This window comes from Bacillus sp. 16GRE42 (assembly GCF_019837435.1).
Classification (GTDB): Bacteria; Bacillota; Bacilli; order Bacillales; family Bacillaceae_G; genus Bacillus_A; species Bacillus_A wiedmannii.
In genome coordinates, this window is sequence record NZ_JADAXF010000001.1 from 1,384,112 (window position 1) to 2,306,857 (window position 922,746).

The window sequence follows — 922,746 nt, forward strand, 5'->3', positions numbered from 1 at the left end:
AATTGTTCTAGTTTCAATTGGTCTATCCATTTTTTGTTGCATATCTTCTTTATAAATTTCTATTGTTTGCGGTTTTTTCTCACCAATTATAGAAGACTCATACGGAATAGAAATATTATCCACTTTCACTGTTTTCGTTACTTTCGGCTTAGGCCCCTCTGAAATGATAATCGTCACTTTATCTCCTTCTTTTAACGGCGTTCCTGGTTTTGGAGATTGCGAAATTACAAGTCCTTTATCAACAGTATCGGAATACTCTCGTTTTATATCTGGAGTTAGTTTTCTCTCATTCAAATAACCATTTACGCTATTTTCAGTCCATCCTGAAAAATCACCTGGTCTAATTTGATAAGGACCTTTACTTACCCAAATTTTTAGTTCTTGTTCCGCCTCTACTACCATTTGATCAGGCGTCGGAATTTGCTCTACGATTTCACCTTTTGGCCTATCATTTTCAATAAAATTTATTGTAACTTGCTTATATTTTTCTTCTAATTCATTCCTTATACTCTCAAAATCTTTTCCTGTGAGATCACTCATCTTACTTTTCTTTTTTCCACCTGATTGATAGATAGTAATTTTAGAGTTTTCTTTCACGACTCTTCCTGCTACGGGGTCTGTTTTTATCACATCACCGGTTTCAACATCATCTGTATATACAATATTAGGTTCCGTAATCTCAAAACCCTTTTCAACTAATGTATTTACTGCTGTCGTATATTTCATACCAGCCACATCAGGGACTTTTACATCTTTTGGAATAAAGAATCCTGGAACAACAGTAAGCGCTAACGTTATTCCAATCGCTAAAAGTAAAAATGTTGTAATTAAAATTTTGAGCCATTTATTACTTCGTTTTTTCTTCTTATTTAAATCCGTTTCTTCTTTTCTTGTCTGCTCATCCACTTTACTTCCTTTTAAAACAATTGTTTCATCAGTTACATTTTGGAATAATTGTTCTTGTTGAATAATTGGAATCGCTTTTGTCGCTTCCATATCTTCCGGTATGTAAAATGGCTGCTCATTTACCCTCTCTGGATATAACGCAGTTTCAATATCTCGTTTCATCGCATTGGCAGATTGATATCGGTGAAACGGATCTTTCGCAGTTGCCTTTAATATAATATTTTCGACACTTTGCGGAATATTTTCATTCCATCTTTTTGGAGACGGAATTTCACTTTGTAAATGTTTTAAAGCTATAGCAACAGCAGATTCGCCAGAAAACGGTTGTCTTCCTGTTAACAACTCAAACATAACGATTCCTAGGGAATAAATATCTGATTGTTTATTTGCTATCCCGCCGCGTGCTTGTTCTGGTGATAAGTAATGCACCGAACCGAGTACCGAATTTGTATGTGTAATTGTTGTTGCACTTGTAGCTGTCGCAATTCCAAAATCTGTTACTTTTATTACTCCATCAGCTCGAATTAAAATATTGTGCGGTTTAATATCACGGTGCACAATTTCAAAATGATGGGCGTGTGCCATGGCGGATGTTAACTGCTCCATAATATCAAGAGCTTCTCCTATAGGTAACATCCCTCGCTCAATTATGTATTGCTTCAATGTTTGTCCTGGTACATACTCCATTACAAGATAATATATACCATCTTCTTCTCCGACATCATACATATTCACAATATTTGGATGCGACAACGTTGTAACAGACTGCGCTTCTCGATGGAAACGTTTAATAAACTCTTCGTTATTTGAATAGTCGAGTCTTAATATTTTTACCGCTACATCTCGGCCAAGTATATCATCATGAGCTAAATACACATTGGCCATTCCACCACCACCAATCATTTTCAGCAGCTTATAACGGTCATTTAAGCGTTTTCCAATCAGCACGTTGCACTTCACCTACTTTCGTTTGTCGAACCCGCATAATCAATAAGAACAAGGGTGATATTATCTTCCCCGCCACGATCATTCGCCAATTGAATGAGACGTTGTCCCTTAGTTTCAAGCTGTTCATTTAACTGTAAAATTTGTTGCATATCAGCAATAGAAACTTTGTTAGATAACCCATCAGAGCAAAGAAGTAACTGATCATCTTCCTCAAGCACCAATGTTTTAACATCTAATCCGACTTTTTCTTCTGTTCCTAATGCCCTTAACAAAACATTCTTTTTCGGGTGATATTCTGCGTCTTCTTTTGAAATTTCACCATGTCTCACAAGTTCATTTACAAGTGAGTGATCTTCCGTTACAAGCGAGATTTCTCCCTCTGATACCATATAACAACGACTATCTCCTATATGACCTATTGTCACAAAGTTTGGCGTACAAATCGCTATTATAAGTGTTGTTCCCATACCATTACATTCTACATGTTGCTTAGAGTACTCATATATACGCTCATTAATAATCCCAACACTCGTATGTAACCACTCTTCTACTTTTTTTGGTTCATTCATATTATGCGTTTGCTTCCAATAATCATGGAATAATTGAATGGTCATCGAGCTAGCTACATCACCAGCTCGATGACCTCCCATTCCATCTGCTACTACCGCTAAAATATTTCCATCTAAATTGTGAAAAACTCCTGCACTATCTTCATTATGTTGACGAACTTTTCCTTTATCTGATAGAAACACGGCTTTCATCTCGTCACCTCGTCTCTTCTTTACGCTCCTTCGCACGTAACTGACCGCAGGCTGCATCAATATCATGACCTTGTTCACGGCGAATTGTTACATTCACTCCACGATCTTTTAACGTTTTTTCAAATAAGAAAATTTGTTCACGTGGCGTACGTACATAATCACGTTCAGGTACGTAGTTTACCGGAATTAAGTTTACATGACATTTTACACCTTTTAAAAGCGCAGCAAGTTCTTCAGCTTGCTCAACTTGGTCATTTTCTCCTCCAAATAAGCCATATTCAAACGTAATACGACGCCCTGTTCTATTTACATAGTATTTAACAGCTTCCATTAAGTCTGGTAGCTTATAAGCACGGTTAATCGGCATTAATTTTGAACGTAACTCTGTATTTGCAGAATGCAATGAAATCGCAAAATTAATTTGCATATCTTCTTCAGCGAACTTATAAATTTTTGGAACAATTCCACTTGTTGAAACTGTCATATGTCTTGCACCAATATGAATTCCTTTTTCATGGTTTACAATGCGTAAGAATGACATTAAGTTGTCGTAATTATCAAACGGCTCTCCAATTCCCATAACAACAAGCGAACTTACACGTTCTTCTGTTTCATCAAGTGCACGTTGCACTTCTACTACTTGCGCTACAATCTCTCCAGCCTCTAAGTTTCGTTTTAACCCACCAAGTGTAGATGCACAGAACGTACAACCGATACGGCATCCAACCTGTGTTGTTACACAAATAGAATTTCCATATTCGTGTCGCATTAACACTGTTTCAATAGAATAACCATCATATAATTGGAATAAGAATTTAATTGTTCCATCAGAAGATGTTTGTTTTACCAATGTATTTAAAGTAGTAATATCAAAGGAATTCGACAATTTATCGCGTAATCCTTTAGAAAGATTCGACATGTCGTCATAATTTTTTACACGTTTTTTATATAGCCAATCAAAGATTTGTCCTGCACGGAATTTAGGTTCTCCTTGTTCCTTTAACCAATCTTGCATTTCATGAAGTTGTAAAGAATAAATTGATGGTTTCTTCGTTTCTAGATTTTTCTTTTGTTTTCTCACAGTCGTTTCCACGATGCTACACCTTCTTCCTTAAACAAGCAATATAAAAGCCATCTGTTGCAAAATAATGCGGTAAAATTCGCACTTGACCTTCATCAATATGCGGATTTAACTTTTCTGGCATGCGATCTTTTATCGTAGTATCCCATTCAAATTCAGGATGCTCTTGTAAAAATTGCTTTATTACTTGTTCATTTTCTATTTTTTCTATTGTGCACGTACTATAAACAAGGCGACCACCTTGTTTTAATAACGGTGCTATTTTTTCTAGTATTGCAAGTTGAATCGTCGATAATCTTTCACTATCGCCTTTATTTTTACCTAACTTAATATCAGGTTTACGTCTAATCACACCAAATCCAGAACATGGTGCATCTACTAATATTTTATCAAATGTTTCATTCGCAAAGTGTTCTTGCACTTTTCTAGCATCTAGTGCTTTTGTTTCGACATTTTCTAGACCAAGTCTCTCTGCTTGTTGTTTAATTAAACGTACTTTGTGTGCATGTAAATCAAGAGACATAACTTGACCTGTTCCTTTTAATCGCTCTGCAATGTGCGTTGTCTTTCCGCCCGGAGCAGCACAACTATCAAGAACTACATCTCCCTCATTCGGTTCTAAAGCGCGTGCTACAAGCATAGAACTTTCATCTTGAATAGAAAGAAAACCTTTTTTGAACGCATCTGTATGCGCTACATTCCCTCTTTCAATTTGAATTGCATCCTCTGATAAATCGCCGCGCTTCGCTTCTATACCTTCACCAGCCAACAACTCAATTGCTTCTTCTACTGTTATTTTATCAACATTTACACGCGCTGTTGGTACCGGAGGTAACATGTTCACTTCACACATTTTCTCTGCTGTCTCTAAACCATATTCAGAAGCCCAGTCTTGCACAAGCCACATTGGATGACTTGTTGCAATTGCCAAACGTTCTATTGGATCCTTGATTTCATCTACAGAAGGTACCCCTTCTCTCTGAATCGAACGTAATACCCCGTTTACCATACCAGCAATCCCTTTATGCCCGCGACGCTTTGCAATTTCAACTGCTTCATGAATAGCCGCTCTTTCTGGCACTCGGTCTAAATAAATCATTTGATATAAAGATAAGCGAAGTAATACTCTTACCCACGCCTCAACCTTCTTTTTTAAAAAAGGCTGTAAATAATAATCTAATGTGTCACGACGTTGAATCGTTCCATATACAATTTCAGTTAACAAACCAATATCTTTTCTATCAATTGCATTTTTTTCAATTAGATTATTTAAAAGTAAGTTACTGTATGCACCACTTTTTTCTACTTGAATTAAGCCATCAAGAGCTAACTCACGAACATTTTGTCTCATGCATTTTCTCCTAACTTCGTTCCAATTTCAGGTTTTGTGCCACGTAAAAATTGCGAACAACTCATACGTTTTTTACCAGAAGGTTGCAATTCAGTGATTTTAACACCTGTCTCATTCCCTGTTGCAACAACAAATCCATCTTCTTCAAGAGCTACTATTGTACCTGGTTCAGCTTTCTCTGTAATAGAGACCTTTTCTCCCCACCATACTTTAATAACTTGTCCTGCCAAAGTCGTATAAGCGACTGGCCATGGATTCAATCCGCGAATGTGATTGTATACTTCTTCACCTGTTTTTGTCCAATCAATTTTCTCTTGCTCACGTTTTATATTATATGCAAACGTTACTTCTTCTTCGTTTTGTTTAATTGGTTCTAACTTACCTTGAATTAATAAAGGTACTGTTTTAGATAGAAGGTGTGCCCCTGCTTCACTTAACTTATCGAATAAAGAGCCTGTCGTTTCACGCTCTTCAATCTCGACTTCTACTTGCGTTAAGATATCACCAGCATCCAATTTCTCTACCATATACATAATTGTAATACCCGTTTTTTCTTTACCTTCCATAATTGCATAATGGATTGGTGCACCACCACGAAGTTCAGGTAGTAAAGACGCATGGACGTTAATACATCCATACTTCGGTGCTTCTAAAATTTCATTTGGTACAATCTGACCGAAAGCAGCTGTTACAATTAAATCTGGCTCTAATGCCAAGACTTGTTCATATTCGTCTTTTTCACGAATTCTTAACGGTTGTAACACCGGAATACCATGTTTTTCTGCTTCAACTTTAACAGGTGTAGGTGTTAATACTTTTTTTCTACCTACCGGACGATCGGGCTGCGTCACAACACCTATTACATCATAGCCATCTTCGATAAGACGACGAAGCACCGGCACTGAAAAGTCCGGTGTTCCCATAAATACTACTTTTATCATTTAAAAACCGCTCCTTTTAATACCTATTCTAATTCGTTTTCCTCATAATATCTTGTCACTTTTGATGTAAATAACACACCGTGTAAATGATCGATTTCATGTTGAATTGCACGTGCTAAAAATCCTTCTGCTTCTAGTAAAAATACTTTACCTCGGCGATTTTGCGCACGTACTTTAATATAATCCGCACGTTCCACTTCACCATAAAGTCCCGGGAAGCTTAGACAGCCTTCGGGACCTACTTGTTCACCACGTTTTTCTAGTATCGATGGATTGATTAACTCGATTTTCCCCGTATCATCACCGATATCAACTACCGCAACTTGCAAGCTTACACCTACTTGAGGCGCAGCTAAACCGACCCCGTCCGCAATTAACATTGTTTCATGCATATCTTTCAACAATTTCACTAACTTTTTATCAAAGTTAATTACTCTTTCGCATGGTGTTTCTAACACTTCATTTGGATGCTTTACTATTTCTAAAACTGCCATATTTCCCTCCGCTACATTAACATTGTTGGATTAAAATCAATTGAGATTTGTAGCTCTTTTTGCATTTCTGCTTGATAATGTTCATTTACCATTTTGAGCACGTTCTTTAAGTTTGGTTCCCGTTTGTATTTTATCATGCATTGATAACGATATCTATCTTTTATCCTTGGAATTGCTGAAGCAACCGGTCCTAACACCATTGTTTGCTGCGTGCAGTGTGCCCGTAAATGACCGACAATTTTTTCCGTCACTTGCACTGCCTTTAATAATTCTGGATGCGATACTGTTACAAGTACAACATAGTAATAAGGTGGATATTGTCTTGTTCGTCTCATTTGCATTTCTTGGTCAAAAAACACATCATATTGTTGGTTCTTTGCTAACTCTATACTGTAATGTTCTGGTGTATACGTTTGAATTATAACTTCCCCTGGCAATTCATGTCTGCCTGCTCGTCCACTTACTTGCGTCAATAACTGATACGTCTTTTCACTCGCTCGAAAATCAGGTAAGTGAAGCATCGTATCTGCAGTTAAAACCCCGACAAGCGTTACTTTAGGAAAATCTAACCCTTTCGCAATCATTTGTGTTCCAAGTAGTATATCTGCTTTTTCTTCCCCGAACGCCTTTAATAATTTTTCATGCATTCCTTTGCGACTTGTCGTATCTACATCCATTCGAATGACTCGTGCCTCTGGAAATAGTTTTGTAATTTCTTCTTCTACCTTTTGTGTACCTGTACCAAAGAAACGAATATATGTACTTTGACAAGCAGGACACTCAGTCGGCATATTCTCTTCGTGACTGCAGTAATGACATTTTAAACGATGGTTCATTTTATGATATGTCAGCGAGATATCACAGTGCGGACATTGTACAACATACCCACAATCACGGCACATAACAAATGTAGAATGACCTCTTCTATTTAAAAAGAGCACCATCTGTTCTTTCTTTTCTAATCGATCTGCTATTTTTTCATGCAATGCCTTCGAAAACATGGAACGATTCCCGTCACGAAGTTCCTCACGCATATCAACAATCTCTACTGTTGGTAAAGCTTGTTTATTCATACGTTTTTCCATCGTTAGTAATTCATACACACCTTTTTTCGCTCTTGCAAACGATTCAAGTGTCGGTGTTGCACTACCAAGAACGATAGGACATTTATGATATTGCCCCCTCCACACAGCTACATCCCTTGCATGATACCTCGGATTATCTTCTTGCTTATAGCTCGATTCATGTTCCTCATCAATAATAATAATCCCTAAATTTTCAAAAGGAGCAAATACAGCTGAACGTGCACCAACTACAACTTTCACTTCTTTTCTTAAAATCTTACGCCATTCATCATATTTTTCTCCAACAGACAGCGCACTATGAAGAACCGCAACTTGCGAGCCAAATCTGCCTTTAAAACGATCTACCATTTGAGGCGTTAGTGCAATTTCAGGAACAAGCACAATAGCTTCTTTCCCTTTCGCGAGCACCGCTGCTATAGATTGTAAATATACTTCTGTTTTTCCGCTTCCTGTAACACCATATAGTAAAAATGGATTGTAAGTTTCATTTGTAATTGATGATAAAATCGGTGCAATAACTTGCTGTTGTTCCTCCGTAAGTGGGAATGGTTTCGTTTGTTCAAAATCATCATCGTCATACGGATTTCGGTACACTTCCACATATTTTTCTGAAATTAGCCCCTTTTTAACAAGTGCCTTAATCGGAGCGTCTGTTATTTGCAACTCTTCTGTTATCACTTTCAACGGCACACTTTTATAATTTTCCACAAAATAATAGAGTACATCTTGTTGTTTTTTACTTTTCAGTTCAAATGCTGCTAATTCCAATCGATCTTCTGACAACTCAGGTTGAACGACTCTTTGTTTCTTCTTTTGCACTTTATCTTTTACCTGATAAACAACTTCAATCGTGCCATTTTTAATTTCTTGTTGAATCGTTCGGTATAGATGCGGCTGCGTCTCAATAGCTTCCCAATCTATCGCTTCTTTGTCTTGAAATAAAAACAGTAGTTCAGGTGCTACTTCTTCTTGTTTACGAAGTTGTAGACGCTTTTTATACGTAGCTTTTATCGCCGTTGGAAGCATGACTTGAAAGGCTGAAATCATATAACATAACGTTTCGCTTGTAAGCCAATATCCAAGCTTTAATAATTCCTCGTTTAAAACTTGTGTTACATCTAATATTTCATGGATTGTCTTTAGCTTCTTACTTTCTACTTCAGCCGAATCTTTGATCCCAATAATAAAGCCTTGCAATTTCCTTGGGCCAAATGGAACTACTACACGCATGCCTGTCTGGACAATATCTTCCCACTTTTTAGGGATAATATAATCAAATGGTCGATCTGTCTGACGTGCAGGTACATCAACAATTACACTTGCAAATTTCATAGACGATCATCTTCTAACATCATTTCAATTTGCTTTAATATTTCACGAGCAACCTCTTTCTTCGTTAAAAGTGGTAACTCGATAACTTCTCCATCTTTTCTATACATTGTTACAATGTTTGTATCTGTACCAAATCCAGCTCCTTGTGCCTTTACATCGTTCGCAACAATCATATTCGCATTTTTCTCACGTAATTTTTTTGTCGCGTATTCCTCTACCTTTGTCGTTTCAGCCGCAAAACCGATAAGTAACTGTTTATCCTTCATCTCACCTAACGTTTTTAAAATATCTACTGTTCTCTCGAGTTCGATTACAGCATCACCATTTTTCTTTTTCATTTTATTATCATGAACATATTTCGGGCGATAATCTGCAACTGCTGCTGTTTTAATGACAACATCTACGTTTTGATACTGTTGCAGAACTACTTCTAACATATCTTGTGCAGATTCCACTTGTACCGTATTTACATGTAATGGTGGGTTTAATGCTGTCGGTCCCGAAACAAGTATGACATCAGCACCTAAGTTCGCTGCCACTTCCGCAATTGCATATCCCATTTTCCCAGAAGAAAAATTGGTCATAAAACGCACTGGATCAATCTTTTCACGAGTTGGGCCGGCAGTTATTAATATTTTTTTTCCTTGCAATGGTTTTTGTTCTGAAAAAGCCTCTTCTAACCGTGCAATAATTGCTTCTGGTTCTTCTAGTCTTCCCTTCGCAACATAACCACACGCTAAAAAACCTTCTCCAGGCTCAATAAATGTATATCCTAACGTTTTTAACGTCATCATATTTTTTTGTACAATTTTATTTTCATACATATGCACATTCATAGCAGGTGCAATCCACACTGGGGCTGTAGTAGCTAACAAAGTAGTTGTAATCATATCGTCTGCAATACCACCAGCTAACTTTCCAATACAATTGGCAGTAGCAGGTGCAACAAGTACTACATCTGCCCAATCTGCTAAATCGATATGTGCAATAACAGCCGAGTCTTTCTCATCGAATGTATCTGTATATACGTCATGGCGAGAAAGTGCTTGAAATGTAAGAGGCGTAACAAACTTCATTGCAGACTCACTCATCATTACTTTTACAATAGCACCAGCTTGTGTCAATTTACTAGTTAACGCAGCCGCTTTAAAGACCGCAATGCCTCCTGTTACACATAGAAGTATCTTTTTCCCTTTTAGCATATGGCTCGTCCTCTTTCTTTTTCAAACTTATAATACTGAAACAGAATTCCCAGCTCGTCAGTACCAATATTTCTTCCCTATCGTAAAAAAATAACAACCTACTTGTAAATAGGTTGTTACCGTTACATAGAAAATTATAAAGTCTATGTTTTAATTTGTCGAAAAGAATGCCTTAATCGATGATTTTGTCTTCGCTTGGTACATATTTTAATACTTCTGCATCGATTTCTTCTAATGATTTACCTACACATTTATGAGAAACAGGTTGCTCGATAACACAGTTATCAGCAAGTTGCATTTCACGCGCACGTTTTGCAGCTACTGTTACAAGTGTATATTTAGAATCGATTTTTGTTAATAATGAATCAATTGATGGATTTAACATAATTATAGACCCTCCGTCATTTCTTTATAATATTTTGCTACTCTTTCGCGGCGGCAATGTTCACCAACCACAATTGCTTTAATTCTTTCACAAGCTAATTCAACTTGATCGTTTTCTACAACATAGTCGTAAGCGTCCATCATTTCGATTTCTTCTTTCGCTACCGTTAAACGATTTTCAATAACATCTTCAGTTTCTGTACCACGGCCGACAATACGGTTCTTTAGTTCAGATAAACTTGGAGGTGCTAAGAAAATAAATACACCTTCTGGGAAAGCTTTCTTAACTTGAATTGCTCCTTGCACTTCAATTTCTAAGAATACATCTTTTCCTTCTTGTAATGTTTTTTCAACATAGTCGATTGGTGTTCCGTAATAATTACCTACGAACTCAGCCCACTCAAGTAATTTTTCATTACGAATCATTTCCTCAAATTCTTCTCTCTCTTTAAAGAAATAATCCACACCATCAACTTCACCTTCACGTGGCTTACGTGTCGTTACTGAAATGGAGTACTGAAAACGTGTATCCTCATGACTAAATAGCTCTTTTCGAACCGTTCCTTTACCAACCCCAGAAGGTCCTGAAAGAACGATGAGCAATCCTCTTCTACTTCTCATAAATATGTAAAACCTACCCTTCCTCACTTAAATCTTCTTTATTATTCAAACGATGTGCAATCGTCTCTGGCTGAATTGGACTTAATACCACATGCCCATCATCCATAACAATAACCGCCCTTGTTTTTCTCCCATACGTAGCATCAAGCAAAGCATTATGTTCGCGTGCTTCCTGTACTGTTCGTTTAATAGGAGCTGACTCCGGACTTACAATAGCAATAATTCGATGAGCAGATACAATATTTCCGTATCCAATATTTAAAAACCGCATGGCCATAGTTTGCGCCTCCTAGTAAGTCTATCCGATTTCTCCACCACGTATAACTTTATATATTTTTTGAAAGCTACTCAATATTTTGTACTTGTTCACGAATTTTTTCAAGGTTATTTTTCATTTCTACAACATATTTTGAAATTGTTAAGTCATTTGCCTTAGAACCAATCGTATTAATTTCTCTATGCATCTCTTGCACGATGAAATCCATTTTCCTTCCAACAGGCTCTTCAATCTGCAGTGTTTCACGAAATTGCTCTAAATGACTTTGCAAACGAACTAACTCTTCGTGAATATCACAACGCTCTGCAAAGATTGCGACTTCTGTTAACAATCTTTGTTCATCTAGATCTTGATTATGTAATTCTTTTAAGCGATTTTCTAATCGTTCACGATATTTTTGTGTAACAATCGGTACATGCGGAATAATTGCATTTACACAATTGTGAATCTCTTGTAAACGATACGCTATATCTTTATGTAATCGTTCTCCTTCGCCATCTCTCATCGTTTTTAACATATGAGCAGCTTGGCGAACAGCCTCATATAAACCGTTCTCAAATTGTTCATTTACATTTTCTACTTCTTCAATCGCTGTTACTTCTGGCATTTCCATTAATTGCTGAAGTGTAATAGAATCTTGTAATTGAAATTTTCCTTTTATATCTTCCATAATCAATTGGTACTGCTCAAGAAGCGACCAATTCACACTTAATTTTCTTTCAACAAGTCCTTCACCCGTTATACTAATAGACACTTCAATGCGTCCACGCCGAACTTGTTCTGCAATTATTTTACGAATTTTGTCCTCAAATATCATCATTTGCTTCGGAAGTCGAATACTCATCTCTAGAAAACGGTGGTTCACCGATTTCATTTCTACTGTAATTTGAAAAGTATCATTTTCTACTTTCGATCTTCCAAATCCTGTCATACTACAAATCATTTTTATCACATCCAAGCCATGAAATAACTCAATGAAAAAGGTAATAGAGACAAGGCTCTACTACCTTCTGTAAATTATATCACATTTTCATATCATTGACTATTTCAAGTTTAATCCCTTCTTATATAATATTGGCTTTTCCTTCTTCCCCTTTTTCCCTGTTAATAAAGAACCTACTAATAAGAAGGTCGGAATTGATGACAAACCTCCAATTAACAACCAATCTCTCGCTTGTATTGGCATTGTACTAAAGATCGGTTGTAGCGGTGGGTAATATATAACCACTAACATTAACAGTAAAGAAATGATAACCGCTCCTACTAAATACACGTTCCCAAACGGATTACGGTGGAAGATAGAATGTTCACTTCGGCAGTCAAATACATGAATAAGTTGTGCAAGTACCAACGTCGCAAACGCCACAGTTTGTGCATATTTCAATTCATTTGGATGTTGATTATATGCAATAATAAACGCCACTAACGTCACTGCTCCAATTAGAAAGCCACGACTTATAATTTTCCAGGCAAGCCCTCTAGCAAATACCCCTTCTTTCGGATGACGCGGCGTTCTCTTCATCACGTCTCCTTCCGCCTTATCCAATCCTAATGCCATCGCCGGTAATCCGTCAGTAACTAAGTTCACCCATAAAATTTGAATGGGAACCATCGGCAGCGGTAATGCAAGTAACATTGCAAATAACATGACTAAAATTTCTCCTACGTTCGATGCTAATAAATAACGGATAAACTTACGTATATTCTCGTATATATTTCTACCTTCTTTAATTGCTGATTTAATCGTAGCAAAGTTATCATCTAGCAAAACAAGAGAAGACGCTTCTTTCGCAACGTCTGTCCCTGTAATTCCCATCGCTATCCCAATATCCGCTGTTTTTATAGCCGGAGCATCGTTTACTCCATCACCTGTCATCGCTACTATATGCCCTTTATTTTGCAACGCCTTAACAATTTTCAATTTATGTTCAGGTGATACTCGAGCAAATACATACGTGTCTTCTACAACACTTTCTAGTTCCTCTACATCCATATTCGCGAGTTCTACTCCTTCAACAACACGTCCACCAGGTGGTAAAACCCCTAATTGTTCCGCAATTGCCATTGCTGTCACTTTATGATCTCCTGTTATCATCACTGTTCGAATACCAGCTTCTCTGCACTCTTTTACAGCCTGTTCTACCTCTGGTCTTGGCGGATCAATCATTCCCTGTATCCCGACCAACATAAAATCTTTTTCAACGTCTCTTTCATGTTCAATAGAATCTGTTACTTTTAATGGCTTAAATGCAACTGCAATTGTTCGAAGCGCTTGACTACCTAAACTATGAATAGCCGCCTGTACTTCTTTTCTATACAACTCACTTATCGGTTGTTGCTTATCCCCCCATAAAATCGTTTGACTCATTTGCAGGAGGACATCTGGTGCTCCCTTCGTAACAAGAAACTTTTTCCCCTCTCTATCTCGCACAATAACACTCATCATTTTTCGAGTTGAATCGAATGGAAATTCACGAATGATTTCAAATTTCCCTTTCAGTGCCTCACGCGTTATCCCCGCCTTCATTGCTGCAGCTACTAGTGCTCCCTCAGTTGGATCTCCATCTAATACATACGCCTTTTTCTTTTGAATAATATTTGCGTTATTACATAGTGAACCAAATGTGAGTAGTTGATACAATGCTTTTGTTTTAGCTGGATCACATTCTTTTTCACCTTTCAAAAAAGAGCCATTAGGTTCATACCCTTGACCCGTCACTTTCCATAACTCTCCACCTGACCACATATGTGTTACCATCATTTTGTTTTGCGTCATTGTTCCTGTTTTATCAGAACATATAACAGAAGCGCACCCTAACGTTTCTACCGCTGGTAACTTCCTTACAATTGCTCTCTTTTTAATCATACGCTGTACACCAAGCGATAAAGCTACTGTAACGATTGCTGGTAATCCTTCAGGAATAGCAGCAACAGCTAGCGACACGCCTGCTAAAAACATATGGTACACTTCATTCCCTTGATACACACCGGCTAATACGACAAGCGCTGTCAAAATAAGAGCCACAATAATTAATATTTTCCCGAGTTGCTCTAATCTTCTTTGCAGTGGTGTTTCCATTTGCTCTGCATTTTGTAACATATTTGCAATTTGGCCCATCGCTGTATTCATACCAGTTGCTACAACGACCCCTGTTCCAGCTCCTCGTGTAATCATCGTACCCATAAAAGCCATATTTTTTTGATCACCAATTGAAACATCTTGCCCCTGCAGAGCTTCTACCTTCTTCTGCACCGGTACTGACTCTCCTGTCAAAGCTGATTCTTCGATATATAAACTTGATGCCTCAACAAGACGTACATCCGCCCCAATACGATCACCACTAGAAAATTTAATGATATCACCTAAAACAAGTGCTTTAGACGGTGCTTTTACCCACTTTCCATTCCGCATTACAGTAACTTGCGGGGCGGCTAGCTCTTTTAAAGCTTCCAGTGATTTTTCAGCCTTTCTTTCTTGAAAAAAGCCAAGAATACCATTGATAATAACAATCGCAACAATCGCAATAGAATCAATGTATTCCCCTAAAAAAGCCGAAACTACTGTTGCACCAAATAAAACAAGTACCATAAAATCTTTAAACTGCGCCAAAAATACCATCAGTGCAGAAGGCCTTTTGGCTTCATCTAATTCATTTGTACCAAATTTTTTTATTCGCCCTTCTGCTTCCTTCTCTGTAAGTCCAACCTTCACATTCGTATTCGTTCTTTCTTCCACTTCGTGTGCGCGCATTCCATACCAGTTCATCCCGCTATCGACCTCCTGATTCCAGACATACTCTATTGAAAGCTTATTCAGCCTCGTCCAAAAAAATGCTATAATTAACTTTTAGTTAGAAAGGAGTGTTCATTTATGGCATTCGATGGATTATTTACAAGAGCAATTACACATGAAATTGCAAATTCTCTTTACACAGGAAGAATTTCCAAAATATATCAACCTTCAAAATACGAGATTTTATTACATATTCGAGCAAACGGAAAAAATCAAAAACTAATTCTTTCCGCTCATCCGACATATGCACGTTTACACTTAACAAATCAAAATTACGATTCACCTGCACTTCCGCCAATGTTTTGTATGCTTCTCCGCAAGCATCTAGAAGGTGGTTTCATTGAAAAAATTGAACAAATTGATTTAGAGCGCATTATTCAAATCACCGTTCGTAGCAGAAATGAAATTGGTGATGAATCGCTAAAAACATTAGTAATTGAAATAATGGGACGACATAGTAACATCATTTTGGTAGACACAAAAACAAACAATATTTTAGATAGCTTAAAACACGTTTCTTTAGCAGTAAACCGCCATCGAACTGTATACGCTGGAGCTGAATATATTGCACCACCAGCACAACATAAAATTAACCCACTTCAGATTGAAACAAATGATGAATTTATTAGACCGCTAGACTTTCTATCTGGAAACATGGATAAACAGCTTGTCGGCACCTTTACGGGAATATCGCCGTTATTCGCAAAAGAAGTAGTGAAAAAAGCAGGTATGGTAAATGAAAAAGCATTAGCGGACGCATTTTTCTCCATACAAAAACCATTACTAACTCATACATATTCACCAACAATGACTACTTCAAATGGGAAAGAATTCTTTTATCTTTTCCCTCTTGCACACTTGCAAGGAGAAGGTAAGATATTTTCATCTGTTAGTGAATTGCTAGACCGTTTCTTTTTCGGAAAAGCAGAGCGCGACCGTGTAAAACAACAAGCTTATGATTTAGAGCGCTTTATGCAAAACGAAAAAAATAAAAATGTGAAGAAACTCATTAAACTAGAAAAAACATTACAGGATGCCGGAAAAGCAGATAAATATCAACTATTTGGAGAACTACTTACAGCCAATATGTACGCTTTGAAAAAAGGTGATAAAGATATTGAAGTCGTTAACTATTACGACGAAAATGGCGGAACTGTAAAAATTACATTAGATCCTTTAAAAACACCATCTGACAATGCGCAACGCTATTTCCAAAAGTACCAAAAAGCGAAAAATTCAGTTGTTGTTGTAGAAGAACAAATTGAAAAAACAAATGAAGAAATTCTTTATTTTGATAGCTTACTTCAACAAATGGAAGCTGCTTCTTCAAAAGATATTGAAGAAATTCGTGAGGAATTAGCTGAAGAAGGTTATATGCGTAATCGTAAAACGAAAAACGCAAAGAAAAAGCCTACTAAACCAGTATTGGACAAATATTTAGCAAGTGATGGCACAGAAATTTTCGTCGGTAAAAACAACAAGCAAAATGATTATTTAACAACGAAGTTTGCCCGTCGTGATGAAATTTGGTTACATACGAAAGATATCCCTGGGTCTCATGTTGTCATTCGTTCTCTTGAACCTACCGAAGAAACTGTGTTAGAAGCTGCTAAAATCGCTGCCTATTTCAGTAAAGCAAAAGATTCTAGTTCTGTTCCTGTAGATTTCACTAAAATACGCCATGTCAAAAAACCGAGTGGTGCAAAACTTGGTTTTGTTACGTACGACAATCAGCAAACCGTATATGTAACACCTGATGCTGATACTGTAATGAAATTAAAGCGTAAATAAAAAAATGCGTTGCTTATAAGCAACGCATTTTTTATTTATTTTCAATTTAGTTGCTATATCCATTCAATATTGTCAAAAAAATTGACAGTGTCATTTCACATTTGTATAAAATTTTTTACAGCATGTAAATAAAGTACAAGTGTAACTCCAATCAATATTTTTTCATCCCCCTGCTATTTATTGAAGCAATCTGAATTTTATAAACAAACCGTCTCCCACAAATGGCGGGCTATTTTCTTATCTCCCCTAAAATATATGTTTTCCCTACTATCCTTTCTTCAAATATACATTTTGGCACACTATTTGCTTTATTAAATACTGTGAATAGGGGGAATTAACATGACTTTAAAAATTAATAAAATCCAAAATCAACTACAAAACTATGAAATTGACGGGTTACTCATTACAAAAAAAGAAAATCGCCAATATGCAACAGGCTTTACAGGTAGTGCTGGCGTCGTCTTAATCTCTGCGGATAAAGCTGTTTTTATAACTGATTTTCGCTATGTAGATCAAGCGAAATCACAAATAAAAGATGCTGAAATTATTATGCATACAGGAAATTTAGAAAAAGAAATTGCAAATCAAGTATCAAAATTAAACATTCAAAAACTCGGAATTGAAGAGAACAACATGACATTGCAACAATATAAAAACTTACAAAAATGTGTACATGTGGAAATAGTTCAAGTGTGCGAAATCATCGAAAATATTCGTATTATTAAAGACATGCCGGAAATAGAAACAATGAAAATCGCAGCTAATATTGCTGACGAAGCATTTCACCACATCATTACGTTTCTAAAACCAGGAATAAGTGAAAATGATGTACGAGATGAGTTAGAATTTTTCATGCGAAAAAAAGGGGCTACATCCTCTTCATTCCAAATCATTGTAGCTTCTGGCGTTCGTTCTTCACTTCCTCATGGAGTTGCATCAAATAAAATAATCGAGCGAGGCGACATCGTTACATTAGATTTCGGTGCACTTTACGATGGATATTGTTCCGATATAACTCGTACTGTAGCAATCGGAGAACCATCAGAAGAATTCAAAAAGATATACAATGTTGTACGAGAAGCGTTAAAGCGTGGAACTAAAGCAATTAAGCCTGGAGAAACTGCGAAAAGTATCGATGATATAACGAGAGATTACATTACAGAACATGGATACGGTCAATACTTTGGACACTCTACTGGTCATGGTCTTGGGTTAGAAATACATGAACCTCTTCGCCTATCCCAAGAAAGTAAGGCTACTTTAGAAGAAGGTATGGTTGTTACAGTTGAACCTGGTATTTACATACCAAACTGGGGCGGTTGTAGAATTGAAGATGATATTGTCATCACAAAAGACGGATATGAAGTTATTACAAAATCAAATCGGGAACTAATTGTGATTCCTTGTTAAAATCATGACCTTTTTAAAAGGAGTTTTTCTCTGCACATAGAATTCTTTCTCTGGAGTCATCGTTTAAAGAGGGGGAATTTTAATTGAATTTTGTAATCGACAAGATAGATGGTTTGCATCCTGAATTTTCCAAAATTGTTTCCATGATGAATTACGCTCGCTATACAACAATGCAAGCAGTGGAAGGTTTAACAATTGAAGAACTTGATTATTTATATGATGAGGAAGCAAACTCAATTGGTATGCTTTTGTACCATATGGCTGCTATTGAATTTTACTACCAAATTCATACTTTTGAAGACCGTGAACCAACGGAAGCTGAATTAGAACGGTGGTTACCTGCTATTGAATTAGGGAATCTTGGACGCGAGAAAATCAAAGGCAACTCTATAGAATTTTACATACATACATTGCAAGAAGTACGTTCCAAAACGATCGAGACTTTTCAATCGTTACCTGATGAATGGCTATTTAAAACGACAGATTTCTGGTATGACAAACCCGCAAATAACTACTTTAAATGGTTTCACGTTTTTGAAGATGAAATCAATCATCGCGGACAAATTCGTTTAATTAAAAAGATGCAAAAAGCTCATTCAGTAAAGTAAGAAAGTGCCACCAGATAAGGTGGCACTTTCTTTTATTCATTAACGAATAACTTTTCGTTTACTTTTTTAGCGATTATCGCTACCGACATTAATATACATATTAAATATAGCAATTTCACAATAAATAACCACCCTTGAAACATTACAATTGCATCTATTATCTCATTTCCTTTCAATAACAAAAAAGGAATCGTGCTAATTATAATGACAAACTCGATGCTGAAAACAATTTTCTTTTTTCTGCTATATGCTTTCCATTCATCCCAGCGATACATGGGAGCAAATATCAATACTCCTATACACCATATAATTGGTACCCATTCACTTTTAAGAAATTGCCCTGAAATAACTGATAATAGTAAACAAACGAGCACACCATAATACCCTATTTTCCCTCTCATTCGTACTCCCCCATTCTACCTCTCCTTTAATATGTAACTTACTATGCTTATAACAAGTCTTAGTAAAATAACAAATACAATTACAATATAAAAACCCTTCGCAGATGACATCCATTGTTGAAAAATAGACATTTTCTCCATTTGCTTCTGCCCTTCTATTAAAATAAACCCTACGAAAAATGAGCAAACAACAATGATACCTATTATAATTCCGATACTTTTCTTACTATATTGTTTTATATCATCCCAGTTATATAAAAGTATAAATACAAACCCGAAAACAGGTATGATACTGATCCATTCATTGCTTGTAAACAGATTCAAAATGATTAATAGACTACAAGATATAATGAATCCCCAAAACCCGATTTTTTTGCGCATAAGCCCTCTTTAAATTCCATTTTTAGGATTAATTGTATTGTAACATCCATTTCTACTTCTTACCATTACAGTACATGAAATTTCACTTTTTTTCTTTTTCCTATACTCACATACTTTTACTGCTTTCATACAATAAACTACACGAATGCCTAAAGGATGTGAATGTTATGGGAGTTGAATTAACGCTGTTGCATGCTCTCTATATTCTTTGTTTACTCACTATTATTACTTTTTTTATTCTCCGGAAAGATACGACGATTATTTGTATCGTTTTTATCTTTTTATTAGCATTAACCGCTACAAGTTCTATCCCTCTTGCCGTTAGCGGTATTTTTCAAAGTTTCATTTACGCTATTACTGAACTTTTACCAACTATATTAATCATCTCTATTATCGTATCAATGAGCAATCTACTCGTTCATACTGGCATAAATGATACGATGATTTCACCATTTACAAAGATGATTCGTACCCCTACCCTCGCCTACTGGATTATCGGCCTTTTAATGATGACAATTTCTTTCTTCTTTTGGCCTTCCCCAGCTGTCGCTTTAATGGGAGCTATTTTATTACCTGTGGCTGTACGCGTCGGTCTTCCGCCAATTGGAGTTGCCATCGCTATGAACTTATTCGGACACGGCATCGCCTTATCTGGTGACTTCGTTATTCAAGGTGCACCGAAATTAACAGCGGATGCTGCTGGTCTTCCTGTTTCCAGCGTTGTTTCTGCCAGTGTTCCCCTCGTTATCGTTATGGGTATTGTGACAACTTCCGTCGCATTTTTCTTCTTACGAAAAGAATTCCATACAGGCTTATCTATACAAGAATCTATCCCATCAACTGAATCTTCTAAAACGCTTACTTCATTATCTCCTCGGACAAAAAAATGGCTCGCTATTTGTATTCCGATCGTATATGCCATCGATATCCTTTGCATGATTCAATTTAAACTACAAGGAAGCGACGCAACTGCACTTATCGGCGGGACGACTGTTATTATGATTATCATTATTTCGCTCATCGCTTACAAAGGAAATGGACTGAATAAAACGACCGATTACTTTATAGAAGGGCTCCAATTTGGATTTAAAATTTTCGGCCCAGTTATTCCAATTGCTGCACTCTTTTATTTAGGAGATAGCGGCTTTGTAAAAATTATCGGGGACTATTTACCGAAAGGTTCACACGGAATCATTAACGACTTAGGAATCGCCTTATCTCAAACTGTTCCTTTAAACCAATATGTATCAGCAGGAACATTAACTATCGTTGGTGTCATAACAGGGTTAGATGGATCTGGCTTTTCCGGTATATCACTTGCTGGTTCGATTGCCAATCTTTTCGGCACAGCACTGGGGCACGGAACGGCCACATTAACAGCACTCGGGCAAATTGCAGCAATCTGGACCGGAGGCGGGACTTTAATTCCTTGGGCCCTTATTCCTGCCGCTGCCATTTGTAAAGTAGATCCATTTGAACTCGCACGCCGAAACTTTTTACCTGTTGTGATTGGCTTAATTGTCACCACGATCGTTGCGATGTTTATTCTATAAAGTAAGCAAGTGTTCTCTTGCTTACTTTTCTTATTGTGAAATCCATCATTTATTACTGACTTTCAAAAGGGATTATATATATATTAGCGAAATTATATTAAGAGAGTATTTATTTCAAAACGTTTACGAGAAACAGATTACTTCCATTAGAAAAGGGGACATAACTATGAATGAATTGGTTTTCGTCTTATTAATTTGTCCATTACTTATCTTTATCGTTTCTGTTATTGGAACGCGCAAGACGAAAACGTATTACGTAATGCCGATTGTAACGTTTGCTAGTTTTTTAATAATAGGTGTTATCGCCTTTACTCCAAAATTTTTCTTTTGGGTTGGCATGTACAGCATCTTCTCATTTATTGTTTCTTATATGACTCTATTGTTTGTGAGAGGATATGAGATTGCAGAAAGCACTAAGTAGTATTTAGTAAAGAGATTATAATATGATTTTTTTGATATCGATAGGACTTTACATGAAGTTTTAACAATAATATAAAAAACGACCGCGTTCCCCCGCGGTCGTTTTTTTTCGTGTTACGCTGTAATCCAAGCTTCATTTGCTGGATTTTTACGCCACTCTTGTAATTTTTTCATTTCAGCTTGTCCAATCATACCTTTTTCTGCTGCTACTTCAGTTAATGCACTGTAGTCGCTTAAAGAGTATGATGCTACGTTAGCTGCTTCTAGTTTTTCTTTTCCTGCTTCTAGCTCGTATGTGAAGATTGATACGATTCCTAATACTTCACATCCAGCTTCGCGAAGTGCTTCTACACATGTAATTGCACTACCGCCAGTTGAAATTAAGTCTTCTACTACTACTACTTTTTGACCTTTTTCAGCTTTTCCTTCAATTTGGTTCCCTTTACCGTGACCTTTTGCTTTACTACGTACGTAGCACATTGGTAAATCCATACGATCACTTACCCATGCAGCGTGCGCAATACCAGCAGTTGCTGTTCCTGCAATAACTTCTACAGTTGGGAAGTGCTCTTTAATTAACTCTTCTAATCCAGCTGCAATCGCTTGACGTACTTTTGGATAAGATAAAGTTAAACGGTTATCACAATAAATTGGTGATTTCATACCTGAAGACCAAGTAAATGGATCATTCGGTTGTAAAAATACTGCTCCAATTTCTAATAAATGCGATGCGATTTCTTTTTTCATACTGTTACACCTTCCCACTGTTGTTTTACTGTTTTATACGCTTCAAGCGGATTTTCTGCTTTTGTAATACTACGTCCAACTACGATGTAGCTTGAGCCAAGTTCCCTCGCACGTTTCGGTGTTGCTACGCGCACCTGGTCATTTACATCATCGCTTGCAAGACGAATCCCCGGTGTTACTGTTACAAATTCATTTCCGCATACTTCACGTAATTTTGGAACTTCCAGTGTTGAACAAACAACGCCATCAAGTCCACTTTCTTTCGTTAGTTTTGCATAATGAGCAACCGCTTCTTCTAACGTTTTCTCAATGCCGATCTCTTTTTTCATCATAGCTTCCGAAGTGCTTGTTAGTTGTGTAACTGCAATGCAAATCGGTCTCTCTTTTCCTTCTTGCTTACCTTCCTCTAATCCCTCAATCGCGGCTTTCATCATACTGCTTCCCCCAGCAGCATGAACATTTACCATATCTACATCTAGACTAGCTAGGCTACGCATAGCGCTTTTTACTGTATTCGGAATATCATGAAGTTTTAAATCTAGAAAGATCTTATGTCCTTTTTCTTTTAAGTACGTAATAATCGCAGGGCCTTCTTTATAAAATAACTCCATACCTACTTTGACAAATAACTCTTCCCCTTCAAAGTGGCGCAGGAATTGTTCTACATCTTGTTTCCCTGGAAAATCTAATGCAACGATTAACGTCTGTGACATACTTACTTCCAACTCCTTCCTTGACATTCCGAAATGTGATCAAATCCTAATTCATCTAGTAATGCTGGTAATTCTTCAATAATTGTCGGACATACGAACGGATCGATAAAGTTCGCTGTTCCAACTGCAACTGCGCTTGCGCCAGCGTAGAAGAATTCAATTACATCTTCCGCTGTTTCGATACCACCCATTCCGATAATCGGAATGTTAACCGCTTGGCTTACTTCATGTACCATACGAATCGCTACTGGCTTAATCGCAGGACCTGATAATCCGCCTGTACGGTTTGCTAAAATTGGTTTTGCAGTTTTTAAATCTAGACGCATACCAAGCAATGTATTAATCATCGTTAAACCGTCCGCACCCGCATTTTCAATTGCTTTTGCAATCTCCACAATGTTTGCCACGTTCGGTGACAATTTTACGTATACAGGTACTTCAGAAACCTCTTTTACTCGCTTCGTTAAATCAGCAGCAATTTCAGGATTCGTACCAAAAGCGATACCACCCGTTTTTACGTTTGGACAAGAAATATTTAATTCTAGCGCATGAACATTAGGTGCCTTTGAAATCTCCTTCGCAACTGCTACATAATCCTCAGCTTGTGAGCCAGCAACATTTGCAATAATCGGAAGATCAAATTGCTCGAGAAAAGGTAATTCAGAATTCATTACCTTTTCTAATCCAGGATTTTGAAGCCCGATTGCATTTAGCATTCCGCCTGGTGTTTCCGCAACACGAGGCGTTGGGTTTCCGTAACGAGGCTGTTCTGTTGTCGCTTTAATCATAATTGATCCAAGTACACTTAAATCATAGAACTGTGCATACTCACGACCAAATCCGAAGCAACCAGATGCTGGGATGATTGGATTTTTTAATGATAACCCTGGTAATTCAACTTGCAATCTGTTCATAGTACAACCTCCCCGATTGGAAATACTGGTCCGTCGCTACACACCTTCTTGTAAGAATGTCCACTCGGATCTGCTTGTAAATGGCATACACAGGCGAAACATGCTCCAATGCCACAGCCCATACGCTCTTCTAATGAAATGTAGGCTTTTCTCTCTTTATAGCGTCCTTCTAATGCACGAAGCATCGCTAAAGGTCCACATGAATATAGAATGTCAAAGTCAATTCCATAGCTATCAATTACATCTGTTACAAAGCCTTCTGTACCGTGCGTACCATCAACTGTTGCAACATACGTATCACCAAGCTCTGCGAATTTCTCTTCATAGAAGACAACATCTTTCGTTTGGAAACCTAAGATGTGAATAACGCGTACTCCCTTTGCTACAAGACGCTGTGACAATTCATATAGTGGTGGTACACCAATTCCCCCTCCAACTAATAGAGCCGTTTGTCCAGCTTCCGCTTCTTCTACAGGAAAACCATGTCCAAGTGGTCCTAACACATCTACAAGTTCACCTTGTTTTCTTTTCGCTAATGTTTTTGTTCCTTGTCCTTCCGCACGATATAGCATTGTAAATTCGTTTTTGTCTTGATCGACATTACAAATACTAATTGGGCGGCGCAGAAGGGGCGTAATGCCCTCTGCTACCTTAATGTGTACAAACTGCCCTGGATCGTTCATTTGCTGCACAAGATCCCCTTGAAGCACTAATTCGTAAATGTTTTTTGCGATTTCTTTTTGGTTAACGACGATCATATTTTGCTTTTGCATCATGCATGTACCACCTCGTGACGCTTCGTTTGCGTAATTTCTTTCATTGAATGAGCTGAGAATGTCATAGATTCTAGTACTCGTAAGATTGCTCTCGTTGTATCAAGTGATGTTAAGCAAGCCACACCATTTTCTACTGATTCACGGCGAATGCGGAAACCATCACGCGCTGGTTGTTTGCCTTTTGTTAATGTATTGATTACAAACTGTGCTTTTCCTTGACGGATAATATCAAGTAAGTTGTATTCTTCAGAATCAATTTTATTTACAACTTGCACTGGAATGTTTTGCTCTGCTAACGATTGTGCTGTTCCAGCTGTTGCTAATAAGTTATATCCGATTTCGTGGAAACGTTTTGCAATTTCCATTGCTTCTTCTTTATCTTTATCCGCTACAGTAATGATTACTGATCCGTGCGTTGGGATGTTAATTCCTGAAGCAACTAACCCTTTGTATAATGCTTTTTCAAGTGTTAAGTCTTTCCCCATTACTTCCCCTGTTGATTTCATTTCAGGTCCTAATGTTGTATCAACTGAACGTAGCTTCGCGAATGAGAATACCGGTGCTTTTACATACACTTCTTTCTCTTCTGGGTGATAACCAGTTCCATATCCTTGCTCTACAAGATCTTGACCTAAAATAACTTTCGTTGCAACATTCGCCATCGGTACGCCTGTAATTTTACTTAAGAATGGTACTGTACGGCTCGCACGTGGATTTACTTCAATTACATACACTTCATCTTTGAATACTACAAACTGAATGTTTAGTAATCCAACAATATTTAAACCTTTTCCAAGTGCAATTGTATGTTCAATAATTTGTTCTTTCAGTTTTTCAGATAAGCTTTGTGGTGGATATACTCCGATTGAGTCACCAGAGTGAACTCCAGCGCGTTCAATATGTTCCATAATACCTGGAATGAACACATTCTCACCATCTGAAATTGCATCTACTTCAATTTCTTTACCAACCATGTAACGGTCGATTAATACTGGGTGATCTGCGTGAACTTTAACCGCATTTTTCATGTAGTGCAGCAGTTCTTCTTGACGATATACGATTTCCATCGCGCGTCCACCTAGTACGTAAGATGGTCTTACTAATACTGGGTAACCAATTTTGTCAGCGATTGCTACCGCTTGCTCTACAGTCGTTGCTGTTTTACCAACTGGTTGCGGGATACCAAGCTGTGTTAGAGCTGCTTCAAACTTATCACGATCTTCTGCACGGTCTAAATCTTCAAGTGATGTTCCTAAGATTTTCACACCATGAGCCTCTAATTTAGCAGCTAAGTTAATTGCCGTTTGTCCACCGAATTGGACGATAACACCTTCTGGCTTTTCTAAATCGATAATGTGCATTACATCTTCAATTGTTAATGGTTCAAAGTATAATTTGTCAGAAATACTGAAGTCTGTTGAAACTGTTTCTGGATTGTTATTAACAATGATTGCCTCATATCCAGCTTCTTTAATTGCCCATACAGAGTGAACTGTTGCATAGTCAAACTCAACCCCTTGACCGATACGGATTGGACCAGACCCTAGTACGACAACACTCTTACGATCTGTTCTAACCGATTCATTCTCGTCACCATATGTGCTGTAGTAGTATGGTGTTGCAGATTCAAACTCTGCCGCACAAGTATCTACCATTTTATAAACAGGAGTTATATTGCTTTCTTTACGCATATCGTAAATTTCACGCTCTGTTTTGTTCCAAGCACTGGCGATGTAATGGTCACTGAAGCCCATTTCTTTTGCTGATTGTAATACTTCCATATTTCCTACACTTGCTTTTACTTCGCGTTCCATGTTTACGATATTTTCAACTTTTTGTAAGAAGAAGAAGTCCATTTCACACCAATCGTTGATTTCTTCTTTCGTTACACCTTGACGAATTGCTTCTGCTACAATAAACAGTCGCTCATCATCAGCTTTTATAATGCGTTTTTTCATTGTTTCTTTATTAAGCTCTTTTAAATGCTCTAACTCTAAGTGATAAACGCCAAGTTCTAAAGAACGGATCGCTTTTAATAATGATTGTTCTAAGTTACGTCCGATTGACATAACTTCACCAGTTGCCTTCATTTGTGTACCAAGTGTTCTGTTTGCTGATTCAAACTTATCAAATGGCCAACGTGGAATTTTTGAAACAACATAGTCTAATGCTGGCTCGAAGCAAGCGTATGTTTTTTGTGTTACTGGGTTTATAATTTCATCTAATGTTAAGCCAACTGCAATTTTCGCAGCTAATTTCGCAATTGGATATCCAGTTGCTTTAGATGCTAGTGCAGATGAACGACTTACACGCGGGTTTACTTCGATTACATAGTATTGGAAGCTATGTGGATCAAGTGCAAGCTGAACGTTACATCCACCTTCAATTCCTAATGCGCGAATAATTCTTAATGAAGTGTTTCGTAACATTTGATACTCACGGTCACTTAATGTTTGGCTCGGTGCTACAACGATAGAATCACCTGTGTGAACCCCAACTGGATCGATATTTTCCATGTTACATACTACAATCGCGTTATCATTCGAATCACGCATTACTTCATATTCAATTTCCTTACAACCAGCAATGCTCTTCTCTAATAAACATTGTGTTACTGGGCTATGTTTTAATCCACCTGATACGATTTCAATTAGTTCTTCTTCATTACTACAGATTCCGCCACCTGTTCCCCCCATTGTAAATGCTGGGCGAACAATAACTGGATAACCAATTTCTTTTACAAATTCATGTGCTTCTTCTAGCGTATGAATAATGGTACTAGATGGAATTGGTTCATTTAATTCTTGCATTAGTGTACGGAATAAATCACGATCTTCCGCTTGCTCGATTGCTGATAATTTTGTTCCTAAAATTTCAACTCCGCACTCTTCAAGTATGCCTGATTTCGCAAGTTCAACAGCCATATTTAGACCTGTTTGACCACCTAATGTTGGTAAGATTGCATCTGGACGTTCTTTACGAATGATACGGCTTACGAATTCTAATGTTAATGGTTCTATATATACTTTATCTGCTGTTGCAGTATCTGTCATAATTGTTGCTGGGTTAGAGTTAACAAGGATTACTTTGTAACCTTCTTCTCTAAGAGATTGACAAGCTTGTGTACCAGAGTAGTCAAACTCTGCTGCTTGCCCAATTACAATTGGTCCTGATCCGATTACTAAAATTGTGTTAATGTCTAGGCGTTTTGGCATAACTCTTCCCCTTCTTTCTTGAAGTTTTCAATCATTTCTAAGAAATCTTCGAATAAATCATTTGCATCTTCTGGTCCTGCTGAAGCTTCTGGATGGTATTGCACTGTAAATGCTGGGAACTTCGTATGACGAAGACCTTCTACTGTTCCATCATTTAAAGCAACATGTGTAATTTCAAGTTCTGTATTTTTAACTGATTCTTCTTCTACTGCGTAACCATGATTTTGAGATGTAATTGCTACTTTTCCAGTTGCAAGATGTTTTACTGGATGGTTTAAACCACGGTGACCGAATTTTAACTTACTTGTATTCGCACCAGATGCTAGAGCGAATAGTTGATGTCCTAAGCAAATTCCGAATAAAGGAACTTTACCGATAATGTCTTTTAACATTTCAATTGCTTCTGGTACATCTTTCGGATCTCCAGGTCCGTTACTTAACATAATTCCATCTGGGCTAAGGCGTAAAATTTCTTCTGCTGTTGTATTGTAAGGTACTACAATTACATCACAGTCACGTTTATTTAATTCTCGTAAAATACCATGTTTCATTCCGAAGTCTACAAGTACAACTCGGTGTCCACGGCCTGGGCTTGGGTATGGATCTTTCGTTGATACGCGTTTCACGTGATCTGTAAATACTGTCGCTTTTAATTGGCTTACGATGTATCCTACATCTGCATCCATGTTACATAGACGTCCACGTAATGTACCGTATTGACGAATTTTTCTCGTTAATTTTCTTGTATCAATTCCTGCTAACCCTGGGATATTTCTTTCTTTTAAGTAATCATTTAACGAAATTTCATTACGGAAGTTTGATGGATGATCACAAATTTCGTTTACGATTAAACCATTTACAGATGGGTGAATCGATTCAAAATCGTCACGGTTGATGCCGTAGTTTCCGATTAATGGGTACGTGAATGTTACGATTTGACCGCAATATGATGGATCAGATAATGTTTCTTGATATCCAGTCATTCCTGTTGTGAATACAACCTCACCTGACTTTTCAATTTCTCCTCCGAAACCTTTTCCAATTAATACTGTTCCATCTTCTAAGATAAGTTGTCTTTTCATACTAATGCACTCTCCTTTTGCCATGCGATCTTACCACCAACGATTGTCATTACCGGCCATCCTTGGCATTTCCAACCTGCGAATGGTGTATTTTTTCCTTTTGATAAGAATGTTGTTGGGTCAATCTCTTCTTCTTGTTCTAAGTCAATGATTGTAATATCAGCTGTTCTACCTTCTTTCAGGCGACCTGCTTCTAAGCCGAATGTATCAGCTGGCTTTTCTGTTAAGAATTGAATTAACTGCTCTAATGTAATAATTCCTTTTTTCACAAGGTGTGTGTATAGAAGTGGGAATGCTGTTTCAAAACCAGTAATTCCGAATGGTGCTCTTTCAATTCCTTGTGCTTTCTCTTCCGCTGTATGCGGTGCATGGTCAGTTGCGATCATATCGATCGTTCCATCTAGTAATCCTTCAATTAGTGCTGCGTGATCTTCTTTTCCACGAAGCGGTGGGTTCATTTTAAAGTTAGGATCAGCTGATGGGATATCATCTTCACATAACACTAAGTGATGAGGTGTTACTTCTGCTGTTACTTTAATTCCAGCGCGTTTCGCATCTCGAATTACGCGTACAGAACCTTTCGTACTTACGTGACATACGTGATAGTGACAATCGGCCGCTTCAGCAAGCAGTATATCCCTTGCAATATGTACAGATTCACATACTGATGGGATACCGTTTAATCCGTGTTTCTCAGAAAACTTCCCTTCATGTACACAACCTTTATTAATAAGAGTATTCTCTTCACAGTGTGCAACTACTGCCGTATTTAATTTCGCTGCACGCTTCATAGCAGCTAACATCATGCTAGCATCTTGTACGCCTACACCGTCATCAGTGAAAGCAAATGCTCCAAGTTCTTTTAATGTTTCGAAATCTGTCATTTCAGAACCAGCTTGGCGTACTGTAATTGCTCCGTATGGTAGTACGTTGACATGCGCTTTTTCTTTAATACGTTTTTGCAAGTCTTCCATATGTTCTCTGCAATCTGGTACTGGGCGTGTATTTGGCATTGCACAAATTGTAGTGAATCCACCTTTTGCCGCTGCTAGTGTACCTGTTTCAATTGTTTCTTTATGTTCACCACCTGGTTCACGAAGATGTACGTGTACATCTACTAATCCAGGTGCGATTAACTTTCCGTTCACATCGATTACTTCAGCATTATCTGCCGTAATATTTTCTGCTACCTTAGCGATTTTACCGTCTTGTACGAGAAGATCTGTTACTACGATTTTTCCTTCTTCATTCATATAACGACCATTTTTAAACAAGTAATTCATGTTTCATTCCTCCTAATACATTTGGTAAGGCGCGTTTTAGTACAGCCATTCTTACGTAAACTCCATTTTCCATTTGTTTAAATATGCGTGAACGCTCACACTCAACAAGTTCACTTGCAATTTCAACATTACGGTTTACAGGAGCTGGATGCATAATAATGCTTCCTTCTTTCATACGCTTTTCTCTTTCCACTGTTAATCCGTGTTTCTCATGATACTCTTTCATAATGTCTGTTTCATAATGATCATGACGCTCATGTTGTACACGAAGTAACATCATTACATCCACTTCTGGAACAAGTTCATCTAATGGTTTGTATATTCCAAATGTGCTGTCTTCATCTTTCCACTCTTCTGGACTTGCAAAGTAAATTGTTGCACCCAGTTTCGTTAATGCTTCTGCATTAGAACGTGCTACTCGGCTATGACGAACATCTCCTACTATCGCAATCTTTAATCCTTCAAATCTTCCAAACTCTTGTTTAATTGTAAGAAGATCGAGTAGGCACTGCGTTGGGTGGTTTCCACATCCATCTCCAGCGTTTAAGATTGGGATATTTACCTGATCTTTTAGTTCATCGAAGTAGCGATCTTGCTCATGGCGGACGATCACCGCTTTTGTTCCGATTGATTCTAGTGTTCTTATCGTATCGTATAAAGTTTCTCCTTTTTGTACGCTAGATGCATCCGCTGAAAAGTTTAAAACTTCAAGTCCTAATCTCTTCTCAGCAACTTCAAAGCTAAATCTCGTTCTCGTACTATTCTCAAAGAACAAGTTCGCAACAAAAGTTTGCTCTGTCGGTTTGCTCTCTTTTCCATTCGCGAAATCTTCTGCGTCTTTTAGGATTTCTGAAATTTCTACTTCCGATAATTCACTCATCGTTAACAAATGGCTCATCGTCATCCCTCATCTTTCTGATTTTTATGTTACCACTTTTGTATTTTTATAACAACATTTGCATAAAAATACCCTAGTCGTGTGAGACTAGGGTGCAAGAAAGAAGCTACCCTTTCCGGTCTCACAGGACTGAATTAAAAGGTTATTATTATGAAGCAATCTGCTTAGATTGTTTTATTTGTTTCGTTTCCGGTAGTAGTAGATTTAATAGTACACCTACAATTGCTGCTAGTGCCATTCCTTCTACTTGGAACGATTCTCCTACTTGCAGTACCGCTCCACCAATACCGATTACTAGTATTACTGATGCAATCATTAAGTTTCGTTTGTCACTTAGGTCCGTTTTCTCATCTACCATCATGCGTAATCCACTTGATGCGATTACACCGAATAGTAAGATTGATACTCCACCCATAACCGGTGTTGGGATCGAATGAATCAGTGCCGAAATCTTACCGATAAATCCGAACATGATTGCGAACACTGCTGAGCCGATGAATAAGTATACGCTGTATGCTCTCGTAATTGCTAGCACACCAATGTTTTCACCATACGTTGTATTCGGTGGTCCACCGATTAGTGATGCAATTAATGTTGCTATACCATCACCGAATATCGAGCGATGTAAGCCTGGTTTTTCAATTAAATCTCTTTTAATAACATTTCCAAGTACAATTTGATGTCCGATATGCTCTGAAATTGTTACTAGTGCAACTGGTACCATCAAGAGTACAATCTTCCACGAAAACTCCGGAGTATATGTTACAAATGGCACTGTGAAATCTGGTACAACAAACCATTTTGCCTCAGCCACCGGCTTTAAATTTACTAGCCCTTGGAAGTAAGCGAAGATATATCCGCCGATAATGCCCAGTAGCACTGGTATGATACTGAAAAATCCTCTTCCGAATATAGAGCAGATAATTGTAATTGCTAATGTTACTAATGCTACTGAAAAGTGTGTAAAGCTATATTTGCCATCCGCACCGTTCATCGCCATGTTAACTGCTGTATGTGCTAAAGCGAGACCGATTACCATTACGACTGGACCAACTACGATTGGCGGAAGTAATTTCATAATCCACTCTGATCCTGACTTCTTAATTCCGAGTGAGATTAAGATATACACAAGCCCTGCTAGCAAACCACCGAGCATTGCTGCTCCAGGTCCACCTGCTGTTTTCGCTGTTATAATCGGTGCGATAAAGGCGAATGATGATCCTAGATAGGCAGGTACTTGACCTTTCGTTATAAGAAGAAACGCTAGCGTTCCTAATCCACTTGATATTAATGCTACTGACGGATTCAATCCTGTTAAAAACGGAACAAGCACTGTTGATCCAAACATCGCGAACAAATGTTGTATACTTAAAAATAACCATTTTCCCGGTTTCGGTACTTCATTAACGTCTAATACTGGCTTTTGTTCCATTGTTACATCCTCCTTCAGTTTAAATCTTTGCAATAAAAAAACTCTTTGTGCCTGTGCACAAAGAGTCCTACACTTTCGTATGCCAAATTTGACATATGAAAGCCAAGACCCTTTGGCAGCCTCACAGGACTACATTTAAAAGGGCTTTACTTATCGTATATGCTTACTCGATCTTGTTGATCTGTCTCTTGCAAATCAACTTCGATACGCTCTTCACTTGATGTTGGAATGTTCTTTCCTACATAATCAGCGCGAATTGGTAGTTCACGATGACCTCTATCAACAAGAACCGCCAGTTGGATTTGTGATGGTCTACCTAAATCCATAAGAGCATCCATTGCTGCTCGAACTGTTCTTCCTGTATATAATACATCATCCACAAGGATAACTTTTTTCTTCGTAATATCTACAGGGATATCAGAACCTTTTACAAGTGGTTCTTCATTTTTCGATTGTAGTGTTAGATCATCACGATATAACGTAATATCTAGCTCTCCAACTTCCATTTCTTTTCCTTCAATTTGACCAATTCGTTCTGCCAAACGTTGTGCAATAAAAATTCCACGCGTTTTAATTCCGACAAGAACACAATTATCGACACCTTTATTTCGTTCCACGATTTCATGACTAATTCGTGTTAAAGCGCGGCGAATCATTTGGTCATCTAAAACGACAGCTTTCTCTTGCATGCTCTACACCTCCAAGCTTTTTTCTTGCGTGAGAGTAATGGTATAAAAAAAGTCCTCTCAGCGTGTGCGAGAGGACTTTTGAAAAAAGGGTACAACATACCCTATGCATTTCAAACCGTTACCTTCTCAACCTCACGGGGCTGTGTTAAAGGATCATTATTTAACTGTTGTCAGTATCTCAGTTTTCTTATAATTTGTCAATACTATTTCCGTAAAATATTTAATGCGTCTTCAAACACTTCTGGAATCGGTGTCTCAAACTGAATATATTCACCAGTACGGGGATGGTCAAACCCTAAAATACCTGCGTGAAGTGCTTGTCCATTCATGTCTAATGTTTTCTTCGGACCATACTTCGGATCTCCTGCAAGTGGATAGCCAATATATTTCATATGAACACGAATTTGGTGCGTACGTCCCGTTTCTAAGCGACATTCTACAAGTGTAAAATCTTTAAAGCGTTCTAACACTTGGAAGTGCGTAACAGCATTCTTACCATTTTCATCAACTGTCATGCTTTGACGTTCTTTCTTATCGCGACCAATTGGTGCATCGATCGTTCCTTTATCATGCGGAATCACACCGTGTACAATCGCTTTGTAACGTCTTGTTACTGTTTTTGCTACAAGTTGATTTACAAGTGACTCATGCGCCACATCATTTTTAGCAACCATTAATAGTCCAGATGTATCTTTATCAATACGATGCACAATACCAGGACGCATTACACCGTTAATACCTGACAGGTCTGTACAATGGTGCATAAGTCCGTTTACAAGCGTACCGCTTGTATGCCCTGGAGCTGGATGTACAACCATACCACGTGGCTTATTTACAACGAGTACATCTGCATCTTCATAATAAATTTCTAAGCCCATATCTTCTGCTTGGATATTTAACTCTTCTGGATCAGGAATCGTTACTGTAATTTCATCGTTTTCTTTAACTTTATAATTCACTTTTACCGATTTTCCATTAACTGTAACGACATCATCTTTAATCCATTGTTGTACTTGTGAACGTGACCATTCACTGTTTATTTCTGCAACGAATTTATCAATTCGCTCACTTTTTTGTTCTTCTGCAACTGTTACTTGTACTACTTCACTCATTCAATTACTCCTTCGTTTTCTTGCCTTCTAATAATGTTTGAATAATAATTAATACAACACCAATACATAATGCTGAATCAGCTATATTGAATACTGGATAGTTGTAAGAGAAAATATACACGTGAATGAAATCCACTACTTCTTGTCTAAATACACGATCAATGAAATTACCAATTGCTCCGCCTAATATTAGACCTAATGAAATCCCTAGAAGTTTGTCTGTTTTCGCATATTTTTGCATATAAATTACGATAAATACTACAAAAACGACTGTAATAATGTAGAAAAACCACATTTTATTTTCTAAAATCCCCCAGGCAGCTCCTCTATTTCGATGTGATGTTATGTATAATACATTATCGATAATCGGAATGCTCGTACCCAATTCCATGTTCTTTACAATTAGCCATTTCGATATTTGATCGATGGCAATGACAAATAACGCTATTACATAATATATCATTTTCATTTCCCCCACAAAGACAGTGTACCTCAAAATTTTAGCATAGCTGCAACCTTTTCACAATGAACCTTTATAGAAGAATAAAATAAATTTAAAAAAGGTAATATAATATCGTTGTGCGCATTCATACATTTACTTTTTCATAGAAAAATTCATGAATGGTACGGGCAGTCGGCATCGTCTTCATTTGTTTTACCGAAATTGCTCTCCCCGTTTCTTCACAAATACCATACATATCTATCTCCATTTTAAATAATGCACGTTCTACATCTTTTAAGTCCTCTTTTATATCATGTAATAGGAGTTTTTTCTTTATCTCTTCCTTAATTTCATATCCAAGCTCTTCGCTAAACTCTGTATCATATTTGTGCATGACCTCTTTAGCTAGCCTCTCTTGTAACTCTTTTCGCATCAATTGCAATTCTTCTTTGATTTCCATATACATTTCATTCACGTGTACATTCCTCCCAGCTGCAATGTACGATTAGTGTGTCCGAAATTTCTATGCTTACCTCACACACATTTTTCCTTCATAGGAAAGAGAGTGAAAGTTATTTTAATATATCATCAATAAAAAAACTGACTGTACTTATGCACAGTCAGTTTTTTTATTATTTTACATAGTTTTCTTTAACAACTGTTGCACAACGCTCACATAATGTTGCATGTTCAGCATCTTTACCAATTGTTTCTGAAACTACCCAACAACGTTCACATGTTTCACCAGTTGCTTGAGCAACAACAACCGCTGTATGCTCATATTTTGGCGCATCTGCTGGCGCTTCTTCCATCATACCACCAAGTTTATACTCAGAAACGATGAATAATTGCTTCAAGTCTTCGCTAATAGACTCTAACATAGTTTTCATTTCTACAGTCGGATATAGCGTAATACTTGCATTTAATGACTTACCGATTACTTTCTCATTACGAGCTACTTCTAACGCTTTTAATACGTCATCACGCAGCGTCATAAATGCATCCCATTTTGTTTTTAATGCTTCCGCACCATCTAATTGTACAGCTTCTGGCATGTTAGTTAGTTGTACACTTTCTTCTGTTACACCTGGAATGTATGGCCATACTTCATCAGCTGTATGCGGTAAGATTGGTGTTACAAGTTTCGTCAATACAACAAGAACATCATATAATACAGTTTGAATTGCACGACGATCTTCATGGTTTGCACCTTCAATGTATAAAATGTCTTTTGCAAAGTCTAAGTAGAATGAACTTAAATCAATTGTACAGAAGTTATGAATTGCATGATACACAGCAGCGAAGTCGTATGTTTCATATGCTTCTTTTACTTTTGTAATTAAGTCATTTAATTTCACTAACATGTAACGATCTACTTCACGAAGTTCAGCTACAGCTACTGTATTTTCACTTGGCTTAAAGTCATCTAAGTTTCCTAATAAGAAACGGAATGTGTTACGGATTTTACGATACACTTCTGCTACTTGTTTTAAAATATCATCTGAAATACGTACATCAGATTGATAGTCAACAGAAGATACCCATAAGCGTAAAATATCTCCACCTAATTGATCCATAATTTTCTTCGGTACGACGATGTTTCCAATCGACTTACTCATTTTACGTCCTTCACCATCTAATACGAAACCATGGCTTAGTACGCCTTTATATGGAGCTTTACCTGTTACAGCAACTGCTGTTGATAATGAAGAGTTAAACCAACCACGATACTGGTCAGATCCTTCTAAATATAAATCAGCTGGACGTTGTAAGTCTTCGCGCTCTTCTAATACTGCTTGGTGAGAAGAACCTGAATCGAACCATACATCCATGATGTCTGTTTCTTTACGGAATTCACCATTTGGGCTACCTGTATGTGTAAATCCTTCTGGTAATAGATCTTTCGCTTCACGCTCAAACCATACGTTAGAACCGTGCTCACGGAATAAATCTGCTACATGGTTAATTGTTTCATCTGTAATAATTGGATCACCATTCTCTGCATAGAATACAGGGATTGGTACACCCCATGCACGCTGACGAGAAATACACCAGTCACCACGGTCACGAACCATATTATGAAGACGAGTTTCTCCCCATGCTGGTACCCATTTTGTTTCCGCAACAGCTTCTAATAATTCTTTACGGAACGCTTCAATAGATGCAAACCACTGTGCTGTCGCACGGAAAATAATTGGTTTTTTCGTTCTCCAATCATGTGGGTATGAATGCGTAATGAATGTTAGTTTCAGTAACGCGCCTACTTCTTCTAATTTTTCTGCAATTGGCTTGTTAGCTTTATCATAGAATAAGCCTTCAAATCCAGGTGCTTCATTTGTTAATACACCTTTATCATCAACTGGGCAAAGTACTTCTAATCCATACTTTTTACCAACAACGAAGTCATCTTCCCCGTGCCCTGGTGCTGTATGAACACAACCTGTACCTGCATCTGTTGTTACGTGATCTCCTAGCATAACTAATGAATCACGATCGTAGAATGGATGTTTTGCAACTGTATACTCAAGTTCGCTACCTTTTACCGTTTTCACAACTTCAGCATTTTCCCACTCTAACATTTTTGCAACTGTCTCAAATAGTTCAGAAGCAATAATATATTTTTCATCATTTACTTTTACAATAGCGTATTCAAGTTCTGGGTGAACAGAAATACCTAAGTTTGCAGGTAACGTCCAAGGTGTTGTTGTCCAGATAATGAATTTCTCATCACCTTCTAATACGTTCTTTCCATCTTTTACAGGGAATGCTACGTAAATAGATGCTGATTTTTTATCTTGGTATTCAATTTCAGCTTCTGCTAAAGCTGATTCACTCGTTGGAGACCAGTAAACTGGTTTTTGTCCTTTATAAATATAACCTTTTTTCGCCATATCACCGAACACTTTAATTTGTTGCGCTTCATAAGCCGGCTCTAAAGTAATATATGGGTTATCCCAATCTGCACGTACACCTAGACGCTTAAATTGTTCACGTTGACGTTCTACTTGTTCATATGCATACTCTGCACATAACTTACGGAACTCAGCAACTGTCATTTCTTTACGCTTTACACCTTTATTTGTTAAAGCTTGCTCAATTGGTAAACCGTGTGTATCCCAACCTGGTACATATGGTGCGCAGTAACCAGTCATTGATTTATAACGAACAATAAAGTCTTTTAACACTTTATTTAATGCATGTCCCATATGAATGTCACCATTCGCATATGGAGGTCCATCATGCAGTACAAATAAAGGACGACCTTTCGTATGTTCTTGTACCTTTTCATAAATATTCATTTCAGCCCACTGTTCTTGCATTGCAGGCTCACGTTTTGGTAAATTCCCACGCATTGGGAACTCTGTTTTTGGCATTAGTAATGTATTTTTGTACTCCATGCTCAATTCCTCCTTACATGTATAAAAGAAACACTTAAAAAACGGAATAAAAAAGAGACCTTCTCATCCCAAAAAGGGACGAGAAAGTCTCCCGCGGTACCACCCTAGTAGATCCTATACGTATGTATACAATCCTCTTTATATTCTTAACGCGAATATACGCCTACGCTTACTCTATTTGTTCAGCGCGGAACTCCAGGGTGATATTCCCATTATCTCCTTATCCTGAGCTTACACCATCCTCAGTTCGCTATATAAGGTTTGAAAAGGTACTTATCCCTATCTTCGTTTTTCTTAATAAATATGTTGTTTAAAATTATATGTAATAATGAGAAAAACGTCAAGCTTACACTGTTTCTTCTTTTTTCAACAGTTCATCTACTTCGTCTTCTAACTCAATTAGTTTATCCCAATCATCGTTGTTTAACATTTCAAGCTGTGTTTCTAATAACATACGGAAACGAGTGCGGAATACTTTCGCTTGTTTCTTTAGCTCTTCAATATCAAAAGCAACTTTTCTTGATTTTACTAACGCTTCGTTAATAATACGGTCTGCATTCTTTTCTGCTTCACGTACGATTAATTTTGCTTCTTTTTGCGCATTACGTTTTACTTCTTCCGCTGCTTCTTGTGCAACGATGATAGATTTGTTTAACGTATCTTCAATATTAGAGAAATGATCTAACTTCCCTTCTAATTGCGCAACTTTTTCTTCTAAAGCTTTTTTCTCACGAATGACTAATTCATAATCTTTGATAATTTGATCAAGAAACTCATTTACTTGATCTTCATCATAGCCACGGAATCCGCGACCAAATTCTTTGTTATGAATATCTAATGGTGTTAACGGCACAACGCCACCTCCAAGTAGTTATCTAAATTTCCTCTTTCAATTATATCTTTTCTTCGACAAAATAGGAGGATTTCCTTCTAAAAAACCAATCATTTTAGTATACCATACAAAATTCTCCATTTGTCGCGCTTTGTTCTACCTTCTACAGAAAACAATTTACTTCGTCCATATCCTCTTACTGAAAAAACATCTCCTGGATAACATTCATAAGAAGTTTGCTCCACTGTTTTCCAATTAACTTTTACTAAACCATTTTTTATGAAAGGTTGTACTTTTTGTCTGGATATATGTAACATTTCAGCTAACATAACATCTAAACGAAGTGAAGAAACCGTTCCAGATTTCTCTCCCCACGTTTCTTGCATCTGTAGAATTTTTTCTCCTTGCACTGGTGATAAGGAGACTTTCACTTTTGCTATAGATTGTAAGTTCATCTCAATATAAGATACAACTTCTTTCGCGACTACAATTTGGGCACGATCTTCTTGAAGCAAAATATCACCACATTTTTCTCTCGTTAAACCGAGAGACATAAATGTACCTAATATTTGCCTATGTTCTAGCGTATAAAACTTGGAAGGATAGTCAATTTCCAATACTTCTACTTGAAATTCCTCTTCATTCACTACTAGATAGTCCGGATAAATGAGTGCTCTCTTACGCTCTGCATGAGGCGTTGCACCATCAAACTGTACAGCAACATCCCCTTGTCCTATTACCATAGTGACAATTTGTTGTTGTCTTGGATCAAGGAAGTCTGTTAACTTCACTTGATGGTACTCCGCTGCTCGCTTCCACTCTAACACCTTATCCACAAAGACCTCTTCATCGGGTCTGAAATGTTCATAGATGCTCATTTATTTAACCTCTTACTATAAGAAATAGTTGAATATACTTATTAAACCATTCGTAGCAAGCTTTAACGTGAAAATCGCAACGAGTGGAGAGATATCAATCATACCAAGCGGCGGAATAAATCTGCGAAATGGTTCTAAATACGGTTCACAAATACGCGCAAGAATATCTCCGAAAGTTGATTCCTTTGCACCCGGGAACCATGATAGGAGAATGTAAATAATAAGTGCCCACGAGTAAATCTCGATAGCATAAACTAAAAGCCTTAAAACTGTTTCCATGGCGTATTACCACCTCTTTATATTTGTGTCTTCTTCTTCACCGAATAACTCTGAAATTGCACCAACAATATCTACATTTTCAGGTGTACACATAAATGTTTTCGGTCCTATTTTTTGAATATCCCCGCCTATAGCGTATACAGTACCACTTAAAAAGTCAACGATACGTACAGCTTGATCAGTAGACATTCGTTGTAAATTAATCACAACAGCTCGTCTACCTTTTAAATGGTCCGAAATCCCTTGCGCTTCCGAATATGTGCGTGGTTCTAATAAAACAACTTTTGAAGATTGCTTTGCCGTTTCAATGCTCACAACATTTTGTTTCGGTTGCGCTTTTGGAAACGTAACATCTTGTTGTTCTGGCGGATCTTGCTGCTTCTTCATGTCTGTTTGCTCCTTTTCATAACTATATTGAGCTGCTTCTTTTTCTTCCGGTGTATCAAAAAAGAAGTATTTTACTTTTGACCAACTCATAATAAGATTCTCCTTCCTTTTACGCTTTTCCTACTAAAATCGTCCCCAAACGAATATATGTAGCACCTTCTTCAATTGCAATCGTGTAATCATTAGACATTCCCATTGATAATTCTTTACATGGCGCATGTAATAATTCTAGCTCCTGCACCTCTGTTTGTAGCATACGTAACTCCTTAAAACAGCGTCTGATTTCGTCCTCTTCTTCTGTAAACGGAGCCATTGTCATTAGTCCAACCACTTCAATCTTATCCAATTCTTGCAAACTTTGAATGAAAGAAACGGTTTCTTCTATTGCCAATCCTTGCTTTGATTCTTCAGATGATGTTTTCACTTGAATAAAACATTTCACTTTCTTATCAGCACGTTTTTGAATTTCTTTTGCAAGTGAAAGTCGATCTAACGAATGTAAATAATCAATTTCATTAATGATTTCTTTTACTTTTCTCGTTTGTAATGATCCAATAAAATGCCAATTCACTTTTGAACCGAAATGTTCGTACTTCTGTAAGAAACCTTCATTTCTATTTTCACCTAAATCGCTAATTCCAGCTTCAATTACTTCGTTTGTCTTTTCAATTCCTACCGTTTTTGTAACTGCAACGAGTTTAATATCTTGCAAAGAACGTCCCGCTCGTGCGCAAGATTGTTTAATTTCTTCGTTTACAGTTGTTAAATTTTTTTGTACTGTCACTTGCTTTCTTCCTCCTTAAAACCTATGAAACTCAACATTCTCCCCGTCTTACCTTGATCACGACGATGAGAGAAAAATAGTTGTTTTTCACAGCTTGTACAAAGAGATGACATTACAATATTCTCTTCTTTTATGCCTGCTTGTACACATAATATACGATTAATTTCTTTTAAATTAATTGCGTACTGCCCATCAGAAATTTTTTTATAAGGGACAGAACCGTTTACTACTTGCTCTGCTGCTGTTAACACTCTATCATCAACAACGTAACAACAAGACCCAATTGCTGGTCCAATTGCAACATGAATTTCATCGCTTGAAACCCCTTCTGCATTCCATTTTTGAATCATTTCCTTTGCAATCTCTTTTACAGTCCCTTTCCATCCAGCATGCGCAAGTCCTATCATACCATGTGATGGCGCATAAAAATAGAGTGGAACACAATCCGCGTAACATGATGTTAGAAGAACATCATTATTAGTCGTATAAATGCCATCTGTTTTTGAAATGCCGTCTTCATATGAATAGACGCCACTTCCTTTTTCCTGTTGTCCTACTTTTTCAACATGATGATCATGAACTTGTTCAGAGCAAATCCAGTTTTCTAATGGTTTTTGTAACTTATTTGCTAAAATGCGTCTGTTTTCATGAACATTCTCCACGATATCATTCACATGTAATCCTAAATTCATCGCATGAAAGGAGCCCGTACTTACCCCATCATCTTTTGTCGTAAATCCAGCAGTAATGTTTCCAAGTTCTTTCCACGCTTGTAAATACAATATACCGTCCACATATTTAAATGGTTCTCTCATAACAAAGCGGCTCCTTTTAATTAAAATAACATAAAAAAGCATGGTACTTCCTGTCTATTTTACCATACTTTTATTTTTTCATAATGCCAACAGAAAAAAAAGAGGAATTTGTAATATTCTTTATGAAATTGTCGGTGTTTGTATTGATTCTGTTACAGAATTAACAGGATTTACTCTTACAAGTATGACATCTTCCCCAATTTTCATAATTTCCTCCCAAGGAATTACAATTTCTACATCCTTTCCAAAGATCCCCAACATACGTGCCTGTTTGGAAATAATAATAGACCCGATCTTCCCTGTGTTCATATCCATTTCAATATCTCCAATATTCCCAAGCCTTTTTCCATCTGAAACATTTATTATCTCTTTCATCTGTAACTCTGAAATTCTTTTCATTTTCATCCTCTCCCTTATATATGACGAATTGAAAAAACACTGTTTCTCAAATTAACAGGAAGCACCCTCTACTAATTCCATATTATTTTCATTATATGAACACAGCTTCCCTACTATGAGCGAAGACAAACTATATTACATATAAAAAGGTTTCACCATAAATGGTGAAACCTTATCCTTGAATCGTTTTATTCATTTGTTTAATAGCTGATTTCTCTAAACGTGACACTTGTGCTTGAGAAATCCCAATTTCTTCTGCAACTTCCATTTGTGTCTTTCCTTGAAAGAAACGTTTTCGAATAATCATTTTCTCACGATCATTTAAACGCTTCATCCCTTCTTTCAGTGCTAACTCTTCAACCCACTGCTCGTCCTTTTGTTTTTCATCACTTAACTGATCCATTACAAAGATAGGATCTCCCCCATCGTTATAAATCGGTTCAAATAATGAAACTGGATCTTGAATCGCATCTAATGCAAAAACAATTTCTTCATGAGTCACTTCAAGCACTTTTGCAATATCCATTGCTGTTGGTTCTTTTGAATTTTCTGCAATCAATTTCTCTCTTACTTGTAACGCTTTATACGCAATATCTCGTAATGATCGAGATACACGAATCGGATTATTATCACGCAAATATCTGCGTATTTCCCCAATAATCATCGGCACAGCATACGTTGAAAATTTTACATTTTGGCCTAAATCAAAGTTATCAATGGATTTCATAAGTCCGATGCAACCAACTTGAAATAAATCGTCAACATATTCTCCTCTGTTATTAAATCTTTGGATGACGCTCAGTACAAGACGTAAGTTTCCATTCACTAATTTCTCTCTTGCGCTTATCTCTCCACTTTGCATTTCACGAAATAATTTACGCATTTCATCATTTTTTAGTACGGGAAGTTTAGCTGTATCAACACCGCAAATTTCTACTTTGTTTCTCGTCAAAGTGTTCCCTCCTATCGGGAGTTGCTGTACAGTGTAAAGTATTTCCTTTGAAGGGGATTTTATGCATGCGGTTTTCTCTTCATTTTTCATTTTCGTTGTCTCTTCTCATACAACGAAAGAGAATAAGACCAGCCTAGATAACGGCTGGTCTTATTCTTTACACCATTTTATTAAATTCTTTTCGTAATCTTTTTATGATTCTTTTTTCTAAACGCGAAATGTATGACTGTGAAATCCCAAGCATATCCGCCACATCTTTTTGCGTCTTTTCTTCTTCTCCAGCAAGCCCAAACCGAAGTTCCATAATTTGTTTTTCACGATCATTTAATTGATGCAATGCTTTCATTAGAAGATGACGATCTACAGTAGCTTCTAAATCTTTTGTAATAATATCATCATCTGTACCTAATACATCTGATAACAAAAGTTCATTCCCATCCCAATCGATGTTAAGCGGTTCGTCAAAAGAAACTTCTGAACGATTTTTATTATTCCGACGCAAATGCATTAAAATTTCATTTTCTATACAACGTGAGGCATATGTTGCTAATTTTATCTTCTTTTCTGGATTAAATGTATTCACTGCTTTAATAAGGCCGATTGTTCCTATACTAATCAAATCTTCAATGTTTATCCCTGTATTTTCAAACTTTCTTGCTATATATACAACTAACCGTAAGTTGCGTTCAATCAGTAACGATCTTGCTGCCTGATCTCCTTTTGGCAATTTATTCAAAAGAACTTCCTCTTCTTCTTTCGTTAACGGTGGTGGCAACGCTTCACTTCCACCAATGTAATAAATTTCATCGGTCTTAATTCCTAATTTCAGCAATACTTTATACCAAAGGTATACTAAATAAAATTTTAATTTCATCATATTATCCCGCCTCTCATTATTAAGCAATGACCATTTTTTGCGAAATTAACATTTTCGGATGCACAATACATTGATACTCTCCATTGGTTGACAGCTGTTGTGTATTTAATCCAATCAATACTTTGCTAACTACAATAGAACTACCTTCATGATAAATTTGCACACTGTCTGGCTTAATTGCCCATAAAAATTGATTCTCTACTCCTACTGCTCTGAAAGGAATTAAGCGTAATTTTGTCGCCCACCCAGAATCATTTTCTGGTATTTGAGGAATCTCTGTTTTGGAATAAATTTGTTCTGTTAACCAAGTTGGCAAGCAATGCTCTAATGATGAGATATGCATAATCATAACGGGTGTTTTTGTTAACGGGTCGTAAAGTTGGTTCCCACTATCAATTAAACCTGCGAGTTCTAGTTCCTCTTCGGCTAATTGAATTTTCAATTTCACAATTTGATCATAGTGTATTTTTGTAACCTCTACGCTTTCAATACGCTTTTTAGAAAAATAATAAATTACTGGAAAACCAAAAACAACAAACAACCAGCTAATTGGATCACCGTAAGAAATTGATTGAGATTGAACCAATCCATTTACCATTTCATTCGTTTGCAAAAAGAAATGAGTCCCAATTAACCCTCCGCCAACCATAAAGGTTACAAAGTAAAAAGTAAAAACAGTTTGTGTATAGTTTCTAAACGTTGTAAACCCAAATGCTGTATACACAATAAGTAACGAGTACAGTAGTTTCATAATTGGATGTGTCATCATAGAAGCAAAAGGAGTAAAGGCAAAAATAACAATGGTTGAACCTATAAATGCCCCTAACACAAGCCTCCATCTTTTGATCTTCTTTTTTAACACGGTTGCTGTTAATAAAAGTAAAAGAAAATCAATGCAGGCGTTTAACAACCAAACAACGTCGGCGTAAACAACCAAACAATTCACCTCTTTTTTTAAGTTGAGACTAGTATAATGCATATCCAATAGGAAAGTGTGTCAATTTGCGGAGGTGTTTTTTTGTTATTTTGTGTTTTCTAGACAAAATCTGTCGGTAAAAAATAAAAGTATAAGTTTCATAGAATACTATATTTTTTATTTTCATATAAATCGAAATATATAAAATAAAAAAAGACCTGCTTAGCAGATCTTTTCCCTGTATAAAACAAAAAAGGAGCATGAAAGCTCCTTTTCTTTTATCGTCTACGACGGTTACGTAAGAATGCTGGAATATCGATGTCATCTGAATCTGTATGACGCTCATGCACAACCGGCTCTTCACGTTTCATTTCACGCTTAACTTCACGTTGTTTTGAAGGTTGAGCTACTTGCTGTTGCTGTTGTTGCGTGTGATTCGCAGTCGGACGGATAATTGGTTTTGGTGGCTGCGTCGAAGCACTATCATCAAAACCAGTTGCAATTACAGTTACAACGATATCATCTTTTAATCCTTCATTAATAACAGAACCGAAGATCATATTTACTTCTGGATCTGAAGCTGAAGCTACAATGTCTGCCGCTTCTTGTACTTCATATAAGCTTAGGTTAGCTCCACCCGTAATGTTCATGATAACACCTTGAGCTCCATCAATAGATGTTTCTAATAACGGACTAGAAATCGCTTTTTTCGCAGCTTCAGCAGCACGATTTTCTCCATTACCAGAACCAATACCCATTAAAGCAGAACCTCTATTAGACATAATTGTCTTTACGTCTGCGAAGTCTAAGTTAATTAAACCTGGTGTTGCAATTAAATCAGAAATACCTTGAACACCTTGACGTAATACGTTATCTGCTTCACGGAATGCTTCTAACATCGGCGTATTTTTATCAACAATCTCTAATAAGCGATCGTTTGGAATTACAATAAGTGTATCTACATTTTCTTTAAATGCCGCAATACCAGATGCTGCTTGTGTTGCACGCTTACGTCCTTCAAATGTAAATGGACGTGTCACAACACCAACTGTTAATGCACCTAATTCTTTTGCAACTTGAGCAACAACTGGAGCTGCACCAGTTCCAGTTCCGCCGCCCATACCAGCAGTTACGAAGACCATATCTGCACCACGAAGTGCTTCTTGGATCTGTTCTTTACTTTCTTCTGCAGCTTTTTTCCCTACTTCAGGGTTTGCACCTGCACCAAGTCCACGTGTTAATTTTCCACCAATTTGCATTTTTGTTTCAGCTTTTGATAGATTTAATGCTTGTGCATCAGTATTCACAGCGATAAAGTCTACACCTTGTACACCGTGTTCAATCATACGGTTTACAGCATTGTTTCCGCCACCGCCGACACCGATAACTTTTATATTCGCTAATTGATCTTGAGTAGTATCAAACTCTAACATGTCGAAATCCCCCTAGAACCTCATTTTTCGTGTCCAATTTTAATCCCATAAATAACGGAATACACGTTTTACTTTTGACATCATACGGTCATCATTTTGATTATTATTGTTTTGATTACGAGTTTTTTGTTTCGCAGGTTGCTGTTGTACCGGCGTTGGTGCTGGTGCTGGTACTGGTTCAAAATGTTCTTGCTTTTCCTGCACATTTTTCCCACGTAATTTAGCTTTTTGATAAGAATGTTTAATTAATCCTACTCCACTTGTATATTGGGGCTCACGCACACCAATATAATCAGGAGTCGCTATACGAACATTTTCATGTAAAATATCATATGCAAGATCAAGAACACCCGGCATAGAAGCAATTCCACCAGTTAGTACATAGCCAGAAGCTACTTGCTTTACTCCTAATTTACGCACTTCATCTTGAACAAACATTAAAATTTCCTCTACACGAGCCTCTATTATATCCGATAATTCCAACTGAGAATATTGTTCTGTTTGATCGCTTCCCATAATAGGAACCGTAAACATCTCTTCTTCAGATGCTGTATCATAAAAAGCATGTCCATATTTCAACTTAATTTGATCTGCATTTTCTGTTGAAGTTTTCAACCCAATCGCAATATCCTTCGTTATATGGTCTCCACCTAACGGTAATACGCTCGTTGCTTGTAACTCTCCATCTTTAAAAATAGATAAGGTTGTAGATCCTCCCCCCATATCAACAAGGGCTACTCCTCTATGTTTTTCATCTGAAGATATAGCAACTGTTGCAGCCGCTAAAGGTTGAAGACAAATATCAACTATTTCAAGACCTGCTTTTTCTACACAACGAAGTAGGTTATGTAGTAAAGTTCTCGAGCCTGTTATAAGTGTACCTTCCATTTCTAATCTTACACCGATCATCCCGCGTGGATCGTTAATCTCGTCAAGACCGTCTACGATGAACTGTCGAGGTACCACATCAATAAACTCACGTTCTGGAGCAATTGACACAACTTGTGCTGCATCTAGAACGCGTAAGACATCTTCATTCCCGATTTCACGATCTTCATTTGAAACAGCGACTACTCCGTGACAAGGAAGTAGTTGTACCTGGTTTGCATTGACGCCTACTACAACTTGCTCAATGTGGATTCCCACCATGCGCTCAGCTTGTTCAATTGCTTTTTTAATTGATCGAACAGTCTCGTCTATATCAACTATCGATCCCTTCTTTAAACCATTTGATTTTACATTTCCAACACCAATAATGTTTAAGCTGTCATTAACCATTTCACCAATGATGACTTTAACATTGGATGTACCGATGTCAAGACTAACATATATTTCATTGCTGTTCATTCTTTGGCACCTCCTTCTTTATTTATACCATACAACTCAATATATGGAACAACAATCGCAACTTTACTATTTATAAGAAAAATATTCAACGTCTTTATACGTTTCCCTTTTTTAACCCTATATTTTTCTTATTTTTATTTAACATTCATTTAAGAATATCGCAGTAAACTGTGAATAACTGCTTATCTTGAAATAATTCTATTTCAAGTGTAAAGATTACCGCCAAGTATAAGTCTACACTAAGATGTACTCATAGAAAAGTGAAACTTGTACCAATCCTAGTATGAATCTAAGAATTTTTACATCTTTTTCATCAAATGAACCATTCTTGTAAATTCAGATGCATCCAACAGAACATTCGTTTTGTTTTTTCTATAGGAACGTAGTAAAAACTATCGTTCTATTCTTTTTTTTCTTCCGCTCCTAATTCTTTCGTATATGCCCCTACTTCTAAATCAATTAATACCTTTTTACCCGGCTCAATTGTTTTTAAGATAAGCGGATAAGCTTCCATACGCTTTGCGAAATTTTGAATCGTAGTGCTCACTTCGTACCCTTCGTTCATATATAAAGTAAGGTGATCTTCATTCGCATTCGTCGGTGAATAACGGATTTCAGAAATAGACCTTAAAATCGTTGGTGTTAATTTTTCAAGCTCAGCAATTAACTCCTTCATTTTCTCCTCTTTAAAAGGTTCAAAAATTGGCGCTGCAACAGGAAGTTTTCCGTTCGGAAGTACATCAAGTGTTTTCCCGTTCTCTAGTAACGGTTGTAATTTCCCATCTTTGTTTATATAACCAATCGTTAAATATTCTTCAATATGAACATCAATTTTATTTGGAAAACGTTTTTTTACATTTACCGCTTTAATTTCTTTTCGTTTCGTTAGGTTTTCTTCTGCTTTATGTGCTGTCACTCGGAAATAACTTGTATCATACGTCACACCTGATTCCTTCATCACTTGTTCATCTGTCATATAATGATTTCCAAACACACTTATCTTTTTGATATTGCTTAGCGGAGACCGAAAATAAATTAAAAAGAGCACTAATAAAAATAAAATTGATATGTATAGAATCAACCGATGATTAACATTTTTCTTATTTTTCTTCTGTTGATTTTTTAACTTTGGTACACGATCCTGTAGTTTAATCACTTTACTATTTTTCATGTACGATCCCCCTACGTAACATAAAAAACGGCATGTTCCTCATGCCGTTCTTATCTTCTTATTATAACATAAATGATAATGAGCGGAACGAATAACCGTTATCTTCCAATGATTTCTACTTCTGTATGCATTTCTACGCCAAATTTATCCTTGATTGTTTGTTTTATTAATGCAATTAAAGATAAGACATCTTGCGCACTGGCTCCCCCAGTATTAATAATAAAATTCCCATGCATTTCAGAAATTTGAGCTCCGCCTATTTGATAACCACGAAGCCCCGCCTTTTCTATTAAGTCTCCTGCAAAGTATGGGATTGGATTCCGAAATATGCTTCCTGCACAAGGATGATTCCACGGCTGTGTTTCACGGCGGTAGTCTTTATTCTTTTGCATGACGCTTACGATTCCCTCACGCTCTCCTACCTGCAATTGAAACTCAGCTTCCAAAACAATACCAGGACGTTTCGTTTGCAATACAGAAGTACGATAGGAAAACTCCATTTCTTCATGTGTTAACCAATCAATTGTTCCGTTTTCAAACAAAATAAGAGCTTTTGATAATATGTTTGATATATCCGATTTATGTGCTCCTGCATTCATATACACTGCACCACCAACACTTCCTGGAATACCACTGGCAAATTCCAGGCCGGATAACCCTTGACGACTAAGTAAAGTTGATAATTTAATAAGGGGATACCCACCACCAACTCTTACTCTATGTTTTTCGACTTCTAAGTGGTCTAATCCTTCTCCTAAACGAATAACGACACCTTCTATACCTAGATCAGATACAAGAAGGTTCGAACCCCGACCAATTACAGTCCACTTGGTTTTATATTTTTTTACTAACTGCAACGTTTTTTCAATACTGGCAACATGCTTTGGCACAATTAAAATATCAGCTGGTCCACCTATTTTCATAGTGGTATAACGCGCTAACGCTTCATTCACTAACACGCGACCAACATTTGCTTCTATAAGCTCATTTACTAATTGCTCCATAAACAATCTCCCCCATACTAAGTATCCTTATTACAGTAGTATGCAGGGCGTTCACCTAACGTTATTTTTTTACAAGCTTATTCATTACTTCATACAGCTTATTTGCTGCATCTGGAATACCTAATTGCCCCGCAGCCAGCTTCATATTTTGTAATGTTTGTGCATCTAATAAAATCTCATCAATATCACGAATAAGCGTTTCTGCTGTTAAATCTTTTTCAAGCAACATTTTTGCTGCTCCTTTATCGACAACAGAACGTGCATTCTTTTCCTGATGGTTATTTGTTACGTAAGGACTCGGTATTAACACACTTGGCTTACCTAACGCGGTTAATTCTGCAAGTGTTGTTGCCCCCGCTCTTGAAACAACAAGATCTACACCTGTAAGTACCTCTGGCATATTATGAATGAAAGGTTTAATAATAACATTATTCGGATTCCCTTTTTGCTTCACTGCTTCCATCACTTTATCATAATGAACTTCACCTGTTACATACAATATTTCGTAACTTTTATTTCCAAACTGTTCAATTGCCTCTACGAAAGCATCATTAATCGGTCTAGCCCCACGACTTCCACCAAAAATAAGTACCGATTTTTTAGTAAGAGATAAACCTACTGAACGTTTTCCTTTCATTCCATTCTGATCCATTACTTCTGATGCTCTTGGATTTCCTGTCATCACCACTTTTGACTGTGGAAAATGTTCTATAGCCGCTTCAAAACAAACCGCAACTTTATCAACATAGCGGCTTAAAAATTTATTCGTTACACCAGGTACACTATTTTGTTCATGTACAATGGTTGGAATACCTAATTTTGCTGCAGCATATACAACTGGTCCACATACATATCCACCCGTTCCAATTACAATATCCGGATTAAAACGACGAATATATCGTTTACTATCTTGTACACCCTTTAGGAAACGCATCACCGTTTTCACGTTATCTAACGATATTTTACGCTTAAATCCACTTATAACAATAGATTGAAACGGTATGCCTGCTTTTGGAACGATTGTGCTCTCTAATCCACTCTCCGTACCAATATATAAAAACCTTGCTTCCGGATTTAATTTTTTTATTTCTCTTATTAGAGCAAGAGCCGGATAAATATGACCTCCAGTGCCCCCACCACTTACTAATACACGCACTACTAACTCCTCCGCTTCTCTTTTCTTATTTCAGTCGTATTTATTTCTATATACATCATGTTTCTTCGCGCACATACGAAAAACCCTGTCTTATAAAACAGGGTTTAGTAGCGAGAATGGCGACTTATATTTAATAATACACCTACTGCCATTAACATTAATGTCAAACTTGATCCACCATAACTTAAAAACGGCAAAGTAATACCTGTTACAGGCATCAATCCTGTTACAACACCAACATTAATCATTACTTGAATCGCAATCATCGCCACAATACCTACTGCTAAAAACGTACCATATAAATCTGGCGCTCCTAAAGCTATACGAATCCCACGCCATAATAATAGACTAAATAATAATAACACAAATGAACCACCAATAAAACCTAATTCCTCGGATAAGATCGCAAATATAAAGTCTGTTTGCGGTTCAGGTAAATAAAGAAACTTTTGTCTACTTTGTCCAAGTCCAAGCCCGAATAATCCACCTGGTCCAATTGCGAGTAACGATTGAATAATTTGAAATCCACTTCCAAGCGGATCTGACCACGGATCTAAATATGATGTAATACGTTTCATTCGATACGGTGCTGATGCAATTAGCCCTACAAATCCTGCTACACCAAGCAAACCAAACATTGCAAAGTGAAAGACCCTTGCTCCCGAGATAAATATCATAATAATACATGTCCCAACCATTACCGTTCCTGTGCCAAGATCTGGCTGTAACATAATCATCCCAAAAGCAAGAAATACAAAACTAAGAGCTGGTAGTAAACCACGTTTAAAAGAGGTAATTAATTTTTGTCGTTCCGCTAAAAATTTTGCTAAGAAAATAATCATCGCAAACTTCATAAATTCTGACGGTTGAATGGAAAATGCCCCGATTCCAATCCAACTTCGCGCTCCTCCTCGAACAAGTCCTACCCCAGGAACAAGAACAAGAATAAGAAGAATGAAGCAAACTAGCAAAATTACTTTTGAATACGTACGCCACACCCAATAATCAATTTTCATAATTAAAAACATAGCCACTACACCGATACTTGCAAATAGCAATTGCCTTTTTGCAAAAAAGAATGAGTCCCCCATTTTATAAGAGGCCCAAACCGCACTCGCACTATACACCATAACCATTCCGATTGTTAACAACGCAAGTGTAACGATGATGAGAATAAAATCAGGCGTTTTCTTCATTACCCATAAACACCACCTCTTTAGGCAGAAACTTTTGCCCTATGTAACAAAACATCAGTAGGTGTTAGCCTACTGATGTTTTGATTTACTTTATATAAGTTTATGCACAGCTTGTATAAAAATGTCTCCTCTTTCTTCAAATGTTTTAAATTGATCCCAGCTTGCACATGCTGGAGAAAGAAGAATTACATCACCATCTGTAGAATGAGCATAAGCTTTCACTACCGCTTCATCTAAAGTATCTACACTTTCAATTGCATCTAATCCCGCTTTTTCTGCAGCTCTTACTAATTTTTGAGCTGTTTGTCCAAATGTCACAATTGCTTTTACATTTTTGAAATACGGAATTAAATCATCGAATTCATTTCCACGATCAAGTCCACCTGCTAATAACACAATCGGTTGTGTAAACGCAGATAAAGCTTTCTCAGTCGCTAACATATTCGTTGCTTTTGAGTCATTATAAACCTTACGATTGTTAATAGTTGTTACATATTCTAAACGATGTTTTACACCTGTAAAACGTTTTAACACCGCCGTAATCGCTTCATTAGAAACACCCAATAATTTTGCGATACTCATCGCTGCTAAAATATTTTCTAAATTATGTTGACCAGGTAAAACGATATCGCCTATTTCAACAACTTTTTCACCTTTAAAACAAAGAGCATTCTCTTTTATACACGCACCATCTTCAATTTCTTTCGTTGTCGAGAATAGTACTTTTTGCCCTTTACTATAAGCAGATAAAGCCATCACATCCGCATCATCTGCATTTATTACACTATAATCATTTTCTGTTTGGTTTTTAAAAATATTTGCTTTTGCTAAACCATATTCCTTCTTCGTCCCGTGATAATCTAAGTGGGCCTCAAATAAATTTAAAAATGCAGCAATTTTAGGTTGGAACAATTCTACTCCCATCAGTTGGAACGATGAAAGTTCTGTAACTACAACTTCATTTTCTTTTGCATCCTGTGCTACTTCACACGCTACAGTTCCTATGTTCCCTGCAATTACAGGATGCTTTTGTCCTTCTTTTAGCATTTCAAATGTAATCATTGTCGTCGTCGTTTTACCGTTAGACCCTGTAATCCCAACAAATGGCGCTTCTGAAATACGATATGCTAATTCAACTTCCGTAACAATTGGAATTTGCTTTTCTTTCGCAGCAACTAATATTGGATTAGAATACGGGATTCCTGGATTTTTTACAACAAGAGAGATATTTCTCTCTAACAATTCTAAAGGATGACCACCGCATACAACGTCCATTCCTTTTGCTTGTAATTCTGCAGCAAGTACATTATCCGCTAAAGGCTTTCCGTCATTTACAATAACATTTGCCCCTAATTTTTGTAACAGCGTAGCTGCTGCATAACCACTTTTTGCAATGCCTAATACAAGAATATTTTTATTTTGAAATTCAGTTACAGTTTTCAATTACATCCACACCCCGATATAAATTCCTAACACAGCTAATAAAAATCCTACAGACCAAAATGTCACAACAACACGCCACTCTGACCAACCACATAATTCATAATGATGGTGTAATGGACTCATTTTAAAGACACGTTTTCCTGTTGTTTTAAAAGAAATGACCTGAATAATAACAGATAAAGTCTCCATTACGAATACTCCACCAATGATTACAAGTAGCAATTCTTGTTTTAATAAAATCGCTACAGCTGCAATCGCTCCACCTAAAGCTAAGGAACCTGTATCTCCCATAAACACTTTCGCTGGATTTGCATTGAATACTAAAAATCCAAGTACAGCTCCTACAACTGCCATACAGAATATCGCTACTCCAAATTGCTCTTGCGCTACTGCAATAATACCAAACGCTCCAAATGCAATAGCAGCTGTTCCTGATAATAAACCATCTAAACCGTCAGTTAAGTTAACTGCATTTGATCCACCAATAAGCATAAATAATACAAGTACAAAATATGCCCAACCTAATTCAAACTTAACATCTGTTCCCGGAATCATGATGTATGTGTGGAACGCTTGCCCTTTTCCAATTAAAAAGAACGCAATAGCAATAACAAGCTGACCTACTAATTTTTGTTTTGATGTTAAACCAAGATTTCTCTTCTTAACTACCTTTATGTAGTCATCTAAAAATCCAATCAATCCGTAACCAAATGTCACTAATAATAATAACGAAACCTCTGCACCTAAATGATTAAACTTAATCGCCATAATAAGTGAAGTTACCATCATCGATACATATATGACAATACCACCCATTGTAGGTGTCCCTGATTTTTTTTGATGTGACTTTGGTCCCTCATCACGAATACTCTGTCCGAACTTTAATTTCCTTAAAAATGGAATAAATAATGGCGAAAGGGCAACAGAAATTAAGAATGCTACCCCAGCCGTTACTAATAAACCTTGCTCAAGCACACGTAGTCCTCCTCTCACGTTGTTACTCTTCGTTGTTTAAACGCTCTGTAATTGCTTCTTTAGCGACTTCACGATCGTCAAAATGATGAACTTCTTTACCAATAATTTGATACGTTTCATGACCCTTACCAGCAATAATGATGATATCTTCAGCTTTCGCATTAGTAATTGCATGGTATATCGCTTCTTTTCTATCAATAATTACTTCATAATTATTCCCATTTGCACCTTGCACCATATCATCTAAAATAGCCCCTGGCTCTTCACTTCTTGGATTATCTGAAGTGTAAATTGCATGAGTTGCATATTTTGTTGCAACACTTGCCATGATTGGTCTCTTTGTTCGATCTCTATCTCCGCCACAACCGACGATACAATATACATCGCCTTTTGCAAACTGTTTTGCTGTTTTTAATACATTTTCTAAGCTATCTGGTGTATGTGCATAATCCACAATAACTGTATAATTTTGTCCACCATCAACTACTTCAAAACGTCCTGGAACTCCAGCTAGTTGCTTTATTACATCAATAACCGTTTCTAAACTTACACCAGAAACAAGTCCTGCCGCTGTTGCCGCTAGTACGTTATATACATTAAATTTCCCAATCAATTTCATCGTAACATTTACACTTTCATACGGTGTTACAAGCGTAAATGTAGTTCCGCCACTCGTCATAACGATATCTTTGGCCATAATATCACTTGTTGTATCAATTCCATACGTTACAACAGTTGCCGCAGTACTTCTCATATATTCCGCAGTTACAGCATCATCGTTATTCAGTACCGCGTACTTTTCACGATTATGATTATAACTATTGCCAAGTTGTGCAAATAGCAACCCTTTTGCATGTTTATATTCTTCCATCGTTTTATGATAGTCTAAATGATCTTGTGTTAAATTTGTAAACACTGCTACATCGTAATCACATCCGTGTACACGACCAAGATCTAAAGCATGTGACGAAACTTCCATTACTGTACTATCTACACCGTGCTCAACCATTTTTGAAAATGTGTGTTGAAGTGTTAGTGCATCTGGTGTTGTATTTTTCACCTCAAATGTTTCATCACCGATTTTCATATTAATCGTTCCAATTAGCCCTGTTTTATGACCATGTGCGCGCATAATCTCATCCATAATATGCGATGTTGTTGTCTTTCCATTTGTACCTGTAATTCCGATTAAATGTAACTTGTGTGTTGGTTGACCATAAAAATAATCAGCTAAAACCGCTAACGAACGAAAAGTGTTTTTCACAAGTACAACTGGAACGTCAACATCAATTGGTCTTTCCGCAACAATAGCAGCCGCTCCTTGTGCCGCTGCTTGCTTAGCAAAATCATGGCTATCAACCGTATATCCTTTCATACATACAAATAAGCTTCCCTCTTTCACTTTACGTGAATCAGCTTCTATAGATGTGATTTCTGGATTTTCTTTTGGAACAACTGGAAAATCATGCAAACATGATAAAAGTGTATGCAACTTCATTTCACTAAACCCTCTCTACATTGTGTATTTATCTCTTTTTTAATAAGCAACACGTTACCTCCTAATTATATAAAATAGGAGGTAAGTGCTACTGTGTCTAATAAATAGACCTATTTATAATTGAGGCTCTTACAGCCTCAAATTAAGTAACTCTTCTATAAAGAACTCACTTCCACCAATTGTACCATAAAACGTACTAGGTTACCTTTAATTCCCGAAGTAAATTCTAATTTTTGAGCCTTCTTTCACTTTAGCTCCTGCTTCTGGCGATTGTTTAATTACTTTCTCCCCGTCTCCACTTATATCAAGCTTCAAATCGACGAGTTGTGTCTGTAAGTCTTTCTTTTTCATACCAATTAAATTCGGAACTTCCACAGTTGGTGTATCGCCCCATTTATATTCTCTCTCAACTTGTTCTTGTCTCGGTTTCACTCCCATAACAGGAAGTGCATCCCGAAGAATATTCCCAACAATTGGAGCTGCTACTACTCCACCAAATTGCGTTACACCTTTCGGATTATCAACAGCAACATAGACAACAATTTCCGGATCATCTGCTGGAGCAAAACCGATAAAAGATACTATATAATTATTCTCTAAATATTTACCATCTTTCACCTTTTGAGCCGTACCTGTTTTTCCACCTACACGATACCCATCAATGAAAGCACCTTTACCAGATCCCTTTGCTACAACATTCTCTAATGCATACCGAACTTTTTCTGAAGTTTCCTTGGAAATAACTTTTCTTTTTTCCACAGGTGTCTTTTTACTTACAACTTGATTATTTTTCGGATCAATAAACTCCTTAGCTATATACGGTTGATACAATGTCCCACCATTTACAGCCGCTGCTACTGCTGCTACTTGTTGAATTGGTGTTACAGAAACTCCTTGACCAAATGAAGTAGTTGCTTGCTCGACTGGACCAACTTTATCTAAATTAAATAAAATCCCACTACCTTCACCTTGCAAATCAATTCCGGTTTTCTGTCCAAAGCCGAAATTACGAATATATTTAAACAATCGGTCTTTACCAAGACGATCACCAAGTTCGATAAATCCTGGGTTACAAGAGTTTTGAACTACTTCTAAAAACGTTTGGCTACCATGGCCTCCCGCTTTCCAGCATTTCAATCTAGCTCCACCCACTTCAGCTGCTCCATCATCATAAAACGTATCTTTCTCTAAGTCTACTAAATTTTCATTCAAGGCTGCGGCTAACGTAATGATCTTAAATGTTGAACCAGGCTCATACGTACTCCATACAGGTAAATTTCTATTATACACTTCTGGAGAAACACTTTGAAAATCTGCTGGATCAAAGCTCGGCCGACTCGACATACCTAAAATTTCACCATTTTTCGGATTCATTGCAATCGCAATCATACCATCTGGATTATATGTCGACTCCGCAATATTCATTTCTCTTTCCATAATTCTATTAATACGTGCGTCAATTGTTAAGCCTAAATTCAAACCAGCTTCTGGTTTTTTGAAATCATCGCCAACATTAGGCATCCTTTGTCCTTTTGCATCTGCAAAAAAACGCACATGTCCTTCATCACCATTTAGCTCTTTATCATAATATTTTTCTAGTCCCATAAGACCTTGGTTATCACTACCAGCAAACCCTAATACGTGTGATAAAAAGTTGCCAAATGGATAGTACCGGATAGAGTCCTCTGCGATATAAACACCTTTCAAACTTAATCCTCGTACCTCTTTCGCTTTATCATGTGATATTTTTCTTCCGCCTTTATCTAACCTTACAATCGATTCTTTTTTTGTAATTCTCTTATAAATCTCATCTTTTTCCACACCTAATACTGCAGCTAACTTCTCTGCAGTCTCTGCTGGTTTTTCAATTTGCCTCGGTACAACAAAGACAGTTGGAGCACTTTTATTCGTAGCAAGTTCCACACCATTTCGATCTAAAATCTTCCCACGTTCAGGTTCAAAAGTAATATTACGACTCCATGAATCCTTCGCACGATCCGTTAACATATTGCCAAGAAAAAATTGCACATATCCAAGACGAATATCGATGATAGTGAAAATAAGTATACCTGATATGAGTATAAAAATAAGTCGTTTTCTAACTGTTACATTTGATACACGCATATTGGAACAAGCCTCCCTTACGCCTAGCTTGTTCCAATATATGCTTGTACTTATTTAATTAGAACTTCTTCTCTTTTACCATTACGGTTTTTCTGCTTCTTGTTGTGGTTCAAGTGGCGGTACAAGTGTTACACCTAGCTCTGTACCAGGTTGCAACAATGTTCCTTCTGGCACACTTTGTTCGGTTACGTATCCCGTACCAGTAGGTTTTAGGTTAAGCTTTAATGTTTTTGCTAAATTCATAACATCACGCAGTGCCCAACCTTGTATATTTGGCATTGTAGGTTTATCTCCTACTAAGAAGGCTCGGTCACCTTTTAATGTTTGCTCAGTTGCTTTTGGCACTTGCTGCTGCACTTTTCCTTCGCCTAATACGATTGGACGAAGTTTTGCTTTATCAATTGCTTTTTTCGCTTCTTCCATCGTTTTCCCTGTTACATCCGGAACGACAGTTTGTTGTTCTTTCACATATTTTTTCGGGTCTTTTATTTCATTTGGCTTAATCTTTAAATACTCTAAACTATTTTTGGTTACATATTTAAAAATATCAGCTAAAGGCTGTGCGCCATTCTCATCATCTTTCAATTTCGGCTGTTTTACAGCTACATATACAACAAGTTGCGGATCGTCCATAGGTGCCATCCCTAAGAATGAGAATATGTAATTCTCTCTTCCTGTCATATAGCCACCTTTTCCATCCGGAATTTGCGCTGTCCCTGTTTTACCACCAACTGAATACCCATCAACTTTATAAGCAGTTCCTGTTCCTTTCGGCGATGTAACAACGCGTTCTAATAACTGTCTTACTTGCGCTGCTGTTTCTTTCGTAACAGGTTTTCCCACTTCCTCTGGCTTATGTTCTAATTTTACTTCGCCTGTTATTGGATCTACAATTTTATCAATTGTATAAGGCTTCATCATTTTCCCATCATTTGCAATAGCAGTTGCAGCTTGTACAAGCTGTATTGGCGTTACAGTAGAACCTTGTCCAAAAGCTGTTGTTACTTGCTGTATTTGCTGATCGAATACAATGGTATTTGAACCTTCACCAGGTAAATCAATGTTCGTTTTTTCATCTAATCCAAAACTATGAATATATTTTCGGAATCGTTCTGGGCCAAGTTTTTGATCCCCTAAAATTGCAAACGCTACGTTGGAAGAGCGCTCTACCCCTTCATCAAATGTGATAGATCCCCATCCAGCACCGCCGTTATGATCTTTTATTTTTCGGTTTCCGACTTGGTATGTACCAGACTGATAATAATCTTGTCCTTTATACACACCTTCATTAATCGCTGCCGCTAGCGTGAAAATTTTCATTGTTGATCCCGGTTCAAATGCATTTGCAATTGCATCATTGAAGAAATATTCAATTTGGCGATCATTTGGATCATAACTAGGTTTACTAGACATCGCTAATATTTTCCCTGTTTTTGGGTCCGCAACAATCCCTATTAAATTTTCTGGTTCATAATGCTTACTTGCAGCTTTCATCGCATCTTCTAAATAACTTTGAATACGTTGATCTATCGTTAAATACGCGTTATCTCCGTTTTTAGGTGCCTCTACGTTCACTTTCCCACCGTCAAGAGACACTCCTTTACGATCACCTGTATAAGATACTTTCCCGTTAGAAGCACTTAAATATTTATCTAAACTTTTTTCTATACCAAATTGCCCTACCGACGTTCCCTCTTCATTCGGTTTAGCATGCCCTATAACGTAAGATGCAAAATCACCGTTCGGATACACTCTTGCATTTTCAGTAATAAAAGATATGCCTGGCAATTTCAATGCTTCTATTTGTTCCTTCTGTTCTTTCGTCAAATCTTTACCTAGTGTTCCAAATTCGACTTGACTTTTATCTTTTTTATTTAACGTGGCTAAAATCTTCTCTTCATCTTTTCCGAGTACTCCCGCAATTTTCTTTGCAGTATCCTCTTTATTTTCAACATGATTCGCACCTTTTAGTTCCGCTACAAGTTTATAAGAGTTTGCATCTTGCGCTAACACATGACCGTTTTGATCATAAATCGTCCCGCGATTTGCTTCTAGAACTCCTTTTTTACTATGTTTTTGCTGAGCAAGTTTATCCAAATCCTGATTATGCACCGTTCCTGTCGCTTGTATGTAAAAAAATCGGGCTAACAATAGCAAAAAGAGCAGGAGGAATAAAATCATAAAATACCCTGCTCCCTTATTGGTATGAAATTTAGTCATATTTCTCTTCATTTTCCCTTCACACCTATTGCCTTATTTGAGGCCCTTCACATTATTCGCATTAATTTCTAGCCCGTGTTTTTTTGCAACTTCAGCGATTCGTTCATAGCGACTTAACTTCTCTACTTCAGCCTGTAACTCTTGATTTTCTTTTTGCTGCTGTACAATTTTTTGTTCTATCGTCGCTGCTTCTACATTAACTTGATAAAGGCCTGCTTTATTTCCAATAAACGCTACACAGGCATACAATAAAAAGCCAATAAATGCTACATACAACAGTTTTTCGATTCTTGTAATCTTCGCTTTAGCTTTTGGCTGAACCATCTGCTGTGGGGGCGTTTGAATCTGTACCTCTTCTTGCGCTTGTTGTTTGTACTTTACAGCTAAGTTACTCATACCTCTCTCCCCTTTTTATCGTTTTTCAGCGATTCTCAATTTCGCAGAACGCGCTCGATTATTTTCTTCTAACTCTATATCAGAAGGTAAAATCGGTTTTCTTGTAATAAGCTTTAATTTCGGCTTAAATTCATCAGGAATAATCGGTAATCCTGGTGGCAATTGTGGCGTTGTACTATTTCGCTTAAACGTCGTTTTACAAATACGGTCTTCTAAAGAATGGAATGTTATAACACTAACTCTTCCACCCGGCTTGACCATCTCAATTGCAGATTCCAACGCTTCTTCAAACACTTTCAATTCATCATTTACCGCAATACGGATTGCTTGGAACACTCGCTTCGCAGGATGTCCACCCGTTCTACGAGCAGGAGCTGGAATACCCTCTTTAATTAGTTCTACTAATTCTCCTGTCGTTTCAATAGCTTTATTCTCACGATACGCTTCAATTTTCCTTACTATTTGTTTTGAAAATTTCTCTTCACCATACTGGAAGAAAATTCTTACAAGTTGCTCATATGACCAGCTATTTACAACATCATATGCTGTTAATGGGGCATCTTGATCCATCCGCATATCTAACGGTGCATCATGATGATAACTAAAGCCACGCTCTGGTGTATCTAATTGTGGGGATGAAACACCTAAATCAAATAAAATACCATCTACTTCTGTTATACCTAATTCCTGTAGTTTTTCAGATAAATAACGGAAATTACTCTTTACTGTTATGAACTGCTCACCGTATGAAGAGAATCTTTCTTTCGCATTTTGAATCGCTATCTCATCTTGATCAAACGCGATTAATCTTCCATCTTCAGTTAATTGGGATAATAAATAAGAACTATGTCCTCCTCCCCCCAGTGTACAATCTACATATGTACCACCTGGCTTTATATCTAAGCCGTCTACTGTTTCCTTCAAAAGTACTGTTACGTGTTTAAACATTGTTGCACCTACTCTTTTTCCAATTAATTATGTTGAATGCATCTCCTCCTCCAAACGCATATTTCACGATTAGAGAACGAAATACTATGAAAGAACGACTCATTTAACTTGCCTACAAAGGCAGCATACTATACAAATCGCTATTTTCTTTTATTATATACTAAATTTTATCATCTTTTGCGGGAATTTAAATAAAAAACTGTCGAAAAAGATGATAATACGTTTACATTTTGTGCTATTTTGTCATATATTTAAGTATCCTGCATAATTACGATATTCACCGTTTTTAAAATTAATAATTCAGAAAAATTTCACTTCACAGTAAATTCAACAGAACAAAAATAAAATCCTGCTCCTAAGAGCAAGATTCTATAGTTTTATAACATGATGTTTTCCGTCCCAAGAAAACGTTTCTGCCATTACACGATCAACGAAATCCAAACCGAACTGATTTAAATAGTAACATACATTCCACACACGCTCTTGCGGCGCCCCTAATGGACGAAGTGCAAATTGTATGCGACGGAATTTATTTAGCTGTACTGCATGTTTTTTCTCAACATTTCTTTTCAACATTCTTTCCAACAGTTCAATTTGTTCATTAATTTTGAATTCATTTTTCCCTGCAAACGCACTTAATCCAGGATCTATTTTCTTCACAAACTGTTGTAATGACGTATGGATATCAATTATTTCTTTTTTCGCCTCTACAAATCGATCATCTATCGGTTCCTCTATTTGATTAGATAACCAGTTTTCACGCAACTTATCTACGTTATTTAAAAACGGATCACTGTCTTGCAATTGCAAATCGTATAAATCTGTCGCTATATCCCTCTCTACATAAGTGATTGTAATACGCGGAACGACAGGCGGCATTCGGAAACCAATCGTATGGAAAACTTGTTGCAATTCACTCCAGTAAGCTAATTCCCCTGGTCCTCCAATAAACGCGAGCGTAGGAAATAGATACTCTTGCATAAGAGGGCGCGTTACAACATTATTACTAAAGCGTTCCGGGCTTCTTTCCATCTCTTCCATCAATTCCTCATTTGAAAAGGAATACGCTCCATCCTTCCCTACAAACTTCCCTTGATCGTTTTCAAGTAACACTCGCTCATTATCAATTTCCATAAATATATGTACTGCATTATACTTTGTTTCAATAATCGGTTTATATCCTAATTCTTTAATTATTTCCTGTTGGTTATGAAGCCCCTCTTGTACTTCTTTATACTTACCTATAATTTGCTTAAAAAACGGCACTTCTAATTTTCTTAATTCAGGATGATGTGAATCAACAAGAATTAAACCAGAATTCACGAACATTTTCATAATAAGATGGGCAAAGAAATCTACATACGTATTCGATTCCCCCAAAGAATCATCAATAAATTGCAGTACATCCTTTGTAAAATTCGTTTCAGGGTATGTTTTGAAAATTTCTTCAATCCACTTTCTACAGTCTTCCAAAGAAAGCTCGGACTCTGAAGCACTCGCCTTTTTCGGATTACGATCATGAAAAATAGTCTTTTTTATTTTTTTATTCTTCGTTACAAAAGTATGATTAATTTCATCCATATCATGGTCTTCACCAGCAATCCAGAAAACAGGAACAACTTTAACACCTAAACTTTCTTCCTTTTCCTTCGCAAGCTGTAAAACTGAAATGATTTTATGAATTGTATAAAGTGGTCCAGTTAATAATCCAGCTTGTTGTCCAGCTATAACAACATATGTATTTTCTTCTCCAAGCGCTTTTACATTTTGAATCGTAGCTTCTCCCGCTTGTAATTTTGTATTATATTCTAATAAATGCGCTACTAAATCTTGGCGGAAAAACTCCCTCTCACGCAAATCATGTACACGCTGTTTAAAAGCATCTTCTGTTAACATATAGTCAAAACACGACTGTATCTCTTTTTTACCGTTCATATAGTCCGCTACAACACCTTGTTGCGGAACAGAGATTTCTTTTATCTCCATATAATTCTTCCTTTCGTATCCTGTTCTCTCACCAATCCACATTGTAGTCAATGTTGCACGTAAAAGCAAAGAATTACACTTATTCTTTTACTTCTAATCCTTTTATTGCATCGAACAAAAATTGAAGTGTCGGAACGGATCGTTGCTGTTTCTTAGCTTCCTCTAATACATATCCAACAATCGCACCAATTTCCGTTTGTCTATTCGCCCTTACATCTGCCAGCATAGATGATGTATTATGAGACGTTTTTTCACATACGTGACGTACCATTTTCCATACCATTTCTTTTTCTTCTTTAACAAGAAAAACGACTTCCTGAAATACTTGCTCCATCAATCCATAAAAAAACGGGTTCGTAATCAACTCTCCGTTCTGGATTTGTAATAACGCTGTCAATGGATTGATACATACATTAACTACTAATTTTTTGTGCATGACATCCTTCCAATCATCTTCTATTTGAATCGGAAAATGAGGAAATGGAAAGCACTTAAATATTTTTTCAAAATGTATAGACTGGCCGTGCACGATTCCAAACTTCGTTACACCTATCCCCGTATGATAAACGGTATGTCTTTCTTCTTTTTTTGCACCATGCTCTACAATCCCAACTGCAATATTTTCATTCCCTATTTTCTGCATAGCATGAAGATGAGACATTCCGTTTTGCAAAAAGATTAATGAGGATTCCCCTCGCACAAAAGGCAGTATGTCAGTTATATGATATTGCTTAACAGCAATAAATATATAGTCTAGCTTCTTGTCTAGCATATTTTCTATTGGCAAAACAGGTGGGAATACGGTTTCACGTTTTTCCTCCCTCATACAAGTTACACCCGTTATATTCAATTCCTCAGCCTGTTTAGCTGTCCTTGTAAACAACGTAACATCTTGATTACTTTTTTGTAAATAAAATGCATATAACAGACCGATAGCTCCTGGTCCCACAACTCCAATTTTCATTTTCACACAAGGAACTCATATAAATACGATACACAAGTCCTTTTTCCCTCCCCCTTTTTATCCCGCAAACACCTGATTGGTGCGGAATCATAATTAACTAAAGGTGAACAAATCCCACCGATTACAGTTTCACTTTATCTTTCTCAATTCCATGAACACAGTTTACAATTTCATTGCTCTTTAACAAACAAATGCAACCTCTACTTTCAATATGTATATACTACCTATTAATATGCTTCTACTCTTAGTTTAGCAAATCCCCAAAAAAATAATAAAAGAAATATACTATCTTCTTCATAAAAATAAAAAAATGAGTTATAATATTATTATAAATATTTTTACTTTTCTGCATTCAACGAGACAAGAAGAGGATGTGATGTTATGGGATTCCCAAAAGTTGAGCGCTTGCTCATCAATTATAAAACATTAGACGAATTTAAAAAATTTAAAGGTTGCGGAGCTCAAGAATTATCCATGTTAGAAGAATTACAGGCAAACATTATTGAAAACGATAGTGAATCTCCATTTTACGGTATTTATTATGGTGGATCACTAATTGCACGTATGAGTCTATATATGAAAAGGCACGGCGGGGAACCATTCGAAATTACAGGTACTTACCTAGAACTCTATAAACTTGAAGTGTTACCAACTTTCCAAAAACAAGGATTCGGAGAAATGCTTGTAAATTATGCGAAGGGGCTACAGTTCCCAATTAAAACGATCGCACGTATCCATTCAGCTGGTTTTTGGGATAAATTAAATTTCCAGCCTGTATCAGTACCTGATGGTGATTTTTATGTTTGGAACCCCGAAACAAATTTGAATGCGGTTACAAACGAAGAGTCCGCATAAGAAATAAAAAAACAGCTACATAGCAGCTGTTTTTTTATTTCTTTAACTTTTCTAATTTTCCATTCGAACGAGCGCTATTTCTTTCTGCTACCATTACACTTCTTTTTTGATCGATATAATCAAGCAATGTTCTATACTCTTCCTCATATACTGATAATCGCTCCAAAAGACTCTCTCTCTCTGTTTGTAACGATTCAATTTGCTGTTGCAACACCATTAAAGAGTTTTCATCTTTATAATTTTGCAAGAAATCAATAACATCATTCAATGTAATTGACGTAGGCTCTACTACCTTTGTCTCTTTTACTTCATAATTTTCTACTTTACGTAGTTGCTTCGCTTCTTCAATACGTTCTTTGTATTGTTTTCTAACGTAAGAATTCCATCTAAAGCCACATGCTGCTGGTGTACGAGATAAATGTCTTCCCACTTCTTTAAAGGCAGATAATTGCGTTCCACCTTCTTGAATATGCCGGAGTACTACTTCTGCCAGAAGCAAATCTTCATCATCAGTCCAAGCATCTTGTCTTGTTGTCGCCATCTCTCTAGTCCTCCCTATGCATTTTTTATTAAGCATATGCAGTTACTAGAAAAGATAGAATACAACAAATAAAGAATAAGACAAAAAAAATAAACGTAGAAGATATCTTCTACGTTTATTTTCCCGCAATTACTTGCTGATTACTTCTTTACCTTTGTAAGTACCGCATGCTTTACATACACGGTGAGCTAATTTCGCTTCACCACAGCTTGGGCACTCTACCATACCAGGTACTGATAATTTGAAATGCGTACGACGCTTTCTTTTTACTGTTTTAGAAGTTCTTCTAAAAGGTACAGCCATTCTTCCCACCTCCTTAAAAGAAATAGTTATTTTCATATGAAGGCCTAAACCAGTCTTCCGATTATTTGTCAAAAAACTTTGCAAGTCCTGCTAATCGTGGATCAACAGTCTTTTCTTTGTTTTCTTCCGAAATCACTTGCCAGTCTTGACCTTGCATCGGTGCTCCACCAGAAACATCATCACTGAAAATTTGCATTGGAATCTCCAAAAGTATATTTTCCTTGATTACGGGCAGTAAGTCAAGTACTTCTCCTTCTAAACAATGAATTTCAGCTTCAGTTTCAAATTCTTCTTGTGAAGTTTGGAACACCTCAGTTGTTTTAATGTCAAATGGTAATGTCACATCTACTAAAGAGCGAGAACATGGTAAAACCATGCTTCCAGTTATATGTAGATGGAACGTAAACTTACCGGAGCCAAAATCAACTCTTCCTGTTACATGAGCAGGATTAATTTCACGAATATCTTTCTCGACCTCTTGTAGCTCACTTACATCTACCATCTCATCCAATGTCAATCCTTTATTTCTCAATTTATTCAATTGATGGATGGACCATTTCATATCATATCACCTCAAGGCAACAAACAAAATTATAGCTAGCCATTTTATATTTGTCAATGTTTTTTCTTTACACTATAATGAAGTCATCATAGTAAATAATATATAGAGTATCACGTTTTTGAAAAAGATGCTACATCGAAAGGAGAGATTACCATAAAAGCCAGTGGTATTGTTGTTGAATATAACCCTTTTCATAACGGTCATGATTATCATGTGCAACAAACAAAAAAGTTAACACACGCTGATATTACAATCGCTGTTATGAGTGGCCCTTTTTTACAGCGTGGTGAGCCAGCACTCATATCCAAATGGTATCGTACCAAAATGGCCTTATCATGCGGTGTAGACCTTGTTGTAGAGCTTCCATACGCCTTCTCAACACAAAAGGCTGAAACCTTTGCAAATGGCGCTATTTCTATTTTAAACGCCCTGCGTGTTTCTGAAATTTGTTTCGGTAGTGAAGATGGGGAGATTGAAAATTTTCATAACACCATCTCTGTGCAAAAAAATGAAGAAGATACTTTTAATCGTCTTGTAAAGCAATTTATGAATGCAGGTAACAGTTACGCAAAAGCTACATCTGAAGCCTTCCTACACATTTTACCATCCGAAAAAAACATAGACATGTCACAACCGAATAACATATTAGGATTCCAATACATGAAATCAATTTTCTTACAAAATAGTTCTATGCAAGCACAAACGATAAAAAGATTCGCATCTCATTATCATGATGAAACATTTAGCGACCAACATATTGCAAGCGCAACTAGTATTCGTAAACAACTTTTTAGCGAAAATAGTTCTTTTACAGAAATTGAGCCTTTCATCCCAAAAGCGACTGCTTCTCTTTTAGCAAGTTACAAACAAAACTACGGGATATTACATAATTGGGAACAATACTTTTCATTTTTCAAATACAAACTCATGACGATGTCTCCAGAAGACTTACGACTTATATATGAAATAGAAGAAGGTTTAGAGCATCGTATTTTATCAAAAATCCAAAACAGTTCCTCCTTCCATTCATTCATGGAAGCATTAAAAACGAAGCGCTATACATGGACTAGATTACAAAGAGCTTGTACACACATTTTAACAAATACAACAAAAGAAGAAATACATAGCGCAAATATAGAGCAGCATGCACCGTACATTCGTCTACTAGGCATGTCACAAAAAGGACAAACTTACCTTTCAAAAAACAAGAAAAAAATAGAACTTCCCATCCTTACCCATACAAAAACATTTGACCATCCTACTTTACATATAGAGCGAAAAGCCAATTCTGTATATTTCTCCATCATGCAAGAACCATTACGAACACAACTACTAAAACAAGATGCAACACACCATCCAATTCGTTACGATGAAACAACTGCAAAATTCCTATAAAAAACCTCTCTTTTTCAGAGAGGTTTATTTTTTCTCGCCCATTTTTTCCAAATACAGCAATGCATCATCCAGCGTATCAACTGGTACAACTTTCATTTTTGTTTTAATATCTTTCGCAGCCGCAAGCGCATCTTTATAATTCGATTTCTCCGCACCTTTTTCATTTGGCGCAAAGAACACTTCAGCACCAGCATCACTTGCAGCGACCACTTTTTGCTGAATACCACCAATCGGGCCAATTTCTCCCTTTTCATTTATCGTCCCTGTTCCAGCTATTTCATGCCCTCTTGTTAAATCATCTTCCACAAGTTGATTATATATTTCTAATGTAAACATTAGGCCTGCCGATGGTCCGCCTATTTCATGAGAATCAATTTTCACTTTCGGATCTACCACTAATTCTCTTTCAGTAACGATAGAAACCCCTATACCAACACGCCCATTACCATTCGGAATGGTCTTTACATTTAAATTTTCTTTTAACTGTTTTCCATTCCTCTTGTACTCAATATTTACTGCTTCCCCTTCTTTTTTTCCTGTCATATATTCAATAAATTGCTCCGTCTTTTCAAATATTTTTCCGTCGACAGCTATGATGACATCTCCAAGCTTAAGCTTGCCTTCTGACGGCATCCCTTTCGCTACTCCTGCAACCAATACACCTTTATTTTCAAAAGAAACAGTACGATTTGCACGTTTATATGCATTATAGATTGCTGCATTTTGCGAATCTTTCATCGCATAATTTTGGCGAAATTGATATTCTTCATCACTCTCACCTTTTTGCAATATTTCTTCCGCTTTCGAAATATGTGTGTATTTATTAAACTGTGCCGCTATTAAATTCACCACATTTGCTGGTCCCATTGAAACCGTAACAAGCATAAAATCACCGGATTCTTTCGTTCCACCTTCAACTTGAACGTAAGGCTCTAATTTGGCCGCCATTCCTGGTTTTGTTACATAATACGGTAAACGTACGTAAACAAGTAACATCGCCAATATAACCCCTATTAAAATTGCATATATAAACCGAAAACGCTTAAACATTATGTTTCTCCTTCCACTGCTCAATTAATAAATAAATATTTGCAACATGTTTTTCCGCCTCTACTTCTCCAACTCGAATAATGTCTTCAATGTTTGTAAAAGCACGTGAACTAAATTGTTCTACAGCTGGTCGCATCATTAAATCCGATGCAATTTGTCGATTCATCACTAGCTCATGTTGCATAATTTCAATACTCTGCATAATTACATCATAAATAGATGTAACCTCTCCATTCACTTTAATCGGGGATACATCAACAGCAATAACAATATCAGCACCTAACTCTTTCACAACCGATACTGGAATGCGATCAATCACTCCGCCATCCACCAATAATCGTCCATCTATTTTTTCTGGTACAAACACTCCAGGTACAGATATGCTAGCTCTCACAGCCTCTGCAACAGGACCACTTGTAAAAACTACTTTTTCCCCCTTCAAGATGTCAGTAGCCACAACAGCCGTCGGGATATCTAACTCTTCTAAATTTTTATTATATGTAAACATTTTAATCATATCTTTGACACGTTTTCCAGCAATAAATCCCATTTTCGGAACTGTAAAATCTAAATAATATTTCCTCTTAAAAACATTTGCCAGTTTATACAACCTTTCAACGTTTGAGCTAGCTGCATAAAACGTACCTACTAAAGCCCCCATACTACTTCCTGCAATCATATGAATCGGTATACCATTTTCTCTTAAAACTTTTATAACACCAATATGTGCAAACCCTTTTGCGCCCCCAGATCCAAGAGCCAAACCAATTTTCGGTTCTTTCATTTTTCTCACCCTTTAATTTTTTTCATTCCTTTTTCATACTTATGGTCTAAATGCACTACGTATCCACGTATACTGAAATGAACGTTTTTTGGGACAAAGGGGGATTTACTTACATGTATGAAAAATGGAAAACGGCTTTTCTTACCATATCAACACTGTTTTTAACCTTTTCTCTTGTACTTCACCCCCAAGCTGCTTTGCAAGCTTCCATTCGAGGGTTAAATATATGGTGGGAAGTTGTATTCCCTTCACTTTTACCGTTTTTCATCATTGCGGAACTTCTAATTAGTATTGGTGTTGTAAAATTTATAGGTGTTATATTAGAACCACTCATGCGACCACTTTTTCGCGTTCCAGGGATAGGCGGATTTGTTTGGGCAATGGGAATGGCTTCAGGATTCCCTGCTGGCGCCAAATTAAGCGCTAGACTGCGTAAAAGTAATCAACTAACACAAATCGAAGCAGAACGCCTCGTATCTTTTACAAACTCATCTAATCCACTTTTTATTTTTGGAGCTGTTTCAATCGGTTTTTTCAATAATCCGAAATTAGGAATCGTATTAGCTGCTGCACATTATTTAAGTAACTTTGCCGTCGGGTTATTGATGCGTTTTTACGGCAATAACAATATTTCCACGAAGTATCAACATCCTACTAAAAAACGTCCTTTTCAAAACCCTTTTTCAGTCCTACACGAGACGCGCATGCAAGAAAAAAGACCATTAGGAAAATTACTTGGGGACGCTATCGTTTCTTCTATTCAAACGTTACTTATGATTGGTGGATTTATTATTTTATTCTCTGTTTTAAATAAAATGATTACTGTATTTCATATTACAGCAGCACTTTCTTTTATTATGCAACATATTTTATCATTCTTCCAACTAACTACAGAATTTAGTATTCCAATCTTATCAGGGATTTTTGAAATGACACTCGGTAGCCAAATGATTAGTCAAATAAATGAAACACCCCTCCTGCAGCAAGCTATGGTAACAAGCTTTATTTTAGCGTTTAGCGGCCTTTCTATTCAGGCACAAGTTGCTAGCATATTAGCTGAAACAGACATCCGATTTAAGCCCTATTTTTTCGCACGAATTATCCAAAGTATTCTGGCTCCTATTTTTACTTTTATATTTTGGAAACCATTTTATGAAAAAGTAAGCTCTTTTTCACCTATGCAAAAAGATATCCCCGTATTTTTATCGAATCATTCTTCTATACTGCAAGAAATTTGGACATCTTTTGTACACTATGGACCGATCTTTACTTTATTTTGTTTATATGTATATGTTATCTTATTATTTTTTCGTAGCAACAAAGAAAAACCCCGTTCACTTTAACGGGGTTTGAAACTTTTCTTTTAAAGCACGTTCTACAACAGGAGGTACAAGATCTACTACGCTTCCTCCATATCTCGCAACTTCTTTTACAATGCTCGAGCTTAAAAATGAATATTGGTTATTTGTCATAATAAAAAAGGTTTCAATATTTTCATCTAATTTTCGATTCATAGAAGTAATTTGCATCTCATATTCAAAATCAGAAACCGCTCGTAACCCACGCAAAATCGCGTTTGCATTACGCATTTTCGCATACTCCACTAATAGTCCACTATGTGAATCTACTTTTACATTCGGGATATCCTTTGTTGCTTCTCGAATTAAATCTAAGCGCTCTTCAACTGAAAAGAACGGTTTTTTTGACGAGTTGTTTAAAACTACTACGTATACCTCATCAAATACTTTTGCTCCCCTTTTAATAATATCCAGATGCCCAAGGGTAATTGGATCAAAACTTCCCGAAGAAATAGCTATACTAGTCATTCCGTCCCCTCACCTTCATACTTATAAATCGATATTGCTGTAACCCCATAATTTTCAGCTCTTACTTTTACAAGACTCCCTATAGAATCAGGTAAAACCACATCATTACCATGCTCTGACATAATTAATCCATCTCTATGTAGCAATCCATGTTGATCCATCACACTAATTAAAGATACAATTTTTTGATCTTTATATGGAGGATCAATTAATATAAGATCGAATGATATTTCACGTTTTATAAGAGCCTTTACCGCACGTTCTGCATCATTTCGATATACTTCAGCTTGTTCCTGTATTCGACAACTTTCTAAATTTTGATGGATTACTTTTATCGCTTTATTATCTCGATCAACAAAAATTGCTTTATCAATCCCTCTACTTATAGCCTCGATTCCAAGACCACCACTACCGCCAAATAAATCAAGAGCGATACCACCATCAAAATAAGGACCTATCATATTAAATATTGATTCTTTTACTTTATCTGTCGTTGGACGTGTTGTATTACCTGGCACCGCTTTTAGTGGATGCCCTTTACATTTTCCTGAAACTACTCTCATCTGTTGTCACTACCTTTATTTCAATCTATCGAGCAATTATAGAAAACCTTTCTCCATTCGGTAACCGCTACCAAACTATACTATTCCATGAAATTTTCCATTCATTTCTCAATGAACAATAGGAGAACTTTGGCTTAAAATAACCGCTCTGCATTTTTATGTATTCATCTCACCATGCGCTAACACGAACCCATTATGTATATTCGTTTCACTTTATCTTTTTTATCCTATCATAAAATAAAAAAAAGAAAAATAAAAAGCCAAACATAAAATTTAATTTCATGATGTATATCTTCATTTAGATTGGACATAAATAATTATAACAACATCACCTTCGATGTTGTTGCCAACCGCGGAGAAGACTTACGTTTCCCCATAAGTTCTTCCTCCGGTTTCTCCTCTCCCTTTTCCTTCTTACTAGTACATGCTAGTATAAGAAGGGCCCTGCTTTGCAGGGTTTTTTTTCTTTGTCTACTTTTCATTTAAAAAGTGAGATGGTACAGTAAAAGAAAGAGGAGGAAAAAATATGATTCAACGCTTTATAGAACTCGGAGAAGGCTACTCTGATTTATATGAATTACTTGAAATCGCCAAAGCAAATCAAGAACGTATAACACATATGTTACAATTTGAAACGATTAAAAATGAAAAAAAAGTGTGCTCACTTGTTGTAATATTAAAACCAACTACTACTGGTGATTTCCAACCATTATACATATGTCGTGAAGGCATTCCTGTACTTGAAAATAAAAAAAGTAAACGCGTCATTTTATTTGAAGAAACGGCAGAACAACTAGGAAGAAAAGTGACTACCTTTACGGTAAAACCATCCACAACTTTCCCAGAAAAAGAACTGTTTTTCAATCATTTAATTGGTATTTTACGAATGAATAATTTCATTCCTCCAATGAAATAAATTGTTATTTCAAGTAAAAAAATCCCCTGCTAAAATTTGCAGGGGATTTTTTCTATTAGCTATAATCGTATTCTTTTGCCCGATCAGGACGTGAATTTTCAAATTCCGTTTTTAAATACGGGCGGTACGACTGTTCTATCTTCTTCACAAAAGGAAGCTTGTTCAACTTTTGCATCATATGCTCAATTTGTTCCATATCACAATATACTACTGCGTATTTTAAGCGTTTTGATATGTAATGTATGTTACCATATTTCCTTAAAATCTTGGCATGTTTCAATGAATGTAAATAAACAATCATACTTTGTCGTTGCCCGAACATAATCTTCTCCATCTTCTCCTTTTAAAAGCATATATTTTATATTTTATGAAAACCAATCAGAAATTTATGACATTACAGGACAAACTCTGTATACGTTTTCTTCTATCTTCTAAAAAACGGGGTAATTTACCCCGTTTTACAGCCACAACCTCCGCCGGTACCACAACCGCCACCACAGCCACCAGCATCAAAAAATGGATTTCCTGTTGGAACTTTGATGGAAGAAGACACCTCAGAACCGATTGCTACACTAACTTCATCTAACAACTTTTGCAAAGCTGTTTCTACTCGTTTAAAAGCTGCAACCTTATCATGTAAGTCTACAGAACGCTTTAACTCCCTCATCTTCGTCGAAACGAAAGTATAATCAGGATGGTATTTACCGAAACGTTGCACTTCTTCATATCGTTCTTTCATCGCTGTAAATTGCTGAATTAACGTCTGAACTTCCATATCTTCATGCAATTCTTTATAACACTTACGATAGTCTTCTGCTATATCTGAACAGATAATCGCTTTTGCAAGCTGCTCTGCCTTATCTAATATCAATACGCTTTCCAGCGTCGCTACAATCATGAGAGACACCTCCGAGTATTCATCATACCACATTTAGAATAGAACTACTAATTGAAGTGTCTCACTAAACAGAAAGATATCACTCTAACTATTTTCCATATAATTCTAGCACATACTTATACATTAATATGTTCCGCAATATTATATTTCAGAACATCCCATTTCCCACTATTTTCTTTCACATAACTAATACATGCATTTTTTAATGGTGTCTTAAACGAAATATCTTCCGGTGCAATTGCATGTAAAATTGCTTTTATCGCATGTGAATGAGCTACAATGATAATACGTTTGCCAGAATAAGTTTCTGCAACATCTTTTACAGCAGCAAAGCAACGAGTTACAATCTCTTCATCTTGCTCCATACCTTCTACTTTACCTTCTGCAATTAGCTCCCTAACAGTCGCAACCGGCTTCCCAGAAGCTTCACCAAAATTACGTTCAACAAATCGCTCATCTAATAAAATCGATTGCAATCCTGTAGCCCCTGCAATTTCCTTAGCTGTTTCGTGCGCTCTAATTAATGGGCTACTTATAATTACATCCCATGCTTCCGCTTGCAAAGCAACTGCACTTTGACTTGCTTGCTTCTTTCCCACTTCATTAAGTGGAATATCTTCACGTCCTTGAATAATCTCTTGAAAATTCCAATCAGTTTGTCCATGTCGTACTAAACAAATTTCCGTCATGCTCATGCTGCAACTCCTTTTTAAATAATCCGCTTCTATTGTATCAAAAGTTCTGCATGACGGACATAGTTTTCCCTTCCAATTATGTTGTATTTTGTTGCTTCATATACTGAAACATATCGATCATAATGGAGGCAACTGCCAATTGGTTTTGAAATTTCTCAACTTTATCTGGTATCGTTTTTTTGAAATGCTGCATAGCTGCTAACTCAAAAGCCTCTTTCTCTTCAGGATTTCGCGTTAGTTTTCTATACCAGTACGGTTGCTCTCTAATATAGCGAGATAAATCCTCATCAGCCCTTATAAACTCCATAATTTCTGCTCTCATCCTCTTTCCCCCTAATCCTTCTGAAAGAAAAATGGATTATTTTCGGAAGTACTCTCTTCTTGCCGCGCGGGCTTCCCTTGAAATTGTTGAAAAACTTGTTGCACACTACCAATGGCACTCGTCACATTGGCTAAATGGTGTTGCATTTGTTCTACATCTAGCTTTTTAAAGAAAGAAAGCATTTGTCCCATCACATCTGCTGTTTTCTCCTCTTCAGTTCGATTATCTTTTTCTTGTTTATTTTCTTTTACCGAAGAAAAAGCAGGCGCTCCATCAGGTCTAAAAGTTGCCCATATCGGATCTTCTTCACCAAGTAAGTACCATTCTTCATAAAACTGTTGCCAAGTTTTGTGACCACTTCGAACCTCATGAACCATTTTAGGGTGATGGTTTACAAACTCTTTAAACTGTTGAACCGATGGATGTAACGGTCCTTTTGTTGTTGGCATAATCCTCACCTCTTCATGTATATCTACTATATAATAAGAAAAAAAAGGCACATGGTTCGCCTATTTTCAGACGATTCATGCACCTTTTTATCCTGCTATTTGCATACGGTAAGATTCCGACCTACACTTCAGTGAATACGAAGTACTTAAACGTGAGGTGTCCCCTACACAACTTAAAATTCCACTTTATTTCCGAATAAAGTTTTGTGTATAAAACTTATCGTATACCCCAACACCTAATCCTGTAAATTGTTCATTTAATACATTTTTTCTATGCCCTTCACTATTTAACCAACCTTGCACCGCCGCAATTCCATCACTATGTTGCGCCGCTATGTTCTCACCAGCAAGTTGAAACCCTACTTTCCCGCGCTGTAAACGATCTCCTAACGTACCTAATGTAGGTGAATCGTGTGAAAAGTAATTATTATCCTTCATATCTTTACTATGCCCTATAGCCACATCTGCTGTTTGTTGATCCCAAGCTAACAGCGGTAACTTATGGCGACTTCGAATAATATTTGTTAAATCAAAAATTTGTTGCATATTCCCATTCTCTATTTGTTTCATTTTATCTGGAGTCAATGGTTGTTCAGCTAGTAATTCACCCGAATAAACAAGCTGATACGGTCTTTGGCGTAATAACGTTTCATCATCCATATAACGAACACCAACAAGCTCATGTGTAAAATGATCAAAATATAATTGTGCCCAGCCATCTTCTACAGGTATTAATGGTTGTTCCATCACTTCCGTGTCAGATAACTCAAATTGATAACTATGTTTCCCTCTTTTTAACGAAATCTCATGCGAGAGTGGATTCTTTTTATACACTTCTTCATACTTTTCATTTATATAATAAGGCGGCACCTTAACTTGCTCACCAGCAACATACGCCGTTACAACTTTTCGTTCCGCAACCCCAAATTGCACATACTGAGTTAAATCTTGATTGTATACCCACCATTCATATCCGTAAGCAGATGGCTCTATTCGAGATGGTTCGCCCCATTTTGCTAATAAATTTTCAGAGTCCCCACCAATCATATTTAAAACCGTATTTGAAGAGTCTTCATTTACTTGTTTTTTCTTTTTCACAATTTTATTTTCTTGCTTTGATTGAGATGGGGTTAATATATATTGTGAAACGAGTAATTTCCCGTATAAGTCCACAGCTAAAATTAAAAATGTAATCATTACGATACGCAATAATTTCTTCAATCGATATACCTCCTGCACAAAACATAAAATTGAGATATACACAAATCCTTTTCTTTCCTTTTTTGTGTGTACCGTACTCTTTTCACTATATCATATTTTCGCAAAAAAAGTCTGGATTATCCCTTTTCTCTCAATATGAATTGCACTTTCTTATTATTCATACTATTATAAAAATAATGATGTAACATGAAAAGAGGAGGTATTATATGCAATTTACAAATACGAAATTTAATGGGGCAGTCGTTGATTTAACACTATTAACAGAGATTATGGAAAAGAACCATTTTGTACTTGCTGGACAGTGGGATTATGAACGAGTTACATACGATTATAAATTTGAAATATTAAATGATATTTATTATTTGCGCGTACTAGGTTTGGCTGTTGAAGGTGATGTTGGTAGCAGACACGCTGAAATCAAGCTACTTCCTCCCTTATTAGGAAAACATTATTATCCTCACGGCGTTGAATATGGTGATGGTGAAACTTTCCCAACGAATGTACTTCAAAAAAGCGAACAACTCCTACAAAATATCGAAAAAGAGTTAAAAGAATTCCAAATCATTGAATAAAATAAAAGTGAGTGCATCATATTGATGCACTCACTTTTATTTCGTTTGTAAATACGGCGGCAATTGTTGCAACTGCTCTTTATCCTTTTCACGCTCTCGACGCGCCCATCGAAAGAATACATAGCCTATAATTGTGCCATACACTATTTCCTGGACAATTTTCATAATGATGCCACCTGTTTGTTGGTCTTGTACGACTGGCATCCAGTGTAAAAATTCTGGTCCCGTTATATTTAAATCTGATAAAGTTCCCGCCGGTACACAAAGTTCCATCGCCTTCATCCAAGCAGCCGGATCCGTATAGGTTGCAAATAACGGTGCAGTTGCAAAAATGATTAACGCACAAGCTGGCGTTAATAATATACCGTTAGCAAACATATAACCAAGTTTCTTTATATCACTTAACGTTTGATATTCTGGTAATGGATTTAGCATCGGCCACCACATCATGATTGCCGTAAAGAACAATATAGCGAGACAAATAGGATGAGCAATTTGACTTTGTTTTACTGTGTCAAAAACAACTGGTAAATGATAAAAAGAAAACAGGCCATTAAATACAAACAATGCAATAAGTGGTTTAGCAAATATCTTTAATATAATTTGAACGAACTTAAAAGAAGTAATATAACGATATAACCAATCTGGTATACCAAGCAACAATAACGGTGGAACTGCAATATACATAACTGCCATCTCAAACATATGTGCACTAAATATAATATGACCAATTAAATCAATAGGCCCTCCCTTTACAAAATACAAAAGAACAATCCCGGTCGTAAAATAAAAAATTTGCTTCTTACTTACCTTCGTCGCATTTTCAAATCGCATTCTATATGGCCCAATAATTAAAAAGTACCCAATAAGAATCGAAAGCATAAATAATAAAAAGATTGGACTCCATAGAGCTTGAAAACCAAATATCCACAAGTTACTCATTGTTACACCTACCTTCTTAAGGTTATCCTTTCACATAATAAGAAGAGGGAGCTGTGACAACACAAGCTCCCTTATTTTTCACTTTTCAAATCCACACAATTGTCATAAAAGCTAAAATTGTAATTAACCCGATTAACAGACCAGAATAAAGAAAGAAACTTGCCGCTTCATGTCCTTTATGACTCATATGCATAAAATAATACAATTGAAAAATTACTTGTACCACTGCTAATAGTAAAATAAATGGTACTGAGAAAGTCGGACTAAAAGTTTTCGGATATGCTACTGCTACAAATGCAACAAATGTTAAAAAAATCATTAATGCAAACGTAATAACTTGATGCTTCATTTCCTCCGCACTTTTTCTCTTCCGATAAACAAGATCAACTTTAGGATTATTCGTTTGCTTTATCGCCATTGTTTATCCCACCATTCCCATTAAATATACTACAGTGAAAATAAACACCCAAACTACGTCAATAAAGTGCCAATAAATCGATGCAACATAAAACTTCGGTGCATTGTATAAATTTAGACCTCTCTTCGCATTTCTAAAGATTAATGTTAAAATCCAACACAATCCAAACAATACGTGTAGTCCATGCGTACCAACAAGAGCATAAAACGCGGAACCAAACGCACTACTTCTCATAGTATGCTTAAATTCATGCGTATAATGATAAAACTCATATATCTCAAACCCTAAAAATCCTAAACCTAGCAACACTGTTACTAATAGCCAAAGTTGCATTTTCTTAAAGTTAAAGTTTTTCATATGATACATCGCATATACGCTCGTTAAGCTACTCGTTAATAAAAGCATCGTCATAATGAAAACGAGTGGCATTTGGAACATCTCTTGAGATGTTGGTCCACCATTTGTAGAATTCTTTAACGCTAAATATGTGCCAAACAAGGAAGCGAACAATACTGTTTCGCCTCCAAGAAATAACCAAAAACCGACAAACTTATTTTTTCCCTCAAGGGTTGCTTTTTCAGGCTCTGCTGGAAATGTTTCATTCGTTAATTTTTCATCTACATGCATTATGCCTTGCCCCCCTTATCTTCTAAATCTTCCTTATGAATATGATATCCATGATCATCGATCACTGAACGTAGGAACATTGTACCGAATGTAATGATTAAACCAATAATTGCTACTAATAACCAAAACTTATCTTTTCCACCCTGCATATACATTGCACCGAATGCAGCTATAAACAATCCTAAAGAAATGATAAATGGTGAAAACGATGGATTTGGCATATGAATATCATCAACTGGTTCCGCCGCTGTCATCTCTTTATTCCCTTCGCGTTTTTCAATCCAAAACGGATCTAATCCGCGAACAAATGGTAATTGTTTAAAGTTATATTCCGGTGTAGGTGCTGGCATTGTCCATTCTAATGTACGTGCATCCCATGGATCACGACCAGCCTTTTCTTTTGATACTGTTGTTTTGATTACATTGAATAGAAGAACAATCGTTCCAAGAGCCATAAATACCGCTCCAATAGAACTAATCATATTCCCCATTTCCAACCCTTGACCTTCAAGATATGTGTAGTAACGACGCGGCATACCAATCAATCCAAGGAAATGCTGAATGAAGAACGTTAAATGGAAACCGATAAAGAATAGCCAAAATGTTATCTTTCCTAACGTTTCATTCAATACTTTATTAAACATCAGTGGCCAATAATAATGAGCTCCTGCAAGTAAACCAAATACAACACCGCCGACGATTACATAATGAAAGTGCGCTACTACGAAATAGTTGTCATGAAATTGATAATCAGCAGGCGCAGATGCTAGCATAACACCTGTAACTCCTCCCATTACGAATGATGGAATGAAAGCTACTGCCCACATCATCGGTGTCGTAAAACGAATACTTCCGCCCCACATCGTAAAGAGCCAGTTGAATATTTTAATACCGGTCGGAACCGCAATCGCCATTGTTGCAACTGAGAAAATAGCATTTGCAACTGGACCAAGCCCGACAGTAAACATATGATGCGCCCATACCATAAATCCTAAGAATCCAATTAATACTGTCGCGAACACCATCGACGAATAACCAAATAATCGCTTTTTCGAAAATGTCGCGAAGATTTCTGAGAATATTCCGAAAGCTGGGAGTATAAGAATGTATACTTCTGGATGACCGAAAATCCAGAATAAATGCTCCCATATAATTGTATTCCCGCCCAATGCTGGATTAAAGAAACTTGTTCCAAATAAACGATCTAACATTAAAAGTCCTAATCCTACAGTTAATGGCGGAAAAGCGAATAATATTAGCGAAGATGTTACAAATGTCGTCCATGTAAACATCGGCATACGCATATACGTCATTCCTGGCGCACGCATATTAATAATGGTTACAAGGAAGTTAATACCTCCAATTAATGTACCAATACCAGAGATTTGCAAGCCGAGTACATAAAAATCAACACCATGGCCTTTTGAGGCTAAAGCTAAAGATGCATAAGATGTCCATCCTGCATCAGGTGCTCCACCTAAAAACCAACTTAAATTTAAAAATACTCCACCAAAGAAAAATAACCAAAATCCAAGTGAATTCAAAAACGGGAACGCTACATCACGTGCACCAATTTGAAGTGGTACAGCGGCGTTCATAAATGCAAACACGAGTGGCATAGCTGCGAGGAAAATCATTGTTGTACCGTGCATCGTTAATACTTGATTATAAGCATCCCCAACAAGAAAAGCGTTGTTAGGAATCGCTAATTGAAGGCGAATAAATAGAGCTTCTATTCCGCCTATTATAAAAAACAATCCACCTGCAATTAAATAGAGAATGGCAATCTTTTTATGGTCTACTGTCGTTAAATAATCCCATATGACAGCACCCATCCCCTGTTTTTTTGCTACAGAACTCACGTTTTCAACCTCCCCTTCGCGAATAATCCCTCTTTACTTTTCAACTTTTAACGTTTGTAAGTATGCATTTAATGCATCAATTTGATCATCCGTTAAGTTGCCATATTTACCAGTCATTTTATTTCCTGGTTTCATATTTTCAGGATCTTTCAGCCATTTTTTTAAGTTTTCTTCATTGTTTTCGGCAATACCGGCAACCATATCGCGATCCGCAAAGTTTGCTAAGTTTGGTGCGATACGAGCGGAAGGTGGTCTACTATCATTAGATCCAACTGCGTGACAACCAATACAGCTTTTATTAAATATTTCTTGGCCCTCTTGCGCCTTTGTTGAAGCTACTTCTTTCTTCCCATCAATCTTCTTCATATCAGCAAGCCACTTTTTGTACTCGCTTTCATCTAAAGCTTTCACTTTGAATTGCATTAAAGAATGTGATGGGCCGCAAAATTCTGTACAAAAACCATTATAAGTGCCCGATTTATCTGCCTTTAACCACATTTTGTTCACATTATCTGTATTTGTATCCATTTTCCCAGCTAAAGATGGAACCCAAAACGAATGTTTAATATCGGCACCCTTCAAATTCAAATACACTTTCTTACCTGTGGGGATGACTAAATCTTGAGAAGTGACTATTTTTTCTGATTTATAAGAAAATTCCCACCAATAAAGATTCGCTGTTACATCAACAACGATAGTATCTTTATCAATATTCTTTTTCTCCATCGCACTTACATCAGCAAGTTTGAATGTATATGTAACCGTCGGAACAGCTAAGATTAACAAAAGAATAATCGGAATAACTGTCCATATAATTTCTAGCTTGTGATTCCCTTCAACTTGCTCCGGAATATAATCTTCCTGACCTTTCTTTTGTCGGAAACGCACAATTACATATAAGAAAATAATAGTAACTACTAGTACTACTCCTACCATGATCGCAGTTGCTAGTAAGAGCAAATCATATTGCATTTTTGCTACTTCTCCTTGCGGAATTAAAGTAGATTGAAAGGCTTTACCGCATCCCCCTAACAGTAAAGCCAGCAGTGAAACGAACGAAAGCAGTCGCCACTGTTTCTTCATACAAACAACCCCCACTTTCCTTGTGAATTAGATTGTACTTTATAGTTAAGTAAAGTAAATCTCAACGTAAAGAAATCCAATTATGTCGTTGTCTTAGAAGAATGTAACTACAATCATTGATACAAATAAGATTGTTAAATAATTTAGGGAATAAACAAACATTTGTACGGACCATTTGATGTCATCTTGCTTACGGAAGCCATAAAATCCTAAAACGATCCATCCGATGTTTAACAATGTTGCAATTACCATAAATGTTATCCCTAGTCCACTCATATAAAATGGTAGTGGTAATAAACATACTGTCCAAATCATAATTTGGCGTTTCGTAATTTCAAATCCATGAACTACAGGAAGCATTGGAATTCCTGCATTTCGATATTCATCAACACGTTTCATCGCTAATGCGAGAAAATGTGGGATTTGCCAAATAAACATAATTAAAAATAACATCCAAGCAATTGGATGGCCTAAAGATGGATCGATTGCCGCCCATCCAATTAAAGGTGGAACTGCTCCAGATATACTACCTACAACAGTATTTAGTGTATACTTTCTCTTTGTCCATAACGTATATAAGACAACATATGTGAAAGCACCAATAAATCCCATTAATACTGCCATTGGTGTTGTTAATAATAAAAATACAAATCCAAGAAGTAATATAACTAGTCCAAATGTAAGTGCAAATCCCGGTTTATACTTTCCAGTAACCGTTGGACGGGTTTTTGTTCTTTCCATTAACGGGTCGATGTCTCGATCAATGTAGTTATTTAAACAACATACCCCTGCCATAATTAATCCAGAACCAACGATTGTAAAGAATAACTTATCCAGATTGTCCATTACACTTAATCCATTAAAATGTAATGCCAACCAAAATCCTGTAAATACAGTAAGTGTATTTGAGTTTACAATCCCCATTTTAACGAGCGCTGATAAATCTTGTAGCCGAGTTGTTTCCGGTACACTTGTAACAGCTGACTCATCATGCAGCTCACTTGTTGCATGGTTCATCACTTTAACCCCCTCTTAAAACTTTCATCTTTCTTTTTGCGCCTATTTCGAATGAAATATTTCGCTTCTATATAGCAATATTATTACAGTAGAAATATTGTTAACCCATTCTACTACTAATCTACGCCCATACTCCAATATATTAAATCATATTTCCCGAACATTTTGTGAAGAAAACATGAACTTTTTGTGTCGAATATAAAAAACTTAATTCTTACTTGTCCTTATCATAACATGATGTTACCTTCTATAATAAACTTTTTTGTCATATTTAACACGTATTCTCCTCATATCTTTTCAAAATAGCCTGTTTTTCACCTAAAAATTCCCTTATATATCCTATTTCCACACCCATTTTCTCTCCCCTGTCTGCCCCCGCCATTTCTTTGCTATTTTATTATTTTTTATATATCATAGGAACTAGCGCTTTTTATTCTATACATAATGGAATGAAAATATTTCGCAATAACTTCATAGCAGAAAGATGGTGAAATAGATTGCAACGCTTTATTAAATGGTTAGCAGTCATTACGAGTCTTGATTTATTAATAGTTTTACTAGGAGGCGCCTTAGTTACAAAAACAGGTTCTGGCCAAGGGTGCGGTAAATCATGGCCACTTTGTAACGGTGAATTTGTTCCATCTAATTTATCAATGGAAACTATTATTGAACTAAGTCACCGCCTTACATCAGGATCAGCAGGAATTCTTGTCACTCTCCTTTGTATTTTGTCCTGGAAATATTATAAACATGTGCGCGAAACAAAAACGTTAGCAATTTTATCCTTCGTATTTTTAGTTGCACAAGCATTAATGGGAGCGGCAGCAGTTGTTTGGGGACAAATGCCAGCTGTACTTGCTATCCATTTCGGTATTTCCTTAATTTCATTTGCTTCTGTCATTTTATTAACGTGTCTTATCTTTGAAATTGACCAGAAATTTGATGCACGTTCACTTATTATGGACAAAAAAATGAAATTTCATATTTATGGTGTAACAATTTACAGTTATATTGTCGTCTACACAGGTGCTTTAGTACGTCACGAACGAGCTAGCTTAGCCTGTCCAGACTTTCCTTTATGTAGCAAAAATAGACCTATGCCAACTCAACTACATGAATGGGTTCAAATGGGACATAGAGTTGCAGCGATGTTAATTTTCGCTTGGATACTATACGCAATGATTCTCGCTATTCGCCATTACAAGCAACAGCCTGTCGTATACTGGGGATGGATCATTTCATTTATCCTTGTTACACTTCAAGCGATCGTGGGAATTTTAGTCGTATTTACAAATGCTAATTTAGTAATGGCATTATTACATTCACTATTCATTTCTTGCTTGTTTGCTGTACTATGCTATTTAGTTATGTTAGGTACAAGAAGTAAAGTGAATGCAAAAGAAGCTGAATCAACTTCTAAACAAACAAAATAAATTTAAATTAAAATACCTTGCCGAATTGGCAAGGTATTTTTTGCGATAAAAAAAGAGCTGTATTTACACAGCTCTTTTTCTATTTTAGTGATCTAATTCAATCAGTAAGTCACCCGTTTGAATTGCATCTCCATCGTTAACATATACTTTTTTCACTTTACCATTGAACGGCGCTTGAACTGTCGTTTCCATTTTCATCGCTTCTGTAATTGCCATAGAATCGCCTTTTTTCACTTCATCGCCTTCTTTTACAACTACTTTAATAACCGTTCCTGGCATTGTTGCACTAATGTGGTTTGGATTTTCACGGTTTCCTTTCACACGTTGTGCCACTGTTGCTTTCACACTTTCGTCTTTCACAACAATCTCACGTGGTTGACCGTTAAACTCCAAGTAAAGAATACGATTTCCATCCGGCTGAGGCTCTCCGATTGATACTAGTTTAACCATCAATGTTTTACCTTGTTCGATTTCCACATTGATTTCTTCACCAAGTCTCATACCATAGAAGAATGTCGGTGTATCAAGCACAGATACACTTCCATAAAGCTCAGCAACTTTTTCGTAATCCATAAATACTTTTGGATATAATGCATATGCAACGACATCAAAAATCGTCACTTCGCGTCCAAGCTTATGGAATAGCTCTTCTTTTAACGCGTCGAAATCTACTGGCTCTAATAATTCACCCGGTCTTACTGTTAATGGCTCTTTCCCTTTTAAAATAATTTCTTGCAACTTTTTCGGGAAACCACCATATGGCTGTCCTAAATCTCCTGAGAACATTTCAACAACAGATCCTGGGAAGTCCATAGAATGCCCACGCTCTAAAACATCTTGTTCTGTTAAGTGATTTTGAACCATAAATAACGCCATATCACCGACAACTTTAGATGATGGTGTTACTTTAACAATATCGCCAAACATGTCATTTACACGACGATACATTACTTTCACTTCGTCGAAGCGATCTCCTAAACCAACCGCCTTCGCTTGTTGTTGTAGATTACTATACTGTCCGCCTGGCATTTCGTGCATATATACCTCTGTATGAGGAGCATTCATACCACTTTCAAACGGCGCGTAGTATTTACGTACATCTTCCCAGTAATGAGATAGTTTTTCTAATGAATCTACGTTAACGTCTGGCTGTCTTTCGTTTCCACCTAACGCATAGTATAGCGTGTTTGCGCTTGGTTGTGACGTTTGACCAGCCATAGAACTTACTGCCACATCGACAATATCAACACCTGCTTCAATTGCCTTTGTATACGTTAATATACCATTTCCACTCGTATCGTGTGTATGCAAGTGAATCGGAATCGATACCGTCTCTTTTAATGCAGAAACTAAATCATATGCCGCATTAGGTTTTAATAAGCCTGCCATATCTTTAATTCCTAATATATGTGCTCCTGATGCTTCTAACTCTTTTGCTAAGTTTTTATAGTAATTTAAATCATATTTACTACGTAACGGATCATGAATATCTCCTGTGTAGCACATTGTTGCTTCTGCAATTTTACCAGTATCCCGTACAGCATCAATCGCAACTCTCATACCTTCTACCCAGTTTAAACTATCAAAAATACGGAACACATCAATTCCAGCTTGAGCAGAACATTCCACAAACTTTTGAATTAAATTATCTGGATAGTTTTTGTAACCAACTGCGTTTGAAGAACGAAGTAACATTTGGAATAAAACGTTTGGCATTTTTTCACGAAGATCTAGTAATCGTTCCCATGGATCTTCTTTTAAGAAACGATATGCAACATCAAACGTTGCACCGCCCCACATTTCCGCTGAGAATAGGTTCGGTAACATTCTCGCTGTCGGCTCTGCAATTTGATGTAAATCTTTTGTACGAATACGCGTGGCAAGTAGTGACTGATGTGCATCACGGAATGTTGTATCCGTCAAAAGTACACGCTTTTGATCTTGTACCCATTTTACTAATCCGTCCGCTCCACGCTCATCCAAAATTTGTTTCGTTCCATTTTGAATCGGCTCTGAGTGTAATACATTCGGTATACGAGCATCCGGGAAAATGGGTTTCTCTTTTTTCCCTACTCCTGGGAAGCCATTTACTGTTACTGTCCCAATGTAATTTAACATTTTCGTTCCGCGGTCTTTACGTTTCGGGAACAGGAATAGTTCAGGTGACGCATCAATAAATGAAGTGTCATATTCTCCTGATAAGAAGTTTTTATGTTTTACTACATTCTCTAGGAATGGAATATTTGTTTTAATACCACGAATACGGAATTCTTTTAAGTTACGTTCCATTTTCGCAGCAGCTTGTTCAAAAGTAAGTGCCCATGTTGTAACTTTTACAAGTAAAGAATCATAGTACGGTGTAATAACAGCACCTTGGAAACTATTACCTGTATCAAGACGAACACCGAAACCACCGCCTGATCGGTATGCCATAATTTTCCCTGTATCCGGCATAAAATTATTTAGTGGGTCCTCAGTCGTTACACGAGATTGGATCGCAAATCCATGAACAACTACTTCCTCTTGCTTCGGAACACCTACCATTTTACTATGTAATGCATGTCCATCAGCTATTAAAATTTGCGATTGAACGATATCTACCCCTGTGATCATTTCTGTAATTGTATGTTCAACTTGAACACGCGGATTTACTTCAATAAAGTAAAACTCATCACCTTTTACAAGAAATTCTACTGTTCCTGCGTTTAAATAATTTACATTTTTTGTTAATTTCACAGCAGCATCACAAATACGCTGACGCAAATCATCTGAAAGCGACACACTAGGTGCGATTTCTACCACTTTTTGGTGACGACGTTGTACAGAACAGTCACGCTCGTATAAATGAACAACATTGCCCTCTTCATCTGCTAAAATTTGAACTTCTATATGTTTAGGTTTTTCAACGAATTTTTCAACGTATACTTCATCATTACCAAAGGCTGCTTTCGCTTCTGACTTCGCTCGATTATACGATTCTCTTAATTCTTCACTAGTACGTACAATACGCATACCACGACCGCCACCGCCAAGGGAAGCTTTAATAATAATCGGGTAATCATACTTTTCAGCAAATTCTCCAACTTCTTCTATTGAATTTACTGGCCCATCACTACCAGGAATAACTGGAATTTGTGCTAGCTGCGCTTGTGTTCTTGCTTTCACTTTATCTCCAAACATATCTAAATGCTTACTCTTTGGACCGATAAAGATAATCCCTTCTTCTTCACAACGTTTTGCGAATTGAATATTTTCTGACAAGAAACCATATCCAGGGTGGATTGCATCTACATGATTACTTTTCGCAATCTCAATAATGCCCTCAATATCTAGATAAGCATCAATTGGCTTTTTCCCTTCCCCAACTAAATAGGACTCATCGGCTTTATAACGATGATAAGAACCACTATCCTCTTTAGAATAGATTGCAACTGTCTTTAATCCAAGTTCCGAACAAGCTCGAAACACACGAATTGCAATCTCTCCACGGTTAGCTACCAATACTTTTTGAATACGTTGCAGCTTTGTCATGATTTTCCCCCTCTACTTTCCTACCACTCTAGAGATAAAATATACACACACCATAAAGAGCGTGAAGTTCTTCACTTTCTACATTATATTATACTTAGAAAGCTTCACTTTATTTTTATCCATCATACCTTATTTTTTAACAAATGATAAGTTTTCTGATCAATTTGTTTCACAAAAACAGTATAGCATACCTCTTCCTTTTCTAACAACTTAATTGTATATCACATTTAATCAAATGTGATATATTTTTTAATATAATTATCAATTAATACGTCATATTTAATGTTTCTTGAAAATAAAAAACACATTGTACTTTAGAGTACAATGTGTTTTTTATTTTACTACAACAAGATGCGGTCCATCTTGCTCTCTTTCTTTCATTATCTCATTTTGTTGTTTCTCTTGTCGTTTTACATGACTAGCAACATTTAATAATATACCCATTGAGATTAGATTAGCCAATAAAGAACTACCACCATAACTAATAAACGGTAACGGTACTCCTGTAAGTGGTATTAACCCAGACATACCACCAACATTAACAAAAGTTTGTATCCCAATTAAACTTGCAATTCCGATTGCAATTAAACTTCCAAATGGATTTTTACACTTTTGTGCCACTCTAAACGAACGAATGATAATAAGTAATAAACAGATTAAAATGATAGCTACACCTATAAAACCTAGTTCTTCAGATATAATTGCCATAATAAAATCCGTTTGTGGCTCTGGTAAGTAGCCATACTTTTGTATACTATTCCCTAATCCTCTACCATTTAACCCGCCTGAGGCAATTCCAATAAAAGAATTAACTAATTGGAATCCATCATTTTGAGGATCGTTAAATGGATCAAGAAAAACTGAAAATCGAGCTTTTTGGTATAGACTTAATTTATAGTTTCCGATAAAATACAACGCCGGAATCCACAAGACAGATGTTAATAAAAATCTTTTAATCCACAAGTTAACATTAACTCCTGAACAGAAGAACATAATTAACACTGTTCCACCTATTAATATGTCGGTCCCTAAGTCATTTTGTAATAAAATTAATACCATCGATCCACCGACAACAAATATAGGAGGTATGATCCCTTGGAAAAAAGGGGTTTGCCTCTCTTGTTTCTTAGCAAAAAAACTTGCTAGCGTAATAATAACTGCTATTTTTACAAACTCAGCTGGTTGTATACCTAGTATCCATCCTTTTGCACCATTGATTACCTTACCGAAAAGGAAAGCTGCTGTTAGTAAGCCCAGACTCCCTAATCCCATCGCTGTAAGAACTATTTTTTTCCTCCAAAATTTGTAAGGAATTACAGCAACAATCACTAGTATTACCGTTCCAATAGCAAGAGCAACTAATTGTTTTTTAAAAAAGTAATTTGCCGGCCAGTTATATCTCGACGAAATCGCGACAATGGAACTAGAACTATATACCATTATAACTCCCAACACACATAAGATAACAAGAGGAAGTAATAATGAATAATCCATTGATTTCCATACTCTTTTCATTTCATTTCCTCTTTCTGTTTCAATTTAATTATTGTTGTATTCCATATGTACATTGATTCTTCCTGCTTTATTATACAAATAAAAAGCCCAAACTATTTCAGTTTGAGCCCCCTTATTTGAACCCGTTATTGTTGTTTGTTTGTAAATGCTTCATGAAGTGCAGATAACTCACGTTCAAGCTCTCCTAACATTGCTTTCCCTTGTTCTTCTGCAATAAGACCAAGGCGAACTGCAAAATCGACCTCGCGGGATAGTCCAAACATTTGTGTGTCTAACACTTCTTCATATAATGGACATTGCGGCATTGTAAGATTGTCCATTTGCACCTTAATAAGTCTTAAAATCTTCTCCGCATCCGCTTGTAGAAGGGCTAGTGCCTTTTCCTGATGATTTGATACTGTCTCAGACGCCAAATTGATTCCCTCCGTTTCCGTCCTACTCTCTCCTATCTATTAATATTAGCGATAGTTTTAGTAAATTGCAATAGAAACATTTTTTGTGACAACCGTGTCTAATGCTATTATACTGAAAAGTGGGAGTATAACACAAATGGGGGAACAACAATGAGCGAAATTTTATTTATTAATGGAAAAGTTCGTTTTCCAATCACTATCGATCCAACTGTTTGGATCTTTGATGATCGAAAAGTAGATTTGACAACTTACTTTGATGAAACAAGAGAAAACACTTCAGAACTAGAAGCTTATTTAAAAAACACTTCAGAGCATTGGGATCGTGAAATCCGTGATGGTGCTGCGTTTCCACCGATACAACAAAGTGTAAAGAAATATAAAAAAGAACAACTAATTACTGGAACGTTCGGTATACCATTTCATCCATTTCTTGCTAACGCCGAAATTTCAGAGGACGCTACGCAAGTCGAAATTGAAACAGTAGATCAAACAATAATACTTCCATTAGAAACTGTCAAAAATGCTATTCTTGGTTTTTCAAAAGAAGGAAAGCCATTAAAAGAGGATGGACCTGTTCATCTATATTACAATGATGGATCTAATAGACAAAATCCAATCCGTAACATCCGTAAATTTACAATTATTTAAAGTGTATACTTAGAAGAAAAAGGAGTGAGCCTCAGCTCACTCCTTTTATAATAAATCTGCTGCTAGTTGAGCTAAATTAGACCGCTCCCCTTTAACAAACTTTACATGACCACTAATACGTTGCTCTTTAAACTTCTCTACAACATATGTTAAACCATTATTATATTCATCCAAATACGGGTGATCAATTTGCTGAGGATCTCCCATTAATACAATTTTACTTTTTTCTCCTACCCTTGTTAATATCGTTTTCACTTCATGCTTCGTTAAATTTTGTGCTTCATCAATTATAATGAACTGATCTGGAATACTTCTCCCACGTATATAGGTAAGGGCCTCTACTTCAATCGAACCCATTCCAGCTAAAATAGCATCTAACTCTCCTGGCTTTTTCGTATTAAATAAGTACTCTAGATTATCAAAAATCGGTTGCATCCATGGTCTTAACTTTTCTTCTTTTTCTCCTGGTAAATAACCGATATCTTTTCCGACTGGAACAATTGGCCTTGCAACGAGTAGTTTTTTATATAGTCCTAAATCTTCCGTTTGCATGAGTCCTGAAGCCAACGCGAGTAATGTTTTTCCTGTACCAGCTTTCCCCGTTAACGTTACTAGCGGAATATCTTCACGAAGCAACAATTCTAACCCCATAATTTGCTGCACATTTCGTGGTCGTATCCCCCATACTTGTTCATTGTGAAAAATAAGTTTCTTTACCTTCTTACCTAAATGATCCACAATGCCAAGTGCTGAACTAGATCCCCCTAATGCATCTTTCATTACTACAAACTGATTTGGATAAAAAGGGTGATTTGCAATTTCGGATAAAGGCAATTCACCTTTTTCATAAAAATAATCTAATTGCTCTTTTGATATATACCCTTCTAAAAATCCTGAATATATATTATCTACTTCAATTACACGATCACTTAAATAATCTTCCGCCTTCAAACCAATTGCATCAGCTTTTACCCTTACGAGCACGTCTTTACTTACTAAAATAACAGACTTCCCGTCCTCTTTTTCTTGTTCTTCTAAAGATAGATTTTTTGCTACAGCTAAAATTCGATTATCATTTGTTTTTTCTACAAAAATATCTTGTAGTTGAACAAATGAACGATGATTTAATTCAATACGAAATGTACCGCCGTTTTCTAACGGAATACTTTCATGCAGCTTTCCTATTTCACGAAATTTGTCTATTAACTTAGATACATAACGAGCGTTTCGTCCTACTTCATCCATATAACGTTTTTTCGAATCAACCTCTTCTAATACAACTGCTGGAATCACTACTTCATTTGTTTCAAATGAAAAAATAGATAAAGGATCCTGCAAAAGTACATTCGTATCTAACACATAAATTTTATCCAACCTGTTACCCCCTGACTCCACTTTTAAATTTGTAGAACAAGGGTTTCATCCATAAAATATGGACGAACCATTGTTATAATTATATGTACCGTATAAACGAGGTAGAATCGAAATTCATAACCATGAAACCTTTTATTTATTTTTTATTCATTTCTATTCAATATATTACTTTTAATTATAATTATTAACATAAAATCACAATAACTGATTACCAAAGTTAATAACTTATTTTCTTATTTATCACATTTATAATTCTTTTATTCCTACTAACACTTGGTTATCCAGCTTTTTCGCTGCGCGAATATCATATGTTTTTTCATAGGTTGGCTCAGTTGCAAGCTTCGCTCCATAAAACATAACATCACGTACTTCTTGTACATTTACTTCTATTACAGTTAATTTTAGAGGAATACCTTCCATTCTATCAGTCAAAATTTCACCTGCACCACTTATGGAAAATACGGATTCATTCGCCATTATAGTCAATACTAGCCCAGTACTATGCCGTATATTTTCCACAATACGTGAACGTTGATCTACTGCAAATCGAATACTAGTTTTACTCACTGCATACACCCAAGAAATAGCACTTACGTTAGGAACTTGTTTTTCGAAGTCTGTTGTTGCTACCATAACAATACATTCTTTACGTAACGTTTGTACTAAATCATCTGTTAATGTAGGATCTACTACATTCGCCATATTTCCACCTCCAAATATACTTACTATATCCTTATCATAACTTATTTTTCGAATTGCGAAAATATTATTTTTTCCCGCTATTATTCAAAAATATTACACTTCCATGATATACTTATACTGATAGAATTCGTATTGAGGTGACGAAATGAGAGTCAAGTGTATGATTTGTGATAAAAAAGATATGTTAGATGATGAAAATCCTATGGCAAAAAAACTACGTAACCGCCCTATTCATACATATATGTGCATGGAATGTTCGGAACGAATTGCAGAACGTACAATGGAACGTCATGCAAGTGGTAATTTCCGATTATACCGTGATAAAAAAGTCGAAGACGATTGGTAAAATGTAAATAAGTCCTTAATCATTTAGATAAGGACTTATTTATATTTTTCAGGTTCACGATTCATTTGATCCAAAAAACAATCAATAGCTTCTAACGGAAACCTTGCAGATTTTCTTTCTCCATTCATTTCATATGTAATCAAATACATTTCTTCATTCTTTTTAACTTCCACATTCTTTAATTTATGTTCTTCATATATCATATTTTCAAATAACAAATACGTTTCTTGTGCAGCACGATCATCTGGACGTGCTTCGGCAACTGTTTTAATTGTTAACCAATTATATAACGCATCTTGTACTGAACGCATAAAAATTTGCCCCCTCACCCTGCTTTTTGTTGTCTCGCTTGACGTAAACGCAACCTATAAATCCCAAGTACAATTGCCGCTACAACAAGGCCCTCTCCAACAGGTAAAAAAACTGCAAAGAAAGTTAAAACTGTACATCCAATCGCTAACGATATATATATCACTATATTTTTTATTATTGATAGTTTTCTTGCAAAACCTAAATTATACACAAGTGCACTTAATATAATAATGATGCCATACAGCAACCACATCCCTAGTTCCGGATTTTCATCAACTTTACATAATTTCGCAAAAAACGACATTCTTTCTAACATCATTCATCCCCCTTTCTCACAAGAAACAAATTTTATTTATGTACTTAATACAAGAGTAACCTGCAAAAAAAATACTGTCCACAAAAAAAGAGTAAATATTCCAAAAATAAATACAATAAAAAAACAGCTACCCCTCAAAGGTAGCTGTTCTATTATTTTACGCTTCTACAGATTTCTTTTTCTTAGCAGCTCTTTCGCGCTCGCTCTTATCAAGAATCTTTTTACGTAGACGAATCGATTCTGGAGTTACTTCACAGAACTCGTCATCGTTTAAGTACTCTAATGACTCTTCTAAAGTCATTAAGCGTGGTTTTTTCATTGTTGAAGTTTGATCTTTCGTCGCAGAACGAATATTAGTTTGTTGTTTCATTTTTACAACGTTAACTGTTAAGTCATTCTCACGAGTGTGTTCTCCAACGATCATACCAGCATATACTTCTGTACCTGGTTCAACGAAGATTACACCACGGTCTTCAACTTGCATAATACCGTATTGTGATGCTTTTCCTGCTTCAAGTGAAACTAGAACACCTTGACGACGTCCACCCACTTGTCCAGCATGTACTGGTTGGTAGCAATCGAATGTATGGTTTAAAATACCGTAACCACGAGTTAATGTTAAGAATTCTGTTGTGTAACCAATTAAACCACGTGCTGGAACCATGAAAGTAAGGCGAACTTGACCGTTTCCGTTATTCACCATATCTAACATTTCACCTTTACGTGCACCCATAGATTCCATAATAGAACCAGTGTATTCTTCAGGTACATCGATTTGCACGCGCTCTACAGGCTCACATCTTACGCCATCAACTTCTTTAATAATTACTTCAGGCTTAGATACTTGTAGTTCATAACCTTCACGACGCATGTTTTCAATTAGGATAGATAAATGTAATTCCCCGCGTCCAGATACGATCCACGCATCAGGAGAATCTGTATTATCTACACGTAAACTTACATCTGTTTCTAATTGTGAACGAAGACGCTCTTCAATTTTACGAGATGTAATGAATTTACCTTCACGACCTGCAAATGGGCTGTTATTTACAAGGAATGTCATTTGTAGTGTTGGCTCATCAATACGTAATAATGGTAAAGCCTCTTCATGCTCAACCGGACATACCGTTTCACCTACGTTAATGTCTTCCATACCTGAAACAGCTACTAAATCTCCAGCTTTTGCTTCTTCAATTTCTTGACGTTTTAATCCAATGTAACCAAATAATTTCGTTACACGGAATTGTTTTACAGTTCCATCAACTTTCATTAATGCAACTTGTTGTCCTACTTTCATTGTACCACGGAATACGCGTCCAACCCCGATACGACCAACATAGTCATTGTAATCAAGAAGTGCTACTTGGAATTGAAGTGGCTCTTCGCTGTTATCAACTGGTGCTGGAATATGTTCAATAATTGTGTCAAACAATGATTTCATATTCTCTTCTTGATTTGCTGGATTTGAATCTAAGCTTGCTGTTCCGTTCATTGCTGATGCAAATACAACTGGGAACTCTAATTGATCTTCGTTTGCACCAAGTTCGATGAATAAGTCAACTACTTCATCAACTACTTCATCAGGGCGAGCGAAGTCACGGTCAATTTTGTTTACAACAACGATTGGAGTTAAATTTTGCTCAAGAGCTTTCTTTAAAACAAATCGTGTTTGTGGCATACAACCTTCATATGCATCAACAACAAGTAGAACACCATCAACCATTTTCATGATACGTTCTACTTCTCCACCGAAGTCAGCGTGACCAGGTGTATCTAAAATGTTAATTCTTTTATCTTCATAGTGAATCGCAGTATTCTTCGCTAAAATTGTAATACCACGTTCTCTTTCTAGATCGTTTGAGTCCATTGCGCGTTCTTCAATATGTTCATTCGCACGGAACGTCCCCGCTTGACGTAATAACTGGTCAACAAGTGTTGTTTTACCATGGTCAACGTGGGCAATAATTGCTATATTTCGTAAATCTTGTCGTTTTTTCAACATGTCCAACTCCTAATGTCTTTTTAATCCTTCTCTATTATAAGAGCGAAGGGGATACAATGGCAATCAAAATAAAATCAAGAATGAAAATATAGTTGTATTCTTACTTTTGTGAAAGTAAAATGAGATTGGAGGGTGAAGAAATGGAACACATTCAATATCGCTTTTTATTAACTGCAATTATCGGTGTTATTTTCTTAATCGGTATCGGCATTATGGTTGCTGAAAATAGTCCCATCGGTATTATTATTTGCATTATCGGCACATTTGTTACAGTTGGATACGGTTTTGTAACAAAAAGAAAAATGCGTAAATCGCAATAACGTCAAAAAGTAAGAAGCGCTTATACAGCCTCTTACTTTTTTTGTTACTCCGCTATAAATCGTAACAACTCTTCATACACTCCTGGTTTTGCAACTAATACGCTGCTCTTCTCTACGATAGAAAGCGGAGATCCAGAAAAAGTTGTCACCTTGCCTCCAACTTCCTCTACAATTATCTGTCCCCCACCAAAATCCCATGGTGATAATCTCGGCGTTACATATGCATCTATTCTTCCTGTTGCAACGTATACCATCTCTAACGCTGCACAGCCATATGATCTCGTGCCTCTTGCTTTCTTAACCAGTGCCATCATACTTTCCTTATTAAGCAATGGATTGTCGGTAAGCCATATCGCATTTAATGCTACAATACCTTGCTCTACAGTTCCTTCTTCCAATAAAGGTATTGGTACTTCATTACAAAATGCTCCGGCTCCCTTTACCGCATGGTATAATTCATCATGAACTGGGTCATAAATGAGTCCAACCTTTCCGATACCGTTCTCATAAATTCCAATTGAAATTGCAAAATTTCTTTTTTGATGAACAAAGTTCATCGTGCCATCAATTGGATCAATTAACCAAACAACCCCATCAGAAGAAGTTACCTCATCTCCATAACCTTCTTCTCCTAAAATATTATGGTTCGGGAATGTTTCTTTAATTTTCCCAATTAAAAACTGTTCTATTTCTCGGTCCATATTTGTTACTAAATCAGCTGCATTGGATTTCGTTTCTATAATAAGTGCTTTTTCCATTGATGCCATTAAAAACTCTCCTGCATCTCGAATCCACTGTTTGGCGTGTGCATCGATGTCTTTCCATACTTCTTGCATGTTTAAACACTCCGATCTATACTGTTCACAGAAAAAACGAACCCTTTATAAGGTTCGCACCAACTAATTTTTTATACATATACTATTATTACGCTTCTAAACGAATCATTTCAAGTCTTAACACTTCTAACTTTTGTACACACTCTTCTTTTTTCAGTTTATCATTCTCCATCATCGCATCATATAAAGTTGCTAATTCATAATCTAGCTCCAAACGTAGCACCGGTATTCTCTTTTCAGCATCTGTTCTCTTTAACGCATTAATCACCTGTCTCATATTATTTGCCTCCTCCCAATATTCGTCTGCCCTCGGACTGTAATTGATTCAATTTTCTGATTTTTTGTTTTATACTATACTATGTTGGATAAATCATCTATGCAACAAAATTATATTTTTTTATTTAATTTTTTTTGTGCTGTTTTTTTTATGAATAGTACAAGCTATGCTAAAATAAAAGCAAAATAGGAGTTGGAGGAACAATCATGACACTACAAACATTCAAGTCAACTGATTTTGAGGTCTTTACAGTTGATGGTCTCGAAGAACGAATGAGTGCAATTAAAACGAACATTCATCCTAAGCTGGAAGCTTTAGGGGAACAGTTTGCAACGTATTTATCCAAACAAACTGATGAGAACTTTTTTTATCATGTAGCAAAACATGCACGCCGCAAAGTCAATCCACCAAACGATACTTGGGTTGCTTTTTCAACAAATAAACGCGGTTATAAAATGCTGCCACATTTCCAAATTGGATTATGGGGTACTCATGCCTTCATATACTTTGGTTTAATCTATGAGTGTCCACAAAAAGTGGAGACGGCTCACGCCTTCTTAGAACATTTAAATGATTTAAAAACAAATATTCCAAATGACTTCGTTTGGTCCATTGACCATACTAAACCAAGTGTAAAATTACATAAAACACTTGAAACAGAAGACTTACAAAAGATGATTGAACGTCTAGCTACTGTGAAAAAAGCAGAATTATTAGTTGGTATTCATATATCACCAGAGGAGTTTTCAGCAATGACCAACGAACAATTCCTTGCTAAGATTGAATCTACGATGCAATCACTCCTTCCTTTATATGCACTTTGTAATCGATAGTAGAAAACGGACAATTTATATTGTCCGTTTTTAGTTGTTATCACATTATATCACTTCAGTTTTCATTTTTCAAAATATTTTTACATTTTCACAAGCTTTTGTTCTTCAGTTTCTTTCGCCCTTTGAATCGCACGGTATATAGAATATCCACTTACTTCTTGAAACTCTTTATCAATTTTCTTCTCTTCTGCTTTAGATGGAACAATCTCTTTAAAACGACGATATAATCCCATTAATTCTTCTCTTATAATTCCTTTTTCGTATGCTTTCTCAATTGCTTCATAAAACTTCACAATTACAACCATTTCCTCATTTGACCAATCATAATCTAACGGATATTGATATTCCATTTCGCACCTCATTTATCATTTCTTCTTATTTCAATATGCTATCTTAAAGGGATTTTTTTCTTCTTCACTATAGCCACTTTGCATTATACACTATTTATTCATTGTGATGGAATTGTCTTCCTCTATAAGTTAATTGGAAATAACTATTTAACATACTCACTGTAAAAATATTTTTTTCTATACATCTATAATTATTGGTGATATAATGCTTTTGTTTTATAGAAAATAAAGTGAACCTACCATCTCAAAAATGCTTTTGTGATTGGCAGAAAAACAAGTCTCATTCTAAAAAGCACTTAACTTTTTTAGAACAAGATTATATAAAACAAACTCTAATAAATATTATGAAAAAGAAGGGGTGTATAGATTGTCCCAATACGAAACACCATTGTTTACCGCTTTAGTTGAGCACAGTAAGCGAAATCCAATTCAATTCCATATTCCTGGTCACAAAAAAGGTCAGGGCATGGATCCTACATTTCGCGAATTTATTGGGCATAATGCATTAGCAATTGATTTAATTAATATTGCGCCGCTCGATGATTTACATCATCCAAAAGGTATGATTAAAGAAGCACAAGATTTAGCAGCCTCTGCATTTGGTGCAGATCATACTTTCTTTTCTATTCAAGGTACAAGTGGTGCAATAATGACAATGGTGATGAGCGTGTGCGGTCCTGGTGACAAAATCCTAGTGCCACGAAACGTGCATAAATCAGTAATGTCAGCTATTATTTTCTCAGGTGCAAAACCGATTTTCATGCATCCTGAAATCGATCCAAAACTTGGTATTTCACACGGAATCACAATTCAATCTGTCAAAAAGGCACTTGAAGAGCATTCAGATGCGAAAGGCTTACTTGTTATTAATCCAACATACTTTGGCTTTGCTGCGGACTTAGAACAGATTGTCCAATTAGCGCATTCTTATGATATCCCTGTACTAGTTGATGAGGCTCATGGTGTTCATATTCATTTTCACGATGAATTGCCGATGTCAGCGATGCAAGCCGGTGCAGATATGGCAGCAACAAGTGTTCACAAATTAGGAGGATCTTTAACGCAAAGTTCTATTCTTAACGTGAAGGAAGGCCTTGTGAACGTTAAACATGTTCAATCTATTATTAGCATGCTTACGACTACATCAACTTCTTACATCTTGTTAGCATCCCTAGATGTTGCTAGAAAACGTCTTGCTACAGAAGGAACAGCACTCATAGAACAAACAATACAATTAGCGGAACAAGTTCGTGATGCTATTAATGCTGTTGAGGATCTTTACTGTCCTGGGAAAGAAATGCTAGGTACAGATGCTACTTTTAACTACGATCCTACAAAGATAATTGTATCTGTAAAAGATTTAGGTATTACAGGCCATCAGGCTGAAGTATGGCTTAGAGAGCAATATAACATTGAAGTAGAACTCTCGGATTTATACAACATACTATGTCTTGTCACTTTTGGGGATACAGAAAGTGAGACAAATACACTTATTGCAGCATTACAAGATTTAGCAGCAACATTTAGAAATAAAGCCGATAAAGGTGTTCAAATACAAGTAGAAATTCCAGAAATACCAGTGCTAGCACTTTCTCCTCGAGATGCTTTTTATTCGGAAACAGAAGTCATTCCGTTTGAAAATGCAGCAGGTCGTATTATAGCTGATTTCGTTATGGTTTATCCGCCAGGGATTCCAATCTTTACTCCGGGGGAAATTATTACACAAGATAACTTAGAGTATATTCGTAAAAACTTAGAAGCGGGTTTACCTGTACAAGGTCCTGAAGATATGACATTACAAACATTACGTGTGATTAAAGAGTACAAGCCTATCAGTTGATAGGCTTTTCTTTCACCATTTTACCCTTTTCTCATACGATATTAAGTAATGTAACGTATAGGTGGGGATACGATTATGATTGTAATAGGCCGTTCTATTGTACATCCTTATATCACAAATGAATACGAGCCATTTGCAGCTGAGAAACAACAAATTTTATCGATAATGGCAGGAAATCAAGAAATTTATTCCTTCCGAACATCTGATGAACTCAGCTTTGATCTAAATTTGCGAGTGAATATTATTACTTCTGCATTAGAACTTTTTCAAAGTGGATTTCAGTTTCGCACATTTCAACAATCCTTTTGCAACCCCCAGTATTGGAAAAGAACGTCACTTGGAGGATTCGAGCTACTACCAAACATACCCCCTTCCATTGCCATACAAGATATTTTCAAAAACGGAAAACTATATGGAACTGAATGTGCCACCGCTATGATTATTATTTTTTACAAAGCTTTACGATCATTATATGAGGAAGAAACTTTCAACCGTCTCTTTGCAAACCTTTTACTTTATACATGGGACTACGATCAAGATTTAAAGCTCATAACAAAAACGGGTGGTGATTTTGTTCCAGGTGATCTCGTTTATTTTAAAAATCCACAAGTGAATCCAGCTACGATCGAGTGGCAAGGAGAAAATGCAATCTATCTAGGAAATTTCTTTTTTTACGGACATGGCGTAGGTGTAAAAACCAAAGAGGAAATTATATACTCATTAAATGAACGACGAGTCCCTTACGCTTTTATTTCAGCTTTCTTGACCGATACTATTACCCGTATTGATAGCCGTCTTATGAGCCACTACGCTTCTCCTAGCACTCCACAGACATCGATAGGGTTTATTCCGATTAGAGATGATGCAATCGTTGCAACAGTTGGTCATACAACTACAATTTATTAAAAAAGCGCCTACATATGTATATGTAGGCGCTTTTTTTTATTTAAGCTTTTGTATGTTCTTTATGGCCACATTCGCAATGAGATCCACATTTCCCGTATAGTACTGTTGATTTTTCATCTTCAAAATGTCCGATTGTTCCTTCACATACTTGGCATACGATTGTTCCCATTTTTCATTTCCCCCTGAGTTTTAATAATAATCTACTTATTTATAATTAAGCTTTCGCCTTATCTCTATTAGCACATTCACAATTTGTACCACATTTTCCGTAAAGCACTGTCGTTTTTTCATCTTCAAAATGACCGATTGTTCCTTCACATACTTGGCATACAATTGTTCCCATTTTTTATTTCCCCCTAAGTTTATGGTCCTAAAAACTTTTAGCTGTCCATTTCCTATCAATTATTGGGCTTTTGTATGCTCTGTGTGATCACATCCGCAAGATCCACATTTCCCGTAAAGTACCGTTACTTTTTCATCCTCGAAGTGTGCAATTGTACCTTCACAATCTTGACATACGATCGTTCCCATTTTTCATTTCCCCCTAAGTTTATAATCCCAAAAACTTTTTGTAACCGCTTAACTTTCTGTCTTTATTTTAATATGTTATACTTTTTACGTCAATAGGTTTTTAGTATAACACATTAAATATTTTTAATTTTAATTAGTATGCGATATTCAAACAAAAAAACAGCCATATTTATACGTACGACTGTTTTACATTAATTATTCTTCATATTCCGCATGCAAAGAAGTAGGTGGGACTAAAAACTTGAAAAACTGAGCTAACTCTGCCGCTTCCTCTTCTGATCCTAATTTAAAAATCCCCTGTATATGTTGAACATTCTCTACATCATCTCGCCCAAGTAAAGTAGACCTTCCTGTTTGCATGCAAACAATGAGTGGCTTTCCAAAAAACATATTTGTATAAATAACACCAAAATCATAACGAGTATCATGTGTCATAAAACCCAAAAATCGTACCTTCACACTTTCATGTTCATCATACAATTTTTCAAACATCGGTTTCCACCTTTCTCCATCACCTTTCATTAGTATATTAAACAAAAAAAGGAATACTCCTTTTAATTGTCAAAAAATTCAGTATCATGTAGAATGTTAGTATTCTACTAAGGTTAGGGGGATCTTATATGCAACATGCCTTTATTACGCTTGTACCTAAATCCAATCAACAATCTGTTTCAATAGATGATATAAAACAACTTTTTCATTACTATCAAACAGTTACTTCCAAAACTGGTGTTCAAATTAATTACGCTTATACAAATACCGCTTTTCCTTATGAAATTTTAGATACATCAGCAACAACATTAAAACTACAATCTACTCACGATCGATATGACTCCATTTATGTTGGTGTTGGTATAGAAAAGGAACAATCTTTTATTCAGATTTCTTTACCACCTAATGCAACATTTGGTGATAAAGGAAAAGCAAATGAATTTTGCCGTTTTCTAGCGAAGAAATTAGAAGGAGAGTTACAATTATTTAATGGAAGAACAATGTATTTCTATAAACGTTAATTTAAAAACAAAAATAAACGATTAGAAAGATCATACTATTTGTGCAAGTAAGAAGTATTGCTTTCCTCCTTGCACTTAGTATGACATATGCTATCACATACGCTAAGTACAAAAATATAAGAAAAAGAAAAATTTTATAATGCAGTTTATCCCGACTTGACAGTAATAACACTGCTGAAAATCCACTCCACAAAACTAGATGAAAAAATGAAGCTAGCGTAATTTTCATAGCGTTACCTCCTTATCCTTTCTATTATATGCTTCAACTCTTCCCTCTTAGTATTTTGAAAGTAGACTTCTCCAAATTTCACCTAATCCACTGTTGAATTTTTCCTGTTTTTTTAATTCCCCAACTATTCACATACGAATATCCCTCGTTCTTAACAATAAATTCGCTCATATCGCCCATAAGACAGATTATTCATTTATCGCATGGTATACTCCTTAAGAAGAAAATATAGAAAGGAATTAATAATACATGGTATTTAGCAATTTATTTTTTTTATGTCTTTTTTTACCTGCAATTCTTTTCGTATACTACTCAGTACGGAAAGAATTACAAAACATCGTTCTTTTATTATTTAGTTTATTATTTTATGCTTGGGGAGAACCAATATATGTCTTCCTAATGCTTTTCTCTATTTTCATCAACTATTGGTTCGGAATATGGCTTAATAAAGACCGACTATCTAGTGCAAATAGAAAACTTATTCTTACTATAGCAATTGTTGTCAATACTGCTATACTAGGATATTTTAAATACGCTAATTTCTTAGTGGATAATATAAACGGGATTTTTCATACAAACATTGTACTCGAAAAAATTCCTTTGCCCATTGGGATTTCATTTTTCACTTTCCATGCAATGAGTTATATTATCGATATTTTTAAGAGAAAAGTAGAAGCTCAGCGAAATCTATTTGATCTTGCACTATATTTTACTATTTTCCCGCAATTAGTAGCAGGACCAATTGTTCGATATAATACAATCGCTTTTCAATTACATGTTAGAACAGTTAATGCTGATAAGTTTTCAGAAGGAATTCGTCGTTTTATCATTGGATTAGGAAAAAAGGTTTTAATTGCGAATCAACTAGGAGCTATTGCCGATGAAATATTTGCAATGGATCCAGCAACGATGAGCGTATCAACCGCTTGGATTGGTGCAATTGCTTATACATTACAAATTTATTTCGATTTTTCAGGTTACAGTGATATGGCAATTGGATTAGGAAAAATGTTCGGATTTGATTTCTTAGAAAACTTCAATTATCCATATATTTCAAAATCCATCTCTGAATTTTGGCGTCGCTGGCACATTTCACTTGGTTCATGGTTCCGTGATTATGTTTATATTCCACTAGGCGGAAATCGAGTATCTCCTTGGAAAAACTATCGAAATCTATTTATCGTATGGGCATTAACTGGATTTTGGCATGGAGCTAGTTGGACATTTATGATATGGGGTATTTATTACGGATGTTTAATTGCTTTAGAAAAGGCTGGTTTCGAAAAAATATTACAAAAATTATGGTGGCCGATTCAACACATATACGTTATGTTTTTAGTAATTATTGGTTGGGTGTTCTTCCGCGCTGATAATTTTAGCTACTGTTCTAAATTTTTACAAACAATGTTCGGATTAAATGGATCGTTGACTGACATTACTAGTTATTTCTATGTGATGAATTATTGGGGAATCTTTATACTTGCTATTATTACATCAGCTCCAATTTTCTCTTGGATCAAGAATCCATTAGCAAATAAAAAGGTAGTAATTTTATCTCCACTTTATTACTTGAGTGTTTTAATCATAACTATGATGTATTTAACGAATGCAACTTACAATCCATTTATTTACTTCCGCTTCTAAAGGAGGGCTGGAGGACTAACAAGGCATTTACTCATGAACAATTAGAAGACCGATTACCATTGGAATATGAAAGGTGCATTTTATGCATACGAACACACTACATGCTGTCATTATTAAAGATTCTTATGCAAATACAGCTTATCCTTTATTTGCACAAGAGTTTGAATAAACAACATTTATTGATCCACGATTTGCGGCAAGTAAAAATGTAAGGCAAGACCTCGAAAAACTAAATGCTGATATCGTATTATTCCTTTATAATGACACTAGTACAAATAAAGAAATGTATCAATTTGAAAACAAAGAATACAAAACAAGAGGTGAATCAACAAAATTCACCTCTTGTTTTTCTATGCATATAACACACGAAAAAAAACGTCTTCTAAATTTAGAAGACGTTTTTTTATAATTATTTTACAATGTGAATTGGCATTCCAAGAGCAACTTCAGCTGCTTCCATCGTGATCTCACCTAATGTTGGGTGAGCGTGGATTGTTTGAGCGATATCTTCTGCTGTCATTCCAGCTTCGATAGCTAAACCAATCTCAGAGATAATATCAGAAGCGCCTGCACCTGCAACTTGAGCACCTACAAGAAGACCATCTTCTTTACGTGTTACAAGTTGTAGGAAACCGTCAGTGCTGTTTAATGATAATGCACGACCGTTAGCAGCGAATGGGAACTTAGATACAGCTACTGTCATTCCTGCTTCTTCAGCTTGTTTCTTAGTGTAACCAACAGATGCTAATTCTGGATCAGTGAAGCATACTGCAGGAATTCCGATGTAATCGATTGCTGATGCATGGCCACTAATTGCTTCAACAGCTACTTTACCTTCGTAAGAAGCTTTGTGAGCTAATGGTGGTCCAGGAACGATATCACCGATTGCATAGATGTTTGATACGTTTGTACGACATTGCTCATCGATTTCGATGATGCCGCGGTCAGTCATTTTAACTCCAACTTGCTCAAGACCAATTTCTTGAGTGTTTGGACGACGACCTACAGTTACTAATACGTAATCAGCTTCTACAGTTTGGATTTCACCTTTAACTTCAAAGCTAACTTTTACGCCAGTTTCTGTTTCTTCAACGCCTTTAGCCATAGCTTTTGTATGGATATTTACGTTACCTTTCTTTTGAAGAGCACGTTTAACAACAGAGCTCATAGCTTTTTCGAAACCAGCTAAGATTTCGTCGCCAGCTTCTACTACAGTAACTTCTGTACCGAAGTTAGCATATGCAGTTCCTAATTCCATACCGATGTAACCGCCGCCGATTACAACAAGTTTTTTAGGAATTTCAGGTAAGCTTAAAGCACCTGTAGAGTTGATAACACGTTTAGAGTATTTGAATCCTGGAATTTCGATTGGTGTAGAACCAGTTGCAAGAACAGCATTTTTAAACGTATACGTTTGTGCTGCATCTTCAGTCATTACGCGTAATGTATTAGCATCTACGAAGTAAGCTTCACCGCGAATGATTTCAACTTTGTTACCTTTAAGAAGGCCTTCAACACCGCCAGTTAATTTCTTAACTACGCCGTTTTTCCATTCTTGAACTTTTGTAAAGTCAACTTTTACGTTCTCTGCAGTGATACCCATGTCATCAGAATGCATTGCATTCTCATAACGATGACCTGCATTGATTAACGCTTTTGAAGGAATACATCCAACGTTTAAGCATACGCCACCAAGGTTAGCTTTTTCGATAATTGCTACCTTTTGACCTAATTGTGCTGCACGAATTGCCGCAACGTATCCACCAGGACCTGCACCAACAACGACTGTATCTAATTCAATTGGGAAATCTCCTACTACCATTGTTATTACGCCTCCATTACTAATAATTGTGGGTCATTCAATAGACGTTTAATTTGGTTTAATGCTTTTTGAGCAGTTGCGCCGTCAATTAAACGATGGTCAAAGCTTAGAGATAATGCTAATACTGGAGCTGCAACGATTTCACCGTTTTTCACAACTGGCTTCTCAGCGATACGGCCGATACCAAGGATTGCTACTTCTGGGTGGTTGATAACTGGAGTGAACCATTGTCCACCTGCAGAACCAATGTTTGTAATTGTGCAAGAAGCACCTTTCATTTCAGCTGGAGCTAAACGACCTTCACGTGCTTTACCAGCAAGATCATTGATCTCGTTAGAAATAGTGAAGATTGATTTACGATCTGTATCTTTAACAACTGGTACTAATAGACCTTTGTCTGTATCAGCTGCGATACCGATGTTGAAGTAATGTTTATGAACGATTTCTTGAGAAGCATCGTCTAAAGCAGTATTCAACATTGGGAATTCACGTAATGCAGATGTTAAAGCTTTAACAACGTATGGAAGGTAAGTTAATTTAATACCTTTGTCAGCTGCAACAGCTTTGAACTTCTTACGGTGAGCAACAAGTTCTGTTACATCTACTTCATCCATTAATGTTACGTGAGGAGCTGTATGTTTAGAGTTAACCATTGCTTTTGCAATCGCTTTACGGATACCACTCATTTTCTCACGAGTTTCTGGATATTCACCAGCTGGGATTGGTTGTGCTTTTGGTGCTTCTTCTTTCGCTGCTGCTGGAGTAGCTTCTACTGCTGCTGGAGCCTCAGTTGCTGCTACTGCTTGTCCACCATTTGCAAATGCATCGATGTCAGCTTTTACGATACGGCCGTTCTTACCAGAACCAGCTACTTTATGAATGTCTACGCCGTTTTCACGAGCATATTTACGAACAGATGGCATAGCGATTACGCGCTCATTTACTACTTCTGCAGTTGCTGCTGGAGTAGCTTCCGCTGCTGGAGCTTCTACTGCTGCTTCTTCAGCTTTTGGAGCTTCATCATGATCGTCACCTTTAAATTTAAGGTTTTCGTATCCAGGAGCATCAAATTTAATTAATGTATCTCCTACAATTGCAACTGTTCCTTCTTCTACAAGTACTTCAAGTACTTTACCTTTAACAGGAGAAGGGATTTCTACTACTGCTTTATCATTTTGTACTTCAAGAAGTACATCGTCTTCGTTTACTTCATCGCCTGGTTTAATAAACCATTTTACGATTTCACCTTCGTGGATACCTTCACCGATATCTGGTAGTTTAAATTCAAATGCCACGGAATTCAGCCCCCTGATTCATTTCATTATTATGGAATATGTACAAAAGAAACCAGCATGTGCTGATTTCTTTTGCACATGAAAAGCTAAAAATTAGAAGTTCATTACTTTGTTAACAGCTTCAACAATATCTTTATGGTTTGGTAACCATACGCTCTCAGCTTGAGAGAATGGGAATACTGTATCAGCAGCTGCAACACGTACAACTGGAGCTTCTAAGTTTAAGATTGCACGGTCGTTAATTTCCGCTACAACGTTAGCTGCAATACCAGCTTGTTTTTGTGCTTCTTGAACTACAACTACGCGGCCTGTTTTTTCAACAGAAGCGATGATTGTTTCGATATCTAATGGTTGAACTGTACGTAAGTCAACTACTTCTAAAGAGATACCTTCTTTTTCAAGTTCTTCAGCAGCTTTTAATGCAGCATGAACCATAGCACCGTAAGCGATAACAGATACATCTGTACCTTCACGTTTGATATCAGCTTTACCTAAATCAATTGTGTAATCGCCTTCTGGTACATCTTGACGGAATGAACGGTACAATTTCATATGCTCTAAGTAGATAACTGGATCGTTGTCACGAATCGCAGAGATTAAAAGACCTTTTGCATCGTATGGAGTAGATGGAATAACAACTTTTAGACCAGGTTGTTGAGCCACTAATCCTTCTAAGCTATCAGCATGTAGTTCAGGAGTATGAACACCGCCACCGAATGGAGAACGAATTGTTACTGGAGCAGTCCAACGTCCACCAGAACGGTAACGCATACGAGCTAATTGACCAGAAACTGAATCCATTACTTCATAAATGAAACCGAAGAATTGGATTTCTGGAACTGGACGGAAGCCTTCTAATGCAAGTCCAACTGCAAGTCCACCAATACCAGACTCTGCAAGTGGAGTATCCATTACACGATCTTCACCGAATTCAGCTTGTAAACCTTCAGTAGCACGGAATACACCGCCGTTTACACCAACGTCTTCACCAAACACAAGTACGTTAGGGTCATTTTTCATTTCAACGCGTAAAGCATCAGTGATTGCTTGAATCATTGTCATTTGAGCCATGGCTTACTTCGACTCCTTTTCTTTGTAAATTTCATATTGTTCAGCTAAGTTGTAAGGCATTTTTTCGTACATGATTTCCATTAAATCAGTAACTTTTTGTTTTGGAGCTTGGTCAGCCTTAGCAATTGCTTGTTTGATATCTTCTTTTGCTTCTTCGATTACTTTCTCTTCAACTTCTTGAGACCATAGGCCTTTGTTTTCTAAGAATGCACGGAAGCGTACGATTGGATCTTTTTGTTCCCATTCGTTCTCAATATCTTTTGTACGGTAACGAGTTGGGTCATCACCAGCCATTGTATGTGGACCATAACGGAATGTTAAAGTCTCGATTAAAGTAGGGCCTTCGCCGTTTACTGCACGCTCACGAGCGAAAGCAGTTGCTGCGTATACAGCTAATGGATCCATACCGTCTACTTGAATTCCGTAAATACCTGCTGCTACTGCTTTTTGTGCTACAGTTTTAGCTGCAGATTGCTTTTCTACTGGAGTAGAGATTGCATAACGGTTGTTTTGTACAACGAAGATTGCTGGAGCTTTGAATGCACCCGCAAAGTTCATACCTTCGTAGAAGTCACCTTGTGAAGCACCACCGTCACCAGTGTAAGTAATTGCAACAGATTTTTTACCACGTAGTTTCATACCTAACGCAACACCAGCAGTTTGGATGATTTGCGCACCGATAATGATTTGTGGAGCAAGTGCATTTACATTCTCAGGCATTTGGTTACCCATGAAATGTCCACGAGAGAATAAGAATGCTTGGTATAATGGTAAACCGTGCCATACTAATTGTGGCACATCACGATATCCTGGTAAGATGAAATCTTCTGCTTCAAGTGCGAAATGACTTGCTAATTGAGAAGCCTCTTGTCCAGCTGTTGGTGCGTAGAAACCTAAACGTCCTTGACGGTTTAAAGAAATAGAACGTTGATCTAGTACGCGAGTATACACCATACGGCGCATCAATTCTTTTAATTGATCATCAGATAATTCAGGCATAGCTGCTTCATTCACAACTTCGCCTTTTTCATTTAAAATTTGTAATGTCTCAAATTGAGCTGCGATAGCTTTCATTTGCTCATCAACATTAAATAGGGTCTTTTTTGTTTTAGTACCCATTCCGTTCACCTCTTCCTCTCTTGAACCATATTCTGAAACGCTTTCACTATCTATTAGCTAGACTGAAAACGCAACAATGTAAACCAACAAATTTATCTGTCGGTTGAGAATAATTTTGTGTACCTAACAATCTGTACTAATGTTTTTTCAGAAACATATTAATACAATCTTGATCACGTTTTTTAGTTTACAACTATTCTAATTACGATGTCAATTACTTTGGTTACGTTTTTTTATAAATAATCTGCAGGTTTCTTCTACACAAACGTGTTTTTATTTTTCACATCTGTATTAGTAAGCATTAACCTACTGTTATATTATTCCCTTTTCAACTTATTTTTTCTCTTAGAATAATATGTAAACGATTTAATTCTCTTTAGTTTTTCTCTCTTCTTAGCAAAAATATACAAACTCTTCTTCCTTTTATAGGTAATTACCCATACATTTCTATCCTTCCCTCCATACATTATAGTAACCGCAGTGTTAGCGGGAAATGATAAAGGAGGTCATCTCATGTACGGATACTCATATTGCTATCCAACTTGTTCAAATCCTTCCTACGGTTATGGCGGTTCTTGTGGCGGGTCTGGACGCGGCTTCGCCTTAATCGTTGTGTTGTTTATTCTTTTAATTATCGTTGGTGCTGCTTGCATTCGCTAATGTAAAATGAAACAACTATGGAAAGAAACAGACGGCTTTGCCGTCTTTTCTTTTTATTACATACATAAATATTCTATAGTAGAACGCTTTCCAAAGCGCTTCCCTACTTGTCGATGACTTTTTCCATCTCCTTTGGTAGACTAAAGAAGAAAGGAGAGATTACATATGCTTACAATGAAAGATGTAATTCGCGAAGGAGATCCTATTTTGCGAAACGTTGCAGAAGAGGTTTCAATGCCGGCGAGCGAAGAAGATACAACTACCCTTAAAGAAATGATTGAATTTGTAATAAATAGCCAAGATCCTGAAATGGCTGAAAAATATAGTTTACGCCCTGGAATCGGATTAGCAGCTCCACAAATCGGTATTTCAAAGAAAATGATTGCGGTTCATGTAACTGATACGGACGGTACGTTATATAGTCATGCATTATTCAACCCAAAAATCATTAGTCATTCTGTTGAACGTACATATTTACAAAGCGGGGAAGGCTGTCTATCAGTAGACCGCGAAGTACCTGGTTATGTCCCTCGTTACACAAGAATTACAGTGAAAGCAACATCTATCAACGGCGAAGAAGTAAAATTACGTTTAAAAGGTTTACCAGCAATCGTATTTCAGCATGAGATTGACCATTTAAATGGTGTTATGTTCTATGACCACATTAATAAAGAAAATCCATTTGCTGCTCCTGATGATTCAAAACCTCTAGAGCGATAATAAAAAAGGCGGAAGTTAATCTTCCGCCTTTTTTATATGAAATGGGTTCCATATTCACTTATAGCAATCCAGCCCATTTTAAGCCATGATATATGCCGTCTTCACTAACATCCTTTGTCACATAATTTGCAAGTTTTTTCAAGTCTTCGTGACCATTCCCCATCACAATACCTGTCCCAACTGCTTCGATCATTTCTAAATCATTTAAGCCATCTCCAAATGCATACACTTGTTCACGGTTAAATCCTAATTTTTCAATGAATTTCTCAATTCCTTTTGCCTTCGAACCACCATTTGGAATAATATCCATTGAATACGCATGCCAGCGAATGAAATGAAAGTCTGGATACTGATTAATAAACTTTTCCTCTTCATTCACTTCACAGAAAAGCAGAGTTTGATAAATATTACGCTTCTCATAAAAATCAGGTTCATATGCCGGATGTTCAAAGTTTAAGCTTCCAAAACCTTCTTTCACATAATCATGATATTCTACTGATGCTCTCATTTCTTGATGATCCAGATATACAAGTGGATATCCTTCTTGTTTTGCAAACTGAGTAAACTTATGTAAGGCAGCTGGATGTAACGGGTTATTAAATATTACCTCATCTTCAAATACAACGTACTGTCCATTAAAGCTAACATAATTATGTATATTGAGTTCCTCACGTATATCCTCAAACATAAATGGCGCACGTCCTGTTGCAATTGCTACATGCACACCTTTCTCTTGTAAATGTCTTACTGCATCTCGTGTAGATTGCGGAATCTTCTTATCGTGATCTAATAATGTTCCGTCAATATCAAAAAAGACAATTTTATCATTCATTTGTCAAAATCCTTTCTGTTACTCTATATTCCTATTTTGATTATCGCTTTTCAAATTCTAAAAAAAAGTATAACATATTAAACATCTGTGAAGAAAGCGTTCACTTTCTGACCTTATTTATGAAACCTGCATATATATATTAGTAAAAAATGTGGATACTTGTTCGTATGAATTTTCTTTTCTATTCTTTCTCATACTATACCTATAACTAACGGCTACTAATCGTTACTATAGAATAACTTTCCCTGTATGAGAAAGGACAAGATTCAACATTCACTTTTGTCTTCTTTCTTAGTATCAGAGACGGAGTTTTCACTAGTAATATGCATGTTTTAAATAAGGAAAGGAAGGAGTAATCATGCTGAAGAAGCTGAAGAAAAAGCTCAAGCGTTATTTAAAAGATCTAGTCCGTAAAAAGACAATCGCTTAAATTGTGCCCATTTCGGGCTTTTTCTTCATTCTCATTCGAAAAAACATGAAAATCGTGACTGTTTGCTTTATAATAAGTAACAGATAATGCAAAACATAGACAAGGAGAGGTTTTCCAAATGATTTTTAAAGTATTTTATCAAGTAAAATTGACTGAGGTTCCAGTACGTGAAAATACAAAAGTTTTATATTTAGAGGCTACGTCTGAAAAGGATGTTCGTAAGAAATTAAATAAGTTCGCATATAATATCGAGTTCGTTCAGTCTGTTACTGGTGCTCATCTTGAATATGAAAAAGAAAACGCTGATTTAACATTAGCGGAAATCGTATAGTCATATGAAATTTCTAAAGAATGATCAAGCTGCCGTTTTTGCTTTAGGTGGACTTGGTGAAATCGGTAAAAATACATATGCTGTTCAATTTCAAGATGAAATTATTATTATTGATGCTGGAATTAAATTTCCAGAAGACGAACTCCTCGGAATCGATTATGTAATACCAGATTACACTTATTTTGTGCGAAACGAAGATAAAATTAAAGGATTATTCATTACACATGGTCACGAAGATCATATCGGTGGAATTCCTTACTTATTACGTCAAGTAAACATCCCGATTTATGGCGGAAAATTAGCAATTGCACTAATCAAAAACAAATTAGAAGAGCACGGATTACTTCGTAAAGCAAAACTTTATGAAATTCAAGAAGATGATGTTATTAAATTTAAAAAGACATCTGTTTCCTTCTTCCGTACAACTCACAGTATCCCAGATTCATACGGAGTTGTTGTGAAAACACCTCAAGGGCAAGTTGTTCATACTGGCGATTTCAAATTTGATTTCACACCAGTCGGTGAACCAGCGGACTTAACAAAAATGGCTGAAATCGGAAAAGACGGCGTACTTTGTCTCTTATCTGACAGTACAAACAGTGAAGTTCCAAACTTTACAATGTCTGAGCGCCGTGTTGGTGATAGTATTCAAGATATTTTCCGCAAAGTAGAAGGTCGTATTATCTTTGCAACCTTTGCATCTAATATCCATCGTCTACAACAAGTTGTTGAAGCGGCTGTTGAAAACAATCGTAAAGTAGCTGTGTTCGGTCGCAGTATGGAAGCGGCGATTGAAATCGGACAAAACCTTGGTTATATTCGCTGTCCGAAGGATACATTTATAGATACAGCTCAACTAAACCGCCTACCGGCTAATAAAGTTGTTATTTTATGTACAGGTAGTCAAGGTGAGCCAATGGCAGCACTTTCACGTATTGCTAATGGTACTCATCGTCAAATTCAAATCATTCCTGGCGACACAGTTGTTTTCTCTTCTTCACCAATCCCTGGTAATACAATTAGTGTAAGCCGTACAATTAACATGTTGTATCGTGCTGGTGCTGATGTAATCCACGGAAAACTGTCAAACATTCATACGAGTGGACACGGTGGACAAGAAGAACAAAAACTAATGCTTCGTCTAATTAAACCGAAGTATTTCATGCCAATTCATGGTGAATACCGCATGCAACGTATGCATATGAAGTTAGCAAACGATTGTGGTATTCCAGAAGAAAACTGTTTCATCATGGATAATGGAGATGTTCTTGCTCTTCGTTCTGATGAAGCAAGCGTAGCTGGTAAAATACCATCTGGATCTGTCTATATTGACGGAAATGGTATTGGAGATATCGGTAATATTGTATTACGCGATCGTCGTATTCTTTCTGAAGAAGGACTTGTTATTGTAGTTGTAAGCATTGATATGAAAGAGTTTAAAGTTGCAGCAGGACCTGATATTATCTCACGTGGTTTCGTGTATATGCGCGAAAGTAGTGATTTAATTAATGATGCTCAAACATTAATTACAACTCATTTAGAAAAAGTAATGGAGCGTAAAACAACACAATGGTCTGAAATTAAAAATGAAATTACAGACACATTAGCACCATTCCTATATGAGAAAACGAAACGTCGCCCAATGATTTTACCAATCATTATGGAAATATAAGAAAAAGGACAATACCTTCATGGTATTGTCCTTTTCTCTTATCTTAAAAAGTGTTTAAAACGATCTACTTCATCGTCATGACCAATTACAATTAATATATCTCCCGCTTGAATATTTTCCGTAGCTCGAGGAGATACAATAACTTCTTTACCACGTTTAATCGCTACAATATTCAATCCAAACTTCGCACGAATATCTAATTCGATTAAAGAATGACCATCAATTTTTTTATTTGCAATAATCTCTACAATACTATGCTCATCTGAAAGCTCAAGATAGTCTAATACATTACTTGATGCAATATTATTAGCAATCCTTTTTCCCATATCACGCTCGGGGTGCACAATGTGATCTGCCCCTATTTTACTTAACACTTTTTCATGGTAATCATTTTGAGCTTTTACAGTAATATTTTTTACACCTAACTCTTTTAAAATTAATGTTGTTAAAATACTTGAATTTAAATTATCTCCAATAGCAACGACTACATGATCAAAATTACGAATACCAAGACTTTTTAATACCATCTCATCTGTTGAATCTGCAATTACAGCATGTGAAGCTATATTTGCAAACTCATTAATTTTATCCTCATCTGAATCAATTGCCATTACTTCCATACCTAATTGAGCGAGTTCTCGGCAAATGCTTCCACCAAAACGTCCAAGCCCAATGACAGCAAATTCTTTCTCTTTTTCACCCACAGGAATTCCTCCAATAACATCGAATACTATGTATTTTTATTGTAACATACTTTAGATTTGCTACAAAAACCTGTATATCATTCTTATTTTTGTTTTTGCATATAAAAATACTGTTGTAAATAAAATGCGATACTGAAAATCAACATACCAAATACAAATATATTTCCAAATGAACTAAATGTTTCAAAAACGAATAATAACGTTTCTTGTCCGAAGAAAGCAAATAATAGTTGTGTAAATGCGAATAGCAATGCCAATATATAATGATGTTGATGGAATAAATAATGTGTTGCACCTAAAAAAGCGATAAACGAAATAATGAAAATCCACCAATTTTCTAAAAACAGTTGCCAATTAGTAAATTGATATCCATTTACTAATATCGCAATAATTCCTATAACAGCCATCGTTGGCACACTCCAAAATAATGCTCGCCCTCTAAAGAAGCGCGTTCCTTTAACATCACCTTTTTCATGTGCAATGTATGTGAGTACTACCGTACTTATGTACAAAACTGAAAGAATTGTTAAAACGATAATAAGCCAAAAATGTAATTGATAATACTCATGCTCTATGTTTGTCACGATAGCCGCTAACATACACGGGATTAACATTCCAGTCCAACCATCTACTTTTCTTTCATTCCAAAACACTGTGTTACCAATCCGTATCCCTAACAACATAAAAATAATGATACCTAGTACAAATAATGTCGTTTTATTCCCTACTAAACTCGTCGAGAAAGCAATTAATCCAATAAATAAAAAGAGCACAAACCCATTCATAATTTCTAATACAGGTGATAAATATCTTTTCACCCATTTATATGTTTCGTCATATTCGTGATTATCTACTAAACGGTAGGCATAAAAACTTATCCCAAAATACACCGCCGCAATAATAACATACGCATATAAGACGAAACACAACATTGCACTGCTAATTTGCACGTAATTCCCCACCCTTTTTTCTATGTTTCACCTTGATTTTACACACTTTCTACACGAAATGTAAACATATATAAGCTAGTTAACTAATCATCTTCTCAATAAGCGATAATGAATAATGAGCAGCGGCTCAAAACCGCTGCTCATTACTTTATCCATTTGTATGCCAATGTGTATCCAAAACAAATATGAAAGATGTTTTCGTCTTGGAACTAACAAGTACCCGCTGTAAGTTTTTGCAAAGTTGGCGAGCGAGTTTACTTTCTAGTTCCTTTCCACTTTACATATTGATCTAAAAATGCGATAGCTTTCTCAATAACCTCTTCATCTGGTTTTAATTTCGCATGGTGTAAACCATATTCTGAATTTACCCCAAGCCAAAACATAAATCCAGGAATCTCTTGAAGCATATAACCAAAATCTTCCCCTGTCATTGCCTCAGTACATGTAATTACCTTCATATCAGTTTGTTCACTTACAAACTGCATAAACTCTCTCGTTAATACTTCATGGTTATATACTTGATGATACATCGCTCCATAGTCAATAACAGCTTCACATTGGAAGGAAGCTTCTATACCTGCAACAATTGCCTCAATCCTACTTTTAACACGCCTCATTGATTCCACTGATAACGTTCGGATCGTTCCTTCTAACCGAGACTTTTCTGCTATGATATTTTGAACTGTACCACCTGTTATTTTTCCGATTGTAATCACTGCACTATCAAGAGGATTCACATTACGACTAATAACAGATTGAAGTTGTGTAACAAGGTGACTTGCTGCTACAATCATATCATTTGCAGTATGCGGGTAGGCTGCATGTCCACCTTTCCCTTTCAAATCAACATATAACTCTGATGTATTTGCAAATAATAGCCCCTCTTTTGTGGCAATTGTTCCTACAGCGTATTCAGGTGCAATATGAAGACCAAGAATTATATTCGGCTTCCATTCTTTTAACTCTTCACTCTCTAACATAGGAAGAGCCCCTCCTGGTCCTTCTTCAGCTGGTTGGAATAGAAACACAAGGTCATCATCTATTCTTTCTGTTACAGCTACTGTTAGAAGGCCTAAACCGATTGTTGTATGCAAATCATGTCCACATGCATGCATCATTCCTTCATGAATAGAAGCAAACTCATATCCAGTTTCTTCGGTAATTGGTAAACCGTCTATATCTGCGCGATAACCGATAATTTTTTCTGGATTTTTTCCATTTACTTTAACAATGACACCTGTTTTCCATACTTTCACTTCCACATATTCATTCGAAAGCGTTCCTATGTAATCTAAAATATACTGTTGTGTTTTCCACTCTTTAAATCCAATTTCCGGTATTTTGTGTAAGTCTCTACGAATTTGAACGAATTTGCTTACTGCCATTTTTGCACCTCTATCTATAAAAAGCGCAAGAGCCTGTTATGCTCTTACGCTTTTTTTGTGTTTATTTCTCTGGGTTTAATTGACGAAGCTCTTGTTTAATTTCAGTTTTTGCTTTTGTCTTCTCATCAATCTCTTTAATTACACGTGCTGGAGTACCGGCAACAACTGTATATGGAGGTACATCTTCTGTTACAACAGCTCCTGCTGCTACAACTGCACCCTTACCTACTGTAACTCCCTCTAACACAACTACGTTTGCACCAATTACAACATCATCTTCAACGATAACTGGTTTTGCTGAAGGCGGCTCAATAACACCTGCAAGTACTGCACCTGCACCTACGTGACAGTTCTTACCAACAGTTGCACGTCCACCAAGTACCGCGTTCATGTCAATCATAGTACCTTCACCGATTACAGCACCGATATTAATTGTTGCATTCATCATAATAACAGCGTTGTCGCCGATTTCAACGTGATCACGAATAATCGCGCCTGGCTCAATACGAGCTTTAATACCTTTTAAATCAAGCATTGGAATTGCAGAATTACGACGGTCATTTTCAACAACGTAATCAACGATGTGCTTGCTATTTCCATCAAGAATTGTCTTAATTTCAGACCATTCTCCAAATAATACACCAGACTTTTTATTTACAAATGCTTGTACCGTTTCAGGGAATGTTACTTCTTTTAAATCCCCTTTTATGTATACCTTTACAGGAGTTTTCTTTTCACTTTTTTGAATAAACGAAATAATTTCGTTAGCGTCCATCATTTTCATTCTTGTTGCCTCCTAAATCCATTTATAATGTTACTCTACCAAACGATAGAGCGAGTAGCAAGATAATAATCCTATTTTTCCATTTGAATTTCTTCTATAATTTCTAAAAATGCCCTTACTTGCTTCAATTGTCTGGCCGATTCACTCGTCAATAACCATGTTTCTCTCGTTAATTGAACAGGTGTTTTATACATATTTTCCTGTACTTCTTTTAAAACAGTAGAAGGTAAAAGAGCATAACCTATACCATTTAAAACGAGCTGTTTGCAAGTCTCAATTTGATCAACCACAATTGTTCTCTTAGGTGGATTAGAAAATAAACCATACCACCAATTTTGTATTTGTCCATAATAATTCGAATCACTTTTAAATTGAATAAATGGTCTATTTGTTTCTTTTAACATTGTAATATCTTTTATTTCTTTATCCACTAAATAAAGTTCATCTTCAAATAATTGTTGCTTCTGACCTTTATATTCTTGTGTTCCTCTCAATATAGCAACATGAACGTCCCCTTCATAAAATTGCTTTTGCACTTCACTACTCCAGCCAGTAAACAGCGATATTTTCACAGAAGGGTATTTATGTACAAACTTCTTCAAAACAGGAGGAAGCCAATATTGACCAATAACTGATGCAACAGCTATTTTTAACGTTCCGTGAGTTTCTGTTCTAAAAACAGCTAGCTCACTTTTAATATCCTCTTCCTTTTGTAGCATTTCTTTTGCATAATTTGCGACTTTTTCCCCTTCAGGTGTAATTGTCAATCCTTTTTGTGAGCGAATAAAAAACTTCATTCCCCATTGTTTCTCCATAGATTGTAATCGTTGACTAAGCGCAGGTTGTGAAACAAATAAACGTTCCGCCGCTTTTCTCATATTTGATTCCTGAGCTAACACAACCATCATTTGAAAATCATCAATTTGCAACTTTCTCCCTCTTTCCTTAGCTTCCATACACCTTATCTCAATAAGCTTTTCATCCTTAATTTAACTATATACTCTTATATTTTTTATCTTTTTAAATATAATACATACACAACTGATATGCACGAAAAAAAGTGACTTCTCCGCTTCTATGAAGTCACTTTTCTCACATTATCGATTATGTTGCCTTACTTTTTTATTCAACAATTTTAAAATAGCCCGACGTGTTAAAATCCCCTCAAAATACCCATCTTCATTGACAGCGCAAATAAAAGGATGATCAATTGTCATTTCTAAAGCTTTTGCAAACGAATCTTCTAACTTAAGAACCGGAATGTCTTCCTTCATCACCTGTTCTACTTTCATTTCGTCAAGTCTTTCAAACTCAATACGTTCCAGCCCTAACATACCGTCTAAAATCATGGCAGTACTAATTAACCCATGCAATTTATACATCGGGTCCAAAACAGGTATCGCCGAATATCCAGATTTCACAAGAACGAGTAAAGCATGCTCTAAACCATTCCCCATTTGGACATGTGCTACTTTTTCTGATGAAATCATTAAATCTTTCACAAAAATTTGTTGAAACTCGTCTTTCGGAATACTAATCATGTTACATCCCCCCATTTTCCCTTTTTCCTACTTTTAATCACCGATTCTATTCATATTTTATGACAGCGTTTTCATATTATTATTTTGTCCCTACTTTATTTCAATAAAAACAAAATTACACAGCTATTTTAGCATACAACACAAAAAAAAGACTACCATTCCGGTAGCGCTTAATACCCCTTATTTTTTAATCTGTAAAATAACCTTGTGATTTTTTTATATTGCGTCACATCTGTCTGTTTTAAACCATTCTCAATATCTGTAATTTCCACAGATAAAATTTCACTCGCATAATTTTGCTGAAATAGAATATCTAGTAACAAACTCTCTTCTTCTTCTGTTAAAACAAATTCCCTTTTCATATACCCCTCTCCTTATACTCGCATCGTTACTCTTATTATATATAATTTTCAACCTATTTAATAGATGTAATATTCAGTTTTTAGTGGGGGATATATAAAAATTGTTTTTTATTTCGTATATCGATTTGCATAACTAAACGCCGCATAAGCATCTGGCTTAATTTTTGCTGTTAATCCCATCGCTTGAATTTTCGCTGTCATATCTAGAATAAATTCTTTTGTTAAACCATCATTTCCGATATCCAAGTGAATTTCCATTATAAATCCAGCTCCCTCTTGAGCATATGGATGCAATAAATCCCATATTGTTTGTATATGGTTCGGAGTAAATAGGCATGCAATTTCTTGGCTAAACTGCGTTTCTAAATATATTTTCTCACGTAAAGTTGCTGGCTTATCTTTTACTGATTTATGGTGTAAACACCCCCAGGCACCTTTTCCAACGCGATGAATATGAATTGCCGTAATAAACCTCGTATCCTTTTGATGTGCTTGTGAGTCTGTCCCAATGGATAAGCGATATAAATTTCGTGGATCCTTTTCAATGAAACTGCAAATACGGCTAAAGACCATATCAAAATTTAAATGTCTCTCTGAAACATTATAAAATGTATGTTCACCGGCCACATAGTCACGTCCTTTCAATTAGACAGACTTTTCGTATTCTCATTGTATGGGACAAAAATAAAAATTATAACTTCCTACCCTTTATTCGTTTCAATATTTCGAATTACATAATGGCAAACTTGGCACGTATAAATTACATTTTGATTCGATTGAGCCGTTAATACATGAATAATCTCAGCAGAATTGTGGCATTTAGGACAAACCACAACTGGTAAACGTTCCATACAACACACCTCCTCGTTATTTTTATCCCGCTATTTGCTACCCGTAAACACCCAATTGGTGATGGCTAATAATCAGTATAGGACGAAGAAGCCCTACTGATTACAATTTCACTTTATTACCATTGTAGGAAAAATGAAAAATCCCTATACCTATATGCTAAAAAGTAATAGAACTAAAAAAGGTGTTGCCATATGGCAACACCTTTTTTATATGTATCAAGAAATGATATCGTAAATCTCAATTGCAACCATATCGATATTATCGAATTGATACACTTGAGGTTTTTCACCTTGTTGATACACTTCTAACTCATACATTTCACTTTTATCGAAAAATTTCACGCTACATTTGCGCTCACCGTTCACTTCAAAATAGCGTTGTGCTACTTCACCGCTTTCAGCTTGTTCTTGTAGACTAACAAGTCGAGTTAAAATTCCTTGGAGTAGAGACATGAAATCTCTCCTTTCTCTGATCTTCCTACCAATAGGTTTTACAGCTATACTCATTCTATCCGTCATAACAGAAAAAATGTTCCACAGTCTAGGATAAAGGTTATTGGCCAGAAACTCAACTAAAAATTTGTCGAAATGCGAAGGAAAAAACAGAAAGAACATCTTTTCCCTTCTTTATTGCGATTTTTATACTGGAAGAATATAATAAAAAACAGAAAAAAGGAGGAATTACAATGAAAAAAATTGAGGTTTACACACAACCTGATTGTCCGCCATGTGTCATTGTGAAAGAATTTTTAAAGCATAATAACGTTGTATATGAAGAGTTTGACGTAAAAAAAGACGCTGCTGCACGCAATCGTCTTTTATACGACTATGATTCGTATTCAACTCCAACAGTTGTAATTGATGGAGAAGTTGTTGCTGGTTTTCAAATTGAAAAATTACAACAGCTACTCAATATTGAATAAGAATAGGTAAAGACCTATTCTTATTTTTATCCCACTATTTGTGGGCAGTAATAGCCCGATTGGTGCGAGCTATTAATCAGTGAGAGATGAACATCCCCCACCGATTACAGTTTCACTTTATAATTGTTGTAATCGTTTTATTTCAGTTAAAAGTTCTTGACTTTCATGATATCCGGCCAATTTCCATTTCCCTTGATCTCTTTGCAATGTTACAATTTGATATTGTCCACTTTTCGCCCGCTCATATACATATAAAATTTTATGCTCTTCATCATATGACATTTTCGTTTCTGAATGAAAAGAAAACGGCGCTTCTTTTGCTGGAAGTAAATATTCACCACTTTGTTTATCACTTCTACTATTTTCATCTGTAAATACTTGAAGGAAATTCTCTGTAAAATATGGTGATAACGTTTCTATCATCTTATTCATCGGCAAATGCTTCCCACGAATTGAAAATTGGGTTTCATAGCCCTTTTGTATCGTTGTAAACACTTCTTCCCGATCGACTTTCGCTTCCTCTTTTCCTAAAACAGTTGTGACACTATAACCAACTAGAAAGGCAACGCATACAAATAGAACTAACCATATTCCATATTTCCTCATTTTTTCACCTTCCTTTTAAGAAAACTTGTCTTTGTAGTATTCATTGTAACAATGATTATGCAAAGACAGGGGTGGTTTCGTTCGTAAAATCTTTACAACGATAGACAGCATTTTCATCACCATTTTCACTATTACCAATTTATGATAAAAACAAACAAAAAATGCACGAATCTCTTCGTGCATTAAAATAAAACATCTTCTTCATATAAATATTCATACGATAAATCTATAAATAAAAAGTTTTCATCATCAATTGGGAAGGAAAATGTTCGTACCATCTCACCGGTTTCAATATCAGCATATAAATCTGAAAGTCTTGCCTTATTCTCAAAACGCATTTTCATAATATTTTCTAGAAAATACGGACGCCAACTCCAGTTCTTCATATAATACTCAGGCATCACAATCCATTCCCCATCTTTTTTCATAACGTTTCCTGATTGTTGGAAACCATCTTCGTTACAAATAAATATGCGAAAACTACACTGTGATACACTTTGGCTAAATTGTAATAACCAATCATTTATATCTTCATTCTTTTTCTGTTTGGCTAGAACATCACCAATTCGATCACGTAACATTTCTGTTAAATTATAAATCTTTTGTAACTTTTTCTTCTCATGTTGAATAAATTGATGACACTCATTACCAAGTCGTTCTTTCAAAACGTTCGTTTCAATAAAATCAGGTAAGCACTCTTTCAAATAATTCCCTTGATAATATCTACCACCGTTTTTCCAAGCATATTGTAGTTGATAAAAAGCATCTATTTCTTCATATAACAATGTTGCACCAATTCTTCTAGCAAGTAATGATAAAGAATATAAAATATCTTGATAAGATTGTAAAAGTGCAGTTTGCCTTAAGTTTGTTAAATCTACTTTTAAAATATCCGGTGCTAACACGCTAATACGTTCTAAATTACTTGTACCCGTTCCGACTTTATTAATCGAAATTTGAATACCATATGTACGATAATACATAAGCAAATGATTAAATTGCTCTATATCTTCTTGACATTCATGTTCTGTAATTTCTAAAACAATGTGTTTCAAATTTAAACCTTGCTCTTCATACATCAATAAAAGTTGAAGTAAACTTTCATCATCATCGTTCATTAATACGTTAGCATTCCGATGTATAAATAATAATAATTTTTGATCACTTTCTAAATAACGATTTAAAGCTTTTTCTACTATAATGTTGTCCGCTTCCAGTTGAAACTCACTCGGAATAGAATCATCATGAAAGAAAGAAGCTAGACTTTGTATGCCCTCTTCTGTTTGAATACGTCCTACTACTTCATATCCAATTACAGTATGCTCATCAGCACTAAAAATAGCTTGATAATAAGGAAGGACTTTATCCAAGTTACTCATTACATCTAATGCATCTATCAACGCGCTTCCCTCCCTTTACTTTTCAAAAATTATAACATGATATTTACGGAAAAATAATAAAAAATCCCTTCAGTTTTCCTGAAGGGATTAGAGGGGTAAAATGCTAAGGGGAATTAGCAATTCTACTATGAAGAAAAAAGAGGTCTTAAATATAACGTATATATGACCTCTTGTAAACACTTTTCTTTCACATGTCACAATTCCGTCACATTTAACCGTAAGAATATGGATCAAACATTCATTTTCTCATCCCTTTTAAAATGGATATTGATGTAAATGTTGTCCTCCATCCATTGTCATGCAAGTTCCATTTATGTACGCAGCTTCATCTGAACATAAATAATAAGCTAAACCTGCGATTTCTTCTGGCGTACCCAGCCTTCCAAGCGGAACACTTTGTATCGTACGCTTAGCCATTTCTTCTGAAATCCATAACTTATCAGCACCGCCCGTACGTTCAATTGGTCCTGGCGCGATAGCGTTAACTCGTATTCCATATTTACGTCCCCACTCAACAGCAAGCGTCTTCGTCATTGCTAACACTCCAGCCTTCGCTGCAGCCGAATGAATAACTCCCGGACCTGCATCCCATGCATATGTTGCTACCATGTTAATGATATTCCCTTTTATACCTTTTTCAATCCAATATTTTCCGACAGCCTGGCTACAGTAAAATGTGCCATTTAACACAATATTTATGACCGAATTCCAGCCATTCACGGATAAATCCTCTGCTGGACAAATAAAGTTTCCAGCTGCATTATTTATTAAAATATCAATTCGTCCAAACTTCTCATCAATCTGTTCAATCATTTTCTGAATATCATCAGTATTTCTTACATCCATTTGTACGGGTAATATTTGCCCTGGAAATTGTTCAATTTCCAACTTTGTTTCCTCTAGTTTTTCCTTTGTACGTCCTGTAATAACAACTCGTGCCCCTTCTTTTGCAAAACGAATCGCCATTCCTTTTCCCATTCCGCTTGATCCACCTGTAATAATAACTACCTTTTCTTTCACATACATCCCCTCCCAAAAATGAATACACATTCATTTTATCATTTTATTTAATAGAAATCTTTATATTTTTAAACTTTTCTGATATTTTAACGTAAAGAGGTTTCTTTTCATTCATTTTTTTCGTAATCTATACTACTTTTTTATTATTTAAAATATATTTCAAATAAACTGAAAGGAGATTTGAGTAACCTGTAGATGTAACGAACACATGTGATATAAGTCAAATAGGTATACTCATATTTTTATGAAGAAAATTACTAGAAGAGATTTTTTAAAAGTTGGCATGCGCACTTGTCTATATTCATTTATAACCACTAGCATCGGGTACTATTACGCTAAATATATTGAGCCTCATTTACTCTCTTTTACAGAGCATACACTTACATCGCAACTCATACCCAAAAGTTTTCATGGTATGAAGATTCTTCAATTTAGCGATTTACATCTCGGATACTATTTCTCTCTCCAACATTTATCTCAAATCGTTTCTAAAATTAATGCTGTAAAACCCGACATTGTTCTTTTTACTGGTGATCTCATTGATAATTATCAAACATATACTGCCACCCCTTTCGTTGCATCCATTTTAAAAAATATACAAGCACCCTTCGGTAAATTTTCTATTTATGGTAACCATGATCACGGCGGCTATGGAACGGAATACTATGAGCACATCATGCGTGAATCTGGATTTGAACTATTACTAAATAACGAAAAGAGAATCCGTCTACTGGATAATAGTGAAATTTCAATTTTCGGGCTCGATGATATACTACTAGGCAAACCAAAAATAGAGGAGACACTACAGTACGCGAGGCAAAATACTTATAACATTGTTCTTGTTCACGAGCCAGATATTGCACCGCAAATCGCTAAATATCCAGTTAACTTACAACTTTCTGGTCATAGCCATGGCGGACAAGTGCAAATTCCTTTTTTAGGCGCTATTATTACCCCATCACTTGCTAAAAACTATGTTGAAGGCTTCTATACGATTCAAGATTTAGCTCTCTATGTCAATCGGGGCCTTGGAAGAACACGTGTCCCATTCCGATTTATGTCAAAACCTGAAATTACGATTTTCACGCTCCAACATTCGTAATAATTCGCCTATTTTCTTACATATCCTTTCTTGTACGCGCTCATCCACGTTTCATTTACCATATGATAAAAGTGAGTCCAATAAAGGAGGTTTGTTCATGTACCCATATTATCAACCAATCCCAGTCCGTTCAGCACCTATTGGTCCAGTAGGCGACTCACGCTTCTTTCCGTTTTTTGGCGTCCCATTTCTAGCTGGCATTGCTGGCGGACTGCTAGGCGGTGCATTGGCTTTCGGTCCTAGACCGTATTATCCACCATATCCACCACCTTTCCCACCGCCAACACCTTATCCTTGTTATGGTGGACCTTGTCAACAACCATACTATTATTAATGTACTGCCACAATTCTACCAATGTTATTCCCTCTCTTGACCGATCCATGATCTATTAACATGCTTACAATAAAAACTATTCTCTCTACGCATCCATTTATTTAGAGAACATATAATAAGTAGAGAACAAAGTAAAAAAACCTCTTTTTTAAGAGGTTTTTTTACTTTGTTCTCATTATTCAGCATCCGTGTTTTGATACGCCATCTTAAACAACTTCACTTGGCTATCAATTTCTTCTGTACTACTATTAATAACATAATAATAATCACCGGTTTTATTTTGTTCGCGCGTTTTCACATTATCAGCTAATATAAGCTGTAAAATCGCCTTAATTCTCGCCTTCATTTCAATATCTAATATTGGGAAAGATATTTCTACTCGCTTTTCCATATTTCGCGTCATCCAATCAGCTGAAGATAAATATGTCTTTTCCTCTCCATTATGATGGAAATAATAAATTCGGCTATGTTCTAAATATCTCCCAACAACACTAACTACCCGAATATTCTCACTTACATTTGGAATACCAGGCCTTAAACAACATGTTCCTCGAACGATGAGCTCTACCTTTACTCCAGCTTGTGATGCTTCATACATTTTTTTTATTAATGGTTTATCTGTTAATGAATTCATCTTAGCGATAATATACCCATTTCCATATTGCCTATGATAACCGATTTCTTCATCTATTAAATCCATAAATTGCTCTCTTATATCAAATGGTGCAACCGATAAATGATGAAAATGCGGCTTTGTTGTATAACCGCTCAAATAATTAAAGAAATTTGTTGCATCGACCCCAAAGTCTTTTCGTGATGTAATATACCCAAAATCAGTATATAACTTTGCAGTCGCGTCATTATAATTTCCAGTCCCAAGATGTACGAACCTTTCAATTTTTCCGTTTTTTCTTCTTACAACTAGCGTAATTTTACTATGTGTTTTCAAGTGGCTTACACCGTAAATAACATGACAGCCCGCCTGTTCCAATTCTTTAGCCCAATTCACATTATTTTCTTCATCAAATCTTGCCTTTAATTCAACTAATACCGTAACTTGCTTCCCTTTTTCAGCTGCTACCTTTAGCGCCTGAATAATCGGCGAATCCCCACTTACTCGATATAATGTTTGTTTGATTGCAAGTACATTCGGATCGTCTGCCGCATCACGGACAAAATCAACTACTGGCTGAAATGATTCAAAAGGATGATGTAATAAAATATCATGCTCAATCGCTTTTTCAAATACATCTTCCGCATCCCCTAAGTCTTGAGGCCGTTGCGGAATAAGAGCCGGATATACAAGATGTTCATATACAGGAGCTAGTTTTTTATATAAAGAAAATAGACATGTTAAATCTAACGGTCCATCCATTATATACACATCTTCATCTTTTACTTCCAACACCTCATATAATAATGCTAATACTCTTTCATCAATATGCTCTTTGCCAACTTCTAAACGTACAGCAGCTCCCCACTTACGCTTTTTTAATTCTTTTTCAATTACCTTTAATAAATCCCTTGCACCTTCTTCATGAATTGTTAAATCCGCATTGCGTGTAATACGAAAACGAGTAACTGATGATACATTATATCCTGTAAATAATTTATGGGTAAAACCACTAATTACATCTTCTAATAAAATAAATTTATGCTTTTGCCCTTCACTCGGTAAAAATATGAAGCGTTCGAGTAATGAAGGAACTTGTACAATCCCTAACTTCGTACGGTTTTCTTCCTCCACTTGTTTCTCATCATATAAAAGAGTAGCTAAATTCAAACTTTTATTTAATAACATCGGAAATGGACGATATGCATCAATAGCTACAGGTGTTAAGACTGGAAAAATTTGCTCATCAAAATACTCTTCTATAAATTCCCTCTGTTCTTTCGTCAAATCGTGGAATGTTAAACGTTCAATCCCCTCTAACTCCAGCGCTGGCAACACATAATTTTTAAACGTATCATATTGTACAGTCATTAATTCATGGGCCTTTATCGCAATTTTATTTAATTGCTTTTTTGGTGTTAAGCCAGCCTTATTTTCTGGTTGGTTAAACCCAGCACTCACTTGATCCTTCAATCCTGCTACGCGTACCATAAAGAATTCATCTAAATTGGAACTGAAAATGCTAATAAACTTTAATCTTTCCAAGAGCGGATTCGTTTCATCCTGTGCTTCTTGTAGTACACGTTCATTAAATGCTAACCAACTTAATTCTCGATTGTTGTAATAAGCTGTATCATTTAAATTTACTATATTCCCCATCAACATTTCCATCCTCTTCACACTTCCCCTGAAACTTTTTTACTATAATTTAGTTACTTTTATTTTAGCAAATTACAATATTCCAAGGTGTTAATTTTTTGTAAAGACATCCGTACAACTTAACATTTTGATTCGAAGGATAAATTAATAGTCTTTTTCAACACTCTTTCCAGCTGCTTTTTTTGTTTTTCAGCTTGTACTTTTTCCGCTAATGCCGATTGCTCACATACAATTTTAAATGTTAATCCTTCTTTACTTTCTATTATAGATATCGATTCAACAAGCGATCTTTGTCTTATATTTAGAGCTGCTGAAAATTGTAAAACAGCCCCTAATAGGCGGATTTTTTTTTGTTCATTTTTATCAAACCATCCTTCAAATGGGGACAAGTGTTGTTTGAATAACATTTTTGATTTATAAGACGCAATAAGCGCTAATCTAACTCGCTCTTTATGCATCATACCATCAATTGTTTTATTCGCTAATAAATAAAACGTATGTAAGCGACTCGCTTCTTCGTCTATATATTTACCTATATTAAATACTTTCGCTGCTTGATGAAATACTTCCCAGTCTTTTACTGACATAGAAATTAGCCCTGTTTCTTCAAGCTGTTTACAAATCAATCTTCCATGTTTAATAAGCTGAATTACAAATTCCATATCCATTTCATATTCATGTGATAATAAATGTAAACTTTCTTCGACTACGTTCGGATAATATGAAATCCCCAAATCTTTTGTCAACTCTTCATAGAAAACACCTTCTCGTAACCCTTTTCTGCTTAACACAAATGCTGGTGCCTCTATAACATTAACAAGCGTATGAAAAACTTTGACTGCTGGAATAATTGTATCTGCTCGATCTTTTGCCAATCCTTCCAATTTTTGGATTTCCATGAACGACAATGCTTCCAATTCTTCTTTCACATTTTTAATATCTTCTTCTTTCATTTTATATAAATGTACCCCTGCTATAGGATAACAAATTAAATTTTGATGGATTTTCACTAAATTCCTCGCACTACCACCAATTGCAATAAGAGGCAATTTCTTATCAATTAACCATGGTAACGTTCGAAATTGATATTCTAAGTACGTTTGAATCTTTTCCAACTCGTCTTCAGTAGGTATATCCTCTTTAATAAATTGTTGTTTTAAAGAAAGTGCTCCAAAAGGAAAGCTATGGTACTCTAGAATCTCTCTATTTCGAAAGTATGTAACTTCTGTACTTCCTCCACCAATATCTACTGTAATTCCTTCAGAGAACGAAGTTGAATTCATAACTGCTAAATAGCCGTAACGTGCTTCCTCATATTCTGATAAGACTCTAAGAGTAAAGTCTGTTTGTCCCTCAACCAGTTTTTTAATTGCCTCTTGATTCTCAGCCTGTCTAATTGTTGCTGTTGCAACACAAAGTACATGATGCAACTGGTGGAATCGTGTACTTTCTTGAAATTGAAATAACGTTTGTAACAATACCTCTATTCCTTCTTCCATCAACACACCATCAATTAAGTAATTCCTTAACCGAGCAACCACTTTCGTATTTTCAATCTCCTTATAAAAACCTCCGTTTTGCTTTTCATAAATAACTAAACGCATTGTATTAGATCCAATATCTATAATGGCATATTGCTGTTTTAATATTTCTTTCAAACTTCTCACTCTTTCATTATCAAATTTCTAAAACACATTCTATTACTATTATACAAAATAGTTGTTTTTTGTAACAATATTGCTTTAATATTGAAAATATATACAATCACTTTTTGCATATAATAAAAACCTCTTTTATTTATGTTATAATAATGAAAAATTGAAAGGAGATTCAATATGAAACCTTCACAACCACAATCTCAATTACAAAACCAACATTCTATTAATCGACTAGCTCAATCTATTTTCGTTGTGAATCGTCATGCTAAAGCTGCAACTAATCCGAAGTATTTATACTGGTTAAAAAAGACGTCTTTAGAACGCTTAATTGCTGAAAAAAAAGCTATTAAAGAAGGATTACATTTTTCTAGAAATCCACGTTTTAGCCAACAACAATCTGATGTTCTTATACGTTTAGGTGATTATTTTTTCCATATTCCTCCTACCAAAGAAGATTTTCGAATCCTACCACATCTTGGTCATCTTGAATCCTCCTATCGAAATCCGAAAACAACCTTATCTTTAACAGTAGCAAAAAAAACACTTCAAGATTATATTGGTCCTGAAGCACTGAAACAAGAAAAAAAATTAAGTGAACCTGTCCCATGGTATAGTCGTACTTATACAAAAAAATAAAACAGTTTGGCCAATTGTAGGCCAAACTGTTTTATTTTTTCTCTTCTTTAATTTTAATATTTGCTTGTTTATAAAAAGCTATTTTTTCTGTATTATAAGATTTTGTAAATTCATTAAACTTGTCTTTTTCTGATTCAATATCCTTATAAGATTGATTTACTACTTTTACTTTTTCACTAATATCTTTTAATTTTGTACCTTTATCTTGTAACATTGTATATAATTCTTTTTCTTGTTTTAACGATTTATTATAGCTATCATACATCTTGTTAAATGAATCTTGTCGTTTCTCATATGTGCTTTTCACTTTATCCGCTTGATCTTTCAATTTCTTATCTTCAATTTTCTTCACATATTTATCTACTGATTTTACTTCTTCTTGTGCCTTACTTAAAGATTCTTTTTCTTTTTTAAGCACTTTGTCTCGTTCATCTGTATTTTTCACTGCTTGGTTCAATTTTTCCTTAACAGTTTGATTATTATCTTTTCCTTCTCGAACAATCTGGTTATATAATTCTTGTCCCTCTTTTTCTAAAGTTTCAAGTTTCTTTGCATCTTCAAACATTGTTTTTTCTTGCTTTGCAGCATTTTCAAATGCAACATATAATTCCTCTTCTGGTTTCGGTCCGAAACAACCGGCTAATAAAGTCATTGATAATGCAGTTACAATTGCTAATTTACTATATTTCAACATCTTCTTCCTCCTACTTATATACGATCATCGTGTAAAAAGCTATGAAAATTATATATCCTTCTATAAACTCCATACTCGCACCTTTTCTACGAAAATCATTGATATTGTTTATAATGCTTGTACAAATTGTATTACTTAAAATTACATTTTACTTTTTTGAACCAATTAGCAGTTTCATATCCATCTTTTACTTAGCACTTTTTAAAGTCTGTTCATACTATGTATTACATAAAAGTACAACGGAATTCATCACAGCCATAATAATTTGAAGAACAACAGTAATAATAATTCACCTGATAAAAGATGATCGTTGTTCTCTCACGTCTATCATTCTATCATTCCCTTTCCGGCTTTCTATCAAATAATCTATTTGTTCATTTTACACAGTATAAATGCTATCTTGCAACAACTTACAATTATTCTTGTCATTCCCTAAAAAGGAAAAGTGTAGAGCATGCTTCCCTCTACACTTTTAAAATGAAACACATTGTGCAAAATGCATTGACACATCCATCATAATTATATGCTTATTCCATATATTTTTAAAGACTTTTATTACAATAAAAGTTCTTTTTGTAATAAAAGTCAAAAAAATGTTACATTCAAAACTTCTTCATATCATATTTCTTCAAATCAAAGTTTCACTCATTTTCTTACAAATCCCTATGCTGGTACAATTGATTTTGTGCCTTTCTTAACAATTCTTCAAAAGTTTTTCCTTCTATTGGATAACTAGCAGCTCCAAATAAAAGCGTCATACTTAACAAACCATTTTCTATTTCACTTTCAATATTTTTCATTAATCGGTTTGTTATCGTCGACTTTTCATGTCCGTTATCAACTGCCACAATAACATACTTATTTTCGTCCCACCTAGTAACAACATCCCCTTTACGAATTGTCTTTACAATTGTACTCTCCAATTTTTGTACTAACACCTCCAAATTTTTTTCTTGCACTGTTTCTTTTAGTCCTTTCCATTCTTTCATAGAAAGAATGTACACTGTAATATTATGAGAATCCCGTTCTGACAGAGCAGTTACTTTCTCAAAAAAATCAACTACAAAATCATTACTTGCCATTCCTCCTACTTCCGTATCCATACGTCCACTCGCTCTTTTATCATACCAATGTCCAAAATAATAGCTGAGTATCATTTGCAATATATAAATAATAAAGACGGTATAAAATGATCGCGAATCCAGTTTTGTAATTACATCCTGAAGCGCAATCCATTCTGTAACTGCCACTGTATTCCCAAGTAATAACCCACTAATTTTTCCTTTATGTTTCATACTTCTCCTCCCTTCTATACCAATATATGTTTCTATAACAATTATGTTTTTCTACAAAATAAAAAATGTACACATTGAGTGTACATTTTCGCTTAAGCTTGTATACCATTTTTATTCTATTTCATATATATACTATATATCGTTTTAGAAAGAGGTGATCTGTATGCTACAAAAAGAAAATCTATCAGATATTATACGTTTACTAGCAGGCTTTCTGTTATCGTTAAAATTATTATGTAATTCTTTCGGAGTGAACTTTATTACAAACGATCAAATTGACGCTATTGTAAATGTTGCTTCCTTTCTTTTCATTTTATATTTTGGTTATAAAAATAATTATGTAGGAAAAAAAGGAATCGAGCAAAAAAAAGTACTCAAAAAACACAATCTTCATTAAAAAAGGAACCTTTCTTACAGGTTCCTTTTTATCATTGCCGCACAACAACTTCATTTGTTTGCAGCGGACCATATGATACTCCTTTATATTGAAATGTATATGTAGCCTGAAATAATGCGTTTTTAATTGCTTTATCTTTATTTGCTTTTATTTTACAAATTAGTTCTACTTTCTCATTCGGTAATAAATTTTCGATTCGCCACCTTACAAGCTGGAACAAAAACTCACTCATCCCCTTATCAGCCTTTAATGAATTTGGGATATATGCAAAATAATCTCGAATCATATGACTTACTACAACTCGTGAAATCATTTCCATTCCTTTATTTTCTACTTCAATTCGAATAATAAGTATGTCGTTTACATCATAGGTCAGTTCATATGAAAATTTTTCTTTATACATACTACGGATTTGTAATGTAACTGCTATATTAGGACATTCGCTTTCCTTTTTTGAGCCATCAATCCATAATACTGGTTGTAGCGGTATTGAATGCCTTCCTTGATCCGAATTTCGTTTCCATATTTTCACAATAATATTCACCCCATTTCAGATGCATCATCCATACGACCTTATTCTACCTCTCTACACCATATTAATAAAGCTTGTTACAAACGATATATAGTTATTGCTCTTCCTTGTATCCTATTCGACAATATAAAGAAAAAACCATTTTTCCTCTGTTAACAGGCAGTATTCTTACTGAAATATTTTTTTACAATTTCCTTCATTGACTTTATACCAATATTAAGTATTACTCACTCTTTTGCTGTCCATACAACAGAATATTTTGACGGAAGAAAAAGTTTGCCTTTTAGTCAAATTTGACTATAATATTCTTTATGGCTTTGTCAGTGCACTTGTTTAAATTAATTTGAAAGAACTATACTTTAAATTTTTATGTGCTGCACTCAAAACTTCATATAGTTTACTTATTATTAAAGGAGGGTTATATTTGGAATCTCAATTATCAAAAAAAGACTCCAACAATACAAAATTTGTTGTTGCAGGTTTATTACTTGGTATTTTAATGGCGGCAATGGATAATACAATCGTTGCAACAGCAATGGCAACGATTGTTGGAGACCTAGGAGGATTTGACAAGTTCGTTTGGGTCACGTCTGCATATATGGTAGCAACAATGGCAGGGATGCCTATCTTCGGAAAACTTTCTGATATGTACGGACGGAAACGCTTTTATATTGGTGGTCTCATTCTTTTCTTATTCGGTTCTGCACTTTGCGGGACAGCATCTAGTATTGAGCAACTAAGTATTTATAGAGCAATTCAAGGGATCGGCGGCGGTGCTCTTATGCCTATCGCCTTCACGATTATGTACGATATATTCCCACCAGAAAAGCGTGGAAAAATGACAGGGCTATTCGGTGCGGTTTTCGGGACATCTAGTGTATTCGGCCCTTTATTAGGTGCTTATATTACAGACTATATAAGTTGGCATTGGGTCTTCTATATTAATATTCCATTAGGACTTATCTCTTTCTTCTTCATTACTAAATACTACAGTGAATCTCTAGAATTTAGAAAACAAAAAATTGATTGGGCCGGCGCTATTACACTTGTTATTAGTATCGTTTGCTTAATGTTCGCCTTAGAACTTGGTGGTAAAGAATACGCATGGAATTCCACTGTAATTATCGGTTTATTTACAACAGTTGTTATTATGCTTATTATTTTCTTCTTCGTAGAACGAAAAGCAACTGAACCTATCATTTCTTTCCATCTATTTAAAAAACCTTTATTCGCAGCTAGCCAAGGAGTTGCCTTTTTCTATGGTGCCGCTTTTATTATCTGTACAGTTTATATCCCAATCTTCGTTCAAGGTGTTCTCGGCGGTTCAGCCTCAAATGCTGGATTAATTTTAACACCTATGATGGTTGGCTCTGTAATTGGAAGTCAAACAGGTGGACAGTTAGCTTCTCGAACAAGCTATCGTAACATCATGATGGTATCTGGCGTTTTCTTCGTAATTGGTATTTATTTACTAAGCACTTTAACAATGGATACACCTCGTCTACTTGTAACGCTATTTATGGTTCTCACTGGACTTGGAGTTGGTTTCTCGTTCTCAGTTTTAAGTATGTCTTCTATCCACAAGTTAGAAATGCGAGACCGTGGTTCTGCTACATCAACAAACTCATTCTTCCGTTCACTCGGTATGACTCTTGGTGTAACGATTTTCGGTACAATTCAAAACCATATTTTTACTACTAAATTAAACACTGTGTTCCCTCCTGAACTAGCTAAATTAGCTCCAAAAGGCGGAGACACAAGTTTCTTATTAACACAAGGTGCTACCGAGAAGATTCCAGCTGAAATATTAACTGGTATTAAAGATGCTCTCGCTACCTCTATTGCCAGTACATTCTTCTGGGCACTTATTCCGGCTGTACTAAGTATTATTTGTATTTTACTTATGGGCAATGAACGCCTCTTTACAGGTCCAAAAACGAAACAAAAACAAAAGCAAGTAAGTTAATATAGAGAGAAGAAACGGCATATCCCTTTATGAAAACGGATATGCCGTTTATAATATGTATAAAGTTTTTATTTATAGGAGTTGAGACAGCATGAGCATGAAATTAGTCATTCTCGGCTTGCTACTCGAAGGAGATAAACATCCATATGAAGTGCAGCACATCATGAAAGAACGACAAATGGATTGTTATATTAAATATGCAAAAGGATCACTTTACTACGCCTTCGAGCAATTAGAAAAGCAGGGTGCAATTCGTATTACCACGATTGTTCGAGATACGAATAGACCCGATAAAACAATCTTTCATATAACAGAAGAAGGTAAACGGTTATTTCACACGTTACTATTAAAACAATTCGAGGCAAAAAATCAAATCTATAAACCAATTTATTCAGCACTCTCTTTCGCTCATTTTGGTGATGATCAAGAGTTAATTCCTATTTTAGAAAAAAAGAAAAATGATACCGTTCAATATTTACATAAAATGCAAACTATTTATGATTGTAGCAAAGGACACATTCCACGTGCACAACTATATATTTTACAAAGCGTTATTGAACATATTACAGTTGAATTACAATGGTTAAACACCCTCCTTACAGATGCAGTTGCAGGGCGACTGTCAGAAATTGATATAGATGAAAGGTAAACTTATAAAGAAGAAACTGTAAAAAGACAATAAAGTTATTTAATGTTAAAACCTAAACAAGTATCCCCCGTTCTAATTTAGGACGGGGGATACTTGTTTAGGTTTTGATATAACATGAACCGATTGTTAAATAACATAACTGGCATCTTATCTCTGTACAGATACACACTTCTTTATAAGTTTAATCGCACTTTATTTCAATTACCGCTACCTCTCTTCACTCTTATAAAAGTTAGAACAATCAGAATAATAAAAATAAAAACCTTTAGAATTTTCTTATTTTAAAACAGTAGACAAAATTCCAAAAATTGTGTTAGAATTTGTTTCAATATCATATCGCTTGTTAACTTCCTTTCAAAAGGAAAATAGGTACACGAAAATTTCGTTTCGTGTTTAAAAGGGAAGCTTGGTGAAACTCCAACACGGTCCCGCCACTGTAAATGCTGAGATTTCTTGTTTAGTGCCACTGTGAAAACGGGAAGGTGAAAGAAATTATATGAAGCATAAGTCAGGAGACCTGCCTGTTTTAGCAACACTGATAGATTCACGGATGATGATGAGGTGTTAAAACAAAAAGGAAGGCTTATTTTCTATGCCTTTATGCTTTTTGTTATAGGTATTTCCTAGTAAACGGAAATGCTTACTTTCAATTAGGGAGGAATTTAAAATGGCAATTCAAACAAGTAACTTAGGTTATCCACGTATCGGACTACAAAGAGAGTGGAAAAAAACATTGGAAGCTTTTTGGTCCAATAAAATCGATGAAGAACAATTTTTAACAACGATGAAAGAAATTCGCCTTCAACACGTTAAAGTACAGCAAGAAAAAGGGATTGAACTCATTCCAATTGGCGACTTTACATATTATGATCACGTTTTGGATACTGCTTATATGCTAGGATTTATCCCATCACGTTTTTCTGAGTTTACATCTTACCTTGATGTATATTTCGCAATGGCGCGTGGCTCTAAAGATCACGTAGCTTCTGAAATGACAAAATGGTTTAACACAAACTATCATTATATCGTTCCTGAATATGAAGAGGGATTACAAATCTCTTTAAAAGATAATCGTCCACTTCGCTTATACGAAGAGGCAAAACAAGAATTAGGAGTAGATGGAAAACCTGTTATTTTAGGACCATATACTTTCTTAAAATTAGCTAAAGGTTATACACAAGAACAATTCGCTACGATTTTAAAACAATTAGTTGCACCATACGTACAACTGCTTTCAGAACTACATGCAGCTGGTGCACAAGTCATTCAAGTTGATGAACCGATTTTCGCTTCTTTAACAAAAGAAGAAGTTCAACAAGCAAAAGAAATTTATGAAGCTATTCGTAAAGAAGTTCCAAATGCGAACCTTCTTTTACAAACATATTTTGATAGTGTAGAAGAAAACTATGAAGAAATTATTACATTCCCTGTATCCGGTATTGGATTAGATTTCGTTCATGGTAAAGAAGGTAATCTACATGCTATTTCAAAATATGGATTCCCAGCTGATAAAACTTTAGCTGTCGGTTGTATAGATGGCCGTAACATTTGGAGAGCTGACCTTGATGAAGTTCTTACGTTATTTACAACGTTACAAAAACAAGTCCAAACGAAAGACTTCATCGTTCAGCCTTCTTGTAGCTTATTGCATACACCAATCGATAAAACAGAAGAAATTCACTTATCGACTGAACTATTCGATGTGTTAGCATTTGCAAATCAAAAATTAGAAGAGTTAGTTCTCATTCACTCTGCTCTCACTCAAGGTACAGAAAGTATTAGTAATGAGCTGGAAACATATCGAAATGTACATCATACAATTCGTTCATCTGCTGTACGTAACCGTGAAGATGTCAAAGCAGCACGAACAGCACTAAAAGAAGAAGATTTCTCACGTCCTCTTCCATTTGAAAAGCGATACGAATTACAACAAGTTGCCCTAGAGTTACCATTGTTACCAACAACAACTATCGGTAGCTTCCCGCAAACAACTGAAGTTCGTCAAACGCGAAAAGAATGGCGTAACGGTGTTATTTCAAATGAACAATATGAAAAATTTATTGAAAAAGAGACAGAAAAATGGATTCGTTACCAAGAAGAAATTGGTCTTGATGTCCTTGTACATGGTGAGTTTGAAAGAACTGACATGGTCGAATATTTCGGTGAGCGTCTTGCTGGTTTCTCATTCACTAAAAACGGTTGGGTACAATCATACGGTTCTCGCTGCGTAAAACCACCTGTTATTTATGGTGATGTAGCCTTTATTAACGGAATGACTATTAAGGAAACTGTTTATGCACAAAGCTTAACAGAGAAAGTTGTAAAAGGAATGTTAACTGGACCTGTTACAATTTTAAATTGGTCCTTCGTTCGAAATGACATTCCAAGAAAAGAAGTTTCGTATCAAATTGCATTAGCTCTTCGTCACGAAATTGAACTACTTGAATCTTCCGGAATTCGAGTAATCCAAGTCGATGAGCCAGCACTTCGTGAAGGAATGCCACTAAAAGAAAAAGATTGGGACACTTATATTACATGGGCAGTTCAATCCTTCCTTTTAGCAACTTCTTCTGTAGCAAATGAAACACAAATTCATACTCATATGTGTTACAGTAACTTCGAAGATATTGTTGATGCGATTCGCGCATTAGATGCAGATGTGATTTCTATCGAAACATCAAGAAGTCACGGTGAATTTATTGATACATTAAAACATACAACATATGAAAAAGGCATCGGTCTAGGTGTATATGATATTCATAGCCCACGTGTACCGAGTAAAGATGAAATGTATAAAATCGTAGAACAATCTTTAGAAGTATGCGATCCTAAATATTTCTGGATTAATCCTGATTGTGGTTTAAAAACGAGAAGAACAGAAGAAGTTATTCCAGCTTTAGAGCACATGGTGCAAGCAGCAAAAGATGCTCGCTCCCTGCTAAAAACAAACGCATAACGAAAATGGGTTATCCTTATTGAGGATAACCCATTTTTTATTCTTTACTTTCAAAAAAGAATTCGTATTGTATTTTATATAATTCATCATCCGTTGGTTCTTCAAGAGGAGTTGCCTGTAATACAACTGTATACTCACCATTCGCAATAGGAATTTGAAATTTATTTGAAAGAATACTTGTTACAACGATACATCCATTTTCAACTGTAAAAGGAACTGTAACCGTTCTAATCGCTTCTTCTTTCTCAATATGCTTCCCGCAAGTCACTTTCACTTCACAAGTATAATCAGAGAGTGCTTCAAAAATAACAGTTCCATCCGCCTTCGCATAACCTCTTTCAAAATCTTCATCCGTCCAGTCAACGTAAGGCTGATCACCGTCATAGTTCATCAACATTAATTGCGAATAAGAAATTGTTAACTCCATCGTTCCCATTCTCCTTCATTATGAAATATGCAACTACTACTTTACGTCAAATTTCACACGCGTACCATCTGGGTATTTGTCCAACTTATTTCCTACCCAAGACCCTGCTCCGCGGTTATCTGCTGGACTTATATATTCAATATGTGCTCCTTTTCCACCTTCTTTACACATCGCCATTGGCCATTCATCACGATCATACCCTTTTTTTGATGGATATGGAGCTAACGATAATTTCCTTCTATCCGCAGCACCACTACGATCGATTGTACAAACTTCTGAATGTCCTTCTTTTATAGCATCCGTAATATGTTTCCCTGTCTCTGGATATCGCTCTTTCGGAAATTCTAGAACTTGATCATACGTATTCGTTTTTTTGATACTTGTTTCCTCTGGAACAAGTACTTCATACACCGCTACTACAATAGAAAGAATTGCAATAATTGAAATGATAATACCTTTTAATTGCTTCATGTATACCTCCATGATTCTACCAGTTTCTTTGCCTCCGTTATTATAACAAACTTCTCCTGTATATGTTTTCAGACATTATTTTAGCTCTTCTTCGCCATTCCGCCAAAAAACTCTCATTTTCCTTCATCTTTTCACTAATGCTGTAGAAAACTAATAACCTTCCGACATTCTTTTTCAAAGGAAGTCCTCATAAAAGATTGAAATGATATATACGATACTTTTTGGGGAGGAAATATTATGGAAGCTACCTATAAAACGAAAGATGTCACGAATAAAACAGGCATCCCAAAACATATAGTTCGCAAATATAGTCAACTGTTAGAGGATCATGGTTATATCATTTCCAAAACAGCTGATGCTCGCATTTATAAACTGGATGATTTAAAACTATTGAAATCTATACATGAAAGAGCTGCTACATTGCAAGAAGACATTTCAGAAACGATACCTATTATTTTAAAAGAAAAAGAGGACCCGCCTGTACCCGCTATACAAGATAAGCAAGAGATACAAACGAAAGAAAAAGAAGATGGGCGTAACTTTGAGGAGTTCATGTTAAAACTTGAAATGCTCGCTCAATTAAATGAAGCAATTATTCATCAAAATTCTACCCTTATTACCCAAAATCGTTTAAAAGATGAAAAGCTAGATGAATTGATGCAACAAGTTTATGTAAAAGAAGGCTCTCAAGAAAAAATGCTACAAGAGTTAGTGGATCATGCCGCTCAAACAGATGCCCTGCAAAAAGAAAAGATGGACTTATTAATGAATCATATGTATAAACGCGAATCTAAGCAAGAGGAAAAAATGAATAAACTCGTAAATCAAATTTATAATAAAGACAGCAATCGGGATGCACAACTTATGCAAGTAATTCGCGAAATTCAAGAAACAAAAAGAATGGTTGCTGCATCAAAAGAGCAAGGATTCTTGCAATCATTTAAAAGTTTATTTAGCCGAGCAAAACAAGAAAAAACAAATGAATAAACAATATAAAATAAAAAGTTACCTTCCATCGGTAACTTTTATTCCTTATTTCTTACAGCTGGCAATATAATAATCGCTTCAGTTCCTTTCCCACTTTCGCTTTTATATTCCAGCGTACCATTATGCGCTTGTAAAATACTAAATGTTACCATAAGTCCTAATCCTGTCCCTTTTTCTTTTAAAGAATAATACGGTTGTCCCAGTCTTACTAACTGTTCTTTCGTCATTCCAACACCACTATCTTTAACTCTTATTACTATCGTTTCATCTTTTTGCATAGCCGTTACTTTTAAATATCCTTTATTTCCTTGGATTGCTTCAATACCATTTTTAACAACATTCATAATAGCTTGCTTCAGTTTCGTCTTATCACCGATCGTATAAAGACTTTCAGAAATCTCAACTTGCAAATATACACCTTGCATCGCTGCAAATGATGACATAAGAGTTGTCATTTCTATTAATTGAGCGGATAAGCAAATGTGTTCTTTTTTCTCAATTTGTGGCCTTGCTAAATTCAAATAATCTGAAATAATTTGTTCTGCCCGATCCAATTCGGCTAATACGAGACGCATATAATCCTTATTTTTCACATCTTCCGTACTTTCTAACAATTGAATAAAACCACGAACAACAGTGAGTGGATTTCGAACCTCATGTGCAACACTTGCTGCCAACTCACTTACAATATTAAGCTTTTCTGACTTTTGCATCTCTGTACGTAATATTGCATTTTCGTTTAAATATTCTGTTAAGTACACTTGAAATACCATAGTCATAACCATAATAAGCGAAGCAAATATATATCCGCTATATAAGTGTGAAATATGTGGTGTAAACCCCGTTTCTAACAGAACGTTAATCATGCCAATCACTAAAGAAACAAGTACGTATAGTGATGAAATCATAAATGCTAAAATTAGCTTCTTATCCCTTGAAAATAGAGACCATTTCTTTGATAAAAATAATGGAACTATCAATAGAAATATTACTTCTATGACTGGAAGAAGGCTCATTCCCTTTAGCGCCCATTCATATGCAACAAAAATAACGGCCGGGATTAAACCAACAATCCCACCATATAAAAAACCACTAACAATCGGGATTGGGTGAAAGTTATACCCACAAATGTCACCAAAACAAATAGAGTATGTCATGGAGAGAACGAGTGTAATGCTGGATAAAAACATAATAAAGTAGCGGTTCGGCTTCGGAGGCATTTCTTGATAACGATTTAAACGAATCGCTTCATATAAAAATAGTGGCAAAATAATGATGGCAATTTGGATCATTAAATCACGGATCAGCTCCATAGCCTCTCATCCCCTATATGTATTTTGATATGATTATATCATTTTACGGGTTTATTTGTTTTAAAATTTTGATTTTTCTTAACATATTTGTTAATTCTTTGTTAACAACACATAATAATTGTTACAGATTTTCGAAATGAATGTAAACCCTGTACCAAATTTCCGTCGGGCAGTATACAATGAATACGGATTACAAAGAAAATAAAAAATACTTCATGAGACGGACAACTATAGCAAAATACAGCATATAATCCATACTATCTATGTTTACAAATAAGTGATCATTATTTTAGTAGGAGGAAGATAAATATGGCGGGTACTACGCTTGTTTTAAAAGAAGAGAATTTGGTTGTTCTAGAAAATGTTGAAAAATCAGTATATGAAGAGTTACAGCATAAAACCGGAGAAGAAAATTGCACATGTGCTGTGAATGAATCAGTTGTTCACCTTGGCAAAGTATCCTCTGTACTTTGGAATGAAGATGAAATAGATTGGGAGTACGGATATTAAAAAGTCGCTTACAGCGGCTTTTTTTCTATTATCGCTCTCTTTCTACATAACATATACGCAAGCGAAATCATAGAAAATATGTTAAAATGAACTTAATTTTCAAACGGAAGAAAGGGAGATACAATGGAACAATTCATTAACCCTAGAGTGAAGGACATCCAAATTTCTGGAATCCGTCAATTCTCTAACATGATTCAAAACTATGATAATCTTATCTCTTTAACAATTGGTCAACCCGATTTCCCTACGCCTTCTCTCGTAAAAGAAGCGGCAAAACGGGCTATTACAGAAAATTATACAAGCTATACACATAACGCCGGTTTACTAGAATTACGCAAGGCTGCTTGTAACTTTGTAAAAGATAACTACGATTTACAGTATTCGCCTGAAAACGAAACCATCGTTACAATCGGTGCCAGTGAAGCAATTGATATTGCATTCCGAACGATTTTAGAGCCAGGAACAGAAGTTATTTTACCTGCTCCTATTTATCCAGGATACGAACCAATTATTCGATTATGCGGTGCTACACCTATTTTTATCGATGTTCGTGAAACTGGCTTCCGTTTAACAGCCGAAGCGCTAGAAAATGCTATTACAGAAAAAACAAGATGCGTCGTACTGCCGTATCCTTCTAATCCAACTGGTGTAACTTTATCAAAAGAAGAATTACAGGATATTGTAACTGTTTTAAAAGATAAAAATATTTTCGTCCTTTCTGATGAAATTTATAGCGAACTTGTATATGAACAAAAGCATACATCTATCGCTCATTTCCCAGAAATGCGTGAAAAGACTATCGTCATTAACGGTTTATCAAAATCTCATTCTATGACTGGCTGGCGTATCGGTCTATTGTTCGCACCAAGCTATTTAGCAGGACATATACTAAAAGTTCATCAATACAACGTAACGTGTGCTACTTCAATCGCTCAGTATGCTGCAATTGAAGCATTAACAGCTGCTAAAGATGCACCAAAAATGATGCGTCATCAATACAAAAAACGTCGTGATTACGTATATAATCGACTCATTCAAATGGGCTTAACAGTTGAAAAGCCAACAGGTGCATTTTACTTATTCCCATATGTTGGTCATTTAACTTCTTCATCATTTGATTTTGCACTTGACCTTGTCAAAGAAGCTGGACTAGCTGTCGTTCCTGGAACTGCATTTTCTGAATATGGTGAAGGCTATCTTCGCTTGTCCTATGCGTATAGTATTGAAACTTTAAAAGAAGGCTGTGATCGATTAGAGGCCTTTCTACAACAAAAAGCTAAGAGTTAAACTCTTAGCTTTTTTATGCATAATGATCGCAAGTTTGGCGCTTTAGTAATTTATGAGGAATAATAATACACTTTGCAGTAGACTCCGCATTCTCTATTTTATCCACTAAAGCTTTTGCTGCCTCATATCCTAGTTGATAAATATTCACATCAACTGTCGAAAGTGGCGGACTCGCAATTTCTGATAATAAAGCATTGTTAAAGCTTATAATGGAAACATCCTTTGGTACAACGAATCCTTTTTTAGAAAGAGCACTTAACACACCAAGTCCAATTAAATCATCCGTTGCCACAATTGCTGTCGGTGGTTGCTGTAGTCCCATTAACTCCTCAACGGCTTGTTGACCACTTTCCCTCGAAAAATCAAAATGTAAAATATACTCTTTTGGTAATACAATGTCCGCTAATTTTAAAGCATCACTCATACCAGCCAAACGATCTCTCGTTACAAGTAAATCTGATCCACCGCCGATGAACGCGATTTGTTTATGACCTAATGAAATCAAATATTCTGCTACTTCTCTTGCAGCTGTATAATTATCATTATCTACATATGTAATTTCATCTTTTCGATCATACGGTTTCCCAATTAAAACAAACGGGAAATTTTGTTTATGCAAATATTGAATAATCCGATCATTCTCTCTTGAATATAAAAGAATAATGCCACCAATTTGGCGCCCCTGTACCATCTTTACAACACCATTAAAAATTTCATCTTCCGTTTCACCTGTCGACATATAAAGCGCATACCCTTCCACATGTGCAAATGAACTAATCCCTCTTATAACTTCTGGGAAAAACGGATTTTGAAAAGCTTTACTTGCAGAACTTGGCATAACAAGACCAAGTGTTTTTGTTGTTTGGTTAGCTAGATTTCTTGCGTTTAAATTGGGATGATACCCTAGTTCACTCATTACTTTCCGAACACGACGCTTTGTTTTTTCACTTATACTTGGATTATCAGCAATTACACGAGAAACGGTAGATGGTGCTACATTTGCCTTCTTCGCCACATCTTTAATTGTAACTGTCATAAAAATCCCCCTCCTCTCACTTCTCTGCCATTTTGTTATATATTTTAATCTTGCACCCGTTGCAAGTAATAGGAGAAGTCATAAACTTTCATTGATTCTATCTTGTAATACCTATCATATTCTCCCTCTCCATGTATTGTAAGGGATATAGCTCTTTTTTCCTATACTATAATATACTATTTATTTCACTTCTTTGCATATGTGATGTCAAATCTCTTTTCATCTCCCTATAAATTTTTTTATAGGGAGATGAAAAGAAAAATGGGACGTAACGTCCCATTTTTCATCCTTTCGTACCTCCAGCAGTTAAACCAGAGATAAAGTATTTTTGTAGTGATAGGAATAAAATTGAAATTGGGATTGCAATCAATACTGAACCCGCTGCGAACGTTGTAAATTCATTACCAAATTTCTTCGCTACCATTTCATATAACCCAACTGCTAACGTATAATTTTCTGGTGTGCGCAAAATAACACTCGCTAAAATGAAATCTGTAAATGGACCAATGAAAGTGAATAATGCCACAACCGCTACGATTGGCTTTGCAAGTGGCATAATGATTTGCCAAAAAATACGGAAATGTCCTGCCCCATCCATACGAGCTGACTCATCCAATTCTTTCGGAATCGTATCAAAATATCCTTTCATAAGCCATGTATTCATTGGAATTGCCCCGCCTACGTAAATTAAAATTAATGCAAGGTGCGTATCGATTAACCCTGTTAACTGTGCTAATACGTATAGAGCGATTAGCGCCGCAAAGTTCGGAATCATTTGCAGAATTAAAAACGTTAATAAACCATTTTTCCTTCCAACAAAACGGTATCTCGAAAATGCATAAGCAGTAAAACTAATTGCTAACACTGAGAAAATCATCGTTATAACACTTACTTTTAACGTGTTTTTATACCATAGTAAATAATTACTATTCTCTAAATCTAATAACTTACGATAATGATCTAACGTTGCATTTTGTGGAATAATACTTGATCCGGATAAACTATCACCTGGATTAAACGATGAGCCAATAATCCATAATAATGGATAGAAAATGATGGCACACATTACGAAAATAACGAAATAACTTAATGAGAGACGTAACATCTTTTGTTTTTTAATATTCATTTACATCATATCCTCTTCTTGGAATGATTTTGTTCTCTTAAATTGCCATAACGCAACTGTAATAACGATTAACGATAATATCATTGTAAGAGCTGCTGCTTTCCCGTACTGCGCCGAAGTCATCGTTAACTTATAAATCCATGAAATTAAAATATCTGTTCCACCTGCGTCTTGTCCAGCTACAGCAGGACCTCCGCCGTTAAATAGATAGATGATACTAAAGTTATTAAAGTTAAACGTATATTGCGTAATTAATATTGGTGCTGTTGCATATAGAACAAGTGGCAATGTAATTTTACGAAACTGTTGCCAAGCTGTAGCTCCATCTACTGTAGCTGCTTCATATAATTCTCCCGGAATCGATTGCAGTATACCTGTCGTCATTGCAAAGACAAATGGGAATCCAAGCCACGTTTGAATCATAATTAAAGCAATCTTCGCCCAAAATGGATCTGTCATCCAAGCAATCTTTTCAATTCCGAATAAAGCCAATACTTGATTGTTAATTGCTCCAAATGTTTCATTAAACATACCAGAGAAAACAAGAATAGATACGAATGCTGGAACTGCCCATGGTAAAATGAAGATTGTTCGAATAATTGCCTTCCCTTTAATACCAGGCTGATTTACGATAATCGCTAAGAAAATACCAAGCGCAACTTGTAATGTCGTTGCAACGAATGTCCAAATGACAGTCCAAGAAAATACACTTAAAAATGTCTCTCTCCACATCGGTAATGTAAAGATATCAATAAAGTTTTTAAATCCTACCCAATCTACTAATTTAGCTGGAGGAGAATGATATAAATCATAGTTCGTAAATCCAATTAAAATTACGAAGATGATTGGAAATACAACTACAAAGATAAGTAATAGAAAACCTGGTGAAACCATTAAATATGGAAAACCTTGATCTAGTAAATTACGGTATTGCTCTTTTACAGAGTTTAACGGTGTTCCTATATCACGTTTCTTCCCATTTTGGTATGCATCATATAAATTAAATGCATATATTCCGAGTCCAAACACGATGACGATAAGTGCCAAGATTCCTTCTACTAATAGAAAGACAGAATGGTCACGTGGAACTTCTGTACCAAGCGTTACAATTCCCCATAATCCCATATTTAATAAATCAGCAAAGGCTACAATAAATGAACCTGTTAATACTAGAAAAATAAGACCTTTTACAAATTGCTTATTATACATTTGGCCCACGCCTGGAATGATAGATAACATGGTTGCCATTTTCCTATGCTTTGAACCGTTTAAACCGTTTGCTGGTTCCATAGATGTTTGCATGTTCCTTCCCCCTTTTTTCTGGGAGAGAATTCGTGCCCCTCATATGAGAGGCACGAATTTCACCTTATTTTTTCTTACTATGATTTGCCTCAATATTACCTTTAATTTGCTTCACTGCATTGTCAAGTGCTGCTTTTGGTGCCTCTTTTTCCGTAACAACTAATTGAAGCGCATCTCCAGCTGGTTTCCATACTTCTTGCATTTCCGGAATGTTTGGCATTGGAATTCCATTTTCAGATTGCGTTGCAACTGCTTTTGCAGCTTCATTATCTTTAATAATTGGATCTTCCATTACTGATTTTACTGGAGGAATTTCTTTTGTTTTCTCAAATCGAATTTTTGCGTTTTCTTCATTTGTTATCCATTCAGTAAACTTTGTAGCTAAATCATTTTGCTTAGAGAAACTTGTTACATGCCATCCTTTAACCCCTACAAATGTTTTCATCGGTTGACCATTTGGTAATTTCGGCATTGGAGCAACACCATAATCAATTCCGTTCTTTTCCATTGCTTGGAACGCCCATGGGCCGTTCATAATAGATGCTGCTTTTCCTTCGTTAAATAGTCCATCAGCAGCAGGTCCACCAGATTCACCGATAATACCTTTCGGGAATAACTTTTCTTTGTACCATTTTTGAAGATATTCAGCACCTTGTACCGCTCCGCTATTATTTAATCCAACATCACTTGCATTTGGCTTTCCATCTTTTTCACCAAATACATAACCACCCATACCTGCCATAAATGCATTAGCAAAGTAGAAGTTATCTCCTAGTGTTAAAAATCCGTATTTGCCATCCTTCGTAAATTCTTTTGAGAAGTTAAACAGCTCGTCCATCGTTTCTGGCGCTTTTGGCATTAATTTTTTATTGTAAATAAAGACTGGTGTCTCAATTGCTTTTGGTAAACCATATAATTTTCCGTTATATTTCTGTGCTTCTATCGATGATTCAGTAAATCTACTCTTTACAGTATCATCAGCTTTCACTTCAGAAAGTAAACCTTCTGTTACTGCGTTTCCAATTTGATCATGTGGTAATGTTACAACATCTGGTCCCGTCCCCGCTGGTCCATCAAGGCGTAACTTCTTCACTTGATCTGTCATTTGCATTTCAACGACTTTTACTTTTACTTTATATTTTTCCTCAAAACTCTTCACTGCTGGTTCTAAACCAACACCTTTTTTATCATCTTCCCAAACGAGAAGATCGTAATCTTTCTTCGCTTTACTTTCTTCTTTTTTCCCTGAATCTTTCGGTCCACATGCAGATAACATACCAATTGATAATGCCGAAACCGTTAATAATGATAATGCTTTCTTCATCCCAAAAACCTCCCTAAATTGTATATGTACCCTAATAATTGAAAACGTTTGCATTAAATAGTTTAATAGAAGCGCAAACAACATCTCAATCTATGAAAACGTTTGCGCTATTTGTCTATCATTATACATTCTTTTATTCATTTTGCAAATATTAATTTTAAAATATTATTACTACACTCTTTATACATTGACTTTATATGAAATGAATACTACTCTTATAAGCAATATTAAAGCTATGCAAAAAGCAATCGTTTGCAACATATACTTTATTATTATACTTAAGGGAACAATATGCATGGAGATATTAAAGGGGGCTTTTCTATATGCTTAAAGAAGCTATTTATCATAGGCCAAAAGATAATTACGCATACGCTTACGATGAAAAAACGATTCACATCCGAATACGTACTAAAAGAGAAGATGTTCAAAGCGCCACTCTTATTTACGGTGATCCTTATGAATGGAAAGAAGGGAAATGGATTACATCAAGTACAGCGATGAAAAAAACTGGTTCTACTGCATTGTTTGATTATTGGTCCATTTCCATCGAGCCTAAATTTAAGCGCTTACGTTATGGATTCGAATTAAAAAATGATATAGAAACGCTTATTTATGCAGAGCGAGGATTTTTTTCCACTATTCCAAATGATGACGTTGGTAACTTTTTCTGTTTGCCATTTATTCATGCAAATGATGTATTTCAAGCACCTTCTTGGATTAAAGACACCGTTTGGTATCAAATTTTCCCAGAACGGTTCGCTAATGGAGATCGTGCACTAAATCCAGAAAACACTCTTCCTTGGGGAAGCGCTGAGCCAACTCCAACTAATTTTTTCGGCGGAGATTTTGCTGGTATTATTCAAAACCTCGATTACCTTGTTAAGCTTGGAATTTCAGGAATATACTTCACACCTATTTTCAAAGCACATTCCAACCATAAATATGACACAATTGACTACATGGAAATCGACCCGCAATTCGGGACGAAAGAAACGTTCAAAGAACTCGTTCAAGCATGTCATACACACGGTATAAAAATAATGCTCGATGCCGTGTTTAATCATAGTGGATACTTTTTCGATAAATTCCAAGACGTACTAGAAAACGGCGAGAAGTCTGCTTATAAAGAGTGGTTCCATATTCATGAATTTCCAATTATAACTGAGCCACTTCCGAATTATGATACTTTCGCGTTTACACCGTATATGCCTAAATTAAATACAGCACACCCAGATGTAAAAGAATACTTACTTGAAGTTGGGCGTTATTGGGTAAGAGAATTTAATATAGACGGTTGGCGCCTTGATGTAGCAAATGAAGTCGACCACAGCTTTTGGAGAGAATTCCGAAGCGAGATAAAAGCATTAAATCCTGAAGTATATATTTTAGGAGAAATTTGGCACGATGCACTTCCATGGCTACAAGGAGATCAATTTGATGCTGTAATGAGCTATCCTGTTACAAACGCTCTGCTGTCTTACTTTGCTAATGATTCCATTAAAGCAAATGAATTTATGAAACAAATTACAGAATCTCTCCATTCCTACTCTATGAATATAAATGAAGCAGCGTTTCATTTATTAGACAGCCATGATACACCAAGAATATTGACAACATGTAACGGAGATAAAAATAAGTTACAGTTACTTTATGTATTCCATCTTTCTTTCATCGGCTCTCCTTGTATTTATTATGGAGACGAAATTGGTATGGACGGCGGTATGGACCCAGATTGTCGCAAATGTATGGTTTGGGATATGAAAGAACAAGATCATCTATTATTTACACATATACAAACATTAATTTCATTACGAAAGCAATATAAAGCATTTGGAGGACATGGTACTTTCCAATTCATCGAAGCAAATGATGAACATAATTATATTTCTTATACGAAAACATATGAAGATGAAACTATCTTTTTCGTTTTAAATCCGACTAATAGTGATGTTACAGCTTCACTCCCTCTCCATGTTACTGGAAAGAAAATCATTAACATTTATACAAACGAAGAATTTTCAGCGGAAGCAAGTGTATTACAGGTTACACTTCCTCCATATGGATTCTCAATCTTAACATGGTAATAAAAAATCCTTATGCCAAGGTGTGGCATAAGGATTTTTTTATTTTAATTTAAATACCATCGCTTCATATGGACGTAATGTCATGTTATCTATCGATCCACTCTCTACGTCGTAATTGTGTATGAATAACTCTGATTCACTATAAATAACGTCCTCAGGCAATTCAAATACACTTTCTTCCGCCGTAAAGTTTGCAATAACAAGAAGTTTTTCTTCTTCATATGTTCTTACGTATGCAAAAATAGAAGGATTATTATCTAATATTAAATCATATGATCCGTACACAACTATTTCATTATTTTTGCGTAGGTCAATTAATTTTTTATAGTAATAAAAAATTGAATCTTTATTTTGGATCGCTTGTTTCACATTGATTTCTTTGTAGTTAGGGTTTACCGTAATCCAAGGCTCACCTGTTGTGAATCCGGCATGATCTTTATCATCCCACTGCATCGGTGTTCTAGCATTATCTCGCCCTTTTATATAAATAGACTGCATCACTTTATCTATATCTTCACCGTGCTCTATCACTTTTTCCTTATACATATTTAATGTTTCAATATCTCGATATTCATCAATCGATTCAAATCGAACGTTCGTCATTCCGATTTCTTCTCCTTGATAAATATATGGTGTTCCTTTCATCATATGAAGCACCGTCGCTAACATTTTCGCAGATTTAATGCGATACATTCCATCATTACCAAAACGAGATACAACGCGTGGCTGATCATGGTTATTCCAATACAGGCTATTCCACCCTGTATGCTCTAATGCTTTTTGCCACTTCGTTAAATTCTCTTTTAAAGTAAGGAGTGAACATGGTTTTACATCCCATTTTCCGCCTTCTCCCGAATCTAAATCCATATGTTCAAATTGGAATACCATCTGCAGTTCTTTTCGTTCTTCTCCAGTATACATTTTCGCTTCTTCTGTCGTTACACCAGGCATTTCACCAACCGTCATAATATCATAATGAGACAATACTTCTTCATTCATTTCATGTAAATATTTATGAATGTTTGGACCGTTCATAAAATGCTTATGACCTGAAACATACCCCTCTTCTTCCGTTTCAACAGCTGGTAATCCCTCTTCTTTAGAAATAAAATTAATAACATCCATACGGAAGCCATCAATTCCTTTTTCTAACCAAAACTTCATCATTTCATAAACATCTTGTCTTACCTTTTCATTATCCCAATTTAAATCCGGCTGTTTTTTAGAAAACAAATGTAAATAATATTCATCTGTCATTTCATCATACTTCCATGCAGATCCACTAAAAGCTGCTCCCCAGTTGTTCGGCTCTTTCCCTTCTTTTCCAGGACGCCATATATAGTAATCTCTATATTTATTATCTTTTGATTTACGTGATTCAATAAACCAATTATGTTCATCAGAAGTATGGTTAACAACTAAGTCCATCATAAGTTTCATATTACGTTCATGCATTTCATGTAATAGCTCATCCCAATCTTCCATTGTTCCGAACTCATTCATAATTTTACAATAATCACTTATATCATAACCATTATCATCATTTGGAGATTCATAGACCGGAGATAACCAAATGACATCAATCCCTAATTCTTTTAAGTAATCTAGCTTTGAAATAATTCCACGAAGATCCCCAATACCATCACCGTTACTATCCATAAAGCTACGAGGATAAATTTGATATACTACACTTTCTTTCCACCACTGTTTTTCCATTATGCTACCCCATTTCATTAATAATTCGATTTTCTCTTTTTTAAGGCGCAAACGTTTTCATTAATGAATGATAACAGATTCTATCTTAATTTAAAATAGCGCTTACAACTTTTTATTCTTATTTTTCTAAGAAAACATACGAAAATTACTACTATTCTTCTAATAAATGAAAACGTTTTATTTTTTTGTTTATTTTTTGAATCTATTAGTTTATAATAAACTCAAAGAAAACGTTTGCATAATTTTTCTAGGGGGCAATACCATGGCAGAATTGAAATTAGAAAACATTTATAAAATATATGATAATAACGTAACAGCTGTAACAGATTTTAATTTACACATTCAAGATAAAGAGTTTATCGTATTTGTCGGTCCTTCTGGATGCGGAAAATCTACAACATTACGAATGGTGGCTGGGCTGGAAGATATTTCAAAAGGAGAGTTTTCAATTGATGGTAAGCTAATGAATGATGTCCCTCCAAAAGATCGCGATATCGCAATGGTCTTCCAAAACTATGCTTTATATCCACATATGAGTGTGTATGATAATATGGCATTTGGATTAAAACTTAGAAAAATACCAAAAGATGAAATCGATCGTCGTGTGAAAAATGCAGCAAAAATTTTAGGACTGGAACAATATTTAGATAGAAAACCGAAAGCATTATCTGGTGGACAACGTCAACGTGTTGCGTTAGGTAGAGCAATTGTTCGAGACGCGAAAGTTTTCTTAATGGATGAGCCTTTATCCAACTTAGACGCTAAATTACGTGTTGCAATGCGCTCAGAAATTTCTAAATTACATCACCGTCTTGGAACGACAACAATTTACGTAACACATGATCAAACAGAAGCAATGACAATGGCTTCACGTCTCGTTGTTATGAAAGACGGAAAGATTCAACAAATCGGAACTCCAAAAGAAGTATATGAAACACCTGAAAATATTTTCGTTGGTGGATTTATTGGCTCACCAGCAATGAATTTCTTCCGTGGTAAATTAACTGAAACCGATTTCGTTATAGATAATTCATTAAAAGTTAAAGTAACTGAAGGAAAAATGAAGATGTTACGTGAACAAGGCTATGTAAATAAGGAAATTGTTTTAGGCATTCGCCCTGAAGACATTCATGATGAACTATTATTTTTAGAAGCTTCACAATCTACTGCCTTCACAACAAAAATCGAAGTTGCTGAGTTACTAGGTGCTGAATCTATTTTATATATGAAACTTGGAGATCAAGATTTTGCAGCACGTGTTGATGCAAGACATACATTTTCACCTGGAGATCAAATTAAACTAGCATTTGATATGAATAAAGCGCATTTCTTTGATAGTCAAACTGAACAACGTATTCGTTAAAAAATAATTTCTCCCTGTATAACATACAAAAAAACCGTCCACATACTTTGAGGGCGGTTTTCATTATTATACGAGGGCTTCTACTGTATGAAATGATTGTCCTTTCGTGCCAATAATACCGAAAATCGGTAAGTCACTCAGCACCACTTCTTCTTGCTGTTTCATAAAAGATGACGTTAATTGTTTTATCTCTATCCAAACGTCATTAATACAAAGTACATTGGAATCGTTCTCTTGTTGGCGAGAAAAAATAGAATCTATTTTATATAAACCAGCATTTTGAAAAAGCATATCAATGCGACTAAATGCATTCAAAGTAATACTGATAACGCGTTGCCAATCTCCTTGCTTTCCCATATCATAGGTTACAAAAAGTGCTTCTCCGCCTAGATTCGTAATTTCCTCCACTGTTGCTTGTCCACTTTCTTGATCAATGTCCGTCACAATTACTTTTGCGCCTTGTTTAGCCAACAAAAGAGCTGTATTACGTCCAATACCGATGCCACCGCCAGTTACGATAGCAACTTTTCCTGCAAGCTTCATTTTCATTACCCCTTCTATAAGTCTTACCGTCATTCAGTATACTCCTTTATGAGATTAGTCTGCAAGCAAGAAAAGTTGCTTATTAATTTGTAAGCGATTACTTTTTTACTCCTTCTTTTTTCTTACTATTACGCTGATCGAAAACTAAACCGATGAAAATTAAAATCCCCCAAAAGATTACGCTACCCCCAGTCATTTCAATTTCCCCCTTATTATATAAAGATATTATTTTAATCATTATAACATTTTCTTAATTTTCAATCTATTAAAACCAAAAATGATATGGATTAACTTTTTCTTATTATATATCCTTTAAAATATATTTATATAATAAAAAAAGACCTTCTTATTTTATGTATAAAAAGGTCTCTGTTTTATTATACAAGACTTATCACTTTTGTTTTTGTAATTAAATCTTGAAAACCACAATTATCTTTGCGGAATAACATCATATATACGTTACATAATATCGGAATTCCAAGTAGCAATATGTTCGGTAATAACAATACAAAAAACCTTATAATTAATGTTTGTAATGTTAACTTTTCACTCTTCAATGAAATTAATTTTATTCTCGTTACCTTTTTACCAAGTGTAACACCGTTCCAAATAAAGGGTACCAAAATAAAATATATCGCCATTAATATAAAAACTACTGCGAGATCATATCTATAATCACCAAAACTAATATTAAAGCGATTAAAAATAGCACTATAATTTCCGGTCATAATAGCTACTACTGCACCATACATAACCGAGATTAAAAACATGTCAATTAGGGAAGCACCTATGCGATTCATTACAAGCGCTGGACGATGCATCTTTAACTTCATTTTATGTCGACTCCTTCATATCCTTCTTTACCCGTCTCATCGTACCACTTCTAAAAAACATTGTAAACTAGCGTTTCTCTTACTTTTCTTGTACAATGTGTTACAACAGCATTGTAAAGGAGGTTCCCATATTGAAAAAATGGATAATCCTATTCGTCGCATTCCTATTAGCCGGTTGTGCTGGAAATACAAATCATATAACTTATACGATTAACGATGAATACGAACTCATACGTACTTCTGGAAATGCATTTGAACTTTTCCCATCACAAGATGCTGTATATGCCACACAATACATTCCTGCAAAAATTACAGACATAGCTTGGGATGATAAATACATTATTGCAAAACAAATTGAGGAAAAGTCAGATCCGAATAACCCTGACGGAGCAATTGCAAATAAAAAAAGTGAGCATTATTGGATTATTGACGTAAAGCATAATAAACGTTTTGGCCCTTATAATGAAAAGCAATTTAATGAACAAAAAGATGCGTTTAAAATTAAGGTACCTTTTCAAAGTGTAGATTCATACATAAAAGAACAGAAAAAACAGTCAGCATAATAGTTTAAGCGCTGACTGTTTTTTCTTACATATTTTTAAAACACCTTACTCAGAAAGTGAGATATTAAAAGTTTGTGCCTCTTTTACAACATCTTGCGTTTCTGTATCTGCTGCGACTACATTATCTGTTGTAAACTTAATATCCTTTACCTTTTCTTTTCCATCATCAAGTATTAAGCCGATAATACCATCTCTTGTTTCACCAGGCTTATAGTCTTCCCTTGATACATTTTTTGTACCAACGAGCGTATCTTCATCATATAAAAAGTTTTGAGTTGCTACTTTAAAATGTTGCTTATCATTAATCGTAACATCATTCATAGAGAAAAATTGCATATTTTTATTTCCGCTATTTTCCACCTTATATGTAATTTCAAGGTAACGAATCGTATCACTAATCTCTGTACCACTTATCGATGCATATAACTCCGCATCTTCTTGGCTTACTTTATCTCCTAATCTACGCTTTACTTCTTCAGGAGTTAATGCCGTAAATACTTTTAATGTATTTTTTGCATCTTTACTCATCTGCGATAAAGAGATTACTTTTACATCTTGTATGTGAATTTTCATTGGTGCTACTTCAAATGTTTGATTTACAGATTGAATCTGTTCTAACTTAAAAGTACCCCACCCTGTTTCTTTCACTTTTTGTCCTACTTTTTTCAGCTCACGCCCACCATATTCTTTTGTTTCAGGAATAGATTCTTTCTTCTTCGGTTCAACTTTCTTTTCTTCTTGATGGAAGCAACCACTTAACATAAGAAGAAAACTACATAAAACAAAAATATTTTTCCATGCTTTCATCATATAATTTCTCCTAACACTATCATTCATTAATATAAATTAGTCCTTTGCTTTGTAGACTATAGAAACAATGAAAAGCCCACAAAACGAACTTGTCAGTCCAGATACTATTATACCCCCTATTTGGAAAATATGAAAATAGGGATTTACAAACGCGTGAACGATAAATACTAGAGCTGCCACAATGATTGCCGAAACCCAATACTTCCTTTTTTCTGAAGCTATCATAATATCTTTCCCTGTTTCATCTTTATACTTCCATAATACGTATAATAGTAATAAGAAACCAACACATGTACTCCCGTGTTGCATATATTTATACACCGGGATACTATGTAATTCCCTTTGTAACAATGGTATTTCCATAACGAAGTAGCCTGTCTTATGAGTAAACGCATCCCAAACGACATGCGTGAGCATACCGAATAAAGCAGAATAGCAAAATACAAAGAAATCCTTCCATGTATGAAGCCCCCACCTCTCATCTACTACATATGTATAGTATCCAGCAAATGGTTTAGGTAAATGTGTTATAAACGGCTTTTTTAAAATGTGATGATATATGCATGCGAGTAGAAATACAAGCGGTAAATTTAAATATAAGAACCCAAGCCATGTATGGCCAATGACACCATACGGTCTAAAGTGTAAAAAATATTCAAAATCAGGCGCCATACTCCCTAATATAAGAGCCGTTACTGAAATATATTTGGACTGCTTTTTCACAAAAGGAAGGACTGCTGCTGGATGCGCAAATGTAAACGGCATGTTTGAACTCCTTTTCATATCTTCAATAGAATACCATCTATCATAACGAGAGAATTGATCTTGATGCAATATTTATTTTCACATTGGAATATGATAGTTTACATGTTATAATCCACATAAAATATTCAGAAAATAAGGAGAGGTTCACGTGTCATTAACACTTGTATTTACTGTTTTGTTACAATCAAAATCCGTTATGAATTGAGGTTTATATATTGATTGATGTACCCTTTTTAAAAAATGTCACATTAAAAAAAGAAAATATCCCTAGTTTTTCCGCATATCCTTACTGTCTACCCGCTATCCGAACTTTACAATCACTTGCCTTCCACCCAAATGTAACATTCATTATTGGAGAAAACGGAACGGGAAAATCAACATTACTCGAAGCAATTGCAATCGCTTTAGGATTTAATGCAGAAGGTGGAACGAAGAATTTCCGCTTTAGCACAAACGATTCACATTCATCTTTACATGAATACCTTCGAATTTCGAAAAGTTTCAATACACCAAACGATGGTTTCTTTCTTCGCGCTGAATCATTTTATAATGTTGCTTCTTATATTGATGAAATAGATGCTATAAAATCTTATGGAGGTGTTTCACTTCATGAGCAATCCCATGGTGAATCATTTTTCTCCTTATTTATGAATCGTTTTTCAGGACAAGGTTTATACATTTTAGATGAGCCTGAGGCCGCTCTATCACCAATGAGGCAACTTTCCATGCTTATTCGAATGCACGAACTAGCGGAACAAGGTTCACAATTTGTTATCGCGACGCACTCTCCTATTTTAATGGCTTATCCTGAATCCACTATATATTCTTTAACACAAGAAGGGATTCATGAATCCACATTAGAAGAAACCGAGCATTACCAAACGACAAAACTTTTCTTTGAAAATCGTGATCGATTATTTCATCATTTATTTGATTCTTAATAAAAAAGAAGCAGCGATTGCTGCTTCTTTTTTATAGTGCTTCTATAAATAATGCGACCCCAATACCGCCACCGACGCATAGAGAGGCAATTCCTTTTTCTAAACCGCGTCTCTTCAATTCATGAATTAAACTTACAGTAATACGAGCTCCTGTACAACCAATTGGATGTCCAAGTCCTACACCGCTACCGTTTACATTCACTTTTTCACGGTCTAAACCTAATTCTTTCTCTACAGCTAGGTATTGAGCCGCGAAAGCTTCATTAATTTCCAATAAATCAGCATCTTCTAATGACCAATCTACTTTTTCTAATCCTTTACGAATTGCTGGTGCTGGTCCAATACCCATAATTTTCGGATCTACTCCAGCTACTGAATATCCAACAATTCTAGCTAACGGTTGTAAGCCTTTTTCTTTCGCTTTTTCTTCGCTCATTAATACTAGAACCGCACTTCCATCATTAAGGCCAGATGCATTCCCTGCCGTTACAGATCCATCTTTACGGAAAGCTGGTTTTAATCCTGCTAATTTTTCCGCTGTAATATCTGCGCGTGGATGTTCATCCTTCGAAAATACTATTTCTTTTCTACGTTCTTTTATCGTAATAGGAACAATTTGCTCGTCAAAATATCCAGACTCGATTGCTTGTAGTGCCAATGTATGACTACGAAGCGCAACTTCATCTTGTTCCTCTCTTGTAATTTCATATTGGTCAACTAAATTTTCAGCCGTTTCACCCATCATAATATGGTGAATCGGATCTTCTAGTACTTCCCACACCGTATCACGAATTTCTCCGTGCTGTAGACGTTGTCCCCAGCGGTGCTGTTTTAATGCATAAGGGCTCGAACTCATCGCTTCTACTCCACCTGCAATAACAACATCACTTACACCTAATTGAATTTGCATTGCAGCTGACATAATTGCTTGCATACCTGAAGAACATTGGCGTTGGATTGTATAACCCGTAACTGTGTCAGGAAATCCTGCCGCTAATGCAGCTGTTCTTGCAGTATTTGCTTCATCAGTTCTTTGAATACAATGACCTAAAATTACTTCATCAACTTCGTGTGGTTCTACCCCGCCTCGTTTTACAGCTTCCTGAAGTACAGGAACCGCTAATTCTACTGGCGTTACATTTTTTAGCGCTCCTCCAAAAGTTCCAATTGGCGAACGAACTGCAGCTGTAATAACAACATTATGCATTTTGCACTTGCCCCTCTCTTATGTACCCTAGTCAGTTTTTAGGTGAAATTCCATAAGATGTATGTCTACATCTATCATACTATAAACATACTAAAAAATCAAAATATTTAATATAATAAAAATAGAAGGAATTAACCTTCTATTCTGTTAATGCATATAAAAATTTTTGTGAAATTTTCTCTGTCGTTTCATTCAATTTTGGTAACTTATCTACCGGAAAATATTGAAGCTTCAATCCCTCATGATCAAGCCTTAATTCTCCACTCACATGATGCCCCTGATACAGATGAATAACATTAAAAATTTCATCCCCATTAGGATAACGGAAATATACTTCCTTTCCTGATAAGACACCTAGAAATTGCATTATTTTTGCAGTTAATCCCGTCTCCTCTAATAATTCTCGGCGAGCAGTTTCTTCCGTCGTTTCTCCTAGTTCCATCGCGCCGCCAGGTACACCCCAATCATATGTATCTGAACGATATTGAAGCAATACTTCTTGATTATCATTTAGTATAATTATTGCTGATCCAACGAGAATAAGTGGTCTTGTCCCAACAACTTTGCGTAACTCTTCAATATACCCCATTATGTAAATTCTCCTTTCCTCACCCTCCCTTATCATAACAAAATTTTTCTCCTTTTGTTGATGTAATTTCCAAGAAAAAAAAGGAAGCTTTCGCTTCCTTTTTTCCATTTTTATTTCTTAAAACTTTCATATTTTACAGCTTCAAAAGCTTCTTCAATTTCATCATTACGATAATGAACGTATGTAAAACGCCCTAATTCTACTAATCTTGCTATTTCTTGTAACGCTTTATGTTGCTCATATGTTTCCCCCAGCTTAATATGTACATAAAACTTCATTAATGGATGTTCATATAAAGGTTCTCCCACCTCTACATATACATCTTCCACCCCTTGCACAACTCTTACATAACTTGCAAATTGATAAAGAGCTTCTCTGTCTGAAACGATTTTTAATGTATACATATATTCTCCCCCTTTCCTTTACTATATCAAAAAGATGATCACACTACGTTATAGAACTATGAAATTTTTTCGACTTGTAATAAACAAGGCGTTTATCCATACATAGGGTCTTTTCCCAACATATATTATAGGAAGAATTTTTTTCAGTTGAGGTGTTCCTTATGGATCCATACGTCAATATATGTATTTGCATTACTCCAGGCGCCAATATTTCTGATGACCGTATCGCAAAAGATTTAGCAGTTGCAGAATCAATTTGGCACCCCATTACATTTCAAATTAAAGACGTAATTATTTTAAATGAACTTTTTCGTTTTTCTGACCGTGAAATTAGTTATAAAAATTCTATTCAAAGTCAGGAAAAATTAGCATCCTTTTTCCAAACGTGTGTAAATGAAGCTCCTGAATGCGACCTTTACATTTGTTATATTGGCAGTGATTATTTCAAAGAAACAGCCGTAATTGCCTGCGCTTACTCTTTAGCAAAACAACAGCAACTTACTGGTTATATCGTTTTAACAAACTCGGCTGCCCCCATGAAAAATATATACACGCTCGCTCACGAAGTCGGTCATATTTTATTTACAAGACGTATTCACGGAAAACTTACTCACGCAGATCCTCATTCCCCAACTGGCTCGGAGCACCATCCTTCTCCAACAAATCTTATGTACCCTATCGTACCTCGTCCTGAAAACGTCCATATTCATTCCTTATTAACAAACGAACAAAAAGAGCTCTCTTTACAAAGCTCTTTATTACAAAGAAAAAAACAGTAACTGTCATGTTACTGTTTAAAACAACTTATTTAATCAACAAACCAATTCTCGGCTGCCAAAGGATACACTATACATCTAAGCGTAATCTCTCTTAAAATCAAAATATAGTATTTCTTTGGAAATAATTTATTGTATATCCAGAGCAGCCACTTTTTTTGAACTACTCGTTTATACTTTTTCTCTCTTCAATTTTTAAAGACCATCTCATTAATCCATATATACTTCCATACATAAGTAATATCTTTGCAATTCCCCAAAATACATTTTTTTCTTCTAATCCTTTAAATATAAACATAATCGCTAAAGGAACAAGTAGCACCAAAACACCTATCCAACCAAGAACATACACTTCTCCAACGAAAAGCAATAAAAAGATACTTGCTGCTAATATATATGTTTGCATTGTCGACAATTGCAAAATAGGTGTCCCGTACCATTTATCAATAAACATCAATAATACTAATAATAAAATGGGAACCATTACCATTATGTAAATAATCCCGAACTCTACAAATTTATTTTTAAAAGAAGACATTCTAAACGCAACAATGGTTCCAATAATCATAATGATTAAGACGATAGGATAGCCAATTAACTGTATATTCGTTAGTATAAATTGCTGATTCGGATTATTAAATAAAATATGAGTTAATATCCAATATCCGCCAATACCAATTATCATGGCAAGAATACTCTTTATACTCCCGCCTTTATCCTTATCCATTTCTTTCGCTAATTCTTCCGCATATTCTTTTGGTGAATCACCGAATATATCGCTTACCGTCTTTCCCTCTTTCTCACCTTCTATTAAATGAAGTTCTGCATCTTCTATAAAAGCGTCCACATCTTCTTCTTTCATTCCTTTTGTTATTAAATACACTTTTGTATCGATTAAAAACTTTTCTCCTTCTTTAGAAATTTGCATGATAACCTCTCCCTTATTTAACCGTTTCTTTTCTATTCGTCTTCATCATAATTTCAAGGAAAATTAAAATAAACAAACTTCCGTATAAACATATAATTTGAAATAACATTGGTACGAGATCTTCTGATGTAAATGTTTTAAACACTAACATAATTGAAAGCGGAATGATTAAATATAAGTTTTTAAACCATCCTTCAAAATACAAATTTATCCCTATTGTGATAATAAAAATACCTCCAGCTAATATATAACTTTGCATTTCGGTGAATGTGAGCATTTTTGTAGGATATATTACATCTAATATCGTAACAACTCCTATTAGAAACATTGGCGCAATCATGACTAAAAACCACATAGAAAACCATGTTTTTGTAAAGCTTGTTACGAAGGTCATTTTACGAAGTAGAAAATTAGGACCCATTACAGCTACGATCAATGTAAAGCTATAGCCAATGCACTGAATAAGTGAAATCTGTAACATTCCGTTATTCACTATTAAGATAGAAGCAATAATCCAAAACGATACGATATTCATTACTGTAAAACCAATTTGCTTCCACGTTTCCTGTCTATCCTTTTCCATTACTTTTACAAGTTCATTTGCATATTCTTTCGGTGAGCTTCCGAAAATATCTTCTACACTTTTCCCATCACTCTCACCCTCAATTAAATGGAGTTCTGCATCTTCTATAAAATTTTCAATATCGCTTTCTTTCACACCCTTTGCCACTAAAAATAATCTCATATCTAATAAAAACTTTCGTGCTTCACTGGATATCATTATTTTTTTCTCCCCTTCCCTTCAAGTAGACGCTCTACACTACTTTGCATCGCTTCCCAGCGATCCATAAATTCATTAAGTGCTTCCTCGCCTTTTTCTGTTAATGTATAATATTTTCGCTTTGGGCCAGATGGAGATTCCTTCATTACACTTGTTATTAATCCTTCCTTTTGCATTCGTATTAATAACGGATAAATACTTCCCTCACTCGCCATTGTAAAGCCATACTTCGCTAGCTTTTCACTCATTTCATAACCGTATATTTCACCTTCAGAAATAATAGCAAGTAAGCATCCTTCTAAAATCCCTTTCAGCATTTGACTTGTCGACATAATTCAAATCCTCCCACTATCTTGTTTTACAAGATAGATAAGCGTAAGTATCTTGCTTTACAAAATAGTATAGCAGAGACTATTTTGCAAAACAAGATAGCTAACGATATTTTTCCAATTCTTTGCAGGATTTTCATTATCCACTCTCTAAATAGAGCAATATGAGAACTTTATGACGAAGGGATGTTTTTCATCATGGTTACAAATCGAGTTGTTTTTTTAACAGGCGCTGCAAGTGGCATTGGTTATGAAATGGGAAACGCTTTTGCAAAAGAAGGTGCAAAAGTTGTTATTACCGATCGTCTTGAAGAACGTGCAAAAGAAGCTGCTGAACAATTACAAAAAGAAGGCTATCAAGCTATCGGTTTAAAATGTGATGTTACATCTGAAGAAGAAATTACCGCTGCAATTTCTCAAACCGTTACGCATTTCGGTTCATTACATATATTAATTAACAACGCAGGAATGCAGCACGTTTCACCAATTGAAGATTTTCCAACCGAAAAGTTCGAACTGCTTATTAAAATTATGCAAATCGCTCCTTTTATCGCAATTAAGCATGCCTTCCCAATCATGAAAAAACAAAAGTATGGCCGAATTATTAATGTAGCCTCCATTAATGGCCTCGTTGGATTTGCGGGAAAATCCGCCTACAATAGCGCGAAGCATGGCGTAATCGGATTAACAAAAGTTGCCGCTTTAGAAGGCGCTACTCACGGAATTACCGTTAATGCGCTTTGTCCTGGTTATGTCGATACCCCTCTTGTACGTAATCAACTACAAGATTTAGCTACTACACGAAATGTACCACTTAAAAATGTTTTAGAAGATGTTATTTATCCACTTGTACCACAAAAACGCTTATTGCAAGTACAAGAAATCGCTGATTATGCTATGTTTTTAGCGAGTGAAAAAGCAAGAGGTATAACTGGACAAGCCGTTGTTATCGATGGTGGTTATACTGCTCAATAAAGTGAAGGCTTTTACTTCCCATTAATGCGGGGTAAAAAATAAAGTTTGCTCACGAAGAGCAAACTTTATTTTACTTTCTATCGCGAGGACCTTCCTACTTTAGTAATTGTTTAGGGAGTTTCTCGATTGCAACAATTACCCCATCTAATTTACTTTCAATACGATGGAGTAAATATAATGTTACAACAATCGGAAACCCTACATTACCTATCATCCTGATCCACTCTTCCATTTTTCTCTCCCCCTTTCATTATATAAATAAGAGTACGAAATACATTTAGGCATAAAAAAACAAGCTATTATGTATTAGCTTGTCTTTCAAATAATGATGCAATTTCCCGTTTATAATCTCCATGTATGATGCCTTTTTCAGTAATAATACCTGTAATTAATTCATTCGGTGTTACGTCAAATGCAGGATTATAAACATTAGTTCCAATTGGCGCCACTTGTTTTTCAAAAATTTTCGTAACTTCGGTTTCATCTCTTTCTTCAATAACAATGTCTGTACCTATTTGTTTCGTAATATCAAACGTAGATAACGGAGCTGCAACGTAAAATGGAATATCGAAATACTTTGCTAATATAGCTAAATTCATTGTTCCGATTTTATTTGCTGTATCTCCATTTGCGACAATTCGGTCCGCTCCTACAATAATTGCGTTTATTTCTTTCGTTTGAATAGCATGCGCTGCCGTATTATCTGTAATAAGTGTTACATCAATATTTGCCTGTTTTAATTCCCATGTCGTTAAACGCCCGCCTTGTAAAACCGGTCTCGTTTCACATGCATACGCATGTAAACGTACACCTTTTTCTTTCCCAATATAAAACGGTGCTAATGCAGTACCATATCTAGCAGTTGCAATACTTCCAGCGTTACAAATTGTTAAAATGTTATCACCGTCTTTAAAGCATGTTAATGCATGTTCTCCAATACTCCGGCATACCGCTTCATCTTCTTGCTGAATGAGAAGTGCTTCTTCTTCTAATATTTTTTGTGCTTCTTTTATTTTAGTAATTTCTCCAATGGATTCTCTCATACGATCGATTGCCCAAAATAAATTGACTGCTGTCGGGCGTGACGTTCCTAAATAATTACAATCTCTATTAAACTTCTTTTGAAATTCTTCCATATGTACAGTATTATATTTTTTTGATGCAAGCGCCAAACCAAATGCAGCTACAATTCCAATTGCAGGTGCTCCTCGTACTTCTAGCATGACAATACTTTTCCATACCTCTTCAATCGTCGTTAATGTTTTGTATTCTGTACTATGCGGCAACTTTGTTTGATTTAATACTGCAATGGCATCACCTTTCCAACTGACAGACCTCGGAACAGTAACCATTGTACTCATGCTTTTACCCCTCCAGAAACTGTCTGTTGAAATAACGTTCGGAACAGTTGAATGTCAGCGCTCTTAGATTCATATTTTATTAGTTCTTTACCTAAGGATAGCGCTTGTTTTTTAGCTTGGATTCTCGTTTCTTTATTTGCTATTTCATCTAAATCAGCTACATGTGCTAAACCAATTGTTCTACGTATAAGCTCACATCCAGCAAATCCAACGGCATCCGTAAAAATATTTTGCAAAATAATTGGCAACCATTGTTTCTCTTTCGTATATGCTTCTACGCCTTCTCCAATCCATAATTTCGTAAAAGCTTCTACAAAATAACTCCATGTTTTCTCAATATGGAAAAATAGCACACTTCTTTTTTCCTCTTCACGGGATAGTGCATTTAATAATAAATTTGCAATAAATTGACCAAGGTCAAATCCAAATGGACCGTATGTTGCAAATTCTGGATCAATTACTTTCGTTTCAGCAGGTGATGAAAAAATACTACCAGTATGTAAATCACCATGAATAAGCGCTTCTTTTCTTGTTAAGAACTTATATTTATACTGTGCTACTTTTAATTTTAAATTTTTGTCACTCCACAGTTCATCCACCGCTAGTTGTAACTCTGGTTCATAATCATTCGTATCATAATGACTAAACGGATCTGTAAACACTAAATCTTCCGTAATTTTACTAAGATCTGGATTAACAAATTCACTATCTAACACTCTTTTCTCTTCTGATTGTAAACCGAAATCTGAAGTATAAAACAAAACATGTGCTAGAAAGCGACCAATATGTTGGGATAAAAGTGGGTACTCCTCTCCATCTGTTAATCCTTTTCTTGTAATTGTTAGCCTTGATAAGTCTTCTATGACCGTTACTGCTAACTCTTCATCATGACTGTACACTACCGGCACATATTCCGGCACATACTTCGCAAAAATTTGTAATGCTTTACTTTCAATCGTCGCTCTTTTTATAGACAGTGGCCAGCTCTCACCAACTACTTTCGCATATGGCAGTGCTTGTTTTATTATAATAGACTTCTCTCCATCATCTAATTTGAACACGTAATTTAAATTTCCATCTCCAATTTCATGACAAACTACATTTGCTTTCTTTTCAAAATAACCGTGTTCTTTCGCATATTGTATAGCTGTCGTTTCAGTTAATGAATAATATCCCATCGTCTTCTCCCCCTTTTTTAAATTCAGAGGTTTTTCTGACGTAGAAAAACCTCTTTCCACAAAGAAAGAGGTTTGAAGTTTATCTTCTCCCCTCTTATCTGCCAGAAAGGTTTACTTTCTGCTGGAATTAGCACCGTGCCTTTTGGCGTAAATAAACGCCCCATTTCACAATGGTATTACGGTCGGTTGCTGGGCTTCATCGGGCCAAATCCCTCCACCTGCTCTTGATAAGAGTTGTATAATTTTTTGAATTTTTAACTTTATGTTGAAGACTATACCAAGAATAAAAATCACTTGTCAACATTTTATTTGTATAATTCTGGACGACGATCTGCAAAAACTGGAATTCCTTTGCGTACTTCTTTAATTTTCTCAAAATGAAGCTCTCCAAATAAAATTGATTCTTCTTCATTCGCTTCTACAACAACTTCGCCCCAAGGATCGACAATTAGAGAATGACCGGCAAACTCATTACTCGGATCCTTCCCTGCCCTATTACATGCAACAACATAACATTGATTTTCAACTGCTCTTGCTTGCAATAGCAAACGCCAATGTGCTAAACGAACTAATGGCCATTCTGCTACAACAAATAAAACTTTTGCACCTTTCGCAGTATGAACGCGCATCCACTCCGGAAAACGAATGTCATAACAAATTGTGCCGGCGCACTCTACATCATCTAACTTAAATTCACCTGTACTATTTCCAGCGATTAAATATTTATGTTCATCCATAAGCTGAAATAAATGCACTTTACTATATTCATTGACTAGTTCTCCTTCCTTGTTTACCACATACATTGTATTTGTAACACCTTGCTCTGTTTGCTTCGCTATAGACCCACCGACAATATGTACACCATATTGCTTCGACCATTCTTTCAGCTTTTCTTTCGTTTGCAATCCATCCCTATCTGCAATTTCAGTAAGCCTCGTTAAATCATATCCCGTTGTCCATAATTCTGGTAAGACAATAACGTCTGGTCTTTCCTTCATCGCTTCGCTTATTTTATTTTTAGCATTCTCAATATTTTTTTCTACATCTCCAAAGACAATGTCCATTTGAATACATGCGACTTTCATTTTGTCAGCCCCATTCTTAATTTTTTTCTTTACAAAATACTGGAAAGATTATATCATTTGTCACTAGAATTGTAACAACTTTCAAAAGAGGTGGAAAGTATGAAATTATTTCAACCTTCTGAGATAGTAACATCATTGCCTACACAATTTTTCGCTTCACTTGTTGCAAAAGTTAACAAAGTCGTAGCAGCAGGTCACGATGTTATTAATCTAGGTCAAGGTAATCCAGATCAACCAACACCGCAGCATATCGTAAAAGCTTTACAAGATGCTGCTGAAAAGACCATTCATCATAAATATCCACCATTTCGCGGACACGAAAGTTTAAAAGAAGCCGTGGCAACATTCTATCAACGCGAATATGATGTAGTAGTAAATCCAAAAACAGAAGTTGCTATTTTGTTTGGTGGAAAAGCTGGATTAGTAGAATTACCACTTTGTTTTACAAACCCTGGTGATACTATTCTCGTTCCAGATCCAGGCTATCCAGATTATTTATCAGGAGTTGCTTTAGCAAAAGCACAATTTGAAACAATGCCGCTTATTGCAGAAAATAATTTTTTACCAGATTATACAAAAATTGATGCCACTACCGCTGAGCGTGCAAAGTTAATGTTTTTAAACTATCCAAATAATCCGACCGGTGCTACTGCATCAAAAGATTTCTTTGATGAAACCATTCATTTTGCTAATAAACATAATATATTAGTCATTCATGATTTTGCTTACGGTGCGATTGGATTCGATGGTCAAAAACCTGTTAGTTTCTTGCAAGCAGACGGTGCTAAAGATACAGGTATTGAAATTTACACTCTATCGAAAACTTTCAATATGGCTGGATGGCGCATCGCTTTTGCTGTGGGGAATGAAAGTGTGATTGAGACAATTAACTTATTACAAGATCATATGTATGTTAGTATTTTTGGTGCAGTTCAAGATGCTGCCCGCGAAGCACTATTAAGTTCACAGTCTTGCGTAATAGACCTTGTAAATAGTTACGAATCTCGAAGAAACGCTCTTGTTTCAGCTTGTCACTCAATTGGTTGGAATGTAGACATTCCAACAGGCTCATTCTTTGCATGGCTTCCTGTTCCGAAAGGATATACATCTGAGCAATTTTCTGATATTTTACTAGAAAAAGCACACGTTGCAGTTGCTCCTGGTGTTGGATTTGGTGAGCATGGCGAAGGGTATGTCCGTGTTGGTCTCTTGCATACAGAAGATAGATTACGAGAAGCCATTAATCGAATTGATAAATTAAATTTTTTCAAAAAGTAATTGACAACATGAAAAATATCTGACAAAATTCAGTTATCTTAAAAATTTAAACATTTCTAAATACTTCTTATCAAGAGCAGGTGGAGGGACGAGCCCGACGAAACCCGGCAACCGATCTACAATTGTAGACACGGTGCTAATTCTCGCAGCATTACGCTGACAGATAAGGAGCTGGTTGTAAAAAAACCTCTCCTTAGCTGAGAGGTTTTTTTATTTAACTAGGAGGTTTTAACAATGAGCGGAATTATAGCGACGTATTTAATCCATGATGATTCACATAACTTAGAAAAAAAAGCTGAGCAAATTGCACTCGGTTTAACAATTGGCTCTTGGACTCATTTGCCACACTTATTGCAAGAACAATTAAAACAGCATAAAGGCAACGTCATTCATGTTGAGGAATTAGCTGAACAAGAACATACCAATTCGTATTTACGTAAAAAAGTTAAACGTGGGATTATTAAAATCGAATATCCGTTATTAAACTTCAGTCCAGACTTACCAGCAATTTTAACAACTACATTCGGAAAGCTATCACTTGATGGCGAAGTGAAATTAATCGACTTAACATTTTCAGACGAGTTAAAACAGTATTTCCCTGGTCCGAAATTCGGGATAGATGGCATTCGAAATCTTTTACAAGTGCATGAGCGTCCCCTTTTAATGAGCATTTTCAAAGGAATGATTGGACGAAATATTGGGTATTTAAAAACGCAATTACGCGATCAAGCAATTGGTGGTGTAGATATAGTAAAAGATGATGAAATATTATTTGAGAATACATTAACACCACTTACGAAACGCATTGTATCTGGAAAAGAAGTTTTAGACTCAGTATATGAAACATACGGACATAAAACGTTATATGCCGTAAATTTAACAGGACGAACTTTTGATTTAAAAGAAAATGCGAAACGCGCAGTGCAAGCTGGGGCAGATATTCTATTATTTAATGTATTTGCTTACGGACTAGATGTACTACAATCACTTGCAGAAGATAATGAAATCCCAGTTCCTATTATGGCACACCCTGCTGTAAGTGGTGCTTATTCAGCATCCAAGTTATATGGAGTTTCCTCTCCATTATTACTAGGAAAGCTACTACGTTATGCTGGTGCTGACTTTTCATTATTCCCATCTCCATACGGAAGTGTTGCACTAGAAAAAGAGGAGGCTCTTGCTATCTCAAAATATTTAACTGAAGACGATGCATTTTTCAAGAAGAGTTTTTCTGTTCCGTCTGCTGGTATTCACCCTGGTTTCGTTCCCTTTATTCTACGAGATTTCGGTAAAGATGTTGTTATTAATGCTGGCGGCGGGGTACATGGACATCCGAGTGGAGCGCAAGGGGGCGGTAAAGCTTTCCGTACTGCAATTGATGCTACTTTGCAAAATACACCACTCCATGAAGTAGATGACATAAATTTGCATAGTGCACTACAAATATGGGGAAATCCCTCTCATGGGGTGAAATTATGAGTATTCAAGTATTTTGTGATTTTGATGGCACGATTACAAATAATGATAACATTATGTCCATTATGGAAAAATTTGCACCACCAGAAGCCGAAGAAGTAAAGAATAGAATTTTATCACAAGAGCTGTCTATTCAAGAAGGTGTTTCTCAATTATTTCAATTAATACCTACTAGTCTACACGATGATATGATTCAATTTTTAATAGAAACTGCTGAAATCCGTAGTGGTTTTCATGAATTTATACAATTTGTAAATGAAAATAACATTTCTTTTTACGTTATATCAGGTGGAATGGATTTCTTCGTCTATCCACTCTTACAAGGAATCATTCCAAAAGAGCAAATTTACTGTAATGAAACAGACTTTTCAAATGAATTCATTACAGTTAAGTGGCCTCATCCTTGTGATCATCATTGTCAAAATCATTGCGGATTATGTAAATCATCTTTAATCCGTAAATTAAGTGATACGAATGACTTCCATATTGTAATTGGAGATTCAATTACTGATTTACAAGCTGCGAAACAAGCAGATAAAGTATTTGCTCGTGACTTCCTTATTACAAAGTGTGAAGAGAATTATATTGCTTATACACCGTTTGAAACATTTCACGATGTTCAAACCCAATTAAAACATTTGTTGGAGGTGAAATCATGAAACAACTTTTTCGTCAATGGTATGACTTAAGCGAGATAAAAAAAGAATTAACAACACGAAATTGGTTTCCAGCAACGAGTGGTAATATTTCTATAAAGGTTAGTCATGAGCCACTTACTTTTCTTATTACAGCAAGTGGTAAAGATAAAACAAAAACTACTCCAGATGATTTTCTATTAGTAGATCATCTAGGGCTTCCCGTATTAGAGACTGAATTACGCCCTTCAGCAGAAACAATATTGCATACCCATATTTATAACAATACGAATGCTGGGTGCGTACTTCATGTTCATACAACTGATAATAATGTCATCACAAATTTATACAGTGATGCAGTCGTCCTTCAAAATCAAGAAATTATTAAAGCTCTCGATATTTGGGAAGAAGGTGCAACAATTCACATTCCTATTATCGAAAACCATGCCCATATCCCAACGCTTGGAGAAAACTTCCGAAAGCATATACAAGGAGATTCGGGAGCAGTATTGATCCGTAACCATGGTATTACCGTATGGGGCCGAGATAGCTTTGATGCAAAGAAAAGATTAGAAGCTTATGAGTTTTTATTCCAATTTCATATAAAACTATTATCAATTCAAGGAGGCGTTTCTAATGGCGCAAATTCGTATTCATGAAGTAAATACTCGCATCGAAAATGAAGTGGAAGTATCTAAATTTCTACAAGAGGAAGGCGTTTTATATGAGAAATGGAACATCTCTAAACTTCCTACTTATTTAAATGAAAATTATTCGTTAACAGATGAAAACAAGGCTGAAATATTAGCTGTGTTTTCAAAAGAAATCGCTGATGTTTCAGCGCGCCGAGGTTATAAAGCACATGATGTAATTTCACTTTCAAATAGCACACCTAACCTTGACGAATTATTAATTAATTTCCAAAAAGAACACCATCATACTGATGATGAAGTTCGCTTTATTGTTAGTGGTCATGGCATCTTTGCTATTGAAGGAAAAGATGGGAAATTCTTTGACGTTGAACTTGAGCCAGGCGATCTCATATCTGTTCCTGAAAATGCAAGACATTATTTTACCTTGCAAGATGATCGTCAAGTTGTAGCTATTCGTATTTTTGTTACAACTGAAGGCTGGGTTCCAATTTATTAAGGTAGTTAGTTGAATAAAAGGACTTGGATCCCCTTTTCCAACCTTTTATTCACTCTACATATATACATCCTCCTATGGAACAGGCTTATTTCCAAAAATGAAATAAGCCTGATTTTTTATTTTCTCAAGCATATGATTCCGTCTATTCCAAAACAATCTCCCCCCTTCTATGTTTTAAGCGAATTTTTTAACACTTTTTGAACATTTATTGAACTTTTTTTGAATTTTTTCTGAAAATTCTGTTTTGTATATGATATACTACAATTAAATAAAAAGGAAAAGAATATCGCAAACAGAGGAGGATAATCATGAGTTTACTTATCGCACTTATACTAGGGGTTACGTGTGGAGCACTTCCTGTTATTCTAGGAGCTATTATGGAAGAGTTGGAAGTTGGTGTTTTAGGTTTTGTCGCATCTTGTGTAAGCGCTTTATTTTTCGGCTTATTCGGTGCTATTCCTGTTTCAATTCTGTGTGCATTTTATATAGTACGCCATGCTCGTGCAAAGCAATTCGGTCCTAATCACATCGCGCAAGTTATTCCATTCCCAATCGAACGATGTCGCCGGGCTTCTAGCTTATAATTTTAAAATTAAAAATAAATAAAAGTCCTCATTTGAGGACTTTTATTTATTTTCTTCTAGAAATTGAAACAATTCTTGTAGGTGCAAGACGTCTTCACTATAGCTAACAGATACGTGACATATACCGTCAATCTCTGCTTGCATATAAAGGTCAACTCCATCTCGATCATATTTCAATGCCAAATAAAAATCCATTTCTTCTAACATCTTTTTTGAAGTTCGAATAACATAATGCCCATTCTCATCTCTTCCATATTCGAATTCCGGCTCAAAATCATACTTTTGTTTAAAAGCTTCTTTTTGTTTTTCATTAATTTGTATACAAATTGCTCGTTGTACAGTATCAATCATCTCATCAAATTTTTGAAGATCCATCTCATTTACCCCTTTATGTATTTTTTGTATAACACTTGTGTTCCGCTATTCTCTTCCCCATCTTTTATTAACTCTTCATACAATTCCTTCGCCAAACTTAAACCTGGTACTGGTAATTGTAATTTTTCAGCCTCATCTAAAGCTATCTTCATATCTTTCATAAAGTGCTTTACATAAAACCCTGGTTCAAAATCTCCCTTTAACATTCGAGGAGCTAAGTTACTCAATGACCAACTACCTGCTGCTCCCGTTGAAATACTTTCTAATACTTTATCCGGATCTAGTCCAGCTTTTTTTGCATAAGCAACAGCTTCACATACTCCAATCATGTTAGAAGCAATCGCAATTTGATTGCACATTTTTGTATGTTGTCCACTTCCAGCTGGTCCTTGCAACTGAATGTTTGTTCCTAGTTTTTCAAATAACGGTAAACATTTTTCATATATTTCTTTTTCACCACCGACCATAATTGCGAGCCTTGCTTCTTTCGCACCAACGTCTCCTCCAGATACAGGCGCATCTAACGTATATACATTCCTACTTTTACCGGTTTCATTAATACGTTTTGCCAATGTTGGTGTAGATGTCGTGAAATCAATTGCTATCGTACCTTCATTTGCATTCTCCAAAATCCCATCTATCCCAAAGTACACTTCTTCTACATCATGTGGATATCCAACCATAGTCATTACAACATCAACTTGCTTCACTAACTCTTTCGGTGTATCACACCAATTCGCACCATCTTGCACTAAAGAGTCTGTCTTCATTTTCGTTCTATTATATACATATACTTGATAGCCGTCTTGCATTAAATGACGCACCATACTTTTTCCCATTACACCAATACCGATGAAACCTATTGATACATTTTTACGTTCCATTTTCTCATCCCCTTTGTTCTAATAAATCACTTACCATCTTTCGAAACTCATTATTAAAATCATCATCTATACTATTTTTCACATTTGAAAATAATATAACAAAAGTGCCTTTTTCTTTATTAAAATTATTGAAAGTGTTCCAACCAGATAGTACACCATGATTATGAAAATAATCCGGATATATGTAAAAACTATATGCATATTTTCGTTCTGTTGAAGGTGAAAACATCGCTTGTCTACTTTGTTCAGAAAGAAGTTTCCCATTTATAATCGCTTCGTCTAACTTCTTCATATCGCCAACTGTCGTATACATCTCACCGCATCCGTATAACCACTCCATTAACAATTTTTGTGCAGGTTCAAGTACATTCTCTTTCTTTACATATCCTTTAGTAAAATGCTGATCTCCCTGAGCCATATTTCCCATACCAGATTCATGCATTTCTGCTTTAGTAAATATATTTTCTTTTATGTAATCTCCTAAAGGTTTTTTTGATATGCTTTCTATAATATAGGCAAGCACCATATAATTATAATCTGTATATCTCCAACCTGCGCCTGGTGGAAATTCTAACTTTTGACTTCCAATCCAATTTACTAAATTTATACGAGAAGCTGCATTCACTTTTCCTTTTCCGCTTTCTGGTAAACCTGATGTGTGTGTTAACAAATGATATAAGGTGATATTTTTATCTACCGGAAAAGAGGGAATATATTTATTTACATTATCTTGAATATTTAACTTCCCTTGTTCCTGCAGCTGTAAAATAGATGTGGCCACGACTGTTTTCGTAATAGAACCGACACGATATTTTGTTTGAGGCGTATTTTCTATCTTATTTTGAACATCAGCATATCCATATCCTTTATTCAATATAACATGCTCTTTATCTGTTACTAAAACTGTTCCATTAAATTGCTTTCCTATTAAATATTGATCTAACTTTTGAGATATACTAGCATAATCAATTTGTTGTTCTTCTTTTTCTTCTATATTCTCTTGTACTTCTGATTCAATAGTAGGATTCACCTTAGTTGTTAATACAGTGCTTTCCTTTATATTGGGATTATAGAGAAAATAGTATACTCCACCACAAACTACAGCAGACAGCGAAGCCATCGTCATTATTTTTTTTATCATGTTGTTCCTCCATAATTCCTTCGTCCAAAATCCCCCCCACATTCTATTATCAAACAATAAAAAAAAATCGCAACAATTTGTTGCGAAAAATCACTTTTTTTCTTTTCTATATACACACACTTGATTTTTTCCATTTTTTTTCGCTTCATATAATGCGATATCCGCTCGTTGCATTAATTCTTCTCTTGTAATCCCTTGTTCATATAACGCGACTCCAAAACTCGCTGTTAATTTCGAAATTCCGGAGAAATGCTTTGTTTCAATGAAAAATCGTAATGATTCCGCAACCTGAAATGCTTCTTTTTCTACTGTATTCGTTACTAATATAATAAATTCTTCTCCTCCCCACCTTGCAAATACATGTTGCTGCTCCACTTTAGATTTCATAAGCTCTGCAAGCTGAATTAATGCTAAGTCACCAAAATCATGGCCGTACGTGTCATTTACTGTTTTAAAATTATCTATGTCAAATAAAATAAGTGCTATTTTTTCATCGTTACGCATTGCATTATCCCATTCTGCCTCTAGTATTTGTTGGAACTTCAAACGATTATAAATCTCTGTTAACGAATCTATCATAGCAAGCCTTTCTTGTTCTTGATAGATTTCATCTAATTCTGTAATCTCTGTACACTTCACAATAAATCTTGATAAATCTTCTGGCAGTGGTGTCGCACGCAATAAAAAAGTTGACACTTCTCCTTCATAATTGGACATCTTAATTCTTCTATCATATGATAATGTATCATCTAACCATGTTATATCATGGGTTGTTGAATAGTATCCGTTTTCTCTAATAAAATGTTCAGCAAATACTAAATGTTGCTCACGATAGGCAAATAAATTTTCATATCCGAAAAACTCTAAAAAATTTGTATTACAATCAACAATCTCATCGTCTTCTACTATAAATAATAGATCATTTTGAAAATCAAACATCGTTTGAAGTAGTTCTTGTTGCAAACTTACTTGCCGCACTAAAGAAAGCTGATACAAACTCTTATTCACTTCCTCTAACACCATTTGTGGGGTCACAGGGGCTATCACAATATTACGTATTCCTAACGTAAGCACCTCTGTAAACTCGCTTGTTATTTGTTGATCCCAAATGACAATAAATGTACTCTGTGGATTATACATATTCTTTATATATTTTATTTGAGAAAAATCTGTTACATACATAATTACAATATGTGGTTTAGTCCTCTGATACAATAATTCTCCTTCTTCAAAACTATTTGCTATAAACATACATTTTGGATGAATATTTTCTATCGTTTGTTGATGTGTGCATCCATTTTCTATATAAAGGACATTTAACTGAAGATCTTGTAATACATTTTGGAAAACCGTATTCTCTAATAAAAAATGTAGTATGTTCATCACTAGTCTTCACTCACTTCATATATCTTGTTCTACTGCATTCCTCACAAACATTTTATAAAAAGACTGTTCTCTAAATACTTTAATGAGTAAGGGACACATATTAACAAGCTAATTGAGAATGCTCTCTTCGCTTTTTCTCTATAAATTCCTTTTTTAGTGTATGATGATAGGAATTGTATCGTTTGTATGAATGCCCTAGCTTCCTCTTTAAAACTTGACAATTAAAATAAAGATATTATATTCTTAAATTCGACAACTTACAAAATGTAAGTAGAATATATTACATGTATTTTTTATAATTTGATATGTTACTTGGAGGATATATAATGACAAACGACAACTTTTTTAATGTTCTATACGAACGCACATCTACACGTGCATTCAACCCAGAGAAAGAAATTTCATCTACAGAGTTACACGAGATTTTAAAGGGAGCTGCTCAAGCACCTTCTGCTTGGAACTTGCAGCACTGGAAATTCCTTGTATTCCAAGGTGAAGATGTACAGAAACGATTGCATCCAATTGCTTATAACCAGCAACAAATACTTGATGCTTCTGCTGTAGTCGCTATTTTAGGTGATTTAGAAGCTTATAAAAACGTTGAACCAGTTTATGGTCCAATTGTAGAACAAGGATTTATGAAAGAAGAAGCAAAAGAGCGCTTAGCTAAAAATATTGAGTCTGCATATGCTCGTGAACAATTTCCAAGAGATGCAGCCTTTTCAAATGCATCTTTAGCAGCAATGCAACTTATGCTTGCGGCTAAAGCAACTGGCTGGGATACTTGTGCTATTGGTGGTTTCAACCCACAAGCACTTACAGAAGAATTCAATGTTTCATCTCGTTACGTACCAATTATGCTTATTACAATTGGTGAATCAACTTTAAAAGGTCATCCTGCACCACGAATGAGCGTAGAACAAGTGAGTGAATGGGCAAAATAATAAAGTGAACCTTTAATCAATGTGAGGGGCTTACTGGCTGTTAATACGGGATAAAAAAGAAACGAAGGTAATTTCATTACCTTCGTTTCTTTTTCTTTTGTCACACACCCGTAATATTACAATGTATCATTCGACATCTATACATAAAAAAATAGTAAATTTCATGCTATTCCCATACACATAAATGGCGTTTCGTGTCGAATTTTGTTAAAGTATCGAAATATAACCGTGTGTTTTTGTTACAATTATGATACAATGATAACAAATAGATAACAAGAGAGGGATTTTCATTGAGTTCATACGGAAGCTTTATCGCACTTTTAAGTTACATAGTAACTGTACTACTGTTATATTTTATTGGCGATGCTACAAACATATCAGTGTTACAATTCCCAAAAGAAGAAACGTTCCAATTAGACGCAGAAAAACATACTGCAAGATCCATTGCACCACTACTCTTAGCTCTCCCTGTATATATCATCGTTTTATATAAAAGTAAAAAAGTGTAAAGCCTACCTATTTCATTCATTTCGGTGGTCTTTACACTTTTTTGTGATATTTCCCCTATTTTAAACATCATTCCGTACTAAACACCCAGCTAGTCTTTTAAAATGAGAAAATCCCCCATAAAAAATTCCACTCTCTGTCCAGTCACTAACTACCGAACTTACATAGATTATAAGTGTGAAGGGGGTGATGAGGATTATGTTTGGATCATTTGGATGCTGTGATAACTTTAGAGACTGTCATCATCGTGAAAGAGAGTGCGACCATCGTGACCATCGCGAGAAAGAGAGAGAGGTAAAACCACAACAACCAGCTGTATGTAACGTACTTGCTAGCATTTCAGTTGGAACAGAACTTTCTCTTTTAAGCATTAAAGGTATTGGATCTTTCAACAATGTAATTTTTGAAGGTTTCGCTAACGGCGTTGCTCTTTTCTCTGCTTTAGCTCGTAACAATAATGATAAAGATGATAAAGACAACGACAAAGATGATAAGAACCGTCAACGTAATACTTTTAATGGTATTTTACGTGTATGCCCAACTGATATCGTTGCTATCGCTATCTAGTTCTGTGTCTTATCCTCTATAGTAAGAAAATAAGAGTTACTTTTCTCATAGAAAAAACCTGAGACCGATTTCAAATCGACTCAGGTTTTTTTATTAATTATATGCTTTTAACTAGTTCAACAACTTCTTCAGCAGTTGACATCATTAGTGCTTTTTCTGCTAATGTTTCCATTTCTGCTTTTGACAACTTGCTTAGTTGTGTTCTTGCAGGAAGAATAGATGTTGCACTCATACTGAACTCATCTAAACCTAATCCTAATAATAATGGGATAGCAAGTGAATCTCCCGCCATCTCACCACACATACCAGCCCATTTGCCTTCTTTATGAGCCGCATCAATAACCATTTTTACAAGACGTAAAATAGATGGGTTATACGGTTGGTATAAGTAAGCTACTTGTTCGTTCATACGGTCTGCAGCCATTGTGTATTGGATTAAGTCATTTGTTCCGATAGAGAAGAAATCAACTTCTTTTGCGAATTGATCTGCTAATACTGCTGAAGCTGGGATTTCAACCATCATACCCACTTCAATAGAATCAGAAACAGTTGTACCCGCTTCTACAAGTTTCGCTTTCTCTTCTAATAAGATTGCTTTCGCTTGACGGAACTCATCAAGAGTTGCAATCATTGGGAACATAATTTTTAAGTTACCGTATACGCTAGCACGAAGTAATGCACGAAGTTGTGTACGGAACACATCTTGCTCATCAAGGCATAAGCGAATTGCACGGTATCCTAAGAATGGGTTCATTTCTTTTGGTAAATGTAAGTATGGAAGCTCTTTATCTCCACCGATGTCAAGTGTACGAACAACAACAGGTTGACCTTCTTTTACACCTTCAAGAACTGCTTTATACGCTTCGAACTGCTCTTCTTCTGTTGGAAGATTGTCACGGCCCATGTATAAGAATTCTGTACGGTATAAACCAACGCCTTCTCCGCCATTATCGATAATACCTTGTACATCATTTGGTGTTCCGATATTTGCAACAAGCTCAACGTGATGTCCATCACTTGTTACAGTAGCTTGGTCTTTTAATTTTGCCCATTCAGTTTTTTGCTCTTCAAATTTCGCTTTCTTTTCTTCAAAAGAACGAAGAGTTTCTTCTGATGGATTTACAATTACTTCTCCATCTAAACCGTCGATGATTACGATATCGCCGTTTTGGATTTTCTCCATAACAACTTTCGTACCAACAACTGCAGGAATTTCCATAGAACGAGCCATAATTGCAGAGTGAGATGTACGTCCACCGATATCAGTTGTAAAACCTTTTGCATACTTACGGTTTAACTGAGCTGTATCAGATGGTGTTAAATCTTCAGCAATGATGATTACTTCTTCAGAAATTGTACCAGGGTTTGAGAAGTTAATTCCTAGTAAATGTGCAAGAACGCGTTTTGTTACGTCACGAATGTCCGCAGCACGTTCTTTCATATATTCGTTATCCATGTTTTCAAACATAGAAATAAACATTGATGCAACTTCATCCATTGCAAATTCAGCATTTACTTTTTCACTATTTACTTTATCTTTTACTGGGTTTACTAGTTCTGGATCATTTAACACTAATAAATGTGCTTCAAAGATCGCAGCTTTATCAGCACCCAGCTCAGCAAAAGCATGGTCCTTAATTGCTTCTAATTCAGTTTTTGCTTTCTCAAGCGCAGCGTCTAAGCGTGCAATTTCAGCAGCTTCGTTTGTAATTGATTTCTTTTCGATGTTAAATTCAGGATTCTCAAGTCTGAAAGCCTTTGCAATAGCAATCCCACTTGATGCAGCGATCCCTTGAATATTAAGAGTCATTATTCTCCTAATCCTTCGTTTTTCATAGTTTCTTCGATAGCTGCTAGTGCTTGAGCTGCATCATCACCATTTGCAGTGATTTTAATTTCTGCGTTTTGTTGAATGCCTAAAGACATAACACCCATGATTGATTTTAAGTTAACGTTTTTTCCGTTATACTCTAAGTTAATGTCAGAACCAAATTTGCTTGCAGTGTTTACAAGTAGAGTTGCTGGACGAGCATGAATTCCTGAGTCGCTAGTTACTTTAAAGATTTTTTCCATGATAATTTATCTCCTTTAAATTACAGTATTTTTTTAGTTGTATAGACGTGAGTACTACATCATCTATTGTATATAATAGGCGATGTTCGGTCAACCACATCGCCTATTATAATTATAAACATTTTGCGTCAAATTCCTACTGAATGTCAATAATAGCGTTTTCGCCCTTCTTAACATTTCCATCTTTTTTCAATTCGACTTGTTGTCCTTGTTGTAAATTCGTAAAGACAATTGGTGTAATGATAGATGGTGCATTTTCTTTTACAAATGCAAGATCTACTTTTAATAATGGTTGTCCTTGTTTCACTTTGTCGCCTTGTGCTACAAGTGCTTCAAAACCTTCACCATTTAATTTTACAGTATCAATACCGAAGTGGATTAAAATTTCTTTTCCGCCTTCAGATTGAATACCAATTGCATGCTTTGTAGGGAATACGTTGACGATCTCACCGTTAACTGGAGAAACTACTGTTCCTTCTGTTGGCTCGATTGCAAATCCGTCTCCCATCATTTTTCCTGAGAATACTTGATCAGGTACTTCTGTAATCGATAAGATTTTCCCTTCAATTGGTGATACGATTGTTTCGTTTTCATCAACTTGTTTAGGAGTTTCTTCTACCTTTACAGGCTCTTCTTTTTCAACATGAGGTGTACGACCTGACATAATATCATGAATTTGTGATTTTAATGTGTCAGATTTCGGTCCAAAAATAGCTTGAATGTTATTTCCAACTTCAAGTACACCAGCTGCTCCAAGCTCTTTTAAGCGATCTTTGTTTACATTCTTTTGTTCGTTAACTTGAACACGTAAACGAGTAATACAAGCGTCTAAAGAAGCAATGTTTTCTTTACCACCAAGTGCTACTAATACTTCACGTGGAAGTTCTCCTGCTTCTGTTTTACCTGCGCCGTCATTCGCATTTGCTACTTCACGACCAGGTGTTTTTAAATCCCATTTACGGATTGCAAAGCGGAATCCGAAGTAGTAAATAACTGCTAGTACAAGACCAACAATAATTACCCACCACCATGCTGTACGGCCTGGTAGTACACCGAATAACATAAAGTCGATTAAACCACCAGAGAATGTCATACCAATTTTAACACCTAAAATTTGCATTGTCATAAATGATAGACCAGCGAATACTGCGTGAATTCCGAACAGTACTGGTGCTACGAATAAGAATGAAAATTCAAGTGGTTCTGTAATACCTGTTAAGAAAGATGTTAATGCAGCAGAGCCTAAAATACCCGCTGCTAATTTTTTATTTTCAGGACGTGCTTCATGGTACATTGCTAATGCTGCTGCTGGAAGACCGAACATCATGAACGGATACTTACCAGTTGTAAATGTACCTGCTGTTATTTCTACACCGTCTTTTAACTGTGCCATAAAGATTTTTTGGTCACCACGGATTAATTCGCCAGCTGCATTTGTATACTGACCGAATTCGAACCAGAACGGTGAATAGAAAATGTGATGTAATCCAAATGGAATTAATGAACGTTCAATTAAACCGAATATGAATGCTGCTAATGTTCTATTTGCATCAATCATTTGATGTGAGAACGTATTTAAGCCACCTTGAATGTATGGCCAAATGAAACACATGATTATACCTACTACTAAAGAGAATGTTGCAGTTGCGATCGGTACGAAACGCTTACCTGCGAAGAAACCTAAGTATGATGGTAATTCAATGTTGAAGTATTTATTGTAGCAATATGCGGCTACTATACCGACGATAATACCACCAAACACTCCCGTTTGTAGCGTTGGAATTCCTAATACGTTTGCATATGCTGGATCTGTAAATCCAATTTTTACTGGGTCTGCTCCAGAACTTGTTACTTTCACTAGCTTATCTACTTCTAAGAACACACTCATCGTTTTGTTCATAATTAAGTAGCCGACGAACGCTGCTAATCCAGCTACTCCGTCTCCACCAGCTAAACCAATTGCTACCCCAACTGCGAATAATAATGCAAGGTTAGCGAAAATAATATCACCAGATTGTTCCATAATTTTTGCTACCATTACGAACCAATCTGCTTTTAAAGCAGGAATAACATTTGTTAACTGTGGATTTTGAAATGCATTACCAAATCCAAGTAAAATACCTGCTGCCGGTAAAATCGCTACTGGAAGCATTAACGCTTTTCCGACTTTTTGAAGAACACCAAAGATCTTCTTAAACATGGAAACCCTTCCTCTCTTATCTATATTGATACCTTCCGACAAACGCCAAAAAGACATGAGGAAAAAAAGATAGAACGATAGCTATACAAAGGGTAGTATATCCCTTTCTCTAGCTTACATTCCTTGCTTTTCTCCACTCATGCCTGATCGAATCAGTAACACGTGTCAAAAATAGGTTTACGTATAAGTTCACTATAATTAAGGCAAACGTTTTCGTTACTTACCTTAATGTGTTTGTCGAAATTTGTATAACTTTGCAATAGTTATTATACATAACTATTGTAAGCGATTCAATGATTTTTTTTAACGTTTTCATTTTAGACAAAAATATATGTCTTTTTACACATGCTCTGCTTTCACTAAGCGCTGCAGGTGCATCGTTAAATATATGCTCTCTGCTTCATACACAGGAAGTTGCAATTCTTTTTGCATGACCTTAACTAGCTTCCAAGCTAAATTATAACAGACGGGATATTCCGCCTTTAATAAATCAGCAAAACTTTGTGATTCCTCTACTTTCTCCCCTTTTTTCACCCGTTCAATAGCATATTGTAAATGACGAATAAGGCGTAAGTAGTGGATACTTTCTTGGTCTAATGTAATTTGTAAGTTTGTCTCAATTAAAGATACAAGATGTGCAATGAGACGGGAGTTTTGATTAACTGAAGATAAATCTGAATTTGTAAGTGAACTGTAAATATGGAGTGCAATAAAACCAATTTCTCCTTCTGGCAATGTAATTTGCAAACGAGAATTTAAAAGGTCTACAACACCTTCAGCAATTTCATATTCCTCTGGATAGAGCATTTTCGTTTCAACTAAAAAAGGATTATCAATTGTAAGTCCTTGTTTTAACCGCTTAATCGCAAAAGAAATATGATCTGTTAAAGCGATATGAATATGTTCATTCAATGGTGATTTTGCTTTTTCTTGAATGTAGAACATAATATCATTCATTAATTCGATTAATTTTTCACTCACATGCGGCACTAACAGTTTGTATTGTTCACGATCACGTTCATTTTTTAAAACAAACATTTTTTCAATTTGTTCTTGCTCCAATATGTCTTTCGCTTTTTTCCCAAATCCAATTCCTTTACCGATCACTACTACTTCCTCATGTTCAGGATGGCTAGCAATGATGACATTATTATTTAAAACTTTTTTAATTTCTAGATAATTACTCATATAACACCACCCTCGTACTTAAATAGCCTGCTTTTATGTTACAGAACATTCTTCTTTGTCGTCAATATAAAACATCTACCATTTCATAAAAATTCGTTTTTTAGACATGTTTATATATGATGCGTATAATGTAAGAGCAACTGTACATAGAAAGGGGATAACAACATGATTAAAATGTTTGTAAGTGATATCGATGGTACAATGATGCAACACGGAGGGTTAATTGAAGAACAGGATATTGTAGCACTTCGTAGTCTTGCTGAGCAAAATGTTATTCTTTGTTTCGCTTCTGGCCGACTGGATAATGAAATTGCAGACTTAATGAAAGCTGTAAATACAAATTTCCATCGTATTAGTGTAAATGGTGTTTTCGTGTACACACATGAAAACAAGCAACTATTATCCGCAACATTCGATTCGAGTATTCTACCTGATCTGTTAGCAATGACAAATGAAGATCCTTATTTTCGTTATGTAAGTGATGAGCATAATTATTACATTGAAGAGAAAACACCATTTATTCATGAACTTGAACAACAAGTAACGATGACTTCTGTTGAAGAACCGCGTCTATTACAGAAAATTGATGATACAATTTTTCCAAATAAAATCTCTGTCGGTGGAACAAAGGAAAGCTTACAACTCCTTCAGAAAAAAATTGATGAACAATTCCACGGAAAAGTTAGTACATTCATTTCAGCAGAACAATGTTTAGATGTAATGCCACCTAATATTAGTAAAGGGGCTGCTATTTCTGTTTTATTAAAAGAGTTTCAACTACAACCAGAGGAAGTTGCTTGCATAGGGGATTCTTATAATGATATCCCGATGTTTTCTTTAACTCCTCACAGTTTTGCTATGTTTCAAGCAGATGACGCAGTAAAAGAACACGCTCACTATGTAGTAAATACAGTTAAAGATGCTGTTAACCACGTAATTGCTCATAATAAAAATACGACTCACTCCTTATAAGGATGAGTCGTATTTTTTCTTTACATGTTAAACAATTTGACATTAACTGTACTTCACAAACTGAAATATATTATTTGTTACGTGCGATGTTTGTAATAAACTTATAACGATCCCCACGATAAATACATTTCACATACTCTAACGGTACTTCACCTTCTGAATATGACCATTGACGCATTACAAGCACTGGCGCCTTTTTAGGAATATGCAGATGTTCAGCTTCATTATCCGTTGCAATTGAAGCTTCAATTGATTGAGTAGCGCTAACAAGTTTAAAGCCCAGTTTTTTCTCTAAATGTTCATATAAAGATTGTTGCAATATTTCTTCGTTAATATCTTTTACAAGAGCTGGCGACAAATATGTCGTCTCAAAAGCAATCGGTTCATCATCAGCTAAGCGTATACGCCTCACTTCATAAACCGACTCTCCCTCCTGTATTCTCAACCGGTCTGCTATTTTCGCAGTAGCTGGAACTAGGCGGAAACTAAGTAATTGACTACTTGGGTTCATCCCACGAGAAATCATATCTTCTGTGAATCCCGTCATTCCTTGCAATTTTTGTTCCACTTTCGGAAGTTGGACAAACGTACCGATTCCACGTTTCCGATATAAATAACCTTGTTCCACTAAATTATTAATCGCCTGTCTGATTGTCATACGACTCACTTCGAACTTATCGCAAAGTTCATTCTCAGATGGGATTTTATCTCCCGGCTTCCATTCGCCGTCCTCAATTAGCTGTTTCACCCACTCTTGAATCTGATAATAGATCGGAAATGGTGAATACTTGTCGATGTTCATCAGCAATCGCCTCACTGCATAAAGATAGAGCTTCTTGATCAGCGATTACGGTTACATTCGGATGACGTTGTAAAACTGTAGCAGGACACGCTTCACTATATTCACCTTGTAATAATTCTTTCACAGCTTCTGCCTTTTTAGAACCCATAGCAACGAGTAGAATTTGTTTCGCTTTCATAATGCTTCCAATCCCCATTGTAATCGCATGAGTTGGCACATCTTCTTCTTTTTCGAAGAAGCGAAGGTTTGCTTGGCGTGTAGACTCTGTTAATTCAACAATGTTTGTTGGAGAATTAAACAGTGTTCCTGGTTCGTTAAATCCGATGTGACCGTTTTCACCGATTCCAAGAATCTGTAGGTCAACTGGGTTAGCAGCTAGAATGCCCTCGTAACGTTTGCACTCTTCCTCTAAATCACTTGCCATCCCGTTTGGTACATAAGTTTGTTTAAATGGAAGATGATCAAACAACTGTTCTTGCATGAAATAGTGATAGCTGTTTTTATCTTCATGTGGTAAATTTACGTACTCATCTAAGTTTACAGTGGTTACACGGCTTGTATCAAGTTTATTTTTTCGCATTTCTGCATAAATACCTAATGGAGAGCTTCCTGTAGCCATTCCTAATGTTGGATTTTCTTTTGTGTTTACAACTTCTTCAATTAATTTATAACCTGCTTCTGCTAGTTCTTCTGGAGTTTTTACAACAAGAATATTCATTTAATTACTTCCCTTCCTTCATATGAATTCCTAAACGAACCGTATCATATACATGTAAATCTTCATTCATCACAACAAAGTCTGCATCTTTTCCTACCACTAATGCACCTTTATGATTTAATCCAAACTCTTCTGCTTGGTTAACTGATGTCATCAGTACTGCATCTTCGATTGAACAACCTGTAAATTCAATTACATTTCGGAAAGCTTGATCCATTTTTAGAATACTGCCAGCTAACGTTCCATCTTCTAATCGAGCACTACCATCTTTTACATGTACTGGCTGTCCGCCAAGCTCATATAATCCATCTTCAAGACCTTTTGCACGCATTGCGTCAGTAATAACACTTACTTTTTTCGGTCCTTTTAATTTATATGCTAATTTCACCATATCAGGGTCAATATGAATACCATCTGTAATTACTTCAACCATTACATCTGGATTTAATAACACATGACCAACAACTCCTGGTTCACGGTGATGTAATCCACGCATTTGATTGTATAAATGCGTTGCATGTGTAATGTTTCTATTTTTTAGTTGCGCATCAATTGCATCTGTATGCCCCATTGTGCCAACAACACCAGTTTCAGCAAGATACTGCTCAAATTCTAACGCACCTTCTTCTTCAGGTGCATATGTTACTAATTTAATTAGATTCCCGCTTGCTTCCTGCCATTGTTTAAATTGTTCAATATTCGCAGGAACAATATGTTCAAGTGGTTGTGCACCTGCACGTTTTTTAGAAACATACGGTCCTTCTAAGTGAATATATTCGAAATGTGCTCCTTTTTCTTTCGCTTCCTTCGCAGCATGTAGTGCCGCTTCGATTGCTTCTGGAGCTTGTGTCATTGTTGTTGGAAAGTAAGTTGTAACTCCTTCTTTTAACATTTCTTTACCTAGAGTTACTAATCCATCGCTATTTGCATCCATCGCATCAATATCGTACCCACCATGAATATGAACATCAATCATACCTGGAATCACAATCTTCCCTGCCGCATCTAAAACCGCTTCATTTTCTTGTGATACATATTGAGCCATCAAACCAATTTCTTTAATTGTTTCTGCGTAACGAATAAATCCGTTTTCCACTACTTCTTGACCTGTATAAATTTTGGCATTGATGACAACTTGCGTTTTCATTTTCATCGATCCTTTCCCATGAAATACCTACTTGTTATTATTACCTTATTCGCCTAATTCCATCTTAATATATGCACGAGTAGTTGTCTATACATTCGAATGAAATTTCCTCTTTGTTTAACAAAAAGGAAACTTAGTACGTCTCTTGCAATTATAATATATGTTATTCAGTTTTCCAAAAAGGGAGAATATCCCCTATCATATTACTCACTTAAGTAATGGCATTAATCCACTAGAGCCTATTGTAATATGCTCGCCGTCTGTTTCCATTTCTACTGTACGTTTGTTTGTTCCATATATCATTATACCATGCTGTTTTAAGCGTCTCACTACACTTTGATGCGGATGTCCATACGGATTTCTGCTTCCATATGAAAGAATTGCAAACTGCGGTTCTACTTTCTTTATAAACATTTCACTTGTTGAAGTATAGGAGCCATGATGTCCCACCTTTAACACATCTGCATGTACATCAAATTGCTTTAATATTTCAGTTTCCGTCCGCACATCAGCATCACCCATTAGTAAAAAATCCGCTTTTCCGTATCGTACCTTTAACACAATTGAAGATTCATTATTTTCATCTTTTGATTTCCCATTGTTTAATACTTGTATGGAAACATGCGGATCTAGCGGTATGTATTGTCCCTCTTTTACTGAAACGAAAGGAATTCCTCTTTTTTTAATATGATTCCGGTATGTGTGATACGTAAAAGAACTATATGTTTTTCCACTATCTAATATAAGTGCTACCGGCATTTGCTCTACAATCGGAATGAGTCCTCCAATGTGATCCATATCAGGATGCGTACTGACGATAGCATCTAAATGGTTAATCCCTTTTTCGATTAGTTTTTGAATGATAACCTCACCTGCTTCATAAGGTCCCCCATCAATTAACATCGTTTGTCCATTTGGCAATGTAATAAGTGTCGCATCACCTTGCCCAACTTTTAAAAAACTCACTTTCATTTTACCAAAATGTTGCCGCTGCATATGTAAAGGAGACGCGGTATGAATAGACATCATATATCTTTTGGCCGATGCACTATTTAAAGAAAAGCATAACAAAACAGAAACTAACAATAAAATACTTCGCATACTTCTCATAACTCGTCTCCTTTTTTCAATTAGTATGGCACGGTATATAATTGATATACAAAAAAAGCTTAGCAAAATGCTAAGCTTTTATTTCGATATCTCCTGTAAAGAACCAAAGAATAAATCTGCTTCATTCATTTGTTCATTCTCTTCAGAAAGTGCCGGTAAATCATCTAATGTTTTCAATCCAAATGTATCCAAAAATTCTTTCGTTGTTCCATATAAAATAGGACGCCCTGGACCTTCTGCTCTTCCCATTTCTTTTATAAGTAAGTGTGAAACTAACGTTTGTAACGCCTTATCGGTTTTCACCCCTCTAATCTCTTCCATTTCAGTCCTTGTAATAGGTTGACGATATGCCACAATCGCTAACGTTTCTAAAGCAGCCTGAGAAAGTGAAGCAGCTGTTGGGATATCTATTAATTTTTGATAGTACGAAGCATGTTCTTTCTTTGTAGCAAAACGATATACTTTTGCATACTGTACAATTTGCAAACCGCGGTGTGCACCTTCACATTCTTTTTGCATTTCTTCTAAAATATCGATTACTTCATTTCCTTCAATTTCAAGCACTTTCGCTATTTGTTCTGGATAAATCCCTTCATCACCAGAAACAAATAAAAGCCCTTCAATGATTGATTTCTGTTCTCTTCTATCCATTTTACGAACTCCTTCCTCCAATTTTCTCCATAAAAATACACATCAAAAAACCGAATCACAATCAATGCGTTCGGTTCAATATTTTTTCTCTTGTTCCAAACGATACATTCAAACCTAGCATGAGATATATTATTTCCATCCCATTTTCCATACTAACTCTATGCAGATTTAGTAGAGCTTGATACGAAAATTTCATCAAAATTATGTTCCTGTTCAATTATGATTTGTTGATTTTTCATAAGCTCAAGAACCGCTAAAAATGTTACAACCATTATTTCCCGTTCATCATCAACAAACAAATCATAAAAACTTTGACGACCACCTTGTATTTCTAACTGTTTTAAAATATCAATCATGCGCTTTTCAATTGGTATTTCTTGACGAGTAATACGTGTTGTTACAGGTTTCTTTGCTTTTTTACGGCGCATTAATTTTTGAAATGCCGCTAGCATATCATATAACGTAACATCAAGAGGCAAGTTTGTCTCCTCTTCTTGTTGCAACGATGTAAAATCAATTGGCGGACGTGTATATAGCTGTGCTCTTTCTTGTTCTCTTTCTTTTAGCTCAGTAGCAACTTGCTTATATTTCTTATATTCAATTAACCTCTCCATCAATTCTTGACGAGGATCATCTATAAAGTCATCACCGTTATCAAGTACATCTTCTTCATGTTTCGGCAACAACATTTTACTTTTAATTTGTAATAAAGTCGCAGCCATTACTAAATACTCACTTGCAACATCTAATTGTAGTTCTTTCATCGTATGAACATAAGATAAATATTGCTCTGTAATTTCCGCTACAGGAATATTATATATGTCAATTTCATAACGATGTATTAAATGTAACAATAAATCTAAAGGCCCTTCAAAAGCCTCTACTTTAAAATTATACTGCACAAAGCATCCCACCACATTTTTTCTATAACAACATAAGTATAGAGCATACTCATGTTCTATCCAACCTTTTTAAGAAATTTAATTAAAAATAGACCTATGCCTATGTCATCATGCCCACCGCTTCATATGATAACAGTGTAGTAAGAACAATGTAGGAGGTCAAAAAACTATGGGTCACGTTGATTGCGGTTTTAGTGGTGGGTTCGCATTACTTGTTGTATTGTTTATTTTACTAATTATTGTAGGGGCAGCTTGCTTCTGCTAATATGAACAATAACGGCTAGGGAAAATTCCCTAGTCGTTTATTGTTTATATTTCTATGATAAACTTGTATTTATAACCGTTAAACAGGGGTGAAGAAAATGTATCCTACCGAATACATCCAATTTTTAATTCATTTTCACGGAGATTATGATTATTTTGAATGCCACGAGATACTGGAAGAATATTGGAAAACAAAACCGAGAGAAAATCGTGATAATTATTTAGTCGGTCTTATTCAAATTGCAGTTTCTTTATACCATCAAAGACGCTCTAACTGGAATGGCGCAGAGAAAATGATGAAAAGCGCCATAAAGATTTTAGAAATAAACAGTGCACCTTTACTACGTTTAGGAATAAATCAGACACAACTTCTATGCTTACTCCAGGATAGATTGCAATCTATACAGAAAGAAGAGAGTTTTACACCGTTATTTTTACCATTATCGGATACAGCATTAGAAAAGCACTGCATGGAATTATGTCAGAAACAAAACCTTCCTTGGAAAGACGTGAATGCTACTTCTAATGAATATATAATACATAAGCACACATTACGTGATCGAACAGAGGTCATCGCTGAACGAAACGAACAATTACAAAAAAGAAAGCAGAGATAATAAACTACTTATCTCTGCTTTCACGAATGTATATTTTGTTCTAGCCCTTTACACTTTTTGCAAAAACTTGCTGTTTGCTCATTTCCGCAAATTGTAAACTCAAGAAATTTACTCTTTAACTCTTGAACCATCTTCGTCCCAATACCCATATGACGGTGAGACGGGTTCACACTCAAATGCTGAATTTCCAACACTTGATTCTCTTTTTTTACAATCCCCATTATCCCAACAAAATCTTCGTTTTGTTTCCACAAATACAATTGCCAATCATCCTTTGCTTCATAATCTTTCATAGTCAATTGTAATGTTTTTACATCTTTTTCAGTTGGCATAAATGAAAGAAGCCCCATTGCAATCTTTTCATAACTTTTTTTAAAACGAATTAACATAACCCTTATCCCTTCTTACAAAAGTTACAAACTATTAATCCCCTCAACCACTCTTTTCATATCACATTCATTTTACAATATTTTCAACAGAGTGAGAAGGGCCTAAAACAACTTGATAATCATACAAAGCGAAAAGAAGAAAGTCAAATATATGTTTCAGTACTATTTTTTCTAAGTAGATTAAAGAAGAAATGCTGTTATATGAAAGCAAAAAGAAACATCCATCGCTCATTACCACTTCAATATTCATCACCTGAGAGCAAATGAATTCTAGCAAAATTAATGTAATAAAAATATTTCTTGAAACATGTAATTTAATGTATTCTATGTAATTTGTTAAAATTTTGTTCTTATAGGCGCCATATTTTCGCTTCAATATAGTACTACTTGTATCATGTACTGCAAACGAAATACCCATTCCTATTAAAAAAACAAAAAAGAGAGCCATAGCTCTCTTTTCCCATTAACTTATTCTTCCCAAACTTTAACTTCTTTCATTACATCGCCTTGACGCATGTTTAATACTGTTTCAATACCGCTTGTTGCTTTACCGAATACAGTATGTACACCATCTAAATGCGGTTGTGGCTCATGAACAACAAAGAATTGGCTACCGCCTGTATTACGGCCAGCATGAGCCATAGAAAGTGAACCTACAAGATGTCTATGAGGATTTCCATCAGTTTCACATGGGATAGAGTAACCTGGGCCACCTGCACCTGTTCCTGTTGGATCTCCACCTTGACTTACGAAGCCAGGAATAACGCGGTGGAATGTCACACCATCATAAAATCCTTGCTCTGCTAGTTTTTTAAAGTTTTCTACTGTTTTTGGTGCCTCTTCTGGGAAAAATTCTAAATCGATTTTTTCTCCATTTTCCATTAATATGTATCCTAAAGTTTTCATACGTATATGTCTCCTTTCAACTATCTCAGCACTATATTACCACATTCATGACTAGAAACAAAAAGAATCCGACAATCTAGATACTTCTTTTTCGAAATGTGGAAAAAGCTAGGTGACAAATAAGAAATATATACTATAATAACTGTGTTGCCCGAAAATTTTAGAAAGAGAAAGGGAGCGATTTTTCGTGAAAACGAAATTACTAGCTCTGCTATTGGCTGTAACGGTATTTATGATGCCAACAGCTTCGTTTGCAGACATCATCGAAGGAGAATCAATTGTTACACTAGGAGAAAACTTGTCTGAACAACAAAAACAAGATCTGTTAAAAGAAATGAAAGCACCAAAGGATGCTACAATCATTACTGTGTCTAATGCGGAAGAACATAAATTTCTAGAAGGGATTGTTCCAAAAGCGCAAATTGGTACGAGAGCAATTTCCTCTTCTATGATTACATACACAAAACCAGGGTCTGGTCTCATTGTACGTTCAAAAAACATTAATTCGATAACAGATGCAATGTACACAAACGCACTTATTACAGCAGGTGTGAAAGATGCAGAAATTCAAATTACTGCACCATTTAAAGTTTCAGGAACTGCTGCTTTAACCGGTTTAATGAAAGCCTATGAAACAACATCGAACAAAGCAATTCCTGAGGAAGTAAAAAAAGTAGCCAATGAAGAAATGGTGCAAACAGCCCAGCTCGGCGATAAAATTGGTGAAGAAAAAGCAGTTCAACTTGTTGCAAAAATTAAAGAAGAAATTGCCAAAGAACAGCCAAAAACGACTGAAGATTTACGTTCATTAATTCAAAAAATTGCGGATCAACTTGGCATTACATTAACGGATGAACAGTTAGATAACTTAGTTGCGCTATTTGATAAAATGAAAAATCTTAATATCGATTGGAATCAAGTTGGCAGTCAGTTAAATAAAGCAAAAGAACACGTTTCTGCCTTTTTAGGATCTGAAGAAGGGCAAGGTTTCCTAGATAAAGTTAAAGATTTCTTCTCAAGTATCATTGATTTTGTTAAATCGTTATTCAAGTAAAAAGAAGCTCGTCAGTGACGAGCTTCTTTTTTTATACAAGTAATGGCAATTTCATAACAGCTTCTTCGACCGAACGAACAATATGATTTGCCTTCTCCTTCACATATGGATGAGCATGATGTAGAGTAAATGAATGCGGAGTTACTTCAAACATAGAAATATCATTGAAAGAATCGCCAATGCATGCAATTTCATTTGCTTCAATTTGTAAATGTTCCATTAGTCGCCTTAAAGCACTCCCTTTACTTACTCCCCTTGGCATAATGTCAACATAGCATTTACCCGACATAAAAACTTCCGCTTCGCTCTGAAATGTATCTCGTAACTCTTGATCTAATGCTGCAATTGTCTCTTCTTCCCCAAAAACAAACAATTTCGCAGGATGTACAGTCTTACCAAATTCCTCTTCTAATGCTTCTATTTCAGCAATATGCACGCCCATATACGTTTCAAAAGTATGATGATGTTCATTCTTTCTTTTTGTATACCGTTGCTCATTTGCACAAACAATATCTGCTAGTCTCTTTTTATGGATATATCGATATATTTCCTGGGCAATCCCATCTTCAAAACTTGATTCATGAAATATTTTTCCATCCGGCAGTAACATCGTTGCTCCATTTAAACTAGTTGTGTAATACGGGAATGCAAACCTATTTACGACTTCATCAATTCGATGAGTAAAGCGGCCAGAGGCAAAACAAATATTTGTCCCTTTTTCAGCTAACCAACAAAGTGCACGTTCATCTTCTTTTTGCATATGATTCACATTGTAAACGAGCGTATCATCTAAATCACTTACAAATAATTTAATCATGTCCTCTTCCCCTTCCATACACAATATCTACTCTAAGTGTACACAAAAAATGTTTGATTTTTGTTAAAAAACAATAAATTTTCGATAAAAAATAAGCAGGAGATTAATCCTGCTTATTTTTGCCTTCTTACATTTTGAGGTTTTACAATACTTGGGCGCACTTTTAAACTAGACATCGTTGGACGGAGTAGAATTTTTGTTAACGCTCCCCAATCAAATGGTAAAAACGGCCATAAATACGGTGTTTGTAAACTTTTTATAGACGTTAAAAATAAAATCAATATCGTCATTCCAACTACAAATCCCATTTCATGAAATATACCTGTCAAAATAATGACAAATAGCTTTCCGACTTTATTCCCAAGCCCTAATTCATAACTCGGTGTTGCATATGCTCCGATCATAGAAACTGCTACGTATAAAATTACTTCTGGTACAAACAAACCTACATCAATGGCAATTTGACCAATTAATATGGCAGAAATTAATCCTGCTGCAGACGACAATGATGTCGGTGTATGAATGGCAGCCATCCTTAAAAATTCGAGTCCGATTTCGGCCATCAAAATTTGTAATAAAATTGGTAAATGCGTCATCTTGTTCGGTCCAATGAAAGCAAGACTTTCCGGTAAAAGAGTTGGATCAAAAACAAACACTAACCAAAATGGCAATAAGAACAGTGAAAATATAACACCTAAAAAACGTACCCAACGTAAAAATGTACCTACAGCTGGATTTTGCCTAAACTCTTCTGCATGCTGTAAATGATGAAAATATGTTGTCGGTGTAATCATAGCACTTGGCGATGTGTCAACGAGTACTAACACATGTCCTTCTAATAGATGATTTGCTGCTACATCTGGTCTTTCTGTATATCGAATAAGCGGGAAGGGATTATAGCCTTGTTTAACTACAAATTCCTCTATCGTTTTATCCGCCATCGTAATCCCGTCTACTTCAATGTTATTTAATTCTTGTTTTATAATTTTAACTAAATCCGGATTTGCAACATCTTGTACATATGTAATACAAACATCCGTTTGTGATCTATCTCCTACTCGAATCATTTCATTTCGAAGACGTGGGTCACGTATCCTTCTACGAATTAACGCTGTATTTACAACGATATTTTCAACAAATCCGTCCCTTGCACCACGTACTACCTTTTCTGTATCTGGTTCTGTCGGCGTCCGGCCCGGATAACTACGAACATCTATTGCGAACGCTTCCGTTTCACCTTCCACAAATATAACGATGAGTCCCGATAATACTTGAAGCATTACCTCATCCATCGTTTTCACTTTGCTTACTTGTTGATGGATTAAACGATTCTCTAAAAGCTTCACTGTATCTTCTTCTACATCCCTTATCTCATTTGTATCCACCGCTTCTTCTAAAATAGGGATAATATAATTTGTATCACAAAGTCCATTTACAAATAACACACCAATTTCTTTATTCAAAATTTGAAATTTACGAATGCCAACGTCGTATGTAACACCCAGTCCAGCTGTTTGCTTTAAGTAATTTTCATTATCACTTATGAAAGATGAAATAGGGATTTCCACTTTTTTAGGTTTCGTCATAAAAACCACTCCTTTCCAAAATTAATTGAATCGCTTTTCTAGTAATAGGTGATCCTCTCTCCCATTCATCGTTTCCACACATCTTACCAATATCACCAACTCCCACAATGACAGGAACATTCAGATCATCTAAACAATAAATTGTATCTCCGCTAATTCTGCCAATTTCACCATCTGGAAGTCCAAATTTATCAACACCGTATTCGGTTAAATTCCCGTTCCGATCTACACTGACATCTACACGTGCCCATTCCCAATGATGTGTATTAGACGCTACTGCCAAAATCCCCAGTACATCAATTTGTTTATGTGTGGCTACATATTTTAAAGCCTTTTCACCAGATCCTTCTCCAATAAATCCACTGTCATCAAACATGACAAATACAGGGTCATATGGCGTTTGCATAATAAGCTCAACAACTTTCTTCCCTGTCAATTTGGTTGGATTACTTTGTGATGCTGAAATACACCTTCCCCCAAATTCCTTCGTTAAAAGCTCAATTGTCCGCTTTGCATATTCATCCCCATCTGTGACCAAAACAACCCTTCGTCTCATTTGATTTATCCTTTCGGTTTACATATAAGTGCTACAAAAAATGAAAATAATATCGCTGCAGAAATGCCTGCAGACGTTAAACTAAACATACCCATACCAATCCCAATATATCCGTGTTTTTCTGCCGCATGCATTGCCCCATGTAATAGTGAATGTCCAAAACTTGTAATAGGAACTGTCGCACCAGCACCAGCAAACTTTATAAGCTTATCGTACAATCCGAATCCATCTAAAACTGCTCCTATAACTACAAAGGTAGCCATTAAATGGGCTGGTGTTAACTTTGCGAAATCTAACAATACCTGTCCAATTACACAAATGGCGCCTCCTACAAGAAATGCATATATAAAATCCACAATTCACTCTCCCTTCACTCTCTCAAATACGACACCATGTGCAATTGTTGGAATGGTTTCTTTCTGCTGCATCATCATCGGACTTAATAACGCGCCAGTAGCAACGACAAAAATTCGTTGTAAATTCCCTTTTTGCATCTCGCTTAATAAATGACCATATGTGACAACAGCTGAACAAGCACAACCACTACCACCGGCAAATACTTCTTCTTGACCGGAATCATAAATCATTAATCCGCAATCATTATATATATGCCCAAGATCATAACCTTCTTCCAGTAACAGTTGTTTTGCGATTGGTGTCCCAATAGCTGATAAATCACCGGTAACAATCAAATCATAATCTGCTGCACTCCTCTTCAAATCTTCAAAATGTTGTTGAATTGTATGAGCAGCAGCAGGTGCCATCGCCGACCCCATATCTAAAGGATTCGCAATCCCTAAATCTTGCACTTTTCCAATCGTAGCTGCCGTAATTTTAATTGCACTTTTTTCTTTACTAATTAATATGGATCCCGCACCTGTAACAGTGGAATTTGCTGTTCCTGGTTTCTGTCCCCCATACTCTGTTGGATAACGGAACTGTCTTTCAGCCGTTGCATTATGACTACTTACCGTCGCTAAAACACGATTTGCGAATCCACCATCTATAAAGGCTGATCCAACCGCTAAAGTCTCCATCGAGGTTGCACAAGCGCTAAACATCCCTAAAAAGGGAATCCCCCAATTACGTGCAACATAATTTGCTGTCACTGTTTGATTTAATAAATCACCCGCTAAAAAAAAGTCGATTTGTGATGTTTTTACATTTCCTTTTTGCAAGACTTGTTGAATTGAATCTGACATTAATCTTCGTTCAGCAAGTTCCCAGTTTTCCTCTCCGCAATGTAAATCATCATATGAAATATCAAAATCCTTCCCAAGAGGGCCTTCAGCTTCTTTTGGACCAACAGCAGTACCGGTTGCATTCACATAAATATCATTTTGAAATACCCACGTTTGTTTTCCAGTCAACCTCATACTAGCCCCTCCTTTAAGACATAAAAATGTTAAAAGTATATCTTATTAATCCAATAACGTATGCACCAACGACCCCAAAAACGATAACACTTCCCGCTAGCTTAAACATATTTGTAGCAACCCCAAGCACAATTCCTTCACTCTTATGTTCTAGCGCAGCGCTCGCCATAGAATTCGCAAATCCTGTAACAGGTACGGCCGATCCCGCTCCAGCAAATTGACCGATTTTATCATATACACCACAACCTGTTAAAATCGCCGATAGTAATACAAGCGTTGCAACTGTCGGATTTCCTGCCTCTTGTTCACTGAAATGAAAATAATGTATATAAAATTTCATTAATACTTCTCCGACAGTACAAATGAATCCACCTACAAGAAATGCCTTGACACAATTTAGGAAATAGTTTGGTTTTGGATGGTACTCCTTCACTTTATTTATGTAATCATCCTTTAGTTTTCGCCCTGTCATTTATATATTGCCTCCTACTTTACGAAATAAATCCAGTGAAACAATGAGCCTATTACTTTGCCAAGTACAAGAGCAACGAGTAAAACAACAATTTTCCCTTCTACCCCTACTCTTTTCGCTAAAATAGGTAAAACATTTAACACTTCTGTTAATGCGGCTGCAAGCATTCCAATGAATGTGCCACAAAATAGTCCTAGTATAACAAGCCAATATTGCGATGTTTGAAATGTAATGTTTTTCAAACTACACCAAGCTCCTGTTAACGTACCTGCAATAACTGCCCACTCAAAATATTGAATGTGCTTTCCACTTCTCGTTAATTGAGCTAGTCGGGGGATTATACCAAGTACAGCTAAAAATGCGACATATCCGCTACCTACTGCAATTCCTCCCGCTAAACCAATTAAAATAACAAGCCCAGACTCAATCATCGGCAAGTTGTTTCATATTGTCCTTGTTTTCATGAACAATTACATATTGGTCAAGTGACTGCTGGTATTGGAACATCTCCACTTCTAACGGACTCGGCTCTTCATTAATTCGCTTTTGAAATACATGATTAAAAAATAAAACCATGCCTAACCCAAGACCTACTGAATAAGGAATTTGAAATAGAAGTGGCTGTGCCTTAAATTCTCCCGTAATCATGTAATATAACCGCTGGTGTACTTGTTGCATACTTACATCTTCATGGAAATAAATGATCGCAAGAGCCGCTCCAATAAAAAGTAACAACCATACAAGTCCGAAGAAAATCGGATGTACTTTCTTTTTTTCATATATAATTTCAACAAGAGTTTGTCCAGAACCGAGTAAATTAATTTGTATATGAGCCGCTTTTTGTTGAATAATCTCAATAATTTTCATAACATCAATTACAACATGCGTCTTATCATGCGCTGTTATTTTGTAAACTACCTCATTCTGTAATAATTCAACTACCATAGCATCTCCGGCAAGTTGAGCGACATCACCCAGTTTCACTTCATACGTAGGAGAAACTTTTAATCGATTACGCATTTTAATATAAATTGTTTGTTCCAATTTCCATTCACCTCTTCACTCTTCCTCGTAGTTGTAGTATGGTTATTGAATTTTTTTCTAATACAATTTTTTCATAAAAAAACATCTGTACCGTTTCGGTACAGATGTTTTTTAGTTTATGCCTTTTTCTTAAATAAATTTGCAATACTTAATGCGAGTCCTCCCCAAATGACTACCATACCAATAACCATCATCATAATCGCTGATCCGCTCATTATGAAACACCCCGATCTTTCCATTCTTTTTCAAGCTTAGCAGAATCTGAATGTATTTGTGCATTCCATTTCTTTATACTAATGATTAGTGCAACGATAAGGAACGCTGCTGCAATTGACCAACCATATGTTACGACAAACTCCGTTGGATAATCTCCGTAGTTCTTTTTAATATTTTGGATTGTCCCATCAATTAACATGTATCCTAACATAAGCGGGGTAATAACGAGTAAACTCACTCTCCAGAACGTCCCTAACTTAATATCAGATACGAAGTTTGCGTGATTTTGATAAACTGGTAAACGGCGTAGAATGAGCCCTATCGTAACTACTTCCACTAATGCAATTGAAATTAACCCGAAGTTATTAGCGAAATAATCAACAACATCTAGGAACATAAGCCCACCACGTGTTGCAAAAACAAGAGACACTAGTACGAGAAGCGTTCCCATAATTCCAATTGTTTTTTGGCGGCTTAAGCTGAACTTTTCAGATACGGCCGCAAAACATACTTCCGCAAGCGAAATGAGGGATGTAATTCCGGCAACCGTTAATGATAAGAAAAACAATACGCCAAATAATGGTGACATCGGTAATTCATTAATAATTTGCGGGAATACTACGAATGCAAGTCCTACACCAGCACTTGCTACTTTATCAACTGGTACTCCCATATTGTTTGCCATAAATCCAAGCGCTGCAAAGACCCCAATCCCTGCTAATAATTCAAATCCTGAGTTTGCAAAGCCAGTAATAAAGGCATTATTTGTTGTATCTGAGTTTTTCGGTAAATAACTAGAATACGTAATCATAATTCCAAATGCTAAAGATAAGCTAAAGAAAATTTGACCATAAGCAGCAAGCCATACCTTCCCATCAAAAATACGACTCCAATCTGGTTTGAAGAATGCATCTAATCCTTGCATCGCACCTTCCATCGTCACTGCACGAACTACGATAATAAGGAACATAACAACTAGTAAAGGAATGAAAATGCGGTTAACCACTTCGATTCCTTTTTTAACTCCTTTGAATGCAACACCAAGCACAATAATCCAAACGAGAGCTAATGGAATCAATACTTCCGGCACAAGCCCCCCAAACTGCCCTGGCTTATCTGCAACATGTAAGTACTCTTTAAATAAAAATGATTGCGTGTCTTTCCCCCATGCTCCAGTAATTGCAAAGTACGTATATGAAATAGACCAAGCAATAATTACTGCATAATATGTTGAAACGATAAATGTTACACACATTTGCCACCATCCGATGAATTCAGCACGCGGACTAATACGGAAGAACGTAAGTGGCGCGGAACCACGGTGACGATGCCCAAGAGCAAATTCAAACGCCAATAATGAAATACCAGTCGTTAATAATGCGAATAAGTACGGTAAAAAGAATGCGCCTCCCCCATTTTCATACGCTGTATAAGGAAAACGCCATATGTTTCCTAATCCAACGGCAGAGCCGACCGCTGCGAAAATAAATCCAGCCCTCGTTCCCCATTGTTGCCTCGTTTCCATATTTTCTTCCCCCTTTGTGACAAGTTCATACTTGGATTACATTTTAAATTAACCGAATTATCAATAAATTCTGTCAATTTTTACAAAAGTTTACAATCTCCTCCTATTTAAAATCAAAAAAAATCGAATAGATAGCTATTCATCTATTCGATCTTTCATCTGTTTTAATATTTTCTTTTCAAGTCTTGAAACTTGTACTTGCGAAATGCCTATTCGTTCCGCTACTTCCGATTGGGTTTGATCTTTATAGTAGCGTAAATACACAATTAAACGTTCTCGATCATCTAATTCTCTAATTGCTTCTTTTAAAGCAATTTTATCGAACCATTTCGTTTCAGATTGATCGGCAATTTGATCTAAAATAGTGATTGGATCTCCATCGTTTTCATACACCGTTTCATGTATGGATGAAGGAGCTCGACTCGCTTCTTGCGCCAGAACCACTTCCTCTGGCGTTAGTTCTAACGCTTCGGCTACTTCATTAATTGTTGGCGCTCTTCCAAATTCTTTCGAAAGCTCGTCTCTCATCTTTCGTATTTTATTTCCTGTTTCTTTTAAAGATCTACTTACTTTCACTGATCCATCATCACGTAAAAATCGTTGTATTTCTCCAATAATCATTGGAACTGCATATGTTGAAAATTTCACGTCGAAAGATAAATCAAATTTATCTACCGATTTTAAGAGCCCAATACATCCAATTTGAAATAAATCGTCTGGTTCGTATCCTCGATTAAGAAAACGCTGCACAACCGACCATACGAGACGCATATTACTTTGAACGATTGTATCTCTCGCTTGCTGATCTCCATCTTGACTTTGTTGAATTAACGCTTTTAGCTCGTGGTCCTTTAACTGAGGTTTCTTCTTCTCATTTTTGACCTCTATGTCCATAGGCTATTCTCCTTAATTGCATAGAGCGTTACTATTTGATAAGTATTTTGTCAAATGGATTGTTGTCCCGAAAGATTCGTTTGAAATAACTTCTACTTCATCCATAAAATTTTCCATGATAGTAAATCCCATTCCGGAACGCTCTAATTCAGGTTTAGTTGTAAACAGGGGTTGCCTTGCTTCATCTAAATCAAAGATGCCAATCCCTTCATCTCGAATCGTGAGTTTCACCATTGCTTCTTCCAAAATTACAGAAATATAAACAACACCTTCTGCATTTCCTTCGTACCCATGAATAATTGCATTCGTAACTGCTTCTGACACAACTGTTTTAATCTCCGTAAGTTCTTCCATCGTTGGGTCTAGTTGCGCAATGAATGCAGCTACTGTAACGCGAGCGAACGATTCATTTTGACTTAATGCTGAAAATTGAAGGTTCATTTCATTTCTCATTTATGCCACCCCCAACGTCGCGAGCGCATGCGCTTCACTTTCTTCTAAACGAACAATTTTAAATAAGCCCGACATTTCAAATAAACGTTTAACAGGCGGTGAAATTGCACAAACAACCATTTCTCCACCTAATCCCTTTACATGCTTATATCGGCCTAATATAACACCTAAACCAGAACTATCCATAAACGATAAGTTCTCTAGGCTCAAAACAATATGATGAACACCATGTGTCTCAATCATATCTGTTACTTTCGTTCGCAACTCTTCAGCAGTATGATGATCTAATTCACCCGCTAGTCTCACACATAGGACGTCACGTTTTACTTCTAATTGCATGGAAAGACTCACACGATTTCCTCCTTATGCTCAAACTTTACTCATTTACATACATAAAGATTTTCGTGATACAACATAAGAATCCTTCCTACTGACAAAAGAAGAACTATTTCGCCATAAAGTGAAACGATTCAGCAATTATTTACTTTCATACGAATAGAAAAGCGGCAAAATGTTTGCCGCTATTTTGATGTTGAAAACATCCCAAAACTTCTTTTAAATAACTCCCACCAGCTCGCTGCAGCAACATCTTCTTTTGCTACAATTGTTTGTTTTAATAAAACATCTTTATCTTTTTTAATAACTAGTGTACCAAGCGCGTCACCTTTTTTAATCGGCGCTTTCACTTTCTTTTCAGCAATTACTTCTTGCTTTACTTTGTCCATATTTTCGCCCTTCTTCATAAGAAGAGACACATTGTCTGACGCAACTAAATCTACTTTTTCTTTTTTCCCTTTTCCTACTTGTACAGTCTTAATTTTTTCGCCGCGTGTATACATTTTTTTTGTCATATATTGTCCAAATGCGTAGTCAAGAAGCTTTGTTACTTGGTTGTTCCGTTCTTTCGATGTAGGTGCTCCCATAACAACTGAAATAACACGCATCCCATTCTTTTCAGCCGATGCTGTTAAACAATATTTTGCTTCTGTCGTAAAGCCCGTTTTCACACCATCTACTCCAGGATAAAAACGTACTAACTTATTCGTATTCACGAGCCAAAACTTCTTATCCGTATCTTCACGTAAATAGTCTTCGTATTTACCTGTATATTTGCGAATAAGTGGGTACTTCATCAATTCTTTTGCCATTATAGCCATATCATTTGCTGTGGAATAATGGTCTTTAGCCGGAAGACCTGTTGGGTTTTGAAAATGAGTATTTTTCAGTCCTAAATCTTTCGCTTTTTTGTTCATCATATTTACAAAACCTTCTTCTGAACCCGCGATATGCTCCGCTACTGCAACAGACGCATCATTTCCAGATGCAATAGCAATACCCTTTAGCATTTCATTTACAGTCATCTCTTCTCCAGGCTCTAAAAAGATTTGTGATCCACCCATTGAAGCGGCATGCTCACTTGCTCTAACTTTATCGGTCAGTTTTAGTTTTCCTTTTTCAACTTGTTCCATAATTAATAGCATTGTCATAATCTTCGTCATACTAGCTGGTGGTAATTTCTCATTTGGATTTTTGTCAAACAAAACTTTACCTGTATCTTGTTCAATTACAATTGCTGACGACGCTTGTTCCGCTAACTTCGGCGCTGTTTCTTCTGTTTTCTCCTGCTTCGTCTTCTCAGATTGTGCGAAACTAACTGAAGTACCAGAAAGCAATAACATGAAACAAACAAGTATTCCAAAAACTCGCTTCATGACTAACCCTCCATTCTATATCAGACCTATTTTTTCCAATTTTTTATTTTTTAATACCATATTTTTCTAATATTTTCAGTTGACAAATACATTCATTACCTATATCGTATTAAGTGTATTACATACAGTAGTACACTTAATACACGTCAGAAAGGAGACATTGCTCTTGCATATTCAACTTGATCCAAGAAGCAACACTCCGATATGGGAACAAATTGTTCAAAATATAAAAGAACTCGTATTGAAAAACATGTTAGCTCCAAGTGATAAACTTCCTTCTGTACGCGAACTCGCTTCTTTACTCGTTATAAATCCAAATACAGTAAGTAAAGCGTATCAGGAATTAGAGCGACAAGGGATTATTGAAACGTTACGAGGAAAAGGAACATTTGTATCCCAATCGATTACCCCAACATTAGACGAAAGGAAAATCGCTATGGTTGAAAAGCAATTTCATCAATTACTATTAGAAGCCTCTTATCTTGGTGTTACGAAAGATAAAATTCATGATTGGATAGATTCATACTACAAAGAGATTGGAGGAAATGCGGATGCTGAAAGTGACAAGCTTGAAGAAAACAATTGATAATCAAACAATTTTAGATGATGTTTCTTTCACATTACAAAGAGGAAGTATCATCGGATTACTCGGAAGAAACGGTGTGGGGAAAACAACTTTATTACGAACGATGGTCGGTATTTTAGACCCTGATGCCGGGACTGTTACATATGAAGATATAAACATTCATCAGTGTCCTGAAATAAAGCAAAAAATCGTATATGTTCCGGATTCTACTAACATACTGAACGGATATACGGTAAAAGAAATTGTAAAGTTTTATAAAGAAGTTTATACCGCATTTGATGAAGCATATTTCTATGAACTGTTAGAACGTTTTAACTTACCAAACAAACGAATTCGTAGCTATTCAAAAGGAATGAAAGCACTCCTTGCCATCATTTTAGCCGTTTCTACAAAAGCAGAATATATCATTTTAGATGAACCGACAAACGGACTTGATCCTATCGTTAAAAGACAGATTTTACAGTTTCTCGTTGGAGAAGTTGCAGAAAAAGAGATTACCATTTTCATCTCAACTCACCATTTAGATGAAGTGGAACAAATTGCAGATACAATCATTATATTAAAAGGCCATACTATCTCGTCTATTACATCACTAGACGATGCAAAATCACGATTTGCTAAAATCCAAGTTGCTTACGAACGTTCATTACCTCAAAAACTAGAAAACTTAAGCAATATTAAAATATTAAATCAAACAGGAAAAGTATATACAATCTTAATTGAGGGAAATGTGGCAGCTACATTAGAAAAGTTTCATAAAGAACAACCTATACTCATTGAAGAATTAACAATGTCACTTGAAGATGTCTTCGTTACGACACTGGAGGAGGATGGGTATGTTTCATAAGGCGTTATGGATGTGGAATTGGAAGCGCGGGAAATATGCTGTGTTGCTATTCTTCTTTAGTTCGCTTTATCTTTTATCTTTAGGATACTATAGAAGTGCTCAGATGGAACTCGGTGAATATTACGAATTACAGGAAAAAGGGAAACAGTATTATTATTTTTATACCTTTTCTTCAGGAGAAGGTAATAGTTATTGGTTAACTGTTCTTATCATTGCTTTAGCCTGCTTATTGATAGGGTGGGAACGTAGCAATCAATCTAATACACTACTTATGACGATGCCGTTTAAAAGAAAACATGTTTTCTTTTCGAAATGGGCTTTCGGTTCCTTTTGTATTGTGAGCTCGTTACTTATAAATTGGATCCTTATGTATGTTATTTATAGAACAACAATCCATTTTGATTATCAATCATTTAGTCCGTTTCATCGATACTTTCTTTATGCGATTGTTTCTTATGTTGCAGTATATACAGCTGCACTATGCATCGGTACTTTTACTGGAAGCATTGTTTCCCAGGTTGTTTTTTGCATTCCATGGCTACTAATGGGGCTTACATTTATTCCACTAGTGTACACTTTTACGCTAAACCATTTAGAGGTTACCAATACTAAAAATAATAAATTAGATCAACAACTATATGAAATCAATCAAAAAACAAATATAGTTGCACCAATATATCGCTTTTCTATTGATTATAACTATGATCCAGAATACCGAAAGCAGGACAACGATCCAACTACTTTAAGAAATCCAGCATCTCATCAATATTATTCGGCTAAATCGATGTTAGTTCCTATTTTCTATACGATATTATATTTACTACTTGGAACATATTTATATATGCGATCACCAAATGAAAATAGTCAAAAGATATTTATTTTCCAAAAACATTTAAAAATATGGATATGGGGGACAACGATTTACTTTGCATTACTAGGTGGCTATAAAATGAACCAATTTCATTTCTTACCTAGCTACTATATCAGTTTGTTTCTAACTGGAATCATTACTTATGTTGTATTATCACGCCTAACAAATTATAAAGTTTTTTAAAGGAGAGATCCTATGTTTCAAAAAGCATTGTGGCTAAGAACGTATCAACAAAGTAAATATGTTGTATGGTTATTTTGGCTCGTCAGCTTCTATACTTTGTCATATAACTACTATATGACTTCTATTCAACAGCAATATTTTCTAAATATGAATAAAAAATGGAAAAGTATATACCATTACAATTTTGATTTATCACTTATGGAACCTGTCATATTTCAAGGTGCTGCACTTATCGTTCTGGCCTGCACATTAATCGGCTGGGAAAAACAAAATAACTATAGCGACTTGTTATGGTCTATGCCATTTAAACGTTCACACATTTATATAACGAAATGGTTGTTTGGACTCTGTAATATCGCCGCTGTTGTCGTTTTAAACTGGGGATTATTTGCTATTTTGAAAAAGTTTACTTTTCATAATAAATATCAAGTATTCTCCCCATTTCATAGTTACTTTATATACATGTTAATTGTATTATGCGCAATTTATACACTTGCCTTATTTGTAGGAACCATTGCAGGGAATATTATCTCGCAAGGATTCCTCACTGCAGTTATATTATTCTTCCCAGCTTTACTTCCATCACTTATCTCAGGAGTCATTGCTGTTCACTCAAACACTGAATTTCATGAGGACAATAGCCTTATACATAATGTGATGGAAAACATACGTATTTCTAGTCCAGCAGAAGATTTTTATATTGACTTTAATTATGATCCACAAAGCGCTTATACTGATCAAAATGGAGTACGTCATAACGAACCGAACTTTACAAAGATTCCCCCGGCAAAAACATTGCTTGGCCCTATCGCACATATCATTGTTTTATTACCACTCGGTATATATTTATATGCCCGTTCAGTCAATGAGCGAAATGGTAACTACTTATTATATCCAAAACTACAAAAAGTAGTTTTAGCTTGTGCGATTTTCTTTGGTGGTATCGTTGGAGGTTTAATGCTCAGTCGCGCGCAGTCATTGTCCAGCTTTTACATCGGATTTTTGGTGACTAGTTTAATTACATATTTCTTCCTACCTAAAATATTAAAATGGAAAGTCTCTTGGAATTTCAAATAAAATAACCTCCTCTTCATGAGGAGGTTATTTCACATTCTCTCTTCTTTTCCCATACTCTTTTTCTTGCTTCGTTCCAAATCCATCACCATTTGCCACGATTTGATCTGTTGGAGCAACTATGCTTTCAGCAATTCGCCATTCCCCCCCTTGTTGAATAAACACTTGCATAAAATAATTCATTCCATTTAACTGATACGGATTTTCTTTTTTCACTTCATAACGAGCTGCAACATAGTACACTTGCACATTCTCAGCTTCAAACTTAGAAATATATTGCGATAATCTCGGGATATACTGCGATGCTTTCTGAAGTGGAAGCTGTTTTACTTTTATAAGAGAAGACTTTGTCACATTGCTTATCGTATCTTCATGCCGAATGTTATCACTATGATGAAATAAAATAGCATTCTGCATTGAACGAATCCATAGTTTTGAATATAAAACAGGTTGCTTATTTGAAATATGTTGTAATTCTTTCTGAACGACTTGAAGAGGCGTTGCGGCATCCGCGAATTGATTAAAGCAGAAAAAACTTCCAATCATAATGAAAAGCGTACAAATACGTTTCATAATTTTTCACTCCGATTCTTTTTAATTAAAGTATTGGAGTTTCAAAATGTTTTTATTCAAAAGAAAAAGGATAGGAAAGCTTTCGCTTCCTATCCTCATTTATTATAATACGCGGCCAAATAAATCTAAAACCATTTCGATTTCTTGGTCGCTCCAACCTTTAAATCTCTCTTTATAATATTCTTTACGCACAGCTTCAAGTTTTTCAGTTACTTCTCTTCCGTGTTCTGTAATTTCTAGGTACACGATACGACGGTCTGAATTTGAACGCTTTCTTTCTACAAACCCTTTTCGTACGAGACGATCAGTAACAGCTGTAATATGACTGGAGGTTACGTTTACTTCACTCGCAATTTGCGAAGCCATCTGTGGACTGTTTAAAAATAACGCGCGTAATACAGAAAATTCATTGTATGGCATATGTTCTGCAAAACGTGTATTAATATCATTTTGTAATAAACGTATCATCTTTCGGAATGATCCGGATAACTCTAAAATCAGTGTTTCTCTTTTTTCGTTCACTAGCCTCGTCCCTTTTTTATCATATTTACACATATTATAATCTATAAATACCTATGTTGTATATGCTTTCTTCCCTCAACATTCTCATTTATGTAACTTTTTTCATATAAATTTCTTTTTTGTTCACACATATACATATGAATAAGGATGGTGATGGAAGATGCAAGGTGGAATGAATCCTTATTTACACAACGTACGCACAGCTACTACTGGTAAAGAAGCGACTATTACTGTACAAGGTGAAGGTGTTGTCAAAGCAAAACCCAATGTTGTTATATTAACACTTGGCATTAGAACTGATAATAAAAATGTGAAACAAGCGCAAGAAGAAAATGCAGTGCAATCAAAACAATTATTGGATGCACTAAAACAACTAGGTATTGCCGACAAAAATATAGAAACCATTTCATATACGATTACGCCCCAGTACGAATATGTAAATGATAAAGCATTATTACAAGGATATCGTGTAGAACATTTGTATGAAATTACCGTTTTAAATGTACAAAAAGCAGGGGAAGTATATGATATAGCCGTTTCAAATGGAGCAAACTTAGCAAAAGGATTACGTTTTCGAATATCTCATCCAAATAAATATTATGAGCAAGCTCTCATTCAAGCTCTGCAACAAGCGGTAGAAAAAGCTCGTGCTATTGCGAGTACATACAATTTAAACATTAATCCAGTTCCACTCTCATTCGTTGAAGAATCTGTCCAATTACCACGGGAAGTGACGTCCTATGCTACTTTACATGCGCAAGCAGCTCCGCCCATTCAATCAGGAGAATTAGAAATCATTTCAACAATACGAGCTATTTTTACGTATTTATAAATAATTTCTTTTATAAGTAAACGTTATCATTTTCCTTGTTGTAAAAACATGATGTTCTGATATAATAAAGGACGGTGAGCTCTTACGAAAGAGATATCACGGGTGGGAGAGGGATATGAAAAAGAAGGTTTAACATGAAAGGAATACTTGAAAGAACATTTAAATTAGGTTTACACGAAACATCACCAAAACAAGAAGTTTTAGCTGGAGTTACGTCATTTTTCACGATCGTATATATTATGATTGTAAATGCATCCATTTTATCGGATGCTGGCATTCCTCTTGAAGCTGGAATTTTAGCAACTGTTTTCAGTTCATTTGTCGGATGTCTGCTCATGGCATTTTGGGCAAATGCACCTGCTATTCTTGTCCCTGGTATGGGCGTAAATGCATTCTTCACGTACACTGCTGTGCATACGCTCGGATTAGCTTGGCAGGAAGCATTAGCAGCTGTCTTCATCTCTGGTATTATTTTTGCAATTGCTGCGTTTACACCAATCGCTCGCGTGCTTTCAGTATCGATTCCAAAGTCATTAAAGGAAGCTATTACTGTCGGCATCGGATTATTTTTAGCATTTATCGGATTGCAAAAAGGTGGTTTAGTCGTTTCGAATCCAAATACCGCTGTTGCAATGGGTAAATTAAGTAACCCTGTCGTTCTTGCGACACTACTTACTCTTATCGTTGCACTTGTACTATTTATTCGTAACGTACGTGGAAGCTTTTTATGGACGATTGCAATAGGAACTGGTATTGCATGGCTATTTGGTCTTGTTGATACAAGTCAAATCGGAAATAGTTCATTCTCATTCGCTAATTACGGTGATGTGTTTGGAGCTATGTCATTTGGCAAACTTTCTTCCTTACCGTTTTGGATTGCAACATTCTCCTTAAGCATGGTGCTTATTTTTGAGAACATGGGACTACTGCACGGTTTATTAGAAGATGACCGTAAATTCCCACGTGCTTACCAAGCCAATGCAATTTCAGCAATGACATGTGGTCTATTTGGCACAAGCCCTACCGTATCAACCGTAGAGAGTGCCGCAGGTATTACTGCAGGCGGAAAGACAGGTCTGACGTCTATCGTTACAGGGTTGTTATTCTTTGCATCACTGTTTGCACTTCCGTTTGTGAAACTAATTCCTGATAGTGCCATTGCACCAATCTTAATTATTATTGGCGGCCTGATGATTACAAGCATTCAGCAAATTCCTCTGAACGATTTTTCAGAAGGATTTCCAGCGTTCTTAATTATCGTCATGATCCCGCTCACATATAGTATCGCTGATGGCATTGCGTTCGGATTTATTGCTTATCCTATCTTAAAAGTTGCTCTTGGAAAGCGTAAAGAAGTCGCACCGTCTATGTATATCGTTACATGCTTATTCTTAGCCATGTTTGTATTACATGCTATTGGTTAAGTAAAAACACCGAGGAAAATTCCTCGGTGTTTTTTTACTTAAACCATCCTTTTTTATAAAACCAAGCCATCATGCCACCGCCAATTAGCGCCATTAGAAGTAGACAAACAAAATAACTATATTGTCCACCAAGCTCCGGCATATGCGTAAAGTTCATTCCGTATACTCCCGCAATAAATGTTAATGGCATGAAAATAGTCGAGAATACAGTTAATGTTTTCATAATGTTATTCATATGATGTGAGTTTAATGAAAAATAGCTATCTCGAATATCTGCCGTTAACTCCCGGCTTGCCTCAATCATTTCTGTTAGTTTAAGCAAATGGTCATGTATATCTTTAAAGTAAATCTCATGATCACTTATACCGTAAAAACGAGTCGAATTTAAAATACGATACAATAAATCACGCATCGGAATGATTGTGCGCCTTAGCTTCGATAAATCTGCACGTATATCAAATACTTCTTCTAATACACTTCCCGCTGTCTCACCCGTTAAATTATCATCAATTGCATTTAAATGATCCTCAATGTAATATACAGGCGCAAAATAGTCATCTACAATTTGGTCGATAATTGTATGAGCTACGTGTAAAGGACTATTTTTAATACGCTTCTTTTCTCCAAGTGTTTTCCATACTCTTTCGATTGCATTGTTATGAGAAAAGTGGAAAGAAACAATAAAACGATCACTAATAAATAAATCGATTTCGTGCGGTTCTAATCCATCCTCACCAAATGCATGAAGAACTAAAAAGTTATATCCATCATAAAAATCAACTTTTGGCCTCTGTACATATTCTATACAGTCTTCAATTGCAAGGGGATGGAACTTAAAATGATCTTGCAAAATGTATGTATACTCTTCTTTCGTTGGCTTATATAAATCTAGCCAATACCATACAATATGGTCTTTCGTTGTTTCTTCTAGCGAAACATCATATAATACTTCATCTGTTTTTGTTATTGCACAAATTCTAATCATAATTTCACCCATTATTATTATAAACAAAAAATAGCAAAAAAAGCCAAGGAGAAATACTCCTTGGCCCTTTTTTATTATTCAGTAACGATGCCGTGCACTAATGTTGGTGCATCTACATGTTCGTTAGCGATCTTCATGTTCTCATAAATTTTTGCTTTTACATCTTCCACATTTTCACGGTTTGCGTAAATTGTAACAAGGGATTCACCTTTTTTCACGCTGTCCCCTACTTTTTTGCGAAGCATTAAGCCAACTGCTAAATCAATTTCAGATTCCTTCGTCGCACGTCCTGCTCCTAAAAGCATTGCTGCTGTTCCAATTTCATCTGCAACGATTTCTGATACATAACCGTCTTCCTTCGCTTCTACTTCAATTTTAAACTGTGCTTGTGGTAATTTAGTAGGATCATCAACAACAGAAGCATCGCCACCTTGCGCTGATAAGAACGTTTTAAATGATTCTAGCGCTTTACCGTTGTTCATTACTTCAATTAATTTCTCACGTGCATCTTCTAAAGATGAAGCTTGTCCAGCAAGGTATACCATTTGACTTCCAAGCGTTAAACATAACTCTTCTAAATCTTTCGGTCCTTTACCTTGTAATGTATCAATTGCTTCTTGTACTTCAAGTGCGTTACCAATCGCCTCACCAAGTGGTTGACTCATATCAGAAATAACAGCCATCGTATTACGACCAACGTTATTACCAATGCGCACCATTGCTTCTGCTAAACGTTTTGCATCTTCATCTGTTTTCATAAATGCACCTGCTCCAGTTTTTACATCAAGAACAATTGCATCTGCACCAGCAGCAATTTTTTTACTCATAATCGAGCTTGCAATAAGCGGAATAGAGTTTACTGTTGCCGTTACATCACGAAGTGCGTATAACTTTTTATCGGCAGGTGTTAAGTTTCCACTTTGACCAATAACAGCGATTTTGTTTTCATTTACAAGACGCATGAATTCATCATTTTCGATTTCAACATGGAATCCTGGAACTGCTTCTAATTTATCAATTGTACCACCAGTATGTCCTAAACCACGTCCAGACATTTTTGCAACCGGTACACCTAAAGCGGCTACTAATGGACCTAACACAAGTGTTGTTGTATCACCAACACCACCTGTTGAGTGCTTATCTACTTTTACCCCTTCAATAGCTGATAAGTCGATTGTATCACCGCTATTTACCATTGCCATCGTTAAATCAGCACGTTCTTGATCGTTCATATCTTGGAAGAAAATTGCCATTGCAAGTGAACTTACTTGATAATCAGGAATATCACCATTCGTATATCCTTCAACAATAAAGTTAATTTCTTCTGTCGTTAATGCATGTCCGTCACGTTTTTTTGCAATTAGGTCCACCATTCTCATTGTGAGGTCACCCCTTCATTTGTTTTACGATTGCTTTTACTAATGCTAAGAAGTTAGCTTTAACACGTTCTGTCGTTTCAATTACTTCATCGTGGTGAAGTGGCTGATCTAAAATACCAGCTGCCATATTTGAAATACAAGAAATACCAAGTACTTTCATACCAGCATGACGCGCTACAATTACTTCTGGTACTGTTGACATACCAACTGCATCTCCGCCTAGTGTACGAAGCATACGAATTTCAGCAGGTGTTTCATATACAGGACCTGTCATTCCAACGTATACACCTTCTTGTACTTTAATATTTAAGTCCGCTGCAACTTGTTTCGCCATTTCACGAAGTTCTGGTGTATATGATGTAGACATATCAGGGAAACGTACCCCCATTTCAGAATCATTCGGTCCGATTAATGGATTTGTACCCATGAAGTTAATGTGGTCTGAAATTAACATAAGATCGCCTGGCTCAAATGATGTATTTACACCACCAGCTGCATTTGTTACAACAACTGTTTCTACACCTAGTTCTTTCATAACACGAACTGGGAATGTTACTTTTTGCATGTCGTATCCTTCATAGAAGTGGAAACGTCCTTGCATTGCTACTACTGTTACACCTTGAAGTGTACCGAATACTAGTTGACCTGCATGACCTTCTACAGTTGATACTGGGAATTCAGGGATTTCACTGTAAGGTACTGTTACTGCGTTCTCGATTTCATCTGCTAATACACCTAGTCCAGATCCAAGGATTAGTCCTACTTGTGGCGTTTCTTGAAATTTCTCTTTTAAGTATGAAGCTGATTTTGTAATAAGTTCACGATTCATTTGTTTATCCCCCTATTTCTTTAGCTCGTTTAAGAAGCTTGTTCCGTGTTCTGGCATTTTCACGCCGAAGTTTTCTGCTACCGTTGCACCAATATCAGCAAATGTTTGACGAAGTGCTAATTCTTGTCCGCCTTCTTTCATGCTTGGGCTATATGCTAATAACGGTACATATTCACGTGTATGATCAGTACCAGGATGTACTGGATCATTACCATGGTCTGCTGTAATTAATAATAAATCATCTTCTTTTAGTTTTTCGAATACTTCTGGAAGACGTGCATCATAGTCTTGCAGTGCTTCTCCATATCCTTGTGGATCACGGCGGTGACCGAATAATGCATCAAAGTCAACTAAGTTTAAGAAGCTAAGACCTGTAAAGTCCATGTTTAATGTATCTACAAGCTTATCCATTCCATCCATGTTAGACTTCGTACGAAGTGATTCAGTTACCCCTTCACCATCATATATGTCAGAGATTTTACCGATAGCAATCACATCGTAGTCACTATCTTTTAATTCATTCATTACCGTGCGGCCAAATGGTTTTAACGCATAATCATGACGGTTTGGTGTACGTGTGAATTTCCCTGGTTCTCCAACGAATGGACGAGCGATAACACGACCTACCATGTACTTTTCATCTAACGTTAATTCACGTGCAATTTTACAAATTTTATATAACTCTTCAAGTGGCACTACTTCTTCGTGTGCTGCGATTTGTAATACGCTATCAGCAGAAGTGTAAACGATTAAAGAACCTGTTTCCATTTGTTCTTGACCAAGCTCATCAAGAATCTCAGTTCCAGAAGCTGGTTTATTACCGATAATTTTACGACCTGTTTTTTCTTCTAATTCATCAAGTAATTCTTTTGGGAATCCTTCAGGGAACACTTGGAATGGTGTATCAATGTAAAGACCCATAATTTCCCAGTGCCCTGTCATTGTATCTTTACCAGTAGATTTCTCTTGCATTTTTGTATAATATCCAAGCGGTTTTTCTACTTTAGAGATACCTTTCATTTCACGAATGTTACCAAGACCTAACTTCACCATATTTGGCATTTGTAATCCATTCATATGTTCAGCAATGTGACCAATTGTGTCAGAACCTAAATCACCAAATTGCTCAGCATCCGGTGCTTCGCCGATTCCTACAGAGTCCATTACGACTAGGAATATACGTTTATATTTATTCATAACTGCGACCTCCTATAAGTTCAGTTCTACTTCTTGTAGTATGTTCAAAACGCTATAAAGTGAAACTGTTATTCATAAGAATTATCTTTCGTTCTCACTGGCAAACAGTACTTCTTTAAATCAATTTCTAACCTATTTTGTTTTACTGGAAACGACTCAAAAACATTTCTAGTTTTTTCTAAGTCAGATGTCAGACATCTGATATTGATATCATAACATGTTTACGCTTTCTTTTTAATACATTTTCGTAGAATTTCTTATTTTATTCACACTTCTATTGTAATCCATTATGCGAAGAAGTGCTAATTATTTTATGATTTATTTCTTCATATAAAGCGAAACTTTAATCTGCCCGCAAATAACGTGATAAAAATAAAAAGCAGCTCTAAAGAGCTGCTTTTTATTTTACTTCTACTGTTTCTTCTTTATGTTCATGTAGTTCGCCTTTTTTAACATGAACTTTCACTTTGTAAGCACCGTTTTCTTTGAAAGTATGTTTCGTTTCATACTCTCCTTTATTTCCTTCTTTTGCTGGAATAAATTCATGTTTTTCAACACCATCTTTCCAAATCTCAAGTTGTACTTCAGCACCAGTTAACGCTTCTTCTTTTTGCTTTAAATGAACTTTCATAGTTGATTCTGCATTTGCTTTTATATCACCAGCCATAAGGTGGATCATCGTATCGCTTTTATGATCGCCATGCCCTGCACCGTGATTACTATTTTCTTTTTTCGCATCTTCTACTTTCGCATTTCCTACAGCCACTTTTACTTCTGGCATAACATGCATTTCACGTGCATTTGTGTGAGCGATAATATGGTATACTCCATCCGTCTCGAACGTTTTCTCTACTGCATAAACACCTTTTCCTTTATGCTTCCCATCTAACATCTCGTGCTTTTCGTCGCCATCTTTCCAAATTTCAAACTTTACATCATCAGCATCTGTTACTTTTTCTTTTCCTTGTGTAACAAGTGCTTGTACTTCTGTTTTTTCACCAGGTTTAATTTCTTTCGGATTTGTTTGAACTGCTACTTTTACAGCTTCTAGTTTCTGTTCTTTTTTTGGTTCTTCTTTGTTTGTATTACAGCCAGCCAATGCTAGCATCGCGATAAATAAAGTCATAATAAGTTTTTTCATCATCATTTCCTCCTTCATACCTTATTTAGTATAGAGGAAATACATTGTAATATTCTAGTCTTCTGCTGAAAACAATGTACGAAATGTTTGTGAAGTTTTTGTGAAGTACTATAGCCTTTTGAATCTATGAAAAAAAGAGCATAGTAACTATGCTCTCGGATGAAACTGTTTATATACATCTTTTAATCTAGCTTTTGAAACATGCGTATAAATTTGCGTCGTTGAAATATCTGCATGTCCTAGCATTTCTTGCACAGCACGCAAGTCTGCTCCATTTTCTAATAAATGCGTAGCAAAAGAATGGCGCAACGTATGTGGTGTAAGCTCTTTTTCAATATTTGCTTCTTTCGCCAATCGTTTTAAAATTTTCCAAAATCCTTGTCTTGATAATCGATTCCCATGATGGTTTAAAAAGAGTGCATCTACTACTTTTTTACCCATCAATTCTCTTCTTCCCTTTTCAATATACTTTTGAATCGCTTCCGTCGCTAAACTTCCTAGTGGAATAATTCTTTCTTTATTCCCTTTCCCTATGCAACGAACAAATCCCATCGTTAAATGTACATCTTCTAAATTTAAGGCAATTAATTCCGAAACACGAAGTCCTGTTGCATAAAGTAACTCTAGCATCGCTTTGTCACGAACCCCAAAAGCACTCGTCATTTTTGGCGTCTGAAGTAACGCCTCTACTTCATCGATTGATAGTACTTTCGGTAATTTCCGTTCTCCTTGCGGCGTTTCAATATGTACGGATGGGTCGTGCTCTACCGCTCGTTCACGAAGTAAGAATTGGTGAAACGAACGAATCGATGCAATATGACGTGCTAATGTTTTCGAAGATTTTCCGTTTTCTTTTAAGTGCTGCAGAAAATTAACAATGTGCAAGCGTGTCACTTCATGAAAGCTTTTCGCCTGTTCTACATTTTGCAAATACTTTACATAACTTTTTAAATCACGTTCATAAGATACTACTGTATTTTTCGCTAGCCCTTTTTCGACAACCATATAATGAATAAAATCTTTTAATTGATCTTCCAATCTACACTACTCCCCATTTTCATAGAAAAACATCATTCTATTTACGAAAGCATCCCTTGCCGGCTCTTCATTCCCTGATACTTTTTCTACAGTCTCTTCTTTTGGTTTTTCATAACGATGATAGCTTTCATATTCTTCATTTATCCATAGTATAGCGAAATAAAACAAAATCGTACAACTTGTAAATAATAAAAATACTTTTATCCCATCAAAAGTTAATTTTAAAGCTCGGCGCATTGTAAATTCCTCCAAAATATAAGTTATTACAACATATGCCAAGCTTTCACCAATTTATACCTTATTCAAATAAAAAACCTCTTCCTAGATAAATAGGAAAAGGTTATTTTTCATCCGTTTCATTTTCTTGACAATTTTTACAAATCCCATGGAATGTTAAACGATGATCTTTCACCTTAAAGCTCCAGTCACGTTCTACTTTCCTTTCCACTTCACCAAGTAAATCTTCTTGTATTTCTTGTACAGCACCACATTGTGTACAAATCAAATGATGGTGAAAACGCTGCGCACCTTCTTGGCGTAAGTCATAGCGTGAAACACCGTCTCCGAAGTTAATCTTATCGACAACTTTTAACTCAGATAATAGTTCTAAAGTTCGATAGACGGTTGCTAATCCGATCTCTGGCGACTTTTCTTTTACAAGGAGGTAAACATCTTCTGCGCTTAAATGATCTTCTTCATTTTCTAGCAGCACACGAACTGTTGCTTCACGTTGCGGTGTTAATTTGTAGCTCGCTGCATGTAATTGCTTCTTAATTCGTTCAATTCTCTCTTCCATTCGGTACTACTCCCTCCTCGCCACTCTTACACCATTATATCAGAAGAAGGGCTTCTGTCAAAAGAAAAACAATAAAAACAAATTGATAATTATTCTCAAAAAGTATTTATTGTTTATTAATAGCCTCAACGACTTCTTTCATTAAAACTGGTGATGCATAAGCTTCTACACTAGAAGCAAGAGCTAACACCGCTCCAATTACAAGAAAGAAGCATGTATAACGAATTAATAATGGTAATAATGGCTCGGTTATTTTCCTGATAAATTGATGCCTAATCATGCGTAAGGAAAAGCTTGCGGCAATTGTTGTCATAACGAGAAATACTGGGATAATAATGAGGTTTTGTGGCAATACAGAAACGAATGCTAATAATAATCCATTCCATCCATGCTGACTGACTAAAAAACCTACTGTAAATCCGACAACTACTCCTTTTACAAATAATAAAATAAAAATAAGTGGCACTCCAATAATTGAAATCCCCAAAATCCAAATAAATCCAATGTATTTTAATTGCGAAAAGTAACTTTCTCGAAACATTTCGCTCGCAATAGCAAATTCTCCTTTAGAAACTTGTCCAAAAAAACGTTGTAAGTAAAATGATAAATCTTGTTTTTGATTTAATTGTAAACTATTCACAAGAATGGCCCCAAATATTACTCCCATCAATAATAAAACAGCGTTAAATATATATAATGAAGAGTTTTCCTGTATGTGAGACATTACACGGTCTTGCCAAGTTTTTCTCCACATTTTTCTTCCCTCCGTTCACACTCTTACTAAAAATGTATGAAAGAAAGAAAAAAGTATGACGAATTAACATTGAAATTCCGCTCTACTTTGCTAAACTAAAAAGTAGAGAATAGGAGGGATTTCTCTTGAAACCATTATTATTAGATTTTCCAACATTATTTCAAACTGAACGCTTACAAGTTCGTAAGCCATTTCCAGGTGATGGTGCAGAAGTGTATGAAGCAATCCAAGCTTCTCTAGAAGACTTAGTACCGTGGATGCCAATTAACGCTGAAACAGAAGAAAGTGCTGAAGAAATCGTTCGTAACGCTCACGGGCAGTTTTTACTTCGTGAAACACTTGATTTTCACTTATACGATAAAGTATCTGGTACATTCATCGGAGCTATAACGCTCAAGCCTGAAAACTGGGATATTCCAAAGTTTTCACTTCACTTCTGGCTGCATAGCGCTTATACAAAACAAGGCTATATGACTGAAGCCATTAAAGGTGCCATTCAATTTGCCTTTGATAAGCTAAGTGCTAGAAGAATTGAAATTCGTACTGATGCAACAAATGCAAATGCATGTAACCTAGCAGAACGTTTAGAATTTATTCTAGAAGGTACAATGGAAAATGATTTCATAGCACCAGATGGTAGCTTACGTGATGCACGCGTATACGCAAAAATCAATTAAAAAACACTCGCCTTTGGCGAGTGTTTATTTTTGTAGTTGTAAATATTGTACTGCAAACATCGTCTTCGCATCATGAATACGAAGATCTTTCATAAGAATAATCGCTTCTTCTAACGATACTTCCATCAATTCCACAAATTCATCTTCATCTAACTCGGCTTTATTTTCTTTTTTCGTCAAACCTGTCGCTTTATATACATATAAAATTTCATCTGCAAATCCTGGAGATGTATAGAAAGAAGTAATAAGCTCCATATTTTCACATACATATCCTGTTTCCTCTTCTAATTCACGAACTGCTGTCACCTCAGGTTTTTCACCAGGTTCTAACTTGCCGGCCGGAATTTCTATAATCGCCTTTTCAAGCGCTTTACGATACTGCTCAACAAGCACGATTTTCCCCTCATCAGTAATAGCAATAATAGCAACTGCACCAGGGTGATTTACAATTTCACGTTTACTCATTGCTCCATTTGGTAATACTACATCATCAACACGAACTTTTATAACTCTACCATCAAAAATCGGCTCAGTTTTTACTGTTCTCTCTGCAAGATTACTCATACTACTTCATCTCCCTGTTCTATTTCCTATTCTTTCCTCATACATTTTACCACATTGAAAGGAGCGTGATAGAAATGAAAGTTTATATTTTACCAAATCGCGTCACTTTAGTCGGAAAAGCATGGCAAATTCGCCATAAGCTAAAACAATATGGCAAAGAGTATACAACTGTACAAGAGTGGATTACAGCAAATAAAAAGTAAACGTTTGTCAACCTCTTTTTCCTTTCGTACAATAAAGGTAAGGAGGTTGACCTATGAAAAAACGTCAATTAGGAAACTCAGATTTGTTTGTTACACAAATGGGCCTAGGCTGCATGTCTCTCGGTACATCTGAAACAGAAGCTATGCGTATTATCGATGAAGCAATCGATTTAGGAATCAATTTTTTTGATACAGCGGATTTATATGATTATGGATTAAACGAAGAATTTGTTGGAAAAGCCTTAAAAGGGAAACGAGACCAAATTGTTCTTACAACAAAAGTTGGAAATCGTTGGACAGAAGAAAAAAACGGGTGGTCTTGGGATCCTTCTAAAAATTATATAAAGGCTGAAGTGAAAGAAAGTTTACGTAGACTTCAAACTGATTATATTGACCTTTATCAACTTCACGGCGGGACGATTGAAGATCCAATAGATGAAACAATTGAAGCCTTTGAAGAATTAAAAAAAGAAGGTATTATTCGCCATTACGGTATTTCTTCTATACGTCCAAATGTTATCCGTGAATATGCTAAACGTTCAAATATCGTTAGTGTGCTAATGGAATATAGCCTTTTAAATCGTCGCCCTGAAGAATGGTTCCCACTTCTAAGTGAACATCAAATTAGCATTATTGCTCGTGGGCCACTTGCAAAAGGAATTTTAACTGACAATAATGCAAGAAAGATAGAAAGAGTAAAAGAAAAAAATTACCTTTCTTATTCTTACGATGAATTATATGCGACACTCGCGAATGTAAAAGAAATAATCGGAGAAAGCTCTTTAACAGGAACAGCTATTCAATATTGCTTACATAACGAAACTGTTGCAGCTGTTATACCTGGTGCAAGCTCTATTCAACAATTGCAAGAAAATGTACAGGCTAGTAAACAAAAAAAGTTAACAACAGCAGAATATATACAACTTCAGCAAATTGCTAAATGTGATACTTACGCTTTACATCGTTAAAAAGACGCTACCATACCGGTAGCGTCTTTTTATAGCGTATCATATTTATCAGGATTCGTTCCTACATGTAAATTACGATTTAACGTATTAATTTGAGTCATCTCTTCTTCTGTTAGTGAAAAATCAAAGATAGAAAAATTCTCTTTAATACGTGATGGTGTAACAGATTTAGGAATCGTCACTACCCCGCTTTGAATATCCCATCTTAATATAACTTGCGCAGGTGTTTTTTCATATTTCGTAGCAATGGCCTGAATAATCGGGTTCTCGAATACTTCCCCGCCTCTCATTAATGGGCTCCATGCTTCCATTTGAATTTGCTCACCTTGACAGAAATTACGCAATTCAAATTGCGCTAACATCGGATGAAGTTCCACTTGGTTGACCATCGGCTTCACTTTACAATTTGGTAATAACAGTTCTAAATGATGTTTATGAAAATTTGAAACACCAATCGCGCGCACTTTACCTTCTTCATACAGTTTCTCTAACGCTCGGTAAGTATCGACATACTTTCCTCTTATTGGCCAATGTATTAAATATAAATCTACATAGTCCATTTGTAATTTCTTTAAGCTTTTTTCAAACGCCTCAAGTGTTTCCTCGTATCCTTGATCGTCGTTCCAAACTTTTGTTGTAATAAATATGTCTTCTCTCGGAATCCCTGATTCACGAACCGCTTCTCCGACACCGCTTTCATTTTCATATACAGTTGCTGTATCAATCGAACGGTATCCAACTTCTAACGCTGTTTTTACTGCTTGTTTTACTTCGTCGCCTTCTTTCGCTTTATAAACGCCTAGACCAATCATCGGCATTTTTACGCCATTATGAAGTGTAGTTGTTGGAATGTGCACAGTCGTCTCCCTTTCATTCTTACAGTTTTTATAAGCCGCCACTTTATTTCAACAAGATTCAACCAAAAAGTCAAAACATATGTACAGTTTACATAATAATTTTATACATTAAAACGCGAAATCAATTATTCATATTTCCTTCTCTCCATTCTTTCGCTTTTTCATCAACACTACGTACAAACTCATTTTTTCCTTCCGTATATAACGTGCCATCATATGTATATTTTTCGGCTAATTCTTTCTTTAAGGTTGCATATGCCTCTGCTTCTTCACAATGAGCCATCATATAATCACGAAACGCTAAATGCCTTACTATTTCAGGATTTCCTTTTTCAAAAACATGTAAGTGATACGAGCGTTTTTCCTCCGTTCCATGAATAAAATAACGACGTCTTGAAATACCATTTTCCCCTTTTACGATGTAACCAAGCTCTTCAAAACGTTCATTCCAATCATCTACTCTGTCGATACTCTCTACTTCCATAATCATATCTATAATTGGTTTAGCTGCCAGTCCTGGCACTGATGTACTTCCAATATGATGGACTTTCACCATTTCTGGCATCGCCGATTTTAATCGTTCGGCCTCTATTTGAAATTTTTCGTTCCAATGATTTTCATGCGGAACGACTACAATTTTTCTCATTTTACACTCCCCTTTTCTTACAAGCTCGTCAAAAAAATGATCAGCGGTATGCACTGATCATTTTTTTATATTATTTAAAGTCTTTCCAAGTAAGGCTACTTTCACTTAACAGTTCTTCAAATGATTTATTCTTTTCTCGTTCTTTTTGTTCTTGGCGCTTTCTTTCCAGTTCAGCTGCCTCTTTTTTCTCTTCCCTAACTTGCAATTCTTTCTTCTTATTCTTTAATTGCTGCATGAGTGAATCATTTAATTGATCGCCTAATGTAAGCGACTCTTTCTCTGGTCTATTCACTTGCGATTGTCTTTGCATTTGTCTTTGTTTCTTTTTCTTCATGCTACTCACCTTTTACTTTTTTCTCCATTATAGTAGATACACAATGATCTCGACAATAAAAAAGGTTCTTTACTCTATTATTCACCTTTTGTAAATATGTTAATTTTTCGAAAAAACTAATTTTTTATATAGATATAATCCTATGAATCTATTAAAATTATGTCGTATGATGTCAGATTATAAAAAAAAGGAGAAATGAATTATGTGGAAAAAAATCATTCCTGCTGTTGCCGTTTTAAGCACCATAACTTTTTCAAGCGTATTTGCCGCTCCCCCATCCCAGATTCCAGCTGAACAAAACCGCTACGTAGACGTACAAATGCTTGGTATTAATGATTTCCATGGACAACTAGATACTGTTAAAAAAATTAATAACAAAGAAGCTGGTGGCGCTGATTACTTAGCTACTTATTTAAAAGAACGTAAAAAGCAAAACCCTAATACACTTCTCGTACATGCTGGCGATATTGTCGGAGCTAGTCCACCAGTTTCAGCGTTGTTACAAGATGAACCAACGATTGAATTTTTAAATGACTTAAAATTCGACGTTGGTACAATCGGAAACCATGAATTTGATGAAGGTATCGATGAAATGAAACGCCTCATTTACGGTGGATATCACGAGAAAACAGGGAATTTCAAAGGTGCTAACTTCCCTTATGTCGCTGCTAACTTCTATAACAAATCAACTGGTCGCTTATTTTTACCACCATTTACTGTAAAAATGGTAGATGGTGTTCCTGTAGGATTCATTGGCGTTGTTACAACTGATACGCCAAATGTCGTGATGCCTACTATGCTTAAAAATGTACAGATCACTGACGAAGTAGAAGCAATTAATAAATCAGCGCAACAATTAAAGCGTCTCGGTGTTAAATCCATCGTCGTCCTTGCCCATGTCGGCGGAACAACTGATGAGTCTGGCGTGACAAATGGAGACCTTACTCGAATTGCAAATGAAACAGACTCGGAAGTTGATGTTATTTTCGGTGGACATAGTCACACGTATGTAAATGGTACTGTAAATAATAAACTAATCGTCCAAGCGAACTCTTATGGAACAGCTTTCTCAGACGTAGATGTAACAATTGATCGTAAGACAAAAGATATTGTAAAGAAAAAAGCTGAAGTGATTACAACATATCATGAAGGTGTGGAACCTGATAAACAAGTAAAACAAAAAATAGATCAATATAAAGAAAAAATCGCACCACTTGTAAATGAAGTTGTAGGAAAATCTACAGCACCTATCGACCGTAAACAAAATGATGCTGGTGAATCTACTCTTGGGAATGTAATTGCCGACGCACAGCGTCAAACGATGCAAGCTCAAATCGCACTTATGAATCCTGGTGGCATTCGTAATGACTTAGATGCTGGCGATATTACTTGGGGCGAATTATATGGCATTCAGCCTTTTGGAAACCAATTGATTAAAGTAGATTTAACAGGTCAAGATATTCGCGACATTTTAAATCAACAATGGCAAAAAGGAACAACAAGAATGCTTCAAATTTCAGGTATTCAATATACGTGGGATGCAAATAAACCAAGCGGTGAAAAGGTTACGAATATACGCTTAACAAATGGCGAAGAGTTATCTCCATCTAAAACGTATAGCGTAGTTGCGAATGCTTTCTTAGCTTCTGGCGGTGACGGATTCGTATCATTTAAAAATGGAAAGAATTCAGAAACTGGTCCAAACGACTTTGAAGCGCTAGTCGATTATGTAAAACAATTAAAAGAACCAATTCAGCCAGTTATTGATGGAAGAATTCAAAAGGTAAATTAAGTATTTCCCTAATATGCGATCCAGATTTTTATTGTAAAGGATACGCACTTATACTTACTTAATCCACAATATTAGTAAAACCTAAAAAGGATACTCGTTCTTACAATGAACATAGTATCCTTTTCTTTAGTTATCAAAATGTGATGTTTTGTTAAAATCATATTGTTGTAAAAATTGTTGTAACGCCTCTTCTACAAGTTTAGATTTTTGAATTCCTTTCAATTCTGATATAACGTCTAGTTTTGCTAATATGTCTTTATTAATAGAAAAGGTACGTTTCTTTTTTTCTGTACTTATACTCATAATGGGCACAATTACTTCTTCTCTCTTTCTTAATAACTCATAAATACTTTGTAATTGCTCATAAATTAATAATTGATAATCCGTTGTCGCATATTGAAGGGCTGTCGCTTCTTGGAGTTGTAAGTGACGCGGTTCTTCTCCATCTCCTACAAAAATACGTTTCTTCTGTTCTCCATCATATTCGTATCCAATTAATCTTAATTTCTTTGATAATGTATATGGGCTTATTTCAAGACGTTTTGCTATAATAGCGATGGATTCACGTCTATTTAAGCAATCTATAATTTCTCCAATCGTCACAATTTCCCTCCTCCCGTATTGAAATGACACTAGTATGGTATGTTACAATGATTTTCTAACAGTATATGCAAAACGAATAGCCTGTGCGATTCATACGATTTCAGAAAAGGAGGTTTTCCATATGCTTTTTCGTAGCTATACCCCACAGTTTTATAATGAAAATAAACAACTCATTCCTAATAGTATTGCTACGATGGAAAGCGTTATGATTCATAATCGAAAACAAACTCTCCTTATTCGCGGGCAAAACATAGAGCAGCCAATTTTATTATGCTTTCATGGCGGACCTGGCATGGCACAAATTGGATTTATTCGTCATTTTCAAAGAGAATTGGAGAAACACTTCATCGTTATTAATTGGGATCAGCGCGGGGCAGGTAAATCCTTTTCAATGAAAGATTTCGGAACAAATTTTACAATCGAACAATTCGTTTCCGATGCAAAAGAAGTGATTCAATATGTACTTAAAAAGTTCAGTAAACAGAAACTATTTCTCGCTGGTCATTCTTGGGGAAGCATTATTGGGCTTAACATAGCACATCAATATCCGCAGTATATCGAGGCTTACATCGGTATTGGGCAGATTGTACATATGAAACAAAACGAAGAATTGCTATATCAGCATTTAATTCGTTCTGCAAAAAAACATGATCATAAAAAAGCATTAGCGTCCCTTTTAAAATTAGGCAAACCACCATTTTTAGATACGAGACGCCTTATTATTCAAAGAAAGTGGCTTGGCACATTCGGCGGAGCAATCCAAAACGGATCTTCCTTTTCTTTCATACGAAAAGGCTTCTTTTCTCCTGAATATACGCTATTAGATTGGTTCAAGTTTCTCGCAGGAAATTTAAAATCTGGCGTTTTATGGGAAGAAATGTTGACAATCGATTTCTTTTCTTCTATTTCAAGCTTATCTATTCCGGTTTATTTTTGTTCTGGTCGCTATGATTATCAAACTCCTTATGCTCTCGTTCAGGAATATTGTGATGTAATAGAAGCCCCCATAAAAAAAATGATTTGGTTCCCAAATTCAGCACATTCTCCTGATTTAGAAGAACCACAATTATTCGCCAATTCTTTACAATCAATTAAACAAGAGCTAGCTTTTCAGCATTAGTAACAAAAGGCTCTTTTACATTTCATAGAAAACAATTTATAATAATATGTCGCAACTATGTATAAATATAGCAAAGTGCTTCATATTTACTTGCCTTAGCACAATAAAATTTTAGGGAGATTACATTTATTATGAATGCTGTACTCGTCGCAGTAGCAGTTATGCTATTGCTTAGTTTGTTTCGCGTCCAGGTCATTGTCGCCATCATTGTTGGAGCTTTAACAGGCGGAATTATCGGTGGACTCGGTATTTCAGAAACTATTAACACTTTTACAACTGGCCTTGGAAACAGTGCTCCAATCGCTTTAAGTTATGCAATGCTTGGCGGTTTCGCTATTTCCCTTTCCAAAACAGGACTTCCAGATGCCATGATTCAAACTGCACTAAAATGGATTGGCAATGAACAAGACACGAAAAAACAAGTTTATTCTAAAATACTTATTTTATTCATCATTTTAACGATGGCTTGTTTCTCACAAAATGTGATTCCTGTTCATATCGCTTTCATCCCCATCTTAATTCCAGCACTTTTAAAAGTATTAAATGAGCTGAAAGTGGATCGCAGACTTGTTACATGTATTATTACATTCGGATTGATTACTCCTTATATGTGGATTCCAGCAGGGTTCGGAAAAATTTATCATGACGTATTGCAAACAAATGCTGCGCAAAGTGGTCTTACATTTGATGTCGCACTTATTCCAAAAGCAATGACTATTCCAGCAATCGGTATGATTATTGGATTATGTGTAGCGGTATTCATTACGTACCGGAAACCTCGTACGTATGAAACAGAACAAGTTCATACTACCGCAAATGAAATCGTTCCCTATACAAAACGTAGCATTACTTTCGGATTGTTATCTATCATAGCCACATTAACCGTTCAATTAGCAACAGAATCAATGATTTTCGGTGCTTTAGCGGGGATTATCGTCTTATCAGTAAGTGGTAGTCTACCTCTTAAAGAAGCTGATGCTATATTAACAAGCGGAATGCGCATGATGTCCTTTATCGGTTTTGTTATGATCGCTGCCGCTGGATTTGGTGCTGTTCTTCGAAAAACAGGACATGTTGAATCTCTTGTGCAAACGAGTGCACATATAATTGGAAATAACAAACCACTCGCTGCATTTCTTATGCTTGTGATTGGACTTCTCGTTACGATGGGAATTGGTTCATCCTTTTCAACCATCCCTATTTTAACAACAATTTTTGTGCCTCTTTGCATGCAGCTTGGATTTAGTCCAATGGCCACAATTGCAATTATCGGTACAGCTGGAGCGCTAGGCGATGCGGGATCTCCAGCATCAGATAGTACACTTGGGCCAACATCCGGTTTAAATGCTGATGGTCAACACCATCATATATGGGATACATGTGTACCAACTTTTCTGCATTATAATATACCGTTACTTATATTCGGCTTTATTGCCGCAATTACATTATAAAAGGTGCGTTTTATACGCACCTTTTACTTTTTTATTTTTTCTTTTAATTGTTGTAAAGCTATTTTCCCATTTTCTTCGGCGCAACTTTCAATTTTCATAAGTGACGGGCCTATCCATTCACTGTCTATGCTCCCGTTCGGTCCAATGATTTTCAACTTATCCGGTATACGAATATTTAAATTTTTCGCTGCTTGAATTAACTCAAAAGTAACCTTTTCACTTGAAGTTACAATTCCATCTATATACGGGTGAGTTTGCAAGAATGTAATAAACTGTTTATTCGTATACCCTTGTACACATACTTCTCGATAAGAGATCCCTTCCTCCCAAACAGCGTCTAAAAATCCTGATATGTGCTCTTCCATTTCTTCACTATCTTCTCCCTCATCGAAATAAGCAAGAAATTGACAGCCTTTTTCTTTTAATAAAGAAACCGTTCTTTGTCCCTTTTCATAATAATTTGCATGGGATTTTTTTTCATCAATCACAACAAACGGAAGTGGAATTTCTCCTATACTTTTAAAAACGGATTTTGTTAAAATAACACCTGCAACGTTATTTCCCTTCAACATATGTATGTATCTATCTTTATTCTCTATATTACAAACAATGATTTGATATCCTTCTTTATATGCTATTTCCTCAATACAATGTAGCAAAGTGATGTTTGATGGGTCATATAGATTATCTACAAGTAATGCAATTATCGTTGAATTCTCTTTAAATAATGGCTTTGCTGCACTATTTGGCCTATAACGTAATTCCTCAATTGCTTCCTTTACTTGTTTTACTGTGTCCTCATGAACGTATCCTTTTTCATTAATAACTCGTGAAACGGTTGCGACTGAAACACCTGCCAATTTTGCAACATCACGTATAGTTGCCACATCTTCACCCCTTAATATGGTAATAGATTACAATTTTACGGTAACCTAAATTACAATATTCGTCAAGGTTACTAACTTATATTTCTGAAAATTGTTACATCAATTTGTTAAACGATACTCCAACTGTATTTCATGTAAAATTGGGATGTTATCATATCCGATACGCGGAATTTCTTTCTTCATTTTTCGTGCCTCTTCCACTGCATTCACATATAAATTAGTCATCACAAAATTACGTTTTTGGTAAAAACGTAACGCATTCATATTATCATTTGTTGTTATGAGCCAAACCCGCCCGCACCGTTCTTCTTCTGCAACTTGTAATACACAATCTACAAGTTTCGTCCCTATTCCTTTTCTTTCTTCAAAGCTATCTAACGATACAATTTCACACATATTTCCGGTCACTTCATACGTTATAATTCCGATTATTCTGTCATCCGAGAGCGCAACAAATCCTGGCAACTCTTCTAACTGGTGCCCCTTACCACGTGAAACCATCAATGAACTCCCCCAGTTCTCACACATGAACATTCGGATTGTTTCTTTCATCGCTGGGGTAATTTTTTGTATATACACCATTTCCTATTTCTCCCCTTTTCTATCATTGTGATACAATGTAAGTGTATCACATGTAACGGTATTTGGAGGATGAGGTAAAGTATGAAACGTTTTTTTGCAGCATTGTTTACTATACTAGGTGCGATAACTGCCCTTGGGATTTTCTTTACAAATAAAGTGATGTACTTAAAGAAAAAAACAGAGGAAGAAGTACTCGAAAGAGAAACGAAAAAACATTTTCGTATAGAGGATTTTGATGCTCTTCATAAAGAAGAAATTCATATTCCTTCGCAATTCGGATATGATCTTCACGGCTATTACATTCCTGCTGGTCATTCCAATAAGTTTATGATTTTTTGTCACGGCGTAACTGTAAATAAAATGAACTCTGTAAAATATGCAAGGTTATTTTTAAACAGAGGGTATAATGTCGTTATTTATGATCATCGTCGTCATGGTAAAACTGGCGGAAAAACAACAAGCTATGGATACTATGAAAAACATGATTTAAAATCTGTAGTTGACTGGCTAAAAAGTCGCTTTGGAACAAATATAACACTCGGTATTCATGGTGAATCTATGGGAGCTGCAACACTTCTTCAATACGCAGGACTTGTAGAAGATGGTGCTGATTTCTATATTGCAGATTGTCCTTTTTCTGATTTCTACGGACAATTACAACACCGTTTAAAGGTTGAATTCCATTTACCTAAATGGCCTTTATTACCTTTAGCAAATGCTTTTTTAAAAGTGCGTGACGGTTATACGATTCGCGAAGTTTCACCAATCGATTGTATAAAAAATATTAACAATCCCGTCCTCTTTATTCATAGTAAAGATGATGATTATATTTTAGCTGATATGACGAAAGCACTATATGAAGCAAAAGAAAACAATAAACAACTTTATATTGCAGAACGCGGTGCACACGCTTGCTCTTATAACGAAAATAAAGAAGAGTATGAAGCGGCCGTTGATCAATTTTTAAACTCATATGTAAAAGAAACAAAAAACAGGCTTGCATAAGCCTGTTTTTTATTGCGCTAAAACGTCTGTAACTTGTTCCATGTTTTCAGAAATCCATTGCATTGCATCGTCTAACGTTGGAAATTCTGTCGTTTGAAATGTTACTTCATCTTGAAGTAACCAAACATCCTTTGCCTCTTGCCCTACACCTGCAATGGACCAATGTAACAAACTATATGGATGATTATCATTCAAAAATGATGCCCACGTGCGCTCATTTGCAATGTTTCGTAATGTATGTAATTGTTTATCCATCTCTCGTCACCTTACTCTAGTCAGTTATGAAAACTATTATAACACTCTCTTCTTTCTCAAACAAAGTGCTCTTTTTACCCCGCATTAACGGGCAGTAAAACTCCCACCTCAAAACTCAGCTAAAACAAAGAAGTTAGGTGGGAGATTAACTGCCCCTAAAAGCCCGATTGGTTCAACTAATAATTAGTGGGGGATACCTCCCCCACTAATTAAAGTTTCACTTTATATTGTCAAGTACTTCTCTTAATTATATGATGAAATTAAGCGTTTGGGAAGGAGGGATAGCGTTGGCGAAAGTACAAATTAAAGTAAATGATAATGGCTCTTTTCGTGTTACAGGGGACGTGGAATTAGTCGATTCACAAGGGAATGTATTCCCAGCAAAACCGGCATTTTCTTTATGCCGTTGTGGTTTATCAAAAAATATGCCTTATTGCGATGCTTCGCATAAAGGGAAATTCGAGTCTGTTGTTAGAGCACCAGAGGCAGAATAATTTCACATGTGACATGCACATTTTTTTGTGCATGTTTTTTCTTTTCATTAACTCTCGTCCCCCCTTTTCCTTACAACATTCCTCATACTTTTGTCCTCATTCCAACTTACATATATTTTCACACAATTCTTCACATTCGAATATTTTTTACTAGCCTTTTGTCTTTTTTGTGCTATAATTTGAGCAAACAACATCCTTCGGGGTCGGGTGAAATTCCCAACCGGCGGTGATGAAGTGCGAACTTCTAAGTCCGTGACCCGTTTTCAACTCGAAAACGGTGGATCTAGTGAAACTCTAGGGCCGACAGTATAGTCTGGATGGGAGAAGGATATGTTTTCTAGTAATTTTATATAGCGAATACACTTTTATTTCAGTATGCATATTTTTGAAGTTTCGTTTTGAATCTTATATATGTTTTATTTTGTATACTTATGTTTCTATACTGAAATAAAAAGATACGACTAGCGTTTGAAAAATTCGATATTTTGCTAGGTTTTTTCCTTATGCAAAAATATCAATCATCGTTAGGTTTCTTTCCTGTACTTTCGTATTCGAACTATATTTCTAGAAATCACGTCTCCCAAACCCCAAGGATATAAAATCCTTGGGGTTTTTTGATTTTTTCAGGAGAGGTGAAGAAAATGACAGATCAAGAATATATGAGGATTGCCCTGCAGTTAGCGGAAGGAACATCCGGACAAACAAGTCCAAATCCTATGGTTGGTGCTGTTGTTGTAAAAGATGGAAAAATCGTCGGTATAGGCGCTCATTTACGTGCAGGTGAAGAACACGCAGAAGTTCACGCTCTTCATATGGCTGGTGAAAAAGCAAAAGGAGCTACCGTTTATGTAACACTTGAACCGTGTAGCCATTTTGGAAAAACACCACCTTGTTGTGAATTGCTCATCAAAAAAGGAGTCAAACGGGTTGTAATTGCTACTCTTGATTGCAATCCTCTCGTTTCTGGTACTGGAAAAAGGAGATTAGAAGAAGCTGGCATCGAAGTAACTACTGGTGTTCTTGAAACAGAAGCCACCTTATTAAATCGTTTCTTTTTTCACTACATGAAAACGAAACGTCCATTTGTAACAATAAAAACAGCGATGAGCTTAGATGGAAAAACAGCAACTGTCACTGGTGAAAGTAAGTGGATTACAGGTGAAGAAGCACGAGCTGATGTTCACCAATATCGCCATACACATGATGCGATTCTCGTTGGAGTAAATACAGTTATAGCTGATAATCCGCATTTAACGACCAGAATTCCTAACGGGGGTAAACATCCTATACGCGTCATTTTAGATACCCATTTACGAACACCACCATCTTCTCATGTCATAACAGATGGTTTAGCACCGACATGGATTTTTGTCGGTAAGGATGTAAATAAAGAGAAAATAGCTTCTTATGAATCTGAAAATATAGCTATATTCCAAATGAAAACAAAACATATAGACCTCAAGGACCTCCTTTTCTTTCTTGGAGAGAAGCAAATTCTTTCTTTATTCGTTGAAGGAGGCCAATCGACTCATGCAAGCTTCTTACAAACAAAGCATTTCAATGAAATTATAACTTATATAAGCCCGATATTAATTGGTGGGAATGATGCCCCTACTTTATTTGGTGGAAATGGTTTCGCAGCATTGCAAGATGCACTTTCCTTGGAAATTCAAGAGATGAAACAAGTTGGTGATGATATAAAAATCGTTGCGAATGCCCGAAGTGAGGTGACGGAATGTTTACAGGAATTGTAGAAGAATTAGGAACGATTGCAAACATGCAACAAAGCGGAGAAGCAATGAAGTTAACGATCCATGCGAATAAAATTTTATCAGATGTTCACTTAGGTGATAGTATCGCGGTTAACGGTATTTGCTTAACTGTAACGAGTTTCACAACAACTTCATTCACAGTGGACGCAATGCCTGAAACGATGCAATCAACATCACTTCGCATGCTTAAACCCCGCTCTAAAGTAAATTTAGAGCGGGCGATGGCTGCAAACGGACGATTCGGTGGGCATTTCGTTTCAGGGCATATTGATGGCATCGGAACGATATTAAACAAAAAACAACACTATAATGCCGTCTATTACAAAATAGCTATTGCTGATGAATTGCTGCGCTATTGTTTGCATAAAGGATCCGTTGCTGTTGATGGAACGAGTTTAACGATATTTGATATAGACGAATCTTCCATCACAATCTCACTCATCCCGCACACAGTAAGTGAATCTGTTATCGGAGAAAAGAATGCCGGTGACATAGTAAACATTGAGTGTGACATGATCGGTAAATATATCGAACGCTTTATTTCTAAACCTGTAAAACGAACAGGTTCAATGAGCGAAAGCTTTTTACAAGAAAACGGATTTCTATAAGGGGGAAGCATTATGTTTCATCGTATTGAAGAAGCTCTAGAAGATTTAAAACAAGGAAAAGTCGTTATCGTATGCGATGATGAAAACCGTGAAAATGAAGGCGACTTTATCGCTTTAGCAGAGTATATTACGCCAGAAACGATTAACTTTATGATTACACATGGGCGTGGTCTCGTTTGTGTACCGATTACGGAAGGGTACGCAGAGCGTCTACAATTAGAACCAATGGTAGCTCATAATACAGATTCGCATCATACTGCATTTACAGTGAGCATTGATCATGTTTCTACAACAACAGGGATTAGCGCTCACGAACGGGCGACTACGATACAAGAATTGTTAAACCCTGCATCAAAAGGTGCTGATTTCAATCGTCCTGGACATATCTTTCCATTAATCGCGAAAGAAGGCGGTGTACTGCGCCGTGCTGGTCATACAGAGGCTGCCGTCGATTTAGCACAGCTTTGCGGAGCAGAACCAGCTGGAGTCATTTGCGAGATTATCAATGAGGACGGTACGATGGCTCGCGTACCTGATTTACTACAGTGCGCAAAACAATTTGATATAAAAATGATTACAATAGAAGATTTAATTGCTTTTCGCCGCCACCATGAAACACTAGTGACCCGAGAAGTGGAAATTACATTACCTACAGATTTCGGTACTTTCCATGCAATTGGCTATTCTAATTCATTAGATACGAAAGAGCATATCGCACTCGTAAAAGGTGATATTTCAACAGGAGAGCCTGTACTTGTACGCGTTCATTCAGAGTGCTTAACAGGAGATGTATTTGGCTCATGCCGCTGTGATTGCGGACCACAACTCCATGCTGCACTTGCTCAAATTGAACGTGAAGGAAAAGGCGTTCTTCTTTATATGAGACAAGAAGGACGAGGCATCGGCCTTCTTAATAAGCTTCGCGCTTATAAGTTACAAGAAGAAGGATTCGATACGGTAGAAGCAAACGAAAAACTTGGATTCCCAGCTGATTTGCGTGATTACGGTATTGGCGCTCAAATGTTAAAAGATTTAGGTTTACAACAGTTACGATTATTAACGAATAACCCACGAAAAATTGCTGGCTTACAAGGTTACGATTTAGAAGTAATCGAGCGTGTTCCATTGCAAATGCCAACAAAAGAAGAGAATAAAACGTATTTACAAACGAAAGTAAACAAATTAGGACATTTACTAAACTTATAATAAAGGGAGAGATTCATTATGGTATTCGAAGGTCATTTAGTTGGTACAGGATTAAAAGTTGGGGTTGTTGTTGGACGTTTCAATGAATTTATTACAAGTAAGTTACTCGGCGGAGCTTTAGATGGATTAAAGCGTCACGGTGTAGAAGAAACTGATATCGATGTTGCTTGGGTTCCTGGTGCATTTGAAATTCCTTTAATCGCTAAAAAGATGGCTAATAGCGGGAAGTATGATGCTGTTATTACGTTAGGTACTGTAATTCGTGGTGCTACAACACATTACGATTACGTTTGTAATGAAGTAGCAAAAGGAGTTGCATCTTTATCACTACAAACAGACATCCCAGTTATTTTCGGTGTATTAACGACTGAAACGATCGAGCAGGCGATTGAACGCGCGGGCACGAAAGCTGGTAATAAAGGCTATGAATCCGCCGTTGCTGCGATTGAAATGGCTCATTTATCAAAACAATGGGCATAAAAAATAAAAAAGAGGCTGCGGCCTCTTTTTTATTTTTTTACTTTTTTCCGTACATCTTTTATTAATTCATCCATTGTTTTTCCTTCTGTTTGTATACGAAGCGTTTGTGCTGTTCTCCATATATTCTCCCTTTTCTTCGCTTCTTCTATAATAGTAATTTCTTTTCGCACTTCCTTTAAATCTTTTCCTTCTGTTTTCAATCCAAAATGTTCAGCTTTCGTTCGAAAATGTTGTTCAATTCGTTGTTGCATCTCTTTTTGTTCAGGATTTTCAGCGGCCTTAACTGGATCAGCACTTATTGCTTTTAGTAAAATTAGACAAGTCATAATCGCTAATATATATTTGTACATGTAAAATCCTCCAACCCAATATAAATTACATATTTACTATGTACAATTGAGGCTTGGAAAATTCGTCCACCAAAATTCTTTTTTTCGCTCAAAAACCAATAGTATCAAGCGTTCACAACTATTTATTACATTTTATTTACAAAAAAGCAAACTCTTTTACAAGTTTGCTTTTTATCTATCTTATAATGCACATTCTTCAATCTCAAATCCCAAATCTTCAATCATACCCCAGTCTGCAGTCGGCTCTTGCCCAGCTGTCGTTAAATAATCCCCGACAAAGATAGAGTTTGCTGCAAATAATCCGATTGGCTGTACAGAACGTAAATTAATTTCACGTCCTCCTGAAATGCGAATTTCTTTCGTTGGGTTTACAAAACGCATCATCGCCAGCACTTTTAAACATTCTACCGGCGTTAATTCTTTTTGTCCTTCAAGCGGCGTACCCTTTACAGCAACAAGGAAATTACATGGAATTGAATCTGCATCTATACGTTGTAATTCAAATGCAATTTCAGCACGTTCTTCTATTGTCTCTCCCATTCCAAAAATCGCCCCAGAGCATGGTGAAATGCCCGCTTGTTTTGCTTTTTGAACTGTATCAACACGATCGTCATACGTATGAGTGGAGCAAATACTTTCGTAATTATTTGCATGTGTATTTAAGTTGTGGTTATAACGATGTACACCCGCTTCTGCTAAACGTCCTGCTTGATCTTCGTTTAAGAAACCTAAACAACAACAAATCTTCAAATCTGTCGTTTCACGAATCTCCTTAACTGCTCCAATTACGTGATTCACCTCTTTATCGGTCGGGCGACGACCAGATGCTACAATACAATATGTACCCGCTTTACGGCGAATTGCTTCGTGTGCTCCTTCTACAATCTTTTCCTGCGTTAACCATGCATATTTATCAATCGGCGCCTCTGAAATAATAGACTGTGAACAATATCCGCAATCTTCAGGACATAATCCAGATTTCGTATTAATAATCATATTCAATTTTACTTTCTTACCAAAGTGATGATGGCGAATGATGTAAGCTGCATTCATAATTTCTAAAATTTCTGTATCATCAGCTTCTAATATTGCAATTGCATCCTCTTTCGTAATCATTTTCTCTTCTACTACGTCATGCGCAAGTTTTTTCCAATCCCTTTTTGTTTGTACTTGTTTCATTTCATCTCTTCCCCTCTTTTGTTATATGCATAAATAAAGCATGATACGTCGCCATTATCCCTTCATTTTCCGTGAAGTCTCTTTCGTATATGCGAAGCATCGTACGAAAGAGTGAGGGACTTTGACAATATGATTCTTCATTACTATTGGTCGCTCCTACTTTTCGAATAGAGTGTAGAAACTCCCTAACTTCTGTAAATCTCTCTATGTAACATGTTTCAGAAACATGCACATCCCCTGTTTCTATTTCACACATATGGCGCAACTGATTTTTCGAATAAAAACGTTGCCCAATCGATGTTTCATTTTGTATATTTTTTTCTTCTTTCGCCCGCTGGAATGAAGCATGCAATTCTTGAAATGTTTCATGTCCAAACGTTGAAAAGAGTAATATCCCATCTATAGACAAATGATGAAATAAATTTCTTATCACTTGTTTTAAATCATTTAGCCATTGAAATGTAGCATTCGAAATAATGACATCATACGTTCCTTCTAGTCGTAATCTTTCGATATCCTCACAGTAAAACATTACATTTTTCACATTTTGTCTAGTTTTCGCAACCTCAATCATACTTTCAGCAAAATCAATGGCTGTAATATGTGCTTTCGGAAATAAGTTTGATAATTGCTCTGTAACATATCCTGTCCCGCATCCAAGTTCTAAAATACGTATCGATGCATTTGCACTATATCGCCGATTCAATGTAGAAAGTAATGAATGTGCCATCTTTTTTTGTACATTTGCATATTGATCGTAGGATACAGCTGCCACGTTAAACCGTTTTTGAAGTAACGTTTTGTTGATCATGTCGTATCCCCTCTACAAATTGAATTATCTCATTTCCGCAATATTCGAAATTCGTTACGCATAATGCGTGTCCAGCCTCACTTACTATCTTGAGCGTGGCAGTCTCATTCTCCGCCATACTACGCGCTGCAGACCATGGACAAATTACATCCTGCTCTCCGTGAATAAGTAGTATAGGGACTTTAATTTCTTTCAGTTCTTCTCTCATATCTGCTTCTATTAAATACTCCAACCCTAATTGCAAAGACTGAATAGAATCACCTTTAAAGCGTTTTATCATATCTTCAAACCTTTTATTCTCTTTCAGCTCATCTTTCGTGAACATATTTTCATAAAACCGCTTGAGCGTATCTTCTTTCTTTCTCGTTAAATTCTTTTTCAGCCGTTCTACATGCAGAGTATTCCATCCACTCGTATAATCGCTCGTATTTGTAAATTTGGCAGTACCACCAATTAGTACAATACCTTTTGCCTTAACCCTTTTATGAGCTTGAACTGCTGCTAACGCTCCTAGTGACCATCCAACTAAAATTACATTTTCATCTTTTGCTACATCAATTATTCGCCCCGCAAATTCACTTTGTTCTTTCACATTACGCCAATTGATACATTGAACAGAATATCCTTTAAAATACGGCAGAACTAAAGTCCAAACACCTTCTTCCATTCCCCACCCAGGAATAAAAATAATCTTTAGCTCTTTCATACGAAAAACCCCTCTTCTTTACCAATGCGTATAATATGCTGAATAGCCCATTTCAAATCAGCTATTGTATGTTGGGACGTAACCGCAAAACGGACCCGTGAACTATTAACTGGAACCGTTGGTGGACGAATTGCAATTGCTGCAATACCTACCTCTTGCAGCCTTCTACTAAACCGTAAAGCTGTTTCATTTGAACCGACTACAATCGGTACAATATGAGTTGAGCTATTCCCAATATCAAAACCAGCTTCTTGCAAATGTGTCCTAAAATAGGCTCCATTCTCTATAAGTCTCTCTCTTCTTTCATTATCTTCTTTCACAATTTCAATTGCTTTTTGTACCGCCCCTAACGTTCCTGGTGGTAAAGCAGTAGTAAAAATAAAGCTTCTCATCATATTCTGTAAATACTCTATATACATTGCATCACCTGTCAAATACGCCCCATAACACCCTAAAGCCTTGCTAAACGTCCCCATATGTATATCAATGTTTTGAGCAATATTTTTTTCTATATGAGACAATCCTGCTCCATCAATTCCATATATCCCACTCGCATGTGCTTCATCAACTATCATAATTGCCCCGTATTTCTCTTTCATTTGCACTAAATCTCTTAAATATGCAGTATCACCATCCATACTAAAAACAGTATCTGTTACGATTAATTTCTTCTTTTTTGGCGGTGCTACTTGCAACAGCTTCTCTAAATGATCTAAATCATTATGACGATACCTTTTATGCTCTGCTCCGCTTAATATAATTCCATCCACGATGCTTGCGTGATTTAATTTGTCACTAAACACAATATCGTGACGACAGGCTAACGAAGAAATCACTCCAATATTTGCGGTATATCCGCTATTTACAACTAAGGATTTTTCAGTGCCTTTCCAATCGCATATACTTCTCTCAACCTCTTCATACAGTGAATAATTTCCTACAACGAGCCTTGATGCCGTCGCCCCAGTTCCATATTTTCTTGTGCATGCAATAGCAGCTTCTTTTAACCTCTCATCTCCAGCTAACCCTAAATAATTATTTGACGCTAAATTTAGCATCCTTTTTTCATCTCGAATAAGCCATGTCTCTTCTGCTTGTTCTGTTACATGCAAATTGCGATACTGCCCTTGCTCATTTAATTGTTGCAATTTAGATTGAAGATGTGTGCGCCACGTTTGATTCATTTCGGATGAACTCCTCTAATTTTGAAATCATTATATACTCTTTTGCAGATTCCAAGACTTCTTCTTTTGTAAACGCCCCTTCAAAGAATGGTAATAACCCTAAAACCGGTACCCCACTTAGCTCTTCAATCATTTCTTTATTTTCTTGTACTCTTTCCATTTCACATTCTTTGCAGCCGGATAAAATTACACCTGCTACCGTTAAGCCCTGTGCCTTTGCATAAGCAATCGTTAAAACTGTATGATTTACTGTTCCTAATGTAGGGCGTGCGACTATAATAAGAGGAAGCTGTAATTCCTTTGCGAAATCAATTACTAAAGCGTCTTCTGTATATGGAACAGCCAGTCCACCTGCTCCTTCTACAAATAGGCTATTAAACTCTTTCAAGAGTTCATTATAATGATCCATAATGTCTTTTAAATGTACTACTCTTCCAGCTCTTTTCATGGCAAGTCTCGGAGCAAGAGGCTCTTCAATAGAATAAGGGCAAATTTCATCTTCTTTTGCCGGTACACCTGATAATGCTTTTAACCTTGCTGCATCTCCCTCTGGATTTGATGCAACATGTCCACTTTGCAACGGTTTATATACCCCGATGTTATATCCCAATTCTCTAAATACACCTGCTAATGCACCGGCAACTACAGTTTTCCCTACTTCAGTATCCGTTGCTGTTACAAAAAAACCGTTCATTATTCTCCCTCCGTAACATCCGAGATTGCTTTATACAAAATATGTAACATATCATCAATCTCATCAATTGTAGAAGCAAGAGGAGGCATAAATACAATTGTATTGCCGAGTGGCCGCAAAATCATGCCCAGCTCTCTTGAGCGTTTACACACTTGAACACCGACTCTCTCTGTCCATTCAAACGCTTCTTTCGTTTCCTTATTCTTCACAAGTTCAATTCCAATCATTAACCCGCACTGACGAATATCCCCTACATGTTTATATGCAAAGAGCGATTCTAATTGCGTCGCCACATATTCTGTCTTACGTGCCACTTCTTCTATTAAATTTGTTTTCTCGTATAGCTCTAGATTCGCAATGGCTACCGCACACCCTAACGGATTCCCTGTATAACTATGACCGTGGAAAAACGTTTTTTGTTCTTCATAGTCTCCTAAAAAGGCATTATAAATTTCATCTGGCGTTACGGTGATTGCAACTGGTAAATATCCACCTGTTAAACCTTTTCCGGCTGTTAAAATATCTGGCGTTACATTTTCATGTTCACATGCAAACATTTTCCCGGTACGCCCAAATCCAGTCGCTACCTCATCTGTAATAAATAAAACATTATATTTTGTACATAAAGTACGGAGCCCTCTTAAGTATCCTTTTGGCATTGTAATCATACCGCCAGCACCTTGCATTAAAGGCTCTACAATAATCGCCGCAATTTCTTCATGCTTTTCTTTGAGCAGCTCTTCCATTTCTTCTAAATGTTTTTTCACAATTTCCTCCTTATTATTTCCATAAGGAGAACGATATGTATATGGATACGGCATTTTAATTGCCTCAAATAAAAGTGAACTATACACTTGGTGAAACAAGTCTATCGCTCCTACTGAAACAGCTCCAATTGTATCACCGTGATATGCTTCTTTTAATGTAACAAATCTTTGTTTCTTCGGTTTTCCTTTATGCTGCCAATATTGAAAGGCCATCTTAATTGCAATTTCAACGGCGCTAGAACCGGAGTCTGAATAGAATACTTTCTTCAAACCTTCTGGCACAACTTCAATTATTTTTTCTGCTAATAAAATAGATGGAACGTTAGCAAGTCCTAGCATAGTAGAATGGGCAATTTTATTTAATTGCTCACGAATTGCTTCATCTAATTCTGGTACTTGATGTCCGTGAACATTTAACCAAATAGATGAAACACCATCCCAATATTCATTTCCATTTACATCGTATAGCTTTCTTCCCTCTCCACGTTCAATAATGACAGGATCTTCTTCTAAATAATCTTTCATTTGTGTAAACGGATGCCATACATAAGCTTTATTTTTCTCCGATAATTCTTCATATGTATAAGACGATTTTTCAGTCGTATTACTATTAACAGTCACAATTGCCACCCCTAATGTTAACTAATTTATAAATAAAGTTAACATTAAATTTAAATGACTGTCAATTATTTTTAAATCAAATAGTTCTTAAAAAAGAACAACTTATCATACGATAAGTTGTTCTACTTTCCGTGTTGTATCTTTCCGATTTCTAAAATAATCTCTTCATCTTTTTTTCCTTCTGTATCAATTCCAAGTTGTTTTGCATGTTCAATTAATAAATCATGGCGCTTCTCAAATCTTGCGGTATTTACTTCTTTCGTAACCTCTTCTTTTGTTTTCCCTTCAGTAGAAACTCCTAGTTTCTCAGCTGCTTTTTCCATCGACTTCTTCTCTTCATCTTCTTTCACTTTCTTCACTTCTGACTGCTGTATTTGCTTTTGTTTCGCCTGCTCTGACTCAGCTGCAAAAGCTGTGTAAATTCCAGCACTTCCGCCAATGACTAGTAAGGTGGTAAAAAGAATTATTTTTTTCTTCACTCTTTCCTCCCCTTTCAAATTCATTATAACGTACAAATTTAGAACATTAAAAACATTTAACCTTTATTTCCCTAAAAAAATATTGAACATTTTTATTGACATATAAGATGAAAATGTGATAAAAATTTAACTAACATCATATGAATCGGCATTGATAGGATTTAGTAGTATTTCGATTTCTGATTTCAGAGAGCTGGTGGTCGGTGCGAACCAGTACAGAGCGAATTATGAATTACCCCCTGGAGCTTCTTTTGCGAAACGTAAGGAGTAGTGAAAGACGGTTATAGACCGTTATATCTAAAGAGTGGTGAAACGAAACTGTTTCACAATTTAGGGTGGTACCGCGAATTTTTCGTCCCTGCATATATTGCAGGGGCGTTTTTATTTTATTAGCGCATATCATACGACCCTTTATTTTGTGATACATTCATTTCACAAGCTAGGGTGGTACCGCGATTTCTTCGTCCCTGCATAATTATATGCAGGGACGTTTTTTTATCCAATCATTTCCGTATCATATTGAAGGATCAACAATTACCGGTAATTTGTCACAAAATTCTAAATTTTAGAAGGAAATATACAATATTGGCGAATTTTATATAAAAAAGAGCTATTTTAGATTACTTAGGAGGGAAAAACAATGGTTTCAAAAATTGAATCTGTTCTTTTAACATTATTTATCTTTTTCTGTATTGGCTTTAGTGTTATCCAATTAGAAGTTTCACCACACATCCCAATTTTATTTGGTATCGTTCTTTTATTAGCATTTGGATTTATGAAAAAAATCTCTTGGTCTACTATGGAAAAAGGGATGATCAGTAGTATTTCAGCTGGTATTCCATCTATTTTTATTTTCTTACTGGTAGGCGTATTAATTAGTGTTTGGATCGCTGCTGGAACAATTCCAACTTTAATGGTATACGGCTTCCAGATTGTATCTCCTAAAATTTTCGTTCCAACTGTTTTTGTAGTTTGTGCAATTGTTGGAACAAGTATCGGTAGCGCCTTTACAACTGCCGCAACTGTAGGACTTGCCTTTATGGGTATGGGTAGTGCTCTCGGATACGATCCGGCTCTAATCGCTGGTGCAATTATTTCTGGCGCATTCTTTGGAGATAAAATGTCTCCTTTATCTGATACAACAAACTTAGCTCCTGCTGTAACGGGTGTAGATTTATTTGAGCATATTCGTAACATGCTTTGGACAACAGTTCCAGCTTTCATTATTGCTTTTATCGCATTTTTCATTTTAGGAAGCGGTACGAGTGGAGACGTTGACTTCACAAAATTTATTAGCACATTAGAGAAAAATGCAACGATTTCTATCGTTACACTTATTCCAATTTTATTACTGTTCCTATTCGCATTTAAAAAAGTTCCAGCTGTTCCAACATTGCTTGCAGGAATTGTGGTAGGAATTATTATTCTCTTTATTTTTAAACCTAGCACTTCTTTAGCTGATTTAATGAAAATTATGCAAGACGGCTACGTTTCTAAAACTGGTATTAAAGATATTGATAGCTTACTATCTCGCGGTGGTCTACAAAGCATGATGATGTCGATTGCGCTTATTTTCCTAGCACTTTGTATGGGAGGATTATTACAAGGAATGGGTATTATCACGCAGCTCATGAATATCATCTCTAGCTTCGTAAAAAATAGCACACGCTTAATTATTTCTACTGCTTCAACTGCAATTGGTGTAAACTTCTTACTTGGTGAGCAGTACTTATCAATCGTTTTAACAGGACAAGCATTTGCTACTAAATACGATGAAGTTGGTTTAGAGCGTCGTAATTTATCACGCGTATTAGAAGATGCAGGTACAGTTATTAACCCGCTCGTACCATGGGGTGTAAGTGGCGTATTCTTAACAAACGTCCTTAGCGTTCCAACATTCGATTACCTTCCATACGCAATTTTCTGTTTAGCTTGCCCAGTCTTAACAATTATTGTTGGTTTCACTGGATTTGGTCTTTCATGGAAGAAAGAAAAAGCAGTACCAATTTCATAATATACTAAAAAGGATTACCTAAATCGGTAATCCTTTTTTATATTTCTCGACTATTTATTTGCTTTCTTTCTTCTAAATAACAGAAGTAATCCCGCTCCAACAAACGCCAAACCTGCTCCAATTGTAGAAGCAACACTTGTACCTGTTTTCGGTAAATCACGTTCTTCTTTATTTTCACTTACAGTTATTGTTTCTTTTGAGTTTTGATTATCCGTTGTAGTTTGTCCAGATCCTGCATTATTACCTTCATTTGTTGGTGGTGTCGTTGGATTTTCTCCATTACTGCCTTCACCTGTTGGTGGTGTCGTTGGATTTCCTCCATTACTGCCTTCACCTGTTGGTGGTGTCGTTGGATTTCCTCCATTATTCCCTTCACCTGTTGGCGGTGTCGTTGGATTCTCTCCACCAGTTTCCTTATCATCATCGTTCTTCTTCGTTATATCAATTGCATATTTAGCAAATTCATTTTCAGATGGTCCAACATATGATATTTTCCCATCTTTCTTTATATACTTTTGTGCATTTGGTGAAGAATCGAATGTTGTGTGTAATTTATCTGCAACAATCGGTTTAAACGTCCAATTTTTATCTGCTGCTGGATCAATAACTGGTGTTTCTTGCATATACTTCACAATGATTTGACGTGTTTCATCTTGTGATTGGTATACAACTTCTCCTTTACTTACACCTGGGAACGTTTGGCTACTTCCGCGATAGTTATTTGTAGCGACGATGAACTCTTGATTGTCAGCTACTGGCTTACCTTCATATGTCATATTTATAATACGATTCGTATTTGCATTTACAACTTTTCCATCTTTATCGTATTTCGTTGGTTGTGTTACATCAATTTCGTATTTTAAGCCATCTAAAATATCGAAGTTATATGTAGGATAGCCTATATTTACTAACGGCTGTTCTTCTGTTTTCTTTGGATCAATTTGATTAAACTGACCTGCAGACATTTCAAGCCATTCTTTCACTTGTGCCCCATTTACTTTTACAGCATATAACGTATTTGGATATACATATAAATCTGCCACGTTTTTAATCGCTAACGTTCCAGCTGGAATATCCGTATAATATGTAGCACCGTTTCGGCCACCTGCTTTAAATGGTGCTCCTGCAGATAAAACTGGAATTCCTTTATATTTGCTGTACTGTCCATTTTCAGCAAATAACTTTTCTACATACCATTTCTGCGCATTTGTTACAAGTTGTACAGAAGGATCATCTTGTACTAATGAGAAATAACTATTAATTGGCGCTGTCGTTTTTCCTACAGCTGTATTCACATAATCAATTGTCGCTTGATGATCATCTTTAATTTCATTAACTAATTCTTGATCAGATTTTACTAATGGGTTCCCTTTACTATCAGCAATCGGACGAAGTTGCGGCTTCGATTGCTCTTTTTGTATTTCCCATTTTCCGTTTACCTTTTTCAATTGCATATCAATAATACCTAGGTTACTTCCAAAGACACCAGGCATTACAACTGGAACACCATTAAATACATCCTTCATTTCAGTATGTGAATGTCCCATTAATACTGCATCTACACCAGGAACCTCTGTTAAATAATACGACGCGTTTTCCATGCCAACGTTGTATCCACTCTTATCAACACCGGAATGCGCTAGTGCAACGATAACATCTGCACCTTCTGCTTTCATTTTTGGCACCATTTTCTTCGCTGTTTCAACTATATCTTTCGCTTTCACTTTTCCTTCTAAATTCGCTTTATCCCAGTTCATAACTTGAGGTGGAACAAATCCCATTACGCCAATTTTCACTTTTTGCTTTTGACCTGATTCATCTTCTACTTCTTTTTCAAAAACATGATATGGTTTAAAGTAGTTTTGGTCGTTCTCTTCATTATTATCTTTATCGTCCTTATAGACGTTCGAGTTAATAACCGGGAACTCTGTTTTACTAATTACTTTGTTTAAATAGTCTAAACCGTAGTTAAATTCATGATTCCCAAGAGAGATGACGTCATACTTCATTAAATTCATTACACGATATAATGGATGTGTATAACTAGGATCCACAGGCTTCTTCGGATCATTTATTTTATTCGCTACATAATCTCCAAGCGGTGTCCCTTGTAATGCATCCCCATCATCAAATAGGACAGAGTTCTTCGCTTCTTCACGTGCTTTATTAACAAGTGTTGCCGTTTGCACGAGACCTACTTTATTATCTGTTTTCGTTTGATAATAATCGTAATTCATTAAGTTAACGTGAATATCTGATGTTTCTAGAATTCGTAAGTTAACCGTACTCTCCCCATTGTTCTCATCCGCATGAGCTGTTGTTGGCAACACTTGTGGTGCTATTACACCAATAGCAAGAGTTGCTCCAGCTAGCATTTTTTTTGACTTTTTCACAAAAAATCCCCCTTATACAATTACCCAAAATAATGAAATAAACCTCTATTTGCCTCTAACCACATACCTTTTTTCTTCTATTAGAGACAAGATTTTCATTTCATCCTGCGCTAATGAGGAGTCCCCTTAAACGCCCGATTAGTGAAACTTTACTTAGTTGGAAATAAAGCACTACTCATTAAAATTTCACCTTATCTGACATTATCATATATAATGTACTTTCATATCGTCAATATTTTTTGACATACTTCTACAAATTTTCTGTAAAGTTATTGTAAACTTTTCATAAACATATAATATGCCCTTACATTGTTAATACTGCTGAATATGATACAATTACCAATTACAAGGAGGATGAATATATGAAAAAAGTCATCTTAACAATTGTTTGTCTCCTCCTTCTAATCATTTCTTATTCTTATTTTGAAAAGAACGATGAGACAAAACAAAATGAACCCGAAGAAAACACAGAAAAAACATCTACTCCAAGTTGGATTGATAAGCAAACAAACGATTCCTTTTATCATCTCGTACTAGGTGATTCGCTCGCCAAAGGATATGGATCGACACAAGGGGGATTTGCTGAATTAGCTTCTAGACAAATAGAAGCACAAATTCATAAACCAATTACCGTAGAAAACCTTGGAATAAACGGTCTTACAACAGATCGTCTCGCTAAAAAAGTGCAATCAGAAGATGTAAAGCAAAAAATTAGAGCAGCAAATATCATTACAATTAATATTGGAGGAAATAATTTATTCCGTTTAAATCGTGATGTCGGTGTTATAGATGGTATTAAAATGTTAAATAAAGAAAAAGCTCATTTTGAAGCGGATATAAAAAATATTGTAAAGACAGTTCGAGATCAAAATCCGGATGCTTTACTCATTCTTTCTGAACTCTATAACCCGTTACAACTCGATGACTCCATCGCCAGTTATGCAGATATGTTTTTAGATGGCTGGAATGAATCCGTTTATTCCAGTTCAAAAGCAAATCAACCATCTATCGTTTTACCAATTCGTAAATTAATATCGAATGATAAAAAAGAATTACTCTTTGACCAAGTACACCCAAATGATAAAGGCTATACGATTATTGCCGATTCATTTACAAAAAAAGTGTTAGCCTACAAATATTAAAGTTTCCATGAAACAATTCTATTTTTATAACATGTCTTTTTTGTTACAATGAGAGTGGAAGGGGGCCTTTATATGGAATCACGCGAGTGGGAACGTATTGTTGATCATCTTCTTTCGCTAGTGCCTCTTTTTTATCGCAAATTTATGCTTCCTGGAGAATTTTCTTCTCAAAGACATATGCCGCCATCACATACACAAGTATTACTGCTTCTGCATGAAAATGGCACATTAGCAGTTTCCGAAATCGGCAAGCGGCTAGCGATTTCACGGCCTAACATGACACCTCTATTAAACAAACTGATTCAAGAAGAACTAATAGAGCGTCATTATAGCGAAAAAGATCGACGGGTCATTTTAATTTCCCTAACAGCTGAAGGGAAATTGTTAGTAAATCAGTATCAACAATTCATTTTAGACAAATTAAAAGAAAATTTCCAAACATTATCTGAGGAAGAGCGTGAGAAGCTCATCCATTCTCTTCAAACCATTCAAAATTTAATTTTGAAAACAAACGCATAAAGCTGCTTCTAAATAGAAGCAGCTTTATGATTCGTAATAATTACCATAGTATACATTTGAATACGGCCATGTCGTTAAATATGGTTTTTGATCTTGCGTAGGCTGTTGTGATGGTATTTGTGGCAATTGCTGTAATTGTTGTTGTCGATATAATTCGTATTGTCTATTCATATCATAAACCGGATGATAATTTACATATGGATATACTTGCGGTACGTAATAATAATACATTCATTCTCTCCCCCTTTTTCTTAAACATATTCAAAGGAGAAAATGAATGTGACACTCTTTATATTTGCATGAGTGGTTCTCTCACTCGTTTCTTTCTATTCTTCAAACGTAACTTACGGTTCTTTTCATATAAATAATGCACAACGAAATATGAAATTCCCCCAAGCACCACTCCTAAAATCGTCATTCCAATTAATACATACACTTCACTCTGCACTAACCCCTTTAATATCGTAAAAATATGACTCGAAAACAAGTCAGATATCGTAAATGGTTCATGATGTATTTTTTGTACATGAAATGGATATATCATTTTTCCTAACGCATAAGCAAATGGAAATAAAAATATCGGTAGAAACGATATTTTCCCAATAATATTGCCAATAACCGCAGCAGGAAAAGATCCCCTTGCTAATCGAACGATCGGATAAAATATTACATATACGAGCGATGCCGTATAAATGACTAACATTTCTAAACCAAATCCTATAGCAAAACCTAACGATACTTTCTTCGCGCCTTCTGGCGATCGAAGCAACTTATAATATTGAAACTTTAATATTCTCCACATCCGCTGAAAAAACGAATATGTTTTCTTAGTTGTTTTCAAATTCATCATCTCTTTAACTATATTTTTTCTATCTAGTATGTCCTTACATGATATGAAAAACAAATTTAGTTTACTCTTTTTATTATAAATGATATAGAGATAGTTAACCAAATATACATACGACATTTCAATCTAAAAAGCACACCTCCAATTGTTATTCGTGCTTAACAATTGGGGTGCACATCATTTAGGAAAGCTCTTCTACATTTTTAAATAAACTTACTAATAATGCTTTTTGCGCATGCAATCGATTACCAGCTTGCTCAAAGACAATAGACTGTGGTCCATCTATAATTTCTCCTGTTACTTCTTCTTCACGATGGGCAGGTAAACAGTGTAAGAAACGATATGTTTGCTTCGCATGCTTAACAAGTTTGTTATTGATTTGATATGGTTGAAATAAAGTATATTTCTCTTCTTCTCCCTCTTGCCCCATGCTCATCCAAACGTCAGTATAAATGAAATCTGCTTTACTCACTGCTAATTCAGCGTTATGCAAAATTTCAATTTCAGCTCCTGTTTCCTTGGCAATCGCTAACGCTTTTTTTACAATCTCTTCATTCGGTTCATACCCTACAGGCGTTGCAACAGTCATATGCATTCCGACTTTTGCACTCGCTAACAACAATGAATGACATACGTTATTTCCGTCACCTACATAAGCCAATTTTATTCCTTTAAATGTATTTGTTTCTTCATATATTGTCATTAAATCTGCCAACGCTTGACAAGGATGATGATCATCCGTTAAACCGTTAATAACAGGAATACTCGATTCTTTTGCAAGCTCTTCTACATCCGCATGTGAGAATGTACGTATCATGATCCCGTCAATATAATGAGATAATACTTTCGCAGTATCTGAAACGGTTTCTCCTCTTCCGATTTGCATCTCTTTCCCACTTAAAAACATGCCATGTCCCCCAAGCTGTACCATTCCTGCTTCAAAAGATACGCGAGTACGAGTTGAATGTTTATCAAAGATAAGCCCTAATATTTTGCCTTGTAATAAAGGCTCCTGCTTATTCTTTTTTAAATATATAGCGAACTCAATTAAAGAAATGATTTCTTCTTGCGTCAGTTCTTCTAATGTTAAAAGATCTTTCGTATTTAATTTTGGTACTTGTACAGTTGACATGAAACTTCCCCCTTATATGATTGATACGTTTTTTGTACAAACTACTTTTTTTATCATATATACTGCCTGTTTTAACTCTTCATTCGTTACAATAAGTGGTGGTAATAGTCTTATCACATTAGATCCTGCTTGTAATACGAGAAGTCCCTCTTTTTCTAGTTGTTCTATAAAACTTGCAACTTCATGCGTACATTCAATTCCAATCATAAGCCCCTTACCACGTATATTTTGAATACATTCAACATGTCGTAATTCCTCTCGCAACTTCTGTAATACGTACTCGCCCTTTTCCTTTACCTCTTTTAAAAATGATGGATTCTTACTTACTTGCAATACTTCTTTCGCTGCAGCCATTGCAATATAATTTCCACCAAACGTTGAACCGTGTGATCCTGCAGTAAACGATGTTCCAAGTTCTTTCCTGCCAATCATCGCTCCAACCGGAATGCCATTTCCAAGCGCCTTAGCGGTAGTAACGATATGAGGATGTATTCCCATTTGTTCATAAGCAAATAATGTCCCTGTTCTTCCAATTCCTGTTTGTACTTCGTCAATAATAAATAAGGAACCGAATTTATTGCATAATGTTTCAATTGCTTTCAAAAAAGATAGATTAGCAGGTATGACTCCTCCCTCTCCTTGAACAACTTCTACCATTACCGCCGCGACTTCTTCATTCATTACTTCCTCTAACGCCTTCACGTCGTTAAAAGGGATATGTAAAAAAGACGGAAGGAGCGGACCAAACCCTTCTTTCACTTTATTTTGACCCGTCGCACTCATCGTTGCGAATGTTCTACCGTGAAAAGACTGCTGGCATGTTACGACGAGAGATTTTCCAGTATGCTTACGAGCTAGCTTCAACGCAGCTTCATTCGCCTCTGCCCCGCTATTACAGAAAAAAACAGAATCTAATGCTATATTTTCTGTTAATAATGACGCGACTTCTTCTTGTAAGCTGTTTATAAACAGGTTAGATATATGCCATAAATCATTAAGTTGCTCTTGGACAGCTTTCATAACAGTAGGGTGACAATGTCCTAAATTACATACGCCAATTCCTGATGTGAAATCTAAATATTGCTTACCATTTTTACCAATAACTTTCGTTCCACTTCCCTTTACAAGCTCAATATTTCTTCTCCCATACGTTTGAAAAAGATGACTTGTCATACGATACTTACTCCTTTCGTTACCGTCGTTCCGATACACTCTCCCGTAACTTCAGTAAAATCTTTTGTACCGTTCACAATACTTATCTTCTGCACTCCCATTTTTAATGACGCTAGTGCCGCCTGTACCTTCGGAATCATCCCGCCTGTAATAACTCCTTTTTCTATTAAAGTAACAATTTCAATTTCATCCGTTTTCTTTACTAACTTTCCTTCATGTAATATTCCATCTACATCCGTAATAAAGATGAGTTCTTTTGCGGATAAAGCGGCTGCAATTCCAGCTGCAGCTGTATCCGCATTTATGTTATAAATCTCATTATCATTTATCCCGATTGGAGCAATAACAGGAATATAATTCAAAGTTATCAATCCTTTTAGTAAGGCTGTTTCGACATAACTTACTTCTCCCACATATCCTATTTCTTCGCTGACAGGTTGAACTTGAAGTAAATTGCCGTCACACCCTGAACAACCTACCGCAAGTAAATTATGCCTTTGCAACTTCATTACAAATCTTTTATTCGTACTTCCACATAGCACCATTTGAACAATATCCATAACTTCCTTTGGTGTTACTCGTAACCCATCTCTTTTTTCTACTTTGATGTTACAATCTTTTAATTGCGCATCAATTTCTGGGCCGCCACCATGGACAATCACTACTTTATACTTCTGTTGCAATTTCTTTATACAATCAAAAAACACATCATTTAATTGATCCAACATACTACCGCCGCATTTCACTACAATATAATCGCTCATCTTCCCTCTCCTTATGTACGATAACAAGCGTTTATTTTCACATATTCATAACTCAAGTCACAGCCCCAAGCTGATCCGGTCTCTTCTCCTAAATGTAAATACACATCCATCACAATTTCATGTTCTTTTAATTTCCTTTTCATTTCCTCTTCAGAAAACATTTGAGGCTCACTATTTTTTAACACAGCGATAGATTGTAGAGTAATATCAATTGTATCCGGATGAATCGCTACTTCACTTTGTCCCATACTGCTAATAATTCGCCCCCAATTTGGGTCTTCACCATGTATTGCTGTTTTCACAAGACTCGAACCGACTATTTGCTTTGCAATTTTCTTTGCCTCTTCATTCGTTCGAGCTCCTAGCACATTTACTTCTATTAACTTCGTAGCACCTTCACCATCTTGTGCAATTTTTTTCGCTAAATCTTCACATACCTTCTGTAAAGCAAATACGAAAGTTTCCCAATCTGCATGTTCCATATTGATTGGTTTCGTTTCTGATAATCCACTTGCCATAACGATGACCATATCATTCGTAGAAGTATCTCCATCCACCGTAATTTGATTAAATGTATGATTCGTTATTTGTGATAGTGCTGTTTGCAATACGTCATGCTCTATATGAGCATCTGTCGTAATAAAACTTAGCATCGTTGCCATATTTGGGTGAATCATCCCTGAACCTTTCGCAACACCAGCAATCGTCACTTTCTTCCCATCAATCATCATCTCATAGCACGTTTCTTTCGTTATAAGATCCGTCGTTAAAATCGCTTCAGAAAAAGAATGAGCTTCACTTACTTCCTTCGTCGGGATAAGATTTGCAACTCCCTTTCGGATTATATCCATCGGTAAAGGAACACCAATTACACCTGTTGAAGCTACTGCAACGTAATTTTCTTTCACTCCAAAATGTTCGGCCCCTAATGCACGTATCTCGTAAGCATCTTGTAAGCCTTTCATTCCTGTACAAGCATTTGCATTTCCACTATTGACGACAATCGCTTGTAATTTCCCCTCAGCTGCTATACTGTCTTTCGTTACTTGCAGCGGGGCTGCTTGTATTTGATTCGTTGTATAAACAGCGGCGCATGATGCTGGCACTTCACAAATGATTACACCTAAATCCTTTTTTTCTTTTTTTAAACCAATTGCAGTACCGATTGCCGAAAAGCCTTTTGGCGTTACAATTGAACCATTTTCTAATTTTGTTATAGACTCTACTTTAATCATCCTGTCCCCCTTATAGATAAAGCGGCATATGTTGTAAACCTGTTGTTTCTTCTAGTCCCGCTACTATGTTTGCATTTTGAATCGCTTGCCCAGCCGCACCTTTCATCATATTGTCTATAACAGAAACGACTGTCACTCTTCCTGTTCTTTCATCGTAAGCTATCCCCATATCACAATAATTTGAGCCCCTCACTTCTTTCGGACTTGGAAACTCTCCTTGCATGCGAATTCGAATAAAAGCCGATTGTTCATATGTTTCTTCATATAATTTTTGAAGTTGTTCTATTTCCATTTCTCGTTTTACTTTCGCATAAAGTGTAACCATAATCCCCCGTGATATCGGTATTAAATGTGTACTAAACGTGATTGGCTTCGTTTCCCTATTCCACTCTGCAAGCATTTGCTCAATCTCAGGAATGTGTTGATGCTCATTTACTTTATAAATGTGCAAGTTATCGTATAACTCAGGAAAGTGAGTCATTGTTGTTGGCGTTTTGCCCGCTCCAGATACTCCTGATTTCGCATCAATAATAATGGAATCTTCTTCAATCATGCCACTACGTACTAACGGCAATATCGCTAATAATGCGGCTGTAGCAAAACATCCTGGGTTTGCAATTAAATTTGCATTTTGAATCTCGGACCTTTTCCATTCACTTAACCCATATACAGCTTCCTTAAGAACTTTTTCTTTTGCAGCAACCCTTTTATACCACTGTTCATATGTCGAAGGATCTTTCATACGAAAGTCTCCAGATAGGTCAATTATTTTTAAACCTACTGCTAATAATTTTGGAGTTAACTCTGCCGACACTCCTGCTGGGGTTGCTAGAAATACAATTTCTGCTTTCTTCTTTATTTCCTCCGCATCAATTTCTTGTAACGTATGGACAAGAACATTTTGAAAATGCGGATATACATTTGTTATACACTCGCCAACTTGCGAAAAAGAATGGAGAGAGGCTATCGAAAAATATGGATGTTGCTCTATTAACCGAATTAACTCAATACCTCCATACCCAGTTGCTCCAATAATTGCGACTTTCATATGCTCCTCCTCATATCGATTCTTTAAATTAAGTATGATTATAATATTGTATATTTATAGAGTCAATTAAATATTTATAAATTTTATAAACTTAAAAAAACTTAATTTTACTAGAAAAACAATATACATAACCGAATTTTTATGCACAAATAGCGTATAGTAGTTTTTTTATTTCACTTCAAGTACAATAAAGTGAAACTATAATCAGTGGGTTTTTGTTCATCCCCACTGATTATTAGCCCACACCAATCGGGCGTTTAGGGGCAGTCGATCTCCCACCTAACTTCTTTGCTCTAGCCGAATTTTAAGGTGGGAGTTTTACTGCCCGTTAATACCGGGGAAAACAATACATGTATACATACAGGCGGGGAAAAACATGAATGAGAAATTAATTGAGAAAATGATCATAAAAAGTTTTCAACAATATCAATGTAATCCTATTTCAAATGAGGATCAGGAAATGCTAATTAAACATATTCAAACGATAATTCATTCAAATACTGAAATTGATGTATACGAGGCAGTGGAGGATATCGTTTACGATTATGTGACTGGAAAATAAAAAAATAGGAGATTTCCATATGGAAATCTCCTATTTTTTACTTAATGATTTACCTGCAACACGCTCAAATAAACCTGGGAATAGAGCATACAATTTCGGACCAATGCCCATCCACTTCGGTAAGTTTACTTCACGCCTTTTCGTTTGCATCGATTTTACGATCTGCTCTGCTACATATGTTGGTTTTAACATGTACCGTCCCATATTTTTCACATATGTACCGGATTGATCCGCTATTTCAAAAAAGTTTGTATCTATCGGACCTGGATTAATCGCTGTTACGAAAATATTTGTACTAGACAACTCCATGCGTAAACTATTCGTAAATCCTAATACGGCATGTTTCGTCGCTGCATACGCACTCGATTTCGGAGTTGCAATTTTCCCAGCAAGTGAAGCAATATTAATAATATGTCCTTCGTTCCTTTTCACCATATAGGGTAGTACCGCTTTCGTACAAGCTACTAATCCAAATACATTTACTTGGAACATATCTTTCACTTCATCCATTGATGCATCTTCAAATGTTTTAAAAATACCAAATCCCGCATTGTTTACTAATATATCAATACGTCCCACTTCTTGTAATACCTTTGAAAAAACAGATTGTACTTCCGTCTCTTCACTTACATCTAATACATAATAATAGCAAGGCGTATTATAAGTTTCTTTAATTTTCTCTGCTAACGCTTTTAATTTCTCTTCTGTTCTAGCCATTAATACTGGAGTCGCCCCCTGCTCTGCAACTTGCATTGCAACTTGCTCTCCAATTCCACTAGAAGCACCTGTAATGACGATTACTTTATCTTGTAAACGTCCCGTCATTGCTGTCACCTACTTTGCATAATAAATCAATTGTTGCGAAGATTCATCAATCATCACTTGTTGATTATATGCTAAAAAGTCTAATTGTCCAACAGTTTCTGAAATAGTAAGCGGCAATTGCTCCCTATATAATACCGGAAATAGTTTTACACATACTTCAAATGCTGTCATTGGTTTTTCCTTTAATAACTCAAGCACTTTAAACGCACGTGTTTCTTGCTTTTGTAATCTCGTTTCAATAAGTTGTTTCACATTTAGAACATCTTCTCCATGTCCTGATAAAATGCGCGAAATATTCATTTCACTTAAACGCTTTAACGTCTGATTATATTGTAATAACGGGCGCGCCCTTTCTGTTTGTCCTTCATATGGTGGTTCTAATATGGGATTCGAAGAAATATGACTAATGAGAGCATCCCCGCCAATTAATATTCCATCAGATTCTCTATATAATGAAATATGAGTGGAAGCATGACCTGGTGTTTCGATTACTGTAAACCCAGGTAAAGAATCAATACGATCTCCCTCTCTCACAGTATGTGTTAACGATCTATTACAAGAATATTTAAGTGTCTTCGTCGTCAATAGCGCCTCGTCTTTCAAAAATGCCGCTGGAACACCAAATTGCAAAGCTGTCTCTCTAAAAAACTCATGATACCACTTTAAAAATTCTGGATTTTGCGTGATCCAAGGCTCATTCCAAGGATGTCCAATAATGTTCGTTTTCTCAGAAAATATATTTAAAAGCCCACAATGATCCGCATGATGATGCGTAATGACTACTGTTTTAATATCTTCTATCGCATATCCTAATGTACCTAATTGCCTTTCTAACGCACTTCTTGCCTCTTCTGTATTCGTCCCTGTATCAATTAATGTTAATGTCTCCCCCTCAACTAAAAACACATTCACAGTTTCAACTGCAAATGGCACAGGAATCTCCATTCGGTGAATCGCCGTCATGCTTAGCCCCCCTGTCTCTTTCCGGTTCAAAAATGAATACTTCTTCAGTTTACAACTTCTATATATATTTGTCATTATTTTCAGATAAAAAGAGGTGTTTCCTATAAAAAAACGAATGTATGTACATTTATAAGAATTTCTAACCAAATTTAAAGGAGGAACATCATGTCTATTCAAAACATTTCCTTTCTCGGTGCAGGCTCTATTGCTGAAGCTATTATTGGTGGCTTGTTACATGCAAATGTTGTGAAAGGCGAACAAATTACCGTAAGTAATCGTTCTAACGAGACAAGATTGCAGGAGCTACATAAAAAATATGGCGTTAAAGGTACGCATAATAAAAAAGAGCTACTTACTGATACAACTATTCTTTTTCTAGCAATGAAACCAAAGGATGTTGCAGAAGCACTTACTCCTTTTAAAGAAGATATACATAATAACCTGCTTATTATTTCCTTATTAGCAGGTGTTTCTACTCACTCGATTAGAAACCTGCTTCAAAAAGATGTTCCGATTATTCGTGCGATGCCAAATACATCTGCAGCTATTTTAAAATCAGCTACTGCTATCTCGCCTTCAAAACATGCAACAGCGGAACATATTCAGACTGCCATAGCTTTATTTGAAACAATCGGTCTCGTCTCTGTTGTAGAGGAAGAAGATATGCATGCTGTCACTGCATTATCTGGAAGTGGGCCTGCTTATATTTATTACGTAGTGGAAGCGATGGAAGAAGCCGCAAAAACAATTGGTTTAAAAGAAGATGTTGCAAAGTCACTTATTCTTCAGACGATGATTGGTGCTGCTGAAATGCTAAAAGCAAGTGAAAAACACCCTTCTGTTTTGCGAAAGGAAATTACTTCTCCTGGTGGAACGACCGAAGCAGGCATTGAAGTATTACAAGAACATAAATTTCAACAAGCACTTATTTCTTGTATTACACAGGCTACACAACGATCACATAATCTTGGGAAAACATTAGAACAACTAACAAAAGAAAAATAACAAATGGAGCTCAATCTTACTTGAGCTCCATTTTTTTATTAACATATATTGTTTAGTTATTAGTCTTCCCAAAAATCTCTTCTTGCAGACGGCGACCAGTTGGTGTTGCTGCAAGTCCACCTTCAGCTGTTTCACGAAGTGCTACTGGCATCGTTTGTCCGATTCTAAACATCGCCTCAATCACTTCATCACATGGAATTGTACTCGTTACGCCAGCTAATGCTAAATCAGCTGAAATCATCGCATTCGCAGCTCCTGCTGCATTACGTTTTACACAAGGTACTTCTACAAGCCCTGCAACAGGATCACATACTAAACCAAGCATATTCTTTAATGAAATCGCCATCGCTGTAGCTGCTTGATCTTGTGTTCCACCAGCCATCTCAACTGCTGCTGCTGCTGCCATTCCACTTGCTGAACCTACTTCAGCTTGGCAACCTCCTGCCGCGCCGGAAATACAAGCATTATTCGCAACAACCATACCGAAAGCTCCTGCTGTAAATAAAAATTCGATCATCTCTTCGCGTGTCGGCTGTAATTTTTCTTGCAGTGCAAACAGTACACCTGGCACTGTTCCAGCAGACCCTGCTGTTGGTGTTGCACAAATAATTCCCATCGCTGCGTTTACTTCATTTGTTGCAACAGCTTTACTCACCGCGTCCAAAATCGTATCTCCAGATAAGCCTTTTCCGCTATTCATATACGCCTGAACTTTTACAGCATCTCCGCCAGTTAAACCAGTTGGTGATTTTACTCCGCGAATACCACGTTCTACCGCTTGCTCCATCACGACTAAGTTCTTTTCCATACCAGCAATTACTTCTTCACGTGAAATATTTCTTGTTTTCATTTCACATTGAATCATAATTTCTGCGATCTTTACATTTTGTTCTTTAGCTTGCGCCACTAGTTCCGTTGCGTTCCGAAACATGGTGTGTCCCCCCTGCAATTATTCCATAATAGTTACTTGACAAATATTTTGTTGCGCGTTTATTTCTTCAATCACTTCATCTGCTAATAATTCATCTGTTTCGATAACCATAAGCGCTCTTCTTCCTTTTTCTTTACGAGAAACACTCATTGTACTAATGTTAATTTCATGTTTCGCAAGGATTGAAGCTACTGCTGCAATAGCACCGAAGCGATCGTTATTTACAATAAGTAGTGCTGGACTCGTGCCTGTTAATTGAAGATCGAATCCGTTTAATTCTACAACTTCAATTTTACCGCCACCAATTGAGCAAGCAACAACTTCAATTTCTTCTTCACCTTTATACAAACGAATTCTCGCTGTATTTGGGTGAGGTGCATTTGCATCTTCTTCAATGAATTCTACTTCGATTTTGCGCTCTTTTGCTATGTCTAGCGCCTCTGGAATACGTAAGTCATCTGTTTCAAACCCTAATATTCCACCGATCAATGCTACATCCGTACCATGCCCTCGATACGTCTTTGCAAATGATCCATATAATGAAATGCTTACTCTTTCTGGTTCATGACGAAACAGCTGGCGAGCAACTTGCCCCATTCTTGCTGCGCCTGCTGTATGTGAACTTGATGGACCAATCATAACTGGACCAATAATATCAAATACTGAGCGATACTTCATCATAACTCCCCCTAAACCTCTATGCAAAAATTTTTTACTATTCTATTAAGCTACCGAATCGGTTGCTTTTCCAGTTGTACGACGAATTTGTTCCGCTATACGAATTGGATAGTTTTTGAATAACAGTGAAACAATATATCCTGAAATAATACCAATTATCATAATAAATAAGAAACTTAGCATTACCTTCATTTAAAAATAATATAAGCTAATCCACAATAAAGTCTTGTAGCAATCCAAAGTTTAACACAGAACCCCTTACAAGGATAGCATAACAAGTGAAACGCCCATTGCTTTCATACCTTTTCGTGCTTTAAGGCTAAAAAGTAAAAAAGACTTCATATAAATAATAGTAATATCTTTCCTATTATAAATTCCATGTTGCTCTCTCACAATTTAGTCAACTTCACTTATTACGACAAATGCCTAAAACGCATGTAGCCTACAATAAATTTTGATCTGCCCTCATTATAGCTCGTTTTTAATAAAACGCTTACTTTTAATGAATTTTAAAAGTTCTGAATAACGATCTGTTTTTGCTATTTGTACCACTCGTATGTCGTCTGACTTATATAACAGTTTTTCTAAACAATCGGTACTATGTATTTTTATCCTATCTCTTCACATCATTAAAACTTTCTGTTTCATCCAATATAAACATAAAATGATAACAGTTTTATTTTAAATTTTTTTTAGAAATAAAAAAATGGCAACCTTTCGTCACCATTTTTTCACACCATTATTATCTTTCTACCGGAAATATTTTCAAGTCCGTAGCTATTTCTGTATTAGAAAATAGCTCTCTTGCCTCTTTCCATAATTCCTTATATGTATCCCCTTGATAACGAGAACTAATATGAGTCAATATTAATCGTTTTGCATTTGCCTGAAGTGCAATACTCGCAGCTTGCTTAGATGTGGAATGAAAATAATCATACGCTTGTTGTTCATCTTCTGCTGCAAAAGTTGCCTCATGAACAAGTACGTCAGCGTCTTGTGCCAGCTCTCTACTCGCTTCACAATACCTTGTATCACCTAAAATGGTAATAATTCTTCCCTTTTGAGGCGAACCAATAAAATCTTTTCCATTTAGTATCGTACCATCTTCTAATTCAACTATTTCTCCATCTTTTAAACGTTTAAAAAGTGGACCGGGTTTCACACCCATCTCCAGCAATTTATCGACTAAAAGAGCACCTTGTATATCTTTCTCTACAATACGATACCCAAAACATTCAATACCATGTGACAATCTTTTCGTTTCCACGTGAAATTCATTATCTTCAAATACAGTACCTTCTTCTGTTATCTCCACAATTTCAAGTGGATATTTTACATGTGTGGTACTTACTGATAATGCCACTTCAATAAATTGTTTAATTCCTTTTGGTCCATACACAGTTAAAGGTGTAGTCCCTCCTTGAAACGAACGGCTTCCTAATAAACCTGGCAATCCAAAAATATGATCACCATGTAAATGCGTAATAAATATTTTTTCAATGCGGCGTGGGCGTACTGATGTATGTAATATTTGATGTTGCGTCGCCTCGCCACAATCAAATAACCAAGTCTGTCCTCGTTCTTCTAACAATTGCAAAGCAATTGCCGAAACGTTCCTTCCTTTCGAAGGAACACCTGCACCAGTTCCTAAAAATACAAATTCCACTTTCTTTCCTCCAGCTCTTTATATAATCTACCTTTCATCTTACGGAATGTTATTTCAAATGGCAAATCGAATTTACATAACCAATCATCTAGACAACTATATAACACGAACATTATACTCAAAAAACTTAGTAACCGTTCGTGTTTTATGTTAAAATGGTTATACTACATTTTAAGGGAGCGTTTTATTATGAAAGAAGCATTTCGTTTACAAACTGATTTTTCATCTTCATTTGATCGCTGGGTAAGTTCTTTCGTGTCTGATCACCCAGCACAATTAGAATGGACGACTTTGAAAGAATTAATCCATGAATATACAACAACACATACAAATGATTCATTACCAACATATATTTCTTCAGCTTTAACATATTACGCACAACGCGTTTCAACAACAAACAGCTCAGAAATTGTTATTTTTGAAAATGCTACAATCTCATAATCTATAAATAAAAAAGCACTGGTTACAGTGCTTTTTTATTTATACTTATTTAGCACATCTTCATATTCCGTCCAAAAATTTGTATACATACTTTGATCAAACTCATCTAAAACTATCTTTTCACTTGAGTTATTAAATAATTCTTTTGCTTGTAGTGCAATTGAAGTAACTATACTTTAACTTTTTGTAAATAGCTTATTTTTATTTAATATCTAGATATAAAACAGTTGTTATTAGTTGAAAAGCTTTGTGTAATGATATGTTTTACAAGATATTTGTTAAAAAGTTATAGTTAACATTAAAGAAATATTAATATTATAAAATCTATATATTAAACTTTAAATGGTGTGTTATATTTTTTAAGGGCTTACAAGTAAAAAAATAGGAGGAGAATAAATGAAAAAAAATAGCGATTCTGACTTTAACAGCAGGAATAGCCTTATCAAGCTTTGCAGCATCAGCAGCAGCAAAATCTAATCATGAAAACAGCGACTGGTCAAATGTATATCGTGTTTACAGTCCTAATGATGAAACGCCATCTCGACCTAAATATAATAAAACAGCTTATTATATGAGGGTAGACGACATGTCAGGATTAGATGGATATTTCAATGCCTGGGCTGCATTAAAAGATGGTACAGATGTTTCTGATGGTCATACGTACATAATGCGTGATGGTCAAGAAGAATTCTTATACAATTTGGCAGTTGAGAAATTTAATTCTGGTATCAAGGTTAAAATTGATACTAGAAGATGGGCTGAGGGCACAGCGACAGGTGTTTGGAGTCCAGATAGTATCCGTAAATAATTATATATAAATATAATATTTTATATTCTTGTAAGCCTTTCCTCGTAACATTACATATTTTAAGTGTTACGAGGAGTATATTTGAATTTTTAAGAGGTGAAACATGGGTACTTACTTTAACGAAAGAATGAGTAATAAGAATTTTTATTTTTCACTTATGTTAGGAATAGCCTTATCTTGTATATATATATTATATTATGTAATTCCACTAACCGATAAAAGGGATGTTATCTTCACTCCATATACAACTTGGATGGGAATTAATAGTATTGTAACACCTTCCTTTTTATTTTTCTTTATACTTCCAGTGATTGCAAGTTTACCTAGTTCATCACTCTTTCAGGAAGATAAAAAAAATGGATCTTTTTTGTTTGTAATTATACGAAGTAATTATAAAATGTATTTTCTTAAGCTGTTTAGTAAAACCTTTCTTATCGGGGGCTTTGTTGTTATTATTCCATTGATTTTAAACATTTTTTTATCATTTATGTTTCTTCCAAATATAACTCCTGATGAAGTTTTAAATTCTAATATAGGGATGTATGAGCGATCAACCTTTTTTATTAACATTTATTTCACTCACCCTTTTATTCATATGATTTTATATACAGTTATTGCTTTTGTTTATGGAGGAGCATTTGCTTTGTTTTCTCTTAGTATGTCCTTTTATGCCAAGCATACTTTTATAACTTTATTAAGTGCTTTTTTATTACAACTTTTTTTAATGATAATCAATTTATTTTATTCAACGCCCCTTGCTCCTATCTATTTCTTATCTGAATTTCATATATATCATGGAGCCGATATCATTGTTTCTATTTTAGTGTTGGTAGGGATTTTTATTTTATCGATACTTTTATTTTTAAGAGGAGTAAAACGCCATGTTATTTTATAGCCTTTTGAAAATGTATTTATTAGAGTTGTTTCAAAAACGAAGGTTATTTGTGATTAATATTTTATTTCTTATAGTAGGTGTGTCGATTCACCTCATTAGATCATTTTACTTTTTATCTAATGATTCTTTGTTTTCACTTCTTAGTACTTCAAGGGATATGAAAATAATATTATTTAGTTATCTTCCATTATTGCTTCTGTTTTTCTATTCATTTAATTATACAGATAAAAATGTTTATGTGTATTTTAGACATAAAACTCGTCAATCATATTGTTTTCATTTAATCAGAAAAATTGTAAGTCTAGCAATTATATATTCAAGTATCTACCTGTTAATTGTAGGAATAAATTTTTTAATTGTAAAAGAGAAAATAGTGATTTGGTTGCTTCCATCTTCAAATTGGTTAGTAATTATATATTTTATAGTATCGTTATGGTTAGTAACTGTAGCAATATGTATTTTTGCACAAATACTAGTATTTTTCGTTAAACATAAAGCTATTTGTATTTTTACTATTTACTTTCTTATTACGATAGATCAATTATCAGAAAAAAAATATAATTTTTCTTTATTTTGGTCAAAAGGTTTGATTTTTCAAGAAAAGGACTGGTTTCTAATAGATATAACCTTGCTGAAATTAGCTTTTATGTTAGGGATTATTAGTATTTTATTTGCTATATTGAATATTTGTTTACATCGGATGGACTTATATAACGGAAGTGATTAATTACGATGAAAAATAGTGTTTTTTATAAATTGGTAAAAAGGGATTTAATATTAAGCAGTCATAGTATGAAATTAAGATTTATAATATCATTTATTGTTTATAGTGTGTTGGTGGTGGGAGAAGTATTTTTATTAAAGCAATCAGCCCAGTATAGAGAACTTCCTTCAAATGCTATAACAATTCTTGATGTCTTGTATGAACTGCTAAAAGGAATATCTTTTAAAGAAGTTGAAATGGGGCGATTTCAGCTTCCTGTAACATGGCTTATATTACAATTATCTTATTGTTTTATATTAGGTACGTATGTAAGAGCTGATTTTATACAACAGACACCGTATCTTTTAACGAGGAAAGTGTCTAGGTATCAAGTATTGTTTAGCAAATTTATTAGTACATGTATATTAACTATTTGTATAACTTTATTATTTTATATTGCCGTGTTCTTCTGGGGAGGCATTTTTTGTTCTTATCAATTTGACTGGGGAATATATACAGAGAAGGTCAATCCTACAATTTATAATTATTTTAAAGAAACCATTTTTATTATAAAAAGCTTTACTTTACAACTAATAACATCTTCCTTATTAGTTTGGGTTTATTTAATTGTGTCTACTAAATTAAAAAGTATTATTTCATATATAGTGATTATAGTGATTATTACCATGACTATATTTATGCCGGTTATATATAATCCGTTTGATAGTATGTTAATCCGTAAGAATTTATTTTACGTTAATAATGAACATTTTCTATATTCTATATTCTATTTTCTTTTGTGCGCTTTTTTTCTATGGATAAGTGGTTATTGGATAGGGAAAACATTTGAATTTGTTAATAGAAAGGATACTTCTGATGATTTACATTGAGGCTAAACATGTTTCTAAAGTGCTAAAAGGCAATATTATTTTAAATGATGTTCATTTCGAATTAGAAAAGGGGAAAATTTATGGTTTTAAAGGGAGAAATGGTTCAGGTAAAACAATGCTTTTTAGAGCTTTATTAGGATTGATGAAAATAGATAGTGGTGAAATATTAATAGATAGAAAAATAATTGGTATTGATCATCCGTTTCCTGAAAATACAGGCATTATCATTGAATATCCGGGATTCATTCCAGACTATACAGGATTTAAAAACTTAAAACTATTAGCTTCTATTCAAAATAAAATAACGGATAATATAATTCGTGAAACAATGGAGCTCGTAGGATTAAATCCAGAAGATACAAGAAAAGTAAAAAAATATTCACTTGGAATGAAGCAAAGATTGGGTATAGCACAAGCAATTATGGAGAGCCCTAAGTTATTAATTTTAGATGAGCCAACAAACGCTTTAGATGAAAATGGAATTCAGGATATAACTAAAATCTTATTAGATTTAAAGTCTAAAGGTACAACTATATTAGTTGCGAGTCACGATAGTGAAACATTAAATATAATTGCAGACAGAATATTCCTAGTTGAGAATGGTAAAGTATCACTATCTTCACAGATGTAGAGGGAGAAAGATATGAATAAAAAACGATATGTTTTTATGATTATTTGTACATTTTTTATAATAGGGGCATGTTGGAGATATCAGGTAGTAAATAATTTAAATGAATCTTATATTGTGAAATCAGAAAATATTAATCTAGGTCAATCATTTAATACAGATATATTTAAATTTAGCATTAATTCTTTCGAGAAGAAACAAGTAATTGATAATAATGGAAATAAAGAAATTCATTATCTTTTTGATATTGAAGCAACAAATAACACGCAAACTGAACAAACAATTTTTACAGGTTTGCATATATTGGAACCCTTAAAAGGAGTTAATAAGACGAATGGAATGTTTAATGAGAATACAAAGAAAACAATAGTTTCATGGGAGAAGTTACAAAACCATAAAGGCATTGTAACAATGAAAATGAGGGAAAGTTGGGGAGTTGCACTTAATACACCTGCGAAATTAGTATATCTAGGTGAAAAAGATGGTAAAAAAATAAAATACATATTAGATTTACCTAACAACTAAAGGCCTAATTTGCTTGTTGATTTCTGAATAAGATGATTTGTAATATATGTCATCTTGTATTACACTTTGCCTATTTTAATAGCTTCTATCAAACAAGAGTGAAAATTTTAATAGATAAAGCCGTTATAAAACATACCGAAGAAGTTAAAATTTTTACTTGGGACAACGAATAGTAAGTCTAATACTTTTTGTGGCGTTACTGCAGCTGGTTGGAAAACTTCATTAGATTTAGAAGCAAGTTAAAAATGAAAGGTGTCATGATATTTACAACTTCATGACACCTTCTACATAAACTTATTTTCTAATTTTTGCTGAAAAGACTTTTCTTGCTTACGTAATAATTGACTACCTCGTTGTAAAATCGGCATTCCATACTTATCATTAATTTGATCGATGACAGCAAGTAGCGGCTCTTCTTTCGCATCTTCTTCAAATGAAAACAAATCCAATTGTTTCACCGATTCTGTCTTCCACTCTATTTCAGTAGCTGTAACACCTAATAAACGAACGGAATCACCGTCCCAATGTTGCTTCCATAAACGAGAGGCTGCCTGAAAAATATCTCGTTCTTCCCAAATCGCATTTTTCAATTGCTTACTCCGCGTTACTGTCCGCCTATCATGATATTTAATCATAATTTGAATATTATAGCTGACAAGAGTTCGCTTTTGTAATCTTTTACTTACTGATTTTGATAGCCGTTCTAACATATCAAGTAATTCTTTCGCTTCATCCATATCCTTTGAAAAAGTCATCGAATTACCGACACTTTTATGTTGTCCCATTTGACTCGGGTCAACTTCCCTATCATCCATACCTTTTGCCCGCCACTTTAAATCAACACCATGCTTTCCAATTTTAGCGCGAATGATATGTTCGTTTCCTTTTGCTAACTGCTCAATTGTTTTTATATGAATATCATTTAATTTTTCAGCTGTTTTTTCTCCAATTCCATGCATCGCTTCAACTGGAAGTGGCCAAATCATTTCTGGAATATCTCGTTTTCGAAGCACAGTAATACCGAGAGGCTTTTTCATATCAGAAGCTGTTTTTGCTAGGAAAAGGTTAGGAGCAATTCCGATGCTACACGGAAGCTGTAACTCTGTTAATAACGCCTGCTGGATCATCTTTGCTATTTCAAGAGGCGAACCGAGTGCGTAGCAATCTGTAATATCTAAATATCCTTCATCTATTGAGACTGGTTGTATTTTTTCTGTAAAACGGGAAAGGATTTGAAACATTTGAAATGAAGCTTCACGATATAATGTAAAATTAGGACGCATTACAACTAATTGTGGACATAACCTTTTTGCTTCCCAAAGAGGCATCATTGTACGTATTCCATAGTCTCTCGCCTCATAACTACATGTTATGATAATTCCTTTTCTTTCTTTTTCATTTCCAGCAACTGCTAACGGCTTCCCTTGTAATGATGGGTCATGAGCAATTTCAACAGATGCGAAAAAACAATTCATATCTACATGCAAAATAACACGACCATTTTTCGGATACATTTCTCGCATAGTACTCACCCCTTCAAAGAACATTTGTTCCTTCATTATATCAAATTTTGCATAATAGTTATAATAATTACTTGTTCTTTTCCCTTTATACATTTGATATAATTTACATAAAATGTATAAAATTACAAAAGGGGTGATTATGATGAAATCAACTAATAAACTCAACTATACGTTCCTTGTGATTATATTAATCATAGCCATTAATTATTTACTGCTTCCTATTTTCAATATTAATACGTTTGGATTCTTCCCTCGCCTAGTACATATAGCAACAACTTATATATTGCCATGGATTTTCTTGTATTGGCTGATCCGCCTTGTAAAAGCAATTGAATCAAAATAAAAAGCGTGTAAATCAATTGTGATTTACACGCTTTTTCTATTACATTACTTCGCTACTTCTTCAATAATTGCTATAACTAATTCTGCTGTTTTCGCTAATTCTTCAACAGGAATCTTTTCGTTTGTTGTATGAATTTCTTCATAACCAACCGCTAAGTTAACTGTTGGGATACCGTGTCCTGCAATTACGTTTGCATCACTTCCGCCACCACTTTGGTGAAGAGAAGGTGTACGACCAATGTTTTCAGCTGCACGTTTTGCAACTTCTACAACGTGATCGCCATCAGCAAATTTAAATCCTGGATACATAACGTTTACTTCAACGTCTGCTTGACCGCCCATTTCTTTTGCAGTTGTTTCAAATGCTTCTTTCATTTTCGCAACTTGTACTTCCATTTTCTCATTGATTAAAGAACGCGCTTCTGCAAAGATTTGTACATGATCGCAAACGATATTTGTTTGTGTACCACCTTCAAAACGTCCAATATTTGCAGTTGTTTCAGAATCAATACGACCAAGTGGCATCTTCGCAATTGCCTTCGCTGCGATAGTAATTGCAGATACACCTTTTTCTGGTGCTACACCAGCGTGAGCTGTTTTCCCACGAATAATTGCATTCACTTTCGCTTGTGTTGGAGCTGCAACAACGATTTCACCAACTTTTCCATCGCTATCTAATGCGTAACCGTATTTCGCTGTAATGCGCTCACGATCTAATGCTTTTGCACCAACAAGACCAGATTCTTCTCCAACTGTAATAATAAATTCAATTTTACCATGAGGGATGTTTTTCTCTTTTAAAACACGAATTGCTTCGAACATTGATGCTAATCCAGCTTTATCATCCGCACCTAAAATCGTAGTACCATCTGATACGATATATCCATCTTTAATAGAAGGCTTAATTCCATTACCAGGAACTACTGTATCCATATGAGAAGTAAAGTAAATTGTATCAACACCATCTTTTGTTGCTGGCAAAGTACAAATTAAATTACCTGCACCATGCCCAGTAACAGTCATTGTGTCATCTTCAAATACTTCTACACCTAAATCTGTAAATTTCTTTGTTAATACTTTGCAGATTTCTGCTTCAAATTTCGTTTCAGAATCTACTTGTACTAATTCCATAAATTCATTTACTAAACGTTCTTGATTAATCATAAGACTGCGCCTCCTGCACTACCATTATGTATGTAACACTATTAATTATAACAGAATTTCGCAAAAGTTTCGAAATACAAGACAAAAAACAGACGGTTTATATGTCTAGATAACCATCTGCTTTCTATTACTCATTTAACAATACCCAGCGCATATGATCTTCCCATACTCCATTTACCATTAACATCTTCCTAGACACGCCCTCATATTGAAAGCCTATCTTTGTCACTACTTGTATAGATGCTAAATTTCGTGGCATAATCGGTGCTTCTATACGATGTAACTGAAATTCTTCGAAAGTAACTTGAATAGCTTTCCTAAGCGCTTCTGTCGTGTAACCTTTATTCAATTCTGCCTTATCTAATTTATAGCCGAGCACACAAGATTGATAAATACCGCGAACGATTAGATTGAATGAGATACACCCAATAATTTTTGTATCATCACCCTTTTTAAAAATCCAAAGCCTGATGATTTTACCTTCTGCAAACTCTTTTCTATCCTTTTGTAACTTTTTCTTCTGATAATCTAACGTAAAAAAATCATCCGGTCTATACTCTTCCCAAGCTTTTAAAAATTCACGATTTCTGTCGTAATATTGAAGAACTTTTTCAGCATACGACTCATCAATTTCCCTTAAATGTAAACGATTTGTTTCATATATTTTCATCATCGTATCTCCATTCTTCAGCTTGCATAACAAAAAACTTATACTCTATCATTATTATATATTCTCTACATACATACAAATTTCCTGTTATACTTTACACGCACTTCTCGAATTTTGTCACTTCTCTCCCCTTGTCCACAATATCATTTCTCGTTACAATGATATTGTACTGATTTGCAAGGAGGTTTAACGATGCATAAAAAAGCTCAAAAAGTTGTGATTTATGTAATGCTAATTTCTATGCTTGTAACAACATTACTTGCTGGCGCAAGTATGTTTTGGTAAAAAGGACGATGTGTTCGTCCTTTTTTTACTTTTTACACATAACATAATAAAATAAACCATCTCGATATCGAGATGGTTTATTTTATATAAAGCACAATCGCTACAATACTAAAGGAAAATGACATTACAAGTGCTGTTATAAAACTTGTATATTGTTTCTGCTGAAATGCTCCAATAACAAAAGTAAGATTGAGTAATGCCATACAAACAATTGCTACAAGATAAGAACATATATTAAAAGTTGCCAATATGAATGTAATAACAAATAGAAATCCCATAAAAAATTGCATATACGAAATTTTTGGATTCAAGTACATATGAGCAACCCCTTTATCTAATTTTTTATCCCGATTGGTGAGGGCTGATAATCCGCGGGTAAAAAACCTCCCACTGATTAAAGTTTCACTTTATCTTTCTATATTCTCATTAACTCATGGTTATGTACACATGTCAAGACAACTTATTACAATAGAAAAAGCCAACCTTTTCGTTGGCTTTTTCATATGCAATGGCTCCTTTTTGTTTTGCCAATTGCTGAAATGATTTTTTCGACTTCACAATCCATACTTTCGTTCCAATTGGAATGCGATCAAATAAATACTCCACATCGTTTTTCTTCATTCTTATACATCCTTGTGAAATATACTTTCCAATTGAACTAGGTTGGTTTGTTCCATGTATTCCATATTTACTTCCATCAGTTTCTCTTGCATTAAATCCAATCCACCTTGATCCAAGTGGATTTTTCGGTGACCCACCTGGAATATCCTTCGCAATATAATACGGATCCTTCGCTTTCATTACAACATCAAAAGTTCCCTCTGGAGTTAATTCATTTGTTTTCCCTGTCGCTACTGGAAAAACCTTTTGAATCTTTCCATCGTCAATATAAGCTAGTTTATTCGTCGCTTTATTTACAATAATAAAAGGATCTCCGGCACGTGGATTATCACCAAGAGGCCAAATAGGCGATAAAGAAAGACATAATATGAAAGAGAGAAGATACGGCATAATAATTCCTACCTTCTATATAAGTTCTTTTATATTATCCTTTCCCTTAAAACGACTTTTAATGAGTAAATATTGTTCCATTTCATACACCAGTTGAACAAGCTTCGCACGTATCTCAAATTCTTCACGTGTAACGGGCAATGGCATGTCTCTAAATAATTCTCTCATTTCTTGAAGCTGTCTTAAGGAAATAACCCCAGTACTCTCAGGGCTAATAGCATTTCCAATGTTTTCAACCACATCCGCAATCATATCAGCTTGTTCATATGTCCATGATAAAGAAGCTGCTAATGGTATCATCCGTTCTAAAATTTCGAATTGTTGCATGCGCATATTAAAATAACGATAGTAATAGCCATCTTCTCGCATAAATGCATTCTCAAGTTTCTTAAACGATAAATCCCTTGCTTCATTTAGCATATTTTCAGTTTCAATAAGTTCTGCCCCACTCCAGCTACTTTCTCTGTTTCGTAAATACACGACCATTTCAAACAAAATTGTTTTAAAATTACTTTCTATTGTATCCTGATACTCTTTTAGCTTATTTTCACTACTTGGCATATACATATTCACTAATAAAGCCACGCTAATTCCTATCGTTAATATCGCAATTTCATTCCCAACAATAAGCCATGTAATTTGTTTCAATGAATATAGATGCATCACAATAACTGAACTCGTGACAATACCTTCTTGAATTTTAAGCATAACTGCAGTCGGAATAAATGTTAGTAATAATATACTAATTGCAAGTGGTGTATATCCAATTGTTTCAAAAATACAAAACGCGAATACCATTGATAATACACAAGCTAAAAAACGATGTAACGACACTTGAAGTGATTTACGTTTCGTATTTTGTACACATAATATAACTAAAATGCCCGCTGAACTATAAAATTCTAATCCTAATAACTGCGCAATAAAAACTGCTGCGCCTGTCCCTATTGCTGTTTTTACTGTACGGTATCCAATTTTGAACATAGCACTGCTCCTATATGTATAAACGTATTTAAAGTTAGTATAAAAAAAGGATGACACAATGTCATCCTTTTCTACTTATTATTCACGCAACCTTTACATATTACAATATTTTTTGTAAAAATTGTTGCGCACGTTCACTTTTCGGTGCTACAAAAAATTCTGCTGGCGCACTATCTTCTACAAGCTTTCCACCATCTAAAAAGAGAACACGATCTGCTACTTCTTTTGCAAATCCCATTTCATGTGTAACAATCACCATTGTCATTCCTGTCGTAACTAATGATTTCATAACTTCTAACACTTCTTTTACCATCTCTGGATCTAGTGCCGATGTTGGTTCATCAAATAACATAACTTCTGGTTCCATCGCTAACGCTCTCGCAATTGCTACACGTTGCTTTTGTCCTCCCGAAAGACGATTGGGATACGTATTTTCTTTATCTAATAAACCGACCTTTTCTAAAAGTTTCTCGGCTTTCTTGTCAGCTTCTTGCTTCGTTACTCCTTTTACATTGATAGGAGCATACGTAATATTTTCTAATACAGTCATATGAGGAAATAGGTGAAAATGCTGAAATACCATTCCGACATTTTCACGAACGTGCATAATATTCGTTTTCGGATTCGTTACTTCTTCCGTTCCAATCCAAATGTGACCATTTGTCGGTGCTTCTAGCACATTCATACAACGTAAAAATGTTGATTTCCCTGATCCAGACGGTCCAATAATTGCTACTACTTCCCCTTTTTCAATCATTGTTGTAATCCCTTTTAATACTTCGTTTTTTCCAAATGATTTATGAAGGTTTTCAATTTTAATCACTTTTCTTCATTCTCCCTTCAATTGCCTTCCCGACTAATGTAAGAATAATGACTAACATATAATAAATGAGTCCAACAAAAAGTAATGGTTCAAGATATTTAAACGTCTCACCGCCTACAATGTAAGCACGGCGCATTAAATCGGTCGCTCCTATTACTGTTACTACAGCCGATTCTTTCGTAAGTGTCGCAAACTCGTTCACAAGCGCTGGTAATATATTTTTTAATGCTTGAGGGAAAATAATATTTCGCATCATTTTCCCGTAAGGAATCCCTAAAGCCCTCGCTGCTTCTGTTTGTCCTTTATCAACCGCTTGAATGCCGGCACGAATTACCTCTGACATATATGCACCTGAATTTAAGCTAAATGCTAATACAGCTGCTACGAATGCTGGTATTTCATAACCAATTATTTGCGGGACACCGAAATAAATAATCATTAATTGCAATACAAGTGGTGTACCACGGAAAATTGATGTATAAAAATCTGCCGCTATATTTAATGCTCGTATTCTAGCAATTTTGCAAAGCGCTAATAACGTTCCTAAAATAAACCCAACTAACGCTGATACTGCTACAATTTTTAAAGTAACTTCTAGGCCTTTTAGTATATATGGTATCGAAGGCGTAATCGCCGAAAAATCTAAGTTCATTCTTTTCATTCCCCTCACAGAAAAGTGAAAGGCAGCTTATTTTTCGCTGCCAAACCATTTCTTCACTAATTTATCCATTTCTCCATTTTCTTGCATTTTTTTAATTACTTTATTAAATTCCGCTGTTTTATCACTGTTTTTCGGAAGGGCAATTGCTGCTCCTACTTCTTCTGGTGCTTCTTTAATTTCAATTCCTTGTAATTCTTTCATTTTTTCTAAATAATTTTTAGCAACTGTGTCTTCTATAATTGCAGCGTCAAAACGACCAGCTTTAATTTCTTGTACGATTTCTGGTATACGGTCACGTCCCTCAATTTTGAAATCTACTTGTTTTTTAAATTCTGCTGCTTTCTCTTCTTGGATAGATCCTGTTTGTACCCCTACTTTTTTCCCTTTTAAATCCTCTACAGATTGAATATTAGAATCTTTTTTAGAAACGACCATGTTTTTCGCAACAAAATATATGTCTGTGAAATCAACATTATTTTTACGCTCTGCCGTTGGCGTCATACCTGCCATTACGAAATCAACTTTTCCTGAGCTAAGAGATGCTAATAAACCACCAAAATCCATATCTTTCACTTTCACTTCATAACCAAGTTCTTTTCCGATATATTTAGCAACATCAACATCAAAGCCGATAATTTCATCACTTTTTGAAGCTTCTACGTATTCATATGGTTTATAATCTGCTGAAGTCCCCATAACCAGTACTTTCTTATTTTTTCCAGTAGCCTTTTCTTCCCCATTACTACAAGCACTGAACATACTTACAATTAAAATAAGTGCAAACGATATTGATAATAACTTCTTCATCTTTCTTCCCCCTAATAATGTATATTTAAAAGTTTAATAGAATATTTATTCGATGTTTGTATTGTATCAGCACTTTAATTTTTATGCAATATATAAAATAAAAATAAATAAAATAACAATATTAATACCGTTTACAATGTATAAAATAATGCATAAAACAACATAACTATGCATATCCCATAAATTTTAATACTAAATAAAAAAGGCGGTACATCCACTTCATTGTGGACGTACCGCCTTTTCGCTTATATTTATAGTTCTTCACAATTCTCTTCGAAATAAGATTGTAGTTTTGCAATAACTTGCATTGGTTCATGACCTTCAATTTCATGACGTTCTACCATCGTTACAATTTTCCCATCTTTTAATAAAGCAAATGATGGTGAAGAAGGTGGATACCCTTCGAAATATTCACGAGCTCTTGCTGTTGCTTCTTTATCTTGACCTGCAAACACCGTTACAAGATGGTTAGGACGTTTATCATAATGTACGGAATGCGCAGCAGCAGGACGAGCAATACCACCTGCACAACCACATACAGAGTTTACCATTACAAGTGTTGTTCCATTTCTTTTAAACGCTTCTTCTACTGCTTCCGGCGTCGTCAATTCTGTATATCCAGCAGAGACAATCTCTTCACGTGCTTGGCGGACAACATCATTCATAAAAAAGTTAAAATTAATCAATCTTTTCCCTCCTCTAAAACTACCTATTTGTATCTTACCAGTTAATGTTTATGAAATACAAGTAAGTTTACTTGTATTTGGGTATAGAAAAGGTGTTAGAGCTCTTGCTCTAACACCTTTTCTTAATGGCCACGATGCTTTTGCTTTGCTTTTTGTACTTTGATTAAACGTCTTCTTTGTTTTTCAGCTTCTCGCTTCTCCTTAGATTGCACTTTCTTTTCTTGTTTATGCAATTCATAAGATAAGCTAATTGCCTCTTGCGCCTTAGTAAAACGGTTTATATTTACTTCTTTTGCTGCTTCTCGTATGATACGCTTTATATTTTTGGGACGCTGTTTTTCTTTCACTTCCACACCACATCTTGCAAAGTGCTGAAAATAGGCTAACATTGGACCAGTCACAAATATAAGTATTTCTTCGTCTGACGGCTCCGTTCCAAAAATATACCTCGCTCCATACAATTTCCCTGTTTCTTTATGCGTAATAATTCCTACGAAAAATTGACCATCGTGATATACTGTCAAATCCATTGACAGCCCCTCCTTTAAAAAAATTAGAAATACGGGACATCCCGGAGGGGAAGGTTACTGACACGTAATCATGCGTCTGGACTACCAACCAGAACTGTGTTTTTGTATTTCTTTCACTATTATTATATCTCTTTTTCCATAATCTTCATATATTCGCCAATCATTTTTTTATGCGACCCTACAATATAGTCAGGTAGTTCTGTTAGTGGGAAGAATGTAAGCTGAACGGCTTCTTCTTTATTCATAACAAGCTCTCCTTCGTATTCATCCGTATAATAAGCTGTTGTGACAGATTGAAACTCATCACCATTTGCTAGTTTTGTAAAATAGTTCGCTCCAGAAAATATATTAATTAATCGCAAGTTCTTCACTTCTATTCCTGTCTCTTCATATACTTCACGGCCGGCTGTTTCTTCTGGTGATTCACCAAGCTCCATTAACCCACCAGGCAGCCCCCACTTTCCGTAAGGCTCTGTTCTTTGTTGCAATAAAACATCTCCATTTTCATTTATAACGAGTACAACAGCACCAACTAAAATTAAAGGGCGATGACCAACTATTTTTCGTAATTCTTCTACATATCCCATCGTATCGCCTCCTTTTTCGTTGTCCACACTATTGTATCATATGTATGAAACGACAAAATGCGTATATTTTTCATTTTTTTAACAAAATATTTATTTTATGTGCTTCATCTACTGTAGCTAACATAATGGATTTGACTTCTGCACTCTTCTCTAGAAATTCTCTCGCCCACTCTTCTGTTTTTCCTAATAAAGCAAGAACATCTTTCTGAATCTTCCCATCCTTTACTAATACAAAAGAAACTGGAGATCTTTTTCCCGCCACTTTCAGATCAAGCCGCGAAACTGCTTCATACTCTGGATACTGAAATATAGAAACAACACCATTCGCTTCCCACAATGCTAATTTAATCGTTTGAATATCGCTCACATTTCGCATACGAAGTTCCGCAAATAAATATTCCACCGTAATTCTCGCTTTTTTCAAATTGCTAAAATCAATGGAACCATTGTGTATAAGAATAATAGGTGCTGGCTCTAAAAAGCGTCTCCATCTATCCCATTTCAACATTAAGACTGAGCTTATAATGTGAAGTACAACGAGTATGAACGTTGTAATCATTGAGCCGAGTAACCCCACTTTTTCATCAGATAATGCATTAGAAATATTCCCACCAAGCAATAATACTAATACAACATCTAAAAAACGAAGTTGCGCGATGGACCTTTGCCCCATCGCTTTCGCAACTAATGTTAAAAATATGTATGCTATAATAGCCCGAATAACCCATTCACTATTAGAAAGATGCCGTGCCCCTTCAAAAATATGCATATGCATCACTTTGCACTCCTTACCCATCTCAAACTGCTATTCTGTTTTAGTTTGCAACGTTTAAGAGCATATATGTAAAAAAGCTGGTTCGTTTTTACACGAACCAGCTTTTTTATTTAACAGAAAACATATACTTTTTATACGTTTTCCGTACCGATAATATAAGACCCATCATAATCATATTTGAGAATAAGGAACTTCCTCCATATGATAAGAAAGGTAATGCAATCCCTTTTACAGGCATTAATCCAACGATCATACCGATGTTTTGGAATATTTGAACCGTTAATATTCCAATTGATCCAGCACATAATAATGTACCGAATAAATTATCAGCAGAATAACCGATAATAATTGTTCTATATAGTAGTAATAGGAACAAGAATACAACTAACGCTGCTACGATAAATCCACCTTCTTCGGCAATTGTAGCAAAAATAAAGTCAGTATGCTTCTCAGGGATATAGACGTTCCCTTCGCCAAATCCTTTCCCTTCCATACCGCCACTACCTACAGCTAAAATCGATTGCTGTGTTTGATAACCTTGATCTGTATGTTCGAATGGATCTAACCAACCTAAAATACGTGATTGTTGGTGAGGTTTTAGTAACGTAACTAACTTATTAAAGAAGAAATCTTCATACCTTACGTAAATAAATATTAACGCAGATAATATGGTGACTGGAATAACTGTACATAACGCTATTAATTTCTTCTGAATACCTGACATAAATAAAATACATGCAATTGCAGCAGCATATAAGAACACCATCCCTGTATCCGGTTGGCTATATACAACAGCCATAGGCGGGAGGGATACTAGCACAATTTTACCTACTAATTGTAAATCCGTTTGGAATGTCCTTGCCATATACTGTGCATTATGTTTCACTGCTATACTTGCTACTACGAGAAGCAATGAAATTTTGAAAAACTCAGATGGTTGAATTTGTCCAACTAACGGAAATACAAACCATCTTTTTGCACCTAATTTTTCAGGTGTGAAAGTGGAAACCGGTAGTATTTTCAAAAGAATAAGTGAACCAAATCCGACGATATAAAGTGGCCAAGACAATTTTTGTAATTGATCTAAGTCGATGCTTGCAACAAGCAATAACAATACAACTCCAATTATGTAGTTCAAACCCTGTTTCATCGCAAAGTTTGCCTCTCCATATTGGCCAGTTTGCTGACTGCTATATATAGCAGCTATACTCGTAACACATAATGCTAACAAAATTAATATTAATTTTACATCTAAACTTTTTAGAAACTCGGTACTTCTTTTCATGACATCCTCCTGAAACATTGTTACAGCAAAATAAAAAACCAGGAGTCAACATTCTTCATGTTTTGACGACTGATTACACATTATCTATAAAACACTTATATAGAATAACTCTCTTTTTCATACAATACAATATATTATACTACAGTTTCGTCAGTAAGATTTGCCAAAAAAATTATTCTTTTCTTATTTTATATCCATATACCATATATCAGCAATGTATTTTCATAAATTCCTAATACATAATCGTTCATTGTAAGATTACTGGGAAAGATATTATACATATAGTAGGATGTAGCTGAAGAAATAAGATGATAAAAAGCTCGCATAAGCGAGCTTTTTATTAATATACAGATGTATTATTTTCTGACGTATTTTCTAAAATTTCTTTTACACGTCCTAAGAACTTACCACAAATTAAGCCATCTAGTACACGGTGATCAAGTGATAAACATAAGTTAACCATGTCGCGAGCACCAAACATACCATTATCCATAATTACTGGGCGTTTTACAATTGATTCAACTTGTAAAATAGCCGCTTGTGGGTAATTAATAATACCCATAGATTGAACAGAACCAAATGATCCTGTGTTATTAATTGTAAATGTTCCACCTTGCATTTCGTCCGCTTTTAACGATTTCGTACGTACTTTTCCTGCAAGCTCTGTAATTTCACGAGCGATACCTTTAATCGTCTTCTCATCCGCATGTTTAATTACTGGTACAAATAGTTCGTCCTCTGTTGCAACAGCGATAGAAAGGTTAATATCTTTCTTCTGAACGATCTTATCGCCAGCCCACATTGAATTGATTTGAGGATACTCTTTTAACGCTTGCGCTACTGCTTTTACGAAGAAAGCAAAGAACGTTAAATTAAAGCCTTCGCGCTTTTTGAAATCACCTTTAATTGAATTACGGTATGACACAAGGTTTGTCACATCTACTTCAATCATCATCCAAGCATGTGGCGCTTCGTGTTTACTACGTAACATGTTCGCTGCAATTGCTTTACGCACACCTGTTACTGGAATTTCGATATCGCCAGGCATTGTTGGTACAGAAACTGGTTTTGCAGCTTCTACTTTTTGTGCTTCTGGCGCTGCTTTTTGTGCTTCTGGACGCGCTTCTACTACTGCTGCTTCCTCTTTCTTCGCACCTGCTTGCGGAATATTTCCAGATTCCACTAGCTTTAAAATATCTTTACGAGTGATACGGCCATTTGCTCCCGTACCTTCTACTAAATCTAAATCAACATTATGCTCACCTGCAAGTTTTAAAACAGCTGGTGAAAAACGTGGTTTTCCATCAGTTGGTTGTTTTGCTTTCGGTGCTTTTTCAGGTGTAGCTATTTCTGCCTTTGGTTCTTCTTTTGTTTTTTCCTCAACAGCTGTCGCTGCTACTTCATCTGCGCCTTCTACTTGAATAACACAAACTACTTCACCTACAGCTAACGTCTCACCTTCACCAGCAATTAATTCTTTCACAATACCAGTGAAAGAAGATGGTACTTCAGCATTTACTTTATCAGTCATTACTTCTGCAAGCGGATCATACTTGTTTACGTGATCGCCAACATTAACGAGCCATTTACTAATTGTACCCTCTGTAACGCTCTCCCCGAGCTGAGGCATTGTGATATTTTCTACAGCCATGTATAGTCCCCCCGATTAAAATTCCGCAAGTTCACGCATTGCTTTTTCAACTTTATCTGGATTTACCATAAAGAATTTTTCCATTGTTGGTGCATATGGCATTGCTGGAACGTCTGGACCTGCAAGACGTGCGATTGGCGCATCTAAATCAAACAGACAGTTTTCAGCAATAATTGCTGCCACTTCACTTATAATACTTCCTTCTTTATTGTCTTCTGTTACAAGAAGAACTTTACCTGTTTTAGAAGCTGCTTCAATGATTGCTTCTTTATCTAATGGATATACAGTACGTAAATCAAGAACATGTGCCGAGATGCCATCTTGCGCTAACTTTTCAGCTGCTTGAAGAGCAAAGTGAACACATAATCCGTACGTGATAACAGTAATATCATCACCTTCGCGTTTTACATCTGCTTTTCCGATTGGTAATACGTAATCATCCTCTGGCACTTCACCTTTAATTAAGCGATATGCACGCTTATGCTCAAAGAATAATACTGGATCTTCATCACGAATTGCTGCTTTTAATAAACCTTTTGCATCATATGGTGTAGAAGGAATAACAATTTTTAAACCTGGTTGGTTCGCAAACATCGCTTCCACAGATTGTGAATGATACAATGCACCGTGAACACCGCCGCCAAATGGCGCACGAATTGTAACTGGACAAGTCCAATCGTTATTAGAACGATAACGAATTTTTGCTGCCTCAGAAACAATTTGGTTTACTGCTGGCATGATGAAATCAGCAAACTGCATTTCAGCGATTGGACGCATACCATACATTGCCGCACCAATTGCTACCCCAGCAATTGCAGATTCTGCAAGCGGTGCATCAAGCGCACGATCTTCACCAAATTGATCATATAATCCGTGTGTCGCTTTAAATACGCCACCTTTTTTACCAACATCTTCACCTAAAACAAATACTTTCTCATCGCGTTCCATTTCTTCGCGCATTGCTAATGTAATAGCATCAATATAAGACATTACAGCCATGAAACGTTCCCCCCTATTCTGCGTATACGTGCTTCAATGCATCTTCAGGTGCTGCATACGGAGCATTTTCTGCATATTCTGTTGCTTCATTTACGATATGCATAATTTCGTCTAACATTTGTTTTTCAAATTCCTCAGTTAACACGCCAGCTTCTTTTAAATAAGCTGCAAATGTTATGATTGAATCTTTTTTCTTTGCTTCTTCTACTTCTTCTTTATCACGATAAACACGATCATCGTCGTCACTAGAATGTGCTGTTAAACGATATGATACTGTTTCAATTAAAGTTGGGCCTTCACCACGACGGCCGCGGTCTGCTGCCTCTTTTACAGCTTTATATACTGCAAGCGGATCGTTTCCGTCTATTGTATATCCAGGCATACCGTAACCAATTGCACGATCTGATACGTTTTTACATGCTAATTGTTTTTCAACTGGAATAGAGATTGCGTATTTATTATTTTCACACATGAAAATAACAGGTAGTTTGTGTACACCAGCAAAGTTTGCCCCTTCATGGAAGTCACCTTGGTTTGAAGAACCTTCTCCAAATGTAACAAACGTTACTAAATCTTTCTTTTCCATTTTTCCAGCTAATGCAATACCAACTGCATGTGGTACTTGCGTTGTTACTGGAGATGATCCTGTCACAATACGATTTTTCTTTTGACCGAAGTGACCAGGCATTTGACGACCACCAGAGTTTGGATCTCCAGCTTTCGCGAAAGCAGACAACATAAGCTCTTTAGCTGTCATGCCGAACGCTAGTACAACACCCATATCACGGTAGTATGGTAATGCATAATCTTTTTCTCTATCAAGAGCGAATGCTGCTCCAACTTGTGCAGCCTCTTGTCCTTGACAAGAAATTACGAATGGAATTTTACCCGCACGGTTTAATAACCACATACGTTCGTCGATTTTACGTGCAAGTAACATCGTACGGAACATTTCTAATACTTGCTCATCACTTAAGCCAAGCTCTTCATGGCGCTTTTCTTTTACTTCTGCCATTTTTCATAACCTCCTAAATCCACATTTTTATGCGTGCAACGCTTTTCCATCTACAGCTAATGCTGCTTCACCAATCGCCTCAGATAATGATGGATGCGGATGAATTGTATGTGCTACTTCCCACGGTGTTGCATCAAGTACTCTTGCAAGACCAGCTTCAGAAATCATATCTGTTACATGTGGTCCAATCATATGAACACCAAGAATGTCATTTGTTTCTTCATCAACTACAAGTTTTACGAAACCATCTGATTCGCCGTATACAAGTGCTTTTCCGATTGCACGGAATGAGAACTTACCTACTTTTAACTTATAGCCTTTTTCTTTCGCTTCTTGCTCTGTTAAACCGACAGAAGCAACTTCCGGACTGCTATATACGCATTTTGATACCATAGAGTAATCAATTGGTGTAACTTCTTTACCAGCAATATGTTCTACTGCAACTATTCCTTCATGAGAAGCAACGTGAGCAAGTTGTAAGCCACCGATTACATCTCCAATTGCGTAAATATGAGATTCTTTCGTTTGATAAAACTCATTTGTTTGAATGTATCCTTTTTCCACAACGATATCCGTATTCTCTAAACCAATATTTTGCGTATTGGCTTGTCTTCCTACAGATACAAGCATTTTTTCTGCTTTAAATTCTTTATTCTCACCGTTATGTTCAGCTTGAATTGTTACTCCATTATCTTTTACCAATGTTTCTGGTAATACTTTTGCACCAGTTACCACTTTAATACCTTTTTTCTTGAATAGACGTTGCATTTCTTTTGAAACGTCCTGATCTTCTAGTGGTAATATCGTTTTCGCATACTCTAATACTGTAACTTCTACACCGAAGTCAGCAAGCATAGATGCCCACTCAATACCGATTACACCGCCACCAACGATAATAATTGAGCTAGGAAGCGTTTCCATTCTTAGGGCATGATCGGAAGACATTACATACTCTCCGTCTAATTCTAAACCTGGTAATGAATTTGGACGAGAACCTGTTGCAACAAGTACATTTTTTGGAATTAACATTTCATTCTCTTCTCCACTTGCAAGTTCAACTGAAATTGTCCCTGGCATTGGAGAGAAAATAGATGGGCCAAGAATACGGCCGATACCTTCAAACACATCAATTTTACCTTGTTTCATTAAGTGTTGAACACCTTTATGAAGTTGTGTTACAATCTTCTCTTTACGCTCTTGCACTTTCGCAAAGTTTAGTTCTACATTACTTGCAATAACTCCGAACTCTTCGCTTTTTTTAGCAGTTGCGTATACTTCCGCACTACGTAAAAGAGCTTTACTAGGAATACATCCTTTGTGCAAACAAGTACCACCAAGATTTTCTTTTTCAACAAGTGCAGTTTTTAAACCTAGTTGTGATGCTCGAATAGCAGCAACATATCCACCAGTACCGCCGCCAACGATGACTAAATCATATTCTCTTGCCATTATCTCAACCCCTAGCTACTGTTTGTTTTTCTCGTACAACATACTCTTTCGGTGCTTCTTCTTCACGTAATACACGAAGTGCTCCTTCTGCTAATGCTTGTAATTCATCTTCCCCTGGATGTACGATAACATCTGCAATCCAGTCAACACGTTCTTTTATTTCATCAACAAGAATTTTACTGTACGCAAGTCCACCAGTTAAAACGATTGCATCGATTTTCCCGTGAAGTACAGCGCTAGCTCCGCCAATCTCTTTTGCAACTTGATATGCCATTGCTTTATAAATAAGAGTTGCTTCCGGATCACCTTTTTCAACCATTTGTTCTACTTTGATCGCATCATTTGTACCGATTAGGCTTACAAGTCCACCTTGTCCAACAAGTTTTTTAACCATTTCGTCACGGTAATACTCACCAGAGAAACACATCTCAACTAATTGCCCTACCGGTACTGTACCCGCACGCTCTGGACTAAATGGTCCTTCTCCGTTTAAGCCGTTATTCACATCAATAACTTTTCCTTTTTTATGAGCACCAACTGTAATACCGCCACCCATATGTGTAACTAATAAATTTAAATCCTCGTATTTGTGATTTAATTCTTCAGCCACTTTACGAGCAACCGCTTTTTGGTTTAATGCATGGAAAATACTTTTACGTTCCATACCAGCAATACCGCTTATACGAGCAATCGGCTCCATTTCATCTACAACGACAGGATCTACTATGAATGCCGGAATATTTAATCCAGAAGCGATTTCATATGCTAAAATGCCTCCAAGGTTTGAAGCATGATGACCGCTAAACCCATTTTTTAAATCTTCTAACATCGAATCGTTTACTGTGTATGTTCCGCCTTCGATTGGACGAAGTAATCCCCCACGCCCACAAACTGCGTTTAATTTTGAAATGTTAATACCGTGAGAATGTAGAACTTCTAAAATCGTTTCTTTGCGAAACTCATATTGATCGATAATTCTCTTATATTTTCCAATTTGTTCTTCGTCATGACGAATAGTTTCTTCTAAAACAGGTCTTTCATTATCAAAAACACCAATTTTTGTGGATGTACTACCCGGATTAATAACAAGAATTCGATTTAAAGACACTGTTGCTACCTCCACTAATAAATTCAAAAGGAGGTGGAAACCTCATAAGAGGTAACCACACCTTTTGTAAAAGTAATATATGAATGATTAGCGACGGCTAATAATGTCGTGACCGTTGCGTAAGTATGTGCTACGAGAGTTTTTCAAGCTTGCAATGCGCTCTTCAGCTAGACGATCTGCTGCTACATAAGTTGCTATGCCATCACGTTTTGAAATTTCGATTACTTTTGCAATTGTGTCATAAATAGACTCAACACGTTTTAGTGCACGTTCTCTATTGTATCCATATAATTCGTCTGCTACGTTAATTACACCACCAGCATTAATAACATAGTCTGGTGCGTATACAATACCCATTTCATGAATCATGTCGCCGTGACGATTTTCTTTTAATTGGTTATTTGCAGAACCTGCGATTACTTTTGCTTTAAGTTGTGGAATAGTTTCGTCATTAACTGTTGCGCCTAATGCACATGGTGCGTAAATATCACATTCAACACCGTAAATTTCATTTGGCTCAACTGCCGATGCACCGAATTCTTCTACCGCGCGTTGTACAGCTTCTTTATTAATATCTGTAACGATTAATTTTGCTCCTTCAGCGTGTAAATGTTTGCATAGGTGATATGCTACGTTACCAACACCTTGAACAGCAATTACTTTTCCTTCTAAATTATCAGTACCGAAAGCCTCTTTCGCAGCTGCTTTCATACCACGATAAACACCGTATGCAGTTACTGGAGATGGGTTACCAGAAGAACCGAATGATGGTGAAATACCTGTTACAAAATCAGTTTCTTCGTGAATAATATCCATATCATCTACTGTTGTACCAACATCTTCAGCTGTAATGTAACGTCCGTTTAGTCCTTGAATGTATCGTCCTAATGCACGGAACATCGCTTCACTCTTATCTTTACGTGGATCACCGATAATTACTGTTTTCGCACCACCTAAGTTTAAGCCAGCTGCTGCATTTTTGTATGTCATCCCTTTTGCAAGACGCAATGCATCTTCAATCGCCGCTTCTTCAGAATCATATGTCCACATTCTTGTTCCACCAAGAGCTGGTCCAAGTGTTGTATCATGAATTGCAATGATTGCTTTTAAACCAGATTCTTTATCTTGACAAAATACTACTTGCTCATAATCATATTTTTCTAAGTATTCGAAGATTTCTAATGTCATTGTCGTTTCCCCCTAGTGATTTACCCTGTTTGGTTTATTTTGAAGCAGTCGTAACTGCCAATGCTAATGAATATACTTTTGTTTCTGCTGAATCAGCACGAGATGTTAAAACAATCGGTGCTTTTGCGCCAGCAATCATAGCTCCTACTTTTGCATCCGCAAAGTATACGAGTGATTTGTATAGCACATTTCCAGCTTCAATCGTTGGGACGAGTAAAATGTCTGCCTTACCTGCTACATCACTTACTATGCCTTTATGTTCTGCTGCAATTTGTGATACTGCATTATCTAAAGCAAGTGGTCCATCAACGACACAATTTTTAATTTGTCCGCGGCGATTCATTTGAGTTAACATCGCGGCATCAATTGTCGCTTGCATCGCAGGATTAACAACCTCTACCGCTGCAATTGGTGCTACCTTCGGCAAATCTATTCCTATTGCCTGGGCAACTTCTACAGTATTCTGTATAATAGCAGCTTTTTGTGTTACATCAGGTGCAATGTTCATCGCTGCATCTGTAACAAAGATAAGACGATCGTAATTTGGAACTTCAAATGCTGCAACGTGTGAAAGTACGCTACCTTTACGAAGTCCCCACTCTTTATTTAATACAGCTTTCAAAATATTTGCTGTTGGGATGTTTCCCTTCATAAGAACATCTGCTTCGCCATTTCTTACAGCTTTAACAGAAAGTTCAGCAGCCTCAGCACTTGACGCTGCTGCAATCACTTCAATGTGTTCTGAAGTTTGTAAACCATGTTCTTGTAGCATCCCCATTATTTTTTCTTGATTTCCATATAGACGAAATTGAGCTAGCTGTAATTTAATTGCTTTCGCTACAGCTTCAATTACTTCATGATCTTCAGCTACTGCTACAGCCACAGTTTTTTTAGGCTGTCCTGCTGCTTGATCAATTAAGTGTTCTAACTTCATATTTTGTAATCAACCCTTTCCGTCGTCCCTCGTCTATTTATAAAGCAAATACCGTGCCAACTTTCAAAAGTGGTCTTACCAATAATGAAAACGCATTCAAAATGCAGTAAAATCAATACTTTGGAAAATAACAAAACATTCTGTCTTGTTTTGTCGTATTTTGTATACCATGCAATAAATTGCATGGTACGCAATTTATTGCATGCTATTTTTTGCACACTCATACTTTTCTAGCTTGTAATATAAATTTCGAACCGAAATTCCTAACGCTCTTGCAGTTTTTGTTTTATTTCCATCAAACCTCTCTAAACATTCATGAATGATATGCCCTTCAAACTCTGTCACTAAATGTTCAAGTGGCTTTTCTTCTAATTCAGGTAATAAGTTATTTTGTTTTACCTCAGTCTGCTCTTCTGTATGTAAAGGTGGTAAATGATGGACATCAATATATATTTCGTTATAATTCATAAAGATAATAGCTCGTCCTAAAATGTTTTCAAGCTCTCTCACATTTCCTGGCCATTCATATGATTGTAAATATGAAATAGCCGAATCAGTGAGCCCCTCTACATTCCGGCCATAATCTTGGTTAATTTTTTGAATCAACCTGTCTGCAATTGCCGGTATATCTCCTTTTCGCTGACGAAGAGACGGAATTTGAATTGGAATTTTATTTAATCGATAATATAAATCCTCTCTAAACCCTCCTTCTAGAATGCCCTTTTCTAAATTCACATGTGTTGCTGCAATTACCCGGACATTTATAGGTATCGCTTTCGTTCCACCAACTTTTACAATTTCTTTTTCTTGCAACACGCGAAGGAGTTTCGCTTGCGTATTTGCAGACAATTCTCCTATTTCATCTAAAAAGATACTACCGTTATTCGCTTCCTCAAAAAAACCTCGTTTTCCGCCTCTTTTTGCTCCTGAGAATGCACCTTCCTCATAACCGAATAATTCACTTTCTAATAAAGTCTCGGAAATAGCAGCACAGTTTACCCGGACGAATTTATTATATTTTCGATTACTTCCATTATGAATTGCATGTGCAAACAATTCTTTACCCGTTCCGGATTCTCCGCGTAGCAATACTGTTGCTGGTGTATTCGCCCCAAGTTTCGCCTGCTCAATAGCAGCCGTTGTTTCATCTGAATTTCCGACAATGTCATCAAATGAATATTTCGCTTCTAACGTTCGAATAATTTGCCTTGCCCTATTCAATTCATTTGTTAACTTTTGAATTTCTGATACGTCACGAATTACACCAACGCTTCCTTTCAATATCCCATCCACTATAACTGGCGCTACGTTTACAATTACATCACGCTTCTTTTGTCCAATCTTCATATGTATTCCGCGTACCGCCCTACGCGTTCGAAGTACTTTCATATGCATACTTTCACCTTCTACAATATCAGTTGTAGCCGGTTTCCCAATAATGTCCTCTTCCGTTAAACCTGTTAATTTCGTATACGCAGGGTTAATTACTAATCCTCTTCCCTTTTCATCCACGACCGAAATTGCTTCCTCAGACGAGTTGATAATCGCCTCAAGTAACGTTTGAATCTCCTTTAAATCTGTAACTTCTTCCGCAAGATCTACAACCTCTGTTATATCTTTAAAAATCGCAAATGCCCCTTGTACTTCTCCTCCCTCTTTTAATATTGGAATACGGGTTGTAATAATTTTCTTTTCATTCTCTAATGTCAGTTCATAATTTACTTCTATTTGTTTCGTACGTATAATACGAAGCAACTTACTAGTCGGAATAACTTCTAAAATATATTTCCCTACCGCATCTTCTTTTTTATATCCGATAATACGCTCTGCACTTTTATTAAATAGGCGTACTTGTCCATCTCGATCAATCACAATCATACCGTCATGCGTAGAATTTAAAATTAAATCCCCTTGCTGCGTCTGTTCTTCTAACTTTCCAATTAAACCTTCCTTCTCATGTGCTAATCTCGTAACAATTTTCGCAATATCACCTGGTATAAGAAGAGTATCTTTATGCTTTTTCTTTATTAAATCTTTATGTAAATCATCGTCACCCGTCATATCAAACATTACATCAATATGCATAGAAAGAAACGGCGTTACACTCTCTCCAATTGTAACCCCGTATTCCTTAGCCATTTGTAATCCCTTCGCTATCGGATTTATATCAATAATCCCTATAATTTGAAATATATTCGAACTTTGCAACAGATTCAGCAGTGTACTGCCACCTTCACCTGCACCAACAATTAAAACTTTTTGTTTCATATATTACACTTCCTCTCGAAGTATCTCTGCAAAATTTTTCACACCCTTATCTTACTCGTTCAGCCCCCTCTTGACAAACCCCCTTTTCATATAACATCATTGAAATAAACAAAATAATCTGAAAAGGAGCGTTTATATGCAGCGTTACCTTGCTCTATCATTAGCACTCATCCCTATTTCATTAGCTGTGTTTGGCATTAAGTTAATGAGAGATACTGTATTCGGGATTCTATTTCCTCCACTCTCTATACTGTGGTTACAATTTTTAATTGGCGCTCTTTGCTTCGCGCTCGGGTTTTATATTTTTGGTGGCTTCGTCTTACACCGAGACCGTAAACGAAATAAAGTACAAGCTCGCTTTAGAAGATAGGAAAGCCCCACTATTTATAAATAAAAAATGAGACCGTTACACTCGGTCTCATTTTTTTATTGGCAATAACATTCTTGCTGTTTCAGGATAATCAGTAATAATCGCCGAAATATTCATATCAAAATATTTACGCATAAGCGTTTCTTCATTAATTGTATAAGGGCGAACCTCTACACCACTCTCCATCGTTAATTCAGCAACGGCTTCTTGAAGATAACGATAATTAGGATGCACTGCTGTAGCGCCCATTTTTTTCGCATATGCCCATGGACTATGCAAACCTTCGCGATATAAAATCGCTGTTTGAATATCAGGAGCCATCATATGACACCTTTTCATACTGTAGTGATTAAATGAAGAAAATATAACACGATTTTCTAGATTACATTTCCGTACAAGCGTTATAACTTCTTCCTCTAAACCTCTGTATGGAATTTTATTATTTTTAAGTTCAATATTAAGTAGCAACTCTGTTTTTTCAATCCATTCTAACACCTCTTCTAAAAGAGGTATTTTACAAAAACCTACTTTATCACCGAATTTATAGCTCGCATCTAATTTACATAAATCCTCATATAAATAATTACGAACCGCACCTTTTCCATTTGTTGTCCGGTCCACTGTTTCATCATGAATGACGACAACTTTTCCATCTTTCGTTAATTGAACATCAAGCTCAATTCCATCTGCTCTAAAAGATTCAGCCGCTTCAAATGAAATCATTGTATTTTCTGGGTACGTTCCCGCTGCACCACGATGTGCAAATATAAGAGTCATCCTCACTCCCCCAATCTTATGCTATACTATACGAAAAAGGAGGTACTTCTATGAGACCATTACAAATTTCTCCAGACACTGCAGTCCGCCTATCAAAAGCATTAGGTGTTCCACTTGAACAACTTATGCATATGCCGCAGCACATTTTAATTCAAAAGTTAGTTGAATTAGAAAAACAAAATAAAGACGAAGAATAATACAGTCCTGTTTTGCAGGGCTTTTTATTATTTTCTATTATATCACGGATGACTTCCCTGCTAAAACCCTTTAACAGATGCACTATGATTCCATGTAATCTTTTCTCAAAACATTTATATTCAATTAAATGAAACCCCCCTCTTTTAATAAAAGAAGGGGGTTCTTACTACTTGTTTCAATTACTCAAATTATGCATTTTTTTCTTTGTTAAAAATCATAAACAATTTATACAACCCTAAAGAAGCTGGAATATTCATAAATGCAAATGCTTCATACGTATAATGAGGAGCTGTTTCCCATAGTAACAAGAAAGTAAATACTCCTAATGTACTAATCATCGCAATTCGTATAACTTCCGATTCATTTTCATCTTTCTTTTTATAAAGAATAATAGCCGCCAGAACAGCTACATAAACGAATAATTTGATAACATACGAATATATAGTAACGATTTCATAATTCGTTGTACTATAGTTCGATACGTAATTAGTTATCGTGTCATTCTTCTGCTCAAACCATTCTCCAATACGGTACATGGAGAACTGACTTGATACCCATTCTCTAGTTATTTTTTCATTTAAATGTTGTACATAACCCGTTACACCAAGTTCACTGAAACGCTGCACTATAACTTCTTTATTGTGTTCATTCAAATCCTTCGTATTCTTTATGTTTTCATCATCAATATAATCTGCATCTGCCTGATTCCACACACCATACGTATCTTTGTTCAGCCCCATTTTCACCCAATGAGTGAATGGAATTTTTTCAATTTCATTATCGGTGCTGAGATTTAACTTTGTCGTTATACCTTTAAAACTTACAATAAGGATTAAACAAAATAAAACACTACTTAACACCTTTATAGAATATTCCTTACGAAACTTTAAAATATTTTCAATTAAAATCGCTAAAGCTACAGCCAATGCGGTTGGTCTTATAATATAAGTACAAGCTGCGAAACCCCCTAATAAAATCCATAAAATAATCTTCATTCTTTTTGTTTCCGCCGTTTTCAAGCACAAATATGTATACATCGTTGCTGAAATAAAAAATATTACTAATGTATGCGTATAGAAAACTGGTGCCTGCCAATATATAAAAATGTTTAGCACAGATAACACGATCGATATGTGAGCAACTTTAAAGTTTGTAATTTTCCTTACAATCAATACATTTAAAATAATACTACCTGTTATACAGGCTATCGGTAATATTTTTATCGCTAAATCTACACTTCCTACCAATCTAGCAAAATATCCTCCTAATAATACGATATGTGTATTATATGGATAAAATAGAAGCTGTCCCATTTCTAAGAATTGATCATCTCCATTAAACACAGAGACAATCCCTTGTTTAAGGATGGCATAATCTCCTATAACAGGGTTAAATGCTATGGAAGTAATAAATATTTCCATCATCAAAATGATTATACTACCTAAAGTAATCATAATATTTGTGTGTGTTCTTTTCATTTTATTAATAACCCACTTATAATACATAAAAAAGAGCGCAAATAAAAGCAACGTCACCGCTATAACAGCACCGACTTTTTCAGGAGTATACTCCTCAGTCGGATAAGGAAATTCACCACTCATCAAAATTGTTTTGGGGATAAAAAATTTACTTACTATCATTGAAAATATAGATAAAAACACCGTCATAACAATGAGTGGGTAAGCTCGATTCACTATTTTTTTTAAAGTCATTCATCCATTCTCCTATATTTCTAAATTTTCCCAATCAATGATACGTTATAGAGATTATGATGTCAAACCCACGTATTTCCTGTGCACACCCTATTTTCACTGCATTTTTTATATACATATGCATTCCTTCAAAATCCTTAAATCAAAGCAAATAAAAAGACCAACGAATTCTAAAATTCATTGGTCATTAAATAAAAAGTTCATTGGTTTTACATTTAATATCGAGTATAAATTTAAAGAATGATTAAGCTTTACTAAAACTTAAATCCCTTACTATCTTTACTCTCAGCTAGCCTTATGTTCAAGTCTCAGCTTATCCGCAACCATTGCGATGAACTCGGAATTCGTAGGTTTTGCTTTTGACATGGATACTGTATAACCGAATAAGGACGAAATAGAATCAATATTCCCACGACTCCATGCTACTTCAATTGCGTGACGGATTGCACGCTCGACGCGGCTTGCTGTTGTATTATATTTCTTCGCGATATCTGGATACAATACTTTCGTAATAGATCCAAGTAATTCGATATCATTGTACACCATAGAGATTGCTTCCCTTAAGTACATATACCCTTTAATATGAGCAGGCACACCGATTTCATGAATGATACTCGTAATGCTCGCGTCTAAGTTTTTCGGTTTTCCATCTATTGTAGTTGCTGAACGGAAAGATGGAAGTGGACGTTTAATGGTAGCGTTCGCCTTACCGCTCACTTGACGAATATGACTCGTTAAATTCTCCATATCAAATGGTTTTAATATGAAATATGAAGCACCTAAGTCAACTGCTTTTTTCGTCACATCTTCTTGTCCAAATGCTGTCAACATAATTACGCTAGGCTGTCTTAGCCTTTCAATATGTCGCATTTTCTCTAGTACAGCTAAACCATCTAAATGTGGCATAATAATGTCTAAAACAAGTACATCCGGCTGCTTATCATTTAATAAATTTAAACACTCTTGACCATTATAAGCAGTACCAATTACTTCCATATCATCTTGAGCAGCTACGTAACTCTCTAACATTGATACTAATTCTTTATTATCATCCACAAGACATACTTTAATTTTCTCCACAGCTTTTCCTCCCTTACCGAATCGATTCTCCGACATGTGTATCCTTCTAGGCTACATGAATTGTTCGACAATTGTGTGAAAATTCCCTTTTAAAGTTTGTTACTTTCCGATAAAATCACAAAAAAATATGTTTATCGTTCATTTATTCCCTTTCGCAACACATTCCATCATAGAAATACAACGAAACGTTCAACCCTTTTCTTTTATTTTACAACAAAAAACACCTCTTGCGGAGCTTTTACAAAATTTCAACGAATTTTTCAACAGAAAAGCGAGCTAATTAATAATTAGCTCGCTTTTCTTTCTTGCTCATAAATGTTAATTCCAGCCTCATGTAACATCCATTCAATATGAACACCATATCCTGATGTTGGATCATTTACAAATACATGTGTAACAGCACCAATTACTTTCCCGTTTTGTACAATTGGACTTCCGCTCATGCCTTGTACGATACCACCCGTTTTCGCTAATAAACGTTTGTCTGTTACTTTTATTACCATGCCTTTTGTAGCTGGGAACTTTTGCGGTACTGTACTTACAACTTCAATATCAAACGCTTCCACTTTATCTTTATCAATAACTGTTAATATTTTTGCCGGTCCCTCTTTCACTTGATGAGATAGTGCAATAGGCATCGCTTTATCCATTACGCCATTTGGTATATTTGTATTTAATTTTCCGAATATACCGAATGGACTATTTATTGTAATATTACCAATCACTTCACGATCTGGTGAGAACCTCGCTAATTTCTCTCCTGGATTCCCATGACTACCTCTTTCAATTGATGTAACTGTCGAACGCATAATTTGTCCATCTTCGACTTGAATCGGCTTTTTCGTATCGTTATCAGAGATGACATGACCAAGTGCCCCATATTTCATAGAATCAGGATGAACAAATGTCATTGTTCCGATTCCAGCTGCCGAATCACGAATATATAAACCAATTCGATAAGACGATTCTCCACTGTCTTTTTGTGGTGTTAACTTAGTGCGGATATGTTTCCCATCTCTTAGCAAAACAAGATTAAGCGGTTCGCCTGTTTCACCACTATTATGAATAAATGGTGCTACATCACTCATTCTTTCAATTGTTTTACCATTAATTTCAGTAATCATATCTCCAATTTGCACACCAGCTGTTTCACCAGGAGAGACTTTCCCTTTTTCAGTTTGAATTAAATGATGCCCTACAACAAGTACCCCTTTTGTATTTAACTTCACACCAATTGATTGTCCACCTGGAATAACTTTAAAATCTTTCAATACTTTCACATTTACTTTTTTCACTGGAAAACCAGCAAGCTGAAACACCATATCTGCTTCACCATTTTGATGAGGATTTACCATAAGTCCTTGTTTTTGTTCATTGGAACTTACTGTAAACACATGACGATCTGTAGATGAAGCTTGAAAAACTGGTAATGAAGCTATTTCTGATTGTTGTCCTTCAAAAACAACAAGTTGCTTCGGGGATGAAATAAACGTCCGAAGCGGTTTAAAACACCCAATAAAAACTAAAGAAACAAGGAGACAAAGACCTATTATTTTGCGAAATCTTTCTAATCTCAATTTGTTCACTCTCCTCGCTCCTACCCCACATTCAGCCTCTTGGCTTCACTTTTTAATCTCTCCTTGCAGTGCTTTATTTATAACCGGAAGAATTAAGAAATCATTATTTGAGAAAAAAAGCTATCCATTACTGGATAGCCTCTGCTGTCTGTTTAAAATGATGCGCTTGCGTAAGTAATTCTTTCGCATGTTCTGTCGTTAAATCTGTAATTTCCACACCAGAAATCATTCGAGCTATTTCTGTTACTTTATCCTCCATAGTTAAAACGGTAACTGATGTAATTGTCCGATCATTCGCTACTTGTTTTCGAATAAATAAATGTGAATCCGCCATTGAAGCTACTTGAGGTAAGTGCGTAATACAAAGTACTTGCGAGTTTACTGATACTCGATAAATCTTTTCCGCAATAGCCTGTGCAACTCGACCACTTACACCAGTATCCACTTCATCAAAAATAACAGATGCAACACCTTGATGCTTAGAAAAAATGCTTTTTAAAGCTAAAATAATACGAGATAACTCTCCGCCAGAAGCGACCTTTGAAAGTGGTTTTAGCGGCTCACCTGGATTTGTTGAAATATAAAATTCCACATGATCGTAGCCATCCGCTGTAAGCCTTACCGGGGCACCCTCAACAAGAGGCTCTTCAGCATTTCCTTCTCTCTTCATGATTCTAACTTCAAATTTTGTTTTCTCCATATATAATTCTTTTAATTCCTGATGAATGGCATTTGTAAGATGCTCTGCAAGCTCATGACGCATATTACTTAAGGACGTTGCTTCTTGCAGAATAACACTTTCTAATTCCTTTAATTGCTTCTTCGTCGTTTCAATATGAACGTCTTTATTTTCAATCGTAAAAATTTCTTGTTCAATTTTATCAGCATACGCTAAAATCTCTTCTACAGTATTTCCATATTTTCTCTTTAGCATACGAATTTCATTTAAACGCGTTTCAATTTCGTCTAAACGATTCGGATCATATTCCATCATATCGAGCTTTTCTCTAAGTTGATACGCAACTTCTTCTAATAAGTAGTAGCTATTTGCAATTGAATCATGATTTTCTTGATACACTTCATCTAAATGTGTAATACTCTCCATTTGTCCCATTGCACTTCTTACATTATCTAAACCTTGTCCGTCAGCGCTTAATGAGCGATATGCATCGCCTAATGCTTTGTAAATTTTTTCAAAATTAGAAATTTGCAATCGTTCTTCAGTTAATTCAATTTCTTCATCCATCTTTAAATCCGCCTTACTGATTTCTTCATGCTGGAATTGAATTAAATCTAAGCGATGCGCCATTTGTTGTTCATTTTCACTTAACGATTTCAACTGTTTTTTTAATTTCTCATAGTCAGCGTATACATTTTGATATATACCCAATTGTTTAACAATGCGATCTCCATCAAAATGATCAAGCATAAACATATGACGCTCTTCATTCATTAAATCTTGTGTTTCGTGCTGCCCATGAATATCAACAAGTGTTTTTCCAATTTCCTTTAATATACTAAGGGTGACCAGTTTCCCATTTACACGACATACACTTTTTCCATTTGCAGCGATATCACGCTTCAAAATAATCATGCCGTCTTCTATTTCTATATCCAACTCTTCTGCCTTTTCAATACACGGATGCTTATCATCTTCTACATAAAATAGCCCTTCTATCTCAGCTTTTTCTGTTCCGTATCGAACAAATTCCGCTGAACCACGACCCCCTACAAGTAAACTAATCGCATCAATAATAATCGATTTTCCGGCCCCTGTTTCACCACTTAAAACCGTTAACCCTTTTTGAAAAGAAATATTTAATGCCTCAATAATAGCAAAGTTTCTAATCGATAATTCCGATAACAATGCCCCATTCACCTCGTTATAAACTAATCCCCTATTAAGGGCTTTTCTCAGTTCTTCATTCAAATAGTCATACTATATGTTTGTATGTATAAATTACTTTTCTAACCGCTCCATTGTACCAAACATTCGTTTTACGGGTCAATCCACCTATTTTCTAATTTTATTCAAAGAAAATATTATATTACAATTAAGAATTCACATTTTTAACCAATAAAAAAATCCTGTTCACTTTCCACTTTACAGAGGAAAGCAAACAAGATTTTTTTATTACAGCATATTTAAGAAACGATCAGAGACAACACCTGTATCTTCAGGTGTACGGCAAATAATTAAGCAAGTATCATCACCACAGATGGTTCCGATGATCTCATCCCACTCTAAATGATCAATAAGTGCTCCAAGTGAATGAGCGTTACCAGGCAATGTTTTTAGCACAAGCATATGTCCTGCCGTGTCTAATTTTACAAATGAATCCACTAGATTGCGTTTTAATTTTTGTAACGGATTAAATCGTTGATCTGCTGGCAAGCTATATTTATAGCGACCATCATGTAATGGCACTTTCACTAAGTGCAGTTCTTTAATATCGCGCGATACTGTTGCTTGCGTTACATTAAATCCCTCATTACGTAAAATATCAACTAATTCATCTTGTGTTTCAATTTCTTTGTTCGCAATAATTTCCCTGATTTTAATATGGCGCTGACCTTTATTCATACATTTGCACCTCACACTATCTCTTACCATAGTTTAAACATTGGTATACTTCACTTATTTATGTTAACTTATAATTCGTTGCTTGTACACAATTGTTTTTACAATCATTATACAATTACAACAAAAAGAGGAATAACATATGTTATTCCCCTTTTCCTTTTTGTTTTAGGACATCATGCGCCTCTGTAACTACTTGCTCAACAGAAACTGGAGAATGATTTTCGCCATTCTCACGTTCACCATGCCATTTCAGATGAATTAAAAATTCAATATTACCATCCCCGCCCGTAATTGGTGAGAATGTTAAACCTTCTACGTCGTATCCTTCTTTTATAGCAAAGTCGACAATCATTTCTACGACAGCCTCATGTACTTTTCGATCACGAACGATACCTTTTTTCCCAACTTGCTCTCTTCCAGCTTCAAACTGCGGTTTAATTAACGCTGCTACATCCCCATTAGGCATAAGCATTGTTTTTAAAACCGGCAGTATAAGCTTTAATGATATAAATGAAACATCGATACTAGCAAATTGCGGTAAACCACGTTCTAAGTCTGCTGGTGTCACGTAACGGAAGTTTGTCCGTTCCATTACGACAACACGCTCATCTTGACGCAATTTCCACGCAAGTTGATTGTATCCTACATCTAATGCATAAGATAATTTCGCTCCGTTTTGAAGCGCACAATCTGTAAAGCCACCAGTTGATGAACCAATATCTATCATAACTTTATCTTGTAAATCCAGGTGAAATGTCTCTAATGCCTTTTCAAGTTTATAACCACCACGGCTTACATACGGCATAACTTGGCCCTTCACCGTAATCTCTGTATCTTGTGGGATCTTCTCTCCTGGCTTATCAAGTCTCATCTCATTCGCATATACAAGTCCAGCCATAACGGCGCGTTTTGCTTTCTCACGTGTTTCTATAAGTCCTCGCTCTACTAATAGTACATCTACTCTTTCTTTTTTTGCACTCATTTGTTACGCCCTTTTTTGTTTTGATGGAATCATTGTATGAATACGGTCTACAACAGCATCTGTCGTTAAACCGATTTCTTCTAATAATTTTGTTACACTACCGTGCTCTATGAAACGATCTGGAATACCCATTCGTTCAATTAACGCACTATGGTACCCGTTCTCAGACGCAAATTCAACTACTCCCGTTCCAAAACCACCAATTAAGCAAGCTTCTTCAATCGTTAAAATCGGTATATTTTTCCCTAAGAGATCATGTAAATATGCTTCATCCATCGGTTTAATAAAGCGAGCGTTCACTACTTTCACTGAAACTCCAGCCTTTTCAAGACGCTCAGCTGCTTCCATTGCCATTGGTATTGTCGTACCAAATGTTAAAATAGCCGCTTGTTTACCTTCTTTTAACGTTTCCCATGAACCGATTGGAATCGCCTTTAATTCTTCATCCATAGGAACACCAAGTCCATTACCACGCGCATAACGTAATGCGATTGGTCCATCTTCATATTGCATCGCCGTATATACTAAATGTTGCCCTTCATTTTCATCTTTCGGCATCATAATTACCATATTCGGCAAGTGGCGTAAGAATGAGATGTCAAATACACCTTGATGCGTTTCACCATCTGCTCCTACTAATCCAGAGCGATCGATTCCGATGAAGACATTTAAATTTTGGCGGCATATATCATGAACAACTTGGTCATATGCTCTTTGTAAAAATGTTGAATAAATCGCTAAGAATGGCTTCATTCCTTGCGTTGCCATACCCGCTGCCATTGTTGTAGCATGTTGTTCTGCAATACCTACATCAATCATACGATCCGGGAATTCTTTTTGGAATTTCTCAAGTTTCGATCCAACAGGCATTGCAGGTGTAATTGCAACGATACGCTCATCCGTTCTTGCTAGCTTAAGTACTGTATCACTAACAACAGCACTCCATGCTGGTGCAACCTCTTTCGGTTTAACGAAGTCACCTGATTCAATTTTATAAGGTCCTGTTCCATGCCAAGTTCCAATAACATCACTCTCAGCTGGTTTATAACCTTTTCCTTTTTTCGTAATAACATGAACAAGCACTGGGCCTTTTGTTTTCTTTGCGTATTGCAACGTTTCGAATAACTTTTCATAATCGTGCCCATCAACTGGACCTAAATATGTAAAGCCTAATTCTTCGAAAAAGACACCGGATACTAGTAGATATTTAAGACTATCTTTTATTTTCTCTGCTGTCGCAGCAACTTTCCCACCGACTGCTGGGATTTTCTTTAATATATACTCTAGTTCATCTTTTACCCAATGGTATTTCCCTGCGGTACGTAGACGTCCAAGTACATTATGAAGCGCACCAACGTTTGGTGCAATTGACATTTCATTATCATTCAAAATAACAATCATGTCTGTTTTTTCATGTCCAATATGGTTCAATGCCTCTAAAGCCATTCCGCCTGTTAGAGCACCATCTCCAATGATTGGTATAACATATTCTTTCGTTTTCTTTAAATCACGTGCTAGAGCCATTCCCATTGCAGCAGATAATGATGTCGAGCTATGGCCAGTTTCCCATACATCGTGCTCACTCTCGCAACGTTTTGGGAAACCACATAGACCTTGATATTGCCTTAATGTACCGAATTCCTTTGCACGTCCTGTTAAAATTTTATGTACATAGGATTGATGTCCTACGTCCCATAAAAATTTATCTTTCGGACTATCAAATAATTTATGCAGAGCAATTGTGAGTTCTACTACACCTAAATTAGGTGCAATATGTCCACCTGTTTGAGAGAGCTCTTCAATTAAAAACTTACGAATATCCTCACTCAATCCCTCTAGTTCACCGATAGACATATCTTTCAAAAAACTAGGGTTTTGAATTTGCGTTAGATCCACATGGATCACTCACTTTCATTTCATAATCTGTCAACATGTCAAATATTATAAAAAACATTTACACAAAACAAGAAATTATCTTTTTTTATTTTTCACCTTGTCCTGCAATTAACCAGTCTATTGCGCCCTAATCCCATTATAAACCATATTTCTTTAGGCGATGAAAAAAATAGCCGCTAACACGAAGTGATAACGGCAATGTAATCTACATATATTTTTGCCAATAACAAGAAAAGAAAAACCTTTTCCTACATTTATATCATAAAATGATGAATGACTCAACAAATGGAAACGCTGTTATATTAGTTATTACGTTTTGCAATCAAATCGCAAATAGATAGTAAATATTCATCTTGTAATTGCAAGGAACCAATAGCACCTTTTGCTTTTGCAATTGTTTCTTCTAAAATATCCTTTGCTCTATCTACAGTAAATAACGTCGTATATGTGCTCTTTTCGTTGGAAACATCACTACCAATTGGTTTTCCAATCTCTTCTTCGGTTCCTTCCACATCTAAAATATCATCTCGAATTTGGAAAGCTAGGCCGATATATTTTGCAAACGCAAGTAACTTTTCTTCTTGTTCTTCTGTGGCATCAGAAAGTATCGATCCTGCAAGCACAGCGAATTCAAGTAGTTTCCCAGTCTTATGCTTATGAATATACTCCAACTCATCCATCGTAAGCTGTTTCCCTTCAGCTTCCATATCTGCCACCTGTCCGCCAACCATTCCTTCTGGTCCTGCCGCTTTTGCAAGCTCAAGTACAAGTCTTACTTTTTTTTCAGCAGAGATTTCCTTTTGTTCATATGCCATAATAATTTGAAAAGCATACGTCAACAAACCATCGCCTGCTAAAACTGCCATCGCTTCACCAAATACTTTATGATTTGTGGGCTTACCTCTTCTTAAATCATCATCATCCATACAAGGTAAATCATCATGAACTAACGAGTATGTATGTATCATTTCAAGAGCACAAGCTGCACCTATTCCAAGATTTCTTTCTTTACCAAACGCTTGTAATGTCGCAAATAAAAGTAACGGGCGGAGACGCTTTCCACCTGCCTCCAAAGAATATGCCATCGCTTCACGAAGTACATTTGGACATTGTAATTCATTTGCATAGCTTACAAGCTTCTCTTCTACGAAAGTTTTACTTTCTTTCAAAAAAGTATCAAAAGCAATAGTCACTATGCTTCATCTCCTAAAGCAGTAAACGGTTCAAGCTCTCCATCTTCCCCAAGAATAACTGCCATTTGTTCTTGTACGTTCTTCAACTTCTCATCACAAAGCTTAGATAATTCCATACCCTCTTTAAAATAAGAAATTGCTTCTTCTAAAGGTACGTCACCTTGCTCTAGCTTAGAAACGAGGTGCTCAAGTTGCGAAATTGCCTCTTCAAAGCTTAATTTATTTTCCATTATTCAATTCACGCTCCTCTATGCCTGATACGCTACAATCTAGTATTCCATCTTGTAATTGAACTGAAACAGCATCTCCAAGGCTGACATCTTTCACACTTTTTAACACTTGCTTCTCTTCATCATATACAAGCCCGTACCCTCTCATCATTACTTTAAGCGGACTTAACGCTTCAAGTTTTTGAGCAGCTCTTACAAAAGCAAATTCTTTCGTCTGAAGTAATGTTTGCATTTCACGTTGCAATTGCTTTTGCAATGTTTCAACCGCTACCTTCGTTTGCATAATTTTTTGAGCTGGGTGGTGCTTCTCTAAATAAAATGAAAGCTGTTTTAACTGATTTACCTTTTTATCAATATAGCGCTCTTTCGCTAAAACAAGCTGTTCTAACGCTCTATCTAATTGCTCTTCTTTTTGCTCATATACTTGTCTTGGATAACGGAACGCATAAGATTTTTGCAATACTTGTAGTTTTTCTTCTTTTTTATGTACTAACTCTCTCATTGCTCTTTGCAATCTTAGAGTTCTTTGTAATACCTTTTCTTGTAACTCTATAATGTTAGGCGCTGCCAGCTCAGCTGCTGCAGTCGGTGTTGGCGCACGTAAATCGGCAACAAAATCCGCAATTGTAAAGTCCGTTTCATGGCCTACTGCCGAAATAATAGGGATCTCACTCTTAAAGATTGCCCTTGCTACCATTTCTTCATTGAAAGCCCATAACTCTTCAATAGAGCCTCCCCCTCGCCCAACGATTAGGACATCTATCTCTCCCATTTCATTCGCTGTACGAATCGCTTGTACAATTGAGGGAGCTGCTGACTCCCCCTGTACAAGTACCGGAAACACAATAACATTTCCAATTGGATAACGACGTTTAATCGTTGTTATAACATCACGAATCGCTGCCCCTGTTGGCGACGTAATCACACCTATTGTTTTAGCATAAGGAGGAATTGTTTTTTTATAAACTTGAGAAAACAAACCTTCTTCCTCTAAACGAACCTTTAATTGTTCGTAAGCTAAATGCAGGTTTCCGACTCCGTCAGGCTGCATGTCTTGAATATAAATTTGATAAGAACCACTCGCCTCGTAAACGGAAATTTTCCCTTTCACAAGTACCTTCATCCCATTTTCAGGTCTGAATTTAATATTACGATTATGACCCGCAAACATAACCGCTGCGATTCTTGCATTTTCATCTTTCAATGTAAAGTACATGTGGCCACGACTATGATTTTTAAAGTTGGAAATTTCACCTTTTAACCAAACAGACTGCAAATGCGGATCATATTCTATTTTTGTTTTTATATAGCGTGTTAACGCTGTAACGGTTAAATATTGTTTTTCCATTTCTCTCTCCTCATAGCCGACTCAAATTATTTACAAACGACACCTACACGCTTAGCAGATTCAACAGTATTATGAAGAAGCATTGTGATCGTCATTGGACCAACACCCCTTGGCACAGGTGTAATGTAACCTGCAACATCTAACACGTTGTCAAAATCAACATCACCACAAAGTTTACCTGTTTCTAAACGGTTCACACCAACGTCGATTACAACCGCTCCTTCTTTAATATAATCAGCTGTTACCATTTTAGGTCGTCCAACAGCTACGATTAAAATATCAGCTAACTTCGTTAACTCTTTCATATTTTGCGTTTTAGAATGACAATATGTGACAGTTGCATTTTCATTTAAGAACAATTGCCCCACTGGCTTGCCGACAATATTACTTCTTCCAATTACTACAACATGTTTTCCCGAGATATCAAGATTTGTTTCTTTTACTAATTCTACAATACCGTGCGGTGTACATGGAAGGAATGTATCTTGTCCCGTCATCATACGTCCCACGCTGATTGGGTGAAATCCATCTACATCTTTTTCTGGTGAAATTCTTTCAATGATAGCTTTTTCTTCAATATGTTTTGGTAAAGGTAATTGCACTAAAATGCCATTAATACGGTCATCGCCATTTAAGCGATCGATTTCAGCAAGCAAACGCTCCTCAGTAATTGTTTCAGGAAGTTCAATTAGCTCTGAATAGATTCCTACTTGTTCACAGCCCTTTTCTTTTCCTTTTACATAAGAACGAGATGCTGGATCTTCTCCAACTAGAATAACTGCTAATCCTGGTACAATCCCTTGCTCTTTCAACTTCACAACTTCTTCTGTTAATTGTGCTCGTTTTTTCTCCGCAACTTCATTTCCTTTGATGATTACTGCTACCATTTTAAGATTCCCCCTTAAAGAAATTACAGTGTATCTTTTATATTAGATAAAACGCCGTTAATAAAACGACGAGATTCCTCATCCCCAAATGTTTTAGCAATTTCAATCGCTTCGTTAATTGTTACGTTGTGTGGAATTTCTTCCATGTATTTCATTTCATACACAGCTACACGTAAAATACTGCGATCAACAATACTAATACGCTCCAGCTTCCATTTTTTTAAGTTTTGACGAATCGCTTCATCAATTACTTCTTTATTTTCTACAAAACCTACTACAAGTGATTCTAGAAACTCATTTGTTTCTTCACCTTCATCTAGCGTGTTTTCCACCGCTACTTTCGGTTCTAATTCACCTGTAATATCCATTTGGTATAATGCTTGCATAGCTCTTTCTCTAGCCGTCCTACGTTTCATTGTAACTCTCCTTTATGCTTCAAGTCTTTCCTTATGCTTTGTTATATTATTATAATTTATAAGCCGTCAATTCACTTACTCTTACAGTTTTCATTGATTTTCCAACCTTATAATACAATGATAATAACACAATTTATCGTTTCATACACGGGTTACAAGGCTGAAAAATAATAAAAAGATTAACTTCAAGTTCCATATCTTATCACAATGTACGTTTTTTGGAAAAACGAAACATCTTCTTTTTGATTTCTTATTTTTTGAAATAGTATAATAATTAGAGGGTTTTAATTTGTGAAGAAATGAAACGATAAAAAAGGTGCCTATGTTACTAGGCACCTTTTCATTCTTACACTGGTTCGATTTCTGTTTTTTGTGTTTCGAATGTTACGCCAACGATGTGAACATTCACTTCTTTTGGCTCAAGCCCTGTCATTGTAAAGAGTGCCTGACGAATGTTGTCTTGAATCTTTTGTGCAACAACTGGAATTGCTACGCCAAAATACATTACAACATAAAGGTCAACGATAATATCTTCGTTTGCTAATTCAACCTTTACACCTTTACCATGATTTTTCTTACCTAACTTCTCAACAACATCTGTAGCAAAATTACCACGCATTGCCGCTACACCTTCTACTTCAGCAGCTGCAATACCTGCGATTACTTCAATTACTTCTGGTGCAATTTCTACTTTACCAAGAGTTGTATCTTGACCCATATCTAACATATGTTCAGCCATGAAAAAAACCTCCTTTAATGTATCACTGCGTCACAAGTTCATGCTCTTCCAAAAATTTCGTATTAAACTCACCTTTTACAAAATCAGGATGATCTAGCAATTGCAAATGGAACGGGATTGTTGTATGTACGCCTTCAATGACAAACTCACTGAGTGCACGCTTCATTTTTGCAATTGCCTCTTCACGTGTTTTTCCGTGAACAATTAATTTAGCAACCATCGAATCATAGAAAGGTGGGATTGAATATCCCGGATATACAGCTGAATCGACGCGAATACCAAATCCGCCTGGTGGCAAGTACATTTCTACTTTACCTGGAGATGGCATAAATTTTTTGGCAGGGTTTTCCGCATTAATTCGGCATTCAATTGCCCAACCATTAAATTGTACTTCTTCTTGCTGTAACGATAACTTTTCTCCAGAAGCAACACGAATTTGTTCTTTAATTAAATCCATCCCTGTTACCATTTCTGTAACTGGATGCTCAACTTGAATTCTCGTATTCATCTCCATGAAATAAAAGCTTTTCGTTCTATATTCATAAATAAACTCAACCGTACCAGCACCTGTATAATCAACCGCTACCGCCGCTTTAACTGCCGCATCACCCATCTGCTTACGAACATTTTCATCAAGTGCAGGTGATGGACTTTCTTCTAGTAGTTTTTGCAAGCGGCGCTGAATTGTACAATCACGCTCTCCTAAATGAATGGCATTTCCATGTGTATCTGCCATTATTTGAATCTCAACATGGCGGAAATCTTCAACGTACTTTTCTAAGTATACACCAGGGTTCCCAAAAGCGGTACTAGCTTCTTGCTGTGTAATTTGAATTCCTTTTACAAGCTCTTCTTCATGGCGTGCAACACGAATACCTTTTCCGCCGCCACCTGCAGTCGCTTTAATAATAACTGGATATCCAATTTGATTAGCAAGCTCGATCGCTTCTTCGGTATTTTTAATAATCCCTTGTGAACCTGGTACAATCGGAACCCCTGCTTCTTTCATTGTATCACGAGCAACGTCTTTTGTGCCCATCTTTGAAATAGCTTCTGGACTTGGACCGATAAAAATTAAGTTACATTCACGGCATAGCTCTGCAAAATCTGCATTCTCTGCTAAAAATCCGTATCCTGGATGAATAGCGTCGCAGCCTGTTAACTTCGCAACACTAATAATATTCGTCAAATTTAAATAGCTTTCTTTCGAAATCGTTGGCCCTACACAATACGCCTCATCAGCAATTTGTACGTGAAGTGACTCTTTATCTGCTTCTGAATAAATTGCGACCGTTTCAATATCCATTTCTTTACAAGCACGAATAATTCGTACAGCAATTTCCCCACGATTGGCTATTAATACTTTTTTTATCATCACAAAGACTCCCTTATTACGCTTTTACAAGAAATAGCGGTTGTCCATACTCAACAAGCTGTCCATTATTAACAAGAATCTCAACAATTTCACCATCTACATCTGCATCGATTTCGTTAAATAACTTCATAGCCTCGACAATGCATACGATAGAATCTTTTGATACTCTGTCTCCTACACTTACATATGCAGGTGTATCAGGCGAAGATGAAGAATAGAATGTACCTACCATTGGTGATGTAATTTTATGTAGGTTTTCATTTTGAACCGCTTTTTTCTCTTCTTGTTTTGGTACTTCCACTTGTGCTGCCGCTACTGTTGTTTCAACTTCAACAGGTGCTACTGGTTGTACGACTTGTTTTGCTACAGGTGCTTGCACCGCAACAACTTCATTACCACGCTTTTTCATTTTGATTGTCGTACCATCTTTTTTGTATTCAAATTCATCAATATTAGAGCTATCAATTAATTTAATTAATTCACGAACTTCTTGAATTTTAAACATGTAAAATCCACTCCCATACTCTTGTTTGTCCCGTTTTTACAGATTCTCGTCACTAAAACTAGATTGACTGTAAAAATACGATGTACTCTATTAGAAAATGCATTTCATTTACTAATAGAAATAGTTGCTATTTCCATCTTACGATAAATTTTTTAAACATTCCAATTTATATTTCTTTATAATAAATCGAAACTCCTGTAAAAATATTATTCCAATAAAAAATTATTACCTAGTAATAATACCAAGTTTCACACGAAATTGGCAAGACCACTTCTAAAAAACATTCCTTACTTTTTTCACAATGCTACACAATAAACAGATCATTACCGCTCCACTCTTCACCTCATCTATAGTCAACAACATATTTTTACCAAATATTATTTTTTTGTTTACACACCGTTCATCATTCCTTCATATAAGAATAGTATGTTCAAAGTGTAGAAAATATATCGTATCGAGGTGTGGACATATGATATGGCTCATTCTCTTCTTACCTGCCGTAATGGTCTGGGCATTCGTTCTCTTCATCCACGTCAAATCCGGAAAAAGTAATCATCGTTACCATGAACCGCTAATCTTTTACTCACAACGTATTTCTCCATTCCGAGTTGAACATAATAAAAACAACTACAAAGACGAAACAGAAAAAAGCTATCGAAAATGATAGCTTTTTTCTATAATTATTTTCAAACAATCCGATTCGTAAAAACTAATAATCCGCAGGGGATTCCCCCGCGGATTATTAGTTTTTATTTTGTCGGTGGATCAAATTTCACACCTACATCTTTTGATCCGCCTTCACTTCTTACAAGCTGTATAATTTTATTCGCTTCTTTTTGTGAATGCTTTGCTGCTTTCACAGTTACTCTAATATCAGTTCCATCAGCTCTTACAAGGGCATCTTTATATCCTCCTTGAGACTTAATCACTGTCTCAAGTAATTCTTGCTTCGTTTCCATTGTAGTAATTGCATCAAAATTATCTTTCGCTTTACTCTTTTCTGTTGCTGAAGATTTTGCTGAATTCATAACTTCTTGTAATCTTGATTTTTGTTCACTTAGCTGATCTTCCATTTGCATACGTAGTGCTGTGAAATTTTCATCACTTGATTGAACTGTTACGTTAGCATCTTTTTTACTTGTTTCTTTGTTAGCACTCTCTTTTTTGTCTGTTTCTTTATTTGATGTTTCCTTGCTTGTATTTTCTTTTTTTGGCGTTTCTTTAGGTGCTTCATTTGTTACTGCTTTATCAGTACCTTGTTTTTCTTGTCCAATCTTTTCACCTGTTGCCGGCGATGCTGTATTCATTTTGTCAGGAGTTGTTACGTAATAAACAGATAGTACAACAACTAAACTTAACATCGTTAATAGCCAAACCGTTTGTTTTTTTAACACTTTATTTCCTCCCTATCAATTTTTCGGTGAAACTGAAACGCGATGGGCTGGTACATCTAGCAGCCGTATGACAGCTTCTTTTACCATCGCTTTAACTTGTATATTATCCACTCCTTTTGCTACGACAAGAACACCTCGTACTTTCGGTTTCTCTGTTCGTAAAACAACAGGAGTTTCTTTATCACCTTCACGTATAATGACTGTCTTTTCATCAAGGGACTCATCTTCTACTTCCCTCTTACCACCTGTCTTATCTGTTTCACCTGTTGTTTGTGAACGTTTCACTGTATTTTTCTCTAATATTTTTTCTTCTGATGAATCTAAATTTACTTTAATCGTTACATTTTTTACTCCCGCTATTTCTTCTAAGGCTGCTTTTAATTCTTGTTCATACGCTTTTTCATACTTTTCTACATTTGACATACTATCATTATTTTTTTGTCCAAAAGTTGGTACGTCTTTTTCTTGGTTTTGCGTTTTTTGTTCTTTAAATACAGGTACTTCTTCTTTTTTACTTGAAAAAAGACTACTAGAAAACATAAGCAAAATCCCAAGTATGAGTAGGACAAGTAAAAACTTAGGTGTTATCTTTTTTCCCTTCTCATTGCTTTCTTTTTCATCCCCATTCAATAAGTTTCGAAAAAATGAGAACTTCGAATTTTTATCTTTATTGTCCATTTACTCTACCTGTCCTCCCTTCCATTTGAACTTGGATTTGTTTATTCTCTAGTTGCCACCTGCTTGAAAAGAAATCTTTCATTTCTACATTCGTTTCTTCTACTTTTTTCGGAGGTTCCTTCGTGTTAATTTCAACTGGTTTTACTGTTTCGATTGCATCATTTTTACTACGTTCTTTTTCTTTCAACGTCACAACAACAGTTTGAATATCTTTTGCTGACTTTACTTCCGCTGTACTTTCCGCTGCGACTATTTGTATTTCAGAGACTGTCATACCATACTTTTTCTCGAATTCTTTTCCTACTTCTTTTTTCATTTTGGTAGCCATCTCTTCTAAACTATATGCACGTGTTAGAGCTTGTATTTCTTTTTTCTTCGAATCTATTGAATTTTTTACAGATCCTTCTGCTACGTACTTCTCTTCATTAAAATTTGCGATTACTTCATTCACATCTGTTTGCAGTAGTTTAAAAAGGGGCGTTAAGATTAAAACAACTAATAATAGACTTACAACGAATTTAACGTACTTTTGCAAATTTGAATTTGGAAGAATAAGATGAAGCATTGTCGCTAAGAGTAAAAAAACGATAATATTTCTAATCCACTCTGTAACAAATTGCATACCCTTCACCTCCTACCGCATCATAAGTGTAATGTTCCCCGCAGCAATAATAATTGTGATACTTAAAAAGAACATAAATGATACGATAGCTAAGCAAGCAAATACATAAATGATGCTTCGTCCGATAATATCTAAACATTGAATAATTGCTCCGCTGCCAACTGGCTGTAATACTGCTGCTGCGAATTTATAAATAAACGCGATACAAAAAATTTGAATCGCTGGAAAAGCGACAATTAAACATAGAATGACGAGTCCAATAATTCCGACTGTGTTTTTTAATAATCCCGATGCACTAATAACAGTATCCGCCGCCTCTGTAAACATTCTTCCTACTACGGGAATAAAGTTCCCTGTTACAAATTTAGCAGTTTTCACAGCGATTCCATCAGCAACAGCTGTCGCTGTTCCTTGTACAGATAATACCCCTAAAAAAATCGTTAAAAAAATACCGATAATCCCAACGCTAACGTTTTGCAGAAGCTTGGACAATTTCGTAACTTTATATTGATCACTCATCGTACTTACAATACTTAATATCGTTGCAAGTAATAAAAGTGGTAGAACGATATAATTCATCAAAAGCCCGCTCGTGTTCATTAAGAAGATGATAATCGGATGAAAAAACGATACAGATACAACACCACCTCCAGTTGCTATGAGTGCAAGCAAGATTGGCAATAGCGCTAATATGAAATCTACCATTGTTTGTATCGTTTCTCTTGCATATGTCATGACGACATAAAAACTATTTAAAGCGAAAATAATAAGTACCATATATACAACTGCATCCGCAATTTTACTTACACTACTCTTTGAAAATGCAGATTGCAGTGATTGCAACAATGCACTAAAAATTGTAAGCATAATGAGCGTTCCCAGCAGCTTCCCATTTGCAACAAGCTCGTGAAATAAATACTTTAATAAACCTAGCATCCACTCTTTTATAGAAATTTCTTTTTCTCCCTTTACAAACTCCATAAAACTACCTTTTTGACTCTCTGGTAAATAACCTCCATATTTTGTAACAAGCCCGTCCCAAAATTGCTTCACATCTTCAATTCCGAGCTTATCCAATTGTTGATCAACGACGTTTGTTTCTACAGGAGAAGCTTGTACAACAACCGGTAAAGAAAAGAAAAGGAAGCAAGCAAATAGCAGCTTAGCTCCAAACCCCCTCAACATTCACTCCCCCTTATCCCGTCGGTAAAAATCCGAGAATAGTTTCAATGACAACCGTCAAAATAGGAATCGCCATTACTAAAATTAAGATTTTTCCAGCTAATTCAATTTTTGAAGCGATTGCACCCTGCCCTGCATCTTTTGTAATTTGTGCTCCAAACTCAGCAATATAAGCAATCCCAATAATTTTTAGCAGCGTTTCTACATATACGTTGCTAACTTTCGCTTCACTCGCTACTCTCTCAATCATTTGTAAAATAGAGTGAATTTGATCAATTAAAATAAGAAACATCACGCTACCTACGAACACAATAAATAACGACGTAATGCTAGATTTATGCTGATTTAATACAGCCGCTAAAAACGTAGCAACGAGGCCTAATCCGACAATTTGTATAATTTCGATTCGAACCGCCTCCTTTACTGGAAGAGAAAGACACTCTTAATCTTGTCGAATAGCGTATTAATTAAAAATGCCACATGAAATAAAATAACGACAAAACCGACAAGGATAACCCAATTTGCAATATCCTCTCGCTTTAATTCTTTTAGTACGGTATGAATAAAAGCTAAAACAATGCCGATTCCGGCGATTTGAAATATTAATCCAACATCAATGGACATCGCCTTTCTCCCTCCTATAGCAGTAAAATTACGATAAGTAGCCCCGCTAGTACCCCTAAGCTCTTGATCATTTTTTCGTATTGCAGTTGTAATGCTTTCGCTTCTTCTTCTTCTCTCTCTAAATGTGTAATGCATAAGCGAATATGTTTTTGTTGTGATTCACGATCATGCTGTCCGAGCGTTTCGCCAAATTGCTGCAAAATCTCGTACTCAGTTTGTTGAAATGCTGTTAGCTTCCAATTTTCTTTCAAACTATCTATCCAAGCTTCTCTTACTGTTTGGTCTCCACTTTCTAGCCTTCTAGCGAAACTTTGAAATATCCAATTTAACGGCTTCGGCATTTGTTTCACTAATCGCTCAGCGGCTTCAGATAAAGGTGTATGCCCATACATAATTTCTGCCTCTAATGATTGAAGTGCCGCTTTTAATAATCTAAGTTGCCTTGGTCTCTCACTGTATCTTTTAGCGTATGAAAACCCGAAAAAGGTGCTGACCGCAACGATTAACACTGCACCAAATATTTTTACCATACGCCCTCAGCCTTTCTATGAGGTAATACCGATTTTCCATATTTATCTTTTACTTGCATAACTGTTCCTGGCCCTCTTGCTTTTGATAGCTCCACAAACCTATCAAATATGCCGAGCTCCAGCACCGCTTTTAGTGATGGACGTTTCACAACATCATCATAAGAAAATCCATGTGCACTTATAAAAAGCTGAACCCCTGCATGCACGGCCTCCATAATTGCTTCACTATCTTCTTTACGTCCGATTTCATCTACAATCAAAACATCTGGACTCATAGAACGAATCATCATCATCATTCCTTCAGCTTTTGGACATGCGTCTAACACATCTACTCGCGCTCCAAAGTCATATTGCGGGATGCCTTTCACGCAACCTGCAATTTCTGACCGCTCATCAACAATCCCGACTTTACAAGAAGGTATTTTCGAAGCACTTACACCTTGACTCATACAACGTGCTACATCTCTTAAAAGTGTTGTTTTCCCCGTTTGCGGTGGGCCAATTACCATCGTGTTTAACCATCTTGACTCATACAAATACGGCAAAAGTGGTTCAGCAATTCCTATTTTTTGACGAGCGATACGAATATTAAAGGAAGAGACATCTCGAATCATTTTCACTGCGCTTTTTTCTGTAATGACTTTTCCAGCTAAGCCGATTCTATGTCCTCCTCGAAGTGTCACATACCCACGTTTTAATTCCTCTTCCATCGTATAAATTGAGAATTGACTTAACTTATTCAATAAGTAAATGGCATCCTCTGCTGTAACGATATAGTCATAAAAAAACACTTCGCCATGAGCAATACATTCTAGCGGTCTTCCAATTCGAACACGAATTTCCTCTAGAGCATTGTATTGCTTACACCTTTCCACTAGCTGCTTCATCGTTTTCGGTAAAACTTCTAATACTTCTTTCATCAGCTTCTCCCCACTATACTCGACTTACTATTTCAACAACGCGATAAAAATGCAGCCAATTCCAAGCGCTAGAAAAAAGAGTTTCAAGAAAGAAATCTCACTTGCCACACTCGCTATGCCTATTGTCATTGTTAAAATTAATACGGTCGGTCCAACAAACGCCAACATACCATTTATAAACAATGCTTTTTTCGCATCATTCACATAAAGCATAAGCAAAGCGGCGAATATTTCCGCGCTACCCGAAAACAACCGAAGTAACCCCATTACAAGCACGGATGTTTCCATTGCCGCTAGCCATTGTTTCATTCTCCCACCTTCTCCCATAACGGTTACTAGTGCTACATTCCAAAAAAGAATATATTTGTACAACCATATGCAGGGGTTGTCTATTTCAGAATTAAAAACACAACTTTTCTCTAACGATTTTATTAAATCTTAATATTAATTTTTTATGGTATATTTAATTTAAAAGGGGTATAGACGATGCAACACGTTACTTTAGTACCACTCGATTTACGCTATGCAAATGTGATTTTTAAGCTATCAAGTGATCCACACATAAAAAATGCATTAGGAATAACAGTAGAAAAGATCGAAGACACGAAAGCATTTCTTCTTTTCGCAATAGAAGAAGAGCGCCAAAAGAGATCTTTATCGAGAATGATTGTAAATGAAGAAAACGAAATAATTGGTCTCACCACACTTAAACATATTAATTTTGAGAAGAAACAATCTCATATTGGTAGTTGGCTCGGCTATCAATACTGGGGAAAAGGATATAATGAGGCTGCTAAAAAAGAAATCTTTAAAATTGCTTTTTTGGACTTACAACTTTCCTACGTATTTGCTGGCGCTAAAACGAATAATGTCCGCTCGTTAAAAGCACAAGAAAAACTGCCTTATATTTCATTGCATGTGGAAGATAGATTCCCTGGTGAACATTCTACCTTAGAGAATGAAGTAAAATCTTCTTGTGTACTACATGTCGTGTCACGTGAAAAATTTCTAAATTGGCTAGACCTACAAAAGGAGAAGGAAAAATATGAAGGTAGTAAAAATTAGTTTAACAGTCGTAGTAGAATTAGCTCTTATTTATCTTTTTTCAATAATAGTCGGTTGGTCATTTATGGAGACCTTTTTCCTTGGTAGCTTAGCGATATTTGCAATTACATGGCTAATTATTATGAGTAATCATAGAAACAACATTACGGATCACGCAATAAGTAAAACATTAACTGGTGTTGAGACTGGCGAAATAAAACCATTTCAAATCGTTTTCACTCCATATATGGCGGGTACTCTTTCACTTGTTTTAGTTAGTTTTATTATCACCGCTATTTACTACCTACCCTATTTCCTATAAAAAAAGCACTCGTGATCATCACGAGTGCTTTTCTACTATGCACGAGAAACGTATTTACCTTCACCAGTGTTGATGATAAGCATTTCGCCTTCGTTAATGAAAATTGGTACTTGTACAACAAGACCAGTTTCTAATGTAGCTGGTTTTGTTACGTTAGAAGCTGTATCACCTTTAATACCAGGCTCTGTTTCTGACACTTTTAATTCAACTGTGTTCGGAAGTTCAACACCAAGTACTTCATCTTGGTATGTCATAATAGATACTTCCATGTTTTCTTTTAGGAATTTAAGTTCGCGCTCGATTTGGTTTTCACCAAGTTCGATTTGCTCGTAAGTTCCGTTATCCATAAATACGTGAGACTCACCGCTCGCGTATAAGTATTGCATACGACGGTTTTCGATGTGTGCTTTTTCTACTTTTTCACCTGCACGGAATGTTTTCTCTTGAACAGATCCTGTGCGAAGGTTACGTAGTTTAGAGCGAACGAATGCAGCACCTTTACCTGGCTTTACGTGTTGGAAATCCATTACTTGCCAAAGGGCATTGTCCACTGAAATTGTTAAACCTGTACGAAAATCGTTTACTGAAATCATGTAAAAAAATCCTCCTGTATATTACAAAATAATAAGTTCTTTTGGTGATTTCGTAATTACTTCATTACCTTCACTTGTTACAATGATATCATCTTCAATACGTACGCCGCCAATACCTGGAATATAAATACCTGGTTCTACTGTTACAGCCATTCCTGGTTCAAGTACTGTATCAGAACGGAACGCTAAACCTGGTGCTTCATGGATTTCAAGACCAATTCCATGACCAGTAGAGTGTCCGAAGTATTCACCATATCCTTTTTCAGTTATGTAATCGCGCGTTAACGCATCCGCTTCACGGCCTGTTAAACCAGCTTTAATACCGTTCACACCACGTAGTTGTGCTTCTAAAACGATATTATAAATTTCTTTTAATTTATCAGATGGTTCACCAACTGCAATCGTACGAGTAATATCAGAGCAATATCCTTTATAATAAGCGCCGAAGTCTAATGTAACGAAATCTCCTGTTTCTATCACTTTTTCAGATGCCACGCCGTGCGGTAATGCCGAACGAAGACCTGAAGCAACGATAATATCAAACGAAGAAGATGTTGCTCCTTGTTTTCTCATGAAAAATTCAAGTTCATTTGACACTTCAATTTCAGATACTCCCGGGCGAATGAATGATAGAATATGTTCAAAGGCAGCATCTGCAATCTGTGCAGCTTCCTTTAATATCTTAATCTCTGAATCAGTCTTTATCAAGCGTAACTTTTCTACAAGCCCAGAAGTTGGGATAAATTCAGCATCGATCGCTTCTTTATGTGTTGAATAAGAACTATATGTAAGAGTATCTTGCTCAAAGCCAAGCTTTTGAATTCCCAGTTCCTTCACTTGCTTTGCAACTTCATCAATGATTAATCCTGCATGCTGTACAATCTCGTATCCAACCGCTTGTTTACTAGCCTGCTCTACATAGCGGAAATCTGTAATAAATTGAGCACGTTTTTTCGAAATCAGTACAACACCAGCTGTTCCTGTGAAGTTTGCCATATATCTACGACTATGTTCATTTGTTAACAAAATACCGTCAATACCAGCCTCATCAAATGCGCTTCTTACTCTTTCGATTTTCTCCATTACTTTATGCCTCCCTCAATTTCTCCATTAATGCAAATAACGCTAACTTATAGCCATAAAAACCAAATCCAACAATTTGTCCCGCACAAACAGCTGCCGTCACAGATTCATGACGGAACGACTCACGCTGATGAATGTTAGAAATATGTACTTCAATAACAGGAATCGAAATGCTCGCAATTGCATCTCGAATCGCATAGCTATAATGCGTAAATGCTCCAGGATTTAAAATGATCCCTTCATATATATCTTCCGCCTCATGAATACGATCGATAATCGCACCTTCATGATTCGATTGGAAACATTCTAACTCCACTCCCATTGTTTCTGCTTCTTGCTTCATATCTGCTTCAAGTGTCGCTAGCGTGCCCTTTCCATATACATTTACCTCTCTGACACCGAGGCGATTTAGGTTAGGACCGTTTACGAGGAGTACCTTTTTCATATGCTTAAAACTCCTTAATATTAAATATCTATACAACATTTTAACATAGGAGTTACTTGTTTGAATAGTTCGTCTTCTCTTCCCCTTCTTGCTCGGCCTTATTGGTATTTACTGCGTAAGAAACAGAGTATGCAATAAACACACCATACAATATAAAAATACATATCGTCGTCACAAGTGTTTCTTTCGGTAAATGGAGTGCGCTTTTAATAGCAGGCGCTATTAACCCCATTCCGAAAAATAGTAACGCCCACCAAAATAGCCCATAAATCATCCCTGGAAGAATTCCTTCAAACTTTGCCAAAAACGCTTTATACAAAAAGGCAATTAAAATCGAAAGTAGTCCCATACAAACAATTCCTGACACATTGCCCCATACCCCTTCTTTCCAGCTTCCAAAGGCAAATGGTAAAAGTAAATAGTTCGGTCCCGCTTCCGTAAATGAAAATATATGAAGGAAATACCATATCCCCCCCCAAAAGATTCCACCAAATAAACCAATTTGTACAAAATTCCTTGTTCCTAATTGTTCTTGACTCACATCGACACCTCCGCTCAATAGTATGCCCGAAACTATTTTGAACCATGTTTAAATACTGCGAAATTTGTCTATAAAAAGAATAAGAAATGTCCGACTCTCGTAACATTTTTTCTTGTCATATACTTGTATTTGTCGATAAAATAAAGGAAACTCGGTGATTGTCTTATTTCAAAACGACAGAACCCAGTATGACAATTGCCTCTTTTTCTACATAAGAGAGAAACAAATACAGGTTGGTGTTAACATGGCAGAAGAGTCAAAACAAATATATGGCGGGCAAGCAGTCATAGAAGGAGTTATGTTTGGCGGTAGAGAATATACTGTTACAGCGGTTCGTCGTAAAGATAAATCGATTGAATTTTATCGATTACCACGCGTTCGTAATAAAGCATTATCTATCCTGAAAAAAATTCCATTTTTACGAGGGATTGCCGCTATTGTGGATGCAAGTGCGAATGGAGCAAAACATTTAAACTTTGCTTCAGAACGATTTGATGTCCACCCAGAAGAAGACGAACAAATCGCAAATAACAAAGAAGAACAATCGAAATTAACGATGGTATTAGGAGTTGCAGCAGTTGGTGTTTTATCTTTCATATTTGGTAAAGTCATTTTCACAGCAGTTCCTGCACTACTAGCTGAATTAACGAGACCGATTTTCCCCTCTCATACAGGGCAAATCATTGTCGAAAGTGTCATTAAGCTCATGCTATTATTGAGCTATATATACTTTATTTCTTTAACCCCACTTATTAAGCGGGTATTTCAGTACCATGGTGCGGAGCATAAAGTAATTAATGCCTATGAGAATAACCTTCCAATGACTGTAGAAAATGTGCAAAAACAAACTCGCCTTCATTATCGCTGTGGCAGTAGCTTTATTATATTTACAGTCATTATTGGAATGTTTGTTTATTTCCTTGTCCCTACAGATCCACTTTGGGCCAGAGTCGTAAACCGAATTTTATTAATTCCAGTCGTTCTCGGCATTTCTTTCGAAGTGTTACAATTTACAAATCGATTACGCGATATTCCAGTATTACGCATACTTGGATATCCCGGATTATGGCTGCAACTGTTAACAACGAAAGAACCAACAGATGATCAAGTGGAAGTAGCCATTGCATCGTTTGAAGAATTATTACGTTTAGAAAACAAACAATAATTATTTAAAATTGGTGTTCAACTCCTTTCCTCATCGTTAATATACTAATTTTAATATATGTTTTTAGGAGGTGTCCCTTATGAACGGTCGTTCGTTTACATTCGCTATAGTTATGCTTATTATCGGATTAGCAATATTCGGCCTTGTTTCATCTGTCATTACAAATCCAATGGGTGTATTAAGAAATATCGGGTACATGTTACTTGTTGTCGGTATCTTTTATTTGCTATACAAGATGTTTACAAATTCTAGTGGTTCTGCAAATTCGCAAAGCTCTTATAAGCGTGCAGCGAAACAATCGAACCGCAAACATGGGAAACAAAATGTAGCACCCCTAAGCAATTCTTTCTTGAAATCCAACGCTTCTAATGACAAAGGTAAGAAAGGCGCTCCTTCCACTTTGAAGCGAAAAAGAAAACAATCTCATTTAACTGTCATTGAAGGTAAAAAAAACAAAAAGAAAGACCGTGCTTCCTTTTAGGAAATACGGTCTTTCTTTATATTTTGCAGTACTTCTTTCAAACTTTTATCTTTCATACTTTCAATTCGAAGGTGATGATTTTCAAATGGTAAATTCCTTGTCACATCATTAGGTACAACAACGCACTTTAATCCTGCTGCAATCGCTGCTTTTAATCCGTTTAACGAGTCTTCAAATACAACAGCTTCAGACGGATCAATTCCTAAATCTTCTATCGCAATTCGATAAAGTGCTGGATCCGGTTTTACCTTCTCAACATCTTCCCTTGTTTTAATGACTTCAAAATAATCTCGAATTTGTAGCTCTTCCAAAAAAGAAGTAACCCATTCTCTAGATGAACTGGAAGCTAATGCGATTTTCAATCCCATTTCTTTCGCTTCCTCTAAATATTCTTTTACCCCGTCACGAGCTTCTGGTATTTTCATTTTCTCTTTATGTAAAGTTTTCACTTTTTCTTTTAATGCATCCTTGTTAAACTTCTCTTTTAATTGCTCATTTAAATATGCGTAAAGCACATCGTCTGTCGTTCCAATACATTTCGCAAATTCCGTTAAAGGTAACTCCCCACCGTACTCACGAACAGCGTCTCTGAAAGAGTGAAACCATATTGTTTCTGTGTCTACAATTAATCCATCAAAATCAAAAATAATTGCTTTCATAATTTCCCCATCCTTTTCGGTTGAAATAAAAAAGGAAACGACATACGTTCCCCCTTAATTACTTTTCTCTTCATTTGCTTTTTGAACGCCACGAAGTGTTTCCACTCGAACCTCATCTTGTTCAAAATATTGCACTAGATCACCAATGCGGTCAATTGCTTCCCAACTTAAATGATGTTCAATTCCTTCTACATCATTGTAAATTTTACTTTCATCCAAACCGATAATACGCATAAATTGCTCTAGCAAGTCATGACGATATACGAGACGTTCTCCGATTTTTTTACCTTTTGATGTTAATACAAGCCCTCTATATTTTTCATAAATTAGATATTCATCTTTGTCTAATTTTTGCACCATTTTCGTTACAGAGGATGGATGTACACTCAGCGCTTCAGCAATATCAGATACGCGGGCATAACCCTTTTCATCAATCAACAAATAAATTTGTTCAATATAATCTTCCATACTAGGGGTAGGCATCGGTTTCCTCCATCCAATTTCATTTTGCTCATTCCGTACGAAGCAATCAATAAAATGATACACCAGAAAGAATAACGTGACAAGTTGAAAACAAGCCTAAATATTTAAAAGAAAAAAGAACTTGCATTCCAATACAAGTTCTTTTCATGTAAAATATTGAATTTCTGCGTTAGGAAAAAAGTGATGAATATATCCTCTAATCGTTTCTTCCAATACTTCTGCATCATCTTTTTTATATACGTATTTCCCGATGCCATATCGTCCCCATTTATATTTGCGCTTCTCTTCATCCATTTCAAGCTTCGTATTCGGATAACGCTCTTGAATGACCTTTTTTGCTGGTTTTGTAAAGCGATGTTGAATTAATTCAAATGTTAAATTCGGTATCGACAAATCTTTTAGCGCATTGTACAGTCGCTCAAATAGTTCACGATATCCTTCTTCCCATCCTTCATGCATATTAAAGTGGTGCAACTATAAACCCAAGTGGATAACCCGCACCTGCTACTTTACGAGCCGCTTCAATTCGTTCTTCAAAAGGTGATGTCCCCGGCTCAAAATTTTTGATTACATACCGTGAATTAATACTAAATCGAAAACGAGTTTTCCCATTATGTTTTGCATCTAATAAATGATCAACGTGCGAATATTTCGTAACGAAACGTAAACGCCCATGCTCACTTTCTCCAATGAATTCAATCGCCCGCTTTAATGCATGTGTTAAATGATCAATTCCAACAATATCTGATGTACAAGCCGCTTCAAACCTTGTTATTTCTGGTGCTCTTTCATCCATATACTGCTTTGCCTTCTCAAATATTTCATCAAGATTGACATACACGCGAACGTAAGGCTTACTCCCAAGTGTCGTTTGCAAATAGCAATAATGACAATGTCCCATACACCCCGTTGCGAGCGGGATTGCATATTCAGCTGACGGTTTTGACGTATCAAACTTTAATGTTTTCCTCACCCCAACGACAAGTGTTGCCTTTGCATTACGATACTTTTGCAAATCATTTTCACCTGGCAAATTTCTAATTTGATTATGGGATGTCATTTCACGAATTTCTAATCCCATCTTCGTAAACTTCTCATACAGCTCTTTTCCAAGCGGATATTCGAGTGCCTTCGGTTCAAAGTAAACGAGTTTTGGCATAAATGGTTTCATATGCTTCCCTCCTCTCGTTAGTATGGGAAACGATGAAGAATTAACACTCATTAAAGTTTTCCACTTCAGTAACTTGCGTTGCAAGTTACTGAATGTTATAATTTGGATAACAGCTACCTTGCAACGCAAGTTACCTGAGTAAAAGGTGGTGAAATCATGCACAGCCAAATGTTAAAAGGTGTGCTCGAAGGTTGCATCCTATACATCATTTCACAAGAAGAAGTGTACGGATATGAACTGAGTACAAAATTAAATAAACACGGATTTACATTCGTAAGTGAAGGAAGCATATATCCGTTATTGTTACGTATGCAAAAAGAAAAATTGATTGAAGGAACATTAAAAGCTTCCTCACTCGGTCCAAAGCGAAAATATTATCACGTAACCGACAAAGGATTAGAGCAGCTTGAAGAGTTTAAACAAAGTTGGGGAATGGTTTCAACTACGGTGAACAATTTATTACAAGGGGAGTGATAGGGATGAATGCACAAGACATGATTGAATTGAATAATAAAAAACGTGAGCTTCTAACTTCCGAAAACGAAACTGCTTATGGCGATATGCTAGTATATCTTCGATTATCTAATGTACCCGAACATCAAGTAGAAGAACTTTTATTAGAAATATTAGACCATCTTATCGAAGCACAAGCAGAAAATAAAAGTGCTTACGACATTTTCGGTAATGATTTACAATCTTATTGCGATGAACTTATATCAGCTTTGCCTGTCCAAACAAAATTAGAAAAAACTTCTTTAATCGGTTTTGTTATTAGCTTACTTCTTGCTATACAGTTTGGAATCGATGCAATTGTTTCCTTTTTCATTTTAATCTTTGAAAATAATGTAGAACAATTCACCCCAGCTTTTAGTATCCCTGGAACTATTTTGTCTGTTTCACTCATTATTCTAGGAATACTGCTTATTTTATATTTATTAAAGCGTTACTCCTTTGATCAAAAAATAAATTGGAAAAGACGAATTCTATTCGGGCTCGCTTTTGCTACTCCATTTTGTTCAGCTATATTCGTAAATATTTATTTTAGAAAACAACCTTACCTTATTTATCATCTAACCTTTTGGCAAAACGCCTTAATCGCTATCTTATTTTTTATTTTATATAAATTACTATACAAAAAATCAAATTTTTAACAGCCTTTCAAAAGGCTGTTTTTCTTCTGTCTAATTTTACAAATTGAAAAATTTCATAAAGAAAATAAGAAAAATGCAAAATAATTAAAGTTAATTGTTGACGTGATGCTTTTATTATCGGTATCATAAATCTTCGTGAGCAATTATTTTTCGTTATACGATTTTTTTATTATTACTGAATTTTTGAGAGGAGAAATTAAATGTCAGTTAAGAAGAAAACGCAAGTACGCACCGGCAAAATGGTACGTGAACTAATGTTAGCAGACGAAGATGTAAATGCTTCGCTAATTATGGTATATAGTGAAAACGGTGTAAACGCAGAAATTAAAATCGAGGGCTTAACGCCGAAATGTAACGAAGAATTATTTTTGAGCGGAAACGTGGATTGGAACAAGAGTGTTATTTATAAAATTGTTGATTTCACTGGGAACGCTGAAGTTGGTAAAGTTACATTAACAGCGATGAACAAAAATAATGTTTCTCTAGAAGTTGAACGCGTTATGTGGAGCAAAGAGAATAAAGAAGCTGCTGAGCAAGAAGAAACTGTTGTAGAAGCTACTCCGAAAAAAGAAGTAGTTGTAGAAGCTCCAAAAGCAGTTGCACCTGCTCCAAAACCTGTTACGCGAGTAGAAACACCTGCAGCACCTAAACCTACTCCGGTACCGACACCGAAGCCAGTAAGTGTAGAAGCAGCTGTGGAACTATCTACTCCAGCACCTGTGAAAAAAGCAGCACCAACTCCAGTTACAAAGCAAGAGACAGCACAGGTCGCTCCTGCAAAACCGAAGCAACCTGCTTTGACTGAAACAAATACAAAACTACAAGAAAATTATGTTAAACTTGTGAAAAAGACAATTGAAGTTTGTCAAGATTACGAGCTTGGCATCGACATAGATGATTCTATTGAAAGCTTAAAAAAAGAACTACAAAGCCAAGGTATTAGCGTTACATTTGACAAAGAAATTATGGACGTTGTAAATCGCCTTCGTTCTTTACAAGATAAAGGAATCAAAGTAGAAAAAGTACTTAATTTACTATAAAAAATAAGAGGTGGCAATTGCCACCTCTTATTTTTTATAATTCCATTCCTTACTTTCATACTTCTCTTTTGCTAATGTTTGCACTTCATGTAACTGTTCTTCTGTTAATTCATACGGAACAAGCTCTACATCTAATCCTTTTTCAAACCCAACCTCAAACGCTTTAATTAACTGTTCGATTGTAAACGTACGGTCTGTTAATTCATTAATTGCTACCGCTTTAGAAGAGAACATACTCTTCATACGCTCTTTTACACGTTCATTCGGGAATAAAAACAGATCGTATAATTCATCTAAATCTATTTCTAACGGAATCGATCCGTGCTGTAAAATCACACCTTTTTGACGTGTTTGAGCACTACCTGCGATTTTTCTTCCTTCTACTACAATTTCATACCAAGACGGTGCATCAAAGCATACTCCTGAACGTGGATTTTTTAAATTTTCACGGTCTGCTTCTGTTTTTGGAACTGCATAATATGCTTCTAATCCTAATGCCTTAAAACCGTCTAATAAACCTTGCGAAATAATACGATACGCTTCTGTAACTGTTTTTGGCATATTTGGATGATCTTCAGACACAATAACACTGTACGTTAATTCTTTATCATGTAGTACACCCCTGCCGCCTGTTTGACGACGAACGAATCCATATTTCTTTTCGTTAACTACATCCATATTAATATCTTTTTCAACACGCTGGAAATACCCAACTGTTAATGTTGGTACTTCCCATTCATAAAAACGAATGGTTGGTGGCATTTTCTTTTCACTTTGCCAATTTAATAAACATTCATCTAACGCCATATTAAATGCCGGTGAACATTGACCAGAGTTAATATAACACCATTTTTCTTTTCCCATCCTGCACCTCATATAACCAATTATTTTTCACATTCTCTAGTCTACCAAATTCGACAAAATTTGTGAAAGAATACGAAATTTCTTCTTATATGCAAATGAATCTGTTGCATAAATACATACGGGCATTATAATATTGAAAGTAGGATAAGAAAAAAGGGAGCGATAGAACCGTGTCAACAACTTGGATTATTTTATTAGCCGTAATCGTAGCGTTCATCGGCTACACTGTATGGATGTATTTCTATCAGAGAAAATTAATTAAAACACTTTCAGAAGAAGAGTTTCGCGCTGGCTACCGCAAAGCACAGCTTATCGATATTCGCGAAGCAGACGAATATACTGCAGGACATATTTTAGGCGCACGTAACATTCCATTATCACAAATTCGCCTTCGTCATAAAGAACTTCGCAAAGATCAACCAGTTTACTTATACTGCCAAAGCGGATTCCGTACTGGTCGTGCAGCTCAATACTTAAAGAAACAAGGCTACAAAGATTTCTACCAATTACAAGGTGGATTCAAAACGTGGACTGGAAAAATTAAAAAGAAATAATAACATACAAAAACTAGCTGAATCATTCAGCTAGTTTTTTCATTCCATATTATTCGCAATGTATACTAAATTTTGCTTAATCACATCTTTATCATTCTCTTGCACATTACGATACAGCAGCTGATATTCAAGTCCTTTCTCTTTCCAAATAAGCGTAGCGAATTCATCTCCTCGCCCAGAGTCATCCTTATTTTTAAAATAAGCGAATGCTCCACTATTCAATTTCATTTGTTCTTGAAATCGCTTCTCTTCCACGAGATCTGGAAAACTATAAGGAAAGTTTGCAACATTTAACTCAATATACTCATTTCTATCTGGCTCCTGCTGTTTATATTTAATCATTAAGACAGCGTTCTTCTTCCCAATCGTTCTGACTTCCCCCTTCACATCACTCGTAATGTCATACGGTAAAAACGCCGGAACTTTAAATTTCACTGGAAAATATTTCGGAAGCTCCTTTAGTGGAATAGGAGCCGTAACACGATCCATAGCTCCCCCTGTTGTTCCCACAAAGTTTTTTTCTTCTTGCATCGTTTGCTGAAACGAACATGAACTTAGCACTAGACTAGAAAACACGAAACAAATGATTCTTTTTTTCAATTTGTTTCCGCCCTTTCATACCGCTATCTTTATGAATGAAGTGTTTATATGCTATTCATATTCGCTTCATTAACAAACTCCCCCTTTGAAAACTTTCCACGTTATTCTCACACATTTTGACAAAACTTCTTTTATAGACGCAAAAAAGCCCCCTATCATTCTTACGCCCAAATAAAAAGGTTACGCGAATAAAAAGAAGCCTTACTTATAACATAGTTTGTGAAAAGCTTTTCAGGTCAAGATTTTTTCATTCTTATTATTTTCCCTTTATAATAAAGGAAAGAGGTGATACATATGGCCAATATAAAACAAATTGCAAAAACCGCTGGTGTATCCATATCAACTGTTTCCCGCGTCCTTAATAATCACCCTTACGTAAAAGAAGAAAAACGTAAGCGTGTTCTAGATGCTGTTGAAGAATTGAACTATGCAAAAAATATAAATGCTATTCATTTAATAAAGGGAAAAACATATACAATCGGGGTTATGCTCCCCTTCATTAATCTTCCATACTTCAGTACCATTATTGAAGGAATCGGAAACGAAGCGTTAGCAGCTGGATATCACATTAATTTATGTCAAACAAATTACGATAGCCTCGAAGAGATTCGTGTTCTTGAAATGATGAAAATGAAACAATTCGATGGAATGATTATTTGCTCTCGAACGAGTTCTTGGGAACAAATTGAACCTTTCGCAAAATTTGCCCCTATTATTTCATGTGAAAAGATGAAGCATCCCCTCATTTCATCCGTCTACGTAGATCACTATGAAGGCTTCCGTCTCGGCACTGCCTATTTACTCAGTAAAGGCCATGAAAAAATCGGAATCTGTTTAGCAAGAAAAACGAGTGCAAATTCTATGGAGCGCGAAAAAGCATTTGCTGATACGCTTCATAACGAAGGTAAAACGGTACATCCAGATTGGATTTTTCATCAATGCTATACGATGCAGGATGGTGCAAAAATACTTCATCGCATTTTAAACATGAAAAATCGCCCAACCGCTATTTTTACAGCGAACGATCAAGTTGCAGCTGGTTTATTAACAGAGGCGCGAAAGCATAGTATTCGAGTCCCTGAAGAACTTGCTATCCTTGGATTTGATAATCATGAAATTTCAAAGGCGTTAGAAATTTCAACAATTGAGCATCCCGGCCTTACAATGGGCTCACATGCTTTTTCTTTATTCCATAAACAAATCCAAAGCGAGCAAATTGCCGGGAATGCAGAAGAGCTTTCATTCCATTTAATTGAGCGAGATACTGTCTGAAAAAAGAGCGTTACCTATAGCGCTCTTTTTCAGCTCTTCACCTATTGACTTTATATTTCCCATCTCATATAATGAACCTAACGAACGGTAGGTAGGGGATGAAAATGACAGCAAACCGCATTAAAGCTGTAGCACTTTCTCATTTCGCACGCTACGGCTATGAAGGAACTTCATTGGCAAATATTGCTCAAGAAGTCGGGATTAAAAAACCATCGATTTACGCACACTTTAAAGGAAAAGAAGAGCTATATTTTATATGCTTAGAATCCGCTCTTCAAAAAGATTTACAGAGCTTCACAGACGATATCGAAAAATTTTCAAATTCGTCTACTGAAGAATTGCTCTTACAGTTACTAAAGGGCTACGCAAAACGATTTGGTGAAAGTGAAGAATCAATGTTTTGGTTACGAACTTCCTATTTTCCGCCTGATGCATTCCGCGTACAAATTATCGAAAAAGCGAATGCACACATTGAAAACGTCGGAAAACTTTTATTCCCTATATTTAAACAGGCAAACGAGCAAAGTGAACTGCATAACATTGAAGTAAAAGACGCTCTAGAAGCTTTTCTATGCTTACTGGACGGACTTATGGTTGAACTACTATTTGCAGGTTTAAATCGCTTTGGGACTCGTTTAAACGCCTCTTGGCAAGTATTTTGGCGAGGTCTTTCAAACTGACGGATTGCTCCTTTGCAATGCGTCGTTTTTAAGCCCTTTACCTAACGACTGGTAGGAAGGAGAAATGACATATGGCATGGATTTATGTAATCATAGCTGGTATTATTGAAATCTTTTGGGTGATTGGACTTAAAAAAGCGGAGGCACCACTCGAATGGGCTGGTGTTGCGTTATTAATTATAATTAGTTTCGTCTTATTATTTAGAGCTTATAAAGATTTACCTGTCGGCACTGTATACGCAGTCTTTACAGGAATTGGAGCTGGTGGGATCGTTCTTACAGAGATTTTCGTCTTCGGAGAACCTTTCTCTATTGTAAAAGTTCTATTAATTGGTTTAATCTTCTTCGGAGTAATTGGGCTAAAACGAGTAACAGAAGAAAAAGAAGCGAAGGAGGCCGCATAAAATGGCTTGGTTATTTTTAATTCTAGCTGGTATTTGTGAAATTATTGGTGTACTCTTTATGAAAGTAGCCACTGAAAAGAAAGGCTGGGCACCAAAAGTTATTTTAATCGCTAACTTCGGCGTAAGTTTCTTCTTCTTATCCCTTGCGATGAACACGTTACCGATGGGAACTGCTTACGCGATTTGGACTGGAATCGGAACTGCGGGAAGTGCACTTCTAGGTATTCTTATTTTCCGCGAATCAGCGGATTGGCGTCGTCTTGCCTTCTTAAGTTGCATTCTATGCGGCGCTGTTGGCTTAAAACTATTAAGCTAACGTGAGGTGAATGTCATGTGGAAAGAAAAAGGAAAACAAATGTTAGCATGGATTACACTTGGAATTGTCATTCTATTACAAATCAGTTTTCATATAATAGAATGGTTGTTTCATAAAGTAGTATCCATTCTTACCTTCCTTCCTAGCATGGCACTTGAAATTGCATCTATTGCTTGGTCAGTTATTGCCTCCATTGCAATCGTCATTATATGGAGTATCGCCAAACTATGGAATAAATTATTTAAAAAGGACATTACTTCTGAAAAAGAGTAACTGTCCTTTTTTATATTCATTCAGACTTCCTGTAGAAGTTTGATGCGATAAGACAAAGAAGACCAATTATAACAATACTTACACCAATTCCTTTATGCAAATTAGGAAATGGTGATGGTATATCTGAGTAAAAATTTGCTAATATGAGACCGATTGAAAATAAAAGTACTCCTATTCTATATAACCATTTTCTTTTGTTCATCATTCTCCCTCCTAAAATTTTTCATACACTCCTTTCTTTTGGACATACTACCTAAAAAAGGAGTGAATAATATGCAAAATTCTATACATAAGCAGATCCTATTTTTATTTTTCCTCTTTCTCATTCTCGTTATCGTTTTCAGCTTTATATTACATACTCCAAAAGATGTTGTACCGAATAGCCTCTCTGTTTATAAACTCTTACTTTCATATTGTCGTTATTGAAGAAGGTGCCTTATATAAGGCACCTTTTAAAATTCTCTTTTCTCATACAATTTCACTGAAACGAAGATAGATATTATAAACATGCATATTGAACTAACGAATAACACGCTGTTATATAATTGAATTTGTTCCATGCTGACTTCAAAGAACATAGTACCAATTGCTGTCGGTGCTATTAGTATGAATAGCGTAATTAAAGAAGCTTTTTTATAGCCAAACCAAAACAATATCGGTAAAACAATGCTTAAATATATAAAAACAAAGCCAGAAATCATAATTACTGTTGTCGTTATAAATTCAAAAGTTCCATCTTCAAATCGATTGATTACTACAGGACTAGACACTATCATACTTATAATAAAAATAATAAGTGCCATTATGTATTTAGCTAATACGATTTCCTTTCTCGCTAGCGGTAAACTATTTACTATTACTTCACTATTATATTTTTTATCGTCATTAAATGTTTTTAAAATTGCTATTACTGGAATTATAGCTGACATAATCATGTAAAAACTTTTAATATCTATTAATGTCATATACAAGAAAAGAGGATACATTAAGTGCCATATTAAATACTTCCATTGCACGATAAAGTCTTTTATTATAAGTTGCTTCACGATCGCTCCCTCCTTATAAATCACGTTCATTGTACAAATGAATTGAGAAAAACATAGACATAACATATAAAAGAAGGAGTCCTGCTATAAAACAAATATTTACGACTAGACTCGTGTTCCAAGCATTCTCTACATCTAACCATACGTTACTTACAATCAGTCCACTTAAATACCCAAATGCAATTCCGGCGAACGGAGCAATTTGTTTTGCACTGCTATATCCTACTGAAAATTCGATTGGGAGTACAATCATGCTATAAACCAATCCTCCCGTTATTCCGCCAAGAATCTCTCCCCATAGCATAAATACAGTTATATGTTCATTTTGTAACTGGATTAAACCAACTACAAGTGAGAAAATCCCACCTAAAGCAACTAAAATACTTACAAATATGTATTTTGCTATGACAATTTCTTTACGTTGTAACGGTAAACTATTTACTAGCATTTCACTTTTATTTTTATTCTCATAACTCATTAACAGCATGATTCCAAGAACAGGTATAAACATGCTAAATGTCATCAGAAAACTATCACTACGAAAATCAACAATAGCAAGAAAAAATAAACATATTAAATACGCAAACCCTAACTTTCTTTGCAACATCATATCTTTTAAGACTAATTGCTTGATCATGTTTTACCCTCCTAATATGAAAATGCTCCTTCTATAACTCTGCCTCCTGAAACATTTTCATTGAGAGAAACATTGATATGACTATACTTACTAACACTCCGATACCAAGAATACTCATTGATAATGTAGCATCTTCAGATTGAAGTACTTTTAGCATGATTATTTCATCACCAAAAATATTGCACATAAGGCCAATCATACCCATTAAAGGAAAAATCATAATCACATTCAAGACAGTAATAGCTTTGTATCCTCCAATGTAATTAGTAGGTATCGTTACTACACAATAAATTAAAGTTGCTACTATTGCTGAAAATATTGCATATCCAGGAATAGCTATGTCTCTGTTCAATAAAATATTTCCTAATATTACGACTATAAAAGTTGTACTCAAACCAGCCATAATAAATAATGAGCTTGAAATATATTTAGCTATAACTATCTCTTTTCTCGTTATAGGCAAACTCACTAATACTTTTTCTGTTTTACTTTTCTCGTCATAATAAAAAGAAATATATATAATCGTACTACATGTTATAAATAATCCTATTGCAATCCCCATCGGTTCTACGGAATTTCTAAAAACGGATAAAATAGGTATTAAAAAATAGAAAGGAAACATCTTCTTCTGTAAGAAAAACTCCTTCAAAATCAACTGTTGCATATGAATTCCCCCTCTCTATAAATCACGCGTTTCATAAATTTTAATTGTAAGAAACATAGAAGCGATATAGACACTAGCTAATATAATTCCTCCAGCTATAAATACACCGATATGCACTGGATTCATAATCCACTCAATGAATGAAGGTGTTGTTTCATCCAATCCATCTCCTATGAATATCCAAGCAATTCCACCAACTACCATTGATGCTCCTGACACTATACTTCGTGCTATCTTTGACCTTGTAACATAATAACTAGGAAAGAATGTTACAACAAAAAATACGGCATAAACAGCTCCATTTATTACTTCATACCACGGAATTTCAATGTATAGATTCGGATGATAGGTACCGATATCACCAATGACCACAATGCCTCTTACAAGAAAAACAACTAACATCGTAGAGAGTATGCCACCAACAATAAATATTGCACTGGAAACATATCTAGCAATTATGATATCCTTTCGGCTTACCGGTAAACTATTTATAATAATGTCACTGTTATTCCTTTCATCCATAAAAGTTAACGTCATAACGGAAGAAAGAGTTATAAATAGACAACTCATCGAAAATAACAATTCACCACTTGGATCTAACATAAATAATACAAGAGGCACAATTAGATTCACTAACCACGTTACCCTAAAAAAGAACAAATCTTTATATATGAGCTGACGCATAGGGACCTCTCCCTTTCGCGGTGTAAACGATGATATCGTCTAATGTTGGTTTTTCTAGTACAACCTCATTTCCAAACCAATCGATAATTGCTTGCTTATCCTTTGCTAAACCTTCGAAACCAAATTTATTTTTTCGTAATCCAACAAATAATTCTTTTCCTTCTCTATCTAATAAATCATTACTTCCTTTTACAATTACGTAGTTCTCCATTAATTCATCTTTCTCACCAGTAAATATAATTTCTCCATCATTTATGAACGTAATATAATCCGCGATGCGCTCTAAGTCTGTTGTAATGTGTGTTGATAATAATACAGATACTTCATCTTCCATTACAATTTCTTGCAACATATCAAGCAATTCACTTCGAACAACCGGATCTAATCCTGCCGTTGGTTCGTCCATAATAATAAACTCCGCGTGGTGTGAAAGTGCGATTGCAATCGCAAATTTCATTTTCATCCCTTTTGATAATTCTTTAATTTTTTTATACTTCGGAACTTGCAATCGATGCATATACGATTGATACTGCTCTTCGTCCCACTTTTTATATAGCGGTGCAATAATACGTTTCATTTGTTCACACGTTAAATCTTCGTAGTAATGATTTTCATCATATACAAAACCGATATTTTGTTTTATTTCCTTCTCGGCTTTTTTATTGTCCTTGCCAAAAATTTTTATATCACCGCTATCTTTTCTAATTAAATTCATAATCATTTTGATCGTCGTACTTTTCCCTGCTCCATTCGGTCCGACAAATCCCATAATATATCCGCGTGGTAACGTAAAACTTATATTTTTCACTGCAAAATCTTGATGACTTTTACAAACGTTTTTTAGCTCTAACATCTCTTATTCCCCCTCATATAAACACGCAATCATCTGCTGTAAATCTTCAAGTGAAAGCTGCAACGCTTTACTTTCATTTACAACCTCTTCCGCTTTACTTTCCAATAGACGTAGCCGCTGTTCTTTTAGTAGTTCATTATTTTTACGTGAAACATAAGTCCCCTTCCCAGCAACAGTTTCTATATATCCTTCTTTTTCAAGCTCCTCGTACGCACGCTTCGTTGTAATTACACTAACTTGTAATTCCTTCGCTAAGCTACGAATAGACGGTAATTGGTCTCCACCCTTTAAACCACCATTTAAAATAAGCTGGCTTAATTGTTTTCTTATTTGCACATAAATAGGGTCTTGGGAAGAATTCGAAATAATAATATTCATGTTTTCCTCCAGTGTGTGTATATACTGTATATACCTTATATGTACAGTATATACACACCATCCTATTTTTGGCAAGAAAAAAAGACCAACATTTTCCTGTTGATCTTTCGTATATGTATCACTTTTCAAAGCGATCTAACATCTCATCTCTCATTCCAAAACTCACTACCGCAATTCCTACATACATAAACAGAAGGAACGCCGGATGAACTGTATTGTACCAAGTGCTATCAACAATTAAATAAATCGTTAATGCTACAACAAGAACAAACGCTAAGATAAACATATAAAAGTGTCTTGTACTACCCATAATAAACTCCTCTCTTCTCTCGTCACCATTCAACAGTATATTGTATCGAATAATTCGATATGACTCAAGGTTAACTTTCTGTTATGTAATCAAGTTCCACCTTTACAATGTCCTCACATGCTATTGAAATGATTGTTCCTTGCTTATCAATTGCCGTCACTTCTCTATTATCCATTACACGATGTGCTACTCTTTCTAGTACTTTTCCTTGATCTCGATAACAAAATTCTTTTACATCTTTAATCGTTTTTCCGTTTTCTAAATGGTATATCATTCTATAACACCGATATCCCACATTTTCACCCCCAGCTTGCTCGTTTTTTCACATATACATAAAAATGAGTCATTCCTATCTCATTACATCTTCTTAATTTCAATAAAATTCTAACAAAAATAAATACTTTTATCAAACTGACTTTTTCAACAAAATCACCTATAAAACTGCTTCTTTACACCATTATGAAACAAAAAATATAAACTTTTAACATTTTCTTCACTAATTCTGCACAAATTCTCCATACAAAAAAAAGAACCCGCATATAGCGAGTTCTTCCTTTGTTATGCTAATCAAACTTGTACAGGAGCTAACTTTTCATAACGTAAAACTGGTTTACGAGCAGCCAATGTTTCATCCAAACGTTTAATTACCGTTGTATGTGGCGCTTCTTGTACAACTTCTGGATTTTCTTCTACTTCTTTAGCAATTTGAATCATCTTATCAATAAAACCGTCTAATGTTTCTTTTGATTCTGTTTCTGTCGGCTCAATCATAATACATTCTTCCACATTTAATGGGAAGTAAATTGTTGGTGGATGGTAACCGAAATCAAGCAGGCGTTTTGCGATATCTAATGTACGTACACCAAGTTTCTTTTGACGACGACCTGATAATACAAACTCATGCTTACAATGTCTATCGAACGGAAGATCATAGAATGGTGCTAATCTTCTCATCATATAGTTCGCATTTAATACCGCATACTCCGTTACTGCACGTAGTCCATCTGGACCCATAGAACGAATGTATGTGTATGCACGAACGTTAATTCCGAAGTTACCATAGAATGGTTTTACGCGCCCAATTGCTTCTGGACGATCATAGTTAAAGTGATAGCCATTTTCTGTTTTCTCTAAAATTGGTTTTGGTAAGTACGGAATTAAATCTGCTTTCACACCTACTGGACCAGAACCTGGGCCACCGCCGCCGTGAGGACCTGTAAATGTTTTATGAAGGTTTAAATGCACAACGTCAAATCCCATATCTCCTGGGCGCGCCTGGCTTAATACCGCATTTAAGTTTGCACCATCATAGTATAATTTACCGCCTGCGTTATGGACGATTTCTGCCATTTCTAAAATATTTTCTTCGAATAGACCTAATGTATTAGGATTTGTTAACATAAGTGCTGCTGTTTCTTCGTTTACAACACGTTTTAAATCTTCTAAGTCAACAAGACCATGTTCATTTGATTTTACTGTAATTGTTTCAAAACCAGCTACAGTTGCAGATGCTGGATTCGTGCCGTGAGCAGAGTCAGGAACAATTACTTTCGTACGGTTAAAGTCACCATTTGCTTCATGGTATGCACGAATTAACATTAAGCCTGTCCATTCTCCGTGTGCACCAGCTGCTGGTTGTAATGTAACAGTATCCATACCTGTAATTTCAATTAAATGCTCTTGTAAGTCGTACATTAATTCCATTGCACCTTGTACTGTCTTTTCATCTTGTAATGGATGAATATTTGCAAATCCTGCGAAACGAGCTACATTCTCATTAATTTTCGGATTATATTTCATCGTACAAGATCCAAGTGGATAGAATCCAGAATCTACACCGTGGTTACGGTTTGAAAGTGCTGTATAGTGGCGCATAATGTCAAGTTCAGATACTTCTGGTAGCTCAGCATCTTCTACTCGAATATAATCGCTCTCAAACACATCCTCTAGTTTCACTTCTTCTACATCTAATTTTGGTAGGCTATATCCTATGCGTCCTTCTTTACTCACTTCAAAGATAAGTGCTTGGTCTTGGTTCTTCATTGGATAGCCCCCATTTCGTTTACAAGTGTGTCAATTTCCTCTTTTGTACGAAGCTCAGTTACTGCTACAAGCATATGGTTTTCATGCTCTTTATAATCACGGCCTAGATCGTAACCGCCGATAATATTCTTTTGTAATAATGCATCGTTTACTTCTTTCACTGGACGCTTGCAATCTACAACAAACTCATTGAAGAATGGTCCAGCAAATGTAACTGTGAAGCCTTGCGCTTCAAATTGACGTTTTGCATATTGTGCTTTAGAAATATTTTGACGTGCCATTTCTTTCACACCTTGTTTACCAAGTGCCGTCATTGCAACTGATGCTGCTAATGCATTTAACGCTTGATTTGAACAAATGTTAGACGTCGCTTTGTCACGGCGAATATGCTGTTCACGTGCTTGTAACGTTAATACAAACCCACGTTTACCATCTGAATCTACAGTTTGTCCAACAAGACGTCCTGGAATTTTACGCATAAATGCTTTCGTTGTTGCAAAGTAACCACAGTGTGGTCCACCAAACTGCGTTGGAATACCAAATGGTTGTGCATCACCGATTACAATATCAGCACCAAATTTTCCTGGTGGTGTTAATGCGCCTAATGATAATGGATTTGAAGAAACGATAAATAATGATTTTTGTTGATGAACGATTTTTTCAATATCAGCTAATTTTTCAACTTGTCCGAAGAAGTTTGGATATTGAACGATTACACAAGCAACTGTATCATCTACTTCACTTTGTAATACGTCTAAATCTGTTACACCATCTTTATGATTAATTTCAACAACTTCAAGATGTTGACCTTTTGCATACGTTTCAAGTACTGCTCTTGATTCTGGATGAACTGCACTAGATACAAGAATTTTCTTTTTACGAGTATGGCCAGCTGCTAGCATTGCCGCTTCAGCTAAAGCTGTACCTCCATCGTACATAGAAGAGTTTGCTACATCCATTCCTGTTAATTCACAAATCATTGTTTGGAATTCAAAGATTGCTTGTAATTCCCCTTGTGAAATTTCTGGTTGGTATGGCGTGTAAGCTGTATAAAATTCTGAGCGAGAGATAACGTGATCTACAATTACTGGAGCGTAATGATCATATACGCCTGCTCCTAAGAAAGAAGCGTACTCTTTTAAGTTAGCATTTTTACTAGCCATTTGAGTTAACTCTTTTAGCAGCTCTGGCTCTGATTTTGCTTCTTTAATTTTTAAATCCCCTTTAAAACGAACACTCTCTGGAATATCAGAGAATAACTCATCGATCGTTTGAACGCCGATCGTTTGTAACATTTCTTTTTTGTCTTCTTCTGTCATTGGAAGATAACGATGCAACATGAAATCTACCCCTCTCCCCGTTACTTTGAACGTTTATAAAATGGTGTTGGAACAACTACTGCTTTGACGCGTTTATTACGAATTTCAATTTCTACTTCTGTATCAACTGCTGCGTATTTTACATCAATTAGTGCTAAACCAATGCTTTTCTTTAACGTTGGAGATTGTGTACCACTCGTTACTTCCCCGATTTTTTCTTCTCCAATAAATACAGGGTAATGTGTACGAGGAATTCCACGCTCGATTACTTCGATGCCGACTAACTTACGAGGCGCACCGTTTTCTTTTTGCTCTTTTAACGTTTCTTTTCCAAAGAAGTCTGCTTCTTTATTTGGTTTTACCGCAAAGCCAATGCCAGCTTCAATCGGTGTAATATCTTTTGATAATTCTTGACCATAAAGTGGTAATGTTGCTTCGAATCGAAGTGTATCACGAGCACCTAAACCACATGCTTTTAAGCCTTCTTCTGCTCCAACTTCAAGAAGTTTCTCCCAAAGTTTTGCAGCATCTTCACTCTTACAGTAAATTTCAAATCCATCTTCACCTGTGTAACCTGTACGAGATACAAGTGCTGGAATTCCATCTACAAGAATATCGTTTTTAAATTTAAAGAACTTAATTTCTTTCAAATCTTCTGACACAACTTTTTGTAAAATGCCTTCTGCTTTTGGACCTTGAATTGCAAGCTGTGCAACTTCACTAGAAACATTGACTACTGTCGCATCGCCAATTACATGGCTAGCTAACCATTCGTAATCTTTCTCGATATTTGATGCATTGATTACTAATAAATAGTCTTCTTCACCACGTTTGTAGATTAATAAATCATCTACTGTACCACCATTTTCGTAGCACATAGCTGTATATTGTGCGCCTCCTACTTTTAAAGTAGAAACGTCATTTGTAACAACACGTTGTAAAAATGCTAAACTATCTACACCTTTTACCTCAACTTCTCCCATATGAGATACATCGAACAAACCTGCAGCCGTACGTACAGCTTCATGTTCTTCTTTAATGCTTGAAAATTGAACTGGTAATTCCCAACCACCGAAGTCGATTGTTTTTCCACCATACTTCGCGTATACATCAAATAACGGTGTACGTTGTAATGTAATCATGCTCTCTCCCCCTTATGCTTTGACAAATCAATAAAAGTTGCTCGCCATATCTAAACATTTTCACTCTGAAAAGATAGGATATACGGAATCTCATTATATTTTTTTATGAAAGCGTAAATAAAAAATCACTTTCTTGGATAAAATACGAAAGATTCCACACATTTCACACCATTATCCTAACATTATTCGCTATATTTCATCAATATTCTAGCATAAAAAATAATTTAGAATTTTTCATTCTTAATCTTATTAAATACAACTTTCAAAATTCAACCCTTTATCTTTGCCTATTCTTTAACTTTCAGTATGTGTAATAGCGCCTTATTACAAGGCTTATATAATAAAGATTTTTTTAATAATTACTTTAGTTTATAAAAGGTGGGAGAGTCGTAATGAATGTCGATATTTCCGTAGATCGAACGTGGCAAAACAATTTTTTAAATAGAATTAATGAAGATGGTCCTTGGACAAATTGGGATTTATATCATTTAGCTTATAAAACAGAAAAATCGTTACTTGTTCCTACTTTCGATGGATTACAAGCACCGAAACATTTATCTCATTTCACACCACTTCCTCATCAATTAGAAGTCGCTCAAAATGTCATTGAACAAATGAATGGTAAAGCGATACTAGCAGATGAAGTGGGACTTGGGAAAACGATTGAAGCTGGGCTTATTTTAAAAGAATATATGGTCCGCGGCCTTGTGAAAAAAGTACTTATACTCGTCCCTGCCTCTCTCGTATCACAATGGGCATACGAATTAAATACAAAGTTTTTTATTCCAGCTGTAGCCCAAAAGAAAAGCTACTCGTGGGAACAAGCCGATGTGATTGTATCATCAATTGATACTGCAAAACGTTCACCGCATCGCGATATCGTTTTGAACCTAGAATATGACCTTATTATTATCGATGAAGCACATAAACTTAAAAATAATAAAACAAAAAACTATGAATTTGCACAACGATTAAAAAAGAAATTTTGTTTATTATTAACCGCTACGCCTGTTCAAAATAAGATTGATGAAATTTTCAACCTCGTTTCTTTATTAAAGCCAGGACATTTAGGCAATCAATCCAACTTTGAAGAATATTACGCTTCAAAAAATCGTTCCGCCAAATCTGATGAAGATTTAAAAGCTCTTATTAACAAAGTGATGGTCCGAAATCGACGTCATAATACCGGAATTGATTGGCCAAAGAGACATGTACGTACAATTTTTGTTGAGTTTAATGAAGAAGAGCAAGCTTTGTATAATGGTATTGAAAATTGGCGAGGACAAGATGCCTTCACATCTGCTTTCTCATCGTTAACTTTAAAACGGGAAGCGTGTAGTAGTCGTGAAGCTGTTTACTACTCATTAAAAAAACATGTGGAAAAAAGGCAGAAAGAAAATGAGCATTACATAAAGGACCCACATATTGATGTGCTAATGGACAAAATTAATCATATTCCTTTCAACTCAAAAGCGAATAAAGCTCTTGAGCTTATAAAAGAAATTGACGATAAAGTCATTATCTTCACTGAATATAGAGCTTCACAAATGTATTTACAATGGTTTTTACAACAACACGGTATTTCTTCCGTTCCATTCCGCGGCGGGTTTAAACGCGGGAAGAAAGATTGGATGAAGGAGCTTTTCCAAAACCACGCACAAGTATTAATTGCAACGGAAGCTGGTGGCGAAGGGATTAACTTACAGTTTTGTAGCCATATGATCAATTATGACTTGCCATGGAATCCAATGCGTCTTGAACAAAGAATCGGACGTATTCACCGTCTTGGTCAAAAGAATGATGTTCATATTTATAACTTAGCTACAAAACATACTGTTGAAGAACATATTTTGAAACTGTTATATGAAAAAATCAATTTATTTGAGCGTGTTATCGGCGAGCTTGATGAAATTTTAACGAGAATTAATATGAAAAACATCGACGCGCATATTCAAGAAATCTTTGCGCAGTCAAAAAGCGAAGGAGAAATCCGAATTAAGATGGAAAACTTAACATCTATTATCGACTTCGCGAAACGAAATGAAGCTGAGGTGCAAGGCTATGCAGCAACATGAAATTCATAATTACTTATACAATTTTTTTGAGGCGAATAACTGCGAAATTTTAAAGCGCTCCCCTCATCTATTAGATGTGCAGTTAACAATTGAGATGGATAAATTATTAATGAACCGTCCTTTTTATTGGCACTATCTTGAGAAAACAGGAGGCGTACCGAATCCGATGCGCCTTACTCTTCTTACAAATCCAGAAAGTGAAGAAAACGATGGTGAGCTTATTCACTACGGTTCACCACGTCTTCATCAAATTTTCCAAACGACAAAAGAATTAGGCTCTTACATACGTTTATATGAGGAAGTACGGCATAGCGGGGCAACGCATACACCGCTCCATCCTTGGCTCGGTGTAAATATAAAGGTTTCCTATCAATGTGATCGAAAAAAAGACATCCTTCACTCCATTGGGATTCATCTCATTTCTGGCACAATGATTGCAAACTTTCATGAAACATTAGCTAAAATTAAACTTACACCGAAAATACCTGACTTTTGTTTTACGCTCTCGCCTATCATTAAACCGCAAAGCGGTTTACAACGTATAGAGGATGCTTTAAAGAATATTATTGCAGAAGATGACCATACGTGGGCGAAAGAAGCAAGAATGCGCTGGAATCACGATTTAGACCTTTTAAATCGTTTTTATGAAGAGAGTGATGAACTTCCCGAAAGCTATGAAATTGAAAAGCAAGCCTTGCAAGAACAATATGAACCCCGCATTACAGTGCAAATTATTAACGGCGGACTCTTTTATGTTACTGCGAATCATTTTCTTTCTTAAAAAGCCCCTTCTGTTTTAGAAGGAGCTTTTTTTGAGTTATCCTCTATCGCCATTACGCTCTTGTTGTTTTTGCTTTGCCATACGTTTTTGATGCGCACGATCCTTTGCGCTCACATGATTAGCATCAGTTGGAAGATTTTCTTTTGAACGACCAATTCCATTGCTCATCTTTATCACTCCTTTTTATATCTTTCAAAATACATCCTTATTTTCAGCTAGAGATACAATCCTTATACAAAAAAATAAGAGCAGCCATTGGCTACTCTTACTTACTCACTCACGTATTTTTGAAACATATCATGGATGCCTTTATTTACTAGGTTCGAGATCTGCTCGTCAGATTTATTCGGATAACGATCACGCAATCTGATAGATGCCTTCACCATTAAATTTTCTAATACAGAACGGCCACCTTCTCCATAAATAATTTCAGCATACTTAACAAGCCTTCCATCCTCTACTGTTGCTGGATTATGATTGAAGAAAAATTTACTCATTGTCTCCACCTCTCTATTTTGATAACGTTTACATTTATATAGATTATTTATGTTATTTATTTCACAATATTGTATGCATGTATATTTAATTAGTTTCATTATAAAGCAACATATCGATAGTAAATATGTGATTTTCCGTCCATTTTGTGAACAAACCAAAAAATGAAAGCGTTTCCTTTATTATATACTAAAAAAACTTACTACGCTAGGGGCAATTTTTTTAATCTACTAATCCCTCAAAAATTAATATATTTTTTCTTTTCCCATTAAACCTTATACAATTTTCAGAAATTATATTATAAAATATATGTATGACTTAAGGAGGATTTATATGAATCAAAATAAAAAAGCTATATTAGATCTTGTCTTTTATCTCGTAATCCCATTCCTCATTTGGAAATTTGCAAAACCTTATATCGATCCTTATTACGCGATGTTACTTTCCTCTGTTCCAGGGATTATTTATACACTGTATACCTTTAAAAAAGAAAAACAGTTTAACGTGACAGGGTTCTTTATTTTAATTACACTCATTTCTAATACAACAGTAGACCTATTATCTGGATCAGCTGAACGAATGTTGTGGAACGATGCGTATTATCACATCGTACTCGGTATTATCGTCATATGTACAATTTTTATAAAAAAACCACTTATGTTATATTTCGCAGCAGATATTGCCGCATTGCAAGGCCATGACCGTGATAAAAGTCGTGAACTGTATCGTGATAGTCGTATCTATCCAGCACTACAATATTTAACGCTATTTTTCGGGCTACAATTTATATTAAAAAGCTTCTTAAAAATTTATTTCATCTCTGTTTTCGGTGTAGATGGCTATGGTGAAATGAGAGCGATTATGACCGCTGTTGGGTGGGGCATTTCCATTTGTATCGGAATTGGATTTGTTTGGGTAAACAATAAAATACATGCAGTGACAGAAGAAAAAGAATCTGTACAGTAAATGAAAATCCCCTAGTAGCATCATACTACTAGGGGATTTTCATTTTGCTACACATATTACGAAATCGTTAACTTGATTTTTTTCTTTTATCTTTTACGTTTCGATAAAACAAAGCAGCACTTAGCGGCATAACACCAAACCACTTATTCATAAATGGCTCTTTTTCAGCACGGCGTTGTTCTTTCTTTTGTTTACGATCTTCTTTTGGAGCATCCATGTACGACACAAACTGCTGTGTCACAAAGCGAACATAATCATTAGTAGACATATTATCATCACCTCTACTTGATTAGTATGTCCACTTTTTTATTCATTAATCTTTTCTTTTAATTCATTCATAATTTGCTTTACAGACTTATTCGTCGTATCGATATGAATATGAGCCTCTTCATAATAAGCTCGGCGCGATTCAAATTTTGCCACAAATGCCTCTATATCTTTCTTCTGAAATAGTGGACGCGTCGTATCTTCACGGAGTCTTTCTGCAATTACATGTGGATCACAATATAAATACACGACAGTTCCATTTTCCTTCATCCACTTTCGGTTTTCCTCTCGCTCGATGATTCCACCACCAGTTGTAATAATTACATTACAACTGGGTAGTGAACGTAACATTTCACTTTCATATTCCCGAAAAGCGATTTCGCCTTCTTCGGCAAAAATATCACGAATTGCCTTCTCCTGATTCTCTTCAATTTTTTGGTCTGTATCGACAACATCCATATGAAGTTCTTTACTTAACGCTTTTCCAATTGTTGTTTTCCCAGCTCCCATATAACCAGTTATGTATATAGATTTCATGTTCGTTCCTCTCAATCATCCGTTATTATTTTTTATTATAACGAAAGATTTAATTATTTAATAAAAAAACGTTTTGTTCTCCTTATACAATGAAGAACAAAACGTTATATACACGCTTTTACTTATAAGCTCCTCTTCTCACCCACTGTGTTGCAATCCATTTCTCACCTTTCGTTACAGGTGCCCCTCCATGTAACGTAAGCTCATTTAATGATTGGTCTTGATAAAAATACTCAAAGTATACTGCCATTCCCTTTCTAGGGTGCACAGAAAGATTTAATTTCGGAAAGAACGTTTCTCCGCCTTCTTCTACATCATTTAAGTACATGACAAGCGTACTAATACGATTATTAGCAGCTGATCTACTATGTTCCGCAAAATAATCATAGTGCGCTTTATATTGTTGATCCACTTCATAATTTAAAATGTGTAATCCTTCTCCATGCGACACAGGAACATTCATGATAGATGAAATTCGTTTTTCAATCTTTACAGTAAGCTCATTGTCTTCCAAAAATGCACCGCTACTCGTTCGAATATCATTTACATCACGTGATGAACCAACTTTAGAACGTTCCATTTTACTTTTAGACAATTCAATCAATTCGTCGCATTCTTCATCACTTAATACATTTCCTAACACGACAATAAGAGGTTCTTCGAATTTTGAAATAATGTGTATTTCCCTATCTTCCGTCATAATTGCATTTCCTTTATGATCAAAAATAGTTTGTTCCTTATTTTCACCTATTTGATTGTTATTTGTCATTTCCCTATTCTCCCTAAAAAAATATGTTTGGATAGCTTGAATATATCATATTCTTTCCACCTTTCTCTTTTTTGAGAAAATTTAAACTTTCGTTCGTTATATTTATCCATTTGCTATAAAAAAATAACCTATTTTAAAATAAGAAATTATGGTTTTCATCCGTATATTTTACATTCTATCCTTCTATCCAATCGAATATTTTTTCATCCTTTTTTCTATACCGAAAACTAACCTTGTAGAAAACTTCTTGTTTTATTTTGCACTGCAACGAAACGAGTATAACATCGTTTTCAAAGACGTAATTCCCACTTGCTTCGCCCTTTTCATATTGAAAGAAAAAAGTATCTTCCTTTTCTTTTTGCTGTAAGTCTTTTTTTATATTTGTAATTGATCGATTTAGTAGTTCTTCCAGTACAAACTTTTGCTCTATTTCAATATAAAAATTTTTATCTATAAGCAACATATTCGTTTCGTATACAAAGAACGAAGTTAATAATACAAGAAAAATGATTGTTCCTGGCATCGTAAATCCATCTTGTTTTCTCATATATCTATTTCCATTTCGCTATATCTGACAGCTACACCTTCATATATTTTCCCACTCATATCTTTCACATTTATAAAGAGCAAATGAGGTGTTACTTCATACGAAACCATTTCAACATTTTGTAATATAACTTCTCTTCCGCGCTTATTCACTTTTCTTATAAGATGATTATTCAATTTTTCATACGTCACTTCATCTCCAGTGCGAAGACGGAAGCGTAAAAGATTATCTTTATTTTCAGGGACTATTTTTTCTACAAAAGATACTTCACGAAACTCTAACTGTACTTGTCCTATAAACACATCCCATTCCCAATTATTTAATCCTTTTGATTGGTTGTTTTCTATTCCAATAAAATTCAAACGTGGTAAGAGTAAAAAGAACAGTGATAACAGAAAAAAACATACGATCATTTCTATTAATGTAAACCCAACTTCTAATTTATTTTTTCTCCTGCATAAAAGCATTGTTCCATCATTCTTCCTTTCACATCTTTCCACATAGCACAAACTTCATTTCCTCCCCAATATGTGTAATATACATTTCCGTTTACGACTTTTTCTTGCGGTCGTTTCGCCCCATTCTCATACATATATAAAGCTGCTTCCCTTTTTAATAATACAAATGCTTTATAACGAATTTGTATGTTTTTTCGTTCTTGCATAACCAATACTGTTTGCGGAAGTAGTAAAGATACTGTCATCATTACTATACTTAATGCTACAAGCATCTCAGCCATCACTGACCCTTTTTGACATTTCACGATACGTAAATCTTCCTCTCCCAAGCTGAAATACAATCTCATATTTATAACTTCGATACGAAAGTAAAATAGTGCCACCTCTATTAATATTTCCACTCGGATTATATGTCATCGGATTTGGAAAAGTATTCAAATCAATTTGTATATCGCTATCATATTCTCTTTTAATGATAGTAAGATTCTCACTTAGCTCCCCTATATAATACGTATGTCTATCTTTATACCATCGTAATGTATAGTGTTTTTGACGGTTTATCGCTAATTGTTGCATATACAAAATATCGTTTGAAAACTGTCTTAAAAATTGTTCCACTTTTTGTTTTTCATGTAATGAATGTACGTTAAAATACGTGACCATACTTAGTACAGAAATTGCAAATAGAACGAGTAGCATTTCTAAAAGAGTAAAACCTTTTTGTTTCACAGTTTCCCAGTTGTTACTGTGCCATCATTTGAAATATGAATGGATTCACCATTCGGACACTCATCAGCTGTAATATATTTTTCATCCCTTAGCTCTTTTAGCGAAGGAATTTTATTATGTTGTAAATGGTATGCTTGTATTTGAGCTTCTATAGATTTCACATAGGCTTTACATCCTTTTCCTTCGACTGATGAACGCTGTGTAACTACATTCGGAATAATTAATAGTAATAATACAGTTATGACGACCATAACTAATAACATTTCTAAAAGGGTAAACCCTTCTTCATTCTGCATGTAAATACCTCCTAAATAGAATTCATCATTTGAAACATTGGCATAATCATTGCTAAATACATAAGAACGACTATTCCTCCAATACACGTAAATAAAATTGGTTGAATGATCACTAACATACGTTTAACTTTTTGCTCCATTTTTTCCATAATAAGATCGCTATAGTCACCTAATTCAATCGCCAAATTACCGTTTGCTTGTCCATGCGTAATAATATAAGAAAGTTCTTCCTCATAATATCCGCTTTTAGCAATAATAGATTGCAACGGTTCTCCCGCAATTAATTGACGTTCAATTCGGCCCGCTTCATATTGAAAAAACGGATGATAATGTTGCTCCATCATTATTGTTAGAGCCTCAAGTACTGATAGTCCGCCGTGTAATAAACCGCTCAATTGAGTGGCGAAATAATGTGAATGCTTTAAAATAAGAAATTTTTTTACGAGGGGGATACAAAGCTTAATTTTTACCTGCTTCATATGCGGGAGTTTTTGAAAGTAAAATATATATACACTACAGCCAATCATAACGATAAAAATAGTGCTAAAAATAAGATAGGGTAGTAGCTTAATTGCACTTAATATTTGTTCTGTAAATAACGGTGCTGTGGAACCAAACGAACTATATACCATGTCGACCTGTGGTAATAAAATGCGATTAAAAATCAAAATCATGATTAGTAAAAAGAGCGCCAAAAACATAGGATACTGCATTATTTTGATCATATCTTTCCTATACTTATCCTTTTTATAAAGAAGTGCGCTCCCTTGTTGCAATGCAAAAGAAATATCACCATGTTTCTCGGCATAAAATAAATAACTTAACATCTCCTGATGAAACTTTAATTGATGAAAAGAATCGTGTAGACTTTTTCCATCTTTTAATCCATCAATCATATGCTGCAATTGTACTTTCTTTTCTAAAGGTAATTGAAACCGCAAAAATTCTAGTGCCTGCAAAAGAGAGTACCCTTTCTCTAATAATTCTCCTAATCGTTTCAGTAATACTACTTGATCACTTAAACTCCATGTTTTCTTAAACATAAACATCTTCTTCTAAAAATCCTAAGGCGTATCCTTTACGTAACGAAGATTCTAATGTTTCATGCTTGTACGTAACACATTCTCCGTTCGCTCCTTTAATCGCTTGTTTTAACTCATATCCATATAACAACTCATAAATGCTCGCTTGCCTTACTTGCCGCATTGATTTACATAAAACAGAGCAGTTTCCTCTGCAAAACGGGCACTTCAATTCGACAAGTCGCTGTGCAGCTACAGCCAATAAAGATTGTTCAATCTCTTGCCTCGTTATGCCATAATCCATAAATCGTAGTATCGCTCCTTTCGCGTCACTAGTATGCAATGTCGTCATTACTAAATGGCCAGTCAAACTTGCTCTTACAGCTATTTTTGCGGTTTCTTCATCACGGATTTCACCGACTAAAATAATATCTGGGTCATGACGTAAAATAGCCTTTAATCCCGTCTCATATGTGATACCTGCTTTTTCATTTATTTGAATTTGTAATACATCATCATTTCTTTTTTCAACCGGATCTTCAAGTGTAATGATGCGACGTGTTTTCTTTTTTCTAATCACCTCTAATAATGCATACATTGTTGTTGTCTTGCCAGAACCAGTCGGTCCAGTAAATACGAGTAACCCGTGTGAATAGTGTAAAAAAGAGAGTATTTTTTTCGCTGTACTTGGAAATAACGAAAGATGAGATAATGGCTGAATAGATGCTTGTAAATGAAGACGAATAACGAGACTTTCTTGATATACGGTTGGAAGCGTGGAAAGGCGTAAATACACTTCTTGTCCATCCATTTGTAAATACAGTGAACCATTTTGTGGCTTCCGTCTCTCCCCTATATCCATGGATGCTAAAAATTTAAAGTGTGAAACAAGTTTTTCTCCAAATTCCTTTTCGATACAGTGTTTCGTCATTAAATCTTTTCCTATACGCAGTTGAACCGCTACATCCTTCTTCCGGGGCACAATATGTAAATCCGAAGCTTGTACCCTGCACGCCTCTTTCAAAATCATATTCGCAAAAATTTCAATTCCATTCATCATTTTTCCCTCCCCACTATGTATATAGCATGAAAAAACAGATAAGAAAAATCGATAATTTTGTATTTTCACCAGAGAAAAAAGGGAAAATATGTTTGTGAAATTATGAACAATTTCCGAATTATTGTCTGAAATTACCTATATGGAAGTTTATCTGTATTATAATGTTATTATCTTGGATAAAGTGATAAAGGTGGAGATCCTCATGGAACAAGCTTTAAAAATTACAGGCGTATTATCTGACCCAACTCGTTATTACATTTATAAATATATTTCTCAAAAACATAGTTACGTAACTGTACAAGAAATTGCAGATGAGTTTGACATTCATCCGAACGTAGCGCGTTTACATTTATCTAAATTAGAAGATGTTCATATGCTGAAATCGGAAACGAAGAAAACTGGAAAAGGCGGAAGACCAAGCAGATTATATGTATTATCTGAAGATGTGATTCAATTGCAATTTCCATTCCGTGATTATCAATTGTTAGCAAGAATCGCATTTAATTCTTTACTTAGCCTTGGCGCTGCTGGTGAAAAGGCGCTATACGAAACAGGAAAACAATTCGGGGCCGAGTTAATGCAACAACATATGCAGCGTTTACATGTGAATGAAGATGCTTTAACAGTAGAGCAAAAAGTTCAAATTGCAAAAGAAGCTTTCTCAACAGCTGGCTTATCACCTGCTTTTGAATTAAGTGCAGATGGAACGAAAATTTTCTACGATGTACACAATTGTCCATTTAAAGAGGTTGCTGTTCATCACCCAACTGAAATTTGTAATATGCACGGGGATATGATGAAAGGGATTTTCGAAATCCTATTCCCTAACACGGAATTAACTCGAAACGATAGTCTACTAGATGGATGTAAATCTTGTAATTATAAACTAACAATTTAATTTCTCATATAAAAAGAAGCCAATTATAATTGGCTTCTTTTTATATGAACGAATATTTACAATAGTAAGAAAAATAAACTATAATGAGGAGAGGTTTACTTTTTTTAGAAAAGGAGGGAGATGGCATGGAGCGCATGTTTCGCGTTCTCGGCTTTTGGACTGGAATTTTCTCGGTTATGTTTTACGTAGGGGATATGCATTCGACCGCACTACTATTTTTAGGACAAACAGGTTTCTTCGTACTTTTAAGCTATTTAAATTTAACAGAGCGTATGTATATATACGTATTCGGGGCATATTTAACTGTTTTCTTCATAGGATTTACATACTACACGACGTTTTTACTTGTCCCTGGAGCTGGACATTAAAGATGGCATTTTGCCATCTTTTTTTAATTCCGCAATTCCCTAGTTGACTTATAGGTTTTATTACCTTATATTCTATATAACAGATTGGAATTAGGGGGAATCAACATGAATACACTGCTTGTCGGAATTAACGTTGCAGTCATGCTCATCTTAGTTGGCGTATTATATTATATGCAACGTAAGCATGTATCTTTTAATAAACGTGTATTTACTGCTTTAGGAGTCGGCATTATATTCGGTCTTATATTACAATTTATTTATGAGCCAACTTCTAAAGTAATTATTGAATCAAATACTTGGTTTAGCTTGATCGGTAACGGTTATGTGAAATTACTTCAAATGATTGTTATGCCACTTATTTTAGTATCTATTATTTCCGCATTTACAAAATTACAGTTAACGAAAAACCTTGGTAAAATTAGTGGTCTTATTATCGGAATTTTAATTCTTACTACAGGAATCGCTGCAGCTGTCGGTATCGCTGCAAGTGCAGGATTTGATGTATCAGCAACAGGCTTACAACAAGGTGATGCAGAATCCGCTCGTCTGAAGTTAGTTGAAGAAAGATTTACTTCTATTGAAAAAACAACAATTCCAGATAAATTATTAGAGCTGTTGCCTACAAATCCGTTTCTTGATTTAACAGGTGCTCGTCCAACATCAACAATTTCTGTTGTAATATTTGCAGCCTTTATCGGTATCGCCTTTATAGGGGTAAAACGAAAATATCCAGAACAAGCAGAACTATTTAAGAAAATGCTTGATGCTGTATATGCAATCGTAATGCGTATGGTAACATTAATTTTACGTCTTACTCCATATGGCGTATTAGCTCTTATGGCAAAAACAGTTGCTGGTAGCGACATAAATGCTATTTTAAAACTTGGTAACTTCGTATTAGCGTCTTACGTGGCACTTATCGTAATGTTCGTTATCCACTTATTATTAATTGCTCTATCTGGTTTAAATCCAATTCAATATTTAAAAAAGGTGTTCCCTGTATTAACATTTGCATTCACATCTCGCTCTAGTGCTGGTGCAATGCCATTAAATATTGAAGCGCAAAAAGAAAAGCTTGGTATTTCCGAAGGGATTGCAAACTTTGCAGCATCATTTGGAGTATCTATCGGACAAAACGGTTGCGCAGGTATTTATCCAGCAATGCTTGCAATGATGGTCGCTCCAACTGTAGGAATCGATCCATTACAACCACAATTTATTTTAACTTTAATCGCTGTCGTTGCTATTAGCTCATTCGGTGTTGCCGGTGTTGGTGGCGGTGCAACATTCGCAGCGTTAATCGTACTATCTACAATGAACTTACCAATTGGTATTGTCGCTCTTGTTATCTCAGTTGAACCATTAATCGATATGGGTCGTACAGCTCTTAACGTAAGTGGTTCTATGACAGCAGGTCTTATTTCTAGTAAATGGCTTGGTGAATTAGATCAAGATACGTACAATCAAGATGATACAAAAACTGGTGAAATTGCTTCATAATAAAAAGGACGCTAACAAAAACTGTTAGCGTCCTTTTTTAGTTCTTTCCATCTTCCTCTTTGTCTTTTATACATAAGGCATAACATATTGTTTCAAACACTATGTATAAAGCTCTACAAATTACTTCAACCATGGTAAAACATCACCTGTATATTATTACGTATAGATATAATGAAATAATACCATTTTTCATTTTTTTAATAACTATTATTCCTCATCTGCAAACTGTAAAAACTCTTCCAACCGCTCCTTTAACTCCTCCTCTATCTCACAATAAGATTCACCAACAAGTTCACCACTTAACTTACTTCCCCAAAACCTTATTTGAAGCGTTACTCCTAAAAAATAACTACAACATTCCCAGATAGGAACTGTATAAAATTCAATCATCTTTCCTTCTTCATCTAATACAGCTATCGAAATCGATGAAGAATATCCTGTTTCAAAAGGATTTTCTTTATCTCTGATCAGTTCTATAAATAATTCCATGTTTTTTTCTATGTACAAATGTGAATAATCTTTAAAAAGTTTAAATGATATTCTCTCTATTTCCTTCTCCATACACTGAATTTTCTCTTTTAACTCCAATGTAAAATCTTGTTCTTTATACTTCATTCTCGCCTCCTAAAACACTGAAAAAGAGAATACCAATCTCGTATTCTCTCATTCTTATGCTGCTACAATTATTTTTATTATCTCACAGCCCGTCCTTCTTACAAATAACCATTTTGTTCGCACCATTTATGAAATTGTCCTACGTCTACTCCAACTAACACGATATCCTTTAGCTCTACATCAATGATTTGTTCTCCAATTACAATAGCAAACTGCGCTTCTAATTTTGTCTCGCTGTTCTTTACAATTCCAATTCGGTTCCGATGCGGTCCATCTTTTATATATGCTTTTTGTCCTACAATATCAAAGTTCAAGTCTCTCACCTCTTTTATTGCGCTTAAATTTGAAATACGAACTCAAATTCGGAAAATTCCCTTTCCTTGCACTATTTCTCTATATATATGACGAAACAATAAAAGAGTCCTCCCTTCTTTACAATTATTTTTTCTTTGTTTCATTTTTGTGATTGAAACGTAAAGTTTATAATAAAATACACTTGGAAGCGCTTTCTATGTAATTTTTTGTGTTATAATATATAAGTAGAACTTCGCAAAGAGGGTTAAAAAAAATGAATACAAAAATGATTAAAAAAGTAATTGACGCATTAAAAGTATATGGCTTTCAGAATGTATCATTCTGTGACAAAACGAAACAATTTTTATTTCATAACGAAATGGATATTATGAGCGGCTATGCAGAAATAACATATAGTAGTCAATTTGAAAAATTCAACGTACAAATTCATCCGATTGAAACACATCACCAAGCAGAGTTACAAGAGGTTGAAAGACATATACAGGCCTGTATAAGAAAAGTGGAATATTTAAACGCACTTCTTAGCGGACAAACAAAACTAGATGACAAAATTATTATAATGTAAAAAAAAGAACGTGAGGATATCACGTTCTTTTTTTTTCACATTATACGTTCATCTTTCCCTTCAGTTGTAATCCTGTAATGGATTCTAATACATCCATTGCTTCTCCAAATGTCATATCAAAAATTGTCTTATCTTCTATGTATGGAAATTGTCTAAAGCGTTTTTCTAACGTTTTCACGGCGTCTGACGTAAAGTGTACGCTATCAATGCCAAATTCTGTTTCAAGAAGAACAATCCAATCTAACACATGAAAACCTAATCCATTTACGAATGAAATAAGTTTTTCTTCTGGCTGTGAAGATAAGAATACGTGTCGTTCCATCTCATCGAAAAGTTCTTCACCTAAAACTTCTGCTAATTCATCATCATGTTCGCGTTCAATAATCTCTTCATATCCGTAATCATCCACAAGCTCTTCTACTTCTTCACTATCCTCACAAAGCAATTGACTAAGAACGGCCTCTTTCTTAAATTCACTATTTTGTACAACTTCTAAAAAGCTCGTTTCCCATCCATTTTCTAATTTCATATTATATACTCCTTTATATACGTTTCTTATCATCACTGTACCCAAAAGATCACTTTTATAACCTTTTAGGTCGTTACTATTATTTCACATGATTCATAACATAAGATGCAAATGCAGTTGCATCTCCTTCAAAAATATTTATTTCTGGCAAATGATAGAACGTTGTTTGAAGCGGGTTTCTTTCATGATATACATATATCTTTTTCTCTAGCGCAATCGCCATTCCAAACTCTGTATGGCTCCCGTTTCCGCCATCTAACATAAGTAAAAAGACATCCGCTTCTTTAATAGCATTCTTTTCTGCCTGACCAATCTCTCTTAATTGATCTTGATTCACTGCTCTTTCGTTTCTTGTCCAATCATATGTATGGTGCCATCCTGCATGTTTCAGTTCATTTGCTATAGAACGTACAAGATGTTTATTTTGGAATCCTGAGGCGACATAAAAATTCATTTATATACACTCCTTCATTATGTACGGGAAACTCCTTTTAGCGTTACTTGCTATAAACATAATAAAGAACGACTTCAAAAAAAAATGCCCATCTTTAAAACTTATTTGCGTTTAAATGATGGGATTCTTCATGCTCTTCTTTTATTTTTTTCTTTTTATAACTTTCATCAGCTAACATTTCTAGTTCAGCTGTTATTTCTGATTTTTCAAGCTCTCTTTCTTGCGAAAATTTCCTTGAAATATAAACAATAACACTACCAACGTACAACACAAAGCATATAATAAGTGCAGTATTTTCATAGAGACTTAGCTCCAACACAGTCACTCCTAATCCATTCGTATTTTCACGCTTCATTAATTGGAATTTCCCTACTAATCCATTTGCTATTGTAACATAAAAATATCAATCCTTGGAATCTTTCATCCTATTAAAAAAGACATGATTGTTTCATCATGCCTCTGAAATATGTTGAATGATTGTTTGAATTGCTTCTTTTCCATTATATTTTTTTAGAGCTGTTTTATACATCTCATTATTTTGATTTAATTCTTCGACATGCTTTATAAGAGATTTCACAGTCACATCTTCTTCATACAATACGGAAGCATATCCTTGTCTTTCAAAAGACTCTGCATTTAGTATTTGATCTCCACGGCTTGCAAATTTCGATAGCGGAATTAAAACCATCGGCTTTTGCAATGTTAAAAACTCAAAAATGGCATTAGAGCCCGCACGTGAAATAACAAAATCTGTTATCGCTAATATGTCTGGCAGCTCTCCATGTATATATTCAAATTGTCTATATCCTTCTTGATTTTGTAAGCTTTCATCAAGATTATCTTTTCCACAAAGATGAACAATTTGATACTTTTTCAGAAGTTCTGGTAACGCTTCTCGAACAGTTTCATTAATTTTCTTTGCGCCCAAACTTCCTCCCATAATTGTAATAACTGGCTTTTTACGTGAAAAACCTAAAAACACTAAACCTTTTTCATGATTTCCCTTTAGCACGTCTTCACGTACAGGAGATCCTGTATAGATTACTTTTTCTTTCGGTAAATGTTTCGCAGCTTCTTCAAATGTAACAAATATTTTCGAAGCAAAACGGAGCGCAATTTTGTTTGCTAGTCCTGGCGTCATATCAGATTCATGTAATAAAACAGGGACTCTATTTAGCCATCCTCCAATTACGACTGGTACAGATACGAAACCACCTTTTGAAAAAATCACATCCGGTTTTAGTTTTCGAATCCTTACATAGGCATCCATAACACCCTTCATTACAAGAAAAGGATCTTTTATATTTTTCAAATCAAAATAACGACGTAGCTTTCCGCTTGCAATACTATAGTACGGAATGCCTTCCTTTTCTATAATTGTTTTCTCAATTCCTTGATGAGAACCGATATAAGAGATATCCCAATTCTGTTCTTGTAAATGTGGAATGATGGCTAAATTAGGTGTTACATGCCCTGCCGAACCGCCACCTGTAAAGACTATTTTCTTCATACGTCTCCCCCTTCTACACTATAATACACTAAAATATCTTGCCTCAGGGTGAGAAAATACCATAGCCGTTACAGATGCTTCTGGTTCCATCATAAATCCTTCCGTTAATGAAATACCTATTTCTTCTGGATGAATAAGGCGAAATAACTTTTCTTGATCCGCAAGTTCTGGACATGCTGGATAACCGAAGGACACGCGTATCCCTCTATATTTCGTACGGAAGCGTTCTTCCATCTTCAGTTCTGGTGAATCTGGAATGCCCCAGCGATCACGAATGAGCATATGTGTTTTTTCAGCAAGTCCTTCTGCTAGTTCAAGCGCTAACGATTGAATAGCATGACTGCGTAAATAATCACCCTTCGCCTTCCACTCTTCAGCAATGTCCCGAACGCCTTCCCCAACCGTAACAGATAGGAAAGCAACATAGTCCATCTCATCTCCAACTGGTCGTACATAATCACCTAAAGTACGATATGGTGCTTTTCCTTGTCTTGGGAATGTGAAACGCTCTATAACACGCGTATGATCTTCTGGATCATATATTACAATGTTTTGTCCGTCACTTTGCGCTGGGAAAAATTGATACACCGCTTTCGGTTTTAACCAAGATTGTCCTTCCTGCAATAATTCATCTATTAAATCATTTAATTCATGTGCTTTCTTATCTCCCTCTCGCAAAAGCTTCTTCACATTTCCTTTTAATCCAAGGTGATGTCCAAGTAGCATTTGTCTATTTAAAAATGGAGCGAGGTGTGCAACTGGAATATCACGTAATACAATTCGCTTTGTTGAATCAGGTATCATAACCTCAGCCTTCGGTAATGGTTCAATTACTGCTGGAATTTCTACTTTCTTCTCCTCTTTTTTTACGATATGAAGATGACGCTCTTTTTTATCTTGTTTCATCTTCTCGCGCTCTTCTTCTTTTTGAAGCTTATTAATAATATCAAGCCCGGTCATCGCATCACTCGCATAGCATACGAGCCCTGTATATGATGGTGAAATACGATTATCTGTAAACTTTCTCGTTAATGCTGCCCCGCCTACAACGATTGGAATATCAATATTTGCCGCTTTTAAATCTTCAGCAGTCGTTACCATTTGTTGCGCTGATTTTACTAATAAACCAGAAAGGCCAATAATGTCAGGCTTCTTTTCTTGTACTTCTTGTACGATTCGATCCGAGCGAACATTGATTCCTAAATTAATAATCTCATATCCGTTATTCGATAAAATAATTTCAACGAGGTTTTTCCCAATATCATGTACGTCACCTTTAACAGTTGCTAATAATACTTTCCCTTTTTTCGCACTCTCGCTAGATTCCATATGTGGCTCTAAATAGCTTACGGCAGCTTTCATACTTTCAGCACTTTGCAATACTTCGGCAACGATAAGCTCATTATTATTAAATAATCGTCCCACCTCATCCATTCCTGTCATAAGTGGGCCATTAATAATATCCAAAGGTTTTCTTCCTTCTGTAAGTGCGAGGCTTAAATCTTCTTGTAGCCCTTGTTTCGTACCTTCAACAATGTAATTTGCCAACCTTTCATCAAGAGTTAATGTTTCTTGGATAACGACATCTTTCTTTTTTGCCGCGCGATAAAAGTTTGTAAATTCTTCTAACGTCTCTTGCGTCGTTTCAAAAAGTAATGCATCTGCAAGACGTTTTTCTTCCTCTGGAATTGACGCATACCGTTCTAATTTTTCCGTATTCACAATCGCGTAATCTAATCCTGCTTTCGTTGCATGATATAAAAAGACGGAATTTAATACTTCGCGGCCAGCTGGTGGTAAACCAAATGATATGTTACTTACACCTAAAATCGTTAAACACTCTGGTAATGCTTCTTTAATAAGGCGAATTCCTTCTATCGTCGCTGCCGCTGAACCAATATATTCTTCATCACCTGTACCTACAGGAAATACAAGTGCATCAAAAATAATATCTGACGGGCGTATACCATATTTCGTCGTCAATAACTCATAACTTCTTTTCGCGATTTCGAGTTTTCGTTCTGCACTAACCGCCATACCATCTTCATCAATTGTTCCTACAACAATAGCAGCACCATATTTCTGAAGAAGCGGCGTCACTTTTTTAAATCGTTCTTCTCCATCTTCTAAATTAATTGAGTTAATAACAGCTTTTCCTTGAATATAAGTAAGAGCTCGCTCCATCACATTTTCATCTGTTGAATCAATCATAATCGGTACTTTTAACACTTTCGTAACTTCTGCCAAGAAGTTTTCCATATCTTCTATTTCATCGCGATCAGGGTCTGCCATACAAATATCAATAATATGAGCATTTTTCTTCACTTGCGCTCTTGCGACTTCAGCAGCCTCTTCAAATTTCCCTTCTGCTACTAATCGTTTAAATTTACGTGACCCAATAACGTTTGTTCTTTCACCAACAAATAATGGTCTCATAGAGTCATCATATTGAAGTGCCTCTAATCCACTAACCCCGTGTCCAGCTCTTTCGTGGTGTTCACGCGGCTTAAGAGAAGCTAACGCGGATTTCATCGCTTTTATATGTTCTGGTTTTGTGCCACAACAACCACCGATAATATTAACCCATCCTTCTTCAGCAAATCGCTTCACTTTTTCAGCGAGAGAAGATGGAGATTCATGATAATGTCCATCTTCATCAGGAAGACCTGCATTTGGATAACAAGAAATGTAACACTCCGACAAATCAGATAGTGAACGAATATGGTCTCTCATAAACTCCGGACCAGTCGCACAGTTTAATCCAACAGATAATGGCTTCATATGTTCTATCGATAAGTAAAAAGCCTCAATTGTTTGCCCAGCCAGAGTCGTTCCCATCGGTTCGATCGTTCCCGAAATCATAATAGGGACAATTTTATTTAGCTCGTCAAAAGCTGCTTGAATTCCAATATAAGCAGCCTTCACGTTACGCATATCTTGACTCGTCTCAACGAGTAATACATCTACGTCGCCATTCAATAAACCTCTCGCCTGCCGTGTATAGGCTTCAATTAATTCTCCGAACGTCACACCACCTGTAACACTAATCGCTTTCGTTGTTGGTCCCATTGCTCCCGCAACATATACTTCCTTCCCGCTTTCTTTGACCGCTTGCTTCGCTAAACGTGCTGCCTTCTCATTTAATTCCTCATCTAAATGAGACAACTCATAATCACTTAATACGATATTCGTCGCCCCAAATGTATTTGTTTCAATAATATCCGCTCCAGCTTCAACATAAGCTTTATGAATCTTTAAAATGACATCAGGCCTTGTTTCTACTAAATATTCATTACAGCCTTCGTACTCTTCTCCTCCGAAATCTTCCGCAGTTAAGTCCTCTTGCTGGATCATTGTTCCCATTGCACCATCTAATATTAAGATGTTATTTTGTAATTTTTCTTCTATACATTTCATCAGTTAATACCTTCTTTCACTTCTTGCTTTTCTCTCACATATTTAACAAGATGTTCTGTAATTTCATATTTTAGAAATGGTGTAATAAGATAAATGCCGTTAAAATACTTCATCGCCGCATCAATTAATTCTTGTGAAATGAGAATTCCTTCCTCAATTGCTGCCTCTTTCGTTTCATGTCCATCCATTCTCTCCCTTATTTCTTCAGGTAGAGTAATACCCGGTACCTCAAAATGAAGGAAATCTGCATTCCTTTTACTTATTAATGGCATAATCCCAATAAAAATAGGTTGTTCCAAATGCTTTGTCGCTTCATACACTTCTTCAATTAACGCGATATCATAAATTGGCTGCGTTAAGAAATATTCCGCTCCAGCATCTATTTTCCGTTCCATTCGCTTAACCGCTGCTTTTAAATGTCTTACATGCGGATTAAACGCACCTCCCACTGAAAACCTTGTTGCTGGACCTATTGATTTCCCTAAAATCGAGCGCCCGTCGTTCATTTCTTTAATCATTTTAATGAGCTCAATAGAGGACAAATCATATACAGAAGTGGCACCTGGAAAATCACCGACGCGTGCTGGATCCCCAGTTAAAGCTAACACTTCTTCCATGCCTAACGCTGATAGGCCTAGTAAATGAGATTGTAGTCCGATGACGTTATGGTCTCTACACGTTAAGTGCGTCAATACCGGAATATCGTGCTTCGTTAATAATGCCCCCATTGCCATATTCGAGATGCGAGGCGATGCTAATGAATTATCTGCTAGAGTAATAGCATCTGCACCAGCCCTTTTCAATGCTCTTGCTCCTTCAAAAAATCGCTGCGTATCTAACGTTTTCGGTGGATCTAATTCCACTACTACTGTCGTTTGTTTTTTTGCTTTCTCTGCTAAAGTGACATGAGCTTTCGAACGTTTCTCATGTGTATGAACTACTTTCGGTCTTTGAATCGTATCCTTTTCTATTACAGGCGTAACATTTAGAGTAGCACGTTTCATACTTTCGATATGTTCTGGAGTAGTGCCACAACAACCACCCAATAACCGAATACCTTGCTCAATAAATTTCGGTGTCATCGCTTCGAAATAAGCCGGACTTCCCTCATATACGTAGCGTCCCTCCACATAATTCGGGAGACCTGCATTTGGATATGCTGACAAGTAGCCATTTTGAGGAATCGATATCATTTTAAAAGCTTCCGTCATGTGAAGTGGCCCTAGTTGGCAGTTCAATCCAACGACATTTGCACCGTAATCTAAAAGCTGTTTTAATATTTCATTTACATCATTTCCATTTTGAGTCGTACCTGCCTCATGTAATGCTAATTGAGCTACAATTGGAATATTCGTTTGTTTTCGTAACACCTGAACAGCATGAAGTAATTCAAACTCATCATAGAAAGTCTCTAATAGCAGTCCATCAACCTGTTCTTCTAGTAATGCACTTGCCTGTTCCAGTAACATAAATTCTCGCTCCATATCAGTTGTCGTAACAGCTCCAATATGTTTCATACCGCCAATTGTTCCTAAAATTGCATTTCTGTCTGTAACAGATGCTTTCGCCAGTTTTACTGCGGCTCTATTAATTTCAGTAACTTGATTTTCTAAACCATACATACGTAATTTCGCCTCATTTGCTCCGTACGTATTTGTTTGAATCACATCTGCCCCAGCAGCTACATATTGTTTATGAATCGATATAATTAAATCTGGATCAGATATATTTAATTCTTCAAAACTACTTTGCAAACCATGTGAATGTAATAACGTTCCAACCGCACCATCACCTATTACAATTCCTTTTGATAATAAATCTAGTAATTTCACAAATCTCCCTCATTTCTATCAATATAAAAAACCCCCTCTTCACTTTGAAGAGGGGGACATAATCGTTCCTCCTCTTATTATGCAAAACATTCGTTTTGCAGGTATTAGCACCGTTTCAAACATTTCGTTTGAAGGTTGCCGGGTTTCACAGGGCCTTTCCCTCCACCGCTCTCAATAAGAGTTTGTCTTTATTATTTTATTTATGTAGCTAAAAGGAAATACGTTCCCCTTTTAACAATGTTTGTTAATTTTTTAATAAATTTAGCATGCACAAATTCAAAAGTCAATGACACTTGCGGAAAAATAAAAATTATTTAAAATAAAGTTGCAATTCAATTATCTTTTGTTGTAAAGTTAAAAACATAATAAAATTTCATACGAACATTCTTATCTAGAGAGGTAGAGGGACTGGCCCTATGACGCCTCAGCAACCATTAACATTTGTTAATAAGGTGCTAATTCCAGCAAATTGTGAAAGATTTGACAGATGAGAAGAAGACTCTATTCAAACCGAAAGCCTTCTTCTTTAGAAGGCTTTTTTTATTTTACATTCACTTAATTGTTAATTTAAAAAGGAGGAATTTTCACATGTCAACTATTGAAACAAAACTAGCACAAATCGGAAACCGGAGCGAAACTACAACAGGAACTGTTAACCCACCTGTTTATTTTTCAACTGCTTATCGTCACGAAGGAATTGGTAACTCTACTGGCTTTGACTATTCACGAACTGGCAATCCAACTCGCGGTCTTTTAGAGCAGGCAATTGCAGATTTAGAGTACGGTGAACAAGGTTATGCCTGTAGTTCAGGGATGGCAGCTGTTCTCCTCGTCCTTTCCCTATTCCGTTCTGGAGACGAACTTATTGTATCTGAAGATTTATACGGGGGCACTTATCGATTATTTTCTGAGCACGAAAAAAAGTGGAATGTTCGATGTAGATACGTAAATACACAATCTATTAAACAAATTGAGCAAGCTATCACAACTGAAACGAAAGCTATTTTCATAGAAACTCCAACTAATCCGTTAATGCAAGTTACTGATATTGCCGCTGTCGCAACTGTAGCGAAAAGACACGGACTCCTTCTTATTGTAGACAACACATTCTATACGCCTTATATACAGCAGCCATTAACAGAAGGTGCCGACATTGTACTTCATAGCGCAACGAAATATTTAGGGGGACATAACGATGTCCTAAGCGGACTTGTCGTTGCAAAAGGAAAGGAACTTTGTGAGGAAATCGCTCATTATCATAATGCCTCTGGTGCGGTCTTAAGTCCATTTGACTCATGGCTATTAATTCGTGGTATGAAAACGTTAGCGCTTCGCATGAGACAACATGAAGAAAATGCAAAAGCAGTTGTTGCTTATTTAAATGACGCTGACGGAGTGACAGATGTATTTTATCCTGGAAGAGGCGGCATGATCTCATTTCGTCTGAAAGATGAAACATGGATCAATCCATTCTTACAATCTTTATCCTTAATTACATTCGCTGAAAGTCTTGGTGGTGTTGAAAGTTTAATGACGTATCCAGCAACGCAAACACACGCTGATATTCCTGAAGAAATCAGAACAGCAAACGGTGTATGTAATCGTCTTCTACGATTTTCCGTTGGCATTGAAAATAGTAACGATTTAATTCAAGACTTAAAGCAAGCCATTAAACTTGTAAAAGAAGGTGTAAGAATATGAGTTATTCTATAGATACAATCTTACTGCACAACCAATATAAACATGACTCGCAAACAGGAGCTGTTAACGTTCCCATCTATAATACATCAACATTCCACCAGTTTGATGTAGATACGTTCGGAAAATATGACTATAGTCGCTCTGGTAATCCAACTCGTGAAGCTCTTGAAGATATCATTGCTTTATTAGAAGGAGGAACAAAGGGATTTGCCTTCGCATCAGGAATTGCAGCGATTTCTACTGCATTCCTCCTTCTTTCACAAGGCGATCACGTACTCATTTCAGAAGACGTATACGGAGGAACTTACCGAATTATAACTGAAGTGCTCTCCCGTTACGGTGTGTCACATACATTTGTTGATATGACAAATTTAGAAGAAATAAAGCAAAACATTAAGCCAAACACAAAACTCTTTTATGTGGAAACACCCTCTAATCCACTTTTAAAAGTGACAGATATTCGTGCTGTTTCTAAACTTGCAAAATCTATTGCTGCCCTTACTTTTGTTGATAATACATTTTTGACACCACTATTCCAGAAACCACTTGATCTTGGCGCCGATGTCGTTCTTCACAGTGCCACAAAATTCATTGCCGGTCATAGTGATGTTACTGCCGGATTAGCGGTTGTAAAAGATGCCGAACTCGCTCAAAAACTTGGATTTTTACAAAATGCATTCGGCGCTATTTTAGGTCCTCAAGATTGTTCTCTCGTACTTCGCGGTCTAAAAACATTGCATGTACGTCTTGAGCATTCAGCTGCAAACACCAATAAAATTGCACACTATTTACAAGAGCACGCTAAAGTTAAAAACGTCTATTATCCTGGCTTACAAACACATCTTGGATTTAATATTCAACAATCTCAAGCTACATCAGCCGGAGCTGTCCTATCTTTCACTTTACAATCAGAAGACGCACTCCGCCAATTTTTATCAAAAGTAAAATTACCTGTCTTTGCAGTTAGTTTAGGAGCTGTCGAATCGATTCTTTCCTACCCAGCTAAAATGTCACATGCAGCACTGTCGCAAGAAGCTCGTGATGAAAGAGGGATTTCTAATTCATTACTTCGGTTATCCGTCGGTCTTGAAAATGTTGACGATTTAATATCCGATTTTGAAAATGCCCTTTCTTATGTAGAAGAACCTGTAAATGCATAGAACGAACAGAAGGTATGAAATTAAGTTTTCATATCTTCTGTTTTATGCCGTTACGTATATTTTTTACTTTTCGTATAGTTCATAAAAAAAACGAAAGAGCACCATCTATTTCTAAATAATGAATTAATTGATATATTAAGAAGTAAAAAAGGGGCAAAAATAATGGATACTTGTGCAGATGTTTTAATCGTTATCGATTTACAAAATGGAGTATGTTATAGCGAAGAGCATTTATTTGATTTACAAAATTTACTTACAAAAGTAAATAAAAGAATTTCTTCATACAGAAAATCAAATAAACCAATCATTTTTATTCAACATTGTGATGATGATTTAGTACCCGAAAAAGAACTTTGGGCTATTCATGCTGATCTAGATGTTCAGGAACAAGATTTTTTTGTAAGAAAAACACATGCCAATTCATTTTATAAAACAAACTTGAAAGAGATTTTAGAACAATTATCTGTACACCGTATTGAATTTTGTGGCGCCCAAACAGAGTACTGTATGGATGCTACGATTAAATTTTCCCATGGACTAGAATACGAAAACTTCATGGTACAGAAAGCAACCTCTACGTTACATAATCCATTTATGTCCGCAAAAGAGACAATTGATTTTTATGAGAACATATGGAACCGCAGATTTTTAAAGCTGATAAAAGATGAACTCTAGAATATATAACTAATGTCTTGGTAATTCTAAAATTTATCAGCTATACTCAAATGTTTTGTTATCACCATAAAGATGCTGACTACATTCAGCTTCTTTTCTTTTAACCTGTTTTATATTCTATATATAACATTATAATTCCTTTTTCTTATTATTTTAAAAATTTTGTATATTCATTTGAAAGAATAAGAAAATCATGATAAAATTGTGTTACAAATATATCTATATCTTTCAATTTTTAAAACGCATCAAAATTTTCACCCAAAAATGTCATTTTACAAAACCATGCAAATTTACCTACTTTATTTACATCAGGGTCTCTTTTCTTACAATTTCTTTACTTTAGGAATTTTTTTCTGCAACAACTGTTTTCTTTTCTTTAATTTTTTGGTATGTATAGTATGGTATAACAGCTCACACGGAGGTGGAAAAGAACATGTTAGAAACCTTTCAAAAAGAAATAGAACTATATGAAAGCAATGCAGAATTATTGAAAGTACTTGCTCATCCTGTTCGCTTATGTATTGTAAAAGGATTAATTGAACGTGGTCCAAGCAACGTTTCTACAATGTACACTGGCTTAAACATGCCACAATCTACAATTTCACAGCATTTAGCAAAATTAAAAAGTGCTAAAATCGTTTCAAGTGAAAGAAAAGGATTGGAAATTTATTACAAAGTAGAAAACGAGACAATTATTCAACTCGTTCGCGTATTATTAGGTTAAGAGCTCATAAACAGAGAAAAAGGGCGTATTTTATATTTTTCATCTCATATCTTTAATATAAATATATATCATGAGAGAAAATATATGATGCTACATAATTAAAAAGTCGTATTAAAAAACAAGACACAGAAATATGCTGTGTCTTGTTTTTTTATATTTTCAAATACTGATTCAAGTGTAACTGTTGCATATGTTTCGTATGTATCACAACATCAAATGCAATCCCTAATCCTCCGCTCAAAATCATAGAACGAACTGCACGATTTTGTTTTTGAGTTTCAGAAAAAGGATTTCGATCTTGGTGATCCGTAAGCTGATCTAATATTCCTGCTGCTAACAAAAACTCAGATTGCTTCTTATGCCATACTATATTCATGCCTTGCAGGCTAAACATCTCTTTCAGTTCGTCCCAATGAATATGAGTAGTAAGATCCATTTCACCTGGATGCGCTAAAGGATTACGGATTAACTTATGCTCGTAATATCCTCGTAAACTTCCTTCTTGATGTGCAGGATGCATCCATTCTTCTTTTGTGTATCCATAATCAACGGTAATACATACACCTCGTTGAAACCATTTCGCCATTTCTACTATATATTCTTCCATCGCAAGTGGCACTTCAAAACGCTGACCTTCAGCAAGATGAATATTATATTTCAATAAGTATCGACCAATACTTTTCTGTAGCGGTCTACATACTTCTGCGAGTTTCCCTTCCTCTGTGTACGTAACACGTACTTCATACAATATTCCATTTCTCTTCTCAATTACTTCAACAGGAAATGCATCAAATAACTCATTCGAAAAAAGAATCCCTTCGAACGATTCTCCCATTTCACTATGCGACGTATAATACGACACATTAGAAAACGAACAAAGATTTTTCTGCTGTAAGTTTCTATGAAAAGGGCTCATTTCAATCATTGAATAGTTTAAATCCATAAAGGTTTCTGGAGATACTTGCTTCCACTCTTGTAAAATATCATAGGCAAACCTTCCTGTTCCCCCACCAATCTCACAAATATTCGGAGCAACTTCACCATTTTCAACAAGACGAATAAAAAACTTAGCAAATGTTTTTGCAAAAACAGAGGATACGTTGCTACTTGTAAAAAAATCCCCTTGTCTTCCAATTTTTTCACGTTCCTTCATATAATAGCCATGTCCCTCTGTGTACAATACGAGGTTCATATACGTACTATATGAAATTGAATAATCCTTCTCTTTCTCCATCCATTCTTTTAAAATGAGCTCCATCTCCATACTAGCTCCTTACTGTAAAAATGGATTATTTTCTTTTTCAAAACCAATGCTTGTTTCTGGACCATGTCCACATAGCACCGCTGTTTCATCTGGTAATACAAATAATTTTTCTTCAATGCTTCCAATCAATTCAGCAAAACTTCCACCGGGTAAATCTGTTCTTCCGATGCTCATTTGGAACAATACATCACCAGAAAATACAGCATTCGCCTCTTTACAATAATAAGAAATACTGCCTGGAGAATGTCCTGGCGTCTCAAAAATCTCAAAATTAAATGAACCAATTGCTAATGCACCTTCTGCATCAATAATATGATCTGCTGGTTTTGCTGTAATACTGCGATTCATCATAAAAATTTGAGAGCCATTTACAGTTGCATCGCCTAACCAATCTGCTTCTTCTTTATGTACATACACAGGAATATGAAAAGCGTCTCTTACCGCGTCAACAGCACCAATATGATCAAAGTGAGCATGTGTTAATAAAACAGCCAGTGGCTTTAATTGTTCTTCTTGTAAATATGTAACGAGCTTCTCTCCTTCGTGACCAGGATCAAAGATAATACACTCATTTTGATCATTCGTTAAAATATAAGCATTCGTTTGTAATGGGCCTAACGGCATTTGTATCCATTTCATATGAAAATCTCCTCCAATTATTAAACTTACTTTCAATGATACAACATTTTTTTCTCTTAGGAAAAGAAAGGATGCTATCTCGACAATCATTTTTAAAACATGTACAATATAAAAGAGTTAATATTCTAAAAACTCATATTAAGGAATGGGTAGACAGAGGAGGATATTGTATGGGCCTTGTTATTATTTTTGCGCTAGTCACTCTGTTAGCTGTATTCGCTACGCTTAGAACTCTTCGCGAAAAAAATTTATTCGCGGGCGGCTTTGCAATTGCAACTGTACTCGTTTTCGGATGGTTTACGATCATGACTGTTCTATATAACGGGTACCCACCAGCAGCTTAATTCATTTACATGTTATTCTTCATCAAGGTTTCACACAAAAAGAGGAAGGGTTTCCCCTTCCTCTTTTCATATTTCACAACTTATGCCATCTTCGCTTCGTATTTGTGCTTTTTTACAAGCCAAGCTCCTCCGATAACACCTGCATCATTACCAAGTATTGCAATCGCTAACTTTGTGCTCTTTACAGCACGTGAGAAAGCATATTGCTCGAAATAACGTTGAATTGGCTCTAATAGTGCATCTCCAGCTTTAGATACGCCCCCGCCAATAACAATTTTCTCTGGGTTCAACGTACTAGCAAGGTTCGCTACAGCTAATCCTAAATAAGAAGCTACTTTTTCTACTACTTCGCCTGCTAGCTCGTCACCTTGTCCAAGTGCTTCAAACACATCTTTTGATGTAATACGCCCTTCTTCTGCTAACATAGAACGTAGAACACTCTCTTTATTAGTCTCTTGTATTTTTTGCATAGCAACACGCACAATACCCGTTGCAGATGCTACAGTTTCTAAGCAACCAAATTTCCCGCAATTACATGGGAAAGCATTCTCTGTAACTACTGTAATGTGTCCGATTTCACCAGCAGCTCCGCTTACGCCGTGTACAATTTCACCATTGGCAATTACACCGCCGCCAACACCAGTACCAAGTGTCATACAGATTAAATCTTTTGCTCCTTCACCAGCACCTTTCCACATTTCACCAAGCGCTGCTAAGTTTGCATCATTATCAATAACAACAGGTAATCCTGTTTCTACTTCTAATAAATCTTTTAACGGATAGTTTTTCCATCCTAAATTAACCGCTTCATAGATCATTCCAGACGCCACGTGTACAGGACCAGGAGCTCCCATACCAATACCGATTAACTTGCTTTTCAATTCACCTAACTCTTCTAACTTTTTATCGATAGCTTTCGCTACATCAAGCGTAATATGTTTTCCTTGCTCATTTGTATTCGTAGGGATTTCCCACTTATGTAAAATTTCACCGTACACATTAATAAATGCTAATTTAATCGTTGTACCACCAAGGTCAACCCCAACTAACCATTTCTCTTCCATGTTGCTTACCTACCTTTATCTAATTCTTATTTAGCTCTTTTTGAATTTCTTGCTTCAATAAAAATAAAGCTGTTTGATAGTCTTGTGGATCGATTAACTGTGATTGATTTAATTCACGCAATTCATCTTGCATTAATTGTAAATCTGCAATTCGATCACCCGTATAAATAATCGTACCAAATTTCTTTAGCAATTGTTGAATATCATAAATAGATACCATTTCATCACCCTCTATGCTCACTTACTATAAAAAATTATAATAAGAAAACGTTCACATATTTTATTATAATCAAGAAGAAAAAGTCTCGTCAATTTTTATTTGTCTATACAAGCCCATTCTTAACCATTGTTCCTTTTTCTGTAATAATTTTTTCTACGTTTTTATCAAACGGCTCTACTGGAATATGGTCTACCATTTGAAAACTATAAGCTAATGATAGCGTTTTCCCTTTATAATGCACGAGATAACGATCATAATACCCACCGCCATATCCAATCCGTTCTCCTCGCTCTGTATAAGCTACACCTGGCACGATTTGAAGATCAATGTCATCTGCATTCACTTCTTCCGTACGCGCTGGAATTGGTTCACGTAAATTCATATACACTATTTCTAATTGATCAAAATTACTAATTTGCCGGAAAGACATTGTTCGTGTTCCTTTATTACACTTTGGAACAACAACTCTCTTTCCTTCTTCCCAAGCTTTTTCGATAATAGAATATGTATTCACTTCATTTTCCATTGAGAGAGTGATTCCAATTGTTTTAGCTTCAGCCCACTCTTTTTGCGCATACAACGAAAATGCAATTTGCTCTGATAAAGTTGTATACCGTTCTTCTGATAAAGAATTCATGTGCTCTATTATTTGTTTACGTAAACGTACTTTCTCTTCTCTCACACACTTTCCCCCTCACAGTAATACTTTGCTCTACGATGATAGTGTATCACTTTTAACAGGGGAATCGAATAAAAAAAGAAACAGTAGGAAAATATTCCTACTGCTTACTTTGTTTCACGGTGTAACGTAGACTTCTTGTCACGCTTGCAATACTTTTTAAGCTCGATACGCTCAGCGTTGTTACGTTTGTTTTTCTTTGAGATATAGTTACGATCTCCGCATTCTGTACATGCTAGAGTAATATTCACACGCATTCTTATTCCCTCCAGTACTAATAACTTAAATCAGACTATACTATAATACCACTTTTAAAATAAAAATTCTACACCTTTTGATATTGTCTAATTTTTTCTATAAGATTTTTCATGTTTTCCCTTGCTATTACTGGGTTTCTGGCATGTGAATACACTAAAAATTTCGGTTGTTTTGTGTCAGAAACGATATAAGACCACTCTTTTTCGGTATATTTGAACTGTACTCCTTCAAATATACCTTCTTCCTTTCTTTCCATATCAGCCAATAATTTCCTCATTACTTTCCCTTTTTCATTCCATGAACATACAACTTCATCACAAAGTAGGTAGAGCGGCGGTGATTGCTCTACTATGCTGAGAAATGTTTTCCCCTGCAATGCTATTAACTCGAATAATTTTCCAATTCGATATAAAATATCTCGCTTCCATCTTGCTTGAAACGACTTTTTTTCATCCTGCGTATAAAATAGAAGGTAACATTCTCCTAATTTCAAAGACATCGGGTAAATATTTCCTGCCGATTCAAGTAATAAATCTGGAATATCTACCTCTTCAAAATCTGTTCCTTGGTAAATATTACTATGATTATCATATAACTCGAAATAATTTCCTTGCTCTGAAAACATAAGTGCCATATTTGCTTTACTTGATTTCATCAAAGCTTTCACATGATCCTTTTGTTGGCCCGCATAAATCCATGTAACTGTGCATCCGAGCCTTTGTAAAAAGAGCATCAGTAAATGTTGTAACATATCATTCCTCTTATTAATAAGAAGATGAAACTTTTGTTTTTGTATTTTCTCAATATCAACGCGCTCTAATACAGCCTCTATATAATCATGTAAAGAAACGTGGACTAGCTTATTCCGCCCCATTTCTTTCTCACATACGTAATAAAACGACTCAGACATATATACTTGTTCTATCGCTTTTTGCTGCTTATACGTTAATTGTACCCCATCCTTACCATATAACTTTATAACAACCTCTTTTTCATTTTCCACTTGAATGAAAACCCCACCAGCACATTGTAAATCCTGAATGCTATACTGAAAAAGCGATTCGTTCATTTCTTTGCATTCCATCGTATGAACCCCGATACCATGAATCGCATGAAGAAAGAGATTTTTATAAGAAGTCGTTTCTATATGTTCTTGACTCCCAATTAATATACTTTCCCCTTTCGCAAAAAGGGACCCGTACGCCATTGCAACCTTTACAATAAATTGAGGAGTGATCTCAACATTACCTCTTCCTACAATGCGGCTTTTTTGCAGCCATCCTGCACTCTTTTCACTTTCTTGAACACCAGCCGATCCTACTACCGAATAGCTGTCAATCGCCTTATATGGCCATAGTTTTCCCTTTTGCTTAATTACCGTACTTTTCCCTATATGACAATGATCTGCTACAATGCTTTTTTGAAACAGCGTAACGTCATCTTCCACCATTGTATGCTCTCCTATTGTCGTTTCTAATAGCTCGCAATACTGCCCAATGTGCGTATTTGCAAAAACAATACTTTTTTGAAGATGAGAATAACTTGAAACAATACTATTTTTCCCGATAATAGAGTACGGTTCAATTACAGCTCCAGCACCAATCTTTACTCCTTCTCCAATAAAAGAAGGACCGTGAATTTTCGTTCCTTTTCCTATCGTCACACCTTCTCCCATCCATACCATCGGCAATACTTCCGTATAAGGAATTGGTACTTGCAATTTTTTCGTTAACAAATCAAATTGTGCTTGTCGATATTGATCAAATGTACCGATATCTAACCAATAACCTTCTGACAAATATGCAAATAATGCGTTCTTATTTGCCAATAGCGGAAACACATCTTGACTGAAATCAAAAAATTCTCCGGGCGGTATGTAAGAAAAAATTTCTGGCTCCATAATATATATACCTGTATTCACAATATTAGAGACTACTTCATTCCAGCTCGGTTTTTCTATATATCGTGTAACCTCTTGTTCTTTGTTCATTACAACTAAACCGAATGAGAGTGGGTTTTCTACTTCCTTTACAAACATAGTTACCATTCTTTTCTTTTGTTCATGAAACATAATTCCTTCTGATAATTGAAAATCAGTTAACGCATCCCCGCTTATGACAACAAACGTTTCATCTAAAAATGTTTCCGCTTGTTTAATACTCCCTGCGGTTCCAAGCGGTGGAGAGTCTTCAAAATAGTACAAGTTAACGCCCCATTTGCTACCGTCACCAAAATATTGCTTAATGGCTGTACTCATATACTGAACAGTAATTGCAATTTCACGAATACCATGCTGACGTAATAATTCAATATTGTATTCCAAAACTGGCTTTTCTAATAATGGCAACATCGGCTTTGGAGTATTACATGTTAATGGTCTAAGGCGTCGTCCTTTTCCTCCAGCTAAAATAACCCCCTTCATATACTTCAGCCTCCACTTATATAATGTTCAGTAACTTCATATACGATATGTATATTATCTACCCCGCATTAACTAGCAGTATAAAATAAAACTTTAATTAGTAGGGATTTTGTGCATCCCCCACTGATTATTAGCCTTGACCACTCGACTCGGGCTTTTACAGGCAGTAAAACTCCCTATATACATGTACATTTTAAATGCCACGAAAGAAAGCGCTTACTATTAACTCGTTAAACTATTACTTATTAAATGAACAACATATGTGTCCTATTTTTTCCATTACATTATGATACATCTTATCATCATAAACTAAAGGAAACAACGAGCTTTTTTTGTCATGTTTTGACTAAAAAAGGCAGGTGATGTTTCACCTGCCTTTTTTCTTTATTCATTTAATAAGTAATGCTTTCCTTTTACTAAATAAAAAACATTTTCAGCAATATTTGTAATATGATCTGCTACACGCTCGATATATCTCGCCACAAAGGATAATTGTGTAATTTGTGTAATTGCTTCTGGTTGTTCTGGAACTGAAGATATAAATTCACGAATCGCTTTCCCATATATTTCATCAACTGAATCATCCATTTCGGCAATTTGTTTCGCAAAAGTTAAATTTTCTTGCTCATATGCTTCTAGCGCTAACTGTAGCATCTTATTTGCAATTGCAAACATTTCATCAAGATTGTGCAAACTAACAACCACCTCTTTTTCCCCAAGACGAATTGTTGATTTCGCAATATTAACAGCATGATCTGCAATACGCTCTAAATCTGTCGCTGTTTTAATTGAAATGAAAATCCTTCTTAAATCACTTGCTACAGGTTGCTGCTTCGTAATAAGCATCAGCGCAAGATCATTTATTTCCTCTTCTAAATTATCCATACGATAATCACCATCAATTACCTCTAACGCTTTCTCTACATCCCTTTTATGAAGACCTTCCATAGCAAGCAATAAAGCTTCCCTCGCTAGCTCTCCAAGCTCAATCACCTTTTGCTGTAACATTTTTAAATCACATTGAAACTGTTCTCTTACCATTGTTTCTTCCCCCCTCAATATTATGTGCCATTATATATAGATCTCCTACCTAGCCTATTTGTAATAAGCCTTAAGATAGGAGAAGTATTACTTCTCTAATTAAATGAGGTAAAAATAAGAAATACCCTCTGTTAAGAGGGTATTTACTCTTATCCTTGCAACGATATCAACCGAATCGGCCTGTAATATAATCTTCTGTACGCTTATCTGAAGGTGTCGTAAATAATTTATTTGTATCTGTATATTCCACAACTTCTCCACTTAAGAAGAAAGCAGTTTTGTCTGAAATACGTGCTGCTTGTTGCATGTTATGCGTTACGATCACAATACTAAAGTCTTTCTTTAACTCTTGAATTAATTCTTCTACTTTTAATGTTGAAATTGGATCTAGTGCCGATGTTGGCTCATCCATTAAAATAACGTCTGGTTCAATTGCTAAACAACGTGCGATACATAGACGCTGTTGCTGTCCACCAGATAAACCGTATGCATTATCATGCAAACGATCTTTTAACTCATCCCAAATCGCTGCTCCACGTAAACTTTTTTCAACAATTTCATCCAATGTTTTCTTATCACGAATACCATGAATTTTCGGGCCATATGCTACATTTTCATAAATAGATTTCGGAAATGGATTTGGCTTTTGGAACACCATTCCCACATGAGTTCTTAATTCTTCAACTGGGTATGATTTTTCAAATATATTGCGCTCTCTATATTCAATTACACCTGTAGTTCGCACGATTGGTACTAACTCTACCATACGATTTAATGTTTTTAAGTACGTTGATTTACCACAACCACTTGGTCCGATAATTGCTGTAACTTCATTCTCATGAATGCTTAAGTTAATATCTTTTAAAGCATGGTCTTCTCCGTACCATAAATTTAAGTTTTTCGTATCAAATACTACTTTATTTGGTGCAGTCTCGATTTTCTCCTCGTTTTTCACCTGTACATTTACTACTGTTGCTACCATTTGAATTCCCCTTTCATCCATTTCCAACTTATTTTCGATTTCGTAACCATAAGACAAATATATTGATAAAGAGTAATAAACCTAACAAGACAATCATCCCAGCAGCTGCTACGTACTGAAATTCTTCTTGCGGTCTACTCATCCAATTAAAAATTTGAATTGGTAAAACTGTAAATCTATCAAACATACTAAATGGAACATAATTTGCAAATGCAAGTGCCCCGATAACTAATAGCGGTGCCGCTTCTCCAATCGCCCTTGATATCGCTAACGTACAACCCGTTATAATTCCTGGGAAAGCAGATGGCAATACAATTTGATAAATCGTTTGCCACTTCGTAGCACCTAATCCGTAAGAGGCTTCTAATAATGAACTTGGTACAGATCGTATCGCTTCTTGACTCGCTACAACAACTGTCGGTAAAACGAGTAAACTCATCGTCAGTGCCGCCGCAATAATACTCTCACCTAAATGAAGAGCATATACAAAGATAGTTAAGCCGAGTAATCCAAATACAACGGAAGGTACTCCTGCTAACGTTTGATTATTAATTTCTATTACCTTTTTAAATATAGATTCCTTCGCATATTGCTCCAAATAAAGAGCAGTTCCAACTCCAAATATAAAGGAGACTGGTATAACAATACTCATAAATAATATTGTTCCTGACAAAGCTGCAGCAATCCCAGCTTCTTTCGGATTACGCGAAGCGAAGTTTGTAAAGAAATCTATCGAAAGGTAACTTATACCTTTTTCAAAAATTTGAAAAAGCAAAATAAGTAGTATTGCTATTGAAAATAAAATTGCTATATAAAATAACAACTTGTAAACTCGGTCTTTTAAAAAACGTGATGCCATATTTTCTTGTATTTTTTTATGATTCAACATTCGCATATTATGTCACCCTCCTAAAGCGGCGCATAATAGAGTGTGAAATGATGTTCATTATAAGAGTAAACAAGAATAACGTTGCGCCTACAGCGTACATGCTGTAATACGTAATTGTTCCATGCGGAGCATCACCTAAGCTCACTTGCACAATATAGGCTGTTAGCGTTTGAATAGAGTGTGTCGGATCAAGCGATACATTCGGTGTAGATCCCGCTGCAATTACAACTATCATCGTTTCACCAATTGCCCTGGAAGCAGCTAATATAATCGCTGCCATAATCCCTGTAAAAGCCGAAGGAAACACGACTTGTTTTACCATCTCAAACCGAGTTGCTCCAAGTGCTAACGAAGCTTCTTTCGTCCCTTTCACTACAGCTCTCATCGCGTCTTCAGATAGAGATGCAATTGTAGGTATCATCATAAAGCCAATAACAATACCTGGACTAATCGCATTAAAAAACTGTAAATCTGGTATAATCCGTTGTAAAAGTGGTGTGACAACTGTTAATGCAAAAAAACCATATACAATTGTCGGAATACCTGCTAATAGTTCTAACATCGGTTTTAATACTTTCCTTGCACCGTTTGAAGCATATTCGCTTAAAAATACGGCACACGCTAAACCGATAGGAATTGCTACAAGCATGGCAATTGCTGTTACAAGGAACGTTCCACATATAAGTGGTAATATACCGAATTTAGGATCTTCAAAAAAAGGTAACCATTCTTTTCCCGTCAAAAAGGAGAGTAATGGTATTTTTTGAAAAAACATCAATGTTTCATTTGCCAATGTGAAAATAATTCCAAGTGTCGTTACAATAGACACGCTAGCAATTATTTTTAGTAATAACGGAACGATTCGATTGATTCGCTGCGTTTTTTTTCTTTGTTTTGTATTTCTTTCAATCAAATGTTGTACAGAAAATGTAATTTGATTTTTGTCATTATGAGCCAAAGATGAAAACCCCTCTCCACCCTGACATTACCTTTTTATTTCTGTTAACATCCGCAGCTGTTCATTGTATTGTTCTTTTGGTAATTTTACATATCCAACCTCTTCAGCAAGATCACCAACATGTTGAATCATAAACTCAATATAATTTGCTACATTCATTTTATTTCGGATAGATGCATCATTCACATAAGCAAATAGTGGCCTAGATAATGGCTTATACTTACCTGATTGAATGGTATCTTTCGTCGGAAGTACACCATTCACTTTTATTGCTCTCACCTTATCTCGATTGGCCATATAATAAGCATATCCTACAAAAGCAATGGCATTTTTATCATTCATTACCCCTTGCATAATAACTTGATCATCTTCAGACAAAGAGACTTTTTTTACAATGCGACTATTTTGTAAGATGACATTTTGAAAATAATCATACGTACCAGAGTCTACACCTGGCGCATAAAACTTCACCTGTTCACGTGGCCATGATGAATGAATTTGTGACCATCGCTTTTCGCTTTCATCTTCACTCCATAATAGACGTAACTCTTCTACCGTCATATTGTCTACCCAAGTATTTTGGCGATTTACAACGATCGTAAGACCATCGTAAGCGACTTCAAACGGTGTAAACTGAATGGAGTTTTTCTTCATCTCATTTTCTTCCACTTGTTTCATTGCTCTCGAAGCATTATTTATATCTACTTCTCCTTTACTGAAACGATTAAATCCTCCTCCTGTTCCAGAAACACTAATAGAAATTTTCACGTTTGGATGCACCTTTGTATATTCCTCCGCTACTGCTTCTATAACAGGAAAAACTGTTGAGGATCCATCAACTCTCACTTCTCCCATTTCATTCACAGCAAATGCAGTAGACGTGCCAACATAAAGGAAACATGTCGACAGCATGAAAACTTTAATCGATGCACTTATCCATTTCACGTGTTCTTCCTCCTAGAAGTAACCGGAAATAACAGGATTACAGATATAAGAATACTGCTAAACTATTAATTCGGTTTTAATTGTTTGTAAAAGTTTTGTAAAGTTCCACAAGAATCAACATTAGGTAAAACTTTAATCCGTAGCCACTGTTCATTTTCACTGATGATTGGTTCATAAAACCATTTTCCTCCAGAGGAATGTATAAGTATCATTTGTGAGGCCTCTTAATTTTCCGATATGATATGCTTGTCCACTTTATTAGAACGTATGCATGAACCATAAAAAAAAGCACACTATCTTTTCAGATAGTGTGCTTTTTTTACAACTTTTTTATTCATCATCTTGCTCTTTATTTTTCTTTTTATTATCTATTTCCTCTTTTGAAGCTTCGCCATTTTCTATTTTTTTCAAATCAAAGTACGCGTCCATAATGTCACGGCTAATATATCCGTTAATACCTGATTTATCATCTACCCAAGGTACAACAACAGAAAATGCTACTTCAGGGTCTTCAAGTGGCGCATAACCTACTAATGTTAAGTTATATGTTTCTTTACGCTCACCGTTTGCCTTTCTACCAATCTCTTTATCTCCGCCATACACAGTTTGAGCTGTACCTGTTTTACCAGCAGCTTTATATTGTGCACCTGCAAAGTATTTCGCAGCTGTACCACCAGAATCGTTAAATACTTGTCTAAATCCTTCCTGAACACGTTTAATTTGTGATTCAGGCATATCAATACGATTTAGCACTTTCGGTTCCATTGAATGAACCACTTTTCCAACTTCGTCTGGTTTCACTGCCGGTTGACGAATTTCTTTCACAACTTGCGGCTGCATACGGTAACCACCATTTGCAATTGTTGAAACATATTGCGCTAATTGAAGTGGTGTATACGTATCATACTGTCCAATTGATAAATCTAATAAGAAACCTGGCTGAATTCCTTTACCTGTTTGGCCCGCTGATTCATTCGGTAAATCAATACCTGTTTTCACACCAAGTCCAAACTGTCCGAAATAATAACGCATCGTATCAAATGCTTTTTGTGGTATATCTAACGTACCACCTCTCACATATTGAACACCTGCGAGATTCATCGCCGTTTTAAACATATAAACGTTAGAAGACATTTTTAATGCTGTCAAATCATTAATATATCCCATCGTCTTCCAAGAAGATTTTTTCGGCGTTCCTTTCAATACGATTGGTTCATCGAGTTGAACTGAACCTGGTTGAATCGCACCTGTTTGATAGCCTGTAAGTACTGTCGCACCTTTTACAGTTGATCCCATCGGATAGGAACTTGTCATCGTTCCTAATGCGAAATCCTGCACTTTCGTTTCGCCATTTTCATTCACTAACTGTTTCCCTGCCATAGATAAAACTTCACCATTTTTCGGATTCATCATTACAACGAATGCACGATCTAAAAGAGGTTGTCCCCCTTTATATCTCAATAAATTTTTAGTGATAATTTCTTCTACACGCTTTTGTAATTCCATATCAATTGTTAAATTCAGATTATTACCACTTTGCCCTTTTGATACATTAATCGTTTCTAAAATATTACCGTTTTTATCTGTAATATTTTTCACTTCCGCTTTATTACCATGCAAACTATCTTCATACTGCTGCTCAAGATAACTTTTCCCTACGCGGTCATTTCGATTATAATCACGAACAAGATAGTAATCTAGTCTTTCTCTAGGTAAACCTTCATCAGACGTTGACACCCCGCCAAGTACACTTCGGAATAAATCATCATAAATATACTTTCGATCCCAATCAACATTCGTATCTACACCCGGTAATGCTGCTAGGCTTTCACTAATAATCGCATATTCTTCTTCTGTAGCATCTTTTTTAATAACTTGAGGTGTCATTGCATATCCGCCGTCCATTTTGCTTTTAATCGCTAGTATTTCTAAATCTTTTGCGGATAATTGATTCACTTCTTCTTCTGTCACGCGACTTCGTTGACGTTCATCTAATTCTTTATCGTCAATTTTTTTATCTTTTAACTCTTGACGATCTTTATTCGTAATCTTTTCTTTAGCTTCCTCTTTGTGCATAGCAAGCCAATAATCTTTTTTATCGCGATCTGTTAATTTATCTGTCGGTACTTCAATCAAATCTGCTAGCTTTTCCGCTGTTTCTAAGCGAGCCTCTGCAGTTGATCCTTTCATTTTTGTAAATGTAATCGTACGAACAGCTGCATTATCTACTACAGCTCGCCCATAACGGTCAAATATTTTCCCACGTGGTACAGGATTACTTATCGTCGAGTTCTCTTTCCTCTCCACTTCATTCTTATATTCCTCACCGCGAACAATTTGTACATATCCAAGTCTTACAATAACCGCGGAGAACATTAAAAACACGCAGAAAAACAGCACGTTTAACCGAAAAGGAACGTGAGTCTTTTTCTTTTGTTGTTTCTGCTTCTTGCTCATACAAACCCCCTCTACCAACAGCTATGTAATGTGAAAGGGACACCTTCATACAGGTGTCCTCACTGCTGTCTTACATCTTTTTCTATTCTAGCATAAAACAACCGAGAAGTTAACCTTCTGGTTCTGTTTGATTCTGCGCAGTTGCTTGCGTTACAACACTTGTTTTACTTGCATTTCCCTCATCATATTTGACATTTTTAACTGCAAAATAAATAAGAAAATGTCCTGCACCTAAAATACATAATAAGTAAGGTAAACTTTTTTCGGGCGGAAAGAATAGTACAGCACATAAAAAACTTAAAATCGAGCAAATTCTTCCTGCATTTAACCATAATTCCCGGACAACTACATACTCTACACGCCACTCTCTCGCATTTTTCGCTCTGCCAATTACATCATATGTCATGGACCCGTACGGAACGAGCAAAATAGGGTATGCAATCGCAATACACGCTGCGTAAATAAGTAATTTTGCGTATGTAACATTGAATATAACTAAAAATACGACTGCATATAAAATAATGCCGCCAAGCAAAATTGCTTTTTTCCGCCACTCTTTCTTTAACATACGAGTGACTAAGTAGTAACATACAAATGATACAGCAGAATTTACTAAGCTATATTTTCCTAAGGCGAGTTCGCTATCCGTCGCTAAATACACGTACACGGAAATTACAAAAATAAACGTTCCCTCTCTCAACCCTTGGAAAAAATGAGCACGTGTAATTCTTCCCCAATTTTTATCAATCTGCCGCTCTTTCAATACTTGTACAATTTCATACCGTCCTTCACATTCTCTCTTAGATACAAAAAAGCTTAAAATGACAGCAATTGCAAATAACAGTAACGAAAGAAAGAATATGACCGTATAACCACTCCATTTTTCCATACGTGAAATTGTGTATCCAGCTGCTATCGGTCCAATCATGCCAGAGAAGGATGTAAGAAGTCCAAGAAACCCATTAAAGAAATCTCTTGTTTCTGGTTCTGTAATCTCAAATGTTAATAAGTTAAACGCGAGCCAGTAAAAACCATATCCGACTCCTAAAAGAGCCCCCATTAATAAAATATAGTGAGAAGCGCTTTTTCCCGCTACTAAAACAACGATAAAAAAAATAGCTAACGTGCCTACGCCTATTCGTAACAAGATTGAGCGATCAATACGCTTCGCTAATTTCCCACCTATAAGAAATGTGAGAGGCTGTAATACAACGCTGGCCAAATTATACAAGCCAAGATTCACATAATTTTGTGTTTGTTTCCATAAATAAATGTTAACAAACGTATTCGATAAAGAAATTGCGAGCGTGTATAAACCTCCAATAAGGAGCAATAACACTAAATCCCGATTCACTTCAACGTCACCAATTACATGTTTCCACTTCATACACAACTCTCCTTTACTTCATGTTCTAGTCTTCCAAAGACAAGCCCAATTATGTAAAAGGAAAGCATAGAAAAAAGCTAGGAGCATTCTCCTAGCTTTTTCTATCGTTATTACAATTATTTTGCTTCTTGGTAACGTTTTTCAGCAGCGTTCCAATCTACAACGTTCCAGAATGCACCGATGTAGTCAGGACGACGGTTTTGGTAATTTAGGTAGTAAGCATGTTCCCAAACATCTAAACCTACAACTGGAGTTTTACCTTCAGTTAGAGGAGAATCTTGGTTTGGCGTGCTTGTTACTTCTAACTCACCATTGTTTACTACTAACCAAGCCCAACCAGAACCGAAACGAGTTGCGCCAGCTTTTGCGAATTCTTCTTTGAATGCATCGAAGCTACCGAATTTCGCTTCAATTGCAGTTGCAAGTTCGCCTACTGGTTGTCCGCCGCCGTTTGGAGATAAGATTGTCCAGAAGAATGTATGGTTAGCATGTCCGCCACCATTGTTACGTACTGCTGTACGGATTGCTTCTGGTACTTCGTTTAAGTTTGCAACTAATTCTTCTACGCTTTTGTCAGCTAATTCTGCATGACCTTCTAAAGCAGCGTTTAAGTTTGTAATGTACGTGTTATGATGTTTTGTATGATGGATGTTCATTGTTTCTTTGTCAAAGTGAGGCTCTAAAGCATCATACGCATAAGGTAAATTTGGTAATTCGTGTTTTGCCATTGTTATATTCCTCCCAATTTATGTATTGCCACTTAAGTGACATACAACTTCATTCTACCCTAATTGCCATAGGGTGCAAACAAATAAATCACATTGTCTTGCTATCATTAACGTAGCAAAAATCCCACTTCTTTTCAATTAAAATGCTCATATATTCCGTAAAAAAAGCTCCCTTCTACAAGGAAGCTTCCCACTGACATAATAAACATGTGAAATGGATATGGACCCTGTAGGACTCGAACCTACGACCGGACGGTTATGAGCCGTCTGCTCTAACCAGCTGAGCTAAGGGTCCACAATTATGTATGTAACAACATATCAAATAAAGGAATTCCTATCAGATATATCCTTTAAGAAATGTAAGATAAATTTACCATATGGCAAAGAAAAGTGTCAATTGTATTTTTCTCATATAAAAGAAGAAAATTAATAAAAAGAAATTTAGTTATCTCCACTATATGTAAATATAATATATCTTGAGATTCTCTAGATTCCTACGTTACAATGATTTTATACATACATAAAGGAAGTGAATCTATGTCCATATTTACCCAATTAGCCAAAAGCGTGTATTCGCCTAAAGATATGGCGTTATTCCGTTTTCAAAAAATCGGAAAAACCATTTTGTATATTATGCTACTTTGTCTAATCACTACTATTCCAAGAACATTCTTTTACGGTAGCTTTATTCAAGATAGTGTTACCATGGTAAATCAAGCAATTGAAAAAGATTTACCTGATTTTAAAATCGAAAACGGTGAACTAAAAGCAGATATTGAACAACCTATTCTAAAGGAAGAGGGAGATGCTCTTTTCGTATTCGATCCCAATACAACAGATATAGAAACATATCAAAACAAAACTGGTTTATTTATTTTAAAAGATAAAGTAGTTTCTATAGGAAATGGTCAGACACAAACATACTCCTATAATGATTTATTAGGGACATCTCTTGAGAAGAAAGATTTGCAAGATTTCATTTCTGTATTCGATAGTATTTATCCAATTTTACTAGCTGTTATCGGCGTGTTAGTATACCTATTCCAATTGTTTATTACTTTCTTAGGAATTACTTTACTTGCGTTTATAGGTTCTGCTATGAGCGGTCAACGTAAATTATCTTATAAGCAAGTATGGACGTTAACTGCATACAGCTACACAATTCCAACAATCTTCTTTATGATTATGGATCTATTCAAAATTGTTGTACCTGGTTCAACATTCATTTATATCGCAGTTGTTTTAATTGTTCTTTACTTAACGATTAAAGAAGTTCCAAAACCGAAAGAAAAATAAGAACGAAAAAAATGCCTAAATAGGCATTTTTTTTTTGGACAAGCATATATTCCTAGCAAAGGAGTGAAGAATATGAAGAGATTAGGTGTATTCTTATTCGTGCTTGTTCTTGGTTATATATTTTATTACGATATAAAAATCGGCACTTTACCGATGTTAAGTTCATATAAAAAAACAAATGCGGCCCAAACGATAAAACAAGAAAGTACAGATACAAAACAAAATAAAGAGAACAAGGCAGAAAAAGAAACAGATGTAACTTATAAAACAATTGAAGTCAAAACAGGTGAGACAGTTCTTTCTATTACCGAACAAATTAATAAGAAAAAAATCCCTTCCATCGAAAAGGTAATTGATGACTTTAAACAACTAAACAAAAGTACGTCTGCTACAAAAATACAAATTGGAAAGTCTTATAAATTCCCGTTATATCAATGAGCAATCACTTAATCCTTGTCAATTGCATAAAGGCGCTGATACAATAGTAAAAGTGAAACCGAGCACTTCGGTTTCTATAGCCCTGTATCACGTATACTTTCATTGATATGAGGGACTAAATAAGAAACTTCTTTTATAAGGAGAGCGATCTATTCGTGAATGAAATGACTCATCGTACAAAAACACGTCCAGTTAAAGTCGGTAATTTAACAATTGGCGGTAATAATGAATTAATTATACAAAGTATGACAACAACAAAAACACATGATGTTGAAGCAACAGTTGCTGAAATTAAACGTTTAGAAGAAGCTGGCTGTCAAGTCGTCCGTGTTGCTGTTCCAGACGAACGTGCAGCAAATGCTATTGCTGATATTAAAAAACAAATCAACATTCCACTTGTTGCTGATATTCATTTTGATTATCGCCTTGCTTTAAAAGCAATTGAAGGTGGCATTGATAAAGTACGTATCAATCCAGGTAACATTGGTCGTCGCCATAAAGTAGAAGCTGTTGTAAATGCAGCAAAAGAACGCGGTATTCCAATCCGTATCGGTGTAAACGCAGGTTCATTAGAACGTCACATTTTAGAAAAGTACGGATACCCAACTGCAGATGGTATGGTCGAGAGCGCCCTACATCACATTAAAATTTTAGAGGACTTAGATTTCCACGATATTATCGTATCTATGAAAGCCTCTGATGTTAACTTAGCAATTGAAGCATACGAAAAAGCTGCTCGTGCTTTTGATTACCCATTACATTTAGGTATTACAGAATCCGGAACATTATTTGCCGGAACTGTAAAAAGTGCCGCTGGTCTTGGCGCAATCTTAAATAAAGGCATCGGAAATACACTACGTATTTCATTAAGTGCTGACCCAGTTGAAGAAGTAAAAGTTGCGCGTGAACTATTAAAGTCATTCGGTCTTGCATCTAATGCAGCAACACTTATTTCTTGTCCAACTTGTGGTCGTATTGAAATTGATTTAATTAGCATCGCTAACGAAGTGGAAGAATACATCTCTACACTAAAAGTACCAATTAAAGTTGCAGTACTTGGTTGCGCTGTAAACGGTCCTGGTGAAGCTCGTGAAGCTGATATCGGTATTGCCGGTGCACGTGGAGAAGGATTATTATTCCGTAAAGGGCAAGTTGTTCGTAAAGTACCAGAAGAAATAATGGTAGAAGAACTGAAAAAAGAAATCGATGTAATTGCTGCTGAAATGGCTGCTGAACGAGAAAAAGAAAAAGAAAAAGAAACACAAGAACAATAAAAAGAAGGTTGCCACAATATTTGTGGGCAACCTTCTTTTTTACGTAAAAAAGCTCGTCAGTTATGTAACCGACGAGTTCTTATTTTGCACATTTTGGACAACGGCCATATATTTCAAACTTATGCCCGGTTACTTCATAACCGTTAAAATCTTTATTCATAAAATCCATCGGGCAGGAAGTAATCTCTTTCGTCCCCCCGCAATCTAAACAAATAAAATGATGATGATGTTCCATAATAGAACATGTAAAACGAAAATGTTTTTCACCATTTAATTCCGTTTGTTCTAAAACACCAATTTCAGCAAACACCGTTAAGTTACGATAAATCGTATCAAAGCTAAGACCTGGATAATCATCCTTCATATGCTCTAAAACGTCTTTCGCCGTTAAATAACGATTGTGAGCCGCAAATAACCTGAGCATTTCTTCCCTTTTCCCAGTATGTTTGTATCCTTTATCTTTCATTAGGCGTAAAGCTTCTGTTAGATTCATATCTATCCCTACTTTATGCAGTTTTTTTCTTTTTCCATAAAATCGCACCAATTAAAATAAGAACTGCTATCATAACAATTGTACCACCTGGTGCTAGATCAAGTTGATATGAAGCAAACATTCCACCAATTACTGCAATTTCACCAAATAAAATGGAAAAGAAAATTGTTTGTTTAAATCCATTCGCAATACGAATACTTGCTGCAACTGGTAACGTCATTAATGATGATACAAGAAGAACCCCTACTACACGCATTGATACTGCAATAACAAGAGCAACCAATATAATGAAAATAAAGTGAATCCACTTTGCACTCAAACCGGTTGATACAGCATATTCCTCATCAAACGATAGTAAAAATAACTCTTTGTATAATAAAGTGATCGTTATAATAACAACAATTGCTACAATGCCGATGATTATTAAATCCGTACTTGTTACAGCACTTACACTCCCAAATAAATAACTAAATAAATCAGTGTTAAATCCATTTGCAAGTGATATAAAAATAACCCCAATCCCCATTCCTGCTGAAAGAATAATCGGAATTGCTAATTCTTGATAATGTTTATATACAGTACGTAATTTTTCAATTAGTAACGCCCCACCAATAGAAAAAATCATTCCCATATATAACGGATTTAAAAATCCTCCTGTGAAAATTGTTTTTTCTAGTAGTAAACTTGCAGCAATACCCGATAATGTCACGTGACTTAAAGCATCCGCAATAAGCGACATTCGGCGAATGACAACAAATACACCGATAAGCGGCGCAACAAGTCCTATTAAAACCCCTGCATATAAAGAGTTACGTAAAAAGTCATATTGTAAAAAATCTTGTATCATTATATCCTCCCGTGATGCTCATGCTCGTGTTCTAAGCGATGAACATGATGTCCATATAAGACGGACATTTCTGCATCTTCTAACTCTCGGAACTTCTCTACATTTCCATGGAAATGTAGATGTTGGTTTAAGCATGCCACATGTGTTACCTTCTCTGTAACAGCTCCCATATCATGAGTAACGAGAATTAATGTGATTCCTAACCTTTTGTTTAAATCCTCTAATGTCTCATAAAAACTTTCTACATTCTTCACATCTATTCCAACAGTGGGCTCGTCCAAAATAAGTAATTCAGGATCACTAACGAGCGCACGAGCAATAAATACACGCTGTTGTTGTCCACCAGAAAGTTCTCCGATATTGCGCCCTTGAAACGCACTCATCCCTACATCAGCAATCGCTTTTTCCACCTTTTCCTTATCGTTTTTCGTGAAAAAGCGAAACAGCCCTTTTTTCGAAACGAGTCCCATTGATACAACTTCAAAAACAGTGGCCGGAAAACCAGAATTAAAGCTATTTGCCTTTTGCGACACATAACCAACTTTGTTCCATTCTTTAAACTTCTTACTATCAACACCAAACAAACGAATACTTCCCTGTTTTGGCTTTAAAACGCCTAATAAACATTTTAGCAAAGTTGATTTCCCAGAACCATTTGGCCCAACTAAACCTAAAAAAGCTCCCTTCGGAACTTGCAAATTAATATCTTCTAACACATTTCGATCTTCATATCGAAATGACAATCCTTCTATTTCTAATATATTATTCATAGCATCTCACCTATTTTAATTCAGAATGATTCCGATTTATATCTATTTGAATTATAGTACAGCTTATTATAGTTGTAAACCAATCTGCCTAAAATATATCAATTTTTTCAAGAAACCTTACTATTATAACAAAAAGCAGAGAAAAATTCTCTGCTTTCGAAAAGTATTCCTATAAAGTGAAACTTTAATCAGTGGGGGTTTTCTTCATCCCCCACTGATTATTAGTTGAACCAATCGGACTTTTATGGGCAGTTGATCCCCCACCTAACTTCTTTGCTTTCGCTGAATTTTGAGGTGGGGGTCTTACTGCCCATTAAAGCGGGATAAAATGAAACCTTAATCAGATGAGGCCATCCCCTAACGATTGGCGAGGGCTTTTTCTGGATAATTTTTCTAGTGGATAGCTGATTTAAACTTGCCACCATTTGTCTCTTGTGTATTCATAATCGTAACAAACGCATTCGCATCAATTTCATACACAATTGATTTTAACTTCGTCACTTCCAGACGCGTTACAACTGCATAAATAACTTCTTTTTCTTTATCCGTGTAACCGCCTTTCGCTACAAGCTTTGTAGTTCCACGACCAAGACGATGCAAAATCGCATTTGATACTTCCTCATATTGATCTGATACAATTAAAACTGCTTTCGTTTCATCTAAACCTTGAATAACTGTATCAATTGTTTTGAATGCGATATAGTACGTCATAACAGAATACATAGCTTGTTCAACACCAAATACAAATGCTGCCCATGCAAAAATGAATAAGTTCACAAACATTACAAATTCGCCAACAGAGAAAGGTAATTTCTTCGTTAATAAAATACCCATGATTTCTGTTCCGTCCATTGATCCACCATGGCGAATAACGAGCCCTACACCAATCCCTAAAATAAGACCACCAAACACTGTTGCTAAAATTGGCTCTGTTGTAAATGGCGGAACAGCATGTAACGTTGATTCAATAAACGCTAAAGCTACAATACCGAACGCCGAAGATAGCATAAACGTTTTTCCGATTTGCTTATAACCTGAATACATAAATGGGATATTGAGAATAACGACTAAAGTAGAGAAACTTAACCACCAAATATTAGGAGTAAGATAATCTAATATAAGAGAAATACCAATAATTCCACCATCAATAATTTTATTTGGCATTAAAAATAGTTCAATCGCTACCGCTGCGCATGCTGCCCCAAAAATAATCATAACTAAACGATAAATAAGATGGATAACACTTTCTTTTCGATGTTGCTTTTGTTCCATAAGTCCTCCTTATACTCTTTTTCTATAGTTTCGTCCTTATATTATAACATACGCTTCTTTTTCTCATGAAAAAAGAAACTCTACGCGAATATGTACAAGCTACGTACTCATATATTTCGATAGAAGAACGTGTGAAGGAGGATAACTCAATGAACCTCATTAAACAACTTGTAAATAAAAAATTAAATCATATTTCTACAAAAGAGTTATTGAAATATAGTAAAGAGTATGAAGTTTCTATTACGACTGCACAAGCGGATCAAATTGTTTTACTTATGAAAGGTAAGAATATTAACATTTACGATAATGACGAACGGCTAGAGCTCTTAAAACAAATAGCAAAAGTAACCTCCCCTGCTACTGCCCAACAAGTAAATACTTTATTTCAGCAACTACTAAAATAAGGAGGGGAAAATCCCCTCCTTATTTCTTATTGCGCTTTAATTTTCTCAAGAATTCCTTCATCAAAAGTACCATTTTTCAGCATTTCGATTTCTAATTTATATGGCGGCTTCTTATCTTTTTTATCTTCACCTACATATGGCGTTTCAAGAATTTTTGGTACGTGCATTAACTGCGGATGATGTACAATATGATGTAACGCTTTATAACCGATATGACCGAAGCCGATATTTTCATGACGGTCCTTTCCTGCGCCGCATACATTTTTACTATCATTAATATGAAGTACTTGCAAACGATCCATACCAACAATCTTATCAAATTCGTTTAATACGCCGTCAAAATTATTTACAATATCATATCCTGCATCGTGCGTATGACACGTATCAAAGCATACTGATAATTTTTCATTATATTTTACACCATCAATAATCTTTGCAATTTCTTCAAAGCTACGACCGCATTCTGTTCCTTTTCCTGCCATCGTTTCTAACGCAATGTTAACCGTCTGCTCTGACGTTAATACTTCATTAAGCCCTTTAATAATTTGTTGAATACCAGCATCCGCTCCTGCACCAACGTGCGCACCTGGGTGAAGAACGATTTGTTTCGCTACACCTAATGCCGATGTTCTTTCAATTTCCATGCGAAGGAAGTCTACACCTAATTGGAATGTTTCTGGCTTCGTCGTATTCCCAAGATTAATAATATATGGTGCATGTACGATAATTTCCTCAATACCGTTTAGTTCCATATGTTTTCTTCCTGCTTCTATGTTCAATTCTTCAATTGGTTTTCTTCGTGTATTTTGCGGTGCACCTGTATAAATCATAAACGTCGTTGCACCGTATGAAACAGCCTCTTCACTTGCTGCTAATAACATTTTCTTACCACTCATAGAAACATGAGATCCAATCTTTAACATACAATCACCTCTTCAATATACAATAGATATAATGATAGCATAATTTGTAGAAATATGTAGCGAATTGTTTGTTCCTAAAACACTACGCAAATTGTAACTAGCTACACCGAAACTTTAATCAGTGTTTTTCCATTCCCCACCGATTATTATCCCGCAAATAGCCGGATAAAAAAAGATAAGGGGGCTCCCCTTATCTTTTTTTATTGCTATATTTTTTCTTGACTTTGTCACGTTCTGTTGCAAGTTTACGTTTATAGTTTGGTTTTACTTTTTTCGGCTTTTTAATAACTTTCGTTGCCATAACGTCAAGTTCATCATTTGGTTTTTTACGGCTCTTACGACGACGACGTTCACCTAAATCCGCCCACTCATCTCCGCGTAACTCTACATGCTTGAACTCAATATGACGTTGTTTTTCTAAACTATCTAACGCTTCTTCATTTGCTGGATCATAAATCGTCACTGCAATACCTGAATGCCCCGCACGTGCTGTTCTTCCAACGCGGTGAACGAAGAAATCTAAATCTGATGGAAGTTCGTAGTTAATAACATGACTAATTCCTTCAATATCAATACCACGTGCTGCTAAATCAGTTGCAACAATATATTGGAATTCAAGATCACGAATTTGTTTCATCATTTTTTTACGATCACGCGGTGATAAATCTCCGTGAATTCGTCCAACTTTTAAGCCACGTTCCATTAATCCGTCAGCAACCTGATCCGCCATCTTCTTCGTATTCGTGAAAACAACTGCTAAATACGGTTTAAATTGTAGCAACATTTTGTTCACTAAATCGATTTTGTTACGATGTTTAGAAGGTACTAAATAATGCTCAATATTCCCAGCCGCAACTTGTTTTGGATTGATATGAATATGCTCTGGATTCTCCATATATTTCTTCAGAAACGGTTTTAGTTTTTGAGGAATTGTTGCAGAGAAAACTAGCATTTGCAAGTTTCTAGGCATGCGTGATGCAATTTTGTCTACATCATGAATGAATCCCATATCAAGCATTAAGTCTGCTTCATCGACAATAATAGTATTTGCTTTATGAACAAATAATGCTTGCGCTTCTACTAAATCTTTAATACGTCCTGGTGTTCCAACTACAATATGAGGTTGTTTTTTCAACTTTTCAATTGATCGTTGTTTATCAGTTCCACCAATTAAACAACGTGCTGTAATCATTTGATCTTCCGCACAAAACTTTGTTAATTTCACGATTTCTTCGTAAATTTGTTGTGCTAACTCACGAGTAGGCGCTGTAATAACAAGTTGTACTTCTTCACGACTTGCATTAATTCTGTTCAATGTAGGAAGTAAGTATGCATGTGTTTTCCCAGAACCTGTTTGGGATTGTCCAATTACACTTACACCTTTTTTCACGACCGGGAAAATTTTCTTTTGAATTCCTGTCGGTTCTGTAAAGCGTAGTTCACGAACTGCATCTATTAAAAATGGTTTAAAATCATACTGTGTAAAAGTTTGTTGTGTCATAAGTTACACCTTCTTTCTAAATTTCTACTGCGCGCACAAATCAGTCAAGTCTACATTATATCGAAATCTACAAGTAAAATCCATCTTTAGTTTAGGTTTTTCCTTCAAAAACTAACCTTCTTCCCTCTTATTGCATATTGTATGTGTATATACCTAACTGAAGAAAGGAGGATTTCTCACATGTTTCCAAAATCCCCCACAAGGCAAATGTATCCGAATCAAGGACAACAACCTTATACACCATATCCAATTCCACAGCTACCACCGATGGCACAAAAAAAGAAAGGGTTCCTTGCTAAACTCTTTAAAAAACACGATCCAACCGAGCCTTTCATGCAAATGGTTCCACCTTATCGACAAATGGAAGGACCGCCGCCAATGATGCACCAGCAACCACCGCCCCAATATCAACAACAATACCAATACCAATACCAACAACAATACCCGCAGCAATACTCACAACAATATCAACCATACATGCAGCAACATCCAGAGCAAATGATCCCCCCTCAAATGTATGAATCAAATGAAACGCGCGGCGGTGCAGCAACTACAGCAGCATCAAGTAGCGGCATCGGCAGTTTTTTTGCAAATTTAATTTCGAATCCAACTAATATGATAAACAATATTGAAAAAGTATCCCAAGTCGTTCAATCTGTAAGCCCTGTCGTCGAACAGTACGGTCCTATTATGCGTAACCTACCAAGCATTGTTAAAATCCTCACCTCTGGAAAAAGTACGGAAGAAGATCCAACTGAAAATCCAACTGAAGACATAACAGAAAAGGTTGAGGTAGCAACTCCGCCTCCTCCACAAAAAAAAAGAAAAAGAAAAAAAATAGTGATTGAGCCTGTCATAGAAAAGGAATTACGAGAGGAGCCTGTTCAAAAAATAGCAACAAAACCAAAACTATATGTGTAACAATCCTTTGTTTTCTATCCACTCCTCCTTTATAATGTAAAAGACTATGCACAAAAGTATCTCTTGTTTAGAAGGAGAGGATTACTCATATGAAAATTGTTAAAATTTCCCCTCGTGGTTATTGCTACGGTGTTGTGGACGCGATGGTTATTGCACGTAACGCCGCATTAGATACATCATTACCAAGACCTATTTATATTTTAGGTATGATTGTTCACAACAAACATGTAACAGATGCATTCGAAGAAGATGGCATCATTACATTAGACGGTCCAAGTCGATTAGAAATTTTAGATAAAATCGAATCTGGTACTGTTATTTTCACTGCACACGGCGTTTCTCCAGAAGTTAAACAACGTGCAAAAGAAAAAGGTTTAACGACAATCGATGCCACTTGTCCAGATGTTACAAAAACACATGACCTTATTGAAGCAAAGAAAGCTGAAGGTTACCATGTCATTTATATCGGCAAAAAAAATCATCCAGAACCAGAAGGCGCAGTTGGTATTGCACCTGACATCGTTCACCTTATCGAAAGAGCTGATGATTTAAAAACATTAGAAATTCCAACAGATAAAATTTTAGTTACAAATCAAACAACGATGAGCCAATGGGATGTTCAACATTTAATGGAGGACATTCAGAAGAAATTCCCAACAGCAGAATTCCATAAGGAAATTTGTTTAGCAACTCAAGTTCGCCAAGAAGCTGTCGCTAAACAAGCTGATGTTGCAGACTTAACAATTGTTGTCGGTGATCCGAAAAGTAACAACTCAAACCGTTTAGCACAAGTATCACAAGAAATCGCTGGTACGAAAGCATACCGCGTTGCAGACGTAAGTGAGATTAAATTAGAGTGGCTACAAGGTGTAGAAAACGTAGCTGTTACAGCAGGTGCTTCTACTCCAACTCCAATTACAAAAGAAGTTATCGCTTTCTTAGATCAATATGATCCAATGAATCCCGCTACATGGGAGAGAGTTCGAAAAGTACCATTACAAAAAATATTACCTCGTGTAAAAGTGAAAAAAGAACAATAATAAAAACCGTTGCCTATATGAGCAACGGTTTTTATTTTTCTTATACAAATGTAAATGGATCTGTATGTAATTGCGAAGCATGAATGTGTACATTGAGTTTCTTTTCATCCACTTTTTCTTGTAATTGCTTTTGTACCCCTTGCTTCATTACTTTTTCAACGTTATGTCCTGGGTCAACTATATTTAAACCGAGCATCATCGCATCATGAGCAACATGATAATACATGTCACCTGTTACATATACATCCGCTCCTTTAAATTTAGCCTGATTGATGTATTTGTTACCATCGCCACCAAGTACAGCTACTTTGCGCACTTTATCATTTAAATCCCCAACAACTCGTGCACCCTTTACATCTAATGATTTCTTTACATGTTCCGCAAACTGTCCAAGTGTCATTTCTTCTTGTAAATATCCTATTTTTCCAAGCCCTAATGTTTCACCTTTGTTATCAAGTGGATACACATCATATGCTATTTCTTCATATGGATGTGCAGTTACCATTGCTTTAATCACTTTTCGCTGTAGTGAAGCTGGAATTATCGTTTCGATTCGCACTTCTTCTACGTGTTCTAACTGCCCAGTTTCCCCGATATAAGGATTTGTTCCCTCTTGAGGTACAAACGTGCCTGTACCCTCGCTATTAAACGTACAGTGGCTATAATTGCCGATATGACCAGCACCTGCGTCTCCTAATACTTTTCGTACTTCTTCTGCATGAGTTACTGGCACAAACGCAACAACTTTTTTCATTTCTTCTGCATATGTCGGTGCCAAAACTTCTGTATTTTGCAATCCTAACGCCTCAGCAAGTAAATCATTTACCCCGCCCTTAGCAACATCCACATTTGTATGTGCTGCATAAATGGCAATATCATTTTTAATACACGTTTCAATAATTCTTCCGTACGCTTTATCTGTATGAATCGCTTTTAACGGATTAAAAATTAAAGGGTGATGCGCAATAATGACATTCGCCCCTAATTGAATTGCTTCATCCACAACTTCCTCCGTTACATCTAACGCAATCAATACGTGTTGTACGGGTTTATTAAGCGCTCCAATTTGCAGGCCAACCTTATCTCCTTCCATCGCCAAATGCTTCGGATACATACTTTCAAATAAAGAAATAATTTCATGGCCATTTGGAATTTTACTCATGATAAAACCTCCCGTATCATTTTCATTTTCGCTTCTACTTCCACACGCTTCGCTTTTGTTTCTTTAGAATCAGCCGCACGTTCTAACTGCTTTAAAATATTTTGGAAGTTTTTCAATTCCCCTTCCCATTTTTCAACGAAAGCTTCACCTTTTTCTTTTATTAAAAATGGCCCCATAAATAATTCCGCTTGTTTATTTTCAGAATAAGGCACCACGATGTTTCCTCGCTCGCCTACTAAAATCTCGTAAATTTTCCCATCTTCTTTTACGATTTTTTCATGGATAAGCTCCCATCCATTCTCAATAAACCATTCACGAATATGATGCGCTGCAATATTCGGCTGTAAAATTAAACGAGTTACCCCTTCTAATTTTTCTTTACCACTTTCTAAAATGTCACGAATTAACGCTCCACCCATTCCAGCAACCGTAATTACATCTACTTCTCCTGGCGCGATAACAGCTAATCCATTCCCTTTACGCACATCTACTTTATCTTGTAAGCCACTTTCAGCTACAGTTGCTTGCGCAGAGCGAAATGGCCCATCTACAACCTCTCCAGCAACTGCTTTTGTAGCAATATTATTTATAATTGTATAACACGGTAAATACGCATGATCCGATCCAATATCAGCAACTGTAGATCCTGCCGGTATTTCACGCACAACTTCTTCTAATCGTTTTGAAAGCTTTACTTCATTCATGTATTTCCATTACTCCTTCTCTTGTCAGTCTGTCTCCATGATAATGAATTTATAGTAGTTGTTGCAAGCCTATAACAACAATTCCATTCTCTATCACTCATCGTATTTTAGAAAATATAGAAAAACAAGCCCTTTGCATAAGCAACAGGCTTGTTATACGGAACTTTATTTTTTCTTCGATAACCAATCAGCTACTTTAGCGGCTTGATCAGCTGGAACTAAATTGGCAGGCATATTTCCCTTTCCTTTCGAAAGAATTTCTTTAATTTCATCTTTTGAAAGTTTCCCACCAATTTTTTGTAAATTAGGTCCTACTGCCCCTTGTAACTGATCACCGTGGCAGCTCGTACAGCTTTGCTTCACAATATCCTCTGGTTTTGATGCTGTTTGCGCTGGCTTCCCGCCATTTTTTGCATCAGCTAACTCTTTAGATTTATTTAGCCCCTGAAATGAAAATACAAACATAACGATAATACCTAATGCTGCAATAAGAGCGAACGGAATCAGCGGATTACGTTTCATATCTCTTCTCCCCCCTCTATACCCCTAAATAGTTAGATGATTCAGTCATTTCCATTGTACTTGAAAACGCTCTATCAGAAAAGAGTAAACTACTAATCGTCGAAAATATTCCATAAATTCAGTTTATTGTTTTTTATTGTTATATCGCTTATTATTTCGATAATTATTAACGTTTCTCATCATATTTTTCACTTTTCTACATATATTTTTGTATAGAATACACAAAATTAATCGAAAAATCGAAAAATGAGCATTTGCAAATCAAAAGACAATTCTGTAAAATAAATTACAAGAAATTGTAATCGTTGCCGATAGCTAAAGTTTAACAAAAGTTAACAAAATAAAAAAGTTTACTTCACAAAGGTGAAGTAAACTTAAAGGTAGCCTATTCTAAGAAATCCTTAAGACGCTTACTACGGCTTGGATGTCTTAATTTACGAAGTGCTTTTGCTTCAATTTGACGGATACGTTCTCTCGTTACGCCGAATACTTTCCCAACTTCTTCAAGCGTACGAGTTCGTCCATCATCTAAACCAAAACGAAGACGTAGAACATTTTCTTCACGATCTGTTAGGGTATCTAACACATCTTCTAATTGTTCTTTTAGCAATTCATACGCTGCATGGTCCGCAGGCGATGTTGCTTCTTGGTCTTCAATAAAATCACCTAAATGGGAGTCATCTTCTTCACCAATCGGTGTTTCAAGAGAAACTGGCTCCTGTGCAATTTTTAAGATTTCGCGTACTTTTTCTGGAGCAAGATCCATTTCTTCACCAATCTCTTCAGGAGATGGTTCGCGTCCTAAATCTTGTAGTAATTGACGTTGTACACGAATTAACTTATTAATCGTTTCAACCATATGAACTGGGATACGAATTGTTCGTGCTTGGTCTGCAATCGCACGTGTAATCGCTTGGCGAATCCACCAAGTTGCATACGTACTAAATTTGAAACCTTTACGATAATCGAACTTTTCAACCGCTTTAATTAGACCCATATTCCCTTCTTGGATTAAGTCTAAGAAAAGCATACCACGGCCCACGTAGCGCTTTGCAATACTTACTACAAGACGTAAGTTTGCTTCTGCCAGACGACGTTTCGCTTCTTCATCGCCTTCTTCAATACGCGTTGCAAGTCGAATTTCTTCTTCTGCGGATAGTAAATCTACACGACCAATTTCTTTTAAATACATACGAACAGGATCATTGATTTTAACCCCAGGTGGTACACTTAAATCATTAAGGTCAAATTCTTCTTCCGCTTTTGTAATTTGGCGATTATTAGGACCTTCGTCGTTGTCATTGTCACCAACTAAGTCAATTCCTTGTTCACCTAAATATTCATAGTATTCATCCATTTGATCGGATTCAATTTCAAATCCATTCATGCGTTCTGCAATCTCTTCATATGTAAGAACGCCACGTTTTTTTCCGAGCTCAGTGAGTTGTTCTTTCACTTGCTCAAGGGTCATTTCAGTTTCAATTTGTTTAGAACGAGCTGGTTTGTCAGCCATCTGTTCCCCTCCTTACGCGAGATACAAACATTCATTATACTAAAAATTTATCAAAAAAGCTATTTTCTCGCTTTTTGATTTTGTAAATATGCTACATAATATTTAGCAGCCTCTACAGGATCTGTTTTTTCCATTTGTTTTACCTTAAAGATGATTTCCATCTTTTCAAGTTTTTCTTGATGACGGTTGAGCGTCTCTAAATGGCCTTGTAACACTTCTTCTGTGTATTCTGGATTAATAAATTCATCCGTCGAAATATCAGTGATAATATTTTTCAACTTCTCATCAGAGAGCCAACTTAAAAATGTTCCGACTGAAGGTTCATTTCCCTTTTCATAATATGCGTATAGTTCATATAAAATCCCTTTATGTTCTTCTGTATGAAAATCTTCTATGTGGGATTCCATACGAACAGCCACTTCTGGACTTTGCAACATATGATAAATAATTTCTCTTTCTGCCCTTTCAAAACCTGTTAACTTCGGTTTTGTTTGAACAATTTGAGACGGCTTAGAAACCTGCTTTACTTGTTTTTGCTGTACCTTTTGTTCTTTGCGATATTGGTGCAATTGATTCAAAAGAGTTTCCATTGAATACGAAAATTCTTGCGATAATGACTTCAAATATGATTCTGCCTGCATCGCATCCTGTAGCAACGATAACTCTTTTAAAACACTTTTCACATATTCTTCTTTGCCAGACTCATCTTGCAAATTTTTCCCTAAACGCAAATAATTTATTTTAAAACCAACAAAACTTATACTTGATTTCACAAGATTTTCAAAAGCAGTTGTCCCATATTGTTGCACATATTCATCAGGATCAAGCTTATCTGGCAAGGATGTAACTTTCACTTGGCAACCAACTTTTAGCAATAATTGCCCTGCTTTCATCGTTGCTTCTCGCCCTGCTTTATCACCATCATAGCAAAGAACAACAGTTTCAACGTTACGTCGCAGAAGTTTTGCTTGTTCTTCAGTTAAAGCTGTTCCCATTGTCGCAACAGCTTCTTCCACACCACTTTTTACCGCAGCTAGTACGTCGGCATACCCTTCAAAAAGGACCACTTGCCCACGTTTTCTAATAAACGGCCTCGCTAGGTGGAAGTTATACAACAATTTACTTTTATGAAAAATTGGTGTTTCAGGGCTATTTAAATATTTCGGAGTGTCATCTCCTAACGCCCTTCCACTAAACGCTATCACTTTACCTTGTAACGTAGAGATTGGAAACATAACCCTTCCACGGAAGCGATCATAATGACTACCATCCTTCTCGCTTCTTATGAGAAGACCAGCTTGTTCCATACTAGACAGCGATAAACCTCTTTTTTGTAAAATTTTCGTTGCTGCATCCCAAGCAGGTGACGCATAACCAATTTCAAACTTCTCAATCATCTCTTTCGTAATACCACGTTTTAGCAAATACGAAAGTGCTTCATTTCCTTCTTCTGTATTTACCAATAAATGGTGATAATACTTTTTCAAAAGTTCATGAGCCTGTTGCATGATGACAGTGTCATCAGATATGTCTTCTTGTTGTCCTTGCCCTGATGTATACTCTGCAACCGCAATTCCATTTCTTTCACCTAGCTTTTGAACAGCCTCGGTAAAAGCCAATCCTTCCATTTTCATTAGAAAGGAAAATACATTTCCACCTTCTCCACATCCGAAGCAATGAAAAATTTGCTTATCAGATGAAACAGAGAATGAAGGAGAATTCTCACCATGAAATGGACAAAGGCCGAAATAGTTACGCCCCTGTTTTCTAAGTTGAACGTATTCACCAATCACTTCTACAATATCCGATGACGTCCGAATCTGTTCAACAACTTCTTCGGGAATTCTGTTCCCCATAAATCCATCTCCGTGTCGTATTTTGTATTCGATATAAATTAAAAAATTCCTTTATAATTCGACAATATTTTTTCTAAACTTATTAGAAAGTGTTGTCGATCACGTTATCAAACGATTTTGCAGGCCCTTTTCTGCGTAATTTCGCAGATACGTACCTACTATATAAAATTGTATCCATTTGCTCATCTGTTACAAATGTACCTCCTGGAGACAATACATATACACTTTTTTTACAAGAAGACTAGCAAGCACCATATCCTATGTGATCACGAGATCTGTTTCTTTTGCATGTTGATACATATAAAAAATCAACTTTAGCTTATTCAGCATCTACATAGATCCAATTTCCCTTGCTACTTCCTTAAACGATGAGCATACGATGTGACAAACAAAATTTCGACATGAACTTTCGTTCCAACTTGCACAATTTTCAGCATTCACAGGATATGCATCTGCATCAACTAATACGATATTGATGTTTTGCATATTTCTGTATTCTACATCCCTTCTGCGAATCCTTCCATAATGTGCGTTTTCTTGTATAGATTTTGTCGATTTAACGTAATTACATGTCTTTTCGTAAATCCTATCCCTAGTTTATTCTGAAAAATTAAAGTCTAAACGTAAAATATAGGTTTTTATCACAATTTTTTATTATAATATATTTTCTTCAACTACGCTACATATCCCTTTATTTTTTCATCTTCTATTTCAGGATAACGAAACCCTGCCTTTAGCATAATAAAAAGACAGAAGAATATAAGTATAACCACTCCGCTATAATCTATTACGAAATCAACAGGTATTGTGTTTCTCACGAGCGAAAAAAGCACATTCACCTTTGGTAAATGTGCTAAAACAATTTTTGGTTTTGCACTGCATTCACAATAATGTTGGCTGTTTCTTCAATCGCTTTATTCGATACATCAATTACTTGACAATTTATTTTACCAACTACATTCTCAAAGTGATCAATTTCTTCTTTAATACGATTAATATTGGCATATGTTGCACCGTCACTTAGTCCAAGTGATTTCAATCGCTCTTTTCGAATATGATTCAACTTATCTGGCGTAATTTTCAAACCGAAGCATTTTTCTTTAGCCACTTGATATAATTCTTCAGGCGGATCTACTTCTGGTACGAGCGGTACATTGGCAACTTTCAAACGTTTGTTATGAGCTAAATATTGAGAAAGTGGTGTTTTTGATGTGCGCGAAATTCCAATCAACACGATATCTGCTTTTAAAATACCACGTGCGTCTCTACCATCATCATACTTTACAGCAAACTCAATCGCTTCAATCTTTTTAAAGTATTCTTCATCTAATCTACGAACAACACCCGGCTCATATCTTGGTACTTGCCCTGTAATTTCTTCAATTTGATCGATAAGAGGCCCGATAATATCATATGCCTCTACGCCTTCTTTCGCAGCCTCTGTCACTAAATACTGACGCATGTCAGGCTTTACTAACGTAAAACAAATAAGCGCTTGATTGCTCTTAGCAATCGAAATCACTTCTTTTAATGTCCCTGTATCTTCTACATACGGTACACGTCTAATATCAGGAGCAAATGGGAATTGCCCCATCGCTGCTCGAACAACCAAATCAGCCGTTTCTCCAACAGAGTCAGATACGACATATACGATTTTATTATCCATTACATTACCTCACTTTAAACAAATTACACTTATTCGTTATTTACTAAGTTTACAAACGCACGTGTAATATTTGTTTTTGTAATTCGTCCAATCACTTCTAAACCTTGTTTCGTATCTTTTACAACTGGCATTGCATCAATCTGTCTTTCTATTAATTCCATCGCAATATCATATAAAGAATCTTCTCTACGACACATCGCAATGTTCGGCATCCTTGTCATGATAATATTAACCGGAAGAGAGGTTAAATCCTGCTTTCCAAGGCTAGCTCGTAATAAATCTTTACGAGATACAACGCCAACTAATAGCGTCGATTGATCTACAACGAACAATGTACCTACATCCTCTAAAAACATAGTACAAATCGCATCGTATACTGATACATTTTTATCAATTACAGCTGGTCTAGATTGATAATCTTGTACTTTAATTTTCTTAACAGCTTCAGATAATAGCTGCCCCCCGGTTTTACCCGTATAAAAATAACCTACGCGTGGACGCGCTTCTAAATAACCAGCCATCGTTAAAATTGCTAAGTCTGGTCTTAGCGTTGCACGTGTTAGTCCTAATTGCGCAGCAATTGACTCCCCTGTAATAGGACCGTGATCTTTTACAATCTGAATGATATGTTCTTGCCGTTTATTCAGCTCTATGATAATCACCACCTTTAATGCACAACGAAAAAAGTTATACTATCTCTTAAATATTATATACTAAATATGCTATTCGAAAAAGATAGGATGTAAAAAGGACCGTATACGGTCCCAAATTATATTTGAAACTTATCAAGTTGTTCTAAGAAACGTCTTGACTTCAAATAAATCCCGCAATATTCATCATAATATGTATTCAATACTAAACGCATTTGTTTTTTTGTGCTATCCTTCACTGATACATTGCCAAGTCTATGTAAATCGAAGTGGTAGAAAAGACGTAATAATTTATGAACAGCTTCCCCCACTGGTATACGATACTGGTCTTGCTCAGCATGACGCGAGCACAGAAAACCGCCTTCCCGGACAGAGAAGGCGACAAAATCTGTTTCTTGATGACAAATCGCACATGTATCAAAGTACGGGCGCATCCCTAATACCGGAAGCATTTTCGTTTGATAAATTAATGATAATACTTCTGAATCAACACCCTCACACATATAATGCAACGTTTGATATAACATTTCAAATAAATATGGATTATGTTTTTTATCTTCTGTTGCTTTATCAGTTAACTCAACAATAAATGATGCATAAGCAGTTAAAAATATATCCTCGCGAATTTCTTTCATAGTTGAAATAATCTCGCCTTGTTGCAAAGTTCCAAGTCCAGATCCCATTTGAATAAGAAAATTACCATGGGTCATAAGTTGCGAAACAGATGCTAACCGGCTTTTCGGTTTTTTCGCTCCTCTTGCCATTGCACTTACCTTACCCAATTCTCTTGAGAATATTGTAACAATCTTGTTCGTTTCTCCGTAATCTGTCGTACGGATAACGATGCCCTCAACTTTTTGAAACATGTTCGTCACCATCCAAGGTTTGAACAAAACGGGTCAAGAAATTGGAGAGTCTAGATGCGCTAGCTCCTCTTCATGTTGATCCATCTCATCGTTTACGTCTTTTTCCATTTCTTTCAAAAGCAAGTACGTTTCAATGCTTCCTGTTTTGGAGAAAAACTTCCAGGTAAAATCTAGCATAAGAATCCACCTTTCTCAATAAGCGTAGCCTATAAACCAATTTCCTTTGTTGTTATTAAATTGACCCATTTTGTCCATTTTCATGTGAGAAAAATTTTTCCTAATTTATCAAAACTTATAAAAACCAATAATCAGCGGATGAACAAAACATCCGCTGATTACAGCTTTACTCTATTTTAGTACTCGTCTTCGCGGAAACCAAGGTCACGAAGCTGAGACATTTTATTACGCCAATCCTTTTGCACTTTTACCCATACTTCTAAAAATACTTTAGAACCAAGTAGTGCTTCAATGTCAAAACGAGCTCGCTTACCGACTTCTTTTAACATCTTTCCTTGCTTACCTATAATAATTCCTTTTTGTGATGCACGTTCAACAACAATCGTTGCGTTTATATAAACCGCTCCGCCCTCACGTTTTTGAATTGCATCAATAACAACCGCTACAGAGTGCGGCACTTCTTCACGTGTTAAATGTAATACTTTTTCACGAATAAGCTCTGAAATAATAAATCGCTCTGGATGATCCGTTACTTGATTATCTGGGTAGTATTGCGGTCCTTCTGGTAAATACTTTTTAATTGTTCCAATTAAAGCATCCACATTATTGCCGTCTAATGCAGAAATTGGTACAATCTCTGCAAACTCATATAGTTTACGGTATTGATCAATTAACTCTAACAATTGCTCTGGATGAAGTTGGTCAATTTTATTAATTACTAAAAATACTGGTTGTTTCGTTTCTTTTAATTTCTCAATAATAAATTCCTCACCACGACCAAATCCTTCAACTGCATTGACCATAAACAGAACAATATCAACTTCTTTTAATGTCGTTTGAGCCATCTTCACCATGAAGTCGCCTAATTTATGTTTAGGTTTATGTATTCCTGGTGTATCAATGAAAATTACTTGTGAATCATTTTCTGTATATACGCCTTGAATTTTATTACGAGTTGTTTGTGGCTTGTCACTCATAATGGCAATTTTCTGGCCGATAATACGATTTAAAAATGTAGATTTCCCAACATTCGGTCTGCCAATAATAGAGACAAAACCTGATTTATAACCTTTTCTATTCATGTAAATCCTCCGCTAAAAATGCTCCTGGTAACAATTCTCCGACTGTCGTCCCTTGAACGTCACCATGTAAATTTGATAGGTATACTTTCGTATCCTGTTTACATAATTCTACCATAACTTGTCGACATGCTCCACAAGGAGGTACTGGACGCTTTGTATCCGCCACAATCGCGATAGCTACAAACTCTTTATCTCCTTCAGAAACCGCCTTAAATAAAGCTGTTCTTTCTGCACAGTTACATAAGCCATATGATGCATTCTCAACATTACATCCACGATATACTTTTCCATCCTGTGTTAATAATGCTGCACCTACTTGAAATTTAGAATATGGTACGTACGCTTGTTTACGCGCTTCGATTGCTTCTTGAATTAATTGTTTACTATTCATATTCCCGCATCCTTCCTGTCCACAGCTGTGAATAGATACACTCTCTCATTAAAGGCCTTTACGGCACTTTCAAAGCTTCATAAAAGCTTTGGAATGCAACTATACCACATACGGCAAAAAGATAATAGCACCAATTATAACAGCTATTATCGCAAACAATAAAACCGATCCGGCTGCGACATCCTTTGCAATTTTCGCAAACGGATGTATATCGGTAGTCGCTAAATCTACTGTTTTTTCCACAGCCGTATTTACCATCTCTAAACTCATTACAATTCCTATTACAATAAGTAATACTGTCCACTCTACTTTCGTAATATGGAAATAAAAGCCGCAGCATATAACAATGACTGCGGCTAAATAATGAATTTTCATATTTCGTTCATGACGAAAACAAAAGAATATACCTGCTATAGCATATCCAAAACTATTTATAAGTTTTCCTTTTTTCATCGTCCTAATCCAAATGCCTCTAAAATTTCTTTTTGTCTTCCAAACATTTCTTTTTCATCCTCTTCTGTCATGTGGTCATAACCAAGTAAATGTAAAAAGCCATGTAACGCTAAAAAGCCAAGTTCACGATCAAAAGAATGTCCATACTCTTCAGCTTGTTCTTTCGCTCTCGGAATAGAAATAATAAGGTCACCTAACATACGAGGCATCTCTGCACCTACAATTTCCATTTCTCCTTCTCCCATTTCTTCCATAGCAAAGGAAATGACATCAGTAGGCTGATCCTTATCTCGGTAATCACGATTAATCTCGCGAATGCGTTCGTTATCTACAAATGTCACTGATAACTCCGCACCATCCTCTATTTTTTCCATTTGAGCTGCTTTTTCTAATATCTCACGAATTAAATTCACATATTCTTCTTTCACTTCTTCTGTTTCATCAATGAAATCAATTAATAAACTCATTCTTTCTCCTTCTCTTCCGGTGGTTCCGGATATGTAATACGCGAATGGAAAATACCATTTAACGTTTCACATAACGTTTTTCCAACGATTTGTAGTTCCTTAAACGTCAAATCACATTCACTAAATTGCCCATCTTGCAGGCGATCTTTAATAATACTTTGCACTAAATTATTAATTTGATCTGGCGTTGGGTGATTCATAGATCGTACCGCCGCCTCAACACTATCAGCAATACCAACAATTGCCGACTCTTTAGAAGTTGCTTTTGATCCCGGATAGCGAAACATCTCTTCTGTATATTTTTCTTTATCTTCTTTAATTGCCTTATAGTAAAAATATTTAAGTAATGTTGTACCATGGTGTTGTCCAGCAATATCGATAATTTCTTGCGGAATATGGTATTCTTCGAGCATTCTGACTCCATCTGTTACATGAGCAATGATAATATCTTTACTCGTCACAGGCTCTAATTTATCATGTGGATTTTCAATTCCCATCTGGTTTTCAATAAAGAATTGCGGTTGTACTGTTTTTCCTACATCATGATAATACGCCCCTACACGTGCTAATACACCATTTGCTCCAACCGCTTCACACGCTGCCTCAGAAAGATTCGCTACCATTACACTGTGGTGATACGTTCCTGGCGCTTCTAACAAAATTCTACGCAAAAGCGGATGATTCGGACTTGATAGTTCCATAAGCTTCATGCTTGATACAATTCCAAGTCCACTCTCTAAATATGGTAATATCCCCATAGCCAAAACGGATGAGATAATTCCTGAAACGGAAGCCATCAATAATTGCGTTCCAATTTCAAGAGGTGAAAAATTCCCATTACGTAATAATAATAACGCCGCTAAGACGACCACATTTAAGATAGAAACGAGTATACCAGCTTGCAAAATCATCGTACGACGATTTTTTTCTCTTAAGAAAATGCTTACTGATAATGAACTTAACAACACATAAATACCTACACTATAATTCAGTGTACTTGTTACCCCTTCATTAAACATAATACTTCCGCACACAGAAAAAATCATACTTGTTAAAAATACAAATCGATCGCCAATCATTAGTTTTACAAGTATTGTTCCCATCGCAACCGGGACAACATACGCAATTCCTGCATATTCAAGCTTTTGAAACAAACTAATCGTTTTCATTAAAACAATCGTAATAGACAAAATTGTAATATACGCTAAAATATATGGTCTATCTTCTCTTTTACGCTGTAAAAATACTTCAAACTGCTTATGCATAAAGTACAGTAACACACCAATGAGCACTGCTAATCCAACATAAGGCTGAAAACTATTACCTTTTTCTAATAAACCGACTAATTTCAACTGATTATACATATCACTTGAAATTGTTTCACCTTCTCTAACAATAACTTGTCCTTGAAGAATATAAACAGGTGGAACTAAATCTTCTTCCGCTTTCTTCTTCTCTTTCGTTACAGCCGGATCATAAAAATAATTTGCTGTAATTGCATATGATCCTAGCGCGTTCACAGCTTCCTTCAATCCGCTATTCACATTGAGGCTTTTCATTTCATTAACAAATCGCTCTTTTGCTGCTATTTCTTCGGACATTTTAATATTTCCACCCATAATAACACTAACAGACGTTAGAGCCGCGTTCTTTGCTAATTCTAATTGATCCGGTTCTGCATTAATAAAATATAATAAATTCTCATCAGATAATTCCTTTGTTAAATTAGATGGCAACTTCTTCTTCAACTTTTCTAATTTATTTGCATCGGTCATCTTTTTTTGCTCTTCAGGTCCAGCAGCTTTCATCTCTTGAATTGCTTCATTTACCTTAGCAAAAACATCATTTACAATATCTACTCTATTTTGTTTATATTCACTTCTATATGTATATTGATCCCCAACTTTTTGAGCGGCCTCTTGTTTTTTTCTGTCCGTTATAACCTTATCTTCAATTTTAATAGGAGAATGAATTGTTTTTTTTGCAATAGAATACATATCAACATCTAATTGCTCTGGTTTTACATTATTCATAAGTGCAAAAAACAACACTGCTCCTAATAAAACGTAAGAAATCCAACTTAGTTTTTTCGAATGTTGTAAGTTACGAAACCACTTAGAAATTTCTTCAGATCTTAACATGATTTCAATACCTTCTCCTCTCCAGAAATAAAGTGAAACTATTTATAGCTTTCATTTCTTCTAGCCAACGATACTTTTAAGTAACATTTTGATAAACCAGTACCTATAGTTTATTTCTCTTATCTTTTATGATAGTAAAAAACATGCCGTTCGCCAACCTTAATACAAAAAGAAATGATCCTGACAAATAGGATCATTCCATTTTATCATATGCCTCAATAATACGTTGCACCAGCGGATGCCTCACAACGTCCGTTTGTTCTAATGTAATAAATGAAAGACCTGACACACCAGATAAAATGTTAGAAGCTAGCGAAAGCCCTGATTTTACCCCTTTTGGTAAGTCTACTTGTGAAGGATCCCCCGTAATAACCATTTTAGAACTAAAACCTAATCTAGTTAAAAACATTTTTATTTGTGCACCCGTTGTATTTTGCGCTTCATCTAAAATAACAAATGAATCATCGAGCGTACGCCCTCTCATATAAGCAAGAGGTGCGATTTCAATTACCCCTCGCTCCATCATACGTTGCGTATATTCTTGTCCAAGAATATCGTGCAAAGCATCATACAATGGACGTAAATACGGATCTACCTTCTCTTTCAAATCTCCTGGTAAAAAACCTAAACTCTCTCCAGCTTCTACAGCCGGTCTCGTTAAAATAATTTTCTTTACATACCCTTGCTTTAAAGCTCTCACAGCCATTACTACAGCTAAGTATGTTTTCCCAGTCCCAGCAGGTCCCATTCCAAATACAATATCATTCTTCTTCATTGCATGAATATATCTTCTTTGCCCCATTGTTTTTACACGAATGGATTTACCTTTTGCCGTTTTAAAGATTTCTTCTTCATATAACTCTTCAAATTGAGCAATTTTCCCTTGTTGTGCGAGCTGAATTGCATACGCAACATCTCTTTCTGTAATTGATATACCTTTTCGAATAACAACAAGTAATTGCTGTAAGATTTTTTCTACGAGTGTCACAGTTTCAACTGCTCCAGATGCATGAACAGTTTCACCTCTAGTTACAATCGATACATTCAGTTCACGTTCAATTACTTTCAAATGAGCATCATTGACTCCAAAAAGAGCGATTGCTTCGTTAGTATTTTCCAATTGTTGGTTCATTTCTACTAATTGTTCTGCCATTACTCAGTCTCCTTGAATATCGGATTCGGATATTGGTTGTGGCTCTGCAATATTTTCGATCACAGTATAATGCAACGTGACTTTTAGTTGATCCGCCTCAACCTCTTTACTCAAAATCTTATCACTTACAATCATAGCATGTTCATCCAATTTTTTCTTTAGTTCTTTTTCAGCCATCTCTTTTGCTACTTTCATTGCCTGTTTTTCTGTATATTCCCGATTCGCTTCTTCCTCTTCTCGTACAATATCTTTTTCATACGCGATCGGCAGTGTAAAACCAAATAGTTTCACATCGTGTTTTACACTTTCAGTACGAGAGCGTTTATACTTATCATGTTGAAATCCCCATATTTTTATTTTCGCACTCCCAAACGTAAGGTAATGCTCATTATATGCATTGCCAGTATATACTTGAAATTGCGTCTTCAGTGGTACATTCACCTCAGATGTGTACCACGTTTCTCCATATACAATACCTTTCGCCGAAACAATCGTCGGACTCTCCTCATTACCGTATACCCCTGATACGAGAAGCTGCCCTTTTTCGACATGGTCATTTTTCAAGACGACTGGTTTTCCTACTTCAACAAATGTTTTTGTCACAATCGCTTCTTTTTTTGCTACTAAATTTTGCGGCCTTTGTTCCTTTTCTTTTTTCGGCTCGTTTTTTTCAACAATTTTAAAATGATACGTCGTTCCTCTTATTTCTAGTCCCGCCCAAGTAATCGCATTAATATTGTCTGTCAAATGACGTTGTACATCTTCTACATTAGGCATTTGGAATTGTAATTTCCCTTTTTTAATACCCATTTTGTCCAATTCTTTCATCAATATATATTCTGTTTCAGGTTTCGCCCCTGTAATTTCAATTTTCCAAACCATATTGGATAATGCAATCATGCCAAAAAAGAAAATTAAAAAACCAATTAAGAATCCACTATTTTTAATTAAACGCTTATTCAAAAAGGGAAAACCGTAACGCCCAATAAAATATAGTTTACATTCATTTTTTCTATAAATTGGTTTTATTTTCTTCACATCTCGTAATAACATACAAAAAACTAACGTTTCATCAGCAATCTTCTTAACATCCCAAACTAATAATTTTCTACGTACACATTCGTTAACGAACCGTTCCGCTCCTCTACCTTCAATTCGTACTTTTACATATCCAAGCCACTTTATAAACCATTTATTTTTCATCTACTATCTCCACTACCTTTCCAAAAGTATACACACTACTTTTTTCACTTTAATTAGCAAAATAGCTCGTACGAAAATGAAATAAAGAGTTCTACCCCCCATAAATAGCGAGATAAACTGAATAGTAAGTTCGAATCACGAAAATAACGAAGAAAAACTTCACATATGGAAGTTTCCCTCACTCCTCTTTTTTTTCGTTTTCTAAAAATGTCACTTGCTCAATTATTCCTTCAAGCAAAAGTTCTTCTGGAAGGATTGTTTTAATAATAAAGGATTGCCCTTTAATTAATAATTGACCGTGCTTTAATAACAATCTTACTTCTTTATCTGAAAACACTAATAAACCCCGATGATTTTCTATATAGATATGCACTTGCCCAACAAGCGTGATCCGAGGTAGATCCATTAGCACATCCACTGGCAGGTCTATTTGCTTTGTTAACCAATTCTTCATTTGTTCTAATTTTTTCATCTCAAAAGACCCCCTCTCATCCCATATGTATGAAAAAAGAGCTTGTAATATCACGTCCAAACTGAAAAAAAGCATAAAAAAACGTCTCATACGAAATGAGACGTTTTTTTATGCTAATAGCTGGATAACCAGCTTATTCACAAGTGATCCGTCTGTTTTACCTTTTACTTTCGGCATAACAGCAGTCATCACCTTACCCATATCTGCTTTAGAAGTCGCACCAACTTCAGAAATAACTTGCTTAATTACATTCGCTAGTTCTTCTTCTGTTAATTGCTCCGGCAAATATGCGCTTAAAATCTGAATTTCACTTTGCAGTTTATTAACAAGGTCTTCACGACCAGCTTTTTTAAATTCAAGGAGGGAGTCCTTATACTGTTTTACTTCACGAGCTAAAACTGTTAATTCCTCTTCTTCAGTAAGAGTATGTTGCAGTTTAATACCTTCATTTTGTAAAGCAGCCTTAACCATACGAATAACGGTTAATTTTTCTTTTTGTTTATTCTTCATCGCTTGTTTCATATCATCGTTTAAACGACCGAGAAGACTCATAACTTACACCCTCTCTTAGAATTTACGCTTTCTTGCCGCTTCAGATTTCTTCTTACGTTTTACACTTGGCTTTTCATAAAACTCGCGCTTTCTTGCTTCAGCAAGTGTACCAGTTTTAGAAACCGATCTTTTAAAACGGCGAAGTGCATCCTCCAAAGACTCGTTTTTACGAACGACTGTTTTTGACATTCTCTTTCCCTCCCTCCGAAACATCACACTTACATACTAATTTCAGCATGCAAAAAGAAACCCTTCTTCAGCATGTCTTTTACGATTATAATACATTTTATCACTTCAGGTCAACTATTTGGCAGAATAAAAGAAGAATAGATGCCCTTCCCTGTTCAAAAGCTATATAGATAGCTATTATCCTTTTCCCCTGAAGACAACTATATTTTTATCATTACATCTTTTTTAATACAAGAAAATATTAAATAACTACTCATTCGACGTACCTGCCTTTTCAGCACTTAACTTCTCCACGAAAAAAAAGAAAGCATGCAAATCGTTTCCGTTTGCATGCTTTTTTTATCCTGCTATTTACCGGGCAGTAAGACCCCCACCTCAAAATTCAGCAAAAGCAAAGAACTTAGGTAGGAGTCCGGCTGATAATGAGCGGGGAGGAACAAAAACCCCACTCATTAAAGTTTCATTTTATGCGCTTGCTGATTCTTTTTTTACATCATCTTCAAGAACACGAACAAATTGCGCTTCGTTATATGGATAACCAGCTTTCGTAATTTTCACTTTCACTAGCTTACCAATTAATTCTTCTGATCCTTCAAATACAATTTTTAAGTAGTTATCCGTATAGCCTACATATAACCCTTTACGGTCGCCCTCTTTAAATTGCTCTTCCGGAATGATTTCAAGCACTTCCCCTTCAAACTGTGACGCATACTCTTTCGCTAATTGGTTAGATAGTTCAATTAAACGATGAACACGATCATTCTTCACATCTTCAGGAACTTGATCCTCCATACGCGCTGCAGGTGTTCCTGTACGCTTTGAGTAAGGGAATACGTGTAACTCTGAGAAGCGATTCTCTTTAATGAAATTGTATGTTTCCATAAATTCTTCTTCTGTTTCACCCGGAAAACCAACAATCACATCCGATGTAATCGCAAGACCTGGTAACGCTTCTTTCAATCGATCTAAACGCTCTTGGAAAAATTCCATCGTATACTTACGACGCATACGCTTTAATACAGTATTAGATCCAGATTGCAATGGAATGTGCAAGTGACGTACAACTACTTCAGACTTATCTAACACTTCAATTACTTCATCTGAAATCTGACTCGCTTCAATAGAAGAAATACGAAGACGTTTTAATCCGCCTACTTCCGCTTCCATATCACGAAGTAATCCAGCTAAGTTATAATCTTTAATATCTTCACCGTACCCACCTGTATGAATACCTGTTAATACGATTTCTTTATAACCTGCATCTACTAATTGCTGCGCTTGTTTAATAACTTCTTTTCCATCACGAGAACGCATTAAACCACGTGCCCAAGGAATAATACAGAATGTACAGAAATTATTACAACCTTCTTGTATTTTTAAAGATGCACGTGTACGATCCGTGAAATAAGGTACATCCAGTTCTTCGTATACACGTGTTTTCATAATGTTGCGGACAGCATTAATTGGTTGACGCTCTTTGCGGAATTCTTCGATGTATCCTAACATCTTTTCACGATCCTGTGTACCAACTACAATATCTACACCTGGAATCGCCATAATTTCCGCTGGAGATGTTTGTGCATAACATCCCGTTACACAAATAACTGCATCCGGATTTTGACGAACAGCACGTCTAATAACTTGACGGCTTTTCTTATCTCCCGTATTCGTTACTGTACACGTATTAATAACATATACATCAGCTTTCTTTTCATATTCAGTTCTTTCATATCCACCTTGTTTAAACAATTGCCAAATGGCCTCTGTTTCATAGTGGTTTACTTTACAACCTAACGTATGGAACGCAACAGTTGACATTGATCATCACCCCATCAATTCAAAATGATACGAAGCAGCACTTAACGCGTATAACGGCGCCGTTTCTGTTCTTAAAATTCTTGGTCCTAAACTACATGGTACAAATTTATGTTCACGAAGCGTAGTAATCTCTTCCTCCGCTAAACCACCTTCTGGTCCAAATACAATCAATAGTTTTTGGCCTGGTTTCATCGTCGTTAAAGCTTTAGCAAAATTGGATTTCTCACCTTGTTTTGCTTCCTCTTCGTACGCAACAAGGCATACATCATACTCATTACTCATTGAAAGCAATTGCTTAAATGATGCCGGTGCATGCACTTCTGGAATTTCGCTTCTATGCGATTGTTCCGCAGCTTCTTTCACAATTTTTCTTAAACGCTCAACTTTTTTATCAGCTTTTTTCGCATCCCATTTTACAATAGAGCGAGATGCTTGAAATGGTAAAAATGCGGCTGCCCCAAGCTCAGTTCCTTTTTGGAAAATTAACTCTAGCTTGTCTCCTTTCGGCAGTCCACTTGCAATCGTCACGAAAACAGGAAGTTCACTTGACGCCTCTACCCATTCTACAATAGCCGTATTAATAAATTCACTGGTAATTTCATCAATTGAACATACTGCTGTTTTTCCGTTTACACAGCAATAAATGTGATCCCCAGCTGACATACGCATCACTCTTGCGATATGATGTACGTCATCACCTACAATGCGAATACTTGTCTCATTTACATATTTCTCTTCTACAAAATAACGTTGCATATAATCACCTTAGTAGAGTTTCGTTCCTTTCGTAAGTCAACACTTACGAAAAGAACGAAACGTTATCATTTTTTCATATAACAAACGGCAAGTCCCTCACCTTATAGTGAGAGACTCCCCCTTTTCATTATAAACTAAAATCTATATTACGCATTTCGTGCAATAATTGCTACCCAATCTTCCATTCGTAATACTTCTTCAATTGTAAATCCAGCTTTTTCTAGCGCCTCAGAAATTATCTTTTCCTTCGCTGCAATAATGCCCGATGTAATAAATAATCCGCCCGACTTCACAACTCTTGCTGCATCCTCAGGGAATAAAAGAATAATTTCTGCCAATAAGTTAGCTACGATTAAATCAACAGGACCTTCAATACCTTCTAAAAGACTATTTTGTCCAACAGACACGATATCATCTGTTTTATTTAAACGTACATTCATTTCTGCACTTTCTACTGCAACTGGATCTAAATCATAGGCTTGAACAGAAGACGCACCTAATTTTGCCGCTGCAATACTAAGTACACCAGAACCTGTTCCTACATCAATGACAGTATCACCTGGCTGAACTGTTTTTTCTAAAGCACGAATACACATCGTTGTTGTCGGATGGGTTCCTGTCCCAAACGCCATACCTGGATCTAATTCAATAATTTTTTCTTCCGGAGAAGCTGGTGTATATTCTTCCCACGTCGGCACAATTGTGAATGTATCAGAAATTTGTACTGGATGGTAATATTTTTTCCAAGCAGTAGCCCAATCTTCTTCATTGACTTCGTTAACGGTAATATTTCCAGTACCAATTTCGATGTCGTAAGATGGAAGCATATCAATAGATGATTTTACACCCGCAATCGTTTCCTGTAAAGAATCCGTTTGTGGGAAATATGCTTTTATTAATACACCTTCCGCCGGATATTCATCTGGGTTCAATGCATAAATTTCACCATATTGTTGCTCGCGCTCTTTCGTCAACTCCGCTGGATCCTCAATTGCAACTCCACTAGCACCAGCTTCGTGTAAAATATGAGAGACAGCTTCTACTGCTTCTTCTGTTGTATGAATACTAACTTCTGACCATTTCACAATTTACCAACTCCATTTTTTATTTCCATTATTCCCCTTTGAAAGCACGTTTAAGCTTTCCAAATAAACTATCATCCTGCTCTTCTTGTCCCGCAAATTCACGTAATAACTCTTTTTGATGTGAAGTTAATTTCGTCGGTACAACAACACGAACGACTACATATTGATCTCCTTGACCGTATCCACGTACGTTCGGAGCACCTTTTCCTTTTAAGCGGAATTCTGTTCCTGTTTGTGTTCCTGCTGGAATTTTCAGCTTCACTTTCCCATGAACAGTAGGAACTTCCACTTCAGCACCAAGTGCCATTTGCGCAAATGTTAATGGCATTTCACAAATAATGTGATCTCCTTCACGCTCAAAGAATTCATGATTTCTAACATGAACAACAACATATAAATCTCCTGCCGGTCCGCCATTTACGCCTGCTTCACCTTTTCCAGATACACGAATTTGTTGACCATTATCGATACCTGCCGGAATCTTAACGTTGATTTTTTTACGTTTACGTACTTTACCAGAACCGTGACATGTCGTACATTTTTCTTTAATCATTTGACCAGTTCCTGAACAATGACCACAAGCTTGACGGTTTACGATACGACCAAATGGTGTATTTTGTTCTACACTTACTTGCCCTGATCCTGAACAATGTTTACATGTTTCTTTTGAAGTTCCTGGTTTCGCTCCGCTACCTTTACAAGTATCACATGGATCTTCTACTGGAATCTCAACATTTAATTCTTTACCAAAAATAGCTTCCTCAAACTCTAAAGTAACTTGATATTGTAAGTCAGCACCTTGACGCGGAGCATTTGGATCACGACGTCTCCCGCCACCGCCGCCAAAGAACGAACTAAAGATATCTTCGAAACCGAAGCCACCGCCGAAGTCTCCTCCGCCGCCAAAGCCTTGATTTGCACCAGCATGACCAAATTGATCATATTGCGCGCGCTTTTGATCGTCGCTTAATACTTCGTATGCTTCTTGTACTTCTTTAAACTTTTCAATTGCATTTTCTTCTTTACTTACGTCTGGATGGTATTTTTTAGCCAAACGACGATACGCTTTTTTTATTTCATCTTTTGAAGCACCCTGGCTAAGTCCAAGGACCTCATAATAGTCTCGTTTACTCATAAATTTACAACCCCCGAATCTTTCACATAAACGTAATTTTAACACCGAAAGAAAGTGCTTTGCAACAAAGTTTCCTCACTTACAGTATGCAAAGTAAAAAACTTAAGAACCTCACACTTTTCTTTTCATTCGTGAAAAAAGTCAAAGTCAAGGCACGCTTGACTTTGACTTTTTGTCATCTTACTTATTTATATTACTTATCTTCTTTTACTTCTTCAAACTCAGCGTCTACTACATTGTCTTTCTTCGCGCCAGCATCTTGTGCTCCTTGTGCACCTTCTGCTTGCCCTGCAGCTGCTTGAGCTTGCTCATATAATTTAACAGTTAATTGTTGTACGATTTCTTGTAAAGCATCTTTTTTCGCACGGATTTCCTCAAGCTCGTTCTTCTCGATCGCAGCTTGTAATGCTTCTTTCGCTTCTGTTGCTTTTGCAACTTCAGCCGCATCCACTTTACCTTCTAAATCTTTTACAACTTTATCCGTTTGGAATACAAGCTGATCAGCTTCGTTACGAAGTTCAACTTCTTCCTTACGTTTTTGGTCAGCGTCAGCATTTGCTTCTGCTTCTTGTACCATACGATCTACTTCTTCATCAGAAAGACCTGAAGAAGATTGGATTGTAATAGTTTGCTCTTTGCTTGTTCCTAAGTCTTTTGCACGTACGTTAACGATACCGTTCGCATCAATATCGAATGTTACTTCGATTTGTGGAATACCACGTGGTGCTGGTGGAAGGTCTGTTAATTGGAAACGACCTAATGTTTTGTTGTCAGCTGACATTGGACGCTCACCTTGTAATACGTGAATGTCTACTGCCGGTTGGTTATCAGCAGCTGTTGAGAATACTTGTGACTTACTTGTTGGAATTGTAGTGTTACGCTCGATTAATTTCGTGAACACACCACCCATAGTTTCAATACCTAAAGAAAGTGGAGTTACGTCTAATAATAGTACGCCTTCTACATCACCAGTAAGTACGCCACCTTGAACTGCAGCACCTAATGCTACAACTTCATCAGGGTTTACACCTTTATATGGTTCTTTACCAGTTTCACGTTTAATAGCTTCTTGTACAGCTGGAATACGAGTAGATCCACCAACAAGGATAACTTTATCTAATTCGCTTGGAGCAAAACCAGCGTCTTTTAATGCACGACGAGTTGGCTCTAACGTTCTTTCAACAAGACCTGCTGAAATCTCTTCGAATTTCGCTCTTGTTAACGTTAATTCTAAGTGTAATGGACCAGCAGCTCCAGCACTAATGAATGGTAATGAAATTTGTGTTTGTGTTACGCCAGAAAGATCTTTTTTCGCTTTTTCAGCTGCATCTTTCAAACGTTGAAGTGCCATTTTATCTTGGCTTAAATCAATGTTATTTTCTTTTTTGAACTCAGCTACTAAGTGGTCAATAATAACTTGGTCAAAGTCATCTCCACCAAGACGGTTGTCACCAGCAGTTGAAATAACTTCGAATGTTCCGTCTGCTAACTCAAGGATAGATACGTCAAATGTACCGCCACCTAAGTCATATACTAAGATTTTTTGCTCTTCATCTTGTTTTTCTAAACCGTAAGCAAGCGCTGCTGCTGTTGGTTCGTTAATGATACGCTCAACTTCTAAACCAGCGATACGACCAGCATCTTTTGTTGCTTGACGTTCTGCATCGTTGAAGTATGCAGGTACTGTAATAACAGCTTTCGTTACCGTTTCACCTAAGTATGCTTCAGCAGAAGCTTTTAAGTTTTGTAAAATGATTGCAGAAATTTCTTGAGGTGTATAATCTTTACCTTCAACTTCTACTTTGTAGTCTGTACCCATATGACGTTTAACAGACATGATTGTATTTGGGTTTGTAATTGCTTGACGCTTTGCAACTTCCCCAACTTGACGCTCTTCATTTTTGAAAGCTACAACAGAAGGTGTTGTACGGTTTCCTTCTGGATTTGGGATAACCTTTGGTTCTCCACCTTCCATAACAGCTACACAAGAGTTTGTTGTACCTAAGTCAATACCGATAATTTTACTCATGGCGAATCCTCCTACTTTTATGTAAATTATTGATTTACTTTTACCATTGATGGGCGAATCACACGGTCTTTTAGTTTATAACCTTTTTGGAATTCTTCAACTACCGCGTTTGATTCAAATTCACTATCTTCCACTTGCATAATAGCTTGGTGTTCATTAGGATCAAACTGTTTACCAACAGCTTCAATCGCTTCAACACCTTCTTTAGTCAACGCTTCTAGCAATTGACGATGCACCATTTCCATACCTTGTAACAAGGATTTCGTTTGTTCATCAGTCGCTTCCACTTGCATCGCTCTTTCAAAATTATCAAGAGCTGGCACAATATCTGAAACTAGACTTTGTGCTCTATATTTTTCAGCAGCCTGTTTATCCATTTGGACACGACGCTTATAATTTTCAAAATCAGCTTGTAGACGTAATGTGCGACCTTCCGTTTCCGTTAGCTTCGCTTGTAACTCATCTACTTTTTCTTGTAAAAGAGCAGCCTCACTTTTTTCTTCTACAGTTTTTTCACTGTTTTCTGTCGTGACAGCTTCTTCAACTTGCGCTTCTTTTACTTCTTCTACCACTTGTTCGTTACGCTCTTCCACAATATTCACCTCCTTAAAAGGTATTAGGTATTATGCTGAACACAATTACCTAAGCATTATATATTACACACAGCAATGAAAATTTCATTACTTGAGCGAATGTATTACTCTCATTTACTTTTTAAGCCCATCAGTAAATTGTCTCGTAAATAACTGTAACAAACTAATTACCCGAGAGTATTGCATTCTTGTCGGACCTAAAATAGCAATTGTTCCAAGCTGTTCTTCTCCAATCGAATATGTTGCAGAAATTAAACTACAATCTTCCATGGCTGTCGCAGAGTTTTCCCTACCAATGTTCACTTGAATACCTACTTGTTTATGACGCAAAATGTCATAAAACTCAGCTTCATTATCAATCATCGTCAACAAGGATCTTACTTTGTGAATGTCATGGAACTCTGGTTGCGAAAGCATATTTGCTTTACCTCCAAAGTATATCTTTTCCGATAAAGGAACTTGAAATGTACCATCTAACATTTTTATTGCACTATCGTAATTATGAACATATCCACGTAAAACTGTAACAATCTCTTTAAAGATTTTGTTATGCAGTTCTACCATTGGTACACCCGATAGCTTTTCATTTAAAATATTAACCATTTTTTCTAAATCTGATAAATCAACAGATTCCGGAACGGTAATCGTTTTGCTTTGTACATGCCCTGTATCCGTTACAATAATAGCGACTGCAGTCTGACGATCAAGCGGTACAATTTGTACGTTTTTAAGTTTATTTGTGCTTAACTTCGGTCCAAGAACAATGGCCGTATAATTCGTAAGCTCTGATAAAATTTGAGCCGATTGCTGTGCAATCTTTTCCGCTTCAAAAATTCTTTCAGCAAATAAATCTTTAATTTGTACAATTTCATCGTTCGGTAAGTTTTGCGGCGCTAAAAGATGGTCTACATAAAAACGATATCCTTTTTCAGAAGGAACACGTCCTGAAGAACTATGCGTTTTCTCAATAAACCCTAGTTCCTCTAAATCAGCCATTTCATTTCGAATAGTAGCTGAACTAAACGTAATTTCATCTTTCTTAGCCAACGTCCTCGACCCAACAGGTTGCGCTGATCCAATAAAGTCATCAATAATTGTTTGTAAAATTAAGAGCTGACGTTCCGTAAGCATCTCATCATCACCTCTGTTAGCACTCTTTGTCTTCGAGTGCTAAATCTATTAATAACTTACCAAAATTGACATTCAATTGTCAACGGAAACGTCACGAAATAATGAAACTTTTTCACGTTTATGGAACATTTAATTAGTCAATCAAAAACGATTGGAATACTTCATTCCCTAATAATTTTCCTTTTCGCGTTAAACGAACATATCCATCTTTCTCTTCAAGCAATCCTTGTTCTTGATTTTTTTGCAACTGCTTCGCGAAAACTTGATCCATCTCCATATTAAATTTCATTTGAAACGCTACTTTAGATACACCTTTTGTTTTTCGAAGGCCTAAGAACAACTCTTCTTCCATTCTTTCTTTCTCCGTCACCGCGTGAACATCTAAATACGGAAATCCAGTTTCATCGATTTTATTGAAATATTGCTTGAGCGGCCCTACATTTTGGATACGTTCTCCATTTACATAACTATGCGCTCCAGCTCCAAATCCATAATACTCCTCATTATTCCAGTATGTGAGATTGTGTCTACTTTCATTATCACCTTTTGAGAAATTGCTAATTTCATACTGGGTATAGCCGTGTTTCTCCATTTCATCCATTACCATTTCATACATTTTCGCTTCATGATCTTCACCTGGGAGTCTTAATTTCCCTTTATTCATTAAGTTATAAAACACAGTTTTCGGTTCCACAATTAATGAATATGCCGAGAAATGTTGTACACCAAGCGTAAAAGCAATGTCTAATGTTTCTTTTACATCTTCTATCGTCTGCCCTGGCAGAGCATAAATAATATCTACATTTATATTTTCAAAGCCCACTTCCTGCGCTTCTCTAATTGCTACAAATGCATCTTCCCTCGTATGCTTACGCCCAATTTTCTCAAGCAAATCATCCCGAAATGTTTGCACGCCAAAACTAATTCGGTTCACTCCACCTTCTAGCAATACATTTAACTTCTCTTTCGGTAAATCACCTGGATTCGCTTCAAATGTTAATTCACAATTTGGAGCAAACGGACGTAAGCGACGGTTTATAATATCTAGTAACTTTTTTGTCTGTTCCATATTTAACGCTGTCGGAGTTCCTCCACCAACAAAAATCGTTTTCATACTATCAAACGGTACTTTTTGAACTGTATTTATTATTTCTTTCTCTAAATACTCTAAATATTGATCGACCGGTTGGCGTTCAATAAACACTTTATTAAAATCACAATAGTGACAAATATGCTGACAAAATGGAATATGAATATATGCAGCTTGCACCAAATATAACTCCTACCTTTCTAAAAAGAAAACCTCCGCACTCCGGAGGAATCTTCACTTCTCTAACGTATTACGAATTTGTTCCATTCGCATTTTTCCCCAATCATACATCATTTCAACGATCGGTAAAAGCGACATGCCTAATTCCGTCATATAATACTCTACTCGCGGAGGAACTTCTGGGTATACTGTTCGGTCAACAATCCCATCTTCCATTAACTCTTTTAATTGGTTCGACAAAACTTTATGAGAAATGCTTGGGAATAATCGTTGCAATTCACTAAAACGATGAGGCCCTTCCACACCAAGATGCCACAGTATCACAACTTTCCACTTCCCGCTAATAATAGAAAGCGTCAATTCCTTTTCACAATTAAAATTGCCATTTTTTATTTTCTCGTGAATATCTTTTCGAATATTTTCGGACATTAATAGTCTCCTAACTCTATATCAATCATTCATAAATATAGCCACCTCACTATTGTAAATGAGAGAAGCTACGTTGTCTAAAAAGTAATTATACATAAAAAAGAAGCCGTATAAACGACTTCTCTTTTTATCTCAATTCGTACGAAATAACAATTAATTATTAGTTATCATCCATTTTCAGTACAGCCATGAATGCTTCTTGCGGTACTTCTACAGAACCAACAGACTTCATACGTTTTTTACCTTCTTTTTGCTTATCAAGAAGTTTACGCTTACGAGAAATGTCACCACCGTAACATTTCGCAAGTACGTTTTTACGCATCGCCTTAATTGTAGAACGTGCTACAACCTTGTTTCCGATAGTCGCCTGAATTGGTACTTCGAACTGTTGTCTTGGAATTAATTCTTTTAACTTCTCTACGATTACTTTACCACGGTCATACGCTGAATCACGGTGTACGATAAATGATAGAGCATCGACTTGTTCATTATTTAAAAGAATATCCATCTTCACAAGTTTCGACGGTTTATAACCGATTAACTCGTAGTCAAACGATGCATATCCTTTCGTATTTGATTTCAACTGATCGAAGAAGTCATATACGATCTCTGATAAAGGAATTTCGTATGTTAGTGTAACACGTGTTTCATCTAAATATTGCATATCAATAAACGTTCCACGTTTACCTTGGCAAATTTCCATTACAGCTCCCACATAGTCATTCGGAACCATAATTGACGCCTTCACAAACGGCTCTTCTACACGATCGATAGACTGTGGATCCGGCATATTAGATGGGTTATCAACAATAACATCTTCACCGCTTGTTAAATAAACTTTATAAATAACGCTTGGCGCTGTTGTAATTAAATCAATTTTAAATTCACGTTCAATACGTTCTTGAATGATTTCCATGTGAAGAAGTCCTAAGAAACCACAACGGAAACCAAATCCTAGCGCTTGAGATGTTTCTGGTTCAAACTCAAGAGCAGAATCGTTTAACTCTAATTTTTCTAACGCATCACGTAAGTCGTTGTAACGTGCAGAATCGATTGGATATAAACCACAGAATACCATTGGGTTTAATTTACGATAACCCGCTAACGCCTCTGTAGCCGGACGTTTTGCATGTGTAATTGTATCACCTACGCGTGTATCACCTACGTTTTTAATAGATGCCGCTAAGAACCCTACATCACCTACTGTTAACTCGTCACGTTGCGTTGTTTTCGGTGTAAACACACCTACTTCTGTTACTTCAAATTCTTTTCCAGTTGCCATCATACGTACTTTATCGCCAACTTTTACCGTTCCATTTACAACACGGATATATGCAATTACACCGCGGTACGGATCATATAAAGAATCGAAAATCATACATTGTAACGGTTCTTCAGAATCACCTGTTGGTGCTGGTACTTTTTCAACGATTTGTTCTAAAATATCTTCAATACCAATACCAGCTTTCGCTGAAGCAAGTACAGCTTCTGATGCATCTAAACCAATTACATCTTCTACCTCTTGACGTACACGTTCTGGGTCTGCACTTGGTAAGTCGATTTTATTAATAACTGGTAATATTTCTAAATTATTATCAAGCGCTAAATATACATTCGCTAATGTTTGCGCCTCAATACCTTGCGCTGCATCCACTACAAGAATTGCACCTTCACAAGCCGCTAAACTACGAGATACTTCGTACGTAAAGTCGACGTGTCCTGGTGTATCAATTAGGTGAAGAATATACTCTTCACCGTCTTTTGCTTTATACGTTAATTGTACTGCATTTAATTTAATTGTAATACCACGCTCACGCTCTAAATCCATAGAGTCAAGCAATTGAGCTTTCATTTCACGTTGTGTTAACGCGTTTGTTTTCTCTAAAATACGGTCTGCTAACGTTGATTTTCCGTGGTCAATATGAGCAATGATAGAGAAATTACGGATTTTAGACTGTCTTTTTGCTCTTTCTTCTTTGTTCATCTATGTTCTCAACTCCTAATAGTCTCGCCAATATACACTAGCACTGATTATATCAATAGAGCAGCAAAGATTCAATGAAAACTCGTGCTGCTTACAATACAAATCATTCTATCTATATCTTATGCGAACAAACCATAAGAGACAAACCTTTTTCAAATTAAAAAACGGCTGTCGTACAAAATGGTAAGACAACCGTTCCTCCTGCTACCCTTAACTAAAAATCTCTTTCACTTTCCCAACAACTATATCCGTTCCAAACTTTGTTACTTCATAAGTAGCACTTGCTATTGCCATACCAATTCCTTCTACAACATTAAAGCTTTTTAAGCTTTCTAATTGTTTTTGTTTTTCAGTAACGGAAAACGAACTTCCCAAAATTGCTGATTCAGCACCCGCACCCTCTGTCCCTGTCATATGAGCTATTTGTTCATACGACATTTGCTGATAACCTTTCATACTTTTTAAACCATGATTAGCAAGTGCCACCCCTGCTATTATCATAAGTAAACATAAGGCCGCACTACATATACATAATAGCGAAAAATGGCTTAAACGATTATCGTCTCTTCCCATCAATGTGTATACGCTCCTGTATTATCTTGGTCAATTTGATGATGCAAGGCTGCATTTAAACCACTCGCTATTACATTTGCCATATCCTCTATGAAAGCATCCACTTCTTTCGGAGTCACCATTAAATTATGGCCAAGAGGAGATAACACTTCATAAATTAATTTTCTCTTCTCTTCATCTTCCAATGTACCTACAGCACCTAAAAACATATTCCGACTCTTATCATCCGGCATATCTTCTTCTGTTAATTTTTTCTTTTCTCCAAATGTAAAACCAGCTGGTAACAGAGAACGGGAAGGTTTGTTTCCTTCTTTCATCTCCCGTCCAAAATGTTTCAAAATAAAATCAATTGTATCACTTGTAATCGAAACGGCATCAACCACAGTCGGAACACCAATCGCGATAACAGGAATACCCAATGTTTCTTTACTGAGTTCCTTACGCTTATTCCCAACACCTGATCCGGGATGAATTCCCGTATCAGAAATTTGTATCGTACTATTTACTCGTTCAATAGAGCGGGCAGCTAATGCATCAATTGCAATGACAAAGTCCGGCTTCGTCTTCTCAATGATTCCATAAATGACATCGCTCGTTTCGATTCCTGTAATTCCCATTACCCCCGGCCGAATGGCACTAACAGGCCTAAACCCTTCTTCTACACTTTCAGGCTGCAATTGAAACAAATGTCTCGTTACCAATACATTTTCTACAACGATCGGTCCAAGCGCATCTGGCGTTACATTCCAATTCCCAAGACCAACAATTAAACAACTCGCTTCTTTCGTAACGCCAACCTCTTCTAAGAAATAAGAAAATTCCTTTGCAAAAATGCGCTCTACTTTTTGTTGCAGTTCCGTATCTTGTTGACGTATACCTTGTACTTCAAGCGTTAAATAACTCCCAGGTTTTTTACCCATCGATTCAGAGGCAACTTCATCAATCGTTACTTTTGTAATCGTAATACCTTCTTCTTCCCTCTCTTTTACAATAACTCCTTGTATCCCTTTTTGCTCTTCTTGACTCTCTTGCAGCATTTGATGTGCCTCTACAGCAAGGTCAGTTCTAACACTATATTTACTTAAATCTAATGGTTCTTTCATCGTATCTCCTCCGTAATTCATAGTAAATATCGTTAGATTTCCCAAAGTTATATAAGGTCATTCTTTCCTTTACGTGAAATTTCATTGATATACTATTGCAATTCTCTTCACCGTTTGATAGAATATCACTTGTTCTATGTTAAGAATCGAGTCATTCGATTGCACCAGGGAGGTGAAAAGTATGGCAAACATCAAATCTGCTATCAAACGCGCTAAACTTAGCGAAGAGCGTCGTTCACATAACGCTTCTATCAAGTCTGACATGCGTTCTGCTGTTAAAACTGTAGAAGCTTTAGTTACTAATAACGATCTTGAAAATGCTAAAGAAGCTTTCAAAACTGCTTCTAAAAAACTTGACAAAGCAGCTCGTAAAGGTCTTATCCACCAAAACGCTGCAGCTCGTCAAAAATCTCGCTTAGCGAAACAAGTAAACGCGTAAGGCGTTTAAAAAACGATCCATTTGGATCGTTTTTTTATATACAAAAAGTTCACGTGCTTAGCACGTGAACTTTTTGTTTCATCACATATGATTTAACCGCATTAAGAAAAACTCAAGCACAAGTTTCTTATCCATTTTTCCAGTCTTCATACTATAATCAGCTTCCGCTAATTCTATAATCACTTTTTTTAATTCTTCAAAAGAGAAAAACTTCGTTTGATTCATCGCTAACTTTACACGATATGGATGCACACCAATATGAGACGCAATTTGATTTTGTCCATAACCACGCTGCTGTAACTCTTTCACTTGATAGAGCAAGCGGAATTGACTTACTAATAACGCAAGCAGTTTAATCGGTTCCTCTTGCTGCGTAAATAATCCATCCAAAATTTGCATCGCACCCGCGATATCTTTTTTTACCACTCTTTCTGTCAAAGCAAACACATTTTGTTCAACCGATTTTGGCACAAGCTCTGCAACAAGTTTCGGTGTAATCTCTCCGCCCATACCGACGTATAACGTTAACTTGTCCATTTCCTTCGCCAACATCGTTACATTACTTCCCACAAGCTCTAACAACAAACTAACAGCTGCATTATCTATATGCACATGCACTTCATCTGCACGAGCAACAATCCACTTCTGAACATCCTGCACTTGCATCGCATTCGCTTCTACTACGTCCGCTGTTTTCTTTAATAGTTTTGTAATTTTTTTTCGTTCATCAAGTTTTTCGTAAGGCGCAACAAAAACAAGAATAGAAAATGGAGAAGGCTCTCCAATATATTCTTCTAAAATTTTTATATTTTGCTCTAATTTTTCTTTTTGTGAAGTTAAAAATAGTGGTGATTTTATTACTATCACTTTACGTTCCCCAAAAAAAGGAAGTGTACGTGCATCCTCAACAACATCTTCTAAATACGCTTCTTCTAAATCATATGTCACAACATTAAACTCGCGATCTTCCTCTTCAAGCGCTTCTGTTGTAATAAGCTTTATCGTTTCATTTATAAAAAACGCTTCCGTTCCATACAGTAAATACACTGGAGCAAACTGCTTCTTTTTAATCTTTTTATGTATATCACTCATACTTTTTCCTACTCCCTAACTTGGCAATATATATTTATACTAATGCCCTAGCTTTCGTTTTACAAGTACAAAGGAACAGGCTTTATAACCCGTTCCTTTATTTATATTAAACGCCACGCAATAAGCCCCGGGTTTCTTATTGGTGTGCGGTAATCACCTTCCCTTTATTATTCACAATAAAAATTCGAGTATAAGTGCCAACTGTTAACATGCTTGGAAACAAAAAACTCACGTTCCTTAATGATCTAAAAGTAGTAAAAACGCTCGATTTCTCTTCACACTGGAAATTGTAGATTTTTTTCTGACAATATTTTATACTAAAGTGGAATGTTGGGGAGGGATTCTAAATGAATGATTTTGAACAAAACGTTCAAAGTAAACGCAATGACGCTATTGATTCAGGGGTAGGATTTATCGTCTCATTTGGTTTTTTCGCAACACTTTTCATCATTGCAACTGTTATTAAATTTATCGGTTCTTAAAGACTGCTGCCTACTGGCAGTCTTCTTTTTTATCTATTATGTGTTTCATCATATGTGATTTTACTACGAAAGGTTCCGTGTTCCTCTTTAAAAACATAGGAAATAGCGCCTTGCTTATCCGTACGCCATATTTCAATTCCCATCTTCTCAAAACGCTCTATAACTTCCTTATGAGGATGCCCATACCTATTACGCTCACCGACAGAAATAATCGCTACATCAGGCTGTACAGCGCTCAAAAAAGGCGCTATAGATGACGTATTACTCCCATGATGAGCAACCTTTAAAACATCCGCCCGTAAATCTGGATACGTAGCTATTAAAAACTTCTCTCCTTCTTCTTCTAAATCACCTGTAAACAGCCACGTTAACCCTCCTAATTTTGCCCATATTACAATTGAAGCGTTATTTTCACTTCTTGCTTTTCCTGTTGGAGCTAACACAAAAAATTCCGCTTCATTTACACTCCAATTCTCTCCTTCCCCCACTTCACTTATTTTCACTTCCTTTTCTAATGCCTGTTTCTTTAATACTTTTTCTAATACCGCATCTTGTTCCTTTCGGCCAAATACAACTTCTTTTACAATTATATTCGATAATAACTCTTGCGCAGCACCTATATGATCCGCATCTCCATGCGTTACGATTAATTTATCGATGGTTTTAATACCTTCCTTTTGTAAATAAGGGATTAAAATATCATTTCCAACAGAAAATTCATGCTTTTTCCGCTGCCATTCTTCCTTATTTACACGCATTGTGCCACCAGTATCAATGAGGTAAATCTCTTTATCGTACGGGAGGCGAATTAATATTGCGTCTCCCTGTCCAACATCAAGAAATGTAACACTCCCACTTTCTCGAAAATACGGATATAAATAATGACATGTACAAACAAAAAGAAATATACCTGAAGCTATGAACATAATTTCCTTCGACACCCGCCTTTCCCAAATCATCAATATACTAACAATACTCGCGCAATATAGAGCTACAAGAAGTATAGGCGTTTGCCCGAAAACAAGGCGGATAAATGGTAAACTTTCACAATAACTTAGAAAATCATTAGAAAAATTCAAACCTATTGATAGTACATTCGCAAGTCCTTTTGCAAGAAACGGGACGATCGGTATACATACCAAAACGATAATACTACACGGCAATACAATGAGAGATAAAAACGGAACGTATAGGATATTAAGAAAAATACTATATGGAGAAAAATAACCGAAGTGATATAACAAAATCGGAGTACTAACGAGTTGTGAAATAAGAGAAATATAAATGGAATTTCGAATTACTCCATTACTACTATCTAGTAAAAGCGGGGCTGACAAAAGCAAAGCGAAACTACCAACGAACGAAAACTGAAAGCCAATATTAAAAACAAGATACGGATCAAATATAAGCATGCATATAGCTGTAACACTTAAAGCATCTAAGCTGGATAAACGAATAGAACATATGAAAGCAATCAACATCAAAACTCCTGTTATAGAAGCTCTTATAACAGACGGTGACGCTCCTGCTAAAATCATATATAGAGGAATGCAAAAGATCAGACATATTGTCACTACTTCCCTCGTCACACCACTTCTTAGTAAAATAAAATACACAATCACCATTAACAATACGATATGCGATCCTGAAATCGCCAACAAATGTACAAGACCAAATTGCTGATATTGCTCTTCAACTTCAAATGTCATTTGTTGTCTATCACCAAATACTAATGCATTCATAAATGCACCTGATTGCTCCGGAAACATTTCTGTAACGCCCGAGATTGCTTGCTGTCTCAAAAGAAGAATCCATTGCACGAGTGACAACGAAGTTTTTTGGCATTCAGAAATATATGTAGCCTCCAATATGAAATGAATATTTTGCTTATACAAATAATCACGATAATTAAAACCATGAAAATTCCGAGCTATTGGTGGTTCTTTCCTCTCACCTTCGAATACACATGATACTCCTGCATGTAATTGTCGCAGTTGTTTCTTTTCCAAGGCCGATTTAATTTTGTAACTTAACTGCACTATATTTTTATTCTGATCTTCAACTTGAAATGTTAGGCGATCCCCGTTAATAAGAGGTGTATTTTGTATTACCCCCCTTGTAACTTCGTAAGGTTCTCCTAGAGGCTTGTTTTGCTCTTGAATATAAGTAGTGTACATAGCGCCACTAAAACACGCTAACATACAAAAAAAGAAGGTTTTACGCGAAGTACGATATAAACAATAGAAAACATACAAAACGAGACAACAAGTCAGCAATAAAACTGAAGTGGAAAAGGCAATTGCAATCCCTATGATAAATGAGATTGCAACATAGCCCCATTGTCCATACAACTATACTCACTCCTTATAGCATCATTTTTGCTTTCGTGAATACATGCTGTAATTCTTCCATTGATAAGTTTTCTTTTTCTAAAGATGCAAATAGTTCTTTTAACTCCATATGACGCTTTTGATCCTCTAATGCTGCAATATTATATTCTAGCGGAACGTGTTTCACTGTTACATTCGCTTTTTCAAATAACTCTACAGCATATGGATGATTTTTATAATCCTGCGCATAATAGACTGCTGTAATACCACTTTGAATAATCGCCTTACAGCATTGTAAACAAGGGAAATGTGTAACATAAATTTCCGCTTCCTCCGTTTTCACACCGAATTTTGCACACTGTAATAAAGCATTCATTTCTGCGTGAATTGTACGAACACAATGATTATCGATAACGTAGCATCCATCATCTATACAATGTACGCCACCTTTAATTGAACCATTGTATCCACCAGCAATAATTCGTTTATCACGAACGATTGTCGCTCCTACTGCAAGCCTTGTACATGTACTACGTAAAGATAGCAGATGGCTTTGCGTCATAAAATATTGATCCCATGAAATTCGTTCCATATTTTTCACCTACTTTTTTGTCTACTTGTAGTGTAGCGAATGAAGAAAAACTTCGTCAATCTTTTACGGAATAATAATTTGATCTTTTATTTTTTCCAATGACTTCACACCGATCCCATCAATCTCTAACAAATCTTCTATTTTCTGAAAAGGACCATGTTCTTCTCGATATTTCAAAATACTTTCTGCTTTCCGAGAACCAATGCCTGTAATTTTTTCAAGTTGTTCTTTAGAAGCCGCATTTATTTGAACTTTCCCCTCCCCCTTTGAAATAGCAGCTACTTCTTGTACTTGTTCATTTTTATTCGGCACATAAAGGATCATTTGGTCTTGTACCATTTGTGCTAAATTTACATTCTTCCTATCTGCCTCAGGCAAAAAACCACCTGCCTTTTCAATGGCATCCTTGACCCGGTCCCCTTCTTTCATTTCATACACCCCTTCTTTAACAACAGCCCCTTTCATATCAATTACAATTATTTTTTTCTGCTGCTTTATATCCGATATTTTCGGTTTACTTTTTTTCTCTATCTCTTTCGCTTGCACATCCGTTGCAACGACTGATCGCTCTGTATGCTGGTTCGTTTTCCAAAAAAGAAGAAAAAGTACAGTTCCAATAATAGCTACTAACCCTAACCATTTCTTTGGAAAATCCCACATCATTTTACACCTCTAATCATAAATTTATAACATCATTCATATTGTTTAGGAGAAAGCTGTTACGAAGGAGGGATGAAACATTGAACATAGGAATTATAGGGACAGGGAACATGGGGAATATACTAATCGACGCATTTTTAGAAACCCGTGCTGTCAAACCTTCGTGCCTTACAATCATTAATCGAACGCCCGCCAAAGCATATCATATAAAGGAAAAATACCCTTCTGTTCATATAGCCAAAACTATCGATGAGGTAATCGAACGATCACATCTTATTTTTATTTGCGTAAAGCCGATAGATATATACCCGATCCTACAAAAATACGCTGAACATTTTTCTGATGAAAAGTGCTTAGTTTCTATCACAAGTCCAATATCTCCGTCACAATTAGAGACGCTTGTACCTTGCCACATTGCACGTATCATTCCGAGCATTACAAACCGCGCCCTGTCTGGCGCATCACTATTTACATTTGGAAGTAAATGCTCTGAAGAGTGGCAACAAAAGCTATTTCGCCTATTCAAAAACATTTCTACTCCTCTTATGATAGAAGAAGATATAACGCGCGTTTCATCTGATATAGCAAGCTGCGGCCCTGCATTCTTTAGTTATTTATTACAATGTTTCATTAACGCTGCTGTAGATAAAACAAATATTACACATGAAGAAGCCACTACTTTAGTAAGTAAAATGGTCATTGGAATGGGGAAACTACTTGAAAAAGAGATTTTCACATTGCCTACTTTACAAGAAAAAGTATGTGTTAAAGGCGGCGTTACAGGAGAAGGCATTCGTGTTTTAGAAGAACATGTTGGGGATATGTTTCATAAATTAATTGAGCGGACACACGAGAAATTTGATGAAGATTTAAAATGCGTCGATCAACAATTCAATAAACACACATAATAAATACGCCATCGTCATTCCAAATCCTTTTTATAAATACTTACTTTTTTACATTACATTTTCACTTAAACTAGCATTTTCACACTTCACGTATATCATCTTCCTATTATGCTAGAACTAAAATTACAACTTCTTTATAAAACAAAAGCAACCTTATCGGTTGCTTTTGTTTTATGCGTTTTTCTTCGCCATGAAGAAAATACGCTCTGTTTGTTCTGTAACTTCAAGTCGCTCAAAGTCACCAGTCACACGAAGCACTGTAAAACCAGCTTCTTCAAGCCATTTCGTTAACTCTTCAACCTGATATGCACGTTGCACGTGACATTCGTCAAAACGATGGTACACATCTTCTTCTGGGTCTTGAACAAAGAATGTTAAATCATGTTCTACACTATTTGATTCTTCACCAGGGAAGCAATTCCAAATAAGAGATATTTCTTCTCCATTCACTGTGTATGTTTCATTTTGAAATACATGATGTATTTTATATAAAGAATGTACATCAAATAAAAACAAACCATCTTGACGTAAATGGTGAAACACTCTTCGAAATGTTTCTTGCACTCCATCTTCTTGCAATACATAATTTAATGAATCACAAAAAATCGTTACACAGTCAAACTCACCTGGAACATCAAGCTCTCGCATGTCTTGTTGGTAAAAAGGAATAAAGTATCCTTCTCCGCCTAGTTTTTGCTGAGCGACCGTTAACATCTCTTCTGAAAGATCGACACCGATTAAATCGTAACCCTTTTGTACAAGCGGAAGTGTTACATTACCAGTACCGCATGCTACATCAAGAATCTTCGCCTCTTTCATATCCGCTTGCTGTAAACTTTCTTCTGTGAATTCCACCCATTTATCATAAGGAACATCATTCATTAGTTCGTCGTACAACAATGCAAATTGTTCGTATTTCATTGGTCTAGCTCGTCTGTAATATCCTCACGTGGCACATCGCCCCAAAGACGCTCTAAATTATAGTGATTACGCTCATCTTTATGGAATACATGAGCAACTACATCTCCAAGGTCAACTAGTACCCAGCGTGCTTCGTCAAAACCTTCCATACGTTGTACGTCGATTTCAAACTCATGTGCTTTTGATTTAATTTCACGCGCAATTGCTTGCACTTGCTTATCTGAGTTACCGTGACAAATAATGAAATAATCTGCAATTGGTGAAATACCTTGCATATTTAGGACAACCATATCTTCTGCTCTTTTATCATCAGCCGCTTTTGCTGCTAATACTAATAAATCTTTATCTTTCATTTACTAATTTCCTCCTTGATAACTGCGTTGTATGTTTGGAATGTTAATGGATAAATCGTTTGATTTTTTTCCATTAAAAATTGAATTGTTCGCTTTAACGCAAATAATAAAGCTTGATTTATATCCGTATATGCTAGTTTGCGAGCTTCCTCCACCCCTGGAAACTTTCGCCCAGGCTCAATGTAATCAGCTACATAAATTACTTTATCTAACATCGTCATTTTCTCATGACCACTTGTATGATATGTAATAGCTTGCAGGATTTCAGGATCCGTAATGCCTACTTCTTTTTCTACTAAGTATGCCCCAACAGGTGCATGCCATAACTCTTTGTTATAACAAAGTAAATCTTTCGGCAAACCTTCACTTTTAATAATCTCTTCCATCTCAGAAATCGCTCTACACTTCGCATAATCATGGAATATAGCTGCAACTTCAGCCTTTTTTTCATCCACACCGTATAACTTAGCAAGTTCAATTGCTGTCTCCATTACACCTATTGTGTGTATATAACGTTTTTCATGCATTTGTTGTTTGACAATATGAAGTGCTTTCTCACGATTCATACAACCCATTCCTCTCGATATACACCTGTACTTTTTCAGGAAGTAAATATTTACACGTTCTCTTCTCTTTATATCTCTCACGCAATAAAGATGAAGAAACTGCAAACTCCGGAATTTCCACAGTGGTGATAGGATAAGGTGTACGCAATGTATAACCAGGTCTTGCAACCCCAACAAACGTCACAAGATCAAGTAACGCTTCAATGTTATACCACTTCGGTAAATACTCAACCATATCTCCACCAATAATAAAGTGAAACTGCACATCCGGATACTTCTTCGTCAATTGTAACATAGTGTCATACGTATAAGATGGGCCCTTCCTGCTTAGCTCTTCTAAACAAATAGAAAAATGTTCCTCTGCCTCAGTCGCAAGCTCTAACATTTGTAAGCGATTTTCTACACTTGTAATATTCCGCCCTTGTTTATGCGGCGGAATTTGGTTCGGTAAGAACCATACTTCTTCTAAATTTAAAGCGTGATATACTTCATTTGCAATTAGCAAATGCCCATAATGCGGCGGATCAAATGTACCGCCAATGATGCCAATTTTTCTCAAAAGAAACGCCCCTTCCTTTTACCTACAGTAACTCTCTTCATTCCTATCCGAAGAGAGTTACCGTTAATAAAAGTTCAATTGGTTTCGCTCTCTACATCATTACGCACTAACGATAAAAAATAGCATATGCTATTCTTTTGATCGCGGAAGTTTAATTTGTTTATTTTCTCTAGATTCTTTGTATAAAACGATTGTACTTCCAATTACTTGAACGATTTCAGCACGTGCGCCTTTTGCAAGTTCTTCTGCAACTTCACGACGATCGAATTCACAGTTTTGTAGCACACTTACTTTAAATAGTTCACGAACTTCTAAAGTATCTGCGATTTGTTTAATCATATTTTCATTTACTCCACCTTTTCCTACTTGAAAAATTGGTGTTAAATGATGTGCTTGTGCACGTAAAAATCTTTTTTGTTTTCCTGTTAACATATATGTTAGCCTCCAAGCTTTCTTATAACTAATTGTTTCATTCTATCGATATTTGGTACACGCCCTGTCCACATTTCAAATGCAAGCGCACCTTGATAAACAAACATATCAATACCATTTTGAATCATTGCACCTTGCTCTTTTGCCTCACATAAAATTTTCGTTTCAAATGGATTATAAATTATATCTGATACAATCGTCCCTTTTTTTAACGAAGAAATTTGTAATGGCGTATGTTCAACGCGTGGATGCATACCTATCGTTGTCGTCTGAATGATAATATCATAATTTCCTTGTTCTTCCGTTGCTTTTTCTAGCGATAAAGCAACAGAATTAACAGTAGCCGTACATGCAGCAATAAGTTCTTTCGCCTTATTTACTGTACGATTAGCTACATCAATCTCTTTCACACCTACATCAGCAAGAGAAAAATAAATAGCTCGACTAGCACCACCTGCGCCAAGCAATAAAATACGTTTCTCCTGAAGTGGTTCACTACTAATTGACTGCAGCGCTCGGACAAAACCAATTCCATCTGTATTGTAGCCAATTAATTTCCCATCATTATGAACCACTGTATTTACTGCACCAATTTGTTTTGCTAGTGGGTCAATCTCATCCAAATAATCCATAATAGCAACTTTGTGCGGAGTTGTTACATTAAATCCTGAAATACCTAATGCTTTTAAACCTCTTACTGCTTCCCCTAGCACTTCCTCTTTAACAAGAAATGCATGATAATGGGCATCCATATTCAAGTGTTCAAATGCATCGTTATGCATAACGGGTGATAATGAATGTCCAATTGGATTTCCGATTACACCATATAATTGTTTCATAAATCCCTCTCCATATTAAATTAAAGATTTACGTAGCGAAACACTTACTCCTTTTGGTACGTGTGCAACAATTTTTGCTCCCGGTTCGTTTACCGTAACCCATCCTAATCCAGAGAATACAACATCCGTTTTTGGTTCACGAATATTAAATTCGTATTTCACTAACTCTGGCATATTTTCTAATTCTTCTGGTGTTGGCGGGCTTAGTAAATCCCCAGCATGATTTTTATACAATTCATCTGCTTTCTCAAGCTTTGTACGATGGATTGTTAAACGATTCGAGAAGTGACAAGTAAACGCACGACGACCACCACTTACATAATCAAAACGTGCCAATCCACTGAAGAATAATGTTTGTTCTTCATTTAATTGGAACACCATTGGCTTAATTTCTTTTGTTGGTGTAATAAGCTTTAAGCTTTCTTTTCCAACATAATGAGCCATTTGATGGTGGTTAATAATACCTGGCGTATCATATAAAGAAGATTCTTCGTCTAACGGAATATCAATTAAATCAAGTGTTGTTCCTGGGAAATGAGATGTTGTAATTACATTTTCAGTCTCATCACTAAATTCTTTAATCATACGATTAATAAATGTTGATTTTCCTACATTCGTACATCCAACAACGTAAACATCTTTTCCGCCGCGGTAATACTCAATAGCATCTGCCAGCTCAGCAATCCCTTGTCCCCTTGCTGCACTAATTAAAAAGACATCTTCTGGCTTTAATCCTAGCTGCTTTGCACTATAGCGCATCCAATGCTTTACTTTATCATGTTTTACTGACTTAGGAATTAAATCAGCTTTATTTCCAACAAGTAATACTTTATTATTTCCCACGAAACGATGTAAACCAGGTAACCAGCTACCATTAAAATCAAAAATATCTACAATCTTAACTACTAATGCATCTGATTTTCCAATTCCGTTTAGAATACGTAGGAAGTCATCATCTGTTAATGATACATCTTGAATTTCGTTGTAATGCTTCAAGCGAAAACAGCGTTGACAAATTACTTGTTCTTTCTCTAAAGATGAGGCAGGAGCATATCCTACTTCATTTTTATCTTCTGTTTGAATTTCTACACCGCAACCAATACATTTAATTGTTTCAGTCAAACTTTATTCCTCCCAGTTAATTAAACCTTTTTTCTTCATATTTCTCATAATTCTTCGTTCAATTTTTCGATTAAAGCGCGTTACTAATCCGTCCGTTTGTGCTACCGGTACAACTAAAATCGTATGAAGTCCCACTCGGTTTCCACCTAAAACATCCGTTAATAACTGATCTCCAATTACTACAACTTCATCTGGCTGCAGGTGCATCTCTTGTATCGCACGCTTAAACGCGCGAACAAATGGTTTACGCGCACTATGAATAAATGGAATACCTAATGGATCAGCAAAGTCTTTCACACGTTGCTCATTATTATTTGAAACGACCGTTACTTGAATGCCTTGCTCTTTCATTTTCAAAAACCATTCTTCAAGTTGTGGCGTTGCATTTGGACGATCCCATTCAATTAACGTGTTATCTAAATCAGTAATGACACCTTTAATTCCACGTTTTTTCAAATCTTCTGGTTGAACATGATATACATTTTTCACATATTCATTTGGTAAAAATAGCTTCAATTTCTTTCACCTCTTTGAGGAGTTTTCATAAAAATTTTTCGACAACATATTTCGATATATGACCTGTGGATAAAATTGTACACATTTTCCACATTAATTTATCAGTCAATTTGGAATTTACTAACAATCTATACACATTTTATCCACCTAGGTATGTGGATAACCACTCGTTTGTGACTGTCATATTTTTTTGGTACATTAAATGCAACAACGAATCAATCCTTAAATTATTAGGAGGTGACTCACCTTGAAAACAAAATATATGGAACAGTTATCTACTGAGTTACTCACTGAGTCTTATTATAAAGCAAAAGAACTAAAATTAAATCCCGACTTCATTTTACTTATAAAACAAGAAATGATTAGACGCTCATTAGAGGACAAGCTTGTCAAATCGTCTTGATTACATATAAAGTGAAATTTTAATGAGCTAACTTGTAAAAAGAGCCATCCTGCGATGGCTCTCGAATAAACAAGTACTCCCATCTAGGGAATTTCATCATTAAGCATCTTTGTCCATAACTCTTGCTTACAGTTATAAAATGTTTTCTTTACTTATGAGCCGAACGAGTAGCAATTTTTTCACCAAGACGAATCTCTTGTCCACTCTTCAATTCCTGCACTACTTTTATCATATCTTTTTCAAACAATAACACAACTGTTGAACCAAATGTAAAGTATGCCATTTCTTCACCTTTTTGAACAGTGTCTCTTTCATGCAACAGCTCAATACTATTAACAAACATAGCTCCTACTTTTACAAGTGCCATATGTTCACCGTCACTATTTACTTCTGTAACAGAGCGATAATTTTTTGACAATGGCTCTTTCCCGTATTCCATACCAGCTGCATTTACCGGATATGACTTTCTACCAAGTACAAACCTTTCAGTCACAGAACCAGAAAGCGGACTATGAATACGATGATAATGACTTGGGCTTAAATAAATAACCATGTATGTACCACCTGCATATCGCTTTGCACGTTCTTCATTACCTAGCATATCCACGATTGAATAACGCTTACCTTTAATATCAAATGTTTTTGTGTCCTCAATAGGACCGTAATCAGCAAAAACACCATCAACAGGACTAACGATACTCGATGCATCTGTATCAACACTACGTTTTCCTTCTTTTAGCTTACGCGTAAATAATTCATGCAATGTTCTATATTCCTTCAAACCCTTTTCCATCTCATCTTGGTTAATTTGAAAAACTTTCGCATACGATGGAATAATGATAGAGCTCAAACGAGATTGTGCAAATTTACGCAATATATAAGAAGTAAAACGACCATTTGTAAGTTCGATCATAAGTCGATATAATGTACGTCGCAAATTGCGAAACCTCCTAATCAGTCTATAACTTTAGCTTCCCCTTCTTTTCCTTCTATATCATATGTAAAATTGGTTCTTATTCCCACATATCATATAGAACTGTTTCATTATACATGCGGAAAACTAAGTATGGTATTATTCTTAAATTGTTTAGCACCCTCTAATATTACAGATAGAATCCGTCATTTTCAACAGTGAACATAGATTTCTTCTGAACACAACTCTTTTTCTTTCCTTATTTACAAAAAGAAAAGCAGCCCATTTTAAAATATGGCTGCTTGCAATGTACATTATTCTTTCGCTTTTTTCTCTTTTTCAGCTCTTACAAATTCATGGAACATTTTCATTAAAGCGCGCTTTTCAATTCTTGATACGTAGCTTCTGGAAATACCAAGTGCCTTCGCAATCTCTCGTTGCGTTTTCTCCTTATCAAGCCCCAGTCCAAAACGCTTCACGATTACTTCTTTCTCTCGTTCGTCTAAAATATCGATATACTCTTTAATCTTTTCTAACTCCATACTAAGCTGAATCATATCAATTACATCTTCAGACTCTGATTTTAATATATCGATAAGCGATATTTCATTCCCCTCTTTATCTTGCCCGATCGGATCATGAAGTGAAACGTCTTTTTTCGTTTTTTTCAGTACACGTAAATGCATCAAAATTTCATTTTCAATACAGCGTGCTGCATACGTCGCAAGTTTTGTGCCTTTTCCTGCCGAATAGCTCTCGATCGCTTTAATGAGCCCAATTGTACCAATTGAAATTAAATCTTCTGCATCTTCTCCTGTGTTTTCAAATTTTTTAACGATATGAGCTACAAGCCGTAAATTATGTTCAATTAACAGATTTCTCGCTTGAGCATCACCTTGCTCCATTAACTCTAAGTACTTTCTCTCATCGTCTGATGATAACGGCTGCGGAAACGCATTATTCTTCACATAAGAAACAAAGACAAACACTTCTCGAACCATATATCCAATTGCGGCGAATAGACTCAAACCTTTCACCTCCGCCAAAATAGTGGTCTTTACTATGTGTATGTGGGCGTGAGGTTGTTTGTGTCTGTACGATATCATTCCAACATCTTTTTAAGCATAATTCTTGTCTCACAAAGATTTGCTACGTATACTTAAACAACAGATAGGAGGGTAAAATATGCAACATTTTATTGCCTTCTTGTACCTAAGTAGCTTGTAAGAGATGAACTCCTTGTACGCTCTTGCAAGCTGCTTGTACTACAAGGAGGGATTACAAATATGAAATTTGAAAGAACACGTGCTTATACAAGACATCAACGTCAACGCACAATGCGCCGAAAGATGAATATCGTAAAACATGCCTGGGGATATATCCCTGAAATTTCCGGTATTTTTGCGAAAGGAAAAGTCCACTGTTCTTGCGGAATGTGTACAACAAAGTGGCGAACAGAAGGACCACCCGCTAGTGTACAGAAGTGGTTATACAAAATTGATACATACGAAAAATAATCGTTCTTTCTAACAAAGGTCTTCCCTCGAAGACCTTTTTCCCTATTTAAAGACTTATTTACTCCAAATTTTTTCCCCAGTGTGAGCATCAATATAACGAATTTCTCGACTACAGCCAAAGGATTCTTTATGATTTTCATCTGTCGTTTGTTTATACAACAGTTCGTATTTCATTTCCTCTACATCAACATCTATATGCCATTCTAATTTCACTAGGATGGCCTCTTTGTATATTTGTAACGCTTTTTCTTTTGTTACTTTCGGTATTGTTTCGTATGTAAGCAGTTCTTTTATAAGGTTGCTAGACTCTCCGGAATAATGCACCACAGCCCCATTTTCCGCATTGATATTAACCATAAATTGCTTATACTCTGCCGGAATGCCATTCACATATACAGAAAAGGTAAATCTTTCAATCCCATCTTCTGCTTCTTCACGTTCTTCCCAAAGACGTAGATATTGTGTGACATCTGGAATAACTTGTTCCAAAAATTGAAGTGCTTTTTGTAAACATTCCTCTCTAGACAGTATTTTCTTTACTTCTTTATCTTCTGTCAGTTTTATAAAGCCAATTAATTCATTGGTATATTTATCAACCGTAATTCCAATTAAATTATTATATTTTAACATTGGTAAATGCTTTTTAAAGAATTCATTCATTAAATATGAGTTCTTTTCTTCTTTCTGTTTTTGTAATTCCTCTTTCGGAACAAATTTCGTCCTTATTTCATCATCATTTTCTGTCTCATCTACTTTTGTAAAACTTTCTTTATCCCAGCCAATTAATTCGAATATGTCACCTTGCCGGCTATCTTTTTTTGTTTTTTCAACAGCTACTGTCGGCGGTAATTTATAATGTTCTGGTCCAAATAAATCTTCTCCCGTACTTGCATTAATAGATGCATGACTAGGTTCTGGTTCATATACAAGATGGTACCCTTTTACTTCTTCTCCATTTTCATACTCACATGAAGAGTGTGTTAAATCTACAAATACAAGTCTCATATCTTGTCTAGCTTTCAAATTTTCTAAAACGACGTTCTCCTCAACAATTCCACTTGGCCATAAAGGTTTTTTCTCGATAGCTTTTTGTCCATTATAACGAAAATACATAACATTACCTGAAGGATGAACTCGCACAACACACCCTGTATTCGGCAATGGATAGCCATTTACTTCTTGCATATAATTTAATTCTTTCCGACCGCGCCTGTCGTCCTTAACCGTTACATATGTATAAAATTCATATCCTTCTTTTGTATATTTTTTTAAGAATGCATTTGCAATCTCTCTTGCTTTATTCTCCTCTAGCGCTTCCTTACCACTCGAAAAATATTTTTTATCATCTATACTAAATTCGATTAAATTACCAGTATGTCTATTCAGCGTAATTTGTATCGTTCTCTCCTCATCCTCTTTATGTTCCCACCATAATAGATGATATGGGTCATCCACACCTTCTTGATCATCTACGACAAGCCTAAAATCATCTGGAATATCAATCATATGAGCCACTTGCTCTTTTCTTTCTTTATCTTTTTGATTCATCATACCTCTCCATCATTACAATTTAAGTTAATTATAACAAATAAAACCAAAGAATTATAAACAAAAAAGACTAGAGATATCTCTAGTCTTCTACTTCGTCTCACGATGTAGCGTTACTCGCTTTAATCGTGGACAATATTTTTTTAGTTCGATGCGCTCTGGATTGTTTCGTTTATTTTTTTTAGAAATATAATTAAGATCACCGCACTCTGTACAAGCCAATGTAATATTTACACGCATATGTAATTCTCCTTTCTTTCAAAGATCGCAAACTAAAACGTAATGATTACGATTTATATGTTATATAACTTCATTCTATTTGTCAATTGTAAAAAAAGACAAAAATCTGAAACAATTAGTTCATACGAAATTCACACGAATCTATTACTATAGGAATTGTACATAGTGAACTTATTAACAATCACGTTTATTCATATAGAATCTTACTCGAAAGGAGTTGAAATTATGAAAACTAAATATCGTTTTATGATCTCATCATTTGCTGCTTGCGCTTATATGCTTTGGTATTTAGTATAATAACCTCGCTTGTAAATTGGAAAAGGTGTGTATATAAATGGAATATAATCAATCAACAGTTAACTATTGGAAAGCTTTTGTACTACCATATACATTTGCTTTAGAAGAGTTAAAAACTAAATTTGAAATTATGAACCGGGAAGCCCAATTTTTAGAGGATTACAACCCGTTTGAACATATAAAAACAAGATTAAAACAACCTGAAAGTATTATTAAAAAGCTTGAGCGTAAAAATTTATTACCGACAGTTGAAAATGCCCAAACTCATTTACAAGATATCATCGGCATTCGTATTACATGTTGCTTCGTAGAAGATATTTATCATTTAAAAGAAGTCATTCAAAAGCGTGAAGATATGGAAATCATAGAAGTAAAAGATTATATCGCTAATCCAAAGGGAAACGGGTATAAAAGTTTACACATGATTATTAAATATCCTTTATCACTGAATTCTGGTACAAAAGATGTATTTGCAGAAATCCAGTTACGTACGCTAGCAATGGACTTTTGGGCAAGTTTAGAACATAAACTTTACTATAAATATGAAGGGAAAATACCTGAGTATTTAAAAGATGAACTACATGATGCAGCAATGAAAGCTGAAGATCTTGATAATAAAATGGCAACAATTCGCCAAGATATTGATGAGATCGAAGCATGCTCAAATCAAATTATGTTACCACTATAAAAAAAGGTTCTCGCCAATGAGAACCTTTTTTATTTCGCTATTTACGGGCAGTAAGCTCCCAAGTTTCACGTTATTTTTTTCCTATCGTGCGAACTTCTTCAATTTTCCATCCATCTTCTTCTTTTCCAAGCGCATACTGTACATTTTTCTGAAGAGTGACCTCCCCATCTATTTCCTTTTCCTTTGTTTCAACTAAGACATATCCTGCTTTACTAGCTTTCATGTCTATATGTTCCAATTCAATTTTCTTATTTCCCTTTTGAAAAGCTGCTTCTTTTTGTGTTTTTAAGTCTTCAGCACTAGGCATCTTCTTTGAAAATAATTCCATATGTTCAGCCAGATTTTTTTCATTTGTCGTCCGTACAAATTTCTCCATAACATCTTGAATCGATTTCTCTTCTTCTTTCGTTATTTGTACCTTTTCCTCAATTTTTTTAGTAGTAGATTTTTGTTCTATATGATTCTCTTGAGATTGACATCCAGCGAGCAATACTATACCTACTAGCAAAGGTCCGATTCCCATGAAAAAAGATCTCATCTTTCCATCTCCTAAAAAGAAAAGTGAGGCATTTCGCCTCACTTTCATTTATAATTAGCGTCTTCCTTTATTCGGATCGCCACCGCCAACAATATCAAAGACACGTTTAGCGATATTTGTATTCTCTTGAACGCCAGAGAACAAATATTTACCTGGGCCAAATGCATATACGTTTACATCTTCCCCTGTATGTCCACCTGTCGTCCATCCTGTAACCGAACGCTTATTGAAAATATCCTCAATCGCATTATCAATCTTTGTTACATCTTTTGAAGGAGCAATATCATTTACCGCTTTAATTTCTTCTGGTGTTAATTGTAAATCAATATATTTTTTCAATGTCTCTTCTACATTTGCACCTTTTGCAATCTCATTTGCCATGAAGTCTGGTGTGCGTTTTGCAGCTTTAATTGGATCTACTTTAAAGTTATACTCACCATTCGCACCTAAAGATAATCCGCCAGTAGCGTGATCTGCCGTTGCAACGACTAACGTATTTTTATCTTTTTTCGCAAACTCAATCGCTGCTTTAAATGCTTTTTCAAAGTCTTCCATTTCACTCATTGCACCAACGATATCATTATCGTGTCCAGCCCAGTCAATTTGGCTTCCTTCAACCATTAAGAAGAAACCATTTTTATTTTTGTTCAAACGCTCAATTGCTGCATTTGTCATTTCTTCTAATGAAGGTGTCTTCTCATTACGATCAATCATTTTATCTAATCCACCTGGTGCAAATAAACCAAGGATTTGATCATTTTTATCATTTAACAATTGATCTCGATCTGTTACGTAGCTATAACCAGATTTCTTAAACTCTTCTGTAAGATTACGATCTTTTCTAACAAAGTTTTTTACGCCGCCGCCAAGCATAACATCTACTTTATGCTTCCCTTTAATTTTCTCATCAAAATAATCATTTGCAATTGCATCCATATTTTTACGACTAATGTCATGCGCACCGAAAGCAGCTGGTGTTGCATGTGTAATTTCAGAAGTAGCAACGAGTCCCGTTGATTTCCCTTTTTCTTTCGCTTGTTCAAGTACAGTTTTCACTTCTGCTTTATCATTATCAACTGCAATTGCTGCATTATATGTTTTAATTCCTGCTGACATAGCTGTTGCTGCAGATGCAGAGTCTGTAATATTTTCATGTTCATCTTCCGGATATGTCTTTTGCGTTCCTACAAGATGCTTATCAAATTCTGTAGATTCCATCTCAAAAGTTTTTGGATTATCTTTCATATAACGGTGAGCCGTCATATATGAAGGTCCCATACCATCCCCAATTAATACGATGACATTTTTAATCTTTGCATTGCTTCCGTTCTCATCTGCATTAACCTCACTAGAACGAGTAAAATTCCATGTTGCTACCGAAGTAACTGCTAACGACGCCACAACTGCAAATGGCCATGCTTTTTTCACAAACTTTTTCACTGTCTTGTCCCCCTAATTAGGTTATTCATTTCCCACTATCAAATTTAATAGAAGACTATTAAGAGAAAATTAGTTATATGTAAATTTTTTGTTAACTTATGTAAATATCAGTTATAATTTGTATAACTTTGTCCTTTCATAGCAACCTCCTTCCCCTTTACAATCAAAATATAAATAAGTTGGATTTCATTTAAAGTAAATCTCTTATTTAACATTTTCAATTTACTTTTATGAAAATTAATAGAAAAGTGGTGAACATTTATGAAAACAATAAAGCTAGATGAAACTTTTATTTTTGATTTACTCGACCTTTGCAAAACTATTGGATGGTTACAAGATAAAGCATTTATGAAAAAACAATTTGAAATGTATCTTTCTCTCGGCACACTTATCGGTTATATGCATGAAAATAAACTGATTGCAGCTGGAGGAGTATTTCCTTTTAAAGATAGTTTTTCTACTATTGGCATGTTAATCGTTCATCCTAATTTTCAAGGCCGAGGCATCGGGCGTATTTTGCTAAATCGTTGCTTAGAACACACTCTCCCAAAACAACCAATTGCACTTATTGCAACAAAAGCTGGCGAGCCTCTTTATACATCATGCGAATTTCACACAGTAACAACGATTCATCGTTTTGAAAAACAAACTACTAAGACACATATTGCTCATACACAACAAGTAAAAGAAAAAGACCTTTTGTCTCTCACTTCTCTCGATCAAATCGTAACTGGTGTTAATCGCTCTCTACTTTACTCGTTACTATTACCAAGAGCCATACACTCTTTTAAAATTGAGAGAAATAACTGTATAGAAGCTTTTTCCTTATGTATACAAAAAGGTAATATATTATGCGTCACTCCACTTATCGCAAAACAAGAGAAGGATGCTATTCAATTATTCAAGAAGATCTGCGAGTGTTGGAATGGCACAGTAAGGATCGATGTCCCACATTCACAATTTTCATTTCGTAAATTTCTTCAAACAGAAAATTTCCAAGAAACGCTTCTTTCACCTCTTATGATGAAAAATGGTAGCCAACTTCCTGGAAATCGTAATATGCTATTTGCTATGATAGACACAGCGTTATGTTAGAAAGGGGACACCTCATTGAAGCGATTTAGCTATTTTATGGTAGGTTGTCTTACTCTTACACTTTTAGTAGGATGTAGTGCAGCAAAAAAGCCAGTAGAACAAGTAAAACAAGTTAAAAATACACTTACAGCGAAACTAGCTACCGAGGAAAAAATGGTAGAAATAGATGGTCAAACCATTTACTTTAAAAAGATTGGTAATGAAAAACCACCTTTACTTATGATCCATGGATTTGGTGGATCATCAGATGGTTTTCAAAAGATTTACTCAGACTTAGCAAAAGATCATACAATTATTTCTGTAGATGCTTTAGGATTCGGGCGCTCATCTAAGCCAATGGATTTTTACTATTCTTTCCCAACCCATGCAAATTTGTATTATAAACTAATGAAAAAACTAGGTTATGATTCGTTTGCAATACTGGGACACTCAATGGGCGGAGAAATTTCTCTTAATTTAACGTATTTATATCCTGAAGCCGTTACCCACCTTATTTTAACTGATGCTACAGGCGGTCCTCATACATTCGTTAATAAACAAGGCTCACCAAAACCACAGTTATCGACTGATTTAAATACCGTTTCTACTATTGCAGATTATGATGAGGGCAAAGTAAAATCCAAGCGTAATGATGAAGAGCATTACAATAAAATGAAATTATGGCCTAGACGTCTTCAAATCAATGCAAATGAAATTACACAACCAACCTTAATTATATGGGGAAGAAATGATAGTAGCGTTTCTTGGAAAGAAGGAGAAACGTATCATCAATTCTTAAAAAATAGTACTTTCCATATTATCGAAAAAGGTTATCATGCACCATTTCGTCAAGAGCCACAAGAATTTGTAGGGTATGTAAAAGACTTCTTTAAGAACAATAAAGTTGAAAAATAAAATAAGCGGGTATCTCATTTTGAGATACCCGCTTTCATATATTAAGCAGCTTGCTTTTGGCGTTTTTGAGTTTTTGATCCTAATACTTTCGGAATAATGAAACCATCTATTCCAAATTTACCAGCGTTCATACCAGAGACTAGAACAAACATTGATAGGATAACCATTTCAGGGTTTACACCAATTGACCCACTAAACATATAGGAAAAGTTCATTACAAGACCGAAAAAGACCGCTGTTTTTGTTAAACAGCCTACAATTAAACCAATTCCAACTAAAATTTCTCCCCACGTTACAAGTGTATTAAATAGATCAACGTTTGGAATTGCGAAATCTTGTAAAAATGATGCCCACCAAGATTGAACAGCCGGTTGTGCTCCTTTAGATTTTTCAATTGCACCTTGTAAATAACCAGTTGCATCGAATCCTTTTCCTTGTAGTTTACCGATTCCAGCCATTAACCATGTGTAACCAAGATACACTCGAATTATTGCCAACACAAAAGAAACTGCTTTGTTTTCTCTTAAAAATTGAATAACCATATCTTCCTCCTAAAGTTGTAATTAAGTTAGTTACAGATAATATAATAACATTAGTTACTTATTTTTCAAACGTTAATTACGAATAATTTGTGACATGTGTATGAAACATTAAAAACTAACGTTTATATAGTAACTTTTTTTACCTGTAAAAACTTGAACATATCATACCATAGGTGATAATCATTTTCATTGAAGAAAATGTAAAAAAAATGTGAGTTAAATGTGAAACGCCTATATTCGAATATAGAATATAGGCGTTTTTTACTATTTATATAATTGAAATGTATGTGTCTCCTCATCGATTAATTTCGCCTCTTGAAAAGCATCTTCTAACGTTTTTTCATGGTTAATAAGCCCATAAAATAAGCGTATTGTAAGCATAAGTGCTGCATTCCCATCTACATAATCTATCGATCCAATATACGATTTCGCCCCACTACGTAAGAAAGATTCTGCTAGTTTTCTCTCCCCTAACGTACACCCACTATTTACAATATGTGTATTATGCAATTTTGCATATTTATAAATTTCTGCTGCACCAAAGTATCCCCTCGGTTCATCTTGTTCATATATATCTTCACCTAACTCTTCCATGACAAACTTTCCTTCCTCACCATGAAAGCAAAAAATAACATAATCGATATCGTTATATAAACCCTTTCCAGAAAGAATATTAATGAACTCTCTCGGTCTACCAATCCAGTATGTTACAACTTTTGCCCCAAAATATTCAAGCGATGCTCGGATTGATTGCGCCTCTAAATCCGAATTAAAACCAACTACTAATGCAACATTCAACATACACCCTCCATCCTATCATTAGATCTCATCCATCAAACTTTTAAGGGATAGATCCATTTCATATATACCCGTTTCTTGCAAAAAATCAGATCTAGTTAAAACGACTTTCTGTACATATTGCCTATACGCTGTAATTATCCCGTCGTGAGATACAATGCAAATTCTTTCAGCGCCTAGCTCATAGCACCAAAGAAGAAATTCATCTGCTATTTGCTGAAAACGATTCTCTGAAATAGTATTTATACCTTCCGTCCATAACTGCTTATTTGTACTTTTCTCTATCGAAAAATGTGGAAATAAATCTGCTATCATTCCCTGATCTACTATGTAATCACATGGTAATGTTTTCGCTCCTTCTCGATAAGGAAAAATACGTGGGGATACATATGGGTGGACAATTTTTTGACAAGCTACTTTCGTACTCCATATGTTCGCCGTTTGTAAAGTTCTAAGTGTAGGGCTGGCAATTAATATATCCTTTTCCTGTAATGGTACATCGAATTGAATGCATTTAGCCTGATTCTTTCCCTCATCCGTTAATGGTGGATGCAACACTTGTAAACTTGACGGCAAATCTTTTGTATGTTCTCCTTCACCGTGCCGAACAAAGACGAGTTTCATATCCAGCCTCCTCTCACTATGAAATCCTCTTACACATTTCTTCCCTATCTCATTCTTTATTCCTGCTATATGAAAAACTGGTATGTAAAAAACATTCGACATAATTAATTGGAAAACATTACAATTAGTTGTGTCAAATACTTTTACAAGAGAGAGGGGAATCACAAATATGAAATGGATTATCGCCTTTATCGGAATGATCATATGGGGATACATAAATGGATTTTTTAATAGTGATAAAACTGCTAATCCTTGGATTACAGATGATGAACGTGAAACAAAAATTAAACAGAAAGCAATTACAGCAAGCTGGTCTGGTGTTTTTATGTTTTGTACCATTAACCTCTTAAACAAATGGTTAGGTGTAGGAACAAGCAATACATCACCTTACTTACCATCTTCTGTCGCAACTATTTTAAAAGAAAATGTAGAGTTACAAATTTTATTTATGCTATTTATTACGTATGGCATATTTTACGTATATTTTCGAAGAAAACTAAGTGCTTAACTTTTATTTCATGATTATCCTCCGAAATGGTTATAGTAATTAGGACGAAATGAAAGGAGCGATATAAAAATGGGTAACTCGAATGACTTTTTAGATACACTACATGAAAAACAAGCAAAAGATGAACAAAACAGAAAGCGTCAGGGGAACGGAAACCCAGCGAAGAAAAAGCCGAATAAAACTCATAAATAACAATAAAAAAACGTGCCTAAAATTATTTTTTAGGCACGTTTTTTATTCTTCTTTCACCGAGATAACATTTTCCCAGTTCCATTTCTCATAATACCATTCTGGTACATCTATATTTTCAATCCACTTCTTTTCCTGTTTTCCATCACTATTGGCAATCCATACATTGGCTTTCTTACGGTCTGAACGTATCCATATTAATTGATTGCTCTTCCTCATGAAGATCGGATGATAATCACCTTGCTTATGAGCTGGCTTTGTGATTTGATATTGTTCGTCGCTTGTACTATCGATCTCATATAAAGATGGTAGTGGCCTTTTTTCTGGTGGCGTTTCTATCCCTGCCTCTTTTGCTCGTGAAACGATTATTACTTTATCGTTCTTCCATGCAAAATCCCAATCGACATATCCTTTCGGCGTAAATGTGTTCTGCTGAAGTGCAGGCAGTTCTTTTACTTTTAAATGCTTATTCTCTAACGCAACTCTCCCGCTTCCTTCAATATAGGCTAATATATTGTTGGATGGCGCCCATTTGAACCATTGGGTGTTTAATAGCATTTGATCTACCTTTTCAAATCGACTGCCATCTGCTCGAACTAAGCAAAGCGTATTACTATCAGCTGACCATGAAGCTGTCGGTACCGCTAAAAATGAAATCCACCTTTGATCTGGTGACCACTCAAACCCACTTGCAACTAGCGCTAGAAAATCATCATGTTCATTTGGTAATGCATACAAATGCTTCATTTTGTGAGGATTCATATGTGCATCTTTTTGCACTTCATATAGCTGAGCTCCTGTCCAACCTGTTGGAATTAAGTGTGCTTCAGAGGATACAAGAAACTTCTTTCCATCAGGGTACCATGCATAATCACCTACACCAGCCGATACATTTTCAAAATCTGTATTCTTTTTTTTGACATCAAACGTATTTAGTGTATTCATAAATACAAATGCAATTATATTCTCTTTCGGTGACCATTGATAATTCGATACTTCAGATTGCAATGGCCTAACTTTCTTTCCATCTTCCAATCGGTACAATTCCAAGGTGTTTTTCTTGTTTCCTTTAGCATAAGAAATCCATTCTCCATCATGAGACCATTTCGGCCCTGTTATGTACTCGCCTTTTGTTATTTGTTTTTCTTTTCCATCAATTTTAATCCAAAGATCATGATGACGAATAAAAGCAACTTTCACCCCATTATGTTCCGCACTAGTACTAAAAATTGAAGATAAAAAAACAAACAAAACCACGCTACTACTCACGATAATTTTTTTCATACGTCCCTCCATTTTTCTTATAGCATTCCTCATATTCCGCTTACTATATGCGAACTTCACCCTGCATTAATTGACAGTTACTGCACAATTTTTGTGGATTCATGCTCAGTGGATGATGGGCTTTCCTCGCTGAATATTAGCCATTCGACATAATCCCAAAACATTTCCCAAGAAATTTTTAATTCAAAGAGGATTGGTATGAATTATGTCGAAAGTATAGTTTAGCCAACATTCGGTTTTATATTTCAGAACAAAAATGCAAGATAAATTTTCGGAATGTTGGCACTTTTTATTAAGGGGAGTTTCAATGAAAAAAACTACGTCTACACTATTAAGTATGGCGCTCGTCTTTTCTAATTTTGGAGCTTTAAGCGCACATGCTGAATCGCTGCAAAAGGAGAAGCAATTTAGTCCACAATTAAAAGTGAATATTGAACAATGGGGAGAAAACAAAATCGCGCAAAATGTTGAAACAAAAACATCAAAAGAAATTTCAGTCATTGTAGAATTGCAACATGCTCCGCTCGCTTCACAAAGTAACATTCAGCATGCTCCGGATTTAAAAAACGGCAATGTGCAATCATACCATACACAACTAAAAAAGGCACAAGAGGGTACAACAAAGAAAATTAAAGAAAAAGCACCAAAAGCAAAGATAAAAGAAACGTATAGTACACTATTTTCTGGATTTTCTATTTCTATCCCAGGAGATCAAGTTGCTGCTTTAGCTTCTTTACCCGAAGTAAAAGCTGTTTATCCGAACTTAACATATAAATTGCATGAAACAGCAAAAAGCGCTACTAAAGAAGAAGCGCCAAATATTGGCGGACCGACAATCGGTGCACCTGAAGCTTGGAAACTAAAAGATCCAACTGGCAAACCGCTTGATGGAAAAGGAATGAAAGTCGCTATTATTGATTCAGGTGTAGACTATACACACCCTGACTTACAAGCAAATTATATCGGTGGATATGATACAGTCGATGAGGTTAACGATCCGATGGATGGAAATGTCCACGGCACTTATGTAGCTGGAATTATTGCTGGTAACGGAAAAATAAAGGGGATTGCTCCGAACGCTTCTATACTCGCTTACCGTGTCATGAATGATGGTGGTACTGGCACGACCGCTGATATTATTCAAAGTATTGAGCGCGCTATTCAAGATGGTGCAGATGTTTTAAATCTATCTCTCGGTCAAGATTTGAATGTCCCTGATCAACCTGTAACAATGACGTTAGAACGCGCAGCAAAACTTGGTGTTACTGCAGTCGTTTCAAATGGAAACGATGGACCAAAGCCTTGGTCTATTGATGCTCCTGGTAATGCTAGTAGTGTCATCTCTGTTGGTGCATCTACTGTTTCTATTCTATTCCCGACATTCCAAGTAACTGGTTCTAATAAATCTTACCAAGGATTACCGTTATCAAACGCAGATTTCCAAGTAGGAAACGCTGCTCAACTTGTCTATGTTGGCTACGGTAATTCGAGCGATTATGCTAAACAAGATGTGAAGGGTAAGTTCGCCCTTGTCTTACAAGGAACTTCAAGCACATTAGTAAAAGCCGAACAAGCGAAACAAGCTGGCGCTAACGGGGTACTACTAATTTCTAATGAAAAAGAAATTAATATTATGCCCGAATATTTTGGACGTGAAGATGTAGCTCTTCCGGTTATGCAGCTATCAAATACAAATGGCGAAGAGTTGAAAACTTTAATTACAAAACGAAAGAAAAATATAAAGATTGGACAACCAAACAAAACCGAACTGATTGGTAACTTCAGCTCAAGAGGACCATCACAAGGAAGTTGGCTTATAAAACCTGATGTTATTGCACCTGGAGTAAAGATTACAAGCACAGTACCACGAGGTGGCTATGAATCTCTCAACGGAACAAGTATGGCTGCTCCGCAAGTAGCGGGAGCCGTTGCCTTACTGCGTCAAATGCATCCTGATTGGACGACAGAACAATTGAAATCTGCTCTTGCCAACACTGCAAAAACATTAAAGGATGTCAATGAAAATACATATCCTATCATGGCACAAGGATCAGGTTTAATTAACATTCCAAAAGCAGCCCAAACAGATGCATTAGTGAAACCGAACAATGTAAGTTTCGGTCTTATTAAGCCAAATAGCGGCAAAGTGAAACTAACACAAAATATTACGTTACAAAATCTTTCTAACAAAAAGAAAAACTTTTCAACTCGTATTGAATTACTAGATACAAAAACAAAAATCCAGACTTCTTTCCCTTCTTCAATTAGTTTAAAACCAAATAGTAACATCGAAAAGCCTTTTACTATTACTGTGGATAGCTCCTTACCACAAGGTGTATATACAGGAAATCTGTATGTAAAAGAACAAGGTAAAACTGAAGAAATGCGTATCCCATTTACATTTAGTATTGATCCGAAAGAATACAAGCGTATCGATGGCGTTGAAATCGTTAATTCTACTTTCAGTCCAAATAATGACAACATACTAGATGACAACCTAATCAATTACTATTTAGTTACACCTGTTGAGGATATAGCGTTTCATGCTAATTTAATTACGAAAGACCGTGTGACATATCAAGGCATGGTATATCAAGGAAAAAACGAAACACCTGGTTATAAATCTTTCAAATGGAATGGTACAAGAAAGGACGGATCTCCGTTGCCTGATGGCTTATACCAAATCGAAGCTGTTGCTTCTAACTCTGGTGGAGAAACAAAACAAACAGGAGCTGTATTTATTGATCGAACAGCACCTAAGTTAACACACGAAATTGATCAAGAAAATCTCATAATTAGAGGGAAAGTTGATGATATTCTACTAGATTGGATGACAGAATCTGGTTGAATTGCACCTGGTATTCCAGTAAGAATGCAATATGAAATTAACAGAAATGGTGTATGGGAGAGTGCATTCCTAAACACTTGGGAGAAAAACTACGAAATTTATTTCGATCGTAATCAATTACAAGAAGGAAAGAATACAATTCATATTGTTGCAACCGATGCAGCTGGAAATACGACTAATTTAAATATTGATTTAGAAGTGGAATAAAGTGAAACTTTAATCAGCACTCACCAATCGGACGTTTACGGGCAGTAAGGCTTCCATCTAACTTTTTTGCTCCGGCCAAATTTTGAGGTAGGAATTTTACTACCCACAAATAGCGAGATAAAATTATTGTTGACAATCTTTTAAAAATAGTTTTATAATACGAAACATAGTTTAGTTGAACGAATTATATATCGGCTTTGAAGGAATACTAGTAGCGACTTATATCCCTGTCTCAGAGAACTGATGGTTGGTGCGAATCAGTACATATACAAGCGTGAATTACAATTCTGGAGCTTCTTTCCCGTAGTGCACATAATGCATGAAGAGAAAGACGGATCTTTCCGTTATCTTAAAGTGAGTGGTAAACAATTTTTCTGTTTACAATTAGGGTGGTACCGCGATTTTTATCGTCCCTATCGGATTTTCCGATAGGGGATTTTTTGCGTCCTTCCCTTTTGCACAATTTCATATATACGCGTTGAAAGAATCGCAGTAATATCTTATATCCCTGTTACAGAGAGCTAATGGTCGGTGGAAATTAGCACATATATAAGTATGAATTACAATTCTGGAGCTTCTTTTTCGTAGTGCTTGTACGCATGAAGGAAAAGACGGAGTTTTTCCGTTATCATTAATTGAGATGTAAGTATGTTTTCACTTACAAATAGGGTGGTACCGCGATTCTTTCGCCCCTATCGGATTTTCCGATAGGGGCTTTTTCTATTTCTCACAGAAACAAATGTTAAATAATTCCGAATCTTATGATAAAATTTTATAAGCGCTTACAATTTTGAAAGGTGGTGGTTCCAGCTATACCCAACCAATATTCAATTTTATAAAAAACAAGGAGGATGTCTAAATGACAAAGAAAACAGAAATTCCATCGCATTTAAAACCATTCGTATCCACGCAGCATTATGATCAATATACACCGGTGAATCACGCTGTTTGGCGTTACATTATGAGACAAAATCATAGTTTCTTAAAAGACGTTGCTCATCCAGCCTATGTGAACGGACTACAATCATCTGGTATAAATATAGATGCAATTCCAAAGGTAGAAGAAATGAATGACTGTTTAGCACCAAGCGGATGGGGAGCTGTAACAATTGATGGACTTATTCCTGGCGTAGCATTCTTTGATTTCCAAGGACACGGCTTACTACCAATCGCAACAGATATTCGGAAAGTAGAAAATATCGAGTACACACCAGCTCCAGATATCGTACACGAAGCAGCAGGACACGCACCTATTTTACTGGATCCTACATATGCGAAGTATGTGAAACGCTTTGGACAAATTGGTGCGAAAGCTTTCTCTACAAAAGAAGAACATGATGCTTTTGAAGCTGTTCGTACATTAACAATCGTAAAAGAAAGCCCTACTTCTACTCCTGACGAAGTTGCCGCTGCTGAAAATACTGTAATTGAAAAACAAAAGTTAGTTTCTGGTTTATCAGAAGCTGAACAAATTTCACGTCTTTTCTGGTGGACAGTAGAATATGGATTAATCGGAAATATAGATGCTCCAAAAATATATGGTGCTGGTCTCCTTTCTTCTGTTGGCGAAAGCAAACATTGCTTAACAGACGCTGTAGAAAAGGTTCCATTCTCTATCGAGGCATGTACAGGTACAACTTATGACGTAACAAAAATGCAACCACAACTATTTGTTTGTGAATCATTTGAAGAGCTGACTGAAGCACTTGAGACATTTGCTGAAACGATGGCCTTTAAAACAGGTGGAAAGGAAGGTTTAGAAAAAGCGATTCGCTCTGAAAACTATGCAACCGCTGAACTAACTAGTGGATTACAGATTACAGGTACATTCAGCGAGACAATTGAAAACGATGCAGGTAAAGTGATTTACATGCGAACAAATTCGCCAACTGCATTAGCAATTCATAATAAACAACTAGCGAATCATTCTACATCTGTACACAGTGACGGCTTTGGAACACCAATTGGATTACTCACTGAAAATATTGCATTAGAAAATTGTACAGATGAACAACTACAATCATTAGGAATTACAATTGGAAACATTGCTGAATTTACTTTTGCAAGTGGTATTCATGTAAAAGGAAAAGTAACAGATATTATAAAAAATGATAAGAAAATTGCTCTTATTTCCTTTATCGATTGCACTGTTACTTATAACGCCCGCGTATTATTTGATGCTTCATGGGGCGCATTTGATATGGCTGTTGGCTCACAAATCATTTCAGTATTCCCAGGAGCAGCAGATGCAGCATCATTTTTCCCAATTGATGAGGAAATAGAGGAAACTCCAGCACCTCTTGCATTAACTGAGCTGGATCGTATGTATCAAACAGTTCGTGATATTCGAGGTGGAGGTATTTTACACGACGCACATGTCGATCAATTAGTAGCAATTCAAGAGGTATTAAATAAATTTTATCCGAAAGAATGGCTGCTTCGCCTTGAAATATTAGAATTACTTTTAGAGCATAACAAAGGGCACGAAACATCAGCAGCATTATTACAAAAACTTTCTACTTTCACAACTGACGAAGCTGTAACACGCCTTATTAACAATGGTCTTGCACTACTGCATGTAAAGGATGTGAAAAATGATGCTGCGATTAACTGAAGAAGAAGTTCAAGGGGAATTATTCAAGGTGGATAAATGGATAGTAAAAGATGAAAAATGGATTGAACGAAAATATATGTTTTCCGACTACTTAAAAGGAGTCGAATTTGTCTCTGAAGCCGCCAAACTATCAGAAGAACGTAATCACCATCCATTTATCCTTATCCAGTATAAAGCAGTCATTATTACTTTGTCATCTTGGAATGCAAAAGGTTTAACGAAACTAGATTTTGAGCTTGCAAAGCAGTTTGATGAACTATTTTTACAAAACGAAAAAGCAATTATAAGAAAGTAAAAAAAGAGAAGCCTTTTTTAGGCTTCTCCTTTTATTTTGAAATGAATACAATGTTCAAATGGGTCCTCAACTTGTAATATTCCATCTTTGTACGTAGCGACTTTGCCAATATTTTTTAAGCTTTCACATACTTGCTCTTTTTGTTTTTCATCCGCTAGTACAATTGTGAAATATTTCAAGCCGACGGAATTTGGCATTTGCGGCGGTATTTCTTCACCTTGCCACGTATTTAAACCGATATGGTGATGATAGCCACCTGCCGATACGAACAACGCTCCATTACGAGCTGGGATTGTTACTTCAAAACCAAGACCATCCACATAGAAACGTTTCGCTTCTTCCAAATCAGCTACATGGAGATGAATATGTCCCATCACAGTACCCGCCGGAAATCCATTCCATGTACTTCCTTGCTGTAATAGTTCTTCACCAGCTAACGGGTTACTAACAAATGGTAGTTCTCCATTCTCATCACGCCAAACTTCTTTTTGGCGATCATGATAAATTTCAATCCCGTTTCCATCTGGATCAGCTAAATAAAGGGCCTCACTAAAGTAATGGTCGGCTCCGCCGTGCAGTGGATATACCATTTCTACAAGATGACGAAGAATATTCGCTAAATCCTGTCTGCTTGGTAATAAGATTGCGTAATGATATAACCCCGTTCTCCCTCTTTGCTTTGGTAGAGCTTCTTTCTTTTCTTCAATAATAAGGAGTGGTTCGTTATTTTCATTCCCAAATGTAACAACCATTTCATCTTCTTTTAGTACTTTCATACTTAGTACTTCTGTATAAAACTCTAGTGATTTCTTTATATTTGATACATATAAATGAACAACATCAAGTGTTGTGTCGGGATGAAGTTGAAAACTCATCTTGTTAGCCCCCCATTTAATTTAGTTCTTCTTTAACATTCTCTCTTTTAAGAAATTATCTACAAAACCGTCTGCTTTCGCAACAAATAAGTACGCACCCATTGCTAACAATGCAAGTTCTAATTCGAAGCCAGGATTTTTTCCATCTCCTAATAAACCAGCTGACCATTTTACTTTTACAATTGCTCCAACCATTACAAGTGCAAATAATAATCCAATATATCTTACACCTAAACCTAGAATTAACAATATACCACCAACTACTTCCGCTGTTGCTACACCGTATGCAAGACCTCCTGGTAAACCAATGCTTGTAAACCACCCTGCAATATTGTCAATCCCCGATTGGAATTTTGTTAAACCGTGCATAAAGAACGTTACCCCTAACACGATACGAATAATTAAGTTACCGATATGTTGATTCATTTCATTCTCTCCTTTATAGTTTCCTTATACAAAACTTTTATTTACATTACAAAACATACACTAATTTTTTTTATTCGTCAATTCATTTTCACTGGGAAAATATATATTTTTTTTGCTATGATACAAATAGTTGTTTACAAAAAGGAGCTTGATTTTATGAATATTGGTTCTGCAATACGTGAAATTCGTCAACGTAGAGGCATAACAATCGCACAAATTTGTGAGGGAACAGGTCTTTCTAAAGGATTTATGAGTCAGGTTGAAAATAATAAAACATCACCATCTATCTCAACTTTAGAAACAATCTCCAATTTTTTAAACGTTCCCCTTCCCTATTTATTATTAGAACAAAAAGATCGGTTGAAAGTTGTCAAAAAGGGAGAGCGTAAATACAGTGTATACGGAAAAGATGAACAAAGAATTGAACATGTTGCGGAGCAAGGTGGCCTTCGCCTAAATCTCGTGGAAATTCCTGCTGGGTTTCCGAAAGAAAATATACCAAATGCCCATGAAGGGGAAGAATGTCACCTTGTATTACGCGGAAAACTAGAAGTTCAACATGGAGAAGATATTGCAATTGTAGAAGAAGGTGATTCTTTCTCTTGGAATGCATGTGTTCCTCATATTGTTCGTAATATAGGAGAAGAAACTGCATTATTACTCATCTCTAGTCATGCAGAAAATCGAAAACGTGTTTATTAAATAAAAAAGAAGCCTGTAAATCAGGCTTCTTTTTTATCCCCTTATAACTCCATAACTTGTCCCAACTAGTACAGTCTTTTCATGTTGATTGCGATAAACTGACTCGATTGAAACCTTTTTATATCCTTCCATCTGTTCAATATTTGTTAAAGTTAATTCACAAGTGATCGTATCTCCTGTAAAAACCGGTCTAATAAACTCACTTACTAATTCTCTTGCTATGTAATGTAATTCTTCTCCTACTTTCGTTCCAATACTAGCAGTTAATAAACCATGAACCATTAAACGTCCATTTTCATCATATTCCATATGATGCCTACCTTTATCTCCTGTAATATTTGCAAATTCAAAAACCTCTTCCTCAGTAAATCTTCTTTCGTATTTAAATACATCCCCAACTTTTACATTCATTTTTATCCCCCGTTTAATAAACAGAATTTTCTTTTATTTTATCATAAAATGAGTCTCAGTTCAGTTTATATTATTAAAATAGCGATCCTTTTTTACACTATCTTATTTTTATCGGTGCCCATCTTTTTTTGCTACTTGATACCCGTAGTACGCACATGTTCCATTTCTCGATAACTCTCTCACCTCAAAACCACAACTTCTATAAAAATCAAAATTACTCGCAGATGTATGTGCAAACCAGTCTCCATGTGGCAACTTTTGCAAACAAAGAGCGACAAGTTTCTTACCTAATCCCTTCCCTCTATATTCACATTTCACAACTAAATTTACTATGTTCGCGATCATGATTCCATCAGAAATGACTCTAACCATCGCAATCATCTCTTCTTCATCCCAAATTGTGAATGCCCATGTTGAATTTTCAAATGCTATCGTGAATTTTTCAATTTGCCAAGAAGGGATATTATCATTACTCCAACCAGCATCTTCGAATAAAGTTTTAATTGCATATGCTGGCACACCATTCGTTCCCTCACGAATAATAAGGCCATTATGATAAATATACATGTAATCCCCCCTTTATTTTTATATACCATTCTTCAAAAGATGCAATTTACCTTTTTTCATCCTACGCGTTTAATGGAATAAACGAGAACGTCCATCCCATGAAATGAAGTTGTTTTCTCATAACTAAGCCCTGTTTTTCTAGCAACAAAGATTGAGGCGGGGTGATCCGGATTAATAAGAGAAATTAATTTATTCATTCTTAATGCTTGGAAACCATAGTCTCGAAATGCTGCCGCTGCTTCTTTCGCATACCCTTTTCCCCAATACTGAGGTGATAACCAATAACCAATTTCAATTTCCTCTTTTCCATCTATCTGCTGCTTTACTAACCCTGCATGACCAATTCGTATTCCCGTTTCCTTTTCAATCAATACAAATAAACCAAGACCGTTTTTATAGCTAGGAATTACCCACTCCTCCAAACTTTTTTTACATTGCATATATGTTTTTAACGTCCCATTTCCAATATAGCGCATTACCTTCTCATTTCCCCATAGCGAAGCATAGAACTGCAAATCATCCATTGTGTATTTGCGAATTTGTAAACGATCTGTATGAAACATCTCTGCACTCCTTTCCACGAATTTGTACTTAACTACACGCTCATGTTTTGTATGTATACTAAATGTTACTATCTATTATAAAGTGAAACTTTAATCAGTGGGGGCTTTTGTTCATCCTCACTGATTATTAGCCTTCACCAATCGGATATTTACGGACAGTGGACCTCCCGCCTAACTTTTTTCTCTAGCTGAATTTTGAGGTGGGAGTCTTACTGCCCACAAATAGTGGGATAAATGAACTAATGACTAAATACAGAATATTCAATCTCTAAAGGATTAAAAAAAGACAGTAGACAAATATTGTCTACTGCATCCATATCATAACTAGCATAAAGAAAACTACAATTGAGGGGGGTGTAGGATTTTCAAATATACTAGATACTTATCCCGTTCTAACGGGCGGTAAACTTTTCAATTATATGAAAGTGAAAAGTTTACCGCACATAAGAACCTTTGCGGTCATTAAGAGAGCACCGTTAAGTACTCAAATACACGCTGTGCTTTTTCTCCACCCATTCGTGCATGTTGAAGAAGGGAAATACCATGTGGACCCGATGCACGCAATGCCTCTGGTTGTGCTACTAAAATAGCTTGTACAACTTCTAATTCTCCAAGCATCGCGGCCGCGAAAATGTCCATTCGAGCACCCTTTTCTAGTAAATAGAGAGCAATATCTTTACGACCTACATGTGCTGCTGCTCCTAACGCACTTTCCCAATCTGATCCGCCCCAATTGTAAGAGGCATGAAGTAAGCTTGGCAATTCAGCCAACAGTTCTTGTACTTTTTCTAAATCTCCGTGAGCTGCCATAACAAATTCTCTTACTAACTCAGTGGTAATACGTTCTTCTGTTCGCATCTTGCTCCTCCTTTTTTAGAAATTCGTTTTGGTGTGAAAAATGGCTTGTCGCTTCCTTGAAAAATATCTACCTCTATGCCGAACACACGTTGAAACATTTCATGACATAACACTTCTTCTGGTATACCGTCATACTGAAGCTTCCCTCGCTTTAATACGAGTAAACGATCACTATATTGAGCCGCTTGGTTAATATCATGTAAAACCATTACAATTGTCATGCCAAACTCCTCGTTTAACCGTTTCACAAGTTCCATTACTTCCAACTGATGAACGATATCTAAAAAAGTTGTTGGCTCATCTAATAATAAGACATTTGTACGTTGTGCTAGCGTCATTGCAATCCAGGCACGTTGTCTTTCCCCTCCTGATAAAGATTGTAAAAGACGATATTCATACCCTTCAAGATTTGTAACAGACAATGCCCAATCAACAATTTCTTCATCGTCTTTATTTAAGCGATCTTTCCATGATTTATGAGGTCCTCTTCCAAATTCGATTAATTCTTTCACTGTTAAATCTAATTGATGATCATGCATTTGTGGTAACATCGCTAATTGCTTCGCTACATCGGCACTTTTCATCATATGAATACTTTTTCCATCTAAAATGATATCCCCTTCGCTTTGTTTAAGTAGTCTTGCCATTAAACGAAGCAAAGTAGATTTCCCTGATCCATTCGGTCCAATTAAACTAACGACCTCCCCAGCTTTAATATGTACATTCATATTTTGCATTTGAAATCTTTCAGAATGTGCGTAAAACACTTTATTAACGGAAATCACGTTGTCTTCCTCCTCTATGAATTAAATATAAGAAGAACGGACCGCCTAAGAATGATAATAAAATACCAACAGGCAATTCAATTGGATCGAACCAACTTCGAGCTATCGCATCCGCGAAAACAAGTAATATCCCTCCGCCAAGGCATGATAATGGCAGTAAATATTTATAGTCATTTCCAACTAATAAACGTAACATATGTGGTACAACAAGACCGACAAATCCAATAAGACCAGAAACACTAACTGCAATTCCAGCTAATAGTGTACTTACTACTATTAAATAAAACCGGCTTCTCTCCACGTTATGACCTAATAATTTCGCCATTTCATCTCCAAGCATTAATACTCGAATATGCTTTATACCAAAGAAGGCTAATATAATAGCGAATATTGCATAATAAATAATCATGTTTAAATGTGCCCAACTTACACCACCAATGCCACCTGCTAACCACGGTAACACCGATTGTACTTTGTCACTATGTAATAACATTAACGCTGACGTCGCTGCACCAATTAATGCATTGATTGATACACCTACTAAGACAATCCTTGAAGGCGGCGCCCCTTTTTGCCATGATAAAGCATAAATGACCATCGCCGTTATGAAAGCTCCTATAAATGCCCCGAGCGGTAAAAATGCCATATGCTGAGGGAATAAAATCATAATTACAATTGCTACAAGGCCTGCTCCAGATGAAACCCCGATAATACCAGGGTCTGCAAGAGGATTTCTCATAACCCCTTGCAGCAGTGCACCAGATGCTGCTAAACATGTTCCTACTATAAATCCAACGAGCACTCTCGGTATACGAAGGTCCCATACAATTCGATGAACCGTCGAACCTTCATCTTGTATCCCTGTTAGAATATCTCGTAAAGAAAAGGATAGGCTTCCTGCGAAAAGACCGTAAAAAAGACCTAAAATCGCTAATACAACTAAAGTAACTGCTATTATCCACCTTTTTTTCGCAAAAGGATGTTCCTTTTCCCTTACTACTTCACTACTTTCCATACTTATCATTTCCTTACATCTTGTATACTTTTATACATAAAGTCCATTGCTTCTGTAACTTTTGTTCCAGGATTTGATCCAAATAAGTCTGGTGGCAAAATAACTACACGATTTTGTTTTACTGCATCTAAATTTTTCCACGCTGCATTTTTCATCATTTCGCCTTCAAATGCTTTTTTAACGCTATTTGGATCTCCATGTGTAATTAAATAAATCACATCTGGATTTGCCTCAATAATACGTTCTACACTTAGCTGCGCATATTGCGGATATTCCTTCATTTCCGGAAAATCAGCTGCAATATTTTTCCCGCCTGTTTTTTCTAAAATATCGCCTGATAAAGATGTTGGTAATGCTGCTAAATAAGTACCTGGTGCTCCGTATACTAACAGTGCTTTCACATCACTCTTTTTCTCATATGTCTTCATTTGATCATTAATTTTTTGATTAAGTTCTTTTGCTTTATCTTCTTTCTTCATTATCGTTCCATATAGTTCAATATTCTTTTGAATATCTTGTACAGAATTCGCAGAAGAAATCATTACTTTCGTTCCTTGTCCTTCAACCGTTGGAACATTCTTTTGAAACCCATTGTTAGCAATAAGTACATCCGGTTTTAAACTAGCAATTTGCTCAAAATTCGGTTGATGTGCATTCCCGATTACTTGTACTTTCTTTAAATCCTCTGGAAGAGTTATTTTTGCATCCGGACGACCTACTATTTTTCCGCCTAAAGCATGAATAATATTCATGTCTCCCATACTTAATGTTGCAAAACTCTCTGGCACTTTATCGAATGTTACCTTTCTTCCTGACAGGTCGGTAACTTCGATTTTCTCTTTTCCTTTTTCTGTTTTTGTTGCAGATGCTTTTTCGTCTCCCTTTGCATTGCAACCTATTAACAAGAAAAAAATAGATAAAATCGCTGTGAATAGCGTAATAGATTTTTTCATTCTTTCACCTCTAACTGATAATGATAATCATTAACTACTATTCTACTTTAATTGATAAGGATTATCATTGTCAATATAAACCGCATACATTTTTTTCAAAAACAAAAAGCACTACAAAAAGATTCGTTCTTTTCGTAGTGCTCTATTTCATAATATTACTCACATTCATTTCCCTCTAACTGATCTCGCATCACTTTCACACGCTGAAAGAAAAAGAATGATAAACTTAAAAATATAATGGTGCTCCCCATCATAACAAAAGATTGTATTGTTTCTTTTGCTCCATTCGGAATCAATAAGCCAACCATTAACAATGTACTTACAGCGAGAAGGATTTGTCCGAACCGAGTATAATCTTCTATTTTTCCTTGTAATTCTTTCATTATATTCTCACTCCCCTATTTCACTGTATCATATTCTATTAAACTTAAAGACCAGTAAATACAGCCATTCTGGGAGATGTTTTCCAAATGAAAAAGAGCCGCTTTATTGCGACTCTTTCATAACCATTACTCCCCTTTATATGCTTCCATATAAATTTCTTTCAACTCTGAAATGAGAGGTAATTTTGGATTAGCTGTTGTACATTGATCTTCAAAAGCTCTTTCTGCTAATAATCCAACAACCTCTTCAAATTGGTCTTTAGCAACTCCTTGTCCTGCAATACTCATATTTATATTTAAGCTTTTTCCAAGCTCAATAATTGCTTGGACGAGTGATTCCACACCTTCTGCTGTCGAGCCTGCTGGAAGCCCGAGCATTCTCGCAATATGTGCATAGCGTTCATCAGCTACAAAGTGCTCATATTTTGGGAACAACGCGTGTTTTCGTGGCTTAATAGCATTATAGCGAACTACGTGCGGCATAAGAATTGCATTCGCACGCCCATGCGGAATATGAAATTCCGGTCCAATTTTATGTGCTAAGCTGTGATTAATACCTAAGAAAGCATTTGCAAATGCCATCCCAGCGATTGCAGAAGCATTATGCATTTTTTCTCGCGCTTCTTCGTCATTTCCATCTTTAAATGCTCTTGGTAAATATTTAAATACGAGATCAATGGCCTTTAATGCTAATCCATCTGTATAGTCATTTGCTAGAACAGACACATACGCCTCGATTGCATGCGTTAATACGTCCATACCAGTGTCTGCTGTTACATGTGGTGGTACTGTCATTACAAACTGTGGATCAACAATTGCTACATCTGGTGTTAATTCATAATCCGCGAGCGGATACTTTATATTATTTTTCTTATCTGTAATAACCGCAAATGGTGTCACTTCTGATCCTGTTCCTGATGTTGTTGGAATGGCAACAAACTGCGCCTTACTTCCTAATTCCGGATATTTACATGTACGTTTTCTTATATCTAAAAACTTCTGTTTAATTCCATAGAATGTTGTTTCTGGGTGCTCATAGAAAAGCCACATCCCTTTCGCTGCATCCATAGCTGAACCACCACCAAGTGCGATAATTACATCTGGCTTAAAACTTCTCATCATTTCCGCACCTTTAAACACAGTTTCATCTGATGGATCTGGCTCGACCTCAAAGAAAACTTCGACTTTTACATCATTTGCATGTTTACGTAAATAATGCGTAACCGTATCTACATATCCGTGCTCAACCATTCCTGGATCCGTTACAATAAATGCACGTGAAATGTTAGGCATATTTGCTAAATATGCTGTCGCATGTTTTTCAAAATAAATTTTTGGTGGTAATTTGAACCACTGCATATTCTTTTTTCTATTTGCCAACCTTTTTATATTTAATAAATGCGTCGCTGTTACGTTTTGAGAAACTGAGTTTTTCCCATACGAGCCGCAACCAAGCGTAAGTGATGGAATAAATCCATTATATATGTCACCGATTCCACCTTGTGATGAAGGGGCGTTTACAATAAGACGGCAAGCTTTCATACGTAATCCAAATTGTTTTTGTACTTCTTTATTTGTAGAATGAATGACTGCTGAATGTCCTAAACCACCAAGGTTTAACATTTCTTCGCAATATGTAAATCCTTCTTCTAATGAATTTGCTTTTACACACGCTAATACTGGACTCAGTTTCTCACGAGATAGTGGATATGCTGCTCCGATACCTTGTATTTCAGCTACAAGCATTTTTGTATTTTCAGGCACAGTAATTCCAACTAATGCGGCAATGTACTGCGCTGATTTCCCTACAATATCACTATTTACTGCACATGTATTTTCATTAATAACTAGCTTTTCTAATTTTCTTCTCTCTTCTTCTGCTACAAAGTAACAATTGTTTGCAATCATTTCTGTTTTCACATCATCATAAATTTCCTTGTCTATAATGATTGCTTGTTCTGATGCACAAATCATACCGTTATCAAATGTTTTTGATAAAATTAAATCATTAACAGCTCGTTTTATATGCGCTGATTTCTCTATATAGCATGGTACATTACCAGGACCTACACCTAGCGCTGGTTTTCCAGTAGAATAAGCTGATTTCACCATACCTGCTCCTCCAGTTGCCAAAACAAGCGCAACACCTTCATGGTTCATTAATTGTTTTGTTGCTTCGACAGAAGGTTTTTCAATCCACTGAATACAATGTTTTGGTGCCCCCGCCTTCACCGCTGCATCATATACTGTTTTCGCCGCTGCAATGGAACAGTTTTGTGCTGAAGGATGAAATGCGAAAATAATTGGATTTCTCGTTTTTATCGCGATTAATGCTTTAAACATTGTTGTCGACGTTGGATTCGTTACTGGCGTTACCCCAGCTACTACACCGACAGGTTCTGCAATTTCTATTATTTCTTCATGAGGATCTTCGTGAATAATCCCTACTGTTTTATCTTTTTTTATGCTATGCCAAATATATTCAGTAGCAAAAATATTTTTAATACATTTATCTTCATATACACCACGACCCGTTTCTTCAACAGCCAACTTCGCAAGCGGCATATGTTGATCCACACCTGCTAATGCCATTTCGTGAACAATGTTGTCAATTTGCTCTTGTGTAAAACCTTCTAATGCTTGTAAAGCCTTTCGACCGTTATTCACTAACGTATCAATCATCTCTTTTACTTCCTGCATTTCATTTACAACTTTCTCTTTGACTACCATGTAAATTCCTCCTATTCTGCTATCGTGGACTAAATGAGACCCTATAGGTCATAATAAGTCCCGATTAGCGTAAAAAAATAGAGTTGCTTTCCTACATGAACCTCATTGTTTGTGAAACATTTCACAAGATTGTTCGTGAGTAACATTTCATGAACTTAATATACATGAAATAATTTCATTTGTGTATGTCTATTTTGTGAAATATTTCACAAAATGATGTGATAAAAATGCACTGCCTTATATTAGCAGTGCATTTTTATTATGCTAACGCTTGTGCTAGATCTTCAATTAAATCTTCACCGTCTTCAATACCGACAGAAATACGAATTAATGTATCTGTAATTCCTAATTCTTTGCGGCGATCTGCTGGGATTGATGCATGTGTCATTTGAGATGGGATAGAAATTAAACTTTCTACTGCCCCTAAACTTTCAGCAAGTGTAAAGTATTGTAATTTCTCAAGTACTTTATTTAATGTTTCTTCGCTATCTACATCAAATGAGATAATAGCACCAAATCCATTTGCTTGTTCTGTTGCAAGTTCATGGTTTTGATGTGACTCAAGACCTGGGTAATATACTTTATTTACTTTTGGATGATTATTTAAAAACTCGGCAATTGCGCGTGAATTCGTTTCATGCTCTTCCATTCGAATTCCTAATGTTTTTAAGCCACGAAGTAGTAAGAAGCTATCTTGCGGGCCAAGAATGCCTCCTGTTGAGTTTTGTACAAAGTGAAGGTCTTCTGCTAATTGCGGGCTATTTACAACTACTAGGCCTGCAACTACGTCACTATGACCTCCTAAATATTTCGTTGCACTATGAAGTACAATGTCTGCTCCTAAAGTAATCGGCGACTGCCAATATGGCGTCATGAATGTGTTATCGATAATTGTTAATAAATCTTTCTCTTTAGCAAGAGTAGATATTTTCTTAATATCAGTAATTTTCAGTAATGGGTTCGTTGGTGTTTCCACATAAATCGCTTTCGTATTCGGACGAATTGCTTCTACAACTTCCTCTAAGTTGGTTGTATCTACAAATGTATGCTCAATACCGAAGCGATTTAATACTTTCGTGATAACGCGGTACGTTCCACCATACACATCATCTGTTAAAATAACGTGGTCACCTTTTGAGAACAACATAATTGTAGCTGTAATAGCAGCCATTCCTGAACCAAATGCAAAACCAGCATGACCGTTTTCTAATACTGCAATCATTTCTTCTAAAGCTGCACGTGTTGGGTTGCCTGTACGTGAATATTCATATCCTTGATGCTTACCAACTGCTTCTTGTTTGTACGTACTTGTTTGATAAATCGGTACATTTACAGATCCAGTTGAAGGTTCTCCTATGCGAATACCATGAATTAACTTTGTCTTTGCTCTCATTTTTTATTCCCATCCTTTGTATATGTCTTTACTTAAATAACGCTCACTACTATCAGGAAAAATCGTTACAATATTTGTACCTGGCGCCGCTTGCTCTGCTTCAAGTAAACTTGCATGAAATGCCGCTCCTGAAGAGCTCCCAACAAGCAGTCCTTCTTTTCGCGCTAATTCCTTTACTCGTAAAAATGCATTTCGATCAGAAATTGTATGAATTTCATCAAAATAAGATGTTTTCAAAAATGGCGGGATGAATTCAAGGCCGATCCCTTCTGTTTCATGCGAACCAGCTTTACCACCATTTAAAATGGATCCTTCTGGTTCCACAATAACCGTTTTTATATCTACATTTTTTTCTTTCAAATAAGATGCAGTCCCCATGAATGTACCACCAGTTCCTGCTCCTGCAACAAATATGTTAATCTCTCCGTTCAGTGCATCCCAAAGTTCAGGACCTAGTGTTTTGAAATAAGCACGCGGGTTTGCTTCATTCGCAAACTGACTTGGAGAGTATGAATTCGGTATTTCATTTACTAATTCTTTTGCTTTTGCAATTGCACCGGTCATTCCTTGCTCAGTTGGTGTATGCACGACCGTTGCGCCTAGCGCTTTCATTAATTCTTGTTTTTCAATACTAAATTTCTCTGGTACACAAACAATAACGCGTAAATCATGTTGTAACGCTGCAAGTGCCAGTCCAATACCAGTATTTCCAGCGGTCGGTTCAATAATTGTTCCACCCTGGGTAACAAGCCCTTTTTCTAGCGCATCTTCGATTAATTCTCTTCCTAAACGGTCCTTAACGCTTCCACCTGGGTTATAAAATTCAAGCTTTGCAAATAAACGGACCCCTTCTGGAAGTGAAAAACGAGTAATTTCTACAACTGGCGTATGACCAATCAACTCATGAACTCCACGATATACATTCATCGTGTTCTCCCCCTTATTTGCCAATAAAGAAAAGGCAACTGTATGTATTTTCTTTATATGAGACAGTTGCCTTTTTGTTACATTACTTTAACTCTTCTAGTACTTTTACGATAAAGTTTGTAGAATGAAGAGCTGCTTGATCTAAAAATTGATCAAATGAAACATTTGATTCTTTACCAGCAATATCAGAAAGTGCACGAATAATAACAAACGGAACTTCATATTGGTGGCATACTTGTGCAACAGCTGCTGCTTCCATTTCTACTGCATAAAGGTCTTCAAATTTATCACGAATTGCTGCAACGCGGTTCGGATCACTCATAAATGAATCACCTGTTGCAATCATACCTTTTACAACTTGAATATTTTCTTCTGCCTGCATACATTTCTCAGCTAATGCAACTAATGCTTCATCAGCCTTGAATCCAGGAGGCATTCCTGGTACTTGACCATACTCATAGTTAAATGCTGTTACATCTACGTCATGATGACGAACTTCTGTTGAAATAACTACATCTCCAACGTTTAGAGAATGATGGAAGCCACCAGCTGAACCAGTATTAATTACTTTTTCAGGCTTATATCTTTCTAATAAAATTGTCGTTGACATCGCTGCATTTACTTTACCAATACCAGACTTTAACAAGATTACTTCATGTCCTGCTAATTGTCCTTTCGTAAATTCACAACCCGCAACCGTTTCTGTTTCTGCTTGTTCTAATTTGTCACGTAAAATACGTACTTCTTCTTCCATTGCTCCAATTACAGCAATTCTCAATCTAATCCCTCTTTCTATTGCTTAGTTGCCTCCATTACCCAAACGAAATGATTTAATCTCGTAAACGTTACATGGAAGCCATTGTTTTCAAAAATAGACTGCATGACTGGAATACGTGTATAATATTCCGTTTGCAAATCGTTTGCTAACTGATGGAAACCTCTTTGTTTTGCTGTTTCAACAGTTTTATCATATGCATCTTGATCTGCAAATATCGTATCAGCAAACACTATTTTACCACCTTTGTTTAGCAATTGACTATAGTTCGCAATCGCTACATTTTTTTCATCATCTGTTAAATGATGAAATGCATAGGTGCTTACAATGGTATCAATTGAATTTGGAACTTCAAACGAAAGAAAATCACCTTCTGTCATCGAAAACTCTTGCGGCAATTTCTCTTTTGCAATCATGCGCATTTCACGTGACGGTTCTATACCGTAAACTGTGTGGCCAGCAAGTAATAATTTATTTGTTAAATTTCCAGTACCAACACCAAATTCTAATACATTACCAAATGACTTGTTAACTACATCCTCTAGAATATCCTCATAATGAGCGAAAACTTCTTTATATTGTATATCTTCGCCTTGTACGAATGAGTCGTACGTATGAGCCCACTCATCAAATAAACCATTAAATTCTGTCCCCATAAAAATTCCCCTTTTTCTTATCGGTTTTATCAGTATGATATGCCCTCTTGCTAAAAATGTCAATTGAAATGTACATGGTATTTCATTCTTTTCTTTGTTACACTATAGTTGATTACATAGGAGAGGGGTCGTCTTCGTGTCATTTACCTTTGAAATGTTAGAAGATAAAGTAGAGTTTTTCGAAGCAGGAGACTTAGCTTCTTTGGAACGAAAAATTAGCGAACAAATCGATAATAATAAAGCACTTATGCTTGAAGTTCATCACATCTCGCATCAAATGGTTATGGATCCCGAAAGCAAAAGTCCATATTATAGCGCGGTTGTTCATTTTAAATTAAAGAAATTACGCTAACTAAAAAAGAGAAGCTCCTAAGGAGCCTCTCTTTTTTAGTTTAGAGTTTGAACAAGTACTGGTTTCCAGCCCTCATTTTCTACCCAATCAATATTCACATAATATTTTTTACCTGATTGTTTATCTTGTACGTTACCGTAAGCTTTATTCTTACCGTTATTTCCAATTCTATGGATAACTAATTGATTTACTGGAACGTCAATTGCAGCTGAAATCGCTTGATTCATCTCATTCCAATCTGCTGTACCTTTTTTAAACGTCATCGCAGGTGTTGCACCTTGCTCTGTACCTACTGGCTTCCAAGAAGATTTCGTATAAGCATCTGTTGCCTGTGACTGTGTTTTTTCAGCTGGTGCTTTCTCGTTAGCTTTCGCTTCTTCTTCAGCTTTTTTCTGTTCTTCCTCAGCCTTTTGCTTCGCTTCTTCTTCCTGCTTCTTAGCCTCTGTCTTATCTTGCTCGTTCTTCTTCGGCTCTTCTTTGCCTTTAGCTTTCTCAGCTTTATTCTCTTTCGTTGTTTGCTGAGCTACTTTTTTATCACTAGAAGACGCTTGCTCTTTTCTTTCAGGAACAAACAATTGATATGATACAATAGCTACTAATATTAATACAATTGCAATTGCAATATTTAAAACACCGTTTTGACGACGTTTTTGTTGTTTCTGTTGGAATCTAGATCCTCCTGCCATTCTTCAAACCTCCATGCAGTTTTTCATACTTGCTATTGTAACATTAAATCTAGAAAGGTTGAACATTTACAATAATATTTTCACGAAATGAAAACATTTCAATATGAATTGCAAGATTACTTTTCATTCTCTAATCGATAGATTGATTCTACGATAGCTTTGAAAATAGGTGTAACTTCATTTCCATTACTATTCGTTTCTATATCCACGACAACTAAAGCATATCTTGGATTTTCATATGGAAAATACCCTGCAAACCAACGATTCACTTTCGTCCCTTTTCCTGTTTGCGCTGTCCCAGATTTTCCGGCAACACTTAGTGGCAACGACCTGAATGCGGCTCCTGTTCCTTTCTCCGTTGTTACAACGCCCCTTAATAACTCTTGTAATGTTTTAACCGCTTCATACGAAAGCTGTTTCCCGCCTATTGTATGGTCTTCAAATGTATAAAAGTCCGTTCCATTTTTATACATTATTTTTTCCACAGCTTTCACTTCCATCTTTTCTCCATCCCTAGCAATCGTCGCCATCATATTTGCAATCGCTAGAGGTGACATACGTACATCTTTCTGTCCAATCGCGGTTTGCGCTACCGCCTTTTTACTATTCTTATTTCCTTCACTCCCCCAAATCGTAACCCTCTTCTCCTCTGGCATTTGCTCAAAATGAGTTGTATGAAATACAGAACCTTTCCATCCAACCTTACCAGCGCCTCCTAACGCTGCTACGTAAGTTTCTAACACCATCTTATCCTTTTGTATTAGCTCATTACCTAACTCTGAAAATGTCCTATTACAGCTTCTAGCAAAGCTCTCTTTAAAACTAAGTGTACCCATCATAACTTGTGGATGGTCTTCACCATATAAATCTTGATTACAATTAAATGTACGATTAAACACATTTTCATTTTGATCAATCACTGCCGCTGCAACTATTGTTTTAAAAACAGAACCGGGAAAATGTGGTGTTAACATTTGATTTTCAAGTGTAGTTGTATATAAACGCTCATCCTTCACCTGTACAGATGGTTTACTGACCATCGCTAAAATTTCATTTTTCTTTACATCAAGTAATACTAATCCCCCCTTCTTTATTTCGCTTGCTTCAACCACTTCTTCTGCTTTTTGCTGTAACCTGTTATGTAAAGTTGTTTGAATCGTCACTGGATAAAACGGATTTCCAGGCGCAGTATATTTCGCTTGTTTTCCAAAAATCGGTTCTCCTTGTCGGTCCACTTGATACAATACTTTTGCCTCTCCATCGGTCAAAAGAAATTCATCAAATGATTGCTGCAATCCTGAAATGCCAATTGGCGTTTGCCTTGAAATTTTTCTTACTTCTCCGTATCGTTTTTGAAATTCTCGTTCATTCTCCCCCACATCGCCAATTAAATGATTCATCGCGCCAGTTTGCCGTAAACGAACTTCAGCTGCTACAATACCTAATACATTTAATTGATTTACCTTCTCCATCTGCTCTCGTGCCAATCGAAATGGACCATTTCCCCTTTGCATGATAAATGCACTTTTCTTGTCTTTCATTTGACTTTCAATCTCTTGTCTCGACACACCAATGATATGCGCAATTTTCTCTAACATGTCATTTTTTATTTGTAGAAATGGAAAAACAATTAAAACAGGATACTTTTTCTCACCTATTTCCTTACCGTTCCGATCTATAAAATGGCCTCTTCCATCATCTACCGTAATGGACTGCGTCCGTTGTGTAACACTTTTTTCAATTAAATTTATCTTACGATCTGTAAATGATTCTGTATCTATAATTTGTATTTGAATTAAACGACAAAGTAAAATAAACATGATACACATAAAACAAATTAAAACAATTGTAATTCTCCGTTTTATTTTCATAAAAAAACACCTCGTCTATTATAGTTTGGACGGAGTGTTTCATCTTTTATACAAATAAAAAAATCACTCGCTTTTACACGAGTGATTTTTTATTATTTTACAGAGATAATCTCTACTTGCATTTCTCCACCTGGAGTTTGGATTGCTACCTTCTCACCAATTTGCTTACCTAATAAGCTTTTTGCAATTGGAGAATCGTTAGAAATTCTTCCTTCAAATGGATCTGCTTCTGCGCTACCTACGATTGTGTAAGATTCTTCATCTCCACCTGGCAACTCTTTAAATGTTACTGTTTTACCTAATGTAACAACTGTAGATTCTTCGCCGTTATCTGTGATGATAACTGCGTTACGAATCATGTTTTCTAATTGTGTAATACGTCCTTCTACGAACGCTTGCTCATCTTTCGCTGCATCGTACTCAGAGTTCTCAGAAAGATCTCCGAAGCTACGTGCAATCTTAATGCGCTCTACAACCTCTTTACGTTTTACCGTTTTTAAATCTTCAAGTTCGTTCTCTAGCTTTTGCTTACCCTCTTGCGTCATAGGGTATGTTTTTTCTGTTGCCATATTTTCCACTCCTTTTATATACCAATCCCCCGAAAAAAAAGAGGAGTTCCATATGAAAACTCCCCCACTTATATGTATAGCGGAGGTTTCTAGCACGCCTGTACTAGCGGAGTTGTCACATACAACCCCGTATTCCCAATTCTTCTTTATATAAAGAAGATATGTATGGAAAGTTGATATAAATATGCCCTCACCTATATATAGATGAGGTTGCATGTTTCATTGTATTCGATAGGAAGGGAAAAAATCCCTTCCTATCGTATATCTTTTACTATGCTATTACAAATTTACTTTTTGTTCAAGAATTGTTGCAATTTTTGTCACCATAATATCAATTGCAACATGATTTTGTCCACCTTCAGGGATAATAATATCCGCAAATTTCTTAGAAGGCTCAATAAATTGATTGTGCATTGGACGTACAACACTTACGTATTGATCAACTACTGAATCCATCGTACGACCGCGCTCTTTAATATCACGCTGCATGCGGCGTAAAATACGAAGATCTGCATCTGTATCAACGAATAGCTTTATGTCCATTAACTCACAAAGACGTGGGTCTTCTAAAATAAGAATTCCTTCTAAAATGATTACATCTTTCGGCTCAACTGGAATAACTTCTTCTGAACGCGTATGCAATGTATAGTCATATACAGGCTTATCAATTTGCTCATATGCAAGCAACTGCTGCAAATGTTCAATTAACAGATCATTATCAAACGCAAGCGGATGATCATAATTTGTTTTTAAACGCTCTTCCATTGGTAAATGGCTTTGATCTTTGTAATAATAATCTTGCTCTAAGATTAAAATAGAATGACCTTTAAAATGGTCAAAAATCGCTTTCGTTACACTCGTTTTACCTGATCCCGAACCACCAGCAATTCCAATTACAACAGGCTTATTCGTCCCCATTCGACTATCACTCTTTCTTATTGAAGTATGCTTTTGCGCATCATATTATTCACATACACTGGTTGATCCACTTTGAATTTCACGATTTGCAACGGATGTCTCGCTGCATCTAATTCGTTTCCATCCTCATCCCAAATTTTCTCCACCGTCTGCGTAAAGTTTTCTATTTCTGGTCCAAAGAACTCGACTTCATGTCCTGGTTTGAAATGATTACGTTGCTCAATCGTTACAATGCCCGTTTCTTCATTATAATCTAACACTAAACCAGCGAAATCATACGTTGTTTTCTTACTATGATTTCCAAACATTTGCTCTTGATGTCCTGGAACCCCTTCAAAGAATGCGGGAGCTGTATCACGATTTGCACATTTATCAAGCTCATCTAACCATTCTTGTTTAAACTCAAAATTATCCGGATCCGCACAATACGCATCAATTACTTTACGGTATACCGTTGCTACAGTCGCTACGTAATGAATTGATTTCATACGTCCTTCAACTTTTAAGCTATCAATTCCAATTTCAATCATTTTCGGAATTGATAAAATTAAATTTAAGTCTTTTGGACTCATTGCAAAGTGAGCATCTTCTTCTTGGAATAGAGGAAGCTCTTTTGCATCTTTATGTTGTGATACTGTTTGAACTAAATCATAGTCCCAACGGCAAGATTGACAACAACCACCACGGTTAGAGTCACGTGCTGTCATATGGTTACTTAACGTACATCTGCCTGAATATGCGATACACATTGCACCATGGACGAATGCTTCAATTTCAATATCCACTTTTTCTTTAATTTCTTTCATTTCTTCATAGCTTGCTTCACGAGCTAATACAAGACGATGTAAACCTTCTTCTTTCCAATACTGTGCTGCTTTCCAGTTGGATAGTGATTGTTGTGTACTTAAATGCACTTCAACAGAAGGCGCTACACGTTTACAAGTCTCAATAATAAGCGGATCAGCAACGATAATTCCCGTTACGCCAGCTTTTTCAATCCCTTTTAAATATTCCTCTAGCCCGTCCATATTTTCATTATGTGCAAAGATATTTGTTGTTACATATATTTTTGCTCCATATTTCTTTGCAAATTCAACACCTTCTGCCATTTCTTCCAGTGTAAAGTTACCTGCATTCGAACGAAGACCAAATTCTTGTCCACCTAAATATACAGCATCTGCCCCATAATGGATAGCTACTTTTAATTTTTCTAAGTTACCCGCAGGGATTAACAGTTCAGGTTTCTTCACAATAACGCGTTTGCCATCGATTACTCGTGAAATTTCTTGTACAGTCATTTCCTACACCCTCCTCGTTTAGTAAACCGTCTCTTTAAAGAAGAATCCTGTATCTAACGGACGACTTACTGGTTGCATTTCTTCTATCTCTTTATATAAATCGTCTTTCACGTCATAATACGCATCACGATCTTCTACACATAAATCAATTGCTTTACGATATTTCTTCGTTACCTCAATAATGTATGCAGAGCTTTTTAGTACACCATCAACTTTTAAGCTAGCGACTTCAGCGTCAATTAGTTCTTCTAACTCATCGATGAAACAAATATCGTTTGGACTCATAATGTGAGTACCATTTTCATCTTCATAAATTGGATATTTATTGTTACGCTCTGGGTCATATAAGAACATATTCTCTTCATATTTTTTCTTTTCAATGTCAAGATTACGTCCTTGATACTCAAAGTAGTTTCCTACTAAGGAACGCTTCGATTGGAACATACAAGTCATACCGTGAATTTGTACTTCAAGTTCCACTTCAGCATTTTCTTTTAATTCAACAATTTCATCTAAGCTAAGCTCACGAGCTAATACAGCTCGTTTTGCTCCTCTTTGTCCCCAGTAGTTACAAGTAAACCAGTTTGTTGCTGTTGTTTCTGTATTCCAGTGCAATTGCATATTTGGCGCTACTTCTCGGACCGCCATTAATACTGCTGGATCTCCGAAAACAATTGCATCTACACTTACTTCGTTTAAAAATGCAACATATTCTGTTAATTCTTCTACTTTATCATTGTGGAACATAGCGTTCATTGCTACGTATACTTTTATACCATTTTCATGCGCAATCTTCACAGCTTGTTTCACATCTTCACGTGAAAATTCCCCTGCTAAACGTAAACCGAACTTTTGCTCACCGATCATTACCGCATCTGCTCCTGCTTTCGCAAGAGGTTCGATATCCACTACTGCTTTTGGCGTTACTAACAATTCAGGTTTCTTCATACCTTGGTCACCCTCTCTTTTTACTAACAGCTACTCCATCACCAATTGGGAAAATCGTTGTATCATATCCTTCATGGTTCATAAGCCATTCATTGTACGTCTTAATACGACGAATTAAACCACGTGTACGTCTGTTTTCAATTTTCTCTTTTGTCGTTACAAGGCCATGGTACATAACATTATCTGAAATAATTACGCCACCAGGATTTAATAACGGTTCATATAAGTCAAAAAAGCGACGATATTGTCCTTTTGCTGCATCAATAAAAATAACGTCAAACGTTCCATGTTTTTCTACTTGCTCGCCTGTTTCTAACGCATCACCGTAAATAACGGAAATACGCTCTTTAACTGGTGAACATTCTATATATTCAAGTGCTTTTTCATATCGCTCGCGATTGCGTTCAACTGTCACAATGTGAGAATTTGGAATAGCTTGCATCATACGAATACTAGAATAACCAATTGCTGTACCAAGCTCTAAAATGCTTTTTGGTCCAATTAAACGTAAAAATTGCAACATAAATTCCATTCCAAGTCGATCCATAATCGGCACATGATTTTCTTTCGCATAATCTTCCATTTCAAGAATTAATTTATCTTTTGGATCAATAAATGATAATAGGTACTCGTTAACTGCATCCTCCATAATGGTCCTCCTTATTTACATGGAGAAGTGCCTCTATGACGTCTTTTCACACATAGAATGCAATAAAAATACAAGCCAGTTTCACCCTTAGCTTGTACGTCCCGTTTTGATATTAAAAACGATTCTTCTGCCAGTTTTTAACCCGATATATTTTACCACAAAAAAGAGGGATGTGCGACCTTTTTCGCTATCCCTCCCCATTTCACTGTTTTTTCGTAATATATTTTTGCTTTAATGCATTATGCTCTTCCAATGTTTTCGCATAGTACACTTCACCAGTTGGTGCAGCTAAGAAATAATAATAATCTGTTTGCGCAGGTTCTAACGCCGCCTCCACTGAATGTTTACCAGAGTTTGCAATCGGACCAACTGGCAATCCTTTCACAACATACGTATTGTACGGTGAGTTTATCTTTAAATCTTCGTATAATACACGTTGTTTATGCTTTCCAAGTGCATATAATACCGTTGGATCAGTTTGCAGGGGCATACCTTTTTCCAAACGATTATAAAAGACACTAGAGATTTTTTGACGATCTGTAAAGCCTGTTGCCTCTTCTTCAATAAGTGCAGACAATGTTAAAAGCTGATGAACATCCCAGTTTTTCGCTTTCATTTTCGCCTCGTTTTGAACAATGATTGCATTCGTTTTCTCAAGCATTGGAATTATAATTTCTTCTAACGTCGTATCTTTTTTATAGAAAGAGTACGTCGCAGGATATAAATAACCTTCTAATGGGTATTTAATATTGCTATCAAAGATTTTATCCGTTAACAACTTCGGATACTTTTGCTGCATTTTTTGAATAAATGCTTTATCGTTTAATTGACGTACGACATCATCTTTATTCCACTTTAATTCGTTTGCAACCGTTTCTGCAATTTCAGTTACTTGTGCACCTTCTTTTATCGTCACTTTATAAAGAGCTGGACGATGTACATTACCAGATGACATTTGTTCAATAACATCTGAGGCACTCATTGAAGGATTTAATAAATATGTACCCGCTTGTAAATTTTTCGATTTAGCCTTTGTATAAAAACTAAAAACTGTACCGTTTTTCACAGCACCTTTTTCTTCTAAAATCTCACCAATTTTACTAGTAGATGATCCTTTTGGAATTTCTACTTCAACCTCTTTTTTATTCCCGCTATCAACTGGTCCTAATGCGGATGAAATATACGCATAGACTGAACCACAAACTAAAAGCAGTGCAATAATCGAAAATAAAAAAAGACGTCTACGCTTTTTTTTCACTTGATTCTCTATCAACACTCTTCCTCCTCAATTAAATTGTAGACCGTATGTATATCTTTCTACACAACACGATATAAAAACACAATAAAATTATTTATCTTTTTTAGATAGACACTTTATTTTTCTACAATCCGTCTCATTATACTACAAAGGATTACACAGTTTCGACAAAAAATCTTTCATTTTACATATAAAAAAAGATGGACTATATGTCGTCCACCTTTTCAGTACTTATTATTCAGCTTCTTGCTCATCAGCTAGAGTATTGAACATTTCTTGTACCATTTCCCACTCTTCTTCAGATTCGATTGGAAGTAAACTTCCGCCCTCTTCTTCATTTTGCTCATAAGCCATTGCATCATAAATTGGGTCTCCATCTTCGTCTACTTCACCGATTGGAGAGAAGACTACGTATGATTTTTTGCCAAATTTTTCAGCATCAAAAGTGAAAATAATTTCACATAAATGTTCGTTACCTTTTTCGTCTACAATTGTAATTTGATTTTCTTCCATTTTGGTCACCTCTTATTTACTATCTAAAAACCCTTGTAAGATTACGACTGCAGCCATCTTATCGATTACCTGTTTTCGCTTCTTACGACTCACATCAGCTGAAATGAGCAGACGTTCCGCTGCCATCGTTGACAAACGCTCGTCCCACATTACAACTTCTAATTGTAACAGATTTCGCAGGTTTTCTGCAAATTGCTGGCACGCTTCACCACGTGGGCCAATTGTACCATTCATATTTTTAGGTAAACCTACTACTATTTTGTCCACATTGTACTGCTTTACTAACTCAGAAATACGGTCAAAACCAAAGTGGCCTCGTTCTTCGTTAATCCTGATTGTTTCCAGCCCTTGCGCTGTCCAGCCCATTTCGTCGCTCATTGCAACTCCGACTGTTTTTGTACCTACATCTAAACCTAATATCCGCATAAACTACTCCTCACGATGATGTTTCAAGTACGACTTCACAAGCTCTTCAATTAACTCATCACGTTCAAGCTTGCGAATGATGCTTCGTGCATCTTTATGGCGAGGTATGTATGCTGGGTCTCCACTTAATAAATAACCGACGATTTGGTTAATCGGATTATAGCCTTTTTCTTGAAGTGCATCATACACAGTTAAAAGTACATCATTTACATGGACACTCTGTTTTTCATCTTGAATGCTAAACTTCATTGTTTTATCAAAACCGTCCATTTCAAGCACCTCACTTATATAGTAAGTATAGGGAGAAGAACTTCTCCTCTCCCTACCATTGTACACTACTATCTCTTTATTTTGAAACAGATTTAACGTACTCTTGTACAAATGCTAAAGCTTCCTCAACTTGCGCTGGGTTTTTACCACCTGCTTGAGCCATGTCAGGACGGCCACCACCGCCGCCGCCACAACGAGAAGCTACTTCTTTCACAAGTTTACCAGCATGGTAACCTTGGCTAATTAAATCTTTCGTTACGCCAGCTAAGATGTTTACTTTATCATCATTTACAGACGCTAATACGACAACTGCAGACTCTAATTTATTTTTCAGGTCATCCATCATCGTACGTAAGTTGTTCATATCTGCAACGTTTACTTTCGCTGCTAATACGTTTACTCCATCAACTGTCATTACTGAATCAGTTAAGTTTCCAGCTTCAATATTGCTTAATTTTGCAGCAAGAGATTCGTTTTCTTTTTGAAGTTGTTTTACTTCAGCAAATAAACCATCCACTCTTGTTAAAATATCTTTCGGATTTGTTTTCATTTTTCCTGCTGCTTCTTTTAATAAACCTACTTGATCATTCATTAATTCGTATGCAGATTTACCAGTTACTGCTTCAATACGACGCGTTCCTGCACCGATACCAGACTCAGCAACGATTTTGAAAATACCGATTGAAGCTGTGTTATCAACGTGACAACCACCGCAAAGCTCTAAGCTGTAATCGCCTACTTGTACAACGCGTACAACATCACCATATTTTTCACCGAATAATGCCATTGCGCCCATTTCTTTCGCTTCTTCAATTGCTTTTTGAGAAATCTCAACATCAATACTTTCCCAAATTTTCTCGTTTACCATACGCTCAATTTTTTCTAATTCGTCAGCTTGTACTTGACCGAAGTGAGAGAAATCAAAGCGTAAACGTTCAGAAGTTACAAGAGAACCTGCTTGGTTAACATGCGTTCCAAGTACATCTTTTAATGCTTGGTGTAGTAAGTGAGTTGCTGTATGGTTTTTCACAACGCTACTGCGGTTTTTCGTGTCGATAATAGCTTTCACAGCCGCATCTTTCGTTAATGTACCTTCTTCAACAACAACTTTGTGTAAGTTTTGACCATTTGGTGCTTTTTGTACGTCTTTTACAAGTACTTTCACGCCGTCAGCAAGAAGATAACCACGGTCTGCAATTTGTCCACCGCTCTCAGCATAGAATGGTGTTACATCAAGCATTAATTGCCCTTCTTCACCAGCTTGTAAGCTATCTGTGTATTCGCCGTTTTTCACAAGTGCAACAACGTTACTTTCTGTTGCAACTGTACCGTAACCAACGAACTCGCTCGCTACTTTCACTTCTCCAAGGACACCGCCTTGAACTTGCATAGAATCAACGTCTTGACGAGCTGCACGTGCGCGCTCACGTTGTTTTTCCATTTCACTTTCAAAGCCTTCCTGATCAACTGTCATACCAGCTTCTTCTGCATATTCTTCAGTTAATTCAATCGGGAAACCGTATGTGTCATATAGACGGAACGCATCTACTCCAGAAATAACAGTTGTTTTTTCTTCTTTTGCTTTTGTGATAACTTCAGCTAAAATTGCTTCCCCATCATGAAGTGTTTCATGGAAACGCTCTTCTTCGTTTTTCACAACTTTTGCGATGAAATCTTTCTTTTCAAGTACTTCTGGGTAGAAGTCTTTCATTACTTCTCCAACAACCGGCACTAATTCAAACATGAATGGACGGTTGATGTTTAATTTCTTCGAATAACGAACCGCGCGGCGTAATAAACGACGTAATACATAACCACGGCCTTCGTTAGATGGAAGAGCACCGTCACCTACAGCAAATGTTACTGTACGGATATGGTCGGCAATTACTTTAAACGCCATATCTTTTTCTACGTCACCATTACGATACTTCTCACCAGAAATTGATTCTGTTGCGCCAATCATCGGCATGAATAAGTCTGTGTCAAAGTTTGTAGGTACATCTTGAACGATAGATGTCATACGCTCTAGACCCATCCCTGTATCGATGTTTTTCTTAGGAAGCGGTGTATATGAACCGTCTGGATTATGGTTAAATTGAGAGAATACAAGGTTCCATACTTCTAAGTAACGCTCGTTTTCTCCGCCTGGATATAATTCTGGGTCACTAAAGTCATTACCGTAAGCTTCTCCGCGGTCATAGAAAATCTCTGTATTCGGTCCGCTTGGTCCTTCACCGATATCCCAGAAGTTTTCTTCTAAACGGATGATGCGCTCTTTTGGAACACCCATTTTTTCATTCCAAATTGTGAATGCTTCTTCATCTTCTGGATGGATTGTAACTGATAGTAATTCTTTATCGAATCCGATCCATTTGTCGCTCGTTAAGAATTCCCAAGCCCAAGTAATTGCTTCTTCTTTAAAGTAATCACCGATTGAGAAGTTTCCTAACATTTCAAAGAATGTATGGTGACGAGCTGTTTTCCCTACGTTTTCAATATCGTTTGTACGAATTGATTTTTGAGCATTTGTAATACGTGGATTTTGCGGGATTACACGTCCATCAAAATATTTTTTTAATGTCGCTACACCACTGTTAATCCATAACAGAGATGGATCTTCATGCGGAACTAGTGATGCACTAGGTTCTACTGCATGTCCTTTTTCTTGGAAAAAGTCTAAAAACATTTGACGAATTTGTGCGCCTGTTAGTTGTTTCATTGTATTTTCCTCCTTAAATATAAAAAACTCCCGCCCCTATAAAAGGGACGAGAGTTAACTCGCGATACCACCCTAATTATGAATTGATTATTATAACAATCAATTCATCACCTCATGGTGCCGTAACGTGGCAAGACGGCAGTGATTAGCTGCTCTCAGGATTAGCTTTCTGTTACCCTTCATTTAAAGCTTCTTTCAGCCATATGGAAGCTTCTCTCTATAAATGGACTGTAACGTACTTTTTCCGTCATTGATTTAATGTATTATATGACTAAATATAATAGAATTCTCTTAAGTTTGTCAATGTAGATAATCATTTATATTGCATTAACCATAGTTATTCTACTATTCATTCTTAACAGCCTTTCCATATATTATGCATTTATTAATAAATTGTACTACCTCTATATTTTTTTCGGAATATTATATTTTTGTTATAATTAAATTATTAATAATAAAGGAGCGAGCAAAATGACAACTTTATTGAACAAGGCTAAAAACATATTAACGACTGACGAAACGATATTATTTTACACTGCATGTTCATTAAATATATTTATTTATCGTTCCGTTGCAAGACCAGGACTGTTAATTTTAACAAACAAACGGCTCTTCTTTTATGGACCAGATGTAAGTAAGAACCCAATATTTGAAGAGTACTCTTTTGCAAACATTTCTAATCTAAAAGTACAAAAGCGTCTTTTCAGCAATCAAATTATATTTATGTACGATAATGAATGGAAAAAAATAAAACATATTCAAACAAATGATGTAAGCTCTCTCGTTCAACAAATACACGAGCAACTCTCTAAATAATGATAGCCCTCTACTTTTATAAGCAGAGGGCTATCATATTACACATCTTCTTTTTTCCAAAGAGGCCTTACATGAACGATCACCGTACGAATGACCGCTAAAACAGGAACTGATATTAATAACCCTACAATTCCTGCCACTTCTCCCCCAACTAATAATGCAAGCATAATAATAACAGGATGCATACGAAGTGACTTACCAACGATGTAAGGTGATAAAATGTTACTTTCCAAAAATTGCAAAATAGCAATCGTAATTCCCGCCTTAATGAGTAAACTCGTTGATACCGTTGCCGCAATCATCAATGTCGGAATCGCCCCTAAAATAGGACCGAAGTACGGGATTATATCCGTTACCCCAATAATAATGCCGAGTAATAATGGATATTTCATACCGATAAACCAAAAAGAAAGAACAGATACTCCCCCTAATACTAAGCAAACAAATAACTGTCCTCGAATATAACTTCCGAGTGACTTATCAATTTCTTTCGCCAGCATTTGCCCTGTACTACGCCACTTACTCGGGACTAGTTTCCAAAAAACATTATAAAACTCACCGTAATCTTTTAATATGTAAAATACAATGAACGGTATTAAAAAAATAATAAGCAACGAGTCCAATACGCCACGGGCTGTGCTCATCACTTTATTTAAAAGTGATTGTATCTTCGTTTCTACTCCACCAAAAATTTGTTTCACCTTTTCATGAATAAAGGACGGGAAGTTCGCTGTTTGTTCCGTAACGCCATCCATCCAAGAATCATACATTTTTGTAAACTGCGGAAATTGTTCATTAATCTCTTGTAATTGCTTAATAACAATTGGCGTTCCTTTATAAATTCCATAACCAATCCCACCAAAGAAAAGGATGTAAATAAGCAAAATAGCGAGTGTGCGCGGCATCCCTTCTTTATGAATTTTTTCAATTAAAGGATGCAATAAATACGCAATAAAACACGCAATAAGAAACGGTGTAATTGCCACTTTAAATACAAAGATAATCGGTGCCCATAGCGGCTTAATTTTTAAAAAGACAAGCAAACAAAGAAATACAAGTAACAATAACCCTAAACGATATATCCAAATGATTTTAAGATTCTTCACACGAAAAACCTCCTCCACCTTTATTTTGAAAATAAATAGGTTAGGTTATGTGCAAAAGTTTTAAAATCTTTTCGTGCAGACCATACTGTTTTGTAAAGACGTACATATACATAACATAATAAGGACAACCACCCCTGAGAACGCAGCATGAAACAATATAATCAGGAGGGCTCATAATGGTTTTATTTATGCTCGTATTATCAGCACTTTTTATGATTCTTGAATGGGTTTGTATCGGATTTGGTATTTGGAAAGGTTTCTTTATTCGTTCCTCACGAAAAGAAAGGGCGAAGCAATTATTTCATTACGGAATGCTTGGCGTTGGATGTTACGGCCTATCTTATCTCTTCTCTGAAATCGGACTTTTATATTTGCATACAAGTGCATAAAAAAACTCCCTTATGATGAAGGGAGTTTTTTACGCTTATAGATAAGATTTAATCATCTTACGTGCTTTTTTCATATTGCGTTTTGAAAATACATCTTGCTTGCGAGCATATTGATATGCTGCAGCTCCAACACCTAATGCGATTAATGAATTGCGTAGATTCAAAGTAAATCCCCCTTTTCGTTATCCGATCGTTCTTTCGTTCTCATCAAATAAATCATCAAGAGAGCTTAATGAACCATCTTCCTCTACTTGATGTGTATGGATTTTCCCCTTTGAAACCGATAATTCGATATAACAATTCCAGCAATAAAATTGGTTGACACCTATTTTCCCAATGTCTTTCCCTTTGCAATTTGGACAAATGAACATATGGCTTTCATCTCCTTACAGTCTCCCAGATTCTATTCGCCATTATGTCCAAACCGCATTCATTTATACATTGCTGGAGCCTTTCAACGTTATACGTTTGAAAGTTTCACTATATAATTTCACCTTGTTACATGAAATCATACGGTGAAATGTTTTCCACGTCCATTTCTTCGCCATTAACTGTTACCATCTGTACTTCTCCTTGTGATTCTTGCAAACGACCAGCTAAAGTCGTTTGACGCATTGCATCATCAAGGCGATTTACACCGGATTGAAAAGCCGCTTCCTCCCCACAAATAATAAGGAATTTCTTACTCCTTGTAATGCCCGTGTAAATTAAATTACGACGTAACATACGGTAGTAGCTCTTTACAATCGGCATAATAACTATTGGAAATTCACTACCTTGTGATTTATGAATCGAGCAGCAATATGCATGGGTAATTTGATTTAAATCCGGCTTTGTATACGTTACTTCGATTCCATCAAATGAAACGATAATCATGTCCTGTTGCTCAACATTTTCTTTCGCATAAAACACCGAAACAATTTCTCCGATATCACCATTAAACACTTGGCTCTCCGGCTGATTAACGAGTTGCAGTACTTTATCGCCTCTTCGGTATACAACATCACCGTAAGCAATTTCTTTACTCTTTTCCCTTTTCGGATTAAACACTTCTTGCAACGCTTCGTTTAGTACATTAATGCCGGCAGGTCCACGGTACATCGGGGCCAGTACTTGTACATCTCTTGCGCTAAACCCTTTTGTCTTAGCATTTTCACAAACCTTCTTAACAACCTCAACAATTTGAGCTCCTGTACAGCCGATAAATGAACGATCTTTTTGATTTTGCGCTAAATCTGGCGGGAGCGTTCCATTTTTTATCGCATGAGCGAGTTGAATAACAGATGAGCCTTCCGCTTGACGATAAATTTCAGTAAGCTTTACTGTTGGAACTGCACCTGCATTCAATAAATCTTTCAACACTTGTCCAGGTCCTACAGATGGTAATTGATCTTCATCACCTACAACGATAACTTGAATATTAGTCGGCAATGATTTAAACAGCTGATTTGCAAGCCAAATATCTACCATCGAAAACTCATCAATAATGAGTAACTTCCCTTGAACTGGATCGGTTTCATTACGCTGGAAAGACCCTTCTGGCGTCCAACCAAGCAGACGATGAATTGTACAAGCAGGGAGCCCGGTAGATTCACTCATTCGCTTCGCTGCTCTTCCTGTTGGAGCCGTTAATAATATCGGAAATGGATTATCATCACTGTATTCATTCGGATTTAATGATACACCATGCAAGGATGCGTACATTTCAACAATTCCTTTAATAACTGTTGTTTTCCCCGTTCCTGGTCCACCTGTCAATAACATCATCGGCTTATGAAGTGCCGTTTGAATTGCTTCTTGCTGAAACGGTGCATACTGCACCTTCAGCTGTTCTTCAATTTCACCTAACGTCTTTAACACTTCTGCTTCAGGAAATGAAGGGGTTTCCTCTTGATTCATAAGCCTGCGAATAGACTTTACAACACCTTTTTCAGAGTAAAATAACGACGCTAAATACACTCGTTCTTCTTCAATGATGACTTTCCCTTCACTTTGCATCATTTCAACACAACCTATAATATCTTCCTCAGTCACTCTACCTTCTTGATTATTTAAAAGTGACATCGTTTCTCTTACAAGTTGATCTTTCCCCATATAAACATGGCCGAGCTGCAGTGAAACATTCTCTAACGTATAAAAACATCCCGCACGTACACGGTCATCATGATTACCTGATATACCTAACGCACGTCCTATATCATCCGCTCGTCCAAAACCAATCCCGTCCACTTCTTCAATAAGCTGATATGGATTATTACGAATCACTTCTAATGTCATCTCTTTATATTGCTGGTAAATCTTAATAGAAAGCTTCGTTCCAAAACCGTAACCATTTAAAAAACTCATTACTTTCTCTAATCCTTGATGTTCAACAATTGTCTCATATATTTCTTGCGCTTTTTGCTTATTGACAACACCATTTAACGCATCCGGATCATCCATAATTTTAGAAATGGCATGTTCCCCAAGATGATCCACAATTTTTTCAGCTGTACGCTTTCCTATCCCTTTAAATAAATCACTCGCTAAATATTGCACCATACCAGCTTTTGTTTGTGGCAATTCTTTCTTAAACGTTTCAACTAAATATTGTTTCCCATACTTCGGATGGTCTTTAAAATGCCCTGTCAATGTAAACACTTCATCTTCATGCATGCGGGGAAAATGACCGTTTATCATCACTTTTTTTTCATCGTACGTTTCATTCGTCTCAATGACTTTCATACTGACAACGGAATAGAGGTTTTCTTCGTTGTGGAAAATGGTATGAAGAACTTGCGCTTTTATAAACTTTTTCTCTTCCTCAAACAAATCCATTGCATGTTGATTTCCCATCTTTCCTCTCCTTTCCGGTTCGTTTCACTTTAATGAGCAGTACATCCCCCACCTATTTAGATGAGGGATAACTACCCATTAAACTATATTTTCATCTTATTCAGCTTCTTGCTCCAATAAACGAACACCATTACCAGCTAAAAAGTGATCTGGCTGAATTTCAGTTGCTTTCTTAAATAAAGTAAGAGCCTTCTCGTTATTTTCTTCAAATACATACGCAACACCTAAATTATAATACGCATCTGCATGCTCTTCATCCATTTCTAATACCTTTTCAAAATAAGGTTTCGCCTCTTGAATATGTTCTAAACGTGCAAAGCAAAGTCCGCACTGGAACACAGCTTCTACATCGTTTTCATCTAATTCTGTTGCTCTTTGTAAAAACGGCAGTGCAAGACGATCATTTCCAAGTTGCACATGTGTAATACCTAACATAAATGTTACATCAGCTGATTGTAATCCCGCTTGCATCGCTTGTTCAAATACAGCCTTTGCCTCTGTAAATTGCTCTTGACCGTAATACACATTTCCTAATCCATAATAAGCAGCCGCAGATTTATCATCTAATTCTAATGCCCGTTTATAAAATAAAATTGCTCTTTCACTATCACCTAGTGCATCTAATAAGTTCGCAAAATTAATGTACCCAAGCGCATCTTTCGGATTTTCTTCGATTGCTTCTGTGAAATTTTTAGCAGCTTCTTCCCAGTTTCCTTCTTGCATATATTGAATACCTGTTTCAAGTTTGTTTGACATGTCCTTCACCTCTACAACAAATTATAACAAAGAATGTATTTTCCAAGCGAACGAAAATTCGCTTTATGTAAAAGAAACCTCTAACCGCTAATCGGCAGAGGCTTCTCATTTTATCCTAAATAATCCAATTTCTTACCACTACGATATACTTCATCAATTGTAGCACCGCCTAAGCACTCATCTCCATCATAGAAAACAACTGCTTGTCCTGGTGTAATTGCACGAATTGGCTCGTCACAAAGAATACGAACTGTATTTTCATCAACGATTTGAACCGTTACTTTATTGTCTTCTTGACGATAACGGAATTTCGCTGTGCACTTAAATTCTTTTTCTTTCGCTTCATTACTTACCCAGCCGATATTCGTAGCAATAACTTCATCACCATATAGAAGTTCGTTATGGAATCCTTGATCAACATATAAAATGTTTTCTTTCAAATTTTTCCCAACAGCAAACCACGGATCACCGTTACCACCAATACCAAGGCCATGACGTTGTCCAATTGTATAGTACATTAAACCGTCATGCTTCCCTTTCACTTCACCAGATAATGTTTGCATCACACCTGGTTGCGCTGGTAAATAGTTGCTTAAGAAATCTTTAAAGTTACGCTCACCGATAAAGCAAATACCAGTACTATCTTTCTTCGCCGCTGTCGCTAAACCAGCTTCTGTCGCCATTTCACGAATTTGCGGTTTCTTTAATTCACCTAACGGGAACAATGTTTTTGATAATTGCTCTTGGCTTAATTGATTCAAGAAATACGTTTGGTCTTTATTATCATCAACGCCGCGAAGCATTTTATATTCGCCGTCCATATAAGCAACGCGTGCATAATGACCTGTCGCTACATAATCAGCACCAAGCGCAATCGCATGCTCTAAAAATGCTTTAAATTTAATTTCTTTATTACACATTACATCTGGGTTCGGTGTACGACCAGCTCGGTACTCATCTAGGAAGTACGTAAATACTTTATCCCAGTATTGTTTTTCAAAGTTTACTGCATAATATGGAATGCCAATTTGGTTACACACTTCAATTACATCATTGTAATCTTCTGTTGCTGTGCAGACACCATTCTCATCTGTATCATCCCAGTTTTTCATAAAAATTCCGATTACATCATAACCTTGCTCTTTTAATAAAAGAGCTGCTACAGATGAATCGACGCCACCGGACATCCCGATGACAACGCGTGTTTCTTGAGGTAGTTTGTTCATCATGTCACCTCCCATGCTAATTTTGTGTTAATCGCTTCACGATTTTCACTGTTTCGTACGCCGCTTTCTCAATTTGCTCTTTCGTATTTCCAAGTCCGAAACTAAAGCGTACGGATGAACGTATTTGATCGGAGTCTTTTCCGAACATCGCTACTAATACATGTGATGGATCAATCGAACCAGCTGTACACGCCGAACCACTTGACACTGCAATGCCAGCTAAGTCTAAGTTCACAAGGAACGGTTCAATGTTCATTCCTGTAAAACTGATATTAAGCACATGTGGTAAGCGATATTCTAAGTTTCCGTTTACCTCGAAAGTAATGTCTTCATTTTTGAAGACAGATACCATTATATCTTTAAACTCTTCATATTGGGCATTTTTTTGCTCACGAGTTTTTTCAGCTAGCAAAATTGCATGTTGCAAACCAACGATACTCGGTACATTTTCAGTACCAGCACGGCGTTTTCTTTCTTGCTCCCCGCCTATTAATAACGGTTCAAATTTCACATTTGCACCAGCGTATAGGAACCCTACACCTTTTGGTCCATTAATTTTATGAGCTGAAATCGATAATAAATCAATGCCGAACTCTTTCACATCTATTTCTACTAATCCGTAAGCTTGTACCGCATCTGTATGAAAATAAGCTTGATGCTCTTTTAGCAACTTCCCTATTTCCGCGATTGGTTGCATCGTCCCGACTTCATTATTCCCAAACATAACGGATACGAGAATCGTCTCTTTTGTTAATGCATTTTGTATGTCAGAAACTTGAACGCGTCCTGTTTCATCGACAGGTAAATATGTCACTTCAAACCCTTCGCGCTCTAACAATTCACACGTATGCAAAATTGCATGATGTTCAATTCGCGTCGTTATAATATGGTTACCTTTATGACGGTTCGCACGTGCTACACCTATAAGTGCTAAATTATCAGCTTCTGTACCACCGCTCGTAAATATAATTTCATTCGGATTCGCATGAATGCTACGTGCACCCGCACGTCTCGCCTCATCTACTGCATGGCGCGTTTGACGTCCATAAAAGTGAATACTAGACGGGTTCCCGAATGTTTCTGTCATATATGGAATCATCTTTTCGACCACTTCTGGGTGAGTCGGAGATGTCGCAGCATGATCTAAGTAAATGCGTTCCATTAAATCTCCTTCTTTCCAAATCGTTTCACAAGGAATTAAATGTAAAACATATAGCCCCCGTGATTTTCTTCCTCATAACGTACTAAATCTTCTAACGTTGTACTATCTAATACTTCTTGCACCGCATCACGAACACGCATCCATAATTGGCGTTGTGCCGGTTCCTCTTCTTCTATCATTTCTACAACACTAATCGGACCCTCTAATACACGGATTACATCCCCAGCTGTAATGTTAGCTGGCTGATCAGACAATACATATCCGCCATATGCCCCACGCGTACTCTTTACTAGACGAGCGTTACGAAGTGGTGAAATTAATTGCTCTAAGTAATGTTCCGATAAATCATGTGCCTGCGCAATTGATTTTAAGGAAATTGGACCTTCACCAAACTTTTTTGCAAGATCGATCATAATTGTTAAGCCGTAGCGGCCTTTCGTTGAAATCTTCATCTATTTTGCACCTCTTTTCAAATTTTCACTTCTATTGGTTATATCTTATTTATAAAAGAACACAATTTAAAATCCTATGAAATTATAGCATAATATAGTATTATAAGAAATTTCAACTTGTGTATCAAAATGATAACATAAAATCACATTGAAAAACTCGGAAATTATTACAATTGAAAGAAAAATGAAAATTTTTATATTCATTTTTCCCACAAAACAGCATCCTATTTCAAATTCCACTAAAAAAAATGATACGATAGAAAGAGATTATACATTAAGGGAGACGGTAAAAATGAAACAGCCACTCGCACATCGAATGCGCCCTACAAATATTCAAGAAATTATCGGACAACAACATTTAGTTGGTGAAGGAAAAATTTTATGGCGAATGGTCCAAGCAAATCATTTTCAATCTATGATTTTATACGGCCCTCCAGGCACAGGAAAAACATCCATTGCGAGCGCAATTGCAGGAAGTACTGGAACCCCTTTTCGCCTATTAAACGCTGTTACTCATAATAAAAAAGATATGGAAGTTGTCGTACAAGAAGCAAAGATGCATCGACACCTCGTTTTAATTTTAGATGAAGTACACCGTCTAGATAAAGCAAAACAGGATTTTCTATTACCTCATTTAGAAAGCGGACTCCTTACCTTAATCGGTGCAACAACGAGTAATCCGTTCCATGCTATTAATTCTGCTATTCGAAGTCGTTGTCAAATCTTCGAATTACACGCATTAACAGAAGAGGATCTTTTAATTGGCTTAAAACGAGCACTTGAAGATAAAGAAAAAGGTCTCGGTGAATATGATGTAACGGTTACGCCTGAAGCATTACATCACTTTGCAAATGCATCTGGTGGAGACATGCGTTCTGCTTATAATGCACTTGAACTAGCTGTTTTATCTAGCTTTACAACGGACGAAAAAGCTGCGGTAATTACGCTAGAAATTGCAGAAGAATGCTTGCAAAAAAAGAGCTTCGTTCACGACAAAGGCGGTGATGCTCATTATGACGTATTATCGGCATTTCAAAAATCGGTGCGCGGAAGTGATGTAAATGCAGCACTTCATTATTTAGCACGTCTTATTGAAGCTGGTGATTTACAAAGCATTGGTAGACGTCTTCTTATTATGGCATATGAAGATATCGGACTTGCTAGCCCACAAGCCGGACCGCGTACACTAGCAGCTATAGAATCAGCGGAACGAGTTGGATTCCCGGAGGCACGCATACCACTTGCAAATGCTGTTATCGAGCTTTGCTTATCACCAAAGTCAAACTCAGCTTATAAAGCACTTGATGCTGCCTTACACGATTTACGCAACGGTCAAACAGGCGACATTCCAAGTCATTTAAAAGATAGTCATTACAAAGGCGCAGAATCACTTGGAAGAGGCATTGGATACTTATACCCACACGACCATCCAAATGGCTGGGTACAACAACAATACTTACCTGATAAAATAAAAAACAAACAATATTATAAACCGAAAACGACAGGGAAATTTGAGCAAGTACTTTCTACTGTATATGAAAGATTACAAAGTTCGAATAAAACGAAAAATAAAGGGTAACATAAGCGAAAACGTCACCATTATGGAGGCTTCGCTTATGAAAACACGTCAAGATGCATGGACAAAAGAAGACGATCTCCTTTTAGCAGAAACTGTTTTACGACATATTCGCAGCGGTAGCACACAAATAAAAGCATTCGATGAAGTCGGCGATACATTGAACCGTACTTCCGCAGCTTGCGGCTTTAGATGGAATGCTGAAGTACGACCGAATTACGAAGATGCGGTGCAACTTGCAAAAAAACAACGGAAAGAATTAAAACGCTCTGAAGCTAAAATAGAAAAAGAGCATTTCACGAAAACGAAACAACTCGTAATCGATGCCGAGTTTTCTGAAGATATTACGCTAAGTAAACAGGATCTTACCATGCAAAGTGTCATTTCATTTTTGCAAAACTTGGAGCACAATAATCCTTCACTCGCAAAGTTACAAACTGAAAATGATGTATTACAAGCTCAGCTCACTTCCCTGCAAAAAACAAATCATGAACTTGAAGCAAAATTAGCGGTACTCTCAAAAAAACAACAAGCAATCGAAGAAGATTACGCAATGCTTGTTAGAATTATGGACCGTGCTCGAAAACTCGTTTCAGTTGAAGAACAAGAAGAACAGATCGCTCCAATTTTCAAGACAGATCAAAATGGAAATTTAGATATTATATATTCTGCAGAAAATTAAAAAGGATGTCACCTAGTCGGGGTTTCTGACTGTGTGGCATCTTTTTTCTTCGGTAAAAATATATTGTTAAATAAAGTTACATAGATTTATCAGCAAAAATTGACAACAATAAACCTCAAATTCACACAAAGAAACGTCAGGTAATAATTGGATATTCCTCACTTGAATGTTGCTATAAAGATATATGTTTGAAAGGAGATGGTCGCTATTTCATTAATAGTCTTCAAAATAACACTCGGTATTCTCGTTCTAACATTAGGACTTTTTACCATTCAGAGTTTAAAAAAGACTTCCGCCTATAAGTCGGATAAATACGATTATTCTTTATTAGGATTACTTACATTCGAATTATTAGTATTGCAAATATCCATATTTCTTTAATACATATAAAAAAGCATATATCCGAAATGGATACATGCTTTTACTTTATTCTTGTCCTACACGCTTCACTTCAACGTTTTTAATACGTTCACGTACAACGTGACTTGCCATAATTAGGCCTGCCACAGATGGTACGAATGCATTTGATGAAGGTGGTAATTTCGCTTTACGAATTTTTGCATTTTCGTCTGGTACGATTTCTTTACGTACTTCTTCACGAATTACGATTGGGTTTTCGTCAGAGAAGACAACTTTTACACCTTTTTTAATACCATCTTTACGAAGCTTCGTACGAATTACTTTCGCAATTGGATCTGTATGTGTTTTAGAGATGTCCGCAATACGGAAACGAGTTGGGTCCATTTTATTTGCTGCACCCATGCATGAGATAATTTTAATTTTTCGACGTAAGCACTGTTTAATTAAATGAATTTTGAACGTAATCGTATCAGATGCATCTACTACGAAATCCAATCCATGTTTGAAGAACTCTTCATATGTTTCATCAGTATAAAACATTTCTAGTCCAATTACTTCACACTCTGGATTAATGTCTGCGATACGCTCTTTCATTAATTCTACTTTTGAACGTCCTACAGTAGATACTAACGCGTGAATTTGACGGTTTACGTTTGTAATATCTACAACATCTTTATCAACTAATACGAGACGTCCTACGCCAGAACGTGCTAACGCCTCTGCCGAAAATGACCCTACGCCGCCAATTCCTAAAATACCGACTGTACTATTTTTTAATATTTCAAGTCCTTCTTTACCGAAGGCTAATTCATTACGTGAAAATTGATGTAACATTCAGCTCTACACTCCTATTACAAAAATGGTCTATCATGTATTCTAGCGTTTTTCCGACTATTTGTATAGAAAAAGTTATAGAATTCCTAAAAATACATATTTCGAGAAGGAAAGCATAGTGTAAACCGCGCTTTACCTCTTCTCTCAATTATCCATTAAAAAAGTCTAGATGGTATTAGTATAACCATCTAGACCTTATTTTTACTTCTCTTACTTCTCTTCTTTCACGCTCAATTTTAAGCTTAGCTCTTCAAGCTGAGCTTCTGCAACTGGGCTTGGAGCTTCTGTTAATAAGCAGCTTGCGCTTGCTGTTTTCGGGAATGCAATTGTGTCGCGAAGGTTCGTACGGCCTGCAAGTAACATAACAAGACGGTCTAAACCTAATGCGATACCGCCGTGTGGTGGAGTACCATATTCGAATGCTTCTAATAAGAATCCGAATTGCTCTTGTGCTTCTTCTTGTGAGAATCCAAGTGCTTTGAACATTTTTTCTTGTACGTCACGCTCGTAAATACGAAGTGATCCACCACCAAGCTCATAACCGTTTAATACAAGGTCATATGCTTGTGCACGTGCTTTTTCTGGTGCCGTTTCTAATAACTCAACATCTTCACGGAATGGCATTGTGAATGGGTGGTGAGCCGCGAAGTAACGATCTGCATCTTCATCGTACTCAAGAAGTGGCCAATCCGTTACCCATAGGAAGTTAAATTTACTTTCGTCAATTAACTCAAGCTCTTTACCTAGACGTAAACGAAGTGCACCTAAGCTATCTGCAACAACGCTTTTCTTATCTGCTACGAATAGTAATAAGTCACCAGCGGTAGCTTCTAACGTAGTCATTAACACGTTTGCATCTTCTTCACCGAAGAATTTTGCAATCGGTCCTTTTAAGCCGTCCTCTTCCACTTTAAGCCAAGCTAGACCTTTTGCACCGTATACTTTCACGAATTCAGTTAATGCATCGATATCTTTACGAGAATATTTGCTCGCAGCACCTTTTGCATTAATTGCTTTTACTTGTCCGCCACTTTCTACAGCACTTGTAAATACTTTAAAACCACAACCTACTGCAAATTCAGATAGGTCTGTTAGTTCCATTTCAAAGCGTGTATCTGGCTTATCAGAACCGTAACGAGCCATTGCATCAGCATATTTCATACGAGGGAATGGTGCACTCACTTCTACACCTTTTGCATCCTTCATAACTTTCGTCATCATGCGCTCCATCATATCTAAAATTTCATCTTGCGTTAAGAATGAAGCTTCGATATCGATTTGCGTGAATTCTGGTTGACGGTCTGCACGTAAATCTTCGTCACGGAAACAACGTGCTACTTGATAGTAACGCTCAAATCCACCGACCATAAGAAGCTGTTTAAATAATTGTGGAGACTGTGGTAACGCATAGAATTCACCATCATGTACACGACTTGGTACTAAATAGTCACGAGCTCCTTCTGGTGTGCTCTTCGTTAAAATTGGTGTTTCTACTTCTAAGAACTCTTCTGTGTCTAAGAAGTTACGAATTGTTTTCGTTACATCGTGACGCATTTTGAATGTGTTAAACATTGCAGGACGACGTAAGTCTAAATAACGATATTTTAAACGCACATCTTCTGATGCATCTGTATCATCAGCAATAATGATTGGCGTTGTTTTTGCTGCATTTAATACGTTTACTTTCGTTGCTTGTACTTCAATACGACCCGTTGCCATATTGTCATTAATTGCGCCTTCACCACGCTCAACAACTGTACCTTCTACGTGCAATACGTATTCACTACGAATAGTTTCTGCTATTTCTAACGCTTCTTTTGATGTTTCTGGGTTAAATACAACTTGCACGATACCTGTACGGTCGCGTAAGTCTATAAAGATTAATCCACCTAAATCACGGCGTTTTTGTACCCAACCTTTTAATTGAACTGTTTGTCCAACTGCTTCTACTGTTACTTTTCCACATGCATGTGTTCTTTCAGCCACTGTAAGTTCCCCCTATATTAATTTCTCTGCTACGTATGAAGCAAATACATCTAATGCTACTTCTTCTTGTTCGCCTGTTGCCATATTTTTCAAGTTAATGATACCTTTATCTAGCTCATCTTCCCCTAATACAGCTACAAATTTCGCCTTTAGACGATCTGCTGATTTAAATTGTGCTTTCATTTTGCGGTCTAAATAATCTTTTTCAACTGATAATCCAGCTTTACGAAGATCAAACGCAACTTTTGCAGCATGGTCTTTCGCTTTTTCACCAAGCGCTACAACATAGCAATCAATACTATGTTCAATTGGTAATTCGATGTTTTCAGCTTTTAGCGCCATAATTAAACGTTCGATACTCATCGCAAAACCAATACCTGGCATTTCTGGTCCACCGATTTCTTGTACAAGCCCGTTATAACGGCCGCCGCCGCTTAATGTAGTGATAGCACCGAAACCTTCTGCCTCACTCATGATTTCAAAAACAGTGTGTTGATAGTAGTCTAAACCACGTACTAAGTTCGGATCTTTTTCAAACGGAACATCCATCATCGTTAATAATTCTTGAACTTTGTCGTAGTATACTGCCGAATCTTCGTTTAAGTATTCTGTAATAGATGGTGCTGTTCCCATTAATTCATGGTTACGGTCCTTCTTACAATCTAAAATACGAAGAGGGTTCTTTTCTAAACGAGATTGACAGTCAGAACAGAACTCGCCGATACGTGGCTCAAAGTGTGCGATTAACGCATCACGGTGCGCTTGACGGCTGGCTGCATCACCTAAACTGTTTAATACAACTTTAATATTTTTCAAGCCCATGCCGCGGTAAAACTCTACAGCAAGTGCAATTACTTCTGCATCAATTGCAGGATCGTTACTACCGATTGCTTCAATACCAAATTGTACGAATTGACGATAGCGACCTGCTTGTGGTCTTTCGTAACGGAACATTTGACCGATATAGTATAATTTCGTTGGTTGTGTTGCATCACCAAACATTTTGTTTTCAACGTAAGAACGTACAACAGGTGCAGTACCTTCTGGACGTAATGTTAAACTGCGCTCTCCACGATCTTGGAATGAGTACATTTCTTTTTGTACGATATCTGTCGTATCACCAACACCACGTAAAAATAGCTCCGTGTGTTCAAAAATTGGTGTACGAATTTCTTTATAGTTGTAACGACGGCAAATTTCGCGTGCTTGCCCTTCGATATACTGCCATAACTCAACGCTACCTGGAAGAATATCTTGCGTTCCGCGTGGGATTTGAATAGACATATTCAGTTCCTCCTCAAATTGTTTTAATCTTAATAAAAATAAAAAAACTCCCGCCTCTACTGTTTGAACAGTAGGGACGAGAGTATTATACCCGTGGTGCCACCCTAATTGAAGCACGTATGCTTCCACTTTTTTAATAACGCTTAAATGTGCGTTCATCCCTACTAAGCATATATGCCGTTCAAGTTGAAACCTCTAGAGTGTCATTCAATCAGTCATCATGCAGAAATGTTTTCAGCCTAAGACATTTCTTCTCTTTCCATGTGTGTCTCATTTACTCTTCTCTATCAACGGTTATATTCATATGTAAATATAAAATTACTATACGTTTGTTGAGTAGGATTGTCAAGTACTCTAAGAGCGTTCAATCTGCTTCTTTAGACGCTTTACATCTTGAAGAGAAATCCCAAACTCAGAAGCAAGCTCCATTGAAGTATTGTTTTGCTCTTTTGAAATAAAATCATGAAAATTTACGTTAAACAGTTGATTTGCACCATTTGTAACAGAATGCCCTTTTTCATTCATACGCATACGTATATCCCTCACATTCAATATAGATGTTTTACTTTTTATTGTTCCATATTGATGAAAGAGTTATACATAACTGAAACAGCTATTGATTCCAAATAAAGTGAAACTTTAATGAATAGGGGTTTTGTCCATTATGATTCATTATTAACCCTCACTAATCAGGCTTTTATAGGCAGTTGATCTCCCACAAATAGCGAGATAAATGAACAAAATATACAATAAAGTATAAAAAAGAGAGGATTATATAATCCTCTCTTTTTAAGCAACACTATTTACTATCCACAATTAAGGTCACCGGACCATCATTGATTAAAGAAACATCCATCATTGCTCCAAACTTCCCTGTTTCTACATGCAATCCTTGCTTACGAACTTCCTCATTAAAGAAATCATATAAACGCTCTGCATAGTCAGGTTTGGCAGCATCCATAAAGTTTGGACGTCTTCCCTTGCGGCAATCTCCGTATAATGTGAATTGCGAAATTGATAGAACTTGTCCTTCTACATCAAGTACAGAATGGTTCATCTTTCCACTCTCATCTTCAAAAATACGTAAGTTCGCAATTTTTTCTGCAATGTAAGTTGCATCTTTTTCTGTATCTTCATGCGTAATGCCAACTAGTAATGTTAAACCGAACGGAATTTGTCCTACGATCTCACCGTCTACTGTGACAGACGCTTCTTTTGATCGTTGTAAAACAACTCTCATCTTTTCTACACTCCCTATTAATGCATCATGCGTCGTACTGCATAAATTTCTGGAACACGTTTAATGCGTTCTACTACTTTTTTCAAATGCTGTAAGTTACGAATAGAGATTGACATATTAATTGTCGCCATCTTATTACGGTCACTTCTACCAGAAACTGCCGAAATGTACGTTTTCGTCTCTGTAACAGCTTGCAATACTTCATTTAATAAACCACGGCGATCGTAACCTGAAATTTCAATATCAACGTTATACTCAATTTCTTTTTCAGGGCTACCTTCCCACTCTACTTCTAATAAACGTTCTACAGCTTCTTCTGTATGAACATTTACACAATCACGGCGGTGAATCGATACGCCTCGGCCTTTCGTAATATATCCAACGATATCATCACCCGGTACTGGGTTACAGCATTTTGATAAGCGAATTAATAAATTATCCGCACCACTTACTTTAACGCCAGAATCCCATTTTCGAATTTTCATCGGTTTACGAACTTCTTTAACTTCAACAATCTCTTCTTCTTCACGTTGCTTACGGAACTTGTCCGTTAGTCGCGTAACAATTTGTGATGCAGTGATGCCATTATATCCAACTGCTGCAAACATATCTTCTTCATTTGCAAAGTTGAATTTTTCAGCAACACGTTTTAAATTGTCAGGAGCTAACACTTCTTTCATCTCATACTCTAGGCTACGCACTTCTTTCTCAACAAGTTCACGGCCTTTTTCAATATTTTCATCTCTACGTTGCTTCTTAAAGAATTGACGTATTTTGTTTTTTGCATGAGATGTTTGAGCAAGTTTCACCCAGTCTTGACTTGGCCCATACGAATGTTTCGATGTTAAAATTTCAATGATGTCACCTGTTTTTAATTTATAATCAAGCGTCACCATTTTCCCGTTTACTTTTGCACCAATTGTTTTATTTCCAATCTCCGAATGCACGCGATACGAAAAGTCAATCGGAACAGATCCAAGTGGCAATTCCATTACGTCGCCTTTCGGTGTAAAGACGAATACCATGTCAGAGAATAAATCAATTTTTAATGACTCCATAAACTCTTCTGCATTAGAAGCTTCATTTTGCCATTCTAATATTTGACGGAACCATGTAAGTTTCTTCTCTAATGTACCTGTTGTTTCTGCTGTTTTTCCTTCTTTATACGCCCAGTGCGCCGCGATCCCGAATTCTGCAATCTCATGCATTTCTTTCGTACGAATTTGCACTTCAAGCGGATCACCTTTCGGGCCAATTACAGTCGTATGAAGCGATTGATATAGATTCGCTTTCGGCATCGCAATATAATCTTTAAAACGACCTGGCATCGGCTTCCAGCACGTATGAATAATTCCAAGTACTGCATAACAATCTTTAATACTATTTACAACGACACGTACAGCTAATAAATCGTAAATTTCATTGAACTGTTTATTTTGCAGTGCCATTTTACGATAAATACTGTAAATATGCTTTGGTCTTCCAGAAATCTCAGGTTGAATTGCAACTTCTTTTAATTTCTCACGAATACCAGTCATTACTTCATCTAAATATTCTTCACGCTCTGCACGTTTACGCTTCATTAAATTTACAATACGATAGTATTGCTGTGGATTTAAATAGCGAAGTGACGTATCCTCTAGCTCCCATTTAATAGTACTAATTCCGAGTCTATGTGCTAAAGGTGCAAAGATTTCTAACGTTTCATTTGCAATGCGACGCTGCTTCTCTTGAGGCAAATGTTTCAATGTACGCATGTTATGAAGACGATCAGCTAGTTTAATTAAAATAACTCGAATATCTTGAGCCATTGCAATAAACATTTTGCGATGGTTTTCTGCTTGTTGTTGCTCATGAGATTTATATTTAATCTTTCCGAGCTTTGTTACACCATCGACAAGCATAGCAATTTCTTTATTAAATTCCCGTTCAATATCTTCTAATGTAATTTCTGTATCTTCCACTACATCATGTAAGAAGCCTGCTGATACCGTAGCTGGATCCATGTGTAAATCAACTAAAATACCTGCAACTTGAATTGGATGAATAATGTACGGTTCACCCGATTTTCTGTATTGTTCGCTATGCGCATCACGTGCATATCCATAGGCACGTGCCACTAGCTCAATATCTTCATTTGCTAAATATTGACTTGCTTTCTCGAGTACCTGTTCAGCTGTTAGTACCTGCTCATTTGCCATCGAATCACCTTTTATTGAAAATTGACTTTATCTTAATTAAGTAGAATAAATTATATTCTATCATTATAACCTAATGATTGTGAATTGTGAAAAGGAAAAGATTTTACTGACATTTCACCTTATTTTTTTGTGCAATTATACAAAAGTACCCGCTCCTCTCCAAGAGATTCACGGGTACTTTTTATCACCGTAGTTTTACCTATATAGTGATTAGTATTTTTCTAATACTAATACATCGTAACCATCTAACATTTTACGACCATCTAAGTAAGTAAGCTCTACTAAGAATGCAATTCCTGCTACAACTCCGCCAAGTTCTTCAACTAGCTTAATTGTCGCTTCAATTGTTCCACCTGTAGCTAATAGATCATCTGTAATCAATACGCGTTGACCTGGCTTAATTGCATCTTTATGAATTGTTAAAACATCTTTACCATATTCTTTACCGTAGTCAACTGTAATTACTTCACGTGGTAATTTTCCTAATTTACGAACTGGTGCAAAACCTACTTCTAACGCATAAGAAACTGGGCAACCGATAATAAAGCCACGTGCTTCTGGCCCTACTACAACGTCAATGTCTCTTTTCTTTGCATACTCAACGATTGCATCTGTTGCTGCTTTGTATGCTTTACCGTCGTTCATTAACGGTGTAATGTCTTTAAATACAATACCTTCTTTTGGATAATCCGGTACAATTGCGATATGTTGCTTGAAATCCATATTTCTGAATCCTCCTCAGATCTAAAAGGTTTGTAAATACAAATCCTTTACCCTAACTGTTCTACTTCTTTATGATTACGAATCGTTTCAAACCATGTATATAGTTGCTGATATGTGCTATAAACCAATTCTTTTTCTAATTGTAAGTGGTTCATTTTCTCACGATATGTGTTCGATTCAATTAAATCACGCTTTTGTTTTTTGTCTGCCATAAAAATGACGCCATCTTTTATTGTAACAAATTCTAACTCAAAAAACACCTGTGTCATGAAATTTACTGTATCTTTTGACCAACCTTTATGTCGACATAGTTGTTCTCCATATTGTCTTAAAGAAAATGGTGCTTTTTGGCTCAAGAACGAATAGTACCATTTAAAATGTTCCCTCGTTGGAACAGTACTAAATAAATGATTATTCTCTTGATAAAATAGCGTATAAATTCGCGACGGGAACCCCACTTTAAATAAATCTCGTAATTCATCTGTTCCTTTTGGCAAATCAAGTAACACGATGTATTGATCGTCTAAATGAGTTACTTCTGATGCATGCATCATATGCTCTTTATAGTCTTCTAAAGAAAATTTATTCAATACCTCTTCAGAAAAATACACCATCGTTATTTTTTCTTTCGGAAGTTCTGCTACATTCGCTTCTACGTTACGCATACTACGCCAATCAAATAATTGCCACGCCTCTACAGCAATATCTTGCACCATTAATTGCGGCTTCTTAAAATTATTCCATTCATTGATAGATGCTTCCCCTATTACAGATACCTTTGCAACTGGAGAAATTTCTTTCGCATACGTACCAAATCCAAATCCGATTGTATCCAGTGTCGCTTGTCCATCGCGAAGAGCCATTTTCAAATGTGAACCGTCTGATCCGATTGCACGAATACTTTCTAGCTCTGCATCCTTCACTGCAATACGTGGTTTTGGATTTCCAACACCAAATGGCGCTAACTTTTGCATATCTTCAATTGCTGCCAGTGTTACATCCTCCACTTTACAAAAGACATCAACAGCTGTAATTGGAATAAAATCTTCTTCTGTTAAAATTACCTCTGCTTGTTCATTTAAGCGGCGGCGTAATTCATCTACATCATTCATATGTAGCGTCATTCCCGCTGCCATCGGATGTCCTCCGAAATGTGGCAATAACTCTCTACAATCTGACAAGTTTGCAAACAAATCAAATCCTGCAATACTACGTGCTGAACCTTTTGCTGTTTCTTTTACAGGATCAATGCATAATACAATCGTTGGACGATAAAAACGTTCAACTAATTTAGATGCGACAATTCCAATTACACCTGGATTCCAGCCTTCTTTTGCCAGTACTAGTACTTTATTGTCTTCTGGCGGGAAATTATTTTCCACTTCAGCGATAGCTTCTTCTGTAATTTGCTTTACAATATCTTTTCGCAGTTTGTTCAGCTCATCAATTTCTTCAGCCAGCTCTTTTGCTTCTTCTGGATCATCTGATAATAAAAGATGTACAGCCGGCGTAGCATCTTCTAAACGGCCAACTGCATTAATACGTGGTGCGAGTGAGAATCCAATGCTCTCTTCTGTAATTTCACTTTGCGAAACGTTAGCAACTTTAAATAGCGCCTTTAGTCCGATATTTTTCGTCATGCGCATATGCTTTAAACCGCGCTTCACTAGCAATCTATTTTCACCATGAAGTGACACTAAATCGGCTACTGTACCAATTACTGCAATTTCTAATAAATGTTCTGGTACACGGCCTAGTAGTGCATGTGCAACTTTAAACGCAACACCTACACCAGCTAAATAGTGAAACGGATATACACCGCCATCTAATTTCGGATGAATAATCGCAAGTGCTTCTGGCAATTCTGGTGGTGGCTCATGGTGATCTGTAATAATAAGATCTATTCCAAGCTCCTTCGCTACCTTCGCTTCATGCACTGCTGCGATACCAGTATCGACAGTGATAATTAGTGAGAATCCTGCGCTATGTGCCCAACGAAATGCTTCTTCGTTTGGTCCATATCCTTCTGTAAAACGGTTTGGAATATAAAATTCTACGTCTGCACCTAATTCTTGCAAGGCAAGATATAACACAGTCGTACTACTTACTCCGTCCGCATCGTAGTCACCAAATATTAATATTTGCTCTCCATTTTGAATCGCCTTATTTACACGTTCTACCGTTCTATCCATTCCTTCTAATAAAAATGGATCATGAAATTCTTGATTTTCTGTATTTAAAAAATCTAAAATCTTATCTTCTGTATCTAGTCCTCTACCGAGGAATAACGAAACGACAAGTGGTGATAATTGTAATTTACTTGCTAATTCACTCACTCGCTCATTATTATATTCTTTTTCTTTCCAACGCGTCTTCGGTTGTAACACGAAATCACCCCTTAACCTGTTCATTATACAAGACAGATTAAGGGGTGACAATATAATGCAAACTACGATGAAATATCTATATACTAAAATGTTAATGATATTTAATTTTGGGAATACGGATTTATATGTACAAACACATTTTGTACGTTATCTTGTTCCATAAGCGTTTCTTTCACATGCTTTCCAATGCGGTGCCCTTCTTCTACAGTAATGTATGGATCTACAGAAACTTTAATATCAACAATAACGTAATGACCATGCTCCCTTGCATATAAAGAGCCGATTTTTTTTACACCGTCTATTTGAAGCACAGCCTCTCTAAGCGGCACAACATCTTCCTCGTGAAGAACATGATCAAGCGTTGCATGAATTGCTTCGGCCCCAATACTCCATGCCATTTTTGCAACAAGAAGTGAAACAAATAATCCTGCAATCGGATCGGCATATACAAGCCAATCTAACCCGAACTTACCACCCATAATCGCTGCACAAATACCGATTAAAGCTGCAATTGAAGAAAACACATCCGAACGATGTTCATATGCATTTGCAATAATTGCATCACTATTTATCCTCTTCCCTAATCGGAATTTATATTGAAACATTCCTTCTTTCACGATAATCGAAAGAACAACAGCAAAAATCGTAATTCCTTTCGGTGGTTCTAGTTCCTGCGAAAAAGCTTTTATAGACGAAATCGCTATCTCGATTCCCACAATAAATAATAATACTGCAACAATAATTGCTGAAATCGATTCCGCTTTACCATGACCATACGGATGATCTTCATCAGGCGGTTGCTTTGCTGCTCGCAATCCAAAAAGTACAGCGAGCGAACCAATTACATCTGATGCAGAATGCACGGCATCCGCTAATAGTGCTTTACTGTTCCCAATATAACCAATTACCGCCTTTACAATCGCTAATATAATATTACCAACGATTCCGACAATAGCACCAAACTCGGCCTGTTTAAAACGTTCATCTTTTTCCATAATTAAAATCCCTTCTTTTCTTAACCTATCTTTTTATTGTAGCAAAAACAGCGATAACACCACCACTTTCTTCCATCTTCCTTCTGTTAAAAAGTTGCTATCTTATTGTATCCACAAACGAAAAAAGAGATGCCTCATAAAGAGACATCATCTTTTTTATACTTGTGGTTCAGATTCTACTTTCTCAACCTTTTTCTTGTTTTTGCCCTTTTTCAAACGACGGTTTTCAAGCATTAACCAAATTTGAGAAGCAACGAAAACAGAAGAGTACGTACCTACAACTAATCCAACAAGTAACGCAAACGAGAAGTTACGTAATGACTCACTACCGAAGATAAGTAATGTAATTACCGGGAATAACACTGTTAATACGGTGTTAATTGAACGACCAAGCGTTTGGCGAATACTTGCATTTACGATTTCTTCTAAGTCTTTTATATCACGAACTCGTTTTTTCTGTTTGTATAATTCACGGTTTCTATCAAATGTAACAATTGAGTCATTAATAGAATAACCGATGATTGTTAACACTGCAGCGATAAACGTTAAGTCTACCTCTAATTGGAAAATACTAAATATAACAACCATAACGAATGCATCATGTAATAATGCAAGTACTGCAGATAATGCGTACGTAAATCTGAATCGAATACTTACGTATAAAATGATAACTGCAGAAGCGATTAATACTGCGATAAATGCATTTCGTGCAATTTCTTTACCAATTGTTGGTGAAACTGTACTTACGTTTGGATCAGTACCATATTTATCATGGAAGAATGTTTTTGTTTTCGCAATTTCATCTTTTGATAGAACACCTAATGTACGAACTGCGAATCCTTTATTGTCATCCCCAGTCGGTACAATATTTTCTTCCTTCACGTCAATTTTCAATTCTTTAAAATCTTTATGAACATCAGACACAGTAAGTGTTTGTTTTGATTGCAAGTCGATACGTGTACCACTCGCAAAATCAATACCAAGATTCAATTTGAAAATTGGTAGTATAATTGCACCTGCAATTACAACTACAATCGAGAAAACAAGGAATTTATGACCGATATTTACGAAGTTAATACGATCAAATCTTGTCGGTGGATGTACTACACCTTTTGTTAATGGAATAATATCCTTTTGTTTCACACCAAAGTATCCTGGCTTTTTATCGAAGTAACGGCTCTTTACAAGTAAACCTAGTAAGAAACGAGTACCGAATACGTTCGTAACGAAACCAACTAAAATACTTACGATTAAACTTGTTGCGAATCCTTTTACAGAGCTATTACCATAAACGAATAATACACCAGCCGCTGCAAGAGTCGTAACGTTTGCATCTAAAATTGTTGCTAATGAACGATGATTACCAGCACGGAATGCTGACATCATTGACTTACCAATTTTCAACTCTTCTTTCAGTCTCTCGTACGTAATAATATTCGCATCAACTGCGATACCTACCCCGAGCACTAATGCCGCAATACCTGGTAATGTCAGAACCGCATGCATCCAGTTAAATACGAGTAGCGTAACAAAAATGTATAGACCTAACATAATAACCGCTACAATTCCTGGTAAACGGTAGTATACAAGCATAAATAAGAAAATAAGAGCGATACCAATCGCACTAGCGAAAATCGTTTGCTCTAACGCTTGTTGACCAAATTTCGCTCCAACTGATGTTGAATACATTTCTTTTAAATCAACAGGAAGTGCACCTGCATTTAATAAAGATGACAGTTGTTTCGCACTTTCAACTGTGAAGTTTCCACCTACGATAGATACTTCAGCTTGATTAAACACTTGGCTTACTGTTGCTGCTGATAAGAACTTCGGATTCGGTTTTGCAGACTCTGCTTTATACGAATCTTTTCCTTCTTCAAAGTCAAGCCAAATTACCATTAAATTCGTTGGTGGTGGCATTTTTGAAATTTTTTCAGTTACTTCACGGAATCTATCAGCGCTTTTTAGTGTAAGACCTACGCTCGCACGGCCTTGCTCATCAAATGTTTGTTTCGCTCCGCCGCCTTTTAAATCCGTTCCGTCCATAAGAAGGTTATCATCTACATCACGGAATGTTAATTTCGCTTGTGTTGATAACATTTCACGTGCTTTTTGCTGATCTTGTACACCAGCAAGCTGTACGCGAATTCGATCTTGTCCTTCAATTTGAATGTTCGGCTCACTTACACCGAGAACATTGACACGATTTTCAAGAGCACCTACTGTACTTACAAGTGCCTCTCGGTCGATTTTATCACCTTTTTTGGCTGGTTTTACTTCATAAAGAATTTCAAAACCACCGCGAAGGTCTAGTCCTAGACTAATTCCTTTTGCTATGTCTTTTCCTGCCGCACCAATTACTCCACCGATTAATAAAACGATGAGGAAAAAGGCGGCAATTCTCGTACCACGCTTTGCCATATGTACCCTCTTTCTGCTACTAACACTTTAAATAAATCTCTTACGATTCACTTTTACACGTATGCATACGCCTAGTTAGTAGACTTCCTTTCTATAATTTTGCTAGTTCATCACTAGCTGTGTCGGTACGTTTTTCACAATACCTACACTTTCATTATTTATTTTTTCTCTTCACTACCCCCTTTATATATAATCTTAGACATAATTATTTCCTCATTATCAATACCTATCATTATACTGCAAAAGGAAGAACAAACCAATTGCAGTCGGTTATTTATTTTCATATTCATCAAATGACCAAAGTGGCGCTTGATATGCTTCAACAGTTAAATAATTCATATATTCATTAGTACTTACTCTTAATACATCATTTACTAATTCATATAATCTAACATCACCGTTTATTTTTTTCCACTTCTTCACTTTAAGAAACTTCCAAATATCATCATCTGTTACTCGGTCATAACCGAACATGTGAAACTCTTCTACTTTGCTTTCTAAAACGACTTGTAACTGTCCGCGGTACGATTCTACCAAAGCCTCTTTTTCTAACATACATAAACATCTCCTTCTTATTTCAGCACGAAAAGTCGCTTTTAATCCCGCTCTAATGGACAGCAATAACTACTTTCAAGAGCACTCTCATACTTCACTCTCTTAAATGCTTGTCATTCTTGTCTCATACGTGCATATAAATTATTGTAAATCATTCCACTGATTTTGAGAAGGTAGGAGAAGACCATGACGAGACAAAGCTTTTTAAAAGGCGCATTTATTTTAATGATAGCCGGCTTTATTACCAAAATCCTTGGATTTATTAACCGGATTGTAATGGCACGTATTTTAGGGGAAGAAGGTGTTGGCCTTTATATGATGGCCGTTCCTACATTCATTCTAGCAATTACATTAACACAAATCGGCCTTCCTGTCGCAATCGCAAAATTTGTAGCAGAAGCGGAAGCTGTGAACGATAGACAAAGGGTTAAAAAAATATTAACAGTATCATTAGCTGTTACATCCGTTATTAGTATCATTTTAACAATCGGAATTATGCTCCTCACACCTATTTTAGCAAAAACATTATTAACTGATGAACGAACGTACTATCCATTAATGGCCATTTTACCTGTCGTTCCTGTTATTGCTGTTTCTTCTGTTTTACGCGGTTATTTCCAAGGGAAACAAAATATGAAACCTAGCGCTTATGCTCAAGTTATAGAACAAGTTGTCCGCATTACAATTATCGCTATATGCATTCAGTTATTTTTACCTTACGGCGTAGAATATGCTGCAGCTGGCGCTATGTTATCAGCCGTTCTCGGTGAAGTTGCATCGTTATTATTTTTACTCACTTTATTCCAGCGCGAAAAACATTTATCTATACGCTCTGGATTTTTCACTACTGTAAAGGAGAGCAAAGGTACATTTTATTCTCTGATGGATATCGCTCTTCCGACTACAGGAAGTCGTTTAATCGGTTCCGTTTCATATTTCTTTGAGCCTATCGTCGTTATGCAAAGCTTAGCGATTGCCGGAGTTGCTGCCTCTGTCGCAACCCAGCAATACGGTATATTAAACGGTTATGCATTCCCACTTCTATCACTGCCAGCCTTTATTACATACGCTCTTTCTACAGCGCTCGTTCCATCTATTAGTGAAGCGATGGCTAAAAGACAGCATAAATTAGTGGAACACCGACTACAACAAGCACTTCGGATCTCATTAATTACTGGTGGGTGGTCAGTCGTTATATTATACGTATTCGCTTCTCCTATTTTAACTCTTATGTATGGATCGGATAGTGCAACAGCATTTATCCAGCTTCTTGCACCTTGCTTTTTATTTCATTACTTTCAAAGTCCACTTACCTCTGTTTTACAAGCTTTAAACTTAGCAAGAGCTGCAATGATGAATACATTTATTGGCGCCATCGTGAAATTAATCCTTATTTTTGTACTAGCTTCAAGGCCAGATTTTCAAATGATGGGGGTTGCCCTTGCAATTGCAGCAAATATAGTAACGGTAACATTCCTTCATTACGCTACTGTTTTAAAGAAAATTACATTTACCATTTACGCAAAAGACTACATTTTCGGTGGACTTGCTATCGGTATTGCAGGCGCTTTCGGTTTTTATCTTCATAAATATATGATTTTCTCTCATTCACTCGGCGTACAAACATTATGGGAAATCACTTTAACAACAATCGTTTATATTATCCTCCTCTTCACTTTCAAACTCATTCGAAAAGAAGAGTTAAGCCGACTCCCAATCATTCGAAAACTTTCATTTTTGAAGTAAACGGGCTTACTATTTCATATAGTAAGCCTCTAGTTTTCTTTCAAATCAACAAAAAATTGTCCATTTTGAAAGCTGCAGTATAAAATTTGTTTGATATCGTTATAACCTAAGTTTTTTAATTTGCCAATAAGCCATTCGTCTGTATGTTCAATCATTTGTAAATGATTCAATTGAATTTCTCCATCAATAATAAGAGGAAGAGTAAACTGCAATGTATCCTGTTTACCTTTTTGTTTTTGAAAGACAGATAACTTCCCAGATGGTTCTAAAATAGCGTATTCTACATCTCGGATATCTCCAACTCCTTGCTCCCTTAATTGCATCAATAAATCATCTATATTATAACGCTGCTTTCTCATCTTCTTTTCATCAATTTTCCCCGCATTTACAAGAATAGCCGGCTCACCTTCTATTAAATGCCGAAATCGTTGAAACTTTAATGAAATGACTGACAAAATAATCTGTATACACATAAGAAAAGTCATGGGAACTAATTGGTGCCAAAGTGATTTATCGGTATTTTCAATTGCGACTACAGCCATTTCGCCAAGCATAATGAATACGACTAAATCTAATACACTTAACTCTCCAATTTCACGTTTACCCATAAGACGAAAAATAATTAATATGATGAAATACAAAAGCATCGTCCGGCCAATGATTGATACCCATTCCATTTCTACATCTCCTTTTTTACGTATAGACTCCCCTATAAAAAATAAACTAGTCTAACTTGGGCAAAAAGAAAATATGCTTGTATTAAAAAGGGGGAATGTATAAATGGATGGAACGAAAAAATTATCAACCGCAATCGGCTTTGGTATCATTACCTTATTAATTCTCGCATCAATTATTAGCATGGTTATAGCTCTTTTATTAAAGTTTACAGATATGACTGAAGGGACATTAGCCGTTACTATTTTTATACTAGCTCTTTTATCTATGCTTATATCCGGATTTACTGCCGGCAAAAAAGCACAAGGGAAAGGTTGGCTAGTAGGTTTCACAACAGGTCTTACATTCGCTATACTTGTTTTTCTAGTTAACTATTTAGGCTTCTCTCAAACTTTATCGAACTCCCAGTTACTTTATCAATTAGCATTAATGGGCGCGAGTACACTCGGTGGTATTTTCGGGGTAAATATGTCAAAACAAAATAACTAAAAAAGGCCCTGCACATTTCATGCAGGGCCTTCCTCATTAGTTTTTCACAACTTCACGAATCGCATTACGATCGAAAGTTAAGTGTGAACCACCAGATTTAATAACGATTTTCGTCTCATCTACTGATTCGATTGTACCGTGTAAACCACCGATTGTTACGATAGCATCACCTTTTGCTAACTCATTTTGCATTTGAGCAACTGCTTTTTGACGCTTTTGTTGCGGGCGAATTAATAAGAAATAGAAAATCGCAAACATCGCAACGATCATAACGATATTCATCATACCTGGATTCATCTTTTGTTCCTCCTTTTAAATTATGTATTAGAAGTTTTTAGCATTCGGTTTATTAAAGCCATACTGTTCAAAGAATTCTTCGCGGAAATCGCCAAGACGGTCTTCACGAATAGCTTGTCTCACCTGCTCCATTAAGTTTAACAGAAAATGAAGGTTGTGATAAGACGTTAAACGAATTCCGAACGTTTCATCACATTTCATTAAGTGACGAATGTATGCACGAGAGTAATTTTTACATGTATAGCAATCACAATTTGGATCAAGCGGACCGAAGTCTCTTGCAAACTTCGCATTTTTTACAACTAGACGGCCTTCACTTGTCATACATGTACCATTTCGAGCGATACGAGTTGGAAGTACGCAGTCAAACATATCAATACCACGAATTGCACCATCGATTAATGAGTCAGGAGAACCTACTCCCATTAAGTAACGTGGCTTATTATCTGGAAGAAGTGGTGTTGTAAACTCAAGTACACGGTTCATAATATCTTTCGGCTCACCTACAGATAAACCACCTACAGCGTAACCAGGGAAGTCCATTGAAACAAGGTCTTTTGCACTTTGACGACGAAGCTCTTCGAACTCTCCACCTTGTACAATACCGAATAAACCTTGATCTTGTGGACGCTCATGCGCTTTTAAACAACGTTCTGCCCAACGGCTTGTACGTTCTACAGACTTCTTCATATATTCAAAAGTAGCTGGGAATGGTGGACACTCATCAAATGCCATCATAATATCTGAACCTAATGCATTTTGAATTTCCATCGCTTTTTCTGGCGATAAGAATAATTTATCTCCATTTAAGTGGTTACGGAAGTGAACGCCTTCCTCTTCAATACGACGGAAGTCACTTAAACTGAATACTTGGAAACCACCAGAATCCGTTAAGATTGCACGATCCCAGTTCATAAATTTATGCAAACCGCCTGCTTCACGAATAATTTCGTGACCTGGGCGTAGCCATAAATGATACGTATTACTTAAAATAATGCCAGAATCCATTGCTTTTAATTCTTCTGGTGACATTGTCTTAACTGTTGCAAGTGTACCAACTGGCATAAATGTTGGTGTATCAAATGAACCGTGCGGCGTATGTACACGTCCTAAACGCGCACCCGTTTGTTTACAAGTTTTAATAAATTCATAACGAATTGCTGTCATAATTTACTCCTTTTATTTGTTTCCCATTTTAGCGTGAGATGCAACGAACATTGCATCACCGAAGCTAAAGAAACGATATTTTTCTTTTACTGCTTCATTATAAGCATGAAGTACATTATCTCTATTTGCAAATGCACTTACCAGCATAATTAATGTTGATTTCGGTAAATGGAAGTTTGTAATTAAACCATCAATTGCTTTAAATTCATAACCTGGGTACATAAAAATGTCTGTCCAGCCCGAAGCAGCACAAAGCTTGCCGTCATGATCTGTCGCAATTGTTTCTAACGTACGAGTTGAAGTCGTACCTACCGTAATAATACGTCCACCACTCTCTTTCACACGATTTAATAATGCCGCTGTCTCTTCAGACATATGGTAATATTCTGCGTGCATATGGTGTTCTTCAATCGTATCTGCAGAAACTGGCCTAAATGTTCCAAGTCCTACGTGAAGTGTAATGAAAGCTAACCCAACGCCTTTTTGTTTTAACTTCTCCAGTAGCTCTTCTGTAAAGTGAAGTCCCGCAGTCGGCGCTGCTGCTGAACCGATTTCTTTCGCATATACTGTTTGATAGCGATCGCGATCTTCTAGCGTCTCTTTAATATATGGAGGAAGTGGCATTTCCCCAAGTTCATCTAAAATTTCATAGAAGATGCCGTCATATGAAAATTCAAGCTGACGTCCACCTTGATCTGCAGTTCCTATACAAGTTGCTTTTAATTTCCCTTCGCCAAAAGAGATAACAGTTCCTTCTTTTACACGTTTCGCTGGCTTAACAAGCGTTTCCCACTTATCGCCTTCTTCTTGTTTTAAAAGAAGTACTTCAATGTGCGCGCCTGTATCTTCTTTCACACCATGCAAACGAGCAGGCATAACTTTCGTTTCATTTAAAACTAAGCAATCCCCCTCATGTAAGTAAGAAAGAATGTCTGTAAAATGTTTATGCTCAATATCGCCTGTTTCACGATCTAACACCATTAATCTTGATGTTTCACGATCTTCTAATGGGATTTGTGCAATAAGTTCTTCTGGTAAATGAAAATCAAACAGATTAATATCCATAACTATATCCACCTATTTCTTATTTAAATCGATTTATTATATACATAATAAAAGATAATACAATACTTAACACAATACATGTAATGATAGGAAAATAAAAGGTAACGTTTCCTTTTTTCACAAAAATATCGCCTGGAAGCCTTCCAATGAACTTCCAAGCTAATCCAACAACGATGAGTAAGATACCTGCTGTAATAAGCAATTTTGGCATCTCCGTCATACTTTTGGCATCTCCATTCCGAAATGCTCATATGCAAGCGGCGTTACGATTCGGCCCCTTGGCGTTCGTTGTAAAAAGCCAATTTGTAATAAATATGGCTCATATACATCTTCAATCGTATGAGATTCTTCTCCAATCGTTGCCGAAACCGTTTCTAACCCGACTGGGCCACCACGGAATTTCTCAATAATACCAAGTAATAATTTATGATCGATATGATCTAGACCTAATTTATCTACTTGCAGTAGTTCTAACGCCATTTGTGTAATTTCCATTGTAACCGTTCCGTTACCACGAACTTGTGCGAAATCTCGTACACGTCGTAATAAACGATTCGCAATACGAGGTGTACCACGAGCACGTCTTGCAATTTCTAGTGCGGCTAACGAATCAATTTCAACTTCAAATACTTCTGCTGTACGTTCAACAATCTCAGAAAGCTGATCTACTGTGTAATATTCTAATCTTGAAAGTACACCGAAACGGTCACGAAGCGGCGCTGATAATGCCCCCGCACGCGTCGTTGCTCCAACTAGTGTAAACGGAGGCAAATCTAAACGTACAGACCGTGCTGACGGCCCTTTTCCAATTACGATATCAAGGCAAAAATCCTCCATCGCAGGATATAACACTTCTTCAATTGATCTATGCAAACGATGAATTTCATCAATAAATAATACATCACCCGGCTGAAGTGCTGTTAATACAGCTGCTAAATCTCCCGGCCTTTCAATTGCTGGGCCTGAAGTTGTTCTAACATTTACGCCCATTTCATTGGCAATAATATTGGCAAGCGTCGTTTTACCAAGTCCTGGTGGTCCATATAGAAGCACATGATCTAACGTTTCTTCACGCATTTTCGCTGCTTCAATAAACACCTCTAAATTATGTTTCGCTTTATCTTGGCCAATATACTGACGGAGCGTCTGTGGCCGTAATGAATATTCTAAATCCGAATCTTCATATGCAGATTCCCCTGAAAGGAGACGTTCGTCCATTATACTCACCTCTTACCATTTAGTAAAAGACTAAGTGCCTTTTTAATATACTGATCCGTCGTTAATGATTCTTTTAATAACTCTGGTACAACGCGAGAAACTTCTCGTTCTGCGTATCCAAGTGCGCGCAGAGCTTCCAGCGCCTCATCAAGCTCAGCTGATGAACCTTTCTTCTCATCAAAACGTTCTGTGTCTGAGAATAAATCAACAAACGCATCTGGCACGACATCAGCTAGTTTTCCTTTTAAATCTAAAATCATTTGGCGTGCTGTTTTCTTTCCGACGCCCGGGAACTTCACTAAAAACTTCTCGTCTTCGTGTTCAATCGCTTGAACGACCTGTCCTGTTTGACCAGATGCTAAAATTGCAAGAGCACCTTTTGGTCCAATACCAGACACACCTAACAACTTTGTAAATAATAAACGCTCTTCACGTGTTTTAAACCCGTAAAGTGCCATAATATCTTCTCTCACATAATGATATGTATAGACACGGATTTCTTGCTTACTTCTTTGAAATACATACGGATTTGGTGTGAAAATTTGATAACCAATTCCATTATGGTCAATTACGACATATTCCGGTCCTACATATTCCACGTAACCTGTAACATATTCAAACAAAATACGATCTCTCCCTCTTAAATCATGTATTCCATTTTAACATATTTAATGATAGAAAAGCGAGACTACCCCAACAAATGTTCTCTATTTAAAACTTCTGTTATTTTCCATTGACAGAAAGTATGAAGCACCTTAATATACAGAAGTCGATAATGATTATCAATACTAATTAAAGGGGTTACATCAGGATGAAACAGAAGCTATTTATTTTATTTACTATTATGCTAGTTGTTCTTTCTATCGTTGGCTGTTCTTCTCAAAAAGAAGAATCGAAAGCGAAAGAACAACCGAAAACAAAAGTTGTAAAACACGCTAAAGGGGAAGCTACAATTCCAGTAAATCCAAAGAGAATTGTTGACCTATCTGGATCAACAGAAGAATTATTACTTCTCGGACACAAACCTGTTGGTACAGCAAACACATATAAAGATAAAATCCAAAATCATTTAACAGAAAAATTAGACGGCGTAAAGGCAGTAGGTTGGTACTGGGCACCTAAAGTTGATTTAGAAGCTGTTACTGCATTAAAACCAGACTTAATTATTTTAAATAATCGTCAGTTGAAGATCTATGATCAATTAGAAAAGGTTGCACCAACAGTTGTTTTAGAAACAAACTTAGAAGACTGGCGCGGTAAGTTTAAAGAAGTAGGTAAACTATTTGACGAAGAAAAGAAAGCAGACAAATGGATTGCAGACTACGATAAAAAAGCAGACTCTTTATCTAAAAAAATTAAAGAAAAAACAAAAGATGAGAACTTTATGTTCGTCGCAGTTACACCACAAAACTTCCGTGTATACGGTAGCTTCGGATACGGTGACATCATCTTTAATGACTTAAAACTTCCAGTAACAAAAGGTACAGATTTAAAACAAACGATGGCACAAGTATCGCTAGAAGGTCTTGTTGCATTCCAACCTGATCAAATGTTTATTGTAAACTTTGGCGGCGAAGCTGATAAAGTTTACGAAGACTACAAAAACAGTGCCGTTTGGAAAGACAATAAAGCAGTTAAAAACAATCACGTATATGAAGTATCAAATGAAATCTTCAATACGAAAGCTTTCAATCCAATCGGAAAAGATATGCTAATTGATGAAATCGCAAAACAAATTTTAGATAAAAACAAGTAAAAAAAAGCAGCTCACCATGAGCTGCTTTTTTTCTTATTTTGCACTGCGTATTGCTTCATTTTTTCAATCGTCTTCACAAAACCTTCTTTTGATTTAATGCGAATACCACGCTTCAATTTTGCACGCTCATAACTCTCCAGCTTTTTCATATCAATTTGAAAGAAGGAATGAATCGCATTATCACTTTTCGGTACACCTTTAAAAATTTGTAATATCCCTTCCTCTGACACACCAAAATATCCGCTCGTTTTCAATAATGGAGAAATATCATCAACTTTCTTTTGTAATACGATTTGTACATCATCACGATCAACGAGCTGCCATTCTTTATATTGCTGTAGAAACTTTTCTAAGTCCGCTACTTTTTCTGTAAATATTTCCTCGCTTACTTCTCCATCAACATACATTCGCTCTAATAAAATTGTAACTTCCGGCTCTTTTTCTGTTACTTCTGGTACTGGCCCTTCCGCCTTCACATTCGTTTCATAAACGAAACAAAACATCATAACGAAAGCTTGTACTGCAATCAGTATCCATTTCATTTCCGTTCACCTCTTTTAGGCAAGATCAAACTTTCATTAGTAGTTTTTCCGGAAATGGGGGTTTTATCCATATAAATGACCGTATTACATTTCTCTCGAAAATAAAAAATGCAGATAAAGTTTTATCTTTATCTGCATTAGCATTTGTTTTTATATAAAATGAAAGACGCCTGCAAAGCAGGCGTCTTGATGCGTTTACGGCGAGAGACCAGGCGACCACATTCGCGTGTTTAGCACTTAAGCATATCTCTCGTCTTACGTAAATTAGCTCATCGCTTTGCTAATATAACATTAATAAATTATAAGTGCAACATGTTTATAAAAATATTTTATTTCCTCTTTCTCCCAAATGAACTTTATGTAAATTATATATTGATAAATGCAATATATATGTTACAATTAATATAACAGCGAAATCATAATAAACAGGAGATGGATATTGTGAAAAAAATAAAGGATGAACGTCTCATTCTGAAAACATTAAAAAACATACGTATTGCCTTTCTTTTTCAATCGCTTGGTATAATTGGCATTTTAGGATATATCGGATTCACTGAAGGAATGGATCAAATTACGAAATCTCCATTATGGTTATTATTTATCCTTACAAGTATTGTACTTAGTTATTTACAGTTAAGCGTTTCTATCGATGTAGAAGAAGGCGAAAAGGATATAAAGTTAACTCCTTATTACAAAATTATTTTACGCTCTCTTATTGTAGGAACTATTATAGCCATTATTTATATTATTTTCAGTCCAGAAAGACCTCTCTTTGAGGCTATTCTAACAGGTAGTATTTTCTTTATATGTTTTTTAATTTCTTATTCCATTAGTTATTTCATTAAAAAACGTCGTTTACAAGACAACGATGAATAAAGAGGAAGGGCTACCCCTTCCTCTTTTGTTTTGCTATCGCATAGTACCAGTTAAACCGTAACGAATGTCTCGGAACATATTCCCTATATCACGATTAAAATCGTTTGTAACTGTACCGTTACGTAGGCGTGTACTCATTGCATCGACACGAGTAAACATGTCATTTCTTACAGAAACATATACATTTCTGTTTCCAACTTCATTTACAACAGCTTGACGAACTTCGTTTGCAAGTGCCGTTTCATTCGATACTGGATTACGCGGTTTTACTGCAATCGCCACATCGTTTCCATATACAACTGTAGACACGCGGTCTACGTTATTCATACGCTTTACACGATTTGTTATTTTTTCTGCTGTTTTACCATCATTGTTAATGTATGAATTGTTCATTGTAATATTACGTGTTGGATGCGGGTTAGCAATTTGACCGTTGTAATTTACATCTCGGTAATAATTGTTATATCCTGTATCATTACGACCATTTCTATATGTTACATAATCTGTATAACGATCATTACGCGTTACATTATCACGATACTGGTGTGTATCATTATAAGATGTACGCTCGTAATTGTAGTTACGTCCATCCATTGCATTATTATCTTTTGGTGTACCACATGCAGCTAATGCACTGGTAACTAACAAAGAAGCAGCGATCACTTTTACTTTCGTATTCAATACAAAAACCCCCTCTGTTAGAATGAGCTTCTTTTCTGAAAAGCTCCCTCTTATGATGAGTAACAGAGAAGGTTTTTACACTGTTAATATTTCACTGGGGATTTTCTAACATTTGATGTAAATCTTCCATTTTCAGAACGACTCTACATAAAAAAAAGGCGGGAATAATCCCACCTTTTTTAAACTTCCTCTTCGTCCTCTTCTTCTGAAACTGGATCTCCAAATACATTTGGTGGATCCGGTTGATAATACATCGTTCCTGGCTGTGGCGCATATGCCGATTGAGTTGGTTGATAATATAAAGGATTCGCATATTGTGGTCCTCCAGGTTGAGGACTATATAACCTACTCTCTCCTCCGCATCCACAATCTTCTTCACCTTGTACGAGTGGCGGCATATTATTATCCATTGGCATCATATTTGGATTTGGCATAGACGTATATTGCGGTCCAAACGGTGCTCCTTGCTGATATGGCATTTGATATGGATTTTGTTGTTGATAATACGGATTTGGCGGCATCATAGGCTGTTGGTATGGTATTTGATATGGCATCATATTCGGTGGTTGATTATTATCCATTATCGGCATCATATTCGGCATTTGATTGTTATCCATTATTGGCATCATGTTTGGCATTTGATTATTATCCATTATCGGCATCATGTTTGGCATTTGATTATTATCCATTATCGGCATCATATTTGGCATTTGGTTGTTATCCATTATCGGCATCATATTTGGCATTTGGTTGTTATCCATTATCGGCATCATATTTGGCATTTGGTTGTTATCCATTATCGGCATCATATTTGGTATTGGGTTATTATCCATTATCGGCATGATGTTTGGTGGTTGATTGTTATCCATTATCGGCATCATATTTGGCATTTGGTTGTTATCCATTATCGGCATCATATTTGGCATTTGGTTGTTATCCATTATCGGCATGATGTTTGGTGGTTGATTGTTATCCATTATCGGCATGATGTTTGGCGGTTGATTGTTATCCATTATCGGCATGATGTTTGGCGGTTGATTGTTATCCATGATTGGCATGATGTTTGGCGGTTGATTGTTATCCATGATTGGCATGATGTTTGGTATTTGAATATTTGGCGGTATTACTTGTGGAATAACTACATTTTCTTTCGATACATTTGGTGACACGATGTTTCCTACATTTTCTTTCTTCACTTGCGGTGACATGATATTCCCTACATTTTCTTTCTTTACTTGCGGTGACACGATATTCCCTACATTTTCTTTCTTTACTTGCGGTGACACGATATTTCCTACATTTTCTTTCTTTACTTGCGGTGACACGATATTTCCTACATTTTCTTTCTTTATTTGAGGTGACACGATGTTTCCTACATTTTCTTTCTTCACTTGCGGTGACACGATATTCCCTACATTTTCTTTCTTTACTTGCGGTGACACGATATTATCTTTTTTCGTTTGCGGAGAAATGATGTTATTAGGTTTCATTTTAGTAATTTGAGGAGCAATTAACTCGCTTCCTTTTTTAATTACATCTGAAATTTTATATTCTTTTTTTGCTTTTATTGGTGGTTGCGGCGGCTGTGGTAATACATTTACCGAAAACTTCGTGTTTTCTTTTTCTGCTGGTTTTTGTTTTTCTATAACAGGTGGTTTTTGAATAACAGACGGTTTTTCAACTGGTTTTTCTATTTGAATTGGCTTTTCTTTTTGCACCTCTTTTTGTGGCTTTACCTGTACTTCTTTTTGCGGTTTCACTTGCATTTCCTTCTGTGGTTTTACCTGTACTTCTTTTTGTGGTTTTACTTGCACTTCTTTTTGTGTTTGTTGCATAGCAGGTTGCTGTGTAATTGGTGCTGATTGATACGTAACTTCTTCCTCATCTTCTATTCCAAGTGGCGTTGGTGTTGCTGCAAATTCTTTTTGCTGTACTTCTTTTACATATTGTTTTGGAGGTGCTGAACCTGCCCCGGCCTGTTGTTTTACGTGAACGCTGTTTGATGGTACTTTAATTTTCATACCTGGCATGATTAAATCTGGATTACTAAGTTGTGTATTTGTGTTTTTCAACGTATCAAAATCCACTCCGTACTTTTTCGCAATTTTCCAAAGGGTATCCCCTTTTTGCACGATATGAATTTTCAAATTTTCCCCCTCCTGTATAACTTATCTATAAGTAACAAATCTCATGAAGTAACCCTTTCTAAATAACGCTAACTTCTGTTCACTTGTATCACTTCTTCGATTTTTAATATCATTAGAAGTGGAATAAGCATAAAAAAATCGCAATGATTTCTTCAAAACAATGTATGCCCATTTCGTTCTCGTTATGATTATATGCATGAAAAAAAGCAACAGAAATACCGTTGCTTTACACACGCTCTAACATACGATTTAATGCGAGAACCGCTTCTTCAGTCACTTGTTTATCTACGCTAATAACGTTAATTTCTTCTCCTCTTTCTACCGTTTCAAGCACCCATAATAAGTGCGGCAGATCAATTCGGTTCATCGTTAAACACGGACACATAAATGGATTAAGTGAAACAATCTCTTTATCTGTATGTTGCTGAATAATTCGGTTCACTAAATTCATCTCTGTACCAATTGCCCATTTACTTCCAGGTGGCGCTGCTTCAATCATATCAATAATATATTTCGTTGACCCTGCGTAATCCGAAGCATCAACGACCTCATAACAACATTCCGGATGTACAATAATATTCATATCCGGATGATTTTTTCGTACATTCTCAATGTTTTTCACTGTAAAGTTTTGATGAACCGAACAATGCCCTTTCCATAAAATCACTTGAATTCCTTCTATATCTCCATCGTATTCTAATGAATCTGTATGCGGGTCCCATACTGCCATTTTATCTAACGGGATACCTAAATCGTATGCTGTATTTCTTCCTAAATGTTGATCCGGTAAAAAGACAAGACGCTCTTTTTGTGTAAACGCCCAAGACACCATTTGTTTTGCATTAGAAGAAGTTACTGTTGCTCCGCCATTACGACCACAAAACGCTTTAATTGCAGCTGTAGAGTTAACATATGTTAACGGAATCATCGTATCTCCAAATAATTTTGCGAGCTCTTTCCATGCTCTTTCTGTTTGTTCAATATCTGCCATATCTGCCATCGAACAACCTGCACGCATATCTGGCAAAATAACGATTTGATCATCTGTCGTTAACATATCTGCTGTTTCTGCCATAAAGTGTACGCCACAAAATACAATATATTTTGCTTCTTTATTGCTCGCTGCAACTTGCGCAAGCTGAAGCGAATCTCCTGCTGCATCAGAAAATTGTACCACTTCATCTTTTTGGTAATGATGCCCTGGAATAAATAGTGTTTTCCCCATTTTTTCTTTAATTTCACGAACACGCTTTTCCATATCTTCTGTTGACATCGTGTAATAACGCTCTGGTAACATCGTTTCAATCGGTTGTACTTTTTCTAAAATACTCATATCCCTTTCTCCCCCTCTAAGCCACTTTCCTTACGCCTCAATATTGAAACTAATATCAAGTGCTTTCACTGAATGTGTTAACGCTCCAAGTGAAATATAATCGACCCCTGTTTTTCCATATTTCGATAAACCTTCAATTGTAATGCCTCCTGATGCTTCCGTAACGATAGCACTTGGTACAATCTTTGAAAACTCCCGAATCTCATCTGGCGTACGGTTATCAAACATAATAATATCCGCTCCAGCAGCTACAGCCTCTCTCACTTGCTCCTCCGTTTCTGTTTCCACTTCCACTTTCACCATATGTCCTAATTTTTCTTTCACCGATGTAACAGCTTTCGTAATAGAACCAGCAAAAGCAATATGATTGTCTTTAATCATGACACCATCATATAAACCGAAACGGTGATTAAATCCACCTCCGCACACGACTGCATACTTATCAAACATACGTAGCCCTGGCATCGTTTTTCGCGTATCACAAATACGTGTATGACCACTATCTAAAGCAAGGACAGCTTTATGTGTCATCGTAGCTATCCCGCTCATACGCTGGATAACGTTTAATATAACGCGCTCTGCCGTTAATAACGAAGCAATTGGCCCTTGCGCAGTTGCTATTATTTCGCCCTTTTCTACAAGATCTCCATCTTTTTTATGAAGCTCCACTTCAATTCTTTCATCAATTAATTTAAATCCTTCTTCAATTACTAAACGCCCCGCAAAGACACCTGTATCCTTCGCAAGAAACGTTCCTTTTGAAAGTAAATTGTCTGGAAAAATAAGCTGAGATGTGACATCTCTTTCTCCTATATCTTCTAGAAAAAATCGATTTAATGCTTCTTTCACTTTTATCGTGTTCATAGAGCCCCTCTTCCCTTCATCACACAAGTTGTAGTTTTCTTTTCACTCGAACGATCTCTTTTTTTACGCTATTTCTATCTGGATAATCACTTCGATAATGGCCACCAATACTTTCTTCTCTTTGCAAAGCTGATACGACTATAAGCTCACAGGCTGTTAACATATTAATAAGCGTTATCTCTTCATTTGTAAGAGCATCATGTTGTAATATCATATTTCGAACACCGTACTTACTAAGCCATCTCTTTGCATAAGATAAACTTTTCTCTGTTCGCACAATCCCAACATATTTCATCATGCATTCTTGTATTTCTTCTTTCGCCGGCAAATGATTCAGAACAATAAACTTTTTTTCCTTCTCAGCCACGTTGTTCCAGCTTTCTTTTGTCGCTTTGGTTAAAATATGTTGTCCTATTCTTTTTCCAAACACAAGACCTTCTAATAATGAATTACTTGCTAATCTATTTGCTCCATGAACACCATTACAAGCTACTTCACCGACCGCATATAAATTTGGAATGGACGTCTCCCCATCACAGTTCGTTTTCACGCCGCCCATATGAAAATGAGCACCGGGTACGACTGGAATGCGTTTTTCATTTATATCGACACCATTTTTTTTACACAATGATGATACAGTCGGAAAACGTTCTTCGAAATTTTGGATAGACTCGATATTTACATACACTTGTTCACCCGCCAAAAGCTGCTCATGAATCGCTCTTGCTACTACATCACGTGGTGCGAGATCGTGATCAGGGTGTATATTCATCATAAAACGCTGCCCTTTTCCATTCATAAGGACAGCTCCTTCGCCACGGACAGCTTCAGAGACGAGGCCGCAGCATCGCCCGCTTGCGTATAACATTGTTGGATGAAATTGTACAAACTCTAAATCTACGAGCTCCCCGCCTGCGCGGTACACCATCGCAAGTCCATCACCCGTAATTGTCTTATCATTAGAAGTAAAGGCGTATAAACCGCCAATCCCGCCTGTTGCTAACACCGTATACTCTGCAACGTAACGCTTCAACTTTCCTTCACTAGTTCTTGTTAAAACTCCAACACATTTATCATTTTCTATAATAAAATCAAGCACCATTTCCTGTTCCACTACCGTAACGTGCGGAGCTACTTCTTGAATGAAATGCTCTAATAAATTCTTTCCTGTTGCATCGCCACCTGCATGTAAAATACGACGCTTTCGATGTGCGCCTTCTTTTCCAAGATAAGGACCCGTTTCATCTCCATCAAATTTCATTCCATTTTCAATGAGATTATTCATTTCTTTCGGTCCTTCCTCGACTAAATAACGGACCACATCTTCATTGTTATAATGACATCCTGCTACTAACGTATCTTCAAAATGATCATTTGGATTGTCATATGTAGCAACCGCTGCGGCAATTCCACCTTGCGCTAAATATGTATTATTATTACGATTTGTTTCCTTTGTGATAATAATCACATTCTTTTCGTGACAAATCTCTTTCGCAACACGAAGTGCCGCAACGCCACTTCCAATAATTAAGACATCTGCACTTGGCATAATTGTTGCCTCCTACTTTACACTTTTCAACTGTCTTGACACCTATATTTACATAGTTTTAAAATAATGACAAGAGTTTTTTATAATTCTTATTTTCACTACCATTAAAAAAATATAAGAAATGTAACTCTTACTAGGGAGAGGAACTTACATGATGATATATCTTGACTATGCAGCTACTACACCTATGAGTGAAGAAGCATTACACACATATATGAAAGCAGCATCGCAATACTTCGGAAATGAACAAAGTTTACATGATATTGGAGGAACAGCCTCTTCTTTATTACAAGTTTGCCGAAAAACATTTGCTGAAATGATTGGCGGAAAGGAACAAGGGGTATTCTTCACAAGCGGCGGCTCGGAATCCAACTACCTTGCGATTCAATCCCTTCTCAATGCTCGAAATAAGAAGCACATTATTACGACACCTATGGAACACGCATCCATTCGAAGTTATTTTCAATCCTTACAATCAGAAGGGTATACAATTACTGAAATTCCTGTTGATAAAAGCGGGGTAATCCATTTAGATGATTTAGAATCAGCTATTACAGAAAATACTGTTCTAGCAAGTATACAGCACGGAAACTCTGAAATTGGAACCGTTCAAAACATCGCAGAGATCGGAGCACTTTTAAAAAAATATAACGTTTTATTTCATTCAGATTGTGTACAAACATTTGGTAAACTTCCTATCAATGTTTTTGAGATGGAGATTGATAGTCTTTCTGTTTCAGCACATAAAATATACGGACCAAAGGGTGTTGGCGCTTGCTATATAAATCCCCAAGTTCGCTGGGCACAAATATTTCCGGGAACTTCTCACGAAAAAGGGTTTCGTCCAGGTACAGTAAACGTTCCTGGCATCGCATCTTTTTTAACAGCTGCTGAGAATATATTAAAAAATCAGCAGGAAGAAAACTTACGTTTTACAGAGTTACGATCCTACTTTTTAAGACATTTACAAGCGCTCCCTCTAGAAATTCAAGTAGAAGGTCATTCTACTTCTTGTTTACCACATATTGTTGGGGTTACAATAAAAGGAATAGAAGGTCAATATACAATGCTAGAATGTAATCGCCATGGTATTGCCATTTCCACCGGAAGTGCTTGCCAAGTCGGTAAACAAGAACCTTCGAAAACAATGCTTGCAATTGGAAAAACGTATGAAGAGGCAAAACAATATGTTCGCTTCTCTTTCGGACAACAAACAACGAAAGATCAAATTGATACTACTATTCATGCACTACACACAATTGGAAATCAATTTTATAGAGGTGTTAAATCATAATGAAACAAAATGACCAAAAAAAGATTTTAGGTGAAGAAAGACGACAGCTCATCCTTCAATGGCTTCTCGCTGCAAATGAACCGTTATCTGGGAATGAACTATCGAAAAAAACAAATGTAAGTCGACAAGTTATCGTGCAAGATATTTCCTTGCTTAAAGCACGAAACGAACCAATTATTGCAACTGCTCAAGGATATTTATATTTAAAACCACAAGAGAAACAACAAGCTTTCGAACGCGTAATTGTATGCCAACATAAACCAGCAGAAGTACGTCAAGAACTTACAATGCTTGTTGACCACGGCGTTACGATTAAAGATGTAAAAGTTGAGCATCCTGTATACGGTGACTTAACAGCATCCATCATGGTAAGTAATCGCTTTGATGTAGAGCAATATTTACAAAAAATCGAAAACACGAATGCTTCCTATCTTTCGCAACTAACAGATGGTATTCATTTACATACAATTGAGGCAGACTCAAAAGAGAAATTAGACGCTGCTTGCGAGGCACTAGATAAAGCAGGATTTCTCGTTTATTAATTCATGTAAAGCACAGAGTTTTTTTATCATTCTCTGTGCTTTTTTAATGCTATAATATTGTAATCAATTGTAAAGGGGATCAAACATGGGAATCGAACTCGTTCACTTTAGCATTGGCAAACCGAAACAAATGAAATATAGCGAAGATAAAGAAATGATTACTGGTATATGTAAAGAACTTACAGAAGAAGCTTTCCTCTCAAAAGACGGATTCCTCGGTGATGACGTAGCAGATTTAAAACACCACGGGGGACCTGATCGCGCAGTTTGTGTGTACCCACATGAGCATTACGCACTATGGGAAGAAGAATTTCAAACTACGCTTCCAGCTTCCACATTTGGCGAAAACATTACCGTAACAAATATGTTAGAGCGTGATGTTTGCATTGGAGATACATATCAACTAGGTGAAGCAATCATTCAGGTTACACAAGCAAGAGTACCTTGTAGCACGATTTCAAAACGTCTCGGTATTCCTGGCATACTGCCTCGCATTGTAGCAACTGGATTTACTGGTTACCTATGCCGCGTTCTTCAAGAAGGTACTGTACGTAAAGATTCTAAAATTACATTACTAGAACGTCAACCGAGCAATGTTTCTATTTTGTTCTCTAACGAAATTTATTTTCATAATAGAAAAGATAAAGATGGCATCGAAAAGATTCTTGCTGTTCCAGAACTAGCCGATATTTGGCGTGGTCAGTTAGAAGATCGTCTTGCGAAGTTAAAATAAATAGAATCCCACCATTTATAGGTGGGATTCTATTTTTCTATCACAAAATGTATTATCCGATGAAATTATATCAGCGATTAGAAGGGAAATGTCGACAGTTCATCCACTTCTCTTACAACCAATAAGAAGAATAACTCCCCAGCACAGTAACAGAAAAGCCGAGTGCTTCAAGTTCCATCGTTACGCCTGGCAATAATACATCATCGTATGCTTTATCGACATCGATTAAGAAAAAGTAATTTCCAAGACCTGTTTTCATCGGGCGAGACTCGATTTTTGATAGATTTAATTTTCTCCATGCGAAAGCTGATAACACTTGATACAGTGCCCCTGCATAATCAGCAGGTAACGTTATCATAAGTGTCGTTTTCTCTCCGCGGTTTTCTCCGTTATTTGGGAGTATTGCTTTCTTTTTCTTATGGAGCACGAGAAAGCGTGTATGATTATTTTTATGTGTATGAATGCTACGTCTTACGATCGTTAATCCATATTTTTCTGCGGCTGCTTCATTTGCAATAGCAGCGATTTTTTCTTCAGGATGTTCTTTCACATATTGCGCAGCAGCACTTGTTGATGTCATATCTCGAACAGTTACTCCTTTTAATTCTTCATTTAAAAACTTGTGGCACTGTGCAATGGCATGCGGATGAGAATGCACCGCATATACTTCATCCCACACTTCTGCATACTGCGGATGTACAAGTAAATGCTGCTGAATTGGTACTGTAATTTCTCCTACAATGGAGAGCGGCTGCTCATGTACAAGATAATCAACCGTTATATTCACTGAACCTTCTATGGCATTTTCTAACGGTACAACTGCGAAGTCTACATTTCCATTTGCAGCTGCATCAATACAATCTGGAATCGTGCGATACGGTACATGCTCTGCTTCCGGAAAAAAACGACTCACCGCCATATTTGTAAATGTTGCTTCTGGTCCTAAATATCCTACTCGAATCATCGTCTTTTCCCCTCTTTTTCGTTTTCTTACTGTTATACCATACTTTTTTATATTCTTCTATGTAAATTTCGAATATTAAAAAAAGACTAGCATTCGCTAGTCTAAATGTTTCCTATATTCTCTTTGAGCGAAAAAGAAATAAACGATGCATGCAGCGATATAAAACAGAATAAACAAGCCTACTTTTCTTAATGAACCATCCATAAAGATCGTATTATGAAACGTATATAGCGCAACTGCACTATGCATACTTCCTACTATAATTGGCGCAAAAAATAGCATACACAATTGCCAACGGGAAATTTTCCACACTTCTTCTTTCGTCATTCCAAGCTTAGAGAGCGCCCCGTACCCTTTACGATCCGATGAAATGTTATGAAACCATTTAAAATATACGATGCTACATGAAGTAAGAAAGAATAATATACTAATAAATGAGCCTAAAAATAGAGTAATATCGCCGCCTTCTTTCATATTTACATATAACTCCATATTGCTTCGAAATGCATTATTATCTTGTTTCATATGTTTCCGTAAATCTTCATTTAATTTCTTCGTCTTTTCGATATTTGGTAATGTGTAGCCTCTATATATCATTTTTTCAGAATCAGGAACCTGATTTGCTATACTGTCAAAATCTTCATCATTCATAACGAAGAACAGACCATTAATGTACGAAGGATGATGGTTAAATTGAACCCCTTCTTTCTGACCGTTAAATACGAATTGATATGGTTGATTCATTACTTGCAATTGAATCTCTTTTTGATCATACATATACGGATGATTGTATTTACTATAATAAACGAGTGTAACTGTTCCTTTTTTAGGATGATACGTTTTCTGTTTTTGTTTTCTTGCCTCTTGATTGTATTCACTTTCTTTAATGAGCGGCGCTACTTCTGTTTCTCCCTTATTGGACTGAAAAGATGCATACACTCCAACAAAACTCATAGTTTGAAAATCATTATACCCATATTGATGCAATAATTGTTCAACCGCACCTTCCGCAAAGACTTCATGAGAAGAAGTACCTTTTTCTATGTAAGAAAATGAGTGTACTCCCCCGCCCCGCCACATATCTTGCATACCAGAAAAATATAAAAATACCGTACCTGTTGCCGTAACTACAAACGTCGTTGCCATTGACATTAGAAAGAAAAAACGACCATTTTCCTTCATTCGATGTGACAATTGATTCACTATAAATAAATACGGGTATGTATACATAATCTTTTTATTTCGTTTTATCATTTCTAATATTTGAGCAGTGCCGTGTGTAAAAGAAAAATACGTTCCGAAAAAGACAAGTATAGACACAGGGAAAAAATAGAATGCTATCGTTATCACCGTCGCTTGTAACGCTAACGCATATCCTATCCCTAAACAAATAAAGCCGAATATACAAAGCCACATTGATGTTTTCTTCTCTTTTTTATCTGCTCGAAATTCTTTCAATAACCGAATGATTTTTATATTCCATATTCGTAAAGCACTTATAAAAGATAAAACAACAAATACGAACATATACGTAATAAACGTTCCCCCAATTGCTCTCACATCAAATATGACAGGGAGTTCTTTCGGAAGCCCCAGTAACATACTAAACACCATGAAAAAGAGCTTTAAAAAGATTATACCAAGCCCAATACCGAAAATATTAGCAAATACCCCGATCAATATTTGCTCGGTCATAATCACTCCTATTACGTTAGATTTCGTTGCTCCCATTAACATATATAATCCTAATTCTTTCTTACGTGCCTCTATGAAAATAGAAGTAGCGTACAAAATAAATATGACGAAAAAAGAAATAATTATAACATTACATATGATAAGTCCCCAGCGTACGTTTTGATACCACATCGTCTCTTGCATATACGGATGTACAATGACAGACATGTATGCAAAAGACGCAAATATCGCAAAACAACTACTTAAGAAAAACACTTTATAATTACGCCAATTTCCTTTTATATTTTGCAGCGCTAGTTGCCGAATGTTCATCTATCGTCCCCCTATAACTTACTACATAGGCAAAAAGCTAGAGGTTTCTCTAGCTTTGCACGTGTTTCAAATATCCCCTTTGCGCGATCATAAAGTAAATCGCAGAAGCTACAATGTATGCTCCAATTACAATCGCACCTGATTTCCATAAATCAATATAAAGCATTTTCCCTAACGTATGAAGAGCAAATCCACTATGAATTGCACCGATCAAAATTGGGATAAAGAAGATAACGCCCATTTGTCGAATCGCAATTTTACGAATTTCTTTATCTGTCATACCGATTCTCTTTAACGATTTAAATTGAATACGATCTTGTTCTTTATCGTTAAACCATTTAAAGTATGTCATACTACAAGCGAAAAAGAAGAACAGTACAGCTACGAAGAAACCGATAAACATCGTAATTGCTCCTGATTCCCTTATATTTTTATAAGCAAACACCGAGTTATTTAATTCCCCTTGCTTATCTGGTGCAATTTCCTTTTTCAAATCTAGCACAAGGTCTTCCGTACTTTTCCAGTCTTCTATATAATAACCATAATATTTCGTCTTTTCTTCATCTGGTACGAGCTTTGCGTATTTCTCAAAATCTTGATCATTCACAATGAGATATTCACTATCATTAAAAACAGAAAATGAAGTTGGATCATTTAATTGAACAGACTGCGTTTGTCCGTTAATTTTAATTTCATACGGTTTCGTACGATCTATCTTCATCATATCGTTCGCCATATCCATTACGACCATCGTTGCACTACCTGGTGCATTATGAACTTCTCTAACTTGCTCTCTCTTTTGTTTACGTACTTCAGCATTATATTCTTTTTCTGAAACGATCGCCATCGGTACTTCATGTTCACTGTTAAACATCGTGATTTTTTGAGTTCCAGGAAGTTTTACGTACATTACTTCTCGCGCTTCTTCAAATCCGTGTTTTTTTATTAATTCTTTTGCCTTTCCTTCTTTGATGACATTATGCGTATTTATTCCCTTTTCCTCATACGAAATAGCATGCGGGGTACTAGTTACTGCCTTATAACTCATATCCTCAAAAAATACGTACAGTGTACCAACTGCTGAAGATACAACGGCCGTAATGATAGAAATTACAAATAGAAAACGAGCATTATCTTTCATTTTATAAATAAGATTGCTAAGTACGAACATATTTGGATATGTATAAAAAGATCTTTTTCTTTTTTGCAATGCTTTTAATACGACTGTACTACCTTGTGTAAACAGTAAATAAGTTCCGCCTATCGTCAGCCCTACAATCGGTAAAAACAGAATGACAAAATTCATAAATGTCACTTGGAAGCTCAGTACATATGCAACAATAATACATCCTATACCAACTACACATAACGATGTAAATGCAAAAGGTTCTACTTTTTGTTTTCTTGCTTCTCTTAATAAATCAATAATTTGCAAGCGTCCTACTGTCCAAACACTAAACAATGATAGGATTAAAAATAGAATAAAGTATATACCTGCTGTAATAAGAATTGCTTTACTATTCCATACGAGTGGAAGTGTTTTATCTATTTTCAATATTACGCTTAATGCTTGGAAAAATAATTTTGAACAAAGCATGCCAAGCCCAATACCTACTACAATTGCAATGCTACCTAACATAAGCTGTTCTAATATAATCATTCGGCCAAGTTGAGATTTTGTTCCGCCTATTAATGTTAATAGACCAAACTCTTTTTTTCTTGCTCGTAAAAATGTTGAATTTGCATATAAAATAAAGAGTGCTGAGAAGATGACTACAATATAATTCATCGATTCTAGCCCTTTTGAGATCATCCCTCTCATACTAATATTACCACTTACGACATCTGGATGATAAATAAAGGAAGCATACATGAAAAATACGACAATCGATAAGCAGCTACTAATAAGGAAAGCTTTATAATTACGCCAATTTCCTTTTACGTTATTAAGCGCGAGCTGGCGAAAGTTCATGATATTCTCCTCCTAGCATCGCAAGTACGTCCAGAATTTCTTGGAAAAAGGCTTGTTTCGTTCTTCCTTTATGTATTTCTGAAAAAATTTCTCCGTCGCGAATGAAAAGAATACGTTCGCAATAACTCGCCGCTACTGGATCATGCGTTACCATTGCAATTGTTACTTTCTTTTGTTCATGTAAGTCTTGCAACGCACTCATTAATGATTTTGCTGACTTTGAATCTAAGTTTCCAGTTGGCTCATCCGCTAAAATTAACGTCGGTTCATGAATGATCGCTCTCGCAGCTGCTGCACGTTGTTGCTGTCCGCCTGATACTTCATATACTTTTTTATTTAATATTTCTTCGATATTTAAGAACTTTGCAATCTCAAGCACTTTTGCATCGATTTCATTTACAGATTTCTTCGCCATTACAAGTGGTAAAATGATATTTTCTTTAATCGATAACGTATCAAGTAAGTTAAAATCCTGGAAGATGAATCCTAAATGTGTACGGCGAAACTCCGCTAATTTTGCAGCACGCATTTGATTAATTTCTTCGCCATTTACAAGCACATGACCTGAAGTTTGCTTATCAATTGTTGCTAATAAATTTAAAAGCGTTGTTTTCCCGCTTCCTGAAGGACCCATAATCCCTACAAATTCGCCTTCTTCTATTTTAAAATTTATATCATTTAAAGCAGTCGTCGCTACTGAACCTTTTGATTGGTACACCTTCGTTAATCCTTTTACTTCAAGAACACTCATTTCTAATCCCCCTATGTGTTTTCTTCTTACATTTACTATAAGAAAAATAAGAAAAAGAAACGAGTGATTTCCCTTACAAAACGTTTTGTTATCTTACAGTTTTGTCATTTTTCTCATTAATGTATGATATTCTTCATCTTTTGCAAATTGGAACGTGAATGTTGTCCCTTCCCCTTCAGCCGATTGCACATAAATACCGTGATGTAAATTATCACAAATTTCCTTCGTAATATATAAACCCATTCCAGTCGCTTCTCTCGTTTTACGGCCATTTATTCCCGTAAAGAATGGATCAAATATACGCTTTACATCTTGCTTTGGAATACCAATTCCATTGTCCTTAATATGTAGTAACACCTTTTGATCTTTCTCTTCAATTTGAAATTGAATTTCCTTTTTCTCTGCTTCTGAAATTTTCGTATACTTAATTGCATTTACAACAATTTGCCCTATAGCAATACTGAGCCATTTTCTATCAGATGCAACCATACAAGTATCTTCATCAAACATTACTTTCGGAAATACCGACGATTGAATGAAAGATTTTCGATTTTCATTAATAATACCCCTGATGATATCTATCACATTTACTACTTCTACTTTATAATCTTTCGCAAATTGCTCTAACCTTGCCATATGTAACGCTAAATCTAAACCATTTAGTATGCGGTTATTTTCTTCACGAATACTTTCAACTGTTGCTCTTGCTTCACGATGCTCTTTACCAAACTTTTGTAAAAGCAATTCTATAACCGATACTGGTGTTTTCATTTGATGAATCCACTGGTTCATAAATATCATTTGTTGTTGTTCTTTCGCATGTTGTTTATGAATTTCATTCATATATTGCTGTCTTAATAGCGTAAACGATTCAACAACCATCTCTTGCTCTGACGTATAAGAAGTATCAATAAGTAAAGAATCGTGTAATGTATTTCCGCTGGCAACATATTTTTCAATTCTTTTTAAAAATATACTTCGTTTTCGATAATCGTAAATGAGGTATACAGTAACTACAACCGTCCCTAATAAAAGCCCATATAACCACGTACTCCAATCAATGGATCTTTTTTCTAAAAGACTTTGCAACTGCAAAACGAGCCCAAATAAACAAAGGCTAACAATATAAGAAAGAAGTAGAGAAAAGCGGTCCAAGAGGTAATTTTTAACCTTCATGCCCTTCGCCCCACTCTGTAAGAAGCGCATAACCATATCCACGTTTCGTTACAATGGCATTTTTAACGCCTAGCTCCTCTAGTTTCTTCCTTACGCGTTTTACATTTACGGTTAATGTATTATCATCAACAAAAGCTACCTCATCCCACAGGGCTTCTAACAGTTCTTCACGCGTTACATACTGATTTGCTTGTTTCATTAAACATTCTAATAAGTAAAATTCATTTTTTGTCAGCTCCGTTTGTTGCCCCTGCCACTCAACAATGTGCTGGGACGGAAATAACAACAGTCCATTTACACCTAAACAATCACTCTCAGCAACAGAGGCGTACTCACCATATCCACGGCGAAGTGCACTTTTCACCTTCGCCATTACGATATCTAAATGGAATGGTTTTGTAATGTAATCATCTCCGCCATTCTCGATTGCCATTACTTGATCCATTTCCCCTGTTCTTGCAGAAACAAAAATAATCGGCGCATTCGATACAGTACGAATTTGACGACACCAATAAAAACCATCAAAATATGGTAAATTAATATCCAGTAATACGAGATGAGGATTTATTTTCACGAACTCATCTTTTATATGACGTAAATCACTTGCTCTAAATGATTGATAGCCATACCTTTCTAAATGCTCCTCTAATATTCCCGCTATTTTTTCATCGTCTTCTACAATTAATATTTTATACATGTTCGTTTTCTCCCCATAAAAAATTCTTCCAAAACCACTCCTTGTTCTATTATAAATTGAAAATTTAATTAGTGGGGAATTTTTCCTGTACGAATCAGACTTTTACAATAAAGTGAAACTTTAATCAGCCCTCACCAACCGGGATTTTACGGGCAGCCCGCCCTCACTTTGCTTCACTGAATTTTGAGGTGGGGGTCTTACTGTCCGGTGAATAGCGGGATAAAAAAAAGACTGCCATATTTCGGCAGTCTTAATCGATAAATTCAAATTGATATTCAAGAATTTTTACAATATCTCCGTCTACTGCACCACGTGCACGAAGGGCTTCATCAATACCCATTCCACGCATTTGACGAGCAAATCGGCGTACAGATTCATCACGTGAGAAGTCTGTCATTTTGAATGTTTTCTCAATATCATAACCAGAAATAACAAATGTACCATCACTTTCGCGTGTAATTTCAAAATTAGATTCAGATTCAAATTTGTACATTACACTTGCTTCAGATTCTTCTACATCATCGTACATTGGGAATTCTGGTGTTGTTTCTAATAAGTTCGCTACTTCAAATAGTAAGTCACGAACACCTTGTTTCGTTACAGCTGAGATTGGGAAAATTTTCACTTCGTCTCCCAATTTCTCTTTAAATGCTTGTAAGTTTTCTTCTGCGCCTGGCATATCCATTTTGTTTGCAACAACAACTTGTGGACGCTCAGTTAAACGCATATTGTATTCTTTTAGTTCACTATTGATTGTTACATAATCTTCATATGGCTCACGGCCTTCTAAACCAGACATATCGATAACGTGCACGATTACACGTGTACGCTCAATATGACGTAAGAATTGGTGTCCAAGTCCGACGCCGGCATGTGCGCCTTCAATTAGTCCAGGAAGGTCAGCCATAACGAAGCTGCGGTTATCACCAGTTTCAACAACACCAAGATTTGGAACGATTGTTGTAAAGTGATACTCTGCAATTTTCGGACGCGCTGATGATACAACAGATAATAATGTAGATTTACCTACACTTGGGAATCCAACAAGTCCAACATCTGCTAGCACTTTAAGTTCTAGCGTGACATCACGTTCTTGACCTGGTTCCCCGTTCTCAGCGATTTCTGGCGCTGGGTTCGTCGGTGTTGCGAAACGTGAGTTACCACGGCCACCGCGGCCACCCTTTGCGATTACAGCTGTTTGTTCATGCGTTACTAAATCGGCAAGAATTTCACCTGTTTTTTCATCTTTTACTATTGTTCCTGGTGGAACCTTTACGATTAAATCTTCAGATTTACGACCGTGCTGACCTTTACTCATTCCGTGCTGACCACGATCAGCTTTGAAATGACGTTGGTAGCGGAAGTCCATTAATGTACGTAAGCCTTCCTCAACAACAAAAACAACATCTGCACCTTTACCACCGTCGCCACCTGCTGGGCCACCTTTAGGTACATACTTCTCACGACGATACGCAACCATTCCGTTACCACCGTCGCCGCCTTTTACATATATCTTGACCTGATCTACAAACATTATTTCACCACACTTTTTTCGATTGGTTGTAATATAACTGAGACTTCTTCGTCTCGTACTGTATAAGAAATGGAATACCATTTATTGTTTTGGTTCGCAAGCCAATTCTGTAGTTCTTCTACACTCGTTAGCTTACCACGAAAATCAAAAAAGAAACGAGCATTCTCCGCGTCACATTCAATTGTGATACAAACATAATTTTCAACATATACGTCTAAACTATGCTGAAGCATTGAGAAAAATTGATTCGTCCATGTACATACAATCTCATCTAAGTGAGATAAGTTATGTAATTCCCCTAATACTTCGTACTCCAATAAGCACGGCTGCTGTTTCCAATTATATGTTAAAATCCACTCTGAAAATAAAGGCATTGATAGCCCTATCAGATTGGATTCTTGTCTCGCTTCTTGGACAAAACGATCGATGAGACTATGAATCTCTTCCACTTTTCCAAGGGAAAGGTTTCCTTTCACCATCTGCATACGATTGAGCCAATCATGTCTTGAATGACGCAATGCATCTATAATTGTCCATTTTTCATTCATTTAGATACCCCTTAATATAGAAAAACTCTAACCTGCACTCAGGTTAGAGTTTTCCGTGAGTTCTTATGCTTCTTGAGCAACAGGATATACGCTCACTTGTTTGCGGTCACGGCCAAGACGCTCAAAGCGTACTACGCCGTCAACTTTCGCGTATAAAGTGTCATCGCCACCACGACCAACGTTAACACCTGGATAAATTTTTGTACCGCGTTGACGGTAAAGAATTGAACCACCTGAAACCGTTTGACCATCTGCGCGTTTAGCACCAAGACGTTTTGACTGAGAGTCACGACCGTTCTTTGTACTACCTACACCTTTCTTAGATGCGAAAAACTGAAGATCTAATCTTAACATACGTTACACCTCCTGCACTTTTTCTATTAAACGGATATACTTTCCGTAATCAAGTTCGATCGTCTTAAGCGAAACAACCAATCCTTCTAAAAGTATCTGTGCTTTTTCTGCTGTATGAACGTCTAAATCATTAGGCAATTCATACGTTAAGAATCCGCCATCACTTCCGAGTTCAATAGTTGCCTGCACATTACAAAGTTCTTCCACTGCATTTATAGAACCAAACACAACCGCTGTAGTTCCAGCACAGACAAGATCTTGTCCATGTGGCGCATAATTGGCATGTCCAGTCATTTTAAATGATTGGATACTTCCTAATTTCGTGCGACTTATCGTAATTTTAATCATGTTAACCTGAATTAAGCGTTGATAGCTTCAACAACTAGCTTAGTGTAAGGTTGACGATGACCTTGTTTCTTACGATTGTTCTTTTTCGCTTTGTATTTGAAAACGATGATTTTCTTAGCGCGACCTTGTTTTTCAACTTTCGCAGTAACTGTTGCACCTTCTACAACTGGGCTACCAACTTTAACGTTTTCGCCACCAACGAAAAGAACTTTGTCAAAAGTAACAGTTTCACCAGCTTCAACATCTAATTTTTCAATGTAGATTGCTTGACCAGCTTCAACTTTAATTTGTTTTCCACCTGTTTCGATAATTGCGTACATACTTGCACCTCCTCTTAATTACTAAGACTCGCCAAAAACGAGGTAGACATAAATGCCTTTAGGGAACCTGTCTTGTGCGGTTGTAGCATATAGCCGTTTAGGTGCTATAAACTATAACATAAAGATGTTATCATGAATCATAGACGGTTGTCAATAAATGTTCTACTAACTATTTTTTCCGTTCTACAATTTCTGTTTTACTTCCAAAACGGACAATTGCATACTTTTCGATCATATCATCTTTGAAATAAATTTCAAATGGAATATTTTTTTGTAATTCTTTTTGCAAAAATTGTTTTTGCAGATTTTTAGGTGCAGCGATTAATACTGCCTCATCCTCTATATTGCCATATGTGATTAGCTCTCTCTCTAACTCATACGCAATTGTTTCATATGACATCACATACCCCGTCGCTTTGCAAGGTACACATTCTTCTAGTAATACGTCGCGTAAAGAATGTTTCTTACGTTTACGTGTCATCTCCAAAATCCCTAACTCTGTAAAACCGAGCACTCTTGTATATGTGCGATCATTTTGCATAGCAGCCATGAGACTTTCTCTTACCTTTTCTTTATCTTCTCTTCTTTTCATATTAATAAAATCAATTAATATCATACCACCGATATCACGCAGTCTTAATTGACGTGCAATCTCTTCAGCTGCCACTTCATTTGTACGAAGGACTGTATCTTGTAAATTCTGTTTTCCAGTAAACTTGCCCGTATTCACATCAATTACAGTCATCGTCTCCATTTGTTCCACAATTAAATAAGCACCATTCGGGAGCCACACAATTTTTTGAAGTGCTTTCTCGATCTCACGCTCTATTCCAAAATGGTTAAACATTGAAGATTTTTCATTATAAAAAGATACTTTTTCTTTTCCGATCTTTTCTTCTAATTCTTTTACTATACTTCTTGTATCTACAACTACTTTTTCAATCGTTTCAATCGGATTCTCTTGGAATACACGATCTAAAAAGGTCGCTGGTCGATGAAGTAGTAACGGTGCCTTTCCTTGGCCCTCTTTTCTTTTTAGCTCTTCATATAACTGCTGTAACCTTTGCATTTCAGCTTGTATTTCTTCAATTTCTCCTTTTTCAGAAGCAGAGCGGAAAATATAACCTCCTGTCCCTTCTACCTCAATTTGGAGTAGCTGTTGCCTTCTTTTATTATTTTTTATTTTTCTAGAAACCGCACGCATTTCATCATATGGCATATAAACGACATATTTCCCGGTAAATTCTACGTTCGCCGTCAATTTCGGCCCTTTCGTATCAATTGCCTCTTTCACAACTTGCACGAGTACTGCTTGCCCTTCATGTATACGATAAGAAGATGGTACATCATCGTATGAAAGGTACGCATGTTTTTCTAAACCGATGTTTACAAAAGCTGCGTTCATTCCAGCAATCGTTCTTACGATACGTCCAACATAAATATGTCCAACAATCTCTTGTTCTTCATTTCGTTTCCATAAAAACTCAACAATTTTTTTCTTCTCTTCAATTGCAACGCGTTTTTCCGATCCTGCATAGTTCATATATAACGTTTTCAAAATTCTTTCCTCACTTTATAATCTTCTTTGCTTTTACAATAATAAAAGGTTAGTGCTATCGTCAACACTAACCGATTAATTCTTCAACAGATGAAGTTGTTCGTTTTTCAGTAAAATACGCATAGAGTAATTCATTTTCATCCAATGTGTAATGTTCTTTATATTTTCCATGGACGATAATAGAGTGCTTATACCCTCTACGAAATTTTGTGAATATCTTATATAAATGATCTTCTGATTGCACTTCAATAGGTGCAATCTTTTCAATTCCTCTTTTGTTCCCATAATAACGTTCTAATAAAAAACGCATAAAGGCATACTGTCTTTGTTTCCACTCTTGATATAACGACACCGCTAAAAATATGAGTAGTACCCACATCATAATATTGTTACTATTCCAAAGTAACTGCCACACTAGTATTACACCAAAAAAAACACATGATAATTTCATCATCTTTTCATGTGCTTGTAAATAAGGAAAACGATATGATAATACGTTAAACAATACTTTTCCACCATCAAGCGGCCAAATAGGTAGTAAATTAAATGCTAAAATAATTATATTATTCCATATAAAGAAATAATATAAATCCGCACCCAGCCAACCAGCTTCAAACACTATATAACCTACCAGCATCATCCAAATATGTTGTATAGGCCCTGCAATTACAACAACAAGTTCCTCTTTCAATGACTTATTCCCATGTTCCTCAAGCTCAGCCACACCACCAAAGGGTAAAAGTTGAATCTTTTTAATACGCCAATTGTAGTGTGCCGCCGCAAAAGCATGCCCAAGTTCATGGATAAGAACGATACAAAATAACAGTAGTAACTCTTTAAAACGTGCCGTAAAAATACCAATGACAATAATAACCCAAAACAACGGATGCACTGAAATCTTCGTTAAAACTTCTCTATATTTAATCAAATGAAATCACCTGAATCGGGTCAATAAATTTTTCATTCTTTTTTATCGCGAAATAAAACTTACCATTTTTATTATTTGCATCATTATTCACCTTTCCAATTTTTTGTTTCTTTGAAACGTAATCATATAATTTCACTGTCATGTCATTTAAATTCGCATACCACGATTCTGTTCCATCTGCATGCTGAATTTGAACCGTATTACCAAGTTCCTCTTTCTTACCTGCAAAAACAACTAGCCCTTCATTCACTGACTCAACAGTTGCATTTGTAGCTGTTTGAACAAATACACCTTGGCCATTTTTTTGAAACCCTTGCATCACCTTTCCAGAAGCAGGGATGGCATAATCTTTTTGCTGAATAGTTCCTTCTTTTTTCTCAGTAGGTGAATAAAATACGAGCGGTTTTCCAAACTGCTTTTCGTACCATTTCGCTACAGTAGCAAACTGAAATTCTTCTTTCATCACTTTTTCTGTAACAGCTTTAGCACCGTCGAAAGAAGAGGGTGCATTCTTATATAAAATAGCGACAGAAAGAACTAATATTGCTGATAACAAAACTTTGAAGAAAAATACTTCTTTTTGAAATAAAGGATGAATTTCCTTTTCTCCTTCTTCAATAAATACTGTTTCACTATCAAAATTCCCTCCAGCAAAATACTGTTCTTCCTCCATCCTTTCTTGCTCTGCTTTTCTTTTCGCAATCCGTTTTTTAATTTCTTCTACACGTCTATTCTTCATACTGTCTCCTTTCTTTCGTTAAGCTAATTTAAATAGAAACAGTTGTATACAGTTTGTACATATGTATGAGCTAAGAAAGGAAGATATTCGTGTGAAGAAAAAAGAAAGCACTTCGCATATGCGCGAAGTGCTTTTAACGGATTCCAAAGAAGTTTTTCACCTTTGTAAATACCGATACCTTTTCTTGTCCAAATGCTTGCAATGGTACATTCTCACCCAACAAGCGTCTTGCAATATTACGATAAGCTAACGCTGCTTTTCCGCTCGGTTGCAACGCTACAGGTTCACCTGTATTTGTAGCACGAATAACTTCATCATCATCCTCGACAACACCAAGAAGCTCGATTGACAATGTACGTACGATTTCATCAACATCTAACATATCCTGCTCATGAAGCATATGACTACGCACACGATTAATAACAAGTTTTGGTGGTTCAATATCCTCTTTTTCTAAAAGCCCGATAATACGATCCGCATCGCGCATCGAGGATACTTCTGGCGTCGTAACAACGATTGCTTTATCCGCACCAGCTACCGCATTTTTAAATCCCTGCTCAATCCCCGCAGGACAATCAATTAATATGTAATCATAATCTTGACGTAATACTTGTATTAATTCATCCATTTGTTCAGGTGTTACCGCTGATTTATCACTCGTTTGTGCTGCAGGTAATAAATAAAGATCATCAAAACGCTTATCTTTAATAAGCGCCTGAGGTAAACGGCAACGCCCTTCAACGACATCAACAAGATCAAATACAATACGATTTTCCAGCCCCATTACTACGTCTAAGTTTCGAAGGCCGATATCTGTGTCAATTAAGCACACTTTCTTTCCAGATAACGCCAGGGCTGTACCAATGTTCGCAGACGTTGTAGTTTTACCTACTCCGCCTTTTCCAGATGTAATTACTATTGCCTCTCCCACAGCTATACAATTCCCCTTTCTAACTTTGTTAAATTAGGTCTAAGATGAGTGAGAAGTTGCAGTCGATCGACAACAATGTGATTGTTCTCATTAATATACGCACATTCTGCCGCCTCCGCTCCGTCTTCTTTCTCTTCCGGAGCCCGCATTGCCACATCACTAATTCGAAGTTGCATCGGGTTCATATCAGATGCAGCGATTACAGCCTCCGAATCCCCATAATACCCAGCATGCGCAATTCCTCTTAATGATCCTACGACAAAAATATTCCCTCCAGCGATAACCGTTCCGCCTGGATTAACATCTCCAATTAACAATAAATTTCCTTTTACATGTAAAACTTGTCCAGAGCGAACAATTTTGGAAATAGGGACAATTTCTGTTTCTTCTTTCCAAGCTATTGCTTCTGCTTTCGTGATAACATCACTTTCAATTGAATCCACAACAAGATTCTTTTTATTACGAATTAACGTACGAATCTCTTCTTGTTGGACTTCTGTTAAATAACGATTTCCCACTTTCACATGCACTTCAATTAAAGAGCGCCCATCACCATCATAGTAATGTGTAGAAAGCTTTTCATCCAATTCCTCCAGTAATTCAGAGAATGAACAACAATCATCTAAATGAAGCGTTATTCCGTCTTTTGTCCCTTTTATTGTTACATTTTGTTGCTTTTTTTCTTCCACTAAAGTTCACCCCACCGATTCAATTCGACATAAAATTAGAAAATCCTTTTTTCTTTTTCTTCCATCGCTTTTGAAAGACGCACTAAATATCGTCTCAGTGGGAAACAAACTATCAATAAGAAAATTGCATTTAGCAATAAAGTAGACAGGAGACGATCTGTGAAAAAGACATACGCTGACATATGAGTACGTCCTAACAAAGTTAAAAATCCATACACATAATACTCTAGTGCTACAATGCTAGCTAGTACAATAGAAGCAACAATAAATAAATTCAATTGTAGTATCTTCATCACACTATAAACTAAATAAGCTAAAATCGGATACGCAAATATATATATGCCGACAAGTTCTGTGTATACGGTATCAAATAAGAAACCAAATAAGAGTCCGTAATAAATCCCTTGGACCGGACTATAGTACACAGTAATAAAACATAACACAATTATAAAGAAATGAGGTGCTGCTATACTGTCTTTCCAAAAAACCTCTGTTGGAACAATAGTAGCAAACATATTTTCAAATAGAAAAACAAAAAGGAGCAAAAGAGGAAGAGCTGCTCTTTTTAGAATCTTCATCATCTCTTCTCCCCCTCCTATTCTAATGGCGCTGAAGGCGTTGCACGTTTAGCAACCATAATATGCTCTACGTCATTCAAGTCAGCGGCCGGTTTTACATAAGCTGTTTTTGTTAAGCCGTATGGATCTGGCTGAACATCAACGATTGTTCCAATTACAAGACCTTTCGGGAAAATATCACCAAGTCCAGATGTTACAACTAGTTGATCTTTTTTCACGTCTGCATCAGAGCCAATCTTTGTGAAAAGAAGTAAGTGCTTTTCTTTGTCGTAACCTTCAATCAATCCAAAGATCTTCTCATCACCTTGTACGATAGCAGAAACACGATTTGTTCGACTCATAGAGCTTAGCAATTCTACTGATGATGTAAACTGGGATACACTTTTCACTCGTCCAACTAGACCTTGTGAAGTTACTACAGCCATATCTTTTTTAATTCCTTGCTGTGCCCCTTTATCAATTCCAACTAAATCGTACCATTTATCTGGATTACGAGAAACAACAGTAGATGGAATTTCAGTATATTGGCTATTCAACTCTTTTTTACCCGTTAACTCTTGTAACTTCTTGTTATCATCTTCTAATTGTTTTACTTTCCCTGATAGACCTGCATAATTATCTAATTTTGCTTTTAATTCTTTATTCTCTTCATACGTGCGCTTTACATCCTCTACATTTTCGAAGAATCCAGCTACGTATTTCGCTGGCTTTTGGAATACACGTTCTACAACACCGACAGTGTCTTTAACAAACTGCTCTGGCCATGTTAAACTGTTCCGTTCTTTCAATGAGATTCCAATCAATGCCACGAGAAGAATAATACTAACTAACAAAACAATTAATCTTTTGTTTAAGAAAAACTGTGGCACGTTCACACCCTCTTAATTTCATTGATTTTTATTTTGCAATATTATCGAGCAGCAGTTTTGAAAAGATCGATATTGTCTAATGCTTTACCCGTTCCAATTGCTACGCAATCTAATGGATCTTCCGCAACAAGAACTGGCATATTTGTTTCTTCACTAATCACTTTATCTAAGTTACGTAGTAATGCTCCGCCGCCTGTTAATACGATACCACGGTCCATAATGTCTGCCGCTAATTCAGGTGGAGTTTTCTCTAACGTATTTTTAACAGATTCTACAATTGCATCTACTGTATCTTTTAATGCATCTGCAATTTCTTCTGGCTGAATTAGTACTGTTTTTGGTAAACCACTTACTAAATCACGACCGCGAATTTCCATAGGCTCGATACCTTCTGGCTCGCCTGCAGAACCGATTTCTAATTTTAATGCTTCAGCTGTTCTTTCACCAATCATTAAGTTGTAGCTTTTCTTAATGTACTGAATGATTGAATCGTCCATATCATCACCAGCAACACGAACTGATTGACTTGTTACAATACCACCTAAAGAAATGATTGCAACTTCTGTTGTACCGCCACCGATATCAACAACCATGCTACCAGTTGGTTCCCAAACAGGTAAGTTCGCACCAATTGCTGCTGCAAATGGTTCTTCAATTGGATAAGCGTCACGAGCGCCCGCTTGACGAGTCGCATCGATTACTGCACGTCTTTCTACAGCTGTAATACCAGACGGTACACATACCATTACGTAAGGCTTACGTGAGAAGAATCCATTTGATTTTTGAGCTTGTTGAATGTAGTATTTCATCATTGTTGCTGTCGTTTCGTAATCAGCAATTACACCGTCTTTCATCGGGCGAAGTGCCACAACGTTTCCTGGTGTACGACCAATCATTTGTTTTGCATCGCTACCTACAGCAACGATTTGTTTCGTATCAGTTTGTAACGCTACTACTGAAGGTTCACGTAAAACTACACCTTTTCCTTTTACATATACAAGCGTGTTCGCAGTTCCTAAATCTATTCCAAGATCGCGAGTAAAGCCACCAAATCCAAACATATTATTTATCTTCCTTTCTTGTTTTCACGGACTCATTTTTTCTTACTTTATATTATAAAAACAGTACGTTTTTTATATCTTTATCCTTTTTGTAGATAAATTTCTACAAAAAACTCATAAATCACATTATAAAACAAAATAAGTAAAAAGCATAGTCTTAAATATGACCTTTTTCCTTTAAACTCACGAATTTATGGTCGCCTATTATAATATGGTCAAGCACTTCAATTCCGATAATCTGGCCGCATTCTACTAACCGTTTTGTTACTTCAATATCTTCTCGGCTCGGCGCGGGGTCTCCTGAAGGATGGTTATGAAGACATATGATAGAGGCTGCTGCACGACGGAACGCTTCTTTAAAAACTTCCCTTGGATGTACAATTGATGTGTTTAAACTGCCAATGAAAATCGTTTGCCTATGTATAACTTGATTTTTTGTGTTCAAATATAAACATACAAAATGCTCCTGCTGCAGGAAGCGCATTTCTTCCATCATATATCTCGCACAATCTTCTGGGCTTCGAATGCTGTATCTATTTTGATATTCTAAACGTACCATTCTTCTACCGAGTTCAAAAGCAGCTATAAGCTGGGCTGCCTTTGCAATCCCAACACCATGTATACTGACAAGCTCTTCTAACGTTGCATCTTTCAACATGCGTAAACCATCAAAGTGATGTAAAATTTTATCTGATAACTTTAAAACTGTTTCTTCTTTAGAACCTGTTCTGAGTAAAACTGCAAGAAGCTCCCGATTTGATAAACTTCCAGCTCCTTCTAACAATAAACGCTCCCGTGGCTGTTCTTCTTTGACAACATCACGAATACCGTTCATTTCTCCACCCCTTTATTTGTTCTTTCAAAGAAAATCCCATGCAATTTTACGCATGGGTTATATCAATATTAAATTGTTTTAATTCCCGAACAAGACGTGAAATTGGTAAACCGACTACACTATAGTAATCCCCTTGAATATGTTGAACAAAAATAGATCCTTTACCTTGAATTCCATAACTTCCTGCTTTATCAAGAGGCTCTTTCGATGCAACGTATACGTCAATTTCCTCTTCTGTTAATTCCCAAAACGTAACTTCTGTACGCTCGTAAAAAGTGACTGTTTTGTCTTTTGTTATAATTGCAACACCAGTATACACTTCATGTGTTTTCCCTGATAATAATTGCAACATTTCTTTCGCCTCACCCTCATTAGAAGGCTTTCCAAGAATACGCGATTCATATGTAACAATTGTGTCTGCACCTAACACAATATGATCACTGTTATTTTCTGCTACTGCAGATGCTTTTTGCAGGGCAAGCGACATAACAATATCAGAAGGTGATGAGTACGCACCAATCGTCTCTTCTACTTCACTTACAATGATTTCAAATGGTACATCCGCTAACTCAAGCAGTTCCTTCCTGCGAGGTGACCCTGATGCTAAAATAATTTTTCTCATATTTTCTCCTTCCTTTCTCACATGAAGCAGAATCATTTACATCAATCGTATCAAAGGAATAGTTTGTCCACAAATGAAAGAAATATTATTTTCTCTAAATAAAATAATACTTTTTACTAAAATACGATTATATTCCTGCCATAGAGAAAGCATTTTGCTCTAAATTCAAAAGAAAAGAAAGAAGTACCTATACTTCTTCCTTCGTCATTTCATTATCCTATTATTTCACCTTTTGGGAAACAATTTTTTCATATGAAAGTATACCATCAATAATAACTTGATTTAATTTCGCCAAAGATTCCTTATCACCTTTTCCATCCTTCACTGTTTGCACAGCTACTGACGTATACATATACAATTTCTTTGCTTCTTCCTGCTTCATACTTTTTCCTTCTTTTTCAATTGCTTTCCACTCTTTTTCAATCGCACCTATATCTTTTGCATTACTTTTTCCACTAACTTGTACGCTGGAAGCATATTTTGCTAAATGAGTATATAATGGCTGTACTTTTGTTAAAAACGCCCCAACTTCTTTATCATCTTTAAGTAACGCTTTATCTGTTATATCCCAGTTCTTTTTCAATACGGAGACATTATCATTTTTATACTGCGTCATTAATTGATTTATGCCTTGTTCATCGCTAGCAACACCAACAACTAATGCATACTTATCACCGCTCGGTTTTAAAACTGCAACGCCTCCATTACCTTTCCACTCTTCAAGAGCGGCCTGTCCCTTTTCTTCGGAAGAATAAATTCCTCCTTGCACAAAAAATAATTTCATTGGATCTAATGACGTTCCTGTCTGTGCTTTTTGTTTTTCTTCTTTTGGTGCCGGTGTTTGTTCTGCCGTTCCGCCCACCTTTGATTCTTCATTTCGCATCTGCTTCGAAGCTGTTACTTCGCTTCCCCCTGTCGCACCTTGTCCTTTCAGTAACTGTAGCATTCCCATCCCAAACGCCGTACCAATAACAATTGCAGTTGCAACGATTGCAATTAACGTATTGCTCCACTTCTTTCGTTTTTTTTCCTTAAACACCAATTTCGCTTTTTGAAACGGAACAACGTTTTTCGGCCTTTCACTTTCTACTACCATCCATTCAAATTCATCTTTCTTCTTCTCCTCATACTTAGCTTCTGCTCCATTCACTTTCACTGAGATCGTTCGTGATTGCTTGTCCATACACTCACACCTCACCTCTTATCGTTGTCCGCATCATATCATATTCATTTCACAAAAAAACGAGATATTTGTCAGAGGAATTCGCCAAATAACCCTATATATTTATCTTATATGTATGCATTTGACTTCATTTGTAGAACAAAAAACTAGATAGCAAAGACTATCTAGTTTTTCTCGCGAATATATTTTCGAACTTCCGAAATGAAATAAAGAGAACCTGTTATGATAAAAACATCATTTTCTCCAATCATTTCAACCTTCGTATCAATTGCCTCTTTCCAATTTTCAAAAACTAATTTTGACTTTTTCTTTGAATACGATGCAAGCTTGTCAGCAGAAATAGCACGATCAAAGGCGAATGTTGTAAAAATAATTTCATCGGCAATGGTTTCTAATTGATCTACCATATTATGCAATTGTTTATCACCTAGGGCAGTAAATAAAACTATTACATTTTTATCTTTGTAATGTGATTCTACTGTTTTCACAAGACTTTCGATACCTTCTGGGTTATGGGCACCGTCTATAATAATATCTGGATTGCTTTGCAGTTTTTCAAATCGCCCAATCCAATACGCTTCCTGTAATCCAGTTCTTATTTCTTCTTCCTCAATTAAAAATGATAAGTATGTTTTGACATACATGACTGCCATAAGTGCAAGTGCTGCGTTTCCTACTTGGTGAATACCTTTCATTGAGATTCGCACATCTTCAAAGCTGGCAAAGGGACAAGTGAAATCGAACTGTTCTCCATCTTCACTAGACTGTTTATGTAACGCTGTAAAATGCTTGCCCATCTCGTATAAGTTTGCATGATTTTCCTTTGCAACTTTTTGAATGACTTGCAATGCTTCCTCATCTCGTACACCAGTAATAACTGGAACACCAGATTTAATAATCCCCGCCTTTTCATATGCAATTTCTCCTAGTGTGTTCCCTAAAATATGCATATGATCGTGGCCGATATTTGTAATAATCGTAAGAACAGGATGAATAACATTCGTAGAATCAAAGCGCCCTCCAAGCCCTGTTTCAAATAAAACAACATCACAGAAATTAACTTTACCGAAATAACAAATTGCCATAACAGTAATAATTTCAAACTCAGTCGCTTCCCCTAAATCCGTCTCATCTAGTTTTTCAACGACTGGCTTTACCATCTTTACAAGTTCAGTAATCTCTTCATCTGCAATTGGTGTCCCGTTCACACTAATACGTTCGTTAAATGTTTCAATATATGGAGAGGTAAATGTTCCTACCTTATACTTTGCATCTTCTAACATGTAGCGCATATATGTTAACGTTGAACCTTTTCCATTTGTGCCAGCAAGATGAACACATTTTATGTGACGCTCTGGATTTCCAAGCTCTTCTAGCATCCATCTCATTCTTTCTAATCCTGGTTTAATACCAAACTTCAATCGGCTATGAATCCACCCTATCGCTTCTTCGTATGTATGTATCACGTATGCTTTCCCCTTTCAAAAGACAACCTTCATACTCCTATTATACGCAAAGAAAAGAGACTCACCAATATAGTGAGCCTCTAAAAAATATTTTACTTTTCAAGATCTGCTAGACGTTGGCGAACTGCTTCACGTTTTTCTAGGTAATCTTGCTCTTTCGCACGCTCTCCGTCAATAACTGCTGCAGGAGCTTTCGCTACGAAACCTTGGTTTGAAAGTTTCTTCTGTACACGTTCTACTTCTTTGTCGAACTTCTCAAATTCTTTCTCAAGACGTGCTCTCTCTTCATCAAGATTGATAAGATCAGCTAACGGTAAGAATAACTCTGCACCTGATACGATTGCAGTCATCGCTTTTTCTGGTGCTTGTAAATCCGTTTGAATTATTAATTCGCTTGGGTTACAGAAACGCTCAATGTAAGAGCTGTTTTTTGTAAGTTGAGCAAGTACAGCCTCATCTTTTGCTTTAATTTGCATTTGAACTTTTTTGCTCATTGGCGTATTAACTTCTGCACGGATGTTACGAACAGAGCGAATGATATCAACTAGAAGGTGCATTTCTGCCGCAGCTTCTGTATCTTGTAAATCTTCGCGAACTGTTGGCCATGCTGCTACTGTAATAGATTCGCCTTCATGCGGTAAATGTTGCCAAATCTTCTCTGTTACGAATGGCATGAATGGGTGTAATAGACGCATTGTTTGGTCTAATACGTAAGCTAAAATAGAACGAGTTGTTTTCTTAGCTGCTTCATCTTCACCGTATAGTGGAAGTTTCGCCATTTCAATGTACCAGTCACAGAAATCGTCCCAAATGAAGTTGTATAATGAACGACCAGCTTCACCGAACTCATATTTATCCATGTTACGCGTTACGCTTTCGATTGTTTCGTTTAAGCGAGTTAAAATCCACTTATCCGCAACTGATTTTTCACCAGTTAAATCGATTTCTTCATACTTCATATCATCCATGTTCATTAATACGAAACGTGATGCGTTCCAAATTTTATTAATGAAGTTCCAAGTAGACTCTACTTTTTCCATACTGAAACGTAGATCTTGACCTGGTGCGCTTCCTGTTGATAAGAAATAGCGCATTGCATCTGCACCGTACTTCTCGATAACATCCATTGGATCAATACCGTTACCAAGAGATTTACTCATTTTACGTCCTTGCTCATCACGAACTAAACCGTGAATTAATACATCTTTAAATGGACGCTCGCCTGTAAACTCTAAACCTTGGAAAATCATACGAGATACCCAGAAGAAGATGATGTCATAACCCGTTACTAATGCATCTGTTGAATAGTAACGTTTGAAGTCTGCTGCATCTTCATCAGGCCAACCAAGTGTTGAGAATGGCCATAACGCTGAACTGAACCATGTATCAAGTACGTCGTTATCTTGATTCCAATTTTCAATATCTGCTGGCTCTTCTGTACCTACGTATACTTCACCAGTTTCTTTATGATACCAAGCTGGAATACGGTGTCCCCACCATAATTGACGAGAAATACACCAGTCGTGAATGTTTTCCATCCAGCGTAAATATGTGTTTTCGAAACGCTCTGGTACGAACGTTACTTTCTCTTCTTCTTTTTGTTGAAGCTCTACTGCCTTCTCAGCAAGTGGAGCCATTTTTACGAACCATTGTGTTGATAAGTAAGGCTCAACAACTGCACCACTACGCTCACTATGACCTACTGAATGCATATGAGGCTCGATTTCTACTAATACGCCCGCTTCTTGTAAGTCCTTCACTAACGCTTTACGGCATTCGAAACGATCCATACCGTTATACTTACCAGCTTTTTCGTTCATTGATCCATCTTCGTTCATTACTAAGATACGTGGTAAGTCATGGCGGTTACCTACTTCAAAGTCATTCGGGTCATGAGCTGGTGTAATTTTTACAACGCCTGTTCCGAAATCTTTTTCTACGTACTCATCAGCAATAATCGGAATCTCACGGCCTACGATTGGAAGTGTAACTGTTTTTCCGATTAAATGTTTGTAACGATCGTCTTCTGGATGAACTGCTACTGCTGTATCACCAAGCATCGTTTCTGGACGAGTAGTCGCAAGACGAATATGACCAGAGCCATCTGTTAATGGATAGTTCATATGGTAGAACGCACCTTGAACTTCTTTATGAATTACTTCAATATCAGAAAGAGCTGTGCGTGTTGCTGGGTCCCAGTTAATAATATATTCACCGCGGTAAATTAAGCCTTTTTCGTATAATTGAACGAATACTTTATTAACCGCATCAGATAAACCTTCGTCTAATGTGAAACGTTCACGAGAATAGTCTAGTCCTAAACCAACTTTCCCCCATTGTTGACGAATGTGAGACGCGTATTCCTCTTTCCATTCCCAAGCTTTTTCAAGGAATTTCTCACGGCCAAGATCGTAACGTGAAATACCTTCTTCACGAAGTTTCCCTTCTACTTTCGCTTGTGTTGCGATACCCGCATGGTCCATTCCTGGAAGCCATAATACATCGTAACCTTGCATACGCTTCGTACGAGTTAAAATATCTTGAAGAGTTGTATCCCAAGCATGACCTAAGTGTAACTTACCAGTTACGTTCGGAGGTGGAATTACAATTGTATATGGTTGTTTCTTCTCATCTCCTGTTGCTTCGAAATATTTGCCTTCAAGCCACCATTGATAAAGGCCTTCTTCAACGGACATATGATCATATTTAGTTGGTAAATTCTTTTCCGTGTTTGACATTTTTTTCCCTCCTTAAAATAAAAAATGCCCCTCATCCAAAAAGGACGAGGGACATCGCGGTACCACCTTTATTTACAAACAAATTCAGGAATTTGCTTATACTCTTAATTTGATAACGGACAAATCCGTCTTTTCCTAATGAGAACTATTCCGTTCAGAAAAGATGCTCCAGGGCTACCTTCTAACATAACTATCTAGAGAATCTTCCAGCTAATGATTCTCCTCTCTGAAGACGTTTCTTGTTATACTCTTCCCTTTCAAGGCATTTATATGATTGTTAATTATTATATACAATAGTGTAAAAAACGAAACCCTATTCGTCAAGATAAATTTAATACTACGGCTTTTTGGACGAACGAAAAAAAAAGATAAGTAGAGATACTACTTATCTTTTTATCCGTTCCCTTGCTGGGCAGCTTGTAATTGCGAAAGGAAATATTCTATATTGCTAACGAGCCAATGCGATTGTTGTAAGCTCTTTACTCCGAGAAGTTCATTGTCCTCATTGCGACTCTCTCTTCTTTTCTTATAAGACTGGATTTGCCGAATAAATTGCGATGGATACGTCATATACGCAAACATGAGTAGTTGCTCTTCTTTCGTAAAAGGGAAATTTTTTTGGTACATTTGATACCATTCAAACCGATCACTTCGCGCAATTGGATACGTGTTTAAAGACCGAGAATAAAACCCTACTATATCTTGCACCGGTGTGGCAAACTTCGATTTTTCTAAACTAATAAAATAGCCATTCCGTTCATAATCAAATAAGAAATGATTAAGCGATACGTTACCATGTACAAAAGTAATACGTGTTTTTTCTTTTTCCTTCATCGCATCGTTCCACTCAGTTAATTGCTTCGTTGCAAACTCACGCGCCCTCATTACATGATGATAGTACGTACAATATTGCAATTCAAACGGAGACATATACCACTTCGCTTCAGATTCTACGAGAAACTCTTCTAACATCTCACCATCATTCTCCCAGCGATCGGATATATTTGTATAATGTTTTTCTAAATCCTCTTCTGTATACGTTTCTTCTTTCACCGTTTTTTGATGTAACGTCCCGAGAGTTTGAAACATTTTATGGTATTGATCATTATCCTCGCCGTTGCCTTCCGCACGTTCTAACCAAGGCATTAAATAATAATTATACGTCCCGTCACTTAAAATATAATTTCCATCCGTCGCATGGTATATAGGTACATAATTTGAAAAACCGTTCTCCTTCAAATATTGAATATGGTGCAAAAAGTTATTCCGCTCTAACTTCCCGTCTTCTATTTTCTTGAGCGCATACGGACCTTGATTCGTGTAAATTTTCGTTACACTTCCGTGCTCTTCCATATGCTGTGTATCCAATCTATATTGCCTTACAATGGGTTCATAGCGATTTCGTAATTCAATATCCATACGAATAACCCTTTCTATTCAAAACATAGCCTTTAGGAAAATAAGTGAGTGAAAACACTCACTTATTTCGCTTTTGCCCTTGAAACAGGAATATAAATAATTTGTCCCGCAGTTAAATATATATCTTCTGTTTGATTGACACGATATAAGTTTTGTACAGACGTTTCATAACGGTCTGCAACAGATTCGATTGTATCCCCTTCTTGCACGAAATACATTCTTAACTTTGTAAATTCTTCTTCCGGTTCTTTCGTAAATATTTTCGTTAAATAAAGTGCATTTTCATCTCGCTGTGAATACGTTTCTTCTTCTTGCTCTTCTTGTTTTTTCGCTTTTTCTTTCTTGAAATCTTTTCTTCCGAACAATTCAAATTGTGGCGTTGATTCTTTCTCCTCTTCACGCTCCACAAATTCATGTTCTTCTATTTCCTCTTCCTCTACTTCCTGCTCTTTTCTTTCCTCTAGTTGAAACGGTTCAAACGCGTAATCTTCCCACTCATCTGATTCCTTATAGATTGGTTCTTCTACGTGCATGGCAGGTCTATTTTCATCTTCTTGTGCGGAATCAGCCTCTAACTCAGCATACGCTGTTTCTCCCTCTTCATCCTCGATTCTTTCTTCATCACATAAACCAGTGATAGATATATCCGCTAATAATTGTAAGCAACCATTTTCCTTTAATTCATAATCAAATTCCTCAATAGATACATATAGTTCTTCAATTACTTTCACACGGTTTCTCGGAATTGATATTTCAAGCGGAAAGGAATGAACAAGTTCATTAACCCCATCTTCCCTTGTTTCTACATAATCAATTGATTTCGCTGGCGATAAATCTCTTAATGAATAAGCCGAATCATCTTGCCGCGCAACATACTCTCCCGTTAAATCTAATTGCCCTCTCACGATAACTTCATGATCAAGCTCTTCTATCTCAACGTCTGGATCTAACGAAATTGACAAAAGTTCTTCGACTTCCTGTCCTTTTTGGAACCAAACAGATTCTTTTAATGAAAAACGTAATGAATGATCTGTTGCCACTTCTTTTCCCCCTCCCAAACTATATGTCATTACAGATTTATGTATGGAAAGCTGACTTTATGAATAAAAAAAATCGCTCCCCTTATGGAGAGCGATTTTCTTTCAACAATTAAGCTTTTAATTTTGACATTGCAATTTCAGCTGCTGCAATCGTCGCTTCAATATCTGCATCACTATGTGCTGTCGATAAGAATAGACCTTCGAATTGAGATGGTGGCAAGAATACACCTTGTTCTACCATTTCACGATAGTAAGCCGCAAAGAATTCTAAATTTGAAGATTTTGCTGCATCGTAATTAATAACTTGTTCATCTGTAAAGAAAATACCAATCATAGAACCCGCACGGTTAATATGATGCGGAATGCCATGTTTTTCAGCCGCTTTACGTAAGCCAGCTTCTAACATTTCAGCTTTACGCTCAAATTCTACATATGATTCTGGCGTTAACTGTACTAACGTTTCATAACCTGCTGCCATTGCAAGTGGGTTACCTGATAAAGTACCTGCTTGGTAAATCGGTCCGCTCGGTGCAACTTGGCGCATAATTTCTGCTTTACCACCGTATGCTCCTACTGGTAAGCCACCACCGATTACTTTACCTAAACAAGTTAAATCAGGTGTTACACCGTAATAACCTTGTCCGCAATTATAAGCAACTCGGAATCCTGTCATGACTTCATCAAAAATAAGCAATGCACCATTTTGCTCTGTTACTTCACGAAGACCTTCTAAAAATCCTGGTTGCGGAGGAACAACACCCATATTTCCTGCTACTGGTTCTACAATTATACAAGCAATATCATCACCAAATTGTTCGAAAGCGTATTTCACACTTTCTAAATCGTTATACGCTACGGTAATCGTATTTTTCGCTACACCTTCTGGTACACCAGGGCTATCTGGTAAACCTAGCGTCGCCACACCAGAACCCGCTTTAATTAATAACGAATCACCATGACCGTGGTAACAACCGATGAATTTCAAAATTTTATTACGTCCTGTATAACCACGAGCTAAACGTAGTGCACTCATTGTCGCTTCTGTTCCAGAGTTAACCATACGTACAATCTCAATTGATGGTACGCGCTCAATAACAAGTTTCGCTAATTTATTCTCAATTTCCGTTGGGGCACCGAAGCTTGTTCCTCTTTCAGCAACAGATTTTAAAGCTTCAACAACACGATCATTCGCATGACCATGAATTAAAGGACCCCATGATAATACGTAATCGATGTATTCATTTCCATCGATATCATATACTTTAGAGCCTTTTCCGCGCTCCATAAACAACGGATTCATACCAACAGACTTAAAAGCACGAACGGGGCTATTTACGCCACCAGGCATTAAATCTTGTGCCTCTTCAAACGCCGCAATCGACTTATCAAACTTTTTCATTATTTAGCGCCTCCTTCTTGTAACCATCTTGCTGCATCTTTTGCATGATACGTAATAATTAAATCTGCTCCTGCACGTTTCATGCTAATTAATTTTTCAAGTACAACTTCTTTTTCATTAATCCAACCATTTTGCGCTGCTGCTTTAATCATCGAATATTCACCACTTACGTTATAAGCAACGACTGGTAAATTAAAGTTATTTTTCACATCACGAACGATATCTAAGTAAGAAAGAGCTGGCTTTACAATTAAGAAATCTGCCCCTTCCATTACATCTGATTCTGCTTCACGGAATGCTTCCATACGGTTCGCTGGATCCATTTGATATGTTTTACGATCACCAAATTGCGGGGCACCGTGCGCCGCATCACGGAATGGTCCGTAAAATGCTGATGAATATTTCACAGCGTACGACATTACTGGTACGTGTCCAAAACCATTTTCATCTAATGCATGGCGAATTGCTGTTACGAATCCGTCCATCATGTTTGATGGCGCAATAATGTCCGCTCCTGCTTTCGCTTGGCTTACAGCTGTTTTCGCAAGAACTGCAAGAGACTCGTCATTTAAAATAATACCATCTTCAATTACACCGCAATGACCATGGCTTGTGAATTGACATAAACATGTATCTGCAACTACTACTAGCTCAGGGAATTCACCTTTAATTTGCTTAATTGCACGTTGCACAATTCCATGATCACAATATGCTGATGATCCAACTTCATCTTTTTCAGCAGGTAAACCAAATACAATAACAGAACGAATACCTAAATCAACAACCTCTTGCATTTCAGCTTGCAATAAATCTAAAGACATTTGATATACGCCTGGCATAGAAGGCACTTCATTACGAACATTTTCTCCTTCTAATACAAAAATAGGGTAAATAAAATCTTCCGTATGTAAAAACGTTTCACGCACAAGCGCACGCATATTACCGCTTTGTCTTAAGCGACGATGACGATTAAATTGTAAAGAGTTCATAGATTTCTATCCCCATTCTTTTATTTTATAGATTCACAAATGCATTGTAGTAATGCTTCTACAGTGTACTCTTTCGGCGTAATAACATGTGGAAAATAAAGGATCGCCTCTTTTTCCGTAATAGGCCCTATACAAGCAATTGTACAGTTTTTTGTCCATTCTCTCCAGTTTGTACCCTCAAGTAAACGAACAAAACTAGTAACAGTTGAAGGGCTCGTAAATGTAATAATTTCTACTTTCCCTACTTCTAACGCTACTATAAGCTCTTGCCTTTTCTCTATATTCTCTTTCGTACCATATACGATTAGCTCCTCTAGAGAAACACCAATTTCGCGAAGTGCAACTGGAATTACATCTCTTGCTAAATTCCCTTTCGGAAATAAAATGCACTCGTTTCCACTTAGTCTTTTTACAAACTCTTCTGCAAATACTTCTGCAACAAATGAAGTTGGAACGAAGTCCACTTGATAGCCCCGCTTTTCTAACTCTAACCTTGTTTTCACGCCTACTGCAGCAATTTTAGTCTTTGCGGGTAGCTTCTTTCTCAAACTATCTAGAAAAAAAGCTACCCCATTTTTACTCGTAAAAATAACCCAGTCATACGAATGCAGCTGCCCTGCTATATGTTGAATTTGCCTATGAGACATACCTTCCATACGCAAAAGCGGAATTTCCAATGGAATTCCGCTCTTTTCTTTCACCGCTACACTCATTTGTTTCGCTTGATGCTGGGCACGTGTAATTAATACCGTTTTGCCAGCGAGAGCGTTCATATTTATTGTTGCCCCTTATTTGCAGCAAGAATGAGTTCTTTTGCGCCTTGTTTAATTAAACGGTCCGCAGCCTCTAATCCTACTTCCTCTGGATTAGTTCCTACTACTGTCTCTTTCAATAAAACAGAACCGTCCATAGAACCGACAAGAGCTGTTAATTCGATTGCATCATTTTCTGTAAGAGTTGCATATCCAGCGATCGGAACTTGGCATCCACCTTCAAGTTTATGAAGAAATACTCGTTCTGCTGCGACTGTCCTTTCTGTTACTGCATCATTCATATGCGCTAACAACTGTAGTAAATCCTTATCATCCTCACGGCACTCAATCGCTAATGCACCTTGTCCTACAGCAGGTACACATAACGTCTCATCTAAATGTTCTGTAATAACTTCATTATCCCAGCCCATTCTTTGTAATCCAGCTGTTGCTAAAATGATTGCATCGTAATCTTCTTCTTGTAATTTACGTAAACGTGTATCGATATTCCCTCGAATCCACTTCACTTGTAAATCTGGTCTCGCAGCTAATAATTGTGCACTGCGTCTTAAACTACTCGTACCTAAAATAGCGCCTTCTGCTAACTCTTTAAACGATGCTCCGCTTTTTGAGATAAAAGCATCACGAGGGTCAACACGCTTCGGTGTACAACCAATCATTAATCCTTCTGGAAGTACGGCCGGCATATCTTTCATACTATGTACAGCCATATCAATTTCTTTCGTAAGTAACGCATGTTCAATCTCTTTAACAAACAAGCCTTTTCCGCCTACTTTTGAAAGAGTAACATCTAAAATAACATCACCTTTTGTGACGATTTCTTTCACTTCAAATTCATATGGTAAACCTAGTGCTTTTAGCTGATCAATAAACCAGTTTGTTTGCGTTAATGCTAATTTACTCTTTCGTGACCCTACAATAATTTTGCGCATAATTCTCTCTCCTCATTATAAATACCAAAAGTGGAAGTTGGATAAACTGCTTAATAGAAAAATATTGATTAGCATTACGAGAAATGCTCCGATGTTCCACTGCACGATTTTCTTCCCTTGCAACACATCTGCCACTCGTAAATATAGGCCAGCACAATATACAAATAGAACGACAAAAGACCCGATCACTTTCGTATCATACCAATGGAAATTGTCCAATTTCGTATATCCCCATATGCATCCTAATAAAATAGCTAGTAAGAAAAATGGAACAGAAAATAAATTTAATCCGTAAGACATCGATTCTAGCTTCGGTAAATTCCCTAACCTTCTTAATCTCGCATTCCATTTTTTCTTTTTTAATAGGCGATATTGCAATAAATACATAATAGAAAAAATGAACGATACAGTGAAAGTTGCATAAGAAATAATAGCCATACCGACATGTACATATACAAGTTCTGAAACTAATTGCTCTGCCAGTACCGGCGACATCTTTCCGAGCGGTGTAAAAATAGAAAAAGCGCTTACGCCAAATGCGACAACATTTGTAAAAAAGACTAAAAAGTCAATTCTCATAAATCGATTAATGACTAACGACATCGTAATCAATAGCCAAACATAAAAATAAATCCCTGATAATAAAGTTAATATAGGGTTCGTTTCTGAATCTGTAGCCCTAAGTAACATAAAGATAGACTGCAGAACCCATACAATCGAAAGTAACCAAAAAGCAAATCGGTTCGCCTTTCGGTTACTTTGGAAATAATCTATAAAATATAAACTAATGCTACAAGCATATAAAATAATTGCAATATGATAAATAATACTGTTATTTAAAAAACTCATCCGATCATCCTTCCAAATTATAAAGATGGAACGGATGGTGTCCACGCTCTTTTATGTTCTACTTCTTCCGCACAACTCTCTACATCTTCCATTTCTAAGTCAAAAATCTTTGCAAATAACGCTAATTTTTCGTCTGCTCCCTCTTCAGCAGCTATTTCTTTCGCTACTAAAATTGGGTCTTTTAATAATTGATTAATAATACTTTTCGTATGCTTACTAATTACTTTTCTCTCACGATCACTAAGATTCGGTATTTTTCGTTCCAAGCTTTCCATCGTTTCACTTTGGATAGCAAGTGCCTTATCACGAAGAGCTGCTATTAACGGAACAACACCAAGTGTACTTAACCACGTTTTAAATAAAACAATTTCCTCTTCAATCATAAATTGAATTTTCTCTGCTTCTTTCAAACGCTCAGCACGATTTGCTTCCACTACTCCTTGCAAATCATCAATGTCATATAAGAAAGAACCTTCTAGTTCATCAATCGCTGGATCAATATCACGCGGCACTGCAATATCCACCATAAACAACGGACGACCAGAGCGCATTTTCTCTACCTTTGTCATCATCTCTTTCGTAATGACATATTCAGATGCACCAGTTGAACTAATTAAAATATCTGCTTCTAATAATGCACATTGCAATTCACTTAAAGGCTTTGCATGTCCCATATATTTCTCAGCCATTACTTTCGCTTTCGTAAACGTTCTATTCATGACTGTTACTTTTCGAGCACCGCTTCCATATAAGTTTTGCAGTGCCAATTCACCCATCTTACCAGCACCAAGAATAAGCACATGACAATCTGTTAACTCACCAAATATTTTCTTTCCGAGCTCAACAGCGGCATAACTAACAGACATCGCACTTTCACCAATCGTCGTTTCTGAGTGCGCACGTTTCGCTAACGTAACCACCTGCTTAAACAACTCATTAAAAATTGTGCCTGTCGCTTTTACTTGTTGCGCTTCTAAAAAGCTATCTTTTATTTGGCCTAAAATCTGTGTTTCTCCAACTACCATAGAATCTAAACCGCACGTCACGCGGAATAAATGATCTATTGCACCATCTTGTTCAAAAATAGTTAAATATGGTGCGACTTCTTCTATTTCAAGCTGAAACCAATCAGCTAAAAACTTCTTAATATAATACCGTCCCGTGTGTAATTGATCGACAACAGCGTAAATCTCAGTGCGATTACAAGTTGATACAATGACATTCTCTAACACGCTCTTTTGATTTTGTAATGTAGTCATTGCTTCCTCTAGCTCTGCTGCCTGAAATGTGAGTTTCTCACGAAATTCTACAGGGGCTGTTCGATAATTTACACTAACAACAAGAATATGCACGCAGCATGTCCCCCTTCACCCGTTTTATCACTTTATCTACTATCATAATACAACTTTCCTCTTATGAATCTGACAATCGTGTGAACAACCGATTATTTTTTATTTATTCTCCGTATGTAATAAAGGAGATTCAGTAAAACTAATAAAGACTTCCTACTTTATAATGATTATAAATTAATAACTCTATTTGTACGTTACCAAAAAAAGCCCTCATAATCAAGTGATGGAAACTATTCCATATGAATTATAACATCATCTTTCCTATCTTCTTTCATCATGAAGGAAAATATGTATGATTGTTCCAAATTGTAGCACAGACTTTCTCAATACAATGTATTTGACATTGTATTTCTTTTTCGTTATATTGATTTTACAAAATTAAATTGTGCACAACTTAATTAGAAGGGAGTTATGTATGACAGAGAATTCTTTACACCTAGATAACCAACTTTGTTTTTCTATTTACGCCTGTTCTAAAGAAGTTACCCGCTTTTATCGACCATATTTAGAAGAGATGGGTATTACGTATCCCCAGTACATTACTTTACTCGTACTATGGGAGCAAGATGGACTAACAGTAAAAGAAATTGGAGAACGTTTATTTTTAGATTCTGGTACGTTAACACCTATGTTAAAACGAATGGAATCATTAAAACTTGTAAAACGCGTTCGTTCCAAAGAAGATGAGCGCAAAGTTTGTATTGAATTAACAGAACAAGGTAAAGATTTAAAAGAAAAGGCTTGTTCATTGCCGACAACGATGGCAACAAATTTAGGAATTACAGAACAAGAATATCGTTCTTTATTAATTCAATTAAATAAACTAATTGAAACAATGAAAACAATTAATGATAGAAAAGGGGAATAAACATGGATAAATTATATACTGCTTCAGTAACTGCTACAGGTGGAAGAAACGGAAAAGTAATTTCAGATGATGGCATATTAAATCTTGATGTAAAAATGCCGAAAGCACTAGGTGGTGCAGGCGGAGAGGCAACGAATCCAGAACAACTATTTGCTGCTGGTTATGCCGCTTGTTTTGATAGTGCATTACAACTTGTCATTCGTACAAAACGTGTGAAAGTAGAAAGTACAGAAGTAACTGCTCACGTTTCTATCGGAAAAGATACAGATGGTGGTTTCGGCCTATCTGCTGTACTTGATGTACACGTTGCTGGCGTCTCTCATACCGAAGCACAAGAACTTGTAGAAGCCGCTCACGGTGTATGTCCTTATTCGAAAGCAACAAGAGGTAATATTGAGGTCACATTAAACGTACACTAAAAAATTTAGTAAATAAAAAAAAACGCGCGACATTCGTTACGCGTTTTTTGTTTTTGTCATTCTATGAATTGCCTTCCACGCTTCTTCTTTTCCAAGTCCTGTTTCAGAAGAGAATAGAACGATTTCATCACCAATTTCAACAGCAAGCGTTTCTTTTACAACTTTTAAATGCTTTTGCCATTTCCCTTTCGGAATTTTATCGGCTTTCGTCGCAATAATAATTGTTGGGATTTCATAATGCTTTAAGAAATCATACATCATCACGTCATCATTTGTTGGTTGGTGACGTAAATCAACTACTAATACAGCTGCGTCTAATTGCTCACGTGTTGTAAAGTAAGTCTCAATCATCTTGCCCCATGCTGCGCGCTCTGTTTTAGATACTTTCGCATAGCCATAACCTGGAACGTCAACAAAATGCATCATCTCATTGATTAAGAAAAAGTTCAACGTTTGCGTTTTCCCTGGTTTAGAAGAAATACGTACTAACTTTTTACGATTTAAAATTTTATTAATAAAGGAAGACTTCCCGACATTTGAACGACCTGCTAATGCAATTTCTGGTAAATCACTGTCTGGATATTGTTCTGGTTTAACAGCACTAATTACAATATCTGCTTTTGTTACTTTCATTGTTTCACTCCTACTAATGCGTGCTCCAATACTTCATCTAAATGAGATGCAAGCACAAACGTAAGGTTTTCTTTTACGCTTTCTGGAATATCATCTAAATCTTTCTCGTTTTCTGCTGGCAAAATAATTTTTGTTAAGCCTGCGCGGTGAGCACTTAATGTTTTTTCTTTTAAACCACCAATTGGTAATACACGACCACGAAGTGTAATTTCACCTGTCATCCCCACTTCTTTACTTACAGGAATACCTGTTAGTGCAGAAATAAGTGCCGTTGCCATCGTAATACCTGCTGACGGTCCATCTTTTGGAACTGCTCCTTCTGGAACATGAATATGAATATCATTTTTCTCATGGAAATTCGGATCAATCTGAAGCTCTTCTGCACGAGAACGAATATAGCTAAACGCTGCTTGTGCGGATTCTTTCATAACATCCCCAAGTTTACCTGTTAAAATTAATTTCCCTTTACCTGGCGCTACAGACACTTCAATCGCAAGTGTATCACCGCCTGCTGCTGTATACGCTAACCCTGTTGCCATACCAACTTGGTCTGTTTTTTCGGCTTGTCCATAACGGAATATGTGCTTACCAAGTAAATCAACAATGTTTTTCTCTGTTACTACAATACGCTTGCGTTCTGCTGTAACGATAATTTTTGCTGCTTTACGACAAACTTTTGCAATTTGACGCTCTAGCGTACGAACACCAGCCTCACGTGTATAATAACGAATAATTTCAAGAAGTGCTTCATCACGTACTTGTAAATTACCTTTACGTAAGCCATGCTCTTTTAATTGTTTCGGCAATAAATGTTCACGGGCAATATGAACTTTTTCAAGTTCTGTATAGCCAGCAATCGAAATAATTTCCATACGGTCAAGCAGCGGACCTGGAACACTTGAAAGTGTATTCGCAGTTGCTACAAACATAACTTTCGATAGATCATACGGTTCTTCAATGTAATGATCACTGAAGTTATGGTTTTGTTCTGGGTCTAACACTTCAAGTAATGCCGCTGACGGATCTCCACGGAAGTCGTTAGACATTTTATCAATCTCATCTAATAAAAAGACTGGATTAACTGTTTTCGCCTTTTTCATACCTTGAATAATGCGTCCTGGCATCGCTCCAACGTACGTACGACGGTGACCACGGATTTCCGATTCATCACGTACACCACCAAGGGATACACGGACGAAATTACGATTTAATGATGTTGCAATCGAACGCGCTAACGAAGTTTTCCCGACCCCAGGAGGTCCTACTAAGCAAAGGATAGGCCCTTTTAATGAATTCGTTAACTTCTGTACAGCTAAATATTCCAGTACGCGCTCTTTCACTTTCTCGAGACCGTAATGATCTTTGTTCAAAATCTCTTCAGAATGAGCAAGATCAATCATATCTTCTGTCGCTTCTGTCCATGGAAGTGCTAATAACCAATCCATATAATTGCGAATAACACCGCTCTCCGCAGAACTTGCTGGTAACTTTTCATAACGGTCTAATTCTTTCAGTGCAGCCTTCATTGTTTCTTCAGGCATTCCCGACTGTTCAATTTTCTCACGAAGTTCTTCAACTTCCCCGCCCTTACCTTCTTTATCACCAAGTTCAGTTTGAATCGCCTTCATTTGCTCACGTAAGAAATACTCTTTTTGCGTGCGCTCCATTGAACGTTTCACTTTTTGTCCAATTTTCTTTTCTAAACTAAGTAACTCTTGTTCATCTTGAATAATTGAAATAAGTGTATGTAATCGTTCCTTCACAGATACAATCTCTAAGATTTCTTGTTTCTGCTTCGTTTTAATCGGCAAGTGAGAAGCAATTAAATCAGCTAATCTTCCTGGCTCTTCTACATCAGCTACCGTTGCAAATGTTTCATTTGAAACTTTTTTCGAAACTTTAATATATTGTTCGAAATGCTCGAGTAATGTACGCATAAGAGCTTTCTCTTCTAGATCATCTTCCACTTCTTCAGTTACCGTTTTGATAGAAACCTGCACTACATTCTCTTCTTCGATAAACTCTACTACTTCAGCTCTATGTAAACCTTCTACAAGGACACGAAGCGTACCGTTCGGCAATTTTAACATTTGCTTCACTTTCGCCACTGTACCTACACTATATATGTCATCTTCTTTCGGATCATCGATATTCATTTCTTTTTGCATCGCTAAAAAGATGATATTTTCATCCATTGCCGCCTGCTCTAGTGCTTGTATCGATTTATCACGTCCTACATCAAGATGCAGAACCATCGTTGGATATACGAGAACGCCTCTTAATGGTAGGAGGGGTACGATTCTTTCATTCGTATTCATACTAGACATAGCACCTCCATAATAAATTAAACTCCTGTTCAACTATTTTATATTACAATACATCTAGATGCAATTGCAGAGATTTTCCGCAATTGTAAATCTCTCGTTTTTTCTCTCTTATAAAAAGGAAAAAAGACTCCGCTTAAGCATACAAACTTAAACGAAGTCTGGCAAATTTTATTATCGTTCATTCTCACATTGATTGTGCATCTGTTTCATCCACAGTATTATGTATATCAAGGTCTCGATGCATATTTTCCTGCATAAATGTTAGCTCAAATACTTCTTTTAACTTACGAACAGGAATGATTTCAATTCCTTTTATTGTATACAAAAACGGTTGCATGTTTTCAGCAGGAATGATGACTTTCTTAGCACCTGCTTTTTTCGCGGCTTTTATTTTTGCGTACACACCACCAATAGGTTTCACTTCCCCATGTATACTTATCTCACCGGTCATCGCTACTTCATTACTCACATACGTACGATGCACTGCTGAATATACACCTGTTGCCATAGCAATACCTGCCGAAGGCCCATCAATTGGGATACCACCTGGAAAATTAATATGTATATCATACCCTTCTGGCAACACATCTAGAGAACGAAGTACTGTTAATACATTATCTACAGAACCTTTCGCCATACTTTTACGGCGAATGGATTTCGTTTGACTACCAATACTTTCCTCTTCCACAATACCAGTTACATTTACTGATCCTTTATCTTTCGCCTTGATTGCTGTTACTTCAATTTCTAATAACGCGCCTGTATTTGGTCCGTATACAGCAAGTCCATTTACAAGACCGATTCTCGGAATAGGATAAATACGTTTTTCATATTTCGGTGTAAGTTGACTAGAGTGAACAACCCACTCTATGTCTTCATCTTTAATGAAAGAACGTTCTTCATTTATTGCCATACCAGCAGAAATTTGTACAAGGTTAATCGCTTCTCGTCCATTTCTTGCATACATTCCGATCATTTCAATACCATTTTTACCTATTTGCATTTCCACTTTATCAGCTGCATTCTTCGCTACTTTTTGAATCTCTTCTGTATCTAACTCACGGAAAAACACTTCTAAACAGCGTGACCGAATAGCAGGAGGAATCTCCTCTGGCGAACGTGTCGTCGCCCCAACCAAGCGAAAATCGGCTGGCAAACCTTTTTGAAAAATATCATGTATATACGTTGGAATCATCGAATTTTCTTCACTATAGTACGCACTTTCCAAAAATACTTTCCGATCTTCTAACACCTTTAACATTTTGTTCATTTGAATTGGATGTAATTCACCAATCTCATCAATGAACAAAATACCACCATGCGCATCTGTTACAGCTCCTTTTTTCGGCTGTGGGATACCCGCTTGCCCCATTGCACCGGCCCCTTGATAAATCGGATCATGGACTGAACCAATTAATGGGTCTGCAATACCACGTTCATCAAATCTTGCTGTCGTCGCATCAAGTTCGATAAATGTTGCATTTGTACGAAATGGAGATTTCGGATTGCGTTTCGCTTCTTCCAATACAAGACGTGCTGCCGCTGTCTTCCCGACACCTGGCGGACCATATATAATTACATGTTGCGGATTCGGACCACAAAGAGCCGCTTTTAACGACCTAATTCCGTCCTCTTGCCCTACAATATCTAAAAAGGATGTAGGACGTACCTTTTCCGCAAGCGGCTCTGTTAAAGAAATCTCACGCATTTTACGAAGCTGTTCTAATTCTTTTTTCGATTCTCGATCAATTGAAACTTTTTGTGTTCGCTGATTTCGAAGTAAATGCCAAAAATACAATCCGACAATTACACCAAAAACAAGTTGAACAAGTAAAAATATATTTGTCCAGCTCATAATTTATTTCCTCCCGCAATGTTTTATCACTTAGTATTTCCGTGGAGGAACATAGCTAAACATAAAGAAAAACAGCAATTATAAAAATTGCTGTTTCTTCTTCGCACTATGCAGATGTTTTTGTATCAAGTACAGTACCGTCTTGTAACACCAATTTCGGTGGTTCATTATCAGCTACTGTTTCTTTCGTCAGAATACACTTCTCGATATCTTTGCGAGATGGAAGTTCGAACATTACATCAAGCATTAAGCCTTCAATAATAGAACGAAGTCCACGAGCACCTGTTTTACGTTCAATTGCTTTTTTCGCAATTTCAATTAGTGCACCTTCTTCAAACTCTAACTCAACATCGTCAAGCTCCAATAGTTTTTGGAATTGCTTAACAAGTGCATTTTTTGGTTTCGTTAAAATATCTACAAGAGCATCTTCATCAAGCGGCTCTAGGTTCGCAATAACTGGAAGACGACCGATAAACTCCGGAATTAAACCGAATCTTAAAAGATCCTCTGGTAAAACGTGAGATAAAACATGCTTCTCATTTACATCAGCATTTTTCTTCTCAGCACCAAATCCAATTACTTTCTCACCAAGGCGACGTTTAATAATTGGCTCAATGCCATCAAACGCTCCACCACAAATGAATAGGATATTCGTTGTATCAATTTGAATGAACTCTTGATGCGGATGCTTACGACCACCTTGAGGTGGAACGCTCGCTACAGTACCTTCTAAAATTTTCAGAAGTGCCTGCTGTACGCCTTCACCAGATACATCACGTGTAATTGATGGATTTTCGGACTTACGTGCCACTTTATCAATCTCATCAATATAAATGATTCCTTTTTCCGCTTTCTCTACATCATAATCAGCTGCTTGGATTAATTTTAGTAAGATGTTTTCTACATCTTCCCCTACATATCCAGCTTCTGTTAAAGATGTTGCGTCCGCGATCGCAAATGGAACATTTAAAATACGCGCTAATGTTTGTGCCAATAATGTTTTACCACTACCAGTTGGCCCAATAAGTGAAATATTACTCTTCGCTAATTCTACATCATCAATTTTACTGTTAGAATTAATGCGTTTGTAATGGTTATATACCGCTACCGCTAGTGCTTTTTTCGCGTTATCTTGTCCGATGACATACTCATCTAAGATTTCACGAATTTCTACCGGTTTCGGTACATCTTTGAATTCTACTTCTTCGTCCTTCGCAAGCTCCTCTTGTACAATTTCAGTACAAAGTTCGATACACTCGTCACAAATGTAAACACCTGGACCTGCAACTAACTTTCGAACTTGCGTTTGTGTTTTACCACAGAAAGAACATTTTAATTGACCTTTTTCATCATTAAATTTAAACATATTTTCACACCCCTTACAAAGTGCTAACCTCTTGCCTTCGTATGTACACGATAAATGTATCGTATGTAAATACATATTATGTCACTACGTGGCGAGAAATACAAATAATATGACTAGTTATGTACAAATAAAAAAATTTTAAAACTTTTGAAATATGTATATTCGACTTGTAAAGGAAGTTTTCCTTCTTCATCGAAAAGTTTTATAAATATATTTCTATATTTATAAAACAAGGCACGATTAAAATCGCGCCTTGTTATTTTATTATGCAGCGTTGTCTACTAAGAAGTCTACAGCTTTACGCACTTTAAGGTCTTCAGATAAAGCGTCTACGCTTCCAAGAGCTTGCTTGATAGCGTCTACTGGCATACCGTACATTTCAGCCATTTTTTCAACTTCTGCAGTTACTTCTTCTTCAGTAACTTCGATGTTTTCAGCTTCAATGATAGCTTCAAGAACAAGGTTGATTCTTACGCGTTTTTGAGCGTCTTCTTTCATTTGCTCTTTTAACTTGTCAGCGTCAGTACCTGTGAATTGGTAGTAAAGCTCAAGGTTCATACCTTGTTGGCTTAAACGTTGCTCGAATTCACGAACCATACGATCTAACTCAGTGTCGATCATAGCTTCTGGAATCTCGATTTCAGCGTTAGCAGCAGCTAATTCTACTACTTCGTCACGTACTTTGTGCTCAGCTTCGTGCTTTTTGCCTTCTTCTAAGTTTGTACGAAGTTTTGTTTTTAATTCATCAAGAGTTGCAACTTCTTCGTCAGCTTCTTTAGCGAACTCGTCGTTTAACTCAGGAAGTTCTTTTGTTTTGATTTCGTGAATTGTTACTTTGAATGTAGCTGGTTTACCAGCTAATTCAGCAGCGTGGTACTCTTCTGGGAATGAAACTTCAACTTCTTTAGAATCACCAGATTTAAGACCAATTACTTGCTCTTCGAAACCAGGGATGAAAGTACCAGAACCGATTGCAAGAGAATAGTTTTCGCCTTTTCCGCCTTCAAATGCTTCGCCATCAACGAAACCTTCGAAGTCGATTACAGCTGTATCACCGTTTTCAACAGTTCCTTCTTCTTTAACAACTAGTTCAGCTTGACGCTCTTGTAAAGATTTTAATTCGTTCTCTACATCTTCGTCAGTTACAGTTGTTTCAACTTTTTCTACTGCTAAACCTTTGTACTCACCTAATTTAACTTCAGGTTTCACTGTAACTTTTGCAGTGAAGATAAGGTTAGCATTTTTTTCGAACTTCTCGATGTTGATTTCAGGATGATCAACTGGGAAGATACCAGCTTCATCAATCGCTTCACCGTATGCTTTTGGTAAGATGATATCTATAGCATCTTGATATAAAGATTCGATACCAAAGCGTTGTTCGAATAACGGACGAGGCATTTTTCCTTTACGGAAACCTGGTACGTTGATTGTTTGTACTACTTTTTTGAACGCAGCGTCGATAGAGTTGTTTACTTCTTTAGCATCAACTTCGATTGTTAAAACGCCTACGTTACCTTCTAATTTTTCCCATTTTGTAGCCATTTATTCTTTCCCTCCAACTATAATAATGTATGCACATACCTCTATAGATTAAAATCTTCATTATCTCTTTTTTGAAATAACAAAAGTACAAATAATCCTCTAGCAAAAGCTTTCAGATATAATGTTCCAATCTACTAATTGTCTAAAAGACAACTACGGTATATTTTGTTCGAGAATAATATGAAACATATTAAGTAAGAGAATTAGACTTCTCTTCTCTTACAAACAGGCAGATTTCTGCCTTTTGCAACCCTTACATTATAACATAGAATATGCTCGTTTCAAGAACCGAACGATTCTTTTTCATAATTATACGGGCAAATATCCTTCTCTTTCAACACGTAATAACCATTGATAGGCAATATGAAACTCTTCTAATTCAATATTATACGCTGTCATAAGCTCTTCTTCATCAATAGTCAATCCGAAACGTTTTCTTCCAATTCTCTCTAAAACAGCAGCCCAAATCTCCACTTTATCCATTAATAGAGCGAATGGGAAAACGCTAATTCGCAATTCTTTCCAATATGTAACCATTGCATCAAATATATCGGGATAATTTTGCTCTAATCGGCTTGATAATGTATGTATAATGTTATCGGATTGCTCCTCATTATGACCTGTAAATGCTGGAATCACCTTGATCGTATTCCCAAACTTTTCCACTTCTATCTCTTCTTCTATTTGATTTTCTATCATTTTATATAAAATAGAAGTTTTCAAATAAGGGTGCTGTTTTTCGTCTATTAAAACTTTCTTTAAAATAGGTAATGCAAGATCCAAGTCTTTTAACGAAAGTTGCTGAATCGCTCTTAGCTTTTGTCCAAAGTTTTCTCCAAACATTTCATTAGTAAACTCATCCAATTCAAAATTCGAATCGACTAGTGACGTATCTACTTCACTTAACATACCTTCTGCAAATAAAGCGAGCTGTGCTAATTTTTCCTTTTGCTCAGGCATTACATCTTTCGTTTGCAAAACCTTTTCAACGATTTCAATGACACCTTCATAATCATTTGTTTGAACTAAAATCGTCACATATGTTTCAAGAATATCACCAAATAATACAGCTCCTGTTTCAAGTAACTGTTCACATTTGTCTTTCGCTTCTTCCATATGTTTTAATTCTAACAAACAAATAACAGAAGCGAGTTCCGTTTGTTCCGTTTCTGCATTATACTGACGTAATATTTCAAAGCAGCGCAATGCATCTTCGAATTTCCGCTCTTTCAGCGCTAAAAAACCTTCATCAATATATCGCTCTGATAGTTGTGGAAACAATACGACCGTATTTTCTTTTTTATCCATACGTCCGCCTCTTTTTCTAGATTTTAATTATCTTTAAAGTAAATATATCAAATGAGTAATAAGAACACAACATCCCAAAACCCTTTGTTTGAAATATGGAAATATTTAATTTTTATATTTGAATATAAACAAATCCTTACCGAAAATTAAAAATGTGCAAATAAAAATCCTCAGCAATTAAAGCAGAGGATTCATCATTAATGGAAAGCTTTTATAATAGTGGGGTATATAACAAGGGTAATAATTTGGAGAACAATAATTGCCATAACAATCATGCTACAATAGAAGATTGGTTTACTTCGCTTCATTAAAAACATAATAATAAGCATCGTACAAGCAAACAAACTTAAGAAGAACAAACTCGTTGTCGAACTAAGTATACCACTCGGGACAAAGAACAATAACACTACACTACAAGTACCTATAATTCCAAATAACCATTCCATTCATTCACTCATTCCCTTTCCCTCTCATGGCAGTTTTTTTACTAAGCGATTAAATGTTTTACAACATCAACTACATACGTTAATTTCTCATACGCTACAAATCCAAAAGCAACTGTTAAACCCGTTACGATTAACCCTTTCATCATTTCTTCCTCCTCGTTTTATCGTTGTTACCTTCATTATAGAGGATTAGCAATTTGTTACCATCGAACTTCCTTACAGTTACCTTACAGAATTGTAAGATTTCAAAATGTATAGAAAAAAACCTCATATTATTTGAGAGGTTTTCACGGAATTTCTCTATAATTACTTACAAGATTAACTTTTTTCTCTTGATTTTTTTTCGGAGAATCCACTCTTAAACTGATAGATTTACTAAATAACTTAGAGTTGAAATAATTATTCGTTACTTTTCTTAACTTACCTTTAAAAATTTTCAATTATAAGAAAACACTTTATTGAAATCATGTTAATATATTTTTATACAATTAAGAATTTAATTTACAAGGGGGATTATATATGTTTAAGAAAATGGCTGCAGATGTATTAGGACTAAGCGATGTTGGTTCTGTCATCACACCGAAAGATTACGATAAAGTTGATGCTGATGATTACGTGATGCATGAAGATGGGGAGAAAATTTATTTTCTAATCAAATCAAAATCAGATGAATATTGTTTCACAAACAAAGGATTACTTCACCTAGATGGTACAAGCGCAACAAGTAAAAAACGTACACTACGCCGCTTTAGCTATAGTAAATATCAAATTAAAAATGTAGCACTTGAAACTGCGGGAACAATTGATTTAGATGTAGAAATTAAGTTTCAAATGGGAGATGAGCATTATTCAATTGATGTTCATAAAAAACATATCGAAGAATTAAAAGATTTATATAAGGCTTTACTTAAAATAGAAGAAATTTCATACGACAACGACATTACATTGCAGTATGCACATAAAAGTCTAGATATGGCATCTAACGCTTTCAGCCGTATTTCAAACGCACAAGTAAATTTAGCAGAACAATTTAAAGAAATGAACGAGATCGCCTTTAACTGGCTCGTTGATACGAAGAAACAATATAACGTGAAAGATTATGGTTTTGTCTTTGACAAATTTATTAATAACTAATTTAAAACAAACAAAAAACCTTGTTATCAAAAGATAACAAGGTTTTTTTAGCGTCCCAGGAGAGAGTTGAACTCCCACTCCGCTCATTTCTGTACTATTTTATATATTTTGATCGCAGTCTTAATATATCTTCTCCTTCACGAATGCCTGCCGATCCCTTCCTCACATTTTTTATGACAGTCCAATCTGGGTTAGTTTCATCACCGATGTTCTGTACTGTAAAGTTGCCATCACCATATTTCCGGTGACCTTCTGCCAATTTCTCCGTTAAATCATTCTCATTTGATCTCGCCATCTTTGCGCCATCTCCCTTTTTTATACAACCTTCTTAAACTGTCCAACCAATCACACGTCCAGTCAATTGGAGATTCTCGTTTTCCGCTTCTATTAATTGTAACACACTGTCGTGGATAAGTTCCGATAACAGCTGCTCAATCGTACTAGAATGGTAAAAAGTTTTATAACATTCTAAGTGAACAATTAGGAGAATATGGATATGGATTTAAGTTCCATCATAAGCCTATCGATTCTTTAAATTAAATATGAGGAACAGGGCGCATAAACGGCGCTCTTTTCTTAATGTACTTCAATCTGTAATATATAATAATTATCATATATTACGTTATGTTTTACACCTCTTGCACATACATCAATTTTTAAACAAACAAAAAACCTTGTTATCAAAAGATAACAAGGTTTTTTTAGCGTCCCAGGAGAGATTCGAACTCCCGACCGTACGCTTAGAAGGCGTATGCTCTATCCGGCTGAGCTACTGGGACATGGAGCGGGTGAAGAGAATCGAACTCTCGACCAGAGCTTGGAAGGCTCTTGTTTTACCACTAAACTACACCCGCATATGTTATTTTATTTTTCTTCGTTAGCGCTGTTGCCCTATCGACAATATTTATTATATGTATAACCATACATAAAGTCAACACCTTTTTTAAAAGAGGATAATTTTTCTTATCCTCTTTTAAAAACTGCTTGTTCAACTAGTTGTCCGTCTAATGTTTCAAAACGAACTTCCATTTGATTTTCATCCATTTCTAATAAAGCAAATGTCTTTTCTACACGCTGACGTGGCAATAAAATACTGCCTGGATTAATAAATAATACGCCGTCGATTAATTCTGCACCTAATACGTGAGAGTGTCCGAAGCATGCAACTTGCGCCCCTACCTCTTCTGCATGGTACGCTAATGTTTGTAATGTCATTTTCACGTTATGACGATGTCCGTGCACAACTACGAAACGAATGCCATCTACATCAGTTACAATTTCGTCTTGAAAGTTAGCATAATCACAGTTCCCTTTTACAACATGGAAACCTTGCAGCTCTTCATGAGCAGGCGTTAGCTCTGAATCACCGCAATGAATCATGATATCTACTTTTCCTTCATATTTCTCTTTCAACTGCTGTAATTCCTTCACGGAGCTATGACTATCGCTTACGATTAAAGCTTTCATCAATCTCTCTCCCTTATTCTCCTAAAAACCATTCAGGGATTTTTTCTTCTAACTTACGAAGAGCACGTCCACGGTGGCTAATGGCATTTTTCTCATCTGAACTTAGTTCCGCCATCGCTTTTTTATATTCTTCCACATAAAAAATCGGATCATATCCAAAGCCGTTTTCCCCGCGGCGCTGCTCTAAAATATACCCTTCGCACGTCCCGTTTACAATGACAGGCTTTTTATCACCTTCAGGGAAAGCCACTGCTAATGCACAGTAGAAACGAGCTTTACGCTTTTCAAACGCTATGTCATTTAATTCTTGTAACACTTTATCAATATTCGCTTGATCATCTTTCGGCTCTCCAGCAAAACGAGCTGAATACACGCCCGGTTTTCCATTTAAAGCATCTACAATAAGACCTGAATCATCCGCGATTACGATCGCATTCAGCTGTCTACTCAGACTATCCGCTTTTAAGATCGCATTTTCTTCAAATGTTTCACCAGTTTCTTCGACTTCTTCAATATGAGGAAAATCGTGTAATGATTTTACTTCTAAATCAAATCGCTCAAATAACTCAGCAAATTCACGTACTTTCCCCATATTTTTTGTCGCTACAACAACTTGTTTCATACTTTCCACCTCTACTCTATATGAGATACGATGTCACCTAACACTTCTTTTTGCATGTCAATCAGTTGGAAGATGCCTTGTTCCGCAGCATCAAGCAATTCATTTAACTGCGCTCTGCTAAACGTCGCTTCTTCTCCAGTTCCTTGCACTTCAACAAACTGGCCTTTTCCAGTCATAATCACGTTCATATCAACGTCTGCTTTAGAATCTTCTACGTAGTTTAAATCTAAAACAACACCTTGCTCTTCAACAATCCCTACTGACGTTGCTGCTAAATAATCTTTTACTGGAATTTTAGATACTTTTTCTGCTTGTAATAACTTCTCAAACGCTAATACCATTGCTACATATGCACCTGTAATAGAAGCAGTTCTCGTTCCACCATCCGCTTGAATAACATCACAATCAATCCAAACCGTTCTCTCACCAAGTGCTTCTAAGTCAACTACCGCACGTAATGCTCGTCCAATTAAGCGCTGGATTTCCATTGTACGTCCTGTTACTTTCCCTTTACTTGATTCCCTAATTGTACGTTGTTCTGTTGCACGTGGAATCATCGCATATTCAGCTGTTACCCAGCCCTTTCCTTCTCCACGCATAAACGGTGGGACACGCTCTTCAATTGTCGCTGAGCAAATTACCTTTGTATCCCCAACCTCAATTAATACTGATCCCTCTGGATTTTTTAAATAATTCGTATGAATATGTATATGGCGTAATTCTGTTTTCTCTCTACCATCTACTCGCATAAAAATAACCTCCTCATAACTACTTGTTAGTATAGCCAAATTTAAATGTATGATATGTATACAATAAAAGAAGAGGAACCCAAAAAGCAATTCCCCTTTCTTACTTAAGTATATCAAATTATTGAAGATTAAAAACTACCTGTATTCACGTTTTCTGGACGATCGACAGGTTTTATTAACTTTCCGCCCTTTTCATCTATAAGATTCGCTTTACCATTTACTTCAATAGAAACACTTTTCACGCCTTTCTTTTCTGTTAAAGATAAAACTAACGACTTCAACACGTAATTTGAAACCATATTTTTATCTGGGTTTATAAATATATTTTCATTAAAGTTTAATGTAAGATTTCCATCTTGTAACTTCGGATTCGTAATCAACTTAACTCCTGGATTAAAATCATTCAGAAGCGCTTGATGAATCGGTCCTTTTACAAGTTCATCTATAATTGCTGCATAATCACTTTCTTTCCCTTCTACAACGCGGCGTGTTACTGGCACGTAGTATTGCTGTTTATTATTATTTTGTGCCATAAAATAAAGTGTAACTGGTTTTGTATTTGTTACATCCGCTACTTGTTCATCATCGAAGTTGATACCATTAGCACGGCTCACCCCTTCACCAAGCGGTGTACCACCAACAGGCATCTTCGCCAATTTCTCACCATTTATTTGGAACTGCACTTGTTTTATTTCTTTAAATTGCGTCAACGTCCACGCTATTGACTCAACCATTTGACGCTCTTCTTCTTTTGCATAGTTTTTCATTTCTTTAGAAAAATCAATGACTGCCGTCCCATCTTTTTTCAAATTTAAGGTCATCGATGTATTCGCTGGAATGACTGCACGGAACCCATTCGGTAATAAATTCGTTACCGGTCCATCTTTCACAAGGTACTCTAACGTTTGCTGAATGACCTCATTCGCTTTCGGAGTAGGTATAGCTAACGTTTGCGGTACAACATAACCATTTTTATCAACAAGGTATAGTTCTCTATTCACCGTTTGTCCTTGCTTATCTTTCTTAGCTACTTCTTTCTTTCCACCCTCTGTATACGTAACTTGTTTTGGCGGATCAATTTGTTCCGTTGCTTTCTCCTGACTTATAAAGCCACACCCTGTTAGTAAAACAGCGCTCACAGTAGCACCAACAACCCATTTAAAAGTGGATTTAGGCATGCCATTCCCCCCTAAAATCTAAGTTTGTACTATTATGTATACGAGCTGTTTCATGATTTAGAACTAGCTATACTTCTTATAAAGTGAAACTTTAATCAATGGTGGTCTTACTACCCGGCAAATAGCGGGATAAACAAAAAACTCCCGATTTCTCAGGAGCTCACTTATATGGATTCTACTATTATTCTTTTTCTAAATGAATATGTTTCACATTTTCAATCGGTTGACCGAACCATTTTGATGCAATTTCTTTAAATAGGCCTATTTTTCCTGTCGTTAAGAAGAGATGATCACTTTGTTCCTCTCCCTCATTCAACATTTTACTATGGTATAAAATTGTACTTACTTCGCGCGCTGTTTCATCACCTGAACTAATTAGTTGTACTTTATCTCCCATTACTTTTTTAATAACAGGACCTAAAATTGGATAATGTGTACAACCTAAAATAAGTGTATCAATATCAGTATTTTTCAGCGGTTGCAACGTTTCTCGTACAACTTCATACGCCATTTCACTTTCAAAATTTCCACTCTCTACAAGCTCAACGAAAGGCGGACACGCTAAACTTTCTACCATAACACGGTTATTAATAGACTTTAGCGCTTCTTCGTATGCACCACTTTTCACCGTTCCAATCGTTCCAATAATCCCAACATGATACGTGTTTGTCACTTTTAAAGCTGTACGTGATCCTGGGTGAATAACTCCTACCACTGGAATTGGTAATTGTTTCTGCATCTCTTCTAATACAACCGCAGTTGCTGTATTACACGCAATAACTAACATTTTGATATTTAAATCTAGTAAATGCTCCGTCATTTCCCACGTAAATTGACGCACTTCTTCTCGAGAACGTGGACCATAAGGGCAACGTGCTGTATCCCCTAAATATATAATGCGCTCTTTCGGCAACTGACGAATTAATTCCTTCGCTACTGTTAAACCACCAACTCCTGAATCGATAACACCGATTGCTCTATTCAACTTCATCACCCGTTTTCTCATTCATCATCTTATTTTATCATTATATTTTACACACTTTAAGTTCGCTCACTTAAACTGCTTCTGTATGAAAATTTTCATTTGTACCTGTATAGACTAGGACTTTTTTATTTTGCTCCTTTTTTTCATAATTTGCAAGACAGAAAAATAACCGACCTTCTATATGAAAGTCGGTTTCTTCTATATAAAGTACATATTTATCGCTCCATCTTTTTTTGGAAAGAAGACATTCCTATTAATAAGAAGAAATGAGCAGAGATTAAAATGACGATTAAAATAAAATTCAAACGATAACTATTTGTAGATTCCATAATTTTGCTTGCTACAGCTGGTCCAAATGCCATACCGAAAAAGTTAATTAAATTATATAAACCAAGACCGACTCCAACTTTAGCTGGATGTAATGTTTTCGGTATAAATGTGTTTACTGATACTTGAATGGCTGAATAACTCATAAACGTTAAAATAATCGCCAACACAATAACGACTATGTTCCCGTTTGGAATAATCCCTAAAATTAAAAAGCCAACGATCATAATGACAGACGCTACATAAATCATATTCACATTTCCAAACGAAGGGACAATCTTTCCAGTAATAAAACTAGATACAATACCAAAAAGTGATGCAACAAACAAAACAATTCCGATAACAAATGGAGACAATCCGTGCTCTCTACCTAACAGCAATGGTAATAATAATAAACTAGCACATAGCGCCACATTCATTATAAATCCGACCGCTATTAAACGAAGAAATGGTTTATTTGTAAACAACTCAATATCAATAAATGGATGCTCCGCGTTCTTCATACGAACCGTGAATAAAAATAAGAAAGCTACCGATAACATAAATAGCCAACTATTAATATTTACACCTAATAAAACAGTCGTAATGAACGCAAATAATAACACCGCTCCAATGTAATCAAAATGAAACGCTCCATCCGTATGCTGCGCCTCTTCTGGCATAAATTTCATAAGCAAGAAAATCCCAACTACTGAAATAACCATAAATAAAAATAAATATGGCCACCCCAATGTATTTGTAATAGCCCCGCCAACTAAAGGACCAACACCTATTGCTAATGCAATAGAAGAACTAATCATCGCTAACGCACCAGGCTTCTTATCAGGAACAACTAATTTTGCCACTGCAATCATACTAAGCGCAATAAACGCCGCGCCCCCACTTGCCTGCACTAATCTTGCAAGAATGGTAATCGCATAAGATTGATTCATAAATCCAATAATAGAACCCGCTACAAATATGATAATTGAAATAATTAATAGTTTTTTTACACTATAACGATCAGCCAACTTCCCGTAGATCATCGAACCAATACCGACAACTAACGAATACCCTACTACAACCCAACTTACTTTCGATTGGCTAATGGATAAATCATTCGCAATATCCTCTAAAGCTACATTAAATAACACCGCATTCATCGGTCCTAATAAAACGATAAAACATAATGTGAAAACAAACCATTTTGAATGGTTGCTTATAACTTTCCCCATGTGTAACACCTCTCCTGATTGTAATAATTCTAAATGAAAAATAAAGTTGTTTAGCTCTGCTATCACTATTAAACAACTTCATCAAATGTATACATGTATCGCGCGACAAACTGAATTCGAAACGAAACATGTACGTTGTTCGATATTCATGGAACTATCATAGTTTCAGCATTACACTTTGTCAACGAAAAACATACAAAGTGAACTGATTTAGTGTTTTTAGTTTACTTTGTTCAAAAATTATTATACACTAATTTCGAATCCGATATAAGGAGGACTGACATGGTTATTCAAATTTGCAATTTCTAACTTAATAAAATCAAGTAAATAAAGAATTTTTATATAGAAGAAACATTACAGGAGGATTATGATGAAGAAAAAAATGTTAGTTGTATTAACGAGCGTAGAAAAATATCCAACTTTAAATAGAGCGACTGGGCTTTGGCTCGGTGAAGCTGTCCATTTCGTTAAAAAAGTAGAAGACGCTGGTTACGAAGTAGATTATGTCAGCCCACAAGGCGGCTATACACCGATTGATCCGCATAGTTTAGCAATGGCGGAGAGCGTCGATTTGGAATGGTATCAAAAGAAAGAATTTATGAATCGTCTCGGTTCTACAATGAAACCGAGTGAAGTGAATCCAGCAGACTACGCTGCGATTTATTACGCAGGCGGTCACGGTGTAATTTGGGACTTCCCAGAAAATAAAGAACTTCAAATGATTAGCCGCAACATTTATGAAAATGGCGGAATCGTCTCCTCTGTTTGTCACGGAGCTGCTGGTTTATTTCATATCACATTAAATAATGGGGAACGCTTAATTAGTGGTAAAAAAGTAACAGGATTCTCAAATGAAGAAGAAAAACTAGTTGAATTGGATCAATTCGTTCCATTTTTAACAGAAGATGAACTCATTAAAAATGGAGGGCTTTACGAAAAAGCCGCGCAACCTTGGGAAGCTTACGCTGTAGAAGATAATCGTGTTATAACTGGTCAAAACCCAGCTTCAGGTGGTCCAGTAGCTGAATTAGTATTACAACACATAAAAAATAACATGTAATAAAAAAAGCAGGTTTTCCATTACTATAGGAAAACCTGCTTTTTTACGAAATCATTTGCAAAATAGCAATAACTTCTTTTTCAATTTCCGAATCATCAATTGCTTCTATATACTCTGGTTTAAAAAGTTGGTACTTCTTTAGTTGATAAAAATCAAGTATCGCTTTCTTTAACGTAATATCGTACTGAATACAAAAAGAATGATCTATAATACGTCTTAACATCACATCATCTTGCACCATAAATAATTGTGCGTTCATTTTATTAAAGTAGCCTTGTTCCATACCCGCTTCAAAAAACATTTGCAAATTATGATTACGATTTTGTTGTGCAGCAACTAACCGATCAGATAAGTGCGGATATGCCTCTTTCAAATCTTGTAAAAAGACATCAGAAATATATGTCACACACTTTAAAGAATGGATAAACGTCTTTTGGAAACGTTCTGCAAAAGACATACTTTCATCTTGATTATCCGCATCTCCTTCAAGAAGGTAGTTCATAAAATCTTCTACCACAGCTTCAATAATCTCATCTTTTGAAGAAAAACGTTTATATAAAGTAGCTTTACTAATATCCATATACTTCGCAATTTCATCTATTTTCAATTGGCTAAAACTCGTTTTTCTAATAACGGGCTTTATTTTATTAATATAAGTGTTTGCACACGCAACTTTTCTCATTAAAAGAGCCTCCCCTTTTGTCCATACAAAATAGTATAGCAAATTCACGATTAATTATAAATGAAGTCATTATACTCAATACATCTTTTTAGTTTAAGGTATTTTTCATTTGCACTATAGAAAAAATGCCCGCTACCTTTATTAGTAGCGAGCATTTTTTCTATAATTTATTTACAGCTCTTCTTATAGCTTTCCCTATTTCCATACTAGACTGCGGGTTTTGCCCTGTAATTAAATGTCCATCTACTACTACATGCGGTGTGAAATTTGGAGCAACATAAAACAAAGCCCCTTCTTCTTTCAATTTACTTTCTAATAAAAACGGCACTCGCTTTTCTAAATGTACAGCTTTTTCCTCATCATTCGTATAACCTGTTAAACGCTTACCGGCACTAAAAAACGAGCCATCCTTATTTTTCACACCGACTAAAGAACTTACTCCGTGACAAACAGCCGCTACAATTCTGTTATTGTTATACATATTCTCAATTAAATTTGCAACATATGGATTACCCGGAAAATCTACAATCGCCCCGTACCCACCACCAAATAAAACTGCATCATAATCCGAAAAATGAACATTTGAGATCGGCTTCGTATTTTGCAATAAAGAAGCGACATACTTAAATTCACGAGGTATGCCATTTGGAATAGACACTCTATCAATAGGTACTTTACCGCCCTTTATCGACACAATATCAACATCGAACTTAGCCTTTTTAAATACATTATAAGGAGCTGCGAGCTCTTCCAACCACAAACCAGTCGGGTGTCCATTCATATCATGAGCGCTTGTTGAAACTAACAATATCCTTTTCAACATATCCCCTCCTTACTACCTATTTATGTATGGAGTGTTCTTATCATTCATATAGAACATGAAACAGGCAGAAAAATAGCCGACTCTTCATATAAAAGTCGGCTTTCTTTTTATAGTTCGAGCTCTCCCATGCGAAGAAGCTCAACAACTGCTTGTGAACGTCCTTTAACTCCTAGCTTTTGCATTGCGTTTGAGATGTGGTTGCGTACTGTTTTTTCACTGATAAAAAGTTCACCTGCAATTTCCTTCGTTGTTTTATCTTGAACCAGTAATTCAAATACTTCTCTCTCTCTTTTTGTGAGTAACGGTTTAGATTGATACGCTTTTTCCTTCAACTGGTATAACCCTCCTTGCTTAAGCCAGAGCCGTGTATGTGTAAGTTGGGTGTTTATTTAGTCAAGATATTGTATGAACGAAATGTGCGGGTGGTGAATGAAAATGGGCTTTATTTCACATGTTATTTTAGACTTTTATACAGTGCACACACTCTTTGTATCCACTCACTTTCCAATACGCCATATTTGTTCTAGTAATATACTGACAACTGTACCTACGAACAATCCATTTCCGAATATATATTGCATAACAGACGGCAAGGTTTGAAGTGCTCCAGACGGTAAAAACATAACACCGCTTCCAAATAATACAGCAACTCCTAAAATCGTTACATTCCGTTCGCTCATTGGCACTTGTTTTATATTATGAAAACCAATTCCAATTAGCTGTACGAACGAAGCCATTAAAACCGCAGATGCGACAGCGGATGGCAACGATGCTAAGTAACGAATAATACTTGGAAACAGTGACATTACGACTAGTAACATACATGCTAGTAAGAATGATCGTATATACTTTTGTTTCGTTAAACGTATAAATCCTGCCGTTGCTGGTAATGGTACGACACCTACAGTTGAAAATACAGAAGAAATGATATGTGAAATTCCTCCAACCCACGTACCATCCTTCAACTGTTTCTGTTCAATAGTCCCTTTTTGAATAGTAGCTTGATTAATTGCTATAATTGCTGCCACTGTATTTGAAACTAAAATACATACCATAACGAAACTTGATACAGCCATACCTGTATTCCACTTTGGAAGTCCCCAAGCAAATATTTGCGGAAGTTGCACAAAATGAGTTACTTGAGATGGAATCGTAACTTTTCCTGCAATGAGAAAAAGAATCCACCCACTAATTAATCCTATTAAAACTGCATAACTTTTGACAAAACCTTTTCCAAAATTAGATAGTATAATAACGAACAAAAATATACTAAACGCGATTATCGCTGTAAATCCATCGATTTGAGAAACGGTAGCAGTAATTCCTAGCATTCCTTTTAGAAATACACCGCTTAATTGTAAACATAATAAAAGTAAAAACGTCCCTGTCACAAGCGGCGTGAATAAAAATAAAATACGTCCGATAAAACCAGTTACTCCTAATCCTATTAAAACAACACCGGAAATTATCATTCCTAATTCTAAAATTTGCAACGTACTATGTAATTGATCTTGTCCGACAGTTGCGTAAGCAAGTACGGTAAATACGCCAACCCAAGATCCAGCTGGGCCATCCGCAATCGGTAGTCTATGTCCAAACCACCCTTGTAAAAAAGAAGATATACCAACTACAAAAAACGTACGCTGCATTAAATAAAATATTTCTTCCGTCGTAAGATGAAATAATCCGCCAACGACAATTGGTAGTGCGATTGAATTCGCTAATAAAAATATAAACCATTGCAAAGTTCCCATAATATGATTTTGGTTATGTTGATTGTCCAAATTTTTCATCCTTTCTAGCTTCCCTATAAGAAATATATTGCAAGCATAACAAAGAAGGGTTCTACACTCACAATTAGAACCCTCCCCTAAACATTCAAACGATTCTTTTACACAAGATTATTTAATTCCACCTCATTTAAACTTCCAACAACAATATTCCCTTTATGCACGACTAAACGTTTCTCTGTTTGACGCGCTACCGCTTCAGCAGTACATGTTGCATTCGTCAAAACAAAACTCGCTTCATCTCCTACATTCGGCCATGCTCGCTTCCCTTCATTGTTTAACGTTTCTTTTCCTCCCGTAATAAAGCGAAGGGCTTTTCCTAAAGACCTTTCGTCACTCCAGCCAAAACGTTCCGCTAATCGATTTGCCTTTTGCAGCATATCACCTGTGCCAAACGGTGACCAATGATCAGTAATACTATCATTTCCTAATGAAACTTTCACACCTTTTTTATCTAATAACGGAATTGGGATTACTTGTTTCCCAATTGGCACCGTTGAAGTAATATCAATGTTTAAAGCAGCTAGTCTTTCCGCCACTTCTTCAACTTCTTTATCCGTAACACCACCAAGTCCAAGCGCATGACTAATTGTTACGCGACCTTGCCATCCCGCTTCTTCTGTTAAACTTGCCAATCGCTTCATCGTAAACGTCCCAAGATTATTCGCATCATGCAGATGAATATCAACATCCGCATTAAATTCTACTGCGATATCCATAATGGTATGTAATGATTTTTCAATATCATTATCCACTGTAGCTGGATCCACTCCACCGACTAGGTGCGCACCCATACGCATCGCATCTTTCACAAGTTGCACAGAATTGCTGCGCAATAATCCATGTTGCGGAAAAGCAACAATTCTACCAGAAACCTGATTTTTATATGTTTCCAACGCCGCTAACGTCGCCTCCAAATTACCAAGTCCAATAATCGGATCAACATTACAATGCGTTCTTATATTCGTTGCACCATTTCGAAGCAATAACGCTAACATATTTTCTGCCCTATCTTGAGCAGTTGCTAATTGCTTCGGCAAAATTTTTTCTTCTTCATGAAAACGTGTGAAAATATTCTCTGCTGGCATACATGCTTTCCAAGGGCCACTATAATACGTCTTATCAATATGAATATGCATCTCTTCGAAAGCAGGCAAAATCAATAAACGATTAGCATCAAGAATTAGTACCTCTTCCTCTTGAACAGCCCCCGCTATCATTTTTTTAATTCGTCCGTCTTCAATGAGTAAACTACATAACTCTGTTTCTGTTCGGGAAATTCTTCCCTCTTCATATGTATACCCCGATTCAAGCATTACATTAGTCAACCAATATACTGTCATCTCTATTTCCCCCACCCTTTATTAAAAGTTACCTTATATCCCTTACTATAATTGTAATATCAACTGAAAATTAAGACAATTAATACGACTGTTCCCTAAAAAAAATGTCATACAACCTCATAGTGTTCTCATAAATTTCCATATAGAATAGAAGTATATAGTTTGCTATAAAGTAAAACTTTGATTAGTGGGGGTTTTGTTCATCCCCCACTGATCATTAGTTGAACCAATCGGGCTTTAACGGGCAGTTAAAGCGGGATAAAAAGGAGTGGATTGGAAGATGTCAAAAAGATTATGTAAATCCGAAACTGATAAAATGCTATTTGGTATATGCGGTGGTTTAGGGGAATATTTTGATATTAGCTCTACTCTCATTCGCATACTTTGGGTCATTGCTATTTTATGTTTTGGGACGGGGTTTTTAGTTTATTTTATTTGTTTATTACTTATGCCACGCTCTTACTAATAACATTTTTTCATATATTTGAGCATAGCGTACAAAAAATCCCCCTATAGATTTTTCTATAGGGAATTTTTTCATGAAGAATATTTCATCGTTAAATGTAATACTGCTACTTCATCTTCTTCATTTCTATAACTATGTTTCTTATTCGCTTCAAATTGAATAGAGTCAAACTCATTTAATTCGTATACATCGCTTTCTACTTGAATCCATACTTTCCCTTTCATTACCGTTACAAGCTCAATAGCACCTTCATGATGAGCTTCTGGTTCATATATACTATTCGACCTTAAACAAGCACGGTGCATTTCCATCCCCGTTTCTTTCGTATAACGGAACATCGTTTCTAAGTGCCATGCTTGTCCTACATCTACTGCAAATCCTTCTCCACAGCGCGCCACAGCTACAGGTTCTCCAACAACCATCAATCTCGATAAAGGAATCGATAACCCTTTCGTTATTTTCCAAATGACAGCTAACGTTGGATTCGTTTCGCCTCTTTCAATCTTTCCTAATGTTAATTTACTAACTCCTGTTTTTTGAGCTAATTCTTCTAAACTTAATTTTTGTTCATTTCGAATTTGTCTTAACAGCTGACCTACTTGCTGAATGACTTCTTTCGTTTGCATATCTTCATATTCTTTCATCTATAAAACCACCTTAAAGTATAAAATAGTTTACTTTTATTATTTTTAAGTATATTATACTATACATAATCATCAAATCCCGAAAGGAGTGCTATACTTCATGCGCGCAATTTTATTAGGCCTTTTATCATCAGCCTTTTTTTCCGCAACCTTTATTATTAATCGAGCGATGAATGTATCTGGAACGAGCTGGGCCTGGACAGCTTCCTTCCGTTTTTTATTTGCTCTCCCTATTTTATTCCTTATCGTTTTATTTCGCAAAAACTTAAGAGGTTTATGGGAAGAATTAAAGAAACATCCATTAGCGTGGATTGGATGGGGGTCTGTTGCTGGTATTGGTTTCTATTCTTTATTAAGTTTCGCAGCTGTCTTTTCTCCAGCTTGGCTCGTTGCTGGAACTTGGCAAGTTACTATATTAGCAGGGCTACTTTTATCACCGTTATTCTTCGTTAAAATAGAAACGAAATCAGGCACAAAACTTGTACGCGGAAAAATTCCACTTCGTAGTTTATATGTCGCATTATTTATTTTACTTGGTGTAATTTGTATGCAAGCAACTGCAGCAGGTCATATTACAATGACTCAGTTCATTTCAGGTTTTTTACCTGTCGTAGTAGCAGCCTTCTTATATCCATTCGGCAACCGAAAAATGATGGAACTTGTTGGTGGACGTCTTGATACGTTCCAACGTGTATTAGGAATGGCAATAGGAAGTCTACCTATAACAATTTTACTTGGTATATACGGATTTTCTACTACTGGTATTCCAACATCCAGCCAAATGTTGCAAGGATTTTTATTAGCATTATGTTCTGGTGTAATTGCAACGATGACATTTTTCTTTGCTACTGACTTAGCCAAAGATAACTTCGCTCTACTTGGAGCTGTTGAAGCAACGCAAGCTGGAACGATGGTCTTTACCGTGCTTGGCGAAATTGTTTTCTTGAATGGTTCATTTCCTGGTGGTCTTTCCCTACTTGGAATGATTATTATTATGTTAGGAATGGTTGCAAATAGCGTTTTAAACCGTTCTGCTCCAGTCGTTAAGCAGAAAAAAACTGCATAAAAAAGAGTATAGTTCTCTAACAAAGAACTATACTCTTTTTTTATTGTCCTCCTATTTCGCCTTATCAGAATAGTATTTCATTAGCTGTTTATACTAAAACCTATGTTATAATACGTTTCATGCGCAATATTAGGAGGTAAATTATGTTAAAAAAAGCAATCGCTGAATTTATTGGTACATTTGTACTTGTATTATTCGGAACTGGAGTAGCTGTCATTGGCGGCGGAATTGAAGGAATTGGAACATTAGGAATCGCTATGGCTTTCGGTCTATCTATTGTGGCTATGGCATATAGCATCGGGACAATTTCTGGATGTCACATTAACCCAGCAGTATCAGTAGCAATGTTCATCAACAAAAGAATGAACGCTATGGAACTTTGTTATTATGTATTAGCTCAAATTTTAGGTGGTTTATTAGGAACTGCAACGTTAGTAACGATTTTACGCTCTGCTAAAACACCTTTAGATAATTTAGGACAAAATGGTTTTGGAACTCTTGGTTTATCTGGAGCATTTCTAGTTGAATTTATTTTAACTTTCGTATTCATTTTAGTTATCGTTGCTGTAACAGGTAAAAAAGGAAGTTCTTCTCTAGCAGGATTAGTAATTGGTTTCACATTAGTTTTAGTTCACTTATTAGGTATTCCGTTAACTGGAACTTCTGTTAACCCAGCTCGTAGTATCGCACCAGCTTTATTCGCTGGCGGAGAAGCACTTTCTCAACTATGGGTATTCATCGTTGCACCAATTCTTGGTGGTATCGTAGCAGCTATTGTTGGTAAATTTATTTTAAATACTGAAAAATAGAATTTTCAATATTTCTGACTAAAAAAAGGCGAGCCCTCATTATGAGGTTGCTCGCTTTTTTACTCTTTCATTTTAGACTTTAAGTTTGTAACTAATTGATCTACTGTTACATTTGCAAGTACGTTTTCCATCGCTTCTTGCGCTTGCATTAAAATAATTTCTAATACTGATTGAATATTAGCTCCTACTGGACATTCAATGTTGGGATTTTCATGGAAGGAAAATAGTTGCCCTTCTTCTACAACTTCCACTGCTTTATATACATCAAGTAATGTAATTTCTTCTAAATCACGAGCAAGTGTCGTACCACCTTTACCAGCTTGTACATCAACAAGTCCTGCTCTCTTCAACATTCCTGTAATGCGACGAATCACAACTGGATTTGTATTCACACTACCAGCAATCCATTCAGAGGTACAGCGAGAGTTTCGATCTATCGCAAGTAATGTCAGCATATGAACACCTACTGTAAACCGACTACTAATCCCCATCTGCACACCCTCCTTTGTATTCATTCTATTAAAAGACGACTCTTATTATTATATACTATTTTTAATTTATACATAAAGAAAAAGCATGATTTCAATAGGAAATCATACTTTTCTCTCATTATTGACGCTTTATAAATTTCGCTAAATCTTTAAATTTCACTTTATCTGAGTAATTCATTACGCCGTTTACGTAAATGCGGCTTGCAAGCATATTGATGATAACGATAGTCACCAATAAAATTACTAACGTCACACCAATTTCTACAGCCCCAGCTTCACCAGCTACAAGTCTTGAAAATGTAACCATAGGTGTAAAGAATGGAATATATGAACTAACTACAGCTAATGTACTATTAGGATCAAATAATGATTTAATACTAATGAAAAATGCTGCTATCCCTAACATTGTAATTGGGAACGAAAGAGACTGTACATCCTCAATTTTTGATACAACAGCACCAACCGCTGCATATAACATCGCATATAGTAAGTAACCCGTTACAAAATATACAACGAACATACTAATTACTACCGCATCCAATTTAGAAAAGTCTAGTGTAAGTCCTATTAAAGATGCGTTTTCTAAATCTACCCAACCTAATAAATATGGTACAAGAAAACCGAAGGAAGCAATAACTAGTAATAGTAAAGCACTAGAAACAATTGCTAAAATTTTGGCATGTAGCATTGTTAATGGTTTTACTTTCGGAAGCATTAACTCCATAACACGAGATGATTTTTCAGATGCTATCGTCGTTCCAATTGCAGTTCCAAACACAATAATAAACATATATAAGGCAAACGAGAAAACATAACCAATTCCAAAGGAAGATGCATGATCCTTTACTGCCTCTTGCTTTAACGGAATTTCCATCTGTAACTGTTTGGCTACTTCTGCAGATACATTATTTTTTTCAATCATTACCGCTGTATACTGTTCCTTTAAATAACTTGCCATAAGTGTAGCTGTTGATTGGCTCGGAAAACCACTATACATATACGTCACTTCTGGAATACCATTCTTTTCTGTAATACGGAATAAGCCATCTAAATCCCCATCTTCCACTTGCTTACGTAGCTCATTAAATTTATCCTTATTTTCTACAGTTACTTTAGCAGACGGAAGTAACTTTGTTATATCACTTTCTTGTACTTTATAAGTATCGCTTTCAGTTACTACCGCAAATTTATCTTTTCCTTTATCGTTATCAGCAGTGAAATGATTAAATGCGAAAAGTCCAAACACAACTAAAAATAAAATCGCACTCGTAATTAATGATTTTTTAGATAAAAACGCTTCCCTAAAATAAAATGAAAATACGTGAGAAAATTTACGCATCGTTATTTCGCCCTCTCTACAAAGATTTCGTTTAACGTCGGCTCTAACATTTTAAATTGTCGTAAGGTAACACCTTGTTCTTGCAATTGTTGTAAAATCTTTAGAGCTTCTGCATCATCTTGTACTTGCACATAAAGAAGGCCTTGTTGTTTTTCATACGATACATGAATAGCTTCTAATCCCTTCGCATTCTCTTCTGTATCTTCAATCGTTAAATTGCGGAAACCGTATTCTTTTTTAATATCACTTAACTGGCCTTTTACGACTGCTTCGCCTTTTTTCAAAATACATACATGTTGGCAAAAAGCCTCTACTTGTTCCATACGATGACTGGATAAAATAATTGTCTTTCCGCTCTGTACTTGATCTTCAATAATGCTAGCTAACATTCCAGCATTAACTGGATCCAGTCCACTAAATGGTTCATCTAAAATGAGAAGTTCAGGATTATGAAGAAGAGCAGCAATTAATTGGATTTTTTGCTGATTTCCTTTTGAAAGCTCTCCTGCCGTTTTAAATTTATATTCTGGTATCGCTAATCGCTCTAACCAGTGATCAATAGCAAGATCTACTTCTTTTTTCGTCATTCCTTCTAATCTACCAAAATATCGCAACTGGTCTATTACTCTACTTTTTGTATATAAACCTCTTTCTTCTGGTAAATAACCAATTGTTACCCCACTAGTCCCAAATGATTTTCCATCCCATGTAATAGAGCCTTCATTAGGCGTTAATAATCCGAGAAGCATTTTGATTGTCGTTGTTTTCCCTGCACCATTTCGTCCAAGTAATCCTAGTACTTCACCTTTTGGTAACGAAATTTGCAAACCGTTCACTGCTTTTGATTCCCCAAATAGTTTCGTTAAGTTTTGAATTTGTAAACTCAAAGTATAAAGCCTCCCCTTTAATATCATTCATACTCTCTTTCAAAGACTATGTTTATTCAGGATAAAATATAGCACTACACTTCATCCTCTTAGTATGTAACATCTCCTTAATCCATCATTTGTTCTATTTAGTTAAAATTGTAAATAATATCATTTCGTTTGTCAATTATAATTGTCATTAAGACAATAAAAGTTGTCAAAATGAGTTCCATCATTTTTCTCATCTTTCTAATATAGGACATACTACTATATATACAAAAGACAATATGCAAATGTTCATAAAAAATTTTTATATTTTAATATATAATATAAGATGATTTTCTAACATCAAGGAGGATACATATGAAGATGAAGAGGGGTATTACCACTTTATTATCTGTAGCAGTTCTATCTACATCGCTTGTAGCATGTTCAGGAACACCAGAGAAAACAGTGGCAAAAGAAGAAAAAGTAAAATTAACAGAACAGCAATTAATGGCTGATTTATGGTATCAAACAGCCGGTGAAACGAAAGCACTTTACTACCAAGGGTACAATATCGGTCAATTGAAGCTTGATGCAGCTCTTGCAAAAGGGACAGAGAAAAAGCCTGCTATCGTACTTGATTTAGACGAAACTGTTTTAGACAACAGCCCTCATCAAGCAATGAGCGTAAAAACAGGAAAAGGCTATCCTTACAAATGGGATGATTGGATTAATAAGGCTGAAGCTGAAGCCCTTCCAGGCGCAATTGATTTCTTAAAATATACGGAATCTAAAGGTGTAGATATTTACTACATCTCAAATCGTAAAACGAACCAACTAGATGCAACAATTAAAAATCTTGAGCGTGTAGGTGCTCCTCAAGCAACGAAAGAACATATATTACTACAAGATCCGAAAGAAAAAGGAAAAGAAAAACGCCGTGAACTCGTTTCTCAAACACATGATATCGTCTTATTCTTCGGTGATAACTTATCTGATTTCACAGGTTTTGATGGGAAATCTGTAAAAGATCGCAATCAAACAGTTGCAGATTCAAAAGCACAATTTGGTGAGAAATTTATTATTTTCCCTAATCCAATGTACGGTGATTGGGAAGGCGCTTTATATGATTATGATTTCAAAAAGTCAGATGCAGAAAAAGATAAAGTCCGTCGCGACAACTTAAAATCATTTGAAGAAAAATAAAAGAGGATGGCATTCGCCATCCTCTTTTATTTTTCTTTCTCTGTTAAAGGCAAGATAAATACTTCCACACGTCTATTCTTAGCCTTTCCTTCTTGTGTATCGTTTGGAGCAATCGAACGGTATTCTCCGTAACCAATCGCACTAAATTTTTCTGGTTGTAATTCTTTATTTTGCAGTAATACTTGCATAAAATTAACTGCCCGCTGCGTACTTAATTCCCAGTTCGACGCAAACTGCGCATTGGCAATAGGGACATTATCCGTATGACCCGATACTGTAATTTCACGAGGTGACGCTGAAACAAGTAAGCTAGACATCTCTTTTGCAATCCCTAAAGATTCTAATTTCACATCTGCTTTCCCCGAATCAAACAGTATATTCTCTAATATTGTCACCATTAATCCCTTTTCAGTTAATTTAGTTTGAAAAGAAGAGGATAATTGTTTTTCATTAATATATTGATCAATCTTTTTTTGTAATGCTTTCAATTCATCCATCTCTTTTTTTTCTTTCGCTCTAGCTTCTTCTTGTTTTTTTGCTTGTTCTGCCTCAAGGCTACTTGCTGATAATTCTTTTTCATCATTTGGCTTTTGATCACTTAAAAATTCTTTGTTACCTGTTCCACCGGCTAATTCACTTCGAAAAGCAACTGCCATCTGTTTAAACTTCGCAGCATCTATACTACTCATTGCGAATAAAACGATGAACAATGCAAATAACAACGTTAACATATCTGAATATGGAATTAACCAAGTTTCGTCGATATGCTCATCATGTTTTTTCTTTTTGCCTCTTCTATTTTTCTTACTCCGCATTTTTTTCTGCTCCTTGTTCTAGCTTTTTACGCTCAGTTGCAGAAAGTGAACCTAAAATGCGGTTCTTCATAATAAACGGATATGTACCTTCTTGTAACATTAATAAACAATCAATGATTAAACGTTTTTTCTCGATTTCAGCTGCAGATTTTTGTTTTAACTTATTTGCAAATGGATGCCATAATACATAACCTGAAAAAATACCAAAAATCGTTGCAATAAACGCACCTGAAATAGCATGTCCTAACTTTTCAATATCAGTTAAATTACCAAGCGCAGCTACAAGACCAATAACAGCACCTAAAACTCCTAATGTCGGTGCATATGTACCAGCTTGAGAAAAAATTGCTGCTCCTTTTGCATGCCTTTCTTCAATTGCTTCTAATTCAGCTTCTAAAATTTGTTCTAAATCTTCTGCGGATACGCCATCAATCACAAATTTCATACCACGCAAAAGAAATTCATCTTGAATTTTGTCTAATTGTTGCTCTAAAGACAAAATACCGTATTTTCTACTTTCTGATGTCCAATGAACAAATAATTCTAGCAACTGTTCATAACTTAAATCCTTTTTATTTGAACCAAAAAGAACTTTAAATAATTTTGGAACCCTTTTTAGTTGATTCATCGGAAATGCTATACATACTGCAGCAAATGTACCGATAAAAATAATTAATGCTGCGGCAGGATTCAATAAGGATGTTACGTCAGCGCCCTTGACGACCATCCCTACTACTACCGCTACAAATCCTAAAATAAGCCCAATAATTGTTGCAAAATCCATTCCCATTCACTCCTAGTCTATACAAGAAGTTCTTCATTCTCGATAATCGCTACATCTTCTTATGTATATATATTACATAAAAAATTCATTTCATGAAAGATAAGAAATGAATTAAATAAAAAAATACTACATTTTTACACATTTTCTGACATTTTCTTTGCATTTCTATTACGTTATGACTCTTATATTTCTTTTTCAACAAACTAGACTTATAATAAAAACGATACATATTTTATTAAGAAAGGACTGTGATTACAAGGTATCATGAAAAAAATAATCATTATTTCTGCCGCTACTATTGTAATCGGTATCACATCTTTCGCTTATTTCGGTTCTAAATCGCCACTACAAAATGAGGCGAAAGCTGTCGAAAATCAAAAACATAGTAACCATCAAAAAGAAGAGATTCCTGCTTTTCCTAAAGCTGATCATAATGCAAAGAAACTAGACAATAATTTTTTCGTTGTAACAAATCCAGAATCTAATCTTGTATTAGTTAATAAACATCGTAAATTACCAGACGGATACACGCCTGAAGACTTAACAAGACCAAATGTACCATTTACTAGTCCAAAAGATAAAGAAAAAACGCTACTGCGTAAAGATGCTGCAGATGCGCTTGAAAATATGTTTGAAGCGGCAAAGAAAGAAGGACTTGAACTTACAGCTGTATCTGGTTATCGTTCATACAAACGCCAAAAATCATTACATGATACGTACGTTAGACGTCAAGGAAAAGCTGAAGCTGATTCAGTAAGTGCCATTCCTGGTACGAGTGAACATCAAACTGGTTTAGCAATGGATATTAGTTCAAAATCTGCTAAATTCCAATTAGAGCCTATTTTTGGAGAGACAGCCGAAGGAAAATGGGTTGCAAAACATGCCCATGAATTTGGCTTTGTCATTCGTTATTTAGAAGATAAAACAGAAACAACAGAATATTCATATGAACCGTGGCATTTGCGCTACGTTGGTAATCCATACGCTACATACATATATAAACATCATTTAACATTAGAAGAAGCAATGAAAGACAAAAAATAAGAGAGCAAATTGCTCTCTTATTTTTCTTTTACTCTATTATTGTAGTAATTTTTTCTTCCACTCTTCAGGCCACGATTCACCTCTTCCCGTTTTTTTCGATGCTTGAACCATCATTCCACGACCGACTAAACAAGCTTCTCCTTCTGCATTCTTCACCATATAATGCAAATCTAAAGAAGAATTCCCAACCGATCCCGCTTTTACATATACCTTCAACTGTTCATCAAAATATATTTGCTTAATAAAATTACATTGTAAATCTGCAACAACGATCATCGTTTCTGAAGATTCATGCGTCCATTCTTGCATAAATCCAAGTTCTTTAAACAATGCGATACGTGCTTCTTCAAAATAAGTAAAGGCAACGACATTATTTACATGCCCAAACATATCTACTTCACCAAAACGAACTTTTACAGGATTGTAAAATGAAAAACCACTTTCCCATTGCTCAAAGTCTTCAATATAAGAAATCCTCTTCATTATTCCCTCTCCTTTTCGCCCTTAAAATAAACAGAATAAACAGAAAAATAAAGTTATAAATATTGCCTCTTCAACATGAAGAGGCAATATTTATTAATAGTTATTGTCGCTACCAAAGAAATCTTTAAACGATTGAATTGTTGTATCACGGTTTAATGCCGCAATTGAAGTTGTTAATGGAATACCCTTTGGACATGATTGCACACAGTTTTGAGAGTTACCACAGTTTGCAAGTCCTCCATCTCCCATAATTGCACGTAAGCGATCTGCTTTATGCATTTCACCCGTCGGATGTGAGTTGAATAAACGAGCTTGTGATAACGGTGCTGGTCCAATAAAGTCAGATTTACTATTTACGTTTGGACATGATTCTAAGCAAACACCACATGTCATACATTTTGAAAGCTCATAAGCCCATTGACGTTTCTTCTCAGGCATTCTTGGTCCTGGTCCTAAGTCATACGTTCCATCAATTGGAATCCAAGCTTTAACGCGTTTTAGAGCGTTAAACATGCGACTACGGTCAACTTGTAAGTCACGTACAACTGGGAATGTCTTCATCGGCTTTAAGCGAATTGGTTGTTCTAACTGATCAATAAGAGCTGTACATGATTGACGTGGTTTTCCGTTAATCACCATCGAACATGCGCCACATACTTCCTCTAAACAGTTCATATCCCATGCAATCGGAGTCGTCTGGTTTCCTTTTGAATCAACAGGATTACGACGAATTTCCATCAGTGCCGAAATAATGTTCATATTTGGACGATATGGGATTTCAAACTCTTGGTCAAACTCTTGTGCATCTGGTCCATCTTGTCTCGTAATGATGAGGCGGATTGTTTTCTCAGACATGTTGCTTATCCCCCTTCTCTTCACCCTTAGCAGCTACATCATGTTTTGAGGAATAGTCACGTTTACGTGGTTTAATTAATGAAACATCCACTTCTTCGTAATGGAATGCTGGTGCTTTTCCTTCTCCCTCAAATTTCGCCATCGTAGTTTTTAAGAAGTTTGCATCATCACGATTTGGGAATTCAGGTTTGTAATGCGCCCCGCGGCTCTCATTACGGTTATACGCTCCAATTGTAATAACACGCGCTAACTCAAACATATTTGCAAGTTGGCGTGTAAATGAAGCACCTTGGTTACTCCATCTCGCTGTATCGTTAATGTTAATGCGTTTGTAACGCGCCATTAACTCTTCAATTTTCGCATCAGTTTCTAGTAGCTTTTTATTTTCACGAACTACTGTAACGTTATCTGTCATCCATTCTCCAAGCTCTTTATGAAGAACATATGCATTTTCGTTACCATCAAGCGTTAAAATATTGTTAAATTTCTCTGTTTCGATTAATTCATTTTGCTCATATACAGTAGATGAAACAGCATCAGACGATTTAGAAAGACCTTTCATATACTCAATCGCGTTCGGTCCTGCTACCATACCACCGTAAATTGCTGATAATAGTGAGTTCGCACCTAGACGGTTACCACCGTGCATAGAATAATCACACTCACCTGCTGCAAATAAACCTGGAATACTTGTCATCTGCTTATAATCAACCCATAGTCCGCCCATTGAATAGTGAACTGCTGGGAAGATTTTCATTGGTAGTTTACGAGGATCATCACCTGTAAACTTCTCATAGATTTCAATAATTCCACCAAGTTTAATATCTAGTTCTTTCGGATCTTTATGAGAAAGATCTAAGTACACCATGTTTTCACCGTTAATACCTAGTTTTTGCTCTACGCAAACGTCAAAGATTTCACGCGTTGCAATATCACGAGGTACAAGGTTTCCGTAAGCCGGATATTTTTCTTCTAGGAAGTACCATGGTTTACCATCTTTATATGTCCAAACACGGCCACCTTCACCACGTGCAGATTCACTCATAAGACGTAGTTTATCGTCTCCAGGAATTGCCGTTGGATGAATTTGAATGAACTCGCCGTTTGCATAATATGCGCCTTGTTGATATACAGCAGAAGCTGCTGTACCTGTATTAATAATAGAGTTAGTTGATTTTCCAAAGATGATACCAGGGCCCCCTGTTGCCATAATCACGGCATCAGCTTGGAAACTTTTAATCTCCATTGTTTGTAAGTCTTGTGCAACGATTCCTCGGCACACACCTTCGTCATCAACAACAGCTCGTAAGAAATCCCAACCTTCATATTTCGTTACAAGTCCTGCTACTTCGTGACGACGTACTTGCTCATCTAATGCGTATAGTAATTGCTGTCCAGTTGTTGCACCAGCAAATGCTGTACGGTGATGTTGTGTTCCACCAAAACGACGGAAATCAAGAAGTCCTTCTTCCGTACGGTTGAACATAACACCCATACGGTCCATTAAATGAATGATACCAGGTGCTGCTTCACACATTGCTTTAACTGGCGGTTGGTTCGCTAAGAAGTCCCCACCATAAATTGTATCGTCAAAGTGGATCCATGGAGAATCCCCTTCACCTTTCGTATTTACGGCACCGTTAATTCCACCTTGGGCACATACAGAATGTGAACGTTTTACTGGTACTAAAGAAAATAGTTCAACATTTACTCCTGCTTCTGCCGCTTTAATCGTTGCCATTAAGCCGGCCAAGCCACCGCCGACTACTATAAGTTTCCCTTTCATGCTCTCCCACTCCTTACTGGTTTGCTAGCTGTGGATCGATGAACGCTAATAATGCACTCACACCTACATAAGATAGACCTAAGAAAATAGCTAATGTTACATAAGTAGAGATTCTTTGTGAACGTGGAGATACTGTAATTCCCCAGCTTATGCAGAATGTCCATAGTCCATTTGCAAAGTGGAAAATCGTTGAAACAACACCAACTAAGTAGAATGCAAACATAGCTGGATTGTTTAAAATATCTGCCATCATATCATAGTTTACCTCTTTACCTAACAATGCTTGAATACGAGTTTCCCAGACGTGCCAAGAAATGAAGATCAGCGTAACGATACCTGAAATTCGTTGGAAGACGAACATCCAGTTACGGAAATAACCGTAAGATACCGCATTGTTCTTAGCTGTAAATGCAATATATAAGCCATATATAGCATGGTACAGTATAGGTAAAAAGATGATGAAAATTTCTAGCGCATACCGGAATGGAAGGAGCTCCATAAAGCCTGCAGCTTTGTTAAAAGCCTCTGCTCCTCTTGTTGCAAAGTTGTTTACAATTAGATGTTGCGTCAAAAAGACACCAACCGGGATGACCCCCATTAATGAGTGCCACTTACGAAACGTATACTCGCGGCCTTTCATGTCCCCATTACCCCCTTGAATGTTTGACTGCTGTTTTCAGATTAATTTACAACAATAATGTTTTTTCACTATTGGCATAAGAAAAACTGAAAAAATTATTCGAAATATTTCAGCATAATTTGATAACAAGTTCATTTTACCCCTATTTTTGTCGAAGCGTCAAGAAAACGTATACATAATTTGCATATAATTTGCCAATTCTTTTTCCCTTCTTATATATTCAGATTTCCCCAAAGAAAAATCTGTTTTTATAAATGAAAAATGTTATATAATAATCCCTATAGAAAGAGGGGAATATTGTGAGTAAAAATACAATCGATACAACATCTTTAGAAGATGTTTCATTGAACGCCTTCGCTTATGAATTGCTACGTGAAGAATTACTACCTGATTTAATCGGTAACGATTTAGATGGTATTTTATACTGGTCTGGTAGAAACCTTGCAAGAAAATATCCACTAGAAACAATTGAAGAAGTCATTCAGTTCTTTGAAAAAGCTGGCTGGGGCACTTTAAGCATTATTGAACATAAGCGTCGTGAAATGCAGTTCCAACTTAAAAGCACACTCATCGCTGAACGTCAAAAACAAAACAGACATTCTTCTTATCAATTAGAAGCTGGATTCATCGCTGAACAAATTCAAAAGCAACGAAACGTCGTTGCAGAGTCCTATGAAGAAAAGAAAAAGCGTTCAGACTCTATTACATTTCTTGTGAAATGGGATATAAAAGATCTCATTGAAGTGTAGCATTACCTACAGTCAACTAGACATATAAGTTTAGTTGACTTTTTTGTATTTTCATTCAGTTAGATTTATTTTAAATCTTCAGAAATTATACCAAAAAACAGAAGACGTTGTAAACTACAACGTCTTCTTATCTGTTAAATACGTATAAATTGTTTCCGCGACATTTTTCGGCATACCTGCTTCGACAAATTCAGCTAAAGAAGCTTCTTTCATCTTCTTTAATGAACCAAAATGTTTTAACAATACCTTTTTCCGTTTATCACCGATTCCTGGAATATCATCCAGTGCTGATTGAATAACAGATTTCCCGTGTAATTGGCGATGAAATGTAATCGCAAATCGATGCACTTCATCTTGAATGCGCTGCAATAAATAAAATTCTTGGCTATTTCGCTCAAGCATCACAGGTTCAGGTGGATCTCCAATAATTAAATGGGAAGTTTTATGTTTGTCATCTTTTACAAGCCCTGCCATCGGAATATATAAACCGAGTTCATTTTCTAGAATATCACTTGCAGCCGCCAGATGACCTTTTCCGCCATCAATAATGATTAAATCTGGTAAAGGCAAGCTCTCTTTCAGTGCCCTTGTATAACGGCGTCTCACAACTTCTCTCATAGACTCATAATCATCTGGTCCTTGAACCGTTTTAATTTTATATTTCCTATATTCTTTCTTAGCTGGTTTCCCATCGATAAAAGCAATCATTGCAGAAACAGGATTTGTCCCTTGAATATTCGAGTTATCAAACGCCTCAATACGATAAGGTGTTTCAATCCCGAGCTGCTTCCCTAAATGATCTACCGCTTTAATCGTTCGCTCTTCATCACGTTCAATTAAGTAGAATTTCTCTTCAAGAGCAATCTTCGCATTTTTATTTGCTAATTCTACAAGATCTTTTTTCTTACCACGTTTCGGCTGTGTCGCTTCAACTTCTAAAAAGCGCTCTACTAATTCTGAGTCTATACTTCCTGGAACGACAATTTCCTTCGGCTTAAAATGACTGCTGTTCTCATAAAATTGACCGATAAATGTTAAAAATCCCTCTTCTGGTTCATCGTAGATTGGAAACATAGAAACATCACGTTCAATTAGCTTTCCTTTTCGAACGAAGAAAACTTGAACACACATCCATCCTTTATCAACTGCATACCCGAATACATCACGATCCACTAAGTCACTCATAATCATCTTTTGTTTTTCCATAATCGCATCAATATGCGCAATTTGATCCCGCAACTCTTTTGCGCGTTCAAATTCTAGTTTCTCTGAAGCTTCATACATCTTTGTTTCTAATTCTGAACGAACTTCTTTATGCCCACCATTTAAAAACTTAATAATTTCATCTACAATTTCTTTGTTTTGTTCTTCCGTCACTTCTTTCACACAAGGTGCTAAACATTGACCCATATGATAATATAAACAAACTTTATCGGGCATATTTGAGCACTTACGAAGCGGATACATACGATCTAGCAGTTTTTTCGTTTCATGAGCTGATTGTGCATTCGGATAGGGGCCAAAATACTTTCCCTTATCCTTTTTTACATTTCGCGTAATAAGTAATCGCGGCTGTTTCTCAGCTGTAATTTTAATAAAAGGATATGTTTTATCATCTTTTAATTGAATATTATATTTTGGATCATGTTTTTTTATTAAGTTTAACTCTAAAATGAGAGCCTCTAGATTTGAGGAGGTTACAATATATTCAAAATCTACAATTTCTCCTACAAGCCGCAGTGTTTTTCCATCATGCGAACCAGTAAAGTACGAGCGCACACGATTTTTAAGCACTTTTGCCTTTCCGACATATATAACCGTTCCTTGCTTATCTTTCATTAAATAACAACCAGGTTGATCTGGTAAAATAGCCAATTTTTCTTTTAAATGTTCGTGCACTCGTTACCCTCCATTTCTACATGCTTAGCATCTTTATTTTCACCTGAAAACATACTATGCCAAAACACCCAACATACGTTCCTTTATTGTAACGGAAAGGTGTAAAAAAGGAAAATAAAAAAGGCTACCAAATGGTAGCCCTTTATTTTAGAAGTGTTTAGAAACTAATTCTACTAACGCTTCTTTCGGTTTGTAACCTAACGCTTGATCAACTACTTTACCGTCTTTTAATACGAAAAGAGCTGGAATGCTCATTACTTCGAATTGACGAGCAGTTTCTTGGTTTTCATCCACGTCTACTTTTACTACTCTTACTTTTTCGCCTAGTTCTGCATCAATTTCCTCTAATACAGGAGCGATCATTTTACAAGGTCCACACCAAGGTGCCCAGAAATCTAATAATACAACACCTTCGCTAGTTTCAGCTGCGAAGCTTTGGTCATTTGCATTTACAATTGCCATTTTATTTCCTCCTTCAAGTATATTCTACCAAGAGTATATCATTAACTTATATACGTGGCGAATAATATGTATCGTTATGTATTGTAACAAAAAAGTGTTCCTTTATACTATATAAAAATACGGATTAAATACTAAAAAGATGAGAGACAGGGGATCTCTCACCTTTTCTATATATAGGGGTACTTCACTTGGAACTCAAGGGTACTCAAATCATGAATGTACTTTTAACTTTTTAAACTCTTCTGTTAAAAGAGGTAAGACTTCAAATAGATCGCCAACAATACCATAGTCAGCTACTTTGAAGATACTTGCTTCTGGGTCTTTATTAATCGCAACGATTATTTTTGAGTTAGACATACCAGCTAAATGCTGAATCGCACCAGAAATACCGCATGCAATGTATAAGTCTGGCGTAACAACTTTACCAGTTTGACCAATTTGTAATGAGTAATCGCAATACTCAGCGTCACAAGCACCACGAGATGCTCCAACAGCACCGCCCAATACGTCAGCTAACTCTTTTAATGGCTTGAATCCTTCTTCACTCTTCACACCGCGTCCACCAGCGATAATAACTTTCGCTTCAGAAAGGTCAACACCTTCTGCCGTCTTACGGACGACATCTTGAATAATTGTACGTAAATCTTTCACATCTACTGTAATAGAAGACACGTCACCACTGCGAGACTCATCTTTTTCAAGCGTCGCAATGTTATTTGGACGCACTGTCGCAAATAAGATACCGTCTGTTACAATCTTCTTCTCAAACGCTTTACCAGAGTAAATTGGACGAGTAAAGATAACATTTCCACCTTCAACATCTAAAGCAGTTACGTCAGAAACTAGACCAGCTTCAAGCTTCGCTGCTAATTTTGGTGATAAATCCTTACCAAGTGCTGTATGTCCAAATACAATACCTTCTGGCTTTTCTTCAGCATATACAGCTGAAAATGCTTGTGCATACCCATCAGATGTATATGATTTTAATTTATCATTTTCAACTGTCACAACGCGATCTGCACCGTAATGAATCAATTCATTTGCAAAAGAGGCAACGCTGTCTCCAACTAGAAGACCTACTACTTCACCGCCTTCTGCAATTGTTTTTGCTGCTGCTACCGCTTCAAACGTAACGTTACGTAGCGATCCATCACGAACTTCACCCATTACTAATACTTTACGAGCCATAGATTTTCCCTCCTGCATATATAATTTCGTATTTTATTAGATTACTTTCGCTTCTGTATGGAGCAACGATACAAGTTCTTTTACTTGATCTTGCAGCTCGCCTTGTAACACTTTTCCTGCATCTTTCTTAGGAGGCAAATAGATTTCAATTGTTTTTGTCTTTGCTTCCACATCATCTTCTTCTAAATCTAAATCATCTAATTCTACTTCTTCTAGTGGCTTTTTCTTCGCTTTCATAATACCTGGAAGCGATGGATAACGAGGTTCATTTAAACCTTGTTGTGCTGTTACTAAAACTGGTAATGAAGTTTCAATCACTTCCGTATCACCTTCAACATCACGCTCAATCTTCACGTTTGTACCGTCAATTTCAAGTTTTGTAATTGTCGTTACGTACGGAATATTTAACGCTTCTGCTACGCGTGGACCAACTTGTCCAGATGCACCATCAATTGCAACGTTCCCGCCTAAAATTAAATCTGCATTTTTATCTTTTAAATATTCAGCAAGTACTTTTGCTGTCGTGAACTGGTCACCATTTTCCACATCATCTTCAATATTAATTAATACAGCTTTATCGCAGCCCATCGCTAATGCCGTACGAAGTTCTTTCTCACTATCTTCGCCACCGACTGTTACAACAGTAACTTCGCCACCTTGTGCGTCTCTTACTTGAATTGCTTCTTCAATCGCATATTCGTCGTAAGGGTTGATGATGAATTCCGCTTCGCCATCGTAAATTGCACCGTTTTTAATTACGATTTTTTCTTCTGTATCAAATGTTCGTTTCATGAGTACGTAGATGTTCATTCCATTTACCCCCTTGTTTTTCAGAAAGATTCTATCAATTTTAATTTTCTGTTAATTTATATTAAAAAATAATTGAACTACCTGCCACTAAATGAAGGCTTACGTTTTTCTAAAAACGCTGCTACACCTTCTCTTCCATCTTCACCCGTAAATACTTCACCAAAGATTTGAGCTTCGCGTTGTACACCTTCATAATAATGAGACGATTTCGTCGTTTGCAATAACTCTAGTACAGCACGAGTCGTCGCTGGGCTTTTTCCAGCAATCTGTTTTGCAACTTTAAGCGTATCATCTAAAAATGTTTCTTCAGCAAAAACTCCGTTAACAAGTCCCCATTTTAATGCTTCTGCACCTGTAATCGGTGTACTTGTTAACATCATTTCACAAGCTTTCGCTTTCCCAACATAACGTGGTAATCGCTGTGTACCTGCAAATCCAGGAATTAATCCAAGTGTTAATTCAGGTAAACCAAGTTTTGCACTTTCAGTTGTAAAGCGCATGTGGCAAGACATAGCAAACTCAAGGCCGCCGCCAAGTGCCGCTCCATGAATTGCCGCGATAACTGGTTTTGAACATTTTTCAACACGTTCAAACGTAACTTGTCCAAGCTGCGCTAATTCTGTCGCTTGCTTCGCTTCAGTAACAGATGTAAATTCTTTAATATCTGCTCCCGCCGAGAAGAAGCGCCCTTCACCATGAATAACAACAACACGAATGTTATCATCCTTCTCCACTTGATCAATTAATTCAGTAACGTCATGCATAACTTGTGAAGACATCGCGTTTGCCGGCGCATGATTTAACGTCGCCACCGCGATATGATCTTCAACTCTTACAGATAGGAATTTCAACATGATCCCTCCCATTATTGACGATAACCACAAGCTGCAATAAGTAGCCCATGTACCGTTTTTGAAAGTGCGACCAGATCATACTTATGATCGCTCATTACCCAATTGGTCACAACTTCATCTACTGTTCCAAAGATCATTTGTCTTGCCACGCGAACATTTAAATCCGCTTGGAATTCACCTTGCTTTATACCTGTCTCTAAAATCTCATCCATAACTTGTAAGTAGCCTTTTAATACTTCATTTATTTTAAGGCGTAAGTCTTGATTGGACTGTCTTAGCTCTAATTGCGTAACGATAGCAAGAGGATCATTTTGTGATAACAGCAAGAAGTGCGTTTCTACCAACATGAATAACTTCGATACAGCGCTTTCAATTCCTGCTGTTTTTTGACGAATTGTTTCGACAAAATCTCCCATCTTCTCTTGAAATAAGGATATTAATATATCTTCTTTATTTTTAAAATATAAATAAATCGTGCCATCAGCTACCCCAGCTTGCTTTGCTATTTTAGAAACTTGCGCTTGGTGGTACCCATTCTCCGCAATCACAATGACTGCCGCATCAATAATTTGATTGTATTTCGGTCTATTTTTCTTCACTTTACTGTCCCCTTCAAGAAGATGACTGAATGAATAGTCATTCATATTCTTATAATACTGACTATTTAGAAAAGTGTCAATCCTATTTTTTCAAAAAGAAAGGGCCTTAGCCCGTTTGCTCATCCTCATTTTTTCTTTTCTCTTCATCTATTAGGACACGGCGTAAAATTTTTCCAACTGTCGTTTTCGGCAGTTCATCTCTAAACTCATATACTTTCGGCACTTTATAAGCCGCTAAATATTTACGCGCAAACTGGTTTAATTCTTCCTCAGAACACTCCGCACCTTCTTTTAACACAACAAATGCTTTAACTGTCTCTCCCCGGTACGGATCGGGAACTCCAATCGTCACCACTTCTTGCACTTTTTCATGCTCATATAATACTTCTTCTACTTCACGAGGATACACATTAAATCCACTCGCAACAATCATATCTTTCTTACGATCTTTCACATAGAAAAATCCATCTTCATCCATGTAACCAACATCCCCTGTATGAAGCCATCCGTCTTGTAATACAGCTGCTGTTTCTTCTGGCTTATTCCAATACCCTTTCATAATTTGAGGACCCTTTACAACAATTTCACCAATTTCACCCGGAGGTAAAGCCTCTCCAGTTTCAAGTGACATAATGTTTGCCTCTGTATCTGGCCACGGCACACCAATACTTCCTGGCACACGTTTTTCCCACAAAAAATTCCCATGTGTAACTGGCGACGACTCCGTTAATCCATAACCTTCTACCAATTTTCCACCTGTAACTCTCTCAAACTCTTCCTGTACTTCTACAGGAAGCGGGGCAGATCCACTAATACAAGCTTGAATAGAAGAAATATCATATTCTTTTAAGAGGGGACTATTTAATAGAGCAATATAAATGGTCGGTGCCCCTGGAAATAGTGTGACTTTATGTTTTTTTATCGCTTCAAAAACCATTTTCATATCAAACTTCGGAATCAGCACCATTTTATATCCTTGCATAATACTTAAATTCATTACAGCTGTCATCCCATATACATGAAAGAACGGAAGGACACCAAGAATTACTTCTTCTCCTTCTTTACAATTATATAGCCAATGAGCTCCCATTAAAGTGTTCGAAACAAGGTTTTTATGCGTCAACATAACGCCTTTCGGAAATCCAGTTGTTCCTCCTGTGTACTGTAAAAGGGCTAGATCATTTTCAGGATCACAAGGAACTTCAACATTAACATTACTTTCTCGTTCTACTGATTTCCATAGATGAATCGTTTCGCTTTCCGACACATTCACAACAAGATTTGCCTGCTTTTTTTGTACAAATGGATAAACTAAATTTTTAGGGAAGGGTAAAAAGTCCGCAATCCGAGTTACGATAATATGTTCAATTTTTGTAGCAGATTGAACATTCGTTACTCTTGGAAACACTAAATCGAGACAAAGAATTACTTTTGCTCCCGAGTCATGAAGCTGGTATTCTAATTCTCTTTCTGTATATAGTGGATTTGTTTGTACTACGATACCTCCCGCAAGTAATGTACCATAATAACCAATTACAGATTGCGGACAGTTCGGCAACATAATAGCAACTCGATCACCCTTTTCCACACCGAGCTTTTGAAGATAATTTGCAAACCTCTTCACCTTATCGTGGAAGTCTGAAAATGTAATATCCTTCCCCAAAAAGTGAAGCGCTTTCTTTTCTGGATAACGGGAAGCCACCTGTTCCACATATCCATGAAGCGGCTGAATATCATAAGAAATCGTACTTGGAATTTCTTCTGGATAACTTTTCAACCATGGTTTTTCCACCTTCATTCCCCCTTCAAATACATAAAAATAAATGAATGTTCATTCATGATGGTTGTTTTCATTATATTATAGTCGCCATAACGTTACAATCATAATATTCTGACTTTTATATAACTATGCTTCACTCCATTAACTTCTTATTATATGTATAAACTCTCCTAATCTTAAAAGAATAAGAGAGTTATTATTTAGCTTAATCTTATTATCGTTAACACAGCTCCTGGTGTAGTTGTTGATAACGTTGCAACAGCTAACAAACCAAATAGTTGCAAACTAATGGCACTTCCAGCCGCAAGAGTCGTAATAATTGTTGCACTAAATGATGTAGTTGCTAACGCAGGAGAATTGATCGTTCCAGCAAGAGGTGCTCCATTAATTGTAATCCGCGAACTGACTAATAATGAAGCCGTTATATTAATCGTATATGAAATATAATAATTCCCAGCATTTGCAGCCGTAAATACTGTATTCCCCCCAGAAACAGTAATACCTGGACCAATATTTTGATTATTCGGAAGCGGGACATTCGTTCCACCAAGAAGTACCGATATCGCTGTTCCCGATGTATTATTTGCAAAAGCGTATGTTGCCGTTATACTGGTGCCAGTTGCCCCCGTTTCTCCTGTTGCTCCTGTTGGACCCGTTATTCCCGTCGGACCCGTTGAACCTGTTATTCCCGTCGCTCCTGTTGGACCTGTTGCCCCTGTTGCCCCTGTTATTCCTGTTGCTCCCGTCGGACCCGTTGAACCTGTTGCCCCTGTTATTCCTGTTGCTCCTGTCGGACCCGTCGCTCCTGTTGGACCTGTTACTCCTGTTATTCCCGTCGCTCCCGTTGGACCTGTGTCACCTGTTGGGCCCGTTGCTCCTGTGTCACCTGTTGGACCCGTTGCTCCCGTTGGGCCTGTGTCACCTGTTGGGCCCGTTGCTCCTGTTATTCCTGTTGCTCCCGTCGGACCTGTTGGGCCAAGCTTAGGAACTGTTCCATCACAACTAAAACAGCATGAATCAACATGTACACCATTTTGATTATTACATCCACAATATCCATTTATATTATTGCCCCATGAAGACATGTTGATCACTTCCTTTACATTCGATCTTTTAAGTACAATCACCGAATTAGAAAACACCTATCTAAATAACAAAGAAATACTTTACCTAGTAGATACACACAGATTTATTCCATACATTCTAGTAATTATTACATGCGATTCGCTCTCCTTTTGCTTGTACTTTCGCCCCATCTCCACAGATTATTAACCATACACATTACACTTTCGTACACAGCCAAGTCCCCATTTAAACTCCCCCATATTCACCAATTTTTTTAGTAAAGAGGCTTATTCTTCATAAATAGCGACTATAGTATATAAAAATCCGTATAATTTGTCGTTTTTCGTCAAAATTTTAAAAAAATATTGACACTTAAAATATCCTCATAGTATGATTTGGGTGTTGTAATTGATAACCATTTTCACTTATGGCGCTAATTACAAAAAACACTTAATTTGGGGGCAGAAGATGAAGAAAATTCTCAGTATTTTCATAGTAGTTCTTCTATTCGCTGTTGGATGCGGACAGCAAAAAGAGGAGAAAAAAGAAACAAAGACAGACGATAAAAAGCAAGCTATAACAATTAAGCACGCTGAAGGGGAAACAAAGTTAGATAAACCAGCGAAAAAAGTTGTTGTACTTGAGTGGGTATATTCAGAAGACTTATTAGCACTTGGTGTTCAGCCAGTAGGGATGGCAGACATTAAGAATTATAATAAATGGGTAAATACAGCAACAAAACCAGGTAAAGATGTTGTAGACGTAGGGACACGTCAACAACCAAACTTAGAAGAAATTAGCCGTCTAAAACCAGATTTAATTATCACAGCTTCATTCCGTAGTAAAGCTATTAAAAACGAATTAGAGCAAATTGCACCAACAGTTATGTTTGATCCATCAACAAGTAATAACGATCACTTTGCTGAAATGACAGAAACATTTAAACAAATCGCAAAAGCAGTTGGAAAAGAAGAAGAAGGTAAAAAAGTATTAGCTGATATGGATAAAGTATTCGCTGATGCAAAAGTAAAAATTGAAAAAGCAGACTTAAAAGATAAAAACATCGCAATGGTACAAGCATTTACAGCTAAAAACGTACCAACATTCCGTATATTGACTGACAATTCTACAGCTTTACAAGTTACAAAAAAATTAGGTTTAACAAACACTTTTGAAGCTGGGAAATCAGAGGCAGATGGTTTCAAACAAACAACTGTAGAATCATTACAAAGTGTACAAGATTCAAACTTCATTTACATTGTGGCGGATGATGATAACATTTTTGACACGCAACTAAAAGGGAATCCTGCTTGGGAAGGGTTAAATTTCAAAAAAGAAGACAAAATGTATAAATTAAAAGGCGACACTTGGATTTTCGGTGGTCCTGAATCTGCAAAATCTTTAGCAATACAAGTAGCAGATGTAATGACAGCGAAGAAGTGATTCAGCGATGAATAGCTTCCAACATACACTTCGAGCAAGTCTTGTATTCGGAGGAGGAGCAGCTCTCTTGCTCCTCCTTTTCTTTATTCATATCGGACAAGGTCAAGCAAACATTTCCTATAGTATGATTATTGATGCTCTTATCTCACCGAACCAATCACTAGAGCATCAAACTTTAATTATGCTTCGATTACCTAGGGCCGTAATTGCCATTTTAGCTGGAGGTGCTCTTGCTGCATCTGGGGTCATTTTACAAACATTAACGAAAAATCCACTTGCTGAATCCAGTACAATGGGTATTCACTCTGGCGCATATTTCTTTCTAGTAGCGGCTACAATTTTCTTACCAAAAGGTCTGCAAATTAATTCACTTCTTTTCACATTTATCGGCGGTGCTATTACTGCTTTATTTGTATACCGTATTTCTGGTGGAAAAAAGGGAACCCCACTTAGAATGGCACTAGCTGGTATGGTCGTTACATTAATGCTTTCTGCCTTTACCGGAACGATGCAGCTTTTCTATGAAAATGAAACAGCTGGTTTATTTTTATGGGGAGCTGGATCTCTTATTCAAAATAACTGGGATGGCGTTCAATTTGCTTTTCCATTTATCATTATTTCTTTCCTAGTTTTACTATTTATGTCTCGTAAACTCAACATTCTCTTACTTGGTGATGATGTCGCTGTTTCTCTTGGTGAAAAAACAGCAGTAACACGTCTTATCGCCTTCATTGCTGCGATCTTTTTAACAGCAGTAATTGTAACTGTTGTTGGACCAATTGGATTTGTCGGCTTAGTTGCACCACATTTAATGCGTCTTATTGGCTACCGTCAACACTTTACTCTCCTTCTCTCTTCTTTCTTATGGGGAGCTGTACTATTACTTGGAGCTGATGTCGTTGGTAGACTAATAGATCCAACTGGGGCTGAACTTCCTGTCGGAGCAGTCACGGCAATGATTGGATCACCTTGGCTTATTTATTTAGTGTATCGAATGATGAAATCGAAACAATATATGAATGATAACGGAGCGAATGCAGCTGGAGCTAGTTCTCGCTATTACTCTTATAAAAAGGTAATCATTATCTCTATCACACTTTGCATTGTGACAATTGCTCTTGGTGTTACAATCGGTAGTAACGCTTATATCGAAAGTATTACAAATGTTATATCAGGACAATTAACACAATTTGATAAAAATATGATGATGAACCTTCGTTTACCAAGAATGCTCGTTGCTGCTATTGCTGGCGCATGCCTTGCAATAAGTGGGCTTGTTTTCCAAGGTATATTACGAAACCCACTCGCCGATCCTTCTATTATTGGTATTTCATCGGGAGCTGGTGTTGGTGCTTTAACTATTATGTATGTCTTTCCCGCACTTCCTGGTTTCTTCCTACCAATTGGTGCATTTATCGGCGGACTACTTGCAGTTGGAATTGTCCTCTTCTTCTCGTGGAAATCAGGATTTAGCCCAACAGCCCTTGCTTTAATAGGAATTGGTATTTCAGCTCTCGGTTCAGCGATTATTCAAATCTTTATCGTTAGAGCAAATTTGAACGTTGCTGCTGCTTTAACATGGCTATCAGGTAGCACGTATGCAAGAGGATGGAATCACTTAGAAAATATCATTCTATATCCATCGCTAATTCTTGTATTCATTATCTTTTTCTTAATAAAACAACTTGATGTTCTCGTACTTGGAGACGATTTAGCAACGGGACTCGGGCAACCAGTAAATAAAACGCGCCTTGCCCTCATTGTGTTAGCAACACTACTTGCATCTGTAAATATCGCAGCTGTCGGTACGATTGCCTTTCTAGGTCTTGTTGCGCCACACTTAGCACGAATCGTCGTTGGTATGAATCATCAAAGATTATTCGTTTGCTCCGCACTATTTGGAGCAATCCTTCTTTCCATTGCTGATTTACTCGGACGAACAATTGCATACCCGAAAGAAATCCCTTCTGGTCTTGTCGTTGCTGTACTTGGAGCACCTTATTTCTTATGGTTGATGAGGAAAAATGGGAAGAAGGTTGGTTAAAAAAAGAGGCTTCTTAATATGAGAAGCCTCTTTTTTATTTGTTCTGATAGGTTAAAAGGAAACTATCTTTTTTTCACGAATGTAACCTATGAACATAACTAGGAGGGATAAATATGTACCAAACTATTGAAGGCTTTCTACAATCATGGACATACGAGGCTGAGTCTACTCAAAAGATGCTCGATGCATTAACAGATGAATCTTTGTCACAAGAAATTGCACCTGAGCACTGGACATTAGGCAGAGTTGCTTGGCATATCGTGACGGCAATTCCTGTTATACTATCTGGCACAGGGCTTAAGTTTGAAGGAGAAACGAAAGATTATCCTATTCCACCTTCTGCAACAACAATTGCTGATCAATATCGTAAAGTGAATGCAGCTTTTGTTGAAACGCTTCAAAGTGAATGGACTGATAAAGACTTAGCTACTATTAATGACTTCTTTGGTCGCCCTATGCCGAATTCTATATTTTTAATGACACTCATTAATCATCAAAATCACCACCGCGGGCAGCTGACTGTTTTAATGCGTCAAGCTGGCTTAAAAGTCCCTGGCGTATATGGTCCTGCAAAAGAAGAATGGGCTGCTACTGGAATGGAAGCTCCCCAAATGTAACGACAGAAAAAGACAAGGTGTTTATGCACCTTGTCTTTTTCTGTAACTTGTTTCATGTGAAACTATTTTCTACTAAATGGTATTTTATGAGAAAATACGTTAAGATAAATTCATATTAATTGGAGGGAACTAAATTGAATACAAAAAACAAAAAAATAACAATAAGAACTCTCTTACTAACTTCGATCATTGGAGTTATCGGTGTATCTCTTTATTTCACAAGTTATGGTACCCCTTGGGGAAAACAAACAGCTATTACGGAATCAAAAGAATATATTACAAAATACTTTGATCTAGATGCGGAAGTCAAAAATACTTCTTACGATGCTAAAATGAATAGCTATGCAATCTCCTTTGAGACAAGTAGAGACGGAGAGTTTACTATCGAATATAAAAGCCCTAATAACTTTAACATTTCTTCAGGAGTTCAAGAATATTTGAGCAAACACTCCAAATTTACAGAGTAGTAACGAAGCATACATATACAAAAAAAAGTTGGTGTAACGCCAACTCTTTTTTCTTATTCTTGTCATACAGTTACATCTTCCCTCTCTATATTTTTAATTCCGTAATATGCAATCGCAACTCCAATTGCTGCCAACGCTAGCTGAAGGGGAAGAAAAGTTGCTGTAGAAAACATTGGGGTGTTATTAATTGCAATTGATACAACGATAAGAGATGAAACAATTGTAGTTGGCACTGAACGTTTACGCATTCCGAAATATAGAGGGATTAAACTTATTCCAGCAGTGGAAATGGCTAAAGGAACAAGGTTTATCCCTTCTTGCGTCAATTGATCTACTGTGAATGAATTAGGAAGAATTGAAAAATAGTTATCTATCCCAAAGAAAACTCCTACTACTAAAATGTTAGATAAAATAACTGTTATAAATGTTACTATCGCTGTAATAGCCAACTTACTAGCCATCATTTTCTTTCGGTTAATTGGATAAGAAAACATGAGTAGTATTGTTTTAGTTTTATATTCACTAATTATTAACCTTGCGATTAACACACTACCAAAAATAATAAATGTTGCCCTTACTACTGTACTGGCCATCAACAAAATTGTCTGTGGATCCCTCATTTCCGGATCACCTTCTACTTGAGCAACGATGCTCGTAAAGATCATTAATGCCAGTATAGCGATATTTGCAATAATCGCTCCCCTCACATACCATCCAAGCTTAAACTTTTTCAATTCTAGCTTCATAAGACGTAGCATAATAGTCCTCCTTTCATTTACATTTTAATCGATATAAATCGCTCCTGTTTTACTTAAAATCTTCACTTCGTTTTTTGCATCACCAATGGTTCCCGCTTTTATTTTTTCTGTATTTTTATCTTTCTTAAGTCCATTTACATTCACCATTACGTCAGACGAATTACTTTTAGCCGTAAGTTTCAAAGAAGTCGGAACACCTTTATACCGTACGCCGATATCTCCTGATTTTGTTTCTACAAATAATGATTTTCCTTCTTTCATATCTTTCAGTAATACTTCCCCAGATGTTGAAGTGATGTTTATATTTGAGTTACTTACACTTGTTATATAGTTATCACCAGTCGTAGACTTTATATTTAATTCTGGTACTGAACTATCTTTTACAGCTAACTCTCCACTTTGCGATATGAATTCACCTTTCTCGGCTGATAGTCCTACAACCATTTCATCTCCAGACTCACTTTCTGTCACGATATTTTTCACTTCTATATCGCTTATTTTCACATCACCCGATTTATTATTTAATACAATTTTATCTATTTCTTTCTTCGGAATAGCTATACATATACTATTTTTCTTCCGAAACGTAAAACCATTAAAGAATCTGGTCACCTTTTGTTTTTGCTTAACTATAACTTTATTCCCTGCTTGTTCTATTTCGATGGGGTCTATCTCTTTATCTACTCGTTTACCTTGGGCGGAAATTACTATTTTGTTAGCGTCTGTACTTTTAAATTCAATATCCCAGTTTTCATTGTCCACTTCTATTTCTTTTATATGATTTATCTCAAAAGACTTTTCTTTCTTAAAATCTTTCCTCTGAAATGTCTTAAAACCAAAAATCACACTAGCAATTGTCAGAAATAAAATTGCAATTACTATTATTTTTTTCAACATTCATACCCCAGTTCGTTGTTGTTTTAACCTTGCTTCACGCCACATCGATCTTGTCGATTTTACGATATGATAGATAACTGATGAAAATTCCTAATAAACAGAACACTATTGGGATAGCTATAAAATCAAACATACTTACTTGACCGTTTCCATAACCAACGTTACTGTTCATCATCATCCCAATTATTACTGCAGAAGTAATTGTTGTCGGTGTTGATTTCTTTCTCATCCCAAAAAATAAAGGAATTAAACTTATACCAGATATCATAAATGCATTTATAAAGGTAGCTGGAACGGTAGCTATTATTTCCCCCATTGTAACAGGCGTTTCAAGTAGTCCCATTATTGGATTCATACAGAATATGAGCAAACTAATAATGAATGTTGCGATTATCGTGCTCACAAAGCAAAAACTAAAAACAATTGCTAATTTCGCTCTCATTAGCATTTTCCTTTGCAGTGGGTACATAAATAGTAGCTGTATTGTTTTGTTCTTGTATTCATCAATCACTAAACGTGATAAAATAACCGATGCAAAAATAATAAATGTAATTCTAATAAAAATATTTGCTAAAGACATGTATTCCATATAGCTAGAGAACATCAAACCATCCTCTACTTTAGTTCCCCATACCATAAGACTTACCGCAGCAAAAATTGCTATAATACAAATCGCTACTCCTTTAAAATAACTAGATAATTTATGTTTTTTCCATTCGAGCTTCATTAATTTAAACATATAAACCACGCCTCCATTCTTTATATAACTGTCTCTACACTGCTAACATTCTAATTCCAGCAGTAATTACGCTTAACATTCCTATCACTAGTAAAATTAACAACCATTTCCGCTCTGGTTTCCTATAATAGAAAATCCCACTTATGAACATTACGATCAATCCACTTACTAGATTCATTAACAATCCATTAAGCATGAATGCCTTCTCCATCCATTACATTTAAGAAATATTCTTCTAAGGAACTATGTTTCTTATTAATACTTTCAATTTCTACATCGTTCATAATAAGCGCTTTTGAAATAGCTTGCTGTGTCGCTGCCAATTCATACACACGAATCATATTTCCACTCATTATTTTGTAATTTTTTATACCGAGTTTATCTTCTAAAATATAAGCTGCACGCTTCACATCAGGAACAGTAATTTCGATGTACTCTGTTTGTTTTCCGTTAATACTCTTCATTGAAACTTCTTTTATTAGTTTTCCATTTTGAATTACACCAATTGTATCCGCCATTTGTTCCATCTCGCCTAAAATATGACTAGAAACTAATAACGTAATACCATATTCTTTGCAGAGCATTTTAAATAAGTCTCGTAATTCTTTAATACCAATTGGATCTAAACCGTTAATCGGTTCATCTAAAATGAGTAATTCTGGCTTTGTCATGATCGCCCTTGCAATACCCAGTCGTTGCTTCATACCTAATGAAAAATCTTTTACTTTTTTATCATCTATACCGTGCAGTTTCACTAAATGTAAAGCATGATCAATTGCGCTCTTGTCGTAATACCCCATATATTCACAATGTAATTCTAGGTTTTCCTTCGCCGTTAATTTATCATAAAAGATTGGATATTCGATAATTGTCCCCATGCGCTTTAACAATTCATAAGATGTATCCGTTAACTTCTCACCAAAAATTTCAATATCACCGCTCGTCGGTTTTATTAAATTTGTGATCATTTTCATAATCGTTGTTTTACCTGCACCATTCGGTCCTAAGAAACCGTATATCTCTCCTTTTTTCACATGCATGTTAACGCTAGAAATAACTTCTTTCCCTTTAAACACTTTCGTTAGCTGATTCGTTTTTAATATATATGTCATGTCATTTTCTCCTTTCGCACTACTTTATATTTCTATAATAGACAACGGAAATCTCTTTTTTCTTACCCGTTCCTTACAAATTCCTTACGCTGAAAAAAAGCTTGTAGAATTTACTTCTCTACAAGCTAAAACAGCATCTTTTTTAATACAACTGTAAAAATTGTTTTTTCATACGGCTTACTAGAAAGATGTATTTCTCCGTCCATCGCTTCCACAAGCCTTTTCGTAATCGTTAATCCTAGACCGCTTCCTTGATACAATCTATTTCTTGAATCTTCAAGTGTGTACATACGCTCAAACACTTTATCAATATGAGATTCATCAATTCCTTTTCCTGTATCCCATACATCTATATAAACACTCGTTTCATCATCTCTTAGTGTCATCCCAAGTGTCTTTCCATCGTCTCCATATGTAATTGCATTTGATATTAAATTATTTAATACTCTACCTAATACTTCTATATTTCCAAGTGCATATATATTTCTTTCTGGTATATCAATATGAACTTGAAATCCTTTCGTCGTCACCAAATCATAAAAAGATAAAATCTTCTCGCGACAAACTTCATTCATATTTATTTTTGTCATCTCAATTGCCTTGTCACCAGATTCTAATTTTGCTAAATCAAAAAACTTATGAATCAGTTCCATTACTTCTAGTGTTTTTACATGCACCTTTTCAAGTAATATTTGCTGCTCTTCTTTATTTATCGTTTTATCCTTATTTAACATTTCTGTATATCCAAGAATAACTGTTAATGGCGTCTTTAAATCATGTGAAATATTGGAAAGCATTTTTCTCATCGAAATTTCTACTTTCGCATGATCTGCATTCGTTTTCTGTTTTGCAGCTAATAATTGATTAATTGCCACTAATAATTTTTGCAATTCTAGATCATCTGTCATAACGAGTAACTTCTCGCCTGTTTGTTCATTTACAATACTTTCTAACTTTTTGTATGTGTATCGTAAATTTTTGCTACTGTTTTCCCTCATTTTATACTGTATGTAAATGACACATAACAATATAAAAATAATACCTATTAACAAATTGACCATATTACATCACTTCCAACTTATAGCCGATGCCCCATAACGTTTTAATATACTCTGGATTAGATGGATCACTTTCAATTTTCTCGCGCAATCTTCTCATATGAACATTTATAACATTATCATCACCGTAATACTCTTCGTTCCAAACTAACGTATATATTTGCGCTTTTGTAAATACACGATTTTGATTCTTTACGAATAGCTTTAAAATCTCAAATTCTTTTAAAGTCAGTTTGAGGGGCTTTCCGTTTTTTTCAACCGTAAAATTAATTGGATCAATTGCTAAATCACCAATTTGAATCATCTTTTCTGTTGTTTCTGTAGCCGAATATTTCGTAGACCTCCGAATACCCGCTTTTACACGTGCAGCCAATTCAATCATAGAAAATGGCTTACAAATGTAATCATCTGCTCCCAGTCCTAATCCAACAGCTTTATCAACATCTGTATCTTTTGCCGACATCATTAAAATCGGAACGGCACTCTTCTCACGAATAATACGTACAACCTCTAAGCCATCTAACTTTGGCATCATTATATCAAGGATAACTAAATCAAAGGATGATTTAAAAAATGCTTGCACCCCTTCTTCTCCGTCAGACGCAATTGTAACTTGAAAATCTTCTTTTATTAAATACTTTTCCACCATCTCTTGAATTGAAATATCATCTTCAACTAATAAAATATGATGTGACATATGTCTATCCCCTTTTTTTACAAACATTAGCATTTCAATTGTATCGTAACGAATGAATACTGGAAAGAATTATATGAATTTTCAAACCAACTTCCCTTCCTTCCTTAACAATGATATGATAAAATTCACTACTATTGTTCATAATTAACTTTATATAAAGGAGACTTATCATGTCAGAAAACAAAAAAGTAAGCTTAGCTGATTTAATGCGTGAACAACTTGCAAAGAAAAAGCAAGGAAATGGAAATGGTTCAAATAATACAAATCAAAGCCAAGCAACGAAAAAATTACAAAACCAACAAACGAAGAAAACAAACAACCAACGTAGACGTACAGGTGTATAAATGAACGGACAAAAACGTTCTAATATCGCACCCGGTCTTGAAGTTGATATTGTATTAAAACAAGATCAACGCACCGGTAAATTAACACGTGGAATTGTAAAAGATATTTTAACAAACTCCCCTTCTCATCCGCATGGCATTAAAGTACGATTGCAGGACGGGCAAGTCGGTAGAGTACAAAATATCGTTCAATAAGAAAAGGAGCTCAAGTAAACTCGAGCTCCTTTTTCTTTATTATCCTTTAATTTTCTCAATGAAAACTACTTTTAAATAGTCTCCCTCTTTAAATTGATCAATGGTACGAAAATCTTCTGGTAAAGAATGTTCTTCTAATATTTTGTATTTACCATTCATTTCTTTAAAGGCTGTATCAATAAATCCTTTAAATTTTTTCATATCGAATGCGCTACAATTTGTAGAGGCAACGATAATCCCGTTATTTTCTGTAATCGCAATTGTTTCTTTTAATAAGTTTTTATAATCTTTCGCTGCACTAAATGTATATTTTTTTGAGCGTGCAAAGCTTGGAGGATCAAGTACAACCATATCAAATTTCATCTTTTTCTTCGCTGCATATTTGAAGTAAAGAAAGACATCTTCTACAATAATATCTTGCGCTTCATAATCAACTTCATTTACACTAAACTGCTCAATCGTTTTACTTAAACTACGATTTGCAAGGTCGACACTCGTCGTTTTGCTCGCTCCGCCAAGCGCTGCAAATACAGAGAAAGCACCTGTATAAGAGAACATATTCAATACTGTTCTCCCTGTCACATATTTATCACGAATTTGTTTTCGAACGTTACGCTGATCTAAAAATACACCAACCATCGCTCCGTCATTTAAATAAACAGCAAAGTTCACACCATTTTCTTTTACGATAAGCGGGAACTCGCCGCGCTCTCCTGCTACGAAATCATCGCCTTCAATGTATTTCCCTTTCGTATCAAAACGCTTTTTCTCATAAATACCTTTAAAGTTTGCTACTTTTTGAAGAGCTGCTATAATCTCATCTCTGAAAGTATAAATCCCTTCACTATACCAACTGACTACATAATAGCCGTCATAATAATCGATAATTAAGCCTCCAAGACCATCACCTTCACCATTTAGGGCACGGAATGCTGTCGTATCACTTGATTTGTAAAATTGCTTTCGTTTATGTAAGGCAGATTTTATTTTACTTTCAAAGAAAGATTGATTAATTTGTTCACTCTCTTTTCTCGTTAAAATCCAGCCGTATCCTTTATTTTGTTTTCCATAATAACCTTTTCCGACAAAATTGTTCTTCTCATCTACTACTTTAATGATTGTTCCTTCTTCCTGAACATCATTTAAATTTTGAATCGCATCTTTTAAAATAAGCGGATATCCGCTTTTAATTTCTTTTATAAATTTCGGTTTTATTTTTACAGTTACTTCTGATCGCATATAATAACTTCCTTTCCATTTGCATGCTTTCTCTATAGGAAGCATTTAAAAAACGAGCCTGAAAAAACAGCCTCGTTTCACTATACCATATTATTGCTTTGCTAGTACAACTCACTCATTCTCTCACTTAACCGCCACATATTTACTACATTTTGAAATGGAAATCTTACTGTCCAAAATAATAAAAAAACTTATTTATTTCACATTTACCATTGACAATGATAATGATTTTCATTATCATTTAATGTATATGAGTTCTCGAAAATAAAGGCTACATTTATAGGAGGAATAAAACATGATTATTGTTACAAATACAGCTAAAATTACAAAGGGAAATGGGCATAAATTAATTGAGCGTTTTAATAAAGTAGGTCAAGTCGAAACAATGCCAGGCTTTTTAGGATTAGAAGTTCTTTTAACGCAAAATACAGTTGATTATGATGAAGTAACAATTAGCACACGCTGGAATGCAAAAGAAGATTTCCAAGGTTGGACGAAGAGCTCAGCATTTAAAGATGCTCACTCACATCAAGGCGGGATGCCAGAATATATTCTTGATAATAAAATCACTTACTACAATGTTGAAGTTGTACGTATGCCAATGGCTGCAGCACAGTAAACATATTTCTTTTTTAAAGTATAGAATATGAGAAGCGTTACCACTTCTCATATTCTATACTTTTTTTACTGTCTCTTTACTAGTTTCGCATGCACGACTAACCTTCCTGCTTCCGGATCCAGTGCATAGTCACACGTCGAAAGTGTTACGATTTGATCACTTGCTGTCAATTTTGTATCCGTTTTGTACAGCGATTTTTCTTGAATTTTCTCCAAAAATGATGTGTATTCCGTATCATTGCTAAAATCCGTTTCAATGTAATAAAAATCAGTTGTTGTTGTATACACCGAGAACACTTCAAGATCATATCCTTCAAATAATGTATCGTAATATAATTTACGATGCGACATGAAGAACTCTTCATCTAACATTTTCTTTAAACTTCCAAACATAGAACCATCTTTCATACGGTGACCATATAAAATAGTATTTCGATTTTGAGATTTCACATCATTACGATAGTCCATAAAAATGCTGCCTGCTCTCATATCTTCACCTTTATAATTACGAAATAAATAGTAATCATTGTCTTTCGCCTGAACGATTGGATAATTAATTTGTGTATCGTCCATCGTAATCCATCCAACTATTTCTTGATTAATTTGCTGCAGAGCTTTGAACTGTTTACGTACTTCTCCGTCTTGTGATTGCTCTTCCATCGGACTCTTTTCATAAATGTTTTGTGCTTCGGCCATTACTTTACGATTTTCATAGTAATCCATGAACATATCACCTAATTCATATACTGAATAGAAAAAGGTACCTAAAAAAACAACTGTAAGTATTCGTTGAAAAAAAGAATTCTTCTTCCGTTCTTTTTTACTACTCAAATCATCACCTCAAAACGGATTGTTCGCATATTTAAATACCCATTGGGACCATATACAACCCTGTATCTTCATCTTGCTTTACAACGACATCTACACCGTATATCGTCTTTATCATACTTTCTGTCACAACATCATTTGGCTTACCTTTCGTAACAATCTCGCCGTCTTTCATAACGATGATATGATCACTATAGCGAATCGCCTGATTGATATCATGTAATACCATAACGATTGTCAATCCATGTACTTCATTTAACTCTTTTACGAGCTCTAATATTTCAAGTTGATAATAAATATCTAAATATGTTGTCGGTTCATCTAAAAAGAGCATTGGTGTTTTCTGAGCTAGCGTCATGGCAATCCAAACCCGTTGTCTTTCTCCACCAGATAAAGCGTGAATCTCTGTATCACGTTTACTTAGCAAATTCGTACATGCTAAAGCCCTTTCGATTGCATCTCTATCTTCATCAGTTTGCGAGGAAAAAATATTTTTATGAGGCATACGACCATAACTTGTTAATTTCTCTACCGTCATGTCTGCCGGTGCTTCATTTTGTTGATGGACAACGGCTAACTTTCTAGCAAACTCTTTCGGTTTATATTGACTAATCGCCTTCCCATCGAGTATTATCTCACCGCTACGAGGGTCGTGATTTCTTGACATCACACCAAGTAATGTCGATTTCCCGCAACCGTTTGGACCAATAATTGTTGTAATTTTACCAATTTCTATTTCACTACTAACCGACTTTAATCGATCCGTTACATTATCATACGAAAAGGTTACATTTTTAATTTCCATGAACTTTATCACTCTTTCTAAGCAAGAATATTAAGAATGGGCCACCAATCACTGCCATAATCGTCGCTGCTGGAATTTCGTTAGGTGGCACAATTAACCTTCCAATCGTATCCGCCGTCAAAATTAACAACGCTCCTGCAAGAGCAGAAAATGGAATTAATACTTTATGGTCCGAACCGACTAGTTGTCTTGAAATGTGCGGAACGAGTAATCCTACGAAAGCAATAACACCTGCAATCGCTGTTGATACTGCTGCTAAAAGTACTGCAATAGCAGAAATAATAAGACGAACTCTCGTCACGTGCAAACCTAAGTTTTTCGCAGTCTTATCTTGTAGCGATAATAAGTTACACCAAGCTCCTACAAACAGAGCAAGAATAAGACCTATTGTTCCATATGTAACCATTATTTCTACATCGCCCCACGTCTTCATCGTTATGTTAGAAGTCGTCGTTTGCTTAATACTCTTAATGAAGTATCCGCAAATTGTAATGAACGATTCATTTAATCCAGTGAACATTGCATTAATAGCTATACCAACTAAAATAATGCGAAGCGGACTTAACCCTGACTTCCATGAAAATGCATAAACGAGATAACATGCAAACGCACCACCTAAAAAGGCGAATACGGGTGTCCAGAAAAAGAATTGCGGGAATAACGTAATAATAACAAGTGTCATAAAACTTGCTCCAGAAGATATCCCGATTACCCCAGCATCAGCAAGTGGATTTTTCATAACAGCTTGAAAAAGCACACCTGAAACGGCCAGAGCTGCTCCAGTAAATAGTGCAATAATAATACGTGGGAAACGTAAATCTTTAATTACTTCCACATCTTCATTGGCCCCTGTAAATATCCCTTGTACAAGGTCCACTATCCCTATTTCTAAACTTCCTTTCGTCGCTGACAATGACGTCATAACAATAAGCAATGCAGTAACAATGAGGAAACTCCAAGTTTTTTTATTCATTCCACTCTTCCTTTATATTAAAATGCATCACGGATACATCATTTTTTTCAATTCATCTAACGCTTCAATTGCTGCTAAATTACCTGTCGTCCCAAATAAGCGCTCTTCTAAATCGTAAACACGGTTATTTTTAACTGCAGCGAAATGTTTCCAAATATCATTTGTTTTAAATTCTTTATCAAACATTTTCACAACTTCATCAGGCATACCATGAGCTGCTCGTAAAATAATATCTGGATCAGCTTTTTTTAAATACTCTGTATTAGAAGCTAAATACTCTACTTTCTCACCTTGTACAATGTTTTTACCACCTAATTGTTTCACTAAATCTCCAATATAAGAATGCTCTGTTGCTACTAAATAACTCCCCGGCACACCTAATAAAATAAGCACTGTCGGTTCTTTCTTTCCCTTTACTGCTTTTTGAATCTCTGTAACTTTGTTATCTAACTTCGTTACAACTGCTTCCGCCTGCTTTTCACGTCCATATTGCTTACCTAAATTACTAATGGTATTTTGCATGTTTTTTAAACTAGTTAAGTCTACAAAGTTTGCTTTCATGCCCACACCATCAAAAACTGGCTTTAATTCATATTCAAGTGTTGTCACGGATAATACTTCTGACGGCTTTAATGATTTTACCTTTTCCATATCAGGACTCATCGGATTCCCAACTTCAGGTAAACCTTTATATCTCTTTGGTAAATCTTTCGTACTTGTTGGAACACCAACTAAATCTACTTCTAACGCATCCATAATTTCAGTAACAGCGACTGTCGTGGAAACTACTCTCTCTTTACTCTCACTCTTTACCTGTTTTGCTGCTTCTTTTTTGGGCGTCGAGCATCCAGCTATACTCACTAATAGAATGATAGCCATTAGTACACTAGCAATTTTCTTCACTTTCAATCACCACTCCTTTCCAAACAATATGAAACAAGTCTTGATGCATGCGATCATGCATCAAGACTCCAAAATTACAATCTTCCTGCTCTATATTTACGAACTAATAAAGCAAGTGACCCAAGCAATAGCACCATGTATAAGCCTAGTTGTGCTGTATCTGCCGTTTTTGAGTTTTTCTCTTTTTTCGGATCATTTTTTTGGCCTTCTTTTTTCTTCTTATCATCTGCATTTCGGTTAAAATCAGGATTATCTACTTTTTTTATATTATCTACTTTCGGTGTAATCACTGGATTGTTCGGATCATTTTTCGGATCATTTTTCGGATCTTTTTTTGGATCCTCTTTAATCGTTCCTAACGCACCAATATTATTTGTATCAAATTGAATTTGGACATCGTAGAAATGATGGTAGTTCATTTCGTTGATATCAACTTTTACTTTTGCATTTAATTTTGCAAATAAATCACTTACTTCAAATTGCACTACTCTCGTATTTGCATTTTTATCTTCGCTTACTACTTTCGCATCAGCAAAAAGACTGTTATTTTCCGTTTGGAATTTTGTAATCCATGCACTATTTTTCAACGTCATCTCAATGTACTTTTTACCATCTTTAACGATTAATTTTGCCGGATGTACAGTATAGTCATGCATCTTTGAAAGCTCATTTGTTTTATCTTTTAACACTTTAAATGGAATATCATATTGACCATCTACTAAATTTTTCGGATCAACTATTACTTTTGGTTGATTATTTCCATCTTGGTTGTCACTTCCGCCTTGGTTATCGTTTCCGCCTTGGTTGTCGTTTCCGCCTTGGTTGTCGTTTCCGCCTTGGTTGTCGTTTCCACCTTGGTTGTCGTTTCCACCTTGGTTACCTAAAGCTTTAATACTATCTTGATCAAATACAAATTGAACATCGTAGGAATGGTGATAATTCATCGCATCAATATCTACTTTTACTTTTGCATTTAATTTTTTAAATAAATCATCTACTTCTAACTCTACTACTTTTGTATTTTGCTCTTTATTCTCACTTAACACTTTTGCGTTAACAAAAGAACCATTCTTTTCAAACTCAAATTTTGTAATCCATGTACTGTTCGTTAATGTAAACGATACATACTTCTTACCGTCTTTCACTTTTAGTACAGCTGGACTCTTTGTATATGTGTTCATCATTGAAATTTCTTCTGTTTTATCTTTTAGAACTTTAAAGCCAATGCTGTATTCACCATCTTTTAGTGCTTTTGGATCAATGGTTGTGTTATTACCTTGGTTATTGTTTCCGCCTTGGTTATCGTTTCCGCCTTGGTTATTGTTCCCGCCTTGGTTATTGTTTCCGCCTTGGTTATCGTTTCCGCCTTGGTTATCGTTTCCGCCTTGGTTATCGTTTCCGCCTTGGTTATCGTTTCCGCCTTGGTTATCGTTTCCGCCTTGGTTATCGTTTCCGCCTTGGTTATCGTTTCCACCTTGGTTATCGTTTCCGCCTTGGTTATCGTTTCCGCCTTGGTTATCGTTTCCGCCTTGGTTATCTAACGGTTTAATGCTACCTTTATCAAATGCAAATTGAATGTCGTAGAAATGATGATAATTCATTGAATCGATATCTACTTTTACTTTTGCATTTAACTTTTTAGATAAATCGTCTACTTCTACTTCCACTACGCGTGTATCGGCTTTTTTATCTTCACTTAATACACTCGCATTAACAAACGAACCATTTTTCTCAAATTCAAAATTTGTAATCCATGCACTATTCGTTAATGTGAATGATACATATTTTTTACCATCTTTCACCTTTAACACGCCCGGGCTCTTCGTATACGTGTTCATCATTGAAATTTCTTCTGTTTGATCTTTTAAAGCTTTGAAACTGATGTTGTATTCGCCATCTTTCATTGTTTCAACATTCGGCTTCTCTACTTCTGGTTTCTCTACCTCTGGCTTTTTATCTCCATCTGGTTGCTTTTCTTCGTTCTTAATTGGCTCAAGTTTATCTTGTTCAAATAAAAGTTGCACATCATGTGTTTGCTTATAGTTTCTTGATGCCATTTCGATAAATACTTTTGTATTTAATTTTTTTGATAAATCATCCACTTCAAACTCTACTACTCTTGTATCTTTTTCTTTATCTTCACTCACTACTTTTGCATCAGCAAATGCACCATCTTTTTCCGTTTGGAAATTTTTAATTAATGAGCTACTTGTTAGTGTTACAATTGCTTTTTTCTTACCATTTTCTACTTTTAATACTCCTGGATTTACCATGTAAGTATTCATCTTAGATTCTTCATCTGTCTTATCTTTTAATACTTTAAATGGAATACTGTACTCTCCATCTTTAATTGTTTCAATTTCTGGTTTTTCTACTTCCGGCTTTTTATCTCCATCCGGTTGTTTCTCTTCATTTTTAATTTGTTCAAGTTTATCTTGTTCAAATAAAAGTTGTACATTATGTGTTTGCTTGTAACCTTGTGATGCCACTTCAATAAATACTTTTGTATTTATTTTTTTAGATAAATCGTCTACTTCAAATTCTACTACTCTTGTATCTTTTTCTTTTTCTTTATCTTCACTCACTACTTTTGCATCAGCAAATGCGCCATCTTTTTCCGTTTGGAAATTTTTAATTAATGAACTACTTTTTAATGTTACAAACGCTTTTTTCTTACCGTTTTCTACTTTTAATACTCCTGGATTTACCATGTAAGTATTCATCTTAGATTCTTCGTCTGTTTGATCTTTTAACACTTTAAATGGAATACTGTACTCTCCATCTTTAATTGTGTTAGAATTTGGTTGTTGATCTGGGTCAGGCTTTTGGTCGGGCTTCTGACTTGGATCCGGATTTTCATTTGGATCTGGCTTATTAGCTGGGTCCTCTTTTTCATTTGGTTGTTCTACATGAATCGGTGTAATACTATTTTGATCAAATACAATGCGTACATCATAATCATGATGATAATTTAAAAAGTCTATGTCTACTTTTACTTTCGCATTTAATACTTTCTCTACATCGTCCACTTCAAATTCTACTACTCTTGTATCTTTTTCTTTATCTTCACTAATTACATTTGTCGCAACAAACTGGCCATTTTTTTCTGTTTCAAACTTTGTAATCCATGAACTATGTTCTAACGTAAAGGATACCTTCTTCTTCCCATCCTTCACTTTTAAAGTTCCTGGACTTACAGAGTATTGATTCATCATAGATTCTTCATCTGATGTGTCCTTAAGAACTTTGAAACCGATTGAATATTCACCATCAGTCAACCGGGTAGCTGCTTGAACTGCAAGTGGTTGTAATGTTGATACGAATGTAAATACCATTAAAAACATAGCAACAATAATTTTTACATACCTGTTCAATGGAACGACTCTCCCTTTTGAAAATTTTTTAATTATTTAATACTGTTCCCATCAAATACAAAACGAATATCATATGAAGCGTTATAATTAATAATTGGGATATTAATTTTCACCTTGCCATTTAGTTTTTTTGACAAGTCAGCAACTTCAAATTCTACAACTCTAGTATTCTCTTTTGTATTTTCACTTAACACAGTAGCTTCTACGAATTGACCATTTTTTTCTACTTGTAAACTTTTAATAGAAGTACTATCTTTCACTTTGAATGAAACATATTGTTTTCCATCTTTAACTGTTAATGTTGCCGGACTTTCAAAATAACTATTCATTCTAGACGATTCATCTTTATCGCCTTTCCATACAGTAAAAGCAATATTATATTTTCCATCAGCTACTTTTGTAGCAGCCTTTGTATCTTGTGAACCTAGTGTTGCTATAAACGTAAATAAAACAGCAAATACGGCAATAATCATTTTAAATTGTTTAAACATATATTCATCACCCTTCAAAAGATTTATTTACTTAACTTCACTTTACGAATTAAGAAAACACCTGAAATAAGAATTAACGCTGCAAATAATCCGATGCGTGCTTCATCGCCTGTTTTTGGGTTATCTGTTTTTTCAGCTTTACCGCTTTCATTTGTTCCTTTGTTCGCCTCTTTATTTGCTTCTTTACTCTCTTCTTTCTTCACTTCTTCTTTTACTTTTGTATCTGTTTTTGTTTGATCATTATTCTTTGTTGCAGTAATTGCTTTATTTTCTCCGCCTACCGCTTTTACATCTGCATCAAATGCAAAGCGAATTGTGTAGTTATGGTCATAATTTACGTTAGGTACAACAACATGAATTTTTGCAGCTGCTGGCTTAGATAAATCGTCTATTTTAAACTCTACAGTTCTTTTATCTGCTGATTCATCTTTACTAACAACTTTTGCATCAACAAAATTCCCGTTCTCAGGTGCTTTAAATTCTGTAATCCAAGCACTATGATTCATCGGAATTTGCACTCTCATCTCACCATTTTTTACAACTAACTTAGCTGGTTTTTCAAAATAATCATTTGCCATTGAAGCTGAATCATTTTCCGCTTTTTGAATGACATAGTTAATATCATAAGTACCGTCAGCTAGTTGTGCTGAAGCTTTCCCATATGGCATGACAAGAAAAGCTAGCATACATACGAACGTTATAATAAAAGCGGGTAATACAGAAATCTTTCTCATTTGGCTTACTTCCTCCTTGTTTATCTTTCATCCACACTTTTTTTGAAAATGATAATTATTCTCAATTTATAAGAAAAAAATAATAATCCTCTACCATTATTTAATTGTACTTTCTTTATGTACTGTAGACATTATTGATTATCATTCTCACTTGATGTTAAAAATAATATCCCCCTCTATTCCGTATAAAGAGCGATTCATATTTTAACATAAGTCCCTATCCCATTTGTTGATTATCATTCTCAATGAAACTCAAAAAAATAAAACTATCCATTTTCCTACTCTATCACCTCTATCTACAAAAATGATATCGTTATAGAAAACCTTATACCTTATACCTTTCACTCCTCACTTTCCTTCCAATATTTCCACAACTAAGTCAATCTTAGCCTACTCGTAAATTTTTTGTCAACTATATTACGTATAAAATTTTTAATATCTAAATTTCTCTATATACGGCTTTTTCTACAAAAAAAGAGGCTTTCTTTGATAGAAAGCCTCTTTCCTCTATTTTTCTACAGCAATTTCCTGCTTTTGAAACTTAGAAACTATATAACCAAATCCTATACCGATTATGCCTGGAACTAACCAGCCAATGCCTACACTATATAATGGAATCTTATCTAAAATAGGGGCTAGCGCTGCAATTTGAAGATTTGCATTATGCAATCCATCAAAGAAGCTAATTGCAAATGCGCCTACAATACCGCCTACATACATAGCTAATGGAAGACGAATATAGTTTTCAACAAGTGATAATACAATCAGTACGATACCAATTGGGTAAATTGCAATTAAAATCGGTAATGCTAATGCGTTTAACTGAGTTAACCCAAGGTTTGCTACCATAAATGCTAATACACAGAAGATGAAAACAACCTTTTGATAAGAAAGCTTTGGTAATAAGGAAGAAAAATATTCCCCACAAGCTGCAACAATACCTACAGAAGTTGTTAAACATGCCGCTGTAATTGCGATCCCTAATAATAAAGTTCCGTAACTACCAAATAAATGATTTACAACGTTTGTTAAAATAATTCCTCCGTTTGCCCCCATTCCAAGAGACACACTAGAAGCTCCCAGATAAGCAAGTGCTAAATAAACAAGTAGTAAACCGAGCGCTGCAATAAATCCTGCAAAGATTGTTACTTTTGCAATGCTGTTCTTATTTGTAACGCCTTTTGCTTTTAAAGCATTAATAACAACATTTCCGAAAACAAGTGCTGCAAGTCCATCTAAAGTTAAATATCCATCAATAAAACCTTTAAAGAGCGGAGCATTATATGCTTCTGTCGGTGCACCAAATTCTCCAATTGGTGTAATAATTGCTTTACCTACGATAATTGCTATAACAGCTAACAAAATTGGAGTTAATACTTTACCGATGCGGCCCACTAATTTCGATGGGTTTAAAGCTAAATAGAAAGTTACTGCAAAGAAAATGAATGTAAAGATAACAAGTGGATACGATTGACCAGCTATCTCACTTGGTAAAAACGGTGCAACACTCATTTCATAAGCAACTGTTCCTGTACGCGGAACACTTACGAATACGCCTAAACATAAATAAATTGCAGTGATAAAAACAAGTGCGAATACAGGGTGTACACGTCCCGCTAGCTCATTAATATCTCCCTTTAGAGCTATAACAATTACCCCTAATAAAGGTAATCCAACACCTGTTACGATAAAGCCAAATAACGCGATCCATACGTCTGTTCCAGCACCTTGCCCTAAAGCCGGCGGGAAAATCATATTACCTGCACCGAAAAATAGTGCAAACAACATTAAACTTATTGCAAACATCTCAGAAAACTTTAAAGATGATTTCATTTCTACTAACCTCCTAAATAATTTATTGACAAAATATTCTGAATTAAAACCCGTCATATGTCCTCTTTCAAGCATACTTCCCCGTAAAAGAACGCAAAAAACACCCGTCCCTAACAAAGGGACGAGTGTTGAAATCGTGGTTCCACCCTTATTCTAATAAAATGAATTTATAACAAAATAAGCTCATTTTATAGCTCGTGTAAATTGATAACGGTTTTATCCGCCAAGAATTACAATGCATCATGCAGTTCACTCTTGAAGTTTAGAGGTGGTAAGTTTGTCTTTCCGTATTAGGAAGCTCACAGCCTAGGCTTCCCTCTCTGAGAATCGTCAAAAACAACTCATGTCCTCATCATTACTTTTATAAAATATCTTGTCGAAACTTGTTGTTTTTTATTATATGGGCTATTTTTTAAAAAATCAATAGTTTTATTTTTTCTGACAAAAAAATATAGGGAGAAAATTTTCCCTCCCTATAACTGCCCTATTAATATTTCTAATTCCTCAGCTGTAACGCTCCGCCATTTTCCGACTTCTAGATCATCTAGCTCTATATTCATAATACGAATTCGTTTTAGCTTAGTTACAGTAAACCCGAAAGCACGGCTCATTCTACGAATTTGTCTGTTCATTCCTTGCGTTAAAACGATGCGAAATGTAAATTGATCCACTCTCGTCACTTTACATGGCTTCGTCATTCCATCCTTAATCTTTACACCGCTAGACATCTCATCAATAAACCAACCTGTAAATTGCTTATCAACCGTAACAATATATTCTTTCTCGTGTTCATGATCTCCGTGTAAAATTTGATTGGCAATCCCACCGTTATTCGTTAATAAAATTAATCCTTCCGACGCTTTATCTAATCGCCCAACAGGAAAGATACGCTCTGGGTAATTGATATAATCAATAATATTATCTTCAATATGCTCGGCTGCTGTACAAGTAATGCCAACTGGTTTATGAAAGGCAATATACACCTTTTCCTTCTCTTCTTTTGCAATAACCTGTCCATCAATCGTTACCACATCACCATCGCTCACGAGTGCACCGTGCGTACATATTTCGCCGTTAATCGCCACGCGTCCTGCTTTAATGAGACGGTCTGTTTCGCGTCTTGAGCAAGATTTTGCTTCGCTTATGTATTGGTTGATTTTCATAGCTTATTCCTTTTCATATATATTAAAAGCGTCAATCTATGGCAATATCATTATGCCACGATTGACGCTCGTTTACTTCGCAAAAACAACTAAATAAATAACCCCAATCACCAAAAATATTCCGCAACAAGCTAACAATACTTTTGCAAGTTTGTCCATAAACATATAGTGGTTCCCCTTTGTTTCGTTGTTTGCTATTTTAATTCGACAACTGTTACGCCTAGGCCTCCCTCGCCCATGTCACCGTAGCGGTAGTTTTTCACACCGCGATGTTTCTTCAAGTAATCTTGTACACCTTGGCGAAGCGCTCCTGTTCCTTTACCGTGAATAATTGATACGCGCGGATAGCTTGCAAGCTGTGCATCATCTAAATATTTTTCAACGCGCATCATTGCATCTTCATAACGTTCACCGCGAAGATCAAGCTCTAACGAAACGTGATAATCTCTACCCTTCACACTTGCAACTGCTTTTTTCTCAGTTTGCTTCGGTGTATTAATGTATTCCATATTGGATTCTTTCACTTTCATCTTCAGAATACCAATTTGTACGCTCCACTCTGTATCACTTACTTTTTCAAGTAATTGACCTTTTTGACCAAACGTTAACACTTTTACTTCATCACCTGCGCGTAATTGTTGTTTTGGCGCTGTGTTTTTCACGTTTACTTTTTGTTTCTTCACAAGCTCTGGCGCCGCACCTTCTAGACGGCTCTTTGCTTCAATAAGCTCATGGTCTTTCACGTTTATAAGCTGTGCTTTACGCAATTGACGAAGTTCTTGAATAATGCCTTCTGCTTCTTTCTTTGCAGCTTCGACTTTTTCTTCCCCTTCTTTTTGCGCTTTTAATAATTTTTCATCGCGCTCATCATTAAATTCAATAATTTGACGCTGTAATTCGCGATGCAGTTTTTCAGATTGCTTACGAAGTGCTTCGGCTTCGTTCCAGTCACGTTCTGCATTCTTTTGACTTTCTTCTAACTTCGCAATCATATTTTCAATTTTGTTTGTATCTGTACTAATGTGGTTACGAGCTTGATCAATCACGCGATCAGATAATCCAAGGCGCTTCGAAATTTCAAAGGCATTACTACGTCCTGGTACACCGATTAATAATTTATACGTTGGGCTTAATGTGTTCACGTCGAACTCAACGCTCGCATTAATAACTTTCTCACGGTTATATCCGTATGCTTTTAATTCTGGGTAATGCGTCGTAGCAACAACGCGAGCACCACGATTACATACTTCATCTAAAATTGAAATTGCTAATGCAGCCCCTTCTTGCGGGTCTGTTCCAGCACCTAATTCATCGAATAAAACTAAGCTTTCAAAATCAGCTTTTTCTAAAATATCAACAATATTCACCATATGTGAGGAGAACGTACTTAAACTTTGTTCAATCGATTGCTCATCACCGATATCGGCAAAGATATTTTTAAATACACAAATCTCTGATTCATCCATTACTGGAATGTGAAGGCCAGATTGCGCCATTAATACACAAATACCAACTGTTTTCAGCGTAACTGTTTTACCACCTGTATTCGGTCCTGTAATAACAATTGTCGTGAAATCTTTCCCTAACATAATGTTATTTGGCACGATAATTTCTGAATCAATAAGTGGATGACGTGCTTGTCTTAAATCCATATAGCGCTCGTTATTTACGATTGGTTTCGTTGCTTTTATACGCTTCGCATAAAAAGCTTTCGCAAAAATAAAGTCAAGATTCGCAACTACTTCTACATTAGATAAAACGATATCCGCTTCTACTGCCACTTCTTCTGTTAACATGAATAAGATGCGTTCGATTTCTTGTTTTTCTTTCACTCGTGCTTCTTGAAGCGCGTTATTTAACTCTACAATGACTTGTGGTTCAATAAATAACGTTTGCCCAGAAGCTGATTGATCGTGGACAATACCACCATATACACCGCGGTATTCTTGTTTTACTGGGATTACGTAACGTTCGTTACGAATCGTTACAATCGCGTCAGACAGCATCTTTTGCGCGTTGGAAGAACGCGTCATGTTTTCTAACTTTTCACGAATACGGCTTTCCGCAGTACGAATTTGAGTACGAATACCACGCAGTTTATCACTTGCGCTATCGACTACTTCTCCGCCGTCACCGATACAATTTGTAATTTTCTTTTCTAAATCATATAAAGATATAATTTGAGCGACATGAGTTTCTAAAATTGGAAGCTCGACACCATTATCAACCATATCTTCAATGAAACGTTTCATATTGCGACTACCATACATCGTATTGGCAATATCAAGTAGTTCATTCGGGCTTAACATACTTCCAATCTTTGCACGCTTCACATTTGAGCGAATATCCGTAATACCACCTAATGGTGCACTACCTTTTAAACGAATGACTTTCGCTGCTTCATCCGTTGTATCTTGCATTTCTACAATTTCTTCAAAATCAGTGCTCGGCACTAAATGCTTCACTTTGTCACGGCCAAGTGAAGAGGCTGTATGTTCAAGTAATTGTTCTTTTACTTTATTGTATTCTAATACACGCAACGTTCTTTCTAACATGTTGCAGGTCCCCCTTGTGTTACTTATTACGTTTAATATAGTCTAATAAACGTTCAATATCCCACGTGTTAATTACGTTATCTTTTTGAATCCAACCTTTACGTGCTGCTGCTACACCTGTTTCCATATCTTCTAACATTTCAAGCGTATGAGCATCCGTATTAATCGCTACTTTTACACCAGCATCTTGTGCTTGTTTTAATAATTTCGCGCTTAAATCTAGACGGTTTGGATTCGCATTTAATTCTAAAACTGTATTTGTTTCTTTTGCGAGCTCGATTAATAAATCTGTATCCACATCATAGCCCTCGCGGCGTCCAAGAAGACGTCCTGTCGGATGAGCAATCATTGTGACATGCTTATTATCCAGCGCAGCACGAAGACGTTTCATAATCGTTTCACGGTCTTGTGAGAAGCTAGAGTGAATCGCTCCAATGACATAATCTAATTCTGCTAATACTTCATCATCAAAATCAAGTGTTGCATCCGGTAAAATATCCATTTCAATTCCGCGTAAAATTGTAATGTCTGGATACTTTTCGTTCATACGTTCAATTTCTTTTGCCTGTTCACGAAGGCGTTCTTTCGTTAAACCATTCGCTACTTTTAAGTATTGTGAATGGTCGGTAATTGCCATAAATTTATAACCACGAGCACGACATGCCTGTACCATTTCCTCAATCGAAAAGGCACCGTCACTCCACGTTGTATGCATATGTAAATCACCTTGTATATCAGAGAACTGAATTAAGTTCGGATACTCTTTAATTAATTCAATTTCTTTTCCATCTTCACGCACTTCTGGTGGGATGAATGGAAGACCGAAATGAGCGAAGAACTCCTCTTCTGTTTCAAATGTTCTCACTTCACCTGTTTCTAAGTTTTCTACACCGTACTCACTAATTTTCTCGCCTCTATCTTTCGCGATTTGGCGCATTTTTACGTTATGGTCTTTTGATCCTGTGAAATGGTGAAGGGTTGTAATAAATTCTTCTGGTTTTACTAGACGGAAATCGATTGAAATATCATATTCATATTGAAGACGAACAGAAACTTTCGTATCTCCACTTGCGATTACTTCAATCATATTATCAAATTGCAGTAAATGCTCACGTACTGCAGCTGGTTCTGTCGTTGCAATGATAAAGTCTAAATCTTTCACTGTTTCACGAACACGGCGCAAACTACCAGCACGAGAGAAACGAATTACTTCAGCAATATTCGACAATTTCTCCTCTATTTCCCCGGCAATAGGCAATACCATTGCGATTGGTAAACGCTCTGGACGAGATCCTACTTGATCGATTGCTTCTAATATTTTCTCTTCTGTCTTCTTACCGAAGCCTGCTAAAGCTTGTACTTTATTTTCCTCACAAACCGCTTTTAGCGATTCCATATCAACAACACCAAGTTCTTTATATAACTTAGCCAGCTTTTTACCACCAAGTCCTGGCAATTTTAATAACGGTAATAAGCTACTTGGAACTTCTTTCTCAAGCTCTTGTAATACTTCAGATGCTCCCGATTCTATATATTCTTGAATAACTGCTGCTGTTCCTTTTCCAATGCCCGGAATCTTCGTAAAATCTTCAATCTCAGAAAGACTACGATCATCACTTTCTAGTGCTGCTGCCGCTTTACGAAATGCAGATATTTTAAATGGATTCGCGCCCTTTAGTTCCATAAACAGGCCGATTGTCTCTAGTAATTTAATAACTTGTTTTTTATTTACTTTCATCATTACCCCGCCTTTCCTTCATAGAAAAAAACTCCTCTTTCCGAAAAAAGAGAAGTTATACTCTGCTACCTGTCTGCCATAGTTCCTTCACCTTTTCAGAAAGAATCGGTGTATCGTCTACAATTATTTTGCTAATTGATGATTTTTGTAATGGTGTTTGTATTTGTTCAATTGGAAGAATGTTTCCAACGATAATTAAAACAAACAAAATAATATATACTTCTAAAAATCCGAGGATTGCCCCCGCAAACGCATTGACTTGCTTTAAAACCGGTATTTCTGCAAACATATTTAACAAATTACCAAGTAATGAAAGTGCAATTTTTGTAATAATAAACAATATGATAAACGCAAGTGCTTGATAAAATACTGTTTCAATATTATTTGCATCAATCCATTCTGGAACAGATACGTTTTTATCAAATGGATACGGAATAAATTTCGCAAGTGCTGGCGCTAAATCTTTACAGTACCAGTATGCAACAAGGTATGCGATAATAAAGCTTGTTAACTTTACAAGTTGCAGAATAAACCCTCTGCGTAAGCCGAGGAAAAATCCCATAACAAGCAGTAAAATGATAATAATATCAATCATGTTATTCCATTCCTTTTTTTGTCATACTTTCTTTCAATTTCTCATGTTCTTCTTTTAATTTTATGTAATCGTGTATGACGTTTACCGCCGTCAATACCGCTAGTCTACTCGTGTCAAGCGAAGGATTCTTGGCATTGAGTTCGCGCATTTTATCATCCACAATCGCTGCTACCATGCGGATATGACTTGTACTTTCATCGCCAACAACTGAATATTGTTGACCATAGATTTCTACATTAATTCGACTTTTCTTTCCCTTTTGTTGTGACAACTCACCGGCCTCCAATCACGTACAGAATCCTAAAGTTTATCATACCATGAACCATCATATTATGGAAACAGAAAGAACAATCCGATATGATAAAAATAACAATATAAAAAAGGAGCGACCATCTTGTCAAATTCTATCGTAATACAAACAAGTTCCACAGTAATTGAAGACATGAAACAACAATACAAACAAGCGCTTAGTCCAAAAACCCCACAAGGCGGGATCTTCATGGCAAAGGTGCCATCTTGCACGATTACAGCTTATAAATCTGGAAAAGTAATGTTCCAAGGTGGCCGTGCTGAAGCAGAAGCTTCTCGTTGGCAAACTGTCTCTCAAACACCGAAAACAGCTGTAAAAAAAGCTGTCGATTCACACCGTTATGCACCGCCTGCTTCCATCAGTACAATGTCTATCGTAGGGTCAGATGAAGTTGGTACTGGTGATTTCTTCGGACCGATGACAGTAGTTGCTGTATATGTGGATGCGAAGCAAATCCCATTGTTAAAAGAACTTGGTGTAAAAGACTCTAAAAACTTAAATGACAATCAAATTACTGCCATTGCAAAACAACTTCTACACGTTGTTCCTTACAGCTCTCTTGTCCTTCATAATGAAAAATATAACGAGCTATTTGATAAAGGAAACAACCAAGGTAAGTTAAAAGCTTTACTACATAATAAAGCTATTACAAACTTATTAGCTAAAATTGCACCTACAAAGCCTGAAGGCGTCTTAATCGATCAATTCACACAACCTGATACATACTATAAATATTTAGCTAAACAAAAACAGGTACAGCGTGAAAATGTTTACTTCGCGACGAAAGGCGAAAGCGTCCATTTAGCAGTAGCCGCTGCTTCTATTTTAGCTCGTTACTCATTCGTAAAACAGTTTGACGAATTAAGCAAAAAAGCTGGTATGCCACTTCCAAAAGGTGCCGGTAAACAAGTTGATATCGCCGCTGCTAAATTAATTCAAAAGCTTGGTAAAGAACGATTACCTGAGTTTGTGAAAATGCATTTCGCTAATAAGGAGAAGGCGTTTCGCTTATTAAAATAGTATCGACAAAAACAGGAGGCTACAAACTCCTGTTTTTTGTTTCACTATACTATTGTCCGTTTATTTTTGTTACAATTAAAATATACAGATTATTCTAACACATGAGGAGATTCCCATTGCTACTTCTACAAATGATTCTAAATATTTTACTAGGCGATCCACACGAAAGACAGTTTGAAATTAGAGAAAACATTCAGCTACTAAGTGAACAACGAGAATTCAACGATTTAATAGAGCGCTATGGCCGATCTTTCTTATTAAACTTTCGGATTCGAAGATTTATCGGGAAACACGATGCCCGCTTGTTAATACATAATCCAGCAAAACTACAACACTTCTGTGAGGAACTTGAATGTATGATTAGAAGAAAAAGATTGTTTACATAAGGAGGGAATTCATATGAACGCTTTAAAAGTTAAAAAGTTATTATATGTTTTCGTACACCTCGTAGGCCCACTTTCTTACCTCACTATTTCTACCATTTGGGGAGCTTTTTTCACTTCTAAATCCACATTCGAAAATATATCTGATAATCTTGGTGTGATGGCCATCTATTACGTGCTCATGAGCTTACTGTGGTTTTTCTATTTAGACCAATTAGACAAAGATGTAGATAAAATTACAAAAGAGATTAATGATAATAAGGTGTAATACATATAAAAAAAGGAGAGCCGCCAAGACTCTCCTTTTTTATGTTAGCTTCTTTTCTGCTTCTTATTTGATGAAGATACTTTATGAGAACCTGTTTCATGTGTCGTCGTTCCTTGTCCTTCTACTTCTGGAGAACCTAGGCTTGATCTTGAATGATCTTTTTTTACTTTTTTACTCATTTATATTCACCCCTTCGCGTTACTTTTTGCTACGAGGTAATAAACTATGCAAACAAAAAAGCGAGAGGAAATCCTCTCGCTTTTTTATATTTTAGAATTCAGAAGAGCCTGGAGTTCTTGGGAATGGAATTACGTCACGGATGTTAGCCATGCCAGTGATGTACATTAGGAAGCGCTCGAAACCTAGACCGAATCCAGCGTGTTTTGTACCGCCGTATTTTCTAAGTTCTAAGTACCACCAGTAGTCCTCTTCGTTCATGCCTAGTTCTTTAATTCTGTCTACTAAAACGTCCATTCTTTCTTCACGTTGGCTTCCGCCGATTAATTCGCCGATGCCAGGAACTAGAAGGTCAGTAGCAGCTACTGTTTTTCCATCTTCATTCATACGCATGTAGAACGCTTTAATGTCTTTCGGATAGTCAGTTACGAATACAGGGCGTTTAAAGATCTCTTCTGATAAGTATCTTTCGTGCTCTGTTTGTAAGTCAATACCCCATTCTACTGGGTATTTGAAATCAGCACCTGATTCTTGAAGCACTTTAATTGCTTCTGTATATGTGATACGACCGAAGTCAGAGTTGATTACGTTGTTCATGCGCTCTAGAACTGTTTTATCAACGAAGCTGTTGAAGAATTCCATTTCTTCTGGCGCATGTTCTAGTACGTATTTCATTGCATATTTCAGCATATCTTCTGTAAGATCCATTACGTCGCCTAATTCAGCGAATGCAATCTCCGGCTCAACCATCCAGAACTCAGCTGCGTGGCGAGTTGTGTTTGAGTTTTCTGCACGGAATGTAGGTCCGAATGTGTATACGTCACGGAATGCTAATGCATAAGCTTCAGCGTTCAGCTGTCCACTTACTGTTAAGTTTGTTTCTTTGCCGAAGAAGTCTTTTGATTCATCAACTTGTCCGTCTTCACCTTTTGGTACGTTGTTTAAATCTTGCGTTGTTACGCGGAACATTTCGCCTGCACCTTCTGTATCACTACCAGTGATGATTGGTGTGTGAACATGTACGAATCCACGCTCTTGGAAGAACTGGTGAATCGCAAATGCTGCGACAGAACGTACACGGAACGTTGCAGAGAATGCATTTGTTCTTGGACGTAAGTGAGCGATTGTACGTAAGTATTCAAACGTGTGACGTTTCTTTTGAAGTGGGTAATCAGAATCTGATAAGCCCTCGATATCAATTTTTTCTGCTTTAATTTCAAATGGTTGCTTCGCTCCAGGCGTTGCAATTACTGTACCTTCTACTTTAACTGAAGAGCTAAGTGGAAGTTTTGCAATTTCTTTGAAGTTTTCTAACTCTGTATCGAAAACGATTTGAACGCTTTTGAAAAAGCTACCGTCGTTTAATTCGATGAAACCAAATGCTTTTGAATCACGTAAGTTACGAATCCACCCTGATACTTGTACTGTTTGACCTGCGTATTTATCTGTATCTCTATACAGACTTTTTACTAATGTGTTTTCCATAGTGAAATTCTCCTTTGCACATATATTTAAATACAAAAAAACCTTTCATCCATAAAGGGACGAAAGGTTAAACTTCGCGGTACCACCCAATTTGTCATAAAGACCAACTTTAACTCGTATGTAATACATACTTCCCGGTTTGTAACAGGCCGGATTCCCGTCTAAGCCTACTCTTAAATACAAGTTTCAATTTCGGTTAGCAACTCCAAGGTGTTCTTCACATATACCGCCTCATCAGGCTCTCACCGTCCCTGACTCGCTTTGGATTATAGTATATACTACTTTTCCTTATCATCGTCTTTCATTTTGTTAAACTAAAATTAATGTACTACATTCGAGAGAAAGATGCAAGATACCAAAAAATATATCAGCGATTTTTGTAATATATCGACTTACCAACAATCGTGCCATAAAAAAATTGCCGGACTGAATCCGGCAATCTTTTATTACTTACGTAACTCCGCACCAAATTTCTCTTCTACCGTCGTTAATACACGGTTATGTGCTTCTGTTACTTCTTCGTCTGTTAACGTACGTTCTGCATCGAAGTAGGTCATAGAGAATGCAAGTGATTTCTTGCCTTCTTCCATTTTTTCACCTTCGTATAAGTCGAATAGCGCTACGTCTTTCAGAAGTTCTCCGCCAGCTTCAGCAATGACTTGCTTCATTTCGCCAGCTTTTGTTTCTTTTGTTACGACAACAGCCATATCACGTGTCATAGATGGGAAACGTGGAATTGCTGCGTAGTAAGTTTCTTCTGCGTCTGCACCGAACACTTTTACAAGAGATAGTTCGAATACGAATGTATTTTTCACATCTAATTGTTTTTCTGCTTCTGGGTGCAATTGACCGATGAAACCAATTACTTCGCCATCTAATACGATGTCAGCTGTACGACCTGGGTGCATACCTTCACGTTTTGCTGGTGCATATGTGATTTGGTTTGCAACGCCAAGTACGTCGAATAATCCTTCTAGTACACCCTTCACAACGAAGAAGTCTACTACTTTCTTCTCACCTTGCCATGCATGGTGAAGTGCAAGACCTATCATAACACCTGCAAGATGTTGTTCTTCTTTCGGAAGTTCTCCTGCTTCTGTCGGTAAGAAGACAGAACCTACTTCGTATAAAGCAACACTATCGTTTTTACGTGCCACATTGTATGAAACTGCTTCTAACAATTGTGGCACTAGGCTTAAACGAAGTTGGCTACGCTCTTCACTCATTGGAAGTGCAAGGTTTACAGGCGCCTTTTCGTTTGGCTCAACCATATATTGCTTCGCTTTATCAGCGCTCGTTAATGAATACGTGATTGCTTCATATAAACCAGCACCTTCTAAGAAGCGACGTACTTTACGACGTTTCGTTTGTGCTGATGTTAATTTACCACGAGTCATTGTTCCAGAAGGTAATGTAACTGGAATGTGGTCATAACCGTATAGACGACCCACTTCTTCTACTAAGTCTTCTGAAATTGTAATATCAGGACGACGTGCTGGTACATTCACATGGAATGTTCCTTCTACTTCTGTGAATGGGAATTTTAAGTTTGTGAACATTGTACCCATTTCACTTGCAGAAATATTTGTACCTAATACACGGTTTACTTTTTCAGCAGTAACAGATACTGTACGTTCTTGTACTTGTAAGTTGTCAGCTTCTACTACACCTTCAAGTGCTTCTCCACCAGCGTATTTCGCCATTAAAGCAGCTGCGTGTTGAATTGCTTCAAATGTACGTGTTGGGTCAATTCCTTTTTCAAAACGTGCACTTGATTCACTGCGAAGACCTAAGTCTTTTGATGTACGGCGTACTGTTTGACCTGCAAAGTATGCAGATTCAATTAAAACGTTTACTGTCTCATTTGTAACTTCAGAATCCGCTCCGCCCATTACACCAGCAACAGCTAAAGCTTTTGTTCCGTTTGTAATTACAAGGTGGTGGCTTTGTAACGTACGCTCTTGATCATCTAACGTTTCAATTTTTTCGCCTTCTTTTGCAAGACGAACAACGATTTCTTTTGAGCCTAATTTATCGTAATCGAATGCATGTAACGGTTGACCGTATTCCATTAAAATGTAGTTTGTAATATCAACTACATTGCTAATTGGACGAATGCCAGCTGCCATAAGGCGCGTTTGCATCCACATTGGTGATGGACCAATCTTTACGTTTTTCACCATTTTTGCAATATATAATGGGTTTTCTTCTTTCGCTTCTACACTTACAGAAATGTAATCAGAAGTTTTTTCTGCTGTTTCTTGTAAGCTGATAGCTGGAAGTTTTACTTCACGGCCGTAAATAGCAGCGACTTCATATGCAACACCTAGCATGTTTAAGCAATCTGCACGGTTTGGTGTTAAACCAAGCTCAAGTACTTCATCATGTAAGTTTAAAATTTCAAGTGCGTCTGCACCAACTTCAGCGTCACTTGGGAAGATGAAGATACCGTCTGCATATTCTTTTGAAACTAACTTTCCATCAATGCCAAGCTCTTGAAGCGCACAAACCATACCATGAGAAGCTTCACCACGTAGTTTTGCCTTTTTAATTTTGAAGTTGCCAGGAAGTACAGCACCAACTTTTGCAACTGGTACTTTTAAACCTTTTGCAATGTTAGCCGCTCCACAAATAATTTGAACTGGCTCTTCTTCACCGATATCGATTAAGCATTTGCTTAATTTATCAGCTTCTGGGTGTTTTTCACATTCTAATACGTGACCAACTACAACACCTTTTACACCTTTATTTAATACTTCAACACCTTCTACTTCAATACCACTTTTCGTGATTTTGTCTGCTAGTTCTTGTGCTGTTACATCTTTAATATCTACATACTCTTGTAACCAACGATATGATACGAACATACTTATCCTCTCCTTCCCTTACGCTCGTTTGAATTGTTGTAAGAAACGTACATCATTTGTATAGAAATGACGAATGTCATCTACGCCGTATTTCAACATTGCGATACGCTCTGCGCCCATACCGAATGCGAAACCTTGATATTCTTTTGAATCATAACCAGCCATTTCAAGTACGTTCGGATGAACCATACCTGCGCCTAAAATTTCGATCCAGCCAGTTCCTTTACAAGTGCCGCAACCTTTGCCGTGACACATCATACAAGAAATATCCATCTCTACAGATGGCTCTGTGAATGGGAAGAAACTTGGACGAAGACGGATTTCACGATCTTCACCGAACATCTTTTTCACGAATACTTGCAGTGTACCTTTTAAGTCACTCATGCGAATGTTTTTATCAATTACAAGACCTTCAATTTGCATGAACTGGTGTGAATGCGTCGCATCATCGTCATCACGGCGATACACTTTACCAGGACAAATAATTTTAATTGGGCCTTTTTCTTTATTATTTTCCATCGTACGTGCTTGCACAGAAGATGTATGTGTACGTAGTAACGTTTCTTCTGTAATGTAGAATGTATCTTGCATATCACGCGCTGGGTGATTTTTCGGTAAGTTTAATGCTTCGAAGTTGTAGTAGTCTTTTTCTACTTCTGTTCCTTCAGCTACTTCATAACCCATACCGATGAATACATCTTCAATTTGTTCAACAACAGCTGTTAACGGATGGTGACAACCTGTTTCAACAGGACGGCCTGGTAGTGTAACATCAATTGTTTCCGTAGCCAATTTCGCTTCAATTACTGCTTTTTCTAAGTTACCAATTTTGTCTTCTAAACGCGTTTGGATCGCTTCACGTACTTCATTTACTAATGCTCCCATACGTGGACGCTCTTCTGCTGATAATTTTCCCATGCCGCGTAATACTTCTGTAATTGGACCTTTTTTCCCTAAATACGCTACGCGTACGTCGTTTAAGCCCTTTAGCTCTTTCGCTTCTTCAATAAGCTCTAACGCTTTTTGCTTTAGCTCTTTTAAACGTGCTTCCATTTGGAACCCTCCTAATTTTAAAAATAAAAAAACCTCGCTCCCAAAAAGGGACGAGGTAAATTCGCGGTACCACCCTAAATTGACAGAACAGGTCTGCCCACTCATTAGTTATAACGATCAATTCTGACCGGAACGCCTTTACATATATATGGTCCTGGCGTCAACTCCAGAGGTGAATTCACTTCCGTCTACCATAAGAATACTTTCAGTCTAAGGCATTCTCTCCCTTTATGGCGATTTTGTAAGTTACTCTTCTCTATCAACGTTTTTCGTTATTTAACTTTTAATATAATATACTTCAACTTATTATAAGAAGTTTTTTATTTGTTCGCAACTGGGCTTTGCAAATAATACGTTAAAATCCCTGCTGCAACCGCAACATTTAATGATTCTGCCCCGCCGTAAATCGGAATATACAAGTTTTGATCACTTTTTGCAAGAATTTCTTCGCTTACGCCACTTCCTTCATTTCCTACAATTAATGCAAAACTACCAGCTGGTGTTACTTCACCATATGGAACTCCATTTTCAAGAGCGGTTCCATATACAGGAACGTTATTTTCTTTTAACTTGTCTACCCACTCTTCTAAGTTCCCTTTTACAACTGGTAAATGGAAAATAGAACCTTGTGTAGAACGAAGCACTTTACTATTATATGCATCAACGCATCCTTCTCCAAGCACAACAGCATGAATACCAGCTGCATCAGCTGTACGAATAATTGTCCCTAAGTTGCCCGGGTCTTGAAGACCATCTAATAAAAGAAACTTTCCATCTGCAAGAGCTACTTCACTCTCGTGTTTCTCACAAACAGCAAATACCCCTTGCGTCGTTTCTGTTTCACGGAGTACTTTTACGATTGCTTCAGGTACGATATACATTTCCACATCATTAACTGTCCAATCTTTCGGAAGATCTGTCTGATCAGAAACGATAAGTTCTGTTACAACTCCTGCTTTTAAAGCTTCTTCCACTAAGTGGAATCCTTCTACAAAAAATAAACCCTTTTTATCGCGCTCTTTTTTCGTCTGCAGCTTTTTCCACTGCTTCACACGCGGATTTTGCACTGAATCAATGTTTTTCATAATATGTATTTCCCTCTCTTCTTGTCTTATCATTATAGCCTATTTTTCATACATATTTACATAAAAAAGAACAAAAACTAACGTCAGTTTCAATTCTGAAGAAGAGGTGAAGATAATGAGTTTTAATTTACGCGGCGCTGTATTAGCGAATGTATCTGGAAATTCACAAGATCAATTACAAGAAACGATTGTCGATGCAATTCAAAGCGGTGAAGAAAAAATGCTTCCAGGTCTTGGCGTTTTATTCGAAGTCATTTGGAAAAATGCTGATGAAAATGAAAAACACGAAATGTTAGGAACACTGGAGCAAGGATTAAAAAAATAAACAATAAAAGGTCACCTTAGAAAAAAAACTAAGGTGACCTTTTATGTCTATAAAATTTTTCTTCTCCTAAACATTTCTACTTTACTAACGCTACCCAGATGGAGTACAATGTTCAAAATACATTTAAACCGATCGATTTTTCTTCATATACATCATTAGATAAAAGGAGTGAATGTTTTATGCAACGTATTACGCTTGAACAAGTTTTTAAACATCACATTACACAAAAATATGTAAACCGTTCTGGAATGGTCCACGCGATCGCTGTCGCTTACCATGCGTTTCACTTAGCGAAAAAGCATCATGCCTCAGTCGATGCTGCAACAAAAGCTGGTTTCCTTCATGATATCGGACATCACACATGGTACAGTGAGGGAGCATGGGATTATGACTTGTATAAAAAGAATGATATACATGCGATTAAAGGTGCAGAAAGAGCTCATAAATTGCTTATTAGATTAGGAGAACATCCGAAACTAGCAAAAGAAATTTCTATCGCGATTCTTCTTCATACAGATTCTTTCTTAGTACAGCAAGAAATTGAAAGAACATCTCTTCAAAACATTATTAAATGGGCAGACGAAGCAGATGAAGAACCGGGCGGAGCGCACCATTATAGAACAATTTCTTATGAAAAAGCACTTAAAGCAATTCAGCAGTTAGATCGATTGGTAGAGCGTGAATTACAAATAGAGCAATCGAAATCGAACAATAAAGCAGAACATAGTTATCAATGAGAAAGAGGAATCACTATAGGGTGATACCTCTTTTATTATTTTACGAAAAATACACCTTTATATGTAATATTTGGATATTACACTCGAAAACAAAATGCTTTATAATTAAATATACAAATATAAAGAGGTGATTTTATAAATGCAACCCGCTACACAATTTTCTAATGAACAGAAATATTCTATGTCATGGGGACAATTTATTAGCTCCGTTTTATTCGCTTTTTTCGGAACCGGACTTATTACTGTGTTCCTAGCAATGCCCTTAACAATTTATACAGCAGGTCTTACAGATAAAAAACAAATTGCCCTGTATGAATCTATCGTAAACACTGCAAGTATCATATTACAACTAGCCGTGTTGTTATTCTTCATTTTCAAATTCGAACCCGCAAAAAAATTACTACTACAATCTTTTAACTTTAAAGTACTTAAAGAATGGCGTACATACGTATACTTACTTCTTTTCTTCGCTATAAACATTATACTCAATTACATCTTGTTAAATTATATGTTCCAAGACGCAACAAAGCAGCAATCTTCCGCACTTAACTTAGACGTTTTTAAGCAGTATCAAATATTATTACTTCTCGGCTTCGCAATACTCACACCAATTTTTGAAGAACTTATTTTCCGTGGCTTTATGCTTCGCTTCTTCTCTGAGCGATTTCCATTTTGGATTGCAGCCATCATAACAAGTTTCTTCTTCGGTATCGCTCATACATACTCACTTGGAGTCATGGTAATTACTTTCTTCATGGGATTATTAATGGCTATTTTATGTAAAAAAACAAAATCCATTATTCCAGCTATGTTATTTCATATTATGAATAATATGTTGGCATTTTTGAGCTAAAAAGAGGTATCATCACGATACCTCTTTTTACTCTTTTATCACAACTTCAAACTCTTCTTCCGTTAAAACTTTTCGATAATTCGTTTTCTTTTCTCCCTCTTCACCAGAAGTTAGAACAGGCGTCAGAACAATTTTCTTTACACTATCTTCTAGTTTTTCAAATCGCCAATAACTATTTTTCGATAGTGTATGTCCTGAAACCGGTTTTAGCTCTTTCCCATCTTGATCTTTTCCCATAAATGTTACATCTAACTTTGTTCCGTTCAACATCTTATAGTTCAACTTCGCGGATATAGGAGAAACTTTTAAATCTTCCACTTCTATTTTTTGACCATTTTCTAATTTAAAATGTTTATGGATTGGGATTGTTTTCGTTTCTGCTTTTAATTTGTCTCCAGATGCTTTAGAAGAAAAGCCCCATTCTCCTTTTATTGATGTTTTACCTTTTAACGGCATAAGTCTTCTATATACAATTTGTATATCTAGTTCCCCATCCAATTCCATTGGATTCATTTGTGAATCTTTCAAATTTGTAGTAGTAAAAAATGTGTATGTATAATCATTTACTTTTTGTTTACCTCCACCACCACTACCATTTAACTCTTTTCCATTTATATAAACATCTGGGTGCGGTAAAAAAATCCCCCCTAGATTAACACTGTTAGACTTAAACGTACTATTAACAATAATCTGCCCTTCATCTACCATCACTTCATCTAACCGTACTTCTACACCGTTATCATAAACTGTTTGTCCTATTGTCGTTTTATATTCTTTTAAAGGTTCCCCTCTACTGTTTACGTAGTCTTCCATTTTACTTCCGATTAACGGTATATCCGCAATCATCCTTCTCATATCTACAGTCATCATCATAATAAATAATGCCACAGCCGATGTTACAATCGCTACATTTCGTTTCGTATAAGCTTTGTTCTTGTTTATTTTTTTACGAATTCGCTTTTTTATTTTCTGTTTCTCTATGTGAGTTAAGTTAACCTCTTCATATTCATTCTCATCCATTTTTATATCATTTAACATTTCATATGGATCTTTCATTTTCTTCACCTCTTTTCTTATTTATTTCATCCGGTTATGTAAAAATAATGACCTTAACTTCTTCCGTCCTCTCGATAGACGGTTGTATATAAAAGAAGTTTTCACTCCCATTTTCTCTGCAATATTTTCTACACTATCTTCTTCCACGTAATGCTTCATAAAGATTTCTTTATCATTCTTCTTTAAATGATCTAATATATGTTGCATATCATTACTAATTTCATTTTTAGTCGTATCGGTATGCATCGCTATTTCAACTATTTGATCTAACCCTTTTTCATTTACTGTTTTCGCATATTTCCTCGCATAATCGATAGATTTATATTTTGTAATAGCTGCAATCCAGTTTTTTAAAGTATTTTTCTCCTCATCATACTTTTCAATATGATTCCAAATTGCCAATAACACATCATCCATACATTCCTCTTGTACATCTTGAAACGGAGCTAAATGCTTCTGAATAATACTTTTTATAAGTCCACCGTACTGGTCGATAATAAAGTATAATGCTTTTTCATTCCTTTTCCTTAGCTGCATTGCAACGTTCTCTTCTGTAATCTTCATATGCCCCCTCCTCTCTAACGTTCTCTATATCTATTAATTCGTATCATCACTTCTCATTTCTATCAATTTATACATATTCATTAATAATATCCAAAATAAACCTCATGTAGTAAAATATAACTGATTACACAGAAGGAGACTATATATATTGAGCTTACTTTGGGTTGTTTATATGCCACTTCTTGTTTTATGCGGATTTTTCGGTGGTATTTTTTAATTGTTACTAGCATGAAACATCGTAAATTATTTGTTGGTTTAATGGGGCTACTTAGCTTCTCCTTTGTCACACTACCTTTTGTTTTTTTGGGCATGGGAGTGGATAGCAATGCAATCCTCCCTATTTCAACTACTTTATATTGGATACTATTTTCTTTAACTGGATTATTAGCAGGGGGAAGTGGAGTCCAAGCCAAAATTAAAAGTATACGTAATATGGGATTCATTATTTTTACCGCTGGAATATTAGGGGTTATTTTCTGGGTACTCGTGTCTGTAGGTGATTCATTCTATATATAATATTTTTTAGAAACCCATAAATCGGAGGTAATACAGGAGTGTTCGGAATATTAACTTGGATGATTTTAGCTCTTACTTTGATGTTATGCGAGCTCATCGTCGGCATTTTTTTAATTATTGCTGGCATGAAACACCGTAAATTACTTACTCTTATCGCAGGTTTAATTAGCATATTACTTATCGTTGTTCCTATCATTTGTATAGGTTCTGGAATAGATTTAGAGGGGATGGTTCCAATTTCGGGAACTTTATATTGGTGTTTCTTCTCTTTAGCTGGACTATTAGCTATTATAAGTGGAAGACAAATATCAAGTATTCGTGCTATGGGGACAATTTTGTTTATAACAGGGCTGTGCTCCGTAACTGGTTATCATTTTTTATATCTCACTCTTTAACAAGACAAAAAGCAGGGAAATTAATTCCCTGCTTTTCTATTTGGTTTATTGCCTGACGGTAAGAAGAACGATAACACCCAAGCAATACCAGCTAATATTGTCGCAATTAAGAAGGCATCGTTAATACCGTTAATTGCAGATAGCTTTGAAATTTGTCCAAATAATAGTTGCGTGCTCATCGCATCTCCTGCTTGCGCTGATCCGGCAATCGCTGCTAAACTTTGGCCCATACCGTGTACTTTATCAACTAAAATTGGGTTTGACGTTGTTAACATGTTGCCGTAATCTGCTACGTGAGCAGTCGTTTGCTGCGTCATAAGTGTAATTAATATCGCTGTTCCAATTGAACCAGCTACTTGTCTTGACGTATTTTGCGTTGCTGTACCGTGAGAAATTAATTTCATCGGCAGTGCGTTCATACCTGCTGTCATAATTGGCATCATAATGAATGACATACCAATTGAACGTATAATATAATCCGTCATAATAACGCTATACGGTGTATCCATCGATAACGTTGTGAATTCATATGTCGCAAACGTTGTAATGGCTAAACCGACAATTGCTAACGGACGAATACCATACTTATCAAATAGTTTACCTGCAATAGGTCCCATGATCCCCATAATTAATGATCCTGGAAGTAGTAATAAACCTGATTCTATCGGTGTGAAACCGCGAATGTTTTGCAGATATACTGGAAGCAATAACATACCTCCGAATAATGCCATCGTAACAATTGCATTAATTACTAAAGTAAAAGTAAATACTGGGTATTTAAACACTTGTAAATCAAGCATTTTATTGTCCGTTGTTAGCTCTCTCCAAATAAATACCGCAATACCTACTACACCAATGATAAGTGAAATAACAACCTCTGCACTAGTCCAGCTATTATTTCCTGCTTCACTAAATCCATACAATAAGCTACCTAGTCCAATACTTGAACTAACAACACCGAATACATCTAACTTCGTTTTAGATACCGGCTGAGCTAGTGTAAAGAATTTTAAAGATAGGAACGTAATAATTAAACCAATTACAAACATTCCGTAGAACATTAAGTTCCAGCTATAGTTTTCAATCACCCAACCTGTTACAGTTGGTCCAATAGCTGGTGCTAAAATCATCGCTACACCTAGTAATCCCATCGCTGCTCCGCGCTTATGAGGCGGGAATAATGTCATGAAAATATTCATACCAACCGGCATTAAAATACCTGCACCCACCGCCTGAATAACGCGGCCCGTCATCATCATTGTAAAGTTTCCTGAAATAGCACAAATGATAGATCCTACCGTGAAGAATAACATTGCCGCTACGAATAATTTACGATACGTAAATCGTGAAACTAAAAAGGCACTAATCGGTACTAAAATACCATTTACAAGCATGAAACCTGTAATTAACCATTGTGCTGTTGAAGTTGATACGTTAAATTCATTCATTAATGGAGGCAATGCAACATTAATAATTGTTTGGTTTAAAATAGAAACGAACATGCCGAGAATTAATACAGCTACAACTGCTTTTACGTTCACATTTTCTACAGGCGTAGACATTTGTTTTTTTGGCACTTCTTTTTCTTGTTTTACTTCTTCTTGCTTTCCTGTTTCTAACTCAACTACATTAGAAATTTCTGCTTCTTGCTTTCGTTCAATTTCTTTCTCTTCTGTTTCTACCTTACTTACTTCTATTTTATTTACGGCTGGGACTTGTTCTTCTCCCACATTCGTTTTTTTCTTTCGTAAAAGACGATTTACAAGGAAGAAGACGATTATACAAAATAGTGCATATCCTGCAATTGCAATTGAGGACATCTCATCTCCCCCTTACTTATGAATACGAACTGACACATTCATTCCAGGAACAATATTTACTGATTTACTATGATCTAAAGAAATTTTAACTGGTACTACTTGTGTTACTTTCGTATAGTTCGCTGTTGCGTTGCTTGATGGTAACATAGAGAATGTATTCGCTGTTGTTAATCCAACTTGCTCTACTTTTCCTGATAACGTTGTATCTGGGTATGCATCTACATACACATCTACATCTTGACCTTTTTGTACATCGTCAACATCTGTTTCTTCAATGTTTGCTGTTACCCATAAATTGTTCATATCAAATGCGTAAGCAATTGGGCTACCTGCTCCAACGAAAGCATTTGTCGTCGCGTTTGATTGTACAACTGTTGCATTTTGCGGAATTGTTACGTCTACTGTTTGTTCTCCATTTGCTGCCGCTACAGTAACAGCACCTAATTTGTCATTCTCGTTGTAGTTCTTTCCTACTTCAGCTTTCCAGTCAGTTAATTTACCTGCTACTGGTGATGCAATTGGAATTACTTTTCCATCAATTTTTGCATTTTCTGTTTTTAAATAATTTTCCGCTTGATTGTAATAGTAATAACCGCCAATACCGCCGCCAACTAGTACAATTAATGTGATAATGTTAATAATCACCATTCTTCGAAACTGATTCATTGCATTCCTCTCCTTATATCGCATATAATTTTTTTCTAAACTATTTACGTCCTTATTGTTTAGACTGTTTAATTGTTAATTATATTAACTTTTAAACAAAAAAATCACACCATCTGCGGTGTAAATCGAAATTTATCTACCTGCGAGCGGTGCTGATTTCTGAAGGACTATCGTTTATAATTATAAATAATTATTTTGAATCTACAACCGACAATTTACGTATGAAATGTCGCTTAAACAACAATATAATACCTATATGTTGTTTAAGTATAAAAAATTAAACGAGGGGAAGTAAAAATGTCTATTAAAAATACAAATGATCCACGTGTAAAGCGGACGAGACAACTCATACAGGATGCTTTTGTCGCTTTAGTAGGCGAAAAAGGATTTGATGATGTAACTGTTCAACATATTGCAGAACGTGCTCCCGTAAATCGTGCTACGTTTTATAGCCATTACCATGATAAATATGACCTATTAGACAAAAGCATCGAAGAAATGTTAGAGAAATTAACAGAAGTTATTAAGCCGAAAAATAGAAATAAAGAAGAGTTTCAACTTACATTTGATTCACCACATCCGACATTTTTGGCTTTGTTCGAACATATCGCAGAAAATGTGAACTTCTATAACGTTATGCTTGGTGATAAAGCCGCTGGAAACTACTCTTATAAAATGATGAAAACAATACAAACACATTTAACATTAAGCTTGTCTATTTCACAGCCAGATGATAAAGATCTTATGGTTCCTCGTGATATTTTAATTAGTTATGTGACAGGAGCTCATATCGGGATGATTATGTCATGGTTAAAAAGAGGGATGATTTATACCCCGCATTTTATGGCCATGCAATTAACTCGTTTAATTATTTTAGGAGCTCATACTGCTGCAGGATTAGAACGACCTTTTTAAAACATAAAAAAGCGAAGGAGAACCTCCTTCGCTTTTTCTATTAATTAAATGTAATGTTATGTACAGCCTCTTTATCAAGACGTTTGATAACTTCTACAATTAACTTCACTGCATTTTCATAGTCATCACGGTGTAACATTGCCGCATGAGAATGAATGTAGCGCGTTGCAATCGTAATTGCCATAGACGGAATACCATTTACAGCAATATGAATTGCACCTGCATCCGTTCCACCGCCCGCTACTGAATCATATTGATACGGGATTTGTAATTCGTCAGCAACATCAACTACAAAGTCACGTAAACCTGTATGTCCAATAACAGAAGCATCATATAAAATGATCTGTGGTCCATCACCCATTTTACTTTGCGCTTCTTTTGCCGTTACACCTGGTGTGTCACCAGCGATACCAACATCTACTGCGAATGCGATATCTGGTTTAATATAGTTCGCAGATGTTTTCGCACCACGAAGACCAACTTCTTCTTGTACAGTCCCTACGCCGTATACAACGTTTGGATGCTTTTCATCTTTTAATTGTTTTAATACGTCAATTGCAATTGCACAACCAATTCGGTTATCCCATGCTTTTGCAAGTAACATTTTTTCATTTTTCATCACTTGGAATTCAAAGTAAGGTACAACTTGATCTCCTGGTCGTACGCCCCACTCCATTGCCTCCTCTTGGCTAGAAGCACCAATATCGATGAACATGTCTTTAATTTCAACTGGTTTTTTACGCGCTTCTGGAGATAAGATGTGCGGTGGTTTTGAACCAATTACACCTGTTACATCTCCTTTACGTGTTACAATTGTCACGCGCTGCGCAAGCATAACTTGTGACCACCAGCCACCAACTGTTTGGAAACGAAGGAAACCTTTGTCATCAATTTGCGTAATCATAAAGCCGACTTCATCTAAATGACCTGCAACCATAATTTTCGGGCCGTTTTCTTCCCCTACTTTTTTCGCAACTAAGCTTCCTAAATTATCAGTAGAAAGTTCGTCCGCAAACGGCTCAATATATTTCTTCATTACTTCACGTGGTTCACGCTCGTTACCCGCAATACCACGAGCATCTGTTAATTCTTTTAGCATTGTCAATGTCGCGTCTAATTTTGTCATTGCCAACACCCTCCTTTTTCTTCAGTCACTTCATTATACAAAAGGAAATTGAAATATTCAAAAATTAAATCAGTATCCTTGTGTTTGACGCTGATGATTTACTTCATTTTTATCTAAATATGCCTTTTCAATCTCTTCTTGCTCAAACTCTAGCGCTTGTCCAAGTCGAAGATAGCTTGTAAATAATTCAATATAGTTCGTAATAGATGGTTGATCTGTAAAACGAATTACTTTCGCATATGTGTCTAAGAAAATTTCTACTTGTGTTTTATTCGTTTGTGCACATTTATAGAATAGGAAGTTTTTATCAATACCTAAATCAATTCCGATTGATAAGATAAAATGCAATCCATCTACGTATTCTTCTAATATTACTTCACGTTCTGATGCTGGTTTGTTGCTCCAATATTTAAAACAACGTGTTTCATTTGCAAGTTCTCCAATTTCTACAAGAAGAGCTAACATTTTTTCTTTTAACAACTTTTTCGGTTGTAAATCATGCTCTTTCACAATACGGTCATCTAATTCTTTTTGTAATTTAAATAGTTGTAGTAAGTCCATTCTATTGTCCTCCTCCAACATCGCATTTTACGCAACAATGTTGTTTCATCTCAAAGTTCATTATTATTTTTCGTTTCTTATTAATAAGTCAGCCATTTACCTCTTTACAAAATAGCTTGTCCTTAATTTACAAATACGTTTCAATCATCACTATTAGATTGGTCACTCCGATTGGTGATAGTTAATCATTATCCGGGGATTGTCCACTGATAAAAAATTTATTTTATCTGATGAAAGTTCCATATCATCTTTCCATTATAGCAGTGTCGTTTCAGGTAGGAAAGATACTCTTCTTTCCAAAGGGGGATAATTGAAAAAAGCCAGGAGAATTCTCCTGGCTTCATATATATATTCTTCTATATCGCTATAGCTTTTATATTGATTTTGTCATATCGATAACGACATACTTCTCTTTGCATACAAATAAAAAAACCTTAGAAGAAAAATCTTCTAAGGTTTCAACTAATTAATTAGTTAATGTTGTTTTTTGCAACTGTTGCTAATTCAGCGAAAGCTTTTTCGTCATGAACAGCTAAGTCAGCAAGCATCTTGCGGTTAACTTCGATGCCAGCATTTTTAAGACCGTGCATTAAGCGGCTGTAAGAAAGACCATTCATACGAGCTGCTGCGTTGATACGTGTAATCCATAATTTACGGAAGTCACGTTTCTTTTGACGACGGTCACGGAATGCATACATTAGAGATTTCATAACCTGTTGGTTAGCAACCTTGAATAATGTACTCTTAGAACCGTAGTAACCTTTTGCTAATTTTATAACTTTTTTACGACGTTGACGAGTAACTGTACCACCTTTTACTCTTGGCATAATATTACCTCCTAATTGTTCTATATATCAGCCGAACTTATTTTAAGTTGTCAAGCATTTGACGAATGCGTTTGAAGTCACCAGCGCTTACTACACCAGCTTTACGTAGTTTACGTTTAGCTTTTGTAGATTTGTTAGCGAATAAATGGCTTGTGTAAGCGTGAGAACGTTTCAGTTTACCTGATCCAGTCTTTTTGAAACGCTTTGCAGAGCCGCGATGAGTTTTTTGTTTAGGCATAGGTATTTCCTCCTCTATCTATTACTTATCGTTTTTCGGTGCTAAAACTAAGAACATACTACGTCCTTCCATTTTAGGCTTAGATTCAATTGTACTAACTTCAGCACAAGCTTCTGAGAAGCGATCTAAAACACGTTGACCGATTTCTTTATGAGTAATGGCACGTCCTTTAAAGCGAATTGACGCTTTAACCTTGTCGCCTTTCTCTAAAAACTTGATAGCATTACGAAGTTTTGTGTTAAAGTCATGTTCATCAATTGTTGGACTTAAACGAACTTCTTTCATGCTAATTACTTTTTGATTTTTGCGCTGTTCTTTTTCTTTCTTCTGTTGCTCAAAGCGGAATTTACCGTAGTCCATAATGCGGCATACTGGCGGTTTCGCATTTGGAGCAACTAATACTAAATCAAGATTAAGATTTGCAGCTAAGTCTAAAGCGTCATTACGAGACTTGATTCCAAGTTGATCGCCATTTGCACCAACTAAACGTACTTCACGTGCACGAATTTGCTCGTTAATCATCATATCCTTGCTAATAGTAAGCCACCTCCAAGGTTTTTTCAGAACATCTTTTGTAGTCATAGAACCCGACAAAAAAAGTGCGGGCATACGACACCCACACTTGTAAATCCTTAAGTAAGAAATACATTTACCTGTAAACTGCGAATGCGTCCATCAGGTGAGAAGCGGGTGCTTCTACTTGTTCCACAAAACAATATTCTATTATCCTTGATGAGTTTATCATAGGACATGACGTCTGTCAAGAAGACGCGATGTGTTTTACTAACAACAAGAAATATTGTAACAAACAACTAACATACTTGCAATACTTTTTTATGATAAGTATAGTTTGGTTATTTTTTCTAGTTTTTCTTTTTTATAATACATACGAAAGCCGCGGTATACCGCGGCTCTGTCTTATCGTTTTCCTTCTACTTTAATCATATCAACAAAAGCATCTAATGCAATTGTTTCTGATTTTTGTTCACCATATTTACGTACGTTTACGCCGTTTTCAGTTACTTCATTGTCACCTACTACAAGCATGTACGGAATTTTTTGCATTTGTGCTTCACGGATTTTGTAACCAATTTTCTCTTCGCGAGTATCTAATTCAACACGGATACCAGCACGTCGTAATTCATCCTGTACTTTCTTCGCATAGTCTAAATGTACTTGCGGAGAAACTGGAATTACTTGCGCTTGAACTGGAGCTAACCAAGTTGGGAATGCACCTTTGTATTCTTCAATTAAGAAGGCTACGAAACGTTCCATAGTTGATACAACACCACGGTGAATTACAACTGGACGATGTTGTTTACCGTCTTCACCAACGTAAGATAATTCAAAGCGTTCTGGAAGTAAGAAGTCTAATTGTACAGTTGAAAGTGTTTCATCTTTTCCAAGAGCAGTACGAACTTGAACGTCAAGTTTTGGACCGTAGAATGCCGCTTCACCTTCAGCTTCATAGTAATCAAGACCCATTTCATCCATAGCTTCTTTTAACATACCTTGTGCTTTTTCCCACATCTCATCATCAGCATAGTACTTTTTAGTATCAGCTGGGTCACGATAAGATAGACGGAATGAATAGTTCTCTAAACCGAAATCTTTGTACACTTCTAGAGTTAAGTTTACAACACGTTTTAACTCTTCTTTAATTTGATCTGGGCGAACGAAAATGTGCGCATCATTTAAAGTCATTCCACGTACACGTTGTAATCCAGATAATGCTCCAGACATTTCATAGCGGTGCATTGTTCCAAGTTCCGCAATACGGATTGGTAATTCACGGTAGCTGTGAATATCATTTTTATAAACCATCATGTGGTGAGGGCAGTTCATCGGACGAAGTACTAACTCTTCATTATCCATTTCCATTGATGGGAACATACCATCACGGTAGTGATTCCAGTGACCAGAAGTTTCATAAAGCTCTCTGCTTCCTAGTACTGGAGTGTATACGTGATCATAGCCTAAGCTTGCTTCTTTATCAACGATGTAACGCTCGATAATGCGGCGGATAGTTGCACCTTTTGGTAACCAAAGTGGTAAACCTTGTCCTACTTTTTGGCTATTAGTAAATAGTTTTAATTCTTTACCTAATTTACGGTGATCGCGCTCTTTCGCTTCTTCAAGCATACGTAAGTGCTCATCTAATTCTGCTTTCTTAACGAATGCAGTACCGTAAATACGTTGTAGCATTTTATTATTGCTATCGCCGCGCCAGTAAGCACCCGCAACGCTTAATAATTTAAATACTTTAATTTTCCCTGTAGATGGAAGGTGAACACCACGGCAAAGGTCGAAGAATTCGCCTTGTTCATAGATTGAAATAACTGCATCTTCTGGAAGATCGTTAATTAAATCTAATTTTAACTCATCGCCGATTTCTTCAAAGCGACGAAGTGCTTCTGCACGTGGTACTTCATGACGAACGATTTCTAAGTTTTCGTTCGCGATTTTTTGCATTTCTTTTTCGATTTTCTTGAAGTCTTCAACTGTAATTGCTTCTTCCATATCAATATCGTAGTAGAAGCCATTTTCAATTACTGGACCAATACCAAGCTCAAGCTTAGCATCTTTATATAAACGTTTTAACGCTTGTGCTAATAGGTGGGCTGTTGAATGGCGTAAAATATATAAGCCATCTTCAGAATCTAATGTAATAATAGAAACTGCACCATCTTCTTCGATTGGTGTAACAAGATCGATCATCTCATCGTTTAATTTTCCAGCCACAGCTTTTTTCTTTAAGCCTGGGCTAATAGAAGCTGCGATTTCTTCAGTTGTTACGCCTTTTGGAAACTCCTTCACAGCTCCATCAGGGAAAGTAATTTTAACTACATCTGCCATCACTGGTCACTCCTCTTTTTTTTCAAAATAAAAAACACTCATCCCGTAAAAAGGGACGAGTGTTGAATTCGTGGTTCCACCCTTGTTCCAATTAACATTATTGTTAATTGCTCAAGTTCAACATAACGGTGTTGTCCGTTAGCAATTACTAGAAAAAAACGTTCACTGCTAAAGTTTAGAGGTGGTAAGTAATAATCCCGTACTAGGAAGCTCACACCCTAAGGCTTCCCTCTCTGAAAATCGTAGAAAACTACTCATGTCCTCATCATGACATTTCAATATATTTCATTTATGTAGGTAATTATATGCTCAAAAACTTAGAAAATCAAGGGCGTTACCTTTATTTTTTAAATTTTTCACATTGCGCTCAAACTCATGTAATCCATGTAATTGGACCCGTTCTTGAAATACATTTCGCAAAGTAATAATCATATTATGGTCTTGTTCTTTCGTATATAAATAAATTTTTTTCGGCGAAATAGAAAGAAGTGGTGCAATTACTTTCGTATCAATATATACATCCTTTTGCTTTAATAATTCCTCATCTATATATTGGACCAATTTCTCCTGTTTTAAACGTCTACCTTTATCGTCATAGAAAATAAAGCTTTCATCAAAAATAAGATGCACACAGGACAAACGTGATTTTCGGCTACGTACTTGTTGCCTTAGCGTCTCAATAAACATTTGATATTCTTGTTCCAACTTATACTCATCAATCGACACTTCAGCAAGCTTAGCTACCATTTCCCTATATGTACGAAGGCGAAAACGAACATATGATGAAAACGAGAACGAAAGAGGATCACAAAGCCAGTTATTTAAAGAAGATTTAATATATGATTCAAATGTGTGACGTGTTAATTCTCGAGCAATCTCTTTTCTTCTTCCCTTTAAAATCTCTTGTGCCATATGCAATATTTGATGACACTCTTCCTCTTCTTCATAAAAAAACTTCTCTTTTAAGATTGTATAAATCCACTCATTTTGCTTTACATTCACAATGAAATATACCATTACTGGCAATAAAATCTTTTCAATATAATTCGATTCACATACTGGTATGTGAATCACCACTTTTTGTTCCTGTAAATACACACTCGTTTCCTTATATAACAGTTCCGCTCTTTTCAATAGTTGTCTATATACATGCATAGCATCATTTTTTTCTTCGAAGCAAATTTCAATCACTTTTGTCCCCCCTTTTATCCCTGCTCTAAAGGATTGTATCTATACGTTACAAATCCTATAAGAGTCCGTCCCGTGGAAGTTCACTCTTAGTAGAATTACATTTCCTATCGTTAGAAAATCCACTCAATATGGCTTGCTAATTTTATATATATTAAGGGAGGGAGAAAAAAATGATACAAGCTACAATGAATTTTCTATAAGAAGTTTTTCGTTTTGCAATTCACCTAGTCTGAAAAGTGTTCAAAACAAAAAAGAGCAAGCTTTTCAGCTTACTCTTTACTTATGACGTCGGTTTTTTCCGCCAATCGGAATTGGCTTCGCTAAATATTTAATTCGTTCCATAATACGTGCTGCTTTCATTTGTTCTGCTTCACCACGCTGTGTATACGTTAAATGATGTTCCAATTCCTTGAAATCAAAGTTAGACGTAAAGAACGTCGGTAAGTTTTCTAACATACGGAATTGCAAAATTGCACCAAGCACATCGTCACGCACAAAGCTTGACATCGCTTCTGCTCCGATATCATCTAGCATTAAAACTTGTACGCGTTTCACCGCATCAATCTTTTCCCCAATCGAATTATCTTGAATCGAACTTTTAATTTCACGTAAAAATTCAGGGAAGTATACGAGCATCGAACTTATTTTCTTTTGAGCAAGCTCATTCGCCATTGCTCCTAACAAATACGTTTTCCCTACACCAAATTTACCGTACAAATATAAACCTTGTACTTTTTTACCAGGTTCATATGTACTTAAAAATTCATTGGCTGCACCAATTGCATCAATACGCGCATCTAAATCTGAAGGATCTAAGTTTTCCATCGTTGCCTGTAAAATGTCAGTTGGCATATATACACTTTGAACGAGTTTTTCATATTTCTTTCTCTCGTCATATGCTACTTTTCTAACGCAACGATCGTATTGAATATCAATCATCTTCCCTTGGATAACGAGCTTTGGCTCATATCCTTGCAGCATGTTTTTACACGAACCTAGATCCGGACAATCTGCGCAACCTACACTTTGTCCAATATATTCGTATAACTTCACAAGGCTGCGCTCAATCATAGAAGTTGTTACTTCACCTTGATGTTCGTCTATAAATTCTTTCACACGCGGATGTGCCATTACTTCCGCCTTTAATACTTCATATCTATTTTTAAAATTTTTATTTTCCATTAACTTTGCAAATGAATTTTGAATATGCTCCATTTTCTCACCTCAAAGAGCGTTCATTCTCTTCTATTAATCACGCTTATATTTTTTTAACACTTCTTCTAGTCGTTTTCGTTCATCATCTAACGTACTTGCATCTTTTTTCTTACTTACATCTTTCTTCACTGTTTCTTTCTCTTGTTCTTTCGGCTCTTCTTTCAGCCAATCTGGTACCATTTCTTTTCTTATCGTTTTCTTCGACGTACGGCCTTTTTTCTTCGTCTCAGCCCATTCTTGATATTGACGATTCTCTTCTTTCGCTAACGCCATTGCTTCAGCTACTGTACCGACCTTTTTACGTGCCCAATGCCCAGCAATTTTCTCCACATACGTTTTCGCAAGCTTCATATCTGAGCGTAGCATAACGTAATAAATAAGTACATTCACAACACCTGGCGTTAATTTTTGATTGATCATTACATCTTCAACGATCTGCAAGTCAGCCTTTGTCGCCTCTGCACCACCAGAGATTTCTTTTAATAGTTGTTTTGGTGAGATTTCCTCTAGCTGTTTGATTAACATCTCTTCTTGCGTAGAAGGCTCTTTTCCTTCCATCATACGTGCAGCGTGAGGTTGTACTCTTTCACTTAATACAGGTAACGCTTGACCGTTTTCGAACTGATACCAATCACGTGCTCCTTTTCTAAGCCTTTCGATATCAATTGTCTGCATCTCTGTCACCGTACCAAGAACGATATTTTGCATCGATAACACATCTACATCGTACACGTAAGCAAGTGTAATGACACATTCTCGCACTTGATCTGTAATCGCCTTTTTAGGGACAAGAGCGGACAAGCCATCTACAAATAAGGAGAAATCAAAGAAATCATTCCAAACTTTTGGAGAGTCTCCCTTCTCGTTACTTGGCATAGCTGTCGTTTTTGGAATACGAAGATCTTCTTGCGCATGCTCAAGCTGTCCTGGATTAAACGAACCAAACACATCATTGAAAGAACGCGTAACATTTTCATAAGAAGCAAAATCAAATTCTTCTTCTAAGAAATATTGCTTTACTTGATTATATTTTGTCCGACTCAATCGATTGTATAAAAAGATGCTTAACACAATATCATCAAAAAACTGCTTCGGAGATAAAGGTGGTTGCAATTCGTATATAAACATTCGAATATCTTTTTCTTTCTTAATATATACCTTCAAAAGCCCAATTGCTTCTAACTTTACTCGTTCCTCATATATTTCGGGAAGCTGCATTTGCATGGTCACCATAAGGGAATGGTGTGTATTCTCTTTTCCAAACACACGATCTTGCTCTAACTCTCCCCATAGTGTCATGTACAAGCTAAAAGCTCTACTACCTATTAACGGCTGATACAACATCGTTAACACTTTTCGGTCGTAATTATGCAGTAACCCTTTCGCACTTACTTTATAACGATCAATTGGCAATAGCTCCATCCATGACTGTTTTTCCATTCTTGCTTTTCCTTTCTCTCATCCAATCTATCCTCTACTTCATTCGTTCTATCTTCATTATATAATTTCTTAGCGAAAAAGAGCTATTAGCTTTCGCTTCTAGCTCTCTTATCTCATTACTTACGGTATGTAAAGAGAATAAAATACAACTTCTACTCTCTTTCTTTTTGCAGTATATCTTTTAATTCTTCAATAAATACATTTAAATCTTTAAATTGGCGATATACAGAAGCAAAACGCACGTAAGCAACATCATCAATATCACGCAGTTCTTCCATAACAATTTCACCAATCATATCACTTTTCACTTCTGATATACCTAAATTACGAAGTTCACGTTCCACACTTTGAGTTACTTCTTCTAATTGTCTTAAAGATACTGGTCTTTTTTCGCACGCTTTAATTAAGCCGCGCAAAATCTTTTCTTTATTAAACTCTTCTCGTGTGCCTTCTTTTTTTACAACGATAAGAGGTGACTCTTCTACTCTTTCAAATGTCGTAAAGCGACTTAAACAACTTTCACACTCTCTCCTTCTTCGAATAGAGCGCCCCTCGTCTACCGGACGCGAATCTAACACTCTTGTACCATTATGCGAACAGGATGGACAACGCAATATATTCACTCCTTTACACTATACTCTTTATTTTTTCTCTACTTACTTCATCTGACAATATATATACAATATTATATAACTCATTCTAACTCTCTTACCACTTTAAGTTTAAGCACATTATTTTATCATCTCGTTTTCAAAAATAAGATGGTAGATGGGGTGCTAACTTATTCGTAAGAGCTCAATTTATCTCACTAACGAGTACGTTATATTTTTCCTTTTTTATAAACTAAAAAAGAGGTGCATTATACACCTCTTTACATTTTAAATCAATTATGTTCTTTTTTAAAGAGCTTTTGTTTCTCTCTGCTTAATTTCGAAGCTACCAGTGCCTCGAGGAAGCTCGATGCTCTCACGCGTTTTCGCGTTTAAACCTTCTGCAATATATTCTGCAGCAACATTTGGATCAATACGATCCCCACAAGTATAAACATCAATACTTGCGTAACCGTGCTCCGGAAAGCTATGAATTGTTAAATGTGATTCCGAGATAATTACTACTCCACTTACACCTTGTGGTGCAAATTTATGGAAAGCAACCTCACGCACTTCAGCACCAGCTCTCAGTGCTGCATCCACAAATAATTGTTCAATATACGGCATGTCATTAAGCTTGTCGAAATCGCAATCCCAAAGTTCAGCGATTACGTGACGACCCATCGTATCCATAGTATCCATTCTACAGTTCCCCCTTGTAAATTTATTCTAACTGTTCGAATTGAAAACTAATTTGCAATTTGGCTTGCTCCACTACCACGGGGGAAAGTTAGTCCAGAGAGGTCCTAACCCTTTAAGTAGTGACTACGTACCTCAGCTCTTAAGTTTACGAGTGTTAGTATACTTTGTTTATTTTCATTTTGCAACAACAGTTTTTTCGATTTTCTGTCATATTTTCCTCTTTACTTTTCCCTAAAAAAAATAAACGATTCACAAATACAGTAATCACAACGTTTCGTGGTATGTCCACTTTCAAAAATATACTTATATAATTTTTTTCCTTTTCAGAAAAAAATAAAAAAAGAAGGCAAATATCCACTTGCCCTCTCCCTTATTCACTTAAATATGTTGCACATTTTTTTGTTTCGCTAATTCGTCAACAACTAACGTTACAAGATCTACAACACGACGAGAGTAGCCCCACTCGTTATCATACCAAGCAAGTACTTTCACTTTACGATCACCCATTACCATTGTAGATAAACCATCAATAATAGCTGAGTGTGTATTTGTATTAAAGTCAATAGATACTAAAGGCTCTTCGCTGAATTCTACAATGCCTTTTAACGCACCGTTTGCAACAGTTTTGAATGCTTCATTAATAGCTTCTACTGTCACATCACGTTTTACATCTACTACTAAGTCAACAAGAGACACGTTTGGTGTTGGTACGCGAAGTGCCATACCATGAAGTTTTCCGTTTAAGTGCGGAAGAACTTTTGCAAGCGCTTTCGCAGCACCTGTCGTTGTCGGAATGATTGATTGTCCGCAAGCACGTGCTCTTCTTAAATCTTTATGTGGGTTATCAATATTTTTTTGGTCATTTGTATAAGCATGAACAGTTGTCATTAAACCGTTTTCAATTCCAAACTGCTCATCTAACACCTTAACAACAGGCGCTAAACAGTTTGTTGTGCAAGATGCATTTGAAATAACAGTATGTTTTGTAATATCTAGTTGGTCTTCGTTCACACCAACTACAATTGTTACATCTTCATTCTTACCAGGCGCTGTTAAAATAACTTTTTTCGCTCCAGCTTCAACATGAAGAATTGCTTTTTCTTTTGAATTAAATTTACCAGTTGCTTCAATTACAACTTCAACACCTAAATCTGTCCAAGGCAATTCCTTTGGATCGCGGTTGTTTAAAAGGCGAATCATTTTTCCATCAACTAATAAGTGATCTTCAAATGCTTCTACTGTTCCGTCAAACTTGCCGTGAACTGTATCATATTTAATTAAATGTGCTAACGTTTCAGATGGATAGCTTGCATTGATTGCTACAATTTCGAATGCGCTTTCTTTTATTGCCTGACGAAATACCATTCTCCCAATACGTCCAAATCCATTAATTGCCACACGAGTCATAATATGTTATCCCCCTTGAATGCGTTATACTATTTATCTCCAATCCCAATAATAGTATAACACAAAAAGGGGATATGTCACTAAGCATTTTCATTAATTTCACAATTTTTTAGTCAATAATGTTCCAATTCTTTAAAATCACCTGTAATTGTGTTTTCGTTCCCATAATTGTGCCATCATTATTTATCACTTCATCTGCATTTTTCACTTTTTCTTCTAACGGCATTTGAGATTGAATACGAGCTGTTGCTTCTTCTTCTGAAAAATTATTTCGTTTCATTAAACGTTTTAATTGTGTATGTGGCTTAACCGCTACAACTAAAACGCGGTCCACGAGACTTGTTAATTTACTTTCAAATAAGAGAGGTATATCTAACACAACCGCTTGCATACCTTCCTTTATGTACTTTTCCTTTTGTGTATTCATTTCCTCACGCACTGCAGGATGAACAATTTTATTTAACTGCAATCGTTTTTCTTCATTATAGAAAACGACACTTCCTAATTTCGCCCGATCCAATTCTCCATCTTCTTGTAATACTTCCGTTCCAAACACTTCTACTATTTTGTTATATGCTGGTTTTCCTCGCTCTACAACTTCTCTTGCAATAATATCCGCATCAATAACTGGTATACTCAGTTCACGAAACATTTGAGACACTGTACTTTTTCCACTTGCAATGCCTCCCGTTAATCCAATTACTACTGTCATCATAATCCTCCTCACAATATAAAAGGCGCGAAACTAATGTTCCACGCCCATACTTACATTTTCCAAATTCCAATAATAATGAGTAATACCCCAGGCAGGAATGTAAATTTTTGTAACCATTTCATATTTGATAAAACCGTTCCAAGTTTCATTCCAATAAATAAAAACAAAGAACTCATAACCGCAACCAATATTGCCATCATAGCGGGCGCATACCCTAATAAAGATGCACCAATTCCAGCACCGAACGAATCTATAGAAAGAGCGATACCAAGAAGTAACGCTTCTCCTGCAGAAATGGTGCCTGATTTATCAAAATCTGCAACAGTCGGTTTCCGTAAAATTTGAATCACTAGCCCGAGCGAAGCAATTTCTAATTTCCAAACCTTCTCCTCTTGCTTTGGTTCTTCTTTTTTCTCACTTCGAAAAAATTGGTATAATACCCAAATTCCTATTCCAATAAGAACAAGCCCACCGATACGCGTTGCGATAACAGGTGAAAATATTTTCGCGATCATATGTCCAATTCCCATTGAAACAAGCATAACAGCCGCTGAACACATTCCGATAATTATAATTGATCTTAGTGGAATTCTTACGCTTCTTAAACCATATGTTAGCCCTACACTACAGCTATCTAAGCTTAATGTAAAAGCTAATAAAATAAGAGATAAATAAAGGTACATCGGTAAGCTCCTCCCTTATACATAGCCCTGCTGTATGTATATGACAAATGCCTATCCGATGTTATCTCTTTTCTATATTCTCGGCTGACAAATCGGGCAGTAATGCGTTCCTCTTCCGCCAACAACTGTTTTTTCTACTATCGTACCGCAAGTCACACATGGTTCTCCTTTTTTTCCGTATACATTTAGAAGTTCTTGGAATGAGCCAATTTGCCCTTGCGAATTCATATACGTTCGAATTGTACTTCCGCCTCGCTTCACTGCTTCACCTAACGTTGTAACAGTCGCCTCGTAAATTCGTTCAATTTCTTCTGCTGTTAAAGACGAAGCTTCTCGTTCCGGATGAATTTGAGAACGGAATAAAACTTCATCTACATATATATTTCCAAGCCCTACTAAAAGACGCTGGTCTAATAATACGACTTTTATTTTACGATTGGTCTTTTGCAATCTTTCTTGTAAATACTGCGGTGTCAATTCAGCATCAAACGGCTCCGGACCTAAATCAGCAAGAGGCATTTGATTCAATTCTTCACCTTTCTTAAAGAGATGCATCGTACCAAACTTCCTCACATCTTTATAATGTAGTTCAGTTCCATCTGTAAATAAGAAACGGACGTGTGTATGCTTATCAATTGGCTCGTCCTCTTGATGCAGTAAAAACTTACCTTCCATACGCAAATGTGAAACAATAACATAATTCGTTACATATAAAAGCAAAAACTTTCCTCTTCGCTTTATATTTTCAATCTTTTCGCCTCTTAGCATTTCTTTAAAGATTTCTGCATCATCCGGACGTTTTACTATTTTTGGATAGGTAACAATAACATCTTCAATTGTTTTTCCTGTCACAAGATTTTCAAGTGTCCGTCTGACGTTTTCAACCTCTGGTAATTCAGGCATTTCATCACTTCCTTATTTTGCGTCGTACCAAGTTGGACCGTAAGAATAATCAACTTTCAGCGGAACTGCGAGTTCAATTGCATGCTCCATTACTTCTGGTACAAGCTTCTCTAATTTTTCAATTTCTTCTTTTGGCGCTTCAAATATCAATTCATCGTGTACTTGCAGAAGTAGACGCGCCTGTAATCCTTCTTCTTCTAGACGGTCTGCCATAATAATCATCGCTTTTTTAATAATATCTGCTGCAGTCCCTTGAATTGGTGTATTCATAGCCGTACGCTCAGCAAAGCTACGTAAATTGAAATTACGACTCGTAATTTCCGGAATATAACGGCGGCGATTTAATAATGTAGCCACATACCCTTTTTGTTTCGCATCTTTTACGATGTCACTCATGTATTCTTGTACACCAGGGAAACTTTCTAAATACTTTTCAATAAATTCCGCTGCTGCTTTTCTTGTAATTCCTAAGTTTTGTGAAAGACCATAATCACTAATACCATATACAATTCCGAAATTGACAGCTTTCGCTTGTCGTCTCATATTCGAAGTTACTTCATCTTTTTCAACGCCAAATACATCCATCGCTGTTTTCGTATGAATATCCATATCATGTTGGAACGCTTCAACTAGCCCTTTATCATTTGCAATATGAGCTAATACGCGAAGTTCAATTTGTGAATAATCTGCCGCGTACATAATCCATCCTTCTTCTGATGGAACAAATGCCTGACGAATCTTTCTTCCTTCTTCTAATCGAATCGGGATATTTTGCAAGTTCGGATCCGTTGAACTTAATCGACCTGTTTGCGTTAATACTTGATTGAAACGAGTATGGATTTTAGATGAATCTTCATGTACAACTTTTAATAAACCTTCAATATAAGTTGAATTCAGTTTCCCTAATTGACGATAATGTAAAATGTTTGGAATGATTTCATGGCGATCCATAAGCTTTTCTAGTACATCAGCTGACGTAGAATAACCTGTTTTCGTCTTTTTAATAACTGGTAAGTTTAAGTTCTCAAACAGAATAACACCAAGCTGCTTCGGTGAATTAATATTAAATTCTGTTCCCGCAAGCTTATAAATTTCCTGTTCCATTTCCTTTAATCTACCTGCAAGTTCTTCTCCCATATTACGAAGACGCTCCGTATCAACTTTTACACCTTTTACTTCCATATCAGCTAATACACGCGCAAGTGGTAATTCTAACTCTGTAAACAGTTCATATTGCTCATTCTTTTGTAACTCTTCTACGAATGTTTGCTTTACATCATATAATACGTGCACTTTACGAGCTACATGCTCCGCTACTACTTCTAGCTCTGGAACAGCACGCTTCGCACCTTTTCCGTAAACTTCTTCATCGGATTTCACAGCATGTGTTTCTTTCATTTTTGCTACAGTACGGAAATCTTTATCCGTATCAGCCGGGTCAAGTAAATAAGCAGCGATTAATAGATCAAAGTCAATCCCTTGCATATCTATCCCGTTCCATTTAAGTGCAACGATTGCGCGCTTCGCATCAAATGTATGCTTTCTCATTTCTCCATCTGCAAGCCACTCTTTAAAAGCGTCTGACTTAAGAGCAATGTCTGTTTGAATAAAGTAACAGCCATTTTCATTTTGAATACCAAAACCTTGAATGTCCGCTCTATGATAGTTATCTTCTTGTACTTCAACAATAAGCGCACTATCTTGCTGAAGCATTTCTTCGGTAACTTCATCCACAATATCAAATGTAATATCATCTAATTCAGCTGGAGTCGTTTCTTCTGGCGTAACACCTAATTTATTTAAAAGGGATGTAAATCCTAAATTCTCGAACATTGGAATGACATCACTTGCTTCATACCCTTTATACTCCATATCATCCACATGCACTGTAATCGGTGCATCTGTAATAATAGTTGCAAGATCTTTACTCATAAGAGCTTGGTCTTTATTTGCTTCTAGCTTTTCTTTTAATTTCTTCCCGCTTACTTGATCTATATTTTCATACACTGCCTCGACCGTTTCAAACTGTGTTAACAATTTAATCGCAGTTTTTTCACCAACTCCTGGTACACCTGGAATATTATCTGACTGGTCTCCCATTAAACCTTTCATATCAATAATTTGCTTTGGTGATAAGCTGTATTTCTCAAATAAAGCTTCTTTCGTATATTCATCCACTTCTGTAATCCCTTTGCGAGGAATACATACGAGTGTATTATCTGAAACAAGTTGCAGTAAGTCTTTATCTCCTGAAATAACTTTTACATGAAACCCTTGTTCACTCGCTTCTTTCGCTAACGTCCCCATAATGTCATCCGCTTCATAATTTTCTAATTCATAACGCGGTACGTTGAAAGCATCAAGCATCTCACGAATAAACGGGAATTGCTCTGATAATTCAGGTGGAGTCTTTTGACGCCCTCCTTTATACTCACTATACGTTTTATGACGGAATGTCGTTTTACCCGCATCAAACGCTACTAACATATGCGTTGGTTTTTCTTCCTCTAATATTCTCATTAACATCATTGTAAAACCGTAAATTGCGTTCGTATGTATACCTTTGTCGTTATTTAAAAGCGGTAGTGCAAAGAAAGCACGATACGCGATATTATTACCATCTACTAATACGACCTTTTTTTCCAAACCAGAAACCTCCCCATACAAATTTGAAATGATTTTTTTCACAGAAAAAAACCGTTCCTTTCCTCTCTCTATATTAACATGACTAATAGAGAGAAGAAAAATAACGGCTATTTTCTATTATATATACAAACGTTTACTAACATAAAAGGGAAGTGACGAGAACAGCATAACTATTCTCGTCCAAAATTACTCCTTGGATGAAGGGGTTTTCATGTATTATATTAACAGACCTTTATTAATATTTAATTAAGCCATTGTTAATATATTGTAAATATCCTTCATCCTATTTTTCAGTTGCTGATTTTGGTAAAACAACTGTAAATGTTGTCCCTTCCCCAACTTCACTATCCACTGTAATCGTACCGTGATGTGCCTCAACTAAATGCTTTACAATCGATAATCCAAGGCCTGTACCACCAGTATTTCTACTTCTCGCTTTATCCACTCGGTAAAAGCGTTCAAAAATACGCGGAATTTCATCTTTACTAATACCAATTCCGGTATCCGATACTTTTATATAAGCATTATATTTATCTTCTGCTAATTCTACAGAAACAACGCCTCCAGCCGGCGTATATACGATTGCGTTATTCATTAAATTAATAAAGATTTGCTTCAAACGACTTGGATCTCCAATGACCGAGACTCCTTTTAGCGCATTTACTTGTAAAGAAATTTCCTTTTCTCCTGCTTTGTTATCAAGCACCATATGAATGTCTTCAAGAAGTCCCTTCATATCAACGGTCCCCATACTCAATTTAAATCCTTGTTGCTCAATCTTTGATAAATCTAATAAATCTTCAATTAACCCTTGCATGCGTTCACTTTCTTTTAAAATAATGTGCAAGAAATGTTCGCAGAATTTTTTATTATCCATAGCACCGTCCAAGAGCGTTTCTGAAAAACCTTTAATAGAAGTAATCGGTGTCTTTAGTTCATGAGAAACATTCGCTAAAAAGTCTTTTCTCATTTGTTCTAATTTCTTTAGCTCAGTAATGTCATGGAATACAAGGACAATCCCTTTCCATTCATGGTTCGTCCCGATAATCGGTGCTCCATATACTTCGAAATGCTTTCGCTCAATTCCAAGCGGCAATAACATTTGTTTACGCACTTTCACTTCTGTCATAAAGATTTCTTCCACGAGCTCTATAATTTCTGTATGATGAAACGACTCATAATATAAACGATCTAAATATTCTTCATCTGTTACGTGGAAAGTCTCCTTATACGAACGGTTTACAAGGTTTATATAACCGCGACTATCAATTAAAATCATTCCGCTTCCCATATTTTCAATTAACGTATGCAGACGATCTTGTTGCATTTCTTGCTCAAGTGTCATCTCTTGTAAATTACGGGCTAAAATATTAATCGCTTTACTCAGCATTCCCGTTTCATCCGAATGACTCTCATAAGCGCGTGCTTTATAATTTCCCTTCGCTAATTCGATAGCAACTTTCGTAACGGATTCAATCGGCCTAATATATTGCCCTGTAATTTTCATACCTAAAAATACGACTACGAGACAAGCGATAACAAATCCGATAATTAATAATCCCCACGTTTTTTGATGAACAGATTTCAAAGGCTCAATTGTACTTTTTACCAAAATGTACCCTTGTTTTCCTGCTACATCTTGAACGAACACCGCATGGTAAAATTCATTATTCTGCTCTGTTTCTTTCGTAATGACTTTATTTCTTTGTTTCGTTGTTTCAGAAGTAAGTTCTTTAATTATCCCTTGGCTAAAAGCAGACTGTTCTCCTCCGCTATATTGAACTTTCTTTTTTTCATCTACAAATGCAATAGAAGCCTGTATTTTTTCTTCTAACTTTTCAAATACATATGGATTTTTTAAAACATCATCAAAACCCTGTTCTTCTGCTAATACCGCAACATACTCTGTCTCTTTTACCATTCTCTCTTTGGCATGATCTATATAGTAGTTTTCAAACACGGTTTCCAGTAATAAACCTAGTCCAACTAAAATAAAAACAATAAGAGAAACAAATGTAAAAAGAAGCCTGGAACGAAATTTATTCATCCCCTTTTGGCTCCTCTAATTTATATCCTAAACCACGTATCGTTTTAATGTACGTCGGTTTTTTCGTATTTTGTTCAATTTTATCGCGCAAATGGCTAATATGAACGTCAACAATTCGTGTATCACCAGCAAAATCATAGTTCCATACAGCACTTAATAATTGATCACGTGTCAACACGCGACTTTTATTTTTCGCAAGATAAACAAGTAGTTCAAATTCTTTTGGTGTTAATTCAAGCTTTCTTCCTTGGAAATAAGCCTCATAAAATTCCGGCAAAATTTTAAGTTCAGCAATTGTGATGCTCTCTTCATCTGACGCTTCTTTCACTTGTTCTTCTTGTTGTAATTTCGTGCGGCGCAAAATTGCCTTCACACGCGCAACAACTTCCCTTGGGCTAAATGGCTTCGTCATATAATCATCTGCCCCAAGTTCAAGACCTAGCACCTTATCAAATTCATCATCTTTTGCTGTTAACATTAAAATCGGCGTCATAACGCGCTGCAATCGTAATTCTTTACACACTTCCATACCATCCATTTTTGGAAGCATTAAATCTAATATAATTAAATCTGGGCGTTCTGTTGTCGCTTTTTGAAGCGCCATTTCTCCATCCATCGCTGTTATCACTTCAAACCCAGCTTGTTGTAGATTAAATTCAATTAAAGTTAAGATAAACTCCTCATCATCAACTACTAAAATACGATTGTTCATTCTTTTCCTCCAAGTTATAGACTTGAAACCTTCTTCATCCTAGCATTTTCCCCGTTATTCTCATCATACTAGAAAATAAGGTCCCTCTCAATATAATTGTCTATTCATGGAGCTCGTTTGTACTATCATTATTCCTAAAAACAACTCCACTCGGCTTAATTAACTTGTTGTTATCCATACTTTATACACTTCTATATCGTTATTAAACTCCACATTCGTATAAATATTAAATTCTCGATTTTGCGCTAACAAAAACGCAAGAGCATACGCTATTTTATAGTCTAGCGTTTCATATCCATCAAATACTCTTCCATACATTTCATTCGCGACCCCGTCTGCCCACACTTCAGCTTCTCTTATCGTTTCAAAGATAACATCTTCTCTTTTCCACTTCATCTTAATAATCACCCCTTTCATTGACTTCAATTACCAATAAATATATTATTAATTTAAATATATAAATAAACACAATTCCGGGGGCTATTATGCGAGTATTACTACCTATTTTAACTTTAGTAGTAACATGTTTCCTTACTTTTAACGTACCAAGCTGGGATACGATTAAAACAGGTTGTTCAGAATTTGCCGAAGGGTTTAAAGAAGGGTTTTTCAACTAAAAATAGCGCTAGTCCCTTATAGTAAGGTATGCTAGCGCTATTCATATTTTCATGTTTTAAAAATTATCTAATGCTTTTTCCATAATAGAAACTGATTTAAAAGGCGGTGTTACTGTTAAGGAACCTTTTACAACCGTTTCTCCTTTTTCATCATGAGCAGATACAAGCATATCAATTGTATGTTCCTCCTCAGAAACAGCCACAACTTCAAAGTGGATTTGTAACGTTTCATAATGGTGAACATGCTTCACGAACGTAAGGTCCTTCCTAGTAATATGACTACCTGGACCTGGTAAATATTTCGTAACTGCCGTTGTAATCATTCCAGTTAGCATAATGCTTGGTACAATCGGCTTTTCATACGGAGTTTGGGATGCGTAATCATGCTGAATATATAATGGATTGGCATCATTCGTTAACCCTAAGTACAATAACAAATCTTTATCCTCAATTTTTTCAGTGATAGATAATTTCTCTCCTACTGTAATTTCATCCATTCTACGACCAATTTGAACTTTTTTCTTTAACATGTTACAACCCCCTCCGATTTTTTCACCTTATTATCCTACTAAAATCGATACCTTATCCGAATTTTACTATGATGAGGGCAATGTATAGTATAAATCTATAGTTTCATTATAGGATACACCAAATGATAGCGTTTTCATATTATTTCAAAAAAACATTTGAATAAATAGTAGAAAAAGATTCGGGGCCCCGAATCTTTTTCCGCTTATATTTAATTATTAAACAAGAACCTTCATTACATTACGTACAGATTCTACAGAGCGATCTAACGCTTCTTTTTCATCTGCAAGAAGTTCTAACTCAATAATTTTTTCAATTCCGTTACCACCTAGAATTACTGGTACCCCTAAGTAAAGGTCGCTATAACCATATTCACCTTCAAGGTACGCAATAGCTGGTAATACACGGCGTTGATCTTTTAAGATTGCTTCTGTCATTTCAACTAAAGAAGCAGCTGGTGCGTAATATGCACTACCGTTTCCTAATAAGCCTACAATCTCGCCGCCACCTTTACGGGTACGTTCTACGATTGCTTCTAAACGCTCTTTCGGAATTAACGTTTCTAACGGAATGCCACCTGCATAAGAATAACGTACAAGAGGTACCATATCGTCACCGTGTCCACCAAGAACAAATCCTGTAATATCTTTCACAGAAAGATTTAATTCTTGTGCAATAAATGTACGGAAACGAGCTGTATCTAATACGCCCGATTGACCGATAACACGCTCTTTCGGGAATCCTGCTTCTTTAAATACAGAATATGTCATTGCATCAACTGGATTTGTTAATACAACAATAATCGCATTTGGTGAATGTTTTGCAATGTCGCGCGTAATACTTTTCATAATTTTAGAGTTTGTTGCTACTAAGTCATCACGGCTCATACCAGGCTTACGCGCAATACCTGCTGTAATAACGACAACGTCAGAATCAGCAGTATCTTCGTAATTAGATGTTCCAATAATGTTAGCATCAAAACCTTGTACTGGGCTCGCTTCTAACATATCTAACGCTTTCCCTTTTGTTGGATTTTCCAGTTGTGGAATGTCCACTAATACAACATCTGCAAGTTCTTTTTGTGCTAATAAGAATGCTGTTGTTGCTCCTGTAAATCCTGCACCGATGACTGAAACTTTCTTGCGTTTGATTGTCATAATTTACCCCCCACTTTAATTATGCGTTTTTGATTATCGCTACATCCATATTTTTAATAAGTTCATTAGCGAACTCAGAACATTTCACTTCTGTTGCACCTTCCATTAAGCGTGCGAAATCATAAGTTACTACTTTTGAAGCAATTGTTTTCTCAACTGAATCAGTTACTAAATTCGCAGCTTCGTTCCATCCTAAGTGCTCTAATAATAATACACCAGAAAGAAGAACTGAAGATGGGTTTACTTTATCTAAACCTGCATATTTTGGAGCTGTACCATGTGTAGCTTCAAAGATAGCATGTCCAGTCACATAGTTAATGTTTGCACCAGGTGCAATACCAATTCCACCTACTTGTGCAGCAAGTGCATCAGAGATGTAGTCTCCGTTTAAGTTCATTGTTGCAACAACATCGAACTCACGTGGACGAGTTAAAATTTGTTGTAAGAAGATGTCTGCAATAGAATCTTTTACGATGATTTTTCCAGCCACTTCAGCGTCTGCCATCGCTTTATTCGCTGCATCTTTACCATCTTTCTCAACGATACGATCATATTCAGCCCAAGTAAATACTTTATCGCCGAATTCTTGTTCCGCTACTTCGTAACCCCAGTTTTTGAAAGCACCTTCTGTAAATTTCATAATGTTTCCTTTATGAACTAATGTAACAGAAGAACGCTTTTCGTTAATTGCATATTGAATTGCAGCACGAACAAGACGCTTTGTCCCTTCTTCTGAGATTGGTTTAATACCAATACCAGATGTTTCTGGGAAGCGGATTTTATTAACACCCATTGCTTCTTTTAAGAAAGCAAGGACTTTTTCTGCTTCCGGAGATCCTTGTGCATATTCAATTCCAGCATAAATGTCTTCTGTATTCTCACGGAAAATAACCATATCAGTATCTTCCGGACGTTTTACAGGTGAAGGAACACCATCAAAATAACGAACTGGACGTAGACATACATATAAATCTAATTCTTGACGAAGTGCTACGTTTAGAGAACGAATACCACCGCCAACTGGAGTTGTAAGTGGACCTTTAATCGCGATTAAATATTCACGGATTAAATTTAAAGTTTCTTCTGGTAACCACTCGCCTGTTTGGTTGAATGCTTTTTCCCCTGCAAGCACTTCTTTCCAAACGATTTTCTTCTCACCATCATAAGCTTTTTCAACTGCTGCTTCTAGTACACGAGATGCAGCTGCCCAAATATCAGGACCAATTCCATCTCCTTCGATAAATGGAATAATCGGATTGTTTGGTACATTCATAACACCATTAGTTACAGTAATTTTTTCACCTGTCGTCAATGTGATAACCCCCATGTTTGAAATTTCATATGTATGAAACTGAGGGAATAACCCCTCAGTTCAAACCGTTATTTAAATTAAAATATTCTAATCATTACGTCTTTCCGAAAAAATCAGACTTTTGAAAGCGTATTTTCACTATCAAAATAGTGTTTTTTGCTTATCGTTGTGCAATTGGAACGTACACTTGATGTGTTGGTCCATTATAATCAGCACGTGGACGGATTAAACGGTTGTTTTCATATTGTTCTAGAATATGAGCTAACCAGCCTGACATACGGCTAATTGCAAAAATAGGTGTAAATAAGTCATGGTCAATTCCTAAACAATGGTATACAGAAGCTGAATAGAAATCAACATTTGGCGGAAGACCTTTTTCTTTTGTTACAATGTCTTCAATTTTGATAGACATATTATACCATTTGTTTTCTCCTAAAAGCACGCATAATCTCTTAGACATTTCGCGTAAATGTTTTGCACGCGGATCACCCTGCTCATATACACGGTGGCCAAAGCCCATGATTTTCACTTTATTTTGAAGAGCATTATGAATATATGATTCTACATTTTCTTCTTCGCCAATTTCAGTTAGCATCTTCATTACATTTTCATTTGCCCCGCCGTGAAGAGGACCTTTTAACGCACCGATTGCTGCTGTAATACCAGAATATACATCTGAAAGTGTAGCTACACAAACGCGTGCAGTAAATGTAGAAGCGTTTAACTCATGATCTGCGTGAAGTACAAGCGCCTTATCAAAAGCTTCAATTTCAACTTCATTTGGCTCGCGATCATTTAACATGTACAAGAAGTTTGCAGCTAATGATAAATCGTTTCTAGGCTCAACAACATCTAAACCTTTACGAATTCTTGCATAAGCAGCAACTAAAGTTCCCACTTGAGCCTGCAATTTAACCGCTTTCAAATAATTGGAGTTTTCATCCATAATTTCAGCGCTCTCATCGTATAATGATAGCATGGAAATTGCAGTTCGTAAAACAGACATCGGATGTGCGATTTTTAAATCTACTTGTTTCAAATATGTTAAAATCTCACCTGGAACTTTATAGTATTCCGATACAGTCTCTTTAAATTTCGCTAGTTCTTGTTCATTAGGAAGCTTGCGATGCCATAATAAGTACACTACTTCTTCAAATGTAGCATTCTCAGCTAAATCATCAATATTATACCCAACATAAGTTAATGTATCATCAATAATAGAGCTCACAGATGATGTTGTTGCTACTACCCCTTCTAAACCTCGAATAACAGTCATGACATTCTCTCCTTTTCCTGAAAATTCTCCCAACCTTGCTCCTTATATCTATTTGCTCCCCTTTTGAATTATGAACGCCCGTTCACTCTTTAGGCAAGCAAAATGCACGATCATGCAAATTTATTGCGATGTTCCCCTCTTATGTCCATTGTCTACATGGAAAGCATGAGCGTGAATGTCTCCCCGAATCCTCACGCTCAAAACAACAAGTTAGTGAGGAAAATTAATTCCGAAGAGTTTTATGATAAAAACAACATAAAACAATATCATTATAAAATTGTTTTATGTTGTTTTTATTTTATCTGGTGTAAAGTCTCTGCTGTTATGTAACTTTTCAAAGTTTCTAATCCTATTATAAACAATTATCTGACTTTTGTGAACAGAAAGAATTCAAAATTTTTATATTACTATAAAATTTCTCATTTAAACATCTGTATAATACTCATAACTGCATAGGCAATTCCAGCCCCAATTAATGGACCTACAGCAACTCCATTAAATAAAGCAACCGCTATAATTGTCCCGAAAACGAGCGCAGTTGTAATATGAGGATCCGTCGTCAATAATTGTACGCCGCCTTTCGCTAACAAAGCAACCGCTACCCCTGAAGCTAAAGCAATCCATGCATAATACGATTTCGCCGCTTCTCCAAGTTGTTTAAAACCTATTTCCCCCGTTGCAATCGGTACGAGTACTGCTATTGTAATAACCGTTACACCGAGGTTAATCCCTTTCGTTTGTAGATAAGGAAAGACTTTATCTCCTAGAAACGTAAATTTCAATAAAAATAACACACCAATAGCTACAGTAAGCGATTGGTTTTTAGCAACAAGTCCTATAATAAGTAGTATGAATAAAAATAACGTTGACTGACTAATCATGTTTGCACTTCCTTTCTGAAAATAATGAACTCATTTCCAAACAAAAATACCTTTAAACCTATCGTTATACATGCTATATCGATGTATATTCAACAATAACCACTTCATTTTTTATGTATTTTAAACTGACAAACTGAGACTTTCATCATCAAAAATTTAAGCATGTATACATTTTTGAAAACGATTGTCTCTCCTTTCTTTTCTAATAAGAAACAGGTAAAATAAAAAGAAGAGAAAATGAAGTTTTTACCATATAGTAGAAGCATCAACACCAAGCTTTTACAGTCACTCATGTACTGAAAAAGCAGGAAAAATCCATCATTCCACTATAACATAAAGTGAAACTTTAATCAGTGCAGCACACTCGTTATAAGTTGAACGAATTAGGATAATCCAAATTGGAATGGGAGGTATACATCTTTGAACCGAAACTTACTATATATGATATTGCGACTCATATTTGTCATTGTAGCAACGGTAGCCGGGTTCTATGCATTACTATATATGTCAGGACTTATCTACCCTTTTATTATCGCTTTCGCATTTGCTTATTTGATTAATCCTGTCGTCAATTTCCTTAATCAAAAACTACAATTTCCTCGCGCACTAGCAGTACTCGTTAGCTTAATTCTCGTATTTGGAGCTATCGTTGGACTCGTTACATATCTTGTAACAGAAGCAATATCTGCCACAACATACTTACTACAACTTGTTACAGTAAAGTTTCCGGATATCGTTAAATTCGCAGAGCAATTTGCACTTAATCATATTATGCCTCTCTATGATGATTTAATTTCTAAATTTAATCATCTTGGGGAACCACAGCGCTATACGATTACACAAAACATTCAAAACTTAGGAACCGAAGCAACGACGCAAATGAAAGAACTTTTAACTGCTATTATAAGCGGGTTAACAAATTTCATTAGTGCATTACCAACAACTTTAACTGTCCTTGTATTCGTTTTATTAGCCACTTTCTTCATTAGTTACGATTGGCACCGTCTTGCTCAGAAAGTAAGAAAATTTTTGCCGAATCGTGTTCATGGCTATGGAAAAACTATTTTTGTCGATTTAAGAAAAGCTTTATTTGGTTTTGTTAAAGCGCAACTTACACTCGTATCTATGACAACTGTTATTGTACTAATCGGACTTTTAATATTACGCGTACCATACGCCATTACTATCGCGATTATTACAGGGGTTGTAGATTTACTCCCATATTTAGGAACCGGCGCCGTCTTCGTTCCTTGGGTTATATACGTATTTTTCACTGGCGACACTGCTTTCGCCATCGGTCTTCTCATCTTATACATCGTCGTGATTGTCCAAAGACAAATTATGGAGCCTAAAGTACTCTCATCTAATATCGGCCTCGATCCATTAGCAACACTGATCGCTCTATTTGTCGGCTTTAAGCTTTTTGGCTTTTTAGGATTAATCATCGGTCCAGTCACCTTAGTACTACTTAATACATTGCACAAAGCTCGTGTATTCCATGATTTGTGGAAATATATTAAAGGCACACCTTTAAAATAATAGTTTCTAATTCATATACAACAAAAAACTTACATGTAATCAGTGGGAAATTCCCACTGATTATTCCTTGTACTTATTTTTTACACTCATTACATACAACGAGAGAATTGCCCCAGAAAAAGGATAATACTCTTGTTTTTTTGCATGAAAAATGCATATTTCGAGGTATTTTTACATATTTATTCTATTATTCCTATAATTATTACTTACATTTATTACTTTTTATGTAAATGAATAAATATACAAAAACCAGCTTGAGTTCATATGAATTTCCCTACAGTATACTCAGTAAGAACTACCTACATATCCAACCGAAAAATACACAGCAAATATAATAAAGCAAAACTACGATTATTAACTTTCACCAACCGGATTAGTATGAGCAGTCCGATTTCCACTTAACTCCTTCGCATTCACCAAATTTTAAGGCATGATACAGCAAAACTTTAATTAACAGAACTTCATCCATCCGCCATCCTTTTGCGGGCAAAAAAAATAGTGCTTAGATCGCTATAATCTAAGCACTATTTCTGCACAATAATAGTAGAACTCTTTCTAAACTTCCATTCCATCCACTTCATAACAAATGGCTTCAACAAAGCCCTCGTCATAGGGATAACGAAGATCAAACCCATTATATCCGTTACGTATCCAGGAAGTACCAAAAGAATACCTCCTACAAAGATAAAAATACCATCCAGTACCGCTCCTCCTGGCATTTCTCCTCTATTCAACTTAGATTGAATCTCTCCAAGTACTTTAAATCCTTGTCTTTTCGCCAAATAGACACCTACAACACCCGTAAATACAATCATAGCGAACGTAGACCATAAACCTATTACATGACTCGATCCAATTAAGACTGTAATCTCAATCGCCGGTATTAAAATAAACAAGAATAGTAACCACTTCATAGTTCTACACTCCTCTCACGCATCACTTTAAACGAACCCATAACGCCCGTATACGCTACACAAAAACTAAACACCTTTCCCTATTGAACCTCGTAACAAACGGCTTCTAAACCCAATTCCAGGCGTTTCAAGCTGATTCCACCTCGTTTTTGTGTAAAAAAAAGAGAAGGACTCCGATCCTTCTCTTCATATTACTTATAGCACTTCCGCATGTCCATTATAAACAATTCCGCGTGCTGCATCAACTGTTACTTCTTGGCCATTTTTTAAAGTTGCTGTTACGCCGTTTACACCAACGATAACAGGAATACCGATTGATACACCTACAACAGCCGCATGGCTTGTTAGACCGCCTTCTTCTACAACTAGAGCAGCAGCTTTTTCGATTGCAGGAATCATATCTTTATCAGTGCTTGTTGTAACAAGGATATCACCTTTGTTTACGTTCGCTACAGCTTCAGCAGCTGTTTTCGCTACAACTACTTTACCTTTTGCAGCTTTACGACCGATTCCTTGTCCTTTCGCAACTTCTTCACCAACAACATGGATTTTCATTAAGTTTGTTGTACCAGTTTCAGCAACTGGAACACCAGCAGTGATTACTACAGTGTCTCCAAGTCCAATTAGACCTGCATCCATACCTGTTTGAATTGCAGTATCTAACATTTCGTCAGTAGACGCTGCACGTTTTCCAGCCATAAATGCTTGCACACCCCAAACAAGTGCAAGACGACGTCCTACTTGCTCGTCAGATGTTACAGCTACGATTGGAGATTTCGGACGGTATTTAGAGATCATTTTCGCAGTATGTCCACTTTCTGTTGGAGCTACGATTGCAGCTACATCAAGAGCAAGTGCTGTATGCGCAACAGATTGGCTAATTGCATCTGTGATTGTTGGAGTGAACTCTTTAATACGTTTTTTGAACATATCTTCATATTGTAATGATTTTTCAACACGTACTGCAATGTTAGCCATCATTGTTACTGCTTCTACTGGGTATTGACCAGCAGCTGTTTCACCTGAAAGCATGATTGCATCTGTACCATCGAAGATCGCGTTAGCTACGTCACTTGCTTCTGCACGAGTTGGACGTGGGTTACGTTGCATAGAATCTAACATTTGTGTCGCAGTAATAACCGGTTTACCTAACACGTTACATTTTTTGATTAGACGTTTTTGTACTAATGGTACTTCTTCTGGCGGAATTTCTACACCCATATCACCACGAGCTACCATTAAACCGTCAGAAACTTCTAAGATTGAATCGATGTTATCGATACCCTCTTGGTTTTCGATTTTCGGTACGATTTGGATGTATTGAGCGTTATGCCCTTCTAATAATTCACGGATTTCTAATACGTCAGATGCTTTACGTACGAATGAAGCTGCGATGAAATCAACTTTTTGCTCGATACCGAAAACGATATCTTTTACGTCTTTTTCAGTGATACCAGGAAGCTTAATGCTTACGTTTGGTACGTTAACACCTTTTTTATTTTTTACAGTTCCGCTGTTTAAAACTTTTGTACGGATGTTTCCGTCAGCTTTTTCGATTACTTCTAGTTCGATAAGACCGTCATCGATTAGAATACGAGAACCTGGGTCTACATCGTCATAAAGACCAGCATAAGATACAGAGAACTTCTCTGCAGTACCTAATACTTGCTCAGTAGAAAGAACTACTTCCGCACCTGTTACAAGCTCAGCTTGTCCGTCTACGAAGTCGTGAGTACGGATTTCTGGACCTTTTGTATCAAGTAAAATACCAACTGTTTTACCAGTTTTCTTTGAAGCTTCACGAATGTTTTTAATACGAGCGCCGTGCTCTTCATGGCTACCATGAGAGAAGTTTAAACGAGCAACGTTCATACCTGCTTCGATTAATTGTTCTAATTTCTCAATACTTTCACTAGCAGGACCTATAGTACATACAATTTTAGTTTTACGCATATTGCACCTCCGAAAATTATGAAACCGTTCCCAAATATCCGACATTAAGCCGATTAGATGGATAATTCTTTAGATAATTGATACATATCTTTATCGATTGTATGCTTTTGAGCTAACGCTTCGATAATATCATGATCAACAAGTTTATTATCTTGAATACCTACACAACGTCCACCTCTACCAGCAATTAATAATTCAACTGCTCTTGCGCCAAGACGACTTGCTAATACACGGTCTTGTGCACTTGGTGATCCACCACGTTGTACGTGACCTAATACAGTTACACGAGTATCAAAGTTTGTTGCTTCTTCAATGTGCTTACCGATGTCAATTGCACTTCCAACACCTTCAGCCACAATGATAATACTGTGTTTTTTGCCACGTTCACTACCGCGCTTCAGACGAGCAATAACATCTTCCATGTCATACTCTTCTTCTGGAATTAAGATTGTTTCGGCACCATCAGCTAAACCAGCCCATAATGCGATATCTCCAGCATGACGTCCCATTACTTCGATAACATATGTACGTTCATGAGATGTAGCTGTGTCACGAATTTTATCAATTGCATCAATAACAGTATTTAAAGCTGTATCGAAACCAATTGTGAAGTCTGTTCCAGGAATATCATTGTCAATTGTACCTGGTACACCAACACATGGGAATCCTTGTTCAGTTAATTTTTTAGCACCTTGGTAAGAGCCATCTCCACCAATAACAACAAGTCCTTCGATACCGTGTTTCTTTAATTGCTCGATACCTTTTAGTCGTACTTCTGGATCTTTAAACTCAGGACATCTTGCTGTATATAATTTCGTACCACCACGGTGGATAATATCGCCAACAGAACCAAGTTCTAATTTTTCAATATGACCAGAAATTAAACCAGCGTATCCATGGTAAATACCATATACTTCAATATCATGGAAAATCGCTTTACGAACAACTGCACGAATGGCAGCATTCATACCAGGTGAATCTCCACCACTTGTTAATACACCAATACGTTTCATTTGTACTCACCTCATAAAGATTATTTGCCTTATAATAAAATAACACGAAAAAATATAAAAACACAATGGAGAAGATGTGTCTTTTCATAATAAAAACGTGCATTCGCGAAGAGGAACGCACGCTTTTATTATTTTATCCCAATGGAAGCGTTTGAAAACGAAACTTGCCCAATTTTCATATATTTTTCATAACGTTTTTCGATTAATTCATCTTTCGAAATTCCGCTTAATTGTTCAAAAGTTTTCTTAAGCATTAAATCTATATTTTCTGATTGTTTTAAAATATTACGATGCGCTCCGCCTTTTGCCTCTGGAATAATTTCGTCAATTACACCTAATTCTTTCAAATCTAATGCTGTAATTTTCATCGCTTCTGCAGCTTCTTTTGCTTTACTAGCGTCTTTCCAAAGAATTGCCGCCGCACCCTCTGGTGTAATAACAGAATACGTGGAATTTTCCAGCATATGAATGTAATCGCCTACTCCAAGACCTAACGCACCACCACTACCACCTTCACCGATAACAATACAAATAACAGGGACAGTTAAACCCGCCATTTCAAATAAATTACGGGCAATCGCCTCACTTTGTCCACGTTCTTCAGCTGCTTTACCAGGGTAAGCTCCCTTCGTATCGATGAAACAAATAATAGGACGATTAAACTTTTCCGCTTGTTTCATTAGACGCAGTGCTTTTCGATATCCTTCTGGATGAGGCATCCCAAAATTACGACGAATATTTTCTTTCGTATCTTTTCCGCGTTGGTGCCCAATTACAGTTACAGGCATCCCCTTATATTTCGCAATGCCGCCGACAATCGCTGCATCGTCGCCAAATAGGCGATCTCCATGACATTCAAAAAAATTAGTAAATAAGTGCTCAATATAATCGAGCGTTGTCGGTCGTTCTGCATGACGAGCAATTTGAACACGGTCCCATACTTTCATATTGCCGTATATATCTTCCTCTAATTTTTCTAGCTTGTCTTCCAAAATACGAATCTCCTCACTGAAGTCCATCTGGCTGTTTTTCGTATAGTCTTTCAGTTCACGAATCTTATTTCTTAGCTCAACAACTGGTTTCTCAAATTCTAGCTCTGCCATACAGCCATTTCCCCTCCTTGATGAACTTCTAAAATCTTACGGAGCGATTCTCTCATATCATCACGATGCACAACCGCATCTAATTGACCGTGCTCTAATAAAAATTCTGCCGTTTGGAAATCTTCCGGTAGTTTTTCACGCACTGTTTGTTCAATTACACGTCTACCAGCAAATCCGATAAGTGCACCTGGCTCTGCAAGATTGTAATCACCAAGTGAAGCGAAACTCGCTGAAACCCCGCCCGTCGTTGGGTGAGTCATAACAGAAATAAATAACCCTCCTGCATTACTATGCTTTTTCAAAGCTACGCTTGTTTTTGCCATTTGCATTAAACTTAATATCCCTTCTTGCATACGGGCACCACCCGACGCAGTAAAGATAATAAATGGAACTTGTAAGTCGTATGCTTTTTCAACTGCACGGGCAATTTTCTCTCCTACAACAGAGCCCATGCTGCCCATTCGAAAACGAGAATCCATTACTGCAACAACAACAAGCATGTCATCAATTGTTCCTTCACCAGTTACAACCGCTTCGTTCAATTTAGTCTTCTTACGATCGCTCTCTAGTTTCTCTTCGTATCCTGGAAACTCGAGTGGATTTAATGAAACCATTTCTTTGTCATACTCACGGAATGACCCTTCATCCAATATACTATCAAGACGTTCCCATGCATTCATAGGATGATGATATCCACAATTCACACATACTTTTAAATTTTTTAGAAGCTCTTTCGTATACATGATTTTTTTACATTTCGGACATTTTGTCATAACGCCATCTGGTACATCTTTTCGTACTTGTTCTGAAGGTATTGCAGCGTACTTTTTCTTTTTCACGAATAAATCTCTTAGCACAATTTGACCCCCTTCGTTGAGAGCTAAGGTTAGCGCAAGAAGAAAATTGGGCTAACACCAAAGTTTGATGTTAGCCTTATCTTCTCAATCTGTCTAATAACCTCACTCTTTACGTTTAACTTTAACCGCTACGCGATAGAATGTTTGTCATAACGTGTCATGGTCATTTCGACAAATTTTATACATTACGAGTGAAACTGTATATTCTCTACTAATTCATCGTAAATTTTTAGTGCATCATTTTCTTGTTTTTCTTCCAAAGTAGCATAAAGCTTTCTATACATATCGATAGAATCTCCTGAAACTTCACAAGAAAGAGTTGATACGTAATCATTTACGATCATCCAAATGCGATATAGTAAATAATTATCGACTTGTTCAATGAGTGTTTTAAAGAACGTTTGATGAAGCATCGGAATTGAATTTTCATTTTCTTCAAGCACTTGATTTAATTTTCTTAGCACTTTAGAAAACGTTTCTTTCGGCAAATTACATACAATTCGAATCATATCTTTCTCAAGCAATCGTTTTGTTTGTAATAAATCACGAATTGTTTTCTCATCTTGCAGTAAGAACGGCGCAATCAATTGTACAAGACCGTTATCGTAAAAGTTTCGAATAAACGTCCCTTCACCACGTCTCGTTTCAATCAATCCTACCAGTTCTAAAGCACGCAATGCTTCTCTTACAGAGGAACGCCCTACGTTTAAACGTGAACTTAACTCACGCTCAGACGGCAAACGATCCCCTGCCACCAATCCATCTTCTTCCATAATGGAACGGATTTTTTTTACAATTTCGAGATATACTTTTGTATTTGATGATGTCAATGGAAATTCCTCGCTTATTCTTTACCAATCAGCGCTAATTGTTTTGTTTTCTCAGCAATCTCATTTGGATCTACTTGACGGCGAGCTACTCCTGTCTCCATTGCAGCTTTCGCAACGTAAGCTGCCACTTGAGGCGCTACACGCGCGTCAAACGGTGCCGGAATGATATAGTCTGCATTCAACTCATCTTCTGCTACAAGCTCAGCAATAGCCTGTACAGCTGCCATCTTCATTTCTTCGTTAATTTGTGTCGCATGTACGTCAAGTGCACCACGGAAAATACCAGGGAACGCTAGTACATTATTTACTTGGTTCGCGAAGTCAGAACGACCCGTTCCAACAACAGCTGCGCCCGCTGCTTTTGCCAATTCTGGCATAATTTCTGGAACTGGATTCGCCATTGCAAAAATAATTGCATCGTCATTCATTGTACGAACCATCTCTTCTGTTAATGCACCTTCTGCAGATACACCAATGAATACGTCCGCACCTTGTACAACGTCAGCTAAAGAACCTTCGATACGATTCTTATTTGTATATTTTGCAACTTCATCCTTCACCGGATTCATACCTGTAGGACGACCATCATAGATTGCGCCTTTACGGTCACACATAATAATGTCGCGTACACCATAGCGATATAAAAGTTTAATAATTGCAATACCTGCTGCACCTGCGCCATTTGCGACAACTTTAATGTCAGACATTTTCTTTCCAACTAATTTTAGCGCGTTCACAAGACCTGCTACTGTTACGATAGCTGTTCCGTGTTGATCATCATGGAAGATAGGAATATTTGTTTCTTTTTTCAAACGTTCTTCAATAATGAAGCAGTTTGGTGCTGCGATATCCTCTAAGTTAACGCCGCCAAAAGTTGGCTCCATTAATTTTACAGTTTCAACAATTTTATCTACATCGTTTGTATTTAAGGCAATTGGGAATGCATCTACACCAGCAAAGCTCTTGAATAATACAGCTTTACCTTCCATTACTGGAAGAGATGCTTCAGGTCCAATGTTACCAAGACCAAGTACAGCCGTGCCATCTGTCACAACTGCTACCATATTTCCCTTCATCGTATATTCATATACCTTACTTTTATCGTCATAAATTTCTTTACAAGGTTCTGCAACCCCTGGAGAATATGCAAGACTTAAATCTTTTGCATTTTCTACTTTTACTTTTGATACAGTTTCTAATTTTCCTTGATGCACTTTATGCATGTGAAGTGCTTCTTCACGAAGTGTTGACAAACTATCCACTCTCCTCAAATTATTCTAGCTGATATCAATTTCTCCAAGTGGTCTGACCACGAACACTACTACTATAATAATCGAAGTGTAGGGAAATTGTCCATTATATTTTCACAACCACATTTTCTTCCCCGACAATTTCACGAAGTGCTCCTAAACATTCTTCACTTGGATGAATCGATAAACTTCGAGATAATTGTACCATTTTATGTTCCTTTTCATAATAAATTAGTACTTTCGCAAAACCTGAATAGTCAAACAATATTTTAGTAACCTGATTTAAAAGCTTTTTCTCATACTGAGACGGCAATTTCACGTAAACAGATGCGTCTTTCTTTTCTTCATACACATCCATTTCTTCTAATGGATATAGTCCATTTACAATCCATTGTAACTTATGATTTCTTAGCTCAATCATGCCGTCAACTAAAACAATTGCTCCTTCTTGTAACTTATCTGAGAAATGTATATACGTTTCAGGGAAAAGAACTGCTTCCATTTCATCATTTTGATCACAAAATGTAATAAACGCCATCTTTTGCAACTTTTTCGTACGAATCACTCTCACGCTTGTTATATACACGATAGCCCTTTGTACTTTTTTCTTATGTCGCATCGCCTGAGCAAGAGATGGAATTTCTAATTCTTTCGCTAACTTCACATACTGCGCTGTCGGATAGCTTGATAAATAAAAACCTAGTGCTTCCTTCTCCTTATTTAACTGTTCAATAAAAGAGAGCTCTTCTCCTTGTACGTATTTTGATTTTGGAACAGCATCTCCTAAATCACGTGCAAGATTTGCGTACTCTAACGCTCCTTTAAGGCTTTTCCATAAATTTGTTCTCGAAACACCAAAATCATCAAAACATCCAGACCAGACGAACGCCTCTAAATTTCGCTCTGTTACAAACTTTGATGGCATGCGAAGACAAAATTCAAATAAATCTTCAAACATTTTTTTCTCTCGTTCTTCGAGTAATGCTGTCACTGTAGCCATTCCGATGTTTCGAATGGAAAGTAAGCTGTAACGTATCGCATTGCCTTCTATTTGGAAATCGTAACCACTTCTCTGAAGAGACGGCGGCAAAACATGAAAACCTTTTCGCTTCGTTTCGCGTATATACTGCACAATCTTATCTTCATTTCCAATTGCACTTGATAATAGTGCCGTCATGAATTCCAACGTATAATTCGCTTTTAAGTAGGCAAGCTGATATCCAATCATACTGTAGGCTACGGCGTGACTTCGGTTAAAACCGTAATTCGCAAATCTTACAATCAAATCGTAAATTTTCTCCGCGGATGTCTCGTCATAACCGTTTTTTAAACAACCTTGCACAAAATGCTTACGTTCCTGATCTAAAATATCACGATTTTTTTTACTCACTGCACGGCGTAATAAATCTGCTTCTCCGAGCGAGAATCCCGCCAACTTCGACGCAATTTGCATAATTTGTTCTTGGTATACAATTACACCGTATGTTCTTTCTAAAATCGGCTTTAAATCCGGATGTAAATATTCAATTTTTCTTTTTCCGTGCTTTGATTCAATAAAGGTTGGAATTTGTTCCATTGGTCCTGGTCTATATAACGAGTTAACAGCGACAATATCTTCAAATTCATTCGGTTTTAACCCGCGAAGTACATTTCGCATACCACCTGATTCAAGCTGGAATACACCTGTTGTATCCCCTCTACCTAACAATTGGAACGTCTTTTCATCTTGAAGCGGTAAATTTCTTAAATCAATTTGTGTTCCCGTCTTTTTCACGATAAACTTTATAATATTTTCAAGTAACGTTAAATTACGTAATCCTAAAAAATCCATCTTTAACAAACCAAGTTCTTCTAATGCATCAGCTGGATATTGCGTAACATACACATCGTTATGCCCTTCTTGAATTGCAACACTTCCTGTTAACGGCTCTTGACTCATAATAACGCCAGCTGCATGAATAGACGTATGACGTGGTAAACCTTCTACACGTTTTGCAATTTCAAACACACGCTCATGCAACAGATTCCCTTGTATGAACTCACGGAGTGATTGCGATTCCTCATATGCATCTTTTAACGTTATACCGAGCTTTGATGGGATAAGTTTTGAGAATATGTCAATATCTCGCGGCGGAAGCCCCATTACACGCGCAATATCTCTAATTGCCGCTTTCGCTGCAAGCGTCCCGAACGTTACGATTTGTGCAACACGAAGCTGACCATATTTATCTTTCACATATCGAATCATCTCATCACGTCTTATATCTGGAAAATCGATATCAATATCTGGAAGTGTCACACGTTCGGGGTTTAAAAATCTTTCAAATAATAGATCATATTCAATCGGATCAATATCTGTAATTTCTAATACGTAAGAAACGAGTGAGCCAGCTGCCGATCCACGTCCTGGTCCTGTTAAAATATGATTTTCATGCGCATACTTCATAAAATCCCACACGATGAGGAAATAATCACTAAACCCCATACTAGAAATAACGGTTAATTCATGATTCAAACGCCTTATATGTACTTCTTTCGGCGTACCATATCGTTTCTGCAAGCCTTCTTCACAAACGCGGCGTAAATACATATCATTCGTCTCGTTAGCTGGAACAGGAAATTTCGGTAATTGATTTATATGAAACGGTATTTCTACTCTGCAACGTTCTGCAATTTCTACTGTGTTATAAATCGCTTCTTCTACGTGAGAAAATAGTGCTTCCATTTCATCTGATGATTTTAAATAATATTGATCCGTTTTCAACCTTGGTCTATCTGGATCAGTCATTTTCGTTCCACTTTCAACAGATAATAAGCACTCATGAACAAGTGCGTCACTTTGATTGATGTAGCGTACATCATTTGTCGCAACGACTGGAACATTTATCCTACTCATAAATACAGGTAATTTCTCTTGCAGGAGCAGTTCATCTTGAATCGCATGATGCTGCAAACTCATATAAAAATTACCGAACATACTTTGATACATGCGAGCTACTTCTTCAGCTTGACTCTCTTTGTCTTCTAATAATAATTGTTCAATTTCCCCATCTTTACCTGGTGAAATAGCAATTAATCCTTTCGCATAATGGGCAAGCCACTTTTTCGGAATACCTTCTTTTGACTTCGTCATAATGCTACTAGAAATCTTTAATAAATTTTGATAGCCCATTTCATTTTCAGCAAGTAAAACAAGCGGATAAGATTTTTCCTCTTCTTCACTAAAAATAGAAGCTGTTAAGCCGATAATAGGCTGTATACCATGTTTCTTACATGCTTTATAAAACGGAATAACGCCATACATAACATTTTCGTCCGTAATAGCGAGTGACGAAAAACCAAGTTCTTTCGCCCTGACTACAAGCTCATCAATTTTACAAGCACTTTTTAATAAACTAAAAACGGTTTGACATTGTAAATGCACAAACTTCACTGTTGTACCCTCTCTTTACCAATCTGACTACTTTTATTATAGGTGATGAGGAAAGCGGAAATCAAAACATACTTCTTATACTTTGTCCATATATATGAAGAAGAAAGGGGAATGACGATGGATGTAAGAGAACATACTTTTTTCTCTCTGCTTATTATTAGTTATTTTATTGCCTTTGGGGTTATACTTGGTGGTTCATTAATTGGTGGATTTGGTGCATTTCTTATCGGAAAACCAACTCTAACTTACATTAATCAATTCGCCCAAAATTTAAGAATTTGGGCACTCGTTGCAGCAATTGGCGGAACATTTGATACTTTTTATAGCTTTGAAAGAAGTTTCTTTGGCGGAGATATGAAAGATATCGTAAAACAAATTCTCCTTATTTTTTTCGCAACGGGTGGTATGCAAACCGGTCTTATTATTATTAAATGGCTAACGCAGGAACATGTATGAGAGTACCAAGTGCCAATACAGCAAAAAGATGGTATTTAGTTTTAGCTGGTGCTGCTGTTGGAGGCGTGTTGAGCTGGTTTATTTTTTTGTACATATACGGTGTTTTTCAAGAAGAACAAGCTATTAAAATAGCAGAACAAAAAGAAATTATAGAAAAACAAGAAGCAAAGCTCCACGTCCTTCTCGAAGATCAAGAAAAATTGAATACAGAAAATAAACGACTCTTAACTATTCAAGAGATTAAAATAAAAATAATCAATCGAGAAAAATACGATTTAGACAATCTTACACTCGAAAATATGACCACTTCTATTCATAATGACCTCCAGCATCTTTTAACGAAAAACATACAAAGTATCGCAAAAAATAAAGACCTACTCAAAAAAGCAATCGAAAATAAAACGTATAAACATTACGATCGTCTATACCGCTTTAAAGTCGATACAATATCTTTTGATACCGTGCTTGAAATTAGCATTGCTATAGAAAAAGAAAAATAAAATCCCTCCACTTTATCGACATATATAACTCGATAGATGGAGGGGCTTTTTATTTTATTATCGTCATGAGGGTTCTCTTAAAACATAAAAAAAGACGTTTTTGGGAGTTTTTCATTATTCCATCAAATCAATCTCATAAATAACAAAAAACCCCTATTTATTGATGTTTCATTTTAAAAACAAAAAAGAAGGGCTTAAGCGTCCTCCTTCTCTTTCGTTCAACATACAATTTTTTATCTACACAGCTCACGTAAATCAGCAAAAAGACGATCCGCTTCTTCCCAAGAAGATGCTTTTGCACCAGAAGCCATCGGATGCCCTCCGCCATTATATTGCATCGCTAATTTATTTATCACTGGTCCTTTTGAGCGAAGACGAACACGAATCACATCGTCTTCCTCTAAAAATAGAACCCACGACTTTAATCCATCAATATTACCAAGTGCTCCAACAACGCCAGATGCCTCAGAAGGAAGTACATCAAACTTTTCTAATACTTCTTTCGTTAATTTAATGTAAGCTGCTCCTTCTTCTACCATCGTAAAGTTTTGTAAAATATAGCCGTTTAAACGAGCAATTTTTTCTTTCGTCTTATACATTTCATTGTATAAATCTGTGAATTTCACATCCATATTAACAAGCTCACTTACGTAACGAAGTGTTTTCGCTGTTGTATTCGGGAATAAGAAACGACCTGTATCCCCAACAATACCCGCTAAAATAAGACGAGCTGCTTCTTTCGTTATCTGTAATCCTTTATCTTTTCCATAACTGTAAAACTCATAGATCATTTCACTTGTAGAACTTGCTGTCGTATCTACCCACGTAATATCTCCGTACGGATCTTCATTCGGATGATGATCAATTTTAATTAACATCTTCCCTTTTGCATAGCGTTGATCGTCAACACGTTCTTGGTTCGCAGTATCACATACGATAACAAGTGCATTTTCATATACACTATCTTCAATATCATCCATTACTCGTAAATATTCTAGTGACGGTTCATTGTACCCAACCGTATAAATATTTTTCTCTGGAAACGATTCTTGTAGAATTGTACCAAGACCGCCCTGTGAACCTAATGCATCTGGATCTGGACGCACATGACGATGAATAATAATTGTATCAAACTCTTTAATTGCTCCTAAAATTTGCTCATGCATATGTATAATCTCCTTTTTACTCAACTTCTCCACTTTAACGTGCAGTAACATCCCAATCGGTGCAGGCTAATCATTAGCACGCAGTAACATCCCCGCACTAATTAAAGTTTCACTTTATCCTTCATTATAACGGAAAGTATTTCATACATGCGAACAATTGCTTTATAATAAAAGTTAGAAATTTTAGATATTTATTTTTTCTCCACTATTATTTTTCACAAAGCGATGGGAGTGTGCATTATGCCAGTATTAGTCTTCTGTATTATCGTCTCATTTATGTTGTACCTCTTCTACAAAACAAAATACTTTCGTACAAACCGCCCAATGGAGAAAGGTTGGCTCTCAGGAAAATCCGCAATGGCACTTGGTTCATTCGTCTTATTCTTCGGGATAAACCAATTCTTTTTAGAACTTTCAACCGCTCGTATTATCGTTGGTGTTTTATTTGTTCTATTTGGTAGTGCAAGTGTATTTAATGGATTTCGCCAATACAAACATTTCTTACCATTAGCAGTTGAAGAAGCTGAATCTGTCTGAAGCAACATAAAAAAGCATCAATATTGTGATGCTTTTTTACGTCCCCTAACTTTTAAAATCATATATGCAACAAACGCAGACGGTATATTAAAGGGGTTGCCTTGTACGTGAAAATGTAATTGTTCTTCTTCAAAAGACATTTTTTCATATAATTCTTGCTGAGATAATCCTGTTCGTTTCTTTTTTTCATGTAAACCTTGTAAATATAAATATTGAAGCGGTATCATCACAAGAAAGTAAAATAGTGCGATCCCACCAAAAAAGAGCACTTCTGATGACATAATGCATACCACCTTCCCTAAATCCATTTTCTTACAATTCAATTATAACATAGTATAAACTCTAATTAAATTAATATTCTGTTTTTTAGTTATACAATTGTCTCACCACATAATTCCTCTTCAGCATACTGAACATATCGCCGAATAAAAGCACCGGGATCTTTTCTAATAGGCTCGATATCCAGTCTTAACGGAATCTTTCCCGCCATATAAAAAATTCTCGAAGCAGTCCCAAGTCGAATAGCTGCTTCCGAAATATTTTCCCCATATCCCATCATGAAATTCCCCCATGCGTCTTCTAACTGTCCCGAAGCAATTAAATGCAATCTCGGAACACCAATATCAAACTCTTTATAGCCAAATCCACATTCATCAAAATCGAGTAAATACCAATCCTCTCTGTCTACAAGAACATTGCCAAAATGCATATCACCGTGAACAAATTGTTTTTCTCCTAGTTGAGTTGAATTTTCGAGTTCTTGTATTCTTTCTGCAATTCTTATGCACTTATGCTTATCCGCATGCGATAGAAATGAAGCATTTAGTAATCGTTGTAAAGGTTCATGGTTTACCTTTTGCTCACTATATATAGGCCTTTCATAACCTCTCCAAGTTTGCGGTACTCTTTTGAGCACTCCATTTGTTTTTTCATGAAACATTCGCATTAATGATCCAAGCTTTTCATAATCTTTATCCTTTGGTTCTAAAATTTCACTTCCGTTTATAAGCCTAAAGACAACAAAATACTGGATACTTCCCTCACCTTTCATAATAGGTGTGATCAAATCACCACTTTTATTGACAACTACTTCTGGTACTAACATTTGTTTTTGTATCGCTATTAACCAATGTATTTCAGCCTCTATTTGCTCGCATGTATAACGTCCTTCTCTGTACTGCCTAACTACAAATTTATTTTTGTCCGATTCGAATATATATGTTTGATTTTCTCCCCCATGTAACAATGAAACTTTCGTAAGACTATTTAAATTATATTGCTTACATAACTGCTCTTTAGTGTGAAAATCCATTCTTCTCCCCCTAGTTCCTATAGTGAAGCGTAGTCTCTTTTATCCAATTACATTATTGTTATCTCTTAACGATTAGTAGCGTAATCGACTAACAACCAATTTTCTATCCACATTGATACATATCCTTCTATTTTTTCACTTCTCTATCCGAACTCTTACGTAACTTAAACAATAGCTTCAAAATCCAATAAAACAAAATAAAGTTAAAGAAAAAAACTAATGGATTAAACCAACATTCCCACCCACCATAATAAACAAACGTTTCAGCCGGTACACCAAAGTAAAGAAAATCCGGCTCATTTTCTCCTGATATAGGAATCAAGGCACCTATACTAGCAAGAGTCAAACTTACAAAATAAAGCCTCTTTTTAATAGCGTCCATTCTTCTATGCGTTAACACATGAATAATGATGAAACATATGACAACTAAAAAGAAAAGAATTCCGCCCATTCGCTTCCTCCTTATCACTATTCCATTTCCACATCTTCAAATTGTTTAGTATTTTTATTATAAATATGAAATGATACGTTATTTATTTTTTGTTTCTATCCTTTTAACAAAAAAGATGGAACAAACCAAAGCGGTCTGCTCCATCTTTTTATTTATCGATCAACTGCACCATAAGTAATGCTTTCCCGACAACATTGCCTTCATGATGCACTTCTACATCAACCTTACCAAATTTACGCCCAATTTCTAATACTTTCGGATGTACGGATACAACATTATCAATTTGAACTGGTTTTACGAAATAAATTGTTAAGTTCTCAACAATTAAATCGCTCTTCTTTTGCGCACGAATAACGCGATTCGTTGCTTCCGTCACAATCGTTGCGAATACACCGTAAGATAACGTTCCGATTGAATTCGTCATTTGCGGCGTCACTGAAAATTGATATAAATGTTCATTTTTCGCTTCTTTCGGCGTCATAAATTGATTCGTTACAATATCATCGATTGTTTCACCGACTTGTGGTTGACGCTGAATCATTTGCAACGCCTGAAGTACATCTTGACGGCTAATAATACCTTGCAGTTTATTTCCTTCATCAACAACAGGAAGTAACTCAATTCCTTCCCACACCATCATACGTGCTGCAGCTGCGACAGACATTTTTCCATTTACCGTAATTGGATGCTTTGTCATTACTTTATCAATTGGTGTTTCTTTCGCTACACCAATCATATCTTTTGAAGTTACGATACCTAACACCTTTTTATTTTCATCAACAATTGGATAACGCCCATGCATCGTTTCTTCATTGTACGCATGCCATTGTTGCACTGTATCATTCGGCTTTAAATATAACGTCTCTTCAATTGGCGTTAAAATATCTTCAACGAGGACAATTTCTTTCTTAATAAGCTGATCGTAAATTGCACGGTTAATTAACGTCGCAACTGTAAATGTATCGTAACTACTTGAAATAATCGGCAATTTTAATTCATCTGCTAATTTCTTCACATGATCTTCCGTATCAAATCCGCCCGTAATCAATACCGCAGCTCCGGCTTCTAACGCTAATTGATGTGCGTTCGTACGGTTACCGATAATAAGTAAGTTTCCAGCTTCTGTATAGCGCATCATCGCTTCTAATTTCATTGCCCCGATTACGAATTTATTTAACGTTTTATGTAGTCCCTCTCTGCCCCCAAGTACTTGACCATCGACAATGTTAACGACTTCTGCATATGTCAGCTTTTCAATATTCTCTTTCTTCTTTTGTTCAATTCGAATTGTTCCGACACGTTCAATCGTACTAACATATCCTTTATTTTCTGCATCTTTAATTGCACGGTAAGCTGTCCCTTCACTTACACTCAAATCTTTTGCAATTTGCCTTACAGAAATTTTATGCCCTACTGGCAGGCCATTAATATGTTCTAAAATTTGGTTATGCTTGGTAGCCAAATGGTTTCACCATACTTTCTTTTCCCTAAATTCTTCATGTGTTGTATTTTTAGTATACTATATTTTCAAAACTGTTACACTCTCTCTTTATATATCTGTACTATTTTTTTTATAACAAAATACGGCTTACATGACACTACTTCTTCTATTACAACAATGGAATGGTTTTGTCATCTCGTTCGATAGTTTGTCCAGCCGCTTCAATATACAATTAAGACAAGAAATGAAACAAAGGAGCGGATATATGATGAAAAAATTATTAGAAGTTGTAAGTGCTGTATTTTTAGCTTTCGTAGACGGAAAAAAAGTTGCAATGGAATTGAATGAAACGCCTGAACAGCCACTTCCAAAAAGAAAAAAATCATCAAAACAAGTACAACCTTTAAAAGCTGTCCTACACACGTAAAAAACCCTTCACTTGTCTTTTCAAATGAAGGGTTTCTTTTCTATAGTGTAATACTTTCTCCAGCTTCTAATACTTTTCCTGTACAATTTTGTAGCTTTTCTACAAATTGATATGGGTCTTGTTCAATTACTGGGAACGTATTGTAATGCATCGGTACAACAGTTTTCGCCTGAGTCCATTTCGCTGCTAAAACAGCATCTTCTGGTCCCATTGTGAAATTATCACCAATTGGTAAAAACGCTATATCAATGTTATTCAGTTCCCCTATTAATTTTATATCAGAGAATAGAGCGGTATCTCCTGCATGGTATACAGTTTTCTCTTCTGCTGTAAATAAAATACCTGCTGGCATACCTGTATATGTAATCGTCTTATTTTCTTCATCAATATAACTAGAACCGTGGAATGCTTGTGTAAACTTCACTTTTCCGAAGTCAAATTCATGCGAACCACCAATATGCATCGGATGTGTATTTACACCTTGCCAACTTAAAAATGTCGCTAGTTCAAATGGTGCCACAACAACTGCATTATTTTTCTTCGCAAGCTCTACTGTATCTCCAACATGATCACCATGTCCATGTGATAAAAGAATCGCATCTACTTTTACATCTTCGGCCTTTAAATCTGTCTTCGGATTTCCAGTTAAAAATGGATCAATTAAAATCACTTTTCCATTCGTTTCAATTTTTACAACTGAATGTCCATGATAAGATACTTTCATTATTACATTCCTCCCCTATTCACATTCTCACTTTTTATTCTACATGATTTTTCAATTCCCTGTCTTTTCTAACATCGATTTACTTGTCATAACGCTTTCCTCCGATGTAAAGTTATATTTGTAATTAAATATTTCGGGGGTGCCAATCGATGAATGCTAGATTAGAAAATTTAATGCAATGGCTAAAAGAAAAAAACGTAGAAGCTGCGTTCTTAACTTCTACACCAAACGTTTTCTACATGACAAACTTCCACTGTGAACCACACGAAAGACTTCTTGGCATGTTTGTATTCCAAGAAAAAGAACCTATTTTAATTTGCCCTAAAATGGAAGAAGGTCAAGCGCGTAACGCTGGCTGGGCACATGAAATTATCGGATTTACTGATACTGACAGACCATGGGATATGATTGCAAAAGCAATTAAAGACCGCGGCATCAATGCAAATGCAGTTGCAATTGAAAAAGAACATTTAAACGTAGAGCGCTACGAAGAATTAACAAAGTTATTCCCAAATGCAGCTTTCAAATCAGCTGAGGAGAAAGTTCGTGAACTTCGCTTAATTAAAGATGAAAAAGAACTTTCTATTTTACGCGAAGCAGCTAAAATGGCGGACTACGCTGTTGAAGTTGGTGTAAATGCAATTAAAGAAAATCGTAGCGAGCTAGAAGTATTAGCAATTATTGAACACGAATTAAAAACAAAAGGCATACATAAAATGTCATTTGATACGATGGTATTAGCAGGTGCAAACTCTGCTCTTCCACACGGTATTCCAGGTGCAAACAAAATGAAACGCGGCGATTTCGTACTATTTGATTTAGGCGTAATCATTGAAGGTTATTGCTCTGACATTACACGTACAGTGGCATTCGGTGAAATTTCTGAAGAACAAACTCGCATTTATAACACTGTACTTGCTGGACAACTACAAGCAGTTGAAGCATGTAAACCAGGTGTTACACTTGGCGCAATCGACAACGCTGCTCGTTCTGTTATCGCAGATGCAGGTTACGGCGACTTCTTCCCACACCGCCTTGGTCACGGACTTGGAATTAGCGTACACGAATATCCAGATGTAAAAGCTGGTAACGAGTCTCCATTAAAAGAAGGTATGGTCTTCACAATCGAGCCAGGTATTTACGTACCAAACGTAGGTGGCGTTCGTATTGAAGATGATATTTACATCACACAAGACGGGTCAGAAATTTTAACGAAATTCCCGAAAGAATTACAATTTGTGAAATAATAAAAAGGCAGCGTAAGTGCTGCCTTTTTTTATTTCTCTACTATTTCAAATTTAACACCATCTTCTCCTCATACTTATCATCCCATTTAATTACAACTTCTATCGGTTCATCTTTAGATAGAGGTGCACAACTTACACAAGAAGATTTCATTTCAATCCTTGCTCCTTTATGAACTTCTGACGTTTCTGTCATTGCACTAAAGGCTCCATTAATAGCAATCTCTAAATTTTAAAATTCTGTCTTTCCATCTCCGCCCTTATATTGAAACGTAAACATTCCATCTTCACTGTCATCCTTAATATACCCTTTATATTGCCCCGTCCAACTTTTGCTCTCGCTAGAAAAAGTAACATACGAAATCGAACAACTTCCTAAAAAGAAAATACTAATGAAAAAGAATAACGCTCTCTTCATAATGCCCCCTCCATTCAAAAGCACTTATTTATTGTCTATTTCTCCCTCTTATCATATTATAAAAATACAGAATTTTCTAAAATAGGAGGTTTATATGTTACAACAACAGTTAGAAGAAATTCGTAATAATAATTACATATTGGATAACACACTTAACATTGATTCTTTAAGTTCCAATATGTTTGAGCATATCGGTGTTACCGATAGCTATTTAAGAGACAAACTTATTTACTCTACTTTTTACCATCTCATCAAAAAGGACTACATTTCACACACACAATTACAGAAACTATTATTAGAAAGCATTAGTGAAAAATATTTATTGTATAAAATTCATTCGGATGACGAAGATGCTGTATTTACTCGTGCATTTACGACATTATTACTTGCGCTCATTATTGATGCTGATACAAAATATAATTTCTTATCACAGAATGATATTTTAACTGTAAAAGATCAATTGATTCTATATATGAACAATGAACATGATTTCCGTGGATATGTTCAAGACCACGGCTGGGCACACAGTATCGCTCATGCTTCTGATACATTTGAAGCGCTTGTTCGTAGTCCTAAACTGGAAACTTTATATTACGAAGAAATATTACAAACTTTATTAAACAAAGTTTGTGTCCATTCTATTTACTATAAACATGAAGAAGACGAACGACTCGTTTATCCGATTGTCTCAATGCTACAAAATGGTCTAAAGGAAGAAGTACTCATAGCAGCTCTTCATGACTTAGTAGACCAATTACCAGTCCAAAAACAAACACTACATATTGAATCGTACGAGTTTCTATACGGAAATATAAAATCTTTCTTACGTAGCTTATTTTTCAGATTACGTACAATGTCTATATGTAAAGAAACTGAATACGAAATTGAAAAATTACTACAAGGACTTCGCCAACATTACTAAAAAAGAAGGCCCTTTAAAAAGTGCCTTCTTCTATTTCACTAATATTTAATTGAAATTTCACGATCCAAACTGAGAAAAGGTGGACAAGAAGCGCAAACGCCATACATGCTCCGCTCAAAAAAGTTAGTATAGGATGCGAATACACGTGCCCTAATCCATAGGATATCGCCACGAAAAACATTGTTATGTAAATATAAATTGCTCCATGTATTTGCCTCATATGAACCTCCTTTTCCCATATTATAACATAAATTTTCTGATTATTCACATTTATCGCTTGTAATCAATATTTCTCAACTGTTACACCTCTAACAGCAGCCTTAATATATGGTGCTCCTTGTAAACTTTGTAAATCCTCTGTTTTGCCTGTTGCAACTACACCGTATATTGGTAGGTCTTTTGATTCGAAGTTTTCATCTCATTATAGTTTGTCCTAAATTTCTTTTGACATCCTCCTTTATTTTCAAAGATATCTAAATAACACTTTTCTTTTTAAAATTTTTTCAAAATAAAAAGCACACCTATTTTGATGCACTTCTCTCCAACATACTATTCTATTATTTCATCGCTTCCTTCACAACATCTTGAATCATAACGACTTCTGTTTTCATATCAACAGACCGTGCTTCTTCATCAATACATTCATACCAAAACGCTAAGTGCTTTTTATCAATTTCATGATGAGAATTTTCGACAAGAGCCCCGCCTTCTCCTTGCACAGAATACCAATATAAGTACTCTTCTCCATCTCTTATTTCCCGGAAAATTGTCTCAACGTACACCTTTTCGTCGTTTAGTGTCAAAAGCACTTCTTTCATATTGCCATTAAGAAGCTGCATCCATTCATCTACACGATGACTTTTACCTTGTTTCACCTTAAATCTCGTTAACTCCACATTCATTTTTATTCCCCCGTTTTCTTACGTACAAACAATCTATATTCTATTGGATTATAAAAACTTAATTTACTAGCTAATTTTTGCGAAGGAATATTGTCTACATAACAATCCCAGCACGGTGTAATATCATTTTGTGTGCAATGTTCAATGAACCGTTGTGCAACAGCTTGGGCTAATCCTTTCCCTTGATATGCTTCCTGCGTCACAATATCAATTTCAGCAAATCCATTCCCACTAAATATCGAAACACATTCAGCTACAATTATCCCATCTTGTTCTATACAAAATCCGAAACCACCGTTCAAAAATAGCTCTTTTGATCCCCAATATTCTTTATAATACTCCTCTGTAAATTCACTACTTCGTTCTATATCACTTTTATCAATACGCTTCACTTCATATGTATTTTTGTTTGCATCTCGTTTTCTCTCTTCAGAAATTTCTCGTTGGAATTTCATTCGAGGCATGTCCCGAAGTGCATTACTAAAACGCCCTTCAATCATCATTTCCCACTCGTCACTCGAAGTGAAGAGTGTAAATCTCTTCTCTGTTGTTTCAATAGCCATTTTTAAATAGGAAAATAAATCTTCGTTATAATTTTGATCATAAGTATCACCAAATAAATAATAGATACCATTAGCTGTACGAATTAATCCTGCTGTTAACTTCTCGTTGGCAAAAATCTCACCATCTATCATTTGGTCACATACCGCATAAGCAAACGTCGTCGTTCCTGTATTACTTTCTAAAATCGGAAGGATTTTTCTATACTCGGCTACAGATAATTTTTTCATAACTGCTCCACTTTAATCGTATCAGCTTCTATATTTTCAAAACAAAGATTTACTGTTCTCTTTAATGCTCTCGTTCTATGGATCTTGCACGCTGGAATTAAGATAGAATCATTTGGCTTTAAAACCGCCGTCTCTCCATCTTCAAAATCGATAAGTAGTTCTCCCTCTAACACAATAAACAATTCATCCGAATTAGAATGATAGTGCCAATCATATTCACCAGTAAATACGGCGATTCGTAAGCAATGATTATTTACATTTGAAACGACGAAATTTTTGTGTTGATCTTGAATGTCCTTTGTTAATTCTAATAAATTCACAGTTTCCATATTTCATCTCACCCTTTCACTAGTCGTTCTTCTGAAAACTAACTTAGTCTCCGCCACCTCCGCAATCTCCTCCACCATCACTTGAGCTGCTACAATCGTTGCTACTATAATCACCAAATCCGCTTGATGAGCTTGAATCGGATGAAGATTTTTTGCTCTTTTTGCTTTTCCTATCCCTCTTACTTTCATGACTAGGCCATACTTTATTAAATAATATAAAGAATAAGACTAACTCTATTGCGACAAGGATATATCCAAAAACATTCTCAATAATATTGGGTGTTATCCCAAAACTGTAAAACACCCTAGCTGAATAAAGACACAAAATTACATACAGGCCCATACAAATATACCGAAATGTTTTTTCTATCATAATGACTACTTTTTTTGAAAGAGGTATGTTCTGTTCCTGTTTTTTCTTTATATACTTTTGTCTTTTGGCTTGCTTTTTCTTCCTATTTTTACTCCCCATTGAATCCCCTCTATCGACTTTCACTTTTCATTTAATTCCAAATTATCACAAAAAACAACATCATAACAAGCTATATTTTACGTAAAGTTTTGTTTACTTTTTGTAAAGTTTTATTTACTTATTACCTAAAAATGGATATGATAAATGTAACAAATTTACAAAAAGGAGACTTTGTATATTTGATTAAAAATAAGGTGAAACAATTCCGCGTCGTTAGAGACATCACCCAAGAACAATTAGCTTCCTCTGTTCAAATCACTAGACAATCCCTCATCGCTATCGAGAAGAATAAATACAACCCGAGTTTAGAATTAGCATTGAAATTATGTGAGTTTTTCAACTGTAAAGTAGAAGATTTATTTCAATTAGATAAAACTGGGGAGGAAAAAGAATGAAAAATACTTTTAATCAAGAGTTCATTTCGCATCTTACCATTTTATTGTTAGGTTCAACTTTTCTTTATTTCAATAATAATGATGAAGAAAAGATTAGTTCTGTCCTTCTATTCGCTGGCGTATACATACTCTTAGCCTTAATACTATTCATAGTGAAACGAATATTCTTTAAGAAAAAAAAGAACGATTCCGAGAAATATCCATTACCTGAGATGGATGAAAGAATCGAGAAGATGAGTTTAAAACTTATGGCGCAAATTTTCGGCCTCTCTCATTTAATCGGTTCTGCGATACTATTTATTTTATATATCACTGACAAAAATTCGATGATACGAGTTGAGTATGCCTTGTATTACTTGTTCGGCATTCTTTTCTTTACAATGATGTTCGGATTGAGAATTGTAAAGAAACTAGACAATTAACCCAAGTAAAAAGCCCCTCCTTACAAAAGGAGGGGCTTACATGTATTTCTATTATGATAAAGCAGGAGCTTTTTCAAGAAGCTCTTTCGCATCAGCGTATTGTAAGCCATGAGCTTCTGCAACTGCTTCGAATGTTACGTATCCATCTAATGTGTTAATACCTTTTAGTAATGCAGTGTTTCCTAAGCAAGCATCTTTGTAGCCTTTGTTCGCAATTTGTACTGCATATGGTACTGTTACGTTTGTTAATGCAAGAGTTGATGTACGTGGAACTGCTCCTGGCATATTAGCAACTGCATAATGAACAACGCCATGTTTTTCGTAAGTCGGGTTGTCGTGAGTTGTAATACGGTCAGTTGTTTCAAAAATACCACCTTGGTCAATCGCGATATCTACAACGACAGAACCTGGTTCCATTGATTGAATCATTTCTTCTGTTACAAGTTTTGGCGCTTTTGCACCTGGAATTAATACCGCACCAATAACAAGATCAGACTCTTTTACAGCTTCTGCAATGTTGTATGGATTAGACATTAACGTTTTTACTTGGTTACCGAAAATGTCGTCTAATTGACGAAGACGTTCTGCACTTAAGTCGATGATTGTTACATCTGCACCTAAACCTACTGCAATCTTCGCTGCGTTTGTACCAGCTTGACCACCGCCGATAATTGTTACTTTGCCGCGTTTTACCCCTGGAACGCCTGCGAGTAAAATACCTTTACCACCTTTGTTTTTCTCAAGGAATTGTGCACCGATTTGTGCAGACATACGACCAGCTACTTCACTCATAGGTGCAAGTAATGGTAAAGAACGATTGTCTAATTGCACTGTTTCGTATGCAATTGATACCACTTTGTTATCAATTAATGCTTTCGTTAATTCTGGTTCTGGAGCTAAGTGTAAGTATGTGAATAAAATTAAACCTTCGCGGAAATAGCCGTATTCACTTGCAACTGGCTCTTTTACCTTCATAACCATATCTTGATTCCATGCTTCTTCAGCAGTTTCAACAAGTTTCGCACCAGCTTGTACGTATTCTTCATCTGTAAAGCCTGATCCTATACCTGCTCCTTTTTGAACAAAAACTTCATGACCATTTTGTACTAAATGTACAGCTCCCGCTGGCGTCATCGCCACGCGGTTTTCATTGTTTTTAATTTCTGTTGGAATACCGATACGCATTATTAGTTCCCCCTTGAGTTATGAAATGACCCCTGAATCATTTTTTAAAGCGCTTTCTATGCTCTTATATTTTAACATAATATCTCAATATTTGACAAAAATTAATACAAGCTTTCCGATAGATTTAACCTTACATTAAAGGACAGTATTATCCGCACCTCTCAGCATACAGGATAAACTGTCCAATTATTCGAGACTTCACTTTATTTTATTCTATCGATGTCTATGAATAACATCTACTGCACCAGTTACTTCAATAATTGTACCGGTAATCATATCGGAATCGTCCTCACATAAAAACGAAATCGTTCTTGCGATATCTTCACCTGTTCCAGATCTACCAATTGGTGTGTTACGTTCTTTCAACTGACGTGCTTCTTGAATTGTCGCTTCTTTCATTTCACCAATAATATCACCAGGACATACCATATTTGCAGTAATACCATATTCTGCTTCTTCGTAAGCAACTGTTTTTGTTAATGAAACAAGTCCTACTTTCGCTGCTGCAAAAGCTGAACGATAAATCCATCCTGGTGCACTATCTGCCCCTTGGAATCCGTAATTAATAATACGACCAAAGTTCTGTTTTCTCATAACTGGAACGACAAGTTTCAACAAATGAAACACCGCTGTTAAATTACCCTGAATCATTTCATTCCATTCGTCTTCTTCATAATCAACTAACTTTTTTCGTTCAAATACATATGGACCAGCATTATTAATTAAAAAGTCAATTTTGCCAAAATGGCTTATCGCTTCTTCTACTATTTTATGTAAATCTTCCTTTTTCGTGACATCCGCTTGCACGAATTGTAGACGCTCTTCCATATTTTTATATGTTTCTTTCATCGTTTCCATAGCCGCCATATCGCTATGGTATGTTACTGTTACTGAATATCCTTTAGCCAATAACTTTTCTGTTACTTGCTTTCCTAAACCTTTCGTACCGGCTGTAATGAGCGCGTGTCTCACAAACATGCCTCCTTTTAAATTGCTATACTTCATATGTAACAAGTTCTCGCCCCAATTACAACTAAAATGAATTAAAGCAAAGTTTTCAAAATTCTGTAACGTTTCCGACAAGCACATTACCAAAATTTGTTTTATAATAAAGTTGTAAGCGGTAATAAAAATGATTGGGAGGAATTTACTATGAATAATACATATACAAATATTTTAATCGCGGTGGACGGTTCTAAAGAAGCAGAAAGAGCTTTTAAAAAAGCAATTCAAGTCGCAAAACGTAACAATGCAACATTAACAATTGCTCATATCGTTGATGTAAAAGCATACTCAGCAGTAGAAGCTTATAGCCGCGCAATCGCTGAACGTGCAAATCTATTTGCAGAAGACTTATTAGAAGACTACAAAAAAACTGCGCTTGAAGCTGGCCTTGAAAAAATTGAAACTGTATTAGAATTTGGTAATCCTAAATCTAAAATTTCAAAAGAAATTGCTCCAAACCATAAAGTAGATTTAATTATGTGTGGTGCAACTGGTTTAAATGCTGTTGAGCGTTTCCTAATTGGTAGCGTCTCTGAACATATTATTCGCTATGCGAAATGCGATGTCCTTGTTGTTCGTGGTGATGAGGAGCAAGGCGATCTTTAATTTATAAATAAAACACCAAGTCCACATGTTTTACTGGTGGATAAGGGAAATGAAGCTTTAGGCTTGAATGAACAATAAATACATGTTGTTAAATAATGATAAAAAAGGAGTGGGTAATCCACTCCTTTTTTCACGACTGTGTAAGAAGAATAAAGATGTTTAATGTTACTCATAAAAATAAATCTTCTCTGTTTTTTCTCTACTCTTGCATGGATTTTAAAATCCTCATTTTTCAATTGATTGTTTAATCAAGTTTAAACTGTATTCTACTTAATTCTTTGAGCAATTGGATGGTCATCTTTTAGTTGTAACAAATCCCATAAATTCCCGTACAAATCCTTGAATACTGCAACTATTCCATATTCTTGCTCTTTCGGCTCTCTCACAAATTCTATTCCTCTTGAAATCATTTCATTATAATCTCTCCAAAAATCGTCAGTATTTAAGAAAAGAAAAACTCTGCCGACTGATTGGTTACCGATAAAGGAATCTTGCTCAGGTTTAGATGCTCTAGCCAGTAATATTGTGGTGCCGACTGAACCAGGAGGAGATACCACTACCCATCTTTTGTTTTGCTCTGGCTGATATATATCTTGGACTAGTGTGAAATTTAGTTTCTTTGTATAGAACTCTATTGCCTCATCGTAGTCTTTTACTACTAATGCGATATGAACTATTGATTGAACTATTATTACTAAATAAGCAAATTGTAGTATAACATTTCTTGCTTTAATCTATCTATTAGCTTAATAACACAGGTTCTTGTTTTTCTTCATTTCACATACTTCACTATAAATACAAGACAAACAACCACTACAACAGCTACTGCCAACACATATGGCGGTAAGAACTTCAAAGACCATAATGCCATCATGATCGTCGCAATCGTTAAGTACGTTTGCTTTGCATCTTCTGTCATTTTTTTACGAAGCAAGAACACATACAAATAACCGATTGGCGGCGTAATGAAGCAAAGAACATATATGATTTTAGATTTTAAATACCATTTTTGTTCTCCGAGCTTCTTTATATCTTCTTCTATTCTCTTATGCTCTTGCTCTCTCGCTTCTTCTACAAGCGGATCTTCCTCTTCTCCTCGCTTTTCTTTCATATAAGGAAGAAAGTGCACGAAAAAATAGTATGCGAATACGAACGCTCCAAATCCAATACCGAATCTTTCCAATGGAATATTCTCACTAAAAAAAGCAGCAGCAATCGCTAAAGAAAAACAATACGTCATCATCCAAAATGAACGTTTTCTCTTTTTCCGTTCCATTTCTTTTTTATCTTGTACATGTTTTCTTTTCGAAAGCCATATTGAAATACAGCAATCTACTACAAATAGAATAAAGATAAATATCCCAACGTGTACTGTTTCTACATCCTTAAATGAAAAGATGTTTGGGAATGCAACATGTAATACAATTAGCGTGTACAAAATTATCCCTATAAAATAAATACGTCTCATTGTCCATTCCTTTCTGATTTCCTAACTTTAGGTTAACATACATTTTTTAGAAATAGACGGACAAAATATATATGTTAAAAAAGGAGGATGCTACATGAATGATTCTGAACGTATTATTTTAGATGTGAACGGGAAAGAGCTCGAAATGTTACATACAATCCGTACACATTTTAAAGAAAAACATGGTGTGGAACTAAGTAATGGTGCATTACTACGTGATTTGATGGATATTGAGTATATTCGAATTACAGAAGATCGGCATAAGTATGATTAACTTTAAGCTATAAAAATCACAAAAAAGGTACGCTTCTCTCTACTAAGATTCGCGTACCTTCTGCCCTATAAACCAATCAACTTCCAACGAACTCTCTAACTAATCCTTTCGCCTTCTCCAAAGCTTTCTCAATTTGCTCAAATCCTGTCCCGCCAGCACTGTTACGACGCTTTACAGCTGCATATGGTGAAAGAACTTCATACAAATCTTCTTCAAATAATGAGCTCATTTCTTTATATGTTGCTAGTGGTACATCTAGTAAATAAATTCCTTTTTGTGTGCAGTGTAGCACTAGCTTCCCAACAATTTCATGAGCTTGACGGAATGGTAGTCCTTTACTTGCTAAGTAGTCAGCAATTTCTGTTGCGTTTGAGAAATCTTGCGTTACAGCTTGCCCCATCTTTTCTTTGTTGACAGTCATCTTCTCTAACATGCCTGCCATAATATGAAGGCATCCTTCTACTGTTTTTACTGTATCAAACATTCCTTCTTTATCTTCTTGCAAGTCTTTATTGTAAGCGAGCGGTAATCCTTTCATGACTGTAAGTAAACTAAATAAATTACCGTACACTCTGCCCGTTTTACCGCGGATTAGTTCCGCCATATCTGGATTTTTCTTTTGCGGCATAATGCTGCTTCCCGTTGCGTATTGATCGCTCATTTCAATAAATTGAAACTCTTGGCTACTCCATAAAATAAGTTCTTCGCAGAAGCGTGATAAGTGCATCATGAGCATAGATGAGTTACTTAGGAACTCCAGTATGAAATCACGATCGCTTACTGCATCTAAACTATTTTCATAGATTCCATTAAATCCAAGAAGCTCCGCACTATATTCTCGGTCAATCGGGAATGTTGTCCCAGCTAATGCTCCTGCTCCTAATGGTGAAATGTTAATGCGCTTTAATGAATCTTCATAACGATTCACATCACGCTCTAACATCCAAAAGTAAGCGAGAATATGATGCGCAAATGAAATTGGCTGCGCACGCTGCAAATGCGTATAGCCAGGCATAATGGTTTCAATATTATTTTCCGCTTGATGAACAAGAACCGTTTGCAATTGTTTTGTAGCTTTAATAATATGCTCTACTTTTTCTTTTAAATATAAATGCATATCAGTCGCTACTTGATCGTTACGGCTTCGCCCAGTATGAAGTTTCCCTCCTACTTCGCCAATTTGTTCAATTAACATTTTTTCAATGTTTAAGTGAATATCTTCTGCTTCTACTGAGAATTGAAGCTTATTCTCTTTTGCTTCTTTTAATAAATACTGAAGCCCTACCTTTATTTTCTCAGCTTCTTCTTTCGTAACGATGCCTTGCTTTGCTAGCATCGTTACGTGTGCAATACTTCCGTTTATATCTTGATTTACTAATTGTTGATCGAAGGAGATGGATGCTCCAAACTCTTCAACCCACGCTTCCGCTTCTTCTGTAAAACGTCCGCCCCAAAGTTTGCTCACGCTTCCACCTTCTTTTGATTCACTTGGCTGTATACTTTCGTCGGTAAACCGAATAATGAAATGAATCCAACTGCTGCATCATGATTAAATTCGTCCTGAGCAGTATATGTTGCTAATTTTTCGTCATATAAAGAGTACTCAGATTTACGTCCTTCTACAATCGCATGGCCTTTAAATAGTTTCACACGCACTGTACCTGTTACATTCTTTTGCGTTTCTTGTAAGAAAGCGTTAAGCGCTTGTTTTAAAGGAGAGAACCATAAACCGTTATAAATAAGTTCTGTTATTTTTTGCTCAATCATCGGTTTAAAATGCGCTACTTCTTTTACGAGTGTTAAATCTTCTAGCTCTTTATGCGCCGTGATTAATGTCATTGCTGCTGGACATTCGTATACTTCACGCGATTTAATACCAACAAGGCGATTTTCTACGTGATCGATACGTCCAACGCCATGTTTTCCAGCAAGTGCATTTAACTTTTTAATTAATTCTGAAAGTGAATATACAGTACCATTTAAAGTAGTCGGTACTCCTGCTTCAAAGCCAATTTCTACAAACTCTGGTTTATTCGGTGTATCTTCTAATGCCAATGTCATCTCATATGCATCTTCTGGCGGTGCTGCCCATGGATCTTCTAAAATGCCACATTCGTTACTGCGTCCCCATAAGTTTTGATCGATTGAAAATGGGCTATCTAAATTAATAGGAATTGGAACATCGTTTTCTTTTGCATATGCAATTTCTTCTTCACGTGACCATTTCCATTCACGTACAGGCGCAATCACTTCTAAGTAAGGATTTAACGCTTGAATAGAAACTTCAAAACGAACTTGATCATTCCCTTTCCCTGTACATCCATGTGCAACTGCAGTCGCCCCCTCTTGTTCTGCAATTTCTACTAATTTCTTAGCGATAAGTGGACGAGATAATGCAGAAACGAGAGGGTATTTCCCTTCGTATAACGTGTGTGCTTGCATAGCCATCAATGCATATTCATTTGCAAATTCCTCTTGAACATCAATCATATATGATTTAATTGCACCTACTGAAAGTGCCTTTTCTTTTACGAATGCTAAGTCTTTACCTTCCCCTAAGTCTAAACAAAGCGCGATAATATCATAATTCTTCTCTTGTAACCATTTAATTGCAACGGAAGTATCAAGACCTCCGGAATATGCTAATACCACTTTTTTCTTCTCCATTTTGCATCCCCCTAAAGAATAAATATTCATTTTCTTTTATAATAATACACACTTTAACACCTTTTACAAAATGTATCAAGAGTCATTTTCAAATTTTTTCAAACAATTTCGTCGAACTTCTTTCTGTTTTTATGTACAATATAAGCAGGAAAACGGGGGTGAACTGATGGAAAAGTATTTCTTATACGATGAACATCTAGGAATTGAAATTCCGCATTTACAAGAAGACTGGGAAAGTATCCCCGAAAAAATGCAGCATGCTATTTTATTAAAATGGGAACAAGTTCGCGGAAAGATTCCTGATCGTATAAAAGAGCTTGAACACTATATTAATGCAAAACAGCATCATTTAAATAACGAAGAAAACTTCGAAATTTCCTGCAAACTTAATTCAGAAATTGCCGATCTCGCTTCCATCATTAATGACCTTTGGCTTTGGTATCGACTCACTCAAAATGTATCTGAGGGGAAAGCACACCAATGAAAAAAAGCATGCCCCTCAATCACTTTGGGTCATGCTTTTTTGTCGTAACACGATTTACAATATATTTCTTGTGCTGTTTTCGCCAAACATACATCAAACGGTCCAACTAATATACTTCTTTCCTTTGGCAACTTTACAAAAGCAACGAGCTCTTCTTCATATTGAATCTTTTTCTGACATGAAACGCATACTAATTCTTTTCTTTTGAACATGTCTTTTAGCATATCTTCTCTCTCCCTTTCATCTATCTATACTGATATAATCTCATAATAATTAAGACTTGTAAAAAAATGACACATTCTGAAACAAATTATTCATATACTATGTACAAAAGGAGGTCTCAATTTTATGCGAGCTTTCATTATTATCGCTTTAACTTTTTTAAGTGTGATTAGCTGGGATGCGTTTTTTAAAGATAAAGGTGACCAGAAAGATACAACTGAATAAACGCCATCTTTTTCTTACTTATTGGACAAACTTTTAAACACTGTCCGATTTCACGAAATAACTTAGGCTTTTCTACAAAAATATTTAAACATAACAATTTTTGTAGATTCCCTCCGTTTATTGTCGGTTTCCATCCGCATACATTTTTTGAAAGTATGATATAATAATATAAATCTTGAAGGAAGGGATTTTGATATCATGATCGCTCGAAGGAGCATGTGGCATCGTATTGACGAATCATACACGTAGCGTATTTTTCAGCTCAGATACTTTAGTCTAGCGAAAAAAATACGAGAGTGGGGAAATTATGATTGCCCGAAGGATAATTTGGCAAAAAAAAGACTCTTCTTACACATAGCGTTTTGTTTAGGACTTAATTGTTACTAGCTAAACAAAACAAAGAAGAGCAGGATTGCTAAATGAAGAATCCTACTCTACGTTTTGTTTAGTCGTTTTAAGACTTAAACTAAAACGAAGGTAGGGAGAATTGATGGACGAGAGGATTATTCGTTATTTCTTCAGCGACATATAGCGTAGTTAGTTTTTTTCGTAAACTAACTGAAGCTACATGTGAGCTCGTAGTTAGTTTACAACACAAAAAGGACTACTAACTACGGAAAGAAGGAATAACGATGAGGAACATCCAAAGTCGACAAATTATTAAAGAAATTTTTATGGTTTTAATCGGTTCATTTATTTTAGCAGCAGCGCTATATCACATTCACTTCCAAAACCACTTAACAGAAGGTGGCTTTGTAGGAATTGCACTATTCATCCAAAATTTTTATGATATTTCACCATCCATTTCAACTGTAATTATGGATATCCCAATTATTTTACTATGTGCTTCATTTTTAGGTAAAAAAATGGTTGGCTATTCATTCCTAGGTTCGATTTCATTCGGAGTATTTTATTCTCTTATGGAAAATTATTCTCCATTTACGGTCGATTTATCAAATAATTTATTTATAGCTGCAGTAGTTGGCGGTGCGTTAGCTGGTATTGGACTCGGTTTTATATTGCGATTTGGCGGTGCAACCGGCGGAGACGATATTTTAACAATTGTATTAAGTAAACGAACTCGTTTTACAATTGGGCAAATTTTCTTCGTCTTTGACGCGATTGTTCTTGCGCTTTCATTATATTATTTAAATTGGACAGAAATTGCTTTTACTATTCTTTCGATTGCCGTACAGGCAAAAACATTGGATTTAATTTATTATCCAAAAGCAGAGAAGAAAGCAGAAAAGCAACCAGTATCTATTCCAATGTCCAAAAAGCATGCAACAAATTAAAAAAGCGAAAGGCTTCGGCCTCTCGCTTTTTTTTACGCTCTTTTTTCCTTCTCGACTATGTGGCGCACTTGATAAAATCTATTTGCAAATTCAGTAACGTTTCTCGTTAAACGATAGTTCACTGTAGACCCGATTGCCATTCCAATTACCGGAATACCTTGGAATAATTTACGACGTAAAGCATAAATCGAAAATGTTTTCAAAATTTGTTTTAACACAACTTCAGTAGAAGCTGGCTGTAACACCGCTTCGTCTCCTTCATAAAAGAACGAATCTTCTTGCTCTAGCTCTTGCAGTAAATTGTACCATGCGTATTGCTGAAGCCTTCCTGGTAGTAATGACGCATGAAACACCTTTAACGCAAGCATCATTTCATAAGGCTTGTTCACATCATGTCCAAATGATGTTGCAATAAGTTGAACAGCTTTCACATTTAACGCGATCATAACCGGAAAATCAGCTGTTAATAATAATAAACCCCCAGCACCCGTTGCTCCGCCTTGTACGAATGAATATAGGCGATGTCGTGCTGTTTGTTGCTCTGCTATGTATGTTAATTGATCAATAGATAATGCTTTCAAATCTTCTAGTTGCTCAATCGATTCATCAAATAATCTCGACGTTCCTAAAATACGATTACGCGCATCTAATTGTGATTGTGAACTTTGAATCAATGCATGCAAATGAAAGAGCCATCCATCTGCTTTCGTAAAGAAATCTTTTCGTTTTTTCTCCGGCAATTTCGCAATTGTAGTATGTACCCATTTATCAAACATTTTTTGAAAATCAGTCGCTTCTTGCTCAACTAATTGCGATTCCCATTCTTTTATATTGTCTAAAATGGCTTGTTCTCGCTTCGATCGCATCGTAACAACCACCTCGTTCGATTTTTTTCTATTGTAACATATTTCTGCTTATTCTTTGCAAATATGCTTGTCTATCTTTATTCACATACCATTTTTTAGTGACATAAAATATTAGCAAAAAGGATGAGATAAATCACATGAATCTATCCAATATAAAAAAAGAATATAATGCAGTATTCAGCTTAGGACAAAACTGCTGGCCTGCTTGGGCTTTATATCAATTCTATTTATCACCCTTTTTTGGCGTTATCGATTTTATGCTAAGCCCTTCATTAGAAAAAGTGAATGTATTATTACAAAATCGATTTGACCGTTTTTTACAGTTCGAAAACTTATCCTTCATCTCATTTTGGGATGATGGTGCGAAATTAAGACTCCGTGACAACCTATATGAAATCGACTCCTGCCACGACTTTAAAACAGATGTAAACACACCAACATCTTGGCCTTCTTATACAGAAATTAAGTTAAACTATGAGCATCGAATTCATCGTTTTCTAACTACAATGGAAACGGCAGAATCCATATCGTTTATTCGAACTGGAGGAACATACGAAGAAGCACGTTCCTTGGAACAAATTTTATCTCAAATAGTTAAACATACATTCTCTGTCCTATTACTCATTCCTGAAGATGTACCAACTATCGCCCAAGAAGATTGGGGATTACAAAACATTTGTGTTATAAAATGCCCTATTATGGATGTATACCAGTACAATGAAGCATTTTGGAATGATTTATTTGATGGGATCACGATTAGACCGCAAGCTTAAACACGATACTTTTTATTACACACTGCCTTATAATCATCCTTATACAAAAGAAATAAGGAGTGATTATATATGTATCCACGTGCAAAAGCTTTTGGCATTACTATACATCACGATCGCCTTCTCGTACAAGAATATCATACAGGCGATGAAACATATTACCGACCTCTTGGCGGTTCAATTGAACTTGGTGAAAAATCAGCACATACCGTTATTCGTGAATTTAAAGAAGAGCTTCATACAGAAGTGGAAATCACCAATTATTTAGGCTGCTTAGAAAACATCTTGCATCTTGATGGAGAAGTTGGTCATGAAATCATTCAACTATATTCTTTACGCTTATTAGACACATCACTATATGAAATGGAAATACTGAATATACAAGATGAGCAAACAGCATCATATGCGAAATGGATTCCCATGACAGCATTCATTCAAAAAGAGAAAGCACTATATCCAGATGGAATCTTGAAATATATCCAACAAAAAAAAGACGAAACCCTATAGGATCTCGTCTTTTTTCATATAGTATATTAACCAATATCTCCAAGACGTAGTACGTCACGAGCGATCATAACTTCTTCGTCAGTTGGAATTACGATAATTTTTACTGGAGAGTGTGGGAAGCTGATGAATGCTTCTTCACCAAATACGTTATTACGTTTTACGTCGAAGTATACACCCATGTACTCAAGGCCTTCTAATACGCGCTCACGAATAACTGCACTGTTTTCACCGATACCAGCTGTGAAGATGATTGCGTCTACACCTTTCATACGAGCTGTGTAAGAACCGATGTATTTGTGGATACGGCTTACGAATACATCAAGTGCTACTTTCGCACGGTGGTCGCCTTCTTCTTCTTTCGTGATGATGTCACGTAGGTCACTAGAGTAACCAGTAAGACCTAACATACCACTCTTCTTGTTTAATACGTTAACTACTTCTTCTACTGTTTGGCCTGTTTTTTCCATGATGTATGGAATTAACGCAGGGTCAATGTTACCAGAACGTGTACCCATTGTTACACCAGCAAGTGGAGTGAAGCCCATAGAAGTATCGATAGATTTACCGCCTTCTACTGCTGCGATACTTGCACCGTTACCTAAGTGACAAGAAAGTAAGCTTAAGCTTTCAAGTGGACGACCTAATAATTCAGCCGCACGCTCAGTTACGTATTTATGAGAAGTTCCGTGGAAACCGTATTTACGGATGCCAAATTTCTCATAGTACTCATATGGTAAGCTGTATAGGAAAGCAGATTCCGGCATTGTTTGGTGGAATGCTGTATCGAATACTGCTACTGCTGGTACGTTTGGTAATACTTCTTGGAATGATTTAATACCAACAAGGTTTGCTGGGTTATGAAGTGGTGCTAAATCGCTTAATTCTTCGATATCAGCTAATACTTCATCAGTAATTAAAACAGAATCAGCAAATTTTTCGCCGCCGTGTACAACACGGTGACCGATACCGCCAATCTCATCAAGAGATTTTACGATTCCGTTTTCAGTTAATTTCTTAAGAAGCATGTTAACTGCTACTGCATGATCTGGGATGTTTGTAATTTCTTTTTGTTTTTCGCCATTTACAGTAATTGAGAAGACACTATCTTCTAAACCGATACGTTCTACTAAACCTTTTGTTAATACTGTTTCACTTGGCATTTCAAATAATTGGAACTTTAAGGAAGAGCTTCCTGCGTTAATCGCGATGATTTTTGACATCTAGTCTTTCGCCCCTTTTTCTCTTGGTAGTTGTGTGGATATGTCCACAAACCGCTCGATTTTATCTAATTAAATTCACTCATTATGAAAACGTTTCATCATTAGTAAATTTTATACTCACGATTTTAATTTAAACATCGTCCGACATATATTTCAAGTGAAAAAATTGTAACACCAAGAAAAAATATATATTACAGATTTCAAAAAAATTCAGTTTAATCTAGTATATATTTAAAAATATGACATATCATATAAAACTGTACTACATGAATTACTAACCCTGTTACATATACCTTGCCTTATTTGTGGGTTGCAAACCAAGTATTTAATTGATCCATAATGTTCTCCATCGCCTTCATGTTGGAGAATTTAGGTAACTCCACTAATAACGCCTGTTTTGGCATTGTTACACTAGGACCTTTCTTTTGGAGAACAAATATACTTTTTGCATTTTTCTCGTTTTTAAACATGGAAACAGGTAGCTGTAATAGCCCTTGAATAAAACATGTTTCTTTAATAAATGCATGTAATTTTGGTGCTTGATCACTTTCAAAAATGAAGTTTGGTACTAGGAAGAATAAGTACCCGCCTTCTTTCGTATGTTTCACACTTTGTTCAATAAATAGGTGATGGGCATACGACATTCCTTCATCTGCTTTTAACTTATATTCACTTGCACCGATTTCATTTGGATAGTAACCAATCGGTAAGTCTGAAACGACTGCATCAACCGGATCGATATAAAGTGGCGCTAGTCCATCTTGATGGAAGAATTCGATTGCATGCTTTTGTAAATTCGCATTTACTAAAGCAAGTTTAATTAGCACTTCATCCACTTCTACACCAAATCCACTCATTGCTATTCCTTCTTTGGCGCTATTAAATACTGTAGTCATTAAGTTACCTGTTCCAATTGCAGGATCTAAAACAGTAATTTCGTTTTGCCCTTGCATAAATTTATGGAATAAGTAGCTCATGAACATTCCAACTGCATCAGGCGTCATTTCGTGATTCGCTTGTACGCCTTCTTTCATTCCTTTTAAAATGGCTAACTGAAATGCTTTACGAATTTCTTCACCTTTATATGTTTCTTCATTAAACGTACTATATTCACGATTCAGCCTTTCAATTGCTGATTCGGATAATTCCTCTTGTAAAATTGCTCCTTCAAACAAGTTATTACCTGTTTCTACAAGCGCCTCTAAATATGTTACATCTAATTCTTTACGTAAAACTACCGCAGAAGAATCAAAAATAGAAAATAATGTTTCTACTGTCTGACTCACGTACATTCCTCCTTCTCTCTTTTACACATAACTTATATCATACCACAAAGTGTTTTTTTCCAAAAAGAAAAAGCGACCTCCTGCAAAGAGCTCCCCTTTAAGTTATATATGATATAACGTTTTTTCTCATATATTGGTACCATTACGCAGCAATACATGAGAAAAAACGACCTCTTTATAAGAGGTCATTTCTTTCACATTATTTTGCCGCTTTAGCTGCTTCTAATGCTGCTTCATAGTTTGGATGGCTTGTACCTTCGCTTACGTACTCTGCGTAAACTACTTTGTCGTTGCTATCTACTACGAATACTGCACGAGCAAGTAAACGAAGCTCTTTCATTACTAAGCCGTAAGCTTCACCGAATGAAAGGTCACGGTGGTCAGAAAGTGTTACAACATTTTCTAAACCGTTTGCTGCACACCAGCGTTTTTGAGCGAATGGTAAGTCAGCGCTAATTGTTAATACTTTTGCGTTTTCAATACCTGCTGCATCTTGGTTAAAACGACGTGTTTGTGCATCACACACACCTGTGTCGATTGAAGGTACAACACTAATTAATTTTACTTCGCCTTTGTATGTTTCTAAACTTACTGGAGATAAGTCATTTGCTAATACTTGGAATTTTGGCGCTTGATCGCCAACTTTAACTTCTGTTCCAACTAAAGTCATTGGGTTACCTTTAAAAGTTACGTTTGCCACTTGAAAATCCTCCCTTATTTAAACAAAATATGTACAATGTAAATGATAGTTTGTCCCTATCGATAATGCAAATAAAATCGCTTTATTTACAAAAAAATTAAAGAAGCTAATCCATTGATTAGCTTCTTATTTGTTAAATTTGAAATTCAGGATCGTCTTCTTTTCGTTTATCCATCATTTCCTTCACTTTATCAACAGCTTGTGGCGCTAATTCAATTATTTTATCGATGACGTGTGTTTGCTTATCTAAATGCAACACTTTTACACCGTCTCCATTTATAACAAGAAAAGCAACAGGATTAATAGAAACTCCTCCACCACTTCCCCCGCCAAATGGATGACGGCCTGAATGTTCTACTTTTCCAAATTCACTTCCACCAGCAGCGAATCCGAAACTAACTTTCGAAACGGTAAGAATTACACTTCCATCTGCCGCTTTAATCGGATCACCAACAATTGTATTTACATCAGTCATTTGTTTTAAATGCTGCATTGCGGTTGTCATTAAACCTTGAATTGGATGGTCCATTCTATATCCCCCCTATGCTTGAACAGATTTTTCTGTCATACCAGATCTTTGCTTCCTCATAAACACAAGTAATTTTACCGCTGTTTTTACAGTACGGAATATACGAAAAGATGCTGTTAACTCACATCTTGATGCAAATCCTTTCCCTTGAAAAACAGGGGTAATTTCAAATTCTGGTACGTCGACAATATGCATATATTGTCCTACAACTCCAGCAGCCATTCCTTTTGTCCCCCATGCATATCCAGTGACAATTCCAGTGCTAGCTGCGTCGCCTGCTCCAATTTGCGTGTGCCATTTCCACCCATTGATTTTCACTCGTTTGAGAAAATCTTTAACAATAGTATGAACTTCTTGTAGCTTTTTTATCAGCTCCCCCATACTATCAAGTTGCGCCATAATTTTATTATCTAATCCACCGTCTTTTTCAGCTTTTTCGATTTTCTGCCCTGTCTTTTTCTGTTGTTTTTCAATTCTTTCCAATACATCAAACGTATATCGAATCATCCATATTTTCACTTGAAACAAACATTGCTTTTCCATTTCTGAATATAAAAATGTCACTTTAAGCTTTATTTTCGACAATAGTATAAGCAAAATAAAAAGGAGAAGAATTATTATTCCAATCACGAGCCACTTCATACTTATCATCCTTTCACTCCGTACCCATTATCGACAAGTTTATTCATCATTAAACAGAATCCTTTAAGATTGAATATAAAAATTTTTCTAAAAATAAAAAAAGGATTTTGACATTTTATATCGAAATATATTATTTGAACATATCTTCAAGAACGTATTTGGATGATATGTAGCACGAAAAACAGAAAATTTAACTGCAGTGGAGGGATACATAATGGCAGATCGTCGCAATTTATTTTTCTTTTATGGTGATGACAAAGCAACGCTCGTTGAAAAAATGAAACCAATCTATCGTATTTTAGAAGAGAATGGATTCACCATATTAGATAATCCAAAAAATGCAAACGCTATCGTCAGTGTTGGAGATGATGCAACTTTCTTACAAGCCGTTCGTAAAACTGGTTTTAGAGAAGATTGCTTATACGCAGGGATTTCTACGAAAGATGAAATTTCGTTCTACTGCGATTTCCATATTGATCACGTTGATACAGCCCTTCAAGAAATTACAAAAAATGAAATTGAAGTGCGAAAATACCCAACAATTCAGGTAGATGTAGATCACGGTACATCTTTCCATTGTTTAAATGAGTTCTCATTACGTTCTAGCATTATTAAAACATTCGTAGTAGATGTTCACGTTGATGATCTATATTTCGAAACATTTAGAGGGGACGGTTTAGTTGTTTCTACCCCAACAGGAAGTACAGCTTACAATAAATCGTTACATGGTGCGGTTGTTGATCCGCTCATCCCATGCTTCCAAGTAAGCGAACTCGCATCATTAAATAACAACACATACCGTACGCTCGGTTCACCGTTCATTTTAAATCACAAGCGTACATTAACTTTAAAACTAAAACCAAACGGTAACGATTATCCTGTTATCGGTATGGATAATGAAGCGCTTAGCATTAAACAAGTGGAAAAAGTTGTTGTACGCTTAAGCGATAAACAAATTAAAACAGTTAAATTAAAAAACAATTCCTTCTGGGAAAAAGTACAGAGAACGTTTTTATAGTATTAAAATAACCGCCGAATTACGGGATTCCATAATTCGGCGGTTATTTATTTCTCTCGCTACCGGCCACTATTCTTGTCATTTTTTGTCGGTAAGTCGATATATTTTCACGCGTCTTTCCTATACACAATCTTCCCATCAATTACGGTCATTTCTGCTTGTACTTCTTTTATTTCTTCTGCCTCTATTTCAAATATGTTTCGATCTACTATGGTAAAGTCTGCCTCATATCCTTTTGCGATTTTTCCTCGCTTCGCTTCTTTTCCGATTGCATAGGCACTTCCTGTTGTAAATAAAGAGATAGCTTCATATACCGTTAATCTTTCCTCTGGCATATAGCATACACCGTCAATAAAACTTCTACGTGTAACAGCGCTATATATACCTAAAAACGGATTCACTTGTTCAATTGGTGCGTCAGATCCACCATTGCAGTGTAATCCTGCTTCTAGTAACGTCTTCCACGCGTATGCATAACGAAGACGATTCTTGCCTAGTTTTTCAATGACTGATGGGAAGTCCGATGACACAAAGACGGGCTGAATATCAATAATAGCCGGTAAATGTTTCATTCTCTCAATCAACTCTTCACGAGCGAGCTGACAATGAATAATGCGGTCGCGTAATCCTTCTACTGGTGGATATAATTCAAGTGCATCAATAACATACTGGAGCGATAAATCACCGATTGTATGAATCGCTACTGACATATGTAAATCTCGTGCCTTTTTCACTAACTCCGCAAGCTCTTCACGTGAGAAAATTGCAACTCCATTTGTTTCCTCCGCATCTTCATACGGTTCACTTAATAAAGCTGTTCTTCCGCCAAAAGAGCCATCAGAAAAAATTTTCATCGCCCCAAATTCAATATAATGCTCATTTTCATATTCTTTTCGTTCACCTGCTACTTCATGGTGAACGAGTAAATGTGCTTTAAATGACATTTCCTTTATAACATGAGAAAAAGCATTGTGCGTTTTTCTAAAACCACCGTAATAATTTAAATCTTCCGTATGCCCGCCAACGAGTCCATATTGCCAACAATTTTTAATTGCTGTTTGCAGGGCTCTTTGTAAATAAGCTTCATCAATTTCCGGCTGCACATGTTTAATTAATTCTTGCCCTTGTTCATATAAAAGGCCTGTTAACATATTTAATGAATCCCGGCCGATTTTCCCGCCTTTCGGGTCTTGCGTCATTTCTGTTATGTTCGCCTCTTGCAATATGTATGAATTCACCCATGTAACGTGGCGACAAACGCGCTTTAATAAAATGGGGTGTTCTTTAGAGATTTCATCTAGATCACGTACGTGAACTTTTTTTGTATCTGTAAAATTATTTTCATTCCAGCCTTCTCCAATAATCCAAGAACCTTTTGGCGCTTCTTCTACTCGGTTCTGAACAAGAGTCAACACTTCGCTATAAGATGTACAATTTGATAGATCTAATCGAAGTAATCTCTCCCCATGACCAATCAGATGCATATGACTATCAACGAGACCTGGAATCATCGTTTTGCCTTCTAAATCGTGAAATTTAACCGTAGCATATCGGTCTTCTAACTCTTCTTTACTCCCGACATCAACGATCATGCCCTTTTCAACATAAACAGCGTCTACTTTTTCATTCTCTTCTCGCATCGTGTAAATGGTGCCGCCATACCAAATTTCTCCCATATATCCCATCTCCTTTGTATTTATTGTATAAAAAAAAGCACCATTTCAAAACATGGTGCTTTTCTAAAAATTACTTTTGCTCAGTAGGATTCGTTGTGATTTGCCATTCAATGCTAAATTTATCTTTTAGTTGTCCGTATGCTGGGCTCCAGAACGTTTCTTGAAGTGGCATAATAACTTCTCCACCCTCTTGTAACTTTTCGAATACTTCTTTCGCTTTTTCTGCATTACTAATTTGAATTGCGATTGTTACTTGAGATCCGATTGCATGCCCTTGACCTGGGAATGTATCAGAAATCATAAGGTCCGTATTACCAACTTTTAAAGTAGCATGTAAAACGCGCTCTTTTGCTTCAGCTGGAATCGGGTATTCTGGATTTTCAGGCATATCTCCAAAAGTTTGCATGACTTCTACTTTTGCGTCTAACGCCTCTTTATAAAACTGTACAGCCTCTTGCCCACTACCATCTAAAACTAAGTACGGATTAATCCCTAAAATCATACGGACACCTCTTTTTTAAATTTATAAAATCGAACTTACGTTCGTTTTTATCTTATCATTGTTTGCCATTTCATTCAACTATTTCCTTCACTGTTTTCAAAATTATTTTGACGGAATCTCCATCTCTTGTTTTCTAAGTTCAATACGGCGAATTTTTCCGGAAATCGTTTTTGGTAGTTCATCTACAAATTCAATTTTGCGAGGGTATTTATATGGTGCAGTGAGTTCTTTGACGTGTTGTTGGAGTACTGGGATTAATGTTTCTTCGTTCTTGTCTATATTCTCTCTTAATACGATAAATGCCTTCACGACACTTCCTCGAATTTCATCAGGGCTTGCGACAACCGCACACTCTCTTACGTAAGGATGTTTTACGAGCGCATCTTCTACTTCAAACGGTCCAATTGTATAACCAGAGCTAATAATAATATCATCACCGCGCCCTTCAAACCAGAAATAGCCTTCTTCATCTTTCTTCGCTTTATCGCCGGTAATATAATAATCACCGCGGAATTGCATCGCTGTGCGCTCATCGTCTTTATAATATTGTTTAAAGAGGGCTGGCGTTTCAATGTGAACTGCAATATCACCAACTTCTCCTACCTGTACTGGAATACCTTCCTCATCTACAATATCAACGTGGTTGCCTGGCGTTGGTTTTCCCATTGATCCTGGTCTAATATCCATCCCTTTCATTACACCAACAAGCAATGTATTTTCCGTTTGTCCATAGCCATCTCTCACTGTAATATTAAAGTGCTTTTGGAACGTTTCAATGACTTCCCTATTTAACGGCTCACCTGCGGATACAGCGCTATGTAACGCTTCTAAATTGTACTCACTTAAGTCCTCTACTTTTGCCATTAATCTATACTCAGTCGGCGTGCAACACAGCACGTTCACCTTATTATCGTCTAACAAATTTAAATATGTTTTCGGTTCAAATTTACCGTTGTATACAAATCCTGTTGCACCTGATCCGAGAGTTGCTAAAAACGGGCTCCAAATCCACTTTTGCCAGCCTGGACTAGCCGTCGCCCATACAACATCATTCACTTCAATCCCGAGCCAGTTTGGAGCGCTCGTACGTAAATGAGCGTATGCCCATGCATGCGTATGAACAACACCTTTTGGATTTCCTGTCGTCCCTGACGTGTAAGATAAAAAGACCATATCTTCTTTATCTGTCGTTGTCATTTCTAACAGGTCACTTTCTGTTTCTAACGCTGTTTTTAAATTAATCCATCCATCTACTGACTGCTCGCTCAGAACGAATTTTTGAAGAGATTTCATCGCTTCTATATCATCAAACTGCCCAATGTACGGCTCATAACTTACGATTGCTTTTACTTCCCCGTGCCCAATACGATATTCAATATCCTTCTTGCGCAACATTTCCGAACTCGGAATTACGACAAATCCCGCTTTAATCGCAGCGATATACGTCATGTATGCTTCAATTAAACGTGGCATCATAATGAGGAGCTTGTCCCCTTTTTGGAGACCACTCTTTATAAAAGCGTTTCCAATTTTATTCGCACCTTTCATTAACTCAGCGTATGTAACTTCTCGTCTATTCCCTTTATCATCTTGCCAAATTAAAGCAAGCTTCTCTTTATCACTTGTATATTTCTCTATTTCAGAAACTAAATTATAAGACGGCGGCGCCAACAATTCTTCTCTCTTCATACAATATCCTCCTCCATTTCTATGCCTCCCTTATATAATAAAGAATTTTCAGTTAATTTTGAACCCTCTTCTTTTGACAAATTTTTTATGTCTATGTCGAAATAAATGTATAACGGTGCAAACAACAAAAAGAAAGAGCGGGAGAACCCGCTCTTTCTAAGCCATCATATATGGGATTATTTTTGGAAACCGCCTAATTGTTGCTCAGCTAGTGAAACTAGACGTTTAGTGATTTCGCCACCAACAGAACCGTTAGCGCGAGATGTTGCATCAGCTCCAAGTTGAACACCAAACTCTTGAGCGATTTCGTATTTCATTTGATCTAATGCTGCTTGAGCACCAGATACTGCTAATTTATTTGTGCTTGCCATGTTGTATCACCTCCTTGTGAGTATAGAGTGTGATAAACAACATGACTTCATACATATTTTAGATATGGTAATTTATGGTTTTAGAAAAGTTCTTCGAATTTTTCTTCTTCCGCCACTACTTCTACCGTTTGTAATACCATTGTTTCTTTGTTCGCTACAGCTTCATCGATTAATGGTGTGAAATCGTATTTCGCTTCAAAACGATTCGCTTTTTCACGCTTCGGCTTCGTCGCTGGGCTTGCTGGTGTGAATACTGTACAGCAATCTTCGTACGGACGAATTGAAATATCATATGTGCCGATTTCTTCAGCAATTTTAATAATTTCTAATTTATCCATCGTAATAAGTGGACGAATAACCGGATAGTTTGTTACTTCGTTAATTGTATGCATACTATCTAACGTTTGGCTTGCTACTTGCCCAAGACTTTCACCAGTCGTGATTGCAAGTGCATTACGCTCCTCTGCGATACGCTCTGTAATACGCATCATCATACGGCGCATAACTGTCATTGAATAGCTAGATGGAATTTCTTTATTAATCGTTTTTTGCACTTCTGTAAATGGAACAAGGTGAAGCGTTACACGTTTACAGTACTTCGTTAACTCTTGTGCTAAATCGATTACTTTTTGTTTTGCACGCTCGCTTGTGAAAGGTGGGCTATGGAAATGAACTGCTTCCACAGACACGCCGCGTTTCATCGTTAAGTACGTTGCTACTGGGCTATCGATACCACCAGAAAGAAGTACCATTACTTTTCCGCCAACGCCAACTGGTAAACCACCAGCTCCCATATGCTCACCACACATAATATAGCTGTAACCACTGCGAATTTCTATACGTACATTCACATCTGGATTATGAACATCTACTGTGATATCCTCTGTATTTTCTAAAATGTGTCCACCGATTTCTGGAAGTAACTCCATCGTCTTCATTGGGAAGCGCTTATCAGAACGGTGCACTGTAATTTTAAATGTTTTTACATCACCTTTTACTTGTAAGAAAGCTGCTAATGCACCTTTTTTAATATCTTCTAATTCTGATGGTACTTTCATCGCTAAGTTAAACTTATGAATACCAAATACATCTTTCAATCTTTCAGAAATTGCTTCATGGTCTTCGCCATTTAATTGGATGTACATACGATCATGCGTTGCATCGATTTTAATATTTGGGAACTTTTTCAGTTTAAACTTTACGTTATCTTTTAATGTGCTTACAAATTTAGAGCGGTTCTTACCTTTAGTCGTCATCTCTCCATAACGAACTAAAATATATTCATATGTCATCATATTCCTTTACCTCATCACTTCATGTAATTTTGGCATCGTCTCTTTCACAATACCTTCAAATTGTTTTACTTCTTCCATCGTGTTTTCTGGTGCCAAACTAATGCGAATAGCACTTGCAGCAGCGGCATGGGGTACTCCCATTGACACTAACACTCTGCTCACTTCATTTGCTTTTGAAGAACAAGCAGACTTCGTCGATACATATACACCGTGCTCTTCTAAAGCATGAACGACCACTTCTGGTTTTAAACCAACAAATGATACATTTAAAATGTGCGGTGCTGCATATGCAAGCGACGTATTGATCGTTACATCTTCCATCTCTTTAAAGAAACGGACAAGCTCTGTTTGTAAATTGTGCAAATGAGCTATCTTTTCTTTCACTTGTTCCATTGTCATGCGAAGTGCTTTCACCATCGCTACAATGCCAGGTAAGTTTTCTGTACCAGAGCGATATTTAAACTCTTGTTGACCACCTGATAAAATTGGATCTAACCTTACGCCATCACGTACATAAAGAAGACCCGTTCCCTTTACACTGTGGAATTTATGTCCAGATATTGAGCAAAGATCAATATGAGAAGCATATAAATCAAGCGGTACTTTTCCTATCCCTTGTACATGGTCCACATGGAATCTTATTTTCGGATAGTTCGATAATAACGTTCCAATTTCAGCAACAGGCTGAATTGCTCCAGTCTCGTTGTTCACATGAATAATTGACACAAGAATCGTATCTTCACGAAGTGCTCGTTTTACATCCTCTACCGATACAACACCATGCTCATTAACCGGTAAATATGTTACATCAAAACCGAGATCTTCTAATTGTTTATATGCTTCAAACACAGACGCGTGTTCAATATTTGTTGTAATGATATGTTTACCGCGCGAACGATTCCTCATCGCTATTCCTTTAATCGCAAGGTTATTCCCTTCCGTTCCACCTGATGTGAAAATAACCTCAGAAGGTTTAACATGAAGAAGCTGCGCTGCAATCGTTCTTGATTGTGTTAATAGACGCTCTGCCTCTCCCCCAAGCGAATGAATAGAAGAAGGGTTTCCAAAATATTTTCCAGCAACCGTTACGTACGATTGAAGGGCTTCTGGATATGGCTTCGTCGTCGCACTATTATCAAAATAGATCATCGTTCTTCCCCTTTCAGCGCTATCACATCATATAATCATATCACAAATACGTGTAATTACGCTAAGACTACTCAAAGGTTCCATTTTATCCCGATTGTGAAGGCCGATAATTAGCGAGGATGACCCTACTGACTACAGTTTCACTATATTTTAAAACGAATAACCTTACTGTATTCCGCTATTCATTATAGCAACATCGTCCCCAAAATTACACAAAAAAACAAACCCTTATGAAAGGGTTTGTTCATTGTCTACATATTCAGCTATTTTTTGAACAACGCCAGGTTCAAGTTGCTCTAGTATAGAAGCCGCTTGTTCTAAAGCTGCATCGTATTGATATTCACGGAATAATTTCTCCGCATAATTTAAGCTCTCTGCAAGGTTCTCATCATGACTGCGGTAACGATTACCGTATTGAATTAATTTTTCAACTAAATACGCTTGTCCAATTAACTCTTCTGTCATTTCAGCTACACCATTAACAGTTGTGTACGCTTCTTCTAAACTGCTATTTACAGCGTTCATATTTAACGGTTTCACTTCTAACTGTTCATATACAGCTTGCATTGCCATTTGTCCTCTTTTTAAATCTTCCATAATGCTTTCTGGAAGACCTGGCAAATTCGACTTTTTCATAAAACGTTTCGTTTCAAAAATGATATTTCGCATTTCTTGTAACTTCTCACGCGCTTCAAATTCTTCTTTACGCATCGTTTGCAACATTTCTTTATATTCTGCATGAAGTACTTTTAACGTTTCACATTGCTCATAAACCTCTTCTAGTTCCTCACGAATAATAGAGAAGGCAATATCTTGTTCCGCAACGCGTAATTGCAGCATTTCAAAACGTTTCATCAAAATGTGCATTTGCTTTTCAATTACTTTTTGAGACTCAATGTCCTTATCTTGTAACTGATAACTTTGTTTCACTAGTTGTGTTTCTGCTTTTGTTTCAATCGTTTCAATGCGAATTTCTTCTAAGTCTTCATAAACAGAAAGTGTTTTTTGCTCCACATAATGTCTCGCATGTACTTCTTGTTCCAGTTGATCATAGAAGCCATCTAAACGCGTTTTTAAGTTTTCTACTTTTTCAGCTGCTTCCGTTATATGAAGCTCCTGTATATCCATTAAACATGTTTGTAGTTGTGTCGTCATATCACGAACTTCTTTAGGGACTTCCAAATACTCTAATACATAACCTTGTCTTACCATATCATTATGTCCGTGTAATAAATCTTCCAGCTGAACTGGTAACGTCGCTTGACACTCTACCAATAAATCTGGAATTTGGTGAATAATGATTTCTAAGTTTGCCAAACCTTCTTCCAAACTAATAACAATTTCTCTCGCTTTTAAATAGTCACCATTATCTGTTGCCTCTTCAAAGCTTTTAAACTTATTAGATTCAGCGTCTAGCATTTCTTCGATTTTCTGCTCTGCTGCTCCATACATATGTCTATGAGCAAGAACACTCTTCTTCATACTACGATATGTATCACGTAACCCTTCAATTTCCGAGCTATTTTTTTCATGGCTTTCTAACAATTGCTGTAATTCATTTAAAATGTCTGTAATACGATTATCAGCGTCATCTAAACCACTTATGGATTCATTCATCGCATGCTTTGCTTTTCGGAAGGAGAATTGCGAGGCGAATTTTCGCGCTTGCGCTAAATCTTTGTCTGCTTTCGGAAGGGTTGTTGATACAATCTCATCCCATTCTTCACGCCATTTACCAAACAGTTCTTCTGTTTGACCTGTCATATTTAAGTCTTTCACCCGTTTTAGTTCATCTGCCACAGGCTTATCTTTTATCTCTTGTTTCCACTGCTCCAGTGCTTCAATATCTTTATATGAACGATTTCTTATCACAAGCTCTATCATGAGCAGCACTAGAATAGAGCTTACTACAATGATAACGATCGTCAGGATAGAATCCATGCAAAAAAGCCTCCTAGTTATATCTCTTTTTTTGTCCGTTCCGTTTATGAAATGGAAGGCATTATGTATAAAAAGGGAATCCCCCTATATTTAACAACTAACAATGTACTAATCATACCATGTAATGGCTTGTTTTTGACCTAGTTTTTTTTAAAATTTCATGTTTCTTTCAATGCAATTGTAATCTTTCTCAATCTTCTGTTTGGATTATCTCCCATCATCAAATGATTGTAATAACAGGTTCTCTTTCATATGAGATACGAAATAAATTTTGCGCACAAGTGGTGGCTCAATTAAAATCGCATGCACATTTCCTTGCTTTACCGCTTGCTCTACTGCCATTTCTGGAAGTAACGTAATACCAAGTCCAGCTCCGACCATTGCAAGCATCGGTTCTGCATAAGAAGTTTCAAATGCAATGATTGGTTTCGCACCTATCCCTTGAAACATATTCGTAATCATTTTCCTTACATCACAAATTTCTGGATATACGATTAACTTTTCATTTTGCAAATCTTCCATTCGGATTACTATTTTCTCTTTATAAAGATGATCACTTGAAACTACACAAACAATTTTTTCTTCTCGCATTTCTTTTATACACGTAGCGTCTTCTACTACTGAATCGACGAACATCGCTTCAATCTTCCGCTCTTTAAAGAGTCCCATTAGTACTTTCGTATGCTCAATTTTCCATTCTACTTCGAATTCTTCACCTAATACATCTTTACATTTTGATATATAATGCGCTGCTAAACTTGGCAATATGCCTATAGAAATTTTCCGCTTCTCTTGAAAATTCTTCATTTCGGCTTTCACTTCATGGATGTGTTCCAAAATCGGTAACATTCTTGTTATAAATAACTCTCCAGCTTCTGTTAATTCCACTCCTTGCGCGGAACGCTTCAGTAAAGTAACCTCTAAATCCGCTTCTAACCTTTGAATTTGCTTACTAAGCGCCGGTTGAGAAATATGTAAAAGCTTACTCGCCTTTGATAAACTTCGCGTATTCTTCACTTCAATAAACGATCGTACTGCTTCCAAATCCATCGTACACACCTCTAACAAAAAGTTATAACTGTCATAAAAAATCGATATTTCCCTCTATAAACAATTACTCTTTATACTTATTTCATCAACTTACTATAACGAAATGAAAAGGGGAAAGATACTCTTGGACAAAAAACAAATGCTACTCGGATCCCTCCTATGCTTACTTGCCGTAACGGCTTGGGGATTTATGTTTCCTGTCATGGCAAATGCTCTGCAGTTTATCGATCCGTTCTTCTTCACAACTATCCGATACGGATCAGCAGCTATTATTTTTCTTATTTTGCTATTCATTACTGAAGGAAAAACTTCACTCCACTTAGAAAAAAGAACACTTTCGTTATTCTTTTACGGAACAGTCGGTTTCGCTGGATATGGTTTTCTCATTTTTTACGGCCAACAACTTGCCGGGCCTTCTGGGGCCATTCATGCTGCAATGATTCAATCTCTTATGCCGCTCATCGCTTTATTATTGCAGTGGATAACAAAAAACAAACGCCCACAAAACTACACATTCCTTTGTATGTTCGTTGCATTGCTCGGTGTTATGCTTGTCATTTCAAAAGGAAATATTCACTTTTTATTTGGAGCTGCCAGTCACCTCTCAACAAATATACTTATGCTATGCGGCGTTACTTGCTGGGTCATTTATACGAACGGTGGTGCTCGTTTTCAATCTTGGTCACCACTTCGATATACGACGTTAACTTGTTTATTCGGCTCGGTTTCACTCATCGTTATCGTCACTTTCTTCACTTACACAAACATCGTTACTATGCCGTCACTTCGTACCATTATGAGCGTTCGTTTTGAACTCTTGTATATGTCGATTGTTGCAGGTGTTATCGCTGTATTTTGCTGGAACACAGGAAATCGCTATATTTCATCTATTAACGGCATATTATTTATGAATTTAGTTCCTGTACTTGCACTTATCGGTTCCATCTTTCGAGGTTATACAGTCGACAAAATTGAAATTGCCGGAGCCTCATTAACAATTATCGCGCTATTATGCAACAATGTATGGCAAAGGAAAGAAAGCACAAAAATCCCCACCTCAGTTCGTTAGGTGGGGATTCTTCACATATGAACAGCTCTTGGTAATTCATAGTATATATTCGTTATACATAATGTGTGTTCCATCCATTGTTCAATTTCTTTCGTGTACATTTCTATGAAAAATGTCTCAGACGGAAAAGAATGCAGCACTTCTGATATATATTGCGGATATAAAAACGGCATATTCATCATGCCTTTTAATTGCGTCATAAACATTGTAAAAGATACCTTTTTAAATTCTTGCTTCATTTGTCCATGCTTTATAATTTGCTCTATATAATATCTTTCTTTAGAAAAGTAAATGGTCATCACTTCGCGAATTAATGTCGTATCAAGCGAAAGCTCTCGGTAAAAGAAACGTGTCAATTCCCTATTTTCAAATTGATATCGTAAAATCCCACGCACCATTTGCACCATCATATCTTTAGCCGACAAATATTCTCTCTGTTCAAAGGACGTTTCAATCACATGAATATATCCTTCTAAAAAGTCAGTAATAAGCTGTTCTAATAAACCTTGCTTTCCAGCAAAATAATATGAAATATTCGCTACATTCACATCCGCTCGCTTTGCAATTTCTCGCACCGACGTTCCATCATAACCTTTCGTGTTAAACAACGATATTGCCGCATCAATTACTTTTTGTTTCGTCTGTTTCATGCGCTCACTTCCTCTCACTGAACAGCTATAGTTTAAATTTCTTGACTTTTAAGACAAATTCCTTTAATTTTCTATCGACAAAGTCATGTGAAATACATCGTATTTTGCTAATATTTTACACATCTCGATAAAAAGGGAGTTGTTTCCATGTTTACAAAAGAAAGTTATGCAGGTTCTCGTGAAGAACAATACGAGACAGTAATTAAACAACTGGATGCATTATTAACTGGCGAACCGAACGTAGTCGCAAACTTATCAAATGCGTCCGCATTATTAAATCAATTTTTAGATCGTGTGAATTGGGTTGGCTTTTATGTAACAGAAGGAAATCAGCTTGTTCTTGGACCTTTCCAAGGAATGCCTGCTTGCGTGCGCATTCCATTTGGACGAGGCGTTTGCGGCGCAGCAGCTGAAACAAAAACGACGCAGCTTGTAGCAGACGTTCACCAATTCCCAGGACATATCGCTTGCGATAGTGCTTCTAATTCAGAAATCGTTGTACCGATCGTGAAAGAAGGAACTGTCATTGGTGTACTTGATATTGATAGCCCTGAAAAAAATCGTTTTGATGAAGTAGATCAGCGCTATTTAGAAAAGTTTGTGGAAACACTCCTAAAACATATTTAAAAAAGAAAAGAGTGAGTTATCGATTGCGTACATCACGTACGAAACCGATAGCTCACTCTTTTTTATTGATTACTAACAGTAGATATTTTCTTTAATGCCTGCTCTAAATCAGAAACGATATCCTCCCATGATTCTAAACCGACAGATAAACGTATTAAATTATCGTAAATGCCCATTTCTTGTCTTAGCTCAGCCGGAATCGCAGCGTGCGTCATCGTTGCCGGATGCTGAATTAACGTTTCTGTATCCCCTAAACTTACGGCAATTGTAATAAAGTGAAGGTCATTGATAAACGCTTGTGTCTCTTCTTTTCCGCCTTTTACTGAAAAAGAAATCACACCGCCGCCCCGTTTCATTTGGCGAGATGCTAACTCACCTTCTGGATACCAAACACCTTCTACCGCATCATGATTTTTCAGGAACGATACAATTTTTTCTGCATTATCACAATGGCGGTCCATTCTTACCGCCAACGTCTTTAATCCGCGTAACAATAACCATGCATCAAACGGCGCCATAATACCGCCGATATCTTTTCGCATCGGGCGAATTTTTTCAGCTAACGCTTTCGTTTTACAAATCGTTACACCCGCCACAACATCGCCGTGACCGCCAATATATTTTGTCGCACTATGCACAACTGCATCACAACCAAGCTCAAGTGGTCTTTGTAAATAAGGTGAACAAAACGTATTATCAACAATGACAAGTAAACCATTTCGCTTCGCAACCCGAATTACTTGTTTTAAATCAATTAATTTCATCGTTGGATTAATCGGCGTTTCAACGAAAATAAGCTTCGTATTTGGACGGATTTTATTTTCAATATCAGCCTCTGTCTCCATATCACAAAACGAATGCGTAATCATAAATTTCTCTTCTAACACTTCTAAAAATCCGTACGTGCACCCATATAATCCATTTGAACAAATAATATGATCTCCAGCTTTTAGAAAACCAATTAACGTTGCGGAAATAGCTGCCATACCGGATCCGAAAGCAAGTGCTTCTTCTCCTCCTTCTAACACCGCCATACGTTCTTCAAATAATTTTACAGTTGGATTTCCAAGTCTTGAGTAAATATAAGATGGATCCACTCCCGCAAAACTCGCCTCTCCTTGCTGCGCAGTCTCAAATGTAAATGTAGACGTTTGAAATAGCGGTGGTGTTAAACTTCCTTTATGTTCCTCAGATGTATAACCGTGATGAATTAACGCTGTCTCCATATGCTTCTTTTTCATAAAAACATCCCCTTTTATGTTTTTATACCGCATATTCATCAACAAAAAATTAATGAACATTTTTTACTACATTTTATGTAAGCGTTTTATTTGTGTTTCTATCACTTCTTGTATATCGTTTTAAATTCCTTCTTATTAATTTCCAAAATTTATATGCATAAAACAAAAACGTACCCGCTTGACGAAACTCTAGGTAAAAGATATAATAGCGTTTGTGTAAAATAAAAAGGCAGCCTTGTAATGTGAGTTTATCGTTTGTATTTTGTTCCTCTACGGAGGTGTATCTCGTAACTCCCTGCTGCTGGAGCGAAGGTACATGAAAACAAAATGCCCGTAAATATCGATTACGTCTGTTTTTATTTTACGTAAATAAAAACATTTTTAAAGGAGGAGTCAACTATGGCTCGTTATACAGGTCCAGCTTGGAAACTGTCTCGTCGTCTTGGAATCTCTCTAAGCGGCACAGGAAAAGAATTAGAAAAACGCCCTTACGCACCAGGTCCTCACGGTCCTAACCAACGTAAGAAACTTTCAGAATACGGTTTACAATTACAAGAGAAACAAAAACTTCGTCACATGTACGGCATGACTGAGCGTCAATTCCGTCGCACATTTGACCAAGCAGGTAAAATGCCTGGTAAGCACGGCGAAAACTTCATGATCCTTCTTGAAGCTCGTCTTGACAACCTAGTTTACCGTATGGGCTTAGCTCGCACTCGTCGTGCAGCTCGCCAATTAGTAAACCACGGCCACATCACAGTTGATGGATCTCGCGTAGATATCCCATCTTACCGTGTAAAACCTGGTCAAACAATCAGCGTTCGCGAAAAATCTAACAGCCTTGTTGTTGTTAAAGAAGCGATCGAAGTTAACAACTTCGTACCAGAATACTTAACTTTCGATGCTGATAAATTAGAAGCTACTTACACTCGTCACGCTGAGCGTTCTGAGTTAGCAGCTGAAATCAACGAAGCATTAATCGTAGAGTTCTACTCTCGTTAATGACAAAAAGCCAATCCTCTGGATTGGCTTTTTTCGTTTATATATAAAATAAAATTATTTATTTTCCTCTTTCTGCACATATACATAAGCATCTTTCTGCTCTTTATGTACATCAACCTTCGAATTCTCTGCAAGCTGACCCGCATTTAGCAAAGAAAAAATAATGAGCGCTTCTAGTGACATTTTGTTTTACCACTCCTTTCTATTTGTTATACATTTATCATACCGCTTACATGTGATTTCCGTATGAATTCGAAAAGGAGATTACAACAAAAAGGTTACAGGAATATGAATGCACGCTATAATAACCATAAAATAGGAGGTTGATTCATTTTGAAAATAAACCAAATGGTTCAATTAGGTAGTGCATGTATGCTTTTTATTACTTCCGCGCTTATTAATTGGTATCAGGGAAGTAATTTAATAGACTATCCCGATGAATGGAAATATAGCGCTAAGTTTACGAATTACTTTAAAGGCACCGTTTCAAATTACCAAGATATTTATCAAATCGATTTCTTTATATATGCGGCAAAATTTTATCCAACAGCATTTATTGTTATGCTCATTAGCTTACTTTATATGATCGTATTAATTCTTCATATTCTATTTACAAGAACTGGTGAGACAATCTAAATTCATACATAAAAAAACCCGAATTATAGACTTTTCATCCTACAATTCGGGGTACTATTTGTTTTATATTCGTTTCTGATTAGTAACGAATTAAGAAATATTTCTTTTTACCGCGGCGAATGATTGTGAATTTACCTTCGATGCGGTCGTTTTCTGTTACAACGTAGTCTAATGCTTGTGTACGCTCACCGTTTACGTAGATTGCACCATTCGTTACATCTTCACGTGCTTGACGTTTTGATGGAGAGATTTTGCTTTCTACAAGTAAGTCGATTAATACTGTATCTTCTGCAGTACGTTCTACAGATGGTACGTCTTTGAATCCTTGCTCGATTTCGCTTGCAGTCAGTTCTGCTACAGAGCCGCTGAATAATGCAGCTGAAATTTTAATCGCTTGCTCTAATGCTTCTTCGCCGTGAACAAGTTTTGTCATTTCAGAACCTAATGCTTTTTGTGCTGCACGTTTTTCCGGAGCTTCAGCTACTTGCTTTTCAAGCTCAAGAATTTCTTCATGAGATAAGAATGTGAAGTATTTTAAGTATTTAACAACGTCGCGGTCATCTGTGTTAATCCAGAATTGGTAGAACTCGTAAGGAGTTGTTTTCTCTGGGTCTAACCAAATTGCGCCGCCTTCTGTTTTACCAAACTTCGTACCATCAGATTTTGTAACTAGTGGAATTGTTAAACCGAATGCTTTCGCATCTTCTTCTGATTTACGAATTAATTCAAGGCCAGCTGTAATGTTACCCCATTGGTCACTACCACCGATTTGTAGACGGCAATTATGGTTTTGGTATAAGTTTAAGAAGTCGTATGATTGTAAAATCATATAACTAAACTCAGTGAATGAAATACCAGTATCTAAACGAGATGCTACTGTATCTTTTGCTAACATATAGTTTAAACCGAAGTTTTTACCGATATCGCGTAAGAATGAAATGACATCTAAGTTACCAAGCCAATCATAGTTGTTAGCCATTGTTGCTGGGTTGTCCACGTTTTCAAACTCTAAGAAGTTTGAAAGTTGGTTTTTAATGCTTTCTGTGTAGTAAGCAACTGTATCTTTCGTATTTAATGTACGTTCTGCTTTTTTACCACTTGGGTCACCGATCATACCAGTACCACCGCCAACAAGTGCGATTGGTTGGTGACCAGCTAATTGGAAGCGACGTAACATTAATACTGGTAACATATGACCGATGTGTAAGCTATCTGCTGTCGGATCGAAACCACAGTATAATTTAACGCTTTCTTTTTCTAATAATTGCTCAAGTCCCTCAGCATCTGTTTGCTGATTAATTAGACCGCGAAATTCAAGATCTTGTAAAATACCCATATCCTACATACTCTCCTTTAAGTTCATTACTGGCGTGAAGGTTGAAAACATAAAAAAATCGCCCCCTTTAAATAAGGGACGATTTTGATTATCGCGTTACCACCCTAGTTGCAGGCCAAAAAAAGCCTACCACCTTATTTACATAACGGCTTAGCACCGTCTTTTCCCTTTTGAATACAATTCAATCGAAAAAAGATGCTCTAGGGGCGTAATTCGCGATCATCTATGTGCTGATTTTCACCGACCATCAGCTCTCTAAAACAGGGAAATGATCACTACTTCTCCCTTTCCACGCTCAATTATTCATATACTTTTCTTTATACCATCATTTATATAGGCGTGTCAAATAGAGGTAGGTGTTCTCTTCTTACCAATCCTTTACAACGTCGCAAAGAGTATCGTAATAAGAGAAAGAATTGGAACCCCAACTAATAACGACACATGAAACACAACCGATAAATCATTCCCAATCGTCGCCTCCACAGGATCTTTCGCTGGAGAACCAAGAAATCCGATTAATCGATCGAAGCGACTTACCGTTTTTGGAAAATCTGGTATTTCTACATGGTCACTATCTAAATGTTGCTGTAATTTATATTCATTCTTAAAGGGATTTTCGCTCAATTTCATCCACCTCCAGTAATTGTTTCAATTTCTTTATCCCGTTATGAAGTCTCGACTTCACCGTTCCAATTGGAATGTTTAATATCTCTGCAATTTCTTTTTGCTGCATATCATGATAATAAGAAAGAATGAGGACAGCTCGCTGTTCTTCAGGAACTTTCAAAATCGCTTCTCTTACTGTGAGCCGATCTTCGTGAGAAAATTCTTTTTCCTGAATCGGCACTAAAAATGGCAAAAGCGTACGCCACTTTTTTCTTCTATTTAATTTATTAATCATAAGACGATAACCAATTTGAAATAAATACGTTTTTATTTTGCCTTTTTCAAGTTCATACATATGTTTCTTTCGTTCTAACATCAAAAACGTATCTTGCACAAGATCGATACTTAATTGTTCATCTCGGTTAAATCGATACAAAAATGTATATAGCGCTGGTTTGATTAAAACATATAGTTTTTCTCCCGCCTGTTTATCTCCACTTTGATACGCAAGCATGAGTTCCTCCTCAATCCCAATCTGCGCCATGATTTTTGATCTCCTTTATTCCTTTTAACGTTAACGAAATGCGGGAAATTAAATAGCAACTAGCAACAATAATCCATACTTGTGATTGATTCGTAAAAAATTGAACATACGGGTTTTGAATTGTCTGTCCGGTTGAAACTAAAATATTTAATGCTTGCACACATATGCATGCATACACTGCAAGACAAGCCGAAATCGTATCAAATACATTCCAGCGAAAATAAACTTTTGTTTTTGTAAAATCAATTTTATATCCATTTTTCCGTACTATATGTTTTCTATCAAATGGGATAATGATTGAAAACATAACAATCATCATGACCCCAGCTGTAATCATTGATACTTTAAATCCGATTGGCATCGGTAATAGCAAACCACAAGAAAATACAACTATAATTCCAATTACAGCAAAAGTAAGAAGTAATTTATTAGACATAAAAAAGCCTCCCTCATCTATTCTTTCATAAATGTATACAGACGAGGAAGGCACTTCGTTCAAATATTATTTTATTTTTTTAATAATCTTCACAGGATTTCCGCCAACTACTACATTGTCCGGTACATCTTTCGTTACAACAGCACCAGATACGATCACCGCATTATCTCCAATCGTTACACCAGGATTAATAATCGCTCTTCCGCCAATCCATACGTTATCGCCAATTGTAACTGGTTTTCCGTATTCTGATCCGCTTATGCGCTCTATTGGATCAAGCGGATGTGTTGCTGTATAAATGTGAACACCTGGAGCTAACATACAGTTCACTCCGATTGTTACTGGGCATACATCTAAAATCGTACAGTCAAAGTTTGCGTAAAAATTTTCGCCAACGTGAATGTTATAGCCGTAATCACATCTAAAAGAAGATTCAAGATGAATGTTATCTCCAGTCGTTCCAAATAGTTCTTTTACGATTTCGCTACGCTCTTTTAATTGTACTTCTGGCGTATCATTTAATTTTCTCGTTAATATACGGGCTTGCTCCCTCTCTTGTACTAAAACTGGATCAGCCGGGATGTACATTTCCCCATGTATCATCTTTTCTTTTTCTGTTTTCATTTTACTGCCCCTTCAACTTATATATATAAGTTTATAATAACATAAAAAAAAGGTCTGAACGTTATTTCGTTCAGACCTTCCTCTCTTAATCTTCCATCGTTGATAAGTCACCTGTTGGTAAGTTTAACTCCCACGCTTTTAATACGCGGCGCATAATTTTACCACTTCTCGTTTTCGGTAATTTATCTCTAAATTCAATTTGTCTTGGCGCTGCATGAGCTGCTAGGCCTTTCTTTACAAATTGACGAATCTCTTCTTTTAATTCATCAGATGGTTCGTATCCTGCTCGAAGCGCGATAAATGCTTTAATAATTTCGCCACGAACCGGATCTGGAATACCAATTACACCAGCCTCTGCAACAGCCGCATGCTCGATTAATTTGCTTTCTACTTCAAACGGACCAACGCGCTCACCTGACGTCATAATTACATCATCAATACGCCCTTGGAACCAGAAGTATCCATCTTCATCCATATAAGCAGAGTCACCTGATACGTACCAATCTCCCGGCATAAAGTAAGATTCATACTTTTGCTGGTTATTCCAGATTCCACGCATCATCGCTGGCCAACCTTTACCAATTGCTAAGTTACCCATTGTGTACGGAGGCACTTCATTTCCTTCATTATCAACAATCGCTGCTTTCACACCTGGAATTGGTTTACCCATTGAACCTGGACGAATTTCCATACAAGGGTAGTTACAAATAACTTGTCCACCTGTTTCTGTCATCCACCACGTATCATGAATACGAAGTCCAAATGCGTTCATACCCCAGCGAATTACTTCTGGATTTAACGGTTCACCAACGCTTAATACGTGGCGCACTTGTGATAAATCGTATTTTTTAATTGCGTCTTGTCCAGCACCCATTAACATACGGAACGCTGTTGGTGCGCTGTACCAAACTGTTACACCGTAATCTTGTAGCGTTTCATACCACGCTTCTGGACTAAATCGCCCACCTAAAATAACATTGGATGCTCCGACTAACCACGGTGCAAAAATACCGTAAGCCGTTCCAGTTACCCAGCCCGGATCAGCTGTGCACCAATATACATCATCTTCTTTTAAATCTAGCACCCATTTTGCCGTTTGATGGTGCTGCACCATTGCATTTTGCGCATGAAGCACACCTTTTGGCTTACCAGTAGAACCAGACGTGTAATGTAGAATCAAACCGTCTTCACGGCCTAACCATTCAATATGTAATTCTTTTGAAGCTTGTTCAAATAAAGGATTGAACGCTACCGTTTTACCGCCTTCTTCTACATTATCTCCAACAAGGAAGACTGTTTTTAAAGCAGGTAAATCATTTAATGGTACCCGCTCTAACAATTCAGGCGTTGTAATTAACACCTTCGCTTCACTATCTTCTAAACGATCGCGAACTGCGCCTTCCATAAATGCTTCAAATAGCGGACCAACGATTGCCCCTAATTTCACTGCACCAAGAAGGGCAAAATATAATTCTGGAGAACGCGGCATAAAAATAAAAACGCGATCGCCTTTTTCTACATCGCCATAATTTTTCAGGACATTTCCTGCTTTATTAGAAAAATCCTTCATTTCCTTAAATGTATACTTCTCTTTTCGCGATCCATCTTGATAATAAAGGGCTACTTTATTTTTACGATCGGATTTCGCATGCTTATCAATTGCCTCATACGCCATATTTACTCGGCCTGTTTCATTCCAAGTAAAGTTTTTATTAACCTCTTCCCATTTAAAATTCGCGTATGCCTCATCATAATTCGGCAAATTATTTTCTCCTTTAATGACAGGAAGCGTTTCTACTTTCATACTTTACATCCCCCTCCTATGTATTCTATTATCTATTATAATGACATTATTTAAAATTTTCAGTATTTTTGTTGATTTTTAGACAAATTTTTAATGACAAATTTCGATTCACATCGCATATATTATAAAGTACCATATTAATAGATTCACAAACCCTCAAGGTGGTGAGTAATACATTGATTCATAAAAAAATATATAATGCTAGAAACTTAAAAACAGCGAAAGGCACTTTAATTATTGAAGGTCCTGTCTCTACACATAACTTAGAAATGTATGAATTTCATCCCGATTTAGTTGCGTTTCGTCCTGCCGAGCAGCAATATAAAGCAATTGTCGAAATTTCTAAATTACCAGAAGCTCGTCTCATTATCGCTAGACATGACCAAACGATTGTTGGATATGTTACATACTTATATCCCGATCCACTTGAACGATGGTCAGAAGGAAAGATTGAAAACTTAATTGAACTCGGGGCGATTGAAGTTGTCCCAGCCTTCCGCGGTTGCGCTGTCGGAAAGAACTTATTAGAAGTTTCAATGATGGACGATTATATGGAAGATTACATTATATTGACGACTGAATATTATTGGCACTGGGATTTAAAACAAACAGGCTTGAATGTTTGGGAATACCGAAAAGTAATGGAAAAGATGATGAATGCCGGTGGCTTACAATGGATGGCTACAGATGATCCTGAAATTTGTTCGCATCCCGCTAACTGTTTAATGGTCCGCATCGGTAAACGCGTTGATACAGATTCTATTCAAGCATTTGATCGTCTACGTTTTCACAATCGTTTTATGTATTAATAAAGGGGGCAACTGGAATGATTGTAGAAGAAATTATGAATCAAGATGTAGTGACACTACATCCAAACGATACAATCGAAACAGCAATCCGAACGATACGCACGAAAGGCATTCGGCACATTCCAATTGTCGATCAAAATAATCATGTCGTAGGCATTATTTCTGATCGGGATGTAAGAGATGCAAGTCCGTCTATTTTAGATGAACAAGTTTCACTCGATATGCTGAAGCAACCACTTGAACTTATTATGAAACATCCTGTTATGACTTGCCATCCTCTCGATTTCGTTGAAGAAATTGCTACTTTATTTTTTGAAAATAAAATTGGCTGTCTCCCTGTTACAAAGGCTGGCAAGCTAGTTGGAATCATTTCTGAATCTACTGTACTGCACACGTTAGTGAAATTAACAGGAGCACATCAACCGAGTTCACAAATTGAAATTCAAGTAAAAAATGAACCTGGTATTCTCGGAAAAGTCGTTGCCATTTTTAGTGAGTTACAAATCAATATCGTGAGCGTTCTCGTCTACCCAGCAAAAGATGAGAATGATAAAGTACTCGTTTTCCGCATTCAAACGATGAATCCGCTAAAAGTGATTGATGCACTTGAAGCAGAAGGCTACCGCGTATTATGGCCGAATATTATGGGGATGCAAGCATGAGTAGCGCGTTTATTTATTCGGATGACTTTCGGGGCTATTCGTTTAGCCCTGATCATCCTTTTAACCAACTGCGCGTCACACTCACGTATGATTTATTACAAAAGGGCGGTTTTATCTCTCCCTCCCAAATCATCTCACCACGAATGGCTACAGATGAAGAAATCGCCTACGTTCATACAGAGGAGTACATAAATGCGGTAAAACGTGCTGGAGAAGGTAAGTTAGAAAAATCAATTGCGATGACATATGGACTTGGAACAGAAGATACACCGATGTTTCCAAATATGCACGAAGCAAGTGCATTACTCGTTGGCGGTACGTTAACTGCTGTCGATGCTGTCCTTTCCGGAAAAGTAAAACACGCGCTTAATTTAGGCGGCGGCTTACATCACGGCTTCCGCGGCAAGGCATCTGGATTTTGTATTTATAACGATAGTTCCATCGCAATGAAATATATACAGAAAAAATACGGTTTACGTGTTTTATATATTGATACAGATGCTCATCACGGTGATGGTGTACAGTGGTCTTTTTACGATGATCCTAACGTATGCACCATTTCATTACATGAAACTGGGCGCTATTTATTCCCTGGAACTGGCGCTGTAAATGAACGCGGACAAGGTAATGGCTATAGTTATTCTTTTAACGTCCCACTCGATGCCTTTACAGAAGACGAATCGTTTTTAGATTCATATCGAACTGTCGTAAAAGAAGTTGCCGCATACTTTAAACCGGATATTATTTTAACGCAAAATGGTGCTGACGCACATTATTACGACCCACTTACACACCTTTGCGCAACGATGAATATTTACCGTGAAATACCGAAGCTCGCTCGCGAAATCGCTAATGAATATTGCGAAGGTCGCTGGATCGCTGTCGGCGGTGGTGGCTATGACCATTGGCGCGTCGTCCCAAGAGCTTGGGCACTCATTTGGCTCGAAATGAACAACATCCAAAACATCTCAGGTTATCTCCCTCCAGAATGGATTGACGCTTGGAAAGGACAAGCTGAAACAGAACTTCCCCTCACATGGGAAGATCCAAACAACATGTATAAACCGATCCCCCGTAAACCAGAAATTGAAGAAAAGAACGCATTAACTGTAACGAAATCCCTTGAAATTATTCGGAATAATATGACAAAATCTTTGTACTAAACGAAAAGGAGGCTCGTTTTTGAATAGCCTCCCTTTTATTTATTATCTGATTTTGTCAGTAAGTCGCTATATTTCGAGTTGCGCTGATATATTTTATTTCATAATTAACTGGTCCAACTTTTATGAGAAAAGGTAGTGATATTATGTGGAAACTACAAATAATTAGCACGAAACGTGGCACATTTGAACTCTTTACAAAAGGAAATGGCGAACCACTTTGCATTACACATCACTATTCACAATTTAATGAAACTGGCGATTACTTTGCGGATGTTTTCACTGCTACGCATCGTGTATTGCTCATTAATTTACGAAACGCTGGTAACTCAGCAAAAGCCAATTCAGAAAAAGAATTAAGTATGATTGAAACCGTTCACGACTTAGAAGCAATACGAGAAGCTTTACAACTCCCAACATGGCATTTCGCTGGCCATTCAACAGGTGGTATGCTTGGACTTTTATATGCGATTGCATATCCAAATTCCTTACAGTCATTAGTCGTCGTTGGAGCCGCAGCAAGTAACTATACCGAAACACCCTTTTGCATTTATCACCCAGCACATCCTCAGTTTCATTATATGCAACAACTCATCGAAAACTTAAAAAGCCCTCTCCTTACAAGTGAAGAACGGAAAGAGCTATCTACTAAGAGAACAAAATTATCATTGTATAAACCAGAAAACTACAACTCTTATTTTTGTAAACCAATCCAAAAAACTATGTCCGCTAGCCGGATGAACGCTTTTTCAAATGAATATCCTTCATTTGATTTAAGAGAGCATTTACCTTCCATCCAAACAAAGACACTTATTATATGCGGAAGACATGATGTACAGTGCCCAATTCAGTATTCTATTGAGATGCATGATGGCATACGTAATTCTATCTTTGTGATATTTGAGGAGAGTAACCATTATCCTTTTTTAGAAGAATGTGCTCAGTTTACTTCTACTACTCAAACATTTTATAAATCGTTACACTAGTACCGTTATTACTAAGGAAAGCTCACAGCCTCTATAAGAATATGAGCTTTTTTCAAAAGAAGTATTTCACACTAGAAACAACAAGAAGAACAAAAAAATCATTAAGCCTACATCAAGTAATACTGCCTTTTTATCTCCTTCTTTTATACTCATCATAAAACTAGAAATTATTTTAATTCCAAAAAAGACCATCATAAATAACCCACCGAAATGATCATTCGTAGAATCTCCATCATAAAACATTTGTATTGCACCGATAATTAATAAGATAAGTACGATATTCGTTCCAATCTTTAAAGTCTTGTTTAATTTATTATCTTTTAATGTATCTCCCAAAATGTAGCACGCCCTCTCATGCTCTCCTATGTTTTATCTCTCTTTATATCTTAACATAAATTACCTATTATTCCCTTTTAGTCCAGATAACAATAAAAAACCTGCCAATTACTCGGCAGGTACATTACACGTTAAAGCGATAACCAGCTCCCCACACTGTTTCAATATATTGCGGGTGAGCAGGATCTCTTTCAATTTTTTCACGTAGCTTTCGAATGTGAACAACGACAGTGGCTAAATCGCCAGCTGAGTCTAGTCCCCAAATACGTTCAAATAACTGTTCTTTATTTAATACTTGGTTTGGATGCGTTACAAAGAATGTTAGTAAATCAAATTCCTTCGTTGTAAACGCAATTTCTTCATTGTTTATAAACACTTTTCTCGCTCGCTGATCGATAGAAATCCCATGAATATATAACGTATCGCGTTGCTTACTCACATTTCCTGATAATCTTTCATAACGAGAAATATGCGCCTTTACTCTTGCTACTAATTCACTCGGGCTAAACGGTTTCGTTATATAATCATCCGCCCCTAAACCGAGTCCGCGAATTTTATCTATATCTTCTTTCTTTGCTGAAACAAGTAAAATCGGAATGTCTTTTATAGCACGTATTTGTTTACAAATTTCAAAACCATTCATTTTCGGAAGCATAATATCTAAAATAATTAGATTATAATCTTCCTGAAGAGCCATTTGTAGACCTACTTCTCCTGTATGTTCTACATCGACTTGAAAATCACTAATTTCTAAATAATCTCGCTGTAATTCTGCAATACTTATTTCATCTTCTACTAATAAAATTCTCTTCATTCTACTCACCACATTCCTGTACTTTTTTCAATGAGAAGAAAATACTTGTACCTTCTCCAAGCTTACTTTCCGCCCAAATTTCTCCGCCATGTTCTTCAACAATTTGCTTCGCTATCGCTAAGCCAAGTCCACTTCCACCTGTGCTAGAATTTCGCGATTGCTCTGCACGATAAAACCGCTCAAATATATACGGCAGCGTATCAGCTTCTATACCTGATCCATTGTCCACCACTTTTACAATGACTGTATTGTTATCACTTAATACTGTTACAGTAATTTTCTTCGCTTCTTTATCCATGTATTTCACACTATTATGAATTAAATTTGATATCACTCTATTTATCTTTTCACAATCGGCCGTTACATATAGTGGTGATGAATGCAATTGTAAATAAACTTCTATACCTTCCTCACTTAAATCCATCTGCATCTCTTCTAATAATTCTTGCATAAACACGTTTAACTCTATCGTTTCAAACTGAAAAGGAACTCGATTCAAATCAAGCTTTGAAAACAAAAAGAGCTCATCAATGAGTGTATCCATATGCTTTGCCTTCGTATGAATGGTCGTTAAATACTTATCCATTTTTTCTGGCGTATTTGCGACTCCATCTTTTATGCCTTCTACATATCCAATAATAGATGTAATCGGTGTTTTTAAATCATGAGATATGTTTGAAATGAGCTCTTTTCGATTTTCTTCATACTGCGTTTGCATCTCTATCGACTCTTTTAATCTCTTCCTCATTTCCTCAAATCCTTGATTTAATTGCCCAATCTCATCATGGGATGTAACTGGAATTTGGAAATCTAAATCCCCTTCTTTAATTCTCCCAGTCGCATCTTTCAGTACAAAAATTGGTTTTATCACACTTCTTGAGACGAAATAACTTAATAGCCCTATGAGTAAAATGGCTAACAGTAAAAGCGCTCCGAACAAAATCGGAAATAACTTTTGTGTAAGATCGACAAATGAACTTTGCCTTTTTAGTACAAATATACTCCCTTCTTCATCCCCAGGAAAATAAAAATCAAATTTTACATATCGATAAAATGTATCGCCTAGTTCCGTTGTACCACGACTATTAATATTTGCTGATTCAAATTTCGGAAGGGCTTCTTTTAAAGATACACTTTCAAATACTTTTGTAGCATAAGAAATGGTTTCTCCCTTTCTTACAACTATTTTCACACCTTCTTTTTCAAGTGTTGAAACGAACGATTCATCTAATAGTTGAGATTGATTTTTCTTTGCCGCTAATTTCAATTCAATATACGTATTCTCTTCTTCTGGCGTAAGCGGCTTTTGAATATAGGAACTTTTATAGAAATTTTTCACTGATTCCAAGTCTCCTGTTATGGAAAAAACAATTAAAAATCCCGCGACTAATATGAGCGTAATGGAAACGAGAATAACAGCAATATAAGAGAATAAAAATCTTGTTTTAATAGACATATGTTACATCCTCACTTTACCCCGCATTAACGGGCAGTAAGACCCCCACCTCAAAATCCAGAGAAAGCAAAGAAGTTAGGTAGGAATCAACTGCCCATAAAAGCCCGATTGGTTCAACTAATAATCAGTGGGGCCCCCCCACTGATTAAAGTTTCACTTTACCAAACCTTATTACTCATAAGCATAAAAATATATGTTCAAATACTCAAGCGATTTTATAGTAATTTTAGCGTCAGTTTATAAAAATTTAATGTTCCTATTTTACAGTTTAAATTAGGATACCGAATTGCTTGCAAAAGGAGGTTGAAATTCCATGTTCAAAAAAACAGTAAGCATGATATGTTGCGTAATTTTTTTACAAGGATGCTCACAAGAACAAGAAGTTAAAAAGGAGATGACAAACATGGAGACAGCACTACTAACAGCTACTGAGAAACAAGAAACGAATACTGTTATATCATTACTCAAAAAAGGGGCTGACATAAATATAACGGACAATAAAGGACGTACTTCTCTTATGATTGCTACATACAAAAATGATGTAAAAACTGCAAAAGTGCTTATTGAAGCAGGGGCTGACGTAAATATCCAAGACGATATGAAAAACAATCCCTTTCTATACGCCGGTGCAGAAGGTTACTTTGATATTTTAAAACTAACGATTGATGCCGGTGCAGATCCATCGCTTACAAATCGTTACGGCGGAACAGCTCTTATCCCCGCCTCAGAACATGGCTATATTGATGTTATTAAAGAACTCCTTACGCGAACAACTATTGATGTTAACCATGTAAATAATCTCGGGTGGACCGCTTTAATGGAAGCCATCGTACTAAGTAATGGAAACGAAACACAGCAACAAGTCATTCAGCTTCTTATTGAGCACGGTGCAGATGTAAATATTCCCGACAACGATGGTGTTACCCCGCTAGAGCATGCCCGTGTTCATAACTTTGAAGAGATAGAGAAGATTTTGTTAGCGACAAATAAATAAAAGCTCATTTCCTATAAAAAACGTATCATTTTCAAATCTATTTTTTGCCATTCTCCCCAGTCTATGCTACAGTTATTTCGTCACATAGCTATACAGCTAGACAACTTATATATTTATAATAGGGTGGGAAAAAAACATGAGCAAACCTCGTATTGGAATGATTGGATTAGGTAGTATTGCACAAAAGGCTTACCTTCCAACACTGACAAAGGAAACTGATTGGACTTTTGTGGGAGCGTTTACACCTAATGTTAATAAAAGAAAACAAATTTGCGAGCAATATCGTATTCAAGATTTTGCTAACCTTCAGGCACTCGCTTCAGAATGTGATGCGGCTTTCGTTCATAGTTCAACTGCTACACATTATGAAATCGTTTCTGAACTTCTGAAAAAAGGAATCGATGTTTATGTTGATAAGCCGCTAGCTGCTACTACTGAGCAAGCAGAGAAGCTAGTTGAAATGAGTGAAAAGTATAACCGAAAGTTAATGGTCGGATTTAATCGCAGATTCGTTCCTATGTATGTTGCTGCAAAAGAGCAAGCTCATAATATTTCATGGGTTCGAATTGAAAAGCACCGCACAAATAAAGTGGGGCCATATACGTATGACTTTACTATGTTAGATGATTACTTACATATTGTAGATACTGCTCGCTGGTTAGCTAACGATGACCTTAACATCGTTCATAATATGATGCAAATCAATGAAAAGAACGAACTTCTTTACGGACATCATACATATACAACTGCAAATGGACTTTTACTTTCTACGGCGATGCACCGCCATGCAGGTACAAATTTAGAACAAATTGAACTTGTAACGGCAGGTAAAATCATTCGCGTAAAAAATATGAACACATTTGAAATTGAGCAAGAAAACTCCGTTTCACAAAGTGGTTCACCATCATGGGAGACAACGTTAAAGCAGCGCGGATTTGAAGATGCTGTTCATCATTTTATCCAATGTGTACAAGGTGATACACAGCCTATTGTAGATGGATTAGAAGGATTAAAATCTCAACAAATGCTCCAATCTCTACTGCAAGCTGTAAGCAAAAATTAAAACGGATACATTTTTCAGAATTTACTTTCATTCCCATTTCCTCTTTATTTCTATCACAAATTTCTATAGAATATGTTGATAGGAATTATAAATTTCATATTGAATCGTGGAAAGGATGGGATTAACACATGTGGAACGAGTTTAAAAAATTCGCATTCAAAGGGAATGTAATCGATTTAGCTGTCGGGGTTGTAATCGGTGCTGCATTCGGTAAAATCGTTAGTTCTTTAGTAAAAGATATCATCACACCATTACTTGGTATGGTACTGGGCGGCGTTAACTTTACAGATTTAAAACTTACATTCGGTAAATCATCTATTATGTATGGTAACTTCATCCAAACTATTTTTGATTTCTTAATTATTGCAGCTTCTATCTTTATGTTCGTTAAAGTGTTCAACAAACTAACATCTAAAAGAGAAGAAGAAGAAAAGACAGAAGAAATTCCAGAGCCAACGAAAGAAGAAGTTCTTCTTAGCGAAATTCGTGACTTATTAAAACAACAAAATTCTTCTAAAGATAGAGCATAATTGAACGGATAAAAAGGCATGCCCCTCGGGACATGCCTTTTCTATATGCTATAACGTTTCCGAATTCATATGAATAAATAAAATAATACCTGCAACCATAAGTACCATAATACTACCTGCAAATAGTGTAATACCCATGAACATTAAACTTGTGCTCATGTCCACTGATACACTTTCAATAAAAATAGAAATTACATACGTGATAAGGGCAATTCCTGCAAGAATACTTCCTGGAACAAATCGCTTTAAACCATTTTGTTTTAACGTCATATATGCAAAAATAGCAGTCATACAAAGCGTAATTATCCAAAGAACGATCATCTTTTCTCCCCCCTCACAAGCCTTTTCTTTCTATTATACATGACATTGCCCTATAATAGTTAAATTTGCACTTATGTGACATATAACAAGGAATAATACCAATTTTGTAGCGAAGTCACCAATAGGACGCATACTTAGGAGGATTTCAATTGAAAGATGATATTGTAGGATATTTTAAACAAGTAGAGCGATTCGATTATATTACAATCGACTTAGACAAAAATCTTTTTTATATCGAAGTTGTACAATTAGAAACAAATATCACTTAACTTAGACAAGGATGAAACTATTATTGCTGGCAATGTAAAACAATATGAACCTTCTCGGTTAGAACATTTAATACAAAGCTTTAAGCGCACTGCACAAGCATGCCTTGAACATAATTTACAGAGTCCTGAAGAACTTTTTGCATTTTGGAAAGGAAATTGACCACTTTAAAAATGGATATCATTCATATAAATTGATATAATTACCATATACAACTATTCTTTACAAGGGAGTGTTCATAATGATTTGGATTTCACTAATCGTATTAGCCTATTTCATCATTCTCGTCCCAATACAATATAACTATATGAAGATGCTCAAGACAAAACAGAAAAAAATGAACGTGTCACAAAACGAACTATATAACAACATGTCTTATGAAGAATCCCAAATACATTATCATTATCAAAGTAACGTATTTACAATACCTGCTTCGCTTGTCGCAAGTATTATTTATAGAGTGAAACATGCAGCATAATATGTACGCTATAAAATTATTATTTGAATCTGTTCATTCTGGTGAGCCTCATCCTACGAAAATTGATGAGCATTATGAAGAGAATCACGATACACTTTTTGAAGAAAGTATTATTCTTGTTAAAGCAAACAGTTTAGAAGAAGCTCACGAACTAGGAAAAAAAATCGCGATACAATCTGAAGATACATACAATAACATGTATAATGAGCAAGTAACGTGGACGTTTCGAAAAGTATTGCATGTGTTTGAATTAGACGATACACCATTTGAAACAGGAAAAGAATTGTATGCAAGATTTTTACACGTTAAGAAAAATGAAACGGTAGATACAGTAGTTAAAACATACTATCCTGAATACGAATAAAAGCTCACAGCAATTGCTGTGAGCTTTTTTATACTTACTTCGTTGAATCTCTAAATTGGATGCGGTGAGGTAAGATAACAGTGTGATCTTCCACTTTTTCCTTGTTCATATACTTTGTTAATAGACGCATTGCTACTGCACCGATATCATACATTGGTTGTACAACTGTTGAAAGTTGTGGACGAACCATTAATGCAAGGCGTGTATTATCGAAACCAAGTACTTCTACATCAGTTGGTACGTTTAATCCAGCGTCTTGTGCTGCATGGATTACACCTAGTGCCATTTCGTCAGAAGATACGAAGATTGCTGTTGGCTTTTCATCACTGCTCCAAAGCTTTTCGAATGCTTCGATACCTGAATCATATGTGTAATCTCCATCGATTATAAGATTTTCATCATATGAAATACCTGCTTCTTCTAAAGCTTTTTTATAACCGTGTAACTTCTTGGCGCTTCCCGCTTTATCAATGAAAGGACCAGAGACGAAACCGATACGCGTATGTCCTTGCTCAATAAAGTGCTTCATTGCGTCGTAAGCTGCTTGTGTATAATCAATATTTACTGATGGCGTTTCATTTTGCTCATCAAATGACGCTGCTAATACGATTGGTACTGGAGACTTTTTGAATTCTTCAATGTGAATGTCTGTAATATCTTCACCCATGAAAACAATTCCGTCCACTTGTTTTCCAAGCATCGTATTTAATAAATGGAACTCTTTCTCTTTGTTTTGGTCAGAGTTACTTAAAATGATGTTATATTTGTACATTGTTGCGATATCTTCAATTCCACGAGCAAGTTCTGCATAAAACGTATTTGAGATATCAGGAATAATAACACCTACTGTAGTTGTCTTCTTACTTGCTAGTCCACGTGCTACCGCATTTGGGCGGTACCCTAAACGATCAATTGCTTCTAATACTTTCTTTCTTGTTGTAGGCTTTACATTTGGATTACCGTTCACTACACGAGATACGGTAGCCATTGAAACGTTTGCTTCACGCGCTACATCATAAATTGTTACGTTCATCTCATCGCACACTCCTTCTATTTTTGTTATCTATTTTATGTATCGGTTACTTGAATGAAAAAAAGACATCAACTCTATTTGCAGATGCCACCAATCGTCCCGAGTTCTTCCTTTTACTAATGATACGATAAAAACGCAGGCTCATACAATATTTTCCCGCAAAAGTTTCGAAAAAATTCGCTTCTTTTCTCGTATTTTCGTATTTTTCATGAAAAAAAGGGCATTTTTTGTAAAAAAATAGATATCTCATAAGTAAAGACCCTATTTTAAGCAGTACGATAGTAAATGAAATTTATATCGGCGATTTTTCGAATATATCGATCACAACTCGAAATATATGAACGATTTTCCAAATATATCGACCACAACTCCAATTATATCAGCGATTTTTTAAATATATCGGCTTACCGACAGAAAACGACAATGGTAGTCATTTGATGCGCTGGATTTGGAGGTACGCGGCGCCCTGTAGAATGCGTTACATCGGCAACGACAGGTAAACATGTGTTGCTTTCTTTAAAATCGGCACAGCGGATATAGGAAGCGTATTACGCGTCGCTCTTCCCCCTCGTACCTTTTCACTTACAATAAAAAAAGACAGTTTAAACACTGTCTTTTTTTATAAGAAGGAAACAAACGGTTTTTCGCTGTTTTTCTCTTTTATAATAATTGCCTCGATTTTACTCTCGGACTTTATCTGCAATTGTACTTTCGCATCTTTAGGTAATTTTTCTAACATACTTTGAGCAGCCATTTGGGTAAGAGCCATTAATTCTGTTTTACCATTGTATTTAATAACGATATTCATATTTAATGTATCCATCTGGTTTTTCTTATAAGAAACTTTAGCATTGACTGGGATAAAATCTGCCGGAGAAAAACCTTTCATTGCATCAGCAAATTCAGTTATTTTGGTATTATCTTCTCCATGTGCTTTTGTAAATTCATCAGAAGGATATGAAAATGCTTGTTCATCGATCGTGCTCCAATTTCCAAGGTTCGTATCATTCTTTTGAACGGTAGCACTAGCAATATACGTACCATTTTTTAAAGAACTTGTATTTTCTTGCTTAAAGATAGCGAACGTAATTGGAGACTTATTATACTTGTCATTTTTATTAATCGCTTCAATAAGTTGCTTGGCAACTTCAGTACCTTTAGACATAGCTTCTTCATTCGATACACTTGAAGACATAGCTAAACCAATCATAACACCAGATAAACTTAGTTCGTTTGAATTCTGTTTTCCGAAATAGTCTTGTTCTATAATATTCGTCAAAACTGGTGCTTCTACTTTTGCGACTAGTTCATCAACTAACTTCTCCGGAATATACTGATTTAATTGTAGTACATGATTCTCTGTATCAAATTGCTCTTTTGCAATATTCATTAAACCATTTTCATACTCTGCTAAATCTAATTTAGAATTTGTTTTTATATTAGCTGTATTTATAACCTTTTGTTCTTTTAAAGGAATTACAGTTCTATAATAATCTTTAGAAACAGCAGTTCTCGGAATCATGCTTTTTTCTTTCGTATCCTTCTGTATAACTTCATCCTTCTTACTAATCGTATCATTACTACAAGCTCCTAGTAATAAACTTACGACCGCGAAGGATAATGCCATTTTCTTCATTACTTAAAACCTACTTTCAACAATCTAATTATTTAATTTGAACTAATAACAGTGTACCATTAAATATATTTCAACAAAAACAAAAAAAAGAAGCAAGCACCTTTAGCTTGCTTCTTTTTACTTAATATTCTCTTCTAAAGCGTCTTTTTTAATGTTCCAATGAGACGTATTCCATACTACCATCCCATCTTTTATGTATAACACTTGCGGAGATTCATGTTTAATGCTGTACTGTTCTGCAACACGATTCGAAACATCTCTCGCATCTTGTACGTATAAGTAATACGCTGGTACTGCTCGTTCTTCACTACAATACGCTTGAAATTCTGTATATGCACCATGACTAATCGGGCATGTCGTACTATGTTTAAAAAGAACATAAGGCTCGTTTTTTTCTACTAATACTTCAAGCTCTTCAATTGCTTCAATTTTTGTCATATTCATCACGATTCACCTCTCATGCGAAGTCTAGAGCGCTTCTCTTTCTTTTCAGCTTTTTTCTCAAGTCTTTCTAATTTACGCTCTTCTTTTTCAACCTTTTTCTCTTGTCTTGTCGCACGATAATGATTGTATACTTCAATTGCAGCGCTACTCCACTGTACAACTTGCGCTACTTTATCTGCATTGTTTTCAATTTCGTCCGTAACAGAATCTGATGCATTACGAAGTTTCGTATTTAAAGAATGGATTGTTGTTCCAATTCCATCTACACCCGATACTACTTTATTTAATGATTGTGACTTCTGTTGAATGTCATCAGCTAACGCATTTGTTTTATGTAATAATTGCTCCGTCTCTACGCTAATCCCTTGCATTTGCTTTTCTAAACCTTCTAACGTGCTTGCAACGTTTTCTAACGTCTTTTGAACCGATAACAACGTTCTGCATACATACACTACTAATACAGCGAAAGCAACCGCGATAATAGCTGCACTTACATATAAAAGAACTTGCATTTCATCACTTCCTTTATCTTTTTCATACTTTCCCCTATTATACAATCATTTTCCGTTTCGTTCTAATCCCTATCTTTTCATTAGAATTTTCATACTTATTCGTTAAATTTAACATAAATGATTCAACAAATTCCACTAAGTAGGTTACAATAGGAGAGGATACATAATTAGTAGGGAGGCTTTACATATGAAAGATCCACGCATTGAAAAGTTAGCATACAATTTAATTAACTACTCTATCCGCTTACAAAAAGGCGAAAAAGTATTAATTGAAAACTTTGGCTTACAAAAAGAACTTGTAACTGCACTTGTAAAAGAAGCATATGCCGCTGGTGGTTTCCCATTCGTTTCTCTAAAAGATCATCAAGTAGATCGCTCTTTATTAATGGGTGCTACTGAAGAACATTTCGAACAAATCGCTGCATATGAAGCAAGCGTAATGAAAGATATGGACGCTTATATCGGTCTTCGCTCTGGCGATAACATTAACGAACAAGCTGACGTGCCAAGTGAAAGAATGCAAATTCACGGTCAAACAGTTGGTAAGAAAGTTCATAGAGACATCCGCGTTCCGAAAACGCGATGGGTTGTTCTTCGCTACCCAAATGCTTCTATGGCGCAGCTTGCTAAAATGAGCACAGAAGCTTTCGAAGACTTCTACTTCGAAGTTTGTAACTTAGACTACGGTAAAATGGATAAGGCGATGGATAGCCTTGTTACATTAATGAATAAAACAGATAAAGTTCGCCTAACTGGTCCTGGAACTGACTTAACATTCTCTATTAAAGACATTCCAGCTATTAAATGCTCTGGTCATTTAAACATTCCAGACGGTGAAGTATACTCTGCACCAGTTCGCGATTCTGTTAACGGTACAGTTTCTTACAACACACCATCTCCTTACAACGGTTATACATTTGAAAATGTACAACTTAAGTTTGAGAACGGTCAAATCGTTGAAGCAACTGCAAACGATACAGAGCGCATTAACAAAATCTTCGATACAGACGAAGGCGCACGCTACGTTGGTGAGTTCGCAATCGGCGTAAATCCATACATCTTACATCCTATGGGAGACATCCTATTCGATGAAAAAATCGATGGCAGCTTCCACTTCACTCCTGGACAAGCTTACGACGATGCATGGAACGGCAACAACTCGAACATTCACTGGGATTTAGTATGCATCCAGCGCCCTGAATACGGCGGCGGCGAAATTTACTTCGACGACGTACTAATCCGTAAAGATGGACGCTTCGTTGTACCTGAATTAGAAGCTTTAAACCCAGAGAACTTAAAATAATAATAAAAACGCTCGGAATGTTCTCCGAGCGTTTTTTTATTAATAATTTAATAAATCTTTCGCCACATCTTCTGGCACTTTAAAACTCATCTTCTTATTTTTCATTTCAACTTCAACATACGGAACATCTTTATATACTGTCATAGTATCAATTTCATGTAACTCTTTTTTATCATTACTCGACTCCGATATTTTTTTTGTATCCTCTTGGTACATTTTAAATGTTTTCCCTTGCGGAGTATCTAAAGGAGCCGACTGCATTTCCCACTTATCCATTTTCATGACTTCAAACAGCTTTTCAATTTCTTTCTTATCAGTAATTACTTTTTTATCACTTGAATCCGTAAGTGATTCAATCTCAACCTTTTGTGCCTTTTCTAAGTTCATATCTGCCTTTTCCTTCTTCGCACTACACCCTATTATAAGAAATGATGCTGTTAGCAAAAATAGAGACAACATACAGATTTTTTTCATCTCTAATCCTCCTGCACTATATAGAACTACTTTTCTCACTTTTTGTTTGCTCAAAATGAAAATAATATAAAAGCGCCACTGCAATAGTACCTATTAATATTGGTACATATAAGGGCAGATCCCATTTCATATATACTCTAGTGCAACCAACAAGCACAAACAAAACAACGGTTTTACATATTTCATTTCTTACCTACCATTTCTATTTTCACATTTGGATTCTCTTTCTCGATAAGCGCCAAAAATTCATTCATATCTTGCGGTATCGCAACCATATGTACTTTGTATGCATTCGTCGTAATTTCAAGGTATTTCCCAACTTGACGAATGATTCTTATCTCTTTCAATACGATATCGTCATTTAAAATGCCGTACTTTAATACACCATTTTCTACTTTATGCTTTTTAATAAATACTTCCCAAACGAGTGGCACATTTACAAGGAAGCATAAACCCATTCCAATTAACGCTGACATCCACTGCTCTTTATTTGAGATAATCATGACAAGTGGATATACGAACATAAAAACTAACGTGAGACAAACGAAAATTACTACTGACTTACTTCTTTGAATCGGAAAGTCCATACCTACACCCCCTAACCTAAATTATACCACTTTTTCCATTTTAGTCATGAAAAAAGGCCATTTCTGAATGACCTTCTTAAACGATATACCTATAGAATTTCTTATCTACCTGTAACACTGGAAAACTTTTTGGCAACTCGTCTATACTCACACTTTGGAAATTATTCTTTTCATAAAAGCGATGGGCCGCTAAAAATTTCACTGTCGTTCCTAAGTAAATGTCTTTCAGCTTTTTATTCTCAGCCCACGAAATTGCTGTTTGGAGCAACTTATGTGATGTGCCCCACCCTTTTCCGCGAAATTCTTTTTTTACGAACATTTTTCTTAGCGCTACTTGCCGATTCTCAATATCTAATAAAGCTACTGTTCCAACTACTTTATCATCATAAGTTGCTATCCAAAAGTTTCCATAATCCCTTTGATAGAACGTTTCTATTTCAAGTAAGTCTGGCTGCTCTTCTTTCGTAATGGGAACATTGTACTCTTTTTGCTGAATATGAACGATAAGATCTACTACTTCATCTTGAAACGTACTTTCATACGGAATAATGCGTATCTTCTCGTTCATCGGATCTCCTTCCACTCTGAAGCTAGTAAACTATATACAGCGATATCGTGAAAATGATCATATAACCATTCTTCATCCCTTAAAATACCATCTAACTTAAAACCTAAACGCTCTGGAATAGCGCGGCTTTTCACATTTTCAACACCGCATCTAATTTCCACTTTATTTAATTTTAAATTCTCAAATGCATAGTGAAGTACAGCCTTTACGCTACGCGTCATAATACCTGTCCCACCAGCGTCTTCTGCCAGATAATATCCGAGACTCGCCGCTTTCTTTCCCCAGCTTACCGGATGAATACCTACCATCCCAACGAGCTTTCCTTTGTAACGTATACCACTTTCAAAACCGTCTCCCTCTGCAAACTTCTTTAACCACATCGGACAAATTTCATCATACGCACCAGCAGATTTCATCCCATCTACCCAAGGAAGCCATCTTCTTAAATGGTTACGGTTTTGATCTAATAATTCATATAATTCCTCTTTATAATGCTTCTCTAATAACTGTAATTCGATTTCGTCATCTACTCGAAGTGTGAACATGCTTTTTAGCCCCTTTTATTTTTCTTATTATTCTAACACTTACAGATGCAAAATGTTAAATATTAACACTTTTTTCGGTTTAATATAAGAATAACAACTATATATGATTGATAGCTAGATATGAATCATATATAGTTAAAGTATGGAAAAAAATGATAATTTTATAATTCAATTACGTAAAGGTGTTTTTGATCTCGCTATTTTGTCTTTAATAAGTAAACAACCTATGTACGGATACGAAATTACAAGTGCCTTACAAAATATCCCTGTGTTTCATATCCCGAACGGTTCGATTTACCCTATATTAAATCGAATCACGAAGAACAATTGGGCTATTTCCTATTGGGAAGAGTCCGGTGATGGTCCAAAAAGAAAATACTATCAAATTACAGATGAAGGGAGAGAAATTTTACATAGTCGCTTACATGATTATGATGCAGTGTATCAAGCTCTAATGTTACTAGCTAAAGGGGAGGATAAAGAATGAACAAGGAACAATTCTTTTCAAATGAACTCATTGCTTCTTTCTTACAGGATTTCGACAAAGGTTTAATGAACTTACCTATCTCCGCAAGAGAACAACATGTGCTAGAAATCAAATCTGATTTATATGAAAATGCATTAAGTAAAGAAAGTGAAGGGATACCATTAGCAAGCATCCCTTCACAAGTGATTGAAGAATTTCTTCCTCCAAAAGAATTAGCACAGGAAATTGCCAGAGAATATACAGACGTTATTCAAGATGCACAGCAATCTACAAATACATTTATTAAATACTTTACAGGACTATCTGTTGCTCCACTCGTTGCTTTATCAGTACCTATCGCACTGGGCTTTATAAATATTTCAGCTAATTTACCATTTTTATTAGCCTTTATCACAAGCAACATTTGGTTCATCTATAGAGAAAACCATTGGAATACAAAGCAATTAAAATTTTTAAAAACAGTGATTTCATTTAGTACTAGCGTTTTAATCGCTCTTCCATTTGCATTTTTCGCGATTCGAATTATGATAACAAAACAATTCGATATGTTTTCATTCTATTATTTAATTGGATATGTACTTTTTAGTTTAATTTATATCGTTTTATTAAAACAACTCTACAAAAAGAATAAACAATATCAACATATCAACGCTTTTTAAAATATATCGAACACAACAAAAAAGACGCACAGCCACAGCTATGCGTCTTTTTTCTTACTTCTCTGCAACTTGAACTTCTTTTACGTAAGCTGCTTCGAATTTTTGGATGTCGCCTGCGCCCATGAAAATTAGAACGCCGTTTTTATGTTTCTTTAATACATCCGTTGTTGTATCTGTAATTAGTTCTGCACCGTCAATACGCTTTTGCAGATCTTCAATTGTTAATTCACCTTTGTTTTCGCGTGCTGATCCGAAAATATCACATAAGTATACTTGGTCAGCTTTGCTTAGACTTTCAGCGAACTCATCTAAGAATTTTTCTGTACGTGAGAATGTATGTGGCTGGAATACAGCGACAACTTCACGCTCTGGGTGTTTTTGACGAGCTGCTTCAATCGTTGCATTAATTTCTGTCGGATGGTGTGCGTAGTCATCGATAATAACTTGCTCTCCCATTGGCTTTTCATTAAAGCGACGTTTTACGCCTTCAAAAGTTGTTAGCTGATGCTTAACTGCTTCTACATCAACGTTTTCATAATGGCAAAGCGCGATTACTGCTAATGCATTTAATACGCTGTGATTGCCGTATCCTGTAATTTTGAACGTGTCATAGTACGTATTACGAACGAATACATCGAAAATAGTACCATCTGTTCTCTTTTGAATGTTACGTGCTTGGAAATCATTATCTTCTCCAAATCCATAGAAAATAACAGGTACTTTCGCTTGAATTTTTTGAAGTTCTTCATCATCTCCACATGCAATAATGCCTTTTTTCACTTGCAATGCCATCTCTTGGAATGCATTGAATACATCATTGATATCTGAGAAATAATCTGGATGATCAAAATCAATGTTTGTCATAATTGCATAGTCTGGATTGTAAGACAAGAAATGACGACGATACTCACAAGCTTCAAATACAAAATACTTACTATTTTCTACCCCATGCCCTGTTCCATCTCCAATAAGGTAAGATGTTGGGTGTGCACCTTGCATTACATGGGCTAACAAACCAGTTGTTGATGTTTTTCCATGTGCACCAGTTACAGCAACACTTGTGTATTGGTTCATAAGATCACCTAAGAAGTGATGGTAACGATGTACTGGGATGTTTAATTCTTTTGCTGCTACGATTTCTTCATGCGTATCAGGAAATGCATTTCCTGCAATAATCACTTGTCCTTCTTTTACATTATTTTTATCAAAAGGAAGGATCGAGATATTACGCTTTTCCAACGCTGTTTGTGTAAAGAAACGCTTTTCATAATCAGACCCTTGAACAGTATGCTTCATGTCATGAAGAATTTGAGCTAATGAACTCATTCCTGTTCCTTTAATTCCTACAAAATGGTAAACTGTCATCTTAAAGAACCTCCAACATTTCGAACTAATACAACGGCCTATCTATAAGACAGTATATGAATCTTTTCTTATTTTGGTAATCATCATACATTTTTGATGTAGTGAAGTTATTCTTCCCTTCACCTATCAGGATAAACTCGTACGTACTTCTTTTTTATGTCCATAACAAATCCATTATAGCAAAAAAGAAGCCGCTATACTATGATAACAGAAAAACTGATAGGGTCAATCACCTATCAGTTTTTCTCTCTTTTACATATCTTCTCTTTTTTCTAATTGAACACTCTCTAAACGTGGGTTTGGACGATATTTACGACCAGCTTTCGCTTCTGGTTTTCCATTTAATTCTACGTTATCACCAGTAAAGCCAATATTCATTTTTAATAAGCTACTTCCTACTCCGTATATATCAACAGGTACGTTTTGGGCTTCAAATTCACGAATACGCTTCTCATCAAATCCACCAGTTACAACGATGTCTACATGCTGGAATCCTTCTTCATCAAGTGCTTTACGAAGTGCGAATACAAGCGATGGGTTTACACCACGTGGATCGAATGTTCCAAGTACTTCTGGGTGGCGAATGAAGTATTGATCAATCATCGTGCGCGACGTATCTACACGTACACCTTTTAATGTTGATCCAAATTCACGCGCTACGCGAAGTGCATCTGTAATGACATCATTGTTGTAATCAATTAATACAACTAATTCATCTTCTGGGAATTTCTTATGATATGCTTTTGCCGCTTCCACAACATCACCATTAAACATTTGAATTAATGCGTGAGGCATTGTCCCCATACCACTTCTGCCCCACCATTCATTCATCGCATGCGTCGCTTGTGCGCTCATACCTCCGATGTATGCTGCATAACCGTCACCAGCTTGTTGCGTATAATGATCGTCACGATCTCCCATGAAAATAACTGGTTTTTCTTTATCTACACTACGTGCAGCTTGGACAACGTTATATACGTTTGTCGCAACTGATGTACGACGGGCTAAAATCCCATCAATGACACCTTCTAAAAATCCGAAATTTTCATAAGGACCATGAATTGTTAACACTGTTTCAAACGGACTAATATTATCGCCATCTTTTAAAGAGTTAATTTCAAGTTCCTCAGGATTTTTTGCGAATGTTTGTAGCAATGCAATCACTTCATCTGTTCCGCAAAGAACTGCATTTTCCTTTTGGAAAAATTGCATCGTCACAACACTTTTCGGGCGAAATTCTTCAATGATTTCTCTAGTCTTTAAAAAGTAAACGGCAGAGAACCAACCTTCTCCAACACGTTCGTCAAATTTAAATGTTCTATTTGTTAGTCTATTTATTTCACCTTTTAATTTTAATTCAATTTCTTTCATGTCGCTTTACTCCCTACTTTACTATCCAACATTTTCTATTAGTATACAGCAAAACCGTTGCCTATACATTTGTTTCCTGCATAGCAGCGAATTCATCCTCAGAAATAAGGACATCTCTCGGTTTCGTTCCTCTTCCTTCAGAAATAATCCCTTGCGATTCCATCTCTTCAATGAGACGTGCCGCGCGATTATAACCGATGCGGAATTTTCGCTGTACAGAAGATGTGGACGCTCCCCCTTGTTCTACAACAAATTGACATGCATCAAAGAACAATTCGTCTTCCGACTCAGCTTGTTCTGTTTTCGCTAATAAATCCTCTTGCTTAAATAAGTAGTTCGGCTTCATTTGCTTTCTCACATGATCAACTGTTTTCTCAATCTCATCATCCGATACATATACACCTTGTACACGAACCGGTTTAGACGTACCGTTTCCTAAGAATAACATATCACCACGACCAAGTAATTTCTCCGCGCCCCCAATATCGATAATCGTACGCGAATCAACTTGGGATGATACTGTAAACGCAATACGCGTTGGAATGTTTGATTTAATTAAACCTGTAATAACGTCTACAGATGGTCTCTGCGTCGCAACTAATAAGTGAATACCACAAGCACGAGCTTTTTGTGCAATACGACAAATCGCTTCCTCAACATCACCAGGAGCAACCATCATTAAGTCGGCTAACTCGTCAATGACAATAACGATATAAGGTAATGTCTCTCCTGGAATTTCTCGCCCACTTACAATCGTATTATAACGAGTTAAATCACGAGCACCCGCGTGCGCAAACAATTCATAACGACGCTCCATTTCTTCAACCGCCCACTTTAATGCAGCTGTCGCTGCTTTTACATCCGTAATAACAGGTGCTACAAGATGTGGAACAGAATTGTATGGTGCAAGCTCAACCATCTTCGGATCGATTAACATTAACTTCACTTCATGCGGTTTCGCTTTATATAAAATACTCGTTAAAATTGCGTTAATGCACACACTTTTACCAGAACCCGTTGCACCCGCAATAAGTCCATGTGGCATTTTTCGAATATCCGTTACAATTGGATCGCCTGAAATATCAAGTCCTAGCGCAACTGTAAGCGGTGATTCACTCTTTGTAAACACAGGACTTCGTAAAATTTCACGAAGGAATACTGGCTTACTTTCTTTATTTGGAACTTCGATTCCAATCGCACTCTTCCCTGGAATCGGTGCTTCAATACGAATATCTTTCGCTGCTAAACTCAGTTTAATATCATCACTTAAATTTGTAATTTTATTTACTTTCACACCTGGGTCTGGCTGCACTTCAAAACGAGTTACCGCTGGACCTTGCGATACGTTAATAACATGTGCACCAACGTGGAAATTATTAAATGTTGTATCTAATAATTCTTTCTGTTCATCCAACCATTCCGTATTATCTAACGCTGCCTGCTGCGGAATTGACAACAATGTTAATGGCGGAATTGCATATGTCGGTGGTGTTTGCAATACATTTCGCATATCGTTCTCTCTTTGATTTACAACATATGCTTTCTCTTGTACTTCCGTACTCGAAGTTGGCTTTTGTACTTGCTCTGCCACTACTTGCTGCATTGGTTTCTCTTCCACTTGTGATTCTACCACTACTTGTTGCATTGGTGTTTCTTCCACTTGTGATTCTACCACTACTTGTTGCACTGGTGTTTCTTCTACTTGTGGTTCTACTGCCACTTGTTGCATTGGTATTTCTTCCATTTGCGGTTCCACCACTACTTGCTGCATTGGTTTCTCTTCCACTTGTGGTTCCACTGCCACTTGTTGCATTGGTGTTTCTTCCATTTGCGGTTCCACCACTACTTGCTGCATTGGTTTCTCTTCCACTTGTGGTTCCACTGCTACTTGTTGCACTGGTGTTTCTTCTACTTGTTGTACAGGCTTATTCTCTACTCGTTCGCTCATAGAAGATTGCATTGCATTCGCTCTAGCCGCATGTCTTTCCATTAATCGCGTTCTGTCTTGTTTCAACATAACAACATTAAATGGTACATGACGCTTTTTCTCACGTTTTGGTTCTTCTTTTTGTACAATTGGTTGTTCTTCCGCAATCGGTGCTTCTTCTACAACTGACTGCTCTTCCGCAATCGATGCTTCTTCTACAACTGGCTGCTCTTCCGCAATCGGTGCTTCTTCTACAACTCGTTGTTCTTCTGCAATCGGTGCTTCTTCTACAACTCGTTGTTCTTCTGCAATCGGTGCTTCTTCTACAACTCGTTGTTCTTCTGCAATCGGTGCTTCTTCTACAACTTGTTGTTCTTCTGCAATCGGTGCTTCTTCTACAACTCGTTGTTCTTCTGTAATCGGTGCTTCTTCTACAACTCGTTGTTCTTCTGCAATCGGTGCTTCTTCTGCAATCGGTGCTTCTTCTACAACTCGTTGTTCTTCTGCAATTAAAACATTTGCAAAGCTTTGAACATCTTTTTTCGTTTGTTCATCAGCCTCAGCAACATGTATGAATTCATTCGTTTGTTCAATCGCTTCATTTAAAACCATTTCTTGCTGTGTTTCCTCAAGCACTACAGGTTCTGCTTCTTCTGGCGCTTCTGCAATTACTTCCACTTCTTCTAGCTCTTCCGTTTCCGTAATTACTTCTACTTCTTCTAGCTCTTCCGTTTCCGTAATTACTTCTACTTCTTCTAGCTCTTCTGCTTCTACAATTACTTCCACTTCTTCTGGCTCTTCCGTTTCCGTAATTACTTCTACTTCTTCTAGCTCTTCTGCTTCTGCAATTACTTCCACTTCTTCTAGCTCTTCTGCTTCCGCAATTACTTCCACTTCTTCTAGCTCTTCTGCTTCCGCAATTACTTCCACTTCTTCTGATTCTTCTGTTTCCGCAATTACTTCCACTTCTTCTAGCTCTTCTGCTTCCGCAATTACTTCCACTTCTTCTAGCTCTTCTGCTTCCGCAATTACTTCCACTTCTTCTAGCTCTTCTGCTTCCGCAATTACTTCCACTTCTTCTGGTATTTCCACGATGATTGTTTCTTCAAGTTTTTCTTCTGCTTTGACAATCACTGATTCTTCTGGAGCTTGCTTTTCTACTTCAATAGTAGGTTGTTCTATTTCTGTATTACGTTTAGTTTCTTCTGATAATATTGTATCCTCGTGCTCTACTTTAGAATCTACTAATTCCGTTTGTAGAATGTTTTTGGCCTCTACATCACTTTCTTGCTTAGCATCTTCCATACGCCCAGCAATTGTTTGATAAGGTACTTCACCCGCTGGAACTTCCTGCTGTGCACTAATTTCTTGAACCACTTCTTTTTCTTCTACTATAGGCTCTTGGCGTTCAATTTCATAACCGTTTTTCTCTAGCCATTGATCGACAACTGACTTTTCTTCCTTTTTACTTTGTTGATCTCGCTGATCAACGCCTTCATGACTGGAAGAATTTGTTGCTTGTCCTTCTGAGAAATCAGATAATGTATATCCTTTTTTCTCTAACCATGCATCAACGACTGATTTGCCCTCTACAGATATTTCAAGATCTTCTCTTTCCTTTTCTTCCTCCTGCTTTTCTACCTTTTTTTCTACAGAAGGACGATTATATCCGTAAATTGGCGAGATCATTTCTGTTGGACGAAATGGTCTACGGTTACTTTCTTGCGAAGGTGCAGATGCTTTCTTTACGACAGGCTCTCTCTCCGGTTCATATTGTACTTCCGGCTCTTCATATGTAGAAACTACCTTTTCCACATACTGTCGTCTACTTCTTTCCACTTTGACCCCTCTTTGAGTAGGCTGATTTTCATATGTTACAACTTGAACAGGTTGTTCTTCAAAATGCCCTGTTGCTATAACATCCTCTTCATCGAACCCATTATCCGGTACTAATGGAAAACGGCATTTACCTGCATTCCGACTTGCCATTTGTGCTTCTCTTGCTTCAGTGTAGTGGTTTACACGAGGGATCTTCGGCTGACTTTCGATTTGCTTTGGTACTTCTTTATTTATCGCTGTTTGTTCTTCCTCTTTGTTAAACAGCTTTTTCATCCAATCTAACATGCTTACCACTCTTTCTACTAAATAGTAACATCCTTTATTGTATCAGCATTCGGCAAAAAGTGCAGGTAAAATTAAGCATGTCATATTTATCCATAATATTCTAATTTACGAGTGTTTTCATATAGAAAAACGCAGCCTTACATGTAAGACTGCGTTTAAGCTTTGCTCTTCCGATATTCCTCTACACTATCCGTTACACTTTGCAATAAAGAATTTACATACTGTGGGTCAGATAATTTTTTATCTTCTTCAGGGTTTGACATAAACCCAAGTTCTAACAATACGCCAGGAACTTTTGCCCAATTAAATCCAGAAAGATCCTCCCTGAATTTAATTCCATTTACTTTCACCTGCTGATTCTCTCTCATTTTATTTACAATCGTTTGAGAGATTTGAAGACTTTCAGCATAAATCTCTTTCGTGTACGGACTTCCTTCTGCCGGCGTTAATACAGCAAATCCACTTTGATTCGGATTTTCAGAACCATCTGCATGAAGACGCAAAAACAAATTCGCCTTATGGTCATTCGCAAATGTCGCGCGTTCTTTATTACTTATATCCACATCTTGTGACGTTCTCGTCATTAATACTTGGATTCCCTTTGCTTCTAACTGTTCTTTTAATACGAAAGCCATTTCTAATACGAGAACAGCCTCTCTTTTTTTCGTCACAACACCAGTTGTACCATCTGTCACTTTATATTTTTGCGTCGTTGCTCCTGGCCCAATCGGCTCCAAATTTAAATTTGCTTTTTGTTGATGCCCTGGATCAATAACAACAAGAAACTTTCCTTGTTTTTCATTACTCTCTACTTTTTGTTCATTATTTTGCCGCGGTTGCTCAGTTGGCTGCACTGGCGTAGCTTCCTCCTGTTTATGCTCCACTTGCTCATTTGTTTGAACTGCTTGCGGTTCTTTTTTCTTTTCTTGTTCTTCTTGCTGCTTTTCTACCGGTGCGTCTTCCTTGTTATCTTTATTTGTTTCCTTCATAGAAGATGTTACTTCTTTTTTCGGCTCTTCTTGCGAACAGCCGCCCATATACATTCCAATGAATGCAATCATGCTCATTATTTTTATATACTTCATGTTTTTCTCCCGTCACTTTGCACCGGTCTCAAAGTTTTTCTTATAATTGTTTTATAATCTCATCCATATTTCCAATATGAACGGGTTGCCACGTTTCTGTACCACGCTCTGCAGTATAAACTAGATAAGCATCATCAGCTACATTTACGAAAACTGGATCCCCCATATCTGTTTCATATCCGATAACAATCCATTCCTCTTTCCATTTTCCACTTTCTTCACTTATTAATGAATTTTTATGTTTATCATATCGGTAACCGATTTGTCCTTTTTCTAATTCATTTTCGCTAAACACATATATTTCATAGGAACCTAACTCGATATCTTGTTGTTTTGAAGTTTCAATTCGTTTCAGAAGTTCTGCAATTTTTAGTTGTTGTTTCATACGTCTATCCCCTTCTATTTTTCTAAATTTTAACTAGTTTGTCTATAAAATACAATATAGTTTTTGAGAAAAAAGGTGACATCCTTATAATATGAACGATTTTTTGAATATATCCACGATTCAACAGAAAAGAGAGGCTGTCTAAAAGGACAACCTCTCTTTTCTTACATCAATTAAAATTTGAACTCTTGTCCAACTTCAAAGCTATCTTCTAATACTAGAATACCTTTTTCTTGTGGAGCATCTGGAAGCTCTAATTCACGTGCTGAGCAAATCATTCCAGAAGAAGGAACACCGCGAAGTTCAGCTGGTTTAATTAGCATACCACTTGGCATTACAGCGCCAATTTTTGCAACGACAACTTTTTGTCCTGCATCAACGTTCGGTGCGCCACATACGATTTGTAATGTTTCTGTACCGATTTCTACTTTACAAATGTTTAACTTATCAGCATTTGGATGCTTCTCTTTTTCAGCTACATAGCCTACAACAAATTTTGGAGAAAGATCTGCTTCTACTGTTTCTTCAAAGCCGTTCTTCGCTAAAATTCCATTGATTTTTTCTACAAATTCTTTCGTTAATGTTAGGTTACCTGTTTCTTTTACTTCTAAGTAAGAAGACGCATTAAAGATGTTGAACCCTGCTGTTACATTGCTTTCACGATCGTATACGCGTGCAACATCTCCTTTGCGATCAAAAGTACGGTTCTCTAAAGTAATATCTTGTAAGGCAACAATTAGAGTGTCACCAATTCCTTCAAGGTTGTAAAAAACGTTCACTTCGTTCATCCTTTCTCTTTTCCATCTGTCTTCTTCCGATTTTTCGCTAAAATAAAGATTGGTTCAAAGTCCCCATCTTCATATACGAATGAAAGTGATGTAATCGGAACATGCCCTTCGGCAAAAAATTTCATTGTCATTTGTGCAATAATATCATAACCGATTTCGTTGACGATATCAGCAATAATTAATACATCTTGGTGAGGAACAGCAACAACCATGTCACCAGAAATCTTTTCACGCATCGATTGTAGTAACGATTCGTTTAAAATACGCGTCGCATCATACCCATCATTTGTGTTTAAAAAGTAGAATGTATTCCCTGCTACTGTTTCTTGTTTAAATTCATAACCTAATGAGCGAGCGTTGAATAATGCCATTTCACGCACTTGTTGCTCTGTAAGTTCTAATTTTTGTAATAGACGCTCATCAATGAGTCGATACGTTTTATTCGAATCTAATGCGTAGTAAATACGTGTTTCCGCCGTATGATCCGTCATAATAAACGGATTTCCTTCTTCTGCTTGTTTCGGGAAAGAAGTAGAGCGAATAACAGGTAAAATTTTCGCTGCGCTATTTTCTTCTTTATGCATCGCAATTAACGCTTCTTGTACGTAATAGGCAACCTCTTCAATTGCTTTTTCTTTATTCACTTCCCATTTTGCCACAACTCCTGGAAGCGATACGTTAATACCCTTTTTCGAGTCTTTCTGTTCTATACGTAGAACTTCTTTCTCGCTATCATACTGAAAGTCCCATTCTGGGCGAGATAATTTCTTCATTAACTCATCTTTCATCTTTTTACTTGTCATCTTCATCTCTTTTTCCTCCCTTCCAAAAAAATAACCTCCCCCGCGAAGGTAGAGGTTGTTTTACAATTCAATTGGCAAATTGCCTTATTTTAAACCTTCAATAAACTCTTCGATTTGTTCTTGTGTTTTACGATCTTTGTTTACATAGCGACCTGTTTCTTCACCCTTATTGTACGCTACAAAGCTCGGAATGCCAAATACGTCTAATTTTACACATAGATCAATAAACTCATCACGATCTACATAGTAAAATGAGAAATCACTATATTTTTCTTCTACTTCTGGCATAAATGGATCTACAAAACGGCAGTCTGGGCACCATTCTGCTGAGAACATAAAGACTACATTCTCTTCATTTTTCAATTGTTGGAATTGCTCCATGCTTTCTAATGATTTCATCTATATTTCCTCCTCTAACGAGTGCTTTTTTTCATGTTATAATCTTTCTTTTATACTACCATACATCGCGTATGGTGCAAGGTTTATGCTTGCTTTTCATCATACTTATATTGCCCAACAAGTAACTTAACAACGTGTACAAATAATTCCGTGCGGTCGACATAATCATCTGTAAAAATACCGATCGCACCTTCGTGACTACGAATATCTTTTCTCTGTACAAACTCTTCCATCACTTCACTTAACTCCTTGCCCTCTTCAAGAGGTGCTAAAAAATCATCTGGTAACGTAATACGTGCACCGCCTGCAACGAATATTTTACCGGCACTTGTTGCTAGCGCGCCCCAGTTACACATAAATAAACCATGCTCCGTTTTCATTACGCCGCCTTCTAATCCAATACCAATTTGAGCTTCTCCTTCTTGTAGCGCTCGCTTCGCTCTATTAACCGCTCCTTGCATCGTCTCTTCATCTGTAAACGGCTGGTTTGCTACCCCTGAAGGAACAGAAAGAGATGTAATTGTAGCATCTTTCCAAACCTTCTCCACAGCACCAACTTTCGTTTTATTCTTCGATCCAACTACTACTTTCATTTCGTTCACCTCTATATACATTCATCATCTTACCTTAATCAAATTACTCTTTATACATGGGAGCACGGCCACCACTCATCGATAAAAAAAAGAAAGGCTCTTCAGCCCTTCTTCTCTACGCGTTATTCTTAATTGTCTCTAACGTCGTTTTATCCGTTGCTCTTACAAGCTTCGTAATAAGTTCTTTTGCTGCCGCATAATCATCAACATGTAAAATAGAAGCATGTGTATGAATGTAACGTGCGCAAACACCAATTACTGCTGATGGGATACCTGAGTTACTTGTATGTACACGGCCCGCATCTGTACCACCTTGTGAAATAAAGTATTGGTACGGAATGTTGTGTGTTTCTGCTGTATCTAAAATGAATTCGCGCATTCCTCTATGCGTTACCATCGTACGATCATAAATACGAAGAAGAGCACCTTTTCCTAATTGACCGAACTGTGTTTTATCACCAGATGCATCGTTTGCTGGACTTGCATCAAGCGCATAGAAAATGTCTGGTTGAATCATATTTGCAGCAGTTTGTGCACCGCGAAGACCAACTTCTTCTTGTACAGTCGCACCAGAGTATAATGTGTTTGGTAATGTTTCGTCTTTTAATTCTTTTAATAATTCGATTGCAAGGCCACATCCGTAACGGTTGTCCCAAGCTTTCGCCATAATTTTCTTTTCATTTGCCATCGGCGTAAACGGACAGATTGGCACGATTTGTTGTCCTGGTTTTACACCAATCTCAATCGCATCTTCGTAGCTATCTGCACCTATATCAATTAACATATTTTTTATATCCATCGGTTTTGCACGTTGCGCGTCACTTAATAAATGAGGAGGAATAGAACCAACAACCCCAATAACAGGACCATTCTTCGTCATAACTTGTACACGTTGCGCTAATAACACTTGACTCCACCAGCCGCCTAACGTTTGAAAACGAAGCATCCCGTTTTTCGTAATTTGCGTAACCATGAAACCTACTTCATCCATATGACCAGCTACAAGAACACGTGGGCCAGTTTCGTCCCCTTTTTTCAGACCAAATACGCTACCTAAACCGTCTTGCACAATTTCATCCGCATATTTGCTTAATTCTTGCTTCATAAAACGGCGTACATCATGTTCGAATCCTGATGCACCTTGTAATTCTGTTAACGTACGAAATAAATGTAATGTCTCTTTATTCACGAAGTCCCCTTCTTTCAAACCTTAGTAGAATACCTCTTTTATTGTAACGAAATTTTCGAAATGTTTCTAGTTTCTTCTTTTTTAGCTGTATTTGATTTATAATTATTATTGGTACACTATTTTTATTTTATAGAATTGAGGTGAATATATGAGCTGGAAAGGTTTAGTTGCAGGTCTTGGCGTTGGTTTCGCAGCTGGTTATCTTGTTGCAAACAAAGTACAAGAACAATCCCATATTTCTTCAGAAAAAGCATTGAAAATGGTGAAACAAGCATTAAGTCATAAAGGTGAAATTACTGGCTCTTGGGTACATATGGTTCCAGAGACATTTGAAAAATATGATGTCGCATACGAAGTTTATCGTGGCGGTCTTACAACGATGTTAGATGATATACAAGAACGATTTGAATTTTTAGTTGATGCTAAAACAGGTACTGTTTTAGAGGTTATAGCAGCATAAAAAGGAGGGTTCCCATTAGGTGAACCTCTTATTTTTTAATTGTGGATAGTAATTGAAATTATATCGGCGATTTTCCGAATATATCGACTTACCGACAAAAAACGAAAAGGAGACTGCTCCAACAGACTGCTGGAACAACCTCCCCTTTTTTATGCTTCTACACTCGTTTTCCGCTCTATTTTTCCTACAATATGCCCTTCCTCATTCCATTTTACTGCACGGTAATATGCGTCATGATAAAACGTAAACCAAGCATCGTTTTCAGCGCCGTACTTCATCCACTTTTGCTTATTTTCAATCGATGTCATCGGATAATCGTCGTAGGCCATCACCCATAGTACATTTTGATGTGCGTGCGTCGGCAATAGGTCTGCTAAATGAAGCATCGTTTCACCTTTGCTTTCTAAAGCAATAACTGCATGTCCATCACTATGACCACCTGTATGCGCCATTTTTATTTCATCCGTAATTTCTATTTCTTGCTGGAATGTAACAACTTGATCTACAATCGGCTCCCAATTTTCCTTCCAATATGTATTGCGCGACCTGATATTTGGGTTCCTCATTTCATTCCATTCTGTTTCGCTTACATACACTTTTGCATTCGGAAACGATGGTACAAGGTGATCACCTTCCCATTTCGTTAAACCAGATGCATGATCAAAATGCAGGTGTGTCATTAAGACGTACTGAATATCTTCAGGTTTTAAATCTAGTTTTTCTAATGATTTATAAACCGATGACTCTTCTGTTACACCTTGATTTCGCTTCATCTTCTCATTCAATTTACCATTCCCTATTCCGGAATCAATGAGCATATTACCGTCTTTCGTTTGCAAAAGTAACGGATCTGTTCGTAAATAAATATGATTTGTATCATTATGTTTATATTTACGTGACCAAAGTACTTTCGGTACAACACCAAACATTGCTCCTCCATCTAAATGTGTGTTCCCGCCTTTTAACCACGTCACTTTTATATCTCCAATTTGTAACTGTTCCATTTTTCATCCCCCTTTCCTTTCAATATTAACATAAAATTCCGATTATTTTAGTTACAAAAAACCTATGCATTACTGCATAGGCTCTGTGCGATATTTTGCTTCAACTCGGTAAATACGATGACCTTTACTTGAGAATTTCTCTTCGTATTCTGTCATAATGTTTCCTTCATAATCACTATTATGAAGATCTAGGCTCAGGTAAGTTAATAACATACCATACTCAGCCATACTCATTAGAGAGTATTCAAATAAACCTTGATTATCTGTTTTGAAATGAATTTCTCCGCCTTCTACTAACACTTCTTCATAATTGCGTAAAAACGTTTTATACGTTAAACGACGCTTCGTATGGCGTTTCTTTGGCCATGGATCTGAGAAGTTTAAATAAACGCGATCAATCTCACCTTTTGCAAAGAAAACTGTTAAATCTTCAGCATCTTTATTAATTAACTTTAAGTTCGGTACTTCTTCTTCAATTAATTTATCAAGTGCATCTACAACAACACTTGTGAATTTTTCAATTCCAATATAATTAATATGTGGGTTTGCTTTTGCCATATCATACATAAAGCGGCCACGACCTGTACCTACTTCAATATGAATTGGTTGTTCATTTCCAAATACTTCTTTCCAGTTACCAGCGCGCTCCTCTGGGTTTCCGATTACGATATGTGAATACTCATTAATTCGATCCATTGCATATGGTTTATGTCTTAAACGCATAGATGTCTCCCTCTCTTTACATAGCTATTTTAAAGGAATAATTCCTTCTCTCTGTTTTAATCAATCTCCCAAACAAAAAACCAAGTACGTACGAGCACTCGGTCCGTTTCTTTCAAGTATAAGATGTACCATTTTGATAAAAACTACATACAGCATTAAACATTCCATGACGAAACAGCTTTTTCTCGTACATTTGAAGAGAAAAACAATCGAAAGGATGATCCGTTCATGCCAATTAATCAACAACATCAATTAGAAGTGCTGAAAGATATTTTAGTCAATCACCAAAGTGATTGTTGCGGGACAGTTTCTGAATGCGAGCAATTAGAGCGTCTCATTCAATCGTTACTCGCAAACGATAGTATAAGTAGTGACGCTAAAGCAATGCTAAACGATGTATATTCTTATAGTCAATCGGGTAAATCTTCCTCTAATTTGGACAACCACATTTCCAATAATCAAGAACAACTTACTCAGTGGATTGCTGGAATGGACAATTTTTCTTAAGTATTACTCTGAAGCAAGTAGTTGCTGTAAATATTGATGCCAATATTCAGCTTCTGCTTGCTGTTTTTTTGTTGTGTGCCATTGCATAGACAAAATCGTTTGTGCTATTACGTACCATCTCATACGCCTAAGCAGCGATTCATCCATTTCAATATCATAATATTCGAGCCACTCGCTCCATTCATGGCGCGGAATGTACCAATATAATAACATACCGAGGTCTAGAGCTGGGTCAGCAATTACGGCTCCATCCCAATCAATTAAAAACAACTCATCTTCATCCGACAATATCCAGTTGTTATGGTTCACATCACAATGGCATACAACGAATTCATTGTATTCAATATCTTTTAATGAATCCATTAAATATTGAAGGCCTTGCTGAATTGTTTCATCATCCCTTATATCTCCTCTTAAAACAAGTTGCAGTTGTTGTAATAACTCTTGTGCGTGAAGCGGCTGCTTCCCAAGTCTTTGAATCATCTGTACAAGTGCTTTAGAGGAGTGTATTTTCTTCAAAAGTTTCGCAACACGTTCTAGTTTCATATCCTCTGGCTCTAGCTTCTGTCCCGGAAGCCATTTTTGAGCAGAAATTACATCACCGTTCGTTACCCTTCTTGTCCAAAGTAATTTTGGAACAATTCCTTCTGCTGACAATACCGCTAAAAAGGGCGATGTATTCCGCTTTAAAAATAACTTCTGTTGTCCGTTTTGCGCAATATACGCATCGCCCGTTACTCCACCAGCCGGTACAAGACTCCACTCTTTTCCTAATAATTGTTCCAACCATTCCATATTCATTACCCGTTAACAAATCCTTATCTTTTATAGTTATGAAAAGAAAAACCGCAACATTTCTACACATGTTGTGGATTCATATATTTTACTGTAAATGAAAAGAAAACTTGGCATAAGCCAAAAATTCTCTATTTTATTTTACAAAACCAGTCATAGAATGACAACTTATCAAAATCGTCACCTTTGTCAATTCTACATTTATTACATTCTCATCGTCAAGTAGCGATTTGTCACATTATCGTCAATATATACGTGCTAATCGGAGCGAGCCTAAGTTCCTTTCCTCTAAATGAAGAAATTGGCTCTATTTTCGCTTGCTTTTCGTTTACTAACACATGCCACGTTTCTTCTTTCGGAAGTTGCACCGTTTTAGCTTCTAAACCGCTATTAAATAAAACTATAATCTCTTTCCACGGTCCAAATGATTCTGCATGCTCTAGGTGATATGCAAGTACTTCTGGAGATGTTTGCAAAAAAGTCATGTGTTTTTTTATAAGGTCTGCGTTTTGTAATCGGAATGCTCTGTGCTCTTTGCGAATCGCAATTAAACCTTTTATATAGTTAACGGTCTCTATCTCTTCCTCTTTTTGATCCCAATCTAATTGATTAATTTCATCATTTGCATTATAACTATTTTCATTTCCTTGCTTCGTACGATAAAACTCTTGCCCAGCATGTAAAAAAGGAATGCCTTGCGAAAGAATCACCATTGCGCTCGCTAGAAGGTGACGTTTTTTCAAAATCTCTTCTGGCTCTTCATTACTCCGCATTAGTTTATCCCACATCGTCATATTGTCATGACATTCTACATAGTTAATGCTTTGCACAGGCTCTAGAAACAGACCTGTTTCTTTCATACTCAAAAGACTTCCCGATGCTATATACTGCAAATGATTACAGTCTACATGCCCACCAAATGCAAAACCACGCTTATTTATATGAAAGGTACTCCCTTTTATCCCATCACGAAATTGATCATTAAATTGCGCAATATGCGGCATTTTCTTTGCATTATTTAACGTTGCTTTTTCTTCAGCAGGAAGTGGTGTTTGTAGCTCCCACCCTTCTCCTAATAACAATGCATCTCGCTTTATGTTTCGCACTTCTTTTTCTATTATATTCATTGTATCAACATCTAAAATTCCCATTAAGTCAAATCGGAATCCATCAACATTGTATTCAGTAAGCCAATATAAAATAGACTCTACAATAAATTTCCTCATCATTTTCCGTTCAGATGCTATATCATTTCCGACTCCAGTCCCATTAGAAGGCATACCATCTTCACCATGACGAAAATAATATCCTGGGACAAGCTTTTCAAATGATGATAGCTCTCTTTCATACACATGATTATATACAACATCTATAATTACCCTAATGCCGTGCTCATGAAATGTTTCAATCAACTCTTTACACTCTACTATCCTGTTATACGGATCAGAGAGGTCTGTAGCATAATATCCCGTTGGCGCATTGTAATATAACGGATTGTAACCCCAATTATATGCAGAGGAAGGATTCGCCTCATCTACACCACCGAAACAATATAAAGGCAATAATTCAACATGTGTAACACCCAAATCTTTTATATAGGACAAGCCTGTTAACGTCCCATTTCGCCCTGTTGTTCCTTCTTCCATTAGCCCCTTATACGTTCCTTTTTTACTCACTCCACTGCCCTGATGAATCGTAGCATCACGAATATGCAGTTCATACAGTATGGCATCTGTCATTGCCTGTAATGGTGGTAATTGCTCTCGTTTTGTTACATTTATCTTTTCCAAATCAATAATAACGCCGTACTTCCCATTTACAGTCACTGACTTTGCGTAAGGATCCACCGCTTCATTCCATATTAAATTAATACAAACAAGAAATGTATACTTTGCTCCGGCTAAATCGCCTTGTAATGTATGAGTCCAAACCCCATTTTCTCCTCTATGCATTTCATGATCGGTATATTCTTTATCACTTTTATAAATCCTTACTTTCGCAAGCCTCGCAGTTGGAGCCCATACTTTAAATGTCGTTGCTTCTTTTTGATACACGGCTCCTAAATCTGTACCTTCGTAATAATACTTTTCATCGAAAATCACTGTTCTTATGACAGCACCTATTTGTAAATCTGTTTCTTCATTCCGTTCATCTCGTACTGTATAATACTTCCCCACATCTAGCGGCTCTTCTATAAAGCACTCATACTTCGTTGCATCCGGAAGCGCAATTGTATGAGAAATCGGTAAATCTTTCACGTTACTTCCTTCTTGCAAACGAAATGTCCGGCTTGTTCCATACGCATGTGGGAGCAAAATTGTAATTTTATTCATTTCATCTAAATAGGCATCAAATGGACGTTTTACTTTCAACATAAAAAAATCACCATCATTCTTAAAGTTAAATGAAACGAGCTGCAAATGATAAGGCTTTTCTTATCAGTAAGGCTCTATACAGTAACACATTATTCTCTATAGTATATTCACCTGTATAAAAAACGTTTTCATACATTCTATTTTTGTAATTTTATTTCAGCAATCGCTTTATACTTCGGTGTCTCCTTTACGTGAGATTCGTATAAAGTAATCGTATCCGCTTGAAATGATATTTCAGGCACTTCCTTTATATGTTCTAAATCAAACTTCTCTTCTCCTACCCATTTGCGAGCAACAGTAATATGTGGATGATACGGGCGCGTTTCTAAAGAAAATCCATTCTCTTCACAAATAGCATGTACTTGTTTTTGTAACTGGAACAAATCGGGATTCTCGCTTACCTTCGACCAAAAAATACGTGGCCTATCTTCCATACCGAACGTTGAAAATCCTTGTAATGTGAACGATAGTTCTTTCGTTTCTGTAAGTGTTTGTAATCCATTCTTTATTCCTTCTAATTGTTCCTCTGTCGCACTACCTAAAAATGAAAGGGTAATATGATAGTCTTCTTTATGTACCCATGAACGAAATGGTAATTCCTCCTGCATTTCTTCTTTATAGTTAGACAGCACTTCTTTTATATGATTTGGTAACTTAATCGCGACAAAATAATGCAGCTCCATGTACATCTTCTCCTTCTTTCTATTGTTGCTTTTCTTTCTTATCTCATTCAATTAAAAAGAATCAAACTTCTCTAAAAGTCTAACCAAGTTAAGGTCGCGTTAATAAATGAAATTATATCGACATTTCGACAAGGAATATCGACTTAACAACAAACGATGCGTAACAGAAAACCGTCCCAAAACATGTATTGGGACGGCCTCTTCTTATTTATATATCCATTACTTCGCTAATTCATGAATTGCTTGCGCGTAAATTGCTGTCGCTTTTAATAAGTCTTCAATTTCAATGTACTCGTCTTTTTGATGTGCAAGTTCTTCTTTTCCAGGGAACAACGGACCAAATGCAACGCCAGCTTTCAATGAACGAGCGTAAGTACCGCCGCCAATCGCTAATAGCTCTGCTTTTTCACCTGTTTGTTCTTCGTATACGCGCTGCAACGTACGAATTAATACGTGGTCTTTATCAACGTGATGCGGGCGAGAGTTCGAATAGTCTGCTACTGCAAATCCATGAATACCAACATATCCTTTTAACTTCGTGATCATTTCTTCAAAGTTAGTCGTAACTGGATAACGTACATTTAATCCTAAATTACCACCCTTTTCTTTCGTATAAGAAAGTCGACCAACATTCACTGTTAATGGTCCGCTAATATCGTCTTTATAAGAAATACCAGCGTTCTCTCCTAAAATATCTCCTGTAAATGTTTCTGTTACAAACGATGCAAACGAAGCACCTTTTCCATCAAGAGCGACTTTCGTTAAGAAGTTTGCCAGTAATAAACCTGCATTCTCGCCCTTCTCCGGAGTAGATCCGTGAGCTGAAACCCCTTTAATTTGCAACGTCACCGTATTACCTTCTACAATTGCTTCACCTATTTTTTTAGCAGTTTGTAAATACTCTTCATATGCTACTGTAAGAGCATTTACATCTTCTCCTGTAATAATCGCTTCTGCAAAATCAGGAACCATATTTAAACGGCGACCTGATTCAAATGAAACAAGTTCATATGTACCTTTCTTCTCTTCACTACCACTTTGCACAACTTGTATATCAGAAATTCCTTTTTCTGCATTAATAATTGGAAAGTCTGCGTCTGGCGCAAAACCGATTGTTGGCATTTCTTCGTTTTTAAAGTAGTGATCTACACATTTCCAATTGCTTTCCTCATCTGTTCCTAAAATCATACGAACGCGTTTTGAAAAAGGTAAACCTAATTCTTTCACAATCTTCATCGCATAATAAGCTGCCATCGTTGGGCCTTTATCGTCAATTGCACCACGTGCAAAAATCTTTCCATCGCGAATATCTGCACTGTATGCAGGAGTCGTCCAGCCATCTCCTTCTGGTACAACGTCAACGTGACAAAGAATACCTAGTAAATCTTCTCCTTGTCCCATTTCAAGATGACCTGCATATCCTTCTAAATTTTTAGAAGTAAAACCTTCAGTTTCCCCTTTATGTAACATGAAAGATAAAGCTTTTTCTACACCTTCACCGAATGGTGCGCCCTCTTTCGCCGATTCTTCTTCCCATACACTTTTAATTTGTAAAAATTGTTGCGTATCACGAATTAAATCATCTTTTCGTTTTGCAACTTCTTCTGTCCAATTAATCGCTGACATCACGCATCCATCCTTCACTATATTGTTTCTTTCATCATAACAAACCGAAATCTCTTATGCCATACACGAAAACTAAATACCGAACAATTGTAATATTTCAGATATTTCTCATTAGTTTTTCTTTTATTTTTTCAAAAAAATTTGCAGGAATTTGGCGTTTTACGTAGAATTTTATGATTTAGTTGACTGACCATATATACAATGTCAACTACCAATATTTTTCTATATGAATATTTGTTAAACTTTTGTAAAATTTAAGTAGATTAAAGCATGAATTTTATCATGTAGAGTACAATGGTAGTAACGACCTTCTTTCCTGAATGGGGTCAAAAAAACTAGTAGAGGAGTGGTTTTCTCTTGAAACCTACAACTACTCGTATGCTAACACGCATTAAATCAATTTATATGTACATCAATGAAAACGGAACGGTAACGACGAAAGACCTTGTAGATGAGTTCGGGATCACACCGCGAACGATACAACGTGATCTAAATGTGTTGCAGTTTAATGAACTCGTGTATAGCCCTTGCCGCGGTAAGTGGACAACAACAGGAAAGAAAGTGAGAATGACCTCATAATGAAAAAATAATTGTATGTAAATAAATACATACCCCTTTCTAACTCATTAGAAAGGGGTCTTTTCTGCGCCAAAAACAGCACTATTTCTCAGTATCTACTTGATATGTTTTTAACATTTCTACTTCTTCATCTGATAGCTCTCGGTATTGTCCAAGTTCTAGCTCTTCATCTAATACTAATGGTCCCATCTCTGTTCTCTTTAGGTAGACTACTTTTTTCCCTACCGCTTCAAACATACGCTTCACTTGATGGAACTTTCCTTCTGTAATCACAAGCTCGATTTCAGAAATCTCATCGCTTTTTAATATTGTAAGTGCACCTGGCTTTGTTTCATAGCCATCATCTAAAATAACACCTTTAGCAAACTCTTTTACATCCTCTTCTGTTACTACTCCTGCAACGTGTGCATAATATTTTTTCGGCACATGCTTTTTCGGAGATAACAATTGATGTGATAACTTCCCGTCATTTGTTATTAATAAGAAACCTTCCGTATCAATATCAAGTCGTCCAACTGGGAACGGATCAAAGATTGCATCTTCTAACTCTAATAAATCTATTACCGTTTCATGATTATCATCTTCCGTCGCTGAAATAACGCCTTGTGGTTTATGCAACATTAAATAAACAAACTCTTTATATTCCACAACTTCTCCGTGAATCATAACTTCTTGCTCTTCTACATTTACATGAACCTTCGCATCTTTCACTGGCGTTCCGTCAATTTTTACAACGCCGTCTTTCAATAATTTCTTTACTTCTTTTCTACTTCCATATCCCATATTTGCTAATAATTTATCTAATCTCACGTTTTTCACCTTCTTTATTTATCATAGAAAAGGGGACGTAATTACGCCCCTTTTGATTTCAACTTTATTTTGAATCTATTGCCAAGTTTACGTTGGATTTTCTCTAACGCTTCTCCGCCAAACACTCGTTCAAGTACTCCTGTGCGAATTGCTAACAATCCGTACACAAGACCACCAATACCTGCACAAACCACAACTGTAATAAGAGCACCCATTCGGCCATCAGACGAGATCATGAAGGACAGAATCCATTGTGATAACTTTACAGCAATGACCATTACAAGTGTTAATACTGCAATTTGGAAAGTTCTCTTATATACAACACCAAACGAATAGTGTACATGTTTTTTGATTTGTCGATTCGTATACCATACGGAAGCTAAGAATCCGACCGCTGTTGCTAAAATCGCTCCAACCGTACCGAAATAACGAATAAAGATTACGTTACATACGAATTTCAAAATAACACCCATAATAAGCGCGACAATCGCATGTTTTTGTTGATTGATTCCTTGCAGAATTGCTGCTGTTACTGTAAATAAAGCGAATAACAACGCAACCGGTGCATACCACATTAATACTTGTCCACCTAGTGGATCTGAGTCATAGAACGCAGTATAGATTGGATATGCAAGTGTTGAAATACCGACAACTGCTGGCAATGTTAAGAACATATTTGCCTGGAATGTTTGTGTAATTTGTAACTTTAAATAACGGTATTGTTTTTCAGTAAATGATTTTGTAATCGCTGGTACAAGCGTTAAACTAAACGCTGTTGCAAGCGATACAGGAATCATAATTAATTTATGCGTCCACATTGTGAAAATACCAAGCGCTCGCTCTGCGATATCACCTTGGCCAATCGCTTGCATAATTGAGTTAAATGTCAATGTATCAATTTGTTGATATAAAGGAATTGTTAACCCAATTACAACGTAAGGAATCGCATATGCAAATAATTCTTTAAATAACTGAACCGTACTCACTGTCGATTCTGGTACAGTTTGTTCAATTAAATATTGATCCAAATGTTTTTTACGTTTTAACCAGTACCAAATGAGTACACCGAGCGCTCCAACTGCTGAAACGAACGCAGCAAATGTCGCTACCCCAACTGCTGTTGCAACTGTACCGCCAAGTACTTTAATAACGATAAAACTACCCGCTAATAAAAAGACAATACGAATAATTTGTTCAATAATTTGCGAAACAGTAGTCGGTCCCATCGATTGGTGACCTTGGAAATAACCACGAATTAAACTCGCTGCTGGTACAACAATAAGTGCAAAACTTACAAGACGAATAATCGTCGTAACTTCTTCTACATTACTGTGTATACTTTGTTTACCAAGCATTGCTTCTGCAAACAGTGGCGCTGTCATGTATAGAACTAGGAACGAAAGAATTCCTGTTACTATCATCATAACCATTCCCGAGCGGAACATTCTCCGGCTCGTTTTATAATCGCCAAGCGCATTATATTTGGAAACAAATTTGGAAACAGCAAGCGGCACCCCTGCCGTTGCAATACTTAAAAAGATCGTATATGGAATGTATCCATATGTATAGAGCGTTCCGCCTTCTGTACCTACTAATGCATGAAACGGAAAGACGTAAATCATGCCTAAGAACTTTACTAAAAATGTCCCTAACGTAACAATAAGCGTTCCGCGCAGAAATTTCGAATCGGACATACAAAAATCCTCCTACATCTACATAAAGTGAAACTATAATTAGTTGAACTATTCGAGTATTTACAGGCTACCAAATACCCTTTTTATTTCTCTTATATCTTAAGGTTTTAGTCTTATTGCCCACAAATAGCAGGATAGTGCTGAACTCTAACTTTTGTATTGTACCACAATTCTCTCCTTAAGCAGTACTTCACTCTATTTTTCTTTTAAGGGAAAACATGCTATTCTTTTAGGCAGGAAATGTAGAAAATGGGGTCGATATATTATGCATTATGATGTTATTGTCATCGGCGGCGGGCCTTCTGGGCTAATGGCTGCAATCGGTGCTGCAGAAGAAGGCGCAAGTGTCTTACTTCTTGATAAAGGAAATAAACTAGGACGTAAACTTGCGATTTCTGGTGGTGGTCGTTGTAACGTAACGAACCGTCTACCACTTGATGAAATCGTTAAACATATACCAGGAAACGGTCGCTTCTTATACAGCGCTTTTTCTATTTTCAATAATGAAGATATTATTACATTCTTCGAAAAGCTTGGCGTGCAACTAAAAGAAGAAGATCATGGTCGCATGTTCCCTGTATCAAATAAAGCACAATCAGTAGTAGACGCACTTTTAACACGATTAAAAGACTTAGGTGTAAAAATCCGTACAAATACACCTGTTGAAACGATTGAATATGAGAACGGTCAAACGAAAGCAGTCGTACTACAAACTGGTGAAGTGTTAGAAACGAATCACGTCGTTATCGCTGTTGGCGGAAAATCTGTTCCTCAAACTGGTTCTACTGGAGATGGATATGCTTGGGCTGAAAAAGCTGGTCACACAATTACAGAACTATTCCCAACAGAAGTACCAATCCTTTCAAACGAACCATTTATTCGTGACCGCTCCTTACAAGGTCTTGCTTTACGCGATGTAAACTTAAGCGTATTAAACCCGAAAGGAAAAGCTATCATTTCTCACAAAATGGACATGCTCTTCACTCATTTCGGCCTATCCGGTCCTGCCGCTCTTCGTTGTAGCCAATTCGTCGTGAAAGCACTGAAAAAGTTTAAAACGAACACGATTCAAATGAGCATCGATGCATTGCCTGAAGAAAATAGTGAACAACTATTCCAGCGCATGCTGAAACAAATGAAAGAAGATCCGAAAAAAGGAATTAAAAATGTTTTAAAAGGTTATGTACCTGAACGTTACTTCCTATTCTTATTAGAAAAAAATGAAATTGACGGTAGTGAACAAGCTGGACAAGTTTCTCACGAGAAGATTCGTGCACTTGTGAAAGACTTTAAAGAGTTTACTGTGAATGTAAATGGTACGCAGTCAATTGAAAAAGCATTCGTTACTGGCGGCGGTGTATCCGTTAAAGAAATTAACCCGAAAGAAATGTCTTCTAAATTCACGAACGGCGTATATTTCTGCGGAGAAGTTCTTGATATTCACGGTTATACTGGCGGCTATAATATTACATCTGCTCTCGTTACTGGTCGAATTGCCGGAACAACAGCTGGAGAAAACGCGAAAATGCAATACTAGAAAAGAAACAGGGATTCCTGTTTCTTTTTTTATAGGTACATGAAATTATATCGGCGATTCCCCGAATTTATCAACGATTCTTCAACTTATATCGGCAATTTCCCGAATTTATCGACTTACCGACAAGAAGCGACAAATATCCGCTCCACGTAACTTCCCATTGCTTTTTTGTTGCTTTATATACCTTAGTACCTTTATATTTTATATTGTTGAATATTTGAAAAAGGGTAAGGGGAAAAAATATGAGAAAAAAAGTCATGATGTCTTTAATGCTAATGACGTTTCTTTCTGCGGTAGAAGGAACGATTGTTAGTACAGCGATCCCTCGTATAACGAGTGATTTGTCAGGCGTCGAACTTGTTAGTTGGGTATATGCAATTTATATGCTTGCAACAGCTGTTTCGACTCCAATATACGGAAAGCTAGCTGATTTATTCGGCCGTAAAAAAGTTTTACTCATCGGAGCTACAATCTTCTTAATCGGTTCTGCGCTTTGCGGAATCGTTACGTCAATGGAACAATTAATTTTCTTCCGTGCTCTTCAAGGTATAGGTGCTGGTGCTGTTATGCCGATCACAATGACGATTATTGGAGACTTATATAGCGAAGCGAGAGACCGCGCGAAAGCACAAGGTTGGATGAGTGCCGTTTGGGGTGTATCTGGTGTTATCGGACCGTTAGTAGGTGGATTTTTAGTGGATTCCCTATCTTGGCGTTATATTTTCTTCTTAAACGTTCCATTCGGAATTATCGCTTGTTTAATGATTGTAATTTACTACAAAGAATCTATTAAGCCAGCTAAACACCATATCGACTATCTTGGTGCAACAGTCTTCTCATTAAGTACGATCGCTCTACTATATGCATTATTAACAGGTAGCAGCAAGCAAAACTGGGGAGACATAACAATTATCGGCCTACTAATCTTCGCCGTCGTTTCATTCATTATTTTCTTATTTATCGAGAAAAAATCTCCGGAACCATTAATTCCGCTAGCACTTTTCTCTAACCGTACATTATCTACGATAAACATATTAACGCTTATTGCTGGCGCGATGATCATTAGTATTACAATGTACCTGCCAATTTGGAGCCAAGGTGTATTAGGAAAAAATGCGACAGAAGCCGGACTTATTTTAATGCCAATCCCTGTTATGTGGACATTTGGCGCTATTTTCTCTGGTAACTTAGTAGGAAAATTAAAAACGAAACAAATCATTTTACTTGGAGCTAGCATTTTATCAGTGGCTACGTTCTTATTATTTACATTATCAACAAATTCACCATCGTTCCTTATTTATGTAGCAGTCGGATTATTCGGATTAGGAATGGGGCTTGTGACACCAATTTATATGGTAACAATTCAAGCATCCGTACCAGCTCATACACGAGGAACAGCCGTTGGTTTAAACACATTTATTAATACATTTAGTCAAACGTTAGGTGCTGCAATCTTTGGAACAATCTTCAATACGATGATTCACGCACGCGGCATTAAAAATCTTGACCTTGTATCTGGTGGACACGGCGGAACTACAGCAAATGTAGCAACCGAATCGCAAGAGGCATTAGCATCAAGTGTACACGTCATTTATATGAGTACTTTCGTATTAGCAGTATTTACACTAATTATCGCTTGGATTTTATTAAAACCAGCTACACAAACAAGTGAGCAATAATAAAGAGGATGACCATTTCGGTCATCCTCTTTTTACTCTTCATTCTCCACAATATGTTTCAGCATGGACAATTTATTATCCCAAAAACGTTCATAATATGAGAGCCACTGTTGTAATTCCTCTAATGGTTCTGGATGCAAACGATATATCTTCTCTCTTCCGCTTTTTCTTCCGCTTACTAAATTCGCTTCTGAAAGAATATGAAGATGCTTTACAACCGCAGTACGGCTCATCGGAAAATGATCCGTTATTTTGGAAATCGGTAACTCTTTATCACTTAATAACCGTATTACTTCTCGGCGGGTTGGGTCAGCAATTGCTTGAAATACATCATATTTCGCTGCTGATGAGGACACTTAGCCTTCAACAACCTTTTTCAGTTTTTCATTTACAATCGCTACCCAGCCTCCGCTCATTCTATCGCGAATAATAGAGCTCTTCGCATTCGCTTTCGGAAGAATTTCATCAGGATGTTTCCAGCCGCCGTGAATTAACGTAAATTCTGTTTTATTATCTCCTAGGTCTTTCAGAGTAAATGAAACGACCCAGCCATCTGTATCCCATGAGAAAGATAGATGGTTTGGTGCATCAATTTCTAACACTTTACATGGTGATGGGCCAAATGGTGATTGCACATGAAATTCATGTCCTACCTCTAATACAAAATCATTCGGCATAAACCATGACGCAATCCCTTCTGCAGTTGATACTACATTCCATACTTTTTGAATAGACGCGTTAAAAACGATCGTTTGTTTAATATCAGTTAATGTATTTTGTTGTTCCATTTTCATTCTCCTTTATTCGCCAATTAAATATAACACCTTTTGGTTACACTTCGATAATATAACACCTTTTAGTTTCATGTCAACGCTAGTTATTTTTTAATGTTGAGAAATTCTCAACATTTTTTCAACAGGACAAACACCCTCTGAGCATTTCCTCATAATATACTCACAAAGGCAACAAAAAATAAAAACTTCTCTCAACATGAAACTCCATCATTCATCTTGAAAGAAGCGCCTTACGTATATCATGCGTATTTCGTCTCTCCTCCTTCCCTCAGAGACACTACGCGAGATATGAAAAATCAGAAGGAATATGCCCACCATTTGAGTAGGTAGTTATTTCTCTTCTCCTCAACATTTCCTTAGGAGCGAAATGACTACCGACTCACTTTTTTCAAACAAACATAAAAAGGGGATGAAAGCTATGTTCTATTGCATTAACTGCTCTGACATTCATCATGAAAAACATCCGAATGATAAAGTATTCAAAAACGGTTTTTATATTGATCCATTTTTAGGTGATCGTTATCACCTTGGTATGTGTACAGATGCCCAAAATCATGAAACTGGGGAGCCTCTTTTAACGACAAAGAAATTAGGCACACCCCAATCTATTATGAACGTATTACCGACACATGTCGTCCCAACATAAAACATAAAAAAGAGCTGGCTCACCCAGCTCTTTTTTATGCTTTATAAACAATCATCGCTGAAAAACAATAAATTTGGTTTTCGTCACCATTAATGGAAACACCGACTTGGTACTTAATATCTACAAAATTACTATCATCAATCTTTTTCAAAAAAACATTTACAGCGTCTTCTAAGTCTTTTTCGTGACTTTCATCAAACACTTTCACACGAATCATGTTAACACCATCCTAGATCGCAGCCCTCCGCCGCTTGATTATTGCCACGGTGCGTATCTATGATGCGATAAAATTTTCCATCTTCATATATATATCCGTCTTCTAACACATATTGTTTACCTTCAGTATAGACATAAAACTTACCTATCATAAATTTACTCGTATATAATTCCAAATAATCCGGTCTAAATTTAGCTACAACTTTATTTGTAATATCAATTCTTATTGTGCGCCCCACCTTCTCTCCCTCCTCTACAAAGAACGGATTTAGGTATATTGTATTAGCGATTTTACATTTTATGCTTAAAAATAAGTGGATATGCCTTCTTTCTTCGCCTGTACTATTTTTCAAAAAAAATCATCAATAAATAAGAGCAAAAAAATATATAAAAAAAAGAGTTTTTACTTATTGACTATAATATAAACATTATGGTATTATATAAAATTTGACATTTTTACTCATATGTGCTATCATTAAAATTGGTTACCACATATGGAGGTGGATGATTTGTTTCAAATTGGCGATAAAATCGTTTATCCAATGAACGGCGCAGGAGTCATCGAAGCCATTGAAGAGAAAGAAATATTAGGAACAACACGTCAATATTGTGTGATACGTATCATTAGTAAAGACATGCAAATAATGCTTCCTATGGATCAATTACAAAAATCAGGTATTCGTTATATCGTAGATAAAGGTACGTTAGATGGTATACTTCTTGAATTTCAAAACGGGGAATCAGACACATCACTTTCCTGGAAACAGAGATATACAATGAATATGGAAAAAATGAAAAACGGCAATCTGCAAGATAGCGCAGAAGTTGTTCGCGATTTACTTCGCCGTAATAAAGAGAGAGCATTAAATGCGAGCGAAAAACAAATGCTAGATAATGCACGCAAAATGATGATTAGCGAAGTTGCACTTGTGCAAAATGTTTCTGAACATCAAGCAACAGAATTTCTTCAAGATACAATTAATCATTAAATTTAAAATAGCCGACCGCTATTTTTTTTTTGCAGAAAAAAGGACAAAGAGATAGAGTAAAACTTTAATCAGTGGGGGTTTTGTTCATCCCCCACTAATTATCAGCTCCCACCTAACTTCTTTGCTTCCGCTGAATTTTGAGGTGGTGGTCTTACTGCCCAGCAAATAGCGGGATAAACCTCTTTGCCCTTTTATATTACCCGCGCCCTGCTTGAAACGACGGGTATAAAGTCATTCCACCATCTGCAAATAACGTAATTCCAGTTACGTAACTCGCTTCTGAGGAAGCAAGCCAAGTTGCGACTGCTGCAATTTCTTCCGGTTTTCCAATGTAGCCCATCGGTATCATACTTTCTACGTCAGCACGTTTTTTAGGATCAGCAAACTTTTCGGCATTAATTGGCGTATTTATTGCACCTGGCCCAATATTATTTACTCGAATACCTTTTGGTGCATACTCTAACGCTAACGTTTCTGTCATTAGTTTAATACCGCCCTTACTCGCCGCATAGTGCACGAATAGTGGCCACGGAATTTTCTCGTGAACACTCGACATATTAATAACAGAACCTTTAATATCATGTTCTACAAAATATTTAATCGCTTCACGGCTTCCTAAAAAAGCACCTGTTAAATTTGTATTGATTACTTTATTCCAATCCTCTAACGGCATTTCATGCGACGGGACCGCGTTTTCTATCCCTGCATTATTAATCATAACGTCAAGCGTACCAAACTCTTTCACAGCAGATTGAATGAGATTCACAACATCAGATTCAACTGTCACATCCCCTTTTACAGCAATCGCTTCTCCGCCTATTTTTTTAATTTCTTCTAATACATCATGCGCTTCTGACTCTCGTGAGCGATAGTTAATTACTACTTTTGCTTTCTCCTTAGCAAACCTTACTCCCATCGCTCTTCCAAGACCAGTTGCTGACCCTGTAATAACGACAACTTTTCCAGCTAAATCACTATACATTTCAATACCTCCTTTAACTTTTTGCAACACCTAACATAATTCCCGCCGCGATAATAAAAACGATACCGACGACAATCCCCGTTAATTGACGTTTCGTTTTCTTTTCACCTAATATAAGAATCCCGCCAAGCGTTGAAATAATAATTCCCATTTGCGATAGTGAAAAACTTGTTGCCACTCCAACACGCGGCTGCGAAATGAATAAAAACATATTACCAGCTGCCCAAATTAATCCTGGAATAATATTTCGTATTGCATATTTATTAAATGGATGATGTTTAAACGTAAGCAAAATGCCCCCTAACACCATACCAACTGCTTGTGGCAATAAAGCTGACCAACCATCTACGTTAAATAGTCTAATCACTACCACGTAAACTAAATAACCGACTGTTGAAATCAATAAAATGATAATGCCCCTTTTGAAATTCCCCGCCTGTTCTGCACTCTTTTCTTCTTCACTTTGAAGTGATGTTAAAATAACACCGATAATAATACAAATAAGAGCCAAGACGCCAAGGATGACTGATATAGTCGTGGACCACTCATGAAATACGATGACTCCAAATAAAGTCGTCGCAACTAATTGCAGTCCTGTTGAAATGGGCATCGTTCTCGAAACGCCCATTAAATCAATACTTTTTAATTGATTCGCCTGACCAAGTGCCCAAAATAAACCTGACACAATTCCAACTCCAATAACAGTAGGAGTTAATACTGGCTTCACAAAAATATAAACAGCAATTGAGAAAATAAGTGCTCCAAACGTTGTACCAAGCGTTTGACTATACGGCCCCCCGCCCAGTTTCACGTTAAATAGCACAATACTTCCCCAAAATATAGCCGGTAAAATCGCTAAAAGTATGTCCATCGCTCATTACCTTTCTTTACTAAATGTCATAAGTTATCACTCTGAATCATTAGAGTGCGCTTTTATTTTTTCTTTTTCCCGTTCACAAACCTTTTCTTCAATAGCACCAGAAACATTCTTTTCTCGCTCCACCTTCTTTATTTTCACGTGATCTAAATGATCTTCCAAAGTAAGTGTAACTTTATCATTCGGCGGATTATGTGCACCTTGGAACGTAAGAAATTGTAGCGTGACTTCAAATCTAGGAACGAACTCATCTTTCTTACCGAGACGCTTTATATTTATAACTGAAGCACACTCATATTGATCTTCTGTCACTTGCCTAATAACTGAATAGTACCTATTCGATAATGCACTCTCTAACAGCTGTTCCCTAGATTCTTTCGCAAAAGAATCACTTGGAGAAGAAAAAAAGATTGCACATAGCGTTGTAATAACTACACATATTTTTTTCATAACACCCTCCTTGTTCTATAAGTTAGTGTTCGCAAAACTTCCATAAAAAAACGACTTCCCTATGTAGGAAAGTCGTTTTAATGAATCCAATATTAACCACCGCTCACTGGTGGGATTAGTGCAACAACATCACCATCTCGGATCGTGTCATCTTCATTTGCATATTCTTCATTAATCGCAACCATAATTGATGCTGCCATTGGTACATTATATTCTTTAGCAACAACATCTTTTAACTCTGCAACCGTAATATTTTCTTTCTCTATTTGTAACTCACTTGTTCCTGCTTCCTCTTGCAAGTACGCAAATAACAATACTCGAATCATACTTATAGCTCCTTCCCAGGCTCTCCCGCCGGATATGGTGTTTTCTCTAATTGATCACCAATCCATGAGTCTCCATCTTCCCAAAACTCCTTTTTCCAAATCGGAACAATTTGTTTTATGCGTTCCATAATGTATTCATTCGCCTCATAAGCCGCTTTACGATGCGGTGTTGAAACAGCAACAACAACCGCGATATCAGAAATTTGCAGTGTACCGATGCGATGTGTAATCGCAACGTGTGTACCTGGCCACTTCTCTTTCACTTCTGAGCCAATTTTCTCTAGCATCTTTTCTGCCATCGTTTTATAAGCGACATATTCTAAGTATAATGTACGACGCCCTTTCGTAAACTCCCTAACCGTTCCAATAAATGTTGTAACAGCACCACATTCGCGGCGAATAACCTTCTTCGCTACCTCTTCAATCGAGATTTCTGTATCAATTACTTCATAATACGTATTTGTCATTTCGTACTCCTTACCGTTTGTATAAACCAGTCTATATACAACTCTTCTTCTGTTATATGAAATACTTTATATTCTTCTCGTAAGTTTGCGGGAGCATCATGCCACGTAATAATCGCTACTATATTTTCTACTTTATGTAAAAGTTCAACGTCTTCCGCAGAACGAAGTAACACTACTTTCGGATAGCTCTCTTTTTTATAGCCCTCTATTAAAATTGTATCCACTTCAAAAAACTCATATAAGCGAATAATTTCTTGCAAGGACCATTCCTCTCTTAATGACGACAGTGAAAGTAATCCAGCGCCTTCTACACTACTGACAACAGCACCAGCCTTTCGGTGCCTTTCACTATCTTTTTGCGCTACTTCTGGAAAACCTCCGTGCCCGTGATGTTTAATGGCAGCAACTTTCATTTTCTGTTCAGCTAACGCATGCACTATTTTCTCAACAAGCGTTGTTTTCCCGCTATTTTGATACCCTACTATTTGTAAGATTGAAGGGGTTTTTCCCATGGCCAATCACATCCCTCGGCGTGCTCTAACAACAATACAGTTACTTTCATCCCTGCCTCAAATCCTCTCGTTCCTCCAGGCAACACAATAAAAGCATTCGCATCGGCAAGTGAAGAAACCGCACTCGATTTATCTAAACCGACCGGCATCGCTTGTAATACCCCTTCCGCGATTGTTACCTTTGCTCTTACAAAACGAGTAAATGGATTTGGCTTTGGAAAATCTTTTTGCAAAATAGCATCAGCTCTATATACGTGAGGCTCTTTCACATACAAATATGTTTTTATAACCGGATGCACAAATAACTCAAAGCCTACGTAGCAAGCTGATGGATTCCCTGATAAACCGAAAAGTAACTTCCCATCAACTTCAGCTACTGTCGTTACACTTCCTGGTCTCATTGCTATTTTATTAAAGAGTACATTCGCTTGTAATCTTTCATAAATGGCCGGCAAGTAGTCATAATCTCCTACCGACACACCGCCTGTCGTAATTAAAATATCAACCTCATCCATCGCCGATTGAACAGCTGCAAAGCATGCATCTAACTCGTCAGCAAGTTGGCCATAATAACGAACTTTCCCTCCGGCTTTCATAATTTGAGCTGCAATCATATAAGAGTTACTGTTTCTAATTTTCCCCGGCTGTAACGACTCATGTACTTCTAACAATTCACTTCCTGTCGTCACGATACCAACAACAGGCTGTTTTACAACTTTCACAGTACTATATCCAAACGTCGCTAATAAGGCCGCAACACCTGGATTAATTGCAACACCTTTCTTAACGAGAACTTGATTTTGCTTTATATCTTCCCCTTTAAATGACACATTGTCACCACTATGAAAAGGACGCTTTACCTTCATATATGTTTTTCCGTTCTTCTCAAACCCCTCCGTCAGCTCTAGCATTACGACTGCATTACATCCCTCTGGAATAGCTGCTCCCGTCATAATACGAACCGCTTTAAAAGGCGCTACTTCATCTAAAAAAACAGATCCTGCTCCGATTTCTCCTATTACTTCAAACTCAATCGCATTCTCTTGATTTGCTTCTTTCGTATCTTCTGCTCGAATTGCGAAACCATCGTAAGGAGACCGATCAAAATGAGGAACGTCATGATCAGAGACAACATCCTCTCCAAGAATTCTCCCGTAACTTTCCGCAATAGAAACTTCTTCTACTTCACCATTCTTCGTATATTCCATTACTCTCTTTACTGCCTCAGCAACTTGAATCGGAATTCGTTTTTCTACCATCGTTTCTCACCCCATATTTGCAATTTTTTTTATCTCGATTAAACTTTATATATTAAATAGAAATTACTTCAAGGAGGAATTCCATGTCTTCATTCACACACTTTAATGACCAAGGACGCGCGAAGATGGTTGATATAAGTGACAAAAAAGCAACCGTTCGAACAGCAATTGCGTGCTCTAGCATTGTCGTTACAAAAGAAATTTACGATAAAATCTCTCACAATGAAATTGGGAAAGGTGACGTACTAGCAGTTGCACAAATCGCAGGTATTATGGCTGCGAAACGCACTTCTGATATTATCCCAATGTGCCATCCTTTATTATTAAAAGGTGTTGACGTTTCTTTCGATTGGAAACAATCCGAAGAACAATATCGATTACTTATTGAAGTAAAAGTTAAAACAGAAGGTAGCACCGGTGTTGAAATGGAAGCTTTAACAGCTGCTTCCGCTACAGCTCTTACTGTGTACGATATGTGCAAAGCTGTTGATAAAGGTATGATTATTGGCGAAACGTACTTATTTGAAAAAACAGGTGGAAAAAGTGGAGATTATACGAGAAAGTCTTAATCTTCTCTCCGTTGAACCTAAAGGGCTCCCTTTAGGTTCAACCTATATATCTTGCATATAAGCGTTTTGCTACATTTATATCATTCGTCCCATGAATAAACGCCCTGCCATCTGTAAATAAAACAAAACGAAATTCCTCCACCGGAAAGGATAATAAATACGGAGTAGCTTTTACATTCACACTTCTTTGTAAGCGCTTTTTAATTTCTTCTAAATTAAATTCATTCCGCACACCTGGACGGATTTGTACTGTATTTCGGCCACATAACACTTCTGTTTTCGTTTGTGCTTCAAATGTTAAACTCGGATATGTACGTAATCTTCCGCAAGATAAACATGTGTCTTTTTTCTGCCTATTCACTTTAAATGCCATCTGTTGATTATTCCAAAGATCAAACGATAACATCGTTTCGCGAAGCGCCCCATAGTCTTCTACTAATATTTTCAGCGCTTCCGTTATTTGATGTGCAACTACTAATTGCACGGCCGGCTGTATAATACCCGCCGTATCACATGTTGCCCCGCTCGCTGGATGTTCCATTAAACAGCGGAAACACGGTGTTTTTCCTGGTAAAATTGTATATGTTACTCCGTAGCTTCCGACACAACCACCATATATCCACGGAATATTATACTTTTGTGAAATATCATTAATAAGAAGACGTGTTTCAAAATTATCTGTCGCATCTAATATTAAATCTACATCATTCACTAACGCTTCCATTTCTTGCACTGTTACATCCGTCACAACCGGGTTTATTTCCACCTCAGAATTAATCGCTTTTAAATGCTCCGCCGCTGCTACCGCCTTTGGTTTATATTGCTTTGCATCTTCTTCTGTATATAATTGTTGTCTTTGTAAATTACTCCATTCTACATAATCACGATCCGCAATTGTTATTTTGCCAACACCTGCTCTAACAATTGCTTCTGCATTCGCTGCACCGAGAGCACCAGCGCCGATAATAAGCACATGCTTCTCTCTAATTTTTCTCTGTCCTTCTTCTCCAACACCAGAAAATAATATTTGTCTTGAATATCGCTCCTGCATACGATAGCCCCCTTTCTTATCCTCCTATATAAGACATTTCAATTTTCGGACGATTCTTTGCACTTTCTTCTGTCCGTTCATCCGAATACCTGTCTTTTCTATTCATCCATACATTTTGTATAACGCTTACTAACTCATCATCTGAAAGATTTCCTCTAAGAAGCTCCCTTACATCCAATCCTTCTGTCGCAAATAAGCAAGTATAAAACTTTCCATCTGCCGAAATTCTTGCTCTCGTACAAGAGGAACAAAATGACTCTGAAACAGAAGTAATAAAACCGACTTCGACATTTGTTCCAACGTAACGATATCGCTTCGCAACTTCACCGAAATAATGCGCTTCAGCTGGCTCAAGTGGATACACACTATGAATCATTTCAATTAATTCTTGCTTTGTAACGACTTGGTCAAAGTTCCATCCATTTGTACTACCAACATCCATAAACTCAATAAACCTAAGTGTGATTCCTTGCTCTTTAAAATAAGCAGCCATCGGAAGTACTTGATGGTCGTTCATTCCTTTTTTCACAACCATATTTACCTTTACATCAAGCCCAGCTTCTTTTGCAGCCATAATTCCCTTTATAACAGGTTTCGTATTGATATTCCGGCCATTAATATCCTTAAATACATCGTCATCTATTGCATCTAAACTAACATTTACTCTATGTAATCCAGCTTTTTTTAATGCTTTTGCTTGTTTCGTTAAATGAATTGCATTTGTCGTTAACCCTATATCTACTAACCCTTCAATTTTCACGAGACGTGCAATAAGTTTTGTTAAATCTTTACGCAGCAGTGGCTCGCCACCAGTAAGTCTAATTTTTCGTACACCGATGCTAACAAATAGTTTTGCCAAACGTTCAATTTCATCAAACGTCAGTAAAAACTCATCTTTCAAAAAAGCATAATCTGGCCCAAAAACTTCCGCTGGCATACAATATGTACATCTAAAATTGCAACGATCAATGACAGATATGCGCAAATCTTGAAGTGGGCGTCCAAAAAAATCTGTAACCATCTCCTGCATCGCCACCCTCCCTTTCTGCCAAATTTCTCTCTTTTCATTCTATTATAATATATTTTCGAACTGCGATGTTTTTGCTCAAGTGAATAAAGTGAAACTTTCCTAACCAATTAGACTACCTACAAATAACTAGATAAAGTGAAACTTTAATCAGCCCTCACCAATCGGGCTTTTACGGGCAATTAATGCGAGATAAAAAACCTTGAAGCATAAAAGCCCCAAGGTTTTCTCCCTATTAACTTAACCTAATAATAGTTAGCGTAGCTCCTGGTGTTGTCGTAGATAATGTAGCTATTGCAAGTAATCCAAATAACTGCAGACTAATAGCGGCTCCAGCAGGCAAATTAGCAATGATTGTCGCATTAAACGAACCTGTAGCTACTGCTGGTGAATTAACGGTTCCTGCAAGTTGAACCCCGTTTACAGTTATACGTGAACTTACGAGTAAAGCTGCCGTTATATTAATTGTATAAGCTATATAATAATTCCCTGCATTCGCAACTGTGAATACAGTATTCGTACCGTTAACAGTGATCCCTGGTCCAATATTTTGATTGTTCGGTAACGGTACATTCGTACCACCTAACAGAACAGAAATAGCACTTCCTGATGTATTATTTGCAAATAAGTACGTTGCAGTTGTACTAACTCCGGTCACACCCGTTGCTCCCGTGGCCCCGGTTGCTCCCGCTCCAGTTGGGCCTGTTGGACCTTGAATTCCTTGCGAACCGGTTGGACCAGTGGACCCTGTTGGGCCTTGGGAGCCTGTTACTCCCGTTGGACCTTGGATTCCTTGGGGGCCTTGAATCCCTTGAGGACCTGTCGCTCCGGTTTCTCCAGTGGATCCCGTTGGGCCTTGTGGACCTTGAATTCCTTGAATTCCTTGCGGGCCTTGTGCTCCGGTTGCCCCAGTATCCCCTGTTGGGCCTTGTGGACCTTGCAATCCTTGCACGCCTTGCGGACCGGTTGGCCCTATTTCTCCTTGAACACCTTGAATTCCGGTTGGGCCTTGTGGACCAGTCGGACCTTGCACCCCTTGTATCCCCTGAATTCCCTGCGGACCTTGTGCTCCGGTTGCCCCTGTCACACCTTGGATTCCTTGGGGGCCTTGATCTCCTTGAATTCCTTGTGGACCGGTTGGACCTTGAATTCCTTGCGGACCCTGGATTCCCTGTGGACCTTGATCTCCTGTTGCTCCCGTTACTCCTTGTATCCCTTGAGGCCCTTGCACTCCTTGCCCGCCTGTTGGACCTTGGATTCCTTGCACACCTTGAATTCCTTGGGGTCCCTGTAAGCCCGTCACCCCAGTTGCTCCTGTTTCTCCTGTCGCTCCTGTCACTCCAGTTGAGCCTGTCGCCCCGGTATCTCCAGTTGCTCCTGTCTCCCCGGTTGCTCCTGTCGGTCCAGGTGGTCCACCGGATGGACCTGTCACTCCCGTCGGACCTGATGGCCCCGTTGGACCACTCGGTCCTGCTGGTCCTCCAGAAGGACCAGTTACCCCTGTTGGACCGGTTACTCCAGTTGGGCCTGTAGTTCCTTCCCCTGTCGCACCAGTTACGCCCGTATCTCCTGTTGCTCCCGTCGGACCTTGGCCCCCTTGAATTCCCTGTGGCCCCTGCACTCCTTGCGCACCCGTTGGACCTTGAATTCCTTGAATACCTTGCACGCCCTGTGCTCCCATTGGACCTGTTGGGCCTATTTCCCCTTGAGTACCTTGCACTCCTTGCGGGCCCTCTGGACCTGTTGCACCTATATTCCCTTGTACACCTTGAATTCCAGTTGCTCCTTGTGCTCCTGTTGCTCCTGTTACACCTTGAACCCCTTGAATTCCTTGAATTCCTTGTTGACCTTCTGGACCGGTTGCTCCTATTGGCCCTTGAATTCCCTGTATACCTTGCGGACCCTCTGGACCGGTTGCTCCAGCTGGTCCTGGCACCCCTTGTATTCCTTGCGGACCTTGAAGTCCTTCTGGTCCTTCTGGTCCTGTTGGTCCGATCTCACCCATCGGGCCTTGAATCCCTTGAACTCCTTGTGGTCCCGTTTCTCCTGTTGGACCTGGTACCCCTTGAATTCCTTGTGGACCTTGATCACCAGTTGCTCCGGTCACACCTTGTGGTCCAATAGCCCCCTGTATACCTTGCGGACCTTGATCTCCAGTTGCCCCTGTTATCCCTTGAATTCCCTGAACTCCTTGTATTCCTTGTTCACCAGTTATGCCCGTCGGACCCGGAATACCTTGAATACCTTGCGGACCTTCTGGACCTGTTGGTCCAATTTGCCCTTGAACCCCTTGTATTCCTTGCAATCCCTGTACTCCTGTTTCTCCTGTACTTCCAGTCGGTCCTGTATTTCCCGTTACTCCAGTTACACCTGTACTTCCTGTTACCCCTGTATTTCCCGTTGCTCCCGTCGCACCTGTACTTCCACTCGGTCCACCTCCTGGACCTGTCGCACCAGTTGCCCCTGTCGGACCTGGTGGTCCTCCAGATGGACCCGTTATCCCTGTTGGACCTGTTATTCCAGTTGGGCCTGTAACCCCTTGACCAGTTGCTCCTGTTGTCCCCGCACTTCCACTCGGTCCTTGTGGGCCTTGTATCCCTTGCGCTCCTTGTATTCCTTGTGGACCTGTTGCTCCCGGTAACCCTTGCACTCCTTGAATTCCTTGAGGTCCCTCTGGCCCGGTAGCTCCAATCGGTCCCTGTAACCCCTGTATCCCCTGTATACCTTGTGCCCCAGTCGCTCCGGTCGGACCAATCGGACCTTGTAACCCTTGCACTCCTTCTGGTCCTGTCGCTCCCGTTTCTCCTTTTGGTCCCCTCAATCCTTGTGGCCCCTGCTGTCCTTCTGGTCCTGTTGCCCCCATTGGTCCAACTGGCCCTTGAATCCCTTGCACTCCTTGAGGTCCTGTCGGGCCCCTCTCTCCCATCGGACCTTGAAATCCCCTTGGTCCTTGTGGTCCAGTCGGACCTTGCGGGCCGGTTGGACCAGTAATCCCAATACCAGTAAATCCCGTTGGAACGGGAGGAAAGGTAGGCCCAATAAGATTTGGTGAAATTCTGAAATTAGAGTTTAATGAATTTTGTTTATCGCGCTCTCTCACACTTTCACCACCTACACACTATCTTTTTTACATTAAACAAACCTCTTCTTAATGTGTATTTACAAAAACAATCTCCAAGACTATTTTTATTTGAAATAATAAAAACTCCCTTAATTCTTTAAGGGAGTCCAGCAGTTGAATCCAAATTATCTGTATTTGGGACGGCTTGTGCTATACCCGATACATTTGTACCTTGCCCCATATTTGTTCCTGTTACAGTACCAGCCGGAGTACCTCGTGTATATGTTGTCGTCACCGAATCTCCAGGCTGTAAACAAAGCTTTGTCTCCGTTCCTATTACTGTAACAACATCAATCCAAGTACACCCCATTGAACCACTATACGATTTCGTAGCAGTAAAGGACGTATCACTCAAATTATCACCGGTAAATATATTCCCAGTGTTATTCACAATAATAAACTCTTTTATACGAGCAGGCATAATTACACTCTACCTTTCCTCTATGAACCTAATGTACGTGTACTCGTTGCTAATGGCGGAAGAAACACTGATGTTCTAATCACTGCTTCTGACTGTCTTTTCCCATTTAAAAAAATAGCTGCACTCGATCCTCCAGCACCTGCATATATTTTCGCTACAGCTAAAGGTGAGATATCATAACAGTCACCAACATTAACAGCCCCTGTATTATTAATAATTTTTACTTTCCGCAAGTTAATCCCCATTTACCTATCCCCCTTTTGTACACTGTATGCAAAAGAAAAAAACTTGAAACAAACACGTTTCAAGTTTTTTAGCTACTTATTTCGTTTCACCTTCATATTGAAGCATACCGCCAACCATGTTCATTGTTTTAAATCCTTGCTCATTTAAATAATGGCATACATTTTCACTGCGCATTCCCGAGCGACAAATAAAGATATATTCATTCTCTTTATCAAAGAAATCTACTTTATTTGGGATATCACCCATTTTAATATGTACAGCTTCTGGAATTTTCCCTGCTGCTACTTCTTCATCTTCCCTTACGTCTACTAAAAATAACGTTTCTCCACTTTCTAAACGCTCTTGCACTTCTTCTGTAGTAATTATTTTAACTTCTGTCATATGTCGTTCCTCCTTATATACAATAAAACCTTTAATCTCTTCTTTAAACAACCATTTCTCATCAATTTTAGCATGCGAAAGAAAGAACGCAAAGATTGGAAATTTTATTTCTCAATTTTCCTGCAAAACTTATTCTTTACAAACATAACTCGTGCATTGTATCCTCAATATACTTGTTTTATGAAAGGAGCCAATGAAAATGACACTTTTTCTTTTCATTACGGGCATCATTTTCTTAATCGCCGCAATTATTGCACTTAGTATGAAGAATAATAAAAAGATAAAATCACCACAAGAAATGTCATTCTTATTTCTATTGCTTAGTATCGCATTCTTCGGTATAGCAATTGCCACTTATATTTTCCGTCTACAAATCATGTAAAAAAAGGTGCCTACTACATACATCGCACCTTTTTCACACCATTTATTCTCTACACCAAACTAGATACTTTCCGATTTAAAAATTCATAAACTTTCTTTTCAAATAAATGAATATCAAATGCTCCCGCCATATGCCCATTTATACTTTCTATCTCATACACTTCCGCATACTTCCCTTGTTTTTGCAAAATGTCTACCATTTTATAATTATAACGTGACGGCTGAAGCAAATCTTGTTTGCACGGAATCATAAGTACATTTGCTTCTATGTTAGACAGTGCCTCTTCTAAAGACGAAAATCCATGCGCAATATCATGTAATAAAACTGCTTTCGCAGTGTATATCCACGAATTTGCATCTACTAACTCTATACTTCTATATGTCACTTTATTTATTTCTTTCTCAAATGATGTTAATATCGAAAACTTTTCATAAGGTTCTACTTCTATACTATTACGAGGGAATGTTGTTTCATAAAAATGCTCATCAAATGCGTTCATAAACATCATTCTATTTGCTAAATGAAGTCCCTTCATTGGCTGCTCTTCTCCATATTTTCCGCCCTTCCAACTTGGATCCAGTTGAATAGCCTCAATTGCATTTTGTGCTACATTTACCGACGTAATAATTGGATTTTGCGGGTTCGTAATAACACCAATCATCCGCTCTACCATATGAGGATAATGAACAGCCCATTGCTGCGCAATCATCCCACCAGCTGACGGTCCCATTACAGCATGTAACCTTGAGATTCCCATATCTTTTATTAACTCATATTGCATACGAGCTACATCAAGAAATGTAAAAACCGGAAAATCCATCGCATATTCATCTCCAGTTTTCGGATGAATCGATTTCGGTCCCGTTGTAAACACATAAGGGTTCTTCACCTGCACATTACAAAGATTATCAGTGCATATAACAAAATATTTATTTGTATCAATTGCTTTTCCCGGCCCAATTAAACCATCCCACCAACCAGACTCCCCATCATGCGCTGTATATTTTCCTGCCGCGTGACTCGTTGCACTAAAATAATGGCATACCAAAATTGCATTTGACCTTTCTCTATTTAAAGTACCATACGTCTCATACCCCATTTGAACAGGAATTCCCCTACCATTTTCAAACGTAAACTCTCTTAAAACAAATTTTTCTTTTTTTACAAATTGCACAGACTCGCCCTCTTCCCGTCATAGTATGAACTGCTTACTAAAGGATTTTTTCTATGCAAACCATTCTCCTCCTTCTTTTCATAAATAAATGAATAATATACAAAATTAGCCACAAAATAGCACTATATTACACAATCAAAGAGGGCATACATATGATCTGGAATTGGCTACGTAAGAAAAAAAAATCAAATACGACAGAGAAAAACGAAACAGATAACTCGGAGCAACAGCCTAACAATCAAGAGGATGATAACAAAGAACAGACTAGAAGTATGAAACATAATAAAGATAGCAATAGCGAACAAAAAAAAGAGGAACACAAAGAGCCTTCTCAGGATCCGCAGCAACAACAAAATTCTAAACAAGACGACTCGAATCAGAATCAACAACACTCTAAACAAAACGACTCCGATCAGAATCAGCAACACTCTAAACAAAACGACTCCGATCAGAATCAGCAACAACACTCTAAGCAAAACGACTCGGATCAGAATCAGCAACAAAATTCTAAACAAGACAACTCGGCCCAAGATCAACAGCAAAGCTCTAAGCAAGATAACTCATCTCAAGATAAACAGCAAAACTCTGGAAATAATAGTATTTATGATTTTACGAAACCAGAAAAAGACCGTATTCATTCTCTACAAGATTTAATAGCAAAGCTTAAACAGTCTAGTGATTTTGTTAATTATCACACATCTGATGATGAAACGATGCCTTATTGGATTTCTTACTATCGTCCTTCACTTGATGGAGAGAAATTACAGAAATATTTAATGCCTATTCTGTTAGAACGACCTTGTACTTCATTAGAAGAGCTAAAAGAACATATTCCGATGAGTGGTATTACAATTACGAACGACTTACAAAAAATTGAGGACATGGTTTTAAAGGGACATGCGATTATTCAATTGAATCAGCAAGATCAAAAGTGTATGCTTGCAAACATTGCAATTGATACTTACCGGGCACCAAGCCCTCCATTAAATGAATCAACAGTTATCGGTCCACAAGAAGGCTTTGTAGAAGCTATTGATACGAATATTAATTTAGTACGAAAACGCCTTCCTGTTTTAGATTTACAAACAAAAGAAATGATTGTCGGCGAATTTTCCAAAACGAAAGTTGTCATGATGTATTTAGACAACCTCGCCGAAAAAGATAATGTAGATTTTCTCGAGGAGTCATTACGTGCTCTTGAATATGATCAAATTAATGATAGTGCTTATATACAAGAACTAATGGGTGAAAAGTCGATTTTCCCTCTCTATATCAATACAGAACGTACTGATAGAGTGACAAAAGCACTCATTGATGGGAAAATTGCTATTTTTGTGGATGGTTCTCCAAGCGTTTTACTAACACCTGTATCCTATTTCGATTTTTTCATTTCACCAGAAGACTATAACGTCTCTTGGTTATACGCTACATTTTCACGCATTTTACGCCTTATCGCTGTTCTATTTTCAATCTGTGCTACACCTTTATATGTTGCAGTTTTAAATTATCATTATGAACTCATTCCGAGTGATTTACTTGAAACTTTGATTTTATCAAGGGCGCAAGTACCGTTCCCACCTTTAATTGAAGCACTCTTTTTAGAACTCGCAATCGATTTATTAAGAGAGGCTGGCGCGAGGTTACCGATGAAAGTTGGTCAAACACTCGGTATTGTAGGGGGTATCGTAATCGGACAAGCATCTGTACAAGCTGGTTTAACGAGTAACATTTTATTAATTATCGTTGCCTTATCAGCACTTGCTTCCTTTATTACACCTATTTATAAAATGGGTAATGCAGTTCGATTACTACGTTTTCCGTTTCTAGCATTCGCAGAAATAGGAGGGCTCTTCGGGATTTCTCTTGGATTTATCTTTTTATTTACTCATCTATTCAGGCTTACTTCCTTACGTAAACCGTACGCTTTGTTTTATCCGACAAGACAACAATCCGTTAAGGATTCTTGGATTCGTTTTCCTTTAACAATGATTGATACAAGAGATGTACAAGCAAGACCACAACATGTAAAAAAAGCAGCAAAAGGAATTTCAACAAAACATAGATCAGACTTCGATGAGTAAGAAATGAGGTGCATTGATGAGTAAAGTTCAAGAAAAATATCAAATATCTCCTATCTTTGTTTTCTTCTTAATTCACAGTGCACAGTTTGGTGCTGGTGTTCTCGGGTTCGCTCGAATTATTGCAAAAGCTGCTGGATACGACGGCTGGATGGGGGTTCTCCTCACAGGAATCATTATTCATATTCTCATCTGGATGATGTATTATTCATTAAAAAATGTAGAGGGAAACTTAATTGATTTACACAAACAACTTTTTGGAAAATGGATTGGAAATGGTATTAGTATCCTTTTTATGATTTATTTTTTTATTGTAAGCATTTCTGTTGTTAGAACTTATGTCGAAATCATTCAAGTGTGGATGTTTCCTAGTGCATCCACCTGGATGCTCACATTCTTTTTATGTTTAATAAGTTATTACATTATTTCATCAGGTTTTCGCGTTATTGCAGGAATTTGTGTTATTTCTGTTGGTGGGACATTAGGTTATCTTTTTCTAAGCCTTTTCATTTTAAAATTCTCACATTGGGATAACTTACTTCCAATATTTTCACATTCTTTTACCGATATTTTGAAAGCAGCTCAACTATCTATTTATAGCATGACAGGATTTGAAATTTTCCTGATGATTTATCCATTTGTTAAAGAGCCAGAGAAATCCCATAAATTCGCACAATACGGGGCATTATTTTCCAATATTCTATATTTGTTTAGTACCATTCTCGCTTTTACATTCTTTAGCGAAAAACAACTACTCAAAACAATCTGGTCTCAACTGTCCATGACACAAGTTATTAAGCTTCCTTTTATTGAGCGACTTGAGTATATTGCTATTTCTGGTTATGCTCTCGTTATTATTACCAGCTTTATCCTACCTTTATGGGCCGCAACTAGAGGAACGCATGAAATCTTTCGTCTGAAGCAACGAGGTATTTTAATCGCATTTATGCTTATCACCTTAGTTGTTTCACAACTTCTAACGAACAGGCATGATATTAATGATTTTATTAGCAATGTATCTAAAGTTAGTTTTTGGCTTATCTATGTATACATCCCAATTCTATTTATTATTGTGTGGGTGAAAAAACAATGGAAAAAATCAAAAGAAAATTAATACTTCTTATTTGCATCAGTGTCTTCAGTCTAACTGGTTGTTTACAAAAAAATATTATTGATGATGTTCAGCTCATTCAAGGAACTGCCTTCGATACAGCAAAAGATAATAAAGTAAAAGTTACATTCGTTTGCCCCGTACAAAAAAAGGGAAATAAAGTTCAAGTCTATGAAGGAACAGGAAACGCAGTAAAACAAGTAAAGGCAGATACATCTTTAGAATCTTCGCAACCGTTCGCAAGCGGTCAAATGCGTGTTGCCTTATTCACAACAAAGATTGCTAAAAAAGGATTATCAACTTCCTTTGATACATTGATTCGAGATGTGAATATTGGTAACTCACTGTATGTTGGACTATTAGAAGGCAGTGGTACTGAACTATTTAAAGGAAAATATAGTACCTCTTACAATGTTGCGATTTATATAAAAAAAATGTTAGAACATAATATGGACACTGGGCCTTTGCCAACTGACAATTTGTATTTAGGCGCCTTCAGGTACTACCGTGAAGGACAGGATTCCTATATGCCTATCCTAAAAAAACATGGAGATAAAATAAAGATTACTGGTATCGGTCTCTTGAAAAAGGATAAGTTAGTCGGCACAATTAAGTACCACGATATGTTTGTTTTCAAAGGACTGCTAGAAAAGCACCGCCTAGATTCACATGAATTTAAAACCAATCCTGGCTATGCAATGATTAATAACATCCGTTCCGTTCCTACCTACGAAGTAACTATAAAAAATGGAAAACCGTCTTTCTATATTCATGTGAAAATGGAAGCTCGTATTCAAGAATTATCTCGAAAATTCAACTTAGAAAATAAAAAGAACACGCAAAAAATAGCGAAAGCGGTTGAGAAACAGTTAGATGCAAAAGCTACAAAACTAATTAAACAGTTTAAATCCTTAAATGTTGACCCTCTTGGACTTGGAGCAAAATATAGACAACATTATCGTCCATTTAAATTAGAAGAGTGGCGAAAAATGTACAAAGATGTGCCAATTAAAGTAAAATACACCGTTAATATTACAAATTCTGGTGTAATCGAATGAGAAATGATTGAACTCCTCTCTCCAGCATGATACAACGGATAGAGGAGTTTTTATTTTAGATAGAGAGAGAAGATATTTATGGGGGAGCTTATGTCTAAAAAATTAGTAAAGCCTATTTTAAATGGTATTTTATTTCTCGGCGTCTTTTTATTTGCTCATACATACTTAAAAAATGTTTCCTTCACACGTTATTTACTTGTCGTTATACCAATGTTGCTCGTTGGTATGTTTGGCATCGATCTTATTTTATCCATTTTAATAAAAGAAGAAAAATAACGAGCAGGGCTGTCCCAAGAGTATTGCGGGATGACTTTCTTTTTAACGGGTTTTGTCATTAAGTCGATATAATCTTTCACTATCGCTATCTTAACTAAAAGATGAAACTTTTGAACAGTCCCTTTTCATTTCATAATCACCCTATGTTACAATGAGATTCGGACAAAGCGAGAAAGGATGAAACAACATGACAAACGAAAAAGGTTTAGATAAAGGGTACGAACTTGTTGCAAAAATGCATGAAGAGTTCGGACATCCTGTGACAAATACTCCAACAAAACTAACAGAAGAGCGTGCAAAAATCCGTGCAAGTTTTATGCAAGAAGAGCTAGAAGAATTTCTAGAAGCGACGACTGTTGAAGATCAATATGATGCACTAATTGACCTTATTTACTTTGCATTCGGAACGTTTGCCGAAATGGGCGTACGTCCTGATAAAGGATTCGAAATTGTAAATAACGCAAACATGGCAAAACTATTCCCTGATGGAAAACCTCGATTCCGTGAAGGTGACGGCAAAATTCTAAAACCAGAAGGCTGGCAAGCACCAGAACCACAACTTCGTGCTGAAATCGAACGTCAGCGCAAAGAAGCTGAAAAAAACTGCTAGGATTTCCTAGCAGTTTTTTATTATGTCTTTTTTCCTGCGATTCATTAATGACCCACGTGTCCCGCGTGTCCTGCTGCTCCACTAATGCTAGCTGCTCCTGCTGCTGCTCCCGTTCCAATTCCACCTGCCCAAGGAGAAGATTGTTGCTGTTGTTGATATTGTGGGTGTTGTTGACCCTGCTGGCCTTGGTGACCGTGTTGGCCTTGGTGACCGTGTTGACCTTGATGACCGTGCTGACCGTGGTGATGTACTTGTTGTTGATGACCATGGTGACCGTGCTGATCATGATGACCGTGATGACCTTGATGACCGTGCTGGCCTTGGTGCGTTTGATAAAGAACAGCTTGCGGATGAATGTGGTGGTGACCGTGGTGATGTACTTGTTGTTGATGACCATGGTGACCGTGTTGGCCTTGATGATGATGGTGTCCATGATGACCGTGTTGACCTTGGTGATGATGGTGTCCATGATGACCGTGTTGACCTTGGTGATGATGGTGTCCATGATGGCCATGTTGGCCTTGGTGATGATGGTGTCCATGATGACCGTGTTGACCTTGATGGTGGTGATGTCCATGATGACCGTGAACAACTTGCGGATACCCACCTATTCCTCCAGCTACAACACCTACTCCCGGTACCGGAAATCCGGTCTGCACTCCTCCAACGAAAGAAGGAAATGTAGTTGGTGCTCCTACTGGAAATCCTGTCTGTACGCCAGCTACTGATGTCGGAAATCCTCCTGTTACTGTAGGCATTCCAGCCCCTGATGTCGAAAATCCCCCCATTGATGTAGGCATTCCAGTTTGCATGCCAGCTACCGATGTTGGGAATCCTCCTGCTGCTCCACCCATCCAGCTCGGAATTCCACCGTATCCTTGTTGGCCAGCCCCTCCCATCCAGCTCGGAATTCCACCGTACCCTTGTTGGCCAGCTCCTCCCATTAACATCATTTGTGTATAACTGTCCGATTCGCCTCCGAAGAAACCATGTGGTGCATTATTGTCCATCCCTTTCATTCCTTTCACCTCTTCTACTCAATTTAGCCTACCTTTTTTATCATATTTCCTATAGAAAAATAGGTGTTTGTCTGTATGGGAATTCCGCTCCTTTTTCTTCTTTCATGCTAAAATTAATTAACTGAATATTTTTTTAGGAGGTATTTCCATTGAAAAACGTAACAAAGGCTTCTATCAATGACTTAGATGCAATCTTACATATAGATATTGATGTAATCGGAGATGATAGTAGACGAGATTATATTAAACATACTATCAATGAGGGCAGATGCATCATTGTAAAAGAGAACAATTCTATCTCTGGTTTTCTAACATACGATACAAATTTCTTTGATTGTACTTTCCTCTCATTAATCATCGTTTCGCCAGCGAAAAGAAGGCACGGCTATGCAAGCTCGTTAATCTCATATATGTTAAGTCATTCTCCTACTCAAAAAATCTTTTCTTCGACAAACGAATCAAACGATAGTATGCAGAAAGTTTTTAGTACGAATGGATTTGTACGTAGTGGAATAGTTGAAAATTTAGATGAAGGAGATCCTGAAATTATTTTCTACACAAAAAAGCTCAGAGCATAGATGCTCTGAGCTTTTTTAAAAATACATTAGTTTGCAACAACGTTAACAAGTTTTCCAGGAACAACAATTACTTTACGAACTGTTTTCCCTTCAATTTGGTCTTGAATTGCTTCAAGTGCAAGTTGTTCCATTTCTTCTTTTGATGCGTCTTTACTCATTGTTAGTTTTGCGCGAACTTTACCCATAATTTGAACAACGATTTCAACTTCATCTTCTACAAGTTTAGACTCATCAAATGTTGGCCAGCTTGCATATGTGATTGTTTCATTGTATCCAAGTTTGCTCCATAGTTCTTCCCCGATGTGAGGTGCAACTGGTGCAATCATTTTTACGAAACCTTCTACATATTCTTTCGGAAGTGTTTCAGCTTTATATGCATCGTTAATGAATACCATCATTTGAGAAATCGCTGTGTTGAAGCGAAGCTCTGCATAGTCTTCTGTTACTTTCTTCACTGTTTGGTGGTAAGCTTTTTCAAGCTCTTTATTTGGTGCATCAGTAATTTTCTCACTTAATTCACCATTATCTTGAACGAATAGACGCCATACGCGGTCTAGGAAACGACGAGCTCCGTCAAGACCATTTTCAGACCAAGCAATCGAAGCATCTAACGGTCCCATGAACATTTCGTATAGACGAAGTGTATCTGCACCATGGCTTGCTACGATATCATCAGGGTTTACAACGTTACCTTTTGATTTACTCATTTTCTCGTTGTTTTCACCTAGAATCATACCTTGGTTGAATAATTGTTGGAACGGCTCTTTCGTTGGAACTACACCGATATCATATAATACTTTATGCCAGAAACGAGCATATAGTAAGTGAAGTACAGCGTGCTCTGCTCCGCCGATATAAATATCAACTGGAAGCCATTGTTTTACTTTTTCAGGATCTACAAGTGCTTCGCTATTGTTTGGATCGATGTAACGTAGGTAATACCAGCAGCTACCAGCCCATTGTGGCATTGTATTCGTTTCACGACGACCTTTTTTACCAGTTTCAGGATCAACAACGTTTACCCACTCTTCAATGTTAGCAAGTGGTGATTCACCTGTACCTGAAGGACGGATGTTTTCTGTTTTCGGAAGAACTAATGGTAATTCTTCTTCTTTCACAGCTGTCATTGTGCCATCTTCCCAGTGGATTACTGGAATTGGCTCACCCCAGTAACGTTGACGGCTGAATAACCAGTCACGTAGACGGTACGTTACTTTTTGATTTCCTGCGCTCGTTACTTCAAGCCATTCAATCATTTTTACGATTGCTTCTTCTTTATTTAAACCATCAAGGAATGCTGAGTTTACGTGTGCACCATCACCTGTGTATGCTTCTTTCGTAATGTCTCCGCCTTTTACAACTTCCTTCATTGGAAGATTGAATACTGATGCGAATTCATAATCACGCTCATCGTGAGCTGGAACTGCCATTACAGCACCTGTTCCGTAAGTTGCAAGAACGTAATCAGCGATCCAGATTGGTAATTTCTCACCGTTTACTGGATTAACTGCGTAAGCACCAGTGAATACACCAGTTTTCTCTTTCGCAAGTTCTGTACGCTCTAAATCGCTCTTCATTTTAACAGAGTTAATGTAAGCTTCTACAGCTTCTTTTTGCTCTGCTGTTGTAATGTCTGCAACAAGCGCATGCTCTGGAGCAAGTACACAGTAGCTCGCACCAAATAGTGTATCAGGACGCGTTGTGAAAACTGTGAATTTCTCGTCTGTACCATCGATGTTGAAGTGTACTTCTGCACCTTCAGAACGACCGATCCAGTTACGTTGCATATCTTTTAAGCTTTCTGGCCAATCAAGCTCATCTAGATCCTCTAATAGACGATCTCCGTAAGCTGTAATTTTTAACATCCACTGTCTCATCGGACGACGCTCAACTGGATGTCCACCGCGCTCACTCTTACCGTCAATGATTTCTTCATTTGCAAGTACTGTACCAAGTGCTGGGCACCAGTTTACAGGTACTTCATCAACGTAAGCTAAGCCTTTTTCAAATAGTTTTAGGAAGATCCATTGTGTCCACTTGTAGTAGTTTGGATCTGTTGTATTTACTTCACGATCCCAATCGTAAGAGAAACCTAATGCTTTAATTTGATTACGGAACGTATTAATATTAAGCTCTGTAAATTCTGCCGGGCTGTTTCCAGTATCAAGTGCATATTGCTCTGCTGGAAGACCGAATGCATCCCATCCCATTGGATGAAGAACGTTATATCCTTGCATACGCTTCATACGAGATAAAATATCTGTCGCTGTATAACCTTCTGGATGTCCTACGTGTAGGCCTGCACCTGATGGATATGGGAACATATCTAGTGCATAAAATTTTGGTTTTTCTGTCTCATCTGGCGTACGGAATGTTTTATTCTCTTCCCAGTACCCTTGCCACTTCTTCTCAATATTTTGATGATTAAAGCTCATGAGATACCCTCCTTGAAATTCTATTTATTTTCACCGCCCAAAATACAAAAAACCTCTCATCCCTAGAAAGGGACGAGAGGTTATAGATTCCCGCGGTACCACCCTAAATTAATGTACAAATATACATTCGCTTAGATCCGTAACGTGGATTAACGGCAATTGCTACTATTAGTTTCACAACTGCAACTCAAAGGCGAGTTCATAACGAAACGTGGATTGACTTGCACCGACCGTCAACTCTCTAAACCAGCTTCTATTACTACTACTCCTTCTCACTGTTATTACAAATATAAGTTAATGTGAACTACCCATCACTTCGTATCTCTAAAGAGCTTACTTGAAGCTAAGGCTTCTCGGTTAATCGTTACTCTTCATAACTAACGAATTAGTCTTAGGACAGCCGAGCTATCTCCCTTGTTCCAAAGGTTGTTTTATTTAAATATATTCTAAAACATGTTACATGTTCCGTCAAACTAAACTGCAATTTTTTCTTCAACTGTTTCTTCTACTTTTACTCGTTTATCATACATACTCGTTGCAATAATCGCTACTACAAGCATTACCATGATTGCTATAAACAATACTTCCATATTGTATAAATCAACAATTGCTCCGCCAACGACCGGTCCGAACATTTTCCCTACAGTCGCTGCGCTATTTACAACGCCTTGATAAAATCCTAACTTATCTTTTGGCGCAAGTATATTTGCAATGGTCGGAACTGCTGGCCATACAAATAACTCACCAATTGTTAATGTTACCATCGCAACGAGGAACATCGTAAATTGCTGCGCTTGACTTAATACAATGAATGACGCCGCAAAAATGACGATTCCAATCATAATTTGTTGTTTTAAAGAACGCTTCATCCAGCGAATTAGCATACTAACTAGTGGCTGCGCACAAACAATCATCGCTCCGTTTATCGTCCATAATAAACTATAATGGCGGAGGCTAATATTTAATTCCTGCATATGTGTTGCAATTGCCCCTTGCCACTGTACATATGTAACCCAGCATAAAGCATATGCTACACATACGATAAGAAGTGCTTTGAATCCAGGTGTAAGTGTCCAGCCTTTTTTCGTTTCGACTTCTTTTTGCACTCCTGGCTCTTTCTTGTCTTCCATACCACGGAATCCAATAAAAGCAATTAAGAAGAAAACAAAGTATAAAATAAAATTAGCTAAGAAAATATAATCAAAACGGTAAGATGCAACTAAACCACCGCACGCTGTTCCGATCGCAATACCAACGTTTTGTCCAACATACATCGCATTAAATGCTCGTCTTCCGCCCTCTGGCCAAACCGTACCGACCATCGCATACATCGATGGGAAGACCATTCCAGAACCAAAGCCGATTAATGCTAGCCACACAACATATAACGGCCAACCGTGGAAGAACACAAGACCTAAAATCGATACGAGTGTAATAATAATCCCTAATAAAATTGATTTATAACCGCCCCATTTATCAAATAAAACACCGCCGAGCAAGTTTCCGATTACACCAGTAAGCGAGTTGATCATTAATACCATTCCGGCCACAGATAAAGATTTCCCTAGGTGATCATGCAAATAAATTGTATTAAAAGGCCATAAAAAAGAAGCACCCGTGACATTAATAATCATCCCAGCTACTAATAGCCATACTTTCCTTGGCATAGTCTCCCCTCCTATTCTATTTTTTCGTTCATCTATAACAGTAAAATTGTAGTCGTTTTTAAATAGGAAGGCAACTGATTAATAGTTGATGAAATTCAGATAATGGTTTTTCGGTAAATGAAATTATATAAATTGTCACTTAAAAATATATCAGTGATTTTGGGAATCTATCGACTTACCGAAAAAAAACGACATCAACAACAATATATCAAAAAGGGAGACTGCATGACGTTCATGCAGTCTCCCTTTTTGTATACTATCCAACTTCTTTTTCTCGCTTCGCACGTTCTTTCGCACTCCATTTAAAGATTTTATCTAGTAAGGAATATATTCTCCAAGACTCTTTCGTTAATAACGGTCCTAACGATGCTAATATTAAAACGTACAGTGCAGAGAACGGTTTAATCGTTGCCATTAAACCACCCGCAATGCCGATATTGGCTACAATAATGGAGAACTCTCCGCGTGATACGAGTGTTAAACCAATATTCGTAGAAGCCTTATGCGATAACCCGGCTTTACGTCCCGCCATCATTCCAGCTGTAAAATTACCGATGAGCGTAATGAAAACTGCTCCTAATGCCAACCACACTGCTCCTCCAAGTGAAAACGGATCTATACTTAAACCGAAACTGAAAAAGAATATGGCTCCAAAGAAGTCACGAAACGGAACGACGAGATGCTCAATCCGATCACTATGCTCTGTTTCAGAAAAGACGAGTCCTAACAATAATGCTCCAATTGCCTCAGCAACATGAATCGTTTCTGAAAATCCTGCTACAAAGAATAAAATAGCGAATATTACAATAATAAAAATTTCATTTGACGAAATATCTAATACTTTATTTAGAAACGGCGTAGCTTTTCTAGCGATTACAAAGAATAGTAGCATATACCCTACCGCGATTAACACCGATGTAAGAGCACCTACAAATGATGTTGCACCACCGAGTACTAACCCTGAAACGACTGATAAATATACAGCTAAAAAGATATCATCAAACATAATGATTCCTAATATTAATTCAGTCTCTTTATTACCAGATCTTCTTAAATCAACAATTACTTTCGCAACAATTGCACTCGATGAAATTGTAATGATTCCAGCAATAATTAACGTTTCTAATAAAGGGAAGCCCATAACATATCCATAAAGTAAACCTAATATGAAATTAAGCGATATATGAACACTACCCCCAAAAGCAATCGACTTTCCTGATTTAATTAATTTTTTTATTGAGAATTCTAAACCTAAATAGAATAAGAGGAATATGACGCCAACACGGCCTAGGAAGGAAATAACTTCTCCGCTTTCAATAAACCTTAAATCGATAAGTCCTAAATCTGGGGCATGAGGCCCCACTAACATACCGAGTATAATGAGAAACGGAATAATCGAGAACTTTAACTTCGCAGCGAGGATAGCTGCAAAAGCTACTAATACTAACGCAGTTCCAACTTCAAAGATTAAAGTATCCATCGATTAGGAATCACCTCCTGCTGAAAGCAATTCATTAATAATTCTTTTCACTTCATGTCTTTCACCCGATAATACGAGCATATCGCCAGCTTCAATAATAGAGTCTGGACCTGGATTAAAGAATTTCTTCATATTCTTTTTCAAAATAGCAATAATCGTTACGTTATATGTTTTTCTGACATGTAAGCTACCAATTGTTTGTTGTACTACTGGTGCATGATTCTCCACCTTAAACCATTCAATTGATAATCCTTCAAAAGCCATCTCAATTGTGTCTAGCGCTTGCGGCCTATATACCATTCCGCCTAATATAGCCGCAATTTGTCTCGCTTCAGAATCACGAAGAGAAATGCTTGAAATACTCTCATCGTGATCCGCATCAAAATGATACATTTCTCTTCGGCCATCATCATGAATAACGATAACCATTTTTTCATTACCTTTTGTGATTACTTCAAACTTACAACCAATACCCGGTAGTTCACTCTCTCTAATATTCATATTTTCCGCCTCCTAAATTTTTTAGTTACGGCTTTTACAAATCTACATCAATCTCTGTTTTAAACTTCTCATCTTTTGAGATTCCTAAATACTTGAGCGTCTCTGATGGAGTCGCGTGATGAAAATGCTTTTGCAATAGCGCAATCGCTATTCCTCTTTTGTACGCATGAAATCCAAATGTTTTTCTCATTGAGTTCGTTCCAATCTTTCCAACAATCCCAACCGCTTCAGCTGCGCTATGGATAACACGATACGCTTGTTGGCGTGAGATTGAATTTGTCGTTTTATTAGATTGAAATACGTAGTTTTCTCTTCGAGCATCAATAGATTGTGCGTACTCTAAAAGGGCTTCTTTTACTTTTGTATTTAAATAAATATCTTGTTTAAATTTTTCATCTTTTACAGGAAGAGAATAAAACTCTTTAACAGTTCCATCTTCATTTAATACCTCTTCAAATTTCATACTAAGTAGCTCAGTAATCTTTAATCCAGTGTTGATCCCAATAACAAATAAAAGATAATCTCGCTGCGAGTGCTCTTTTAAATACTTTTTCATATCCTCAATTTGGCTTATATCTTTTAATGCCTCTACAACTTCCATACATGTATCTCCTCATCTTATGAACGGTAATTTTCTCATTATCCTGTCCATTTTACCTTATCATGCTATGAGATTTCCATGTATTATCCATTATTTTCACAATATACTCTTACGACAATTTTTCATTTGGAAATTTATGATTGTACAAATACGGTGTGGGTAGAAAAAATAGGGGGTACAAATTCAGCTTCTTCCTATAGATCGGATTCCTCCTTTCACTTTTCGGTTGCTGATACTCATATATTATGTTACTTATTTACATTATATTATATATTTCAGTAACATTAAAGTATTTTTTCTGAAAATACAAAAAGCCGAGTGCTTTCACTCGGCTTTTTACGTATTAATCTTCTTTCGGAAGAACAATACCTTTATACAATTGAACTGTAATGAAGTAATAGATCGCATAAATAACTACGAAAATTACGATTGGCACCCAAATACGGAAGTACGGATCAACTAAAATAAATCCGAAAATATTCATACCAACTAATACGTGAGTGATACCCACAATTGCCGGGAATAAGAATACTAAAAATAACTCTTTATAAATCGATTTCGTTAATAACTCACGGCGCACACCGATTTTACGAAGCATTTGATAACGCGTAATATCTTTTGATGCACCAGAAAGAATTTTAAACATTAAACAACTTGCCATCATTGCTAAGAATGCAATTCCAAGGAAGAACCCCATAAATACTGTTCCACTCGCAATCCCATAGAACATATCGTAAGTTTGATATTTACTGCTCATTCTTTCAGCTGTTACATTTTTATATTTATCTAGCTGCAACTCGTCAAGTTTTTTCCATTCTTTTTTATATGTTAAAAAGTCTTCTGTTTTTCCGATAAATGCTATACCTTCTTTACCATTTATCCCATCGTACATTTTTTGATCTACAATTTTAATTGCATGATCTTCGCTTATATAATAGGGATGAATTGAACTAAAAGCATCTACCCATTCTACTGAAAGCTCTTTAGTATTCGCACCTTTTTCATTCATTTCTCTAGAAACTGCACCTACTGGTAGTTCCTCTGAAACGTTCTTCGTATTCACTAAATCTTTCATTGACTTCATATTCGCCATATCTTTTATTAAAGGACGATTTTTCTCTAAATCTTCTTTTACATAGTAAACGTATTTATCATCTACTTTGTAACGATATTCGCTTTTCTCTTTAAATGTAATACCGTCTAAAATTTTCTTTTCTTCAGCTGTTGGATTATGAACAACTGAATCATATATTACTAAACCATCAACCATTTTTATAACGTTATTTTTAAATGCCATACCACCTGAAATCGCACCAGCTCCAAGCGCTACTAACATCGCTACTGTCGCAAGTACTTTCGTTAAACTATTAATACGGAAGTTTAATTGTGCAAAAGTAAAAGCGTTAATTCCTTTTTCACTACGCTTTTTATTACTTTTTAACTTTTTAATAATAACTGGAAGAAGTGATCCAAATAGCATGTAAGTACCAGCTGTTGTTGTAATTAATGCAATAAGGATTCCCATTTCTCTTAGTTTTTCCATGTAAATCATTGATGCATAGCCAATTCCTAATAAAATAACTGCAAGGATTGCAACGACACCTGTCATTTTTCCTTTTACCGCAACACGCTCTGTTTGTGCATCCGCATGTACAAGTTGCAGTACAGAAATACGTGATAATTTAATACTGTTCATAATTGCTGATAATACAAATAGTGCAAAGAAGAAGATGCAAGTAACAGTCATAGATGGAAGGTAAAATGCTTTATATCCTTCACCAGCAAATTCAAGCTGTTTCATTAATAACTGTCCGATACCTTCTGCAAGTCCTACACCAACTGTAATACCAATCGCAAGAGACGCAGCGCCTAATACGATCGTTTCAATAAACATAAGTAATGTAACTTTATGCTTTTTTGCTCCTAACATCATATACATACCGAACTCTTTTTGACGAAGAGATAATAAGAAAGAGTTCGCATATAAAATATAGAAGAACGTTATAATAGCTAGTAAAAATGAACCTGCTTGGAATACGAATCCAATTGATTGAATAACTGAGTTAGATTCGATAAACGCTTTATTCAGCGCTAACGTTTGGAACATGTAAAAAATTGAAATGGACATGACAAGACCGACAAGTAAGACGATATAATCTTTCAGCTTACTTTTCAGCCCCGACATGGAAAGTTTAAATAACATACTGGAACCTCCTTTCTTACGCTTTTTGTGTACCTAAATCTGCAAGTACATCTAAAATCTCTTTGTAGAACTCTTCACGCGTACCACCACGATGAATTTCTTTATATAGCTCACCATCTTGAATGAATAAAATTCGCTGACAATAACTTGCACTATACGGATCATGTGTAACCATCATAATAGATACGCCTTGTTCTTCATTTAAGTTTGTCATCGCATCAAGTAAACTCGCTGCATTTTTAGAATCAAGAGCTCCTGTTGGCTCGTCCCCTAAAATAATTGCCGGTTCATGCACAAGCGCGCGCGCTGCTGCTGAACGTTGTTTCTGTCCACCAGATACTTCAGATGGATACTTTTGAAGAATTTCTGTAATCCCTAACATATCCGCTACTTTTTCTACTTTCGGTCCAATATTACGTGATGGAACACCTTGAAGAGAAAGCGGAAGTGCAATGTTTTCATAAATAGATAAGTTCTCTAATAAGTTAAAGTCTTGGAAAATGAATCCTAACTTTTGTGAACGGAAATCAGAAAGCTCACCTTGCTTCATTTTCGTAATATCCGTACCCGCAATTTCAACAACGCCGCCCGTTGCTTTATCAAGCGTTGAAATTACATTTAACAATGTCGTTTTACCAGAACCAGATGGTCCCATAATCCCAACAAACTCACCCTCTTGAATTGAGAATGAAACACCTTTTAACGCTTGTGATTGATTCTCACCCTTTTTACCGTACACTTTTTGAACGTTTTTCACGTCTACAACTGGTTTCGTCATATATATCCTCCTACGCTTGTTTTTCCATTACCTATTTTGCGCCTTTTGGAAAGGAACTGCTATTTGTTAACATTACAATTACCTTACACTTTTGTAATATAAAAAAGATGCACGTGTAAGGTTCGTTCGTAAATGAAATTTTATCAGCGATTCTCAAAATATATCGACTTACCGACAAAAGATAACAATAAAAATGAGCTGTTCCACAAAAGGAACAGCCCACTTCTCTCTTTATTTCTTTAAAGGTGTTACCGTCCAATACGTAATAACACGCCAAATCCATTCTAGTGGACCCATTTTAAAGATTTTCATCCAAATCACACTAAACACAATTTGAATAGCGTAAATTGCAATACATACATATAACGTCTGTATGTACGTTAAGTTTCCTGCAAAGTTAAATACGCTACCAGCAATTAAAATCATTGCAGTTTGTCCGATATAATTTGTTAAAGCCATACGACCGTAGTATTTCAGTGGTGCTAACAATGTTTGAACTGGTTTTAACTGAAGTAATAAAATTAATGCTCCTACATAGAAAGCTGAAATAATTGGTCCAACTGTAACGCCAATTTTTAAGAATTGACCTGCAGCGTCCATTGTTCCATCCTCATTCATGAGCATCATATTTACGAATGGCTCAGCAGGAACGTGCCCATATTGATACCATAACGCTACAACACTTAAAACAAACATGACACCTGTAAAAATAGCGACTTGTTTGATTTTTGCTGAAAGATTTTCAAACACTTTATACTGCCCCGCAGCAAGACCTAATAAAATTAAACCTAATGGTAATAATTCCTTAGTTGCCATAATACTAAAAGCTATCGTAAGAATAAGACCGATTACTACATTCACTTCTTTTTTCGCTTTATAAAACGGTAAAACGACTAATCCACAAATTGCGTATAACGCTAGTGCTTCTCCAGGCTGAAACATTTGATGAATTAAACCAAAAATAAATAGTGCAACTACGCGGCGTAGAAATAGAACGTATCCATTCTTCCCTTTCGCAATTGCTCTTGTAATGAAGATGTAGAATCCTACTCCAAATAAGAATGAGAAAATCGAGAAAAAACGACCTTCTACAAATAAGTATAGAAACCTTTGATAGCTAGCATCTACTGTATTAGGATCTGGAATTTTAATATTAAGTAGTGCAAGAATATTCACTAAAATAATCCCCAGTAATGCGAAGCCACGAATGTAATCTAACTCATTGATTCGTTTGTTTGTAATATTGTTCCCCATAATGCAACTCCTTGTCCAAAATTTAATCCTCCCTTACTCTACTGGACATGTTATCTTACAACTATCGACAAACCTTACAGGAATCTTACATTATTGTCATATAGTAAAATGAAGCTTTAATCAGACTTTTGCGATACAAAATAAAACCAGGTCATATTGCGACCTGGTTTACTCTGATTGCTTCGATCTTTGAGGCTGTCCTTTTTTACTGTTGCGCTGTTTCACTTGAACAACTGGATCAAGTTCATTCGAAAACTCAGCGTTATGTCCATTTTGTGTTTTTTGCTCTGGATTATTTTGATCTGAACGTTTCGCCATTACATTCACTCCTTATTAGTGCGGTGTAATAATCATTTGATGTTGCAGTTGGCGAATTGCCATACGTGCTCTATTTAATTGCTCACGTTGCTCATCATTCGCATGTTGTTGCATCGTTTGTAAATCGTTATATGCTTGTTCTAATTGTAACTGCGCATCTGAATACTCCATCGTATTGTAATGCTCTTGTCTCATGCCTTGGTCTAATTGTTCTTTCGCGTATTCCACCGCTTGTTCTGCTTGTGTAATATACGATTCAAGTGATTGACGCTCTGCCATAATTGTCCCTCCTTGCTTCAATTCCCCTTTAGTGTGTCCCTTCCATCTCTACCTTATGAGTATGTTATAATGGATTTTGTTTCATTTTGACTCGGCTTAGGAGGGAAAGTAATGAAGGTTCAAAACCCTTTTCCATATACAAACGACAATAAACGTTATCATACATGGAATTACCATTTACGAAATGAATTTGGTGAAAAAATCTTTAAAGTTTCATTAGATGCTGGCTTCGATTGCCCGAACCGTGACGGTACAGTTGCTTACGGCGGTTGTACATTTTGCAGTGCTGCCGGATCTGGTGACTTCGCTGGTGATCGCCGCGATGATGTTATAACGCAATATCATGAAATGAAAGAAAAAATGCGCTCGAAGTGGAAAGACGGAAAATGTATCGCTTATTTCCAAGCGTACACAAATACACATGCACCACTTGAAATTTTAAAAGAAAAATTCGAACCGCTTCTAGCAGAAAAAGACGTTGTCGGTCTTTCTATCGCCACTCGTCCAGATTGCTTACCAGACGATGTCGTTGAATATTTAGCGGACTTAAATAAACGCACATACCTTTGGGTTGAACTCGGTTTACAAACTGTTCACGAACGAACTGCAAACCTTATTAATCGCGCTCATGATTACCCATCTTACGTGGAAGGTGTAAATAAATTACGTAAGCATGGTATTAGAGTGTGCTCTCATATTATTAATGGTCTTCCGCTTGAAGATTACGACATGATGATGGAAACAGCTCGTGAAGTAGCAAAGCTTGACGTACAAGGAATTAAAATTCATTTACTTCACTTATTAAAAGGAACGCCAATGGTGAAGCAATATGAAAAAGGACAATTAGAATTCCTTTCTCTTGAAGATTACGTAAGTCTCGTTGTTGACCAACTTGAAATGATTCCAGAAGACGTAATTGTACACCGCATCACAGGTGACGGTCCGCCTGATTTAATGATTGGCCCAATGTGGAGCTTAAATAAATGGGAAGTATTAAATTCCATCGATGCAGAATTTGTACGCCGCGGAAGCTGGCAAGGAAAATATGCAAATGAGGAGAAACAAAAATGAAATTAGAACGTGTATTACCGTTTGCTCGCACACTCTTGCAAACGGCTGTTAAAGAAGGCGATTACGCTGTAGATGCAACTTTAGGAAATGGACATGACACTTGCTTCCTAGCTGAAATCGTTGGAGATAACGGAAAAGTATTTGGATTTGATATTCAAAAAGAAGCAATTGAAAGCTCTACTATCCGCCTAAAAGAAAAAAAGCTTTTTGAACGTACTGTTTTAGTTCACGACAGTCACGACACACTTTTATCTGTACTACCAGAAGACGCAAAAGGAAAAGTAACAGGTGCTATCTTCAACTTAGGCTACCTTCCTGGTGGTGACAAGCATATCGTTACAAAACCGAACTCAACACTCTCGGCAATTGAACAATTACTAGAAGTAATGGCACCTGAAGGAATCATCGTCCTTGTCATTTACCACGGACACCCAGAAGGACAAGTAGAACGCGACGCTGTTCTCAAATTTGCAGAAGAACTTGACCAAAAACAAGCTCACGTTTTGCGATACGGCTTCATTAACCAGCAAAATAACCCGCCATTTATTGTGGCGATTGAGAAGCGATAATTATATCAACGATTTTTTCGATATATCGACGATTCGACAAAACATAACAAAAAAAGACGTGCACTCATTGCACGTCTTTTTCTTATTCTCCTATATAATGGATGTATACACTATTTGAAGAAAGAAGGATAGAACTTTGCTAGTAGAACTAAGGGGAATTCAAAAGAAGTACGGCAACTCACTTATACTAGACAACATTGATTTATCCGTTCCAGAAGGAGAGGCACTCGCTATTATTGGCGGGAACGGGACTGGAAAAAGTACTTTACTCAAAATAATTGCAGGATTTATTTCACCTACGGCAGGGACACTTCAAAGAAAAGAACATATACAAATTGGCTATGTACCTGAACATTTTCCTGAAGGGATTCGTTTTACATTAGAGGATTATTTATATCATCTCGGCCACATTCACGGTTTATCAACAAAATATTTAAAAGATAAAATTCCGATGCTTCTTGAATCTTTTCATTTACATCATGCAAGACATTCCGTTGTACGAAACTTTTCAAAAGGTATGAAACAAAAAACTGGTATTATGCAAGCATTACTTACAGACGTCCATTTATTAATTTTAGACGAACCGCTTTCTGGGCTTGATCCTAACTCTCAGCAAGAATTAGAACATATTTTACTCTCATTAAAACAACAAGGCATATCTATACTCTTCACATGTCACGAAAAGCAACTACTAGAAAACTTCGCCGATAGAATTGTGACGTTAGCAAATCATACAATCGCAGAAGATACCGCTGTGCAAAAAAGGGCAGAACAAGTCTATATTGAAGCAATCGTTCATGAAACATTTTCAGCGATAGAACTACGGAAACAATTAGGATTTATACACGTTGTACACAATTCAAATCGAAACCTTATTCAACTACAAATCGAAAAAGAATATACAAACGAAATGCTTCAGTTTTTATTACATAAAAAAGCATCTATCACACTGCTACAACCTAACTTTTAAATCGAAAGAAGGTTCATTATGTTTGCGCTTATTCGTTACCATTTTCTCGACTATACAAAGTCGTATAAATACGTCCCTCCTATTGCGATGTACTTTATGAGCTTACTTTTTGTATATACATATAAACCGACTCCTATTGTACCGACATACTTAGAAACAGCTCTCGCGCTTTATTTATTATCTGCCTGGATTACGGTCACAATTTTTCATACTGAAGATCCTGTACAAGAACAAATTACTATTTCTCACACAAATAATATTTCTGCACTATATGTTGGTAAATATATTACGGCCTTTCTCATTTGTACTATGTTATCTTTTATATCCGTAATCTACCCAATTATTTTGCAAATGTTTAATGAAGAAATGACAGTTTCTTTATTTTTAGTCGGATTTCTCGCTCACATGTCTTTTTCTATACTAGGAATTTCAATTGCAACTTTATTTACTAGAAATATTATTCCAAAAGCAAGCACAGCTTGGCTTAGCCTGACATTTATATTACTTATAACGATCGCCTCCATCCGGTTTAAAAAAGAGTTACTATGGTTTTTACCACCTGTCGAAAGCTTTCTAATGCTTGGACAATACAAATTTAATATACTTACTCACACGCTATGGCTCACAGCTTGGGCTATCGTATATTCATTTTTATTACTTACTTTATTTCTTTTTGTCGTTCGCAAAAAACGTTTTTAATTACATATTAAAGGAGACAAACCAATGATCGGAATACTAGCAGGAATGGGGCCAAAATCAACTGGGCCATTCGTTGATACAGTTGTAGCAACGTGCCAAACAATATATGGAGCAAAGCATGATATGGACTTTCCTCATATGATGATTTATTCGTGCCCAACACCATTTTACATGGATCGCCTTATTGATCACGAAGCGATGAAAAAAGCGATTATTGAAGGAGCACAAAAACTCGAAAGTACTGGTGTAGACTTTATTGCTATGCCTTGCAATACAGCGCATCTTTATTTTGAAGAATTACAGCATTCTCTTTCTATTCCAATTTTGAATATAGTCGATGAGACGTTACGAGCAATTCCTGAAACTGTAAAAAGAGTCGCTCTTCTCGCAACAGAAGCGACTGTTCAAGCTGGAATTTACCAAGACGGGATTGCAAAACGTAATATAGAATACCTCCATAATGAAAAATGGCAGGAGATGATTAATCAAATTATTACTTGTATTAAAAGCGGAGAAGTTGAAGAAGCCCGCAAATTATGGAGCGCGCTCGTTTTACAATTAAAAGATGAAATAGATACTGCTATCATCGCATGTACTGATTTGAATGTTGTGGCGAGTGAGGATTTTGTGGATTCTGCTCAATGTCTTGCTGAGGCGGTTGTTAGGATGTATCTATCAAATACTAAGAGATCTTCATAAACATAGAAAACAGCCCTTTTAAAATGTGTTTTTTGTTTGCTAAAAATCCCCAAAACTTTTAAATTTCTTCACAATTCTTTCAAAGTATCCACACTTAATCTCGCTATATTAAATAAGTAGTTATTCATATAGGGAAGGTTAGGGGAACTGAAAGTATGAAAGTAAATCGTTCGCTTCATTACATTTTTTGGCGTTGGCATTTTTATGCTGGGCTTTTTATTACGCCGCTTCTTATTACTTTGTCACTGAGCGGAATTGGGTATTTATTTCGAGAAGAGGTTGAAGATTTCATCTATAAAGATTTGTATTTTGGGAAGAGCGCCCAAACAGAGTCTATTTCGATGGCTGATTCGCTTTTCTTAACAGAGAAAAAATATCCACATTATAGTGTGGCGAAAATTAGTGAGTTTAACAGGGATTATAATACGAGGCTTACTATTGCAAATGAATATACTGGGCAACAAAAATATGTGTATTTAGATAGCAACAATCAAATTGTTGGAGATCAAAACGCAAGTGAAACGTTTGCGAATATAATGAGGGAATTACATAGTTCTCTTTTAGTTGGTGGCACTGTCGTTAACTACATCGTAGAGCTTGCGGCATGCTGGACAATCTTTTTAATTTTTACTGGTTTGTATATGAGTATACGCCAGTTCAAAAACACACCAGCATCCAATAAGCGAGAAAAAGCAAAACGACGTCATTCTATTATCGGTATTATATTTACAATTCCACTCGTTCTGCTAGTCGCATCTGGATTGCCTTGGTCAGGATTTATGGGTAACCAAATTTATAAAATCGCATCGTCGAATGAATCGATTGGATATCCAAAGTTGTATATGGCACCGCCTGAATCAAAGGTAAAGGAATTGCCGTGGGCAACAAGAAAAGAAGCTCCTCCTGAATCGAATTCAAATGAGCCAAAAGCCATTCCAATTGATGAGTTACAAAAAGGAATTGAAATAAAGAAGCCATACGTTATCTCATTACCGGCTGATCCGAAAGGTGTATTCACCGTTTCGAAATCGAGCGGTTCTGGTATTACGGGTATGCATGTCGCACCAAATGAAGAAATAACAGCTTATTTTGATCAATATAGCGGAGAACTTATTTCCAAAACGGACTATCGTGATTATGGATTATTTGCACAATGGTTCACTTACGGTATCCCGCTTCACGAAGGACATTTATTCGGATGGCCAAATAAAATATTATGCTTACTAACGACATTATCTTTATTGCTTCTCATTTATTACGGAATAAAAATGTGGTTAGCAAGAAGGCCGAAAGGAAAATTAGCAGCACCGCCAAAACAAAGAGATAAGAAAAGCATAATCGTTTTCTTTATCATGATGGTTATACTAGGCGCTGTCATGCCTTTATTCGGACTATCTGTGTTAGTTATTTTCGCGATTGAACTTCTTATATATGTATTTTCAAAAATACGACCATAATGAAAAAGCATTTGTACTCTCGTGTACAAATGCTTTTTTATTTACTGTTTTCTTTTTTTCTACCACTTATTAAAAAGACAATATCTACTATAATAATCAATGCAATAATAACTTTGGCTACATAATCCATCGTTGTAGGACCACCGGCTTTATTCATCATCATATACGTTCCTGTTACAAATGAAATGGAAAGTAGCACGAGTAATGTAACCTCAATATGGTCATATAGCTTTTGAAACAATCTCTTCATTTCCGCCACCACTTTTACCATATTATAACAATAAAACCACTCTACAAGAGTGGTTTTATTCATCACTGCGCCATTTTCTTTCGGTACATCTTCCCGTTCCAATAGAAGAATCGTGAAGTAAGCCCTCCGTATTTTACAATGCGCCGTGCCATTTTGTGCATATTCTTTTGTGCTGATACTTTTTGATCTGATAAATAAATACCAAGTAACCCTCGGCTTATGAGACGATGAAACTTCGCATGAGGTAAATCACCAATGCTCTTCTCTGCTTCTTCTACAAAGTGTTTCATACGATCCAATATCGCTTGCTCGTTTTCATAATAACTACAGAAATTCAAATCCCCGCCTATACGGTCTTCTTCTTGATCGATGAAATAATCAAGTAAAATGTGAAGTCCTTGTACGTAAGGGAAATACCCTTGTCTAATTTTCGCAATATCTTCATCATGTAATTCATCATGAAATGCATATGCGACAAGACAGAAGATTCCAAGTGTAGAACCGGCACATGCTGAAAATTCAAACCAACTCATCTCTGGTAAGTTTTCTTTATGTGCTTCAAACCATGTTTTTAAGCGTGGTTCTCTTTCTTCTAACTTCACGTGTTTATGAATTTGCAAATCACAATAATAACAAGCAAGTTCATGAAGAACAGGAGCAATTTTGTCATAGTGCTTCGTTTTCTTTAAAACATCTTGGCATGTTTCAACAAGTTCATCTAAATAACCACCATCGTCTTGATCATCACGATAGCGATAATAATTACCGCCACCTTCTACTTCAGGTGATAATGCCATTAACATAGATTCATGCAGTGCGGCAAAATCATTTGGGTCAAGTGATGTACTGCGGTCACATAAATTATCTAAATAATCGCTGATTGTTTGATACGCTACGATAAAACGAATGCATTCCTCTCGGTGCTCATTTGCTAACAGTGCTAAAATACCACCGCCTTCGCAATGAAACGTTTTATTCTCAATACTTGCGATTGCCTGACTATGAAGCTCATCATTCGGAATATGGTAGGCACGCTCTTTCCACACCGCTAGCTCATGGTGTACTACCGGAAACACATCACGGTATACTTTCGCCATGAGCGTTATGGGATTACTCGGTACGTTCACTTCTTCCTTCATCTCCTCTATTCAATGTACAAATAATTTACTTATTTGTTTCTATTATGTTATTGATGCGTATTTCAGTAAATGACTGAATATAATTCAAAATTTCATCACGCTCATACTCATTTAATAACTCGTGATAACAATTCGGCCATTCTTTAAAAGCCTTATCACTTATTTTAACATTATCAAACCACATGCGGACACGTGTTTTATCTACAAGTTTATCCTCACACGCCTGCATTAGCAAGAGCGGAACATCTGGAAAATCATCTATTTTTTTATGAGCAATTTCGATAGACTTAATCAATTCACTATACCAACGTACTGATACTTTGCGCAAGAACAATGAATCATTCTCCATCGCGTCCCGAACTTCATGATTACGAGTTGACATTTCCACTGTAAGATTCGTTGCAAATTGCAATTTTGGAGCGATAACATTTAATATTTTTGAAGCAACTCGAAACGGAGCAGAAGGTCCAGTCACTACCCCTAAGCAAGGCGAACTTAAAATAATACCGTCTACATCTTCTCTCTTCGTTTCTTGCATCATACGAATGACAATAAGACCACCCATACTATGACCAAATATAAAAATAGGTAACCTATACTTTCGTGCCTCTTTCACCCATAATTTAACTTCCTCTATGTATTCATCAAATGAATCAATATGTCCTCTATTTCTTGAAGTCGTTCCATGTGACGGAAGGTCCCCCATTACGACGTGGTAGCCGATATGATTCCACATTTCCGCAACGGCTTCGTAACGTCCGTGATATTCCATTGCGCCGTGCACGATAACGATTACAGCCTTTGCTTCCTCTGCTTCATAATTCCACATACGACTCTCCTCCATTTCACTCTTTCTCATAATTTGATACACTAAAACTAGTCTCTAGGAAAGGAAGGCTTTACATGATATACCCTTACAAAGAAAAAAATCCGAAAATTGCGAGTAGTGCTTTTATCGCTGACTATGTTACGATTACAGGCGATGTTTCCATTGGTGAGGAATCAAGTATTTGGTTTAATACAGTCATACGCGGCGATGTGTCACCAACAATCATTGGAGACCGAGTAAATGTACAAGACCAATGTACACTTCATCAAAGCCCCCAGTACCCTCTTATTTTAGAAAACGATGTTACAGTTGGGCATCAAGTTATTTTACATAGCTGTCATATTAAAAAAGATGCTTTAATTGGAATGGGATCTATTATATTAGATGGTGCTGAAATTGGTGAAGGAGCCTTTATCGGTGCAGGAAGCCTCGTTTCTCAAGGAAAGAAAATCCCGCCAAACACGTTAGCTTTTGGTCGCCCAGCGAAAGTCGTTCGTGAGTTAACAGAGGAAGACCGTAAAGACATGGAGCGAATTCGCACACAATATGTTGAAAAAGGTCAGTACTATAAATCATTACAGAAGTAACTTTTCCAGCTGCCATTAAAGTGGCAGCTTTTTATATAAAAACTAACTTTTTCTTTACAAAACATTATTACTTCCTCAATAAAATCTTATTAAAATAAAAGCTAATATCTCCATATATATGTAAACGAGGGAGGAGAATTTTCATGAAGGTCAGTGGACTGTATAAAATAGAATGTTACATTTTCAAAGGAATTAACCGATACTTTGATCAAAAAACATTAAATATCTTTTTCAGCAATATTACTCATATCGGTGGTGCTACTTTCTCAATCGCACTCACACTTTTCTTTTTAATTTTTGCAAAAGGGACTTTGCATCAAGCTGCAATCGCAACTGCTATTTCTTTGGCAATTAGCCATATTCCTGTGCAAATATTAAAAAGATGGTATCCGCGAAAACGCCCTTATTTAACAATTCAGGATGCGAAATATCCAGTCCATCCATTAAAAGACCACTCTTTCCCGTCTGGTCATACAACAGCCGTTTTCTCTGTCCTTATTCCATTTATTTGCTATAATCCAAGCTTATTTGCTTTTCTATTACCGTTAGCATTATGCGTTGGTATTTCTCGTATTTATTTAGGGCTTCACTATCCGTCTGATGTATTCGTCGGTATGTGCCTCGGCACTTGCTCTGGCATCATCTCTTTTTATCAATTCATCCCACTTTTCACATAAAGGAGTGATATGATGAGAGTCGCCATTTTTACCGATACTTTTACGCCACAAGTCAACGGGGTTGCGAAAACACTAGAACGATTAACACGTTACTTTCAGAAAGAAACGATCGCCTATTCTGTTTTCGCCCCTCAGCATACAGCTGAAGATAATTTCGTAGCTAATGTAAACAAGATGAGAAGTATCCCGTTAACAATATTATATCCAGAATGCCGATTTTCTTTTCCTACTCCGCGCATTAAACGAGAACTTCTTTCCTTTAAACCTGACATTATTCACATTGCCACACCTTTCAACATGGGACTTTGTGGATTGTATTATGCAAAAAAGTTAAACATCCCAGTTGTCGGTTCTTATCATACTGATTTCGATGCTTATTTACGCTATTATAAAATTGAATTTCTCTCTAATATGCTTTGGAACTATTTAAAATGGTTTCATAGTCACATGCAAAAAAATTTCGTTCCTTCTTTTGAAACGTTACACCAACTAAAAAATAAAGGCTTTCAAGCCCTCTCCATATGGGGACGGGGTGTAGATTGCACACTCTTTCATCCATCTTACAATACAGAGCTATTCCGAAAAAAATATAATATTACAGCAAAGTATGTCCTTTCCTATGTTGGACGGATTGCCCCTGAAAAAGATATTGATACGTTGCAACACCTTATCGTACAAACAGCACATACTCGAAACGACATTCATTGGCTCATCGCAGGAGACGGTCCTCTAGCAACAAATTTGCGTGAAGCTGTTCCGAAAACAAATGTCACTTTTACTGGATATTTACAAGGTAAGGATTTAGCTGAAGCATATGCTTGTTCTAACATCATGGTATTTCCATCCGCTACTGAAACGTTCGGAAATGTCGTACTCGAATCACTTGCATGCGGAACACCTGTCATTGGTGCAAATAGTGGCGGGGTTAAAAATATTATTACAGATGGAAAAACGGGAGTTCTTTGCCCCTCCAAACATGCGGATGCATTTCTATCATCCATTTATTCTTTATTGCAAAATGAAGAGCAACTTACGCAAATGGGCATAGCAGCTTCATCTTATGCGAAATCAAAAAGCTGGGATGAAATCTTTCGTGGCTTACTTGACCAATATGAAGAAGTCCTTCAGAGCACTGCATCAGAATTACTCGCTTAAACAGAAAAACCCTCTTCATAACATGAAGAGGGTTTATTACATAACTGGAAATTTTAGTTTAATAAATGATACATAAGGTGAAGTATCACATTATTCTTATATTCATTATAACAAAAAGATACATAACTAAACAGACTTGTAATAAAAACCCATAAAAATAAATATATGGTTATACATTATTTTTTACTGTATAATGATTTTAAGAAATTCCCCTTAAAATCAACTTACTCACATACCTTTATACAGTAATTGTTCCCCAATTTCTGTATATCAAAAAACCTTTCATTCATTTGAAAGGTTTTTTTGAGCCTGCACATATTCTTCTTTCGTATTTACATTTATAAACCAATCCGCATTCGCTTGTATATCTTCACCAGCAATATATTTCACATTACATTGCGATAAAAGCTGGCCCATACTTCTTTTTTCTTCCTGAAGTAAAGTATACATTTTTTCTTTCACACGGTTATGGTACGCTGCAAGTAACGGTTGTTTTCTTCCATTAATAATAGGTACAACCGCATCATATTCATTACTCGTTTGCTCTAGCAAAATGGTAAACCATTCATGCGAAACATTCGGCGCATCGCAAGGCATAATAGCGTACCAATCTGCTTCTATATATTCCATTCCTGATACAATTCCAGCAAGTGGTCCATTTCCTTTATAATGAGGAATATCTTCTATAACAGGAACTTGTACGCGTTGCTCTACTCGCTCTTTTATATCGGAGTTACTAATGACCACAACTTCTTGTAACGCAGTTGTCATCACTTTCAAAATATGCTCAATAAAAGTACTACCTTGCCAGCTCGCTAACGCTTTCGGCTCACCGAATCGACTCGACATACCGCCTGCCAATACAATTCCAGCATACTTACTCATTGGCGATGCAACTCAAATGTAATATGACCTAATTCCGGTAAAATTAATTTATTCATCGCAAGGCGAACTGCTCCGCTAGACCCTGGCATTGAAAAGACAACTTTGCGCCCAATTGTACCGCCGATTGCTCTACTTAACATCGCGCTGCTTCCGATATCTTCTAAATAGCTAATCATGCGGAACAACTCACCAAACCCGACAATTTCTTTATCTAATAACGCTGACACTGCTTCAATCGTCACATCACGTTTCGTAATACCAGTACCGCCATTTGTTAATACGACATCAACATCTTCCCGATGATAACCAGCTAACACCGCTTGCTGAATACTTTCTTTATCATCTTTTACAATTTCATAAGAGGTCACTGTATGACCTGCTTCTTTTAACAATTCATGTAATAGTTGTCCGCTCTTATCTGTCTCTTCCGTACGTGTATCGGAAATCGTCACGATCTTACAACGCACTTCTTTTGGTGCTTGTTTTTTATGTTCATTGACACTCATTTTTCATCTTCCCTTTCATTTTCTTGTGAAATTATGTATGAAGCAAAGAATTCAACATGATACAATATAAGTATATTTATCCATATACAGGAGTTTTTTTATGTTTTATAACATAAAACGATACGTACCCATTATACCATTCCTAATCATATTATCCCTTTTTCAATGCATCGCTTACGGGTTCGATATTAACTTTTTAAAATTGTATGTACTTTTGCCTGATGGTGGTATTCTTTACTATTTGACTAGCACATTAATTCCTCTCGTACTTGCCTATATAATAGATTTTATTTTTAAACGTTCTATCTCTAAATAAGGAGGTCTACATATTATGGAACTTTATAAAAAATTAACAACAACATTCATCCTCTTATTCGTCGCTTCCATTACTGTTGGCTTTTCTCTAAAAGGCGCAATTCCATACGCTACATTAGTAAGCATTATATTCGCAACCCTATTTTTACTAAGCAGTGCCTTTTGCGCGGGTAAAGCACGTCAAATGAAAGGTTGATTACATATGTTCAAGAAGAAACCAATCCTTTGTAAATCATGTAAAAAGGAAATAAAAACATATGAAAAAGCATGGATTCATATGCCATTTCCGGCAAGTGGTATGACAAATGTGAGAAAGTATATTGAGCTAGATGGAGAAGTTTATTGTGGTTCTTGCATCCAAGTAGTAAATAAAACAAAATAAAAAAGCTTTGCGCTCACCGCGCAAAGCTTTTTTTCATATATTATAGACCAGCTTGCTCTTTTAAAGCTGCAGCTTTGTCTGTACGTTCCCATGATAGATCTACATCAGTACGTCCGAAGTGGCCGTAAGCTGCTGTTTGTTTGTAAATTGGGCGACGTAAGTCTAGCATTTTAATAATACCAGCTGGGCGAAGATCGAAGTTGTTACGAACTAGTTCTACTAGTACGTCTTCAGATACTTTACCAGTGCCGAATGTATCAACTGAAATTGATACTGGTTGTGCTACACCGATTGCGTATGCAAGTTGTACTTCTGCTTTGTCAGCAAGACCAGCTGCTACGATGTTTTTCGCAACATAACGAGCTGCATATGCTGCAGAACGGTCAACTTTCGTTGCATCTTTACCAGAGAATGCACCGCCACCGTGGCGAGCGTATCCACCGTAAGTATCAACGATGATTTTACGTCCTGTTAAACCAGCATCACCTTGTGGTCCACCAATTACGAAGCGGCCAGTTGGATTAATGAAGAATTTCGTTTCTCCATCCATTAATTCTGCTGGAACTACAGCTTTAATTACATGCTCTTTTAAATCGCGATCGATTTCTTCCCATGTAACATCTGGATGATGCTGTGTAGAAATTACGATTGTATCTACACGTACAGGTTTACCATTTTCATCATACTCAACTGTAACTTGCGTTTTTCCATCCGGACGTAAGTATGATAATGTGTCATCTTTACGTACTTCAGTTAAACGGCGAGCTAATTTGTGAGCAAGTGAGATTGGAAGTGGCATTAATTCTTGTGTTTCATTACATGCGAAGCCAAACATTAAACCTTGGTCTCCCGCACCAATTGCCTCAATCTCAGCGTCAGTCATTAGACCTTCGCGTGCTTCTAGCGCTTGGTCAACACCCATAGCGATGTCAGCAGATTGCTCATCGATAGACGTTAAAACTGCACAAGTTTCTGCATCGAATCCGTATTTTGCGCGTGTGTAACCAATGCCTTGAATTGTTTCACGAACGATTTTTGGAATATCTACGTAAGTAGAAGTCGTAATTTCCCCCGCTACCAATACTAAACCAGTTGTTACAGTTGTTTCACAAGCTACACGTGCATTTGCGTCCTTTGATAAGATCGCATCTAAAATTGAATCAGAAATTTGGTCACAAATTTTATCTGGATGTCCTTCAGTTACAGACTCAGATGTGAACAGATGACGTTTTTTTGTCATGTGGTAAACCTCCCTACAGTAATTGTATATATTGTACGGAACTCATCCTTAATTTGCCACAAACTGCGACATACATTTATTCTCCCACACAAGCATACAGAAAAACCTTTCCTACTTTACATAGAGGAAAGGTTTAATTTGCTACTTGCATACTGCTTTTTGCCCTTTGCTCTTATCGTTCGAGACCGTTAGCCTCGCACAGGTTTTAGCACCTATTCACCTGTATTTACCACTACAAATGAGGTTGCTGGGCTTCATCGGGCCTGTCCCTCCGCCAGCTCGGGATAAGAGAGTATCCGTCCCAACCTATACTAAAGAAATGATATTCATTTGTCAATTAATATTCACATTTTCCTGAAAGTTTTTCTCAATACGCCTGGAATGAAATATTAATAAGGAAATAATACATTCACACAAACAAAAAGAAATAAATAGTATACATTATTTATATAATTGTGTTATACTCTTGTTGGGGATTACGAGAAATATTTCATTAAATGAAAAGGATGGTATATAAATATGAGTACTGTGAATGTCCAAATTGGTTTACACGAATTATTGAACGGAAGCAATGCACAGATTCAACTAAGTGTTCCGCAATTAGTGGAAAAAGTATTAATGCGAAATGAAGGGAAATTAACTTCTACTGGTGCCGTTTCTGCTTCAACAGGAAAATATACAGGACGTTCTCCTAAAGATAAATTTATTGTGAAAGAAGCATCGGTTGCTGACAAAATTGCTTGGGGAGCAGTGAATCAACCGATTTCTGAAGAACATTTTAATAAATTATATACTAAAGTTTTAGAATACTTAAAAGAAAAAGAAGAGTTATTCATCTTCAATGGATTTGCAGGCGCTGACCGCAATTATCGCCTACCAATTCAAGTTATTAACGAATATGCATGGCACAATTTATTTGTACATCAATTATTCATTCGTCCAACTGAAGAAGAATTAACAACTCATGAATCAGAGTTCACAATTGTTTCTGCACCGAATTTCAAAGCTGATCCAGCTGTTGACGGTACAAACTCTGAAGCATTCATTATGGTTTCATTCGAAAAACGTATCGTACTAATTGGTGGTACAGAATACGCTGGAGAAATGAAAAAATCAATCTTCTCTATTATGAACTTCTTACTACCTGAACAAGATATTCTTTCTATGCATTGCTCTGCAAACGTAGGTGAAGAAGGCGACGTAGCACTATTCTTCGGTTTATCTGGAACAGGTAAAACAACATTATCTGCTGATCCACACCGTAAATTAATCGGTGATGATGAGCATGGCTGGTCTGATAACGGTGTATTCAATATTGAAGGCGGTTGCTACGCAAAATGTGTAAACCTTTCTCACGAGAAAGAACCACAAATTTTCGATGCAATCAAATTTGGATCTGTTTTAGAAAACGTTATCATTAATAACCAAACGCGTATCGCAGACTATAACGATACTACTTTAACAGAAAATACTCGTGCTGCATACCCTATGCATGCGATCGACAATATCGTACTGCCAAGTGTTGCTGGACACCCAAATACAATCATTTTCTTAACTGCTGATGCATCTGGCGTATTGCCTCCAATCAGTAAGTTATCAAAAGAACAAGCTATGTATCATTTCTTAAGTGGTTACACTAGTAAACTAGCAGGAACAGAGCGCGGCGTTACATCTCCGCAAGCAACATTCTCAACTTGCTTCGGTTCACCATTCTTACCACTTGATGCATCTCGCTATGCTGAAATGCTTGGTGAAAAAATCGAGAAACACGATGCGAAAGTATTCTTAGTAAACACTGGCTGGACTGGTGGCGAATACGGCATTGGTAAACGTATGAACTTAGGTTACACTCGTGCAATGATTCAAGCAGCATTAAGCGGCGAACTTGCGAAAACTGAAACAGCTAAACATGACATCTTCGGCCTTGAAGTTCCACTTCACGTACCAGGTGTACCTGATGAAGTATTAATGCCTGAACAAACTTGGGCTGATAAAGCTGCTTATAAAGAGAAAGCAATCGAACTTGCAAGCGAATTCAAAGAGAACTTCAAAAAGTTCGACAGCGTTTCTGAAGATATTATTAACTTAGGCGGTCCAATCGCTTAAGTACAAACTTTCTGTTGGAATAACCCTTTTACTCATATGAATAAGTGTCGTGTAACCGTAAAGTTTCGCGTACTCACCGACAAAACCCAATGCGGCTTAACGGTTATACACACTTACATAAAAAAGAAGCTTACGTTTTTGACGTAAGCTTCTTTCTATATATTATATAAAGTACAACTTTAATCTCTTCATCTGTGACTTAGCTCATAAAATTGCATACTAATAACCCAAAAATTTACAAAAAATTCATTTTATAATCATTCGTTTTATAGTTTTTTACGATAAAATTTACATATACAGGAAAGGAAGAGGGCTATGAATAATTTTTCTCGTACAGGAAAAATATTATTCAGTTATGGAGTCATTCAAATGTTTTGGGGACTTGTGATGCTTAACGTTAATTTATTTGAGCATACAAGTGAAACGATAAAATACATTATTCTAATTACCGGAATAGTTTGTTGTATTGTATCTAACTTTTTTAAAGAACCTGAGAGTTATACTACTAAGTGATTTCATGTTAACTTATTGGAAGCGGAAACCTATATTTTATGCAAAGTTACGCTTCCAATTGTACTATCCCCCCACCGGATCCTCTATTTCATCTAAAAAGAGGCTTTTTATCTTTTTAGCTCTTCGTTAATTCTTCCTCATCTTTCATACTATAGTAGCCTAAATTCACAACAATTAAGAAATAGCCACCCAGAATCCCTACTGCAAATGCCCACATAACCATATGATGTTCAATTTCGTACATAATAACAGCACCCAAAATAGCAGCTGCAAAACGATTAAACATACCGAGCGTCGGTGCTTTCGTTTTCTTTACGATACTATCTCCAAGCTTCTCAATTCTTCTCCCTAAAAGCCAAACACAATACATACTTACAATCAGTCCAATTCCAGCACCTAGAAAATGAGCTGAAAATGGCGTTAACATCCATCCTAGTAAAAGAAAACCTAGTAAATAATACGATTGAATTTTAAACGATCTTAATGACATACTAATCATGCTGTTCTCCTCTTCAGTAATTTTTATCTATCCAACAAAAGCTGTATAACTCATTTCTTTCGAGTTCATACTACTTAAAATTCATTTCACTCAAATTAAAAACAACATAAACAGTGTGTTTATGTTGTTCAAATGTTTTCAGGAAATAATATTATACAAGATTTCAAACATCATATTCTCATAATTTGTGACGTTTTTCCAAACATTTTTCGTCCATTTATGAAAAAAGTGATATCAATCTATGAACATACGGATATGATGTAATAAGTACACAAATAAAGGGGGCGTCTAATGATTTATTTTCTAATGGCTCTCATTCACCTCATTATCCCTGCACTTATTGGACTTTCATTGTATTGGTACACGAAAAATCATAGTATTTTCTACGCTGTCCTCGGTGTTCTTCTTCCAGGTATTATTCTTATCACACTCTTCCGTATTCCATTTTTAAACTTAATTCCACTTATTACTGCTATCTTATTTCTCATCTTCTTACCAAAAATAAAAAAATAGGAAAGCAGATCATAGGTGATCTGTTTTCCTATTTTGATATAGATTCCCTCGCAGTAGAATGAATTTTTACTTTCTCTGATTTCACAAACCATAGACCGAAGAAAATAATAATTCCACCGATTATTTGTTGAAATGATACATATTCATTTGCCCATACAGCTGCAAATAAAACAGCTACAAGTGGCGTTATATACATATATACCATCGTATGTGATGCGCCAATTTTTTGAATACCAACATACCACATCACTAAACCAAATACTGTCACAAAGAAAATGGAATATAGTAAAGCGAATAGTGTCATTCCGTGTGTAATGTGAAATGGCATTATAAATACATGTGGTCCACTTAACAATAAAAGCGGAATCGCGCCAACTAATGCTGACCATGCGGTAACACGTAGTGCTGAATATTTTTTAATTAATGGACCTGCTAAAACAGGATAAAGCCCCCAGCATATTGATGTAATAAGTCCAATTCCGTTACCATAAAAAGAACTAGCAAGCGAATGCCCTGCTACTAAAACTAATGCAGCACCACCAAAGGCAATTATAGAACCGATGAGCTTTCGCGAAGAATACTTTTCTTGTTTCAAAAAAATAGCAAATACAGTTGTAAAAATAGGTGAAATAGAAATGAGTAAAGAGGCATTTGTAGCGGATGTATATTGGACAGTTTCCATAAATAATGTTTGATACAGTACAATACCTACAACGCTAACGATGATTAATCTAGGTATATCCTTTCGTTCCATATAAACCGACTTTTCAATAAAAAATGTAAGGAGTAACATAAGCGGTGCCGCTGATATCATCCGAAGTGCAGTAAACTCAATTGCTGTAAATTCTAAAAGTCCATACTTCGCAATCGTAAAATTAATCCCCCAAATAATAACGACACTTAAAATTAATAACTCCATCCCCCATTTTCTCATGCGTATCCCCTCCGCAAATAAGATTATACAGAAAATTCAATCACATGTACATTTCATTATGTGAAAAAATCTTTGTATTGTATGGAGAGGTTTGCTTTGTTTGATACATGAAATTATATCGGCGATTTTTTAAATATAGCGACTTATACAATAAAAAAAGGTGGCTCCAAAAATATTTTGGAACCACCTTTTCTTTCTTACACTCGAACGTGTAACTTCATATTCGGATTATAAAATTGACTCGGGCTCTTCAGCTGAAAAGTTCCTCCACTTTCATGCCAATCAACTGTTAACTTATCATCCATAAATACAAGCTTTGTGCGATCTGCGATAAAGTTCATTACGCTAGATTCGATATCTACATCGCGCTCATCTTTTTCTGCTACAGCGACTAAATCGATAATTCCGCTCATTACACAACCGCAACCTTCATTATCGTAAAATAACTTTATATATTTCGCTTCATTTGGAATCGTATCCATAATCTTTTTATATGCTGCTTCTGTTACAGTAACGTACATACGTTAATCTTCATCCTCTCTTCTCGTATCCTTCCTATATTGTACCACTATTTTTCTAAAAGGTAGCATACTGAAAATTAAGACTAATCTATGTGATAAAGGAGGTTTTGTATCACTATGTTCAACTTACTGCGATACCCCATCTTCTTAGGTCTACTCGGTAGCTTTTTTATTTCTAGCGGAATGGTATTACAATATATACTTCCTTATTCTCCTTCTATTGGCTGGATTTCAGGTTTTATTTGTTTCCTATCCGCTTCCTATCTTGATGTGAAAAAATAAAAATCACTTTAAGATTTATTTGCAGTGTAATTTTGACTTAGGTGTTACTTTCGGCCCAAAAGAGAAACGTTGTAACGATTCCACTCTCCTCTCTATTTTTGAAATCTATACACAATACGATCGAACACACAAAAATATAGAATTCATAATATGTATATAGTAGTTCTATTTTTAAAACGAATTTTCCAAAATATAGAAAGGAGAACATACATGTACCCACGTAATTGTTTTAGTTGCGACGGCAGACGCAACAGTGGCTCTAACGGAAACACTGGTCCCACTGGTAGCACTGGACCTGCCGGGAACACCGGACCCACTGGTAGTACTGGACCTACTGGCTCTGCCGGGCCTTCCGGAGCTGGTTTCCAAAGTACTACGGCCTTTAGTCTAGCAGCCGCTCCCACCTATAAAAAAGGACAAGTTGTCACTTATACGAGCAGCGGCTATGTTGTAAAAAAAGATGCACCTCAAGGATTTCCAAATGTATCTTCAGATTATATCGTATTAGTAGAAAGTGGACCTACTGGGAACACCGGACCTGCTGGTAGTACCGGACCCGCTGGCATTACCGGGCCTTCTGGAACTGCAGGTAGTCCTTCAGCAAAAAGTATTGTTTTTCAAGGAACAAATGCTGGTTTCCAACGTATAGCGGGTTCTCCTGGAATTGACTCCAATGTTATTCCATATGTCACTGCTGGAGCCGGTAGTATAGTTGGCTTTGCTGCATCTATAAATGTAAATAACTTACCTGCTGCTGTTTATACGATTAATATTTGCAGGAATGTCCCAACAAACCTCACTGCCCCTACCTCTAGTTACATCCTATCTACTCTTACTTTAACTACAACTGACAAAATTACAGGAACTATCGTATTTTCAATTAAACCAACGGATACTGGATCAAGACAAATTCAAGTGTTTAATCCTAATCCAGCAGTAGGTCCCGCTACTGCAACTTGGACTAGCATTACAACTGGAAACTCAGTTTCGAGAGGAGATGCTGTCTCCCTTCATATTACCCCTGGCATTACTGCAAGTGCTGTATACTCTATTTTTTTAATCACTGATATATAGCCCTTACTAAAAAATAATTTATTTAACAAAAAAAGACCCGAGATTCGGGTCAACAAATAGAAATACAAATTAATTAAAACAAATAACAGACAAGTTCAGTATATACTATTTTAATAGAATTAACTTACCTACCTTTATCAGATTGCCTTACTCTCATTCACAATAAAAAAGGGAGACCCCCTCTCAAATAAGTGATCTCCCTTTTAAAAATAGTTTTTCATGATATCGGCAATATAACCTTCACAGTCGTTCCAACTCCAACTTCACTTTCAAAACTCATTTTACCGTTGTGGTCTTTAATAATTTTTTCTGTAACTACTAAACCTAAACCTGTTCCCGTTTCTTTCGTTGTGTAAAAAGCTTCATTTAGCTTCGGAATTTTGTCTTTTGGGATGCCGCATCCCTCATCCTTAACTTGAACAATGATTGCATCTTCTACAGTCACTTTAATCGTAATCGTTCCGCCAACTGACATTGCTTCAATTGCATTTTTAATTAAATTAAAGAATACTTGCTTTAATCGTTTTTCCTCACATGTAATCGATGGTATGTCTTTACTATAAATACCTTGTATGTGCACTCCTTGCTTTAGAGCAGGCTTACCCATAACTCGAATAACATAAGCGATAATTTCTTCTATATTATGAATTTCTGATTCTGGTGATTTAGATTTCTCAAATCCACTAAGTTCTGTAGCGATTGTATGAATTCGTTCTACTTCTTGTTTCATGATATCACTATATATTTTATCCTCAGGATATTTATTCGCTTGCTTATTCACAAACTTATCTAAATTCGCTAGAGGTCCTCTAATTTTGTAGCCAATAACTGTTGCCATTTTCCCAACAGTTGCTAGTTTTTCTGTTTGTTCTATTTCTTTATCCATCATCTCAAGCGTACGAACGTAAGAATGAAATCTCAAAAACATAATCCAACATATGATAGTAAATACGCTATATAATGCCATTGGGATTAAAACGAGTGACGATTGAATAATGATTCCTGTAAGAGCGTACTTTCCAACAAGTATCCCTGTAACTAACCAAAAATACCTTTTGTTCACAAAGATTGGTGCAAATAAAATAAAAAATCCTTCTACTATATTCCCACCATCAAACTCAGCATCACTACCGTAGTAAATCATAAAATTATGGATAAAATCTAATAAATTATATCCAATTAAAATAATATACTTTACTGCAAATGGATTTTTCCATTTCATAAAATATATTCCAGTACAAAATAAGACCACCATCAGGAAATAAAGCCATAAACCTAAACCATCTTCAAATTCTCCTACTCCTTCTTGCTCTCCTCCTATTAAAGGTACAATAAATTCATAGGCAAGATCGTATACAAAAAATATAACAAAAAATAAACTTAAAAATACTTTCAGCGCCTTTATTTCTTCATTTTTAAATATATCGTCTTTATTCATATGGTAACTCCTAGCTTTTCTCCCACTTGTATTTCATTATTTCCATATTTTTTTGGGAGAATAATATCTATTCTCGTTCCCTTATCTCTTTCACTTGAAATACGTAACTTACCAAGATGTTCGTTGACAATGCGATCCGCTACCGTAAGTCCCAGGCCAATTTTATCTTGCTTCGTTGTATAAAAGGCCTCTTTAACACGTGCTAAGTTTTCCTTCTTAATACCGTAACCATTATCGATTACACTTAGCATTACATAATCTTGTCCTTTATTTTCTAATCGTAAATCTAATGTGCCACCTTGCTCCATTGCCTCCAGAGCATTTTTTATAACATATAGCACGACTCCTCTTATTTTCCGCTCATCGCATTCAACTTCTATCGTCTTTTCTTCTACACTAGAAATAAGCTGAATGTTGGATTCATTCATTTTTTCGCGGACAATTGTTACTACTTGTAATGCAATTTCTCCTATATTATGTTTCTTATAAATAGAAGGTTTACATGTAGCAACTTCCATTAACTCACTTATCATACTATTCATATTTTCTATTTCAAAAATCATCTGTTTATAAACAGGATCCTCTCCATGCTTCTCTCGTTGTAATTGCGTAAATCCTTTTAATGAAGCAAGTGGATTTTTAATTTCATGTCCTACTGTCGCTGCCATTTTTCCGACTACCGCTAATTTTTGTGATTCACTAGCAATCTTAATACTTTTCTTTACCGCTGAAAGGTATTGTATAAATCGATTTAAAATGATGTATGCTGCTATTAATACGAGTGTATACATAATGAGGAACATAAACGCTTTTACTTCCTCTAATACAAATAAATAAATTAAATATTTCCCTATAATAGTGACAAGTACGCACACAAAAAATCTTTTATTTATAAATATAGGTACAAAGAAAATAAGAATAATTTCTATTATATTTACCGCATCAAATACCGCCTTATTATAAAGCATATACGAAAGTATATTAGCCATTTCTATCCCTATGTATGCAAAAATACATGCATATTTAACAAGGGTTGCTTTCTCTTTTTTTATTAAATATATATTCACGCCCAATATTGCTGTTCCGCAAATAACTTGCCATATTATGCTATGTCCTTTATCCATTAGTGATTTATTTTCTAATAAGATTCCGTAGGAAATTTGGTATAAAACAACAATGACATATAGCACCCACAAAAAGATTTTGGCATTCCTTTCTTCTTCTTTATATGATAGAAATTTTCCTTTCACTTCAACACCCCTTCAAAATAATATCTCGAAGAATACCATTTATTATAATAAATGATTTTCATAGACAAACAAAGATAAATCGAACAATTGAGGAAAATCATCCCAATAGAGCGAAGTATCTTCAGACTATATATAAGCATAAAAGCTATAAACAATAATACGTATATTATGGGAGGTGTTTTATATGAACGGCAAAAAAAATAAAAAGACAGAACAACTGGAATCCTTCACGCGTGAGAATGAAGGAAAGGAAATGACAACAAATACAGGTGTTACAATTTCAAATGATGAAAACTCTTTAACCGTCGGCGATCGTGGTCCTACCCTTCTAGAAGATTTTCTTATGCGGGAAAAACTTGCTCATTTTGATCGTGAACGAATTCCTGAAAGAGTCGTTCATGCAAGAGGATACGGCGCACATGGTATTTTCGAGCTATATGAATCTTTAGAGGAACTAACAATGGCCCACTTTTTACAGGACCCTTCAAAAAAAACACCACTTTTTGTTCGCTTCTCTGAAGTGGCTGGATCAAAAGGTGCGAATGAAACAAATCGAGATGTACGAGGGTTCGCTGTTAAATTTTATACAGAAGAAGGAAATTTTGATTTAGTCGGAAACAATATTCCTATTTTTTTCATTCAAGATGGCATTAAATTCCCTGATCTTATTCACGCCCTTAAACCTGAGCCGCATAATGAGATTCCACAGGGACAAACAGCACATGATACATTTTGGGACTTCATCGCCAATAACCAAGAATCGGCTGCGATGATGATGTGGATTATGTCTGATCGTGCCATTCCAAGAAGTTTTCGAATGATGCAAGGGTTTGGCGTTCATACATTTCGCTTAGTGAATAAAAATGGAAAGTCACGATTCGTAAAATTTCACTGGAAGCCGAAGCTCGGCATTCACTCATTAATTTGGGATGAAGCGCAAAAATTAGGTGGTGCTGATCCAGATTACCATCGCCGTGATTTATGGGAAAATATTAATGCTGGAAACTATCCTGAATACGAACTTGGTATTCAAATTCTAGAAGAAGAGGATGAATTTAAATACGATTTCGATATATTAGATGCAACGAAAATTTGGCCTGAAGAAGATTTCCCCGTTAAAATCATCGGAAAAATGACATTAAATCGCAACGTCGAGAATGTATTCGCTGAAACAGAGCAAGTCGCACTTCATCCTGGAAGTATCATCCGTGGTATTGATTTCACCAATGATCCGCTCTTACAAGGTAGACTCTTTTCTTATACAGACACTCAATTGGCACGCGTCGGTACAAATTATCAAGAATTACCGATTAACCGTCCTGTATGCCCATTTCATAACAATCAAAGAGATGGTGCATCTAAATATATAATTGATAAAGGAAAAATCGCTTACCATAATAATTCCTTAGCAAATAACACTCCTTACACTGTCCCCGGTACAAAGGGTGGGTTCGTTACATACCCTTCTACTGTATCAGGGCATAAAACGAGAGAAACAGCCGCCAGTTTCAAAGATCATTTCTCTCAAGCACGTTTATTTTGGAATAGTATGAGTAACGTCGAAAAAGTTCATATTATGCAAGCCTTCTCCTTTGAATTAGGAAAAGTAAAAAGTAAATCCGTCCGTCAACAAGTCGTAAATATGATTGGACATATTAGTAGTGAACTAGCTACATTAGTCGCTGAAGCGGTCGGAGCAAAAGTCCCAAATATTCAAGAATCGAGCGTTACGAAATCATCGCCAGCACTCAGTATGGCAAATACGACATTTAGTCCTAATACATTACGAGTAGGTGTCATTGTTGCAAATGGATATGACGGACAAAACGCGCAATATATACTAAATCAATTCAAACAAGTTGGGTTGCAACCAGTAATTGTTTCCGAACGATTAGGTATTGTACAAGGAACGCAAAATGTACGTTGGGACGTGAATGATACTTTTTTAACAGGATCTTCACTTCTTTATGATGGGCTACTTCTTATTGGAGGAAACCTTGATGAACAGTTTCTTAATAAAGCGAGTTCATTTGTCGTAGAATCATATAATCACTTTAAGCCAATTGGTGCCTTCCAAAATGGATCTACTGTTATTCAATCTTTAAATATTAAAGGAAAGCCTGGTGTCTTACTAGAACAGAACCCTACGCTCCTGGCGAATGAATTTATTAAAGCTATGACGAAACAACGCTTTTGGGATAGAGCATATGAATAGGTTAGGGGGATAATTTATGTTTGTTACCGTCGAGAAAGATGTGCATATTTTTGTGCAAGACGTTAATCCTGGACCCGGTAGTAAAACCGTGTTCTTCGTCCACGGCTGGCCTTTAAATCATCAAATGTACCAATATCAACTCAATGTGTTACCACAGCACGGTTTCCGCTGTATCGCTATGGATATACGCGGAAACGGACAATCTGATAAACCGTGGACTGGTTACACATACGATCGTTTAGCAGACGATATCGCCATTGTTCTAGAAGCACTTCAAGTAGAAAATGCTACATTAGTCGGTTTTTCAGTAGGTGGCGCTCTTTCTATTCGGTACATGTCTCGCTACAATGGTCATCGCATTTCTAAACTTGTATTAGTCGATGCTGTTTCCCCTTCTTTCGTTAAAAATCAAGAATCTCCCTATGGTGTCCCAAAAGAACAAGCAGATACCCTCATTAATCAAATGTATGCCAATATGCCAAAATTTTTAAATGATGTATCTTTATCATTTTTTAATAGAAACTTAGGATCTGCTACGTTAGAATGGTTTTCTTATCTCGGTATGCAGTCTGCTTCCTACGCTCTCATCAAAATATTGCAAGCAGCTGCAAATGAAGATGTAACGAAAGATTTAAGTAAAATTAACGTCCCAACAAAAATATTCCATGGTGTTCACGATCAACTTATCCCTTACAAAAGCGCTGAACTCACGCAAAAACGGATTAAAAATTCTCAGTTACATCCTCTTACAAATAGCGGTCACGGCTCTCCAATCGATCAAGCGGATGAATTAAATGAAGAACTTATAAAGTTTTTGCATTCATAAAAATCTATACCAAATCGTTTCGATAGGAACGCAGTTTTTGAAAAGATTAAAATTCACATATTTCTCACAAATCAATCAATAAAACGATTACATTTTCATTTATACTAAATGTACAGGTAATACTCCCTAAACCCAGCTTGTCTGGTTACCCCGTTAAATACTATAAAAAAAGAACTTGTATCGTTATACAAGTTCTTTTTGTTTGTTCTATTTAAAAAGTATATCTTTACTATACTGCTTTCCAGCAAGTAAATCATATTGGATCATTTTATATTGCTCTAACATTTCTTTTTGTTCCTTTGTTAAATCTGTTATCTCTTCTCCATCTTTATTAACCTTTAACTCATCTCTAAGAACTGGTATTTCTTTATGCATTTTCGATAAAAATTGATAAAATGGTGATTGATTTAATCCTGCATAATCAAAAACAAGACTAGAAAAATAAATCGGACTTACTAAACCTAAATTGTCATTTGGCAAATCGAAATTTGCGTACATTAACAATGGCGTTTCTGACATAATTAATCTTTCTCTTACTGTCTCTTCGTTTTCTATATATCCTGATTCTTTATAAATAGACTTATTAGTTCCTAACATAGGTAAATGGTCTCCAAAGAAGACTATTAAAGTAGGTCTATCTAGATCGTCAAGCTGCTCGATTAAATATTGCAGAGCCTCATCCGATAATCTTATCCCTTCTGTATATGCTTCTAATTCTGCCTTCGATTCCTCTTCTGTTAATCCACTAATTTCTATTTTATTTTCTCCAAACATATTTGGCGTATACGGAAAATGATTTTGCATCGTCACCGCATGAATAAATGTAGGTTGTTTTCTCTTATTTAATTCATCTATGATTTCTTTACTCATAGATAAATCACCAATATTGTCTCCCACTACTTCTTTATTTTTCATCGTATCTTCTGCATTAAAATTATCGAATCCCAATGTTTTATATACATCTTCACGTTTATAAAACGATCGATTAAACGCATGAATTGCACTTGCATAATACCCTTGTTTTTTCAACTCACTTGCAATCGATGGAATCTCTTTTTGGCTTGGAACAGCTTGTTGATATGGTATAGAACCTGGCATTAAAAGACTCATCGAGTAACTCGTTAACGCTTCAAATTCTGTATTCGCTGTATTTCCTCCAAATGTAGGAGCTATCGTTTGTCCCCCTGGGAAATTCTCTATATAATGATGTAAATTCGGCACTGGATCTTCGCTAAATGAAAGATTCGTTAATTTTGTCGGATCCCAAAAAGCTTCACTCATAATAAATATAATATTCGGCTTCTCTGCTTTTTTTTGTCCTTTTATTTTATCGCCATATTGTTTTTCTATATCCTTTGCAATTTGCTGCATATTTTCTTTTGAATATTCTTTCGGCTCTTTAATGACTGTCGTATCTAAGTTGCTTAAAAATCCTATAACAAAACCATTCACCTTATAATTTGCGGCTTGATTCCACGCGCGGATGTCTACTCCACTTTTTATAAATATATTATTCATAAAGGTAGTAGGGTAGTTACTATATCCATACAACATAAACGCAGAGCCGCATATTAAAATAATCCTCATAATAATATGTGATTTTATAACCGGAATGTACTTTCGTATATACATAACTACAAATATAATCAAAACAATGCCCACTATTGCCAGAAACATATTCCAAAAACTAAAATACTCCATGACCATCGGTATAACGGAATTCATATGACCAATCTGTGTAAAATCCGACGGGTAAAATGGCTCTCCTCTAAAAATGAGTTTAAAATGGTTCACCATCACAAAAATAAGTAAGACTAAGCTAGTTATCGTTGTACTTAAGAAAACTCTTCCAAGCAAATTATATGCAAAAACGTATACCATATAAATAAATAATAGGCTTAATATATACTGTCCATATTGTAAATACACCCATGTATTTACTACTATAAGGTTCATATCCTCCTGCACTATGATATACATCCAATTCATTGTATGAGCAATTAAAAATAATACAACATAAACTCGAATAGCCGGCCTAAGCTTATGACTGATGCCTTTATTTAAATGAATGATGTATAGTAGTACACTCCATAAAACAATAATGAGTATACTTAGCTGTATTTTCCCATTAAAAAATTCTTTAGTTCTCTCGAATTCGAAAGATCTTAACATAACAAAAAACAGCGTTTCTAAACAGATTGCCCACATTCCACTAAGAATGATAGAAATTAATAGGTTCTTCCTCGACTGCTGAGGAGAAAAACTAAGATAAAATTCATCTCTTCTTCGTTGTCGTGTTAAAAAATCAAAACGCAATTTATTCCCTCTTTCCTTTGCCCCTTCGTCTCGCATCCACAAACATATTGTCCTATACAAAATACCATATTTGTATGCAGCTAGTCTCCCTATGTGCTTGTAATATACACATGTATCCTTAATTTCCCCTTAAAAATACAGTGAAATTTTAATAAGCCCGAACCATTCAGGATTGAACGGGATAAAACTTCTTCGCTCTATATTCTAACAGCATAAATGAACTATGCTTCACAAAATTATTACCATAAAAAAAGAACCTACCAACACTGACAGGTTCTCCTTCATTCTAACAGACATGAGCATATGTATTATATAAGAGAAGACATCCATACTTTCCATATAATACATACAAGTACGATAACTACAAAATCAAAAAGATCTAATCTCGGGCCCTTCTTCATATTCATCTCTAGCCACATATGAATCCATTTTATTTTTGTATATTTTTGAATGTTTTTCTTTGCAAATCGATAAACGAGTACTTGCATAATAAAAAATCCGATTACGAAAATGAACAAGAAAATGAGAAAATCGACCACAAAATTCCTCCCTATTTTTGCAGCGATTTTTCTACTATTTGATTTCTCAAAACCCACTCTTCAAATTGAGCACTTCCGAATTCCCAGCTAAGATCACGAGCATGTACAGAAAAAACGTAATGACCAGCATATTCGTCCATAAATCTACCTGTCTCGATCTCATCTTTCTGAAGACCATATGTCCCAAAATTAAAATACACATCCCACACGTCTTCATTCTTCCGCTTATAAGCAATCGATTCCATATCACATTCTGTTCCGAAATAATCAAGATGTAAATGTACGCTATCATCATATTCGTAATCCATTTTATCACCCCTTATATTTGTACTTCTTTATCACCCAAAAAATTCCTGCTATCCACACTCACATATGGGCACTTACCTACATATCATGCTTGTAGAGTGACTTCTAGGAGGTGTCATATAGTGAAAAAATTAATAGCTGTTTTTTGCATCATGTTACTAGCTGTTTTCACATTTGCTGCTTGCAGTAGTAAAAAGGAAGGTACGAAAGAACAAACGCAAAACATTCGCATCGGCGAAGTTACCCATTCTCTCTTCTACGCCCCGTTATATGTCGGGATTGAAAAAGGATTTTTTAAAGATGAAGGATTAAATATTGACCTCCAAACAACAGCTGGCGGAGATAAAACGATGACCGCCCTATTATCTGGCGGAATTGATATTGCTCTCGTCGGTTCTGAAACGTCTATTTACGTTCATCAACAAGGTGCAAAAGACCCTATCATTAACTTCGCACAACTTACACAAACAGACGGAACATTTTTAGTTTCGCGTAAAAAATTAGACTCTTTTAATTGGAATGACGTAAAAGGTGTTACGTTTTTAGGACAGCGTAAAGGCGGCATGCCGCAAATGGTTGGAGAATACGTTTTAAAGAAAAATGGCATTGATCCTCACAAAGATACAAACTTAATTCAAAACATCGAATTTGCTAACATTGCAAGTGCCTTTGCATCTGGTACTGGGGAATTTGTACAGCTCTTTGAACCGACTGCAAGTATATTCGAAAAAGAAGGAAAAGGGTTTATCGTCGCTTCGTTCGGAAATGAATCTGGAACTGTTCCGTATACAACGTTCATGGCAAAAGAAAGCTTCTTAAAGAAAGATAAAGATGCTGCTGAAAAATTCACACGTGCGCTCTATAAAGCACAACAATGGGTTGATACACATAGTCCAGAGGAGATTGCTGATGTCGTTTCTCCGTTATTTAAAGACACTTCAAAGGACATTACAGTAAAAGTAATTGAACGTTATAAAAAGCAACATTCTTATGCGACAAATCCGCTATTAGATGCTGAAGAATGGAAACAGCTCCAAACGATTATGAAAGAAGCTGGCGAATTACAAAAAGAAGTTCCACATGAAGCGCTCGTCAATACAAAAATTGCCGAAAGCGTTATTAAGAAATAGAGGCGAAGTGTATGAGTTTTTTACAAATACGTAACGTTTCTCACTGCTTTTTCGCAAAAGAGAATGCTAAATTGATTCTCGAAGACATGAGTTTACAAGTGGAAGAAGGCGAATTTATTTCTATACTCGGTCCAAGTGGTTGCGGCAAAACAACACTCCTCTCCATTATTGCCGGGTTACTTGATCCAATTGAAGGCATCGTCTTTTTAGATGGTGAGCCTATTACAACAAAAACTTCATCTATGGGGTATATGCTGCAGCAAGATTACTTGTTCCCTTGGAAAACAATTGAAGAAAATATTATGCTTGGACTTCACACTCGAAAAATTTACAATGAACAGACGAAAAAACATACTTTACAACTTTTAAAGCAAGTCGGTCTACATGATGTAGAAGAGCAATACCCTCGTGAACTGTCCGGCGGTATGCGTCAACGTGCCGCTCTCGTTCGAACGTTAGCGACCGATCCGAAAATTTTATTGCTAGATGAACCTTTTTCAGCTCTCGATTATCAAACGAAGTTGAAACTAGAAAATCTCGTCTTCACATTATTACGTAACTATAAAAAAACATCACTACTTGTCACACACGATATTGAAGAAGCCATTGCGATGAGTGATCGTATTTATTTACTACAAGCGAATCCTGGAAAAATTGCAAAAACATTTATCGTCCCAGAAAGCATCCGTTCCTTATCACCGTTAGAATCACGCCACCACCATGACTTCCCATCCCTCTTCCAAGATATATGGAAGGAGCTGGAGCGACTTGGATAATATAAAGCAACTACATGAACAGTTTCAGAAAAAAGAACGCAAGCGCGCATGGTTAGCACGCTCACTGCAGCTTTTACTGCTCATTCTTTTCTTTTCACTATGGGAAATAGCTAGCAAAAAAGAGTGGATTGATCCTTTACTCTTTAGCTCTCCTTCAAGCATTTGGAATCTCTTCCTTAGTAAATGGATTGACGGTTCGCTTTGGGTTCACATATGGACGACATTACTTGAAACAGGAGTAGGCTTCATTCTTGGAACAGTGCTCGGTGCTATTATCGCTACTTTTCTTTGGTGGATGCCACTTCTCGCTCGCGTGCTCGACCCCTATCTCGTCGTCCTAAACGCCATGCCAAAAGTGGCACTTGGACCTATTATCATTGTAATCTTCGGTCCAAATATTTCTTCGTCGATTGCAATGGGGGTAATCATTTCCATCATCATTACCATTCTCGTTATTTACAGCGCATTTCAAGAAGTCGATTCTAACTATATAAAAGTGATGGACACATTTGGCGCGAATAAATGGCAATGTTATAAGCAAGTCGTTCTCCCTGCATCCTTCCCAGCAATTATTTCAACGTTAAAAGTGAACGTTGGTTTATCATGGGTCGGTGTTATATTCGGCGAACTTCTCGTCTCTAAACAAGGTCTTGGCTACTTAATTAGCTACGGATTCCAAGTATTTAATTTCACGCTCGTCTTACTGAGCGTACTACTCACCTGTGTCCTCGCAACACTTATGTATGTGTTTGTTGAGGCATTTGAAAAACTTCTAATTGGAAAACGAAAAAGAAGCTGACTTAGGGCGATAGACTATAGTCAGCTTCTTTCTTTACCTTTTATCACACATCTTTGTTTCATTTGTAACGTTTCCATCCGCAACCGTAACTGTATGGAAACAATCTTTCACACGTACTGTAACGACATTTTCTTTTCGATCTATTACATGATAATCATCATACTTTTTATTTAATGCACTACGAATTTGCTCTCCTTCAAAAATCGGAAAACCGTGAGACATTACCCAAATGAGACCAGCAACCGCAAGAATCGTTTTCATACGTTTCATTACCTCCTTGAGAGTAAACTTATAGTCCCTACAATATGCGCATTATAATTGTGTCTAATTTGTGACATTTTTATACTAATTCTCTTTTAAAGCTTCAGTTCCTTCTTCTTTTTTACAAAAAGACAGAATTTTCAATTTTATCAACATGAAAAAACGCAAAGAACTAAAATTCTTTACGTTTTATTGGCTAAAATATATACCTCTCATTATTGTCATTGTCCGCTTTGTTACTCTATCGTTTTCGAAACATCATATAACCCCGACAACACTTCCGCTCTCATTTTTACAAGCTCAGGGAACTGATAGAAGAACGCAATTTTTTTATACTTTAACTCCGATCCTTCTTTCACCTTTTTTGAATCTTGCAAAATAAATGCTGTAAACGTATCTGCAATATCTTCCGCTACATTTGTCGTTCCATACTGTGATACAAACTCATCATGCTTTTCTTTAAAAAATTCAATTTGAGTTTCTTCACTTTCTTCCACTTTCTTTTCTGTCCACTCCTGCTCAATGTCCTTCCAGAAAGAGTTATAAAATTGATTAATATAAGATTTTTCCTTCGCACATCCCTCTTGTAAGAAAAGAGTTTCACAGTTATTTCGGTATGTTGAAATATCTTTATCTTCTTCAAAATCCTTTACATACTTTTCATCTACTGGTATTTGCTTATACCCGAGCGTCAACACGTGAGCCGTCTCATGAATTAATGTTTTCATCACTTCATCGATATTTACCGCCGAATCAAGCGTATCTAAGCTAAGAATCCAATCTTTCGGATTCTCCATACTAGGCATAACGTGAGCAACAACACCGTCATAACCGTCCGTTATTAAATCAAATTCTGTTATATTCCCGCGATATTGAGCTGGAATGAGAGTACGATACATATCCCATAAGTCTTCATGATACCCTCTATCTTGACGCTGTTGTAGCACCTCTTCTTTCGCTTCTTTATCTTCAGCGAATACTTTATTTAAACGTTTTCGTTCTATTTTTTCAAAATAAGGATCTACAATTTCATCACCATCAATATAATAAGAAGCTAAAAAGAAATAATTTTCGTCATCCTCTTTTTTCTGCTCTGCCCCTTTCATATCCGCATTTTCATGCTCTTCTATATCATAATCTTCTACTGCTTCAAGCTCAGATAATCCATCTATTTTTTCATATACTTTTTGAAGTTTATTATCTCCTATTTCCACGCATTCTTCTTCTGTTTTACAAACTTCTTTTTCCTTCACACTCTTCATAGAACTATCGCATCCTGCTATTAAACCAATTGCGACGATAACCCCTACTAACTTGCCATACAGTCTCTTCATATAAACCTCCGTCGTTCCATTCTACAAAAATATCATAATCAATTTCTAACGAATATGCGATACTTAATTAAATAAACTGTAAGGGGGGCCATGATTCGAGCAGTCTTCTTCGACTTAGATGGAACATTAGTAGATCGGCGCCAATCTCTAGAAAATTATATTAGCGATTTTTACAATATATCGACTTACCGACAAAAGCTGACAAACAAAAAAGAGGCCGTTTTTCAAAAACGCCTCCCCTTCCTTTATTATTCATATACTGTAAACTGCGGTTTACTCGGATGATCTTTAACTTGCGCATCCTCTGGAAACTTTGATACTTTTTGATATAGAGCAATGTCACCGATACAACCTGCTGTTAGTAAAATCCCTAAAAATGAGATGGATTGCACGTTCGTAGCTAACCCAATTACAATTGGCAAAATTCCAGTTGGTAAAAACGGCAGCATTAACACTTTCTTCATTTGCTTTACTGTAATCGCCTGTTTAGAATGAGCATATGCAACACCTAATTTCCAATTAACACCCCATTTCAGTTCACTCCATGGAACGCCTCCGATATAGCGAAACCCTATTAAATGTATCGCTTCATGAATACAAACGAGAACAATCATTGCGATAATAAAAAGAAACAGGGTTGGTAACGTAATTTCAATTTGAAACCCGCCTGAAAGAAGTGAATGTAAAAAACTAACTCCAATCGCCAGAGCGAATGCTATACAGCATGAATAGAAATTTAATTTAACCATCGAAACAGTAACAGTCGTTTCTTTTCCTTTATCCATCTTTCCCCTCCTAAAACGCAAATATATATTTACAAAATTGTATAATATACCCAAAATGATGTAAATATATATTTACATTTATTCTTGCACACAAAAAAAGAAACCGGCCACTTTACTTCGTAAAACAGCCGATTTCTTCTATATGTTTCATCGTGCGCGCCAGTACATCGTCACGCATTATAAAGCTAAATTTTCTATCCGTTTTAATATTGTCAGGAATGTCTGTTAATAAAACAGATCCTTTCGTTTCTTCGTAATGCGTATGTTCTTCTACCGCACTAATTGTTGCAAAATAAATGTTTTTAATGATTATTTTGTCTTTTCCAGATACTTTATATTGTCCTAAGTAAGTTAAATCAGAAACTATGCCGCCAGTTTCTTCATGAACCTCTCGAACTGCCGCTTCTTCCGGTGTTTCCCCTAGTTCTACTTTACCACCTGGAAATTCAAGACCGCGACGTAAATGATGCGTTAATAACCATTGATCCCCGTACCGGCATACAACCCAAACATGCTTTGGCTCAGGAGAAAATGGATAACGTTCAAACGATAATTGTACAGTGTTGTGGTAATAATCTTTAAATTTGTACATGCCATTACTCCCCTATTGATGGTTACAAGTTTTTCCTACCACAAATTGTAGCATATTCTCGCTTTTCTGCATAATATTATCCAATTACAATCCATTGATTATTCCCATTTGCGCGACTAATTCTTTCGTCTCATGATTTCCTAAATCGTAAATCATTTTATATGCTTTTTGTAGTTGTTCATCATATCGGTCATTATTCGAATCGTGATGATACTCAACAAATGGAACGTGAGAACGTACAAATGAACCTAAATCCTCTACATATGCTTGATCAAAGTACTCTCTTAACTCCGTAATTTCCTCATCACTTGCGGAAATCTCAAAATTATACGTATCCGCCGTCTTCACTTGTGAAATTTGACCGTTTCCTATTGATATATAATATGTTTTTTTCGTCTCCATGTAACACCCTTCTTTCATCCTTTTAATTTCTATTGTTTTCATCAATTACAAAATTATGTAAAATAAAGAAAAGGAGGGATTCCATGTTCAAAATATTAATTATCGGTATTATAATCGTCCTAGTCATACTAGTACTCTCCGTCATGACAATTAATAAAGGCTACGCTTATAAACATTCTGTTGATAAGCCAGAAGATAACCCTTATACAAAAAACAGCAAGAAGAATTCATAATACGCTTCATATACTACTTATTTTAGCCCACATCATATTCAGTATTCGTTTACTGGCAGGTCAACATAACTTTCTACCACTTTCACAATCTCTATTAGGAGCTTTACTGTTTCTCATCGCAATTGAACAAATAAAGAAAAAGGATTCAGGAACAGACTTTATTTGTATTGCTGCTGGAGCTTCCTCTTGGATTGTTCTCATCATTACCTACATAAAATAGAAGGAGGAGACTTTATGTTAAAAGGAGCTCGAATTACTTTTGCACTTATCGCTTTATCTATCGCAATCTATGGATTTATTAGCGATAACAGAGACATTATGCCTTATATGTTCATTTCCTTAGGATTAATGGCTTTCACTGTAGCGCTAGGAGAAATAAAAAAACATAGACAATCTAGCAGCATACTTGCTTTCATAGCTGGAGCCGGTGCTTTATTTCTTAGCTTCTCAGAACTATTTCGGTAAATAATTTATTTAAAAAGGTGGAGATTTGTATGCTAAAAACCTTTCGCATTATATCCGTCTTATCGTCATCGTTCTCGCCCTATCCGTAATATTTACAAACGCACTTGTTACAATGCCTTATATGCTCATCGCCTTATCTATTATGACCTTCATCCTGAGCGCCGAAGAAAAACAGAAACAAAAGAAAGTACATAGTACACTCTCCTTCTTTTCTGGCGTATTCACTTTAAGCGTTGCTATTATAATTTTTGTCTCTCAATAACTATCTTTCTACTAGGAGGTTAAAGTGCATATAAGAAAATTACAGCTAACCATCGTTTTTATTACTTTGATCTTATGTTTATACAGCACATTTACAATGAACTTTCAAACCTTTTCACCTATCATTTTGTTCCTCTTTAGTTTATATGGCATTTTAGTAGGAATTGAGACGATTCAAAAACAACAAAAACAAATTGGAGCTATTAGCATCGGTTTAAGTCTTTTTACGATTGTTTTTGTTATTCCATTTATAATGTTCTTTTAAAGGAGGATTATATGTTTAAAAACATTCGAATTATAATAGCTACTATCGCTCTTATTCTCGCCCTATTTAGCTTCTTCGCAAATATCCCTATGCTTTTACCATACGTTTTTATCCTTTTGAGTATTATGTTTATCCTTTTTGGAATCGATGAAATAAAAGAGCGGCAAAAAGCAAAAGCATTTGTTTATTTTCTCGGTTCTGCCTTTATTTTATATGTTGGGGTGTCTAGTATACTTTCATAAAAAAGAAGAGCATGTTTTGCTCTTCTTTAACTCACCATTTTCAACCCAATAATCGCCCCCATAATTCCAACGATACAAATAATCCGAAAAGCATTTTTCGGCTCTTGAAAGAATAAAATACCGACAACTGCTGCCCCGAGCGTCCCAATCCCAGTCCAAACTGCATATGCAATTGATAACTGAATTTCTTGGAGTGCCATCGTTAAAAATTGAAAACTAATAATAAATCCACCTATTAAAATAATATTATTCGTCCAATTATTATCTTTTGCTACTTTCTTTATCCCAATTACACCGACAATTTCAAAAAGTCCAGCTATAATTAAATACATCCACGCCATTTTATTTCACCTCTTCCTTGTCACCACTAAATTTCAATCCGATAATAAATAGTGCTAATAAACAAACAAGGAAAATTTTAATAAATGAGAACGGCTCTTTAAAATATAAAATATCTACTACTATCGTTCCCACTGTCCCAATTCCAGTAAATACTGCATATGCCGTTCCAATTGGGATTCTTTTAGTTGCTTCAATTAATAGATGAAAACTAACTAAAATTGCAATAAGTGTCAAAATACTCATCGAATTTGTTTTTAATCCCGTTGCCCAATATATTTCGATTAAGCCTCCAAATACTAAATACAGCCACGCCCTATTTGTACTAATCTCCTTTTTCTTTTTCACTTCTTCTTTTACCTCTTGTCGTATTTCTTGTTTTGAAGAGCTACGTTTCTTTTTTGGAAAAAGAATGTAGGACATCGCCCATATAAAATGAATCATAAGTACCGATGTCCAAACACTGATAATGGTATTAATAGTTTCATTTTTATAAAAGCCTATTTGTTTATTCAAAATCCATTCTTTCATATGAAGAATATAAGATCCACTTGGTAACTCTTGAGCTGGTACAAGCCCTATTAGAAAAATAAATAAAAGCTGCGCAAGAATGAAAATGCCCACATGTTTACAAAAGTATTGCCGCTCTAATCGTGCATGCTCCTTTCCATATAGCTTCTCTTTTTGCATAGCTGTCATTTATCTTCCTCCTTTTTCAAATAATAATCTACCATTTCATCTATATACTTCATTGTTTCCGAATCAAGTCCATATACTTTTGCAATCTCCCCCTCTTCAGGTCTAATTAATTCCCAATACTTATTTATTAATTGTTCATCTTCTTGAAATATATGCATGGAAAAAGCCACTACTTTCTCCGCCAATTGTTGAACTTCTGGTGAATCTACTGGTTCATTTATACGCTCGCGAATTTCTCTTAATACTTGCAGCCACTCTTTCGTTCTTTTATCGTTTTCTTCAAATGTTGGTAAGCCCTGAATAATCTGCTGCTCTTCCTCATTAAAATATCTTTTCCAAAATTTCTCCCTCTGATCAATTCCCTGTACTGATTTTATAAATAACATTAAATCTTCTGTTCTAAGCTCTCCTGTTAATTCAATGGAATGAAATGTTGTATATAGTAGCTTTTCTAAATCCTGTAATCTTTTTACTTCCCCTTGTATTGTTTGAATTTCATTTTGAATCACATTCTTCCATCTTTCTTCTTCTGAAATCCCCTTTGCTTCTTTTAATACTCCTTTTATTTCTGAAAGCTTAAAACCAAGCTTTTTAAAAGTTGTGATTTGCTGCAATGTAATTACATCATCTTTTGAATAGTAACGATATCCTGAGTCAGCAACATAAGACGGCCTTAACAATCCAATTTCCTCATAATATCTAAGTGTTCTCGTCGTTACATTCGTTTCTTTTGAAATTTCGCCAATGCTATACTTATCCATCATTTCCTCCCTTTACTTACTTTATTTATCCCTACTATAAACTTTGACGTATACGTTAAAGTCAATACTCTTCATAACATACATTTCTACAAATAAAAAAACTGCCCTTTCACAGGCAGTTTTTCTTTCTATCCAAACACTTTCTCAAGTTCATCTTTATCTTGGCTTAACCAGAAGTTCATTAAGCGTTGAGCTCCTTCTAAGTCGTGAAGCTTCGCTTGACCACATTGTGTTTCATTTGCAGCTGGAATTTCTGTAATTTGAACCGCATCTTTTAATGTTAGTTCTAATAAATCAATAATTTCTCGAACCGTTGGTGTTCCGCTTACTACAAGATAATATCCTGTTTGGCAGCCCATTGGTGAAATATCGATAATATCAAAATGCGGATAACGATCAATATATTTACGTAAATTAAATGCTAATAAATGTTCTAACGTATGAATAACATCTGGTTTCATTGCTTGTTTATTCGGTTGGCAAAAACGAATATCAAATTTATTTACAATACCGTCACTTCCTACGTTGTGAACTCCGCAATGTCTTACATAAGGCGCCTTTACAATCGTATGATCTAATTCAAAGCTTTCTACTGATGGCATACAACATCTCTCCCGCTTTTAATTTAATTCCGTTATATCCAATATGATATAACGGAAATCAACATTAGTAAAGTATTATGTACAGTCGTGCTATAATACTTTAAGACTATGCGGAAAAGGAGACCATTATGAAACAGATTTTTATTGGGATTATACGCTTCTATCAAAAATTCATTTCTCCAATGACACCACCAACGTGCCGCTTTTATCCAACTTGCTCGCATTATGGATTAGAAGCATTTCAAAAACATGGTGCCCTAAAAGGTTTTTTGCTAACTTGTAAGCGGATATTAAAATGTCACCCTTTCCACCCGGGAGGATTTGATCCTGTCCCAGATAAAAAGGATGACAAAGTAAATTCTTAATTATCGTAACCATTCACAACTAAATCTAATTTTCCTGTGTCAGGATCTATAACAAGACCGTGAACAGGTACTTCTTCAGGAAGTAATGGATGGTTGCGAAGTATTGATACGCTATGTTCTACACTTTCTTCTACACTAGAGAATCCTTGTAGGAATCTTTCTAAATCGATTCCAGAATAACGAAGTGTATCTAATTTCTCTTCTGTGATACCGCGCTCTTTCATCTTCTCGATTGTACTGCTCGCTTGAATTTTAGCCATACCGCAATCATGGTGGCCAACTACACAAACTTCATCAGCACCAAGTTCGTATACAGCAACTAAAATACTACGCATAATACTTCCGAACGGATGGGAAATAACAGCGCCTGCTACTTTAATAATTTTCACATCACCGTTACGCATATTCATCGCTTTCGGTAATAATTCAACAAGACGAGTATCCATACAAGAGATAATTACCATCTTTTTGTTTGGAAATTTACCTGTTTCGTACTCTTCATATTTTTTTTCTTCAACAAATTTTTCATTGTATTGTAAAATCTCTTCTAATGACTTCATAGTAAAGAACCCTCTTTTCTCTCATTTACATTACTTATATAGTGTACCAAAATTTAAAAAACTCAAAAAGGATATTGCTTTATAGTAAAAATAAGATATTTTCAGATAACCGACATAATTCTTTCAAAATATACACACACCTTTGTAACAAGTCCCCCCTATTTAAAACGTTTTTTCACTATAAACTGATTGTAGATAATGTAAAAAAGGAGTGAATATTTATTATGTCCGACGTTCTGTTACTGAGTCGTTTTCAATTTGCAATTACTATTTTTTATCACTTTTTATTTGTACCTTTGACAATCGGACTTGTTATTTTAGTAGCATGTATGGAAACTCAATACGCCCGCACATTGAATCCAACATACCGCAAAATGGCAAATTTCTGGGGTAAATTATTTACAATTAACTTCGTAATGGGGATTATAACTGGGATTACGATGGAATTCCAATTTGGAACAAACTGGTCTGAGTACTCCAAATATATGGGAGATATTTTCGGATCACCTCTCGCAATCGAAGCACTCGTTGCCTTCTTCTTAGAATCTACTTTCATGGGAATATGGTTATTCGGTAAAGACAAAATTTCACCAAAGTTCCGTGCCTTCTGTATGTGGATGGTTGCACTTGGAACAAATATTTCCGCCCTTTGGATTATTACAGCAAACGGCTTTATGCAAAACCCTGTTGGCTACGTCGTACGTAACGGCCGCGCTGAATTAAATGATTTCTGGGCACTTGTGACAAATCCATATGCTTGGAACATGTTCTTCCATACTGTAATTGGTTGTTATATCGTTGGTGCTTTCTTCGTTATGGCAATTAGTGCCTATCATTTATTACGCAAAAATGAAGTTGAATTCTTCAAAAAATCATTTAAGTTTGGTTTAATGTTAGGTTTATTCGCTGCAACTGTTACACCGTTTATGGGTCATCAGTCTGGTGTATCAGCAGCTAAATATCAACCAGCAAAAGGAGCTGCGATGGAAGCGGTTTGGGAAACTGGAAAAGGACAAGGCTTCTCGATTGTTCAAATTCCTGATGTGAAAAACGAAAAGAACTTTGAATTCCTTACGATTCCGAAACTAGGGAGTTTCTTCTATACAAACTCATTTGATGGCGAAATTGTTGGTTTAAAGGATATCCCGAAAGATGAACGTCCAAATGTTAACCTCGTGTACTATAGCTTCCGCTTAATGGTTGCACTTGGTATGTTCTTTATGGCATTAACTTGGTACGGTTTCTACTTAAACCGAAAAGGAAAACTAGAAAACTCAAAACGTTATTTAAAAATCACAATATGGTCGGTCTTACTACCATATATCGCAATTAACGCTGGTTGGATTGTTGCCGAAGTAGGTCGTCAACCATGGACAGTTTATAAACTAATGCGTACAGCAGAATCTGTATCACCTATATCTGTTCCACAAATTTGGTTCTCATTAATTAGTTTAATCTTGTTCTATACTTTACTTTTAATCGCAGACGTATACTTAATGCTAAAGTTCGCGAAAAAAGGACCAGCAGCATTAGAAGAACCTGCTACTGAAGGAGGTGCAGCTCATGTCTCATGATATGCTTGCAATCATCTGGTTTGGTTTATGGGGCGTGATTTGGACAGTTTACTTCATTCTTGATGGGTATGCACTTGGTAACGGAATGATTTTTCCTTTCGTTGCGAAAGACCGACAAGAACGAAATCAATTACAAGAAGCAATTGGCCCATTCTGGGGTGGTAATGAAGTATGGTTAATTACAGCTGGTGGCGCAACATTTGCTGCCTTCCCAGTCACGTATGCAAATATGTTTAGTTATTTATATACACCACTATTTTTAGTATTACTCGCACTGTTTGCTCGTGCTGCTGGACTTGAATTTATGCATAAAGACGATTCACCAATTTGGCAAAAAACTTGTAAATGGGCATTTACAATTGGTAGTTTCCTAATCTCCTTCTTATTCGGAGTTACGTTCGCTAACCTTTATTACGGACTACAAATCGGAAAAAATGGCTATGAAGGAAATTTACTTAGCTTATTAAATCATTACGGTATTTTAGGAGGTCTGTTCTTCACAGCTATATTCGTCGTATCTGGTGCCCTTTGGGTTATAATTAAAACGACTGGTGAAGTATCTGATCGTGCTTATAAAATCGCAAGACCATTTTCAATGGCAGCTGCTATTATTTTAGCTATTTTCTATGTAGCAACTGCAAATCGTACAAATTTATTCCAAAACTTCACAGAATATCCTGTACTATTCATTCTGCCAGTACTTGCAATGTTAATGAGTGTACTCGCACTTATTATGGTGTACAAACATAAAATCGGTCTTGCATTCACATTCGTTTGCTTAACAATCGCAATGTTTATGACAACTGGATTTGCAGGTATGTTCCCAAGAATGTTGCCATCTCGTATTAACGACGCTTATAGTACAACGTTATATAACGCAGCTGGTAGTCAATTAAACTTAAAAATTATGTTCTTCGTTGCAATGGTTATGGTACCAATTGTTATTGGATATCAACTTTGGAGCTACAGTATCTTTAAAAATAAAATTCATAAAGACTCTGCTAAAGGGTATCACTAAAATAAAAAAGACACTTCGTTTGAAGTGCCTTTTTTGTACGTATGATTTTTGATAAGATGTTATATTTCCAATCTAACAACTATAATACAGAAGAATCATGAACAGCTCACAGCTAGATTGTAGCACAGGGCAAGTTCATCATTTTATGCAATTTTACATATTTATCTATAAAGTAAACTGTATTCCTTGATCGTTCGCATCGCTATCCCTTACATCTGCTGTACTAATACCACTAAATGTTTGTACTTTTTTTCCTGTATTCGATGATCCTGATCCATTATAAGCTTTCGTTTTTTCAATCGGCTGCACGTTATATTTATCTCCTAAATTAATCGTTCCGTTACAGTTTTCAATAATAACGCCTTCCACAACTGATGGCATTTTGTCACCTACTTTCATTTCGTTACTTTTATTTTATGAGAATCGCCTAAAAAAATAGCATGTACAAATAAGAAAAAGCACTCAGACTGAGTGCTTTTTCTTATTTCCCTTTTTTATTTCTTTCACAAGCAATTCCATCGCCATCACGATCTAAATGCTTACCATAATACGGACTCTCTCTTGTAATATCATAATATCCAGCATCGTTTGCTTCTTTACAATTAGCAAAGCGTTTCGGATCCGGTTTTACTTCAGGCTTCACTTCTGGTTGTGGTTGTTTTGCTCCTGGTCTTTCTTCAAATGGTAACGTTGCATTATATAAGAACTGAACGTATTGCTCACGACTTACATGCATTTTAGGTGCGAATTTACCATCACCAGTTCCAGCCGTAATATAATTTGATTTTATTGCAGTAATCGCAGGATTCGCCCATCCATTTCTATCTACATCCGGGAAATTATGATCCCCTCTTATTTGCAATTGGAATCCCCTTGTCAAAATTTGTGCCATTTCTTCACGAGTTAACGAATCTTTCGGTCTAAATTTTCCTGTGTTATCTCCAACGAATACACCCATCTCTGTTAAAGCAAGAATCTCTTTTTTAAACATAGTTGAACGATCCGTAACATCTTTATACGGATTGTTATACTGTTCTTTTACTGTCGGTTTTAAATGACGGAACATAAGAGCTGCAACTTGCTCACGTGTTACATCATCACCAAATCCAAAAATCCCATTTCCGTATCCAGCAACAACGTTTTTATTTGCTAAATCCATAATTGCTTTATAAGACCAATGATTGTTTGGAACATCTTTAAAATCTGCACTTGCCTGTGCTGTTCCAATTGAAGTAAATGCTGTAGTTGCAACAATTGCACCTGTTAAAATTAATTTTTTAAATCCCATATTTGAGTCTCCTTCTCTTTCCTATAATAATCATTTAACAATATAACAAATTATTCTAATATATTTTGTCACATTATGTCGAACACAAAAAAGAATCCAGCAGGATTCTTTTTTGCTAAGCATGAATGGCAATTTTGGAGACAGTTGACTTCTTCAAAAATTTATTAGGGGTAATATTTTGAAAAAGAAAGCCTTTCATATGTAGGTTAACACCACTGGAATATATAGTAAATTGATAATGTTTATACGGAAGATTGCTAATGTTTAGTATAGATAGTTTCCACTATGTAAACAGTAGAAACTATCTATACTAAACAACAAAAAGGCGTCTTCAAAGAAGACACCTTTCATAAACAGACACTATAAAACAGAATTATTTATTGTTATACGATTGTTAGATACAAAAAGTAGAGGGAAATGTTTGTAAGAAATTCTGCTTTATATAGTCTGCCTACCACTTATATTTTAATCCTCTTCATTTGAAAATAAATATAATATGCATAATTACATGAAAAAAAGAAAAGACACTCCATAGAGTGCCTTTTCAACCATTTTACTTTTAATATATCGCCTTACATACATTTTAACATATGTATCCATACATTTTATTGAGAAAATTCAAAATCATTTTTCCTTTCATTTTTAATTATAAAATCATGTAATATAAAAGGTATGTCAAATTCTTTTACAAATTGAGGTGTACTATATTTATGTATTTTGGAATCATTCCTCTTATATTGTTTATTATTTTTCTTATCTCATATTTAAAAGATCCACGAAAAATAATAAATGGCTTTTTATTTAATGCCTTTTTCTGTTCATTTCTATTATTTTGCGCTATAGCCTCATATGAGTCTGGTAGTAACTCTTTACATTTTATCGTTATTATTCCCATGTTAGCGCTAATTGTAATGATACCTTTTGCTATAGTCGCTTTAATGTTTGGACTATTTCTTAATGCAAAAATTTTAATGCAACGTGAAGGAAGACGCTTCACAAACTCTTTAACTTTAATTGCTGCTTTAGGGATTTTATTCTTTATTATGCTCGCTATCATAAATCCAGCAAATTTATTCTCAGAGCATTTTCAATTTATTTTTACTGCGATTTCGCTTATAACTATGTATTTCTTTGTACATTTGTCTAACTTCTTAAGCGCATATTTTTTATATCAATTCAATAGACCAAGACGTAATCAAGATTTCATCATCGTTCTTGGTAGTGGCTTAATTAATGATAAAGTACCACCTTTACTTGCAAGTCGTATTAATAAAGCAATCGACTTTTATTGGAAACAAGCCTCTGTAAATACACCACCAACAATCATTTTCTCTGGTGGACAGGGTCCAGATGAAGGTCTTCCTGAAGCAGAAGCAATGCAAAAATATGCTGTTGAAAAAGGAATTCCGTTTGAACATACAGTACAGGAAAATCGCTCTGTCAACACATATCAAAACATGTCGTTCTCTAAAGAAATTATGGATTCTTTAAAACCAGAAGGTAAGTATAGAAGTATCTTTACAACGAACAACTTCCATCTTTTCCGCGCTGGTATATATGCAAGACAAGCTGGTCTTAATAGCCAGGGAATTGGATCAAAAACAGCATTTTATTACTGGCCTAACGCAATGATTCGTGAATATGTCGCAATTGTTGTAATAGGACGTAAGCGCCATATGAAAGTGTGCGGGACTATTTTAGGTTTCGCTTTATTCCTAACAGTCCTTAGTTTTATTGTTTCTTAACATTCTCCCATCCTTTCATAAGGATGGGATTTCTTATACTTATTTCAAAAATATTTTAAAGATAATATGGTGATAATATTCCCTGCATACATCCATTAAAGGAGAAATTTTTCACATTAAATGTTAAAATGAAATTTAGGTGTGAATTACGTAACAAATAAGAAACTAGTTTGAAACGAGGAAATTACATGGAGAAAATTATCAAAAACAAGCCCAATAAGCTAAAAATCGCTTCAAAAGCTTTGATGATTATTATTGGGGCATTTATCACAGCATACGGATTAGAAGCGGTATTAATTCCAAATAACGTATCAGACGGTGGTGTGACTGGTTTAAGTATCGTTAGTTCAAGATTATTTGGATTGCCATTAGGAGCTCTAATCGCAGTTATTAACATTCCTTTCGTTTGGTTAGGATATAAACAAATAGGTAAAAGCTTTGCAATTTATTCTATTATCGGGATTGCTTCATTAGCAATAGGTACCGTTGTTATGCATGGAATACCTACTATTATTGAAGGCGATACACTACTCGTTACAGTTGTTGGTGGTATTATTATCGGTTTCGGTATGGGACTAGCATTACGTAACGGCGGCGCATTAGATGGAATCGATATGCTAGCTGTATTACTTTCTCGTAAGTTACCTTTTGGAACAAGTGACCTTATTTTATTCTTAAACATGTTCGTATTTATTTTCGTATCAACAGTATTCGGTCTTCAAGGAGCTATCCTTTCGGCAATTGCTTACTTTATCGCTTCGAAAGTCATTCATATCGTTGAAGTTGGTTTAAGTGGTTCGAAAACATTTAAAATCATCACGAAAGAACCTGAATTAATGGTAGAAACAATTCGTGATCGTTTAGGCCGAAGCGCAACGTATAACGAAGTATACGGTGGTTATTCAAGAGAGAAATTTAAAGAAATTTCTTGTGTAATTAACCGTTTAGAAGAAAGTAAAATGAAGGATTTGATTAATGAAATCGATCCAAATGCCTTTATTACAGTTTATGACGTAGCAGAAGTAAAAGGCGGTAACTTTAAGAAACGTGATATTCATTAATCATTATGAATAAAGAGGGTGTGCCAACAATTTGGCACACCCTCTTCTTATTATTAAGTTGCGGTCGATATATTCTAATAATCGCTCATATATTTTTACTCTCCCCATCTTCTTCCTCTCTTAATCCATGCTACGTATTTTTGAAAGGCGGGCACTTCTTGTTGAAAACGAAGCGGAACATATAGAAAGAGAGTACATGTACATAGTATCCATAGAATACCTACTACAAAGTGAAATTTCATCGTTGTGCTAATAAATAAACTGAGGAATAAGACGAGGAACATAATCAAACTAAACCTTATATATAGTCATAATAATCTCCTCCTTATAACTTAATTGTATCAGCTACAAGGAATTAATTTCCATAATAAAAAGACCGAAAAGCAAATTCTACTTTTCGATCTTTTTAACTATCTTCGCTTCGTAATCTTTCCTGAACCACCGACCCTCGTTTTCGGGGGAGATGTATTCCTTGGCGGCGTTTTAATAGATGATTTCGGCTTCACATCTGATCCGCTCGAGCCACCTGGTGTTTTTGTAATTTTCCCTTTGCTTCCAGTAGAAGGCGGAGGTGTACTACTTCCTTTTTTCGTAATACTTCCTGTATCTCCTACGGAAGGTTTCGAATCTACATTATCGCCTCGCTTAATGATAGATCCTTTCCCTTCCTTCGTAATTGGAGGCGGGGTTTTCTTTTCTTCTTTCGTAGGCGGTCTCTCTGGAATAACCGGTTTATGATTTTGTCTGTCATTATATCCGCGATAATCACCGTATGATGATTTTCGTGAACCGAATATATCGTTTAAAATACTCCCCATAATATATCCTTGCAGGAAGGATGGTTGGTAATTTTGACGGACAAATTCTTTATTACTTATTTCAATTAACGTATCAGAAGGTTTCTCTTTATCCTTTTGCAGGTTATAAATCTTATCAGAATAAACGAGGAACATTTGATTTTCGTCTTCTTTAGATGCTTGCTTCGGTTCTCTTTCATTAATGAGTTCCTTTGCGACTTCAGGAACTGACCGATTGGCGGCCCTATACACGTAAGATTCTTGTTTACCTTCTTTTGCGACAGATTCTAGCGGATAACGATCTTGAATCGACTTTGTCTGTCCGCCTTGACAACCTGATAAGGCATATCCAGCAACAACAAGTAATAGAACGATAGCAAGTATAGGGATCGCGAACGATTTAATCATGGTAAACAATCGGTTTGACATGATTACGCCCCCTTACGTTGCTCTTATAATTTGTACATCAGCAGGAATAATTGCTTCTCCCTCATACATCATTGTGCGACCATTTTGCCATTCAATACGTAATAATTTTCGGTTATCTGATTGGAATTCCCATATGTACTGTTCCTCTGAAGCAGAGAATGGTGTTTTCCCCATCACAACAACACGTCCGTTATATTGCTCTTCCATATGGTACTCTGTATCATCCATTTCAATTGTCGTCGGAACTTCATCAATTGAATCTAAACGACCATCGATTGGTGTATATAATTTGTAATACGTATTTTCACGATCTTCAATTTTTAAATAACGAATATCTTTCCCATCTTGCAGTGTTAAAACAATTTCTTTACGAGAATGCATACTCGTTTTCCCAGTTAATTCGTACATGACTAATGAAACTTCAATCATATCGCCAGGAGCTAACGTTAACAAACTTTTCTCTGGTTTCGGCGGCTCTGGGCTCTTCATTATATTTTTAATTCGTTTAAATAAACTCATGATTTCCCCCTCCTTCTCTCTTTATAAACAAGCACCTAAAATAAGTGCACCAACGATATGTAATGATCCGGCCAACATCGCATGTGCAACACTGCCTTCTTTCGTACCTTCTTCTAAATCTAAACCAGACATTTTCTTTAACACAAATTCAATAAACATTTCTACTACTAATAAAATAACGAAAGAAACTGCTGATGCAAGTAGTGCTTGCCATAAGTCGTTTGCTTTCGTTATGGATTGAGATAAAATGTACCCTTGCGCGAATAATTTCATAACGAAACGAGTTGTTACAGCTGTATTCCCATTCTTTATTTCTTTTAAATCATTGTATTTAGTAAAAATTGAATCAACCCACATAATTGCAAATAAAAGTACTGCACTTGCTCCAGTCCATACAAGCATGGCTAACACATTTGTCCATGTCATTGCAAAACCTCCTCTAAAAAGTAATAGAAAACCGACATGAATTCTCTTCAGACATGTCGGTTTCTTTGTCTATTCTATATTATTTCTCATACTGCTTCATAATACGAGCTAATTCATCGTCAACAGCAGAATTTTTATTTAAGCTTGCGAATTCATCATCTAGTGACTTTTCTTTTTTATAAACTTCGCCACTTGCTTCTGCTTCAGCCTCTAATTGAAGAGCTTTCTCTTCCATACGGCTTAAACCAGCTTTTGCTGAGTTTGAATCAAATCCAGACATCGCCTGATTAATATTCTTTTGTGCTTTCGCCGCATTTACACGTGCTACAAGTGTTTCACGTTTATTTTTCAGCTCTGTTAATTGCTTACGCATTTCTTCTAGCTTCAGGCGAAGATTATCAGCAGCAGCTTTATTTTGCTCATAGCTTGCTTTATATTCATTCATCTTTTGCTCTGCATTTTGTTTTTCTTCAAGAGCACGACGCGCAAGGTCAAGATTGCTTGCTTGAACAGCCATATGAGCTTGCTCTTCACGTTTTTTCACAAGTGCTTCTTGCTCTTCAAATAATATTTTGAATTTCTTCTCAAGTGCAATTTGAGCTGCTACACTTTTCTCAGCTTCTTGTACATCCGCTTGCATATCGCGTAAATATTGATCCGTCATCTTAACTGGATCTTCCGCTTTTTCAATTAATGAATATACATTCGACATTGTTAAATCTCGTAATCGTTTAAATACAGACATTCTAATTCCTCCTATGACTTACCTCATATTTCAAATTCACTACTTGGAAAACTGAAAAATCTCCCTTAACAGTAAAGAATATTCATTTTTACAGCCTATGTGTTTATTATAACAAAACTAATATGTCCTTACATGTTATTTCCAAAATACAGCCAATATAATATGACATTCTAGATAAAACATTGTATTCCTAATATATTCTCATTAACCCTCTTCAGAATTGACTTATTTTTATACACTTTCACTAAATTACATTATTGTAATTTTACTGTAAGCTAACTCGATAGTTACGTTGCAATATTTCTTATACACTAATACCAGCAGCAACGAACAAGCTTCTCATCATTTCAGAACTAATACAAAAATGTATTTACTATAAAACATATAAAAGGAGAAATCATCATGAAAAAATTAGTAGGAATCGGATTAGCAGCAGCAATTTCACTTGGAGCATTATCAGGTTGTTCTTTATTAGGAGAAAAAGCGAACGGATTAGTATTATACGGATCAGAAGAACAAGTTCAAAAAATTACAGATCAAAATAAGAAAGAAGTAAAAGAAAAAGACTTTTATAAAATGAAAATGGCAACATTAGAGGGTAAAAAAGTACTTGTAATGGATAAGAAAACTGGTGATGAACTTGTTAAGAAAGAACTACTTAAAAAAGTTGATAAAAATGATGATACAAAGGCAATCGATAAATTACCAGCTGTAACAGAAGAAGAAGGCGTGCTGTTTGCAAAAGAGAAAGTAGAAAATGCTACGCTTGATGGAGCAAAATTAAAATATGAAGGCAACACAATTATCGGTGATGGCCGTTCTTATGCAGATATGTTTGCTATCGTTGATGATGCAACATATGTAAATGTAAAAGGTGAAGAAAAATCTGTAGGTATTTTGAAATTTGATAAAGACCCAAGCAAAGAGCTACCTGGAGCAAATGGAGTAGAAGCTTCTCAACTTGTAAAAATTAAAAAATAACAAAAAAAAGCTTTGCGAAATTCGCAAAGCTTTTTTTGTTATTTGTGAGCAATTTGCTCCATATCCGGACTACAAGTTTGCGACTGACATGACTTATTTAAAGAACATGCTGCGCATTTTCCCTTTTTACTTCTCTTTACAAAATTAACTAACGTGTATGCTGCATAACCAAAAATGATAGCTCCAATTATAATATTGACCATCACTCTAATACATCTCCTTCTAGAATCCGAGTAAGGATCCAACTTGGTATATAATGAGCGTTAATACATAAGCAACGACGAGCGGATACACGACAGAGAAAATCGTCCACTTCGTTGACCCTGTTTCACGTTTAATAACGGCTACTGTCGCTAAACATGGAACATATAATAAAATAAAGAACATAAATGCATATGCTGATAACGCAGTATAATGTGCTCCCATAACATTTCCTAGCACATCTTCTTTCACCGCATAAATAATTGCCATTGTAGAAACGACAACTTCTTTCGCTAAAAATCCTGTTAAAAGAGATGCTGCCGCTTGCCATGTTCCAAAGCCGAGCGGTGCAAATAGTGGTGCGATAAACCCACCAATCATCGCTAAGTAACTGTCTCCCATATCAACACCAAATCCTGATGGACCTGCATAGTTTAATAACCAAATGACAACAGAACCACCGAAGATGAATGTACCTGCTTTACGAACAAATCCTTTCCCTTTCTCCCACGTGCTTAACCATAACGTTTTCGCTTGTGGCACGCGGTAAGGAGGGAGTTCGATGACGAAAATAGATTTTTCTGCTTTTAAAATAGTAAGTGACATGATTTTTGTAACGAGTAATGCAAGAACAATACCTGCAACATATAAAGAAAACACAACAGTTGCCTGACTATGAGGGAAGAATACTCCCGCAAATAATGCATATACAGGTAAACGCGCTGAACAAGACATAAATGGTGTTACAAGAACTGTAAGTAAACGTTCTTTTTCTTGTTCAATCGTTCTCGCTGCCATAATACCTGGAACATTACATCCAAAACCGATAATCATCGGAATGAATGCTTTTCCGTTTAAACCGAAGAACTCCATAATTCGATCCATAACAACTGCAATTCGCGCCATATATCCTGAGTCTTCTAATAATGAAATGAAAAAGAATAGTGCAAAGATTTGTGGAACGAATACTAATACCGCACCAACACCAGCAATAATACCTTCTGTAACGAGTGCTTGAATAAAATCAGAAGCCCCAACACTTGTGAGCCCAGCCGTCACCCAATCCGTAAGCTGTCCACCAAAAAAGCCATCTAACATATCGGATAAAGGTGTACCAATCCACGTAAACGTAACCTGAAAAATAAAAAACATAACTGCTAAAAAGATTGGAAGTCCTAAAATTTTATGCGTAATTAGTCTATCAATTTTTTCCGAAAAAGGAATTTTTCCTTCTTTCTCATGCTTCATAACATTTGTTTTTAACTTTTCAATATACGCTTCACGAGTTTTGTAAATGTGCTCTTCCAACGTACAATCAAGTTTTCCTTCTAAGCGAGATCGAATGGCTACAAGTTCCTTATAAATTGGTAATGCTTTCATTTCTTTTTCTACTACTTCGTTATTGCTTAAAAATTGAAGAGCTAACCACCTTGGGTGCTTATAATTCGCTGTCTCTAAAAGAGCTATTACCTCTCCAATACCTTCATCCATTTGTACACCATATGAAATAATGAATGGTTTTTTCTCGTTTTTGTCATTTTCTTTAAGAGTCGCAAGTAGTTCTTCACAGCCTTTTCCACTTCTTGCAACGACAGGAACGACTGTTACACCTAATAGTTCTGATAATCGTTTTACATCAATTACAATGCCTCGTTGCTTTGCCACATCGACCATATTTAATCCAATCGAAACCGGCTTTCCAAATTCAAGTAATTGCAACGTTAAATGCATATTTCTCTCGAATTGCGAAGAATCCACTATATTTAACATATGATGAAATTCGTCTGTTAGTAGAAAATTCGTAACGACACCTTCATCACGCGAAACTGGATTCAAATCATAAACACCCGGTAAATCAATTAATGTTCCTTGCTTATCTTTTAATTTACCAACCTTCTTTTCTACTGTTACACCGCTCCAGTTTCCTACATACTCATAAGAACCAGTAAGTGCATTAAATAATGATGTCTTCCCTGTATTTGGATTCCCTAGCAAAGCTACCTTATTCACGCTAATTCCACCTTTATCATTTTCGCGTCACAATGACGAATACTAATTAACTGTCCACGACACTCCAATGTACAAGGACCTTTGAACATCGCCTTTTGCTTCATGCGAAGTTCACTTCCTTCAGAAAGACCGAAAGCAGCCAATCTTCTCTTTAGTAAATGATTTAAAGACTGAACACTTTTTACTAGCACTTTCTCACCGATTTTAATATCTACTAAGCTCATAACCTTCCCCCTCAAAAGAGAATGATAATTATTTTCAGAAAAATTATAGCACACTCTATTTCTCTTGTACTATACCCTTTTGCTTCATATTTATTAACATTTCACTACAATTCTATTTCAATAATTGTCATACTACATTCATTTGCCATTCTCATCCATTTCGCTTACAATAAACAATAGCAAATAAAGAATCTCGTTATCACTGGGGGAGCCATGCCGCTGAGAGGGAACACTTCGTTCCGACCCTTCGAACCTGTTAGTTAATGCTAACGCAGGGATTGTGCAAACGTCCGAAATACATACCTCTTTTTTATTTACGTATTTCGTATCCTCCTATGATATCTATTCTTTTTTGTACAACTTGGATTTAGGGGGAGACAACATGCGTAACACCAATTTACAAGCGATGATCGAATCTGCTATTCTTGCAGCCTTCGCCTTGGTCATCGACATTTTTCCATTATTATCAATCAAACTTTCAACAGGTGGTTCCATTTCATTCGCTATGATTCCTATTTTTATTATCGCATACCGCTGGGGCTTCAAAATGGCTTTCTTAGGAGGCTTAATTTGGGGATTATTACAAATTGTCGTAGGCGATGCCATTATTGTCACACCAATTCAAGTACTAATTGAATACTTCGTTGCTTTCGCATTCATTGGATTTGCTGGTTTATTCTATCGTCCAATTCAAAAGGCACTTTTAACTTCTAATGAAAATAACGCAGAACAATCCAGTTTAGGTAGCCGTAAAGAAAAACCTTCTTCAAAACAAAACGCAGGAAAGAAAGTTATTGGTTACATTATTCTTGCTACATTTGTTGGTAGCTTTGCTCGCTACTTCTGTCACTTTATCGCCGGTATTATTTTTTGGGGACAATATGCACCGAAAGGTCAATCAGCTGTTCTATATTCATTAATCGTAAATGGTAGCACAATGATTGGTTCCTATATTTTATGTACCGTTTTACTTATCTTTTTATTTCTTACTTCACCACGCTTATTCAAGAGCATCAATGCTTATCAAATAAATTCAAACAAAAAGAGCGCTTAATGAGCGCTCTTTTTTCATATCGTAATATCAATTAAAAATACAATAAATGCACAAAAGAAAATAAATACCATTATACTTAGCCACTTGCTATGCACGGTTCATCGACTCCTTACATAACCTCATTTTCTATCCAAAGTATACTGTTTAAAAATAAAGATTAGGTAAAGATAATATGAAAATAAATTAAAAAAAGCGTAGCATGTACCATCTACGCTTTTTTTGGTAAGTAGAAGTAAAATAATACACCGTCTTCTGTATTCTTTACCCCATATTCAGCATCGTGTAGTTCTAAAATATTTTTAGAAATAGCTAGCCCAAGACCCGTTCCACCTTGTGAACGCTGACGAGCTGCATCCACGCGATAAAAACGGTCCCAAATTTTATCTAATTGTTCTTCTTCAATGTGAGTACCTTTATTTTCAATACACACTTTTATACGATCCTGCTCATCTATTGTGGAAATCATAATATCCTCTTTATTTGGTGTATAACGTATGGCATTCGTAATGAAGTTTACGATGACTTGTTCAATCCGACTTTGATTTGCCATCACTTCAACTGAACATATATTTTTATGCACACGAAGTTCTTTTTTCTCTATGTCCACAGAAAGGTATTCACATATATCTTCAATTACTGAATCAATATAAAATAAACCCTTTTTCATTTTATATGTACCTGACTCAAATTTAGCTAACTCAAGCATATCCAAAATTAAAGTATCCATTTTATCTACTTCTCGTTCCATCGCCTGAAAATAGTACTCTTTTTTATGTTCAGCTACTCCATCTTTTAAAATAGAAATACAGCTTTTCATAATACTCAGCGGTGTTTTCAATTCATGCGACACACCAGAAATAAATTCTTTCCGCGTATTTTCTAACTTTCTTTCCTTTTCAATATCTTGTTCTAGCTGTCCAATATGCGAATGGAGCTTATTAGATAATACATTAATATTTTTCGATAAATCACCAATTTCATCTTTTGAAGTAATCGGTATTTGTTCTGTGAAATCTAAGTGTGCTATTTTCTTCGTCGTATCATTTATTTTTAATAACGGCTTTGCAATTTGTTTTGAATAATAAAACGAAGCTAGAAAAATGAGAACGACTACAAATGCAATGATGTAAATGTAGTAATCTTGCACCATTTGTACTGCTTCATCTACAGGCTGTAAAGAAGCCATTGCATAAATATATGTTACTGATCCGTCTTTTTCTTTTATTGGCTTAATTAATAATTTATATTTTATATCATTCTTTTCATCGTCCATTGTTTGTGTTGTATATTGTATCTGTTTGTTCTCTTTTAATAATAAATCAGTTTGAAAAACCTTAATATTATCTAAAAATATGCTATTTTTATAAATTGGATTCACAGGACCGTTTACATCTGGTAACTGTACTTTTGTAACACGTCCTCCTATGTAAAAATCTGGTTCTTGGGCAGCTTGCTCCTGAACGGCCGGCCTCTTCTCCTTAACAACTTGTTCCCCGACTGCTTTCTTTTTCTCCTCATATAATTTACTCATTTTCTCATTAAATGCTTTTTCTAACGGTTTATTAGATCCGCTTAAATTCTGCTTAGATAAAGAAAAAGAGAATGGAATAAAACTATCTTCTTTTCTCACTCCAGAAAAATAAATTTCTTGTCCTAAAAACTGCTCTGATGATTTATTATCAATCTCCTCTATATTGACGAGATTACCTAAGGGAATCTTGAATATTTGTTGTCCAAAGCTCTTTTGTTGCATACGATTTATTGTTACTTCAAAATAAAAATCATCCGCATGTTTTAAATTCCCATTCTGATCTAACGTTGTAATCCACGTATTATTTTCTCTTAAAAAATCTTGCTCCAGCTTCTGAATTCCTTCTGCACTTCCTGCATAATTCAAATAATTCTTCTCAAAAGTATTTAAATTCACTTTAATATCTTCTACTTTTCGATTCGCATAATATTGTTTAAAAAATATCGTTTGTCCAATAAATATCGTCACTAAAATTAACATGCATAATGCTGTTGTGAGGGTAAATAATTTTAGTACAATCCCTTTTCTCATACATTTCCCTCAAATTTATAACCTGTTCGTACTACAGTTGTAATGCACTTTGCTTTCTCTCCTAATTTATTTCTTAAATTACGAATATGACTATTAACCGTTCGATCATCACCAGCAAATTCATATCCCCAAATTCTTGAAATTAATTGTTCCCTTGTTAGTACAATTCCTTGGTTTTTCATGAAATACACTAATATTTCAAACTCCGTATGCGTTAAACTAACATCTGCCTCATCAACAGTAACAGTACGTGACGGAAAATGGACGTGGATGCCATGAATCGATAACGTATCATCTTCGTTCTCTAAAGGTTTCTTCGATGCTTTTCTACTTTCTAATAATCGTTTCGCTCTTGCTAATAGAATGGGTGGACTATACGGCTTCGTCACATAGTCATCTGCCCCAAGTTCAAAACCAAGTAACGTATCGTCTTCATCTACGCGCGCCGTCAGCATAATAATAGGCACCTCAGACGTCTTCCTAATTCTTCGGCAAACAGACCATCCATCGAGTTCTGGCAACATAATATCTAAAATAACTAAATCAACCTCTTCTTCCTCAAATACAACTAAAGCTTCTTTCCCATCTCTTGCTTCAAACACTACATATTGCTCGCTCAAAAAATAATCTTTTAATATTTCACGCAAAATATCTTCATCTTCCACAATTAAAATGTTTTTTGACATAACTTATGTATCCCCCTTCCGTTTTCAGAAACTATCACTTCATTCTGAATAACTAGCCGTTAACTTCGCCTCGATAATATATCTATCTGGTGCATCACCTATATAATCAAATGGATAGCAAGTCGTTAGTGTTAATATCGGTTCTTCTTTTTTTATAATAACAGTACGATCATCCGCATGGGTAATCCATATCTTTTGAATTTCGTATGTGTAAGTTTTATTATCATACTCTAAAACAAGAGTGTCTTTTTCTTTTAACTCTCCTAAATCTGTAAATACAGTATCCCGGTGTCCACTCAGTACAGTATGTCCCCCTCCAGATGGCGTTGTCGTTAAATCACTAACGAACATTCCAACTCCTTTCTTCAACGTTGCATCATCCGCTCCCCAGTATATAGAAAACTTCTTCTTTATTTTCGGTATATTTAACAGTGCTACCTTTTCTCCTTCTTTATGTTCTGTTTGAGAAGAAGGCACTTGGGAAGTCACAGCTGTTTCATGAGAAAGTTTATTATGTTGTATATTGTTAAGACTCTTTATTTCTTCTTTCGTCAATTGTTGAGCAGAGCTTTTTCCTTTATACCATTCCATAGCGTAATATGCTCCCGTGAATAGCCCTATGGCCATCAATATGATACCGATATAATTGAGTAACTTCATGTTCATCCCTCCATGTCAAAAATGGTAGGAATAACCTACCATTTTTAATATATGAAATTATTCCATTCTTTATAGGACAATATTTTATTTACGCCTTAACTTTATTGCGACGATTCAAACCAAATAATGTCCCTATCCCTACAAGACATGCGCTTAATGCCATCATTGCTACATTATTGGATGCTGTGTTTGGTAATTTTTCACCTTGTACAGCTAGCTTCGCTACTTCTTTTTTTACCGCACCATTTTTTTGTTGTACTTGTGCCGCTTCTTTTTTTGCCATATCATTTTTTAACTGTTCTTGCGCTATTCTCTTTTTCTCTTCTTCACTCTTTTGCTGTTCCTTAATCGCTGCTTCTTTTTTCGCTTTATCTTGCTGCAGTTGCGCCGCTTCTTCCTTTGTTACTGTTCCAGTATCTGCGCTTGCTACTGAAGAATATCCCACTGTTAAAAGTGCCATTGCACAAATTGGTAATAGTTTCTTTTTCATTTTATTTCTCTCCTTTTATACGTTTTACATCACTTCGCATCGGATGTATCACTAGCATAAGCAAGAGATATAAATATAAAATGCAGATGAAATATATTTCATTTAAAGATTTCATTGTAGAAAAATAAAAAAACATCGCAATATATACGATGTTTTTTCGGGTGTGTGTCTCAATATTTACATGTTACTTTCGCGTGATTTAGAAGTAGAATGGGCCGGAGCGATAACTAATTGTCTCGGCTCAGTTTTCTTTAAGTGATTTTTGACGTTACACTTACGACGTTGAACAACCCACGCTTTAATAGGGTTTGTCAAAATAATCTTTTGCTCTTCATTAGGGGCCTCTTCTTCAAACCTACAACTCTCGCTCCATTTATTCCATTTCATTGTAAATTTAGAAGAAGAATGATCGTCTTCTCGATCAAACAAGTGCAAAAAATCGATTTCGCCAGCTAGCATTACGGTGTTGCTAGTTGCTAAAAAAGAAAAGGTCGTCCAACGTTTCTCCATGCCCTCCTACTCCTTTTTCACATATAGAGTGCCTAAAACTTAATTTACCTAAAATATGCTTGCCTTTTACCTTACACCTATAGTTTATCCAAAACACTACTATGCAACTATCGATTTGCCTTACAACTACCTTACATTTTTGTAAGAAACAAAAAACCTTCACTCTCTATACGTGAAGGTTTCTCATTTCTCATCTATATGATCTTTCATATGATCGACTCCAGCTTCTTGCAGCTGTGACATCATACCGTGGGAAATTGCGCCTAATACTAAAGTCATTCCAATTAGTGAAATCCGAATCGCTGGTACATCAATTATGTAAGCCAAACTGCCAAGAACAATTGTTAAAAACAATGCTTTTATAAATGTTGCACTTGTATACTCTTTCTTTCTCATCATAATCACCCTTTTGGAAGCGTTTTCTTTATATGATTAGTATATCATATCATCTGATTATTTTGTGGGGATTTCTGTAAAAAACTTATATCTTCTTTGACTTTTCCCTTTCTTTCCTTTACAGTCGAAATGTTCACAAGTTTTACACTGTAGGAGGACTCCAATGAATATTGAAATAAAAGACACTTTAATTTCTGAAGAAAAATTACAAGAAAAAGTAAAAGAACTAGCACTTCAAATCGAACGTGACTTTGAAGGAGAAGAAATCATAGTAATCGCTGTATTAAAAGGATCTTTCGTATTCGCTGCCGATTTAATTCGTCACATTAAAAATGATGTAACAATTGACTTTATTTCTGCATCTAGCTACGGAAATCAAACAGAAACAACTGGAAAAGTAAAACTATTAAAAGATATCGATGTAAACATTACTGGAAAAAACGTAATTGTCGTAGAAGACATTATCGATTCTGGTTTAACACTTCACTTCTTAAAAGATCACTTCTTTATGCATAAACCGAAAGCATTAAAATTCTGTACGTTACTTGATAAACCTGAGCGTCGTAAAGTGGACTTAAAAGCTGAATATGTTGGCTTCCAAATTCCAGACGAATTTATCGTTGGATACGGTATCGACTGCGCAGAAAAATATCGTAACTTACCATTTATCGCTTCAGTTGTAACGGAATAATATAATAGAATAAACTTCCATCAATTACTGGTGGAAGTTTATTTTCTATCACGATTCGTAAAAGACAAAGGGAGAGAATAAAAATGACAAAGACAAAATTTGAAAAAGTACTCCTCATCGTAAATCCAAAAGCAGGGCAAGGCGATTTACATACGAACTTAACGAAAATTGTACCACCTCTTGCGGCAGCTTTTCCTGACTTACATATCCTTCATACGAAAAAGCAAGGTGATGCAACAAAATATTGCCAAGAGTTTGCTAGTAAAGTAGATTTAATTATCGTCTTTGGTGGTGACGGCACTGTATTTGAATGCACAAATGGCTTAGCACCTCTTGAAACTAGACCTACACTTGCCATCATTCCAGGCGGAACTTGCAACGACTTCTCTCGCACACTTGGCGTTCCGCAAAACATCGCAGAAGCAGCAAAACTTATTACACAAGGACATGTAAAACCAGTTGACGTCGCAAAAGCAAATGACCTACACTTCTTAAACTTCTGGGGCATTGGACTTGTCTCTGAAGTATCAAACAATATCGATGCGGAAGAGAAAGCAAAGCTTGGGAAAATTGGTTACTATTTAAGCACCATTCGAACTGTCAAAAATGCTGAAACATTCCCCGTAAAAATTACGTACGACGGACAAGTATATGAAGACGAAGCCGTCCTTGTTATGGTTGGAAACGGTGAATATCTTGGCGGTATCCCGTCCTTTATTCCGAACGTAAAGTGCGACGACGGAACACTTGATATTTTCGTTGTAAAATCAACAGGCATTCAAGCGTTTAAAGATTATATCGGAAAGAAACTATTTGAAGACTCAAATGAAAATGACATCTTCCACGTAAAAGCGAAATCCATTCATATTGAAACCGAAGAAGAAAAAGAAGTAGATACAGATGGAGAAAGCTCGCTTCATACACCTTGTCATATTGAACTATTACAAGGACACTTTACGATGATTTATAATCCTGCGATTGTATAATATAAAAAGACGAGCTAAAGTTCCAACACTTCGGCTCGTCTTTTTATTAGCAATTCATTTTGATTTACTCTTTAATTTTTAATATAAATTTTCGTAATCAAACTCCACCCAATTTTTCCAGTGCGTATTAGAATCCTTATTCACAATAACACTTGGATCTTTCTTCTCTATTGCAGCGGCTACTGATTGGAAGAATTCAATTTCACTAGAGTATAACATAGACATATTTGTTTGCGACATTCTAATAATATTGCTAAAAAAATAGCAAAGTTTCCTGTTTGCATGCCCTAGTTCTTTTTAGATACAATGAAGGAAAGAAGGAACCTGACACAAGGGAGAAGAAAAGCTGTGTTCAGCCAACAGTTAGTTAATTTACGCATTGATTTTGCATTTAAACAATTGTTTGGTACGAATGGTAGTGAAGATATTCTAATTGCATTTTTAAACGCTATGTTACAAGATTCTTTAGAATCACCCATCGCTTCTCTACAACTAGAAGATCCACATTTACACCGGGAACATGCAAATGATAAATTATCAATTCTAGACATTTCAGCTACGTTAAACACAGGAACAAAAGTAAATGTAGAAATACAGCTCAATAATAATCACGATATGATGAAACGTAGTTTATCCCGCATTAACGGGCAGTAAGACCCCCACCTCAAAATTCAGCGGAAGCAAAGAAGTTAGGTAGGGAATCAACTGCCCGTAAAAGTCCGATTGGTTCAACTAATAATCAGTGGGGGAAATTATATACATCTCAATTACAAAAAGGTATGCCTTACAGTTCGCTTCATAAAACCATCACCATTAATTTATTGAACTTTATAATGTTCCTCAGACCACAAAGAATTTCATACAACGGGCACATTATGGAATACACAACAACAGAAACTCTTGAGTGATGACATAGAAATTCACATTATAGAAATTCCAAAGTTAACAAAACAATGGCATGAAGAAAAAGTAAATCCGTGGAAAGATCCATTTGTTCGTTGGCTTTTATTGCTTTCAGCAAATGAGGATGAACACTTAACTAAAACATTGGAGGATATTGCTATGAACCAAGACCCTATTTTACAAAAAGCAATAAACAAGTGGGAACGTATGAGTCAAGATTCCTCTTTCCGCCAAGCCTATGACGCAAGAGAGAAAGTTTTAATGGATGAAGTAGCAAAATTCGCCCACGCAGAGACAGAAGGAATAAAAAGAGGAATGGAACAAGGAATGAAACGAGGGCTTAAAAAAGGGCTTGAGTTGTTTCAAGCTCTTTTTATCCACTTTCCTCGATATCATCCAATTTAGTCTTATAACATTCATTACACTCTAGCATAGTAGGAAGAATCCCTCTTTCATCAGCTAATAACACCCTCAAAACTTCTCGATCTATCTCTACGAAATACTTCATAATAATGGGATATCCTTCAATAATATTCTTATACTCAATTCCTTGTTCAAACTTTTTTCCGCTCTTTATTTCTTCTATTTTCAACATAAAAAATCCGAAACCATACAAAATGATTTCGGATTTCCTATAGTTAAAATATTAAATTACATTTCGAACAAAAAGGAGCGGAATTGCCTCTCCTAATTTTCCCATCACATTTTGGACAATATACATATCGCTCTTCTATCTTTTCTCGCTCTATCATATGTAAAGATACTATTCTCATACTACACATAAATCCAATTAAAATAAGACTAACAATGAGTAACATCACTCTCGCCCCCCTCACTAAACTTTACCATAAAACAACAAAACCGATTCCCACATTGAGAATCGGTTTTATACTTATAATCCTAACTTCATCTTCGCTCCATTAGGAATTTTATCTATCGTTACTTGCACTTTATCATATAAGAACTTACCTCTCGTAAGCACATGCCAGTATGAATCTTTCGGTAATTCATCTACTCCGTCAATTGTAACTTCTTTTTCCTTACCATTTTCATCATAAGCTTTCACTTTATATTCACGACCTTTATTTCCATCTAATTCTTTACCATCGTTATCAATTATTGCATAATGGTGCTCTATATCAAGAAATGGATTCATTCTATCAATCGCAGCACTCCCATTTAATAAATATGCCGCTCCTGCGACGATAACAAGTAATGATCCAAAAATAAATCTTTTCATCTATATTCGGCCTTTCATTATGTTTTCTTTAAGATGTTTCTAAGTATAGAGCGTATTTCTTAATAAAAAATAGTACGGTTTCTTAACATTTTCTTAAACTAAAATTGAAATAGTAATTAGAAAAATCAAAACAGCAATAAATAACTTTTTTGCACTACCTTTGACAAAATCACACTCATAGTGTAATTTTACACTATAAGAGAAAAGGAGATGCATTATGGATAAACAAGAATTTATTGAACTCGTTAATTCGAAATTAAAACTCATACGTGTTGAAAATGATTTATCACAAGATAAAATGTCAGAAATTATTGGTTTATCCAAGAAAACATTAGTAGAAATTGAAAAAGGGAGACGTACGCTAACATGGTCAGGTGCAGTTTGTGTCGTAACACTCTTCGAACAGAGCAATACAGTCCAGATGACATTCGGGGATGATGTGAATGAAATTATAAAAACAATCGCTTTTACACATTACAATATGAACTTTCCGAAGACTTTAGGTGGAAAAGTGTGGTGGCGACAAATAAAAGAATTAAACGGTTATCACATTCAACAAAATATTTTATCCCAACATTATCGAATTTTAGATAAAGAAGATCGTAGAATATGCCATTCATTCGAATTGGATGAAATTGAACAAAGATTTATGGAAATGGCAAAAACCTCTCAATAAAGTCCAACTAATTGGGCTTTTACAGATAGTCCGACTCCTACCTAACTACTTCGCTTCAACCAAATTTTGAAGTGGGGTCCCTATTACCCGTTTATGCCAGATAAATTTATTAAACTTCCTAATGTTTTCAAAACAAAAAGGCTTCCATGCAACGAGCATACTATGGAAGACACAACAGCAGAAACGCCTAAGTGATGACATAGAAATTCCAAAGTTAACAAAACAATGGCATGAAGAAGATGTAGAAAAACACCGAGAAGGTTGCCGGTATACACTGTATCAAATTGAATTATTACTAAAGCTTTCAACGATGATTTATAATCCTTAGCTTATATAATCCTTATTTTGCTATACTTTAACAATTACTAACCTTCGCATTTTTTCAAAAAATAAGGTATAATGAACTAATATAACAAAGGTTGTTAACAAAATCGTTAACAACCTTTTTTGTTTTTCTGAAAAACTTTTCAATTTAAGGGAGCGATCACATGTATTGGAGAAAAAATGATAAACCTGTAGTAGAACCAGAAGCAATTGCTGTATGGGAATGCCTAGAAGAAAACTGCCGTGGATGGATGCGTAAAAACTTTGCATTAGACGCAGAACCGAAATGTCCGTTATGCAAAAGCGATATGGAAAGCGGCGAACGCTTATTACAAAAGATATAATAAATTCTCTTCTTCACCTTTTATAAACTGAAACATAGAGGATTCTCTTTCTCCTTATTTACAATGTGCATCGAAAGCAAATAAACTATACAAAAGTTTTGCGTATCCTCGCAAAACTTTTTCAATATCTCAAACTCATTCCAACTATCATTCTTTACTAAAAAAATAAATTACATTTTGAATAAAAAGGAGCAGAATTCCCCTTTCCAATTCTCCCATTACACTTCGGACAATACATATACAAACCTTTGTCTCTCTACTATCCCAAAAACTATTACTTTCATCCCGATCATAATTCCTATCAAAATGATGCTAAGAATCAATAACATAGTGTATCCTCACTTACAAAAAAAGTGAAATATTAGGAAATCTTATGTCATATTTTATACCCCTATATTCATTAAATCAATTTGCTACAATCATTTTGTTTTCAAAACAATCTAATATAACCTTTTACTAGATTTATATCTAGGCTTACATACTACACTTCTTTCGGAAGAACAATTTTTTTATAAAATTGAACTGTAATAAAATAATAAGCTACGTAAATGACTAAGAAAATAATAATAGGAAGCCAAATACGGAAATATGGATTATTGATTATGAACGAAAACATGTTCATGCCAACTAATACGTGCATTATACCTACTATCGCTGGGAACAAGAAGACGAAAAGTAATTCTTTATAAATTGATTTAGTTAATAACTCATAACGTACACCAATTTTACGAAGCATTTGATAGCGAATAATATCTTTTGAAGTGCTAGAAAGAATCTTAAACATTAAACTGCTTGCCAACATCGCTAAGAATGCTATCCCTAAGAAAAATCCCATAAATACGGTTCCACTGTAAGTACTGTACAATGATTTATATGTCATATATTTACTACGTAATTCTGTTTTTTCTACCTCTTTATATTTAATAACTTCTAATTCGTCAATTTGCTTCCATCTTTGTTCATATTTCATAAAATCTTCTGTTTTTCCAAAGAATACAATTCTTTCTTCACCTTGGATTTCATCGTACATCTTTTTATCTACAATCTTTATACTTTGATTAGGGTATACATAAGTTTTTTGGAGAGTTCTTAGCGCATATCTCCATTCTTCTGGAATGAGGATATCATTCTCGATTTTCTCTGGACTACGACTTAAAACAGCTCCAACTGGTAGCTCTTTAGAAACAGATATAAATTGCTTTCCATCATCTCCACCAGTCGGTATTAACAGACGATTTGCTTCCAAATCTTCTTTCAAATAATAAATGAACTGATCATCTACTTTATAGCGATATTCGTTTTTCTCTTTAAATGTAATTCTACTTAATATTTTCTTTTCTTCTACTGTCGGATTGTTAATTCCTACATCATAATAATCGAATGTTTCAATCATGTTTGTAACATTATTTTTTAAAGCCATACCACTAGAGATAGCACCCGCACCGAGAGCCACTAACATAGCAACTGTCGCTAATACTTTCGTTAAACTATTAATAGAAAAACTTAACTGTGCAAGCGTGAACGCATTAATTCCTGTTTCACTACAATTTTTATTCGCTTTTAGTTTGTTAATAATAATAGGAAGGAATGATGTAAATAGCATGTAAGTTCCTAATGTTACTGTAATTGTAGCAATGATAAATCCTGATTCCTTTAACTCTTTCATATAAATCATAGAAATATAACCAACTGCTAATAAAACAATTGATAAAAGTGCTACTATATTCGTTAAATTCCCTTTAGTAGGAGTACCAGCTGTTTTATCATTAGAGTGAACCAGCTGTAATAGCGAATTACGCACTAGTTTTATACCATTCATAATTGCGGACAACATAAATAATGCAATGAAAAAGATGAAAGTAACAATGATTGATGGTACATAGAATGCATGATAACCAACTCCAGTAAACTCCAGCTCCTTCATCAGTAAATACCCAACACCTTGCGCCAAAATTATACCGAATACCACACCTACTATAAGAGACACCATTCCTAATACAATCGTTTCAATACACATGAGCAATGTAATTTTATGCTTTTTTGCCCCTAATACCATATACATACCAAATTCTTTTTGCCGGAGTGATAATAAAAATGAATTGGCGTGTAAAATATAAAATAATGTAATAAATCCTAATAAAAATGAGCCTGTTTGGAAAACCGAAAAAATTCCATCCATGGAATTCCCTTCGATAAATGTTTTATTTAAAGCTAACGTTTGAAACATATAAAAAATTGAAATAGACATAATAAGACCCACTAATAAGACAATATAGTCTTTTCGTTTACTTTTTAATCCTGACATGGAAAGTTTGAATAACATGTTGAACCTGCTTTCCTATGCTTTTTGTGTGCCTAAATCGGCAAGCACATCTAAAATTTCTTTATAGAATTCATCACACGTACCTCTGCGATAAATTTCTTTATACAGTTCTCCGTCTTGAATGAATAAAATACGTCGGCAGTAACTCGCACTAAATGGATCATGTGTAACCATCATAATCGAAACATCCTGTTCTTCATTTAATTTGGTCATCGCCTCTAATAAACTTTTTGCATTTTTAGAATCAAGCGCTCCTGTTGGCTCATCTCCTAAAATTATTGCTGGCTTATGTACAAGTGCACGAGCCGCTGCCGAACGTTGTTTTTGTCCACCTGATACTTCCGACGGATATTTTTGAAGAATCTCTGATATCCCTAACATTTCCGATACCTTTTTCACCTTTGATCCAATTCTTTTGGAGTGAACACCTTGCAGAGAAAGTGGTAATGCAATGTTTTCATATATTGATAAATTTTCAAGTAAATTAAAATCTTGAAAGATAAATCCTAGTTTCTCTGAGCGAAAATCAGATAATTCCTCTTGCTTCATTTTCGTAATATCTATTCCAGCAATTTCAACAACTCCACCTGTTGCCTTATCTAATGTAGAAATTACATTCAATAATGTTGTTTTTCCTGAACCTGATGGTCCCATAATTCCAACGAATTCACCCTCTTGAATTGAGAACGATACATTCTTTAATACACGTGATTGGCTCTCTTCTTTCTTACCATATACCTTTTGTACATTCTTTACCTCTACAACTGATGTTTTCATATATATCCTCCTACACTTCTTAACCCATTTCTAAGTATAGATAGAATTTCTTAATAAATAGCGGCGGATATTCTTAACATTTCTTTAAGAATCTAAAAGCCCCAAATCATAGTAGATTGGGGCTTTTGAATTCTATATTCTATTTTTGAGTAACAAATAAAGTATTTATTTCTCCACTTTAATTTTTGTTTGTTTATTGTAGAAATAATAACATCTTTTTTCGCTGGCGTATAACGGATTGCATTCGTTATATAGTTGACAATTACTTTTTCAATAAGATCTTGATTGGCAACAACTTGCATTGCAGATACATGTTTGTAAACATGTATTTTTTTCTCTATATCTAATGATAGCTGTTCACATATATACTCTATAACCAAATCAATATAAAAGGAAATCCAATACGATTTACAAGTCTCACTTTTCATTCATCCATTTTTTTATAGGCTAATGCAAAATTTTATGCTTTAATCTTACGACGAGTAAATCCAAATACGGATCCTAATGCTACAAGGCACGCGCTTAGTATCATCATTATTACACTATTTGATGCTGTATTTGGTAGTTTTTCTCCTTTTACAGCTTGTTTCGCTACTTCTTTTTTCTCTACATCATTCTTTTGTTGGGCTTGAATCGCTGCTTTCTTTTTTTCTAATGCTTCTTTTTGTTGATCCTGAATCGCTACTTCTGCTTTTTCTAATGCTTTTTTTTCTTGATCCTGCATTGCTGCTTTCTTCTTCTCTAACGCCTCTTTTTGCCAAGCCTGAAATTCTGCTTCCTTTTTTTCTAACGCCTGTTCTTGCGCTTGTACTTCTTCCTTTGACATTGTTCCAGTAGATGCACTAGCTACCGATGAGTATCCTATTGATAAAAGTGCTATTGCACAAATTAGTAAAAATTTCTTTTTCATTTTTTCTCTCCCTATATACTTTTTTAAACACCACCTTGGGTGTATTTATAGAATAAACAAGCTATATAAATATAAGATGCAGATACGATATATTTCACTTAAAGATTCAATTAGTGTAATTAATCTCTATGTATAGATGTATTCCCTTGAAAAATAGTAGAGGAATTTATTGATTTTTCCCTTAAGAATATTAAAAAGCCCCAAACTATAATAGTTTGAGACCCTTGAATTCTATATTCTATTTTTGAGTAAGAAACAAACTTTTATTTTTGATTTTTTCCTTTTGTACTTAATAAATAAGATTAAATGATATAGGAATAAAGTATTTACTTCTCATCTTTAATTTTAATTTTCGCTTGTTTATAAAAATCTAATTTCTCTTTGTTATATTCTTTTGTATATCCATTAAATTTCTCTTTTTCTCGTTGAATGTCCTCATTCATTTGATTTACACCTTTAATCTTTTCACTAATCTTTTTTAAGTTCGTTTCTTTTTCGCCTAAGCTTTTATATACTTCTCTTTCAAATCCCATTAATTTTTGATACGAATCATTTATCTTATTAAAAGATGAATAACGCTTTTTATAAATATCCTGTATGTTTTTTGCTTGTTTTTGAAGAGCAGCATCTTCCATTTTATCTATAGTTTTATGAACTGATTTTATTTCTTCCTGTGCTTTTTCAAAAGCTTCTTTTTCTTTGTTCCATACTTTTTCACGTTCGTCCATGCTTTTTGTAGCTTGCTCTATCTTCGGCATAATTGCTTGGTTACTATCTTTACCATCATTTATAATTTGATTGTATAACTCTTGACCTTGTTTTTCTAAACCCTCTAGTTTTTTCACATCTTCAGAAACCGCCTTTTCTTGCTTCGTTGCATTTTCAAATGCGACGTACAATTCTGCTTCTGGCTTTGCGCCAAAACACCCTGTCAATAAGCTTATAGATATAATTCCGGTAATCGTTAACGCTTTATAAGTCAATGTCAATTCCTCCTATGTTACATTCGTTTATCATGCATAAAGTTCAAGGGGAAATGATCATCTTCATGATATGCTTCAAATTCATACCCTTTTTCTTTTAAACCTTTAATAATAGCCGGTACTGCAGCGATAGATTGCGGATGAATATCGTGCATTAAAATAACTTCTTTGGGATTTGTCGCACTAGCAAGTACATTTTGAACAATTTTCGCTTTCGCAATATCAATTGGTATACTATTATATTCCCAATCTAATGAATCAATTGTCCAATCCCATACTCTAAGACCATTTTCTACAACTTTATTACGAAGTTCTTCGTGTAATCCTGGCTTTGAACCATATGGTGGGCGTGTTAGTTTTGGGGCATGTCCGAGAATACTAGCAATTAAGCCTTGATCCTCTTTCATTTCATCTACGTAGCCACCTTGGGCATATAATTTTCTATTATTGTGCGTCATACTATGCATACCAACATAGTGTCCTTCCGCTTCTTCTCGTTTTACTAAATCAGGGTATGATTTTACATTTTGACCGATTAGAAAAAATGTTGCTTTTGCATCATTTTCCTTTAATATGTCTAGTAACTGTGCCGTATATTTTCCTGGTCCGTCATCAAAAGTAAGATAGGCAATTTTCCTAGTTTGACCATTAAATTGCGTTGGTGCAACCTTATTCATCTCCACTTTTATTTGTTCATTTGCATTTTGAACTGGATTCTCTTGATTTGCTATCGCTTTTGCAGGTGAAGTTATCGCTTGAAATACAAAAAAAGCCCCTCCCACTACAACTATAGCTACCATCATTACAACTATATTCTTTACCTTTAACAGTTTCCCCATTTTATTAATTCCTTTCTACGTCCATTACTTACTTATACTAAAAATATTACTCTAGTTTTTTACCCCTTCCCCCGGCATCCATTCTATTTTTCCTTTGGAAGCACAATCCTCTTATATAATTGAACAGTGATCAAATAGTAGACACCGTAAATGATTAAAAATATACAAATCGGAAGTCCAATATTCACATATGGATTTACAAAAAACTTAACAAATGTAAATATATTCATTCCTACTAAAACGTGTATAAGACCCAATATGGCTGGAAATAAAAATACAATGCCTAATTCTTTATACATAGATTGTATAAGTAATTCTTTACGTACCCCAATTTTCCGAAGCATCTCATACCGCCCTATATCTTTCGTAGCTCCAGAAAGGATCTTAAACATTAAACAACTTGCCATCATAGCTAAAAAAGCAAGACCTAAAAAGAATCCCATAAAGGAAGTTCCTTTTGAAAAGGCAAGCATAGATTCATAATCATTATAGTTTGTTGGTAAATATACGTCTTCCTTAGGCTTATTAATAGCGGCGGCTATTTTTTCGATTTGACGATTATCCATCTCTTTTAGCTCTGTCTTATACCGTAAAATATTATCGATTTTAGCAATAAAAAACGTATGCTCATTACCTTGAATTGCTTTATACCAGTTTTCGTCGACGATATAGACAGGTTTACGATTATATACAGTAATATTCGATCTAAAATCACTATCCATACTCTTATCCCAATTCAGTGGTAACGTAGAACTAGATGGATCAACTTCCTCTCCCTTAAACATCCTATAGCTCGAAGATGGAAGTTGTTCAGTAATATGTATTGTCTCTTTCTTTCCAAACAACAGTGGCGGATTCTCTAATAATTCTTCTTTTAAATAGTAAACAGCCTCATTATTAACTTTATATTTATATTGTTTTTTATCTACAATTTTCATTTTTTCCATAGCTTTATAATCCGCTGCTTCTGGATCATGAATTGTAATATCATACCCTGACATTCTTTCTGCTGTAAGGATTACGTTTTTCTGTAAAGACATGCCACCAGCCATTGCCCCCACACCAAGACCAATTAACATCGTTACCGTTCCTAATATTTTCGCCAAACTACTTACACGGAACTGCAATTGTGCAAATGTAAATGCATTTAATTTCTTCTCATTTAAATAGCGCGTTTTCTTTAGCCTATTAACAATCATAGGTAAGAACGAAATAAATATAAGATATGTCCCAATTGTAATCGTGAATAATGGAAGCATAATGGCGCCAGCACCTTTTATTCCTACGAAGATTACGAAATAATATCCTACACCTAGTCCTAGCAAACTACATAAAAGTAACAATATCGTGGCTGGTCCTTTCATTCGTATGCGCTCCGTTTGCTGCTCTGTACGAATTAAATCTAGTTCTGTTTTAAGTGCTATACGAATGGCATTTACAACGGATGTAAGCAGAAATAACGCACTAAAGAATATAAATGTTATTTTGAATGCAGGAACATAAAATGCTTGATAACCTTCCGTTGAAATTTCCAATTGTTTCGTTAAAAATTTGCTAACAAAATTAGAAAGAATAGCTCCGAATACACTACCTAATGCTAGTGAAATCATTCCCATAGACAATGTCTCAAAGAATAAAAGTTGGCTGATTTTACTCTTTTTGGCCCCTAAAACAAGATACATGCCAAGTTCTTTCCGCCGGAGTGAAAGTAGAAAAGAGTTTGCATAAAAAATATAAAAGAATGTAATAAATGCTACCAAAACAGAGCCTATTTGAAATACAAATACAATTGAACCAATAATACTGTTATTCATTGTAAACTCTTTATTTAGCGCAAGCGTTTGAAACATATAAAAAATAGAAATTGAGATGACAAGGCCTATTAGTAAAACGATGTAATCCTTTATCATTTTTTTCATACTAGAAATAGAAAGTTTTAATAACACACTCTACACCCACGCTTCTCTACAGTGTGGTGTACTACATTCATCTTTTTACTATACCCTCTTTGTACAACGTTCTCTTCAAATATTAAAGTTTTCATATTGCCTCCTGTCATTTGGCTAGTGCTGCGATCATGCTATTTTCATAGCCACTAACTATCATTTTATCTTTTCCCTACAAACAGCAATATTGATTCCTCTTACATTTTTGTAATGTACACTCCCGAAAAAAACATTACAATATGCAAATCAAACATTTTATAATCCGATTCATATACCTTTTGACATCAATATTCTCACGCTCAAATAATATATTTACACATATAAAGTCGAAGGATATTATATAGGTTTTCTAGCCTATTTAAGAGGTTATATAAATAATTAATATTAAAAATGTACAAAAAAAAAGCCCCACTGTAATACTTAATAACTTTGCACTTATCATCAGTTTACCTCTTCATTATAATTGTCCGAGATAAAGATAAGATAAAGATAAAATAAAAACATTATAAATATATAACCATATATTATTAAATTTAGTACCGTTTTACTTTTCCTTATCCCTCTTACTCTTTATTTTACGTTCATTCTCTTCGTTTCTAATTCACCTCTCAAAGGCACTACATAAAACTATTATTTAGGTTCTATTAAAATTACATCTTCTAAATCATATAAATTCGCCTTTGGTTTTGCATAAATAATATAAGCAAGACCATATTGATCCGGTTCTTGCTCTATCACCTCTGCTACTTCAAGGCCAGGTGGTATTTTCTGACTCAGTTCAGAGGTAATAATACTATCACCTATTTTTATTTCTTTCGCTTTATCTGATGGAATATTATCAATTCGAAGAGCCTGTTTTTTCTTATCATACCCTGTAACAAATCCTAAAATGGATGAATTATTTTGAAGGGTGATTGCTAAACGATTCGTTCGTTCATCATTCGTAATTAATTTCACAACAGATGTATATTGATCTACACTCTCTACCTTTCCGATAAAACCTTCCACTGTAATAACAGCCATATCAACCTTTACACCATGTTGTGCACCTCTATCAATAGTGACTTCTCCATACCACTCTTCTGCTACACGAGTTACTACTGTAGCTTGAATTAAATTGTATTTTCCTTGTTCCTTTAATTCTTTCGTTTTGTTGATAAGTTTAGTAAGGTTTTCTTTCTCCTCACTTAATATTTGCACTTTACTCTTTAACGATTCTTGATGTTCAATTTTCCCTTTCAATACCTGATTCTCTCTATATACTTTATAGATGTCTTCTATATTATGAACAATATTTTGGACATGCTTATTATTTGCACATACATACACCATCAATAAAGCCAAAAGAATAATTGAAAGAAATAATAATATTTTCTTCTTAGAAACCTGCATAATTATCCTGCTACTCCCTACTATTTTTTATCTACATACTATAGAATACTAGTCATTGTACACAGAAGAAATGCAGTTTAAATAAAGTTAAGATAAACTTTATCTTCTTTATAAAAAATTTAGAACTTATCATATACTGCTACAATCTTCGAAGCTTGCTCGTTATCTTATCCATGGAATGCCACTTATAATTTCTATAACTAATTATGTTGTATTTGTACTTTCTCTTTTACTTTCTTAGGTATTTCATCTATTTGTACTTCTTCCCATTCCATACCATAACTTCCTTTAGATCTAATCTTTAAATATGCTCCTATTCTTAAATGTTTTGAAGCAGTCATCGCAATCTTTTGCTCTTGACCAGATTCATTATATCCTTTGAATTTATATTCCCATCTAGCAAAACCTTTGTTTTCAGCTCCATATTTACCATCATTATCAACAACAGCATAATAAATATCTTCTTTAATAAATGGATTGAGTTGATCTACAATCGGTCCCCCCTTTCCTATAAGTAATGTAACTCCAACTATAATTAATACGATAAACGCACTTATTTTTTTCATGAAACTTTCTATTCTCCTCTTCTCAGATATTTCCACTTAAAGGACTTCCTCTAAATCCATCGCGGCGCTATTACGTATTAAAATGTAACCAAATTTCCTAGTGCTCTTCTAATTAAATTGGCAATAAGATAATAAATTGAATAACCCCATTTTCATATTCTGCTCGAATTTCTCCTTTGTGCAATTCAACAATGCTTTTTGCAATTGCAAGCCCCAAACCTGAACCTTCTACAGCTCTACTTCTCGATTGATCTTTTTTATAAAAACGCTCAAACAAATTCTCTAATTCTATTTTTGTAAATTCTTCACTATGATTCGCTATAGAAATTTTGATATGCTGTTCTTCTCTTTGAAGTAAAACCCGAATTTCTGCTTTATCTATACTGTATTTAATTGCATTTATTAAAAGATTTTCAAACACACGTACCATTTTTTCTGAGTCCACAACAGCATATATACGATCTTCTTGAAATTCTTTTACAAAAGAAATATTATGCTCCTCCGCTTGTGGTACTAACTCTTCTATTAATTGATCAAGTAGTTCATTTATACACACTTCTTGCGAATCTAACGCCATATTTTCATCTGTTAGTTTTGTATACTCAAACAAATCTTCTATTAACATCTTCAACTGCTCTGATTTTGAAAAGGCAATTTTTATATACTCATCATGCTGTTCTTTATTTTCATATTTCGCATCACCTAGTAAACGTAAATACCCCATAATAGAAGTAAGTGGGGTTCTTAAATCATGTGATACATTTGTAATCAATTCACTTTTTTGCTTCTCTATTTGTTTTTCCTTTTCTATATTAGCCAAAAGCTTTTCTGCCATTTGATTAATATTAGAAGTTAATAAACCTATTTCATCTTGACCTGCCTGTTTGATTTTATATTGTAAATTACCTTTCGAAAACTCCCTTACTCCTTCTGCCATCGCTTCAATCTGATTCATCTTCCTTTTCGTTATATAAAAGAAAGATAGTATAAAAGTGATAAAACCTAATAAAGATGGAAATGGGCTGCTATCATTCACTATATACTTCACATTTCCTTGTGGTATACCACTTGCAATGATATACATATTTTCCGTATTAACAGTAACCGGATAAAAAGTTGTAAACTCCTTACGCTTTTGTTCAGTTCCATCTTGAATTAAATTTTGCGCCTCTACATATCGTACTTGATCCATTTTAAAATCCATCACATTACGCATCGTCTCATGAATATTGATTTGTTCTTCCGGCGCTCCCTTTGTTTTATAAACGACTTTCCCATTCTCATCTATTATTAAAATCTTCAGTTGATTTTGGTGATTCAATTGATCAAGCAATTCTTGTATATTAATTTCCTTACCTTCCTCGGTTATACTTTCAACAAGTCTTTGTGTCTGTCCATCAATGGCTTCCATACCTGATGCATAATCAATGATAGAAATTTTATTCGCATCCTCGAAAAAAGAAGATGAAGACCATCCTACTAATACCCCGAGTAACGTACAAAAAGTAAATGTAGCCATTAGCTGTATCCGTATGCTCTTTTCCAAATAACTCACTATTTTACCTATCATTTTTTTAAAAACTTGATTCATCCATATTATCGGTTCAAATATCTTTCTCAATCTTATAGCCAACTCCACATACCGTTTTAATGTACCGAGGCTTCCTTGGAATCGCCTCTATCTTTTCACGTATTTTCCGAATATGTACCATCACAGTATTATCGGATTGGAAAGCTTGCTCTTTCCATACTCTTTCATAAATTTGTGCTGCATTTAATACCATTCCTTGATTTCGTGCAAGCAATTCTAATACCTCAAACTCTCTCGGTGTCAATTTCGCCTCTTTATTTGCAATAATGACCTGCCGTGTTACTATATTAATTTTCATATCTCCAATTTCTATTTCATTTTCATCCTGTACACTTGTCCCGCTCATTTTCATATATCTCCGAAGTTGTGATTTAATACGAGCAATGAGTTCCAGTGGATTAAATGGTTTGGCTACGTAATCATCTGCCCCAGTTGTTAATCCTAAAATCTTGTCCATATCTTGCGTTTTTGCCGAAAGCATAATAATAGGCATTTCCGCTATTTCTCTCACTTTCATACACATATGAATACCATCTATTTTCGGCATCATAATATCAAGGACGATTAGATGCACGTCTCTTTTCTTTACTATTTCTAAACCCTCTTCACCATCTCCAGCTTGTAATACTTCGTAACCTTCATTCTTCAAATAGATAGTGATAAGTTTTCTAATTTCCTTCTCATCGTCCACGATAAGTATCGTTCCTTTACTCACAAAATCTCCTCCAGCATCATTTACCAAACTATGAATGTTGCTTTATTTCACTCACTACTGCATTCCTCTTTTGAATGTACACATAAGAAATGATAGTAATGCTCATAATGCCCCCGCCTAAATACATCCCATATTTCGTCGCAAGTGCTACAATCGTTTCTATCTGTTTTCCGAATAGAGAGCCCAGCATAAAATAAGCTAGCGTCCAAACAAGTCCTGCCATATAGGAATACAATGCATACGTTTTAAATGACATATTATTCATTCCAACCAAATACGGTACGATATGTCTCACAACGGGGATAAAATAACTTATTACTAATGCATAATGACCATATTTCCCTACTATTTCTTGTGATTTTAAAAGGTACTTTGCCTTTTTCTTTTTCATCAATTTATTAAGCACTTTTATGCCAAATATTTTCCCTAGTATATACCCTAAAGAAAGACCTGATACAACACCTAAATACGTTAATAAAAAGGCTGGAATCATACTTAATATCCCCATTGATGATACAAATCCACCGCTCATGACAATCATTTCATCTGGAATCGGCATACCGATAATACCAAGCCATAAACAAAAAAATAGTGCCCAATAACCATACTGCTCAATGTATGACATTAATTCATGTAACTCCATTATGCATATGCTCTCCTTAGCTCTTTTCTACAACTAAAGACGTAAGCTGGTGGGAAATTAAGCCACACCTTTTCTAGTGTAATTTCAGGAAAGAAATTCTGTATAAATCCTTTTTTCACAAGTGAATATTGAAATGTAATAAATTCCCCGTTCTCATGTATCGTTTCCATTACACTGTTTAAAATGCGCTTTGAAACCTCTTCTCGTAAAGAAGTGAAAGGCAATCCTGATAAGACGTAATCAATACATTCTATATTTAATTGTTCCATATACTTCTTTATATTTTCAGCTGAACCGTGTATAACAATCACGTTCTGCTCATCTTTAAATTTTCTCTTTAACTCTTTAAAAAATACTTCATTAATTTCAACAAGAAGAAATATTGTCTCCTTCTTCTTTCTCTTCATAATCTCTTTCGTAAAAGCTCCTGTACCAGGCCCTAGCTCTACAATACATTTCGCTCTATTAAAATCAATTACATCTACCATTTTCCTTGCTAATATTTTTGAGCTCGGTACAACCGCACCAATATGTTTCGGATGTTTTATAAATTCAGTTAAGAATGTTATGAGCTGCATATACTCTCTCTCCATTCGTTCAATAGTTTTTAACTTGTGTTTAAGTATAACTATCGTTTCTTAACAAATATTGAGGAGATTTCTTAAGATTTTATGAAGATGAAGGAAATTTTCATCTTTACTATAAACAAACATAAAAAATTGAATTCCAAAGATAAGCGAATCAAACATATACAAATAAGTCAGCTTGTTTATTTACCATGAATGATCATGATCCTACTCCGATTTTGTATAGCGAAGTTACTATTTTTATGTTAAAATCCTCTAAGATATTTGGAATTAGTATAGAAATCATTTTTGGAGGCTTTATGAATAATCAAAACGATAATAAATCAAATGCATTATTTGCAGCTATACAAATAGTGCTACCACTTTTATTACCTATTCTTGTCCCTACCTTTTTAATAGTGGGAATGAAAAAGTGGATGCCCGATGAAGTTAAGTATCCAAGCATAATATCATTGTTCGCATTATGTATGGGATTTTTCATAGTAGGAATTCTCTTCTCTATTGTTTTACGTTTATGTAAATTATCTGAGGAAAAATTAAAGGAATTAGGATTTTTAGGATTTACACTTTCGGCTGTTAGCACATTTTTAAGTTTTTATGTAGGTTACTTTTGGTTGGCAGACCTTAACTTCACATCAGTTGAATTATCACCTCATGCCGTATTAATTTTCGCTATTTTATGTACCTTGCTATTGGAAGGTATTTTTAAAGTAATGGACATGTTTGATAGTTCGGACGAAAATAAAGCTCACGTATAGACAAAAAAAGCATCCGACTAACATGTTAGTCGGATGCTTTTTTACTAAGATAAAAACAACTCTTGCATTACTTCGCACTCACAATCTTATAATAAGAACGAACTGTTAAGAAGTAATATCCGATATAAATAACGCTATATACTCCGATACTAATTAGAAGCGGAACCATAATTTCAAATGGTAGTATGTTTCCTAAACCTTTTAATGCAAACAAACTGTGTAGAATTCCGATTACTAGTGGAATTGCAAAGATAAAGCTCACTTGTTTTGCAATAGCTTTCTTCATCTCTTGTTTCGTTACACCAACTTTATGAAGGACAATGTAACGATCACGGTCAGCACTTGCTTCTGTAAGCTGCTTGAAGTAAATAATGGAGCCTGTCGCTAATAGGAAGACTAAGCCTAAGAATAGTCCGATGAACATCATTAGTCCAGTTGCTTCAAGTCCCATATGGAAACCAGTGTAGAAGTCTCTAAATGGTGGTGCCATTTCTGATTCACCAGCTGGCATCACTTTTGTTAATTTTTCTGTTAATACTTTACTGTTTCTTTCATCTTTTACATCAATATTTTTTACAACACGTGTTCCAAATGCTTGCTTCGCTTGTTCATACATTTCATCTGGAACGACAACAACTAATTCACCTAAGTTCGTAATTGCAGTATTATTTACACCTTGGATCGTCAATGTCTTCGTTTCATTTCCAATTTGGAATACCGCTTTATTTCCTTTATATTCAGGGCTAAACTCATACCCTTCCATATAAGAACTATCATATATAAATGCTTCGCCAGTAGCTACATTCACTGTTTCCGCATCAATTTTTTTCGCAATTTTGTTGAATTCAGATTGAGATATAAACTGATATTTCTCTGAAATCGTGTAATTCATATTAAGAATGAAATCAACTTTATCTCCTTCGAATTTCCCTTTGACAGGAACCGTTTCAATTTCAAATTGATCTTTAACAGGGTGATCCTGCTTCTCCTCCACAAGAATTGCATTTACTTTCTTATCCAATTCTGCATCTTTTTTCTCATAAGAGTAACTGTATGGCATGGATGTTTTTGATTGCGTAAATGTGTTGTAATACATCGTAACTGACGTACCAACAGCTGTTAATGTTACTGCACTTAAAATAGAAATTGTCGCAAGTGACTTTGCATTTCCTTTAATACGGTATAGTAACTGTGAAGTCGTTATCATATTCATACCATTATAAAACGCTGACTTATTATTTCTTGCACGTTTCAATACGAATACTGTAAAGAACATAAATAGTAAATACGTACCTAATACTGTTGCAAGTAATATATAAAGTGCAACTACCATAAAGTTTGCATACATAACTGCCTTCATAAACATTAACGCTAAGAAATAACCTGAGCCGATTAAGAAAACTGAAATTAACGCCATAATGACAGATCCTTTTGGCATTGCCTCTCCTTCACGTTCTGCGCGGAAAAGTTCAATTAACTTAAATCGATAAATTAAACGATATCCTTGAAGTGATGTATACAAAATAATTACAAAGAAAATAATTGCTGTATCAATAACTGCAGCCATCGGTACTTCAAAATGAACGTTTAAGTTTATTCCCATCATATTTATTAGTAGTTCAAGGAATAGTTTTGAAAGAACGCTACCGATCGCAATACCGATTACTAATGACATTAATCCCATTAACATATTTTCATAAAAGAGCATTTTACCTATTTGTCTTTTTCGAATACCTAATAAGGAATATAGCCCAACTTCTTTTTTACGCTTCCGTGTAAAGAAACCGTTTGAATATATAATGAACACTGCCACGAAAATAATAAGCATCACACTTGAAACTTGAAATGCTCCGCTAATTTTTTTAGAAGCTTCCGCAGCTTTTTCCATTTGTGAATTATACTGCAACGCCTTAAATGTAAAATAAATGACGATACTAAAAATCATAGATGCAAAATATACAAAGTAGTCTTTAAAGTTCCGCTGTATGTTGCGGAGGGCAATGCTAGATAAGGTCATCAGCCATACCTCCAGAAATGGAAGACATTACGTCAACGACTTTTTGGAAGAACTGTTTACGTGTTGATTCACCGCGGTGCAATTCTTTATATAACTCACCATCTTTAATGAAAATAACTCGTTTACAATAACTTGCGGCAAACGCATCGTGTGTTACCATTAAAATTGTAGAGTTATCATATTCATTTAACGACTTCATGCTTTCTAATAAATCTGTCGCTGATTTAGAATCAAGTGCTCCCGTCGGCTCGTCACCAAATATCATACTAGGACTTGTAACAATCGCACGCGATGCTGCGCAGCGCTGCTTCTGTCCACCCGACACTTGATATGGGAACTGACTTAAAATATGATCAATACCAAATTTCTTTGAGATTTCAAGAACGCGGCGATCAATTTCACTCGCTTTCACCTTTGATAACGCAAGAGGTAACGCAATGTTCTCTTTTACCGTTAACGTATCTAATAAATTATAATCTTGGAAAATGAACCCTAAATGATCACGGCGGAATAACGCTAACTTATCATCGTTCATCTTCACGATATCTTTTCCATCAATTAAAATTTCACCGTTCGTCGCATTATCAATTGTAGAAAGAACGTTTAGTAGCGTCGTCTTACCCGAACCAGAAGGTCCCATAATTCCAACGAACTCACCTTCTTTTACTTGTAAGTTAATACCTTTTAACGCTGCAAATTTATTACCACCCGTGTCATACACTTTTTCAATATTTTTTGCTTCTAACACTGTTTTCATCTCGACATCCCTCATTTCTTCTATTCTCTATTTTCAACTATATACACTCTCTACTCTTGCCACTATCGATGTTTCTTACACAAACATGACAGTTATGTAAGACGCATAAGTAAAGATATAAAAATTTAACCTACTGAACAAAAGTACTTTGTTACTATAACATTGGGATATCATACCATCCATTCATTCTCCTTACAGGAACATTACAATTTTGTAAGGTTAAAAATGTACCCTACAAAATTGTGCATGAAATGTCGGATGGAGCTATTTTGTTCCTGCTATTCTATTTAACAAGGAGGTCATCGTATGGATTCACTTAAAAACATGAATGCAGCAATGCAGTATATTGAAAACACCCTAACAGATGAAATTGATTTTAAAGAAGTCGCAAAAATAGCTTACTGCTCTGAATATCATTTCAAAAGAATGTTTTCTTTCCTAGCTGGCATATCACTGTCAGAATATATTCGCTGTAGACGTCTTACTCTTGCTGCTTTTGAACTAAAAAACAGCGATGCAAAAGTCATTGATGTCGCTATAAAATATGGGTACAACTCACCAGACTCTTTTGCACGTGCCTTTCAAAACTTGCACGGCATAACGCCTTCAGAGGCCCGAAATAGTAGTCATTCTTTGAAAGCTTATTCACCAATGACCTTCCAGTTATCGATTCAAGGAGGAAACGAAATGAACTATCGAATTGAAAAAAAAGAACCATTTCGAATTATTGGTATTACAAAACGCGTACCGATTGTATTTAACGGTGTAAATGAAGAAATTGCTTCTATGTGGAAAAGTTTAAATCCAGAGTCCATTCAAACGTTAAAGTCCCTTTCAAACATGGAACCGAATGGAATCATTAGTGCTTCTACTAACTTTTCTGAAGGAAGAATGGAGGAAAAGGGAGAACTCGATCACTACATTGGAGTAGCCTCAACGAAAGATTGTCCAGAGCAATTCGCACAACTTGAAGTCGCAGCTTCAACGTGGGCCGTATTTGAAGCTGTCGGTCCATTTCCTGAAACATTACAAAATGTATGGGGACGCATTTATTCCGAATGGTTTCCTTCCTCAAACTATGAACTAGCGGAAGGACCAGAAATATTGTGGAATGACCAGAAAGATACATCCTCTCCAAACTTTAAAAGTGCAATTTGGATACCGGTTTTGAAGAAATAAAAAATAAAGCTGCTCCTCCTTAAAAGGAAAAGCAGCTTTTATTTATATTTTTAGTTCTTTTTTATAAGCGACGTAGGAATATCCCATTGTTAATCCTACTGCACCGATAATAATGCCAATGATTAGGAAAGCTTTCCACTCTACCGGTGCAACAATACTTAAAATCATAATAACTCCTAATACAACAAACACCTTTCCGCTAAAACGGTGCGTTTTTCTCCATACTTCTTCGTTACTTAACGTCCACGGTGTTTTTATACCTACAAAGTAGTTTGGTTTACATTGTGGTAAATAATTGCCGATGACTATAAATAAAAGACCAACAAGAATATGCGGTGTACTATTCATTGGAATGTCATAACCTAATCCAGCCCCAATTCCAATGATATTTACTAAAAATAATAAGATTAATACGCTATAATTTATTACATTATATCCTTTAGAAAACTTATCATAGTTTTTATGCTTCGGATCTATCTTAGGCAATACGGTTAATAAAGCATATATAAAAACCATAATTGCTACATCAAAAATCATCCCTCCCATTTTAGACATATGTCCATCTACCTCCCCAGCAACATTCCAATGGCTCGGAACTTCACCTGGTAAATGCGGCCACGCGACACACCATGCAATAATCGTTAAAGCAATTAATAGTAACGGAAATATATGCTTCCTCATTTCCCCTCTTCCCCCTTATTCGTAAATGTAAACACCCACGTTAATAAATCTTGAAAGACAGTTGTGTTTAAAGAGTACACAACAAATTGACCTTTCTTTTCATCTTGAATAAGTTCAGCATTTTTCAGTGCGTTTAAGTGGTGTGAAATACTTGGTTTTGTCATATTAAATTGTTCAGCAATCTCACCAGCGGTTAGATCGCCTTCTTTTAATAAGTCTAAAATTTTTCGCCTTGTTGGATCTGCTAATGCTTTGAATGCTTGATTCAATGTCTTTCTTCCTTTCACTAATTAGACATTTAGATATTTATCTAAATGTTAAAATGATTTCAGTTAATTGTCAATTATATACGAGGCCTTTTTTACTTTTTCCGCTTTTGACCTATACTGTTTACTAGCTTATCTTTCAACATAATGAAAAGACTTGAAACACATGATACACTATAGCTACAATTGTTTTTTTGAGGAGGAATATACATATGTATAAAATTTTAATCGTTGAAGACGATCCAAATATTTCATCATTACTGCAATCTCACATTCAGAAGTACGGTTATGAGGCTGTGGTAGCGGAGAATTTCGATGATATTATGGAATCGTTTAACGCAGTGAAACCACACCTTGTTTTACTTGATGTAAACTTACCAAAATTCGATGGTTTCTACTGGTGCCGTCAAATTCGTCATGAATCTACTTGTCCAATTATTTTCATTTCAGCTCGTGCTGGTGAGATGGAACAAATTATGGCGATTGAAAGCGGTGCGGATGATTATATTACAAAACCATTCCACTATGACGTTGTAATGGCGAAAATTAAAGGTCAATTACGCCGTATTTACGGTGATTATGCCCCAAATATTTCTGAACGTATCGTTGAAGTAGAAGGACTAAAATTATTCCCGGAACGTCCAGAAATTCATTTCGGTGCTGAGCAAGTTCTTTTAACGAAAAAAGAAGCTATTTTAGCAGAAATGTTATTATCTAAATTCCCTCGTACAGCGAGCCGTGAAGATTTATTAGCTGCCCTATGGGATGACGAAAGCTTCGTTGAAGAAAATACATTAAACGTAAACATTACGCGTCTTCGTAAAAAGTTCAATGAGCTTGGTATTGAAAATGCTATTGAAACAGTACGTGGACTTGGGTATCGTTTTAACGCAACTTGGAGTGAATAAGCATGAAGCTATTTTTACGTGATCATTTTGCATTTTTTCTACTATACGTATTAAACTTCGGTATCATTTTCGTTCTTTATGATGCAGTAGATGGATTTCAAAATAATAAATTTTACTTCGTCGTTTTAAGTTTATATTTATTCATTTGTTTCCTCGCTTATCGTTACGTTCGCAATCGTAGAATGTACCATAGATTAAGTGAGCAACCAGAGAAAATGGAAGATGCGTTTATTGAAAGAGCAACTGCTCCGATGCCTCACGGTGTAAATGAACTCGTGCGCACGCAGTATCGTCTATTCCAAAAAGAACTACAATCGTATGAAGTAAAACAGCAAGAACATCAATTATTTATTAATCACTGGGTGCATCAAATGAAGACACCTGTTTCTGTTATGCAACTTATGGTGCTAGAAATGGAAGATGAACACTTGATTCCGAAATTCAAAAAAGAATTAGAACGATTAAATCAAGGACTCGATATGGCTTTATATATGGCAAGATTAAATAACTTCCATGAAGATTTCCATGTTGAGACGATTTCATTAAAAGATGCGGTAACAAAAAATATTAACGGATTAAAAGAACTATTCATTCGAAACGGAGTCTTCCCTGTTTTAGAAGTTCATTCCGATTTAAAAGTTGCTTCTGATGCGAAATGGCTAAAATTCATTATTTATCAGTTAATGACAAATGCCGTTCGTTACTCTGGTGAGCGCGGAAAGAAAGTTTTCTTATCTGCTTACCGAAACGGAAAAGATATTATTTTAGAAGTTCATGATGAAGGTGTTGGTATCCCACAAGAAGATATTCGAAGAGTATTTGAACCTTTTTACACTGGAAAAAATGGTCGCGCATTCGGAGAATCTACTGGTATGGGACTTTATATTGTAAGTAAAATTTGTGATTATTTAGGTCACTCTGTGAAACTAGACTCTGAAGTTGGTAAAGGAACGACGATTAAAATCATCTTCCACAACGCTGCAAATAATCAAGCAGAGCATACAGAGAAGGTGACCGAAGCATGATCGGAACATATGCTAGCAAAATGTATGAGAACGCACTCTCATACATTTTTTGCAATAAAACTACATATTTGCCTTCTAGCGGGAGGCACATATTATGACATTTTGGCAGTTTGCCTTTAAAAATGTAACGCGTAATTCCAGAGCTTATTTTGCTTATTTCGTCAGCAGTTCCTTTTCAATTGCTGTTTTCTTTTCGTTTGCTGTTTACTTATTCCATCCAAAATTACAAAACTTTAGCATGAACGCTGAAATTTCAGGATTAATGATATTTTCAGAAGTTGTAATTGTATTTTTCTCTTTCTTCTTTTTACTATATTCCATTGGTACTTTTTTAAAAGTTAGAAAAAAACAATTCGGAGTTTTGACCGTTTTAGGTATATCGAGAAAGCAATTACATCGTCTCGTTTTTATGGAAAATATGTTAATCGGTATTTTATCTATCTTTTTCGGTATGCAGTTTGGACTTGTATTTTCACAATTTTTCTTATTAGTCACAGCAAAAATTACGCACGTCCCAGGCATATATTTATACTTGCCTATTAACGCCTTTATTTTAACGACTATCGTCTTCCTTAGTCTTTTTATCATTGTATCTACATTCACACCAATGCTTATTCGTACAAAAAAAGCGGTACGCCTTTTAAAAACAAATGACGGAAAACAAAAAGAAAAAAAACCGTCCATACTTGTTTCCTTATTTGGTGCGATTTGTTTATTAGGTGGTTATGCTTTAGCTGGAAATCCTAAATATTTCGTATCAGTAAGCCCGCAAATAGGTGTTATATATATGGTTTCAAGTATTTTTGTTATCCCAACGCTTGTTACAATTGGGACATATTTTTTCTTTTCACAAATTAGTTTTTTACTTATTTACATTTTAAAAACGAGAAGAAAGTTTTATATGAAACGGGTTAATATGCTTTGGATTTCTGATTTAGCAAGCCGTATTCGAACGAATATTAATATGCTTTTTATTGTAGCAATGCTCTCTACTATTGCTTTCACAATGATAACGTTCCTATATGGATTCGGGAAATTTGTTAAGCTAGAAGTTAATAGAATTTCTCCTTTCCCAATTTCTTATTTTTCTTATGATGCAAATCCTTTTGTTACTGAGCATTTAAACTGGCTTGAACACCAATTACAAAAAGAGCATTTTCCTTATGAGAAAATCAAAACTGATATATATGAAACACCACTAGAAGAAGATAAAGGTGTAGCTATTTATAATGACGTATACGCAATTAAGCAAAGTGACTATAACAAACTTGCGGGTTCTTTACGAATGAAACAACTATTTATGGACAATAACGAAGCATACGTGTTAACAGGGACATCTTATATCACTATATTCAACGAATTTGAGCAAAGCTACAAAAGAGATTACATTACACTCTCTAGTACAAATACGAAATTAAAAGTAAAAGGCTATGAACATGTTAATGCGATTCCATCTGACTTTTCATATCAAACGATAGTTTTGCCTGATATTCACGTAAATAACTTACCTAACACGGTAAAGCATATATCAGCATACAATTACAAAATTCAAAACTGGGAACAGACATATAAAATAGCTGATGATTTTATAGAAAAAGTGCAAAAAGATCGAAATAACTCCCCTTATGAAGGACCTCTTATTCGATCCTTTGAATCAGCAGGAACGTTATATAAAATAACGTCTGGTAGTGCCGCATTCTTCCTAATCGGGACATTTTTAGGAGTTATTTTCTTCATTGGAGCTGGTAGTGTTCTTTACTTTAGAATGTATACAGATTTGACGAATGAACAAGAGAAGTATATAACAATTTCTAAGATCGGTGTGACAGATGAAGAGATGAAACGATCTGCGACCATTCAGCTTAGTATTTTATTTTTCGTTCCTTACATTATGGCATCCATTCATACAATGTTTGCAACGAAAATGCTACAAGATGTAATTGGTTTATCTTTGTTCAAAGAAGTTTCAGCCGTTCTTATTATTTTTGGATTCGTTGAAGTTGTATTTTTCTTATTCATTCGTTCACTTTACATGCAAAAATTATCACAGTATACGAATGGACAAATTATTTAAAACAAACGTGATGAAAAGAGTATCTTTCATACTTTTTTCATCTTCACTTTATTAGGAGGCTTAGGTGAATGACATTTTGGCAGTTTGCATTTAAAAACGTGACTCGGAACGCCAGAGCTTATTTCGCCTATTTTGTAAGCAGTGCGTTTTCCATTGCTATTTTTTTCTCATTTGCAGTTTATTTATTTCATCCTAAATTGCATATGACAGACGTAAATGTTGCTCTGAACATATTAATGACAATTTCAGAAGTTGTCATTGTATTCTTTTCGTTTTTCTTTTTACTATATTCAATCGGTACTTTCTTAAAAGTACGAAAAAAGCAATTTGGGATTTTAACAGTACTTGGCATATCTCAAAAGCAATTAAAAAGACTCGTATTTCTAGAAAACATGCTAATTGGTGTTCTTTCCATATTTGTCGGCATTCAACTTGGACTTGTCTTTTCACAGTTCTTTCTATTAGTTACCGCCAAAATTACACATGTACCTGGTTTATATTTATATTGGCCGACGAGTGCTATTATTTTAACTACGATCATCTTTCTTGGACTCTTCATTCTCGTTTCATCTTTTACGCCGATGCTCATTCGGACGAGAAAGGCTGTACGTCTTTTAAAAGAAGGAACAAAGCAAAAAGAAAGAAAAGCATCCGTGCTCATCTCTCTATTTGGTGCGACATGTTTAATAACTGGATATGTATTAGCAGCAAATCCGTTATATTTTATGTCCCTAGGTGATATGATTGGAATCCTATATGCCGTCTCTAGCATATTCGTCATTCCTTCACTTGTTGCAGCTGGAACATATTTTTTCTTTTCACAAATTAGTTTTTTACTCATTCGTATATTAAAAACGCGAAGAACATTTTATATGAAGCGTACGAATATGCTTTGGATTTCTGATTTAGCAGCGCGCATTCGGACAAACATTAACATGCTCTTTATTGTAGCGATGCTATCAACACTCGCTTTTACTATGATTACATTCTTATACGGTTTTGGGAAATTTACAAAGTTTGATGCAATAAGACAAAACCCTTTCCCTTTTACGTATTTATCACATACTGAAAATACGTTAGCGGATGAACATTTAAATTGGTTAGAACAAAAATTTAATGAAGAGCACTTTACTTATAAAAAACTTAAAACGGATATATATGAAGTATCTTCGGCTGAAGAAAACCCAAAGCTCTATTATGCAATTAAACAAAGTGATTACAATATACTTGCTAAGGCGTTAAATTGGGAACATCTCAACGTGAAAAATAATGAATCTTATATCCTTATAAAAGACATAGATGATCAATTCATTGGCACAATTTATGATACAGAACGGAAAGATATTCTTACACTTACTCAAAACAGCCTACAGCTCCAAGTGAAAGAATATAAAAATTATAATCCTTTCCCAAACAGCTTAATCTCAACATTACTCGTATTATCTGATGCAAATGTAGAGGCATTATCATCAGCTTCAAAACAGATGAGTGTATATAGCTTTAAAGTTAACGAATGGGAAAAAGCACATAACATCGGTTCGGAATTTATAACAAAAATTATTAATGATAATGAAACGATCAAAGCTGAGCACCCACCATTCCATGCAAGTGAAGCAAGCGATTCTCTATACACAACTAAACTAAATGTCGCTTCGTTCTTCTTAATTGGTACTTTCTTAGGTGTTATTTTCTTTATTGGTGCTGGTAGTGTTCTTTACTTCAGGATGTATACAGATTTAACAAATGAGCAAGAAAAGTATGTAACGATTACAAAAATCGGTTTAACAGAAGCCGAAATGAAACGATCTGCTACCATTCAACTTGCGATTCTGTTCTTTGTTCCATACATTATGGCATCGATTCATACGATGTTTGCGACAAAGATGCTACAAGAAATATTACATCTCTCGTTCTTCGCTGAGATTACAGTCGTACTGATGATTTTTGGAACAGTTGAAGTTATATTTTTCCTTTTAATTCGTTCCTTCTATATGCAAAAATTATCACAACACATTAAGTTCTAAAGGATAGAAAGGTGATTACTATGGAAGAAGTATTACACATAAAAAATGTCTCAAAAGTGTATGAAGGAAAAGTCCCTCATACTGCTTTAAAAAATATAAATTTACATGTAGATAAAGGAGAATTTGTCGCTATCATGGGACCATCTGGTAGTGGTAAATCTACATTTTTAAACGTTATCTCTACAATTGATTCACCTACTTCTGGTGATGTCGTGATTAACGGAAAAAAACCGCACACATTTCGTAGAGAGAAGTTAGCTATTTTCCGCCGACAAGAGTTAGGATTTGTTTTCCAAAACTTTAACCTACTAGATACACTAACAATCGGTGAAAATATCGTACTACCTTTAACATTAGATAATGTTCCATTAAAAGAAATGGACGAAAAGCTTGATAACATTTCAAAAAAGCTTGGCATTGATCATATTTTAGACAAACGTATTTTTGAAGTTTCTGGGGGCCAAGCACAGCGTACCGCAGTAGCACGTGCTGTTATTCATCATCCGTCACTTCTACTTGCCGATGAACCAACAGGAAACTTAGATTCGAAAGCAGCGATCGATGTAATGGAGTTATTTACGAAGTTAAATAAAGAAGAAGATGCAACAATTTTAATGGTTACGCACGATCCATTTGCAGCAAGTTATTGTAACCGCGTCATTTTCATTAAAGATGGTGAGCTTTACAACGAACTACACCGCGGACTATATCGCGAGAAATTTTATCAAGAAATATTAGATGTTTTAGCATTATTAGGAGGGAGACGTGGATGACATTTTGGCAATTCGCATTTAAAAATGTCTCGCGTAATTCGAAAGCATATTTCGCCTACTTTGTAAGTAGTGCGTTTTCTATCATGGTTTTCTTTTCATTTACTGTATACGCGTATCACCCGCGGTTACAGAGTGTACAAAGCTTTCAAGAACGTGATCCTCTAATGAACTTAGCTAGTACGGCACAGCTTGTGATTGTTATGTTCTCGTTCTTCTTTCTCTTATATTCAATTGGAACATTTTTAAATGTACGGAAGCAGCAATTCGGGATACTCACAATTCTCGGTATCTCACAGAGACAATTAAAAAGACTGTTATTTACTGAAAACATGATGATCGGGATATTGTCCATCTTTATCGGTATACAAGGTGGCCTCGTGTTTTCTAACTTTTTCTTATTAGTCACTTCGAAATTAACAAGTGCGAAAGGCCTTTATTTATATTGGCCAACAGAGGCGATTATCGTTACAACCGTAACGTTTATCATTTTATTTTTAATCGTTTCTACGTTTACACCAATGTTTATTCGTACTCGAAAAACAGCCCACCTCATTAAAGGGAACAAGAAAATGCCAGCTGAAAAAAGACCATCTATACTCATCTCTTTATTCGCTTTAATTTGTTTAGGGCTATGCTATTATATCGCTGGTTATCCGCGAGGCTACGTAACGGAAAAAAATGTGCAAAATGGATCTGTCTTTTTTATTATGTTATCTATTTTACCACTCGTAGTAGTCGGGACATATTTATTCTTTTCACAAACATTTCTTCTTTTTATCTATATTTTAAAGAAGCGTAGAAAGTTTTATTTGAAACAAATAAATATGTTATGGATTTCGGACTTAGTTGCTCGTACCCGTAGTAATATTAACGTACTCTTTATCGTTTCTATGCTATCTGCACTTGCATTTACAATTATTATTGGGTTATTCGCCGCTAATAACAATACGAAGGCATCAGTACTAGAGCGATATCCCGTCCCCTTCACTTATACATCAGAAGGTGACAATTCCCTTGAGCAAAAGCATATTTCTACAATTGAAACGGAGCTTACAACTAGTAATTTTCAGTACAACAAATATAAGTTTACAGTCTTAAAAGATACAGCTTCAAAAGAAGATATTATGCTTATGAAGATGAGCGATTATAACGCAATCGCTCAACAATTGAAAAGACCGGAAATAACAATCGATTCTACAGAAGTGTATATTATTTCTCGCCACTCACCAGAACTTCTCGATCTCGTATCTAATCCATTTGCAAAGCAAAATACGATTACACTCGGATCTAATAAAAAAGAATTTCATATTAAAGGGTTTATTAATAAGGGAATAGAACCATCCTTTGCATTCCCACATTTAGCTGTCGTACAAGATTATGTATTTGATAATATGATTCCTCATATTGAAACAACCGTAATCTATAACTACTTCGTAGAAAACTGGGAAAATGCAATAGTTCCAACCAGAAATATGTTACGCGTTATTAGTGGTGATGCACGTGCGTTCTACGAAAAGCATACAGAAGAGAACGCTCAAGTTCCTTTCTTCATACATACGGCTACGGATGAACTCATTTACGGTAAAGGAAATGCAGTTGCTCAATTCTTTATTTGGGCATTTCTTGGTTTTATCTTCTTTATCGGTGCGGCTAGTGTCTTATATTTCCGTATGTATAATGACTTAACAACTGAAAGACAAAAGTATATTACGATTACAAAGCTTGGCTTAACTGAATTAGAAATGTTTCGCTCTGCAACCATTCAATTAGGAATTTTATTTTTTGTTCCTTACATCGTTGCTGGTGTTCACACGTTATTTGCGGTTAAGTTTTTACAAAGCATGTTTTCTTTCTCCTTACTAAAAGAGACATGTATCGTACTCACCTTTTTCGGGATTATCGAGATTATTTTCTTCTTCTTAATCCGTTCTCTGTACATTAATAAATTATCACAGCATATAAAAATATGAATAAAATAGCCTTGTGCGTATTGCACAAGGCCATTTTCAATAGTTTTTAAAAAATTAGCAGCAATATCCACCATAGCCGCCGCCATAACCGCCGTAACCACCATAACCACAACCGCCTCCGCCTCCGCCGAAGCAGCTAGCACCGATGATAATTAATAAAATAAACAATACGATTAGAAGCGCAAAACCGCCTCCGCAACCATGGTTTCTGCGGTTACAATCATCATGTCTGTGTTCACACTTTTCGCTCATTACCCTATTCCTCCTTTAGTATCATTCATAACAAGTTCCTCTTGTTCTAAATGAGGGGATTCCATTTATAGTATGTTTTCAGGGCGAATAGGAAGCTTGGCTCACCTAAAAAAGGGCTTGTTTTCGGAAATGGGCTTCATCAAAAAAAAGATACCAATTAAGGTATCTTCTAAATAAACATATTCAATAAAAGTGCAAAACCAAATGCGATAAATGATAACAATGTCTCCAGTACCGTCCATGTCTTAAATGTTTCCTGCACCGTTAATCCTAAATACTCTTTTACAAGCCAGAACCCTGCATCATTTACGTGAGAAAACATTAATGATCCCGCGCCCGTTGCAATAACGAGTAATTCTAAATTCACTCCAGACATGTGCTGAATAACTGGTGAAACAATTCCAGCTGCTGTCGTTAATGCTACTGTCGCTGAACCTGTTGCAATTCGAATTAATCCAGCTACCATGAACGCTAATACAATTGGTGATAACGATATATGTTCTGCCATTTGGGCAATCGCCGTTCCAACGCCGCTTTCAATTAATATTTGTTTAAATCCACCACCTGCACCGATAATTAAAATAATGGAACCGACCGGTAATAAACTTTCATCCGTTAATTTTTTAATGACCTTTTTATTAATTCCTTGTCTTATTCCAAGTAAATAGAATGCTGCGAAACATGAAATAAGTAAAGCAATTACTGGACTTCCTATAAACACAAAAAATTCAGTTATTTTTTTCGGTAATGAAATATATGGTGCAACTACTGATAAAATCATTAATACAACCGGTAATAAAATAATAAAGAATGAAACTTTACGACTTGGTAAATCAGTTGATACTGTCGTAACTCGAACAAGCTCTGGTTCATTTTCAGGTATAACCCTTTTATGTACCCACTTTGCAAATATAGGTCCTGCGATAATGGCTGTTGGTAACGCGATAATTAATGAATATAAAAGTACCTTTCCTAAGTTCGCGTTATAAATACCGATTGCTGTCATCGCCCCTGGATGTGGCGGTACGAGCCCATGCACAATAGATAATCCAGCAATAACAGGTAACGCAATTAATAATATATTTTGCTTCGTCGTTTTTCGAATGGAAATAACAAGTGGTAATAAAATGACAATCCCCACTTCAAAAAATACCGGAATCCCTATAACAAATCCTGCAAATAACATAGCCCAAGGTAGTTTCTTCACACCGAAAAATCGAATAAAGAAATCTGCCACTTGCATGCCGGCCCCTGAATCGGACATCATTTTTCCTAAAATTGTTCCGAGAGCTAAAATACCAACTAAATGCCCTAGTACACTACCAACACCAGTTTCATAGGCGGTCACTATTTTCGTTAAATTCAGTCCAGACATGATGGCTAAAAATAAACTCGCAACTGTTAAACTAATAAATGCATGCCATTTCCACCATGATACCCCTAAAATAACAATCGCGATTGCAAGTAACGTGACGATTAATAAGTATATATCCATCTCTCATTCCCCTTACTTTTCCCCCGTATTTGTGGACAGTAAACACCTAATTGGTGCGGGATAAACCCAATTAAAGTTTCACTTTATAAAAAAAGAGGGCGAATACCCTCTTTTTATACGTCATAATTCACTACATAATGCTGCATTTCTGTGTTGTAGTAGCCTTCGCTATATTCAATTACTTCGCCAACTTCACCGTAAGAATAACGCATACGTTTTAATAGCGCTGTCCCCTCTTTTTCACCTAACGCTTCTGCAACGAAACTAGGCGCGAGTCCAACTACGAATTCATCTCTGAAGTTTTCTAAATGTATACCTCGGTCTTCAACTAAATCATAAAGCGATTGTAAATCAAAGTCCGATAAATCTGTACTTGCCATGTGTGCTGAGAAATAGTGCGTATAATGAATGTACGGTGCATCATTTAACGTATATAAACGTTCGATACGAAAACTCTCCTTACCGAATAATCGAAATGGCACTGTTCCTTCTTCATTATGAACGACTTCTGCTTTTAGTAATTTCTTTTGTACTTTATATCCTTCTTCCACTAACACTTCTGTAAATTTCTTTCCCTTTGACAACTTTGTCGCAGAAGTATTACGGATGACTTTCGTTCCTTTACCGCTTTTCTTTTCCAAATATCCTTCTTGAGCAAGTTCTTTAATCGCATTACGCACTGTAATTTTACTCACTTTGAACTCTTCTTCTAACTGCGGTTCGGAAGGAATATTCGTATGAATCGCATATACACCATGCAATATTCGATCACGAATAATATTTTTTATTTGTAAATATAATGGTCCTTTTTTCCTCGTTACGTTCACCGTTACACCCACTACCTTTCTACATCACCTACTGATGCCGTCATTGCCCGAAGTATATCCTTCTCTGATGACATTGGCGTATCACCGACGATTGTATGTGCAAGCATTCCAGCTGCTGACGCAAATGAAACAGCTTTCTCTGGTGCAAACTCTTCTATCTCGCCATGAATAATCCCGCTCGTATAAGCATCTCCAGCACCTATTCTATCATATACAGAAAACGTAAGTGTTTTTGCAAAAGTGAACGCACCATCTTTACATATAAACCCGCGAAGCGAGTGTGTATTATCGCTATTAATAGAGCGATGTGTACCAGCAATTGTAGCAATATGATATGTTTCAGCCACTTTCGGAATAAGATCAACAAGTTGCGCCTCTCGCTCTGTCTCTTCTGTTTTCATTCCAAGAACGAACATTGCATCTTTTTCATTCATCATAACGATATCAGCAAGAGCTAGCATTTCTTCATAATGCGGTTTCGCCTGCTCATATCCATCCTCTCCCCAAAGAGATGGACGATAATTGCAATCAAAAACGACAGTGCCTCCGCTTTCTTTAACTGCTTTCGCTAAAGATTTCATATGATGGCGCACCGTATCATTTATCGCAAGTGTAATGCCGCAAAAATGAACGATATCAATTTCCTTGACGATTTCTTCAAATTGATACATTTCTTCACATGCCGTATTAAAGCTACTTTCTAGGCGATTTGAATATGTAACGCGGCTTGCACGTGCTCCAAATCCATTTTCTAAAAAGTACATGCCGACATATTTACCACCTCTTGAAATAAACGGTGCCTGAATGCCTAATTTTTGAATGTGCGATATCGCAGCATCTCCAACCGAGTTTTCCGGTAAAGTTGAAATAAGAAAACCTTCATGCCCTAGATGAGAAAGCGCCGCTGCAACGTTCACACCTGTACCAGAAAATGAGTAATTTAATGTTTTAGCTTGTGACAACAATTCATATCCTGGTACTTGCAGGCGCATCATTACTTCGCCAAATGCTGCAATTTTCTTACGCATATTGATCAACTAGCTTCTTCACTACCGCTAATAACTCACGAACATCTTCTGTTTTCGTATTACCAGTTTCTTTATCAATAATAGAAGAGTACACGTGCGGGATAACTTGCTCTACATTTGCATCTAATGCGATACGTACAATTGTTTCAAAGTTTTCTTTATCAATTCCGCCTGTTGGCTCTAATGCAAAGCCTTCTTCCGCACATGCTTTCGCAACTGCGCGATATTCTTCTTCATGCGCTAATCCTTTCATTGGGAAGTATTTCAATGAATTTCCGCCCATATCACGTACAAGTGCGATTGCTGTTTTAATTGGAACGATTGCTTTTTCTTCTCCAGCTGCACTAATTGGACCAGTAGAAATATTTACGTACCCTACTTTTCCTGTTGGTGATACTAAACTATTAATCCAGCTATCTTTTCCGCCAAGGTTTGCACGTGTCGCTCCAACTGAAGGGAACACTTGGTTAATATGACTACCAGGATAATGCTTCGCAATTTCAGCTACAACTGCCGCTTGGCGATTATCTCCTGCTCCTAGTCCGATTGATACAGCGTCATCAATTTCTTGTCCGTATGCTTTCATTGCAGTTACTGCTTCTTCTACTGTTGGATATTCTTTTGATAACACTCCCACTACTACATAACCTTCTGCCGCTTCAAAAATGTCTTTTGCATTTTCGATATTGTTTGCTAATACATTTAATGCTACACGGCCTTTATAAAAACGTTTTTGAATGTTTGTCATTTTAGTTTCCCCCTACGATTTCTCTCATTTTTTCTTCAATTACATGTATGTCATCACCTTGAAGTGGACGTGGGTCAATGTCAAAGAATCCTTGTCTTACTCCATAATCACGTGTGTAAATTGCGATTTCCCCTTCGCGTAATGCTGTTACAACGTCTTTTGCTGATTTATTTAACTCTTTCTCGTTAATATGAATACGCGCTCTAAAGATTGCTCTTCCTGCTTCATCTTGAACGATCGTTACATTTACACCATTTAATTCTTTTAGCGGCATAAGTACTTGTAATAACTCTTTTTCTTGCTGGCTCTTATCTTCTTTTACTCCATACTCATCAAGCGCTTGAAGTAAACCGAAAGTCGTCTCTTTCCCAACTTTCATACTTCTTCCGATGCAATGTAATTGCACTTTCAGCCACTCGATATATTTTCGTTTCCCGCCAACAATACCAGAAGTAGGTCCTTCAATTGCCTTTGAACCGCTATAAATGGCAAGGTCTACATACTTCACATATTTTTGAATATCCTCTTCAGCTGCCGCATCGACGATAAGTGGTACGTTATTTCGCTGTGCAACTTCCCATGCTTCTTCAACAGAAATCATATTTTTTTGCACGGCATGATGGGATTTCACATATAGAATTGCTGCTGTATTTTCACCAATCGCATCTTCAATATGCTCTGCTTTCCCTTCATTTGCATAGCCAACTTCTACAAGCTTACCCCCGCCTAAGTAAATCATCGTTTCAACAGGCGCACCGTATTGAACGTTATGGCCTTTTAACATAATCACTTCGTTTTTCGCGATGACCTCTTGATGAAGTCTTTCACTTTTACGGCGATTTCCTTCTGTAACGATACCAGCGATAGAAAGCGCAATTCCGCTCGATGCTGAATTCACAACGACTGCTGCCTCTGAATCTAGAATTCTCGCAATATGGTCTCCTGCTTTATCTACTAAATCTGCAATTTCCACATAATTTTGTCCACCATGTTTCATCGCATCCATAACTGTATTTGTAGGAGCGGATACACCTAAAATACTCATTCTACCGCTCGCATTAATCACTCTTTTTAATCCGTACTTAGCATTCAATGAATGACCCATTGATTACAACCCCTTTCGTATCAATTCTTCTTTCAGCAATGCGCTGATCCCCTTCTGAATCAATTAACGTAATCGGTTCATCTTTCACCGTAAATAAAGTTAAGTTTGCAATATCGCCTTCTTGAATACGGCCAAGCTCTGGTTTCTTCAGCCACTCTGCCGCATTTTTCGTCACCGCATTTATTACTTCTTCTAGCGGATACCCTAAGTAAAGGAATTTCGAAAGAACGTGAGCCATACTATACACTGGACCGTCTATACGATTCTTCCGGTAAATGTCTGTACTAATTGTATTAAAGGCAATGCCGTGACGCTTCGCCGCTTCTGCTACTTTAAAAGAAAAACTAGCATTACCGTGACCAACATCTAAATGAACACCGCGCTTCACTGCATCTATTAATACAGGTAGCGGTTTGCCTTCTTCATCAAATAAATTATTTTCTTTCCCGTTTAAGTAATGTGTAATCACATCATCTTTTTCTAAAAGAGGTACAACTTCCTCAATGCGAGGAGGCGCTGAACCGATATGTACCATAATCGGTAATGATGTTTCACGAGATAACGAGCGTGCAACATGAAGCGGTTCAATTCCGCTGTCACAAACGACACTTTTACTCATTCTCGCCTTTAACCCAACGATTACATCTTTATACTTTTCTACTGATTCTATTACTTTCTCTTTATCTATCCATTCCATATTGGATAATTCATCAATTCGTTTCAAACCGATGCGAGAAATATTTAAAAAGGCAAATAAATTCGTTTTTGCCTGCTCTCTACTTTTTACTAAATCTGCAATGCGATCAGCTCCGCAGCTACCCGCATCAACAATTGTCGTTACCCCTTGCTTAACGCCAATTTCATCCACCTCATCGCCATACGGATCAAACTCTGGAAAAGCATGAACGTGTAAATCAATCCAGCCACTCGATACGTACGTACCCGAGTAATCAAGAACCTTCCCACCCCCACCAGAACCAGCTTTCGTCACCTGTGCGATTTTATTATTTTCAATTACAATGTCAATCTCTTCCCCGTTCACACGTTTCACATTACGTAGTACGAATCGTTCTGTCATTGTATTTCCACCCTTTTCTATAAGAAGCCATAAGAATACGCTTACATTAAAGTTTCATTTTATATCTCTTTCACACGTTTAGCGTAACACAAAAAAAGGGAGAAGTAAATATAACGTTATAATGTTTGATTTTATATTAAAATGAGAGTTTCCATTACATATTCGGACAACCTATAAGCAGGAGGGATATTCATGGGATTTCGAATTTTATTATTTATAATTTTAATTACTTTGTCTATATCAACAACGGTTAGCGCAGCCCCTCCATCACTCACGGCTGCATTTATCCGGGACCATCAGCTATGGATAAAGACAGGAAATCAAGAAATACAAATCACAAAAAATCGATATGTGTATTCTCCAAAATGGTCTTATCACGGTAGGTTTATTGGCTATATTGATAGTGATGAAGCGGGTAAAGAATCTAACTTATTCATCTATGATACGGAAGATAAAATAAACTATCAGCCTTATGTAAGAGTCGTAACATCTGACTTTAAGTGGTCACCAAACAAAAATCAATTGGCTTACACTGATCAAGGTTTATTAAACGTTACAAAAATTAAAAACGGTCGCCCACAAGATTTTGAAAATGTATCACTTGGGGTTAGTGATTTCGAATGGTTCCCGAACGGAAAGGAATTTATCGTCTCCTCACAATCCTGCTTGCGTCCGACCGGATGGGGCAAGATTCCACTTTATAAAATACCAGTCGATGCAAATCTTGCTAAAGATAAAATAAAGCCTTTTTATACGATTCAAACAAATGAAACTGATTTATTTGCGATTAACACTAACTATTTCAAGTGGAGTTCTGATGGAAAGTGGCTTAGTTTTTTGGCTAGTCCTACTGCCTCCTTAGCAATGGATAGCAATACATTATGTGTTATCTCATCAAAAGGGAAACACTTTCGAACGATTGGTAACATGCTATGGTTCAAAGACTGGATGAAGTGGGCTCCATCAGCCAATCAACTGGCCTATATTTCAGGAGAAGGAAGATTTTTTGTAGAAAATAAAAAATTTACAGTTGCAGACATGGTAATAGCAAAACAACAAAAGGTCTACACACCTGTCGGTTATGTAGACCTTGATTTAGAATGGTTTTCACCAAACAAAGTGGTTGTGGCTCGTGCAAAAGAAAATAAGGCATGGAAAGAAGGCCTTGTTCCGACGATGTTTACAACACTTTATATGATCAATATAAAAACAGAAGAACAGAAACAAATCTCGTTCCCAAAACAGAATGAACGTGATGAAGACCCTCAAGTTATTCGCCCTTATCTTACTTGGCTTCGCAAGAAAACAAATGAATATAAAGGCGATGTCTGGGTGAAGGATAGCTTACATAGTCAGGAGTATATATGGCTGAAGAATGTTGATGAGGCTCCGACTTTTTTTACTCTGACTAAACTTCATTGAAAATATGTTAATTACAATCCTAGTCATATAAAAATTTGTACCTGTTCCTCCATTTTGATTCTCCCGCATGGGAGAATCAAAATGATCTATTCCTGAACCGTCACAATAACCCCATCCATATTGTTGCCCGAAATTTCATACTGCTTATCCGCTGGAACATTCACTTTCCTATTCCCGGACACTTTATAATAAGAAACCGTATATTTCTTACCTTCCACATCGGTTGTGATTTCTTTTTTCTCTTTTAAGAAGTCCAAATATTCCTCTAATGTAATTTTCTCTTTTTGCATAATCGCACTATGAGGTAATCCGACATAACGTATATGCCACGGCTCATATTGAATGCCTGTAATATGACTTTTATTTTTCGGATAACGTAAAACAAAGCCATGCTTCCATACGTTCTCTTCAATCCACTTTCCTTCAGGGGCTCTCTCCATCTTCTTTTGCGTAGATCCAACATCCAGTGATAATCCTAAATTATGTTCACTATATCCTGCTGGAAGTGCATAATCAGAGCCCATTTTTTCATATAACTTTTCTTGCTCATTAAAATCTCGATATCCGCTATTCATTAAAAAATGCTGTACACCATCTTTCCCAGCTGCATCGACAACGTTCAAAAACTTGCTCACAACATCCTTTGATAAACGAAGATTTCTATCAAATATCACATAGCCTCTTACTAATTCACTATTGTGATTTACATTTATAATATCGGATCTAATACTATCTTTTTTAACGGGGTAATCTTTATTAACTAATAATAGATTACCTTTATAAACTTGTTCTTTTGTAACCTCTACCTTTTCAATTTTCGCCGATTTTACCTTATTATCTTTTCCCGCAATTTTAACATCGATCTCCTTTTGAAATAACGGTGATATATAAAAGCCTACACAGACTGTACATAATATAAAAAGAGAAATAAATACCCACTTTTTCATTTCTAGTTCCTCCTTAACGTGACTTACGTATAGAATAGAAAAAACTATTAAAATAAAAAGTGGGGTAAAGTTTAAATTTTTATTAAATTGCTTAGCTTTCTTCTTTTGGTAATCTTACTTCAAATATCGTTCTAATTACATTACTTTCAGCAGAAATCTTCCCATCATGCTGTTCAACAATATTTTTCGCGATAAATAAACCAAGGCCTGTACTACCTTGTTGCTCTGACCTTGCTTTATCACCTGTATAAAACATATCAAAAAGATACGGTAAATCTTCTTCCGGAATGCTATCTCCGTAATTAATAATTTGTACGACTACCTCTTCACTCTCAATATATGCGTTCACATCGACAAACTTTCCATCATACCCGTAACGAATCGCGTTCGTTAAAAGATTTTCAAATACCCTCGCTAATAATTTTCCATCACCGCTAATAGGTAAATAAGAATCCATGTTCAATCTCGCTTCTAAACCCTTTTTCTCTAATAACGGATACAATTCTTCCTCTAACTGTATAAGCAATTCACTTATATCAATTGGTCTTTTGTCCAGCTGCAACATCCCATAATTCATTCTCGTAATTTCAAATAATTCATCAATTAAACTTTCCAGCCTTTCGGATTTCGTAAAAGCGATTGTGGAAAAATGTTTAATTTGTTCTTTCGTCAAATTCTCATCTTTAAGAATTAAATCTAAATAACCTAAAACAGATGTTAACGGCGTTCTTAAATCGTGAGCTAAGTTAACAATAAGCTGGTCTTTACTACTTTCCGCAAAGTCTCCTCGTTCCACTGCTTCCTTTAATTTTTCACTCGCTACATTTATTTCACGTGCGATATATCCAAACTCATCATTTGATGAAACGTGCACTTCATTTGTAAAATCTCCGTTCGCCAAATGGTGAATCCCGTTTGAAATCTCATCAAAATATTTTACATAAGGCCTAGTAAGGAAGAAGAAAAACATAATAGACAGAGGGATAAAAATAATTAAAAAGAAATTAACATCCCCAATTTGTCTTATCATTGAACGGAATTGGGCTAATGGATCTTCAAAACGAACGACTAATTTATAGTAGATCCGTAAGCCTTCATAAATGATATACGTTACCCCACCAGCTAATATCATACTTAACGCAAATAGCATAACCATCTTCGAGCGAAAGCTTCTCATCTTTTTAGCCATTGAAAGTATACCCTACTCCCCACACTGTTTTTATTAACTTATTCTTTCTTTTATCTTCTCCAAGTTTTTTCCGCAGTGTACGAATATGTACCATAACTGTATTTCCACTTTCATAATAACCTTCAGCCCATACTTGCTGAAAAATATTTTCCACATTGTACACTTTCTTCGGATGGCTCGCTAATAAATATAAAATATCAAACTCTTTCGGTGTTAATTCAACTTGTTCTCCGTACACATTTACTGTTCTTCGCTCAGGATCAATAACAACTCCGCCTACCTCTAAAGCAGATTTATTCTCCGCTACTTTCGGCTGATTTAACGTAAGAAATCGGCGTAATTGTGCATTTACACGTGCAACTAATTCAATCGGTGTAAAAGGTTTCGTCATATAATCATCTGCACCTAATACTAAACCTGTCACCTTATCAAAATCAGACGTTTTCGCACTTAAGAAAATGATTGGCATATGATGCTTCGCGCGAATTTGGCGCGTCACTTCATAACCATCCATTTTTGGCATCATAATATCTAAAACCACTAAGTCGATTGGCTGCGTTTTAATAACATGAATTGCCTCTTCTCCATCAGCTGCCTTCACGACGTGGTAACCTTCTTTTTCTAAATGTATCTCAATTAAATCAGCAATTTCTGCCTCATCATCCGCTATTAAAATTGAAATGTTCTTCATTTTACTCCCCCTTGTATACGCTCGATTGTAAACTAGTCTATCCAATTTGTACAATACGAAAAGGTTACTCACGGGAGTAACCTTAGTAAATGAAATTATATCGACTTACCGACAATTAACAACAAAATCCTACCGCTATTTGCGGGCATCCTGATTAAATTCACCGCTCCAAAACTATCCGCTGCTTCGTGATTTCCGCCAGCCTTCCTCGATTTACTTCATACTCAGTGTCAACACTTTGCGGTACAATCACCTTTCCGCCCTCAAGCATCACTTCCGGCGAAATAATATCCTTCTCCCAATGTCGGCTAGAGGCAGATATATCACCTGGAATCGTAAAGTTTGGCAGTGAAGCAAGCGCAACATTTTGTGCTCGTGAAATCCCCATCTCTACCATACCACCGCACCAAACTGGTATGGTATGCTCCATGCAGTAATCATGAATTTGAATGGATTCTGTTAACCCACCCACTCGCCCTGGTTTAATATTAACGATGCGGCAACTACCAAGCGTAATCGCAACGCGCGCGTCTTCTAAACTATGTATGCTTTCGTCTAAACAAATTGGCGTTTCAATTTTCTTTTGCAGTTGTGCATGATCCAGAAAATCGTAATCCGCTAACGGCTGTTCAATCATCATCAATTGAAATTCATCTAATCGCTTCAACTTCTCCGTATCCGCTAATGTATAGGCTGAATTTGCATCAGCCATTAACGGGATATGCGGGAATTCTTTACGAATTTCTTTCAATAATTCGTAATCATGCTCTGGCTTTATTTTCACTTTAAAACGCTCGTACCCTTCTTCTGCATACTTCTCAATTTGTTTTAACATGACGGGAATTGTATTGATACCAATCACAACGCCAACTTCAATTTCAGTCCTAGTTCCGCCAAGTAATGCCGCTAATGACTTCTTT

General features: G+C 36.2%; 992 protein-coding genes, 3 tRNA genes, 17 pseudogenes, 8 riboswitches and 15 other annotated features (2 of these 1035 only partly in view). Of the genes and pseudogenes, 273 read left to right on the top strand and 739 right to left on the bottom strand.

From position 1 onward, the window contains the following. The 13 genes from prkC to ILS93_RS07130 all read right to left on the bottom strand — a co-directional run. On the bottom strand, positions 1–1,854 hold the 5' portion of the coding sequence (gene prkC / locus ILS93_RS07070; protein WP_064474996.1) for a serine/threonine protein kinase PrkC. Its footprint begins 120 nt before the window's first position; only the first 1,854 of its 1,974 coding nucleotides appear in the window; it begins with the start codon at positions 1,852–1,854; its stop codon lies off the left edge, out of view. 8 nt (positions 1,855–1,862) lie between these two features. Beyond that, positions 1,863–2,615 (bottom strand): Stp1/IreP family PP2C-type Ser/Thr phosphatase, encoded by a 753-nt coding sequence (locus ILS93_RS07075; RefSeq protein ID WP_000648694.1) that lies wholly within the window; start codon positions 2,613–2,615, stop codon positions 1,863–1,865. 4 nt (positions 2,616–2,619) lie between these two features. After that, a complete protein-coding gene (rlmN, locus tag ILS93_RS07080; RefSeq protein ID WP_000450539.1) occupies positions 2,620–3,708 on the bottom strand; it encodes a dual-specificity RNA methyltransferase RlmN in 1,089 nt (362 codons plus the stop codon). Between the two features lie 4 nt (positions 3,709–3,712). Beyond that, complete coding sequence (rsmB, locus tag ILS93_RS07085) at positions 3,713–5,047, bottom strand: 16S rRNA (cytosine(967)-C(5))-methyltransferase RsmB (RefSeq protein ID WP_064474995.1); 1,335 nt, start codon at positions 5,045–5,047, stop codon at positions 3,713–3,715. Next, positions 5,044–5,988, bottom strand: a complete 945-nt coding sequence (gene fmt, locus ILS93_RS07090) for a methionyl-tRNA formyltransferase (RefSeq protein WP_000598793.1) — start codon at positions 5,986–5,988, stop codon at positions 5,044–5,046. Before fmt ends, rsmB begins: the two co-directional genes overlap by 4 nt. Before the next feature lie 23 nt (positions 5,989–6,011). Further along, positions 6,012–6,482 (bottom strand): peptide deformylase, encoded by a 471-nt coding sequence (gene def, locus ILS93_RS07095; RefSeq protein ID WP_000279468.1) that lies wholly within the window; start codon positions 6,480–6,482, stop codon positions 6,012–6,014. Between the two features lie 11 nt (positions 6,483–6,493). After that, positions 6,494–8,899, bottom strand: coding sequence for a primosomal protein N' (gene priA, locus ILS93_RS07100; protein ID WP_064474994.1), 2,406 nt, complete (start codon positions 8,897–8,899; stop codon positions 6,494–6,496). Then, the gene (gene coaBC / locus ILS93_RS07105; protein WP_000911721.1) at positions 8,896–10,101 is read right to left on the bottom strand and encodes a bifunctional phosphopantothenoylcysteine decarboxylase/phosphopantothenate--cysteine ligase CoaBC; all 1,206 of its coding nucleotides are present in this window, start codon (positions 10,099–10,101) and stop codon (positions 8,896–8,898) included. Before coaBC ends, priA begins: the two co-directional genes overlap by 4 nt. Positions 10,102–10,273: 172 nt before the next feature. Further along, complete coding sequence (gene rpoZ / locus ILS93_RS07110) at positions 10,274–10,486, bottom strand: DNA-directed RNA polymerase subunit omega (protein WP_000933964.1); 213 nt, start codon at positions 10,484–10,486, stop codon at positions 10,274–10,276. Between the two features lie 2 nt (positions 10,487–10,488). After that, positions 10,489–11,106 carry a guanylate kinase gene (gene gmk, locus ILS93_RS07115; protein ID WP_001257740.1) on the bottom strand — a complete coding sequence of 206 codons (618 nt, stop codon included), beginning with the start codon at positions 11,104–11,106 and terminating at the stop codon, positions 10,489–10,491. A gap of 13 nt (positions 11,107–11,119) precedes the next feature. Then, positions 11,120–11,383 (bottom strand): extracellular matrix/biofilm regulator RemA, encoded by a 264-nt coding sequence (gene remA / locus ILS93_RS07120; RefSeq protein WP_001251456.1) that lies wholly within the window; start codon positions 11,381–11,383, stop codon positions 11,120–11,122. 67 nt (positions 11,384–11,450) lie between these two features. Beyond that, positions 11,451–12,326, bottom strand: a complete 876-nt coding sequence (locus ILS93_RS07125) for a YicC/YloC family endoribonuclease (RefSeq protein ID WP_064474993.1) — start codon at positions 12,324–12,326, stop codon at positions 11,451–11,453. 99 nt (positions 12,327–12,425) lie between these two features. Beyond that, positions 12,426–15,149 (bottom strand): calcium-translocating P-type ATPase, SERCA-type, encoded by a 2,724-nt coding sequence (locus ILS93_RS07130; protein WP_064474992.1) that lies wholly within the window; start codon positions 15,147–15,149, stop codon positions 12,426–12,428. Between the two features lie 105 nt (positions 15,150–15,254). Between ILS93_RS07130 and ILS93_RS07135 the strand changes: the two genes are divergently transcribed. From ILS93_RS07135 to ILS93_RS07145, 3 genes are all read left to right on the top strand, one after another. Next, complete coding sequence (locus tag ILS93_RS07135) at positions 15,255–16,967, top strand: Rqc2 family fibronectin-binding protein (RefSeq protein ID WP_222660256.1); 1,713 nt, start codon at positions 15,255–15,257, stop codon at positions 16,965–16,967. Positions 16,968–17,306: 339 nt separating this feature from the next. Further along, positions 17,307–18,377 (top strand): M24 family metallopeptidase, encoded by a 1,071-nt coding sequence (locus tag ILS93_RS07140; RefSeq protein ID WP_222660258.1) that lies wholly within the window; start codon positions 17,307–17,309, stop codon positions 18,375–18,377. Positions 18,378–18,460: 83 nt separating this feature from the next. Continuing rightward, on the top strand, positions 18,461–18,985 hold the full coding sequence (locus ILS93_RS07145; RefSeq protein ID WP_064474989.1) for a DinB family protein: 525 nt from the start codon (positions 18,461–18,463) through the stop codon (positions 18,983–18,985). 32 nt (positions 18,986–19,017) lie between these two features. Here ILS93_RS07145 and ILS93_RS07150 read toward each other — a convergent pair whose 3' ends face one another. After that, positions 19,018–19,386: a YoqO family protein gene (locus ILS93_RS07150; RefSeq protein WP_064474988.1), complete on the bottom strand. Its 369-nt coding sequence runs from the start codon at positions 19,384–19,386 to the stop codon at positions 19,018–19,020. 15 nt (positions 19,387–19,401) lie between these two features. Beyond that, a complete protein-coding gene (locus ILS93_RS07155) occupies positions 19,402–19,767 on the bottom strand; it encodes a YoqO family protein (protein WP_222660260.1) in 366 nt (121 codons plus the stop codon). A gap of 167 nt (positions 19,768–19,934) precedes the next feature. Between ILS93_RS07155 and ILS93_RS07160 the strand changes: the two genes are divergently transcribed. Beyond that, positions 19,935–21,320 (top strand): hypothetical protein, encoded by a 1,386-nt coding sequence (locus ILS93_RS07160; protein WP_064474986.1) that lies wholly within the window; start codon positions 19,935–19,937, stop codon positions 21,318–21,320. A 166-nt stretch (positions 21,321–21,486) separates the two neighbouring features. Beyond that, on the top strand, positions 21,487–21,741 hold the full coding sequence (locus ILS93_RS07165) for a YbeF family protein (protein ID WP_222660263.1): 255 nt from the start codon (positions 21,487–21,489) through the stop codon (positions 21,739–21,741). Positions 21,742–21,854: 113 nt separating this feature from the next. Here ILS93_RS07165 and pyrE read toward each other — a convergent pair whose 3' ends face one another. The 39 genes from pyrE to panE form a co-directional block, all read right to left on the bottom strand. Continuing rightward, on the bottom strand, positions 21,855–22,487 hold the full coding sequence (gene pyrE / locus ILS93_RS07170) for an orotate phosphoribosyltransferase (protein WP_064474984.1): 633 nt from the start codon (positions 22,485–22,487) through the stop codon (positions 21,855–21,857). Beyond that, entirely contained in the window at positions 22,484–23,200 is a 717-nt protein-coding gene (pyrF, locus tag ILS93_RS07175) for an orotidine-5'-phosphate decarboxylase (protein ID WP_048563196.1), read from the bottom strand. Before pyrF ends, pyrE begins: the two co-directional genes overlap by 4 nt. A 2-nt stretch (positions 23,201–23,202) precedes the next feature. Further along, complete coding sequence (gene pyrD, locus ILS93_RS07180; RefSeq protein ID WP_002121858.1) at positions 23,203–24,114, bottom strand: dihydroorotate oxidase B catalytic subunit; 912 nt, start codon at positions 24,112–24,114, stop codon at positions 23,203–23,205. After that, entirely contained in the window at positions 24,111–24,890 is a 780-nt protein-coding gene (pyrK, locus tag ILS93_RS07185) for a dihydroorotate oxidase B electron transfer subunit (protein ID WP_000983346.1), read from the bottom strand. Before pyrK ends, pyrD begins: the two co-directional genes overlap by 4 nt. Continuing rightward, entirely contained in the window at positions 24,887–28,105 is a 3,219-nt protein-coding gene (gene carB / locus ILS93_RS07190; RefSeq protein ID WP_064474983.1) for a carbamoyl-phosphate synthase large subunit, read from the bottom strand. Before carB ends, pyrK begins: the two co-directional genes overlap by 4 nt. Then, the gene (locus ILS93_RS07195) at positions 28,090–29,187 is read right to left on the bottom strand and encodes a carbamoyl phosphate synthase small subunit (protein ID WP_064474982.1); all 1,098 of its coding nucleotides are present in this window, start codon (positions 29,185–29,187) and stop codon (positions 28,090–28,092) included. The genes carB and ILS93_RS07195 overlap by 16 nt, the downstream gene beginning before the upstream one ends. Beyond that, the gene (gene pyrC / locus ILS93_RS07200) at positions 29,184–30,470 is read right to left on the bottom strand and encodes a dihydroorotase (protein WP_064474981.1); all 1,287 of its coding nucleotides are present in this window, start codon (positions 30,468–30,470) and stop codon (positions 29,184–29,186) included. Before pyrC ends, ILS93_RS07195 begins: the two co-directional genes overlap by 4 nt. Then, positions 30,454–31,368 carry an aspartate carbamoyltransferase gene (pyrB, locus tag ILS93_RS07205; RefSeq protein WP_222660265.1) on the bottom strand — a complete coding sequence of 305 codons (915 nt, stop codon included), beginning with the start codon at positions 31,366–31,368 and terminating at the stop codon, positions 30,454–30,456. The genes pyrC and pyrB overlap by 17 nt, the downstream gene beginning before the upstream one ends. A 148-nt stretch (positions 31,369–31,516) precedes the next feature. Further along, positions 31,517–32,800 (bottom strand): uracil permease, encoded by a 1,284-nt coding sequence (gene uraA / locus ILS93_RS07210; protein ID WP_064474979.1) that lies wholly within the window; start codon positions 32,798–32,800, stop codon positions 31,517–31,519. A gap of 146 nt (positions 32,801–32,946) precedes the next feature. Next, a complete protein-coding gene (gene pyrR, locus ILS93_RS07215) occupies positions 32,947–33,489 on the bottom strand; it encodes a bifunctional pyrimidine operon transcriptional regulator/uracil phosphoribosyltransferase (protein ID WP_001156490.1) in 543 nt (180 codons plus the stop codon). Positions 33,490–33,692: 203 nt separating this feature from the next. Then, positions 33,693–34,601 (bottom strand): RluA family pseudouridine synthase, encoded by a 909-nt coding sequence (locus ILS93_RS07220; protein WP_064474978.1) that lies wholly within the window; start codon positions 34,599–34,601, stop codon positions 33,693–33,695. 4 nt (positions 34,602–34,605) lie between these two features. Next, the gene (lspA, locus tag ILS93_RS07225; RefSeq protein ID WP_000642186.1) at positions 34,606–35,064 is read right to left on the bottom strand and encodes a lipoprotein signal peptidase LspA; all 459 of its coding nucleotides are present in this window, start codon (positions 35,062–35,064) and stop codon (positions 34,606–34,608) included. Between the two features lie 124 nt (positions 35,065–35,188). After that, complete coding sequence (locus ILS93_RS07230) at positions 35,189–35,518, bottom strand: TraR/DksA C4-type zinc finger protein (RefSeq protein WP_001004658.1); 330 nt, start codon at positions 35,516–35,518, stop codon at positions 35,189–35,191. 157 nt (positions 35,519–35,675) lie between these two features. Continuing rightward, a complete protein-coding gene (gene ileS2 / locus ILS93_RS07235) occupies positions 35,676–38,441 on the bottom strand; it encodes an isoleucine--tRNA ligase (RefSeq protein WP_064474977.1) in 2,766 nt (921 codons plus the stop codon). Between the two features lie 71 nt (positions 38,442–38,512). Further along, positions 38,513–38,736, bottom strand: a binding site (T-box leader). A 51-nt stretch (positions 38,737–38,787) separates the two neighbouring features. After that, the gene (gene divIVA / locus ILS93_RS07240) at positions 38,788–39,294 is read right to left on the bottom strand and encodes a septum site-determining protein DivIVA (RefSeq protein WP_001131609.1); all 507 of its coding nucleotides are present in this window, start codon (positions 39,292–39,294) and stop codon (positions 38,788–38,790) included. 89 nt (positions 39,295–39,383) lie between these two features. Continuing rightward, positions 39,384–40,151: a YlmH family RNA-binding protein gene (locus ILS93_RS07245; protein WP_088047255.1), complete on the bottom strand. Its 768-nt coding sequence runs from the start codon at positions 40,149–40,151 to the stop codon at positions 39,384–39,386. A 15-nt stretch (positions 40,152–40,166) separates the two neighbouring features. Next, positions 40,167–40,430 (bottom strand): YggT family protein, encoded by a 264-nt coding sequence (locus ILS93_RS07250; RefSeq protein WP_064474975.1) that lies wholly within the window; start codon positions 40,428–40,430, stop codon positions 40,167–40,169. Between the two features lie 6 nt (positions 40,431–40,436). After that, positions 40,437–40,907: a cell division protein SepF gene (locus tag ILS93_RS07255; protein ID WP_064474974.1), complete on the bottom strand. Its 471-nt coding sequence runs from the start codon at positions 40,905–40,907 to the stop codon at positions 40,437–40,439. A gap of 19 nt (positions 40,908–40,926) precedes the next feature. Next, positions 40,927–41,601: a YggS family pyridoxal phosphate-dependent enzyme gene (locus ILS93_RS07260; RefSeq protein WP_064474973.1), complete on the bottom strand. Its 675-nt coding sequence runs from the start codon at positions 41,599–41,601 to the stop codon at positions 40,927–40,929. Beyond that, positions 41,598–42,416, bottom strand: coding sequence for a peptidoglycan editing factor PgeF (gene pgeF, locus ILS93_RS07265; RefSeq protein ID WP_064475091.1), 819 nt, complete (start codon positions 42,414–42,416; stop codon positions 41,598–41,600). Before pgeF ends, ILS93_RS07260 begins: the two co-directional genes overlap by 4 nt. A gap of 120 nt (positions 42,417–42,536) precedes the next feature. Beyond that, positions 42,537–42,815: a YlmC/YmxH family sporulation protein gene (locus ILS93_RS07270; RefSeq protein WP_064474972.1), complete on the bottom strand. Its 279-nt coding sequence runs from the start codon at positions 42,813–42,815 to the stop codon at positions 42,537–42,539. A gap of 172 nt (positions 42,816–42,987) precedes the next feature. Beyond that, positions 42,988–43,767 carry an RNA polymerase sporulation sigma factor SigG gene (sigG, locus tag ILS93_RS07275; protein WP_000197753.1) on the bottom strand — a complete coding sequence of 260 codons (780 nt, stop codon included), beginning with the start codon at positions 43,765–43,767 and terminating at the stop codon, positions 42,988–42,990. Positions 43,768–43,924: 157 nt separating this feature from the next. Next, a complete protein-coding gene (gene sigE / locus ILS93_RS07280; protein ID WP_000976947.1) occupies positions 43,925–44,644 on the bottom strand; it encodes an RNA polymerase sporulation sigma factor SigE in 720 nt (239 codons plus the stop codon). A gap of 19 nt (positions 44,645–44,663) precedes the next feature. Continuing rightward, entirely contained in the window at positions 44,664–45,581 is a 918-nt protein-coding gene (gene spoIIGA, locus ILS93_RS07285) for a sigma-E processing peptidase SpoIIGA (protein WP_048563202.1), read from the bottom strand. 257 nt (positions 45,582–45,838) lie between these two features. Next, positions 45,839–46,993, bottom strand: a complete 1,155-nt coding sequence (gene ftsZ, locus ILS93_RS07290; protein WP_000888983.1) for a cell division protein FtsZ — start codon at positions 46,991–46,993, stop codon at positions 45,839–45,841. A 39-nt stretch (positions 46,994–47,032) separates the two neighbouring features. Beyond that, positions 47,033–48,340 carry a cell division protein FtsA gene (gene ftsA / locus ILS93_RS07295; RefSeq protein WP_001087544.1) on the bottom strand — a complete coding sequence of 436 codons (1,308 nt, stop codon included), beginning with the start codon at positions 48,338–48,340 and terminating at the stop codon, positions 47,033–47,035. Positions 48,341–48,740: 400 nt separating this feature from the next. After that, positions 48,741–49,511, bottom strand: coding sequence for a cell division protein DivIB (gene divIB / locus ILS93_RS07300; protein ID WP_000798232.1), 771 nt, complete (start codon positions 49,509–49,511; stop codon positions 48,741–48,743). A gap of 98 nt (positions 49,512–49,609) precedes the next feature. After that, entirely contained in the window at positions 49,610–50,515 is a 906-nt protein-coding gene (gene murB, locus ILS93_RS07305; RefSeq protein ID WP_000437052.1) for a UDP-N-acetylmuramate dehydrogenase, read from the bottom strand. 61 nt (positions 50,516–50,576) lie between these two features. Continuing rightward, on the bottom strand, positions 50,577–51,671 hold the full coding sequence (murG, locus tag ILS93_RS07310; protein WP_222660267.1) for an undecaprenyldiphospho-muramoylpentapeptide beta-N-acetylglucosaminyltransferase: 1,095 nt from the start codon (positions 51,669–51,671) through the stop codon (positions 50,577–50,579). A 104-nt stretch (positions 51,672–51,775) separates the two neighbouring features. Beyond that, positions 51,776–52,867 carry a stage V sporulation protein E gene (gene spoVE, locus ILS93_RS07315; protein ID WP_000753517.1) on the bottom strand — a complete coding sequence of 364 codons (1,092 nt, stop codon included), beginning with the start codon at positions 52,865–52,867 and terminating at the stop codon, positions 51,776–51,778. A 90-nt stretch (positions 52,868–52,957) separates the two neighbouring features. Continuing rightward, on the bottom strand, positions 52,958–54,310 hold the full coding sequence (gene murD / locus ILS93_RS07320) for a UDP-N-acetylmuramoyl-L-alanine--D-glutamate ligase (RefSeq protein ID WP_064474970.1): 1,353 nt from the start codon (positions 54,308–54,310) through the stop codon (positions 52,958–52,960). Then, complete coding sequence (gene mraY, locus ILS93_RS07325) at positions 54,311–55,285, bottom strand: phospho-N-acetylmuramoyl-pentapeptide-transferase (RefSeq protein ID WP_149173473.1); 975 nt, start codon at positions 55,283–55,285, stop codon at positions 54,311–54,313. A 22-nt stretch (positions 55,286–55,307) separates the two neighbouring features. After that, complete coding sequence (murE, locus tag ILS93_RS07330) at positions 55,308–56,783, bottom strand: UDP-N-acetylmuramoyl-L-alanyl-D-glutamate--2,6-diaminopimelate ligase (RefSeq protein WP_098101661.1); 1,476 nt, start codon at positions 56,781–56,783, stop codon at positions 55,308–55,310. A gap of 207 nt (positions 56,784–56,990) precedes the next feature. Further along, on the bottom strand, positions 56,991–58,907 hold the full coding sequence (locus tag ILS93_RS07335) for a stage V sporulation protein D (RefSeq protein WP_064474968.1): 1,917 nt from the start codon (positions 58,905–58,907) through the stop codon (positions 56,991–56,993). Between the two features lie 81 nt (positions 58,908–58,988). Continuing rightward, the gene (locus ILS93_RS07340; protein WP_098101659.1) at positions 58,989–61,139 is read right to left on the bottom strand and encodes a penicillin-binding protein; all 2,151 of its coding nucleotides are present in this window, start codon (positions 61,137–61,139) and stop codon (positions 58,989–58,991) included. A 21-nt stretch (positions 61,140–61,160) separates the two neighbouring features. Next, a complete protein-coding gene (ftsL, locus tag ILS93_RS07345) occupies positions 61,161–61,523 on the bottom strand; it encodes a cell division protein FtsL (protein ID WP_000067081.1) in 363 nt (120 codons plus the stop codon). Positions 61,524–61,538: 15 nt separating this feature from the next. Then, positions 61,539–62,471, bottom strand: coding sequence for a 16S rRNA (cytosine(1402)-N(4))-methyltransferase RsmH (gene rsmH, locus ILS93_RS07350; protein ID WP_222660269.1), 933 nt, complete (start codon positions 62,469–62,471; stop codon positions 61,539–61,541). A 369-nt stretch (positions 62,472–62,840) separates the two neighbouring features. Beyond that, positions 62,841–64,457, bottom strand: coding sequence for a bacillithiol biosynthesis cysteine-adding enzyme BshC (gene bshC / locus ILS93_RS07355; protein WP_222660272.1), 1,617 nt, complete (start codon positions 64,455–64,457; stop codon positions 62,841–62,843). A 79-nt stretch (positions 64,458–64,536) separates the two neighbouring features. Further along, positions 64,537–65,427 (bottom strand): 2-dehydropantoate 2-reductase, encoded by an 891-nt coding sequence (gene panE / locus ILS93_RS07360; RefSeq protein ID WP_222660274.1) that lies wholly within the window; start codon positions 65,425–65,427, stop codon positions 64,537–64,539. Between the two features lie 375 nt (positions 65,428–65,802). On the opposite strand from panE, the gene ILS93_RS07365 reads away from it, so the two are divergent. Beyond that, positions 65,803–66,276 (top strand): N-acetyltransferase, encoded by a 474-nt coding sequence (locus ILS93_RS07365; protein ID WP_060488409.1) that lies wholly within the window; start codon positions 65,803–65,805, stop codon positions 66,274–66,276. A gap of 34 nt (positions 66,277–66,310) precedes the next feature. On the opposite strand, the gene ILS93_RS07370 is transcribed toward ILS93_RS07365, so the two are convergent. The 3 genes from ILS93_RS07370 to ILS93_RS07380 form a co-directional block, all read right to left on the bottom strand. Next, positions 66,311–66,817: an RsfA family transcriptional regulator gene (locus tag ILS93_RS07370; RefSeq protein ID WP_060488408.1), complete on the bottom strand. Its 507-nt coding sequence runs from the start codon at positions 66,815–66,817 to the stop codon at positions 66,311–66,313. 129 nt (positions 66,818–66,946) lie between these two features. Next, positions 66,947–67,120: a 50S ribosomal protein L32 gene (gene rpmF, locus ILS93_RS07375; RefSeq protein ID WP_001984764.1), complete on the bottom strand. Its 174-nt coding sequence runs from the start codon at positions 67,118–67,120 to the stop codon at positions 66,947–66,949. A gap of 61 nt (positions 67,121–67,181) precedes the next feature. Beyond that, on the bottom strand, positions 67,182–67,682 hold the full coding sequence (locus tag ILS93_RS07380; protein ID WP_000872150.1) for a YceD family protein: 501 nt from the start codon (positions 67,680–67,682) through the stop codon (positions 67,182–67,184). A gap of 153 nt (positions 67,683–67,835) precedes the next feature. Between ILS93_RS07380 and ILS93_RS07385 the strand changes: the two genes are divergently transcribed. Next, positions 67,836–69,077: a nucleotidyltransferase gene (locus ILS93_RS07385; RefSeq protein ID WP_367627525.1), complete on the top strand. Its 1,242-nt coding sequence runs from the start codon at positions 67,836–67,838 to the stop codon at positions 69,075–69,077. 24 nt (positions 69,078–69,101) lie between these two features. Here the strand turns inward: ILS93_RS07385 and ILS93_RS07390 are convergent, their stop codons facing one another. Beyond that, positions 69,102–70,127, bottom strand: coding sequence for a SepM family pheromone-processing serine protease (locus ILS93_RS07390; protein WP_064474963.1), 1,026 nt, complete (start codon positions 70,125–70,127; stop codon positions 69,102–69,104). Then, positions 70,120–70,911 (bottom strand): patatin-like phospholipase family protein, encoded by a 792-nt coding sequence (locus ILS93_RS07395; protein ID WP_000662602.1) that lies wholly within the window; start codon positions 70,909–70,911, stop codon positions 70,120–70,122. Before ILS93_RS07395 ends, ILS93_RS07390 begins: the two co-directional genes overlap by 8 nt. 113 nt (positions 70,912–71,024) lie before the next feature. On the opposite strand from ILS93_RS07395, the gene ylbJ reads away from it, so the two are divergent. Continuing rightward, positions 71,025–72,254 (top strand): sporulation integral membrane protein YlbJ, encoded by a 1,230-nt coding sequence (gene ylbJ / locus ILS93_RS07400; protein WP_064474961.1) that lies wholly within the window; start codon positions 71,025–71,027, stop codon positions 72,252–72,254. Here ylbJ and coaD read toward each other — a convergent pair. Both coaD and rsmD read right to left on the bottom strand, forming a co-directional pair. Further along, positions 72,246–72,737: a pantetheine-phosphate adenylyltransferase gene (coaD, locus tag ILS93_RS07405; protein WP_000200598.1), complete on the bottom strand. Its 492-nt coding sequence runs from the start codon at positions 72,735–72,737 to the stop codon at positions 72,246–72,248. The two genes, ylbJ and coaD, sit on opposite strands and share 9 nt — an antisense overlap. After that, complete coding sequence (gene rsmD / locus ILS93_RS07410; protein ID WP_064474960.1) at positions 72,734–73,300, bottom strand: 16S rRNA (guanine(966)-N(2))-methyltransferase RsmD; 567 nt, start codon at positions 73,298–73,300, stop codon at positions 72,734–72,736. The genes coaD and rsmD overlap by 4 nt, the downstream gene beginning before the upstream one ends. Before the next feature lie 526 nt (positions 73,301–73,826). Here rsmD and ILS93_RS07415 point away from each other — a divergent pair. After that, entirely contained in the window at positions 73,827–74,216 is a 390-nt protein-coding gene (locus ILS93_RS07415; RefSeq protein ID WP_000616012.1) for a DUF7147 family protein, read from the top strand. 55 nt (positions 74,217–74,271) lie between these two features. On the opposite strand, the gene ILS93_RS07420 is transcribed toward ILS93_RS07415, so the two are convergent. From ILS93_RS07420 to ILS93_RS07445, 6 genes are all read right to left on the bottom strand, one after another. Next, positions 74,272–74,538 carry a YlbG family protein gene (locus ILS93_RS07420; protein WP_002080814.1) on the bottom strand — a complete coding sequence of 89 codons (267 nt, stop codon included), beginning with the start codon at positions 74,536–74,538 and terminating at the stop codon, positions 74,272–74,274. Positions 74,539–74,664: 126 nt separating this feature from the next. Then, entirely contained in the window at positions 74,665–75,114 is a 450-nt protein-coding gene (locus ILS93_RS07425; protein ID WP_000634355.1) for a YlbF/YmcA family competence regulator, read from the bottom strand. Positions 75,115–75,230: 116 nt separating this feature from the next. Further along, positions 75,231–75,803, bottom strand: coding sequence for a histidine phosphatase family protein (locus ILS93_RS07430; protein WP_064475089.1), 573 nt, complete (start codon positions 75,801–75,803; stop codon positions 75,231–75,233). A gap of 82 nt (positions 75,804–75,885) precedes the next feature. Continuing rightward, positions 75,886–76,131 (bottom strand): YlbE-like family protein, encoded by a 246-nt coding sequence (locus ILS93_RS07435; protein WP_064474958.1) that lies wholly within the window; start codon positions 76,129–76,131, stop codon positions 75,886–75,888. 11 nt (positions 76,132–76,142) lie between these two features. Further along, on the bottom strand, positions 76,143–76,580 hold the full coding sequence (locus ILS93_RS07440) for a YlbD family protein (RefSeq protein WP_061678261.1): 438 nt from the start codon (positions 76,578–76,580) through the stop codon (positions 76,143–76,145). A 186-nt stretch (positions 76,581–76,766) separates the two neighbouring features. Then, the gene (locus ILS93_RS07445; protein WP_064474956.1) at positions 76,767–77,801 is read right to left on the bottom strand and encodes a CAP domain-containing protein; all 1,035 of its coding nucleotides are present in this window, start codon (positions 77,799–77,801) and stop codon (positions 76,767–76,769) included. Between the two features lie 206 nt (positions 77,802–78,007). Between ILS93_RS07445 and ILS93_RS07450 the strand changes: the two genes are divergently transcribed. Next, positions 78,008–78,373: a YugN family protein gene (locus tag ILS93_RS07450; protein WP_064474955.1), complete on the top strand. Its 366-nt coding sequence runs from the start codon at positions 78,008–78,010 to the stop codon at positions 78,371–78,373. 36 nt (positions 78,374–78,409) lie between these two features. Here ILS93_RS07450 and ctaG read toward each other — a convergent pair whose 3' ends face one another. The 6 genes from ctaG to ctaB form a co-directional block, all read right to left on the bottom strand. Continuing rightward, positions 78,410–79,315 (bottom strand): cytochrome c oxidase assembly factor CtaG, encoded by a 906-nt coding sequence (ctaG, locus tag ILS93_RS07455; protein ID WP_048563213.1) that lies wholly within the window; start codon positions 79,313–79,315, stop codon positions 78,410–78,412. A gap of 85 nt (positions 79,316–79,400) precedes the next feature. Continuing rightward, entirely contained in the window at positions 79,401–79,733 is a 333-nt protein-coding gene (gene ctaF / locus ILS93_RS07460) for a cytochrome c oxidase subunit IVB (RefSeq protein ID WP_048563214.1), read from the bottom strand. 3 nt (positions 79,734–79,736) lie between these two features. Next, complete coding sequence (gene ctaE / locus ILS93_RS07465) at positions 79,737–80,360, bottom strand: cytochrome c oxidase subunit III (RefSeq protein WP_000557861.1); 624 nt, start codon at positions 80,358–80,360, stop codon at positions 79,737–79,739. Next, positions 80,360–82,195, bottom strand: coding sequence for a cytochrome c oxidase subunit I (gene ctaD / locus ILS93_RS07470; RefSeq protein WP_154131176.1), 1,836 nt, complete (start codon positions 82,193–82,195; stop codon positions 80,360–80,362). The genes ctaE and ctaD overlap by 1 nt, the downstream gene beginning before the upstream one ends. Before the next feature lie 60 nt (positions 82,196–82,255). Then, on the bottom strand, positions 82,256–83,305 hold the full coding sequence (gene coxB, locus ILS93_RS07475) for a cytochrome c oxidase subunit II (RefSeq protein ID WP_000745278.1): 1,050 nt from the start codon (positions 83,303–83,305) through the stop codon (positions 82,256–82,258). A gap of 93 nt (positions 83,306–83,398) precedes the next feature. After that, positions 83,399–84,322, bottom strand: a complete 924-nt coding sequence (gene ctaB / locus ILS93_RS07480; protein ID WP_001015062.1) for a protoheme IX farnesyltransferase — start codon at positions 84,320–84,322, stop codon at positions 83,399–83,401. A 497-nt stretch (positions 84,323–84,819) separates the two neighbouring features. On the opposite strand from ctaB, the gene ctaA reads away from it, so the two are divergent. Continuing rightward, positions 84,820–85,755, top strand: coding sequence for a heme A synthase (gene ctaA, locus ILS93_RS07485; protein WP_001188735.1), 936 nt, complete (start codon positions 84,820–84,822; stop codon positions 85,753–85,755). 84 nt (positions 85,756–85,839) lie between these two features. Here the strand turns inward: ctaA and pyc are convergent, their stop codons facing one another. The 3 genes from pyc to ILS93_RS07500 form a co-directional block, all read right to left on the bottom strand. Further along, complete coding sequence (gene pyc / locus ILS93_RS07490) at positions 85,840–89,286, bottom strand: pyruvate carboxylase (RefSeq protein ID WP_064474953.1); 3,447 nt, start codon at positions 89,284–89,286, stop codon at positions 85,840–85,842. A 333-nt stretch (positions 89,287–89,619) separates the two neighbouring features. Continuing rightward, positions 89,620–90,801 carry an FtsW/RodA/SpoVE family cell cycle protein gene (locus tag ILS93_RS07495; RefSeq protein WP_064474952.1) on the bottom strand — a complete coding sequence of 394 codons (1,182 nt, stop codon included), beginning with the start codon at positions 90,799–90,801 and terminating at the stop codon, positions 89,620–89,622. Between the two features lie 125 nt (positions 90,802–90,926). Then, positions 90,927–91,214: an Fpa/YlaN family protein gene (locus ILS93_RS07500; RefSeq protein ID WP_000135698.1), complete on the bottom strand. Its 288-nt coding sequence runs from the start codon at positions 91,212–91,214 to the stop codon at positions 90,927–90,929. Positions 91,215–91,364: 150 nt separating this feature from the next. Between ILS93_RS07500 and ILS93_RS07505 the strand changes: the two genes are divergently transcribed. Then, a complete protein-coding gene (locus ILS93_RS07505) occupies positions 91,365–91,862 on the top strand; it encodes a hypothetical protein (RefSeq protein ID WP_064474951.1) in 498 nt (165 codons plus the stop codon). A 45-nt stretch (positions 91,863–91,907) separates the two neighbouring features. On the opposite strand, the gene ILS93_RS07510 is transcribed toward ILS93_RS07505, so the two are convergent. Then, entirely contained in the window at positions 91,908–93,236 is a 1,329-nt protein-coding gene (locus tag ILS93_RS07510; protein ID WP_000358079.1) for a PhoH family protein, read from the bottom strand. Between the two features lie 246 nt (positions 93,237–93,482). Then, positions 93,483–93,938, bottom strand: a complete 456-nt coding sequence (locus tag ILS93_RS07515) for a PNPOx family protein (RefSeq protein ID WP_000024571.1) — start codon at positions 93,936–93,938, stop codon at positions 93,483–93,485. Between the two features lie 145 nt (positions 93,939–94,083). Here ILS93_RS07515 and ILS93_RS07520 point away from each other — a divergent pair, with 145 nt between their 5' ends. After that, positions 94,084–94,284, top strand: a complete 201-nt coding sequence (locus ILS93_RS07520; protein WP_001995040.1) for a YlaI family protein — start codon at positions 94,084–94,086, stop codon at positions 94,282–94,284. 35 nt (positions 94,285–94,319) lie between these two features. Here the strand turns inward: ILS93_RS07520 and ILS93_RS07525 are convergent, their stop codons facing one another. The 3 genes from ILS93_RS07525 to typA form a co-directional block, all read right to left on the bottom strand. After that, complete coding sequence (locus ILS93_RS07525) at positions 94,320–94,595, bottom strand: hypothetical protein (RefSeq protein ID WP_046956451.1); 276 nt, start codon at positions 94,593–94,595, stop codon at positions 94,320–94,322. Between the two features lie 14 nt (positions 94,596–94,609). Next, positions 94,610–94,912 (bottom strand): YlaH-like family protein, encoded by a 303-nt coding sequence (locus ILS93_RS07530; protein ID WP_000893656.1) that lies wholly within the window; start codon positions 94,910–94,912, stop codon positions 94,610–94,612. Between the two features lie 157 nt (positions 94,913–95,069). Further along, positions 95,070–96,914, bottom strand: a complete 1,845-nt coding sequence (gene typA / locus ILS93_RS07535; protein ID WP_064474950.1) for a translational GTPase TypA — start codon at positions 96,912–96,914, stop codon at positions 95,070–95,072. A 140-nt stretch (positions 96,915–97,054) separates the two neighbouring features. Between typA and ILS93_RS07540 the strand changes: the two genes are divergently transcribed. After that, the gene (locus ILS93_RS07540; RefSeq protein ID WP_000400129.1) at positions 97,055–97,234 is read left to right on the top strand and encodes a DUF5325 family protein; all 180 of its coding nucleotides are present in this window, start codon (positions 97,055–97,057) and stop codon (positions 97,232–97,234) included. 44 nt (positions 97,235–97,278) lie between these two features. Here ILS93_RS07540 and ILS93_RS07545 read toward each other — a convergent pair whose 3' ends face one another. Next, positions 97,279–98,070, bottom strand: a complete 792-nt coding sequence (locus ILS93_RS07545) for an inositol monophosphatase family protein (RefSeq protein WP_064474949.1) — start codon at positions 98,068–98,070, stop codon at positions 97,279–97,281. Positions 98,071–98,158: 88 nt separating this feature from the next. Continuing rightward, on the bottom strand, positions 98,159–98,347 hold the full coding sequence (locus ILS93_RS07550; protein ID WP_001250166.1) for a hypothetical protein: 189 nt from the start codon (positions 98,345–98,347) through the stop codon (positions 98,159–98,161). 206 nt (positions 98,348–98,553) lie between these two features. On the opposite strand from ILS93_RS07550, the gene ILS93_RS07555 reads away from it, so the two are divergent. Beyond that, entirely contained in the window at positions 98,554–99,180 is a 627-nt protein-coding gene (locus ILS93_RS07555; protein ID WP_000175087.1) for a YktB family protein, read from the top strand. Between the two features lie 80 nt (positions 99,181–99,260). Here ILS93_RS07555 and ILS93_RS07560 read toward each other — a convergent pair whose 3' ends face one another. After that, a complete protein-coding gene (locus ILS93_RS07560) occupies positions 99,261–99,530 on the bottom strand; it encodes a UPF0223 family protein (RefSeq protein WP_000456565.1) in 270 nt (89 codons plus the stop codon). 367 nt (positions 99,531–99,897) lie between these two features. Between ILS93_RS07560 and speA the strand changes: the two genes are divergently transcribed. Further along, the gene (gene speA / locus ILS93_RS07565) at positions 99,898–101,370 is read left to right on the top strand and encodes an arginine decarboxylase (RefSeq protein ID WP_142289348.1); all 1,473 of its coding nucleotides are present in this window, start codon (positions 99,898–99,900) and stop codon (positions 101,368–101,370) included. Between the two features lie 75 nt (positions 101,371–101,445). Then, positions 101,446–102,276, top strand: coding sequence for a protein-glutamine gamma-glutamyltransferase (locus ILS93_RS07570; RefSeq protein WP_222660277.1), 831 nt, complete (start codon positions 101,446–101,448; stop codon positions 102,274–102,276). Positions 102,277–102,316: 40 nt separating this feature from the next. On the opposite strand, the gene ILS93_RS07575 is transcribed toward ILS93_RS07570, so the two are convergent. The 4 genes from ILS93_RS07575 to ILS93_RS07590 form a co-directional block, all read right to left on the bottom strand. Next, positions 102,317–102,445, bottom strand: a complete 129-nt coding sequence (locus ILS93_RS07575; protein ID WP_088047244.1) for a GapA-binding peptide SR1P — start codon at positions 102,443–102,445, stop codon at positions 102,317–102,319. Between the two features lie 45 nt (positions 102,446–102,490). Then, positions 102,491–102,619, bottom strand: coding sequence for a GapA-binding peptide SR1P (locus tag ILS93_RS07580; RefSeq protein ID WP_064474947.1), 129 nt, complete (start codon positions 102,617–102,619; stop codon positions 102,491–102,493). A gap of 59 nt (positions 102,620–102,678) precedes the next feature. Then, on the bottom strand, positions 102,679–102,807 hold the full coding sequence (locus ILS93_RS07585; protein WP_000536778.1) for a GapA-binding peptide SR1P: 129 nt from the start codon (positions 102,805–102,807) through the stop codon (positions 102,679–102,681). A gap of 195 nt (positions 102,808–103,002) precedes the next feature. Further along, on the bottom strand, positions 103,003–103,299 hold the full coding sequence (locus ILS93_RS07590; protein WP_222660553.1) for a DUF3055 domain-containing protein: 297 nt from the start codon (positions 103,297–103,299) through the stop codon (positions 103,003–103,005). A 128-nt stretch (positions 103,300–103,427) separates the two neighbouring features. Here ILS93_RS07590 and ILS93_RS07595 point away from each other — a divergent pair, with 128 nt between their 5' ends. Continuing rightward, a complete protein-coding gene (locus ILS93_RS07595; RefSeq protein ID WP_098103102.1) occupies positions 103,428–103,820 on the top strand; it encodes a DUF1885 family protein in 393 nt (130 codons plus the stop codon). A 1-nt stretch (position 103,821) separates the two neighbouring features. Here ILS93_RS07595 and ILS93_RS07600 read toward each other — a convergent pair whose 3' ends face one another. Further along, positions 103,822–104,049, bottom strand: a complete 228-nt coding sequence (locus tag ILS93_RS07600; RefSeq protein ID WP_064474945.1) for a hypothetical protein — start codon at positions 104,047–104,049, stop codon at positions 103,822–103,824. Positions 104,050–104,298: 249 nt separating this feature from the next. Here ILS93_RS07600 and ILS93_RS07605 point away from each other — a divergent pair, with 249 nt between their 5' ends. Next, the gene (locus tag ILS93_RS07605) at positions 104,299–105,693 is read left to right on the top strand and encodes an MBOAT family O-acyltransferase (RefSeq protein ID WP_088047242.1); all 1,395 of its coding nucleotides are present in this window, start codon (positions 104,299–104,301) and stop codon (positions 105,691–105,693) included. 97 nt (positions 105,694–105,790) lie between these two features. After that, a pseudogene (locus ILS93_RS29080) lies at positions 105,791–106,000 on the top strand (hypothetical protein); the annotation flags it as partial. Between the two features lie 102 nt (positions 106,001–106,102). On the opposite strand, the gene lpdA (ILS93_RS07610) reads toward ILS93_RS29080, so the two are convergent. The 4 genes from lpdA (ILS93_RS07610) to pdhA form a co-directional block, all read right to left on the bottom strand. Next, on the bottom strand, positions 106,103–107,515 hold the full coding sequence (lpdA, locus tag ILS93_RS07610; RefSeq protein WP_000260106.1) for a dihydrolipoyl dehydrogenase: 1,413 nt from the start codon (positions 107,513–107,515) through the stop codon (positions 106,103–106,105). A gap of 5 nt (positions 107,516–107,520) precedes the next feature. After that, positions 107,521–108,810, bottom strand: a complete 1,290-nt coding sequence (gene pdhC / locus ILS93_RS07615) for a pyruvate dehydrogenase complex dihydrolipoyllysine-residue acetyltransferase (RefSeq protein ID WP_064474943.1) — start codon at positions 108,808–108,810, stop codon at positions 107,521–107,523. Positions 108,811–108,903: 93 nt separating this feature from the next. Continuing rightward, positions 108,904–109,881 (bottom strand): pyruvate dehydrogenase complex E1 component subunit beta, encoded by a 978-nt coding sequence (gene pdhB, locus ILS93_RS07620; protein ID WP_000068162.1) that lies wholly within the window; start codon positions 109,879–109,881, stop codon positions 108,904–108,906. Between the two features lie 3 nt (positions 109,882–109,884). Further along, positions 109,885–111,000, bottom strand: coding sequence for a pyruvate dehydrogenase E1 component subunit alpha (gene pdhA, locus ILS93_RS07625; protein ID WP_000536893.1), 1,116 nt, complete (start codon positions 110,998–111,000; stop codon positions 109,885–109,887). A gap of 513 nt (positions 111,001–111,513) precedes the next feature. On the opposite strand from pdhA, the gene ILS93_RS07630 reads away from it, so the two are divergent. Then, positions 111,514–111,660, top strand: coding sequence for a YjcZ family sporulation protein (locus ILS93_RS07630; protein WP_000274561.1), 147 nt, complete (start codon positions 111,514–111,516; stop codon positions 111,658–111,660). A 165-nt stretch (positions 111,661–111,825) separates the two neighbouring features. Next, positions 111,826–112,380 (top strand): peptide deformylase, encoded by a 555-nt coding sequence (gene def / locus ILS93_RS07635; RefSeq protein ID WP_016086516.1) that lies wholly within the window; start codon positions 111,826–111,828, stop codon positions 112,378–112,380. A gap of 58 nt (positions 112,381–112,438) precedes the next feature. Here def (ILS93_RS07635) and ILS93_RS07640 read toward each other — a convergent pair whose 3' ends face one another. Beyond that, positions 112,439–113,212, bottom strand: a complete 774-nt coding sequence (locus ILS93_RS07640) for a Cof-type HAD-IIB family hydrolase (RefSeq protein ID WP_064474942.1) — start codon at positions 113,210–113,212, stop codon at positions 112,439–112,441. Between the two features lie 548 nt (positions 113,213–113,760). Here ILS93_RS07640 and ILS93_RS07645 point away from each other — a divergent pair. Together ILS93_RS07645 and rnjA are read left to right on the top strand one after the other, a co-directional pair. After that, complete coding sequence (locus ILS93_RS07645; RefSeq protein WP_000576445.1) at positions 113,761–113,973, top strand: DNA-dependent RNA polymerase subunit epsilon; 213 nt, start codon at positions 113,761–113,763, stop codon at positions 113,971–113,973. A 4-nt stretch (positions 113,974–113,977) separates the two neighbouring features. Continuing rightward, complete coding sequence (gene rnjA / locus ILS93_RS07650) at positions 113,978–115,645, top strand: ribonuclease J1 (RefSeq protein ID WP_000670370.1); 1,668 nt, start codon at positions 113,978–113,980, stop codon at positions 115,643–115,645. Between the two features lie 38 nt (positions 115,646–115,683). Here the strand turns inward: rnjA and ILS93_RS07655 are convergent, their stop codons facing one another. The 10 genes from ILS93_RS07655 to ILS93_RS07700 form a co-directional block, all read right to left on the bottom strand. After that, a complete protein-coding gene (locus ILS93_RS07655; RefSeq protein WP_000504032.1) occupies positions 115,684–116,349 on the bottom strand; it encodes a potassium channel family protein in 666 nt (221 codons plus the stop codon). 83 nt (positions 116,350–116,432) lie between these two features. Continuing rightward, a complete protein-coding gene (locus tag ILS93_RS07660) occupies positions 116,433–117,299 on the bottom strand; it encodes a hypothetical protein (RefSeq protein ID WP_046956446.1) in 867 nt (288 codons plus the stop codon). Positions 117,300–117,553: 254 nt separating this feature from the next. Continuing rightward, positions 117,554–118,684 (bottom strand): N-acetyldiaminopimelate deacetylase, encoded by a 1,131-nt coding sequence (locus tag ILS93_RS07665; protein WP_222660279.1) that lies wholly within the window; start codon positions 118,682–118,684, stop codon positions 117,554–117,556. Positions 118,685–118,745: 61 nt separating this feature from the next. Beyond that, on the bottom strand, positions 118,746–119,468 hold the full coding sequence (gene dapD / locus ILS93_RS07670) for a 2,3,4,5-tetrahydropyridine-2,6-dicarboxylate N-acetyltransferase (protein WP_064474940.1): 723 nt from the start codon (positions 119,466–119,468) through the stop codon (positions 118,746–118,748). A gap of 71 nt (positions 119,469–119,539) precedes the next feature. Next, on the bottom strand, positions 119,540–120,424 hold the full coding sequence (locus ILS93_RS07675) for a transcriptional regulator CcpC (RefSeq protein ID WP_222660281.1): 885 nt from the start codon (positions 120,422–120,424) through the stop codon (positions 119,540–119,542). A gap of 141 nt (positions 120,425–120,565) precedes the next feature. Beyond that, a complete protein-coding gene (gene cbpB / locus ILS93_RS07680) occupies positions 120,566–121,009 on the bottom strand; it encodes a cyclic-di-AMP-binding protein CbpB (protein ID WP_000623572.1) in 444 nt (147 codons plus the stop codon). Between the two features lie 170 nt (positions 121,010–121,179). Next, the gene (gene abbA / locus ILS93_RS07685; protein ID WP_000817795.1) at positions 121,180–121,371 is read right to left on the bottom strand and encodes an antirepressor AbbA; all 192 of its coding nucleotides are present in this window, start codon (positions 121,369–121,371) and stop codon (positions 121,180–121,182) included. A 108-nt stretch (positions 121,372–121,479) separates the two neighbouring features. Continuing rightward, positions 121,480–121,998, bottom strand: a complete 519-nt coding sequence (locus ILS93_RS07690) for a ribonuclease H-like YkuK family protein (RefSeq protein ID WP_000896655.1) — start codon at positions 121,996–121,998, stop codon at positions 121,480–121,482. Positions 121,999–122,072: 74 nt separating this feature from the next. Next, positions 122,073–122,222, bottom strand: a complete 150-nt coding sequence (locus tag ILS93_RS07695) for a hypothetical protein (RefSeq protein ID WP_064474939.1) — start codon at positions 122,220–122,222, stop codon at positions 122,073–122,075. A gap of 216 nt (positions 122,223–122,438) precedes the next feature. After that, the gene (locus ILS93_RS07700; protein WP_000055151.1) at positions 122,439–122,675 is read right to left on the bottom strand and encodes a YkuJ family protein; all 237 of its coding nucleotides are present in this window, start codon (positions 122,673–122,675) and stop codon (positions 122,439–122,441) included. A 233-nt stretch (positions 122,676–122,908) separates the two neighbouring features. Between ILS93_RS07700 and ILS93_RS07705 the strand changes: the two genes are divergently transcribed. Further along, on the top strand, positions 122,909–123,145 hold the full coding sequence (locus ILS93_RS07705; protein WP_000717880.1) for a glutaredoxin family protein: 237 nt from the start codon (positions 122,909–122,911) through the stop codon (positions 123,143–123,145). Between the two features lie 117 nt (positions 123,146–123,262). Here the strand turns inward: ILS93_RS07705 and ILS93_RS07710 are convergent, their stop codons facing one another. The 3 genes from ILS93_RS07710 to fadH all read right to left on the bottom strand — a co-directional run bounded on the left by ILS93_RS07710 (position 123,263) and on the right by fadH (position 126,171). Next, positions 123,263–123,751, bottom strand: coding sequence for a DUF3993 domain-containing protein (locus ILS93_RS07710; RefSeq protein WP_046956444.1), 489 nt, complete (start codon positions 123,749–123,751; stop codon positions 123,263–123,265). Between the two features lie 182 nt (positions 123,752–123,933). Then, positions 123,934–125,151: an EAL domain-containing protein gene (locus ILS93_RS07715; protein WP_046957433.1), complete on the bottom strand. Its 1,218-nt coding sequence runs from the start codon at positions 125,149–125,151 to the stop codon at positions 123,934–123,936. A gap of 255 nt (positions 125,152–125,406) precedes the next feature. Continuing rightward, a complete protein-coding gene (gene fadH, locus ILS93_RS07720) occupies positions 125,407–126,171 on the bottom strand; it encodes a 2,4-dienoyl-CoA reductase (RefSeq protein WP_000660897.1) in 765 nt (254 codons plus the stop codon). Between the two features lie 244 nt (positions 126,172–126,415). Between fadH and ILS93_RS07725 the strand changes: the two genes are divergently transcribed. Both ILS93_RS07725 and ILS93_RS07730 read left to right on the top strand, forming a co-directional pair. After that, a complete protein-coding gene (locus ILS93_RS07725; protein WP_064474938.1) occupies positions 126,416–127,273 on the top strand; it encodes a metallophosphoesterase in 858 nt (285 codons plus the stop codon). 97 nt (positions 127,274–127,370) lie between these two features. Beyond that, positions 127,371–127,607: a hypothetical protein gene (locus ILS93_RS07730; protein ID WP_048563234.1), complete on the top strand. Its 237-nt coding sequence runs from the start codon at positions 127,371–127,373 to the stop codon at positions 127,605–127,607. A gap of 175 nt (positions 127,608–127,782) precedes the next feature. Here the strand turns inward: ILS93_RS07730 and ILS93_RS07735 are convergent, their stop codons facing one another. After that, complete coding sequence (locus tag ILS93_RS07735; RefSeq protein ID WP_088047239.1) at positions 127,783–129,891, bottom strand: polyphosphate kinase; 2,109 nt, start codon at positions 129,889–129,891, stop codon at positions 127,783–127,785. A 107-nt stretch (positions 129,892–129,998) separates the two neighbouring features. Further along, positions 129,999–131,546: an exopolyphosphatase gene (gene ppx, locus ILS93_RS07740; RefSeq protein ID WP_315971420.1), complete on the bottom strand. Its 1,548-nt coding sequence runs from the start codon at positions 131,544–131,546 to the stop codon at positions 129,999–130,001. A gap of 168 nt (positions 131,547–131,714) precedes the next feature. On the opposite strand from ppx, the gene ILS93_RS07745 reads away from it, so the two are divergent. Further along, positions 131,715–132,173 carry a YkyB family protein gene (locus ILS93_RS07745; RefSeq protein WP_154131166.1) on the top strand — a complete coding sequence of 153 codons (459 nt, stop codon included), beginning with the start codon at positions 131,715–131,717 and terminating at the stop codon, positions 132,171–132,173. Positions 132,174–132,204: 31 nt separating this feature from the next. Here the strand turns inward: ILS93_RS07745 and ILS93_RS07750 are convergent, their stop codons facing one another. Together ILS93_RS07750 and ILS93_RS07755 are read right to left on the bottom strand one after the other, a co-directional pair. After that, on the bottom strand, positions 132,205–132,867 hold the full coding sequence (locus ILS93_RS07750; RefSeq protein ID WP_064474935.1) for a YkyA family protein: 663 nt from the start codon (positions 132,865–132,867) through the stop codon (positions 132,205–132,207). A gap of 653 nt (positions 132,868–133,520) precedes the next feature. Beyond that, the gene (locus ILS93_RS07755) at positions 133,521–134,162 is read right to left on the bottom strand and encodes a diguanylate cyclase domain-containing protein (protein WP_088047236.1); all 642 of its coding nucleotides are present in this window, start codon (positions 134,160–134,162) and stop codon (positions 133,521–133,523) included. 163 nt (positions 134,163–134,325) lie between these two features. Here ILS93_RS07755 and ILS93_RS07760 point away from each other — a divergent pair, with 163 nt between their 5' ends. Further along, the gene (locus ILS93_RS07760) at positions 134,326–134,559 is read left to right on the top strand and encodes an SPP1 phage holin family protein (protein WP_076539911.1); all 234 of its coding nucleotides are present in this window, start codon (positions 134,326–134,328) and stop codon (positions 134,557–134,559) included. 31 nt (positions 134,560–134,590) lie between these two features. Here the strand turns inward: ILS93_RS07760 and ILS93_RS07765 are convergent, their stop codons facing one another. Continuing rightward, on the bottom strand, positions 134,591–135,091 hold the full coding sequence (locus ILS93_RS07765; RefSeq protein ID WP_048563239.1) for a hypothetical protein: 501 nt from the start codon (positions 135,089–135,091) through the stop codon (positions 134,591–134,593). A gap of 424 nt (positions 135,092–135,515) precedes the next feature. On the opposite strand from ILS93_RS07765, the gene ILS93_RS07770 reads away from it, so the two are divergent. From ILS93_RS07770 to metE, 3 genes are all read left to right on the top strand, one after another. Continuing rightward, a complete protein-coding gene (locus ILS93_RS07770) occupies positions 135,516–137,057 on the top strand; it encodes an MDR family MFS transporter (RefSeq protein ID WP_088047235.1) in 1,542 nt (513 codons plus the stop codon). A 91-nt stretch (positions 137,058–137,148) separates the two neighbouring features. Next, complete coding sequence (locus ILS93_RS07775; RefSeq protein WP_064474931.1) at positions 137,149–137,706, top strand: PadR family transcriptional regulator; 558 nt, start codon at positions 137,149–137,151, stop codon at positions 137,704–137,706. Between the two features lie 350 nt (positions 137,707–138,056). Further along, positions 138,057–138,245: riboswitch (cobalamin riboswitch) on the top strand. 128 nt (positions 138,246–138,373) lie between these two features. Next, entirely contained in the window at positions 138,374–140,662 is a 2,289-nt protein-coding gene (metE, locus tag ILS93_RS07780; protein WP_222660283.1) for a 5-methyltetrahydropteroyltriglutamate--homocysteine S-methyltransferase, read from the top strand. Positions 140,663–140,699: 37 nt separating this feature from the next. Here metE and comJ read toward each other — a convergent pair whose 3' ends face one another. Further along, complete coding sequence (comJ, locus tag ILS93_RS07785) at positions 140,700–141,089, bottom strand: competence protein ComJ (RefSeq protein WP_098103105.1); 390 nt, start codon at positions 141,087–141,089, stop codon at positions 140,700–140,702. Between the two features lie 36 nt (positions 141,090–141,125). Next, positions 141,126–141,560, bottom strand: coding sequence for a DNA-entry nuclease (gene nucA, locus ILS93_RS07790; protein WP_064474927.1), 435 nt, complete (start codon positions 141,558–141,560; stop codon positions 141,126–141,128). A gap of 237 nt (positions 141,561–141,797) precedes the next feature. Between nucA and ILS93_RS07795 the strand changes: the two genes are divergently transcribed. After that, complete coding sequence (locus ILS93_RS07795; RefSeq protein WP_064474926.1) at positions 141,798–142,547, top strand: DUF3967 domain-containing protein; 750 nt, start codon at positions 141,798–141,800, stop codon at positions 142,545–142,547. A gap of 38 nt (positions 142,548–142,585) precedes the next feature. Here ILS93_RS07795 and kinB read toward each other — a convergent pair whose 3' ends face one another. Continuing rightward, positions 142,586–143,860: a sporulation sensor histidine kinase KinB gene (gene kinB, locus ILS93_RS07800; protein ID WP_000420381.1), complete on the bottom strand. Its 1,275-nt coding sequence runs from the start codon at positions 143,858–143,860 to the stop codon at positions 142,586–142,588. Positions 143,861–144,169: 309 nt separating this feature from the next. Between kinB and ILS93_RS07805 the strand changes: the two genes are divergently transcribed. Then, a complete protein-coding gene (locus tag ILS93_RS07805) occupies positions 144,170–144,370 on the top strand; it encodes a hypothetical protein (protein ID WP_000929285.1) in 201 nt (66 codons plus the stop codon). Positions 144,371–144,493: 123 nt separating this feature from the next. After that, positions 144,494–145,657 carry an aminotransferase A gene (locus tag ILS93_RS07810; RefSeq protein ID WP_000434595.1) on the top strand — a complete coding sequence of 388 codons (1,164 nt, stop codon included), beginning with the start codon at positions 144,494–144,496 and terminating at the stop codon, positions 145,655–145,657. Between the two features lie 13 nt (positions 145,658–145,670). Here ILS93_RS07810 and malR read toward each other — a convergent pair whose 3' ends face one another. The 4 genes from malR to ILS93_RS07830 all read right to left on the bottom strand — a co-directional run bounded on the left by malR (position 145,671) and on the right by ILS93_RS07830 (position 150,445). After that, positions 145,671–146,693 (bottom strand): maltose operon transcriptional repressor MalR, encoded by a 1,023-nt coding sequence (gene malR / locus ILS93_RS07815; protein ID WP_064474924.1) that lies wholly within the window; start codon positions 146,691–146,693, stop codon positions 145,671–145,673. Between the two features lie 283 nt (positions 146,694–146,976). After that, positions 146,977–147,819: a maltosaccharide ABC transporter permease MalD gene (gene malD / locus ILS93_RS07820; protein WP_064474923.1), complete on the bottom strand. Its 843-nt coding sequence runs from the start codon at positions 147,817–147,819 to the stop codon at positions 146,977–146,979. Next, the gene (gene malC / locus ILS93_RS07825) at positions 147,820–149,121 is read right to left on the bottom strand and encodes a maltosaccharide ABC transporter permease MalC (RefSeq protein WP_001194989.1); all 1,302 of its coding nucleotides are present in this window, start codon (positions 149,119–149,121) and stop codon (positions 147,820–147,822) included. A 64-nt stretch (positions 149,122–149,185) separates the two neighbouring features. Continuing rightward, positions 149,186–150,445, bottom strand: coding sequence for an extracellular solute-binding protein (locus ILS93_RS07830; protein WP_088047234.1), 1,260 nt, complete (start codon positions 150,443–150,445; stop codon positions 149,186–149,188). Positions 150,446–150,768: 323 nt separating this feature from the next. Here ILS93_RS07830 and ILS93_RS07835 point away from each other — a divergent pair, with 323 nt between their 5' ends. After that, positions 150,769–152,529: an alpha-glycosidase gene (locus ILS93_RS07835; RefSeq protein ID WP_064474921.1), complete on the top strand. Its 1,761-nt coding sequence runs from the start codon at positions 150,769–150,771 to the stop codon at positions 152,527–152,529. A gap of 39 nt (positions 152,530–152,568) precedes the next feature. Here the strand turns inward: ILS93_RS07835 and malL are convergent, their stop codons facing one another. After that, positions 152,569–154,245 carry an oligo-1,6-glucosidase gene (malL, locus tag ILS93_RS07840; protein ID WP_064474920.1) on the bottom strand — a complete coding sequence of 559 codons (1,677 nt, stop codon included), beginning with the start codon at positions 154,243–154,245 and terminating at the stop codon, positions 152,569–152,571. A 262-nt stretch (positions 154,246–154,507) separates the two neighbouring features. On the opposite strand from malL, the gene ILS93_RS07845 reads away from it, so the two are divergent. After that, positions 154,508–155,608, top strand: coding sequence for an ABC transporter ATP-binding protein (locus ILS93_RS07845; RefSeq protein ID WP_064474919.1), 1,101 nt, complete (start codon positions 154,508–154,510; stop codon positions 155,606–155,608). A gap of 66 nt (positions 155,609–155,674) precedes the next feature. Here ILS93_RS07845 and ILS93_RS07850 read toward each other — a convergent pair whose 3' ends face one another. From ILS93_RS07850 to ILS93_RS07860, 3 genes are all read right to left on the bottom strand, one after another. Further along, the gene (locus ILS93_RS07850; protein WP_064474918.1) at positions 155,675–156,184 is read right to left on the bottom strand and encodes an SDR family NAD(P)-dependent oxidoreductase; all 510 of its coding nucleotides are present in this window, start codon (positions 156,182–156,184) and stop codon (positions 155,675–155,677) included. Between the two features lie 64 nt (positions 156,185–156,248). After that, positions 156,249–156,347 carry a hypothetical protein gene (locus ILS93_RS07855; RefSeq protein WP_000145657.1) on the bottom strand — a complete coding sequence of 33 codons (99 nt, stop codon included), beginning with the start codon at positions 156,345–156,347 and terminating at the stop codon, positions 156,249–156,251. A 181-nt stretch (positions 156,348–156,528) separates the two neighbouring features. Further along, positions 156,529–156,984: an RDD family protein gene (locus ILS93_RS07860; RefSeq protein WP_000769076.1), complete on the bottom strand. Its 456-nt coding sequence runs from the start codon at positions 156,982–156,984 to the stop codon at positions 156,529–156,531. Between the two features lie 131 nt (positions 156,985–157,115). Here ILS93_RS07860 and ILS93_RS07865 point away from each other — a divergent pair, with 131 nt between their 5' ends. Continuing rightward, positions 157,116–157,547 (top strand): DUF3997 domain-containing protein, encoded by a 432-nt coding sequence (locus tag ILS93_RS07865; protein WP_088047231.1) that lies wholly within the window; start codon positions 157,116–157,118, stop codon positions 157,545–157,547. 45 nt (positions 157,548–157,592) lie between these two features. On the opposite strand, the gene ILS93_RS07870 is transcribed toward ILS93_RS07865, so the two are convergent. Further along, complete coding sequence (locus ILS93_RS07870) at positions 157,593–158,357, bottom strand: hypothetical protein (protein WP_064474916.1); 765 nt, start codon at positions 158,355–158,357, stop codon at positions 157,593–157,595. Between the two features lie 36 nt (positions 158,358–158,393). After that, positions 158,394–159,122, bottom strand: coding sequence for a DUF4184 family protein (locus ILS93_RS07875; RefSeq protein WP_222660285.1), 729 nt, complete (start codon positions 159,120–159,122; stop codon positions 158,394–158,396). Positions 159,123–159,337: 215 nt separating this feature from the next. Between ILS93_RS07875 and ILS93_RS07880 the strand changes: the two genes are divergently transcribed. Beyond that, entirely contained in the window at positions 159,338–160,063 is a 726-nt protein-coding gene (locus tag ILS93_RS07880; protein WP_000567976.1) for an AAA family ATPase, read from the top strand. A 31-nt stretch (positions 160,064–160,094) separates the two neighbouring features. Here ILS93_RS07880 and ILS93_RS07885 read toward each other — a convergent pair whose 3' ends face one another. The 3 genes from ILS93_RS07885 to ILS93_RS07895 form a co-directional block, all read right to left on the bottom strand. Next, positions 160,095–161,270 (bottom strand): acetyl-CoA C-acetyltransferase, encoded by a 1,176-nt coding sequence (locus ILS93_RS07885; RefSeq protein ID WP_000552069.1) that lies wholly within the window; start codon positions 161,268–161,270, stop codon positions 160,095–160,097. Positions 161,271–161,409: 139 nt separating this feature from the next. Continuing rightward, complete coding sequence (locus ILS93_RS07890; RefSeq protein WP_142315323.1) at positions 161,410–161,859, bottom strand: NUDIX hydrolase; 450 nt, start codon at positions 161,857–161,859, stop codon at positions 161,410–161,412. Between the two features lie 110 nt (positions 161,860–161,969). Beyond that, on the bottom strand, positions 161,970–162,263 hold the full coding sequence (locus tag ILS93_RS07895; RefSeq protein ID WP_000288329.1) for a DUF3928 family protein: 294 nt from the start codon (positions 162,261–162,263) through the stop codon (positions 161,970–161,972). A gap of 161 nt (positions 162,264–162,424) precedes the next feature. On the opposite strand from ILS93_RS07895, the gene ILS93_RS07900 reads away from it, so the two are divergent. Then, on the top strand, positions 162,425–163,042 hold the full coding sequence (locus tag ILS93_RS07900) for a hypothetical protein (protein ID WP_048562415.1): 618 nt from the start codon (positions 162,425–162,427) through the stop codon (positions 163,040–163,042). A 160-nt stretch (positions 163,043–163,202) separates the two neighbouring features. Here ILS93_RS07900 and ILS93_RS07905 read toward each other — a convergent pair whose 3' ends face one another. The 3 genes from ILS93_RS07905 to ILS93_RS07915 are packed head-to-tail and all read right to left on the bottom strand — an operon-like array spanning position 163,203 to position 165,080. Beyond that, entirely contained in the window at positions 163,203–163,967 is a 765-nt protein-coding gene (locus ILS93_RS07905; RefSeq protein WP_064474912.1) for a DUF1129 domain-containing protein, read from the bottom strand. Between the two features lie 13 nt (positions 163,968–163,980). Continuing rightward, positions 163,981–164,748, bottom strand: a complete 768-nt coding sequence (locus tag ILS93_RS07910) for a DUF1129 domain-containing protein (protein ID WP_064474911.1) — start codon at positions 164,746–164,748, stop codon at positions 163,981–163,983. Next, positions 164,748–165,080: a PadR family transcriptional regulator gene (locus ILS93_RS07915; protein WP_000107987.1), complete on the bottom strand. Its 333-nt coding sequence runs from the start codon at positions 165,078–165,080 to the stop codon at positions 164,748–164,750. Before ILS93_RS07915 ends, ILS93_RS07910 begins: the two co-directional genes overlap by 1 nt. 195 nt (positions 165,081–165,275) lie before the next feature. On the opposite strand from ILS93_RS07915, the gene ILS93_RS07920 reads away from it, so the two are divergent. Beyond that, positions 165,276–166,052: a 3-hydroxybutyrate dehydrogenase gene (locus ILS93_RS07920; RefSeq protein WP_064474910.1), complete on the top strand. Its 777-nt coding sequence runs from the start codon at positions 165,276–165,278 to the stop codon at positions 166,050–166,052. Between the two features lie 94 nt (positions 166,053–166,146). Here ILS93_RS07920 and ILS93_RS07925 read toward each other — a convergent pair whose 3' ends face one another. From ILS93_RS07925 to ILS93_RS07940, 4 genes are all read right to left on the bottom strand, one after another. Next, complete coding sequence (locus ILS93_RS07925) at positions 166,147–166,284, bottom strand: YvrJ family protein (protein WP_000393342.1); 138 nt, start codon at positions 166,282–166,284, stop codon at positions 166,147–166,149. 67 nt (positions 166,285–166,351) lie between these two features. Continuing rightward, the gene (gene mtnA / locus ILS93_RS07930) at positions 166,352–167,413 is read right to left on the bottom strand and encodes an S-methyl-5-thioribose-1-phosphate isomerase (protein ID WP_222660287.1); all 1,062 of its coding nucleotides are present in this window, start codon (positions 167,411–167,413) and stop codon (positions 166,352–166,354) included. After that, positions 167,410–168,591: an S-methyl-5-thioribose kinase gene (gene mtnK / locus ILS93_RS07935; RefSeq protein ID WP_088047228.1), complete on the bottom strand. Its 1,182-nt coding sequence runs from the start codon at positions 168,589–168,591 to the stop codon at positions 167,410–167,412. The genes mtnA and mtnK overlap by 4 nt, the downstream gene beginning before the upstream one ends. A 91-nt stretch (positions 168,592–168,682) precedes the next feature. Further along, positions 168,683–168,825: riboswitch (SAM riboswitch) on the bottom strand. Between the two features lie 71 nt (positions 168,826–168,896). Beyond that, on the bottom strand, positions 168,897–169,676 hold the full coding sequence (locus ILS93_RS07940) for a carbon-nitrogen family hydrolase (RefSeq protein ID WP_064474908.1): 780 nt from the start codon (positions 169,674–169,676) through the stop codon (positions 168,897–168,899). A gap of 99 nt (positions 169,677–169,775) precedes the next feature. Here ILS93_RS07940 and ILS93_RS07945 point away from each other — a divergent pair, with 99 nt between their 5' ends. The 6 genes from ILS93_RS07945 to ILS93_RS07970 all read left to right on the top strand — a co-directional run bounded on the left by ILS93_RS07945 (position 169,776) and on the right by ILS93_RS07970 (position 174,798). Continuing rightward, the gene (locus tag ILS93_RS07945) at positions 169,776–170,954 is read left to right on the top strand and encodes a pyridoxal phosphate-dependent aminotransferase (protein ID WP_064474907.1); all 1,179 of its coding nucleotides are present in this window, start codon (positions 169,776–169,778) and stop codon (positions 170,952–170,954) included. Positions 170,955–171,018: 64 nt separating this feature from the next. Next, positions 171,019–171,124, top strand: a riboswitch (SAM riboswitch). A 64-nt stretch (positions 171,125–171,188) separates the two neighbouring features. Beyond that, positions 171,189–172,433: a 2,3-diketo-5-methylthiopentyl-1-phosphate enolase gene (gene mtnW, locus ILS93_RS07950; protein ID WP_088047226.1), complete on the top strand. Its 1,245-nt coding sequence runs from the start codon at positions 171,189–171,191 to the stop codon at positions 172,431–172,433. Continuing rightward, positions 172,430–173,089 (top strand): 2-hydroxy-3-keto-5-methylthiopentenyl-1-phosphate phosphatase, encoded by a 660-nt coding sequence (gene mtnX, locus ILS93_RS07955; RefSeq protein ID WP_000027482.1) that lies wholly within the window; start codon positions 172,430–172,432, stop codon positions 173,087–173,089. The genes mtnW and mtnX overlap by 4 nt, the downstream gene beginning before the upstream one ends. Beyond that, the gene (locus tag ILS93_RS07960) at positions 173,086–173,724 is read left to right on the top strand and encodes a methylthioribulose 1-phosphate dehydratase (RefSeq protein WP_088047225.1); all 639 of its coding nucleotides are present in this window, start codon (positions 173,086–173,088) and stop codon (positions 173,722–173,724) included. Before mtnX ends, ILS93_RS07960 begins: the two co-directional genes overlap by 4 nt. Beyond that, positions 173,702–174,214 (top strand): 1,2-dihydroxy-3-keto-5-methylthiopentene dioxygenase, encoded by a 513-nt coding sequence (locus tag ILS93_RS07965; protein WP_000057324.1) that lies wholly within the window; start codon positions 173,702–173,704, stop codon positions 174,212–174,214. The genes ILS93_RS07960 and ILS93_RS07965 overlap by 23 nt, the downstream gene beginning before the upstream one ends. 308 nt (positions 174,215–174,522) lie before the next feature. Next, positions 174,523–174,798, top strand: a complete 276-nt coding sequence (locus tag ILS93_RS07970) for a hypothetical protein (RefSeq protein ID WP_000054671.1) — start codon at positions 174,523–174,525, stop codon at positions 174,796–174,798. 42 nt (positions 174,799–174,840) lie between these two features. Here ILS93_RS07970 and ILS93_RS07975 read toward each other — a convergent pair whose 3' ends face one another. From ILS93_RS07975 to ILS93_RS07990, 4 genes are all read right to left on the bottom strand, one after another. Beyond that, entirely contained in the window at positions 174,841–175,173 is a 333-nt protein-coding gene (locus ILS93_RS07975) for a DUF3909 family protein (RefSeq protein ID WP_088047222.1), read from the bottom strand. A gap of 5 nt (positions 175,174–175,178) precedes the next feature. After that, the gene (locus ILS93_RS07980) at positions 175,179–176,057 is read right to left on the bottom strand and encodes an NAD(P)-dependent oxidoreductase (RefSeq protein ID WP_000440180.1); all 879 of its coding nucleotides are present in this window, start codon (positions 176,055–176,057) and stop codon (positions 175,179–175,181) included. Between the two features lie 4 nt (positions 176,058–176,061). Further along, complete coding sequence (locus ILS93_RS07985) at positions 176,062–177,198, bottom strand: serine hydrolase (RefSeq protein ID WP_000591954.1); 1,137 nt, start codon at positions 177,196–177,198, stop codon at positions 176,062–176,064. A gap of 90 nt (positions 177,199–177,288) precedes the next feature. After that, the gene (locus ILS93_RS07990) at positions 177,289–178,581 is read right to left on the bottom strand and encodes a GGDEF domain-containing protein (RefSeq protein ID WP_142289346.1); all 1,293 of its coding nucleotides are present in this window, start codon (positions 178,579–178,581) and stop codon (positions 177,289–177,291) included. 329 nt (positions 178,582–178,910) lie between these two features. On the opposite strand from ILS93_RS07990, the gene ILS93_RS07995 reads away from it, so the two are divergent. The 3 genes from ILS93_RS07995 to ILS93_RS08005 all read left to right on the top strand — a co-directional run bounded on the left by ILS93_RS07995 (position 178,911) and on the right by ILS93_RS08005 (position 180,602). After that, on the top strand, positions 178,911–179,528 hold the full coding sequence (locus ILS93_RS07995) for a nitroreductase family protein (RefSeq protein ID WP_000180385.1): 618 nt from the start codon (positions 178,911–178,913) through the stop codon (positions 179,526–179,528). Positions 179,529–179,818: 290 nt separating this feature from the next. Beyond that, positions 179,819–180,037 (top strand): hypothetical protein, encoded by a 219-nt coding sequence (locus ILS93_RS08000; protein WP_000100492.1) that lies wholly within the window; start codon positions 179,819–179,821, stop codon positions 180,035–180,037. Between the two features lie 196 nt (positions 180,038–180,233). After that, the gene (locus tag ILS93_RS08005; protein WP_060749672.1) at positions 180,234–180,602 is read left to right on the top strand and encodes a DUF3915 domain-containing protein; all 369 of its coding nucleotides are present in this window, start codon (positions 180,234–180,236) and stop codon (positions 180,600–180,602) included. 97 nt (positions 180,603–180,699) lie between these two features. Here ILS93_RS08005 and ptsP read toward each other — a convergent pair whose 3' ends face one another. From ptsP to glcT, 4 genes are all read right to left on the bottom strand, one after another. After that, on the bottom strand, positions 180,700–182,412 hold the full coding sequence (gene ptsP, locus ILS93_RS08010; RefSeq protein ID WP_000174214.1) for a phosphoenolpyruvate--protein phosphotransferase: 1,713 nt from the start codon (positions 182,410–182,412) through the stop codon (positions 180,700–180,702). Beyond that, a complete protein-coding gene (ptsH, locus tag ILS93_RS08015) occupies positions 182,412–182,675 on the bottom strand; it encodes a phosphocarrier protein HPr (protein ID WP_000411080.1) in 264 nt (87 codons plus the stop codon). The genes ptsP and ptsH overlap by 1 nt, the downstream gene beginning before the upstream one ends. A gap of 136 nt (positions 182,676–182,811) precedes the next feature. Then, positions 182,812–184,875, bottom strand: a complete 2,064-nt coding sequence (gene ptsG, locus ILS93_RS08020; RefSeq protein WP_098102737.1) for a PTS glucose transporter subunit IIABC — start codon at positions 184,873–184,875, stop codon at positions 182,812–182,814. A gap of 339 nt (positions 184,876–185,214) precedes the next feature. Continuing rightward, positions 185,215–186,063 (bottom strand): glucose PTS transporter transcription antiterminator GlcT, encoded by an 849-nt coding sequence (glcT, locus tag ILS93_RS08025; protein WP_048546230.1) that lies wholly within the window; start codon positions 186,061–186,063, stop codon positions 185,215–185,217. A 165-nt stretch (positions 186,064–186,228) separates the two neighbouring features. On the opposite strand from glcT, the gene ILS93_RS08030 reads away from it, so the two are divergent. Next, positions 186,229–187,035: an HAD family hydrolase gene (locus tag ILS93_RS08030; RefSeq protein WP_222660289.1), complete on the top strand. Its 807-nt coding sequence runs from the start codon at positions 186,229–186,231 to the stop codon at positions 187,033–187,035. Between the two features lie 70 nt (positions 187,036–187,105). On the opposite strand, the gene phnF is transcribed toward ILS93_RS08030, so the two are convergent. The 6 genes from phnF to scpA form a co-directional block, all read right to left on the bottom strand. Then, a complete protein-coding gene (gene phnF, locus ILS93_RS08035) occupies positions 187,106–187,837 on the bottom strand; it encodes a phosphonate metabolism transcriptional regulator PhnF (RefSeq protein WP_002194085.1) in 732 nt (243 codons plus the stop codon). After that, positions 187,767–188,555 (bottom strand): glucosamine-6-phosphate deaminase, encoded by a 789-nt coding sequence (gene nagB / locus ILS93_RS08040; RefSeq protein WP_064474899.1) that lies wholly within the window; start codon positions 188,553–188,555, stop codon positions 187,767–187,769. The genes phnF and nagB overlap by 71 nt, the downstream gene beginning before the upstream one ends. 4 nt (positions 188,556–188,559) lie before the next feature. Continuing rightward, positions 188,560–189,702 carry an N-acetylglucosamine-6-phosphate deacetylase gene (nagA, locus tag ILS93_RS08045; protein ID WP_064475087.1) on the bottom strand — a complete coding sequence of 381 codons (1,143 nt, stop codon included), beginning with the start codon at positions 189,700–189,702 and terminating at the stop codon, positions 188,560–188,562. A 207-nt stretch (positions 189,703–189,909) separates the two neighbouring features. Next, positions 189,910–190,812, bottom strand: a complete 903-nt coding sequence (locus ILS93_RS08050) for a ComEC/Rec2 family competence protein (protein ID WP_064474898.1) — start codon at positions 190,810–190,812, stop codon at positions 189,910–189,912. 78 nt (positions 190,813–190,890) lie between these two features. Next, a complete protein-coding gene (scpB, locus tag ILS93_RS08055; RefSeq protein WP_060488364.1) occupies positions 190,891–191,463 on the bottom strand; it encodes a segregation/condensation protein ScpB in 573 nt (190 codons plus the stop codon). A gap of 158 nt (positions 191,464–191,621) precedes the next feature. Further along, on the bottom strand, positions 191,622–192,365 hold the full coding sequence (gene scpA, locus ILS93_RS08060) for a segregation/condensation protein A (RefSeq protein WP_001199757.1): 744 nt from the start codon (positions 192,363–192,365) through the stop codon (positions 191,622–191,624). A gap of 169 nt (positions 192,366–192,534) precedes the next feature. On the opposite strand from scpA, the gene ILS93_RS08065 reads away from it, so the two are divergent. Next, entirely contained in the window at positions 192,535–192,630 is a 96-nt protein-coding gene (locus ILS93_RS08065) for a YjcZ family sporulation protein (RefSeq protein ID WP_000510194.1), read from the top strand. A 97-nt stretch (positions 192,631–192,727) separates the two neighbouring features. Then, complete coding sequence (locus ILS93_RS08070; RefSeq protein ID WP_000283580.1) at positions 192,728–193,246, top strand: DUF309 domain-containing protein; 519 nt, start codon at positions 192,728–192,730, stop codon at positions 193,244–193,246. Positions 193,247–193,266: 20 nt separating this feature from the next. On the opposite strand, the gene ribT is transcribed toward ILS93_RS08070, so the two are convergent. From ribT to ILS93_RS08085, 3 genes are all read right to left on the bottom strand, one after another. Next, positions 193,267–193,635 (bottom strand): GNAT family N-acetyltransferase RibT, encoded by a 369-nt coding sequence (ribT, locus tag ILS93_RS08075; protein WP_000908397.1) that lies wholly within the window; start codon positions 193,633–193,635, stop codon positions 193,267–193,269. 67 nt (positions 193,636–193,702) lie between these two features. Beyond that, entirely contained in the window at positions 193,703–193,885 is a 183-nt protein-coding gene (locus ILS93_RS08080) for a hypothetical protein (protein WP_088047338.1), read from the bottom strand. 218 nt (positions 193,886–194,103) lie between these two features. Then, complete coding sequence (locus ILS93_RS08085) at positions 194,104–194,541, bottom strand: peptidylprolyl isomerase (RefSeq protein ID WP_000853785.1); 438 nt, start codon at positions 194,539–194,541, stop codon at positions 194,104–194,106. Between the two features lie 187 nt (positions 194,542–194,728). On the opposite strand from ILS93_RS08085, the gene ILS93_RS08090 reads away from it, so the two are divergent. Continuing rightward, a complete protein-coding gene (locus ILS93_RS08090; RefSeq protein WP_000850512.1) occupies positions 194,729–195,595 on the top strand; it encodes a DUF1002 domain-containing protein in 867 nt (288 codons plus the stop codon). Positions 195,596–195,626: 31 nt separating this feature from the next. Here ILS93_RS08090 and ILS93_RS08095 read toward each other — a convergent pair whose 3' ends face one another. The 14 genes from ILS93_RS08095 to dacF all read right to left on the bottom strand — a co-directional run bounded on the left by ILS93_RS08095 (position 195,627) and on the right by dacF (position 206,246). After that, a complete protein-coding gene (locus tag ILS93_RS08095; protein ID WP_222660291.1) occupies positions 195,627–196,430 on the bottom strand; it encodes a Cof-type HAD-IIB family hydrolase in 804 nt (267 codons plus the stop codon). Positions 196,431–196,525: 95 nt separating this feature from the next. Continuing rightward, positions 196,526–197,998, bottom strand: coding sequence for a spore germination protein SpoVAF (gene spoVAF / locus ILS93_RS08100; RefSeq protein WP_048562394.1), 1,473 nt, complete (start codon positions 197,996–197,998; stop codon positions 196,526–196,528). Next, the gene (spoVAEA, locus tag ILS93_RS08105; RefSeq protein WP_001254417.1) at positions 197,985–198,554 is read right to left on the bottom strand and encodes a stage V sporulation protein SpoVABEA; all 570 of its coding nucleotides are present in this window, start codon (positions 198,552–198,554) and stop codon (positions 197,985–197,987) included. Before spoVAEA ends, spoVAF begins: the two co-directional genes overlap by 14 nt. Positions 198,555–198,559: 5 nt before the next feature. Beyond that, entirely contained in the window at positions 198,560–198,910 is a 351-nt protein-coding gene (spoVAE, locus tag ILS93_RS08110) for a stage V sporulation protein AE (protein ID WP_000345909.1), read from the bottom strand. 3 nt (positions 198,911–198,913) lie between these two features. Further along, the gene (spoVAD, locus tag ILS93_RS08115) at positions 198,914–199,930 is read right to left on the bottom strand and encodes a stage V sporulation protein AD (RefSeq protein WP_064474896.1); all 1,017 of its coding nucleotides are present in this window, start codon (positions 199,928–199,930) and stop codon (positions 198,914–198,916) included. Positions 199,931–199,943: 13 nt separating this feature from the next. After that, positions 199,944–200,402, bottom strand: coding sequence for a stage V sporulation protein AC (gene spoVAC / locus ILS93_RS08120; protein WP_000147730.1), 459 nt, complete (start codon positions 200,400–200,402; stop codon positions 199,944–199,946). Between the two features lie 14 nt (positions 200,403–200,416). Beyond that, on the bottom strand, positions 200,417–200,833 hold the full coding sequence (gene spoVAB / locus ILS93_RS08125) for a stage V sporulation protein SpoVAB (protein WP_000572950.1): 417 nt from the start codon (positions 200,831–200,833) through the stop codon (positions 200,417–200,419). After that, positions 200,826–201,446, bottom strand: a complete 621-nt coding sequence (gene spoVAA, locus ILS93_RS08130) for a stage V sporulation protein SpoVAA (protein ID WP_064474895.1) — start codon at positions 201,444–201,446, stop codon at positions 200,826–200,828. Before spoVAA ends, spoVAB begins: the two co-directional genes overlap by 8 nt. A gap of 116 nt (positions 201,447–201,562) precedes the next feature. Then, positions 201,563–201,661: a methionine/alanine import family NSS transporter small subunit gene (locus tag ILS93_RS08135; RefSeq protein ID WP_000016829.1), complete on the bottom strand. Its 99-nt coding sequence runs from the start codon at positions 201,659–201,661 to the stop codon at positions 201,563–201,565. Next, the gene (locus ILS93_RS08140; RefSeq protein WP_046957461.1) at positions 201,661–203,187 is read right to left on the bottom strand and encodes a sodium-dependent transporter; all 1,527 of its coding nucleotides are present in this window, start codon (positions 203,185–203,187) and stop codon (positions 201,661–201,663) included. The genes ILS93_RS08135 and ILS93_RS08140 overlap by 1 nt, the downstream gene beginning before the upstream one ends. 135 nt (positions 203,188–203,322) lie before the next feature. Continuing rightward, the gene (gene sigF, locus ILS93_RS08145; RefSeq protein ID WP_000350733.1) at positions 203,323–204,081 is read right to left on the bottom strand and encodes an RNA polymerase sporulation sigma factor SigF; all 759 of its coding nucleotides are present in this window, start codon (positions 204,079–204,081) and stop codon (positions 203,323–203,325) included. A gap of 12 nt (positions 204,082–204,093) precedes the next feature. Beyond that, positions 204,094–204,534 (bottom strand): anti-sigma F factor, encoded by a 441-nt coding sequence (gene spoIIAB, locus ILS93_RS08150; protein ID WP_001243399.1) that lies wholly within the window; start codon positions 204,532–204,534, stop codon positions 204,094–204,096. After that, complete coding sequence (spoIIAA, locus tag ILS93_RS08155) at positions 204,535–204,885, bottom strand: anti-sigma F factor antagonist (protein WP_000059133.1); 351 nt, start codon at positions 204,883–204,885, stop codon at positions 204,535–204,537. Positions 204,886–205,055: 170 nt separating this feature from the next. Beyond that, complete coding sequence (gene dacF, locus ILS93_RS08160) at positions 205,056–206,246, bottom strand: serine-type D-Ala-D-Ala carboxypeptidase DacF (RefSeq protein WP_064474894.1); 1,191 nt, start codon at positions 206,244–206,246, stop codon at positions 205,056–205,058. Between the two features lie 166 nt (positions 206,247–206,412). Here dacF and ILS93_RS08165 point away from each other — a divergent pair, with 166 nt between their 5' ends. Genes ILS93_RS08165 through ILS93_RS08180 form a run of 4 tightly spaced genes read left to right on the top strand, consistent with a single transcriptional unit; the run spans position 206,413 to position 209,810 of the window. Continuing rightward, complete coding sequence (locus tag ILS93_RS08165; RefSeq protein ID WP_000548033.1) at positions 206,413–206,832, top strand: GntR family transcriptional regulator; 420 nt, start codon at positions 206,413–206,415, stop codon at positions 206,830–206,832. Further along, positions 206,798–207,679 carry an ABC transporter ATP-binding protein gene (locus ILS93_RS08170; RefSeq protein WP_222660294.1) on the top strand — a complete coding sequence of 294 codons (882 nt, stop codon included), beginning with the start codon at positions 206,798–206,800 and terminating at the stop codon, positions 207,677–207,679. Before ILS93_RS08165 ends, ILS93_RS08170 begins: the two co-directional genes overlap by 35 nt. Continuing rightward, positions 207,669–208,733: an ABC transporter permease gene (locus ILS93_RS08175; RefSeq protein ID WP_222660296.1), complete on the top strand. Its 1,065-nt coding sequence runs from the start codon at positions 207,669–207,671 to the stop codon at positions 208,731–208,733. Before ILS93_RS08170 ends, ILS93_RS08175 begins: the two co-directional genes overlap by 11 nt. A 12-nt stretch (positions 208,734–208,745) precedes the next feature. Next, positions 208,746–209,810, top strand: coding sequence for an ABC-2 transporter permease (locus ILS93_RS08180; RefSeq protein ID WP_222660298.1), 1,065 nt, complete (start codon positions 208,746–208,748; stop codon positions 209,808–209,810). A gap of 24 nt (positions 209,811–209,834) precedes the next feature. Here the strand turns inward: ILS93_RS08180 and ILS93_RS08185 are convergent, their stop codons facing one another. Together ILS93_RS08185 and ILS93_RS08190 are read right to left on the bottom strand one after the other, a co-directional pair. Further along, positions 209,835–210,380 carry a hypothetical protein gene (locus ILS93_RS08185; RefSeq protein WP_000820923.1) on the bottom strand — a complete coding sequence of 182 codons (546 nt, stop codon included), beginning with the start codon at positions 210,378–210,380 and terminating at the stop codon, positions 209,835–209,837. Between the two features lie 102 nt (positions 210,381–210,482). Then, positions 210,483–210,902 carry a MarR family winged helix-turn-helix transcriptional regulator gene (locus ILS93_RS08190; protein ID WP_001003312.1) on the bottom strand — a complete coding sequence of 140 codons (420 nt, stop codon included), beginning with the start codon at positions 210,900–210,902 and terminating at the stop codon, positions 210,483–210,485. Between the two features lie 160 nt (positions 210,903–211,062). Between ILS93_RS08190 and ILS93_RS08195 the strand changes: the two genes are divergently transcribed. Next, positions 211,063–211,734 (top strand): SIMPL domain-containing protein, encoded by a 672-nt coding sequence (locus ILS93_RS08195; RefSeq protein ID WP_222660300.1) that lies wholly within the window; start codon positions 211,063–211,065, stop codon positions 211,732–211,734. Positions 211,735–211,868: 134 nt separating this feature from the next. Beyond that, on the top strand, positions 211,869–213,158 hold the full coding sequence (locus tag ILS93_RS08200) for an NCS2 family permease (protein ID WP_064474888.1): 1,290 nt from the start codon (positions 211,869–211,871) through the stop codon (positions 213,156–213,158). A 34-nt stretch (positions 213,159–213,192) separates the two neighbouring features. Here the strand turns inward: ILS93_RS08200 and corA are convergent, their stop codons facing one another. The 9 genes from corA to spoIIM form a co-directional block, all read right to left on the bottom strand. Next, on the bottom strand, positions 213,193–214,155 hold the full coding sequence (gene corA, locus ILS93_RS08205) for a magnesium/cobalt transporter CorA (RefSeq protein ID WP_064475085.1): 963 nt from the start codon (positions 214,153–214,155) through the stop codon (positions 213,193–213,195). A 62-nt stretch (positions 214,156–214,217) separates the two neighbouring features. Beyond that, complete coding sequence (locus tag ILS93_RS08210; RefSeq protein ID WP_064474887.1) at positions 214,218–215,522, bottom strand: pyrimidine-nucleoside phosphorylase; 1,305 nt, start codon at positions 215,520–215,522, stop codon at positions 214,218–214,220. Positions 215,523–215,529: 7 nt separating this feature from the next. Next, positions 215,530–216,351: a purine-nucleoside phosphorylase gene (locus ILS93_RS08215; protein WP_001078443.1), complete on the bottom strand. Its 822-nt coding sequence runs from the start codon at positions 216,349–216,351 to the stop codon at positions 215,530–215,532. Between the two features lie 12 nt (positions 216,352–216,363). Then, positions 216,364–217,548: a phosphopentomutase gene (gene deoB, locus ILS93_RS08220; protein WP_001046086.1), complete on the bottom strand. Its 1,185-nt coding sequence runs from the start codon at positions 217,546–217,548 to the stop codon at positions 216,364–216,366. Positions 217,549–217,948: 400 nt separating this feature from the next. Continuing rightward, a complete protein-coding gene (locus ILS93_RS08225; RefSeq protein WP_081257191.1) occupies positions 217,949–218,689 on the bottom strand; it encodes a FixH family protein in 741 nt (246 codons plus the stop codon). Positions 218,690–218,836: 147 nt separating this feature from the next. Continuing rightward, positions 218,837–219,727, bottom strand: coding sequence for a site-specific tyrosine recombinase XerD (xerD, locus tag ILS93_RS08230; RefSeq protein ID WP_000390083.1), 891 nt, complete (start codon positions 219,725–219,727; stop codon positions 218,837–218,839). Positions 219,728–219,733: 6 nt separating this feature from the next. Beyond that, positions 219,734–219,964: a YqzK family protein gene (locus ILS93_RS08235; RefSeq protein ID WP_149173456.1), complete on the bottom strand. Its 231-nt coding sequence runs from the start codon at positions 219,962–219,964 to the stop codon at positions 219,734–219,736. A 103-nt stretch (positions 219,965–220,067) separates the two neighbouring features. Further along, positions 220,068–220,523, bottom strand: coding sequence for a ferric iron uptake transcriptional regulator (fur, locus tag ILS93_RS08240; protein ID WP_000392657.1), 456 nt, complete (start codon positions 220,521–220,523; stop codon positions 220,068–220,070). A gap of 106 nt (positions 220,524–220,629) precedes the next feature. Continuing rightward, the gene (gene spoIIM / locus ILS93_RS08245) at positions 220,630–221,247 is read right to left on the bottom strand and encodes a stage II sporulation protein M (protein WP_229135799.1); all 618 of its coding nucleotides are present in this window, start codon (positions 221,245–221,247) and stop codon (positions 220,630–220,632) included. A gap of 155 nt (positions 221,248–221,402) precedes the next feature. On the opposite strand from spoIIM, the gene ILS93_RS08250 reads away from it, so the two are divergent. Further along, a complete protein-coding gene (locus tag ILS93_RS08250) occupies positions 221,403–221,954 on the top strand; it encodes a GNAT family N-acetyltransferase (protein ID WP_000803489.1) in 552 nt (183 codons plus the stop codon). A gap of 24 nt (positions 221,955–221,978) precedes the next feature. Here ILS93_RS08250 and ILS93_RS08255 read toward each other — a convergent pair whose 3' ends face one another. Continuing rightward, a complete protein-coding gene (locus ILS93_RS08255) occupies positions 221,979–222,518 on the bottom strand; it encodes an NUDIX domain-containing protein (RefSeq protein WP_000067040.1) in 540 nt (179 codons plus the stop codon). Positions 222,519–222,592: 74 nt separating this feature from the next. Here ILS93_RS08255 and mciZ point away from each other — a divergent pair, with 74 nt between their 5' ends. Both mciZ and lolS read left to right on the top strand, forming a co-directional pair. Continuing rightward, positions 222,593–222,721 carry a Z-ring formation inhibitor MciZ gene (gene mciZ / locus ILS93_RS08260; protein ID WP_000870295.1) on the top strand — a complete coding sequence of 43 codons (129 nt, stop codon included), beginning with the start codon at positions 222,593–222,595 and terminating at the stop codon, positions 222,719–222,721. Positions 222,722–222,774: 53 nt separating this feature from the next. Continuing rightward, a complete protein-coding gene (lolS, locus tag ILS93_RS08265) occupies positions 222,775–223,689 on the top strand; it encodes an aldo/keto reductase (protein WP_064474883.1) in 915 nt (304 codons plus the stop codon). Between the two features lie 29 nt (positions 223,690–223,718). On the opposite strand, the gene ILS93_RS08270 is transcribed toward lolS, so the two are convergent. The 3 genes from ILS93_RS08270 to ILS93_RS08280 all read right to left on the bottom strand — a co-directional run bounded on the left by ILS93_RS08270 (position 223,719) and on the right by ILS93_RS08280 (position 225,526). After that, positions 223,719–224,546 (bottom strand): aldo/keto reductase, encoded by an 828-nt coding sequence (locus tag ILS93_RS08270; RefSeq protein WP_048546278.1) that lies wholly within the window; start codon positions 224,544–224,546, stop codon positions 223,719–223,721. 121 nt (positions 224,547–224,667) lie between these two features. Next, positions 224,668–225,192 (bottom strand): GrpB family protein, encoded by a 525-nt coding sequence (locus tag ILS93_RS08275; RefSeq protein WP_064474882.1) that lies wholly within the window; start codon positions 225,190–225,192, stop codon positions 224,668–224,670. Positions 225,193–225,262: 70 nt separating this feature from the next. Continuing rightward, positions 225,263–225,526, bottom strand: a complete 264-nt coding sequence (locus ILS93_RS08280) for a YqkE family protein (protein WP_000727565.1) — start codon at positions 225,524–225,526, stop codon at positions 225,263–225,265. 202 nt (positions 225,527–225,728) lie between these two features. Here ILS93_RS08280 and ILS93_RS08285 point away from each other — a divergent pair, with 202 nt between their 5' ends. Then, entirely contained in the window at positions 225,729–227,318 is a 1,590-nt protein-coding gene (locus tag ILS93_RS08285) for a bifunctional metallophosphatase/5'-nucleotidase (RefSeq protein WP_064474881.1), read from the top strand. A gap of 126 nt (positions 227,319–227,444) precedes the next feature. Here the strand turns inward: ILS93_RS08285 and ILS93_RS08290 are convergent, their stop codons facing one another. Then, the gene (locus tag ILS93_RS08290; RefSeq protein ID WP_064474880.1) at positions 227,445–227,921 is read right to left on the bottom strand and encodes a ribbon-helix-helix domain-containing protein; all 477 of its coding nucleotides are present in this window, start codon (positions 227,919–227,921) and stop codon (positions 227,445–227,447) included. 121 nt (positions 227,922–228,042) lie between these two features. On the opposite strand from ILS93_RS08290, the gene ILS93_RS08295 reads away from it, so the two are divergent. Together ILS93_RS08295 and ILS93_RS08300 are read left to right on the top strand one after the other, a co-directional pair. After that, entirely contained in the window at positions 228,043–229,041 is a 999-nt protein-coding gene (locus tag ILS93_RS08295; RefSeq protein WP_222660303.1) for an alpha/beta fold hydrolase, read from the top strand. A gap of 131 nt (positions 229,042–229,172) precedes the next feature. After that, on the top strand, positions 229,173–230,492 hold the full coding sequence (locus ILS93_RS08300) for a Na+/H+ antiporter family protein (protein WP_064474878.1): 1,320 nt from the start codon (positions 229,173–229,175) through the stop codon (positions 230,490–230,492). A 23-nt stretch (positions 230,493–230,515) separates the two neighbouring features. On the opposite strand, the gene ILS93_RS08305 is transcribed toward ILS93_RS08300, so the two are convergent. Both ILS93_RS08305 and ILS93_RS08310 read right to left on the bottom strand, forming a co-directional pair. After that, positions 230,516–231,379, bottom strand: coding sequence for a LacI family DNA-binding transcriptional regulator (locus ILS93_RS08305; protein ID WP_222660305.1), 864 nt, complete (start codon positions 231,377–231,379; stop codon positions 230,516–230,518). Between the two features lie 99 nt (positions 231,380–231,478). Continuing rightward, entirely contained in the window at positions 231,479–231,961 is a 483-nt protein-coding gene (locus tag ILS93_RS08310; RefSeq protein WP_222660308.1) for a GNAT family N-acetyltransferase, read from the bottom strand. An 81-nt stretch (positions 231,962–232,042) separates the two neighbouring features. On the opposite strand from ILS93_RS08310, the gene ILS93_RS08315 reads away from it, so the two are divergent. After that, a complete protein-coding gene (locus ILS93_RS08315) occupies positions 232,043–232,966 on the top strand; it encodes an alpha/beta hydrolase (protein ID WP_048546291.1) in 924 nt (307 codons plus the stop codon). Positions 232,967–232,975: 9 nt separating this feature from the next. Here the strand turns inward: ILS93_RS08315 and ILS93_RS08320 are convergent, their stop codons facing one another. Continuing rightward, positions 232,976–233,221 (bottom strand): DUF2552 family protein, encoded by a 246-nt coding sequence (locus tag ILS93_RS08320; RefSeq protein ID WP_000360793.1) that lies wholly within the window; start codon positions 233,219–233,221, stop codon positions 232,976–232,978. Positions 233,222–233,508: 287 nt separating this feature from the next. On the opposite strand from ILS93_RS08320, the gene ILS93_RS08325 reads away from it, so the two are divergent. The 5 genes from ILS93_RS08325 to ribH all read left to right on the top strand — a co-directional run bounded on the left by ILS93_RS08325 (position 233,509) and on the right by ribH (position 237,781). Then, positions 233,509–233,715: a CDGSH iron-sulfur domain-containing protein gene (locus ILS93_RS08325; RefSeq protein ID WP_001151582.1), complete on the top strand. Its 207-nt coding sequence runs from the start codon at positions 233,509–233,511 to the stop codon at positions 233,713–233,715. A 189-nt stretch (positions 233,716–233,904) separates the two neighbouring features. After that, positions 233,905–234,048, top strand: a riboswitch (FMN riboswitch). Positions 234,049–234,356: 308 nt separating this feature from the next. Then, complete coding sequence (ribD, locus tag ILS93_RS08330; protein ID WP_222660310.1) at positions 234,357–235,469, top strand: bifunctional diaminohydroxyphosphoribosylaminopyrimidine deaminase/5-amino-6-(5-phosphoribosylamino)uracil reductase RibD; 1,113 nt, start codon at positions 234,357–234,359, stop codon at positions 235,467–235,469. Continuing rightward, positions 235,451–236,095 carry a riboflavin synthase subunit alpha gene (ribE, locus tag ILS93_RS08335; protein WP_064474874.1) on the top strand — a complete coding sequence of 215 codons (645 nt, stop codon included), beginning with the start codon at positions 235,451–235,453 and terminating at the stop codon, positions 236,093–236,095. The genes ribD and ribE overlap by 19 nt, the downstream gene beginning before the upstream one ends. Positions 236,096–236,107: 12 nt before the next feature. Then, positions 236,108–237,301 (top strand): bifunctional 3,4-dihydroxy-2-butanone 4-phosphate synthase/GTP cyclohydrolase II, encoded by a 1,194-nt coding sequence (ribBA, locus tag ILS93_RS08340; RefSeq protein WP_064474873.1) that lies wholly within the window; start codon positions 236,108–236,110, stop codon positions 237,299–237,301. An 18-nt stretch (positions 237,302–237,319) separates the two neighbouring features. Next, positions 237,320–237,781 (top strand): 6,7-dimethyl-8-ribityllumazine synthase, encoded by a 462-nt coding sequence (gene ribH / locus ILS93_RS08345; RefSeq protein ID WP_000230900.1) that lies wholly within the window; start codon positions 237,320–237,322, stop codon positions 237,779–237,781. A gap of 29 nt (positions 237,782–237,810) precedes the next feature. On the opposite strand, the gene ILS93_RS08350 is transcribed toward ribH, so the two are convergent. From ILS93_RS08350 to ILS93_RS08385, 8 genes are all read right to left on the bottom strand, one after another. Continuing rightward, positions 237,811–238,131 (bottom strand): hypothetical protein, encoded by a 321-nt coding sequence (locus ILS93_RS08350; RefSeq protein ID WP_222660312.1) that lies wholly within the window; start codon positions 238,129–238,131, stop codon positions 237,811–237,813. A 180-nt stretch (positions 238,132–238,311) separates the two neighbouring features. Then, positions 238,312–239,310, bottom strand: a complete 999-nt coding sequence (bioB, locus tag ILS93_RS08355) for a biotin synthase (RefSeq protein WP_098102730.1) — start codon at positions 239,308–239,310, stop codon at positions 238,312–238,314. A gap of 1 nt (position 239,311) precedes the next feature. Continuing rightward, entirely contained in the window at positions 239,312–240,121 is an 810-nt protein-coding gene (gene bioC / locus ILS93_RS08360) for a malonyl-ACP O-methyltransferase BioC (RefSeq protein ID WP_088047210.1), read from the bottom strand. Continuing rightward, a complete protein-coding gene (locus ILS93_RS08365; protein WP_222660314.1) occupies positions 240,087–240,827 on the bottom strand; it encodes an alpha/beta fold hydrolase in 741 nt (246 codons plus the stop codon). Before ILS93_RS08365 ends, bioC begins: the two co-directional genes overlap by 35 nt. Beyond that, positions 240,824–242,011 carry an 8-amino-7-oxononanoate synthase gene (gene bioF / locus ILS93_RS08370; protein WP_222654866.1) on the bottom strand — a complete coding sequence of 396 codons (1,188 nt, stop codon included), beginning with the start codon at positions 242,009–242,011 and terminating at the stop codon, positions 240,824–240,826. Before bioF ends, ILS93_RS08365 begins: the two co-directional genes overlap by 4 nt. Then, positions 241,977–242,705 carry a dethiobiotin synthase gene (bioD, locus tag ILS93_RS08375; protein WP_222660316.1) on the bottom strand — a complete coding sequence of 243 codons (729 nt, stop codon included), beginning with the start codon at positions 242,703–242,705 and terminating at the stop codon, positions 241,977–241,979. Before bioD ends, bioF begins: the two co-directional genes overlap by 35 nt. Beyond that, positions 242,705–244,093 carry an adenosylmethionine--8-amino-7-oxononanoate transaminase gene (gene bioA, locus ILS93_RS08380; RefSeq protein WP_222660318.1) on the bottom strand — a complete coding sequence of 463 codons (1,389 nt, stop codon included), beginning with the start codon at positions 244,091–244,093 and terminating at the stop codon, positions 242,705–242,707. The genes bioD and bioA overlap by 1 nt, the downstream gene beginning before the upstream one ends. A gap of 122 nt (positions 244,094–244,215) precedes the next feature. Further along, positions 244,216–244,572, bottom strand: a complete 357-nt coding sequence (locus tag ILS93_RS08385) for a hypothetical protein (RefSeq protein ID WP_222660320.1) — start codon at positions 244,570–244,572, stop codon at positions 244,216–244,218. Between the two features lie 142 nt (positions 244,573–244,714). Next, positions 244,715–244,935, top strand: a binding site (T-box leader). A gap of 277 nt (positions 244,936–245,212) precedes the next feature. Here ILS93_RS08385 and nhaC point away from each other — a divergent pair. Further along, positions 245,213–246,586, top strand: a complete 1,374-nt coding sequence (gene nhaC, locus ILS93_RS08390) for a Na+/H+ antiporter NhaC (RefSeq protein WP_088047205.1) — start codon at positions 245,213–245,215, stop codon at positions 246,584–246,586. Positions 246,587–246,636: 50 nt separating this feature from the next. On the opposite strand, the gene cpdB is transcribed toward nhaC, so the two are convergent. Continuing rightward, positions 246,637–248,979: a bifunctional 2',3'-cyclic-nucleotide 2'-phosphodiesterase/3'-nucleotidase gene (gene cpdB / locus ILS93_RS08395; RefSeq protein WP_222660322.1), complete on the bottom strand. Its 2,343-nt coding sequence runs from the start codon at positions 248,977–248,979 to the stop codon at positions 246,637–246,639. Between the two features lie 362 nt (positions 248,980–249,341). Between cpdB and ILS93_RS08400 the strand changes: the two genes are divergently transcribed. After that, positions 249,342–250,121: a GDSL-type esterase/lipase family protein gene (locus tag ILS93_RS08400; RefSeq protein WP_222660324.1), complete on the top strand. Its 780-nt coding sequence runs from the start codon at positions 249,342–249,344 to the stop codon at positions 250,119–250,121. A 72-nt stretch (positions 250,122–250,193) separates the two neighbouring features. Continuing rightward, positions 250,194–250,640, top strand: coding sequence for a MarR family winged helix-turn-helix transcriptional regulator (locus tag ILS93_RS08405; RefSeq protein WP_000445817.1), 447 nt, complete (start codon positions 250,194–250,196; stop codon positions 250,638–250,640). A gap of 24 nt (positions 250,641–250,664) precedes the next feature. Here the strand turns inward: ILS93_RS08405 and ILS93_RS08410 are convergent, their stop codons facing one another. The 7 genes from ILS93_RS08410 to argC all read right to left on the bottom strand — a co-directional run bounded on the left by ILS93_RS08410 (position 250,665) and on the right by argC (position 256,839). Then, positions 250,665–250,871 (bottom strand): hypothetical protein, encoded by a 207-nt coding sequence (locus ILS93_RS08410; RefSeq protein ID WP_060632192.1) that lies wholly within the window; start codon positions 250,869–250,871, stop codon positions 250,665–250,667. Between the two features lie 58 nt (positions 250,872–250,929). Continuing rightward, on the bottom strand, positions 250,930–251,490 hold the full coding sequence (locus tag ILS93_RS08415; protein ID WP_064475084.1) for a DUF2062 domain-containing protein: 561 nt from the start codon (positions 251,488–251,490) through the stop codon (positions 250,930–250,932). 178 nt (positions 251,491–251,668) lie between these two features. Continuing rightward, positions 251,669–252,619 (bottom strand): ornithine carbamoyltransferase, encoded by a 951-nt coding sequence (argF, locus tag ILS93_RS08420; protein ID WP_064474861.1) that lies wholly within the window; start codon positions 252,617–252,619, stop codon positions 251,669–251,671. Between the two features lie 12 nt (positions 252,620–252,631). Then, positions 252,632–253,792, bottom strand: coding sequence for an acetylornithine transaminase (locus tag ILS93_RS08425; RefSeq protein WP_222660326.1), 1,161 nt, complete (start codon positions 253,790–253,792; stop codon positions 252,632–252,634). Further along, the gene (argB, locus tag ILS93_RS08430) at positions 253,789–254,556 is read right to left on the bottom strand and encodes an acetylglutamate kinase (RefSeq protein WP_088047202.1); all 768 of its coding nucleotides are present in this window, start codon (positions 254,554–254,556) and stop codon (positions 253,789–253,791) included. The genes ILS93_RS08425 and argB overlap by 4 nt, the downstream gene beginning before the upstream one ends. An 11-nt stretch (positions 254,557–254,567) precedes the next feature. Beyond that, the gene (argJ, locus tag ILS93_RS08435; RefSeq protein ID WP_098102729.1) at positions 254,568–255,791 is read right to left on the bottom strand and encodes a bifunctional glutamate N-acetyltransferase/amino-acid acetyltransferase ArgJ; all 1,224 of its coding nucleotides are present in this window, start codon (positions 255,789–255,791) and stop codon (positions 254,568–254,570) included. Positions 255,792–255,801: 10 nt separating this feature from the next. Then, on the bottom strand, positions 255,802–256,839 hold the full coding sequence (argC, locus tag ILS93_RS08440) for an N-acetyl-gamma-glutamyl-phosphate reductase (protein ID WP_064474857.1): 1,038 nt from the start codon (positions 256,837–256,839) through the stop codon (positions 255,802–255,804). A 376-nt stretch (positions 256,840–257,215) separates the two neighbouring features. Here argC and ILS93_RS08445 point away from each other — a divergent pair, with 376 nt between their 5' ends. Continuing rightward, a complete protein-coding gene (locus ILS93_RS08445; RefSeq protein WP_064474856.1) occupies positions 257,216–257,401 on the top strand; it encodes a YqzH family protein in 186 nt (61 codons plus the stop codon). 30 nt (positions 257,402–257,431) lie between these two features. Here the strand turns inward: ILS93_RS08445 and ILS93_RS08450 are convergent, their stop codons facing one another. Then, positions 257,432–258,226, bottom strand: a complete 795-nt coding sequence (locus tag ILS93_RS08450; protein ID WP_098102727.1) for an SDR family oxidoreductase — start codon at positions 258,224–258,226, stop codon at positions 257,432–257,434. A 9-nt stretch (positions 258,227–258,235) separates the two neighbouring features. Continuing rightward, positions 258,236–259,189 carry an MBL fold metallo-hydrolase gene (locus ILS93_RS08455; RefSeq protein ID WP_098102726.1) on the bottom strand — a complete coding sequence of 318 codons (954 nt, stop codon included), beginning with the start codon at positions 259,187–259,189 and terminating at the stop codon, positions 258,236–258,238. A 165-nt stretch (positions 259,190–259,354) separates the two neighbouring features. Here ILS93_RS08455 and proI point away from each other — a divergent pair, with 165 nt between their 5' ends. After that, on the top strand, positions 259,355–260,194 hold the full coding sequence (proI, locus tag ILS93_RS08460; RefSeq protein ID WP_000027261.1) for a pyrroline-5-carboxylate reductase ProI: 840 nt from the start codon (positions 259,355–259,357) through the stop codon (positions 260,192–260,194). Positions 260,195–260,246: 52 nt separating this feature from the next. Here proI and sdaAA read toward each other — a convergent pair whose 3' ends face one another. From sdaAA to rnz, 4 genes are all read right to left on the bottom strand, one after another. After that, a complete protein-coding gene (gene sdaAA, locus ILS93_RS08465; RefSeq protein WP_064474853.1) occupies positions 260,247–261,125 on the bottom strand; it encodes an L-serine ammonia-lyase, iron-sulfur-dependent, subunit alpha in 879 nt (292 codons plus the stop codon). Positions 261,126–261,143: 18 nt separating this feature from the next. Further along, positions 261,144–261,803, bottom strand: a complete 660-nt coding sequence (gene sdaAB / locus ILS93_RS08470; protein ID WP_000877441.1) for an L-serine ammonia-lyase, iron-sulfur-dependent subunit beta — start codon at positions 261,801–261,803, stop codon at positions 261,144–261,146. Positions 261,804–261,848: 45 nt separating this feature from the next. Then, the gene (locus tag ILS93_RS08475) at positions 261,849–261,995 is read right to left on the bottom strand and encodes a hypothetical protein (RefSeq protein WP_179194447.1); all 147 of its coding nucleotides are present in this window, start codon (positions 261,993–261,995) and stop codon (positions 261,849–261,851) included. A 550-nt stretch (positions 261,996–262,545) separates the two neighbouring features. Then, positions 262,546–263,469, bottom strand: a complete 924-nt coding sequence (gene rnz / locus ILS93_RS08480; protein ID WP_098102725.1) for a ribonuclease Z — start codon at positions 263,467–263,469, stop codon at positions 262,546–262,548. Between the two features lie 189 nt (positions 263,470–263,658). Between rnz and ILS93_RS08485 the strand changes: the two genes are divergently transcribed. Then, positions 263,659–263,910: a DUF3932 family protein gene (locus tag ILS93_RS08485; protein ID WP_000656495.1), complete on the top strand. Its 252-nt coding sequence runs from the start codon at positions 263,659–263,661 to the stop codon at positions 263,908–263,910. Positions 263,911–263,945: 35 nt separating this feature from the next. On the opposite strand, the pseudogene ILS93_RS28665 reads toward ILS93_RS08485, so the two are convergent. Further along, positions 263,946–264,080: pseudogene (locus ILS93_RS28665) on the bottom strand (DNA polymerase IV); the annotation flags it as partial. A 401-nt stretch (positions 264,081–264,481) separates the two neighbouring features. Between ILS93_RS28665 and ILS93_RS28670 the strand changes: the two are divergent. The 5 genes from ILS93_RS28670 to ILS93_RS08510 all read left to right on the top strand — a co-directional run bounded on the left by ILS93_RS28670 (position 264,482) and on the right by ILS93_RS08510 (position 268,359). Then, a complete protein-coding gene (locus ILS93_RS28670) occupies positions 264,482–264,718 on the top strand; it encodes a hypothetical protein (protein WP_240368243.1) in 237 nt (78 codons plus the stop codon). 103 nt (positions 264,719–264,821) lie between these two features. Then, positions 264,822–265,613, top strand: coding sequence for a hypothetical protein (locus tag ILS93_RS08495; protein ID WP_064474850.1), 792 nt, complete (start codon positions 264,822–264,824; stop codon positions 265,611–265,613). A gap of 732 nt (positions 265,614–266,345) precedes the next feature. Beyond that, positions 266,346–267,206, top strand: coding sequence for a hypothetical protein (locus tag ILS93_RS08500; protein WP_098102723.1), 861 nt, complete (start codon positions 266,346–266,348; stop codon positions 267,204–267,206). Then, entirely contained in the window at positions 267,193–267,837 is a 645-nt protein-coding gene (locus tag ILS93_RS08505) for an ATP-binding cassette domain-containing protein (RefSeq protein ID WP_222654863.1), read from the top strand. Before ILS93_RS08500 ends, ILS93_RS08505 begins: the two co-directional genes overlap by 14 nt. 12 nt (positions 267,838–267,849) lie before the next feature. Beyond that, positions 267,850–268,359, top strand: coding sequence for a hypothetical protein (locus tag ILS93_RS08510; RefSeq protein WP_222660328.1), 510 nt, complete (start codon positions 267,850–267,852; stop codon positions 268,357–268,359). 284 nt (positions 268,360–268,643) lie between these two features. Here ILS93_RS08510 and ILS93_RS08515 read toward each other — a convergent pair whose 3' ends face one another. Beyond that, on the bottom strand, positions 268,644–269,882 hold the full coding sequence (locus ILS93_RS08515; protein WP_222660330.1) for a DNA polymerase IV: 1,239 nt from the start codon (positions 269,880–269,882) through the stop codon (positions 268,644–268,646). Between the two features lie 142 nt (positions 269,883–270,024). On the opposite strand from ILS93_RS08515, the gene ILS93_RS08520 reads away from it, so the two are divergent. Further along, positions 270,025–270,225 carry a hypothetical protein gene (locus ILS93_RS08520; RefSeq protein ID WP_046957503.1) on the top strand — a complete coding sequence of 67 codons (201 nt, stop codon included), beginning with the start codon at positions 270,025–270,027 and terminating at the stop codon, positions 270,223–270,225. A gap of 44 nt (positions 270,226–270,269) precedes the next feature. Here ILS93_RS08520 and ILS93_RS08525 read toward each other — a convergent pair whose 3' ends face one another. Next, positions 270,270–271,388 (bottom strand): tripeptidase T, encoded by a 1,119-nt coding sequence (locus ILS93_RS08525; protein ID WP_064474844.1) that lies wholly within the window; start codon positions 271,386–271,388, stop codon positions 270,270–270,272. 127 nt (positions 271,389–271,515) lie between these two features. Then, complete coding sequence (locus ILS93_RS08530) at positions 271,516–272,061, bottom strand: GNAT family N-acetyltransferase (protein WP_033657628.1); 546 nt, start codon at positions 272,059–272,061, stop codon at positions 271,516–271,518. A gap of 189 nt (positions 272,062–272,250) precedes the next feature. Here ILS93_RS08530 and prli42 point away from each other — a divergent pair, with 189 nt between their 5' ends. After that, on the top strand, positions 272,251–272,343 hold the full coding sequence (prli42, locus tag ILS93_RS08535; protein WP_149173444.1) for a stressosome-associated protein Prli42: 93 nt from the start codon (positions 272,251–272,253) through the stop codon (positions 272,341–272,343). Between the two features lie 77 nt (positions 272,344–272,420). Here the strand turns inward: prli42 and ILS93_RS08540 are convergent, their stop codons facing one another. The 19 genes from ILS93_RS08540 to ILS93_RS08630 form a co-directional block, all read right to left on the bottom strand. Next, a complete protein-coding gene (locus tag ILS93_RS08540) occupies positions 272,421–272,660 on the bottom strand; it encodes a DUF3894 domain-containing protein (protein ID WP_000281162.1) in 240 nt (79 codons plus the stop codon). Between the two features lie 133 nt (positions 272,661–272,793). Next, positions 272,794–273,354, bottom strand: a complete 561-nt coding sequence (locus ILS93_RS08545) for a L,D-transpeptidase (protein ID WP_064474843.1) — start codon at positions 273,352–273,354, stop codon at positions 272,794–272,796. Positions 273,355–273,369: 15 nt separating this feature from the next. Further along, positions 273,370–274,338 carry an aromatic acid exporter family protein gene (locus ILS93_RS08550; protein ID WP_000472675.1) on the bottom strand — a complete coding sequence of 323 codons (969 nt, stop codon included), beginning with the start codon at positions 274,336–274,338 and terminating at the stop codon, positions 273,370–273,372. 100 nt (positions 274,339–274,438) lie between these two features. Then, on the bottom strand, positions 274,439–275,161 hold the full coding sequence (locus ILS93_RS08555; RefSeq protein WP_064474842.1) for an amino acid ABC transporter ATP-binding protein: 723 nt from the start codon (positions 275,159–275,161) through the stop codon (positions 274,439–274,441). After that, positions 275,154–275,813: an amino acid ABC transporter permease gene (locus ILS93_RS08560; RefSeq protein ID WP_222660332.1), complete on the bottom strand. Its 660-nt coding sequence runs from the start codon at positions 275,811–275,813 to the stop codon at positions 275,154–275,156. Before ILS93_RS08560 ends, ILS93_RS08555 begins: the two co-directional genes overlap by 8 nt. A 36-nt stretch (positions 275,814–275,849) precedes the next feature. Further along, positions 275,850–276,629: a transporter substrate-binding domain-containing protein gene (locus ILS93_RS08565; RefSeq protein ID WP_064474841.1), complete on the bottom strand. Its 780-nt coding sequence runs from the start codon at positions 276,627–276,629 to the stop codon at positions 275,850–275,852. 251 nt (positions 276,630–276,880) lie between these two features. Next, positions 276,881–277,294, bottom strand: coding sequence for a BrxA/BrxB family bacilliredoxin (locus tag ILS93_RS08570; RefSeq protein ID WP_001979317.1), 414 nt, complete (start codon positions 277,292–277,294; stop codon positions 276,881–276,883). Positions 277,295–277,437: 143 nt separating this feature from the next. Further along, positions 277,438–277,845, bottom strand: coding sequence for a YjdF family protein (locus ILS93_RS08575; RefSeq protein ID WP_064474840.1), 408 nt, complete (start codon positions 277,843–277,845; stop codon positions 277,438–277,440). Positions 277,846–277,967: 122 nt separating this feature from the next. Next, a complete protein-coding gene (locus ILS93_RS08580; RefSeq protein WP_064474839.1) occupies positions 277,968–278,432 on the bottom strand; it encodes an NUDIX hydrolase in 465 nt (154 codons plus the stop codon). Positions 278,433–278,502: 70 nt separating this feature from the next. Beyond that, the gene (locus ILS93_RS08585) at positions 278,503–279,207 is read right to left on the bottom strand and encodes a DUF421 domain-containing protein (RefSeq protein WP_064474838.1); all 705 of its coding nucleotides are present in this window, start codon (positions 279,205–279,207) and stop codon (positions 278,503–278,505) included. 106 nt (positions 279,208–279,313) lie between these two features. Further along, positions 279,314–280,492 carry an FtsW/RodA/SpoVE family cell cycle protein gene (locus tag ILS93_RS08590; protein ID WP_000831201.1) on the bottom strand — a complete coding sequence of 393 codons (1,179 nt, stop codon included), beginning with the start codon at positions 280,490–280,492 and terminating at the stop codon, positions 279,314–279,316. A gap of 340 nt (positions 280,493–280,832) precedes the next feature. Then, positions 280,833–282,143, bottom strand: coding sequence for a dihydrolipoamide acetyltransferase family protein (locus tag ILS93_RS08595; RefSeq protein WP_098102846.1), 1,311 nt, complete (start codon positions 282,141–282,143; stop codon positions 280,833–280,835). A 15-nt stretch (positions 282,144–282,158) separates the two neighbouring features. Then, on the bottom strand, positions 282,159–283,142 hold the full coding sequence (gene bfmBAB / locus ILS93_RS08600) for a 3-methyl-2-oxobutanoate dehydrogenase subunit beta (RefSeq protein ID WP_000290073.1): 984 nt from the start codon (positions 283,140–283,142) through the stop codon (positions 282,159–282,161). A gap of 13 nt (positions 283,143–283,155) precedes the next feature. Then, complete coding sequence (bfmBAA, locus tag ILS93_RS08605; RefSeq protein WP_000852549.1) at positions 283,156–284,157, bottom strand: 3-methyl-2-oxobutanoate dehydrogenase subunit alpha; 1,002 nt, start codon at positions 284,155–284,157, stop codon at positions 283,156–283,158. A 27-nt stretch (positions 284,158–284,184) separates the two neighbouring features. Then, on the bottom strand, positions 284,185–285,606 hold the full coding sequence (gene lpdA / locus ILS93_RS08610; RefSeq protein WP_088048132.1) for a dihydrolipoyl dehydrogenase: 1,422 nt from the start codon (positions 285,604–285,606) through the stop codon (positions 284,185–284,187). 4 nt (positions 285,607–285,610) lie between these two features. Further along, positions 285,611–286,714, bottom strand: coding sequence for a butyrate kinase (buk, locus tag ILS93_RS08615; RefSeq protein WP_000056195.1), 1,104 nt, complete (start codon positions 286,712–286,714; stop codon positions 285,611–285,613). Positions 286,715–286,801: 87 nt separating this feature from the next. Then, positions 286,802–287,902, bottom strand: a complete 1,101-nt coding sequence (locus ILS93_RS08620; RefSeq protein ID WP_000171359.1) for a leucine dehydrogenase — start codon at positions 287,900–287,902, stop codon at positions 286,802–286,804. 34 nt (positions 287,903–287,936) lie between these two features. Further along, positions 287,937–288,836 carry a phosphate butyryltransferase gene (gene yqiS / locus ILS93_RS08625; RefSeq protein ID WP_088048131.1) on the bottom strand — a complete coding sequence of 300 codons (900 nt, stop codon included), beginning with the start codon at positions 288,834–288,836 and terminating at the stop codon, positions 287,937–287,939. 195 nt (positions 288,837–289,031) lie between these two features. Then, on the bottom strand, positions 289,032–291,104 hold the full coding sequence (locus ILS93_RS08630; RefSeq protein ID WP_064474834.1) for a sigma-54 interaction domain-containing protein: 2,073 nt from the start codon (positions 291,102–291,104) through the stop codon (positions 289,032–289,034). A 136-nt stretch (positions 291,105–291,240) separates the two neighbouring features. Between ILS93_RS08630 and ILS93_RS08635 the strand changes: the two genes are divergently transcribed. Next, the gene (locus ILS93_RS08635; protein WP_064474833.1) at positions 291,241–291,474 is read left to right on the top strand and encodes a DUF2627 domain-containing protein; all 234 of its coding nucleotides are present in this window, start codon (positions 291,241–291,243) and stop codon (positions 291,472–291,474) included. Between the two features lie 48 nt (positions 291,475–291,522). On the opposite strand, the gene ILS93_RS08640 is transcribed toward ILS93_RS08635, so the two are convergent. Beyond that, a complete protein-coding gene (locus ILS93_RS08640) occupies positions 291,523–292,251 on the bottom strand; it encodes a glycerophosphodiester phosphodiesterase (protein WP_088048130.1) in 729 nt (242 codons plus the stop codon). A 50-nt stretch (positions 292,252–292,301) separates the two neighbouring features. Between ILS93_RS08640 and ILS93_RS08645 the strand changes: the two genes are divergently transcribed. Continuing rightward, on the top strand, positions 292,302–292,448 hold the full coding sequence (locus ILS93_RS08645; protein ID WP_001247671.1) for a YycC family protein: 147 nt from the start codon (positions 292,302–292,304) through the stop codon (positions 292,446–292,448). A 189-nt stretch (positions 292,449–292,637) separates the two neighbouring features. On the opposite strand, the gene ILS93_RS08650 is transcribed toward ILS93_RS08645, so the two are convergent. The 15 genes from ILS93_RS08650 to accB all read right to left on the bottom strand — a co-directional run bounded on the left by ILS93_RS08650 (position 292,638) and on the right by accB (position 308,973). Then, on the bottom strand, positions 292,638–294,161 hold the full coding sequence (locus ILS93_RS08650) for a glycosyltransferase family protein (protein ID WP_098102844.1): 1,524 nt from the start codon (positions 294,159–294,161) through the stop codon (positions 292,638–292,640). 285 nt (positions 294,162–294,446) lie between these two features. After that, positions 294,447–295,241, bottom strand: a complete 795-nt coding sequence (spo0A, locus tag ILS93_RS08655) for a sporulation transcription factor Spo0A (protein ID WP_033656399.1) — start codon at positions 295,239–295,241, stop codon at positions 294,447–294,449. Between the two features lie 287 nt (positions 295,242–295,528). Next, positions 295,529–296,827: a SpoIVB peptidase gene (gene spoIVB / locus ILS93_RS08660; RefSeq protein ID WP_002096319.1), complete on the bottom strand. Its 1,299-nt coding sequence runs from the start codon at positions 296,825–296,827 to the stop codon at positions 295,529–295,531. A gap of 118 nt (positions 296,828–296,945) precedes the next feature. After that, positions 296,946–298,685, bottom strand: a complete 1,740-nt coding sequence (gene recN, locus ILS93_RS08665; protein WP_064474830.1) for a DNA repair protein RecN — start codon at positions 298,683–298,685, stop codon at positions 296,946–296,948. A 267-nt stretch (positions 298,686–298,952) separates the two neighbouring features. After that, positions 298,953–299,402: an arginine repressor ArgR gene (gene argR, locus ILS93_RS08670; protein WP_001032581.1), complete on the bottom strand. Its 450-nt coding sequence runs from the start codon at positions 299,400–299,402 to the stop codon at positions 298,953–298,955. Between the two features lie 142 nt (positions 299,403–299,544). After that, positions 299,545–300,384 (bottom strand): TlyA family RNA methyltransferase, encoded by an 840-nt coding sequence (locus ILS93_RS08675; protein ID WP_001274751.1) that lies wholly within the window; start codon positions 300,382–300,384, stop codon positions 299,545–299,547. A gap of 3 nt (positions 300,385–300,387) precedes the next feature. Next, on the bottom strand, positions 300,388–302,280 hold the full coding sequence (gene dxs / locus ILS93_RS08680; protein WP_064474829.1) for a 1-deoxy-D-xylulose-5-phosphate synthase: 1,893 nt from the start codon (positions 302,278–302,280) through the stop codon (positions 300,388–300,390). Positions 302,281–302,582: 302 nt separating this feature from the next. After that, the gene (gene ispA, locus ILS93_RS08685; protein WP_064474828.1) at positions 302,583–303,473 is read right to left on the bottom strand and encodes a (2E,6E)-farnesyl diphosphate synthase; all 891 of its coding nucleotides are present in this window, start codon (positions 303,471–303,473) and stop codon (positions 302,583–302,585) included. Beyond that, entirely contained in the window at positions 303,473–303,703 is a 231-nt protein-coding gene (gene xseB / locus ILS93_RS08690; protein WP_000428423.1) for an exodeoxyribonuclease VII small subunit, read from the bottom strand. Before xseB ends, ispA begins: the two co-directional genes overlap by 1 nt. Continuing rightward, positions 303,693–305,051: an exodeoxyribonuclease VII large subunit gene (gene xseA, locus ILS93_RS08695; protein ID WP_000415269.1), complete on the bottom strand. Its 1,359-nt coding sequence runs from the start codon at positions 305,049–305,051 to the stop codon at positions 303,693–303,695. Before xseA ends, xseB begins: the two co-directional genes overlap by 11 nt. Before the next feature lie 26 nt (positions 305,052–305,077). Then, a complete protein-coding gene (gene folD / locus ILS93_RS08700) occupies positions 305,078–305,938 on the bottom strand; it encodes a bifunctional methylenetetrahydrofolate dehydrogenase/methenyltetrahydrofolate cyclohydrolase FolD (RefSeq protein ID WP_064474827.1) in 861 nt (286 codons plus the stop codon). A 23-nt stretch (positions 305,939–305,961) separates the two neighbouring features. Further along, positions 305,962–306,354, bottom strand: a complete 393-nt coding sequence (gene nusB, locus ILS93_RS08705) for a N utilization substance protein NusB (protein WP_000830249.1) — start codon at positions 306,352–306,354, stop codon at positions 305,962–305,964. Positions 306,355–306,700: 346 nt separating this feature from the next. Further along, complete coding sequence (locus ILS93_RS08710) at positions 306,701–307,093, bottom strand: Asp23/Gls24 family envelope stress response protein (RefSeq protein WP_000807630.1); 393 nt, start codon at positions 307,091–307,093, stop codon at positions 306,701–306,703. 22 nt (positions 307,094–307,115) lie between these two features. Continuing rightward, positions 307,116–308,468 carry an acetyl-CoA carboxylase biotin carboxylase subunit gene (gene accC / locus ILS93_RS08715; protein WP_000592872.1) on the bottom strand — a complete coding sequence of 451 codons (1,353 nt, stop codon included), beginning with the start codon at positions 308,466–308,468 and terminating at the stop codon, positions 307,116–307,118. A 16-nt stretch (positions 308,469–308,484) separates the two neighbouring features. Then, positions 308,485–308,973 (bottom strand): acetyl-CoA carboxylase biotin carboxyl carrier protein, encoded by a 489-nt coding sequence (gene accB, locus ILS93_RS08720; protein WP_000472874.1) that lies wholly within the window; start codon positions 308,971–308,973, stop codon positions 308,485–308,487. A gap of 469 nt (positions 308,974–309,442) precedes the next feature. Between accB and ILS93_RS08725 the strand changes: the two genes are divergently transcribed. Further along, positions 309,443–309,637: a hypothetical protein gene (locus tag ILS93_RS08725; RefSeq protein WP_046957516.1), complete on the top strand. Its 195-nt coding sequence runs from the start codon at positions 309,443–309,445 to the stop codon at positions 309,635–309,637. An 85-nt stretch (positions 309,638–309,722) separates the two neighbouring features. Here ILS93_RS08725 and ILS93_RS08730 read toward each other — a convergent pair whose 3' ends face one another. From ILS93_RS08730 to ILS93_RS08770, 9 genes are read right to left on the bottom strand one after another with little or no spacing between them, the layout of a single operon-like run. Beyond that, entirely contained in the window at positions 309,723–310,367 is a 645-nt protein-coding gene (locus ILS93_RS08730; protein ID WP_000914706.1) for a SpoIIIAH-like family protein, read from the bottom strand. A gap of 15 nt (positions 310,368–310,382) precedes the next feature. Next, positions 310,383–311,045, bottom strand: coding sequence for a stage III sporulation protein AG (gene spoIIIAG, locus ILS93_RS08735; protein ID WP_000368870.1), 663 nt, complete (start codon positions 311,043–311,045; stop codon positions 310,383–310,385). After that, complete coding sequence (spoIIIAF, locus tag ILS93_RS08740) at positions 311,035–311,667, bottom strand: stage III sporulation protein AF (protein ID WP_001161039.1); 633 nt, start codon at positions 311,665–311,667, stop codon at positions 311,035–311,037. Before spoIIIAF ends, spoIIIAG begins: the two co-directional genes overlap by 11 nt. Before the next feature lie 12 nt (positions 311,668–311,679). Beyond that, positions 311,680–312,852: a stage III sporulation protein AE gene (gene spoIIIAE / locus ILS93_RS08745; protein WP_000943696.1), complete on the bottom strand. Its 1,173-nt coding sequence runs from the start codon at positions 312,850–312,852 to the stop codon at positions 311,680–311,682. Positions 312,853–312,862: 10 nt separating this feature from the next. Next, a complete protein-coding gene (spoIIIAD, locus tag ILS93_RS08750; protein ID WP_077393170.1) occupies positions 312,863–313,246 on the bottom strand; it encodes a stage III sporulation protein AD in 384 nt (127 codons plus the stop codon). 23 nt (positions 313,247–313,269) lie between these two features. Then, entirely contained in the window at positions 313,270–313,473 is a 204-nt protein-coding gene (spoIIIAC, locus tag ILS93_RS08755; protein WP_000020914.1) for a stage III sporulation protein AC, read from the bottom strand. Between the two features lie 14 nt (positions 313,474–313,487). Then, a complete protein-coding gene (gene spoIIIAB, locus ILS93_RS08760) occupies positions 313,488–314,003 on the bottom strand; it encodes a stage III sporulation protein SpoIIIAB (RefSeq protein WP_000238694.1) in 516 nt (171 codons plus the stop codon). Further along, a complete protein-coding gene (spoIIIAA, locus tag ILS93_RS08765) occupies positions 313,997–314,923 on the bottom strand; it encodes a stage III sporulation protein AA (RefSeq protein WP_064474826.1) in 927 nt (308 codons plus the stop codon). The genes spoIIIAB and spoIIIAA overlap by 7 nt, the downstream gene beginning before the upstream one ends. Before the next feature lie 27 nt (positions 314,924–314,950). After that, positions 314,951–315,232: a YqhV family protein gene (locus ILS93_RS08770; RefSeq protein ID WP_000816054.1), complete on the bottom strand. Its 282-nt coding sequence runs from the start codon at positions 315,230–315,232 to the stop codon at positions 314,951–314,953. A 177-nt stretch (positions 315,233–315,409) separates the two neighbouring features. On the opposite strand from ILS93_RS08770, the gene ILS93_RS08775 reads away from it, so the two are divergent. Both ILS93_RS08775 and ILS93_RS08780 read left to right on the top strand, forming a co-directional pair. Further along, positions 315,410–315,988: a GNAT family N-acetyltransferase gene (locus ILS93_RS08775; protein WP_222660335.1), complete on the top strand. Its 579-nt coding sequence runs from the start codon at positions 315,410–315,412 to the stop codon at positions 315,986–315,988. After that, positions 315,969–316,289: a hypothetical protein gene (locus tag ILS93_RS08780; RefSeq protein WP_064474824.1), complete on the top strand. Its 321-nt coding sequence runs from the start codon at positions 315,969–315,971 to the stop codon at positions 316,287–316,289. The genes ILS93_RS08775 and ILS93_RS08780 overlap by 20 nt, the downstream gene beginning before the upstream one ends. Positions 316,290–316,324: 35 nt before the next feature. Here the strand turns inward: ILS93_RS08780 and efp are convergent, their stop codons facing one another. The 4 genes from efp to ILS93_RS08800 are packed head-to-tail and all read right to left on the bottom strand — an operon-like array spanning position 316,325 to position 318,951. Further along, a complete protein-coding gene (gene efp / locus ILS93_RS08785; protein WP_000626521.1) occupies positions 316,325–316,882 on the bottom strand; it encodes an elongation factor P in 558 nt (185 codons plus the stop codon). Between the two features lie 21 nt (positions 316,883–316,903). Continuing rightward, positions 316,904–317,965 carry a Xaa-Pro dipeptidase gene (gene pepQ, locus ILS93_RS08790; protein ID WP_064474823.1) on the bottom strand — a complete coding sequence of 354 codons (1,062 nt, stop codon included), beginning with the start codon at positions 317,963–317,965 and terminating at the stop codon, positions 316,904–316,906. A gap of 4 nt (positions 317,966–317,969) precedes the next feature. Further along, a complete protein-coding gene (aroQ, locus tag ILS93_RS08795) occupies positions 317,970–318,410 on the bottom strand; it encodes a type II 3-dehydroquinate dehydratase (RefSeq protein WP_000757087.1) in 441 nt (146 codons plus the stop codon). 52 nt (positions 318,411–318,462) lie between these two features. Next, positions 318,463–318,951: a YqhR family membrane protein gene (locus ILS93_RS08800; protein WP_142289410.1), complete on the bottom strand. Its 489-nt coding sequence runs from the start codon at positions 318,949–318,951 to the stop codon at positions 318,463–318,465. A gap of 244 nt (positions 318,952–319,195) precedes the next feature. Here ILS93_RS08800 and ILS93_RS08805 point away from each other — a divergent pair, with 244 nt between their 5' ends. Both ILS93_RS08805 and ILS93_RS08810 read left to right on the top strand, forming a co-directional pair. Then, a complete protein-coding gene (locus ILS93_RS08805; RefSeq protein ID WP_000807116.1) occupies positions 319,196–320,116 on the top strand; it encodes a DUF1385 domain-containing protein in 921 nt (306 codons plus the stop codon). A 79-nt stretch (positions 320,117–320,195) separates the two neighbouring features. Beyond that, positions 320,196–320,597 carry an SA1362 family protein gene (locus ILS93_RS08810; protein ID WP_001014467.1) on the top strand — a complete coding sequence of 134 codons (402 nt, stop codon included), beginning with the start codon at positions 320,196–320,198 and terminating at the stop codon, positions 320,595–320,597. On the opposite strand, the gene ILS93_RS08815 is transcribed toward ILS93_RS08810, so the two are convergent. From ILS93_RS08815 to splB, 3 genes and pseudogenes are all read right to left on the bottom strand, one after another. Next, positions 320,594–321,256 carry an HAD family hydrolase gene (locus tag ILS93_RS08815; RefSeq protein ID WP_064474821.1) on the bottom strand — a complete coding sequence of 221 codons (663 nt, stop codon included), beginning with the start codon at positions 321,254–321,256 and terminating at the stop codon, positions 320,594–320,596. The genes ILS93_RS08810 and ILS93_RS08815 overlap by 4 nt on opposite strands. A gap of 54 nt (positions 321,257–321,310) precedes the next feature. Next, positions 321,311–321,739 (bottom strand): transcriptional regulator MntR, encoded by a 429-nt coding sequence (mntR, locus tag ILS93_RS08820; RefSeq protein ID WP_001143071.1) that lies wholly within the window; start codon positions 321,737–321,739, stop codon positions 321,311–321,313. A gap of 144 nt (positions 321,740–321,883) precedes the next feature. Then, a pseudogene (gene splB, locus ILS93_RS08825) lies at positions 321,884–322,910 on the bottom strand (spore photoproduct lyase). 156 nt (positions 322,911–323,066) lie between these two features. Between splB and ILS93_RS08830 the strand changes: the two are divergent. The 3 genes from ILS93_RS08830 (at position 323,067) to ILS93_RS08840 (ending at position 325,101) form a co-directional block, all read left to right on the top strand. Beyond that, positions 323,067–323,384: a PadR family transcriptional regulator gene (locus tag ILS93_RS08830; RefSeq protein ID WP_000556083.1), complete on the top strand. Its 318-nt coding sequence runs from the start codon at positions 323,067–323,069 to the stop codon at positions 323,382–323,384. 5 nt (positions 323,385–323,389) lie between these two features. Further along, positions 323,390–324,061, top strand: coding sequence for a DUF1129 domain-containing protein (locus tag ILS93_RS08835; protein ID WP_064474820.1), 672 nt, complete (start codon positions 323,390–323,392; stop codon positions 324,059–324,061). Positions 324,062–324,261: 200 nt separating this feature from the next. Further along, the gene (locus ILS93_RS08840) at positions 324,262–325,101 is read left to right on the top strand and encodes a hypothetical protein (protein WP_222660337.1); all 840 of its coding nucleotides are present in this window, start codon (positions 324,262–324,264) and stop codon (positions 325,099–325,101) included. Positions 325,102–325,128: 27 nt separating this feature from the next. Here the strand turns inward: ILS93_RS08840 and ILS93_RS08845 are convergent, their stop codons facing one another. Next, positions 325,129–325,965, bottom strand: a complete 837-nt coding sequence (locus tag ILS93_RS08845; protein WP_000514071.1) for a lipoate--protein ligase family protein — start codon at positions 325,963–325,965, stop codon at positions 325,129–325,131. 170 nt (positions 325,966–326,135) lie between these two features. On the opposite strand from ILS93_RS08845, the gene ILS93_RS08850 reads away from it, so the two are divergent. Continuing rightward, positions 326,136–326,519, top strand: coding sequence for a rhodanese-like domain-containing protein (locus tag ILS93_RS08850; RefSeq protein ID WP_000108656.1), 384 nt, complete (start codon positions 326,136–326,138; stop codon positions 326,517–326,519). A 39-nt stretch (positions 326,520–326,558) separates the two neighbouring features. On the opposite strand, the gene ILS93_RS08855 is transcribed toward ILS93_RS08850, so the two are convergent. Beyond that, positions 326,559–327,095, bottom strand: a complete 537-nt coding sequence (locus ILS93_RS08855; protein WP_142289412.1) for a DNA polymerase III subunit delta — start codon at positions 327,093–327,095, stop codon at positions 326,559–326,561. A gap of 318 nt (positions 327,096–327,413) precedes the next feature. On the opposite strand from ILS93_RS08855, the gene ILS93_RS08860 reads away from it, so the two are divergent. The 5 genes from ILS93_RS08860 (at position 327,414) to ILS93_RS08880 (ending at position 330,064) form a co-directional block, all read left to right on the top strand. Then, positions 327,414–328,391: a LacI family DNA-binding transcriptional regulator gene (locus tag ILS93_RS08860; RefSeq protein WP_064474818.1), complete on the top strand. Its 978-nt coding sequence runs from the start codon at positions 327,414–327,416 to the stop codon at positions 328,389–328,391. Positions 328,392–328,489: 98 nt separating this feature from the next. After that, a complete protein-coding gene (locus tag ILS93_RS08865) occupies positions 328,490–329,071 on the top strand; it encodes a TetR/AcrR family transcriptional regulator (RefSeq protein ID WP_142289409.1) in 582 nt (193 codons plus the stop codon). A 71-nt stretch (positions 329,072–329,142) separates the two neighbouring features. Continuing rightward, positions 329,143–329,475: a DMT family transporter gene (locus ILS93_RS08870; RefSeq protein ID WP_222660339.1), complete on the top strand. Its 333-nt coding sequence runs from the start codon at positions 329,143–329,145 to the stop codon at positions 329,473–329,475. Position 329,476: 1 nt separating this feature from the next. Further along, positions 329,477–329,791, top strand: a complete 315-nt coding sequence (locus ILS93_RS08875) for a DMT family transporter (protein ID WP_046956356.1) — start codon at positions 329,477–329,479, stop codon at positions 329,789–329,791. Positions 329,792–329,806: 15 nt separating this feature from the next. Beyond that, a complete protein-coding gene (locus ILS93_RS08880; protein WP_064474817.1) occupies positions 329,807–330,064 on the top strand; it encodes a DUF3975 family protein in 258 nt (85 codons plus the stop codon). A gap of 16 nt (positions 330,065–330,080) precedes the next feature. Here the strand turns inward: ILS93_RS08880 and ILS93_RS08885 are convergent, their stop codons facing one another. From ILS93_RS08885 to gcvT, 12 genes are all read right to left on the bottom strand, one after another. Beyond that, positions 330,081–330,266 carry a hypothetical protein gene (locus ILS93_RS08885; protein ID WP_142289408.1) on the bottom strand — a complete coding sequence of 62 codons (186 nt, stop codon included), beginning with the start codon at positions 330,264–330,266 and terminating at the stop codon, positions 330,081–330,083. Between the two features lie 250 nt (positions 330,267–330,516). After that, a complete protein-coding gene (locus ILS93_RS08890; RefSeq protein WP_088048121.1) occupies positions 330,517–331,110 on the bottom strand; it encodes an ABC-2 transporter permease in 594 nt (197 codons plus the stop codon). Between the two features lie 13 nt (positions 331,111–331,123). Then, positions 331,124–331,747, bottom strand: coding sequence for an ABC-2 transporter permease (locus ILS93_RS08895; protein WP_088048120.1), 624 nt, complete (start codon positions 331,745–331,747; stop codon positions 331,124–331,126). Between the two features lie 31 nt (positions 331,748–331,778). Beyond that, positions 331,779–332,411 (bottom strand): ABC-2 transporter permease, encoded by a 633-nt coding sequence (locus ILS93_RS08900; protein WP_088048119.1) that lies wholly within the window; start codon positions 332,409–332,411, stop codon positions 331,779–331,781. A 15-nt stretch (positions 332,412–332,426) separates the two neighbouring features. Further along, on the bottom strand, positions 332,427–333,095 hold the full coding sequence (locus tag ILS93_RS08905; RefSeq protein ID WP_222660342.1) for an ABC-2 transporter permease: 669 nt from the start codon (positions 333,093–333,095) through the stop codon (positions 332,427–332,429). Beyond that, positions 333,076–333,948, bottom strand: a complete 873-nt coding sequence (locus ILS93_RS08910) for an ABC transporter ATP-binding protein (protein WP_088048118.1) — start codon at positions 333,946–333,948, stop codon at positions 333,076–333,078. Before ILS93_RS08910 ends, ILS93_RS08905 begins: the two co-directional genes overlap by 20 nt. 3 nt (positions 333,949–333,951) lie before the next feature. Continuing rightward, complete coding sequence (locus tag ILS93_RS08915) at positions 333,952–334,326, bottom strand: GntR family transcriptional regulator (RefSeq protein ID WP_001021362.1); 375 nt, start codon at positions 334,324–334,326, stop codon at positions 333,952–333,954. Positions 334,327–334,444: 118 nt separating this feature from the next. After that, entirely contained in the window at positions 334,445–334,636 is a 192-nt protein-coding gene (locus ILS93_RS08920; protein WP_000535935.1) for a hypothetical protein, read from the bottom strand. 70 nt (positions 334,637–334,706) lie between these two features. Next, complete coding sequence (locus ILS93_RS08925) at positions 334,707–334,910, bottom strand: DUF3929 family protein (RefSeq protein WP_000639160.1); 204 nt, start codon at positions 334,908–334,910, stop codon at positions 334,707–334,709. A gap of 293 nt (positions 334,911–335,203) precedes the next feature. Beyond that, positions 335,204–336,679 (bottom strand): aminomethyl-transferring glycine dehydrogenase subunit 2, encoded by a 1,476-nt coding sequence (gcvPB, locus tag ILS93_RS08930; RefSeq protein ID WP_000795689.1) that lies wholly within the window; start codon positions 336,677–336,679, stop codon positions 335,204–335,206. Beyond that, positions 336,676–338,019 (bottom strand): aminomethyl-transferring glycine dehydrogenase subunit 1, encoded by a 1,344-nt coding sequence (gene gcvPA, locus ILS93_RS08935; protein WP_000903245.1) that lies wholly within the window; start codon positions 338,017–338,019, stop codon positions 336,676–336,678. The genes gcvPB and gcvPA overlap by 4 nt, the downstream gene beginning before the upstream one ends. A 20-nt stretch (positions 338,020–338,039) precedes the next feature. Beyond that, positions 338,040–339,140: a glycine cleavage system aminomethyltransferase GcvT gene (gene gcvT / locus ILS93_RS08940; RefSeq protein ID WP_000631766.1), complete on the bottom strand. Its 1,101-nt coding sequence runs from the start codon at positions 339,138–339,140 to the stop codon at positions 338,040–338,042. 392 nt (positions 339,141–339,532) lie between these two features. Here gcvT and ILS93_RS08945 point away from each other — a divergent pair, with 392 nt between their 5' ends. Together ILS93_RS08945 and ILS93_RS08950 are read left to right on the top strand one after the other, a co-directional pair. Then, positions 339,533–341,215, top strand: a complete 1,683-nt coding sequence (locus tag ILS93_RS08945; protein ID WP_088048116.1) for a DEAD/DEAH box helicase — start codon at positions 339,533–339,535, stop codon at positions 341,213–341,215. After that, positions 341,202–341,996, top strand: coding sequence for a YqhG family protein (locus tag ILS93_RS08950; protein WP_222660344.1), 795 nt, complete (start codon positions 341,202–341,204; stop codon positions 341,994–341,996). The genes ILS93_RS08945 and ILS93_RS08950 overlap by 14 nt, the downstream gene beginning before the upstream one ends. 36 nt (positions 341,997–342,032) lie before the next feature. Here the strand turns inward: ILS93_RS08950 and ILS93_RS28675 are convergent, their stop codons facing one another. Next, positions 342,033–342,164, bottom strand: coding sequence for a hypothetical protein (locus ILS93_RS28675; RefSeq protein ID WP_000064661.1), 132 nt, complete (start codon positions 342,162–342,164; stop codon positions 342,033–342,035). Between the two features lie 101 nt (positions 342,165–342,265). Continuing rightward, on the bottom strand, positions 342,266–342,493 hold the full coding sequence (locus tag ILS93_RS08955) for a hypothetical protein (RefSeq protein WP_000032702.1): 228 nt from the start codon (positions 342,491–342,493) through the stop codon (positions 342,266–342,268). A gap of 73 nt (positions 342,494–342,566) precedes the next feature. On the opposite strand from ILS93_RS08955, the pseudogene ILS93_RS08960 reads away from it, so the two are divergent. Together ILS93_RS08960 and ILS93_RS08965 are read left to right on the top strand one after the other, a co-directional pair. Then, a pseudogene (locus ILS93_RS08960) lies at positions 342,567–342,684 on the top strand (GTP pyrophosphokinase). Between the two features lie 140 nt (positions 342,685–342,824). Then, positions 342,825–343,457, top strand: a complete 633-nt coding sequence (locus ILS93_RS08965; RefSeq protein ID WP_001073110.1) for a VC0807 family protein — start codon at positions 342,825–342,827, stop codon at positions 343,455–343,457. 67 nt (positions 343,458–343,524) lie between these two features. On the opposite strand, the gene ILS93_RS08970 is transcribed toward ILS93_RS08965, so the two are convergent. From ILS93_RS08970 to comGA, 10 genes are all read right to left on the bottom strand, one after another. Next, positions 343,525–343,725 carry a YqzE family protein gene (locus ILS93_RS08970; RefSeq protein ID WP_000106080.1) on the bottom strand — a complete coding sequence of 67 codons (201 nt, stop codon included), beginning with the start codon at positions 343,723–343,725 and terminating at the stop codon, positions 343,525–343,527. Positions 343,726–343,763: 38 nt separating this feature from the next. Then, on the bottom strand, positions 343,764–344,261 hold the full coding sequence (locus ILS93_RS08975) for a shikimate kinase (RefSeq protein WP_000836644.1): 498 nt from the start codon (positions 344,259–344,261) through the stop codon (positions 343,764–343,766). 118 nt (positions 344,262–344,379) lie between these two features. After that, a complete protein-coding gene (locus ILS93_RS08980) occupies positions 344,380–345,030 on the bottom strand; it encodes a 2OG-Fe(II) oxygenase (RefSeq protein ID WP_088048115.1) in 651 nt (216 codons plus the stop codon). A gap of 175 nt (positions 345,031–345,205) precedes the next feature. Further along, the gene (gene comGG, locus ILS93_RS08985; protein WP_222660346.1) at positions 345,206–345,577 is read right to left on the bottom strand and encodes a competence type IV pilus minor pilin ComGG; all 372 of its coding nucleotides are present in this window, start codon (positions 345,575–345,577) and stop codon (positions 345,206–345,208) included. Next, a complete protein-coding gene (comGF, locus tag ILS93_RS08990) occupies positions 345,574–346,044 on the bottom strand; it encodes a competence type IV pilus minor pilin ComGF (protein WP_222660555.1) in 471 nt (156 codons plus the stop codon). The genes comGG and comGF overlap by 4 nt, the downstream gene beginning before the upstream one ends. Then, entirely contained in the window at positions 346,014–346,316 is a 303-nt protein-coding gene (locus tag ILS93_RS08995) for a hypothetical protein (protein ID WP_000829519.1), read from the bottom strand. The genes comGF and ILS93_RS08995 overlap by 31 nt, the downstream gene beginning before the upstream one ends. Then, positions 346,309–346,764: a comG operon protein ComGD gene (comGD, locus tag ILS93_RS09000; protein WP_000810391.1), complete on the bottom strand. Its 456-nt coding sequence runs from the start codon at positions 346,762–346,764 to the stop codon at positions 346,309–346,311. The genes ILS93_RS08995 and comGD overlap by 8 nt, the downstream gene beginning before the upstream one ends. Continuing rightward, positions 346,761–347,060 carry a competence type IV pilus major pilin ComGC gene (gene comGC, locus ILS93_RS09005; protein WP_001178693.1) on the bottom strand — a complete coding sequence of 100 codons (300 nt, stop codon included), beginning with the start codon at positions 347,058–347,060 and terminating at the stop codon, positions 346,761–346,763. The genes comGD and comGC overlap by 4 nt, the downstream gene beginning before the upstream one ends. Before the next feature lie 11 nt (positions 347,061–347,071). Then, the gene (comGB, locus tag ILS93_RS09010; protein WP_088048114.1) at positions 347,072–348,103 is read right to left on the bottom strand and encodes a competence type IV pilus assembly protein ComGB; all 1,032 of its coding nucleotides are present in this window, start codon (positions 348,101–348,103) and stop codon (positions 347,072–347,074) included. Next, a complete protein-coding gene (gene comGA / locus ILS93_RS09015; protein WP_088048113.1) occupies positions 348,096–349,139 on the bottom strand; it encodes a competence type IV pilus ATPase ComGA in 1,044 nt (347 codons plus the stop codon). The genes comGB and comGA overlap by 8 nt, the downstream gene beginning before the upstream one ends. Positions 349,140–349,344: 205 nt before the next feature. On the opposite strand from comGA, the gene ILS93_RS09020 reads away from it, so the two are divergent. The 3 genes from ILS93_RS09020 (at position 349,345) to ILS93_RS09030 (ending at position 351,908) form a co-directional block, all read left to right on the top strand. After that, entirely contained in the window at positions 349,345–350,040 is a 696-nt protein-coding gene (locus ILS93_RS09020) for a helix-turn-helix transcriptional regulator (RefSeq protein ID WP_000434122.1), read from the top strand. Between the two features lie 125 nt (positions 350,041–350,165). After that, on the top strand, positions 350,166–350,408 hold the full coding sequence (locus tag ILS93_RS09025; protein ID WP_000440714.1) for a DUF2626 domain-containing protein: 243 nt from the start codon (positions 350,166–350,168) through the stop codon (positions 350,406–350,408). A gap of 105 nt (positions 350,409–350,513) precedes the next feature. Next, positions 350,514–351,908, top strand: a complete 1,395-nt coding sequence (locus ILS93_RS09030; RefSeq protein ID WP_048562307.1) for an L-cystine transporter — start codon at positions 350,514–350,516, stop codon at positions 351,906–351,908. A gap of 207 nt (positions 351,909–352,115) precedes the next feature. On the opposite strand, the gene ILS93_RS09035 is transcribed toward ILS93_RS09030, so the two are convergent. Together ILS93_RS09035 and ILS93_RS09040 are read right to left on the bottom strand one after the other, a co-directional pair. Continuing rightward, positions 352,116–352,523 (bottom strand): hypothetical protein, encoded by a 408-nt coding sequence (locus ILS93_RS09035; protein WP_064474803.1) that lies wholly within the window; start codon positions 352,521–352,523, stop codon positions 352,116–352,118. Between the two features lie 98 nt (positions 352,524–352,621). After that, a complete protein-coding gene (locus ILS93_RS09040) occupies positions 352,622–352,837 on the bottom strand; it encodes a DUF3912 family protein (RefSeq protein ID WP_064474802.1) in 216 nt (71 codons plus the stop codon). A 254-nt stretch (positions 352,838–353,091) separates the two neighbouring features. On the opposite strand from ILS93_RS09040, the gene ILS93_RS09045 reads away from it, so the two are divergent. Beyond that, positions 353,092–353,403 (top strand): hypothetical protein, encoded by a 312-nt coding sequence (locus ILS93_RS09045; protein WP_001093232.1) that lies wholly within the window; start codon positions 353,092–353,094, stop codon positions 353,401–353,403. A gap of 40 nt (positions 353,404–353,443) precedes the next feature. Here ILS93_RS09045 and ILS93_RS09050 read toward each other — a convergent pair whose 3' ends face one another. The 6 genes from ILS93_RS09050 to ILS93_RS09075 form a co-directional block, all read right to left on the bottom strand. Then, positions 353,444–353,932, bottom strand: a complete 489-nt coding sequence (locus ILS93_RS09050) for a hypothetical protein (protein WP_064474801.1) — start codon at positions 353,930–353,932, stop codon at positions 353,444–353,446. A 79-nt stretch (positions 353,933–354,011) separates the two neighbouring features. Further along, positions 354,012–354,386, bottom strand: a complete 375-nt coding sequence (locus tag ILS93_RS09055) for a nucleoside 2-deoxyribosyltransferase (RefSeq protein ID WP_064474800.1) — start codon at positions 354,384–354,386, stop codon at positions 354,012–354,014. Between the two features lie 94 nt (positions 354,387–354,480). Further along, positions 354,481–354,741 carry a DUF3966 domain-containing protein gene (locus ILS93_RS09060; RefSeq protein WP_000817963.1) on the bottom strand — a complete coding sequence of 87 codons (261 nt, stop codon included), beginning with the start codon at positions 354,739–354,741 and terminating at the stop codon, positions 354,481–354,483. A gap of 96 nt (positions 354,742–354,837) precedes the next feature. After that, entirely contained in the window at positions 354,838–355,896 is a 1,059-nt protein-coding gene (gene murG / locus ILS93_RS09065; protein WP_064474799.1) for an undecaprenyldiphospho-muramoylpentapeptide beta-N-acetylglucosaminyltransferase, read from the bottom strand. An 18-nt stretch (positions 355,897–355,914) separates the two neighbouring features. After that, the gene (metH, locus tag ILS93_RS09070) at positions 355,915–359,313 is read right to left on the bottom strand and encodes a methionine synthase (protein ID WP_088048112.1); all 3,399 of its coding nucleotides are present in this window, start codon (positions 359,311–359,313) and stop codon (positions 355,915–355,917) included. Then, a complete protein-coding gene (locus ILS93_RS09075; RefSeq protein WP_088048111.1) occupies positions 359,313–361,145 on the bottom strand; it encodes a bifunctional homocysteine S-methyltransferase/methylenetetrahydrofolate reductase in 1,833 nt (610 codons plus the stop codon). Before ILS93_RS09075 ends, metH begins: the two co-directional genes overlap by 1 nt. Positions 361,146–361,216: 71 nt before the next feature. Beyond that, a riboswitch (SAM riboswitch) is annotated at positions 361,217–361,326 on the bottom strand. Positions 361,327–361,529: 203 nt separating this feature from the next. After that, a riboswitch (SAM riboswitch) is annotated at positions 361,530–361,639 on the top strand. 94 nt (positions 361,640–361,733) lie between these two features. Between ILS93_RS09075 and metI the strand changes: the two genes are divergently transcribed. From metI to ILS93_RS09095, 4 genes are all read left to right on the top strand, one after another. Beyond that, positions 361,734–362,846 carry a cystathionine gamma-synthase/O-acetylhomoserine thiolyase gene (gene metI / locus ILS93_RS09080; RefSeq protein WP_088048110.1) on the top strand — a complete coding sequence of 371 codons (1,113 nt, stop codon included), beginning with the start codon at positions 361,734–361,736 and terminating at the stop codon, positions 362,844–362,846. Next, a complete protein-coding gene (gene metC, locus ILS93_RS09085; RefSeq protein WP_088048109.1) occupies positions 362,843–364,006 on the top strand; it encodes a cystathionine beta-lyase in 1,164 nt (387 codons plus the stop codon). Before metI ends, metC begins: the two co-directional genes overlap by 4 nt. Positions 364,007–364,168: 162 nt before the next feature. Continuing rightward, positions 364,169–364,681, top strand: coding sequence for a cysteine hydrolase family protein (locus ILS93_RS09090; RefSeq protein ID WP_064474794.1), 513 nt, complete (start codon positions 364,169–364,171; stop codon positions 364,679–364,681). Between the two features lie 433 nt (positions 364,682–365,114). Continuing rightward, positions 365,115–365,405 (top strand): ArsR/SmtB family transcription factor, encoded by a 291-nt coding sequence (locus ILS93_RS09095; protein ID WP_000894375.1) that lies wholly within the window; start codon positions 365,115–365,117, stop codon positions 365,403–365,405. Positions 365,406–365,556: 151 nt separating this feature from the next. Here the strand turns inward: ILS93_RS09095 and ILS93_RS09100 are convergent, their stop codons facing one another. Beyond that, the gene (locus ILS93_RS09100) at positions 365,557–366,669 is read right to left on the bottom strand and encodes a class I SAM-dependent methyltransferase (protein WP_088048108.1); all 1,113 of its coding nucleotides are present in this window, start codon (positions 366,667–366,669) and stop codon (positions 365,557–365,559) included. 9 nt (positions 366,670–366,678) lie between these two features. Beyond that, entirely contained in the window at positions 366,679–367,308 is a 630-nt protein-coding gene (locus ILS93_RS09105) for an MBL fold metallo-hydrolase (protein ID WP_000871244.1), read from the bottom strand. A gap of 170 nt (positions 367,309–367,478) precedes the next feature. Between ILS93_RS09105 and ILS93_RS09110 the strand changes: the two genes are divergently transcribed. Next, positions 367,479–367,652 carry a DUF2759 domain-containing protein gene (locus ILS93_RS09110; RefSeq protein ID WP_000524847.1) on the top strand — a complete coding sequence of 58 codons (174 nt, stop codon included), beginning with the start codon at positions 367,479–367,481 and terminating at the stop codon, positions 367,650–367,652. A gap of 80 nt (positions 367,653–367,732) precedes the next feature. Here ILS93_RS09110 and glcK read toward each other — a convergent pair whose 3' ends face one another. From glcK to ILS93_RS09180, 14 genes are all read right to left on the bottom strand, one after another. Beyond that, complete coding sequence (gene glcK, locus ILS93_RS09115) at positions 367,733–368,716, bottom strand: glucokinase (protein ID WP_064474792.1); 984 nt, start codon at positions 368,714–368,716, stop codon at positions 367,733–367,735. 19 nt (positions 368,717–368,735) lie between these two features. Then, a complete protein-coding gene (locus tag ILS93_RS09120; RefSeq protein WP_000253699.1) occupies positions 368,736–368,936 on the bottom strand; it encodes a YqgQ family protein in 201 nt (66 codons plus the stop codon). A 103-nt stretch (positions 368,937–369,039) separates the two neighbouring features. Then, complete coding sequence (locus ILS93_RS09125; RefSeq protein WP_064474791.1) at positions 369,040–369,618, bottom strand: 5-formyltetrahydrofolate cyclo-ligase; 579 nt, start codon at positions 369,616–369,618, stop codon at positions 369,040–369,042. Between the two features lie 104 nt (positions 369,619–369,722). Next, positions 369,723–369,872, bottom strand: coding sequence for a 50S ribosomal protein L33 (gene rpmG, locus ILS93_RS09130; RefSeq protein ID WP_001265616.1), 150 nt, complete (start codon positions 369,870–369,872; stop codon positions 369,723–369,725). A 68-nt stretch (positions 369,873–369,940) separates the two neighbouring features. After that, positions 369,941–372,295 carry a sugar phosphate nucleotidyltransferase gene (locus ILS93_RS09135; RefSeq protein ID WP_064474790.1) on the bottom strand — a complete coding sequence of 785 codons (2,355 nt, stop codon included), beginning with the start codon at positions 372,293–372,295 and terminating at the stop codon, positions 369,941–369,943. Positions 372,296–372,679: 384 nt separating this feature from the next. Beyond that, positions 372,680–373,336, bottom strand: a complete 657-nt coding sequence (gene phoU / locus ILS93_RS09140; protein WP_033657724.1) for a phosphate signaling complex protein PhoU — start codon at positions 373,334–373,336, stop codon at positions 372,680–372,682. Positions 373,337–373,502: 166 nt separating this feature from the next. Beyond that, positions 373,503–374,318 (bottom strand): phosphate ABC transporter ATP-binding protein, encoded by an 816-nt coding sequence (gene pstB, locus ILS93_RS09145; RefSeq protein WP_064474789.1) that lies wholly within the window; start codon positions 374,316–374,318, stop codon positions 373,503–373,505. Between the two features lie 28 nt (positions 374,319–374,346). Next, positions 374,347–375,213 (bottom strand): phosphate ABC transporter permease PstA, encoded by an 867-nt coding sequence (gene pstA, locus ILS93_RS09150; protein ID WP_222660348.1) that lies wholly within the window; start codon positions 375,211–375,213, stop codon positions 374,347–374,349. Position 375,214: 1 nt separating this feature from the next. Further along, positions 375,215–376,165, bottom strand: a complete 951-nt coding sequence (pstC, locus tag ILS93_RS09155; protein WP_088048105.1) for a phosphate ABC transporter permease subunit PstC — start codon at positions 376,163–376,165, stop codon at positions 375,215–375,217. A gap of 27 nt (positions 376,166–376,192) precedes the next feature. Beyond that, positions 376,193–377,110 (bottom strand): phosphate ABC transporter substrate-binding protein PhoX, encoded by a 918-nt coding sequence (gene phoX / locus ILS93_RS09160; RefSeq protein ID WP_088048104.1) that lies wholly within the window; start codon positions 377,108–377,110, stop codon positions 376,193–376,195. 330 nt (positions 377,111–377,440) lie between these two features. Beyond that, positions 377,441–379,567, bottom strand: coding sequence for a peptidoglycan D,D-transpeptidase FtsI family protein (locus ILS93_RS09165; protein ID WP_064474785.1), 2,127 nt, complete (start codon positions 379,565–379,567; stop codon positions 377,441–377,443). Positions 379,568–379,676: 109 nt separating this feature from the next. Continuing rightward, positions 379,677–380,954 carry an MFS transporter gene (locus tag ILS93_RS09170; RefSeq protein ID WP_088048103.1) on the bottom strand — a complete coding sequence of 426 codons (1,278 nt, stop codon included), beginning with the start codon at positions 380,952–380,954 and terminating at the stop codon, positions 379,677–379,679. Between the two features lie 116 nt (positions 380,955–381,070). Continuing rightward, positions 381,071–381,682: a superoxide dismutase [Mn] gene (gene sodA, locus ILS93_RS09175; protein WP_001052034.1), complete on the bottom strand. Its 612-nt coding sequence runs from the start codon at positions 381,680–381,682 to the stop codon at positions 381,071–381,073. Between the two features lie 221 nt (positions 381,683–381,903). Further along, positions 381,904–381,977 (bottom strand) — tRNA-Ile (locus tag ILS93_RS09180). A gap of 242 nt (positions 381,978–382,219) precedes the next feature. On the opposite strand from ILS93_RS09180, the gene ILS93_RS09185 reads away from it, so the two are divergent. From ILS93_RS09185 to ispG, 3 genes are all read left to right on the top strand, one after another. Then, a complete protein-coding gene (locus tag ILS93_RS09185; protein ID WP_000021902.1) occupies positions 382,220–382,978 on the top strand; it encodes a DUF1189 domain-containing protein in 759 nt (252 codons plus the stop codon). Between the two features lie 72 nt (positions 382,979–383,050). Then, the gene (locus tag ILS93_RS09190; protein WP_088048102.1) at positions 383,051–383,416 is read left to right on the top strand and encodes a hypothetical protein; all 366 of its coding nucleotides are present in this window, start codon (positions 383,051–383,053) and stop codon (positions 383,414–383,416) included. Positions 383,417–383,580: 164 nt separating this feature from the next. Beyond that, complete coding sequence (ispG, locus tag ILS93_RS09195) at positions 383,581–384,690, top strand: flavodoxin-dependent (E)-4-hydroxy-3-methylbut-2-enyl-diphosphate synthase (RefSeq protein ID WP_122950842.1); 1,110 nt, start codon at positions 383,581–383,583, stop codon at positions 384,688–384,690. Positions 384,691–384,769: 79 nt separating this feature from the next. On the opposite strand, the gene ILS93_RS09200 is transcribed toward ispG, so the two are convergent. The 4 genes from ILS93_RS09200 to ILS93_RS09215 all read right to left on the bottom strand — a co-directional run bounded on the left by ILS93_RS09200 (position 384,770) and on the right by ILS93_RS09215 (position 388,072). Next, a complete protein-coding gene (locus ILS93_RS09200) occupies positions 384,770–385,183 on the bottom strand; it encodes a Fur family transcriptional regulator (RefSeq protein WP_001054512.1) in 414 nt (137 codons plus the stop codon). Between the two features lie 13 nt (positions 385,184–385,196). After that, positions 385,197–386,030 carry a metal ABC transporter permease gene (locus tag ILS93_RS09205; RefSeq protein ID WP_064474782.1) on the bottom strand — a complete coding sequence of 278 codons (834 nt, stop codon included), beginning with the start codon at positions 386,028–386,030 and terminating at the stop codon, positions 385,197–385,199. Beyond that, positions 386,030–386,800 (bottom strand): metal ABC transporter ATP-binding protein, encoded by a 771-nt coding sequence (locus tag ILS93_RS09210; RefSeq protein WP_064474781.1) that lies wholly within the window; start codon positions 386,798–386,800, stop codon positions 386,030–386,032. Before ILS93_RS09210 ends, ILS93_RS09205 begins: the two co-directional genes overlap by 1 nt. Before the next feature lie 393 nt (positions 386,801–387,193). Further along, positions 387,194–388,072: a YitT family protein gene (locus tag ILS93_RS09215; RefSeq protein ID WP_000435955.1), complete on the bottom strand. Its 879-nt coding sequence runs from the start codon at positions 388,070–388,072 to the stop codon at positions 387,194–387,196. A 149-nt stretch (positions 388,073–388,221) separates the two neighbouring features. On the opposite strand from ILS93_RS09215, the gene ILS93_RS09220 reads away from it, so the two are divergent. Continuing rightward, positions 388,222–388,476 carry a DUF2624 domain-containing protein gene (locus ILS93_RS09220; RefSeq protein ID WP_001048965.1) on the top strand — a complete coding sequence of 85 codons (255 nt, stop codon included), beginning with the start codon at positions 388,222–388,224 and terminating at the stop codon, positions 388,474–388,476. Between the two features lie 26 nt (positions 388,477–388,502). On the opposite strand, the gene ILS93_RS09225 is transcribed toward ILS93_RS09220, so the two are convergent. Both ILS93_RS09225 and ILS93_RS09230 read right to left on the bottom strand, forming a co-directional pair. After that, positions 388,503–389,399, bottom strand: a complete 897-nt coding sequence (locus ILS93_RS09225) for a deoxyribonuclease IV (RefSeq protein ID WP_064474780.1) — start codon at positions 389,397–389,399, stop codon at positions 388,503–388,505. 190 nt (positions 389,400–389,589) lie between these two features. Further along, positions 389,590–390,900 carry a DEAD/DEAH box helicase gene (locus ILS93_RS09230; protein ID WP_000194012.1) on the bottom strand — a complete coding sequence of 437 codons (1,311 nt, stop codon included), beginning with the start codon at positions 390,898–390,900 and terminating at the stop codon, positions 389,590–389,592. Between the two features lie 180 nt (positions 390,901–391,080). Here ILS93_RS09230 and vrrA point away from each other — a divergent pair, with 180 nt between their 5' ends. Further along, complete coding sequence (gene vrrA, locus ILS93_RS09235; RefSeq protein WP_098102398.1) at positions 391,081–391,821, top strand: VrrA/YqfQ family protein; 741 nt, start codon at positions 391,081–391,083, stop codon at positions 391,819–391,821. A gap of 89 nt (positions 391,822–391,910) precedes the next feature. Next, entirely contained in the window at positions 391,911–392,861 is a 951-nt protein-coding gene (locus tag ILS93_RS09240) for a 4-hydroxy-3-methylbut-2-enyl diphosphate reductase (protein ID WP_000706674.1), read from the top strand. 40 nt (positions 392,862–392,901) lie between these two features. Here ILS93_RS09240 and ILS93_RS09245 read toward each other — a convergent pair whose 3' ends face one another. The 32 genes from ILS93_RS09245 to gpr all read right to left on the bottom strand — a co-directional run bounded on the left by ILS93_RS09245 (position 392,902) and on the right by gpr (position 423,986). Then, complete coding sequence (locus ILS93_RS09245) at positions 392,902–394,023, bottom strand: Nif3-like dinuclear metal center hexameric protein (RefSeq protein ID WP_222660350.1); 1,122 nt, start codon at positions 394,021–394,023, stop codon at positions 392,902–392,904. Then, entirely contained in the window at positions 394,020–394,727 is a 708-nt protein-coding gene (locus ILS93_RS09250) for a tRNA (adenine(22)-N(1))-methyltransferase (RefSeq protein WP_064474777.1), read from the bottom strand. The genes ILS93_RS09245 and ILS93_RS09250 overlap by 4 nt, the downstream gene beginning before the upstream one ends. Positions 394,728–394,892: 165 nt before the next feature. Further along, positions 394,893–395,249 carry a cytochrome c550 gene (gene cccA / locus ILS93_RS09255; protein WP_000828143.1) on the bottom strand — a complete coding sequence of 119 codons (357 nt, stop codon included), beginning with the start codon at positions 395,247–395,249 and terminating at the stop codon, positions 394,893–394,895. 385 nt (positions 395,250–395,634) lie between these two features. Then, positions 395,635–396,762, bottom strand: coding sequence for an RNA polymerase sigma factor RpoD (gene rpoD, locus ILS93_RS09260; RefSeq protein ID WP_000764061.1), 1,128 nt, complete (start codon positions 396,760–396,762; stop codon positions 395,635–395,637). 59 nt (positions 396,763–396,821) lie between these two features. Beyond that, positions 396,822–398,618 (bottom strand): DNA primase, encoded by a 1,797-nt coding sequence (gene dnaG, locus ILS93_RS09265; RefSeq protein ID WP_064474776.1) that lies wholly within the window; start codon positions 398,616–398,618, stop codon positions 396,822–396,824. A 330-nt stretch (positions 398,619–398,948) separates the two neighbouring features. Continuing rightward, the gene (locus tag ILS93_RS09270; protein WP_169833821.1) at positions 398,949–399,104 is read right to left on the bottom strand and encodes a hypothetical protein; all 156 of its coding nucleotides are present in this window, start codon (positions 399,102–399,104) and stop codon (positions 398,949–398,951) included. A gap of 367 nt (positions 399,105–399,471) precedes the next feature. Then, positions 399,472–400,284, bottom strand: coding sequence for a pyruvate, water dikinase regulatory protein (locus ILS93_RS09275; protein ID WP_000368940.1), 813 nt, complete (start codon positions 400,282–400,284; stop codon positions 399,472–399,474). 29 nt (positions 400,285–400,313) lie between these two features. After that, positions 400,314–400,946 (bottom strand): transcriptional regulator CcpN, encoded by a 633-nt coding sequence (gene ccpN / locus ILS93_RS09280; RefSeq protein ID WP_000583755.1) that lies wholly within the window; start codon positions 400,944–400,946, stop codon positions 400,314–400,316. Between the two features lie 107 nt (positions 400,947–401,053). Further along, a complete protein-coding gene (gene recO, locus ILS93_RS09285; protein ID WP_000487012.1) occupies positions 401,054–401,800 on the bottom strand; it encodes a DNA repair protein RecO in 747 nt (248 codons plus the stop codon). A gap of 33 nt (positions 401,801–401,833) precedes the next feature. After that, positions 401,834–401,977 carry a YqzL family protein gene (locus tag ILS93_RS09290; RefSeq protein ID WP_000883924.1) on the bottom strand — a complete coding sequence of 48 codons (144 nt, stop codon included), beginning with the start codon at positions 401,975–401,977 and terminating at the stop codon, positions 401,834–401,836. A gap of 176 nt (positions 401,978–402,153) precedes the next feature. Beyond that, complete coding sequence (era, locus tag ILS93_RS09295; protein ID WP_001080239.1) at positions 402,154–403,059, bottom strand: GTPase Era; 906 nt, start codon at positions 403,057–403,059, stop codon at positions 402,154–402,156. Next, on the bottom strand, positions 403,052–403,450 hold the full coding sequence (locus ILS93_RS09300) for a cytidine deaminase (RefSeq protein WP_222654811.1): 399 nt from the start codon (positions 403,448–403,450) through the stop codon (positions 403,052–403,054). Before ILS93_RS09300 ends, era begins: the two co-directional genes overlap by 8 nt. Before the next feature lie 99 nt (positions 403,451–403,549). Continuing rightward, the gene (locus tag ILS93_RS09305; RefSeq protein WP_064474774.1) at positions 403,550–403,903 is read right to left on the bottom strand and encodes a diacylglycerol kinase family protein; all 354 of its coding nucleotides are present in this window, start codon (positions 403,901–403,903) and stop codon (positions 403,550–403,552) included. Beyond that, positions 403,900–404,370: an rRNA maturation RNase YbeY gene (gene ybeY / locus ILS93_RS09310; protein ID WP_000054689.1), complete on the bottom strand. Its 471-nt coding sequence runs from the start codon at positions 404,368–404,370 to the stop codon at positions 403,900–403,902. The genes ILS93_RS09305 and ybeY overlap by 4 nt, the downstream gene beginning before the upstream one ends. Then, positions 404,367–406,511 carry an HD family phosphohydrolase gene (locus tag ILS93_RS09315; RefSeq protein ID WP_088048099.1) on the bottom strand — a complete coding sequence of 715 codons (2,145 nt, stop codon included), beginning with the start codon at positions 406,509–406,511 and terminating at the stop codon, positions 404,367–404,369. Before ILS93_RS09315 ends, ybeY begins: the two co-directional genes overlap by 4 nt. 193 nt (positions 406,512–406,704) lie before the next feature. After that, the gene (locus ILS93_RS09320; RefSeq protein WP_046957565.1) at positions 406,705–407,664 is read right to left on the bottom strand and encodes a PhoH family protein; all 960 of its coding nucleotides are present in this window, start codon (positions 407,662–407,664) and stop codon (positions 406,705–406,707) included. A 3-nt stretch (positions 407,665–407,667) separates the two neighbouring features. Beyond that, positions 407,668–408,867 carry a sporulation protein YqfD gene (gene yqfD / locus ILS93_RS09325; RefSeq protein ID WP_048541519.1) on the bottom strand — a complete coding sequence of 400 codons (1,200 nt, stop codon included), beginning with the start codon at positions 408,865–408,867 and terminating at the stop codon, positions 407,668–407,670. Positions 408,868–409,045: 178 nt separating this feature from the next. Beyond that, complete coding sequence (gene yqfC / locus ILS93_RS09330; protein ID WP_000732264.1) at positions 409,046–409,339, bottom strand: sporulation protein YqfC; 294 nt, start codon at positions 409,337–409,339, stop codon at positions 409,046–409,048. A 108-nt stretch (positions 409,340–409,447) separates the two neighbouring features. Continuing rightward, complete coding sequence (locus tag ILS93_RS09335) at positions 409,448–409,891, bottom strand: GatB/YqeY domain-containing protein (protein ID WP_000054579.1); 444 nt, start codon at positions 409,889–409,891, stop codon at positions 409,448–409,450. A gap of 15 nt (positions 409,892–409,906) precedes the next feature. After that, positions 409,907–410,080, bottom strand: coding sequence for a 30S ribosomal protein S21 (rpsU, locus tag ILS93_RS09340; RefSeq protein WP_000048061.1), 174 nt, complete (start codon positions 410,078–410,080; stop codon positions 409,907–409,909). A gap of 465 nt (positions 410,081–410,545) precedes the next feature. After that, positions 410,546–411,898, bottom strand: coding sequence for a tRNA (N(6)-L-threonylcarbamoyladenosine(37)-C(2))-methylthiotransferase MtaB (gene mtaB / locus ILS93_RS09345; protein ID WP_000108688.1), 1,353 nt, complete (start codon positions 411,896–411,898; stop codon positions 410,546–410,548). A 6-nt stretch (positions 411,899–411,904) separates the two neighbouring features. Beyond that, positions 411,905–412,654, bottom strand: a complete 750-nt coding sequence (locus ILS93_RS09350) for a 16S rRNA (uracil(1498)-N(3))-methyltransferase (protein WP_064474770.1) — start codon at positions 412,652–412,654, stop codon at positions 411,905–411,907. A 146-nt stretch (positions 412,655–412,800) separates the two neighbouring features. After that, positions 412,801–413,739: a 50S ribosomal protein L11 methyltransferase gene (prmA, locus tag ILS93_RS09355; protein ID WP_000872122.1), complete on the bottom strand. Its 939-nt coding sequence runs from the start codon at positions 413,737–413,739 to the stop codon at positions 412,801–412,803. A 28-nt stretch (positions 413,740–413,767) separates the two neighbouring features. Further along, positions 413,768–414,874: a chaperone protein DnaJ gene (dnaJ, locus tag ILS93_RS09360; protein ID WP_064470265.1), complete on the bottom strand. Its 1,107-nt coding sequence runs from the start codon at positions 414,872–414,874 to the stop codon at positions 413,768–413,770. Between the two features lie 193 nt (positions 414,875–415,067). Next, complete coding sequence (gene dnaK, locus ILS93_RS09365) at positions 415,068–416,903, bottom strand: chaperone protein DnaK (protein WP_000034697.1); 1,836 nt, start codon at positions 416,901–416,903, stop codon at positions 415,068–415,070. Positions 416,904–416,929: 26 nt separating this feature from the next. Further along, positions 416,930–417,496 (bottom strand): nucleotide exchange factor GrpE, encoded by a 567-nt coding sequence (gene grpE, locus ILS93_RS09370; protein ID WP_088048097.1) that lies wholly within the window; start codon positions 417,494–417,496, stop codon positions 416,930–416,932. Positions 417,497–417,610: 114 nt separating this feature from the next. Further along, the gene (gene hrcA / locus ILS93_RS09375; protein WP_064474768.1) at positions 417,611–418,627 is read right to left on the bottom strand and encodes a heat-inducible transcriptional repressor HrcA; all 1,017 of its coding nucleotides are present in this window, start codon (positions 418,625–418,627) and stop codon (positions 417,611–417,613) included. A 133-nt stretch (positions 418,628–418,760) separates the two neighbouring features. After that, positions 418,761–419,900 carry a radical SAM family heme chaperone HemW gene (hemW, locus tag ILS93_RS09380; protein WP_222654809.1) on the bottom strand — a complete coding sequence of 380 codons (1,140 nt, stop codon included), beginning with the start codon at positions 419,898–419,900 and terminating at the stop codon, positions 418,761–418,763. Between the two features lie 51 nt (positions 419,901–419,951). Then, positions 419,952–420,326, bottom strand: a complete 375-nt coding sequence (locus ILS93_RS09385; protein ID WP_064474766.1) for a winged helix-turn-helix transcriptional regulator — start codon at positions 420,324–420,326, stop codon at positions 419,952–419,954. Positions 420,327–420,486: 160 nt separating this feature from the next. Beyond that, positions 420,487–422,310, bottom strand: a complete 1,824-nt coding sequence (gene lepA / locus ILS93_RS09390; RefSeq protein WP_064474765.1) for an elongation factor 4 — start codon at positions 422,308–422,310, stop codon at positions 420,487–420,489. A 210-nt stretch (positions 422,311–422,520) separates the two neighbouring features. Further along, positions 422,521–422,886 carry a YqxA family protein gene (locus ILS93_RS09395; RefSeq protein ID WP_081257180.1) on the bottom strand — a complete coding sequence of 122 codons (366 nt, stop codon included), beginning with the start codon at positions 422,884–422,886 and terminating at the stop codon, positions 422,521–422,523. Then, positions 422,883–423,986, bottom strand: coding sequence for a GPR endopeptidase (gpr, locus tag ILS93_RS09400; RefSeq protein ID WP_064474763.1), 1,104 nt, complete (start codon positions 423,984–423,986; stop codon positions 422,883–422,885). Before gpr ends, ILS93_RS09395 begins: the two co-directional genes overlap by 4 nt. 181 nt (positions 423,987–424,167) lie before the next feature. Between gpr and rpsT the strand changes: the two genes are divergently transcribed. Continuing rightward, positions 424,168–424,425 carry a 30S ribosomal protein S20 gene (gene rpsT / locus ILS93_RS09405; protein ID WP_001274014.1) on the top strand — a complete coding sequence of 86 codons (258 nt, stop codon included), beginning with the start codon at positions 424,168–424,170 and terminating at the stop codon, positions 424,423–424,425. A gap of 81 nt (positions 424,426–424,506) precedes the next feature. Here the strand turns inward: rpsT and holA are convergent, their stop codons facing one another. Then, positions 424,507–425,517: a DNA polymerase III subunit delta gene (gene holA, locus ILS93_RS09410; RefSeq protein ID WP_064474762.1), complete on the bottom strand. Its 1,011-nt coding sequence runs from the start codon at positions 425,515–425,517 to the stop codon at positions 424,507–424,509. 347 nt (positions 425,518–425,864) lie between these two features. Here holA and ILS93_RS09415 point away from each other — a divergent pair, with 347 nt between their 5' ends. After that, a complete protein-coding gene (locus ILS93_RS09415) occupies positions 425,865–425,999 on the top strand; it encodes a YqzM family protein (RefSeq protein WP_000997609.1) in 135 nt (44 codons plus the stop codon). A 29-nt stretch (positions 426,000–426,028) separates the two neighbouring features. Here ILS93_RS09415 and ILS93_RS09420 read toward each other — a convergent pair whose 3' ends face one another. The 3 genes from ILS93_RS09420 to ILS93_RS09430 form a co-directional block, all read right to left on the bottom strand. Next, entirely contained in the window at positions 426,029–428,350 is a 2,322-nt protein-coding gene (locus tag ILS93_RS09420) for a DNA internalization-related competence protein ComEC/Rec2 (protein ID WP_222660352.1), read from the bottom strand. Between the two features lie 13 nt (positions 428,351–428,363). Beyond that, positions 428,364–428,921: a ComE operon protein 2 gene (locus ILS93_RS09425; protein WP_000439786.1), complete on the bottom strand. Its 558-nt coding sequence runs from the start codon at positions 428,919–428,921 to the stop codon at positions 428,364–428,366. A 63-nt stretch (positions 428,922–428,984) separates the two neighbouring features. Beyond that, positions 428,985–429,584 (bottom strand): helix-hairpin-helix domain-containing protein, encoded by a 600-nt coding sequence (locus tag ILS93_RS09430; RefSeq protein WP_222660354.1) that lies wholly within the window; start codon positions 429,582–429,584, stop codon positions 428,985–428,987. Between the two features lie 77 nt (positions 429,585–429,661). On the opposite strand from ILS93_RS09430, the gene comER reads away from it, so the two are divergent. Beyond that, positions 429,662–430,489, top strand: coding sequence for a late competence protein ComER (gene comER / locus ILS93_RS09435; protein WP_222660356.1), 828 nt, complete (start codon positions 429,662–429,664; stop codon positions 430,487–430,489). 171 nt (positions 430,490–430,660) lie between these two features. Here the strand turns inward: comER and ILS93_RS09440 are convergent, their stop codons facing one another. The 8 genes from ILS93_RS09440 to ILS93_RS09475 all read right to left on the bottom strand — a co-directional run bounded on the left by ILS93_RS09440 (position 430,661) and on the right by ILS93_RS09475 (position 435,797). Beyond that, positions 430,661–431,410 carry a class I SAM-dependent methyltransferase gene (locus ILS93_RS09440; protein ID WP_000873068.1) on the bottom strand — a complete coding sequence of 250 codons (750 nt, stop codon included), beginning with the start codon at positions 431,408–431,410 and terminating at the stop codon, positions 430,661–430,663. Continuing rightward, positions 431,407–431,763: a ribosome silencing factor gene (rsfS, locus tag ILS93_RS09445; RefSeq protein ID WP_000653202.1), complete on the bottom strand. Its 357-nt coding sequence runs from the start codon at positions 431,761–431,763 to the stop codon at positions 431,407–431,409. Before rsfS ends, ILS93_RS09440 begins: the two co-directional genes overlap by 4 nt. Beyond that, positions 431,760–432,329, bottom strand: coding sequence for a bis(5'-nucleosyl)-tetraphosphatase (symmetrical) YqeK (gene yqeK / locus ILS93_RS09450; protein ID WP_064474757.1), 570 nt, complete (start codon positions 432,327–432,329; stop codon positions 431,760–431,762). Before yqeK ends, rsfS begins: the two co-directional genes overlap by 4 nt. Then, positions 432,319–432,888 carry a nicotinate-nucleotide adenylyltransferase gene (nadD, locus tag ILS93_RS09455; RefSeq protein ID WP_001226041.1) on the bottom strand — a complete coding sequence of 190 codons (570 nt, stop codon included), beginning with the start codon at positions 432,886–432,888 and terminating at the stop codon, positions 432,319–432,321. The genes yqeK and nadD overlap by 11 nt, the downstream gene beginning before the upstream one ends. Before the next feature lie 129 nt (positions 432,889–433,017). Next, positions 433,018–433,320, bottom strand: coding sequence for a ribosome assembly RNA-binding protein YhbY (yhbY, locus tag ILS93_RS09460; RefSeq protein ID WP_000955225.1), 303 nt, complete (start codon positions 433,318–433,320; stop codon positions 433,018–433,020). Positions 433,321–433,325: 5 nt separating this feature from the next. After that, complete coding sequence (gene aroE, locus ILS93_RS09465) at positions 433,326–434,159, bottom strand: shikimate dehydrogenase (protein WP_064474756.1); 834 nt, start codon at positions 434,157–434,159, stop codon at positions 433,326–433,328. A gap of 15 nt (positions 434,160–434,174) precedes the next feature. After that, on the bottom strand, positions 434,175–435,281 hold the full coding sequence (gene yqeH / locus ILS93_RS09470) for a ribosome biogenesis GTPase YqeH (protein WP_064474755.1): 1,107 nt from the start codon (positions 435,279–435,281) through the stop codon (positions 434,175–434,177). 3 nt (positions 435,282–435,284) lie between these two features. Next, entirely contained in the window at positions 435,285–435,797 is a 513-nt protein-coding gene (locus ILS93_RS09475; protein ID WP_000765308.1) for a YqeG family HAD IIIA-type phosphatase, read from the bottom strand. A gap of 247 nt (positions 435,798–436,044) precedes the next feature. Between ILS93_RS09475 and sda the strand changes: the two genes are divergently transcribed. Next, positions 436,045–436,200 (top strand): sporulation histidine kinase inhibitor Sda, encoded by a 156-nt coding sequence (sda, locus tag ILS93_RS09480; protein ID WP_000853283.1) that lies wholly within the window; start codon positions 436,045–436,047, stop codon positions 436,198–436,200. Positions 436,201–436,348: 148 nt separating this feature from the next. Here sda and ILS93_RS09485 read toward each other — a convergent pair whose 3' ends face one another. Together ILS93_RS09485 and sigK are read right to left on the bottom strand one after the other, a co-directional pair. After that, on the bottom strand, positions 436,349–437,137 hold the full coding sequence (locus ILS93_RS09485; protein ID WP_064474754.1) for a phosphatidylserine decarboxylase: 789 nt from the start codon (positions 437,135–437,137) through the stop codon (positions 436,349–436,351). A 290-nt stretch (positions 437,138–437,427) separates the two neighbouring features. Then, on the bottom strand, positions 437,428–438,141 hold the full coding sequence (gene sigK / locus ILS93_RS09490) for an RNA polymerase sporulation sigma factor SigK (RefSeq protein ID WP_000051382.1): 714 nt from the start codon (positions 438,139–438,141) through the stop codon (positions 437,428–437,430). A gap of 258 nt (positions 438,142–438,399) precedes the next feature. Here sigK and ILS93_RS09495 point away from each other — a divergent pair, with 258 nt between their 5' ends. Beyond that, on the top strand, positions 438,400–438,630 hold the full coding sequence (locus ILS93_RS09495; protein ID WP_064474753.1) for a hypothetical protein: 231 nt from the start codon (positions 438,400–438,402) through the stop codon (positions 438,628–438,630). A gap of 54 nt (positions 438,631–438,684) precedes the next feature. Here ILS93_RS09495 and ILS93_RS09500 read toward each other — a convergent pair whose 3' ends face one another. Continuing rightward, on the bottom strand, positions 438,685–440,181 hold the full coding sequence (locus tag ILS93_RS09500; RefSeq protein ID WP_222660358.1) for a YcdB/YcdC domain-containing protein: 1,497 nt from the start codon (positions 440,179–440,181) through the stop codon (positions 438,685–438,687). 87 nt (positions 440,182–440,268) lie between these two features. Then, entirely contained in the window at positions 440,269–440,418 is a 150-nt protein-coding gene (rpmG, locus tag ILS93_RS09505) for a 50S ribosomal protein L33 (protein ID WP_222654807.1), read from the bottom strand. Positions 440,419–440,752: 334 nt separating this feature from the next. On the opposite strand from rpmG (ILS93_RS09505), the gene ILS93_RS09510 reads away from it, so the two are divergent. Then, positions 440,753–441,403 (top strand): GTP pyrophosphokinase, encoded by a 651-nt coding sequence (locus tag ILS93_RS09510; protein WP_048562265.1) that lies wholly within the window; start codon positions 440,753–440,755, stop codon positions 441,401–441,403. 70 nt (positions 441,404–441,473) lie between these two features. Here the strand turns inward: ILS93_RS09510 and ILS93_RS09515 are convergent, their stop codons facing one another. Together ILS93_RS09515 and ILS93_RS09520 are read right to left on the bottom strand one after the other, a co-directional pair. After that, the gene (locus tag ILS93_RS09515; protein ID WP_064474751.1) at positions 441,474–441,941 is read right to left on the bottom strand and encodes a hypothetical protein; all 468 of its coding nucleotides are present in this window, start codon (positions 441,939–441,941) and stop codon (positions 441,474–441,476) included. A 54-nt stretch (positions 441,942–441,995) separates the two neighbouring features. Beyond that, positions 441,996–443,381, bottom strand: a complete 1,386-nt coding sequence (locus ILS93_RS09520; protein ID WP_064474750.1) for an alkaline phosphatase — start codon at positions 443,379–443,381, stop codon at positions 441,996–441,998. A gap of 261 nt (positions 443,382–443,642) precedes the next feature. On the opposite strand from ILS93_RS09520, the gene ILS93_RS09525 reads away from it, so the two are divergent. Together ILS93_RS09525 and ILS93_RS09530 are read left to right on the top strand one after the other, a co-directional pair. Continuing rightward, on the top strand, positions 443,643–444,476 hold the full coding sequence (locus ILS93_RS09525; protein WP_064474749.1) for a GNAT family N-acetyltransferase: 834 nt from the start codon (positions 443,643–443,645) through the stop codon (positions 444,474–444,476). Between the two features lie 15 nt (positions 444,477–444,491). Continuing rightward, the gene (locus ILS93_RS09530) at positions 444,492–445,370 is read left to right on the top strand and encodes an alpha/beta fold hydrolase (protein WP_064474748.1); all 879 of its coding nucleotides are present in this window, start codon (positions 444,492–444,494) and stop codon (positions 445,368–445,370) included. A gap of 41 nt (positions 445,371–445,411) precedes the next feature. Here the strand turns inward: ILS93_RS09530 and ILS93_RS09535 are convergent, their stop codons facing one another. The 3 genes from ILS93_RS09535 to ILS93_RS09545 form a co-directional block, all read right to left on the bottom strand. Beyond that, positions 445,412–445,912, bottom strand: a complete 501-nt coding sequence (locus ILS93_RS09535) for a DoxX family protein (RefSeq protein ID WP_088048088.1) — start codon at positions 445,910–445,912, stop codon at positions 445,412–445,414. A gap of 264 nt (positions 445,913–446,176) precedes the next feature. Further along, entirely contained in the window at positions 446,177–446,713 is a 537-nt protein-coding gene (locus ILS93_RS09540) for a hypothetical protein (protein ID WP_064474746.1), read from the bottom strand. An 18-nt stretch (positions 446,714–446,731) separates the two neighbouring features. After that, the gene (locus ILS93_RS09545; protein WP_222654805.1) at positions 446,732–447,334 is read right to left on the bottom strand and encodes a histidine phosphatase family protein; all 603 of its coding nucleotides are present in this window, start codon (positions 447,332–447,334) and stop codon (positions 446,732–446,734) included. 169 nt (positions 447,335–447,503) lie between these two features. On the opposite strand from ILS93_RS09545, the gene ILS93_RS09550 reads away from it, so the two are divergent. Beyond that, complete coding sequence (locus ILS93_RS09550) at positions 447,504–447,842, top strand: hypothetical protein (RefSeq protein ID WP_064474744.1); 339 nt, start codon at positions 447,504–447,506, stop codon at positions 447,840–447,842. Between the two features lie 69 nt (positions 447,843–447,911). Next, complete coding sequence (locus ILS93_RS09555; protein ID WP_222660360.1) at positions 447,912–448,034, top strand: DUF4023 domain-containing protein; 123 nt, start codon at positions 447,912–447,914, stop codon at positions 448,032–448,034. Positions 448,035–448,076: 42 nt separating this feature from the next. On the opposite strand, the gene ILS93_RS09560 is transcribed toward ILS93_RS09555, so the two are convergent. Then, complete coding sequence (locus ILS93_RS09560) at positions 448,077–449,315, bottom strand: eIF2A-related protein (protein WP_222660362.1); 1,239 nt, start codon at positions 449,313–449,315, stop codon at positions 448,077–448,079. A gap of 307 nt (positions 449,316–449,622) precedes the next feature. Between ILS93_RS09560 and ILS93_RS09565 the strand changes: the two are divergent. From ILS93_RS09565 to ILS93_RS09575, 3 genes and pseudogenes are all read left to right on the top strand, one after another. Continuing rightward, a pseudogene (locus ILS93_RS09565) lies at positions 449,623–452,370 on the top strand (S8 family serine peptidase). Between the two features lie 188 nt (positions 452,371–452,558). Beyond that, positions 452,559–452,788: a binding site (T-box leader), on the top strand. A gap of 51 nt (positions 452,789–452,839) precedes the next feature. Then, positions 452,840–453,067, top strand: a binding site (T-box leader). A gap of 162 nt (positions 453,068–453,229) precedes the next feature. Next, positions 453,230–454,984 carry an aromatic amino acid hydroxylase gene (locus ILS93_RS09570; RefSeq protein WP_064474740.1) on the top strand — a complete coding sequence of 585 codons (1,755 nt, stop codon included), beginning with the start codon at positions 453,230–453,232 and terminating at the stop codon, positions 454,982–454,984. Then, positions 454,965–455,279, top strand: coding sequence for a 4a-hydroxytetrahydrobiopterin dehydratase (locus tag ILS93_RS09575; protein ID WP_000979547.1), 315 nt, complete (start codon positions 454,965–454,967; stop codon positions 455,277–455,279). The genes ILS93_RS09570 and ILS93_RS09575 overlap by 20 nt, the downstream gene beginning before the upstream one ends. Positions 455,280–455,296: 17 nt before the next feature. On the opposite strand, the gene ILS93_RS09580 is transcribed toward ILS93_RS09575, so the two are convergent. Both ILS93_RS09580 and ILS93_RS09585 read right to left on the bottom strand, forming a co-directional pair. After that, a complete protein-coding gene (locus ILS93_RS09580) occupies positions 455,297–456,154 on the bottom strand; it encodes a VOC family protein (protein ID WP_088048084.1) in 858 nt (285 codons plus the stop codon). Positions 456,155–456,175: 21 nt separating this feature from the next. After that, positions 456,176–456,580, bottom strand: a complete 405-nt coding sequence (locus tag ILS93_RS09585) for a DoxX family protein (protein WP_001071551.1) — start codon at positions 456,578–456,580, stop codon at positions 456,176–456,178. Between the two features lie 156 nt (positions 456,581–456,736). On the opposite strand from ILS93_RS09585, the gene ILS93_RS09590 reads away from it, so the two are divergent. Next, a complete protein-coding gene (locus ILS93_RS09590; protein ID WP_064474738.1) occupies positions 456,737–457,282 on the top strand; it encodes a helix-turn-helix domain-containing protein in 546 nt (181 codons plus the stop codon). Between the two features lie 33 nt (positions 457,283–457,315). Here the strand turns inward: ILS93_RS09590 and ILS93_RS09595 are convergent, their stop codons facing one another. The 13 genes from ILS93_RS09595 to ILS93_RS09655 all read right to left on the bottom strand — a co-directional run bounded on the left by ILS93_RS09595 (position 457,316) and on the right by ILS93_RS09655 (position 469,298). After that, the gene (locus tag ILS93_RS09595; RefSeq protein WP_001101452.1) at positions 457,316–457,693 is read right to left on the bottom strand and encodes a hotdog family protein; all 378 of its coding nucleotides are present in this window, start codon (positions 457,691–457,693) and stop codon (positions 457,316–457,318) included. A 108-nt stretch (positions 457,694–457,801) separates the two neighbouring features. Continuing rightward, positions 457,802–458,260, bottom strand: coding sequence for a GNAT family N-acetyltransferase (locus ILS93_RS09600; protein ID WP_000276112.1), 459 nt, complete (start codon positions 458,258–458,260; stop codon positions 457,802–457,804). 56 nt (positions 458,261–458,316) lie between these two features. After that, the gene (locus ILS93_RS09605; protein ID WP_240368384.1) at positions 458,317–458,895 is read right to left on the bottom strand and encodes a GNAT family N-acetyltransferase; all 579 of its coding nucleotides are present in this window, start codon (positions 458,893–458,895) and stop codon (positions 458,317–458,319) included. A 390-nt stretch (positions 458,896–459,285) separates the two neighbouring features. Continuing rightward, positions 459,286–459,681 (bottom strand): ankyrin repeat domain-containing protein, encoded by a 396-nt coding sequence (locus tag ILS93_RS09610; RefSeq protein WP_064474736.1) that lies wholly within the window; start codon positions 459,679–459,681, stop codon positions 459,286–459,288. Then, positions 459,648–460,466, bottom strand: a complete 819-nt coding sequence (locus ILS93_RS09615; protein WP_064474735.1) for an ABC transporter ATP-binding protein — start codon at positions 460,464–460,466, stop codon at positions 459,648–459,650. The genes ILS93_RS09610 and ILS93_RS09615 overlap by 34 nt, the downstream gene beginning before the upstream one ends. After that, entirely contained in the window at positions 460,453–461,481 is a 1,029-nt protein-coding gene (locus tag ILS93_RS09620; protein WP_064474734.1) for a FecCD family ABC transporter permease, read from the bottom strand. The genes ILS93_RS09615 and ILS93_RS09620 overlap by 14 nt, the downstream gene beginning before the upstream one ends. A gap of 5 nt (positions 461,482–461,486) precedes the next feature. Further along, positions 461,487–462,434, bottom strand: a complete 948-nt coding sequence (locus ILS93_RS09625) for an ABC transporter substrate-binding protein (protein ID WP_000748444.1) — start codon at positions 462,432–462,434, stop codon at positions 461,487–461,489. A 155-nt stretch (positions 462,435–462,589) separates the two neighbouring features. Next, complete coding sequence (locus tag ILS93_RS09630) at positions 462,590–462,817, bottom strand: YrhC family protein (protein WP_000661459.1); 228 nt, start codon at positions 462,815–462,817, stop codon at positions 462,590–462,592. A gap of 126 nt (positions 462,818–462,943) precedes the next feature. After that, positions 462,944–465,547, bottom strand: coding sequence for a bifunctional acetaldehyde-CoA/alcohol dehydrogenase (adhE, locus tag ILS93_RS09635; RefSeq protein WP_064474732.1), 2,604 nt, complete (start codon positions 465,545–465,547; stop codon positions 462,944–462,946). Positions 465,548–465,806: 259 nt separating this feature from the next. Next, complete coding sequence (locus ILS93_RS09640) at positions 465,807–466,940, bottom strand: bifunctional cystathionine gamma-lyase/homocysteine desulfhydrase (RefSeq protein ID WP_001201925.1); 1,134 nt, start codon at positions 466,938–466,940, stop codon at positions 465,807–465,809. Between the two features lie 3 nt (positions 466,941–466,943). Continuing rightward, on the bottom strand, positions 466,944–467,867 hold the full coding sequence (locus tag ILS93_RS09645) for an O-acetylserine dependent cystathionine beta-synthase (RefSeq protein WP_088107373.1): 924 nt from the start codon (positions 467,865–467,867) through the stop codon (positions 466,944–466,946). Positions 467,868–467,949: 82 nt separating this feature from the next. Next, the gene (mtnN, locus tag ILS93_RS09650; protein WP_001217038.1) at positions 467,950–468,645 is read right to left on the bottom strand and encodes a 5'-methylthioadenosine/S-adenosylhomocysteine nucleosidase; all 696 of its coding nucleotides are present in this window, start codon (positions 468,643–468,645) and stop codon (positions 467,950–467,952) included. A gap of 14 nt (positions 468,646–468,659) precedes the next feature. Then, positions 468,660–469,298 (bottom strand): class I SAM-dependent DNA methyltransferase, encoded by a 639-nt coding sequence (locus tag ILS93_RS09655; protein WP_222660365.1) that lies wholly within the window; start codon positions 469,296–469,298, stop codon positions 468,660–468,662. A 136-nt stretch (positions 469,299–469,434) separates the two neighbouring features. On the opposite strand from ILS93_RS09655, the gene ILS93_RS09660 reads away from it, so the two are divergent. Continuing rightward, positions 469,435–469,650 carry a YrzA family protein gene (locus tag ILS93_RS09660; RefSeq protein WP_064474730.1) on the top strand — a complete coding sequence of 72 codons (216 nt, stop codon included), beginning with the start codon at positions 469,435–469,437 and terminating at the stop codon, positions 469,648–469,650. Between the two features lie 35 nt (positions 469,651–469,685). Here ILS93_RS09660 and ILS93_RS09665 read toward each other — a convergent pair whose 3' ends face one another. From ILS93_RS09665 to alaS, 12 genes are all read right to left on the bottom strand, one after another. Then, the gene (locus ILS93_RS09665) at positions 469,686–470,336 is read right to left on the bottom strand and encodes a YrrS family protein (RefSeq protein WP_064474729.1); all 651 of its coding nucleotides are present in this window, start codon (positions 470,334–470,336) and stop codon (positions 469,686–469,688) included. A gap of 116 nt (positions 470,337–470,452) precedes the next feature. Continuing rightward, positions 470,453–472,207, bottom strand: coding sequence for a peptidoglycan D,D-transpeptidase FtsI family protein (locus ILS93_RS09670; protein WP_064474728.1), 1,755 nt, complete (start codon positions 472,205–472,207; stop codon positions 470,453–470,455). 92 nt (positions 472,208–472,299) lie between these two features. Further along, positions 472,300–472,776, bottom strand: a complete 477-nt coding sequence (gene greA, locus ILS93_RS09675) for a transcription elongation factor GreA (protein ID WP_000179964.1) — start codon at positions 472,774–472,776, stop codon at positions 472,300–472,302. A gap of 279 nt (positions 472,777–473,055) precedes the next feature. Continuing rightward, a complete protein-coding gene (gene udk, locus ILS93_RS09680; protein WP_000537083.1) occupies positions 473,056–473,694 on the bottom strand; it encodes a uridine kinase in 639 nt (212 codons plus the stop codon). 17 nt (positions 473,695–473,711) lie between these two features. Next, positions 473,712–474,992: a peptidase U32 family protein gene (locus ILS93_RS09685; RefSeq protein ID WP_000217969.1), complete on the bottom strand. Its 1,281-nt coding sequence runs from the start codon at positions 474,990–474,992 to the stop codon at positions 473,712–473,714. 18 nt (positions 474,993–475,010) lie between these two features. After that, the gene (locus ILS93_RS09690) at positions 475,011–475,940 is read right to left on the bottom strand and encodes a peptidase U32 family protein (RefSeq protein WP_222660367.1); all 930 of its coding nucleotides are present in this window, start codon (positions 475,938–475,940) and stop codon (positions 475,011–475,013) included. Positions 475,941–475,947: 7 nt separating this feature from the next. Next, positions 475,948–476,589, bottom strand: coding sequence for an O-methyltransferase (locus ILS93_RS09695; RefSeq protein ID WP_000389088.1), 642 nt, complete (start codon positions 476,587–476,589; stop codon positions 475,948–475,950). A gap of 202 nt (positions 476,590–476,791) precedes the next feature. Continuing rightward, positions 476,792–477,862, bottom strand: coding sequence for an endolytic transglycosylase MltG (gene mltG / locus ILS93_RS09700; RefSeq protein ID WP_064474726.1), 1,071 nt, complete (start codon positions 477,860–477,862; stop codon positions 476,792–476,794). 219 nt (positions 477,863–478,081) lie between these two features. Beyond that, positions 478,082–478,360, bottom strand: a complete 279-nt coding sequence (locus ILS93_RS09705) for a DUF1292 domain-containing protein (protein WP_000392245.1) — start codon at positions 478,358–478,360, stop codon at positions 478,082–478,084. A 12-nt stretch (positions 478,361–478,372) separates the two neighbouring features. Continuing rightward, on the bottom strand, positions 478,373–478,786 hold the full coding sequence (ruvX, locus tag ILS93_RS09710; protein WP_001221204.1) for a Holliday junction resolvase RuvX: 414 nt from the start codon (positions 478,784–478,786) through the stop codon (positions 478,373–478,375). Between the two features lie 3 nt (positions 478,787–478,789). After that, on the bottom strand, positions 478,790–479,056 hold the full coding sequence (locus ILS93_RS09715; RefSeq protein WP_000348590.1) for an IreB family regulatory phosphoprotein: 267 nt from the start codon (positions 479,054–479,056) through the stop codon (positions 478,790–478,792). Positions 479,057–479,132: 76 nt separating this feature from the next. Further along, the gene (alaS, locus tag ILS93_RS09720; RefSeq protein WP_222660369.1) at positions 479,133–481,775 is read right to left on the bottom strand and encodes an alanine--tRNA ligase; all 2,643 of its coding nucleotides are present in this window, start codon (positions 481,773–481,775) and stop codon (positions 479,133–479,135) included. Between the two features lie 40 nt (positions 481,776–481,815). Next, positions 481,816–482,035: a binding site (T-box leader), on the bottom strand. 211 nt (positions 482,036–482,246) lie between these two features. Between alaS and ILS93_RS09725 the strand changes: the two genes are divergently transcribed. Beyond that, positions 482,247–482,591, top strand: a complete 345-nt coding sequence (locus ILS93_RS09725; RefSeq protein WP_064474724.1) for a PH domain-containing protein — start codon at positions 482,247–482,249, stop codon at positions 482,589–482,591. A gap of 38 nt (positions 482,592–482,629) precedes the next feature. Here the strand turns inward: ILS93_RS09725 and ILS93_RS09730 are convergent, their stop codons facing one another. Beyond that, positions 482,630–483,697 carry an AI-2E family transporter gene (locus tag ILS93_RS09730; protein ID WP_222660371.1) on the bottom strand — a complete coding sequence of 356 codons (1,068 nt, stop codon included), beginning with the start codon at positions 483,695–483,697 and terminating at the stop codon, positions 482,630–482,632. A 176-nt stretch (positions 483,698–483,873) separates the two neighbouring features. On the opposite strand from ILS93_RS09730, the gene ILS93_RS09735 reads away from it, so the two are divergent. Then, the gene (locus tag ILS93_RS09735) at positions 483,874–484,086 is read left to right on the top strand and encodes a hypothetical protein (protein WP_000242555.1); all 213 of its coding nucleotides are present in this window, start codon (positions 483,874–483,876) and stop codon (positions 484,084–484,086) included. A 35-nt stretch (positions 484,087–484,121) separates the two neighbouring features. On the opposite strand, the gene ILS93_RS09740 is transcribed toward ILS93_RS09735, so the two are convergent. The 7 genes from ILS93_RS09740 to cymR form a co-directional block, all read right to left on the bottom strand. Continuing rightward, complete coding sequence (locus tag ILS93_RS09740; RefSeq protein ID WP_001053553.1) at positions 484,122–484,250, bottom strand: YrzQ family protein; 129 nt, start codon at positions 484,248–484,250, stop codon at positions 484,122–484,124. A gap of 18 nt (positions 484,251–484,268) precedes the next feature. Next, the gene (locus ILS93_RS09745) at positions 484,269–484,457 is read right to left on the bottom strand and encodes a hypothetical protein (protein WP_000469281.1); all 189 of its coding nucleotides are present in this window, start codon (positions 484,455–484,457) and stop codon (positions 484,269–484,271) included. Between the two features lie 127 nt (positions 484,458–484,584). Beyond that, on the bottom strand, positions 484,585–486,921 hold the full coding sequence (gene recD2 / locus ILS93_RS09750) for an SF1B family DNA helicase RecD2 (RefSeq protein WP_064474722.1): 2,337 nt from the start codon (positions 486,919–486,921) through the stop codon (positions 484,585–484,587). A gap of 96 nt (positions 486,922–487,017) precedes the next feature. Then, a complete protein-coding gene (locus ILS93_RS09755; RefSeq protein WP_064474721.1) occupies positions 487,018–487,677 on the bottom strand; it encodes a tetratricopeptide repeat protein in 660 nt (219 codons plus the stop codon). Between the two features lie 110 nt (positions 487,678–487,787). After that, positions 487,788–488,903 carry a tRNA 2-thiouridine(34) synthase MnmA gene (mnmA, locus tag ILS93_RS09760; protein ID WP_064474720.1) on the bottom strand — a complete coding sequence of 372 codons (1,116 nt, stop codon included), beginning with the start codon at positions 488,901–488,903 and terminating at the stop codon, positions 487,788–487,790. A 16-nt stretch (positions 488,904–488,919) separates the two neighbouring features. Next, complete coding sequence (locus ILS93_RS09765) at positions 488,920–490,065, bottom strand: cysteine desulfurase family protein (RefSeq protein ID WP_064474719.1); 1,146 nt, start codon at positions 490,063–490,065, stop codon at positions 488,920–488,922. 35 nt (positions 490,066–490,100) lie between these two features. Then, complete coding sequence (cymR, locus tag ILS93_RS09770; protein ID WP_000704116.1) at positions 490,101–490,517, bottom strand: cysteine metabolism transcriptional regulator CymR; 417 nt, start codon at positions 490,515–490,517, stop codon at positions 490,101–490,103. A 292-nt stretch (positions 490,518–490,809) separates the two neighbouring features. On the opposite strand from cymR, the gene ILS93_RS09775 reads away from it, so the two are divergent. Continuing rightward, entirely contained in the window at positions 490,810–492,096 is a 1,287-nt protein-coding gene (locus ILS93_RS09775) for a replication-associated recombination protein A (RefSeq protein ID WP_064474718.1), read from the top strand. Between the two features lie 37 nt (positions 492,097–492,133). Further along, entirely contained in the window at positions 492,134–492,775 is a 642-nt protein-coding gene (locus tag ILS93_RS09780) for an RsfA family transcriptional regulator (protein WP_064474717.1), read from the top strand. Positions 492,776–493,201: 426 nt separating this feature from the next. On the opposite strand, the gene ILS93_RS09785 is transcribed toward ILS93_RS09780, so the two are convergent. The 11 genes from ILS93_RS09785 to ILS93_RS09835 all read right to left on the bottom strand — a co-directional run bounded on the left by ILS93_RS09785 (position 493,202) and on the right by ILS93_RS09835 (position 507,761). Beyond that, complete coding sequence (locus ILS93_RS09785) at positions 493,202–493,969, bottom strand: tRNA threonylcarbamoyladenosine dehydratase (RefSeq protein WP_000903181.1); 768 nt, start codon at positions 493,967–493,969, stop codon at positions 493,202–493,204. A gap of 210 nt (positions 493,970–494,179) precedes the next feature. Further along, positions 494,180–495,955, bottom strand: a complete 1,776-nt coding sequence (gene aspS / locus ILS93_RS09790) for an aspartate--tRNA ligase (protein ID WP_064474716.1) — start codon at positions 495,953–495,955, stop codon at positions 494,180–494,182. Positions 495,956–495,967: 12 nt separating this feature from the next. Continuing rightward, a complete protein-coding gene (gene hisS, locus ILS93_RS09795; RefSeq protein ID WP_088048145.1) occupies positions 495,968–497,239 on the bottom strand; it encodes a histidine--tRNA ligase in 1,272 nt (423 codons plus the stop codon). Between the two features lie 69 nt (positions 497,240–497,308). Next, positions 497,309–497,539 (bottom strand) — a binding site (T-box leader). Between the two features lie 54 nt (positions 497,540–497,593). Then, positions 497,594–497,770 (bottom strand): hypothetical protein, encoded by a 177-nt coding sequence (locus ILS93_RS09800; protein WP_001242605.1) that lies wholly within the window; start codon positions 497,768–497,770, stop codon positions 497,594–497,596. Between the two features lie 268 nt (positions 497,771–498,038). Then, positions 498,039–498,479, bottom strand: a complete 441-nt coding sequence (locus ILS93_RS09805; RefSeq protein WP_001266955.1) for a D-tyrosyl-tRNA(Tyr) deacylase — start codon at positions 498,477–498,479, stop codon at positions 498,039–498,041. 17 nt (positions 498,480–498,496) lie between these two features. Beyond that, complete coding sequence (gene relA, locus ILS93_RS09810) at positions 498,497–500,680, bottom strand: GTP diphosphokinase (protein WP_064474715.1); 2,184 nt, start codon at positions 500,678–500,680, stop codon at positions 498,497–498,499. A 210-nt stretch (positions 500,681–500,890) separates the two neighbouring features. Beyond that, positions 500,891–501,403: an adenine phosphoribosyltransferase gene (locus tag ILS93_RS09815; protein WP_000346221.1), complete on the bottom strand. Its 513-nt coding sequence runs from the start codon at positions 501,401–501,403 to the stop codon at positions 500,891–500,893. Between the two features lie 47 nt (positions 501,404–501,450). Then, positions 501,451–503,790, bottom strand: a complete 2,340-nt coding sequence (recJ, locus tag ILS93_RS09820) for a single-stranded-DNA-specific exonuclease RecJ (RefSeq protein ID WP_098102379.1) — start codon at positions 503,788–503,790, stop codon at positions 501,451–501,453. A 101-nt stretch (positions 503,791–503,891) separates the two neighbouring features. After that, positions 503,892–504,785, bottom strand: a complete 894-nt coding sequence (locus tag ILS93_RS09825; protein WP_088048076.1) for a cation diffusion facilitator family transporter — start codon at positions 504,783–504,785, stop codon at positions 503,892–503,894. Positions 504,786–504,941: 156 nt separating this feature from the next. Beyond that, positions 504,942–507,206 (bottom strand): protein translocase subunit SecDF, encoded by a 2,265-nt coding sequence (secDF, locus tag ILS93_RS09830; RefSeq protein WP_064474713.1) that lies wholly within the window; start codon positions 507,204–507,206, stop codon positions 504,942–504,944. A gap of 270 nt (positions 507,207–507,476) precedes the next feature. Next, on the bottom strand, positions 507,477–507,761 hold the full coding sequence (locus tag ILS93_RS09835; protein ID WP_000890214.1) for a post-transcriptional regulator: 285 nt from the start codon (positions 507,759–507,761) through the stop codon (positions 507,477–507,479). A gap of 186 nt (positions 507,762–507,947) precedes the next feature. On the opposite strand from ILS93_RS09835, the gene spoVB reads away from it, so the two are divergent. Continuing rightward, complete coding sequence (spoVB, locus tag ILS93_RS09840) at positions 507,948–509,507, top strand: stage V sporulation protein B (RefSeq protein ID WP_064474712.1); 1,560 nt, start codon at positions 507,948–507,950, stop codon at positions 509,505–509,507. 29 nt (positions 509,508–509,536) lie between these two features. Here spoVB and ILS93_RS09845 read toward each other — a convergent pair whose 3' ends face one another. Beyond that, positions 509,537–510,184 (bottom strand): DUF421 domain-containing protein, encoded by a 648-nt coding sequence (locus tag ILS93_RS09845; RefSeq protein ID WP_064474711.1) that lies wholly within the window; start codon positions 510,182–510,184, stop codon positions 509,537–509,539. A gap of 103 nt (positions 510,185–510,287) precedes the next feature. On the opposite strand from ILS93_RS09845, the gene ILS93_RS09850 reads away from it, so the two are divergent. Then, positions 510,288–510,671 carry a TIGR04086 family membrane protein gene (locus ILS93_RS09850; protein WP_048562228.1) on the top strand — a complete coding sequence of 128 codons (384 nt, stop codon included), beginning with the start codon at positions 510,288–510,290 and terminating at the stop codon, positions 510,669–510,671. Positions 510,672–510,707: 36 nt separating this feature from the next. On the opposite strand, the gene yajC is transcribed toward ILS93_RS09850, so the two are convergent. Genes yajC through ruvA form a run of 6 tightly spaced genes read right to left on the bottom strand, consistent with a single transcriptional unit; the run spans position 510,708 to position 515,041 of the window. After that, positions 510,708–510,968 carry a preprotein translocase subunit YajC gene (yajC, locus tag ILS93_RS09855; RefSeq protein ID WP_001068064.1) on the bottom strand — a complete coding sequence of 87 codons (261 nt, stop codon included), beginning with the start codon at positions 510,966–510,968 and terminating at the stop codon, positions 510,708–510,710. Between the two features lie 27 nt (positions 510,969–510,995). After that, positions 510,996–512,135, bottom strand: a complete 1,140-nt coding sequence (gene tgt, locus ILS93_RS09860; protein WP_000125362.1) for a tRNA guanosine(34) transglycosylase Tgt — start codon at positions 512,133–512,135, stop codon at positions 510,996–510,998. Positions 512,136–512,147: 12 nt separating this feature from the next. Then, on the bottom strand, positions 512,148–513,200 hold the full coding sequence (gene queA, locus ILS93_RS09865) for a tRNA preQ1(34) S-adenosylmethionine ribosyltransferase-isomerase QueA (protein ID WP_064474710.1): 1,053 nt from the start codon (positions 513,198–513,200) through the stop codon (positions 512,148–512,150). Positions 513,201–513,219: 19 nt separating this feature from the next. Then, a complete protein-coding gene (locus tag ILS93_RS09870; RefSeq protein WP_000138162.1) occupies positions 513,220–513,420 on the bottom strand; it encodes a DUF2905 domain-containing protein in 201 nt (66 codons plus the stop codon). Continuing rightward, on the bottom strand, positions 513,417–514,418 hold the full coding sequence (ruvB, locus tag ILS93_RS09875; protein WP_000344467.1) for a Holliday junction branch migration DNA helicase RuvB: 1,002 nt from the start codon (positions 514,416–514,418) through the stop codon (positions 513,417–513,419). Before ruvB ends, ILS93_RS09870 begins: the two co-directional genes overlap by 4 nt. A 5-nt stretch (positions 514,419–514,423) precedes the next feature. Then, positions 514,424–515,041 carry a Holliday junction DNA helicase RuvA gene (ruvA, locus tag ILS93_RS09880; protein WP_000464511.1) on the bottom strand — a complete coding sequence of 206 codons (618 nt, stop codon included), beginning with the start codon at positions 515,039–515,041 and terminating at the stop codon, positions 514,424–514,426. A 188-nt stretch (positions 515,042–515,229) separates the two neighbouring features. Between ruvA and ILS93_RS09885 the strand changes: the two genes are divergently transcribed. Beyond that, positions 515,230–516,174, top strand: a complete 945-nt coding sequence (locus tag ILS93_RS09885; RefSeq protein WP_064474709.1) for an iron-hydroxamate ABC transporter substrate-binding protein — start codon at positions 515,230–515,232, stop codon at positions 516,172–516,174. Between the two features lie 11 nt (positions 516,175–516,185). Here ILS93_RS09885 and ILS93_RS09890 read toward each other — a convergent pair whose 3' ends face one another. After that, positions 516,186–516,716, bottom strand: a complete 531-nt coding sequence (locus ILS93_RS09890) for a BofC C-terminal domain-containing protein (RefSeq protein ID WP_000871201.1) — start codon at positions 516,714–516,716, stop codon at positions 516,186–516,188. Positions 516,717–517,148: 432 nt separating this feature from the next. Between ILS93_RS09890 and ILS93_RS09895 the strand changes: the two genes are divergently transcribed. Next, positions 517,149–517,592 (top strand): branched-chain amino acid ABC transporter substrate-binding protein, encoded by a 444-nt coding sequence (locus ILS93_RS09895; protein ID WP_081257175.1) that lies wholly within the window; start codon positions 517,149–517,151, stop codon positions 517,590–517,592. Between the two features lie 33 nt (positions 517,593–517,625). On the opposite strand, the gene ILS93_RS09900 is transcribed toward ILS93_RS09895, so the two are convergent. From ILS93_RS09900 to nadB, 5 genes and pseudogenes are all read right to left on the bottom strand, one after another. Further along, entirely contained in the window at positions 517,626–518,273 is a 648-nt protein-coding gene (locus tag ILS93_RS09900; protein ID WP_048562224.1) for a YhcN/YlaJ family sporulation lipoprotein, read from the bottom strand. Between the two features lie 1,990 nt (positions 518,274–520,263). Continuing rightward, positions 520,264–520,420: pseudogene (safA, locus tag ILS93_RS29085) on the bottom strand (SafA/ExsA family spore coat assembly protein); the annotation flags it as partial. A gap of 226 nt (positions 520,421–520,646) precedes the next feature. Beyond that, positions 520,647–521,753, bottom strand: coding sequence for a quinolinate synthase NadA (gene nadA / locus ILS93_RS09910; protein WP_064474707.1), 1,107 nt, complete (start codon positions 521,751–521,753; stop codon positions 520,647–520,649). Positions 521,754–521,783: 30 nt separating this feature from the next. Beyond that, entirely contained in the window at positions 521,784–522,617 is an 834-nt protein-coding gene (gene nadC, locus ILS93_RS09915) for a carboxylating nicotinate-nucleotide diphosphorylase (protein ID WP_064474706.1), read from the bottom strand. Positions 522,618–522,636: 19 nt separating this feature from the next. Further along, positions 522,637–524,166 (bottom strand): L-aspartate oxidase, encoded by a 1,530-nt coding sequence (gene nadB, locus ILS93_RS09920; RefSeq protein ID WP_064474705.1) that lies wholly within the window; start codon positions 524,164–524,166, stop codon positions 522,637–522,639. 151 nt (positions 524,167–524,317) lie between these two features. Between nadB and ILS93_RS09925 the strand changes: the two genes are divergently transcribed. The 3 genes from ILS93_RS09925 (at position 524,318) to ILS93_RS09935 (ending at position 526,735) form a co-directional block, all read left to right on the top strand. Next, positions 524,318–525,460 (top strand): IscS subfamily cysteine desulfurase, encoded by a 1,143-nt coding sequence (locus ILS93_RS09925; protein ID WP_064474704.1) that lies wholly within the window; start codon positions 524,318–524,320, stop codon positions 525,458–525,460. Beyond that, positions 525,460–526,002, top strand: a complete 543-nt coding sequence (locus tag ILS93_RS09930; RefSeq protein WP_000812240.1) for a transcription repressor NadR — start codon at positions 525,460–525,462, stop codon at positions 526,000–526,002. Before ILS93_RS09925 ends, ILS93_RS09930 begins: the two co-directional genes overlap by 1 nt. A gap of 85 nt (positions 526,003–526,087) precedes the next feature. After that, complete coding sequence (locus tag ILS93_RS09935; protein ID WP_064474703.1) at positions 526,088–526,735, top strand: MOSC domain-containing protein; 648 nt, start codon at positions 526,088–526,090, stop codon at positions 526,733–526,735. 112 nt (positions 526,736–526,847) lie between these two features. Here the strand turns inward: ILS93_RS09935 and pheA are convergent, their stop codons facing one another. The 32 genes from pheA to hemA form a co-directional block, all read right to left on the bottom strand. Continuing rightward, a complete protein-coding gene (gene pheA, locus ILS93_RS09940; RefSeq protein WP_064474702.1) occupies positions 526,848–527,699 on the bottom strand; it encodes a prephenate dehydratase in 852 nt (283 codons plus the stop codon). A gap of 96 nt (positions 527,700–527,795) precedes the next feature. Next, positions 527,796–529,706 carry an ABC transporter permease gene (locus ILS93_RS09945; RefSeq protein WP_064474701.1) on the bottom strand — a complete coding sequence of 637 codons (1,911 nt, stop codon included), beginning with the start codon at positions 529,704–529,706 and terminating at the stop codon, positions 527,796–527,798. A gap of 49 nt (positions 529,707–529,755) precedes the next feature. Further along, positions 529,756–531,678 carry an ABC transporter permease gene (locus ILS93_RS09950; RefSeq protein ID WP_222660376.1) on the bottom strand — a complete coding sequence of 641 codons (1,923 nt, stop codon included), beginning with the start codon at positions 531,676–531,678 and terminating at the stop codon, positions 529,756–529,758. After that, positions 531,653–532,429 (bottom strand): ABC transporter ATP-binding protein, encoded by a 777-nt coding sequence (locus tag ILS93_RS09955; protein WP_000114530.1) that lies wholly within the window; start codon positions 532,427–532,429, stop codon positions 531,653–531,655. The genes ILS93_RS09950 and ILS93_RS09955 overlap by 26 nt, the downstream gene beginning before the upstream one ends. A gap of 93 nt (positions 532,430–532,522) precedes the next feature. Then, on the bottom strand, positions 532,523–533,605 hold the full coding sequence (locus ILS93_RS09960; protein ID WP_088048071.1) for a HAMP domain-containing histidine kinase: 1,083 nt from the start codon (positions 533,603–533,605) through the stop codon (positions 532,523–532,525). Beyond that, the gene (locus tag ILS93_RS09965; protein ID WP_098101625.1) at positions 533,595–534,302 is read right to left on the bottom strand and encodes a response regulator transcription factor; all 708 of its coding nucleotides are present in this window, start codon (positions 534,300–534,302) and stop codon (positions 533,595–533,597) included. Before ILS93_RS09965 ends, ILS93_RS09960 begins: the two co-directional genes overlap by 11 nt. A 250-nt stretch (positions 534,303–534,552) precedes the next feature. Beyond that, positions 534,553–535,836 carry a GTPase ObgE gene (gene obgE, locus ILS93_RS09970; RefSeq protein ID WP_000497117.1) on the bottom strand — a complete coding sequence of 428 codons (1,284 nt, stop codon included), beginning with the start codon at positions 535,834–535,836 and terminating at the stop codon, positions 534,553–534,555. Continuing rightward, a complete protein-coding gene (locus ILS93_RS09975; protein ID WP_064474697.1) occupies positions 535,836–536,384 on the bottom strand; it encodes a sporulation initiation phosphotransferase B in 549 nt (182 codons plus the stop codon). Before ILS93_RS09975 ends, obgE begins: the two co-directional genes overlap by 1 nt. Before the next feature lie 63 nt (positions 536,385–536,447). Then, on the bottom strand, positions 536,448–536,738 hold the full coding sequence (gene rpmA, locus ILS93_RS09980) for a 50S ribosomal protein L27 (RefSeq protein ID WP_000944957.1): 291 nt from the start codon (positions 536,736–536,738) through the stop codon (positions 536,448–536,450). A 3-nt stretch (positions 536,739–536,741) separates the two neighbouring features. Continuing rightward, positions 536,742–537,086 (bottom strand): ribosomal-processing cysteine protease Prp, encoded by a 345-nt coding sequence (locus ILS93_RS09985; protein ID WP_002008596.1) that lies wholly within the window; start codon positions 537,084–537,086, stop codon positions 536,742–536,744. A gap of 11 nt (positions 537,087–537,097) precedes the next feature. Further along, positions 537,098–537,406, bottom strand: a complete 309-nt coding sequence (gene rplU, locus ILS93_RS09990; RefSeq protein WP_000270907.1) for a 50S ribosomal protein L21 — start codon at positions 537,404–537,406, stop codon at positions 537,098–537,100. Positions 537,407–537,420: 14 nt separating this feature from the next. Continuing rightward, positions 537,421–537,498, bottom strand: a sequence feature (ribosomal protein L21 leader region). A 77-nt stretch (positions 537,499–537,575) separates the two neighbouring features. Then, a complete protein-coding gene (locus ILS93_RS09995; RefSeq protein WP_064474696.1) occupies positions 537,576–538,964 on the bottom strand; it encodes an Rne/Rng family ribonuclease in 1,389 nt (462 codons plus the stop codon). Positions 538,965–539,031: 67 nt separating this feature from the next. Then, positions 539,032–539,892, bottom strand: coding sequence for a stage IV sporulation intramembrane metalloprotease SpoIVFB (gene spoIVFB, locus ILS93_RS10000; protein ID WP_064474695.1), 861 nt, complete (start codon positions 539,890–539,892; stop codon positions 539,032–539,034). Further along, positions 539,885–540,631 carry a stage IV sporulation protein SpoIVFA gene (gene spoIVFA, locus ILS93_RS10005; RefSeq protein WP_088048070.1) on the bottom strand — a complete coding sequence of 249 codons (747 nt, stop codon included), beginning with the start codon at positions 540,629–540,631 and terminating at the stop codon, positions 539,885–539,887. Before spoIVFA ends, spoIVFB begins: the two co-directional genes overlap by 8 nt. A gap of 133 nt (positions 540,632–540,764) precedes the next feature. Next, positions 540,765–541,562, bottom strand: coding sequence for a septum site-determining protein MinD (minD, locus tag ILS93_RS10010; RefSeq protein WP_064474693.1), 798 nt, complete (start codon positions 541,560–541,562; stop codon positions 540,765–540,767). A 2-nt stretch (positions 541,563–541,564) separates the two neighbouring features. Beyond that, positions 541,565–542,251 carry a septum site-determining protein MinC gene (gene minC, locus ILS93_RS10015; protein ID WP_064474692.1) on the bottom strand — a complete coding sequence of 229 codons (687 nt, stop codon included), beginning with the start codon at positions 542,249–542,251 and terminating at the stop codon, positions 541,565–541,567. A gap of 35 nt (positions 542,252–542,286) precedes the next feature. Beyond that, on the bottom strand, positions 542,287–542,832 hold the full coding sequence (gene mreD, locus ILS93_RS10020) for a rod shape-determining protein MreD (protein ID WP_000975757.1): 546 nt from the start codon (positions 542,830–542,832) through the stop codon (positions 542,287–542,289). A gap of 14 nt (positions 542,833–542,846) precedes the next feature. Beyond that, positions 542,847–543,698, bottom strand: a complete 852-nt coding sequence (mreC, locus tag ILS93_RS10025) for a rod shape-determining protein MreC (RefSeq protein WP_064474691.1) — start codon at positions 543,696–543,698, stop codon at positions 542,847–542,849. Between the two features lie 41 nt (positions 543,699–543,739). Beyond that, on the bottom strand, positions 543,740–544,759 hold the full coding sequence (mreB, locus tag ILS93_RS10030; protein WP_000466737.1) for a cell shape-determining protein MreB: 1,020 nt from the start codon (positions 544,757–544,759) through the stop codon (positions 543,740–543,742). 157 nt (positions 544,760–544,916) lie between these two features. Further along, entirely contained in the window at positions 544,917–545,594 is a 678-nt protein-coding gene (gene radC / locus ILS93_RS10035; protein ID WP_064474690.1) for a DNA repair protein RadC, read from the bottom strand. A 46-nt stretch (positions 545,595–545,640) separates the two neighbouring features. Next, positions 545,641–546,216, bottom strand: coding sequence for a Maf family protein (locus ILS93_RS10040; protein ID WP_064474689.1), 576 nt, complete (start codon positions 546,214–546,216; stop codon positions 545,641–545,643). Positions 546,217–546,436: 220 nt separating this feature from the next. Then, on the bottom strand, positions 546,437–547,399 hold the full coding sequence (locus ILS93_RS10045) for a stage II sporulation protein B (protein WP_098111522.1): 963 nt from the start codon (positions 547,397–547,399) through the stop codon (positions 546,437–546,439). A 164-nt stretch (positions 547,400–547,563) separates the two neighbouring features. Next, positions 547,564–548,865 carry a bifunctional folylpolyglutamate synthase/dihydrofolate synthase gene (locus ILS93_RS10050; RefSeq protein ID WP_088048067.1) on the bottom strand — a complete coding sequence of 434 codons (1,302 nt, stop codon included), beginning with the start codon at positions 548,863–548,865 and terminating at the stop codon, positions 547,564–547,566. A 92-nt stretch (positions 548,866–548,957) separates the two neighbouring features. After that, positions 548,958–551,603: a valine--tRNA ligase gene (locus ILS93_RS10055; RefSeq protein ID WP_064474686.1), complete on the bottom strand. Its 2,646-nt coding sequence runs from the start codon at positions 551,601–551,603 to the stop codon at positions 548,958–548,960. Between the two features lie 37 nt (positions 551,604–551,640). After that, positions 551,641–551,873 (bottom strand) — a binding site (T-box leader). 123 nt (positions 551,874–551,996) lie between these two features. Continuing rightward, positions 551,997–553,022 carry a spore coat protein YsxE gene (gene ysxE, locus ILS93_RS10060; protein WP_064474685.1) on the bottom strand — a complete coding sequence of 342 codons (1,026 nt, stop codon included), beginning with the start codon at positions 553,020–553,022 and terminating at the stop codon, positions 551,997–551,999. A gap of 62 nt (positions 553,023–553,084) precedes the next feature. Further along, positions 553,085–554,062, bottom strand: a complete 978-nt coding sequence (gene spoVID, locus ILS93_RS10065) for a stage VI sporulation protein D (RefSeq protein ID WP_098111521.1) — start codon at positions 554,060–554,062, stop codon at positions 553,085–553,087. A 109-nt stretch (positions 554,063–554,171) separates the two neighbouring features. After that, positions 554,172–555,461 (bottom strand): glutamate-1-semialdehyde 2,1-aminomutase, encoded by a 1,290-nt coding sequence (gene hemL, locus ILS93_RS10070; RefSeq protein ID WP_048541355.1) that lies wholly within the window; start codon positions 555,459–555,461, stop codon positions 554,172–554,174. Next, a complete protein-coding gene (hemB, locus tag ILS93_RS10075; RefSeq protein WP_001087076.1) occupies positions 555,461–556,450 on the bottom strand; it encodes a porphobilinogen synthase in 990 nt (329 codons plus the stop codon). Before hemB ends, hemL begins: the two co-directional genes overlap by 1 nt. A 20-nt stretch (positions 556,451–556,470) precedes the next feature. Then, positions 556,471–557,223, bottom strand: coding sequence for a uroporphyrinogen-III synthase (gene hemD / locus ILS93_RS10080; RefSeq protein WP_088048063.1), 753 nt, complete (start codon positions 557,221–557,223; stop codon positions 556,471–556,473). A 2-nt stretch (positions 557,224–557,225) separates the two neighbouring features. Beyond that, the gene (hemC, locus tag ILS93_RS10085) at positions 557,226–558,155 is read right to left on the bottom strand and encodes a hydroxymethylbilane synthase (protein ID WP_064474682.1); all 930 of its coding nucleotides are present in this window, start codon (positions 558,153–558,155) and stop codon (positions 557,226–557,228) included. Positions 558,156–558,170: 15 nt separating this feature from the next. Then, positions 558,171–559,004 carry a cytochrome c biogenesis protein gene (locus tag ILS93_RS10090; RefSeq protein WP_000008998.1) on the bottom strand — a complete coding sequence of 278 codons (834 nt, stop codon included), beginning with the start codon at positions 559,002–559,004 and terminating at the stop codon, positions 558,171–558,173. 17 nt (positions 559,005–559,021) lie between these two features. Further along, entirely contained in the window at positions 559,022–560,356 is a 1,335-nt protein-coding gene (gene hemA, locus ILS93_RS10095) for a glutamyl-tRNA reductase (RefSeq protein WP_222660378.1), read from the bottom strand. 415 nt (positions 560,357–560,771) lie between these two features. Here hemA and ILS93_RS10100 point away from each other — a divergent pair, with 415 nt between their 5' ends. Together ILS93_RS10100 and ILS93_RS10105 are read left to right on the top strand one after the other, a co-directional pair. Next, complete coding sequence (locus tag ILS93_RS10100) at positions 560,772–561,224, top strand: MarR family winged helix-turn-helix transcriptional regulator (protein WP_044737640.1); 453 nt, start codon at positions 560,772–560,774, stop codon at positions 561,222–561,224. A 2-nt stretch (positions 561,225–561,226) separates the two neighbouring features. After that, entirely contained in the window at positions 561,227–561,643 is a 417-nt protein-coding gene (locus ILS93_RS10105) for an organic hydroperoxide resistance protein (RefSeq protein WP_064474680.1), read from the top strand. 36 nt (positions 561,644–561,679) lie between these two features. Here ILS93_RS10105 and ysxC read toward each other — a convergent pair whose 3' ends face one another. The 7 genes from ysxC to ILS93_RS10140 all read right to left on the bottom strand — a co-directional run bounded on the left by ysxC (position 561,680) and on the right by ILS93_RS10140 (position 571,120). Next, positions 561,680–562,276, bottom strand: a complete 597-nt coding sequence (gene ysxC / locus ILS93_RS10110) for a ribosome biogenesis GTP-binding protein YsxC (protein WP_000869124.1) — start codon at positions 562,274–562,276, stop codon at positions 561,680–561,682. Then, entirely contained in the window at positions 562,273–564,603 is a 2,331-nt protein-coding gene (lon, locus tag ILS93_RS10115) for an endopeptidase La (RefSeq protein WP_000097312.1), read from the bottom strand. The genes ysxC and lon overlap by 4 nt, the downstream gene beginning before the upstream one ends. 184 nt (positions 564,604–564,787) lie before the next feature. Next, the gene (gene lonB / locus ILS93_RS10120) at positions 564,788–566,458 is read right to left on the bottom strand and encodes an ATP-dependent protease LonB (protein WP_064474679.1); all 1,671 of its coding nucleotides are present in this window, start codon (positions 566,456–566,458) and stop codon (positions 564,788–564,790) included. A 106-nt stretch (positions 566,459–566,564) separates the two neighbouring features. Then, positions 566,565–567,824, bottom strand: coding sequence for an ATP-dependent protease ATP-binding subunit ClpX (clpX, locus tag ILS93_RS10125; RefSeq protein ID WP_000472283.1), 1,260 nt, complete (start codon positions 567,822–567,824; stop codon positions 566,565–566,567). A gap of 264 nt (positions 567,825–568,088) precedes the next feature. Next, complete coding sequence (tig, locus tag ILS93_RS10130) at positions 568,089–569,366, bottom strand: trigger factor (RefSeq protein ID WP_064474678.1); 1,278 nt, start codon at positions 569,364–569,366, stop codon at positions 568,089–568,091. Positions 569,367–569,675: 309 nt separating this feature from the next. Next, a complete protein-coding gene (locus tag ILS93_RS10135) occupies positions 569,676–570,674 on the bottom strand; it encodes a hypothetical protein (RefSeq protein ID WP_064474677.1) in 999 nt (332 codons plus the stop codon). Positions 570,675–570,871: 197 nt separating this feature from the next. Next, positions 570,872–571,120: a hypothetical protein gene (locus ILS93_RS10140; RefSeq protein ID WP_001973787.1), complete on the bottom strand. Its 249-nt coding sequence runs from the start codon at positions 571,118–571,120 to the stop codon at positions 570,872–570,874. 519 nt (positions 571,121–571,639) lie between these two features. On the opposite strand from ILS93_RS10140, the gene ILS93_RS10145 reads away from it, so the two are divergent. Further along, on the top strand, positions 571,640–572,254 hold the full coding sequence (locus ILS93_RS10145) for a PH domain-containing protein (RefSeq protein WP_000473874.1): 615 nt from the start codon (positions 571,640–571,642) through the stop codon (positions 572,252–572,254). A 94-nt stretch (positions 572,255–572,348) separates the two neighbouring features. On the opposite strand, the gene ILS93_RS10150 is transcribed toward ILS93_RS10145, so the two are convergent. Next, positions 572,349–572,549 (bottom strand): hypothetical protein, encoded by a 201-nt coding sequence (locus ILS93_RS10150; protein WP_000124457.1) that lies wholly within the window; start codon positions 572,547–572,549, stop codon positions 572,349–572,351. A gap of 152 nt (positions 572,550–572,701) precedes the next feature. Here ILS93_RS10150 and ILS93_RS29190 point away from each other — a divergent pair. Beyond that, positions 572,702–572,794, top strand: a pseudogene (locus tag ILS93_RS29190) (DUF6572 domain-containing protein); the annotation flags it as partial. Positions 572,795–572,959: 165 nt separating this feature from the next. Here the strand turns inward: ILS93_RS29190 and ILS93_RS10155 are convergent. The 8 genes from ILS93_RS10155 to ILS93_RS10190 all read right to left on the bottom strand — a co-directional run bounded on the left by ILS93_RS10155 (position 572,960) and on the right by ILS93_RS10190 (position 578,796). Continuing rightward, a tRNA-Arg gene (locus ILS93_RS10155) sits at positions 572,960–573,033 on the bottom strand. Between the two features lies 1 nt (position 573,034). Further along, positions 573,035–573,108, bottom strand: a tRNA-Gly gene (locus ILS93_RS10160). A 109-nt stretch (positions 573,109–573,217) separates the two neighbouring features. Next, positions 573,218–573,721, bottom strand: a complete 504-nt coding sequence (locus ILS93_RS10165) for a metallophosphoesterase (RefSeq protein ID WP_064474675.1) — start codon at positions 573,719–573,721, stop codon at positions 573,218–573,220. A gap of 13 nt (positions 573,722–573,734) precedes the next feature. After that, complete coding sequence (locus tag ILS93_RS10170; RefSeq protein ID WP_046956272.1) at positions 573,735–574,343, bottom strand: XTP/dITP diphosphatase; 609 nt, start codon at positions 574,341–574,343, stop codon at positions 573,735–573,737. A gap of 11 nt (positions 574,344–574,354) precedes the next feature. Further along, the gene (rph, locus tag ILS93_RS10175; protein WP_222660381.1) at positions 574,355–575,092 is read right to left on the bottom strand and encodes a ribonuclease PH; all 738 of its coding nucleotides are present in this window, start codon (positions 575,090–575,092) and stop codon (positions 574,355–574,357) included. A 128-nt stretch (positions 575,093–575,220) separates the two neighbouring features. Further along, positions 575,221–576,270 (bottom strand): spore germination protein GerM, encoded by a 1,050-nt coding sequence (gene gerM, locus ILS93_RS10180; protein WP_222660383.1) that lies wholly within the window; start codon positions 576,268–576,270, stop codon positions 575,221–575,223. A gap of 181 nt (positions 576,271–576,451) precedes the next feature. Continuing rightward, positions 576,452–577,261, bottom strand: a complete 810-nt coding sequence (gene racE, locus ILS93_RS10185; RefSeq protein ID WP_000774000.1) for a glutamate racemase — start codon at positions 577,259–577,261, stop codon at positions 576,452–576,454. Between the two features lie 209 nt (positions 577,262–577,470). Next, positions 577,471–578,796, bottom strand: a complete 1,326-nt coding sequence (locus ILS93_RS10190; RefSeq protein WP_149173650.1) for an MFS transporter — start codon at positions 578,794–578,796, stop codon at positions 577,471–577,473. Between the two features lie 370 nt (positions 578,797–579,166). Between ILS93_RS10190 and ILS93_RS10195 the strand changes: the two genes are divergently transcribed. After that, positions 579,167–579,856 carry a type 1 glutamine amidotransferase domain-containing protein gene (locus tag ILS93_RS10195; protein ID WP_222660386.1) on the top strand — a complete coding sequence of 230 codons (690 nt, stop codon included), beginning with the start codon at positions 579,167–579,169 and terminating at the stop codon, positions 579,854–579,856. A 43-nt stretch (positions 579,857–579,899) separates the two neighbouring features. Here the strand turns inward: ILS93_RS10195 and ILS93_RS10200 are convergent, their stop codons facing one another. The 5 genes from ILS93_RS10200 to ILS93_RS10220 all read right to left on the bottom strand — a co-directional run bounded on the left by ILS93_RS10200 (position 579,900) and on the right by ILS93_RS10220 (position 584,494). After that, positions 579,900–580,538 (bottom strand): TetR/AcrR family transcriptional regulator, encoded by a 639-nt coding sequence (locus tag ILS93_RS10200; RefSeq protein ID WP_001233026.1) that lies wholly within the window; start codon positions 580,536–580,538, stop codon positions 579,900–579,902. Between the two features lie 160 nt (positions 580,539–580,698). Further along, entirely contained in the window at positions 580,699–581,361 is a 663-nt protein-coding gene (locus ILS93_RS10205; protein WP_222660388.1) for a type 1 glutamine amidotransferase domain-containing protein, read from the bottom strand. A 107-nt stretch (positions 581,362–581,468) separates the two neighbouring features. Continuing rightward, positions 581,469–581,693: a spore germination transcription factor GerE gene (gerE, locus tag ILS93_RS10210; RefSeq protein ID WP_000659484.1), complete on the bottom strand. Its 225-nt coding sequence runs from the start codon at positions 581,691–581,693 to the stop codon at positions 581,469–581,471. A 165-nt stretch (positions 581,694–581,858) separates the two neighbouring features. Continuing rightward, positions 581,859–583,154 carry a purine/pyrimidine permease gene (locus ILS93_RS10215; protein WP_222660390.1) on the bottom strand — a complete coding sequence of 432 codons (1,296 nt, stop codon included), beginning with the start codon at positions 583,152–583,154 and terminating at the stop codon, positions 581,859–581,861. A 98-nt stretch (positions 583,155–583,252) separates the two neighbouring features. Continuing rightward, positions 583,253–584,494: an amidohydrolase family protein gene (locus ILS93_RS10220; RefSeq protein WP_098101645.1), complete on the bottom strand. Its 1,242-nt coding sequence runs from the start codon at positions 584,492–584,494 to the stop codon at positions 583,253–583,255. 280 nt (positions 584,495–584,774) lie between these two features. Here ILS93_RS10220 and ILS93_RS10225 point away from each other — a divergent pair, with 280 nt between their 5' ends. Continuing rightward, on the top strand, positions 584,775–584,960 hold the full coding sequence (locus ILS93_RS10225; protein ID WP_000044335.1) for a PspC domain-containing protein: 186 nt from the start codon (positions 584,775–584,777) through the stop codon (positions 584,958–584,960). Positions 584,961–585,031: 71 nt separating this feature from the next. Here ILS93_RS10225 and ILS93_RS10230 read toward each other — a convergent pair whose 3' ends face one another. Further along, complete coding sequence (locus ILS93_RS10230; protein WP_064474666.1) at positions 585,032–585,604, bottom strand: helix-turn-helix domain-containing protein; 573 nt, start codon at positions 585,602–585,604, stop codon at positions 585,032–585,034. Between the two features lie 100 nt (positions 585,605–585,704). Here ILS93_RS10230 and ILS93_RS10235 point away from each other — a divergent pair, with 100 nt between their 5' ends. Further along, positions 585,705–586,670 (top strand): DMT family transporter, encoded by a 966-nt coding sequence (locus ILS93_RS10235; RefSeq protein ID WP_064474665.1) that lies wholly within the window; start codon positions 585,705–585,707, stop codon positions 586,668–586,670. Between the two features lie 143 nt (positions 586,671–586,813). Beyond that, a complete protein-coding gene (locus ILS93_RS10240) occupies positions 586,814–587,479 on the top strand; it encodes an MIP/aquaporin family protein (RefSeq protein WP_000913204.1) in 666 nt (221 codons plus the stop codon). Positions 587,480–587,538: 59 nt separating this feature from the next. On the opposite strand, the gene ILS93_RS10245 is transcribed toward ILS93_RS10240, so the two are convergent. From ILS93_RS10245 to ILS93_RS10255, 3 genes are all read right to left on the bottom strand, one after another. Then, complete coding sequence (locus ILS93_RS10245; RefSeq protein WP_000512998.1) at positions 587,539–587,970, bottom strand: Rrf2 family transcriptional regulator; 432 nt, start codon at positions 587,968–587,970, stop codon at positions 587,539–587,541. A 118-nt stretch (positions 587,971–588,088) separates the two neighbouring features. Further along, positions 588,089–589,309 carry an ABC transporter permease gene (locus ILS93_RS10250; RefSeq protein WP_064474664.1) on the bottom strand — a complete coding sequence of 407 codons (1,221 nt, stop codon included), beginning with the start codon at positions 589,307–589,309 and terminating at the stop codon, positions 588,089–588,091. A gap of 2 nt (positions 589,310–589,311) precedes the next feature. Beyond that, positions 589,312–590,196, bottom strand: a complete 885-nt coding sequence (locus ILS93_RS10255; RefSeq protein ID WP_222660393.1) for an ABC transporter ATP-binding protein — start codon at positions 590,194–590,196, stop codon at positions 589,312–589,314. Positions 590,197–590,538: 342 nt separating this feature from the next. Here ILS93_RS10255 and ILS93_RS10260 point away from each other — a divergent pair, with 342 nt between their 5' ends. Then, positions 590,539–591,366 carry a 5'-nucleotidase, lipoprotein e(P4) family gene (locus ILS93_RS10260; RefSeq protein WP_088048047.1) on the top strand — a complete coding sequence of 276 codons (828 nt, stop codon included), beginning with the start codon at positions 590,539–590,541 and terminating at the stop codon, positions 591,364–591,366. Between the two features lie 26 nt (positions 591,367–591,392). On the opposite strand, the gene motB is transcribed toward ILS93_RS10260, so the two are convergent. Both motB and motA read right to left on the bottom strand, forming a co-directional pair. Beyond that, complete coding sequence (gene motB / locus ILS93_RS10265; protein ID WP_064474661.1) at positions 591,393–592,181, bottom strand: flagellar motor protein MotB; 789 nt, start codon at positions 592,179–592,181, stop codon at positions 591,393–591,395. Then, positions 592,171–592,965, bottom strand: coding sequence for a flagellar motor stator protein MotA (gene motA / locus ILS93_RS10270; RefSeq protein ID WP_064474660.1), 795 nt, complete (start codon positions 592,963–592,965; stop codon positions 592,171–592,173). The genes motB and motA overlap by 11 nt, the downstream gene beginning before the upstream one ends. Before the next feature lie 264 nt (positions 592,966–593,229). Between motA and ILS93_RS10275 the strand changes: the two genes are divergently transcribed. Then, positions 593,230–594,009, top strand: coding sequence for a M15 family metallopeptidase (locus ILS93_RS10275; RefSeq protein WP_064474659.1), 780 nt, complete (start codon positions 593,230–593,232; stop codon positions 594,007–594,009). 36 nt (positions 594,010–594,045) lie between these two features. Here ILS93_RS10275 and ILS93_RS10280 read toward each other — a convergent pair whose 3' ends face one another. From ILS93_RS10280 to sdhC, 4 genes are all read right to left on the bottom strand, one after another. Next, positions 594,046–594,492 (bottom strand): acyl-CoA thioesterase, encoded by a 447-nt coding sequence (locus tag ILS93_RS10280; protein ID WP_222660395.1) that lies wholly within the window; start codon positions 594,490–594,492, stop codon positions 594,046–594,048. A 93-nt stretch (positions 594,493–594,585) separates the two neighbouring features. Beyond that, the gene (sdhB, locus tag ILS93_RS10285) at positions 594,586–595,347 is read right to left on the bottom strand and encodes a succinate dehydrogenase iron-sulfur subunit (protein ID WP_001291830.1); all 762 of its coding nucleotides are present in this window, start codon (positions 595,345–595,347) and stop codon (positions 594,586–594,588) included. After that, positions 595,340–597,133: a succinate dehydrogenase flavoprotein subunit gene (gene sdhA / locus ILS93_RS10290; RefSeq protein ID WP_061677094.1), complete on the bottom strand. Its 1,794-nt coding sequence runs from the start codon at positions 597,131–597,133 to the stop codon at positions 595,340–595,342. Before sdhA ends, sdhB begins: the two co-directional genes overlap by 8 nt. Before the next feature lie 13 nt (positions 597,134–597,146). Continuing rightward, positions 597,147–597,773, bottom strand: a complete 627-nt coding sequence (sdhC, locus tag ILS93_RS10295) for a succinate dehydrogenase cytochrome B558 (protein ID WP_000678353.1) — start codon at positions 597,771–597,773, stop codon at positions 597,147–597,149. A gap of 299 nt (positions 597,774–598,072) precedes the next feature. On the opposite strand from sdhC, the gene ILS93_RS10300 reads away from it, so the two are divergent. Continuing rightward, positions 598,073–598,522 (top strand): YslB family protein, encoded by a 450-nt coding sequence (locus ILS93_RS10300; RefSeq protein WP_064474657.1) that lies wholly within the window; start codon positions 598,073–598,075, stop codon positions 598,520–598,522. Between the two features lie 114 nt (positions 598,523–598,636). Here the strand turns inward: ILS93_RS10300 and uvrC are convergent, their stop codons facing one another. From uvrC to ILS93_RS10340, 8 genes are all read right to left on the bottom strand, one after another. Then, positions 598,637–600,421: an excinuclease ABC subunit C gene (gene uvrC / locus ILS93_RS10305; protein ID WP_064474656.1), complete on the bottom strand. Its 1,785-nt coding sequence runs from the start codon at positions 600,419–600,421 to the stop codon at positions 598,637–598,639. Between the two features lie 147 nt (positions 600,422–600,568). Next, entirely contained in the window at positions 600,569–600,883 is a 315-nt protein-coding gene (gene trxA, locus ILS93_RS10310; RefSeq protein ID WP_064474655.1) for a thioredoxin, read from the bottom strand. Positions 600,884–601,093: 210 nt separating this feature from the next. After that, a complete protein-coding gene (gene etfA, locus ILS93_RS10315) occupies positions 601,094–602,071 on the bottom strand; it encodes an electron transfer flavoprotein subunit alpha (protein ID WP_222660398.1) in 978 nt (325 codons plus the stop codon). Positions 602,072–602,107: 36 nt separating this feature from the next. After that, a complete protein-coding gene (gene etfB / locus ILS93_RS10320; protein ID WP_064474654.1) occupies positions 602,108–602,881 on the bottom strand; it encodes an electron transfer flavoprotein subunit beta in 774 nt (257 codons plus the stop codon). A gap of 77 nt (positions 602,882–602,958) precedes the next feature. After that, complete coding sequence (locus ILS93_RS10325; protein WP_088048045.1) at positions 602,959–603,735, bottom strand: enoyl-CoA hydratase; 777 nt, start codon at positions 603,733–603,735, stop codon at positions 602,959–602,961. 11 nt (positions 603,736–603,746) lie between these two features. Beyond that, positions 603,747–604,334 carry a fatty acid metabolism transcriptional regulator FadR gene (locus ILS93_RS10330; RefSeq protein WP_000742213.1) on the bottom strand — a complete coding sequence of 196 codons (588 nt, stop codon included), beginning with the start codon at positions 604,332–604,334 and terminating at the stop codon, positions 603,747–603,749. A 106-nt stretch (positions 604,335–604,440) separates the two neighbouring features. Continuing rightward, positions 604,441–606,126: a long-chain-fatty-acid--CoA ligase gene (locus tag ILS93_RS10335; RefSeq protein ID WP_142315393.1), complete on the bottom strand. Its 1,686-nt coding sequence runs from the start codon at positions 606,124–606,126 to the stop codon at positions 604,441–604,443. A gap of 188 nt (positions 606,127–606,314) precedes the next feature. Next, positions 606,315–607,199 (bottom strand): BclA C-terminal domain-containing protein, encoded by an 885-nt coding sequence (locus tag ILS93_RS10340; protein WP_222660400.1) that lies wholly within the window; start codon positions 607,197–607,199, stop codon positions 606,315–606,317. A gap of 448 nt (positions 607,200–607,647) precedes the next feature. Here ILS93_RS10340 and ILS93_RS10345 point away from each other — a divergent pair, with 448 nt between their 5' ends. The 4 genes from ILS93_RS10345 (at position 607,648) to ILS93_RS10360 (ending at position 611,750) form a co-directional block, all read left to right on the top strand. Then, on the top strand, positions 607,648–608,622 hold the full coding sequence (locus ILS93_RS10345) for an ABC transporter substrate-binding protein (RefSeq protein WP_064474650.1): 975 nt from the start codon (positions 607,648–607,650) through the stop codon (positions 608,620–608,622). A 7-nt stretch (positions 608,623–608,629) separates the two neighbouring features. Then, positions 608,630–610,666, top strand: coding sequence for a Fe(3+)-hydroxamate ABC transporter permease FhuB (gene fhuB / locus ILS93_RS10350; protein ID WP_064474649.1), 2,037 nt, complete (start codon positions 608,630–608,632; stop codon positions 610,664–610,666). A 113-nt stretch (positions 610,667–610,779) separates the two neighbouring features. Continuing rightward, entirely contained in the window at positions 610,780–611,283 is a 504-nt protein-coding gene (locus ILS93_RS10355; RefSeq protein ID WP_222660402.1) for a DinB family protein, read from the top strand. 134 nt (positions 611,284–611,417) lie between these two features. Continuing rightward, positions 611,418–611,750 carry a YfjL-like protein gene (locus ILS93_RS10360; RefSeq protein ID WP_088048042.1) on the top strand — a complete coding sequence of 111 codons (333 nt, stop codon included), beginning with the start codon at positions 611,418–611,420 and terminating at the stop codon, positions 611,748–611,750. A gap of 62 nt (positions 611,751–611,812) precedes the next feature. Here the strand turns inward: ILS93_RS10360 and ILS93_RS10365 are convergent, their stop codons facing one another. The 7 genes from ILS93_RS10365 to ILS93_RS10395 all read right to left on the bottom strand — a co-directional run bounded on the left by ILS93_RS10365 (position 611,813) and on the right by ILS93_RS10395 (position 617,011). Beyond that, positions 611,813–612,508, bottom strand: a complete 696-nt coding sequence (locus ILS93_RS10365) for an ABC transporter permease (RefSeq protein ID WP_064474646.1) — start codon at positions 612,506–612,508, stop codon at positions 611,813–611,815. A gap of 24 nt (positions 612,509–612,532) precedes the next feature. Next, entirely contained in the window at positions 612,533–613,405 is an 873-nt protein-coding gene (locus ILS93_RS10370) for a DUF4097 family beta strand repeat-containing protein (protein WP_222660404.1), read from the bottom strand. Positions 613,406–613,439: 34 nt separating this feature from the next. Next, positions 613,440–614,144, bottom strand: coding sequence for an ABC transporter permease (locus ILS93_RS10375; protein ID WP_222660406.1), 705 nt, complete (start codon positions 614,142–614,144; stop codon positions 613,440–613,442). A gap of 34 nt (positions 614,145–614,178) precedes the next feature. After that, the gene (locus ILS93_RS10380) at positions 614,179–614,340 is read right to left on the bottom strand and encodes a hypothetical protein (RefSeq protein WP_176713060.1); all 162 of its coding nucleotides are present in this window, start codon (positions 614,338–614,340) and stop codon (positions 614,179–614,181) included. Then, complete coding sequence (locus ILS93_RS10385) at positions 614,333–615,256, bottom strand: ABC transporter ATP-binding protein (protein ID WP_064474644.1); 924 nt, start codon at positions 615,254–615,256, stop codon at positions 614,333–614,335. The genes ILS93_RS10380 and ILS93_RS10385 overlap by 8 nt, the downstream gene beginning before the upstream one ends. A 125-nt stretch (positions 615,257–615,381) precedes the next feature. Further along, entirely contained in the window at positions 615,382–616,317 is a 936-nt protein-coding gene (locus ILS93_RS10390; RefSeq protein ID WP_222660408.1) for a HAMP domain-containing histidine kinase, read from the bottom strand. A gap of 1 nt (position 616,318) precedes the next feature. After that, a complete protein-coding gene (locus ILS93_RS10395) occupies positions 616,319–617,011 on the bottom strand; it encodes a response regulator transcription factor (protein ID WP_064474642.1) in 693 nt (230 codons plus the stop codon). A gap of 170 nt (positions 617,012–617,181) precedes the next feature. On the opposite strand from ILS93_RS10395, the gene ILS93_RS10400 reads away from it, so the two are divergent. Both ILS93_RS10400 and ILS93_RS10405 read left to right on the top strand, forming a co-directional pair. Further along, the gene (locus tag ILS93_RS10400; protein ID WP_001293584.1) at positions 617,182–617,355 is read left to right on the top strand and encodes a hypothetical protein; all 174 of its coding nucleotides are present in this window, start codon (positions 617,182–617,184) and stop codon (positions 617,353–617,355) included. Beyond that, positions 617,356–617,550, top strand: a complete 195-nt coding sequence (locus tag ILS93_RS10405; protein WP_001014310.1) for a YwbE family protein — start codon at positions 617,356–617,358, stop codon at positions 617,548–617,550. Between the two features lie 39 nt (positions 617,551–617,589). Here ILS93_RS10405 and ILS93_RS10410 read toward each other — a convergent pair whose 3' ends face one another. Further along, positions 617,590–618,789 (bottom strand): class I SAM-dependent rRNA methyltransferase, encoded by a 1,200-nt coding sequence (locus tag ILS93_RS10410; protein ID WP_222660410.1) that lies wholly within the window; start codon positions 618,787–618,789, stop codon positions 617,590–617,592. Positions 618,790–619,084: 295 nt separating this feature from the next. Between ILS93_RS10410 and isdG the strand changes: the two genes are divergently transcribed. Next, positions 619,085–619,408 (top strand): heme oxygenase, encoded by a 324-nt coding sequence (isdG, locus tag ILS93_RS10415; protein WP_000587825.1) that lies wholly within the window; start codon positions 619,085–619,087, stop codon positions 619,406–619,408. A 65-nt stretch (positions 619,409–619,473) separates the two neighbouring features. Here isdG and srtB read toward each other — a convergent pair whose 3' ends face one another. The 13 genes from srtB to zapA all read right to left on the bottom strand — a co-directional run bounded on the left by srtB (position 619,474) and on the right by zapA (position 635,670). After that, positions 619,474–620,238: a class B sortase gene (gene srtB, locus ILS93_RS10420; RefSeq protein WP_064474640.1), complete on the bottom strand. Its 765-nt coding sequence runs from the start codon at positions 620,236–620,238 to the stop codon at positions 619,474–619,476. Positions 620,239–620,269: 31 nt separating this feature from the next. Then, positions 620,270–621,040, bottom strand: coding sequence for an ABC transporter ATP-binding protein (locus tag ILS93_RS10425; protein ID WP_222660412.1), 771 nt, complete (start codon positions 621,038–621,040; stop codon positions 620,270–620,272). Beyond that, positions 621,030–622,013: a FecCD family ABC transporter permease gene (locus ILS93_RS10430; protein ID WP_064474638.1), complete on the bottom strand. Its 984-nt coding sequence runs from the start codon at positions 622,011–622,013 to the stop codon at positions 621,030–621,032. Before ILS93_RS10430 ends, ILS93_RS10425 begins: the two co-directional genes overlap by 11 nt. A 27-nt stretch (positions 622,014–622,040) precedes the next feature. Continuing rightward, positions 622,041–622,922 carry a heme ABC transporter substrate-binding protein IsdE gene (isdE, locus tag ILS93_RS10435; RefSeq protein WP_064474637.1) on the bottom strand — a complete coding sequence of 294 codons (882 nt, stop codon included), beginning with the start codon at positions 622,920–622,922 and terminating at the stop codon, positions 622,041–622,043. A gap of 68 nt (positions 622,923–622,990) precedes the next feature. Beyond that, positions 622,991–626,290: an NEAT domain-containing protein gene (locus tag ILS93_RS10440; protein ID WP_222660414.1), complete on the bottom strand. Its 3,300-nt coding sequence runs from the start codon at positions 626,288–626,290 to the stop codon at positions 622,991–622,993. A 32-nt stretch (positions 626,291–626,322) separates the two neighbouring features. After that, a complete protein-coding gene (locus tag ILS93_RS10445) occupies positions 626,323–626,781 on the bottom strand; it encodes an NEAT domain-containing protein (protein WP_064474635.1) in 459 nt (152 codons plus the stop codon). Positions 626,782–626,804: 23 nt separating this feature from the next. Next, complete coding sequence (gene isdC / locus ILS93_RS10450) at positions 626,805–627,515, bottom strand: heme uptake protein IsdC (protein WP_064474634.1); 711 nt, start codon at positions 627,513–627,515, stop codon at positions 626,805–626,807. A 507-nt stretch (positions 627,516–628,022) separates the two neighbouring features. Beyond that, entirely contained in the window at positions 628,023–629,348 is a 1,326-nt protein-coding gene (gene brnQ6 / locus ILS93_RS10455; RefSeq protein ID WP_064474633.1) for a branched-chain amino acid transport system II carrier protein BrnQ6, read from the bottom strand. A gap of 114 nt (positions 629,349–629,462) precedes the next feature. After that, positions 629,463–629,713, bottom strand: a binding site (T-box leader). 108 nt (positions 629,714–629,821) lie between these two features. Continuing rightward, positions 629,822–630,511, bottom strand: coding sequence for a 23S rRNA pseudouridine(2604) synthase RluF (locus ILS93_RS10460; RefSeq protein ID WP_222660416.1), 690 nt, complete (start codon positions 630,509–630,511; stop codon positions 629,822–629,824). Between the two features lie 194 nt (positions 630,512–630,705). Continuing rightward, the gene (locus ILS93_RS10465) at positions 630,706–633,066 is read right to left on the bottom strand and encodes an endonuclease MutS2 (RefSeq protein WP_064474631.1); all 2,361 of its coding nucleotides are present in this window, start codon (positions 633,064–633,066) and stop codon (positions 630,706–630,708) included. Between the two features lie 19 nt (positions 633,067–633,085). Next, the gene (gene polX, locus ILS93_RS10470; RefSeq protein WP_064474630.1) at positions 633,086–634,804 is read right to left on the bottom strand and encodes a DNA polymerase/3'-5' exonuclease PolX; all 1,719 of its coding nucleotides are present in this window, start codon (positions 634,802–634,804) and stop codon (positions 633,086–633,088) included. Positions 634,805–634,859: 55 nt separating this feature from the next. Continuing rightward, a complete protein-coding gene (locus tag ILS93_RS10475) occupies positions 634,860–635,399 on the bottom strand; it encodes a CvpA family protein (RefSeq protein WP_000565411.1) in 540 nt (179 codons plus the stop codon). Between the two features lies 1 nt (position 635,400). Next, positions 635,401–635,670, bottom strand: coding sequence for a cell division protein ZapA (gene zapA, locus ILS93_RS10480; protein ID WP_000082701.1), 270 nt, complete (start codon positions 635,668–635,670; stop codon positions 635,401–635,403). Positions 635,671–635,793: 123 nt separating this feature from the next. Here zapA and rnhC point away from each other — a divergent pair, with 123 nt between their 5' ends. The 3 genes from rnhC (at position 635,794) to ILS93_RS10495 (ending at position 637,380) form a co-directional block, all read left to right on the top strand. Further along, positions 635,794–636,729: a ribonuclease HIII gene (rnhC, locus tag ILS93_RS10485; protein WP_088048035.1), complete on the top strand. Its 936-nt coding sequence runs from the start codon at positions 635,794–635,796 to the stop codon at positions 636,727–636,729. 116 nt (positions 636,730–636,845) lie between these two features. Further along, positions 636,846–637,115: a hypothetical protein gene (locus tag ILS93_RS10490; protein ID WP_000925541.1), complete on the top strand. Its 270-nt coding sequence runs from the start codon at positions 636,846–636,848 to the stop codon at positions 637,113–637,115. Positions 637,116–637,128: 13 nt separating this feature from the next. Then, positions 637,129–637,380, top strand: coding sequence for a hypothetical protein (locus ILS93_RS10495; RefSeq protein ID WP_088048034.1), 252 nt, complete (start codon positions 637,129–637,131; stop codon positions 637,378–637,380). 44 nt (positions 637,381–637,424) lie between these two features. Here the strand turns inward: ILS93_RS10495 and ILS93_RS10500 are convergent, their stop codons facing one another. From ILS93_RS10500 to ILS93_RS10520, 5 genes are all read right to left on the bottom strand, one after another. Further along, entirely contained in the window at positions 637,425–637,559 is a 135-nt protein-coding gene (locus tag ILS93_RS10500) for a YuzL family protein (protein WP_000039594.1), read from the bottom strand. A gap of 91 nt (positions 637,560–637,650) precedes the next feature. Beyond that, positions 637,651–639,042, bottom strand: coding sequence for an asparagine--tRNA ligase (gene asnS, locus ILS93_RS10505; protein WP_000432172.1), 1,392 nt, complete (start codon positions 639,040–639,042; stop codon positions 637,651–637,653). A 52-nt stretch (positions 639,043–639,094) separates the two neighbouring features. Further along, positions 639,095–639,346, bottom strand: a binding site (T-box leader). Positions 639,347–639,488: 142 nt separating this feature from the next. Next, the gene (gene pheT / locus ILS93_RS10510) at positions 639,489–641,909 is read right to left on the bottom strand and encodes a phenylalanine--tRNA ligase subunit beta (RefSeq protein WP_098101957.1); all 2,421 of its coding nucleotides are present in this window, start codon (positions 641,907–641,909) and stop codon (positions 639,489–639,491) included. 18 nt (positions 641,910–641,927) lie between these two features. Continuing rightward, entirely contained in the window at positions 641,928–642,962 is a 1,035-nt protein-coding gene (gene pheS / locus ILS93_RS10515; protein ID WP_222660418.1) for a phenylalanine--tRNA ligase subunit alpha, read from the bottom strand. Positions 642,963–643,005: 43 nt separating this feature from the next. After that, positions 643,006–643,234: a binding site (T-box leader), on the bottom strand. 48 nt (positions 643,235–643,282) lie between these two features. After that, positions 643,283–644,080 carry a TrmH family RNA methyltransferase gene (locus ILS93_RS10520; RefSeq protein WP_002096285.1) on the bottom strand — a complete coding sequence of 266 codons (798 nt, stop codon included), beginning with the start codon at positions 644,078–644,080 and terminating at the stop codon, positions 643,283–643,285. Positions 644,081–644,162: 82 nt separating this feature from the next. Here ILS93_RS10520 and sspI point away from each other — a divergent pair, with 82 nt between their 5' ends. The 3 genes from sspI (at position 644,163) to ILS93_RS10535 (ending at position 645,962) form a co-directional block, all read left to right on the top strand. Beyond that, entirely contained in the window at positions 644,163–644,372 is a 210-nt protein-coding gene (sspI, locus tag ILS93_RS10525; protein ID WP_000009511.1) for a small acid-soluble spore protein SspI, read from the top strand. 179 nt (positions 644,373–644,551) lie between these two features. Further along, on the top strand, positions 644,552–645,109 hold the full coding sequence (locus ILS93_RS10530) for an HD domain-containing protein (protein ID WP_064474624.1): 558 nt from the start codon (positions 644,552–644,554) through the stop codon (positions 645,107–645,109). A 139-nt stretch (positions 645,110–645,248) separates the two neighbouring features. Then, positions 645,249–645,962, top strand: a complete 714-nt coding sequence (locus tag ILS93_RS10535; RefSeq protein WP_222660420.1) for a CPBP family intramembrane glutamic endopeptidase — start codon at positions 645,249–645,251, stop codon at positions 645,960–645,962. Between the two features lie 27 nt (positions 645,963–645,989). Here the strand turns inward: ILS93_RS10535 and ILS93_RS10540 are convergent, their stop codons facing one another. Further along, on the bottom strand, positions 645,990–647,018 hold the full coding sequence (locus ILS93_RS10540; RefSeq protein ID WP_222660422.1) for a DUF4179 domain-containing protein: 1,029 nt from the start codon (positions 647,016–647,018) through the stop codon (positions 645,990–645,992). A 21-nt stretch (positions 647,019–647,039) separates the two neighbouring features. Beyond that, the gene (locus ILS93_RS10545) at positions 647,040–647,582 is read right to left on the bottom strand and encodes a sigma-70 family RNA polymerase sigma factor (protein WP_222660425.1); all 543 of its coding nucleotides are present in this window, start codon (positions 647,580–647,582) and stop codon (positions 647,040–647,042) included. Positions 647,583–647,727: 145 nt separating this feature from the next. On the opposite strand from ILS93_RS10545, the pseudogene ILS93_RS10550 reads away from it, so the two are divergent. Together ILS93_RS10550 and ILS93_RS10555 are read left to right on the top strand one after the other, a co-directional pair. Beyond that, positions 647,728–648,098: pseudogene (locus tag ILS93_RS10550) on the top strand (DNA-binding protein). A 38-nt stretch (positions 648,099–648,136) separates the two neighbouring features. Next, positions 648,137–648,493, top strand: a complete 357-nt coding sequence (locus ILS93_RS10555) for a hypothetical protein (RefSeq protein WP_064474619.1) — start codon at positions 648,137–648,139, stop codon at positions 648,491–648,493. Positions 648,494–648,513: 20 nt separating this feature from the next. Here ILS93_RS10555 and ILS93_RS10560 read toward each other — a convergent pair whose 3' ends face one another. Beyond that, positions 648,514–650,313 (bottom strand): DHA2 family efflux MFS transporter permease subunit, encoded by a 1,800-nt coding sequence (locus ILS93_RS10560; RefSeq protein ID WP_000094767.1) that lies wholly within the window; start codon positions 650,311–650,313, stop codon positions 648,514–648,516. A gap of 12 nt (positions 650,314–650,325) precedes the next feature. Further along, positions 650,326–650,979 (bottom strand): HlyD family secretion protein, encoded by a 654-nt coding sequence (locus ILS93_RS10565; protein WP_001071413.1) that lies wholly within the window; start codon positions 650,977–650,979, stop codon positions 650,326–650,328. A gap of 297 nt (positions 650,980–651,276) precedes the next feature. Between ILS93_RS10565 and ILS93_RS10570 the strand changes: the two genes are divergently transcribed. Next, positions 651,277–651,894 (top strand): TetR/AcrR family transcriptional regulator, encoded by a 618-nt coding sequence (locus ILS93_RS10570; protein WP_000023655.1) that lies wholly within the window; start codon positions 651,277–651,279, stop codon positions 651,892–651,894. A gap of 40 nt (positions 651,895–651,934) precedes the next feature. On the opposite strand, the gene ILS93_RS10575 is transcribed toward ILS93_RS10570, so the two are convergent. The 19 genes from ILS93_RS10575 to ILS93_RS10665 all read right to left on the bottom strand — a co-directional run bounded on the left by ILS93_RS10575 (position 651,935) and on the right by ILS93_RS10665 (position 672,149). Continuing rightward, positions 651,935–653,020 carry a M42 family metallopeptidase gene (locus ILS93_RS10575; RefSeq protein WP_064474618.1) on the bottom strand — a complete coding sequence of 362 codons (1,086 nt, stop codon included), beginning with the start codon at positions 653,018–653,020 and terminating at the stop codon, positions 651,935–651,937. A gap of 69 nt (positions 653,021–653,089) precedes the next feature. After that, complete coding sequence (locus ILS93_RS10580) at positions 653,090–653,581, bottom strand: dUTP diphosphatase (RefSeq protein ID WP_000365057.1); 492 nt, start codon at positions 653,579–653,581, stop codon at positions 653,090–653,092. Positions 653,582–654,051: 470 nt separating this feature from the next. After that, positions 654,052–654,408, bottom strand: coding sequence for a 50S ribosomal protein L20 (gene rplT, locus ILS93_RS10585; RefSeq protein ID WP_001138364.1), 357 nt, complete (start codon positions 654,406–654,408; stop codon positions 654,052–654,054). Positions 654,409–654,445: 37 nt separating this feature from the next. Further along, entirely contained in the window at positions 654,446–654,646 is a 201-nt protein-coding gene (gene rpmI / locus ILS93_RS10590) for a 50S ribosomal protein L35 (RefSeq protein WP_001125946.1), read from the bottom strand. A 21-nt stretch (positions 654,647–654,667) separates the two neighbouring features. After that, complete coding sequence (gene infC, locus ILS93_RS10595) at positions 654,668–655,171, bottom strand: translation initiation factor IF-3 (RefSeq protein WP_000973214.1); 504 nt, start codon at positions 655,169–655,171, stop codon at positions 654,668–654,670. 62 nt (positions 655,172–655,233) lie between these two features. Continuing rightward, positions 655,234–655,354, bottom strand: a sequence feature (ribosomal protein L20 leader region). A 210-nt stretch (positions 655,355–655,564) separates the two neighbouring features. Further along, the gene (gene thrS / locus ILS93_RS10600; protein ID WP_222660427.1) at positions 655,565–657,502 is read right to left on the bottom strand and encodes a threonine--tRNA ligase; all 1,938 of its coding nucleotides are present in this window, start codon (positions 657,500–657,502) and stop codon (positions 655,565–655,567) included. Between the two features lie 48 nt (positions 657,503–657,550). Beyond that, positions 657,551–657,780: a binding site (T-box leader), on the bottom strand. Between the two features lie 31 nt (positions 657,781–657,811). After that, positions 657,812–658,693: a putative sporulation protein YtxC gene (gene ytxC, locus ILS93_RS10605; RefSeq protein WP_048562147.1), complete on the bottom strand. Its 882-nt coding sequence runs from the start codon at positions 658,691–658,693 to the stop codon at positions 657,812–657,814. A 276-nt stretch (positions 658,694–658,969) separates the two neighbouring features. Continuing rightward, positions 658,970–659,908 (bottom strand): primosomal protein DnaI, encoded by a 939-nt coding sequence (gene dnaI / locus ILS93_RS10610; RefSeq protein WP_000400114.1) that lies wholly within the window; start codon positions 659,906–659,908, stop codon positions 658,970–658,972. Between the two features lie 33 nt (positions 659,909–659,941). Then, on the bottom strand, positions 659,942–661,348 hold the full coding sequence (locus ILS93_RS10615; RefSeq protein WP_064474615.1) for a replication initiation and membrane attachment family protein: 1,407 nt from the start codon (positions 661,346–661,348) through the stop codon (positions 659,942–659,944). A 152-nt stretch (positions 661,349–661,500) separates the two neighbouring features. Continuing rightward, positions 661,501–661,962 (bottom strand): transcriptional regulator NrdR, encoded by a 462-nt coding sequence (gene nrdR, locus ILS93_RS10620; RefSeq protein ID WP_001203687.1) that lies wholly within the window; start codon positions 661,960–661,962, stop codon positions 661,501–661,503. Positions 661,963–662,247: 285 nt separating this feature from the next. Next, the gene (speD, locus tag ILS93_RS10625; RefSeq protein ID WP_002003660.1) at positions 662,248–662,631 is read right to left on the bottom strand and encodes an adenosylmethionine decarboxylase; all 384 of its coding nucleotides are present in this window, start codon (positions 662,629–662,631) and stop codon (positions 662,248–662,250) included. A 387-nt stretch (positions 662,632–663,018) separates the two neighbouring features. Next, positions 663,019–664,047 carry a glyceraldehyde-3-phosphate dehydrogenase gene (locus tag ILS93_RS10630; protein ID WP_000198978.1) on the bottom strand — a complete coding sequence of 343 codons (1,029 nt, stop codon included), beginning with the start codon at positions 664,045–664,047 and terminating at the stop codon, positions 663,019–663,021. Positions 664,048–664,156: 109 nt separating this feature from the next. Beyond that, positions 664,157–664,759: a dephospho-CoA kinase gene (coaE, locus tag ILS93_RS10635; protein WP_064474613.1), complete on the bottom strand. Its 603-nt coding sequence runs from the start codon at positions 664,757–664,759 to the stop codon at positions 664,157–664,159. A 53-nt stretch (positions 664,760–664,812) separates the two neighbouring features. Next, positions 664,813–665,445, bottom strand: coding sequence for a sporulation membrane protein YtaF (gene ytaF, locus ILS93_RS10640; protein ID WP_000281739.1), 633 nt, complete (start codon positions 665,443–665,445; stop codon positions 664,813–664,815). Positions 665,446–665,517: 72 nt separating this feature from the next. Next, a complete protein-coding gene (gene mutM, locus ILS93_RS10645; RefSeq protein ID WP_098096588.1) occupies positions 665,518–666,348 on the bottom strand; it encodes a DNA-formamidopyrimidine glycosylase in 831 nt (276 codons plus the stop codon). 12 nt (positions 666,349–666,360) lie between these two features. Beyond that, positions 666,361–668,994 carry a DNA polymerase I gene (polA, locus tag ILS93_RS10650; RefSeq protein WP_064474612.1) on the bottom strand — a complete coding sequence of 878 codons (2,634 nt, stop codon included), beginning with the start codon at positions 668,992–668,994 and terminating at the stop codon, positions 666,361–666,363. Positions 668,995–669,277: 283 nt separating this feature from the next. After that, the gene (phoR, locus tag ILS93_RS10655; protein ID WP_001032126.1) at positions 669,278–671,041 is read right to left on the bottom strand and encodes a sensory box histidine kinase PhoR; all 1,764 of its coding nucleotides are present in this window, start codon (positions 671,039–671,041) and stop codon (positions 669,278–669,280) included. After that, positions 671,034–671,753, bottom strand: coding sequence for a two-component system response regulator PhoP (gene phoP, locus ILS93_RS10660; RefSeq protein WP_001065222.1), 720 nt, complete (start codon positions 671,751–671,753; stop codon positions 671,034–671,036). The genes phoR and phoP overlap by 8 nt, the downstream gene beginning before the upstream one ends. A gap of 159 nt (positions 671,754–671,912) precedes the next feature. Further along, the gene (locus tag ILS93_RS10665; protein WP_064474610.1) at positions 671,913–672,149 is read right to left on the bottom strand and encodes a hypothetical protein; all 237 of its coding nucleotides are present in this window, start codon (positions 672,147–672,149) and stop codon (positions 671,913–671,915) included. An 89-nt stretch (positions 672,150–672,238) separates the two neighbouring features. On the opposite strand from ILS93_RS10665, the gene ILS93_RS28680 reads away from it, so the two are divergent. Then, positions 672,239–672,370, top strand: coding sequence for a hypothetical protein (locus tag ILS93_RS28680; protein WP_001265022.1), 132 nt, complete (start codon positions 672,239–672,241; stop codon positions 672,368–672,370). 56 nt (positions 672,371–672,426) lie between these two features. Here ILS93_RS28680 and ILS93_RS10670 read toward each other — a convergent pair whose 3' ends face one another. The 5 genes from ILS93_RS10670 to ILS93_RS10690 all read right to left on the bottom strand — a co-directional run bounded on the left by ILS93_RS10670 (position 672,427) and on the right by ILS93_RS10690 (position 677,524). Beyond that, the gene (locus ILS93_RS10670) at positions 672,427–672,900 is read right to left on the bottom strand and encodes a MaoC family dehydratase (RefSeq protein WP_000914190.1); all 474 of its coding nucleotides are present in this window, start codon (positions 672,898–672,900) and stop codon (positions 672,427–672,429) included. A 216-nt stretch (positions 672,901–673,116) separates the two neighbouring features. Beyond that, the gene (mdh, locus tag ILS93_RS10675; protein ID WP_064474609.1) at positions 673,117–674,055 is read right to left on the bottom strand and encodes a malate dehydrogenase; all 939 of its coding nucleotides are present in this window, start codon (positions 674,053–674,055) and stop codon (positions 673,117–673,119) included. 19 nt (positions 674,056–674,074) lie between these two features. Next, entirely contained in the window at positions 674,075–675,367 is a 1,293-nt protein-coding gene (gene icd / locus ILS93_RS10680) for an NADP-dependent isocitrate dehydrogenase (RefSeq protein ID WP_064474608.1), read from the bottom strand. 160 nt (positions 675,368–675,527) lie between these two features. Further along, positions 675,528–676,676 carry a citrate synthase gene (citZ, locus tag ILS93_RS10685; protein WP_002073260.1) on the bottom strand — a complete coding sequence of 383 codons (1,149 nt, stop codon included), beginning with the start codon at positions 676,674–676,676 and terminating at the stop codon, positions 675,528–675,530. A 386-nt stretch (positions 676,677–677,062) separates the two neighbouring features. Beyond that, the gene (locus ILS93_RS10690) at positions 677,063–677,524 is read right to left on the bottom strand and encodes a DUF441 domain-containing protein (RefSeq protein ID WP_000625511.1); all 462 of its coding nucleotides are present in this window, start codon (positions 677,522–677,524) and stop codon (positions 677,063–677,065) included. Positions 677,525–677,944: 420 nt separating this feature from the next. Here ILS93_RS10690 and ytvI point away from each other — a divergent pair, with 420 nt between their 5' ends. Further along, positions 677,945–679,063 (top strand): sporulation integral membrane protein YtvI, encoded by a 1,119-nt coding sequence (gene ytvI / locus ILS93_RS10695; RefSeq protein ID WP_222660430.1) that lies wholly within the window; start codon positions 677,945–677,947, stop codon positions 679,061–679,063. A gap of 524 nt (positions 679,064–679,587) precedes the next feature. On the opposite strand, the gene ILS93_RS10700 is transcribed toward ytvI, so the two are convergent. From ILS93_RS10700 to dnaE, 8 genes are all read right to left on the bottom strand, one after another. Next, a complete protein-coding gene (locus ILS93_RS10700) occupies positions 679,588–679,977 on the bottom strand; it encodes an FxsA family protein (RefSeq protein ID WP_064474606.1) in 390 nt (129 codons plus the stop codon). 195 nt (positions 679,978–680,172) lie between these two features. Continuing rightward, entirely contained in the window at positions 680,173–681,930 is a 1,758-nt protein-coding gene (gene pyk, locus ILS93_RS10705; protein ID WP_001232679.1) for a pyruvate kinase, read from the bottom strand. A gap of 53 nt (positions 681,931–681,983) precedes the next feature. Next, a complete protein-coding gene (gene pfkA / locus ILS93_RS10710; protein ID WP_000821162.1) occupies positions 681,984–682,943 on the bottom strand; it encodes a 6-phosphofructokinase in 960 nt (319 codons plus the stop codon). 128 nt (positions 682,944–683,071) lie between these two features. Next, positions 683,072–684,046 carry an acetyl-CoA carboxylase carboxyl transferase subunit alpha gene (gene accA / locus ILS93_RS10715; protein ID WP_064474605.1) on the bottom strand — a complete coding sequence of 325 codons (975 nt, stop codon included), beginning with the start codon at positions 684,044–684,046 and terminating at the stop codon, positions 683,072–683,074. Beyond that, on the bottom strand, positions 684,034–684,903 hold the full coding sequence (accD, locus tag ILS93_RS10720; RefSeq protein WP_000942866.1) for an acetyl-CoA carboxylase, carboxyltransferase subunit beta: 870 nt from the start codon (positions 684,901–684,903) through the stop codon (positions 684,034–684,036). The genes accA and accD overlap by 13 nt, the downstream gene beginning before the upstream one ends. Positions 684,904–685,088: 185 nt before the next feature. Continuing rightward, positions 685,089–685,733 (bottom strand): FadR/GntR family transcriptional regulator, encoded by a 645-nt coding sequence (locus tag ILS93_RS10725; protein WP_000204434.1) that lies wholly within the window; start codon positions 685,731–685,733, stop codon positions 685,089–685,091. Positions 685,734–685,747: 14 nt separating this feature from the next. Then, positions 685,748–686,956 carry an NADP-dependent malic enzyme gene (ystJ, locus tag ILS93_RS10730; protein WP_161796084.1) on the bottom strand — a complete coding sequence of 403 codons (1,209 nt, stop codon included), beginning with the start codon at positions 686,954–686,956 and terminating at the stop codon, positions 685,748–685,750. Positions 686,957–687,089: 133 nt separating this feature from the next. Next, positions 687,090–690,416 (bottom strand): DNA polymerase III subunit alpha, encoded by a 3,327-nt coding sequence (gene dnaE, locus ILS93_RS10735; RefSeq protein WP_064474604.1) that lies wholly within the window; start codon positions 690,414–690,416, stop codon positions 687,090–687,092. 42 nt (positions 690,417–690,458) lie between these two features. Here dnaE and ILS93_RS10740 point away from each other — a divergent pair, with 42 nt between their 5' ends. Both ILS93_RS10740 and ytrI read left to right on the top strand, forming a co-directional pair. Next, complete coding sequence (locus ILS93_RS10740; RefSeq protein ID WP_002008713.1) at positions 690,459–690,872, top strand: YtrH family sporulation protein; 414 nt, start codon at positions 690,459–690,461, stop codon at positions 690,870–690,872. Continuing rightward, entirely contained in the window at positions 690,869–691,372 is a 504-nt protein-coding gene (gene ytrI / locus ILS93_RS10745) for a sporulation membrane protein YtrI (RefSeq protein WP_064474603.1), read from the top strand. The genes ILS93_RS10740 and ytrI overlap by 4 nt, the downstream gene beginning before the upstream one ends. A gap of 233 nt (positions 691,373–691,605) precedes the next feature. On the opposite strand, the gene ILS93_RS10750 is transcribed toward ytrI, so the two are convergent. Next, on the bottom strand, positions 691,606–692,538 hold the full coding sequence (locus ILS93_RS10750; protein ID WP_000545141.1) for a DHH family phosphoesterase: 933 nt from the start codon (positions 692,536–692,538) through the stop codon (positions 691,606–691,608). A 240-nt stretch (positions 692,539–692,778) separates the two neighbouring features. Between ILS93_RS10750 and ILS93_RS10755 the strand changes: the two genes are divergently transcribed. After that, complete coding sequence (locus ILS93_RS10755; protein WP_001144772.1) at positions 692,779–693,075, top strand: YtpI family protein; 297 nt, start codon at positions 692,779–692,781, stop codon at positions 693,073–693,075. A gap of 17 nt (positions 693,076–693,092) precedes the next feature. Here ILS93_RS10755 and ILS93_RS10760 read toward each other — a convergent pair whose 3' ends face one another. The 4 genes from ILS93_RS10760 to ILS93_RS10775 form a co-directional block, all read right to left on the bottom strand. Further along, positions 693,093–693,356 (bottom strand): DUF3949 domain-containing protein, encoded by a 264-nt coding sequence (locus tag ILS93_RS10760; protein ID WP_000093751.1) that lies wholly within the window; start codon positions 693,354–693,356, stop codon positions 693,093–693,095. 89 nt (positions 693,357–693,445) lie between these two features. Then, the gene (locus tag ILS93_RS10765) at positions 693,446–694,387 is read right to left on the bottom strand and encodes a phosphotransferase enzyme family protein (protein WP_222660432.1); all 942 of its coding nucleotides are present in this window, start codon (positions 694,385–694,387) and stop codon (positions 693,446–693,448) included. Between the two features lie 127 nt (positions 694,388–694,514). Beyond that, positions 694,515–694,838, bottom strand: coding sequence for a hypothetical protein (locus tag ILS93_RS10770; RefSeq protein WP_064474600.1), 324 nt, complete (start codon positions 694,836–694,838; stop codon positions 694,515–694,517). A 148-nt stretch (positions 694,839–694,986) separates the two neighbouring features. Further along, entirely contained in the window at positions 694,987–696,300 is a 1,314-nt protein-coding gene (locus tag ILS93_RS10775) for a CBS domain-containing protein (RefSeq protein ID WP_000201565.1), read from the bottom strand. Positions 696,301–696,547: 247 nt separating this feature from the next. Here ILS93_RS10775 and ILS93_RS10780 point away from each other — a divergent pair, with 247 nt between their 5' ends. Then, complete coding sequence (locus ILS93_RS10780; RefSeq protein ID WP_176542836.1) at positions 696,548–696,706, top strand: hypothetical protein; 159 nt, start codon at positions 696,548–696,550, stop codon at positions 696,704–696,706. A gap of 40 nt (positions 696,707–696,746) precedes the next feature. Here ILS93_RS10780 and ILS93_RS10785 read toward each other — a convergent pair whose 3' ends face one another. Beyond that, entirely contained in the window at positions 696,747–697,430 is a 684-nt protein-coding gene (locus tag ILS93_RS10785; protein ID WP_222660434.1) for a metal-dependent hydrolase, read from the bottom strand. Positions 697,431–697,579: 149 nt separating this feature from the next. Here ILS93_RS10785 and pepQ (ILS93_RS10790) point away from each other — a divergent pair, with 149 nt between their 5' ends. Further along, a complete protein-coding gene (gene pepQ / locus ILS93_RS10790) occupies positions 697,580–698,677 on the top strand; it encodes a Xaa-Pro dipeptidase (RefSeq protein WP_088048023.1) in 1,098 nt (365 codons plus the stop codon). Between the two features lie 40 nt (positions 698,678–698,717). Here the strand turns inward: pepQ (ILS93_RS10790) and ILS93_RS10795 are convergent. Beyond that, positions 698,718–699,092 (bottom strand): annotated as a pseudogene (locus tag ILS93_RS10795) (hypothetical protein). A gap of 94 nt (positions 699,093–699,186) precedes the next feature. Between ILS93_RS10795 and ILS93_RS10800 the strand changes: the two are divergent. Further along, positions 699,187–700,014 (top strand): DUF2785 domain-containing protein, encoded by an 828-nt coding sequence (locus ILS93_RS10800; RefSeq protein ID WP_088048022.1) that lies wholly within the window; start codon positions 699,187–699,189, stop codon positions 700,012–700,014. A gap of 13 nt (positions 700,015–700,027) precedes the next feature. Here the strand turns inward: ILS93_RS10800 and ILS93_RS10805 are convergent, their stop codons facing one another. From ILS93_RS10805 to ILS93_RS10830, 6 genes and pseudogenes are all read right to left on the bottom strand, one after another. Then, the gene (locus tag ILS93_RS10805) at positions 700,028–700,234 is read right to left on the bottom strand and encodes a hypothetical protein (RefSeq protein ID WP_001248905.1); all 207 of its coding nucleotides are present in this window, start codon (positions 700,232–700,234) and stop codon (positions 700,028–700,030) included. 63 nt (positions 700,235–700,297) lie between these two features. Next, a pseudogene (locus ILS93_RS28945) lies at positions 700,298–700,479 on the bottom strand (anti sigma factor C-terminal domain-containing protein); the annotation flags it as partial. Between the two features lie 92 nt (positions 700,480–700,571). Next, on the bottom strand, positions 700,572–700,916 hold the full coding sequence (locus ILS93_RS10815; protein WP_222660436.1) for a DUF6176 family protein: 345 nt from the start codon (positions 700,914–700,916) through the stop codon (positions 700,572–700,574). Between the two features lie 2 nt (positions 700,917–700,918). Then, positions 700,919–701,707, bottom strand: coding sequence for a GNAT family N-acetyltransferase (locus tag ILS93_RS10820; protein WP_064474595.1), 789 nt, complete (start codon positions 701,705–701,707; stop codon positions 700,919–700,921). Beyond that, positions 701,704–702,036, bottom strand: coding sequence for a cupin domain-containing protein (locus ILS93_RS10825; RefSeq protein ID WP_064474594.1), 333 nt, complete (start codon positions 702,034–702,036; stop codon positions 701,704–701,706). The genes ILS93_RS10820 and ILS93_RS10825 overlap by 4 nt, the downstream gene beginning before the upstream one ends. A gap of 43 nt (positions 702,037–702,079) precedes the next feature. Continuing rightward, entirely contained in the window at positions 702,080–702,508 is a 429-nt protein-coding gene (locus ILS93_RS10830) for a hypothetical protein (RefSeq protein ID WP_222660438.1), read from the bottom strand. 131 nt (positions 702,509–702,639) lie between these two features. Between ILS93_RS10830 and ILS93_RS10835 the strand changes: the two genes are divergently transcribed. After that, the gene (locus tag ILS93_RS10835) at positions 702,640–702,903 is read left to right on the top strand and encodes a helix-turn-helix transcriptional regulator (protein WP_141554606.1); all 264 of its coding nucleotides are present in this window, start codon (positions 702,640–702,642) and stop codon (positions 702,901–702,903) included. Continuing rightward, positions 702,900–703,325 carry a hypothetical protein gene (locus ILS93_RS10840; protein ID WP_064474591.1) on the top strand — a complete coding sequence of 142 codons (426 nt, stop codon included), beginning with the start codon at positions 702,900–702,902 and terminating at the stop codon, positions 703,323–703,325. Before ILS93_RS10835 ends, ILS93_RS10840 begins: the two co-directional genes overlap by 4 nt. 51 nt (positions 703,326–703,376) lie before the next feature. On the opposite strand, the gene ald is transcribed toward ILS93_RS10840, so the two are convergent. Both ald and ILS93_RS10850 read right to left on the bottom strand, forming a co-directional pair. Beyond that, on the bottom strand, positions 703,377–704,510 hold the full coding sequence (ald, locus tag ILS93_RS10845; RefSeq protein ID WP_001219390.1) for an alanine dehydrogenase: 1,134 nt from the start codon (positions 704,508–704,510) through the stop codon (positions 703,377–703,379). 213 nt (positions 704,511–704,723) lie between these two features. After that, positions 704,724–705,515, bottom strand: coding sequence for an SDR family oxidoreductase (locus ILS93_RS10850; RefSeq protein WP_088048143.1), 792 nt, complete (start codon positions 705,513–705,515; stop codon positions 704,724–704,726). Between the two features lie 147 nt (positions 705,516–705,662). Between ILS93_RS10850 and ILS93_RS10855 the strand changes: the two genes are divergently transcribed. After that, positions 705,663–706,121 carry a universal stress protein gene (locus ILS93_RS10855; protein WP_001066680.1) on the top strand — a complete coding sequence of 153 codons (459 nt, stop codon included), beginning with the start codon at positions 705,663–705,665 and terminating at the stop codon, positions 706,119–706,121. A gap of 266 nt (positions 706,122–706,387) precedes the next feature. On the opposite strand, the gene ILS93_RS10860 is transcribed toward ILS93_RS10855, so the two are convergent. Together ILS93_RS10860 and ILS93_RS10865 are read right to left on the bottom strand one after the other, a co-directional pair. Beyond that, complete coding sequence (locus ILS93_RS10860; protein ID WP_088048018.1) at positions 706,388–706,810, bottom strand: VOC family protein; 423 nt, start codon at positions 706,808–706,810, stop codon at positions 706,388–706,390. Positions 706,811–706,893: 83 nt separating this feature from the next. Beyond that, entirely contained in the window at positions 706,894–707,589 is a 696-nt protein-coding gene (locus ILS93_RS10865; RefSeq protein WP_088048017.1) for a hypothetical protein, read from the bottom strand. A gap of 94 nt (positions 707,590–707,683) precedes the next feature. Here ILS93_RS10865 and ILS93_RS10870 point away from each other — a divergent pair, with 94 nt between their 5' ends. Next, the gene (locus tag ILS93_RS10870; protein ID WP_064474588.1) at positions 707,684–707,863 is read left to right on the top strand and encodes a hypothetical protein; all 180 of its coding nucleotides are present in this window, start codon (positions 707,684–707,686) and stop codon (positions 707,861–707,863) included. Between the two features lie 76 nt (positions 707,864–707,939). Here ILS93_RS10870 and argH read toward each other — a convergent pair whose 3' ends face one another. Next, positions 707,940–709,328 carry an argininosuccinate lyase gene (argH, locus tag ILS93_RS10875; RefSeq protein ID WP_088048016.1) on the bottom strand — a complete coding sequence of 463 codons (1,389 nt, stop codon included), beginning with the start codon at positions 709,326–709,328 and terminating at the stop codon, positions 707,940–707,942. Continuing rightward, positions 709,325–710,530 (bottom strand): argininosuccinate synthase, encoded by a 1,206-nt coding sequence (locus ILS93_RS10880; RefSeq protein WP_088048015.1) that lies wholly within the window; start codon positions 710,528–710,530, stop codon positions 709,325–709,327. The genes argH and ILS93_RS10880 overlap by 4 nt, the downstream gene beginning before the upstream one ends. 166 nt (positions 710,531–710,696) lie before the next feature. Here ILS93_RS10880 and ILS93_RS10885 point away from each other — a divergent pair, with 166 nt between their 5' ends. Continuing rightward, positions 710,697–711,014 (top strand): hypothetical protein, encoded by a 318-nt coding sequence (locus ILS93_RS10885; RefSeq protein WP_064474585.1) that lies wholly within the window; start codon positions 710,697–710,699, stop codon positions 711,012–711,014. A 29-nt stretch (positions 711,015–711,043) separates the two neighbouring features. Here the strand turns inward: ILS93_RS10885 and ILS93_RS10890 are convergent, their stop codons facing one another. Continuing rightward, positions 711,044–711,238 carry a hypothetical protein gene (locus tag ILS93_RS10890; RefSeq protein ID WP_000910293.1) on the bottom strand — a complete coding sequence of 65 codons (195 nt, stop codon included), beginning with the start codon at positions 711,236–711,238 and terminating at the stop codon, positions 711,044–711,046. Between the two features lie 855 nt (positions 711,239–712,093). Here ILS93_RS10890 and ILS93_RS10895 point away from each other — a divergent pair. Beyond that, a complete protein-coding gene (locus tag ILS93_RS10895; RefSeq protein ID WP_048544413.1) occupies positions 712,094–712,756 on the top strand; it encodes a YitT family protein in 663 nt (220 codons plus the stop codon). A 32-nt stretch (positions 712,757–712,788) separates the two neighbouring features. On the opposite strand, the gene ILS93_RS10900 is transcribed toward ILS93_RS10895, so the two are convergent. Continuing rightward, on the bottom strand, positions 712,789–713,622 hold the full coding sequence (locus ILS93_RS10900; protein WP_001256871.1) for an EcsC family protein: 834 nt from the start codon (positions 713,620–713,622) through the stop codon (positions 712,789–712,791). Between the two features lie 137 nt (positions 713,623–713,759). Between ILS93_RS10900 and ILS93_RS10905 the strand changes: the two genes are divergently transcribed. Together ILS93_RS10905 and ILS93_RS10910 are read left to right on the top strand one after the other, a co-directional pair. Beyond that, positions 713,760–714,395 (top strand): DUF1796 family putative cysteine peptidase, encoded by a 636-nt coding sequence (locus ILS93_RS10905; protein WP_088048013.1) that lies wholly within the window; start codon positions 713,760–713,762, stop codon positions 714,393–714,395. Between the two features lie 69 nt (positions 714,396–714,464). Beyond that, positions 714,465–714,899 (top strand): NUDIX hydrolase, encoded by a 435-nt coding sequence (locus tag ILS93_RS10910; RefSeq protein ID WP_222660440.1) that lies wholly within the window; start codon positions 714,465–714,467, stop codon positions 714,897–714,899. A gap of 26 nt (positions 714,900–714,925) precedes the next feature. Here the strand turns inward: ILS93_RS10910 and ackA are convergent, their stop codons facing one another. The 5 genes from ackA to ILS93_RS10935 form a co-directional block, all read right to left on the bottom strand. Beyond that, positions 714,926–716,119: an acetate kinase gene (gene ackA, locus ILS93_RS10915; protein WP_064474582.1), complete on the bottom strand. Its 1,194-nt coding sequence runs from the start codon at positions 716,117–716,119 to the stop codon at positions 714,926–714,928. A gap of 299 nt (positions 716,120–716,418) precedes the next feature. Beyond that, on the bottom strand, positions 716,419–717,405 hold the full coding sequence (locus ILS93_RS10920) for a class I SAM-dependent methyltransferase (protein WP_142315006.1): 987 nt from the start codon (positions 717,403–717,405) through the stop codon (positions 716,419–716,421). 199 nt (positions 717,406–717,604) lie between these two features. Beyond that, the gene (gene tpx, locus ILS93_RS10925; RefSeq protein WP_000024522.1) at positions 717,605–718,105 is read right to left on the bottom strand and encodes a thiol peroxidase; all 501 of its coding nucleotides are present in this window, start codon (positions 718,103–718,105) and stop codon (positions 717,605–717,607) included. Between the two features lie 133 nt (positions 718,106–718,238). Then, entirely contained in the window at positions 718,239–718,634 is a 396-nt protein-coding gene (gene ytfJ, locus ILS93_RS10930; protein WP_000350003.1) for a GerW family sporulation protein, read from the bottom strand. Between the two features lie 12 nt (positions 718,635–718,646). Further along, the gene (locus tag ILS93_RS10935; protein ID WP_222660443.1) at positions 718,647–719,285 is read right to left on the bottom strand and encodes a DUF2953 domain-containing protein; all 639 of its coding nucleotides are present in this window, start codon (positions 719,283–719,285) and stop codon (positions 718,647–718,649) included. Positions 719,286–719,490: 205 nt separating this feature from the next. On the opposite strand from ILS93_RS10935, the gene ILS93_RS10940 reads away from it, so the two are divergent. Further along, positions 719,491–720,294, top strand: a complete 804-nt coding sequence (locus ILS93_RS10940) for an NAD kinase (protein WP_064474580.1) — start codon at positions 719,491–719,493, stop codon at positions 720,292–720,294. A 107-nt stretch (positions 720,295–720,401) separates the two neighbouring features. Here the strand turns inward: ILS93_RS10940 and ILS93_RS10945 are convergent, their stop codons facing one another. From ILS93_RS10945 to ILS93_RS10980, 8 genes are all read right to left on the bottom strand, one after another. Continuing rightward, the gene (locus tag ILS93_RS10945) at positions 720,402–721,970 is read right to left on the bottom strand and encodes an amidohydrolase (RefSeq protein WP_064474579.1); all 1,569 of its coding nucleotides are present in this window, start codon (positions 721,968–721,970) and stop codon (positions 720,402–720,404) included. Between the two features lie 70 nt (positions 721,971–722,040). Continuing rightward, positions 722,041–722,472, bottom strand: coding sequence for a VOC family protein (locus ILS93_RS10950; RefSeq protein ID WP_088048009.1), 432 nt, complete (start codon positions 722,470–722,472; stop codon positions 722,041–722,043). A 102-nt stretch (positions 722,473–722,574) separates the two neighbouring features. Further along, positions 722,575–724,161 (bottom strand): acyl-CoA synthetase MbcS, encoded by a 1,587-nt coding sequence (gene mbcS, locus ILS93_RS10955; protein ID WP_149173673.1) that lies wholly within the window; start codon positions 724,159–724,161, stop codon positions 722,575–722,577. 176 nt (positions 724,162–724,337) lie between these two features. Next, positions 724,338–724,532 (bottom strand): alpha/beta-type small acid-soluble spore protein, encoded by a 195-nt coding sequence (locus ILS93_RS10960; RefSeq protein WP_000168890.1) that lies wholly within the window; start codon positions 724,530–724,532, stop codon positions 724,338–724,340. Positions 724,533–724,612: 80 nt separating this feature from the next. Continuing rightward, positions 724,613–725,827, bottom strand: coding sequence for a tRNA uracil 4-sulfurtransferase ThiI (thiI, locus tag ILS93_RS10965; protein WP_000989277.1), 1,215 nt, complete (start codon positions 725,825–725,827; stop codon positions 724,613–724,615). A gap of 6 nt (positions 725,828–725,833) precedes the next feature. Next, positions 725,834–726,976 (bottom strand): cysteine desulfurase family protein, encoded by a 1,143-nt coding sequence (locus ILS93_RS10970; protein ID WP_098101983.1) that lies wholly within the window; start codon positions 726,974–726,976, stop codon positions 725,834–725,836. 228 nt (positions 726,977–727,204) lie between these two features. Beyond that, positions 727,205–728,917, bottom strand: coding sequence for a septation ring formation regulator EzrA (gene ezrA / locus ILS93_RS10975; protein WP_064474575.1), 1,713 nt, complete (start codon positions 728,915–728,917; stop codon positions 727,205–727,207). A gap of 207 nt (positions 728,918–729,124) precedes the next feature. Beyond that, positions 729,125–729,967, bottom strand: a complete 843-nt coding sequence (locus ILS93_RS10980) for a LysR family transcriptional regulator (protein ID WP_064474574.1) — start codon at positions 729,965–729,967, stop codon at positions 729,125–729,127. Positions 729,968–730,091: 124 nt separating this feature from the next. On the opposite strand from ILS93_RS10980, the gene ILS93_RS10985 reads away from it, so the two are divergent. Further along, positions 730,092–731,036, top strand: a complete 945-nt coding sequence (locus ILS93_RS10985; protein WP_000358804.1) for a DMT family transporter — start codon at positions 730,092–730,094, stop codon at positions 731,034–731,036. An 11-nt stretch (positions 731,037–731,047) separates the two neighbouring features. On the opposite strand, the gene refZ is transcribed toward ILS93_RS10985, so the two are convergent. Beyond that, a complete protein-coding gene (gene refZ, locus ILS93_RS10990; protein WP_000814940.1) occupies positions 731,048–731,686 on the bottom strand; it encodes a forespore capture DNA-binding protein RefZ in 639 nt (212 codons plus the stop codon). A 147-nt stretch (positions 731,687–731,833) separates the two neighbouring features. Here refZ and ILS93_RS10995 point away from each other — a divergent pair, with 147 nt between their 5' ends. Continuing rightward, on the top strand, positions 731,834–732,313 hold the full coding sequence (locus ILS93_RS10995; protein ID WP_098101984.1) for a GAF domain-containing protein: 480 nt from the start codon (positions 731,834–731,836) through the stop codon (positions 732,311–732,313). A 62-nt stretch (positions 732,314–732,375) separates the two neighbouring features. On the opposite strand, the gene megL is transcribed toward ILS93_RS10995, so the two are convergent. Next, positions 732,376–733,554 (bottom strand): methionine gamma-lyase, encoded by a 1,179-nt coding sequence (megL, locus tag ILS93_RS11000; protein WP_000726585.1) that lies wholly within the window; start codon positions 733,552–733,554, stop codon positions 732,376–732,378. A 399-nt stretch (positions 733,555–733,953) separates the two neighbouring features. Here megL and rpsD point away from each other — a divergent pair, with 399 nt between their 5' ends. Further along, complete coding sequence (gene rpsD, locus ILS93_RS11005; protein WP_000135322.1) at positions 733,954–734,556, top strand: 30S ribosomal protein S4; 603 nt, start codon at positions 733,954–733,956, stop codon at positions 734,554–734,556. Positions 734,557–734,610: 54 nt separating this feature from the next. Here rpsD and ILS93_RS11010 read toward each other — a convergent pair whose 3' ends face one another. Continuing rightward, on the bottom strand, positions 734,611–734,739 hold the full coding sequence (locus ILS93_RS11010) for a hypothetical protein (RefSeq protein WP_000050944.1): 129 nt from the start codon (positions 734,737–734,739) through the stop codon (positions 734,611–734,613). A gap of 150 nt (positions 734,740–734,889) precedes the next feature. On the opposite strand from ILS93_RS11010, the gene ILS93_RS11015 reads away from it, so the two are divergent. Continuing rightward, positions 734,890–735,192 carry a YjdJ family protein gene (locus ILS93_RS11015; protein WP_088048002.1) on the top strand — a complete coding sequence of 101 codons (303 nt, stop codon included), beginning with the start codon at positions 734,890–734,892 and terminating at the stop codon, positions 735,190–735,192. Between the two features lie 79 nt (positions 735,193–735,271). Here ILS93_RS11015 and tyrS read toward each other — a convergent pair whose 3' ends face one another. From tyrS to acsA, 6 genes are all read right to left on the bottom strand, one after another. Continuing rightward, positions 735,272–736,528, bottom strand: a complete 1,257-nt coding sequence (gene tyrS / locus ILS93_RS11020) for a tyrosine--tRNA ligase (RefSeq protein WP_000512075.1) — start codon at positions 736,526–736,528, stop codon at positions 735,272–735,274. Positions 736,529–736,599: 71 nt separating this feature from the next. After that, positions 736,600–736,829, bottom strand: a binding site (T-box leader). 77 nt (positions 736,830–736,906) lie between these two features. Beyond that, positions 736,907–737,152: a hypothetical protein gene (locus tag ILS93_RS11025; protein WP_088048001.1), complete on the bottom strand. Its 246-nt coding sequence runs from the start codon at positions 737,150–737,152 to the stop codon at positions 736,907–736,909. Beyond that, the gene (locus tag ILS93_RS11030; protein WP_098101986.1) at positions 737,133–737,678 is read right to left on the bottom strand and encodes an RNA polymerase sigma factor; all 546 of its coding nucleotides are present in this window, start codon (positions 737,676–737,678) and stop codon (positions 737,133–737,135) included. Before ILS93_RS11030 ends, ILS93_RS11025 begins: the two co-directional genes overlap by 20 nt. Beyond that, entirely contained in the window at positions 737,659–738,114 is a 456-nt protein-coding gene (locus ILS93_RS11035; protein WP_064474569.1) for a hypothetical protein, read from the bottom strand. The genes ILS93_RS11030 and ILS93_RS11035 overlap by 20 nt, the downstream gene beginning before the upstream one ends. Positions 738,115–738,180: 66 nt before the next feature. Beyond that, the gene (locus ILS93_RS11040; RefSeq protein ID WP_222660445.1) at positions 738,181–738,738 is read right to left on the bottom strand and encodes a maltose acetyltransferase domain-containing protein; all 558 of its coding nucleotides are present in this window, start codon (positions 738,736–738,738) and stop codon (positions 738,181–738,183) included. A gap of 85 nt (positions 738,739–738,823) precedes the next feature. After that, the gene (gene acsA, locus ILS93_RS11045; RefSeq protein WP_222660447.1) at positions 738,824–740,542 is read right to left on the bottom strand and encodes an acetate--CoA ligase; all 1,719 of its coding nucleotides are present in this window, start codon (positions 740,540–740,542) and stop codon (positions 738,824–738,826) included. A 176-nt stretch (positions 740,543–740,718) separates the two neighbouring features. Between acsA and acuA the strand changes: the two genes are divergently transcribed. The 4 genes from acuA (at position 740,719) to ILS93_RS11065 (ending at position 744,159) form a co-directional block, all read left to right on the top strand. Beyond that, positions 740,719–741,351 carry an acetoin utilization protein acetyltransferase AcuA gene (gene acuA / locus ILS93_RS11050; RefSeq protein ID WP_063222474.1) on the top strand — a complete coding sequence of 211 codons (633 nt, stop codon included), beginning with the start codon at positions 740,719–740,721 and terminating at the stop codon, positions 741,349–741,351. Positions 741,352–741,368: 17 nt separating this feature from the next. Next, positions 741,369–742,013, top strand: coding sequence for an acetoin utilization AcuB family protein (locus tag ILS93_RS11055; RefSeq protein WP_000634568.1), 645 nt, complete (start codon positions 741,369–741,371; stop codon positions 742,011–742,013). Next, entirely contained in the window at positions 742,010–743,176 is a 1,167-nt protein-coding gene (gene acuC, locus ILS93_RS11060; RefSeq protein WP_081257162.1) for an acetoin utilization protein AcuC, read from the top strand. The genes ILS93_RS11055 and acuC overlap by 4 nt, the downstream gene beginning before the upstream one ends. Positions 743,177–743,298: 122 nt before the next feature. Further along, positions 743,299–744,159 carry an alpha/beta fold hydrolase gene (locus ILS93_RS11065; RefSeq protein ID WP_098101987.1) on the top strand — a complete coding sequence of 287 codons (861 nt, stop codon included), beginning with the start codon at positions 743,299–743,301 and terminating at the stop codon, positions 744,157–744,159. A gap of 66 nt (positions 744,160–744,225) precedes the next feature. On the opposite strand, the gene ILS93_RS11070 is transcribed toward ILS93_RS11065, so the two are convergent. From ILS93_RS11070 to ILS93_RS11080, 3 genes are all read right to left on the bottom strand, one after another. Beyond that, positions 744,226–744,495 carry a hypothetical protein gene (locus tag ILS93_RS11070; protein WP_088047995.1) on the bottom strand — a complete coding sequence of 90 codons (270 nt, stop codon included), beginning with the start codon at positions 744,493–744,495 and terminating at the stop codon, positions 744,226–744,228. A gap of 124 nt (positions 744,496–744,619) precedes the next feature. Then, positions 744,620–745,309: a response regulator transcription factor gene (locus tag ILS93_RS11075; RefSeq protein WP_064474563.1), complete on the bottom strand. Its 690-nt coding sequence runs from the start codon at positions 745,307–745,309 to the stop codon at positions 744,620–744,622. Position 745,310: 1 nt separating this feature from the next. Next, positions 745,311–746,765: a sensor histidine kinase gene (locus tag ILS93_RS11080; protein ID WP_088047994.1), complete on the bottom strand. Its 1,455-nt coding sequence runs from the start codon at positions 746,763–746,765 to the stop codon at positions 745,311–745,313. A 313-nt stretch (positions 746,766–747,078) separates the two neighbouring features. Between ILS93_RS11080 and ILS93_RS11085 the strand changes: the two genes are divergently transcribed. The 3 genes from ILS93_RS11085 (at position 747,079) to mscL (ending at position 749,352) form a co-directional block, all read left to right on the top strand. Then, on the top strand, positions 747,079–747,759 hold the full coding sequence (locus ILS93_RS11085; protein ID WP_088047993.1) for an ankyrin repeat domain-containing protein: 681 nt from the start codon (positions 747,079–747,081) through the stop codon (positions 747,757–747,759). 136 nt (positions 747,760–747,895) lie between these two features. Further along, complete coding sequence (locus ILS93_RS11090) at positions 747,896–748,822, top strand: Gfo/Idh/MocA family protein (protein WP_088047992.1); 927 nt, start codon at positions 747,896–747,898, stop codon at positions 748,820–748,822. A gap of 128 nt (positions 748,823–748,950) precedes the next feature. Further along, positions 748,951–749,352 (top strand): large-conductance mechanosensitive channel protein MscL, encoded by a 402-nt coding sequence (gene mscL / locus ILS93_RS11095; protein ID WP_064474560.1) that lies wholly within the window; start codon positions 748,951–748,953, stop codon positions 749,350–749,352. Between the two features lie 48 nt (positions 749,353–749,400). Here mscL and ILS93_RS11100 read toward each other — a convergent pair whose 3' ends face one another. Continuing rightward, positions 749,401–749,673, bottom strand: a complete 273-nt coding sequence (locus ILS93_RS11100) for a DUF3917 domain-containing protein (RefSeq protein WP_000636592.1) — start codon at positions 749,671–749,673, stop codon at positions 749,401–749,403. 149 nt (positions 749,674–749,822) lie between these two features. Here ILS93_RS11100 and dhp61 point away from each other — a divergent pair. The 3 genes and pseudogenes from dhp61 to ILS93_RS11115 all read left to right on the top strand — a co-directional run bounded on the left by dhp61 (position 749,823) and on the right by ILS93_RS11115 (position 750,782). After that, positions 749,823–750,102: pseudogene (gene dhp61 / locus ILS93_RS11105) on the top strand (protein Dhp61). 79 nt (positions 750,103–750,181) lie between these two features. Continuing rightward, complete coding sequence (locus tag ILS93_RS11110; protein ID WP_064474559.1) at positions 750,182–750,418, top strand: DUF3949 domain-containing protein; 237 nt, start codon at positions 750,182–750,184, stop codon at positions 750,416–750,418. A gap of 1 nt (position 750,419) precedes the next feature. Beyond that, positions 750,420–750,782 (top strand): DUF4288 domain-containing protein, encoded by a 363-nt coding sequence (locus tag ILS93_RS11115; protein WP_222660450.1) that lies wholly within the window; start codon positions 750,420–750,422, stop codon positions 750,780–750,782. A gap of 34 nt (positions 750,783–750,816) precedes the next feature. Here ILS93_RS11115 and ccpA read toward each other — a convergent pair whose 3' ends face one another. The 5 genes and pseudogenes from ccpA to ILS93_RS11135 form a co-directional block, all read right to left on the bottom strand. Then, positions 750,817–751,815 (bottom strand): catabolite control protein A, encoded by a 999-nt coding sequence (gene ccpA, locus ILS93_RS11120; protein WP_064474558.1) that lies wholly within the window; start codon positions 751,813–751,815, stop codon positions 750,817–750,819. Positions 751,816–752,273: 458 nt separating this feature from the next. Further along, positions 752,274–752,374, bottom strand: a pseudogene (locus ILS93_RS29090) (hypothetical protein); the annotation flags it as partial. Positions 752,375–752,434: 60 nt separating this feature from the next. Further along, positions 752,435–753,451 carry a CamS family sex pheromone protein gene (locus ILS93_RS11125; RefSeq protein ID WP_064474557.1) on the bottom strand — a complete coding sequence of 339 codons (1,017 nt, stop codon included), beginning with the start codon at positions 753,449–753,451 and terminating at the stop codon, positions 752,435–752,437. Positions 753,452–753,568: 117 nt separating this feature from the next. After that, on the bottom strand, positions 753,569–753,895 hold the full coding sequence (ytxJ, locus tag ILS93_RS11130; protein ID WP_046956174.1) for a bacillithiol system redox-active protein YtxJ: 327 nt from the start codon (positions 753,893–753,895) through the stop codon (positions 753,569–753,571). Further along, positions 753,895–754,407 (bottom strand): DUF948 domain-containing protein, encoded by a 513-nt coding sequence (locus tag ILS93_RS11135; protein ID WP_081257212.1) that lies wholly within the window; start codon positions 754,405–754,407, stop codon positions 753,895–753,897. Before ILS93_RS11135 ends, ytxJ begins: the two co-directional genes overlap by 1 nt. Positions 754,408–754,594: 187 nt before the next feature. On the opposite strand from ILS93_RS11135, the gene ILS93_RS11140 reads away from it, so the two are divergent. Beyond that, positions 754,595–755,710 carry an aminopeptidase gene (locus ILS93_RS11140; RefSeq protein WP_000654739.1) on the top strand — a complete coding sequence of 372 codons (1,116 nt, stop codon included), beginning with the start codon at positions 754,595–754,597 and terminating at the stop codon, positions 755,708–755,710. A 39-nt stretch (positions 755,711–755,749) separates the two neighbouring features. Here ILS93_RS11140 and ILS93_RS11145 read toward each other — a convergent pair whose 3' ends face one another. The 4 genes from ILS93_RS11145 to ILS93_RS11160 form a co-directional block, all read right to left on the bottom strand. Continuing rightward, positions 755,750–756,184: a hypothetical protein gene (locus tag ILS93_RS11145; RefSeq protein ID WP_098111458.1), complete on the bottom strand. Its 435-nt coding sequence runs from the start codon at positions 756,182–756,184 to the stop codon at positions 755,750–755,752. Between the two features lie 182 nt (positions 756,185–756,366). Continuing rightward, positions 756,367–756,771: a PH domain-containing protein gene (locus ILS93_RS11150; RefSeq protein WP_064474554.1), complete on the bottom strand. Its 405-nt coding sequence runs from the start codon at positions 756,769–756,771 to the stop codon at positions 756,367–756,369. Positions 756,772–756,847: 76 nt separating this feature from the next. Further along, positions 756,848–757,339 carry a GNAT family N-acetyltransferase gene (locus ILS93_RS11155; protein WP_064474553.1) on the bottom strand — a complete coding sequence of 164 codons (492 nt, stop codon included), beginning with the start codon at positions 757,337–757,339 and terminating at the stop codon, positions 756,848–756,850. Beyond that, positions 757,336–757,884, bottom strand: a complete 549-nt coding sequence (locus tag ILS93_RS11160; protein ID WP_064474552.1) for a GNAT family N-acetyltransferase — start codon at positions 757,882–757,884, stop codon at positions 757,336–757,338. The genes ILS93_RS11155 and ILS93_RS11160 overlap by 4 nt, the downstream gene beginning before the upstream one ends. Positions 757,885–758,026: 142 nt before the next feature. On the opposite strand from ILS93_RS11160, the gene ILS93_RS11165 reads away from it, so the two are divergent. Further along, positions 758,027–758,371, top strand: coding sequence for a PadR family transcriptional regulator (locus ILS93_RS11165; RefSeq protein WP_064474551.1), 345 nt, complete (start codon positions 758,027–758,029; stop codon positions 758,369–758,371). Continuing rightward, positions 758,368–759,030 (top strand): hypothetical protein, encoded by a 663-nt coding sequence (locus ILS93_RS11170; RefSeq protein WP_098101992.1) that lies wholly within the window; start codon positions 758,368–758,370, stop codon positions 759,028–759,030. The genes ILS93_RS11165 and ILS93_RS11170 overlap by 4 nt, the downstream gene beginning before the upstream one ends. 54 nt (positions 759,031–759,084) lie before the next feature. Here the strand turns inward: ILS93_RS11170 and murC are convergent, their stop codons facing one another. The 10 genes from murC to ILS93_RS11220 form a co-directional block, all read right to left on the bottom strand. Next, positions 759,085–760,395 (bottom strand): UDP-N-acetylmuramate--L-alanine ligase, encoded by a 1,311-nt coding sequence (murC, locus tag ILS93_RS11175; protein ID WP_000219461.1) that lies wholly within the window; start codon positions 760,393–760,395, stop codon positions 759,085–759,087. Positions 760,396–760,647: 252 nt separating this feature from the next. Further along, the gene (locus tag ILS93_RS11180; RefSeq protein ID WP_000658382.1) at positions 760,648–761,766 is read right to left on the bottom strand and encodes a nicotinate phosphoribosyltransferase; all 1,119 of its coding nucleotides are present in this window, start codon (positions 761,764–761,766) and stop codon (positions 760,648–760,650) included. A gap of 61 nt (positions 761,767–761,827) precedes the next feature. Beyond that, positions 761,828–765,817, bottom strand: a complete 3,990-nt coding sequence (locus ILS93_RS11185) for a DNA translocase FtsK (RefSeq protein ID WP_222660452.1) — start codon at positions 765,815–765,817, stop codon at positions 761,828–761,830. Positions 765,818–765,972: 155 nt separating this feature from the next. Continuing rightward, a complete protein-coding gene (locus tag ILS93_RS11190) occupies positions 765,973–766,902 on the bottom strand; it encodes an N-acetylmuramoyl-L-alanine amidase (RefSeq protein WP_222660454.1) in 930 nt (309 codons plus the stop codon). Between the two features lie 40 nt (positions 766,903–766,942). Beyond that, positions 766,943–767,287 carry a thiamine transporter gene (locus ILS93_RS11195; RefSeq protein WP_088047655.1) on the bottom strand — a complete coding sequence of 115 codons (345 nt, stop codon included), beginning with the start codon at positions 767,285–767,287 and terminating at the stop codon, positions 766,943–766,945. Positions 767,288–767,460: 173 nt separating this feature from the next. Then, positions 767,461–768,075, bottom strand: a complete 615-nt coding sequence (ytpR, locus tag ILS93_RS11200) for a YtpR family tRNA-binding protein (protein ID WP_001006767.1) — start codon at positions 768,073–768,075, stop codon at positions 767,461–767,463. Then, a complete protein-coding gene (locus ILS93_RS11205; protein WP_000784602.1) occupies positions 768,072–768,884 on the bottom strand; it encodes a DUF1444 domain-containing protein in 813 nt (270 codons plus the stop codon). Before ILS93_RS11205 ends, ytpR begins: the two co-directional genes overlap by 4 nt. Before the next feature lie 78 nt (positions 768,885–768,962). After that, positions 768,963–769,277, bottom strand: coding sequence for a thioredoxin family protein (locus ILS93_RS11210; RefSeq protein WP_000838193.1), 315 nt, complete (start codon positions 769,275–769,277; stop codon positions 768,963–768,965). A gap of 83 nt (positions 769,278–769,360) precedes the next feature. Then, a complete protein-coding gene (locus tag ILS93_RS11215) occupies positions 769,361–769,870 on the bottom strand; it encodes a DUF84 family protein (protein WP_088047656.1) in 510 nt (169 codons plus the stop codon). A gap of 115 nt (positions 769,871–769,985) precedes the next feature. Continuing rightward, complete coding sequence (locus ILS93_RS11220; protein WP_064475080.1) at positions 769,986–771,059, bottom strand: M42 family metallopeptidase; 1,074 nt, start codon at positions 771,057–771,059, stop codon at positions 769,986–769,988. 148 nt (positions 771,060–771,207) lie between these two features. Here ILS93_RS11220 and ILS93_RS11225 point away from each other — a divergent pair, with 148 nt between their 5' ends. Then, on the top strand, positions 771,208–771,519 hold the full coding sequence (locus ILS93_RS11225) for a PepSY domain-containing protein (RefSeq protein WP_000118541.1): 312 nt from the start codon (positions 771,208–771,210) through the stop codon (positions 771,517–771,519). A gap of 149 nt (positions 771,520–771,668) precedes the next feature. Here ILS93_RS11225 and ILS93_RS11230 read toward each other — a convergent pair whose 3' ends face one another. Both ILS93_RS11230 and trmB read right to left on the bottom strand, forming a co-directional pair. Continuing rightward, entirely contained in the window at positions 771,669–772,523 is an 855-nt protein-coding gene (locus ILS93_RS11230; protein ID WP_088047657.1) for a YtnP family quorum-quenching lactonase, read from the bottom strand. Between the two features lie 69 nt (positions 772,524–772,592). Continuing rightward, positions 772,593–773,246, bottom strand: coding sequence for a tRNA (guanosine(46)-N7)-methyltransferase TrmB (gene trmB, locus ILS93_RS11235; RefSeq protein ID WP_063262108.1), 654 nt, complete (start codon positions 773,244–773,246; stop codon positions 772,593–772,595). Between the two features lie 228 nt (positions 773,247–773,474). Here trmB and ILS93_RS11240 point away from each other — a divergent pair, with 228 nt between their 5' ends. After that, a complete protein-coding gene (locus tag ILS93_RS11240) occupies positions 773,475–773,753 on the top strand; it encodes a YtzH-like family protein (protein ID WP_001122236.1) in 279 nt (92 codons plus the stop codon). A gap of 3 nt (positions 773,754–773,756) precedes the next feature. Here the strand turns inward: ILS93_RS11240 and ILS93_RS11245 are convergent, their stop codons facing one another. The 4 genes from ILS93_RS11245 to pepV form a co-directional block, all read right to left on the bottom strand. Next, complete coding sequence (locus ILS93_RS11245) at positions 773,757–774,554, bottom strand: phosphotransferase family protein (protein ID WP_002008769.1); 798 nt, start codon at positions 774,552–774,554, stop codon at positions 773,757–773,759. Positions 774,555–774,781: 227 nt separating this feature from the next. After that, a complete protein-coding gene (pulA, locus tag ILS93_RS11250) occupies positions 774,782–776,923 on the bottom strand; it encodes a type I pullulanase (protein WP_064474541.1) in 2,142 nt (713 codons plus the stop codon). 137 nt (positions 776,924–777,060) lie between these two features. Continuing rightward, positions 777,061–777,606: an RNA 2',3'-cyclic phosphodiesterase gene (thpR, locus tag ILS93_RS11255; protein ID WP_064474540.1), complete on the bottom strand. Its 546-nt coding sequence runs from the start codon at positions 777,604–777,606 to the stop codon at positions 777,061–777,063. Positions 777,607–777,825: 219 nt separating this feature from the next. Beyond that, positions 777,826–779,232 carry a dipeptidase PepV gene (pepV, locus tag ILS93_RS11260; RefSeq protein ID WP_222660456.1) on the bottom strand — a complete coding sequence of 469 codons (1,407 nt, stop codon included), beginning with the start codon at positions 779,230–779,232 and terminating at the stop codon, positions 777,826–777,828. A 357-nt stretch (positions 779,233–779,589) separates the two neighbouring features. On the opposite strand from pepV, the gene ILS93_RS11265 reads away from it, so the two are divergent. Continuing rightward, positions 779,590–779,811 (top strand): DeoR family transcriptional regulator, encoded by a 222-nt coding sequence (locus ILS93_RS11265; RefSeq protein ID WP_000805512.1) that lies wholly within the window; start codon positions 779,590–779,592, stop codon positions 779,809–779,811. Positions 779,812–779,892: 81 nt separating this feature from the next. Here ILS93_RS11265 and ILS93_RS11270 read toward each other — a convergent pair whose 3' ends face one another. Further along, positions 779,893–780,621, bottom strand: coding sequence for a pseudouridine synthase (locus ILS93_RS11270; RefSeq protein ID WP_001234944.1), 729 nt, complete (start codon positions 780,619–780,621; stop codon positions 779,893–779,895). Positions 780,622–780,662: 41 nt separating this feature from the next. Further along, complete coding sequence (locus ILS93_RS11275; protein WP_088047658.1) at positions 780,663–782,315, bottom strand: putative polysaccharide biosynthesis protein; 1,653 nt, start codon at positions 782,313–782,315, stop codon at positions 780,663–780,665. Between the two features lie 265 nt (positions 782,316–782,580). Between ILS93_RS11275 and ILS93_RS11280 the strand changes: the two genes are divergently transcribed. Both ILS93_RS11280 and ILS93_RS11285 read left to right on the top strand, forming a co-directional pair. Continuing rightward, positions 782,581–783,852 (top strand): BaiN/RdsA family NAD(P)/FAD-dependent oxidoreductase, encoded by a 1,272-nt coding sequence (locus ILS93_RS11280; RefSeq protein ID WP_000558876.1) that lies wholly within the window; start codon positions 782,581–782,583, stop codon positions 783,850–783,852. 242 nt (positions 783,853–784,094) lie between these two features. Continuing rightward, positions 784,095–785,531 carry an MDR family MFS transporter gene (locus ILS93_RS11285; RefSeq protein WP_064474537.1) on the top strand — a complete coding sequence of 479 codons (1,437 nt, stop codon included), beginning with the start codon at positions 784,095–784,097 and terminating at the stop codon, positions 785,529–785,531. A 32-nt stretch (positions 785,532–785,563) separates the two neighbouring features. Here the strand turns inward: ILS93_RS11285 and ILS93_RS11290 are convergent, their stop codons facing one another. Both ILS93_RS11290 and ILS93_RS11295 read right to left on the bottom strand, forming a co-directional pair. Then, positions 785,564–785,887, bottom strand: coding sequence for an ArsR/SmtB family transcription factor (locus ILS93_RS11290; protein WP_000098837.1), 324 nt, complete (start codon positions 785,885–785,887; stop codon positions 785,564–785,566). Next, positions 785,888–786,319 carry an SRPBCC family protein gene (locus tag ILS93_RS11295; protein WP_064474536.1) on the bottom strand — a complete coding sequence of 144 codons (432 nt, stop codon included), beginning with the start codon at positions 786,317–786,319 and terminating at the stop codon, positions 785,888–785,890. It lies immediately after the preceding gene. Positions 786,320–786,743: 424 nt separating this feature from the next. Here ILS93_RS11295 and ILS93_RS11300 point away from each other — a divergent pair, with 424 nt between their 5' ends. Continuing rightward, positions 786,744–786,971 (top strand): DUF3973 domain-containing protein, encoded by a 228-nt coding sequence (locus tag ILS93_RS11300; protein WP_033659785.1) that lies wholly within the window; start codon positions 786,744–786,746, stop codon positions 786,969–786,971. A 34-nt stretch (positions 786,972–787,005) separates the two neighbouring features. Here ILS93_RS11300 and ILS93_RS11305 read toward each other — a convergent pair whose 3' ends face one another. Together ILS93_RS11305 and ILS93_RS11310 are read right to left on the bottom strand one after the other, a co-directional pair. Next, positions 787,006–787,188, bottom strand: a complete 183-nt coding sequence (locus ILS93_RS11305; RefSeq protein WP_222660459.1) for a sporulation protein Cse60 — start codon at positions 787,186–787,188, stop codon at positions 787,006–787,008. Between the two features lies 1 nt (position 787,189). Beyond that, the gene (locus ILS93_RS11310) at positions 787,190–787,426 is read right to left on the bottom strand and encodes a DUF2553 family protein (protein ID WP_000533808.1); all 237 of its coding nucleotides are present in this window, start codon (positions 787,424–787,426) and stop codon (positions 787,190–787,192) included. 255 nt (positions 787,427–787,681) lie between these two features. Here ILS93_RS11310 and ILS93_RS11315 point away from each other — a divergent pair, with 255 nt between their 5' ends. After that, positions 787,682–788,176, top strand: a complete 495-nt coding sequence (locus ILS93_RS11315; protein WP_000451449.1) for a CarD family transcriptional regulator — start codon at positions 787,682–787,684, stop codon at positions 788,174–788,176. Between the two features lie 196 nt (positions 788,177–788,372). Here ILS93_RS11315 and ILS93_RS11320 read toward each other — a convergent pair whose 3' ends face one another. From ILS93_RS11320 to ILS93_RS11350, 7 genes are all read right to left on the bottom strand, one after another. Next, a complete protein-coding gene (locus tag ILS93_RS11320) occupies positions 788,373–789,158 on the bottom strand; it encodes a glucose 1-dehydrogenase (RefSeq protein ID WP_064474535.1) in 786 nt (261 codons plus the stop codon). Between the two features lie 13 nt (positions 789,159–789,171). Then, a complete protein-coding gene (gene glcU, locus ILS93_RS11325; RefSeq protein ID WP_064474534.1) occupies positions 789,172–790,029 on the bottom strand; it encodes a glucose uptake protein GlcU in 858 nt (285 codons plus the stop codon). 36 nt (positions 790,030–790,065) lie between these two features. Further along, on the bottom strand, positions 790,066–790,485 hold the full coding sequence (locus ILS93_RS11330; RefSeq protein WP_149173682.1) for a DUF3888 domain-containing protein: 420 nt from the start codon (positions 790,483–790,485) through the stop codon (positions 790,066–790,068). Between the two features lie 92 nt (positions 790,486–790,577). Next, positions 790,578–790,811 (bottom strand): molybdopterin converting factor subunit 1, encoded by a 234-nt coding sequence (gene moaD / locus ILS93_RS11335; RefSeq protein WP_064474532.1) that lies wholly within the window; start codon positions 790,809–790,811, stop codon positions 790,578–790,580. A gap of 2 nt (positions 790,812–790,813) precedes the next feature. Beyond that, positions 790,814–791,278 carry a molybdopterin synthase catalytic subunit MoaE gene (gene moaE, locus ILS93_RS11340; RefSeq protein WP_000185929.1) on the bottom strand — a complete coding sequence of 155 codons (465 nt, stop codon included), beginning with the start codon at positions 791,276–791,278 and terminating at the stop codon, positions 790,814–790,816. Then, on the bottom strand, positions 791,275–791,790 hold the full coding sequence (mobB, locus tag ILS93_RS11345) for a molybdopterin-guanine dinucleotide biosynthesis protein B (protein ID WP_064474531.1): 516 nt from the start codon (positions 791,788–791,790) through the stop codon (positions 791,275–791,277). Before mobB ends, moaE begins: the two co-directional genes overlap by 4 nt. Next, positions 791,760–793,049, bottom strand: a complete 1,290-nt coding sequence (locus ILS93_RS11350) for a molybdopterin molybdotransferase MoeA (protein WP_064474530.1) — start codon at positions 793,047–793,049, stop codon at positions 791,760–791,762. The genes mobB and ILS93_RS11350 overlap by 31 nt, the downstream gene beginning before the upstream one ends. An 83-nt stretch (positions 793,050–793,132) precedes the next feature. On the opposite strand from ILS93_RS11350, the gene moaC reads away from it, so the two are divergent. Next, entirely contained in the window at positions 793,133–793,618 is a 486-nt protein-coding gene (gene moaC / locus ILS93_RS11355; RefSeq protein WP_000094144.1) for a cyclic pyranopterin monophosphate synthase MoaC, read from the top strand. A gap of 37 nt (positions 793,619–793,655) precedes the next feature. On the opposite strand, the gene ILS93_RS11360 is transcribed toward moaC, so the two are convergent. The 6 genes from ILS93_RS11360 to ILS93_RS11385 all read right to left on the bottom strand — a co-directional run bounded on the left by ILS93_RS11360 (position 793,656) and on the right by ILS93_RS11385 (position 799,865). After that, positions 793,656–794,669 carry a molybdopterin-synthase adenylyltransferase MoeB gene (locus tag ILS93_RS11360; protein WP_064474529.1) on the bottom strand — a complete coding sequence of 338 codons (1,014 nt, stop codon included), beginning with the start codon at positions 794,667–794,669 and terminating at the stop codon, positions 793,656–793,658. 16 nt (positions 794,670–794,685) lie between these two features. Continuing rightward, a complete protein-coding gene (moaA, locus tag ILS93_RS11365) occupies positions 794,686–795,699 on the bottom strand; it encodes a GTP 3',8-cyclase MoaA (protein WP_064474528.1) in 1,014 nt (337 codons plus the stop codon). A 232-nt stretch (positions 795,700–795,931) separates the two neighbouring features. Continuing rightward, a complete protein-coding gene (locus tag ILS93_RS11370) occupies positions 795,932–798,796 on the bottom strand; it encodes a BclA-related collagen-like exosporium protein (protein ID WP_222660461.1) in 2,865 nt (954 codons plus the stop codon). 118 nt (positions 798,797–798,914) lie between these two features. Continuing rightward, positions 798,915–799,238, bottom strand: a complete 324-nt coding sequence (locus ILS93_RS11375) for a hypothetical protein (protein ID WP_064474526.1) — start codon at positions 799,236–799,238, stop codon at positions 798,915–798,917. A gap of 20 nt (positions 799,239–799,258) precedes the next feature. Then, the gene (locus ILS93_RS11380) at positions 799,259–799,483 is read right to left on the bottom strand and encodes a spore germination protein (RefSeq protein ID WP_064474525.1); all 225 of its coding nucleotides are present in this window, start codon (positions 799,481–799,483) and stop codon (positions 799,259–799,261) included. 76 nt (positions 799,484–799,559) lie between these two features. Further along, the gene (locus ILS93_RS11385; RefSeq protein WP_064474524.1) at positions 799,560–799,865 is read right to left on the bottom strand and encodes a rhodanese-like domain-containing protein; all 306 of its coding nucleotides are present in this window, start codon (positions 799,863–799,865) and stop codon (positions 799,560–799,562) included. 199 nt (positions 799,866–800,064) lie between these two features. On the opposite strand from ILS93_RS11385, the gene ILS93_RS11390 reads away from it, so the two are divergent. Continuing rightward, positions 800,065–800,247, top strand: coding sequence for a hypothetical protein (locus ILS93_RS11390; protein ID WP_000171896.1), 183 nt, complete (start codon positions 800,065–800,067; stop codon positions 800,245–800,247). Positions 800,248–800,296: 49 nt separating this feature from the next. Here ILS93_RS11390 and ILS93_RS11395 read toward each other — a convergent pair whose 3' ends face one another. Further along, on the bottom strand, positions 800,297–801,421 hold the full coding sequence (locus ILS93_RS11395; protein ID WP_064474523.1) for a homoserine O-acetyltransferase family protein: 1,125 nt from the start codon (positions 801,419–801,421) through the stop codon (positions 800,297–800,299). A gap of 152 nt (positions 801,422–801,573) precedes the next feature. On the opposite strand from ILS93_RS11395, the gene ILS93_RS11400 reads away from it, so the two are divergent. From ILS93_RS11400 to ILS93_RS11420, 5 genes are all read left to right on the top strand, one after another. Continuing rightward, positions 801,574–803,502 carry a spore germination protein gene (locus ILS93_RS11400; RefSeq protein WP_222660463.1) on the top strand — a complete coding sequence of 643 codons (1,929 nt, stop codon included), beginning with the start codon at positions 801,574–801,576 and terminating at the stop codon, positions 803,500–803,502. A 16-nt stretch (positions 803,503–803,518) separates the two neighbouring features. Next, positions 803,519–804,613 carry a spore germination protein gene (locus ILS93_RS11405; RefSeq protein ID WP_222660465.1) on the top strand — a complete coding sequence of 365 codons (1,095 nt, stop codon included), beginning with the start codon at positions 803,519–803,521 and terminating at the stop codon, positions 804,611–804,613. Then, on the top strand, positions 804,589–805,668 hold the full coding sequence (locus ILS93_RS11410; RefSeq protein WP_088047661.1) for a Ger(x)C family spore germination protein: 1,080 nt from the start codon (positions 804,589–804,591) through the stop codon (positions 805,666–805,668). The genes ILS93_RS11405 and ILS93_RS11410 overlap by 25 nt, the downstream gene beginning before the upstream one ends. A gap of 90 nt (positions 805,669–805,758) precedes the next feature. Further along, entirely contained in the window at positions 805,759–805,944 is a 186-nt protein-coding gene (locus ILS93_RS11415; RefSeq protein ID WP_000038782.1) for a hypothetical protein, read from the top strand. A gap of 187 nt (positions 805,945–806,131) precedes the next feature. Further along, entirely contained in the window at positions 806,132–806,554 is a 423-nt protein-coding gene (locus ILS93_RS11420; protein WP_048562049.1) for a pyrophosphohydrolase domain-containing protein, read from the top strand. A gap of 44 nt (positions 806,555–806,598) precedes the next feature. Here the strand turns inward: ILS93_RS11420 and ILS93_RS11425 are convergent, their stop codons facing one another. Beyond that, a complete protein-coding gene (locus tag ILS93_RS11425; RefSeq protein ID WP_222660468.1) occupies positions 806,599–807,573 on the bottom strand; it encodes a hypothetical protein in 975 nt (324 codons plus the stop codon). A gap of 149 nt (positions 807,574–807,722) precedes the next feature. On the opposite strand from ILS93_RS11425, the gene ILS93_RS11430 reads away from it, so the two are divergent. Next, positions 807,723–808,151 (top strand): GNAT family N-acetyltransferase, encoded by a 429-nt coding sequence (locus ILS93_RS11430; RefSeq protein ID WP_064474519.1) that lies wholly within the window; start codon positions 807,723–807,725, stop codon positions 808,149–808,151. A 26-nt stretch (positions 808,152–808,177) separates the two neighbouring features. Here ILS93_RS11430 and leuS read toward each other — a convergent pair whose 3' ends face one another. From leuS to ILS93_RS11480, 10 genes are all read right to left on the bottom strand, one after another. Next, complete coding sequence (gene leuS, locus ILS93_RS11435; RefSeq protein WP_064474518.1) at positions 808,178–810,586, bottom strand: leucine--tRNA ligase; 2,409 nt, start codon at positions 810,584–810,586, stop codon at positions 808,178–808,180. A 65-nt stretch (positions 810,587–810,651) separates the two neighbouring features. Then, positions 810,652–810,871 (bottom strand) — a binding site (T-box leader). 188 nt (positions 810,872–811,059) lie between these two features. Next, positions 811,060–812,253, bottom strand: a complete 1,194-nt coding sequence (locus ILS93_RS11440) for an MDR family MFS transporter (RefSeq protein WP_064474517.1) — start codon at positions 812,251–812,253, stop codon at positions 811,060–811,062. A 256-nt stretch (positions 812,254–812,509) separates the two neighbouring features. After that, positions 812,510–813,733, bottom strand: a complete 1,224-nt coding sequence (locus ILS93_RS11445) for a cation:proton antiporter (protein WP_048540797.1) — start codon at positions 813,731–813,733, stop codon at positions 812,510–812,512. 3 nt (positions 813,734–813,736) lie between these two features. Further along, a complete protein-coding gene (locus ILS93_RS11450; protein WP_048540799.1) occupies positions 813,737–814,234 on the bottom strand; it encodes a cation:proton antiporter regulatory subunit in 498 nt (165 codons plus the stop codon). A 34-nt stretch (positions 814,235–814,268) separates the two neighbouring features. After that, entirely contained in the window at positions 814,269–814,835 is a 567-nt protein-coding gene (locus ILS93_RS11455; RefSeq protein WP_064474516.1) for a tyrosine-type recombinase/integrase, read from the bottom strand. A 343-nt stretch (positions 814,836–815,178) separates the two neighbouring features. After that, positions 815,179–817,038 (bottom strand): FtsX-like permease family protein, encoded by a 1,860-nt coding sequence (locus ILS93_RS11460; protein ID WP_222660470.1) that lies wholly within the window; start codon positions 817,036–817,038, stop codon positions 815,179–815,181. Between the two features lie 16 nt (positions 817,039–817,054). Beyond that, entirely contained in the window at positions 817,055–817,816 is a 762-nt protein-coding gene (locus ILS93_RS11465; RefSeq protein WP_048540804.1) for an ABC transporter ATP-binding protein, read from the bottom strand. A 231-nt stretch (positions 817,817–818,047) separates the two neighbouring features. After that, positions 818,048–819,070, bottom strand: coding sequence for a DUF418 domain-containing protein (locus tag ILS93_RS11470; protein WP_098101747.1), 1,023 nt, complete (start codon positions 819,068–819,070; stop codon positions 818,048–818,050). Positions 819,071–819,238: 168 nt separating this feature from the next. Continuing rightward, entirely contained in the window at positions 819,239–819,388 is a 150-nt protein-coding gene (locus ILS93_RS11475; RefSeq protein ID WP_001129345.1) for a hypothetical protein, read from the bottom strand. A gap of 15 nt (positions 819,389–819,403) precedes the next feature. Beyond that, positions 819,404–819,667 (bottom strand): YtzC family protein, encoded by a 264-nt coding sequence (locus tag ILS93_RS11480; protein WP_000840869.1) that lies wholly within the window; start codon positions 819,665–819,667, stop codon positions 819,404–819,406. A gap of 111 nt (positions 819,668–819,778) precedes the next feature. Here ILS93_RS11480 and mnmL point away from each other — a divergent pair, with 111 nt between their 5' ends. From mnmL to ILS93_RS11510, 6 genes are all read left to right on the top strand, one after another. Beyond that, positions 819,779–820,738 (top strand): tRNA modification radical SAM protein MnmL/YtqA, encoded by a 960-nt coding sequence (mnmL, locus tag ILS93_RS11485; RefSeq protein ID WP_048540809.1) that lies wholly within the window; start codon positions 819,779–819,781, stop codon positions 820,736–820,738. After that, positions 820,735–821,307 carry a tRNA 5-(aminomethyl)-2-thiouridylate-methyltransferase MnmM gene (gene mnmM / locus ILS93_RS11490; RefSeq protein ID WP_137012350.1) on the top strand — a complete coding sequence of 191 codons (573 nt, stop codon included), beginning with the start codon at positions 820,735–820,737 and terminating at the stop codon, positions 821,305–821,307. The genes mnmL and mnmM overlap by 4 nt, the downstream gene beginning before the upstream one ends. Before the next feature lie 136 nt (positions 821,308–821,443). Then, positions 821,444–822,277: an ABC transporter ATP-binding protein gene (locus ILS93_RS11495; protein ID WP_098101749.1), complete on the top strand. Its 834-nt coding sequence runs from the start codon at positions 821,444–821,446 to the stop codon at positions 822,275–822,277. Positions 822,278–822,295: 18 nt separating this feature from the next. Next, positions 822,296–822,976, top strand: a complete 681-nt coding sequence (locus ILS93_RS11500; protein ID WP_064474511.1) for a hypothetical protein — start codon at positions 822,296–822,298, stop codon at positions 822,974–822,976. Positions 822,977–823,000: 24 nt separating this feature from the next. Further along, complete coding sequence (locus ILS93_RS11505) at positions 823,001–823,675, top strand: aspartate/glutamate racemase family protein (protein ID WP_222660472.1); 675 nt, start codon at positions 823,001–823,003, stop codon at positions 823,673–823,675. Between the two features lie 155 nt (positions 823,676–823,830). After that, on the top strand, positions 823,831–825,132 hold the full coding sequence (locus tag ILS93_RS11510) for a PepSY-associated TM helix domain-containing protein (protein WP_064474509.1): 1,302 nt from the start codon (positions 823,831–823,833) through the stop codon (positions 825,130–825,132). 37 nt (positions 825,133–825,169) lie between these two features. Here ILS93_RS11510 and ILS93_RS11515 read toward each other — a convergent pair whose 3' ends face one another. From ILS93_RS11515 to ILS93_RS11525, 3 genes are read right to left on the bottom strand one after another with little or no spacing between them, the layout of a single operon-like run. Further along, on the bottom strand, positions 825,170–825,403 hold the full coding sequence (locus tag ILS93_RS11515; RefSeq protein ID WP_142289375.1) for a hypothetical protein: 234 nt from the start codon (positions 825,401–825,403) through the stop codon (positions 825,170–825,172). 41 nt (positions 825,404–825,444) lie between these two features. Continuing rightward, positions 825,445–826,509: a tetraprenyl-beta-curcumene synthase family protein gene (locus ILS93_RS11520; protein ID WP_001102481.1), complete on the bottom strand. Its 1,065-nt coding sequence runs from the start codon at positions 826,507–826,509 to the stop codon at positions 825,445–825,447. 37 nt (positions 826,510–826,546) lie between these two features. Then, positions 826,547–827,350 (bottom strand): alpha/beta hydrolase, encoded by an 804-nt coding sequence (locus tag ILS93_RS11525; protein WP_064474508.1) that lies wholly within the window; start codon positions 827,348–827,350, stop codon positions 826,547–826,549. A 74-nt stretch (positions 827,351–827,424) separates the two neighbouring features. Here ILS93_RS11525 and ILS93_RS11530 point away from each other — a divergent pair, with 74 nt between their 5' ends. The 3 genes from ILS93_RS11530 (at position 827,425) to ILS93_RS11540 (ending at position 829,769) form a co-directional block, all read left to right on the top strand. Next, positions 827,425–827,937, top strand: a complete 513-nt coding sequence (locus ILS93_RS11530) for a gamma carbonic anhydrase (protein ID WP_000640203.1) — start codon at positions 827,425–827,427, stop codon at positions 827,935–827,937. Positions 827,938–828,080: 143 nt separating this feature from the next. Then, the gene (locus ILS93_RS11535) at positions 828,081–828,614 is read left to right on the top strand and encodes a phosphatase PAP2 family protein (RefSeq protein WP_098110781.1); all 534 of its coding nucleotides are present in this window, start codon (positions 828,081–828,083) and stop codon (positions 828,612–828,614) included. 12 nt (positions 828,615–828,626) lie between these two features. Further along, positions 828,627–829,769 (top strand): glycosyltransferase family 4 protein, encoded by a 1,143-nt coding sequence (locus tag ILS93_RS11540; protein ID WP_222660475.1) that lies wholly within the window; start codon positions 828,627–828,629, stop codon positions 829,767–829,769. 282 nt (positions 829,770–830,051) lie between these two features. Here ILS93_RS11540 and ILS93_RS11545 read toward each other — a convergent pair whose 3' ends face one another. After that, positions 830,052–830,654 carry a molybdenum cofactor guanylyltransferase gene (locus tag ILS93_RS11545; protein WP_064474505.1) on the bottom strand — a complete coding sequence of 201 codons (603 nt, stop codon included), beginning with the start codon at positions 830,652–830,654 and terminating at the stop codon, positions 830,052–830,054. Next, a complete protein-coding gene (locus tag ILS93_RS11550) occupies positions 830,651–831,160 on the bottom strand; it encodes a MogA/MoaB family molybdenum cofactor biosynthesis protein (RefSeq protein ID WP_029440205.1) in 510 nt (169 codons plus the stop codon). The genes ILS93_RS11545 and ILS93_RS11550 overlap by 4 nt, the downstream gene beginning before the upstream one ends. A gap of 331 nt (positions 831,161–831,491) precedes the next feature. Here ILS93_RS11550 and ILS93_RS11555 point away from each other — a divergent pair, with 331 nt between their 5' ends. After that, positions 831,492–831,671 (top strand): hypothetical protein, encoded by a 180-nt coding sequence (locus tag ILS93_RS11555; RefSeq protein WP_000424805.1) that lies wholly within the window; start codon positions 831,492–831,494, stop codon positions 831,669–831,671. Between the two features lie 6 nt (positions 831,672–831,677). After that, positions 831,678–831,857, top strand: coding sequence for a hypothetical protein (locus tag ILS93_RS11560; RefSeq protein ID WP_222660477.1), 180 nt, complete (start codon positions 831,678–831,680; stop codon positions 831,855–831,857). A gap of 40 nt (positions 831,858–831,897) precedes the next feature. Here the strand turns inward: ILS93_RS11560 and metK are convergent, their stop codons facing one another. Further along, positions 831,898–833,097, bottom strand: coding sequence for a methionine adenosyltransferase (metK, locus tag ILS93_RS11565; protein ID WP_000163111.1), 1,200 nt, complete (start codon positions 833,095–833,097; stop codon positions 831,898–831,900). Between the two features lie 169 nt (positions 833,098–833,266). Next, positions 833,267–833,388: riboswitch (SAM riboswitch) on the bottom strand. A gap of 228 nt (positions 833,389–833,616) precedes the next feature. Between metK and pckA the strand changes: the two genes are divergently transcribed. Then, complete coding sequence (gene pckA / locus ILS93_RS11570; protein WP_048540837.1) at positions 833,617–835,203, top strand: phosphoenolpyruvate carboxykinase (ATP); 1,587 nt, start codon at positions 833,617–833,619, stop codon at positions 835,201–835,203. 315 nt (positions 835,204–835,518) lie between these two features. Further along, positions 835,519–835,716, top strand: a complete 198-nt coding sequence (locus ILS93_RS11575) for a hypothetical protein (protein WP_064474502.1) — start codon at positions 835,519–835,521, stop codon at positions 835,714–835,716. 115 nt (positions 835,717–835,831) lie between these two features. On the opposite strand, the gene ILS93_RS11580 is transcribed toward ILS93_RS11575, so the two are convergent. Then, positions 835,832–836,215 carry an ATP synthase subunit I gene (locus ILS93_RS11580; protein ID WP_000624934.1) on the bottom strand — a complete coding sequence of 128 codons (384 nt, stop codon included), beginning with the start codon at positions 836,213–836,215 and terminating at the stop codon, positions 835,832–835,834. 291 nt (positions 836,216–836,506) lie between these two features. On the opposite strand from ILS93_RS11580, the gene ILS93_RS11585 reads away from it, so the two are divergent. Continuing rightward, the gene (locus ILS93_RS11585) at positions 836,507–836,728 is read left to right on the top strand and encodes a hypothetical protein (protein ID WP_000639042.1); all 222 of its coding nucleotides are present in this window, start codon (positions 836,507–836,509) and stop codon (positions 836,726–836,728) included. A 28-nt stretch (positions 836,729–836,756) separates the two neighbouring features. On the opposite strand, the gene ILS93_RS11590 is transcribed toward ILS93_RS11585, so the two are convergent. Continuing rightward, on the bottom strand, positions 836,757–837,662 hold the full coding sequence (locus tag ILS93_RS11590; protein ID WP_064474501.1) for a DMT family transporter: 906 nt from the start codon (positions 837,660–837,662) through the stop codon (positions 836,757–836,759). A 197-nt stretch (positions 837,663–837,859) separates the two neighbouring features. Next, on the bottom strand, positions 837,860–838,183 hold the full coding sequence (locus ILS93_RS11595; RefSeq protein ID WP_064474500.1) for an iron-sulfur cluster biosynthesis family protein: 324 nt from the start codon (positions 838,181–838,183) through the stop codon (positions 837,860–837,862). A gap of 117 nt (positions 838,184–838,300) precedes the next feature. Here ILS93_RS11595 and ILS93_RS11600 point away from each other — a divergent pair, with 117 nt between their 5' ends. Then, a complete protein-coding gene (locus ILS93_RS11600; protein ID WP_081257154.1) occupies positions 838,301–838,465 on the top strand; it encodes a hypothetical protein in 165 nt (54 codons plus the stop codon). Positions 838,466–838,675: 210 nt separating this feature from the next. Continuing rightward, complete coding sequence (locus tag ILS93_RS11605; RefSeq protein WP_222660479.1) at positions 838,676–839,539, top strand: collagen-like protein; 864 nt, start codon at positions 838,676–838,678, stop codon at positions 839,537–839,539. A gap of 217 nt (positions 839,540–839,756) precedes the next feature. Here ILS93_RS11605 and ILS93_RS11610 read toward each other — a convergent pair whose 3' ends face one another. Both ILS93_RS11610 and ILS93_RS11615 read right to left on the bottom strand, forming a co-directional pair. Next, entirely contained in the window at positions 839,757–840,977 is a 1,221-nt protein-coding gene (locus ILS93_RS11610; RefSeq protein WP_064474498.1) for an ATP-binding protein, read from the bottom strand. Next, positions 840,974–842,227, bottom strand: a complete 1,254-nt coding sequence (locus tag ILS93_RS11615; protein WP_064474497.1) for an ATP-binding protein — start codon at positions 842,225–842,227, stop codon at positions 840,974–840,976. The genes ILS93_RS11610 and ILS93_RS11615 overlap by 4 nt, the downstream gene beginning before the upstream one ends. A 184-nt stretch (positions 842,228–842,411) precedes the next feature. Here ILS93_RS11615 and ILS93_RS11620 point away from each other — a divergent pair, with 184 nt between their 5' ends. Both ILS93_RS11620 and ILS93_RS11625 read left to right on the top strand, forming a co-directional pair. After that, entirely contained in the window at positions 842,412–844,442 is a 2,031-nt protein-coding gene (locus tag ILS93_RS11620; RefSeq protein ID WP_064474496.1) for a catalase, read from the top strand. A gap of 16 nt (positions 844,443–844,458) precedes the next feature. After that, complete coding sequence (locus tag ILS93_RS11625) at positions 844,459–845,268, top strand: alpha/beta fold hydrolase (protein ID WP_048562023.1); 810 nt, start codon at positions 844,459–844,461, stop codon at positions 845,266–845,268. A gap of 207 nt (positions 845,269–845,475) precedes the next feature. Here ILS93_RS11625 and ILS93_RS11630 read toward each other — a convergent pair whose 3' ends face one another. The 3 genes from ILS93_RS11630 to ILS93_RS11640 all read right to left on the bottom strand — a co-directional run bounded on the left by ILS93_RS11630 (position 845,476) and on the right by ILS93_RS11640 (position 848,431). Further along, positions 845,476–847,620: an LTA synthase family protein gene (locus tag ILS93_RS11630; protein WP_064474495.1), complete on the bottom strand. Its 2,145-nt coding sequence runs from the start codon at positions 847,618–847,620 to the stop codon at positions 845,476–845,478. A 272-nt stretch (positions 847,621–847,892) separates the two neighbouring features. Then, the gene (locus tag ILS93_RS11635; protein WP_064474494.1) at positions 847,893–848,123 is read right to left on the bottom strand and encodes a hypothetical protein; all 231 of its coding nucleotides are present in this window, start codon (positions 848,121–848,123) and stop codon (positions 847,893–847,895) included. 11 nt (positions 848,124–848,134) lie between these two features. Beyond that, on the bottom strand, positions 848,135–848,431 hold the full coding sequence (locus ILS93_RS11640; RefSeq protein WP_064474493.1) for a DUF3986 family protein: 297 nt from the start codon (positions 848,429–848,431) through the stop codon (positions 848,135–848,137). A gap of 120 nt (positions 848,432–848,551) precedes the next feature. Between ILS93_RS11640 and ILS93_RS11645 the strand changes: the two genes are divergently transcribed. Genes ILS93_RS11645 through ILS93_RS11655 form a run of 3 tightly spaced genes read left to right on the top strand, consistent with a single transcriptional unit; the run spans position 848,552 to position 851,134 of the window. Then, complete coding sequence (locus ILS93_RS11645) at positions 848,552–849,559, top strand: ABC transporter substrate-binding protein (RefSeq protein ID WP_064474492.1); 1,008 nt, start codon at positions 848,552–848,554, stop codon at positions 849,557–849,559. A gap of 11 nt (positions 849,560–849,570) precedes the next feature. After that, complete coding sequence (locus ILS93_RS11650; RefSeq protein WP_088047671.1) at positions 849,571–850,335, top strand: ABC transporter ATP-binding protein; 765 nt, start codon at positions 849,571–849,573, stop codon at positions 850,333–850,335. Beyond that, entirely contained in the window at positions 850,328–851,134 is an 807-nt protein-coding gene (locus ILS93_RS11655; RefSeq protein ID WP_222660481.1) for an ABC transporter permease, read from the top strand. Before ILS93_RS11650 ends, ILS93_RS11655 begins: the two co-directional genes overlap by 8 nt. Positions 851,135–851,167: 33 nt before the next feature. On the opposite strand, the gene ILS93_RS11660 is transcribed toward ILS93_RS11655, so the two are convergent. Next, a complete protein-coding gene (locus tag ILS93_RS11660; protein WP_000849118.1) occupies positions 851,168–851,395 on the bottom strand; it encodes a hypothetical protein in 228 nt (75 codons plus the stop codon). 236 nt (positions 851,396–851,631) lie between these two features. Then, positions 851,632–852,729 carry a recombinase family protein gene (locus ILS93_RS11665; protein WP_222654762.1) on the bottom strand — a complete coding sequence of 366 codons (1,098 nt, stop codon included), beginning with the start codon at positions 852,727–852,729 and terminating at the stop codon, positions 851,632–851,634. Positions 852,730–852,819: 90 nt separating this feature from the next. On the opposite strand from ILS93_RS11665, the pseudogene ILS93_RS11670 reads away from it, so the two are divergent. Continuing rightward, positions 852,820–852,906, top strand: a pseudogene (locus tag ILS93_RS11670) (HAD family hydrolase); the annotation flags it as partial. 71 nt (positions 852,907–852,977) lie between these two features. Here ILS93_RS11670 and ILS93_RS11675 read toward each other — a convergent pair. The 3 genes from ILS93_RS11675 to ILS93_RS11685 all read right to left on the bottom strand — a co-directional run bounded on the left by ILS93_RS11675 (position 852,978) and on the right by ILS93_RS11685 (position 854,508). Further along, positions 852,978–853,514 (bottom strand): DUF3267 domain-containing protein, encoded by a 537-nt coding sequence (locus ILS93_RS11675; protein ID WP_064474488.1) that lies wholly within the window; start codon positions 853,512–853,514, stop codon positions 852,978–852,980. A 112-nt stretch (positions 853,515–853,626) separates the two neighbouring features. Further along, positions 853,627–854,106: an antimutator 8-oxo-(dGTP/GTP)ase gene (gene mutTA, locus ILS93_RS11680; protein WP_000276386.1), complete on the bottom strand. Its 480-nt coding sequence runs from the start codon at positions 854,104–854,106 to the stop codon at positions 853,627–853,629. Between the two features lie 84 nt (positions 854,107–854,190). Beyond that, positions 854,191–854,508 (bottom strand): hypothetical protein, encoded by a 318-nt coding sequence (locus ILS93_RS11685; RefSeq protein WP_000448410.1) that lies wholly within the window; start codon positions 854,506–854,508, stop codon positions 854,191–854,193. Between the two features lie 83 nt (positions 854,509–854,591). Between ILS93_RS11685 and ytzI the strand changes: the two genes are divergently transcribed. From ytzI to ILS93_RS11715, 6 genes and pseudogenes are all read left to right on the top strand, one after another. Then, positions 854,592–854,741, top strand: a complete 150-nt coding sequence (ytzI, locus tag ILS93_RS11690; protein ID WP_000472802.1) for a YtzI protein — start codon at positions 854,592–854,594, stop codon at positions 854,739–854,741. Continuing rightward, entirely contained in the window at positions 854,734–854,961 is a 228-nt protein-coding gene (locus ILS93_RS11695; protein ID WP_098275369.1) for a DUF3953 domain-containing protein, read from the top strand. The genes ytzI and ILS93_RS11695 overlap by 8 nt, the downstream gene beginning before the upstream one ends. A gap of 14 nt (positions 854,962–854,975) precedes the next feature. Beyond that, positions 854,976–855,206 carry a YczI family protein gene (locus ILS93_RS11700; protein WP_098275334.1) on the top strand — a complete coding sequence of 77 codons (231 nt, stop codon included), beginning with the start codon at positions 854,976–854,978 and terminating at the stop codon, positions 855,204–855,206. A 29-nt stretch (positions 855,207–855,235) separates the two neighbouring features. Further along, a pseudogene (locus tag ILS93_RS11705) lies at positions 855,236–855,468 on the top strand (DUF3953 domain-containing protein). A gap of 24 nt (positions 855,469–855,492) precedes the next feature. Continuing rightward, positions 855,493–855,732, top strand: a complete 240-nt coding sequence (locus ILS93_RS11710; protein ID WP_064474485.1) for a hypothetical protein — start codon at positions 855,493–855,495, stop codon at positions 855,730–855,732. Between the two features lie 11 nt (positions 855,733–855,743). After that, entirely contained in the window at positions 855,744–855,974 is a 231-nt protein-coding gene (locus tag ILS93_RS11715) for a YczI family protein (RefSeq protein ID WP_064474484.1), read from the top strand. A 26-nt stretch (positions 855,975–856,000) separates the two neighbouring features. Here the strand turns inward: ILS93_RS11715 and ILS93_RS11720 are convergent, their stop codons facing one another. From ILS93_RS11720 to luxS, 4 genes are all read right to left on the bottom strand, one after another. Continuing rightward, the gene (locus ILS93_RS11720; RefSeq protein ID WP_222660484.1) at positions 856,001–856,315 is read right to left on the bottom strand and encodes a DMT family transporter; all 315 of its coding nucleotides are present in this window, start codon (positions 856,313–856,315) and stop codon (positions 856,001–856,003) included. A gap of 1 nt (position 856,316) precedes the next feature. Then, a complete protein-coding gene (locus ILS93_RS28950) occupies positions 856,317–857,012 on the bottom strand; it encodes a DMT family transporter (protein WP_081257152.1) in 696 nt (231 codons plus the stop codon). Then, positions 857,009–857,773 (bottom strand): MerR family transcriptional regulator, encoded by a 765-nt coding sequence (locus ILS93_RS11730; protein ID WP_222660486.1) that lies wholly within the window; start codon positions 857,771–857,773, stop codon positions 857,009–857,011. The genes ILS93_RS28950 and ILS93_RS11730 overlap by 4 nt, the downstream gene beginning before the upstream one ends. 128 nt (positions 857,774–857,901) lie before the next feature. After that, positions 857,902–858,375 carry an S-ribosylhomocysteine lyase LuxS gene (gene luxS, locus ILS93_RS11735; RefSeq protein ID WP_001141371.1) on the bottom strand — a complete coding sequence of 158 codons (474 nt, stop codon included), beginning with the start codon at positions 858,373–858,375 and terminating at the stop codon, positions 857,902–857,904. Between the two features lie 128 nt (positions 858,376–858,503). Between luxS and yidD the strand changes: the two genes are divergently transcribed. Next, positions 858,504–858,740, top strand: coding sequence for a membrane protein insertion efficiency factor YidD (gene yidD, locus ILS93_RS11740; RefSeq protein ID WP_016085830.1), 237 nt, complete (start codon positions 858,504–858,506; stop codon positions 858,738–858,740). Here yidD and ILS93_RS11745 read toward each other — a convergent pair. Next, entirely contained in the window at positions 858,737–859,300 is a 564-nt protein-coding gene (locus ILS93_RS11745) for a beta-class carbonic anhydrase (RefSeq protein ID WP_000838167.1), read from the bottom strand. The two genes, yidD and ILS93_RS11745, sit on opposite strands and share 4 nt — an antisense overlap. 224 nt (positions 859,301–859,524) lie before the next feature. Here ILS93_RS11745 and cydA point away from each other — a divergent pair, with 224 nt between their 5' ends. Together cydA and cydB are read left to right on the top strand one after the other, a co-directional pair. Next, positions 859,525–860,874, top strand: a complete 1,350-nt coding sequence (cydA, locus tag ILS93_RS11750) for a cytochrome ubiquinol oxidase subunit I (RefSeq protein ID WP_046956116.1) — start codon at positions 859,525–859,527, stop codon at positions 860,872–860,874. After that, positions 860,864–861,892: a cytochrome d ubiquinol oxidase subunit II gene (gene cydB, locus ILS93_RS11755; protein ID WP_222660488.1), complete on the top strand. Its 1,029-nt coding sequence runs from the start codon at positions 860,864–860,866 to the stop codon at positions 861,890–861,892. The genes cydA and cydB overlap by 11 nt, the downstream gene beginning before the upstream one ends. A gap of 165 nt (positions 861,893–862,057) precedes the next feature. Here the strand turns inward: cydB and ILS93_RS11760 are convergent, their stop codons facing one another. Further along, positions 862,058–862,291, bottom strand: coding sequence for a spore germination protein (locus ILS93_RS11760; protein WP_033657613.1), 234 nt, complete (start codon positions 862,289–862,291; stop codon positions 862,058–862,060). 82 nt (positions 862,292–862,373) lie between these two features. Next, a complete protein-coding gene (locus ILS93_RS11765; protein WP_064474479.1) occupies positions 862,374–863,180 on the bottom strand; it encodes an S-layer homology domain-containing protein in 807 nt (268 codons plus the stop codon). Between the two features lie 710 nt (positions 863,181–863,890). Here ILS93_RS11765 and ILS93_RS11770 point away from each other — a divergent pair. After that, the gene (locus ILS93_RS11770; RefSeq protein WP_000273522.1) at positions 863,891–864,925 is read left to right on the top strand and encodes a YdcF family protein; all 1,035 of its coding nucleotides are present in this window, start codon (positions 863,891–863,893) and stop codon (positions 864,923–864,925) included. Positions 864,926–865,113: 188 nt separating this feature from the next. Then, on the top strand, positions 865,114–865,986 hold the full coding sequence (locus ILS93_RS11775) for a YitT family protein (RefSeq protein WP_000411242.1): 873 nt from the start codon (positions 865,114–865,116) through the stop codon (positions 865,984–865,986). 95 nt (positions 865,987–866,081) lie between these two features. Here the strand turns inward: ILS93_RS11775 and ILS93_RS11780 are convergent, their stop codons facing one another. From ILS93_RS11780 to ILS93_RS11800, 5 genes are all read right to left on the bottom strand, one after another. Next, positions 866,082–866,270 (bottom strand): hypothetical protein, encoded by a 189-nt coding sequence (locus ILS93_RS11780; RefSeq protein WP_064475077.1) that lies wholly within the window; start codon positions 866,268–866,270, stop codon positions 866,082–866,084. Between the two features lie 126 nt (positions 866,271–866,396). Beyond that, positions 866,397–867,212: a DUF4247 domain-containing protein gene (locus ILS93_RS11785; RefSeq protein WP_000071177.1), complete on the bottom strand. Its 816-nt coding sequence runs from the start codon at positions 867,210–867,212 to the stop codon at positions 866,397–866,399. 12 nt (positions 867,213–867,224) lie between these two features. Continuing rightward, the gene (locus ILS93_RS11790; protein ID WP_222660490.1) at positions 867,225–867,731 is read right to left on the bottom strand and encodes a DUF4178 domain-containing protein; all 507 of its coding nucleotides are present in this window, start codon (positions 867,729–867,731) and stop codon (positions 867,225–867,227) included. A gap of 21 nt (positions 867,732–867,752) precedes the next feature. Next, complete coding sequence (locus ILS93_RS11795) at positions 867,753–868,157, bottom strand: DUF350 domain-containing protein (protein ID WP_000220323.1); 405 nt, start codon at positions 868,155–868,157, stop codon at positions 867,753–867,755. Positions 868,158–868,236: 79 nt separating this feature from the next. Continuing rightward, positions 868,237–868,902 (bottom strand): PspA/IM30 family protein, encoded by a 666-nt coding sequence (locus tag ILS93_RS11800; protein ID WP_000110287.1) that lies wholly within the window; start codon positions 868,900–868,902, stop codon positions 868,237–868,239. A gap of 402 nt (positions 868,903–869,304) precedes the next feature. Between ILS93_RS11800 and ILS93_RS11805 the strand changes: the two genes are divergently transcribed. Then, positions 869,305–869,883, top strand: a complete 579-nt coding sequence (locus tag ILS93_RS11805) for a lipoprotein BA_5634 family protein (RefSeq protein WP_064474478.1) — start codon at positions 869,305–869,307, stop codon at positions 869,881–869,883. 38 nt (positions 869,884–869,921) lie between these two features. Here ILS93_RS11805 and ILS93_RS11810 read toward each other — a convergent pair whose 3' ends face one another. From ILS93_RS11810 to ILS93_RS11820, 3 genes are read right to left on the bottom strand one after another with little or no spacing between them, the layout of a single operon-like run. Next, positions 869,922–870,089 (bottom strand): FeoB-associated Cys-rich membrane protein, encoded by a 168-nt coding sequence (locus ILS93_RS11810; RefSeq protein WP_000989597.1) that lies wholly within the window; start codon positions 870,087–870,089, stop codon positions 869,922–869,924. Between the two features lie 16 nt (positions 870,090–870,105). Next, positions 870,106–872,094, bottom strand: a complete 1,989-nt coding sequence (gene feoB / locus ILS93_RS11815) for a ferrous iron transport protein B (RefSeq protein ID WP_064474477.1) — start codon at positions 872,092–872,094, stop codon at positions 870,106–870,108. Beyond that, complete coding sequence (locus ILS93_RS11820; RefSeq protein ID WP_222660493.1) at positions 872,091–872,318, bottom strand: FeoA family protein; 228 nt, start codon at positions 872,316–872,318, stop codon at positions 872,091–872,093. Before ILS93_RS11820 ends, feoB begins: the two co-directional genes overlap by 4 nt. 194 nt (positions 872,319–872,512) lie before the next feature. Beyond that, positions 872,513–872,614, top strand: a riboswitch (TPP riboswitch). Between the two features lie 86 nt (positions 872,615–872,700). On the opposite strand from ILS93_RS11820, the gene ILS93_RS11825 reads away from it, so the two are divergent. Then, complete coding sequence (locus ILS93_RS11825) at positions 872,701–873,372, top strand: energy-coupled thiamine transporter ThiT (protein WP_088047679.1); 672 nt, start codon at positions 872,701–872,703, stop codon at positions 873,370–873,372. A 208-nt stretch (positions 873,373–873,580) separates the two neighbouring features. On the opposite strand, the gene ILS93_RS11830 is transcribed toward ILS93_RS11825, so the two are convergent. The 6 genes from ILS93_RS11830 to ILS93_RS11855 all read right to left on the bottom strand — a co-directional run bounded on the left by ILS93_RS11830 (position 873,581) and on the right by ILS93_RS11855 (position 878,179). Beyond that, positions 873,581–875,434, bottom strand: coding sequence for a sensor histidine kinase (locus ILS93_RS11830; protein WP_098101762.1), 1,854 nt, complete (start codon positions 875,432–875,434; stop codon positions 873,581–873,583). Next, complete coding sequence (locus ILS93_RS11835) at positions 875,431–876,120, bottom strand: response regulator transcription factor (protein ID WP_064474474.1); 690 nt, start codon at positions 876,118–876,120, stop codon at positions 875,431–875,433. Before ILS93_RS11835 ends, ILS93_RS11830 begins: the two co-directional genes overlap by 4 nt. 39 nt (positions 876,121–876,159) lie before the next feature. Continuing rightward, a complete protein-coding gene (locus tag ILS93_RS11840; RefSeq protein ID WP_098101764.1) occupies positions 876,160–876,780 on the bottom strand; it encodes a class D sortase in 621 nt (206 codons plus the stop codon). Between the two features lie 88 nt (positions 876,781–876,868). After that, a complete protein-coding gene (locus ILS93_RS11845; RefSeq protein ID WP_222660495.1) occupies positions 876,869–877,270 on the bottom strand; it encodes an LPXTG cell wall anchor domain-containing protein in 402 nt (133 codons plus the stop codon). Between the two features lie 177 nt (positions 877,271–877,447). Beyond that, entirely contained in the window at positions 877,448–877,780 is a 333-nt protein-coding gene (locus tag ILS93_RS11850; RefSeq protein WP_222660497.1) for a hypothetical protein, read from the bottom strand. A gap of 183 nt (positions 877,781–877,963) precedes the next feature. Beyond that, positions 877,964–878,179, bottom strand: a complete 216-nt coding sequence (locus tag ILS93_RS11855) for a hypothetical protein (RefSeq protein WP_061673076.1) — start codon at positions 878,177–878,179, stop codon at positions 877,964–877,966. 160 nt (positions 878,180–878,339) lie between these two features. Between ILS93_RS11855 and hpt the strand changes: the two genes are divergently transcribed. Together hpt and ILS93_RS11865 are read left to right on the top strand one after the other, a co-directional pair. After that, on the top strand, positions 878,340–878,867 hold the full coding sequence (hpt, locus tag ILS93_RS11860) for a hypoxanthine phosphoribosyltransferase (RefSeq protein ID WP_064469199.1): 528 nt from the start codon (positions 878,340–878,342) through the stop codon (positions 878,865–878,867). An 83-nt stretch (positions 878,868–878,950) separates the two neighbouring features. Continuing rightward, positions 878,951–879,853, top strand: a complete 903-nt coding sequence (locus ILS93_RS11865) for a diacylglycerol/lipid kinase family protein (protein ID WP_064474471.1) — start codon at positions 878,951–878,953, stop codon at positions 879,851–879,853. A gap of 78 nt (positions 879,854–879,931) precedes the next feature. Here the strand turns inward: ILS93_RS11865 and ILS93_RS11870 are convergent, their stop codons facing one another. Then, entirely contained in the window at positions 879,932–880,078 is a 147-nt protein-coding gene (locus tag ILS93_RS11870) for a DUF7003 family protein (protein ID WP_218923805.1), read from the bottom strand. 123 nt (positions 880,079–880,201) lie between these two features. On the opposite strand from ILS93_RS11870, the pseudogene ILS93_RS11875 reads away from it, so the two are divergent. Both ILS93_RS11875 and ILS93_RS11880 read left to right on the top strand, forming a co-directional pair. Beyond that, a pseudogene (locus ILS93_RS11875) lies at positions 880,202–880,486 on the top strand (Rpn family recombination-promoting nuclease/putative transposase); the annotation flags it as partial. A 110-nt stretch (positions 880,487–880,596) separates the two neighbouring features. Next, a pseudogene (locus ILS93_RS11880) lies at positions 880,597–881,161 on the top strand (Rpn family recombination-promoting nuclease/putative transposase); the annotation flags it as partial. Here the strand turns inward: ILS93_RS11880 and ILS93_RS11885 are convergent. The 3 genes from ILS93_RS11885 to ILS93_RS11895 form a co-directional block, all read right to left on the bottom strand. Next, on the bottom strand, positions 881,130–881,351 hold the full coding sequence (locus ILS93_RS11885) for a hypothetical protein (RefSeq protein WP_064475076.1): 222 nt from the start codon (positions 881,349–881,351) through the stop codon (positions 881,130–881,132). The pseudogene ILS93_RS11880 and the gene ILS93_RS11885 sit on opposite strands and share 32 nt — an antisense overlap. Positions 881,352–881,394: 43 nt before the next feature. Then, positions 881,395–881,574: a hypothetical protein gene (locus tag ILS93_RS11890; RefSeq protein WP_000924667.1), complete on the bottom strand. Its 180-nt coding sequence runs from the start codon at positions 881,572–881,574 to the stop codon at positions 881,395–881,397. A gap of 74 nt (positions 881,575–881,648) precedes the next feature. Continuing rightward, positions 881,649–881,996, bottom strand: a complete 348-nt coding sequence (locus tag ILS93_RS11895; RefSeq protein WP_064474469.1) for a YxeA family protein — start codon at positions 881,994–881,996, stop codon at positions 881,649–881,651. Positions 881,997–882,213: 217 nt separating this feature from the next. Here ILS93_RS11895 and ILS93_RS11900 point away from each other — a divergent pair, with 217 nt between their 5' ends. The 3 genes and pseudogenes from ILS93_RS11900 to ILS93_RS11910 all read left to right on the top strand — a co-directional run bounded on the left by ILS93_RS11900 (position 882,214) and on the right by ILS93_RS11910 (position 883,340). Then, the gene (locus tag ILS93_RS11900; protein WP_000360678.1) at positions 882,214–882,672 is read left to right on the top strand and encodes a helix-turn-helix transcriptional regulator; all 459 of its coding nucleotides are present in this window, start codon (positions 882,214–882,216) and stop codon (positions 882,670–882,672) included. Between the two features lie 73 nt (positions 882,673–882,745). Then, positions 882,746–882,931 (top strand): annotated as a pseudogene (locus ILS93_RS11905) (Rpn family recombination-promoting nuclease/putative transposase); the annotation flags it as partial. A 229-nt stretch (positions 882,932–883,160) separates the two neighbouring features. Next, positions 883,161–883,340, top strand: a complete 180-nt coding sequence (locus tag ILS93_RS11910; protein ID WP_064474467.1) for a cold-inducible protein YdjO-related protein — start codon at positions 883,161–883,163, stop codon at positions 883,338–883,340. Positions 883,341–883,821: 481 nt separating this feature from the next. Here ILS93_RS11910 and ILS93_RS11915 read toward each other — a convergent pair whose 3' ends face one another. The 13 genes from ILS93_RS11915 to ILS93_RS11975 form a co-directional block, all read right to left on the bottom strand. After that, positions 883,822–885,663 carry an FtsX-like permease family protein gene (locus tag ILS93_RS11915; RefSeq protein ID WP_222660499.1) on the bottom strand — a complete coding sequence of 614 codons (1,842 nt, stop codon included), beginning with the start codon at positions 885,661–885,663 and terminating at the stop codon, positions 883,822–883,824. Between the two features lie 15 nt (positions 885,664–885,678). Continuing rightward, positions 885,679–886,440 carry an ABC transporter ATP-binding protein gene (locus tag ILS93_RS11920; protein ID WP_088047683.1) on the bottom strand — a complete coding sequence of 254 codons (762 nt, stop codon included), beginning with the start codon at positions 886,438–886,440 and terminating at the stop codon, positions 885,679–885,681. Positions 886,441–886,532: 92 nt separating this feature from the next. Further along, positions 886,533–886,868 carry an ATP-binding protein gene (locus tag ILS93_RS29095; RefSeq protein ID WP_002099385.1) on the bottom strand — a complete coding sequence of 112 codons (336 nt, stop codon included), beginning with the start codon at positions 886,866–886,868 and terminating at the stop codon, positions 886,533–886,535. Between the two features lie 32 nt (positions 886,869–886,900). After that, positions 886,901–887,350, bottom strand: a complete 450-nt coding sequence (locus tag ILS93_RS11930) for an LPXTG cell wall anchor domain-containing protein (protein ID WP_064474464.1) — start codon at positions 887,348–887,350, stop codon at positions 886,901–886,903. A 326-nt stretch (positions 887,351–887,676) separates the two neighbouring features. Next, positions 887,677–888,333, bottom strand: coding sequence for a YkyA family protein (locus ILS93_RS11935; RefSeq protein WP_064474463.1), 657 nt, complete (start codon positions 888,331–888,333; stop codon positions 887,677–887,679). Positions 888,334–888,350: 17 nt separating this feature from the next. Next, complete coding sequence (locus tag ILS93_RS11940) at positions 888,351–889,172, bottom strand: peptidoglycan-N-acetylglucosamine deacetylase (RefSeq protein ID WP_088047684.1); 822 nt, start codon at positions 889,170–889,172, stop codon at positions 888,351–888,353. Positions 889,173–889,255: 83 nt separating this feature from the next. Further along, positions 889,256–891,091, bottom strand: coding sequence for an FtsX-like permease family protein (locus tag ILS93_RS11945; protein ID WP_261784036.1), 1,836 nt, complete (start codon positions 891,089–891,091; stop codon positions 889,256–889,258). 657 nt (positions 891,092–891,748) lie between these two features. After that, positions 891,749–892,510, bottom strand: coding sequence for a rod shape-determining protein MreC (mreC, locus tag ILS93_RS11950; RefSeq protein ID WP_154131507.1), 762 nt, complete (start codon positions 892,508–892,510; stop codon positions 891,749–891,751). 200 nt (positions 892,511–892,710) lie between these two features. Then, entirely contained in the window at positions 892,711–893,076 is a 366-nt protein-coding gene (locus ILS93_RS11955) for a YxeA family protein (protein WP_064474459.1), read from the bottom strand. Positions 893,077–893,188: 112 nt separating this feature from the next. Then, positions 893,189–894,697, bottom strand: coding sequence for a sensor histidine kinase (locus tag ILS93_RS11960; RefSeq protein WP_222660503.1), 1,509 nt, complete (start codon positions 894,695–894,697; stop codon positions 893,189–893,191). After that, complete coding sequence (locus ILS93_RS11965; RefSeq protein ID WP_222660505.1) at positions 894,681–895,382, bottom strand: response regulator transcription factor; 702 nt, start codon at positions 895,380–895,382, stop codon at positions 894,681–894,683. The genes ILS93_RS11960 and ILS93_RS11965 overlap by 17 nt, the downstream gene beginning before the upstream one ends. A gap of 28 nt (positions 895,383–895,410) precedes the next feature. Continuing rightward, entirely contained in the window at positions 895,411–896,025 is a 615-nt protein-coding gene (locus ILS93_RS11970) for a DedA family protein (protein WP_098101769.1), read from the bottom strand. Next, positions 896,025–896,603 carry a class I SAM-dependent methyltransferase gene (locus ILS93_RS11975; RefSeq protein WP_001176096.1) on the bottom strand — a complete coding sequence of 193 codons (579 nt, stop codon included), beginning with the start codon at positions 896,601–896,603 and terminating at the stop codon, positions 896,025–896,027. Before ILS93_RS11975 ends, ILS93_RS11970 begins: the two co-directional genes overlap by 1 nt. A 308-nt stretch (positions 896,604–896,911) precedes the next feature. On the opposite strand from ILS93_RS11975, the gene ILS93_RS11980 reads away from it, so the two are divergent. Further along, positions 896,912–897,370: a hypothetical protein gene (locus ILS93_RS11980; protein ID WP_001064712.1), complete on the top strand. Its 459-nt coding sequence runs from the start codon at positions 896,912–896,914 to the stop codon at positions 897,368–897,370. A 67-nt stretch (positions 897,371–897,437) separates the two neighbouring features. Here ILS93_RS11980 and ILS93_RS11985 read toward each other — a convergent pair whose 3' ends face one another. Both ILS93_RS11985 and ILS93_RS11990 read right to left on the bottom strand, forming a co-directional pair. After that, positions 897,438–899,387: an ABC transporter permease gene (locus ILS93_RS11985; RefSeq protein ID WP_000176143.1), complete on the bottom strand. Its 1,950-nt coding sequence runs from the start codon at positions 899,385–899,387 to the stop codon at positions 897,438–897,440. Beyond that, on the bottom strand, positions 899,374–900,144 hold the full coding sequence (locus ILS93_RS11990; protein ID WP_000859659.1) for an ABC transporter ATP-binding protein: 771 nt from the start codon (positions 900,142–900,144) through the stop codon (positions 899,374–899,376). The genes ILS93_RS11985 and ILS93_RS11990 overlap by 14 nt, the downstream gene beginning before the upstream one ends. A gap of 306 nt (positions 900,145–900,450) precedes the next feature. Between ILS93_RS11990 and ILS93_RS11995 the strand changes: the two genes are divergently transcribed. Then, on the top strand, positions 900,451–901,323 hold the full coding sequence (locus tag ILS93_RS11995) for an AraC family transcriptional regulator (RefSeq protein ID WP_222660507.1): 873 nt from the start codon (positions 900,451–900,453) through the stop codon (positions 901,321–901,323). A 42-nt stretch (positions 901,324–901,365) separates the two neighbouring features. Here the strand turns inward: ILS93_RS11995 and ILS93_RS12000 are convergent, their stop codons facing one another. Further along, a complete protein-coding gene (locus tag ILS93_RS12000) occupies positions 901,366–902,004 on the bottom strand; it encodes an SdpI family protein (RefSeq protein WP_064474456.1) in 639 nt (212 codons plus the stop codon). Continuing rightward, entirely contained in the window at positions 902,001–902,273 is a 273-nt protein-coding gene (locus ILS93_RS12005) for an autorepressor SdpR family transcription factor (protein WP_001070536.1), read from the bottom strand. The genes ILS93_RS12000 and ILS93_RS12005 overlap by 4 nt, the downstream gene beginning before the upstream one ends. A gap of 209 nt (positions 902,274–902,482) precedes the next feature. Here ILS93_RS12005 and ILS93_RS12010 point away from each other — a divergent pair, with 209 nt between their 5' ends. The 6 genes from ILS93_RS12010 to ILS93_RS12035 all read left to right on the top strand — a co-directional run bounded on the left by ILS93_RS12010 (position 902,483) and on the right by ILS93_RS12035 (position 911,044). Then, on the top strand, positions 902,483–903,178 hold the full coding sequence (locus ILS93_RS12010; RefSeq protein ID WP_000276736.1) for a response regulator transcription factor: 696 nt from the start codon (positions 902,483–902,485) through the stop codon (positions 903,176–903,178). A gap of 2 nt (positions 903,179–903,180) precedes the next feature. After that, entirely contained in the window at positions 903,181–904,203 is a 1,023-nt protein-coding gene (locus ILS93_RS12015) for a sensor histidine kinase (RefSeq protein ID WP_222660509.1), read from the top strand. A gap of 94 nt (positions 904,204–904,297) precedes the next feature. Further along, positions 904,298–906,277, top strand: a complete 1,980-nt coding sequence (locus tag ILS93_RS12020) for an FtsX-like permease family protein (RefSeq protein ID WP_222660511.1) — start codon at positions 904,298–904,300, stop codon at positions 906,275–906,277. Positions 906,278–906,345: 68 nt separating this feature from the next. After that, complete coding sequence (locus tag ILS93_RS12025; RefSeq protein ID WP_222660514.1) at positions 906,346–908,301, top strand: ABC transporter permease; 1,956 nt, start codon at positions 906,346–906,348, stop codon at positions 908,299–908,301. A gap of 20 nt (positions 908,302–908,321) precedes the next feature. Further along, positions 908,322–909,074, top strand: a complete 753-nt coding sequence (locus tag ILS93_RS12030; protein ID WP_000393250.1) for an ABC transporter ATP-binding protein — start codon at positions 908,322–908,324, stop codon at positions 909,072–909,074. Continuing rightward, positions 909,071–911,044, top strand: a complete 1,974-nt coding sequence (locus tag ILS93_RS12035) for an FtsX-like permease family protein (RefSeq protein ID WP_098101770.1) — start codon at positions 909,071–909,073, stop codon at positions 911,042–911,044. The genes ILS93_RS12030 and ILS93_RS12035 overlap by 4 nt, the downstream gene beginning before the upstream one ends. 54 nt (positions 911,045–911,098) lie before the next feature. On the opposite strand, the gene ILS93_RS12040 is transcribed toward ILS93_RS12035, so the two are convergent. The 7 genes from ILS93_RS12040 to ILS93_RS12070 form a co-directional block, all read right to left on the bottom strand. Next, a complete protein-coding gene (locus ILS93_RS12040; RefSeq protein ID WP_001290407.1) occupies positions 911,099–911,296 on the bottom strand; it encodes a YjcZ family sporulation protein in 198 nt (65 codons plus the stop codon). Positions 911,297–911,465: 169 nt separating this feature from the next. Further along, positions 911,466–912,791, bottom strand: coding sequence for a gluconate permease GntP (gntP, locus tag ILS93_RS12045; protein WP_098101772.1), 1,326 nt, complete (start codon positions 912,789–912,791; stop codon positions 911,466–911,468). A 113-nt stretch (positions 912,792–912,904) separates the two neighbouring features. Continuing rightward, positions 912,905–913,630, bottom strand: coding sequence for a GntR family transcriptional regulator (locus tag ILS93_RS12050; protein ID WP_222660516.1), 726 nt, complete (start codon positions 913,628–913,630; stop codon positions 912,905–912,907). Further along, positions 913,630–914,646, bottom strand: coding sequence for a sugar kinase (locus ILS93_RS12055; RefSeq protein WP_222660518.1), 1,017 nt, complete (start codon positions 914,644–914,646; stop codon positions 913,630–913,632). The genes ILS93_RS12050 and ILS93_RS12055 overlap by 1 nt, the downstream gene beginning before the upstream one ends. Further along, on the bottom strand, positions 914,639–915,394 hold the full coding sequence (dagF, locus tag ILS93_RS12060; protein ID WP_098101777.1) for a 2-dehydro-3-deoxy-phosphogluconate aldolase: 756 nt from the start codon (positions 915,392–915,394) through the stop codon (positions 914,639–914,641). The genes ILS93_RS12055 and dagF overlap by 8 nt, the downstream gene beginning before the upstream one ends. 1 nt (position 915,395) lies before the next feature. Further along, a complete protein-coding gene (locus ILS93_RS12065) occupies positions 915,396–916,499 on the bottom strand; it encodes a DgaE family pyridoxal phosphate-dependent ammonia lyase (protein ID WP_222660520.1) in 1,104 nt (367 codons plus the stop codon). Next, positions 916,477–917,577 carry an amidohydrolase/deacetylase family metallohydrolase gene (locus tag ILS93_RS12070; protein ID WP_222654754.1) on the bottom strand — a complete coding sequence of 367 codons (1,101 nt, stop codon included), beginning with the start codon at positions 917,575–917,577 and terminating at the stop codon, positions 916,477–916,479. Before ILS93_RS12070 ends, ILS93_RS12065 begins: the two co-directional genes overlap by 23 nt. 192 nt (positions 917,578–917,769) lie before the next feature. On the opposite strand from ILS93_RS12070, the gene ILS93_RS12075 reads away from it, so the two are divergent. Continuing rightward, positions 917,770–918,999, top strand: a complete 1,230-nt coding sequence (locus ILS93_RS12075) for a translocation protein TolB (protein ID WP_222660522.1) — start codon at positions 917,770–917,772, stop codon at positions 918,997–918,999. Between the two features lie 86 nt (positions 919,000–919,085). On the opposite strand, the gene ILS93_RS12080 is transcribed toward ILS93_RS12075, so the two are convergent. From ILS93_RS12080 to menC, 4 genes are all read right to left on the bottom strand, one after another. After that, positions 919,086–919,946 carry a M15 family metallopeptidase gene (locus tag ILS93_RS12080; protein ID WP_098101782.1) on the bottom strand — a complete coding sequence of 287 codons (861 nt, stop codon included), beginning with the start codon at positions 919,944–919,946 and terminating at the stop codon, positions 919,086–919,088. Between the two features lie 91 nt (positions 919,947–920,037). After that, entirely contained in the window at positions 920,038–921,135 is a 1,098-nt protein-coding gene (locus ILS93_RS12085) for a HAMP domain-containing sensor histidine kinase (protein WP_064474443.1), read from the bottom strand. Next, the gene (locus tag ILS93_RS12090; RefSeq protein ID WP_000790344.1) at positions 921,128–921,826 is read right to left on the bottom strand and encodes a response regulator transcription factor; all 699 of its coding nucleotides are present in this window, start codon (positions 921,824–921,826) and stop codon (positions 921,128–921,130) included. The genes ILS93_RS12085 and ILS93_RS12090 overlap by 8 nt, the downstream gene beginning before the upstream one ends. A gap of 160 nt (positions 921,827–921,986) precedes the next feature. Continuing rightward, positions 921,987–922,746 carry the 3' portion of an o-succinylbenzoate synthase gene (menC, locus tag ILS93_RS12095; protein ID WP_222660524.1) on the bottom strand. It continues 347 nt past the right edge of the window, so only the last 760 of its 1,107 coding nucleotides appear in the window; its start codon lies off the right edge, out of view; its stop codon occupies positions 921,987–921,989.

What these genes read in the sequence shown, in the direction of transcription:
- ILS93_RS07335 (WP_064474968.1), bottom strand. Translation starts at nt 58,907, where the DNA reads ATGCGTGTATCAAATGTAACAGTTAGAAAACGACTTATTTTTATACTC.
- ILS93_RS11985 (WP_000176143.1), bottom strand. Translation starts at nt 899,387, where the DNA reads ATGACCTTATCTAGCATTGCCCTCCGCAACATACAGCGGAACTTTAAA.
- pfkA (WP_000821162.1), bottom strand. Translation starts at nt 682,943, where the DNA reads ATGAAACGTATTGGTGTATTAACAAGTGGTGGAGATTCACCTGGTATG.
- ILS93_RS07600 (WP_064474945.1), bottom strand. Translation starts at nt 104,049, where the DNA reads ATGAAAATTACGCTAGCTTCATTTTTTCATCTAGTTTTGTGGAGTGGA.
- yqfC (WP_000732264.1), bottom strand. Translation starts at nt 409,339, where the DNA reads ATGAAAAAATTAGAACAAATGAAGAATTGGTTAACAAAGCAAATAGAC.
- ILS93_RS09610 (WP_064474736.1), bottom strand. Translation starts at nt 459,681, where the DNA reads ATGCGAACAGAAGAACGTATTACCACTGAGTTAGTAAGAGAATTTGTT.
- ILS93_RS10380 (WP_176713060.1), bottom strand. Translation starts at nt 614,340, where the DNA reads ATGCTTAATGGATTGTTAATGAATCTAGTAAGTGGATTGATCGTAATG.
- ribBA (WP_064474873.1), top strand. Translation starts at nt 236,108, where the DNA reads ATGTTTCATCGTATTGAAGAAGCTCTAGAAGATTTAAAACAAGGAAAA.
- metC (WP_088048109.1), top strand. Translation starts at nt 362,843, where the DNA reads ATGAGTTATTCTATAGATACAATCTTACTGCACAACCAATATAAACAT.
- ILS93_RS07270 (WP_064474972.1), bottom strand. Translation starts at nt 42,815, where the DNA reads ATGAAAAGAATTTCAGAGTTACAGATGAAAGAGATAATAAATGTTTCA.
- ILS93_RS11445 (WP_048540797.1), bottom strand. Translation starts at nt 813,733, where the DNA reads ATGGATACTTTAATCTTTGAAGTTGGAACTGCGTTAGTATTAGTAGCT.
- ILS93_RS11510 (WP_064474509.1), top strand. Translation starts at nt 823,831, where the DNA reads ATGAAAGTAAATCGTTCGCTTCATTACATTTTTTGGCGTTGGCATTTT.
- nusB (WP_000830249.1), bottom strand. Translation starts at nt 306,354, where the DNA reads ATGAAACGTAGGACGGCTAGAGAAAGAGCTATGCAAGCATTATACCAA.
- etfB (WP_064474654.1), bottom strand. Translation starts at nt 602,881, where the DNA reads ATGAACATCTACGTACTCATGAAACGAACATTTGATACAGAAGAAAAA.
- bfmBAB (WP_000290073.1), bottom strand. Translation starts at nt 283,142, where the DNA reads ATGGCTGTAATGTCTTATATTGATGCTATTACATTAGCAATGCGCGAA.
- ILS93_RS08570 (WP_001979317.1), bottom strand. Translation starts at nt 277,294, where the DNA reads ATGAATGATGTTGTCCGCCAAGCACGTGAAGAGATTGTCTCTGCTGGA.
- ILS93_RS09945 (WP_064474701.1), bottom strand. Translation starts at nt 529,706, where the DNA reads ATGAACATTCGGCAACTAGCGCTGCAAAATATAAAAGGAAATTGGCGT.
- ILS93_RS08140 (WP_046957461.1), bottom strand. Translation starts at nt 203,187, where the DNA reads ATGGAAACGAGGCAACAATGGGGAACGAGGGCTGGATTTATTTTCGCA.
- spoIIIAC (WP_000020914.1), bottom strand. Translation starts at nt 313,473, where the DNA reads ATGTCCATTGATGTTGGATTAATATTTCAAATCGCCGGAATCGGCATT.
- ILS93_RS07135 (WP_222660256.1), top strand. Translation starts at nt 15,255, where the DNA reads ATGGCATTCGATGGATTATTTACAAGAGCAATTACACATGAAATTGCA.
- spoIIIAF (WP_001161039.1), bottom strand. Translation starts at nt 311,667, where the DNA reads ATGCAATTTGTTACAGAGTGGATTAGAAATATTATCGTTTTTTTACTC.
- hrcA (WP_064474768.1), bottom strand. Translation starts at nt 418,627, where the DNA reads ATGCTTACGGAACGTCAGCTCTTAATTTTACAAACAATTATTGATGAC.
- ILS93_RS07450 (WP_064474955.1), top strand. Translation starts at nt 78,008, where the DNA reads ATGCAATTTACAAATACGAAATTTAATGGGGCAGTCGTTGATTTAACA.
- ILS93_RS11980 (WP_001064712.1), top strand. Translation starts at nt 896,912, where the DNA reads ATGAATAATCAAAACGATAATAAATCAAATGCATTATTTGCAGCTATA.
- bioD (WP_222660316.1), bottom strand. Translation starts at nt 242,705, where the DNA reads ATGAACGGTTTTTTTGTAACAGCAACGGATACTGAAGTAGGGAAAACT.
- ILS93_RS08565 (WP_064474841.1), bottom strand. Translation starts at nt 276,629, where the DNA reads ATGAAGAAGTTATTATCAATATCGTTTGCACTTATTTTAATTGTAAGT.
- ILS93_RS07390 (WP_064474963.1), bottom strand. Translation starts at nt 70,127, where the DNA reads ATGTTTAAGCGTTTTCGGTTTATATATGCAATTTTAATAGGGGTTATA.
- ILS93_RS07530 (WP_000893656.1), bottom strand. Translation starts at nt 94,912, where the DNA reads ATGTTAGAAAGAATGTCGTTTTTTGCGAAATTATGTAAAGTTGATGAA.
- xseB (WP_000428423.1), bottom strand. Translation starts at nt 303,703, where the DNA reads ATGGAAAATAAATTAAGCTTTGAAGAGGCAATTTCGCAACTTGAGCAC.
- holA (WP_064474762.1), bottom strand. Translation starts at nt 425,517, where the DNA reads ATGAGTGATATACATAAAAAGATTAAAAAGAAGCAGTTTGCTCCAGTG.
- ILS93_RS07915 (WP_000107987.1), bottom strand. Translation starts at nt 165,080, where the DNA reads ATGTCGACAAGTCAAATGCTGAAAGGGATTTTAGAAGGATGCTTACTT.
- ILS93_RS10055 (WP_064474686.1), bottom strand. Translation starts at nt 551,603, where the DNA reads ATGTCAAACACGGAAAAGAATTTACCAACTAAATATGATCATATGTCC.
- lepA (WP_064474765.1), bottom strand. Translation starts at nt 422,310, where the DNA reads ATGAACAAAGAAGAAAGAGCAAAAAGACAGTCTAAAATCCGTAATTTC.
- ILS93_RS11030 (WP_098101986.1), bottom strand. Translation starts at nt 737,678, where the DNA reads ATGGCGCAGATTGGGATTGAGGAGGAACTCATGCTTGCGTATCAAAGT.
- ILS93_RS10900 (WP_001256871.1), bottom strand. Translation starts at nt 713,622, where the DNA reads ATGCGATCGAAGCGAGAACAAGCCATTTTAGACAATATAAAAGAATGG.
- pheS (WP_222660418.1), bottom strand. Translation starts at nt 642,962, where the DNA reads ATGGAAGCACGTTTAAAAGAGCTAAAGCAAAAAGCGTTAGAGCTTATT.
- ILS93_RS11525 (WP_064474508.1), bottom strand. Translation starts at nt 827,350, where the DNA reads ATGTGGAATTATGAAGCAGAGGAAGCAAAGGCTGTAATCGTTATCGTG.
- ILS93_RS09035 (WP_064474803.1), bottom strand. Translation starts at nt 352,523, where the DNA reads ATGAAGTATAAAGAACAAGATTTTACATTGGAGTTAAAAGAGAAAATT.
- ILS93_RS09110 (WP_000524847.1), top strand. Translation starts at nt 367,479, where the DNA reads ATGGGCCTTGTTATTATTTTTGCGCTAGTCACTCTGTTAGCTGTATTC.
- ILS93_RS09955 (WP_000114530.1), bottom strand. Translation starts at nt 532,429, where the DNA reads ATGAGTGTTCTTGAAGTAAAAGGATTAACGAAGGTGTACCAATCAAAA.
- sdhA (WP_061677094.1), bottom strand. Translation starts at nt 597,133, where the DNA reads ATGAAAGGGAAACTTATAGTAGTCGGCGGTGGCTTGGCCGGCTTAATG.
- ILS93_RS08830 (WP_000556083.1), top strand. Translation starts at nt 323,067, where the DNA reads ATGCACAGCCAAATGTTAAAAGGTGTGCTCGAAGGTTGCATCCTATAC.
- ILS93_RS11455 (WP_064474516.1), bottom strand. Translation starts at nt 814,835, where the DNA reads ATGGAAGTTGTAGAGGCATTAAAAGATATAAGCCAAATTGAGGATATG.
- ILS93_RS10885 (WP_064474585.1), top strand. Translation starts at nt 710,697, where the DNA reads ATGGAAAAGTATTTCTTATACGATGAACATCTAGGAATTGAAATTCCG.
- ILS93_RS08365 (WP_222660314.1), bottom strand. Translation starts at nt 240,827, where the DNA reads ATGAAAGAGCTAAAGATTATTTTTATTCCTGGGTGGGGAATGGAAGAA.
- ILS93_RS07905 (WP_064474912.1), bottom strand. Translation starts at nt 163,967, where the DNA reads ATGCAAATTTCTAAAGAAGGAGAAAAGTTTTTAATCGATACAAAAGTG.
- ylbJ (WP_064474961.1), top strand. Translation starts at nt 71,025, where the DNA reads ATGTATGAAAAATGGAAAACGGCTTTTCTTACCATATCAACACTGTTT.
- ILS93_RS10100 (WP_044737640.1), top strand. Translation starts at nt 560,772, where the DNA reads ATGACAGAGAATTCTTTACACCTAGATAACCAACTTTGTTTTTCTATT.
- pyrD (WP_002121858.1), bottom strand. Translation starts at nt 24,114, where the DNA reads ATGAACAGATTGCAAGTTGAATTACCAGGGTTATCATTAAAAAATCCA.
- ptsP (WP_000174214.1), bottom strand. Translation starts at nt 182,412, where the DNA reads ATGACTCTTAATATTCAAGGGATCGCTGCATCAAGTGGGATTGCTATT.
- ILS93_RS08280 (WP_000727565.1), bottom strand. Translation starts at nt 225,526, where the DNA reads ATGAAGAAAAAGAAACAAAGACAAATGCAAAGACAATCGCAAGTGAAT.
- ILS93_RS09620 (WP_064474734.1), bottom strand. Translation starts at nt 461,481, where the DNA reads ATGGAAAGTAGTGAAGTAGTAAGGGAAAAGGAACATCCTTTTGCGAAA.
- ILS93_RS11405 (WP_222660465.1), top strand. Translation starts at nt 803,519, where the DNA reads ATGAGTAAAGTTCAAGAAAAATATCAAATATCTCCTATCTTTGTTTTC.
- ILS93_RS07425 (WP_000634355.1), bottom strand. Translation starts at nt 75,114, where the DNA reads ATGATTGTAGCGACGCTGGAAAGCGTATTGATATTAGATAAGGCAGAG.
- nadB (WP_064474705.1), bottom strand. Translation starts at nt 524,166, where the DNA reads ATGCCAAGTGCAGATGTCTTAATTATTGGAAGTGGCGTTGCGGCACTT.
- alaS (WP_222660369.1), bottom strand. Translation starts at nt 481,775, where the DNA reads ATGAAACAACTAACAGGCGCACAAATTCGTCAAATGTTTTTAGACTTT.
- ILS93_RS10780 (WP_176542836.1), top strand. Translation starts at nt 696,548, where the DNA reads ATGAAAAAATTATTAGAAGTTGTAAGTGCTGTATTTTTAGCTTTCGTA.
- ILS93_RS07945 (WP_064474907.1), top strand. Translation starts at nt 169,776, where the DNA reads ATGAAATTATTTCAACCTTCTGAGATAGTAACATCATTGCCTACACAA.
- ILS93_RS28670 (WP_240368243.1), top strand. Translation starts at nt 264,482, where the DNA reads ATGAGGGTAGACGACATGTCAGGATTAGATGGATATTTCAATGCCTGG.
- ILS93_RS09050 (WP_064474801.1), bottom strand. Translation starts at nt 353,932, where the DNA reads ATGAAATTAGAAAATGGATGGGAAACGAGCTTTTTAGAAGTTGTACAA.
- ILS93_RS10950 (WP_088048009.1), bottom strand. Translation starts at nt 722,472, where the DNA reads ATGATTTTAGGGATTAATCCGTACTTAGTTTTAGATGGTAGTGGGCAA.
- ILS93_RS10150 (WP_000124457.1), bottom strand. Translation starts at nt 572,549, where the DNA reads ATGGCGAGATCAAATGAGAATGATTTAACGGAGAAATTGGCAGAAGGT.
- ILS93_RS08780 (WP_064474824.1), top strand. Translation starts at nt 315,969, where the DNA reads ATGAAGGTAGTAAAAATTAGTTTAACAGTCGTAGTAGAATTAGCTCTT.
- ctaG (WP_048563213.1), bottom strand. Translation starts at nt 79,315, where the DNA reads ATGAGTAACTTGTGGATATTTGGTTTTCAAGCTCTATGGAGTCCAATC.
- ILS93_RS09600 (WP_000276112.1), bottom strand. Translation starts at nt 458,260, where the DNA reads ATGTATATTTATCATAATGGCCTTATTATTCGTGAGGGAACGAATGGT.
- metH (WP_088048112.1), bottom strand. Translation starts at nt 359,313, where the DNA reads ATGAAATGTATAGAAGAAAAATTACAAAATAACATCTTAATATTAGAT.
- pgeF (WP_064475091.1), bottom strand. Translation starts at nt 42,416, where the DNA reads ATGAGAGAACCATTTAAATATGTGGACGGTATATTGTATTTACAAGCG.
- ILS93_RS09850 (WP_048562228.1), top strand. Translation starts at nt 510,288, where the DNA reads ATGGATGGAACGAAAAAATTATCAACCGCAATCGGCTTTGGTATCATT.
- ruvB (WP_000344467.1), bottom strand. Translation starts at nt 514,418, where the DNA reads ATGGACGAACGTCTCCTTTCAGGGGAATCTGCATATGAAGATTCGGAT.
- ILS93_RS07640 (WP_064474942.1), bottom strand. Translation starts at nt 113,212, where the DNA reads ATGAATGATAAAATTGTCTTTTTTGATATTGACGGAACATTATTAGAT.
- ILS93_RS11820 (WP_222660493.1), bottom strand. Translation starts at nt 872,318, where the DNA reads ATGAGCTTAGTAGATATTAAAATCGGTGAGAAAGTGCTAGTAAAAAGT.
- ILS93_RS10785 (WP_222660434.1), bottom strand. Translation starts at nt 697,430, where the DNA reads ATGAAAGTATCTTATCATGGACATTCAGTTGTAAAAATTGAAACGAAT.
- ILS93_RS07415 (WP_000616012.1), top strand. Translation starts at nt 73,827, where the DNA reads ATGATTCAACGCTTTATAGAACTCGGAGAAGGCTACTCTGATTTATAT.
- ILS93_RS11145 (WP_098111458.1), bottom strand. Translation starts at nt 756,184, where the DNA reads ATGAAAAAAATCTGTATGTTGTCTCTATTTTTGCTAACAGCATCATTT.
- mdh (WP_064474609.1), bottom strand. Translation starts at nt 674,055, where the DNA reads ATGACAATCAAACGCAAGAAAGTTTCAGTCATCGGTGCAGGATTTACA.
- udk (WP_000537083.1), bottom strand. Translation starts at nt 473,694, where the DNA reads ATGGGGACGAATAAGCCTGTTGTAATTGGAATTGCTGGTGGTTCGGGA.
- ILS93_RS11230 (WP_088047657.1), bottom strand. Translation starts at nt 772,523, where the DNA reads ATGGAACAGTTACAAATTGGAGATATAAAAGTGACGTGGTTAAAAGGC.
- ctaD (WP_154131176.1), bottom strand. Translation starts at nt 82,195, where the DNA reads ATGGGTGCTGTCATATGGGATTATTTAACGACAGTAGACCATAAAAAG.
- polX (WP_064474630.1), bottom strand. Translation starts at nt 634,804, where the DNA reads ATGAAAGTAAATAAAAAACAAGTTATTAAATTACTAGAGACAATCGGC.
- leuS (WP_064474518.1), bottom strand. Translation starts at nt 810,586, where the DNA reads ATGAGCTTTAATCATCAAAATATTGAGAAGAAGTGGCAAGGGTACTGG.
- infC (WP_000973214.1), bottom strand. Translation starts at nt 655,171, where the DNA reads ATGATGATTAACGAGCAAATTCGTGCACGTGAAGTACGTTTAGTTGGT.
- ILS93_RS11360 (WP_064474529.1), bottom strand. Translation starts at nt 794,669, where the DNA reads ATGCAGGAGCGATATTCAAGACAAATATTATTTTCTGGTGTTGGAGAA.
- thrS (WP_222660427.1), bottom strand. Translation starts at nt 657,502, where the DNA reads ATGGCAGATGTAGTTAAAATTACTTTCCCTGATGGAGCTGTGAAGGAG.
- ILS93_RS10910 (WP_222660440.1), top strand. Translation starts at nt 714,465, where the DNA reads ATGTATCCACGTGCAAAAGCTTTTGGCATTACTATACATCACGATCGC.
- hemB (WP_001087076.1), bottom strand. Translation starts at nt 556,450, where the DNA reads ATGAACTCTTTACAATTTAATCGTCATCGTCGCTTAAGACAAAGCGGT.
- ILS93_RS11155 (WP_064474553.1), bottom strand. Translation starts at nt 757,339, where the DNA reads ATGAACGAGAAGATACGCATTATTCCGTATGAAAGTACGTTTCAAGAT.
- ILS93_RS09825 (WP_088048076.1), bottom strand. Translation starts at nt 504,785, where the DNA reads ATGGAAAAAGATGAACGTTTTAAACAGGCCGAGTTTGGTGCTATTGTC.
- ILS93_RS07340 (WP_098101659.1), bottom strand. Translation starts at nt 61,139, where the DNA reads ATGAAGAGAAATATGACTAAATTTCATACCAATAAGGGAGCAGGGTAT.
- ILS93_RS10530 (WP_064474624.1), top strand. Translation starts at nt 644,552, where the DNA reads ATGCAACGTATTACGCTTGAACAAGTTTTTAAACATCACATTACACAA.
- secDF (WP_064474713.1), bottom strand. Translation starts at nt 507,206, where the DNA reads ATGGCAAAGCGTGGTACGAGAATTGCCGCCTTTTTCCTCATCGTTTTA.
- mutTA (WP_000276386.1), bottom strand. Translation starts at nt 854,106, where the DNA reads ATGTACAAATTTAAAGATTATTACCACAACACTGTACAATTATCGTTT.
- ILS93_RS08650 (WP_098102844.1), bottom strand. Translation starts at nt 294,161, where the DNA reads ATGACTTTAAAAAAAATAGTGAATCGAGCTTACCCACTCATTGTTATG.
- bfmBAA (WP_000852549.1), bottom strand. Translation starts at nt 284,157, where the DNA reads ATGGCAGAAGTAAAAGAAAAGCGCCATGAAGAGCTTGGCTTAAGTGAT.
- ILS93_RS09290 (WP_000883924.1), bottom strand. Translation starts at nt 401,977, where the DNA reads ATGCTAGATTTTACCTGGAAGTTTTTCTCCAAAACAGGAAGCATTGAA.
- ILS93_RS28680 (WP_001265022.1), top strand. Translation starts at nt 672,239, where the DNA reads ATGCGAGTATTACTACCTATTTTAACTTTAGTAGTAACATGTTTCCTT.
- ILS93_RS08070 (WP_000283580.1), top strand. Translation starts at nt 192,728, where the DNA reads ATGTATCCTACCGAATACATCCAATTTTTAATTCATTTTCACGGAGAT.
- ILS93_RS10390 (WP_222660408.1), bottom strand. Translation starts at nt 616,317, where the DNA reads ATGGTCAATTTGTTAATAGGTATTATTTTTATATTGTTATGTGTCATT.
- ILS93_RS09630 (WP_000661459.1), bottom strand. Translation starts at nt 462,817, where the DNA reads ATGAAAGAATTACAAGGAAAAATAGAAGATTATACTCGGTTCGGACAA.
- ILS93_RS08645 (WP_001247671.1), top strand. Translation starts at nt 292,302, where the DNA reads ATGAGACCATTACAAATTTCTCCAGACACTGCAGTCCGCCTATCAAAA.
- ILS93_RS08135 (WP_000016829.1), bottom strand. Translation starts at nt 201,661, where the DNA reads ATGAGCGGATCAGCGATTATGATGATGGTTATTGGTATGGTAGTCATT.
- ILS93_RS12025 (WP_222660514.1), top strand. Translation starts at nt 906,346, where the DNA reads ATGACATTTTGGCAGTTTGCATTTAAAAACGTGACTCGGAACGCCAGA.
- ILS93_RS08815 (WP_064474821.1), bottom strand. Translation starts at nt 321,256, where the DNA reads ATGAAAGCAATTATTTTTGATTTTGATGGATTAATTGTAGACACAGAA.
- pepQ (WP_088048023.1), top strand. Translation starts at nt 697,580, where the DNA reads ATGAATGCTAGATTAGAAAATTTAATGCAATGGCTAAAAGAAAAAAAC.
- moaD (WP_064474532.1), bottom strand. Translation starts at nt 790,811, where the DNA reads ATGATTCGAGTATTGTTATTTGCGTACTTGCAAGAGGAAGCAGGAACA.
- ILS93_RS08445 (WP_064474856.1), top strand. Translation starts at nt 257,216, where the DNA reads ATGAATGAGAAATTAATTGAGAAAATGATCATAAAAAGTTTTCAACAA.
- lolS (WP_064474883.1), top strand. Translation starts at nt 222,775, where the DNA reads ATGAAAAAACGTCAATTAGGAAACTCAGATTTGTTTGTTACACAAATG.
- ILS93_RS08920 (WP_000535935.1), bottom strand. Translation starts at nt 334,636, where the DNA reads ATGGGTAGTACAAGACACTTTTATATGTTTATCTTAGCGTTTGTTCTT.
- ILS93_RS08635 (WP_064474833.1), top strand. Translation starts at nt 291,241, where the DNA reads ATGCAGCGTTACCTTGCTCTATCATTAGCACTCATCCCTATTTCATTA.
- ILS93_RS09755 (WP_064474721.1), bottom strand. Translation starts at nt 487,677, where the DNA reads ATGTCAAACAAACTTGAAACAGGTATTCAATATATGCAAGAAGGAAAC.
- ILS93_RS08310 (WP_222660308.1), bottom strand. Translation starts at nt 231,961, where the DNA reads ATGGTGTATATACAAAAAATTACCCCAGCGATGAAAGAAACAATCCGA.
- ILS93_RS09705 (WP_000392245.1), bottom strand. Translation starts at nt 478,360, where the DNA reads ATGGAAGAAAATCAAATTACAATTGTAGACGAAAAAGGTAACGAACAT.
- ILS93_RS11300 (WP_033659785.1), top strand. Translation starts at nt 786,744, where the DNA reads ATGTTCTATTGCATTAACTGCTCTGACATTCATCATGAAAAACATCCG.
- ILS93_RS08640 (WP_088048130.1), bottom strand. Translation starts at nt 292,251, where the DNA reads ATGACTCTTATATTTGCACATCGTGGTGCAGCGGGAACGTACCCAGAA.
- aroE (WP_064474756.1), bottom strand. Translation starts at nt 434,159, where the DNA reads ATGAAACAATTATATGGTGTAATCGGAAATCCAATTGGACATTCATTA.
- ILS93_RS11590 (WP_064474501.1), bottom strand. Translation starts at nt 837,662, where the DNA reads ATGAGAAAATGGGGGATGGAGTTATTAATTTTAAGTGTCGTTATTATT.
- rplT (WP_001138364.1), bottom strand. Translation starts at nt 654,408, where the DNA reads ATGCCAAGAGTAAAAGGTGGTACAGTTACTCGTCAACGTCGTAAAAAA.
- ILS93_RS08875 (WP_046956356.1), top strand. Translation starts at nt 329,477, where the DNA reads ATGGCTTGGTTATTTTTAATTCTAGCTGGTATTTGTGAAATTATTGGT.
- ILS93_RS11660 (WP_000849118.1), bottom strand. Translation starts at nt 851,395, where the DNA reads ATGAAAACGATTCTTGCGGTTGCTGGTCTCATTTGGGTAATGTCTCAC.
- ILS93_RS10395 (WP_064474642.1), bottom strand. Translation starts at nt 617,011, where the DNA reads ATGTCACATCATATTTTATTAGTTGAAGATGATATTTCAATTCAAGAG.
- ILS93_RS11400 (WP_222660463.1), top strand. Translation starts at nt 801,574, where the DNA reads ATGATCTGGAATTGGCTACGTAAGAAAAAAAAATCAAATACGACAGAG.
- ILS93_RS08450 (WP_098102727.1), bottom strand. Translation starts at nt 258,226, where the DNA reads ATGACGGGACGTTTACAAGATAAAGTAATCGTCATTACAGGTGCTTCT.
- ILS93_RS07665 (WP_222660279.1), bottom strand. Translation starts at nt 118,684, where the DNA reads ATGGCAGTAAGCAAATTCGTTCAAATTCGTAGAGACTTACACAAAATA.
- gmk (WP_001257740.1), bottom strand. Translation starts at nt 11,106, where the DNA reads ATGAGAAGTAGAAGAGGATTGCTCATCGTTCTTTCAGGACCTTCTGGG.
- ILS93_RS07985 (WP_000591954.1), bottom strand. Translation starts at nt 177,198, where the DNA reads ATGATAAAAAAAATAATGACGATGGCTTCGCTGTCTGCTGTAGTTTGT.
- ILS93_RS09800 (WP_001242605.1), bottom strand. Translation starts at nt 497,770, where the DNA reads ATGCGTATGAATGAAAAAGGGCATTCTGTTACAAATGGTGCAAATCAA.
- ILS93_RS10230 (WP_064474666.1), bottom strand. Translation starts at nt 585,604, where the DNA reads ATGAAAGAATATGAAGATATGCAAACGAAAGAAGTCATTCAGCAAGTA.
- gntP (WP_098101772.1), bottom strand. Translation starts at nt 912,791, where the DNA reads ATGGATATATACTTATTAATCGTCACGTTACTTGCAATCGCGATTGTT.
- ILS93_RS07155 (WP_222660260.1), bottom strand. Translation starts at nt 19,767, where the DNA reads ATGCGCAAAAAAATCGGGTTTTGGGGATTCATTATATCTTGTAGTCTA.
- ILS93_RS10855 (WP_001066680.1), top strand. Translation starts at nt 705,663, where the DNA reads ATGAATAATACATATACAAATATTTTAATCGCGGTGGACGGTTCTAAA.
- ILS93_RS08775 (WP_222660335.1), top strand. Translation starts at nt 315,410, where the DNA reads ATGCAACACGTTACTTTAGTACCACTCGATTTACGCTATGCAAATGTG.
- ILS93_RS09415 (WP_000997609.1), top strand. Translation starts at nt 425,865, where the DNA reads ATGAATGATTTTGAACAAAACGTTCAAAGTAAACGCAATGACGCTATT.
- metK (WP_000163111.1), bottom strand. Translation starts at nt 833,097, where the DNA reads ATGACAAAAAAACGTCATCTGTTCACATCTGAGTCTGTAACTGAAGGA.
- ILS93_RS08300 (WP_064474878.1), top strand. Translation starts at nt 229,173, where the DNA reads ATGAATGCTGTACTCGTCGCAGTAGCAGTTATGCTATTGCTTAGTTTG.
- ILS93_RS10980 (WP_064474574.1), bottom strand. Translation starts at nt 729,967, where the DNA reads ATGGATTTGGAAGCAGTACGATCGTTTATTGAAGTGAAGAATACGCGA.
- ILS93_RS10240 (WP_000913204.1), top strand. Translation starts at nt 586,814, where the DNA reads ATGTTAAAAAAAGCAATCGCTGAATTTATTGGTACATTTGTACTTGTA.
- ILS93_RS10145 (WP_000473874.1), top strand. Translation starts at nt 571,640, where the DNA reads ATGTTTAAGAAAATGGCTGCAGATGTATTAGGACTAAGCGATGTTGGT.
- ftsA (WP_001087544.1), bottom strand. Translation starts at nt 48,340, where the DNA reads ATGAACAGCAATGAAATATATGTTAGTCTTGACATCGGTACATCCAAT.
- ILS93_RS11475 (WP_001129345.1), bottom strand. Translation starts at nt 819,388, where the DNA reads ATGGCGAAACGTTCAGATCAAAATAATCCAGAGCAAAAAACACAAAAT.
- ILS93_RS11115 (WP_222660450.1), top strand. Translation starts at nt 750,420, where the DNA reads ATGTACGCTATAAAATTATTATTTGAATCTGTTCATTCTGGTGAGCCT.
- ILS93_RS09960 (WP_088048071.1), bottom strand. Translation starts at nt 533,605, where the DNA reads ATGAAGGTTAAAAATTACCTCTTGGACCGCTTTTCTCTACTTCTTTCT.
- ILS93_RS10260 (WP_088048047.1), top strand. Translation starts at nt 590,539, where the DNA reads ATGAAGATGAAGAGGGGTATTACCACTTTATTATCTGTAGCAGTTCTA.
- speD (WP_002003660.1), bottom strand. Translation starts at nt 662,631, where the DNA reads ATGGATACGATGGGTCGTCACGTAATCGCTGAACTTTGGGATTGCGAT.
- ILS93_RS09715 (WP_000348590.1), bottom strand. Translation starts at nt 479,056, where the DNA reads ATGGACGGTTTTGATAAAACAATGAAGTTTAGCATTCAAGATGAAAAA.
- ILS93_RS09895 (WP_081257175.1), top strand. Translation starts at nt 517,149, where the DNA reads ATGGATATTGTGAAAAAAATAAAGGATGAACGTCTCATTCTGAAAACA.
- ILS93_RS08315 (WP_048546291.1), top strand. Translation starts at nt 232,043, where the DNA reads ATGAAACGTTTTTTTGCAGCATTGTTTACTATACTAGGTGCGATAACT.
- deoB (WP_001046086.1), bottom strand. Translation starts at nt 217,548, where the DNA reads ATGAATAAATATAAACGTATATTCCTAGTCGTAATGGACTCTGTAGGA.
- ILS93_RS07420 (WP_002080814.1), bottom strand. Translation starts at nt 74,538, where the DNA reads ATGTTCGGGCAACGACAAAGTATGATTGTTTATTTACATTCATTGAAA.
- murE (WP_098101661.1), bottom strand. Translation starts at nt 56,783, where the DNA reads ATGAAGTTGCATACACTTTTATCATGTTTGCATGATTTTCCAGTTGTT.
- ILS93_RS11545 (WP_064474505.1), bottom strand. Translation starts at nt 830,654, where the DNA reads ATGAGTAAGTATGCTGGAATTGTATTGGCAGGCGGTATGTCGAGTCGA.
- motB (WP_064474661.1), bottom strand. Translation starts at nt 592,181, where the DNA reads ATGCGGAGTAAGAAAAATAGAAGAGGCAAAAAGAAAAAACATGATGAG.
- ILS93_RS11805 (WP_064474478.1), top strand. Translation starts at nt 869,305, where the DNA reads ATGAAAAAATTAGTAGGAATCGGATTAGCAGCAGCAATTTCACTTGGA.
- ILS93_RS08080 (WP_088047338.1), bottom strand. Translation starts at nt 193,885, where the DNA reads ATGAATATTGAAGTGGTAATGAGCGATGGATGTTTCTTTTTGCTTTCA.
- ileS2 (WP_064474977.1), bottom strand. Translation starts at nt 38,441, where the DNA reads ATGGAGTACAAAAATACATTACTAATGCCAAAAACAGAGTTCCCAATG.
- ILS93_RS07710 (WP_046956444.1), bottom strand. Translation starts at nt 123,751, where the DNA reads ATGAGGAAATATGGAATATGGTTAGTTCTATTTGTATGCGTTGCCTTT.
- ILS93_RS10345 (WP_064474650.1), top strand. Translation starts at nt 607,648, where the DNA reads ATGAAGAAAATTCTCAGTATTTTCATAGTAGTTCTTCTATTCGCTGTT.
- ILS93_RS08585 (WP_064474838.1), bottom strand. Translation starts at nt 279,207, where the DNA reads ATGCATATGCATATTTTTGAAGGGGCACGGCATCTTTCTAATAGTGAA.
- ILS93_RS10365 (WP_064474646.1), bottom strand. Translation starts at nt 612,508, where the DNA reads ATGCTACGTCTTATGAAGCTAGAATTGAAAAAGTTTAAGCTTGGATGG.
- ILS93_RS08595 (WP_098102846.1), bottom strand. Translation starts at nt 282,143, where the DNA reads ATGGCTGTAGAAAATATCACAATGCCTCAGCTCGGGGAGAGCGTTACA.
- ILS93_RS09560 (WP_222660362.1), bottom strand. Translation starts at nt 449,315, where the DNA reads ATGAAAAAAATTATCGTGAGTAGTAGCGTGGTTTTGTTTGTTTTTTTA.
- ILS93_RS07370 (WP_060488408.1), bottom strand. Translation starts at nt 66,817, where the DNA reads ATGGCGACAACAAGACAAGATGCTTGGACTGATGATGAAGATTTGCTT.
- ILS93_RS11385 (WP_064474524.1), bottom strand. Translation starts at nt 799,865, where the DNA reads ATGACAGAAGTTAAAATAATTACTACAGAAGAAGTGCAAGAGCGTTTA.
- rpsD (WP_000135322.1), top strand. Translation starts at nt 733,954, where the DNA reads ATGGCTCGTTATACAGGTCCAGCTTGGAAACTGTCTCGTCGTCTTGGA.
- ILS93_RS11225 (WP_000118541.1), top strand. Translation starts at nt 771,208, where the DNA reads ATGAGCTGGAAAGGTTTAGTTGCAGGTCTTGGCGTTGGTTTCGCAGCT.
- ytaF (WP_000281739.1), bottom strand. Translation starts at nt 665,445, where the DNA reads ATGTACCTTTATTTATCTCTTATTTTATTAGCTTTTACATTAAGCTTA.
- rpsU (WP_000048061.1), bottom strand. Translation starts at nt 410,080, where the DNA reads ATGTCAAAAACAGTCGTTCGTAAAAACGAGTCTTTGGAGGATGCACTT.
- ILS93_RS07970 (WP_000054671.1), top strand. Translation starts at nt 174,523, where the DNA reads ATGAGTTTACTTATCGCACTTATACTAGGGGTTACGTGTGGAGCACTT.
- ILS93_RS09095 (WP_000894375.1), top strand. Translation starts at nt 365,115, where the DNA reads ATGTTAGAAACCTTTCAAAAAGAAATAGAACTATATGAAAGCAATGCA.
- ILS93_RS28675 (WP_000064661.1), bottom strand. Translation starts at nt 342,164, where the DNA reads ATGAGCAATGGAATTGGTCGTTCAAAAGAAAATCTTCCAACTGATGCT.
- typA (WP_064474950.1), bottom strand. Translation starts at nt 96,914, where the DNA reads ATGTTGAAAAAACGACAAGATTTACGAAATATAGCAATTATTGCCCAC.
- ILS93_RS11410 (WP_088047661.1), top strand. Translation starts at nt 804,589, where the DNA reads ATGGAAAAAATCAAAAGAAAATTAATACTTCTTATTTGCATCAGTGTC.
- prli42 (WP_149173444.1), top strand. Translation starts at nt 272,251, where the DNA reads ATGCATAAAAAAGCTCAAAAAGTTGTGATTTATGTAATGCTAATTTCT.
- ILS93_RS11150 (WP_064474554.1), bottom strand. Translation starts at nt 756,771, where the DNA reads ATGGACTTTCCGATTCAAAGAAGTAAGTCAGTAGTAATTTTCGTTTGT.
- spoVE (WP_000753517.1), bottom strand. Translation starts at nt 52,867, where the DNA reads ATGAAGAAAACGCCTGATTTTATTCTCATCATCGTTACACTTGCGTTG.
- ILS93_RS09935 (WP_064474703.1), top strand. Translation starts at nt 526,088, where the DNA reads ATGGGAATCGAACTCGTTCACTTTAGCATTGGCAAACCGAAACAAATG.
- ILS93_RS11765 (WP_064474479.1), bottom strand. Translation starts at nt 863,180, where the DNA reads ATGGGATTTAAAAAATTAATTTTAACAGGTGCAATTGTTGCAACTACA.
- trxA (WP_064474655.1), bottom strand. Translation starts at nt 600,883, where the DNA reads ATGGCAATTGTAAATGCAAATGACCAAAGCTTCGCAGCTGAAACTAGC.
- ILS93_RS11330 (WP_149173682.1), bottom strand. Translation starts at nt 790,485, where the DNA reads ATGAAAAAAATATGTGTAGTTATTACAACGCTATGTGCAATCTTTTTT.
- abbA (WP_000817795.1), bottom strand. Translation starts at nt 121,371, where the DNA reads ATGAAAAGGGAATTTGTTTTAACAGAAGAAGAAGAGAGTTTGTTACTA.
- ILS93_RS09645 (WP_088107373.1), bottom strand. Translation starts at nt 467,867, where the DNA reads ATGAATGTATATCGTGGAGTTCATGAGTTGATTGGTCATACGCCAGTT.
- ILS93_RS11665 (WP_222654762.1), bottom strand. Translation starts at nt 852,729, where the DNA reads ATGAAGAGACTGTATGGCAAGTTAGTAGGGGTTATCGTCGCAATTGGT.
- ILS93_RS11315 (WP_000451449.1), top strand. Translation starts at nt 787,682, where the DNA reads ATGGAGGTGGATGATTTGTTTCAAATTGGCGATAAAATCGTTTATCCA.
- ILS93_RS07940 (WP_064474908.1), bottom strand. Translation starts at nt 169,676, where the DNA reads ATGAAAGTCGCATGTATTCAAATGGACATTGTCTTTGGAGATGTAGAA.
- malD (WP_064474923.1), bottom strand. Translation starts at nt 147,819, where the DNA reads ATGAATATTAAAAAACAAAAGATGTTACGTCTCTCATTAAGTTATTTC.
- ILS93_RS08620 (WP_000171359.1), bottom strand. Translation starts at nt 287,902, where the DNA reads ATGACATTAGAAATCTTCGAATACTTAGAAAAATATGATTATGAGCAA.
- ILS93_RS10805 (WP_001248905.1), bottom strand. Translation starts at nt 700,234, where the DNA reads ATGAGGCAAATACATGGAGCAATTTATATTTACATAACAATGTTTTTC.
- rpoD (WP_000764061.1), bottom strand. Translation starts at nt 396,762, where the DNA reads ATGGCTGACAAACCAGCTCGTTCTAAACAAATTGAAACTGAAATGACC.
- ILS93_RS11770 (WP_000273522.1), top strand. Translation starts at nt 863,891, where the DNA reads ATGTATTTTGGAATCATTCCTCTTATATTGTTTATTATTTTTCTTATC.
- ILS93_RS08495 (WP_064474850.1), top strand. Translation starts at nt 264,822, where the DNA reads ATGGGTACTTACTTTAACGAAAGAATGAGTAATAAGAATTTTTATTTT.
- ILS93_RS08320 (WP_000360793.1), bottom strand. Translation starts at nt 233,221, where the DNA reads ATGGATAAACAATTACATACATTACGAAACATTGCAAATGAGCGCACG.
- ILS93_RS09060 (WP_000817963.1), bottom strand. Translation starts at nt 354,741, where the DNA reads ATGAAGCGTGAAAATACGAATGGATTAGGAGTGACTGTGTTGGAGCTA.
- sigF (WP_000350733.1), bottom strand. Translation starts at nt 204,081, where the DNA reads ATGGACATAGAGGTCAAAAATGAGAAGAAGAAACCTCAGTTAAAGGAC.
- ILS93_RS07595 (WP_098103102.1), top strand. Translation starts at nt 103,428, where the DNA reads ATGCAACATGCCTTTATTACGCTTGTACCTAAATCCAATCAACAATCT.
- ILS93_RS08295 (WP_222660303.1), top strand. Translation starts at nt 228,043, where the DNA reads ATGCTTTTTCGTAGCTATACCCCACAGTTTTATAATGAAAATAAACAA.
- ILS93_RS11800 (WP_000110287.1), bottom strand. Translation starts at nt 868,902, where the DNA reads ATGTCTGTATTTAAACGATTACGAGATTTAACAATGTCGAATGTATAT.
- relA (WP_064474715.1), bottom strand. Translation starts at nt 500,680, where the DNA reads ATGGCAAATGAGCAGGTACTAACAGCTGAACAGGTACTCGAGAAAGCA.
- rpsT (WP_001274014.1), top strand. Translation starts at nt 424,168, where the DNA reads ATGGCAAACATCAAATCTGCTATCAAACGCGCTAAACTTAGCGAAGAG.
- ILS93_RS07130 (WP_064474992.1), bottom strand. Translation starts at nt 15,149, where the DNA reads ATGAACTGGTATGGAATGCGCGCACACGAAGTGGAAGAAAGAACGAAT.
- ILS93_RS09585 (WP_001071551.1), bottom strand. Translation starts at nt 456,580, where the DNA reads ATGAATCAACATATCGGTAACTTAATTATTCGTATCGTGTTAGGGGTA.
- ILS93_RS08195 (WP_222660300.1), top strand. Translation starts at nt 211,063, where the DNA reads ATGCAAGGTGGAATGAATCCTTATTTACACAACGTACGCACAGCTACT.
- phnF (WP_002194085.1), bottom strand. Translation starts at nt 187,837, where the DNA reads ATGAACATCGACAAGTATTCACCATTTCCGATCTATTATCAGATTCAA.
- ispG (WP_122950842.1), top strand. Translation starts at nt 383,581, where the DNA reads ATGACTCATCGTACAAAAACACGTCCAGTTAAAGTCGGTAATTTAACA.
- phoU (WP_033657724.1), bottom strand. Translation starts at nt 373,336, where the DNA reads ATGGTAAGAGAACAGTTTCAATGTGATTTAAAAATGTTACAGCAAAAG.
- dnaJ (WP_064470265.1), bottom strand. Translation starts at nt 414,874, where the DNA reads ATGAGTAAACGAGACTATTATGAGGTCCTTGGACTTAGCCAGGGTGCT.
- ILS93_RS09205 (WP_064474782.1), bottom strand. Translation starts at nt 386,030, where the DNA reads ATGATACAAGATTTTTTACAATATGACTTTTTACGTAACTCTTTATAT.
- ILS93_RS08540 (WP_000281162.1), bottom strand. Translation starts at nt 272,660, where the DNA reads ATGTACTTGAATCCAAAAATTTCGTATATGCAATTTTTTATGGGATTT.
- spoIIIAB (WP_000238694.1), bottom strand. Translation starts at nt 314,003, where the DNA reads ATGGTAAAAATATTTGGTGCAGTGTTAATCGTTGCGGTCAGCACCTTT.
- ILS93_RS07745 (WP_154131166.1), top strand. Translation starts at nt 131,715, where the DNA reads ATGAAACCTTCACAACCACAATCTCAATTACAAAACCAACATTCTATT.
- comGA (WP_088048113.1), bottom strand. Translation starts at nt 349,139, where the DNA reads ATGAATGGAATTGAAATTTTTGCGAATATGATTTTGAAAGAGGCGTGC.
- ILS93_RS10825 (WP_064474594.1), bottom strand. Translation starts at nt 702,036, where the DNA reads ATGGAAACTGTGAATTTATTAGAATTAACAAAGGACATTCAAGATCAA.
- ILS93_RS10630 (WP_000198978.1), bottom strand. Translation starts at nt 664,047, where the DNA reads ATGACTCGTGTGGCAATTAATGGATTTGGACGTATTGGGAGAATGGTA.
- ILS93_RS08185 (WP_000820923.1), bottom strand. Translation starts at nt 210,380, where the DNA reads ATGAAACGTATTTGTACGCTTTTCATTATGATTGGAAGTTTTTTCTGC.
- priA (WP_064474994.1), bottom strand. Translation starts at nt 8,899, where the DNA reads ATGAAATTTGCAAGTGTAATTGTTGATGTACCTGCACGTCAGACAGAT.
- murC (WP_000219461.1), bottom strand. Translation starts at nt 760,395, where the DNA reads ATGACAGTTTACCATTTTGTAGGAATTAAAGGAACAGGAATGAGTTCA.
- ILS93_RS10430 (WP_064474638.1), bottom strand. Translation starts at nt 622,013, where the DNA reads ATGAATAAAAAAACTTGGAGTTTCCTCATTGTTACTGCATTGCTTATT.
- ILS93_RS10665 (WP_064474610.1), bottom strand. Translation starts at nt 672,149, where the DNA reads ATGAAGTGGAAAAGAGAAGATGTTATCTTTGAAACGATAAGAGAAGCT.
- ILS93_RS07545 (WP_064474949.1), bottom strand. Translation starts at nt 98,070, where the DNA reads ATGCAAGAAGTATGGAAAGACATCGATGCACACGCCAAACAGTGGATT.
- ILS93_RS12020 (WP_222660511.1), top strand. Translation starts at nt 904,298, where the DNA reads ATGACATTTTGGCAGTTTGCCTTTAAAAATGTAACGCGTAATTCCAGA.
- clpX (WP_000472283.1), bottom strand. Translation starts at nt 567,824, where the DNA reads ATGTTTAAATTTAATGATGAAAAAGGTCAATTAAAATGTTCTTTCTGT.
- ILS93_RS10750 (WP_000545141.1), bottom strand. Translation starts at nt 692,538, where the DNA reads ATGCATGAGCAAATTTTAGGAGCAATTAAAGAGTTTGATACAATTATT.
- ILS93_RS10840 (WP_064474591.1), top strand. Translation starts at nt 702,900, where the DNA reads ATGAAAAATACTTTTAATCAAGAGTTCATTTCGCATCTTACCATTTTA.
- ILS93_RS10830 (WP_222660438.1), bottom strand. Translation starts at nt 702,508, where the DNA reads ATGGGGAGTAAAAATAGGAAGAAAAAGCAAGCCAAAAGACAAAAGTAT.
- recD2 (WP_064474722.1), bottom strand. Translation starts at nt 486,921, where the DNA reads ATGGGAAATCAACATGCAATGGATTTGTTTGAGGAAGAGAAAAAGTTT.
- ILS93_RS08590 (WP_000831201.1), bottom strand. Translation starts at nt 280,492, where the DNA reads ATGAAAAGAAGTACCGAGTTTCTAAAAAGTTTAGATGTAAAATTAATA.
- ILS93_RS07730 (WP_048563234.1), top strand. Translation starts at nt 127,371, where the DNA reads ATGTACCCATATTATCAACCAATCCCAGTCCGTTCAGCACCTATTGGT.
- glcU (WP_064474534.1), bottom strand. Translation starts at nt 790,029, where the DNA reads ATGGACATACTTTTAGCGATTTTACCGGCTATATTTTGGGGAAGTATT.
- malC (WP_001194989.1), bottom strand. Translation starts at nt 149,121, where the DNA reads ATGCAAACATCTATGGAACCAGCAAACGGTTTAAACGGTTCAAAGCAT.
- spoIIIAA (WP_064474826.1), bottom strand. Translation starts at nt 314,923, where the DNA reads ATGAAAGAAGTATTAGAAGTTTTACCGAAAACGATGAAGCAGCTAGTG.
- ILS93_RS07705 (WP_000717880.1), top strand. Translation starts at nt 122,909, where the DNA reads ATGAAAAAAATTGAGGTTTACACACAACCTGATTGTCCGCCATGTGTC.
- ILS93_RS07900 (WP_048562415.1), top strand. Translation starts at nt 162,425, where the DNA reads ATGGATCCATACGTCAATATATGTATTTGCATTACTCCAGGCGCCAAT.
- ILS93_RS11865 (WP_064474471.1), top strand. Translation starts at nt 878,951, where the DNA reads ATGACAAAGACAAAATTTGAAAAAGTACTCCTCATCGTAAATCCAAAA.
- ILS93_RS09815 (WP_000346221.1), bottom strand. Translation starts at nt 501,403, where the DNA reads ATGGATTTCAAGCAACATATCGCAATTGTACCGGATTATCCAAAAGAA.
- ILS93_RS07125 (WP_064474993.1), bottom strand. Translation starts at nt 12,326, where the DNA reads ATGATTTGTAGTATGACAGGATTTGGAAGATCGAAAGTAGAAAATGAT.
- spoVB (WP_064474712.1), top strand. Translation starts at nt 507,948, where the DNA reads ATGACGAGACAAAGCTTTTTAAAAGGCGCATTTATTTTAATGATAGCC.
- ILS93_RS08810 (WP_001014467.1), top strand. Translation starts at nt 320,196, where the DNA reads ATGAACGGTCGTTCGTTTACATTCGCTATAGTTATGCTTATTATCGGA.
- ILS93_RS11085 (WP_088047993.1), top strand. Translation starts at nt 747,079, where the DNA reads ATGTTCAAAAAAACAGTAAGCATGATATGTTGCGTAATTTTTTTACAA.
- ILS93_RS11390 (WP_000171896.1), top strand. Translation starts at nt 800,065, where the DNA reads ATGACACTTTTTCTTTTCATTACGGGCATCATTTTCTTAATCGCCGCA.
- ILS93_RS11375 (WP_064474526.1), bottom strand. Translation starts at nt 799,238, where the DNA reads ATGCCTGCTCGTATAAAAGAGTTTATTATTGTGAATAACACTGGGAAT.
- ILS93_RS12010 (WP_000276736.1), top strand. Translation starts at nt 902,483, where the DNA reads ATGTATAAAATTTTAATCGTTGAAGACGATCCAAATATTTCATCATTA.
- ILS93_RS11640 (WP_064474493.1), bottom strand. Translation starts at nt 848,431, where the DNA reads ATGGATTACGAATATGATGATAGCGTACATTTACATCTTGATTATTTC.
- rph (WP_222660381.1), bottom strand. Translation starts at nt 575,092, where the DNA reads ATGCGAGTAGATGGTAGAGAGAAAACAGAATTACGCCATATACATATT.
- ILS93_RS10760 (WP_000093751.1), bottom strand. Translation starts at nt 693,356, where the DNA reads ATGTCATCAGAAGTGCTCTTTTTTGGTGGGATCGCACTATTTTACTTT.
- ftsZ (WP_000888983.1), bottom strand. Translation starts at nt 46,993, where the DNA reads ATGTTAGAGTTTGATACTACTCAAGATCAATTAGCGAATATAAAAGTT.
- ILS93_RS10190 (WP_149173650.1), bottom strand. Translation starts at nt 578,796, where the DNA reads ATGGGGAAAGTTATAAGCAACCATTCAAAATGGTTTGTTTTCACATTA.
- ILS93_RS10995 (WP_098101984.1), top strand. Translation starts at nt 731,834, where the DNA reads ATGTTTACAAAAGAAAGTTATGCAGGTTCTCGTGAAGAACAATACGAG.
- pckA (WP_048540837.1), top strand. Translation starts at nt 833,617, where the DNA reads ATGAGTACTGTGAATGTCCAAATTGGTTTACACGAATTATTGAACGGA.
- mtaB (WP_000108688.1), bottom strand. Translation starts at nt 411,898, where the DNA reads ATGTCAACTGTTGCGTTCCATACGTTAGGTTGTAAAGTAAACCACTAT.
- rplU (WP_000270907.1), bottom strand. Translation starts at nt 537,406, where the DNA reads ATGTACGCAATTATCGAAACAGGTGGAAAACAAATTAAAGTTGAAGCT.
- ILS93_RS09975 (WP_064474697.1), bottom strand. Translation starts at nt 536,384, where the DNA reads ATGAATGAAAAATGGACAATTATAGATGCATTGCGTCATTCAAGACAT.
- asnS (WP_000432172.1), bottom strand. Translation starts at nt 639,042, where the DNA reads ATGGAAAACACATTAGTAAAAAGTCTGTATAGAGATACAGATAAATAC.
- ILS93_RS08905 (WP_222660342.1), bottom strand. Translation starts at nt 333,095, where the DNA reads ATGCGTCAGCTCATATATAAAGATTTGTTCTTTTTTAGGGTAACGTGG.
- ILS93_RS12040 (WP_001290407.1), bottom strand. Translation starts at nt 911,296, where the DNA reads ATGAGCGAAAAGTGTGAACACAGACATGATGATTGTAACCGCAGAAAC.
- ILS93_RS08910 (WP_088048118.1), bottom strand. Translation starts at nt 333,948, where the DNA reads ATGTTAGAGCTAAAAAACGTTTGTAAAAGTCATCAAGATTTTGCAGTG.
- spoIIIAG (WP_000368870.1), bottom strand. Translation starts at nt 311,045, where the DNA reads ATGGACAATAAAGATAAAAATTCGAAGTTCTCATTTTTTCGAAACTTA.
- ILS93_RS07165 (WP_222660263.1), top strand. Translation starts at nt 21,487, where the DNA reads ATGAATGAATTGGTTTTCGTCTTATTAATTTGTCCATTACTTATCTTT.
- ILS93_RS08870 (WP_222660339.1), top strand. Translation starts at nt 329,143, where the DNA reads ATGGCATGGATTTATGTAATCATAGCTGGTATTATTGAAATCTTTTGG.
- hemD (WP_088048063.1), bottom strand. Translation starts at nt 557,223, where the DNA reads ATGAACGCTCTCGCTGGCAAAACGGTATTAATTACACGTGCCCAGCAT.
- spoVAB (WP_000572950.1), bottom strand. Translation starts at nt 200,833, where the DNA reads ATGATTGAGTCTGGGCTTGTTATTTTAATTGGTTTAGCGGGAGGAATT.
- ILS93_RS10040 (WP_064474689.1), bottom strand. Translation starts at nt 546,216, where the DNA reads ATGAGAAAAATTATTTTAGCATCAGGGTCACCTCGCAGGAAGGAACTG.
- comGF (WP_222660555.1), bottom strand. Translation starts at nt 346,044, where the DNA reads ATGCTTTTATGCAGGAGAAAAAATAAATTAGAAGTTGGGTTTACATTA.
- ytpR (WP_001006767.1), bottom strand. Translation starts at nt 768,075, where the DNA reads ATGAACGAAGTGAACGTTTTTTACAACCTTGAAGGAATTGGTGACACT.
- ILS93_RS11855 (WP_061673076.1), bottom strand. Translation starts at nt 878,179, where the DNA reads ATGATGAGAAAGAAAGAGTATACAAGTGCAACATTTATAAAAGCATTG.
- ILS93_RS11580 (WP_000624934.1), bottom strand. Translation starts at nt 836,215, where the DNA reads ATGATTAGTATGTCATTAAGATCGTTTAAAATTCAATCGTATTATTTA.
- ILS93_RS07160 (WP_064474986.1), top strand. Translation starts at nt 19,935, where the DNA reads ATGGGAGTTGAATTAACGCTGTTGCATGCTCTCTATATTCTTTGTTTA.
- ILS93_RS11460 (WP_222660470.1), bottom strand. Translation starts at nt 817,038, where the DNA reads ATGTTATTTAAACTTTCCATGTCGGGGCTGAAAAGTAAGCTGAAAGAT.
- ILS93_RS09225 (WP_064474780.1), bottom strand. Translation starts at nt 389,399, where the DNA reads ATGTTAAAGATTGGATCTCATGTTTCTATGAGTGGTAAGAAAATGTTA.
- fmt (WP_000598793.1), bottom strand. Translation starts at nt 5,988, where the DNA reads ATGATAAAAGTAGTATTTATGGGAACACCGGACTTTTCAGTGCCGGTG.
- ILS93_RS08085 (WP_000853785.1), bottom strand. Translation starts at nt 194,541, where the DNA reads ATGAAAACTTTAGGATACATATTAATGGAAAATGGAGAAAAAATCGAT.
- ILS93_RS09805 (WP_001266955.1), bottom strand. Translation starts at nt 498,479, where the DNA reads ATGAGAGTTGTTTTACAACGATCAAAAGAAGCGTCTGTCACAGTAGAC.
- ILS93_RS07735 (WP_088047239.1), bottom strand. Translation starts at nt 129,891, where the DNA reads ATGGAAATGTTGATGGGGAATATAGTAAATTTAAATGATACAGCTTAT.
- ILS93_RS10140 (WP_001973787.1), bottom strand. Translation starts at nt 571,120, where the DNA reads ATGGAATGGTTATTTGGAATTATAGGTACTTGTAGTGTAGTGTTATTG.
- ILS93_RS10815 (WP_222660436.1), bottom strand. Translation starts at nt 700,916, where the DNA reads ATGAATGTGGAGTTAACGAGATTTAAGGTGAAACAAGGTAAAAGTCAT.
- greA (WP_000179964.1), bottom strand. Translation starts at nt 472,776, where the DNA reads ATGGCAACAGAAAAAACATACCCTATGACGCAAGAGGGTAAGCAAAAG.
- ILS93_RS09425 (WP_000439786.1), bottom strand. Translation starts at nt 428,921, where the DNA reads ATGGAACGAATTTCATGGGATCAATATTTTATGACGCAAAGCCATCTG.
- ILS93_RS11480 (WP_000840869.1), bottom strand. Translation starts at nt 819,667, where the DNA reads ATGGCAGAGCGTCAATCACTTGAATCGTATATTACACAAGCAGAACAA.
- pdhA (WP_000536893.1), bottom strand. Translation starts at nt 111,000, where the DNA reads ATGGGTACTAAAACAAAAAAGACCCTATTTAATGTTGATGAGCAAATG.
- ILS93_RS09430 (WP_222660354.1), bottom strand. Translation starts at nt 429,584, where the DNA reads ATGATGTGGGATTTTCCAAAGAAATGGTTAGGGTTAGTAGCTATTATT.
- spoIIIAE (WP_000943696.1), bottom strand. Translation starts at nt 312,852, where the DNA reads ATGTTGAGGGGGTTTGGAGCTAAGCTGCTATTTGCTTGCTTCCTTTTC.
- ILS93_RS08425 (WP_222660326.1), bottom strand. Translation starts at nt 253,792, where the DNA reads ATGACAAGTCATCTTTTTCAAACGTATGGGAGAAGAAATATTGAGCTT.
- ILS93_RS09655 (WP_222660365.1), bottom strand. Translation starts at nt 469,298, where the DNA reads ATGGGGACAGAATTTAATGGTTTATTTGATGAGTGGGCTCATACGTAC.
- queA (WP_064474710.1), bottom strand. Translation starts at nt 513,200, where the DNA reads ATGGATATTAATCTGTTTGATTTTCATTTACCAGAAGAACTTATTGCA.
- ILS93_RS11920 (WP_088047683.1), bottom strand. Translation starts at nt 886,440, where the DNA reads ATGAAAACATCAGTTGTAGAGGTAAAGAATGTACAAAAGGTATATGGT.
- ILS93_RS07605 (WP_088047242.1), top strand. Translation starts at nt 104,299, where the DNA reads ATGGTATTTAGCAATTTATTTTTTTTATGTCTTTTTTTACCTGCAATT.
- ILS93_RS11080 (WP_088047994.1), bottom strand. Translation starts at nt 746,765, where the DNA reads ATGTCTATTAAAACAAGATTTTTATTCTCTTATATTGCTGTTATTCTC.
- ILS93_RS09765 (WP_064474719.1), bottom strand. Translation starts at nt 490,065, where the DNA reads ATGGAACGCATTTACTTAGATCATGCTGCGACATCTCCGACTCACCCA.
- ILS93_RS07835 (WP_064474921.1), top strand. Translation starts at nt 150,769, where the DNA reads ATGCTTAAAGAAGCTATTTATCATAGGCCAAAAGATAATTACGCATAC.
- ILS93_RS09100 (WP_088048108.1), bottom strand. Translation starts at nt 366,669, where the DNA reads ATGGAGATGGAGCTCATTTTAAAAGAATGGATGGAGAAAGAGAAGGAT.
- ILS93_RS09665 (WP_064474729.1), bottom strand. Translation starts at nt 470,336, where the DNA reads ATGGCAGGAGGATCTAGATTCCAACAGAAACAACAAAAACGTCGTCAA.
- ILS93_RS07850 (WP_064474918.1), bottom strand. Translation starts at nt 156,184, where the DNA reads ATGACGGTAAGACTTATAGAAGGGGTAATGAAAATGAAGCTTGCAGGA.
- ILS93_RS08955 (WP_000032702.1), bottom strand. Translation starts at nt 342,493, where the DNA reads ATGAGTAAATTTTTCTTCAATCATAATCCAGCAACAGTAGAGGATGGA.
- ILS93_RS10370 (WP_222660404.1), bottom strand. Translation starts at nt 613,405, where the DNA reads ATGTTGAAAAAAATAATAGTAATTGCAATTTTATTTCTGACAATTGCT.
- refZ (WP_000814940.1), bottom strand. Translation starts at nt 731,686, where the DNA reads ATGAAACAGACGAAACAAAAAGTAATTGATGCGGCAATATCGTTGTTT.
- ILS93_RS09965 (WP_098101625.1), bottom strand. Translation starts at nt 534,302, where the DNA reads ATGTATAAAATATTAATTGTAGAAGACGATGAAAAAATAGCGGGAATA.
- rsfS (WP_000653202.1), bottom strand. Translation starts at nt 431,763, where the DNA reads ATGAAAGATAAAGATTTATTAGTATTAGCAGCAAAAGCGGCTGATGAT.
- ILS93_RS09030 (WP_048562307.1), top strand. Translation starts at nt 350,514, where the DNA reads ATGAATACACTGCTTGTCGGAATTAACGTTGCAGTCATGCTCATCTTA.
- ILS93_RS10340 (WP_222660400.1), bottom strand. Translation starts at nt 607,199, where the DNA reads ATGTCTTCATGGGGCAATAATATAAATGGATATTGTGGATGTAATAAT.
- ILS93_RS10570 (WP_000023655.1), top strand. Translation starts at nt 651,277, where the DNA reads ATGTCTATTAAAAATACAAATGATCCACGTGTAAAGCGGACGAGACAA.
- ald (WP_001219390.1), bottom strand. Translation starts at nt 704,510, where the DNA reads ATGCGTATCGGTATTCCAACAGAAATTAAAAACAATGAAAACCGCGTG.
- ILS93_RS09885 (WP_064474709.1), top strand. Translation starts at nt 515,230, where the DNA reads ATGAAACAGAAGCTATTTATTTTATTTACTATTATGCTAGTTGTTCTT.
- ILS93_RS11835 (WP_064474474.1), bottom strand. Translation starts at nt 876,120, where the DNA reads ATGTCAAAAAACATTTTAATTGTGGAAGATGAAGATATTTTGCGTGAA.
- spoIIAB (WP_001243399.1), bottom strand. Translation starts at nt 204,534, where the DNA reads ATGAGAAATGAAATGAACCTTCAATTTTCAGCATTAAGTCAAAATGAA.
- ILS93_RS10375 (WP_222660406.1), bottom strand. Translation starts at nt 614,144, where the DNA reads ATGTTTAAATTAATGAAGCTCGAATGGAAAAAACATAAATTATCTAGT.
- ILS93_RS11730 (WP_222660486.1), bottom strand. Translation starts at nt 857,773, where the DNA reads ATGGATAAGTATAGCATTGGCGAAATTTCAAAAGAAACGAATGTAACG.
- ILS93_RS10850 (WP_088048143.1), bottom strand. Translation starts at nt 705,515, where the DNA reads ATGAAGTATAGCAATTTAAAAGGAGGCATGTTTGTGAGACACGCGCTC.
- yajC (WP_001068064.1), bottom strand. Translation starts at nt 510,968, where the DNA reads ATGAATCCAGGTATGATGAATATCGTTATGATCGTTGCGATGTTTGCG.
- ILS93_RS09300 (WP_222654811.1), bottom strand. Translation starts at nt 403,450, where the DNA reads ATGAATAGTAAACAATTAATTCAAGAAGCAATCGAAGCGCGTAAACAA.
- ILS93_RS11125 (WP_064474557.1), bottom strand. Translation starts at nt 753,451, where the DNA reads ATGAAGAAAATGGCATTATCCTTCGCGGTCGTAAGTTTATTACTAGGA.
- ILS93_RS09835 (WP_000890214.1), bottom strand. Translation starts at nt 507,761, where the DNA reads ATGTTAGAAAAAGAGGCTTTGGTAGAATCGTACCGCGGACAGTTACAA.
- ILS93_RS08560 (WP_222660332.1), bottom strand. Translation starts at nt 275,813, where the DNA reads ATGAACTTAGATTTTTCGGCGATTACGCCTTCGATACCATATATACTA.
- motA (WP_064474660.1), bottom strand. Translation starts at nt 592,965, where the DNA reads ATGGATTTTGCAACAATTATTGGGCTTATTTTAGGATTTGTAGCGGTA.
- ILS93_RS11605 (WP_222660479.1), top strand. Translation starts at nt 838,676, where the DNA reads ATGTACCCACGTAATTGTTTTAGTTGCGACGGCAGACGCAACAGTGGC.
- ILS93_RS09025 (WP_000440714.1), top strand. Translation starts at nt 350,166, where the DNA reads ATGGAGCGCATGTTTCGCGTTCTCGGCTTTTGGACTGGAATTTTCTCG.
- hemC (WP_064474682.1), bottom strand. Translation starts at nt 558,155, where the DNA reads ATGCGCAAAATTATTGTAGGGTCACGAAAGAGTAAATTAGCATTAACG.
- ILS93_RS28950 (WP_081257152.1), bottom strand. Translation starts at nt 857,012, where the DNA reads ATGACAGCTATGCAAAAAGAGAAGCTATATGGAAAGGAGCATGCACGA.
- pepQ (WP_064474823.1), bottom strand. Translation starts at nt 317,965, where the DNA reads ATGGAGAAAATCGAAAGAGTAAGAAGCGCATTTGATGAGGCTGGTATT.
- ILS93_RS07435 (WP_064474958.1), bottom strand. Translation starts at nt 76,131, where the DNA reads ATGAGAGCAGAAATTATGGAGTTTATAAGGGCTGATGAGGATTTATCT.
- ILS93_RS11955 (WP_064474459.1), bottom strand. Translation starts at nt 893,076, where the DNA reads ATGAAAAAAATAAGTGCGTTTATCGTATTAATTATAGTTGGAGTTACA.
- ILS93_RS11055 (WP_000634568.1), top strand. Translation starts at nt 741,369, where the DNA reads ATGATTGTAGAAGAAATTATGAATCAAGATGTAGTGACACTACATCCA.
- ILS93_RS09250 (WP_064474777.1), bottom strand. Translation starts at nt 394,727, where the DNA reads ATGAATGAAGTAAAGCTTTCAAAACGATTAGAAGAAGTTGTGCGTGAA.
- ILS93_RS10575 (WP_064474618.1), bottom strand. Translation starts at nt 653,020, where the DNA reads ATGACAAAATTAGACGCGACATTGACAATGCTAAAAGAATTAACAGAT.
- ILS93_RS12055 (WP_222660518.1), bottom strand. Translation starts at nt 914,646, where the DNA reads ATGCGTAAGAAAATTGCAGCATTTGGCGAAGTAATGATGCGCCTGCAA.
- ILS93_RS11595 (WP_064474500.1), bottom strand. Translation starts at nt 838,183, where the DNA reads ATGTACGTTACTGTAACAGAAGCAGCATATAAAAAGATTATGGATACG.
- ILS93_RS08485 (WP_000656495.1), top strand. Translation starts at nt 263,659, where the DNA reads ATGAAAGAAGCATTTCGTTTACAAACTGATTTTTCATCTTCATTTGAT.
- ysxC (WP_000869124.1), bottom strand. Translation starts at nt 562,276, where the DNA reads ATGAAAGTAACAAAAGCAGATATTGTAATTAGTGCTGTTAAACCAGAA.
- dnaI (WP_000400114.1), bottom strand. Translation starts at nt 659,908, where the DNA reads ATGGAGCATATTCAAAATTCATTTGCAAAGTTAATGGAAAATAAAAAT.
- ILS93_RS09570 (WP_064474740.1), top strand. Translation starts at nt 453,230, where the DNA reads ATGACAAAGAAAACAGAAATTCCATCGCATTTAAAACCATTCGTATCC.
- ILS93_RS09780 (WP_064474717.1), top strand. Translation starts at nt 492,134, where the DNA reads ATGAAAACACGTCAAGATGCATGGACAAAAGAAGACGATCTCCTTTTA.
- ILS93_RS08845 (WP_000514071.1), bottom strand. Translation starts at nt 325,965, where the DNA reads ATGGGAAAAGAAAAATGGTGTTATATTAACTCTGGTCAATGTTCACCG.
- ILS93_RS09695 (WP_000389088.1), bottom strand. Translation starts at nt 476,589, where the DNA reads ATGGAGGATGCAGTTAACGAGTACCTATTATCATTTATTGATCCAAAA.
- ILS93_RS11620 (WP_064474496.1), top strand. Translation starts at nt 842,412, where the DNA reads ATGAACGGCAAAAAAAATAAAAAGACAGAACAACTGGAATCCTTCACG.
- ILS93_RS08965 (WP_001073110.1), top strand. Translation starts at nt 342,825, where the DNA reads ATGAATCAAAATAAAAAAGCTATATTAGATCTTGTCTTTTATCTCGTA.
- ILS93_RS11425 (WP_222660468.1), bottom strand. Translation starts at nt 807,573, where the DNA reads ATGAAAGGGATGGACAATAATGCACCACATGGTTTCTTCGGAGGCGAA.
- etfA (WP_222660398.1), bottom strand. Translation starts at nt 602,071, where the DNA reads ATGGCTCGTAAAGTATTAGTAATGGGTGAAGTTCGTGATGGATCGCTA.
- metI (WP_088048110.1), top strand. Translation starts at nt 361,734, where the DNA reads ATGTCAACTATTGAAACAAAACTAGCACAAATCGGAAACCGGAGCGAA.
- ILS93_RS11305 (WP_222660459.1), bottom strand. Translation starts at nt 787,188, where the DNA reads ATGATTCGTGTGAAAGTGTTTGATGAAAGTCACGAAAAAGACTTAGAA.
- ybeY (WP_000054689.1), bottom strand. Translation starts at nt 404,370, where the DNA reads ATGAGTTTATTAATTGATTTCATTGATGAAACAGAAGAAGTGAAAGAA.
- ytfJ (WP_000350003.1), bottom strand. Translation starts at nt 718,634, where the DNA reads ATGGACCATCCAATTCAAGGTTTAATGACAACCGCAATGCAGCATTTA.
- ccpA (WP_064474558.1), bottom strand. Translation starts at nt 751,815, where the DNA reads ATGAACGTAACAATTTATGATGTAGCGCGTGAAGCAAACGTTTCAATG.
- ILS93_RS11585 (WP_000639042.1), top strand. Translation starts at nt 836,507, where the DNA reads ATGATTTATTTTCTAATGGCTCTCATTCACCTCATTATCCCTGCACTT.
- ILS93_RS11895 (WP_064474469.1), bottom strand. Translation starts at nt 881,996, where the DNA reads ATGAAAAGATTTATTTTTGGATCATTACTTGTTATCGTCGCAGGAGCG.
- ILS93_RS09440 (WP_000873068.1), bottom strand. Translation starts at nt 431,410, where the DNA reads ATGAAATACGAACAATTTGCATTGTTGTACGACGAACTAATGAATGAT.
- ILS93_RS07975 (WP_088047222.1), bottom strand. Translation starts at nt 175,173, where the DNA reads ATGGATCTTCAAAAATTTGATGAGATGATTGATACTGTACAACGAGCA.
- lon (WP_000097312.1), bottom strand. Translation starts at nt 564,603, where the DNA reads ATGTCTAGTATGAATACGAATGAAAGAATCGTACCCCTCCTACCATTA.
- ILS93_RS09305 (WP_064474774.1), bottom strand. Translation starts at nt 403,903, where the DNA reads ATGAAAAAAGGAAAACTTATAAATAGTTTTGGATATGCTATAGCAGGT.
- ILS93_RS11625 (WP_048562023.1), top strand. Translation starts at nt 844,459, where the DNA reads ATGTTTGTTACCGTCGAGAAAGATGTGCATATTTTTGTGCAAGACGTT.
- mnmM (WP_137012350.1), top strand. Translation starts at nt 820,735, where the DNA reads ATGAAATTAGAACGTGTATTACCGTTTGCTCGCACACTCTTGCAAACG.
- ILS93_RS08725 (WP_046957516.1), top strand. Translation starts at nt 309,443, where the DNA reads ATGATATGGCTCATTCTCTTCTTACCTGCCGTAATGGTCTGGGCATTC.
- ILS93_RS11135 (WP_081257212.1), bottom strand. Translation starts at nt 754,407, where the DNA reads ATGCAAGTTCTTTTATATGTAAGTGCAGCTATTATCGCGGTTGCTTTC.
- ILS93_RS10765 (WP_222660432.1), bottom strand. Translation starts at nt 694,387, where the DNA reads ATGGATTTTCACACTAAAGAGCAGTTATGTAAGCAATATAATTTAAAT.
- ILS93_RS08175 (WP_222660296.1), top strand. Translation starts at nt 207,669, where the DNA reads ATGTTTCATAAGGCGTTATGGATGTGGAATTGGAAGCGCGGGAAATAT.
- ILS93_RS11035 (WP_064474569.1), bottom strand. Translation starts at nt 738,114, where the DNA reads ATGTCTAATAAATTACTTCTTACTTTTGCTGTAATTGGAATTATAGTT.
- ILS93_RS08575 (WP_064474840.1), bottom strand. Translation starts at nt 277,845, where the DNA reads ATGGATTTGACAGTATATCACGATGGTCAATTTTTCGTAGGAATTATT.
- ILS93_RS08545 (WP_064474843.1), bottom strand. Translation starts at nt 273,354, where the DNA reads ATGCCGTATCTTCTCTCTTTCATATTATGTCTTTCTTTATCGCCTATT.
- ILS93_RS08995 (WP_000829519.1), bottom strand. Translation starts at nt 346,316, where the DNA reads ATGGCTGAGATGCTTGTAGCATTAAGTATAGTAATGATGACAGTATCT.
- ystJ (WP_161796084.1), bottom strand. Translation starts at nt 686,956, where the DNA reads ATGCATAAAGTGCATCAAGGAAAATTAGAAACTGTATCAAAAGTAAAA.
- ILS93_RS11825 (WP_088047679.1), top strand. Translation starts at nt 872,701, where the DNA reads ATGCGTAACACCAATTTACAAGCGATGATCGAATCTGCTATTCTTGCA.
- pdhB (WP_000068162.1), bottom strand. Translation starts at nt 109,881, where the DNA reads ATGGCTCAAATGACAATGATTCAAGCAATCACTGATGCTTTACGCGTT.
- ILS93_RS07430 (WP_064475089.1), bottom strand. Translation starts at nt 75,803, where the DNA reads ATGACGGAAATTTGTTTAGTACGACATGGACAAACTGATTGGAATTTT.
- ILS93_RS09245 (WP_222660350.1), bottom strand. Translation starts at nt 394,023, where the DNA reads ATGAGTAAAATTCCAAATGGCCATGAAATTATTTCTTTATTTGAAAGT.
- ILS93_RS10250 (WP_064474664.1), bottom strand. Translation starts at nt 589,309, where the DNA reads ATGCGTAAATTTTCTCACGTATTTTCATTTTATTTTAGGGAAGCGTTT.
- rsmB (WP_064474995.1), bottom strand. Translation starts at nt 5,047, where the DNA reads ATGAGACAAAATGTTCGTGAGTTAGCTCTTGATGGCTTAATTCAAGTA.
- ILS93_RS07585 (WP_000536778.1), bottom strand. Translation starts at nt 102,807, where the DNA reads ATGGGAACGATCGTATGTCAAGATTGTGAAGGTACAATTGCACACTTC.
- ILS93_RS08225 (WP_081257191.1), bottom strand. Translation starts at nt 218,689, where the DNA reads ATGAAAAAACTTATTATGACTTTATTTATCGCGATGCTAGCATTGGCT.
- acsA (WP_222660447.1), bottom strand. Translation starts at nt 740,542, where the DNA reads ATGAAAGTAGAAACGCTTCCTGTCATTAAAGGAGAAAATAATTTGCCG.
- spoVAEA (WP_001254417.1), bottom strand. Translation starts at nt 198,554, where the DNA reads ATGAGACGAAGGGTTGTTTTGGTCACAGATGGGGATGAATATGCAAAG.
- ILS93_RS12075 (WP_222660522.1), top strand. Translation starts at nt 917,770, where the DNA reads ATGGGATTTCGAATTTTATTATTTATAATTTTAATTACTTTGTCTATA.
- ILS93_RS10970 (WP_098101983.1), bottom strand. Translation starts at nt 726,976, where the DNA reads ATGATCTATTTTGATAATAGTGCGACGACGAAGCCATATCCAGAAGCC.
- malL (WP_064474920.1), bottom strand. Translation starts at nt 154,245, where the DNA reads ATGGAAAAACAGTGGTGGAAAGAAAGTGTAGTATATCAAATTTATCCT.
- ribT (WP_000908397.1), bottom strand. Translation starts at nt 193,635, where the DNA reads ATGTTAATTCGTTTTAAAAAAAGTTATGAAAAGATTGCAATGGGGCTT.
- racE (WP_000774000.1), bottom strand. Translation starts at nt 577,261, where the DNA reads ATGAAGTTGAATAGAGCAATCGGTGTTATCGATTCAGGAGTTGGTGGT.
- corA (WP_064475085.1), bottom strand. Translation starts at nt 214,155, where the DNA reads ATGGGTGAAATTATGATTAGAATTTGTGCAATAACAAAAACAGATGAA.
- mtnA (WP_222660287.1), bottom strand. Translation starts at nt 167,413, where the DNA reads ATGAGTACAATGGTTACTGTTCCGAGGTCTGTCAGTTGGAAAGGTGAT.
- ILS93_RS10325 (WP_088048045.1), bottom strand. Translation starts at nt 603,735, where the DNA reads ATGTTGAAATTCCTATCTGTAAGAGTTGAAGATCATATCGCGGTGGCG.
- nagA (WP_064475087.1), bottom strand. Translation starts at nt 189,702, where the DNA reads ATGAAAACGCAAGTTGTCATCAATGCCAAAATTTATACAGGTCAAGAA.
- ILS93_RS09685 (WP_000217969.1), bottom strand. Translation starts at nt 474,992, where the DNA reads ATGACTGTACAAGAAATTTCACGAGTAATCGATGGCAAACGCGTTATT.
- ILS93_RS12030 (WP_000393250.1), top strand. Translation starts at nt 908,322, where the DNA reads ATGGAAGAAGTATTACACATAAAAAATGTCTCAAAAGTGTATGAAGGA.
- ILS93_RS11065 (WP_098101987.1), top strand. Translation starts at nt 743,299, where the DNA reads ATGAGAAAAGGTAGTGATATTATGTGGAAACTACAAATAATTAGCACG.
- ILS93_RS10580 (WP_000365057.1), bottom strand. Translation starts at nt 653,581, where the DNA reads ATGGACTTACTACAACTATTTAAATTACAAAAAGAATTAGATGACCGT.
- ILS93_RS08840 (WP_222660337.1), top strand. Translation starts at nt 324,262, where the DNA reads ATGTCAGTTAAGAAGAAAACGCAAGTACGCACCGGCAAAATGGTACGT.
- pstB (WP_064474789.1), bottom strand. Translation starts at nt 374,318, where the DNA reads ATGGTAGCAACAGTAGTAAATGTACAGGTGAAAAACGAGGAGAAAATC.
- dagF (WP_098101777.1), bottom strand. Translation starts at nt 915,394, where the DNA reads ATGACAAACATTCAAAAACGTTTTTATAAAGGCCGTGTAGCATTAAAT.
- ILS93_RS10565 (WP_001071413.1), bottom strand. Translation starts at nt 650,979, where the DNA reads ATGAATCAGTTTCGAAGAATGGTGATTATTAACATTATCACATTAATT.
- ILS93_RS08030 (WP_222660289.1), top strand. Translation starts at nt 186,229, where the DNA reads ATGATTAAAATGTTTGTAAGTGATATCGATGGTACAATGATGCAACAC.
- ILS93_RS10960 (WP_000168890.1), bottom strand. Translation starts at nt 724,532, where the DNA reads ATGGCAAGCACAAATAAATTAGCAGTATCTGGTGCTCAAGCAGCATTA.
- comGB (WP_088048114.1), bottom strand. Translation starts at nt 348,103, where the DNA reads ATGTTTAAGAAAACATGGAGTTTAAGTGATCAAGTAGTATTACTGAAA.
- ILS93_RS07810 (WP_000434595.1), top strand. Translation starts at nt 144,494, where the DNA reads ATGGAACAATTCATTAACCCTAGAGTGAAGGACATCCAAATTTCTGGA.
- ILS93_RS08900 (WP_088048119.1), bottom strand. Translation starts at nt 332,411, where the DNA reads ATGCAACAGTTGATTTTGAAGGAGTTTTTCTTACAGAAGAAGATGTTT.
- ILS93_RS09870 (WP_000138162.1), bottom strand. Translation starts at nt 513,420, where the DNA reads ATGACGGAGATGCCAAAATTGCTTATTACAGCAGGTATCTTACTCATC.
- bioF (WP_222654866.1), bottom strand. Translation starts at nt 242,011, where the DNA reads ATGAATCAAACGTGGCGCACACATCTTCAATCTAAATTGCAACAATTA.
- yqeK (WP_064474757.1), bottom strand. Translation starts at nt 432,329, where the DNA reads ATGAATCGTGAGAAAGCACTTCATATTGTCAAACAACAAATGCATGAA.
- ILS93_RS07555 (WP_000175087.1), top strand. Translation starts at nt 98,554, where the DNA reads ATGACACTACAAACATTCAAGTCAACTGATTTTGAGGTCTTTACAGTT.
- ILS93_RS09890 (WP_000871201.1), bottom strand. Translation starts at nt 516,716, where the DNA reads ATGAAATGGATACTGATTGCAGTACAAGCTTTCGTTATGATGTTTTGT.
- ILS93_RS11650 (WP_088047671.1), top strand. Translation starts at nt 849,571, where the DNA reads ATGAGTTTTTTACAAATACGTAACGTTTCTCACTGCTTTTTCGCAAAA.
- ILS93_RS07140 (WP_222660258.1), top strand. Translation starts at nt 17,307, where the DNA reads ATGACTTTAAAAATTAATAAAATCCAAAATCAACTACAAAACTATGAA.
- def (WP_000279468.1), bottom strand. Translation starts at nt 6,482, where the DNA reads ATGGCAGTTTTAGAAATAGTAAAGCATCCAAATGAAGTGTTAGAAACA.
- ILS93_RS10215 (WP_222660390.1), bottom strand. Translation starts at nt 583,154, where the DNA reads ATGAAAAATTTGGACAATCAACATAACCAAAATCATATTATGGGAACT.
- pyc (WP_064474953.1), bottom strand. Translation starts at nt 89,286, where the DNA reads ATGACAAAGCTGCAACGTATTCAAAAAGTATTGGTAGCTAACCGTGGA.
- ILS93_RS08950 (WP_222660344.1), top strand. Translation starts at nt 341,202, where the DNA reads ATGCAGCAACATGAAATTCATAATTACTTATACAATTTTTTTGAGGCG.
- gerM (WP_222660383.1), bottom strand. Translation starts at nt 576,270, where the DNA reads ATGCCTAAATCCACTTTTAAATGGGTTGTTGGTGCTACTGTGAGCGCT.
- mscL (WP_064474560.1), top strand. Translation starts at nt 748,951, where the DNA reads ATGTGGAACGAGTTTAAAAAATTCGCATTCAAAGGGAATGTAATCGAT.
- ILS93_RS07920 (WP_064474910.1), top strand. Translation starts at nt 165,276, where the DNA reads ATGGTTACAAATCGAGTTGTTTTTTTAACAGGCGCTGCAAGTGGCATT.
- ILS93_RS10245 (WP_000512998.1), bottom strand. Translation starts at nt 587,970, where the DNA reads ATGGGGATTAGTAGTCGGTTTACAGTAGGTGTTCATATGCTGACATTA.
- ILS93_RS10615 (WP_064474615.1), bottom strand. Translation starts at nt 661,348, where the DNA reads ATGGAAAAACAGTCATGGATGGAGCTATTGCCAATTGATCGTTATAAA.
- ILS93_RS09495 (WP_064474753.1), top strand. Translation starts at nt 438,400, where the DNA reads ATGAAATTTGAAAGAACACGTGCTTATACAAGACATCAACGTCAACGC.
- mreD (WP_000975757.1), bottom strand. Translation starts at nt 542,832, where the DNA reads ATGATGAAGATTCTAAAAAGAGCAGCTCTTCCTCTTTTGCTCCTTTTT.
- nucA (WP_064474927.1), bottom strand. Translation starts at nt 141,560, where the DNA reads ATGAAGCAATTAAAAGGTATTATCATTTCAATTATTGCAATTCTTTCT.
- ILS93_RS08285 (WP_064474881.1), top strand. Translation starts at nt 225,729, where the DNA reads ATGTGGAAAAAAATCATTCCTGCTGTTGCCGTTTTAAGCACCATAACT.
- mbcS (WP_149173673.1), bottom strand. Translation starts at nt 724,161, where the DNA reads ATGAAGAGAGAAGAATTGTTGGCGCCGCCGTCTTATAATTTAGTTTCT.
- ILS93_RS07960 (WP_088047225.1), top strand. Translation starts at nt 173,086, where the DNA reads ATGAAACAACTTTTTCGTCAATGGTATGACTTAAGCGAGATAAAAAAA.
- remA (WP_001251456.1), bottom strand. Translation starts at nt 11,383, where the DNA reads ATGGCCATGCGGTTTTTAAATATTGGATACGGAAATATTGTATCTGCT.
- ILS93_RS07075 (WP_000648694.1), bottom strand. Translation starts at nt 2,615, where the DNA reads ATGAAAGCCGTGTTTCTATCAGATAAAGGAAAAGTTCGTCAACATAAT.
- ILS93_RS07860 (WP_000769076.1), bottom strand. Translation starts at nt 156,984, where the DNA reads ATGAAGTTAAAGATGCATCGTCCAGCGCTTGTAATGAATCGCATAGGT.
- ILS93_RS07855 (WP_000145657.1), bottom strand. Translation starts at nt 156,347, where the DNA reads ATGACTGGGGGTAGCGTAATCTTTTGGGGGATTTTAATTTTCATCGGT.
- ILS93_RS11675 (WP_064474488.1), bottom strand. Translation starts at nt 853,514, where the DNA reads ATGGATAAAGGAAAAGAAACGACTGTTACTGTTTCGATGGTTAAATTA.
- spoIIM (WP_229135799.1), bottom strand. Translation starts at nt 221,247, where the DNA reads ATGTCTCACATACAGGAAAACTCTTCATTATATATATTTAACGCTGTT.
- ILS93_RS11995 (WP_222660507.1), top strand. Translation starts at nt 900,451, where the DNA reads ATGGATTCACTTAAAAACATGAATGCAGCAATGCAGTATATTGAAAAC.
- ILS93_RS09210 (WP_064474781.1), bottom strand. Translation starts at nt 386,800, where the DNA reads ATGAATAATATATTAGAAATAGAAGGATTGTCATTTCGATATGAAGAT.
- coaE (WP_064474613.1), bottom strand. Translation starts at nt 664,759, where the DNA reads ATGACAGTAGTAATTGGATTAACGGGAGGCATTGCAAGTGGAAAAAGT.
- pyrE (WP_064474984.1), bottom strand. Translation starts at nt 22,487, where the DNA reads ATGAAAAAAGAAATCGCATCGCATTTATTAGAAATTGGAGCAGTATTT.
- ILS93_RS07890 (WP_142315323.1), bottom strand. Translation starts at nt 161,859, where the DNA reads ATGGGGTATATTGAAGAGTTACGCAAAGTTGTTGGGACAAGACCACTT.
- ILS93_RS10520 (WP_002096285.1), bottom strand. Translation starts at nt 644,080, where the DNA reads ATGATAAGACAAGAAGAGAGGGAAATACATATTATGAAAAACATTGAT.
- ILS93_RS08275 (WP_064474882.1), bottom strand. Translation starts at nt 225,192, where the DNA reads ATGAGAAAAATTGTAGTCGTTCCGCATGAAAATCATTGGAACGAAAAA.
- ILS93_RS10495 (WP_088048034.1), top strand. Translation starts at nt 637,129, where the DNA reads ATGAACGCTTTAAAAGTTAAAAAGTTATTATATGTTTTCGTACACCTC.
- pepV (WP_222660456.1), bottom strand. Translation starts at nt 779,232, where the DNA reads ATGTCAGCGATTAATTGGACAGAAGAAGTTGCAAAACGAAAAGATGAT.
- ILS93_RS07700 (WP_000055151.1), bottom strand. Translation starts at nt 122,675, where the DNA reads ATGTCTCTACTCCAAGGAATTTTAACTCGACTTGTTAGTCTACAAGAA.
- ILS93_RS07575 (WP_088047244.1), bottom strand. Translation starts at nt 102,445, where the DNA reads ATGGGAACAATCGTATGCCAAGTATGTGAAGGAACAATCGGACATTTT.
- ILS93_RS11100 (WP_000636592.1), bottom strand. Translation starts at nt 749,673, where the DNA reads ATGATCGTTCTTTGGATAATTACGCTTTGTATGACTGCTATTTTTGCA.
- accA (WP_064474605.1), bottom strand. Translation starts at nt 684,046, where the DNA reads ATGGCAGAGCTAGAATTTGAGAAACCAGTTGTTGAGCTAAGAAATAAG.
- ILS93_RS11795 (WP_000220323.1), bottom strand. Translation starts at nt 868,157, where the DNA reads ATGACATGGACAAATGTGTTAGCCATGCTTGTATGGACTGGAGCAAGT.
- gcvPB (WP_000795689.1), bottom strand. Translation starts at nt 336,679, where the DNA reads ATGAAGAACCAAGACCAAGCACTTATCTTTGAAGTGAGTAAAGAAGGA.
- ILS93_RS07195 (WP_064474982.1), bottom strand. Translation starts at nt 29,187, where the DNA reads ATGAAAAGACAACTTATCTTAGAAGATGGAACAGTATTAATTGGAAAA.
- ILS93_RS11945 (WP_261784036.1), bottom strand. Translation starts at nt 891,091, where the DNA reads ATGAAAAAAATGATAAAGGATTACATCGTTTTACTAATAGGCCTTGTC.
- ILS93_RS11320 (WP_064474535.1), bottom strand. Translation starts at nt 789,158, where the DNA reads ATGTATAGTGATTTAGCTGGAAAAGTTGTCGTTATTACAGGGTCAGCA.
- ILS93_RS08915 (WP_001021362.1), bottom strand. Translation starts at nt 334,326, where the DNA reads ATGAATATTATTATTTCGAATTCTTCCCAAGACCCTATTTATGTGCAA.
- ILS93_RS08415 (WP_064475084.1), bottom strand. Translation starts at nt 251,490, where the DNA reads ATGATGAATTTGAAAACAACTAAGAAAACATATTCGTTTTTTCAGCGG.
- spoVAD (WP_064474896.1), bottom strand. Translation starts at nt 199,930, where the DNA reads ATGAGGTTGACTGGAAAACAAACGTGGGTATTTCAAAATGATATTTAT.
- ILS93_RS11790 (WP_222660490.1), bottom strand. Translation starts at nt 867,731, where the DNA reads ATGAGTTTATTTAAACGAATTAAAAATATAATGAAGAGCCCAGAGCCG.
- ILS93_RS11840 (WP_098101764.1), bottom strand. Translation starts at nt 876,780, where the DNA reads ATGAAGTTACTCAATTATATCGGTATCATATTGATGGCCATAGGGCTA.
- ILS93_RS09185 (WP_000021902.1), top strand. Translation starts at nt 382,220, where the DNA reads ATGTCCATATTTACCCAATTAGCCAAAAGCGTGTATTCGCCTAAAGAT.
- rnjA (WP_000670370.1), top strand. Translation starts at nt 113,978, where the DNA reads ATGAAATTTCTAAAGAATGATCAAGCTGCCGTTTTTGCTTTAGGTGGA.
- ILS93_RS07250 (WP_064474975.1), bottom strand. Translation starts at nt 40,430, where the DNA reads ATGGAAACAGTTTTAAGGCTTTTAGTTTATGCTATCGAGATTTACTCG.
- ILS93_RS09550 (WP_064474744.1), top strand. Translation starts at nt 447,504, where the DNA reads ATGAAATGGATTATCGCCTTTATCGGAATGATCATATGGGGATACATA.
- ILS93_RS09670 (WP_064474728.1), bottom strand. Translation starts at nt 472,207, where the DNA reads ATGAAAATAAAACGGAGAATTACAATTGTTTTAATTTGTTTTATGTGT.
- ILS93_RS08630 (WP_064474834.1), bottom strand. Translation starts at nt 291,104, where the DNA reads ATGAAACAAAAAGTTTTAATTGTTGGTGCAGGTGAAGGTGGCAGTACA.
- ILS93_RS09270 (WP_169833821.1), bottom strand. Translation starts at nt 399,104, where the DNA reads ATGCAAAACATCAATATCGTATTAGTTGATGCAGATGCATATCCTGTG.
- mnmL (WP_048540809.1), top strand. Translation starts at nt 819,779, where the DNA reads ATGAAGGTTCAAAACCCTTTTCCATATACAAACGACAATAAACGTTAT.
- ILS93_RS11630 (WP_064474495.1), bottom strand. Translation starts at nt 847,620, where the DNA reads ATGCGAGACGAAGGGGCAAAGGAAAGAGGGAATAAATTGCGTTTTGAT.
- phoR (WP_001032126.1), bottom strand. Translation starts at nt 671,041, where the DNA reads ATGAATAAATTTCGTTCCAGGCTTCTTTTTACATTTGTTTCTCTTATT.
- ILS93_RS07995 (WP_000180385.1), top strand. Translation starts at nt 178,911, where the DNA reads ATGACAAACGACAACTTTTTTAATGTTCTATACGAACGCACATCTACA.
- ILS93_RS10045 (WP_098111522.1), bottom strand. Translation starts at nt 547,399, where the DNA reads ATGGACAAGCAATCACGAACGATCTCAGTGAAAGTGAATGGAGCAGAA.
- ILS93_RS11275 (WP_088047658.1), bottom strand. Translation starts at nt 782,315, where the DNA reads ATGTCCGATTCGAAATTTCTGCGCGGAACGCTTATTGTTACGTTAGGG.
- ILS93_RS11240 (WP_001122236.1), top strand. Translation starts at nt 773,475, where the DNA reads ATGCCAATTAATCAACAACATCAATTAGAAGTGCTGAAAGATATTTTA.
- ILS93_RS07255 (WP_064474974.1), bottom strand. Translation starts at nt 40,907, where the DNA reads ATGAGTTGGTCAAAAGTAAAATACTTCTTTTTTGATACACCGGAAGAA.
- bioB (WP_098102730.1), bottom strand. Translation starts at nt 239,310, where the DNA reads ATGAAACAAGTACAAACAAAAAGGGATTGGAAAAAACTTGCGCATGAC.
- ftsL (WP_000067081.1), bottom strand. Translation starts at nt 61,523, where the DNA reads ATGAGTAACTTAGCTGTAAAGTACAAACAACAAGCGCAAGAAGAGGTA.
- sodA (WP_001052034.1), bottom strand. Translation starts at nt 381,682, where the DNA reads ATGGCAAAACACGAATTACCAAATTTACCTTATGCGTATGATGCTTTA.
- ILS93_RS11745 (WP_000838167.1), bottom strand. Translation starts at nt 859,300, where the DNA reads ATGAAGTCATTAGAAGAGATTTTACAATACAATGAAAAATTTGTTGAA.
- divIB (WP_000798232.1), bottom strand. Translation starts at nt 49,511, where the DNA reads ATGAAAAATAGTAAAGTGATTAAACTACAGGATCGTGTACCAAAGTTA.
- ILS93_RS09595 (WP_001101452.1), bottom strand. Translation starts at nt 457,693, where the DNA reads ATGAATGTAAAAGTTGGGGATGTATTTAAATACGAAAGAAGATTTACT.
- ILS93_RS07755 (WP_088047236.1), bottom strand. Translation starts at nt 134,162, where the DNA reads ATGAAACATAAAGGAAAAATTAGTGGGTTATTACTTGGGAATACAGTG.
- ILS93_RS09500 (WP_222660358.1), bottom strand. Translation starts at nt 440,181, where the DNA reads ATGATGAATCAAAAAGATAAAGAAAGAAAAGAGCAAGTGGCTCATATG.
- ILS93_RS11715 (WP_064474484.1), top strand. Translation starts at nt 855,744, where the DNA reads ATGTTTAAAAACATTCGAATTATAATAGCTACTATCGCTCTTATTCTC.
- tig (WP_064474678.1), bottom strand. Translation starts at nt 569,366, where the DNA reads ATGGCTACAAAATGGGAAAAATTAGAAGGTAACGTAGGCGTTTTAACA.
- ILS93_RS08895 (WP_088048120.1), bottom strand. Translation starts at nt 331,747, where the DNA reads ATGATCAAGCAATTAGTCTTAAAAGATATGATGTTGCAAAGAAAGTTA.
- ILS93_RS10425 (WP_222660412.1), bottom strand. Translation starts at nt 621,040, where the DNA reads ATGGAAATTAAAAATGTAACCTTTTCGTATGATAATGTAACGGATCGA.
- ILS93_RS07630 (WP_000274561.1), top strand. Translation starts at nt 111,514, where the DNA reads ATGTACGGATACTCATATTGCTATCCAACTTGTTCAAATCCTTCCTAC.
- ILS93_RS08005 (WP_060749672.1), top strand. Translation starts at nt 180,234, where the DNA reads ATGTTTGGATCATTTGGATGCTGTGATAACTTTAGAGACTGTCATCAT.
- tgt (WP_000125362.1), bottom strand. Translation starts at nt 512,135, where the DNA reads ATGACAGCAATTCGTTATGAATTTATTAAAACTTGTAAACAAACGGGT.
- mntR (WP_001143071.1), bottom strand. Translation starts at nt 321,739, where the DNA reads ATGCCTACCCCTAGTATGGAAGATTATATTGAACAAATTTATTTGTTG.
- lpdA (WP_000260106.1), bottom strand. Translation starts at nt 107,515, where the DNA reads ATGGTAGTAGGAGATTTCCCAATTGAATTAGATACAGTCGTTGTTGGT.
- ILS93_RS10205 (WP_222660388.1), bottom strand. Translation starts at nt 581,361, where the DNA reads ATGTTGAAAAGGATATTGTTAGTTTCAACAAGCGCTCATGATATGAAT.
- ILS93_RS09575 (WP_000979547.1), top strand. Translation starts at nt 454,965, where the DNA reads ATGATGCTGCGATTAACTGAAGAAGAAGTTCAAGGGGAATTATTCAAG.
- ILS93_RS07520 (WP_001995040.1), top strand. Translation starts at nt 94,084, where the DNA reads ATGAGAGTCAAGTGTATGATTTGTGATAAAAAAGATATGTTAGATGAT.
- ILS93_RS11530 (WP_000640203.1), top strand. Translation starts at nt 827,425, where the DNA reads ATGATATACCCTTACAAAGAAAAAAATCCGAAAATTGCGAGTAGTGCT.
- ILS93_RS10865 (WP_088048017.1), bottom strand. Translation starts at nt 707,589, where the DNA reads ATGAGACGTATTTATTTTATAGGGATAATTTTGTACACGCTAATTGTA.
- ILS93_RS09640 (WP_001201925.1), bottom strand. Translation starts at nt 466,940, where the DNA reads ATGAGAGCAAAGACAAAGTTAATTCATGGTATTCGCATAGGAGAACCT.
- ILS93_RS11185 (WP_222660452.1), bottom strand. Translation starts at nt 765,817, where the DNA reads ATGTTAGATTGGATGAAAAAGCTGTTTAACAAAGAGGAAGAACAAACA.
- ILS93_RS07525 (WP_046956451.1), bottom strand. Translation starts at nt 94,595, where the DNA reads ATGCGTTCAGTACAAGATGCGTTATATAATTGGTTAACAATTAAAACA.
- ILS93_RS10090 (WP_000008998.1), bottom strand. Translation starts at nt 559,004, where the DNA reads ATGAGTTTTTTAAATAACAGTATTATTTATCATATTGCAATTATTTTA.
- ctaE (WP_000557861.1), bottom strand. Translation starts at nt 80,360, where the DNA reads ATGCATGTAGATGAAAAATTAACGAATGAAACATTTCCAGCAGAGCCT.
- yqfD (WP_048541519.1), bottom strand. Translation starts at nt 408,867, where the DNA reads ATGAAAAATAAATGGTTTATAAAGTGGCTTGGATATGTAAAAGTACGA.
- gcvT (WP_000631766.1), bottom strand. Translation starts at nt 339,140, where the DNA reads ATGATTACATTACAACGTACACCGTTATTTGATGTATACGCGAAGTAT.
- ysxE (WP_064474685.1), bottom strand. Translation starts at nt 553,022, where the DNA reads ATGGATATTGAATTACGAAATCGCTATGAACCCATTGTAAGGCAATAT.
- ILS93_RS09165 (WP_064474785.1), bottom strand. Translation starts at nt 379,567, where the DNA reads ATGAGCAAGAAGCAGAAACAACAAAAGAAAAAGACTCACGTTCCTTTT.
- efp (WP_000626521.1), bottom strand. Translation starts at nt 316,882, where the DNA reads ATGATTTCAGTAAACGATTTTCGTACAGGTTTAACAATTTCAGTGGAC.
- ILS93_RS12015 (WP_222660509.1), top strand. Translation starts at nt 903,181, where the DNA reads ATGAAGCTATTTTTACGTGATCATTTTGCATTTTTTCTACTATACGTA.
- nadA (WP_064474707.1), bottom strand. Translation starts at nt 521,753, where the DNA reads ATGAGTATTTTAGAAAAAGTACAACCGATTGAAACGATGTTACCAGAG.
- acuC (WP_081257162.1), top strand. Translation starts at nt 742,010, where the DNA reads ATGAGTAGCGCGTTTATTTATTCGGATGACTTTCGGGGCTATTCGTTT.
- ILS93_RS10400 (WP_001293584.1), top strand. Translation starts at nt 617,182, where the DNA reads ATGTCAGAAAACAAAAAAGTAAGCTTAGCTGATTTAATGCGTGAACAA.
- ribE (WP_064474874.1), top strand. Translation starts at nt 235,451, where the DNA reads ATGTTTACAGGAATTGTAGAAGAATTAGGAACGATTGCAAACATGCAA.
- ILS93_RS09775 (WP_064474718.1), top strand. Translation starts at nt 490,810, where the DNA reads ATGAAACAGCCACTCGCACATCGAATGCGCCCTACAAATATTCAAGAA.
- ILS93_RS09020 (WP_000434122.1), top strand. Translation starts at nt 349,345, where the DNA reads ATGGAACAAGCTTTAAAAATTACAGGCGTATTATCTGACCCAACTCGT.
- ILS93_RS11915 (WP_222660499.1), bottom strand. Translation starts at nt 885,663, where the DNA reads ATGTTATTCAAACTTTCCATGTCAGGATTAAAAAGTAAACGAAAAGAC.
- aroQ (WP_000757087.1), bottom strand. Translation starts at nt 318,410, where the DNA reads ATGAAAAAGGTACTCCTCGTAAACGGTCCTAACCTAAATCGCCTCGGT.
- ILS93_RS08500 (WP_098102723.1), top strand. Translation starts at nt 266,346, where the DNA reads ATGAAAAATAGTGTTTTTTATAAATTGGTAAAAAGGGATTTAATATTA.
- tyrS (WP_000512075.1), bottom strand. Translation starts at nt 736,528, where the DNA reads ATGGGTATTTTACAAGATCTTGAATTTCGCGGTCTAATTAATCAGCAA.
- trmB (WP_063262108.1), bottom strand. Translation starts at nt 773,246, where the DNA reads ATGCGTTTAAGACATAAACCATATGCAATGGATCGAATTAATGAGTAT.
- mciZ (WP_000870295.1), top strand. Translation starts at nt 222,593, where the DNA reads ATGAAAGTTTATATTTTACCAAATCGCGTCACTTTAGTCGGAAAAGCA.
- argC (WP_064474857.1), bottom strand. Translation starts at nt 256,839, where the DNA reads ATGAAAGTCGCAATTATTGGAGCAACTGGGTATGGAGGTATTGAGTTA.
- ILS93_RS08805 (WP_000807116.1), top strand. Translation starts at nt 319,196, where the DNA reads ATGGCAGAAGAGTCAAAACAAATATATGGCGGGCAAGCAGTCATAGAA.
- malR (WP_064474924.1), bottom strand. Translation starts at nt 146,693, where the DNA reads ATGACAGTTACAATTAAAGATGTGGCGAAGAAGGCAAATGTAGCACCA.
- ILS93_RS08550 (WP_000472675.1), bottom strand. Translation starts at nt 274,338, where the DNA reads ATGTTCAAAATTGGATACCGTACAGTAAAAACAGCAATAGGGACAGGC.
- ILS93_RS07925 (WP_000393342.1), bottom strand. Translation starts at nt 166,284, where the DNA reads ATGGAAGAGTGGATCAGGATGATAGGTAATGTAGGGTTTCCGATTGTT.
- xseA (WP_000415269.1), bottom strand. Translation starts at nt 305,051, where the DNA reads ATGGAAAAACAATATTTAACCGTTACAGCGTTAACACGCTATATAAAA.
- ILS93_RS09275 (WP_000368940.1), bottom strand. Translation starts at nt 400,284, where the DNA reads ATGGATAATAAAATCGTATATGTCGTATCTGACTCTGTTGGAGAAACG.
- ILS93_RS10220 (WP_098101645.1), bottom strand. Translation starts at nt 584,494, where the DNA reads ATGACAGTATATTGGTTGACTAATGTAATGCTTGAATCGGGGTATACA.
- ILS93_RS11470 (WP_098101747.1), bottom strand. Translation starts at nt 819,070, where the DNA reads ATGGGGAACAATATTACAAACAAACGAATCAATGAGTTAGATTACATT.
- ILS93_RS08505 (WP_222654863.1), top strand. Translation starts at nt 267,193, where the DNA reads ATGATTTACATTGAGGCTAAACATGTTTCTAAAGTGCTAAAAGGCAAT.
- ILS93_RS11990 (WP_000859659.1), bottom strand. Translation starts at nt 900,144, where the DNA reads ATGAAAACAGTGTTAGAAGCAAAAAATATTGAAAAAGTGTATGACACG.
- sspI (WP_000009511.1), top strand. Translation starts at nt 644,163, where the DNA reads ATGAGTTTTAATTTACGCGGCGCTGTATTAGCGAATGTATCTGGAAAT.
- ILS93_RS10410 (WP_222660410.1), bottom strand. Translation starts at nt 618,789, where the DNA reads ATGCGATCAGAAGTAACTGTAAAAATAAAACCGAAATTTATAAAAGAA.
- ILS93_RS11010 (WP_000050944.1), bottom strand. Translation starts at nt 734,739, where the DNA reads ATGTCACTAGAAGCGCTCATTATTTTTTCTTTGCTAAATGCGGGTCAG.
- ILS93_RS07540 (WP_000400129.1), top strand. Translation starts at nt 97,055, where the DNA reads ATGGAACACATTCAATATCGCTTTTTATTAACTGCAATTATCGGTGTT.
- ILS93_RS11940 (WP_088047684.1), bottom strand. Translation starts at nt 889,172, where the DNA reads ATGGGGAAACTGTTAAAGGTAAAGAATATAGTTGTAATGATGGTAGCT.
- ILS93_RS07750 (WP_064474935.1), bottom strand. Translation starts at nt 132,867, where the DNA reads ATGTTGAAATATAGTAAATTAGCAATTGTAACTGCATTATCAATGACT.
- ILS93_RS11295 (WP_064474536.1), bottom strand. Translation starts at nt 786,319, where the DNA reads ATGGAACAACAAAATACATTAACTGATATTAAACAAACGATCGTTTTT.
- ILS93_RS08400 (WP_222660324.1), top strand. Translation starts at nt 249,342, where the DNA reads ATGAAAAAAGTCATCTTAACAATTGTTTGTCTCCTCCTTCTAATCATT.
- ILS93_RS08050 (WP_064474898.1), bottom strand. Translation starts at nt 190,812, where the DNA reads ATGAGAAGTATGCGAAGTATTTTATTGTTAGTTTCTGTTTTGTTATGC.
- murB (WP_000437052.1), bottom strand. Translation starts at nt 50,515, where the DNA reads ATGGAGCAATTAGTAAATGAGCTTATAGAAGCAAATGTTGGTCGCGTG.
- ILS93_RS09200 (WP_001054512.1), bottom strand. Translation starts at nt 385,183, where the DNA reads ATGAATCTAACAGAAGCTTTACGCCTAATGAAAGATAAAGGATACAAA.
- ILS93_RS11195 (WP_088047655.1), bottom strand. Translation starts at nt 767,287, where the DNA reads ATGAAACAACAACTAAAAATTGCAGAACTTCTGAAACGAATTGAAACT.
- ILS93_RS08455 (WP_098102726.1), bottom strand. Translation starts at nt 259,189, where the DNA reads ATGACGGCGATTCACCGAATGGAGATTCCTGTGCCATTTGCAGTTGAA.
- ptsH (WP_000411080.1), bottom strand. Translation starts at nt 182,675, where the DNA reads ATGGAAAAAATCTTTAAAGTAACTAGCGACTCAGGAATTCATGCTCGT.
- ILS93_RS11160 (WP_064474552.1), bottom strand. Translation starts at nt 757,884, where the DNA reads ATGTTCACACTTCGAGTAGATGACGAAATCGAATTACAGTTATTAGAG.
- coaD (WP_000200598.1), bottom strand. Translation starts at nt 72,737, where the DNA reads ATGACTAGTATAGCTATTTCTTCGGGAAGTTTTGATCCAATTACCCTT.
- ILS93_RS09190 (WP_088048102.1), top strand. Translation starts at nt 383,051, where the DNA reads ATGAAGAGATTAGGTGTATTCTTATTCGTGCTTGTTCTTGGTTATATA.
- sdaAA (WP_064474853.1), bottom strand. Translation starts at nt 261,125, where the DNA reads ATGTTTCGGAACGCAACGGAACTAGTGGCGCAAGCTAAAGAACAAAAT.
- rsmH (WP_222660269.1), bottom strand. Translation starts at nt 62,471, where the DNA reads ATGTTTAAACACGTAACAGTACTTTTGAAGGAAACAGTAGACGGCTTA.
- ILS93_RS08065 (WP_000510194.1), top strand. Translation starts at nt 192,535, where the DNA reads ATGGGTCACGTTGATTGCGGTTTTAGTGGTGGGTTCGCATTACTTGTT.
- hpt (WP_064469199.1), top strand. Translation starts at nt 878,340, where the DNA reads ATGAATATTGAAATAAAAGACACTTTAATTTCTGAAGAAAAATTACAA.
- accB (WP_000472874.1), bottom strand. Translation starts at nt 308,973, where the DNA reads ATGTTTAAAATTCAAGAAGTTCGTGAATTAATTAAATTAATTGATAGC.
- ILS93_RS10820 (WP_064474595.1), bottom strand. Translation starts at nt 701,707, where the DNA reads ATGAAAAAATTATCTGTAGCCGAGTATAGAAAAATCCTTCCGATTTTA.
- ILS93_RS11555 (WP_000424805.1), top strand. Translation starts at nt 831,492, where the DNA reads ATGGAACTTTATAAAAAATTAACAACAACATTCATCCTCTTATTCGTC.
- ILS93_RS08475 (WP_179194447.1), bottom strand. Translation starts at nt 261,995, where the DNA reads ATGAAGGTAATGCTAAGTTTCTTATTTATTATGATAATTGGTATTATT.
- pyrC (WP_064474981.1), bottom strand. Translation starts at nt 30,470, where the DNA reads ATGAATTACTTGTTTAAAAATGGTCGTTATATGAATGAAGAAGGAAAA.
- ezrA (WP_064474575.1), bottom strand. Translation starts at nt 728,917, where the DNA reads ATGGATTCTATCCTGACGATCGTTATCATTGTAGTAAGCTCTATTCTA.
- ILS93_RS08835 (WP_064474820.1), top strand. Translation starts at nt 323,390, where the DNA reads ATGAATGCACAAGACATGATTGAATTGAATAATAAAAAACGTGAGCTT.
- ribD (WP_222660310.1), top strand. Translation starts at nt 234,357, where the DNA reads ATGACAGATCAAGAATATATGAGGATTGCCCTGCAGTTAGCGGAAGGA.
- ILS93_RS07990 (WP_142289346.1), bottom strand. Translation starts at nt 178,581, where the DNA reads ATGAACATACTACATTTTTTATTAGAGAATACGGTTTTCCAAAATGTA.
- rpmG (WP_222654807.1), bottom strand. Translation starts at nt 440,418, where the DNA reads ATGCGTGTAAATATTACATTGGCTTGTACAGAGTGCGGTGATCTTAAT.
- recO (WP_000487012.1), bottom strand. Translation starts at nt 401,800, where the DNA reads ATGTTTCAAAAAGTTGAGGGCATCGTTATCCGTACGACAGATTACGGA.
- ILS93_RS07830 (WP_088047234.1), bottom strand. Translation starts at nt 150,445, where the DNA reads ATGAAGAAAGCATTATCATTATTAACGGTTTCGGCATTATCAATTGGT.
- ILS93_RS11500 (WP_064474511.1), top strand. Translation starts at nt 822,296, where the DNA reads ATGTTTGCGCTTATTCGTTACCATTTTCTCGACTATACAAAGTCGTAT.
- ILS93_RS10940 (WP_064474580.1), top strand. Translation starts at nt 719,491, where the DNA reads ATGGCAGATCGTCGCAATTTATTTTTCTTTTATGGTGATGACAAAGCA.
- ILS93_RS08255 (WP_000067040.1), bottom strand. Translation starts at nt 222,518, where the DNA reads ATGAGTAATCTTGCAGAGAGAACAGTAAAAACTGAGCCGATTTTTGAT.
- ILS93_RS11285 (WP_064474537.1), top strand. Translation starts at nt 784,095, where the DNA reads ATGAGAAAAAAAGTCATGATGTCTTTAATGCTAATGACGTTTCTTTCT.
- bioC (WP_088047210.1), bottom strand. Translation starts at nt 240,121, where the DNA reads ATGATCAACAAAACGTTACTTCAAAAACGGTTTAACGTGGCAGCTGTA.
- ILS93_RS09240 (WP_000706674.1), top strand. Translation starts at nt 391,911, where the DNA reads ATGAAAATTGTTAAAATTTCCCCTCGTGGTTATTGCTACGGTGTTGTG.
- ILS93_RS11380 (WP_064474525.1), bottom strand. Translation starts at nt 799,483, where the DNA reads ATGGGGATTAACTTGCGGAAAGTAAAAATTATTAATAATACAGGGGCT.
- ILS93_RS10700 (WP_064474606.1), bottom strand. Translation starts at nt 679,977, where the DNA reads ATGAAGTGGTTACTATTCTTGTTTATTTTAATACCGGCGATTGAGATT.
- ILS93_RS10835 (WP_141554606.1), top strand. Translation starts at nt 702,640, where the DNA reads ATGGATATGATAAATGTAACAAATTTACAAAAAGGAGACTTTGTATAT.
- ILS93_RS07380 (WP_000872150.1), bottom strand. Translation starts at nt 67,682, where the DNA reads ATGAAATGGTCCATCCATCAATTGAATAAATTGAGAAATAAAGGATTG.
- ILS93_RS07515 (WP_000024571.1), bottom strand. Translation starts at nt 93,938, where the DNA reads ATGGCGAATGTAGTAGATCCTACATTAACAGATGATTTAGTACAAACG.
- mtnX (WP_000027482.1), top strand. Translation starts at nt 172,430, where the DNA reads ATGAGTATTCAAGTATTTTGTGATTTTGATGGCACGATTACAAATAAT.
- ILS93_RS10535 (WP_222660420.1), top strand. Translation starts at nt 645,249, where the DNA reads ATGCAACCCGCTACACAATTTTCTAATGAACAGAAATATTCTATGTCA.
- ILS93_RS10465 (WP_064474631.1), bottom strand. Translation starts at nt 633,066, where the DNA reads ATGTTAGAAAGAACGTTGCGTGTATTAGAATACAATAAAGTAAAAGAA.
- ILS93_RS10540 (WP_222660422.1), bottom strand. Translation starts at nt 647,018, where the DNA reads ATGAAAGATCCATATGAAATGTTAAATGATATAAAAATGGATGAGAAT.
- mutM (WP_098096588.1), bottom strand. Translation starts at nt 666,348, where the DNA reads ATGCCTGAATTACCAGAGGTTGAAAACGTCAGACGGACACTTGAAAAT.
- argB (WP_088047202.1), bottom strand. Translation starts at nt 254,556, where the DNA reads ATGAGCGATTATATTGTAGTGAAATGCGGCGGTAGTATGTTGGATCAA.
- era (WP_001080239.1), bottom strand. Translation starts at nt 403,059, where the DNA reads ATGAATAGAAAAGGTTATAAATCAGGTTTTGTCTCTATTATTGGCAGA.
- ILS93_RS07495 (WP_064474952.1), bottom strand. Translation starts at nt 90,801, where the DNA reads ATGAAAAGAGTATGGAAATCAATGGATTATTCATTATTACTTCCTCTT.
- ILS93_RS10200 (WP_001233026.1), bottom strand. Translation starts at nt 580,538, where the DNA reads ATGAGAAAAGTTGCGTGTGCAAACACTTATATTAATAAAATAAAGCCC.
- ILS93_RS11040 (WP_222660445.1), bottom strand. Translation starts at nt 738,738, where the DNA reads ATGAAAACAGAAAAAGAAAAGATGATACATGGGGAAATGTACATCCCG.
- ILS93_RS11685 (WP_000448410.1), bottom strand. Translation starts at nt 854,508, where the DNA reads ATGGAGACGAAAAAAACATATTATATATCAATAGGAAACGGTCAAATT.
- coxB (WP_000745278.1), bottom strand. Translation starts at nt 83,305, where the DNA reads ATGAAGAAACAGTGGCGACTGCTTTCGTTCGTTTCACTGCTGGCTTTA.
- ILS93_RS10945 (WP_064474579.1), bottom strand. Translation starts at nt 721,970, where the DNA reads ATGGGAGAAATTTGGTATGGCGGCACCATTTACACGATGCGAGAAGAG.
- ILS93_RS11970 (WP_098101769.1), bottom strand. Translation starts at nt 896,025, where the DNA reads ATGGAGTTACATGAATTAATGTCATACATTGAGCAGTATGGTTATTGG.
- ILS93_RS09055 (WP_064474800.1), bottom strand. Translation starts at nt 354,386, where the DNA reads ATGAATTTTTATGTCGCCTCAGGATTCCAAAATAAACATCTTGTACGT.
- ILS93_RS12000 (WP_064474456.1), bottom strand. Translation starts at nt 902,004, where the DNA reads ATGAGGAAGCATATATTTCCGTTACTATTAATTGCTTTAACGATTATT.
- cymR (WP_000704116.1), bottom strand. Translation starts at nt 490,517, where the DNA reads ATGAAGATTTCAACGAAAGGCCGCTACGGCTTAACAATTATGATCGAT.
- ILS93_RS09135 (WP_064474790.1), bottom strand. Translation starts at nt 372,295, where the DNA reads ATGAAGGGGGTTATTTTAGCTGGAGGAAAAGGACGACGCCTTAGACCA.
- rsmD (WP_064474960.1), bottom strand. Translation starts at nt 73,300, where the DNA reads ATGAGAGTAGTTTCAGGAAAATGTAAAGGGCATCCACTAAAAGCGGTG.
- ILS93_RS07590 (WP_222660553.1), bottom strand. Translation starts at nt 103,299, where the DNA reads ATGTTTGAAAAATTGTATGATGAACATGAAAGTGTGAAGGTACGATTT.
- accC (WP_000592872.1), bottom strand. Translation starts at nt 308,468, where the DNA reads ATGATAAAAAAAGTATTAATAGCCAATCGTGGGGAAATTGCTGTACGA.
- ILS93_RS10235 (WP_064474665.1), top strand. Translation starts at nt 585,705, where the DNA reads ATGCGCGCAATTTTATTAGGCCTTTTATCATCAGCCTTTTTTTCCGCA.
- ILS93_RS11210 (WP_000838193.1), bottom strand. Translation starts at nt 769,277, where the DNA reads ATGAAATCATTAGAAAGCATGGAGCAATTCCAACAATTGAAAAATGAA.
- ILS93_RS10405 (WP_001014310.1), top strand. Translation starts at nt 617,356, where the DNA reads ATGAACGGACAAAAACGTTCTAATATCGCACCCGGTCTTGAAGTTGAT.
- scpB (WP_060488364.1), bottom strand. Translation starts at nt 191,463, where the DNA reads ATGGATAGAAGAGAACAGAAATCAATCATTGAAGGGCTTTTATTTGTT.
- ILS93_RS09590 (WP_064474738.1), top strand. Translation starts at nt 456,737, where the DNA reads ATGAATATTGGTTCTGCAATACGTGAAATTCGTCAACGTAGAGGCATA.
- ILS93_RS09845 (WP_064474711.1), bottom strand. Translation starts at nt 510,184, where the DNA reads ATGGAATGGGTATCAATCATTGGCCGGACGATGCTTTTGTATTTCATC.
- argF (WP_064474861.1), bottom strand. Translation starts at nt 252,619, where the DNA reads ATGTCAACTGTACAAGTACCAAAATTAAATACGAAAGATCTTTTAACA.
- ILS93_RS11575 (WP_064474502.1), top strand. Translation starts at nt 835,519, where the DNA reads ATGAATAATTTTTCTCGTACAGGAAAAATATTATTCAGTTATGGAGTC.
- pstA (WP_222660348.1), bottom strand. Translation starts at nt 375,213, where the DNA reads ATGCGAATGTTGAATCATAAAAAAATACAAGAAAATATGGCATCACGT.
- lspA (WP_000642186.1), bottom strand. Translation starts at nt 35,064, where the DNA reads ATGATATATTATGTAATAGCGTTATTTGTCATTGCCATCGATCAAATA.
- hisS (WP_088048145.1), bottom strand. Translation starts at nt 497,239, where the DNA reads ATGTCTATTCAAATCCCACGCGGAACGCAAGATATTCTTCCAGGTAGC.
- ILS93_RS09230 (WP_000194012.1), bottom strand. Translation starts at nt 390,900, where the DNA reads ATGACACAACAAACTTTTACACAGTATGATTTTAAACCATTTTTAATA.
- ILS93_RS07875 (WP_222660285.1), bottom strand. Translation starts at nt 159,122, where the DNA reads ATGCCGTTTACATTTGCGCATCCAGCAGCAGTCCTTCCTTTTGTGAAA.
- ILS93_RS07220 (WP_064474978.1), bottom strand. Translation starts at nt 34,601, where the DNA reads ATGAGTGAAGTAGTACAAGTAACAGTTGCAGAAGAACAAAAAAGTGAG.
- ILS93_RS09515 (WP_064474751.1), bottom strand. Translation starts at nt 441,941, where the DNA reads ATGAGATCTTTTTTCATGGGAATCGGACCTTTGCTAGTAGGTATAGTA.
- ILS93_RS08865 (WP_142289409.1), top strand. Translation starts at nt 328,490, where the DNA reads ATGAAAATGACAGCAAACCGCATTAAAGCTGTAGCACTTTCTCATTTC.
- ILS93_RS08215 (WP_001078443.1), bottom strand. Translation starts at nt 216,351, where the DNA reads ATGAATCGTGAACTTATTACAAAATCAGCTTCATACTTAAAAGAGAAA.
- pheT (WP_098101957.1), bottom strand. Translation starts at nt 641,909, where the DNA reads ATGTTCGTATCATATCGTTGGTTACAAGAGTATGTAGATATTAAAGAT.
- dapD (WP_064474940.1), bottom strand. Translation starts at nt 119,468, where the DNA reads ATGAAAATGATGGACGCTAACGAAATTATTTCGTTTATTCAAAAAAGT.
- ILS93_RS08520 (WP_046957503.1), top strand. Translation starts at nt 270,025, where the DNA reads ATGAAATCAACTAATAAACTCAACTATACGTTCCTTGTGATTATATTA.
- ILS93_RS09555 (WP_222660360.1), top strand. Translation starts at nt 447,912, where the DNA reads ATGGGTAACTCGAATGACTTTTTAGATACACTACATGAAAAACAAGCA.
- ILS93_RS09170 (WP_088048103.1), bottom strand. Translation starts at nt 380,954, where the DNA reads ATGAAGTGGAAACATGTAATTGGTGACGTTGAAGTGAATCGGGATTTA.
- ILS93_RS09725 (WP_064474724.1), top strand. Translation starts at nt 482,247, where the DNA reads ATGACAACTTTATTGAACAAGGCTAAAAACATATTAACGACTGACGAA.
- ILS93_RS07885 (WP_000552069.1), bottom strand. Translation starts at nt 161,270, where the DNA reads ATGCATAATGTTGTTATTACAGCTGCAGTTCGTTCGCCAATTGGAACT.
- ILS93_RS09950 (WP_222660376.1), bottom strand. Translation starts at nt 531,678, where the DNA reads ATGAACTTTCGCCAGCTCGCGCTTAATAACGTAAAAGGAAATTGGCGT.
- ILS93_RS12080 (WP_098101782.1), bottom strand. Translation starts at nt 919,946, where the DNA reads ATGAAAAAGTGGGTATTTATTTCTCTTTTTATATTATGTACAGTCTGT.
- ILS93_RS07845 (WP_064474919.1), top strand. Translation starts at nt 154,508, where the DNA reads ATGGCAGAATTGAAATTAGAAAACATTTATAAAATATATGATAATAAC.
- ILS93_RS11350 (WP_064474530.1), bottom strand. Translation starts at nt 793,049, where the DNA reads ATGGTAGAAAAACGAATTCCGATTCAAGTTGCTGAGGCAGTAAAGAGA.
- ILS93_RS11600 (WP_081257154.1), top strand. Translation starts at nt 838,301, where the DNA reads ATGTTCAACTTACTGCGATACCCCATCTTCTTAGGTCTACTCGGTAGC.
- isdC (WP_064474634.1), bottom strand. Translation starts at nt 627,515, where the DNA reads ATGAGAAAGATTTCTGTATTACCCGCTTTTATTATAACGTTCGTATGT.
- ILS93_RS07895 (WP_000288329.1), bottom strand. Translation starts at nt 162,263, where the DNA reads ATGTATACATTAAAAATCGTTTCAGACAGAGAAGCTCTTTATCAATTT.
- ILS93_RS10275 (WP_064474659.1), top strand. Translation starts at nt 593,230, where the DNA reads ATGAAAAAAATAATCATTATTTCTGCCGCTACTATTGTAATCGGTATC.
- ILS93_RS10870 (WP_064474588.1), top strand. Translation starts at nt 707,684, where the DNA reads ATGAATGATTCTGAACGTATTATTTTAGATGTGAACGGGAAAGAGCTC.
- ILS93_RS11975 (WP_001176096.1), bottom strand. Translation starts at nt 896,603, where the DNA reads ATGCAGCTCATAACATTCTTAACTGAATTTATAAAACATCCGAAACAT.
- ILS93_RS09525 (WP_064474749.1), top strand. Translation starts at nt 443,643, where the DNA reads ATGAAAACAATAAAGCTAGATGAAACTTTTATTTTTGATTTACTCGAC.
- argJ (WP_098102729.1), bottom strand. Translation starts at nt 255,791, where the DNA reads ATGATTAAAGTAGAGTCTATAACAAAATTAGAAAATGGTTCAATTGTA.
- rpmG (WP_001265616.1), bottom strand. Translation starts at nt 369,872, where the DNA reads ATGCGTGTGAATATTACTCTAGCATGTACAGAATGCGGAGATCGTAAC.
- ILS93_RS09090 (WP_064474794.1), top strand. Translation starts at nt 364,169, where the DNA reads ATGGATACTTGTGCAGATGTTTTAATCGTTATCGATTTACAAAATGGA.
- bshC (WP_222660272.1), bottom strand. Translation starts at nt 64,457, where the DNA reads ATGGAGATAAAAGAAATCTCTGTTCCGCAACAAGGTGTTGTAGCGGAC.
- ILS93_RS11170 (WP_098101992.1), top strand. Translation starts at nt 758,368, where the DNA reads ATGAACAAGGAACAATTCTTTTCAAATGAACTCATTGCTTCTTTCTTA.
- ILS93_RS09625 (WP_000748444.1), bottom strand. Translation starts at nt 462,434, where the DNA reads ATGAAAAAATCTATTACGCTATTCACAGCGATTTTATCTATTTTTTTC.
- rpoZ (WP_000933964.1), bottom strand. Translation starts at nt 10,486, where the DNA reads ATGTTAAATCCATCAATTGATTCATTATTAACAAAAATCGATTCTAAA.
- cydB (WP_222660488.1), top strand. Translation starts at nt 860,864, where the DNA reads ATGTCTCATGATATGCTTGCAATCATCTGGTTTGGTTTATGGGGCGTG.
- sdhC (WP_000678353.1), bottom strand. Translation starts at nt 597,773, where the DNA reads ATGAAAGGCCGCGAGTATACGTTTCGTAAGTGGCACTCATTAATGGGG.
- ILS93_RS08860 (WP_064474818.1), top strand. Translation starts at nt 327,414, where the DNA reads ATGGCCAATATAAAACAAATTGCAAAAACCGCTGGTGTATCCATATCA.
- ILS93_RS11440 (WP_064474517.1), bottom strand. Translation starts at nt 812,253, where the DNA reads ATGCCAAGGAAAGTATGGCTATTAGTAGCTGGGATGATTATTAATGTC.
- ILS93_RS08885 (WP_142289408.1), bottom strand. Translation starts at nt 330,266, where the DNA reads ATGAACAAAAGAAAATGGTTATATAGAATAGGAGTACTTTTATTTTCA.
- nadC (WP_064474706.1), bottom strand. Translation starts at nt 522,617, where the DNA reads ATGAACACGATAAAAGTGAAAGAAGCATTAAATCGATTTTTTCTAGAA.
- ILS93_RS11515 (WP_142289375.1), bottom strand. Translation starts at nt 825,403, where the DNA reads ATGGTAAAAGTGGTGGCGGAAATGAAGAGATTGTTTCAAAAGCTATAT.
- sdaAB (WP_000877441.1), bottom strand. Translation starts at nt 261,803, where the DNA reads ATGAAGTATCGCTCAGTATTTGATATTATTGGTCCAGTTATGATTGGT.
- ILS93_RS08880 (WP_064474817.1), top strand. Translation starts at nt 329,807, where the DNA reads ATGTGGAAAGAAAAAGGAAAACAAATGTTAGCATGGATTACACTTGGA.
- ILS93_RS07365 (WP_060488409.1), top strand. Translation starts at nt 65,803, where the DNA reads ATGGGATTCCCAAAAGTTGAGCGCTTGCTCATCAATTATAAAACATTA.
- ILS93_RS09120 (WP_000253699.1), bottom strand. Translation starts at nt 368,936, where the DNA reads ATGGTATCTATTTATGATATTCAACAATTGCTAAAGAAATTTGGTACG.
- ILS93_RS10800 (WP_088048022.1), top strand. Translation starts at nt 699,187, where the DNA reads ATGTTACAACAACAGTTAGAAGAAATTCGTAATAATAATTACATATTG.
- ILS93_RS07645 (WP_000576445.1), top strand. Translation starts at nt 113,761, where the DNA reads ATGATTTTTAAAGTATTTTATCAAGTAAAATTGACTGAGGTTCCAGTA.
- ILS93_RS10690 (WP_000625511.1), bottom strand. Translation starts at nt 677,524, where the DNA reads ATGATTAGTCAGTCAACGTTATTTTTATTCATACTACTTATTATAGGA.
- ILS93_RS10880 (WP_088048015.1), bottom strand. Translation starts at nt 710,530, where the DNA reads ATGGAGAAGAAAAAAGTGGTATTAGCATATTCCGGAGGTCTTGATACT.
- ILS93_RS07695 (WP_064474939.1), bottom strand. Translation starts at nt 122,222, where the DNA reads ATGGAACGTTTACCAGTTGTGGTTTGTCCTAAATGCCACAATTCTGCT.
- nagB (WP_064474899.1), bottom strand. Translation starts at nt 188,555, where the DNA reads ATGAATATTCTTGTTGTAAAAACTCCAGAAGAACTAGCAGAAGCAGGT.
- fhuB (WP_064474649.1), top strand. Translation starts at nt 608,630, where the DNA reads ATGAATAGCTTCCAACATACACTTCGAGCAAGTCTTGTATTCGGAGGA.
- ILS93_RS10545 (WP_222660425.1), bottom strand. Translation starts at nt 647,582, where the DNA reads ATGAAGATTACAGAAGAGAACGTTGCAATGCAGCTAAGGAAAAGGAAT.
- ILS93_RS09540 (WP_064474746.1), bottom strand. Translation starts at nt 446,713, where the DNA reads ATGTTGAATGTTGCATTAGTAGTTGGTTTTAATTCGGATTTAGAGGCG.
- radC (WP_064474690.1), bottom strand. Translation starts at nt 545,594, where the DNA reads ATGAACGGTATTCGTGATGTTGTCAAAGAAGAACAGCCACGGGAGCGT.
- yhbY (WP_000955225.1), bottom strand. Translation starts at nt 433,320, where the DNA reads ATGTTAACAGGAAAACAAAAAAGATTTTTACGTGCACAAGCACATCAT.
- ILS93_RS07560 (WP_000456565.1), bottom strand. Translation starts at nt 99,530, where the DNA reads ATGGAATATCAATATCCGTTAGATTATGATTGGTCAAATGAGGAAATG.
- luxS (WP_001141371.1), bottom strand. Translation starts at nt 858,375, where the DNA reads ATGCCATCAGTAGAAAGCTTTGAATTAGATCATACGATTGTAAAGGCG.
- ILS93_RS10170 (WP_046956272.1), bottom strand. Translation starts at nt 574,343, where the DNA reads ATGAAACAAGTTGTTGTAGCGACAAAAAATATGGGGAAAGTACGTGAA.
- adhE (WP_064474732.1), bottom strand. Translation starts at nt 465,547, where the DNA reads ATGGTAGTCAAAGAGAAAGTTGTAAATGAAATGCAGGAAGTAAAAGAG.
- ILS93_RS11830 (WP_098101762.1), bottom strand. Translation starts at nt 875,434, where the DNA reads ATGAGAAAAGGGATTGTACTAAAATTATTTACCCTCACAACAGCATTA.
- ILS93_RS10460 (WP_222660416.1), bottom strand. Translation starts at nt 630,511, where the DNA reads ATGAAAATCAACCAATACATAAGCGAAGCAAAATCTTGCTCAAGACGC.
- ILS93_RS09925 (WP_064474704.1), top strand. Translation starts at nt 524,318, where the DNA reads ATGATGATATATCTTGACTATGCAGCTACTACACCTATGAGTGAAGAA.
- ILS93_RS10905 (WP_088048013.1), top strand. Translation starts at nt 713,760, where the DNA reads ATGAATCTATCCAATATAAAAAAAGAATATAATGCAGTATTCAGCTTA.
- ILS93_RS11550 (WP_029440205.1), bottom strand. Translation starts at nt 831,160, where the DNA reads ATGAGTGTCAATGAACATAAAAAACAAGCACCAAAAGAAGTGCGTTGT.
- ILS93_RS09745 (WP_000469281.1), bottom strand. Translation starts at nt 484,457, where the DNA reads ATGTTCATTTGTCCAAATTGCAAAGGGAAAGACATTGGGAAAATAGGT.
- mreC (WP_154131507.1), bottom strand. Translation starts at nt 892,510, where the DNA reads ATGCAGGTTTCTAAGAAGAAAATATTATTATTTCTTTCAATTATTCTT.
- ILS93_RS09785 (WP_000903181.1), bottom strand. Translation starts at nt 493,969, where the DNA reads ATGTTACATCAATTTTCACGTAATGAATTAGCCTTCGGTAAAGAAGGA.
- dnaK (WP_000034697.1), bottom strand. Translation starts at nt 416,903, where the DNA reads ATGAGTAAAATTATCGGTATTGACTTAGGTACAACAAACTCTTGTGTA.
- pyrR (WP_001156490.1), bottom strand. Translation starts at nt 33,489, where the DNA reads ATGCAAGAGAAAGCTGTCGTTTTAGATGACCAAATGATTCGCCGCGCT.
- ytzI (WP_000472802.1), top strand. Translation starts at nt 854,592, where the DNA reads ATGTTCAAAATATTAATTATCGGTATTATAATCGTCCTAGTCATACTA.
- ILS93_RS29095 (WP_002099385.1), bottom strand. Translation starts at nt 886,868, where the DNA reads ATGAAAAGTGAGACTTGTAAATCGTATTGGATTTCCTTTTATATTGAT.
- ILS93_RS12065 (WP_222660520.1), bottom strand. Translation starts at nt 916,499, where the DNA reads ATGGGTCATTCATTGAATGCTAAGTACGGATTAAAAAGAGTGATTAAT.
- argR (WP_001032581.1), bottom strand. Translation starts at nt 299,402, where the DNA reads ATGAATAAAGGTCAGCGCCATATTAAAATCAGGGAAATTATTGCGAAC.
- ILS93_RS11190 (WP_222660454.1), bottom strand. Translation starts at nt 766,902, where the DNA reads ATGAAGTATATAAAAATAATGAGCATGATTGCATTCATTGGAATGTAT.
- murG (WP_064474799.1), bottom strand. Translation starts at nt 355,896, where the DNA reads ATGAAGAAAATAGTCTTTACAGGTGGCGGTTCGGCAGGGCATGTAACA.
- ILS93_RS07245 (WP_088047255.1), bottom strand. Translation starts at nt 40,151, where the DNA reads ATGAGCATCTATGAACATTTCAGACCCGATGAAGAGGTCTTTGTGGAT.
- ILS93_RS09045 (WP_001093232.1), top strand. Translation starts at nt 353,092, where the DNA reads ATGAATACAAAAATGATTAAAAAAGTAATTGACGCATTAAAAGTATAT.
- sdhB (WP_001291830.1), bottom strand. Translation starts at nt 595,347, where the DNA reads ATGTCTGAGAAAACAATCCGCCTCATCATTACGAGACAAGATGGACCA.
- ILS93_RS07570 (WP_222660277.1), top strand. Translation starts at nt 101,446, where the DNA reads ATGATTGTAATAGGCCGTTCTATTGTACATCCTTATATCACAAATGAA.
- ILS93_RS10935 (WP_222660443.1), bottom strand. Translation starts at nt 719,285, where the DNA reads ATGATAAGTATGAAGTGGCTCGTGATTGGAATAATAATTCTTCTCCTT.
- sigE (WP_000976947.1), bottom strand. Translation starts at nt 44,644, where the DNA reads ATGATGAAATTAAAATTTTATTTAGTATACCTTTGGTATAAAGTATTG.
- ILS93_RS11420 (WP_048562049.1), top strand. Translation starts at nt 806,132, where the DNA reads ATGACAAACGAAAAAGGTTTAGATAAAGGGTACGAACTTGTTGCAAAA.
- ILS93_RS08405 (WP_000445817.1), top strand. Translation starts at nt 250,194, where the DNA reads ATGGAATCACGCGAGTGGGAACGTATTGTTGATCATCTTCTTTCGCTA.
- ILS93_RS07150 (WP_064474988.1), bottom strand. Translation starts at nt 19,386, where the DNA reads ATGAGAGGGAAAATAGGGTATTATGGTGTGCTCGTTTGTTTACTATTA.
- ctaF (WP_048563214.1), bottom strand. Translation starts at nt 79,733, where the DNA reads ATGGCGATAAAGCAAACGAATAATCCTAAAGTTGATCTTGTTTATCGG.
- ILS93_RS11930 (WP_064474464.1), bottom strand. Translation starts at nt 887,350, where the DNA reads ATGAAAAAGAAATTTTTACTAATTTGTGCAATAGCACTTTTATCAATA.
- ILS93_RS10890 (WP_000910293.1), bottom strand. Translation starts at nt 711,238, where the DNA reads ATGCTAAAAGACATGTTCAAAAGAAAAGAATTAGTATGCGTTTCATGT.
- thiI (WP_000989277.1), bottom strand. Translation starts at nt 725,827, where the DNA reads ATGATGACATATGAATATATTTTAGTTCGTTATGGAGAGATGACGACT.
- ILS93_RS11505 (WP_222660472.1), top strand. Translation starts at nt 823,001, where the DNA reads ATGATCGGAATACTAGCAGGAATGGGGCCAAAATCAACTGGGCCATTC.
- ILS93_RS11890 (WP_000924667.1), bottom strand. Translation starts at nt 881,574, where the DNA reads ATGTTACTCATTGTTAGTCTTATTTTAATTGGATTTATGTGTAGTATG.
- ILS93_RS10895 (WP_048544413.1), top strand. Translation starts at nt 712,094, where the DNA reads ATGAGGAACATCCAAAGTCGACAAATTATTAAAGAAATTTTTATGGTT.
- ILS93_RS10770 (WP_064474600.1), bottom strand. Translation starts at nt 694,838, where the DNA reads ATGGGCGGAATTCTTTTCTTTTTAGTTGTCATATGTTTCATCATTATT.
- ILS93_RS10670 (WP_000914190.1), bottom strand. Translation starts at nt 672,900, where the DNA reads ATGTTAAAGAAAAAAGTTCAAATTGGTCGTAGAATGGATGAAATTACA.
- ILS93_RS07870 (WP_064474916.1), bottom strand. Translation starts at nt 158,357, where the DNA reads ATGATGAAAGCATGGAAAAATATTTTTGTTTTATGTAGTTTTCTTCTT.
- ILS93_RS08925 (WP_000639160.1), bottom strand. Translation starts at nt 334,910, where the DNA reads ATGATATACCATTTAGAAAACGGAAAAACGATTAAAGATGTAAAAGAA.
- ILS93_RS11140 (WP_000654739.1), top strand. Translation starts at nt 754,595, where the DNA reads ATGAAAGATCCACGCATTGAAAAGTTAGCATACAATTTAATTAACTAC.
- ILS93_RS11465 (WP_048540804.1), bottom strand. Translation starts at nt 817,816, where the DNA reads ATGACGAAACCAGTTGTAGACGTGAAAAACGTTCAAAAAGTGTACGGT.
- ILS93_RS09350 (WP_064474770.1), bottom strand. Translation starts at nt 412,654, where the DNA reads ATGCAACGTTATTTTGTAGAAGAGAAATATGTAAATGAGACAAGTATT.
- hemL (WP_048541355.1), bottom strand. Translation starts at nt 555,461, where the DNA reads ATGAAAAAGTTTGATAAGTCGATTGCGGCGTTTGAAGAGGCACAAGAT.
- gcvPA (WP_000903245.1), bottom strand. Translation starts at nt 338,019, where the DNA reads ATGTTGCATCGTTATCTTCCAATGACAGAAGAAGACAAAAAAGAAATG.
- ILS93_RS11785 (WP_000071177.1), bottom strand. Translation starts at nt 867,212, where the DNA reads ATGTCAAACCGATTGTTTACCATGATTAAATCGTTCGCGATCCCTATA.
- ILS93_RS09320 (WP_046957565.1), bottom strand. Translation starts at nt 407,664, where the DNA reads ATGGCAGAACAATTAGTAGAAATGAACCAACAATTGGAAAATACTAAC.
- kinB (WP_000420381.1), bottom strand. Translation starts at nt 143,860, where the DNA reads ATGGAGCTGATCCGTGATTTAATGATCCAAATTGCCATCATTATTTTG.
- glcT (WP_048546230.1), bottom strand. Translation starts at nt 186,063, where the DNA reads ATGAGTAATTATCTAGAAATTAAAAAAGTTTTAAATAATAATGTCATC.
- ILS93_RS11205 (WP_000784602.1), bottom strand. Translation starts at nt 768,884, where the DNA reads ATGAAGATGACAAGTAAAAAGATGAAAGATGAGTTAATGAAGAAATTA.
- ILS93_RS10500 (WP_000039594.1), bottom strand. Translation starts at nt 637,559, where the DNA reads ATGAGTAAAAAAGTAAAAAAAGATCATTCAAGATCAAGCCTAGGTTCT.
- ILS93_RS10755 (WP_001144772.1), top strand. Translation starts at nt 692,779, where the DNA reads ATGCCAGTATTAGTCTTCTGTATTATCGTCTCATTTATGTTGTACCTC.
- ILS93_RS10445 (WP_064474635.1), bottom strand. Translation starts at nt 626,781, where the DNA reads ATGTTTAAACAATTTAAAATGATTATTGCCGTATTTGCTGTTTTATTT.
- ribH (WP_000230900.1), top strand. Translation starts at nt 237,320, where the DNA reads ATGGTATTCGAAGGTCATTTAGTTGGTACAGGATTAAAAGTTGGGGTT.
- obgE (WP_000497117.1), bottom strand. Translation starts at nt 535,836, where the DNA reads ATGTTTGTAGATCAGGTCAAGATATATGTAAAAGGCGGCGACGGTGGT.
- rpmA (WP_000944957.1), bottom strand. Translation starts at nt 536,738, where the DNA reads ATGTTAAGATTAGATCTTCAGTTTTTCGCATCTAAGAAAGGTGTAGGT.
- ILS93_RS08410 (WP_060632192.1), bottom strand. Translation starts at nt 250,871, where the DNA reads ATGTATTATTATTACGTACCGCAAGTATATCCATATGTAAATTATCAT.
- ILS93_RS08095 (WP_222660291.1), bottom strand. Translation starts at nt 196,430, where the DNA reads ATGGAAGGGGAAGAGGACATGATTAAATTATTTGTAAGTGATTTAGAT.
- ILS93_RS10355 (WP_222660402.1), top strand. Translation starts at nt 610,780, where the DNA reads ATGTACCAAACTATTGAAGGCTTTCTACAATCATGGACATACGAGGCT.
- ILS93_RS10195 (WP_222660386.1), top strand. Translation starts at nt 579,167, where the DNA reads ATGAAGAAAAAAATGTTAGTTGTATTAACGAGCGTAGAAAAATATCCA.
- ILS93_RS08970 (WP_000106080.1), bottom strand. Translation starts at nt 343,725, where the DNA reads ATGTCTACTAATGATTATGTTCGCTTTGTGACACAGCAGTTTGTGTCG.
- ILS93_RS08210 (WP_064474887.1), bottom strand. Translation starts at nt 215,522, where the DNA reads ATGAGAATGGTGGACCTAATTGCAAAAAAACGTGACGGACATGCATTA.
- ackA (WP_064474582.1), bottom strand. Translation starts at nt 716,119, where the DNA reads ATGTCAAAAATCATCGCGATTAACGCAGGAAGCTCTTCCTTAAAGTTC.
- ILS93_RS07505 (WP_064474951.1), top strand. Translation starts at nt 91,365, where the DNA reads ATGAGCGAAATTTTATTTATTAATGGAAAAGTTCGTTTTCCAATCACT.
- ILS93_RS08945 (WP_088048116.1), top strand. Translation starts at nt 339,533, where the DNA reads ATGAATGTCGATATTTCCGTAGATCGAACGTGGCAAAACAATTTTTTA.
- ILS93_RS12070 (WP_222654754.1), bottom strand. Translation starts at nt 917,577, where the DNA reads ATGACAGAACGATTCGTACTACGTAATGTGAAACGTGTGAACGGGGAA.
- ILS93_RS10105 (WP_064474680.1), top strand. Translation starts at nt 561,227, where the DNA reads ATGGATAAATTATATACTGCTTCAGTAACTGCTACAGGTGGAAGAAAC.
- ILS93_RS10280 (WP_222660395.1), bottom strand. Translation starts at nt 594,492, where the DNA reads ATGAAGAGGATTTCTTATATTGAAGACTTTGAGCAATGGGAAAGTGGT.
- moaC (WP_000094144.1), top strand. Translation starts at nt 793,133, where the DNA reads ATGTCTTCATTCACACACTTTAATGACCAAGGACGCGCGAAGATGGTT.
- ILS93_RS07805 (WP_000929285.1), top strand. Translation starts at nt 144,170, where the DNA reads ATGGCGGGTACTACGCTTGTTTTAAAAGAAGAGAATTTGGTTGTTCTA.
- ILS93_RS11215 (WP_088047656.1), bottom strand. Translation starts at nt 769,870, where the DNA reads ATGAAAGTAGTAGTTGGATCGAAGAATAAAACGAAAGTTGGTGCTGTG.
- ILS93_RS11540 (WP_222660475.1), top strand. Translation starts at nt 828,627, where the DNA reads ATGAGAGTCGCCATTTTTACCGATACTTTTACGCCACAAGTCAACGGG.
- ILS93_RS11280 (WP_000558876.1), top strand. Translation starts at nt 782,581, where the DNA reads ATGCATTATGATGTTATTGTCATCGGCGGCGGGCCTTCTGGGCTAATG.
- ILS93_RS07760 (WP_076539911.1), top strand. Translation starts at nt 134,326, where the DNA reads ATGCTACAAAAAGAAAATCTATCAGATATTATACGTTTACTAGCAGGC.
- ytxJ (WP_046956174.1), bottom strand. Translation starts at nt 753,895, where the DNA reads ATGAATATGACAAAAATTGAAGCAATTGAAGAGCTTGAAGTATTAGTA.
- ILS93_RS09535 (WP_088048088.1), bottom strand. Translation starts at nt 445,912, where the DNA reads ATGGTTATTCAATTTTTAAGAGAAAACAAAGCAGTTTCTTTTGTGTTG.
- ILS93_RS12035 (WP_098101770.1), top strand. Translation starts at nt 909,071, where the DNA reads ATGACATTTTGGCAATTCGCATTTAAAAATGTCTCGCGTAATTCGAAA.
- ctaB (WP_001015062.1), bottom strand. Translation starts at nt 84,322, where the DNA reads ATGAACCATGCAACAAGTGAGCTGCATGATGAGTCAGCTGTTACAAGT.
- ILS93_RS11850 (WP_222660497.1), bottom strand. Translation starts at nt 877,780, where the DNA reads ATGGAGAAACGTTGGACGACCTTTTCTTTTTTAGCAACTAGCAACACC.
- ILS93_RS07440 (WP_061678261.1), bottom strand. Translation starts at nt 76,580, where the DNA reads ATGCCAACAACAAAAGGACCGTTACATCCATCGGTTCAACAGTTTAAA.
- spoVAF (WP_048562394.1), bottom strand. Translation starts at nt 197,998, where the DNA reads ATGACGAAACCTAAAAAAGTGGAAATCCCTATTTCATCTTTCATAAGT.
- yidD (WP_016085830.1), top strand. Translation starts at nt 858,504, where the DNA reads ATGAAACAGATTTTTATTGGGATTATACGCTTCTATCAAAAATTCATT.
- mnmA (WP_064474720.1), bottom strand. Translation starts at nt 488,903, where the DNA reads ATGAACAAACTACCTCAAGAAACACGCGTTGTCATCGGGATGTCCGGT.
- ILS93_RS11720 (WP_222660484.1), bottom strand. Translation starts at nt 856,315, where the DNA reads ATGGCGTGGATGTATTTAATTATAGCTGGACTTTTTGAAATTGTCGGT.
- ILS93_RS08580 (WP_064474839.1), bottom strand. Translation starts at nt 278,432, where the DNA reads ATGGGATATGTAGAAGAATTACGAAAAATAGTTGGTCATCGCCCTTTA.
- lpdA (WP_088048132.1), bottom strand. Translation starts at nt 285,606, where the DNA reads ATGGCAAGAGAATATGATTTAGTCATCGTTGGCGGCGGTACTGGTGGA.
- spoIVFA (WP_088048070.1), bottom strand. Translation starts at nt 540,631, where the DNA reads ATGAAGAATAGACGTGTAGAAGAAATTAAAAAACGGATTGCGAAAAGA.
- ILS93_RS11110 (WP_064474559.1), top strand. Translation starts at nt 750,182, where the DNA reads ATGATTTGGATTTCACTAATCGTATTAGCCTATTTCATCATTCTCGTC.
- ILS93_RS11535 (WP_098110781.1), top strand. Translation starts at nt 828,081, where the DNA reads ATGAAGGTCAGTGGACTGTATAAAATAGAATGTTACATTTTCAAAGGA.
- ILS93_RS07775 (WP_064474931.1), top strand. Translation starts at nt 137,149, where the DNA reads ATGAGCATGAAATTAGTCATTCTCGGCTTGCTACTCGAAGGAGATAAA.
- ILS93_RS07980 (WP_000440180.1), bottom strand. Translation starts at nt 176,057, where the DNA reads ATGGAACGTAAAAATGTATCAATAGGTTTCATCGGTATTGGTGTAATG.
- ruvX (WP_001221204.1), bottom strand. Translation starts at nt 478,786, where the DNA reads ATGCGGATATTAGGTTTAGATGTAGGTACAAAAACAGTCGGAGTTGCA.
- def (WP_016086516.1), top strand. Translation starts at nt 111,826, where the DNA reads ATGCTTACAATGAAAGATGTAATTCGCGAAGGAGATCCTATTTTGCGA.
- ILS93_RS12085 (WP_064474443.1), bottom strand. Translation starts at nt 921,135, where the DNA reads ATGGCTAAAAAGATGAGAAGCTTTCGCTCGAAGATGGTTATGCTATTT.
- ILS93_RS11090 (WP_088047992.1), top strand. Translation starts at nt 747,896, where the DNA reads ATGAGCAAACCTCGTATTGGAATGATTGGATTAGGTAGTATTGCACAA.
- mobB (WP_064474531.1), bottom strand. Translation starts at nt 791,790, where the DNA reads ATGGGAAAAACCCCTTCAATCTTACAAATAGTAGGGTATCAAAATAGC.
- comGC (WP_001178693.1), bottom strand. Translation starts at nt 347,060, where the DNA reads ATGCAGAATGAAGAAGGGTTTACCCTTTTAGAAATGTTATTAGTTATG.
- ILS93_RS08675 (WP_001274751.1), bottom strand. Translation starts at nt 300,384, where the DNA reads ATGAGTGCAAAAAAAGAAAGAGTAGATGTACTATTAGTAGAGCGAGGA.
- ILS93_RS11760 (WP_033657613.1), bottom strand. Translation starts at nt 862,291, where the DNA reads ATGAAAGTAGGTGACAAAATGCCATCAGTTGTGGAAGGCGTTATTATT.
- ILS93_RS07580 (WP_064474947.1), bottom strand. Translation starts at nt 102,619, where the DNA reads ATGGGAACAATTGTATGCCAAGTATGTGAAGGAACAATCGGTCATTTT.
- spoVAC (WP_000147730.1), bottom strand. Translation starts at nt 200,402, where the DNA reads ATGACAGGGCGAAAACTAAAGGATGATTACATAAATAAAGTGAAGGAG.
- carB (WP_064474983.1), bottom strand. Translation starts at nt 28,105, where the DNA reads ATGCCAAAACGCCTAGACATTAACACAATTTTAGTAATCGGATCAGGA.
- ILS93_RS10225 (WP_000044335.1), top strand. Translation starts at nt 584,775, where the DNA reads ATGTCAAAAAGATTATGTAAATCCGAAACTGATAAAATGCTATTTGGT.
- ILS93_RS07725 (WP_064474938.1), top strand. Translation starts at nt 126,416, where the DNA reads ATGAAGAAAATTACTAGAAGAGATTTTTTAAAAGTTGGCATGCGCACT.
- fur (WP_000392657.1), bottom strand. Translation starts at nt 220,523, where the DNA reads ATGGAAGAGAGAATTGAACGAATTAAGAAGCAATTACATGCAGCGAGC.
- ytrI (WP_064474603.1), top strand. Translation starts at nt 690,869, where the DNA reads ATGAGAGTACCAAGTGCCAATACAGCAAAAAGATGGTATTTAGTTTTA.
- coaBC (WP_000911721.1), bottom strand. Translation starts at nt 10,101, where the DNA reads ATGCTAAAAGGGAAAAAGATACTTCTATGTGTAACAGGAGGCATTGCG.
- ILS93_RS08515 (WP_222660330.1), bottom strand. Translation starts at nt 269,882, where the DNA reads ATGCGAGAAATGTATCCGAAAAATGGTCGTGTTATTTTGCATGTAGAT.
- pulA (WP_064474541.1), bottom strand. Translation starts at nt 776,923, where the DNA reads ATGTTGAAAGTAAAACGTCCATTTGATGCCTATTTAGATGAAATGAAT.
- cbpB (WP_000623572.1), bottom strand. Translation starts at nt 121,009, where the DNA reads ATGATTAGTATTCCGAAAGACGAGTTTCAACAAATTTTTGTGAAAGAT.
- ILS93_RS07965 (WP_000057324.1), top strand. Translation starts at nt 173,702, where the DNA reads ATGGCGCAAATTCGTATTCATGAAGTAAATACTCGCATCGAAAATGAA.
- ILS93_RS08350 (WP_222660312.1), bottom strand. Translation starts at nt 238,131, where the DNA reads ATGTACAAATATATATTAGCGATTATGACTTGTCTAATTTTACTAAAA.
- cydA (WP_046956116.1), top strand. Translation starts at nt 859,525, where the DNA reads ATGTCCGACGTTCTGTTACTGAGTCGTTTTCAATTTGCAATTACTATT.
- ILS93_RS09985 (WP_002008596.1), bottom strand. Translation starts at nt 537,086, where the DNA reads ATGATTAAAATTACGATAAGTCGCACGAAATTAGGAAGTATCCAATCA.
- ILS93_RS11780 (WP_064475077.1), bottom strand. Translation starts at nt 866,270, where the DNA reads ATGTTCCTCGTCTTATTCCTCAGTTTATTTATTAGCACAACGATGAAA.
- moaA (WP_064474528.1), bottom strand. Translation starts at nt 795,699, where the DNA reads ATGCAGGAGATGGTTACAGATTTTTTTGGACGCCCACTTCAAGATTTG.
- ILS93_RS10135 (WP_064474677.1), bottom strand. Translation starts at nt 570,674, where the DNA reads ATGGATAAAAAAGAAAATACGGTCGTATTGTTTCCACAACTATCAGAG.
- lonB (WP_064474679.1), bottom strand. Translation starts at nt 566,458, where the DNA reads ATGAGCTGGACAAATATATTTTTACTTGTTCAACTTGTTTTTGGTGTA.
- ILS93_RS09215 (WP_000435955.1), bottom strand. Translation starts at nt 388,072, where the DNA reads ATGGAACAAAAGCAACATCGAAAAGAAAGTGTTATCCATCTTATTTAT.
- comJ (WP_098103105.1), bottom strand. Translation starts at nt 141,089, where the DNA reads ATGGAGTTAACAATTTCTTATTCGCAATTAATGTTGATGAACTATGAC.
- folD (WP_064474827.1), bottom strand. Translation starts at nt 305,938, where the DNA reads ATGGTAGCAGTAATCATCAAAGGAAATGAAGTTGCGGAGAAAAAACGA.
- ILS93_RS11075 (WP_064474563.1), bottom strand. Translation starts at nt 745,309, where the DNA reads ATGAAGAGAATTTTATTAGTAGAAGATGAAATAAGTATTGCAGAATTA.
- vrrA (WP_098102398.1), top strand. Translation starts at nt 391,081, where the DNA reads ATGTTTCCAAAATCCCCCACAAGGCAAATGTATCCGAATCAAGGACAA.
- ILS93_RS08180 (WP_222660298.1), top strand. Translation starts at nt 208,746, where the DNA reads ATGTTTCAAAAAGCATTGTGGCTAAGAACGTATCAACAAAGTAAATAT.
- ILS93_RS07395 (WP_000662602.1), bottom strand. Translation starts at nt 70,911, where the DNA reads ATGAAAGAACCGAAAATTGGTTTGGCTCTTGGATCTGGGGGCGCAAAA.
- ILS93_RS10560 (WP_000094767.1), bottom strand. Translation starts at nt 650,313, where the DNA reads ATGTCCTCAATTGCAATTGCAGGATATGCACTATTTTGTATAATCGTC.
- megL (WP_000726585.1), bottom strand. Translation starts at nt 733,554, where the DNA reads ATGAAAAAGAAGCATATGGAGACAGCGTTAATTCATCACGGTTATACA.
- pyrB (WP_222660265.1), bottom strand. Translation starts at nt 31,368, where the DNA reads ATGAGCCATTTGTTAACGATGAGTGAATTATCGGAAGTAGAAATTTCA.
- ILS93_RS07910 (WP_064474911.1), bottom strand. Translation starts at nt 164,748, where the DNA reads ATGATATCCAGTGAAGCACGAAAGTTTTTATTAGATATGAGATTATTT.
- nhaC (WP_088047205.1), top strand. Translation starts at nt 245,213, where the DNA reads ATGGTTTCAAAAATTGAATCTGTTCTTTTAACATTATTTATCTTTTTC.
- ptsG (WP_098102737.1), bottom strand. Translation starts at nt 184,875, where the DNA reads ATGTTTAAGAAGATCTTTGGTGTTCTTCAAAAAGTCGGAAAAGCGTTA.
- ILS93_RS08525 (WP_064474844.1), bottom strand. Translation starts at nt 271,388, where the DNA reads ATGATTAATCAAGAACGTTTAGTAAATGAATTTATGGAATTAGTACAA.
- ILS93_RS11910 (WP_064474467.1), top strand. Translation starts at nt 883,161, where the DNA reads ATGTATTGGAGAAAAAATGATAAACCTGTAGTAGAACCAGAAGCAATT.
- ILS93_RS08530 (WP_033657628.1), bottom strand. Translation starts at nt 272,061, where the DNA reads ATGATGAAAATATATGAAACAAATCGTTTACATTTAAGGGAAATTGAT.
- ILS93_RS11610 (WP_064474498.1), bottom strand. Translation starts at nt 840,977, where the DNA reads ATGAATAAAGACGATATATTTAAAAATGAAGAAATAAAGGCGCTGAAA.
- ILS93_RS09690 (WP_222660367.1), bottom strand. Translation starts at nt 475,940, where the DNA reads ATGAAGAAACCTGAATTGTTAGTAACGCCAAAAGCAGTAGTGGATATC.
- gpr (WP_064474763.1), bottom strand. Translation starts at nt 423,986, where the DNA reads ATGAAAGAACCATTAGATTTAAGTAAATATAGTGTTAGAACTGACCTT.
- ILS93_RS09105 (WP_000871244.1), bottom strand. Translation starts at nt 367,308, where the DNA reads ATGAAATGGATACAAATGCCGTTAGGCCCATTACAAACGAATGCTTAT.
- dnaG (WP_064474776.1), bottom strand. Translation starts at nt 398,618, where the DNA reads ATGGGGAACAGAATTCCCGAAGAAGTTGTTGAACAGATTCGGACGTCA.
- ILS93_RS09735 (WP_000242555.1), top strand. Translation starts at nt 483,874, where the DNA reads ATGGTTTTATTTATGCTCGTATTATCAGCACTTTTTATGATTCTTGAA.
- ILS93_RS07550 (WP_001250166.1), bottom strand. Translation starts at nt 98,347, where the DNA reads ATGAGACAGGTGATTAATGCGTTAAAGAGAACAGATGCTGAAAAGAGA.
- pheA (WP_064474702.1), bottom strand. Translation starts at nt 527,699, where the DNA reads ATGATTCGAGTAGGATATTTAGGACCAGAAGCAACATTTACAAATATG.
- ILS93_RS09510 (WP_048562265.1), top strand. Translation starts at nt 440,753, where the DNA reads ATGGAATATAATCAATCAACAGTTAACTATTGGAAAGCTTTTGTACTA.
- ILS93_RS08170 (WP_222660294.1), top strand. Translation starts at nt 206,798, where the DNA reads ATGCTGAAAGTGACAAGCTTGAAGAAAACAATTGATAATCAAACAATT.
- ILS93_RS11870 (WP_218923805.1), bottom strand. Translation starts at nt 880,078, where the DNA reads ATGTCTATGTTATACTCTAGTGAAATTGAATTCTTCCAATCAGTAGCC.
- ILS93_RS09385 (WP_064474766.1), bottom strand. Translation starts at nt 420,326, where the DNA reads ATGTCCGAAAATATTCGAAAAGATATTCACGAGAAAATAAAAAATGGC.
- glcK (WP_064474792.1), bottom strand. Translation starts at nt 368,716, where the DNA reads ATGGAAGAGAAATGGTTAGTTGGGGTTGACCTTGGTGGTACAACGATT.
- dacF (WP_064474894.1), bottom strand. Translation starts at nt 206,246, where the DNA reads ATGAAGCGAGTTTTTGGAATACTTGTTTGTTTCATGTTATTGCTTTCT.
- ILS93_RS08710 (WP_000807630.1), bottom strand. Translation starts at nt 307,093, where the DNA reads ATGGCTGAACATATGTTAGATATGGGTCAAGATACAACTCTTGGTAAA.
- ILS93_RS08235 (WP_149173456.1), bottom strand. Translation starts at nt 219,964, where the DNA reads ATGCGCCGAGCTTTAAAATTAACTTTTGATGGGATAAAAGTATTTTTA.
- rpmF (WP_001984764.1), bottom strand. Translation starts at nt 67,120, where the DNA reads ATGGCTGTACCTTTTAGAAGAACTTCTAAAACAGTAAAAAGAAAGCGT.
- mtnW (WP_088047226.1), top strand. Translation starts at nt 171,189, where the DNA reads ATGAGCGGAATTATAGCGACGTATTTAATCCATGATGATTCACATAAC.
- ILS93_RS10165 (WP_064474675.1), bottom strand. Translation starts at nt 573,721, where the DNA reads ATGAAAGCTTTAATCGTAAGCGATAGTCATAGCTCCGTGAAGGAATTA.
- metE (WP_222660283.1), top strand. Translation starts at nt 138,374, where the DNA reads ATGGCAATTCAAACAAGTAACTTAGGTTATCCACGTATCGGACTACAA.
- mtnK (WP_088047228.1), bottom strand. Translation starts at nt 168,591, where the DNA reads ATGGGATATTATTCATTAACTGAAACGACAGCTATACAATATGCGAAA.
- uraA (WP_064474979.1), bottom strand. Translation starts at nt 32,800, where the DNA reads ATGGAACAAAAGCCAGTATTAGACGTTAATGAAGTACCGAAACCGGGA.
- ILS93_RS08510 (WP_222660328.1), top strand. Translation starts at nt 267,850, where the DNA reads ATGAATAAAAAACGATATGTTTTTATGATTATTTGTACATTTTTTATA.
- ILS93_RS08975 (WP_000836644.1), bottom strand. Translation starts at nt 344,261, where the DNA reads ATGAAATCTATATACATAACTGGTTATATGGGAGCTGGGAAAACAACA.
- ILS93_RS11560 (WP_222660477.1), top strand. Translation starts at nt 831,678, where the DNA reads ATGTTCAAGAAGAAACCAATCCTTTGTAAATCATGTAAAAAGGAAATA.
- ILS93_RS11415 (WP_000038782.1), top strand. Translation starts at nt 805,759, where the DNA reads ATGTCTAAAAAATTAGTAAAGCCTATTTTAAATGGTATTTTATTTCTC.
- moaE (WP_000185929.1), bottom strand. Translation starts at nt 791,278, where the DNA reads ATGACAAATACGTATTATGAAGTAATTGATACAGAAATCTCGATTGAA.
- ILS93_RS10475 (WP_000565411.1), bottom strand. Translation starts at nt 635,399, where the DNA reads ATGATTGATATTATTATCATTTTACTGCTTGTTATGGGATTTTTCCTC.
- mreB (WP_000466737.1), bottom strand. Translation starts at nt 544,759, where the DNA reads ATGTTTGGATTTGGTGGCTTTACTCGCGATCTTGGAATAGATTTAGGA.
- ILS93_RS10385 (WP_064474644.1), bottom strand. Translation starts at nt 615,256, where the DNA reads ATGACATATATATTAAAAACGAATCAGCTAACGAAAGTGTTTAAAGGG.
- ILS93_RS11700 (WP_098275334.1), top strand. Translation starts at nt 854,976, where the DNA reads ATGTTAAAAGGAGCTCGAATTACTTTTGCACTTATCGCTTTATCTATC.
- rpmI (WP_001125946.1), bottom strand. Translation starts at nt 654,646, where the DNA reads ATGCCTAAACAAAAAACTCATCGCGGCTCTGCAAAGCGTTTCAAAAAG.
- ILS93_RS11245 (WP_002008769.1), bottom strand. Translation starts at nt 774,554, where the DNA reads ATGAATATGGAATGGTTGGAACAATTATTAGGAAAAGAGTGGAGTCTT.
- ILS93_RS09545 (WP_222654805.1), bottom strand. Translation starts at nt 447,334, where the DNA reads ATGAAACTCGTCTTTGTTCGGCACGGTGAAGGAGAACATACAAAAGAT.
- ILS93_RS09335 (WP_000054579.1), bottom strand. Translation starts at nt 409,891, where the DNA reads ATGAGTCTTCTCGGTCGTTTAAACGATGATATGAAACAAGCGATGAAG.
- ILS93_RS08770 (WP_000816054.1), bottom strand. Translation starts at nt 315,232, where the DNA reads ATGAAACAATGGCTAGCGGCAATGGAAACATCCGTGCTTGTAATGGGG.
- ILS93_RS09220 (WP_001048965.1), top strand. Translation starts at nt 388,222, where the DNA reads ATGAACCTCATTAAACAACTTGTAAATAAAAAATTAAATCATATTTCT.
- proI (WP_000027261.1), top strand. Translation starts at nt 259,355, where the DNA reads ATGTCTATTCAAAACATTTCCTTTCTCGGTGCAGGCTCTATTGCTGAA.
- yqiS (WP_088048131.1), bottom strand. Translation starts at nt 288,836, where the DNA reads ATGAAGTTAGAACACTTAATTGATCAAGCAGCAGGACAGCCTAAAAAA.
- ILS93_RS09315 (WP_088048099.1), bottom strand. Translation starts at nt 406,511, where the DNA reads ATGTTAAGATCTGAAGAAATTTCTAAGTGGTTTCGTAACTTACAACAT.
- phoP (WP_001065222.1), bottom strand. Translation starts at nt 671,753, where the DNA reads ATGAACAATCGTATTTTAGTAGTTGATGATGAGGAGTTTATCTTAACT.
- ILS93_RS11775 (WP_000411242.1), top strand. Translation starts at nt 865,114, where the DNA reads ATGGAGAAAATTATCAAAAACAAGCCCAATAAGCTAAAAATCGCTTCA.
- ILS93_RS11885 (WP_064475076.1), bottom strand. Translation starts at nt 881,351, where the DNA reads ATGTTGAAAATAGAAGAAATAAAGAGCGGAAAAAAGTTTGAACAAGGA.
- comGG (WP_222660346.1), bottom strand. Translation starts at nt 345,577, where the DNA reads ATGAGAAAACAAGATGGATTTACGATGCCAGGAACAATCATTTTTCTT.
- ILS93_RS08200 (WP_064474888.1), top strand. Translation starts at nt 211,869, where the DNA reads ATGAAAGGAATACTTGAAAGAACATTTAAATTAGGTTTACACGAAACA.
- pyk (WP_001232679.1), bottom strand. Translation starts at nt 681,930, where the DNA reads ATGCGTAAAACTAAAATTGTATGTACTATAGGTCCTGCTAGTGAAAGT.
- ILS93_RS07795 (WP_064474926.1), top strand. Translation starts at nt 141,798, where the DNA reads ATGGAAGCTACCTATAAAACGAAAGATGTCACGAATAAAACAGGCATC.
- cccA (WP_000828143.1), bottom strand. Translation starts at nt 395,249, where the DNA reads ATGAAACGTAATCCGCTGATTCCGTTCGCTCTTATTGCAGCATTAGGT.
- ILS93_RS12090 (WP_000790344.1), bottom strand. Translation starts at nt 921,826, where the DNA reads ATGAAGAACATTTCAATTTTAATAGCGGATGATGAGGCAGAAATTGCT.
- thpR (WP_064474540.1), bottom strand. Translation starts at nt 777,606, where the DNA reads ATGGAGCTGCATTATTTTGTCGCGATTAAGTTACCAAATCATATAAAA.
- ILS93_RS08980 (WP_088048115.1), bottom strand. Translation starts at nt 345,030, where the DNA reads ATGACAAATAACAATCAAATAGGTGAAAATAAGGAACAAACTATTTTT.
- ILS93_RS09930 (WP_000812240.1), top strand. Translation starts at nt 525,460, where the DNA reads ATGAAACAAAATGACCAAAAAAAGATTTTAGGTGAAGAAAGACGACAG.
- ILS93_RS11180 (WP_000658382.1), bottom strand. Translation starts at nt 761,766, where the DNA reads ATGAAAGAAATTGAATTAAAATTAAAAGGTGAAATAAATAGACTAACA.
- ILS93_RS09580 (WP_088048084.1), bottom strand. Translation starts at nt 456,154, where the DNA reads ATGAGTTTTCAACTTCATCCCGACACAACACTTGATGTTGTTCATTTA.
- pyrK (WP_000983346.1), bottom strand. Translation starts at nt 24,890, where the DNA reads ATGATGCAAAAGCAAAATATGATCGTCGTTAACCAAAAAGAAATCGCA.
- brnQ6 (WP_064474633.1), bottom strand. Translation starts at nt 629,348, where the DNA reads ATGAAATCATCTTTAAAGTTTTCTGAGATGTTTGCAATAAGTTTAATG.
- ILS93_RS07675 (WP_222660281.1), bottom strand. Translation starts at nt 120,424, where the DNA reads ATGGAAGCTAAGGAAAGAGGGAGAAAGTTGCAAATTGATGATTTTCAA.
- ILS93_RS11165 (WP_064474551.1), top strand. Translation starts at nt 758,027, where the DNA reads ATGGAAAAAAATGATAATTTTATAATTCAATTACGTAAAGGTGTTTTT.
- ILS93_RS11450 (WP_048540799.1), bottom strand. Translation starts at nt 814,234, where the DNA reads ATGAATATTAGAGAGAGTGAACTACCGGGTATTGGTTGTAAGTTTGAA.
- ILS93_RS11900 (WP_000360678.1), top strand. Translation starts at nt 882,214, where the DNA reads ATGGATAAACAAGAATTTATTGAACTCGTTAATTCGAAATTAAAACTC.
- pyrF (WP_048563196.1), bottom strand. Translation starts at nt 23,200, where the DNA reads ATGTCACAGACGTTAATCGTTGCATTAGATTTTCCAGGGAAACAAGAT.
- isdG (WP_000587825.1), top strand. Translation starts at nt 619,085, where the DNA reads ATGATTATTGTTACAAATACAGCTAAAATTACAAAGGGAAATGGGCAT.
- ILS93_RS11845 (WP_222660495.1), bottom strand. Translation starts at nt 877,270, where the DNA reads ATGAAAAAGAAACTATTACCAATTTGTGCAATGGCACTTTTAACAGTG.